883 protein-coding genes, 4 tRNA genes and 36 pseudogenes (2 of these 923 running past the window's edge) are annotated in these 886767 nt (G+C 64.1%); 392 read left to right on the forward strand and 531 right to left on the reverse strand.

Annotated elements, in window-relative coordinates; translation table 11 throughout:
* From ACRQ5Q_RS22435 to ACRQ5Q_RS22535, 21 genes are all read right to left on the reverse strand, one after another.
* Positions 1-569 carry the 5' portion of a DNA-methyltransferase gene (locus ACRQ5Q_RS22435; protein ID WP_439392356.1) on the reverse strand. Its footprint begins 181 nt before the window's first position, so the window shows 569 of its 750 coding nt (coding positions 1-569); it begins with the start codon at positions 567-569; the stop codon falls past the left edge of the window.
* A gap of 2 nt (positions 570-571) precedes the next feature.
* Positions 572-790: a hypothetical protein gene (locus tag ACRQ5Q_RS22440; RefSeq protein WP_439392357.1), complete on the reverse strand. Its 219-nt coding sequence runs from the start codon at positions 788-790 to the stop codon at positions 572-574.
* Positions 787-1614 carry a hypothetical protein gene (locus tag ACRQ5Q_RS22445; RefSeq protein WP_439392358.1) on the reverse strand — a complete coding sequence of 276 codons (828 nt, stop codon included), beginning with the start codon at positions 1612-1614 and terminating at the stop codon, positions 787-789. Before ACRQ5Q_RS22445 ends, ACRQ5Q_RS22440 begins: the two co-directional genes overlap by 4 nt.
* Complete coding sequence (locus ACRQ5Q_RS22450) at positions 1611-2111, reverse strand: hypothetical protein (RefSeq protein WP_439392359.1); 501 nt, start codon at positions 2109-2111, stop codon at positions 1611-1613. The genes ACRQ5Q_RS22445 and ACRQ5Q_RS22450 overlap by 4 nt, the downstream gene beginning before the upstream one ends.
* Positions 2108-2443, reverse strand: a complete 336-nt coding sequence (locus ACRQ5Q_RS22455; protein ID WP_439392360.1) for a hypothetical protein — start codon at positions 2441-2443, stop codon at positions 2108-2110. Before ACRQ5Q_RS22455 ends, ACRQ5Q_RS22450 begins: the two co-directional genes overlap by 4 nt.
* Before the next feature lie 61 nt (positions 2444-2504).
* Positions 2505-2993: a hypothetical protein gene (locus tag ACRQ5Q_RS22460; protein ID WP_439392361.1), complete on the reverse strand. Its 489-nt coding sequence runs from the start codon at positions 2991-2993 to the stop codon at positions 2505-2507.
* Positions 2990-3184 carry a hypothetical protein gene (locus ACRQ5Q_RS22465; RefSeq protein ID WP_439392362.1) on the reverse strand — a complete coding sequence of 65 codons (195 nt, stop codon included), beginning with the start codon at positions 3182-3184 and terminating at the stop codon, positions 2990-2992. Before ACRQ5Q_RS22465 ends, ACRQ5Q_RS22460 begins: the two co-directional genes overlap by 4 nt.
* The gene (locus ACRQ5Q_RS22470) at positions 3177-3461 is read right to left on the reverse strand and encodes a hypothetical protein (protein ID WP_439392363.1); all 285 of its coding nucleotides are present in this window, start codon (positions 3459-3461) and stop codon (positions 3177-3179) included. Before ACRQ5Q_RS22470 ends, ACRQ5Q_RS22465 begins: the two co-directional genes overlap by 8 nt.
* A complete protein-coding gene (locus ACRQ5Q_RS22475) occupies positions 3458-3823 on the reverse strand; it encodes a DUF4326 domain-containing protein (RefSeq protein ID WP_439392364.1) in 366 nt (121 codons plus the stop codon). Before ACRQ5Q_RS22475 ends, ACRQ5Q_RS22470 begins: the two co-directional genes overlap by 4 nt.
* The gene (locus ACRQ5Q_RS22480; RefSeq protein WP_439392365.1) at positions 3820-4002 is read right to left on the reverse strand and encodes a hypothetical protein; all 183 of its coding nucleotides are present in this window, start codon (positions 4000-4002) and stop codon (positions 3820-3822) included. The genes ACRQ5Q_RS22475 and ACRQ5Q_RS22480 overlap by 4 nt, the downstream gene beginning before the upstream one ends.
* Positions 3999-4226 (reverse strand): hypothetical protein, encoded by a 228-nt coding sequence (locus ACRQ5Q_RS22485; protein WP_439392366.1) that lies wholly within the window; start codon positions 4224-4226, stop codon positions 3999-4001. Before ACRQ5Q_RS22485 ends, ACRQ5Q_RS22480 begins: the two co-directional genes overlap by 4 nt.
* Before the next feature lie 5 nt (positions 4227-4231).
* The gene (locus ACRQ5Q_RS22490; RefSeq protein ID WP_439392367.1) at positions 4232-5050 is read right to left on the reverse strand and encodes a DUF2303 family protein; all 819 of its coding nucleotides are present in this window, start codon (positions 5048-5050) and stop codon (positions 4232-4234) included.
* Positions 5051-5098: 48 nt separating this feature from the next.
* Positions 5099-5428, reverse strand: a complete 330-nt coding sequence (locus ACRQ5Q_RS22495; RefSeq protein ID WP_439392368.1) for a hypothetical protein — start codon at positions 5426-5428, stop codon at positions 5099-5101.
* Between the two features lie 17 nt (positions 5429-5445).
* Positions 5446-6738 (reverse strand): MT-A70 family methyltransferase, encoded by a 1293-nt coding sequence (locus ACRQ5Q_RS22500; protein WP_439392369.1) that lies wholly within the window; start codon positions 6736-6738, stop codon positions 5446-5448.
* Positions 6735-6968 (reverse strand): hypothetical protein, encoded by a 234-nt coding sequence (locus ACRQ5Q_RS22505; protein ID WP_439392370.1) that lies wholly within the window; start codon positions 6966-6968, stop codon positions 6735-6737. Before ACRQ5Q_RS22505 ends, ACRQ5Q_RS22500 begins: the two co-directional genes overlap by 4 nt.
* The gene (locus ACRQ5Q_RS22510; protein WP_439392371.1) at positions 6968-7159 is read right to left on the reverse strand and encodes a hypothetical protein; all 192 of its coding nucleotides are present in this window, start codon (positions 7157-7159) and stop codon (positions 6968-6970) included. Before ACRQ5Q_RS22510 ends, ACRQ5Q_RS22505 begins: the two co-directional genes overlap by 1 nt.
* A gap of 4 nt (positions 7160-7163) precedes the next feature.
* Positions 7164-7397 carry a DUF3310 domain-containing protein gene (locus ACRQ5Q_RS22515; protein ID WP_439392372.1) on the reverse strand — a complete coding sequence of 78 codons (234 nt, stop codon included), beginning with the start codon at positions 7395-7397 and terminating at the stop codon, positions 7164-7166.
* Positions 7397-7879 (reverse strand): HAD family acid phosphatase, encoded by a 483-nt coding sequence (locus tag ACRQ5Q_RS22520; protein WP_439392373.1) that lies wholly within the window; start codon positions 7877-7879, stop codon positions 7397-7399. The genes ACRQ5Q_RS22515 and ACRQ5Q_RS22520 overlap by 1 nt, the downstream gene beginning before the upstream one ends.
* Positions 7876-8268, reverse strand: coding sequence for a hypothetical protein (locus ACRQ5Q_RS22525; protein ID WP_439392374.1), 393 nt, complete (start codon positions 8266-8268; stop codon positions 7876-7878). The genes ACRQ5Q_RS22520 and ACRQ5Q_RS22525 overlap by 4 nt, the downstream gene beginning before the upstream one ends.
* The gene (locus ACRQ5Q_RS22530) at positions 8250-8873 is read right to left on the reverse strand and encodes a hypothetical protein (RefSeq protein ID WP_439392375.1); all 624 of its coding nucleotides are present in this window, start codon (positions 8871-8873) and stop codon (positions 8250-8252) included. The genes ACRQ5Q_RS22525 and ACRQ5Q_RS22530 overlap by 19 nt, the downstream gene beginning before the upstream one ends.
* A gap of 26 nt (positions 8874-8899) precedes the next feature.
* Positions 8900-9151, reverse strand: coding sequence for a hypothetical protein (locus ACRQ5Q_RS22535; RefSeq protein ID WP_439392376.1), 252 nt, complete (start codon positions 9149-9151; stop codon positions 8900-8902).
* 115 nt (positions 9152-9266) lie between these two features.
* On the opposite strand from ACRQ5Q_RS22535, the gene ACRQ5Q_RS22540 reads away from it, so the two are divergent.
* A complete protein-coding gene (locus ACRQ5Q_RS22540) occupies positions 9267-9905 on the forward strand; it encodes a hypothetical protein (RefSeq protein ID WP_439392377.1) in 639 nt (212 codons plus the stop codon).
* Here ACRQ5Q_RS22540 and ACRQ5Q_RS22545 read toward each other — a convergent pair.
* The gene (locus ACRQ5Q_RS22545; RefSeq protein WP_439392378.1) at positions 9902-10354 is read right to left on the reverse strand and encodes a hypothetical protein; all 453 of its coding nucleotides are present in this window, start codon (positions 10352-10354) and stop codon (positions 9902-9904) included. The two genes, ACRQ5Q_RS22540 and ACRQ5Q_RS22545, sit on opposite strands and share 4 nt — an antisense overlap.
* A 150-nt stretch (positions 10355-10504) precedes the next feature.
* Here ACRQ5Q_RS22545 and ACRQ5Q_RS22550 point away from each other — a divergent pair, with 150 nt between their 5' ends.
* The 3 genes from ACRQ5Q_RS22550 to ACRQ5Q_RS22560 are packed head-to-tail and all read left to right on the forward strand — an operon-like array spanning position 10505 to position 11477.
* Positions 10505-10954, forward strand: coding sequence for a hypothetical protein (locus tag ACRQ5Q_RS22550; protein ID WP_439392379.1), 450 nt, complete (start codon positions 10505-10507; stop codon positions 10952-10954).
* Entirely contained in the window at positions 10951-11148 is a 198-nt protein-coding gene (locus ACRQ5Q_RS22555; RefSeq protein WP_439392380.1) for a hypothetical protein, read from the forward strand. Before ACRQ5Q_RS22550 ends, ACRQ5Q_RS22555 begins: the two co-directional genes overlap by 4 nt.
* Positions 11145-11477 carry a hypothetical protein gene (locus ACRQ5Q_RS22560; RefSeq protein WP_439392381.1) on the forward strand — a complete coding sequence of 111 codons (333 nt, stop codon included), beginning with the start codon at positions 11145-11147 and terminating at the stop codon, positions 11475-11477. Before ACRQ5Q_RS22555 ends, ACRQ5Q_RS22560 begins: the two co-directional genes overlap by 4 nt.
* 61 nt (positions 11478-11538) lie before the next feature.
* Here the strand turns inward: ACRQ5Q_RS22560 and ACRQ5Q_RS22565 are convergent, their stop codons facing one another.
* On the reverse strand, positions 11539-11901 hold the full coding sequence (locus ACRQ5Q_RS22565) for a hypothetical protein (RefSeq protein ID WP_439392382.1): 363 nt from the start codon (positions 11899-11901) through the stop codon (positions 11539-11541).
* A gap of 89 nt (positions 11902-11990) precedes the next feature.
* On the opposite strand from ACRQ5Q_RS22565, the gene ACRQ5Q_RS22570 reads away from it, so the two are divergent.
* From ACRQ5Q_RS22570 to ACRQ5Q_RS22630, 13 genes are all read left to right on the forward strand, one after another.
* Positions 11991-12377 (forward strand): hypothetical protein, encoded by a 387-nt coding sequence (locus ACRQ5Q_RS22570; protein ID WP_439392383.1) that lies wholly within the window; start codon positions 11991-11993, stop codon positions 12375-12377.
* Positions 12374-12793, forward strand: a complete 420-nt coding sequence (locus ACRQ5Q_RS22575; protein ID WP_439392384.1) for a helix-turn-helix domain-containing protein — start codon at positions 12374-12376, stop codon at positions 12791-12793. Before ACRQ5Q_RS22570 ends, ACRQ5Q_RS22575 begins: the two co-directional genes overlap by 4 nt.
* Before the next feature lie 5 nt (positions 12794-12798).
* Positions 12799-13074, forward strand: a complete 276-nt coding sequence (locus ACRQ5Q_RS22580) for a hypothetical protein (protein WP_439392385.1) — start codon at positions 12799-12801, stop codon at positions 13072-13074.
* A complete protein-coding gene (locus ACRQ5Q_RS22585) occupies positions 13074-13442 on the forward strand; it encodes a hypothetical protein (protein ID WP_439392386.1) in 369 nt (122 codons plus the stop codon). The genes ACRQ5Q_RS22580 and ACRQ5Q_RS22585 overlap by 1 nt, the downstream gene beginning before the upstream one ends.
* Positions 13439-13783, forward strand: coding sequence for a hypothetical protein (locus tag ACRQ5Q_RS22590; RefSeq protein ID WP_439392387.1), 345 nt, complete (start codon positions 13439-13441; stop codon positions 13781-13783). The genes ACRQ5Q_RS22585 and ACRQ5Q_RS22590 overlap by 4 nt, the downstream gene beginning before the upstream one ends.
* On the forward strand, positions 13780-14943 hold the full coding sequence (locus ACRQ5Q_RS22595) for a hypothetical protein (RefSeq protein WP_439392388.1): 1164 nt from the start codon (positions 13780-13782) through the stop codon (positions 14941-14943). Before ACRQ5Q_RS22590 ends, ACRQ5Q_RS22595 begins: the two co-directional genes overlap by 4 nt.
* A complete protein-coding gene (locus ACRQ5Q_RS22600; RefSeq protein ID WP_439392389.1) occupies positions 14940-15392 on the forward strand; it encodes a hypothetical protein in 453 nt (150 codons plus the stop codon). The genes ACRQ5Q_RS22595 and ACRQ5Q_RS22600 overlap by 4 nt, the downstream gene beginning before the upstream one ends.
* 1 nt (position 15393) lies before the next feature.
* Positions 15394-15597: a hypothetical protein gene (locus ACRQ5Q_RS22605; protein ID WP_439392390.1), complete on the forward strand. Its 204-nt coding sequence runs from the start codon at positions 15394-15396 to the stop codon at positions 15595-15597.
* A 292-nt stretch (positions 15598-15889) separates the two neighbouring features.
* Positions 15890-17059, forward strand: coding sequence for a phage Gp37/Gp68 family protein (locus tag ACRQ5Q_RS22610; protein ID WP_439392391.1), 1170 nt, complete (start codon positions 15890-15892; stop codon positions 17057-17059).
* The gene (locus ACRQ5Q_RS22615; RefSeq protein ID WP_439392392.1) at positions 17056-17232 is read left to right on the forward strand and encodes a hypothetical protein; all 177 of its coding nucleotides are present in this window, start codon (positions 17056-17058) and stop codon (positions 17230-17232) included. The genes ACRQ5Q_RS22610 and ACRQ5Q_RS22615 overlap by 4 nt, the downstream gene beginning before the upstream one ends.
* Entirely contained in the window at positions 17225-17578 is a 354-nt protein-coding gene (locus tag ACRQ5Q_RS22620; RefSeq protein WP_439392393.1) for a hypothetical protein, read from the forward strand. The genes ACRQ5Q_RS22615 and ACRQ5Q_RS22620 overlap by 8 nt, the downstream gene beginning before the upstream one ends.
* Positions 17578-17817, forward strand: a complete 240-nt coding sequence (locus ACRQ5Q_RS22625) for a hypothetical protein (protein ID WP_439392394.1) — start codon at positions 17578-17580, stop codon at positions 17815-17817. The genes ACRQ5Q_RS22620 and ACRQ5Q_RS22625 overlap by 1 nt, the downstream gene beginning before the upstream one ends.
* A gap of 2 nt (positions 17818-17819) precedes the next feature.
* Positions 17820-19136, forward strand: a complete 1317-nt coding sequence (locus ACRQ5Q_RS22630) for a hypothetical protein (RefSeq protein WP_439392395.1) — start codon at positions 17820-17822, stop codon at positions 19134-19136.
* Between the two features lie 183 nt (positions 19137-19319).
* On the opposite strand, the gene ACRQ5Q_RS22635 is transcribed toward ACRQ5Q_RS22630, so the two are convergent.
* From ACRQ5Q_RS22635 to ACRQ5Q_RS22655, 5 genes are read right to left on the reverse strand one after another with little or no spacing between them, the layout of a single operon-like run.
* A complete protein-coding gene (locus tag ACRQ5Q_RS22635) occupies positions 19320-20057 on the reverse strand; it encodes a tRNA-uridine aminocarboxypropyltransferase (protein WP_439367959.1) in 738 nt (245 codons plus the stop codon).
* 37 nt (positions 20058-20094) lie between these two features.
* A complete protein-coding gene (locus ACRQ5Q_RS22640) occupies positions 20095-23202 on the reverse strand; it encodes an efflux RND transporter permease subunit (protein WP_439375459.1) in 3108 nt (1035 codons plus the stop codon).
* Positions 23202-26351 (reverse strand): efflux RND transporter permease subunit, encoded by a 3150-nt coding sequence (locus ACRQ5Q_RS22645; protein ID WP_439392396.1) that lies wholly within the window; start codon positions 26349-26351, stop codon positions 23202-23204. The genes ACRQ5Q_RS22640 and ACRQ5Q_RS22645 overlap by 1 nt, the downstream gene beginning before the upstream one ends.
* Positions 26352-26387: 36 nt before the next feature.
* Positions 26388-27785: an efflux RND transporter periplasmic adaptor subunit gene (locus ACRQ5Q_RS22650; protein ID WP_439375457.1), complete on the reverse strand. Its 1398-nt coding sequence runs from the start codon at positions 27783-27785 to the stop codon at positions 26388-26390.
* Positions 27775-29259 (reverse strand): efflux transporter outer membrane subunit, encoded by a 1485-nt coding sequence (locus ACRQ5Q_RS22655; RefSeq protein ID WP_439392397.1) that lies wholly within the window; start codon positions 29257-29259, stop codon positions 27775-27777. Before ACRQ5Q_RS22655 ends, ACRQ5Q_RS22650 begins: the two co-directional genes overlap by 11 nt.
* 741 nt (positions 29260-30000) lie before the next feature.
* Between ACRQ5Q_RS22655 and ACRQ5Q_RS22660 the strand changes: the two genes are divergently transcribed.
* Complete coding sequence (locus tag ACRQ5Q_RS22660) at positions 30001-31035, forward strand: cysteine synthase A (protein WP_439392398.1); 1035 nt, start codon at positions 30001-30003, stop codon at positions 31033-31035.
* Positions 31036-31534: 499 nt separating this feature from the next.
* Here ACRQ5Q_RS22660 and ACRQ5Q_RS22665 read toward each other — a convergent pair whose 3' ends face one another.
* Genes ACRQ5Q_RS22665 through ACRQ5Q_RS22680 form a run of 4 tightly spaced genes read right to left on the reverse strand, consistent with a single transcriptional unit; the run spans position 31535 to position 36050 of the window.
* On the reverse strand, positions 31535-32272 hold the full coding sequence (locus ACRQ5Q_RS22665; protein ID WP_439375453.1) for an amino acid ABC transporter ATP-binding protein: 738 nt from the start codon (positions 32270-32272) through the stop codon (positions 31535-31537).
* Between the two features lie 11 nt (positions 32273-32283).
* Positions 32284-33804 (reverse strand): amino acid ABC transporter permease, encoded by a 1521-nt coding sequence (locus tag ACRQ5Q_RS22670; RefSeq protein ID WP_439375452.1) that lies wholly within the window; start codon positions 33802-33804, stop codon positions 32284-32286.
* Positions 33801-35006 (reverse strand): amino acid ABC transporter permease, encoded by a 1206-nt coding sequence (locus tag ACRQ5Q_RS22675; RefSeq protein ID WP_439375451.1) that lies wholly within the window; start codon positions 35004-35006, stop codon positions 33801-33803. The genes ACRQ5Q_RS22670 and ACRQ5Q_RS22675 overlap by 4 nt, the downstream gene beginning before the upstream one ends.
* A gap of 27 nt (positions 35007-35033) precedes the next feature.
* Complete coding sequence (locus ACRQ5Q_RS22680; protein ID WP_439392399.1) at positions 35034-36050, reverse strand: amino acid ABC transporter substrate-binding protein; 1017 nt, start codon at positions 36048-36050, stop codon at positions 35034-35036.
* Between the two features lie 381 nt (positions 36051-36431).
* Between ACRQ5Q_RS22680 and metC the strand changes: the two genes are divergently transcribed.
* Positions 36432-37616 carry a cystathionine beta-lyase gene (metC, locus tag ACRQ5Q_RS22685; protein ID WP_439392400.1) on the forward strand — a complete coding sequence of 395 codons (1185 nt, stop codon included), beginning with the start codon at positions 36432-36434 and terminating at the stop codon, positions 37614-37616.
* An 88-nt stretch (positions 37617-37704) separates the two neighbouring features.
* Here metC and ACRQ5Q_RS22690 read toward each other — a convergent pair.
* Positions 37705-38250 (reverse strand): annotated as a pseudogene (locus tag ACRQ5Q_RS22690) (PhoU domain-containing protein); the annotation flags it as partial.
* 61 nt (positions 38251-38311) lie between these two features.
* Between ACRQ5Q_RS22690 and ACRQ5Q_RS22695 the strand changes: the two are divergent.
* Positions 38312-38767: pseudogene (locus ACRQ5Q_RS22695) on the forward strand (PhoU domain-containing protein); the annotation flags it as partial.
* Positions 38768-38776: 9 nt separating this feature from the next.
* On the opposite strand, the gene ACRQ5Q_RS22700 reads toward ACRQ5Q_RS22695, so the two are convergent.
* The 6 genes from ACRQ5Q_RS22700 to ACRQ5Q_RS22725 form a co-directional block, all read right to left on the reverse strand.
* Positions 38777-39115 carry a lipid-A-disaccharide synthase N-terminal domain-containing protein gene (locus ACRQ5Q_RS22700; protein WP_439375448.1) on the reverse strand — a complete coding sequence of 113 codons (339 nt, stop codon included), beginning with the start codon at positions 39113-39115 and terminating at the stop codon, positions 38777-38779.
* Positions 39112-39849, reverse strand: coding sequence for a glycosyltransferase family 2 protein (locus ACRQ5Q_RS22705; RefSeq protein ID WP_439375447.1), 738 nt, complete (start codon positions 39847-39849; stop codon positions 39112-39114). Before ACRQ5Q_RS22705 ends, ACRQ5Q_RS22700 begins: the two co-directional genes overlap by 4 nt.
* Before the next feature lie 66 nt (positions 39850-39915).
* A complete protein-coding gene (locus ACRQ5Q_RS22710) occupies positions 39916-40752 on the reverse strand; it encodes a phosphatase PAP2 family protein (RefSeq protein WP_439375446.1) in 837 nt (278 codons plus the stop codon).
* 1 nt (position 40753) lies between these two features.
* On the reverse strand, positions 40754-42496 hold the full coding sequence (locus ACRQ5Q_RS22715) for an ArnT family glycosyltransferase (RefSeq protein WP_439375445.1): 1743 nt from the start codon (positions 42494-42496) through the stop codon (positions 40754-40756).
* Between the two features lie 50 nt (positions 42497-42546).
* Complete coding sequence (pbpC, locus tag ACRQ5Q_RS22720) at positions 42547-44682, reverse strand: penicillin-binding protein 1C (protein ID WP_439392401.1); 2136 nt, start codon at positions 44680-44682, stop codon at positions 42547-42549.
* 8 nt (positions 44683-44690) lie between these two features.
* Positions 44691-49895 (reverse strand): alpha-2-macroglobulin family protein, encoded by a 5205-nt coding sequence (locus ACRQ5Q_RS22725; protein ID WP_439392402.1) that lies wholly within the window; start codon positions 49893-49895, stop codon positions 44691-44693.
* 405 nt (positions 49896-50300) lie between these two features.
* Here ACRQ5Q_RS22725 and ACRQ5Q_RS22730 point away from each other — a divergent pair.
* Positions 50301-50377, forward strand: a tRNA-Arg gene (locus ACRQ5Q_RS22730).
* Positions 50378-51632: 1255 nt separating this feature from the next.
* Here the strand turns inward: ACRQ5Q_RS22730 and ACRQ5Q_RS22735 are convergent.
* Positions 51633-51878 carry a hypothetical protein gene (locus ACRQ5Q_RS22735; protein ID WP_439375442.1) on the reverse strand — a complete coding sequence of 82 codons (246 nt, stop codon included), beginning with the start codon at positions 51876-51878 and terminating at the stop codon, positions 51633-51635.
* A gap of 726 nt (positions 51879-52604) precedes the next feature.
* Positions 52605-52709: pseudogene (locus tag ACRQ5Q_RS22740) on the reverse strand (DUF3606 domain-containing protein); the annotation flags it as partial.
* 279 nt (positions 52710-52988) lie between these two features.
* Here ACRQ5Q_RS22740 and ACRQ5Q_RS22745 point away from each other — a divergent pair.
* The 3 genes from ACRQ5Q_RS22745 (at position 52989) to ACRQ5Q_RS22755 (ending at position 54897) form a co-directional block, all read left to right on the forward strand.
* The gene (locus ACRQ5Q_RS22745) at positions 52989-53138 is read left to right on the forward strand and encodes a hypothetical protein (RefSeq protein WP_439399973.1); all 150 of its coding nucleotides are present in this window, start codon (positions 52989-52991) and stop codon (positions 53136-53138) included.
* A gap of 272 nt (positions 53139-53410) precedes the next feature.
* A complete protein-coding gene (locus tag ACRQ5Q_RS22750) occupies positions 53411-54436 on the forward strand; it encodes an acyltransferase family protein (RefSeq protein ID WP_439375440.1) in 1026 nt (341 codons plus the stop codon).
* A gap of 260 nt (positions 54437-54696) precedes the next feature.
* Positions 54697-54897: a hypothetical protein gene (locus ACRQ5Q_RS22755; protein WP_439375439.1), complete on the forward strand. Its 201-nt coding sequence runs from the start codon at positions 54697-54699 to the stop codon at positions 54895-54897.
* A 692-nt stretch (positions 54898-55589) separates the two neighbouring features.
* Here the strand turns inward: ACRQ5Q_RS22755 and ACRQ5Q_RS22760 are convergent.
* Together ACRQ5Q_RS22760 and ACRQ5Q_RS22765 are read right to left on the reverse strand one after the other, a co-directional pair.
* Positions 55590-55796, reverse strand: coding sequence for a cold-shock protein (locus ACRQ5Q_RS22760; protein ID WP_439392403.1), 207 nt, complete (start codon positions 55794-55796; stop codon positions 55590-55592).
* A gap of 85 nt (positions 55797-55881) precedes the next feature.
* Entirely contained in the window at positions 55882-56166 is a 285-nt protein-coding gene (locus ACRQ5Q_RS22765; RefSeq protein WP_439392404.1) for a hypothetical protein, read from the reverse strand.
* An 814-nt stretch (positions 56167-56980) separates the two neighbouring features.
* Between ACRQ5Q_RS22765 and ACRQ5Q_RS22770 the strand changes: the two genes are divergently transcribed.
* Positions 56981-57517, forward strand: coding sequence for a hypothetical protein (locus ACRQ5Q_RS22770; RefSeq protein WP_439392405.1), 537 nt, complete (start codon positions 56981-56983; stop codon positions 57515-57517).
* A gap of 23 nt (positions 57518-57540) precedes the next feature.
* On the opposite strand, the gene ACRQ5Q_RS22775 is transcribed toward ACRQ5Q_RS22770, so the two are convergent.
* Entirely contained in the window at positions 57541-58818 is a 1278-nt protein-coding gene (locus ACRQ5Q_RS22775; protein WP_439392406.1) for a hypothetical protein, read from the reverse strand.
* 122 nt (positions 58819-58940) lie between these two features.
* Here ACRQ5Q_RS22775 and ACRQ5Q_RS22780 point away from each other — a divergent pair, with 122 nt between their 5' ends.
* Positions 58941-59168: a DUF2171 domain-containing protein gene (locus tag ACRQ5Q_RS22780; RefSeq protein ID WP_247349066.1), complete on the forward strand. Its 228-nt coding sequence runs from the start codon at positions 58941-58943 to the stop codon at positions 59166-59168.
* A 144-nt stretch (positions 59169-59312) separates the two neighbouring features.
* On the opposite strand, the gene ACRQ5Q_RS22785 is transcribed toward ACRQ5Q_RS22780, so the two are convergent.
* Complete coding sequence (locus tag ACRQ5Q_RS22785) at positions 59313-59465, reverse strand: hypothetical protein (RefSeq protein WP_439375434.1); 153 nt, start codon at positions 59463-59465, stop codon at positions 59313-59315.
* Between the two features lie 272 nt (positions 59466-59737).
* Here ACRQ5Q_RS22785 and ACRQ5Q_RS22790 point away from each other — a divergent pair, with 272 nt between their 5' ends.
* Positions 59738-59899 (forward strand): hypothetical protein, encoded by a 162-nt coding sequence (locus ACRQ5Q_RS22790; protein WP_439375433.1) that lies wholly within the window; start codon positions 59738-59740, stop codon positions 59897-59899.
* A gap of 91 nt (positions 59900-59990) precedes the next feature.
* Here ACRQ5Q_RS22790 and ACRQ5Q_RS22795 read toward each other — a convergent pair whose 3' ends face one another.
* From ACRQ5Q_RS22795 to ACRQ5Q_RS22805, 3 genes are all read right to left on the reverse strand, one after another.
* Positions 59991-60764 (reverse strand): hypothetical protein, encoded by a 774-nt coding sequence (locus tag ACRQ5Q_RS22795; protein ID WP_439392407.1) that lies wholly within the window; start codon positions 60762-60764, stop codon positions 59991-59993.
* 210 nt (positions 60765-60974) lie between these two features.
* Positions 60975-61199: a hypothetical protein gene (locus ACRQ5Q_RS22800; RefSeq protein ID WP_439392408.1), complete on the reverse strand. Its 225-nt coding sequence runs from the start codon at positions 61197-61199 to the stop codon at positions 60975-60977.
* A 73-nt stretch (positions 61200-61272) separates the two neighbouring features.
* Positions 61273-61509, reverse strand: a complete 237-nt coding sequence (locus ACRQ5Q_RS22805) for a hypothetical protein (RefSeq protein ID WP_439375430.1) — start codon at positions 61507-61509, stop codon at positions 61273-61275.
* Between the two features lie 267 nt (positions 61510-61776).
* On the opposite strand from ACRQ5Q_RS22805, the gene ACRQ5Q_RS22810 reads away from it, so the two are divergent.
* Positions 61777-62124: a DUF6481 family protein gene (locus tag ACRQ5Q_RS22810; RefSeq protein WP_439392409.1), complete on the forward strand. Its 348-nt coding sequence runs from the start codon at positions 61777-61779 to the stop codon at positions 62122-62124.
* A 118-nt stretch (positions 62125-62242) separates the two neighbouring features.
* Here the strand turns inward: ACRQ5Q_RS22810 and ACRQ5Q_RS22815 are convergent, their stop codons facing one another.
* On the reverse strand, positions 62243-62485 hold the full coding sequence (locus ACRQ5Q_RS22815; RefSeq protein ID WP_439392410.1) for a pentapeptide MXKDX repeat protein: 243 nt from the start codon (positions 62483-62485) through the stop codon (positions 62243-62245).
* A gap of 340 nt (positions 62486-62825) precedes the next feature.
* On the opposite strand from ACRQ5Q_RS22815, the gene ACRQ5Q_RS22820 reads away from it, so the two are divergent.
* The 3 genes from ACRQ5Q_RS22820 to ACRQ5Q_RS22830 are packed head-to-tail and all read left to right on the forward strand — an operon-like array spanning position 62826 to position 65754.
* Positions 62826-63848 carry a TRAP transporter substrate-binding protein gene (locus ACRQ5Q_RS22820; protein ID WP_439375428.1) on the forward strand — a complete coding sequence of 341 codons (1023 nt, stop codon included), beginning with the start codon at positions 62826-62828 and terminating at the stop codon, positions 63846-63848.
* Positions 63845-64399: a TRAP transporter small permease gene (locus ACRQ5Q_RS22825; RefSeq protein ID WP_439375427.1), complete on the forward strand. Its 555-nt coding sequence runs from the start codon at positions 63845-63847 to the stop codon at positions 64397-64399. Before ACRQ5Q_RS22820 ends, ACRQ5Q_RS22825 begins: the two co-directional genes overlap by 4 nt.
* The gene (locus ACRQ5Q_RS22830) at positions 64396-65754 is read left to right on the forward strand and encodes a TRAP transporter large permease (protein WP_439375426.1); all 1359 of its coding nucleotides are present in this window, start codon (positions 64396-64398) and stop codon (positions 65752-65754) included. The genes ACRQ5Q_RS22825 and ACRQ5Q_RS22830 overlap by 4 nt, the downstream gene beginning before the upstream one ends.
* Before the next feature lie 98 nt (positions 65755-65852).
* Here the strand turns inward: ACRQ5Q_RS22830 and ACRQ5Q_RS22835 are convergent, their stop codons facing one another.
* On the reverse strand, positions 65853-66536 hold the full coding sequence (locus tag ACRQ5Q_RS22835; protein ID WP_439375425.1) for a GntR family transcriptional regulator: 684 nt from the start codon (positions 66534-66536) through the stop codon (positions 65853-65855).
* Between the two features lie 181 nt (positions 66537-66717).
* Between ACRQ5Q_RS22835 and ACRQ5Q_RS22840 the strand changes: the two genes are divergently transcribed.
* From ACRQ5Q_RS22840 to ltrA (ACRQ5Q_RS22860), 5 genes are all read left to right on the forward strand, one after another.
* Entirely contained in the window at positions 66718-67341 is a 624-nt protein-coding gene (locus ACRQ5Q_RS22840) for a TRAP transporter small permease (protein ID WP_439392411.1), read from the forward strand.
* On the forward strand, positions 67341-68606 hold the full coding sequence (locus ACRQ5Q_RS22845; RefSeq protein WP_439392412.1) for a TRAP transporter large permease: 1266 nt from the start codon (positions 67341-67343) through the stop codon (positions 68604-68606). Before ACRQ5Q_RS22840 ends, ACRQ5Q_RS22845 begins: the two co-directional genes overlap by 1 nt.
* Positions 68607-68629: 23 nt before the next feature.
* A complete protein-coding gene (locus ACRQ5Q_RS22850; protein ID WP_439375422.1) occupies positions 68630-69613 on the forward strand; it encodes a TRAP transporter substrate-binding protein in 984 nt (327 codons plus the stop codon).
* 72 nt (positions 69614-69685) lie between these two features.
* The gene (locus tag ACRQ5Q_RS22855) at positions 69686-70612 is read left to right on the forward strand and encodes a dihydrodipicolinate synthase family protein (RefSeq protein ID WP_439392413.1); all 927 of its coding nucleotides are present in this window, start codon (positions 69686-69688) and stop codon (positions 70610-70612) included.
* A gap of 595 nt (positions 70613-71207) precedes the next feature.
* The gene (gene ltrA, locus ACRQ5Q_RS22860) at positions 71208-72587 is read left to right on the forward strand and encodes a group II intron reverse transcriptase/maturase (protein ID WP_439368145.1); all 1380 of its coding nucleotides are present in this window, start codon (positions 71208-71210) and stop codon (positions 72585-72587) included.
* A 40-nt stretch (positions 72588-72627) separates the two neighbouring features.
* Here the strand turns inward: ltrA (ACRQ5Q_RS22860) and ACRQ5Q_RS22865 are convergent, their stop codons facing one another.
* The 4 genes from ACRQ5Q_RS22865 to ACRQ5Q_RS22880 form a co-directional block, all read right to left on the reverse strand.
* Positions 72628-73539, reverse strand: a complete 912-nt coding sequence (locus ACRQ5Q_RS22865; protein WP_439375419.1) for a hydroxymethylglutaryl-CoA lyase — start codon at positions 73537-73539, stop codon at positions 72628-72630.
* 1 nt (position 73540) lies between these two features.
* Complete coding sequence (locus ACRQ5Q_RS22870) at positions 73541-75544, reverse strand: acetyl/propionyl/methylcrotonyl-CoA carboxylase subunit alpha (protein WP_439392414.1); 2004 nt, start codon at positions 75542-75544, stop codon at positions 73541-73543.
* Positions 75545-75548: 4 nt separating this feature from the next.
* Entirely contained in the window at positions 75549-77153 is a 1605-nt protein-coding gene (locus tag ACRQ5Q_RS22875; protein ID WP_439392415.1) for a carboxyl transferase domain-containing protein, read from the reverse strand.
* Between the two features lie 82 nt (positions 77154-77235).
* Positions 77236-78408 carry an isovaleryl-CoA dehydrogenase gene (locus ACRQ5Q_RS22880; RefSeq protein WP_439375416.1) on the reverse strand — a complete coding sequence of 391 codons (1173 nt, stop codon included), beginning with the start codon at positions 78406-78408 and terminating at the stop codon, positions 77236-77238.
* A 98-nt stretch (positions 78409-78506) separates the two neighbouring features.
* On the opposite strand from ACRQ5Q_RS22880, the gene ACRQ5Q_RS22885 reads away from it, so the two are divergent.
* A complete protein-coding gene (locus ACRQ5Q_RS22885; protein WP_439375415.1) occupies positions 78507-79535 on the forward strand; it encodes an AraC family transcriptional regulator in 1029 nt (342 codons plus the stop codon).
* A 94-nt stretch (positions 79536-79629) separates the two neighbouring features.
* Here the strand turns inward: ACRQ5Q_RS22885 and ACRQ5Q_RS22890 are convergent, their stop codons facing one another.
* The 4 genes from ACRQ5Q_RS22890 to ACRQ5Q_RS22905 all read right to left on the reverse strand — a co-directional run bounded on the left by ACRQ5Q_RS22890 (position 79630) and on the right by ACRQ5Q_RS22905 (position 81506).
* Positions 79630-79926: a DUF3551 domain-containing protein gene (locus tag ACRQ5Q_RS22890; RefSeq protein WP_439392416.1), complete on the reverse strand. Its 297-nt coding sequence runs from the start codon at positions 79924-79926 to the stop codon at positions 79630-79632.
* Between the two features lie 196 nt (positions 79927-80122).
* Entirely contained in the window at positions 80123-80476 is a 354-nt protein-coding gene (locus ACRQ5Q_RS22895) for a DUF1428 domain-containing protein (protein ID WP_439392417.1), read from the reverse strand.
* 62 nt (positions 80477-80538) lie between these two features.
* On the reverse strand, positions 80539-81030 hold the full coding sequence (locus tag ACRQ5Q_RS22900; protein WP_439392418.1) for an Lrp/AsnC family transcriptional regulator: 492 nt from the start codon (positions 81028-81030) through the stop codon (positions 80539-80541).
* Positions 81031-81200: 170 nt separating this feature from the next.
* Positions 81201-81506, reverse strand: a complete 306-nt coding sequence (locus ACRQ5Q_RS22905; RefSeq protein WP_439375411.1) for an ETC complex I subunit — start codon at positions 81504-81506, stop codon at positions 81201-81203.
* Between the two features lie 257 nt (positions 81507-81763).
* Between ACRQ5Q_RS22905 and ACRQ5Q_RS22910 the strand changes: the two genes are divergently transcribed.
* A complete protein-coding gene (locus ACRQ5Q_RS22910; RefSeq protein ID WP_439392419.1) occupies positions 81764-82936 on the forward strand; it encodes an OpgC domain-containing protein in 1173 nt (390 codons plus the stop codon).
* A gap of 12 nt (positions 82937-82948) precedes the next feature.
* Here the strand turns inward: ACRQ5Q_RS22910 and ACRQ5Q_RS22915 are convergent, their stop codons facing one another.
* Positions 82949-83143 (reverse strand): hypothetical protein, encoded by a 195-nt coding sequence (locus ACRQ5Q_RS22915; RefSeq protein WP_439375409.1) that lies wholly within the window; start codon positions 83141-83143, stop codon positions 82949-82951.
* A 664-nt stretch (positions 83144-83807) separates the two neighbouring features.
* Between ACRQ5Q_RS22915 and ACRQ5Q_RS22920 the strand changes: the two genes are divergently transcribed.
* Positions 83808-84059 (forward strand): hypothetical protein, encoded by a 252-nt coding sequence (locus ACRQ5Q_RS22920; protein WP_439399856.1) that lies wholly within the window; start codon positions 83808-83810, stop codon positions 84057-84059.
* Between the two features lie 278 nt (positions 84060-84337).
* Complete coding sequence (locus ACRQ5Q_RS22925) at positions 84338-84499, forward strand: RNA-binding protein (protein WP_439375408.1); 162 nt, start codon at positions 84338-84340, stop codon at positions 84497-84499.
* 1266 nt (positions 84500-85765) lie between these two features.
* On the opposite strand, the gene ACRQ5Q_RS22930 is transcribed toward ACRQ5Q_RS22925, so the two are convergent.
* From ACRQ5Q_RS22930 to ACRQ5Q_RS22955, 6 genes are all read right to left on the reverse strand, one after another.
* Complete coding sequence (locus ACRQ5Q_RS22930) at positions 85766-85996, reverse strand: hypothetical protein (protein ID WP_439375407.1); 231 nt, start codon at positions 85994-85996, stop codon at positions 85766-85768.
* Positions 85997-87145: 1149 nt separating this feature from the next.
* Complete coding sequence (locus ACRQ5Q_RS22935) at positions 87146-87352, reverse strand: hypothetical protein (protein WP_439375406.1); 207 nt, start codon at positions 87350-87352, stop codon at positions 87146-87148.
* A gap of 866 nt (positions 87353-88218) precedes the next feature.
* Positions 88219-88295: transfer RNA gene (locus tag ACRQ5Q_RS22940), tRNA-Pro, on the reverse strand.
* 96 nt (positions 88296-88391) lie between these two features.
* Positions 88392-88877, reverse strand: a complete 486-nt coding sequence (locus tag ACRQ5Q_RS22945) for a DUF192 domain-containing protein (protein ID WP_439375404.1) — start codon at positions 88875-88877, stop codon at positions 88392-88394.
* Between the two features lie 130 nt (positions 88878-89007).
* Positions 89008-89670: a cold-shock protein gene (locus ACRQ5Q_RS22950; protein ID WP_439375403.1), complete on the reverse strand. Its 663-nt coding sequence runs from the start codon at positions 89668-89670 to the stop codon at positions 89008-89010.
* A 198-nt stretch (positions 89671-89868) separates the two neighbouring features.
* Positions 89869-90630 carry an SIR2 family NAD-dependent protein deacylase gene (locus tag ACRQ5Q_RS22955; RefSeq protein ID WP_439375402.1) on the reverse strand — a complete coding sequence of 254 codons (762 nt, stop codon included), beginning with the start codon at positions 90628-90630 and terminating at the stop codon, positions 89869-89871.
* Positions 90631-91009: 379 nt separating this feature from the next.
* On the opposite strand from ACRQ5Q_RS22955, the gene ACRQ5Q_RS22960 reads away from it, so the two are divergent.
* A complete protein-coding gene (locus tag ACRQ5Q_RS22960; RefSeq protein ID WP_164933808.1) occupies positions 91010-91174 on the forward strand; it encodes a hypothetical protein in 165 nt (54 codons plus the stop codon).
* Positions 91175-91243: 69 nt separating this feature from the next.
* On the opposite strand, the gene ACRQ5Q_RS22965 is transcribed toward ACRQ5Q_RS22960, so the two are convergent.
* A complete protein-coding gene (locus tag ACRQ5Q_RS22965) occupies positions 91244-91528 on the reverse strand; it encodes a hypothetical protein (protein WP_439392420.1) in 285 nt (94 codons plus the stop codon).
* Between the two features lie 227 nt (positions 91529-91755).
* Here ACRQ5Q_RS22965 and ACRQ5Q_RS22970 point away from each other — a divergent pair, with 227 nt between their 5' ends.
* Both ACRQ5Q_RS22970 and ACRQ5Q_RS22975 read left to right on the forward strand, forming a co-directional pair.
* Complete coding sequence (locus tag ACRQ5Q_RS22970; RefSeq protein ID WP_439375400.1) at positions 91756-92037, forward strand: hypothetical protein; 282 nt, start codon at positions 91756-91758, stop codon at positions 92035-92037.
* Between the two features lie 80 nt (positions 92038-92117).
* Positions 92118-92243 (forward strand): hypothetical protein, encoded by a 126-nt coding sequence (locus ACRQ5Q_RS22975; protein WP_439399857.1) that lies wholly within the window; start codon positions 92118-92120, stop codon positions 92241-92243.
* Between the two features lie 18 nt (positions 92244-92261).
* Here the strand turns inward: ACRQ5Q_RS22975 and ACRQ5Q_RS22980 are convergent.
* Positions 92262-92463: pseudogene (locus tag ACRQ5Q_RS22980) on the reverse strand (hypothetical protein); the annotation flags it as partial.
* Between the two features lie 551 nt (positions 92464-93014).
* Here ACRQ5Q_RS22980 and ACRQ5Q_RS22985 point away from each other — a divergent pair.
* Positions 93015-93194 carry a hypothetical protein gene (locus ACRQ5Q_RS22985; protein WP_439392421.1) on the forward strand — a complete coding sequence of 60 codons (180 nt, stop codon included), beginning with the start codon at positions 93015-93017 and terminating at the stop codon, positions 93192-93194.
* 167 nt (positions 93195-93361) lie between these two features.
* Here ACRQ5Q_RS22985 and ACRQ5Q_RS22990 read toward each other — a convergent pair whose 3' ends face one another.
* Together ACRQ5Q_RS22990 and ACRQ5Q_RS22995 are read right to left on the reverse strand one after the other, a co-directional pair.
* Positions 93362-93499 (reverse strand): hypothetical protein, encoded by a 138-nt coding sequence (locus ACRQ5Q_RS22990; RefSeq protein WP_439392422.1) that lies wholly within the window; start codon positions 93497-93499, stop codon positions 93362-93364.
* Between the two features lie 398 nt (positions 93500-93897).
* On the reverse strand, positions 93898-94194 hold the full coding sequence (locus ACRQ5Q_RS22995; RefSeq protein ID WP_008558895.1) for an HU family DNA-binding protein: 297 nt from the start codon (positions 94192-94194) through the stop codon (positions 93898-93900).
* Between the two features lie 626 nt (positions 94195-94820).
* Between ACRQ5Q_RS22995 and ACRQ5Q_RS23000 the strand changes: the two genes are divergently transcribed.
* Positions 94821-95123 carry a hypothetical protein gene (locus ACRQ5Q_RS23000; protein WP_439375396.1) on the forward strand — a complete coding sequence of 101 codons (303 nt, stop codon included), beginning with the start codon at positions 94821-94823 and terminating at the stop codon, positions 95121-95123.
* Positions 95124-95243: 120 nt separating this feature from the next.
* On the opposite strand, the gene ACRQ5Q_RS23005 is transcribed toward ACRQ5Q_RS23000, so the two are convergent.
* Positions 95244-95579: a GYD domain-containing protein gene (locus ACRQ5Q_RS23005; protein WP_439375395.1), complete on the reverse strand. Its 336-nt coding sequence runs from the start codon at positions 95577-95579 to the stop codon at positions 95244-95246.
* 313 nt (positions 95580-95892) lie between these two features.
* Between ACRQ5Q_RS23005 and ACRQ5Q_RS23010 the strand changes: the two genes are divergently transcribed.
* Positions 95893-96165: a hypothetical protein gene (locus ACRQ5Q_RS23010; RefSeq protein WP_439375394.1), complete on the forward strand. Its 273-nt coding sequence runs from the start codon at positions 95893-95895 to the stop codon at positions 96163-96165.
* Positions 96166-96341: 176 nt separating this feature from the next.
* The gene (locus ACRQ5Q_RS23015) at positions 96342-96836 is read left to right on the forward strand and encodes a hypothetical protein (RefSeq protein ID WP_439392423.1); all 495 of its coding nucleotides are present in this window, start codon (positions 96342-96344) and stop codon (positions 96834-96836) included.
* 266 nt (positions 96837-97102) lie between these two features.
* Here ACRQ5Q_RS23015 and ACRQ5Q_RS23020 read toward each other — a convergent pair whose 3' ends face one another.
* Together ACRQ5Q_RS23020 and ACRQ5Q_RS23025 are read right to left on the reverse strand one after the other, a co-directional pair.
* Positions 97103-97366 carry a hypothetical protein gene (locus ACRQ5Q_RS23020; RefSeq protein ID WP_439392424.1) on the reverse strand — a complete coding sequence of 88 codons (264 nt, stop codon included), beginning with the start codon at positions 97364-97366 and terminating at the stop codon, positions 97103-97105.
* A complete protein-coding gene (locus tag ACRQ5Q_RS23025) occupies positions 97366-97566 on the reverse strand; it encodes a hypothetical protein (RefSeq protein WP_439392425.1) in 201 nt (66 codons plus the stop codon). Before ACRQ5Q_RS23025 ends, ACRQ5Q_RS23020 begins: the two co-directional genes overlap by 1 nt.
* 208 nt (positions 97567-97774) lie before the next feature.
* Between ACRQ5Q_RS23025 and ACRQ5Q_RS23030 the strand changes: the two genes are divergently transcribed.
* The 3 genes from ACRQ5Q_RS23030 to ACRQ5Q_RS23040 all read left to right on the forward strand — a co-directional run bounded on the left by ACRQ5Q_RS23030 (position 97775) and on the right by ACRQ5Q_RS23040 (position 99875).
* Positions 97775-98236 (forward strand): cupin domain-containing protein, encoded by a 462-nt coding sequence (locus tag ACRQ5Q_RS23030; protein WP_439392426.1) that lies wholly within the window; start codon positions 97775-97777, stop codon positions 98234-98236.
* A 257-nt stretch (positions 98237-98493) separates the two neighbouring features.
* Positions 98494-98946 (forward strand): VOC family protein, encoded by a 453-nt coding sequence (locus ACRQ5Q_RS23035; protein WP_439375388.1) that lies wholly within the window; start codon positions 98494-98496, stop codon positions 98944-98946.
* A 290-nt stretch (positions 98947-99236) separates the two neighbouring features.
* Entirely contained in the window at positions 99237-99875 is a 639-nt protein-coding gene (locus ACRQ5Q_RS23040; RefSeq protein WP_439375387.1) for a glutathione S-transferase family protein, read from the forward strand.
* Between the two features lie 133 nt (positions 99876-100008).
* Here the strand turns inward: ACRQ5Q_RS23040 and ACRQ5Q_RS23045 are convergent, their stop codons facing one another.
* The 3 genes from ACRQ5Q_RS23045 to ACRQ5Q_RS23055 are packed head-to-tail and all read right to left on the reverse strand — an operon-like array spanning position 100009 to position 100729.
* Positions 100009-100170: a hypothetical protein gene (locus ACRQ5Q_RS23045; protein WP_212336736.1), complete on the reverse strand. Its 162-nt coding sequence runs from the start codon at positions 100168-100170 to the stop codon at positions 100009-100011.
* A 5-nt stretch (positions 100171-100175) separates the two neighbouring features.
* A complete protein-coding gene (locus ACRQ5Q_RS23050; protein ID WP_439392427.1) occupies positions 100176-100421 on the reverse strand; it encodes a hypothetical protein in 246 nt (81 codons plus the stop codon).
* 53 nt (positions 100422-100474) lie between these two features.
* A complete protein-coding gene (locus tag ACRQ5Q_RS23055) occupies positions 100475-100729 on the reverse strand; it encodes a PilZ domain-containing protein (protein WP_439375385.1) in 255 nt (84 codons plus the stop codon).
* Positions 100730-100956: 227 nt separating this feature from the next.
* Here ACRQ5Q_RS23055 and ACRQ5Q_RS23060 point away from each other — a divergent pair.
* The 7 genes from ACRQ5Q_RS23060 to ACRQ5Q_RS23090 all read left to right on the forward strand — a co-directional run bounded on the left by ACRQ5Q_RS23060 (position 100957) and on the right by ACRQ5Q_RS23090 (position 106308).
* Positions 100957-101031, forward strand: a tRNA-Glu gene (locus ACRQ5Q_RS23060).
* Positions 101032-101375: 344 nt separating this feature from the next.
* Positions 101376-102374, forward strand: coding sequence for an acyl-CoA desaturase (locus ACRQ5Q_RS23065; protein WP_439375324.1), 999 nt, complete (start codon positions 101376-101378; stop codon positions 102372-102374).
* 135 nt (positions 102375-102509) lie between these two features.
* A complete protein-coding gene (locus ACRQ5Q_RS23070; RefSeq protein ID WP_439375323.1) occupies positions 102510-102752 on the forward strand; it encodes a hypothetical protein in 243 nt (80 codons plus the stop codon).
* 89 nt (positions 102753-102841) lie between these two features.
* Positions 102842-102997 carry a hypothetical protein gene (locus ACRQ5Q_RS23075; RefSeq protein ID WP_439392428.1) on the forward strand — a complete coding sequence of 52 codons (156 nt, stop codon included), beginning with the start codon at positions 102842-102844 and terminating at the stop codon, positions 102995-102997.
* Between the two features lie 304 nt (positions 102998-103301).
* Complete coding sequence (locus tag ACRQ5Q_RS23080) at positions 103302-104342, forward strand: PrsW family glutamic-type intramembrane protease (protein WP_439392429.1); 1041 nt, start codon at positions 103302-103304, stop codon at positions 104340-104342.
* Between the two features lie 68 nt (positions 104343-104410).
* Positions 104411-104989 carry an HdeD family acid-resistance protein gene (locus ACRQ5Q_RS23085; RefSeq protein WP_439392430.1) on the forward strand — a complete coding sequence of 193 codons (579 nt, stop codon included), beginning with the start codon at positions 104411-104413 and terminating at the stop codon, positions 104987-104989.
* Positions 104990-105222: 233 nt separating this feature from the next.
* On the forward strand, positions 105223-106308 hold the full coding sequence (locus tag ACRQ5Q_RS23090; protein WP_439392431.1) for a 3-deoxy-7-phosphoheptulonate synthase: 1086 nt from the start codon (positions 105223-105225) through the stop codon (positions 106306-106308).
* Positions 106309-106363: 55 nt separating this feature from the next.
* Here the strand turns inward: ACRQ5Q_RS23090 and ACRQ5Q_RS23095 are convergent, their stop codons facing one another.
* The 3 genes from ACRQ5Q_RS23095 to epmA are packed head-to-tail and all read right to left on the reverse strand — an operon-like array spanning position 106364 to position 108817.
* Positions 106364-106618, reverse strand: coding sequence for a hypothetical protein (locus ACRQ5Q_RS23095; RefSeq protein WP_439392432.1), 255 nt, complete (start codon positions 106616-106618; stop codon positions 106364-106366).
* A 43-nt stretch (positions 106619-106661) separates the two neighbouring features.
* Entirely contained in the window at positions 106662-107756 is a 1095-nt protein-coding gene (locus ACRQ5Q_RS23100) for a lysine-2,3-aminomutase-like protein (RefSeq protein WP_439375318.1), read from the reverse strand.
* Positions 107753-108817, reverse strand: a complete 1065-nt coding sequence (gene epmA, locus ACRQ5Q_RS23105; RefSeq protein ID WP_439392433.1) for an EF-P lysine aminoacylase EpmA — start codon at positions 108815-108817, stop codon at positions 107753-107755. The genes ACRQ5Q_RS23100 and epmA overlap by 4 nt, the downstream gene beginning before the upstream one ends.
* A 162-nt stretch (positions 108818-108979) precedes the next feature.
* Between epmA and efp the strand changes: the two genes are divergently transcribed.
* Together efp and ACRQ5Q_RS23115 are read left to right on the forward strand one after the other, a co-directional pair.
* The gene (gene efp / locus ACRQ5Q_RS23110) at positions 108980-109546 is read left to right on the forward strand and encodes an elongation factor P (protein WP_027572324.1); all 567 of its coding nucleotides are present in this window, start codon (positions 108980-108982) and stop codon (positions 109544-109546) included.
* Between the two features lie 25 nt (positions 109547-109571).
* The gene (locus tag ACRQ5Q_RS23115; RefSeq protein ID WP_439392434.1) at positions 109572-111194 is read left to right on the forward strand and encodes a M23 family peptidase; all 1623 of its coding nucleotides are present in this window, start codon (positions 109572-109574) and stop codon (positions 111192-111194) included.
* Between the two features lie 170 nt (positions 111195-111364).
* Here the strand turns inward: ACRQ5Q_RS23115 and ACRQ5Q_RS23120 are convergent, their stop codons facing one another.
* Complete coding sequence (locus ACRQ5Q_RS23120) at positions 111365-111868, reverse strand: cupin domain-containing protein (RefSeq protein ID WP_439392435.1); 504 nt, start codon at positions 111866-111868, stop codon at positions 111365-111367.
* Positions 111869-111887: 19 nt separating this feature from the next.
* Positions 111888-112367 carry a carboxymuconolactone decarboxylase family protein gene (locus tag ACRQ5Q_RS23125; protein ID WP_439392436.1) on the reverse strand — a complete coding sequence of 160 codons (480 nt, stop codon included), beginning with the start codon at positions 112365-112367 and terminating at the stop codon, positions 111888-111890.
* Positions 112368-112420: 53 nt separating this feature from the next.
* Here ACRQ5Q_RS23125 and ACRQ5Q_RS23130 point away from each other — a divergent pair, with 53 nt between their 5' ends.
* The gene (locus ACRQ5Q_RS23130; protein WP_439375313.1) at positions 112421-112951 is read left to right on the forward strand and encodes a MarR family winged helix-turn-helix transcriptional regulator; all 531 of its coding nucleotides are present in this window, start codon (positions 112421-112423) and stop codon (positions 112949-112951) included.
* Positions 112952-112957: 6 nt separating this feature from the next.
* On the opposite strand, the gene ACRQ5Q_RS23135 is transcribed toward ACRQ5Q_RS23130, so the two are convergent.
* Positions 112958-113128, reverse strand: a complete 171-nt coding sequence (locus ACRQ5Q_RS23135) for a hypothetical protein (RefSeq protein ID WP_439375312.1) — start codon at positions 113126-113128, stop codon at positions 112958-112960.
* 78 nt (positions 113129-113206) lie between these two features.
* Positions 113207-113458, reverse strand: a complete 252-nt coding sequence (locus ACRQ5Q_RS23140; protein WP_439375311.1) for a hypothetical protein — start codon at positions 113456-113458, stop codon at positions 113207-113209.
* Positions 113459-113612: 154 nt separating this feature from the next.
* On the opposite strand from ACRQ5Q_RS23140, the gene ACRQ5Q_RS23145 reads away from it, so the two are divergent.
* Positions 113613-114842: a lytic murein transglycosylase gene (locus ACRQ5Q_RS23145; RefSeq protein ID WP_439375310.1), complete on the forward strand. Its 1230-nt coding sequence runs from the start codon at positions 113613-113615 to the stop codon at positions 114840-114842.
* 4 nt (positions 114843-114846) lie between these two features.
* Here ACRQ5Q_RS23145 and ACRQ5Q_RS23150 read toward each other — a convergent pair whose 3' ends face one another.
* The 3 genes from ACRQ5Q_RS23150 to recJ all read right to left on the reverse strand — a co-directional run bounded on the left by ACRQ5Q_RS23150 (position 114847) and on the right by recJ (position 118480).
* Positions 114847-115644 (reverse strand): aldolase, encoded by a 798-nt coding sequence (locus ACRQ5Q_RS23150; RefSeq protein WP_439375309.1) that lies wholly within the window; start codon positions 115642-115644, stop codon positions 114847-114849.
* 93 nt (positions 115645-115737) lie between these two features.
* Positions 115738-116547 carry an SDR family NAD(P)-dependent oxidoreductase gene (locus tag ACRQ5Q_RS23155; protein WP_439392437.1) on the reverse strand — a complete coding sequence of 270 codons (810 nt, stop codon included), beginning with the start codon at positions 116545-116547 and terminating at the stop codon, positions 115738-115740.
* A gap of 91 nt (positions 116548-116638) precedes the next feature.
* Entirely contained in the window at positions 116639-118480 is a 1842-nt protein-coding gene (gene recJ / locus ACRQ5Q_RS23160; protein WP_439375308.1) for a single-stranded-DNA-specific exonuclease RecJ, read from the reverse strand.
* Between the two features lie 282 nt (positions 118481-118762).
* Between recJ and ACRQ5Q_RS23165 the strand changes: the two genes are divergently transcribed.
* On the forward strand, positions 118763-119839 hold the full coding sequence (locus tag ACRQ5Q_RS23165) for a methyl-accepting chemotaxis protein (protein ID WP_439375307.1): 1077 nt from the start codon (positions 118763-118765) through the stop codon (positions 119837-119839).
* A 219-nt stretch (positions 119840-120058) separates the two neighbouring features.
* On the forward strand, positions 120059-121426 hold the full coding sequence (locus tag ACRQ5Q_RS23170; protein WP_439392438.1) for a TAXI family TRAP transporter solute-binding subunit: 1368 nt from the start codon (positions 120059-120061) through the stop codon (positions 121424-121426).
* A 182-nt stretch (positions 121427-121608) separates the two neighbouring features.
* Here the strand turns inward: ACRQ5Q_RS23170 and ACRQ5Q_RS23175 are convergent, their stop codons facing one another.
* The 10 genes from ACRQ5Q_RS23175 to ACRQ5Q_RS23220 all read right to left on the reverse strand — a co-directional run bounded on the left by ACRQ5Q_RS23175 (position 121609) and on the right by ACRQ5Q_RS23220 (position 131030).
* Entirely contained in the window at positions 121609-121827 is a 219-nt protein-coding gene (locus tag ACRQ5Q_RS23175; RefSeq protein WP_439392439.1) for a hypothetical protein, read from the reverse strand.
* 277 nt (positions 121828-122104) lie between these two features.
* Positions 122105-123103: a L,D-transpeptidase family protein gene (locus ACRQ5Q_RS23180; RefSeq protein ID WP_439375304.1), complete on the reverse strand. Its 999-nt coding sequence runs from the start codon at positions 123101-123103 to the stop codon at positions 122105-122107.
* A 12-nt stretch (positions 123104-123115) separates the two neighbouring features.
* Positions 123116-124174 carry a glycosyltransferase family 4 protein gene (locus ACRQ5Q_RS23185; RefSeq protein WP_439375303.1) on the reverse strand — a complete coding sequence of 353 codons (1059 nt, stop codon included), beginning with the start codon at positions 124172-124174 and terminating at the stop codon, positions 123116-123118.
* Positions 124175-124305: 131 nt separating this feature from the next.
* Positions 124306-124521 carry a hypothetical protein gene (locus tag ACRQ5Q_RS23190; protein WP_439375302.1) on the reverse strand — a complete coding sequence of 72 codons (216 nt, stop codon included), beginning with the start codon at positions 124519-124521 and terminating at the stop codon, positions 124306-124308.
* 127 nt (positions 124522-124648) lie between these two features.
* Complete coding sequence (locus ACRQ5Q_RS23195; RefSeq protein WP_439392440.1) at positions 124649-125647, reverse strand: 4-hydroxythreonine-4-phosphate dehydrogenase PdxA; 999 nt, start codon at positions 125645-125647, stop codon at positions 124649-124651.
* Complete coding sequence (locus ACRQ5Q_RS23200; protein ID WP_439375300.1) at positions 125644-127182, reverse strand: tripartite tricarboxylate transporter permease; 1539 nt, start codon at positions 127180-127182, stop codon at positions 125644-125646. Before ACRQ5Q_RS23200 ends, ACRQ5Q_RS23195 begins: the two co-directional genes overlap by 4 nt.
* An 11-nt stretch (positions 127183-127193) precedes the next feature.
* Positions 127194-127676: a tripartite tricarboxylate transporter TctB family protein gene (locus ACRQ5Q_RS23205; RefSeq protein ID WP_439392441.1), complete on the reverse strand. Its 483-nt coding sequence runs from the start codon at positions 127674-127676 to the stop codon at positions 127194-127196.
* A 252-nt stretch (positions 127677-127928) separates the two neighbouring features.
* On the reverse strand, positions 127929-128921 hold the full coding sequence (locus tag ACRQ5Q_RS23210; protein ID WP_439375298.1) for a Bug family tripartite tricarboxylate transporter substrate binding protein: 993 nt from the start codon (positions 128919-128921) through the stop codon (positions 127929-127931).
* 51 nt (positions 128922-128972) lie between these two features.
* On the reverse strand, positions 128973-130226 hold the full coding sequence (locus ACRQ5Q_RS23215) for a CaiB/BaiF CoA transferase family protein (RefSeq protein ID WP_439392442.1): 1254 nt from the start codon (positions 130224-130226) through the stop codon (positions 128973-128975).
* Positions 130227-130235: 9 nt separating this feature from the next.
* Positions 130236-131030 carry an enoyl-CoA hydratase/isomerase family protein gene (locus tag ACRQ5Q_RS23220; RefSeq protein ID WP_439392443.1) on the reverse strand — a complete coding sequence of 265 codons (795 nt, stop codon included), beginning with the start codon at positions 131028-131030 and terminating at the stop codon, positions 130236-130238.
* Positions 131031-131147: 117 nt separating this feature from the next.
* On the opposite strand from ACRQ5Q_RS23220, the gene ACRQ5Q_RS23225 reads away from it, so the two are divergent.
* The 4 genes from ACRQ5Q_RS23225 (at position 131148) to ACRQ5Q_RS23240 (ending at position 134420) form a co-directional block, all read left to right on the forward strand.
* Positions 131148-131813, forward strand: a complete 666-nt coding sequence (locus ACRQ5Q_RS23225; RefSeq protein ID WP_439375295.1) for a GntR family transcriptional regulator — start codon at positions 131148-131150, stop codon at positions 131811-131813.
* A gap of 188 nt (positions 131814-132001) precedes the next feature.
* Positions 132002-132973 (forward strand): MBL fold metallo-hydrolase, encoded by a 972-nt coding sequence (locus ACRQ5Q_RS23230; protein ID WP_439375294.1) that lies wholly within the window; start codon positions 132002-132004, stop codon positions 132971-132973.
* A 252-nt stretch (positions 132974-133225) separates the two neighbouring features.
* Entirely contained in the window at positions 133226-133990 is a 765-nt protein-coding gene (locus ACRQ5Q_RS23235; protein ID WP_439392444.1) for an SDR family oxidoreductase, read from the forward strand.
* 10 nt (positions 133991-134000) lie between these two features.
* Entirely contained in the window at positions 134001-134420 is a 420-nt protein-coding gene (locus tag ACRQ5Q_RS23240) for a cupin domain-containing protein (protein WP_439392445.1), read from the forward strand.
* 88 nt (positions 134421-134508) lie between these two features.
* On the opposite strand, the gene ACRQ5Q_RS23245 is transcribed toward ACRQ5Q_RS23240, so the two are convergent.
* The 7 genes from ACRQ5Q_RS23245 to ACRQ5Q_RS23275 all read right to left on the reverse strand — a co-directional run bounded on the left by ACRQ5Q_RS23245 (position 134509) and on the right by ACRQ5Q_RS23275 (position 141388).
* Positions 134509-135267 (reverse strand): sulfite exporter TauE/SafE family protein, encoded by a 759-nt coding sequence (locus tag ACRQ5Q_RS23245; protein ID WP_439392446.1) that lies wholly within the window; start codon positions 135265-135267, stop codon positions 134509-134511.
* Between the two features lie 444 nt (positions 135268-135711).
* Positions 135712-136263, reverse strand: a complete 552-nt coding sequence (locus ACRQ5Q_RS23250; protein WP_439392447.1) for a hypothetical protein — start codon at positions 136261-136263, stop codon at positions 135712-135714.
* A 21-nt stretch (positions 136264-136284) separates the two neighbouring features.
* Positions 136285-137004, reverse strand: a complete 720-nt coding sequence (locus ACRQ5Q_RS23255; protein ID WP_439392448.1) for a haloacid dehalogenase type II — start codon at positions 137002-137004, stop codon at positions 136285-136287.
* A 166-nt stretch (positions 137005-137170) separates the two neighbouring features.
* Entirely contained in the window at positions 137171-138172 is a 1002-nt protein-coding gene (gene glpX / locus ACRQ5Q_RS23260; RefSeq protein ID WP_439375288.1) for a class II fructose-bisphosphatase, read from the reverse strand.
* A 159-nt stretch (positions 138173-138331) separates the two neighbouring features.
* Positions 138332-139648, reverse strand: coding sequence for a homoserine dehydrogenase (locus ACRQ5Q_RS23265; protein ID WP_439375287.1), 1317 nt, complete (start codon positions 139646-139648; stop codon positions 138332-138334).
* Positions 139649-139677: 29 nt separating this feature from the next.
* The gene (locus tag ACRQ5Q_RS23270; protein WP_439375286.1) at positions 139678-140898 is read right to left on the reverse strand and encodes an LL-diaminopimelate aminotransferase; all 1221 of its coding nucleotides are present in this window, start codon (positions 140896-140898) and stop codon (positions 139678-139680) included.
* 214 nt (positions 140899-141112) lie between these two features.
* Positions 141113-141388, reverse strand: a complete 276-nt coding sequence (locus ACRQ5Q_RS23275; protein WP_439375285.1) for a hypothetical protein — start codon at positions 141386-141388, stop codon at positions 141113-141115.
* A gap of 253 nt (positions 141389-141641) precedes the next feature.
* On the opposite strand from ACRQ5Q_RS23275, the gene ACRQ5Q_RS23280 reads away from it, so the two are divergent.
* Positions 141642-143465, forward strand: coding sequence for a PHA/PHB synthase family protein (locus ACRQ5Q_RS23280; protein WP_439375284.1), 1824 nt, complete (start codon positions 141642-141644; stop codon positions 143463-143465).
* A 64-nt stretch (positions 143466-143529) separates the two neighbouring features.
* Positions 143530-143928, forward strand: a complete 399-nt coding sequence (locus ACRQ5Q_RS23285) for an MAPEG family protein (protein ID WP_439375283.1) — start codon at positions 143530-143532, stop codon at positions 143926-143928.
* A 115-nt stretch (positions 143929-144043) separates the two neighbouring features.
* On the opposite strand, the gene argC is transcribed toward ACRQ5Q_RS23285, so the two are convergent.
* The 3 genes from argC to ACRQ5Q_RS23300 all read right to left on the reverse strand — a co-directional run bounded on the left by argC (position 144044) and on the right by ACRQ5Q_RS23300 (position 146444).
* Positions 144044-145027 (reverse strand): N-acetyl-gamma-glutamyl-phosphate reductase, encoded by a 984-nt coding sequence (argC, locus tag ACRQ5Q_RS23290; protein WP_439375282.1) that lies wholly within the window; start codon positions 145025-145027, stop codon positions 144044-144046.
* Positions 145024-145689 (reverse strand): FMN-binding negative transcriptional regulator, encoded by a 666-nt coding sequence (locus ACRQ5Q_RS23295; protein ID WP_439392449.1) that lies wholly within the window; start codon positions 145687-145689, stop codon positions 145024-145026. Before ACRQ5Q_RS23295 ends, argC begins: the two co-directional genes overlap by 4 nt.
* 224 nt (positions 145690-145913) lie before the next feature.
* Positions 145914-146444, reverse strand: coding sequence for a DedA family protein (locus tag ACRQ5Q_RS23300; RefSeq protein WP_439375280.1), 531 nt, complete (start codon positions 146442-146444; stop codon positions 145914-145916).
* Positions 146445-146716: 272 nt separating this feature from the next.
* On the opposite strand from ACRQ5Q_RS23300, the gene parE reads away from it, so the two are divergent.
* The 4 genes from parE to ACRQ5Q_RS23320 all read left to right on the forward strand — a co-directional run bounded on the left by parE (position 146717) and on the right by ACRQ5Q_RS23320 (position 151136).
* Positions 146717-148762: a DNA topoisomerase IV subunit B gene (gene parE / locus ACRQ5Q_RS23305; RefSeq protein WP_439375279.1), complete on the forward strand. Its 2046-nt coding sequence runs from the start codon at positions 146717-146719 to the stop codon at positions 148760-148762.
* Between the two features lie 402 nt (positions 148763-149164).
* Positions 149165-149947 (forward strand): outer membrane protein, encoded by a 783-nt coding sequence (locus ACRQ5Q_RS23310; protein WP_439375278.1) that lies wholly within the window; start codon positions 149165-149167, stop codon positions 149945-149947.
* A 212-nt stretch (positions 149948-150159) separates the two neighbouring features.
* Positions 150160-150345, forward strand: a complete 186-nt coding sequence (locus ACRQ5Q_RS23315; RefSeq protein WP_439375277.1) for a hypothetical protein — start codon at positions 150160-150162, stop codon at positions 150343-150345.
* A gap of 20 nt (positions 150346-150365) precedes the next feature.
* A complete protein-coding gene (locus ACRQ5Q_RS23320; protein WP_439375276.1) occupies positions 150366-151136 on the forward strand; it encodes an SDR family NAD(P)-dependent oxidoreductase in 771 nt (256 codons plus the stop codon).
* A 101-nt stretch (positions 151137-151237) separates the two neighbouring features.
* On the opposite strand, the gene ACRQ5Q_RS23325 is transcribed toward ACRQ5Q_RS23320, so the two are convergent.
* Together ACRQ5Q_RS23325 and ACRQ5Q_RS23330 are read right to left on the reverse strand one after the other, a co-directional pair.
* Positions 151238-152005 (reverse strand): outer membrane protein, encoded by a 768-nt coding sequence (locus ACRQ5Q_RS23325; protein WP_439375275.1) that lies wholly within the window; start codon positions 152003-152005, stop codon positions 151238-151240.
* 179 nt (positions 152006-152184) lie between these two features.
* Positions 152185-153420, reverse strand: a complete 1236-nt coding sequence (locus ACRQ5Q_RS23330; protein WP_439392450.1) for an FAD-dependent oxidoreductase — start codon at positions 153418-153420, stop codon at positions 152185-152187.
* Between the two features lie 117 nt (positions 153421-153537).
* Here ACRQ5Q_RS23330 and ACRQ5Q_RS23335 point away from each other — a divergent pair, with 117 nt between their 5' ends.
* Positions 153538-153819, forward strand: coding sequence for a hypothetical protein (locus ACRQ5Q_RS23335; protein ID WP_439392451.1), 282 nt, complete (start codon positions 153538-153540; stop codon positions 153817-153819).
* 68 nt (positions 153820-153887) lie between these two features.
* Here the strand turns inward: ACRQ5Q_RS23335 and ACRQ5Q_RS23340 are convergent, their stop codons facing one another.
* Positions 153888-154802, reverse strand: coding sequence for a LysR family transcriptional regulator (locus ACRQ5Q_RS23340; protein ID WP_439392452.1), 915 nt, complete (start codon positions 154800-154802; stop codon positions 153888-153890).
* Positions 154803-154904: 102 nt separating this feature from the next.
* On the opposite strand from ACRQ5Q_RS23340, the gene ACRQ5Q_RS23345 reads away from it, so the two are divergent.
* Positions 154905-156245: an MFS transporter gene (locus ACRQ5Q_RS23345; RefSeq protein WP_439392453.1), complete on the forward strand. Its 1341-nt coding sequence runs from the start codon at positions 154905-154907 to the stop codon at positions 156243-156245.
* A 9-nt stretch (positions 156246-156254) separates the two neighbouring features.
* A complete protein-coding gene (locus ACRQ5Q_RS23350) occupies positions 156255-157796 on the forward strand; it encodes a M81 family metallopeptidase (protein ID WP_439392454.1) in 1542 nt (513 codons plus the stop codon).
* Between the two features lie 168 nt (positions 157797-157964).
* Here ACRQ5Q_RS23350 and ACRQ5Q_RS23355 read toward each other — a convergent pair whose 3' ends face one another.
* Positions 157965-159476: a caspase family protein gene (locus ACRQ5Q_RS23355; protein ID WP_439392455.1), complete on the reverse strand. Its 1512-nt coding sequence runs from the start codon at positions 159474-159476 to the stop codon at positions 157965-157967.
* A 190-nt stretch (positions 159477-159666) separates the two neighbouring features.
* Between ACRQ5Q_RS23355 and ACRQ5Q_RS23360 the strand changes: the two genes are divergently transcribed.
* From ACRQ5Q_RS23360 to ACRQ5Q_RS23370, 3 genes are all read left to right on the forward strand, one after another.
* Complete coding sequence (locus tag ACRQ5Q_RS23360) at positions 159667-160710, forward strand: helix-turn-helix transcriptional regulator (protein ID WP_439392456.1); 1044 nt, start codon at positions 159667-159669, stop codon at positions 160708-160710.
* 268 nt (positions 160711-160978) lie between these two features.
* On the forward strand, positions 160979-162469 hold the full coding sequence (locus tag ACRQ5Q_RS23365; RefSeq protein ID WP_439392457.1) for a DEAD/DEAH box helicase: 1491 nt from the start codon (positions 160979-160981) through the stop codon (positions 162467-162469).
* A gap of 163 nt (positions 162470-162632) precedes the next feature.
* Complete coding sequence (locus ACRQ5Q_RS23370; protein ID WP_439392458.1) at positions 162633-163700, forward strand: GGDEF domain-containing protein; 1068 nt, start codon at positions 162633-162635, stop codon at positions 163698-163700.
* Positions 163701-163736: 36 nt separating this feature from the next.
* Here the strand turns inward: ACRQ5Q_RS23370 and ACRQ5Q_RS23375 are convergent, their stop codons facing one another.
* The 8 genes from ACRQ5Q_RS23375 to ACRQ5Q_RS23410 all read right to left on the reverse strand — a co-directional run bounded on the left by ACRQ5Q_RS23375 (position 163737) and on the right by ACRQ5Q_RS23410 (position 171337).
* A complete protein-coding gene (locus ACRQ5Q_RS23375) occupies positions 163737-164171 on the reverse strand; it encodes a TfoX/Sxy family protein (RefSeq protein ID WP_439392459.1) in 435 nt (144 codons plus the stop codon).
* Between the two features lie 133 nt (positions 164172-164304).
* Complete coding sequence (locus tag ACRQ5Q_RS23380) at positions 164305-164703, reverse strand: HesB/IscA family protein (RefSeq protein ID WP_439375264.1); 399 nt, start codon at positions 164701-164703, stop codon at positions 164305-164307.
* 49 nt (positions 164704-164752) lie between these two features.
* Positions 164753-165124 (reverse strand): SUF system Fe-S cluster assembly protein, encoded by a 372-nt coding sequence (locus ACRQ5Q_RS23385; protein WP_018641712.1) that lies wholly within the window; start codon positions 165122-165124, stop codon positions 164753-164755.
* Positions 165121-166368 (reverse strand): cysteine desulfurase, encoded by a 1248-nt coding sequence (locus ACRQ5Q_RS23390; RefSeq protein ID WP_439375263.1) that lies wholly within the window; start codon positions 166366-166368, stop codon positions 165121-165123. The genes ACRQ5Q_RS23385 and ACRQ5Q_RS23390 overlap by 4 nt, the downstream gene beginning before the upstream one ends.
* Positions 166365-167687 (reverse strand): Fe-S cluster assembly protein SufD, encoded by a 1323-nt coding sequence (sufD, locus tag ACRQ5Q_RS23395; protein WP_439375262.1) that lies wholly within the window; start codon positions 167685-167687, stop codon positions 166365-166367. Before sufD ends, ACRQ5Q_RS23390 begins: the two co-directional genes overlap by 4 nt.
* Positions 167688-167698: 11 nt before the next feature.
* Complete coding sequence (gene sufC / locus ACRQ5Q_RS23400; RefSeq protein WP_018641709.1) at positions 167699-168451, reverse strand: Fe-S cluster assembly ATPase SufC; 753 nt, start codon at positions 168449-168451, stop codon at positions 167699-167701.
* Positions 168452-168585: 134 nt separating this feature from the next.
* Positions 168586-170082 (reverse strand): Fe-S cluster assembly protein SufB, encoded by a 1497-nt coding sequence (gene sufB, locus ACRQ5Q_RS23405; RefSeq protein WP_439375261.1) that lies wholly within the window; start codon positions 170080-170082, stop codon positions 168586-168588.
* Positions 170083-170191: 109 nt separating this feature from the next.
* The gene (locus ACRQ5Q_RS23410; protein ID WP_439392460.1) at positions 170192-171337 is read right to left on the reverse strand and encodes a cysteine desulfurase family protein; all 1146 of its coding nucleotides are present in this window, start codon (positions 171335-171337) and stop codon (positions 170192-170194) included.
* 340 nt (positions 171338-171677) lie between these two features.
* On the opposite strand from ACRQ5Q_RS23410, the gene ACRQ5Q_RS23415 reads away from it, so the two are divergent.
* Positions 171678-172325 (forward strand): alpha/beta hydrolase, encoded by a 648-nt coding sequence (locus ACRQ5Q_RS23415; protein ID WP_018641706.1) that lies wholly within the window; start codon positions 171678-171680, stop codon positions 172323-172325.
* Here the strand turns inward: ACRQ5Q_RS23415 and ACRQ5Q_RS23420 are convergent.
* The 3 genes from ACRQ5Q_RS23420 to ACRQ5Q_RS23430 form a co-directional block, all read right to left on the reverse strand.
* Positions 172322-172645, reverse strand: a complete 324-nt coding sequence (locus tag ACRQ5Q_RS23420; protein ID WP_439375259.1) for a DMT family transporter — start codon at positions 172643-172645, stop codon at positions 172322-172324. The genes ACRQ5Q_RS23415 and ACRQ5Q_RS23420 overlap by 4 nt on opposite strands.
* 10 nt (positions 172646-172655) lie before the next feature.
* Positions 172656-173333 carry a glutathione S-transferase family protein gene (locus ACRQ5Q_RS23425; protein WP_439375258.1) on the reverse strand — a complete coding sequence of 226 codons (678 nt, stop codon included), beginning with the start codon at positions 173331-173333 and terminating at the stop codon, positions 172656-172658.
* A gap of 97 nt (positions 173334-173430) precedes the next feature.
* A complete protein-coding gene (locus ACRQ5Q_RS23430) occupies positions 173431-174534 on the reverse strand; it encodes an anhydro-N-acetylmuramic acid kinase (RefSeq protein WP_439392461.1) in 1104 nt (367 codons plus the stop codon).
* Positions 174535-174698: 164 nt separating this feature from the next.
* On the opposite strand from ACRQ5Q_RS23430, the gene tyrS reads away from it, so the two are divergent.
* The 4 genes and pseudogenes from tyrS to ACRQ5Q_RS23450 all read left to right on the forward strand — a co-directional run.
* Complete coding sequence (gene tyrS, locus ACRQ5Q_RS23435; protein ID WP_439392462.1) at positions 174699-175952, forward strand: tyrosine--tRNA ligase; 1254 nt, start codon at positions 174699-174701, stop codon at positions 175950-175952.
* Between the two features lie 56 nt (positions 175953-176008).
* A complete protein-coding gene (locus ACRQ5Q_RS23440) occupies positions 176009-177280 on the forward strand; it encodes an MFS transporter (protein WP_439392463.1) in 1272 nt (423 codons plus the stop codon).
* 219 nt (positions 177281-177499) lie between these two features.
* Positions 177500-177943, forward strand: coding sequence for a DoxX family protein (locus ACRQ5Q_RS23445; RefSeq protein WP_439375254.1), 444 nt, complete (start codon positions 177500-177502; stop codon positions 177941-177943).
* A gap of 225 nt (positions 177944-178168) precedes the next feature.
* Positions 178169-178333 (forward strand): annotated as a pseudogene (locus tag ACRQ5Q_RS23450) (methyl-accepting chemotaxis protein); the annotation flags it as partial.
* A 54-nt stretch (positions 178334-178387) separates the two neighbouring features.
* On the opposite strand, the gene ACRQ5Q_RS23455 reads toward ACRQ5Q_RS23450, so the two are convergent.
* Positions 178388-182209, reverse strand: a complete 3822-nt coding sequence (locus ACRQ5Q_RS23455) for a YhdP family protein (protein WP_439375253.1) — start codon at positions 182207-182209, stop codon at positions 178388-178390.
* Between the two features lie 195 nt (positions 182210-182404).
* Here ACRQ5Q_RS23455 and ACRQ5Q_RS23460 point away from each other — a divergent pair, with 195 nt between their 5' ends.
* A complete protein-coding gene (locus ACRQ5Q_RS23460) occupies positions 182405-183100 on the forward strand; it encodes a peroxiredoxin (RefSeq protein ID WP_439392464.1) in 696 nt (231 codons plus the stop codon).
* A 100-nt stretch (positions 183101-183200) separates the two neighbouring features.
* A complete protein-coding gene (locus tag ACRQ5Q_RS23465; protein WP_439375251.1) occupies positions 183201-184568 on the forward strand; it encodes a peptidoglycan DD-metalloendopeptidase family protein in 1368 nt (455 codons plus the stop codon).
* Positions 184569-184588: 20 nt separating this feature from the next.
* Here ACRQ5Q_RS23465 and ACRQ5Q_RS23470 read toward each other — a convergent pair whose 3' ends face one another.
* The 6 genes from ACRQ5Q_RS23470 to ACRQ5Q_RS23495 all read right to left on the reverse strand — a co-directional run bounded on the left by ACRQ5Q_RS23470 (position 184589) and on the right by ACRQ5Q_RS23495 (position 192734).
* Positions 184589-185824 carry an ABC transporter substrate-binding protein gene (locus tag ACRQ5Q_RS23470; RefSeq protein WP_439375250.1) on the reverse strand — a complete coding sequence of 412 codons (1236 nt, stop codon included), beginning with the start codon at positions 185822-185824 and terminating at the stop codon, positions 184589-184591.
* Between the two features lie 167 nt (positions 185825-185991).
* Positions 185992-186408, reverse strand: a complete 417-nt coding sequence (locus ACRQ5Q_RS23475; protein WP_439375249.1) for a hypothetical protein — start codon at positions 186406-186408, stop codon at positions 185992-185994.
* A gap of 87 nt (positions 186409-186495) precedes the next feature.
* A complete protein-coding gene (locus tag ACRQ5Q_RS23480; RefSeq protein ID WP_439392465.1) occupies positions 186496-187368 on the reverse strand; it encodes an NAD(P)-dependent oxidoreductase in 873 nt (290 codons plus the stop codon).
* Between the two features lie 2 nt (positions 187369-187370).
* Positions 187371-188502 (reverse strand): peptide chain release factor 2 gene (prfB, locus tag ACRQ5Q_RS23485; protein ID WP_439375247.1). Its coding sequence is split into 2 segments (ribosomal slippage): positions 187371-188432 and positions 188434-188502, totalling 1131 coding nucleotides; the frame shifts between segments, so codons are not numbered across the junction.
* A gap of 109 nt (positions 188503-188611) precedes the next feature.
* Positions 188612-191122, reverse strand: coding sequence for a penicillin-binding protein 1A (locus ACRQ5Q_RS23490; protein WP_439375246.1), 2511 nt, complete (start codon positions 191120-191122; stop codon positions 188612-188614).
* Between the two features lie 316 nt (positions 191123-191438).
* Positions 191439-192734, reverse strand: a complete 1296-nt coding sequence (locus ACRQ5Q_RS23495) for an N-acetylmuramoyl-L-alanine amidase (RefSeq protein ID WP_439392466.1) — start codon at positions 192732-192734, stop codon at positions 191439-191441.
* A gap of 702 nt (positions 192735-193436) precedes the next feature.
* On the opposite strand from ACRQ5Q_RS23495, the gene ACRQ5Q_RS23500 reads away from it, so the two are divergent.
* A complete protein-coding gene (locus tag ACRQ5Q_RS23500) occupies positions 193437-196535 on the forward strand; it encodes an Rne/Rng family ribonuclease (protein ID WP_439392467.1) in 3099 nt (1032 codons plus the stop codon).
* Between the two features lie 68 nt (positions 196536-196603).
* Here the strand turns inward: ACRQ5Q_RS23500 and ACRQ5Q_RS23505 are convergent, their stop codons facing one another.
* On the reverse strand, positions 196604-197284 hold the full coding sequence (locus ACRQ5Q_RS23505; protein WP_439392468.1) for a helix-turn-helix domain-containing protein: 681 nt from the start codon (positions 197282-197284) through the stop codon (positions 196604-196606).
* Between the two features lie 197 nt (positions 197285-197481).
* On the opposite strand from ACRQ5Q_RS23505, the gene ACRQ5Q_RS23510 reads away from it, so the two are divergent.
* Positions 197482-198978, forward strand: a complete 1497-nt coding sequence (locus ACRQ5Q_RS23510) for an amidase (RefSeq protein WP_439375242.1) — start codon at positions 197482-197484, stop codon at positions 198976-198978.
* 27 nt (positions 198979-199005) lie between these two features.
* Positions 199006-200238 (forward strand): NAD(P)/FAD-dependent oxidoreductase, encoded by a 1233-nt coding sequence (locus tag ACRQ5Q_RS23515; protein WP_439392469.1) that lies wholly within the window; start codon positions 199006-199008, stop codon positions 200236-200238.
* 173 nt (positions 200239-200411) lie between these two features.
* On the opposite strand, the gene ACRQ5Q_RS23520 is transcribed toward ACRQ5Q_RS23515, so the two are convergent.
* From ACRQ5Q_RS23520 to ACRQ5Q_RS23530, 3 genes are all read right to left on the reverse strand, one after another.
* The gene (locus tag ACRQ5Q_RS23520) at positions 200412-201746 is read right to left on the reverse strand and encodes a dicarboxylate/amino acid:cation symporter (protein ID WP_439375240.1); all 1335 of its coding nucleotides are present in this window, start codon (positions 201744-201746) and stop codon (positions 200412-200414) included.
* An 84-nt stretch (positions 201747-201830) separates the two neighbouring features.
* Positions 201831-202388, reverse strand: coding sequence for a biotin transporter BioY (locus ACRQ5Q_RS23525; protein WP_439375593.1), 558 nt, complete (start codon positions 202386-202388; stop codon positions 201831-201833).
* Between the two features lie 85 nt (positions 202389-202473).
* Positions 202474-203661 (reverse strand): pyridoxal phosphate-dependent aminotransferase, encoded by a 1188-nt coding sequence (locus tag ACRQ5Q_RS23530; RefSeq protein ID WP_439375239.1) that lies wholly within the window; start codon positions 203659-203661, stop codon positions 202474-202476.
* 195 nt (positions 203662-203856) lie between these two features.
* On the opposite strand from ACRQ5Q_RS23530, the gene ACRQ5Q_RS23535 reads away from it, so the two are divergent.
* From ACRQ5Q_RS23535 to aat, 10 genes are all read left to right on the forward strand, one after another.
* Positions 203857-205257 (forward strand): M48 family metalloprotease, encoded by a 1401-nt coding sequence (locus tag ACRQ5Q_RS23535; RefSeq protein WP_439392470.1) that lies wholly within the window; start codon positions 203857-203859, stop codon positions 205255-205257.
* A gap of 93 nt (positions 205258-205350) precedes the next feature.
* Positions 205351-206118: a DsbA family protein gene (locus ACRQ5Q_RS23540; RefSeq protein ID WP_439392471.1), complete on the forward strand. Its 768-nt coding sequence runs from the start codon at positions 205351-205353 to the stop codon at positions 206116-206118.
* 209 nt (positions 206119-206327) lie between these two features.
* Complete coding sequence (locus ACRQ5Q_RS23545) at positions 206328-207170, forward strand: DUF1236 domain-containing protein (protein WP_439375236.1); 843 nt, start codon at positions 206328-206330, stop codon at positions 207168-207170.
* Positions 207171-207396: 226 nt separating this feature from the next.
* Complete coding sequence (aroQ, locus tag ACRQ5Q_RS23550; RefSeq protein WP_439392472.1) at positions 207397-207864, forward strand: type II 3-dehydroquinate dehydratase; 468 nt, start codon at positions 207397-207399, stop codon at positions 207862-207864.
* A gap of 35 nt (positions 207865-207899) precedes the next feature.
* Positions 207900-208394, forward strand: a complete 495-nt coding sequence (gene accB, locus ACRQ5Q_RS23555) for an acetyl-CoA carboxylase biotin carboxyl carrier protein (RefSeq protein ID WP_439375234.1) — start codon at positions 207900-207902, stop codon at positions 208392-208394.
* Positions 208395-208455: 61 nt separating this feature from the next.
* Entirely contained in the window at positions 208456-209814 is a 1359-nt protein-coding gene (gene accC, locus ACRQ5Q_RS23560; RefSeq protein ID WP_439375233.1) for an acetyl-CoA carboxylase biotin carboxylase subunit, read from the forward strand.
* Positions 209815-209921: 107 nt separating this feature from the next.
* On the forward strand, positions 209922-211448 hold the full coding sequence (locus ACRQ5Q_RS23565) for a sensor histidine kinase (protein WP_439392473.1): 1527 nt from the start codon (positions 209922-209924) through the stop codon (positions 211446-211448).
* The gene (locus tag ACRQ5Q_RS23570) at positions 211445-211885 is read left to right on the forward strand and encodes a response regulator (RefSeq protein WP_439392474.1); all 441 of its coding nucleotides are present in this window, start codon (positions 211445-211447) and stop codon (positions 211883-211885) included. The genes ACRQ5Q_RS23565 and ACRQ5Q_RS23570 overlap by 4 nt, the downstream gene beginning before the upstream one ends.
* Positions 211882-212985, forward strand: coding sequence for a sensor histidine kinase (locus tag ACRQ5Q_RS23575; RefSeq protein ID WP_439375230.1), 1104 nt, complete (start codon positions 211882-211884; stop codon positions 212983-212985). The genes ACRQ5Q_RS23570 and ACRQ5Q_RS23575 overlap by 4 nt, the downstream gene beginning before the upstream one ends.
* Positions 212986-213033: 48 nt before the next feature.
* The gene (aat, locus tag ACRQ5Q_RS23580) at positions 213034-213714 is read left to right on the forward strand and encodes a leucyl/phenylalanyl-tRNA--protein transferase (RefSeq protein ID WP_439375229.1); all 681 of its coding nucleotides are present in this window, start codon (positions 213034-213036) and stop codon (positions 213712-213714) included.
* Between the two features lie 112 nt (positions 213715-213826).
* Here aat and ACRQ5Q_RS23585 read toward each other — a convergent pair whose 3' ends face one another.
* Complete coding sequence (locus ACRQ5Q_RS23585; protein WP_439392475.1) at positions 213827-214864, reverse strand: DUF2155 domain-containing protein; 1038 nt, start codon at positions 214862-214864, stop codon at positions 213827-213829.
* 213 nt (positions 214865-215077) lie between these two features.
* On the opposite strand from ACRQ5Q_RS23585, the gene ACRQ5Q_RS23590 reads away from it, so the two are divergent.
* From ACRQ5Q_RS23590 to ACRQ5Q_RS23600, 3 genes are all read left to right on the forward strand, one after another.
* Complete coding sequence (locus ACRQ5Q_RS23590) at positions 215078-216025, forward strand: alpha/beta hydrolase (RefSeq protein ID WP_439392476.1); 948 nt, start codon at positions 215078-215080, stop codon at positions 216023-216025.
* Positions 216026-216037: 12 nt separating this feature from the next.
* Positions 216038-217048 (forward strand): Na+-dependent transporter, encoded by a 1011-nt coding sequence (locus ACRQ5Q_RS23595; protein ID WP_439392477.1) that lies wholly within the window; start codon positions 216038-216040, stop codon positions 217046-217048.
* Between the two features lie 205 nt (positions 217049-217253).
* Entirely contained in the window at positions 217254-220391 is a 3138-nt protein-coding gene (locus tag ACRQ5Q_RS23600; protein WP_439392478.1) for an acetoacetate--CoA ligase, read from the forward strand.
* A 93-nt stretch (positions 220392-220484) separates the two neighbouring features.
* Here ACRQ5Q_RS23600 and ACRQ5Q_RS23605 read toward each other — a convergent pair whose 3' ends face one another.
* Complete coding sequence (locus tag ACRQ5Q_RS23605; RefSeq protein WP_439375224.1) at positions 220485-221423, reverse strand: GlxA family transcriptional regulator; 939 nt, start codon at positions 221421-221423, stop codon at positions 220485-220487.
* A 105-nt stretch (positions 221424-221528) separates the two neighbouring features.
* Here ACRQ5Q_RS23605 and ACRQ5Q_RS23610 point away from each other — a divergent pair, with 105 nt between their 5' ends.
* Positions 221529-222218 carry a DJ-1/PfpI family protein gene (locus ACRQ5Q_RS23610; protein WP_439375223.1) on the forward strand — a complete coding sequence of 230 codons (690 nt, stop codon included), beginning with the start codon at positions 221529-221531 and terminating at the stop codon, positions 222216-222218.
* A 52-nt stretch (positions 222219-222270) separates the two neighbouring features.
* On the forward strand, positions 222271-222729 hold the full coding sequence (locus tag ACRQ5Q_RS23615) for a hypothetical protein (protein ID WP_439392479.1): 459 nt from the start codon (positions 222271-222273) through the stop codon (positions 222727-222729).
* A 46-nt stretch (positions 222730-222775) separates the two neighbouring features.
* Here the strand turns inward: ACRQ5Q_RS23615 and ACRQ5Q_RS23620 are convergent, their stop codons facing one another.
* Positions 222776-223183 (reverse strand): NADH:ubiquinone oxidoreductase subunit NDUFA12, encoded by a 408-nt coding sequence (locus ACRQ5Q_RS23620; protein ID WP_439392480.1) that lies wholly within the window; start codon positions 223181-223183, stop codon positions 222776-222778.
* Positions 223184-223427: 244 nt separating this feature from the next.
* On the opposite strand from ACRQ5Q_RS23620, the gene ACRQ5Q_RS23625 reads away from it, so the two are divergent.
* The 5 genes from ACRQ5Q_RS23625 to ACRQ5Q_RS23645 all read left to right on the forward strand — a co-directional run bounded on the left by ACRQ5Q_RS23625 (position 223428) and on the right by ACRQ5Q_RS23645 (position 230118).
* Positions 223428-224054: a BA14K family protein gene (locus ACRQ5Q_RS23625; RefSeq protein ID WP_439375220.1), complete on the forward strand. Its 627-nt coding sequence runs from the start codon at positions 223428-223430 to the stop codon at positions 224052-224054.
* Positions 224055-224297: 243 nt separating this feature from the next.
* A complete protein-coding gene (locus tag ACRQ5Q_RS23630) occupies positions 224298-224708 on the forward strand; it encodes a response regulator (protein ID WP_439375219.1) in 411 nt (136 codons plus the stop codon).
* Positions 224705-226963 carry a CHASE3 domain-containing protein gene (locus tag ACRQ5Q_RS23635; protein ID WP_439392481.1) on the forward strand — a complete coding sequence of 753 codons (2259 nt, stop codon included), beginning with the start codon at positions 224705-224707 and terminating at the stop codon, positions 226961-226963. Before ACRQ5Q_RS23630 ends, ACRQ5Q_RS23635 begins: the two co-directional genes overlap by 4 nt.
* 375 nt (positions 226964-227338) lie before the next feature.
* Positions 227339-228310 carry an ABC transporter substrate-binding protein gene (locus ACRQ5Q_RS23640; protein ID WP_439392482.1) on the forward strand — a complete coding sequence of 324 codons (972 nt, stop codon included), beginning with the start codon at positions 227339-227341 and terminating at the stop codon, positions 228308-228310.
* 8 nt (positions 228311-228318) lie between these two features.
* Positions 228319-230118 (forward strand): cache domain-containing protein, encoded by a 1800-nt coding sequence (locus ACRQ5Q_RS23645; RefSeq protein WP_439392483.1) that lies wholly within the window; start codon positions 228319-228321, stop codon positions 230116-230118.
* Between the two features lie 19 nt (positions 230119-230137).
* Here the strand turns inward: ACRQ5Q_RS23645 and ACRQ5Q_RS23650 are convergent, their stop codons facing one another.
* Positions 230138-231034, reverse strand: a complete 897-nt coding sequence (locus tag ACRQ5Q_RS23650; protein WP_439392484.1) for a DMT family transporter — start codon at positions 231032-231034, stop codon at positions 230138-230140.
* A gap of 765 nt (positions 231035-231799) precedes the next feature.
* Here ACRQ5Q_RS23650 and ACRQ5Q_RS23655 point away from each other — a divergent pair.
* From ACRQ5Q_RS23655 to ACRQ5Q_RS23665, 3 genes are all read left to right on the forward strand, one after another.
* The gene (locus ACRQ5Q_RS23655; RefSeq protein ID WP_439392485.1) at positions 231800-235570 is read left to right on the forward strand and encodes a vitamin B12-dependent ribonucleotide reductase; all 3771 of its coding nucleotides are present in this window, start codon (positions 231800-231802) and stop codon (positions 235568-235570) included.
* Positions 235571-236295: 725 nt separating this feature from the next.
* Entirely contained in the window at positions 236296-237090 is a 795-nt protein-coding gene (locus tag ACRQ5Q_RS23660) for a transglycosylase SLT domain-containing protein (protein WP_439392486.1), read from the forward strand.
* A gap of 196 nt (positions 237091-237286) precedes the next feature.
* Positions 237287-237910: a phasin family protein gene (locus ACRQ5Q_RS23665; protein ID WP_439392487.1), complete on the forward strand. Its 624-nt coding sequence runs from the start codon at positions 237287-237289 to the stop codon at positions 237908-237910.
* A 117-nt stretch (positions 237911-238027) separates the two neighbouring features.
* On the opposite strand, the gene ACRQ5Q_RS23670 is transcribed toward ACRQ5Q_RS23665, so the two are convergent.
* The 3 genes from ACRQ5Q_RS23670 to ACRQ5Q_RS23680 form a co-directional block, all read right to left on the reverse strand.
* Positions 238028-238342: a hypothetical protein gene (locus ACRQ5Q_RS23670; RefSeq protein WP_439392488.1), complete on the reverse strand. Its 315-nt coding sequence runs from the start codon at positions 238340-238342 to the stop codon at positions 238028-238030.
* Between the two features lie 165 nt (positions 238343-238507).
* Positions 238508-238804: a cytosolic protein gene (locus ACRQ5Q_RS23675; RefSeq protein WP_260384165.1), complete on the reverse strand. Its 297-nt coding sequence runs from the start codon at positions 238802-238804 to the stop codon at positions 238508-238510.
* An 18-nt stretch (positions 238805-238822) separates the two neighbouring features.
* Positions 238823-239110 carry a hypothetical protein gene (locus ACRQ5Q_RS23680; RefSeq protein WP_439375210.1) on the reverse strand — a complete coding sequence of 96 codons (288 nt, stop codon included), beginning with the start codon at positions 239108-239110 and terminating at the stop codon, positions 238823-238825.
* Positions 239111-239331: 221 nt separating this feature from the next.
* Between ACRQ5Q_RS23680 and ACRQ5Q_RS23685 the strand changes: the two genes are divergently transcribed.
* Positions 239332-240315, forward strand: a complete 984-nt coding sequence (locus tag ACRQ5Q_RS23685) for a hypothetical protein (protein ID WP_439399858.1) — start codon at positions 239332-239334, stop codon at positions 240313-240315.
* Positions 240316-240426: 111 nt separating this feature from the next.
* Here ACRQ5Q_RS23685 and ACRQ5Q_RS23690 read toward each other — a convergent pair whose 3' ends face one another.
* From ACRQ5Q_RS23690 to ACRQ5Q_RS23705, 4 genes are all read right to left on the reverse strand, one after another.
* Entirely contained in the window at positions 240427-240930 is a 504-nt protein-coding gene (locus ACRQ5Q_RS23690; protein ID WP_439392489.1) for a hypothetical protein, read from the reverse strand.
* 340 nt (positions 240931-241270) lie between these two features.
* A complete protein-coding gene (locus ACRQ5Q_RS23695) occupies positions 241271-241552 on the reverse strand; it encodes a hypothetical protein (protein WP_439375208.1) in 282 nt (93 codons plus the stop codon).
* 258 nt (positions 241553-241810) lie between these two features.
* Positions 241811-242446 carry a cell envelope biogenesis protein TolA gene (locus tag ACRQ5Q_RS23700; RefSeq protein ID WP_439392490.1) on the reverse strand — a complete coding sequence of 212 codons (636 nt, stop codon included), beginning with the start codon at positions 242444-242446 and terminating at the stop codon, positions 241811-241813.
* Positions 242447-242723: 277 nt separating this feature from the next.
* Positions 242724-243167 carry a VOC family protein gene (locus ACRQ5Q_RS23705; protein ID WP_439375206.1) on the reverse strand — a complete coding sequence of 148 codons (444 nt, stop codon included), beginning with the start codon at positions 243165-243167 and terminating at the stop codon, positions 242724-242726.
* A 116-nt stretch (positions 243168-243283) separates the two neighbouring features.
* Here ACRQ5Q_RS23705 and ACRQ5Q_RS23710 point away from each other — a divergent pair, with 116 nt between their 5' ends.
* Positions 243284-243457 carry a hypothetical protein gene (locus tag ACRQ5Q_RS23710; RefSeq protein ID WP_167407038.1) on the forward strand — a complete coding sequence of 58 codons (174 nt, stop codon included), beginning with the start codon at positions 243284-243286 and terminating at the stop codon, positions 243455-243457.
* Between the two features lie 108 nt (positions 243458-243565).
* The gene (locus tag ACRQ5Q_RS23715) at positions 243566-243916 is read left to right on the forward strand and encodes a zinc ribbon domain-containing protein YjdM (protein WP_439375205.1); all 351 of its coding nucleotides are present in this window, start codon (positions 243566-243568) and stop codon (positions 243914-243916) included.
* A gap of 273 nt (positions 243917-244189) precedes the next feature.
* Here ACRQ5Q_RS23715 and ACRQ5Q_RS23720 read toward each other — a convergent pair whose 3' ends face one another.
* The gene (locus tag ACRQ5Q_RS23720; protein ID WP_439392491.1) at positions 244190-244393 is read right to left on the reverse strand and encodes a hypothetical protein; all 204 of its coding nucleotides are present in this window, start codon (positions 244391-244393) and stop codon (positions 244190-244192) included.
* Between the two features lie 242 nt (positions 244394-244635).
* Between ACRQ5Q_RS23720 and ACRQ5Q_RS23725 the strand changes: the two genes are divergently transcribed.
* Positions 244636-245931 carry a hypothetical protein gene (locus ACRQ5Q_RS23725; RefSeq protein ID WP_439375203.1) on the forward strand — a complete coding sequence of 432 codons (1296 nt, stop codon included), beginning with the start codon at positions 244636-244638 and terminating at the stop codon, positions 245929-245931.
* A 4-nt stretch (positions 245932-245935) separates the two neighbouring features.
* Here the strand turns inward: ACRQ5Q_RS23725 and pdxY are convergent, their stop codons facing one another.
* Positions 245936-246754, reverse strand: coding sequence for a pyridoxal kinase (gene pdxY / locus ACRQ5Q_RS23730; protein ID WP_439392492.1), 819 nt, complete (start codon positions 246752-246754; stop codon positions 245936-245938).
* A gap of 48 nt (positions 246755-246802) precedes the next feature.
* A pseudogene (locus tag ACRQ5Q_RS23735) lies at positions 246803-247097 on the reverse strand (FMN-binding negative transcriptional regulator); the annotation flags it as partial.
* Positions 247098-247295: 198 nt separating this feature from the next.
* Between ACRQ5Q_RS23735 and ACRQ5Q_RS23740 the strand changes: the two are divergent.
* Both ACRQ5Q_RS23740 and ACRQ5Q_RS23745 read left to right on the forward strand, forming a co-directional pair.
* Positions 247296-247640 (forward strand): DMT family transporter, encoded by a 345-nt coding sequence (locus tag ACRQ5Q_RS23740; RefSeq protein ID WP_439375201.1) that lies wholly within the window; start codon positions 247296-247298, stop codon positions 247638-247640.
* On the forward strand, positions 247640-248209 hold the full coding sequence (locus ACRQ5Q_RS23745; RefSeq protein ID WP_439375591.1) for a TetR family transcriptional regulator: 570 nt from the start codon (positions 247640-247642) through the stop codon (positions 248207-248209). The genes ACRQ5Q_RS23740 and ACRQ5Q_RS23745 overlap by 1 nt, the downstream gene beginning before the upstream one ends.
* Positions 248210-248280: 71 nt before the next feature.
* On the opposite strand, the gene ACRQ5Q_RS23750 is transcribed toward ACRQ5Q_RS23745, so the two are convergent.
* Together ACRQ5Q_RS23750 and ACRQ5Q_RS23755 are read right to left on the reverse strand one after the other, a co-directional pair.
* The gene (locus tag ACRQ5Q_RS23750; protein WP_439392493.1) at positions 248281-248646 is read right to left on the reverse strand and encodes a hypothetical protein; all 366 of its coding nucleotides are present in this window, start codon (positions 248644-248646) and stop codon (positions 248281-248283) included.
* Positions 248647-248728: 82 nt separating this feature from the next.
* Positions 248729-248908, reverse strand: coding sequence for a hypothetical protein (locus ACRQ5Q_RS23755; RefSeq protein WP_439375822.1), 180 nt, complete (start codon positions 248906-248908; stop codon positions 248729-248731).
* Positions 248909-249044: 136 nt separating this feature from the next.
* Between ACRQ5Q_RS23755 and ACRQ5Q_RS23760 the strand changes: the two are divergent.
* A pseudogene (locus ACRQ5Q_RS23760) lies at positions 249045-249318 on the forward strand (DUF3551 domain-containing protein).
* A 19-nt stretch (positions 249319-249337) separates the two neighbouring features.
* Here ACRQ5Q_RS23760 and ACRQ5Q_RS23765 read toward each other — a convergent pair.
* The 3 genes from ACRQ5Q_RS23765 to ACRQ5Q_RS23775 all read right to left on the reverse strand — a co-directional run bounded on the left by ACRQ5Q_RS23765 (position 249338) and on the right by ACRQ5Q_RS23775 (position 252881).
* Positions 249338-249616: a hypothetical protein gene (locus ACRQ5Q_RS23765; protein WP_439375199.1), complete on the reverse strand. Its 279-nt coding sequence runs from the start codon at positions 249614-249616 to the stop codon at positions 249338-249340.
* Positions 249617-249787: 171 nt separating this feature from the next.
* Positions 249788-250807 (reverse strand): SH3 domain-containing protein, encoded by a 1020-nt coding sequence (locus ACRQ5Q_RS23770; protein ID WP_439392494.1) that lies wholly within the window; start codon positions 250805-250807, stop codon positions 249788-249790.
* Between the two features lie 151 nt (positions 250808-250958).
* A complete protein-coding gene (locus ACRQ5Q_RS23775; protein ID WP_439392495.1) occupies positions 250959-252881 on the reverse strand; it encodes an FAD-binding monooxygenase in 1923 nt (640 codons plus the stop codon).
* Positions 252882-252981: 100 nt separating this feature from the next.
* Between ACRQ5Q_RS23775 and ACRQ5Q_RS23780 the strand changes: the two genes are divergently transcribed.
* Both ACRQ5Q_RS23780 and ACRQ5Q_RS23785 read left to right on the forward strand, forming a co-directional pair.
* Positions 252982-253437, forward strand: a complete 456-nt coding sequence (locus ACRQ5Q_RS23780; RefSeq protein ID WP_439375196.1) for a MarR family winged helix-turn-helix transcriptional regulator — start codon at positions 252982-252984, stop codon at positions 253435-253437.
* Positions 253438-253553: 116 nt separating this feature from the next.
* Positions 253554-253988 carry a COG4315 family predicted lipoprotein gene (locus ACRQ5Q_RS23785; RefSeq protein ID WP_439392496.1) on the forward strand — a complete coding sequence of 145 codons (435 nt, stop codon included), beginning with the start codon at positions 253554-253556 and terminating at the stop codon, positions 253986-253988.
* A gap of 52 nt (positions 253989-254040) precedes the next feature.
* Here ACRQ5Q_RS23785 and ACRQ5Q_RS23790 read toward each other — a convergent pair whose 3' ends face one another.
* Complete coding sequence (locus ACRQ5Q_RS23790) at positions 254041-254694, reverse strand: L,D-transpeptidase (protein WP_439392497.1); 654 nt, start codon at positions 254692-254694, stop codon at positions 254041-254043.
* Between the two features lie 264 nt (positions 254695-254958).
* On the opposite strand from ACRQ5Q_RS23790, the gene ACRQ5Q_RS23795 reads away from it, so the two are divergent.
* Positions 254959-256014, forward strand: a complete 1056-nt coding sequence (locus tag ACRQ5Q_RS23795; RefSeq protein WP_439392498.1) for a hypothetical protein — start codon at positions 254959-254961, stop codon at positions 256012-256014.
* A 411-nt stretch (positions 256015-256425) separates the two neighbouring features.
* Positions 256426-256656 carry a DUF6894 family protein gene (locus tag ACRQ5Q_RS23800; RefSeq protein WP_439392499.1) on the forward strand — a complete coding sequence of 77 codons (231 nt, stop codon included), beginning with the start codon at positions 256426-256428 and terminating at the stop codon, positions 256654-256656.
* Here ACRQ5Q_RS23800 and ACRQ5Q_RS23805 read toward each other — a convergent pair whose 3' ends face one another.
* On the reverse strand, positions 256657-257442 hold the full coding sequence (locus ACRQ5Q_RS23805; protein WP_439392500.1) for an SDR family NAD(P)-dependent oxidoreductase: 786 nt from the start codon (positions 257440-257442) through the stop codon (positions 256657-256659). It abuts the gene before it with no gap.
* Between the two features lie 128 nt (positions 257443-257570).
* On the opposite strand from ACRQ5Q_RS23805, the gene ACRQ5Q_RS23810 reads away from it, so the two are divergent.
* Positions 257571-257963 carry a hypothetical protein gene (locus ACRQ5Q_RS23810; RefSeq protein WP_439392501.1) on the forward strand — a complete coding sequence of 131 codons (393 nt, stop codon included), beginning with the start codon at positions 257571-257573 and terminating at the stop codon, positions 257961-257963.
* 369 nt (positions 257964-258332) lie between these two features.
* Here the strand turns inward: ACRQ5Q_RS23810 and ACRQ5Q_RS23815 are convergent, their stop codons facing one another.
* The 5 genes from ACRQ5Q_RS23815 to ACRQ5Q_RS23835 form a co-directional block, all read right to left on the reverse strand.
* Positions 258333-258518: a hypothetical protein gene (locus ACRQ5Q_RS23815; RefSeq protein ID WP_439375189.1), complete on the reverse strand. Its 186-nt coding sequence runs from the start codon at positions 258516-258518 to the stop codon at positions 258333-258335.
* A 179-nt stretch (positions 258519-258697) separates the two neighbouring features.
* Complete coding sequence (gene minE / locus ACRQ5Q_RS23820; RefSeq protein ID WP_018644672.1) at positions 258698-258979, reverse strand: cell division topological specificity factor MinE; 282 nt, start codon at positions 258977-258979, stop codon at positions 258698-258700.
* On the reverse strand, positions 258976-259791 hold the full coding sequence (gene minD / locus ACRQ5Q_RS23825; protein WP_018644673.1) for a septum site-determining protein MinD: 816 nt from the start codon (positions 259789-259791) through the stop codon (positions 258976-258978). Before minD ends, minE begins: the two co-directional genes overlap by 4 nt.
* Positions 259792-259812: 21 nt before the next feature.
* A complete protein-coding gene (gene minC, locus ACRQ5Q_RS23830; protein ID WP_439375188.1) occupies positions 259813-260511 on the reverse strand; it encodes a septum site-determining protein MinC in 699 nt (232 codons plus the stop codon).
* A gap of 193 nt (positions 260512-260704) precedes the next feature.
* Entirely contained in the window at positions 260705-261709 is a 1005-nt protein-coding gene (locus tag ACRQ5Q_RS23835) for an ABC transporter substrate-binding protein (protein ID WP_439375187.1), read from the reverse strand.
* Between the two features lie 100 nt (positions 261710-261809).
* Here ACRQ5Q_RS23835 and ACRQ5Q_RS23840 point away from each other — a divergent pair, with 100 nt between their 5' ends.
* From ACRQ5Q_RS23840 to ACRQ5Q_RS23865, 6 genes are all read left to right on the forward strand, one after another.
* Positions 261810-262457 (forward strand): TetR/AcrR family transcriptional regulator, encoded by a 648-nt coding sequence (locus tag ACRQ5Q_RS23840; RefSeq protein ID WP_439375186.1) that lies wholly within the window; start codon positions 261810-261812, stop codon positions 262455-262457.
* A gap of 82 nt (positions 262458-262539) precedes the next feature.
* Positions 262540-263310 (forward strand): ABC transporter permease, encoded by a 771-nt coding sequence (locus ACRQ5Q_RS23845; RefSeq protein ID WP_439375185.1) that lies wholly within the window; start codon positions 262540-262542, stop codon positions 263308-263310.
* A gap of 14 nt (positions 263311-263324) precedes the next feature.
* Positions 263325-264362, forward strand: a complete 1038-nt coding sequence (locus ACRQ5Q_RS23850) for an NAD-dependent epimerase/dehydratase family protein (protein WP_439392502.1) — start codon at positions 263325-263327, stop codon at positions 264360-264362.
* Positions 264349-265170, forward strand: coding sequence for a GNAT family N-acetyltransferase (locus ACRQ5Q_RS23855; protein WP_439392503.1), 822 nt, complete (start codon positions 264349-264351; stop codon positions 265168-265170). The genes ACRQ5Q_RS23850 and ACRQ5Q_RS23855 overlap by 14 nt, the downstream gene beginning before the upstream one ends.
* Positions 265171-265176: 6 nt before the next feature.
* Entirely contained in the window at positions 265177-266232 is a 1056-nt protein-coding gene (locus ACRQ5Q_RS23860; protein WP_439375182.1) for a dihydrodipicolinate synthase family protein, read from the forward strand.
* Complete coding sequence (locus ACRQ5Q_RS23865; protein ID WP_439392504.1) at positions 266220-267002, forward strand: ABC transporter ATP-binding protein; 783 nt, start codon at positions 266220-266222, stop codon at positions 267000-267002. The genes ACRQ5Q_RS23860 and ACRQ5Q_RS23865 overlap by 13 nt, the downstream gene beginning before the upstream one ends.
* Positions 267003-267165: 163 nt before the next feature.
* Here the strand turns inward: ACRQ5Q_RS23865 and ACRQ5Q_RS23870 are convergent, their stop codons facing one another.
* From ACRQ5Q_RS23870 to ACRQ5Q_RS23880, 3 genes are all read right to left on the reverse strand, one after another.
* Positions 267166-268257: a TRAP transporter substrate-binding protein gene (locus ACRQ5Q_RS23870; protein ID WP_439392505.1), complete on the reverse strand. Its 1092-nt coding sequence runs from the start codon at positions 268255-268257 to the stop codon at positions 267166-267168.
* A gap of 533 nt (positions 268258-268790) precedes the next feature.
* Complete coding sequence (locus ACRQ5Q_RS23875; RefSeq protein WP_258761899.1) at positions 268791-269048, reverse strand: hypothetical protein; 258 nt, start codon at positions 269046-269048, stop codon at positions 268791-268793.
* Between the two features lie 65 nt (positions 269049-269113).
* Positions 269114-270067, reverse strand: a complete 954-nt coding sequence (locus ACRQ5Q_RS23880; RefSeq protein WP_439375179.1) for a DUF2778 domain-containing protein — start codon at positions 270065-270067, stop codon at positions 269114-269116.
* 194 nt (positions 270068-270261) lie between these two features.
* Between ACRQ5Q_RS23880 and ACRQ5Q_RS23885 the strand changes: the two genes are divergently transcribed.
* Positions 270262-270702 carry a DUF1810 domain-containing protein gene (locus tag ACRQ5Q_RS23885; protein ID WP_439392506.1) on the forward strand — a complete coding sequence of 147 codons (441 nt, stop codon included), beginning with the start codon at positions 270262-270264 and terminating at the stop codon, positions 270700-270702.
* Positions 270696-271532, forward strand: a pseudogene (locus ACRQ5Q_RS23890) (methyl-accepting chemotaxis protein); the annotation flags it as partial. The gene ACRQ5Q_RS23885 and the pseudogene ACRQ5Q_RS23890, both read left to right, overlap by 7 nt.
* Here ACRQ5Q_RS23890 and ACRQ5Q_RS23895 read toward each other — a convergent pair.
* The 3 genes from ACRQ5Q_RS23895 to ACRQ5Q_RS23905 all read right to left on the reverse strand — a co-directional run bounded on the left by ACRQ5Q_RS23895 (position 271529) and on the right by ACRQ5Q_RS23905 (position 273231).
* Positions 271529-272119 (reverse strand): NADPH-dependent FMN reductase, encoded by a 591-nt coding sequence (locus tag ACRQ5Q_RS23895; RefSeq protein WP_439375177.1) that lies wholly within the window; start codon positions 272117-272119, stop codon positions 271529-271531. The pseudogene ACRQ5Q_RS23890 and the gene ACRQ5Q_RS23895 sit on opposite strands and share 4 nt — an antisense overlap.
* 102 nt (positions 272120-272221) lie before the next feature.
* Entirely contained in the window at positions 272222-272422 is a 201-nt protein-coding gene (locus tag ACRQ5Q_RS23900; protein ID WP_439375176.1) for a hypothetical protein, read from the reverse strand.
* A 131-nt stretch (positions 272423-272553) separates the two neighbouring features.
* Entirely contained in the window at positions 272554-273231 is a 678-nt protein-coding gene (locus tag ACRQ5Q_RS23905) for a nitroreductase (RefSeq protein ID WP_439392507.1), read from the reverse strand.
* Positions 273232-273347: 116 nt separating this feature from the next.
* On the opposite strand from ACRQ5Q_RS23905, the gene ACRQ5Q_RS23910 reads away from it, so the two are divergent.
* From ACRQ5Q_RS23910 to ACRQ5Q_RS23930, 5 genes are all read left to right on the forward strand, one after another.
* The gene (locus tag ACRQ5Q_RS23910; protein ID WP_439392508.1) at positions 273348-274310 is read left to right on the forward strand and encodes an alpha/beta hydrolase; all 963 of its coding nucleotides are present in this window, start codon (positions 273348-273350) and stop codon (positions 274308-274310) included.
* 245 nt (positions 274311-274555) lie between these two features.
* Positions 274556-274804 (forward strand): hypothetical protein, encoded by a 249-nt coding sequence (locus tag ACRQ5Q_RS23915; RefSeq protein WP_439375173.1) that lies wholly within the window; start codon positions 274556-274558, stop codon positions 274802-274804.
* Between the two features lie 766 nt (positions 274805-275570).
* On the forward strand, positions 275571-277364 hold the full coding sequence (locus tag ACRQ5Q_RS23920; RefSeq protein WP_439375172.1) for an adenylate/guanylate cyclase domain-containing protein: 1794 nt from the start codon (positions 275571-275573) through the stop codon (positions 277362-277364).
* 41 nt (positions 277365-277405) lie between these two features.
* Positions 277406-278248: a phosphatase PAP2 family protein gene (locus tag ACRQ5Q_RS23925; protein ID WP_439392509.1), complete on the forward strand. Its 843-nt coding sequence runs from the start codon at positions 277406-277408 to the stop codon at positions 278246-278248.
* Positions 278249-278285: 37 nt separating this feature from the next.
* A complete protein-coding gene (locus tag ACRQ5Q_RS23930) occupies positions 278286-279695 on the forward strand; it encodes a S8 family serine peptidase (RefSeq protein ID WP_439392510.1) in 1410 nt (469 codons plus the stop codon).
* Positions 279696-279699: 4 nt separating this feature from the next.
* Here the strand turns inward: ACRQ5Q_RS23930 and ACRQ5Q_RS23935 are convergent, their stop codons facing one another.
* The gene (locus ACRQ5Q_RS23935; protein ID WP_439392511.1) at positions 279700-281322 is read right to left on the reverse strand and encodes an ABC-F family ATP-binding cassette domain-containing protein; all 1623 of its coding nucleotides are present in this window, start codon (positions 281320-281322) and stop codon (positions 279700-279702) included.
* A 105-nt stretch (positions 281323-281427) separates the two neighbouring features.
* Positions 281428-281819: pseudogene (locus tag ACRQ5Q_RS23940) on the reverse strand (glucans biosynthesis glucosyltransferase MdoH); the annotation flags it as partial.
* A gap of 258 nt (positions 281820-282077) precedes the next feature.
* Here ACRQ5Q_RS23940 and ACRQ5Q_RS23945 point away from each other — a divergent pair.
* Entirely contained in the window at positions 282078-282419 is a 342-nt protein-coding gene (locus ACRQ5Q_RS23945; protein ID WP_439392512.1) for a hypothetical protein, read from the forward strand.
* Positions 282420-282559: 140 nt separating this feature from the next.
* Here ACRQ5Q_RS23945 and ACRQ5Q_RS23950 read toward each other — a convergent pair whose 3' ends face one another.
* From ACRQ5Q_RS23950 to ACRQ5Q_RS23960, 3 genes are all read right to left on the reverse strand, one after another.
* On the reverse strand, positions 282560-283840 hold the full coding sequence (locus ACRQ5Q_RS23950) for an amidohydrolase family protein (RefSeq protein WP_439392513.1): 1281 nt from the start codon (positions 283838-283840) through the stop codon (positions 282560-282562).
* A gap of 299 nt (positions 283841-284139) precedes the next feature.
* Positions 284140-284652, reverse strand: coding sequence for a hypothetical protein (locus ACRQ5Q_RS23955; protein ID WP_439392514.1), 513 nt, complete (start codon positions 284650-284652; stop codon positions 284140-284142).
* Between the two features lie 227 nt (positions 284653-284879).
* Complete coding sequence (locus ACRQ5Q_RS23960; RefSeq protein WP_439392515.1) at positions 284880-285842, reverse strand: L-dopachrome tautomerase-related protein; 963 nt, start codon at positions 285840-285842, stop codon at positions 284880-284882.
* A 402-nt stretch (positions 285843-286244) separates the two neighbouring features.
* Between ACRQ5Q_RS23960 and ACRQ5Q_RS23965 the strand changes: the two genes are divergently transcribed.
* On the forward strand, positions 286245-287420 hold the full coding sequence (locus ACRQ5Q_RS23965; protein ID WP_439375166.1) for a zinc-dependent alcohol dehydrogenase: 1176 nt from the start codon (positions 286245-286247) through the stop codon (positions 287418-287420).
* Positions 287421-287531: 111 nt separating this feature from the next.
* A complete protein-coding gene (locus tag ACRQ5Q_RS23970; protein ID WP_439392516.1) occupies positions 287532-287987 on the forward strand; it encodes a hypothetical protein in 456 nt (151 codons plus the stop codon).
* Positions 287988-288813: 826 nt separating this feature from the next.
* Here ACRQ5Q_RS23970 and ACRQ5Q_RS23975 read toward each other — a convergent pair.
* Both ACRQ5Q_RS23975 and ACRQ5Q_RS23980 read right to left on the reverse strand, forming a co-directional pair.
* Complete coding sequence (locus tag ACRQ5Q_RS23975) at positions 288814-289086, reverse strand: hypothetical protein (RefSeq protein WP_439392517.1); 273 nt, start codon at positions 289084-289086, stop codon at positions 288814-288816.
* A gap of 348 nt (positions 289087-289434) precedes the next feature.
* Positions 289435-289632: a hypothetical protein gene (locus ACRQ5Q_RS23980; RefSeq protein WP_439375162.1), complete on the reverse strand. Its 198-nt coding sequence runs from the start codon at positions 289630-289632 to the stop codon at positions 289435-289437.
* A 1164-nt stretch (positions 289633-290796) separates the two neighbouring features.
* Between ACRQ5Q_RS23980 and ACRQ5Q_RS23985 the strand changes: the two genes are divergently transcribed.
* Positions 290797-291786, forward strand: a complete 990-nt coding sequence (locus ACRQ5Q_RS23985) for an MBL fold metallo-hydrolase (protein ID WP_439375161.1) — start codon at positions 290797-290799, stop codon at positions 291784-291786.
* Positions 291787-291908: 122 nt separating this feature from the next.
* On the opposite strand, the gene ACRQ5Q_RS23990 is transcribed toward ACRQ5Q_RS23985, so the two are convergent.
* Both ACRQ5Q_RS23990 and ACRQ5Q_RS23995 read right to left on the reverse strand, forming a co-directional pair.
* A complete protein-coding gene (locus tag ACRQ5Q_RS23990) occupies positions 291909-292613 on the reverse strand; it encodes a GrlR family regulatory protein (RefSeq protein ID WP_439375160.1) in 705 nt (234 codons plus the stop codon).
* Between the two features lie 256 nt (positions 292614-292869).
* Positions 292870-293019: a hypothetical protein gene (locus tag ACRQ5Q_RS23995; RefSeq protein WP_007591825.1), complete on the reverse strand. Its 150-nt coding sequence runs from the start codon at positions 293017-293019 to the stop codon at positions 292870-292872.
* Positions 293020-293034: 15 nt separating this feature from the next.
* Here ACRQ5Q_RS23995 and ACRQ5Q_RS24000 point away from each other — a divergent pair, with 15 nt between their 5' ends.
* Positions 293035-293193, forward strand: coding sequence for a hypothetical protein (locus tag ACRQ5Q_RS24000; protein ID WP_439375159.1), 159 nt, complete (start codon positions 293035-293037; stop codon positions 293191-293193).
* A gap of 1 nt (position 293194) precedes the next feature.
* Here ACRQ5Q_RS24000 and ACRQ5Q_RS24005 read toward each other — a convergent pair whose 3' ends face one another.
* The 4 genes from ACRQ5Q_RS24005 to ACRQ5Q_RS24020 all read right to left on the reverse strand — a co-directional run bounded on the left by ACRQ5Q_RS24005 (position 293195) and on the right by ACRQ5Q_RS24020 (position 296679).
* Positions 293195-294016, reverse strand: a complete 822-nt coding sequence (locus ACRQ5Q_RS24005; protein WP_439392518.1) for a tetratricopeptide repeat protein — start codon at positions 294014-294016, stop codon at positions 293195-293197.
* 32 nt (positions 294017-294048) lie between these two features.
* Entirely contained in the window at positions 294049-294732 is a 684-nt protein-coding gene (locus ACRQ5Q_RS24010; RefSeq protein WP_439392519.1) for a substrate-binding domain-containing protein, read from the reverse strand.
* 18 nt (positions 294733-294750) lie between these two features.
* Positions 294751-295452 (reverse strand): GrlR family regulatory protein, encoded by a 702-nt coding sequence (locus ACRQ5Q_RS24015; protein WP_439375588.1) that lies wholly within the window; start codon positions 295450-295452, stop codon positions 294751-294753.
* Between the two features lie 192 nt (positions 295453-295644).
* Positions 295645-296679, reverse strand: coding sequence for a glutamine synthetase beta-grasp domain-containing protein (locus ACRQ5Q_RS24020; RefSeq protein WP_260370112.1), 1035 nt, complete (start codon positions 296677-296679; stop codon positions 295645-295647).
* A 536-nt stretch (positions 296680-297215) separates the two neighbouring features.
* Between ACRQ5Q_RS24020 and ACRQ5Q_RS24025 the strand changes: the two genes are divergently transcribed.
* Positions 297216-297419, forward strand: coding sequence for a DUF2735 domain-containing protein (locus ACRQ5Q_RS24025; protein WP_439375156.1), 204 nt, complete (start codon positions 297216-297218; stop codon positions 297417-297419).
* A 111-nt stretch (positions 297420-297530) separates the two neighbouring features.
* Here the strand turns inward: ACRQ5Q_RS24025 and ACRQ5Q_RS24030 are convergent, their stop codons facing one another.
* Entirely contained in the window at positions 297531-297857 is a 327-nt protein-coding gene (locus ACRQ5Q_RS24030) for an MliC family protein (protein WP_439375155.1), read from the reverse strand.
* Positions 297858-297928: 71 nt separating this feature from the next.
* On the opposite strand from ACRQ5Q_RS24030, the gene ACRQ5Q_RS24035 reads away from it, so the two are divergent.
* The 4 genes from ACRQ5Q_RS24035 (at position 297929) to ACRQ5Q_RS24050 (ending at position 300582) form a co-directional block, all read left to right on the forward strand.
* Entirely contained in the window at positions 297929-298687 is a 759-nt protein-coding gene (locus ACRQ5Q_RS24035; RefSeq protein ID WP_439392520.1) for a tyrosine-protein phosphatase, read from the forward strand.
* A gap of 22 nt (positions 298688-298709) precedes the next feature.
* The gene (locus ACRQ5Q_RS24040; protein WP_439375587.1) at positions 298710-299390 is read left to right on the forward strand and encodes an SDR family oxidoreductase; all 681 of its coding nucleotides are present in this window, start codon (positions 298710-298712) and stop codon (positions 299388-299390) included.
* A 96-nt stretch (positions 299391-299486) separates the two neighbouring features.
* The gene (locus tag ACRQ5Q_RS24045; protein ID WP_439375153.1) at positions 299487-300173 is read left to right on the forward strand and encodes a DUF2161 domain-containing phosphodiesterase; all 687 of its coding nucleotides are present in this window, start codon (positions 299487-299489) and stop codon (positions 300171-300173) included.
* Between the two features lie 103 nt (positions 300174-300276).
* Entirely contained in the window at positions 300277-300582 is a 306-nt protein-coding gene (locus ACRQ5Q_RS24050) for a hypothetical protein (protein ID WP_439392521.1), read from the forward strand.
* Positions 300583-300659: 77 nt separating this feature from the next.
* On the opposite strand, the gene ACRQ5Q_RS24055 is transcribed toward ACRQ5Q_RS24050, so the two are convergent.
* Positions 300660-301265, reverse strand: a complete 606-nt coding sequence (locus ACRQ5Q_RS24055) for a GNAT family N-acetyltransferase (RefSeq protein WP_439375152.1) — start codon at positions 301263-301265, stop codon at positions 300660-300662.
* Between the two features lie 152 nt (positions 301266-301417).
* Positions 301418-301816 (reverse strand): PaaI family thioesterase, encoded by a 399-nt coding sequence (locus tag ACRQ5Q_RS24060; RefSeq protein WP_439392522.1) that lies wholly within the window; start codon positions 301814-301816, stop codon positions 301418-301420.
* Positions 301817-301932: 116 nt separating this feature from the next.
* On the opposite strand from ACRQ5Q_RS24060, the gene ACRQ5Q_RS24065 reads away from it, so the two are divergent.
* Positions 301933-302721, forward strand: a complete 789-nt coding sequence (locus ACRQ5Q_RS24065; RefSeq protein WP_439399859.1) for a cobalamin-binding protein — start codon at positions 301933-301935, stop codon at positions 302719-302721.
* A gap of 117 nt (positions 302722-302838) precedes the next feature.
* Here ACRQ5Q_RS24065 and kynU read toward each other — a convergent pair whose 3' ends face one another.
* From kynU to ACRQ5Q_RS24090, 5 genes and pseudogenes are all read right to left on the reverse strand, one after another.
* Positions 302839-304041 (reverse strand): kynureninase, encoded by a 1203-nt coding sequence (gene kynU / locus ACRQ5Q_RS24070; protein WP_439375151.1) that lies wholly within the window; start codon positions 304039-304041, stop codon positions 302839-302841.
* A gap of 8 nt (positions 304042-304049) precedes the next feature.
* Complete coding sequence (gene kynA / locus ACRQ5Q_RS24075) at positions 304050-304889, reverse strand: tryptophan 2,3-dioxygenase (protein WP_439392523.1); 840 nt, start codon at positions 304887-304889, stop codon at positions 304050-304052.
* Between the two features lie 33 nt (positions 304890-304922).
* A complete protein-coding gene (locus tag ACRQ5Q_RS24080) occupies positions 304923-305732 on the reverse strand; it encodes an alpha/beta hydrolase (protein WP_439392524.1) in 810 nt (269 codons plus the stop codon).
* A gap of 334 nt (positions 305733-306066) precedes the next feature.
* Positions 306067-307344, reverse strand: coding sequence for an ArgE/DapE family deacylase (locus tag ACRQ5Q_RS24085; protein WP_439375148.1), 1278 nt, complete (start codon positions 307342-307344; stop codon positions 306067-306069).
* A 53-nt stretch (positions 307345-307397) separates the two neighbouring features.
* Positions 307398-307628, reverse strand: a pseudogene (locus ACRQ5Q_RS24090) (pyridoxamine 5'-phosphate oxidase family protein); the annotation flags it as partial.
* A 78-nt stretch (positions 307629-307706) separates the two neighbouring features.
* Here ACRQ5Q_RS24090 and ACRQ5Q_RS24095 point away from each other — a divergent pair.
* Positions 307707-307952, forward strand: a complete 246-nt coding sequence (locus tag ACRQ5Q_RS24095; RefSeq protein WP_439375147.1) for a DUF6719 family protein — start codon at positions 307707-307709, stop codon at positions 307950-307952.
* Positions 307953-307964: 12 nt separating this feature from the next.
* Here the strand turns inward: ACRQ5Q_RS24095 and ACRQ5Q_RS24100 are convergent, their stop codons facing one another.
* Both ACRQ5Q_RS24100 and ACRQ5Q_RS24105 read right to left on the reverse strand, forming a co-directional pair.
* On the reverse strand, positions 307965-308327 hold the full coding sequence (locus ACRQ5Q_RS24100; protein WP_439375146.1) for a hypothetical protein: 363 nt from the start codon (positions 308325-308327) through the stop codon (positions 307965-307967).
* An 18-nt stretch (positions 308328-308345) separates the two neighbouring features.
* Positions 308346-308510, reverse strand: a complete 165-nt coding sequence (locus ACRQ5Q_RS24105; RefSeq protein WP_439375145.1) for a hypothetical protein — start codon at positions 308508-308510, stop codon at positions 308346-308348.
* A gap of 420 nt (positions 308511-308930) precedes the next feature.
* Here ACRQ5Q_RS24105 and ACRQ5Q_RS24110 point away from each other — a divergent pair, with 420 nt between their 5' ends.
* Positions 308931-309140, forward strand: coding sequence for a hypothetical protein (locus ACRQ5Q_RS24110; RefSeq protein ID WP_439392525.1), 210 nt, complete (start codon positions 308931-308933; stop codon positions 309138-309140).
* A gap of 34 nt (positions 309141-309174) precedes the next feature.
* Here the strand turns inward: ACRQ5Q_RS24110 and ACRQ5Q_RS24115 are convergent, their stop codons facing one another.
* Complete coding sequence (locus tag ACRQ5Q_RS24115) at positions 309175-309723, reverse strand: CreA family protein (protein ID WP_439375143.1); 549 nt, start codon at positions 309721-309723, stop codon at positions 309175-309177.
* 203 nt (positions 309724-309926) lie between these two features.
* Here ACRQ5Q_RS24115 and ACRQ5Q_RS24120 point away from each other — a divergent pair, with 203 nt between their 5' ends.
* From ACRQ5Q_RS24120 to ACRQ5Q_RS24135, 4 genes are all read left to right on the forward strand, one after another.
* Positions 309927-311522 (forward strand): L,D-transpeptidase family protein, encoded by a 1596-nt coding sequence (locus tag ACRQ5Q_RS24120; protein WP_439392526.1) that lies wholly within the window; start codon positions 309927-309929, stop codon positions 311520-311522.
* An 80-nt stretch (positions 311523-311602) separates the two neighbouring features.
* Positions 311603-312169: a glutathione peroxidase gene (locus tag ACRQ5Q_RS24125; protein WP_439375141.1), complete on the forward strand. Its 567-nt coding sequence runs from the start codon at positions 311603-311605 to the stop codon at positions 312167-312169.
* A 165-nt stretch (positions 312170-312334) separates the two neighbouring features.
* Positions 312335-313336, forward strand: coding sequence for a polysaccharide deacetylase family protein (locus ACRQ5Q_RS24130; RefSeq protein WP_439392527.1), 1002 nt, complete (start codon positions 312335-312337; stop codon positions 313334-313336).
* Positions 313337-313343: 7 nt separating this feature from the next.
* Positions 313344-313898: a dihydrofolate reductase gene (locus tag ACRQ5Q_RS24135; RefSeq protein WP_439375139.1), complete on the forward strand. Its 555-nt coding sequence runs from the start codon at positions 313344-313346 to the stop codon at positions 313896-313898.
* Between the two features lie 123 nt (positions 313899-314021).
* Here ACRQ5Q_RS24135 and ACRQ5Q_RS24140 read toward each other — a convergent pair whose 3' ends face one another.
* The 4 genes from ACRQ5Q_RS24140 to aspS all read right to left on the reverse strand — a co-directional run bounded on the left by ACRQ5Q_RS24140 (position 314022) and on the right by aspS (position 319409).
* Positions 314022-314474, reverse strand: a complete 453-nt coding sequence (locus ACRQ5Q_RS24140; protein ID WP_439375138.1) for a DoxX family membrane protein — start codon at positions 314472-314474, stop codon at positions 314022-314024.
* 319 nt (positions 314475-314793) lie between these two features.
* On the reverse strand, positions 314794-317106 hold the full coding sequence (locus tag ACRQ5Q_RS24145) for an NADP-dependent malic enzyme (protein WP_439392528.1): 2313 nt from the start codon (positions 317104-317106) through the stop codon (positions 314794-314796).
* Positions 317107-317133: 27 nt separating this feature from the next.
* The gene (locus ACRQ5Q_RS24150) at positions 317134-317526 is read right to left on the reverse strand and encodes a hypothetical protein (RefSeq protein ID WP_439392529.1); all 393 of its coding nucleotides are present in this window, start codon (positions 317524-317526) and stop codon (positions 317134-317136) included.
* A gap of 110 nt (positions 317527-317636) precedes the next feature.
* A complete protein-coding gene (aspS, locus tag ACRQ5Q_RS24155; protein WP_439392530.1) occupies positions 317637-319409 on the reverse strand; it encodes an aspartate--tRNA ligase in 1773 nt (590 codons plus the stop codon).
* Between the two features lie 196 nt (positions 319410-319605).
* On the opposite strand from aspS, the gene ACRQ5Q_RS24160 reads away from it, so the two are divergent.
* From ACRQ5Q_RS24160 to rnd, 6 genes are all read left to right on the forward strand, one after another.
* Positions 319606-321084, forward strand: a complete 1479-nt coding sequence (locus ACRQ5Q_RS24160) for a protein adenylyltransferase SelO (RefSeq protein ID WP_439392531.1) — start codon at positions 319606-319608, stop codon at positions 321082-321084.
* Positions 321085-321295: 211 nt separating this feature from the next.
* Complete coding sequence (locus tag ACRQ5Q_RS24165; RefSeq protein ID WP_439375134.1) at positions 321296-322147, forward strand: phosphodiesterase; 852 nt, start codon at positions 321296-321298, stop codon at positions 322145-322147.
* A 1-nt stretch (position 322148) separates the two neighbouring features.
* Positions 322149-323171, forward strand: coding sequence for a carbohydrate ABC transporter permease (locus ACRQ5Q_RS24170; RefSeq protein WP_439392532.1), 1023 nt, complete (start codon positions 322149-322151; stop codon positions 323169-323171).
* Positions 323090-323959: a carbohydrate ABC transporter permease gene (locus ACRQ5Q_RS24175; protein WP_439375132.1), complete on the forward strand. Its 870-nt coding sequence runs from the start codon at positions 323090-323092 to the stop codon at positions 323957-323959. The genes ACRQ5Q_RS24170 and ACRQ5Q_RS24175 overlap by 82 nt, the downstream gene beginning before the upstream one ends.
* Before the next feature lie 10 nt (positions 323960-323969).
* Positions 323970-325304: an ABC transporter substrate-binding protein gene (locus tag ACRQ5Q_RS24180; RefSeq protein ID WP_439392533.1), complete on the forward strand. Its 1335-nt coding sequence runs from the start codon at positions 323970-323972 to the stop codon at positions 325302-325304.
* Between the two features lie 413 nt (positions 325305-325717).
* Positions 325718-326866: a ribonuclease D gene (rnd, locus tag ACRQ5Q_RS24185; RefSeq protein ID WP_080137879.1), complete on the forward strand. Its 1149-nt coding sequence runs from the start codon at positions 325718-325720 to the stop codon at positions 326864-326866.
* A 130-nt stretch (positions 326867-326996) separates the two neighbouring features.
* On the opposite strand, the gene ACRQ5Q_RS24190 is transcribed toward rnd, so the two are convergent.
* From ACRQ5Q_RS24190 to ACRQ5Q_RS24210, 5 genes are all read right to left on the reverse strand, one after another.
* Complete coding sequence (locus ACRQ5Q_RS24190; RefSeq protein ID WP_439392534.1) at positions 326997-328379, reverse strand: aspartate aminotransferase family protein; 1383 nt, start codon at positions 328377-328379, stop codon at positions 326997-326999.
* A 190-nt stretch (positions 328380-328569) separates the two neighbouring features.
* Positions 328570-328740, reverse strand: a complete 171-nt coding sequence (locus ACRQ5Q_RS24195; RefSeq protein ID WP_439375129.1) for a hypothetical protein — start codon at positions 328738-328740, stop codon at positions 328570-328572.
* A 29-nt stretch (positions 328741-328769) separates the two neighbouring features.
* Complete coding sequence (locus ACRQ5Q_RS24200; RefSeq protein ID WP_439392535.1) at positions 328770-329333, reverse strand: isochorismatase family protein; 564 nt, start codon at positions 329331-329333, stop codon at positions 328770-328772.
* A gap of 25 nt (positions 329334-329358) precedes the next feature.
* Complete coding sequence (locus tag ACRQ5Q_RS24205; protein ID WP_018645421.1) at positions 329359-329979, reverse strand: GNAT family N-acetyltransferase; 621 nt, start codon at positions 329977-329979, stop codon at positions 329359-329361.
* Entirely contained in the window at positions 329966-330577 is a 612-nt protein-coding gene (locus tag ACRQ5Q_RS24210) for a hypothetical protein (protein ID WP_439375127.1), read from the reverse strand. The genes ACRQ5Q_RS24205 and ACRQ5Q_RS24210 overlap by 14 nt, the downstream gene beginning before the upstream one ends.
* Before the next feature lie 74 nt (positions 330578-330651).
* On the opposite strand from ACRQ5Q_RS24210, the gene ACRQ5Q_RS24215 reads away from it, so the two are divergent.
* A complete protein-coding gene (locus ACRQ5Q_RS24215) occupies positions 330652-331692 on the forward strand; it encodes a LysR family transcriptional regulator (protein WP_439375126.1) in 1041 nt (346 codons plus the stop codon).
* 18 nt (positions 331693-331710) lie between these two features.
* Here ACRQ5Q_RS24215 and ACRQ5Q_RS24220 read toward each other — a convergent pair whose 3' ends face one another.
* Positions 331711-332940, reverse strand: a complete 1230-nt coding sequence (locus tag ACRQ5Q_RS24220; protein ID WP_439392536.1) for an autotransporter outer membrane beta-barrel domain-containing protein — start codon at positions 332938-332940, stop codon at positions 331711-331713.
* Between the two features lie 370 nt (positions 332941-333310).
* Between ACRQ5Q_RS24220 and ACRQ5Q_RS24225 the strand changes: the two genes are divergently transcribed.
* The gene (locus tag ACRQ5Q_RS24225; RefSeq protein ID WP_008551638.1) at positions 333311-333517 is read left to right on the forward strand and encodes a cold-shock protein; all 207 of its coding nucleotides are present in this window, start codon (positions 333311-333313) and stop codon (positions 333515-333517) included.
* Positions 333518-333603: 86 nt separating this feature from the next.
* Here the strand turns inward: ACRQ5Q_RS24225 and purN are convergent, their stop codons facing one another.
* From purN to ACRQ5Q_RS24365, 28 genes are all read right to left on the reverse strand, one after another.
* Entirely contained in the window at positions 333604-334257 is a 654-nt protein-coding gene (gene purN, locus ACRQ5Q_RS24230; RefSeq protein WP_439375125.1) for a phosphoribosylglycinamide formyltransferase, read from the reverse strand.
* Positions 334257-335330, reverse strand: a complete 1074-nt coding sequence (gene purM / locus ACRQ5Q_RS24235) for a phosphoribosylformylglycinamidine cyclo-ligase (protein ID WP_439375124.1) — start codon at positions 335328-335330, stop codon at positions 334257-334259. Before purM ends, purN begins: the two co-directional genes overlap by 1 nt.
* A 495-nt stretch (positions 335331-335825) precedes the next feature.
* A complete protein-coding gene (locus tag ACRQ5Q_RS24240; RefSeq protein WP_439392537.1) occupies positions 335826-336452 on the reverse strand; it encodes a phage tail tip lysozyme in 627 nt (208 codons plus the stop codon).
* Positions 336442-338499, reverse strand: coding sequence for a hypothetical protein (locus ACRQ5Q_RS24245; RefSeq protein WP_439392538.1), 2058 nt, complete (start codon positions 338497-338499; stop codon positions 336442-336444). Before ACRQ5Q_RS24245 ends, ACRQ5Q_RS24240 begins: the two co-directional genes overlap by 11 nt.
* Complete coding sequence (locus ACRQ5Q_RS24250; RefSeq protein ID WP_439392539.1) at positions 338496-340019, reverse strand: hypothetical protein; 1524 nt, start codon at positions 340017-340019, stop codon at positions 338496-338498. Before ACRQ5Q_RS24250 ends, ACRQ5Q_RS24245 begins: the two co-directional genes overlap by 4 nt.
* 1 nt (position 340020) lies before the next feature.
* Positions 340021-340713 carry a hypothetical protein gene (locus ACRQ5Q_RS24255; RefSeq protein ID WP_439392540.1) on the reverse strand — a complete coding sequence of 231 codons (693 nt, stop codon included), beginning with the start codon at positions 340711-340713 and terminating at the stop codon, positions 340021-340023.
* A gap of 50 nt (positions 340714-340763) precedes the next feature.
* Entirely contained in the window at positions 340764-341537 is a 774-nt protein-coding gene (locus tag ACRQ5Q_RS24260) for a hypothetical protein (protein WP_439392541.1), read from the reverse strand.
* On the reverse strand, positions 341518-341994 hold the full coding sequence (locus ACRQ5Q_RS24265; protein WP_439392542.1) for a GNAT family N-acetyltransferase: 477 nt from the start codon (positions 341992-341994) through the stop codon (positions 341518-341520). The genes ACRQ5Q_RS24260 and ACRQ5Q_RS24265 overlap by 20 nt, the downstream gene beginning before the upstream one ends.
* On the reverse strand, positions 341991-344069 hold the full coding sequence (locus ACRQ5Q_RS24270) for a hypothetical protein (RefSeq protein ID WP_439392543.1): 2079 nt from the start codon (positions 344067-344069) through the stop codon (positions 341991-341993). Before ACRQ5Q_RS24270 ends, ACRQ5Q_RS24265 begins: the two co-directional genes overlap by 4 nt.
* Positions 344069-344536, reverse strand: coding sequence for a hypothetical protein (locus ACRQ5Q_RS24275; protein WP_439392544.1), 468 nt, complete (start codon positions 344534-344536; stop codon positions 344069-344071). The genes ACRQ5Q_RS24270 and ACRQ5Q_RS24275 overlap by 1 nt, the downstream gene beginning before the upstream one ends.
* Positions 344536-345246 (reverse strand): phage adaptor protein, encoded by a 711-nt coding sequence (locus ACRQ5Q_RS24280; RefSeq protein WP_439392545.1) that lies wholly within the window; start codon positions 345244-345246, stop codon positions 344536-344538. Before ACRQ5Q_RS24280 ends, ACRQ5Q_RS24275 begins: the two co-directional genes overlap by 1 nt.
* A 17-nt stretch (positions 345247-345263) precedes the next feature.
* On the reverse strand, positions 345264-345797 hold the full coding sequence (locus ACRQ5Q_RS24285; protein WP_439392546.1) for a hypothetical protein: 534 nt from the start codon (positions 345795-345797) through the stop codon (positions 345264-345266).
* Between the two features lie 175 nt (positions 345798-345972).
* Positions 345973-346656 (reverse strand): hypothetical protein, encoded by a 684-nt coding sequence (locus ACRQ5Q_RS24290; protein ID WP_439392547.1) that lies wholly within the window; start codon positions 346654-346656, stop codon positions 345973-345975.
* Positions 346657-346726: 70 nt separating this feature from the next.
* Positions 346727-347806, reverse strand: coding sequence for a phage major capsid protein (locus ACRQ5Q_RS24295; protein ID WP_439392548.1), 1080 nt, complete (start codon positions 347804-347806; stop codon positions 346727-346729).
* Positions 347807-347823: 17 nt separating this feature from the next.
* Positions 347824-348816 (reverse strand): hypothetical protein, encoded by a 993-nt coding sequence (locus ACRQ5Q_RS24300; RefSeq protein WP_439392549.1) that lies wholly within the window; start codon positions 348814-348816, stop codon positions 347824-347826.
* 113 nt (positions 348817-348929) lie between these two features.
* Positions 348930-351200, reverse strand: a complete 2271-nt coding sequence (locus tag ACRQ5Q_RS24305) for a hypothetical protein (RefSeq protein WP_439392550.1) — start codon at positions 351198-351200, stop codon at positions 348930-348932.
* A 1-nt stretch (position 351201) separates the two neighbouring features.
* Positions 351202-352845, reverse strand: a complete 1644-nt coding sequence (gene terL / locus ACRQ5Q_RS24310) for a phage terminase large subunit (protein ID WP_439392551.1) — start codon at positions 352843-352845, stop codon at positions 351202-351204.
* Positions 352829-353236 carry a hypothetical protein gene (locus tag ACRQ5Q_RS24315; protein ID WP_439392552.1) on the reverse strand — a complete coding sequence of 136 codons (408 nt, stop codon included), beginning with the start codon at positions 353234-353236 and terminating at the stop codon, positions 352829-352831. Before ACRQ5Q_RS24315 ends, terL begins: the two co-directional genes overlap by 17 nt.
* Positions 353233-353457, reverse strand: coding sequence for a hypothetical protein (locus tag ACRQ5Q_RS24320; RefSeq protein ID WP_439392553.1), 225 nt, complete (start codon positions 353455-353457; stop codon positions 353233-353235). The genes ACRQ5Q_RS24315 and ACRQ5Q_RS24320 overlap by 4 nt, the downstream gene beginning before the upstream one ends.
* 55 nt (positions 353458-353512) lie before the next feature.
* Entirely contained in the window at positions 353513-353761 is a 249-nt protein-coding gene (locus ACRQ5Q_RS24325) for a hypothetical protein (RefSeq protein ID WP_439392554.1), read from the reverse strand.
* Between the two features lies 1 nt (position 353762).
* Complete coding sequence (locus ACRQ5Q_RS24330) at positions 353763-354800, reverse strand: glycoside hydrolase family 19 protein (protein ID WP_439392555.1); 1038 nt, start codon at positions 354798-354800, stop codon at positions 353763-353765.
* Positions 354801-355003: 203 nt separating this feature from the next.
* Complete coding sequence (locus ACRQ5Q_RS24335; RefSeq protein WP_439392556.1) at positions 355004-356251, reverse strand: tail fiber protein; 1248 nt, start codon at positions 356249-356251, stop codon at positions 355004-355006.
* A gap of 6 nt (positions 356252-356257) precedes the next feature.
* A complete protein-coding gene (locus ACRQ5Q_RS24340) occupies positions 356258-357298 on the reverse strand; it encodes a hypothetical protein (RefSeq protein WP_439392557.1) in 1041 nt (346 codons plus the stop codon).
* 147 nt (positions 357299-357445) lie between these two features.
* Positions 357446-357646 (reverse strand): hypothetical protein, encoded by a 201-nt coding sequence (locus ACRQ5Q_RS24345; RefSeq protein WP_439392558.1) that lies wholly within the window; start codon positions 357644-357646, stop codon positions 357446-357448.
* 18 nt (positions 357647-357664) lie between these two features.
* Positions 357665-358402, reverse strand: a complete 738-nt coding sequence (locus ACRQ5Q_RS24350) for a hypothetical protein (RefSeq protein ID WP_439392559.1) — start codon at positions 358400-358402, stop codon at positions 357665-357667.
* The gene (locus tag ACRQ5Q_RS24355; RefSeq protein ID WP_439392560.1) at positions 358402-358974 is read right to left on the reverse strand and encodes a RyR domain-containing protein; all 573 of its coding nucleotides are present in this window, start codon (positions 358972-358974) and stop codon (positions 358402-358404) included. The genes ACRQ5Q_RS24350 and ACRQ5Q_RS24355 overlap by 1 nt, the downstream gene beginning before the upstream one ends.
* 78 nt (positions 358975-359052) lie before the next feature.
* Positions 359053-359544: a hypothetical protein gene (locus tag ACRQ5Q_RS24360; protein WP_439392561.1), complete on the reverse strand. Its 492-nt coding sequence runs from the start codon at positions 359542-359544 to the stop codon at positions 359053-359055.
* A gap of 183 nt (positions 359545-359727) precedes the next feature.
* The gene (locus ACRQ5Q_RS24365; RefSeq protein WP_439392562.1) at positions 359728-360213 is read right to left on the reverse strand and encodes a hypothetical protein; all 486 of its coding nucleotides are present in this window, start codon (positions 360211-360213) and stop codon (positions 359728-359730) included.
* 169 nt (positions 360214-360382) lie between these two features.
* On the opposite strand from ACRQ5Q_RS24365, the gene ACRQ5Q_RS24370 reads away from it, so the two are divergent.
* The 6 genes from ACRQ5Q_RS24370 to ACRQ5Q_RS24395 all read left to right on the forward strand — a co-directional run bounded on the left by ACRQ5Q_RS24370 (position 360383) and on the right by ACRQ5Q_RS24395 (position 362127).
* Entirely contained in the window at positions 360383-360514 is a 132-nt protein-coding gene (locus ACRQ5Q_RS24370; RefSeq protein WP_439392563.1) for a hypothetical protein, read from the forward strand.
* Positions 360511-360675 (forward strand): hypothetical protein, encoded by a 165-nt coding sequence (locus ACRQ5Q_RS24375; protein ID WP_439392564.1) that lies wholly within the window; start codon positions 360511-360513, stop codon positions 360673-360675. The genes ACRQ5Q_RS24370 and ACRQ5Q_RS24375 overlap by 4 nt, the downstream gene beginning before the upstream one ends.
* A 3-nt stretch (positions 360676-360678) precedes the next feature.
* A complete protein-coding gene (locus ACRQ5Q_RS24380) occupies positions 360679-360855 on the forward strand; it encodes a hypothetical protein (RefSeq protein WP_439392565.1) in 177 nt (58 codons plus the stop codon).
* Positions 360852-361193, forward strand: coding sequence for a hypothetical protein (locus tag ACRQ5Q_RS24385; protein WP_439392566.1), 342 nt, complete (start codon positions 360852-360854; stop codon positions 361191-361193). The genes ACRQ5Q_RS24380 and ACRQ5Q_RS24385 overlap by 4 nt, the downstream gene beginning before the upstream one ends.
* Positions 361194-361257: 64 nt before the next feature.
* Entirely contained in the window at positions 361258-361767 is a 510-nt protein-coding gene (locus ACRQ5Q_RS24390) for a hypothetical protein (RefSeq protein ID WP_439392567.1), read from the forward strand.
* A 123-nt stretch (positions 361768-361890) separates the two neighbouring features.
* Positions 361891-362127 (forward strand): hypothetical protein, encoded by a 237-nt coding sequence (locus tag ACRQ5Q_RS24395; RefSeq protein ID WP_439392568.1) that lies wholly within the window; start codon positions 361891-361893, stop codon positions 362125-362127.
* 326 nt (positions 362128-362453) lie between these two features.
* Here the strand turns inward: ACRQ5Q_RS24395 and ACRQ5Q_RS24400 are convergent, their stop codons facing one another.
* Both ACRQ5Q_RS24400 and ACRQ5Q_RS24405 read right to left on the reverse strand, forming a co-directional pair.
* On the reverse strand, positions 362454-364073 hold the full coding sequence (locus tag ACRQ5Q_RS24400; protein WP_439399860.1) for an AAA family ATPase: 1620 nt from the start codon (positions 364071-364073) through the stop codon (positions 362454-362456).
* Positions 364074-364160: 87 nt separating this feature from the next.
* Positions 364161-364445 (reverse strand): annotated as a pseudogene (locus ACRQ5Q_RS24405) (hypothetical protein); the annotation flags it as partial.
* Between ACRQ5Q_RS24405 and ACRQ5Q_RS24410 the strand changes: the two are divergent.
* The gene (locus tag ACRQ5Q_RS24410; RefSeq protein ID WP_439399974.1) at positions 364338-364583 is read left to right on the forward strand and encodes a hypothetical protein; all 246 of its coding nucleotides are present in this window, start codon (positions 364338-364340) and stop codon (positions 364581-364583) included. The pseudogene ACRQ5Q_RS24405 and the gene ACRQ5Q_RS24410 sit on opposite strands and share 108 nt — an antisense overlap.
* 92 nt (positions 364584-364675) lie before the next feature.
* On the opposite strand, the gene ACRQ5Q_RS24415 is transcribed toward ACRQ5Q_RS24410, so the two are convergent.
* The 16 genes from ACRQ5Q_RS24415 to ACRQ5Q_RS24490 all read right to left on the reverse strand — a co-directional run bounded on the left by ACRQ5Q_RS24415 (position 364676) and on the right by ACRQ5Q_RS24490 (position 370657).
* The gene (locus ACRQ5Q_RS24415; protein WP_439392569.1) at positions 364676-364996 is read right to left on the reverse strand and encodes a DUF4031 domain-containing protein; all 321 of its coding nucleotides are present in this window, start codon (positions 364994-364996) and stop codon (positions 364676-364678) included.
* The gene (locus ACRQ5Q_RS24420; protein WP_439392570.1) at positions 364993-365463 is read right to left on the reverse strand and encodes a hypothetical protein; all 471 of its coding nucleotides are present in this window, start codon (positions 365461-365463) and stop codon (positions 364993-364995) included. The genes ACRQ5Q_RS24415 and ACRQ5Q_RS24420 overlap by 4 nt, the downstream gene beginning before the upstream one ends.
* Before the next feature lie 2 nt (positions 365464-365465).
* The gene (locus tag ACRQ5Q_RS24425) at positions 365466-365696 is read right to left on the reverse strand and encodes a hypothetical protein (protein ID WP_439392571.1); all 231 of its coding nucleotides are present in this window, start codon (positions 365694-365696) and stop codon (positions 365466-365468) included.
* The gene (locus tag ACRQ5Q_RS24430; RefSeq protein WP_439392572.1) at positions 365693-365875 is read right to left on the reverse strand and encodes a hypothetical protein; all 183 of its coding nucleotides are present in this window, start codon (positions 365873-365875) and stop codon (positions 365693-365695) included. Before ACRQ5Q_RS24430 ends, ACRQ5Q_RS24425 begins: the two co-directional genes overlap by 4 nt.
* Positions 365872-366093, reverse strand: coding sequence for a hypothetical protein (locus ACRQ5Q_RS24435; protein WP_439392573.1), 222 nt, complete (start codon positions 366091-366093; stop codon positions 365872-365874). The genes ACRQ5Q_RS24430 and ACRQ5Q_RS24435 overlap by 4 nt, the downstream gene beginning before the upstream one ends.
* On the reverse strand, positions 366090-366224 hold the full coding sequence (locus tag ACRQ5Q_RS24440) for a hypothetical protein (RefSeq protein ID WP_439392574.1): 135 nt from the start codon (positions 366222-366224) through the stop codon (positions 366090-366092). Before ACRQ5Q_RS24440 ends, ACRQ5Q_RS24435 begins: the two co-directional genes overlap by 4 nt.
* Complete coding sequence (locus tag ACRQ5Q_RS24445; protein WP_439392575.1) at positions 366224-367138, reverse strand: hypothetical protein; 915 nt, start codon at positions 367136-367138, stop codon at positions 366224-366226. Before ACRQ5Q_RS24445 ends, ACRQ5Q_RS24440 begins: the two co-directional genes overlap by 1 nt.
* Positions 367135-367677, reverse strand: a complete 543-nt coding sequence (locus ACRQ5Q_RS24450; RefSeq protein ID WP_439392576.1) for a hypothetical protein — start codon at positions 367675-367677, stop codon at positions 367135-367137. The genes ACRQ5Q_RS24445 and ACRQ5Q_RS24450 overlap by 4 nt, the downstream gene beginning before the upstream one ends.
* Positions 367674-368057 carry a GcrA family cell cycle regulator gene (locus ACRQ5Q_RS24455; RefSeq protein WP_439392577.1) on the reverse strand — a complete coding sequence of 128 codons (384 nt, stop codon included), beginning with the start codon at positions 368055-368057 and terminating at the stop codon, positions 367674-367676. Before ACRQ5Q_RS24455 ends, ACRQ5Q_RS24450 begins: the two co-directional genes overlap by 4 nt.
* A 246-nt stretch (positions 368058-368303) precedes the next feature.
* Positions 368304-369206 carry a hypothetical protein gene (locus ACRQ5Q_RS24460; RefSeq protein ID WP_439392578.1) on the reverse strand — a complete coding sequence of 301 codons (903 nt, stop codon included), beginning with the start codon at positions 369204-369206 and terminating at the stop codon, positions 368304-368306.
* 21 nt (positions 369207-369227) lie between these two features.
* Positions 369228-369476, reverse strand: a complete 249-nt coding sequence (locus ACRQ5Q_RS24465) for a hypothetical protein (protein ID WP_439392579.1) — start codon at positions 369474-369476, stop codon at positions 369228-369230.
* A complete protein-coding gene (locus ACRQ5Q_RS24470) occupies positions 369473-369796 on the reverse strand; it encodes a hypothetical protein (RefSeq protein ID WP_439392580.1) in 324 nt (107 codons plus the stop codon). The genes ACRQ5Q_RS24465 and ACRQ5Q_RS24470 overlap by 4 nt, the downstream gene beginning before the upstream one ends.
* A gap of 11 nt (positions 369797-369807) precedes the next feature.
* A complete protein-coding gene (locus ACRQ5Q_RS24475; protein WP_439392581.1) occupies positions 369808-370020 on the reverse strand; it encodes a hypothetical protein in 213 nt (70 codons plus the stop codon).
* A gap of 2 nt (positions 370021-370022) precedes the next feature.
* Positions 370023-370211, reverse strand: coding sequence for a hypothetical protein (locus ACRQ5Q_RS24480; RefSeq protein ID WP_439392582.1), 189 nt, complete (start codon positions 370209-370211; stop codon positions 370023-370025).
* Between the two features lie 22 nt (positions 370212-370233).
* On the reverse strand, positions 370234-370512 hold the full coding sequence (locus tag ACRQ5Q_RS24485; protein WP_439392583.1) for a hypothetical protein: 279 nt from the start codon (positions 370510-370512) through the stop codon (positions 370234-370236).
* Positions 370493-370657, reverse strand: a complete 165-nt coding sequence (locus ACRQ5Q_RS24490) for a hypothetical protein (RefSeq protein ID WP_439392584.1) — start codon at positions 370655-370657, stop codon at positions 370493-370495. Before ACRQ5Q_RS24490 ends, ACRQ5Q_RS24485 begins: the two co-directional genes overlap by 20 nt.
* Positions 370658-370907: 250 nt before the next feature.
* On the opposite strand from ACRQ5Q_RS24490, the gene ACRQ5Q_RS24495 reads away from it, so the two are divergent.
* Together ACRQ5Q_RS24495 and ACRQ5Q_RS24500 are read left to right on the forward strand one after the other, a co-directional pair.
* Complete coding sequence (locus ACRQ5Q_RS24495; protein ID WP_439392585.1) at positions 370908-371219, forward strand: hypothetical protein; 312 nt, start codon at positions 370908-370910, stop codon at positions 371217-371219.
* A 158-nt stretch (positions 371220-371377) separates the two neighbouring features.
* Positions 371378-371962, forward strand: coding sequence for a hypothetical protein (locus ACRQ5Q_RS24500; protein WP_439392586.1), 585 nt, complete (start codon positions 371378-371380; stop codon positions 371960-371962).
* A 52-nt stretch (positions 371963-372014) separates the two neighbouring features.
* On the opposite strand, the gene ACRQ5Q_RS24505 is transcribed toward ACRQ5Q_RS24500, so the two are convergent.
* From ACRQ5Q_RS24505 to ACRQ5Q_RS24570, 14 genes are all read right to left on the reverse strand, one after another.
* Complete coding sequence (locus ACRQ5Q_RS24505) at positions 372015-372311, reverse strand: hypothetical protein (protein ID WP_439392587.1); 297 nt, start codon at positions 372309-372311, stop codon at positions 372015-372017.
* An 18-nt stretch (positions 372312-372329) separates the two neighbouring features.
* On the reverse strand, positions 372330-372653 hold the full coding sequence (locus ACRQ5Q_RS24510; RefSeq protein ID WP_439392588.1) for a hypothetical protein: 324 nt from the start codon (positions 372651-372653) through the stop codon (positions 372330-372332).
* A 202-nt stretch (positions 372654-372855) separates the two neighbouring features.
* Positions 372856-375108 carry a hypothetical protein gene (locus ACRQ5Q_RS24515; RefSeq protein WP_439392589.1) on the reverse strand — a complete coding sequence of 751 codons (2253 nt, stop codon included), beginning with the start codon at positions 375106-375108 and terminating at the stop codon, positions 372856-372858.
* On the reverse strand, positions 375105-375503 hold the full coding sequence (locus ACRQ5Q_RS24520) for a hypothetical protein (protein WP_439392590.1): 399 nt from the start codon (positions 375501-375503) through the stop codon (positions 375105-375107). Before ACRQ5Q_RS24520 ends, ACRQ5Q_RS24515 begins: the two co-directional genes overlap by 4 nt.
* Positions 375484-375753, reverse strand: a complete 270-nt coding sequence (locus tag ACRQ5Q_RS24525) for a hypothetical protein (protein ID WP_439392591.1) — start codon at positions 375751-375753, stop codon at positions 375484-375486. Before ACRQ5Q_RS24525 ends, ACRQ5Q_RS24520 begins: the two co-directional genes overlap by 20 nt.
* Positions 375750-376079 carry a hypothetical protein gene (locus ACRQ5Q_RS24530; protein WP_439392592.1) on the reverse strand — a complete coding sequence of 110 codons (330 nt, stop codon included), beginning with the start codon at positions 376077-376079 and terminating at the stop codon, positions 375750-375752. The genes ACRQ5Q_RS24525 and ACRQ5Q_RS24530 overlap by 4 nt, the downstream gene beginning before the upstream one ends.
* Positions 376079-376819, reverse strand: coding sequence for a response regulator transcription factor (locus ACRQ5Q_RS24535; RefSeq protein WP_439392593.1), 741 nt, complete (start codon positions 376817-376819; stop codon positions 376079-376081). Before ACRQ5Q_RS24535 ends, ACRQ5Q_RS24530 begins: the two co-directional genes overlap by 1 nt.
* Complete coding sequence (locus ACRQ5Q_RS24540) at positions 376816-377124, reverse strand: DUF2312 domain-containing protein (RefSeq protein ID WP_439399861.1); 309 nt, start codon at positions 377122-377124, stop codon at positions 376816-376818. Before ACRQ5Q_RS24540 ends, ACRQ5Q_RS24535 begins: the two co-directional genes overlap by 4 nt.
* A 74-nt stretch (positions 377125-377198) precedes the next feature.
* Positions 377199-377828, reverse strand: coding sequence for an ssDNA-binding protein (locus ACRQ5Q_RS24545; protein WP_439392594.1), 630 nt, complete (start codon positions 377826-377828; stop codon positions 377199-377201).
* Positions 377829-379184: a DUF2800 domain-containing protein gene (locus tag ACRQ5Q_RS24550; protein WP_439392595.1), complete on the reverse strand. Its 1356-nt coding sequence runs from the start codon at positions 379182-379184 to the stop codon at positions 377829-377831.
* A 10-nt stretch (positions 379185-379194) separates the two neighbouring features.
* Positions 379195-379770, reverse strand: coding sequence for a hypothetical protein (locus ACRQ5Q_RS24555; RefSeq protein WP_439392596.1), 576 nt, complete (start codon positions 379768-379770; stop codon positions 379195-379197).
* Positions 379767-381128 carry a helicase-related protein gene (locus ACRQ5Q_RS24560; protein ID WP_439392597.1) on the reverse strand — a complete coding sequence of 454 codons (1362 nt, stop codon included), beginning with the start codon at positions 381126-381128 and terminating at the stop codon, positions 379767-379769. The genes ACRQ5Q_RS24555 and ACRQ5Q_RS24560 overlap by 4 nt, the downstream gene beginning before the upstream one ends.
* A 70-nt stretch (positions 381129-381198) precedes the next feature.
* A complete protein-coding gene (locus ACRQ5Q_RS24565; protein ID WP_439392598.1) occupies positions 381199-381555 on the reverse strand; it encodes a dATP/dGTP diphosphohydrolase domain-containing protein in 357 nt (118 codons plus the stop codon).
* A gap of 74 nt (positions 381556-381629) precedes the next feature.
* The gene (locus ACRQ5Q_RS24570; RefSeq protein ID WP_439392599.1) at positions 381630-382049 is read right to left on the reverse strand and encodes a RusA family crossover junction endodeoxyribonuclease; all 420 of its coding nucleotides are present in this window, start codon (positions 382047-382049) and stop codon (positions 381630-381632) included.
* Positions 382050-382680: 631 nt separating this feature from the next.
* On the opposite strand from ACRQ5Q_RS24570, the gene ACRQ5Q_RS24575 reads away from it, so the two are divergent.
* The 8 genes and pseudogenes from ACRQ5Q_RS24575 to ppx all read left to right on the forward strand — a co-directional run bounded on the left by ACRQ5Q_RS24575 (position 382681) and on the right by ppx (position 389822).
* Positions 382681-383010 carry a helix-turn-helix domain-containing protein gene (locus ACRQ5Q_RS24575; protein ID WP_439392600.1) on the forward strand — a complete coding sequence of 110 codons (330 nt, stop codon included), beginning with the start codon at positions 382681-382683 and terminating at the stop codon, positions 383008-383010.
* Positions 382988-383083: pseudogene (locus ACRQ5Q_RS24580) on the forward strand (hypothetical protein); the annotation flags it as partial. The gene ACRQ5Q_RS24575 and the pseudogene ACRQ5Q_RS24580, both read left to right, overlap by 23 nt.
* Before the next feature lie 65 nt (positions 383084-383148).
* Positions 383149-384264, forward strand: coding sequence for a site-specific integrase (locus tag ACRQ5Q_RS24585; protein ID WP_439392601.1), 1116 nt, complete (start codon positions 383149-383151; stop codon positions 384262-384264).
* A complete protein-coding gene (locus ACRQ5Q_RS24590) occupies positions 384264-384506 on the forward strand; it encodes a hypothetical protein (RefSeq protein WP_439392602.1) in 243 nt (80 codons plus the stop codon). Before ACRQ5Q_RS24585 ends, ACRQ5Q_RS24590 begins: the two co-directional genes overlap by 1 nt.
* Positions 384507-384656: 150 nt before the next feature.
* On the forward strand, positions 384657-385199 hold the full coding sequence (locus ACRQ5Q_RS24595) for a CDP-alcohol phosphatidyltransferase family protein (RefSeq protein WP_439375123.1): 543 nt from the start codon (positions 384657-384659) through the stop codon (positions 385197-385199).
* A 93-nt stretch (positions 385200-385292) separates the two neighbouring features.
* The gene (locus ACRQ5Q_RS24600) at positions 385293-385970 is read left to right on the forward strand and encodes a chromosomal replication initiator DnaA (protein WP_439392603.1); all 678 of its coding nucleotides are present in this window, start codon (positions 385293-385295) and stop codon (positions 385968-385970) included.
* A 141-nt stretch (positions 385971-386111) separates the two neighbouring features.
* Positions 386112-388304 carry an RNA degradosome polyphosphate kinase gene (locus ACRQ5Q_RS24605; protein ID WP_439392604.1) on the forward strand — a complete coding sequence of 731 codons (2193 nt, stop codon included), beginning with the start codon at positions 386112-386114 and terminating at the stop codon, positions 388302-388304.
* Positions 388305-388319: 15 nt separating this feature from the next.
* On the forward strand, positions 388320-389822 hold the full coding sequence (gene ppx / locus ACRQ5Q_RS24610) for an exopolyphosphatase (RefSeq protein ID WP_439375120.1): 1503 nt from the start codon (positions 388320-388322) through the stop codon (positions 389820-389822).
* Between the two features lie 4 nt (positions 389823-389826).
* Here ppx and ACRQ5Q_RS24615 read toward each other — a convergent pair whose 3' ends face one another.
* On the reverse strand, positions 389827-390687 hold the full coding sequence (locus tag ACRQ5Q_RS24615) for a TerC family protein (RefSeq protein WP_439392605.1): 861 nt from the start codon (positions 390685-390687) through the stop codon (positions 389827-389829).
* 45 nt (positions 390688-390732) lie between these two features.
* Positions 390733-391155: a nucleoside-diphosphate kinase gene (ndk, locus tag ACRQ5Q_RS24620; RefSeq protein ID WP_439375118.1), complete on the reverse strand. Its 423-nt coding sequence runs from the start codon at positions 391153-391155 to the stop codon at positions 390733-390735.
* Positions 391156-391466: 311 nt separating this feature from the next.
* Between ndk and ACRQ5Q_RS24625 the strand changes: the two genes are divergently transcribed.
* The 3 genes from ACRQ5Q_RS24625 (at position 391467) to ACRQ5Q_RS24635 (ending at position 394122) form a co-directional block, all read left to right on the forward strand.
* Entirely contained in the window at positions 391467-391724 is a 258-nt protein-coding gene (locus ACRQ5Q_RS24625) for a sulfur globule protein precursor (RefSeq protein ID WP_439375117.1), read from the forward strand.
* A 224-nt stretch (positions 391725-391948) separates the two neighbouring features.
* Positions 391949-392122 (forward strand): hypothetical protein, encoded by a 174-nt coding sequence (locus ACRQ5Q_RS24630; protein WP_439392606.1) that lies wholly within the window; start codon positions 391949-391951, stop codon positions 392120-392122.
* 137 nt (positions 392123-392259) lie between these two features.
* The gene (locus ACRQ5Q_RS24635; protein WP_439392607.1) at positions 392260-394122 is read left to right on the forward strand and encodes an ABC-F family ATP-binding cassette domain-containing protein; all 1863 of its coding nucleotides are present in this window, start codon (positions 392260-392262) and stop codon (positions 394120-394122) included.
* A gap of 104 nt (positions 394123-394226) precedes the next feature.
* On the opposite strand, the gene ACRQ5Q_RS24640 is transcribed toward ACRQ5Q_RS24635, so the two are convergent.
* The 8 genes from ACRQ5Q_RS24640 to ACRQ5Q_RS24675 form a co-directional block, all read right to left on the reverse strand.
* Positions 394227-394898: a 3'-5' exonuclease gene (locus ACRQ5Q_RS24640; protein WP_439392608.1), complete on the reverse strand. Its 672-nt coding sequence runs from the start codon at positions 394896-394898 to the stop codon at positions 394227-394229.
* 1 nt (position 394899) lies between these two features.
* Entirely contained in the window at positions 394900-396702 is a 1803-nt protein-coding gene (locus ACRQ5Q_RS24645) for a putative nucleotidyltransferase substrate binding domain-containing protein (RefSeq protein ID WP_439392609.1), read from the reverse strand.
* A 117-nt stretch (positions 396703-396819) separates the two neighbouring features.
* Entirely contained in the window at positions 396820-398511 is a 1692-nt protein-coding gene (locus ACRQ5Q_RS24650) for a cation acetate symporter (RefSeq protein ID WP_439375114.1), read from the reverse strand.
* Positions 398508-398810 carry a DUF485 domain-containing protein gene (locus ACRQ5Q_RS24655; protein WP_220003512.1) on the reverse strand — a complete coding sequence of 101 codons (303 nt, stop codon included), beginning with the start codon at positions 398808-398810 and terminating at the stop codon, positions 398508-398510. The genes ACRQ5Q_RS24650 and ACRQ5Q_RS24655 overlap by 4 nt, the downstream gene beginning before the upstream one ends.
* A 534-nt stretch (positions 398811-399344) precedes the next feature.
* Positions 399345-399833: an ABC transporter substrate binding protein gene (locus tag ACRQ5Q_RS24660; protein WP_439392610.1), complete on the reverse strand. Its 489-nt coding sequence runs from the start codon at positions 399831-399833 to the stop codon at positions 399345-399347.
* Positions 399834-400029: 196 nt separating this feature from the next.
* On the reverse strand, positions 400030-400524 hold the full coding sequence (locus ACRQ5Q_RS24665) for a hypothetical protein (RefSeq protein WP_439375585.1): 495 nt from the start codon (positions 400522-400524) through the stop codon (positions 400030-400032).
* Between the two features lie 165 nt (positions 400525-400689).
* Positions 400690-401142 carry a DNA polymerase III subunit chi gene (locus tag ACRQ5Q_RS24670; protein WP_439392611.1) on the reverse strand — a complete coding sequence of 151 codons (453 nt, stop codon included), beginning with the start codon at positions 401140-401142 and terminating at the stop codon, positions 400690-400692.
* Positions 401143-401146: 4 nt separating this feature from the next.
* On the reverse strand, positions 401147-402646 hold the full coding sequence (locus ACRQ5Q_RS24675; protein WP_439392612.1) for a leucyl aminopeptidase: 1500 nt from the start codon (positions 402644-402646) through the stop codon (positions 401147-401149).
* A 339-nt stretch (positions 402647-402985) separates the two neighbouring features.
* On the opposite strand from ACRQ5Q_RS24675, the gene lptF reads away from it, so the two are divergent.
* The 10 genes from lptF to ACRQ5Q_RS24725 all read left to right on the forward strand — a co-directional run bounded on the left by lptF (position 402986) and on the right by ACRQ5Q_RS24725 (position 413010).
* The gene (gene lptF / locus ACRQ5Q_RS24680; RefSeq protein ID WP_439375110.1) at positions 402986-404155 is read left to right on the forward strand and encodes an LPS export ABC transporter permease LptF; all 1170 of its coding nucleotides are present in this window, start codon (positions 402986-402988) and stop codon (positions 404153-404155) included.
* A complete protein-coding gene (lptG, locus tag ACRQ5Q_RS24685) occupies positions 404152-405249 on the forward strand; it encodes an LPS export ABC transporter permease LptG (RefSeq protein WP_439375109.1) in 1098 nt (365 codons plus the stop codon). The genes lptF and lptG overlap by 4 nt, the downstream gene beginning before the upstream one ends.
* The gene (locus ACRQ5Q_RS24690; protein ID WP_439392613.1) at positions 405249-407741 is read left to right on the forward strand and encodes an LPS-assembly protein LptD; all 2493 of its coding nucleotides are present in this window, start codon (positions 405249-405251) and stop codon (positions 407739-407741) included. Before lptG ends, ACRQ5Q_RS24690 begins: the two co-directional genes overlap by 1 nt.
* Before the next feature lie 68 nt (positions 407742-407809).
* The gene (locus tag ACRQ5Q_RS24695; protein ID WP_439375107.1) at positions 407810-408745 is read left to right on the forward strand and encodes a peptidylprolyl isomerase; all 936 of its coding nucleotides are present in this window, start codon (positions 407810-407812) and stop codon (positions 408743-408745) included.
* The gene (gene pdxA, locus ACRQ5Q_RS24700; protein ID WP_439392614.1) at positions 408745-409758 is read left to right on the forward strand and encodes a 4-hydroxythreonine-4-phosphate dehydrogenase PdxA; all 1014 of its coding nucleotides are present in this window, start codon (positions 408745-408747) and stop codon (positions 409756-409758) included. The genes ACRQ5Q_RS24695 and pdxA overlap by 1 nt, the downstream gene beginning before the upstream one ends.
* Positions 409758-410615, forward strand: a complete 858-nt coding sequence (gene rsmA, locus ACRQ5Q_RS24705) for a 16S rRNA (adenine(1518)-N(6)/adenine(1519)-N(6))-dimethyltransferase RsmA (RefSeq protein WP_439392615.1) — start codon at positions 409758-409760, stop codon at positions 410613-410615. Before pdxA ends, rsmA begins: the two co-directional genes overlap by 1 nt.
* Positions 410616-410637: 22 nt before the next feature.
* Positions 410638-411696 (forward strand): alcohol dehydrogenase, encoded by a 1059-nt coding sequence (locus ACRQ5Q_RS24710; protein ID WP_439375104.1) that lies wholly within the window; start codon positions 410638-410640, stop codon positions 411694-411696.
* An 81-nt stretch (positions 411697-411777) separates the two neighbouring features.
* Entirely contained in the window at positions 411778-412005 is a 228-nt protein-coding gene (locus ACRQ5Q_RS24715) for a hypothetical protein (protein ID WP_439375103.1), read from the forward strand.
* Positions 412006-412209: 204 nt separating this feature from the next.
* The gene (locus ACRQ5Q_RS24720; protein ID WP_439392616.1) at positions 412210-412626 is read left to right on the forward strand and encodes a phosphonate metabolism protein PhnM; all 417 of its coding nucleotides are present in this window, start codon (positions 412210-412212) and stop codon (positions 412624-412626) included.
* 207 nt (positions 412627-412833) lie between these two features.
* Positions 412834-413010 (forward strand): hypothetical protein, encoded by a 177-nt coding sequence (locus tag ACRQ5Q_RS24725; RefSeq protein ID WP_439375101.1) that lies wholly within the window; start codon positions 412834-412836, stop codon positions 413008-413010.
* Between the two features lie 108 nt (positions 413011-413118).
* On the opposite strand, the gene ACRQ5Q_RS24730 is transcribed toward ACRQ5Q_RS24725, so the two are convergent.
* Complete coding sequence (locus ACRQ5Q_RS24730; RefSeq protein ID WP_439375100.1) at positions 413119-413754, reverse strand: cupin; 636 nt, start codon at positions 413752-413754, stop codon at positions 413119-413121.
* Between the two features lie 770 nt (positions 413755-414524).
* Between ACRQ5Q_RS24730 and ACRQ5Q_RS24735 the strand changes: the two genes are divergently transcribed.
* Positions 414525-415712 (forward strand): hypothetical protein, encoded by a 1188-nt coding sequence (locus ACRQ5Q_RS24735; RefSeq protein WP_439392617.1) that lies wholly within the window; start codon positions 414525-414527, stop codon positions 415710-415712.
* On the opposite strand, the gene gmk is transcribed toward ACRQ5Q_RS24735, so the two are convergent.
* From gmk to ACRQ5Q_RS24780, 9 genes are all read right to left on the reverse strand, one after another.
* Positions 415645-416304, reverse strand: a complete 660-nt coding sequence (gene gmk, locus ACRQ5Q_RS24740; protein ID WP_439375098.1) for a guanylate kinase — start codon at positions 416302-416304, stop codon at positions 415645-415647. The two genes, ACRQ5Q_RS24735 and gmk, sit on opposite strands and share 68 nt — an antisense overlap.
* Before the next feature lie 3 nt (positions 416305-416307).
* A complete protein-coding gene (locus tag ACRQ5Q_RS24745; RefSeq protein ID WP_439375097.1) occupies positions 416308-417195 on the reverse strand; it encodes a YicC/YloC family endoribonuclease in 888 nt (295 codons plus the stop codon).
* A 213-nt stretch (positions 417196-417408) separates the two neighbouring features.
* Positions 417409-418683, reverse strand: a complete 1275-nt coding sequence (gene mltG / locus ACRQ5Q_RS24750) for an endolytic transglycosylase MltG (protein WP_439375096.1) — start codon at positions 418681-418683, stop codon at positions 417409-417411.
* A 124-nt stretch (positions 418684-418807) separates the two neighbouring features.
* Positions 418808-420073 (reverse strand): beta-ketoacyl-ACP synthase II, encoded by a 1266-nt coding sequence (fabF, locus tag ACRQ5Q_RS24755; RefSeq protein ID WP_439375095.1) that lies wholly within the window; start codon positions 420071-420073, stop codon positions 418808-418810.
* A 109-nt stretch (positions 420074-420182) separates the two neighbouring features.
* Positions 420183-420422, reverse strand: coding sequence for an acyl carrier protein (locus ACRQ5Q_RS24760; RefSeq protein WP_008130699.1), 240 nt, complete (start codon positions 420420-420422; stop codon positions 420183-420185).
* A gap of 314 nt (positions 420423-420736) precedes the next feature.
* Positions 420737-421474, reverse strand: coding sequence for a 3-oxoacyl-[acyl-carrier-protein] reductase (fabG, locus tag ACRQ5Q_RS24765; RefSeq protein ID WP_439375094.1), 738 nt, complete (start codon positions 421472-421474; stop codon positions 420737-420739).
* A gap of 67 nt (positions 421475-421541) precedes the next feature.
* Entirely contained in the window at positions 421542-422501 is a 960-nt protein-coding gene (gene fabD / locus ACRQ5Q_RS24770) for an ACP S-malonyltransferase (protein ID WP_439392618.1), read from the reverse strand.
* Between the two features lie 174 nt (positions 422502-422675).
* Positions 422676-423701: a fatty acid desaturase family protein gene (locus tag ACRQ5Q_RS24775; RefSeq protein WP_439375092.1), complete on the reverse strand. Its 1026-nt coding sequence runs from the start codon at positions 423699-423701 to the stop codon at positions 422676-422678.
* Between the two features lie 3 nt (positions 423702-423704).
* On the reverse strand, positions 423705-424409 hold the full coding sequence (locus ACRQ5Q_RS24780) for a TetR/AcrR family transcriptional regulator C-terminal domain-containing protein (RefSeq protein WP_439392619.1): 705 nt from the start codon (positions 424407-424409) through the stop codon (positions 423705-423707).
* A 342-nt stretch (positions 424410-424751) separates the two neighbouring features.
* On the opposite strand from ACRQ5Q_RS24780, the gene rpsF reads away from it, so the two are divergent.
* The 4 genes from rpsF to rplI all read left to right on the forward strand — a co-directional run bounded on the left by rpsF (position 424752) and on the right by rplI (position 427252).
* Positions 424752-425246, forward strand: coding sequence for a 30S ribosomal protein S6 (gene rpsF / locus ACRQ5Q_RS24785; protein WP_439375090.1), 495 nt, complete (start codon positions 424752-424754; stop codon positions 425244-425246).
* Positions 425247-425251: 5 nt separating this feature from the next.
* Positions 425252-425491 (forward strand): 30S ribosomal protein S18, encoded by a 240-nt coding sequence (gene rpsR, locus ACRQ5Q_RS24790; RefSeq protein WP_007592020.1) that lies wholly within the window; start codon positions 425252-425254, stop codon positions 425489-425491.
* A gap of 132 nt (positions 425492-425623) precedes the next feature.
* Positions 425624-426604, forward strand: coding sequence for a DUF2232 domain-containing protein (locus tag ACRQ5Q_RS24795; RefSeq protein WP_439375089.1), 981 nt, complete (start codon positions 425624-425626; stop codon positions 426602-426604).
* A 48-nt stretch (positions 426605-426652) separates the two neighbouring features.
* A complete protein-coding gene (rplI, locus tag ACRQ5Q_RS24800; protein WP_439375088.1) occupies positions 426653-427252 on the forward strand; it encodes a 50S ribosomal protein L9 in 600 nt (199 codons plus the stop codon).
* Between the two features lie 35 nt (positions 427253-427287).
* On the opposite strand, the gene ACRQ5Q_RS24805 is transcribed toward rplI, so the two are convergent.
* From ACRQ5Q_RS24805 to ACRQ5Q_RS24815, 3 genes and pseudogenes are all read right to left on the reverse strand, one after another.
* A complete protein-coding gene (locus ACRQ5Q_RS24805; RefSeq protein ID WP_439392620.1) occupies positions 427288-427755 on the reverse strand; it encodes a PaaI family thioesterase in 468 nt (155 codons plus the stop codon).
* 11 nt (positions 427756-427766) lie between these two features.
* Positions 427767-428349: pseudogene (locus ACRQ5Q_RS24810) on the reverse strand (TetR/AcrR family transcriptional regulator).
* Positions 428350-428369: 20 nt separating this feature from the next.
* Positions 428370-429290, reverse strand: coding sequence for a hypothetical protein (locus tag ACRQ5Q_RS24815; protein ID WP_439392621.1), 921 nt, complete (start codon positions 429288-429290; stop codon positions 428370-428372).
* A 276-nt stretch (positions 429291-429566) separates the two neighbouring features.
* Between ACRQ5Q_RS24815 and ACRQ5Q_RS24820 the strand changes: the two genes are divergently transcribed.
* Positions 429567-430817: a class I SAM-dependent methyltransferase gene (locus tag ACRQ5Q_RS24820; RefSeq protein WP_439375085.1), complete on the forward strand. Its 1251-nt coding sequence runs from the start codon at positions 429567-429569 to the stop codon at positions 430815-430817.
* Positions 430818-430820: 3 nt separating this feature from the next.
* Here ACRQ5Q_RS24820 and ACRQ5Q_RS24825 read toward each other — a convergent pair whose 3' ends face one another.
* Positions 430821-431027 (reverse strand): transcriptional regulator, encoded by a 207-nt coding sequence (locus ACRQ5Q_RS24825; RefSeq protein WP_439375084.1) that lies wholly within the window; start codon positions 431025-431027, stop codon positions 430821-430823.
* A 547-nt stretch (positions 431028-431574) separates the two neighbouring features.
* On the opposite strand from ACRQ5Q_RS24825, the gene ACRQ5Q_RS24830 reads away from it, so the two are divergent.
* Positions 431575-433086, forward strand: a complete 1512-nt coding sequence (locus ACRQ5Q_RS24830) for a replicative DNA helicase (RefSeq protein ID WP_439375083.1) — start codon at positions 431575-431577, stop codon at positions 433084-433086.
* 46 nt (positions 433087-433132) lie between these two features.
* Positions 433133-434407 carry an alanine racemase gene (alr, locus tag ACRQ5Q_RS24835; RefSeq protein WP_439399862.1) on the forward strand — a complete coding sequence of 425 codons (1275 nt, stop codon included), beginning with the start codon at positions 433133-433135 and terminating at the stop codon, positions 434405-434407.
* An 11-nt stretch (positions 434408-434418) separates the two neighbouring features.
* Here alr and ACRQ5Q_RS24840 read toward each other — a convergent pair whose 3' ends face one another.
* Positions 434419-434637: a hypothetical protein gene (locus ACRQ5Q_RS24840; RefSeq protein ID WP_439375081.1), complete on the reverse strand. Its 219-nt coding sequence runs from the start codon at positions 434635-434637 to the stop codon at positions 434419-434421.
* A 41-nt stretch (positions 434638-434678) separates the two neighbouring features.
* Here ACRQ5Q_RS24840 and ACRQ5Q_RS24845 point away from each other — a divergent pair, with 41 nt between their 5' ends.
* Entirely contained in the window at positions 434679-435455 is a 777-nt protein-coding gene (locus ACRQ5Q_RS24845; protein WP_439392622.1) for an exodeoxyribonuclease III, read from the forward strand.
* A 68-nt stretch (positions 435456-435523) separates the two neighbouring features.
* On the opposite strand, the gene ACRQ5Q_RS24850 is transcribed toward ACRQ5Q_RS24845, so the two are convergent.
* Together ACRQ5Q_RS24850 and ACRQ5Q_RS24855 are read right to left on the reverse strand one after the other, a co-directional pair.
* Complete coding sequence (locus tag ACRQ5Q_RS24850; protein WP_439375079.1) at positions 435524-436339, reverse strand: DUF4886 domain-containing protein; 816 nt, start codon at positions 436337-436339, stop codon at positions 435524-435526.
* A gap of 96 nt (positions 436340-436435) precedes the next feature.
* The gene (locus tag ACRQ5Q_RS24855) at positions 436436-436804 is read right to left on the reverse strand and encodes a GFA family protein (RefSeq protein ID WP_439375078.1); all 369 of its coding nucleotides are present in this window, start codon (positions 436802-436804) and stop codon (positions 436436-436438) included.
* A 282-nt stretch (positions 436805-437086) separates the two neighbouring features.
* Here ACRQ5Q_RS24855 and ACRQ5Q_RS24860 point away from each other — a divergent pair, with 282 nt between their 5' ends.
* The 9 genes and pseudogenes from ACRQ5Q_RS24860 (at position 437087) to ACRQ5Q_RS24900 (ending at position 443466) form a co-directional block, all read left to right on the forward strand.
* Complete coding sequence (locus ACRQ5Q_RS24860; protein WP_439392623.1) at positions 437087-437827, forward strand: FadR/GntR family transcriptional regulator; 741 nt, start codon at positions 437087-437089, stop codon at positions 437825-437827.
* A 42-nt stretch (positions 437828-437869) separates the two neighbouring features.
* Entirely contained in the window at positions 437870-438769 is a 900-nt protein-coding gene (locus tag ACRQ5Q_RS24865) for an NAD(P)-dependent oxidoreductase (RefSeq protein ID WP_439375076.1), read from the forward strand.
* Between the two features lie 10 nt (positions 438770-438779).
* Positions 438780-439463 carry an amino acid ABC transporter permease gene (locus ACRQ5Q_RS24870; RefSeq protein ID WP_439392624.1) on the forward strand — a complete coding sequence of 228 codons (684 nt, stop codon included), beginning with the start codon at positions 438780-438782 and terminating at the stop codon, positions 439461-439463.
* Between the two features lie 7 nt (positions 439464-439470).
* Positions 439471-440139, forward strand: coding sequence for an amino acid ABC transporter permease (locus ACRQ5Q_RS24875; RefSeq protein ID WP_439375074.1), 669 nt, complete (start codon positions 439471-439473; stop codon positions 440137-440139).
* Between the two features lies 1 nt (position 440140).
* A complete protein-coding gene (locus ACRQ5Q_RS24880; RefSeq protein ID WP_439375073.1) occupies positions 440141-440896 on the forward strand; it encodes an amino acid ABC transporter ATP-binding protein in 756 nt (251 codons plus the stop codon).
* 19 nt (positions 440897-440915) lie between these two features.
* Entirely contained in the window at positions 440916-441710 is a 795-nt protein-coding gene (locus ACRQ5Q_RS24885; RefSeq protein WP_439392625.1) for a transporter substrate-binding domain-containing protein, read from the forward strand.
* Positions 441711-441777: 67 nt separating this feature from the next.
* Positions 441778-442224 (forward strand): ribose 5-phosphate isomerase B, encoded by a 447-nt coding sequence (gene rpiB / locus ACRQ5Q_RS24890; RefSeq protein ID WP_212027644.1) that lies wholly within the window; start codon positions 441778-441780, stop codon positions 442222-442224.
* A gap of 9 nt (positions 442225-442233) precedes the next feature.
* A pseudogene (locus tag ACRQ5Q_RS24895) lies at positions 442234-442377 on the forward strand (PfkB family carbohydrate kinase); the annotation flags it as partial.
* Positions 442378-442740: 363 nt separating this feature from the next.
* The gene (locus tag ACRQ5Q_RS24900) at positions 442741-443466 is read left to right on the forward strand and encodes a sulfite exporter TauE/SafE family protein (RefSeq protein WP_439375071.1); all 726 of its coding nucleotides are present in this window, start codon (positions 442741-442743) and stop codon (positions 443464-443466) included.
* A 10-nt stretch (positions 443467-443476) separates the two neighbouring features.
* Here the strand turns inward: ACRQ5Q_RS24900 and ACRQ5Q_RS24905 are convergent, their stop codons facing one another.
* Positions 443477-445546, reverse strand: coding sequence for a putative bifunctional diguanylate cyclase/phosphodiesterase (locus tag ACRQ5Q_RS24905; protein ID WP_439399863.1), 2070 nt, complete (start codon positions 445544-445546; stop codon positions 443477-443479).
* Complete coding sequence (locus tag ACRQ5Q_RS24910) at positions 445546-446703, reverse strand: ABC transporter substrate-binding protein (RefSeq protein WP_439392626.1); 1158 nt, start codon at positions 446701-446703, stop codon at positions 445546-445548. The genes ACRQ5Q_RS24905 and ACRQ5Q_RS24910 overlap by 1 nt, the downstream gene beginning before the upstream one ends.
* A 204-nt stretch (positions 446704-446907) precedes the next feature.
* On the opposite strand from ACRQ5Q_RS24910, the gene radA reads away from it, so the two are divergent.
* From radA to ACRQ5Q_RS24940, 6 genes are all read left to right on the forward strand, one after another.
* Positions 446908-448353 (forward strand): DNA repair protein RadA, encoded by a 1446-nt coding sequence (radA, locus tag ACRQ5Q_RS24915; RefSeq protein ID WP_439375069.1) that lies wholly within the window; start codon positions 446908-446910, stop codon positions 448351-448353.
* 166 nt (positions 448354-448519) lie between these two features.
* On the forward strand, positions 448520-449149 hold the full coding sequence (locus ACRQ5Q_RS24920; protein ID WP_011086837.1) for a CvpA family protein: 630 nt from the start codon (positions 448520-448522) through the stop codon (positions 449147-449149).
* 28 nt (positions 449150-449177) lie between these two features.
* Positions 449178-450701 (forward strand): amidophosphoribosyltransferase, encoded by a 1524-nt coding sequence (purF, locus tag ACRQ5Q_RS24925; RefSeq protein WP_439375068.1) that lies wholly within the window; start codon positions 449178-449180, stop codon positions 450699-450701.
* Between the two features lie 136 nt (positions 450702-450837).
* Complete coding sequence (locus ACRQ5Q_RS24930; protein WP_439375067.1) at positions 450838-451578, forward strand: SDR family NAD(P)-dependent oxidoreductase; 741 nt, start codon at positions 450838-450840, stop codon at positions 451576-451578.
* A 76-nt stretch (positions 451579-451654) separates the two neighbouring features.
* Positions 451655-452803: a hypothetical protein gene (locus ACRQ5Q_RS24935; protein ID WP_439375066.1), complete on the forward strand. Its 1149-nt coding sequence runs from the start codon at positions 451655-451657 to the stop codon at positions 452801-452803.
* A gap of 268 nt (positions 452804-453071) precedes the next feature.
* Complete coding sequence (locus ACRQ5Q_RS24940; RefSeq protein WP_439392627.1) at positions 453072-454295, forward strand: ABC transporter substrate-binding protein; 1224 nt, start codon at positions 453072-453074, stop codon at positions 454293-454295.
* A 129-nt stretch (positions 454296-454424) separates the two neighbouring features.
* Here the strand turns inward: ACRQ5Q_RS24940 and der are convergent, their stop codons facing one another.
* The 7 genes and pseudogenes from der to ACRQ5Q_RS24975 form a co-directional block, all read right to left on the reverse strand.
* A complete protein-coding gene (gene der, locus ACRQ5Q_RS24945; protein WP_439375064.1) occupies positions 454425-455807 on the reverse strand; it encodes a ribosome biogenesis GTPase Der in 1383 nt (460 codons plus the stop codon).
* Positions 455808-455856: 49 nt separating this feature from the next.
* Positions 455857-456408 (reverse strand): hypothetical protein, encoded by a 552-nt coding sequence (locus ACRQ5Q_RS24950; RefSeq protein WP_439375063.1) that lies wholly within the window; start codon positions 456406-456408, stop codon positions 455857-455859.
* 43 nt (positions 456409-456451) lie between these two features.
* Positions 456452-457105, reverse strand: a complete 654-nt coding sequence (locus ACRQ5Q_RS24955) for a tetratricopeptide repeat protein (protein WP_439375062.1) — start codon at positions 457103-457105, stop codon at positions 456452-456454.
* 153 nt (positions 457106-457258) lie between these two features.
* Positions 457259-458005, reverse strand: a pseudogene (locus ACRQ5Q_RS24960) (AMP-binding protein); the annotation flags it as partial.
* 69 nt (positions 458006-458074) lie between these two features.
* Entirely contained in the window at positions 458075-458659 is a 585-nt protein-coding gene (locus ACRQ5Q_RS24965) for an NnrU family protein (RefSeq protein WP_439375060.1), read from the reverse strand.
* Between the two features lie 193 nt (positions 458660-458852).
* Positions 458853-459431 carry a hypothetical protein gene (locus ACRQ5Q_RS24970; RefSeq protein ID WP_439375059.1) on the reverse strand — a complete coding sequence of 193 codons (579 nt, stop codon included), beginning with the start codon at positions 459429-459431 and terminating at the stop codon, positions 458853-458855.
* A gap of 210 nt (positions 459432-459641) precedes the next feature.
* Complete coding sequence (locus ACRQ5Q_RS24975; RefSeq protein ID WP_439392628.1) at positions 459642-461264, reverse strand: peptide chain release factor 3; 1623 nt, start codon at positions 461262-461264, stop codon at positions 459642-459644.
* Positions 461265-461423: 159 nt separating this feature from the next.
* Here ACRQ5Q_RS24975 and sugE point away from each other — a divergent pair, with 159 nt between their 5' ends.
* Entirely contained in the window at positions 461424-461738 is a 315-nt protein-coding gene (gene sugE / locus ACRQ5Q_RS24980) for a quaternary ammonium compound efflux SMR transporter SugE (RefSeq protein ID WP_439375057.1), read from the forward strand.
* Here the strand turns inward: sugE and ACRQ5Q_RS24985 are convergent.
* The 7 genes from ACRQ5Q_RS24985 to ACRQ5Q_RS25015 form a co-directional block, all read right to left on the reverse strand.
* Positions 461731-462738 (reverse strand): inorganic phosphate transporter, encoded by a 1008-nt coding sequence (locus ACRQ5Q_RS24985; protein WP_439392629.1) that lies wholly within the window; start codon positions 462736-462738, stop codon positions 461731-461733. The genes sugE and ACRQ5Q_RS24985 overlap by 8 nt on opposite strands.
* A 12-nt stretch (positions 462739-462750) precedes the next feature.
* On the reverse strand, positions 462751-463395 hold the full coding sequence (locus ACRQ5Q_RS24990) for a DUF47 domain-containing protein (protein ID WP_439375055.1): 645 nt from the start codon (positions 463393-463395) through the stop codon (positions 462751-462753).
* 155 nt (positions 463396-463550) lie between these two features.
* Positions 463551-464519 (reverse strand): branched-chain amino acid ABC transporter permease, encoded by a 969-nt coding sequence (locus tag ACRQ5Q_RS24995; protein ID WP_439375054.1) that lies wholly within the window; start codon positions 464517-464519, stop codon positions 463551-463553.
* 1 nt (position 464520) lies between these two features.
* Entirely contained in the window at positions 464521-465384 is an 864-nt protein-coding gene (locus ACRQ5Q_RS25000; protein WP_008551982.1) for a branched-chain amino acid ABC transporter permease, read from the reverse strand.
* Between the two features lie 72 nt (positions 465385-465456).
* Entirely contained in the window at positions 465457-466680 is a 1224-nt protein-coding gene (locus ACRQ5Q_RS25005) for an ABC transporter substrate-binding protein (RefSeq protein WP_439375053.1), read from the reverse strand.
* Between the two features lie 36 nt (positions 466681-466716).
* Entirely contained in the window at positions 466717-467463 is a 747-nt protein-coding gene (locus ACRQ5Q_RS25010; protein ID WP_439375052.1) for an ABC transporter ATP-binding protein, read from the reverse strand.
* Entirely contained in the window at positions 467456-468211 is a 756-nt protein-coding gene (locus ACRQ5Q_RS25015; protein ID WP_008551999.1) for an ABC transporter ATP-binding protein, read from the reverse strand. Before ACRQ5Q_RS25015 ends, ACRQ5Q_RS25010 begins: the two co-directional genes overlap by 8 nt.
* A 310-nt stretch (positions 468212-468521) precedes the next feature.
* On the opposite strand from ACRQ5Q_RS25015, the gene ACRQ5Q_RS25020 reads away from it, so the two are divergent.
* Positions 468522-469196, forward strand: a complete 675-nt coding sequence (locus tag ACRQ5Q_RS25020) for a hypothetical protein (protein ID WP_439399864.1) — start codon at positions 468522-468524, stop codon at positions 469194-469196.
* A gap of 20 nt (positions 469197-469216) precedes the next feature.
* On the opposite strand, the gene ACRQ5Q_RS25025 is transcribed toward ACRQ5Q_RS25020, so the two are convergent.
* Positions 469217-469570: an ArsC family reductase gene (locus tag ACRQ5Q_RS25025; protein WP_439375050.1), complete on the reverse strand. Its 354-nt coding sequence runs from the start codon at positions 469568-469570 to the stop codon at positions 469217-469219.
* 105 nt (positions 469571-469675) lie between these two features.
* Here ACRQ5Q_RS25025 and ACRQ5Q_RS25030 point away from each other — a divergent pair, with 105 nt between their 5' ends.
* Positions 469676-470047, forward strand: a complete 372-nt coding sequence (locus ACRQ5Q_RS25030) for a tRNA-binding protein (RefSeq protein WP_439375583.1) — start codon at positions 469676-469678, stop codon at positions 470045-470047.
* A gap of 163 nt (positions 470048-470210) precedes the next feature.
* Here the strand turns inward: ACRQ5Q_RS25030 and ACRQ5Q_RS25035 are convergent, their stop codons facing one another.
* A complete protein-coding gene (locus ACRQ5Q_RS25035; protein WP_439392630.1) occupies positions 470211-470915 on the reverse strand; it encodes a glutathione S-transferase family protein in 705 nt (234 codons plus the stop codon).
* A gap of 87 nt (positions 470916-471002) precedes the next feature.
* Positions 471003-471149, reverse strand: coding sequence for a hypothetical protein (locus ACRQ5Q_RS25040; RefSeq protein WP_439375048.1), 147 nt, complete (start codon positions 471147-471149; stop codon positions 471003-471005).
* Positions 471150-471312: 163 nt separating this feature from the next.
* Here ACRQ5Q_RS25040 and ACRQ5Q_RS25045 point away from each other — a divergent pair, with 163 nt between their 5' ends.
* On the forward strand, positions 471313-471486 hold the full coding sequence (locus ACRQ5Q_RS25045) for a hypothetical protein (protein ID WP_439375047.1): 174 nt from the start codon (positions 471313-471315) through the stop codon (positions 471484-471486).
* A 42-nt stretch (positions 471487-471528) separates the two neighbouring features.
* On the opposite strand, the gene ACRQ5Q_RS25050 is transcribed toward ACRQ5Q_RS25045, so the two are convergent.
* The 7 genes from ACRQ5Q_RS25050 to ACRQ5Q_RS25080 all read right to left on the reverse strand — a co-directional run bounded on the left by ACRQ5Q_RS25050 (position 471529) and on the right by ACRQ5Q_RS25080 (position 477780).
* Positions 471529-472194: a DUF429 domain-containing protein gene (locus ACRQ5Q_RS25050; RefSeq protein ID WP_439392631.1), complete on the reverse strand. Its 666-nt coding sequence runs from the start codon at positions 472192-472194 to the stop codon at positions 471529-471531.
* A gap of 19 nt (positions 472195-472213) precedes the next feature.
* Positions 472214-473398, reverse strand: a complete 1185-nt coding sequence (locus ACRQ5Q_RS25055; protein ID WP_439392632.1) for a serine hydrolase domain-containing protein — start codon at positions 473396-473398, stop codon at positions 472214-472216.
* Between the two features lie 74 nt (positions 473399-473472).
* Complete coding sequence (locus ACRQ5Q_RS25060; RefSeq protein ID WP_439392633.1) at positions 473473-474165, reverse strand: GNAT family N-acetyltransferase; 693 nt, start codon at positions 474163-474165, stop codon at positions 473473-473475.
* A 4-nt stretch (positions 474166-474169) separates the two neighbouring features.
* A complete protein-coding gene (locus ACRQ5Q_RS25065; protein ID WP_018646107.1) occupies positions 474170-474517 on the reverse strand; it encodes a Lin0512 family protein in 348 nt (115 codons plus the stop codon).
* 208 nt (positions 474518-474725) lie between these two features.
* A complete protein-coding gene (locus ACRQ5Q_RS25070; RefSeq protein WP_439375043.1) occupies positions 474726-476393 on the reverse strand; it encodes an acetolactate synthase large subunit in 1668 nt (555 codons plus the stop codon).
* 144 nt (positions 476394-476537) lie between these two features.
* Positions 476538-477248 (reverse strand): hypothetical protein, encoded by a 711-nt coding sequence (locus tag ACRQ5Q_RS25075; RefSeq protein WP_439392634.1) that lies wholly within the window; start codon positions 477246-477248, stop codon positions 476538-476540.
* A 79-nt stretch (positions 477249-477327) separates the two neighbouring features.
* Complete coding sequence (locus ACRQ5Q_RS25080; RefSeq protein ID WP_439375041.1) at positions 477328-477780, reverse strand: MarR family winged helix-turn-helix transcriptional regulator; 453 nt, start codon at positions 477778-477780, stop codon at positions 477328-477330.
* Positions 477781-477923: 143 nt separating this feature from the next.
* Between ACRQ5Q_RS25080 and ACRQ5Q_RS25085 the strand changes: the two genes are divergently transcribed.
* The 3 genes from ACRQ5Q_RS25085 (at position 477924) to ACRQ5Q_RS25095 (ending at position 479740) form a co-directional block, all read left to right on the forward strand.
* Complete coding sequence (locus tag ACRQ5Q_RS25085; RefSeq protein WP_439375040.1) at positions 477924-478325, forward strand: Ohr family peroxiredoxin; 402 nt, start codon at positions 477924-477926, stop codon at positions 478323-478325.
* A 76-nt stretch (positions 478326-478401) separates the two neighbouring features.
* Positions 478402-478815 carry a cupin domain-containing protein gene (locus tag ACRQ5Q_RS25090; protein WP_439392635.1) on the forward strand — a complete coding sequence of 138 codons (414 nt, stop codon included), beginning with the start codon at positions 478402-478404 and terminating at the stop codon, positions 478813-478815.
* Positions 478816-478867: 52 nt separating this feature from the next.
* Positions 478868-479740, forward strand: coding sequence for a bifunctional helix-turn-helix transcriptional regulator/GNAT family N-acetyltransferase (locus ACRQ5Q_RS25095; RefSeq protein ID WP_439392636.1), 873 nt, complete (start codon positions 478868-478870; stop codon positions 479738-479740).
* 143 nt (positions 479741-479883) lie between these two features.
* On the opposite strand, the gene ACRQ5Q_RS25100 is transcribed toward ACRQ5Q_RS25095, so the two are convergent.
* Positions 479884-481104, reverse strand: coding sequence for an MFS transporter (locus ACRQ5Q_RS25100; protein WP_439375037.1), 1221 nt, complete (start codon positions 481102-481104; stop codon positions 479884-479886).
* Positions 481105-481386: 282 nt separating this feature from the next.
* Positions 481387-481665: pseudogene (locus ACRQ5Q_RS25105) on the reverse strand (helicase-related protein); the annotation flags it as partial.
* A 242-nt stretch (positions 481666-481907) separates the two neighbouring features.
* On the opposite strand from ACRQ5Q_RS25105, the pseudogene ACRQ5Q_RS25110 reads away from it, so the two are divergent.
* Positions 481908-482351: pseudogene (locus ACRQ5Q_RS25110) on the forward strand (cupin domain-containing protein).
* Between the two features lie 92 nt (positions 482352-482443).
* On the opposite strand, the gene ACRQ5Q_RS25115 reads toward ACRQ5Q_RS25110, so the two are convergent.
* The gene (locus tag ACRQ5Q_RS25115; protein WP_439375036.1) at positions 482444-482635 is read right to left on the reverse strand and encodes a hypothetical protein; all 192 of its coding nucleotides are present in this window, start codon (positions 482633-482635) and stop codon (positions 482444-482446) included.
* 851 nt (positions 482636-483486) lie between these two features.
* On the opposite strand from ACRQ5Q_RS25115, the gene ACRQ5Q_RS25120 reads away from it, so the two are divergent.
* The gene (locus ACRQ5Q_RS25120; protein ID WP_439392637.1) at positions 483487-484494 is read left to right on the forward strand and encodes an AraC family transcriptional regulator; all 1008 of its coding nucleotides are present in this window, start codon (positions 483487-483489) and stop codon (positions 484492-484494) included.
* Positions 484495-484688: 194 nt separating this feature from the next.
* On the opposite strand, the gene ACRQ5Q_RS25125 is transcribed toward ACRQ5Q_RS25120, so the two are convergent.
* On the reverse strand, positions 484689-485864 hold the full coding sequence (locus ACRQ5Q_RS25125) for an OpgC family protein (RefSeq protein WP_439392638.1): 1176 nt from the start codon (positions 485862-485864) through the stop codon (positions 484689-484691).
* 1137 nt (positions 485865-487001) lie between these two features.
* Between ACRQ5Q_RS25125 and ACRQ5Q_RS25130 the strand changes: the two genes are divergently transcribed.
* Together ACRQ5Q_RS25130 and ACRQ5Q_RS25135 are read left to right on the forward strand one after the other, a co-directional pair.
* A complete protein-coding gene (locus tag ACRQ5Q_RS25130) occupies positions 487002-488231 on the forward strand; it encodes an ABC transporter substrate-binding protein (RefSeq protein WP_439375582.1) in 1230 nt (409 codons plus the stop codon).
* Between the two features lie 497 nt (positions 488232-488728).
* Positions 488729-489715 (forward strand): VOC family protein, encoded by a 987-nt coding sequence (locus ACRQ5Q_RS25135; protein ID WP_439392639.1) that lies wholly within the window; start codon positions 488729-488731, stop codon positions 489713-489715.
* Positions 489716-489937: 222 nt separating this feature from the next.
* Here ACRQ5Q_RS25135 and ACRQ5Q_RS25140 read toward each other — a convergent pair whose 3' ends face one another.
* The 3 genes from ACRQ5Q_RS25140 to ACRQ5Q_RS25150 all read right to left on the reverse strand — a co-directional run bounded on the left by ACRQ5Q_RS25140 (position 489938) and on the right by ACRQ5Q_RS25150 (position 494076).
* Positions 489938-490363: a hypothetical protein gene (locus tag ACRQ5Q_RS25140; RefSeq protein WP_439375032.1), complete on the reverse strand. Its 426-nt coding sequence runs from the start codon at positions 490361-490363 to the stop codon at positions 489938-489940.
* 577 nt (positions 490364-490940) lie between these two features.
* Positions 490941-492728: a vanadium-dependent haloperoxidase gene (locus ACRQ5Q_RS25145; protein ID WP_439392640.1), complete on the reverse strand. Its 1788-nt coding sequence runs from the start codon at positions 492726-492728 to the stop codon at positions 490941-490943.
* A gap of 406 nt (positions 492729-493134) precedes the next feature.
* Positions 493135-494076, reverse strand: a complete 942-nt coding sequence (locus ACRQ5Q_RS25150; RefSeq protein ID WP_439375030.1) for an alpha/beta fold hydrolase — start codon at positions 494074-494076, stop codon at positions 493135-493137.
* Positions 494077-494310: 234 nt separating this feature from the next.
* On the opposite strand from ACRQ5Q_RS25150, the gene ACRQ5Q_RS25155 reads away from it, so the two are divergent.
* Complete coding sequence (locus ACRQ5Q_RS25155; protein WP_439375029.1) at positions 494311-494907, forward strand: phasin family protein; 597 nt, start codon at positions 494311-494313, stop codon at positions 494905-494907.
* A 215-nt stretch (positions 494908-495122) separates the two neighbouring features.
* Here the strand turns inward: ACRQ5Q_RS25155 and ACRQ5Q_RS25160 are convergent, their stop codons facing one another.
* Together ACRQ5Q_RS25160 and ACRQ5Q_RS25165 are read right to left on the reverse strand one after the other, a co-directional pair.
* Positions 495123-495710, reverse strand: a complete 588-nt coding sequence (locus ACRQ5Q_RS25160; RefSeq protein WP_439392641.1) for a DUF308 domain-containing protein — start codon at positions 495708-495710, stop codon at positions 495123-495125.
* A gap of 102 nt (positions 495711-495812) precedes the next feature.
* Complete coding sequence (locus ACRQ5Q_RS25165) at positions 495813-496397, reverse strand: TetR/AcrR family transcriptional regulator (RefSeq protein WP_439375027.1); 585 nt, start codon at positions 496395-496397, stop codon at positions 495813-495815.
* A 77-nt stretch (positions 496398-496474) separates the two neighbouring features.
* Here ACRQ5Q_RS25165 and ACRQ5Q_RS25170 point away from each other — a divergent pair, with 77 nt between their 5' ends.
* Positions 496475-496975 (forward strand): peptide deformylase, encoded by a 501-nt coding sequence (locus ACRQ5Q_RS25170; RefSeq protein ID WP_439392642.1) that lies wholly within the window; start codon positions 496475-496477, stop codon positions 496973-496975.
* Positions 496976-497118: 143 nt separating this feature from the next.
* On the opposite strand, the gene guaA is transcribed toward ACRQ5Q_RS25170, so the two are convergent.
* Complete coding sequence (gene guaA / locus ACRQ5Q_RS25175) at positions 497119-498717, reverse strand: glutamine-hydrolyzing GMP synthase (RefSeq protein WP_439375581.1); 1599 nt, start codon at positions 498715-498717, stop codon at positions 497119-497121.
* A gap of 150 nt (positions 498718-498867) precedes the next feature.
* On the opposite strand from guaA, the gene ACRQ5Q_RS25180 reads away from it, so the two are divergent.
* The 3 genes from ACRQ5Q_RS25180 (at position 498868) to ACRQ5Q_RS25190 (ending at position 500302) form a co-directional block, all read left to right on the forward strand.
* Complete coding sequence (locus tag ACRQ5Q_RS25180) at positions 498868-499239, forward strand: nuclear transport factor 2 family protein (protein WP_439392643.1); 372 nt, start codon at positions 498868-498870, stop codon at positions 499237-499239.
* 254 nt (positions 499240-499493) lie between these two features.
* Positions 499494-499826 (forward strand): DHCW motif cupin fold protein, encoded by a 333-nt coding sequence (locus ACRQ5Q_RS25185; RefSeq protein ID WP_439392644.1) that lies wholly within the window; start codon positions 499494-499496, stop codon positions 499824-499826.
* Positions 499827-500092: 266 nt separating this feature from the next.
* Positions 500093-500302, forward strand: coding sequence for a cold-shock protein (locus ACRQ5Q_RS25190; protein ID WP_084805523.1), 210 nt, complete (start codon positions 500093-500095; stop codon positions 500300-500302).
* Positions 500303-500516: 214 nt separating this feature from the next.
* Here ACRQ5Q_RS25190 and ACRQ5Q_RS25195 read toward each other — a convergent pair whose 3' ends face one another.
* Both ACRQ5Q_RS25195 and ACRQ5Q_RS25200 read right to left on the reverse strand, forming a co-directional pair.
* Positions 500517-501815, reverse strand: a complete 1299-nt coding sequence (locus ACRQ5Q_RS25195; protein ID WP_439392645.1) for an RsmB/NOP family class I SAM-dependent RNA methyltransferase — start codon at positions 501813-501815, stop codon at positions 500517-500519.
* A gap of 35 nt (positions 501816-501850) precedes the next feature.
* Entirely contained in the window at positions 501851-502273 is a 423-nt protein-coding gene (locus tag ACRQ5Q_RS25200) for an MAPEG family protein (RefSeq protein WP_439375023.1), read from the reverse strand.
* Positions 502274-502378: 105 nt separating this feature from the next.
* On the opposite strand from ACRQ5Q_RS25200, the pseudogene ACRQ5Q_RS25205 reads away from it, so the two are divergent.
* From ACRQ5Q_RS25205 to ACRQ5Q_RS25250, 10 genes and pseudogenes are all read left to right on the forward strand, one after another.
* A pseudogene (locus ACRQ5Q_RS25205) lies at positions 502379-502477 on the forward strand (acriflavin resistance protein); the annotation flags it as partial.
* A gap of 70 nt (positions 502478-502547) precedes the next feature.
* The gene (locus ACRQ5Q_RS25210; RefSeq protein ID WP_439375022.1) at positions 502548-503390 is read left to right on the forward strand and encodes a metallophosphoesterase family protein; all 843 of its coding nucleotides are present in this window, start codon (positions 502548-502550) and stop codon (positions 503388-503390) included.
* 141 nt (positions 503391-503531) lie between these two features.
* Complete coding sequence (locus ACRQ5Q_RS25215) at positions 503532-504827, forward strand: alanine racemase (RefSeq protein ID WP_439375021.1); 1296 nt, start codon at positions 503532-503534, stop codon at positions 504825-504827.
* 8 nt (positions 504828-504835) lie between these two features.
* Entirely contained in the window at positions 504836-505495 is a 660-nt protein-coding gene (locus ACRQ5Q_RS25220) for an amino acid ABC transporter permease (protein ID WP_439375020.1), read from the forward strand.
* Positions 505496-505505: 10 nt separating this feature from the next.
* The gene (locus tag ACRQ5Q_RS25225) at positions 505506-506156 is read left to right on the forward strand and encodes an amino acid ABC transporter permease (protein WP_439375019.1); all 651 of its coding nucleotides are present in this window, start codon (positions 505506-505508) and stop codon (positions 506154-506156) included.
* A complete protein-coding gene (locus ACRQ5Q_RS25230) occupies positions 506143-506871 on the forward strand; it encodes an amino acid ABC transporter ATP-binding protein (protein ID WP_439392646.1) in 729 nt (242 codons plus the stop codon). The genes ACRQ5Q_RS25225 and ACRQ5Q_RS25230 overlap by 14 nt, the downstream gene beginning before the upstream one ends.
* A gap of 40 nt (positions 506872-506911) precedes the next feature.
* On the forward strand, positions 506912-507709 hold the full coding sequence (locus ACRQ5Q_RS25235) for a transporter substrate-binding domain-containing protein (protein ID WP_439392647.1): 798 nt from the start codon (positions 506912-506914) through the stop codon (positions 507707-507709).
* 54 nt (positions 507710-507763) lie between these two features.
* On the forward strand, positions 507764-508129 hold the full coding sequence (locus ACRQ5Q_RS25240) for a RidA family protein (protein WP_439392648.1): 366 nt from the start codon (positions 507764-507766) through the stop codon (positions 508127-508129).
* Between the two features lie 119 nt (positions 508130-508248).
* The gene (locus ACRQ5Q_RS25245; protein ID WP_439392649.1) at positions 508249-509277 is read left to right on the forward strand and encodes a succinylglutamate desuccinylase/aspartoacylase family protein; all 1029 of its coding nucleotides are present in this window, start codon (positions 508249-508251) and stop codon (positions 509275-509277) included.
* 41 nt (positions 509278-509318) lie between these two features.
* The gene (locus ACRQ5Q_RS25250) at positions 509319-510383 is read left to right on the forward strand and encodes a LacI family DNA-binding transcriptional regulator (protein WP_439392650.1); all 1065 of its coding nucleotides are present in this window, start codon (positions 509319-509321) and stop codon (positions 510381-510383) included.
* A 9-nt stretch (positions 510384-510392) separates the two neighbouring features.
* On the opposite strand, the gene ACRQ5Q_RS25255 is transcribed toward ACRQ5Q_RS25250, so the two are convergent.
* The 3 genes from ACRQ5Q_RS25255 to guaB all read right to left on the reverse strand — a co-directional run bounded on the left by ACRQ5Q_RS25255 (position 510393) and on the right by guaB (position 513636).
* Complete coding sequence (locus ACRQ5Q_RS25255; protein WP_439375013.1) at positions 510393-510686, reverse strand: hypothetical protein; 294 nt, start codon at positions 510684-510686, stop codon at positions 510393-510395.
* Between the two features lie 150 nt (positions 510687-510836).
* Positions 510837-511859 (reverse strand): NADP-dependent oxidoreductase, encoded by a 1023-nt coding sequence (locus ACRQ5Q_RS25260; RefSeq protein ID WP_439392651.1) that lies wholly within the window; start codon positions 511857-511859, stop codon positions 510837-510839.
* 283 nt (positions 511860-512142) lie between these two features.
* Complete coding sequence (gene guaB, locus ACRQ5Q_RS25265; RefSeq protein WP_439392652.1) at positions 512143-513636, reverse strand: IMP dehydrogenase; 1494 nt, start codon at positions 513634-513636, stop codon at positions 512143-512145.
* Between the two features lie 456 nt (positions 513637-514092).
* Here guaB and ACRQ5Q_RS25270 point away from each other — a divergent pair, with 456 nt between their 5' ends.
* The gene (locus tag ACRQ5Q_RS25270) at positions 514093-515583 is read left to right on the forward strand and encodes an MFS transporter (protein ID WP_439375010.1); all 1491 of its coding nucleotides are present in this window, start codon (positions 514093-514095) and stop codon (positions 515581-515583) included.
* A 52-nt stretch (positions 515584-515635) separates the two neighbouring features.
* On the opposite strand, the gene ACRQ5Q_RS25275 is transcribed toward ACRQ5Q_RS25270, so the two are convergent.
* Positions 515636-516322, reverse strand: coding sequence for an RlmE family RNA methyltransferase (locus ACRQ5Q_RS25275; protein ID WP_439375009.1), 687 nt, complete (start codon positions 516320-516322; stop codon positions 515636-515638).
* A gap of 1 nt (position 516323) precedes the next feature.
* Positions 516324-517397, reverse strand: a complete 1074-nt coding sequence (locus ACRQ5Q_RS25280) for a Ppx/GppA phosphatase family protein (protein WP_439392653.1) — start codon at positions 517395-517397, stop codon at positions 516324-516326.
* Between the two features lie 213 nt (positions 517398-517610).
* Here ACRQ5Q_RS25280 and ACRQ5Q_RS25285 point away from each other — a divergent pair, with 213 nt between their 5' ends.
* Positions 517611-519983 (forward strand): xanthine dehydrogenase family protein molybdopterin-binding subunit, encoded by a 2373-nt coding sequence (locus ACRQ5Q_RS25285; RefSeq protein ID WP_439392654.1) that lies wholly within the window; start codon positions 517611-517613, stop codon positions 519981-519983.
* 54 nt (positions 519984-520037) lie between these two features.
* Here ACRQ5Q_RS25285 and ACRQ5Q_RS25290 read toward each other — a convergent pair whose 3' ends face one another.
* Complete coding sequence (locus tag ACRQ5Q_RS25290) at positions 520038-521462, reverse strand: DUF5107 domain-containing protein (protein ID WP_439392655.1); 1425 nt, start codon at positions 521460-521462, stop codon at positions 520038-520040.
* 18 nt (positions 521463-521480) lie between these two features.
* Positions 521481-522281, reverse strand: coding sequence for a hypothetical protein (locus ACRQ5Q_RS25295; protein ID WP_439392656.1), 801 nt, complete (start codon positions 522279-522281; stop codon positions 521481-521483).
* Between the two features lie 107 nt (positions 522282-522388).
* Here ACRQ5Q_RS25295 and ACRQ5Q_RS25300 point away from each other — a divergent pair, with 107 nt between their 5' ends.
* The 3 genes from ACRQ5Q_RS25300 to ACRQ5Q_RS25310 all read left to right on the forward strand — a co-directional run bounded on the left by ACRQ5Q_RS25300 (position 522389) and on the right by ACRQ5Q_RS25310 (position 525838).
* A complete protein-coding gene (locus ACRQ5Q_RS25300; RefSeq protein ID WP_439375004.1) occupies positions 522389-522880 on the forward strand; it encodes a YaiI/YqxD family protein in 492 nt (163 codons plus the stop codon).
* A 2-nt stretch (positions 522881-522882) separates the two neighbouring features.
* Positions 522883-524694 carry an ABC-F family ATP-binding cassette domain-containing protein gene (locus ACRQ5Q_RS25305; protein ID WP_439392657.1) on the forward strand — a complete coding sequence of 604 codons (1812 nt, stop codon included), beginning with the start codon at positions 522883-522885 and terminating at the stop codon, positions 524692-524694.
* 64 nt (positions 524695-524758) lie between these two features.
* A complete protein-coding gene (locus tag ACRQ5Q_RS25310) occupies positions 524759-525838 on the forward strand; it encodes a D-TA family PLP-dependent enzyme (RefSeq protein WP_439392658.1) in 1080 nt (359 codons plus the stop codon).
* A 195-nt stretch (positions 525839-526033) separates the two neighbouring features.
* Here ACRQ5Q_RS25310 and ACRQ5Q_RS25315 read toward each other — a convergent pair whose 3' ends face one another.
* The 8 genes from ACRQ5Q_RS25315 to ACRQ5Q_RS25350 form a co-directional block, all read right to left on the reverse strand.
* The gene (locus tag ACRQ5Q_RS25315; RefSeq protein WP_439392659.1) at positions 526034-527209 is read right to left on the reverse strand and encodes an NAD(P)/FAD-dependent oxidoreductase; all 1176 of its coding nucleotides are present in this window, start codon (positions 527207-527209) and stop codon (positions 526034-526036) included.
* 38 nt (positions 527210-527247) lie between these two features.
* The gene (locus ACRQ5Q_RS25320; RefSeq protein WP_439374999.1) at positions 527248-528165 is read right to left on the reverse strand and encodes an SDR family NAD(P)-dependent oxidoreductase; all 918 of its coding nucleotides are present in this window, start codon (positions 528163-528165) and stop codon (positions 527248-527250) included.
* A gap of 218 nt (positions 528166-528383) precedes the next feature.
* A complete protein-coding gene (locus ACRQ5Q_RS25325; protein WP_027543107.1) occupies positions 528384-528863 on the reverse strand; it encodes a MaoC family dehydratase in 480 nt (159 codons plus the stop codon).
* Positions 528864-530582 (reverse strand): AMP-binding protein, encoded by a 1719-nt coding sequence (locus ACRQ5Q_RS25330; RefSeq protein ID WP_439399865.1) that lies wholly within the window; start codon positions 530580-530582, stop codon positions 528864-528866. It lies immediately after the preceding gene.
* A 131-nt stretch (positions 530583-530713) separates the two neighbouring features.
* Positions 530714-531601, reverse strand: coding sequence for a 3-hydroxyisobutyrate dehydrogenase (mmsB, locus tag ACRQ5Q_RS25335; RefSeq protein WP_439374998.1), 888 nt, complete (start codon positions 531599-531601; stop codon positions 530714-530716).
* A 26-nt stretch (positions 531602-531627) separates the two neighbouring features.
* A complete protein-coding gene (locus ACRQ5Q_RS25340; RefSeq protein ID WP_439392660.1) occupies positions 531628-532695 on the reverse strand; it encodes an enoyl-CoA hydratase/isomerase family protein in 1068 nt (355 codons plus the stop codon).
* Positions 532692-533837 (reverse strand): isobutyryl-CoA dehydrogenase, encoded by a 1146-nt coding sequence (locus tag ACRQ5Q_RS25345; protein WP_439392661.1) that lies wholly within the window; start codon positions 533835-533837, stop codon positions 532692-532694. The genes ACRQ5Q_RS25340 and ACRQ5Q_RS25345 overlap by 4 nt, the downstream gene beginning before the upstream one ends.
* 122 nt (positions 533838-533959) lie before the next feature.
* On the reverse strand, positions 533960-535456 hold the full coding sequence (locus ACRQ5Q_RS25350) for a CoA-acylating methylmalonate-semialdehyde dehydrogenase (RefSeq protein WP_439374995.1): 1497 nt from the start codon (positions 535454-535456) through the stop codon (positions 533960-533962).
* A 102-nt stretch (positions 535457-535558) separates the two neighbouring features.
* Between ACRQ5Q_RS25350 and ACRQ5Q_RS25355 the strand changes: the two genes are divergently transcribed.
* Entirely contained in the window at positions 535559-536467 is a 909-nt protein-coding gene (locus ACRQ5Q_RS25355; protein ID WP_439392662.1) for a LysR family transcriptional regulator, read from the forward strand.
* A 133-nt stretch (positions 536468-536600) separates the two neighbouring features.
* On the opposite strand, the gene ACRQ5Q_RS25360 is transcribed toward ACRQ5Q_RS25355, so the two are convergent.
* Both ACRQ5Q_RS25360 and ACRQ5Q_RS25365 read right to left on the reverse strand, forming a co-directional pair.
* A complete protein-coding gene (locus ACRQ5Q_RS25360; protein WP_439374993.1) occupies positions 536601-537221 on the reverse strand; it encodes a TetR/AcrR family transcriptional regulator in 621 nt (206 codons plus the stop codon).
* Positions 537222-537291: 70 nt separating this feature from the next.
* A complete protein-coding gene (locus ACRQ5Q_RS25365; RefSeq protein ID WP_439392663.1) occupies positions 537292-537819 on the reverse strand; it encodes a PaaI family thioesterase in 528 nt (175 codons plus the stop codon).
* A 156-nt stretch (positions 537820-537975) separates the two neighbouring features.
* On the opposite strand from ACRQ5Q_RS25365, the gene ACRQ5Q_RS25370 reads away from it, so the two are divergent.
* From ACRQ5Q_RS25370 to ACRQ5Q_RS25380, 3 genes are all read left to right on the forward strand, one after another.
* Positions 537976-538746, forward strand: coding sequence for an enoyl-CoA hydratase (locus ACRQ5Q_RS25370; protein WP_439392664.1), 771 nt, complete (start codon positions 537976-537978; stop codon positions 538744-538746).
* A gap of 319 nt (positions 538747-539065) precedes the next feature.
* Positions 539066-540262, forward strand: a complete 1197-nt coding sequence (locus tag ACRQ5Q_RS25375; RefSeq protein WP_439392665.1) for an acetyl-CoA C-acyltransferase — start codon at positions 539066-539068, stop codon at positions 540260-540262.
* A gap of 125 nt (positions 540263-540387) precedes the next feature.
* On the forward strand, positions 540388-541683 hold the full coding sequence (locus tag ACRQ5Q_RS25380) for an MFS transporter (protein WP_439374989.1): 1296 nt from the start codon (positions 540388-540390) through the stop codon (positions 541681-541683).
* 197 nt (positions 541684-541880) lie between these two features.
* Here ACRQ5Q_RS25380 and ACRQ5Q_RS25385 read toward each other — a convergent pair whose 3' ends face one another.
* From ACRQ5Q_RS25385 to ACRQ5Q_RS25410, 6 genes are all read right to left on the reverse strand, one after another.
* Complete coding sequence (locus tag ACRQ5Q_RS25385) at positions 541881-542546, reverse strand: TadE/TadG family type IV pilus assembly protein (protein ID WP_439374988.1); 666 nt, start codon at positions 542544-542546, stop codon at positions 541881-541883.
* Positions 542546-543106 (reverse strand): TadE/TadG family type IV pilus assembly protein, encoded by a 561-nt coding sequence (locus tag ACRQ5Q_RS25390; RefSeq protein WP_439374987.1) that lies wholly within the window; start codon positions 543104-543106, stop codon positions 542546-542548. The genes ACRQ5Q_RS25385 and ACRQ5Q_RS25390 overlap by 1 nt, the downstream gene beginning before the upstream one ends.
* 12 nt (positions 543107-543118) lie before the next feature.
* Positions 543119-544546 (reverse strand): TadE/TadG family type IV pilus assembly protein, encoded by a 1428-nt coding sequence (locus ACRQ5Q_RS25395; RefSeq protein ID WP_439392666.1) that lies wholly within the window; start codon positions 544544-544546, stop codon positions 543119-543121.
* 445 nt (positions 544547-544991) lie between these two features.
* Positions 544992-546371, reverse strand: a complete 1380-nt coding sequence (gene ltrA / locus ACRQ5Q_RS25400; protein ID WP_439371053.1) for a group II intron reverse transcriptase/maturase — start codon at positions 546369-546371, stop codon at positions 544992-544994.
* A gap of 581 nt (positions 546372-546952) precedes the next feature.
* On the reverse strand, positions 546953-548512 hold the full coding sequence (locus tag ACRQ5Q_RS25405; protein WP_439392667.1) for an acyl-CoA carboxylase subunit beta: 1560 nt from the start codon (positions 548510-548512) through the stop codon (positions 546953-546955).
* On the reverse strand, positions 548442-549416 hold the full coding sequence (locus ACRQ5Q_RS25410) for an IclR family transcriptional regulator (RefSeq protein ID WP_439374984.1): 975 nt from the start codon (positions 549414-549416) through the stop codon (positions 548442-548444). Before ACRQ5Q_RS25410 ends, ACRQ5Q_RS25405 begins: the two co-directional genes overlap by 71 nt.
* Before the next feature lie 94 nt (positions 549417-549510).
* Here ACRQ5Q_RS25410 and ACRQ5Q_RS25415 point away from each other — a divergent pair, with 94 nt between their 5' ends.
* The 4 genes from ACRQ5Q_RS25415 (at position 549511) to glsA (ending at position 555383) form a co-directional block, all read left to right on the forward strand.
* Positions 549511-549732, forward strand: coding sequence for a biotin/lipoyl-containing protein (locus ACRQ5Q_RS25415; RefSeq protein ID WP_014495968.1), 222 nt, complete (start codon positions 549511-549513; stop codon positions 549730-549732).
* 166 nt (positions 549733-549898) lie between these two features.
* Positions 549899-551065, forward strand: a complete 1167-nt coding sequence (locus ACRQ5Q_RS25420; protein ID WP_439392668.1) for a TAXI family TRAP transporter solute-binding subunit — start codon at positions 549899-549901, stop codon at positions 551063-551065.
* A 235-nt stretch (positions 551066-551300) separates the two neighbouring features.
* The gene (locus ACRQ5Q_RS25425; RefSeq protein WP_439392669.1) at positions 551301-553514 is read left to right on the forward strand and encodes a TRAP transporter permease; all 2214 of its coding nucleotides are present in this window, start codon (positions 551301-551303) and stop codon (positions 553512-553514) included.
* 21 nt (positions 553515-553535) lie between these two features.
* Entirely contained in the window at positions 553536-555383 is a 1848-nt protein-coding gene (gene glsA / locus ACRQ5Q_RS25430; protein WP_439392670.1) for a glutaminase A, read from the forward strand.
* Between the two features lie 201 nt (positions 555384-555584).
* Here the strand turns inward: glsA and ACRQ5Q_RS25435 are convergent, their stop codons facing one another.
* From ACRQ5Q_RS25435 to ACRQ5Q_RS25500, 14 genes are all read right to left on the reverse strand, one after another.
* On the reverse strand, positions 555585-555887 hold the full coding sequence (locus ACRQ5Q_RS25435) for a nucleoside triphosphate pyrophosphohydrolase family protein (protein WP_439374980.1): 303 nt from the start codon (positions 555885-555887) through the stop codon (positions 555585-555587).
* 26 nt (positions 555888-555913) lie between these two features.
* Positions 555914-556441: a carboxymuconolactone decarboxylase family protein gene (locus tag ACRQ5Q_RS25440; protein ID WP_439392671.1), complete on the reverse strand. Its 528-nt coding sequence runs from the start codon at positions 556439-556441 to the stop codon at positions 555914-555916.
* 507 nt (positions 556442-556948) lie between these two features.
* Positions 556949-557308, reverse strand: a complete 360-nt coding sequence (locus ACRQ5Q_RS25445; protein WP_439392672.1) for a Zn-ribbon domain-containing OB-fold protein — start codon at positions 557306-557308, stop codon at positions 556949-556951.
* Entirely contained in the window at positions 557305-558441 is a 1137-nt protein-coding gene (locus ACRQ5Q_RS25450; protein WP_439392673.1) for a thiolase family protein, read from the reverse strand. The genes ACRQ5Q_RS25445 and ACRQ5Q_RS25450 overlap by 4 nt, the downstream gene beginning before the upstream one ends.
* 24 nt (positions 558442-558465) lie before the next feature.
* On the reverse strand, positions 558466-559665 hold the full coding sequence (locus tag ACRQ5Q_RS25455; RefSeq protein WP_439374977.1) for a CaiB/BaiF CoA transferase family protein: 1200 nt from the start codon (positions 559663-559665) through the stop codon (positions 558466-558468).
* 126 nt (positions 559666-559791) lie between these two features.
* Complete coding sequence (locus ACRQ5Q_RS25460) at positions 559792-559998, reverse strand: hypothetical protein (RefSeq protein ID WP_018645722.1); 207 nt, start codon at positions 559996-559998, stop codon at positions 559792-559794.
* Positions 559999-560123: 125 nt separating this feature from the next.
* Positions 560124-561293: an acetyl-CoA acetyltransferase gene (locus ACRQ5Q_RS25465; protein ID WP_439392674.1), complete on the reverse strand. Its 1170-nt coding sequence runs from the start codon at positions 561291-561293 to the stop codon at positions 560124-560126.
* 59 nt (positions 561294-561352) lie between these two features.
* On the reverse strand, positions 561353-562003 hold the full coding sequence (gene eda / locus ACRQ5Q_RS25470) for a bifunctional 4-hydroxy-2-oxoglutarate aldolase/2-dehydro-3-deoxy-phosphogluconate aldolase (RefSeq protein ID WP_439374975.1): 651 nt from the start codon (positions 562001-562003) through the stop codon (positions 561353-561355).
* Positions 562004-562012: 9 nt separating this feature from the next.
* Positions 562013-562987 carry a sugar kinase gene (locus tag ACRQ5Q_RS25475; protein WP_439374974.1) on the reverse strand — a complete coding sequence of 325 codons (975 nt, stop codon included), beginning with the start codon at positions 562985-562987 and terminating at the stop codon, positions 562013-562015.
* A gap of 29 nt (positions 562988-563016) precedes the next feature.
* On the reverse strand, positions 563017-564003 hold the full coding sequence (gene denD / locus ACRQ5Q_RS25480; RefSeq protein ID WP_439392675.1) for a D-erythronate dehydrogenase: 987 nt from the start codon (positions 564001-564003) through the stop codon (positions 563017-563019).
* A 66-nt stretch (positions 564004-564069) separates the two neighbouring features.
* Complete coding sequence (locus tag ACRQ5Q_RS25485) at positions 564070-564996, reverse strand: carbohydrate ABC transporter permease (RefSeq protein ID WP_439374972.1); 927 nt, start codon at positions 564994-564996, stop codon at positions 564070-564072.
* Positions 564989-565906, reverse strand: a complete 918-nt coding sequence (locus ACRQ5Q_RS25490) for a carbohydrate ABC transporter permease (RefSeq protein ID WP_439399866.1) — start codon at positions 565904-565906, stop codon at positions 564989-564991. Before ACRQ5Q_RS25490 ends, ACRQ5Q_RS25485 begins: the two co-directional genes overlap by 8 nt.
* Positions 565907-566007: 101 nt before the next feature.
* Positions 566008-567327: an ABC transporter substrate-binding protein gene (locus tag ACRQ5Q_RS25495; RefSeq protein ID WP_439374971.1), complete on the reverse strand. Its 1320-nt coding sequence runs from the start codon at positions 567325-567327 to the stop codon at positions 566008-566010.
* A gap of 52 nt (positions 567328-567379) precedes the next feature.
* Positions 567380-568447, reverse strand: coding sequence for an ABC transporter ATP-binding protein (locus ACRQ5Q_RS25500; RefSeq protein ID WP_018645714.1), 1068 nt, complete (start codon positions 568445-568447; stop codon positions 567380-567382).
* 204 nt (positions 568448-568651) lie between these two features.
* Between ACRQ5Q_RS25500 and ACRQ5Q_RS25505 the strand changes: the two genes are divergently transcribed.
* From ACRQ5Q_RS25505 to ACRQ5Q_RS25535, 7 genes are all read left to right on the forward strand, one after another.
* Positions 568652-569752 (forward strand): LacI family DNA-binding transcriptional regulator, encoded by a 1101-nt coding sequence (locus tag ACRQ5Q_RS25505; RefSeq protein WP_439392676.1) that lies wholly within the window; start codon positions 568652-568654, stop codon positions 569750-569752.
* A 138-nt stretch (positions 569753-569890) separates the two neighbouring features.
* Positions 569891-571717, forward strand: coding sequence for an IlvD/Edd family dehydratase (locus tag ACRQ5Q_RS25510; RefSeq protein ID WP_439374969.1), 1827 nt, complete (start codon positions 569891-569893; stop codon positions 571715-571717).
* A gap of 162 nt (positions 571718-571879) precedes the next feature.
* Entirely contained in the window at positions 571880-572611 is a 732-nt protein-coding gene (locus tag ACRQ5Q_RS25515; RefSeq protein ID WP_439374968.1) for an SDR family oxidoreductase, read from the forward strand.
* Positions 572612-572732: 121 nt separating this feature from the next.
* Positions 572733-573479, forward strand: a complete 747-nt coding sequence (locus tag ACRQ5Q_RS25520; RefSeq protein ID WP_439374967.1) for an SDR family NAD(P)-dependent oxidoreductase — start codon at positions 572733-572735, stop codon at positions 573477-573479.
* A gap of 7 nt (positions 573480-573486) precedes the next feature.
* Positions 573487-573879 carry a GFA family protein gene (locus ACRQ5Q_RS25525; protein ID WP_439374966.1) on the forward strand — a complete coding sequence of 131 codons (393 nt, stop codon included), beginning with the start codon at positions 573487-573489 and terminating at the stop codon, positions 573877-573879.
* Between the two features lie 149 nt (positions 573880-574028).
* Positions 574029-574709 (forward strand): site-2 protease family protein, encoded by a 681-nt coding sequence (locus ACRQ5Q_RS25530; RefSeq protein WP_439374965.1) that lies wholly within the window; start codon positions 574029-574031, stop codon positions 574707-574709.
* Positions 574710-574772: 63 nt separating this feature from the next.
* Positions 574773-575195, forward strand: coding sequence for a hypothetical protein (locus ACRQ5Q_RS25535; RefSeq protein WP_439375578.1), 423 nt, complete (start codon positions 574773-574775; stop codon positions 575193-575195).
* On the opposite strand, the gene ACRQ5Q_RS25540 is transcribed toward ACRQ5Q_RS25535, so the two are convergent.
* The 6 genes from ACRQ5Q_RS25540 to ACRQ5Q_RS25565 all read right to left on the reverse strand — a co-directional run bounded on the left by ACRQ5Q_RS25540 (position 575183) and on the right by ACRQ5Q_RS25565 (position 581186).
* On the reverse strand, positions 575183-576010 hold the full coding sequence (locus tag ACRQ5Q_RS25540; protein WP_439374964.1) for a TonB family protein: 828 nt from the start codon (positions 576008-576010) through the stop codon (positions 575183-575185). The genes ACRQ5Q_RS25535 and ACRQ5Q_RS25540 overlap by 13 nt on opposite strands.
* Before the next feature lie 8 nt (positions 576011-576018).
* Positions 576019-576483 carry a TonB system transport protein ExbD gene (exbD, locus tag ACRQ5Q_RS25545; protein WP_439374963.1) on the reverse strand — a complete coding sequence of 155 codons (465 nt, stop codon included), beginning with the start codon at positions 576481-576483 and terminating at the stop codon, positions 576019-576021.
* 3 nt (positions 576484-576486) lie between these two features.
* On the reverse strand, positions 576487-577479 hold the full coding sequence (exbB, locus tag ACRQ5Q_RS25550; protein WP_439392677.1) for a tonB-system energizer ExbB: 993 nt from the start codon (positions 577477-577479) through the stop codon (positions 576487-576489).
* Positions 577476-578165 carry a Fe2+-dependent dioxygenase gene (locus ACRQ5Q_RS25555; protein ID WP_439374961.1) on the reverse strand — a complete coding sequence of 230 codons (690 nt, stop codon included), beginning with the start codon at positions 578163-578165 and terminating at the stop codon, positions 577476-577478. Before ACRQ5Q_RS25555 ends, exbB begins: the two co-directional genes overlap by 4 nt.
* Before the next feature lie 19 nt (positions 578166-578184).
* Positions 578185-580719 (reverse strand): TonB-dependent receptor, encoded by a 2535-nt coding sequence (locus tag ACRQ5Q_RS25560; protein WP_439399867.1) that lies wholly within the window; start codon positions 580717-580719, stop codon positions 578185-578187.
* A gap of 227 nt (positions 580720-580946) precedes the next feature.
* Positions 580947-581186, reverse strand: coding sequence for a hypothetical protein (locus ACRQ5Q_RS25565; RefSeq protein ID WP_097661111.1), 240 nt, complete (start codon positions 581184-581186; stop codon positions 580947-580949).
* Between the two features lie 390 nt (positions 581187-581576).
* Here ACRQ5Q_RS25565 and ACRQ5Q_RS25570 point away from each other — a divergent pair, with 390 nt between their 5' ends.
* From ACRQ5Q_RS25570 to ACRQ5Q_RS25580, 3 genes and pseudogenes are all read left to right on the forward strand, one after another.
* The gene (locus tag ACRQ5Q_RS25570; protein WP_439374960.1) at positions 581577-582749 is read left to right on the forward strand and encodes an efflux RND transporter periplasmic adaptor subunit; all 1173 of its coding nucleotides are present in this window, start codon (positions 581577-581579) and stop codon (positions 582747-582749) included.
* Complete coding sequence (locus ACRQ5Q_RS25575; RefSeq protein ID WP_439392678.1) at positions 582746-585892, forward strand: efflux RND transporter permease subunit; 3147 nt, start codon at positions 582746-582748, stop codon at positions 585890-585892. The genes ACRQ5Q_RS25570 and ACRQ5Q_RS25575 overlap by 4 nt, the downstream gene beginning before the upstream one ends.
* A pseudogene (locus tag ACRQ5Q_RS25580) lies at positions 585783-586282 on the forward strand (invasion associated locus B family protein). Before ACRQ5Q_RS25575 ends, ACRQ5Q_RS25580 begins: the two are co-directional and overlap by 110 nt.
* A 50-nt stretch (positions 586283-586332) precedes the next feature.
* Here ACRQ5Q_RS25580 and ACRQ5Q_RS25585 read toward each other — a convergent pair.
* The 13 genes from ACRQ5Q_RS25585 to ACRQ5Q_RS25645 form a co-directional block, all read right to left on the reverse strand.
* Entirely contained in the window at positions 586333-587052 is a 720-nt protein-coding gene (locus tag ACRQ5Q_RS25585) for an ABC transporter ATP-binding protein (RefSeq protein WP_439392679.1), read from the reverse strand.
* Positions 587049-587816: an ABC transporter ATP-binding protein gene (locus tag ACRQ5Q_RS25590; protein ID WP_439374957.1), complete on the reverse strand. Its 768-nt coding sequence runs from the start codon at positions 587814-587816 to the stop codon at positions 587049-587051. Before ACRQ5Q_RS25590 ends, ACRQ5Q_RS25585 begins: the two co-directional genes overlap by 4 nt.
* A complete protein-coding gene (locus ACRQ5Q_RS25595) occupies positions 587806-588792 on the reverse strand; it encodes a branched-chain amino acid ABC transporter permease (RefSeq protein WP_439374956.1) in 987 nt (328 codons plus the stop codon). Before ACRQ5Q_RS25595 ends, ACRQ5Q_RS25590 begins: the two co-directional genes overlap by 11 nt.
* Positions 588792-589655: a branched-chain amino acid ABC transporter permease gene (locus ACRQ5Q_RS25600; RefSeq protein ID WP_212337636.1), complete on the reverse strand. Its 864-nt coding sequence runs from the start codon at positions 589653-589655 to the stop codon at positions 588792-588794. The genes ACRQ5Q_RS25595 and ACRQ5Q_RS25600 overlap by 1 nt, the downstream gene beginning before the upstream one ends.
* A 60-nt stretch (positions 589656-589715) precedes the next feature.
* On the reverse strand, positions 589716-590969 hold the full coding sequence (locus tag ACRQ5Q_RS25605) for an ABC transporter substrate-binding protein (protein ID WP_439374955.1): 1254 nt from the start codon (positions 590967-590969) through the stop codon (positions 589716-589718).
* A 332-nt stretch (positions 590970-591301) separates the two neighbouring features.
* On the reverse strand, positions 591302-591664 hold the full coding sequence (locus ACRQ5Q_RS25610) for a DUF1428 domain-containing protein (RefSeq protein ID WP_439392680.1): 363 nt from the start codon (positions 591662-591664) through the stop codon (positions 591302-591304).
* A 156-nt stretch (positions 591665-591820) separates the two neighbouring features.
* Positions 591821-591894, reverse strand: a tRNA-Gln gene (locus tag ACRQ5Q_RS25615).
* Positions 591895-592302: 408 nt separating this feature from the next.
* Entirely contained in the window at positions 592303-593205 is a 903-nt protein-coding gene (gene rnz, locus ACRQ5Q_RS25620; RefSeq protein ID WP_439392681.1) for a ribonuclease Z, read from the reverse strand.
* A 52-nt stretch (positions 593206-593257) separates the two neighbouring features.
* Positions 593258-594241: an antibiotic biosynthesis monooxygenase gene (locus ACRQ5Q_RS25625; protein WP_439374930.1), complete on the reverse strand. Its 984-nt coding sequence runs from the start codon at positions 594239-594241 to the stop codon at positions 593258-593260.
* Positions 594242-594252: 11 nt separating this feature from the next.
* Complete coding sequence (gene guaD, locus ACRQ5Q_RS25630; RefSeq protein WP_439392682.1) at positions 594253-595650, reverse strand: guanine deaminase; 1398 nt, start codon at positions 595648-595650, stop codon at positions 594253-594255.
* A 15-nt stretch (positions 595651-595665) separates the two neighbouring features.
* On the reverse strand, positions 595666-596883 hold the full coding sequence (locus ACRQ5Q_RS25635; protein WP_439392683.1) for an MFS transporter: 1218 nt from the start codon (positions 596881-596883) through the stop codon (positions 595666-595668).
* A 287-nt stretch (positions 596884-597170) separates the two neighbouring features.
* Positions 597171-599285 (reverse strand): methyl-accepting chemotaxis protein, encoded by a 2115-nt coding sequence (locus ACRQ5Q_RS25640; RefSeq protein ID WP_439375576.1) that lies wholly within the window; start codon positions 599283-599285, stop codon positions 597171-597173.
* 648 nt (positions 599286-599933) lie between these two features.
* Positions 599934-600536, reverse strand: a complete 603-nt coding sequence (locus ACRQ5Q_RS25645) for a TetR/AcrR family transcriptional regulator (RefSeq protein WP_439374927.1) — start codon at positions 600534-600536, stop codon at positions 599934-599936.
* 200 nt (positions 600537-600736) lie between these two features.
* On the opposite strand from ACRQ5Q_RS25645, the gene ACRQ5Q_RS25650 reads away from it, so the two are divergent.
* Both ACRQ5Q_RS25650 and ACRQ5Q_RS25655 read left to right on the forward strand, forming a co-directional pair.
* A complete protein-coding gene (locus ACRQ5Q_RS25650) occupies positions 600737-601978 on the forward strand; it encodes an efflux RND transporter periplasmic adaptor subunit (RefSeq protein ID WP_439392684.1) in 1242 nt (413 codons plus the stop codon).
* 140 nt (positions 601979-602118) lie between these two features.
* Positions 602119-605319: an efflux RND transporter permease subunit gene (locus tag ACRQ5Q_RS25655; protein WP_439392685.1), complete on the forward strand. Its 3201-nt coding sequence runs from the start codon at positions 602119-602121 to the stop codon at positions 605317-605319.
* Positions 605320-605483: 164 nt separating this feature from the next.
* Here ACRQ5Q_RS25655 and ACRQ5Q_RS25660 read toward each other — a convergent pair whose 3' ends face one another.
* From ACRQ5Q_RS25660 to ACRQ5Q_RS25685, 6 genes are all read right to left on the reverse strand, one after another.
* Entirely contained in the window at positions 605484-605930 is a 447-nt protein-coding gene (locus ACRQ5Q_RS25660) for a MaoC family dehydratase (RefSeq protein ID WP_439374924.1), read from the reverse strand.
* A 388-nt stretch (positions 605931-606318) separates the two neighbouring features.
* On the reverse strand, positions 606319-606741 hold the full coding sequence (locus ACRQ5Q_RS25665; RefSeq protein WP_439374923.1) for a hypothetical protein: 423 nt from the start codon (positions 606739-606741) through the stop codon (positions 606319-606321).
* Positions 606742-606753: 12 nt separating this feature from the next.
* A complete protein-coding gene (locus tag ACRQ5Q_RS25670) occupies positions 606754-606975 on the reverse strand; it encodes a hypothetical protein (RefSeq protein WP_008137329.1) in 222 nt (73 codons plus the stop codon).
* Positions 606976-607126: 151 nt separating this feature from the next.
* Complete coding sequence (locus ACRQ5Q_RS25675; RefSeq protein WP_439392686.1) at positions 607127-607942, reverse strand: lytic murein transglycosylase; 816 nt, start codon at positions 607940-607942, stop codon at positions 607127-607129.
* 119 nt (positions 607943-608061) lie between these two features.
* Entirely contained in the window at positions 608062-608865 is an 804-nt protein-coding gene (locus ACRQ5Q_RS25680) for a shikimate dehydrogenase family protein (protein ID WP_439399868.1), read from the reverse strand.
* Positions 608866-608870: 5 nt separating this feature from the next.
* Positions 608871-610715, reverse strand: coding sequence for a flavin-containing monooxygenase (locus ACRQ5Q_RS25685; protein ID WP_439392687.1), 1845 nt, complete (start codon positions 610713-610715; stop codon positions 608871-608873).
* Positions 610716-610895: 180 nt separating this feature from the next.
* Here ACRQ5Q_RS25685 and ACRQ5Q_RS25690 point away from each other — a divergent pair, with 180 nt between their 5' ends.
* The 3 genes from ACRQ5Q_RS25690 to ACRQ5Q_RS25700 all read left to right on the forward strand — a co-directional run bounded on the left by ACRQ5Q_RS25690 (position 610896) and on the right by ACRQ5Q_RS25700 (position 613895).
* Entirely contained in the window at positions 610896-612521 is a 1626-nt protein-coding gene (locus ACRQ5Q_RS25690; protein ID WP_439392688.1) for a long-chain fatty acid--CoA ligase, read from the forward strand.
* A gap of 102 nt (positions 612522-612623) precedes the next feature.
* A complete protein-coding gene (locus ACRQ5Q_RS25695) occupies positions 612624-613742 on the forward strand; it encodes a glycoside hydrolase family 172 protein (RefSeq protein WP_439392689.1) in 1119 nt (372 codons plus the stop codon).
* A 30-nt stretch (positions 613743-613772) separates the two neighbouring features.
* Positions 613773-613895, forward strand: a complete 123-nt coding sequence (locus ACRQ5Q_RS25700) for a hypothetical protein (RefSeq protein ID WP_439392690.1) — start codon at positions 613773-613775, stop codon at positions 613893-613895.
* A gap of 745 nt (positions 613896-614640) precedes the next feature.
* Here ACRQ5Q_RS25700 and ACRQ5Q_RS25705 read toward each other — a convergent pair.
* The 6 genes from ACRQ5Q_RS25705 to ACRQ5Q_RS25730 all read right to left on the reverse strand — a co-directional run bounded on the left by ACRQ5Q_RS25705 (position 614641) and on the right by ACRQ5Q_RS25730 (position 619820).
* Complete coding sequence (locus ACRQ5Q_RS25705; RefSeq protein WP_439374917.1) at positions 614641-615507, reverse strand: efflux RND transporter periplasmic adaptor subunit; 867 nt, start codon at positions 615505-615507, stop codon at positions 614641-614643.
* Positions 615504-615710 carry a DUF1656 domain-containing protein gene (locus ACRQ5Q_RS25710; RefSeq protein WP_211409282.1) on the reverse strand — a complete coding sequence of 69 codons (207 nt, stop codon included), beginning with the start codon at positions 615708-615710 and terminating at the stop codon, positions 615504-615506. Before ACRQ5Q_RS25710 ends, ACRQ5Q_RS25705 begins: the two co-directional genes overlap by 4 nt.
* Positions 615707-617755 (reverse strand): FUSC family protein, encoded by a 2049-nt coding sequence (locus ACRQ5Q_RS25715; protein ID WP_439392691.1) that lies wholly within the window; start codon positions 617753-617755, stop codon positions 615707-615709. Before ACRQ5Q_RS25715 ends, ACRQ5Q_RS25710 begins: the two co-directional genes overlap by 4 nt.
* Before the next feature lie 2 nt (positions 617756-617757).
* Positions 617758-618276 carry a MarR family winged helix-turn-helix transcriptional regulator gene (locus ACRQ5Q_RS25720; protein WP_439392692.1) on the reverse strand — a complete coding sequence of 173 codons (519 nt, stop codon included), beginning with the start codon at positions 618274-618276 and terminating at the stop codon, positions 617758-617760.
* Between the two features lie 140 nt (positions 618277-618416).
* On the reverse strand, positions 618417-619325 hold the full coding sequence (locus ACRQ5Q_RS25725) for an amino acid ABC transporter substrate-binding protein (protein WP_439392693.1): 909 nt from the start codon (positions 619323-619325) through the stop codon (positions 618417-618419).
* A 141-nt stretch (positions 619326-619466) separates the two neighbouring features.
* Positions 619467-619820 carry a hypothetical protein gene (locus tag ACRQ5Q_RS25730; RefSeq protein ID WP_439374913.1) on the reverse strand — a complete coding sequence of 118 codons (354 nt, stop codon included), beginning with the start codon at positions 619818-619820 and terminating at the stop codon, positions 619467-619469.
* Positions 619821-619928: 108 nt separating this feature from the next.
* Between ACRQ5Q_RS25730 and ACRQ5Q_RS25735 the strand changes: the two genes are divergently transcribed.
* Positions 619929-620687, forward strand: coding sequence for a GntR family transcriptional regulator (locus tag ACRQ5Q_RS25735; protein ID WP_439392694.1), 759 nt, complete (start codon positions 619929-619931; stop codon positions 620685-620687).
* Here the strand turns inward: ACRQ5Q_RS25735 and ACRQ5Q_RS25740 are convergent.
* The gene (locus ACRQ5Q_RS25740; RefSeq protein ID WP_439374911.1) at positions 620684-621100 is read right to left on the reverse strand and encodes a nuclear transport factor 2 family protein; all 417 of its coding nucleotides are present in this window, start codon (positions 621098-621100) and stop codon (positions 620684-620686) included. The genes ACRQ5Q_RS25735 and ACRQ5Q_RS25740 overlap by 4 nt on opposite strands.
* A gap of 149 nt (positions 621101-621249) precedes the next feature.
* Here ACRQ5Q_RS25740 and ACRQ5Q_RS25745 point away from each other — a divergent pair, with 149 nt between their 5' ends.
* Together ACRQ5Q_RS25745 and ACRQ5Q_RS25750 are read left to right on the forward strand one after the other, a co-directional pair.
* Positions 621250-622491, forward strand: a complete 1242-nt coding sequence (locus ACRQ5Q_RS25745) for an amidohydrolase family protein (protein ID WP_439392695.1) — start codon at positions 621250-621252, stop codon at positions 622489-622491.
* A 193-nt stretch (positions 622492-622684) separates the two neighbouring features.
* Entirely contained in the window at positions 622685-623002 is a 318-nt protein-coding gene (locus ACRQ5Q_RS25750; RefSeq protein WP_439374909.1) for a hypothetical protein, read from the forward strand.
* 12 nt (positions 623003-623014) lie between these two features.
* On the opposite strand, the gene ACRQ5Q_RS25755 is transcribed toward ACRQ5Q_RS25750, so the two are convergent.
* The 6 genes from ACRQ5Q_RS25755 to ACRQ5Q_RS25780 all read right to left on the reverse strand — a co-directional run bounded on the left by ACRQ5Q_RS25755 (position 623015) and on the right by ACRQ5Q_RS25780 (position 627919).
* Complete coding sequence (locus tag ACRQ5Q_RS25755) at positions 623015-623938, reverse strand: DUF1932 domain-containing protein (protein ID WP_439374908.1); 924 nt, start codon at positions 623936-623938, stop codon at positions 623015-623017.
* Positions 623938-624807 carry an ABC transporter substrate-binding protein gene (locus tag ACRQ5Q_RS25760; protein ID WP_439392696.1) on the reverse strand — a complete coding sequence of 290 codons (870 nt, stop codon included), beginning with the start codon at positions 624805-624807 and terminating at the stop codon, positions 623938-623940. Before ACRQ5Q_RS25760 ends, ACRQ5Q_RS25755 begins: the two co-directional genes overlap by 1 nt.
* A gap of 27 nt (positions 624808-624834) precedes the next feature.
* Complete coding sequence (locus tag ACRQ5Q_RS25765) at positions 624835-625518, reverse strand: 4-carboxy-4-hydroxy-2-oxoadipate aldolase/oxaloacetate decarboxylase (protein ID WP_439374906.1); 684 nt, start codon at positions 625516-625518, stop codon at positions 624835-624837.
* Positions 625515-626228: a PIG-L deacetylase family protein gene (locus tag ACRQ5Q_RS25770; protein WP_439374905.1), complete on the reverse strand. Its 714-nt coding sequence runs from the start codon at positions 626226-626228 to the stop codon at positions 625515-625517. The genes ACRQ5Q_RS25765 and ACRQ5Q_RS25770 overlap by 4 nt, the downstream gene beginning before the upstream one ends.
* 65 nt (positions 626229-626293) lie before the next feature.
* Entirely contained in the window at positions 626294-627178 is an 885-nt protein-coding gene (locus ACRQ5Q_RS25775; protein ID WP_439399869.1) for an amidohydrolase family protein, read from the reverse strand.
* A gap of 30 nt (positions 627179-627208) precedes the next feature.
* Positions 627209-627919 (reverse strand): TetR/AcrR family transcriptional regulator, encoded by a 711-nt coding sequence (locus ACRQ5Q_RS25780; protein ID WP_439392697.1) that lies wholly within the window; start codon positions 627917-627919, stop codon positions 627209-627211.
* Positions 627920-628033: 114 nt separating this feature from the next.
* Between ACRQ5Q_RS25780 and ACRQ5Q_RS25785 the strand changes: the two genes are divergently transcribed.
* Positions 628034-629014: a tripartite tricarboxylate transporter substrate binding protein gene (locus ACRQ5Q_RS25785; protein WP_439392698.1), complete on the forward strand. Its 981-nt coding sequence runs from the start codon at positions 628034-628036 to the stop codon at positions 629012-629014.
* A gap of 114 nt (positions 629015-629128) precedes the next feature.
* On the opposite strand, the gene ACRQ5Q_RS25790 is transcribed toward ACRQ5Q_RS25785, so the two are convergent.
* Entirely contained in the window at positions 629129-630274 is a 1146-nt protein-coding gene (locus tag ACRQ5Q_RS25790) for a mechanosensitive ion channel family protein (RefSeq protein ID WP_439392699.1), read from the reverse strand.
* A gap of 126 nt (positions 630275-630400) precedes the next feature.
* Here ACRQ5Q_RS25790 and ACRQ5Q_RS25795 point away from each other — a divergent pair, with 126 nt between their 5' ends.
* A complete protein-coding gene (locus ACRQ5Q_RS25795) occupies positions 630401-631651 on the forward strand; it encodes a DUF763 domain-containing protein (RefSeq protein ID WP_439392700.1) in 1251 nt (416 codons plus the stop codon).
* 34 nt (positions 631652-631685) lie between these two features.
* On the opposite strand, the gene ACRQ5Q_RS25800 is transcribed toward ACRQ5Q_RS25795, so the two are convergent.
* From ACRQ5Q_RS25800 to ACRQ5Q_RS25830, 7 genes are all read right to left on the reverse strand, one after another.
* Positions 631686-631928, reverse strand: coding sequence for a hypothetical protein (locus tag ACRQ5Q_RS25800; RefSeq protein WP_439374899.1), 243 nt, complete (start codon positions 631926-631928; stop codon positions 631686-631688).
* Between the two features lie 34 nt (positions 631929-631962).
* Complete coding sequence (locus tag ACRQ5Q_RS25805) at positions 631963-632226, reverse strand: hypothetical protein (protein ID WP_439374898.1); 264 nt, start codon at positions 632224-632226, stop codon at positions 631963-631965.
* 16 nt (positions 632227-632242) lie between these two features.
* The gene (locus tag ACRQ5Q_RS25810; protein WP_439374897.1) at positions 632243-632443 is read right to left on the reverse strand and encodes a hypothetical protein; all 201 of its coding nucleotides are present in this window, start codon (positions 632441-632443) and stop codon (positions 632243-632245) included.
* A gap of 15 nt (positions 632444-632458) precedes the next feature.
* Positions 632459-632644: a hypothetical protein gene (locus tag ACRQ5Q_RS25815; protein WP_439375574.1), complete on the reverse strand. Its 186-nt coding sequence runs from the start codon at positions 632642-632644 to the stop codon at positions 632459-632461.
* Between the two features lie 137 nt (positions 632645-632781).
* Entirely contained in the window at positions 632782-634053 is a 1272-nt protein-coding gene (locus ACRQ5Q_RS25820; RefSeq protein WP_439392701.1) for a cytochrome P450, read from the reverse strand.
* A gap of 88 nt (positions 634054-634141) precedes the next feature.
* Positions 634142-634468: a hypothetical protein gene (locus ACRQ5Q_RS25825; RefSeq protein WP_439374895.1), complete on the reverse strand. Its 327-nt coding sequence runs from the start codon at positions 634466-634468 to the stop codon at positions 634142-634144.
* Positions 634469-634574: 106 nt separating this feature from the next.
* Positions 634575-635348: a ferredoxin--NADP reductase gene (locus tag ACRQ5Q_RS25830; RefSeq protein WP_439392702.1), complete on the reverse strand. Its 774-nt coding sequence runs from the start codon at positions 635346-635348 to the stop codon at positions 634575-634577.
* A gap of 157 nt (positions 635349-635505) precedes the next feature.
* Here ACRQ5Q_RS25830 and ACRQ5Q_RS25835 point away from each other — a divergent pair, with 157 nt between their 5' ends.
* Positions 635506-636702, forward strand: a complete 1197-nt coding sequence (locus ACRQ5Q_RS25835; RefSeq protein ID WP_439392703.1) for an amidohydrolase family protein — start codon at positions 635506-635508, stop codon at positions 636700-636702.
* Between the two features lie 146 nt (positions 636703-636848).
* Here the strand turns inward: ACRQ5Q_RS25835 and ACRQ5Q_RS25840 are convergent, their stop codons facing one another.
* The 8 genes from ACRQ5Q_RS25840 to ACRQ5Q_RS25875 all read right to left on the reverse strand — a co-directional run bounded on the left by ACRQ5Q_RS25840 (position 636849) and on the right by ACRQ5Q_RS25875 (position 645140).
* The gene (locus ACRQ5Q_RS25840) at positions 636849-637304 is read right to left on the reverse strand and encodes a MarR family winged helix-turn-helix transcriptional regulator (RefSeq protein ID WP_439392704.1); all 456 of its coding nucleotides are present in this window, start codon (positions 637302-637304) and stop codon (positions 636849-636851) included.
* Between the two features lie 25 nt (positions 637305-637329).
* The gene (locus ACRQ5Q_RS25845; protein WP_439374891.1) at positions 637330-638034 is read right to left on the reverse strand and encodes an ABC transporter ATP-binding protein; all 705 of its coding nucleotides are present in this window, start codon (positions 638032-638034) and stop codon (positions 637330-637332) included.
* Positions 638031-638822, reverse strand: coding sequence for an ABC transporter ATP-binding protein (locus tag ACRQ5Q_RS25850; protein ID WP_439392705.1), 792 nt, complete (start codon positions 638820-638822; stop codon positions 638031-638033). The genes ACRQ5Q_RS25845 and ACRQ5Q_RS25850 overlap by 4 nt, the downstream gene beginning before the upstream one ends.
* The gene (locus tag ACRQ5Q_RS25855) at positions 638819-640708 is read right to left on the reverse strand and encodes an ABC transporter permease (protein ID WP_439392706.1); all 1890 of its coding nucleotides are present in this window, start codon (positions 640706-640708) and stop codon (positions 638819-638821) included. The genes ACRQ5Q_RS25850 and ACRQ5Q_RS25855 overlap by 4 nt, the downstream gene beginning before the upstream one ends.
* A 199-nt stretch (positions 640709-640907) precedes the next feature.
* Positions 640908-642110, reverse strand: coding sequence for an ABC transporter substrate-binding protein (locus ACRQ5Q_RS25860; RefSeq protein ID WP_439374888.1), 1203 nt, complete (start codon positions 642108-642110; stop codon positions 640908-640910).
* A gap of 79 nt (positions 642111-642189) precedes the next feature.
* Complete coding sequence (locus tag ACRQ5Q_RS25865; protein WP_439374887.1) at positions 642190-642774, reverse strand: amino acid synthesis family protein; 585 nt, start codon at positions 642772-642774, stop codon at positions 642190-642192.
* A gap of 15 nt (positions 642775-642789) precedes the next feature.
* Entirely contained in the window at positions 642790-643686 is an 897-nt protein-coding gene (locus ACRQ5Q_RS25870) for a UPF0280 family protein (protein ID WP_439392707.1), read from the reverse strand.
* A complete protein-coding gene (locus tag ACRQ5Q_RS25875) occupies positions 643683-645140 on the reverse strand; it encodes a 6-hydroxynicotinate reductase (protein WP_439392708.1) in 1458 nt (485 codons plus the stop codon). Before ACRQ5Q_RS25875 ends, ACRQ5Q_RS25870 begins: the two co-directional genes overlap by 4 nt.
* A 240-nt stretch (positions 645141-645380) precedes the next feature.
* Between ACRQ5Q_RS25875 and ACRQ5Q_RS25880 the strand changes: the two genes are divergently transcribed.
* The gene (locus tag ACRQ5Q_RS25880) at positions 645381-645863 is read left to right on the forward strand and encodes a (2Fe-2S)-binding protein (protein ID WP_439374884.1); all 483 of its coding nucleotides are present in this window, start codon (positions 645381-645383) and stop codon (positions 645861-645863) included.
* A complete protein-coding gene (locus ACRQ5Q_RS25885) occupies positions 645863-649384 on the forward strand; it encodes a molybdopterin cofactor-binding domain-containing protein (RefSeq protein WP_439392709.1) in 3522 nt (1173 codons plus the stop codon). The genes ACRQ5Q_RS25880 and ACRQ5Q_RS25885 overlap by 1 nt, the downstream gene beginning before the upstream one ends.
* Before the next feature lie 209 nt (positions 649385-649593).
* On the opposite strand, the gene ACRQ5Q_RS25890 is transcribed toward ACRQ5Q_RS25885, so the two are convergent.
* Entirely contained in the window at positions 649594-650559 is a 966-nt protein-coding gene (locus ACRQ5Q_RS25890) for a catechol 2,3-dioxygenase (protein WP_439392710.1), read from the reverse strand.
* Between the two features lie 430 nt (positions 650560-650989).
* Between ACRQ5Q_RS25890 and ACRQ5Q_RS25895 the strand changes: the two genes are divergently transcribed.
* The 3 genes from ACRQ5Q_RS25895 (at position 650990) to ACRQ5Q_RS25905 (ending at position 654024) form a co-directional block, all read left to right on the forward strand.
* Positions 650990-652729, forward strand: a complete 1740-nt coding sequence (locus ACRQ5Q_RS25895) for an ATP-binding protein (RefSeq protein WP_439374881.1) — start codon at positions 650990-650992, stop codon at positions 652727-652729.
* 213 nt (positions 652730-652942) lie between these two features.
* On the forward strand, positions 652943-653524 hold the full coding sequence (locus tag ACRQ5Q_RS25900; protein ID WP_439374880.1) for a peroxidase-related enzyme: 582 nt from the start codon (positions 652943-652945) through the stop codon (positions 653522-653524).
* Positions 653521-654024, forward strand: a complete 504-nt coding sequence (locus ACRQ5Q_RS25905; RefSeq protein ID WP_439374879.1) for an MgtC/SapB family protein — start codon at positions 653521-653523, stop codon at positions 654022-654024. Before ACRQ5Q_RS25900 ends, ACRQ5Q_RS25905 begins: the two co-directional genes overlap by 4 nt.
* Positions 654025-654121: 97 nt before the next feature.
* Here the strand turns inward: ACRQ5Q_RS25905 and ACRQ5Q_RS25910 are convergent, their stop codons facing one another.
* From ACRQ5Q_RS25910 to ACRQ5Q_RS25920, 3 genes are all read right to left on the reverse strand, one after another.
* Positions 654122-656671 carry an HAD-IC family P-type ATPase gene (locus ACRQ5Q_RS25910; RefSeq protein ID WP_439392712.1) on the reverse strand — a complete coding sequence of 850 codons (2550 nt, stop codon included), beginning with the start codon at positions 656669-656671 and terminating at the stop codon, positions 654122-654124.
* Positions 656668-656835, reverse strand: a complete 168-nt coding sequence (locus ACRQ5Q_RS25915) for a hypothetical protein (protein ID WP_165405372.1) — start codon at positions 656833-656835, stop codon at positions 656668-656670. Before ACRQ5Q_RS25915 ends, ACRQ5Q_RS25910 begins: the two co-directional genes overlap by 4 nt.
* Positions 656836-657007: 172 nt before the next feature.
* The gene (locus ACRQ5Q_RS25920) at positions 657008-657244 is read right to left on the reverse strand and encodes a DUF6894 family protein (protein ID WP_439392714.1); all 237 of its coding nucleotides are present in this window, start codon (positions 657242-657244) and stop codon (positions 657008-657010) included.
* Between the two features lie 194 nt (positions 657245-657438).
* On the opposite strand from ACRQ5Q_RS25920, the gene ACRQ5Q_RS25925 reads away from it, so the two are divergent.
* The gene (locus ACRQ5Q_RS25925) at positions 657439-657642 is read left to right on the forward strand and encodes a hypothetical protein (RefSeq protein WP_439374876.1); all 204 of its coding nucleotides are present in this window, start codon (positions 657439-657441) and stop codon (positions 657640-657642) included.
* 38 nt (positions 657643-657680) lie between these two features.
* Here the strand turns inward: ACRQ5Q_RS25925 and ACRQ5Q_RS25930 are convergent, their stop codons facing one another.
* Together ACRQ5Q_RS25930 and ACRQ5Q_RS25935 are read right to left on the reverse strand one after the other, a co-directional pair.
* Positions 657681-657914, reverse strand: coding sequence for a hypothetical protein (locus ACRQ5Q_RS25930; protein ID WP_439374875.1), 234 nt, complete (start codon positions 657912-657914; stop codon positions 657681-657683).
* A gap of 282 nt (positions 657915-658196) precedes the next feature.
* Positions 658197-658826, reverse strand: coding sequence for a ParB-like protein (locus tag ACRQ5Q_RS25935; protein ID WP_439374874.1), 630 nt, complete (start codon positions 658824-658826; stop codon positions 658197-658199).
* A 315-nt stretch (positions 658827-659141) separates the two neighbouring features.
* Here ACRQ5Q_RS25935 and ACRQ5Q_RS25940 point away from each other — a divergent pair, with 315 nt between their 5' ends.
* The 6 genes from ACRQ5Q_RS25940 to ACRQ5Q_RS25965 all read left to right on the forward strand — a co-directional run bounded on the left by ACRQ5Q_RS25940 (position 659142) and on the right by ACRQ5Q_RS25965 (position 663908).
* Positions 659142-659483: a hypothetical protein gene (locus tag ACRQ5Q_RS25940; RefSeq protein ID WP_439374873.1), complete on the forward strand. Its 342-nt coding sequence runs from the start codon at positions 659142-659144 to the stop codon at positions 659481-659483.
* Between the two features lie 217 nt (positions 659484-659700).
* Positions 659701-659988 (forward strand): acyl carrier protein, encoded by a 288-nt coding sequence (locus ACRQ5Q_RS25945; RefSeq protein WP_007592476.1) that lies wholly within the window; start codon positions 659701-659703, stop codon positions 659986-659988.
* Between the two features lie 10 nt (positions 659989-659998).
* A complete protein-coding gene (locus tag ACRQ5Q_RS25950) occupies positions 659999-660469 on the forward strand; it encodes a 3-hydroxyacyl-ACP dehydratase FabZ family protein (protein ID WP_439374872.1) in 471 nt (156 codons plus the stop codon).
* Entirely contained in the window at positions 660466-661668 is a 1203-nt protein-coding gene (locus ACRQ5Q_RS25955) for a beta-ketoacyl-ACP synthase (RefSeq protein WP_439374871.1), read from the forward strand. The genes ACRQ5Q_RS25950 and ACRQ5Q_RS25955 overlap by 4 nt, the downstream gene beginning before the upstream one ends.
* Positions 661669-661689: 21 nt before the next feature.
* Complete coding sequence (locus ACRQ5Q_RS25960; protein ID WP_439374870.1) at positions 661690-662967, forward strand: beta-ketoacyl-ACP synthase; 1278 nt, start codon at positions 661690-661692, stop codon at positions 662965-662967.
* Positions 662968-662975: 8 nt separating this feature from the next.
* Positions 662976-663908 (forward strand): lipid A biosynthesis lauroyl acyltransferase, encoded by a 933-nt coding sequence (locus tag ACRQ5Q_RS25965; RefSeq protein WP_439374869.1) that lies wholly within the window; start codon positions 662976-662978, stop codon positions 663906-663908.
* A 125-nt stretch (positions 663909-664033) separates the two neighbouring features.
* Here ACRQ5Q_RS25965 and ACRQ5Q_RS25970 read toward each other — a convergent pair whose 3' ends face one another.
* The 7 genes from ACRQ5Q_RS25970 to ACRQ5Q_RS26000 all read right to left on the reverse strand — a co-directional run bounded on the left by ACRQ5Q_RS25970 (position 664034) and on the right by ACRQ5Q_RS26000 (position 672832).
* Positions 664034-665143 (reverse strand): polyamine ABC transporter substrate-binding protein, encoded by a 1110-nt coding sequence (locus ACRQ5Q_RS25970; RefSeq protein WP_439374868.1) that lies wholly within the window; start codon positions 665141-665143, stop codon positions 664034-664036.
* A 6-nt stretch (positions 665144-665149) separates the two neighbouring features.
* Positions 665150-666328, reverse strand: a complete 1179-nt coding sequence (locus ACRQ5Q_RS25975) for an aminotransferase (protein ID WP_439399870.1) — start codon at positions 666326-666328, stop codon at positions 665150-665152.
* Positions 666329-666349: 21 nt separating this feature from the next.
* A complete protein-coding gene (locus ACRQ5Q_RS25980) occupies positions 666350-666676 on the reverse strand; it encodes a rhodanese-like domain-containing protein (protein WP_439374867.1) in 327 nt (108 codons plus the stop codon).
* 303 nt (positions 666677-666979) lie between these two features.
* The gene (locus tag ACRQ5Q_RS25985) at positions 666980-668908 is read right to left on the reverse strand and encodes a potassium transporter Kup (RefSeq protein WP_439374866.1); all 1929 of its coding nucleotides are present in this window, start codon (positions 668906-668908) and stop codon (positions 666980-666982) included.
* A gap of 143 nt (positions 668909-669051) precedes the next feature.
* On the reverse strand, positions 669052-670950 hold the full coding sequence (locus tag ACRQ5Q_RS25990; protein WP_439392716.1) for a potassium transporter Kup: 1899 nt from the start codon (positions 670948-670950) through the stop codon (positions 669052-669054).
* A 253-nt stretch (positions 670951-671203) separates the two neighbouring features.
* Positions 671204-672034, reverse strand: coding sequence for a flagellar motor protein MotB (locus ACRQ5Q_RS25995; protein ID WP_439374864.1), 831 nt, complete (start codon positions 672032-672034; stop codon positions 671204-671206).
* Between the two features lie 24 nt (positions 672035-672058).
* Positions 672059-672832: a motility protein A gene (locus ACRQ5Q_RS26000; RefSeq protein WP_080138159.1), complete on the reverse strand. Its 774-nt coding sequence runs from the start codon at positions 672830-672832 to the stop codon at positions 672059-672061.
* A 288-nt stretch (positions 672833-673120) separates the two neighbouring features.
* On the opposite strand from ACRQ5Q_RS26000, the gene ACRQ5Q_RS26005 reads away from it, so the two are divergent.
* Complete coding sequence (locus tag ACRQ5Q_RS26005) at positions 673121-673414, forward strand: hypothetical protein (RefSeq protein WP_439374863.1); 294 nt, start codon at positions 673121-673123, stop codon at positions 673412-673414.
* A 17-nt stretch (positions 673415-673431) separates the two neighbouring features.
* Here the strand turns inward: ACRQ5Q_RS26005 and ACRQ5Q_RS26010 are convergent, their stop codons facing one another.
* The 4 genes from ACRQ5Q_RS26010 to ACRQ5Q_RS26025 form a co-directional block, all read right to left on the reverse strand.
* Positions 673432-674151 carry an RraA family protein gene (locus ACRQ5Q_RS26010; RefSeq protein WP_060737675.1) on the reverse strand — a complete coding sequence of 240 codons (720 nt, stop codon included), beginning with the start codon at positions 674149-674151 and terminating at the stop codon, positions 673432-673434.
* Between the two features lie 122 nt (positions 674152-674273).
* A complete protein-coding gene (locus ACRQ5Q_RS26015) occupies positions 674274-675155 on the reverse strand; it encodes a CDP-alcohol phosphatidyltransferase family protein (protein WP_439374861.1) in 882 nt (293 codons plus the stop codon).
* An 85-nt stretch (positions 675156-675240) separates the two neighbouring features.
* Positions 675241-675939 (reverse strand): phosphatidylserine decarboxylase, encoded by a 699-nt coding sequence (locus tag ACRQ5Q_RS26020; protein WP_439374860.1) that lies wholly within the window; start codon positions 675937-675939, stop codon positions 675241-675243.
* An 87-nt stretch (positions 675940-676026) separates the two neighbouring features.
* Positions 676027-677985, reverse strand: coding sequence for an ABCB family ABC transporter ATP-binding protein/permease (locus ACRQ5Q_RS26025; protein WP_439392718.1), 1959 nt, complete (start codon positions 677983-677985; stop codon positions 676027-676029).
* 201 nt (positions 677986-678186) lie between these two features.
* Here ACRQ5Q_RS26025 and ACRQ5Q_RS26030 point away from each other — a divergent pair, with 201 nt between their 5' ends.
* Complete coding sequence (locus ACRQ5Q_RS26030; RefSeq protein ID WP_026312401.1) at positions 678187-678792, forward strand: TIGR00730 family Rossman fold protein; 606 nt, start codon at positions 678187-678189, stop codon at positions 678790-678792.
* A 61-nt stretch (positions 678793-678853) separates the two neighbouring features.
* Here ACRQ5Q_RS26030 and ACRQ5Q_RS26035 read toward each other — a convergent pair whose 3' ends face one another.
* The 5 genes from ACRQ5Q_RS26035 to cysS form a co-directional block, all read right to left on the reverse strand.
* Positions 678854-679231, reverse strand: a complete 378-nt coding sequence (locus ACRQ5Q_RS26035) for a VOC family protein (RefSeq protein ID WP_439374858.1) — start codon at positions 679229-679231, stop codon at positions 678854-678856.
* A gap of 54 nt (positions 679232-679285) precedes the next feature.
* Positions 679286-680665: a group II intron reverse transcriptase/maturase gene (ltrA, locus tag ACRQ5Q_RS26040; RefSeq protein WP_439368145.1), complete on the reverse strand. Its 1380-nt coding sequence runs from the start codon at positions 680663-680665 to the stop codon at positions 679286-679288.
* Between the two features lie 607 nt (positions 680666-681272).
* Positions 681273-682871 carry a citramalate synthase gene (gene cimA / locus ACRQ5Q_RS26045; protein WP_439374857.1) on the reverse strand — a complete coding sequence of 533 codons (1599 nt, stop codon included), beginning with the start codon at positions 682869-682871 and terminating at the stop codon, positions 681273-681275.
* Entirely contained in the window at positions 682868-683359 is a 492-nt protein-coding gene (locus ACRQ5Q_RS26050) for a GNAT family N-acetyltransferase (RefSeq protein ID WP_439374856.1), read from the reverse strand. Before ACRQ5Q_RS26050 ends, cimA begins: the two co-directional genes overlap by 4 nt.
* A 115-nt stretch (positions 683360-683474) precedes the next feature.
* Positions 683475-684854, reverse strand: a complete 1380-nt coding sequence (cysS, locus tag ACRQ5Q_RS26055) for a cysteine--tRNA ligase (protein WP_439392720.1) — start codon at positions 684852-684854, stop codon at positions 683475-683477.
* A gap of 444 nt (positions 684855-685298) precedes the next feature.
* Between cysS and ACRQ5Q_RS26060 the strand changes: the two genes are divergently transcribed.
* Entirely contained in the window at positions 685299-685604 is a 306-nt protein-coding gene (locus ACRQ5Q_RS26060; protein WP_439392722.1) for a hypothetical protein, read from the forward strand.
* 130 nt (positions 685605-685734) lie between these two features.
* Positions 685735-686943, forward strand: a complete 1209-nt coding sequence (locus ACRQ5Q_RS26065) for a DUF2865 domain-containing protein (protein WP_439392724.1) — start codon at positions 685735-685737, stop codon at positions 686941-686943.
* 56 nt (positions 686944-686999) lie between these two features.
* Here the strand turns inward: ACRQ5Q_RS26065 and ACRQ5Q_RS26070 are convergent, their stop codons facing one another.
* Entirely contained in the window at positions 687000-687905 is a 906-nt protein-coding gene (locus tag ACRQ5Q_RS26070; protein ID WP_439392726.1) for a DUF2189 domain-containing protein, read from the reverse strand.
* A 532-nt stretch (positions 687906-688437) separates the two neighbouring features.
* Between ACRQ5Q_RS26070 and ACRQ5Q_RS26075 the strand changes: the two genes are divergently transcribed.
* The 5 genes from ACRQ5Q_RS26075 (at position 688438) to ACRQ5Q_RS26095 (ending at position 692968) form a co-directional block, all read left to right on the forward strand.
* Positions 688438-689271 (forward strand): cytochrome c oxidase subunit II, encoded by an 834-nt coding sequence (locus ACRQ5Q_RS26075; protein ID WP_439374851.1) that lies wholly within the window; start codon positions 688438-688440, stop codon positions 689269-689271.
* Positions 689272-689349: 78 nt separating this feature from the next.
* Positions 689350-691128, forward strand: a complete 1779-nt coding sequence (locus ACRQ5Q_RS26080; RefSeq protein WP_439374850.1) for a cbb3-type cytochrome c oxidase subunit I — start codon at positions 689350-689352, stop codon at positions 691126-691128.
* A complete protein-coding gene (locus tag ACRQ5Q_RS26085; RefSeq protein WP_439374849.1) occupies positions 691125-691829 on the forward strand; it encodes a cytochrome c oxidase subunit 3 in 705 nt (234 codons plus the stop codon). Before ACRQ5Q_RS26080 ends, ACRQ5Q_RS26085 begins: the two co-directional genes overlap by 4 nt.
* A gap of 14 nt (positions 691830-691843) precedes the next feature.
* On the forward strand, positions 691844-692566 hold the full coding sequence (locus tag ACRQ5Q_RS26090; RefSeq protein WP_439392728.1) for a heme-copper oxidase subunit III family protein: 723 nt from the start codon (positions 691844-691846) through the stop codon (positions 692564-692566).
* 9 nt (positions 692567-692575) lie between these two features.
* On the forward strand, positions 692576-692968 hold the full coding sequence (locus ACRQ5Q_RS26095; protein ID WP_439392730.1) for a cytochrome C oxidase subunit IV family protein: 393 nt from the start codon (positions 692576-692578) through the stop codon (positions 692966-692968).
* Between the two features lie 23 nt (positions 692969-692991).
* Here the strand turns inward: ACRQ5Q_RS26095 and ACRQ5Q_RS26100 are convergent, their stop codons facing one another.
* The 3 genes from ACRQ5Q_RS26100 to ACRQ5Q_RS26110 are packed head-to-tail and all read right to left on the reverse strand — an operon-like array spanning position 692992 to position 696520.
* On the reverse strand, positions 692992-694749 hold the full coding sequence (locus tag ACRQ5Q_RS26100) for an NAD+ synthase (RefSeq protein WP_439392732.1): 1758 nt from the start codon (positions 694747-694749) through the stop codon (positions 692992-692994).
* 24 nt (positions 694750-694773) lie between these two features.
* Entirely contained in the window at positions 694774-695127 is a 354-nt protein-coding gene (locus ACRQ5Q_RS26105) for a diacylglycerol kinase (RefSeq protein WP_439374845.1), read from the reverse strand.
* 4 nt (positions 695128-695131) lie between these two features.
* Entirely contained in the window at positions 695132-696520 is a 1389-nt protein-coding gene (locus ACRQ5Q_RS26110; RefSeq protein ID WP_439392734.1) for a class II 3-deoxy-7-phosphoheptulonate synthase, read from the reverse strand.
* A gap of 191 nt (positions 696521-696711) precedes the next feature.
* Between ACRQ5Q_RS26110 and ACRQ5Q_RS26115 the strand changes: the two are divergent.
* A pseudogene (locus tag ACRQ5Q_RS26115) lies at positions 696712-696867 on the forward strand (alpha/beta fold hydrolase); the annotation flags it as partial.
* A 6-nt stretch (positions 696868-696873) separates the two neighbouring features.
* On the opposite strand, the gene ACRQ5Q_RS26120 reads toward ACRQ5Q_RS26115, so the two are convergent.
* Together ACRQ5Q_RS26120 and ACRQ5Q_RS26125 are read right to left on the reverse strand one after the other, a co-directional pair.
* A complete protein-coding gene (locus ACRQ5Q_RS26120) occupies positions 696874-697137 on the reverse strand; it encodes a hypothetical protein (RefSeq protein WP_439374843.1) in 264 nt (87 codons plus the stop codon).
* A 187-nt stretch (positions 697138-697324) separates the two neighbouring features.
* The gene (locus tag ACRQ5Q_RS26125) at positions 697325-698809 is read right to left on the reverse strand and encodes an aldehyde dehydrogenase family protein (protein ID WP_439399871.1); all 1485 of its coding nucleotides are present in this window, start codon (positions 698807-698809) and stop codon (positions 697325-697327) included.
* Positions 698810-698921: 112 nt separating this feature from the next.
* Between ACRQ5Q_RS26125 and ACRQ5Q_RS26130 the strand changes: the two genes are divergently transcribed.
* Entirely contained in the window at positions 698922-700004 is a 1083-nt protein-coding gene (locus ACRQ5Q_RS26130) for a substrate-binding domain-containing protein (protein WP_439392736.1), read from the forward strand.
* Between the two features lie 79 nt (positions 700005-700083).
* Positions 700084-700458 carry a winged helix-turn-helix domain-containing protein gene (locus ACRQ5Q_RS26135; protein ID WP_439374841.1) on the forward strand — a complete coding sequence of 125 codons (375 nt, stop codon included), beginning with the start codon at positions 700084-700086 and terminating at the stop codon, positions 700456-700458.
* A 35-nt stretch (positions 700459-700493) separates the two neighbouring features.
* Here the strand turns inward: ACRQ5Q_RS26135 and ACRQ5Q_RS26140 are convergent, their stop codons facing one another.
* Positions 700494-701072: a hypothetical protein gene (locus ACRQ5Q_RS26140; protein ID WP_439392738.1), complete on the reverse strand. Its 579-nt coding sequence runs from the start codon at positions 701070-701072 to the stop codon at positions 700494-700496.
* 159 nt (positions 701073-701231) lie between these two features.
* Between ACRQ5Q_RS26140 and ACRQ5Q_RS26145 the strand changes: the two genes are divergently transcribed.
* A complete protein-coding gene (locus ACRQ5Q_RS26145; RefSeq protein WP_439374839.1) occupies positions 701232-702170 on the forward strand; it encodes a LysR family transcriptional regulator in 939 nt (312 codons plus the stop codon).
* Positions 702171-702193: 23 nt separating this feature from the next.
* Here the strand turns inward: ACRQ5Q_RS26145 and ACRQ5Q_RS26150 are convergent, their stop codons facing one another.
* From ACRQ5Q_RS26150 to ACRQ5Q_RS26170, 5 genes are all read right to left on the reverse strand, one after another.
* A complete protein-coding gene (locus ACRQ5Q_RS26150) occupies positions 702194-702778 on the reverse strand; it encodes a TIGR00645 family protein (RefSeq protein ID WP_439374838.1) in 585 nt (194 codons plus the stop codon).
* Between the two features lie 49 nt (positions 702779-702827).
* Positions 702828-703463, reverse strand: coding sequence for a TerC family protein (locus tag ACRQ5Q_RS26155; RefSeq protein ID WP_439374837.1), 636 nt, complete (start codon positions 703461-703463; stop codon positions 702828-702830).
* A complete protein-coding gene (locus ACRQ5Q_RS26160; RefSeq protein ID WP_439392740.1) occupies positions 703460-703822 on the reverse strand; it encodes a hypothetical protein in 363 nt (120 codons plus the stop codon). The genes ACRQ5Q_RS26155 and ACRQ5Q_RS26160 overlap by 4 nt, the downstream gene beginning before the upstream one ends.
* A 2-nt stretch (positions 703823-703824) precedes the next feature.
* Positions 703825-704280: a TerB family tellurite resistance protein gene (locus ACRQ5Q_RS26165; protein WP_439392742.1), complete on the reverse strand. Its 456-nt coding sequence runs from the start codon at positions 704278-704280 to the stop codon at positions 703825-703827.
* Between the two features lie 400 nt (positions 704281-704680).
* Complete coding sequence (locus ACRQ5Q_RS26170; RefSeq protein ID WP_439374834.1) at positions 704681-705061, reverse strand: nuclear transport factor 2 family protein; 381 nt, start codon at positions 705059-705061, stop codon at positions 704681-704683.
* A 183-nt stretch (positions 705062-705244) separates the two neighbouring features.
* On the opposite strand from ACRQ5Q_RS26170, the gene ACRQ5Q_RS26175 reads away from it, so the two are divergent.
* Positions 705245-706993 carry an MOSC domain-containing protein gene (locus ACRQ5Q_RS26175; RefSeq protein ID WP_439392744.1) on the forward strand — a complete coding sequence of 583 codons (1749 nt, stop codon included), beginning with the start codon at positions 705245-705247 and terminating at the stop codon, positions 706991-706993.
* A 436-nt stretch (positions 706994-707429) separates the two neighbouring features.
* Positions 707430-708569 (forward strand): hypothetical protein, encoded by a 1140-nt coding sequence (locus ACRQ5Q_RS26180; RefSeq protein ID WP_439392746.1) that lies wholly within the window; start codon positions 707430-707432, stop codon positions 708567-708569.
* A 222-nt stretch (positions 708570-708791) separates the two neighbouring features.
* Here the strand turns inward: ACRQ5Q_RS26180 and gor are convergent, their stop codons facing one another.
* From gor to rpiA, 3 genes are read right to left on the reverse strand one after another with little or no spacing between them, the layout of a single operon-like run.
* Positions 708792-710180 carry a glutathione-disulfide reductase gene (gene gor, locus ACRQ5Q_RS26185; protein WP_439392748.1) on the reverse strand — a complete coding sequence of 463 codons (1389 nt, stop codon included), beginning with the start codon at positions 710178-710180 and terminating at the stop codon, positions 708792-708794.
* 55 nt (positions 710181-710235) lie between these two features.
* A complete protein-coding gene (locus ACRQ5Q_RS26190) occupies positions 710236-710778 on the reverse strand; it encodes a DUF2059 domain-containing protein (protein WP_439374830.1) in 543 nt (180 codons plus the stop codon).
* Positions 710775-711494: a ribose-5-phosphate isomerase RpiA gene (gene rpiA / locus ACRQ5Q_RS26195; RefSeq protein WP_439392750.1), complete on the reverse strand. Its 720-nt coding sequence runs from the start codon at positions 711492-711494 to the stop codon at positions 710775-710777. The genes ACRQ5Q_RS26190 and rpiA overlap by 4 nt, the downstream gene beginning before the upstream one ends.
* 173 nt (positions 711495-711667) lie before the next feature.
* Between rpiA and ACRQ5Q_RS26200 the strand changes: the two genes are divergently transcribed.
* Entirely contained in the window at positions 711668-712360 is a 693-nt protein-coding gene (locus ACRQ5Q_RS26200; protein ID WP_439399872.1) for an HAD-IA family hydrolase, read from the forward strand.
* Between the two features lie 299 nt (positions 712361-712659).
* Positions 712660-713694 carry a GTP 3',8-cyclase MoaA gene (gene moaA / locus ACRQ5Q_RS26205; protein ID WP_439374828.1) on the forward strand — a complete coding sequence of 345 codons (1035 nt, stop codon included), beginning with the start codon at positions 712660-712662 and terminating at the stop codon, positions 713692-713694.
* A 42-nt stretch (positions 713695-713736) separates the two neighbouring features.
* Here the strand turns inward: moaA and ACRQ5Q_RS26210 are convergent, their stop codons facing one another.
* Both ACRQ5Q_RS26210 and ACRQ5Q_RS26215 read right to left on the reverse strand, forming a co-directional pair.
* On the reverse strand, positions 713737-715986 hold the full coding sequence (locus tag ACRQ5Q_RS26210) for an ABC transporter substrate-binding protein (RefSeq protein ID WP_439392752.1): 2250 nt from the start codon (positions 715984-715986) through the stop codon (positions 713737-713739).
* 145 nt (positions 715987-716131) lie between these two features.
* A pseudogene (locus ACRQ5Q_RS26215) lies at positions 716132-717415 on the reverse strand (aldehyde dehydrogenase family protein); the annotation flags it as partial.
* 22 nt (positions 717416-717437) lie between these two features.
* Between ACRQ5Q_RS26215 and ACRQ5Q_RS26220 the strand changes: the two are divergent.
* The 4 genes from ACRQ5Q_RS26220 to ACRQ5Q_RS26235 all read left to right on the forward strand — a co-directional run bounded on the left by ACRQ5Q_RS26220 (position 717438) and on the right by ACRQ5Q_RS26235 (position 722208).
* Positions 717438-718361 (forward strand): LysR family transcriptional regulator, encoded by a 924-nt coding sequence (locus tag ACRQ5Q_RS26220; RefSeq protein WP_439399873.1) that lies wholly within the window; start codon positions 717438-717440, stop codon positions 718359-718361.
* A 291-nt stretch (positions 718362-718652) separates the two neighbouring features.
* Entirely contained in the window at positions 718653-719192 is a 540-nt protein-coding gene (locus ACRQ5Q_RS26225; protein ID WP_283080164.1) for a TRAP transporter small permease subunit, read from the forward strand.
* On the forward strand, positions 719189-720790 hold the full coding sequence (locus ACRQ5Q_RS26230) for a TRAP transporter large permease (RefSeq protein WP_439374823.1): 1602 nt from the start codon (positions 719189-719191) through the stop codon (positions 720788-720790). The genes ACRQ5Q_RS26225 and ACRQ5Q_RS26230 overlap by 4 nt, the downstream gene beginning before the upstream one ends.
* Before the next feature lie 128 nt (positions 720791-720918).
* Positions 720919-722208, forward strand: a complete 1290-nt coding sequence (locus tag ACRQ5Q_RS26235) for a M20/M25/M40 family metallo-hydrolase (protein WP_439392754.1) — start codon at positions 720919-720921, stop codon at positions 722206-722208.
* A 121-nt stretch (positions 722209-722329) separates the two neighbouring features.
* Here the strand turns inward: ACRQ5Q_RS26235 and ACRQ5Q_RS26240 are convergent, their stop codons facing one another.
* The 5 genes from ACRQ5Q_RS26240 to ACRQ5Q_RS26260 all read right to left on the reverse strand — a co-directional run bounded on the left by ACRQ5Q_RS26240 (position 722330) and on the right by ACRQ5Q_RS26260 (position 730608).
* On the reverse strand, positions 722330-723715 hold the full coding sequence (locus ACRQ5Q_RS26240; protein ID WP_439392756.1) for an ATP-binding protein: 1386 nt from the start codon (positions 723713-723715) through the stop codon (positions 722330-722332).
* Position 723716: 1 nt separating this feature from the next.
* Entirely contained in the window at positions 723717-724391 is a 675-nt protein-coding gene (locus ACRQ5Q_RS26245; RefSeq protein ID WP_439374782.1) for a response regulator transcription factor, read from the reverse strand.
* Between the two features lie 186 nt (positions 724392-724577).
* Positions 724578-727940 carry a CHAT domain-containing protein gene (locus ACRQ5Q_RS26250; protein ID WP_439392758.1) on the reverse strand — a complete coding sequence of 1121 codons (3363 nt, stop codon included), beginning with the start codon at positions 727938-727940 and terminating at the stop codon, positions 724578-724580.
* A gap of 75 nt (positions 727941-728015) precedes the next feature.
* A complete protein-coding gene (locus ACRQ5Q_RS26255; protein WP_439392760.1) occupies positions 728016-729614 on the reverse strand; it encodes a hypothetical protein in 1599 nt (532 codons plus the stop codon).
* Positions 729615-729624: 10 nt separating this feature from the next.
* On the reverse strand, positions 729625-730608 hold the full coding sequence (locus ACRQ5Q_RS26260; protein WP_439374779.1) for a CHAT domain-containing protein: 984 nt from the start codon (positions 730606-730608) through the stop codon (positions 729625-729627).
* 171 nt (positions 730609-730779) lie between these two features.
* On the opposite strand from ACRQ5Q_RS26260, the gene ACRQ5Q_RS26265 reads away from it, so the two are divergent.
* Positions 730780-731007: a hypothetical protein gene (locus ACRQ5Q_RS26265; protein WP_439374778.1), complete on the forward strand. Its 228-nt coding sequence runs from the start codon at positions 730780-730782 to the stop codon at positions 731005-731007.
* A 570-nt stretch (positions 731008-731577) separates the two neighbouring features.
* On the opposite strand, the gene ACRQ5Q_RS26270 is transcribed toward ACRQ5Q_RS26265, so the two are convergent.
* The 3 genes from ACRQ5Q_RS26270 to ACRQ5Q_RS26280 all read right to left on the reverse strand — a co-directional run bounded on the left by ACRQ5Q_RS26270 (position 731578) and on the right by ACRQ5Q_RS26280 (position 734543).
* Complete coding sequence (locus ACRQ5Q_RS26270; protein ID WP_439374777.1) at positions 731578-732666, reverse strand: TRAP transporter substrate-binding protein; 1089 nt, start codon at positions 732664-732666, stop codon at positions 731578-731580.
* A 202-nt stretch (positions 732667-732868) separates the two neighbouring features.
* Positions 732869-734008, reverse strand: a complete 1140-nt coding sequence (locus ACRQ5Q_RS26275) for an Mrp/NBP35 family ATP-binding protein (RefSeq protein WP_439374776.1) — start codon at positions 734006-734008, stop codon at positions 732869-732871.
* Positions 734009-734093: 85 nt separating this feature from the next.
* Complete coding sequence (locus tag ACRQ5Q_RS26280) at positions 734094-734543, reverse strand: VOC family protein (protein WP_439374775.1); 450 nt, start codon at positions 734541-734543, stop codon at positions 734094-734096.
* 195 nt (positions 734544-734738) lie between these two features.
* Here ACRQ5Q_RS26280 and ACRQ5Q_RS26285 point away from each other — a divergent pair, with 195 nt between their 5' ends.
* The 5 genes from ACRQ5Q_RS26285 to ACRQ5Q_RS26305 all read left to right on the forward strand — a co-directional run bounded on the left by ACRQ5Q_RS26285 (position 734739) and on the right by ACRQ5Q_RS26305 (position 739478).
* Positions 734739-735611: an NAD(P)-dependent oxidoreductase gene (locus ACRQ5Q_RS26285; RefSeq protein WP_439374774.1), complete on the forward strand. Its 873-nt coding sequence runs from the start codon at positions 734739-734741 to the stop codon at positions 735609-735611.
* Positions 735612-735633: 22 nt separating this feature from the next.
* Positions 735634-736911 (forward strand): sodium:proton antiporter NhaD, encoded by a 1278-nt coding sequence (gene nhaD, locus ACRQ5Q_RS26290; RefSeq protein WP_439392762.1) that lies wholly within the window; start codon positions 735634-735636, stop codon positions 736909-736911.
* A gap of 140 nt (positions 736912-737051) precedes the next feature.
* Positions 737052-738647 carry a sensor histidine kinase gene (locus ACRQ5Q_RS26295; protein WP_439374772.1) on the forward strand — a complete coding sequence of 532 codons (1596 nt, stop codon included), beginning with the start codon at positions 737052-737054 and terminating at the stop codon, positions 738645-738647.
* Positions 738648-738691: 44 nt separating this feature from the next.
* Positions 738692-738895 carry a DUF1289 domain-containing protein gene (locus ACRQ5Q_RS26300; RefSeq protein WP_439374771.1) on the forward strand — a complete coding sequence of 68 codons (204 nt, stop codon included), beginning with the start codon at positions 738692-738694 and terminating at the stop codon, positions 738893-738895.
* A gap of 28 nt (positions 738896-738923) precedes the next feature.
* The gene (locus ACRQ5Q_RS26305; protein ID WP_439374770.1) at positions 738924-739478 is read left to right on the forward strand and encodes a TIGR02281 family clan AA aspartic protease; all 555 of its coding nucleotides are present in this window, start codon (positions 738924-738926) and stop codon (positions 739476-739478) included.
* 201 nt (positions 739479-739679) lie between these two features.
* On the opposite strand, the gene dusA is transcribed toward ACRQ5Q_RS26305, so the two are convergent.
* Entirely contained in the window at positions 739680-740639 is a 960-nt protein-coding gene (gene dusA, locus ACRQ5Q_RS26310; RefSeq protein WP_439399874.1) for a tRNA dihydrouridine(20/20a) synthase DusA, read from the reverse strand.
* Between the two features lie 163 nt (positions 740640-740802).
* Between dusA and ACRQ5Q_RS26315 the strand changes: the two genes are divergently transcribed.
* On the forward strand, positions 740803-741246 hold the full coding sequence (locus ACRQ5Q_RS26315; protein WP_439392764.1) for a hypothetical protein: 444 nt from the start codon (positions 740803-740805) through the stop codon (positions 741244-741246).
* 77 nt (positions 741247-741323) lie between these two features.
* A complete protein-coding gene (locus tag ACRQ5Q_RS26320) occupies positions 741324-741818 on the forward strand; it encodes a Fic family protein (RefSeq protein WP_439392766.1) in 495 nt (164 codons plus the stop codon).
* A 228-nt stretch (positions 741819-742046) separates the two neighbouring features.
* Here ACRQ5Q_RS26320 and ACRQ5Q_RS26325 read toward each other — a convergent pair whose 3' ends face one another.
* Entirely contained in the window at positions 742047-742373 is a 327-nt protein-coding gene (locus tag ACRQ5Q_RS26325; protein WP_439392768.1) for a DUF3363 domain-containing protein, read from the reverse strand.
* A gap of 215 nt (positions 742374-742588) precedes the next feature.
* Positions 742589-743017 carry a hypothetical protein gene (locus ACRQ5Q_RS26330; protein WP_439392770.1) on the reverse strand — a complete coding sequence of 143 codons (429 nt, stop codon included), beginning with the start codon at positions 743015-743017 and terminating at the stop codon, positions 742589-742591.
* 377 nt (positions 743018-743394) lie between these two features.
* On the opposite strand from ACRQ5Q_RS26330, the gene ACRQ5Q_RS26335 reads away from it, so the two are divergent.
* The 7 genes and pseudogenes from ACRQ5Q_RS26335 (at position 743395) to ACRQ5Q_RS26365 (ending at position 749579) form a co-directional block, all read left to right on the forward strand.
* Complete coding sequence (locus ACRQ5Q_RS26335; protein WP_439392772.1) at positions 743395-744411, forward strand: tetratricopeptide repeat protein; 1017 nt, start codon at positions 743395-743397, stop codon at positions 744409-744411.
* Positions 744408-746801, forward strand: a complete 2394-nt coding sequence (locus tag ACRQ5Q_RS26340) for a TonB-dependent receptor (protein ID WP_439392774.1) — start codon at positions 744408-744410, stop codon at positions 746799-746801. The genes ACRQ5Q_RS26335 and ACRQ5Q_RS26340 overlap by 4 nt, the downstream gene beginning before the upstream one ends.
* A 5-nt stretch (positions 746802-746806) precedes the next feature.
* Positions 746807-747490 carry a Fe2+-dependent dioxygenase gene (locus ACRQ5Q_RS26345; RefSeq protein ID WP_439392776.1) on the forward strand — a complete coding sequence of 228 codons (684 nt, stop codon included), beginning with the start codon at positions 746807-746809 and terminating at the stop codon, positions 747488-747490.
* Positions 747491-747555: 65 nt separating this feature from the next.
* Positions 747556-748014: a hypothetical protein gene (locus ACRQ5Q_RS26350; RefSeq protein ID WP_439374763.1), complete on the forward strand. Its 459-nt coding sequence runs from the start codon at positions 747556-747558 to the stop codon at positions 748012-748014.
* A 147-nt stretch (positions 748015-748161) separates the two neighbouring features.
* Positions 748162-748440, forward strand: a pseudogene (locus tag ACRQ5Q_RS26355) (AraC family ligand binding domain-containing protein); the annotation flags it as partial.
* A gap of 120 nt (positions 748441-748560) precedes the next feature.
* A complete protein-coding gene (locus ACRQ5Q_RS26360; protein ID WP_439375566.1) occupies positions 748561-748965 on the forward strand; it encodes a helix-turn-helix domain-containing protein in 405 nt (134 codons plus the stop codon).
* 176 nt (positions 748966-749141) lie between these two features.
* A complete protein-coding gene (locus tag ACRQ5Q_RS26365; protein WP_439392778.1) occupies positions 749142-749579 on the forward strand; it encodes a hypothetical protein in 438 nt (145 codons plus the stop codon).
* Here ACRQ5Q_RS26365 and ACRQ5Q_RS26370 read toward each other — a convergent pair.
* Genes ACRQ5Q_RS26370 through ACRQ5Q_RS26400 form a run of 7 tightly spaced genes read right to left on the reverse strand, consistent with a single transcriptional unit; the run spans position 749530 to position 756946 of the window.
* A complete protein-coding gene (locus tag ACRQ5Q_RS26370) occupies positions 749530-750282 on the reverse strand; it encodes an SDR family NAD(P)-dependent oxidoreductase (protein ID WP_439392780.1) in 753 nt (250 codons plus the stop codon). The genes ACRQ5Q_RS26365 and ACRQ5Q_RS26370 overlap by 50 nt on opposite strands.
* Positions 750279-751148, reverse strand: coding sequence for a fumarylacetoacetate hydrolase family protein (locus ACRQ5Q_RS26375; RefSeq protein WP_439392782.1), 870 nt, complete (start codon positions 751146-751148; stop codon positions 750279-750281). Before ACRQ5Q_RS26375 ends, ACRQ5Q_RS26370 begins: the two co-directional genes overlap by 4 nt.
* A gap of 20 nt (positions 751149-751168) precedes the next feature.
* The gene (mhpD, locus tag ACRQ5Q_RS26380) at positions 751169-751951 is read right to left on the reverse strand and encodes a 2-keto-4-pentenoate hydratase (RefSeq protein WP_439392783.1); all 783 of its coding nucleotides are present in this window, start codon (positions 751949-751951) and stop codon (positions 751169-751171) included.
* 11 nt (positions 751952-751962) lie between these two features.
* Positions 751963-752844: an alpha/beta fold hydrolase gene (locus ACRQ5Q_RS26385; protein ID WP_439392785.1), complete on the reverse strand. Its 882-nt coding sequence runs from the start codon at positions 752842-752844 to the stop codon at positions 751963-751965.
* Between the two features lie 22 nt (positions 752845-752866).
* Entirely contained in the window at positions 752867-754678 is a 1812-nt protein-coding gene (locus tag ACRQ5Q_RS26390) for an FAD-dependent monooxygenase (RefSeq protein WP_439392787.1), read from the reverse strand.
* A 45-nt stretch (positions 754679-754723) separates the two neighbouring features.
* Complete coding sequence (locus tag ACRQ5Q_RS26395; protein ID WP_439392789.1) at positions 754724-755674, reverse strand: 3-carboxyethylcatechol 2,3-dioxygenase; 951 nt, start codon at positions 755672-755674, stop codon at positions 754724-754726.
* Positions 755675-755728: 54 nt separating this feature from the next.
* On the reverse strand, positions 755729-756946 hold the full coding sequence (locus ACRQ5Q_RS26400) for an ABC transporter substrate-binding protein (protein ID WP_439392791.1): 1218 nt from the start codon (positions 756944-756946) through the stop codon (positions 755729-755731).
* A gap of 53 nt (positions 756947-756999) precedes the next feature.
* Here ACRQ5Q_RS26400 and ACRQ5Q_RS26405 point away from each other — a divergent pair, with 53 nt between their 5' ends.
* Positions 757000-757848 (forward strand): helix-turn-helix domain-containing protein, encoded by an 849-nt coding sequence (locus ACRQ5Q_RS26405; protein ID WP_439392793.1) that lies wholly within the window; start codon positions 757000-757002, stop codon positions 757846-757848.
* A gap of 984 nt (positions 757849-758832) precedes the next feature.
* Here ACRQ5Q_RS26405 and ACRQ5Q_RS26410 read toward each other — a convergent pair.
* From ACRQ5Q_RS26410 to ACRQ5Q_RS26505, 20 genes and pseudogenes are all read right to left on the reverse strand, one after another.
* On the reverse strand, positions 758833-759066 hold the full coding sequence (locus tag ACRQ5Q_RS26410) for a DUF6894 family protein (RefSeq protein WP_439374755.1): 234 nt from the start codon (positions 759064-759066) through the stop codon (positions 758833-758835).
* Positions 759067-759273: 207 nt separating this feature from the next.
* Positions 759274-759729, reverse strand: a complete 456-nt coding sequence (locus ACRQ5Q_RS26415; RefSeq protein WP_439374754.1) for a hypothetical protein — start codon at positions 759727-759729, stop codon at positions 759274-759276.
* Positions 759730-759734: 5 nt separating this feature from the next.
* Positions 759735-760130, reverse strand: coding sequence for a cytochrome o ubiquinol oxidase subunit IV (gene cyoD, locus ACRQ5Q_RS26420; protein WP_439392795.1), 396 nt, complete (start codon positions 760128-760130; stop codon positions 759735-759737).
* Positions 760127-760759 carry a cytochrome (ubi)quinol oxidase subunit III gene (locus ACRQ5Q_RS26425; protein ID WP_439374752.1) on the reverse strand — a complete coding sequence of 211 codons (633 nt, stop codon included), beginning with the start codon at positions 760757-760759 and terminating at the stop codon, positions 760127-760129. The genes cyoD and ACRQ5Q_RS26425 overlap by 4 nt, the downstream gene beginning before the upstream one ends.
* Positions 760756-762738, reverse strand: a complete 1983-nt coding sequence (cyoB, locus tag ACRQ5Q_RS26430) for a cytochrome o ubiquinol oxidase subunit I (protein ID WP_439399875.1) — start codon at positions 762736-762738, stop codon at positions 760756-760758. Before cyoB ends, ACRQ5Q_RS26425 begins: the two co-directional genes overlap by 4 nt.
* 2 nt (positions 762739-762740) lie before the next feature.
* Entirely contained in the window at positions 762741-763619 is an 879-nt protein-coding gene (gene cyoA / locus ACRQ5Q_RS26435) for a ubiquinol oxidase subunit II (protein WP_439392797.1), read from the reverse strand.
* Between the two features lie 127 nt (positions 763620-763746).
* Positions 763747-764595: pseudogene (locus ACRQ5Q_RS26440) on the reverse strand (heme o synthase); the annotation flags it as partial.
* Positions 764596-764728: 133 nt separating this feature from the next.
* Entirely contained in the window at positions 764729-765697 is a 969-nt protein-coding gene (locus ACRQ5Q_RS26445) for a 3-hydroxyacyl-CoA dehydrogenase NAD-binding domain-containing protein (RefSeq protein WP_439392799.1), read from the reverse strand.
* Between the two features lie 21 nt (positions 765698-765718).
* Complete coding sequence (locus ACRQ5Q_RS26450) at positions 765719-766645, reverse strand: 3-hydroxyacyl-CoA dehydrogenase (protein WP_439392801.1); 927 nt, start codon at positions 766643-766645, stop codon at positions 765719-765721.
* 35 nt (positions 766646-766680) lie between these two features.
* Positions 766681-767466, reverse strand: coding sequence for an enoyl-CoA hydratase (locus tag ACRQ5Q_RS26455; protein ID WP_439374748.1), 786 nt, complete (start codon positions 767464-767466; stop codon positions 766681-766683).
* A 31-nt stretch (positions 767467-767497) separates the two neighbouring features.
* Entirely contained in the window at positions 767498-768724 is a 1227-nt protein-coding gene (locus tag ACRQ5Q_RS26460; RefSeq protein WP_439392803.1) for a CaiB/BaiF CoA transferase family protein, read from the reverse strand.
* 31 nt (positions 768725-768755) lie between these two features.
* A complete protein-coding gene (locus ACRQ5Q_RS26465; protein WP_439392805.1) occupies positions 768756-769601 on the reverse strand; it encodes an enoyl-CoA hydratase-related protein in 846 nt (281 codons plus the stop codon).
* 58 nt (positions 769602-769659) lie between these two features.
* A complete protein-coding gene (locus ACRQ5Q_RS26470; RefSeq protein WP_439392807.1) occupies positions 769660-770880 on the reverse strand; it encodes an acyl-CoA dehydrogenase family protein in 1221 nt (406 codons plus the stop codon).
* Positions 770881-771322: 442 nt separating this feature from the next.
* Positions 771323-772321 carry a hypothetical protein gene (locus ACRQ5Q_RS26475; RefSeq protein WP_439392809.1) on the reverse strand — a complete coding sequence of 333 codons (999 nt, stop codon included), beginning with the start codon at positions 772319-772321 and terminating at the stop codon, positions 771323-771325.
* A gap of 20 nt (positions 772322-772341) precedes the next feature.
* Entirely contained in the window at positions 772342-772614 is a 273-nt protein-coding gene (locus ACRQ5Q_RS26480; RefSeq protein ID WP_439392810.1) for a hypothetical protein, read from the reverse strand.
* 127 nt (positions 772615-772741) lie between these two features.
* Positions 772742-773584 (reverse strand): helix-turn-helix domain-containing protein, encoded by an 843-nt coding sequence (locus tag ACRQ5Q_RS26485; protein ID WP_439392812.1) that lies wholly within the window; start codon positions 773582-773584, stop codon positions 772742-772744.
* A 260-nt stretch (positions 773585-773844) separates the two neighbouring features.
* A complete protein-coding gene (locus ACRQ5Q_RS26490; RefSeq protein ID WP_439392814.1) occupies positions 773845-776649 on the reverse strand; it encodes an ATP-binding protein in 2805 nt (934 codons plus the stop codon).
* A gap of 642 nt (positions 776650-777291) precedes the next feature.
* Positions 777292-777618, reverse strand: coding sequence for a hypothetical protein (locus ACRQ5Q_RS26495; RefSeq protein ID WP_439392815.1), 327 nt, complete (start codon positions 777616-777618; stop codon positions 777292-777294).
* Between the two features lie 47 nt (positions 777619-777665).
* Entirely contained in the window at positions 777666-777848 is a 183-nt protein-coding gene (locus tag ACRQ5Q_RS26500) for a hypothetical protein (protein WP_439374739.1), read from the reverse strand.
* A gap of 141 nt (positions 777849-777989) precedes the next feature.
* Positions 777990-778886 carry a LysR family transcriptional regulator gene (locus tag ACRQ5Q_RS26505; protein ID WP_439374738.1) on the reverse strand — a complete coding sequence of 299 codons (897 nt, stop codon included), beginning with the start codon at positions 778884-778886 and terminating at the stop codon, positions 777990-777992.
* Between the two features lie 392 nt (positions 778887-779278).
* Between ACRQ5Q_RS26505 and ACRQ5Q_RS26510 the strand changes: the two genes are divergently transcribed.
* From ACRQ5Q_RS26510 to ACRQ5Q_RS26540, 7 genes are all read left to right on the forward strand, one after another.
* The gene (locus ACRQ5Q_RS26510; protein ID WP_439392817.1) at positions 779279-780280 is read left to right on the forward strand and encodes a helix-turn-helix domain-containing protein; all 1002 of its coding nucleotides are present in this window, start codon (positions 779279-779281) and stop codon (positions 780278-780280) included.
* A gap of 124 nt (positions 780281-780404) precedes the next feature.
* Positions 780405-780806, forward strand: coding sequence for a hypothetical protein (locus tag ACRQ5Q_RS26515; protein ID WP_439374736.1), 402 nt, complete (start codon positions 780405-780407; stop codon positions 780804-780806).
* A 12-nt stretch (positions 780807-780818) separates the two neighbouring features.
* Positions 780819-781049, forward strand: coding sequence for a hypothetical protein (locus ACRQ5Q_RS26520; RefSeq protein WP_439374735.1), 231 nt, complete (start codon positions 780819-780821; stop codon positions 781047-781049).
* A 28-nt stretch (positions 781050-781077) separates the two neighbouring features.
* Entirely contained in the window at positions 781078-783132 is a 2055-nt protein-coding gene (locus ACRQ5Q_RS26525) for an FUSC family protein (RefSeq protein WP_439392819.1), read from the forward strand.
* Positions 783129-783338 carry a DUF1656 domain-containing protein gene (locus ACRQ5Q_RS26530; RefSeq protein WP_439392820.1) on the forward strand — a complete coding sequence of 70 codons (210 nt, stop codon included), beginning with the start codon at positions 783129-783131 and terminating at the stop codon, positions 783336-783338. Before ACRQ5Q_RS26525 ends, ACRQ5Q_RS26530 begins: the two co-directional genes overlap by 4 nt.
* Positions 783335-783778 (forward strand): DUF983 domain-containing protein, encoded by a 444-nt coding sequence (locus ACRQ5Q_RS26535; RefSeq protein WP_439392822.1) that lies wholly within the window; start codon positions 783335-783337, stop codon positions 783776-783778. Before ACRQ5Q_RS26530 ends, ACRQ5Q_RS26535 begins: the two co-directional genes overlap by 4 nt.
* On the forward strand, positions 783775-784752 hold the full coding sequence (locus ACRQ5Q_RS26540; protein ID WP_439392824.1) for an efflux RND transporter periplasmic adaptor subunit: 978 nt from the start codon (positions 783775-783777) through the stop codon (positions 784750-784752). The genes ACRQ5Q_RS26535 and ACRQ5Q_RS26540 overlap by 4 nt, the downstream gene beginning before the upstream one ends.
* A gap of 594 nt (positions 784753-785346) precedes the next feature.
* Here the strand turns inward: ACRQ5Q_RS26540 and ACRQ5Q_RS26545 are convergent.
* The 3 genes from ACRQ5Q_RS26545 to ACRQ5Q_RS26555 are packed head-to-tail and all read right to left on the reverse strand — an operon-like array spanning position 785347 to position 791711.
* Positions 785347-788244 carry an NHLP bacteriocin export ABC transporter permease/ATPase subunit gene (locus tag ACRQ5Q_RS26545; protein WP_439392825.1) on the reverse strand — a complete coding sequence of 966 codons (2898 nt, stop codon included), beginning with the start codon at positions 788242-788244 and terminating at the stop codon, positions 785347-785349.
* Positions 788241-790400 (reverse strand): NHLP family bacteriocin export ABC transporter peptidase/permease/ATPase subunit, encoded by a 2160-nt coding sequence (locus ACRQ5Q_RS26550; RefSeq protein ID WP_439374729.1) that lies wholly within the window; start codon positions 790398-790400, stop codon positions 788241-788243. Before ACRQ5Q_RS26550 ends, ACRQ5Q_RS26545 begins: the two co-directional genes overlap by 4 nt.
* A 45-nt stretch (positions 790401-790445) precedes the next feature.
* Positions 790446-791711: an NHLP bacteriocin system secretion protein gene (locus ACRQ5Q_RS26555; RefSeq protein ID WP_439392826.1), complete on the reverse strand. Its 1266-nt coding sequence runs from the start codon at positions 791709-791711 to the stop codon at positions 790446-790448.
* A gap of 169 nt (positions 791712-791880) precedes the next feature.
* On the opposite strand from ACRQ5Q_RS26555, the gene ACRQ5Q_RS26560 reads away from it, so the two are divergent.
* A complete protein-coding gene (locus ACRQ5Q_RS26560) occupies positions 791881-792456 on the forward strand; it encodes a hypothetical protein (RefSeq protein ID WP_439392828.1) in 576 nt (191 codons plus the stop codon).
* A 49-nt stretch (positions 792457-792505) separates the two neighbouring features.
* Here ACRQ5Q_RS26560 and ACRQ5Q_RS26565 read toward each other — a convergent pair whose 3' ends face one another.
* The 3 genes from ACRQ5Q_RS26565 to ACRQ5Q_RS26575 all read right to left on the reverse strand — a co-directional run bounded on the left by ACRQ5Q_RS26565 (position 792506) and on the right by ACRQ5Q_RS26575 (position 793257).
* Positions 792506-792697 (reverse strand): hypothetical protein, encoded by a 192-nt coding sequence (locus ACRQ5Q_RS26565; RefSeq protein WP_439374726.1) that lies wholly within the window; start codon positions 792695-792697, stop codon positions 792506-792508.
* A 12-nt stretch (positions 792698-792709) separates the two neighbouring features.
* Entirely contained in the window at positions 792710-792895 is a 186-nt protein-coding gene (locus tag ACRQ5Q_RS26570; RefSeq protein WP_439374725.1) for a hypothetical protein, read from the reverse strand.
* Positions 792896-793026: 131 nt separating this feature from the next.
* Positions 793027-793257 (reverse strand): hypothetical protein, encoded by a 231-nt coding sequence (locus ACRQ5Q_RS26575; RefSeq protein WP_439374724.1) that lies wholly within the window; start codon positions 793255-793257, stop codon positions 793027-793029.
* 480 nt (positions 793258-793737) lie between these two features.
* Here ACRQ5Q_RS26575 and ACRQ5Q_RS26580 point away from each other — a divergent pair, with 480 nt between their 5' ends.
* Both ACRQ5Q_RS26580 and ACRQ5Q_RS26585 read left to right on the forward strand, forming a co-directional pair.
* Positions 793738-799608: an AAA family ATPase gene (locus ACRQ5Q_RS26580; protein ID WP_439392830.1), complete on the forward strand. Its 5871-nt coding sequence runs from the start codon at positions 793738-793740 to the stop codon at positions 799606-799608.
* A gap of 134 nt (positions 799609-799742) precedes the next feature.
* Positions 799743-801014 carry a DUF892 family protein gene (locus ACRQ5Q_RS26585; protein WP_439374722.1) on the forward strand — a complete coding sequence of 424 codons (1272 nt, stop codon included), beginning with the start codon at positions 799743-799745 and terminating at the stop codon, positions 801012-801014.
* A gap of 509 nt (positions 801015-801523) precedes the next feature.
* Here the strand turns inward: ACRQ5Q_RS26585 and ACRQ5Q_RS26590 are convergent.
* The 3 genes from ACRQ5Q_RS26590 to ACRQ5Q_RS26600 form a co-directional block, all read right to left on the reverse strand.
* On the reverse strand, positions 801524-801730 hold the full coding sequence (locus ACRQ5Q_RS26590; protein WP_439392831.1) for a hypothetical protein: 207 nt from the start codon (positions 801728-801730) through the stop codon (positions 801524-801526).
* 67 nt (positions 801731-801797) lie between these two features.
* Complete coding sequence (locus ACRQ5Q_RS26595; RefSeq protein WP_439392833.1) at positions 801798-802031, reverse strand: hypothetical protein; 234 nt, start codon at positions 802029-802031, stop codon at positions 801798-801800.
* A 204-nt stretch (positions 802032-802235) separates the two neighbouring features.
* A complete protein-coding gene (locus ACRQ5Q_RS26600; RefSeq protein ID WP_439374721.1) occupies positions 802236-803093 on the reverse strand; it encodes an SDR family oxidoreductase in 858 nt (285 codons plus the stop codon).
* A gap of 127 nt (positions 803094-803220) precedes the next feature.
* On the opposite strand from ACRQ5Q_RS26600, the gene ACRQ5Q_RS26605 reads away from it, so the two are divergent.
* From ACRQ5Q_RS26605 to ACRQ5Q_RS26665, 13 genes and pseudogenes are all read left to right on the forward strand, one after another.
* Entirely contained in the window at positions 803221-803454 is a 234-nt protein-coding gene (locus ACRQ5Q_RS26605) for a DUF6894 family protein (RefSeq protein WP_439392835.1), read from the forward strand.
* Positions 803455-803759: 305 nt separating this feature from the next.
* A complete protein-coding gene (locus ACRQ5Q_RS26610) occupies positions 803760-803882 on the forward strand; it encodes a hypothetical protein (protein ID WP_439392837.1) in 123 nt (40 codons plus the stop codon).
* 90 nt (positions 803883-803972) lie between these two features.
* Positions 803973-804983 carry a cytochrome c oxidase subunit II gene (gene coxB, locus ACRQ5Q_RS26615; RefSeq protein WP_439392839.1) on the forward strand — a complete coding sequence of 337 codons (1011 nt, stop codon included), beginning with the start codon at positions 803973-803975 and terminating at the stop codon, positions 804981-804983.
* Complete coding sequence (ctaD, locus tag ACRQ5Q_RS26620; protein WP_439374718.1) at positions 804980-806893, forward strand: cytochrome c oxidase subunit I; 1914 nt, start codon at positions 804980-804982, stop codon at positions 806891-806893. The genes coxB and ctaD overlap by 4 nt, the downstream gene beginning before the upstream one ends.
* Complete coding sequence (locus ACRQ5Q_RS26625) at positions 806890-807489, forward strand: cytochrome c oxidase subunit 3 (RefSeq protein ID WP_439374717.1); 600 nt, start codon at positions 806890-806892, stop codon at positions 807487-807489. Before ctaD ends, ACRQ5Q_RS26625 begins: the two co-directional genes overlap by 4 nt.
* A complete protein-coding gene (locus tag ACRQ5Q_RS26630; protein ID WP_439374716.1) occupies positions 807486-807839 on the forward strand; it encodes a hypothetical protein in 354 nt (117 codons plus the stop codon). The genes ACRQ5Q_RS26625 and ACRQ5Q_RS26630 overlap by 4 nt, the downstream gene beginning before the upstream one ends.
* Positions 807827-808750: a cytochrome c oxidase assembly protein gene (locus ACRQ5Q_RS26635; protein ID WP_439392841.1), complete on the forward strand. Its 924-nt coding sequence runs from the start codon at positions 807827-807829 to the stop codon at positions 808748-808750. Before ACRQ5Q_RS26630 ends, ACRQ5Q_RS26635 begins: the two co-directional genes overlap by 13 nt.
* Positions 808751-808819: 69 nt before the next feature.
* Positions 808820-809608 carry a heme-binding protein gene (locus ACRQ5Q_RS26640; protein WP_439374714.1) on the forward strand — a complete coding sequence of 263 codons (789 nt, stop codon included), beginning with the start codon at positions 808820-808822 and terminating at the stop codon, positions 809606-809608.
* A gap of 106 nt (positions 809609-809714) precedes the next feature.
* Positions 809715-811562: a methanol/ethanol family PQQ-dependent dehydrogenase gene (locus ACRQ5Q_RS26645; protein WP_439374713.1), complete on the forward strand. Its 1848-nt coding sequence runs from the start codon at positions 809715-809717 to the stop codon at positions 811560-811562.
* Positions 811546-812385: a substrate-binding domain-containing protein gene (locus tag ACRQ5Q_RS26650; protein WP_439392843.1), complete on the forward strand. Its 840-nt coding sequence runs from the start codon at positions 811546-811548 to the stop codon at positions 812383-812385. Before ACRQ5Q_RS26645 ends, ACRQ5Q_RS26650 begins: the two co-directional genes overlap by 17 nt.
* Positions 812385-813020, forward strand: coding sequence for a c-type cytochrome (locus ACRQ5Q_RS26655; protein WP_439399876.1), 636 nt, complete (start codon positions 812385-812387; stop codon positions 813018-813020). The genes ACRQ5Q_RS26650 and ACRQ5Q_RS26655 overlap by 1 nt, the downstream gene beginning before the upstream one ends.
* An 18-nt stretch (positions 813021-813038) precedes the next feature.
* A complete protein-coding gene (locus ACRQ5Q_RS26660; RefSeq protein ID WP_439374711.1) occupies positions 813039-813416 on the forward strand; it encodes a c-type cytochrome in 378 nt (125 codons plus the stop codon).
* Positions 813417-813437: 21 nt separating this feature from the next.
* A pseudogene (locus tag ACRQ5Q_RS26665) lies at positions 813438-813530 on the forward strand (hypothetical protein); the annotation flags it as partial.
* 48 nt (positions 813531-813578) lie between these two features.
* Here ACRQ5Q_RS26665 and ACRQ5Q_RS26670 read toward each other — a convergent pair.
* Positions 813579-815381, reverse strand: coding sequence for an SDR family oxidoreductase (locus ACRQ5Q_RS26670; protein WP_439392845.1), 1803 nt, complete (start codon positions 815379-815381; stop codon positions 813579-813581).
* Positions 815382-815966: 585 nt separating this feature from the next.
* Between ACRQ5Q_RS26670 and ACRQ5Q_RS26675 the strand changes: the two genes are divergently transcribed.
* Entirely contained in the window at positions 815967-816749 is a 783-nt protein-coding gene (locus ACRQ5Q_RS26675) for a Crp/Fnr family transcriptional regulator (protein ID WP_439374707.1), read from the forward strand.
* 6 nt (positions 816750-816755) lie between these two features.
* On the opposite strand, the gene ACRQ5Q_RS26680 is transcribed toward ACRQ5Q_RS26675, so the two are convergent.
* Genes ACRQ5Q_RS26680 through ACRQ5Q_RS26690 form a run of 3 tightly spaced genes read right to left on the reverse strand, consistent with a single transcriptional unit; the run spans position 816756 to position 818120 of the window.
* Positions 816756-817670, reverse strand: coding sequence for a hypothetical protein (locus tag ACRQ5Q_RS26680; protein WP_439392847.1), 915 nt, complete (start codon positions 817668-817670; stop codon positions 816756-816758).
* Between the two features lie 13 nt (positions 817671-817683).
* Positions 817684-817971: a hypothetical protein gene (locus tag ACRQ5Q_RS26685; RefSeq protein ID WP_439392849.1), complete on the reverse strand. Its 288-nt coding sequence runs from the start codon at positions 817969-817971 to the stop codon at positions 817684-817686.
* Positions 817968-818120 carry a hypothetical protein gene (locus ACRQ5Q_RS26690; RefSeq protein WP_439374704.1) on the reverse strand — a complete coding sequence of 51 codons (153 nt, stop codon included), beginning with the start codon at positions 818118-818120 and terminating at the stop codon, positions 817968-817970. The genes ACRQ5Q_RS26685 and ACRQ5Q_RS26690 overlap by 4 nt, the downstream gene beginning before the upstream one ends.
* Positions 818121-818307: 187 nt before the next feature.
* Between ACRQ5Q_RS26690 and ACRQ5Q_RS26695 the strand changes: the two genes are divergently transcribed.
* The 15 genes from ACRQ5Q_RS26695 (at position 818308) to ACRQ5Q_RS26765 (ending at position 834015) form a co-directional block, all read left to right on the forward strand.
* A complete protein-coding gene (locus ACRQ5Q_RS26695) occupies positions 818308-819408 on the forward strand; it encodes an inositol-3-phosphate synthase (protein WP_439392850.1) in 1101 nt (366 codons plus the stop codon).
* Positions 819408-820004, forward strand: a complete 597-nt coding sequence (locus tag ACRQ5Q_RS26700) for a histidine phosphatase family protein (protein ID WP_439374702.1) — start codon at positions 819408-819410, stop codon at positions 820002-820004. Before ACRQ5Q_RS26695 ends, ACRQ5Q_RS26700 begins: the two co-directional genes overlap by 1 nt.
* A complete protein-coding gene (locus ACRQ5Q_RS26705; protein ID WP_439392852.1) occupies positions 820001-821104 on the forward strand; it encodes a CgeB family protein in 1104 nt (367 codons plus the stop codon). The genes ACRQ5Q_RS26700 and ACRQ5Q_RS26705 overlap by 4 nt, the downstream gene beginning before the upstream one ends.
* Position 821105: 1 nt before the next feature.
* Positions 821106-821915, forward strand: coding sequence for a sugar phosphate nucleotidyltransferase (locus ACRQ5Q_RS26710; protein ID WP_439374700.1), 810 nt, complete (start codon positions 821106-821108; stop codon positions 821913-821915).
* Positions 821912-822676, forward strand: a complete 765-nt coding sequence (locus ACRQ5Q_RS26715; RefSeq protein WP_439392854.1) for a TIGR04290 family methyltransferase — start codon at positions 821912-821914, stop codon at positions 822674-822676. Before ACRQ5Q_RS26710 ends, ACRQ5Q_RS26715 begins: the two co-directional genes overlap by 4 nt.
* The gene (locus ACRQ5Q_RS26720; RefSeq protein WP_439392856.1) at positions 822676-823629 is read left to right on the forward strand and encodes a beta-xylosidase; all 954 of its coding nucleotides are present in this window, start codon (positions 822676-822678) and stop codon (positions 823627-823629) included. The genes ACRQ5Q_RS26715 and ACRQ5Q_RS26720 overlap by 1 nt, the downstream gene beginning before the upstream one ends.
* On the forward strand, positions 823617-824822 hold the full coding sequence (locus ACRQ5Q_RS26725) for a phosphopentomutase (protein ID WP_439392858.1): 1206 nt from the start codon (positions 823617-823619) through the stop codon (positions 824820-824822). Before ACRQ5Q_RS26720 ends, ACRQ5Q_RS26725 begins: the two co-directional genes overlap by 13 nt.
* 210 nt (positions 824823-825032) lie before the next feature.
* Entirely contained in the window at positions 825033-826145 is a 1113-nt protein-coding gene (locus tag ACRQ5Q_RS26730; RefSeq protein WP_439392860.1) for an NAD-dependent epimerase/dehydratase family protein, read from the forward strand.
* The gene (locus tag ACRQ5Q_RS26735) at positions 826145-827209 is read left to right on the forward strand and encodes an NAD-dependent epimerase/dehydratase family protein (protein WP_439392862.1); all 1065 of its coding nucleotides are present in this window, start codon (positions 826145-826147) and stop codon (positions 827207-827209) included. Before ACRQ5Q_RS26730 ends, ACRQ5Q_RS26735 begins: the two co-directional genes overlap by 1 nt.
* Complete coding sequence (locus ACRQ5Q_RS26740) at positions 827206-828492, forward strand: TIGR04295 family B12-binding domain-containing radical SAM protein (RefSeq protein WP_439392864.1); 1287 nt, start codon at positions 827206-827208, stop codon at positions 828490-828492. The genes ACRQ5Q_RS26735 and ACRQ5Q_RS26740 overlap by 4 nt, the downstream gene beginning before the upstream one ends.
* Positions 828489-829601 (forward strand): glycosyltransferase family 4 protein, encoded by a 1113-nt coding sequence (locus ACRQ5Q_RS26745; RefSeq protein ID WP_439392865.1) that lies wholly within the window; start codon positions 828489-828491, stop codon positions 829599-829601. The genes ACRQ5Q_RS26740 and ACRQ5Q_RS26745 overlap by 4 nt, the downstream gene beginning before the upstream one ends.
* Positions 829598-830728, forward strand: a complete 1131-nt coding sequence (locus tag ACRQ5Q_RS26750) for a CgeB family protein (RefSeq protein WP_439392867.1) — start codon at positions 829598-829600, stop codon at positions 830726-830728. Before ACRQ5Q_RS26745 ends, ACRQ5Q_RS26750 begins: the two co-directional genes overlap by 4 nt.
* The gene (locus tag ACRQ5Q_RS26755) at positions 830725-831813 is read left to right on the forward strand and encodes a CgeB family protein (protein ID WP_439374691.1); all 1089 of its coding nucleotides are present in this window, start codon (positions 830725-830727) and stop codon (positions 831811-831813) included. Before ACRQ5Q_RS26750 ends, ACRQ5Q_RS26755 begins: the two co-directional genes overlap by 4 nt.
* Entirely contained in the window at positions 831810-832934 is a 1125-nt protein-coding gene (locus ACRQ5Q_RS26760; RefSeq protein WP_439392869.1) for a CgeB family protein, read from the forward strand. The genes ACRQ5Q_RS26755 and ACRQ5Q_RS26760 overlap by 4 nt, the downstream gene beginning before the upstream one ends.
* 13 nt (positions 832935-832947) lie before the next feature.
* The gene (locus tag ACRQ5Q_RS26765) at positions 832948-834015 is read left to right on the forward strand and encodes a UDP-glucuronic acid decarboxylase family protein (RefSeq protein WP_439392871.1); all 1068 of its coding nucleotides are present in this window, start codon (positions 832948-832950) and stop codon (positions 834013-834015) included.
* Between the two features lie 171 nt (positions 834016-834186).
* On the opposite strand, the gene dhaK is transcribed toward ACRQ5Q_RS26765, so the two are convergent.
* The 17 genes from dhaK to ACRQ5Q_RS26850 form a co-directional block, all read right to left on the reverse strand.
* Positions 834187-835176 carry a dihydroxyacetone kinase subunit DhaK gene (gene dhaK / locus ACRQ5Q_RS26770; RefSeq protein ID WP_439374688.1) on the reverse strand — a complete coding sequence of 330 codons (990 nt, stop codon included), beginning with the start codon at positions 835174-835176 and terminating at the stop codon, positions 834187-834189.
* Positions 835177-835213: 37 nt separating this feature from the next.
* Positions 835214-835645 carry a hypothetical protein gene (locus ACRQ5Q_RS26775; protein ID WP_439374687.1) on the reverse strand — a complete coding sequence of 144 codons (432 nt, stop codon included), beginning with the start codon at positions 835643-835645 and terminating at the stop codon, positions 835214-835216.
* On the reverse strand, positions 835642-837240 hold the full coding sequence (gene ptsP / locus ACRQ5Q_RS26780) for a phosphoenolpyruvate--protein phosphotransferase (protein ID WP_439392873.1): 1599 nt from the start codon (positions 837238-837240) through the stop codon (positions 835642-835644). Before ptsP ends, ACRQ5Q_RS26775 begins: the two co-directional genes overlap by 4 nt.
* Before the next feature lie 4 nt (positions 837241-837244).
* Positions 837245-837559, reverse strand: coding sequence for an HPr family phosphocarrier protein (locus tag ACRQ5Q_RS26785; RefSeq protein WP_439374685.1), 315 nt, complete (start codon positions 837557-837559; stop codon positions 837245-837247).
* Entirely contained in the window at positions 837552-837938 is a 387-nt protein-coding gene (gene dhaM, locus ACRQ5Q_RS26790; protein WP_027557143.1) for a dihydroxyacetone kinase phosphoryl donor subunit DhaM, read from the reverse strand. The genes ACRQ5Q_RS26785 and dhaM overlap by 8 nt, the downstream gene beginning before the upstream one ends.
* Complete coding sequence (gene dhaL, locus ACRQ5Q_RS26795; protein ID WP_439392875.1) at positions 837935-838549, reverse strand: dihydroxyacetone kinase subunit DhaL; 615 nt, start codon at positions 838547-838549, stop codon at positions 837935-837937. Before dhaL ends, dhaM begins: the two co-directional genes overlap by 4 nt.
* On the reverse strand, positions 838546-839553 hold the full coding sequence (locus tag ACRQ5Q_RS26800) for an ABC transporter ATP-binding protein (protein WP_439374683.1): 1008 nt from the start codon (positions 839551-839553) through the stop codon (positions 838546-838548). Before ACRQ5Q_RS26800 ends, dhaL begins: the two co-directional genes overlap by 4 nt.
* Positions 839546-840643: an ABC transporter ATP-binding protein gene (locus tag ACRQ5Q_RS26805; RefSeq protein ID WP_439392877.1), complete on the reverse strand. Its 1098-nt coding sequence runs from the start codon at positions 840641-840643 to the stop codon at positions 839546-839548. The genes ACRQ5Q_RS26800 and ACRQ5Q_RS26805 overlap by 8 nt, the downstream gene beginning before the upstream one ends.
* A gap of 6 nt (positions 840644-840649) precedes the next feature.
* Complete coding sequence (locus ACRQ5Q_RS26810) at positions 840650-840862, reverse strand: hypothetical protein (protein ID WP_439374681.1); 213 nt, start codon at positions 840860-840862, stop codon at positions 840650-840652.
* Positions 840859-841812 (reverse strand): carbohydrate ABC transporter permease, encoded by a 954-nt coding sequence (locus tag ACRQ5Q_RS26815; protein WP_439374680.1) that lies wholly within the window; start codon positions 841810-841812, stop codon positions 840859-840861. The genes ACRQ5Q_RS26810 and ACRQ5Q_RS26815 overlap by 4 nt, the downstream gene beginning before the upstream one ends.
* On the reverse strand, positions 841809-842768 hold the full coding sequence (locus ACRQ5Q_RS26820) for a carbohydrate ABC transporter permease (protein WP_439374679.1): 960 nt from the start codon (positions 842766-842768) through the stop codon (positions 841809-841811). Before ACRQ5Q_RS26820 ends, ACRQ5Q_RS26815 begins: the two co-directional genes overlap by 4 nt.
* Positions 842769-842868: 100 nt before the next feature.
* On the reverse strand, positions 842869-844203 hold the full coding sequence (locus ACRQ5Q_RS26825) for an ABC transporter substrate-binding protein (protein WP_439374678.1): 1335 nt from the start codon (positions 844201-844203) through the stop codon (positions 842869-842871).
* A gap of 462 nt (positions 844204-844665) precedes the next feature.
* Positions 844666-845529 (reverse strand): acyl-CoA acyltransferase, encoded by an 864-nt coding sequence (locus tag ACRQ5Q_RS26830; RefSeq protein WP_439392879.1) that lies wholly within the window; start codon positions 845527-845529, stop codon positions 844666-844668.
* Between the two features lie 8 nt (positions 845530-845537).
* Positions 845538-846677 carry a homoserine O-succinyltransferase MetA gene (gene metA, locus ACRQ5Q_RS26835; RefSeq protein WP_439392881.1) on the reverse strand — a complete coding sequence of 380 codons (1140 nt, stop codon included), beginning with the start codon at positions 846675-846677 and terminating at the stop codon, positions 845538-845540.
* A complete protein-coding gene (locus ACRQ5Q_RS26840; protein WP_439375563.1) occupies positions 846674-847975 on the reverse strand; it encodes an O-acetylhomoserine aminocarboxypropyltransferase/cysteine synthase family protein in 1302 nt (433 codons plus the stop codon). The genes metA and ACRQ5Q_RS26840 overlap by 4 nt, the downstream gene beginning before the upstream one ends.
* Positions 847976-848007: 32 nt before the next feature.
* Entirely contained in the window at positions 848008-849012 is a 1005-nt protein-coding gene (locus ACRQ5Q_RS26845) for an amino acid--[acyl-carrier-protein] ligase (protein WP_439392883.1), read from the reverse strand.
* A gap of 25 nt (positions 849013-849037) precedes the next feature.
* Positions 849038-850264: an acyl-CoA dehydrogenase family protein gene (locus ACRQ5Q_RS26850; protein WP_439392885.1), complete on the reverse strand. Its 1227-nt coding sequence runs from the start codon at positions 850262-850264 to the stop codon at positions 849038-849040.
* A 253-nt stretch (positions 850265-850517) separates the two neighbouring features.
* On the opposite strand from ACRQ5Q_RS26850, the gene ACRQ5Q_RS26855 reads away from it, so the two are divergent.
* The 5 genes from ACRQ5Q_RS26855 to ACRQ5Q_RS26875 are packed head-to-tail and all read left to right on the forward strand — an operon-like array spanning position 850518 to position 854510.
* Positions 850518-850787 (forward strand): phosphopantetheine-binding protein, encoded by a 270-nt coding sequence (locus ACRQ5Q_RS26855; protein ID WP_026311989.1) that lies wholly within the window; start codon positions 850518-850520, stop codon positions 850785-850787.
* The gene (locus ACRQ5Q_RS26860; RefSeq protein WP_439392887.1) at positions 850784-852694 is read left to right on the forward strand and encodes a long-chain-acyl-CoA synthetase; all 1911 of its coding nucleotides are present in this window, start codon (positions 850784-850786) and stop codon (positions 852692-852694) included. Before ACRQ5Q_RS26855 ends, ACRQ5Q_RS26860 begins: the two co-directional genes overlap by 4 nt.
* 35 nt (positions 852695-852729) lie before the next feature.
* Positions 852730-852975 carry an acyl carrier protein gene (locus ACRQ5Q_RS26865; RefSeq protein ID WP_439374672.1) on the forward strand — a complete coding sequence of 82 codons (246 nt, stop codon included), beginning with the start codon at positions 852730-852732 and terminating at the stop codon, positions 852973-852975.
* Positions 852962-854347 carry a class I adenylate-forming enzyme family protein gene (locus ACRQ5Q_RS26870; RefSeq protein WP_439392889.1) on the forward strand — a complete coding sequence of 462 codons (1386 nt, stop codon included), beginning with the start codon at positions 852962-852964 and terminating at the stop codon, positions 854345-854347. Before ACRQ5Q_RS26865 ends, ACRQ5Q_RS26870 begins: the two co-directional genes overlap by 14 nt.
* Positions 854340-854510 carry an SDR family NAD(P)-dependent oxidoreductase gene (locus tag ACRQ5Q_RS26875; RefSeq protein WP_439392891.1) on the forward strand — a complete coding sequence of 57 codons (171 nt, stop codon included), beginning with the start codon at positions 854340-854342 and terminating at the stop codon, positions 854508-854510. Before ACRQ5Q_RS26870 ends, ACRQ5Q_RS26875 begins: the two co-directional genes overlap by 8 nt.
* A 126-nt stretch (positions 854511-854636) precedes the next feature.
* Here ACRQ5Q_RS26875 and ACRQ5Q_RS26880 read toward each other — a convergent pair whose 3' ends face one another.
* Positions 854637-854891 (reverse strand): hypothetical protein, encoded by a 255-nt coding sequence (locus tag ACRQ5Q_RS26880; RefSeq protein ID WP_439392893.1) that lies wholly within the window; start codon positions 854889-854891, stop codon positions 854637-854639.
* A 515-nt stretch (positions 854892-855406) separates the two neighbouring features.
* Positions 855407-856054: a response regulator transcription factor gene (locus ACRQ5Q_RS26885; RefSeq protein WP_439392895.1), complete on the reverse strand. Its 648-nt coding sequence runs from the start codon at positions 856052-856054 to the stop codon at positions 855407-855409.
* Positions 856055-856840: 786 nt separating this feature from the next.
* Between ACRQ5Q_RS26885 and ACRQ5Q_RS26890 the strand changes: the two genes are divergently transcribed.
* From ACRQ5Q_RS26890 to ACRQ5Q_RS26900, 3 genes are all read left to right on the forward strand, one after another.
* On the forward strand, positions 856841-857563 hold the full coding sequence (locus ACRQ5Q_RS26890) for a LuxR C-terminal-related transcriptional regulator (protein ID WP_439374668.1): 723 nt from the start codon (positions 856841-856843) through the stop codon (positions 857561-857563).
* Between the two features lie 403 nt (positions 857564-857966).
* A complete protein-coding gene (locus ACRQ5Q_RS26895; RefSeq protein WP_439392897.1) occupies positions 857967-859250 on the forward strand; it encodes an NAD(P)-binding domain-containing protein in 1284 nt (427 codons plus the stop codon).
* Positions 859251-859255: 5 nt separating this feature from the next.
* Positions 859256-860521 (forward strand): carboxylate--amine ligase, encoded by a 1266-nt coding sequence (locus tag ACRQ5Q_RS26900; protein WP_439392899.1) that lies wholly within the window; start codon positions 859256-859258, stop codon positions 860519-860521.
* Between the two features lie 346 nt (positions 860522-860867).
* On the opposite strand, the pseudogene ACRQ5Q_RS26905 reads toward ACRQ5Q_RS26900, so the two are convergent.
* Positions 860868-862117 (reverse strand): annotated as a pseudogene (locus ACRQ5Q_RS26905) (IS5 family transposase); the annotation flags it as partial.
* A gap of 521 nt (positions 862118-862638) precedes the next feature.
* On the opposite strand from ACRQ5Q_RS26905, the pseudogene ACRQ5Q_RS26910 reads away from it, so the two are divergent.
* The 4 genes and pseudogenes from ACRQ5Q_RS26910 to ACRQ5Q_RS26925 all read left to right on the forward strand — a co-directional run.
* Positions 862639-862908 (forward strand): annotated as a pseudogene (locus ACRQ5Q_RS26910) (hypothetical protein); the annotation flags it as partial.
* 63 nt (positions 862909-862971) lie between these two features.
* Complete coding sequence (locus ACRQ5Q_RS26915) at positions 862972-864483, forward strand: P-loop NTPase (RefSeq protein ID WP_439399877.1); 1512 nt, start codon at positions 862972-862974, stop codon at positions 864481-864483.
* A gap of 389 nt (positions 864484-864872) precedes the next feature.
* Positions 864873-866303 carry a lipopolysaccharide biosynthesis protein gene (locus ACRQ5Q_RS26920; RefSeq protein ID WP_439392901.1) on the forward strand — a complete coding sequence of 477 codons (1431 nt, stop codon included), beginning with the start codon at positions 864873-864875 and terminating at the stop codon, positions 866301-866303.
* Positions 866304-866372: 69 nt separating this feature from the next.
* The gene (locus ACRQ5Q_RS26925) at positions 866373-867329 is read left to right on the forward strand and encodes an FkbM family methyltransferase (protein ID WP_439392903.1); all 957 of its coding nucleotides are present in this window, start codon (positions 866373-866375) and stop codon (positions 867327-867329) included.
* A gap of 118 nt (positions 867330-867447) precedes the next feature.
* Here ACRQ5Q_RS26925 and ACRQ5Q_RS26930 read toward each other — a convergent pair whose 3' ends face one another.
* Positions 867448-868527, reverse strand: a complete 1080-nt coding sequence (locus ACRQ5Q_RS26930) for a hypothetical protein (protein ID WP_439392905.1) — start codon at positions 868525-868527, stop codon at positions 867448-867450.
* 633 nt (positions 868528-869160) lie between these two features.
* Here ACRQ5Q_RS26930 and ACRQ5Q_RS26935 point away from each other — a divergent pair.
* From ACRQ5Q_RS26935 to ACRQ5Q_RS26970, 8 genes and pseudogenes are all read left to right on the forward strand, one after another.
* A complete protein-coding gene (locus ACRQ5Q_RS26935; RefSeq protein ID WP_439392907.1) occupies positions 869161-870324 on the forward strand; it encodes a glycosyltransferase family 4 protein in 1164 nt (387 codons plus the stop codon).
* Between the two features lie 322 nt (positions 870325-870646).
* Positions 870647-871618, forward strand: coding sequence for a polysaccharide deacetylase family protein (locus ACRQ5Q_RS26940; protein ID WP_439392909.1), 972 nt, complete (start codon positions 870647-870649; stop codon positions 871616-871618).
* 143 nt (positions 871619-871761) lie between these two features.
* Positions 871762-871884 (forward strand): annotated as a pseudogene (locus ACRQ5Q_RS26945) (helix-turn-helix domain-containing protein); the annotation flags it as partial.
* A 74-nt stretch (positions 871885-871958) separates the two neighbouring features.
* A pseudogene (locus ACRQ5Q_RS26950) lies at positions 871959-872072 on the forward strand (IS630 family transposase); the annotation flags it as partial.
* A gap of 165 nt (positions 872073-872237) precedes the next feature.
* A pseudogene (locus ACRQ5Q_RS26955) lies at positions 872238-873143 on the forward strand (IS5 family transposase); the annotation flags it as partial.
* 23 nt (positions 873144-873166) lie between these two features.
* On the forward strand, positions 873167-874210 hold the full coding sequence (locus tag ACRQ5Q_RS26960) for an IS110 family transposase (protein ID WP_128944741.1): 1044 nt from the start codon (positions 873167-873169) through the stop codon (positions 874208-874210).
* A 286-nt stretch (positions 874211-874496) separates the two neighbouring features.
* A pseudogene (locus ACRQ5Q_RS26965) lies at positions 874497-874985 on the forward strand (IS5/IS1182 family transposase); the annotation flags it as partial.
* Between the two features lie 7 nt (positions 874986-874992).
* Positions 874993-875088 (forward strand): annotated as a pseudogene (locus ACRQ5Q_RS26970) (transposase); the annotation flags it as partial.
* Here the strand turns inward: ACRQ5Q_RS26970 and ACRQ5Q_RS26975 are convergent.
* Positions 875088-875447: pseudogene (locus ACRQ5Q_RS26975) on the reverse strand (IS3 family transposase); the annotation flags it as partial. The pseudogenes ACRQ5Q_RS26970 and ACRQ5Q_RS26975 overlap by 1 nt on opposite strands.
* Positions 875448-875501: 54 nt before the next feature.
* On the opposite strand from ACRQ5Q_RS26975, the gene istA (ACRQ5Q_RS26980) reads away from it, so the two are divergent.
* The 5 genes and pseudogenes from istA (ACRQ5Q_RS26980) to ACRQ5Q_RS27000 all read left to right on the forward strand — a co-directional run.
* A complete protein-coding gene (gene istA / locus ACRQ5Q_RS26980) occupies positions 875502-877283 on the forward strand; it encodes an IS21 family transposase (RefSeq protein WP_439399826.1) in 1782 nt (593 codons plus the stop codon).
* Positions 877261-877743, forward strand: a pseudogene (locus ACRQ5Q_RS26985) (ATP-binding protein); the annotation flags it as partial. The gene istA (ACRQ5Q_RS26980) and the pseudogene ACRQ5Q_RS26985, both read left to right, overlap by 23 nt.
* Before the next feature lie 192 nt (positions 877744-877935).
* Positions 877936-879474 carry an IS21 family transposase gene (gene istA / locus ACRQ5Q_RS26990; protein ID WP_439392910.1) on the forward strand — a complete coding sequence of 513 codons (1539 nt, stop codon included), beginning with the start codon at positions 877936-877938 and terminating at the stop codon, positions 879472-879474.
* A gap of 15 nt (positions 879475-879489) precedes the next feature.
* Positions 879490-880233, forward strand: coding sequence for an IS21-like element helper ATPase IstB (gene istB, locus ACRQ5Q_RS26995; RefSeq protein ID WP_439392912.1), 744 nt, complete (start codon positions 879490-879492; stop codon positions 880231-880233).
* 254 nt (positions 880234-880487) lie between these two features.
* Positions 880488-880793 (forward strand): annotated as a pseudogene (locus ACRQ5Q_RS27000) (ATP-binding protein); the annotation flags it as partial.
* A 77-nt stretch (positions 880794-880870) separates the two neighbouring features.
* On the opposite strand, the pseudogene ACRQ5Q_RS27005 reads toward ACRQ5Q_RS27000, so the two are convergent.
* The 3 genes and pseudogenes from ACRQ5Q_RS27005 to ACRQ5Q_RS27015 form a co-directional block, all read right to left on the reverse strand.
* Positions 880871-881064: pseudogene (locus ACRQ5Q_RS27005) on the reverse strand (transposase); the annotation flags it as partial.
* A 260-nt stretch (positions 881065-881324) separates the two neighbouring features.
* Positions 881325-883325 (reverse strand): alginate lyase family protein, encoded by a 2001-nt coding sequence (locus ACRQ5Q_RS27010; protein WP_439392914.1) that lies wholly within the window; start codon positions 883323-883325, stop codon positions 881325-881327.
* Between the two features lie 93 nt (positions 883326-883418).
* A pseudogene (locus tag ACRQ5Q_RS27015) lies at positions 883419-883890 on the reverse strand (ATP-binding protein); the annotation flags it as partial.
* Positions 883891-883893: 3 nt separating this feature from the next.
* On the opposite strand from ACRQ5Q_RS27015, the gene ACRQ5Q_RS27020 reads away from it, so the two are divergent.
* Genes ACRQ5Q_RS27020 through ACRQ5Q_RS27030 form a run of 3 tightly spaced genes read left to right on the forward strand, consistent with a single transcriptional unit; the run spans position 883894 to position 884451 of the window.
* Positions 883894-884181, forward strand: coding sequence for a transposase (locus tag ACRQ5Q_RS27020; protein WP_439392916.1), 288 nt, complete (start codon positions 883894-883896; stop codon positions 884179-884181).
* Positions 884121-884267, forward strand: coding sequence for a hypothetical protein (locus tag ACRQ5Q_RS27025; protein WP_439399975.1), 147 nt, complete (start codon positions 884121-884123; stop codon positions 884265-884267). Before ACRQ5Q_RS27020 ends, ACRQ5Q_RS27025 begins: the two co-directional genes overlap by 61 nt.
* A 46-nt stretch (positions 884268-884313) precedes the next feature.
* Positions 884314-884451, forward strand: coding sequence for a transposase (locus tag ACRQ5Q_RS27030; protein ID WP_439399878.1), 138 nt, complete (start codon positions 884314-884316; stop codon positions 884449-884451).
* A 125-nt stretch (positions 884452-884576) separates the two neighbouring features.
* Here ACRQ5Q_RS27030 and ACRQ5Q_RS27035 read toward each other — a convergent pair whose 3' ends face one another.
* The 3 genes in view from ACRQ5Q_RS27035 to ACRQ5Q_RS27045 are tightly spaced (at most 16 nt apart) and all read right to left on the reverse strand, a layout consistent with a single transcriptional unit that may run on beyond the window.
* Positions 884577-885284, reverse strand: coding sequence for a class I SAM-dependent methyltransferase (locus ACRQ5Q_RS27035; protein WP_439392918.1), 708 nt, complete (start codon positions 885282-885284; stop codon positions 884577-884579).
* Positions 885281-885697 carry an IS3 family transposase gene (locus ACRQ5Q_RS27040; protein WP_439392920.1) on the reverse strand — a complete coding sequence of 139 codons (417 nt, stop codon included), beginning with the start codon at positions 885695-885697 and terminating at the stop codon, positions 885281-885283. Before ACRQ5Q_RS27040 ends, ACRQ5Q_RS27035 begins: the two co-directional genes overlap by 4 nt.
* A 16-nt stretch (positions 885698-885713) precedes the next feature.
* Positions 885714-886767, reverse strand: partial view of a glycosyltransferase family 4 protein gene (locus tag ACRQ5Q_RS27045; RefSeq protein WP_439399879.1) — the 3' portion only. It continues 170 nt past the right edge of the window; the window shows 1054 of its 1224 coding nt (coding positions 171-1224); the start codon falls outside the window, past its right edge; the stop codon is at positions 885714-885716.

An 886767-nucleotide genomic window follows, 5' to 3' on the forward strand; every position in this document is an offset into this window, starting at 1 on the left:
AGCAGCAGCGGCTCAATGATTGCCAGCGGCTTCTGGGTCGGATGCTCGGCGCGTCCGTGCTCACTGCGCGCCCAGATCACACTCCGCATCAGCCGTGGGCCACCGTCTTCGCTCCGATACACGCTCTGCCCCGCATGACCCATGTGCACCGGCCGCCGCTTTCGGCGGACGGCGCGCGCAACCGCATCAGGTGTATACTGAGGGTCCTTATAAACATCGGCCCATGCCGCATCGTCGCGATAGAACTGGTAGGCGTTCTCGTGCACCCGCTTAAACCGATCGGCATGAAAGCCGGAGCCGTTGTGCTTCTCCCAGACAACATCCTGCGCGAAGCGCCAGCCGCCGAATTCGGCCGCCGCTGCCAGGAACATCCGCGCTGACCCAAACACCCACATGCTTCCGGTCGGCTTGAGAACCCGACGCACCAGGCTGGGCCACCCAACGACCCACCGATCCCATGCGAGTGACGTCTCGCCGTAGGGCGGATCGGTCAGCACCAGATCAACGCTCGAGTCGGGCAGCTTCGTCAGCTGCTCGCGCGCGTCCCCGACGATGATCTGGACTGTCATGCCTACGCCCCCTCCTCGATCTTCCGGCACGTCGGCCGCATCCCGCCCGGGATCATCTCGCCGTTGCGCCAGTACTCGACCCAGTGGATGTCCTTGCCGCCTTCCGTCTCGTGGCGATGCACTTTCACCACGCCGCACCCGTTGCGGCATTCGCGCTCGCTCTTGTGGGCGAGCGGGTAATCGACCTTGTCGCCCCAGCGATGCTTGCCGCCTTTGGTCATGCTGCGATTGCCTCCGACGGCCGGCGAGCCAACCAGGCGCGTGCGTGCGGTCCGAGCGCGTCAAGCGGTGGCGTCTTGTCCCATTGGGTGCTCGGCATATCCGCGTGGTCCTTGCAGACCGGATGCGACCAGCGCAGGTGCTTGCTCCATGTGCCGAAGCGGGTCTTAATGTCGCCGGCGCCGCAGTAGTGGCAGGCCTCACCCACGCAGCCGAGCTCAAGCGCGTAGGTCTTGATGCACTGGCGGGCGTAATCGAGCGGCCACGTCTGGGGAACATCGGCGCCGCCCAACGTGCTGATCCAGCCTTCGACGAGGTTGAGCAGCTCGGCAGCGCGCTCGGCCTCTAGCTTCTCGCCCGGGGCGTTGGGCTGCCAGTCGCCTGCGGATTCGAACGGCCGGCGCTCGCAGCGGCCATCCTTGTATTTGTTAATCAGGTCGCGGGCGCCGGCATCGAAGTTGATCTCGGGCGAGCCGAGCGCGGCGTAGAGAATGGGCAGGCCGGCGTCGATATATGGATGGTGCCACCGATGACCGCTGATGGTGGTCTCCACAAAGCGCAGGTAGACCTTGCCCGTTGCGCTGCAGGTGCGGCAGCGCTCGTTGCTCTGGCCCTCGTACCAGCTGAAGAACAGCCCCGTGCCCCGGCAATTGCGGCATTCTGCCAGCACGCCGACGGGCCGCGCCTGGGCGATACCGGCGCGTGCGTCGATCAGTGCGGCCACCTTCTTGTAGGCGTAGATCGCCTCCTTGCCGCAGCCATAAGCGCGGGCATGGGCGTTAAGGATGCTGATTGCGGCGGCGATGTCGGCAGGGGTTGTGATCACGGCGCGATCCCTATTCGCTTGTCGAGTGCGCTCTGGCCGGGCAAGGGATCGCCGAAAACGGCCGCCGTGATCGAGGCGTGCGTCAGCATGCTCCGCTGGTCCCGCTTGGCGATCGCCTCCAGCACGCGGTCCGTTGCTGGGCTTCTGCGGTCGGACGTCGAGACGCGGACACGCGCCGCCGGCTGCTTGATCTCGCGATATTTGCTGTAGGCCTGACCGGCCCCACGCCCGAGCGCGGCATCGATCTGTGGCCACGGCTTGCGCTCGACGTCGCGAAGCTGCAGCAGCTTTTCAGTCTCCGTGGCGCTCCACTTCTTCTGTGGCTTCGCCTTCCTCGTGCGGGGCAGTTCCTCGCAGCGCCGCTTCAGCTCGAGCAAAGTGCGCGCCGTGGGGAACGTCGCAACGATCACATCCCAGGGTACATGCGCTGTGCGCGCTTTTTTCAGCTCGATGTCCTCGGCGCGTGTCCACGGACGCTCCTCAGCCCCCATCGTCATGCCGTCACTCCCATGCGTTTCTTGTCCAGCGCGCTACGCCCTGGCGGCGGGTCGCCGAAGAATGCTGCCGTCATGGAGAGCGGCGGCGCCAGGCTGGCTGCCTGACGCGCGCGGAGCGCTTCCCGCTCCACGATGTTACGGGTGTGCCGCTCTGTGGGCGCGACCTTGATGCGGTAGGCCTGCGGCCGCAGCACGCGATATCGGCCGCGCGCCGCGTCCGGCTTGCGTTTCAAGATCACGTCGATATCGGCGAAGGACATCTTGACGTGCTCGCGCAGGAACAAGAGCTGGGTGTCCTCGTCATGCGTCCATTTGCGATAGTCGCGCGCCATCACTCACCATCCCTCTTCGTTCCCGGCTTCCTGTCGCTCCAACACGCGATGGCACCCAGCGTCATGCGGCTGCCTCTGAGAGATTGACATCGAAAAATCCCTGCGCACCCTTCAGTGGCACAGGGGGCTCAAATGGCTTGATGTCCGTGAGCGGCCAGGCCCAGTTGAAAGCGCCGCGATCGCTGTCCGAGACGTTCATCCGGAATAGATCGCAGGCGAGCATAGGCTCGCCCAGCACGGCCGTACCGAGCGCATGGCCAAGCGGCAGCAGCCGGTACTTGAAGGAGGCTCGCACCTTGAGGAGCAATTCCCGCGCCTTGCCCAGATCCAGACACGTGCGCTCGCCCTCAGCTGCAGTCCCCGCCGCCTCAGCCTCGATGCGTCGAAGCAGGTCCTCGATCTCGGCGGGTCGCACGGCAATAGCGCCGGCGTGGATGACGATGCGCTGATTGCGAACGAAAGACGGCGCCGCATGTCCGCGAAATTCGTGCGGCTTGGCGCCGATCATGATCAGCGACGCCCATGGTTGCCAGATTGTCAGCGCCTTCACAGCATGCTCCCCTCTTTCGGCACCCCGCACTCCGGGCAGCCGTGAATCCAGTCCCGTCCGATCTTGCGCGCCTTCCAGTCGTTGAGGCGCATCACCTCACGCGCTTCCTCGAAGTCCCTGGTGTCGGTCTGAAGCGTGTCACCGCAGCTGTCGCACTCCACGACGAACTTGCCGTGCTGGCGGTCAAGCATGGGCTGGCTCCTCCGTGGTCAGGATGCGCTGCACGATGTGCGCCGGCTCCATCTTGCGGAAGGCACGGGTCTCCGCCGCGCGCGCCAGGCGCCGGGCCCATTCGGCCGGGAAGCGCTTCACCTGGATGGATTTGCCCTCGTGGTTGCGCACGGTCGTGAGCTCGAATTCGTGCGGGCTCTCGGGGTCGAGGCATTCGCGCAGCAGCAGGTTGAAGGCATCGACGAGGCGATCGGCCTCGACGCCCTCTTTGGCGAGGTGCGGGAGCAGCGGGTTCATGCGGCCTCGCAGATCGGAGCGCTGGCGAGCTCGAGCAGCACGTCGGCATGGCAGGAGGCACCTGACTTGCACCAGCAGGCGAGGTTCTTGCCGCGTAACGGCGCGATATGCTCCTCGTAGCGCCTGGGCTCATCGCGCTTGAACAGGCGCATATGTTCTCGGAAGTGCCGTACAGCGTCAGCGGGGGTTTCGAGCCGCCACGGGCGTGCGCGTCCGTCGATCATGTCGATGTTACCGAAGCCGAGGGCGCAGCCGGGATAGTACGGATTGCCGTACTTGCCCGGGCGCGTGACGCTGACCGTATTATCGGGCATCTTCCAGCCCTTGGTGCGCCGGCGCTGGATGCGGATGGGTGCATTCACTTGAGCGTCTCCACTTCATGCCACTCCCGCAGCCAGCGCCGCCGCTGGGCATCGCGCAGGATCACTGTGTCTGCCCGGACCTCCACGACCTCGCCGACAAAGGCGGATTTCTTGCCGACGGCTTTGGAGCGGAGATGCTGACCGATCTTCACGGCATCGCGGTTGATGATCCTGCTCACGTCAGCCCGACCTCTTTCTCGGCCTGCATCTGCACGCGGTCGACGACATTGAAGCCGGGGCAACGGACGTCGAGGTCGACGTCGCACTTGTCGGCATAGGTCGAGAAGGTGGCGCCGCATCGCGTACAGATCACGCGACCCCCTAGCCGTTCGCGGACGAGCATCTGCACGCGCTCACGCAGTTCACGGATATGGTTGGGGGATTTGCGATGCGGCGCCATCATGGTCGTTAGCCGGCCTTGCCGAAGACAGCCGTCAGGCTGGTGCGTTCGGCGGCGCCGACCACGATCTGCTTGAACATCGCTTGGCGCACATGCTCGGGCCGCCACAGCTTGATGCCGAGGGTCATGCCCTCGTCGCCCACCTTCCAGCGCAGGAAGGCCGAGAGGTCGACCGACTCCTCGCCGAAGTAGATCGGGATGCGGACCGTGAACTGGCGCGGCAACTCGACGCTGTTGCCGGTCGACCGGCTGCCGAGGGTGGTGGTGTCCTCGGCCGTGAAATTCTCGTTGTCGGAATCGGTCCGCACCACCTTGGTGAACTTGATGTTGCGCGCGGCGTGCAGGTCGCGCGCCATCTCGATCAGTTCGGCCGCGTTGGGCTGGGCGATGTCGGGATGGTTCTCCTCGAGGAAACGAGCGAACTCCAGCTGGCCCATCATTTTGCCGTCGATCGACGTCCAGAGCTTCCATTCCTCCGAGAACGGTAGCGCCATCTTCACCTGGTGCGCGACGTTCGCCGCCGTCTGATCCTTGCCGTGATAGTCGATCAGCGCCGTGATGGAATTGGCCATGATGTCGGCGAACAACATGGTCTCTTCAGTTTTGAAGGCGTTGACGTAGTCGACAAGGGAATCCAGCGCCTGGACTTCGACGCGCTGGCTGATGTAGCGCGGCGTCGAGAGTTTCAGGCCATGGGGATCGCTGACTTCCTTCTCGGTAAAGCCATTCGGCACGATCAGGAATTCGCGGTTGTCGGCGGTCAGAACCGTGCGAGGGCCACTGGCCTGCACGGCGAGTTCGGCAATGGTTTCGGCGTCGTTGGTCATGAGGGTGCTTTCTTCGGTTGAGGATGGGCTGAGGGGTGGAGTGCGCCGCTAGCCGGCGCCCTGTTGAGGCTGCGGCTTGCTGGCGTCGCGGAACGTCAGCTCGGCCTGGGCGGGATCGCTGCGGTGCAAATTGCCTTCGGCATCCGAGAAGAACACGGCCTCGGGCAGCTCGAGCTCGGGGATCTTGGACTTCACATCGATGTGCAGCGTCTTCTCGGAGCCGCCACCTTTCTGCGGCTTCACCTTGATCTTGATGGTGATCTCGCCGGCCTTGTTGGTCTCGTCGACGGCCATGATCAGTTCGGACAGGCGCTGGCTGGCGAGATCGACGGCTCGCCCTCTCCGGTACTCACGCAGCACATCGGTAATCGGTCGCATGGAAGACTCCCTCGGGTTTAAGCAGCTTCACTGTCGTCAGGGGTTTCGGCAGAAGCCGGCACGCCGGCCTGGTTGCCCCAACGCTCCCAGCCCGGTCGCGGGCTGCGGGCGAAGAGTTCGATACGCGACAGACCAGGCGTCATCGCCTCGATCATGTCGCGGTAGTAATCAGGCTTGGCCGAGTGCTCGCCCTTGCGTTCGCGATACATGGACACGGGCACATCCGCGGGCTCAGGAAGCGACGGCGATCCGCGCGTGGCGACCAGCAGCAGCTCGTGCTGGTTACGCACCCAGTAGCCTGTCCCCGCCTCGCGCGGATGGTCGGGGGATGTCTTGTCCCAGCAGAGGCAGGACTTGTACTCGAACCCCCAGGCCGGCAGCAGCTTCGCGATCGTCTCGGCCAGCTGGGGTACCGTGGTCCAGCAGAACAGCAGGCAATGATCGAGGGCGAGATCACCGACAGGCAGGGTGCACCAGAAGTCGATGCTCTCGGTCGGGTAGTGGTTCTCGATCGAGCGGTTGCCGAAGCCGGATTTGAATTCGGTCGCGGGGTCGGCGTAGATGACCGGATACTTGCGGTCTTGCGGCAGCGGCGCGGAATTGCGCGAGAGTTCCTCGTGCATCTGCCGGACTTCCTGCCGGCGCCGCGAGCGGATCTCGGCGTTGATTTCCTTCGCCTTGGCGAGGATCTCTCTCTCGCCCTTGGCGACAATCTCCGCCTGCTCGTCCTGCGGCAGCTGCGTCAGCACCTCGGCGGTCGAGACGGCCACCTTGCGCCGCCTGACGGCGTCAGCCAGTTCCGGGGCACCGTGCTCCTTCACCTGGTCGGCACGGCGCACGCTGATCCGCGCAATGCTGAGCAGCCGCGCCCGCTGCGCAGCGCTCAAGGGCTCAATTGAGCACTTGCCCCGCGCGCCACCATGACTGAGCTTGCCGATATCGGCCGCCACCATGGAACGCTGGCTTTCGTCCAGATGCCGGCGCATCAGGTTTTTCGAGATTACCCATTTGAGCGGGTCGCCCTCGAAGGCGGCATTGTAGCGGGTGAACCAGACGTGCGGCGGCACGAGGTCTTCCGCGTCGAGCGCGCTGTTGGCGCGATGGCCCCAGCCGGGCCCGAGCACCTCGCCGGTCTTGGCGATCTCGACCAGCGCGCGGTACCGGTTGCACCCATCGAGCACCTGTCCCTCATGGAGGGTGATGGGGTCGCGGATGCCGTGCTCGCGGATGTCCTCAACGAGGTGCTCGAACTCGTCGCCCTCGATCGGGATGAACAGTTTGGCAAGTTCATGGAATTCGAGGACGTTCATACCGAAGCCCTCGTTCCCGGGCCCTTCGCCGGCCGATCGATCTTCGGCAGGTCACCCCGCTCCTTTGCGGCCGCCCAGATGCGGTTGACGTCAGCGGCGTGCAGCTTGCGCACGGGCGTGGACAGCGCGGCTGCAATCCGCGCAGCTGAGCCCGGCGCAAAGAACGCGTTGATGACCGCGAGCTCCAGCGCGCGCTTGCCTCGCGGGCTATGGTCCGTGTGCAGCGCCATCAATGCCGCCTCATCATTCGGCGGACAGGCGAGCGCCAGGCGCGAACGATATCGCGGGCCGTCAGGAGCACGGCGATGCCGAGCACCAGCGCGAGCGTCAGTAGCCATGCTTCGAACCATGGCCAGCTGTCGTCGATGATGGCGCCGATCAGGTCGATGTCGATATCGAGAGAAACCCCCTGCCCCCGCATGGCATCACCTGCGCGTCTTGGCAGGCGTTTGCGCTGCTCGCAGCCGCTGGATTTCGCGGTCGACGTACCAGCGCGCCTTCTCCAGGTCGGTCTTTGGGTCGTCTGACTTCAATCCGGCGCGCCACAGGTATTTCACGGCGTTACCGATGTTGAAGTTCATGTGCTCCGTGATCGTGATGCATTCCACGCCGGAGGGGTGCTGGTTGTAGTGCGGCGGATTGTTGACTACGTCGGCCATCAGAAATTCCCCGGCGCCACCTGCGCGCACGGAATTCCGCGCTCACGCCACATCTTCACCACCTGGTCGCGATCCTCGAAGGCCATGATCGGCCGATGCCCGTCGGCGATCAGCCGGTCGAGGAGCTCGGATTTGACAATGTGGTCCGGGCGGTGATCGCCCGCGGCGCGCATGTAGAGATCGCGGCGGCCGTCGTCGCTCCACGACCAATCGCCACCACACGAAGGCAGATGGCGCTTGAGCCACGCCAGCGTTGCCTTACGGCACTCTTCCGAACGGCCCGTGACGAAGATGATATCGGCCTCGTGTGACAGCGCATGCGCCAGGTCGAGAATGTGGGCGATCGGGGAATCCTTGCCGCACGCCTCATAGAATGCCGTCCAGTCGGCCGGCTGCTTCTGGATGTGATGCAACCGATGTGAGCAATCGGCGATCGTGCCATCAATATCGAAGACGTAGCATAGGGTGATGCCTGGACTCATGAACCGTTCCCTGTCTGAGAGGCAGCGACGATGTGGCGATGCCAGTTCGCGAGGAGCGCGCCGGCCGTGACCGTGTGATGCTTGGCTTTGCCCCAGTCTCCGGCGAGCGCCGAATGTGCGGCCTTGCTGCCGAGGTAGCCGAGCGTCCAGAACCAATCCCAGGCTGTCTTTTTCGCATCGTGTTCGGCGCCCCAGCGATAGACCTGGTGCTTGGCTTCGCTGGCGACAGCCTCCGTGAACGGTTCGAGGATCGGCGTGTCGAGGATGCCACGGAGCCTCTCGACCTCGGCGAGGAGATCGAGGCCATTCCTGTGGCTCAGCTCGCCGCCCTCGTCCACATGGGCGCGCAGCATCTCGAGATACGAGGCCTTCATGCTTGTGCGTGCCATTGCTGGAGGAACCGCTCCTTTTTCTCGGCGCGCTCGATGATCTTCATCGAGTTCAGCTTGAAGTGATCGATGACGAGCTCGATGCTGGCGAGGACGTCGGCGATCTCGTCTTCCAGCCACTCGCGATTGAGCTTCTTCGTCATCGGCTCACGCTCGTCGACGCCCTGGATGATGCAGCGGGAGACGGCGCTGGTGCATTCGCCTAGCTCCTCGGCAAGCTTACCGAGATGCTTCAGGTCGACGGCATCCGTGATGGGCTGCCAGGGATTTGGGTCTCGCGGGTGATCTGCGTTGCTAGCGGAAACCTGCAACGGCTGCGTATTCTCCGATGGCCAGCCATCGAAGTAGCCGTCGATCAGGACGTGGGCATGCGTGAGATCGCCCTGCCGCTTGAGGATCGCTACCTGCTCGGACTGTTCGCCAACCACAAAGGTCTCAAAATCTTCCTCAGTCAGGCGAGCGAGACCGCTCTCTGCACCCGACACCAACTGGGCCCAGGACTCCGGAACGCTGAAGGCCTCGAAATTGATGGAAGTGCCCGGGTAAATGCGCCCGACTAGGTGGCCGCCGCCGTCGCGCTCGACCATCTCGAAGGCCTTGCGCAAGTGCGGATAGTTTTCGTTGCTCACGATCACGCCGCCGTCTCCTCGTTCCTGATGGGGTGCAGGGTGAGCAGATAGTCGCGGAGGCGGAGTTCCTCCTGAACTTGAGCCTCGGCCAGCTTGCGCAGGGTCGAGGACCTCACGTCGCGTTCACGGCCGTCCGGCGTCTTCGCGTGGGCGGTCGAAGGGGGCACGCCAGCGAGATCGGCCAGGTGATTCATCCTCAGGCGGATGTTCGCGGCCCGTTCTTTTATCTGGCTTATCGAATCAGGATATTGCATATTCGCAATTAGATGTCCGACTCGTCGAAAGTCGTCAAGTGCGATGTTGCAAGATGTAGCGCAAAATTGCGTAGTGCATACTCCCCGTAGCGTTTACGCTATGGAGAATACGCAATTGCCGCCTAAGTCGGACCAGCTAGTCGCCAAAATGCATCGCGACTTTGTCAAGCGGGTGGTGGAGCACACCAAGACACCGCCGACTCGCATTGCGACGGACCTGAAGATAGCACCTTCCACCCTCACCCGACTGCTCAACGAGCCGGACGGCGGAAAGGCGACGCTGCGTGCAACCACCATTGCGAAGCTCGAGGCCTATTCCGGCCTGACGGCGCCGACACTTGAGCATCCGGAGGGCGCCACACTAGCGCCGTCGCTCCGCGAGGATGCGGTTCCCTATGAATCCCGGGATGGCGATCCGACCATCGCGGCCGCGATCAAGGCCGTCATCGGCACAAGGAAAAATATCGACGTATGGACCATGCAGTCGCGTGCGCTGGAGTGTGCCGGCTTCATGCCGGGCGACATCGTCCTAGTCGATCTTTCGACGATGCCGCGCGCCGGTGAGCCCGCCTGCGCCCAGGTCTACAACTTTCGGGGCGGTGCGGCGGAGACCGTCATGCGCCTCCTGGAGCCGCCGTACCTGGTGGCGGCCACCTTTGATCCGGCCCTGCGCAAGCCACTTCTGGTCGACGATGAGCGGGTGATCGTGAAGGGATTGATCTTGCCGCACCGGTTCCGGCCCCGGGTGAGCTAGCCCCGGATGCACTTGCGCTCGATCGCCTCGGCACGGTTCGAGACGTAAGCGCAGACCCCAAGCAACTCCTCCTCGAACAGATCCTCCAACGACGGCAGCCGCAGCTTCAGGCCGGCAGTCAGTGGCATGCGGGGCGAGCATTCGGCCGTATTGCGGGTTGCGTACACGACATCGGCACACTTCTGCAGGAGGTCCCGACGCGCTAGGCGCGCCTCTTCTTCGGCTCGCCGATCGGCCTGCTGAATGAACTCAAGACGCTCTTGCGCGGCTCGTCTAGCAGTGCGGATCTGATCGTCCGACATTGACGTTACGCGGAATGCGCGCATGGCGGCACGATCTGGAGCAGGCCTCCGCTGGTCCGCCGTTGCACTGACGATGGCGGTCACAACGGCGCCCATCCCAGCGCAACCAACAAAAAATAGCGCTAGCGATTTCTTCGACAGTCCCATGCCCAACCCCATGATATGACGTCAGAATATCGCATCGCTTATTGCGTTTCATGTGCAACTATCGCAATTTCTGGAAGCTAATTCGCAATTTCATATTGCGAATATCGAATATCCGAGTATTCTGCCGACTCAACCTGAGAGGGTTTTGTCATGGCACTCACTTACACACGGCGACGCCTATCGTCGGCCCAGCGGGAAGCACTCTACGAGCGCTGCCGCGGCACCAAGGATTTTCCCGATTGCAACATCTGCGGCCTGCCGATCACGCCCGGCCAGGCTTGGGACGCCTCCCATGATCCGGAGGACGCACCCAACGTCTTGAGGCCGCGCGATGCAGAGGGTGTTGCGCATGCCCGCTGCAATCGCCTGCACGGCGCCCAGGTCGTGCATCCGCTCGTCGCCAAGTGCGACCGCATCCACCGTCGACACATCGGCGCACACGTCTCGCGCTTCCCCCTGCCCGGCGGCCGCAACTCGCACGTCAAGCGCAAGATCGGCGGCGGGGTGGTCGAGCGCCGCCCGCGCATCGTCGCCCGGCTGCCCGAAGCTGATCTCGATCGGACTCTGGAAGCGGTCGCCACGGAGATGAGCCGGTCATGACCATCCTGCCCATCTCACGCATCTGCTTCTCCGGTAACTCGGAGACCCGCTGGAACGCTTACGTGGCCCGCGTCGAGGGCCTCATGGGCACATCCCTTTCCGACAACAGCCTCGAGCAGGCCTGTGAGGCCTTCCTCGAAGGTGAGAGCGCGGTCGAGTTTGCGCTGTCGATTCAGGACAGGAGCGCGGCATGATCAGCGAGGGTATGGCCCGCGCCCTCGAGCGCCGCGAGGAAGAGCAGCAACCATCTGAATTCGGTGTCACGCTCGCCGATGCCGGTCGGTTGCTCCGCAGAGCCCAGCATTGCTGGATAATCTTCGAGATCGCCGAGGGCAAGACGGCGATTTTCGGCATCTCCAAGGCCGCAGTCCGCAAGGAGATCAAGTTCTACGCTGGCGGCCACAAAACTTTCCGCCCATCCGAGCTTGATCACAGTTCGCCGGGCAGCCCCACGCTGATCTTCGGCAGCAAGGCAGCCAACGAACACGCGAAGTCTGCGGCAACCGAGGGGATGGCAACATGAACGCCCGCCCCCGCACCTTCTGCTGGGTCGCAGGCCTGCGCGGTCCAACGCCCCAGATCGTCTACGAGGATCCGCGCGTCGGCTGCGATGGCGTGAGCATCCTCGCTTCGCACCCGATCGAGCCGGAATACCCTAGTTCGCTCGCGCTGCTTTCCCGACGTTTCCCAGCACCGCAGGGGACAGCATGAGCCTCCTCAGCATCCTCCATACGCAGCTCTTCCGCGCTCACGATCACCTCCGCCAGAAGGAGCGCCTCACGGGCTGCATCAGCTACGTCCAGCGCAAGCTGGATATCAGCTTCTCGCGAGCGGAAATTCTCATCGCTCTCATGGAGCAGGCTGACGTCCTTACTGACGATTCCTTCTATGGCGACCGCCGGTGGCTCGTCGATGAGGCCGAAGCGCACCGACGCATGTTCGGCCATTCCGTAACTCCGTCCAACCAGGGACCGTCTCTGCCGCCAGGGGCATAGGGGAACACGGCTTTTTATTCGAACATTTCAGGGGAAAATTCATGAGCATCATCCATCGCCTTCCGCAATATCAAACCGACCCGCGCGCCGATCAGGCCGCCTTCACCAAGGAGTTTGCCGGCACGCCTGGCGTGGCCTTCTCCGCGCTCACCGAGGCACAAGCCTATCTGAAGGAGCGCGGCTTCTCCTTCGGTCAGCTCTGCGTCCCCTCGCCGATCGGCGTGATGCACGGCCGCTGCGCCATCCCGAAGTGGCGCCATCTCACGCCCGACGAGATCGACATGCTGCACGGCACGCTGACCGGCGATCATCGCAACGGTCCGGTCAAGCTCTCGCTGTTCTGGAGCGCCCCTAGCGTTGCCATCGCCAAGGTCGCCTCGCCCGGCTACGCGCTCGCCGTCTCGATGCTGGAGGGCGCCGCGCGATGAAACAGCCCAATTCCATCGACAAGCACATCGGAACGCGCATCCGCATGCGCCGCATGCAGCTCGGCCTCACCCAGGAAAAGCTCGCTGATGCCCTCGGCGTCAGCTTCCAGCAGGTCCAGAAATACGAGAAGGGCACCAACCGCGTCGGCGGCTCTCGCATGGCGGAGATCGCCCGCCTCCTCGATGTCGATGTCGGCTTCTTCTACCAGGGCGCGCCGGGCGCAGACACGAGCAAGCTGGCGGGCGCCGAATTCTCTCTGATGGACGAGTTCATGGCGAGCCGCGAGGGTCTGATGATCGCGAGGGCTTTTGTGCGCATCCCCAATGCCAAGGTCCGCGCCACCATCGCCGCCTCCATCGCCGCGCTGTCCGAGGCGATGGAGCCAGCGCCCCTCACCATCATGGCCGCGGAGTGACAGTTATGGCTGTCACCCGCGATCCAAATTTTCCGGTCGAGATCGCCGCGCTGATGCAGGCATTCAACCATTGTGCCGACGGCCATTCGGCCGAGACAGTCATAAACGCCACGCTGCAGATGGCAGGCGCAGCGATCGGCTTCATCTGTAAGAACCGTGGCGCAGACCGCGTCCAGGTCGAACTCTACACGACGCACATCTGTGAACTACTCACCGCGATCGTACGCGACAACTGGGAGCGCACACCGCTCGCAACCGATATCGAAGTGAAGCTGGGGTGATGACTATGGAGCTCTCCCGCGCCCGCGAGATTGTACAGGCCATCAATGCCCGCTGCTTCGTCACCATCGGTCTCGACAAGGACCTGCCGTCCCTCGAGGACGTCAGCCTCGGCGAGATGATGGAGGCGACGAACATGGTCAGGAACGCCAACCAGGCGGCCCGAGCCGCCGCCGAGATCAATGGCGGCGGCTGCACGATCAGTATCGTTCCTGACGATCGGCTGATCGCCGCCGTCTACACGCTGCACCACTATCCCTGCTCGCGCGAGCCGATCCTGTCGATCCCGTTCGGCGCGGCACGGCAACACGTCGTCGCGGTTCTGGCGATTCCGAACCCGACCGATGATGACGAGGAGGACGAAGAATGATCAGAAACTCGCCCTTCGATCCCTACATCATACGCGTGCGCAACGACCAGGACACGGCGGCTCTGCAGCTGAAGATTCGCGAGGACAGGCGGGAGGACACGCCCCGCTATCGCCGCGCCGAACGGTTCGCCCAGCTCGTGCAGTCCCTGATGGCCGAGTTCATTCCGACCGAATCTCGCTGCCGGCGCATGATCCACGAGCGCCTGTTCGAAGCCGGCTTCGCCGGTAACTGCGAGATCATTAACGTCCCGCTCGAATGCGACGAACTCGACAAGCTCGCGCTCGAGCGGCGCATGCTGGAGGCGAAAATGACGCCCATTGTTGTGGAGAAGAAATCGTGAGCGAGCAACAAGCCGCGCCTCAAGGAAAGAGCGACGCTGAGCATTTTAACGATCTCTTGAAGAACGAAGCGTCGCGTTTGCGCGCGCTAGCAGACTACCTAGACCCTGTTACTGCTGCCCAAACAGAGGAACTGCGCCTGGAGTGGCGCGATGGGCCGCCTCCAAAGCCATGGTCAGAGGAATGGTTCATCGCGGAAACCACCTTCGGTGATCGCGTCTGCCTGACTGCGCTCCCGGAGGAGTGGACCTACGACTTCAAGACGGCCGATGATACCTACATCAAGGCCGACAAGATCAATCGGTGGATGCAGTTCCCTGACAGCGCATATATCGCGCCAGAGACTGCGACAGATGACCTGCGCAAAGCAGCAGAGTTCGCCAAGGCCGCAATCGACAAACGCCTGTGCGATGGCATTGACGACGATCTTCCCGTCGCATTTGAAGAACTTTGCAATGCCCTCGCCGCCGACTATGCCAGGCTGGCGATGCCCAACTATCCGAATGATCTGTGCTCGCAGGCAAAGCGAGAGATCGAGCGGCTGCGTCAGCAGAATGATGAGGCCGTAGATTCACTTAGCGAATTGAACGCCAAGATGGCCGAAAGCCGTGCTGCTCCGCGCTCATCTGAAAGTGACCTTCCGAATATTCCAGACGACGATAGCGACTTCACGCCGGATCTGGCTCGCAAGATCATCCGGAAGTATCAAACTATCATTGGCGACTTGCGCCGCCAGATCAATGCTCAACAACAGGTAACGCGAGAGCCTGGCGAGGAACATCCCGTCCTGAAGCGCGCCGACGAACTGCATGATCTCGGCTTCAAAGCCGGCTGGAGCGACGCGATCGAGCAGTGCGCCAAGATCGTTGACGATGAGGCGACGCTCTGGCCGGTCCATATTGGATCAAGCGCGCGCGTCGCAGCATCGAAAATTCGCGCCCTCGCCGCCCATCCGGCGACCGCTCCGGTGAAGAGGGAGGAGGAAGCGGGAGTGTTTGACGCATGGTTCGACGGACGCTTTCCTGATCCAGACCGGGGCACCTCGCACCTGCCGAATAGCTTTAAGGACGATTTGCGCAGCGCGTGGAATGCCGCATTGGCAATTACGCGCCCAACGTCTGAACCGCGGAGAGCGCCAGATACGACGGAGCGCTCAAAATGAGGGGCGGTCATAAAGGAGACAGCAATCCGGCCCAGCGCGTTGTTGATCTGCTGCTCGCCAGCGGTTGGGTTGAAGACGGACATACAGCGTCTCAGAGTTTTCGGTCCGGCTCGGCCAGCAGCCCTGTGTACGGTGGCATGGGCGGCACCGTTTCGCACACTGGTGGGCGGATGCGCTTCAAGAAGCCCGGCACGATGATGAAGGCAACCATCGGTAAGCTCACATCGTGCTTTTACGAGGTCGAAGACGGGAAGATCAACTACGCCAGCAACGTCAAGACCCGAGATTTTCCTCGCGTGAAGGTATGGGCGATCACTGAGGTCTGTTTCCACCGGACTACGGCTATTCGGCTGGGCCGTGAGGCCGAGTGGCTAGAAAAAAACGAGCATTGGTTCTCCAAATTTGAGGAGCCTGAGACTTCAGCGCTATCGCGCCCGGAGTCAAAGTGACATGAGCAACACCGAAATTTTGCTGGCCTTAATCGGCTTCATGCTCGTCGTGATCTGGATGTACGTCCGGTGGATTTACCTAAAGGTCGAGTATGGGAAGGTGTTCGACCCACAGGCGCCGGTGAACGTGTACGGCGAAGGGCTGGTTGACGGCATTCAGAACGCGATCGAGCGCGGGCAACGCGGAATTTCGACGCACGGATAACCAATGTCTTCGCAAGATCAAGGGACTAAAAATGGCTAGAGAGACGATTCTGGAGCAGTCCGAAAAGCTCGACGGAACGATCGTTCAAACCATCCGCTTGGCGGACGGCACCGAAATAATTCGCGAGTGTCGGCATACTTGCTCGATTTGCGGCGCTTACAGCGACCGTCCTTTCCCGACATCTGCCATAAGCTGCATGCGTCCGGAGTGCGAAGCATGAGCGTTGATGTGGGAGGATCGCCCAAGTGAGCCTCATCCGCGAAAACCCGATGACGCACCCGGAGTGCCACTCATGAGCAAGACCTCGATCGAATGGACGCAAGCCACTTGGAATCCGATCGTCGGCTGCAGCATCGTCTCGCCCGGCTGCACCAACTGCTACGCCATGACCATGGCCGCGCGGATCGAGGCAATGAACAGGGAGGCTCGCGAGAGCTCGACGCGCAAGCCGACAGCGCCGCAATATGACGGCACCACGCAACGCGTGAACGGCAACGCGGTCTGGACCGGCGTGCTCAAGCGGGCCTCGGAGAAGACGTTGCTGGAGCCTCTGCGCAACAGGAAGCCGACGCTCTACTTCGTTAATTCGATGAGCGATCTGTTTCACGAGGCTGTTCCGGATGAGTGGATCGACCAGGTGTTCGCCATCATGGCGCTGACGCCGCAGCATACATTCCAGGTGCTGACGAAGCGGGCGACGCGGATGCGGAAATATCTGTCCCACTATGAGGCAACCGCGCGCATCGCGTTGATCGCCGATCAGCTTTGGTCCCAACATCTCGCGCCAGGCAGCCGCGGTTACGGGCAGGCAATTAAACGCAGCGATGAGCTCGGCTTCAAAGATGTCGACTTCGAGCTAGCGCTGTGGCCGCTCCCCAATGTCTGGCTCGGCGTCTCGACTGAGCGGCAGAAGGAAGCCGACGAGCGGATTCCGGAGTTGCTCGCGACACCGGCTGCGGTCCGATTCATCTCGGCCGAGCCGCTGCTCGGGCCCATCGATCTTTCCTTCATTGAGGCGGCGACGCCCGAGGCACGTGCGATGGGTATCAAGCTCGATGCGCTCGCGCTGCCGAAGGGATTGAACTGGGTCATCGTCGGCGGGGAGTCTGGCCCCGGCTCCCGCCCGATGCACCCGGACTGGGCACGCTCGCTGCGGGATCAATGCCTCGCAGCGGGCGTGCCGTTTCTCTTCAAGCAGTGGGGCAGTTGGCGTCCGGAGATCGATCGGGACCGCGATGATCCGGACTGGCGCCAGCCCTACAGCGACTACAAAGAGCCGACTTTCCAGATCCTGAACCTTGCTGGCGGCCGCGGCTTTCATGGCGAGCGCGTTCACGTAATGCGTGCCTGCTCGAAGAAGTCCGCCGGCCGCAAACTCGACGGCATGCTGCACGACGAGATGCCGGCGGCATTCGAAGGTCGACGCTCCCTTGAGGACCAGCTAGAGGGCGTCGCGCCATGACCACGCTCATCGCAATACTCATCTGGACGAGCATCGTTGCCATCGCCAGCTACACCGTCGGCCAGAGCCGCGGCCGTGTCGAGGGCCTCGACCAGGCTGCCCGACTGATCTTCGGCTACCCAGCCACGTTCATCTCTGAAAAGAACAACAGGACGGACCGCCGCCATGGCTGAATATACCCCGAACCAGAAGATCCGCGTCGCCCACGACGAGCTGGTCTCGCTCCAACATGCCTACCTCAAGCGGCATGGCTGGGAGTTTACCTGCAACACGCCGGGCTCCTATTGGCTGTGGCGGCGGGACTTCGCGGACGAGGATGCCGCCCGTCACGCACGATGGAAGGAACGCGGTCCCGGTCCGCTTGGATGGCCCTCGGAGCCTCGCCCCTTCGGCATCATCACCGCCAATACTGAGCTCGCGATCAGCATGACGGAACGCGTTCTGGACAACGATATCGACCAGGACGGCGATCCGGCCACGCCCGTCATCACCGACGAAGATCTGGCGGACGATTCCTGATGAGCCGCCCCACCCTCATCCCGGCCGGTCTCTGGCCACCGCGCATGCCTGTGGAAATGGCCGCAGGCTATTGCGGAGAGCGCTCGGCTGAGTCTTTCTTGCGCGAGGTGCGGGCGGGAACCTACCCGAGGCCCGCGGTCAAGCGCGGCAGGCGCCAGATATGGCTGAAGGCGGACCTGGATCAGGTCATCAATTCCCGCGGCGGCGCGGGCGTGGCGGACGCCGCCCTGGATCTGTGAGCGTGGCGAAGGAGCTGCCCCGGTTCGTGCGGCCGAAGCAGGTCTCCGGCCAGACCCGCTACTATTGGGAACTCCCGAGCTATTACAAGAAATTGGGCTGCACGCTTCACGCCGAGCACGAGACGGCGCTGGGAGCGGATTTCGACTCGGCCTGCACCAGGGCCCGGACCCTCAACGGCCTGTTCGACGACTGGGACCGGATCCGCCTAGGCGAGGCGCCGGCGCCGAAGGCCAAGCTGGCGCCAGGCACTGTCGACTGGCTGTTCAAGACCTACCGCACCTCGAATGACTGGAAGGAGCGCGTCTCGAAGCGGACCGCGCCCGACCATGAGCGCACGATGGACCTGCTCGCGAACATCCGCGGCAAGAGCGGCCAGCGCATCGGCGATAAGCTGGTGGCCTCGATCACGCCGGCCGCGGCCGACAAGCTCTACGAGATCGTCCGCGACACCCCGAGCCGCAAAGGCAAAAAGACGCGGCCAAGGACTGCCGAGAAGGTCGTGGCGGTCTGCCGACATGCCTGGAAGGTGGTTCACCGCCTGCACCCCGGGTTCTTCATCCAGGGTGCGCAGGTCGGCGAGACGCCGGTCTGGAACCCCTGGGAAGGCGTAGCGATGACCCGGCGCCGGAAGGCCACGAAGCCGGCCGCCACGCGCGACGACGTCTACACGTTCGCCTGGGGCGCCGTGAACGCGGGCCATCCGGACGCCGCCGCCGCCGCCGTCATCTGCTTTGAGTGGCTCCAGCGCCCAGAGAACGTGCTGGCGGGTTACGTGACCTGGAACGATTACCGCGGGGCCAGTCACCCCAACCAGATCCGGATCGAGCACCACAAGACTGGGGAGATGGTGCTGCACCCCCTCGAGGAGGTGGTGACCGATCTCGCCACCGGCGAGCGCTCGCGCGTGTTGTTCTACGAGGAGGCCGAGGACGTGCTGGCCAAGGTGCCGAAGCTCGGCCTCGGCATCGTTATGCGTGAGCGGCCGGGCGGCCCGGTCAAGTGGGACATCATGCAGATGGGGCGCCTGGTGCGGGGCCTGCGCGAGCAGCTGAATCTACCCGCTACGTTCACCCTCGACGCCTGCCGGCACGGCGGCATGACCGAGCTCGAGGAAGCCGAGCTCACTGACGGCCAGGGCCGTGCGCTGTCCGGCCACAAGTCCAAGGCCTACGAGGGCTACGCGAAGAGGACCGAGAAACGCGCACTGGCGGCGACGCGGAAACGGCACGCGCACAAGGTGACAGCACTCACGGAAGGGGCCGGGGAAATTTCCGAAACTCGCATTTCCGCGGGAAAAACAGGGGTAAAAAATCCCTGAAAACCGTGGTCAGCCTCGGAAGTTGGCTTGATCTTGTTACGGAAATCGTCTGCTTTGCAGACCGTTGCGTAACCACTCCGCCACGTGGCCCCGTAAGGGCGGACCAATATAGGGGATCAATGGCTTAGGCAACCGCCTTCGTCCGACTTTGGCGGCGATCGCCTCTTCCGATGAGGACCCAAGTCAGGCGCCCTTGCGGCGCCGGAAATCGCGGCGGCCCTTGGCGGCGGGCATTGGCGCCAGCTCCGGCATCTCGGCCTGGACCTCGCGGTAGCGGGCCAGCATCCGCTCGAAACTGGCATGCAGCGTCTGGGCGATGTCGGGACGCCGTTCGAGGCCGGCCAGGATCGTCGCGGCCGCTTCGATGGTCGAGAGGCCGTCGCGGCGCGGCTCCTTGCGCAGGCGTCCGTATCGCGAGGGGCTCTTCGGGTTGAGGATCACGCGCTGGCATTTCAGCATCCACGGATTGCGCCACCACAAGGCCTTGGCCTGGCTCCAGGTGCCGTCGAGCAGCACGATGCCTTCGAGCTTGCCCAGGATCACGCGCTGGTTCTCGGCGACCTCGCCCTTGCGGTTCAGCGCGACGATCTCAGCCTCGGCCTCGAGATCGGCCGCGCGGGCCGAGCCGAGATAGAGCACGCCCCAGCGCGCAGCGTTCTCGACCGGCCGGCCCAGCGCCTTCGACAGGCTCGGCCAGGACAGGCCGACCCGCACCGTGGCATCTGCAAAATGCTTTGCCAGCAGCCGCGCGGTGCCGAGCGCCCTGTCCTGCTCCTGCGGATGCTGCAGGATCAGCAGCGAAAGCCTGTTTTCGATCGGCCTAACACTGTCGCAGATGCAGAACGGCATGGGCTTCTGGCAGTGCTGGCATTCGGGGATCGGCTCGGGCGCGGCGGCTGGGCTCTCGGACGGATTCGACATGGTCGCCGCTATACGCTTCGCGCAGTCCTGCAACAACCTATTCCGCTGGCGCGGGCACTGGACGCCGCCCGGAGCGACGCCGCAGGCGGTCGATCAGGAGGTAGATCACGGGCGTGGTGTAGAGCGTCAGGATCTGCGAGACGAACAGGCCGCCGATGATGGTGATGCCGAGCGGACGGCGCAGCTCCGTGCCCGGGCCGGTTGCGATGACCAGCGGGATACCGGCGAACAGCGCCGCCATGGTCGTCATCAGGATGGGCCGGAAGCGCGCCTGACAGGCCTCGAAGATCGCCTCCGCCGAGGACAGGCCGCGCTGGCGCTCGGCGTCGAGCGCGAAGTCGACCATCATGATGCCGTTCTTCTTGACGATGCCGATCAACAGGATGATCCCGACGAAGGCGATGACCGTCAGCGGCGTGTTGGTCACCTGCAAGGCCAGCAGCGCGCCGAGGCCGGCCGAGGGCAACGTCGAGATGATCGTGAGCGGATGGGCAAGGCTCTCGTAGAGCACCCCCAGCACGATATACATCGCCACCAGCGCGCCGAGGATCAGCAGCGGCTGGCGCCCGCTGGTCCTGGCGAAATCGCCGGCATTGCCGTCAAAGCTGCCGCGGATGCCTTCGGGCATGTGCAACTCCTCGACCGCGCGCTGGATGTTCTGCGTGGCAGCCTGGAGCGGCACATCGGGCAAGAGGTTGAACGACACCGTGGTCGAAGGGAACGATTGCGAATGATAGACCGCGAGCGCGGCCAGCCCGCGCGTCGCATGCACCACGGCCGACAGCGGCACCTGCACGTCGCCAGCGCCGGCGACGTAGATGCGGTCGAGATTGGAGGGATCAACCTGGAATTTCGGGTCGATCTCCAGCACGGTCATGTACTGGTTGCGCTGGGTGTAGATGATCGAGATCTGCCGTTGCGAGAACGCGTTGTTCAGCGCGTTGTCGATATCCTGGACGCGGACGCCAAGCGCCGAGGCCTTCTGGCGGTCGATCGACAAGGTCAGTTGCAGCCCGCCGGGATCGCGATCGCTGGAAATATCGGTGATGCCTTCGACACTCTCCATGCGCTTGGCGACGATCGGTGCCCATTTCTGCAACAGGTCGAGGTTGGTCGAGGAGAGCGTGTACTGGTAGTCGGAGTCGCTCTGCCGTCCGCCCGCGCGCACGTCCTGGGCGGCGAACATGAAGAGGCGGATGCCGGGCACCGGGTACAACGCACGCCGGAGGCGGTCGATCACCACTTGCGTGGAGACGTGGTCGCGCTCCTCCGGCGGCTTCAGGCTGATGAACATGGTGCCACGGTTCGAGGTTGCCGCGCCCGGCCCGCCGCCTCCGCTGCCGACGGTCGAGCCGATCCCGGCCACGGCCGGATCCCGCATCACGATGTCGGCGAGCCGCTGCTGCAGGTCGAGCATCGACTGGAACGAGATGTCGGCCGAGGCGCGCGTCGCGCCGATGACGAATCCGGAATCGTCGGTCGGAAAGTAGCCCTTGGGCACCTTGATGTAGAGCGTCACGGTGAGGCCGATGGTGGCGAAGAACACCAGCAAGGTCAGCATCGGATACTCCAGCACCGTCCGTAAGGTGCGAGCGTAGAAGGCGACGATGCGCGACAGCGAGCCCTCGATGATCCGGTCGAACAGCGTCGCGGTACCGGAGGTCGTCTGCCGGATGTAATGGGCGCAGATCATCGGCGTGACCGTCAGCGACACCAGCGTCGAGACCAGGATCGCGAAGGTCAGCGTCAGCGAAAATTCGCGCAGCAGACGGCCGACGATTCCGTCCATGAAGATCAGCGGCGTGAAGGCGGCGATCAGCGACAGGCTGATCGAGACGACGGTGAAGCCGATCTGCCTGGCCCCTTCCTGTGCCGCCTGGAACGGCCGCATGCCGTGCTCGAGATTGCGGAACATGTTCTCGATCATGACGATGGCGTCGTCGACCACGAAGCCCACCGAGATGGCGAGCGCCATCAGCGACAGATTGTCGATCGAGAAGCCCGCGACCCACATGCCGGCGCAGGTGCCGGCCAGCGCCAGCGGCACCGAGATTCCGGCGGCGATCGTCGGCGTCGACCGCCGCAGGAACACGAACACCACGATCATCACGAGGAATGCGGTCGCAAGCAGCGTCCATTGCATGTCCAGCACGCTGGCGCGGATCGTCCCGGTTCGATCGACCAGGGTCGAGATCTCGATGCCGGCCGGAATCCACTGCTTCAGATCGGGGATCAGCGCCTTCACCCGGTCGACGGTGTCGATGACGTTGGCATCGCCCTGCTTGGTGATCTGGATCAGCACCGCCGGCTGCTTGTTGAACCAGGCGATCGAGCGGGCGTTGCGGACGGAATCCTCGATGTCAGCGACGTCGGAGAGCCGGACGAAATTGCCGTTCGAGCTCTTGATGACGATGTCGCGGAACTCCTTCGCGGTGCGCATCTGCCTGTTCAGCGACAGCGTCTCGCTCTGGCGCTCGCCGTTGAAGATGCCGACCGGACCGAGCGGATTGGCGTTGATGATCGCGGTCCGGACGTCGTCGGTGGCAATGCCGGCATTCGAGAGTGCGACCGGATTGAGCTGCACCCGCACGGCCGGCTGGTCGGCGCCCGACACCGTCACGTCGCCGACGCCCGGCACCTGGGAGATGCGCTGCGCCAGCACGGTATCGGCGACGTCGTAGATCGCGCTCGCCGACAGCGTCTTCGAGGTCAGCGCCAGCACGAAGACAGGTGCGCCGGCCGTGTTCGCCTTCCTGAACTTCGGCAGCGTCGGAAGGTCGCTCGGCAGGTCAACCAGCGAGGCGTTGATGGCTGCCTGCACGTCGCGCGCGGCCTTGTCGATGTTGCGGCCGATATCGAACTGGAGCTGGATGTTGGTCGTGCCGAGCGACGAGGTCGAGGTGATCTGGTTGATGCCCGATATTTCGCCGAGGCGCCGCTCCAGCGGCGAGGCCACCGTCGCGGCCATCACGGACGGGTCCGCGCCCGGCCGGCTGGCCGACACGAAGATGGCGGGGAAGTCGACGTTGGGGACCGAGGCGACGGGGAGGAACTCGTAGGCGACGACACCCAGCAGAAACAGCCCGATCGACAGCAGCGTGGTCGCAACCGGGCGGCGGATGAAGGGCTCCGAGATCGATGCCATCACTGCATCCCCTCGGTCGCGCCCGCGACCGGCGGGCCACCGGATTGCGCCGGCGGCAGCGCCTGCTCGAGGCGGCGGTTGATGCGATCGAGCGCGAGATAGATCACGGGCGTGGTGTAGAGCGTCAGGAGCTGGCTCAGCAGCAGGCCGCCGATGATGGAGATGCCGAGCGGGAAGCGCAGCTCGGCGCCGGTCCCGCTCTCGATCGCCAGCGGCAGCGCGCCGAACAGCGCCGCCAGCGTCGTCATCATGATCGGGCGGAAACGCAGCAGGCACGCCTGCACGATCGCCTCGTTGGGCGACATCCCCTGCCCGCGCTCGGCCTCGAGCGCGAAGTCGATCATCATGATCGCGTTCTTCTTGACGATACCCATCAAGAGGATGATGCCGATCAGGCCGATCACCGAGAGATCCTGCCCGCACAGCACCAGCGCCAGGATGGCGCCGACGCCGGCCGAGGGCAGCGTCGACAGGATCGTGATCGGGTGGATGTAGCTCTCATAGAGCACGCCCAGCACGATGTAGATCGTGATCACGGCGGCCAGCAGCAGCCAGGGCTGGCCAGCGAGCGCCTTGGCGAATTCGGCGGCGTCGCCGGCGTAGACGCCGACGATGCTGTTGGGCATGCCAATCCGGGTCTCGATGGTCTTCACCGCCTCGACCGCATCGCCGAGCGCGGCGCCCGGCGCCAGGTTGAAGCTGAGCGAGATCGACGGGAATTGCGCCTGGTGCGAGATCGCGAGCGGCGCCGTGGTCCGCTTCAGCGTCGCCACGGCCGAGAGCGGCACCTGCGCGCTCGGCGCGCCGGCGGTCGAGCTCGCAGCACCCGGCAGATAGAGCTTTGACAGGATCGAGGGATCGCGCTGGTACATCGGCAGCGCCTCCAGCACCACGCGGTACTGGTTGGCCTGTCCATAGATGGTCGAGATCTGCCGCTGCGCGAAGGCGTCGTTCAGCGTGTCGGTGATGGCCTGGAGGCTGACGCCGAGCTGGCCGGCCCGGGTCCGGTCGACGTCGAGCTGCGCCCGGAGGCCGCCCTCCTGCGCTTCCGAGGAGACGTCGCGGAACAAAGGATCGCGCCGCATCTCCGCAACGAGCTTGCGCGCCCATTCAGAGACCAGTGCCGCGTCGGTGCCGGTCAGCGTGTACTGGTACTGCGAGCGGCTCGACTGGGTCGAGATCTGCACATCCTGCACCGGCTGGAAATAGACGGTCATGCCGGGGATGCCGGAAACCCGCTCCTTCAGCCGGGTCACGACCACGCCGACGTCGTCGCGCCGCTCGCCGCGCGGCTTCAACGTCATGACCAAACGCCCGACATTGGTGGTCGGGTTGACCGAGCCTGCGCCGATCACCGAGACGACACCGACCACATCAGGGTCGGCCTTGATGGTGTCGGCCGCCTCCTCCTGCCGCTTCTGCATCTCCGCGAACGAGACGTCGGGCCCCGCCTCCGTCACCGCCGTGATCGAAGCAGTATCCTGCAGCGGCAGGAAGCCCTTTGGCGCGACGACGTAGAGAACGAGGGTCGCAATCAGGGTCGCGAAGGTCACGACCAGCGTGAGGCGCTGGTGCTGCAAAACCACGAGCAGCGTCCGGTGATAGAATTCGACAGTGCGGTCGATGAAGCGGCTGATGGCGGCAAGGCCCGGCACTGCCAGTTCCTCGTGCGCGTGCTTGAGCAGCCGCGAGCACATCATCGGCGTCAGTGTCAGCGACACCACGGCGGAGGTCACGACCGCAATGGTCAGCGTCAGCGCGAATTCGCGGAACATGCGCCCGACGAGGCCCGACATGAACAGAAGCGGGATGAACACCGCGATCAGCGACACCGTCAGCGAGATCACCGTGAAGCCGATTTCGCTGGCGCCCTTGAGCGACGCTTCCATCGGTCCGTCGCCGTTCTCCATGTGGCGGACGATGTTCTCGATCATGACGATGGCGTCGTCGACGACGAAACCGGTGCCGATCGTCAGCGCCATCAGCGACAGATTGTCGAGACTGAAGCCGGCAAAATACATGATGCCGAAGCTCGTGATCAGCGACAGCGGCAGTGCCACGCCCGCGATCAGCGTGGCCCGCAGCGAGCGCAGGAACAGCAGCACCACCAATGTCACCAGGACCACGCTGAGGATCAGCGTGAACTGCACGTCGCGCACCGAGGCGCGGATCGTGACGGTGCGGTCGGACACGATGGTGAGGTTGACGCCGGCCGGAATGGCGCGCTGCACTTTAGGGATTTCGGCGCGGATCTGGCTGACGACGTCGATCACGTTGGCGCCGGGCTGGCGCTGGATGTCGATGATGACGGCCGGCGTGCCCTGGTACCAGCCGCCGGTCCGGTCGTTCTCGAGGCCGTCGACGATCTGCGCGACGTCGGCGATGGTAACAGGCGCGCCGTTGCGATAGGCGATGATGACGGGCTTGTAGGCCTCGGCGGCGGCGATCTGGTCGTTGGCGGCGATGATGTAGGATTGCTGCGCGCCGTCGAGCGAGCCCTTAGGTCCCGATACGTTGGCATTGGCGATCGCGGTGCGCAGATCCTCCATGGCGATGCCATAGGCCGCAAGGCGCGCCAGATCCGCCTGGATGCGCACGGCCGGCTTCAGCCCGCCGAGCACGGAAACGCGCCCCACCCCTGAAATCTGGCTCAAGCGCTGCGCCAGAATCGTATCGGCGATGTCGCTCATCGCGCGCAGCGAGATCGTGTCGGAGCGCAGCGCCAGTGTCATGACCGGCGCGTCCGCAGGATTCACCTTGGCGTAGGTCGGCGGATAAGGCAGCGTCTTCGGCAGCACGCCGGCGGCCGCGTTGATTGCGGCCTGCACGTCCTGCGTCGCACCGTCGATGTCGCGGTTGAGGTCGAACTGCAGAGAGATCTGGCTGACGCCGAACGAGCTCGTCGAGTTCATCGCCGACAGCGACGGGATCTGGCCGAGCTGCCGCTCCAGGGGCGCGGTGATCAGCGAGGCGATCACGTCGGGGCTCGCGCCCGGCAGCTGCGTCGTCACCTGCACGGTCGGGAAGTCGACCTGCGGCAGCGCCGAGACCGGCAGCGCGAGATAGCCGAGCAGCCCGCCGATCAAGAGCGCGATGCCGAGCAGCGAGGTCGCGATGGGCCGGCGGATGAAGGGTTCGGAGACTCCCATGGAATACGCCTGCCGCCTAGGCGGCTGTTGTCGGGATCATGGCTGCCTGGCTCCAGATCCCGATGCCCCCGGCCCCGGTGCCGGACCGGTCTGTCCCTTCTGGTCGCCTTCACTGCTGTTTCGCTTGGCGCGGAACTCGCCGTCCTTGCCTTGCGAATCCTTCTGGCCGTCCTTGGCGCCCTCCTTCTTCTGGGCATCCGGTCCGCGCGAGCGCTTGCGCGGAGCGAGATCGGCCGACGGCGTCTGGTCGTCGCGGCCGACGATCACCTTGGAGCCGTCGGAGAGGTTGGCAAAGCCCGTGGTGACGACCTTGTCGTTCGCCGACAGGCCGCTGGCGATCACGGCGTCATGCTCGTTCTGCTGCGTCACCGTCACGGGCTTGGCCGAGACGACATTGTCCTCGCCGATGACATAGCTGAAGGTGCCGATCGGGCCACGCTGCACGGCAGAGGTCGGCACCACCAGCGCCTGCGTCAGGGTCTCGACCTTGAGACGGACATTGACGAACTGGCCGGGCCAGAGCTGGTAATTGGCGTTGGGGAATTCGGCCTTGAGCCTGAGCGTGCCGGTGGTCTGGTCGACCTGGTTGTCGATGCCGGTCAGCTTGCCGGTGTCGATCACGGTGACGCCGTCATTGCCGAACACGTCGACCGCGAGCGGGCCCTTTGCGGCGGCTGCATTGACCCGCATGATCTGCTGCTGCGGAAGGCTGAACCACACCGCGATCGGTTGCAATTGCGTGATCACCACGAGGCCGGTGGTGTCGGAGGCGTGGATGATGTTGCCCTGGTCGACCTGGCGCAGGCCGGCGCGCCCCGACAGCGGCGCCACGATCTTGGTGTAGCTGAGCGTCGCGGCCGCATTGTCGATCGCGGCCTGGTCGGCCTTGACCAGTGCCTCGGTCTGGGCGACCAGCGCGCGCTGGGTGTCGGCCTGCTGCTTGGAGCCGGCGTTGGATGCAGCGAGCTGCTCGTAGCGCGCGAGGTCGATGCGCTGGTTGGCGAGCTGGGCCAGATCCTGCGCCTTCTTGGCGACCGCTTGGTCGTACGTCGCCTGGTAGAGCGCGGGATCGATCTCGCCGAGCACGTCCCCCTTCTTGACGTCCTGGCCTTCGGTGAAGTTGACCGCGATCAGCTTGCCGTCGACCTGCGAGCGCACGGTCACGGTGTTGAGCGCGCGGATCGCGCCGACGCCGTCGAGATAGACCGGCACATCCTGGATGCGCGGGGTCGCGGCCAGCACCGGCACCGGCAGATCGGGCCGCTGGTTACGGCCGTTCGCCTGCTGTGGCTGCTGATGCCAGACGGTCCATCCGAAATAGCCGAGCCCGCCGAGGATCGCGAGCGTGATCAGGGTCATGACAAAGCCGCGGCCGCGCGACTTGGTCGCCATGCCCTCCTTAACGCCTTGCTTGCTGTCCGGCTTAAAGAGCATTGACCGGTTTCTCCATCCGCGGCTCCCAGCCGCCGCCGAGCGCCTGATACAGGCTGACGATGGCGAGAAGCCGTGCGAGTTGCGCCTGTGACAGTGCGTCTTCCGCCGTGAACAGCGTCAGTTGGGTGTTGAGCACGGTCACGATGTCGGCGGTGCCGGCGCGCAATTGCTGCTCCGACAGATCGAAGGCGCGCCGCGACGCCGTGACGACCTCGCGCTGCAATTGCAGTTTGATCGTGGTCTGCTTGATCGAGAACAGCGCATTGTCGACATCGGTGAACGCCTGAACGATGGTCTTGCGGTAGGTCTGCAGCAATTCGTCCTGCCGCGCCTTGGCGAACTCGAAATTGCCGAGGATCTTGCCGCCGTCGAAGATCGGCTGCGTCGCGCTGCCGACGAGCTGGAAGAACGCCGCATGCGGCTGGAACAGCGACACCAGCGCCGAGCTCTGATAGCCGCCATTGCCGGTGAGCTGGATGGTGGGGAAGAACTGCGCGCGTGCATTGCCGATATTGGCGGTCGCAGAGGCGAGCTGCGCCTCCTGCCGGCGGATGTCGGGCCGCTGCGTCAGGATCTCCGATGGCAGGCCGGGCGTGACGCGCGGGATCGCGATGCTGTTCAGCGAACCACCGGCGATGCGCACGCTTTCCGGCGGGCGCGATACCAGCACGGCGAGCGCATTCCGGTTCTGGTCGAGCGTCTGGCGCAGCGGCGGCACCAGCGCCTTCTGGTTGGCGAGCACGCTCTCCTGCTGCGCAACGTCGAGATCGGTGCCTGTGCCGGCCTTGCGGCGCTCCTTGACCGCATCGAGGATGCGCTGCGCGCTCGCGATGTTGCGCTCGGAGGTCCTGATGCGATCCTGCGAGGCCAGCAACTGGAAATAGGCATTTGCGACAGCGGCGAGCGTCGTCAGCGCGACCGTGTCGCGATCGAAGCGGTTGGCGTTCGCCGTCTCCTCCGCCGTCTGCAGGGCATCGCGATTCTGGCCCCAGAAGTCGAGCTGGTAGCTCGCGCTGAGGGAAGCCTGATAGTTGACGACCTCGCGGCCCCCATTGGTCAGCCCCGAGGCCGAAGAGCCGGAGGTGCGCGAATAGGTCTCCTGGCCGGTGCCCGACAGGCTCGGCAACAACGCCGCGCCGGCCTGCCGCGCCTGGGCGTCAGCCTGGACGATGCGCGCGACGGCGGCAGCGATATCGAGATTGACGGTCTGCGCCTCTTCCATCAGCTGGGTCAGCTCGGCGGACCGGAAGCCGCGCCACCAATCCAGCGACGGCGGCGCATCGCCCTTCCCGGCATATTTGTACTGTGTGGGAACATCGAGCGCGGGATCGGGAAGATCCTGCGTCAGCACGCACGCGCCTGAACTTGCGGCGAAGCACGCAACCGCGAGCCAGCGCACTGCACGACGCGCCCGGCACGCAGACCCCAAGGACCGCCAGACGGCGATCGCCGGAACAAGCTGTGTCACATCCACCCCCCGCCGGGCAGATCGAGCCGCCACCGCGGAGCCGGATTAACCGATTCGCAGCGGGACAGTCGGGGGGCTTGTGGCAACTCGTTCACAGCTATGCTTTCTGCGGAACCTCAATCCATACTAGCCGGGCGCGGAACAGCGGGACAGTCCCGCAGCTGCGAGACGGCGCGCCCAGCGCCCTTTCCATCGCGATCGATCAAATGCAAGATATGCCTGTCTTGCAGAGGCTTCTGGACTTTTCACTGCGCCTGGAAGAGCGTTCAAGCTTACCAAGATTTCATGTGATATTGGCGCCACATCCAGTTGAGAGTGGCTTGATCAGGCTGCACCGGTTAGCAACGAGCTGCATGCGACCCTCAGGTCCGTCTCAGGGCACGGCCGGCTACGCTCGCGAGGCTGCACGGATCGCCTTACTAACACGCGGCCACCGATGCCAGGAACCACGTTCGACCAAAGCGGCTTGCATGCGATCACGGTCCGGCTCGCACGCGATACAGTTGGCCGTGAGAGTTGCCGCGACGACCGATATCTTCCATGTCCCGACGTTCGCCGGGCATATTCGTTCCGCCGACATCCGGGATCGCATGCCGGCATCATTCGCGCGGTGCTTTGCTCGGGAATATCGCTACTCCGCGAGCCGCGCCGGGACTTTCGCCGCAGCGCAAAAGCCTTCCCCTTTGGGCTCCCAGGCACTAGGTTCTGGTCAATCAGATCAACCCTTTGCCAGTGATTTCCCCCGACATGACCTTCCGAACCAACGTTGTCGAAGCGATCGGCAACACCCCGCTGATCAAGCTCAAGCGCGCCTCGGAATTGACCGGCTGCATCATCCTGGGCAAGGCCGAGTTCATGAATCCCGGCCAGTCGGTGAAGGACCGCGCTGGCAAATGGATGATCCTTGAGGCGGAGAAGCGCGGCGAGCTCAAGCCCGGGGGTCTCGTGGTGGAAGCGACCGCCGGCAACACCGGCATCGGGCTCGCGGTCGTCGCCAGCGCCCGCGGCTACCGCACGCTGATTGTGATTCCGGAGACGCAAAGCCAGGAGAAGAAGGACTTCCTGAAGCTGTGTGGCGCCGAGCTGATCGAGGTCCCCGCCCTTCCTTTCGCCAATCCCAACAATTACCAGCATGTCGGCCGCAGGCTCGCTGACGAGCTGCGCAAGACCGAGCCGAACGGCGTGCTGTTCGCCGACCAGTGGAACAACCTCGACAACGCCAAGGCGCATTACGAGTCGACGGGGCCCGAGATCTGGGAGCAGACCGGCGGCAAGATCGACGGCTTCATCTGCTCGGTCGGCACTGGCGGCACGCTGGCCGGCACCAGCCGCTATCTCAAGGAGAAGCACCCCGGCATCTTCAATGCCTGCGCCGATCCGCAGGGTTTTGCGATGTACGAGCTGTTCAAGAACGGCCAGGCCAAATCGACTCCGGGTGACTCCATCACTGAAGGTATCGGCCTCGGCCGCGTCACGCCCGTGATCGAAACCGCCAAAGTCGACGATGCCTTCCTGATTCCGGACGCCGAAGCCGTGTCGGTGATCTACGACCTCCTCCAGCACGAAGGACTGTGCCTCGGAGGCTCCACCGGCATCAACATTGCGGGCGCGATACGCCTCGCAAAGCAGCTCGGGCCGGGCAAGACCATCGTGACCGTGTTGTGCGATTCCGGCAGCCGCTATCAGTCCAAGCTGTTCAACGCCGATTTCATGCGCGCCAAGAATCTTCCGGTGCCGGAATGGCTGGAGAAGCGCAGCAACATCAAGCCGCCGTTCGTCTGATCTTCGCCGGGTCCTCACGTCCGGGCGCGCGTCCACGAGGTCGCCGCGGCCCGGCCCGCTCACGCTTCCTCGATCCGTTCCGAGGCTGCAGCACGATAGCCGCGCCAGAACTTGCGATCGCCTCGGGAAAGCTGTGCACATCGGGCGAACGCGGATCGAGCATGCTCGCACGCTCGAGCAGGAATTGCGTGTCCTCGAGCCATCCGCCGTCGAACGCGCGCAGGCCGAGCAGATTCGTCGCGTGGAAGTGATCCGGAACCCTCTTTCAGGATCTCGCGGCAGAGTGTCTCAGCCTCGTCAAGTCTGCCCCGCCCCAGCGACTCGATGGCGAAGGAGATGACTGCGTCCGCCTGCTTCTTCAATTTCTTCTGCAATCGCGCGTTCTGGTGCGCGCCGAGACTGCTCTGCAAGGTTTCTCTCCGGAGGATGAGCCAAGCCGATTCGCATGGTGCCAAGCTTGCGTGCGGGTAAGGCCGCGAGGCGGCCGGACTGCCGGCAGTCAACGCAGAATCTGGCTCAGGAACAGCTTTGTGCGGGCGTGCTGGGGACTGGCGAAGAACTCGTTCGGGGTGTTGGCCTCGATGATCTGGCCGGCGTCCATGAACACGACGCGGTTGGCGACCTCGCGGGCAAAGCCCATTTCGTGGGTGACGACCAGCATGGTCATGCCCTCCTCGGCGAGATCGACCATGGTGTCGAGGACCTCCTTGACCATCTCGGGGTCGAGTGCCGAGGTCGGCTCGTCGAACAGCATCACCTTCGGGTTCATGGTCAGGGCCCGGGCGATGGCGACACGCTGCTGCTGGCCGCCGGACATCTGGCCCGGGAACTTGTTGGCCTGATGGGGGATCTTCACCCGCTCCAGGAATTTCATCGCGGTCGCCTCGGCGTCCCTCTTGGGGATGTTGCGCACCCAGATCGGCGCCAGCGTGCAATTGTCGAGCACTGTGAGGTGCGGGAACAGATTAAAACTCTGGAACACCATGCCGACCTCGCGGCGCACGGCGTCGATATGCTTGAGATTGGGCCCGAGCTCGATGCCGTCGACGACGATCTCGCCCTCCTGGAATTCCTCCAGCGCATTGATGCAGCGTATCAGCGTGGACTTGCCGGAGCCCGAGGGACCGCAGACGACGATGCGCTCCCCCTTCTTGACCTCGAGGTCGATGTCGCGAAGGACGTGAAATTCACCGTACCATTTGTTCAGGCCGGAAATCTTGACGATGGGGTCGGACATGGTGGCCTCGATCAGTTGCGGCGGTGGGCGTTGAGGCGGTGCTCGACGAACAGCGAGTAGCGCGACATTCCAAAGCAGAAGATGAAATAGATGATCCCGGCGAAGGCGAACCCGGTGAACGCCGTGGAAGGCGTCGACCATTTCGGATCCGAGAACGAGGCCCGAAGCGAGCCCAGGAGGTCGAACAGCGCCACGATCGACACCAGCGAAGTGTCCTTGAACAGCGAGATGAAGCTGTTGACGAGGTTCGGAATGACGTGGCGTAGCGCCTGCGGCAGCACGATCAGCGAGGTCGTCTTCCACCAGGACAGTCCGAGCGCCGCTGCGGCCTCGCCCTGCCCGCGCGGGATCGCGGCAAGCCCGCCGCGGACGTTCTCGGCCTGATAGGCGCCGGTGAACAGCGCAATGCCGATCAGCGCGCGCACCAGGCCGTCGACGGTGAAATTACCGGGCAGGAACAGCGGCAGCATGTAGGTGGCGAAGAATAGCACGGTGATCAGCGGCACGCCGCGCCAGAACTCGATGAAAGCGATCGAGAAGATCCGGATCAGCGGAATGGTCGAGCGGCGGCCGAGCGCGAGCGCGATGCCGATCGGCAGCGAGGTAACGATGCCGGTGACCGAGACCACCAGCGTCACCAGGAGCCCGCCCCACAGGCTGGTCTGCACCACCGGCAAGCCGCCTTGATCGAGCCCCATCAGCTTGGTCACGATCGCCACGGCGATGAAGGTCGCAACGCTCGAGACCAACGCGCGCCAGCCGGTGCGCAGGCCGCCGCCGAGGACGAAGGCGATCAGTGAGACGACCACGGTCGTGATCGCGAAGTCGACCCAGACCGACTGGCCCGAGTCCTGGATCCGGTCACGCAGCCAGATCAGCGGGAAGACAAGCCAATGGATCGCCGTGCCAACCAGCACGATCAGGTTGCCGATGACCCACAGCAGCGGCGCGACGGCCGAGGTCTTGCTGAGATTGAGCAGGACGTTTCCGGCGCCGATGATGCTGTCGTCGAACAGCCCGAGCAGGCCGGCCGTCCAGCTCAGGCCAAAGCCCTTGATGCCACCGCCATGCAGCAGGAAGAATGCGACGACGGGAAAGGCGAAGAAAAACAAGCCGGCATTCAAGCCCTTCGCCGGCAGGCGTGGAACGAGCATCGGCACCAGCAGGACCGCCGCCAGGACGAATGTGAGGTTGACCCGCCAGCGCTCGGCCTCAGGATAGAAGCCATAGATCAGCTGCGGCAGCTTGGCCTGGATGTAAGGCCAGCAGGCGCCGACCGCGAAGCCGGCCTTCTCGGTGAGGCAGGCCGAGCGGTCGTTGCCGCTCCAGACCGCATCCACCATCAGGAATCTCACGCTGGGAACGATGGTGAACCAGAGCAGCAACGCGCCGAGGATCGTGAGCAGGATGTTGGTCGGCGAGTTGAACAGGCGCGTGCGCACCCAGCCGATGAAGCCCGTGGTTTTCACCGGCGCGGGACGCTCGTTCACCAGATCGTGCCGGACGAAGGAGGATGAGGCGATATCGGTCATGCGCCGAGGCTCCGGCTGACGCGCCAACCATAGACGCTCATCACGGCGCTGGTGACGAGGGAGATCAGGAGATAGACGCCCATCGTCATCGCGATGATCTCGATCGCCTGCCCGGTCTGGCTCAGCGAGGTGCCGGCGAACACCGACACGAGGTCGGGATAGCCGATCGCGACCGCCAGCGAGGAATTCTTGGTCAGGTTGAGATATTGGTTGGTTAGCGGCGGCACAATGACGCGCATGGCCTGTGGCACGACGATCAACCGGAGCGTGGCGCCGCGGCTGAGGCCGAGCGAGGAGCCCGCCTCCATCTGTCCCTTGTGCACCGACAGGATGCCGGCCCGCACGATCTCGGCTATGAAGGCGGCGGTATAGGTCGACAGGGCCACCGTAAGCGCCACGAATTCCGGGATGATCCGCGAGCCCCCGGCGAAATTGAACCCCTTGAGCTGCGGCAGCTCGAAGGTGAAGGGCAGACCGAACACCAGCATGGTCGCGAGCGGAAGCCCGAACAGCAAGGCCAGCACGGAGGGCCAGATACGGATCACCTGCCCCCGCTGGAACAGCGCGCGCCTTGCGTAGAAGCGCAAGCCCAGCGAGGCGACGATGCCGAGGACCAGCATCGCCAGGAACGGCTCGAATCCGCTCTCGCCGATCGGACGGGGAATGACGAGCCCGCGATTGCTGATGAAGGCGATGCCCAGCAGCGAAATGCTCTGCCTCGGATTGGGCAGCGCCGCCAGCACCGCCAGGTACCAGAACAGGATCTGGAACAGCAGCGGCAGGTTGCGGATGATCTCGACATAGATCTCGCCGACGCGCGACAGCAGCCAGTTGGGCGACAGCCGGCACAGCGCGACGACGAAGCCGATCGCGGTGGCGAAGAATATGCCGACCACCGAGACCACGAGCGTGTTGAGAAGCCCGACCACGAACACGCGCAGGAACGTGTCCGAGCCGGTGTAGGAGATCAGCGTCTGGTTGACGTCGAAACCGGCATTATTCCGCAGGAAGCCGAAGCCGGCGGCGATGTGCTGGTTCTCGAGGTTGGCGCGCGCGTTGGAGACGATCTCGTAGCCGATCCAGCCCAGGATCGCCGCGAAGGCAAACTGGACGGCGACGCCGTTCCAGCCTGCCTTGCCGCCCAGAATGCGCCTGATCTTCAGCGCGATCTGGGCCGGCGGTTTTCGAGCCTCGGTGCTCATCGGCGCGCGCCGCTGATCAGGCAGGACTCAGCGAATCGGCGGCGCGTACTGGAGACCGCCCTTGTTCCAGAGATTGTTGAGACCGCGATTGATGGCGAGCGGCGAGCCGGCCCCGACGTTGCGATCGAACACCTCGCCGTAATTGCCGGTAGCCTTCACGATCCGCACCACCCAGTCCTTGGTCAGGCCGAGCTGTTCGCCGAAATTGCCGTCGCTGCCGAGCACGCGTTTCAGCTCGGGGCTCTCCAGCTTCGCCTTCTCGTCGACGTTCTTCGAGGTGATGCCGAGCTCTTCGGCGGTGACGAGCGCGAACAGCGTCCATTTCACGATGTCGAACCACTGGTCGTCGCCGTGGCGCACCATCGGGCCGAGCGGCTCCTTCGAGATGATTTCGGGGAGCACCATGTGATCGTTGGGATTGGCGAGCTTGAGGCGGTTGGCGTAGAGGCCCGACTGGTCCGTGGTGAAGACGTCGCAGCGGCCGGCCTCATAGGCCTTGACGGTCTCGTCGTTGGTGCCGAACGCGATCACCTCGTACTTCATGTTGTTGGCCTTGAAGTAGTCGGCGAGATTCTGCTCCGTGGTGGTGCCGGTCTGCACGCAGACCGAAGCGCTGTTGAGCTCGAGCGCCGAATTCACCTTCAGCGACTTCTTCACCATGAATCCCTGCCCGTCATAATAGGTCACGCCGGTGAAGTTGGCGCCGAGTGAGGTATCGCGCGAGATGGTCCAGGTGGTGTTGCGCGAGAGCACATCGATTTCGCCGGATTGCAGCGCCGTGAAACGGTCCTTGGCCGAGGTCGGCACGAACTTGACCTTGGTCGGGTCGTTGAAGATGGCGGCCGCGATTGCGCGGCAGAGGTCGACGTCGAGGCCGGTCCAGTTGCCCTTGTCATCGGGCGAAGAGAAACCCGGCAGGCCCTGGCTGACGCCGCAGGACAGCGTGCCCCGGTCCTTGACCGTCTTGAGCGTTTGCGCGTCGGCGGCTTGGGCAGTCAAGCCGGCGGCGAGAGCGAGGGTGAGTGCCAGGGTTACGCGATTCATGGGCTGTGGGCCTTTCAAGGTCGTCTCAAGGTCAGGAATGTTGTCTCAGGATCGTCTCTGCCAGGGGGAGCCTTGCAAGAGTCATGCTGGAAAACCTTGCCGAACACTCGCCGATCCCGGGAGGCCATACCTTAATCCCCGCCGCAGGCGCCCGCCATGATGGCCGTGACGCAAGGTCCGGTCAGACGATGGATCGAAGGTCGCGGCAGGCCCCTCAACATGCGGCGACTGAATAGCACCTGCGCATCACAGAACGACTGGCGAGCCGGGTCAAGGGGTTGACGGGACTCTTCTGTGTTCTGTTATTAACGACTGCGGCCTTTCGGCCGCCCCGCGCGGTGCAACACGCCCCGGCGGAAACGTGGTTTTGAAAGCAGGCGCATGGATTCCTCGCACCCCTCCCAGCAACAGGCCGAGACCCGGCTGGTCACCTCCGGCCGCGACACGAAGGCGCAGAAGGGGTTCGTCAATCCGCCGGTGTTCCACGGCTCGACCGTGCTCTATCCGTCCGCCGAGGACCTGCACGCCCATCGCGGCGAGTTCACCTATGGCCGCCACGGCACCCCGACCACCAGGGCGTTCCAGGACACGCTGATGGCGCTGGAGGGACCGCAATGCGCAGGCGTCGGCATCGTGCCGTCGGGGCTCTCGGCGATCTCCACCACCCTGCTCTCGGTGCTGAAGGCCGGCGACCATATCCTGGTCGTCGACAACGTCTATCGGCCCTCGCGCAATTTCTGCAACGGCATGCTGACCCGCTATGGCGTCGAGACCACCTATTTCGATCCACTGATCGGCGCCGGGATCGACAAGCTGTTCAAGCCCAACACCCGCGCCGTGCTGGTGGAAGCGCCGGGCTCGCAGTCGTTCGAGATGCCCGACATCCGGGCCATCGCCGAGGTCGCGCATGCGCGCGGCGCACTCGTCATCGACGACAACACCTGGGCGACGCCGCTCTATCACCGCTCGCTCGAACAGGGCGTCGACATCAGCATGCAGGCCGCCACCAAATATATCGGCGGTCACTCCGACATCATGTTCGGCACCATCTCGGCCAACGCCAAGGCCTGGCCGCAGATTTCAGAAGGCATCCGCCTGCTCGGCGTCTGCGCCGGCCCCGATGACGTCTTCCTCGCGCTGCGCGGCCTGCGCACGCTGTCGGTGCGCCTCGCGCAACATCATCGTTCGGGCCTCGATATGGCGCGTTGGCTCGCCGCAAGACCCGAGGTCGCGCGCGTGCTGCATCCGGCGCTCGACACCGATCCGGGCCACGCGATCTGGAAGCGCGACTTCACCGGCGCCTCCGGTCTCTTCAGTATCGTGCTGAAGCCGGCGCCGCAGAAGGCCGTCGACACCATGCTCAACACGCTCAAGCTGTTCGGCATGGGCTTTTCCTGGGGCGGCTTCGAGAGCCTTGCGATTCCCTTCGACTGCGACGCCTATCGCACCGCGACCAAGTGGGCGCCGGGCGGCCCGACTCTGCGACTACACATTGGGCTCGAGAGCACCGACGACCTCAAGGCCGATCTCGATCGCGGCTTCGCTGCCCTCAAGGCGGCAATGTGAGCCTGCTCACAAGGCATTGCGCCGCGGGAACGGGCAACCGAGGCAAACGTAAACGCCGACGCGCCAGCAAAGGGTTGATCCGCGGACGGAAGGACACGATCGCCATCGCGCGCCGCCCCTCGCTCTCGTCGAGGCTACCGCGGATCAGCTTGGTCACATAGAGCTTGATGGCCTCGTCAAGACCGTCGACGGCATTGTCCATCTTCGAGACCTGGTCGACCAGTGCGCGGTCGCCGGTCATCATCGCGCTCATCACCTTGCGCAACATGATTTCCACGAGGTCGCCCATGCGTAGCACTTCGCGGGCGGCGTCGGTCAGCGCCAGTGACGGCGTCTCCAGCGCGCTCTCGTCGAGTTAGCGCGGCCGGGTCGGGTCGGTCTCCTGCACGCGATCCGGCAGCAGCCGCCTCAGCAGGCGCGACATGGTGTCGAGCAGCCCGAGGAAGATGATGGCCGTGCCGGAGTTGAAGGCGATGTGGAAGGCCGCCGTCATCTTCGCCAGATCCGGCTGCCAGGCATGCATGTGCGCGGCGATCGCGCCCAGGAACGGCAGGACGAGCGCGATCCCGACCACGCGGTTGATGAGATTGCCGATCGGCCGATAGCTCGCGGGATCGTCGCGCCGGGTGCCTTCATCCGCGAGCGCGGGCCGGAGCGGAAGGCGACGAGGCCGAGCACGAACAGCACCGGCCCCGATCAATCTCGAGCATATCGGCGACATCATCGACAAGAGCCTGAGCGAGCTTGCGACCAAGAAGATCAAGCGCCGCTTCCAGTTCTCGGCCGAGGGCGCCGAGGAGCTCGCCGCCTTCCACAAGCGCACCATGGAATCGCTGCGGATCGCCTTCGGCGTGTTCACGTCGGGCGACGCCAACGAGGCGCGCAAGCTGCTGGTGGAGAAGACGATTCTCAAGAACACCGAGCTTGCCGCCGTCGAGCGCCATCTCGACCGATTGCGCGAGGGCCGGCCCGAGACCATCGAGACCACCTCGCTGCATCTCGACGTGCTGCGCGACCTGCGCCGCATCCACTCGCATATCTGCTCGGTCGCCTATCCGGTGCTGGATGCGGCCGGCGGGCGCTATCGCAGGCGCGATGCGGAGACAGCCGCCCTGCCCGCCTCAGGCGCGGCAACGGTGCTGCCGCCCTAGCGTCCGCGATCAGCGCTCCAGCGTCTTCGACGCGCGGCCGCGGTTCTTGATGATCAGCATGATGTTGCGGACATAGATGATTGTCGCGAGCGCCTGTCCGAGGATGATCACGGGCTCGCGCTTCACGACGCCATAAACCAGCGTCATCAGCCCGCCGCCCACCGAGCAGAACCAGAATGCCATCGGCACCACGCTGTTGCCCGCCCGCTCGCTCGCGATCCACTGCACCAGGAAGCGCGCGGTGAAGAACAGCTGCGCGACGAGGCCGAACGCGAGCCAGAAGTCGAACTTGGCGACGAAGACGTCGTAGAAATAGTTGCTCAGCGCCTGACCGTATTGGATGATCATGCGTTCACCTCAGTCACATCTGGTGTCGGCTTCTTGCGGCGGATCAGCCACCACACACCGGCGAGGTCCATGATGCCGATCCACAGCCGGTCGAAGAAGCCATAGTTGGACACGCCGGACCGACGCGGCCGGTCGACCACGTCGACATAGGCGATGTCGTAGCCCTCGCGGCGCACGAGCGCCGGCAGGAAGCGATGCAGCCCATCGAAATAGGGCATCATCAGGAACACCTCGCGGCGGAACGCCTTCAATCCGCAGCCGGTGTCGCGCGTGCCGTCCTGAAGGATCGCGCTGCGGACTCTGTTGGCTACGCGCGACTGGAATTTCTTGAAGCCGGTGTCCTTGCGCCCGACGCGCTGCCCCGCGGCGAGGCCGACCCGCCCCGCCCCTTTCTCGACCGCAGCGATCAGGTCCGGCAGGAACGCCGGATTGTTTTGTCCGTCGCCGTCGAGGGTTGCCACGATCGCCCCGCGCGCCGCGCGCACGCCGCTGCGCACCGCGGCCGACTGGCCGCCTGAGGTGGCGTGGCGGAGCTGACGCAGATTGCTTCGCTGCGCCATGATCGCCTTGAGCCGCTCGCCGGTCGCATCGGTCGAGCCGTCATTGACGTAGATGATCTCGTAGTCCCAGCGGCCGTCGAGCGCCGTCGTGATCTCCTCGATCAGGGGCGCAATATTGTCGGCTTCGTTGCGCACGGGAACGACGATGGAAACCGATGGCTGGGACGTCGACAAATCGAGACTCGTGGTTGGAATTGGCCTGCCCCTCGGGGAACCGGCGGCCCCGGCAGGCAGCCGCTTTTATGGGGCGGATGCCCCGCGGGCAACCCTTTTGAGGCGCCCTGTGACCGGCCCAGGAAGCGGCACGATGGTGCCGTCGGCACGGATGGCAAAGGCGAGCCGGCGCGCCGCAAACCAGTAGCGAACGGCCATGGCGCCGACGAGTCCGACAAGGGCCCCGGCGGTGACGTCGCTCGGATGATGCGCGAGCAGCACGAGCCGGGTCAGCAGGATCACGATCGCGTAAGTGAACATGAACAGCCGCAGCCGCGGCCAGAGTGCGGAGACTGCAAACGCCAGCGCGAACGCCGTGATCGCATGGCCCGACGGCAGGCTGGCATAGGCTCCCGTCCCCTCGAACGGGATGAAATTGAACGGATCGGCCTTGCCGCCGACGAACGGACGCCCGCGGCCGATGAGATATTTCAGGACCTCGCCGACGAATACGGACAGGGCCACAGACAGAAACAAGAATTGCAGCCGTGTGCCCAAGCCCAGCAGCAATGCGCGTCGGGTGCCGTGAAGTCCCGCCGCGACGAGCGCCACGACCACGAGCGCGACGCCCAGTGCTGAAAGCACGTACTCGTCCTTGCCGAAATCGGTGAGGATGCGAATCGGCCACAGGCCTGGCGCGCCGCGCGCCGGCATCATCTGGATCTCGGTCAGGTCGAACGCCAGCATCAGGGTGATGACCAGGGCCGCGCCCGCCATGCTGAGCCAGAGCGAATGCCGCGCCAGCTTGCGTGCGGCCTCGGCGCGGCGCGAATGCGACGGTGAGCGCACGAGCTGTGCCAGCGCACGTCCCGACACCGTGAGCAATTGCACGGGATAGGGTGCGATATGGGCCGGGGCCGACATCCTATTCGGTGCCTTCCGAGCGGAAGATCGAGATCGAGATCGCGCGCCCTTGCGAGAAATTGTAGCCGTCGATGCGCGCGCCGACCTTGTAGCGCAGCCCGATCGCCTCGGCGCGCTGCACGAAGTTGCGCTCCGAACGCTGCTCGATCAGCGCGAAGCGGCAGCTGCCCTGGCGCAGGAAGTCCGCCGCGCCCGAGCCGTCGGTGAGCAGCGTCTGCGTGCCGGTCAGGAACACCAGACTCGGCTCGTGATAGCCGGCGGCAGCCGCCTTCGGCCCGACGCAGCTGACGTTGCGAAGCGCGCGCGCGATCTCGATGCTCGGAAACAGCGGCGTCAGCGACGGCAGCACGATGCCCCAGACCACGACCGCCAGCATCAGGGCCGCGACCAGCGCGTTGAGCACCGACCGCTCGGCGCGATTGGTGTCGAACAGCCACCAGGCGAACAGGCCGAAGATCAGCGAGGCCGCGATGAACGGCCAGGCCACGAAGGCCGGCTGCCGCGTCAGCATCACCGCCCCCACGACCGCGATGATTGAAGCCGCCGCGGGGATCGCGAACCACCAGGCCGAGCCGCGCGCGAGCCAGGAGCGCGACAGCACGCGCCGCTCCACCGCGCCGACGGTGAGGATGGCGATCGCCGGGTACAGCGGCAGCACGTAATGCGGCAGCTTGGTCAGCACCGCCTCGAACACGATCCAGGACGGGATTAGCCAGGCCAGCAGGAATTGCGCACCGGGCTCGCGCCGGGCCCGCCACACCGCGGGCACCGCCATCGCCGCCAGCGGCGCGCCCGGCCAGAAGGTGATCCAGAACAGCGCCAGGTACAATCCGGGCGGCGCGCCGTGCGATTCCTGCGCGCCGATCTTGCTGAGCATGTCGCCGCCGACGGAATCGGCGAAGAAGGCTTCGCCCGCGCGCCAGAAGATCGCGACGAACCAGGGCAGCACCAGCACCAGCATCCACATTAGGCCCCACACCGGGCGCAGCTTCCACAGCCAGGAGGCGTCGCGATCCAGGATCGCGAGCGTGACGATGGTGAGCCCGGCGAACATCAGGATCAGCGGGCCCTTGATCAGGATGCCGACCGCGAGCGCGGTCCAGAATACCGCGGGCCAGCTCCAGGGCGGATGGGTCTCGTCCTCGGCGCGCTGCCAGGACAGGTAGGCCCGCGCCATCGCGCCCATCGCGGCGGTAACGCAGAACAGCAGCATCGCATCGGTCTTGGCGAGTCGCGCCTCGACGCCGAGCAGTACCGAGGCGCACATCAGGAGCGCAGCCAGCACGGCGGCGCGCCGCGTGACGAAAGCGAGCGCCGCCCAATAGGTCATGAGCACGGCGCCGAGCGCTCCTATCAGCGACGGCAGCCGGTAGACCCAGATACGTAATTCGGCCTTCGGCAGCTTGAGCGCGGATGCGGCTTGAACGGCGGCCGATTGCAACCAGTAGATGCCGACCGGCTTCTTGTAGCGGACGTCCTCCTGGAAGCGGATGTCGACGTAGTCTCCGCTCTCGACCATCTGCTTGGTGGCCTGGGCAAACCGCGCCTCGTCGCGATCGACCGGCGGGATGGTGAAGAAGCCGGGCAGGAACAGCAGCAGCGCGCATAGCAGCAGGAAAGCGACCGCACGGGCGTGGCTGGCCGTGGCGATATCGAGCATGGTCACGAGCCGGCTGCCCGGATTCACGGGCGATTTCGGCCCACGGGGGGCTCCAAAACGGGGGGTGGGGTAGGTCTCGGCCATTGGTTCCGCTTACGCTGAAACCGCCATCGCCACAACCGCTTAAGGCAGGGTCATTGAATTCGAATGACAACTGTGTCCGCCGCGCCCGTGGCATCGATCACGGTGAGCCGTGCAAAGCCCGGGCCGGGCGGATCGATCAGGCGCTGGCGGCGGCCGTCGATCTCGCCGCGCGCGGTGCCATTAACCATCACGGTCATGGGCAGAACGCCGCCGGCGACCTTGACTGGCATGGCGGCGCTCTCGGGCGCGCCCGAGCGATCGACGTCGATCCGCGAGCCGTTCAGCGGGAACTGAATATGCAGCGCCTGCTCGCCGCTGGCCCGGACCAGCTCTCCGACCGGGCGGAACCGTTTGAGGGGCAACGGCAACTTCGCGTTGCTGGCGACCAGGGTTCCCTTCGGCGGCTTCGGCAACGGGGCCAGCGTCTTGCCGCTGCGCGCAAAGGCGTCGAACAGGATCGGCGCCGCGGCCACGCGGCCGATCAGGCCGGGAACCGGCGCCCCATCCGGACGGCCGACCCAGACGCCGATGGTCATGCGGCCGTCGAAGCCGACCGACCAGGCGTCGCGATAGCCGTAGGAGGTGCCGGTCTTGAAGGCGATCCGGTTGTGAGCCGCGTTCTCCGGCGGCGGCGTGCCGAGCAGGACGCTGCCGACCTGCCAGGCTGCGACCTGATCCAGCAGCCGCAGCGGCTCGCGGTCGTCCTTGGCCGCGACGATCTCGCGCAGCGGCTTGGTGGTTCCGAGCCGCGCGAAGCCGGCATAGAGCTGGGCGAGGTCCTGCAGCGTCACGCCGACACCGCCAAGACCCATGGCAAGGCCCGGCGCCTCGTCCTTGGGCAGGATGAGGTTGCCGCCGGCCTGCCGCAGCCGCGAGGCCAGCCGGCTCGATCCGACGCGGTCGAGCAGCACGATGGCAGGCACGTTCAAGGACAATTGCAGCGCCTTCCGTACCGGCACCGTGCCCTGGAAGGTCATGTCGAAATTTTCCGGCGCATAGGAGCCGAAGCGGACCGGACGGTCGTCGATCAGGCTGTCGGGATGAACAAAGCCGTCCTCGAAGGCGAGCCCGTAGATGAAAGGTTTCAGCGTCGAGCCCGGCGAGCGGATCGCGCGGGTCATGTCGACCTGCCCCGCCCGGCTCTCGTCGAAGTAATCCGCCGAGCCGACGCGCGCGAGCACGTCGCCGCTCTCGTTGTCGACCACGATGATGCCGACCGAGATGTTTTGCCCGAGCGCAACGGCGCGGTCGCGCGCCAAGGGCTCCAGCACCTTCTGCAGATTCGCATCCAGCGTCAGCTTGATGACTGGTGTATCCTTGACGGTCGACAGCGCGGTGTCGGAGGCATGCGGCGCCAGGATCGGCATCGGCTTGCGCAGTGCCGGCACCGGCGCTGCCTTGGCTTGCCTGGCGTCTTCTGCGCTGACCACATGCTCCTCGACCATGCGATCGAGCACGCGATCGCGCGCCTTGCGCGCCGCGTCCGGATAGCGGTCGAGCCGGCGCGTCTCCGGCGATTGCGGCAGCGCGACCAGCAATGCGGCTTCGGCCAGCGACAGCCGCTTCGGCTCCTTGCCGAGATAGGCGATCGAGGCTGCGCGGATGCCTTCGAGGTTGCCGCCGTAGGGCGCGAGCGCGAGATAGAGATCGAGGATCTGCTCCTTGCTCATGATGCGCTCGATTTCGATGGCACGCACCATCTGCCGCAGCTTTGCGTAGAGCGAGCGCTGCCGCCGCGGCTCGATCAGCCGGGCCACCTGCATCGTGATGGTCGAGCCGCCGGAGACGATATGACCGCGCGTGCCGAGTTGCAGCGCGGCGCGGCCGAGCGCCAGCGGATCGATGCCGTCATGGCCGTAGAAGCGCTGGTCCTCATAGGCGAACAGCAGCTTCAGATATGTCGGATCGACGTTGGTCCTGACGCCGACCGGCAGCCGCCAGCGCCCGTCCGCCATCGCATAGGCGCGCAGCAGCTTGCCGTTGCGATCGACGATGGTGGTGGAGACCTGCCGCGCCTCGTCGAGCGGGAGCGGGCCGAGTGAATAGACCCAGGCGACGAATCCGATGATGGCGAGGATGAGGGTGAAGGCGAGCGCGGAGAGGGAGCGAAAGGCGAGTTGCCCTCTCCGCCCATCATGGCCGGGCTTGACCCGTCCATCCACATGATGTGGCTCCGCTGCGCTCATCCCAACACTCACTTCGCCGCCCGCACCTCGACCGTACCCGTGCCGGTGCGGCCATAGCGCGAGGGATTGTACATGTCCTCGACATAGGCCTGCGGCAGCACGTATTTGCCGGGCGAGACCGCGCGCACGACATAGGCGACCGTGAACACCGACTTGGAGTCCGAGGCCCGGTCGACGGCGGCGGTGAAGCGGTCGTCGCGGAACTCGGTGTCCTCAGGCTCCTCGCCATCCTCGATCCAGTCCAGCGTGCCACTGTCGCCCGACGAGACCAGCTTCGGATTGTCGATCTCGAGCCCGGCCGGCAGATAGTCGGACACCATGATGTGGCCGTACTCGGGCTTGGCCTCGGTGACCTTCAGCACCACGGCAAAGCGCTGGTTCTGGTTGACCTTGCTGATGTCGGCGGGCTTGCCGTCGAGCGTGAAGTAGCTGCGCTCGATCTTGAAGCCGTTCGACGCCGCGGGTTCCGGCGTCACCGGCGAGCCCGACACCGAGACCACCGCCTGCACCGGTGCGTCGCCGGTGTTGGTGATCTTCAGCGGCTTGCCGCTCATCGTGTCCGCCTTGTAGCTGCGATATAGCGCAGTCTTGACCGGCTGACCGTCGACCTCGATCGACAGGTTCTCCTTGGCGAGCGCCCGCGCCGCCAGCACCAGCCACGCATTCTCCTGCGTGGAGGTGTAGGGTGTGAGCCCGCGCGCTGTCTCGACCCGCGACACCGCCTGCGTCAGCGTCGCCCTCGGCGCATTGCCCTCGCTCGCAAGCGAGACCAGCGCTGCGGCATCGCGCAGCTGCGAGCCGTAATCGGTGCGGCCGAACTCCAGCACCGGTTTTGGCGCGAGGCTGTCGAGCGCCGCGCCATAGACGCGCTCGGCGCGATTACGGTCGCCGACCAGGGCAAGCGCGGCGGCAAGCTGTGACTTCGCGATGGGGGTCGCAAGGTTGTTCAGCTTGGTGTCCGCGAGATAGCGGAGATCGCCAATCGGCGCAGCGCCGTTGCGCGCGAGCACGTAGAGGCCGTAGGCGAGATCGCGGCCGCCGTCCTTCTCCGGCTCGTTGCCGTTGACGACGGCGTTGCGGATGCGGTCGAGCGCGTTCTTGAACAGCACGTCAGGTACCGCAAAGCCCTTCTCGCGGGCGCGGGTGAGGAAGTCCGTCACGTAGGCGTCGAGCCAGGCGTCATCGCCGCCAGCCGACCACAGGCCGAACGAGCCGTTCGAGCCCTGGCGGGCCAACAGCCGCTCGATCGCGTCGCGGATGCGCTGGTCGACCTCGGTATCCATGGCGAGATGCGCGCCGGCCGCAAGCTCGTTGACATAGAGCAGCGGCATGGCCCGGCTCGTGATTTGCTCCGAGCAGCCATAGGGATAGCGGTCGAGCGCCTTCAGGATCGTCGCCGCATCGAGCGCGGTCGACAGGCTCGCGGAGACCGAGACGCTGCCGGTGCCCGGCACGAGGTCGGAGAACATGTCCGAGGTCAGCGTCAGGCTTTCGCCCTTCGCCAGCGTCCGGATCGAGCGCCGCGCCAGAACCTGCGTTGCCGCCTTGACGTCGAACGCATAGTGCCGCGCCAGCGCAAGGCCGTTCGGCCCCTTGATGTCGACGTCGAGCGTCGCCTGCCCCGCGGCGGTCGCGTCGAGCGCGAGCGAGAACGAATTCCGCTGCTTGGCGGCGAGCCTGACCGAGGTGGCGGGATTGCCGGTCATTTTCACCGGCCCGCCGGTCTTGACGTTGATGACGTAGTCGCCGGCCTGGCCCTCGACATTGTCGATCTCGAGATTAACCGTGCCGTGGTCGCCATTGAGCAGGAAGCGCGGCAGCGTCGTGGTCAGCACCACGGGGTCGCGGATCACGACGTCGGTGCTGGCGCGGCCAAGCTTGGTCGCGGTCCAGGCCACCGCCATGACGCGCGCGGTGCCGGCGAACTCTGGAATGTCGAAGCTCACCTCGGCCGTGCCGTCGGCGGCGACGGTCACGATGCCGGAATAGAGCGCCAGCGGCTTTTGCGAGGGCGGCGAGCCCTGCAGCTCCGCAGCTCCGGCGTCGCCGCCGGACTTGATCTGGCCGCGCGTGCCCGACATGCCGTCGATGAGCTGGCCATAGAGATCGCGGATCTCCGCGCTCAGGCGACGCTGGCCGAGATAGTAATCATCCGGCGCCGGCGGCTTGTAATTGGTGAGGTTGAGGATGCCGACATCGACCGCGGCGATGACGATCTTGGCGTCCTCGCCCGGATTGAGGCCGTCGAGTTTGACCGGGATCTTCAAGATCGCATTGGGCCGGATCAGCGCCAGCGGCGTCAGCTTCACTGCAAGCGTGCGGGTCTGCTTGTCGATGCCGAACCATTTCAGGCCGATCGCGCGGCCCGGCATGCGCTGGGCCGCCGCATCGAGCGGACGGCGTAGCGTCGCCAGGACATAGGCGCCGGTGCCCCAGTCCTTGCCGACCGGGAGCTTGACCTGCGCGGTGCCTTCCCTGACGTCGACGGTCTGCGTCGTCAGCAGGCGGTCACCGAGCACGTTGATGGTGAGCTTGCCGGCACTGCGGACGTTGACCGACACCGTCATGGTGTCGCCGGAGGAATATTGCGGCTTGTCGATCGAGGTCTCCAAAAGGTCCGGCGTATCGGCGCTGCCGTCGGAGTACCAGCCGACGTCGAACTGCACCGACGTCACGGGGCCCTCGGCATCGTTCGACTTCACATCCAGCCGGTAACGCCCGGGCTGCGGGCTGAGCGAGATCCGCGCCGGCTTGTCGGCTGCAATCGTGACGTCACCGTCGGCGACGCGCGAGGTCGACTTGACGGGCTCGTACTCCCAGTAATTGTTCTGGCGATACCACTGGTAGCGCGACTCCATCTTCAGCAGCTCGTAGCGCAGGCCGTCGCGGTGCAACCTCTGGCCCTCGGGCGAGACGAAGACGACGTCGAACTCGGCCTTGTCACCCTCGGCGACGTTCTTGTCGCCGAACAGCGGCTTGATGCCGATCTGCGCGGCAGCGGGCGCGACCGGCAGCACGATCTTGCGCTCGACGGCGCGGCCGCCGGTCTCGACCATCCGGACGAAGATCTGCGCCTCCTGCGGCCGCGTCGAGGCCGGCTGCTTGTCCAGCGTCACCGGGAAGGTGGCGACGCCGTTGGCATCGGCCTCCGGCAGATTCTCCAGCGGCGTGCGCTCGTTCGAGGTGGTCTCCTCATCGGCAACGCCGAACTGGTAGCCGGCAAAGCCGGGCCGTTCGGCCGCAGGCGCGACCAGCATGTCGCCTTCGAGCGCAAGGCCCGAGGCCGGCGCGCCATAGAGGAAATGACCGTCCGCCTTAAGCTCCACCGGAGCGTTGGCTTTGATCAGCTTGTCCTTGGCCGACAAGTCGAATTCGATCCGATCCGGAACGTAGTCTTCGACCATGAAGGTGGTTTCGCCGACCGACGCGCCCTTCGGGTCGGTGAAGGCGCGGACCCGCCAGGTGCCGGTCGGCACGGCCGAGTTGAGCGGCACGGACAGTGTGCGGCCGCCGGCGCCCTGGTCGGGCAGCACCGCGCGGCGGTATTCGACGCCGTCGGGGCGCTCGACCACCAGCGTCATGGGACTACCGGTCACGGCGTTGCCCTGCCCGTCGCGCAAGAGCGCTGTGAGGAAGACGGTCTCGCTGGAACGATAAACGCCGCGCTCGGCGTAGACGAAGGCATCGGCGCCCGCGGGCACCGCGCGCCCCGAAACGCCGCGGTCGGAGAGATCGAAGGCGGACGTCTTCAGGCTCAGGAAGGCGTAGTCGGCCTTCTCGCCGGTGACCGTGAGCATCGCCGGCGACAGGCCGCCATCGCCGCGCGCAAGGCCCGCCTCGAACAGCACGTGACCGGACTCGTCGGTCTTGCGCGTCGCGAGGATCTCGTTGTTGCGGGCAACCAGCCGCACCTCGGCCTTGCCGACCGGATCGGTCGAGGCCAGCGAGTTGACGAAGACGTGGATGCCGTCATTGCCGGAATACGCGGTGACGCCGAGGTCGGAGACGATGAACCATTGCGTGGCGAGCTGGTACTCGTCGTCCGAGCCCGGGCCCTTGGCCGCGGCGTTCATCACGTAGACGCCAGGCTGAAGCTCGCCGAGCGCCTGGTCGACCGGGAATGCTGTGGTGACGTCCTGATTGAGCGTCATCGCGGTTGAAAGCTCGCCCGACCAGACCTTCACGCCGCGCTCGTCGCCGAGATTGCTGAGCTGGTATTTGGTCAGCGTCTTCTGGAAATCGCTGTCGACCACCGTGTTGATGAGGTTCCGGTCGCCGATCCGGAAGACGCTGATGTTGACCGCGGGCGTGTTGACGCTGACCACGGGAATGCCGCGCTGGCCGGTCCGGGGCAGCACATAGGCCCGGCTGGTGAAGCGCACGAAGGGCTTGCGGTCGCGCACATAGACGTTGAACTCGGCCGATTTCGGCAGGCCCTCCTTCACCGTGGACGGCAGGCCGGCGCGCAGGTTGATATTGTAGCGTTCGCCGTGCTTCAGACCGTCGACACAGAGCTGCTTGCCTTCCGCCGACAGCGCCGGCTTGTCCTGCCCTGCGAGGGCGAGGTACGGCGCGAAGTCGGTGCGCTTGGCGAGTTCCTCCGAGAACTGGAAGCAGGCGCGCGGGCTCGCCGAATCCGAGTCCACGGTGTAGTCGAGCAGCCGGAAACCGTGCTCGTCGCGCAGCTTCTCATATTGGCCGCGGACATCGGCGACCTCGCGCAGATCGAGCGACAGCCGCAGCGAATCCAGCGCCGGCCGCCACAGCTTGCGTTCGGCCAGAGACTTGCCGAGCACGGCGAGCGCGTCGGCCTCCTCGCCCGGATTGCCTGCGCGCATGTAGGCGATGTAGGCCGCGGTCGAGGCGCGCTCCAGCAGGAAGGTCTGCTCGCTCGAGTTCTTCGGCCAGATCTGGAAGATCACCTTGGCGAGCCGCAGCCAGTTGCCGGCATCGTCAGGCGTGGTGGCCGCAATCTGGCCGAGCACCGACAGGCCGGTGCGGTAATCGTTGCGCTTGAAGGCGGCGTCGGCATCCGTGCGAAGCGTTGCGTTGGTCTTGGCGACCGGGCCCGCCTCGCTCTTGATCTGCGCCTCCAGCTTGATCGCGGAATCGGCGAGATCGTCGCGTTTGAAGGCCTTGTCGGCGGCCTGCGCCGCGTTAAGGCCGAGCGCCAGCGCGGCGCAGATTGTGACGGCGCGAACGAGACCGATCATGGATGGACTCCCGGAAATCGCGGACGAACGCCGCTTGTCGCAAGAAATGCGCGGAAAGGTGACGGACACAAGGCGATGGAACCAGAGATGTAAAACGTCGCATTCGCCATGACAAAGGCAGGCCCAGAGGAGACCGGCCGAGACACCGCCGCGCACGCCGTCCTGATGGCGCAGCAACACCTAGCCAGTCGTCCGGCGGCCGTGTCCCGGAAGCTGTTCAGCGTTCCCGGCGATGTGATCCATCGTCCAGTCCGCTGCCGCTCAACCCGGCACCCTGACACCCCACCGTTCCGCTTTGTCGCGGCATTGAGGAAAACGGTTCGGTTCAGACTTGGCGAAACACGAGATTTTTCATATTGGCATGCTAGATGAACGGCCAGCCGCCCGACCCGGGCGGCCCAAGACGGTCCCGTAGCTCAACTGGATAGAGTAGCGGATTTCTACTCCGCGGGTTGCAGGTTCGAGTCCTGCCGGGATCGCCAGTGTTTCTCCTCATATATCAATATCTTGGCGCGGTATCGGCTTCGTTCTCAGGACAATTTCGTGTTGCGCGGCGCTGCAAGCTGCAACAAGCAAAATCAAGCCGTTACCAACCCGTGCAATCCATCCCGCGCAACACGGATGCAAACGAGCTTCGTGATTTGTTCGCCGTTCCCCAACCTCGCTCACGAAGCCATTTCCCGAGTGCCACGAAATGTCCCCGAAACACAGCCGGCCTAGCGTCCCCCTCATTGGACTCAGGGGATTGCCATGTGGACATTCATTGATAGCCTGTATCGCGAGTTTTGCCTGGCCCGCCTGCATGAGATGCGCCGGCTGACGAACTGAAGGCCGCAGCGCGGCCGAGATCCCGGACTTCGACCGGGACCAGACTGGGTCCCCCACGATAGGACGAGAAACTCTAGCGGCCCCAAACTGCTTCGCCACTGCCGTTGCCCCCGCTATCCACAGCCCCGTGCGTGCAGCAGGTTGACAATGGAATTGATTCGGTACGTCGGCAATGTAGCCTCGCGTCTTGGGAATGCGCGTATGAGTGGGGGAAGTCCATGGACAGCATCGAGCGAGCCTTTGTCCTCGTCGCATTGACCGGCTTTGACGTCATGGTCGCCGGGATTACTTGCCTTCTTCTAATCTCTTGAAACGGCGCAGCCCGCCAGCCTGAACCGGCGGGCCTCCCCGTGCTGCATCAGTTCAGATTGCCAGAGGAGGCATGAGTTGGCAGTTGACCTGCAAACGCTTCCGAGGCGACCAGGTCCGCCAGATTGACGTAATAGCCAGTGCGTCTGACCGCCGCGCGTCACGCCGCAGATCACGGCAGCCCGAACGTGTCCGGCAGGTTCGTTGCATCTTTCATGGCCGTGATCTCCTGCGACGGCGCCCCTCAGCGGCGGCCTTGCCGATCGGTGTTGGACCGCTCAACCAATCGAGGGATTTGACTACGTTGCGGATGATCTCCGGGACCGGCCCGCAGCCATAGGACTTTTCGGATCGCGATCGCGCTGCACCAGGATAGCTTCGGCTACCCCGAGCAGTTGCATGGCGAGGGATCGCGGTCTGCGAGCGTTCCCAGCCGCAAGTGATTGACAATTTGACTCTCGCTGACGCCGCGCTTCGATAGCGTTATGTCCCGCCCTGCACGACGCCACACACCGACGCACCCCGATAGTCGCCAGATCAAGATCACGTTCGGCGAAATGCGCGAGATGGGCTTGCGCGGCGTCCCGGTCTTCTGCGCTGCTATCGCTGCGGCCACAGCGCATCTCGGCGCAAGACGCAATGCCGCGAGGTGGCATCGCCGATCCCAAGCTCCTCAAGCTCGCCGCTGCCGTCGAACCGGTCCAGGACGGCCGCATCCGCATCGAGAAGATCAACGCGCCATTTCTCTCGCGGAACGGCTGCAACGCGACCGGCGCCGAATTCGTCGCCGGCCTCAAGTTTGCGATCGAGCGCGGCTGGCTCGATCAGCACGAGAGCGGCACCCATGTGGGCTGGTGCCGCCGGGCCACGCGAACGAGGTGCCAGCGTCACACGTCGTGTGAACCGCAAGTGAATGTTTCGTTCAATGGCGGTTGTGCGTTAGCGTCCTATAAGCATCGCCGCAGGAACTCGCTTCCTTGCCCTTCGTTACAGATGGACCAAGAGGGAGAGAAACGGTGCTTATTCAAGCTGCAATTCTGTCGTTGGCTGCCCTTGGACCGATGGCGGCCGCGCCTGCGCAGGAAGCCCAAGTTCAACAGGTGCAATTCCCGGGAAGAGGCGGCGCGTGTCCGCATGGCTACGACTACAACTATTCGAACGGTCGCTGCTATCCGAACGACTATCACGCTCCCGGCGCCTACGCGAGACCTCGTTATGCCCCATACGGCTACGGCGACGGCTATTACCGACCCCACCGGCATAGGTACGCACCTGGGTATTATGACCGCTACTAGGGCGCAAGCCCGCCAGCTCGGCTGGCGCCACCAAACCGTTGCGGCAATTACACTGATTGTTCCTACTTGCCTGGCGCAAGATGAAATAGGACTGCCCTCATTCCGCAAAGTTCAATTTTGAAGCAAGCGGTGAAGCAAATCGCGCGATCGGAAGAGCCGCTCAGGCAGCCTACCCGCATATCTGGCACCCTGAGCCGCCGTCCGAGGATCAAACGTATAAAGAGAACGCTCCAGCCCGAGGGAGAGCGGGCTGGAACTGACAGCGATGGCGTCTCATCCGCCGAGCCGTCGCCCTCAACCTTCTTGCCTTCTTGACCGCCTTCTTCACTGCGGAAGCCGAGCGGCACGCTTTCTTCGCTTCGGAGCGCACCTCGTAATCCCGTGCGGTCCTGTCAGGACAGTCGCTCATTAAATTTGGGACACTGTATCTTTTTGGACTGCGGAAGTGAATCCCGAGCGGGAGGATGCCAACGGCGCGCCGCATTTAGTCTGGTGCGTCGGGCGGTCTCGGCGCGTCTCGGCTCCAGCCCCAGAGATGCCCGGGGCCGTTCGTACCGCGCAATATCCGCGGCGCACTCCTCAACGATGCGACGCGCCTCATCCAGCCGGGTCGGCTTGGGCTCGCGGCAACGCAGGGATGAATCCGCGAGTTCCGATTCGCTTGACTCCGGTCAGTGGAGTTCTACGTATCGCCCCGCCGTCGATCATCCCGAACAATCGGCTCGACAGGGGCTTCTACATCGTCCTCGAGGACTTTCGCGAAGGTGCGGCCTTCCGCGAGACCGACGAAGGCATCGACCTGCGGGAGTAATCCTTCGCGAACCATGCACGCGGCCTCGGTCCGCCCCTTCGGCTCCAGCTGGCCATCGACCGCGCCGCATCGGAATAGCCCAGCTCGCGCAAGCGCGTCTGGACCTGGACCACGCAGCCAGCATCCGGCGCCGGCGGCACGGTCCACGCAAAATGCCATGCAGTTCGAGCATGTGGAACCTCTGGTGTTTGCTTGAGGAAAATGACGGACGAACGTTGATGTTGCGAAGCAACCTGCGATACACCAGAGGCCTTGGGGCACACGAGAACGCAATGGAACCAAATTCAAGACTACCCGGCATCCAGGCCGGGCGCGCTATTGCCGCCGTTTCTGTCTTCTACTTCCATTCCTACATTGCGTTGTCGAACTTCAATCCGCAGCACCTCCTGACGTTCGACTGGTTAGCCCGGCATGGAGCCAGCGGCGTCGACCTGTTCTTTGCAATCAGCGGCTTTATCGTTTGCCACGTCGCATCGGCCAGCGACTTTGAAACCGGAGAGTTTCTGTGGAAGCGCTTCTTTCGCATCTACCCGTTGAACGCTCTGGTGACGCTTTTCATTGTGGTCTTCGTCGTTTCAGGCATACGGATTTCTGATGACGCCGATCCGCTCCACATTATCAAATCGCTGCTGATCTTCCCGCAATTCGCGCCGATCAACTCGGTAGGTTGGACGCTCGAATACGAGGTCGCATTCTACATGATCGCTGCATTGATCCTGCCGCGAGGAGGGCCCGCAGCATTGTTGGCCTACTGCGCGACATCCTTTGTGCTGTGGAACGTTCTAGATCCGCACAACGCCATAGTAAGCCGCTTCATCACCGAAAAGCATGCCGCATTCGGCGCAGGTGTCGCCGCCTATATGGTCGCCATCCGCCTTCCAAAATCCAGGGTAATCAATGATCTCTATACGTCATCATTTCTTCTAGCGTTTGCATTTGGCGTCTTCATCAGCGGACATCACTGGCTACCAGCCCGCATCCCGACGCCGCTCGCTTGCGGAATCGCGGTAGCAGGCCTCGCCATTATGCCAATCGTGCCGAAGCTCTTCGTGAAATTCGGTGACGTCTCTTACGGGTTTTACCTGATCCACTGGCCGATTGTTTGCCTGTCCCCATGGCTTACCGGCAACGACAACCTCAACCTTCACCGTGATCTTGGCGAGGTTTGGCGCTGGACCGCATTTGCCATCATCTGGACGCTGGCCGCATTGTCGTGGCGCTACGTCGAAACACCAATCAACCGATGGTCCCGAGGCCGTTCAGATGGCCGCATGAAGGATGTCGCTAAAATCGCCTAGACGTCGTCGGCGCGTAAATGTCTCCAATCACGTTGCTTCCGCGATCTTCCTTGACGTTCAGCGTCGCGCCATTGCGGTACACGCCTCGATCACGATGGTACCCACATCGACAGAATTTTCGATGTCATAACGCTGTGGCATAGCCGTTGCATCCTAAACGCCAACTGAGATTTCAGCGCTCAGTGCGAAAATGGCGCTGCCGAGACGCGTATTTCAAGCTCGGCACCGCTTTTGAGGCTCAAACCATTAGGATCTGGCTCATGGCTTACGACGCGGCCACCGTGCAAATGCTTCGTGATGTTTTGGACGAAGTCCTTTCCAGCCCGGAATTCACCCTTCAACATCAGCGGACCGCATCAGAGGTCGCCGAGCGCGTGCTCAAGCTCGCTGCCCAGGGTGAGCGTCACCCCGAGAACATCAAGCGACACTTGCGAAACGAGTTCTTTGCATCGCTGCATTGAAAGGCCCGTCAGTGCCCGGCAGGTTGGCGAAAGCCACGATTTCACTGGCCAGTTCTCCAACGTGGTCGCTCATAAAATTGAATAAATGTGCGTCGCGGCCGGTCCCTACATGCTCATGGAAATGATGGCTGCCAGCCCCACGGCGGCCGCCCCCCACGCCAGCGCATGCAACATCCAGGGCCGCATTGTCGCCTCCCAAGGGATGGAGGATGCGGGCGGCTCGCGCGCGCTACTTGAGATAAATCAAAGGCTAAAGATTAGCGCCGTTGCTGCGGCCAAGGTGAAAACACCCGCGCCAATGGCAAGCACACGCAGTAGTAGTTCTCCGCCCATGCCCCATCTTAACCTGGGTTAAGTCGGGCCGGCTATGCAGTTTGTGCCAGATTGTCCCGGAGGCAAAAGGAAGGCCCAAGCGGGTGTAGGGCGCCCGGCTTGGGCCTTACTGGGCCATCCGGTGTTGGGAACAGATGCGAGCAGAAACTCAGCAAATGTCAGTCGGTTCCGATGCACCGTAAATGACGCAAAGAAGAAGGACCGCTGCTTTTGGACAGCGGCCCCTCACCGTGCCGGGCTCAATAATTCCGGAATGAAATGCCTTCGCCAGCCCCGGCATTGCCGAGTTATCCCGACATCGCCGGTTCCAACTATAACGAATGTGAATCGACGGAATATCGGGCTGCCGGAGGGCCGCCTCAGCCGATCCGTAGATTATCGGCGGACACTTTACCACTCCGACCCGTCACCAGTTCGTAACTGACTTTGGCCCCTTCAGCGAGACCATTATAGCCAGCCTTTTGAACTGCCGAGATGTGGACGAACACGTCAGGACCACCATCATCCGGCTGAATAAATCCGTATCCTTTGGTCGCATTGAACCACTTAACAGTACCCAAAGCCACGCTAGAATTCTCCAGTTCGAAAAATCGGCCAGAACATAACTCCAGGCCAGCTTGCGGACACGACCCGTGTTTCGATCTGGCCGTTCTATCCTGAAACCGGACCGGCTAACGTTTGAAGGCTAGGCTCGATGACGGCAAGGTCCGGCTCTGTCTGTGCGATACCGCTCTTGGTTACCGCATCAGCATCAAAACACTCGGGGTGCACCCTCAGATCATCCTGGGCTGACGGATGATCTTCCCGCCTCGTCGTCTGCTGCTCTTCCAGCTTCTCTACATGCTGAAGAACCATTCGGCGCAGGTGCGGGTCTTTAATCTTCTGAAATGCCAGGATCAGACGAAACAGATCATGATGGTCGGCTGCTAGTGCCATTCGGAAATACCTTTACGACAAAACTAAAATCACTAACCCAGCATTTATGCATGTTCTTAAATGTTTATGAAGCCGCTTACTGAGGCAGCGACCTGCTTTACACGCCAATCTCTCTTGGCAGCGCTGCGCCGGCTGAGGCGGAAAGCAGCGCGTCGTTCGTGCGCTCATTGAGAGGTTAGGTTAGCTCATCCTACGAGCGCTGAAAATTAAACGGCCCCGAGTGGGGGCCGCCAACCCGTCTGATGCGGGTTTTCCTCCAGCAGTCGGGGGGGCTACCTTTTCGGCTGGGGGCACAAACCGACGCTGCAATACGCTAATGGTTCCTAGCCAATTAGATTAGCCGTCCCAGCACGCGCAACGGCCCCGCCACGGCATGGCGAGGCCGCCCTCCGGGCGAGGGTCTGGGTTGTTGAGCCCGGAGAGGCAGCCGAACCTTACGAAGCTGGACCGGAAATAGCGAGCGCCCAGAAGAGGCACCCATTCCGGACTATCCGAACTGGCCCCCGGTCTCCTTCGAAGGAACCGGGCTCGCCGCCGAGCCGGCCGAGTGGCCCCGGCCATACCCCCGCAACCGCGAGATCCGGGGCCGCCTCTCCGGGCGCTCGATCAGCACGCGGGCGCGCAATTCCTCGCCCACTCGCCTCCTCATGGCCCCAGCCGCCACTCAACCTTCTTACGGCTGCTGCCCACCTTCCTGACCGCCTTCCCGTTGAATCCGTACGGATCGCACACGGCGCCTCGGCCTTGTTGTCTTGAACGAGGCTCGCCGGAGCGAACAGGCGAGCCTCTGGAGCGCGTCATTCACCCGTTCTTCGTGTTGGCCATCTGCCGAATTGTGCGGCTCAAGCGAGCCGCCGAGCATCTGCCGGGGGCTGAAGAAATTGCCCGCGCCGTCGACTATCCCGATTCGCCCTGCTCGAAAATCCAAGCCGTCTATTCCGACTTCTTGCCGACGAGCCATCTGACGATCGGCCATCCCACGACGCTCAATTGTCAATCCATCGTCCTTCACGAACGCGTGGCGAGCCTTTGCACCGGGCCCATCAGTCCTATCTATTCGCCGGGCGACGTGCGCCCAATAAGGACCTCGATGCCACCATCCGAGTGGACGAGAATGGCAATCGCATCTGCGGTGGCCGTGATCGCGATATCATTTTTGGCAATCGACGCAGGCGTCGACGTGAACACCGGCGCGATCGCAAGGCGCGTCGAGACGGCGCGGGCATCCGTTACTGACGCCGTGGCGCGCCAGCAGGTGCTCGCCTTCGCCGTTCAGGCGTGGTCGCGGGGCGTCCACCAGAAGCCGCGCTCGGAAAAGCAGCGTTTGGAGCAGTGCCTGGCGATCGATTGATCAAGGTGCGCCGCGCCTGCGCCTCATTCCCCGGTCACCGGCTGATGCGTCCGCCACCAACCCGCAATCGCCGCGGCCAGATCATTCCAGAGCTCCGTTGGCAGATCCGGCACCGCCACCCGGACGCTGTACTCATCGGTGGTCGCGTTGTGAAACCATTCCGTCGCGGCGAAGTCGAAGCCGAAGCTGCCCGCGTGGCGGATCGGGAAGCCATCCCGGCCGAGATCGCGGCTCATCGCTTCTGCGGCGTGGCGCGCGCCGGCTTCATCGAGAGGGTGCCTGCTGCGGAGCGTGACATAGAGGCCGTGGGTGAAGTGGAGTTCGGCCGAGAGCAAGGCAAGCTCGCGCGCGAAAAGCCGGGCCGCGTGGCGGCCGTTGCGCAGGATGGCGGCGACGCGCCGCTTCGTTAAGGCCCAATAATCCGGCGTGCCCACGAAGGGCGGAAAATGCGCCGGCAACGCCGCGCTGCCGAGGAGCCGCACGACGTCACGCGTCTCCGCTGCGAGGCGCTCGGACAACGATCGCCCGGCGCCCTCCTCGCTCCCGCGGACGAACACCGCGGAGCCGAGCCGGCCGTATTCCGCGCCGAGCGAATCGAGCTTGGTGTGGCTTCGCACCATCACGACGGGTATTCCGCTTCGCCTTGCCCAGCGCAGGACACGCCGGATACGACCCGATCGGCCGGCAAAGCATGTCGTGTCGAAGATCAGGAGATCGAGACCCGAACCCTCGCAGCGCAGCGCCGCTTCGAACGCGCCGGCAGAGACGCAGGAATCCAGCAGGAGGATTCGCGGCGCGCCGGCGCCAGCCAGGGCATCGCCCAGCGTCAAGCTCAACGTGACGAGCCGCAGCTCCGGGACCAAGCGGTCGATCAGCTCCAGCGTCTCGCCGTAGGAGCCCGGCAGGACCAGGATGTCGGCGCCCGCCACGATCCGGGTGACGGCAAGGAGCAGCGCCGAGATCGCGGCCATGCCGGAGGCGGTATAGATCGTCTCGCTGCTGCAGCCATGCTCGCGTTCATAAAACGAGGGACCGTTCACCTTCAGATCCGCGCGCTGGTAGTCGTAGCTGAAGGTGAACGGGCCGCTGGTCGGAGACGCCGTGGCCGACCAGGATGTCTCCGTCGCCTTCCAGTCGTGCAGCGCGTGCTCCGCGCGCAATGCCGCGGTCAGCTGGAATTTCGTCCTGATGACCTCGTCCACCGAGCGCGGGCACGGCACGTGCCGCGGGGTGCTCAGGCAGCCATTCAGCAACCCGAGTTCATCGCGCTTCCGCTCCAGATAGGCCTTGATGGTCTCCATACGACGGTTGTCAGCTGCAACTCTCCCTTCAACGTCCGGCGCGCCTGCGGGGTCCAAACTGCGGCGCGCTACGGTGCAACGAAGATGCGTCTGCATCGTTGGAACTGCGCAAGGAGGACATCATGTCGGAAATCAGGGAACACATGAAAATCATCGGCAAGGACGGCGCGCATGTCGGCACCGTCGACCGCGTCGAGGGCAACCGCATCAAGCTGACCCGCAAGGACAGCCCGGAGGGCCACAAGGACCACCACCACTACATCGACACGAAATATGTCGGTGCGGTCGAGGGCGATGTCGTCAAGCTTTCGGTCAATGCCGACGCGGTCCCGAAGTCGGAAGCTGCGTGACAACACCAACGCCCCTTCGGAGCTTTTTGTTTGTTCACGGTCCGACTCCGCTTCGTTCGCAAAGCACGAATCGAGACCGCGAAAATCAGCGCTGCGCAAAAATTAACGGGGAGTTGCGCGTAGCGCTGATTGCGCGCGCGACCGCTAGTCCGCGGGCTCGTCGTCGCGCCGCTCGCGGGCAAGCTGATGCCAGGCGATGGCGAGTTCGATCAGCCGCTGCCGGTCGGCGCCTTCGGCCGCTGCGGCGCGCTTCATTGCGGCCTCGGCTTCGTGCTGCGGGTCGTACTTGTTGAACATGAGTCCGAGTTTAGCCGCTCGATGTGGACAAGGGCGTGGCATTTCGTCCGTATGATTGCGGAGGACCGACGTTGTTATAGCCGTTCAGACACCCTTGATTGTCGCCCCAGGGGATTTGCACTCGCGGTTTCGTCCTCATCGACGGCGAAAGGACCCCGCTTCACTCCGCGCCATCTGTGAATTGCGTCACAGCCTGCGCACGGCGTCTCGCGCTAAACAGCACCTCAGCGCGTCCCAGGAAGCGCGAGACGGCGTGAGAGGTCTTTCCCGTCATGACACAGCAAGCAACCGCCGAACCCAGGGCCCCGGCACAACGACAGCGGTCCGACCTGTTTGGCATCGCGTGCCTTGCGACGATCGGTCTCGTGACGCTGGCCTGGATCGCAGGCCTGGTCTGGGGCGCAATGGCATTCTTCAACTGGCTGGTAACTTGACGCGCGGGCGATCAGCCCTCATCCGCGCAACCCACCGGCAAGCAAAAAGGCGGGCTTTTGCCCGCCTTCGCTTCAGATCCTGCATGGAGGCTCAGTAGCACGCGCGCGGATCGGCCTGCACATACTGCCCGTTTGGATAGCGGTAGTAGCAATTGCCCTCGGCCAGATAGTAGCCCGGCCGCGAGGCGGCCGTCGCGCCGGCGATCGCGCCGGTGGCGCCGCCGAGAACCGCACCTGCGGCTGCCCCCGTTGCGTTGCCCGAGATCAGGCCGCCGAGCACGCCGCCGACAATGGCCCCGCCCAGCGCGCTTGCGCCCGGATCGGCCGGCGGCGGCGGAGGTGGCTGTTCATAGGCGACCGGAGGCGGCGCCGGGGCATAGGCCACCGGCACGTCGTCATAATACTCCTCCGAGATGTAGGCGGGCGGGCCGGCCATCCGCTGCGGATAATAATACCAGACGCCGCCGACATCCCACCACCAGCCGGAGCGGCCGTTATGGACTTCGTGACGCCAGCGCCCACCCTCCCAGGCGAGGTTGCCGCGATAGGCATGTCCGCCCCAATCACGCGCCGGCGCCGGGCCGCGCGCATAGTTGCGGCCGGGCGGCGGGCCGCCGGCGTGGTACGGACTGGGGCCGCCAGCGTGAGGCTGGCCGCCGCCGGGCGGCTGCGCGGCCCGGGCCGCCTGCTGCGGCGGTGGGCCCTTGCGCATGTTCGGATTGGTCTGGGCCGGCGCGCCGGCGGCAGGCCGGTCCGGCAACTGGCCGGCGTCCCTCGGCCTGTCCTGCGCCTGCGCCGACAGCGCGAGCAGTGACATGGCCGAAACCAAGGGAATGATGATTGTCTTGCGGCTGGACGCACTCATGCGTGCTTGCCCCCTACTCTCTCGCTTGCCGTCGTCCCCCGCGCGATAGACGATTCGCCTCGCGGCCGGGGTGATGCCGGCTGACATGACTGACCTACTTGATCGGCCAAGTGATGGACCAAAGTGATGGGCCAAGTCCCGTTACAAATGATTAAGATCACGGCAATTTTTCGGTCCCATGGGGCTGCAACCGGTGGTGCCGGACCGCCGTTAGCGCGCCGGCTCGATGACGTTGCAATTGCTCCGCCCCGACATCAGGCAGTCCTGCATCTTGCTGGCCGAGGTGAGATCGCGGGCGAGCCACCAGCCGATTCCGATGATCAGAAGCGCGATGAACAGGCCGGCGATGGCGCCGCGGCGGTTGTCCCCGGGTTGAGGCCTTCGCGGAGGTTTGGGCTTCTCGCCCGGTTCGGGCTTGGATGCAGGGCTCGACATGACAACCTGATCGCACGGGTGAGCCGGCTTATCACCTCTGCGACGTGGCGTCACATCCCGGCCGGCCCTTCGTTCAGCCCCGGGTCTGGCGGATCGCATCCTTGCGCGAGGTTTCGACGGCCGGAATCGCTTCGCGAGCCCGCGGTGCGCAGGTCGTGAGCACGAAGGCGGTCTGGCTGCACTCCCAGTCGGCGCCGAGGACGGTGTTCTCGATCGGTTGCGGACGGGCAAACAGCAATGTGGCACCCGCCAGCGCCGCCACCACGAGGATGAGTGCGAGCGCCCTGAGGCTCAGCCGGAAGATGGTCATGCCCGTGCTCCGTCTCGAATTGGGGCGGACGCTAGGCGTTGCGTCGGGGCGCCCCCTATGAGGGACATCACAATTCGGCAGTTTTTCGGGGCTACGAGAGATCGTCGGGGGAGCGATTTTTCGTCTACCTGATCGGCTGCGATTATGGGTGGCTTCGCGACGCGCGCCGATGTACACGCTTCTGCGTCGCGTTGCGCCTGCTATGCCCAGCCGACGTACCAACAGGCGCTGATGTAAGATCGAAAGCGAGGAAGACAAGGCTCGTCGATGAGTGGATTCAGGGAACCCGGCTTCGCAGACCGGCAAAAGGCGGCGCAGGACGCCCGCAAAAATCTTTTGAACAAATTCAAGTCGCAGCCGGGCCCCGATGATCCGGCGGTTGTCGCGCGCCGTGCCGAACGCGAGGCCCTTGCGGCCAAGCGCGCCGGGGCAAAGGCCGCGCGTGAGGCCGAAAAGGCCGAGCAGAAGCGTCTCGAGGAAGAAGCCAAGGCCGCCGAGGCCGCGCGGATCGCCCGCGAGGCTCAGGAAGCCGCCGAGCGGCAAGCTGTGCTCGAGGCCGAGCAGAAGGCCAAGCGCGACGCCCGTTACGCCGCCCGCAAGGCCAAGCGCAAGTAACGTTCACAAAGTCGCGTTCGTACGTCACGTTCAATTGAAGTTGAACGGGGGCATCGTTTCGGGGCGGTCCAATCGACCGCCCCCGGACTTCCTTTCGCATACGCTCCGACGACGAAGATCAGTTCTTCTTCATCATCCCGTCGTCTTTCTTCATACCGTCCTTGGACATGTGATCCTTCTTCATGCCGTCGTCCTTGGACATGGCATCCTTCTTCATGCCGTCCTTGGACATCGTGTCCTTTTTCATCATGCCGTCGTCCTTGCCCATCTTGTCCTGGGCAAAAGCGGCCGGCGACAGCGCGAGGCCAAGCGAGAGAACTGCAGCCGAGACGCCGAGCGCGATATGGGTACGAATGGTCATGGATCATCTTCCCTTCGAGATGGTGTTTGTCAGCGACGGACGCCGCTAATTGATCTCGACGGATCTGGGCGCGGACTTGTTACGGCCGCGCCACAAATTCTTGAGGCCGCGCATTCGCCGCAATCACATCCGCGGTATCAGGCCTGCACCCGGAGCGGCAGAACGGCAAGTGTGCAGCGCAACACGACCCGCACTTGCCGCAGCATTCGGTCTCGAACTATCAGATGAGAGAACATCGGGTGCAAGACCGGTTAGGATGGGCCCGAAGCCTGTCTGACAGGATCCGACCCAAATCGCACCAACAAGAACAGTTCAAAGAACCGTCCAAGGGGATCACACCATGATTACGCGCCGCCATCTGATCGCGACTGCCGTCGCCGCACCCGCCATCTTGCGCCTCGGTATCGGGACCGCGCATGCCGCCACCACGCTGAAGATCTCGCATCAATTCCCTGGAGGCACCGTCGACAAGGGCGATTTCCGCGACCGTCTCTGCCGAATGTTCGCCGCCGAAGTCAGTAAGCGCAGCAACGGCGACATCGCCGCCGAGATCTATCCGAACTCTTCGCTGATCAAGACCAACGCGCAGTTCTCCGCGATGCGCAAGGGTGCGCTCGACATCTCGCTTTACCCGATGCCATACGCCGGCGGCGAGCTGCCGGAGACCAATATTGGCCTGATGCCGGGCCTCGTCACCACCTACGACCAGGGCCTGCGCTGGAAGAAGGAGCCGGTCGGCAAGGCGCTGACCGACTTCCTCGCCGACAAGGGCATCATCCTGCTCACCTGGGTCTGGCAGGCCGGCGGCGTCGCCAGCCGCTCCAAGCCGATCGTCGCGCCCGAGGATGCCAAGGGCATGAAGGTGCGCGGCGGCTCGCGCGAGATGGACATGGTGCTGCAGACCGCCGGCGCCTCGGTGCTGTCGGTGCCCTCGAACGAGATCTACGCAGCGATGCAGACCGGCGCCTGCGATGCCGGCATCACCTCCTCCACCAGCCTGATCTCGTTCCGCCTCGAAGAGGTCGCGAAGTGCCTGACATCTGGCGCAGGCGCCTCCTACTGGTTCATGCTCGAGCCCTTGATGATGTCGAAGGCGATCTTCGACAAGTTGCCGAAGAACCAGCAGGACGTCCTGCTCACCGTGGGTCAGGAACTCGAAGCCTTCGGCCGCAAGGGCGCGCAGGACGACGATGTCGAGGTGACCAAGGTCTACGAGAAGGCCGGCGCGAAGGTCTCGGCGCTCGATGCCGCGACCGTCGGGAAGTGGCGCGACATCGCCCGCGACACCGCGTGGAAGGATTACGGCGCCAAGACCGCGACCTCGGCCAAACTGCTCAAGCTTGCTACCGACGTTGCGGCATGAGCCACGGTCCGCTTCCGGATCGTGACGACCACGCGACCGCTGGCGCGGGCACAGGCCTTGCGGCGGCGATCGATCGCGGTCTCGCCGTCCTCAACAGCACCATCGTCGTGTTCGCCGCGATCGCGCTGGTCGCAGCCTGCGCCATCCTGAGCTACAGCGTGCTCAGCCGCGCTTTGTTCAAGGCTGCCAATTACTGGCAGGACGAGGCGGCCGTGTTCCTGCTTGTCGGCGCCACCTTCATGACGGCCGCCTATGTGCAGCAGAACCGCGGTCACATCGGCATCGAGGCCTTTGTCGGCCTGCTCTCGCCGCTCGCCAACAGGATCCGGCTGTGGCTGGTCGACGCCGCGACGTTCCTGTTCTGCGCCTTCTTCAGCTGGAAGTCCTGGACGCTGGCGCATGAAGCCTATGTCGACGGCCAGGTCTCGAACTCGATGTGGTCGCCGCCGCTCGCCATCCCCTATTCGTTGATGGCGCTTGGCATGAGCCTGCTCTGCGTCCAGATTCTCGTGCAGCTCGCGCTGCCCTTTACCGGAGGCCGGCGGCCATGAGCGTGTTCGGCATCGGCCTCGCCTACGGCATCGCGACGCTGGTCATCATGTTCTCGGGCATGCCGATTGCGTTCGCGCTCGGCGCGGTCGCGGTCGTGTTCATGGGCATCTACATGCCCGCGGCCTCGCTCGATACGGTGACGCAGAACGTCTATGAGGAAATGGCCTCGATCACGCTGCTGTCGATCCCGCTCTTCATCCTGAAGGGCGCCGCGATCGGCAAGTCGCGCGCCGGCCAGGATCTCTACTCGGCGCTGCACGCCTGGCTGCATCGCGTCCCCGGCGGCCTTGGCGTTGCCAACGTGTTCGCCTGCGCGCTGTTCGCGGCGATGGCGGGCTCCTCGCCCGCCACATGCTCGGCGATCGGCTCGGCCGGCATTCCCGAGATGCGCAAGCGCGGCTATTCCGGCGGCTTTGCCGCAGGGATCATCGCCGCCGGCGGCACGCTCGGAATCCTGCTGCCGCCGTCCATCACCATGATCCTGTTCGCGGTCGCCGCCGAAAAGTCGCTGGGTCGGCTGTTCCTTGCCGGCATCGGTCCCGGCCTCTTGCTGGTCACGCTGTTCGGCGCCTATGCCGTGATCCGTTTCCGCCAGGAATACAAGGCGGCTGAGGCGATCTACAAGAACGGCGGCCCCCAGGCGGCGATCCTGACCCGCGACGAGTACACGCTGGCTGAACGCTTCAGCGTGCTGCCGCGCGTCATCCCGTTCGTGCTGCTGCTGACCGGCGTCATGATCGCCCTCTATGGCGGCTACGCCACGCCCTCAGAGACAGCGGGCCTCGGCGGCCTCCTGGCGCTGGCGCTGATCGCCGCGATCTACAGCGTGTGGCGGCCGAGCGACCTCGCCCCGATCATGACGTCGACCATCCGGGAATCGACCATGCTGATGATGATCATCGGCATGTCGCTGCTCTATTCCTACGTGATGAGCTATCTGCACATCTCGCAATCCGTCGCCGAATCCATCGTCGCCATGCACCTGCCGCGCTGGGAGCTGCTGTTCGCGATCCTCGTCATGGTCGTCGTGCTCGGCTTCTTCCTGCCGCCGGTCTCGATCATCCTGATGACGGCGCCGATCATCCTGCCGCCGTTACGCGCCGCCAATTTCGACATCATCTGGTTCGGCGTGGTCATGACCATCGTGATGGAGATGGGCCTGATCCATCCCCCCGTCGGCCTCAACATCTTCGTCATCCGCAACGTCGCGCCGGATATTCCCCTGCGCGATGTGATCTGGGGCACCCTGCCCTTCGTGCTGCTGATGATGCTGGCGGTGCTGCTGCTGTGCTTCGTGCCTGAAATCTCGACCTGGCTGCCGGACCTCGTGATGGGGCCGGACGGGAGCAGGTAGCGACACCAAAACTGCGGTAGGCTGGGTTGCGCCCTGTAGATTCGCTTCGCGCATCTGCAGGGCTGACGCACACTACGAACTACGCGCCTTTTCCCACCCTACGATTTCTCCTTCCGCCGCGCCTTCGGCGCGTTCGCCACCACTTGCAGCAGATCCTTGCGCACGGCCTCGATGTGCCGCTCCAGGAAGCGGCAGGCCTCCTCCACCTTCTGCGCGCGGCAGAGCGCGATCAACTGGGCGTGCTCCTTCTCGGCAATCCCCATCGCCTTGGTGTTGGAAAGCTGCAGCCGCGTATAGCGGTCGCTGGTCTGCAGCAGCGACAGGACGATCGCGCGCGTGCGCGGCTGCGGCGCGTGGACGTAGAGCGCCATGTGGAAGTCGGCGTTGAGCTGCCCCCATTCGCTGACATTGCGCGCCTTGATCGCCTTCTCGAAGCTCTTGTGGATGTCGTCGAGCCCCTCGAAATCGTCGGCAGTAAAGCGTGGCGCCGACTGTGCCAGCAATCGCGGCTCCAGGATGCCGCGCAGGTCGAACACGTCGTTGATCTCGTCCAGTGACAGCTCCGAGACGATGGCGCCCTTCTGCGGCACGATCCGCACCAGGCCCTCGGCCTCGAGCTGGAACAGCGCCTCGCGCACCGGGATACGGCTAACACCATAGGCATCCCCGAGCGCATCCTGGCGCAGCTGCGATCCGGCCGGATAGGTGCCGTCGAGGATCGCCTGCCTGAGCTGGTCGACGATTGCCGCCGACAGGGTGCGATGCTTCAGGGGCTGTTTCATCTGACCTTCCGTCCTGCTTGCCGACTCGTCCGTCCCAAGCGGTCCCTGTCTTGCATGTTGAGCTGCCCAACAAAAGCGCGCCCTGCCGCCGATTTGACCGCAATCTCCGTTTGACTCTCAAATTGTATAAATTATACATTTGGCCATCGCACGACAAATCTTCGGGGTTGGGGCCTCTTTCATGATCGAGCAGACCATGCCGGCCACGCGCGCACTCAGCCTCCGACGTACGATCGTCCGGATGTCGAGCGCCCTGCTCGCCTTCGAGCGTCTGGCGCTGATGGGACTGATGTATCTGCTCACCGGATTGATCCTGGTGAACGTCGTCACCCGCTACGCGCGTTTTCCGATCTACTGGATCGATGAATGCGCTGTTTATTGCGTGGTCTGGCTGACCTTCATCGGGGCCTCCGCGATGACGCGGCTGCGGCTCGATTTCGCGGTGACGATGCTGACGGAGCGGCTATCACCCCAGCACCAGAAGATCGCCAAGGTGATCTCGACCGGCCTTGTGGTCGTGTTCGGCGTCGCCCTGACCATCACCTGCGTGCTCTGGATGGACCCGGTTGGGCTCGCGCGCGCGGGCTTCGACGGACGCAAGCTCGCGGCTGAAACCTTCAACTTCCTCTACACCGAGCACACCCAGACGCTGAACTGGCCGACCTGGGTGCTTTATCTGACGCTGCCGATCTTTGCGGTGTCGATGACCGTGCACGGCCTCGCCAATCTGCTGGAAGATCTCGAGCTGGTGCCGCGCACGCCGCCGAAAGGCTTCCAGCTCTCCGAGCTCGACGGGGTCAACTGATGGTCACGTCCGCCGCCTTCGTCGCGTTCATGCTGGTCGGCGTGCCGATCGGGCTCTGCCTGTGCCTTGCCGGCCTCGTCTACATCGCCGCCTCCGGCAATCCGGTGCTGTTCCAGTCCTATCCGCTGCAGCTGTTCGGCGGTGTCGACAGCTACGGCCTGATCGCGATTCCGCTGTTCATCCTGATCGGTGAGATCATGAACGGCGGCGGCATCACGCGGCGCATCGTCGACATGGCGATGGCCTTCGTCGGCTCGCTCAAGGGCGGGCTCGCCTACGTCAACATCCTCGCCAACATGTTCATCTCCTCCATCCTGGGCTCCGCGACCGCGCAGGTCGCGATCATGGCTCAGATCATGGTCCCCGAGATGGAGAAGAAGGGCTACGACAAGACCTTCGCGGCGGGCCTCACCGCCTATGGCGGCATGCTCGGCCCGATCATCCCGCCCTCGGTGATGTTCGTGGTCTACAGCGTGCTGGCGCAGGTCTCGGTCAGCGACATGCTGATCGCCGGCATCGTGCCGGGCGTCATCCTCACCGTGATGTTCTGCCTCGTCATCGCGCTGATGGGATACATGTACAACTATCCGCGAGCCGACTATCAGACGCCGCGGCAGCGCCTGATGACGATCCTGCGGACCTCGCCGACGCTGCTGATCCCGATCGTCATCGTCGGCACGATTCTGAGCGGCCTCGCCAACGCCACGGAATCCGCTGCCGTCGGGGCCGTTGCCGCGGCGCTCGTCGGCAAATACTGGACCAGGGAGTTCGAGTTCTCGCAGCTGCCGCAGATGATGCTGCGCAGTGGCATCTATTCGGCGATCGTGCTGTTCCTCGTTGCCGCCGCGGCCGTGTTCTCCTGGGTTCTGATCTTCGGCAAGGTGCCGCAGGAAACCGCCGGCTGGATCCAGTCCGCCGCCAAGGACCCGATCAGCTTCATGCTGATCTGCAACGTCATCCTGCTGATCATCGGCACCGTGATCGACGGTATTCCCGGCCTCATCATGACGGTGCCGATTCTGCTGCCTGTTGCAACCGACGTCTATCACATCGATCCCCGGCAGTTCGGCGTCGTCGTGGTGATCAATCTCGTGCTCGGCCTTTTGTCGCCGCCGGTCGGACTCTGCTTCTTCGTCGCGGCCGCCGTCACCGGCGCCAAGCCCGGCAAGATGTTCATGGTGACGCTGCCCTTCTTCGTCATCTCCTGCGTCCTCCTCGTGCTGCTCTCGCTCTACCCCTCGCTCTCGCTGATCCTCGTCAAATAGGCCCGTACAAAGGAAGCCCGACCATGCCGCTTTCACGCCGCCGCTTTCTCGCCGCCAGTGCCGCCGCATCGGTGTTCGCGCCGTCGCTGGCGCTCGCCCAGGCCAAGGAATTCCGCCTCGGCCTGATCACGCCCAACGGCCATTCCTGGAACAAGGCCGCGCTCAAATTCGGCGACGAGCTCAAGGCCGCAACCAACGGCCGTCTGACCCTGACCGTGTTCCACTCCGGCCAGCTCGGCAACGAGCCCGCGATGATGCAGCAATTGCAGTCTGGCGCGCTCGACATGGGCTTCATCCAGGCGGCCGAGCTCGGCTCGCGCGTGCCGCATGTCGCGGCGATCAACGCGCCCTACATCGTCCGATCGACCCCGGCGGTGGCGAAATTCGTGCGGCATCCGGCGGCCCTGAAACTATTCGAGGTGCTGCCGCAGGAGACCGGCACGATCGGCCTCGGCTGGGGCATCACCGGCATGCGCGCCGTGTTCTCGTCCAAGGACCTGAACACGCTCGCCGACATCAAGGGCATGAAGCTGCGCATCAATCCGACCCCGGTCTATCGCGATTTCTATTCTTCGCTTGGCGCCGCGCCGACGCCGATCCCGACGCCGCAGGTGTTCGACGCCATGGCCAACGGCCAGGTCGACGGCCTCGAGGCCGATCTCGAATTCTCCTGGAACCAGCGTTTCGACAAGGTGTCCAAGGTCATTCTCCAGATGAACGCGGTCTTCATGCCGATGGCGGCGGTCGTCTCCGGCCGGGTCTGGCAAACGCTGCCCGCGGCCGACCGCGAGCTGATCACCAAGACGATCAAGTCGACGCTGGATGCGCAGATCGACGAGCTCGCGGGCAACGAGCCGGCGCTGATCGAGAACTTCAAGAACGCGCCGATCCCGATCCGCCAGGTCCCGGCCGGCGATACCGAGGCCGTCATCGCCGAGTTCGACAAGATCTGGCTGCCCAAGGCACCCGTCCTCGCCGAGCTGCGCAAGGTCGGCGCGACGCTCTAATCCCATCCGCCATCCCTTTCACAACTGCCGGCGGCTCCAGCCCTCGCCGGCATATTTACCCGGAGTCAAACCATGAGCCGCCGCGTTGCCTGGGAAGGCGTCTTCCCGGCCGTCACCACTCAATTCCACGACGATCTCTCGCTCGATATCGACGCGACCGCCAAGGTGATGGACGGATTGATCCGCGACGGCGTCTCCGGCCTGATCGTCTGCGGCTCGGTCGGCGAGAACACCTCGCTCGAGCGCAAGGAGAAGGTCGCGATCATGGAAGCGGCCAGGTCGGTCGCGAACGGCCGCGTGCCCGTGCTGTGCGGCATCGCCGAGTTCACGACCGCGTTTGCGGTCGAGACTGCAAAGGAAGCCGCGCGCGTCGGCATCGATGGCGTGATGGTGATGCCGGCGCTGGTCTATTCCTCCAAGCCGCACGAGACCGCCGCGCATTTCCGCGCCGTCGCCAGTGCGACCGACCTTCCCGTGATGCTCTACAACAATCCACCGATCTACAAGAACGACGTCACCCCGGACATCCTGGCCTCGCTCGCCGACGTCGAGACCGTGGTCTGCTTCAAGGATTCCTCGGGCGACACGCGGCGCTTCATCGACACCCGCAACATGGTCGGCGACCGCTTCGTGCTGTTCGCGGGCCTCGACGACGTCATCGTCGAGAGCGTCGCGATGGGTGCCGTGGGCTGGGTCTCGGGCATGTCGAACGCCTTCCCGCGCGAGGGCGAGACGCTTTTCCGCCTCGCCAAGGCCGGCCGCTTGGCCGAAGCCATGCCGCTCTACGAATGGTTCATGCCGCTGTTGCATCTCGATGCCCGCCCGGACCTCGTCCAGTGCATCAAGCTCTGCGAGCACATCATGGGCCGCGGCACCGCGCTGACCCGCCCACCACGCCTCGCACTGCTGCCGCAGGAGAAGGCCGAGGTCGAGGCCATGATGGTCAAGGCACTGAAGAACCGGCCGCAGCTGCCCGATGTCGGCCTGAAGGCGGCCTGACGAAAGCTGTCTCTGTCGTCATTGCGAGCAGCCCTTGCGACGATGCAATCCAGAAACTTTCCCCGGAGGGACTCTGGATTGCTTGTGCGCCAGGCAAGCTGGCGTGGTCCAACCGGTGGAAGTCCGGTCCGGGTAAGCGGTAGCGAGCGCCCGGTAGTGAGTGTTGCGTGGCCGTCGGCAACGGCGGCTGCGAAGCGTACACAACGATGCTGTGGGGTGGGCTATTGAGCCGCGAAAGACAGAAACTCGCAGAGGCCGAGCCGGTAAGCAACGTCGAAGGCAACATGTGCGGCGCCGTTATGCGAGGCGCTGACGCTCTGCCGTGGTCGAAGACCCCATCACGCAGCAAAGGACCGCGTCGGAACCTGGGAGGTCCCGCATCTGACCGATGGCAACATGCCCCCAAGGTCCGCATCGGGAAGGCGAGGAGCCAAAGCCGATGACGAACGGATGCGGGAAGTCGGACGCGGCCGTAGTAGCGTCGAAGCCTGCGAACGAAGCGGAGCGATCCGCGGAGGAGTTGGTGGAGCGAAGGGCCGCGACCAAGGGGAATGCGGACCAGCAAAGCACGCCCCGGACGCCGAGCCGGACAAGCGTGACACAGGCGTTGGAACGCATACGGCGAACTGCAAGGGAAAGGAAGAAGGAGAGGTTCACTGCGCTGCTTCACCACATCACGCCTGAACTGCTCGAGGCGGAGTTCTTCGCGCTGAAGAAGCATGCCGCGCCGGGTGTGGACGGAATGATGTGGCGGGACTACGAGCAAGACCTCAAGGCCAATCTTGAGGACCTGCATGCTCGTGTTCACCGGGGAGCGTACCGGCCGCAGCCGTCGCGGCGGGTCCATATCCCGAAGCAGGATGGGCGGCAGCGACCGCTGGCGATTGCGTCCCTCGAGGACAAGATCGTTCAGCGGGCAACCGCTACGGTGCTCAACGCGATCTACGAGGAGGACTTCCTCGGGTTCTCGTATGGGTTCCGGCCCGGGCGCAGCGCGCACGATGCGATGGATGCGCTGCTGGTCGGAATCGAGAGCCGGCGGGTGAACTTCATTGTTGACGCCGATATCCGCTCGTTCTTCGACATGGTGGACCAGGAATGGCTCATCCGCTTCGTCGAACATCGGACCGGCGACCAGCGTATCATCCGTCTGATCCGCAAATGGCTCAAGGCGGGTGTTCTCGAAGAAGGAACGGTCAGGGTCAGCGAACAGGGGACGGCACAAGGGGCGGTGATCTCGCCGCTGCTTGCCAACATCTACCTGCACTATGCCCTCGATCTGTGGGCCGAACGCTTCAGACGGCGCGAGGCCGCGGGTGACATGATCATCGTGCGCTACGCTGACGACTTCATCGTCGGCTTCGAGCATGAGAATGAGGCCCGGCACTTCCTCGAAGAATTGCGCAAACGGCTGCAGGAGTTCGCGCTGTCACTGCACCCTGAGAAAACCCGGCTGATCGAGTTCGGACGTCATGCGGAGGACAACCGCAGGCGGCGCGGGCTCGGCAAGCCGGAGACCTTCAACTTCCTCGGCTTCACCTTCATCTGCAGCCGATCCAAGCAAGGCAAGTTCCAGATCAGGCGCAAGTCTCGCAAAGACCGCATGCGGGCGAAACTGCAAGCCGTGAAGCAGGGAATGCGACGGCGTATGCACCAGTCGGTGCTCGAACAGGGCAAATGGCTGCGGCAGGTCGTTACCGGGTACTTCAACTACCACGCGGTACCGACCAACAGCCGAGCGCTCAGCGCCTTCCGCTACTTCGTCACCGAACAATGGAGGCGGATGCTTCGGCGCCGCAGCCAGATTGACGGGACCACGTGGCAGCGGGTCGCGCGGCTTGCCTCCGACTTGCTCCCCAAGCCACAAATCCTCCATCCTTGGCCCCGAACACGCTTCACCGCTACTCACCCGAGGTGGGAGCCGTATGCGGGAAAGCCGCACGTACGGATCTGTGCGGGGGGCGCCCAGCAATGAGCGTCCCTACCGCGACCGCTGCGCTCGCAGCGACGGAGAACTAGGAGGCAGCGCGCTTCTTCTTCGCATTCAACGCGGACGCCACGCGGCTCACCGGCGGCTTGCCAAGAACGCCGCTCATCGCATTGGTCGCCGCCAGCAGCTTCTCCATATCCACGCCGGTCCTGACGCCCATGCCTTCGAGCATGTAGACGACATCCTCGGTCGCGACATTGCCGGTCGCGCCCGGCGCGTACGGACAGCCGCCGAGGCCGCCGGCGGCGGCATCGATGACGCGGACGCCCTCTTCCATTCCGGCGTAGAGATTGGCGAGCGCCTGGCCGTAGGTGTCGTGGAAATGCATCGCGAGTTTTGCGGGCGGGATGTTGGCGGCTACCGCGCGCAGCATGTCCTTCGCCTTATCAGGCGTGCCGACGCCTATGGTGTCGCCGAGCGAGATCTCGTAGCAGCCGAGATCCCACAGCGTGCTCGCGAGATCGGCCACCGCCTTCGGCTTGATCTCGCCGTCGAACGGGCAGCCCAGCACGCAGGAAATATATCCGCGCACCTTCACGCCATCGGCCTCGGCACGCGCCAGCACCGGCTTGAACCGCTCGATGGATTCCGCGACGGTACAGTTGATGTTGGCGCGCGAAAAGCCTTCGGAAGCCGCCGCAAACACGGAGACCACCTTCGCGCCGGCAGCGCGGGCGGCGTCATAACCCTTCTCGTTGGGCACCAGCACGTGGAATTCGGCGCCCTTGATGTGGCTGACGCCGCGCAGCACGGCGTCGGAGCTCGCCATTTGCGGGATCGCCTTGGGCGACACGAAAGCGCCGACCTCGACCGTATCGAGGCCGGCCCCGACCAGCGCCTCGACGAAGGCGATGCGGGCCTCGACGCCGACCGGCGTCTTCTCGTTCTGGAGGCCGTCGCGCGGCCCCATCTCGATGATGCGGACCTCGTCGCTCATCTCACTCTCCCGAAGGTTCGACCACGGCGAGCTCGACGCCCTCCTGCACAATATCGCCGACCCCGCACTTGATGGATTTGAGCACGCCGGCATAGGGTGCCCGCAGCGTCTGCTCCATCTTCATCACTTCGAGCGTGAGGATCGGCGCGCCCTTGTCGAGCTTGGCGCCTTCCTCGGCCAGCACGGCGACGACCGTGCCCGGCAAGGGTGCGGCGATCTTGTCCTCGCCGACGTGCTCCTCGCTCTCGCCGCCGAACGGATCGACCCAGTGCAGGTCGAAGCGGCCGTTGCGCGTCCGCAAGTACAGCTCGTGGCCGTCGATCACGGCGGCCACGGACGATTTCACGCCGTCGAGCGACAGATCGAAGCCGCCATCCTTCGCCGCAATGGTGAACGCCAGCTCGCGCTCGCCGATCACCAGCGTCGATGGCCCGCTGCCATAGTTCAGAACAATCTTCTGCTCCGGTCCATGGCCGACGCGGAACGCAAAGCTGCGCTGGCGGCGGCCGACCGGCTGCCAGCCGAAGGTCTGCCAGGGCGAACTCGCCTCGGTCTGCGCGGTCTGCCGCTCCTCATTGACGATCGCGGCCACCGCAGCGCAGAGCTCGAGTTCGCCGGGCGCAGGCGCCGCCGACGTCAGCACCGCCAGCTCGCGCTCGATGAACCCAGTGTCGATCGCATTCGCGCGTACCTTCGGGTGCGTGATCAGCGACGAGAGGAACGGGATATTGGTGACGATGCCGCGGACGTCGGACTGTTCCAGGCCGCGGTTCAGGCGATCGATCGCAACGTCCCGCGTCGGGGCCCACGCTATCGTCTTGGCCAGCATCGCATCGTAGTAAGGCGAGACCGTATCGCCCTCGCGATAGCCGGCATCGATGCGCAGGCCCCCGGTCTCCGCCGGCATGCGCCAGGTCGAGATTTTTCCGACCGACGGCATGAAGTTCTTGGTCGGGTTCTCCGCGTAGACGCGCGCTTCGATCGCATGGCCGTTGAGGCGGATCTCGTCCTGCTTCAAGGGCAGCGCCTCGCCGAAGGCGACGCGCAGCTGCCATTCGACCAGGTCGATGCCCGTGATCAATTCGGTCACGGGATGCTCGACCTGGAGGCGAGTGTTCATCTCGATGAAAAACACGTCCTTACCGTCGGAGACGAACTCGATGGTGCCGGCGCCGACATAGTTCACGGCGCCCGCCGCTTTGCGCGCCGCGGCGCAGACCGTCTCGCGCTGGGCGGCGTTCAGCGTTGGCGACGGCGCCTCTTCGATCACCTTCTGGTGCCGGCGCTGCAGCGTGCATTCGCGCTCGAACAGCGAGAGCAGATTGCCGTGGCTGTCGCCGATGATCTGCACCTCGATATGCCTGGGATTGTCGACGTACTTTTCGATCAGCATGCGGTCGTCGCCGAACGCAGCCAGCGCCTCCCGCTTGGCGCTGACGATCGCAGGCCCGAGCTCGGCCGCCGAGCGAACGATGCGCATGCCGCGGCCGCCGCCGCCGGCGGAGGCCTTCACCAGCACGGGGAAGCCGATCTTGTCCGCGGCTTTCGCAAGCGTCGCTTCGTCCTGGGCTTCGCCATGATAGCCGGGCACCAGCGGTACGCCGGCTTTCTCCATCAGCTCCTTTGAGCCGGATTTCGAGCCCATGGCCGTCATCATGCCGGCGGTCGGGCCGACGAACACCAGCCCGGCGTCCAGGCAGGCCCGCGCGAACTCGGCATTCTCCGACAGGAAGCCATATCCGGGGTGAACCGCCTCAGCCCCGGTCTTTTTCGCGGCCTCGATCAGCCGCTCGGCATTGAGATAGCTGTCGCGGGCGCGTGCAGGCCCCAGCAGCACGGCCTCGTCCGCAAGCGCGACATGCATCGCGTCGCGGTCGGCCTCGGAATAGACCGCGACCGTGCGCAGGCCCATGGCGCGCGCGGTGCGGATGACCCGGCAGGCGATCTCGCCGCGGTTGGCGATCAGGAGGGTGCGAAAACGCCGGTAGAGCATCGAGCGGTCCATCGCATCACATCCTGAACAGGCCGAATTTCGTCGGCTCGATCGGCGCATTCGACGCCGCCGAAAGGCCAAGGCCGAGCACGAGGCGCGTGTCGGCGGGGTCGATCACGCCGTCGTCCCAAAGGCGTGCGGTGGCGTAGTACGGGTGCCCCTGGCTCTCATATTGCGCGCGGATGGGTTCGCGGAATTCATCTTCCTCTTCTTTCGACCAGCTGTCGCCCTTGGCCTCGATGTTGTCGCGGCGGACCTGGCTCAGCACCATCGAGGCCTGCTCGCCGCCCATCACCGAGATGCGCGCATTCGGCCACATCCAGAGGAAGCGCGGCGAATAGGCGCGCCCGCACATGCCGTAATTGCCGGCACCGTAGGAGCCGCCGATCACGACGGTGAATTTCGGCACCGAGGCCGTTGCAACCGCCGTCACCAGCTTGGCACCGTCGCGCGCGATGCCGCCGGCCTCGTACTTCTTGCCGACCATGAAGCCGGTAATGTTCTGCAAAAATACCAGCGGAATGCCGCGCTGGCAGCACAGCTCGATGAAATGCGCGCCCTTCAGCGAGCTCTCGCTGAACAGGATGCCGTTGTTGGCGATGATGCCGACCGGATAGCCCCAGATATGGGCGAACCCGCACACCAGCGTCGTGCCGTAAAGCTTCTTGAACTCGTCGAATTCGGAGCCGTCCACGACGCGGGCGATGATGTCGCGGACATCGAACGGCTTGCGGCCGTCGACCGGCACCACGCCATAGATCTCCTCTGCCGCGAACAGCGGGTCGCGCGGCTTCTGCATGTTGAGGTTCGGCCGCACCGACGGTTTCAGCGTGCCGACGATGCGGCGGGCGATCCCGATCGCATGGGCATCGTTCTGGGCGTAGTGATCGGTGACGCCTGACTGCCGCGAATGCACGTCGGCGCCGCCGAGCTCTTCGGCGGTCACGACCTCGCCGGTCGCGGCCTTCACCAGCGGCGGGCCGCCGAGGAAGATGGTGCCCTGGTTGCGCACGATGATGCTCTCGTCCGACATTGCCGGCACATAGGCGCCACCGGCGGTGCAGGAGCCCATCACGATGGCGATCTGCGGAATGCCTTGTGAGGACATCTGCGCCTGATTGTAGAAGATCCGGCCGAAATGCCGCTCGTCCGGAAAGATCTCGTCCTGCAGCGGCAGGAAGGCGCCGCCGGAATCGACCATGTAGACGCAGGGCAGATTGTTCTGCCGCGCGATGTCCTGCGCGCGCAGGTGCTTCTTCACGGTCATCGGGTAATAAGTGCCGCCCTTGATGGTGGCATCATTGGCGACGATCACGCATTCCCGGCCCGAGATGCGTCCGACCCCGGTGACGACGCTCGCCGAATGCACGTCGCCGCCATAGAGGCCATAGGCCGCAAGCGGCGACAGCTCCAGGAACGAGGTGCCGGGATCGACCAGGAGGTCGACGCGCTCGCGCGCCAGCATCTTGCCGCGCGCGGTGTGGCGGGTGCGCGAGGCCTCGCCGCCGCCGCCGGCAACCTGGCTGAGCTTTTCGCGCAAATCCGCGACGAGGCCGCGCATCGCCTCGGCGTTTCGCGCAAAGTCCGACGAAGAAGGATCGATGCTGGAATGGAGCGGCATGCAGGTCCCGCGTGGCTGGTGATGTCTGAAGAGGCCGCGGACAGGTTGGACCAGTTCCGCGGCAATTCCAATTGGAAGGAGCTTACGCGGTCTCCGCCATCAGCTCGCGGCCGATCAGCATGCGGCGCACCTCGGATGTGCCGGCGCCGATCTCGTAGAGCTTTGCGTCGCGCCAGAGACGCCCCACGGGGAATTCGCTGGTGTAGCCGACGCCGCCCAGCGCCTGGATTGCCTCGCCCGCCATCCAGGTCGCCTTTTCCGCGGAATAGAGGATCGCGGCGGCCGCGTCCTTGCGCAAGCTGCGCGCATGATCGGCGCGGTCGCAGGCGCGGCCGACCGCGTAGACATAGGCGCGCGTCGCCTGCCAGGTCGCGTACATGTCGGCGAGCTTGCCCTGCATCAGCTGGAAATCGCCGATCGGCTGGCCGAACTGCTTGCGCTCGTGCATGTAGGGCACCACAGCGTCCATGCAGGCCGCCATGATCCCGAGTGGGCCGCCCGACAGCACCGCGCGCTCATAGTCGAGGCCGGACATCAACACCTTCACGCCCTCGCCCACCTTGCCCATCACGTTCTCCTCGGGCACCTCGCACTCGTCGAAGAACAAGGGATAGGTGTTGGAGCCGCGCATGCCGAGCTTGTCGAGATGCTGGCCGTGGGTGAAGCCCTTGAAGCCTTTCTCGATCAGGAAGGCGGTCATGCCGCGCGGGCCGGCCTCCGGATCGGTCTTGGCGTAGACCACCAGCACGTCGGCATCGCCGCCATTGGTGATCCACATCTTGGAGCCGTTGAGCACGTAGCGGTCGCCCCGCTTGTCGGCGCGCAGCTTCATCGAGACCACGTCGGAGCCGGCGCCGGGCTCGGACATCGCGAGCGCGCCGACGTGCTCGCCGGAGATCAGCTTGGGCAGGTAGCGCTGGCGCTGGGCGTCGTTGCCGTTGCGGCGGATCTGGTTAACGCAGAGATTGGAATGCGCGCCGTAGGACAGTCCCACGGCGGCGGACCCGCGCGAAATCTCCTCCATGGCGACGATATGGGCGAGATAGCCCATGTTGGAGCCGCCATATTGCTCCGGCGCGGTCATGCCGAGCAGGCCGAGGTCGCCGAGGCGTTTCCACAGGTCTGCCGGGAACAGATTGGCCTTTTCGATCTCGGCGGCGCGCGGGGTGATCTCCGCCTCCACGAAGGCGCGGAGAGTGTCGCGCAGCATGCCGATGTCTTCGCCCAGATCGAAATCGATGCTCGGGATGTTCAAGGCGATTCCTCCGTGATTTGGTTCCAAACCTAGCGAGGTTCGGGTCCTTCTCCGGTCGAAAAGGTTGCATTTTCCGCCAAACTTGGCGAGGATTTTCCATGACTTTTCAAGCCGCAACCGCGAACTCGCGCCGCGCCGTCACCCCTGCCGCCTTCGTCCGCGGCGTGGTCGCAGCCTACGAGCGCTATGGCCGCGATCCCGCGGAGGCGTTGAGCCGGGGTCAGGTTGCGCCGGACCTGGTCAATTCTCCGGATGGGCGGGTCACTGCCGCCCAGTTCGAGGCCCTGGCCGGCCACGCCATGCGCGAGCTCGATGACGAGGCGCTCGGCTGGTTCTCGCGCCGGCTGCCGTGGGGCTCCTACGGCATGCTGTGCCGCGCCTCGATCACTGCGCCGACGCTGGAGGTCGCGCTGAAGCGCTGGTGCCGGCATCACCGCCTGCTCACCGAGGACGTGCTGCTCGATCTCGAAATCGGCGAGGAGACTGCAAGCGTATCGATCCAGGAGCAGCGCGACCTCGGGGCTTTGCGCGAATTCTGCCTGGTCACCTTGTTCCGCTACGTGCTCGGCTTCTCCTGCTGGGCGGTGGATTCCAGGATCGCGCTCCGCGCCGCCGAATTCCCCCACCCCGAGCCGGCCCACGTCTCGGTCTATCCGACCATCTTTTGCAGAAACCTCCGCTTCGACGCGGCAAGTGCCCGCATCGTCTTCGACAAGCATTATCTTTCGCTGCCGCTGACCCGCAGCGCCGCCGATCTCGACAACATGCTCAAGGGCGCGCTGCGGCTCACCGTGCTGCCCTACCGGCGCGACCGGCTGCTGGTCGAGCGCGTCCGCCGCGTGCTGCGGAATGCGCGCGGACGGGTCCTCGGCGCCGAGGACGTCGCGAGCGAGCTCGCGCTCTCCACCCGAACCATGCATCGGCGCCTGCGCGAGGAGTCCACCTCGCTGCGCGATCTCAAGGAAGAAGCAAAGTTCGAACTGGCAAAACAGGAGCTGATGCGCGGCCGGGTGCCGATCAAGCGGATCGCGGAGATCGCCGGCTTCGGCAACGAGAAGAGTTTTTCGCGGGCCTTTCGGACCTGGACCGGTACGTCCCCACGTGAGTTTCGCGGGCGGTACCGGTAACGCGCCCGCGAGCGACGTCGCGCGCCCCGTCATAAACTTACGGCCCCCAGGATGAATCCCGGAGGCCGCAACGTTTCGAAACTGGTCCGATGCGTCAGTTCGAGTTGGTCTGCGCACCCGAACGAAGCTTGGGCTGCTTGGCCTGTTTCGGCTGGAAAGCGAGCGCGTCGTTGGCGGTCTTGGCGCCGCCGCTCTGCGAGCACGTGCCGCCGATACCACCTGCCGCCTGCCGGCAGGCTTCCATGGTCGGGAAACCGCAGCCATGAGCGGCCTGGGCGCCGTTGGTGATGCAGTAGTCCTCTGCCTGCGCAGCCGGCGCGGTCAGAACCAGAAACGCAGACGCAAACAGCGTCGCAGTGGAAGCCGCGAACGTCTTCGAGATCGATGTCATATTGTCTTTTCCTGCTTCAGGGTCCCACAAAAGAATCCTCGGCATGCGAGGCAGGCTGAGGGTCACACCTTGCATCTAGGCGGCGCACGAGAACCGACAATCACGTCTCAGCGCATTGCAGGACTTCGCAAATCACATGTCACAGTTAGGTGAGTTAGTCAGTATATATTTCCACTACGACCTCACCTCTGCCCCCTCAGCGCCCCATGACGTGCAGCGGCTTGAAGCAGCCCAGGATCAACCGTTTCGGGTCGAACGGGATTTCGCCCGCAGCCTCGAAGCGCTTGTCGCCGGCCATCCTGGTTTCGGCGGCCTCGAGCGTCGCCTTGTCGGGCCAGACCTGCCAGGTGAAGACGATCTTCTCGCCCTGCTTCGCATGCACGGCGCGGCGAAAGTCGGTTTGCGTGCCGCTGGGGACGTTGTCCTCCCAGGACTCGACGATCTCCAGACAGCCGTATTCCCTGAACAGGGCCGAGCCATTCTCGGCCCATCGGCGATAGGCCTCCATCTTGTCCTCCCGCACCGGAATGACGAAGCCCGCGACGTACATGATTCAGCTCCTTCGCAATCCCCGTGAGCCTCACGGCGGGGACACAATCGCCTATCCTGCCCCTATCCTGCCGGCGCCACCGCAACCTCCTGCAGCGGCAGCGGCACGTCCTTTGCGACGCCCAGCACCGGAAAGCTGCGGACGTTCTTGACGTCGGGCATCGCAGCGAAATGCAGCAGCTGCTGGCGCATGCTCTCGACGCTCGGCGCGACGCATTTCAGCAGATAGTCGGTGTCGCCCGAGATCCGCCAGCACTGCTGGATGCGCGGGATCACGGCGATCGAGCTCTCGAAGGCCTCCAGCACCGGCTGAGCCTGGCTGCCGAGCTGGATCGAGACGAACGACACCACCTCATAGCCGAGCAGCCGCTCGTCGATCACGGCGCGCACCGCCCGGATCACCCCGCGGCTGAACAGCGATTTCAGCCGGCGCAGGCAGTTGGGCGCGGAGACGCCGACGCGCAGCGCCAGCTCGTTGTTGCGAACCCGCCCGTCCTCCTGCAGCTCGGCAAGTATCTTCAGATCGATGCCGTCGAGCTGGTCACGCCCCGCCATCCCCCACCTCGCCATGGTCGTGTCATGCGCGGCAGCGAAGCATGGGGCGGGATTGGTGCCAAGGGGCTGGAGGACGGCCCGCCCCCGTCCTCATGACCTCAACCCTGCCGCCAAAACGCAAATGCCCGGGACAAGCCCGGGCATGAAGTGCCGATAGAGTGTGCCGAGCCTCAATGTGTCCAGGGCTCACCGCGCCGGAACGAGAAATTGTCGGCATAGGCGACCGGCCGGCGGATCGATTCCTGGGGCTCGATGACCTGGTAGGCGATACCCTTGCGCTCGCAATAGGCGATCGCCTCTTCCTTGCTGTGGAAGCGCAGGGTGATCTGCTGCTTCATGTCGCCCGACGAGGTCCAGCCCATCAGCGGCTCGACCGCGCGCGGCTGCTCTGGCTCGTAGTCGAGCTGCCATTCCTTCGTCTTGGACCGGCCGGATTGCATCGCGTTCTTAGCGGGCTTGAAAATGCGTGCGGTCATGGGTGGTCCGGGCCTCGTTTTTCGTCTTTTCGTTCGATTTCGATGCGTCAGGGTGGCAGTTGGTGGAAACCCCGGGGATAGTATAGAGACACCGACTGGGAACTGATCGGTGATTCCGGCCCCGGTAACCTCTGCGACGGTATAGTCATTATGCTGCACCGTGACAATTGCGTACCCGCCTTCCGCGCCGGGATCCCGCCCGGCGGCACTGCCTCGCCGACCTCAGCCTGTCTGCCCCCTTCGAGAGCTCCCGTCGCATGGCCTTCCTGAACATCAACGCTACGCTGCCCGAAAAGGGCCGCGACCTCAGGCTCGACCTGTTTCGCGGTGTCGCCAACTGGGCGATCTTCCTCGATCATATCCCCGACAACGTGGTGAACTGGATCACCACGCGCAATTACGGCTTTTCCGACGCCGCCGACTTGTTCGTCTTCATCTCCGGCTACACCGCCTCCTTCGTCTATGCGCGGATGATGCTGGACCGCGGCTTCATCGTCGGCGCCACCCGGCTCACCAAGCGGGTCTGGCAGCTCTACGTCGCCCACATCATCCTGTTCGTGATCTACATCGCCTCGATCAGCTATCTCGCGTTGCGCTTCGGCGATTCCGAGATGATCAACGAGTTCAACGTCGCCGGCCTCGTGGACAACGCCACCGAGACCTTGCGCCAGGGCCTGTTCCTCCGCTTCAAGCCGCTCAATCTCGACGTGCTGCCGCTCTACATCGTGCTGATGGGCCTGTTTCCGCCGGTGCTGTGGTTCATGCTGCGCAAACCCGATCTGACGATGGCCTTGTCGATCGTGCTGTGGCTCGCCGCGCGCCATTTCGGCTGGAATCTGACGGCCTATCCGGCCGGCCAGTGGTACTTCAACCCGTATTGCTGGCAGGTGCTGTTCGTGTTCGGCGCCTGGTGCTCGATGGGTGGCGCGCGGCGCTCGATGACGCTGGTCAATTCGCCTGTTACGCTGTGGCTCTGCCTCGGCTATCTCCTGTTCGCGCTGGTGATGACCATGGCCGGCCGCTTCCCCAGCTTTGGCGGCATGTTCCCGGAATGGCTATTCTCGGCCTTCAACCCCAACGACAAGACCAACCTCGCGCCCTACCGCTTCCTGCATTTCGTCGTGATCGTGATCCTGGTGATCCGCTTCGTGCCTAAAGACTGGCCGGGGCTGGAATGGAAGGTGTTTGACCCGCTGATCGTGTGCGGGCAGCAGTCGCTCGCGGTGTTCTGCGTCGGCGTGTTCCTGTCCTTCGTCGGTCATTTCGAGCTGTCGATGAGCTCCGGCTCGCTGTTCGCGCAGCTGTTCGTCAGCATCGCCGGCATCGCGATCATGACGACCGTGGCCTATTACATCTCGTGGTCGAAGAAGCAGGACAAGCCGCTGAAGCCGCCGCCGGCCCAGCCGGCAGCGGAGGCGAAGGTCGCCTGAGAGAGGCGGTAGCTACGCCGCCTCTTCGGCGTCGAATTCGGTGAACTTCTTGTAGATCCAGTTGCGGCCGTCGTGCCGGCGCCAAACCTTGCCGTAGACGAGCTGCCCGTTGATCGAGCGGCGCGGCACGATCACGGTCCAGAGGTGCCAGATTTCGGTCCAGCTCGACTGCGTGTTGACGGTTTTGACGTTGCGATTGAAAGACATGACGCAGAACTCAAAGGATACGCGCGCGCGACGAACAGTGATCTTGTGTGAGCACGGGTTTCAGACAGCCCATCGCGAGCCGGGACCGATCTGATAACGCCACTTGAGGCGGCCGCAACAACCGCTCGCCCTTAACCTAACCGATCAACCTTACCTGCAGCGGAGGGGTTGGCCGGACCGGTTGAAAGCCGGCGCCGGTTTTTCTAGAATGCATGGACGATTTGAGATGAGCGCGTCGTTTTGGACGCGTGGCGGTTTTGAACCCATTGCATTTTGAAAAATGACTTACTGGCTGGGGCGGTCGCAATGAACTTGCAGTGTGTATGTCTGCGCCTGGCGGTGTCATCGATGCCGCCTGCCCCACTGCTCCGGACGTCGGTTCAGGAGCCGCCCAAGCCCGCCAACGACAATCAGATCGTCTGGCCGTTCGTGCCGTTTCCGCCCGGCTGGCACGCCTCGAGCTGATTGCGTTCAAAAGCGCAACGCCGCGCAAGCGGAATATCATCGCTTCGCGGCGTCCGTTTAGGCATTGGGCGCTGAAATCCCCAACACCGATATGTCTGGGTGACGAGCCAAGGGTTCGATGAATCCTCGGTAATTCTGCGCCGTGGCCCTCGCTCGCGGATGTCTCACCTCCGTCGTGCCGTCGGAATAGGTGATCGTGATGGTGGTGACGCCATCGAGGGTGATCGAGACCTCGCTGACGATGGTCTTGGCCGAGCCGCCACTGTCTCCCGACCCCAAGCTTCCGCCCGCCGATTGCGATGACGATGTCGCCGATGTCGAAGATACCGCGGAGGACGACCCTATAGCGGTCGACGCAGTCGTCGTCACCGCCGCGCTGGCTGATGCAATCGCACTGATCGAGATTGAAACCTCGTCCCAGAGAGCCTCGAGCGCAACGCCGGTTGCGTAGCCGCCCGTCTGCTTCGACGCGGCGGACGACGCTGGCGCCAGAGGCGCGAAAAATTGGCGCAGCGAATTTCCTGTCCCAACCGCAGCAACCAAACGCCGCCCTGTGCGTTGCAGCTTCTTCCCACCTGTCCGGGGGATCTGCGCGCGCTGCGATCAGCGCGTGCCCTCATGGATGGACAGCCATCTCGCCTCACGTCCGTGTGAGCTGGAGCGCGGCCGGCGAATTTCTTTGACCGAGCAGAGACCAATGAAGAGAAGGCCGCAAGGCAGGGGGGCGCAGTGAGCCAGATCGATACGACCGAGAAACTCTCCGAGCCACCGAAGAGCGGAAGCTCATTGTTCGCGCTCTGTGGCCTCGGCATCGCCGGGATCGTCATGCTGGGCTGGATCTGCGCCCTCGCGTGGATCGCCTGGCGGCTTGTCGATTGGCTGCTGTTCTGAAGGCGCGCTAAAGCATGAACGGGGAAAAGTGCGAAGCGGTTTTCCGAAAAGATCATGCGCAAACAAAAACCTAAAGCGCTATGACGATTCATCCCGGTCTCATCGCGCTTTAACGGGCCATAAGGCCCTCAACGTTGTCGACAACCGGGACTGGTCGGGGCAGCTGGATTCGAACCAACGGCCTCCGGCTGCCCGGTCTGAAACCGGGCATGGCTTTGATCGGCGAAACCCAGAGCAACCACCATGACCATCGACCGACCCATGTTTCCGCCGCGAGCGGAGCCCGTGGATTCGTTTTCCGCCCAAACCGCCACCGGAGACAGCCTGAAACGGGAAAACGCATCAGCGAGTCTCGCAAGCCCGTTGCGGGCATAACCAATGTCGTCGAACTGTCTGCACGTCGCGCGGCGCGCGCCCTGCCTTCCGAGAACGTCAGGCCTGTCGAATTCCCGGTAACAGGCCGCCAACTCGCCGGGCGCAGGCGCTATCCACTCAGCATCCCTGCACCCACGTTTCCATGGCCGTGACAGTCGCGGGCAAACTCCAGAGGGGCGAAGCGCTCCGGGTCGATCCCTACCTCGATGAGGGTGCCATACTCTGGAAAGGCGTAGAGGCCGCTCGCCTCCTCGCGGAGTTCTTCGAGCCCGCCGTGCAACAGGGCGGAGGGCAGCAGCAATGAAGCGCCGGAGCCGATCGCACAGGACCCGCAACCGCCAGCGGCTGGCATCACATGCCCGCCGGCTGAGGCGGTAACAAATAGGCCCGCTAGTTCAGGCTGGCGGCCTGGTAACCCGGTGGATCAAAAATGAATGCACCGAATGTTCTATTCGCGCCGGCAGTCACAACTCGCGCGCGCATGCGGCATAACTGCACTTAGGTTGATTTTCTTTGCGAAACCTCTGAACAGGGTATCTAATAATGGTTGAACTCTGAAGGTTTAGCATTTGGGGTTTATAGTCATGCGCCACTTTTCGAGGCGACGACACCCCGAGAAGCCCAAGCTACTGCCCTTCAAGTGGGTCGTCCTGTACGGAGGTATGTCCGTTGAGTGTAGCGACGAGGCCGGCGCGAAGAAATTGGCGGCCAAGCTCCGCCGGAAAGGTTACCGGCTGGCGGCTCGAACAGCGGATGGCGTATCGCCCTCCTGGCGAATCGATCCCGAGGATCTGGACGAGTGGCTGAGCCGGGAAACCAAAGCCAGTTGATGGAGGCGGGCTGGCGCTCCAGCAGGGCACGACGCTCTATTGGGTCCGCGGTGCCGCCGGCTCACGCTGGCGGGTCCTCTTTCACTTCCGACTTAGTCGCTGTTTTTCCTCTAGAGTCGAGGAGTTTCGGCAGTGCGGGCATTTGCGCTTTGGGCGTTTGAATTGGTTCGTCCTGTGCCGTATCTGCCTCGTCCGCTCTCTTTCGACTGACGAGCACACCAGTAATGCCGATGACTACCAGAAAGGAGCCAGAGATCATCAGCCAATAGGGCCATTCCAACGAAAGCTTCATGGGCTAACGGTAGTGTAGGTTGTTCTCAGCCGATCCGACGCTCGGGCACTTCCGGTCGACCGACGGTTTATTCCAACCGCTAATCCTTCGTGAATTGCCCACCTGACGCTGTAGAAATACTGGTCCAGCTATGGCGGGTTCATTGATTGCGGGCTGCATCGGCGCCTTGGCTGCAGGGGGCCACTTTCGCGGTGATCAGCTACTACGATACTCGGGCTGAGCGTAAGCGGCCGCTAGATGGCACTACATCGCCGTGCTGGGCACGAGAGCGCACAACATGAGCGCTGCGCAGGTGCTCTACCAATCGAATGAAGGCCTCGCCGGCCCCCAGCTCCATTTACCGGGCAAGTAACGACCAACAGGAGCATCCGCAGACTTAGCCGCTTCCAAGGGGTTCGAGTCCGACGGATGAGGATAAGCCTCACGGGAATGATCCAGATCGACCTTGGTGCGGTCTTCGTCCCAATTGGGACTCTGAGCGAGATCGGTTGTCATGCTGGGCCTCCGCTGACCGCGACTAGCTTAGCAACGCCGGCCGGCAGATGCTGTAACCGAACTGCTACATTCCGAGACCAATCGTACGCAAGGAGCCCGCCGGCTCACGGTGGCGGATGCGATATTTCCTGGCCGCCTTTCGCCTTGGTGGGTATCCGGCGTACGCTGCTTTCCGAGGTCTCAAATAGAGGCAGGAAATAATGTCGGCGACAGAAGTCCTAAAGAGCGCGTTCCCGCTAGCCCTTTATATTGCGGCGACAACGACGACGCTCGCAACCGCCCAAGAAGCAACATTTTCAGAAGGCGAGCGACTTGGCCTTGCGGCGTGTTTGTCCAAATGCCCCAATAACGACAAGGCATGCAGCAATCGATGTATCTCGAGTTCTCAAACCAAGGGGCGTGTGTGGGGCGACGATGTGCGCGCTTGCATCAGGGGTTGCCGGGTAGGCACCCAAATGAAAGATCAGATATTGGGTTGTATAACGGGCTGCCGTCTTGATCGGATCGTCCGGTAGAAGCGCGGTCTAGCGCCGGCACAAGCCGCGAGGGATTGCGGTCCCGGGAGCGCGGGCGGTTCGAGTTCTCCGGGCCGCCCCAACCGGGGCAGCCGCCAGCTAGGAGCAAGCCCCCGCGCTTGGGGCGGTTTCCGGTCACTCAGCTGATGGTGCAGCTGTGGCTGGTGCCTGAGCCGCTCTTGATCGTCGTGCAGGTAACTGTTCCGTCCGGGGTTTCCGTCGACGTCACCCCAATCTTCATCCCAAAGAAGCTGAAATGCAGGCTCGCCGACTTGTCGGTGCCGCCGGTCACTACGTCCAGATCGTCAAGGCTGAGATGTCGGATGTCGTTGCTGGTGCGGGTCATCGGTTTTCTCCTGATGGGGATGAGACAACTGCCATCCCGGTTTGATTGGCAGAAACCTATTCTTCGCGCTTCCGATGTTCTGTGACCAACAGCACAGGGGTTGGTCATCGTTATCGAATGTGAGGCAGCCTGAACCGCGAGTTCTCTACGCCGGATGTCTCGCGGCATTGAGAAACCCGCCAGCGCCGACCGAAGATGGCCTGTGCGGCTGCTATCATTTTGCTACCGAACTAACGGTGACGACTGGGGTGGAACAGTGGCATCGGTCCGCCGGCCGGCCCGCTTGGGAAATCTACTGGCGGGAGTCCTGCCGGCGTTGCAGGGCTTCGATGGCGTTCCGATAATATTCGGCCACCTTGAGAAGACCGTCGCGCTCCAGATCGAGGGAGGCGACGGCCGCGTGCTCCCTGCACACACGTTCAAGCCTGCGGAATTCCCTTAATTCCCGGTTCAACGACAGATCCTCAGCCCCGCGGCAACGACGTCTCTTCAAACTAGCCAATTGCCGAATTTCCCGCACCGAGAATATCAACCGCTGCGCGAACCGTCGGTCCAGTTCCCGACATTGGAACCCAGGCGTGACGTCCCCCTTGCAATTCAACCATAGCGGGAGTCTGATGCGCCGCATGGGGCAGCATCAGCATGACATCGACGACTACGTGCGCATGGAGCGCATCTGCCGGGACTTGGCCGAGGAAGCGCCCTGCCCCTGGAGCGCGGCGCACTGCTCGACATGGCAGAGAACTATCGCACCGTTGTCCTCGAACGCGCAGCCCAGCTATGGAGCCGATCTTCCCATGGCATTCCCAACCGAAAATTCTGGGAAGATCGAGCCCGCAAATTTTGCTGTAAATGCTTGAGAAAGCTGGTCGGGGCAGCTGGATTCGAACCAACGACCTGCAGTACCCAAAACTGCCGCGCTACCAGGCTGCGCTATACCCCGAATATCCGGCGATTCCTGTCGATACACGCTTCCAAAGGCGCCAGCAAGCTTACAAACCGCCGCCCGGCGAGGCTGGCACACCCCCGCCGGGCGCCCCTATTTGCTGCCGAATAGCGGGTGGCCGACACGGTCGCCGGGGCGGATGCCGTATTTCTGGGCCGTTCCCGCCACCACCTCCAGGACCGCCCGGGCGGGGCCCCTGGAGGAAATGATCTTGGTCGACAGCGGCTCGGTATTTTCCGCAATCCGCAGGATACGGCCGTCGGCGCGGATGAAGATCATGTCGAGCGAGACATAGGTGTTCTTCATCCACATCGAGACTTCCTGCTCGGGATTGAAGTCGAACAGCATGCCTTTGCCGTCGGCCAGCTCCTTGCGGTACATCAGCCCGGTCTGCTTCTCCTCCTCGGTCGTCGCCATCTCCACCGAGAACACCTGCACGCCGTTCTTGGTGACGATCTCGAGCGGCTGGAAGGTCGCGGCGCCGGTGGGCGCACTCGCGACGGCAAAGCCGGCGATGAGGAGGATGGCGGCAAGCCAGCTCCTGGCGAGGCACTGGAACGGCCGTCGATTCAAAGTCATGGCAGAACGCATGGGGAGTGGCACTCTGGGCGTGGGAACGGACCAACTCCTACGCGGCGACCGCCGGAAAAGCCAGAGGCGCGCTGGTCGGCCGGCGCGCCTCTGCTCACGATTGCGGGAATTGGTAGCTTCAGTGCGACTGCAAGCCCGGCGATCCGGTCTCGGGGTGGATCTCGGCCGCCATCATGCCCTTGGAGCCGGGCCCGAAGCGGACCAGCACATATTGGCCGGGGCGCAATTCGGTCATGCCGAAGCGGCGCAGTGTCTCCATGTGCACGAAGATGTCGGGCGTGCCCTCGCCGCAGGTCAGGAAGCCGAAGCCGCGCAGCCGGTTGAACCATTTGACCTGGGCTCGCTCCAGCCCGCTGGTCGGCGTGACCGTGACATGGGTGCGCGGCGGCAGCATCTGCGCCGGATGGATCGCGGTCGACTCGTCCATCGAGACGACCCGGAATGCCTGGTAGCCCTTGGCGCGCTGGACGCACTCCACGACGATCCGTGCGCCCTCATAGGCGGTCTGGAAGCCGTCGCGCCTAAGCACGGTAACGTGCAGGAGGACGTCGGGCCAGCCATTGTCGGGAACGATGAAGCCGTAGCCCTTGGATGCGTCGAACCATTTGATGACGCCCGTCACCTCGACGAGGTTGGCGCTGGCCTCGCCCAGTCCGGTGAAGGGACTGAGTGCGCCGTCACGGCCGGCGGTGCCGTGCTCGCCCGGCGTCAACCGCCCCGGTGAACTGCCCTGCCCTGGAACTCCAAGCTTTTTGGACTCAAATCCGTCCGACGACCCCATAACCCCGGACCCCACACTGCCATGCAACCCGCCACATTGGCGGCGCCCGAATCACGCGTCTTAAGAGAATGTTCTCACTTCGACGCGACGCGAATCTTCCGACTCAAAAGATAACACTCCGGGTTGCGGCGCATAGACAAAAAAGAGATTCGCCTGAACCTATGAACAGCTTGCACAGCCGCGAATCAAACTAACGCCTCAATTACCGACAAAGGGCCCGAGGGTTTCGCCGATGTCGTGGCGGATGACGAGGTCGGCGATGTCGTCCTGCTCGGTCGGTTCGCGATTGATGATCACCAAACGTGCACCGGAGTTCTTCGCCATCATCGGAAAGCCGGCCGCCGGCCAGACGACGAGCGAGGAACCGATCGCGATGAAGAGGTCGCAATGCTGCGACAGCTCGGTTGCGCGCTGCATTTCATCCTCGGGCATCATCTGGCCGAACGATATCGTGGCCGTCTTCACCGGCTCGTCACACACGGTACAGTTGGGTGCGGCGTCCTCCTCGTCGAATCGTCGCTTCACCCAGTCGAGCCGATAGGACTGCCCACATCCGATGCAGCGCGCATAAGTGGTATTTCCATGAAGTTCAATCACGTGCTCGCTGGCGAAGCCCGAAGCCTGGTGCAGATTGTCGATGTTCTGGGTGATGACCGCGGGAACCTTGCCGGCGCGGTAGAGCGATGCCAGCGCGCGATGGCCGCGACCGGGCTTGGCCGCCGCAAACACCTGCTCCATCGCGAAGCGGCGGCGCCAGGATTCGTCGCGTGCTGACTGGCTGGCGACAAACTCGCCGAACTCGATCGGACGGTAGCGCGTCCATATTCCGCCCGGAGAGCGGAAGTCGGGGATACCGCACTCGGTCGAGATGCCGGCGCCCGTGAACGGCACGATGGTCCTGGCCTCGGCGATCATGTCGCCGAGCCGTTCGACGCCGCTGCGAAGATCTGACGCAATCATGGGCCAGCCCTTCTGACTTTCGTCCACGGCTCTATAGCATGGTGCGCGCCGGACGTTGCCATCGTCCGATCAGGTGCGCCCCTGCCTGCTGCAGAGTCTGCCGTTCGCAAACTGCGCGCGCTCAAAGCAACAAGGGTGTTGACGCTCTCGACAACAGCGAACAAGCGCACGGGCGACGTGCGGCGAGAAACGCGCCGCCAATTTTTCCTGGCCTTCGCTTATCACAATCCTGCAATGCCTCCTCCCCATTGACGCCCCAATCGGAAGCGCCAATGCATGTGTTGATTGCGACTCAACGCGCAATGCGGCGGCAGCGCTTGAGTCCACGTGTAGACACACTCCGATGGACAGGGTCCAAGTGCGAACAGAGGGGATGGACATGACCGAAGACGAACAACGCAAGATCCGCGAACGCGAAGAGATCGCCGCCCGTGTCGCCGCCTTCCGTGCAACCCAGGAGAAGTTCAAGCGCGAACGCGAAGAGTATTTCGTGTCGACGCTCGAGAATGCCCGCAAGGTGGAACGGCCCTCGCTCTGGCCGTAAGCCACGTCTGATCGATACGCATGAAAAAAGCCCGGAGCATCGCTCCGGGCTTTTCGCCTTATTGAACCGTTACCAGTGGCGATAGTAGTGGTGCCGGTAGTACGGTCCGCCGTAATAGGCGTACGGGCCCGCTCCATAATAGTAGCCCGGCCCGTCATAGTAGCCGTAGCCCGGGCCGTAATAGCCGTACGGATGCGATGCGGCGACCGCGCCCGCGGTGATCGCGCCGGCGGCAAGGCCGAATGCGAGGCCCGGACCGATGCCGCGTCCACGCGCCTCGGCCGGTGCAGGCGCCGCGACCGCGGTCACGCCGACGGCTGCGACGGTGGCGAGAACTGCCAGTGTCTTCTTCATGATTTTCCTCCTTCGCATCAACCGACACAACGCAGGCCGCTTGCGATGGTTGCGGGCAGGGCGGAACCCAGGGCTCTCAAAAAATGGCGCTGAAGGCGGAACGAAGTCGCATCGGCGGCATTGAGTCTGCAAGTGCAGAGCCTCCGCCATCCGGTAGAGGCAAAAGCACGGAAGCCCCGTCAGTATCCTCCGCGATGCTGGCGGGGTTTTCAGTTCCACGGGAGCAAATGGCAGCCGACCATAACAACTGCCAGCGGGGCGATACCAAGGAGGAAGGATTGCCCATATCCGCTTTGCTGGCCCGTATTCGCAGGCTCGTTCCGAAATCGGATGATCAGCACTACGATGAGATCGTGCGCAATTTCGGCGTCGGCACGCTGCGTGCGCCGCCGACGCCGATGAGTGACCGCGAGCTCGCGCAGGCCATCGCCGAGTTCCTCAAGGAGCAGCCCTCATCCGAATCCGTCGCGGCCCTCGGCCGGCGGCTCGACCCCTCCTCGCGACTCTAGTCTAGCCGGATTTCCGTCGCCCGCGCGGAACAAGCGCTCTTTGCGCACGTTGAGGTTGTCTTCATGAAAGCGAGGCCGACATGCCCGCCTGGCTCGAAATTCTGCTCAACCTGTCCGGCTTCGCCGGCTTCGTGGCGCTTGCGACCCGGGGCGCTTCGTGCGGCGATGCGTCTGCGGCGGACCCGATCCACACCGACGAGCGCTAGTTGGCCGGGCGCTAATGGGCGGCCCGCCGTGCGCACCAGCCTGTCGGCCTTGACGGCGAGGCGGATGTCCTCGGCTTGCGGCCGCAGCGAGAAGCTGATCACCACGAAAGCGAGGCAGAACAGCGAGCCGACGATAACGCCCGTCGGTAAGTGTGCCGGTCGCCTTGATATAAGTGTGCCGGTCGCCTTGATGAAAGGATGGTTCTGACAAAGGCGTCATGACGTCGATCTTGAAAAGTTGCTTCTTGCCGAAGCGTTCCTTGCTTGTCTTTCCGAGATTACCTACGCCAGTGCGCGGCGATCGCAACGCGATTGGACTTTTAACCTAACCGAATAGGGTCATCGGCTTGCGCGCAAGCTTTCGTTAGGAATTCGCGCAGGCGCTTTGCGCTGCCGGTTCGTTGGCGACCGACGGAAGCAGCGGCCGCGCCCTGCACAGCTCCATCCAAACCTTGGTGAAGATCGACGGCGGGCACTGTCCGGCTTTGTTCCGGCTTCGACTCCACTTCGTTCTCGAAGAACGAATCGGAATCGAAGAAATCGGCGCGAAGCAACTCTTACCGAGAGGTGTGGATCGCGCGCGCCAAGTCCGATCGCGGCGACCCAACCGCGTTCGCCGCGCCACATGCAGCGCCGATGGGCGGCCTCGGCTTTCGCATCGGGATTCGGCAGCCGCGACTTGTTCTGCATCCGACTCCATTTCGTTCTGGAAGAACGAATCGGAGGCGAGAAAATCAGCGCGCAGCGTTTCCTAACGATCGATGAAGTCGCGTGGCGCCGCTGTATCGGCGCCCGATGATTTCGGCGGCACGAATGTCGAGACGACCGGACGACCGCGAACACGATGACGATCTCGCGGCAGGGTCGCATCGAAAGCTGTTGGCCAAGCTCGCCGTCATCGGCTTTGCGCATCGCGGGCATGTCATGTTGCGCGAACGCTGTGCAGAATGATGGTTCCTCATCGAGCGGCGGCGAGCAGACCGACGCGCAGCGCCACGTCCCATGATCGGCCCCGATCAATAACTCGAGTCGCGTCCGCTCCTCGGCGATATGAGATCAGGCGCGTGCCCCCCGGTGCGGGACCGCACCGGTTGCCGTCGACGTCGGCCGAACCTGGGTCAAGCCGCTCGCTTGGCTTTGCTCTTCTGGGAGAAGCATTCGAGGATCTGGATGCGGAGCTCTTCCGCGGCAGGGCCTTCTACCTTCCGGAGCTCGTTCCACAGCCGGATCACTTCGCGTTGTTTTTCGACGGTCATGGGTCACCTCCACGGCGACTCATAAGAACAAAATGAGAACAAAAAGTCCAGCCCCTCCGCAGGATTTCGCGCAAATCCTCTTGAACCTTCCGCGCGCTGCGCAGACTCATGAAGGCTGGGGATTTCAGCGCCCAGTCACATAGCAGCGCCGCGTGACGAGCATATTCCGTCGCCGCGGCGCTGTTGTATTTTGGAATTTCAACCTTAAGTTCGTGGCATGACTGACGGCCAGGCGCTGAAATCCCAGGACCGTCAGTTTGGAAAACCCCGCGCATCGCGCGGGGTTTTTCTTGGTCTAAGTTTTGGCCGGCCGGCGCTTCAAATCAAGAAGCAAAAGCCCCGTTTCGAGTACATCGGAACGGGGCTCTGGGCACGCAACGCTGTGCGCGAGCGCCGGATCAGACGGCGTCCTTGGCCACCTTCAGCGGCGAGGCCTTGACCGACTTGCTCGCCGGCTTGGCGGCAAACTGCATCGGCTCCTTGGTGAAGGGATTGATGCCCATCCGCGCCTCGGTCGCCGGCTTGTTCACGACGGACATCTTCACGAAACCGGGAATAACGAACTCGCCGGACTCGTTGAGCTCCTTGTAGCCCACCGTCGCCATGTACTCGATGACCGACTTCACGTCGTTCTTCGAGAGCTGCGTGCCCTCGGCAATCGCATCGATCAACTGAGTCTTGGTCATCTTCGCCATGTCTGGGATCCTTCTGAATTGGGTGCGCGTGAGCGTCGAGGTCACTCTGCCGGGCACATGACAAAACCGCGCAGCGCGCTTCGTGGTCATGCCGGCGGTCAGGAAGTCACCGGGCTTAGAACCCATCGAGCCCGAAAACGCAAGCCGCAGTTTCACGTGAATCCCGTCACTTTTTGCTCGCGCGTCCAGCCCAATCCGCAAGCCGATTCGCCGTCCTCGGCAGCTTCAGAGAAAACGGCGTGCTGCCGATGCGCTGGCGCGCGGCGACCTAGACCGCGCATCGGCCGACCGTGATCGTGGCCATCACGAATGACTTCCCGGTGGCGGCCTGAGCAAGCGCCCCGTCCTTCGAGACGACCGCTTCCGCGGTCTCCTCACGCTAAGCAGCATCCGCCCCGCTGAAACTGCTGCCGCGCACTCCGCCCTCATCCTGAGGGCCCGCCATCGGCGGCGTCTCGAAGGATGGGCTGCGGCGAGCTATGCGTCCGTCTCTACGTGCGGTAGCCCTGCTCAATCAGGGCGTCACCTCACCGTGAAACTTGTGGTGAGATGCGCGTTGTTCAGACTTCGGTAACCCAACGCATCCAAGCTTCCATCAGGTATCGTTGCGTTGGAGTATCCCCACAGTGCTGGATTTTCATGAGCTGCGTGAACTCGCCGCCGATGTTCGCGTTTTTGTCGATGTCGCCGAGGACAAGGCCGAGGCGCTGAGAGCCGTGATCGCGGCGTATGACGTGGTGCTGGCGATCTTCCCGTCCGCGGAAGGCATGGGCCTGCACGTCATCAAGGGCAAGGAGATCCTGGACAAGATCGCGACATCGCGGACCCATGCGATCTACAGCCACACGGCCATCGCGGTTCCCGATCTCGAGCATGCGAAGGCGCTCAAATACCTGACGAGCCCCGTCGCGCAGCGGATGGCCGCGTAGCTGCGGCCCCGCTGCCTTCCGAGCAGCGAGCGCCTTGAAGCAGACGTGAACATGAGTTCGCGAGACCGCCGCTCGAGCGACGGTCGGCGGCCTCGCATGTTTCAGGAGTGGTTCGTAAGATCAACTGCCGGGAGGGCTATAGGACGAGCGCAGCTTCGCTGCGTTCTGCCTCACCTGCTTGATCTCGTCCTGCGTGAACAGGCGCGTCAGCTTCACGTTCTGCAGGGTGCCCGCCGTGACGGTGAGGCCGGAGATGGCTGGCGCTGCGCTGGGATCAGGCACGTCGAAGATGACGAGAACGCCGGGGCCGTCGGTCGCGACGCTGTACATCGAGACCAGCTTTCCGCCGGCCGCCTCGATCAGCTTCCTCGCCGCTTCCTGGCGATTGGTCGTTGGATTTTCCAGAATGGCATTGAGAGCGCGCGGCGTGTATTGCCCTGTGAGACAGAAATGCATGGTGCTTGCTCCGTTCTGAAATGAAGACACGCATCGTGACGTGATGATCGTCGCGACGTTGGGCTCAGAAATGGATGGAGTACATTGCCCGCCGTGGGCATAAACGCCGCCAGGTACTGACGAGGTTTCGGCACACCTCGTTGGCGGCTCGCGGGGAACATACATCAGCGAGGGGACGCGTCAAAGGCGGTTTCGAGAACTGACCCAAAATGGTGGCCCGCATACCTCCGAAGAATCTCTTGCGCTTGACGGTCCCGTTAGGAACGCCGCCTCCGTATTCCCGTTGGCCAACACAACCAACCAGGAGTTCGAGATGAAGAAGATCCTCATTGCCGCCGCGGCCGTCGGCCTGATGTGCGGCTCCGCCCTCGCCCAGACCCAGACCGGCCCCGCCCCGCAGTCCGACAACATGCAGAGGCCCGGCATGACCAAGACGCACAAGGGCTCGACCACCACGGGCACGACAGGCATGAGCCGCGAGCGCACGGGCGGCACCGGAATGGTGCGGCCCGACGCGTCCGGCCAGGGCGGCTCCGGCCCCGGCAGCGACCAGGGCGGCACCAAGACACGCAGCAACACGAGGTAAGCCGGTTTCCTGTACGGCTTGCTTTGCGGCCGCGTCGCTCCCCACAAGGCGGCGCGGCCATTGTCAATTGAAGATCGCTGCGGCGTAACAATCCATCACGCGTCCGCAGCATGATCAGGCCCGACTGGCAGGAGGCTCCGGCTGTTGTATGGTCGGACGTTTCTCGTGAGGGGCTGATGAAGATTGCCATTGTTGTCGCCGGCTTGATCGTTGTTGCCATTGCCGCTCTCGTCGCGATCCAGCCGGACTTTCTGAAGCCCGCCTCCCTCGCCAATTTGAAAAAATCCGACATCCTCGGCTTCTCGCCCGGGATGACGATCGAGGAAACCAGCAAGGTCATCACGCAGCGCCGCTACCGCTGCCGCCAGCTTCGCGACACCTATACCCTCGAATGCGCAGTCGATGGCGCCAAGGTCAGGATCGACAGCGACGCAGTTGACGCCCGGCATCCGATCTGGCGCGTCCATGCGGCGCTGAGCAATCCGGGGCCGCAAGAGGCCGCCGTCAAATCGATCTCCGACCAGTTCAACGCCCAGCCGACCAGGGACGCCCGCGAGGGATGGATATGGATCGTCGGCCACGGCTTGAAGCTGAGCTACGACGGCGCCGCCTTGACGCTCGTGGACGAGGCCGAGGAGGCCCGGCGCAGCAAGGACGGAGCAAGGCGCTAAAGCGCGGGATCATTCACTCCGGCATGTCCCTGGTCGCGAAGCGGCACCCGAACGCCACCCGGCCCAGCGCGAACGACGCACCGAGCAGGAATTGGAGAGTCCAATCCGTCCCCTCGCTCACATACCTGACGTCGTGCCGGTGCGCGTATCGCTGGGCATGGCGGCATCAGGCGCCTGAGGAGAACTCGTCATGAGCACGAGCCACGCGACCGTGCCGCAAATCACTGCAACCCTCGCCATCGCTCCCAACCGTGCGAGCCAGCGCTTCATGCTTCCCTCAGCACCTTCAGGACGCTGAGAACGACGAAAGCACCGAGACCATAGATGAGTGCACTCACGACCCAGGAAATGGGGATGCCGACGAAGGTCGGTCCTCCGACCGCGCCCCAGAAGAAATACGCGACGGTGATGCCCGGCCACTCCAGCGAAAGATAAGCGAAGTCAGTCAGCGGCTCGATGGCGAGGAGCAGCGCCGAGACAAGCGCCCCGATGACCAGTGCGATGATCAGGTTCGTCTTCACGGTGGGCATCAGAGACCCAGCAGCCCGGCGATAACAGGAATCAGGAAATAGGCGGCGATCCCGAGCAGACCGCCCACGACAACGCGTGCAGCGCGGCCGTGAATCTTCGCGTCCAACCACGCACAAACGGCCACAACAGCCTGTCTCAGCCAGCTGCCGACGAGGCTTCGAACGAGATCGAACAGGAGTTCTGCAACGAATGCGGCCATGGCGGTTAGTCGCCCCCGTCTCCGGCGGGGTTCAAGTGCCGGCGGTTTGACCACGCGGCTGAAAAGCTTCGAGTACCGCAGAGCAGGAATTTGGCCGGACGGCATCCAAAGGCGAAGTTTGCCGCGTGCATTGCCATCGCAAGCTGGGCTAGCATCCCCCAGCAAACACAGGCGCGGATTCAACCGGCGCCGATCAAGGGAGGTCATCATGACGACAAGCCGCGCCTGGCGCACGCTGCCGCTCGCCTTCGCCGGAACGCTCAGCATCGCCTCCGCAGCCGAGCTCAATCCCGCCGCCGTCACCTACAAACTGCCGGACCAGATTCCCTGGGGCCCGGTCGATGCGCGCGGCGCACAGACGGCGGTGGTGGTCGGCGATCCCACCAAGCCCGGCTTCTACATGGTCTACAACAAATGGACCAAGGGCAACCATTTCAGCCGCCCGCACTTCCACCCCAACGACCGCTACATCGTCGTGCTGCAAGGCACCTGGTGGGTCGGCTCGGGTGCGAAATTCGATCCCGACAACGGCACCGTCCCGATGCCCGCAGGCAGCTTCGTCACCCACACGGGCAAGCAGGTGCACTGGGACGGCGCCAAGGACGAGGACGCCGTGCTGCTGATCATGGGCGAAGGCCCAGCGACGGCGACGTCTGCGGAGGAGAAGTAGCGGGATAAGTCCTGTTTCTTCTTCCGTCCGTTCAAGGGACATTAATCGTCGAGTGGGACTTAAGACACGGGGCGATTGAGAGAGCGAATTCTGGACGGGTGCCTGCGCCATCCAAAAAGCCTTCAGTACAAGCCCCGAACGAGTGAGGCGCAATTGACACGCAACACCCTGCCCCATGTTGCAATTTGCTGCTATTTTGCGCTTCCTAACGCCCCGGTGATTACAAAATCCCGAAATGTTCACGAGGAGACAAGAAAATGCGTTATCTCCACACCATGCTGCGCGTGCGCAATCTCGATGTCGCGCTGAAGTTTTACCAGGACGCGCTGGGGTTGAAGGAGGTGCGGCGGATCGAGAACGACAAGGGGCGGTTCACGCTGGTGTTCCTGTGCGCGGCGGACGATCTCGAGGCGCTGAAGAAGCAGCCGCAGACGCGCGGCGCGCCGCTGGTCGAGCTCACCTACAATTGGGACGAGGAGAAGTACGGCGAGGACCGCTTCTTCGGCCATCTCGCCTATGAGGTCGACGACATCTATGCCACGTGCGAGAAGCTGCAGAAGGCCGGCGTCACCATCAACCGTCCGCCGCGCGACGGCAACATGGCCTTCGTCCGCTCGCCGGACCTGCACTCGATCGAGCTGTTGCAGAAGGGCGAGCCGAAGCCGCCGCAGGAGCCGTGGGTTTCGATGCCGAATACCGGCCATTGGTAGGCCCACAGGGCAGGAACAAGCCCGCGCCCTTCGCGTTCACCCCAGGACAATGTGATTGGAGGAGAACGCGATGGGACGCGGAATCTTGTTGTGGCTGCTGGGCGTGCCGATCCCGGTGATCATCCTGCTGTGGCTGTTCTTCGGCCACTGATTACAGGCTTACTTTGCGATGAAGAGCTCCGCCCCGGGCGGAGCTTTTTGCATGAGGGGCTCGCCGCAATCGCAGAGGCTGGCGCGGCGAAATTCCGCTATCACCCGCGCGAGACAGGATGCGCCGCGGGAGAAGCTTCATGCCTGACGCCAAGCTGACGATCTGGGGCCGCGCCAACTCGGTCAACGTGCAGAAGGTGCTGTGGTGCCTCACCGAGCTCGGCCTCGCTTACGAGCGCATCGATGCCGGCATGCAATACGGCAAGACCCGCGAGGCCGACTATCTCGCGATGAACCCCAATGCGCGGATCCCGACGCTGGTCGAGGGCGACTTCGTGCTGTGGGAGTCGAACTCCATCATGCGCTATCTCTGCCTCGCGCATGGACGCGGCACCCCGATCTATCCGGAGGCGCCGAAGCTTCGCTCCAGCGTCGACCGCTGGCTGGACTGGACGCTGTCGGCGGTGCAGCCGGTCGACCGCCCGGTGTTCTGGGGCATCGTGCGCACCGCGCCCGCCGAGCGCGACATGATCCAGGTGCAGCGCGATGCCGATGCCGCCGCCGAGGTCTGGGCGATCGCCGACAAGCTGCTCGCCTCGCGCCGCTTCATCGAGGGCGAGCAGTTCACGCTCGCCGACATCGCGATCGGCTCCTATGCGCGGCGCTGGCTCGGCGTCGAGGGCATCAGCCGGCCGGCGCAGCCGAACCTGACGCGCTGGCTCGCCGAGCTCGGCAAGCGAAGCGGATTTGCACAATTCGTCGCACCGCCGATGTCGTGAGCCGGCGGCGCGGCTCAACCGTCGACGCGCGCACGGGAAATCGCCGTTTGGCCGCAACCTTTCGCCGTGGCTGCGCGACTTGACGGCTACTGTGCATGGGGTTGTTTTCGAACTTTTTGTTTGCCCACGTCGCCTAGCGCCGCTCGACCAGCACCACGCAGATGATCAGCAGCAGCGTCACCGCTGCTGTGGCGAGCTTTGCCGTCCAGCTGAGGCCGCGGCCGACCCACCACAGCAGCGCGCAATACATCAGCACGGGGACGACGATATCGAGCCGCAACAGATCCGGCGGCATGCGGCTCAGCGCCTGACGCCGGCGTCGAGGCTGATCGCGCCGCCGATCTTCACGCAGGTGCCGGTCGCCTCGACCAGATGAAAGCCGGCGCCATACGATGCGCAGGCATTCGCCTTCGCCGCGGCGGATGCGCCCTTCAGCGGCAACGCCTTGCCCGCCCGCGGCGGCTCGGATGGCGGAAGGCGCAGCCCCTCGGCCTTGGCGGCGGAGGTCATGAGCAACGTGATGAAGATGAGGAGCAGCGCACGCATGCCGACCTTCTAGCCCGGACGGCCGCCGCGCGCCATCCGGCCGGCGCGTGAGCTCAGATGAACCTGACGCCGGCCGACTTGCCGCGGCGCCAGATCACCTGGCAGCTCCGCCCGGTGCGCGCATCGCGCGCAAACGCCAGCCGGATCACGCCCGGCAGCTGGCTCGCGTCCTCGTCCATCGTGATCTTGGCGCCGGTGTCGGAGATGTCCTGGACCAGGCAATGCCGTGCCGCGAACCCGCCGTCGAGCGTGATCCAGGCATGCCGGGACAGCAGCTTGCGGTCTGCGCGCTTCTTGGGCTGTGGCATCGGCGAAAACTCTCCCCCTCCGACGCTAGCTCAGGGAACCCTAAGAAATCCTTGTAATCGCCTCCCAATGATCCCGGCGGCGACGCTATCCACCGGTTCCAAAAGACGTTCCCGAACGGCTTGCCCGGAGCCGCAAAGGCCACTATACGTTCGCCCGCCGCAAGCCGCCGGGCCCGACTCGGATCGGTCGGCGGCCGTGCCGCCACAAGCGGCAGGGCCCTGCGTTTGCTCCCTTCGTCTATCGGTTAGGACGCCACCCTTTCACGGTGGAGAGAGCGGTTCGATTCCGCTAGGGAGCGCCACGCGCGAGACGGCGATATTTACCGCCCCTCACCATGAACCTCCCCGCCCCTGATCGCGCTCGGCCTGGCGTGGCGCTGGTCGAATAGTTGCCGTCCGCTGCTTCCGACTGCGCTTGGTAATGACGAGGTTGTGAGAACATCTCTGCGGCCCCGCGCGTTTACTGGTCGCGCGACGACCTCGTCCGCCTGATCGTTCGCTCGTCCCTGGCGCAGTCGGCCTGACACCGGCCGGGTCGATCTTAACTCTTTCTTAACTAAATGCTGGAGGCGGCCCCCCCTGCGCGCTAGGGTGTTTCCCAGTACGTCCGCAATCAGTGCGGGCCTCAAGTATTGGAACGCCCGGAATGTCCATCGCCGAGTCCGCCCCGGCTGAAATCGCGAAATCCACCGTTACTGCCGCCAAGCCACAGCTTCCACCCGGCGTCGTCATCGAAGGCCCGCTGGTCCGGGCCAAGCTGCGCGAGAGCTATCTTCTGCTCGGCATCCTCTATGTTGGCGCCGTCGCGGGCATCATCTGGGCCGTCACGCAGGGCGTCGGCAAGGTGGAACTGTTTACGTTCGCCTGGATGTTCGCGCTTACGACGTTCGGCATCGGCGCCGGCATGCATCGCCTGTTCGTCCACCGCAGCTTCCGCACCGGCCCGATCATGCGCGTCTTCTTCTGCGCGATTGCGCAGATGGCGGTGCAGGGCTCGATTGCCAAATGGGTCGCCAACCACCGCCGTCACCATCTCTATGCCGATGATGTCGGCGATCCCCACAGCTCGCAATTCGACGGCTTCGGCAATCGCTATGCCAGCGCGCTGAAGGGCTTCCTGCATGCCCAGGGCAGCTGGGTGTTCGACCAGGCAACCACCGACAACGAGTACTACGCCAAGGACATCCTCGCCGATCCCATCGCGATGTTCTTCGTGCGCACCCGCTGGGTCTGGTACGGGATGTCGGCTGTCTTCATCCCCGGCATTGTCGGCTACACCTTCGGCGGCGTGCACAGCATGATCGGCTGCGTGCTGTTCTCCGGCCTGCTGCGCGCCTATCTGCTGATCCTCACCAGCCAGCTCACCGGCTCGGTCTGCCACGCCTACGGCTATCGCCGCTTCGAGGTCGACGACGCCTCGACCAACGAGTTCGTGACCACGATCCTCACCTTCGGCGAGGGTCTGCACAACAACCATCACCGCTTTCCGCGGGACGCCTACATCTCGCACGCCTGGTGGGAGATCGATCTCAACGGCCTGATCATCCTGGGCCTGGAAAAGATCGGCCTCGTCCACGACGTCTTCCACGCCTCGCACCGGCAGCTGGAGCAGGCCGAAGCACAGGCGGCCTCGACGGCGCGCTGACCGGCAGGCGGCGGCCGCGTTGCGGCCGTCTCGCCTCCGCATCGCCGCCCTATCGCGGCCCCATTGCGGGATCAGCTTTTGACGGTCCGTGCCGCATGCCGGACGTCTTTTGCGGACTTGCGATCGGGGGACCGGATGCCAGTCAACAAGATCACTTGGGACAGGGTCGGCCGGGTTACCGAGCCCGGCCGCTACATGTACACGTTCGGCTGGCTCACCATCACCGCCGACGATCTCGACATCTGGAAGCAATATCCCAACGCCGCCTTCACGCTGCTCGCGCACCCTGCCGAGCGGGACGTGTTTGTCGGCGAGGAATTCCATCTCGGCGCCTTCGACATCGCCCCCGAAGCGCCACCGCCGTTCACCACGCACTGAAGGCAGGGACCAGCGCTGAGCGAAAGGCCGCCTGCACGCAGCGCAGCTCACGCGGGAACGCTTGGCATGCGCGTTGCTTAATCTGGGCAATGATGCACATCCCAGCCGTCGACCAGGCCTTCCTGCTGCTGCTCATCGTGTTCTGCCTCGGCACGTGCCTCGTGCGCGCCTTCTGGGAGCTGGAGCAGGTAAGGGCCCGCCGGATCGCATCACCGCCGCGCGGCCGCAAGACGGAGCGTGACTAGGCGGGCCGTGCGCTCGCCGGGCGGGCCATCGGTCTTGGGACAATAATATCCATCGTGAATCGAAAAAACCTGCGCACTCCCTTGATCTGACTTGCCAATTCGCACCGGGCCGCAAGGCGCCGCTATATGCTATTGATGACGAAGCGGCTTTGTCATGCAATTGATTGCGCTCGTATTCTGGAGATGGCGGTCCTTATGAAGGTTGGCTGTCCCGCTCGTTAAGCGAGGCGACAGCCAGCACATGACACATGGTCGCATCGGTAGAAGTAGCTAAGCGGACCAAGGGAACCTATTTTCGGCGCCGATGTACCTGATTGAAGCGTTACCCACCGTCATCGGAACTGCCGCCATCGCCCCGGCGCTGCTGATGCTCTGGCTCGTCATTGCCGCCGAGGAACGTCCGGGGCCGCCGGCCCAGGTCTGGACCGCGTTCCTGTTAGGTGCGGCCAGCATTTCGCTGCTGGGCCTTGCCCGAGCCCCCTTCGCCAAGATGGTTGCGGCCCCCGACAACCCCTGGGCCGCGCTGGCCATGCATTCGGTGTTCGGGGTCGCGCTGCCGGAAGAAGCCGTGAAGGTAATTGCCATCGTGCTGGTCTCCTCGACCAAGCGGCGCACCTTCGCCAATCCGATGGACACCGTGGTCTACGGCGCCGCGGTCGGCCTCGGCTTCGCCGCCTACGAGAACCTCGCTTATCTCGTCCAGCATGCCGAGATGTGGCGGTCGCTGGCCGCACTTCGCAGCGTGCTGACGGTGCCTTTCCACGGCGCGCTCGGCATCATCGCCGGCGCTTACCTGACGACCGCGCGGGCCGGCACGGCGCTCGGCGCGAACCGCCACCATCGCGACTGGGCCCGCCTGTCCAGCCGCCTCTTGATCTTCGCCGGCCCGCTTGCGCTGCATTCGGCCTTCGACTTCCCGCTGCTGACGCTTCAGCGCATGCCCGATCTCGATCCGACGATCCGGATGTGGCTGGGCGGCGCGAGCCTCCTGATCGGCTTCAGCTCGATCGCGTTCGCCATCCGCCTGGTCCGGCGCGTCGCGCGCCACCACGCGCCCCGCACCGACGTCGCGCGGGAGCGGCTCAGCCAATTGCGGCGGATGTGGGCGCTGTTGCTCGCCGGTGGCGGCGTCGGCTTTCTCGGCCTCGCTTTCGTGCTGACCTCGATCCATCACTGGCTCATCAACCCCGAGCGTAATCTCACGCTGGCGCTGATCCCGATCGGCTTCGTCTCGATCCTGCTCGGTCTCGCACTTCTGACCGTCACGATCGCGATCTACATTCTCGGCCGTAACCGCGTTCGTACCAGTGGTGAAGGTTTTTCGTCTGCGCACGGGGGCGGCTGACGCACGGGTTGGCGAGCGCGCTGCGCACCGGTAGATTGGACGCATCGGCGGCCAATTTGGGGAGCACCATGACATCGCCCGAGGATTTTTCACGGCTGCAATCCGCGATGAGCCAGGCGGTGAAAGCGCATTGGAGGGCTTTCCTGTTCGAAGGCATCCTGCTCGCCGTGCTCGGCATTGCCGCGCTGATCGTGCCGCCGCTCGCCAGCCTTGCGACCGCGATCTTCCTCGGCTGGGTATTTTTGATCAGCGGCATCGGCGGCTTGATCGTGACTTATTGGGCGCGCCGCACGCCGGGTTTCTGGTGGTCGCTGATCTCGGCCGCAGTCGCCTGCTTCGCCGGCCTGCTGCTGCTGGCCCGGCCGATGCAGGCCGTGCTGACGCTGACCATCGTGCTCGGCGCCTATTTCCTCGCCGAGGGCGTCGCCACCATCATGTACGCGCTCGAGCACCGCCGCGAGCTCAGCGGCCGCTGGTCGTGGCTCCTGATCTCGGGGCTCGTCGACATCGCGATCGCCTTCATGGTGATCACGGGTCTGCCGAGCTCGGCGGAATGGGCGATCGGCGTCCTCGTCGGTATCAACCTGCTGTTCGGCGGCGCCACCCTGATCGGCGTGTCGCTGGCGGCGCGCAACAGCAACACCTGAGACGCTCAGTCGCGCCCGGTGCCGTTTTGGGGGGTGACAAGGTGCCGACGGCACGCTATATCGCCTGCCATGATCACCGTCGCCACCAGCTATTTTTGGTACTTTAGCTACGACAGCTTGCTGGCGGCAGGAGGATCGCGCTCAATCTGAATATTGAAGCAAACGTCCGAACAGCCGCCAGACCTGGCGGCTTTTTTATTGGCCGGCAGGTTCTAAACCGACAGGAGCCCGCCGTGCTGAGCACGACCGACGATCTTCGTATCCGCGAACTGAAAGAGCTGAGCACGCCCGATGAGGTGATGCGGGAAGTCCCGCGCACGCTCACGGCGACCCGTGTGGTCATGGCGGCGCGCAACGCCATCCATGCCATCCTCACCGGCCAGGACGACCGCCTGCTGGTCGTGGTCGGCCCCTGCTCGGTGCACGATCCCAGGGCCGCGCTCGACTACGCCGAGCGCCTTGCAAAGCTGCGCGAGGACCTCGCCGACCAGCTCGAGATCGTGATGCGGGTCTATTTCGAGAAGCCGCGCACCACCGTCGGCTGGAAAGGCCTGATCAACGATCCCGATCTCGACGGCAGCTTCGACATCAACAAGGGCCTGCGGCTGGCGCGCAACGTGCTGGCGGCCGTGAACAATCTCGGCCTGCCGGCCGGCACCGAATTCCTGGACATGACAACGCCGCAATACATCGCCGACCTCGTGTCCTGGGCCGCCATCGGCGCGCGCACGACCGAGAGCCAGATCCACCGCGAGCTGGCCTCCGGCCTGTCCTGCCCGGTCGGCTTCAAGAACGGCACCGACGGCAACGTGCGGATCGCGGCAGACGCCGTGAAGTCGGCCGCGCATCCGCACCATTTCATGGCGGTGACCAAGCTCGGCCGCTCGGCGATCGCCTCGACCGCCGGCAACGAGGACTGCCACATCATCCTGCGCGGCGGCAGCAAGCCGAACTTTGACGCGGCAAGCGTCGCGGCGGCCTGCAACGAGCTGGCGAAATCCGGCGTCGCGCCGCTCGTCATGGTGGATGCGAGCCATGCCAATTCGAGCAAGAAGCCGGAGAACCAGCCGCTGGTGACGGCGGACATCGCCGCCCAGATCTCGGGCGGCGAGAACCGCCTCATGGGCGTGATGATCGAGAGCAATCTCGTCGCCGGCCGCCAGGACGTGGTGCTGGGCAAGCCGCTCACCTACGGCCAGAGCATCACGGATGGCTGTATCGATTGGGCGACCACGGCAACCGTGCTCGAGCAGCTCGCCGACGCGGTCGAAATCCGCCGCAATACCCAGCGCGCAGGGTTGCACGAGCGGTCGGCCTGAGGCGAAGGCAATGCGGGCGGGGCGATGCTGTTCGCGCCCCTGCCCCCTGTCGTGATCAGCAGCCGCGGCAGATGCTCTTGATCTTCTTGTCGAGCAGGGCGTCTTCCTTGTTCACGGGATTGTTCGGATCGCTCAGGTTCTTCTCGTTCGGCACATCGCTGGCGCGCGGCTGGCGATGACCGACGGGCGCCGGCAACACCGATCCGGAGGATGCGCCGCTTGATGTCGATCCCTTGGAGCCGCCGGTTTGTGCAACCGCCGTGCCGCCGAGCAAGACCACGAGCGATGCTGCCACGATGATCTTCTTCATGTCGTTATCCTCCGTTCTCAACGGGCGCTCCCACCATCACCGCTCAGGTCTCGGGCGGATAGAGATGAACCTCGCCGCAATAATCCACGATACGATAGCGTGTTTCGGCGTCCGCATCACGTGCATCGGGTGCGGTATTTTGTGCCGCCAACACATAATTCGGCCCGACCGGCGACTTGCCGGCGCCGCCGGGAATATCGATGACATAGTCAGGCTGACACAGTCCTGACACCCGCCCGCGTAGTTGCCGCATCAATTCCTGCCCCTCGGCCAGCGTCGTTCGCAGATGCGCTGTGCCCGGCGCCAGATCGCCGTGATGCAGGTAGTAGGGCTTGATCCGGCATTCGACGAAAGCGCGCATCAAATTCGACAAAGCAGCCACATTGTCGTTGACGCCGCGCAAAAGCACGGACTGGCTGACCATGGCAATGCCGGCATCGACGAGCCGCGCGCAAGCGGCACGGGCGCCTTCCGTCAGCTCGCGCGCATGATTGGCATGCAGCGCAACCCAGGTGGCCGCACCCGAAACCTTCAGCGCGGCGACCATCTCGTCGCTGACGCGCGCGGGATCGGCGACCGGCACGCGGGTGTGAAGGCGGATGATCTTGACGTGATCGATTGCCGCGAGATCGGCCATGATCTCGCTCATGCGACGCGGCGACAGCATCAAGGGATCGCCGCCGGTCAGGATCACCTCCCAGATTTCCCCATGCGAACGGATGTAGTCGATCGCGGCGCGATAGGCGCCGTCCGACAGCGCATTCTCCTTGCCGGGCCCGACCATCTCGCGGCGGAAACAGAAGCGGCAATAGACCGCACAGACGTGCACCAGCTTGAACAGCACGCGATCGGGATAGCGATGCACGATTCCAGGAACCGGCGAGTGCGGATGGTCGCCGATCGGATCGGCGTTCTCGCCCGGCTGCATCTCCAGCTCCGCGGCGGTCGGAACGAATTGCCGCGCGATGGGATCATCGGGAGCGGAGGTGTCGATCAGATCGACCAGCGCCGGCGTGATCGCAACCGCATAGCGCGCGGCGACGCGCTCGAGCGCGGGCAGCGCCGCGGCGGGCGCGAGGCCCTCGGCCACGAGTTCGGCCGGCTCGCGCAAGGTGCGTGCAAGATTGGTCTTCGTCATGTTTCGCTTAACGTTTCTTCTGCAGGCGGAGTCCACACCACCTGATCAATCCGTGTTGCGCCGCTCGCCAGCATTACCAGCCGGTCGAAGCCGAGTGCGACGCCGCTCGCTTCCGGCATTGCGGCGACCGCGGCGAGAAAATCCTCGTCCAGGGGATAGGCCTCGCCGTAGCGGCGCTGCTTCTCGTTCATCGAGTCCGTGAAGCGGCGGCGCTGCTCCTCGGCGTCGGTCAGTTCACCAAAACCGTTGGCGAGTTCGACGCCGCAGGCATAGACCTCGAACCGCTCGGCGACCCTGGGATCGTCCGCCTTCACCCGCGCCAGCGCCGCCTCTGGAGATGGGTATTCGAACAGGACGGTCAAACGCCCCTGCCCGAGATTCGGCTCGACATGCTCGACCAGGACCTTGCTGAAGATGTCCGACCAGGTGTCGTCCCCGGCGACGCGGACCTTGCCAGCGGCCATTTGGGCGAGCGCGGCACGGTTACCCTCGCCGCCCGAGATTGTCGACAGCAGATCGATCCCGGCGAACCGCTCGAAGGCGCCGGCGACCGTCAAAAGCTCCGGCTCGGCGAAGGGATCGGCGGTCCGGCCGCGGAATGAGAACGTCCCGATGCCGGTCGCCTGCGCCGCCCGGGCGATGACGGCGACGGTATCGTCCATGATGGTGTCATAGGGTTGACCGGCCCGGTACCATTCCAGCATGGTGAATTCGGGCAGATGCAGGTCGCCGCGCTCGCGGTCGCGAAACACCCGGGCGAACTCGAAGATTCGGGGCTCCCCGGCCGCGAGGAGCTTCTTGCAGGCGAATTCGGGCGAGGTCCGCAAGTATCGGCTGGCCCGGCTGCCGTCGGGCCGCATGATCTCGGTCCGGGGGGCGTGCAGATGGGTCTCATTGCCCGGAGAGACCTGCAGGACCGAGGTTTCGACCTCGATAAACCCCTGTTCGGCGAAAAAGCCCCGTAGTGCCCGGGTTACGAGGCCCCTGGCCTGGAGGAACGGCCGCCGGTCGAGATGCCGCGAGGGCGACCAGAAAGGCGAGATCGGCCTGTCCCCAGCCATTAACCGACCGCTCCGCAGGGCAGCAAAAAGCTGGCATCCAGCGGCAAAACCAGTATGTTGCGGCCCGAAACGGGCGCCGAGGTCCGATTTGAGGCCCCAAGTCCCCCATCAATTTGACCACGTCCTGGCCGCAGCCGGGCCAAGCAAGCAGGAAATACAGCTTTGAGAGTCATCGCCAGTTCTATTCGCAAGGGCAACGTGATCGAGCAAGACGGCAAGCTTTATGTCGTCGTGAGCGCCGAGAACATCCATCCCGGCAAGGGCACCCCGGTCAGCCAGATCGAAATGCGCCGAATCTCGGACGGGGTAAAGATCTCCGAGCGCTACAAGACCACCGACCAAGTCGAAAAGGCCACGATCGAAGAGCGCAACTACACCTACCTCTACGAAGATGGCGACGGCTACCACTTCATGAACCCGGAGACCTACGACCAGGTCCAGGTGTCCAAGGACGTCGTCGGCGACGCAGCCGCCTATCTTCAGGAGAGCATGACCGTCAAGCTGTCCATGCACGACACCAATCCCGTGTCGATCGCCCTGCCGCAGCGCGTCACGCTGGAAGTGGTGGAGACCGAGCCCGTGACCAAGGGCCAGACCGCCTCCTCGTCCTACAAGCCCGCGGTGCTATCCAACGGCGTGCGCACCACCGTGCCGCCGCACATCACGGTCGGCACCCGCGTGGTGGTGATGACCGAAGACGGCTCCTACGCCGAGCGCGCGAAGGACTAAGCGAAGGACCGGGAATCGGGAACGGGTGCCGCCGGGGGGCGAGACAGTGGTTGGGAAAGCTTTCCGCTTCGTCTCGCTACTCCTGGCGGCGCTGGTGCTCCTCGTTGCCGCTCCGCTGGCCGCGGACGAGTTCCGCAGCCCCTCACTCACGGCCCTGCGCGTCGATTGGCGCGCAGCGCTCGACCAGCTTCGCGCCGAGATCAACAGCCATCCCCAGATCGCCGGCGACTTCATCTTCGTACCCCGCCGCTCGGTGCCGCGCTACGATCCGCGCGCAACGCCGGCCCTGGTGCAGCTCAACGGTGTCTCCTCGCAATTCTTCACCGGCATTGCCCGCAGTGCCGTGCCCGTGCTGCTGCCGTTCGACGCTGGCGCCTATCTCGAGGCCCGGCGCAGTGGCGCGCCGTCAACCCTGTCGCCGTCGCGTTACCAGGCCGACTTCAATCCCGTCGACATGTTCGATGCCGGCCCCGCCGGTTACAGCGCGACCTTTACACTCGAGCCCGGCGCCGGCGACGGCATGCCCTCGCGTGTGTTCGCAAGACCGGTCGAGGTGCAGATCACCGGTTCGGCGCTGCTCTATGACATCGCCCATCCCTCCGGCGGCAAGGGCGAGCCGGTCAAGCCGCTCGCAGCGACGTATCCGGACCTGCGCCGGCTCATCCGCGAAGGTTATGTCCGCTACGCCTTCACGCGCTTCGGCGCCGCCTATGTGGTCTCGATCCAGTGTCTCGACAGCGTCGCAAAACCGCGCCGGCTGGCCTGCAAGGAGGCTTATCCGGTTGCCGAGCGCTTCCTCAAAGCGCTGCGCATCGCCGGCGGCCAGCGCATGCGGCCGCTGACCGACATTGCCTCCAACGGGCTCGATCGTCCCGCGACGCGCTCATCTGATTTCAGCTATCGTCCGAGCGGCGACATCATTCCCAACACCGGCTATCGCAACAAGAGCGGTCATCCTGATGCGATGGCCTATGCGCAGATCCGCTTTCCGCTGGAGAAGGCGCCCGCTTTCGTGCGCTCGCAGTCCTACGCCAAGCGCGACAGGAACGACGGTCTGACCGCCTATCCCTGGCGCGACAATTTCTGCGAGTCCCGCAGCTTCGAAGTCTGGCAATGCGCCGGCGGTTACGGCCATCAGGGCGAGGACATCCGTGCCGCCGAGTGCCCACCGCCCGGCGAAGGCCGCGAACCCTGCGATCGCAAGCAGCGCGCCGTCGTCGCAGTGCGCGACGCCGTCGTCATCCGTTCCTCCAAGGACCAGGCTGCGACGCTTCAGGTGAACAGCCGGACCGAGCACATCCGCTTCCGCTACATGCACATGAATCCGCAGGCGATGAACGCCGATGGCATGCTCAACGGCCGCATCGTCGCCGAGGGCGAGAAGATCGGCGTGGTCTCGAACTATCTCGACCATCCCGCCGGCACGTCGATGCATCTGCATTTCGACGTCCAGGTGTTCACCCGCGACGGCTGGATTTGGGTCAACCCTTACATCACGCTGGTATCCGCCTATGAGCGCCTGATCCGCGCCCGCGGCCGAGAGGTCGGCCCGGAGATCGCCGTCACGGCCCAGCCGGTGGCCCATGCGCTGCCCGAGGACGTCATCAAGCCGGACCTGCGCGAGGGATCGAGCAGCGAGGAGAATTGAGGCAGTTCGCGCCTCATTGCGCAGCTCTCCGCCTCGTGCGAGCGCAGACTAGCCGGATTGACGTCAGGCCCCCGAAGCATCGCGCGCTTGACGTGCCTGGATGGGCGAGGCGAGATCCGGGACCTTCATGACGACCGCCCGGATGTCGCTTGGCTCACCCCGGGCTACGGTCACTCCAGATAGGTCGTCAGCTGCGCGCCCTCGTCCGCGACGAAGACCGCGATCAATTCCGCCGGCTCCGTCGCGCTCGCGTTGGCCGATACGAGATGCGTCGATCCCGGCGGCTCGAAGAAGGATTGGCCGACGCCGAACGTCTCGACCGGGCCGCCGCCGAGCTGAGAGCGGATCTCGCCCTTGGTGATGTACGCGGTCACCGAGCCGGCGTGGCGATGCGGCCGCGAGGACCCGCCCGGACCATAGAAGACCCGCACGATGGTGACGCGCTTGCCGGGCACGTTCGGCAGTGCGTAGGAGCCGATCGGCTCGACCTTGTCGAGCGGCGAACTCTCGGCCGCTGTGGCACAGGGTGGCGCCAGCACGCCGGAGACGGTATCCATCGTCACCGGCAGCGCCTTGCCGATCGCAGACGCGCAGGCGAGCCCTGCGACGACGGCGAGCACCGCCGAACCAGACGGCGTCGGACGTTGCACGGCAGAAAAGCTCAGGGCTGTCATCGTGGTCTCCCCTTGTCCATCAGGATGCAGCGACGGCCGCTGCGGCCGGCCGCTTCGCCGGGGTCCAGCGGAACGCCGCGCCAAAACGGTTCCAGACATTGATCGATGCTACCGCCGAGGTCAGATACGTCAGCTCCGTCTCGGAGAATTCGCGAGACGCTTCCGCATAGACCTCCTCGCTGACGCCATCGGGCAGGCAGGTCAGCGCTTCGGTCCAGGTCAGGGCCGCCCGCTCGCGTGCGGAAAATATCGGCGCTTCCCGCCAGACCGCGACCAGATGGAGCTTGTCGACGGGCACCCCGATGCGCTCCGACAACAGAACGTGATGCTGAACGCAGAAGGCGCAGCCATTGATCTGCGAGGCGCGCAGCTTGACCAGCTCGAGCAGCTGCTTGTCGAGGCCCGCCTTCGCCGCCACCTGGCCGAGCGCCAGCACCAGGTCATATGCGTCCGGCGCGATCCGCTTGAAATCCTCATATTCGCTACGCGCGTGTGACATTGCCGTGCACCTCGTGTTATGTAAGAGCACTGATAGTGTATAAGAGCTCTTATATGTTACGCAAGACGTCCGGCATCGCAAGATCGAAAGCCTCGCGGAAGACGCCGGCACCCGCCGATGACGGCGTGGCGCGCGTGCCCGCTCCCGGCGAAGGCAAGCGCGGGGAAGAAGGTTATCTCGGCTATCTCTTGCGTCAGGCCCATGCCGCGGTTCGCCTGAGGATGGAACGCACGCTCGCCGATCTCGGCGTGACGTCGCCGCAATTCGCGGTGTTGACGATGCTGAATGCCTATCCCGGACTATCCGGGGCCGATGTCGCCCGCCTCACCTTCCTGACGCCGCAGACCGTCGGCGTCATCGTCCGCAATCTCGAGCGTGACGGCGCGATCGTGATGACGCCGCATCCGGTCCATGGCCGCATCCAGCAATGGACGCTGACGCCGCGGGGGGCGACGCTGCTGAAGGCCTGCAGGGAACGGGTCATCGCGCTGGAGAAGCGTCTCGCCCGGACTCTGGATGCCAAGGCGGAAACTACGGTCCGGCGCTGGCTTGCCGGCATCGCGGCCGATTTGCAGGAAGACTAGGCGGGCCTAGTCGCCGCCGCCTCCCTCGCCGCCATCGAAATCCGGGAGGTCGCCGGCAGCGCCATCGCCCTGAATGCCGCGGCCAAAGTTCTCGGCGACGATCATCAGGATCACGACGAACAGGCCGGCGCCGAAGGGCCATGGATTGGCACGGATGATGTCGAACAACTCGCTCATGCGCGCATCTTGCTGGACAAGAGCGAACCAAGCGTAAAACGGCCATCGGAAAATTGGGGGGCCGGCGAACGGGTGCCTCTATTCGCCCTTCAATACTTTCTTGACCTCGCCATCGGGCCAGCTCTCGCCGGCAGCGATCACCCGCACGCGGGTTTGGTCCGTGCCATTCACCAGCACATGCGAACTCACCCGGTCGCCGCTCGGCTGCAGGTGCAGATCGGTCTCGGGCTTCCAGCTCAGCGTCGTCGCGAGGTCGCCGGGGAAGATCTGCCATTGCGATCCGTCGTCGAGTTCGACGACGTGGCTTTCCGCATGCGCGCGTATCTTCATCCCACCTCTAATACTTCGATGAACAGACCCTGTTCGGAGAGAATGCGGCAGTGCGACAGTTTGTTCCGGTGAACGCCCGCCCCGGCCGGGCGCCTTCGTCTTCGTGTTCCCAGGAACCGTCCCACAGGCACCCGTTTCCCGCTAGAATGGGCCCATGAAACACGCTGATTCCTCACCCCGTCACAGCCGCCGTGCCCTGCTCCAGTCGACGCTTGGCGCTGCCGGCTTGCTGGCGCTTCCGACACGCGTCCTCGCCGCGCCAGCCGGCTTCGACGAATGGCGCGAGTCGTTCCGCGCACGCGCGATGGCGAAGGGCATTTCGGCTGCGACGTGGCAGCGCGCGATGGCGCGGGTCGAGCCCGACATGAGCGTGTTCAAGCAGATGCGCAACCAGCCCGAATTCCACGAGCAGCTCTGGCAATACATCAACCGCCGCGTCTCCGACTGGCGCATTATCAACGGCAAGATCGCGCTGAAGAACAACGAGGCGCTGCTCGCGAGGATCGAGCGCGATTTCGGCGTCGAGCGCGGCACGTTGCTGGCGCTGTGGGGCGTCGAGTCCGCCTATGGCGATCCCCTGGTGCAGCAGAACCACATGACGCCGGTGTTTCCTTCCCTCGCGGCACTCGCCTGGAACGAGCCGCGCCGCAAGGCCTATTGGGAAACCGAGCTGATCAACGCGCTGCGCATCGTCGACAAGGGCTGGAGCACGCCGGAGGAGATGAAGGGATCCTGGGCCGGCGCGATGGGGCACTCGCAATGGATGCCGGAGGTCTGGCTCAATGTCGGCATTGACTATGACGGAGACGGCAAAGTCTCGCCGTTCGGCAAGCCCGACGATGCGCTGGGCTCGACCGCAAAATACCTCGTCAACCGCGGCAAGTGGCATCGCGGCGAGCATTGGGGCTACGAGGTCCGCGCTTCCGGCGACATGAGCGGCAGCCGGACCTATGCGGCCTGGCAAGCCGCCGGCGTCACCCGCGCCGACGGCCAGCCGTTTCCGCAGCCCAATGCATCGGCGCAGATGTGGACGCCGGTTGCGGGCGGACCGACATTCCTGCTGGGGCCGAACTTCTACTCGGTAAAGAGCTACAATCCCTCGATGAACTATGCGCTCGCGATCTGCCATCTCGGCGACCGCTGTCTCGGCGCGCCGCCCTTCATTCAGCCCTTCCCCGGCTCCGAGCGCGCGCTGACGCTGGCGGAGGTGCAGGAGATGCAGACACGCCTGACCAAGGCCGGTTTCGACACCGGCGGCACCGATGGCCGCGTCGGCAACGACACCATGAAGGCGGTCAAGGATTTCCAGCAGCGCGCCGGCATCACGCCGGCCGACGGCTATGGCGGGCTGAAGGTGCTGGCCAAGCTGCGGCAAGGGTCGTAGGGTTTCAGTGCCTGTATTGCGGCTCTTCAGCGTCGAGCTGGCGCCGGATCGCGGCGAGATGCAGCCGCGCGGATTCGGAATCGCCCTCGCGCATCTGCCTGTAGGTTTCCGCCGCAATGGCGGGATCGACCGGCAGCACCTTGCGGCCCGTCGACATCGCAAGCACCTGCACTTCCGCCGCGCGTTCGAGGTAGTAGAGATCGTCCCAGGCCTCTGCGATGGTCGGGGCCAGCACCATCACGCCGTGATGCTTCATGAAGACGATATCGGCATCGCCGACGGCGGAGGCGATGCGCGCGCCTTCGCGGTTGTCGAGCGCGAGGCCGTTGTAATCGCGGTCCACCGCCGTGCGGCCATAGAATTTCAGCGCGGTCTGGCCGGCCCAGATCAGCGGATCGCCCTCGGTCATCGACAACGCCGTCGCATAGGGCATGTGGGTGTGGAAGGCGACCTTGGCTCGCGGCAGCAGCCTGTGCATCTCGGCGTGGATGTAGAACGCGGTCGCCTCGGGCACGCCCTCGCCGTCGAGCACATTGCCGTGGAAATCGCAGATCAGGAGCTTTGACGCGGTCAGCTCACGGAAGGCGTAGCCGTAGGGATTGACCAGGAAGAGATCGTCATGTCCGGGCACAACGGCGGAGAAATGGTTGCAGATGCCTTCTTCAAAACCGTTGCGCGCGGCCATGCGGAAGCAGGCGGCGAGATCCTCGCGCGCGGTACGAATCGCATCAGTGGCGAGGTCCGGCCGGTTCGAGCGGAACGGCGCTGGCAAGGAAGAAGACGAATGCAGACTGTGCGCCATGAAGGACACCTTTGTCGCTCGGAAGCTCTTCGCGTTGTACAGGGGCTGCGCCTGCGCGTCAGCCCCTGTGGGCGCCACCCTGCCCTGCGCGGCTCAGCTTCGCCGCGGCACGCCGCCAGCGTTCATGCCGCCGTCGATGACGAGCTCGCTGCCGGTGACGTAGCGCGAGGCGTCTGACGCCAGATACAGCACGCCGGAGGCAATCTCCGCAGCCTGACCGGCGCGGCCCAATGGCGTGACCACCCGCGCGCGTTCCTCCGGATCGATCGGTGCGTTCTGGCCGGCGCCGGTCGCCCCGGTCGGGATCTTGCCCCAGATCGGGGTGTCGATGATGCCGGGGTGGACCGAGTTGACGCGGATGCCGTCGCCGGCGGCCGCGCACTCCATCGCGATCGACTTGGCGAACAGCCGCACGCCGCCCTTGGTCAGCGAATAGGCCGACAGGCCCGGCGAGCCGCGCAGGCCGGCGAGCGAGGACATCATGACGATCGAACCGCCGCCGTGCTTGCGCATCAGGGGCAGACAATGCTTGACCGACAGAAACACGCCGTCGAGATTGATCGCGTTCTGCCTGCGCCAGTCAGCGAGCGTCATGTCGACGATCGAGGGCACGGAAATGCCAATGCCGGCGTTGGAGACAAGAACATCGAGCCTGCCGTAGCGCTTTGCGATCTCGGCGACGACCTCGATCCAACGCTCCTCGCTGGTGACGTCCTGCTCCAGGAAGATTGCCTTGCCACCGGCCCTCGTAATGCGCCGCGCGAGTTCGGGGCCGCGCAGCTCATCGATGTCGGTCGCAATGACAGTCGCGCCCTCGCGCGCGAACAGCTCGACGACGGCTTCACCGATGCCCGAGGCGCCGCCTGTCACCAGCGCGACCTTGCCCTCAACCTGCCCTGCCATGTTCACTCCCCTTTTTTGTTGTTTGAGCAAGGTATCCTTGCGCATGATCTCCGCGCAGACGCGTTCCACGTTTGTCGCGAGGGATCATGCGTCATCTAATCACGGATGGCCCCTGGTCCGGTAGCGCGACGTCGACGACGCGGAATTGCACGCGCTCGGCGCCCTGGTAGCGGTCGACCGACAATGATCCTGCGACATGCATCTGCTGGCCGCGATTGTGAAGGAGCGCATTGCCGAGCTTCTGGCCGACCGAGCGGAACGCGATGCCGTTGACGATCGCGCCGTCGCCGGACTTGAACCGAAGGCGCAGATGCGCCTGGCCGACCTCGTCGGCAAACACGAGCTGATGCGCCGGCAGCGCCAGCACGGGCTCCGGATTGCCGCTGCCGAAGGGACCTGCGCGATTGAGCGTGGTCGCAAGCTCCGGCGTCACCGCGCGCGCGGAGACCGCACCGTCGATATAGAGCTCGTTGACGTGCCGCGCCTCGGCAACGTCCTGCGCCAGCGCATTTTCCAGATAGGCGCGGAATCCGGCGAGCTTCTCTTTCCGCAGCGTGACGCCCGCGGCCATCGCGTGGCCGCCGCCCTTGAGCAGAATGCCGTCGGAGACCGCCTGCCGCACCGCCTTGCCGAGATCGACGCCGGCGATCGAGCGGCCCGAGCCGGTGCCGATGCCGCCGGGTTCGAGCGCAATGGCGAAGGCCGGCCGCGAGAACTTCTCCTTCAGGCGCGATGCAACGAGACCGACCACGCCCGGATGCCAGCCCTCGGACGCCGTGACGATGACACCGACCTTGTCCTCCAGACCGATCGAAGCCAGCGCCTCGGCTTCGGCCTGCGCTTCAGCCGCCTGCTCGATGACACGGCGCTCGCTGTTGAGGCGGTCGAGCTCGGCCGCGATCCGCGCCGCCTCGACGCTGTCGCTTTCGAGCAGCAACCGCACGCCGAGATCGGCACGGCCAATGCGACCGCCGGCATTGACGCGCGGCCCCAGCATGAAGCCGAGATGCCAGGCCTCCGGCGGCCCGTTGAGCCGTGCCACGTCCATCAGCGCGGTATGGCCGACATGGTCGCGCCGCCGCATCGCGATCAGCCCTTTCGCGACGAAGGCGCGGTTGAGACCGATCAGCGGTGCGACGTCGGCAACTGTGCCCAGCGCGACATGATGCAGCGTGCCGAGCAGATCCGGCTCGGGCATTTCGCTCGTCCAGAAGCCGCGCTGGCGCAATTCGCGGTTGACCGCGACCAGTGTCACCAGCACGAGGCCGACGGCGGCGAGATGACCGAGGCCGGAGAGATCATCGAGCCGGTTCGGATTGACCAGCGCATCGACCTCCGGCAGCTCCGTGCCGGCCTGGTGGTGGTCGATCACGACGACGGACATGCCGAGCCGTTTGGCCTCGGCGAGCGGCTCGATGCTGGTGGTGCCGCAATCGACCGTGACGAGCAGCGTCGCGCCTTTGGCCGCCAGGCCGCGAACCGCTTCGACGTTCGGGCCGTAGCCCTCAAAGATCCGGTCGGGAATGTGGATCAGAGGATCGAGCCCGCAATGGCGCAGGTGCCAGGCCAGCAGCGCCGCCGAGGTCGCGCCATCGACGTCGTAATCACCAAAGATCGCGACCTTCTCGCCCCGCGCGGCCGCATCCGCGATGCGCCTGGCGGCGGCCTCCATTTCAGTCACCGTGAACGGGTCCGGCAGCAGCTTTCGGATGGTCGGATCGAGGAAGTCGGCGACCGCGTCGATATCGACCCCGCGGCCCGCCAGCACCCGCGCCAGCAGTTCGGGCAGGTGGTGCCGCTGCACGATGGCCAGCGCCTGAGCCGCCCCGCGAGCGTCCAGCCGGTCGCGCCAGAGCTTGTCGGTGAACGAGCGCGCGACGCCCAGGAACGCCTGGGGCACTTCGACGGGCAAGGCTGTGACAGGCGGCGTCATGACGAGGCGATCGGTTGGGGAACTCGGATCCGGGCGATCACGCGGGCGGTACCGGGACTGGCTTTAGGGGGATTGGCCGGGAAACCCCCGCGATTTGCAACGGTCCGAACGCACAAAGCAGTGGATGGCCGGCAAGCCGGAGTGACTATCATTTAGGCATTCCGCCGAACAGCAAATTAAGCTGGCGTTAGGCGGAATCCTCGAAAAAGAATCGTATTCGATCTGACGTGATTTTGTTCCGGGTTCATTGCAGATCTGGGCTCATTGCCAAGGAAGTCCCCGATGTCTGCTGCGCTGGGTCTGAAAGCCAAGCCGATCGCCTCCGAACCCGCTGACGATGCTTCCGACATCTCCGCGCTGATCAATCGCCTGACCGCGGAGGTCAACCAGATCGCGGTCGACAAGACCAAGGCGATCCAGCAGATCACCAACCAGATGAAGATGCTGGCGCTGAACGCGCTGATCGAAAGCTCGCGCGCCGGTGCGCAGGGCGCGGGCTTTGCGGTGGTGGCGCAGGAGGTGCGCGGTGTCGGCCAGCAGGTCGAGACCATCGCGCGCGAGCTCGAGACCCAGCTGACCAAACGCACCGGCGACCTCGTCGCCTCGATCGACCGCATGAGCCAGCGCTCGCGCGGCGAGCGCATGGTCGATCTGTCCCTCAATGCGGTCGAACTGATCGACCGCAATCTCTACGAGCGCACCTGCGACGTGCGCTGGTGGGCGACCGATTCCGCCGTGGTCGATTGCGCGGCCTCGCCCGCGCCGGCCGCGGTCAGCTATGCCTCGCGGCGCCTCGGCGTGATCCTCGGCGCCTACACCGTCTATCTGGACCTCTGGCTCTGCGACCTCGACGGCAACGTCGTCGCCAATGGCCGTACCGACCGCTTCCGCGTCGTCGGCCAGAACGTCGCCCACACCAAATGGTTTCGCGAGGCGCGGACCTTGCGTTCCGGCGACGACTATGTCGCGGGCGACGTCGAGAACCAGCCCCTGCTCGGCAACGCGCAGGTCGCGACCTATTGCGCCAGCGTCCGCGCCGGCGGCCAGGCCAACGGCGCGCCGATCGGCGTGCTCGCCATCCATTTCGACTGGGAGCCGCAGGCCCGCGCCATCGTGCAGGGCGTCCGCGTCGGCGACATCGACAAGGCCCGCGTGCTGCTGGTGGATTCGAACCTCCGCGTCATCGCCGCTTCCGACGGACAGGGCATCCTCAGCGAGCGCATCTCGCTGTCGCTGAACGGCCAGCGCTCCGGCTTCTATCACGACCGCTCGGGCGCGATGGTCGCCTTCCATGCGACGCCCGGCTACGAGACCTATCGCGGCCTCGGCTGGTACGGCGTGATTGTCTGCGGCGCGTGAGGCGCGAGCCGCGCCGCCCCTCGACAGGACGACGAAAACAACCGCATGCACAGTAGGCCGAGGGTTGTTTTTGTTCGTGTTTTTCGCTCGTCGCAGCAGCTTTGACGAAGCCGCCCTTCGCGCCCCCGGTCGACCGGCGTCTTGATGCAAATCAACACGGGACTGCCGTCCGGCAAATGATGCTCGTTGAAGCGGGCAATATTGCCGGACGAGCGCGCCATGGATGAACTGTCGAAACTTGGCATTGATGCCGGCAGGCTGCCGATCTGGCTTCGCATCGTCGCGGTCGCTGCGCTCGTCGTGCTCAGCACCGGAGCGGGCCTGCTGGCGTATCGCTGGTACGCCCATCCGGTCACGCTGTCGATTGCGGTGGGCTCGCTGGATGGCGACGCTCCCAAGATCGTGTCTGCGCTTGCCAGCCGGCTTGTCGCGAACAAGGCGCCGGTGCGCCTCAAGGTGGTCGAGACCAGCGGCCCGTTCGAATCGGCGACCGCGTTCTCATCCGGCAAGACTGATCTCGCCGTGGTGCGCGGCGACGTCGGCGACCTGTCGCAGGCGCAAGCCATTGTCGTTCTCGCCGAGGCCGTGGCCATGCTCGTTGCGCCCCCCGGGTCGACCATCGCGGATGTCGCCGGTCTGAAGCGCACGACCGTGGGCGTTGTCGCCGCCGACACCAATCAGAGGATCGTCCATGTCCTCACCAAATCCTATGATCTTGACCGCGCCAACGTCGTGTTCAAAAACCTTGCACTGGACGAGGTCCGCCGCGCCTTCGACAGCAAGGAGGTGCGTGCGGTGCTTTTCGTCATGCCGCTGAGCGAGAAATATCTGTCACTGGTGCGGGGGCTGTTCCCGCAGAACGCCAAGACCGCGCCGGTGTTGATCCCGATCGAGAACGCCGGAGCGATCGCGGAGAAAGAGCGCGCCTATGAGAGTTTCGACATTCCCAAGGGAACATTGCGCGGATCGCCTCCAATCCCCAGCGATGACGTGACCACCTTGCGTGTGTCCTACTACGTGGTCGGCAAGAAAGATCTCGATAACGACACCATCGCCGGCCTCACGCAGGCTCTCACGGCTGCGCGAAGGGACATTTTGCCGGACTGGCCGATTCTCGCACAATTCAAGGCGCCCGATACCGATGCGGGCGCCTATCTCCCGGTTCATGCCGGCGCCGCCGAGTTCTACAACGGCAACCAGCAATCGTTCCTCGACAAGTGGAGCAACGCGATTTTCCTGGCACCGATGGCCCTGGGCGCACTGGCGTCGGTCGGGGCTGCGCTCTGGCACTTTCTCAGGGCCGGCGAAGCCGGGCCGCGTCAGCCGGCACTCGACGCGCTCTATGCGCTCGGCAGCAAGATACGACGCTCGCAAAACGAGGCGGAACTTTCAGAGATCGAAAACCAGATCGACAACGTGCTCCGTGCACAGCGCGCGAAGTCCGATGGGGATGAAAGCACGCTGGATGCAGCCACGTTGAACGTGGCGGCCCACCGCCTCGAAAATCTCATTCATGACCGCAAGGCCGCGCTGAACGCCGGCCATTCGCAATCAACGCCCCCCGCCCAGAGCCAATCGCAAGTCTAGGCGTGAGGCCTCCGATGACGGTCACAGCTCCAACGAACACGACCGGCGTGCCTCTCGCGACGCTGCCGGCGACGCGTTCGGCGTCCCAATTGGTGAGGCGCACGCAAGCGGCGGGGAAAGCACTGCGCACCTGTGATCGCGAAGGGACGAAGTGACGCATTCGCCCTCGCCGGCCAGCATCATCAGCTCGGCCGCTCGCTGGCGAGATCTTGCGAGGCCCGACGGACTTTCTGGCGCGGAGCGTGCAAGACCATCGGCGGCGGCTCCGGCCGCGCCGGGGTTTCGATCTCTCGCTCTGAGTTCGTCGACCGGTGCTCGAGATAGAGCTGGCCCGCCACCAACATGATGCCGGCCCACAACAGCGCAAGGCCGACCGTCACGAGATCACGATAATCATCCATTGAAGTCGCCACCCAACCTTCCGGAGCAGAGAACGTCGCCATTACCGCTCCGTTCCACGACATCTGTTGCGACCAAGTTGCGGAATATTCGGGCCGCCGCATCATTTTTCGGGCGCCGCCTGCCCGGCCGCCTGGGCGCCATCCTCTGGGCCCGGCCAGCGAGACGGTGCGGCGGCTTTGCCCATCTTGCTCTCTGGAGGCAACATCATCCTGGACGTTCGTCAGAAGCGGTCGGAAACTCAGGAGCGGTAGACGCCCGCATTCTCGCGTAAGGCGCTCAACTAGCACCCTCGACGAAGACGACCGGCGTGCCCTTGGCGACCCTCGCCGCGACGCGTTCTGCGTCCCAATTGGTGAGGCGCACGCAGCCGTGGGATTCCGCCTTGGAGATCTTGTCCGGCGAAGGCGTGCCGTGAATGCCGTAGCCTTCGGCGGACAGATTGATCCACACCGTGCCGACCGGATTGTTCGGACCGGGCTTGATGGTGAAGGGCTTGCGCGACTGGACGCCCTTGAAGTGATAAGCGGGATTATAGCGATAGAGCGGATTCTTGCTGATCTCGGTGACCTTGAGCGTGCCGGAGGGCGACGGCTTTTCCTCGCTTCCCACGGTAGCCGGATAGAATCCGAGCAGTGCATTGGACTTGTCGAAAAGCTTGACGGTCTGCCTGACCTTGTCGATCTCGACCCGGTCGGCCTTGGCGGGCGCCCCTTCGCCTGCGCTCGCGGTATCCACGACGACGATGGTGTCGCCGGCCCGATCGAAACGGCGCCCGGGATTGAGGGCCGCCAGGAGCTGCTCGCTCATGTGGAATTTCTCGGCGAGAGCCTCACGTGGACTGGTGTAGCCGAGCTTCGGGATGTCTTTCATGTCCTCCATCTTCGAGGGCAGCTTGCTCAGGAAAGGACCCGCCACGTCCTGTTCGGTGATGGCATAGGTCAGCGTCACCGGCCGGTCGTCCGCCCGCAGCGCCTTCCAGACCTCCTCGGTCGGAGCATCCGAGCCCGGCAATTGCCGGGCTTCCGCATAGGCCCGCAGCGCCTTCTTGGCGTTCTCGCCGAACTTGCCGTCGATCTCGCCGGGCGAGAAATGCGCCCTGTCCAGCAGCACCTGCAGCCGCACGCCCGCCGGCGTCGGCTTGTCGTTCGAGAGCGTCTTCTTCGAGGGCTCGGCGGAATTGATGGCGTCCGCGGTCATCTCGGCGGCGAACGCCGGCAACGTCGCCAGGGCGAAGACAAGAAAGATGAAAATCTGCCCCGCTTTCGTCAGCGACATCGCCGCCTCCTTTCAAATTTCCAACCGTTGCGTGTCGAATTCTCCGGCTGCAGCAACCAGCTCGCGGTACCGGTCTTCGTACTGTCGCGCCATCCGGCGTGCGGTGAAGCGCTCCTCGAAGCGGGCGCGTACCCTCCTTCGATCCAGCTTGCGCAATTCACCAACCGCCGTGACGGCCTGCTCCTCGTTCTCGACGATGAAACCGGTCAGGCCGTGGTCGATGACCTCCGGCACCGATCCGGAGCGATAGGCGATCACCGGAGTTCCGCAAGCCATCGCCTCGATCATGACCAGGCCGAAAGGCTCCGGCCAATCGATCGGAAACAACAGCGCGGCGGCTCCGGCGAGGAACGGCTGCTTCTTCGCGTCGTCCACTTCGCCGACAAGCTGGATCGTCTCGCCGTCGATCTGGGGCTCGAGGTGCTTCTTGAAGTAGGCGGTCTCGGCGCGTGGAAGCTTCGCGGCGATGCGGAGAGGCATTCGGGCCGCGCGCGCAATGCGGATGGCGTCCTCCGGCCCCTTGTCTGCCGTGAGGCGGCCAAGAAACGCCAGATAGGATCCCTCCTCATGAAAGGGACGCAACAGCTCCGACGGCAATCCATGCTGGATCGTCCCGCTCCATTTCGCATCCGGAAGCGGCAGACGCTGGTGATCGGAAATCGACACGAAGCTTGCATCCGGGAACTGGCGAACGAGGTCAGGCAGTCCAGGCAAGTCGAGGCGGCCGTGCAGGGTCGTCAGGAACGGCACCCCGAGGCGACTGAGCAACGGCAGGTGCAGCCAGTCGATATGGGCGTGGATCACGTCGAACTCCCTGGCTCGCTTCGCAATCGCTTCCATCAGCATCGCGCAGGCAGCACTGGGATCAGCGCCCTTCCGGCCAAGACGCAGCGCACGGGGCCAGACCGCGTGAAGCTTGCCGGTCGTACGGGAGTCGCCGCTCGCAAACAGGGTGACGTCGTGGCCGCGCCTGACAAGCTCATCCACCAGCCACGCCACCACCCGCTCGGTGCCGCCGTAGAGCTTCGGGGGGACGCTTTCGGCGAGGGGAGCGAGTTGGGCGATGCGCATGAGAGCCTGCTACACCGCTGAACGGAGGATCAGCACGATGGCTGCGGACAGAAGGTTCGAAATCGCAAGCAATGTCCAATCCGGCCTTGCGCTTCCGCTCGCCAGGCGGCGCGCAAGGCTCTCAATGATCGCTAACATTCGTCACCGGAAAGCCGCTCGAGATAGGCCAGCCCGAACGCCGTAAGGTCCTGGGCATCACCGTTACTCTCGCGCGCTTCCCGCCTCCCTTGCAGATGACGCTCGAGGAGACAGCGACGGCCATCCGCTGCATCGACATCGCGATGCCGGGCGCGGTACACGCACCACGCGGTATCGACCGCTGTTCGTAGCGGGCTGTCGTCGACCATGTTCCCAGCTCCGGCGCGGAGATGTTCATGGACGGCAACTCGTGGCGACGGCGGAAGTTTCCGGTTTTTCCCGTAAAGTCCAATCCTGCCCAATGCAGCCAGCACGCGCTCCCCTGGTGTGCGCAAATCAGCGGGGCGCAGCCATCTCCGCCGCGAGCAGCACCGCGGCGCGGCCAGCGCCGATCGATGCGACGCCTTGTCCAGCGATATCGTAAGCGGTGCCATGAGCGGGCGTGCAGATCGGGAAGGGAAAGCCCCCGAGCAAGGTCACGCCGCGGTCGAACCCCATCAGCTTCATCGCGATCTGGCCCTGGTCGTGATACATCGTCAGCACGGCATCGAAGGCGCCGGCCTTGGCCCGCAGGAACACGGTATCGGCGGGAAACGGCCCCTCCACGGCAATGCCCTCGCGCTGCCCGGCCGCGACCACGGGGGCGATCACGTCGATCTCCTCGCGGCCGAAATTCCCGCCGTCTCCGGCATGCGGATTGAGACCGGCGACCGCAATGCGCGGCCGGGCGAAGCCGGCGTTGCGCATGCAGGCATCGGTCAGCGTGAGCGCGCGGTGGATACGCTCGCTGGACAGGTTCGCAGCCACGTCCCTCAGCGGAATGTGGGAAGTGACCCGCGCGTTCCAGAGCCGGTCGAGCACGTTGAATTCGCTCGCCGGGGTATTGAGGCCGACCACCTCCGCGGAAAACGCGATCTCGTCGTCATATTCGGCGCGGGCCAGCCGCATCGCCTGCTTGTTGAAGGGGGTGAAGCAGACGGCGTCGACGCGCCCGTCACGGCCGAGTTCGAGCGCGTGGCGGTAGTTGGCCAGCGCGAACCTGCCGCCGGCAAGGGTCGCGGTCCTCGGCTCGACCTCCTGGGGAGCGAGATGACGGAGATCGACAAACAAAGCATCGCCTTGCGTCGGGCGAAGGTCGGCCCCCTGCTCCACCATGGTCAGGCCCGGCGCGACGCCCGCAACGCGTGCGCCCTGGTCGAAAATGCGGCGGTCGCCGATCACGACCAGCCGGCAGCGGGAGCGGATGTCATCCTGCGCCACCAGCTTGGCCGTCAGCTCCGGGCTGATACCCGCGGGATCTCCCATTGCCAGCGCGATGAGCGGTTTTGCGGTCATATGATTACCTTTTCCTGAACTGTCGTCTCAGCGGTGGACGGCGCGGGCTTGCGCAGCAGGCGCGCGAGCTGCAATGCGAGCGGCAGCAGGAGCAGCGCGATGCCGCCCAGGATCAGGCACGTCACCAGCTTGTTCGCGAAGAAGATGCCCAGGGATCCCTTCGAGAGCAGCATCGACTGCCGGAACGCATCCTCGGCCTTGTCGCCGATCACGATCGCGAGCACGAGCGGCGCCAGCGGATAGAACAGCTTCTTGAAGAGGTAGCCGACAATGCCGAAGCCGAGCATCATGACCACGTCGAGATAGGAGTTCGACACCGAATAGGCGCCGACGACGCAGATGATCACGATCAGCGGTGCGATCACCACGAAGGGAATCCGCATCAGGGCGGCGAAGACCGGGACGGTCAGCAGCACCAGCGCGACGGCAACGATGTTGCCGACATACATCGAAGCGATCAGGCCCCAGACAAAGTCCTTCTGCTCGACGAACAGCATCGGCCCGGGATTGAGACCCCAGATCATCAGGCCGCCCATCATGACGGCGGCCGTCGCGGAGCCGGGAATGCCGAGGGACAGCATCGGCAACAGCGCACTGGTGCCGGCGGCATGGTCGGCGGTCTCCGGCGAGATGATGCCTTCGACTTCGCCCGTGCCGAAATAGCGGCCACGGCGGGAGAAGCGGCGGGCGATGCCGTAGCTCATGAAGGAGGCCGCGGTCGGGCCGCCCGGCGTGATCCCCATCCAGCAGCCGATCGCGGCGCTGCGCAGCAGAGCAAGGCTATGACGCGGCAGGCGGCCGATGGCGCGAAACACCTCGCGCCAGTCGATCTTCGAGGAGACCGCACGGGCGTGAAACTCCTCCTCGACCGCGACCAGCAGCTCGCCGATGCCGAACAGGCCCATGACAGCAACGACGAAGTTCACGCCCTTGACGAGCTCGTCGATCCCCATGGTGAGGCGGACGCTGCCGGAGACGGTGTCGATGCCGATGGCGGCGATGGCAAAGCCGATCGCGAGCGCCACCACGGTCTTGATCGGGGCCGCACCGCCCATGCCGACGAAGCTGGCGAAGGCCAGGAAGTAGACCGCGAAATATTCCGGCGGCCCGAAGGCGAGCGCGACCTGCGCCACCCAGGATGCGAGGAAGGTGATCAGGATGACGCCGATCAGCGCGCCGAACGCCGCCGAGCCGAAAGCGGTCGCAAGTGCCGTGGTCGGACGGCCGTCGCGCGCCATCGGATAGCCGTCGAAAGTGGTCGCGACGGACGACGGCTCGCCCGGAATGTTGAACAGGATCGAGGTCACGGAGCCGCCGAACAGCGCGCCCCAATACATGCTGGAGAGCAGGATGATCGCCGAGACCGGCTGCATGCCGAAGGTCAGCGGCAAGAGCAGCGACACCCCGTTCGGGGCGCCCAGGCCCGGCAGCACGCCGACGAGAATGCCCAGCAGCACGCCGACCGCCATCAGCAGCAGATGCGGCATGGTGACCGCGATGGTGAAGCCGTGCAGGAGTTCCTGGAGATTATCCATGGGACTGCCTCTCAGTACCCGAACGCGGCCGCGAGCGCACCGTGCGGCAGGCTGACCTGGAACATGCGCTCGAACACCACGTAGAGCGCGAGCGCCGTGGCCGCCGCCATGGCCAGCGCACGGGGTACCGATTGGTGCCGGGGGATCGCCAGCACGGCGAAGACGTAGCCCGCCGAGGCGAGATACATGCCGAGCAGCGGGATCGCGGCGACGAAGATCGCGGCCGGCACGAACAGGCTCGCGAGGCGGCGCAGCTCGAGCGGCGTGATCGCGATGGGCACGTTTGCCAGCGACGCCGCCGGCAGCACGCCGCGCACGAGATTGTAGAGGCTCCCGAGCACGACGATGATCCCGGTCAGGAACGGAAACGTGCCGGCGTCGACGCCCGCGCTCGACCAGCCGATGCCGTTGTCGAGGCTGGAGACGACGACGGCCACACCGAAGCTGCCGGTGAGGAGAGCAGTCGCAAGCTCAAGCGCGTGGCGCGAGATCATGGCATTCTACCTTTGAAGGCTGGACTTTCGCACGTGACTGCGAGGAGCCGGCCGGACGTTCTCGGCCTGCCTGGTTCGAGACGCCCGCTTTTGCGGGCTCCTCACCATGAGGGTCTGATATCTCGCCGCAACGCACGACCTCCCTGAGGGCGCCCCGCCGCAGGCGGGCGTCTCGAAGGATGGCCGCAAGCGACCTGCCCGCCACGCTTTGCTGCATCCGCGATCGCCCCACCCGTGAAGAGGTTGCCCGCCTCACTTGACGAGCCAGCCCTGCTCGCCCGCGACCTGCTTGACGTGCTCGAGGTCCTCCTTGATGAACTTGTCGAACTCGGCGCCGGTCAGGAAGGTGTCGACCTGGGAGGTCTTCTCGATGTAGTCCTTCCACTCCGGCGTCGCCTGCACCTTCTTCATGAGGTCGACATAGAACGCGGCCTGCTCCGGCGTGACCTTGCCGGGGAGCCACACCGTGCGCGGCTGCTCGTATTGCTTGATGTCGAGCCCCTGCTCGACGCAGGTCGGAACGTCGCTCCAGCCTTCGGTCGCGGTGACCTTGGGCCCCTGCGGCAACCGCTTCGGGCTGAACACGCAAAGCGGCCGCTGCGTGCCACCACGCCATTGGCCGATGCTTTCGCTGGGATTGTTGACGTGGGAGTCGAGATGGCCGCCGGCAAGCTGCACGGCGGTCTCGGCGCCGCTCTTGAAGGGGATGTAGGTCAGCTTGACCTTGCCGGCCTTCTCGATCATGCGGGTCAGCACCTCGTCGGTGTCCTTGGACTGCGCGCCGCCCATCTTGAATTCGCCCGACGCGGCCGCCTTCAGGTAGTCGCCCGCGTTCTTGTAGGGCGCGTCCTGCTTGACCCAGAGCAGGAACTCGTCCTGCGCCATCGCCGCGATCGGGGTGAGATCGGTGTAGTTGAAGGCGACCTTGGAGACGAGCGGCTGCTGCCAGGCATTCGAGGTGCCGAAGATCACCTTGTAGGGATCGCCGGCGGAGGCCTTGCCGTAGACATAGCCTTCGGCGCCGCTGCCGCCGCCCTTGTTGACGACGACGATCGGCTGCTCCGTCAGCTTGTGCTTGGTGATGATGTTCTGCACCGCGCGGGCGAGATTGTCGGTGCCGCCGCCGGGGCCGGCGGTGGCAACGAACTCGATCGGCTTTTGCGGTTGCCACGCGGCGAGCGCCGGCATGGTGCCGGCGAGCACGGTCGCGGCTGCGGAGAGCAGAAATGTTGACGTCCGACCCATGATTTCCTCCAGCTGATTTTTGTCTCTTGTTCTTGTCGTATCGAGGTCCGGTCAGGCGACGCGTTCCTCGCGTCTTTCCATGGCCGAAACGATCGCGCCTTCTGTTTCGAGCGCTTCGATTTGTGTCTCGTCGAACCCGTACTCGGCCAGCACTTCGCGCGTATGCTCACCATAGAGCGGCGCGCCGGACAGCACTTTGCCTGGGGTCTCCGAAAACTTGACGGGAAGCCCGATCGTCTTCACGGGCCCGAGCGTGGAGTGATCGACCTCGACCACCATCTCGCGCGCCAGCGTCTGCGGGTCGCTGAGCGCCTCCAGCATGTCGTGGACGGGGCCGCACGGCACACCCTTCTCGTCCAGCGCCGCGAGCCAATGCGCCCGCGACTTCTTGCGGAAGCGCTCGCTCAGAACGGCTTCGAGCTCCTTCAGGTTCGCCATGCGGTCCGAACCGTTGACGAAGCGCGGATCGGCGGCGAGCTCGGTCGCGCCGAGCGCTTCCAGCATCAACAGCCAGTGCTTCTTGTTGGCGCCGCCGACCACGAGCCAGCCGTCCGACGCTTCAAAAGCCTGGTACGGCGCGTTGAGCGGATGGGCCGAGCCCATCGCGCGCGGCGCGGTGCCCGCGGCGAGCGCGATGGTCGACTGCCAATAGGTCTGCACCAGCGCGGCCTCGTAAAGCGAGGTCTCGACCCACTGCCCTTCGCCGGTCTTGAGGCGATGCGTATAGGCGGCGAGGATGCCCATGCTCGCGAGCAGGCCGGCGGTGATGTCGGACAGCGGCGGGCCGCATTTGACCGGCGGACCATCCGGGCGCTCGCCGGTAAAGCTCATGATGCCGCTCATGGCCTGCGCGACGAGATCGAAACCGCGGCGGTGCTTGTAGGGACCGGTGCGGCCGAAGCCGGACAGCGAGCAGTAGATCAGCGATGGATACTGCTCGTGCAGCTCCTTGTAGCCGAAGCCGAGGCGCTCCATGGCGCCGGGCGCGAAATTCTCGACCAGCACGTCGGCATCCGCGATCAGCCGGCGCAGCACCTGCTTGCCGCCCTCGGTCTTGAGGTCCAGCACGATGCCGCGCTTGTTACGGTTCATCATCAGGAAGGAGGCCGCCTCCTCGCCGATCTTCGGCGGCACGGAGTGGCGGGTGTCGTCGCCGTTCGGCGATTTCTCGATCTTGATGACGTCGGCGCCCATGTCGGCGAGCATCAGGGTGCAGGTCGGCCCCGCCATCACGTGGGTGAGATCGACGACCTTGAGACCGGCCAGCGGTCCCGAACGGCGAGAGGTGGATTGCGAACTTTGCATCGGCCCGTCCTATTGGCCGCGCCATTGCGGCGCGCGCTTGTTGAGGAATGCATCGAGCCCTTCGCGAAAGTCCTGGCTCGTGTAGCACATCAGGATGAGGTCTTCGCCCTCCTCCGGGATCAGCCGCCGCTGCAGGCGGGCGACCGCCTGCTTGGTCGCGTTCAGCGTCAGCGGCGCATGGCTGGCGAGCAGCCGGGCGACCTCGTCAGCGCGCCTGTCGAGCGCCGCGATGTCATCGACGACCTCGCCGAGCAGCCCGACGCTCGCGGCCTCCGCGGCGTCGACCATGCGCGCAGTGAAGATGAGATCCTTGACGCGGGCGGCGCCGATCAACGCGGTGAGACGGCTGACATTGGACATCGACAGGCAGTTGCCGAGGGTCCTGGCGATGGGAAACCCGATCTTCGCGCTTTTGGTGCCGATGCGGAGGTCGCAGGCCGCGGCGATGCCCGCCCCGCCGCCGGTGCAGAAGCCGTTGATCGCCGCGATCGTCGGCACCCGGCACTGCTCCAGCGTGGTCAGCACGCGATCGATCCGGTTCTCGTAGTCGATCGCGTCCTGCGGCGTTCTGAATTCGCGGAACTGGTTGATGTCGGTGCCGGCGGCGAAGGCCTTGTCGCCGGCCCCGCGTAGCACCAGAACCTTGATCGATTGATCATCGTTGGCTTCTTCGCAGATCGCCGCGAGGCGTTCGTACATGGCGAAGGTGAAGGCGTTTCGGGCCTGCGGGCGGTTGAAGGTGATCCGCCCGATGCCGTGATTGCATTCAAAAACGAGGTCGTCCGCCTCCGTAGCCAGGTCCATTTCCTAACATCCTCTTGTTTTTTACACTTTTGAATGCAAAACTTGCGATTAGCAAGCTGGAACTTCCAGATTTAGGCTGTTTGTGCCGTTTTTGAATTCAAACCGGAGCGGCGTGCCATGCTTCATGAGGAGGTCGTCGGCCGCATCCGCGCCATCCTGCTCGACGGTGAAATCCCGCCGGGCGCGCGGATTCCCGAGCGCGAGCTGTGCGAACGGCTCCAGATCTCGCGCACGCCCCTGCGCGAGGCGCTCAAGGTGCTCGCCGCCGAAGGCCTGGTGCAACTCCTGCCCCATCGCGGCTCGCGCGCGGCAAAGCTGACCGACAAGGACATGCGCGACCTGTTCGAGGTTTGCCAGGGCCTCGAAGCCCTCGCCGGTGAGCTCGCCTGCGAGCGCATCAGCGACGCCGGGATCGGCGCGATCGCAGCAGCCCATGACGAGATGGTCCGGCATTATCGCGAGGGCGATCTGATCCAGTACTATCGCGGCAACCGCACCATTCACGAGGCCATCGTCGCAGCCGCCGACAATCCCACGCTGACGGGGCTCTATGCCTCCGTGACCGCGCGCATCCGACGCGCGCGCTACGTCACGCCGATGACGCCGCAGCGCTGGGCGCTCGCGGTAAAGGAGCACGAAGCGATCCTGAACGCGCTGCAGCGGCGCGACGGCGTCGGCCTCTCGCACATCCTGCGTGCGCATCTCCGCCACAAGCGCGAGGAGGTCTTGCAGGCGGGCTTCGCGGAAACCGAAGCAAGCGACGTCACCCTGCGGATCGCGTGAGATGTTTGCCACGACGATTCGGAGAACACATTCGCAACTCAATCACTGATTGTCTCTCCCACCTTCATCGCCGATCCATTTCCTCTTGCGAGCTTGTCTGAACCGGCGCAGCATCGCGCTGCCGGCCTCAAGGCCGCACATCGCACGCGAACAATCGTGCGGGTCAAAACAGAAAATGGAGGATACGAATGACACTGGATGTCTCACGTCGGTCCCTGCTCGCGCTCGGTGCCGGTCTTGGTGCCAACGCGCTCCTTGGCGGCAGTGCGACGGCACGTGCGCCCAAGCTCGGCACCCAGACGCCCTATTGGCACCGCTTCATTCTCGGCGATGCCGAAGTAACCGTCGTGTCCGACGGACCGCTGCCGCTCGGCGATCCCTCCGGCACCTTCACCGGCGTTCCAAAGGAAGAGGTGAAGAAGATGCTGGCGGACAATTTCCTGTCGCCCGACAACGTCGTGCTGGAGCAGAACTCGCCGATCGTGAACACCGGCGACAAGCTGATCCTGTTCGACACCGGCATGGGCTCGTCCAAGATGTTCGGCCCCACCACCGGGCGGCAGCAGAAAAGCATGATGGAGGCCGGCATCAAGCCCGAGGACATCGATGCGGTGGTCTGCTCGCATGCGCATATCGACCATATCGGCGGCATCGTGGATGCCAACGACAAGCCGCTGTTTCCGAACGCCCAGATCTACATCTCGCAAAGCGATTTCGACTTCTGGACCGACGAAGGCAAGATAGGGAGCGCGGCGAAGGATTTCGTCGTGCACGCCCGCAAGAACCTGCTGCCGGTCCGCGACCGCATCGTCTTCTTCAAGGACGGCCAGGAATTTTTGCCCGGCGTGCAGGCGATCGCGGCGCCCGGTCACACCGTCGGTCACACCATCTTCATGGTCTCCTCGGCCGGCAAGTCGTTCGCCTTCCTCGGCGACCTCTCGCACCATTCGGTGCTGCTGCTGGAACGGCCGCGGATGGAATTCTCCTACGACACCGACCCGAAGCAGGCGGCGGACTCCCGCGTAAAGCTGCTCACCATGCTCGCAGCGAACAAGACGCCGGTGATGTCCTATCACTTCGCCTGGCCGGGCTACGGCCATGTCGCCAAGGCCGGTGAAGGATTCCACTACTATCCCGAACCCATGCAGATGACGCTGTAGGCGGTAGCATCAAGCCCCCGGGTCGCGCAGGTGCGGCCCGGGTACATCGTCTGCCTCGCGCGCGGCAGAGGGGAATGATCCCTGACCGATTCGTGGTCGCCCGGCATGTCTGAGCATTTTTCGGCAAGCCAAGCCCGTTCCAGGCAAGAGCCCGCCGCATTGATCGGGTAAGACGCTGCTCGCATCATTCACCGCAGCGAGAGCGCAAGACCCCTTGCCCACCCGCGTTCGAAAATGCCGAGGAGACATGCCATGAAGATCGTCGTGATCGGTGGTACCGGTTTGATCGGATCCAAGCTCGTGGCGAAGCTGAAGCAGCAGGGCCACATCGCCGTGGCCGCCTCGCCGAAGTCGGGCGTGAATGCCGTCACCGGAGAAGGTCTCGCAGCCGCGCTGACTGGGGCGGATGTCGTGGTCGACGTCGCCAACGCGCCGTCCTGGGAGCCTGCTGCCGTCCTCGAATTCTTCCAGCAGTCGAGCAGGAAGCTCGCGGCGACGGAGGCCGCGGCAGGCGTCAAGCATCACGTCGCGCTGTCGATCGTGGGAACGGATCGCTCGCCCGACATCGCTTATTTCCGGGCCAAGCTCGCGCAGGAGAGCATCGTCAAGGCCTCGGCAGTGCCCTACTCGATCGTGCGCGCCACGCAATTCTTCGAATTCCTCGGCGCCATCGCGGAGTCGGGCGTGGCTGACGGGCGCATCGTCGTTCCATCGGCGGCGTTCCAGCCGATCGCATCCGACGACGTGGTCGCGTGCCTCGCGGAGGTCGCGACGGGACGGCCGCTGAACGGCACGATCGATATCGCGGGACCTGAAAAGGCGCCCTTCAACGAGTTCGTTGCCCGCCGTTTGAAGGCGGCCGGGGACAGCCGTCAGGTCGTGGGTGACCCCAAGGCCGGATATTACGGCTCCCCCATCGAGGATACCTCGCTGGTCCCGCTCGGCGAGGCCAGGCTCGGGAAAACGCCGCTCGCGGCATGGCTGGCGACGGTCAGGTCACAGCGACCACGGCAATGAGGGACATCCCATGCGCAGACTGTTGATCGCGACGGCGGCGTGCGCCCTCGTCTTCCTGACGGCACAGTCCGCCGAGGCGCAGCCGGCAGCGAAGTCGGCCAAGGTGAGCGTGGTGTTCGACCACGCCCTGCCGAATGTCCCGGGCAAGAGCATGAAGGGCGTGCTGGTCGAATATGGTCCCGGAGGCTTCTCACCGGCCCACATCCACGCGCGCTCCGCGTTCATCTACGCCACGGTGCTGGAGGGCGCGATCCGAAGCCAGGTCAATGACGAGCCCGCAAAAGTCTATCAGCAGGGCGAGAATTTTTTCGAGAAGCTCGGCGATCGCCACGCCGTCAGCTCCAACGCCAGCGACACCGAGCCTGCGAAATTGCTGGCCGTGTTCGTGGTGGACACGGCCGATACCGAGCTGACGACTGCGATCAGGTAGGGCACGCTGTTCCGCGGTCTGCGCGACCGCGGCGGGATTTGCGGCGACATCCATCTGGCGCTTCGAGACATGCTCGGGGAGGCCCAGATCAGGCGAGATAGCCGGACACACCGTCCCACAACAGCTTCAGCGCGGTAACGACCAGCAGGCCGTAGCAGGCCCGATAGATCTGCTGCTGGTCGAGCCTGCCATGCAGCCGCCAGCCGAGCCAGACGCCCGAAGGAATTGCGAGCAGGCACGCAGCCATGACGATCCAGACGTTTCCAGTCGGCCGCACCAGCAGCAGCCACGGCACCGCCTTCGTCGCATTGCCGACGGTGAAGAACAGGCTGGTCGTACCCGCATAGACCTCCTTGCTGAGGCCGAGCGGCAAGAGATACATCGCCAGCGGCGGTCCGCCGGAATGCGCGACCATGGTCGTGACACCGGAGGCAAGACCGGCGGCGACCGCCCTCGGCTTCGAGCGCGGATGAACGATCACCTTCGGATCGCTCAGGAGCCACAGACCGACGAAGACCAGGGTGACGAGCGCCATCACGATCGCGACGGCGCGATGGTCCAGCACGCGAAACAACAGATAGCCAAGCGCGATGCCGACCACGAGCCCGGGCAAGAGCAGCACCAGGTCGGGCTTCGACCAGGTCGAAGGCTTCCAGTAGCACAACGCGAACAAATCCATCGCTATGAACAATGGCGCCAGGAGGCCGCCGGCCGTCACCGGATCCATCACGAAGGACAGCAGCGGAATGCCGACGATGGAGAAGCCGCCACCGAAGGCCCCCTTCATGAAGCAGATCAGGAACACGCCCGCAAAGGCGATGAGGACAGTGCTGACCGTCAGTGCCATCTGCGCATCTCCAAGTCTGTCTCGTCCAAGACCGTCGCGCCAAGACCGTCGCTTGCAAGTTCGCCAGACGCGTCCGGATAGCGCCGTCACTCCGCTTACGACCGAGGGGGCCGACCTTCCTTGTTTCGGAAAAACAGGCCGGGCAGCACAGAAGGCAATCCAAAGGTCAATCCGAGGAAAGCCAGAAACAGATCGAGATAGCTCAGTGGCAATGTCGTCACTCCGCTGGCACCGGGGCGCCCGGTGCAATTTGCTCATTGCCCCGGATTATGATCCGAGAAAAAACTCGGTACAATAAGAACATTGATCTCGGTGCAATATGAACCAGCGCTGTAGACCGCATGTCTGAGGTATGTCCCACTCACGTCAGGCGGCAGCGCTCGCCCTCCGGCTGGAGGCGCGTGCTCGTCGCTCGCCGTCGTCCTGAGAGGATCGTCGCTCGGTTCAGTTCCGGCCGCCAAGGAAGCGTGCAATCGGCCGCAGCGCATCGATATCGGGAGCAGTCCTGCCAGCCTGGACGCCCGAGCACCATGGATATGGCAAAGCCGCCAGCCAGCGCATGATCGGCCCGGTGTCCTCCGCGGGAAGCACACACATGACGTCGATCCCGATCACCAGCTTTGTCACACGGCCATCGCGGGAGCTGAAATGCCAATCATAACGTCCGCAACCAACGCGAACGGCGCCGCCTTGCCTCGCCGACATCCCGACCAACCAGTCGCAGCGAACATGCGGCAAGTGATCCGAGCCGGGACGCGACAGGCAAAATGTGCGCACGTTCTCGTACTGCCCGCCGAAGCCGGTAACCAGCACCTGCGTCACCTGCTCAAGCCCATGTGCCGAGCTCGGAAACGAAATGGCGTCGGTCTTGACGATCATTTCGAGCTCGCAGTCGTCAGCGAAAGCGCGCGTCATCAACTGCGGACGGTTGCCATCCTTCGCCAGAATGTAGGTGCTGATCGCGTCGGCGGCAGTGATGGCGGCGGGTCGGCTCATTCGGTCATGCCCTCGCCGCCTTTAGCACCCCAGCCGGTCGGCGATGCCGCCAAAGTCCTTCGCGACGATGTCCCAGTTGCCGGTCGCTTCGAAGTCCACTTTCTGCAACGGCCCGTACTCCGTCGGGCGCGCCACGAAGGCAGTCTTGAGCCCGTTCTTCTGGGCGGCCGCGAGATCGCCGTTATGGGCGGCGACCATCATCACCTGTTCCGGCATGAGGCCAAGCAGGCGCGCGGCGCCGAGATAGGTCTCGGGATCGGGCTTGTAGTGCTCGAACAGCTCGGCGGAGATGATGAGATCCCACGGCAGGCCGGCAAACTTCGCCATGTTGGTGAGCAGCGCGACGTTGCCGTTCGACAGCGGCGAGATCACGAATTTCGTCTTCAGGCGGGTCAGGCCAGCGACGCTGTCGGGCCAGGGATTGAGGCGGTGCCAGCCCTTGGTGAGATGATCGAGATCGGCCTCGGTGAGGCCCTTGATCGCGAATTTCTCGACCAGCTTCTCCAGCGAGCGGCGATGCAGATCGTCGAGCATGACGTAGCCGCGCTCGGGATGCTTGCGCACGTCGTCCATGGCCGCGACATACATGCCGCGCCAGCCGTCGACCAGAGCCGTCCAGTCGGCGGTGATGCCGCGCCCCTTCGCCCACCACATGAAGTCGGTGATCAGGCTTGTGCGCCAGTCCACGACCGTGCCGAACACGTCGAACACGAGGGCTTTGACGGCGGAAAGGTCGGACATGTGCGCTTCCCTATAGTTCTTGTTGTGATTCCGGGGGCCGCGCAGAGCGCGAACCCGGAATCCATTTCACACCAGACTCTGCCGCCCGATGGGTTCCGGGCTCTCGGAGCCCCGCGCCTTGCGCAGTCCCCTCGGCCCGGAATGACGGGAGTTGGTCTTACCTGGATTAGTCCAGATGGAACTTCGCGAGCTCTCGATGCTCGGCCTTGATGTAGCGCACCGTGCCGGTGACGGAGCGCATCACCACCGTCTCGGTCTCGATCACGCCGTCCTTGCGGAACTTGACGCCCGAGAGCAGCGAGCCCGTGGTCACGCCGGTGGCGGCGAACAGGCAGTCGCCGCGCGCCATGTCCTCGATGCCGTAGATCATCTTGGGATCGTTGACGCCCATCTTCGCAGCGCGCTCGCGCTTCTCCTCGGAATCGAGGATCAGGCGGCACTGCATCTGGCCGCCGATGCAGCGCAGCGCCACGGCCGCCAGCACGCCTTCCGGCGCACCGCCGGTGCCAAGATACATGTCGACGCCGGTGTTGTCGGGGTCGGCGCAGTGGATCACGCCGGCGACGTCGCCGTCGGTGATGAGGCGCACGGCCGCGCCAGTCGAGCGCACGCTCTCGATGATGCCGGCATGGCGCGGACGGTCGAGCACGAGGACGGTGATGCCTTCAGGCTTGACGCCCTTGGCCTTGGCGAGGCGGCGGACGTTGTCGGCAGGCGAGGCATCAATTTCGACAACACCCTTGTCGTAACCGGGACCGATCGCGAGCTTCTCCATGTAGACGTCGGGCGCGTGCAGCAGCGTGCCGCCGTCGGCCATCGCCATGGTGGCGATCGAGCCCGGCATGTTCTTCGCGCACAGCGTGGTGCCTTCGAGCGGATCGACGGCGATGTCGACCTCGGGGCCGGCCTTGAGGCCGACCTGCTCGCCGATATAGAGCATCGGCGCCTCGTCGCGCTCGCCCTCGCCGATCACGATGGTGCCCTGGATCGGCAGCTTGTTCAGCTCGCGCCGCATGGCGTCGACCGCGGCCTGGTCGGCCGCTTTCTCGTTACCGTGCCCGCGCAGTCGCGCCGACGACACCGCCGCCCGCTCCGTCACCCGCACGATCTCCAGCGTGAGAATGCGCTCGAGCAACGCGTGCGGGGGGACTTCAATATGGGTCGACATCGGCTAACTCCTTCGAAGACTTTTGGGACGGAAATCCCCGTCCGCATCAACTCGTAACACCCACAGTTCGTTCGAACCGTGTCATTGTTTGAGCATGACCTTTCCGGAAAACCGCTTCACGCTTTGCGCTAGCGCGGCCCTCCGGGTCCGGGTCATGCTCTAGTTCTTCTCGATCCGGATCACCTGCGGCCGTCCGCTGATCACCTTGTCCTTCTGCACGGCGGCGAGCGCACGGCGCACCGCGTCCTCATGCGTTGCATAGGTGATCAGAATGACGGGCACCGGCACCGCCTTGCCGTCGGCCGACGCAGCGCCGCCATTGGGATGACGCTGCACGATCGATTCAATCGAAATCTTCTGTTCTGCGAGCCGGGTCGCGATCGCAGCCGCGGTGCCCGGGAAATCGCGCGCCAGCAGGCGGATGTAGTAGCCGCCTTCATGCCGCTCCATCGGGGCCTTGTTGGTGTCGCGCAGTTGCGCGATCGGCCGGCCGAACGGATTGGCGCGGATGCCGCGCGCGACATCGGCGATGTCGGCGACGACGGCCGATGCCGTCGCAGCACCTCCGGCGCCGGGGCCGACCAGCGTGATCGGCGGAATGCCCTCGCCATCGATCGTGACCGCGTTCGTGACACCCATCACCTGCGCGATCGAGGAGGATTTCGGCACCATGGTCGGATGCACGCGCTGCTCGATACCCTTGGCGGTGCGAACGGCAACGCCGAGCAGCTTGAGCCGGTAACCGAGATCCTCGGCGGCGCGCAGGTCTTCCGGCGCGATGGAGGAAATACCTTCGACATACACCGCGCTTTGAGCAACTTTCGTGCCGAAAGCGAGGCTGGCGAGGATCGAGAGTTTTTGCGCAGTATCGTGGCCGTCGACGTCGAAGGACGGGTTGGCCTCGGCATAGCCGAGCCGCTGTGCATCCTTGAGGCATTCGGCGAAGGACAGACCTTCCTGCTCCATCCGGGTCAGGATGTAATTGCAGGTGCCGTTGAGGATGCCGTAGACGCGGTTGATGCCGGTTCCGGCAAGACCCTCGCGCAACGTTTTGATGACGGGAATCGCGGCGCCGACGGCTGCCTCGAAATTCAGCGCGCCGCCGTGCTTTTCGGCGGCCCTCGCCAGCTTGATGCCGTGCTTGGCGAGCAGTGCCTTGTTGGCGGTGACGACGGACTTGCCGGCATTGAGCGCGGCCTCGACCGCGGAGAGCGCGGGATCGCCGGCGCCGCCCATCAGTTCGACGAAGCAATCCACCTCCGGATGAGTGGCAAGCGCGAGCGGATCCTTGGCCCAGTCTAGGCCGCGCAGATCGACGCCGCGCTTCTTGGCCTTCGAGCGGGCGGTGACGGCAACGACACGAATACCGCGGCCGCTACGCCCCGCGAGCACGCGCGCTTGCGTTTCAATCAAACGGACGACTTCGGCACCCACGGTGCCGAGCCCCGCTATGCCCACTTTCAGGGGTGCGACCATGATGGCTTCAGAAAACCTGTCGAAGAGAATTAGCGCCGGTTGGCGAGCGGAACGACGTTGTGCAACGTTTCGAGGCCGCTTTCAAGGAACCGGCGCACGCCGCGCGCTGCCTGCCTGATCCGTTGCTCGTTTTCCACCATGGCGATGCGGACATATCCTTCACCATGCTCGCCGAAGCCGACACCGGGCGACACCGCGACGCCGCATTTCTCGACCATCAGGGTCGCGAACTGCATGCTGCCGATGCTGCGGAAGGCTTCCGGCAGCGGCACCCAGGCAAACATCGAGGCCTCCGGCGGCGGAATCTCCCAGCCGGCGCGGCCGAATGATTCCACCAGCGCGTCGCGGCGCTTGCGATAGGTATCGCGCATCTCCTTGATGCAATCGTCCGGGCCGTTCAGCGCGGCGGTCGCGGCGACCTGCACCGGCGTGAAGGCGCCGTAGTCGAGATAGGATTTGACGCGGGCGAGCGCTGCGATCACGCGCTCATTGCCGACCGCAAAGCCCATGCGCCAGCCGGCCATCGAGTAGGTCTTCGACATCGAGGTGAACTCGACCGTGACGTCCATCGCGCCCGGCACCTGCAGCACCGAGGGCGGCGGGTTGTTCTCGTCGAAATAGACCTCGGCGTAAGCGAGGTCGGACAGGATCAGGATCTCGTGCTTCTTCGCGAAGGCGACGAGGTCCTTGTAGAAGTCGAGGCTCGCGACATAGGCGGTCGGGTTGGAGGGATAGCAGACCACCAGCGCCAGCGGCTTCGGGATCGAGTGCACGATCGCCCGCTCGGCCGCCTCGAAGAATTGCGGCGTCGGCTCCGAGGGCACCGAGCGGATCACGCCGCCCGCCATCAAAAAGCCGAAGGCGTGAATCGGGTAGCTCGGGTTCGGGCAGAGGATGACGTCGCCGGGCGCGGTGATCGCCTGTGCCACGTTGGCAAAGCCCTCCTTGGAGCCGAGCGTCGCCACCACCTGGGTGTCGGGATTGAGCTTCACGTCGAAGCGGCGGGCGTAATAGGCGGCCTGGGCCCTGCGCAGGCCGGGGATGCCGCGGGACGCCGAATAGCGGTCGGTGCGCGGCTTGCCGAGCGTCTCCTTGAGCTTCTCCAGCACATGCGGCGGCGCCGGCAGGTCCGGATTGCCCATGCCGAGGTCGATGATGTCGGCGCCGGCATTCCGCGCGGCCGCCTTGGCCCGGTTGACCTGCTCGAACACGTAAGGCGGAAGGCGGCGGATGCGGTAAAATTCTTCCATGGCTCTCTGGGCTCCGGGCAACCGGTCAGGACAGAATCGACTGGCCACGAGCGCCGATCGCAAAGGCGCTCGGCCCGGCCGTTAAATAGCTCAAAATCAGATACTTAGAGCAATTTTCGACGGCGGAGGCTGAAGTCGTTCGCCCTGACTCTCGGCTGAACTCAGGTCTTTTAGCACGGCAAGGCGGGGGCGCCAGCGATTACCTTGCACTGCCTCATTTGGCGTCTTTGGCGGCAGCGGCCTGGCGGTCGCGCGCCGCGGCAAGCTCGGCCTCGATCTTGACGCGCTGGTCCGGCGGGATGATCGCCTGATCGCGATCAGGCGGCAGGTCGTGCACCGGCAAATAGGTGCCGGGCTCCTTTGGATGGGCCTGCGCATCCGCAGGTATGAGATCCGCGAGCTGACTCGAGCAGCCGCCCAGCGCGAGCGCCATCATCAGCAGCGCGCCGTGGATCGGCAGCGTCTTTTGCAGGTCCCTTAACGCCAACACTTGGGAATCCCCTACTCGTGCCAAAGCACGGCCCCGGGGCAAGGCTACCCGACACCGCGCCCAAGCTCAAACCATTGCTGCCCAAATGGTCCGAGCGAGAAAACAGCCCGGCGCTACCAAGCCGAGCGGTGCGGCCTGATTATGACGGAACCAAGAAAACTTGTCGCAGTGCAGCACATCTTCGCGCGGGTTTCACGCCAAACCTGCGAGCTTCGCGGTGACGAATACGGAATGAATCGTTACTGTTCTGCCCATGAGTACCGCCACCACCGACAAGCCCGGCTCCGGGACAACCAAGTCCGAGACGAAGTTCGATGCGGAAGCCTTCGCGATGAATGTCGCGCGGGCGATGGAAAGCGGCGGCAAGGCGCTGGCCGCCTACCTCAAGCCGCGCGAGAGCGGCGAGGTGCAGGACCGCCCGCCGCCCGAGCTCACCGAGATGGTCAAGACCTTCACCGCGGTCGCCGAATACTGGCTGTCGGACTCCTCGCGCTCGTCCGATCTCCAGACCAAGCTCGCCAAGGACTATCTCGACCTCTGGGGCTCGGCGGCGCGCCGCATGGCCGGCCAGGACGTCGAGCCGGCCATCGCGCCCTCGCCGCGCGACAAGCGCTTCGCCGATCCGGAATGGAAGTCGAACCAGTTTTTCGATTTCGTGATGCAGCTCTACCTGCTCACGACGAAATGGGCGCAGGAGCTGGTGCGCGACGCCGATGGCCTCGATGCGCCCACCCGCCGCAAGGCCGAGTTCTACGTCCAGCAGGTCATCAACGCGATCTCGCCCTCTAATTTCGTGCTGACCAATCCGGAAGTGCTGCGCGAGACGATGGCGAGCAGCGGCGAGAACCTCGCGCGCGGCCTGAAGATGCTGGCCGAGGACATCGCGGCCGGCAAGGGCATGCTGAAGATCCGCCAGTCCAACCCGGACAACCTGGTCGTCGGCGTCAACATGGCGACGACGCCGGGCAAGGTGATCTACCAGAACGAGATGATGCAGCTGATCCAGTATTCGCCGACCACGGAGAAGGTGCTGCGCACCCCGCTCCTGATCGTGCCGCCCTGGATCAACAAGTTCTACATCCTCGATCTCAAGCCGGAGAAATCCTACATCAAGTGGTGCGTCGACCAGGGCATCACCGTATTCGTGATCTCATGGGTCAATCCCGACAAGCGGCTCGGCAACAAGGGCTGGGAAGACTACATGAAGGAAGGTCCGCTCACGGCGATGGACGTGATCGAGAAGGTGACCGGCGAAATGAAGGTGCATACCGCCGGCTATTGCGTCGGCGGCACCATGCTCGCGACCACGCTGGCCTGGCTTGCCGAGAAGCGCCGCCAGCGCGTTGCTTCCGCGACGTTCTTCGCGGCGCAGGTGGACTTCACCCATGCGGGTGATCTCCTCGTGTTCGTCGACGAGGAGCAGATCGCCGCGCTCGAGCAGGACATGAAGGCGGCCGGCGTGCTCGAAGGCTCGAAGATGGCGATGGCTTTCAACATGCTGCGCTCCAACGACCTGATCTGGTCCTATGTCGTCAGCAACTACCTGAAGGGCCAGCAGCCGAGCGCGTTCGACCTGTTGCACTGGAATTCCGATGCGACGCGGATGACGCAGGCGAACCATTCCTACTACCTGCGCAACTGCTATCTGGAGAACCGGCTCTCGACGGGCACGATGGTGCTCGACAACACGCTGCTCGATCTCTCCAAGGTCAAGGTGCCCGTCTACAACCTCGCCACCCGCGAGGACCATATCGCCCCGGCCGAGTCGGTGCTGTACGGCTCGCAGTTCTTCGGCGGCCCGGTGAAATACGTCCTGTCCGGCTCGGGCCACATCGCGGGCGTCGTCAATCCGCCTGCCTCGAACAAGTACCAGTACTGGACCAACGACAACATCAAGGATGTCACGGTCGCGGACTGGATGAAGGGCGCGGTCGAGCACAAGGGCTCGTGGTGGCCGGACTGGCGCGAATGGCTGGGCAACCTCGATCCCGAGGAAGTCCCGGCGCGCAGCGTCGGCAGCGAGGCGATGCCCCCGATCGAGGACGCGCCCGGCAGCTATGTCAGGGTTCGCGCATAGCGGACTCTGCCGCGCTCTTGTATAGACAAGCTCTCAACACCGCGACGACAGAGGGGACCGGACTATGACGCGCGAATTGTTCTGGCTGACACTGACGGTGATCCTGACCGGGATACTCTGGATTCCCTACATCATCAACCGGTGCCAGGTGCGCGGGCTCAGTGGCGCGATGGCCAACCCGTCGCGTGGCGACAAGCCTCAGGCCGAATGGGCCAACCGCCTGATGTTCGCACATGACAATGCGGTCGAGAACCTCGTGATCTTCGCGCCGCTGGTGCTGATCCTGAACGCGATCGACTATTCCTCGTCATGGACCGTGCTCGCCTGCGCGGTGTATTTCTGGGCCCGCGTCGCCCACCTGATCGTGTACGCGCTCGGCCTGCCGGTGTTCCGCACCCTCGCCTTTACCATCGGCTTCCTCGCGCAGGCTGTGCTGGCGCTGGCGATCTTCAGGGTGGTTTGAAGCACTTTCGACGTCATTGCGAGGAGCCCTTGCGCCGAAGCAATCCAGACTGTTTCCGCGGCGACGGTCTGGATTGCTTCGCTTCGCTCGCAATGACGGAGGAGAGAGGCCTTCCCTACTCCTCCGGCAGGCCCAGCATCAGCCGCATGTTCTGCACGGCCGCGCCCGAGGCGCCCTTGCCGAGATTGTCCAGGCGCGCGACCAGGACCGCCTGGTGATATTTGTCGCTGGCGAAGACGTAGAGCTCGAGCATGTTGGTCTCGTTGAGCGCCTCCGGCTCCAGCCGGCCGCCCTTGGTCGCCTCGTTCTGCAGCGGCATCACCCTGACGTATTTCGAACCGGCATAGCGCTTCGCCAGCGCGGCCTGAAGATCGGCACCGCCGGGCTTGCCCGGCAGCGTGTCGAGCTGGAGCGGCACCGAGACCAGCATGCCCTGCCGGTAGTTGCCGACCGAGGGAATGAAGATCGGCCGCCGCGTCAGGTTCGAATAGAGCTGCATCTCCGGCAGATGCTTGTGCTCGAAGCCGAGACCGTAGAGCTCGAAGGACGGCGCGCTGCCGTCTTCAAAACTCGCGATCATCGACTTGCCGCCGCCGGAATAGCCGCTCACCGCGTTGATGGTGACGGGATAATCAGGAGGCAGCAGGCCGGCATCGACGATCGGCCGCAGCAGCGCGATGCCGCCGGTCGGATAGCAGCCGGGATTGGAGACCTTTTTCGCCGCCTTGATCTTGCCGGCCTGGTCCGCCGTCAGCTCCGGAAAGCCATAGGCCCAGTCGGGCGCGACCCGGTAGGCGGTCGAGGCGTCCAGCACCTTCGGTCCCGCCGCGCCCATGCTGTCGACCAGCGCGACCGTCTCCCTGGCGGCATCATCGGGCAGGCAGAGGATGACGAGATCCACCTCCTCCATCAGCGCCTTCTTGGCGGCGGGATCCTTGCGCTTGTCGTCGGCGATGACCTTCACCGCAACGTCGCTCTGGAGCTTCAACCGCTCGTTGATGCCGAGCCCGGTGGTGCCGGAGCCGCCGTCGACGAAGACGGTGGCGGGCTTCTTCGCCCCGCCGGTGGTCGGGGTTTTCGTGGTTTCAGCGAGGCTCATGGCGCGGTCCTTTCGAGCGTGTTCGTATCGTCTGCAAAGAGCTGCGGCCGGGTCTGCCGCATCAGCTGAGAAATCTGCTTCGCGTCGGCATCGCCATCGCCGAGCGCATTCGCGACCGCGGCGAAATCGGCGTCGGACTTGTGCTGGTTGAGCTTGAAGCTGCCTTCCACCTCCTCAACCGTCATGACCAGCCCCACGATACTCTTCTTCAACGCCTCGAGCCGCCCGGCGGTCATCTTGCCCGATGTCCAGGGCTTCTTCGGCAGCAGCCAGTTCTCGAACTTGTCGCTGAGCGTGTCGACCTGCACCGAGAGCTCCGCGTCCGACAACAGCCGCACCGGCCCGCTCAGATGCACCGACTGGTAGAGCCAGGTCGGAACCTGATCCGGCGAGACGTACCAGTCCGGCGATACATAGGCATCCGGACCGTTGACCGCGAGCAGCCAACAGGCTGCGCCGTCGGCAAGCTGTAGCAGCGGATTGTGACGGGCAAGATGAAAGGCGGCCTGCGGCGTGCCGTCTGCGGCATAGGTCAGATAGAACGGCACTGGCGAGGCGATCGGCTTGTTGCCGTCGAAGGCGCACATGGTGCCGAAGCCGCGCTCTTCCGCAAATCTCAGGCTCGCGGCGCGGTCCTGCTTGAAAAAGGGTGGCGTGTACATCGTGGTCTCCTGCTGGGCCTCCTTGTGGGAGCCGCCGGATCAGATCGCGCTGACAGGAGAGAGGATGCCGCGGATCGGGTCCAGCGGCAAAGACGATGATCTCAAACGCGATCGACCGCCCAAACCGCGAAGCTGCGGCGGCGGCGGGCGAACAGAATGGTCGCGGCGTTGATCATGGCGGGCGGCTATAAGGCCAGTCGCGGTTCCCGTCAAGGTTCACACGTTCAGATCAACCGCCAGATCCATTCCATGATCTTGGCGATCACGTCGCCGAACAACAGCAGTGCGGCCGACCAGATCAGGGCCGAGACGAAATTGGCTGCCTGGAAGCTCCAATAGGGCATCTCGAAAATGCCGGCCGCGAGCGGCACCGAGGCGCGCAAGGGGCCGAAGAAGCGGCCGATGAAGATGCTGGGTATCCCCCAGCTCCGCACGAAGGCCTCGCCCCTCGGCAACAGCTCCGGATAGCGCGAGAGCGGCCACATCTGGGCGACGTGCTCCTTGTAGCGGTAGCCGAACCAGTAGGAGACCCAGTCGCCGAGCGCCGCCCCGAGCCCGCCGGCAATCCAGACCGGATAGAAGCTGATGCCGCTCACCCCGATCAGCGCGCCGATCGCCACCAGCGCGCCCCAGGCCGGGACCAAGAGCGAGATGAAGGCGAGCGACTCCCCGAAAGCCAGCAGGAACACGATTGGAGCCGCCCAGGCCTGGTGAGCGCGCACGAAGTCGGCCAGGGCGTGCGCATACTGCTCCATTCCGAAAATAGCCTTCCCGCCCGCCTCAAGGTGCTGCTCGATGAAAACGACTGGTAAGCCAAGCCCTTGTGTGACATCAAGTCACAAAAGCCGATCCAAACCAGCCCGGGACGTCAAATTGCCGGGAACTAATGGCAAGTTGGCGTAAAATCGCCGGCATTAGCTCCCAACCACGGCGCCTGGTCGGCCCGCGGTAACCTTTCCAAGCCAGAAGTGGCATAGTCCGCTTAACCGATTCGCCGCCAGCGCGGCCCCTAAGCACATCAAGATCTATGTCCAAGCAGTTGAAGCCAAGAGCAAAAGACGACTTTTTCGGCGGCGATGAGCCGAAGCCCCGCACCGCCGCCAAGGCGGCGCCGCGCGCAAGCGGCGGAGAAGCCGACTACACTGCGGCCGACATCGAGGTGCTCGAAGGCCTCGAACCGGTGCGGCGCCGGCCCGGCATGTATATCGGCGGAACCGACGAGAAGGCGCTGCATCACCTGTTCGCCGAAGTCATCGACAACTCGATGGACGAGGCGCTGGCGGGACACGCTACGTTCATCGGAGTCGAGCTCAGCGCAGACGGGTTCCTGACCGTCACCGACAACGGCCGCGGCATCCCGATCGATCCGCACCCGAAATTTCCGAAGAAGTCGGCGCTCGAAGTCATCATGTGCACGCTGCATTCGGGCGGCAAGTTCGACAGCAAGGTCTACGAGACCTCGGGCGGTCTGCACGGCGTCGGCATCTCCGTCGTCAATGCCCTCTCCTCGCGCCTTGAAGTCGAGGTCGCGCGCAGCCAGAAGCTCTATCGCATGAGCTTTGAGCGCGGCCACCCCAAGGGCAAGCTCGAGGACCTCGGCAAGGTCAACAACCGCCGCGGCACGCGCGTGCGCTTCAAGCCCGATACCGACATCTTCGGCGCCAAGGCCGCGTTCAAGCCGCAGCGCCTGTTCAAGATGACGCGCTCGAAAGCCTATCTGTTCGGCGGCGTCGAGATCCGCTGGAATTGCGCGCCCGAGCTGCTCAAGGGCGTCGAGGACGTGCCGGAGGAGGCAACGTTCCACTTCCCCGGCGGCCTCAAGGATTATCTCGCCGCAGCGATCCACGCCGACACGCTGGTGCACCCGGACATCTTCTCGGGCAAGTCGGGCCGCAACGGCGCGCATGGCGCCTGCGAATGGGCCGTGGCCTGGACCGCGGATGCCGACGGATTCCTGTCCTCCTACACCAACACCGTGCCGACGCCGGACGGTGGTACGCACGAATCCGGCTTGCGCAGCGCCCTTTTGCGCGGCCTGAAGGATCACGCCGAGCGCGTCGGCCAGGGCAAGCGCGCTGCCTCCGTGACCTCCGAAGACGTGATGGTGGGCGCGGCCGTGATGCTCTCGGTGTTCGTGCGCGAGCCTGAATTCCAGGGCCAGACCAAGGATCGCCTCGCCACCGCCGAAGCACAGCGCATCGTCGAGCAGGCGATGAAGGATCCGTTCGACCACTGGCTGTCGGGCAATCCGAACATGGCCAACCGCCTGCTCGACTTCGTGATCGACCGCGCCGAGGAGCGCTTGCGCCGCCGCCAGGAGAAAGAAACGGCGCGCAAGACCGCCGGCAAGAAGCTGCGCCTGCCCGGCAAGCTCGCCGACTGCACCGATGCCGGCACCGAAGGCTCCGAGCTCTTCATCGTCGAGGGCGATTCGGCGGGCGGCAGCGCCAAGCAGGCGCGCGACCGCAAGACCCAGGCGGTGCTGCCGCTGCGCGGCAAGATCCTCAACGTCGCCTCCGCCGGAAAGGACAAGCTGACCGCGAATGCGCAGCTCTCCGACCTCGTGCAGGCGATCGGCTGCGGACAGCTCGCCCATTACCGCGAAGAGGATCTGCGCTATCAGCGCATCATCATCATGACCGACGCCGACGTCGACGGCGCCCACATCGCTTCGCTGCTGATCACCTTCTTCTACCGGCAGATGCCGCGGCTGATCGACGAGGGCCACCTCTTCCTCGCCGTGCCGCCGCTCTACAAGCTGACCCACGGCTCCAAGTCGGTCTACGCCCGCGACGACGCGCACAAGGAGGCGCTGCTCAAGAGCGCGTTCAACGCCAACGCCAAGGTCGAGGTGAACCGGTTCAAAGGTCTCGGCGAGATGATGCCGGCGCAGCTCAAGGAAACCACCATGGATCCGAGCAAGCGGACGCTGCTCAAGGTGGTGCTGCTCGCCGACGACCGCGACACGACGGCGGATTCGGTGGAACGGCTGATGGGCACCAAGGCCGAAGCGCGCTTTGCCTTCATCTCGGACAAGGCCGAATTCGCCAGCGAGGAACTGCTCGACGTCTGACGTCACGCGCTACTGTCAAAAAAGCCCCCGGCTCCCTCAGGCCCGGGGGCTTTTTCATGTGGGACGAGGATATCGCCGTCCCAAAGTCCTGCAGAGGCGCGACTCGGCCAGCGACTCAGCGGCGCCGATGGATGAGACAGGGGTGCCTCCATTCAGACAAAGCCGAATCCGCTACCGAAAACTCACCCGATCTCGAAATTCAAACATCCACACAACCAACTGATATCGCTGATATTTTGTCGAAATCGACCCCGCCACCTCAAAGCCTCACCGGTGCGCGTTTTCCGGCGACTGTGCCTGCCCTGCAACAGCATTTCGGCAGGAAACATCTATAGTCCGGGCATCAGATCACAGGACTTCAGTGCGCTCGCGCCTGCTAAAGACGAACTTGGGGATTTAATCATGAAGAAGACTTTGCTGGCGCTGACCGCAGTCGCGGCGATGACCGGTTCGGCCTCGGCGGCTGACCTCGCTGACCGTCCTTACGCGAAGGCCCCGGTTGCGGCGCCCGTCGCCAACTGGACCGGCTTCTACATCTTCGGCGGCGGCGGCGGCGGCCTGTCCAATGCTGACCAGCACGTCCAGACCACGGTCGGCGCGATCCCGCTGACGATCGATCAGCGTCAGGGCGGCTCGGGCTGGTTCGGCACCGTCGGCCTCGGCTACGACTGGCAGTTCAACAGCACCTGGGTCGCCGGCGTGTTCGCCGATGGTCAGTTTGGCAGCATCCGCGCCACCATCCAGGATCCGATTGCCGGCATCACTGGCACCCAGAAGCTGGAAGACTCCTGGGCCGCCGGCGTGCGCCTCGGCTGGCTGGTTGCTCCGAACGTTCTCACCTACGTCAACGGCGGCTACTCCGGCGCTCACTTCGGCCAGACGAACTTCCTGACGCTGGCCGGCGTGCCCGCCGGTATCCACCTCAACAGCTACAACCGCAACGGCTGGTTCGTTGGTGGCGGCGTCGAGAACAGCCTGAACTTCTTCGGCATCTCTTCGCCCGGCTGGTTCATGAAGACCGAATATCGTTCGGCCTTCTACAACGCCAAGACCTCGAACGAACTGTTCGACGTCACCAACACCCTCGTTGGCCGCGACATCCGCGCCAACAGCTGGAACCAGACGATCTCGACCTCGCTGGTCTACCGCTTCAACTGGACCGGTCCGGTCGTCGCGAAGTACTGATCTGATCTCACATTCAGACGTCAAAGCCCCGGCATCGTCCGGGGCTTTTTCGTTGTGGGATCACCTTCTGCGCACATGCGTCTTCCCGGCGCTCTGCACCGGCAGCCATTGTATCCGAACCTATGCTGCGGCTAGTCTGGCTCCAAGCTTTCGTGACCGCGGCGCTCCTTGATGCCGCGGATCGCGACAGAAGCAGACCAAGGGAGGAATGCATGCGCAGATTTCTGCTCGTAGCAGGCCTGTTTGCGACCGCCGTCGGACTGCTCTGGATCGGCCAGGGTACCGGCACGGTGCCTTGGCCGCCATCGAGCTTCATGGTCAACCAGCTGCAATGGGCCGGCTACGGCGCAGCCATGGCCGGCTTGGGGCTGGTGCTGATCTGGCAGAGCAACCAGTAGAAGAAACCAGGGAATACAGCATGACATCCAACCGGTTCGATCTTCGCGGCAAGGTCGCGGTCGTCACAGGAGGCAATGGCGGCATCGGGCTTGGCCTGGCGCACGGACTTGCCGATGCCGGCGCCAATATCGCCGTGGTCGGACGCAATGAAACCAAATCAGCCGCGGCCGTTGCCGATCTCAAGCAGCGCGGCGTGAAGGCGATCGCGGTTCCCACCGACGTAACCGACAAGGCGGCGGTCGCCGCCATGATCGACCGCGTCGTCAAGGAATTCGGCCGTATCGACATTCTCATCAACAATGCCGGCATGAGCATCCGCAAGCCGCCGCACGAACTCGAGCTCGACGAGTGGAACAAGGTGATCGACACCAACCTCACCAGCGCCTTCGTGTGCTCGAAGCTGGCCTATCCGGCGCTGAAGGCCTCCGGCAACGGCAAGGTGATCAACATCGGCTCGATGATGTCGATCTTCGGCGCGAGCTTTGCGACCGCCTATGCGGCGAGCAAGGGCGGCATCGTGCAGTACACGCGCGCCTGCGCCAATGCCTGGGCACCTGACAACATCCAGGTCAACGCCATCCTGCCGGGCTGGATCGACACCGACCTCACCCGCGGCGCGCGGCAGCAGGTTGCGGGATTGCACGAGCGCGTTTTGGCACGCACGCCTGCGGGGCGCTGGGGCGACATCGATGATTTCGCGGGGATCGCGGTGTTCCTCGCCTCGTCAGCGTCGAACTTCGTCACGGGCACCGCGATCCCCGTCGATGGCGGGTTCTCGGTGATGGCCTGAGCCTCCTGCACGAAAGCTGCACGTAAAAAAGAAGCCCCGGCGATGCCGGGGCTTTGAATTTGGCAGAGATCGTTTTCTTTTGCTGATTGGTCGTTCGTTGCTCAGTAGCGAGCGATGGCGGGTGCGTCGAACTTGTAGCTCGCGCGCACGACGGCCCACTGGATGTCGCGCGGCTTGGCATCGAAGGTGTAGTTACCGGAGAGGCCGCCGAGCTGATAGGTCTGGCTGCCGAAGGCCGCGTAGTTGTATTCGAGGCCGACGATCCAGTTGCGGGTGACGCCGTATTCCCAGCCGGCGCCGACGGTCCAGCCATTGGCCCAGTGAGTTTGACCGCCCGAACCCGTCGCCGGTCCGACCGTATCGGTCACCGACAAACGGTTGTTCACACCGGCATAGCCGCCCTTGATGTAGAAGAGATTGTTCTGCACGGCGAAGCCGGCCCGGCCGACCACGGTCGCGAGCACGTTGGCACGCCAGGTGAACACATCGTCCCCCGAGCCGAACGCGGTATTCACGACCGTGGCCTTGTTGTCGAGGCCGGAGATCGTGCCTTCCATGCCGAACACGTAGTTGTTGGCCTGCCAGTTGTAGCCGATCTGGGCACCGCCCATGATGCCGGAGCCACGCTGGCGATAGCCCTCGCCCGGGAGTAGATCGCCGAACGGCGCGCCTGTCCCGTTGTTGATGAACTGCTCGTTGGTCCATGCGCCACCGATGTGGCCGCCAACATAGAAACCGGTCCAGTTGAACAGCGGCTCGACATAGGCGGGCGCCTTCGTGTAGCGCGCACCGAGATCGGCGGCGGACGCAGCGCCGGTCGAAACCAGAGCGGTCGTGCAGGCGAAGGCAGCAATCAACTTGTTACGCATGGTACACCCCGTGTCCTTTGATGGGCGCACGCTCACACGCAACCCTTACTCAAATTTGAATCAAGAAAGTTAAGATGCCGGATTGACGCTCAGCGTGCCTTCAATCCATCGGCGCTGTTGCACGCAGGCAACGCGCAACGCGCGATTTAACACGACATTAGCCCTACCGATTGCAGCGCTTACGAAGCCAACGCAGCCTTCGACCGCACGTGCTCGGGCCGCACACCGAGCCCAATCAGCCGCGCCGGAACGCCCTGCAGCCACGGCAACGCGGTGATGAGCCGCACGATCAGCGGCACCTTCAGCGGCCGGTCGCCACCCTGCAAGGCGCCGCTGATGATGTTGTTCTGCACGACCACCTGCATGCGTTGCGTCATTCTCACCGGAAACTCGCGCCGGCGGCGCACGGCGTCGAGCTCATCCTCGGTCGGGCAGCCGCGCTGAAGCTTGTCCGCGAGCAGATTGGCGGCCGCCACCGCATCCTGCACGGCGAGATTGACGCCAACGCCGCCGACCGGCGACATTGCATGCGCGGCATCGCCGATGAGAAGCAGGCCTGGCTGCGTCCAGCGCTCGAGGCGATTGATCGCGACGGTGAGCAGCTTGACGTCGTCGAAGCTCTTCACGTCGGCAATGCCGGACTTGAGGATCGGCGCCATGCGCACGACGTCGTCGAGCAGCGCCTGCAATCCCCTCGCCTTCACCGCATCGTATTGCCCCTTGGCGATGACGTAGGCGCATTGCCAGTAGTCGCCGCGGTCGAAGGTGATCATCATCTTGCCGGGCTCGATGCGCGCAAAAAGGTTCTCGGTCTCGTCGGCCTTGCGGCCGGCGCGGAACCACAGCACGTCCATCGGCGCGCCGATCTCCTCGACTTTGAGGCCGGCGCGCTCGCGCAGCGTCGAATGCCGGCCGTCGCAGGCGATGGTGAGATCGGCCTCGATGTCGATGGTGCCGTCCGGCGTCTTCGCCCGCACGCCGGCGACGGTGTCGCCGCGGCGGATGAGATCGATGGCTTCGGTGCTCATCATCACCTTGAGCGAAGCGAAGCTCCGGCCTTCTTCGCGCAGGAAATTCAGGAAGTCCCATTGCGGCATGAAGGCGATGAACGCGTATTTGGTGTGCAGCCGGCTGAGATCGGCGATCCGCACCGGCGTGCCGCCGAACAGTCCGTCCATCTTCTGCAAGCGTTGATGCGGCAGCTTCAGGAACCCGTCGATCAGGCCAAGCTCATCCATGACCTGAAGCGTCGAGGGATGCACGGTGTCGCCGCGAAAGTCGCGGAAGAAATCCGCGTGCTTCTCCAGCACCACGACGTCGATGCCGGCACGCCCGAGGAGATAGCCGAGCATCATGCCGGCCGGCCCGCCGCCGACGACACAACACCGGACTTTTACGAAGGAACTCGCGTTCATGGCCGCTCTCGTTTGGGACTTAAGTTTTCCATGCAGTGCAGCAAGCAAGTTTAATTTGCCGCGATTGCGAATGCCCGTTAGCGTTCCTGCAAAGTCGGTTTGCCTCAGGACATTGCAGTGCAGACGATCCTCATACTGCTCAGCGTCTGGATCCTGATCAACGTACTTTTCGTCGTGATCATGATCCCGCCGCGCAAGCCGCGGAAACCCGACCCGGTCCTGACTGGCAGGCTTGCGCCGGTGCCCATCAACCAGAACTATCCGTTCGAGGAGCAGGAGAAGCTCCTGCCGCGCCACGTCATCATCTCGATCGCGATGGGCGCGTTCTTCTCGCTGACGCCTCTGTTGATCGAGGCCTTCGAGTCCATCAAGCGGTTCATCCGGAAGCGACAGACGTAGCAGACCGATACCCGCCCTCTTCGAGAGCCATCGCGGAAAAAGTCGGTGCTTGCCAGCACCACGACGATTCATTGGCTCGCCGGCTCGGCGCCGAGATTCCGAGCCACCAGGTCGAGGAACTCACTGGCCAGCGGCGAGATGCTGAGCGACCTGTGCCGAATGACGCCAACAGTACGCTTGATCTCCGGGGCAGAGATCGGAACGGTTCGGATATTGGAGCTTGGGTTTGTCGGCAGGGCCATGGCCGGCAAGATGGCGCAGCCGACGCCTGCTTCCAGCAGTCCAAGGATGCAGGAAACGTGCTCGACTTCGTAGAACCACCGCAGCTTCAGGCCGGCATTTCCGAGCAACACCTCCAGCAGGAGCCTGTTGCCACTGTCGCGCCCGCCAATGACGAGCCGGACCTTCCCCATCGCCTGTAGCTCCTGCAGCGTCACCTCCCGACGAGCGGCCAGCGCGTCGTCCTTGTGCACGGCCAGAACGAAACGATCGGCCAACAATGGTGCGAACGTTAGATCCGGATCTGTGCCCGGATCCACACCGATGCCGAACTCGGCCAATCCCGACAAGACCTGGCGAACGACGAAGTCCTGGTTGCCATCGAAGACCTGCACACCGACATTCGGATGCCGCTCGGTGAACGTCCTCAGCAAGGACGGAAATGCCTGGCACACGACGGTCGGAATGCTGGCCACCCGTATCTTGCCGAAGCGCCTCTCGGCGACCTCGCGGATCGAATCCAGCATCCCGTTGAGGTTGTTGATCTGCTGGCGAGCCATTGGAAGGAAGTGGCGTCCAGCTCCGGTGAGGACCATCGACCTCGTGGTGCGGCTGAACAGCTCGACGCCCAGCGTCTGCTCCAGCTTCTGGATCCGGCGCGACAGGCCAGGCTGGGTCAGATGGAGTTTCTCGGCAGCACGCTGAAAATTCAGCAATTCTGCCGCGACCACGAAGGCCTCGAGTTCAGCGTTCTCGACTTTCATGCGGGAGTCTCATCAGTCGCAAGCGAACCCGCATTGGACCTCAATGATGGCGGTTCCTACCATCCTGGCGGATAGCCCAACCAAAGGGAACAGGTAGCACCGATGCCCATCCAGCAGCAACTTGCGTCGTCCATGCCGATTGCCGCGGCCGCAACAACCGATGTGACCGGAGCGGACGCGACGTACCGGAAGATCGTGCTTCACATCGTGCCTTTCATTCTCGCCTGCTATTTCTTTGGCTATCTGGATCGGGTGAACGTCGGCTTCGCCAAGCTCAGCATGGTCAGTGACCTCGGTCTGAGCGAGGCCGCTTATGGCCTTGGCGCAGGCTTGTTCTTCATCGGCTATCTCCTGCTTCAGGTGCCCGCCGGCTACCTGGTTCAGCTCTACGGCCCGCGCAATTGCATCGCCGGATCGATGCTCGCATGGGGCCTTGTCTCTATGGCGACCCTGCTGACGCGCGACGAAGCCAGCTTCTACGCACTTCGCTTTCTGCTCGGGGTCACCGAAGCAGCATTCTTCCCGGCCGTCATTGCCTGCTTCAGCCTCTGGTTTCCCTCGTACAGGCTGAGCAAGGTGATGTCCTTGCTGTTCCTTGCCCTGCCTCTCGGCGTCATCCTCGGCGGTCCGCTGTCCGGCTGGATCATGGACTTCACCCATGGGAGCTACGGCCTGAAGGGCTGGCAATGGATGTTCCTGCTCGAGGCACTCCCGGCCTTGTTGCTTGGATTGTTCGCGATCAGGGCGATCGTCGAACGGCCGGACGATGTTACGTGGTTAACGCCCGGCGAGAAAGCTTTGGTGCAGCGAGAGCTCGCTCTGGAAGCCCGGGACAAGCAGACGAGCTTGTTGCCAGCGTTGCGCGAGCCGACGCTGTGGATTTTGTTCGCGACGACGTTTCTCTACAACCTTGGCAATTACGGCCTCGTGTTTTGGATGCCGAGCATGATCAAATCAATAGGCGGGCTGACGAACTTCCAGATCGGCATCGTGACTGCGGTACCGTACTTCGTTGCCGCCTGCGCCATGCTTCTCAACTCGTTCCACTCGGTGAAAACCGGCGAGAGACTCTGGCACACCGCGCTGCCCCTGATCGCTGGCGGCATCGCCCTGGTCGCGGGTGTGACCACGCGAGACGTGCCAGTGCTGTCCCTCCTATGCATGACCGTCAGCGTCTCCGGCATCCAGTGCACGCTCGCCATGTTCTGGAGCCTGCCATCGCGCGTGCTTGCCGGAACCGCGGCGGCCAGCGGCGCCGGACTGGTCAATATCGGCGCGGCGATCGCGGGTTTTGCCGGTCCGGCGGTCCTCGGGCTCCTCGGTCAGCTCACGGGCAGCATGACGGCCGGAGTGTCGCTGCTGGCGATCGCGCTGTTCGCCGCGGCTGGGCTGATCTTTGCGATTCCGCGGCACCTGATGGCCCGGCATATCGTCTCGGCCTAAGGGGGTGACATGGTCTCGAAGGCTGCAATTCGCTCCACCTCCAATCATGACCTGCACAAACCGTTTCGGATTGCGACCGCCGGATTTCATATCGAGTCCGTGAGTTTCCTGCCAACCGCCTCGACCTGGGACGATTTCGAGCAGGTGGCCTTGCGCGGGAGCCGCATCGTCGGAGAGCTCCGAGGCACCAACACCGTGATGGGCGGCTTCATCGAGGTCTGCGAACAGGACGGCGTGGAGTTGCTTCCCCTCGTGCACACCGCCCTGGGTGCCGTCGGGCCCGCAACCGACGAGGCCGTCAGACGTTACGCGGACGAGATGGCAGCCGGTATCCGCGCTCTTTCGGACCTGGATGGCGTGCTGCTCTTCCTCCACGGCGCGTGCTGGACGGCTTCCTATCCCGACCCCGAGCGCTTCATCATCGACACGGTCCGCGCGGCCCTGGGGCAGGACAAGCCCTTGATCGTCGCCCTCGACTACCATGGCAACATCGACGCGGACACGCTGAAGAACGCGACCGCAGCGTTCGCCTATCGAAAATCCCCGCACACGGATACGGGTGACACGGGACGCCGCGCCGCCACCTGCATGCTGCGCACGCTGCGGGGACAGATTTCGCCGGCATGGGCGATCGCAAAACCAGGCGTGCTCGTCCCATCGATCTTCAGCGCGACCGCGCTGCGTCCCCTGGCGGATATCATCGAGGAAGGACAGCAAATCGAACGCGACAGCGAGCGCTACACCGATATTTCGCTCATGGCGGGCTTTTCCTATGCGGACGCGCACAACGCCGGCTTCTCGGTGTTGTGCGTCACGGACGGCAACCCCGACCGCGCTCAGAGGGTCGTGGATCATCTTTCGGATCGGATCTGGAACGAGCGGCATGCACTCTACAGGCCGTTCGACATCTACACCGCAGAGTCGGCGGTCTCCCGGGCGTGCACAGGCCTGACGACGCGCAAGGCGGCGGGACGCCCCTATGTCCTGGTCGAGCACGCAGACCGAATGAACGATTCAACTTACCTGCTGGCCGTGCTGCTCAAGCGCCGCGTCCCGCGGGCTGCCGTGCCATTTCTCTGGGATTCAGCCGCGGCGCAGAAGGCGTTCGAAGCCGGCGTTGGCGCGATGGTCAAGCTCGAGCTTGGCGGCCACAGCTCGGAGAAGGCCGGGCCGACGCTCGACGTCACCGCACGGGTGCTGTGGGCAGGCCCTAAATCTTACCGCGTGACGGGCTCCTACATGCATGGCATGCCCGTCGACCTCGGAATGACGGCGTTGCTCGACATCGATGGCGTGTCGGTGAGTGTCGTCAGCGCTTTTGCCTTCGCGGTCGATGGCGATCCGTTCGGGGTGTTCGGGTTACGCCCCGAAGACTTCGACATCATCGTGCTTCGTTCCAAGACCCATTTCCGCGCGTTCTACGAGCCGCTGGCTGAAGAAATCCTGATCGTGGATACACCGGATCACGGCGTCGCCGACCTGCGCCTCCTGGCCTACGAGCGGCTGGATACGCATCGCGTATTTCCTCTGGCTCCCGAAAGCGCCTCTTGATGTCGCCTGAACAGGAGCACAGGGTGACACGCGCGGATCGTCGGGCCAGGCACGGGGGATCATAACCAGCAAGGTGGGCGTGAGCCTGATCCAATCTGAGAACTGACCGCACGATGTGGCAGAGCATGGGCGGCTCCTGAAGCAGCCTCGCCAGTCCCGCCGGATCGCTCAATTGTTGCTGCGGTTCGCGGTGCGAAAACTCTTGATCTCCGAGACGCTGCCGTCGCGATAGGTCAGCTCCACCGAGACGAACTGCGTGGCCGGAGCGAGCTTCATGTAGAGCTGCATGCCGGCGCTGATCGCGCTGGGATCACGCATGTCGCAATTCGGCATCTTCAGCACCTGGTTGGGCACGGCGGTGTCGATGCCGATGCGCACCTCGCGGATCGCGCAGCGATACGAGACGAGATGCGTGTAGTAGACCAATAGCCCGTTGAACTCGCGGAATGACAGCCAGCTCGTGGAGGTCATGTCGAGGATCTTGCGCTGGTCGCGGATCAGCGCGGCCTCGGGATCGAACCTGATCGGGAATGGCCCCTGCATGTCGCCGGCCTGATCGACATAGCGGACCTCGATGGTGCCGGCCACAGCGTCCGGCGGCAGCTCGATCGACGGGTTCGGCATCCGCTTGCGCGTCCGCGGATCGAGCGTGTCGATGAAGCCCGTCTCGCGGAAATCGCCCTGGCCGGCCATGCGCCAGGAAATGCCGAGCGTCGGATCGGCGAAGGAGAACACCACGCTCCAGCCGCCATTGTGGCGCGAGAAGCTCGCGATCGGCGCGTTGGTGGTTTCCTCCTTCACGCGAGGCACCGACACCGGCGGCAGCGCCGCGACCTGCTGCGGCGGCGGATCGGCGGGACGCGCGGCAGCGTCCTTGGCGGTGCCGCTGAGGAAGACGTCGTCGACCATCTGGTCGAAATAGACCGGCACCTGCCTGTGCTTCACGGTGTCCGCCATTTCGCTGACGAGACGGCGGGTGCGCTGTGCCACCTGCACGAGGTTCTCGCCGGGCTGCAGCAGCTCCCTGGCGAAGGTGCGCGTGAACACCGAATTGGGATTGGCGTCGTCGTTGGACAGGCGGTCGAGCGCGGTCTGGCGGGGACCGGCCGAGAACACCGAGAACACGCCCTCAGGCAGTTGCACCATCGGCGCGAGCCCGCCGCCGCCGGCGACCGCGCGCGTGCCGGCGCGCTCGAACGGATTGTTGCGGCAGGCGTCGAACACCAGGATCGAGGTCCGCGCCTTCTTGTTCTGGAGACGCTCGACGATGCGGTCGGCCAGGATGGAGGCGTCGCGCACCAGCTCTTCCTGCCCTTCCGTCGCCGCCGGCACGTCGGTCGGCAGCAGATAGTTCTGGCCTGCGATCTCGAAACCATGGCCGGCGTAGAAGAAGAACGCGGTGTCGCCGGGCTCGACGGTCCGGTCGAAGGCGAGCAGCGTCTCCGAGAATTGCTGCCGGCTCTGGTTCTCGGCGACCATCACGGAGAAGCCGAGCTGCTTCAGCGTGTCTGCCATGGTGCGGGCGTCGTTGACCGCCTTGAGCAACTTCGGCACGTTCTTGTAATCGTTGTTGCCGACGACGAGCGCGACGCGCTTCGCGGCGTGAGCCGGCAGCGCGATGCCGCAAAGGCCAGCCACGAGGCCGAGGGCCGCCAGAATTCTGAAAAGCCGACGCGTCATCGCTAACATCCCGCTGTGGAACGGCCCCACTGGTCGGAACCCCTGCCGTTGATGTGATAGTCGGCCCAGCCGCAGCGGGGGTTCAACAGCCGCCTCTTCGGTTCCATCCTCTGACCTATGGCAGATTCGATCGGAATCTGCTTTTCCTTGGTTTTCCACGGGGCAATCGCTCCGGACGCGAGGGACTGCCGTGTATCGCTGGTGTACCGACGAGGTCGAGCCGCATGACCGCTTCGACTATTGGCGCGAAGTCCGGTCCAAGGGCCTGTTCGGCGTCACCGCCGAGCTCGAGCGGGAGCGACGCGCGGACTTCTACGGCGAGTTCTCGCTGCGCCAGCTCGGCGGGGCCGGCCTCGTCGAGCTGAAGGCCTCGCACTACGCGGTCGAGCGCAGCGCCTCCGACATCGCCTGCGCGCCCAGCGACAGCATCTGCGTCTACCAGCAGCTCGGCAGCGGCGGCTGGTTCGGCGGCATGCGCGGCGGCGATTTCTCCATCGCCAATGGCAGCTTCGCCACCAGCCACACCGACATGCCCTATCGCACCGTCCCGCTCGGGGACGGCGGCTTCCACCTGCGGATTCTGAAGATCCCCGTGAGCAGCATCCCGGCGCAGGACAAGCGCATGCGCGAGCTGTCGGCCCAAACATTCAACGATCCCGGCCTGGCGCCCCTGCTCGAGGCCTGCTTTGCCGATCTCAGTGAGGCTGCCACAGCTGACGACGGGAGCGATGGCGCCCAAGCCTCCCACGTGCAAGCCTCCCACGTGCAGGCCTCCCACGTGCAGGCCTCCCTGGTTCAAGCCCTGGCGCATCTGGCGCTGATCGAGCGCGGTATCGTGCGGCCGGGTAGCCGGCTCGGACAGGCTGCCCTGCGGACAGCCCGCCTGTCGCAAGCGCGACGCCTGATCGTGCGCCACCTGCAAGACCCGAACCTCGCCCCGGCAATGGTCGCCGATCTGCTCGGTGTGTCCCTGCGGCACCTGCATGTGCTGTTCGAGGCCGTCGAGAAGAGCTTTTCGCAGACCGTGACCGACGAGCGCCTCAAGCAGAGCCGCCGCCTGATGCGCGAGGCGCCGGACCGGCTGATCGCCGACATCGCGACCGCCTGCGGCTTCGAGAGCCTGGCGACCTATTACCGGGTTTTCAATGCGGCCTATGGCATGGCCCCTGGAGACTTCCGGGCCCAGGGTTCCGAACGGCCTTCGCCCGTCACGGTGACCACCCGCCGGGCTTAGGAGTGAGGCGGAAAATCCCAGCCGGGCCCGAGATTTGCTAAAAAGCTAAGGGTTTTTAGGGCCTTCCCGCGCCTGCTCCATTGACTTTGGCCAATTCCCGCCTATGTTCCGGGGCGACGCGGCTCAGATCGAAGAGCGATTCCTGAGCCTTGCGCTTTGTTCGCGTGAGTCAGCACCCCCAGCTTCTTTGAGAGCGCGCCGTTTCGGGGTGGAACGCGACCAGCCTTATTACCCTCGATTCCGAACGGCGGTTTCGACCAGAGGCTCAATGTCCTTTTCAGATCTCGGACTGTCCGAAAAAGTCCTCGCCGCAGTGGCGGCCACCGGTTACACCAACCCCACCCCCATCCAGGAACAGGCGATCCCCCACGTCCTCGCACGCAAGGACGTGCTCGGCATCGCCCAGACCGGCACCGGCAAGACCGCAGCCTTCGTGCTGCCGATGCTCACCATCCTCGAAAAGGGCCGGGCCCGGGCGCGCATGCCGCGCACGCTGATCCTGGAACCGACCCGCGAGCTCGCGGCGCAGGTGAAGGAAAACTTCGACCGCTACGGCGCCGGCCAGAAACTCAACGTCGCCCTTCTGATCGGCGGCGTCTCCTTCGGGGACCAGGATGCCAAGCTGATGCGCGGCGTCGACGTGCTGATCGCAACCCCAGGCCGCCTGCTCGACCACACCGAGCGCGGCGGCCTGCTGCTCACCGGCGTCGAGCTGCTCGTCATCGACGAAGCCGACCGCATGCTGGACATGGGCTTCATTCCCGACATCGAGCGCATCTGCAAGCTCGTCCCCTTCACCCGGCAGACCCTGTTCTTCACCGCGACCATGCCGCCGGAAATCCGGCGCATCACCGAAGCCTTCCTGCACAATCCGCAGAAGGTCGAAGTGTCCCGCCCCGCCACCACAGCCGTCACCGTCACGCAGGCCCAGGTGCCCGCCGGGCGCGAAGCGCACGAGAAGCGCGAATTGCTGCGCCGCCTGCTGCGCGAGGCCAAGGACCTCAAGAACGCGATCATCTTCTGCAATCGAAAGCGCGAGGTCGCGATCGTTCACAAATCGCTCCAGAAGCACGGCTTCAGCGTCGGCGCGCTGCATGGCGACATGGACCAGCCTGCGCGCATGGCTGCGCTCGACCAGTTCCGCAAGGGCGAGCTTCCGCTCCTCGTCGCCTCCGACGTCGCCGCCCGCGGCCTCGACATTCCCGAGGTGAGCCACGTCTTCAATTTCGACGTCCCCCACCACGCCGACGACTACGTCCACCGTATCGGCCGCACCGGCCGCGCTGGCCGCACCGGCACCGCGATCTCGATCGTGACGCCGCTCGACCAGAAGTCGATGGCCGCGATCGAGAAGCTGATCGGCCAGAGCATTCCGCGCGCCGAGGGCGACTACGAAGTCCGCACCGAGGCCTCGGATACGGCCGAGCGTCCGCGCGAGCAGCGCGGCCGTGAGCGTTCACGTGGCGGACGCGGCAAGCCGCAGCGCGGCGAACGGCGCGGTCATGATCGTGAGCGCAGCCACGAGCCGCGCGAGGCGCGTGGCGAGGCAAGGCACTCGTCCGAAGCAAGGCACGGCCCCGACGGAAAGCGTGCGTCCGAGCCGCGTCACCCCTCGCGCGCGGAGGCCAACAATTCGCATGTGCCGTCGATCGGCCGTCCCGAGCCGCGCCGCCAGCGCGAGGTCGACACCGAGCCGGGCGATCACTCGCACCTGCCGGCGTTCCTGTTGCGGCCGGTTCGCTCCCCCGCCGGCGCCTGAAGCGCGACGCGCTTCCTGCTGGTTGAGACAGGCCGCCGCACAATTTTCTAGATGCATCGGGAAACGTATATTTACGGGGTATTCACGATCGTCCCTTAGGCTACGAACATAATTTAAGCATTACCGCGGTCGAGGGCGCACCGACCGCTGTGGGGTATGTTCCGTGGTCAAGGCTCTCGACGAACACGAACGCACGATGGCGTTCGCCGAAGTGGCGCTCGGCCAGATCCGATCGCTTCGCCAGACTGCAATTCCCCGCAATTACGAGATCTGGTACGTCTACGCCACCGGCTACAACGCACCGCTCAACAAGATCGTCAACGAGACGCTGGCGCGGCAAGGCAAGCTGACCGAAGCCGACCTCGAGCAGATCTACGAGACCTATCTCTCCCACATCAAGACCACCGACCGCATCGACAAGGTCGGCGCGCGCGTCATCGGCGAGATCGACGACGTGATGCGCGTGCTCGGCGATGCGCTCGGGATGACCGCCTCCTACGATGCCAGCCTGTCGGGCGCGTCCGAGAAGCTGTCGTCGGCCAAGAGCCGCGAGCAGATCAAGGCGATCGTCGAGACGCTGATACGTTCGACCAGCGCGATGCGCGAGACCAACAAGGCGCTGGAAGACCGGCTGACGCTGTCGAAGAACGAGATCAGCAATCTGCAGCAGAGCCTCGAGGCGATCCGCGCCGAGAGCCTGACCGACCCGCTCACGGGCCTCGGTAACCGCAAATATTTCGACCGCATGATCGGCATGGCGGTAGAAAGTGCGCTCGCCTCCGGCGAGCCGCTGTCGCTGCTGCTGTTCGACATCGATCACTTCAAGTCGTTCAACGACTCCTACGGCCACCTCACCGGCGACCAGGTGCTGCGGCTCGTCGGTCTGTCGCTCAAGCAGACCATCAAGGGCCAGGACATCACTGCCCGTTACGGCGGCGAGGAATTCGCGGTGGTGCTGCCCAACACCGCGCTGCGCCAGGCCCTCACCGTCGCCGATCACATCCGCCGCGCGGTGATGGCGAAGGAATTGAAGAAGAAATCGACCGGCGAGATTCTCGGCCGCGTCACCATCTCCGTCGGGGTTTCCATGCTCAAGCAGGGCGACGACACCGAAGCGCTGATCGAGCGTGCGGACGCCTGCCTCTACGCCGCCAAGCGCAACGGCCGCAACCGCGTGATCTGCGAAGCCGATCCGGAATTCACGGTCGAGAGCCACGGCCGGGTGGCGTAGAGCAGCCGAACGGGGGGCACGCTTCCGCCTTCCGCTCTATGAGCTACGGCGGACGAGTGGCTTGGCCACCGTACGCACCGTTCTCTTGGCTGTTCGCTTCGCCGCGGGTTTACTTGCGGCCCTCTTCGCCGGTTTGCTCGCCGGCCGCTTCTTCACCTTGGCCCGCTGCGCGGCGGCGAGCGCCGCCCTCGCCCATTGTGCGAGCTCCGCGGAATCGTCGAACAGGCGCGCGGGCAGCTCCCAATAGGAGTTGACCACCACGGTCTTCGCGCGGGTCGAGTACTGGAATGGTTTCGAGCCTTCCGCTTCAAAATCCGGAATGGTCACCTCGTCGGCGCGGAAGAACAGGCCGGCGCGCAGCGACAGGGCAAAGTTGGTGCCGTCGGCGGAGATGCCGAAGCCGGAGAACATTCTTCGGATGGTGACGGGGCCGAAATCGGCGAACAGGTCGATCAGGAATTCGCGGTCCATGGGAGGTTTCCCTGCACGAGCAAGCGAACGCCTCATAGCATCCGCGTCATCGCGAGCGAAGCGAAGCAATCCAGATCGTCTCCGCGGCGGCAGTCTGGATTGCTTCGCTTCGCTCGCAATGACGCCGGAGAAGCTAGCCGTCGATCTTCGCCGGCCGCAGCTCGACCGACTCGCCGCAGCCGCAGGCGGACACCTGGTTGGGGTTGTTGAAGACGAACTGGGCCTGCATCTTGTCGGCCTTGTAGTCCATCTCGGTGCCGAGCAGGAACAGCACGGCCTTGGGATCGACCAGGATCTTGACGCCCTTATCCTCGACGATCTCGTCGGTCGGGCGGATCTCGTGGGCGTATTCGACCGTGTAGGACTGGCCGGCGCAGCCGCCGTTCTTCACGCCGACGCGCAGGCCCACGATCTCCGAATCGGCGCGCTGGGTCAGCTCGGTGATGCGCTGGGCAGCGGCATCCGTCAGCCGCATCACCTGCGGGCGCGGCCGCCGGGGTTTTGGTGAGGATGCTGGTGTTGCCTGGGTCATGTTATTTATGTGGTCCGTTGCAGAACGAATTCAATGCGCGTTGAGACCGTCACCACATGTTGAGCACGAGGCGAGCCTCGTCGCTCATGCGCTCGGGCGACCACGGCGGCTCCCAGACCACCTTGACGTCGACCACGCCCACACCGGGGACACTGGCGACCGCGTTCTCGACCATGGTCGGCAGCTCGCCGGCGGCCGGGCAGTTCGGCGTCGTCAGCGTCATCTGCACGTCGACGGAGCGGTCGTCCTTGATCTCGACCTTGTAGATCAGCCCGAGCTCGTAGATGTCGGCCGGGATTTCCGGATCGAACACGGTCTTCAGCCCGGCAATGATCTCGCGGGTCAGCCGCTCGGTCTCCTCCGGCGGCAACGCCGAATGGGTCTCCATCGGATTGGCTTTGATTTCGGCCGTGTCACTCATGCGAACAAATCCCGCGCCTTCAGCAGCGCCTGTGCCAGATGATCGACTTCTTCCCGCGTATTATACATCCCGAACGAGGCCCGGCACGTGGCCGTGACGTTGAACCGCTCTAAAAGCGGCATGACGCAATGGGTGCCGGCGCGCACCGCGATGCCCTGGCGGTCGATCACGGTGGCGACGTCATGGGCATGCGCACCCTTGAGTTCGAAGGAGATCACAGGACCCTTGCCGCGCGCCGTGCCGATCAGCCGCAGCGAGTTGATCTCGCGGAGGCGCTCCTGGGCGTAGGTGGTGAGATCGTGCTCGTGCGCGGCGATGCGCTCCTTGCCGATCGAATTGACGTAGTCGATGGCGGCGCCAAGGCCAACTGCCTCGACGATCGCGGGCGTGCCCGCCTCGAATTTGTGCGGGGGATCGCCATAGGTGACGACCTCGCGCGACACTTCGCGGATCATTTCGCCGCCACCGTTGAACGGGCGCATCGCGACGAGGTGATCGTACTTGGCCCAGAGCACGCCGATGCCGGTCGGACCGTAGACCTTGTGGCCGGTGAAGACGTAGAAATCGCAGCCGATGTCCTGGACGTCGACCGGCAAGTGCACGGCGCCCTGGCTGCCGTCGACCAGCACGGGGATGCCGCGGGCATGGGCCATTTTGACGACGTCCTTGACCGGGACGATGGTGCCGAGTGCGTTCGACATCTGCGTGATCGCGACCAGCTTGGTCTTCGACGTCAGCAGCTTCTCGAACTCGTCGATCAGGAAATTGCCCTCGTCGTCGACCGGCGCCCACTTGATCACGGCGCCCTGACGTTCCCTGAGGAAGTGCCAGGGCACGATATTGGAGTGGTGCTCCATGATCGAGATGACGATCTCGTCGCCGTCTTTGATATTGGGGCCACCCCACGAAGATGCGACCAGATTGATCGCCTCGGTCGCGTTGCGAGTGAAAATCACTTCTTCGGTGCGCGGCGCATTGATGAACTGGGCGACCTTGGCGCGGCCGCCCTCATACGCTTCCGTTGCGGCATTGGCGAGATAGTGCAGACCGCGATGCACGTTGGCGTATTCGCTCGTATAGGCCTGCGTCATGCGGTCGAGCACAGACTGCGGCTTCTGCGCGGAGGCTGCGTTGTCGAGATAGACGAGCGGCTTGCCGTAGACCTGCATCGCGAGCGCCGGAAAGTCCTGGCGCACGCGCGCGACGTTATAGGCGCCGTTCTTGACTGCCGGATGCGTGCTCATGACCGACGCTCCAGCCAGCGCTCGGCGATGCCGATCACGTGCTCGCGCAAACCGTCATCGGCGATCTGCTCGATCGCCTCGCCGACGAAGGCCTGGATCAGCAGCGCCTGGGCCTGCTTCTCCGGCAGGCCGCGCGCCTTCAGATAGAACAAGAGACTGTCGTCCAGCGCGCCGGCGGTGGCGCCGTGGCCGCAGGAGACGTCGTCAGCAAAGATCTCGAGCTCGGGTTTGTTGTCGGCCTCGGCTTCGTCCGAGAGCAGCAGCGCACGGGTCATCATCTTGCCGTCGGTCTTCTGCGCGTCGGGACGGACGATGATGCGGCCCTGGAACACCGAATGGGCGCGATCGTCGATCACCGCGCGGAAGGTCTCGCGGCTGAGGCAGTTCGGCACGGCATGGTCGACCACCAGCGTGGTGTCGCCATGCTCGGTCTTCTGCAGCAGGTTCACGCCATTGGCCGAGAGCTCGCTGCCCTCACCCGAGAACGTAATGAAGCCCTGCAGGCGGCTGACCGCCGCGCCGGTCGTCATGTTGAAGAAATTGAGCTTGGTGTTCGCGCCGACAGTCACGAACTGCGAGGTGACGTTCACCGCGTCGGGCGCATCGTCCATCAGGCGGATATGCGCGACGTCGGCGTCATCGCCGACCCAGAGGACCACCGCATCGTTGACCTGATAGCCGCCGGCCTTTCCGGCCGCGACGAAGCTCTCTACGACAGTGGCACGCACGCCTTTGCCAATCCGCAGATGCGAGCGGGTGAACGCGGACGCACCAGCCGCGGTCGCAACATGAATGACCTGGATCGGCGCGGACAAATGGGTGCCGTCAGCCACCGAAACCAAGACGCCGTCCGTTGCCATGGCCGCATTGAGCGAGATGACCGCATCCGTCGACGCAGTCTGGAGGAGATCGCCGGCCGCGGGGTTGGCCTCGTTCGCAAGGACCTCGCGCAGCGTCTTGACGCTGACCTCTGACGCGAGCGTCTTCACGTCGGACAAATCGGCCGCGAACACTCCGTCGACCAGCACCAGCTTGCGGGCGCCCGCGATCGCATGCGCCTTCACGGCCGCCGCCGCGCGCTTCAGCGCGGCGGCATCGGGGCTTGCTGCCAACGGCAGCACCTCGCCGACCAGCGCGCGCAGATCGGTGTATTTCCATTCCTCGATCCGGCGGTGCGGCAGGCCGAGACGCTCATAGGTCTCGAACGCCTCGCGGCGCACTGCTGCCACTCCCGGCGAACCCGGCAGGCGGCCTTCGGCGCTGGCGAAGAGATCGCTCACCGCGCGGCCGTTCCCGGTCTTTGCCACAGCAACGTTCATCGCAAAATTCCTTACGCGGCATCCTCGAACTGGGCGTAGCCGGACGCTTCCAGCTCCAGCGCCAGGTCCTTGCCGCCGCTCTTCACGACACGCCCCTTCGACATCACGTGCACGAAATCGGGCACGATGTAGTTCAGCAGCCGCTGATAGTGGGTGATGACGACCATCGCGCGCCCCGGCGAGCGCAGCGCGTTGACGCCGTCGGCCGCGATGCGCAGCGCGTCGATGTCGAGGCCGGAATCCATCTCGTCGAGGATGCACAGGCTGGGCTCGAACAGCGCCATCTGCAGCACCTCGTTGCGCTTCTTCTCGCCGCCGGAGAAGCCGACATTGACGCCGCGCTTGAGCATGTCCTGCGGGATGTTGAGCGACTTCGAGACCTCGCGGACCTTCTTCAGGAAGTCCGGGGTCGAATATTCGCTCTCGCCGCGCGCCTTGCGCTGCGCATTCAGCGCGGTGCGCAGGAAGGTCATGGTGGCGACGCCGGGAATCTCGACCGGGTACTGGAACGCCAGGAACACGCCCTTGGCGGCACGCTCGTCCGGGTCCATCTCGAGGAGATCCTCGCCCTTGAACAGGATCTGGCCGTCGGTGACCTCGTAGCCGGGCTTGCCGGCAATGACGTGCGAGAGCGTCGATTTGCCGGAGCCGTTCGGCCCCATGATCGCGTGCACCTCGCCCTCGTTCACGGTCAGCGTCAGCCCGTGGAGGATCTCACGCTCCTCGACACGAACCTTGAGGTCTTTCACTTCAAGCAAAGCCATAACGTTTTTTCCATCTATCCCCTCATCCCAGGGAGCGCCGGAGGCGCGTCTCGAAGGATTGAGGCCACCAATCTTTCCGGTATCCATCCTTCGAGACGGCCGCGTTCCGCGGCCTCCTCAGGATGAGGTCGGAGTTAGCCGACCGACCCTTCGAGCGAGATCGAGATCAGCTTCTGCGCTTCCACCGCGAATTCCATCGGCAGCTGCTGCAGCACGTCCTTGACGAAGCCGTTGACGACGAGGCCGACCGCCTCTTCCTGCGAAAGGCCACGCTGGATGCAGTAGAACAGCACGTCCTCCGAGATTTTCGAGGTCGTCGCTTCGTGCTCAAACGTGGCCGTGGAGTTCTTGGCCTCGATGTACGGCACGGTGTGTGCGCCGCACTTGTCGCCGATCAGCAGCGAGTCGCAGGCGGTGAAGTTGCGCGCGCCGGACGCTTTCCGATGCGCGGTGACGAGACCGCGATAGGTATTCTGCGACTTGCCGGCGGCGATGCCCTTGGAGATGATGCGGCTCGACGTGTTCTTGCCGAGATGGATCATCTTGGTGCCGCTATCGACCTGCTGGAAGCCGTTCGAGATCGCGATCGAGTAGAACTCGCCACGGGAATTATCACCGCGGAGAATGCAGCTCGGATATTTCCAGGTGATTGCCGAACCCGTTTCGACCTGGGTCCAGGAGATTTTGGAGTTGGCGCCGCGGCAGTCGCCACGCTTGGTGACGAAATTGTAGATGCCGCCCTTGCCTTCCGAATTGCCGGGGTACCAGTTCTGCACCGTCGAATATTTGATCTCGGCATCGTCGAGCGCGACGAGTTCCACGACGGCGGCGTGCAGCTGGTTCTCGTCGCGCTGCGGCGCGGTGCAGCCTTCGAGATAGGAGACGTAGGAGCCCTTGTCCGCGATGATCAGCGTGCGCTCGAACTGGCCGGTGTTGCGCTCGTTGATGCGGAAATAGGTCGACAACTCCATCGGGCAGCGCACGCCCGGCGGCACGTAGACGAACGAGCCATCGGAGAACACCGCCGAGTTCAGCGTCGCATAGAAATTGTCCGAGGTCGGAACTACCGAGCCGAGATACTTCTGCACCAGTTCGGGGTGCTCGCGGATCGCCTCCGAGATCGGCATGAAGATCACACCGGCCTTCTTCAGCTCGGCCTTGAAGGTGGTCGCAACCGAGACCGAATCGAAGACAGCATCGACCGCGATCTTGCGGCGCGCCGGATCTTCCTCGCCCACCTTCGGCTCGACGCCTTCGAGCATGGCGACTTCCCGCAGGGGGATGCCGAGCTTCTCGTAGGTCTTCAGAATCTCGGGGTCGATCTCGTCCAGGGAGGAAACCGTCTTCTTCGGCTTCGGGGCCGCGTAGTAATAGAGGTCCTGGAAGTCGATCTTGGGATAGTCGACGCGGGCCCAGGTCGGCTCGGTCATGGTCAGCCAACGGCGATAGGCCTCGAGCCGCCACTGGAGCATCCAGGCGGGTTCGTTCTTCTTCTGCGAGATGAATTTTACGATCTCTTCCGAGAGCCCCTTTGGCGCCTTCTCGGAGTCGATCAGGGTCTCAAACCCATAACGATACTGGTCGACGTCGATGCGCTTCACGCGCTCGACCGTCTCTTGTACGGCTGGCATTCCATCCTCCGCTCGCGGTTTCAAGGACCGCGGTGGATCAAACTCGGACGAGTATTACGATGTTTCTAGGTAGAAAGCACGTGCTTAGAACCGTTCAAGCCGTGTTTCGTCACCTTAGTCCCTTAAGTAGGGTATTACCGAGCTTTCGCCAAGCCTCTAACGCCCTATTGATGTCCTCTGCATCCGTGGACCAGCCCAGACTGAGGCGCACCGCTCCCTGGGCCGTCGCAGGGTCATACCCCATGGCCGAAAGCACGTGGGACGGCTGGACCTTGCCGGAGGAGCAGGCTGAGCCGGAGGACACGGCGACGCCTTCGAGGTCAAAGCCGATCACGGCGGTCTCAGCCTTGAGGCCGCGCGCCGTGAACAGAGTGGTATTGCATAACCGCGCCACATCATCCGAGAACACTGTCGCCCCGGCGATCGCCCTGATGCCATTTTCCAAGCGATCCCTGAGGGTTGACACGCGTTCCGCATCCTCCGGCAGAGCCTGAAGCGCGGCCTTCACGGCGGCGCCGAAGCCCGCGATGCCCGCAACATTTTCGGTGCCGGCGCGCCGGTTCAGCTCCTGCCCGCCGCCCCGGAGCACCGGTTCCAGCCCAGCAATTCCCTCCGCCACGACCAGCGCGCCAACGCCCTTGGGGCCGCCGATCTTGTGCGCAGAAAAGGTCGCAAGGTCGGCCCCTACCGCGCTAATATTGAACGCAATTTTGCCGAGGGCCTGGATCGCATCGACGTGCAGGAGACCACCGGCCTCGTGCACGATCCGCGCGGCCTCCGCGACCGGCTGGAGTGCGCCGGTCTCGTTGTTGGCCGCCATGATCGAGACCAACGCGGGCGGACCTTCCATGAGCTGCGTCTTCAGATGGTCGAGGTCGACCACGCCGGCGCGCGTCACCCTGACATGGCCCACCTGGTCCGCCGGGAACCGGCCGCCTGACAGCACCGAGGCGTGCTCCACGGCCGAGACCAGCACCCGCTCGACCCGACGACCGCCTGGTCCCCGCAGGCCGGGCGACAGCGCCAGCGCATTGGCCTCGGTTCCAGCGGAGGTGAAGACGACATTCCGCGGCAACCCACCGACCGCAGCCGCAAGCGCCGCACGGGCGTCCTCGACCAGCCGCCGCGCCTCGCGTCCCTCGGCGTGGACCGAGGAGGGATTGCCGACCAGGTCCCAGGCAGCGAGCATCGCCGCGCGCGCCTCAGGGCGAAGCGGCGTCGTTGCATTCCAGTCGAGATATACACGGGTCGGCATGGAGTAATATAGTACCTTGCTTTGACGGAGGCTCGCCTCCCGCCCGACATGGGCCGCGGCCGCGCCCTTGGCAACCTGATTCCGGACCGCCTGTCCGTGAGACACGCTCATGACACGCTAACGCCTTGAGCCCATTGGCCGATGTTCAAGATGCTTGCTTTTTGCCCCCGCGCCCATGTTAGAACGCGGCCGTCAAGTCACCGTGCGCCGTTTGCGCATCACCGCGAGGCGCACGCCTTCTCACCCTTCATTCGCGCTTTCGTCGGCATTCGCCGATGAAGCCACAATCGGTTGATTGCCGAGGAATCCTCGCTCCAGCACATCAATCAAGAGATCATCGATGCCTGAAGTCATTTTCGCCGGCCCCGCTGGCCGCCTCGAGGGCCGCTATCACCCGGCCAAGCAGAAGAACGCGCCGATCGCGATGATCCTGCATCCGCATCCGCAGTTTCACGGGACCATGAATCATCAGATCGTGTACCAGTGCTACTACGCCTTTGCGCATCGCGGCTTCTCGGTGCTGCGCTTCAATTTCCGCGGCGTCGGCCGCAGCCAGGGCTCGTTCGACCACGGCACCGGCGAATTGTCCGATGCTGCCGCGGCGCTCGACTGGGCGCAGACCATCAATCCCGAAGCGCGCGCCTGCTGGGTCGCAGGCTTCTCCTTCGGCGCTTGGATCGGCATGCAGCTCCTGATGCGCCGTCCCGAGGTCGAGGGTTTTATTTCGATCGCGCCTCCGGCCAATCTCTATGACTTCTCCTTCCTCGCGCCCTGCCCGTCCTCGGGTCTGATCGTGCATGGCGAGAAGGACGCGGTGGTGCCGCCGAAGGACGTCAACACGCTGGTCGAAAAGCTGAAGACGCAGAAGGGTATCGTGATCGACCAGCAGATCATCCCCGGCGCGAACCACTTCTTTGACGCCAAGCTCGAGCCGCTGATGGAAACCATCACCGCGTATCTGGACATGCGTCTCGCCAACGTGCGCTAAGCGAGCTTGAGCGCGGCGATCCCCAATAGCACGAGCGCGATGCCCGCAAGCTTCATCGCGCTCAAGCTCTCGCCGAACAGCACGACGCCCATGACGAAGGTGCCGGCAGCGCCAATGCCGGTCCACACCGAATAGGCTACGCCGACCTCAAGCACCTTCAGCGCTCGCCCGAGCAGGAAGACGAAGGCGGCGAGCAGCATCAGCGAGACGATGCTCCAGCTCGCGCGCGTGTAGCCTTCCGCATATTTCATCGAGATCGCCCAGCCGACATCGAGCGCGCCGGCGACCACCAGCATCAGCCAGGCCACAGAGGACGACATCGCCGCGCGCTCAGGCCGCCAGCTTGAGCAGATGCGCGTCGTGGCGGACGAGGAAGGCGCGCAGCAATTGCGGATAGTCCGCGCCCACCGCGCTTCGCACGCTCGGGCGCTTCGCGAGCTCGGCGCGCCAGGCGCGCACCTTCGGCACATCGTTGAAGATGCCGTGCTCGGTCAATTCGTCGAACAGGTCGAAATAGCGGAAGATCGGCGCGAACACCGCATCGACCAGGCTGAAAGTCTCGCCCGCAAAATAAGGCCCCGCGCCAAGCGCAGCCTCGACACGCGCGAATTTCGCCGCAAGCGCCTGGCGCTTGCTGTCGAACGTCGCCGGATCCGTCGTCGTTTCCAGCCCCCAGAGATCGCCGAGGATCGCCGAGCCGAACTCCATCCAGGCGCGGTGCTCGGCGCGCTTCAACGCATCCGCCGAATGCAGCTCGAGGCCTGCTTGCGTCTCCTCGATGTACTCGCAGATCACGTTGCTCTCGAACAGCGCGACCTCGCCCTGCTCCGTCGTCACCACCAGCACGGGTACCTTGCCAAGCGGCGAGAGTTTCAAAAACCAGTCGGGCTTGCTCGCGAGATCGATGTCGATCCGCTCGAACGGTACGCCCTTCTCCTTCAGCGCGATCACGGCGCGCTGCACGTAGGGACAAAGCTTGTGGCTGATGAGTTTGAGCGAAGTCGTCATGGCAATGATCCCGGCAGTTAGATGCAACTGCATCCAACATAGATGCACCTGCATCTACATGTCAAGATCCATGCATCTGCATTAATTGCGCCCTATCTCAAGGCCGCGCAATCGCCCCGCCGGTCATCGGCATCGGCACGCCCGTGGTCGCCGGATAGGACAACGGCAGGCCCTTCAGGCCGCGCGCGGCGAGGAAGCCGAAGGCCTGCGCCTCGATGGCGTCGGAGGCCCAGCCGAGCGTTTCGGCGGCCTCGACGGTCGCCGACCCCACCCGCTCCCGCAGCATGCGCAGCATGGTGAGGTTGCGCGCGCCGCCGCCGCAGACGATCCAGCTCCGCGGCCGGCGCGGCAACAGCGGGATGATTCGGGCAATCGCAGCAGCGGTGAAGGCCGTGAGGGTGGCCGCGCCGTCGGCGGGCTCGACATCGCCGAGCTTGAGCGCGGCAAAGTCGTTGCGGTCTAGCGATTTCGGCGGTGGAGCCGCGAAGAACGGCAGCTCCAGCGCACGCGCGATCCAGGCTTCGTCCGCCTTGCCGAGCGCCGCGAACTTGCCTTCAGCGTCGAAGGCCAGGTTCATGGTACGGTACATGAAGTCGTCGAGCAGCGCGTTGCCCGGCCCGGTGTCGCAGGCGATCAGCGTGTCGTTGCCGTCGATATAGGTGATGTTCGAGACGCCGCCGATATTGACCACGACGATCGGCCCCTCGCGCTCCAGCGAATTGGCCAGCGCGCGGTGGTAGACCGGTACGAGCGGCGCGCCCTGCCCGCCGGCTTCGACGTCGGCGGCGCGGAAGTCGTGCATGACAGGAATATGGATCGCCCTGGCCAGCGCCGGCGCATCGCCGATCTGCACCGTCAGCCGCTTCTCGGGGCGGTGCAGCACCGTCTGGCCATGAAAACCGACGATGTCGATGTCCTCCGGCCGCATCCGGTTCTGGGCGACGAAAGCGGCCACCGCCTCGGCATGCGCCAGCGTCACCGCGCGCTCCGCCTCGGCCAGAACGCCCGGCCGGGCATCGCGCTGCGACAGGTGCACCGCCTCGGAGAGGGCTTGGCGCAGCAGGTTGCGCTCGGCCGGACTATAGGGCCGGTAGCTGGATGGCCCGAACGCCTTGACCAGCTTTCCATCGGTTTCGATCAGCGCGACATCCACCCCGTCCAGCGAGGTGCCGCTCATCAAACCGAGTGCCGTCAACATCATGGATCAGCGTCCTCAACGGACCCCCTCCGGCATGCCGATCTTGTGCCAGAGGGACACATCTTATAATGCCACAGCGCCAAGTGGCGGGCAGCAACCGAGTTCCCACGGAAGACCCTTAAATTGCTCCCGAAACAGTAAACCAAGAATTGTCAGGCCGCCGACAGATGACTGCTTTCAAATCGGATTTCCTCAACACCCTGCAGGAACGTGGATTCATCCACCAGTGCTCCGATTTTGAGGGACTGGACGCCCTCGCCGCCAAGGGCGAGGCGACCGCCTATGTCGGCTACGATTGCACCGCCCGCTCGCTGCACATCGGCAACTACCTGACGATGATGATGCTGTACTGGCTGCAGCAGTCCGGCAACAAGCCGATCACGCTGATGGGCGGCGGCACCACCATGGTCGGAGATCCCTCCGGCAAGGACGAGACCCGGGCGATGCGCACCGTCGCCGAGATCGAGGCCAACAAGGAATCGATCCGCGGCGTGTTCGCGAAGGTGCTGCGCTATGGCGATGGCAAGAGCGACGCCATCATGCTCGACAATGCGGAGTGGCTGACCAGGCTGAACTGGATCGAGATGCTGCGCGACGTCGGCCGGCACTTCTCGGTCAACCGCATGCTGACCATGGACTCCGTGCGCCTGCGCCTCGAGCGCGAGCAGGAGATGAGCTTCATCGAGTTCAACTACATGGTGTGCCAGGCCTACGACTTCGTCGAGCTCGCCAAGCGTACCGGTTGCAGACTGCAGATGGGCGGCTCCGATCAATGGGGAAACATCATCATGGGCGTCGATCTCGGCCGCCGCATGGGCACCCATCAGCTGTTCGCGCTGACGACGCCGCTGCTGACGACGGCGTCGGGCGCCAAGATGGGCAAGACCGCGCAAGGCGCGGTGTGGCTCAACGCCGATCAGTTCTCGCCTTATGATTTCTGGCAGTACTGGCGCAACACCGAGGACGCCGACGTCAGCAAGTTCCTGAAACTGTTCACGACGCTGCCGATGGCCGAGATCAAGAAGCTCGAAGCACTCGGCGGCTCGGAGATCAACGAGGCCAAGAAGGTGCTCGCCACCGAGGCGACCGCGCTGCTGCATGGCCGCGACGCAGCAAACGAAGCCGCTGAAACCGCGCGCCGCACTTTCGAGGAAGGCGCGCTGGCGGAGAGCCTCCCGACCGTGGAAATTCCGCGCGGCGAACTCGACGCCGGGCTGGGCGTGCTCAACGCCTTCGTCAAGGCGGGCCTGGTTGCCTCCAATGGCGAAGCGAGGCGCCAGATCAAGGGCGGCGGCCTGCGCGTCAACGACGCGCCGGTCACCGACGAGAAGATGGCGCTCTCAGCGGCCAATCTCACGCCGGAGGGCGTGGTCAAGCTGTCCTTCGGCAAGAAGAAGCACGTCCTCATCAAGCCTGCATAGGCGTATGAGCTTTTGATGCTTGTCAGGGCGCGCCGATGCGCGCTCCCTGACGGGCAATGGACCAGAACACGCCCAAGGAAACGAACAGGGAAGCGTCCAAGAACGATGTCGCGGCGACACCGCAAGGCGCCGTGCGCATCGCGCTCACCGTGCTCGCACTCTGCTTCACGCTGGCCGTGCTCGGACGGGGGCTCGGCGACAGCTTCACGGTGTTCCTGAAGCCGATCTCGGAAAGCTTTGGCTGGGACCGCGCGCAGATCGTCTCGGTCTACTCGCTCACCTGGCTCGCGAGCGGCCTCACCGCTCCCTTCGTCGGACGCCTGTTTGATCATTCCGGACCGCGCATCGTCTATGCGCTCGGCCTGCTGCTGCTCGGCGCGGCCTTCCTGGTCGCGGCGCACGCGCAGCAGCTGTGGCAATTCCAGCTCTCGATCGGCCTCTGCGTCGGCATCGGCATCGCGTTCATCGGCATCGTGCCGAACTCGATCCTCCTCGGTCGCTGGTTCGGGCCACGGCTGCCGACCGCGATGTCGGTGGTGTATTCGGCGATGGGCGGCGGCGTGCTGGCGCTGTTGCCGGCCTCGCAGCTACTGATCGATCACGTCGGCTGGCGCGACACCTACCAGCTGTTCGGCTTCGCCGCATTGGGCCTGCTGTTGCCGCTGCTGCTGCTGCCGTGGCGCCTGTTCGCGGCGGGCTCGCCGCATGTCGTCAAGAAGACCGATCCTGATTTCGTCGACACCGGCTGGACGCTGCTCGGCGCGATGCGCCACCACGCCTTCTGGGCCCTGTTCTCGACCTTCTTCTTCACCGCCGTCGGCATGTATGCCATTGCCGCGCAAATCGTGGCCTATCTGATCGACGCCGGCTTTCCGCCGCTCCAGGCCGCGACCGCCTGGGGTTTTTCCGGCGTCGTGCTGGTCTTCGGCATGCTCGGTGTGTCTGCGCTCGACGGCCTGATCGGGCGCCGGCCCTCGGTGCTGCTCAGCTACGCGATCTCGATCCTTGGCATCGTGCTGCTGTGGCTGTTGCAGTATTCGCCGAACATTCTCCTGCTCACGGGGTTCGTCGTCTGCTTCGGCAGCATGATGGGCTCGCGCGGCCCGCTGATCAGCGCGACGGCGATGCGGATCTTCCAGGGCAAGCGCGTCGGCACCATCTACGGCACGATCTCGATCGGCAGCGGCCTCGGTTCGGCGTTCGGCTCCTGGAGCGGCGGCCTGATCCACGACGCAACCCATGGCTACAACGCGCTGCTGGCCTTCGCACTTGCGAGCGTGATCCTCGGGATGATTCCCTTCCTGATTGCGCCCGCTCTGCGGCGCTAGGTATCTCATGGGTAACCTGATCGCATTCCTGTCACCGGAAAATTACGGGTGGGACCGGCACGAATGCGCGCAAAAAATGCCGATTGCACGCGGCTGAAATCCCAGCCTGCGGTGTTTTGTCCGACATGACAAAAATGTCAGCATGAAATTCATCCTGGGTGGCTTGCGAGGAGGAACCGAATGCAGTCCAAGTCGCTACATTGGATAGAGGGCAAACCGATGGACTTTTCTTTTCTCTCTCGCTTTCAACCGGCTCTTCTGAGCCTGTTTCGCTTCATCACCGGCCTCTTGCTGTTCCAGTACGGCATCGCCAAGCTGTTCAAGTTCCCGCCCGTGCCGATGTTCGCAAAAGTCGAACTGATGTCACTCTACGGCGCGGCCGGGACGCTCGAATTGGTGCTCGGCGGGCTGCTGATGATCGGCCTGTTCTCGCGCCTGGCCGCTTTCATCCTCTCGGGTGAAATGGCCTTCGCCTACTTCATGGGCCACATGTTCAAGGGCGAAGCGCCGGTGCTCCTGCCGCTGCTCAATGGCGGCACCGCCGCGATCCTGTTCTGCTTCGCCTGCCTCTACCTGTCGGCCGCCGGCGGCGGACCGATCAGCGTCGATGCCGTGATCGGCAAGGAGAGCGGCGCAGCCGGCGGCGCGTTCGCGCGGCGCTGAGGCACCCCCGGATCACTTCGCAAGCAACACGGCACCGGCGGGTGCGCCGGTGCCGCATCAACGCGCCCCCAGCACGTTCCAGATGAGAACGAGGGCCGCAACGAGCAGCACGAACATGATGATGCGATGAACGAATCGATTCATTGCGGGTCCGGCCCTGCTCCGTAGCTACCAGAATCCAACATCGATTTCCGGGCAGTCCGCAGCGGCGGGCGCAAGAACGCGGCGACCAAGGAGGTGACCACCAATATCGGCGGCGTCTCCACCGCCGCCAACGAGGCCGGCAACGCCGCTGGCATGGTGGTTGCGCCAGCCTCCAATCTCTCCAAGCAGGCCGGGCAGCTTTCCGGCGAAGTCGGGACCTTCCTGAAGGGCGCGCATGCGGCGTAGACGGCGGGCGCTGGAGGCTCCGCAGCGTCATTCCGCGCGGGCGCTGGAGCCCCGCTACTGCCGCCGCGCGAGGCTGCAGCCGCTCGACAGCTGACGCGTCGAGCCGGTCGAGCCATCGTTGGACTGCGACGGGAATTCCTCGAACGGCGAGGTCTGCTTGCCGGTGTTGAACTCGAAGATCTTGCGGAACAGACCAGGTGCCATCGCCGAGATCGGGTTGACGCGCATCACGGGCGCGGCCGGCGTGCCGACGACCTCGTAGGTGACGCCGATCAGGCCCTCATTGTTGCCGCCGCCAAGGAAGATGCCGAACAGCGGGATCTGGCCGAAGATGTTGTTGACCCCATACATCGGCACGAAGGTGCCGCTCATGCACACCTGGTTGCCGGGATAGTCGATCGACCCTTCGATGGTGGCGCCGATCATCGGGCCCTTGACCACGCCGTCGCGGATCGTGAGCGCGCCGTTCTGCCGCGTGAACTCGGCGCGGAGCGCACTGAAGGAGACGCCGTTGCCGTTTCCGTTCGGCGCGCCGGCGGCGACGCGCTCGAGCTGCGCCTCGCCCTTGACGGTGAAGTCGCGCACGCTGATCAGGCCCTCGCGCGAGGTGTTCGGCTCCGACGTCGGCGGCTCCATCGCAACCACCATCTGACCGCCGACCGCCTTGGTGTAGGTGTCGGTGAAGCGGAGCAGCGAGCCGGCATCGTTGGTCTGCAGGTAGATCACTTCCCGGTTGCCCTGGGCGCGGCCACCGCGCAGATCAGCCGCAATGGGCGTGTCGCGGCCGATCTTGCCGCTCAGCGTGAAGGCCTTGATGGCACCGCTGCGCTTCGACATCTTGGCATCGACGCTGCGCATCGCCTCGCCGTTGAAGCCGGCGACCGCACCGAGCTTCACGTCGATGTCGAAATCGACGTTCTTCAGCTTGCTCTTGTCGTCCTTGGAATTGCCCGAGATCGCCGACTTCAGAAAGCCGCGGCCGTCGAACACGTCCCCGCGCACGGTGCCGCGCACCACGCCATCCTGGCCGCGCTCGACCTTCAACGACGCCTTGTCACCGTCGGACGGCGCGTAGGTCGGGAAGTTCGCGCTCACGAGGTCGCCATTCGGATCGAGCTCGAGCGAGCCCTTGATCGAGGCGCCGCTGCCTTCGATGACGATGTCCTCGAAGCGGGTTGATTGCGCCGTCGGCACCACCTTGAAGCTGGCCTTGCCGGACTTGCCCGGCAGCTTGACCCAGCCGGGCAGGATGTTGTCGAGCTTGACCGAGGTCAGGTCGGCCTCGACGCCGAGCTTCGTCGTCTGCTCCGGACCGCCGGCGATCTTGCCAGACACCTTGATCGGCAACGAGCCGCTGACGGCGGGGCTGAGATCGAAGCCGAGGCGCGCGCGACTCGCATCGTCCAGCGTCGCCTGCAATCGGACGTCGGCATCGCCCTCGGCCGGCTTGCGGTAGTCGAGCGAGGCGGCCTGCCCGTTGATCTTGACGTCGCCCTTGACCTGGTAGCCCTGGTTATTGGCGAGGATCTTCAGATTGTTGGCCTCGAGCTTCTGGTTCATCACCAGCTTGTCCGCGGCAAAGCCGTTGAGATCGGCGGTGACGGCGTAGGTCGTGTCGGACTTGGTCAGTTCGCCCTTGACCGGCATGCCGAGCTGGATGTTCGCCGAGAACGTGCCCTTGCTGGTGTTGGGATCGACGACGGTCGCCGAGAGATCACTCAGCCGATCGTTCGAAAGCATTTCGGCCGCCGCAGGCACGGGACCGTCGACGCGGAACCTGGTGCGCGAGGGCGACGGCTTGGGCGCCATGTCAGGCACCTCGAAGGTGAAGTCGGAGATCGTGATCTTGCGACCGGCCGGCGTGTCGGCGATGCCCTGGCCGATATTCACCGTCGCCGTGCGCCCGGTCACGCGTGCCTTGAGGTCGGCATCGTGCACGACAGGCATGCCGTCCACGGGGCGCACCGCGACGCCGCTCGCGACGATATTGACCGAGAGGCCGTCGTCCGGGATCGGCGGCCCCTTGCGCGGAAGGTTCCTGGTCGGTGAATTGATGCCGATCTCGATGCGCTGGAGCGTGCCGCGCTCGATCCGCTCGATCACCCATTCGCGCAATTCGGGGACGATCAGCGTCGGCCACATCCGCTTGAGCGCGGAGGCCGACATCGGCGTTCCCGCAAAGCCGAGCGTGAGCCGCGGCTCGCCCGAATAGTCGATGGCGCCGGTGCCGGCGACGCCGATCTCGCCATTGGAGACGTCGGCCTGCGTCAGCAGCATGCGCTTGTGGTCGGTGTCGAAGCGGAAGCCGATCGCGATGCGGTTGAAGACCAGCGGCGGCTCGTTGTCGATGCCGCCGAGCAGGATCGATCCGCCGCTGAAGCCGAGCTGCCAGTCGTTGATGTTGCCGTTGGGCGGCTCGAGATGGGCCAGAAGCGTCAGACGGTTGGCACCGGAGAGGATCTTGAAAGGTGCGACCAGCACCCGCCGATTGGCATCCCACTCGACGTTGATCTCGGCGGAATCGATCGCCATCGGATAGTCGGGCGTGTCGGTATCGATGATGTTGCCCGCGCCCACAGCGATCTTGCCGCGGAAGAAGGTGGGCACGCCGTCGCGGCCGAGCTCGCCCTTGAGCTCGCCGGTCAACGGCAGGTCGGCGGTATAGGTGAGATCCTTCACCCGCAGTGCCAGCAGGATGTTGGAGGTCGAGACCTTGTCGGCCTTGATGTCGACCGAACGCACGCCATTCTCGGCCGGGCCGATCGTGGCGCGCAGCATCCAGGGCCGCGCGCCCTCCTCGCCGAGGCTGAGCGCGACGCCGCCGTGGCTCGGCCGGCGCAAGCTCAGCGTGATGTTCTCAAAGCTCCATTTGCTGCCGCGCTGCTGATCGTCGACGATCAGATTGCCGTTCTTCAGGCCGATCTCGTTGAGGTTCTGACCGTCGAGGCCGGTCATGCTCAGACTGTCGAGCCAGTCGAGGCCCTGGAGAATGCCGCTCGGCGCGCTCGCCTGAGGCGCGGCTTGCGATGCGGCTTGAGACGGCTCCTGGCCCGCAGGCGCGGTGGCGAATGGCGGCGGCGGAACGCCGTTGCGCGGGAATGTCGGCGGCAGGCCCGCATCCTTCTTGGAGGCAACGCCCGTTGCCAGCGGTTTTGCGGTGTCGCCGGCCGAGACCGTGACGGTGCCGTCGGGGGCGATGCGGATCGCGAGTTCGGCGTCGACCAGGTTGAGGCTTTCCGCGCGCAGGTGCCCCATCAGCAGGCCCGCGCCCGACAGCCTCACCTCGGCCTTCGGCGCGCTGGCGACGATCGCATGGTCGCGGTCGCGCACGATGATGTCGCGGATGCGCACGGCAATGCGGACCCGCCCGGCGCGCTCGATCTGGGTGCCGCCGACCTCGACCGTGTTGCCGTGGCCGATGTTGTCCTCGATGGCGGCGGCAAGCCAGGGCGTCGCGATATCGAGGTTGATGGGTCCCGCGCCGAGCCGCCACCACAGCGCACCGAAACAGCCGACAAAGATGACGATGAGGGCGCCAACCACCAGGGCCAGCCGCTTCAGCCAGCGGCCGCCGCCGAGCCATCGGCGCAGCGAGCCGAAGCCGTCATCAAAGCGATGGAAGCCCGAATGGGAACGCGACAACAGCCGGCGCGCCCGATGGCCCGCCGCCGCTTCCTGATCCGGATCCCAGTCGGCTTCGTCCCATTCCTGCGGCTGTTGTTGAACGCCGCGCCGATCGAAATCCCGATTGTAGTCCTGTGGCGACGTATTCCTTGCCATTGCCTCTCGATACAGGCGCCCATCGTGGGATTGCGCGCCGCCGGGACCGCAGCCGTCCACGGGACGCGAAGACCCCTGCGCCGGCACTGCCGCCATACCTCGAATATTCCTGCTGTTCGTCATTTCGCCCCGGGAGCGCGTTCAACGAGCAGTGGGGTGGTGCGTGGAATTCCTTGTAACCATACTCCGGTGTCATCAGACTTGCCCAGCCAAGGGCGCGATTCCGGCACACCGGACGAGACCTGCAATACCGCTTCGGTTGACCCGCCGAAAGCGTCGAAAGGAAGGCGTATGTCCAAGAAATCCCGAAAGAAATCGTCCAAAACGCCCTCCGGCAGTCCGACAGCTAAAAAGAAGGCCCCCAAAACCAGGGCAACGACTCAAACAAAGACCGCGAAAACACAGCGGCCACCGGCCAGCAAATCAATCGCGACCATCGCAAAGACAGCATTGCACGAGGCCGCATCGAAACAGTTAAAATCCTCCAAATCAGCACGGTCTACGGCGAAGCCGGTCCTGACCGAAGGGCAGAAGGCTCCCCCCTTCCGCCTGCGCCGCGATGGCGGCGGCGTGGCGACACTGTCCGACTATGCCGGCCAGAAGCTCGTCCTGTTCTTCTATCCGCGCGCCGACACGCCCGGCTGCACCCGGGAGGCCATCGACTTCACCCGGCTTGCAGGCGCCTTCGCCGACGCCGGGACCGCCGTGCTCGGCGTCTCCGCGGATTCGTTAAAGGCCCAGGAGAAGTTCCGCGACAAGCACGGGCTCGGCGTTCCCCTGATCTCGGACGAGAGGCACGAGATGCTGGAGGCGTATGGCGCCTGGGGCAAAAAGTCCATGTACGGCAGGAGCTTCCTCGGGATTCTTCGCACCACGGTACTGGTCGGGAGCGATGGCAAGGTGGCGCGGATCTGGCGCAATGTCCGGGTCGACGGCCACGCCGATCAGGTGCTGGAAGCGGCAAGAAGTCTGCAACCAGCCCGTTAAGTTCTCGTGGTTCCGTTTCCGGAAAATTAACCATGACGAGCCCAGATTGCTGCGGCAATTAAGCCGCAAGGAACCCATCCGACCGGCGCCGGGAGTGCCGATGTCGAAAAGTTCTGCCCAATATTCGCAGTACCCCCAGCATCACCCCCACGACCACGGACGGGCGTTCCACCGGCGTCCCGTCACGGTTGCAGCGGCCGCCGCGATTACCCTTCCCGACGTCGACGACGCCTACACCATCGTCCATCACGGCAAGCAGGTTCGCCTCGGTCCGGTCGTGTTCTGGATCGTCGTCGGCACGATCGTTTTGCTCGGACTGTGGTCGGCCGCGACCGCCACCTATTTCGCCTTCCGGGACGACGTCCTGACCCGGCTGATCGCCCGCCAGGCCGAGATGCAGTACGCCTATGAGGACCGCATCGCCGAGCTGCGCGCCAAGGTCGACCGCGCCACCAGCCGCCAGCTGCTCGACCAGGAGCAGTTCGACCAGAAGCTCGACCAGATCATGAAGCGCCAGACGGCGCTGGAGTCCCGGGCAACGGCGCTGGGCGCCATGCCTGACGTGACCGGATCGATTCCCCGTACGGCTCCTCAGCGCAGCGATGCCGGCCAGAGCGCGACGCAGGGCACGCCAAAGCCGTCGCCGATCAGCGACACCGTGATCTTCGTGGCACCGCCGGATCGTGAAGCCCGCCTCGAATCGCGCGCACCTGCCGTGCTGGCTCCGCCGACCAGCCAATTCGCCAAGAACCAGGGTTTTGACAATGTCCTGGTCCGGCTCACCACCTCGCTCGACCAGGTCGAGCGGCGCCAGATGGCGGCGCTCAGTGCGGTCGAGGAAGGCATGGATTCGCGCATGCGCCGGATGCGCGGCGTCGTCAGCGATCTCGGTCTCAATCTCGCCAGTCTCGAAGCCGCCGTGCCGCGCAGCGCGATGGGTGGACCGTTCGTCCCGGTCAAGCTGACGGCCAGTGCCGGACCGTTCGAGAAGCAGCTCAACCGCATCAACACGACCCGCGCCGAACTGGACCGGCTCAATCGCACCTTGGCGCTGGTGCCCTATCGCAAGCCCGTCATCGGCGAGGTCGAGTTCACCTCCGGCTTCGGCGTGCGCAGCGACCCCTTCCTGGGACGGCCCGCGATGCACACCGGCCTCGACTTCCGCGCCGCGACCGGCGATCCCGTCCGCGTTACCGCCTATGGCAAGGTGGTCTCGGCCGGCTGGTCCGGCGGCTACGGCCGCATGGTCGAGGTCGATCACGGCAACGGGCTGTCGACCCGCTATGGCCACCTCTCCGAGATCAGCGTCAAGGTCGGCGAGATCGTGAAGATCGGCCAGGTCGTCGGTCTCGTCGGCTCGACCGGCCGCTCCACCGGTCCGCATCTGCACTACGAGACCCGCATCGACGGCGAAGCCGTCGACCCGCAGAAGTTCTTGCGCGCGGGCGTGCGCCTCAGCGCGGGCTAAGCCCGCGCACCCAGCCGTGACTACTGGCTGCGCTCGTGGCCGACCTCGCCGGTGATGACGTCGCCGAACAGCTCCCAAGCCTGCCCGTTGAAGCGCATCAGCTGCATCTGCTCGATCGGGAAATAGTCGTCGGGCGAGGTGTTGACCATGATGCCCGGCAGCATCAGGTCGGTATGGAAGTTCTTCAGGTTTGCGGCCTGCTTCATGACGTTCTCGCGGGTGAGATTGTCACCACACTGCTTCAGCACCTGCACCATCGCCTCGGCCTGGACGTAGCCATAAATGTTGTTGGCGTTGGCCTTGTCGCCGTCAGGATAATACTTGTCCATGAACCCACGCCATTTCACCACGGCCGGGTCCTTGTCCCAGGTCGGATCAGTCGGGTCTTTCAAATAGACCGTCGAAATGATGTCCTTGGCGTATTCGAGCCCGGCGGGCCTGAGCACCGAGGCGACCGAGGTCGCGGTGTTGGCCAGAAAGAATTTCGGCTTCCAGCCGAGTTCGCCGACTTTCCGGATCGCCTGCGCCGAGCCTTTCGGCGCGGCCCATGAGAAGAAGATGTCGGCGCCGGAATCGTGCAGGGCCACGATCTGCGAGTCGATCGAGGGGTCGCTGACCTCGTAGGACTTGTCGGCGATGATCATGTTCGCCTTGTCGCCGAGCCCGTCCTTCAGGCCCTTGAACTGGTCCTTGCCGGCATCGTCGTTCTGCCAGAACACCGCGATCTTGCCGTTCGGAAAATTGTCGCGGATGTACTTTGCGTAGATCCGCCCCTCGCTCTGGTAATTGGGCTGGAAGCCCATGGTCCAGGGGAAGTTCTTGGGGTCGCCGAACTTGGTGCCGCCGGAGGCGACGAAGAGCTGCGGCACCTTCTTCGCATTCATGTATTTCATGATCGCGGAATTCGAGGGCGTGCCGAGCGCCTGGAAGATCAACAAAACATCGTCGCTCTCGACCAGCTTGCGCGCCTGCTCGATCGCCTTCGGCGGCGAATAGGCGTCGTCATAGCTGATGAAATTGATCTTGCGCCCGTTGATGCCGCCCTGGTCGTTGATCATCTTGAAGAAGGCGGCCTCGGTCTTGCCGATCACGCCATAGGAGGACGCCGGCCCGCTATAGGGCATGATGTTGCCGATCTTGATTTCGGTGTCGGAGGCGCCCGGGTCATATCTCTTCTGCGCCACGGCCGATGTCGCCGCGAGCGCTCCGGCAACAAGGATGGCGAGGGCAGCGAGATTCTTGCGACGACCCGGCATTGGTCTCTCCCCTGTTTTGTAGTCTTGTTTTGTCGGGAGTGTCGCAAGGAGACTCGTGGCTGGCAAGCACCACGATTTTCCGCGGGGTGAAACGTTGCTACGGAACTTACGCAACGCGACGCGGCAAGCCGGGCGCGGCCGAATCGGCGGAAGTTGAGCCGCTCGCCTCAGTTGGCAGGCAGCTTGCGGATCAGCGCATTTTCCGGAACGGGCTCGAAAGTCCAGGCTTCAGCGAGGCACTCAAATGTCTCATCGCGAAAATAGAACAGGAAGTGACGCCACTCCGTTGAAATCGCGCTTATGCCCTTCCAATCTACCGGGTCCAGCGCATGCGGGTCTGGACCGGCAATCTCGTAAAACTCACCCCAAGCAGGTGCCAAATTACTGTAACGGCATTGCCCGCGCCACCATCCCTCATCGTTGGTTGCTCCAAGCCGACACCGTCCGCAATTCACGAAACGAAGGATGCCTTGGTCATCTTCGGCAAAGGATTTGAAGCGAAAAGGATTCAACAAGAACCGGAGAAGCACATCGTGGCCTGATACACTCACGCGCGGCAACGGAGCATTCGGCTCCGCATTCACTCCTCGTTCAGTTTCCGAAATTCCAGTCCCCTCGACATATCGCCTCACAATGAGCGATCAATTTCAGCGACGTCGGCAGCTCATCGCCTATTTCGGCCGCGACACCAGCTCGATCATCCTGCCTTCATCGTCATCCGGCATCGCCGCTTTGGCATGCGCGTAGGCCTCGACCGCGGCACGTGCGACCAGCGGCTTGCCGGCCAGGAGGCTCTCGGCGAGCTTGACGGCATAGGCGGCATCCTTGTGCCGCAGCGCTGCGGTGAAGGTCGCGCCGGAAAAATCGCGGGCGACCATGCGCTTGGAATGACGCTGCACCTGCGGGCTTGCGGCGACGCCCGCCTGGATCGATTCCAGCACCAGGTTCATGTCGAGCCCGGCCTGCTCGGCGATCGCGAGCCCTTCCGCAAGGCCGGCGATCTGGATCGCCCCCATCAGATTGTTGATGAGCTTATAGACCGTGCCGGAGCCGACCGCACCGAAATGGCGGATGGTCGAACCGATCGGTTCGAGGAACGGGCGTGCACGTTCGAGATCGGCGGTGTCGGCGCCGACCAGCAGCGTCAGCTTTCCGGCGGCCGCCGCATCCGGCAGACCCGTCACGGGACAATCGATGTAGATCAGCCCACGCGCATTGAGGTCGCTGCCCATCTCGCGGGCGTGGTCATAGGAGACGGTGGAGCATTCGATTGCGATGGTGCCGGCCTTCGCCGTCTTGACCGCGCCCATCGGCCCGAGCCAGACCGCGCGCGAGGCCTCGTCGTCGGCAACCATGGTCACGACCGCGTCGGCATCGATCGCAGCATCTTCCGGCGAGGTCGCCCAAAGCGCGCCGCGCGCGATCAGGTCCTCTGCCTTGGCCTTGCTACGATTCCACAGCGTCACAGTAAAACCGGCATCGAGATAGCGGCCGGCCATGCCGCGGCCCATCCGCCCAAGCCCGATGAAGGCGACGCGTGTCATCGCTAGTCCACGTCCTCGACGTCGCCCGCGGTCGTGCCGAAGGCGCGCTGCGCCAGAGTCGCGGCCATGAACTCGTCGAGCTCGCCGTTGAGCACGCCCGACGTGTCGGAGGTCTGCACACCCGTGCGCAGATCCTTCACCATCTGGTAGGGTTGCAGCACGTAGGAGCGGATCTGGTGGCCCCAGCCGATGTCGGTCTTGGCGGCCTGGTCGGCGGCGGCCTTCTCCTCGCGCTTCTTCAACTCGATCTCGTAGAGGCGCGCGCGCAGCATGTCCCAGGCCTGGGCCCGGTTCTTGTGCTGCGACCGGCCGGCCTGGCAGACCACGGCGACGCCGGTCGGGATGTGCGTCAGGCGCACCGCGGATTCGGTCTTGTTGACGTGCTGGCCGCCGGCGCCGCCCGAACGCATGGTGTCGGTGCGAACGTCGGATTCCTTGATGTCGATCTTGATGCTGTCGTCGATGACGGGGAAGACCTGCACGCTCGAGAACGAGGTGTGCCGCCGCGCGTTGGAATCGAACGGCGAGATGCGCACCAGCCGATGCACGCCGGCTTCCGTCTTCAGCCAGCCATAGGCGTTGTGGCCGGAGACCTGGATGGTCGCCGACTTGATGCCGGCTTCTTCGCCCTCGGACTCTTCGAGGTACTCGACCTTGAAGCCGTGCGTTTCGGCCCAGCGCGTGTACATGCGCAAGAGCATCTGCGCCCAGTCCTGGCTCTCGGTGCCGCCGGCACCGGCATGGACTTCGAGATAGGAATCGAAGCGGTCGGCTTCACCGGACAGCAGCGCCTCGAGCTCGCGCCGCGCGACTTCCTTCTTCAGGTTCTTCAGCGCAGCTTCGGCTTCGGCAACGACGCCGTCATCGCCCTCGGCCTCGCCGAGCTCGATCATGCCGATGTCGTCTTCGAGCTCCTGCTCGACCTTGCCGATGCCCGAGAGCGAATCCTCGAGCGCGGTGCGCTCCTGCATGAGCTTCTGGGCCTTCTGGGGATCGTTCCAGAGGTTGGGATCTTCTGCGAGCTTGTTCAGCTCAGCGAGGCGTGCCGTCGATTTCTCGACGTCAAAGATGCCTCCTCAGCAGCCCGACTGACTGCTTGATCTCTTCTACCAACCGTTCGATCTCGGCGCGCATGTCATTCTCTGGTCTCGCGGAATTGGTCCGCGTTCGATTTGCAACGGGGATGTAGCGGCGGCGGCGCGAAAGCGCAACCGGCCCCCTCGCCGGTATCAGGCGTTATCCGCTACCACAGCCCGCCGGTGCCCGGTCGTATCAGGAAGCCGGAATCCGGCTGCTGCTGCTGCGAGGCCGGCATGCCGCCGCGTGCGTCGGCGTCGGCGACCCCGATAACTGCATAGTTGTCCGGTGGCGCCGTGCCCGGCTTGAAGGCCTCCAGAATCGTTCCGCCGGTCTCGCCAGGGCCGGCGCGCATGCCGGTCTTGGCGACGACCCGCACCAGCTTGATGCCGGCCGGCACCTTGAACGGCACGGCGGGCTTGTCGGCAAGCGCCAGCTTGAGGAAATCACGCACGATTGGCGCGGCGAGATGGCCGCCGGTCGCCGCATTGCCTCTGCCGAGCGGACGCGGCTTGTCATAGCCCATATAGACCGCGACCGCGATGTCCGGCGAGTAGCCGACGAACCAGGCATCCTTGGCCTCGTTGGTGGTGCCGGTCTTGCCCGCAATCGGCTTGCCCACTTCCTTGAGCACTGTGGCCGTGCCGGCCTGGACCACGCCTTCCAACAGCTCCGTGATCTGGTAGGCGGTCATGGAATCCAGCACCTGCTCGCGGCGGTCGATCAGCTGCGGCTCGGGCTGGTTCTTCCAGCCCCCCGGCGCGTCGCAGCCGCGGCATTCGCGCTGGTCGTGCTTGTAGATGGTGTGGCCGTAGCGGTCCTGGATACGGTCGATCAGGGTCGGCTTCACGCGGCGGCCGCCATTGGCGAGCATCGAATAGGCCGTGACCATCCGCATCGCGGTGGTCTCGCCGGCGCCCAGGGAGTACGACAGGTAATTGGGCAGCTCGTCATAAACGCCGAAACGCCTGGCATACTCGCCAATCAACGGCATCCCGATGTCCTGGGCAAGCCGCACCGTCACGGTGTTACGCGACAGTCGAAGCGCATTACGCAGCGTCATCGGACCATTGTATTTGCCGGCATCAAAATTCTCCGGCCGCCACACGCCGGCGCCTTGGCCCTGGTCGATTTCGATCGGCGCGTCGAGCACGACCGTCGAAGGCGTGTAGCCGTTGTCGAGCGCGGCCGAATAGACGATCGGCTTGAACGACGAACCCGGCTGCCGGTAGGCCTGCGTCGCGCGGTTGAACTGGCTCTGGTCGAACGAGAAGCCGCCGACCATTGCGAGCACGCGGCCGGTCCAGGGATCCATCACCGCCATCGCGCCGGAGACTTCGGGGATCTGGCGCAGCCGGTACTGGCCTTCGACCGGCTGTCCTTCCTTGCTGTAGAGCGGGTCGGCATAGATCACGTCGCCCGGCGCAAGCACCTGCGCCACTGAGGTCGGCGTCTTGCCCTTGGCGTTGCCCTGCGCCGCCCTCGCCCAGCGCACGCCGTCGAGGGTGACGAGGCCGGTCTCGCGCTGCTTGCTGACGGCACCGCCGAGCTCGCGGCTCGGCTGGAAGCCGATGCGCGCCGACTGGTCGCTGGTCTCCAGCACCACCGCCATCCGCCACGGGGAAATGTCGGACAGCGACTTGATCTCGGCGAGCTTCACGCCCCAATCGCCGGAGACATCGAGCTTGCTTATGGCGCCGCGATAGCCCTGCTGCTCGTCATAGTTCACGAGGCCCGAGACCATGGTCTTGCGCGCCATGACCTGGATCTTCGGATCGAGCGTGGTGCGGACCGACAGACCACCCTCGTACAGCTTCTTCTCGCCGTAGCGCTCGAAGATGTCGCGGCGGACCTCCTCGGCGAAATATTCGCCGGCGAAGGTGTGGGCGCCGCCCGAACGGTTGGTGACGGCCAGCGGCTCCTTGCGCGCCTTCTCGGCGTCGGCCTGCTTGATCCAGCCATTCTCCAGGAGACGGTCGATGACGTAGTTGCGTCGCTCGACGGCGCGGTCGCGGTTGCGCACCGGATGCAGCGTCGCCGGCATCTTCGGCAGCGCCGCCAGATAGGACGCTTCCGCCACGGTCAGCTCGTTCACCGACTTGTCGAAATAGACCAGCGAGGCGGCCGCAATGCCGTAGGCCCCGAGGCCCAGATAGATTTCGTTCAGGTACAGCTCGAGGATCTTGTCCTTGGAATAGGTCTTCTCGATCCGCATCGCCAGCAAGGCTTCCTTGATCTTGCGCGCGAAGGAGACCTCGTTGGTCAGCAGGAAGTTCTTGGCGACCTGCTGGGTGATCGTGGAAGCGCCCTGCGGACGGCGGTTGGAGCCGAAGTTCTGCAGATAGAGCACGCCCGCGCGCGCCATGCCGGTGTAGTCGATGCCGCCGTGCTCGTAGAAATTCTTGTCCTCGGCCGCGAGAAAGGCGTTGATCACGAGCTTCGGCACCGCCTGGATCGGCAGATACAGCCGCCGCTCCTTGGCGTACTCGCCGAGCAGCGAACCGTCGACAGCGTGCACACGCGTCATCACCGGCGGCTCGTAATCCTGAAGCTGAGAGTAGTCCGGCAAGTCCTTGGAGAAATGCCAGATCAGGCCTGCCACGGCCCCGACACCGACAAGGAACACCACTGTTCCCGCGGCGAACAGGAAGCCCATGAACCGCACCAGCAAGCGCATTATGTGTTTATCCGTTCAAACTCTGGATCAGCCCAGTATCAGCCCCGTTGGACCTAAAAACTGGCGCCCCAAACTGGCGCCAACCTCACGTCGCGAATGCACCGGCCTACGCAATCACATCAAGCTGGGCCTAAAGACGCTTGCCGAGCGGGATTCTCTCCGATTCCGGGGCCCCTCGGCATTTTTATAAAGCGTCCGCTGTGGCCAAACTAGGGCCTTTGCGGCGGGACGGAAAAACCCTTCTTCTTCAATTCGACGCTCCCCCGGTCGTCAATTTGATGATCCCGGGGTCGTCAATCGACGATCCCCCGGGCCGTCAATTTGATGATCCGGCAGTCGCCAGCCGTTTGGCTAGGAACCCGTCGATCGCCTGGGCCATCGAGCCCACGGCCTTGGACCGCCAGCCCTCGGACACCAGGTGCTCGAGGTCGCCCTTGTTGGAGACGTAGCCGATCTCGACCAGCACCGAGGGCACGTCAGGGGCCTTCAGCACTCGGAAACCGGCCGATTTCAGCGGATGCTTGTGCATCCGTACCGTGGACTTCATTTCGGCCATCAGCAAATGGGCAAAACGGTTTGAAAACGTACGGGTTTCTCGCTGAGTCAGGTCGATCAGGATGTCGGCGACATCGGTCGGCTCCTCCGCGAGGTTGAAGCCGGCGATCGCGTCCGCGCGGTTTTCCGCGTCGGCCAGACGCTGGGCTTCGGCGTCGGAGGCCTTGTCGGACAGCGTATAGATGGTGGCCCCCTGCGCATCGCCCTCGGCCCGCGGCAGCGCATCGGCATGGATCGAGACGAACAGCGCGGCCTTGAGGTTGCGTGCGACTTTGACCCGGTCATTGAGCGGGATGAAGGTGTCGTCGTCCCGCGTCATCACCACGCGGTACTTGCCGGCCTTGTCCAGCCGGTCGCGCAGCGCCCGGGCAAAGGCCAGCACCAGGTTTTTCTCGCTCTCGCCGCTGGACTGCGTGCCGTTGTCGATGCCGCCATGGCCGGGATCGATCACGACGACGGGCCGGCCGTCGGCCTTCTGCTGCACCGTCTCCGGGGCCGCCGCGGGGGCAACGGTTGCGGGCGGCGCGTCGGCGACCGTAGGCCGCAGTTCGGGGCGGTTCTCCGGGGCGAGCGACTGCACGAAGGCCGCGCGGTCGATCTCCTCCAGCTCGAGCACGAGCCGGGCGGGCTGGCCGTTGGCCGCCTCGACAACATAGGAGTTGGCGATTTTAGCCGGCCCGGCCAGGTCGAACACGATTCGCGAGCCGCCAGGCATGACCAGCCCGTAGCGGAAGGCCTTGACCAGACCCCGTCCCGCCGTCCCGGTGCCCGCGGGGAGCCGAAAATTGACCTGCGGGACGTCCACCACCACCCGGTAGGGGTCGGCGAGCGTCACGGCGCGGAACGTCACGGTCTGGTCGATGTCGAGGATGAAGCGGGTCTGCTTGCCGTCACCAGCCAGCCGGGCGCCTGAGGCGATTGGAAAATTTCCTGCCGCAGCAGCGGATTGCGACCGGCTCTCCGCCGCGCTCAGACGCGAGAAATCGGCATACGGCAATGCCGCAACGCAAAACAGCGCGCATCCCAGCAAGATCCTTTGTTTTGCGCGGCTCGCCACCGATTTCCGTGCCTCCGAGCAGCTTTTTAACGCAATAGAACCACAGGGTTAACCGATCCTTAATGACGTCGTCGCGAAACTCGCGGACTGTGACCGCCGTGCGACGCTCCCTTGCACCAATGGTCCATTCCTCGTATGTACGGAATGCTGACGGCCGATATTTCCGGTTGTGTCGCATTCAGCCTCCCGGTGCAGCGCCGGAGCTCCCAAGATTTGGGAATTCCAGCGTTTTCCGTTCCCCTCTAAGACCAGCGCGGTGCGCGGCAGCGAGGCGGAGCGGGCCAAGCCCCGGCGGCGGACAGTTCCCGGTTACCACGTTTCCGGGACGGTTCTGACAGCGACGTAACCCATTACCCGCTCCCTTGATCCAAAGGGGACGGTTCGTGATCCCCAAGGGCGAGCGCGCTCGCGCCATGCCTGGCCAGCAGCAACTGATCGAGGGGCGGCCCCGCCGCCCAATGTTTCATACGGGCCGACGCTTGATGCGCCAGACTGTGCCGACGAACTCTGAAGGACCATTCGCGACGCTGCGGAGTGACAATCCCGCGCGCCGCCTTGGTCCTGAAGCTTCCGGTTCGGCAAGGCGCGAAAGAGGGCGTTTCGGCCTTCCCCTCACCCCCGAATCAGGTGGACCGTCGCGTCACCCGGCAGCGCACATCGCGCCCACGGTCGATCGCGCCCGCCGCCGCCAAGAGTTAAGAGATGCCCAACAAGATGTTGATCGATGCCACCCACCCGGAAGAGACCCGGGTCGTCGTGGTCCGCGGCAATCGCGTCGAAGAGTTTGATTTCGAGACTGCGCAACGCAAGCAACTGCGCGGAAACATCTATCTCGCCAAGGTGACAAGGGTCGAACCCTCGCTCCAGGCCGCCTTCGTCGAATATGGCGGCAACCGCCACGGCTTCCTCGCCTTCAGCGAAATCCATCCCGACTACTACCAGATCCCGGTCGCCGACCGGCAGGCGCTGATCGAGGCCGAGGAACAGGCCCATCGCGAAGCCGAGGAAGAGAGCGAGAACCGTTCCCACGGCCGCCGCCGCTCGCGCCACCGCAACGCCCGCCGCCGCGGTCACGGCGAACGCGTGCGCAGCGAGATCGTCGAAGGTCTCGACGCCGGCGCCGATCCCGCCGCCCAGCCGGTCGAGGGCGCGCCGCAGCCGGACTACACCGAAGGCGCTCCGCTCGAAGGCGAGCAATTGCACACAGAGGCGGAGCAGCACGGCGGGCACGATCACCACGAACACGCTCACGACGATCACGAGCATGACGACCATCACCACGCCCATGACGATCACCCTCACGATCGTGACGACCATGGTCATGACCGCGAACACGATCATCACGACCGTGATCATGCCGACGAGACGCCCGCGCCCGTCGCCGCGGTTGGTGCAGAACCCGTCGTGGCGAGCGAGCCCGTTGCCGAGCCGCGGGAGACCCAGACCGTCGAAGCGCACGTCTTCGAAGCGCATGCCGAGGCTCTCGCCGAAGCCGTGACGTCGGCCACCGAGCCGGCCGAGGCCGTCTACGCCGCCGGCGAGAGCGTTGAAGCGCCGCATGAGGCCGGCCAAGCCGGTGAAGAAGAGGACGACGAGGACGAGGACGGCGAGGAAGCCGAAGAGGAAGTCGTCGAATCCGTCGGCGGCGACGACGTGCTGGAGGAAGTGCCGGAGCGCACCTTCCGTCCGCGCCGCCAGTACAAGATCCAGGAAGTCATCAAGCGGCGCCAGGTGATGCTGGTGCAGGTCGTCAAGGAAGAACGCGGCAACAAGGGCGCGGCGCTGACGACCTATCTCTCGCTCGCCGGCCGTTACGCCGTCTTGATGCCCAACACCGCACGTGGAGGCGGCATCAGCCGCAAGATCACAAGCGCGCAGGACCGCTCGCGCCTCAAGGAAGTGGTGCAGGATCTCGACGTGCCCGAGGGCATGGGCATCATCCTGCGCACCGCAGGCGCCTCCCGCACCAAGCCGGAGATCAAGCGCGATTTCGAATATCTGATCCGGATGTGGGAGACGGTGCGTGACCTGACGCTGAAGTCGCAGGCCCCGACCCTCGTCTACGAGGAAGGCTCGCTGATCAAGCGTTCGCTGCGCGACCTCTACAACAAGGAGATCGACGAGATCCAGGTTGCCGGCGAAGCCGGCTACCGCGAAGCGCGCGACTTCATGAAGATGCTGATGCCCGCCAATGTCAGCGCGGTGAAGCAGTATCGCGACGGCCAGCCGCTGTTCTCGCGGATGGGCGTCGAAAGCCAGCTCGATGCGATGTTCTCGCCGACCGTGCAGTTGCGCTCCGGCGGCTATGTCGTGATCAACCAGACCGAGGCGCTGGTCTCGATCGACGTCAACTCGGGACGATCGACCCGCGAGCACCATATCGAGGACACCGCGCTCAAGACCAATCTGGAGGCGGCCGAAGAGGTCGCCCGCCAGCTCCGCCTGCGCGACCTTGCCGGCCTGATCGTCATCGACTTCATCGACATGGACGAGAAGCGCAACAACCGTGCGGTCGAGCGCAAGCTGTCCGACTGCCTGCGCCAGGATCGCGCGCGCATCCAGGTCGGCCGCATCTCGCATTTCGGCCTGCTCGAGATGTCGCGCCAGCGCATCCGCGCCAGCGTGCTCGAGAGCTCGACCGATCCCTGCCCGCATTGCGGCGGCACCGGCCATGTCCGCTCGGTGTCCTCGGTGGCGCTGCAGCTCTTGCGCGGCCTCGAAGAGATCCTGATGAAGGGCGCGACCCACAACCTCGTGGTCCGCACCCGCACCGACGTCGCGCTCTATGTGCTGAACCACAAGCGCGGCCATCTGCGCGATCTCGAGAACGGCTTCAAGGTCACGCTGTCTGTCATCGCCGACCCCAGCGTCAGCGGTCCGCAGGCCTACGTCATCGATCGCGGCGAGCAGGTGCATACGCTCGAAGCCGCCAAGGCGCTGCTCGCGGCGCAGGCTGCTGCGAGCCCGCCGCCGCTGGCTGAAGAAGCCTATGACGACGAGGAGTTCGATCCGGAGCTGGAATCCGAGATCGAAACCGAGGAGACCGAAGGTCTCACTGAAGAGCAGGCTGGCGAAGCGGCCTCGGAGCAGGACGGTCAGCGCCGCAAGCGCCGCCGTCGCCGGCGCGGCCGCGGTGGCCAGCGCGATGGCGAACTGCGCGAGGATAGCGCGCCCACGCTTCCCGAGCCGGCCATGGCAGCCGGCGAAGGCGAGGAGGATGCCGAGTCCGAGCAGGACGGTGAGGAAGGCGAGGAGCAGGCCGCCCGTGGCGAGCAGCAGGGCAGCGGCGAGCGCCGGCGCCGGCGTGGTCGCCGTGGTGGACGCCGTCGTCGCGGCGGAAGCGAAGAAGGTCTGGCAGGCTCCATCAGCGACGAGCTCGCGGCGAGTGCGCCGCCGGAAGCCAGCGATGCGGTCGCCGATTTCGACGGCGCCAGCGGCGAGGCAGCACCTTCGATCGCGCAGGCCGAACACAGCGCCGAGCCACAAGTCGCTCAACAGTTCGCCCAGCCCGAGCCCCGCGCCGAGGTGCAGGCTGAGGCACCCGCGCAGCCCGAGCCGGCTCCTGCCGTCGCGGAAGAAGAGCCCGCCGACGACAAGTCCGCGCGGCGGCGCTCCACGGTCCGCGAAAAGGTGAGCTTCCTGCTCAGCAACCCGAGTGAGCCGGCTGCGCCGGTTGCGGAGGCGCCGCAGCCGGTCGCCCCGCCGGCAGCACCTGAGCCCACGCCTGAAGCGGCCAGCGAGACGCCGGCTGCCCCACGACGCGCCGGCTGGTGGTCCCGCCGCTTCGGCGGCGGCGAGTAGGCCCCATACAGGCGCCCAATAAAAAACGCCCGGCCAAGCCGGGCGTTTTTCGTTCCAGGGCGCCACCGCTATGATGGCAGTTCGTCATTCCCGAGCGGCGCGACATCGCGCGCGGCGATCTGGCGGAGTTGGTCGTAGAGATCGGGCGCCTCGCTGGTGCAGAGGCAGACGCCTGTTGCGCATGGTCCTTCGCCGGCGTTGAGGTAGGCGTGGCCCATGGTGCTGTCGAGATAGATGCCGTCGCCCTCGCCCAAAATCTCCGGCGCATAGAACTCGGTGTGGACGGCGACGCGCCCGCGCGTCACCACGAAATACTCCTCGCCGCCATGGCGCAGCAGCGGGCCGAACTCCTCCAGCGAGCGTGCGCGCACCTCGGCCACGATCGGCACCATGCGTTTGCCGATCAAATCGGTGCATTGATAGGTGTAGGTGTAGAACTTCGTGGTGATCACCTGCCCCTGCCCGGCCCGGCTGATGCTCCGCCGCGCCGTGACCGGCCGGCCCTGCGCGGGCGTCGCGACCGCCGGGTTGAACAGCTCGGCGATCTCCATCTTCAGGCCCGAGGTCAGCTGGAGCAGCTTGTCGTAGGTCAGCGACATCAGACCGTTCTCGACCTTGGACAGGGTCGAGAGCGCCATGCCGGTCCGCTCCGCCACCTGCTTCAGCGTCAGGCCGCGCGCCTGGCGGGCGGCCTTGAGGCATTGGCCGAGCTGTGAATTGGCAGTTTCGGACGTCGTGATCTCGCTCATGGAGGAATGCTAGCACGACCAACGAAAAATAGTTGATCGATCGGCCTATTCTTTTTCGCCGATGACGGCCCTATTTGGCACCGACTGCGGTAGCTCAAGGCACATTTGCGCACGAAATAACTCGATGACGACTATTGGTTCGTTGCCTCGCTTTCCGATATGCTAAAACGTTTTCATAATCTGAAAGGAAGCGGGCGTTGTCCGAACTGTGCGATTCCAGTGCCGTCGAGCTGCGCCGCCTGCTGGCCGCGCGGACGATCTCGCCTGTCGAGCTGCTCGACGCCTGCCTCGCGCGCATCGGCGCGATCAATCCAGCCGTGAACGCCGTCGTGACACTGGACGAAGCTGGCGCGCGCGCTGCTGCGCAGGCGGCCGAGGCGGAGATCATGCGCGGCGAGGATCGCGGCCCGCTGCACGGCCTGCCGGTCCTGATCAAGGACACCCAGGACACCGCCGGGATGCGCTCCACCTATGGCAGCCCGCTGCTGCGCGACAACGTACCGGCCGCCGACCAGGGTTCGGTCGCCCGCTTGCGCGCAGCCGGCGCCATCATCTTCGGCAAGACCAACACGCCGGAATGGGCGGCCGGCGGCAACACCCGCAACCCCGTGTTCGGCGCCACCGGCAATCCGTTCGACCCGATGCGCTCGGCGGCTGGCTCCTCCGGCGGCTCGGCGGTGGCGCTCGCCTGCGGCATGGCTCCGCTCGCTTCGGGCTCCGACACCGGCGGGTCCTTGCGCAATCCGGCCGGCTTTTCCGGCATCGTCGGCATGCGTCCGTCCTACGGACTCGTCCCGAGTGAGAAGCGCATCTTCGGCTGGTCGAACCTGTCGACCGACGGGCCGATGGCGCGCAACGTCGCCGACACCGCGCTGATGCTGTCGGTGATGGCGAGCGACGACGCCCGCGACCCGCTCGCCTACACCCTGCCCGGCGAGCCGTTGCGCGCGCGTGCCGAGCGCTGGGCCGCGCCGCGCCCCGCCGAGCTCGGCAAGCTGCGTCTCGCCTTCACCGAAGATTTCGGCTTCGCGCCGACCGAACAGGCGATCCGCCGCGTGTTCCGCAATCGCGTGAGCAAGCTCGCGCCGCTGTTCGCCGAAAGCCGCGAGGGAACGCCCGACTGCACCGGCGCGGACGACGCCTTCGCGGTGCTGCGCGCCGGCATGTTCCTGGCGACGCACGGCAAGAACTACAAGGAGCGTCCCGAAATGCTCGGCCCCAACGTCCGCGCCAATGTCGAGGAGGGCCTCGGCTACACGCTGGAGGATTACGCGCGCGCGGCAACGACGCAGACGCGGATCTATCGCGCCTATCAGAGCTTCTTCGCCAGCTGCGACGTGCTGGTCAGCCCGACCATCACGCTCACCCCGCGGCCCTGGTCGGAACTCTATCCCGCCGAGATCGACGGCGTGCCGACCAGATCCTATTTCCACTGGCTCGCGCTCGCCTATGCCGTCACGCTTCCCGGCCATCCGGCGATCAGCATTCCGCTCGGTCTCGATGAGGCCGGCCTGCCGTTCGGCCTGCAGATCGTCGGCCCGCGCGGCGGCGACGCCATCGTGCTCTCGATCGCCGCGAGCATCGAGGCGGCGTTCGCAAGCGATGCACAACTGTGCCGGCCCGTGCCCGACCTCGCGCGGCTCGCCGCAGCGCCGCCGCTGTCGGCCGCACCCGATTTTCTCACCTGGGAATGACCCGGGCCTGACAGGAGACTTCGTCCGATGCAAAGCGCGATCGTTCTCGGCGGCGGCATGGTCGGTGTGGGTGCGGCGCTGCACCTGCAGCGGCGCGGCTGGGCCGTCACGCTCGTCGACCGCAGGGAGCCGGGCCGCGAGACCAGCTATGGCAATGCCGGGATGATCCAGGCCGAAGCCGTGCGCCCCTATCCGATGCCCCGCGACCTCGCCTCTCTCGTGAAGATCGCCACCGGCCGTACCAACGACGTGCGCTACAGCCTGTCCTCGCTTCATCGTCACATCGAGCCGCTGCTGCGCTACTGGTGGCATTCGGCGCCGAAGCGGCATCGCGAAGCCATCGTCGGCTGGGCGCGCCTGATTGCCTACGCAACGCCTGAGCACGACATCCTCATTCGCGAGGCCCATGCCGGCAATCTGATCCGCCGCGCCGGCTATCGCGCGCTCTATCGCGATGCCACCGCCCTGGAGCACTCGATCAGGGACGCGGAGCAGGACCAGCGCGAATTCGGCGTGAACTTTCGCGTGCTGTCAGGCAGCGAGTTGACGAAGGCCGAGCCGGTCCTGCGCGATGATCTGCCCGGCGCGATCCACTGGCTCGACACCTGGACCGTGTCCGATCCGGGCGCACTGGTGACGGCCTATGCCGAGCTGTTTACGCGGCTCGGCGGCAGGATCATGCTCGGTGATGCGCAGAGCCTGCAACAGACCGCGACCGGCTGGTCGGTCGACACCGATCAGGGGCGCCTCGATGCCGCCCATGCCGTCGTGACACTCGGGCCATGGTCGCCGGATCTGCTCTACAAATTCGGCTATCGCATCCCGCTGGTGCGCAAGCGCGGCTACCACATGCATTATAGCGGCGGCGCCTCGCTCGATCTGCCCCTCGTCGACAAGGGCGGCGGCTACGCCATGGGTCCGATGGCCAAGGGCATCCGCATCACCACCGGCGCCGAGCTGACCGGTCCCGATGCGCTCGCAACACCCGTGCAGCTCGCCAGCGCCGAAGCATCGGCCCGCGAGCTGATCGATCTCGGCAAACGCGTCGAGCCCGATCCGTGGTTCGGCACCCGCCCCTGCACGCCCGACATGCTGCCGGTGCTCGGCCGCGCCCCGCGCCATCCCGGCCTCTGGATGAATTTCGGCCACGGCCACCAGGGTTTTACGCTGGGACCCGCGACGGGACGCCTGCTCGCCGAGATCATGAGCGGCGAGACGCCGTCGATCGATCCTGTGCCGTACCGGCCGGAGCGGTTCTAGCGGTCGACGTTCGCGGCGAGCACCGGAAGGCCGCGACCGCGCGAGCGAGCTCGACCACCGCGCCATTCTCGCACTCGGCGAGGAGCTCAAGGGCTCCGATCGTCCCTCGATCGTCACAGGCGGGGTCGCGCTGCTCGCGCCCGGAAACGGCGCACCGCGCCGTTGGATCCGGATCAGTCCGTCGTGAGCGCGGTTTCCATGTCCGTCGGATCGATCTGCTGGCTCAGCCGCGCGTTGAGCTTGTCGCGGTCGAGCTCACCCTCCCACCAGGCCACGATCACGCAGGCGACGCCGTTGCCGCAGAGATTGGTCAGCGCGCGGCATTCGCTCATGAACTTGTCGATGCCCAGCACGATCGCCATGCCCGGCACGAGGCGCGGGTCGACCACCGCCAGCGTCGCCGCCAGCGTGATGAAGCCGGCGCCGGTGATGCCGGAGGCGCCCTTCGAGGTCAGCATCGCCACCACCAGGATGGTCAGCTGCTGGCCGAAGGTGAGATCGACGCCGAGCGCCTGCGCGATGAACAGCGTCGCCAGCGTCATGTAGATGTTGGTGCCGTCGAGGTTGAACGAATAGCCCGTGGGCACCACGAGGCCGACGACCGACTTGGAGCAGCCGAGCCGCTCCAGCTTCTCCATCAAGGACGGCAGCGCGCTTTCCGACGAGGAGGTGCCGAGCACGATCAGCAGTTCGTCCTTGATATAGGCCAGGAATTTGAAGATCGAGAAACCCGCAATGCGCGCGATGATGCCGAGCACGACGAACACGAACAGCGCAGCGGTGACGTAGAACGTCGCGATCAGGCCGATCAGATTGAGGATCGCGCCGGTGCCGAACTTGCCGATGGTGTAGGCCATCGCGCCGAACGCACCGATCGGCGCCGCGCGCATCACGATGGAGATGACGCCGAACACCGCATGCGCGGCATCGTCGATGAAGCTGCGGATGGTGTGGCCGCGCTCGCCCAGGCTCATGATGGCGAAGCCGAACAGCACCGAGAACAGCAGCACCTGAAGGATCTCGCCTTGCGCGAAGGCGCCGACCACGGTGTCCGGAATGATGTGCAGCACGAAGTCGACCGACTTCTGCCCGGCGGCCTGCTTGGCGTAGTTCGCAACGGCCGCCTCGCTCGCCGCCGCATTGCCGAAGCCTGCGCCGGGCCTCACGAGATTGCCGACCATGAGGCCGATCACCAGCGCGAAGGTGGAGACGACCTCGAAATAGACCAGCGCCTTCACGCCGATGCGGCCGACCTTCTTGGCGTCCTGAATGTGCGCGATGCCCGAGACGACGGTGCAGAAGATGATCGGGGCGATCACCATCTTGATCAGCTTGATGAAGCCGTCGCCCATCGCCTTGATCCAGTCGTTGGTGGCGAGCGTCGGCCAGAGCCACCCGACGATGGCGCCGAGCACGATGGCGATCAGCACCTGGACATAGAGAATCTTGTACCACGGCTTGGCTGCGGCCGGCGCGACCGGCGCCGCCGCCATCGTTGTCGTCGTCATCGTTTCACTCCCCCTCGAACATTGGGGCCAGCCAAGATCAACTTGGCCGGCCCTGTCAATTGGAACCGCTCGGAATGGCGCGCTTTACCCGCGACGATCGACGATCCGGCGGGCTGCCGGCATCAATGTCGCCCCCAGCGCATTCTTGACCACGGACCCCGCGATGAACGGCGCAAGGCCGACCTGCCAGGCCTTGTCCGCGCCAAGGCCGATGCCGTAGGCCAGCCAGCCGAAACCCGCGGCCAGGATGACGACATGGCCGATCGCCATCGCCACAAACAGCAGCGCGATGCTGCCATCCCAGCCGCGCTCGGCGAGCCAGCCGGTGACGAAGGCAGCCAGCACGAAGCCGAACAGATAGCCCGCGGTCGGGCCGACCAGCGGTGCAATCCCACCCACGGGACCGGCGAACACCGGCAGGCCAAGCGCACCCTCGGCGAGGTAGGCGATCATGGTTGCGCTGCCAAGGCGCCAGCCATAGGCGGCGCCGATCATCAGCACCACCAGCGTCTGCAGTGTCATGGGCACGTAAGGCAGCGGCAGGTTCACCTTGGCTGACAGCGCCATCAAGGCGGTGCCGAGCCCAATCAGCACGAATGCACGCAGTGCACCGACTGTTTCGCCCGGACGGGTCGGCCACATCAATGCGGCGAGAGGAGAATGCGGGGCGGACGGGACGGAACGGTCAGACAAGTTGCACTCCGAAAAGGCTGGCGAAAACTGGCGGCTATTTAAGCCAGTGAGCGATCCGGTCAACTGCCTCCCGCATCTCGTCCGGCGAGCGCGCATAGGAAAAACGAATGAACGAGCGGCCATGGATGGGATCGAAATCGAGGCCGGGCGTCGCCGCAACGCGAGCCTGCTCCAGCATCTGCTTGGCGAACTCGAAACTGTCCGAGGTGAAATCGGAGACGTCGGCATAAAGATAGAACGCGCCGTCGGCCGGCAGGAACCTGGTGAGGCCGGCCTTCGGCAGTCCCTCGATCAGGATGCGCCGGTTTTCCTGATAGCCGTGCTTGATCTCCTCCATCTCGGCGGTGCCGTCGAAGGCGGCCTCGGCGGCGATCTGCGACAGGGCCGGCACCGAGATGGACAGGTTCTGCTGCAGCCGCTCGATCGGGCGCACCAAAATCTCCGGCACGACCATCCAGCCGACGCGCCAGCCCGTCATGCAAAAATACTTCGAGAACGAGTTGATCACGAGGGCGTGGTCCGACAGTGCCGCCGCCGTCACCGCCGGAAACGCGTAGTCCAGCCCGTGATAGATCTCGTCCGAGATGAAGCGGATCCTGGCGTCTTCCGCCGCCGCGATCAGGCCGGAGAGCGCCTCGCGGGACATCATCGTTCCCGTTGGATTGGCGGGACTGCCGACCAGCACGCCCTTCAGCGGTGCCTTGCGATGGGCGGCAAGCAACGCCTCGCCGGTGAGCGCGTGGCGGGTCTCGTTCGTGGTCTCGATCAGCACCGGCTCGCAGCCGAGCGCAGTCAGGATGTGGCGGTACGGCGGATAGCCCGGCACCGTCACGGCGACGCGGTCCCCGGGCTCGAACATCGACAGGAAGGCCAGGATGAATCCGCCGGACGAGCCCGTCGTCACCACGATCCGTTCGGGGCTGACGTCACACCCATGGACGTCGCGATAGTGCCGCGCGATCCGCTCGCGCAAGGAGGGGATGCCGAGCGCGGAGGTATAGTCGATCCGGCCGGCCTCGAGCGCCGCATGGGCGGCCGCGATCGCGGTTTTCGGCGCGCCGGCCGCGGGCTGGCCAACCTCCATGTGGATGACATGGCCCCCGGCGGCCTCGATTCGGGCCGCGGCGGCCATCACGTCCATCACCATGAAGGGGGGAACGTCGCTGCGGCGGGAGGGCGCGAGCCACTGCCCCAACCGGTTCCTCAATGTCGCATCCTGCATCGATTTCTGCTATTTCGCTGGCGGACCGGCTCCGTCCGGTCCTTCAAAACGGGGCGCTTGCGCCCCAGACTGGCCGCATTGTACGGCTCATAAGGGGTACGGCTCCTAGGCCATATCGCGTATCCGGTCCGCCGCCAATCGCCAAACAACTGCTTTTCAGGTCCCTTGTCGAGACCGTTTGACCCAGACCGCTTGATGTTGCTCCAGACCGCATTGCGCAAGAAGGCCTCCGCCCTCACCGCCCTCGTCACGGCCGCGGCGATCGCCCTGGCGCCGCTCCCGGCGGCAAGGGCGCAGAGCAAGGGGCCGCCGATCCTGCGCGATACCGAGACCGAACAGCTGCTGCGCGAATACACCCGCCCGATCCTGCGCGTCGCCGGGCTGGAAAAGCAGAACATCCAGATGGTGATCATCAACGACGGCGCGTTCAACGCGTTCGTCGCGGATGGCCGCCGCATCTTCGTCAATTACGGCGCGATCCTCCAGTCGGAGACCCCCAACCAGATCATCGGCGTGCTCGCGCACGAGACCGGGCATCTGGCCGGCGGCCATCTGTCCAAGCTGCGCGAGCAACTCGCCAACGCGCAGACCCAGATGATCATCGCGATGCTGCTCGGCGCCGGCGCGATCGCAGCCGGCAGCACCCGCAGCTCGAGCGCCGGCAACAACGGCCTTGCCAATGCGGGCGCTGCCGCGATCGCAGGTCCCCAGGAGATGATCCGCCGCACGCTGCTGTCCTACCAGCGCCAGCAGGAGGAGAACGCCGACCGTGCCGGCGTGAAATTCCTGACCGCCACCCAGCAGTCGCCGAGGGGCATGTCCGAGACCTTCAAGCGCTTCACCAGCGAGAGCCTGTTCGCCGCGCGCGGCGCCGACCCCTATCTGCAGTCGCATCCGATGCCGGCCGAGCGCGTCGCCGCATTGCAGGAGTTCGCCAGCAGCAGTCCCTATTGGGACAAGAAGGACGATCCCGCGCTCCAGCTCCGCCACGACATGGTGCGCGCCAAGATCTCGGCCTTCATGGAACGGCCGGAGACGGTGTATCGCCGCTATCCGCAGACCAACGACAGCATGCCGGCGCGCTATGCCCGGGCCATCAGCACCTATCTGCACGGGGATCTGCGCAGCGCGCTCGCCCAGATCGACGCCCTGATCCAGGTCCAGCCCAACAACCCGTACTTCTACGAGGTGCGCGGCCAGGCCCTGCTGGAAAGCGGCAAGCCCGCCGAGGCGATCGCCCCGCTGCGCAAGGCGGTACAGCTCTCCAACAACGCGCCCCTCATCGAGATGTTACTTGGGCAGGCTCTGGTTGGAACCGATAATAAAGCCTACACCGACGACGCTGTTCGGATTCTTCGCGCCGCGGTGGCGCGGGAGCCCGAGGCGGTGCTCGGTTATACCCAGCTCGCGATGGCCTATGGCCGGAAGGGCGACTATGCCGAGGCGGATCTGGCTTCGGCGCAGGCCGCTTACCTGCGCGGCGACAACAAGACCGCCCGCGAGCTTGCAACGCGCGCGAAAACCCGTTTCGCCGTCGGCACGCCCGGATGGGTCAAGGCCGACGACATCGTGGCGGCCAAGCCGCCGCGCAACTGACGAGAACGACGCCTAAGACCACGACGTCACGACACCGAGCTTTGAGTCCGCCGGACGTTTTCCGAAACCTGCTTTGGATAAGAGGATTTGCCTATGCCTTCGCTGCGTCTGCTTGCCCCCGCGCTGTTTGCGCTCGCCATGTTCGGCGCAACCGCGCCCGCGTCGGCCGACAGCTTCTCCGATGCCCAGCGCACCGACATCGAGGCGATCATCAAGAACTATCTCGTCACCCACCCCGAGGTGCTCGAGGAGGCGATGACCGAGCTCAGCAAGCGCCAGGCCGCGGCCGAAACGCAGAAGCACGAGGCCAGCATCGCGCAGAATGCGGAGGCGATCTTCAACTCCCCGCGCCAGGTCGTGCTCGGCAACAAGGATGGCGACGTCACCTTCGTCGAGTTCTTCGATTACAATTGCGGCTACTGCAAGCGCGCGATGGACGACATGCTCAACCTCATGAAGGGCGATCCGAGGCTGAAGGTCGTGCTGAAGGAGTTTCCGGTGCTGAGCCAGGGCTCGGTGGAAGCAGCGCAGGTTGCTGTCGCGGTGCGCATGCAGGACCCCTCCGGCAAGAAGTATCTCGACTTCCATCAGAAGCTGCTCGGCGGCCGCGGCGCGGCCGACAAGGCGCGCGCCATGCAGGCGGCCAAGGAGGCCGGCCTCGACACCGCCAAGATCGAGAAGGACCTCGCCAGCCCCGAAGTGCGCGCCACCATCGAGGAGAACTTCAAGCTCGCGGAGGCGATGGGCATGAACGGCACGCCGAGCTACGTGATCGGCAAGCAGATCGTGATCGGCGCGATCGGCCTCGAAGGCCTGAAGGAAAAGATCGGCGTTGCCCGCTGCGGCAAGGCGACCTGCTGATTCTCACGTTTTTGGATATTGAAGACGCGGAAAGGCCGGCTGAAAAGCCGGCCTTTTTCCTGCGCGAAACCTTGGCGCGATCCTGCCAGGTCGTTCATCCGGCATTCAACAAACAAATGCCCGGGAACAAGCGAAGTTCCGGAACAACTCAAATCTCCTTTCGTTGTCGGCGCGGGCAATGACGCAGAGAAACACGTGAGGAGAATTCAATGTTGAACCGCTTTATGATCTCGGTTGCCGCACTGGCGCTCGTCGCCGGCACCGGTCTGGCGAACGCACAAGACAAGGGCCGCGACAGTGGCGGCGCTGGCTCGCAGCAGATGCAGCATTCGCAGCCGTCCGGCGGCGCCGCCGAGCGCGGCGGCTCGATGGGCCGCGATTCCTCGAGCCATGACAAGGGCACCGTGGGTCAGGCTGGCGGCCGGGCCTCCGAAGAGAAGTCCGGTGCGATGAAGGACGAGCACCAGGGTCGCGAGATGAACAAGAACGCGGCCGAGGACAAGTCCGGCGCGACCAAGGGCCAGCGCACCGACGAACGTGCGCAAGGTCAGATGGACAAGTCCCAGCAGGACAAGTCCAAGAGCATGAGCCAGGACACCACCAAGTCCGGCCAGAGGGACAAGGACATGAAGGCTGAGGGCAGCAAGAGCGGCACCTCGACCAACAATGCCGAGACCCAGAAGGGTACCACGAGCACCAACCAGAACGCTCAGGGTCAGACCGGCACCAGCACCAACCAGAACGCCCAGGGCCAGACCAGCACGAATACGACGGTCGGCCAGGCGGGCGCCGGTGCCAAGCTCTCGACCGAGCAGCGGACCCAGATCACCTCGGTGATCCGCGAGCAGCGCGTGGCGCCCGTGACCAACGCGAACTTCGCGGTCTCGGTCGGCACCCGCATTCCGCGGGAGGGCATCGAGCTGCACGCCCTGCCGTCCCGGGTTGCGACGATCTATCCGGAGTGGCGCAGCTACCGCTACGTCATGGTCCGCGACCAGATCGTGATCGTGGATCCGAACACCTACGAGATCGTCGCGATTCTCGACGTCTAGGGCTGATGACAACTATCGAAGGGGCGGGCAGCAATGCCCGCCTCCTTGCGTTTGGCCGGCAGCCATGCTTTGGACTGGTTAACAAGCAATTTCCGTAGCTTCCGCACAGGTTTTTGCACCCTGGATGAGGTACCTGAAGGCTTCCTCGGAGGCCCCTCAAGGCTTCCCCTGGGGCGCTTTGTTACCTATAACCCCGCCACGCCGAAGCACCTCTTCCGGGATTGGAATGGCAGAACCAGCAACCGACACGATCCTCGTTCTCAACGGGCCGAACCTCAACATGTTGGGGACGCGCGAGCCTGAAAAGTACGGTCATGCGACGCTGGCGGACGTCGAGGCGCTGTGCCGCGAGACGGCGGCGACGTTTGGCCTCAAGGCCGACTGCGGCCAGTCCAATCGCGAGGGCGAGCTGATCGACTTCATCCACGAGGCGCATGCGCGCAAGATGAAGGGCATCATCATGAATGCCGGCGGCTATTCGCACACCTCGATCACGTTGCACGACGCGCTGCTCGCGGTGCAGATCCCGACGGTCGAGGTGCATGTGACCAACATCCACGCCCGCGAGAGCTTCCGTCACCACTCCTACACCGCACGCGCCGCGTTCGCCTCGCTGTGCGGTTTCGGCATCGAAGGCTACCGCCTCGCCATCCAGGGCCTTGCCGCCAAGCTCGGCATCAAGCCCAAAGCCTGACGCTCCCTTCCAACAGAACATTCGGATCAAACAACATGGCGCGCCAGCCAGACGACAAAGCAGCCGCAAAGTTTTCCAGCGAGGATTCCGCGCTCGTCCGCGAGCTCGCCCTTCTGCTCGACGAGACCAGCCTCACCGAGATCGAGATCGAGCGTGCGGGCCTGCGCCTGCGCGTCGCCCGCAACATCAGCGTTGCCGCGACGATGCCGATGCCGCTTGGAGCCGCTCCGGCCCCCCTCCCAACGGCGGCAAGTGCCGCCGCACCCGCAGCCGCCGCAGCCGATTTGTCGAAGCACCCCGGCGCGGTCACCTCGCCGATGGTCGGCACCGCCTATTGGGCGCCGGAGCCCGGCGCCAAGCCGTTCATCGAGGTCGGCAGCAAGGTCTCGGTCGGCCAGACGCTGCTGATCATCGAGGCCATGAAAACCATGAACCAGATTCCCTCGCCGCGATCAGGCACGGTGACGCAGATCCTGGTTGAGGACGGCCAGCCGGTCGAGTACGGCGAGCCGCTCGTCATCATCGAGTAATTGTGGAGGGCGGCCAGCCCCGCCCTCACCGCCTTCCGCGCGCCAGTCCCTCAAGGGCACCATGTTCGACAAGATCCTCATAGCCAATCGCGGCGAGATCGCCCTTCGCATCCTCAGGGCCTGCAAGGAGCTCGGGATCGCGACCGTGGCCGTGCACTCGACCGCCGATGCCGACGCCATGCATGTGCGCCTGTCGGACGAGAGCGTCTGCATCGGGCCGCCGGCGTCCAAGGACAGCTATCTCAACGTGCCTGCGCTGCTCGCGGCTTGCGAGATCACCGGCGCCGATGCGGTGCATCCCGGCTACGGCTTCCTGTCCGAGAACGCGCGCTTCGCGGAGATCCTCTCCGAGCACAATCTGCATTTCATCGGTCCGAAGGCCGAGCACATCCGCCTGATGGGCGACAAGATCGAGGCCAAGAAGACCGCCAAGAGGCTCGGCATCCCCGTGGTGCCCGGCTCCGACGGCGCGGTCGGCCCCGACGATGACGCCATGGCGATCGCGAAGAAGATCGGCTTTCCCGTGCTGGTGAAGGCCGCGGCGGGCGGCGGCGGCCGCGGCATGAAGGTCGCCCACAGCGAGGCCGACCTCCAGCTGGCGCTGTCGACGGCGGCCAACGAGGCCAAATCCGCTTTTGGCGACGCCTCCGTCTACCTGGAAAAATACCTCCAGAAGCCGCGCCATATCGAGATCCAGATCCTCGGCGACGGCCGTGGCGGCGCGATCCATCTCGGCGAGCGCGACTGCTCGCTGCAACGCCGCCACCAGAAGGTCTGGGAGGAAGGCCCCTCGCCGGTACTGGCCGCCGCCGCGCGCGCCAAGATCGGCGAGACCTGCGCCAAAGCGATGCGCGAGATGAAATATCTCGGCGTCGGCACCATCGAATTCCTGTACGAGGACGGCGAGTTCTACTTCATCGAGATGAACACGCGTATCCAGGTCGAGCATCCCGTCACCGAGAGCATCACCGATATCGATCTCGTGCTGGAGCAGATCCGCATCGCCGCCGGCGGCGATCTGCCGGCGAAGCAGGAGGAAGTCCAGGTCATCGGCCACGCGATCGAGTGCCGCATCAATGCCGAGAACCCGCAGACTTTCCGCCCCTCGCCCGGCCGGATCCAGCAATATCACCCGCCCGGCGGCCTCGGCGTCCGGATCGATTCAGCGGTCTATCAGGGCTACACGATTCCGCCTTATTACGACTCGCTCGTCGGCAAGCTGATCGTGCACGGCAAGACGCGCGCCGAATGCCTGATGCGGCTGCGCCGGGCCCTGGACGAGATGGTGGTGGAAGGCATCGAGACCACGCTGCCGCTGTTCCGCGCATTGGTGCGCGAGGACGACATCATCAACGGCGACTACCACATCCACTGGCTGGAACAGTATCTGGCCGGCAAGGCGGAACCCGCCGCCAAATAAATCCGGCGGCGCCGGGAACCCGTTGCCCTCGCGGGCGTTTTGAGCAGCTGGTAGCTGTTTGGAAAGGGGCCTTGGATTTCCTTTGATCTCGACTGGGCGACACCGTCGTGACGGCTGAGGCGCAGCGGCGGCGCGCATTTTGGCAGGTCCTGCTGTTCGCAGCGGGCCTTTTGGTGCTGACCGTGATCAGCGCCGGCTCCGTCTACCTCGTCAACAAGGCGAGAGACGACAGCAAATGGGTGGTCCACACCATCGAGGTGGAGAACCAGGTCAACGCGCTGTTGCTCGAGATCCGGCGCGCCGAGAGCGGCGCGCGCGGCTTTCTCCTGACGCAGGGACCGGATTTCCAGTCGGAGCATGAGAGGGCCGTCGCAGCCATCGTGCCCGCGCTCGACAAGCTCACGCGCCAGATCGGCGACAGTCCGGTGCAGCGCGACAACGTCGAGAAGCTGAGTGCCGCGATCGAGGTCCGGCTCGACCAGTTCGCGCGCGAGATGGATTTCGTCCAACAGGGCCAGTTCGACAATGCCAAGGCTCTCGTGCGCGAGGCCGCTGCAGGCAACACCACCACCACGATCACCAATCTCGGCAACGCGATGATCCGCGAAGAGGAACGGCTATTCCGGCAGCGATCCGTCAATGCCGACCGCAGCCAGACGCTGGCCGCCTCCCTCACCGGGATCGGCTCGGGCCTCGTGGTGGTGCTGGCGCTGATCTCGATCTGGCTGCTGCGGCGCTCGGCGCGCATGCGCGACGAGGCCGAGACCCGTCTGCGCGATGCCTACGCCAATCTGGAGGCCCTCGTCGACGAACGCACGGCTGACCTGCGCGAGGCCAACAACGAGATTCAGCGCTTTGCCTATATCGTGAGCCACGATCTGCGCTCGCCGCTCGTCAACATCATGGGCTTCACCAGCGAGCTCGAAGAGCTCGGCGGCGACATCTTCCGCCGCGTCAGCAGCCTCACCCACGTCCCGGCCGACGGACCGCCTCTGGTGGCCGGCCCCACCGACGAGATCGTGCTCGAAAGTCCAGACAGGCAGCTTTCCGAAGATTTTGCCGAGGCGCTCGGCTTCATCAAATCGTCGATCGCCAAGATGGACCGGCTGATCTCGGCGATCCTCAACCTCACCCGCGAGGGCCGGCGTGAATTCCAGCCGGAGAAGATCGACATGCGTGATTTCGTCGAGGCCATCGTCTCGACGCTGGCGCATCAGGCCGCGGAAGCGCAAGCCGAGATCCACGTCGAGCCGCTGCCCGACATCGTCAGCGACCGCCTTGCGCTGGAGCAGATCTTCTCCAACCTGATCGACAACGCGATCAAGTACCTGAAGAACGGTGTGCCCGGCGAGATCAGAATTCGCGGGCGGACCAAGCTCGGCTACGCCATCTTCGAGATCAGCGACAACGGCCGCGGCATCGATCCGAAGGACCATCAGCGGATATTCGACCTGTTCCGCCGTGCGGGAACCCAGGACAAGCCGGGACAGGGCATAGGCCTTGCACATGTGCGTGCACTTGTGCGCCGTCTCGGCGGCACCATGTCGGTATCGTCGGAACTCAACGCGGGCAGCACGTTCACCATCACGCTGCCCCTCGCCTGGAACGCCAGCACCCGGAACGCAGATCGATGACGCAGCCAGTCACCATCATCATGATCGAGGACGACGAGGGGCACGCCCGCCTCATCGAGCGCAATATCCGCCGCTCCGGCGTCAACAACGAGATCGTCTCGTTCGCCAACGGCACCGACGCGATGAGGCACCTGTTCGGCGCCGACGGCAGCGGGCTTTCCCAGAAGGGCAATGCCCTCTTGATCCTGCTCGACCTCAACCTGCCCGACATGAGCGGGATCGACATCCTGAAGCAGATCAAGGAAAACAGATATCTCAAGGCCTCACCGGTGGTCGTGCTCACGACCACCGACGATTCCCAGGAGATCAAGCGCTGCTACGAGCTCGGCTGCAACGTCTACATCACCAAACCCGTCAATTACGAGAATTTTGCCAACGCCATCCGGCAGCTCGGGCTGTTCTTCTCGGTCATCCAGGTCCCGCCTGCCACCCCATGAAACAGCGAACGCCGACACTGCTGTATATCGACGACGACGAAGCGCTGGCGCGCCTGGTCGAACGCGGCCTGACGCGGCGCGGCTACAGGGTCGTCCATGCCGCCAGCGGCGAGGAAGGCCTCGAGCACATCCGCCGCGCGGGAGCCAGTGGGTGCATCGACGTCGTGGCGCTCGACCAGTACATGCCGGGTCTCGACGGCCTCGACACCCTCGAGCAGATCATGGCGATTCCGGACGCCCCTCCCGTGGTGTTCGTCACGGCCTCGCAAGACTCAAGCATCGCGGTCACGGCGCTGAAGGCGGGTGCGGCCGACTATCTCGTCAAGGACGTCAAGGGCGACTTCATCCCCCTGCTCCACGTCGCGGTCGAGGGCGCGCTGCGCCAGGCCGAGCTGCAGAAGGCACGCGAGGAAGCGGAAGCCGAGATTCATGCCTCGCGCGACCGCTACGCCGCGCTGGCCGCCGAACGCGAGCTCCTGCTTCGCGAGGTCAATCACCGCGTCGGCAACTCGCTCCAGATCATCGCCTCGCTGCTGCACCTGCAGGCCAGCTCCGCCACGCAGGAAGAGGTCAAGGCCGCGCTGACCAACGCCATGGGCCGCGTCGCTGCGGTCGCGCAGGTGCACCGCCGCCTCTACACCTCGCAGGACCTGAAGAGCGTGGTCATGAACCAGTATCTGGATTCGCTGCTCGAGGATCTGCGCCGCTCGGCCGAAGGTAACCGGATGTCGCGCCTGACACTGACGGCCGAGCCGATCGAGATCGACCCGGACCGCGCGGTCGCCGTCGGCATCATCGTCAACGAGCTGGTGATGAACGCGGTGAAATACGCCTATCCCGACGGCGCCGGCCCGATCCATGTCGAGCTGACCTCGCAGGGCGAGGATCTCCTGCTGACGATCGCCGACGACGGCGTCGGCGACAACGTCAAGGCCGACCCGCGCTCCACCGGTATGGGCCAGCGCATCGTCGCGGCCATGGCGACCAAGCTCGACGCCTCGGTCGAGCGCGACCCCACCCATTCCGGAACCCGCATCGTGCTGCGGTTCCAGCGTACCCCCGCCGCGCCGGACAAGGCCAACAGCGCCGCCGCGAGCTGAGTCGCCCCCCATCGCAACCGCTTTGCGATCCTGCTATTGTCGCAAGCCATGACTTCGCGCGATTCCGCCTCGTCTGAGATCACGCCGGCCGTGCTGCTGCGCGCCTATGCCTGCGGCATCTTTCCCATGGCCGAAAGCGCCGACGATCCAACCCTGTTCTGGGTCGAGCCGGAGCTGCGCGGCGTCATCCCGCTCGACGGTTTTCGCGTGGCCTCGCGGCTTGCACGCACCGTGCGTTCGGATGCTTTTCGCGTCACCGTCAATACCGCGTTCAAGGCCACGATCGCCGGCTGTGCCGCGCCGCAGGCGGGGCGCGAGGACACCTGGATCAACAAGCGCATCCGCGATCTCTATGGCGGCCTGTTCGAGCTCGGCCATTGCCACAGCGTCGAAGCCTGGCAGGGCGACGAGCTCGTCGGCGGGCTCTACGGCGTGAGCCTGGGACGCGCCTTCTTCGGCGAGAGCATGTTTCACACCGCGCGCGATGCCTCGAAGGTCGCGCTGGTGCATCTGGTGGCGCGGCTGATCCATGGCGGCTTCGAGCTGCTCGACACGCAATACGTCACCGAGCATCTGAAGAGCTTTGGTGCGGTCGAGATTTCGCGGCGGCGCTACACTGCGCTGCTCGACAAGGCGCTCGCTGGTGATCCCGGCGACTTCCTGAGGCTCTCGTCCGGCGACGCCATCCCGGGCGCACGCGCGCTCGAGATCATCGCCTCGCGACAATAATCGATAGCTCGCCTAAAGCATGATCCGGAAAAGTGCGTAGCGGTTTTCCGAAATGATCATGCGCATACAACAACCTGAAGCGCGATGAGATTCATCCCGATCTCGTCGCGCCTTAGCGGCCGAACCCGGGAAGACCGAACAGACCCGGCCGCTGCTCCGGCTGCGGAGGCGGCGGCGCCGGCTGCTGCTGCGGCGGTGGCGGCAACGGCTGCGGCGGACGCTGCTGCACCGCCTGCTTGGGCGCGGCCTTCTTCTGCGCGGGAGGTGGCGGCGGCGGTGCGGGCTTGTTCGCAGGATCGGGCGCCGCGGTCGCAATGGTCTGCTGCGGCTCTTTGCAGTCGGTCAGCCAAATGTCGTAGATCGGATGCTCGACGCCGTGCAGGCCAGGGCTTGCGGCATACATCCAGCCTGAGAAGATCCGCTTCACCTCGCCCTGCAAAGTGATCTCGTCGACCTCGACGAAGGCATCGGTATTGGCGGCTTCCGTCGCCGGCCGGGTGTAGCAGGCGTCGGTCTTCACCCGCAGCGCGCCGAACTGGACGGTCTCGCCGATCTCCTCGTCGAAATTAATGATGCGCCCGGTGATCTTGTCGAGGCCGGAGAAGGTCGCCTTCTTGTTCACGATCTTCTGGGCCGGCGGCTCGGTCACGACCTCGTCGCCCGGCTGCAGGCTCGCCGGCGTCTGCGGCACGGCGCCGCCCGGCCCGCCTTTCTGCTGCGGCTGGCGCTGACCGGGCGCACCCGGGGCGCCTTGCGGACTGGGCGGAGCGATCGCGGCGGAGGGCGGCTGGTTGGGCGGAGCGACGGTGGAGCCCGGTGGCGGTGCCAGAGGCTGGGTCTCGACCGGTCCCGGCATGACGTTCCCCTGCCGGCCCGGCGGCGGTGCCATGGGGCGCGACGGCAGCACGCGGCCCTGCGGCGGGAGTTCGGGGACCTCCTCGTCGTCATCAGGGATCTGAGGCTGCGGCTGGCCGCGCGGAATGCTGCCCGGCGGCCGCGGCGGCGGATCGGAGAAGATCGTGCCGATCTGCGCCTGCACAGGCGTCGCAACCGTCAGCGCGGTGGCGGCCAAAAGTGCCGCAAGGCCCGTCAGGGTAAAGGTTTTGAACATCTCGCGCGGCTTCAACAGCGAATCGGGCTTGTTGGACATTCTACAGGGGATACCGCCGCTCGCAGGCCCTCGGGTTAACACGGCGAATACGGCGGGGGAAGGGCGGCATCCCTGCCCTTCCCGGCGCCATCTGGCCAGACCGGCACCCGGATGGGATAGTCGTACACTCCCTCCCCGGGCGCAAGGCGGGTAAGAAGCCGGGCATTCGCCTCCCGGATAGACCAACCAAAACCAGCTCAGAGGTTGCCCCCGATGCCCGTTGTGCTCGATCCCGACGCCGCCGCCGTCTACAAGGCTTTCCAGGAGGCCGGCCGTCCCGCCTACGAGACGCTGACTGCACCGGAGGCCCGCGCCTATTACCTGCAGGCGCGCTTTGCCACCAACCCCGAGCCGCCGGAACTCGCCCGCATCGCAGAGCTCGCGATCCCGGCGCCGCACGGGGAGATCCCCGCCCGCCTCTACGTTCCGAACGAGCCGCGCCGGCACGACGGCCTGTCGCCCGCGCTGGTGTTCTTCCACGGCGGCGGCTGGGTGATCGGCGATCTCGACTCCCACGACGTCGTCTGCCGCCAGCTCGCGGTTTCAGGCGCGCTGATCGTGATCTCGGTCGACTACCGCCTCGCGCCCGAGCACAAGTTTCCTGCGGCCGCCGATGACGCGATCGCCGCAACCGGATGGATCGCCGCCCATGCGCGCGAGCTCGGCATCGACGCCTCGCGCCTGTCGATCGGCGGCGACAGCGCCGGGGGCAATCTCGCCGCGGTCGTCGCGCTCGCCGCCCGCGACGCCGGCGGCCCCGCGATCGCCGGCCAGCTGCTGATCTATCCGGCGACCGATTTCGCAATGACGCACGGCTCGCACCGCGATCCCGAGACCAGCGTTCTGCTGACCCATTCGGTGATACGCTGGTTCCGCGATCACTATCTCAATGGCACCGCCGACATCCACGACTGGCGCGCCTCGCCGGCGCGCGTGCAAGACCTCGCGAGCCTGCCGCCGGCCTACGTGCTGACCGCCGGCGCCGATCCCCTGCGCGACGAGGGCGATGAATATGCCGCGCGCCTGACGCAGGCCGGCGTGCCTGTCGCGTACAAGCACTATCCCGGCCAGTTCCACGGCTTCTTCACCATGGGCAAGCTGTTGCGACAGGCCAATGTCGCCGTCGGCGAGATCGGCGCGTGGTTGAAGGGATTGGGCTGAGACGCCGTTCGCATGTCTTCCGCTCTTGGAAACGCTTTCGCCCTCCCCCTGCGCGCCCTGACCTGGCTCGGCGACCAGGGCACGCGCGCGGTGGCGGCCGTCGCGTTCATCGCGGTCGCGGTGCCGCCGCTCGGCGCGCTGCTGCGTCCCTACGTCACCGAGGCGATCCTGTGCCTGCTCTGTATCTCCTTCATGCGGGTCGATCTCGCCGCGCTCTACGGCCATCTCCGCCGGCCCGCACTGATCGCCGGCGCGACGGCATGGACCACGATCGGCGTGCCGCTGGTGGTCGGTCTGCTCGCCCATGGCAGCGGGCTCGACCGAAGCTCTCCCGGCCTCTTCCTCGCCCTTATGCTCCAGGCCTTGGCTTCGCCGATGATGGCAGCGCCCGCGCTCGCCGCGCTGATCGGCCTCGATGCCACGCTTCCGCTGGTCACGCTGGTCACCGCGACCGCGCTCGTGCCGTTCACAGCCTCGTTGCTCGCGAGCCTGTTTCTCGACGGCATGCTCAGCATCTCGCCGCTCACGCTCGGCCTGAAGCTGCTCGGCATCCTCGCGATATCGCTGATTGGCGCCACCGCGATCCGCTGGATCGTCGGCGCCGAAGCGATCCGGCGCCACAAGCGGCCGATCGACGGTTTCAACATCCTGATTTTGCTGGTCTTCGCCTCCGCCGTGATGGGCGACCTCGCGCACGACTTCGTCGCCGATCCGCTGTTCACGATCGGCGTCGCACTGCTCGCCTTTGCGGTCTATTTCACCCTGCTCGCCGCGACGACACTGATCTTCCGCCGCGCCGGGACCGAGCGTGCGTTTGCGATCGGCCTGATGGTGTCACAGCGCAATCTCGGCCTGATGCTGGCGGCGACCGCCGGCGCGTTGCCGGCCAGGACCTGGCTCTATTTCGCGCTGACGCAGTTTCCGATCCACCTTGCGCCCTATCTGCTGACGCCGATCGCGCGGCGACTGACGGCGCGGGCTGCTGACGCAGCCAGCGCGGCCGCGGCAAATCGAACAACCTAAGATTGTACCAAATCCGGAATGCGGCTTGCTGTCGGTATTACGGAGTACTCCCGCCGACCTGGGGCTCGTTGCGTCTATCCGCCATATACCCCATCAGGATGATTTCTTCGCGGGATACGAAGCCTATCCTGACGTTCAGGCACCGCAGTGGCTGGCAGAGGCTTGGTTGTCACGTGCCTTACGTAAAGCGGGGTTGGAGGAAGTAGTGTTCCGTCCCGATGCGCATGGCGTCGCACAGTCTCAGCTCACTGCCTTCCGCCAATGGTGCGAGGCCCGCACGGGGCGACAGCTGCGCGATCACGCTGCGATGGACCGCTTCTCGGTCGAGGACTACCACAGCTTCTGGCGCCTCTTCCTCGAGTGGTCGGACTTGCCGCGGGACGGTGCAGCCGAGCCCGTCTGCGTCGGTTATGCCTGCGAGACCGCGCGCTTCTTCCCGGATCTCCGTCTCAACTACGTTGAGTGTCTCCTCACCGGCACTGCCGACCAGCCGGCGCTGACCGCCTGCCACGCTAACGGCAGCCGCGACCGGTTCACGCGTGGCGCGCTGCGCCTCACGGTTGCTCGACTGGCGAAGTCGTTGCGGCGGCTCGGGGTGCGCCCTGGCGACCACGTCGTGGCCATCGCACGCAACAATGCCGAGGCGGTCATTGCGTGTCTGGCGACCGCCGCCATTGGCGCGACTTTCGCCAGCTGCGCGCCAGACATGGGCGTGCCCGCCATCCTGGCACGCTTCGCCCCTCTCGAACCCGTGGTGCTCTTCGGGTGCCTTCGCGCGGAGCCATGGGATGCGGGAGTCCCCGTCGCCGATCGCGTCCGCGAAGCGGCGGCCGGCCTGCCGAGCCTCGCGGCGATCATTGCGCTGGATGATGGCTCGCTCGACCTCGACGAGGAGACGGCACCGCTGCACAGGCTTACCGACCTGCTCTGTGATGAAGATGGCGGCAATGATGAGCCAGGCTGGCACCGTCATCCATTCAACCATCCGCTGTTCACGATGTTCTCTTCGGGCACCACGGGCCCGCCGAAATGCATCCAGCACGGCGCCGGCGGCACCTTGCTGGAGCATCTGAAGGAGCACCGGCTGCACTGTGATCTCAGGCCTGGCGATAAGCTGTTCTTCCAGACATCCTGTGGTTGGATGATGTGGAAGTGGCAGCTGTCCGCGTTGGCTTCGGGCGCCGAGATTGTCCTTTATGACGGACCGCTCGCGGCGGCAGACACGTTCTGGCGGATCGTTGCCGAGGAGCACGTGACCGTTTTCGGCACCAATCCTGCCTATCTGCACTTTTGCGAGCAGAAGGGTTTCTGCCCCGGCCAAGTGTTCGACCTTTCTGCCCTGCGCGCCATGCTCTCGACCGGCTCCATCCTGTATCCGCGCCAGTACGACTGGGTCAGCAGCAAGGTGAAGACGTCAATCCCGCTGCAGTCGATCTCGGGTGGCACCGACATCATCGGCTGCTTCGTCCTCGGCAATCCGGATCTGCCGGTCCATCGCGGCGAGGTACAGTGCCGCAGCCTCGGCCTCGATGTCCGCTCGCTGCCGCCCCCTGACGATCCGCAGGCAAGCATAGGCGAGCTGGTCTGCGCCAATCCTTTCCCCTCGCGCCCACTCGGCTTTCACGGCGATGCCGACGGCACGCGCTTCCACGCCGCCTACTTTGCTCAGAACCCCGGCTTTTGGACACATGGCGATCTGATCGAGGCTATGCCTCAGGGGGGCTGGCGCTTGCACGGTCGTTCAGACGGCGTCCTCAATGTGCGCGGCATCCGCATCGGAACCGCGGAGATCTACCGCATCCTCGATGACGTCGAGCAGATCGTCGAGGCGATGGCGGTCGAGCAACAAGCCGAAGACGAGCCAGGCGGCACGCGCATGGTTCTGTTGCTCGTACTGCGTAAAGACGTGGTGCTCGACAGGGCGCTGGCCGGGCACATCCGCGCGAAGCTTGCACGCTGCGGCTCGCCGGCCTTCGTGCCGGCGCGTATCGCGCAGGTCGAGGCGCTTCCCGTCACTTTTAACGGCAAGCGTTCCGAACTCGCAGCGCGGGATGCGGTGAATGGCCGCCCTGTACGGAATCGCGATGCCCTGCAGAACGCGGAGTGCCTTGATGCCATTCGCAACCATCCGGTTCTCCGGGGGCCTCGAACCGTCAGCGCGTCGCCGGAGCCGGCCGCCGTCAGTCGGATGATCCCCGACGCCGAGCGGCTGCCGAAAGACCTGCAGGCAATCTGCGAGCGCGTGCTGGACATCGCTCCCATCGGCTGGTCCGACAATCTTCTGGACTCCGGCGCCGACTCGCTGGCGGTGGTGAGCCTGCTCCTCGAGATCGAGAGCTATGCGGGTCATCCGGTGCCGCTTTCGGCCTTTTCGGGCGCGCCGTCGATCGAAGGGCTGTCCGCGGTCCTCTCCGGCGCGGAGGCTCTGACGGACCGGCAGCTTGGTCGATCGGGCCTGCATGTCCGTGCCGTGGGCCCGGAGGACGTGGAGCCGGTCTGCCACTTTCTCGAGGAAACGTTTTGCGCCTCGCGCATCGAGGCAACGACATGGCGCCGCCTGTTCAATCATGGCTGGTCGGATCACGGGCGCGGCTTCATGCTTTTCGACGGCAACGCCCTGGTCGGGTTCATCGGGGCCATTGCGGCCCCGCGGCAGGTGAACGACGCGGTAGTCCTCGTCCGTAACCTGTCCTCCTGGGTTGTAAACGCGCAGTACCGCGGCTGGGGCATGGCACTGCTCGCCTCGATGCTGGATGACGCGAACGCCACATATACGTGCTTCACCCCACAGCCGTCATCCTGGGCTGCCCTCATGACGCAGGGATTCAAACCGCTGGACTCGCAGCGCATCGCCATGCCGCCATTGCTGCAGGCCGAGACCTTGTTCGCCTCGACCCGGCCGCTGATCAGCTTCGATCCAGCCGTGGTCCGCGATAGATTGACCAGCCACCAAAAGCAAATCTTCGACGATCACGCGCCCTACGATTGCCTGCAACTCGTCATCATCGACGGGCCCGATCATGCCTATCTCGTGGTGAAACGCCGCGAACGTCGTCCTGCAGCGAGCCGGCTGGGAGTGCTGGCACGGTTTCTGCCGCGGCAAATCCCCTATTCGGATATTCTGCATTGTAGTGCACCGGCTCTGCTGGTGCGTCATCTCGAGCGCGTCAAGCTGGCGATCCTGCGCCGGCAGCGAACGGCAGCACTCGTCGCGGAGGCGCGGCTCTTTTCGGTCCGGCCACGTGGCGTGGTACTTCCGATGAGCACGTGCTTCCGCTCCCCACTGACCGCCGCCAGCGAGCTCGACAGGCTTTATTCGGAAATCGTGCTCCTGCCCATCTGAAGGCGGATATTCGCCTCTGCACCATCGGTGTCCGCCTTTGAGCCGACGCGGACCTCGCCTCCTGCACGCGCTCAAGGATGACGCGTCCACACCCTATCCCGCCCTTGCCGCGCGCCGCAGCGCCTGCGGGGGCTGGCCGAAGGCTCGGATGAAGGCGCGGCGCATGCGCTCGGGGTCGCGGAAGCCGGTCGTTTCCGCAACGAGCTCGATCGCCTCGCGCGAAGACTGCACGCGCTCGCGGGCGACTTCGAGCCGGAGCCGCTCGACCGCCTTGGATGGCGTCGTGCCGGTCTCGGCCGCGAAGGCGCGGGCAAAATGCCGCGCGCTCATCCCGGCCCGATCGGCAAGCTCCTCCACGGTGAGCGGCGCGTCGAGATTTTCGCGGGCCCAGGACAGCAGCGCGCCGAAGCGGCCGTTCGGCGCCTTCAACTCGAGCAGCGAGGAGAACTGCGACTGGCCGCCGCTGCGGCGGTGGTACAGCACGAGCTGCCGCGCCGTCGCCTGCGCGATCTCCTCGCCCTGGTCGTCGGTGACCATCGCCAGCGCGAGGTCGATTCCCGCGCTGATGCCCGCCGACGTCCACACATTGCCGTCGCGGGTGAAAATCTGGTCCGGCTCGAACTTCACCTTGGGATAGCGTGCGACGAACTCGCGCGTCCGGCCCCAATGCGTGGTGGCGCGGCGACCGTCGAGCAGGCCCGCTTCGGCGAGCACAAAGGCGCCCGAACAGACGCTGGCGACCCGTACACCGCGCCTGGCCAGCCGTTGCACGAAGGCCAGCGTGACCTCGCAGCGCGCGGCCTCAGCAACGCCGGCACCCCCCGCGATGATCAGCGTCGAGACGGCATTTGCCGACTTGAGATCCCGCGCCATCATCTCGACACCCGACGAGCTGCGTACGAGCCCCGCCTTCGCCGCCAACACCCGCAGCGCAAGCGGCTTGCCGGACGCACGCGCCGCGATCTCGAACACCGAGATCGGACCTGCCGCGTCGAGCAGCTGGAAGTCGGGGAAGATCAGGATGCCGATCATGGGCCAGCTCCAAACGAAATGTCCGAAAGTGAGGGAATTAGGCCATTTTGGACAGAAGGGCATCATGCCAGTTTGCCTCCGTCAAGCTCTTCCTTGGAGGTTCTCATGTCGGCACCGCTCCAGATCGGTCTTTTGGTGTTCCCGCGCGTCACCCAGCTCGACTTCACCGGCCCGTTGCAGGTGTTCTCCGCCGTTCCCGGCGCCCAGCTGCACCTGATCTGGAAGCGGATCGAGCCGGTGCCCAGCGATTCCGCGCTCATCGTGACGCCGACCACGACATTCGCGGACTGCCCGCAACTCGACGTGATCTGCGTACCCGGGGGCCGCGGCACCGACGACCTGCTCAATGACGAGCAGGTGCTCGACTTCCTGCGCCGGCAGGCCGAGGGCGCCAAATACGTCACCTCGGTCTGCACGGGATCGCTGGCGCTCGGCGCCGCCGGCCTCTTGAAGGGCTACCGTGCCGCCACCCATTGGAGCGCGATGGAGATGCTCAGCCAGTTCGGCGCGACGCCGACCAAGACGCGTGTCTGCGTCGATCGCAACCGCGTGACGGGCGGCGGTGTCACCGCAGGCATCGATTTCGCGCTGACGCTGGTGTCGACCCTGATCGATCGCACTACGGCGGAGGCGATCCAGCTCGGGATCGAATACAATCCGGCGCCGCCCTTCAATTCCGGCTCGCCCGATACCGCGCCCGCCGAGGTGCTTGCTCGCGTCAAGGAGCGCATCGCACCGTTGCAGGCCTACCGCCTTGATGCAGTCAAGCGTGCCGCTGAGCGGGTGGTGTCGTAGAGCACGACGGCTCGGTGTCCGGACGCGCAGCAGCGCCCTTTGCGCTGCTGCCATGGCATGCGAGGTCCGACAGCAAAGTTTGGCAAGCTGCCTCAGCATCGTCATTGCGAGCGCAGCGAAACAGATCCAGAATCTTTCTGCGCCGGCGGTCTGGATTGCCTCGCTGCGCTCGCATGTCGGGGTGCGGAGCACGGCAATCGCCTTCTCCGGTTCGGGCGCCGCGCGGCACCAAAAGAAAAAGGCCGCTCGGTTTCCCGAGCGGCCTTTCCTGTCTCACGGCGGCTGCACATTCACATCGGGCGATTTCGGACCTTCCGGACCGGGGGCCTATCTCCCGATCGAGTCCTTGTCGGCGGCCGCTGCATTTCGGGACAGTCGCGAACTGTGGCCCGAACCGAACGCGATGGTCTTCCATCTCCGCAAGATGGGATCATTGAGCCGCATCGCCCGGGTCGGCGCAACGACCGCGCAAACGACATCCCCGCTGTTCCCGTTGTCCACAGCGGCGTAGCGCGAATGCAAGTGCATCCAGTCGAACGAGGGAAGATCGCAGGCAGCTAGCCGGGCGTCCAGGGCTGGTAGTCGCCGGTCGCTTTGGGACGCTTGCCGCTGGCGAGCGTCGAGCCAGAGGGCCGGTAGGCCTTGGCCGTGCCGGTGAGATTCGGCTGGTGCGGCTTTTCCCACTCACGAGGCTGGTAGTTGATCTCGGTCGGCGGGGTATCGACGACGTGATGAATCCAGCCATGCCAGGCCGGCGGAATGCGGCTCGCCTCGGCATAGCCATTATAGATCACCCAGCGCCGCTCGAAGCCAAGGGTCGGATCGATCGCCCCGCCACGGGTGCGATAATAGAGGTTGCCCTGCTCGTCCTGGCCGACCAGCTCTCCGTACCGCTTGGTCCAGAGCTGGGTGCCAAACGTCTGGCCATTCCACCAGGTGAAGAACTTCAGAAAGAACTGTTTCATGCGGCAAGGGCCCTGCTTCGTCGGGTCCTGATGCCATCCGGGCGGCGAAATGTCCAGTTCGCCGGGTGCGGCCTGACCCGCCGCAAATGGCTGCCTCGGAGAACCGCCCGCCGCAAATCGGACCTGATCCGTTCATGCCGGGTACAGCGGTCCGGTGAGACGCTCCCCTCACGCGCAAACCGGCGTGATCCCAGGAACTCCACGCCCTGCACAGGGTTTGCCTCCCCGGGAAAGGAGTTTTGACATGAAAAGTCTGAAAGTTCTCGGTGCCGCCGCGGCGGTGGCGTTGGTTCTTCCGTTGGCGAGCCCGGGCTTCGCACAGAATCGTCCTGCAGCGGGCGGTGGTGCTCACTTCGGCGGTGGCGGCGCGCGGATCGGTGGCGGCGGGGCGGCCTTCCACGGCGGCGGCGGCAATTTCGGAGGCGGTGCGGCGATGCGCCCGAGCGGCGGCAGTTTCGCGGCCGGCACGGCGGTACGTCCGAGCGGCGGCGCTTTCGTAGGCGGCATGGCGAGCCGTCCTACCGTCTCGCCATCCTTCAGCGGGACCCGCAGCGTTGCGACGGCGGGCAACTGGCAAGGCGGTAGCGGCAATTGGAGCGGCCGCCGCTGGCATCATCGTGGTGGCGGCTTCTGGCCCGGCTTCGCGGCGGGCGCTGCGATCGGCGGCCTCGGCTCGTATGCCTATTACGGCGGCGGGTACTACGATGACCCCTACTACTATGGCAACACTTACTATGACGAGCCATCAGTCGCGGTGGTGCCCGACGGTGGCGGAGATTCCGTAGCCTACTGCGCGCAGCTTTACAGATCGTATGATCCGGCCTCCGGCACCTATCTCGGCTATGACGGTCTGCGTCATCCCTGCCCGTAAGTGGACCGAACATGTTTGAAGGAAGAGGCGTCGCAGCGATGCGGCGCCTTTTTCGCGAGTGTCACACCCGTCACCTGTTTCGCGTGTTCGAACGTCGCGGCGCAACTTGCGTACAATCTGACGCAACGGAACCTCTATTCACCACACCGTGCATATCTACCTGATCCAATCCAAAATTGACCCGAGCCACGATTCGCGGATATCACCATTGCCGGTGGGGACTTCGATCTACTGGGAAGTGTCATGCCGCGTATCCTCGTGGTAGATGACGATCCGATGGTCGGCGCGACCATCGAGGTCCTCCTCCAACGTCAAGGCTTCGACGTGACGCTGGCTGACGGCGGCGAAACCGGACTGGCTGCGCTGGAGTCGCAGACCTACGACGTGATGTTGATCGACATCTTCATGCCGCACATGCGCGGCTTCGAATCCATCCGCATCTTTCACGAGCGCGCGCCGGCGATCCCGCTGATCGCGATGTCCGGCTATGCCTTCGCCTCGTCCGCCTCGCCCTCTCCCGATTTCCTGCGCATGGCGCTGGAGCTCGGCGCAAGCCGCTGCCTGCGCAAGCCGTTCACGCCGGAAGCGCTGCTGACCAGCATTCGGGAATGTCTCGCCGGCGAGAGCGCAAAGGACAAGAAAGAAGCCCCTTGATTCCAACGCAGCGCGTCATTCTCGGTGCTGGACTTGCAATCCTCCTGATCATCACCGCAACCTCGATCGCCCTCGACGTGAAGTCGCGGTCCGAGGCCGCATGGGTCAATCACACCGTCCAGGTACAGAAGAAGATCTCCGATCTGCGCGTGCTGCTGCGCCGCGCCGAAAGCGCCGCGCGCGGCTACGAGCTCTATCGCAGTCCGGGTTTCAAGGACGAGTTCGAGGCGGTACACGGCCAGATCGCGCCGGCCCTCGCCGATCTCAAGCACGGCCTGCGCGACAATCCCGATCAGGTCGCGCTGCTGGAGGGCACCGAGCCGCTGGCGCTGCGCCGGATCGGGATCGCCGCCGAGGCGATGCGCCTGCGCGCCGCAAATGACCAGGCCGGGATTGCCGCGCTCAACGACAAGGCCGAGGGCCGCGGCCTGATGGACACGGTGATGGGCAATCTCGACCGCTTGAGCGCAGAGGAGGAACGCCTCCTCGCCGCGCGCTCCCAGGATTCGCGCCGCACCGGCATCGTGCTGCTCGGCATCGACGTCGCCGGCGCGCTGGTGATCCTGCTGCTGGTCGTGATGGTGATGCGCGAGAGCCAGCGCACCCAGTTCGCACTCAAGAGCACGTTGCTGGAGACCACCGCCGCCAAGGAGCAGCTCGAGGCCGCAATCGCCGAGCGCACCGAGCACCTGGTCACCGCGCATGACGAACTGCGGCTGTCGGTCAACGTGCTCCAGAGCACCTTTCGCAGCATGGCCGAGGCGGTCCTCGTTATCGACACCGAGGGCAACGTTCTTCTGTCCAACCCGGCCGCCGAGCGCATGCTGCTGCACCGCACCGGCATGAACCTCGGCAATCTGCGGGCGCTGTCCGACGTCTTCCACGGCGACGGCGTGACGCCGATGGATGCCAAGGAGATGCCGTCGTCACGCGTGCTCGGCGGCGAGGAGTTCGAAAACCTCGAGATGATCGTCCGCCCGCACAGCGGCAATCAGGTGCGCCATCTCATGATCAGCGGCCGGCCGATGCTGGACGGGCAAGGCGAGATCTCGGGCGCGGTGCTGGTCTATCACGACGCGACCACTTCGCGCGAGACCGAGCGGCAGCTGTACCAGTCGCAGAAGCTGGATGCCATCGGCAAGCTGACCGGCGGCGTCGCGCACGACTTCAACAACATGCTGACCGTCATCTCCGGCAACACGGAGACGCTGGTGGCGAGCCTGGAGCAGCAGCCGGAGCTGCAGCGCGTGGCGCGCCTGATCGACGATGCCGCCGAGCGCTGCGCCGAGCTGATCCAGCATCTGCTCGCGTTCGCGCGCAGGCAGCCGCTGCAGCCGCGCAACGTCGAGATCAACGCCGCAATTACGGACATCGCCAAATTGCTGCGTCCGACGCTCGGCGAGCAGATCCAGATCGAGACGGTACTGGAACAGGGGCCGCTGACGGCCCATATCGATCCGTCGCGGCTCACCAATGCCGTGCTCAACATGGCGATCAACGCCCGCGACGCCATGCCCAACGGCGGCAAGCTGCTGCTGGAGACGCACCGCGTCGTGCTCGACGAGGCCTATGCGCAGGCCAATGCGGAGGTTCGGCCCGGCCCCTATGTGATGCTCGCGGTCAGCGACACCGGCACCGGCATGTCGGCCGATACCCAGCAGATGGCGTTCGAGCCGTTCTTCACCACCAAGGAGGTCGGCAAGGGAAGCGGGCTCGGCCTCTCCATGGTCTATGGCTTCGTCAAGCAGTCCGGCGGCCACATCAAGATCTACAGCGAGGAAGGCCACGGCACCACGATCAAGCTCTATCTGCCGCCGGGCGAAGGCGCGCCGGACGCGGCCGCGAATGTGGTGCCGCAGGCCGAGGGCGGTGCCGAGACCATTTTCGTGGTCGAGGACGATTCGCTGGTGCGTAACTTCGTCACCGCGCAATTGCAGAGCCTCGGCTACAAGACCATCGCCGCGCCCGACAGCCGGGCGGCGCTGGAATTGATCGAAGCCGGCCAGACCTTCGATCTGCTGTTCACCGACGTCGTCATCCCCGGCGGCATCAGCGGGCGCGAGCTTGCCGAGAAGGTGGCCAAGCTCCGCCCCGGGCTGAAGGTGCTCTACACCTCTGGCTACACCGACAACGCCATCGTCCACCACGGCAAGCTCGACGACGGCGTGCTGCTGCTGACAAAGCCCTATCGCCGCAACCAGCTCGCCGAGATGATCCGGAAGGCGCTGAACGGCGGCGGGATGGCGGTGGGCTAGCGCGTGAACTGCCGAAGGCGCATTGCAGTCGCACCATATAGGAGGTCGAGGCACTGGCTCACGATGTGAGTTCCGGTTGTCCTCTTGAGACGCCGTAGCTCCCCCGGATCCGTGCCGGAGGTGTTGTGACACCGCGCCATGCAAGGAGTAAGGCCGTTTTGATCTCGATCGGGCCGGTCTCAAGCAAAAATCAAGCGCATCTCAAGGACAAATCGTCTCACAGGCCCAACTCTGAGCATGCTCTCGGCGACAAAGGTTGGAGCCGGTGTCGCGACAGTCCGCTGGCGGAGCGTGACACCGAGCGCAGTCACCAGATGCACAGCAGGATCTTGGTCTGCGGCCGGAATCGACGGCGCAGCTTCGACAGGTGCTCGCATGAAACGACGAGAGTTCATCTTGTTGATTGGTGGAGGACTGGCCTGGCCTGCGATCGCACGGGCGCAGGGCGGAGCCAAGCTGCATCGCATCTTCTGGGTTTCGACTCAGTCCGAACCGGATCCCTTCCTGGACGGCTTTCGCGAGGGCATGCGCGCGCTGGGATATGTCGAGGGCAAGACCGTAACCTTCGAGACGCATTATGCCCCTGGAAATCCGCAGGCCCTGCGCAAGATCGTCTCCGAGTTGCAGCGCGGGGATATCGACCTTGTGGTCTCGAGCGGTCCGGCGACACGCGTCATGACTGCGGTCGCCGACATCCCCGTGCTGTTTGCATTGAGCGGTGACCCGGTGGCTTTGGGTGTGGTGAAGAGCCTTGCTCACCCCGGCACCAATTTCACCGGCAGCACATTCCTGTCGCTCGAGCTGGCAGGAAAGCGCGTTGAGCTAATCAAGGACATTTATCCAAAGCTGCGAAAACTGGCGGTCTTATCGAACACGGACCATCCGGGAGAGCCACTGGAATGGCGTGCGACTTTGGAGTCGTGCCGGAATCTCGGCATTGAGACAGCCTACGTTCCCTTCTGTGGCGCTGGCGAGATCGAGAATGGGTTGATGGCTGCCGGCAAGTTGGATGCGGATGCTCTCCTCGTGTTTCCCGATGCGGTGACGCTGGTGCATCGTGCGAAGATTGCGGAGTTTGCAATCGCGCACCGGCTGCCTTCGATGTTTGGCTGGTCTGAATATTGTGACGCAGGAGGTCTCTTGAGCTACGGCGCAAACCAGCGCACGACCTATTTTCGGCTTGCTACTTACGCCGATCGCATCCTGCGCGGCGAAAATCCGTCAGATCTTCCGGTGATGCGCCCCGAGAAGTTTGAACTTGCGGTCAATCTGAAGACAGCCAGGCTTCTGGGTATCGACCTGAATGTGTCGTCGATCCTGTTTCGCGCCAGCAAGGTGATCTCCTGAGAGTAGTTATGACGGACGGTGCTGCACAGTCCTCTTCCTCTACGATGCCCCCGCGTCGCTCGCTGTTCTGCAAGTACTTCGCGACCTTGTTTGTCGCTGCGGTCGTGCCTCTGATACTCGGCGCGGCGGTCGAGGCTTCTTTCGGTTACCGAGACCAGCGCCGCCAGATCAGCGCGGTGCTGCAGGCCGATGCTCGCGCGGCGTCCGACAGGATCGAGGCGTTCACCGATGGCATCCGGGATCAGCTGGGTTGGATGGTGCAGCTTCCCTGGTCTGCCGGAGACGATGCGCAACATAAGATCGATGCCTTGCGCCTCCTCCAGCAGGTGCCTGCAATCGTTTCGGTTTCGCTTCTGGATGAGACCGGCACCGAACGGGTCTTTGTGTCCAGGCTGCTTCTGAACAGGACCGGGCGCGGCATTGACATGTCTATGGATCCCGCTGTTCTGGGCGCGCGCGCCAACAAGGTCTGGTACGGACCGGTTCAGTACCAGCAAGATTCAGAGCCCTACATGAGGATCGCGGTTGCCGGGAGCCTGCCGGCTGCGGGGGTTGCGATCGCAGAGGTCAATCTGAAGCTGATCTGGGATGTCATCGCAGCCATTAGAATCGGCGAGACCGGCTATGCCATTGTTGTCGATGACTCCGGTCATCTGATCGCTCATCCCGATATCAGTCTGGTTCTGCGCGGCCGCGCCAGCTCGGGCAGTTTCGGGCGGATCAAGCATCTCGTTGGCGCGGCGAGCGGAGCGGCGGTGATAACCGGGGATCGAGGCAGCCCGGTGGTGGCGCTATCCGTTCAGGCCGCCGATGTGGGATGGACGGTGATCGCGATGCAGCCGGCCTCGGAAGCCTTTGCATCAATTCGCGCGGCGTTGTGGCGCTCGTCAATTCTCATTGCCTTTGGTGTTCTTATCGCGCTGGCGCTCGCCTATTGGCGCGCGCACAGAATGTCCGGGCCGATCAAGCAACTGGAAGAGGGCGTGGAGCGGATCAGAACCGGACAATTCGAGCATCGCATCAAAATCTTCAGCGGTGACGAGTTCCAGCAACTGGCGTTGCGCTTCAACGAAATGGCTTCTGAACTGGCGATCTCGCAGCAGAAATCTGCGCGGATCGAACGGCTGAAGCAGTTCCTGCCATCACAGGTCGCCGAATTGGTCGAGCATTCTCATGAACTGCTCGAAGGACAGCGACGTGAAGTGGCCGTCATTTTCGGCGACTTGCGCGGCTTCACGGCGTTCTCCACGCGCAACGAACCCGACGTCATCATGGCCGTCATGCGCGAGTACTACGAGGCCGTCGGCGCCGTGACGACCCGTCACGAGGCAACGCTCATCGGCTTTGATGGCGACGGAGTCATGCTCCTGGTCAACGCCCCGGTCGCATGCGAACAGCCGGCAACTCAAGCGGTCCGGCTCGCTATCGACCTGCAAAGGGCGGTGCAGTTCCTTGCCGGCAAATGGTGCGACGCCGGCCACGCGATCGGCTTTGGTGTCGGCGTTGCCATGGGACCGGCAACGGTAGGAACGGTCGGTTATAACGGTCGACTGGACTACACGGCGATGGGAGCCGCGGTGAATTTGGCGTCGCGGCTCTGCAATCTCGCGAAGGACGGGCAGATCCTGGCTGATCCCACCATCGCTGGAAGGGTCAGGGATAGCGTTCCGTTGGTATCGCTCGGACAGCGGGCCATCAAAGGCTACGACCAGGCCCTCGAAGTCTTTGCCGTCGCACCCGCTGACCTGCCGTTGAAACCGCCGGGCTCGGGACAACGCCGGCGAGAGAAAGAGCCTCAGGACCACTGATACCCGGGCGGCCGGACGGCTAGCGCGTCGCCAGCACCACGGCGGCCAGCGTGAACACCAGCCCCGCGATCTGCCCTGCCCCGAGCGGCTCGCCCAGCGCGATCGCGGAAGCGACGACGCCGATGACAGGCACCGCCATGGTGCCGATCGCGGCGACGGAGGCCGGCAGGCGCGACAGCGCGGCGAACCAGCTGACATAGGCGATGCAGAACTGCACCACGGTCGAATAGACCAGCAGCCACCAGCCGACTGTCGTCACCTTGCCCAGATGCGTGGTCTCGACCAGCAGGCCGATGACCGAGATCGGCAGACAGCCGATCCCGATCTGCCAGGCCGCGGCCGTGATCGGCGGCAGGTGGATTGGGTACTTCTTCGAGAACACCGTGCCGACGGCAAAGCCGAACGCACCGCCCAGCGCCATGATGATTCCCGGCAGCTTCTCGGCGCTGGCGGCAATGCCGTTGCCGCCCATGATCGAGGCAAGGCCGGCAAAGGCCATCGCCAGTCCCAGCGTGCGCAGCAGGGTCGGCCGCTCCCCCAACACCGGCCAGGCGATGATCGAGGCCCAGACCGGCATGGTGTAGGCGATCAGCGCCGCCTCGCTGGCCGGCAGCCAGAGCAGCGCCAGCCCCATCAGCACCATCCAGCCGGTGACGTTGAGCAGGGCGGCGGTGAGCAGGCGCGGCCAGGTCGCGCCCTCCACCTTCAGGCTCTGCCGGCGGACGAGCGCCAGCGCCGCCAGCAGCACGGCACCGAGCACGCCGGTAACCCCGCGCAGGGTCAGCGGCGGCAGTTCTGCGAGCAGGAATTTGGTCACCGGCCAGTTGAAGCCCCAGCCGATCGAGGTGATCGCGAGGAACATCAGGCCGGCCGGCGCGATGCGCGGTCGCGCCTCCCGGCGAGTCGAATCATGCATGTGGGCAGTCCGGCAAAATCGAGGTCAGCTTGGCCCGGATTCGCCTGGGCGACCACCACCGCGGCAGGCATGCCTGCCCTCGCCCACCGTAGGGCTACGTGAGTCCGGCTGACGCAATCCCATCGCTCAAAAATATAGCTGCCCTGTGAACAGCGGGATGAAGGTCCGCATCATCACGGCATGCAAATTATTTCGGTTGGGAATCCCTGAGGACTCACTGATACTTGGCACAACAACAGGCGCGGGCTTGCCCCCTGTTATCCCCCGCAATCCACCATATTTAGTATTTGATTCAGGAACTCGCACTAGTTCTTGACGGGCGCAACGGAGAGTCCTAGCTTTCGGTCCGTTCGGCGCGAGTGAGTTTGCGTCCCGCCGGCACTCCCCCAAAGGGTCTCGCAATCACCACTCCGCCGGCCAGCCAGAGGCAGCGGAATAAGGGCTTGTCTGCCCTGTGAAAGCGGACTTTTCGGGCGCCAGAACGGGCCGGCAAAAGGCTCGAATGGCATCGGTTGAAGAAGTGACGTTGTGGGGCGTTGAACGCATGTCGCGCGCATCCCGTTGGGGCGGATGGGCGTGGACATGCCGGCGGATGATCGATGCACGCATCGATGAATAGCGCCGGGAGAAACTGGGCCGGAACCACCGGCTGAACTGCGATGCCCAAGGGCCGAATGGCCCGGGAGGACTCGCGAAGCGAAATGACGACCCGGCACGCTCCCAACGAGGGGCGGGACCGGTCAAAGAAAAGGACGGGGCAAGACCATGCGGATTGAGCGGCGCCACACCACTTCGGGACAGTCACCTTATGCGGGAATCGAATTCCGCCTGACCACGTCGGAGATTCGCAATCCCGACGGCTCGGTCGTGTTCAAGCTGGATAACGTCGAGGTGCCGACCGAGTGGTCGCAGGTCGCCTCCGACGTTCTCGCCCAGAAATACTTCCGGAAAGCCGGCGTCGCCGCGCGCCTGAAGAAGGTCGAGGAGGAATCCGTCCCCTCCTTCCTGTGGCGCTCCGTGCCCGACACCGAGGCGCTTAGCCTCCTGCCCGAGAAAGAGCGCTTCGTCAGCGAGCTCTCGGCAAAGCAGGTGTTCGACCGCCTCGCCGGCTGCTGGACCTATTGGGGCTGGAAGGGCGGCTACTTCACCTCCGACGAAGACGCCCAGGCTTTCTATGACGAGCTCCGCTACATGCTCGCCATGCAGATGGTCGCGCCGAACTCGCCGCAATGGTTCAACACCGGTCTGCACTGGGCCTATGGCATCGACGGCCCCGGCCAGGGCCATTATTACGTCGACCCCTTCACCGGCAAGCTGACCAAGTCCAAGTCGGCCTACGAGCATCCGCAGCCGCACGCCTGCTTCATCCAGGGCGTCGGTGACGACCTCGTCAACGAGGGCGGCATCATGGACCTCTGGGTCCGCGAGGCCCGCCTGTTCAAATACGGCTCCGGCACCGGCTCCAACTTCTCCCGCCTGCGCGGCGAAGGCGAGAAGCTCTCCGGCGGCGGCCGCTCGTCCGGCCTGATGAGCTTCCTCAAGATCGGCGACCGCGCCGCCGGCGCGATCAAGTCGGGCGGCACCACCCGCCGCGCCGCCAAGATGGTCGTCGTCGACGTCGACCACCCCGATATCGAGACCTATATCGACTGGAAGGTGAAGGAGGAGCAGAAGGTCGCCGCCCTCGTCACGGGATCCAAGATCAACCAGAAGCATCTCAAGTCGGTGCTGAAGGCCTGCGTGAACTGCGAAGGCTCGGGCGACGATTGCTTCGACCCCGAGAAGAACCCTGCCCTGCGCCGGGAAATCAAGCTGGCTCGCCGCTCGCTGGTGCCCGATAACTACATCAAGCGCGTCATCCAGTTCGCCAAGCAAGGCTACAAGGACATCCAGTTCGACACCTACGACACCGACTGGGATAGCGAAGCCTATCTCACCGTCTCGGGCCAGAACTCCAACAATTCGGTCTCGCTGAAGGACGACTTCCTCCGCGCCGTGGAAACGGATGGCGACTGGAACCTGAACGCCCGCACCTCCAAGAAGGTGACGAAGACGCTGAAGGCGCGCGACCTCTGGGAGAAGATCGGCTACGCCGCCTGGGCGTCGGCCGACCCGGGCCTGCACTTCAACACCACCATGAACGACTGGCACACCTGCAAGGCGTCCGGCGACATCCGTGCGTCCAATCCGTGCTCGGAATACATGTTCCTGGACGACACCGCCTGCAACCTGGCGTCCGCCAACCTGCTCACCTTCTACAACACCACCACGAAGCAGTTCGATGTCGCCGGCTACGAGCACCTCTGCCAGCTCTGGACCATCGTGCTCGAAATCTCCGTGATGATGGCGCAGTTCCCCTCGCGCGCGATCGCCGAGCTCTCCTACGAGTTCCGCACGCTCGGCCTCGGCTACGCCAATATCGGCGGCCTCTTGATGACCATGGGCCTGTCGTACGACTCGAAGGAAGGCCGTGCGCTCTGCGGCGCGCTGACCGCGGTCATGACCGGCATCACCTACAAGACTTCGGCGGAGATGGCGGCCGAGCTGGGCACCTTCCCCGGCTACAAGAAGAACGCGGCGCACATGCTGCGCGTGATCCGCAACCACCGCCGCGCCGCCCATGGCGAGGCTTCCGGTTACGAGGCGCTCAGCGTCAACCCGGTGCCGCTCGACCACGCTTCGTGCCCGCAACAAGACATCGTCACCCATGCCAAGGCCGCCTGGGATGCGGCCCTCGAGCTCGGCGAGAGGCACGGCTATCGCAACGCCCAGACCACGGTGATCGCGCCGACCGGCACGATCGGCCTCGTCATGGACTGCGACACGACGGGCATCGAACCGGACTTCGCGCTGGTGAAGTTCAAGAAACTGGCTGGCGGCGGCTACTTCAAGATCATCAACCGTGCGGTGCCGTCCGCGCTGCGCGCGCTCGGCTATCGCGAGAGCGAGATCGCGGAGATCGAGGCCTACGCCGTCGGCCACGGCTCGCTCTCCAACGCGCCCGGCATCAACGCCTCGACGCTGAAGGCAAAAGGCTTCACCGATGAAGCCATCGCCAAGGTCGAAAAGGCCCTGCCGACCGCCTTCGACATCAAGTTCGCCTTCAACAAGTGGACCTTTGGCGAGGATTTCATTCGCGACCAGCTCGGCATCGGCGCCGAGGCGATCGCGGCTCCCGGCTTCGACCTGCTCCAGGCCGTCGGCTTCACCAAGCGCGAGATCGAGGCGGCCAACGTCCACATCTGCGGTGCGATGACGGTCGAGGGAGCTCCCCACCTCAGGGCCGAACATTACGCGGTGTTCGACTGCGCCAATCCCTGCGGCAAGATCGGCAAGCGCTATCTGTCGGTCGAGAGCCACATCCGCATGATGGCGGCGGCCCAACCCTTCATCTCGGGTGCGATCTCCAAGACCATCAACATGCCGAACGACGCGACGGTGGAGGACTGCAAGTCCGCCTACATGCTGTCGTGGAAGCTCGCCCTGAAGGCCAACGCGCTCTATCGCGACGGCTCCAAGCTCTCTCAGCCGCTCAATTCGCAGCTCATCAGCGAGGATGAGGACGAGGACGATGCGGTCGACCATCTCTACGAGAAGCCGATGGCGGCGCGCGCCGCCCAGGTCTCGGAGAAGATCGTCGAGAAGCTGGTCGAGCGCATCATCGTGATGCGCGAGCGCGAGAAGATGCCTGACCGACGCAAGGGCTACACCCAGAAGGCGGTCGTCGGCGGCCACAAGGTCTACTTGCGGACCGGCGAGTACGACGACGGCCGTCTCGGCGAGATCTTCATCGACATGCACAAGGAAGGCGCAGCGCTCCGCTCCTTCATCAACAATTTTGCGATCGCGGTCTCCCTCGGTCTGCAATACGGCGTGCCGCTCGATGAATATGTCGACGCCTTCACCTTCACCCGCTTCGAGCCGGCGGGCCCCGTGCAGGGCAACGACAGCATCAAGTACGCGACCTCGATCCTCGACTACGTCTTCCGCGAGCTGGCAGTGAGCTATCTGTCCCGCTTCGACCTCGCCCACGTCGATCCCAACGAGACGGGCTTTGACGCGCTCGGCAAGGGCGTCGAGGAAGGCAAGGAGCCGGACGAGGACGGCGGCCACCATGCCACCAAGCTGGTCTCGCGCGGCCTCACCCGCTCGCGGACCGACAAGCTCGTCGTGATGCGCGGCGGCTCGACCGCGGTCTCGCAAGGCAACGACAGCGCCCCCGCCGGCGGCAACAAGGTCACCGCTCTCGCCTCGCACGGCGCATCGGCTCGTGTCGGCGATGCCATCGAAGGCGCCGTCGCCCTGAAGCAGGAGGCCCAGCACGATCTCTCCCCCACGGAGAAGCTCGAGCAGCTGCAGTGGAGCAAGGCCGGCACCGCGCAGACCATAGTCCCCAGCAAGGCCGAGCGCCGCGCCGAAGCCAAGGCCAAGGGCTACGAAGGCGAGATGTGCTCGGAGTGCGGCAACTTCACGCTGGTGCGGAACGGGACGTGCATGAAGTGCGATACGTGTGGAAGCACGACGGGGTGTTCGTGAGGCGGTAGAACGTCTCAAGGGTCGTTGGATCCGGACATGACATATGCAAAGGGCGGCCGAAAGGCCGCCCTTTTTGTTTCAGCAATCTCATCCGCTTGATGCGTCGGGCGACTCGCTCCTCACCGCTCATCATCGGCCACCGCATTGCTGCGTGCCCGTCTCGCAAGCCGCCTCGCCGCTTTCCTCGCAACCCAGCGCGCGCGAAGCTGCTTCGCGGCACGAAGAGTTCGTGGTGCCACGACCTGGAATGCCATTGAGGCGATTCCGGCGACCATTCCTTTCACCAGGTCGAAAGCGAAATCGGGTCCAAAATACTCCCACACGACCCTGCCTCCTTCTCGCGAAGGCTCCGCCGGGCGGAATGGGTAGCTCGCGAACATGAAAAAGCCCCGTCCGTTACCGGCGGGGCCTCGACAAAATCCTGTGCGACTTGTTCAGCGCACACGAAATCTCTCGGTACACCCGCTCATGGTGGACTCGATGAACCAGCTGCAAAGCATGGCCGTGCGATGAAAAACGCCCATAGCGATCACCCAGAAATTTCGAAATGCGAAGGGGCCAGATGCGCAATGCCAAACGCGCGCACGAGAGGCCGGGTGGCGGCAGATAAACAGACCGGACGGCCACCGTCTGTGGCGTAATTCACAATTGCGGTGTGACATTTTTTGGGCGCACTGCCGTTAAACCTGCCGCTACGCCCGCCAACACCCGCACAGTCCGCCTGAATGTCCGTTTTCAATCGTCCACTCTTTCCTCGCCTGCGCAGCTTTAGGTGGCGAGCCGGGTGGGCACGAAAGAAATTCTCGCGCGCACCACGGTTGGTTCGTATCCCAACCGTCGCAGCCATCCTGCTCGCAGCCCTCGCACTCCTGAACATCGCCTACCACGTCACCCGCAAGCCAACCGAACTCTTCGTCCTCATCGGCAACACCCTCGACAAGGACCCCGCCGAGACCTGGCGTCACTACGGCCCCCTCTTCCGCACCTATTCCACCGCCACCATCACACCCCAATTGCTGGCAGCACTTGCGCAGGTCGAGAGTTCCGGCAATCCGGTGGCGCGCACGTATTGGCGCTGGCGATGGAGTTTCAATCCGCTCGCGATCTACCGCCCTGCCTCCAGCGCCGTCGGGCTCTTCCAGATGACCGATCCGGCCTACCGTGAAGCTGCGCGGTCCTGTGTCCGCGGCAACGCGGTCACGGAGACCGGATGCGGGTCTGCATTCCTCTACTTTCGCGCCATCCCGAGCCATGCCATCGAGCTGACGTCGGTGTATCTGGACCGCCAGGTGGCCATGGTTCTCGGCCTCGCGGGCGACGTGAAGGCCAGCCGCGAGCAGAAGCAGGATCTGGCCGCCTTCATCCATCTCTGCGGCGCCGGTCCCGCCGCGGCCTATGCGCGCCGCAAGTTTCAGATGATCGCAGGCGAACGCTGCGGCGATCACCTCGTCGCGGGCTATGTCGGGAAGGTCAACGCGATGAGGCGGCAATTTCTGCGGTTTGCGGCGGCGGATCCGTAGATCCGCAGGGTGGATCAGCTGGCGGTCGCGCGAAGCGCGGCCCGGCGCGGCGTAACCCAACACCTCTGCGCACGCCGCCAAGGGACTGCGCTCCGCGCGGCCCTGCCCATGCCCGACCAAATCTCACCACATGGCCGCCACGCAAGCGACAACCCGCAATCGCGATTTCAGCGCAAACGCGACGGAGGCTTGCGGCTTGAGCGATATTCAGGAGCTATTTGCAATGTTGAGTACGGTAGAAAATAAGCCAACGAAAAAATCCGGCCGGCGCGGCGGGAAGAAGAAGGCCGGGCAACGGACCGGGGCCGTCGAGCAACACGAAACTGCGGCGCATCCATTGCCGGATGCCGCGGTGGAGATCAGCCAGGAGAACGAGCAGGAGAAACCGCAAGAGAACAGGCAAGAAAACAGGCAAGAGACCGAGCAAGAGGTAGAGACGAGCCGAGCGGTCGATGCGCAGGTGCCCTCGGCTGCAGCCTTGCCCTCCGGGCTAGAGATCGATGCCAGCGCGCCCGTCGTACCGGCGGAGCCCTCCCCGGCCGGCACGCAGGCGATTGCCGATGCCTATAGCGGCTACATCAAGACGTCGCTTGAGCGCGCCTGGACCTTCCTGGGAAAGCTCGCGACGGCGCGCTCACCCGTCGAGGCCTTTGAGCTTCAGATGGAGTACGCGAAACAGGCGTGCGACTCCTTTGTTGCCGAATCCCAGAAGATCGCCGTGTTGCATGAACAACTGGCCAGACAAAGGGTCATGCATCTCGAGGGGTTCGTGGCCAGGCTCACCCAGACCACGCTCGAAATCCGCGCGACTCGTCACTGACGACCGGAAGCCCTACCCACCATTTGACGTGATGGGTCTCTCGAGGGGCTCGACCCATCCTGCGTCCGACCGGCCGTTGTGTCCCATCAGTGCCTCGACCTGAGGACCGCCTGGAGTTCAGTACCCTGACTTCGAGCCGGCGGTCGGCCTCGTGGTCGGGCCGGTGCTCGGCCTTGTATTCGCGCCGGTGGTTTGTCCTGTGGTTTGTCCTGGAGCGTAGCTCGACGCCCCGGGGCTGGTGCTCTTCGCGGCCTTCGCGTGATGTTTCTTCTGATGTCCGGGAGCGTAGCTGGAAGCGCCCGGCTGCCCTGTCTTGGAACCCATTTGCTGCATCTCATGACCCGGCGTCTTGCTCGATACACCCTGAGCAAACACGGCTGGGGCTGTCGCCATGACCACGGCGGCTGAAAGCGCAATGATGCTGGTTTTCATGTCGTCCTCCTCTCACAAGCCCCGCAGAGGAAACGGACTGAACCAGCGCCTGTTCCCCCAAGCGGAACGTTCGTGGTGAGACCCGCGCGGCTCAACTGCTCCCTATCGCTGCCGCAACGACATGAACGGGTTTTCGAAACGGATCATGCCGCAAGGCAAAACCGGTCACGACGGTTCGATCAGCATCGGTGAACCGAGCTCTTCGAAACGGAAGAGCTGAAACACCCGCTGGCCATTGAAGTCGAGCACTCTCAAATCATCGGTCTCGTGCAGGTTGCTCTCAACCGCCTGAAAGTGCCCGCCGTAACGCTCCCTTGCGAGCGACAAGGGAACCTCGAACGCGACGAACTTGCCGATACCTTTCTGCCTGAGCACCCCGAGAAGCTTCAGATCGTCGAGGGACTGATGCGAGGTGAGGACAAGCAGCGGGCCGCTCGCCGTAAGCAGCAAAAGCGATTTCATCGGATCCTCCTTTGCACCCTACCTGATCTTCGCGAGGCACTCCTTCAGGCGCTCCAGCTCGGTACGAACCTGTGCCTCCATGGCGTCTTGCAATGCGAGGATGCCCCTGCTGGACAATTCAGCGGAGGCCTTTCTGTCCAGGTTCTGCTTCCAGTCACGAATGCCTTGCCTGGTGGCCCGCTGGGCCTCCGACGTCGCCTTGGCATATTCCTTCATGCAGGCGTCCGCCATTGAGCATGTCTGGCACTCCTGGGCGGCGGCCGGACTTGCAAGCAGCAGGGCGAATATCGCGGTAGGGACCCTCATTGCGGTTCCTCCCGCGACAGCATAGCACGTCGCAAGGATGCCTGGGGAAGCAGTCGCCGGCTGTTTCGGTGCCAGGGGATTCAAAGCGATCGCGCGACAGCGCCGTGTCGCGCATCGTGTGCCGATCCCGCCATAATTTTTCCTTTGCACGCGCGTTGTGTCTGATAGCGGCGAGACCTATCCTTCCCAAGATCGGACTGCCTCCCATGACGCCGGACCGGATGGAGAGCGCATCGGTGCCTGACACGAACGACCCCAAGCCTGACTGCGACAAGGCTGAGACAACCAAGCCCGACACAGCAAAGCCGGACGAGGCGCGCGCCGAGGGCGGGCTGGCGCGGGCCTATGACCGGATCAAGAGCGCAGAGGAAGACCTTGCGCGGCTCGATCGGCTGGTTTCCGGAATGGAACGCGACAGCGGGGGCAAGGGGGCCTCGCACGCAAGCGCCGCTGCGACGGCAGCCGCAACGTCCGGAAACAAGGCCCCGACCCCGGCTGCCGGGGTTCCGAATACCAAGCCTGGCGATCAAGGCCTGAAGGGAGATCGGACCATGATGCGCGCCTTGGTTGGCCTCGTGCTGGCGATCGGCCTGCTCGGTGCCGCCTTCGCTTCGCAATATCGCGATGAGGCCAGATCGATCATCGCACGATGGGCTCCGCCGGCGGCGAACGCGCCCCCTCAAGCCGCCTCGGTGGAAAGTCCCGCGCCGCCGCCGGCTGTGCTCCTGGCTGCTGCGGATGGGCCGAGCCCGCTGCCCGCACCGCCGGCGCCCAAGGACAACGACAGTGCCCCAAAGCCTGTCGCCACGGCGCCCGAGGCGTCATCGTCCGAGCTCGCGCAATCGCTCAAGGCCATCACGGGCGAGCTTGCGAGCATCAGCGGCAAGCTGGAGCAACTGAAAAGCAGCAACGAGCAGACCCTGCGTGAGCAGGCCGCCACCATTCAGCAGCTCAAGGCAGCGCAGGAGAAGGAGGCGGCGGACAATGCGCGCCTCGTCGCGCAGGTGCAGGCGCTGCAAACGCAGCTGACGTCATCCGCGTCTGCGGCAGCCAAGCCCGCCGTGCGCAGCGTGATGAACAACGACGCGGCTCCGCGTGTCCGGCCGCACGTGCCAGACGCCGCACCCCGGCGGCCAAGACCGCCGCCGCGAGGCCCGTGGATGCCTCCGCCCTACGGCCCTTATTACGGCGATCCGGATTGGTGAGGCCGCAAGGCGCAGGGGCAGGCGCGCCGCGGGGTGGTTAGCCTGCGGCTGCGCTTCGCGCAGTCGCTCTGCTAACCCACCCTGCGGAGCTAACCCGGACCTACGCCCGCCTCACTTTACTTCGCTCATCGTCACCTTGGCGGCGATCCCGGGCAGCTCGGAGTCTTGATCAAGCTCGTCATCGGAAGACGGGCCGACCGAGACTTCCGTCATTCTGCGCTTGACCTGTTCGCATGTCTTGCGGACGTCCTCGGTGAACAGCGCGCATTCTTCGATGCGCTTGAAGATCTTGCGTCCCTCCTCACGATAGCCCGCCGCCGTTTCCCGCATGAAGGCGATCGCATCGTGGACCTGGGCTGTCAGCGCCTCGCATTTTTGCGCGGCGTCGATCAGCTCGGTGCCCATGGCCTCGATCTCCTTTGCTGCGGACTCATAGTCGCGAATGACCGCCTCTGCACTGAGCGCGCCGACGCGCGTGACGCCCTCGGTGTGCTCGACGTAATCAGGTAAAGCAATGGAAGCGAGAGAGCTTCCCGGGCGTACCGACGCAATGTCCGCCTCGAGCTGGACCAGGTTAACGCCTTCCCGTCTGCGCAATTGTTCAACACTTGCCATGATTGGCCTCCCAATACGCACCCAGAACCCCAAACAGTATTCGGTTTATTACGGGGGTAAGTGGCGCGCTACACTGATCTATTCTTGACAGCCGCAGCTTTGCCATTTTTTCCCGATCACTGACGCCGCACGCAGTGATGAAGAGTTCATCGCCGCACAACCTCTCATGGTTATGGGCCATGCCGCCAGCGCCGAGTCGATGAAGCGGCAGTTTTTACAGCTTGCGGCGGAGGGTGGGGGATTACAGCAGAGTGAGCGAAGCGACATCGGGGAATGCTTCGGCACAACGTCCCGGATATTGCTTCGCTCATCCGGGCTACAAGTTACGAATTTTCGATCATTACCACCAATACGGCCAACGCCATCCCTCATAGCGAACATATGACGGCACCAGCGGCGGACCGTAGGGATCGACCCGGTCGTCTTCCGGGCGATAGCGATAGCGGGGAATGACATTGTAGTCCCACGGCGTCGGCCTCAGCACGGGCGCCGTGACGATGAGCCTCTCCTGTGGTGCGCGCACGACGACGGCCTTCCGCGTCCGGGCTTCCGCACTTGATATTCCCTGGCTGCACAGCACCAGAGCCGTTCCGAGCGCACAGGCGAGCGTCATTTTTGTCATGCGTTGGTCTCCTCGCCGCCAGAGTGCAAAAGGAGTCTGGGCAAGGCAAGCGAATTCGCTTCCACGTCGCAGCTATCGTATATGAACAAGAGTGGCGGATAGCGCGCCACATCGCCTCCTTCGAGACGCCCGTGGCGGGCCCTCAGGATGAGGACGGAGTGCGCGGCAGCAATTTGAACGCAGCCAATGCCGCTTAGGTGTTCCGACAGATGCCCTGCCGCCATCGGGAAATGTACCGAGGATGAGGGGCGTCGTGCCCTACCCGCGCGCCCGGCGCAACGCTTCCACCAGCTTCGTCCTCTGCTTGCCCCAGCGGGTCTCTTCGGCCTCGGCACGTTTGTCGAGAGCGGCCCGCTCGGCTTCGATCTCCTTGTTGCGCGCCTCGTGCTCCCGCCTCGCCTCGTCGAGCGCAGCCTCGGCCGCGGCGACCGCCGTCTCCCGGCGCGCGCTCTCCCTGGCGCGGGCGGCCTCCTCCTTCCGGCGCTCGGCTTCGCGCCGCCGCTCCTCCTTCTCGAACGCCGCGGCGGCCTTGCGCGCCTGCTGGCCGTCGATCTTGCGGGACGGCTTCTGTGCCGTCTTGGCGGCACGCCTGCCCGGCTTGGGCTTGCGTTTGGGCTTGTCCCCGGCGTCGGCAAGATCGGACGGCAGCGCCGAGCTCTCGGTGAACGAACCGTCCGATCCGACCGGCCGCCTGAGCACGACACCGGGCTTCGCCATGGTCGCCGCGACGATGTCGGGATCGTCGGTCTCCCTCGCGACGCCCTGATGGAACAGATTGGAGCTGGCGCCCCAGGCCTCGAGCGCCGCCTTCATCGAGGGCGCAGCAACGGCCTGGTCGTAGAAGCCGAGCGAGGTCTGGTAGGTCTTCAGCTTTCTCTTGAGTTGTTTCGGCATGTCGACCCGCGACGCATCAGCTCCCGGCCGTCGCGCCAGTGCCACCATGCCATCATGCCCCTGTTTTGCCCGACGGGTCAAATGCTGTTCGGTATCGCCGAAGTCGGTTGGGCAGGCTCGAAAAGTGTCGCGCCGCGCCATTCCCCTGAGGGGTCAGCCTCGCCTGAGGGGTCACCCGACTTTCGGTATCGCAGAACTCCGAAATCAATGATGATTTCTACTGTGCATGGGGTTGTTTTCGATGTTTCTGTTTGATGAGCAATTTCGTGTCGCGCGACTATCTCTCGAGCAACGCGTCATATCCCCGCTCGCTGAACGCCATGAGACAAAACCCGTGCCCGAACGGATCGGCCAGCATGGCGATCCGCCCGTAGGGTGCATCGCGCGCGGGCGCCTCCAGGATCGCGCCGGCGCGGAGCGCGCGCTCGACCGCGGCATCGACATCGTCGACCACGACATCGATATGCACCGGCGTCCAGTGCCGCTCGTAGCGGCGGCGGTCGCCGCCGGCGCCAACCGTGCCGGCCAGCTTGGTCAACAGATAGACAGGCGCCGGCCAGCCGAGCAACTCGACGAAGTCGCTTCCGAAGCGGCGGCCGACGGCGAGGCCGAAGGCGGCGGTATAGAACGTCGTGGCTTGCGCGACGTCGGGGACGTCGATGTTGAGCAGGAAGGTCATGGCGGCCCATTGCGCGATTGGCCGGCGAAGCGTAGCCCGCACTACGCGGCGTCTCCAAATTGATTTGCGTCAAGCGAGCGGGGAGTCCATCGGACAGGAGAACACGACGTCTCCACCACGGCACTGCGAATCACGGCTTCAACAACGGAAGGATCACCATGAACGGCAATCGCTATTACGGCGTCCGCGTCGAGGGTGCGAAATATGGCGTGGGCTTCGGCTCGGCGCTCGCCATCGCGATCTCCTACACCGACAACCATTCGATCCTGTGGGCAATCATCCACGGCATCCTGGGCTGGCTCTACGTGATCTTCGTGGCCCTGTTCCGGTGACGTCGTACCCGCAGACGACGACCGGCCCGGCATCCTTCAGCTTTCGCTTGCTTTGCCGGTTCCCGCCCCTACGGTCGCGCCGCGAACGAAGCGCCAGACGAGACAGACATGACCGACACGATGAAATGCCCTGCGTGCAGCTCCGAGCACGCCTATCAGGACCGCGACCTCTGGGTCTGCCCGGAGTGCGGCCACGAATGGAGCGGCACGGCGGATGCGGCCGCCGACACGGCGCCGGACGCCGGCGTGCGCGATGCCAACGGCAATGTGCTCAGCGACGGCGACAGCGTCATCGTGATCAAGGACCTCAAGATCAAGGGCTCCTCCTCGGTCGTGAAGGGCGGCACCAAGGTTCGCAACATCCGCCTCCAGGACGCCAGCGACGGACACAACATCGCCTGCAAGATCGACGGCATCGGCGCGATGAACCTGAAATCGGAGTTCGTGAGGAAGGCCTGAGCACCGGGCAGGCCGGCCCTGGTAACGCTAATGCCGATTCCTGCCCTGGAGCACACGATCCCCCTTACCCAGTCGGGAAAAATGTGTAATCTGCCTTCTGCCGGGCAGGCCTTTGTATCGCGTAGCTATTTCATCAACCCGGGGCTGGCATTTCGACGACGCGTTTGATTGCATTGCTGCTTGAGACTTGAATGGCCGCCCCCTGGGGCGGCCTTCCCGTTTTCGAGGGACCTGGCGCTGCCGCCGCGCCAGCGCCTCCTCCGGTTCGGCGGGTCAGCCACCGAGGACATCGCCCCAGCCGTCGAAGACATAGCTCTTCCAAGCCACGGTCCCGTCGCCGCGTAGGCGGCTGGCCCGCCGAAAATCGTCAGCCTGATCGGCGGTCCAGGTGATGATCCGGCCGGAGAGACGATCGTGGAGGATGGCGGGCTCGGTGGGATCGAAGGCGTCCATGGGACGAAGCGAGGATTGCGTCATGGCCGACAAACGCCATGCCCCTCGGGAAAGTTGCCGTAATCCGTCCGCTTCGCGTTTATCGAAGTGGCAAGGGCGGGAACCCGCGCGTGGCACCAAGGCCACACTTCCCCCAAAAAGCCCGTTTTCGCGATTTGCGCCATTGCGCCGCCACACGGTCCCCCGAACAATGGCGTGCTGCGTGCCTTTCTGTGCAAGACTGCCCGCCAAGATAACCGGGGCAGAACCGTTTGGAGGCAGGGATCATGAATGATCGGCGGTCTCTTCTGGTGGCAGTCGCCTGCCCCTCGGCCGTCATGGCCGGCTGGCTGGCGCTCTCTCTGTCCGCCTATTCCCCTGCCCTGATCGAGAACAGCGGCGCCAATGCGGTGGCAATCTCGGGTGCGAAAGACCTCGGCCGTCTCGATCTCGCCGACGTTCCGCGCGCTGCGACGATCGAGGATGGCATTGCGTTGACTGCCGACATCGCCGCCGCTGCTGCCGCGATGCCACTTCCGGTGGTCACCGAGGCAGCGGCGCCCGAAGTGTCCGCACCCGCCATCGAGCTCGCTTCCGCAGATCCTGCGCTGATCCTCCCGAGCGAGCCGCCCGCACCGCAAATCCTGCCCGAGCCCGCGCCCGCGGCCAGCGAGGCCGCGCCGGCACAGGACCCCGTCAAGCTCGCATCCGCCGACCCCGCCGAGATCGTGGCCACGGACGCATTGTCGCCCGCTTCTCTCGCGACCGGGCCGGCGCCCGCAGCGAGCAAGGCGTCACCACCTGCTGACACCGTCGCCGTGCTCGACGAATGCTTCGTCATCGACGCCTGTATCGATCGCTATCTCTGGGCACTCTACCAGCGCACGCCCAAGGAGGACTCCATCAAGGTGCAGGAGCGCCGCGCAGTCACCATCAAGCGCAGGGGCAAGATGGTCACGGTGATGCGCAGCTTCACGAAGCTGGTCGACGAGGATTTCGGCTGGAAGGATCCCAAGGCGGCCGAGCACGCGAACATGTCGATGATGGACTACGTCATCGGCGGCATGGACAAGAGCTTCAAGCGCAAGCTGTTCCGTACGCTGCTCGCGGCAGAAGCCGCAGGCCTGTCGCCGGGCATCACCAGCGCGTTCCGGGACGATTACCGCCAGTCGATCGCGAGCGGCCTGAAGGCCGCCTCCGACCGCTCCTATCATGGCGGCAGCACGCGTGGCGGTTATGGCCACGGCATGGCGGCCGACATCGTCTCGACCGCCGGCAACAACCGCGCACAGCGCTGGGTCTCGACTGAAGTGCTGTGGAAATGGGTCGACGCCAACGGCAAGGCGCTCGGCATCGGCCGGCCCTACCTCGACCGCGATCCGCCGCATGTCGGCCCGATCGATGGCGCCGAATACATCTCGAAGCGTGGCACGGCGGACCGCAAGGACGTCGCCAGCGCCAGGCCGAAGAAGGCGCGGGCCGTGGCGCATGCCAAGCTGCCAAAGGCGCAAGCCGCGCGTGAGCAGAAAGCCTCGGCCAAGCCGCAGAGATCCGCGCAATCGATCGGCAAGCGCGCGACCTGAGCCGTTACGGCTTGCGGCCCGCCGTCGGCAGCGGCACGAGCCGCATCTCGGCCGTGCCGGCCTCTTGCGTGCGCACCAGCACGGCAAAGAGGGTCTCGACCGCGAGCCGTACTGCCGCCTCCATCGCCTTGCCCTTGGCCAGATGCGCCGCGATCAGGCCGGCGAGCAGATCGCCGGTGCCATAGGGGCGGATCGGCAGTCGCGGCGTCGCAAAGCGTGACAGCTGGCCGTCGGCGCAAAGGATCGTCTCCACCTGCCCGTCAGGCGTGTCGGTGAGCGTGCAACCGGTCGCAACGACGTCGATGCGGCCCTCGCCGGCGAGCGTCGCGCACGCCGCACGCAGGCTCTGCGTATCCGCGATCGGGAGTTCAGCAAGCAGCTCGAGCTCGAACTGGTTCGGCGTCGTCAGGTTCGCGGCCGGCAGCAGCCGGCGCCGCACCACGTCCAGGATGCCGTCGGCGACATAGACGCGGCCGTCGTCCCCGATCACGGGATCGCAGAGATAGACGAGCCTGGAATTGCGTATCAGGGCGCGCTCGACGAAATCGGCGACGACAGCCGCATTGCCGGGCGAGCCGAGATAGCCCGTGACCAGCACCGCGGCCTCATCGACGAGACCGCGCTCCTCGACGCCTTTCAGGAGCTCGGCGACGAGCTCGGTCTCCAGCACCCGCCCGTGCAGGCTCGGATAACGCGGATGGTTCGACAACAGCGTGGTCGGCACCGCCGCGACGTTCACCCCCTCCGCCTGCATGGCGTAGGCGGCAGCGCTGTTGCCGACATGGCCGTGGACGACCTGGCTTTGAATCGAGATGACGAGCATGCGGAGGTCCGTAAGGTCAATCGCGGTGCAAGGCAAGCGCAGCCCCGATCACGAAAAATCGTACCCAAGCCCTGGGCGCAGCGCCTGCATCTTCCGCGCCAGCCGCCGGTGCGCCGTCTCCTCCGACCGCGCCAGCCGACCCGCGATCGCGACGTGATCGGCATCGCTCTTGTCCTGGTTGAGCTTGGCCTGGCCTGACCGTATCGACTACGAGATCGATGACGCGGACCCCAGCCAGCATGCTCTCGCGCTTGCCCGGCTCCATCCATGCGGGGTCCCAGGGCGCCTTTGGCAAACGCGCCTCGGCGACGGCGAGCAGTCCATCGCCGTGCCCGCGGTTCTCCCGCGAGGCTAACCCGTCATGCGCCGAAATCAGAAGCGATATCGGGCCGACGATTCACCCAGCGGCGGCATTCGCCTGCCTTCCGCGCCTGTCGCAGCCTCGTCACGGACACGTGATAACGATCGACGGCCACGCCGCGCTCTGCATGCTAAACATACCTACCGCGCGGTATCTTTCTTTGCCATGCCCGAGCCCGACATGACCTCCGCCTTCAACGCCTATGCAGCGCTTGCTCTCGCCATCGTCTTCGAGGTCACCGCGTCCGCCTTCCTCCAGCAGTCGGCGCAGTTCACGCGCCCCTGGCCGACGCTGGCCATGGTGCTGTTCTACGTCGCCTCGTTCTACGCACTGTCGGTCGCGATCCGGGTCATTCCCTTGAGCATCGCCTATGCGATCTGGGGCGGTGTCGGCATCATCCTGACCGCGACCGTCTCTTTCGTGCTGTTCCGCCAGATGCTGGACGCCGCGGCCTTCGTCGGCATCGGCCTGATCGTATCGGGGGTCGTGATCATCAACCTGTTCTCGGAGACGACGGCGCATTGATGCCGGGAAACGCCTATACCCGCGCCAAGCAGCCCGAACAGGTGCGGCGCGCCCTGCTCGATCGCGCCGCGGCCATTGCCATGGACCATGGCGTCGCCGGCGTCACCGTGCAGGCGGTGGCGGCGGCGGCCGGCGTCACCAAAGGCGGGCTGTTTCATCACTTCGGCAGCAAGCAGGCGCTGATCGAGGGGCTGTTTGCCGACCTGCTCGGCCGGGTCGATACCGAGATCGACGCCGCCATCGAAGCCGATCCCAAGCCGCGCGGGAGTTTTACGCGCGCCTATGTCAACGCCGTGTTCACCGGCGAGGCCTTCGGCTTCGCTACGCCGTGGGCGGCACTGAGCATGGTCGTCGTCACCGATCCCTCACTGCGCCGGCTCTGGAGCGACTGGATGAAGGCCCGACTGAAGCGCCACCGCGCAACCGACGGCACCGCCGAGCTGCAGATCGTGCGTCTCGCTGCCGACGGAGCCTGGCTGACCTTTGTGACGACCGGGCAGACACGCATGAGCGCCGATTTGCGCGCCGTGCACGACCGGCTGATCGCGCAGACCCATCGGCGCGGATAACGACCGCTCTCCTGCCTTTCCAGCCCGGATGGAGCGAACCTCCATCCGCGGTGCGGCCAGAAATGTGTCGACTACTGGCTCTGCACGGGCTTGGGCGGACGCGGCGCGGACTTGGACGGCCTTGCGCCACGCTTGGCCGCGGCGCGCGGCGGAGGCGCATCGACGGACTGAAGATACGCCGCGAGCGCCTTGGCGGAGTCGGAACTGGTTGCGTAATGATCCTTCAGGAACCAGGACAGCGTCAGGCTGAAGCGCCCCTTGGCCAGGCCGCGGGGGCTGCGGTGGCAGGTCGAGCAACCATCGGCAAACAGCCTCTCGGGCGACTTGCCGGCATCGAGGTTTTGCGCGGAGGCAACCGTCGCCGTCAGTGCGGCGGCCGCGGCAACAATGGTCAAGGGCGCGATCAAACCGCGCCCCGGCTGCAGTAGCGATGTCAACGTCGTCCCCCAGAGCGTTTTCAAGCGAAGTGAATGACCGGTTCGCGTCAAGAAAACACGTCAAAAATCTCCCGTCCTGCGGTCACGCCGCCAGCAACTGATCGAATTCGGATGGCGTATAGGCCTTGCCGTCCTGGTCGGTGATGACGACGTGCCAGCCCTCGCTCGCCCACACTTTTGCCTTCGCTACGATGAGCAGCCGGCTCTCGCGGGCGAAACTGTACTTCTCATTGTCGCGTTCTGCGACCATTTTGTAGGCCAATGCGCATCCCCTTGCGTTGCCCTGAACCCGCCCCCTCGTGGCAGCGGGCTTTGGCGGCAATTCGCCGGGAGCGTGGCAATTTGGTGCCATCCGCAGGCAGCATTGTGCGTGGCTCCGGCGTCAGACGGAGGTGATCGTGCGCCCGATCATGAATGCGATTCAGCTTGTCGCGGGCCTGCTCGGCATCACCTTGGGCGGGGCGCCGGCAGCGGCGCAGACCTACGACCCGCCTTCCCGTCTGCATCGAGGTCTACACCATCGACGGCAGCAATATCGATTGCAGTTTTACGACGATCGCGCAGTGCGCCGCGACGGCCTCCGGGCGGTCCGCGCAGTGCTACGCCAATCCCTATGCGACCCAGAGCCGGCAGCAAGGCCTGGCCTCGTCGCCGCCGCGACGAAACCGATAACCTTGAGTCCGCGGCCCGATCAGTGGACGCGGATGATGTGGGGACGGCCGAGATCGATCAGCCCCTGCACCGCCGAGAGGCGGTCGTCGAGGGCTGCGATGGTGAGCAGCAGATTGTTACGGCGCTCGTCGAGCATGCCCATTTCGGCGCCGGTCAGCTTTGTGCTCATCCGTTCCTTTTGGATCCCCTCGAGGGATTTGCGCAGTCCGGCAATCAGGCCGGCCAGCTGCTTGGCCTCTTTGGTCATCGACCGCTTCGCGACATTCTGGCGGCGCGTCTCCGCCTGGCTCTGTCTCATCGCATCCTCCCGTGCCCCCGCTGCCCCGAGTGGATTATTGCATCTTTGGGTAGAGATCTTACGATCGGTGAAATCTGCCCGCGAAGAACTTTCTTAAATTGTACGCGCAGGGAACCCGAATCGATGCAGCAGAAAGCCCGGCGCGACGGCCGGGCTTTCCATATCGCAACGCTAGTGCTTCTCGTGGCCGCCGCCGGCGCCACCGGCCGGGGCACCGCCGCCACGCGGCGCGGCGTTGATGTGCGGAGCGCCGCCGCCACCGCCGTGCGGCGCTGCAGGCGCAGCGGCACGCGGCGCCGGCATCTGCGCACGGGCATTCATCGGCGCACCGTGGCTCACATTCGGCTGTGCGACATGCGGCGTCGCGGGCCGCGCGGCAGGTGCCGCGGACACACGCGGCGCTTCATGCGCACGTGGCGTCGGCTGGGCGCGCACCACCGCACGGCTCGCGGCCTGTTCGTGCATCAGGCGGGCCTGCCCATCGCGCGGGTTGCGAGTCTGCACATTGGTCCGCTCTTGCGCGATGCGCTCGCTCCGTCCGGCACGCGTCCGGTCGGCGGCAACCGCAGCGTCACGTTTCGTGATCGCCGCGTCGCGCCTTGTCGTAATCGCAGCGTCGCGCGTGGCAATCGCGGCGTCGCGCCGTGTGGTCGCAGCGTCCCGTCCGGAGATCGCGGCGGCACCCCGGCCACGCACACCTTCGCGTTCCAGTGCGATGGCCGCGTCACGCGTCGCCGCACGACCGATCCGGGCTGCGCGCGGGTCGATCGTCATCCTGGTCGCCAGGCTCTGATGCGAGGTCCAGTAATTATTCCAATAGGCGTGGCGTCGATACCAGGGCCGCCCCTCGTAATAGCTCGACCAGTAAGAGGTCAGCACGAACGGGACGATTGGCACATCGACCACGTCGACATAGTCGGGGAGATAGACGTAGTGATTGCGGTAGAGATATTCGAGATATTGCGACGATACCCAGCCGCGATCATCGGAGAAGCTGACGTCGCACCAGGCATTGCCGCGCAGGCAGCCATGGATGTTGACGCGGGCGCCTCCGGGGACGCGATCGACCAGGGGAAAGCCGGCGCCTGGACCGGCGCGCAGGCCGGTCGAGACGGTGACGATGCCCGGCGCGGCCAGCGCAGCAGTCGGGGCGAGCAGTAATGCAGCAACAAGAATGCTTCTGAGTCTCATGGCGTGTTCCTCCTCTGCGAGACGGAACGCGTAGGCGGAACGAGCGTTCCGCCTGTCTCGTCGCATCGGTCGAAAGAACGGGAGCGCGCCACGCGCGGAGTTCAATATTCATCCGCCGTTCATCGGTACGGCGAGCGCAGCAATTCCAGCGTCAGTTCACCGGCAGCATGAAGGCGTCGAAGAACGAGGCGAGCCCGGCGAAGTCGTCGAGCGGCAGCACGCTCGCGACATACTGGTCGGGCCGCACCACGACCATGCAGCCGGCTGTCCGGTCGATGCCGCGCATTGCAAAAACGTCGTGGCCGCTCTTGAGATCCGGGCAGAACATTTTCTCGTAATCGATCAGGCCGTAGCGCCCCTTGCGCGGGAGCAGCAGCGGCGGCATCGCCTCGATGGCGAGTTCGCGATGCTCCTGCTGAAACACCGCGCGTAGATCGATCACGCTGTCGATGTCGGCGCCAGCAGCCGTGTATCGCCGGAGCGGCGACTGCCTCGCCTCCGTGAGAAAATTGCACAAGGCACCAATGGCCGAGCCCGACGCGGCGGGATCCTCAGCGGGCGAGAACGCGTAGATGCGGAAGCGGCCGTCCGCCTGCGCGGCGTGGCCGAGATGCACCGGCTTGGCATCCGCCAGCCGGATCACCGGCGCGGAATGGAAGCGCTTGCCGATCACGAGGCCCTGCGCGAGATGCTGATGCGACGCCGCGCCGGTGAGAAGCGATGGCCTGTAATGCGTCGCCGTGCCCGCGGTGTAGCGGCCGTGCCGGACGAAATAGTCCTGCGTCCTGGCCGCATCCGCGCCACCGGCCTTGGCAGCCGAAGCGAGAATGCCGGCCCACTCCCGATCGAAATCGATCAGCTCCTTCGCAACCGCCTGGCGCTCCGCCGAATAGGAATGCAGCAGGCGGGGCGCAGATTGCTTACGCAGAACGGCGGCAAGCTTCCAGCCGAGATTGAAGGCGTCTTGCATCGAGACGTTCATGCCCTGCCCAGCCTTCGGGCTGTGGGTATGGCAGGCATCGCCGGCGATGAAGATACGCGGCAGGCGGCTGGCGACTTCCGCCTCCGGCACGTCGTCGAACTTGTCGGTCAGGCGCTGGCCGATCTCGTAGACCGACCACCAGGCGATCTCCTTCACGTCAAGCTTGTACGGCTTCAGGATCCGCCGCGCTTTCGCGATCACGTCGTCGGCGGTGATGTTGCGGTTGGCAACGCGCTCGCCGACATCGAGCTTGGCGAGTTCGACATAGATGCGGACCATGTAACCGCCTTCGCGCGGAATGATCAGCAGACTGCCGTCCTTGGCCGACTGGATCAGCGACTTGAAGCGGATGTCGGGAAAATCCGTTACCGCCAGCACGTCCATCACGCCCCAGGCGTGGTTGGCGGAATCGCCGTGCAGTTCGCGGCCGATCGATTTGCGCACCGTGCTGCGGGCGCCGTCGCAACCGACGACATAGCGCGCTTTGATCGTCTCGACCTTGCCTTCGTTTCCGGCATCGACGCGTTCGAGCCGCAGCGTCACCGCATGATTCGTTGGACCTGCGGCCGGATCGACCTCGAGGTCGACCAGGCGGCGACTGTAATAGGGCTCGAGCTTGCCCGGCGCTTTGCGCATGACGTCAAGAAAGCCGTCATGGATGCGCGCCTGGTTGAGGATGACATGCGGAAATTCAGACAGCCCGTCCTCGACGTCCTGCACCCGTCCGCTGCGGCCGATCTTGTCCGGCGTCCGCTCGTCGGGTTTCCAGAACGTCGTCTCGTTGACCCAATAGGCCTCCTTCAGCACGCGCTCGCTGAAGCCATAGGCGTGAAACATCTCCATGGTGCGGCAGGCGATGCCGTCGGCCTGCCCGACCAGCAGCCGGCCGGGCTTCTGCTCGATGATGCAGGTCTTGATGTCAGGAAACTGCGCAAGCTGCGCGGCGAGCGTGAGTCCGGCAGGCCCGCAGCCGACAATGAGGACATCGACCTCGTCAGGCACAGGGCCCGCAGCACCGGAAGCCTGAACGCGCTCGACCGGATCGGCGATTTCGGGGTCTCCGGGCTGAAATCCATTCAGATGGAATTGCATGAGCACCTCTCCCGTCAAAGTCTTCTGATATTGCTCAGTATGCTGACTATCAGTATACTTGTCAATGATCCGCACCGTCCCTGCACTCGAGGAGAATTCGGTGAAAGACAACAACGACATGCCCGGGCATCTGGCGCGCCGGTTCCAGCAGATCGCGGTGGCGGTGTTCCTGGCCGAGGTCGGAGATGCCGGCTTCGACCTCACGCCGGTGCAATACGCCGCACTCGCGACCATCAAGGCCAATCCTGGGCTCGACCAGGTGACGCTCGCAGGCCTGATCGCCTACGACCGCACCACCATCACCGGCGTGATCGATCGCCTGGTGCAGAAGGGTCTGATCGAGCGCCGTGCCAGTCCCCGCGACCGCCGGGCCCGCGAGCTCGAGATCACCGACGAGGGCCGGCGCACGCTGCGCAAGATCACGCCGGCGGTCGAGTCCGCGCAGCGCGTCATGCTGCGCGGCCTGACGTCGGGGGAAAGCGAGGAGCTGATGCGACTCTTGCGCAAGGCGATCGCCGCCGGCAACGAGCTCAGCCGGGCCCCGCTGCGCGAATGAGCAGATTTTGTGCGTAATCGTCGCAGTGCGACGAAACCTGGAACTAACCTTCGGCTGCTACGGTCGGCCCCATTCGGCGCTTAACGCGCGATTGACTTTGCCGTTCGGAGACCAGGATGTTCAGGTTCCTCATTGCCGCCGCGGTCATCACGCTCTCGACCCTCCCTGCACGCGCGAACGGCCATGGCGGCGGAGATGCCCCTCCTCCGCCCAAGCCCGAAGCGACCATCGCGCCGGCCAGGGTGGTGCTGACCAAGCAGGGCCCGAAGCTCGTCGATCTCAAGGGCATGACGCTCTACACTTACGAGCGCGACACCACCGGCAAGACATCGAACTGCAACGGCAAGTGCGCGGAGAGCTGGGTGCCGCTGGCCGCAACCGCCGACGCCAAGGCCGTCGGCGACTTCACCGTGATCAACCGCAACGACGGCAGCAAGATGTGGGCGTACCGCTACCGTCCACTCTACACCTCGCCGGCCGACAAGGCGCCGGGCGATGCCAACGGCACGGCCACGACCCTGCAGTGGCATATCGCGCGGCCAGAGAACTAGCGCGCCGGATTACGCGCGCGACCAGACACAGAATTGACCGACCGCGCAGCTCCTAGCCGCGCCAGCGCGCGCCTGGTCCGACCTGCGCATTCTGTCCGGGCGGCAGCACTACGACGGTCGAATTGAGCTTCACCCGGTCGTAGAGATCGATCACGTCCTCGTTGCGCATCCGGATGCAGCCCGACGAGATCGCCTGCCCGATATATTCGGGCTGGTTGGTGCCGTGGATGCGGTAGAGCGTGTCCTTGTTGCCGACATAGAGATAGATGCCGCGCGCGCCCAGCGGATTGGCGGGGCCACCTGGTACCCGCGCCGGATACGGTCCGAGCCGCGCCTGGATCTCCGCCGTCGGCACCCAGTCAGGCCATTCCGCGAGGCGGCCGACGCGCGCAACGCCGGAGAAGGCCATTGCCTCCTCCCCGACCGCGACGCCGTAGCGGATCGCCTTGCCGTCGGGCAGTACGAAATAGAGGTAGCGCGCATCCGTATCGACCAGGATCGTGCCCGGCTGCTCCTTGCGCGGATAATCGACGATGTGACGCAGATATTGCTCGGGCACGCTGGCCTGGGCGTAAGGCGTGTGCGCGAGTAACTGCCGGTCGCGCGGCGTCATGCTCGCGTCGGTCGAGGGCGAAAGCGTCGTCTGCATGCAACCGCCCAGCGGCAGCAAGGCAACGACGAAGAGAGCGAGAACAGATCTTGGCACCACCGGCCCCCCGATAGCGGATAGAAGCGCCCGCCAGATGCTGCCCAAATCGTGCTGAAAACAAGGCAGGTCGGAACAATTACGCGTGTTCAGTCGGCCGGGTTCCATCACCACAAACGGCGAAAGAGCGTCGCATCATCTCCATCCCCTCGCCTTGCTTTGGTCAAACCCGGCTGGACTCGTGCGTCATCTGCCCGTGAGGGGGCTCACCTCAACAGATCGGCTCGCGCCAATGCGAAACGACGAAGCTTCGAAGGAGCTGCGATGCTCGCAACGTTGAACAGCAAGCAGATCGTCGATGAGATCGTGAAGGACACGGTCAAGGACAACGATCCGCACGATGCGATCCAGATCTCGCCCGAGATCATCATGGCCTCGCGCCCCATTGGCGCTGCGCCCGCTTTGGCGCCTGAGATCACGCCCCGCCCGGAGCCGCAATTCGTCACCGAGCCCAAAGCCAGTCACGAGCCGAAGTTCAGTCCTGAGCCGAAGTTCAGTCCCGTATTGGAGCCGCCTGCTGCCGTGCCCTCGGTCGACACCGCCGTGCGCGTCGCGGCCGGTGACGGTCCCGGCCGGCCCAGGCGTTCCGCTGCCGGCAAGTGGCTGCGCGGCGCCTTTCTCACGTTCCTGTTTGCCGGCGGCAGCGCGGCTGCCGCGGTTGCCTGGGAGAAGCACGGCGATACCGCGAGGCACATGCTCGCGGAGTGGACACCGGTCTTGACCTCGCTGCTGCCTTCGACGTCCCAAACGGCACCGGCCGCCGCCGCGCAGGCCGCCACCGCCGCGGCGCAAGCCGCAACGGATCAGCCGATCGATCAAGCTGCGGCACAAGCTACGGCCGATCAACCTGCGCCAGCGCCTGCAGTTCAGGTTGCGGCAGCCGCGCCCGCGGCAACACAGGCCGACGCAGCACAGTCGGTACAATCCATGACGCGCGATCTCGCGGCCATGGCGCAGCAGATCGAAACACTCAAGGCTGGCATCGCCGAGCTGAAGGCCGGCCAGGAGCAGATGGCGCGCGAGATCGCGAAGCCGCCTGCGCCGAAGCCGGTCGTCGAAGCGAAGCCGCCCGTCGATCCGCGCGCACGCACGTCCGCGCTCGCGCCTCGCGCACCAATGCCAACGCCGCCGCCCGTTCGCAAGCCGAAGCCCGTCGTGTCGCACACCTACATGCCGGCCTATTCACCTGCGCCGCTCGCACCGCCGCCACCGCCGTCGCAAGCTGCCGCCGTCCCGCCGTCGGCTCCGCCGGCCACAACGGCGCAAGCGGTTGCCGATGACGATGGGCCGGTCGTGCGCCCGCCGATGCCGCTACGCTAAAATCTCATCGCGCCTTTGAGCAACAGCGTCACGAACGCTGTCCGAGTCGATGTGATGCGTTGGGTCCGGGTTATTACGGGAAACGAGGCCATGATCGTTTCCATCAAAGAGAAAAGGCCGTCGGGATCTATGCCGCCGGCCTTCTCTTGCAACTGCCGGTTCCTGGAGCCCGGTTCTGTTGCAATTCCATGCCTTATGATCGGGTTAACATATTTAATAAAATCTTAACGAGCCCGCTTGCTGCACATCATTTCTGCGCCATAGGCACAGAGATTGTGCGGCTTGTTCATTCGAAAAAGATCGACTCAGTGTACCATCCGAGTTGTGTCGGGACTTTCGTTGAAGACTTGTGTTCAAGACTTGCTTTCGGGACTGCAACTGAGACTTGGTCGTCACACCGGGGGACTTCAGATGCCGTACTACTCCTTCGATCTTGTGGTTGGTGAAGAGTTCAAGAACCAGGGCGGAATCATCCTTGAGGGCATCGAGGTTGCTTCCGACCGCGCGGACCAGCTGGCATGCGAGCTGTCGCAGGTGAAGCCGGAGCTTCAGCAGAAGGGTTGCGCGGTGCGCGTCACCGATCGCGATCAAAACGAGGTCTATCGCACGCCGCTCGATCCCGTGCCGGCCTGGCAACGCTAGCTACTCGTCACAGGTCGGCGCTTCGAACCAGTTCGTCAGCGACAATCCGCCGTCGACGACGAAGGCCGCGCCGGTGACGTAAGCTGAGAGCTTGTTCGACAGCACGCTCAGCGCCATCGGCGCGAGGTCGTTCGCCTCGCCGAGACGCCCCAGCGGAATGTGTCTCGCCAGGGACGCGTCCGCAACGAACCCGCCCGCTGCAATTGCACCCGGCACCAGCGCGTTGACGCGGATGTTGTACCGCCCGAAGGTCTTCGCCAGCTCCTTCACCAGCATCGCCATTCCGGCCTTCGCCGTCGAGTAATGCGGCAGGTTGCGCGGCGTGCCCGCATGCAGCGAGGTGAGGAACAGGAACGAGCCGGGCCGCTTCGCCGCGATCAGCCGTTTTGCGATCTCGCGCGCCAGATGGAAGCCGGCATCGAGATTGACCGCGTGCATCTCCGCCCAAGTCTTGCGATCCACCGCGAGCGCATGATCGGCCTCGCGCCGCGGCGGCGAGGCGCTGTGCACGAAATGCGTCACCTCTCCCAGCGAAGCATGAGAGGCGGCCAGCAGCGCGTCGCAGGCGTCGAGCTTCGCGAGATCCCCGACCCAGGGCACCGCCAACTCCGGCCTCGCGCTCGCAGCGATCGCGCCACTCACCCGTTCCGCGCTGATATCGGCAAACACGGTTCGCACGCCCTCGCCGACCAGCGCCTGCGCGATCGCGCGGCCGATGCCGTTGCCCGCGCCGGTGACGAGCGCGGTGTCGGTTGCGGAATCGAACGGCGCACTGAACAGGCTCATGTCGCTCTCCGGGGTCCTCTGCCACCAATCTAGCGCGCAGCAACGAGGCACGACAATTGCGCGCCCGCACCATTGCGGACCGGCGTACCGGACGCTAGCCTCCTCCAAAAATCGAGGAGGTACCAAGGATGCGCATGGGTTTTCTGTCGACGGGCCTGTTGCTGCTGGCCGGGCCGGCCCTGGCCGGGGACGCGCCGCCGCGGGCGAGCTACGTGACCATGGTTCTCCAGGCCTTCGCCGCCAAGGTCGAATGTCCCGGCACCGATCTCGTCTATCAGGACCTTGTGCAGAAGGCGCAGCAGATGCAGCTGCCCGACGGCACCACCGAGAAGGTGCGCAAGGCGATTGCCTGGATGCACACCGGCGGCAAGATGGGCGAGAAGCAGGATGACGATCTGATGGCCGAGGTCGCGGTCGCGACCCAGGCCACCGATATGGACCAGCGCCGTCTCGGCATGCCCAGCTGGTGCGAGGCCCAGAAGACCAACCTCGCCGGCCTGATCCGCAGCAAGGGCGGCTAAAGCATGATCCGGAAAAGTGCGAAGCGGATCATGCGCAAACAACAACCCAAAGCGCGATGACGACTCACTCGAATCCCATCGTGCTTGAGCGGCGCTTTCGCGCGAAGCGGATACCGATCCGTCAAGAAAAAGCGTAATACAACAAGCTGGAGCCCCGTTCCGCGTCAGTCAGAACGAGGCTTCACCGGGTTTTTCTAGCCGTTAAGCATCAAGCACCGCGCGGCGGAACCGCCGCCCCTAGGCGCCGGACGGTACGTGGCAGCAACTTCCCTGCAGGGAAAGCTGCGAACGCGGGCAGCCGTAAACCCAACACCGCGCCCCTGCACAGGGAACGGATCGTGAGGAGCGCTAGCGCTCCCGTTCCCGCGGTCAGCTCTGGTGCGGACCGCGCATGATCTTCATGGCGTCGACGATATGGCGCCACTCCTTGGCCTCGTCCGCCTCGCCCCTGCCCTCGCAGGCCTGAGCCTGCTCCGCGGCCTTCGCAATCGCAGCAAAACCGTGCTTTTCGAGCATCTGCCGCGCAACGGTATGGACCTGGACCTCGGACATCATGGGCGCTCTCCCATTTGACGGAAGCACGGGGTTCGCTCGATTGCCCCGCGTCTGTCCTAAAACGACGGAGTCCCGGGTCCCGTTCCGTCCAGACCGGAACACATGACAGAGGCGGCCCGCCATGCCCGGCGGACCGCCTTCTCACCCACCCCAAACCTGCGGGTCGTCGGTCGCGTCCCCTAGGCGACCGCCACTTTCTTGCGCTCGATGTCGTTGGGCACCTCGATATCGACCTCCAGGGTCGAGACCTCGTCGCCGCGCTCGAGCCGGACGATGACCTTGGTCGGGTCCAGCGTCACGTGCTTGGACACGACGGCGAGGATTTCCTCACGCAGCACACCGAGCAGGTCGGGCTGGCCGCGCATTCCGCGTTCATGCGCGAGCAGGATCTGCAACCGTTCGCGCGCGACCGGTGCCGAGGCCTTGTTGCCGCGGAGTAGCCGAAGCAGACCCATGCTCATGCAGCCCTCCGTCGCAGGAGACGATCCATCAGACCTCTGCGCTCGGCGGGAACGTGCATCGTCACGTTCTCCCCGCAAAGGCGCTTGGCCGCGTCCATATAGGCCCGCGCCGGCGCTCCATCCGCATTCGACAGGGTCACCGGCGTGCCGACGTTGGAGGCCTTCAACACGTCCTGGCTCTCGGGGATGATGCCGAGCAACGGTGTTGCGAGGATCTCGAGGATGTCGTCGATCGTCAGCATCTCGCCGCGCGCGGCGCGGGAGGGATCGTAGCGGGTGATGAGAATGTGCTTCTCGACCCGCTCGCCCTTCTCGGCCCGCACCGTCTTGGAGTCGAGCATGCCGATGATCCGGTCGGAATCGCGCACCGAGGAGACTTCCGGATTGGTGACGATCACGGCCTCATCCGCGAAGCGCATCGCCATGGAGGCGCCGCGCTCGATGCCGGCCGGGCTATCGCAGATCACCCAGTCGAAGCGGCTGCGCAGGTCGGCGATGACCTTGCCGACGCCCTCTTCCGTCAGCGCGTCCTTGTCGCGGGTTTGCGAGGCCGGCAGCAGCCAGAGGTTCTCGAGCCGTTTGTCCTTGATCAGGGCCTGCGGCAGCTTTGCGACGCCCTGCACCACGTTGATGAGATCGAAGACGACGCGGCGTTCGGCGCCCATCACGAGATCGAGGTTGCGCAAGCCGACGTCAAAATCGACGACGACGACCTTGTCGCCGCGCTGAGCCAGTGCGGCTCCCAGCGCGGCGGTCGTCGTGGTCTTGCCGACCCCGCCCTTGCCTGATGTCACGACCAGTACCTTACTCATCTGAAATGTCTCCTTTGCTGGTCAGTTCAGTGCTGTAATTCGCATGGTATTCCCCTGCAGCCAGGCCTGCGCCGGCTTGCCGCGCAGGGCGGCGTCGATGTCGTCCGCGGTCTGGTAAAACCCATCGATTGCAAGCAGTTCGGCCTCGATCTTCTGGCAATAGATGCGCGCGCTGGTGTGACCGTTCACGCCCGCCATGGCGCGGCCGCGCAGCGCGCCGTAGACGTGGATGGAGCCGCCGGCGACGACCTCGGCGCCGGATCCGACCGAGCCGAGAATGGTGACGTCGCCTTCGGGAAAGATCACGGTCTGGCCCGAGCGCACGGGGGCCTCGAGCAGCAGCGAGGTGGGCTTGGTCTCGGCCTTCGCCTCAGGCTTCTTGGCCGCGCTCGGCTCGACCACGCAGCTGCGCCCGCCCGTCAGCAGCGGCGGCATCATCGCCGTCAGCCGCCCCTCCTCGACGCCCTCGATGCCGAGCACGCGGATGTTACGGTCCTGCAGGCTGGCGAGCAGATGGGCGATACCGGCCTGGCTGAGATCGACCGAGGACAGGTCGATCACCACGGGTCGGCCGGCAAAGAAGCCCGGCGAACGCGCGATGGTGGTGTCGATCTCCTGGAGCCAGTCCTGGATCGGAACCGTCGGCACGAACACGAAGGCGACATAGGAGCGCCCCCGCAGGCGCACCATCTGGCGTTGGACTTTTGCTGCAGCCTCCATAGCGGCCGACTCGTTCCCCGTTATTGAATGGTTAACGATGCGGCGGATTTGGTTAACGGCCCGTTAATGCCTCCGAGAGATTCCGTCGAGAGGCTCGCCGTGTGCGATCGACGCGACACAGCCGTCCCCCCGGAAAGACCCTGGATTTGCTTCGCTGCGCTCGCAATGACGGAGTATGGGCTGCTACTGCCCCCTACTTCTTCACCTTGCTCGCATCCATCTTGATGCCGGGATCCAGCATCTTGGTCGTGAACGCAGTGGTCACGTCGAACGGCTTCTCCATGCCCAGGTACGTCTGGACCAGATCATAGTCCTTCTTCATACGTTCGCCGTCGATCCAGCCGAGGCCCTTGGTGGTGGTGAACTCGTCGGTCATCAGGAACTTGATGCGCTCCCACTGCCGCTCCTGGTTCTCCTTGTCGAGGCCGGAGACCTGGTCGAGCAGCGCCTTCAGGCACGGCGCGGCGTCGGCCACGCAGGCGGCAAAGGCCTTCTGCGTGATGCGGACGAAATCCTCGACCAGCTTCGGGTTCTTCTGCAGATACGCACCGTTGACGATCAGCGAGTTGCCGTATGGATTGAGGCCGATGTCCTTCCAGTTGACATAGCCGAGATCTTGCCCGAACTCGATCACCTTGAGATCGTGCTCGTTGTAGAAGTCGCTGATGATGTCCACGGTGTGGCTCTTCAGGGCCGCGATCTTCGCCGTCGGCCCGACATTGACGAAGCCGACGGCATCGGGCGCGAGGCCTGCGGCCTTGGCAAAGGCCGGCCACATCACGCGCGAGGCATCGCCGGGCGGATTGCCGATCTTGTGGCCGGCAAAGTCCTTGACGCCGTTCACGCCGTAGCTCTTCAGCCAGTAGAAGGTCTGGCCGGTATTGGCATAGACACTCATCACCGCGACGGCGTCGGCGCCCTTGCTCTTGGCCACCAGCATGGTGGCGAGATCGGCGACGCCGAACGGCGAGCCGCCCGAGCCGACCTTGGCGGCGGAGACGCCGGAGCCCTTGCCGGTCTCGATGGTGAGGTCGATGCCGGCCTTCTCGTACCAGCCCTGGGCCTTGGCGTAGTAGTACGGCGAATGGTCGGCGGTCGGCGTCCAATTCAGGATCAGATTGACTGCCTCGCCTGCGCTCGCCGGCACCGCCGGCAAGCCGAGCACTAGCGCCATAAAGGCCGCCTGAAAACGCTTCATCGCATCCTCCTCATTGCCAGCGACCCGGCTTGTCGCTCTCCCCTTGTGAGGATACCAATGCAACAAGTCCGCCTCCCGCTTGTCAACTGTTTGGTTGAAAATGCCCGCAAAACGATCTGGCGACACCGCGCCGCAGCGGCGCGATCCCGTCGCCACCCGCAAGAAGCTGCTCACCGCGGCGCGCCTCGAATTCGCACGGCACGGCCTGGCCGGCGCCCGCGTCGACGAGATCGCCGAGCGCGCAGCCGTCAACAAGCAGCTCGTCTATCACTATTTCGGCGACAAGGACGCGCTGTACCTCGCCGTGCTCGAATGGGTCTATGAGGACATCCGCGAGCAGGAGCGCAAGCTCAATCTCGAAGGCCTGCCGCCGGACAAGGCGATCCGCCGGCTGATCGAGGCCTCGTTCGATCACCTCGCGGCAAACCCGGATTTCATCGTGCTTCTGAACGACGAGAACCGCGGCGGCGCCCGCCACGTCCGCGGCTCCACCCGGCTGGAGGCGATGCATTCGCCGCTGGTCAAAAGCGTGTCCCACATCCTCCATGAAGGCGTGCGCGGCGGACTTTTCCGCAAGGGGATCGACCCCGTCCAGCTCTACATCTCCATCGCGGGCCTCAGCTATTTCTTCTTTTCCAACACGCCGACGCTGTCGGCGATCTTCGGCAAGGACCTGTCGAGCCGCGCCCAGCGCCGCGCCCGCCGCCGCCATGTGGTCGATCTCGTGATGCAGTCGCTCCGGCCATAATCAACCAACTGGTTGAAACTTGCCCCAAGGCCGGTTACGCTGAGATCGTGGCGAAGAGGCCGCGAACAACAGGGAGCAGAACGTGGCAGCCGACGGGGCACGCACCGCGCGCAGCTTTGCGGTCATCCTGATCGTGCATCTTGCCGTGCTCGTGCTCTGGCAGGTCCTGGTCGATGCCTTCCACGTGCCGAAATTCATCCTGCCCTCGCCGCTTGCGACGGTGCAGACACTGGGAACCGCGAGCTACGCCTGGGGTGCCAACACGGTGGTCACCGCGGTCGAGATCCTCGGCGGCTTTGCGCTCGGCGCCTTCGTCGGCGTCGGGCTCGCGGTGATCTTCAGTTGGGCGCCGCTGGTCAGCCTCGTGCTGCTGCCGCTGTTCGTGACGCTGAACATGATCCCGAAGGTCGCGCTCGGCCCGCTCTTCATCGTCTGGTTCTCCTACGGCATCGTGCCGAACATCCTGATCGCCTTCAGCATCTGCTTCTTCCCGATCCTGCTCACCACTGCGCGGGGCCTGCGCGAGGTCGAGCCTGACCTGCTCGACCTCGTCAAATCGCTGCGCGGTTCTCGCTGGACGCTGTTCCGCAAGATCCAGCTGCCGGGATCGCTGCCTTACGTGTTCTCCGGCATGAAGGTCGGCGCCATCCTTGCCGTCGCCGGCGCCATCGTCGGCGAGTTCATCGCGTCCGAGCGCGGGCTCGGCTACCTCATGATCCAGGTGCAGTCCTCGCTCGACACGCCCGCGATGGTGATGGCCGTGGTGCTGCTGACGCTGCTCGGCGTCGCCCTCTACGGCCTCGTGCTCGCGCTAGAACGCATGTTCGTGGTCGGCGATGCCAGACAAGCCTAACGAAGGACCGATCGATGCTCCTCACCCGCCAGACGCTGCCGAAAACCATTCCCGATATCGCAGCCCTCGACGATCTCCTGTGCCGGCCGACGCAGGCGCTGATCGACGACCTCAACAAGGTCGAGGGCGACATCATGATTCTCGGCGTCGCCGGCAAGATGGGACCGACGCTGGCCGGACTTGCGAAGGCGGCCGCGCCCGATCGCCGCGTCATCGGCATCGCCCGCTTCAGCGACGCGAGCGTCAAGGACTGGCTGCACGCGCGCGGTGTCGACACCATCAATTGCGACCTGCTGGATGAGGCCGCGATCAACGCCCTGCCGAAGGCGCCCAACATCATCTTCATGGCCGGCAGAAAATTCGGCGCCGAGGGCGATCTGTCGCTGACCTGGGCGATGAACGCGCATGTGCCGGCGCTGGTCGCGCAGGCCTTCTCCGCGTCGCGGATCGTGGCGTTCTCGACCGGCTGCGTCTATCCGTTCGTCCCCGTTGACGGCAAGGGCTCGACAGAGGAGATGGCGCCGAATCCGCCCGGCGAATACGCCCAATCCTGCGTCGGCCGCGAGCGCATGTTCGAATATTTTTCGCGCAAGTATTCGACGCCGGGCCGGCTGTTCCGGCTCAATTACGCGATCGACATGCGCTACGGCGTGCTGCACGACATCGCCACGAAGGTCCTGAACGGTTCGCCGATCGACGTCGGCATCGGTCACGTCAATGTCATCTGGCAGGGCGATGCCTCCGCGCAGGCACTGCGGTGCCTTGCCCATTGCACGGCACCGACCTCGCCGATCAATGTCAGCGGCGACGAGATTCTTGCGGTGCGCGATCTCGCGCAAAAGTTCGGCGCAAGGTTCGGCCGCACGCCGGTGCTGACCGGCAAGGAGGAGCCGACCGCGTGGCTCACGGACACGTCCAAGGCCGTCGAACTGTTCGGCCGGCCAGTGGTCGGCACCGAGCAGCTGATCGCCTGGACCGCGGACTGGGTCTCCCGCGCCATGCCGAGCCTCGGCAAGCCCACCAAATACGAGGTGCGCGATGGCCGCTACTGACGGTCCGCTTATCCTCAAGCTCGGCGCCAAAGACGCGATCCCCGGGCTCTCGCTGTCGACTGAGGCACACTGGAACCAGACCGAAGAGGACTGGCGCATCTTCCTGCGCGATGGCGTCGTGTTCGGCATCCGCGACGGCATGCGGCTGGTCGCGACCGCGGCGCTGCTGCCCTATTCCGGCAACAACGCCTGGATCAGCATGGTGCTGGTCTCGGCAACGCATCGCCGCCGCGGCCTTGCAACGCGCCTCGTCGACGCCTGCCTGGAAACCGCGCGCAAGAACGGTCTGACCAGCTGGCTCGACGCCACGCCTGATGGCGCCGCCGTCTACGGGCCGCTCGGGTTCACGCCGACGCTGCAATTGCGCCGGCTGAAGCTGGTGAGGCCCGCGCGGGCCGAAGGGCCGCCGCCGTCATCGGCTGGCATCGATGCGCTTCGTGCACGGGACCTGCGCGCCACCGGCTTCGATCGAACTGCCCTCCTCTCCGCCTTCGCACGGCGCTCCGGCTCGCGCATCGTCGCCGCCAACGGCGCGATCGCGCTGGTCCGCGACGGCAGGACTGCGCGCCATATCGGCCCGCTGTTTGCCGATCATGCTGCCGAAGCGCTGGACCTGGTTCACGCGATCGCACGCTCCGAGACCGCCCCTCTCCTGATCGACGCTGTTGCCTCGCAAGCCGCGTTCCTGGAGGGATTGACTGCCTCGGGCTGGACCATCGAGCGCCCGTTCCAGCGCATGCGCTTCGGCCCCGCCACGTCCGCCGGTGCGGAGCTGCCCTTCGCCGTCGCCGGACCCGAATTCGGATAGGACATCATGCACCACAGCCAGATCAACGCAGACGTCCGCAAGCTGATCGCCGACGGTACCGTGCTGCCGGCCCATCCCCTCGCCCTCACCGCCGAGCGCCGGCTCGACAAACGGCATCAGCGCGCGCTGACGCGCTATTACATCGACGCCGGCTCTGGCGGCCTTGCCGTCGGCGTGCACACCACGCAATTCGCGATCCGCGACGTCGGTCTCTACCGCCCCGTGCTCGAGCTCGCCGCCGAGACCGCGGCCAGCTGGACCAGGCGTCCGCTGGCGATGGTTGCGGGTCTCGCGGGCCCCACAACGCAAGCAGTCAGCGAGGCCCGCACCGCACGCGATATCGGCTATCACGCCGGCCTGCTCAGCCTTGCCGCGATGAAGAGCGCTTCCGAGGACGACATCATCGCGCATTGCACGGCGGTCGCCGCCGAGATCCCGCTGGTCGGCTTCTACCTTCAGCCCGCCGTCGGCGGCGTCATCCTGTCGAGCCGGTTCTGGCAGCGCTTCGCCGCGATCGACAATGTTATCGCCATCAAGATCGCGCCGTTCAACCGCTATCGCACCCTCGACGTGCTGCGCGGCGTCGCGGCCGCCGGCGCGCTCGATCGCGTCGCGCTCTACACCGGCAATGACGACCACATCCTGCTCGACCTGATGCTGCCGTTCGACCTGCGCGACAAGGGCGTCACCACGCGCACCTATTTCAAGGGCGGCCTGCTCGGCCACTGGTCGGTATGGACGGCCGAAGCGATCAAGCAGTTCGAGCGCTGCAAACAGGCGCGGCACCAGGACAGCGTGCCGGCCGATCTGCTCGCGCTCGATGCCCGCGTCACCGATTGCAACAGCGCCTTCTTCGACGTCGCCAACAATTTTCACGGCTGCATCGCCGGCTGCCACGAGGTGCTGCGGCGCCAGGGCCTGATGCAGGGCCTGTGGTGCCTCGATCCGAACGAGGGCCTCAGCCCCGGCCAGAAGGAGGAGATCGACCGCGTCTGCCGCGAGCATGCCGACCTCAGCGACGACGCGTTCGTCGCCGCCAATCTGGACAAATGGCTGGCATGACGGCCGAGCCCTTCATCAGCCTGCGAGGCGTGCGAAAAGTCTACCGCAGCGGCGGCGCGCGGTTTCTCGCCGTTTCCGACGTCACCATGGACGTGCAGGAAGGTGAGCTAGTCTCGCTGGTCGGCCCCTCCGGCTGCGGCAAGACGACGGTGATGAAGATCTTAGCCGGCCTGCACGGCGCCGACGGCGGCACCGTCAGAATAGGACACGCCAAGAGCCCGTTCGATCCGACCCGCGACATCGGCATGGTGTTCCAGCAGGCGCTGCTGCTGAAATGGCGCACCATCCTGGACAACGTGCTGCTGCCGGCGGAGATCGTCGGACTGCCGATGAAGGCCGCGCGCGAGCGGGCGCGCGACCTGCTCAACCTGGTCGGACTCGCCGGCTACGAACAGAGATATCCGCAGCAGCTCTCCGGCGGCATGCAGCAGCGCACCGCCATCGCGCGCGCCTTCATCCACGATCCCAAGCTGATCCTGATGGACGAGCCGTTCGGGGCGCTCGATGCGCTGACGCGCGAGCAGATGAACCTGGAGATGCTGCGGATCTGGCGCGAGAGCGGCAAGACCATCATCTTCGTCACGCATTCGATCCAGGAAGCCGTGTTCCTGTCCTCGCACTGCGCCGTGCTGACCGCGGGCCCGGCCAAGATGGCCGATTATTTCCCGATCGACCTGCCCTTCCCGCGCGACCTGCCTCTGAAGACCACCGACGCGTTCGGCGCCTATGCAAGGCGGATCTATGCGAAGTTGGGCTTGGGGGCGGCCTGATACACTGCGATCGCCCCTCTGCCGTCATTCCGGGGCGAAGTTGCGAGCCCGCAATCCATCGGGCAGCAGATCGGTGAATGGATTCCGGGTTCGCGCCAACAGGCGCGCCCCGGAATGACGGTGCAGTTTCCAAGGCGCGGCCTAACGACCACGCCCGCCGTGCTCAGGTCTTGTTGCGCATCTTGCTGAGCAAGTAGTTGTCGTAAAAATTCTCCGCGATCTGCGTGTAGAACAGCAGCTCCTTCATATATGCGTCGTGGCTGTCCTTGGTGCGCTTGAACAGGTCGCTCTTGCCGGCGAGCTCGTTCAGATGCTCCTGGGTGGCGTTGTAGCAGGCCTCCAGCACCGGCTGCGGGAATGCCTTCAGCTCGGCGCCGTTGGCAATCAGCCGCTTCAGCGCCGCCGGGTTCACGCTGTCATACTTCTCCAGCATCCAGGCGCCGGCCGCAGAGCCGGCCTGGTTGAGAATGGCCTGATATTGCTTCGGCAGCGACGCCCACTTCTCGTCATTGACGATCATGTGCAGCATGGCGCCGCCTTCCCACCAGCCGGGGAAGTAGTAGTACTTTGCGACCTTCTGGAAGCCGAGCTTCTCGTCGTCATAGGGACCCACGAATTCGGCGGCGTCGATCGAGCCTTTCTCCAGCGCCGAATAGACGTCGCCGCCGGCGAGCTGCTGCGGCACCACGCCGAGCCGCGCCAGCACATGGCCGCCCATGCCGGCGATGCGGAATTTGAGACCCTTGAGATCGTCGACGGTCTTGATCTCCTTGCGGAACCAGCCGCCCATCTGGGTGCCGGAATTGCCGCACAGGATGGCGTGCGCCTTGAACGGCTTCAGCGCCTCGTTGGCGAGATCGGCACCGCCGCCGAAATACCACCAGGACTCCTGATGGCGATGGTTCATCCCGAACGGCGCGCCGGTGGCGTAAGCCAGCGCCGGCTCCTTGCCGATGTAGAAATAGAGCGGGGTCTGCGCCATCTCGACCGAGGCAACGCTGACTGCGTCGAGCGCCTGCAGGCCGGGAACGAGCTCGCCCGCCGCAAACGTCTGGATCTGGAATTTGTTGTCCGTGGCCTCGGCCACGTATTTCGCGAAGGTCTGCGCCGTGCCGTAGATGGTGTCGAGCGACTTCGGGAAGCTCGAGGTCAGGCGCCATTTGATCTCGGGCGCGCTCTGCGCGATCGCAGGGGCAGCAACCAGCGTCGTCGCGCCGGCGACCGCGCCGCCCTTGAGGAATGTACGGCGTTTCATGATGGGGCTCTCCCTTGACGTCAGGCTCGAAATGGGTGGCGTTGTGAACCGGCTTTGGCCACGGCCTTGGCGGACCGTTTGCCCGTTCCTGAGGCAGAGTTCAAGCTGCCAGAACGCATGGCGCCGCGGCCATCGGCCGGCAAAACGGCGACTTCCCGGCCAGCGGCACGCGGCCGCTCTGCGTCTATCCGAAGATCGCATCCTACAAGGGCAGCGGCCCGACCAACGACGCCGGCAGTTTCGCCTGCATCGACCCCGGCTTCAGGCGCGCCGACGACCAAGACTTCCATGACGATGACGACCGGCGCTGCGACGGCAGGCAGTGAACGGCGCGAGATCACGAACAACACGGCGCGCGGTGTCACCGCGCGCCGCATGCTCGAGAGTGCGCACGATCGCGCCCCGATCTCCGTCATTGCGAGCGCAGCGAAGCAATCCGGTCTGCCTCCGCGGGAAGATTCTGGATTGCTTCGCTGCGCTCGCAATGACGATGTGGAAACATCGCAACGACCTGGAGTGGAAGGACACCCTGCTCAGAGCAGCTTGGCGCTCACGAACAGCGCGCGCACGGCGTTGGTCGCCTGCACCGCCAGCATGGCGTTGCCGGCCGCGCCTTCCAGCGCGTGAACGGCGTCCTCGTGCAACGAGCGGAATTCCATCCACTCGACAGATTTGAAATTGGTCAGGAATTGATAGGCCTGTCCGACGGTCGCAATCGCCAGCGTGTCACCGTTCAGCTTGATCTTGAACGTGGTGCGCAGCGGGGTTTCGGAGCTTGCTGGATCACTCATGGGCTGCTTCTGGACGATGACGGCTTAACGAAGGGGAAACGGCAGCCCCGCCGCGGCGAGCAATATCAGGAGGCGGTGCTGGCGCGCCGCGAGGCGGTCGCCGATCCGCTCAGGCTGGGCACCACGACCAGGCGGTTGAACTCGCCGTTGTCGTACGCCTTCAGGAAGCGATCATAGTCCTTGATCGAGACGCAGCCGTTGGAATCGCCGCGGGGCCCGAGCATGTAACTGTGGGTGAGCAGGCCGACGCGGCCGAGTGCGCTGGTCCCATCGGTGGGAGTCATGCGCAGTGCGCGGACGCCGTGGAATAGCTTTTCGCGCGGCTTCAGATCGTAGGTTGCCGGCGGGGTCGCACCGACCATGCGCTGGTCGACATGCTGGGGGTCGTCCATCATCGCGCCCATGCCCGAATGCGCTTCCAGCGCGACGCCGCTCGGCAGGTACAGCGCCTTGGCCGAGATGTCGTAGACCGCCGTGCGCGAATCATAGCCGAGCGCGGCGAGGTCCGGTGCCTTGCCGAGCAGGCCGTCGCCGGGGGTCAGGGAGGCCAGCCTGATCTTGTCGGTGAATTTCTCGAAGAAGTTGCGGTTGTCGACCTTGGGATTGGTGTCGGCATAGGCCTGGCTCGAGGCGATCTGAGCCGACAAATCCGCCTGGACCGGCCGCGAGCGCGGCATCGGGACGGCATCGGCACGCTGCGCGGGTCGCGGCTCCTCGACGACTGCGGTGCGGTCGTCCTCGGTCAGGGTCGAGCGCCACTCGTCGCCCTGGAGCTTCTGCGCGAGCATCGCCTTGGCGTCGCGCAGCTTGAGCTGGACCGCGTTCATGGCGGAGCGCTCCAGCGCGCGCAGGCCGAGCTCGCGGGCCGGCGGGTTCGCAGACGCCGATGCGAAACGGTCCTCGAACGAAGGAGTATTGGCCGGCGGCAGGGCGGCAGTGACCAGCGGGGTCGAATCGCCGAAATCGGCGACCCAGGCAGCAGCGCCCAGCGCCAGCGCGACGGCGGCCAAAGACAGCACTATCGTCTCCGCTCGCCCAATACGGCGGCGCGACAACAGCCTCTCGGCGTGCGCTGCGTCGGAAACCATCAGATCCCCAAATCGACCCCCCGGGGGACCCAACCCCCACCCGGAGAGACTCTATACCAGCTACCACATTGGGAGCCAAAAGTGAGGCATAATCGCGGCCGGTGAGACAGCTCCGGGGGTATCCAATGACCGATACTTTCGACCTAGAACGGTTCGTCCAGGCTCAAAACCCGGTTTTTCGCGACGTCCAGGGCGAGTTGGCCCGGGGCCGGAAGCAGAGCCACTGGATGTGGTTCGTTTTCCCGCAAGTAGCCGGGCTCGGCTTCAGCGCCATGTCGCAGCGCTACGCCATCGGCTCGCGCGCGGAGGCCGTGGCCTACCTCGCCCATCCAGTCCTTGGCCCGCGCCTGATCGAATGCACACGCCTCGTGCTCGCGCTCGAAGGGCGCACCATCAACGCGATCCTCGGCGCGCCTGATGACGCCAAATTCCGGTCGTCGATGACGCTGTTCAACGCGGTGTCCGACGAGCCCGTCTTTGATCAGGCGCTCGCCCGCTATTTCGCAGGCGAGCGCGACGGCGCGACGCTGGAGATCCTGGCCAGGCTCGACCAGGCGCCGCGCTAGCGCGCCTCTCCGGCGTTCGAGGCCAAGGTCACCGAGCTCGTCGTGGCCTGGCCCGGGCGTCCTCCACCATGGAGAGCACGGCGCAATCGATGACCTCGACGGCAGCCCAGACCAACAGCCAGGCCGCCGTCGTCGCCGCCGCTTCCGAGCAGACCTCGACCAACGTCCAGACGGTCGCAAGCGCGACCGAAGAGCTCACCTCCTCCATCGCCGAGATCGGCCGCCAGGTCGCGCAAAGCACCGAGATCGCGGCCCGCGCCGTCGACAATGCCCGCCGCACCGGCGACACCGCACGCGCGCTCGCCGAGGGCGCGCAGAAGATCGGCTACGTCGTCCCGCTGATCCAGAGCATCGCCGAGCAGACCAATTTGCTGGCGCTGAACGCGACCATCGAGGCCGCCCGCGCCGGCGATGCCGGCCGCGGCTTTGCCGTGGTCGCCTCCGAAGTGAAATCGCTAGCGGGCCAGACTGCCAAGGCCACGACCGACATCTCCGAGCAGATCACCGCGATCCAGACCGCGAGCGACGAGACCGTGGCCGCGATCCGCAACGTCGCCGACGTCATCGCCGAGATCGACCAGATCGGCACCGCGATTGCGGTTGCAATCGAAGAACAGGGCTCGGCGACCAAGGAGATCGCCCGCGGCGTCCAGGAGGCCGCCCGCGGCACCCAGGAGGTCAACACCAACATTTCAGGCGTGCAGCGCGCCGCCGACGATACCGGAGCCGCCGCCAGGGAAGTGCTCGGCGCCGCCGAGCAGCTCTCGACCCAGTCGCGCGATCTCGCCGGTCAGTTCGACCGCTTCCTCGGCGAGGTCAGGGCCGCCTAATACGGCGGCGCCTTGCGTGCCCGCTGCGCCTTCGCCGCCTCGATCCACCAGGTGAGGTCATCGGCAAAGCGCGGGAATGCGTGTTCCAGCGCCTTGCCGCCCTCGCCGATCGGCTCGGCGTCCGCCGACAAGGTCTGCGCGATCGGGCCGACGCCGATCGTGCTCGACACCACCACCATGCCCATCTCCGACAGCGTGCCGTGCCAGGCGGTCGCCGCCCGCGCGCCCGAGAAGCGGCCGGCGGAATAGCTCACGATCGCGGCCGGGCGCCAGAACCACTCTTCGAGGAAGTGGTCGGTCAAGTTTTTCAGGCCGGGCTGAATGCCCCAATTGTATTCGCCGGTGACGAAGACGAACCCGTCGGCGCCGCGGATCTGCCCGGCCAGCTTCTCCAGCGCCTCGGGTGCCGCGCCCTTGGGATATTCCTTGTACATGCGGTCGAGCATCGGCAGGCCGATGGCCTTGGCGTCGATGAACTCGACCTCTTCTCCGCGGCTGCGAAGGCGATCGATGACGAAATTCGCAAGGCGGATGCCCATGCGGTCGGAACGATAGGAACCGTAGAGGACGAGGATGCGATTGCTCATGGCTGGCAGGCTAGCATGAAAGCAGGCGGCGCGCCCGACCGATTTGTCGGGCTATCGCCCGCGGCCGCGGTCCAGGGCAACGCAGCTTCGGTGCGTGGCGCTCTAGTGCGTGGCGCGGTATTTGGCGCGCGGAATCGAGTTGCAGGCCAGACCTTCGGCCAGCCGCTTCATGTCCTCGCGTTTGCCGCTCCGGATCAGCCGCCCGAACTCGTCGGATGTGAAAGGAAGACTGGGATCATCATCGATCGGACGCCGCACTCGCGGGCCGAACAACCGTCGCACCAGGCTAGCCAGCCGCCGCATATCAATTCCCTCGCGCCAGCAACAAACCTTTCAGCCCGCATATTGTTCCTCCCGCACGATCGAGATTGCAAGAGCTTGCTGACGCCTCCGCACCAAAAATTTTGCCGAAGAACAATCCTCTCTTTGTCGTGCTAATCCGCAAAACCCACGTAACGCACGAACTCGTCGTTGTGCTCGCGGTCCGAGCGAACCGCGTTCGCAGCAAAGCTGTCGTCGGGATAGCCCACGGCGACGCAGGTCATGATGACCTCGTCCTCCGGAATATCGGCGACTTCCCGCACGATGTCGGAGCGCATGATGCCCTGGCCGTTGATGACGGAGCCGAGGCCCCGATCCCAGGCTGCGAGCACGATGCCGTAGCAGAGCGCGCCGAGATCGAAATGGCAGACCGCGCCGGGATCGAGCACGCGGTCATAGGTCAGTACCAGCGAGACCGGCGCGTCGAACTGGCGGAAACCGCGCAGCACCCAGTCCTGGCGCATCGGCTTGTCGTCGCGCGCAATCCCCATCGCGCCGAACAGCTTCTTGGCGATGTCGACCTGCCGCGAGCGATGCACGCCCTGGTATTCGCCATGGCTGATGATGTCGCGCTTGACCTTGGCGCCGCCGATCATCTCCTCCATGTTGCGGCGGCGTACTTCTTCGAGCGGCGCGCCCGTGAGCACGTGAACGTGCCAGGGCTGGGTGTTCATCGACGACGGCGCGCGCTTGGCGCTCTCGATGATCGCCTCGATCACCGCGCGCGGCACCGGCTCGTTTCTGAAACCGCGCACGCTGCGGCGCGACTGGACCAGCGTCTCGAATTCCACTCCTTGGCCTCCCCCCGTTCATCCCCGCGCATCACAACACGTGGCCGGTTGCCGATGCGGCGCGCAAAATCTATGCTAACCCGCAAGCAAGACCAAGAACCCTGTGAGGACTGCCCATGGCCGCGCCGCTCGATCCCGTCATCGCCCAGATCATTCCCCTGATGCCGATGCGCGATCCCGCGGTCATGACGCCGCAGAGCGCCCGCGATTCCTTGCGCGCACTGGCTGCCTCGCGCGCCGCCATCCCGCCGCCGCCGGTCGATCATGTGCAGGATATCAAGCTGAAAGGCGGTGCAGGCCCGCTCGATGCGCGCGTCTATCGTGCCGGCACGACGCCCGCGCCCACCGTTGTGTTCTTCCACGGCGGCGGATGGGTCGCGGGCGATCTCGAGACTCACGACCGGCAGGCGCGCAATCTCGCGATCGAGACCAGCGCGGTCGTCGTCTCCGTCGACTATCGCCGTCCGCCGGAGACGCGCTTTCCGGGCGCCTTCGAGGATGCTTTTGCCGCAGTGCGCGACGTGTTTGGCCGCGTCGCGGAATTTGGCGGCGACGCAAAACGCTTCGGCGTTGCCGGCGACAGCGCCGGCGGCAATCTCGCGGCGACGACGGCGATCGCCTGCCGCGATGCCGGCATCCGGCTCGCTGCGCAGCTGCTGGTCTATCCCGTGACCGACGTCGTAGGCGCTTACGCCGATGCGGGCGAGAACGCGCGCTTTCCCTCACGTGCCGAGAATGCCGAAGGCTACTTCCTAACGCGCGCCACGATGGAATGGTTCTGCGGCCATTATCTCGCCGATCCCGCTCACGCGCACGACTGGCGCGTTTCGCCGCTGCGCGCGCCATCCCTCGCAGACCTCGCGCCCGCGGTCGTCACCACCGCCTGGTTCGATCCCCTGCGCGATGAGGGCACAGCCTATGCGCGGGCGCTCGAGGCCGCCGGCGTGCGGGTCAAGCACCATGAAGGCCCAGGCCTGATCCACGGCTATTTCGGCATGGGCGACGCCTCGGACGTCGCACGCGCCGAGGCCCAGCGTGCACGCGCCGACTTCAAGGCGCTGCTCGCGCGCGGGGTATAGCGGATGCGACGAACTTCGTAGCCCGTAGCCCGGATGGAGCGAAGCGTAATCCGGGTTTCCAGCCACACCGGCGGTCGAGCTATCCGGTGGGCCAGGCCCCGGATTACGCTATCGGCCGGCGCTCGGTGCGTTCATCGCGCCGGAAAATATCCGCAACGCCAGTTCGCCACGCGCCGATCCCGCTTGATTGCGCCACGATTCCCGGCTCCAATCCGCCCGCCATCTTTTGGTTTAGGGAGACACCCATGATGAAGCGGATTTTCCTGGCTGCGATCGTTGCCACCTTTGCGGCGGGCTCGGCCTTTGCGGAGGACACCTGCGAGAGCAAGGCGGTCGGCAAGGACGGCAAGCCGCTGGCCGGCGCGGCCAAGACCTCGTTCCTGAAGAAGTGCAAGGCCGAGGCCTGCGCGCCCAAGGCCGTCAGCGCCGACGGCAAGCCGCTCGCCGGCGCGGCCAAGAACAGTTTTATGAAGAAGTGCGAAGTCAGCGCCTGATCGCTGCTGGTCGCCAACTGCTTGGCGGAAGCCGCGCAGATCAACGTGCGGATGCTGCCGGTTTCCCGGACGTCAGCGAGACCGGGAAGCTGACTTCGTGAACTGCGATCGCGATCAGTCGATTGGACGCGGCTATCGCCGTGAACCTACGTTCGACCCGGACTGGCCATTCCTGCACCAACGCCCGCAATCCACCCAAAAGCTGTAGTGCTGCGCGAGATTTTGCGGTAGCTGATTAGGGGCCGCACGGAATGGGCGCCAATCAGCGCCCATTCTGCATCTCCATGTCCCTCCTTCGCTCTGGTCAACGCGAGCAAATCGGCGAAACACAACCGCTGGGCGGGTGGCATAAATTTATGCGTTTATGTATGATTTAATTCACAGCGCTTTTCCAGTTCGGCTGTAAAGTGCAGCTGCGCAACGCGGTGGTTCTCGGACCTTCCGTCTTGCGGTCGGATTGCTGAAACTGATCTTGACTCCGTGAAGATTGGCTGAAAAGGCCGGCAGGCTCAGGCCCACTACCCGTTTCGGGCAGCGCGTTTCCCAAAGGTGCGCGGACACGACAACCTGGTCTCGGCTGACATGGCGCTCACCGGGCGGGAGGTTTGCTGTAGATGATTTGGGGGGCGCGTCATTCAGCAAAATGTCGGCGTGCGCGTAAGCGGGCGTTGACCTTGTTTGGCGCACGAGGTGCCCGGCGGACGCTGTCAACGGCGGAACGGTCTGCTATCCTTCGCTCGTTCAGCCAAGTAGCGGGGTGGTCAAGGTGAACCATCCGGGGATCGATATTGCAGAGGTCGCCCCGCCATCGCGGCGCGTGCTTGCAATTCTGGCGGCCGACGTCGTGGGCTATGCTCGCCTGACCGAGGTGGCGGAGGAGGCAACGCACGTCCGCCTGCGAGCGCTTCGTTTCGGCGTGATCAATCCGTGCATCGTCTCCTTCCGCGGCAGGATCGTGAAGAATACGGGGGACGGCTTTCTCGCTTCTTTCGATTCCTCGCTTGATGCCGCGCGCTGTGCGGTCGCCTTGCAAGCCGAAGTCGCGGCTGCGCAGACCCGGGAAGGATACGACCGGAAGATTCAATTTCGAATGGGCCTGAACGTTGCGCAGACCATCGTCGAATCGGAGGACATTTTCGGAAAGGGCGTGAACATCGCGGCGAGGCTCGAGCAGTCGGCGCCCGCCGGCGGCGTGGTGCTTTCGGACGAGATGTTCCAGCAGATCAAGGACCGGCTCGACGTGCCAGTCCAGGATCTGGGCGTGCTCCGGCTCAAGCATCTCGCACGCCCCGTTCACGCCTATTCTCTCCTGCTGCCTGAGGCCGAACGACTGCCCGCGGGCGACCGCCGCAACGCGAGCCGCCAGGCCAAGGTGCCCTACATCGCGGTGCTGCCGTTTCGGACGCAAGGCGCGAACCCGGAGGACGACTACTTCGGCGATGGAACGGCCGACGAGATCGTCGTGGCGCTTCAGAGCCTCCGCGGGCTGTTCGTCATTTCAAGCATGTCCACCTCTCCGTATCGCAGCGGACCGATCGACAGCCAGAGCATCGGCCAGGAGCTCGGCGTCCGATACGTCCTGAGCGGCAGCATCCGGCGCGCCGACAAGCGGCTTCGCATCGGCGTGGAACTGCAGGACGTCGAAGCGGGGATCGTGCTCTGGGCGGATCACTATGATGGCGATGTCGCCGAACTGTTCGAATTTCAGAGCCGCATTGCGACACGCATCGTATGGAGCATCGCGCCCCAGGTCCGCGAGGCGGAGCTGAAGCGCGCGCTGCAAAAGCGCTCGGACAATCTCAATGCCTACGAGCTGCTCATGAAGGCGATCGACTTCATGTATCGCATGAATTTCTTCGACTTCGGCCGGGCGGGCGAGCTGTTGCAGGCCGCGATCGCTGCAGATCCGGGCTATGCGACGCCCTATGCCTATGCAGCGCTCTGGCACATTCACAATGTCGCACAGGGCTGGGGCGCCGAGGGCGGCCCCGACGCGGCGGAAGCGGCGCGCCTCGCCACGGCGGCGGTCGATCGTGCGCCGGCAGACGGCTTCGCGCTTGCCGTTCTGGGACACGCCAAGGCGCTGCTGTTCAAGGACTACGACGCAGCGCTCGACCTCTTTGACAGAGCGTTGAGCGCATCGCCCGGAAATGCCATGGCTTGGACCCTTAGCAGTGGCGTGTACGGCTACCTCGAGGAGGGCCAGTCAGCGATCACGCGCGCTGAACAGGGATTGCGGCTGTCGCCCGCCGATACACAGGCATATTTCTACCTGATGTTCCTCGGCCAAGCGCATTACATCAATGGCAATTACGACGAGGCGGTCGTGTGGGCCCGCAAGACCGCAGCTCTGAACGGACGGCTGTCCGCCAACCTGCGCATTCTGGCAGCCGCCTATATTGCGAAGGGCCAGGACGAGGAGGCCCGGAGCGTCACCAGGATGCTTCTGGACATCCAACCTCGATTCAAGCTTTCGGCCTATCGTGAGCGTTGCCCCTTCAAAATTGGCTTGCGGGAACGCTTCATCGGACATTTGCGAGAGGCAGGCTTGCCGGATTGAAACCATGCTGCATTTGCAGCGAACCACAGGAGGATCCCGTCATGGGGGGCAATTGGTTCGGAGGCAACTGGTTTGGTGGCAATTGGTTTGGAGGAAACTGGTCGGGCGGCTCGGGCGGCGGCGGATCGCCCGTGTTCGCGATGCGGGCCGATCGGCCACTTGCCGAGATCGCGATCACACGGGACTACAACGCCAAGTTCCGAGACGCGGAATGGGACCCGGATCTTCGCGCCATAGCGATCCTGCCGGAATTTCTGTCGCAGAACATCGGAGGCAAGCTATGGCAGGCGGCCGTCGCGCTGCCGCCGCCCACCTACCCCGTCACGGCGAAGATGATCGACGAGGTCCTGGTGCTGGCTGTCGCAGAGCGGCCGGAAGCGCTTGGCGAAATCGTCGAGGAGAACCAGAATTTTCAGCTGCGCTGGCTGCAGCTTCTCAACATCAGCGCCACGTCCCACCCGCATACGTTCCTGCTGATGAAGATCATGGCCCGGGTCGGCGAGTTTGCGATGGTCCAGCTCAAGCTCCAGTATCCGAACCCGGCTGGTGCCGCGCCCCCGCCCTACTGGTACCAGCCGCGACCAAGCCAGGTCTGCCCGACGCTGTATCCGCCGGTCCAGGTCCCGGGGCACCCGGCCTATCCGGCCGGACACGCGCTCATTGGCACGCTCACCTCCGAATGCCTGGCCGACATGCTGCCTCAATACAAGGAGGCGTTGCGCGCACTCGCCGCGCGAGTCGGCATGAACCGGGTGATCGCGGGATTGCACTATCGCGAGGACATCGACGCGGGCGCCAGGGCCGCGGTCGCCTTGAAACCCTATCTGACGGCCTGCCCGTTCTACGTAGCCACCCTCAACCTCGCGAAGACCGAATGGCAGTGAGACCACGCGCAACCTGACCACGGCAGCGGAGGCAGCCATGACGCCTTGGGAATTGCCGCCCGGCTATGTCCGGGTGCTCATGCAGCGTAATCAGAACGGCATGCTCTTGAGGGCGGCAAACGACCTGCTCGAGGGCGGTAGTCCGGTCGGCACGATGGGCGAATACATTCAAAGGAACGCGACGCCCGACTTTTTGATCGACGACGAGTTCGGCGCGCTGCCGCTCTGGGATGGCGCCGATCAGCGACTTGCAGTCTCGACCAGGGACAGGGGCGAAAAAGCGTCCGCGCTCCTCGCGCTCGATAAGTCGAATAAATTCCTGATCCGCGCCTACGTTTCTCCCGAGAGCCTCGCCAAGCCGGATTTCAACGATGGCGAGCCGGTCTGGTTGGATCCTGATGTGCGCGGCCAGCTTGCTTTACCACCTGCCAATAAGGCCACGGGCGATATCGAAATGGTTCGGCAGGACCTCAACACCGCGGTGCTGCAGGACAACAGCCTCTATGGCGCGGGTGTTGCCGTCGCGATCGTCGATACCGGCATCTGCCGGCCGCATCTTGCGAAGCGGCTCGGCTTCAACCCGGACCTTGACGTCGGCAATTCGTGGACGCCACCGACCGTGGCGACGACACCGGGCCACCATCGCATCGGACACGGAACGATGTGTGCCTACGGCGTGCTCGCGGTGGCCCCGAACGTGACGCTGCTCGATTATCCCTTGCTGCTTGGACGGCCGGCCGGGGAGCACACCGTCAGTGCCACGATCGGGGAAATGATGAGCGGTTACTTGAAGCTGATCTGGCGCTGGGCGGTCATTGGGACCATCCCGCAAACCGCGCTCGTGGTCAACAATAGCTGGGGCATCTTCCATCCGAGCCTGGACGACTTCCCGCCCGGTGATCCCAGGCGCTACATCGACAACCCCAATCACCCCTTCAGACTGTACATCTGGTTGCTCACGGCATTCGGGGCCGACGTGGTTTTCGCCGCCGGCAATTGCGGCGGCGGCTGCCCCGCTGCCGTGTGTCTGCAGCGGACGACAGGAATGATCATGGGCGCGAACGCCTACGACGAAGTGCTGACGCTCGCCGGTTGCGACATCCACGACGCGCGCGTCTGTTATTCCACCCAAGGGCCATCGATCGCGGGCATGCCTCAAAAGAAGCCAGACATCACCGCCTATACGGAGTTTCTCGGCTCGAAGGTCCTGCGAGGCCCGCGCGGCTTCGAGCCGGATACGGGAACGTCGACGTCATGCGCCGTCGCATCCGGGTGCATCGCTGCGCTGCGGACCGTGCAATCGCCGACGGCGACGGATCCGGCAGCCATGATTGCGGCGTTGAAGGCGACGGCGCTGCCCCTGGGCGGCGCGGTGCCCAACTACGATTACGGCTTCGGCATCATCCGGCCGGTTGCCGCCGGGCGCAGCCTCGGCATCATTCCATGAGCGCTTAGCTCCGCAACCCCGGCGCTTCCTGCCCCGTGCGCGCGACATATTCGGTGTAGCCGCCGCCGTACTGATGGATGCCCTCCGGCGTCAGCTCGAGCACGCGGTTCGACAGCGTCGCCAAGAAGTGGCGGTCGTGCGAGACGAACAGCATGGTGCCCTCGAAATCAGCGAGCGCCGTGATCAGCATCTCCTTGGTGGCGAGGTCGAGATGGTTGGTCGGCTCGTCCAGCACCAGGAAGTTCGGCGGATCGAACAGCATCTTGGCCATCACCAGCCGCGCCTTCTCGCCGCCTGACAGCACCCGGCAGCGCTTCTCGACGTCGTCCCCGGAGAAGCCGAAGCAGCCGGCGAGCGCGCGCAAAGACCCCTGCCCCGCGGTCGGAAACTGGTCTTCCAGCGACTGGAACACGGTGCGGTCGCCGTCGAGCAGATCCATCGCATGCTGGGCGAAATAGCCCATCTTGACGCTCCCCCCGAGCGCCACCGAGCCCTCATCCGGCTCGCTCGCACCGGCAACCAGCTTGAGCAATGTCGACTTGCCCGCACCGTTGACGCCCATCACGCACCAGCGCTCCTTGCGGCGGATCATGAAATCGAGCCCGTCATAGATGCGCTTGGCGCCGTAGCCCTTGTGGACGTTCTTGAGCGCCACAACGTCCTCGCCCGAGCGCGGCGCCGGCGGGAAGTCGAAGGCGACGCTCTGGCGGCGGCGCGGCGGCTCGACCCGCTCGATCTTGTCGAGCTTCTTCACCCGGCTCTGCACCTGCGCCGCATGCGAGGCGCGCGCCTTGAAGCGCTCGATGAACTTGATCTCCTTGGCGAGCATGGCCTGCTGGCGCTCGAACTGCGCCTGCTGCTGCTTCTCGTTCTGCGCCCGCTGCTGCTCGTAGAACTCGTAATTGCCGGTGTAGGTGGTGAGCGAGCCGCTGTCGATCTCGATCACCTTGGAGATCACGCGGTTGATGAACTCGCGGTCGTGCGAGGTCATCAGCAGCGTGCCTTCGTAGTCGTGCAGGAATTTTTCCAGCCAGATCAGGCTTTCGAGATCGAGATGGTTGCTCGGCTCGTCCAGCAGCATGACATCGGGGCGCATCAGGAGAATGCGCGCCAGCGCCACGCGCATCTTCCAGCCGCCCGAGAGCTTGCCGACGTCGCCGTCCATCATCTCCTGGCTGAAGCCGAGGCCGGACAGCGCCTCGCGCGCCCGACCATCGAGCGCATAGCCGTCCAGCTCCTCGAACCGGTGCTGCACCTCGCCATAGCGTGCGATGATCTCGTCCATCTGATCGGCCTTGTCAGGGTCGGCCATCGCGGCCTCGAGCTCGCGCAGCTCGGCCGCGACCTCGCTGACGGGACCGGCGCCATTCATGACCTCGGCCACGGCGCTGTGGCCGCTCATTTCGCCGACGTCCTGGTTGAAATAGCCGATCGTGATGCCGCGATCGGTCGAGACCTGCCCCTCATCGGGCAGCTCTTCGCCGGCGATCATGCGGAACAGCGTGGTCTTGCCGGCGCCGTTCGGCCCGACCAGGCCGATCTTCTCCCCCTTGTTGAGGGCCGCGGAGGCTTCGATGAACAGGATCTGGTGGCCGGCTTGCTTGCTGACGTTGTCGAGGCGGATCATGGGGTCTTTTGTGGGGATTTTTGCGTTGCAGCGTCATAGGCCATAGTGCCCGCGAGGGGAAGCCCGGCGGGGTGCGGATCTCCGCCAGACATACCGGCGACCCGGGCCCAGCACCACGGGCGACATCCAAAGCAACAGAGGCAAGGACACGGCATAGGCGCCGAGCGACAGGGCCAGCCCGCAGGACGTGGTCCGGCGAACTTGCGACAGACTTCACCGAGAGCAAGCTCGCCATCGCTCCGGCGCTGCACCTGCCAGCCGGCGTCTCGGCCGACGAGGATCTCCATGACCGCCGTGCTCTGGAAGATCATCATGCAGGGAGCGATCAATGCCGCGACAAGCGTCTCGCAAACGACGCCGGCAAGGACGCGGACGCTGCCTGCAAAGCCGCTCCGCTCCTCGCGATTGCTGATCATCACCAGATAGGCCAGCAGCTTCGGCACGACGAGAAGCCCCATCGTGGCGGCAAAGACCCAGGCCGCGAGGACGGGCTCACGTCTCCGAATGAGAGCAACGTGGAAAACGACCGATGTTCCCCGGAGTTCCCTGAAGGAAGGGGGCGACAATATCGGTTCAGAACGACGAAAACCGGCGCCCGCCCAAGTGCCGAGCGCCGTCATCCCGGTCGTCACCGGCAAGATCAGCGTCGAGCGCTGCGAATGAATCCTGCTCGATCTCGCGCGGTATCGCTGCCACGACCGTGACGCGATTTCGTCGCCGGCACCATGTCAGGGTTGCAGCAGCGAGAGGAGACGTTGCCGGTCCTGATCGCGGCACCGTTGCTCCGCGCGCATTCGCTCGAGTTCGGCTTCTGCTTTGGCCGTTTCTTCATTCTGGCGCCTCATCTCGAGAATGAGTGCCTCTTGCTCTGCGAGCCGTCGTTCCCCTTCGGCGACATCGCGCTCCACCTGCCGCAGTTCATCGTATATCGCAACCTTGTACATGACGATCCTCGAGCGGCAGTGCTGCGAATCCACCGCAGAGTCGTTTTCCAAGAGGGCATCAGCCGTGCCGCAACGTTCATGACTTTCAACTCAGAAATCTTCTCGAACGTTCCGGCTACTGCCGCTTTTTCCCGTCCCTTCATCCGCAGGTGAGCTCAGGTCTACGAGACCCGCTTCTTGGCAGGAGGACGAAGATGCAGGTCTCACCGCAGACTCGAAGCGCGCTCCGAGCTTCGTCGCGAATTGCCCGGACTCGATGCACCCTGAACCACCGCTGAGCGCCTGCCGGCTCGCTACCTCACAGCGAACGGCGCCTGGTAGGGCCGGCCGAACGGCACGCCGTTGATGACGGTCTGGATCGGCTTGAGCTGGGCCTTCCCGTCTCTCTTGTTGTTGCGGGTGTCGACAAAGCTGACCGGCCCTTCCACGAGCTCCATGATGGCGACGTCGCCGGGCGCGCCGACCTGCAGCGTGCCGATTTTCGGCGCGCGATTGATGATCTTCGCCGGGGCTGTCGTGGCCATTGCGACCACCTGCTCCAGCGTGAATCCAAGCGTCATGAACTTGCTCATCACGTTGGGCAGGAAGGGAATGCCTGGCGAATTGCCGGAGAAGACGTGGATGTCGGAGGAAATGGTGTCCGGAATGCATCCACCGGGGATCGCCACTTCCGCCACGGTGAAGTCGAAGCTGCCACCGCCATGGCCCACGTCGAACATGACGCCACGCTGTTTGGCCGCCAGGGCCGCGGGCAGCAACCTGCCCTCCTGGACGATATTCGTGAAGCTGTTGGACATGTTCGGAGCGCCCGAATAGGCATGCGTCAGCACGTCGCCCGGGCGCAGCAGGTCGAGGATCTGCGACATCAGCTCCTTGGACTCGACGCCGCCGATATGCACCATCATCTTCGCCGGCCAGCCGCACATCTCGCACGCCTGGATCCCGCGCTTGAGCGGCTCGAGCCCGTGCTTGAAGATCACGTTCTCCGACATCCGCACTTTGACCCCGAGGAGGAAGTCCGAATTCTCGGCGAGAGCCATGGCACAGGCCTCGGTTTGAGCGGAGTCGATATTGTAGAGCTCTGCGACGGGAAACGCCGAAAGCCCGTTGTTGGCGATGTGGAGGAAGGCGTACATCCGCGTCCGCGTCTGGGCCACGATGAAACGGCGCAGCGCCGCCAGATTGTTGACGCCGGCGTCGCCTGCCGACACGACGGTCGTCGTGCCCTGGAATTGCACCAGCTCGTCGGCGGGAATGCCGATCGCCGAGCCGTAGGGATAGACGTGACAATGCAGATCGATGAGGCCGGGCATCACGAGCTTGCTCGACGCGTCGATGCTCTTCAGGGCGCGCTCGGCGGGGATTGTCTCCTGGACGGTTTCGATCACGCCCCAGCGGATGCCGATATCGCGTCTCGCGCGCAACGACTGGCTGGGGTCGAGAACCTCTCCCCCGCGGATCACCAGATCGTACTTGTCGTTCGGCCCCATCGCAGCGCGCGCAGGCGCGGCGAGACCAACTGCTGCGGCTGTCGTCGAAAGTGCCAGGAAATCGCGGCGTGACAACGCGGACATGATACCCCCGTGCTTTTATTCGCGGATGCGGCCGGCTTTGACGAGCGATCCCCCGGCGCCACGTACGCGTTCAAAACGAACGCGTTGAAGCCTGGAGCCCGTTGGCTCGGGCGATCCAATCCTACGACCGCTCATCGGCGCTGAGGAGCCACAAAATATTCCGGGAGGGCATGAACCTTCCGAGACAAGTTTCGACTAAGCCGCGCCGACGCGATTGGGCCATGTGTCGCTCGAGCACCTTCGCGCCAGCTCGGATGGTCTCGACTGCCGATGGCCCCACCCGCCGCGATCTTTCCTTGTCATCGCGCCCCTCCGCGATGCTCCGAAAGAAAGATAGGCGTTTGCGTTCTCTGCATCGCTGGATCGATGTCCGCAACTTCGTAAGCCATGGAGTTGCCGACCAGGTGGACAAGACGGTCCCACCTTCTTCTTTGCGGACCGAAGCTGCTGCCGCCAACGATCGAGAGGCTGCCTCCTGCCACGTAAAGCGCCGTCACGAAATCGGTTGGCGTCTCTTGGTTGCTGTTCGTGATGCTCGTCCCGAGCAGAGGGTGGACGACCAGTGCAGCCCCCAGCGCGAGCAGAATCGACCAGGTCAGTAGCAACGCGACCACGATGAGAGGTCCGCAGAACGAAAGCAGATGTTTGTTACGGTTCGACGCAACCGCGCGCACTGCCAGCCAGACCAGTCTTGCGAGGCGATCGCTCATGATTCCGGTGCCCGCTCGGGCGTAGAGAACCGTGAGGAAGACGTCGGCAAGCACCGCGGCCATCAGCACGGTGCCCAGGATGGGCTCGAACCAACGCACCATCGGCCTCCTCAGTTGAGTCGCCGGTTGCAGCCGTTGTTACTTCCGCTTGGGTGCACCGTCTGACGCGGCCGCATTTGGTTCGCGCGGCATGAACCTGAACAATGTGAATTTCTTGTCGGTCCAGGCCATGTGGAACCAGGGTGAATCCTGAATATGCGATGCCGTCACATAGATGTGGCCGTCAGGACCTTGCGAAAAAGTATCCGGCCAGCGCAGGCGTGGGTCGGTCAACAGCTGCCGTATGCTGCCGTCCCGGGATTGATGATCTTGACAGCATCGTTGCCGATCGAGCTCAGGTAGACCTCGTCATTCTCCCCCGTCCAGAGCCCGTCCGCCGGCTCCGTCGTGGCCACCGTCTCCGGACGCGCGCGGCTTGCCGTGTCGGGATTCTGGATGCTGGATGTGGGGATTCGGTAAAGGGTTTTCCCGGTCAGGGCTTGCCAATACAGCGTGCTGCCGTCTTTGGATAGCGCGAGGCTATCTGCATTGAACAGCGGTTGCCGTCCGTCTGGCCGCCGCAGCGGCTGGCCATCGGTCATCACATTGACGCTCGGATCGAATTGGGTCGAAGGATCGTCGCTCAGCACACGCCACGCCTGCCCTGACTGGATGTTCAGAACGATTAGCCCGCCCGGTGAGCCGGAGTCGGTCAGGTAGGCGTATTTTCCGTCGGGAGCGATGCGGAGATCATTCAGATAGCTACCCGGACCAGCTATCTCGGGAGGAATCGGGAAGGATCGTTTCACCTTGTTTGATTTCAGATCTATCTCGACAATCTTGGGCCCGCCCTTGATGGTCTTCTCGGCGTTCGGAGCTGCCGGATCCACGACCCAGAGCGATCCCCGTTGGTCCGCAACAACGCTTTGAACGCAAACAAAGTGATCGTTGGGAGAGACCTCGGACATCCGTGCATTGCGCCAGCTATTCCAATCCTCATTCGGGTAGGGCCTGATCGATCCATCCGGCATGAGCTCAGCCACTGAAACGGGCGTATCCTCGGTCCAGCGCGGGAAATTGACGAATATACGCCCGTCCGGTGCGACCGTGACACCGGTCACCTGATGTTCGAACGTCGCGACCACCTGCAGCCGGTCGTCGCGAGTGTCGACCAGAGGAGATACAAGTCGTTGGGCCTTGGCCCTGATGTCGTCCGTCGCCGTTTGGGCGTGGATAGCGGACGAGATGGACATTAGCACTGCCGCGCAGCAGCCGAACGCGTTTGGACGCATCGAGTGGTCCTCTCGTTGAAAATTCAAGGCACAATCCTCTCCTTCTGACATCGTTCCTTCGAGTGAGCGGTTGCGAGACCTCAAACCGCGTCCGAGGATGGGAGGCCTAAACCTGGGTTAAGAAGCATTCTTCGGAATCCCGGCGCTCTGCTCGGCAGACACTTGACTTTGCGTCCTTCACACCGGCCGACTTGGCAGGCCCGGTTGGTCGCGGCCCTCATGTCCAAAGCAACACGCGCGGCAACGACCATCAGCACGAGCAAGCCGGGAATGACGATGCGGAAATCTTTTCTGCCAAATTAGAAACCGTTCAATGGTCCACGAGTTCGCGCTTCGCTGGGGCGTGAATCGGAGAGGTTCGGTATGAAGGCGCTCGTTTGGCACGGCAAAGAAGATATCAGGTGTGACAGAGTAACCGATCCGGAGATCGAGGACCCCAGAGACGCGATCATCAAGGTGACGAGCTGTGCCATCTGTGGCTCGGACCTGCACCTCTTCCACAATTTCATTCCGGCCATGCTGCCCGGCGACATCATGGGTCACGAAATGATGGGCGAAGTCGTCGAGGTCGGCTCCGGCGTCAATGGAAAATTGAAGAAGGGCGACCGCATCGTGGTGCCCTTCACGATCATCTGTGGTGAATGCGAGCAGTGCAAGCGCGGCAATTTCTCAGTATGCGAGCGGACCAACCGTAACAAGCACATTGCGGACAAGGTGTTTGGCCATGCGACCGCGGGGCTGTTCGGCTACACGCATCTGACCGGCGGCTATCCCGGCGGCCAGGCCGAGTATCTTCGCGTGCCTTTTGCCGACGCCACCCATATCAAGGTGCCCGACGGATTGACCGATGAGCAGGTGCTGTTTCTCGGAGACATATTGCCGACCGGATGGCAGGCAGCGGCGCAATGCGACATCGAGCCGACCGACACGGTCGCGATCTGGGGCTGCGGCCCCGTCGGGCAGATGGCGATCCGCAGCGCCATGCTGCTCGGGGCAAACCAGATCATCGCAATCGATCGCATTCCCGAACGGCTCAGCATGGCGGAAGCAGGCGGGGCGACCACGATCAATTTCGAGAAGGAGAGCGTCGTCGAGCGGCTCAATGAGCTGACCGAGGGCAAGGGGCCCGAAAAGTGCATCGATTGCATCGGAATGGAGTCCCATGTTTCGTTTGGCCAGCCGGATACGATTCTCGATCGGGCAAAGCAGCTGATGCTGACGGAGAACGACCGTCCCCACGTGCTGCGTGAGATGATCTACGTCTGCCGCCCCAGTGGAATCCTTTCGATCCCGGGGGTTTATGGGGGCCTCGTCGACAAGATCCCGATGGGCCAGCTGATGAACAAGGGATTGAGCGTTCGCACCGGACAAACGCACGTCAACCGCTGGACCGACGAGCTGCTCCGCTACATCCAGGAGGGCCACATCGATCCCTCCTTTGTCGTCACGCACACGGTGAGCCTCGAACAGGGGCCGGAGATGTACAAGGTGTTCCGCGACAAGCAGGACAGCTGTGTGAAGGTCGTGCTCAAGAACTGACAAGGAAGGACAGACGCCGTGGCTATTGGAAAAATCGCAAACTTTGTACGCTCGAAGGGTGATCCGAAGGTCATCAGCACGGGGCCGAGTTCGTTCGGAGCTTCGGACCGGATGGCGCGCAATCTCGGCTGGTTCAGCCTCGGGCTTGGCGCACTGGAAATGCTGGCTCCGGAGCGCGTCACACGGGCGCTCGGCATGCAAGGCCAGGAAAGGCTTGTCCGCGCCTATGGAGCCAGGGAAATAGCCTCTGGCGTGCTATCGCTGTCGGCCGATAAGAATGTAGGCTTGTGGAGCCGCGTCGCCGGCGACGGGCTCGACATCGCAATGTTGATGGGAGGCTTGCACGCCGACAATCCCAAGAGGGGCAACGTTGTGCTTGCCTTGCTGATGGTTGGAGGCATCACTCTGCTCGACTTGGCAACCGCGAAGGAGGTCAGCGCGCGGCATGCACCGGGGACCGGTCCTCGCCGCACCTACGATGACCGCACCGGCTATCCGAAAGGAATAGCAGCGTCACGCGGAATAAGCGGTCCCAAGAAGCTCAGGAAGCAACTCGCGGCGACCTAGCTTCTGCCCTCGCGATAGCTGACCATCCTTCGGCAAACCTGGCGATTTCCGCTCAAAGGCCGACCTGGGCAGCATCCACGATGCTATTCCGCTCGGCTTTCGGAAGCGGACATTGCGAGGCAAAGAGCGCAAGTGCGGCATGCAACGATCCCGTAGGCAGACTTCTGCTCTGGGTCAAAGGCTTGCCTTGGCCAGCTTGCAGGGCCTTCTCGGGTCACCATCAGGACGCGGACTTCGGAGCACTCTCAGCCAGAGTCCGCGACGGGCCATAACGGAAGTCAGTCGGTTCTTCGATCAACTCGTCAGCGCGGGCGATCACGTTCGCGAAAGTGCGAGACCGAGTGCTTTCGCCGTCTTGAGATTGACAGCGGGTTGGAATTGCGTCGGTTGCTCAATCGGCAAATCAGACCGACATCACGACAAAACCGGCGCGTGGGAAATGGCACACAGACCTCTCCGACCGCCGGATCGCTGCGTTGGACGACGATCTCATGGACGCCCGAGGCGATCAACTCGCCGACGACCGGGTCGCGTCCGGTGTCATCCGGTCTGACCAGGTTTCCGGCCGATCGGATCTTTTGGATCGTGGATTACGCTGGCGATCGACGTAGCGTCCCTCGCCGCATCGAGCGCTTTTTTCGAGGTCATTGGGCTCCGCCTGCCGTGGCCGATTGCGGCAACGCGTTCGGTCCAACTCAGCAGGCTCGGAAAGCCGTCGAGCGGCGCCGCCAATGGACGAATCTTTGCTGCAAGAACCAAATCGGAAGGTAGGCGGCGAGATCGGCAAGGCTAGGGGCAGAACCCTGCAGGAATGAGCGCCCGTCAGTCAGCATCTGATTGAACCAAATGCGCGCGCAACTGATCGAGCGAGTTCGGTACTGCCGCCTTCATCGCCGCAACTCTCGCGCGCTTTCGAGGCCAGGAAGTGAAAACGACTGGAGACGGCTTTCTCGCGACCTTTGACGGTCCAGCCCGCGGCGTTCCCTGCGCCTCGGCCATTGCCGAGGAAATCAGGCCGCTCGGCATTGAGGTTCGTGCTGGGCTTCACACAGGCGAGTGCGAAATGATTGGTGATGATGTCGGCGGTATCGCTGTCCACATAGGAGCGCGGGTTGCGGCGCTTGCCGCTGGGCGCGAGGTTTTGGTGTCGAGCACGGTCAAGGATCTGGTGGCCGGTTCTGGGTTGCGCTTCAAGGACCGCGGCACCCGATCCCTCAAGGTTAGCCCGGGGGAATGGCGCATATTCGCAGCTGAACGTTAAGAGGTGCCCGCGAGCATTACTCCATCTCCACCTGAGCAGTGGCTCAGAACCGGCTATGGCGGCCAGTGCTGTCGCGCGTCCGCTCTGCTCTCCGAAGAGCAGACCCAACGGGGAGTTGCTGCGAGGGCAGCTTCGGGCCAATAAGGCGGCATGACGAACTAAAAGAGACCGCCAACCGAAGCGGCCTTACTGCCGCTCGATGACAGGAAGCACTGTGTGGCTCTCCGGCGGCGCGGGCGTGTCTTTGACCTGAGCCCTGTGCGCTTTATCGAAGAGGCTTAGCGCCATGATGTGCATTGCCCGGGCTTTCTCCGGGTCCGGTTCTGCCCGCGCCAAGCGTGATGCGATTTCAGCTTGCTTCAAATAGTACTCGGCGGCGGGCACTTCTTTTCCCCACAGGTGCCACCTCCTTAAGTGGAAGCTAGTGGCTTAAGTGCAAAAGTGCACATTCGTTCCGGGACCGCGGGGAAATTTGACAGACTTCAGACAAGCTCAAGAGTCTCAGCTCGGGGCTGGCGAAGCTGTGGCCCTTGGGCCTCACGTTGTCAGGCGTGATTCTTAGAACACAGCCGCTGGTTCCAACCGGGGCCTAGTTCACCTTGCGTCGTAGCTTGTCCTGTAGCTCCCGCTGGTCGTCGGCATGCTCTTTGACGGCTTGGCGAGCTTCATCGGTCCGCATCTTGTCGGCGGCCTCGCTGTCATCTGATCCGGTCTTTCTCCCCATGTCCCTAAGACGATAATCATGGGCTTTGGATCAATCCTTAAACTAAATGAGGATACTGCCGTCCTTAACTTAGACAGACAGTGCCGGTGCTGTCCTGATGAGGACACTACTAACTCAAATGAGGACAATGGACGATACCGGGACAAGGTGGAATATTATCCTAGCGTCTTGTGATTTAGAGACGGCAGAGAAGGCCTTAGCCCACGCCAGCCCCGGGTTGAGGCCTTTTCCACTCTTGAAAGCAAAAACGCCGCCCGCTTAAATTGAGCGCGGGCGGCGGCTTTCCAGCCCCGGGTGGGAATGAGCAATTCCCCGGTGATGATTGGTGTGCACAAATCATGCCAAGGTTCTCGTCCCAAACCCGTTCGCCGCACCGGCACTGGCGCACGGTTTTGCCTCCCCTCGGATCAAGCATCGAATGTTTGTGGCGTCCTGAACGGTGTGGATCAACCGGGCTCGCCCCGGCGAGATCGTCATAAGTATTGGCGATCTTCGAGAGCGGTTCCTCGGCCTGCTTATGCTCGCCGTTGCCCACGTTCGCGCGGAACTCTTCCACACGGTCTCGCCAGTATTTGGGCGTGTGGCATTTTGCCCATGATCCCTCCGGTCGATTGCGAGAAACAGTTCGGCGAACTGTCTATCGAGGCGCCTGAAGGTTCAAGTCCCAAGCTCAAAAATGTCTCATTGCCCATCGGCCGAGAGCATCCGAAGATGAGCGACAGTCCGCAACTTGCGACAGGGTGCCACAGTACCCCAGCCAGTCAAAGTCGGACTGCGCCAACTCAGCCTTCAGCGGAAGTCCAACGGAAAGAGGAGGCACGTCCATGACATTCGGAAGATGGAGTTTCATCGCCGCCGCGGTCACCTGCGCAATAGCGGCGACCTCTTGCGCGAGCATCGCGGCCGAGCCGAGCGGCAAGATTACGATCCTCTATGACGCATTTGGCGCCGATCCCGCAATGACAAAGGACTGGGGGTTCTCCGCGCTGGTGGAGGTCGCGGGAAAGCGCATTCTATTTGATACTGGAGATAGCGCGGAGATCTTTGAGAAGAATGTCAGAACGAAAGGGGTTGACCTTACCGCACTTGATTTTGTCGTTCTCTCCCACAGGCATTCCGATCACATGGCCGGATTGAGCTATGTGCTTAGTGTGAACCCGAAGGTGAAGATCTACGCTCCCAAGGAAGGATTCGGCATCTACGGCTCATCACTTCCATCGACATTTTATCGCAAAGACGATTCCCTGCCTGAAGAGATGCGATATTACGGCGGCAAACCGCCCACCATCCTGGAGTTCGGCTCCGCATGGCCCAACGCAAACTTCGAACTGATTGATCGGACGACGGAGATAGCACCAGGCTTTACTCTGATCGCTCTGATTTCTGATCTCCCCGGCACAAAGGAACTCAAAGAACTCTCTCTCGCAGTGAACACTCCGGACGGTCTTGTTCTGGTCGTCGGCTGTTCGCATCCGGGAATCGAACGCATTGTCGAGGCTGCAACGGCGATCAACCCGAGAATTCATCTCATCGCTGGGGGCTTCCACCTCGTTGTTGCAGCCGACGATGCCATTGAAAAGATCGTGACGGCGCTCAAGGACAAATTCAAGGTCGAGAACATTGCCCCCGGGCACTGCACGGGCGAGCCGACTTTTGCTGCGTTAAAGAAGGCGTTCGGCACCCGATACATCTATGCCGGGCTTGGTACATCGCTGGTCCTCGGGCCCGACATCAATTCCAACGTGCGGCGCGGCGAAGCACCTACCTTTGACGATCTCGCGGTCTATCGTAGGCTGGCCAGTCGCGAAGACTGATTTTCAAGTCAACAGGGGGGCGCGGTCATGGCGAATGTCCCTCTCGAGTATGAGTACCGCCGTGACCGCTTCGGGTCGCTTCAGTTCACGAAGCGGACAGCCTATGCCAATGAGTGCGCGCCCTACGCCCGCCGCATCAGTTTGAGCGAGGCCGCAAGGCGCAGGCTGCGCTTGCCGGCGAGCGCGATGCCTTCGAGCTCGCCGGTGTCTTCCGTGCAGGTCCCGGAGAAGCCGATGCCGACCTCGTAGCCGCCGAACACGGGGTTCTCGCCTTTCGCCGGCGTGTGCTCCTGGTTCAGCATCTCGCCCTTCCAGCGGCCTTCCGCCGAGGAATACGAGCCGAGATAGTAGAAGAACGCATCGCCCCCGAGGATCCGGCCGTCGATCAGCAGCATCACGCCCGAGAGGCCTGCATCGACCCCGTCGAGCGCGCGCAGGCTCATCCCATAGAGCCCGTTGGCGATGCCGCCCTTCCCGATCGTGCCGCGTGGCGGCAGCGCCCCGTCATCGAGCCGCGTGAGATTGGCCCAGAAACGGGCGCCCGGCAGGGTGTCCGCGCCGCCCTCAAGACGGATCTCGTTGCCGTGCAGCCGGCCCCGCGCCCCGATCTTGGCGACGTCCGCTCCCATCAGCGGCTTGTAGTTGGGATCGAGGTTATGCCGCTCGGTGATGACCTCGGCGCTGATCTCGCCGTCGCGCTCCACATAGGTGCCAAGATGCGCAAAGCCCGAATTGCCGCCCAGCATCTTGCCGTCGTGCAGGCACATGATGCTGCGGCCGAACGCATCGTTGACGCCGTATTCAACTTTGTAGAGTCCGTCCAGCAATGCAATTTGCCCGTAAAATCAAATGGAATCGCGGGCTACCTAGCATTGCGGCCGCATCGATTCCACCCCGCATTTCCACGCAGGGGGCCGCTCCGAACCTCGGTTACAATGATGCCACTATACCCCTGTTTTGCCCGACGGGTCAAACGGACTTCGTAAAATCCGCAAAATGCGGATTTCGCTGTGTTTTCAGCGGAGGCCCTACTGTGCATGGGGTTGTTTTCGAGTTTTTGTTTTTGAGGGCCGGCGCCTTGCCTCAGTGGCGCTTGAAGTACTGCACCTCGCGCTCGTGCTTCTCGGCCGCCGCACGGCTCCTGAAGGTGCCGAGGTTGCGGCGCTTGCCGGTCTTCGGATTCACCTTGCGTGAGTAGAGGCGATATTCGCCGGATGCCAGCTTGCGGATCATGATCGGGCCTCCCGCTTGTCGGGGTTCAACGACCGGTGCCGGAGCTGGTTCCTGCTTGAGCCCGTCGAACCCACCGGCGTCAGCGCGCGACAGCAGGCCGCCGCCGAGTATCCGGATTATCTCGAGACGACCTATTGCGACGGCCGCAACAATCTCACCTACTACATGAAGTGAGCTAGAAGCACAGCGTGGTGACGAGCTTGCCCTGCTTGTCCTTGATGGCATAGGGACAGCGGATGCGCTCCAGCGCCTTCTTGGCATCCTCGTCGCCGAGCGCTGCGGCGCGCTCGTAATAGGCCTTTGCGGCGTCCTTGTCCTTCGGACCACCGCGGCCGCCTTCCGCGAAGGCGCCCATCCGCTCCAGCGCACCGGGATGGTTTTGCGCTGCCGCCTTCTCGAACAGCGCGCGCGCCGCGACGTCGTCCTTTGCGCCGCCATCGCCTTCGGACAGCATCAGGCCGAGCTGGTACTGCGCCTCCGCATTGGTCTCGGCGGCCTTGCCGAGCAGCGCACGCGCCTGGGCGGGATCGGCCGGCGCCGCGCCACCTGCGCTGCCGAGCGCGGCAAGGTTGCTGACGCCGCGGGGATTGCCTGATTGCGCCGCCTTCTCGAACAACTTTCGCGCTTGCGCTTCATCCTTTGCAACGCCGGAGCCGGTGCCGTAGAGCACGCCGAGTTCGACCATCGCCGCGCTCGATCCCTTGTCCGCCGCCTTGCGCCAGGCGGCGATAGCCTCCGCCGTCTGCCTGTTCGCCGCATAGGCGCGCCCGAGCGCGAACATCGCGCGCCGAGAAGAGCCTGCCGCCTGCTTGCAGAACTTGATCGCAGTTGCAACGTCGGAGGCGGCGATCTCCGCAACACCCTTCACATCGGCGGGCTTGTCGGGATCGCTGGGATCGGCCGCGACCCGGTCGCACAGGACGAGGTCGGCCGATTGCGCGTGAGCTGCGAGAGGCGCGGCAAGTGCGACGGCGATGGCAAGGAGATGGGTTCGCATGATCGCTACGTTGCGTCCCCGCCCCGGCAAATTCAAGGCTCGAGTCCGGATTGGCGGAGGACAGGAACGACCTCCGGTGAGGCCAGGTAGCGCAGCAGCCGATCGGCCGCGACGGCGTCGTTGGCGTTCGCCATGCGGCCGGCAGAAAACACCGCCGGTGTTTGCAGCTCATGCGGGATCGGGCCGACCACCTCGATGCCGCCGACCTGCTTAAGCTCGCTGATCTGCTGCACGGCGAGGTCAGCCTCGCCGCTGACGAGCCGCTCCGCCGTAAAACCTTGCTCGACGATGGTGGCCCTGGCGTTGATCTCGGCCGCAACCCCCATCCGCACGATCAGCTGGGCGAAGTACACGCCGCTCGCACCCAGCCGCGAATAGGCAACGGACCGCGCTGCGAGCAGCGTCTGGCGCAGCGCAGCTTCGCTGGCGATATCAGGGTGCGGCTGCCCTGCCCGCACGGCAATGCCGACGAAGGAGCGCGCCAGATCCGCTGCGCTTTCCGCGGCCACACGGCCCTCGCCGATCATCTCGTCGAGCCCCTCGCGCGTGAGGATGACGAGATCGGCGGTCTCGCCAGCGCGCAGGCGCTTGAGCAGGGCCAGGGTCGGCGCGAAATCCGCATCGACGTGAATGCCGCTGGCGGTTTCAAAGGCGGAGGACAGGCTGCGCATCGCGCCCGCCAGGCCGAGCGTCGAGAGCATGCGAACGTTTTCCATGTGCAATTCCTGTGGCGTTCAAGCGCGTTGCATCAGCTTGAGCGCGGCGGTGAGGCGCAAGGATCGCTTGCCGGCGAGCGCTGTGGCCTCCAGCACCGCCGCCTCGGCGTCATAGCTTCCGGAAAAGCCGATGCCGACCTCGTGGCCGCCGAAGATCGGATCGTCCTTGGCCGGCGTGTGCTCCTGGTTGAGGATCTGACCTTTCCAGCGGCCCTTTGCGGCGGTGTAGCTGCCGAGATAGTAGAACGCCGCATCGCCGCCGAGGATGCGGCCCTGGTTGAGCAGCATCACGCCGGTGAGGCCGCCGTCGATGCCGTCGAGCATGCGCAGATGAACCGAGTAGAGGCCATTGGCAATGCCGCCCTCGCCGACGCCGCCCGCGAGCGGCACCTCGTCCTGCGTGATCGGCGTCATCACCGACTGGAAGGGCACGCCCGGCAGTTCTTTCAGCTCGCCCTTGAAGCGATAGAGATCGCCGTCGGCCCAGCCCTTCGCCAGCAAGGTCGCATCGTCGGTGCCGGCCATGGCGCGGTAGTTCGGATCGGGGTTGTGGCGGACCGTCTTGATCACGACGTTGACGCCCTCGTCGGTCTTCTCATAGGTGCCGATATGGGCGAAGGCCGAATTGCCCCCGAGCATCTTGCCATTCCCGGCATGCATGACGCTCCGGCCGACGGCGTCGCCGAGCTGAAACCGCACCTTGTAGAAACCCTCAAACACCAGCCGTGTCCCCGGCCCGCGCGCATCCAGCAGCACTCTATCCCTCTTTCGACGGCGATGGACAAGTTTCACGCGGCGCTGCCCCGCGCATCGTGAGGATGGCTGTCATCAGAATGCAAAATCCGCCGGAGCCTTCGCTCCGGCGGATTGAATGCCACCCTGGGCCAGCCCCCAGCCCGGGCCGGGAGGATCTTAGGCCGCGGCCTTCTTGTCGGTCGGCACGGACGAGATCGTCTTCAGGATCTGCGAAGCGATCTGGTAGGGGTCGCCTTGCGAGTTCGGACGGCGGTCTTCCAGATAGCCCTTGTAGCCGTTGTTGATGAAGGAGTGCGGAACGCGGATCGAGGCACCGCGATCGGCAACGCCGTAGCTGAACTTGTTCCACGGCGCGGTCTCGTGCTTGCCGGTCAGACGCTTGTCGTTGTCCGGGCCGTAGACGGCGATGTGGTCCATCAGGTTCTTCTCGAAGGCCGCCATCAGCGCCTCGAAATACTCCTTGCCGCCGACTTCACGCATGTAGGCGGTCGAGAAGTTGGCGTGCATGCCCGAACCGTTCCAGTCGGTGTCGCCAAGCGGCTTGCAGTGGAATTCGATGTCGATGCCGTACTTCTCGGTGAGGCGCAGCATCAGGTAGCGGGCCATCCACATCTGGTCGGCAGCGGTCTTGGAGCCCTTGCCGAAGATCTGGAATTCCCACTGGCCCTTGGCGACTTCCGCGTTGATGCCTTCATGGTTGATGCCGGCAGCCAAGCAGAGGTCGAGATGCTCTTCGACGATCTTGCGGGCGACGTCGCCGACGTTCGAGAAGCCGACTCCGGTGTAGTACGGCCCCTGCGGCGCCGGATAGCCGGCGGTCGGGAAGCCGAGCGGACGGCCGTCCTTGTAGAAGAAGTATTCCTGCTCGAAGCCGAACCAGGCGCCGGCGTCATCGAGGATGGTGGCGCGCTTGTTGGACGGATGCGGGGTCTTGCCGTCGGGCATCATGACTTCGCACATCACGAGCACGCCGTTGGTGCGCGCCCCGTCCGGGAACACGGCGACCGGCTTCAGCACGCAATCGGAGCTGTGGCCTTCGGCCTGCTGGGTGGAGGAGCCATCGAAGCCCCAGAGCGGAAGCTGCTCGAGCGTCGGGAACGACGCGAATTCCTTGATCTGAGTTTTGCCGCGCAAGTTCGGAGTCGGCGTATATCCGTCGAGCCAAATGTACTCGAGCTTGTACTTGGTCATTGAGCCTCTCTGTAGATGATGCGAAAGGTGGGGACCGCTAGTCCCCGCACGTTTGTACCCGGCCATCATCGGCCGGCGCTTTACAAGCATTTAACGTGCCAAAAAGCCGCAGTGCGGAGGTTCTCCACGGCAGCCGGCCGCTCCGCGACGCCGGCAAACCGTCCACAGGCGACCTGCGTCATAGCCGCGCACCTTCGCGTGAAGCTGCACCGCAAAATTCCGCGGAAAAACGCCCTATTGTGGAGCAGGCCGCCCCGTGCCGAAGGCTGCCGATGAAACGCGCATCAACGTGCCGCAATTTTCGTAAAGCACCAGGCACCTGCCGAGCAACCTTTGGAATGGCCTAGGCGTTACCCACTCATACGGTGCCTTTGGGGGTGCAGGCGGCTGCGTGCCTAGAAAATAGGCCGCAACTGATCTCCTTTTCAGCACTTCCCAATTCGGGATGCGCGGCCGATATGGGGATTCCAGTAACCACAATCGAACGAGTCGGGCGCACCATGGAGGCCAAGGCGCTTCGACCAAGGAGAATCGCAATGATGAACAATGGTCTGAGTCACGGATCTGCGAAGATCTACCAATTCCCTGTCGGGGGCCGCTCAGCTCTCGCCGGACGCCGCTATGGCGAGACCCGCCTTCCCGCCGATCACGCTTCGCTTCCCGCGAACGTCTCGATCTGCAGCGACAGCTGGTATCACCAGGATGCGGTCGACGAAGCCAAGCCCAAATGGGAACGCTGATGCAAGCTGCTGGTTTGAAAGCGCCGGGCTCTCGCAAGTGGCCGGCAGCAGTTTGAAAAAGGGTCGAAACAACGGCGTTTCGGCCCTTTTTGATTCTCGTTGGCCTCCCGGCTAGATCCCGGGCTTTTCGATCACCGCGCAGGCCGTGACCGGCCGCTTCAGGTGCTTGACCGTGGTGGGCCCGGACTTGGGGATGCTCAGTGTGATCCCCGCCCCGGAATAGCGCGCGCCCGACAGCGTCAGCCGCTTGGCGAGCGTGACCGGTTCACCGTCGATCTGCAGGAAGGCACGCTTGTCGTAGTCGTAAAACCCCACGATGAACTGCGTACCATCGGCGCAGCGGTAGGTTTTGAACGTCTGCGCATCAGCCTGCCGCGATCCGAAAATTCCATCCACCAGCATGGTGATCGCCAAAACAATGGCCTTGTGCCGGCCCATGATCGCCCCCTGTAATAGACCTCAAGGACGCCCGCCATGCGTCCGCTGGAATCATAACCCAAGCTGATCTCATGCAAGACTCCTCCCTTAAAGACCCCCCTCCCCGCCATCTCGCGTTGCAAGGCGCCAGCAACTTTCGCGATCTCGGCGGCTATCGGACCGCCGACGGCCGAACCACGCGCTGGCGGCACATCTTTCGCTCCAATCATCTCGGGCAGCTCACTGCAGCCGATGTCGAGATCGTCCGCGCGCTCGGCATCAGAAGCGCGTTCGATTTCCGCGGTGTCGAGGAGCGTGCGGCCGGCGTCTGCGTCGTGAACGAGATCACTGTGTATTCGCTGCCGATCGAGCCGACCGTCGTCGCCGCGCTGCGCGCCGAACTCGCGAGAGGGACGTTGACCGCCCCCGTTGCGCTCGAGCTGATGCGCGAGTCCTATCGCAACTATGTTCGCCACAACACGCATAGTTTTCGCGCGCTGTTCGGCCATTTGCTCGAAGACCGCGCGCCGCTCGTGATCCACTGCACCGCCGGCAAGGACCGCACTGGGTTTGCCAGCGCGCTGATCCTGCATGCGCTGGGCGTCCCCGACGACGTCATTGCCGAGGATTACCTTTTGACCAACCGCCACTACAAGCGCGACCCGTCGAACACCGCCGATCTTCCCGCCGAAGTTCTCGACGCGATCGGCTCGGTCGAAGCCTCGTACCTGACGGCCGCCTTCGAAGCGGTCGGCCGCGACCATGGCGATCTCGAAACCTACTTGCGCGATGGGCTCAACCTCGGCACAGCAGAGCGCACCGCACTGAAGGCGCGCTATCTGCAAGCCTAGCGGCAGCGCCGGGAGAACGATGATGCAAGGCAAGGTTCTGGTCGTCACCGGCGTGCTCGGCGCGCTTGGCAAGGTGGTCGCCGACATCGCGCAGGCGCGCGGCGCGCTCATCGCCGGCATCGATCATGCGCCCTCGCAACTGTCAGCGACGCCCGAGCGCATCGAGATCGGCGGCGTCGACCTGTCCGACGCCGCGCAGGCGAAGACGGCGATCGATGCGTCGGCCAAGCATTTCGGCCGGATCGACGCACTGATCAACATCGCCGGTGGCTTCGCCTTCGAGACCGTCGGCGACGGTGACATCGCGACGTGGCAACGCATGCATGCGCTGAACGTGTTGACGGCGCTCAACGCCTCGCGCGCCGCGCTGCCGCATCTCGCCGCGTCCAGAGCCGGGCGCATCGTCAACATCGGCGCCATGGGCGCGCTCCAGGCCGGCAATGGCATGGGCCCTTATGCCGCCTCAAAGGCCGGCGTGCATCGCCTCACCGAGGCGCTCGCCAATGAGTGGAAGGGCAAGGTCACCGTGAACGCGGTGCTGCCCTCGATCATCGACACCAAGGCCAACCGCGCCGACATGCCGAAGGCGGATTTTTCCAGGTGGGTGACGCCGCAGGAGCTCGCAGAGGTGATCCTGTTCCTCGCCAGCGATGCCGCCAGCGGCGTCACCGGCGCGCTGATCCCGGTCGGCGGGCGGGTGTAGCTGCGTTCAGATCGAAACCTCCGGGGCCGGCTCGGATTCAATCTGAGCCGAGAAGGCTCTAGACTGACCGCAACTGATTCTCCGATCGGACCACCTGTGGAAACCGCGCTCTACCTGCCCGTCAAACGCTTCCTCGAAGAGCTCGGCTTCACGGTCAAGGGCGAGATCGGCGGCTGCGATCTGGTCGGCCTCAGCCCCGGCGACCCGCCGGTCGTGGTGATCGGCGAGCTCAAGCTCGCCTTCAATCTCGAGCTGATCCTGCAGGCGGTCGACCGCGCGCCGGCGGGCGACGAGGTCTGGATCGCGGCCAAAATGTCCGCACGCGGCAAGGGACGCGAGAGCGACGCGCGTTACCGCAATCTCTGCCGCCGCCTCGGCTTCGGTATGCTGGGGGTGACCGACCACGGCCAGGTGGAGGTGCTGGTCAAGCCGCCGACGGCGGCCCCGCGGCGCGAACCGAAGATTCGCTCGCGCCTCGTTGCCGAGCATCAGCGCCGCCAGGGTGATCCGGTGCTCGGCGGCAGCACGCGGGCGCCGATCATGACGGCCTACCGGCAGCAGGCGCTGGCTTGCGCGGCGGAACTCGCGACCGGCCCGCGGCCCGTCCGCGAGCTGCGTGTGCGCTGTCCCGATGCCGGCAAGATCTTGCTTAACAATGTGTATGGCTGGTTCGAGCGTGCCGAACGGGGAATCTATCGGCTCACCGCGGCCGGACACGCCGCCCTCAAGCGCTGGCCCCAGCAACGGATCGAGGCCGATGCCGGTGCTCCGTCACCGCCCTGATGCCGGATCGATGCGAGCGGTGAATATCTGAGATGCCACACCAAATTCATATTGCAATGCAACATAGGCAGCACTAGGTATCCCCGATCGAAATGAGGCTACCATGAGCGCAGACTGGAATACCAAGTATGGCACGCGGCGCGTGCGTCACGACCCGCCGACCCTGGACGAGGCGATCTTCGCCGCCGTCGGAATCACCGAGGACCAGGAGCAGCAGGCCGAGATCGCCGCAGCTCTGATGGGGATGCCGCTCGACGTCGTCCAGGCCGAGGTGAAAAAGCAGGCCCGGACCAACAGCCGCATCACCGCCACGCGCGTGATCGCCGGCGAACAGGGCGCGCAGCGCTCCGTGGTGGTCGAACGCCGCGTCGTGCGCCGCTTCAGCACCGCTACGCGCACCGGCACCTGAGCGTTTATTTCTCGATCCGACACACAAAAGCGGACCGGTTTTGCCGGTCCGCTTTTTGATTCCAGTCCGCGTCTGAGCTAGGCGGCGCGATTGCCGTACATGCTGGAGATGAGCTTCCAGCATGTCGAGTTGAAGCTGAGCAGAGCCCGGCCTGCCGTAAACGGCGCGGCCGCGAGATCCGCCAGCTCGGCCTCGGGCGTCTTGGCGAGATCGATCGTTCCGGTCGATTCCCCGTGACGGAAGGCCAGATGCGCGCCGAACTTCCTGGCGAGCGCCCGCATCGCCTGATTCTCGACACCCGTGGTGATGCGTAGCTGCTTGTAACCTTTCCAGCGCGCCTCCGCGATCAGGCGGCGGAACAGCACGGTGCCGACACCCTGGCGGCGTGCGGCGGCTTCCACGCTGAAGGCGACCTCGGGCAGTGAACCACCTTCCGGTGGATGCAGTTCGGCGGCACCGCGAACCACGCCGTCGACGATATAGGCCACGATGACGGTGCCGTCCTCGGCGCAGCGTGCGGCGTAGCGCTCGATGAAGCTGTCGTCGAGAAAGCCGTTGAAACGGTCGTGCCGGCTGTCGGCATCGAGTCGCAGCAGGTGATCGCGCAGAAGCGGCAATTCTTCCTGCTGGATCAGGGTCCGCACATAGCCCGGGGCAGTGCGCACGGTGTTTTCAAGTACCACGTCAAAACTCCTCTTGGTGTCCCTCGAGGAGGCGTTCGAATCCCTAGGCCCCCTATATTGTGCATTGCAACACGCATTTCAAGACGGGAACCTGCCCTACTTAGTGGCATGGGGAGCGACTTTTTCGTTAACAGAATCAAGGCCCCGTAATCTTACAGGACCAGCTGCGTCTGGGTCACCACGGCCACCAGCTTGCCATCCTCGGTCTCCAGCCGGGTGGTCCAGACCTGGGTCCGCCGGCCCCGGTGAACCGGGGTTGCGGTGGCGATCACCGTGGCCCCCTCCTTGGCCCCTCCGATGAAATTGGTCTTGCTCTCCAGCGTGGTCGTCCCCTTGGCGTCCTCGGGCAGGTTGATCACGGTGGCCGCAGCGCCGACGGAATCGGCCAGCGCCATCACCGCGCCGCCATGGATGGTGTGATGCAGCGTGCAGAGATCGGACCGGACCGTCATCCGCGCCACCACGCGGTCCTTCTCGGCCTCGACGAACTCGACGCCTTTGAGCTCGGCGAACGGCATCTTCATCGCTTTGAGTTTTTCGAGCGGCGTCATCGGATCTCCTCCCAATTCATTGTTGTCTCAGCGTGAATTGCTTCGTGCGGCAAAGCAATGACGTCCGAGGTAATGGCCGCCGTGACATCCACCGCGGCATGACCATATGGTCGACCATGCGCCAGTACCCGCCCCGCCGCATCGTCTGCCTGACTGAAGAAACGGTCGAGACACTCTACCTGCTCGGCGAGCAGGAGCGCATCGTCGGCGTATCCGGCTACGCCGTCCGTCCGCCGCAGGTGCGGCGGGAGAAGCCGCGGGTGTCGGCCTTCGTCTCCGCGGACATCCCGAAGATCCTGGCCCTGGAGCCGGATTTGGTGCTGGCCTTCTCCGATCTCCAGGCCGGCATCGTCGCCGATCTCGTGCGCGCGGGCATCGACGTCCATGTCTTCAACCAGCGTGACATCGCCGGCATCCTGGCGATGATCCGGACGCTGGGGGCGCTGATCGGCGTGGTCGAACGTGCGGATGACCTTGCTCAGGGTTTTGAACGGCGCCTCGCGGCAATTGCAGCAACACCTCGCCGCTCGCCGCCGCCAAAAGTGTATTTCGAGGAATGGGACGATCCGTTGATCTCGGGCGTCGGCTGGGTCTCGGAGCTGATCGAGATCGCCGGGGGCGCGGATGTCTTCCAGGACCTGCGGCATCGGCAGGCTGCGAAGGACCGCATCGTATCATCGGACGCCGTGCGCGAAGCCGCACCCGATGTGATCCTCGCCTCATGGTGTGGCAAGAAGGTCGTGCCTGCCCGCATCAAGCAACGTGACGGCTGGAGCGAGATTCCAGCCGTGCGCGACGACCGCATCGTCGAGATCAAGTCGCCGATCATATTGCAGCCGGGACCGGCGGCGCTGACCGATGGGCTCGACGCGATTGTGACGGCGTTGTGGGGGCCGCACTCCTGATCCATCCGCCGTCATTGCGAGCGAAGCGAAGCAATCGAGAGTGCCTCCGCGGAAGGATCTTAGATTGCTTGGTCGCAAGAACTCCTCGCAATGACGGCTGGGCGGGGACCTCCCCGCTCACGTCACGGCGTTCACGACCTGATATTCCGGCCGGCGCCACACCTCGCCTGAAATCACCTCCTCGATGATCTCCGCGGCCTTCATGATCTCCGCCTCACCAATATACAGCGGTGTGATCCCGAACCTCATGATGTCAGGCGCACGGAAATCGCCGATGACGCCGCGCGCGATCAGGGCCTGCATGGCGGCGTAACCGTTGTCGAAGGCGAAAGAGACCTGCGAGCCGCGGCGCTCGTGTTCGCGCGGCGTGACGACCTCGAGCCGCGGACAGCGGCGTTCGACTTCCGCAATCAGGAGATCGCCGAGCGCCAGTGATCGCGCGCGCACCTCGGCGATGTCGACGCGGTCCCAGATGTCGAGCGAGGCCTCCAGCGCCGCCATCGCCAGTACCGGTGGCGTGCCGACGCGCATGCGCTCGACGCCGCCGGCGGCCGCGTAAGCGAGCTCGAACGCAAACGGTTTTGCGTGGCCCATCCAGCCCGACAGCGCCGCGCGCGCAGTGTCGGCATGGCGCGGCGCGACATAGAGGAAGGCTGGCGCGCCCGGGCCGGCGTTGATGTATTTGTAAGTGCATCCCGCGGCGAAGTCGGCGCCACAGCCGGCGAGATCGACCGGCAGCGCGCCGGCCGAATGCGCGAGATCCCAGACCGTGACGATGCCGCGCGCGTGCGCCTTTGCGGTGAGCTTCGCCATGTCGTGGCGGCGGCCGGTGCGATAGTCGACCTCGGTGATGTAGAGGACGGCGACTTGCTCCGACAGCGCGCCCTCGATCTCCTCCGGCGCTACCAGGCGCAATTGCTGGCCGCGTCCGAGCGTTTCGATCAGGCCTTCGGCCATGTAGAGATCGGTCGGGAAATTGCCGGTGTCCGACAATACGACCTTGCGCGAGGCGTTCATGTCGAGCGCAGCCGCGAGCGCCTGGTAGACCTTCAGCGACAGCGTGTCGCCAACCATGACCGAGCCGGCTTCCGCGCCGATCAGCCGGGCGATCCGATCGCCGACATGGCGCGGCTGCGCATACCAGCCTGCACTGTTCCAGGCGCGGATCAGCTCGTTGCCCCATTCGATCGTGATGACGCGATTGACACGCTCGGCAGCGCCCAGCGGCAGCGCGCCGAGCGAATTGCCGTCGAGATAGATCACGCCCTCAGGCAGATGGAACAGGGCCTTGGTCTCGTCGTAGACGCGATATCTGTTCATGAGCGTTTCTACAGAATGGTGCGGACGCGCCAGAGTTCGGGAAACAGCTCGACCTCGAGCATGCGTTTGAGATAGCTGACGCCGCCAGTGCCGCCGGTGCCACGCTTGAAGCCGATGACGCGCTCCACGGTGGTCACGTGGTTGAAGCGCCAGCGCCGGAAATAATCCTCGAAATCGACCAGCTTCTCGGCGAGTTCATACAGCATCCAGTGTGTCTCCGGGGCCTCGTAGACGATACGCCAGGCCTGCAGCACGCCCTCGTCGAAGCTGTGGGTCTCGCGGACGTCGCGCGACAGCACTGCCGGCGGCATCTTCAACCCGTGGCGGTCGGCAAGTCTGAGCACCTCGTCATAGAGGCTCGGCGTTGCCAGCTCCGCTTCGAGCAGTTTGGTCGTTTCCACGTCGTGGGCGTGCGGCTTCAGCATCGCATGGTTGCGATTGCCGAGCAGGAATTCGATCAGCCGGTACTGGCGCGACTGGAAGCCGGAGGACTGGCCGAGCTGCGAGCGGAAGCGCGTATATTCGCTCGGCGTCATGGTGCGCAGCACATCCCAGGCGTTGTTCAACTGTTCGAAGATGCGCGACATCCGCGCCAGCATCTTCATGGCGGGGGCAACCTCGTCTTTGGCGATGGCGCGGCGCGCGGCGCTGAGCTCGTGGATAGCGAGCCGCATCCACAGCTCCGTGGTCTGATGCTGGATGATGAACAGCATCTCGTCATGCGCCTCTGACAGCGGATGCTGCGCGCCGAGGATCGAATCCAGCGCCAGATAATCGCCATAGGACATGCGGCGGGCGAAATCGGTCTCGGCGCCTTCGCTTGCGGAATCGTAATCGCTGGACGTCATGGCTGGCCCTCCCGATCGATCATTCCGGCCTCGTCAATCGAGGCCGACCAGGCGCGCGGTGATCTGCGACGACGGATCCTTGAGCCCGTCGATGACAGTGAAATGGTTCAGCGCAGGCTCGATCACGAGGTGCGTTGGCACGTCGAAACCGGTCCAGACATTAGCCAGCAGATCGGACTGGCGGATGAATTCGGGACGCTCGTCCCCACCGACCCAGGTGGTCACGGGCGAATGGCCGCGCGGCCGATGCAGCGCCGCGCTTTCCAGCGTCGCCTCCTCCATGGTCATGTGCAGCGTGTCGTTCATCTTCGTCTTGAGCAGCGGCCGCAGATCGTGCAGGCCACTGATCGAGAGCGTGCCGGCGATGCGGTTGAAGACGGCGGGCTCGAGCCGGCTGTCGTCGCACAGCATGCGGGTGACGAGATGGCCGCCGGCGGAATGCCCGGCGAGCCGGATCGGGCCGGAAACGAGCGAGGCAGCCGTGGCAATGGCGGCGGTGATTTCGGCGGTCATGTCGGAGATGCACGCGGCTGGCGCCAGCGTGTAGCTCGGCAGCGCCACGGTCCAGCCATGATGCCGCGCGCCTTCGGCCAGGTCCGTCCAGGCCGACTTGTCGAAGCGCATCCAGTAGCCGCCGTGGACGAACACGACGAGGCCCTTGCTGTCACCGTCAGGCAGGATCAGGTCGAGCGTCTGGCGTTCACCGGAGCCATAGGCGATGTCGGCGCGAAAATCCTTCAGCCCGGCGCGATAGGCCGCCGCCCGCTCCGCCCACAGCGCCGGCAGCTTGTCCGAGCCCGGGATATGGGCCGAGTTGGCGTAAGCATCATCCCAATCGCGCATTGTGACTCCCGAGGACTCGTCCGGCGGAACGGACGCCAGTCTGCCACCGGCGCGCCCCCCGTCCTAGTCTTTATTTTAAGCTTAAAGGATTTGGGAGAGCCCCTGTTTCGGGCAAGGGTGCTCCAGCCGAGATCCCGCAGGAGGCAAAGCGAAGCGTGCTCACGCACTTGGTCATGTCGGTAGCACTCGTGGGCACGGCACAAGAGCGCCTTTGCCCACCCCACGGGACTATCATCCGTCATTGCGAGCGCAGCGAAGCATTCCAGCCTGCCTTCCGTATCGGCAGCCTGGATTGCTTCGTCGCAAGGGCTCCTCGCAATGACGGCGGAGAGGGCTACGCCTTCTCCACCCCGCACCATTCCGCGATGAACAGCGCCATCGCCTTGGTGGTCTTCTTCAGCGAGTCCAGCTCGACATATTCGTTGAAGCCGTGCATCTCGCCGCCGCTGGCGCCGAAGCAGAGGCTGGGGATGCCGTGGTTCAGGCCGTAGAAGCGGGTATCGGTGAGCGCAGTGAAGACGAGGTCTTCCACGGCACCGCCATAGACCTTGTTGAAGGCCTTGCCGAACGCAGCCTCCGGCTCCGCCGCGCCGGTCAGCTCATAGCCTTCCGACAGGAAGCCCGACCATTCGATCTCCGGCGGATTGTTGGCGAGGAAGCGGTGGTTGCGCGAGGCGGCCGCGACGCAGGCCGCGATCTCCTTCTGGTGGTCGGCGACCGACCAGCCCGGCAGGATCGCGATGCGGCAATCGACATCGCACCAGGCCGGAACGCTGGAGGCCCAGTCGCCGCCCTTGATGATGCCGGGATTGAAGTTAATGGGGTGGTTCAGCGTCTTGAAATGACGGTCGGCCTTGGCGCGCTCGTTCCATTCGATCTCGAGCTTTTGCAGCGCCTGGACGAGATGATAGGCCGCCATGATGGCATTGGAGCCGGAGCCGGCAAAGGCGACATGGGTCGGGTGTCCCTTCACGCGCAGGCGGAACCAGATCACGCCGACCTGCGAGCGCACCATCTTGCCGCCGGTCGGCTCCGGGATGAAGCAGGCATCCGCACGATAGCCGCGCTGCAGCGTCGAGAGCGCGCCGACGCCGGTGCTCTCCTCCTCGATGACGGACTGGAAGTGAATCCGCGCGGTCGGCTTGAACCCGGCAGCCTTGATCGCATCGAGCGCATAGAGCGCGCCGATGGTGCCCGATTTCATGTCGCAGGAACCGCGGCCGAACATCTTGCCGTCCTTGATGACGGGCGAGAACGGCGGCGTGTCCCACAAGTCGAGAGGCCCTGCCGGCACCACGTCGCAGTGGCCCTGGAGGATCAGCGATTTGCCGGCCTCCGTCCCGGGACGATACGTGCCCACCACCGAGCGCGCCTTCGAGAAATCGTGCTCGATCGGGCCGAAACCGCGCAGATCCTTGAGATCGTCGACCTTGATGTGCCAATCGTCGACCTCGTAGCCGCGCGCGCGCAGGAGGTCGCCGATCATGTCCTGGCACGGACCCTCGGCGCCCCGGGTCGAGGGGATCGCGACGAGATCGCTGGTGGTCGCAAGCTGGGCTTCGAAACCGGCATCGACGGCGTCGAGAATCCGCTGCTGCGTTTCGGCATTCATCAGGCAACTCCAGGCATTCGAATGTCCTCAGGGAGCGCGCAAGCTAGCCGATTTCAGCCGTTCGGGTACTCCACAAAATATGCATCCCGCAATGCATCTTCGAGCAGTCGGCCTTCCGTATGGCCATCGAGCGTCGCAGGGCGCGTCACGCCGTCGAGCACTCGCGGGCAAGGTTCCGGCGCGCCGAGCACGGTGCGCACCGGAATGCGCTGGGCATAGATCGGCACCGCATGATCCTCGTCGCCACCAGCAACGCCCTTGGCGCGGACTTTTGCCGAAGGCTCGCCGGGCGTGATGAAGCTTCGCTATGAGAATCGCCCGCCGCTTCCTAGATTGCGGCATCGATGCCGGGACCTCACGTCATGCTGCTGCGCCACGCGACCTGCCTCTTGCTCCTGATCTCCATCGCGCTTGCCTCGACGGTGCGCGCAGCCACCATCGGACGCGAGCAGGACATCGTGGATCTCAAGCTCGGCCAGCGCGTGCTCGTGGACGACGGAACCTGCCCCGCCGGCCAGGTCAAGGAAGTGCGGGGCGCGAAGATGACCGACAAGGGAGTCTCGCGCACGAGCTCCTGCGTGCCGCGGCAGGGGCCCAAGACAAAATGATGAGCTGAGAAGCTACTTCGCCGGATCGAACATGCACTGAAGAGTCGGCTTGGCGATCTTGGTGAAGGTCGGGCCGATCTCGCTTTGCTTTGACGTCGGCACCCAATCGGTCTCGATCGTGGGCACGCCGGTCTCGCTGATGCCGCGCAGCAGCGCTTCGCGCAAATCGCGGTCCTCGACGACGGCGGCGGCGTGGTCGTGCAGGCAGCCGCAGACTTCTTCCGGATGCTCCCAGCGTCCGAGCATGCGCGGCGCACACTGACGCACGAATTCGCTGCGTGGGTCGGGCAGCCGCGACGGCGCACGCACCTGCGCCTGCACGGAATTGATCGTCAGAAGGGCGATGAACGCTGCGGCGCAGAAACGAAGCGACATGATGGCCTTGCCGGCTGATCAGAAGCGAGTAGCGACGACGATCGGCTGCGGCTCCGGCGTCACGACCGGCGAGCCGGTGTACTGGAAAGTACCGACGCCGGGGAGATTGCCGTCGGGCATACCTGCGAACGAGGAACCGGCGAGCACAAAGCCGAAAGCAAGGATAAAGCTGAGCGCGCGCATGGTCTTGTCCCTCAATTCGGTGGCCGGCGGTGCGCCGTCGTCGTTGTGACGCTGATAACCATGGGCAGTTTCGCGCGTGATGCGCCGAAAGCCGAAAATGGTTTCATCCGCTAGCGAATTGTTTCGTCCCTTGTCGGGCGACGAAACAATTCTCGGAAAAGGCCAATCATTTCAGTGAGGTCGTGTGGCGGCTCAAAGCGGCCTCGCAAGTCGCTGGCGCAGTGCGCAAGGGTACCTAACGGCGGCATCGTCATGCGCCCGCCTTGCACGCTTCACATGCGTTTTACGTTTTTCTGCTGAAGAGGGGCCAACGAAGGCTGGGTCCCGTGGAACCGGGCACGCTTCGGCCGCGACCCAAGCCGTCGAAACCGAGACGCCGGGATCACCGGGATTACGGCATCCACGTGAGGAATTGCCATCATGATGGCGCAAGATCGCGGAACGCCGCGCGAGGCGGGCCTGCGGACGGACGGCGGGGATCAACGACCTGTTCGCAGCCGCGCCAATTCGGCGAACGAAATGGCGCTGCAATCGAGCCGCGGCTTCGAAGCCGCGCCGCAGATGTTCGTGCGGCTGACCGGCTCGCATCTGGCAAAACCGCGCGTCAGCCGCGAACACGTCACCGAGTGAACGCAAATGCGTCACTGGAGTGAACGCAAATGCGTCACTGAGTGAAGAATTCGCCACACTTCTGGACGTTGGCGTCAGCCGGACCCCACGGCATGATCGGCACGGTCGACGTCGAGTTCTTCGGCGAGCCCTCGATCAGCTTGTCCGAATAGACCATGTAGACCAGCACGTTGCGCTTGGCGTCGCAGCCGCGTACGATTTGCATCTTCTTGAAGAATAGGGAGCGGCGCTGACGGAACATGTCGTCGCCCTGCTCCATCTTGGCCTTGAACTTGATCGGGCCGACCTGACGGCAGGCCAGCGAGATGTCCGAGACCTCCTCGGCAAGGCCGAGCCAGCCCTTGAAACCGCCCTTCTCCGGCACCGTGAAATGACAGGCCACGCCCTCGACCTCGGGGTCGTCGAGGCCATAGGTCGCGAGCTTATCGTTCGGGCTCATCCATTTGAACACGGTGGAGCGTCGGAAGATCAGATCCGGCTCCTCGGCGGCAGATGCGGAAGCCAGCGGCGCAACCAGCGCCAGGAGGAATAAAGCGAGGCCTTTCAAGCGGATGCCGGAAAGACCGGGGAAACGAGATGACATGAAGTTCTCCGGTAACAAGTCCCACAATGTAGGCATCGGCTGGCCGGTCAGGAAGACGACGCTGGGCCGGGCGCGGCCGCCGTTTACCGCTCCGTGAGGCTTTTTTGATACGTCTCGGACAAAATTAGCTGATGGCAGAACCGCTCTGCTGGTGAACGCGTATCCCCTCTGTGAGACTAATGATTGGGATTATGGATTCGAGGATGAGCAGCGTGAACGTGTCCGGCTTTGCCGCCAAGCCAGTGCGGATTTGGCAGGTCGCCATTTTGGCGGCGGCGGGCGCGATCGGAACGGCGGGCCAGGCTGACGCAGCGTTTTATTATTGGACGGATTATTCCGACGGGTCCTACTACGCCCGGCAGGACCGGCATCCCGACATTCCGCGCCAGAGGCCGCCGCAGAAGCGCGGCGCCGCGGGCAAGAAAGCCATCGTCGCCGAGAAGGAAGCCGGCAGCAAGCCGCAAGGACCCCTCGTCATCGTGGTCTCGATCGATCGGCAGAAGGTGACCATCTACGACACCAACGGCGTGTTCGCGGAATCTCCGGTGTCGACCGGCATGAAGGGCCATTCGACGCCGATGGGTGTCTTCAGCGTCATCCAGAAGCACAAGTTCCACCGCTCCAACATCTACAGCGGCGCGCCGATGCCGTACATGCAGCGGATCACCTGGTCCGGCGTTGCCATGCATGCCGGCGTGCTGCCGGGCTATCCGGCTTCGCATGGCTGCATCCGCATGCCGATGGCGTTCGCGGTGAAGATGTGGAACTGGACCAAGATGGGTGCGCGCGTCATCGTCACGCCGGGCGAGATAACGCCGCACAGCGTCCAGCATCCATTGCTCGCCTCGCTGCGCGTGCCGCCGCAGCCCGGGGCCAGCCTGGAGCCTCAGACCAATGCCGGCGACAAGGCCGACAAGGGCGCGGCCGCCAAGGTCACCGACGCCAAGCCGATCGAGACCAGAACCGCCAGTGCCGAGCCGGCGCCGGAGCTGCGCTCGTCGGTCGGCCACACCGTCATGTCGGACATCACAACGGGCAATGCATCTGTCCGCGCGGACGCGGATGCGACGGCGGTTGAGGCCGAGGCGAGGTCGGAGACGAAGACCGCCGAGAGTGCGGAAGCGCCCAAGGCTCCAGCGGCGACCGACGACAAGGTCGAGGCTGCCAAAAAGTCTGACACGAAGCCAGGAGCGGCGAAGCCCGAAACGGCGAAGGCTGAAGCTGCCGAGTCCGCCAAGAAGCCCGATGCCGCCGTCACGGCCACGTCGCCTGCGCCGGATGCGAAGAAGGACGATACCCGCCTCGCCGATCCAGTGCCGGCGGCAAAGCCGGACGCGCCGAAGCGGGCCGGCCAGATCGCGGTCTTCATCAGCCGCAAGGATTCCAAGCTCTATGTGCGCCAGAATTTTTCGCCGCTGTTCGAGGTGCCGGTGACGATCTCAGCGAGCGAGCGGCCGCTCGGCACGCATGTCTTCACAGCCGAAATCGACAAGGCCGATTCCAATGCGCTGCATTGGTCGGTGGTGTCGCTGCCCGTCACCGCCCGCTCAGCCGCGCGCGAGGACGACAACCGCGTCACGCGCCGCAAGGGTGGCGCCGTCGTGATCCCCACCGCCGCAAAGCCGGTGGTGACGCCGGACAGCCCGACCGAGGCGCTCGACCGCATCTCGGTGAGCGCCGACAGCATGGCCAAGATCAACGAGATGCTGACCTCCGGCGCCTCGATCATCGTCTCCGATCAGGGTATCAACCAGGGCGAGACCGGCGAAGGCACGGATTTCATCGTTCGTCTGTACTAACGCGCGATAACGCGGTGTTGAGCGACCCGGTCACGTCGGCGGAGTAACATGCGCCCCGGATCATTTCGGGGGACGCCGTCATGATGAACCGCAGGACAGTGCTCATCGCGGCGCTTGCAGGCGCAGCCGCGCCGGTGGCGCGCGCCTATGCCGATGCCGGCATGAGCCGGGTCTCGGCCTACGCCTTCTCCTTCCCCGCATTGGCAGGCGACGACATCCGACTCGCTGCCTTCACAGGCAGGCCACTGCTGGTGGTGAACACGGCATCGCTCTGTGGCTACACGCCGCAATATGCCGGCCTGCAGGAGCTCTGGGGCGAGTTTCGCGAGCGCGGGCTCACCGTGATCGGCGTACCCTCCAACGATTTCGGCAGCCAGGAGCCCGGCGGTACCAGTGAGATCACGGAGACCGCGCACCACCAATACGGCGTTACCTTCCCGATCGCGGCCAAGGCCGTGGTGATCGGTGCCAAGGCGCATCCGTTCTACAGATGGGCGGCCGAGGCGCGACCGCGGGAAGTTCCCCGCTGGAACTTCCACAAATACCTGATCGGCCGCGATGGCTACATCGCCGAAGTATTTCCGTCCGCGGTCGAGCCAACCGACACGCGGGTCAAAACCGCCGTCGCCAAGGCGCTGGCCAGCTGACACGACGCGAGGCCAAATCGGGTTGGGCACAATTGCGGCGGGATCCCAAACAGCCGTTGCAATGTCGAGGGCGCACCATCTAGGCTAGGGTCGTTTGGGGCGGGAAGGTTTGGCCGAGGCGAAAAGCCACGGCGGAACAACGGGATCAATCTCGAGGACAACACCATGCGCGTGGCGGCAGGACTGATTTTGGCAAGCGCGATGTCTCTAGCAATGACGGGCGGGGCGCGGTCGCAGGCGCCGGCCGCCAAGCCCACCGCGGCCCAAGCGGCAGCGCCGAACGCCGCAGCGCCCGCTGCGGCCCCGGCAGCTGCACCCGCACCGGCAGGCTTCGTCAATCCACCCCCACCGAAACAGGCGCCGCAGCCGGCGCGCGCGGCCTGCAACACGCAAGGCGCGCTCGGTGTCGCCCGTACCGTCGAGATCGACACCACCGGCGGCCCGGGCTTCGGGTTCGAGCACTTCAAGGAGCTCGACTTCCTGCGCGAGAAGGAAGTCGTGCTGACCTTCGACGACGGCCCCTGGCCGAAGAACACACCCGCCGTGCTGAAGGCGCTGGCCGATGAATGCACCACCGGCATCTTCTTCTCGATCGGCAAGCACGCGACCTACGAGCCGGAGATCCTGAAGCAGGTCTATGCGGCCGGCCACACGGTCGGCACTCATACCTGGTCGCACGCCAACCTCAACAACAAGAAGCTCACCGAAGCGCAGCGCAAGGAAGAGATCGAGAAGGGCCTCTCCGCTGTGAAGTGGGCGCTCGGCGGCATCTCACCCTCGCCGTTCTTCCGCTTCCCGGCGCTCCAGCATCCGCCAGAGATGGTCACCTATCTCGGCAACCGCAACACGGCGATCTTCTCCTGCGACATCGACTCCTTCGACTTCAAGGCCTCGAAGCCCGAAAAGGTGATCGAGACCGTGATGAAGAAGCTCGACGCCAGGGGCAAGGGCATCATCCTGATGCATGACTTCCAGAAGCACACCGCCGAAGCCCTGCCCGAGCTGCTCAAGCGCCTGAAGGCCGGCGGCTACAAGGTGGTGGCCATGCGCGCAAAATTCCCTGCATCGACGCTGCCCGAATACGACCAGGAGCTTCTCAAGGACGTCAAGCTGCCGACGGTGAGCCAGCGCCCGGTCAATTCCGTGGTGACGACCGTTTCCGAATAGCCCGAACTTGTCTTTCCGTTTCGAAGGCTACGTCATCGTCTCCGCGGACGGCATGCTCGCCGATGCGTCGCACATCATGCCCGAGACGTTGAAATTCGAAGGCGACAAGCTGTTCTTCGAGCAGGCGCTCGATCGCGCCGCGCTGATCGTGCACGGCCGGCACTCGCACGAGCAGCAGCCGAACTCGCCGAAGCGCAAGCGCCTGATCCTGACCCGCAAGATCAAGGCGCTTACCGTCGATCCGGAGATGCCGAACGCCACATTATGGAATCCGGATCACGCAAGCTTCGAGGAGGCCTGCGCCTTCGCCGACGTCGCCCCCGGCACCGTCGCGGTCATCGGCGGCCCCGTCGTGTTCGACATGTTCATGGACCGCTATGACACGTTCTGGCTCTCGGAAGCCCCTCACGTGCGGCTACCCGGCGGCGAAGGCTGTTTTGTCGGCGTGCCCGAGCGGACGCCGCATGAGGTGCTGGCCTCGCATGGAATGAAGCCAGGCGCGCCCTACCTGCTCGATGCGGCGCATGACGTGACCGTCACGCCATGGCACAGGGTGGATTAGCCCGCGGCCGTGCCCCGGTAGCGTAGTCCACCTCTCTTCTGTCCGGGGCGAGAGACAGTGCTGGGTTACGCCCAGCGACTGCGCTTCGCCGAGCCGGAAGGCTATCCTTACGAGCGCAGCCTCCTACGCGTCCCCGTAGGCCGCCTCGGCCGGACGCGTGGTGCGGCCGTAGCCGATGATCATGCAGAGTGCGCCGATGATCGCGATGTTCTTGAGCGCGTCGACCAGCATCTTGGCGTTGTCGGGCGGCACCTGGTTCCAGAAATCGTAGAACAGGACGGTTGCGACCGCGACGTAGATGATCAGCAGCATCGCAAAGAAGCGCGCGCCGAAATTCAGCGCGATCATCAGGCCTGCGATGATCTCGAGCGCGCCGATCGCGATCGCCAGCAGCTGCGGTGTCGACATCGCGGTCGCCGTCTCGACCTGCTTGGCGTAAGGCGCGACGACCTCGGGCACCACGACCTTTGCCGCGATGAAATCGGCGGTCGCCTGGATGGCAAAGAGCTTGGTGGCGCCCGTGTAGATGAACAGAACGGCGAACAGGGTCCGCCCGAAAGTCACGAACGCTGGCATGATCGGCCTCTTGGCTCAGGCTTTTTGAAATCGGAACTCGGACGAGAGCGCGAGGGATTATGATGAGTCGTGCGCCGGTTTACAAACGGGGAAATGAAGAACTACGAGCAATTCAAAAGTTGGCGGCGCGGTCCCGTCTCCCTTCTTGTGGGAGAGGGTGGCTCGCCGCGAACCGGCGAGACAGGTGAGGGGTACCCATCAGCACGGGCAACTCTCGCGATCGAGACTCGCGGAGAGAGAGCCCTCATCCGGCGCTTCGCGCGACCTTCTCCCACAAGGGGGCAAGGGTTTGCACCGCCGATGACGCTACAGCTCGCCCCTACGTAAACAGCGTCGGCTGCTGCCGTGCCGCGCGCTCCTGCGCTTCCACGACCGCAACCGCGGTCATGTTGAGGATGCCGCGCGCAGTCACCGAGGGCGTGAGGATGTGCGCCGGGCGCGCCGGGCCGACCAGGATCGGGCCGACGGGCAGCGCGTCGGCCAGCGACTTGATCATCTGATAGGCGACGTTGGCGGTGTCCAGCGTCGGCATGATCATGATGTTGGCTTCGCCCTCCAGCTTGGAGTGCGGCAACACCATGCGGCGGGCGACCGCTGAGAGCGCGGTGTCGCCCTGCATCTCGCCGTCGGCCTCGATCTCCGGATGCTTGTCCTTCAAGAGCTGCGTCGCCCGGCGCATCTTGCGCGAGGATTCGGTGTCGTAGCTGCCGAAATCCGAATGCGAGACGAAGGCGATCTTCGGCTTGATGTTGAAGCGCTGGACGTGGACCGCGGCGAGCGAAGCGATCTCGGCGAGCTCCTCCGCGCTCGGATTGGGGCGGACCTGCGTGTCGGCGATGAAGAACGCGCCCTTGCTGGTGATGAGCAGCGCCAGCGCGGCGTAATCGCTGATCCCGGGCGAGAATCCGACGATCTCGCGAACATGGCGCAGATGGCTCATGTAGCGGCCCTCCACGCCGCAGAGCATCGCATCCGCCTCCCCTCGTGTCACCGCGAGCGCCGCGATGACCGTGTTGTTGGTGCGCACCACAGTGCGGGCTGCATCCGGCGTCACGCCGCGGCGGCCGGCCACCTCGACATAGGACTGCACGTAGGAGCGATAGCGCGGATCGTCCTCGGGATTGACGAGATCGAAATCACGGCCCGCCTTGATCGACAGGCCGAAGCGCTTGATGCGCGCCTCGACCACCGAGGGACGGCCGACCAGGATCGGCCGCGCCAGCTTCTCTTCCAGCACCACTTGCGTGGCGCGCAGCACGCGCTCGTCCTCGCCTTCGGCGTAGATGACGCGGACCGGCTGGGTCTTCGCCTTGGCGAACATCGGCTTCATGACGAGGCCGGAGCGGAAGGCGAAGCGCTCGAGCAGCGCGCGATACTCGTCGAAATTGGTGATGGGGCGCGTCGCCACGCCGGACTCCATCGCCGCCTTCGCTACCGCCGGCGCAATACGAAGAATTAACCGTGGATCAAAGGGGCTGGGTATCAGCGAGCCGGGACCGAAGCCGCCCGTCTCGCCGGTGTCGAGGCTGCTCTGGGAGACGGCGTCGGACGGCGCCTCGCGCGCAAGCTGCGCGATGGCCTCGACCGCGGCGTGCTTCATCTCCTCGTTGATGGCGCTGGCGCCGACATCGAGCGCGCCACGGAAGATGAAGGGGAAGCAGAGGACGTTGTTGACCTGGTTCGGATAGTCGGAGCGGCCGGTGCAGATCATGGCGTCGGGGCGCACCTTGCGCGCCTCCTCCGGCATGATCTCCGGCGTCGGGTTGGCGAGTGCCATGATGAGCGGCTGCTCGCCCATCGCCTGCGCCATCTCCGGCTTGAGCACGCCCGGTGCCGAGAGGCCGATGAAGATGTCGGCGCCGCCGATGACGTCGCCGAGCGTGCGCTTGTCGGTCTTCTGCGCATAGACCGCCTTCCAGCGGTCCATCGAGGTGTTGCGGCCCTCGTGCACGAGGCCGTCGATGTCGCAGACCCAGATGTTCTTGCGCTGCGCGCCCATCGACACCAGCAGATTCAGCGTCGCGATCGCCGCCGCCCCTGCCCCCGATGCCACGATCTTGACGTCTGACAGCTTCTTGCCGTTCAGCCTGAGGCCGTTGGTGATGGCGGCGGCGACGATGATCGCGGTGCCGTGCTGGTCGTCATGGAAGACCGGGATCTTCATGCGCTCCTTCAGCCGCGCCTCGATCTCGAAGCATTCCGGTCCGCGGATGTCTTCCAGATTGATGCCGCCGAAGGTCGGCTCGAGCGCCGCCACCGTCTCGACCACGCGATCGATGGTGTCGGCGGCGATCTCGATGTCGAACACGTCGATGCCGGCGAATTTCTTGAACAGGACGGCCTTGCCCTCCATCACCGGCTTGGAGGCCAGCGGGCCGATATTGCCGAGGCCGAGCACCGCGGTGCCGTTGGAGACCACGGCGACCAGATTGGCGCGGGTGGTCAGCGTCGCGGCCTCGGCCGGGTTCTTGGCGATCTCGGTACAGGCCGCGGCGACGCCCGGGGAATAGGCAAGCGCAAGGTCGCGCTGGTTGGCAAGCGGCTTGCTGGCCTGGATCTCGAGCTTTCCGGGGCGCGGCAGTCGGTGATAGGCCAGCGCCGCCTGGTGGAGATCATCAGAATAGGACGACATGCGGTGTCTCGCCTCGCGTTACCGGCCTCAAAATGCACGATCCGGAGCCATCGTCCAAGCGGCGGGTATTTCCGGGTCGTGGAAACCGGATGAAGCACGGCCGAAGGCCCGGTGGCAACATCGGATTGCGCCCCCATCAACAGGGCGCGCGGTCAAATATCTGAAAATCATAGCTTTCCCTGCACCGGGCGACGTTTCGCGAATATGGCAGGTTGCGCGGTGCAAAACGAGCAACTGGAGCTCCGGGTCGCAGTCGATGCCCTCTCCAGCTTCGTCGAAACCTCGGGGCAGACGCTCACCATCAAGCTGACGCTGCTCGGCAAGGTCCCGGTGGTTCAGCTGATGGACGCCTTGAACCACGAGCCGATCGTTGCGCTGGCGCAATTCCGGATCGAGGGGTCGACCGGGTTGGAGGGACACGAGGCGCAACTCTCTCCCGTCATTGCGAGCGCAGCGAGGCAATCCACAGTCCCACCGCAGAAAGATTCTGGATTGCTTCGCTACGCTCGCAATGACGCTATGGAAACAACTCACTTCTGCGGCAGATTCACCCGCACGTGCAACTCGCGGAGCTGCTTGGGGGTGGCTTCCGAGGGCGCGCCCATCAAGAGGTCCATGGCCTGCTGGTTCATCGGGAACAGCGAGATCTCGCGCAGATTCGTGGTGCCGCAGAGCAGCATGACGATGCGGTCGACGCCGGCTGCCATGCCGCCGTGCGGCGGCGCGCCGTACTGGAAGGCGCGGTACATGCCGCCGAAGCGCTCGACCACTTCCTGCTCGCCGTAGCCGGCGATCTCGAACGCCTTCACCATCGCTTCCGGCACGTGGTTGCGGATGCCGCCCGAGGCGATCTCGTAGCCGTTGCAGGTGATGTCGTACTGGAACGCCTTGATGGTCAGCGGATCCTGGCCCTTCAGCGCTTCGAGACCACCCTGCGGCATCGAGAACGGGTTGTGTGAGAAGTCGACCTTCTTGTCGTCCTCGTTGTACTCGTACATCGGGAAGTCGACGATCCAGGCGAGCTCGAACCGCTCCTTGTCGGTGAGGTTCAATTCCTCGCCGACCTTGTTGCGGGCAAGGCCGGAGAACTTCCAGAACTTGTCGGGATCGCCGGCGACGAAGAAGGCGGCATCGCCTTCCTTCATGCCGAGCTGAGCCCGGATCGCAGCCGTGCGCTCGGGCCCGATGTTGTTGGCGAGGGGACCTGCGCCCTCGCCGCCCTCGCGCCACATGATGTAGCCGAGGCCGGGCTGACCCTCTCCTTGAGCCCACGAGTTCATGCGGTCACAGAAGGCGCGGCTGCCGCCGCCCGCGGCCGGGATCGCCCAGACCTGGTTCTTGGGGTCCTCGAGCATGCGCGCGAACACCTTGAAGCCGCTTCCGCGGAAGTGCTCGGAAACATCCTGCATCTCGATGGGGTTGCGCAGGTCCGGCTTGTCGCTGCCGTATTTGCGCAGCGCCTCGGCGAACGGAATCCGGCGCCAGCCTTTCGTCACCGGCTTGCCCTTGGCGAACTCCTCGAACACGCCGGTAATCACGGGCTCCATCGCAGCGAACACGTCTTCCTGAGTCACAAAGCTCATCTCGACGTCGAGCTGGTAGAACTCACCGGGCAGACGATCGGCGCGCGGATCCTCGTCACGGAAGCAGGGCGCGATCTGGAAGTAGCGGTCGAAGCCGGACATCATCAGCAGCTGCTTGTATTGCTGCGGCGCCTGCGGCAGCGCGTAGAACTTGCCCGGATGGATGCGCGAGGGCACCAGGAAGTCGCGCGCGCCCTCCGGCGAGGATGCGGTCAGGATCGGGGTGTTGAATTCGAAGAAGCCCTGCCCCTCCATGCGCCGACGCATCGACTTGATGATCTCGACGCGCGTCATGATGTTCTGGTGCAGTTTTTCGCGCCGCAGGTCGAGGAAGCGATATTTGAGCCTGATGTCTTCGGGATACTCCTGGTCGCCGAACACCGGCAGCGGCAGGTCGCCGGCCGGGCCCAGCACCTCGATTTCGCTGACATAGACCTCGACCTTGCCGGTCGGCAGGTCGTCATTGTCGGTACCTTCGGGGCGACGGCGGACCTTGCCGTCCATCTTGACCACGAATTCCGAGCGCAGCTTTTCGGCCATCGAGAACGCCGGCGAGTCCGGGTCCACCACGCATTGGGTCAGGCCGTAATGGTCGCGCAGGTCGATGAACAGCACGCCGCCATGGTCGCGAACGCGATGGACCCAGCCCGAGAGGCGGATGGTCTCGCCGATGTTGCTCTCGCGGAGCGCGCCGCATGTATGTGACCGGTAGCGATGCATGGTCGTCCCAAAATCAATGTCGGAGGAAGCGAATCGGACAGCCTCAAACGACCGGTCCGAAGTTGCGGCAGGGTTTACCCCGGGAGGACGGGGGCGGCAACCAAGGGAACGCCCTGTTTTGCGCCTGAGGCAACCAATTTTGGCTTATCGGGGCTGGAGCCTTTGCCGATGGCCGTTCCAGCCCTATCTTGAGGCCATGACGGTGGATTTCCCCTTCCAGAACTCCTATTCGGCGCTGCCGGATAGCTTCTTTGCCCGCGTCGCGCCGACCCCCGTGGCGGCCCCCAGGCTGATCAAGCTGAACCGGCCGCTGGCGGTCCAGCTCGGGCTCGATCCGGACCTGCTGGAGACCCCAGAAGGCGCCGAGATCCTGGCCGGCAAGACGGTTCCCGCAGGGGCCGATCCCATCGCCATGGCCTATGCCGGCCACCAGTTCGGGCAATTCGTACCCCAACTCGGCGACGGCCGCGCCATCCTGCTCGGCGAGGTCATCGACAAAGATGGCGTGCGCCGCGACATCCAGCTCAAGGGATCTGGCCCCACCCCGTTCTCCCGCCGCGGCGACGGACGCGCGGCCCTCGGGCCGGTCTTGCGCGAATACATCGTCAGCGAAGCCATGTACGCGCTGGGCATTCCGACCACGCGCTCGCTTGCCGCCGTCGTCACCGGCGAGCACGTCATCCGCGAGACCGCGCTGCCCGGCGCGGTGCTGACCCGCATCGCCTCCAGCCACATCCGCGTCGGCACCTTCCAGTTCTTCGCCGTCCGCCGCGACACCGAGGCGATCCGCCGGCTCGCCGACCACGTCATCGCCCGCCACTATCCGGAGTTGCTCCATGCCGAGCGGCCCTACCACGCCCTGCTCGCCGCTGTCGTCGCGCGGCAGGCCGAGCTCATCGCGCGCTGGCTGCTGGTCGGCTTCATCCATGGCGTGATGAACACCGATAACTCATCGATCTCGGGCGAGACCATCGACTACGGCCCCTGTGCCTTCATGGATGCCTACAATCCCGCGCAGGTGTTTTCGTCGATTGACGAGATGGGCCGCTACGCCTATGCCAACCAGCCGCGCATCGGCTTATGGAATCTGACGCGCCTCGCCGAATGCCTGCTGCCGCTGTTCTCGGACGATCAGGACAAGGCGGTCGCCGAAGCCCAGGACATTCTCGGCGCCTTCGCCGAGACATTCAGTGCCGCCTATCAGGCCGGCCTGCGCAAGAAGATAGGCCTGTTCACGGAGCGCGACGGCGACGAGGCGCTGATCCAGGACCTGCTCGATGCCATGGCCAAAAACCAGGCCGACTTCACCCTAACCTTCCGCAAGCTCGGTGACGCCGCAGGCAGTGAGACCGGCGCCGCCGACGTCCGCGCGCAGTTCATGGACCCCGCGGCCTTCGAGGACTGGGCCAACCGCTGGCGCGAGCGCATCGCGCGCGAGCCGCAGAGTGCAGCCGAGCGGCAAGCCGCCATGCACGCCGTCAATCCGATCTTCATCCCGCGCAACCACCGCGTCGAGGCCGTGATCCAGGCGGCGGTGAACAACGACGACTACGCGCCGTTCGAGGAATTGGTGAAGGTGCTGGCCAAGCCCTACGAGGACCAGCCGGACTACGCCGCCTACGCCGACCCACCGCTGCCGGCGCAGCGGGTGCTGCAGACGTTTTGCGGGACGTGAGGCGGGCTCCGCCGCGCACCACCATCTCTAATTGATCCACGGCATGGATTGCGCCTTGCGCTAGTCCCATTCCTGCGCGGCGGGCGATGTGGACACGTCCCGTCCGCGGGAATCGCCGTCATCAAACTGAAACACACGCGCTCTAACGGGCTGGCAGCGCCGTCCTGCCGGGAGGCGCCCGTCCTCTAGACAGTCCCGAACAAAGCGCGCCATGCCCTTCAAATTCATCCATATCACCGACACGCATCTCGCGAACCCCGGGCTGAAGCTCTATGGGCTCGATCCGCGCGCCCGGCTGGACGCGGCGGTTGCGGACATCAACAAGCACCAGTCCAACGCTGCGTTTGCGGTCGTGACCGGCGATCTCACCCATTGGGGCGAGGCGGAATCCTATGCCAATTTCGCCGAGGCCATGGCGGCGCTGAAAATCCCTTACATCGCCATGGTCGGCAATCACGACAAGCGCGTCGCCTGCCTCGACAGCCTGAAAGCCGCCCCGCGCGATGCCAACGGCTTCGTGCAGGGCACACGCACCACCGAGCACGGCCTGTTCGTCTTCCTCGACACGCTGGACGAGACCAGCCACGCCGGCGAAATGTGCGCAAAACGCCTCGGCTGGCTTGCCAGCACGCTCGCGTCCGCGCCAGCCGGCCAGGAGTTCGTCGTGTTCATGCATCATCCGCCCTTCCCGGTCGGCGTGCACGCCATGGACGAGATCGCGCTGAAGCAGAGCGCCGAATTCGCCGAAGTCATCGCGCCCTATCGCTCGCGCATCCGCCATCTCTTCTTCGGCCATGTGCACCGGCCGATCTTCGGCAGCTACGGCAAGATCCCGTTCTCGACGCTGCGCGGCACCAACCACCAGGTCTGGTTCGAGCTTGACGCTGCCGCGACCGAGCATCTCGCTAGCCACGAGCCGCCGGCCTATGGCGTCGTGCTGATCGACCAGGAGAAACTGGTCGTACATAGCCACGACTTCCTCGACGTCAGTCTGCGCTTCCCCTTCGAGCCACCAGCAGGAGTGGACGGCCGCGACTATGCACTCAATTTCCCGGCGCGGTGAGATGAGCCTCGCTGAACCCGCGGCTCTCCAGGTCGCGACGTCGGCGGGACCGCGTCTGCACGTCCTGAAGCGGTTCTCGAACCGCTTCAAAGCCTCGCTGCCGGCCTATCTGCTGCTGTTGCCCTCGCTGGTCTTCCTCGCGCTGTTCACCTATGGCGCGATGGGCCGCGTCGTCATCGACGCGCTCTATCAGCGCGCCACGCCCAAGGCGCCGCTGCGCTTCGTCGGTATCGACAATATCAGCGCGGTGCTCGCCGACCCCGCCTTCACCGGCGCCGTCGTCAACAATTTGATCTACGCCGTCGGCACGGCGGTGCCGAGTATCGCCCTTGCGCTGTTGTTTGCGCTGGCGCTGTCGCGCACCCATGCCGTGAACAGCGCGCTGCGCGCCGCGCTGTTCCTGCCGGTGCTGATCCCGATGGTCGCCGCGTCCGCGCTGTTCCTGTTCATCTTCCTGCCCAACGTCGGCCTGCTCGACTATTACATCGGCCGGCTGCTGGCGGTGCTACCGAACTGGCTCGGCGACCCCGACATCGCGCTCTACGCGATCATGATCATCACGATTTGGAAGAACGCCGGCTATTACATGCTGTTCTTCCTCGCAGGCCTGCAGGCCGTGCCCGAGGATGTCATGGAGGCGGCGCATCTCGACGGCGCGGGGCCTTATCAGCGGCTTCGCCACATCATCCTGCCGGAGCTCAAGCCCACCTTCCTGTTCGTCATCGCGATCCTCAACGCGGTGACGCAGGTCGACCATGTCTTCGTCATGACCCAGGGCGGGCCTTCCAACTCGACCAATCTCGTGCTGTTCTACATCTACCAGCAGGCGGTCGAGCACTACGATGTCGGCAAGGCCTCGGCGGCGACGCTGCTGACGCTCGCCGCGCTGATGGGGCTCACCGCACTGTCCTTCCGCACCATGGCGAACCGGGAGGGCGGGCCATTAAGCTGTTCACGGCGCTCTGGAAGGACGCCCCGCTCGCCACCCGCGGCGAGATCACCCCCAAGCTCGGCTTCCTGCTGACCGTGCTGCTCGCGTTCGTCTGGCTCATCCCATTCCTGTGGATGGGCGTTGCGACGCTGCGCCCGGCCTCGGACGGCATCAACGCGATGGCCGAGCTGATGCCGAGCATGAAGCCCACGCTCGACAATGTAAGGGACGCCTGGGAGATCGGCGATTTTCCGCGCTACACGCTCAACACCACGATCATCTGCAGCGGCATCCTCCTGGTACAGTTCTTCACCATCACGCTGGCCGGCTTTGCGTTCGCGCGCCTGAACTTCGCCGGGAAGACGCTGATCTTCTACCTGTTCCTGATGCAGCTGATGCTGGTGCCGGTGCTGCTGATCGTGCCGAACCTGAAGCTGGTGGCGCAGCTCGGCCTTTACGACACGCTCACCGGGGTGATGATGCCGTTCTTCGCCTCGGCGTTCGGCACCTTCCTGATGCGCCAGGCGTTCGAGGCGATCCCGACCGAGCTGGAAGACGCCGCCCTGATCGACGGCGCCAGCCTGTTCCAGCGCATGCGCCACATCTACGTGCCGCTGTCGATGCCGAGCTTCTCGGCGTTCGCCATCATCTCCGTGACCAGCCACTGGAACGACTTCCTGTGGCCGCTGATGGTGATCAATTCGCCCGACAAGCGGCCGCTCACGGTCGGCCTCTCCGTGTTCACCAAGACCGCCGAAGGCACCCAGGCCTGGGGCACCATCGCCGCGGGCACGCTCATGGTGATCGCGCCGCTGCTCGTCACCTTCCTGATCTTCCAGAAGCGCTTCATCAGTTCTTTCGTCACCTCAGGCATCAAATAGGAGATCTCCGATGCTGTTTTCCCGCAGGCTCATGCTCGGCCTCGCCATGGCAGGCTCTTTTGCCAGCGCCCTCGCCTTCCCGGCTCTCGCCGGCGAAGGCCCGAGCGAGATCGACCTGTTCTTCCCCGTCCCCGTCGACGGCAAGCTCGCCCGCGACATGGGCACGTTGATCAAGGAGTTCAACGAGACCCATCCCGACGTCAAGGCGACCGCCGTCTACACCGGCTCCTATGACGACACGCTGATCAAGACGCGCGCATCGATCAAGGCCGGCAAGCCGCCGGCCGCCGTGATCATGTCGGCGAACTTCCTGCTGGACATGCAGATCGAGAACGAGCTCACCAATCTCGACGGCCTGATCGCCGCCGACGGCATCACCAAGGACCAGTTCCTCGGTCAGTTTTTCCCGGCACTGCAGGGCAACGCGGTGATCAACCGCTCGGTCTACGGCGTGCCGTTCCACAACTCGACACCGCTGCTCTACATCAACGCCGACAAGGCCAAGGAAGCCGGCCTCGATCCGAGCAAGCCGCCGCAAACCTGGGCCGAGCTCACCGACTGGGCCAAGAAGCTCACCAAGCGCGAGGGTGACAAGGTGATCCAATGGGGCATCGCGATCCCCTGCGCCTACGACTATTGCGGCTGGATGATGGAAACGCTCACCATGAGCAATGGCGGGCGCTACTACAACGAGGAGTTCGGCGGCGAGGTCTATTACGACACGCCCTCGATGCTGGGCGCGCTGACCTGGTGGAATGATCTCATCGCTAAGCACAAGGTGCATCCGCCCGGCGCCACGCCCGGTCCGGCCGTCAGCACCTCCTTCATCTCCGGCAATGCCGCGATGATGATGCTGTCGACGGGCTCGCTGACCTATGTGCGCGACAACGCCAAGTTCGCCTACAAGGTCGCCTTCATCCCGCGCAATGTCCGCAACGCCGTGCCGATCGGCGGCGCCTCGCTGATCATGCCGGCCGGGCTCGAGGCCGACAAGCAGAAGGCCGCCTGGACGCTGATCAAGTGGATGACCTCGCCCGAGAAGAGCGGCTGGTGGAGCCGCGCCACCGGCTATTTCGCGCCCAACATCGCCGCCTACAAGACGCCTGAGATGGTCGACTTCCTGGCCAAGAACCCGGACGCCAAGACCGCGGTCGAGCAGCTCGACGTAGCAAAGCCGTGGTTTGCGACCTACAAGACCGTCCCCGTCCGCAAGAACCTCGAGGACGAGGTGATGCTGGTCCTCAACGGCAAGAAGCAGCCGAAGGAGGCCCTCGCCGCCGCCCAGAAGGCTGCCGACGAGACGCTGAAGCCGTACAACGCGGAGACCTCGCTGAAACTGCCGTAAGGCCGGCAGTTCATCGCACGACCATCGTTCGGCGCTCCGCAACCGGGCGCCGAAATCGTTTTGGGGCGCCCAATCCCATTAACCTCGCGTCCACCATCCGACCGCGCCTGCCGCCGGTAACCATTGGAATTAACAGACCATCAACGCACCCCCGACAAATCTACCAATGTTTCTGGAGATTTCGCCGTGGATCTGTTGGTTTTCGAGTTCCTGGGACTGGCTCTTGTCGCCATGTGCGTGTTGGTGGTGGCGCTGCCCTGCGCCCGGAAATCCTCGCAGCGGGTGCGTTACGAATAGGAATTTCGTCGGAAAGCGGCGATTCCGGGCCGGTGCAAGGCTCGAATTCGCTTAGAGCCCCTTGACATCACAGCACTTTCGGCAGAACGGCTGATATCAAGTGTCATGGGCCGTTCATGGATTTGATTACCACCACCGCTGACCTCGCGGCTGCCTGCAGCCGGCTGGCCAAGCACCCCGTCATTACCGTCGATACCGAGTTCCTGCGCGAAACCACCTATTACCCGCTGCTATGCGTGGTGCAGATGGCCAGCGCCGAGGAAGCCGTGGTCATTGACGCCCTCGCCCCGGGCATCGACCTCAAGCCGTTCTTCGAGCTGATGGCCAATGAGGGCGTGCTGAAGGTCTTCCACGCCGCCCGGCAGGACATCGAGATCATCTGGCATCAGGCCAACATCATCCCGCACCCGGTGTTCGACACCCAGGTCGCCGCCATGGTGCTCGGCTACGGCGACAGCATCGCCTACGACCAGCTGGTCGAGAAGGTCACCGGCCACCGTCCGGACAAGACCCACCGCTTCACCGACTGGTCGCGCCGGCCGCTGACCAAGGAGCAGATGCACTACGCGGTCTCCGACGTCACCCATCTGCGCGACGTCTTCGCCGCGCTCGATGCCGACCTGAAGAAGCGCCGCCGCAGCGAATGGGTCTCGATCGAGATGGAGATCCTGACCTCGCCGAGGACCTACGACTTCCATCCCGAGCGCGCGTGGGAGCGGCTGAAGACGCGCGTGCGCAAGCCGAAGGACCTCGCCGTCCTGATGGAGGTTGCGGCCTGGCGCGAGCAGGAGGCACAGAGCCGCGACGTGCCGCGCGGCCGCGTACTGCGCGACGAGGCGATCACCGACATCGCCACTCACGCCCCGAACACGCTGGAGAAGCTCGCCCATCTGCGCTCGGTGCCGAAAGGCTTCGAGAAGTCGAAATGGGGCGCGGACATCGTCGCCGCGGTCGAGCGAGGGCTGGCGCGGGATTTCTCGACGCTGCCGAAGCTGGAGAAGCCCCGCAACAATTCCAACGGCGCGGCCATCGTCGAGCTGTTGAAGGTGCTGCTGCGCATGACCGCCGAGCGCCATGCGGTCGCGAGCAAGGTGATCGCGACGGTCGACGACTTGGAGGAGATCGCAGCCGACGATGCCGCCGACGTCCCCGCCTTGCGCGGCTGGCGCCGCGAGCTGTTCGGCGAGGCCGCCCTGAAGCTCAAGCGCGGCGAGCTGGCGCTGGCCATCGAGAAAGGCCGCGTGATCGGGGTTCAGCGGGCGTAAGCGGCCGCTCCGCCCTCCCCATCGTCATTGCGAGGAGCTCTTGCGACGAAGCAATCCAGACTGTTTCCGAGGAGGAATTCTGGATTGCTCCGCTACGCTCGCAATGACGGATTTGATGCAGCAGCGTGCCCTACGCCGGCGTCAGCTTCGCCACTTCGCCCTTCATGTCGTTCAGCACGCCCGCGATCGCGGCGACCAGATCGTCTATCTGGGCCTTGGTCGTGATCAGCGGCGGGCAGATGGCGATGGCGTCCAGCATGTTGCGCGAGATCACGCCGCGCTCCTGCAGCATGCGGCTGGCGATGCCGCCGACGGCACCGGGGGTCGCCGCGGCGGTCTTGCGGGTCTTGTCGAGCACGAGCTCGAGCGCTGCGATCATGCCGACGCCACGGACCTCGCCGACCAGCGGATGGCTGGTGAGCTCGCGCAGCTTGCCTTGCATGTAAGCGCCGAGCTCGGCGGCATGCGCGACCAGGCCGCGCTCCTCGATGATCTTGAGGTTCTCGAGTGCGATCGCCGAGCCGACGGGATGGCCGCCCCCGGTGAAACCATGGCCGAGCACGCCGATCTTGTTGCTCTCGTCCGCGATCGGCTCGAACATGCGGTCATTCAGGATGACCGCCGACAGCGGGAAATAGCTCGAGGTGATCTGCTTTGAGACCACCATCGCGTCGGGCTTGATGCCGTAGGTCTCGCAGCCGAACATCTTGCCGGTGCGGCCGAAGCCGCAGATCACCTCGTCGGCGACCAAGAGGATATCGTACTTCTTGAGAACCGCCTGGATCTTGTCCCAATAGGTCGCCGGCGGCACGATGACGCCGCCCGCGCCCATCACCGGCTCGCCGAAGAAGGCCGCGATCGTATCCGGCCCTTCCTTCTGGATCAGGGCGTCGAGCTCCTCGGCGCGGCGTGTGGCGAAGGCTTCCTCGCTCTCGCCGGGCGCCCCGTCCTTGTAGAAATGCGGCGATCCCGTGTGCAGGATGTTCGGCAGCGGCAGATCGAACGAGCGATGGTTGTTCGGAAGACCGGTGAGGCTGGCGGATGCGATGGTGACGCCATGATAGGCACGCAGGCGGCTGATCACCTTCTTGCGCTGGGGCTGACCGAGCGCATTGGAGCGATAGGCGATCAGCTTCAGCACGGTGTCGTTGGCTTCCGAGCCGGAATTGGTGAAGAACACCTTGCTCATCGTGGCAGGCGCGAGCGCCACCAGCTTCTCGGCGAGGTCGATCGAGGGTCCGTGCGATTTGGCGGAGAACGTGTGATAGAACGGCAGCGCCTGCATCTGCTTGTGCGCCGCCTCGACCAGACGCTTCTCGTTGAAGCCGAGCCCGACGCTCCACAGGCCCGCCATCGCCTCGAAATAGCGCTTGCCCGCCGCATCGAACACGTAAGGCCCCTCGCCGCGCTCGATCACCAGAGGACCGGCCTGCTGATGGGTGCGCGCGTTGGTGTAGGGATGGAGCTGGTAGGCTACGTCCCGGGCCTGTTGCGAATTGGGCAGCATGGACATTTGCGAAATCCTTCGAATAGTCGCGTCGCCGGGCGCGGCCAGCTTCGTCACGTGATGATCCAATTACTTGGCTATTGCGCCGAGGCAAAACTTGCAACGCCAATTCGTCGGCAGCAAGCGCTCAGCAGCGTTGCAGAAAGCCGCACACCGCCAGCTTGCAGACTTGGTAGCTTGCAGAGCTTGCCAGTTCTCATGCCGCGCCGTCGTCATCGCCATCGTCGGCGGCGGCAGCGGCCTCCCTCACCTCGACGAGCGCCATCGAAAGCAGGTAGACCGTCGTGGGCAAGCCGATGCGGCGCGCCCTCTCGGTTGCGCGCGATAGCTCGCTCGCCAGCTCCTTGAGCTCTTCTCCCCGTGACAATGTCCCACCCACCCGCCGATCGCAGCCGCCTACGCCGCAAGGGCGCCGCTGGTTTTAATCAGTTCGGCGCTGGATTGGATTGTAGCAAAATTTCCGACAACATTCACTACCGCTTGCTTGTAGGCAGCGGCATCGCCCATTCCCGGTTGTCGGCAGGCCACGGCATCGGCGACTACCTGGTAGTGATGGCTGCGGTGAAACCCCTCGACGGCAGTGGCCAGGATGGTCTCCTCGAGCGAGAAGCCGATCAGCACGCAGCGCCCATTGCGGATATTGGACTTGTAATCCACGAACCGCGACGAGCTGTAGGCCGAGGGCAGCGGATGTTCGAACGTCATCTCGCCGGGCCGCGGCTTCGCCTCAGCGATCCAATCGGTCAGCCTCGATGCCGGATTGAACCAGGCGGCTTGGGCAATGCGCTTCAAATGCATCACGGGCCAGAGCTTGTCCCGCCAGAGCGTCAGGAGTTCCAGACAGCGCATGGTGGCGGCCTCGCCGTCGAGGATCACGTGGCGCCGCCCGGGGGTCAGATACTCGACCTGGAGATCCGCACAGATCAGGATCGGCGGGTCGGCGGTGATGGAAGCCAGCATTGTCTTGCGTTTGGCTGCACCAGTTTCAGCGATCGGCGAGTGCGAGGTCCCGCAGCGGCGAGGTCACCGCCCGCCCCGCCGAGGCGTCGAGCACGCCCGGCCGATCCCAATCGCCCTCGGGACGGATGATCACGTAAGGATCGCTGTCCAGCGTGATGGCGTCCGGCCCGGGCTCGATCTCGAGCAGCATCTCTGTGTAGGAGAAATCCGAGAAGGTGATCTTGCGGTTGTGGCCGAGCGGCTTCGCGCCGAAATGGGCCCAGAAGTCGACGAGCCGGTCCTGCGCCTGGCCGTAGATCTTGCGAAAGCCCTTGCGCTTCACATAGTCGACGCTCGCCTGCACCAGCTTGAAGGAGACGCGCGAACGCCGATATTGGTGCCGGACCGCGAGCCGCTCGACCTTGGCGAAATCGCCGAAGAAGCGCACCCGCAGGCAGCCCGCGGGCTCGTTGCCGACATAGCCGATGAAATGCGCGGCGACCATGTCGTTGCCGTCGAACTCCTCCTCGAACGGACAATCCTGCTCGGCAAGATAGACCGCCGAGCGAATGGCGGTGACCAGCATGAGATCGCTGGGATCGCGCGCGAGGCGGATGGTGATGGCGCGGGAGTCGGGCTTGGCGAGAGGAATCCTAGTGCCGTGCATCTGCAAAACTCCTTGCTTGGATGATCGCACCCGGCATGCGCATCGGCTGCCGATGCCACGGGCGTTCGTAGCACCACAGGTCAGGTTGAAAGCTCGGAACCGGCTCGAATCCGGTCGCCTTCATGATGTCGCGTCCGGCCACGGTTGACGGCTGCGCATAGCAATCCGCGCCGCGAAATCTTACCTGTCGCAGATGAGCCGCGGCCTTGCCGAGTCCCGCGATGCCGCGCCCCGTCGCAGCGATCGCCCAGATATAGATGGCAGCAACGTCTTCCCTTGCGGAAGCGAGATAGTGCGTTTCGGGCGCGTTGAGGCAGATCTCGTCGAGCAGCAGCGCATCGTGTCCGCGGTCGTTGAGAAACAGGAAAGCCATGCCGCCGAGCAGGCGGCCCTTCCGGCTGAATGTCAGGATGCTCTGGGGATCGAACGTGTGATATTTCGCAAGCTCCGCCGTCCCGATCTGCACACCCGGCACGAGCCGGTGCGCCATTTCCGAAAGCGCCGCAATTTCGGAAAATTGCGCGCAGCGGACGTCGACCTCGGGACTGAGCGGCAGCGCGTCGAAATCATGCCTTGCGGCAAACGAGCCTCTTTCCATAGCCGGATCGTCCCTCTATCGTTTGCGGCTTTCATGCCCCGCTATGACGAGCTTAGCGGTTGGGGATCAGGAGTATGCATCAGTTATTGCACCGGGGTGCTGCGATGATGCAGCACCGTGACGAAGCCCTGGGCGCGTCCTGGGACGATTTGAAGCTGTTTTTAGCTTGCGCAAAATATAAAAGTTTCCGCAACGCCGCCGAAGAGCTCGGCCTCACCTCGACGACGCTGATGCGCCGGATCGATCGTCTGGAAGAGAGCATCGGCTGCAAGCTGTTCCTGCGCGACCAGAGCGGGCTCACGCTCAGCGACGAAGGCACTGCGATGATTGCCGACGTTGCGCATATGGAGCGTCACGCCTTCAACGTCTTCCGCCGCGCCTCGCGCTCGTCGAACGATACGTCGGGCACCGTGCGCGTTGCGGTGACGGAAGGTCCGGGCAATTTCTGGATCCTGCCGCGGCTGATCGATTTCCAGAAGACCTATCGCAAGATCACCGTGGACCTGCGCTGCGCGATGGAGCAAGCCGACGTCGCGCGCCTGGAATCAGACATCGCGATCCAGCTCGAGCCACCGACCAATCCCGATCTGATCGTTGCCAAGCTCGGCCGAATGCACATCTATCCTTTCGTCTCCAGGGAATACGAGAAACTGTACGGCCTGCCGGCGACGCTAGCCGATCTGCAGGACCATCGCATCATCAAGCAGAATGCGCCCCAGGTCGACGACAGCGCCTATGCCCGCGTGCTCGGGCTGAAATCGCTCGAGGGTATCGTCGGCATCAAGACCAATTCCTCCGTCGGCGTTCTCTATGCGGTGGAGCGCGGCGCCGGCATCGGCTTCCTGCCGACCGTGTCGATCGCGCTCGGCGCACCGCTCGTTGCCGTGGATCTCGGCGTCAGCCATCACGCCGATCTCTGGCTCACCTATCACAGGGAGTTTCGCGCCTCCGAGCGCCACAAGATCGTGGTCGACTGGTTGAAGAAGATCTTCGATCCCAGGACCTATCCCTGCTTCCGCGACGAGTTCATCCATCCGAACGCGCTGGTGCCGATGATGACGGCCGCGCGCGAAGGTTTCGGATTGACGGGTTACGTCGCGGCGACGCCGGCTTAAGGCAAAGGCGAGCTCAGCTCACCACCTGGATTCGAAGCCGACCGTGCCCTGGTGCGAGGTGAGCTCCTTGCGGAACTTGCCGTCGTAGTTGATGTAGAGTCGCGCCGTGTTGGTCAGGCTGAGCGAGGCCGAGCCACCCGTGTCCATGCCGTAACGGCTCTCGCCAATGCCGGGCACGACGATGCTCTGGGTCCCGAGGCTGACCTGCACCGATCCCAGGTTCTGGTAGAAATTGTCGACGAACTTGCCGTAGGCCGACAGGTCCAGGAGCTTCTGGTCGAAAATGAAATATCGCCCGATCTCCGCCCCGATCATCACGCGTGCGCGCGAGAGCGCCGTCGAGCCCACATTGAGCGGATCGAGCCCGCCGGCCTCCTGGAACGCTGCGCTGGTGGCGCGTACATATTCCAGCGCTCCTTTGGGCACGATGCGCATCTGATCCCTGGTCCAGTAGTAACTGACCTCGGTCAGCGCGCCGTCGACCGCGGCGCGATAACCGGCGGTGGCAAGGCCGAAGCCGGTATCGCGGCTGGAATGGACCCTGCCGAAACCATGTACCACCGCGAATGCCCAGGTCCACGGGCCCTTGTCGACCGAGCCGTTGAAGCCGAGTTGGGTTAGGTCGAGCGTTGCCGACTGCAGCGCGAGCGGCACGTCGATGTCGGTGTGGCTCTGATCGATGGAGAAGCCGATGTTGACCCCCGGCGCAATCCGCGCGCCGAAGCCGGCGACACCGCCAAAGGTTTTGCGCTTGTCGCCGACGAAGTCGCCTTGGGCCTCGGTGCGGACCGAGACGCCGTAGCCCTCCAACCAGGTGCGGTAGCGGGGATCTTCCGTGCTTGCGGACGCGCCGCCTCCGCCGGGATTGGTCCGGAACGACCGGTTGAAACCACTGGAGGCCTGGTTGCCCAGCCGCTCCAGAAATCCCGAACCGGAATTGAGCATGCTGTTGCCGGCCGACTGATTGTAATTGGTCGAGGTGGGCATCGGGACCGGGGCCGGCGACGGCGTGGGCGTCGGCGTGGGTGTCGCGGTCGGGGTCGGCGTGGGGGTCGCGGTCGGCGTCGGCGTCGGGGTCGGGGTCGGCGTGGGCGTCGGAGTTTGCGCGAGGACGGAGGCCGCCGCCCACATTGTCACGACCAGCGTGACCGCCACGGCCGCAAGGGCTTTGGCAATCGCTGCCGCGATCCCCCGGACCCGGTCCAGCCCGATCTGCCGTATCCCGGTGGGCCGCGAGGTGCAGCGCATGACGACTAATCCCGAAGTAAAGGGCGTCCGCAAAAATGCAACACGAGCGGCTCGCGTGTGCGGCGATTTGTGCCGAACTGCCACGGAGGGTCAACCTGTTGGCACGCCGTTACCGAGCCTATTGCCTCGATTGTGGTTCCGCGGCCACAGGTCGCAAATAGCAGACAACGGCACCCGCCCCGCTCTTGAAAATCGCGCGCGGCTTGCTAACGCGCGATTTTCATGTTGCAATATCCGACACAATCGGAATTGGCCGCTCGGCTGTGCGTTTCGCGACGATGAGACTCGAACAGACTTCCGGAAGCCCGTTTGTGGCGTGGCACGCGAAAAGCGGCCGCGTCTTTTTTCTATCTAGTGGAGGAGACTGAGGATGCCGCAAAAGGGCACCGTCAAATGGTTCAACCCGACCAAGGGCTATGGGTTCATCAAGCCGAATGGTGGCGACAAGGACGTGTTCGTCCACATCTCCGCCGTCGAGCGCGCCGGACTCTCGACCCTCAACGAGAACCAGGTGGTTGAATACGACCTCGTGGAGAATCGCGGCAAATCATCCGCGGAGAACCTCAAGGTCTCCTGACTTCTCTCACCACGCGCGAGAGATCATGACGTTGCCCCCGGCTCTGCCGGGGGATTTTGTTTGGGGAGACGAAACGCAAATGCGCTTCAGCTCACCACCGGCGCAACCAGAAAATTCTCCGTCGCAGAGCTGCCCGCGGTCTTGCAGACATCGCCCTCGATCCGGACCTTGCCGGTCGCGAGCAGCCGCAGCGACTCGGGATAGATGCGGTGCTCGACTTCAAGGATGCGCTCCGACAGCGTGTCCGCGGTGTCGTGGTCGCCGACGGGAACCGCGCCCTGCATCACGATCGGGCCGGCATCGGTCTCGGGGATCACGAAGTGCACCGTCGCGCCCGACAGCTTCACGCCGGCGCGCAGGGCCTGGCCGTGCGGGTCGAGGCCGGGGAACGACGGCAGCAGCGAGGGATGGATGTTGAGCAACCGCCCGTACCAGGCTTTGGTGAACTCGGCCGTGAACAGGCGCATGAAGCCGGCGAGGCAGATCAGCTCGATGCCGTGCTGGTCGAGGGCGGCCTGCAGCACCTTCTCGAACCCGGCGCGGTCCTTGCCGAACGGCTTGCTCTCGATCACCAGCGTGTTGACCCCGCTCGCCTTGGCCCGTTCGAGCCCGGGCGCATCGGCCTTGTTCGAGATGACGAGCGAAATCTCCGCCGGGAAATCCGCGCCAGCGGCTGCCTTGATCAGCGCGGCCATGTTGGAGCCGCGGCCGGAGATCAGGATGGCGACGCGGCGCTTCATCACAGCGCCAGATCGAGGTGACCGTTATAGACGACGCGATGCTCGCCCTCGGCCGGAATCACGGTGCCGAGCCGCGCCACGGTCTCGCCGGCGTCCGTGAACACCTGGATCACCTTGTCGACCTTGTCGGGGTCGACGATCGCGATCATGCCGATGCCGCAGTTGAAGGTCCGCAGCATCTCCAACTCGGCAATGCCGGCCTGCGCCGCCAGCCATTTGAACACCGGGAGCACCGGCAGCCGCGCGAGGTCAATGCCGACGCCGAGATTCTGCGGCAGCACGCGCGGAATATTGTCGGTGAAGCCGCCGCCCGTGATATGGGCGAGCCCCTTCACCGCGCCGGTCTCGCGGATCGCCCGCAGGCACGATTTGACGTAGAGCTTGGTCGGCGTCAGCAGCGCGCCGCCGAGCGTCATGACGGGCGCGAACGGCGCCTGGGCCTCGAAGCCGATGCCGGATTGTTCCACGATCTTGCGCACGAGTGAGAAGCCGTTCGAGTGCACCCCCGACGACGCGAGGCCGATCACGGCGTCACCCGCGGCGATATCCTTGCGCGGCAACAAGGTACCGCGCTCAGCGGCGCCGACGGCAAAGCCGCCGAGGTCGTAATCGCCGTCCTTGTAGAGGCCGGGCATCTCGGCCGTCTCGCCGCCGATCAGGGCGCAGCCGGATTCGCGGCAGCCTTCGGCAACGCCCGCGACGATCGCGGCCGTGGCCTCCGGGTCGAGCTTGCCGCAGGCGAAATAGTCGAGGAAGAACAGCGGCTCGGCGCCCTGCACCACGAGATCGTTGACGCTCATGGCCACGAGGTCGATGCCGATCCCGCCGTGCAGGCCGGTCTCGATCGCGATCTTCACCTTGGTTCCGACGCCATCGGTGGCGGCAACCAGGACAGGGTCTTTGAAGCCGGCGGCCTTGAGATCGAACAGGCCGCCGAAGCCGCCGATCTCGGCATCCGCGCCCGGCCGCGCGGTGGCGCGCACCATGGGCTTGATCAGGTCGACCAGGCGGTTGCCCGCGTCGATATCGACGCCTGAATCGGCGTAAGTGAGGCCGTTTTTGCGGTCGGTCATGCCCGATTTCCAGTGGGTTTGCGGCTGGTTACGTCGAATTCCGGGGACGCGCAATGGCTCGCAAGGCGCTCCTCCCTATACTATGTAGACATATCAACCGGTTCAGCCTCCGACGGGCCGGATTTGAGGTGAGACCGGTGCCGGGAAGCGCTGCGTGAGTATTCCGAAGATTGTTTCCGGAATACAAACAAGCTTATGCAATTGCTTGTTTTTACGCGAATATGTATCTCGTATGTATGCCGCTAGCTACAAATTTGGGGCGCTCTTTTGGGCGCGATTTCGGCGCGCGCCCCGCAAACTAGGACCGAAAACTGCACGTTCCGCGTGTTAGGTGGAACCAGGCTGAGGGGGCTAAAATGGGATCTGAAAGTGCCGAAGACATCAACGCGCCGCCGTTGAGCGACGAAGAAATCCGGCGTGGCGCGCGCCAATGGCTAATCAACACGAGCGTTTTAGCCTTGATAACCCTAGCCGCGTTTTTGGTGACGGATTTCTCTAGGTGAAGAGCGATGCCACCCCTCCGCCGAACAGCGCTTTCCGGCGCTCGGCGTCCTGTGCTGCGGCCGTTGCTCGCTGCCGCGCGAACTCGTCGTCCACGGGCGCGACGAAGGCCGTAGCGAGGCCCGTCGGTGCGGCCGGCAGAACGGACGGCTTGATCATGCCCGGGTTGGCAGCCGACGCGGTCGGGCTGGGTGCCATGCCCGCGAGCTCGGCCGCTTTCCCGTAACGATTCGCCCAACCGTGCCCAGCTTCCGGGTTGGCAGCCGTATAGCCCTGCGGACGCTCGTAGGCCATCCCGGCGCGGACGGCGTCACGGACGTTCGTCGCCCCAAATAGCGCGTCGCCCGCGCCCCGCTCGGTGGCGTGGAGCTCACGATCCATGTAGCCGAGCTGCGTGTCGAGGCTGTTCGGATCCTGGCCAGTCTCGCGAGCGTAGCTGTGAAGCCCGGCCAGGCGCGGGCCGCGCCACTGGAATGCGCCGAAGGCCGTGCCGTTGTCGCCCGTCGCTGTCGGGTTCAGGCCGCTTTCCTGCACGCCGTGACCGACCATAGCCGCAGCCTGGGGCTGCGCGTAGCCGTGCTTCAGCAGCCACTGCATTGCGTATTGGACACTATCGGCCACGGTTGACCTCTCCCGGTGTCTCAAGCAGCTGCCGCAGCATCGCGTCGCCAATCGGCGTCTCGGCCGCGCGGGTCGTCAAGCCGCGGATCTGCTCGACGCTGTCGGGGGCGAGGAACATGTCCGCGATTCGCCCGGTCCCGCGGCCCAGCCACGCCCGCCGCATGCGATCACGCACGCCAGTCGGGATCGACAGGCCGCCGGACTTCACGGCAGCGGCCATCTCAGCGCTTAGCGGCGCCAACTCCAAATCGTGCGTGATCTGCTGGTTGAACGCCGTCGCGCTGCCCTGCGGCTTGCGCATCCCGGTCGCGCGCAGCACGTCCACGAGATTTTGCAAATCCGATGGCGGCGGGCCGCCCGGCTGAAAAGGACCGACGCGAAGCGAATCAGTGACGGCGTTCAGGTTCGTCTCAGCCTGCGGCGTGCCGGCAATGTCCTTCGCGAATCGCGCACCGCCGTATTGATTCTCGCCGCCGACAAGCCGGCCCGCACTCGTATCGTACTGATCCGCCAGGCGCTGGCGCACCAAGGCGCCGCCAAGCCCGGGCTCCTGGCGTTCGATTCGGGTGATCGCGTCCACAAGCTCGCCCTCGCCGCCTGTAAGCGGCTTTGGCGGCAGGACAGCCTGTGCCGCCGCGCGTGTGTCGCGGGCTTCTGCGACATTGCCGAGAGGCCCTTGCTCGAGCGGCTCCAGGTTCTGCCGCCGCGCTTGTTCCTGCATCCGCAGAGCGTCGTCATATTCCTGCACGCCGCCCCGCGCAGGCGTCCGCGCGATGTCTCGGGCTTCGGCCGCTCCCGCCCCATACATGCCCGCCGTCTGCGAGCTGAAGCCGGGGTTCGCCGCGTTGCCGAGCGCGATTCCGCGGTCGCGCATATCCTTCGTAACTGCGTCGATCACAGCGACAGAGTTGTCCGGTTGATGCGCGTACGTCGGGCCAAGCACAGGATCATTGCGCAACCGGTGCAGCGATGCTTGGAACGCCGGGTCGCCTGCGATCGGCGCGAAGTCCGCCGGGTCGAGGATGTGATTCTCGGCGGCCTGGTAGGCCGGGCGTGTAGCGTTGTTGATGTTTCGCCGGACCGTATCGAGTTCGTTATTGGCCGCCTCCGCCGCGCGCGGGCCGAGCGTCGAGGGCTGCGCGCTGGGCGGCGCGATCGTGTCGAGCGTTCGGCCGACGGCGCCTTCGACTTGCGCCGGCCGCTCAGAATAGAATCGCGCCATCTGGGCCCCGCCCCCGGCCGAGTTCTCGACGACGCGCTGCACGTCGCCAAGCCGGGTCGCGCCATTCGTCGCGGCCTGCACGGCCTCCGGGCCCGAAAGAGGCACGCCGGCGCCTTGGGCGCGGCGCTGAAGATCCGCAGCAGCGTCGAACTCTGCCGGCGTGGTGCCTCTTGCGGCTTCCTGCACGGTGCGCTCCGGCGCCGTCGTGCGCGAGCGTGCTACGCCCGTCGCGACATTGCCGAAGAGGCTGCCGAGCACGCGCATCAGCGGCTCGAACTTCGATCCGGCGCTGAGCTCGCCCGCCGTCTCGGAAGCCACGGCCGGCACGACGACGTTGACGGTACGTGCAACGGCGCCGCCCCCGCCGAGCGCGGCAGCAGGCGCATTCGAGATAATCGCCTCGGTAAACTTGCCGGGCACCGTCTGCGGCGTCGGAAACGGCCCTGTGACCTTCTCCACGCCGCCCTGAATGTCAGAGCTCGTTGGGAGATTGGAGCCGCTGCCGATTTGGTTCCAGAGCGTATCGAAGCGCGCGCGATCTGGCGTACCGGCCTGCGGCCCGTAGCCGGTCCAGTCCATCGCCTTGTGCGCCGCGCCGAGCATGATCCGGTCGACGAGCGAGTTGCCCATGTGCTGGATATCGCCCGGCAGGCCCGGAACGCTGATAGCGGCTTTCGCGGTGCCGGTGACGGCGGCCTTGCCCACGTCCGCTGCGACGCTCGGCTTTTCTGCGACCGCCTCGAACGGCTTCGAGGGGTCGAAGGGCGGCTTGTCCGCTACGGCTTCGAACGGTTTGGTCGGGTCAAACGGAGGCTTATCCGTCATTTGTAGCTTCCGTCAGGCTGAAGCGTGTAGGTGTGGCCGTTCTGCGTGACGGTCTTTGGCTTCTCGGCCGAGGCGGCAGCCGGCGCTCCGCTACCCGCCGGAGGCTGCGCGCCTTGTGGCGCGGCCGCTTCAAGACGCGCAAGGTCCGTCTGATCGAGCGGCTTGCCCGGCTCGAACGGCGACATGACGGGATGCTCGGCGTAGTACTTCTGCACCGTCGCGGTCCAATTCTGACGGTTCGCGGGATCGTTGGCGAGCACGGCCAACGCCTGATCATCCTTCGCGTTCTGCTCCATGATGTTGAGCATCGCATGCATGCCCGGCTTGGAAAGCGCCAGACCCGGCTTCGTGGCGAGCGCCTGGCCGAATTCGAATTGCGTCGGCCGGCTGCTGATGGCTTTCGAGGCCTGCGTTGCGAGCCGGAAACCGATGTTGTTGATCAACTCCGCTTCAGGCACGCCGTCGAGGCTCGACCCCGTCAAGCCGCCAACCGCCTGCTTCGCCTTGAGCACATAGGCCGACAACGGGCCGGTCGTGATGTTGTCGCCAGCGCGGTTCACCGCGTCGCGGAGCTGCGCGATCTCGGCGAGTGTCCGCGGCGCGTTGCCGGCGTTGTCCAAGGTGGTCTTGATCTGGCCGCCGATGCCTTCGCCGTAGGCGTCCTCGATCTTCGACGGCGCTTTGGTGTCAATGTTGACCTGCGTCCCGCCCGTGATCGATTTGACGGGCGCGTTAGGCGGCAGCTCAATCCCCGTCTGGGAATCGATCCACTTGTTCTTCTCGCGGTCGAAATAAGCGTTGCCCTCGCCCGTCGGCGTTTTGTAGGTGCCGAGCTGGCGCGCCGAGGTGTCCTTCTCGTAAGGTGTCTTGCCGACCGCGTTTGGTGTGAACTCGACAACCGGCTCGCCGTCCTTGCCTGTGACATTCGTGGTGCCGACGCCTTGCATCGCCACCGCGCGCTGCTCGGGCTGCGGCAGGCCTTGCAAGATTGCGCCTTTGACTTCGCTGTCGGTCAACTGCTTCGGTGCACCCTTGAACACTTCGCCGCCAGGCGCCGTGATAGTGTCGCCCGGCTTGGCCGTGATGTTGCCGCGGAGCTGCGGCGACAAGCCCGTAGCGGCGGCCGTCTGATCCGGTAAAAACGCCGTCTGGCCGTCGCTGACGATGATCGGAGCGGCGTACACCTTCGCAAGATCGCTGGCGTTCTTCTCGCGGCCGATCTGGATGTTGGCGGCGTTCGTCGCGCTGTTCTTGCGCAGGTCCGTGGCGTTGTTCTGATCCTGCGCGTAATAGCTCTGGACCGGCGTGTAGTTGCCGACGGCGATGTTGCGCCGGTCGAACTGAGGATCGGTCGGGTTGTCAAACAGGTATTTGAGCTGGGACGCCTTTTGACGCTCGGCGCCGGCTTTCGCGTAGGCCAGGACGTCGATCGCCTTCGGGCCCGAGAACGCTTCCGCCAGGTTATCGAAGGCCGACGCGAAGGCCGGATCGTAATAGATGCCGTTTTGCTTGACCGCCATGTCACACCCCGTAGGACAGGAACGGCGACGTGCCGCTGCTGAAGACGTTCGACGCCCCGACGAGCGGCGCACCGCCAACTGACGTCGGCCCGAACGCCCCTGCGATCGTCCCGTTTGCGTTGATAGCAGGCGCCGCGCTTGCAAGCTGCGGCGACAGGCCGGCCGTAAGCGCGACCTTGCCTGCTCCACCGAGCAGGTCGCCGAAGAACTTGTAGGTGTTGCCAGCGCGGTTCGCGCTGTCGAGCTCGTACTGCGTGGCCGCTTCTGAGCCTTTCTTGAAGCTGCCTATCTGACCGACGCGGCCCGTGTCGTCGGCCACACCGCGACCGATGTTGCCCATGACGTCACCGAAGGAGCGAAGCTGCGCAAGCTTGTCGGCCTGATCGATCCCGTAGGCATGCGCCAACGCCTGCTTGTTGTTGACTTCGCGCTGCACGAGATCCGAGCCTGGCGCCGGCAACGCAGCCGCGTTGTAACCTGGTGTGCTCACACCCGGCGTCGGCGTCGTGAACAGCGTCTTCAGGCGATCCTTGTCAGCGCCCATCTGTTGGTCGAAATTGGCGTAGCGGCCGAGCGACTGATCAGTGACGCCCTTCGCTTCTGCGTCAAACGCCTGCTGCCGGCCGCGCTCGGCGTTCAGGGCCTGCGCGCGGGCGTTGTTGACCGCGTCGTTCGCTTCGTTGTTCAGGAACATCGATGCGAGCGTCGATCCACCGCCCAGAAGTGCGAGTGTTAACGGATCCATTACGCGGTCACCTTTACTGAGCCGCCGGAGAACAGGCCGGTGTTGAATGGCGCCGTCACAGCGCCACCGCTATAAGCCTGAGCCTTCTCGGCCTGAGACTGTGTGTTCAGCGCGCTTGTGAAGTTCGCGAACACCTGTCCTAACGGGCTGAACTGGGTAGGCTGCGACAACGCAGTCACGCGGCCCAGCGCGTCGTTGATCGTCTGCGTCTGGTCGCCTGTCGTGTTGAGCTCGTTGATCAGATCGGACTTCGCGCCAGCCACAGCGGTGCGCGCCTGGTTGGCCGTCGAGTTGGCCGTATCGTTGATCTGAAGACGCGCGGCATCGGCCGTCTTTTGGAGGTTCGCTTCCTGAGTAGCGCGGCTCGAGCTATTCAGGTTGCCGCCGCGCGCAAGTGTGAACGCTAGCTGCTTGCGCGCGTCAGTAAGCTGACTTTCGAGCTGCGGCATCGCGTAGTCCTGATAGGCCTTAGAGATCCCGCCGTAGAAATCGTCGTTGAAGCCTTTGAACGTGTTGCCGGCCAGCGGATCGGGCGCAGTGCTCGTCTGGCCGTTCACCACACCAAGACGGCTTGCCAGATCGCCCGCGAAGCTGTCGCTGGGCCTTAGCGGGCTCGTCGGGTTGGTCGTGGTGTCAGCCGGAACTGGCGTGCCGTTAAAGAGGGCGTTGATGCGCTCCGTACCGTTACGGATACGAGCCTGTCGTGCCTGCTCGTCGGCACGCGCCTGTTGCGCCAGTTGCGCGGAAGCGTCGTCACCGCCCTTTTTTGACATTGCTAGCCCCGAACTTGCGTCGGACGAACGTTCCGACCGGCTCGAAGCCGAAATGGCCCAACAGCCTGGTCGTTCGTTCCGTCGTCAGTTTGTTGTCATTGCCGCCGGTGCTTTCGAGAGCGCCTAGCCGGTCGCTCCACCGGGTAAATTCGGCAATCAACATCGCGGCCGCCCGAGTGCCGCGCTTATCGGGACGCACAAACGTACCACAAAGGGTCGTATAAATGCCATCGGCAAAATCGTAGGCCGAAATACTAGCCTGCAGCACCCCGATCACGTCGCCGTCCTGGTCCGCGAAAAAGAACGTCGGGTGGGCCGAGCTGAGATATCGCTGATAGGTATCCCGGGTGCGCTCCTCGCTGAACACCTGGTCAGGGTAGCTCTCGGCCTGCATGGTCCTCGCAAGCTCAACGAAGACGTCTTCCTCATAGGGCATGCCGAGCCTGACGGTGATCATACGTCACCGTCGAACTTGATGACCGCCGCCGAGATCTTCTTCGGCCCGCTACCCACCCCTTTAAAACGCAAGCTGACGTGGGTCGCTTCGATCTCGTAGGGGATCAGATCCTTACCATAGGTCGTCTCGCTCACCGTCGCGATCTTGTCCGAGGCGTCGTGGTTGTTCGTGTTGTTCCCCGCGCTGACGATCCAAGAGCCTTCGCAAGCGACGTCAACGCTGCGGAACTGCTTCGTGTCGGACGGCGCCCCGGCGTCAAGATAGGGCAGCCAGAGCTCCGGTGATGTCTCATCGTAAACGACGCTCGAACCGGTGCCACCGAAGCAATAGATCGTGTCGCCAGAGCGGACATATACCCGCTTTTTGAACACCGCTGCGTCATCGATCTTGAACGCCACGTTGTTGACAGCCGGTGTGTAGGTCGACCAAGCGTTGATCTTCGAACCCTCAAAAAGGCTAAACACGAAGACCAGGTCGGGGAAAATCAACCAAAAGCGGCCTGACGTAGGTTCTATAAGCCCGATGATCTGGCTGCGCTGAGTTGCTGTCAGACTTGCGAGCTTCTCGACGACAAGCGTATCGACGGGGACGCCAACGTCGCTAGTCGACGCCGCGTTCGAAGCGTCGCGGGCACGCAGAGATCGCACACCACTTTCGTCGAGATAGAAGAGATCACTGTCGCCAAACTGCGTCACGCTACGCGGGCTAGATGTGCCCGTGTTGTTGAGCACCTGCTGTTGCGCGTTCTGGTCCGGGTCGGGGTCGACGTACCAGATTTGGGTGAGGCGCTCAGCGAAAACGGCGATCCACTTCTGGTACTTCGCGACGGCCTGCAGCTTCTCGGAGCCGGATGCCTCGGTCGACATGTCCACAAAGCCGGCGCCGGTGTTGCTCGTCTGAAACCCCGTTGGGGCCAGGATACCGGAGAAGTTCAGATATTGCGCGGCCGTCACGTACATCTTCGACCGGATCGTCTTCGCGAACGAGCCGGCTTGAAACGCTGTGGTGCCGAGATCAGCTCCGTTCGCAAGGACGACGCCCGCGCTCGGCGTCACCGAAAAGTTGCGCAGCAGCGTAAACACGACCGCGGAGCCGTTGGCCGCGGCGCCCGGGTTGGCAGCTAGGAGGTTTACCTTGTCTCCGACAACCGTCGCGGTGTAGTCGGGCACGCTGGCGTAAGCGTTGATCGAATCAGCTATCGCCTGTGCCGTCGTGGTGTTGTCTGTCGTCCAATTGACAGGGCCGGCGAGGATCGACACGCCGTTCACCGTCAAATCTGCGAGCTGCGACGGCGCCGATACCGTGCCACCCGACATGGTCGTGATGCCGGCAACCAGCACGTCACCGTTCAACACTATAGCAGGGGTAAGCCCATTCGCCGCTGTGCCTGTAGCTGCCGCGGTGATCGTCACCGTGGCGCCGACAGCCGCCGCTGTGTAATCCGGCGACGAGACGAAGCTGTTAATTTGCGCGGCGACGGCCGCTGCCGTGGTCGAGTTGTTGCCCGTGTGCTGGACCGGCGCGCCAAGGATCGACGCGCTGCCGAGGATGATCTCGCCGATCGTGTTCACGATGCTGGCCGAGCCGCTCGTAACGGTGAACTGACACGAGGCCGCCGTTGCAGGCTGAATGCCGCCACCCGTCACCCGAAACGACGCGCGGGCGCGGCCGTCGATCCAGTCGGCCACACGCGTGCCGTCGTAGAAGTGATACCGTGTACCGTCGCCGTACTCAGCAACCACGTAAATCTTGCCGGCGAACAGGTCGAAATCCAAGATCCGCACAAGCGGCGTGATCCCGTCCGGATGCTGCAAGCGCTGGTACAGAACGCCGCGCGGCATAGCCGGCGCTCCATCACTGCCGAACACGTAGAGGCTGTTATTGTCGCACGCCAAGCCGAGCGTCGCGCCTGCAGGCAGCGTGAAAGTATTCACGAACGCCGGCCGCTGCTCGAACTCACCGCCGCGGTTGAGGTGACCGTCATTCGCGCGGATCGCGGAGCCGCCAGGCAGTGCTTCCGCCAGGCGGCGGCTATCGAGGCCACCGCGGATGTCTTTGAGCCAGAGTGTGCCCATCAGCGCGCCCTGAATAGATCGGCGAGAGCAGCCACTTTCGGCTGTTGCCCTGGCAGCCCGTTCAAGTTCGGCGGTTGCTGCCGGTCGTCGAACACGACCCGGCCACTCGGTGCTACCAGCTTGTCATCGGCCGTCCACGCTGGCGCGTTGCCGGGCGCCCACTGGCTTTCGTTCGAGAACGTCTCATGCACCGGTGTTTTCCAGAAATCCGGGAAGTGCAGGCGGCCGTCATTCGGGTCTACTGCGCTTTGCGCCTTTGGGTTTTGCTGCATAAGCGCCTGATAGAAGCCGCGCATGTCATAGTCTTGCGGCGCGGTTGCGTCGGGGCTGAACGGCACGTTGTTCTTGGCAACCCATTGCCGGAAAAACTGTTCAGTCCCGGGGTCAAGCGTCGTGTTGAATGACGCTGCCGGCTGCCGTCCGGCGAGCATCGGGTTCGGCGTGAACATCGCGGCGAGATCGCTCATCAGGTCCCCGGCGGTCGATACGCGCCGACGACCGGGCGCCGATAAGGCTGCGGCTGCCTGCCCACACCGAACATGCTGAACTGCCGACGGGGCGTCAGACGCCCTTTCATCTTCGCCAGGCGCTTGTTCGCCCGGTTCAGAGCCATCTTGCCTTCCTTGCTGTCGGGCGCGTAGGACGACGCCGCGTAAAGGAAGATAAGCTGATCGTCGATGTCGGCGCGGTCGGTATCCTTGACAAGCGGGTTCAGCTTCCGGATGCCTGTGACCTTGACGTAGTTTTCGAGCGTCGTGGGGTCGCCGTCCGTCTGGCCGATCGGCCACAGTTCGATCTGCTCGTCTTCGGCGATGCGCCAGCGGCGAACCGGATCCGCGCGCTGATCGAGCTCCGAGTTCTGGAGGGCGTAATGCGCCGAATCGACGCCCTGGTCCAGCTCGAGCCAGCGGCCGCCTGTCATGACCTCGATGCGCTCGATGCGCTCTAGATCGAAGTCCGCGCCGAAGTCGTAGAAGCGCTGGCCGGCCTGCACGGGGTAGTTCTTACGTTCGCGCAGGTGCGGCCAGTTATAGTCCTCCCAGAGCCACTCCTGCGTCTTGTTCAGGAAGTGGACCTGTTTGTCGCGGACCTGGTTGTTGTGGGCCGGGTTGAGCGAAGTGTGAAGCTCGGCGCGCAGTTGGTCGAGCAGTTTTACCAGCGTCGTTCCGCGCGCCATCGCTCACGCACTCCAAATCAGCCGAGGATGTTATCCTCGGCGCTTTTCCCGTCATTCTGGCTGTGCTGATCGGCGATATCGTCGTCCATGTCCTCGACGCCGTCTTCGTCAGGACCCTCGGACTGCTGATCACCGCCGAATTTCTGTGCCAGAGCCTCACGCGCCGCTTTCTGCTTCGCGATGGCCTCGTCGATCTCTTCCTGCGTGCTCTTCGGTGCGTACCCGTCCGGCGGGTAATTCTCGGCGAAATAGCCCGCGGCCACCCACTCAGAGACGGTCGGGCCGTCGTGGCGGATCTGCGCGCCCGGCGAAGCCTTCATTCGGCCAGTCGCCTTGAAGAATTCATCCGGCAAGCCGAGCTCTTCGAGCGTCTCATGGACTCGGGCAGCGACGCCGGGAAACATGCCAGCGACAATATGCTTGCCGGCCTCGTCCTTGGCCCCGCCGTAGACCTCGATCAGGCGTGCCCGTTCGTCGCGGTGCGAGCGCCGGATAGCCGGGCCGGGCTCCACGTCCTTGACGGATTCATCGCCGTGGATCGCGCGCAGCACGGCGATCTCTGCGGCAGTCACGCCGAACTTCGGGACGGTGTTGCCGTGGTGGCCGCCGAGGGAGAGAATGATGTTCGCGGTTTGCATAGTGTCTCCGGGTCAGATTTCGTTTTGCGGTTGGCGGGGACCGCGGCGTACCGCGATCCCCTGGCGCAGCGCCGTAGCGCTACACGTCTCAGTAGGAGTCGGATGCCGCCTTGCGTAGGCGCAGGTAGAACTGCACGACGCCTTCGGCGAAAGCCGTCACCGCGGCCGCCTTGAGGCCGATCTTCGACTTCTCGTCGAACGAGTTGGCACCCGTGATCAGCGAGCCGGCAACGGTCACGCCTGCCGGCGTCATGTTGGCCGACGTAAGGGCCATCACGCCGCCCGTGGTGTCGACACCGTCGATCGTTGCGTTGACGCTCGCCAGCTTGGCCGCGGTGGTCGCCGCGGTCTGGACGTAGGCTTCGACGTATTCGATCGTGCCTTTGAACCCGGGCCGCAGACCCGGGTTCAGAAGCGCGCCGGCTGCGATCGACGCCAGGTTGTAGGAGATGGGTAGAACGGTGACGTTGTTGCCGTCCTGCTTGTCGATCGTCATCGTGAACGCCGTGCCCGCCGTCCACGTCACGCCGGACGTGTTCGTGACGGTGATGTTCCCCGCGCCGAATGCGAGCGTGAAGCCGCCTCCGGCAATCGTGTAGCGGTCGCTGTTATTCAGCAGGACCGTGCCGGAGCCTGGCACTGCCAGTCCCGTATCGAAGTACTGCTGCGAGTTGTACGCGCTCGGATAAGCGACGGTGAAAGTGCCGTTATTCGCGACGTCGGCGGACAACTGGCCGCTGACGACCGCGAATTTATCGTTGTACTTGGGCATGTTCGTATCCCTCGAAAGATTGACCTGAAAGCGGAGCCGGGCGCCGTGGCGCCCGGCGTATCACGCCGTCTTATGCGATATCATACACGCCGGACGTGTTCAGTTGCTTCGCAACCATCACGGCAGTGGTCGAGATACCGTTGTACATGACCATGCGGTCATACGGCCGCGCTGGGTTGTGCTTCTTCATGCGCTTGCCGTTCAGATACAGCAGACGGACGCCCGTCTTGCTGACGTCGAGAACGTAGCAGCGCTTGGAGTAGCCGGTATCGTCGAGCGTCGGGTCCCAAACGATCTTCACGCCGTGCCACTCAAGGTCACCCTGCGAACCGTCGACCGTCCCTTTCAGGCCGTTCATGGTGTAGAAGCCGTTCGCCCGCATTTCCTTGCGGTAGCCAGCGATCCAGTCGGAGCCCGCGTAGATCTTATAGCGGGTGGTGCCCTTCCGATATTTCGAGAGCTGCAGCCATTCCTTCTCCATGAACTCGATCAGCGCGCCACCGTTGGCGGTGTTCACGGCGATCGCACCCTGCCCGCCCGCGGCTGCATATGCGGCCGTTGCCGCGCGGTTACGCCAGGGCGAGAACGCGACACGAGAGATGTTGCCCGTCGAGCCGACAGCGGGCGAGTCGAGGATGATCGACCGGATACCGGCCAGCGCTTTCGCGTCGGTAGAACCGTCGCCGTGGATCAGGCGATCGAGGCTGAAAGCGTAGTCTTCGCCGAGAGCCTCGTTCTTCTCGTCGAGCAGGTTCGCAAGCGCGTGCTCTTCGCGCCCGTCGATGTTGGTCGTCGTCTGATCGTCACCATCTTCGATGATCTCGATGCCGTCGATCTTGAGCTCGGTGTGCGTGACCTGCTGGCCGATGAAGTGCTCTTTCCACGGCCACTGGGTGCGCTTGGTGCCGGTCGGGTTGTAGTAGCTAAGCTGATCGTCGCCGCTGTAACCGGCAAGAGAGCCGCCACCCTGACCCGCCTTGACCGCGAAGCTCACATTCTGGTTGCCGCCGGAAAACTTACCGGCCGCCGCGTTGAAGTCCTGCAGCATCGGCTTGTTCGCGATGTTCTGCGCCCAAACCTTGCCCTTGTCGATGTACTCGACAAGAGCTGCGTTGTTGATGTTGGCAATTTCGTCCGCAGTAAACGCCATCTTACTCTAACCCTGAGTTAGCTAGCCTTTTTCTGCCGATTGGCTCGAACGATATCGAGCGTTGACATCGGCTTCTTCGGCTGAGCTGCGCCATTGTTCGTCTGGCCGCTCGTGACGGGTTTGGCCGCGGGCCTCTTCTGCTGTTGCGGTTGAGCTGTTGGCGCCTTGAATGATTTGTTCACGGCTTCATAAGCCTTTTGCAACTGTGCCAGGACGCCAGCCCGATCCGTGGGCTTGCCTTCCTGCATCTGAAGGTACGCGATCTCCCGCATGAGCAGCGGTTGCTTGGCGGCGAAGTTCGGGTCTTTAACTTTGCGATCGCTCTCCCACTCCACAGCAGCGTTGCCGCGATCAACCGCTTGCTGATCAAGCGATCGACGCTGCGCGCGCTGCGCTTCAAACCCTTGCCGCGTCTCGTGCGATCTTGACTTCGCGCGATCCCGGCTCAATTCGAGCGCGACTTCGGCGGTCATCTCGCCCTTGTCGACGCGCGCCTTGAGATCGTCCGGCAACACCTCGCCGGCAGCAATCAAGAGGTTCTGCAGCCACGGCTTCAGCTCTGCGAAGGCGCCAGCCGGGTCGATCTTCGCTCGCGCGAAGGTCGCCAAGGCGTTGGCAGCTTCGTCGGCAGAGAGGTTGTTCTGATCGAGGTAGTCGGTGATGTTCTTGTATCGACCGGCGTCCTCGCGGAACGTATTTCGCTGCCGAATGACTTCCTGAAAACGTGGATGCTTGTGGAACGGGACATCCGAGAAGTTCTCGTTATCGGGTCCCGCCTGAGTGGAAGCACTATCGCCGGCCCCCTGCCCGGCTTCTGCGCCTTCGGCTGACGAGGCCGCCGCTGCCGGACGCTCGCTGACAACGTCGCGAACGACGTTCAGTAAGCCGGCATCGCTATCGTCGGTTTGCGCGGTGGATGATTCCGCGCTGGTCGCATCGCCGCCCTCAGCGGGATCACCCGCGTTGGCGTCGACAACTTCATCCGGGTTCTCGATGGTGGACGAGTCCATCTCTTCGATATCGTCCGTGGAATTAGAGATCGGAGGCATACAAATCCCTAGTTTTGGTGGTGCTCTTGTATCACGTTGTATGTCAGAATATCAAGCGATTTGGTACAAAAAGCCTAAACGCGATTGTTCCCCATCGGCGCGTCACTGCCTGGCTGGACTTCTGACGGCCCCTTGCGGGCGTTCTGGCCGCCCTCGCCGCCCTGCGCTTCCGGCGGCTGCTCGGCCCCCACAGCGGCCGGTTGCTTGATCTGGTTCATGGCTGTGATCGACGGGATACCCTCCGCCACGGCATCGGTCAGATCCATGCGGTCGTCGAGACGCCGCAGCGTCTCTTTGACCAGCCACAGCGGCTTGATCGACCCAAGTTGGATCAGGAAGGGCAGCATCTGTTTCCAGTTGTTAACCTCTACCTGCTGGTTGGGTTTGCCCATCGAGCCGGCTTCAACTTCGAGGTAGACTTCGTCGGCGATGTCCGAAAGCTGCATATGCGGCCACACTGCGCCTGGTCCGACCATGCGCTTGACGCTCTCCTCAGACATCTCGCGCAGCAGGATCATTCCCGAGGCTCGGGCGATCGTCGTCATGAACGTGTCGAGGTCATCAACGCTCGAACCATCTGACGTGTTCGTCGAGCCCGCGGCGATGGCCGCCTCCGTGGCGCTGGATTTCGAGGACGTTCCGCCGAGCTGCGCTTCCTGCGCACCAGCGACGAACTGCGCGTCCATCATGGTTTCGTTAGTGTCGTAGAGGTTCGGATCCACGCCAGGCACCGGGAAGCGCTGAATGACCTTGCTCAGGTCGGTGGCCGGGTCGATGTTGAGGCCGATCGCGTCGAACGGCTTGACCTTCTTCAGCCTGCCGATGTCTTCGTCCTCGAAGACGCCGTTCGGATACGCCCAGCGCGGACGCGCGGCTTCGCGGTGCTCACGCTTGCCCTGGCGCGACCGGTTGAGCTCTTGCTGCATGTCGAGCAGCAGCGAGACGTCGGACGGCGGGAAAAGCTCGTCTTCGTTCTCGACTTCGTTGAACGTCAGCGCGTAGGTCGGCCAGAACGTGTCGACGAACACGTCCGGCGGCGCCGGAGGCTTCAGAAACTTGTCGTAGCCGTCGGCGACGTAATAGACGAGCCCGGACAGCTTGTCGTAGCGCTTCCACACGCGCACCAGGCCCGTTTCCTCGCTGCGATAGACAGGCTCGCCGGCATCGTCGTAGACGTCGCCCGCGATTACACCAAACTGCCGCCCTTCTTCCGTGTAGCGCGAGCACTCGCTAAGATCGACGTCGAACAACTCACGGGCGCGCTGCACCGTGTAATCGTACTCTATCGTAAGGTGGCGGCCACCGACGAAACCGAGCAGCACCTTCGTCAACCGGTCAGGAATGACCTTGGTCGATTGCGGCCAGTCGAAAATGAGGCCTTCGCGCACGAGCACTTCAGGCTCGTTTTGCAGGGCTTCCAACGACCGCTGTAGCTCGTCCATCTCGGCGTCGCAGGCGTAAATCTCGCCGTTCTGGACGTCTTCAGCCAAGACGCGCAGATGATCCAGCCGCGTGCGGATATCCGTCAACTCATCGTCAAGGCCCGGACGCGGGCCGTAATCGCGCTGGAACGTGATATCGACATAGCCGACGCCTGTCGTCGCGGCGCGCCGCACGCACTGCTTCGCGGCCGTCTTGAAGTCGACCGGCTGCTGATCGCGCAGCGACTTGGCGAACAGCAGCTCGAGCGTCTTGCCGACACGGTCGAGCAGCTTCCGCCGTTCCATACCCTGCTGGAAATCGGCCAGTAGCGATTGCGCTTCAAGCGCCTGCGGGGACGGCTGATAAGGCGTGGGTTCGAGAGGCGGACCGCCGTTGTGGCCCATCAAGGCAGACACCATAGGATCTGCCGGCGCTTGCGCCATAACCGCTTGCTGCGCCTGCGCGTGCGCGGCTGCGGCCACCTGATCCTGCTGGACGGCGCCCATAGCGAGCATCAGGCTTTGCGGGTCTTCATCCCAAACGGCAAAGTCGAGCTTCTCCGCGCGCCTGGCGGTCGCTTTCGGGTTCTTCGCGTAGAGCGTTGCGGTTTTATTCTTGACGTGCCGGCCGGCGATGTTGGCCTTGTAGTTCGCCTCGCTCCATTCTTGAACGCGGCCGTGCATCGCGACGAACATGTCACGCTTCATCCGCTTGAACGCTTTGGCGTGGTGGCGCTTGTCAAGACGGATATCCTTGATGATCTTGGTAACGTGCTCTCTCTCGGCCTGCGCCGCCTCGCTGTCGCTGTCCGCTTCGTTCGTGTCCTTGGCACCGCGCGTCGTCACGTCCTCTGCAGGCGTGTCTACGTCGTCAGGGACGGTATTCGACATGAACGGTTCGTGGCTGTCGTCTTCATACGCCATGTCAGAAACCCCTGGCCGATGCTTCGGCCTTCTTTTCCGCGGTCCACTTGTCGTGCTGCTTCAGCCAATTGACGGTGCCATAAGCCGGCTGCGGTTTCTTTTTCTCGGAGGCACTTTTGCCCGGCTTGAACTGGCTCTGCAGGCCGAGGCCGATCAACGAGCAGGCGTCGACGAAGTCGTCGTGCAGTCCGTTCGGGAACGCCAGCAGCTCGCCCACCGCGCGTTCCGTCCACAGCGCGTCCTTCGGAAAGTAGACTTTCCCCATCGCAAACCGGCCTGCGAACGATTGTGCCCGGGTCGGCTTGTCCTGTGACGGCGTGATTTCGCGGATATTAATGTAGACTTCGCGCTCGACCATGCGCTTGCGCAGGAACGGCCCGATCGATTTCGAGATGTGTCCAGCTTCCGCCCACCACAACAGCGGCTTTTTCAGCTCAGCCATCGTGAGCATCTGCTCGGTGATGAAGTCCGTTTTCGCGCGTTGCCAAAAGCAGTCGAGCAGGTAAATATTGCTCTGGTTGTCGATACCGGCGATCAGCAGGCACGACGGGTCGTTCTTCTGCTTCAACCCGACCGCATGGTCGGATGACGCGTAGATGCGCAGCGTCTCCGGCAGTTCGTCCTTCGTGTAGTAGCGAACGTTTTCCCGCTTGAATAGGTCGCCGTCAACTGCGCTTGGCCGCCCCTGATATAGAGCTGCGAAGCCTGTCGCGTCGAGATCCTGCTGCTGATGCAGAAAAGGAAGATCGAACTTGTCCGGCCCGTCCGGCCACAACGGTTCGCCCGGCATGCGGCCGAGTGGATCGTTATCCTCGGCGATGGCCGGCAGGTTAATGATCTTGATCGTTTTCGCCAGTCTGGCGCTGTAGTGCGGGTTCTCAGGATCTGTCAGACGCCCGATCGGGTCGTCGGAATGCCAGCGCGTAAACGTCAGAATCACAAGTTTACGCCCCATGCGGCGCGTTAAAGCAACCTTTGTTAGCCAGTTCCACGCCTGATCGCGGATGGCCGGGCTCTGCGCTTCCTTGTCATCCTTAATGAGATCATCGCAAATGAGCAGGTGTGCGCCGCGGCCTGTCAAGGCGCCACCGCGACCGACGAAGAATATCTGCCCGCCCTCGGTCGTCTTCAGCTTGTTCTTCGCCGCACTACCCCGAGCGAGCTTCACCTTGGGAAACACCTGCTTGTAGGCAGGCGAGTTAATCAGCGTGCGGACATTCTCACCGAAGTCTTCGGCGAACTCGTCACTGTAGGTTGAAACGACAACGTTCTCTTTCGGGTGCCGCCCGATATACCAAGCAGGCAACTTGCGTGATACCTGCTCGCTCTTGCCGTGTCGCGGCGGCTCGACAAGGATAAGGAACTCGTAGTTCCCCTTCTCCACCTCCTCGAGCGCGCGAGCCGTCGCGTCGTGGTGTTTCGCGTTCTTGTAGCTCGATCGCGTGATATCATTCGGCGCTTCAGGATCAGGCGACGTAAACTTGATGAATGGCATGAAGCGCTCGCGCGCCTCGTTGATGGCGGCCTGCCGCTCAAGCGCCGCGACCGACCGGCGCAGCGCGACCGTCTCGGCGTCCTGGTGTGCAGGATCGACGAAGTCAAAACGCTTACCGGTGCGCTGGTTGATTCTATTCGGAGCGGGCACGAGCTAGGCTGCTTTCCATCCGCCCGAGCCGGGTATCCAGCTTTTCGAGCGCGGTTACAAAGTCGGTCTTCAGTTCGCCGATCGACGCGTAGTAGCTGTCGCGGCGCATATACTTCTCGGCGGCCTCGGCGCGAAACGTCAGCGCTTCGATCTCTTGCTTGTGCAGCAAATCTTTCATGTGTTGGATGGTGGTGCCGATGTTGCCTTCGCTCGTGTCGTGCTTCAAAAACACGGCGTCGCGCAGCGCATCGATTTTCCGATCGACATAGGTCTTCATCGCAACCTCTGCCGTGGCGGCTCTGGCCCCGGCTCCGTAGATGCGGTCGAAAACCGTGAACGCGAACATCGCCGCGGAAATTGCGAATGCTGCGACGCCAATGTACTCTGTCACGCTACCGGCTTCCTGAACTTCGATTTGAACTTCTGCCAACGCGAGGCCGGCGGCGCCTTCGGCGTCGGGACGGGCTTCTCTTCGAGCACCGCAGGCCGCACTGCCGGGCGCTCCCAACCACAGCCGGCGACGCCCGCCTCGGTGATGCGGTTGATCCACAGCTGGTCGTACGCCGTCTTCCCGACGACCGCGTACAGCGGCCGCTCGAACGCGCTGCACACGCCCTCGCCTTCAGCGGTCGAGGCGCCCGGCCCGCCGAACGTCTGGAAAGTGCTGTTACCGGCACACCCCGCTAACAGCGTCCCAAAAGCCGCCATTAGCGCTACAGTCGTCCACCTTCGAAACTGCGCCGCGGACAGCATTGATAGCCTCGCTGTTGCGGCTGGCAACGCCTGCAATCGCGTCACGCCAGCCTTGGTTGTACTTGTGGATTCCGTAGCCGGCGAAACCACCGACAGCACCTATCGCGATCAGCAGATAGACGCCGTATTGGGCGAGCAATCGAGCAGCGATGGCTTGCAGCATGTCAGCGGCCTTCCTGGTGGATCTTCTGCCACCGCTCGTAGATGATGAACCCGACGCAGCAGACGGCCATCGTGACGGCGATTGCGGCGATCGTCTGCCAGCTCTCCGGCGCCAGGCCGAGGAATGGCTTGACCGTGTGAATGATGGCCGTCGCGTTGTCTTTCGCAACCGATACCGTCTGCAGCGTGTCATTCGCCTGCTGCAGCTTATCGGCGACGGCGCTAATCGCCGTCGTGGTTGTCTCGACATTCGCCTGCGATGCCTGGCGCGCACCCTCGCCGGTCGCGAGCGAAGCGACAGTACCGACAGCGCCCCTGATGATGTTCGACGACGTGATGGTCTTCGCCTTGTCCGTGTCGGAGCCACGCGGAGCGAGCGGCGCCGGCGTCACGCCAGGCAGCGCTTCCTCCCATTTGCGGACCCAAACCTCGACTTCGGCCAGCCCATTGCTGCCGCCGTTGACAAGCGCGCGGACCTTCTTCGTGTTGCCCTGCTTCGCCCACGGTACACAGCGGAGATTGACGAACTCGGCAACCGCGACCCGGAAACTGATCACAGGATCCGCGAGCGCGTCGGGGTTCAGGATGATCTCGGTGTGGCCCGTGAGCTCGCCGATGCGCTCGTAGTTGCCCCGACCCGTCAGCTGCAGGTCGCCGCCGCCGCGATACTTGTAGCCGTCGCCCGGCTGCTTGTTGCCGAGATCCTTCGCGAGCTTCGGCGAATGCGGCAGGTTGTAGACGCGCTCGAACAGCGCCCGCGGATTATGCGCGAGCTTCTGTGCCTCTTCCTCAGTCACGCGCGCCGAACTCTTGCCGACGCCGAACACCTGAAGGATGCGCTGCGCCGAATAGTTGCCGTTCTCGCGAATGATCGTGCCGGCGCCGTTCTCGTGGCTGACGTTCGCCATCAGCTGCACGACGACGCGCGTCTCGGTGATGCCGTGGTAGGCGAACTCTTCCGCGGCGATCGAGCAAATGGCGTCGATCTTGGCCTGCGGAGCGTGCGGCCACATCTTGCGCAGGATCTCACGCGTCAGCATTGGGTGCCTCCACGGTCAGGACAACCCATGATGCGCCGTTGAAATGCGCGCGGTGCCCTTCCTGGACGGCTGGCGGCGCAGCGGTTGTCGCCCACGCCGGCACGAGCCATTTGCCAGGCTGCATAGGATCAGGATCAGCCCTGCCCGGACCGAGCAATCGGCCGTCGTCCGAATGGTAGTGCCAGATGTCCATGCCGCCACCCTCAATACTTAATGCACGCGAGCAGAGCGATGTTGCGAGGGCGCGTTTCGCTACCGCCGAGCCCGCCGTTCACGCTGCCGCTGGCGACAGTGTTGTAAGTTGTATTCACGGTCGCGCTTTGCGTACCGTCCTGGTGGAGACCGCCTTGCAGCTTGTCGTAGTTGTGCGTGTGATCCCGGATAAGGTCACCTTGCAGCGAACCGATCTGACGGCCGGGATCGACGCCGCGGCTATCGTCCCACCCGCGCAAGAACTCGCCACGCCCGTCGGGGATGCGGAACGTCGTTGACAAATCGCCGGTCGAGAACGCGCCCTGAAAGTTGGCGGTAGCCCATGTCGTCTCGGAGACGAGGTTGCCGGTGGTGTTTGCATAGTTCCACAAGCCCGCGTAGCTCGTCCGAGACAGCAGCGAACCGTACAGTTTCAACCACCCCGGCGGGGGCACTGACGACGGAAAATACACGACCGTGCCAACCGGGACAGCGCTGTTGCTGATCCAAGGCGTCCACGTCCGGACGCCGCCGTTGTCATACGCGAAGCGCTTATAGACGAGCACGGAATCTGCGCTCGTCTGCGCACCGACGAACTGGTAGGCGATCTGCGTCACCCACCGCTGGTTGACGTCTGCGGTCAGCACCTGAACGAGCCAGTAGTTCGTGCTGTCAGGCGCGTTCGACGCGCCAGGCGCGCTCGAATAGATGCCGTTCGCGAGCTGGTTGTTCCAGTCGCCAACGTCCCATGCGCCGTTCGGCCCCAGACGCCCCGTCCCGTTTGTCCCGTCGCGCTTCATCGCCGTCAGGTTGGCGAGCGCGGTATCGTTGTTGCCGAGACCGGCGAGATTGCCGGCCTTCGACAGATAAAGCGACAGGTTGACGCTGCTGGCCGACGCTGCGGCCGCTGCCGCAGAGTTCGCCGCGCTCGTCGCGCTCGTGCCGGCCGTTGTCGCGCTGCTGCTCGCAGCCGAAGCTGCGGCCTGCGCCGCAGCGACAGCGTTCGCGACGGCCTCGCCGTTCGTCGGATCGAAGATCAGCTGCAGCGCCAACGTGAGGCTTTCGTAGGTGACGATGCCGTTCTTCAACGCGCCGTCGGCGCGCCGGACGTCCTTGATCGCAGAGACGATGCTGGCGTTCGACTCGCCGATATTTGCGAGCTCGTCGTCGACCTTTGCCGCCGGCAGCGGTGTCGTCGGGTTGCTCGCCTGAAAGCCGGAGAAGCTGTAACCCGGTTCGTAACCCGTCGGATCAGCCATGCTTTCCTACCTCGCCCGCCGGGCACGGATGCAGGCGGTTGCCGTCATGGTGCCTCCGGTCGTGTATTTCAGGTTGACGACGGCGTAGACCGTCGTGTTCACGCTGACACTCCACCGCGCGACACCTGTCGGCATGATCGCAGCCTGGTTATCCAGAAACGCGACGTGCATGGCGTGAGGGGCGCCGAACGGGAAGCCGGTCAGGCCGTTGTTCACGTTCGACAGGCAGCAGTGGATCTCCGTCAGCGTGTTGTTGCCGTTCGGGAATACCGTAAACCCCGCGTTGACGTCCCAATCGCCAGGCGTCAGCATGATCGACGCGATGGCCGTCGGGGTGTCGGTGGCGACATTGACCGCCCCCGTGACGTTGTTTTCGAGGTACTCGCCTACGTAACCCGCCGCGCCGTTGTCGTTCGTGTTCGTACCTTGAACCGGCACACCGCCGTTCGCGACCCGCGACAAAGCCGCTGTCGTGTCGGCGATGATAAGCGCGCTTGCCTGGCCGGTTTTGCCGCCTGTACCGCTGAAGCGCACAGCGGTCTTGTCTGTCGACGAAACCGGCCCCGTGAGCGCGTTCGCGAGCGTCGCCGCGGCGTTGGCCGCGGAAGTCGCGGCATTCGTCGCCGATGTCGAGGCGTTGGTCGCCGCGGTCGATGCCGTCGAAGCGGACAGGGTTGCCGAGCTCGCGTTGTTAGAGGCCGATGTGGCCGAAGCTGCGGCCGCCGCCGCGTTCGTGGCCGCGCTCGTGGCGCTGGTCGTGGCCGACGCGACCTGCGCGTTCATCGTCGTGATCAGTGACGACACGTCGGAAGCGCTGCCGATCGAGGCCTTGACCCCCGTCGACAGCTGATCGAAGTCGACCGACCCGTTCGTCAGCTTCCCGTCTGAGCGGATCGCCCCTTCGACGAACGCCAGGACCGCAGCGATACTGTCTTCGAGGCCGGCGAGATCCGCGTCGAGCTCCGTCCCAGGGAACGAGTTATCGCCCTGCGCCGCCTGGAAGCCGGTGTAGCTGTACGCGACATCGTAAAGAACTGGATAGGCCACCCGGCGCCCCAAATGTATCAAATGGCGCCATACAATGACGTACAATGGCTAAAAAAGCAAGAAAGGCCGCCCGGGTGTCCGCCGGACGGCCTTTCAGGGAGCAATCAAGACGCTTGCGCGTTGGCGATGCTCTTCGGCTATCGCGCGTCAAGATGCCGGCGCGTCGCCGATGTACTCTTCGGTGATCTCCAACGTGCTGTGCGCGGGGTGAGGCAGATGGAAGCTCTTCTCACCAGTGGGGTTCGGCGAACCCTCGTAGTTTCCTTCCACCACAACCGGCTCGCAGTCGTCCTGCTTCACGGTCGCGCGGTAGCGGCCGTTGACATGCACTTTCACGGTAGTCGTCATAGGTCGTCCCCTTTGCTGTTAACGAAACTTCCGCTCGCGCTGCATTCGCGCGAGGGCTTCACGCGGCATTTCGTCGTGGCGTAGATCGTAACCGCAGCCGACTGTGCCACCCTTCCACGAACCGGTCCGCTCGCCCACTTCGTCGCTAAACGCGACGTCGATCGAGCGCCGAACCATGCGCGGGAACGGCAGCCAGGTGAACCACAGCCAGCGCCATTCACGCTCTTCCACTTTCAGGGTCGCGTCACGGTCCTGCACAGTGCCGTCACGCAGCACGTAGCGAAACGGATACGTCTCAGACCACGCCAGCTCATCCTTGATCTTGTTAAACGAGCCCCAAGGCCGCTTTTCGTGCCGACTAAGCGGGTAGTTAGGGAACGTCACGCGGCGCTCACGTGTTTCGTGGCACCATGTGCCGTCCGCGAGCATGATCGACGTGCGCACCCACTCCCAAGCCCACGGGAAGTGCACGATCTTGTATTTCCGGCCCCACCGGAAATGGACGTCGCTCCGGTGCACCGAGAAGCCCCAGCTCTCCATGCCCTCGTGGGGCTCACGAAGCCAGCGATCCAAAGACTTGAGCCGGAAATAGACATTCGGCCAGCCGAGATGCACATGCAGCGAGTAGTGATCCTCGAAGAGGTGCAACCCGAGCGCCAAACCGAGGTTGCCGGTGATCTCGGCCCACGAGAAACGAAGTTCGAACCCGTAAGCTCGTGAGCGCTCTAGAAACCGAAAACCGAGGGCCTGCAACATCAGGCGGCCTCAATCACGGTGCGCACGACAGCCTGAAACAGGTAGTCCTTCGCGCGCTGCTCGACCGGGAGCTCGGCGTACGGCACGAAGCACGGGTGCTCCTTCGTTTCCGGGTTCTTCACGGGGCCGTATTTCCAGCCGTCGCGGCGCTTTTCTTCGAGCCAGCTTTCATGTGACGATTCGGGCCCCGAATTCGGGTTCGCGAGCGTGTGCTTCACGCCGGTAATCGCGCTCTGCCGCTGCCAATCCGGGGCGTCGGCCCACGTCAGCTGCGAATTGTCGCCGATCGCTTGGCAATAGGCGCGGTTGACTTCGTGGCAGACACGCGCGATGCGCTCGACGTCGGCCTGTGTGACCTGCCCTACGGGCGTGTACCCCTCGAGGAAGGCCTTGCGCGGGCTGAACGACTCGTAGCCGTCGGCGTACTGAACCCAGAAATCACCCTTGGTGGGCGTGTAGCGTGAGAAGAGCTTCTCGTCGACCGAACGCGGCGAATACCGCAAGTCGACGAACGAGATCATGGTGCCGGTGACACCGGCGATTTCGAGAGCCCACACGGTTTTGTGGCTCACATAGGGGCCGGAAGTTGAATATCTTTGGTCACGGTCAGTCCTTTTGCGGGATTTGCGGTGGCGGGAGTGACGCGGCGCTTACGGCAGCGAGGCTTGGATGCGATCCAGCGCGTCCACCGCCGCGGCGAGCCGCTGACGAGTGTGGATGGCAGATTGCGCGAGCCGCGGCAGCACACCGCCCGCGACTTCCTCAGCACCGGAGCCGGCGCCGCCCTCAGGCAGATGGCCGAGAAGACAATCGGCAAGCGCCTGAACGCGGGACGCGACGCCATTCGCCAACGCCAACGTATCGTCGACAATGTCGATGTCGGTGTGACGCCGCGGTGCGTTAGCCTCACCGTTGACAGCTTGGCCCAGTTGAGCCGACTTGAGCGCGGCGGCGTGAGCGAAAGAAGGCCGTGTGGAAGACATGGTCAGCAATCCTTTTGCGGTTGTTGCAGTGGTCAGTGTTCGTCGCTGTATCACGTCGAAACATACATCGTCAATTTTTGTACCAATCCGCAGGAAATGGTTGATTTCCTCCGCGGGCCGAAACGGCGCTAAACCGTTGATGCGACTAAGCGGGACCATGATTTCCGGAATCGGTTTTTGGGGCGGATTTTTGTTTGAGCGTCCGACGGCGCCGGCAACTTCAGCGGCAAACCGTCCCCAGGGGGCAGCCCGCGGCCAGGCCGGGCCGAGGCGCCTCCGAGCCGGCGCCATCAAGCCTTATGAGTATCACGTATACTCACACAACCATTGAAATGATTGAGTTTATTCGAACACGCTGGGCGCATCTTGCGCGCTCGGCGCCTCAATCGGTACCGCCTTACCCTCAATCGTGTTGCGCCGAGCCAGCCGTTCCGCCAGCTCGCGCCGCGCCTGGCCGAGCAGCTCTTGGAGCTGATCCGGCGGCATTTCCGCTAGATCCGTCTCGGACAGCGTCTGCGCTCGGGCTACGCCGCTCTCGTGCACCAGGGCCTTTGCGGCGGCCACCCGCGCGCTGCCTTTCTGCTTGGGATCGCTAGCGATTTCGATCAGGACGCGCACGCCGACTTCGGCGCCTTCCGTCTGCAGACGCGTGCGAGCTCGGCGCCGAACCTCGTCCAAAACGTCGGGATTGCGCATCAGCTTGCTCGCCGCAGACCCCGGCTGAGCGTAGCCGGCTTTCTCGGCCGAATAGGCCGGATCGCCCGAAAGGTCCATTTTGGCCGCAAAAGCCCGTTCCATCGGCGTTAACTGCCCCTTCCGCAGCCTCAATGCGCTTTTCCTCGTTCTGAGAATAACCCCAAAAACCTAGCGTGCGGGAAATCTGCCCGCCTTCCGCAGGATAGGCGTCGAACGAAAAAATCTCAAGATGTCTGTATTTTGCCTCTTGCAACTAGCATACAAATGACATACGTTGCTTTCACCAGCAACGGAGACACACATGGTCGCTCTTCAACGCCTCCAGGCCGATGGCCGCACTTGGTACACGCTCAAGACTTTCGACAGCGCCAACGCCGCGTACCTCTGGCTCGGCAAGTGGAACGCCAAGAAATACCGCTTGGTGCGCGCATGACCGGCCGCTTTGTTGTCCTGCAGTTTCCGCTTCACGGCGCCGTGGATGACGTCCTGCAGCCCGTCGTGGTCGGACGCTTCGATACCCAAGAGGCTGCCGAACAGTACCGTCAGCGCCGCTTTGGCGCCGATGACGAATTCAGCCTTGTAGCGGAGGACTAAGCCGTGAACTACCCGCGCGCCAACTATCAAACCGACTGCCGCGACCGTCGCCCGAAAAAGCGCGACACCCTCGACGCAACCGAACGTGCCCTGCTCGCGATCTATGCCGCGCTGAACTGCAACGGCCTCATGGGCTGGAACGATTGGAATGCCTACGCCGCGAAGGGAGAATGGGTGTGAGCGATTTCAAACGCTACCGCAAAGGCGACATCATCGCGATAGTCGAAACACGCGTGACGCAATTCGCCTTCGGATCGGGACGCCCTGCGGAGACATCCCACAACATCCGGATTGTGCGCGTAGAAAGCACCAGCCGCGACGGCAAAGCCGTCAAGAAATACCGCGCGTACCCGGGGTCGCCCGTCTATGCCTACGAGAACCGATACGGCCGCTTCATGCTCATGACGATCCAAAGCGGCACCACACAAGACGCCGCGCGGCGCTTATTCGACAGCGCCAAATACTTCCTAGACTTCGACACACAAGACGCGGCCAAGGCCGCAATAACCGCCGCTTAAACTGTATCAATCACCGCGAGACAACGCAGGACATCTGACATGACCGAAACTGGAGAACAGCGAGATGTTTGACGTCTATGGGGATGAAATAGTTTTTGAGGGCTACACCGTGGCACACTTGTCGCCGCAGCTCAGCCTCGCGATGCGCGCAAAAGTCGCCGACGCTTACGACGATCGGATCACGGAAGAGGACGCTGAGCAGCGCGAGGAGGAAGCTCGCAAAGAAGGCTACGAGGACGGGCTCGAAGAAGGCAAAGATGAAGGCCGACGAGACGCCGAAAACGAATTCAATCGCGAGCTTGACGCAAAGGTCAAAGAAGCTTCAGAGCGCGGTTTTGAGGACGGCGTCGCGTTCTGCGGCAAGGCCGCCAACAGCGCTAACACGCAAGCTCTGCTAACCGCTTTGGAGCAGATCCACGACAGACTGCTAGCGCTGACCGCGCGCGGCGCAAAGCCAACGATGTCCGATCTCAAACTGGCCGCGGCCGATTGCCGACTTATCGCCCGCCGCGCTCACCTGGCATTCGAAAGCGCCCTGCCCGCCGCAACCCAACCGGAGGATATTTTCGCGTGATCGCCCGCCCATGGTTGCATCGCTGTCGCAAGCCGCTGTTGCGGCCACCGCTAGATCCGCGTCAAGCGAATCATCAAACGCCCCACACCAGCCTGCGGGGTTTCTCTTTTCGGAGGTTTTGAAATGCTGCTGAACACAGCTGAGATCGGAGATACCGAAACCTACAAAGGCCAACCCTACCGTTGCGTTGACATCGTGGATCATCAGCGCAGCGACGGTAGTCTGACAAAACTTAAAATTTGGGAAACGGCCTGCGCCACGTGCCAGGTCGTGTTTCGCTTCGGTGCGCCTCTCGCCTCCGATCGCATCTGGCCGAGCCGTCGCTGCGACGAACACAAGCGGCCAGGCCGCGCTGTCTAACTTCGGCCCGCTGTTGGTCGCGCATATGTATGCTATCCGCGATCCAAATCACGACGGATGGGGTGGAGCTGCGCGCCCTAGCGCAACCCCATCCGAAGGATGGGTTACTTTGATGCAGTACCTTGATGCACTTTGATGCAGACATACGTTGCGCGCCTTTTTCCTTTGTTTTCAGAACGTTCTGAACCGCTTTGATGCAAACCGCGTTTTACTTTGATGCACTTCGATGCAAAAACGCATCAAAGCTACTTCGATGCAACGATTTCAAGCACTTAGCACGTATGTCACTTTTACTTTGATGCAGCCGAAAAGTTACTTTGATGCACTCAGCCAAAGACGCTTTCACCCTCTTGCGGGGTGATCTCGCGGACCACTTTGAAGCCTACAATCGGCATACGGTTAGACGGCTTCCTGCCGACTACGGCCACCGCCACCCTGCCCGCCTTGAAGCAGCGTTCCCAGCTCGCCGAAACGTCATCGACCCCGTATAGCGCCAGGACGTCAGAACGCTTGATCAGGACGCGCGGCGCGTAATTGGGCGAGTTGTGGGCCTTGCTCATCGCCACGCCTTCCAGCGCGGCCGAATCAACGGCCTCGAGCAATGCGTCGTCGACAACGTTGCCCATCGACTTAATAGGGGCCGTAGCGGCCTTGCGGGCCTCGCCTGTGTCATCTTCCAGCACCGCGCCGCTCTTGGCGCTCTCCAGCGCAAACGCGCCACGCTGCCACCGCAGCATGAACACGTCGCCTGAAGCACCGTAGTTGGCCTTGCGGTTCTCAAGCCTCCGGAACGGCCCTGTGCCGTCCTTTGTGGCGTGCTGCAGGTACAAGCGCGAGCGCACAGACGCGTGCCAGGCCGTCGACCCGGACGTGCCATCGCCGCCAACAGCTTGGCCGGCCTTGGATGGATGTCCGAGCGCGAGCACGGCGCCGCCGATCTCTTGCGCCAATTTGCCGAGACAGCTCTGCACGAATTGGCGCACCTGTGACCGGTCGATTTCATTGCCGCCGAAGGTATCAGCAATCGTGTCGACACCGAGCAGCTTTGCGCCCCATGTGACAGCGTCGTGGCGCAGCTTTTCCCAAACCGCGGTGCGACGCATCGCCGAGCTCGAGGACGTCCAGACGGCGAGCAGGTTGTCCATGTATTTGCGCGACGAGATGCGCAGCCACGGGCTGAGCTCTTCGAGATCCGCGCCCATGGCGAGGCAGATGTCCCGCTGGCGCAGGTTCAGCTCGTCTTCGCTGTCCTCGCACAGGAACAGCATGACCTTGCACCGCTCAGTCTCGCGTCCGAGGAACGGGACGCCCAGAGCTACGGCTGTTGCGGCTTGCTGTGCCAACAGCGTCTTGCCAACACCGCCCGCGCCTGTGAGCAGCGTCACCTCGCCGTCGGGGATCATGCCGGCGATGATCCATTTGCGCTTTGGTGGCGTAACGCCGGCCCAATCCTTTGGATCCACCCATTTGATCGGGGCCGAATCGTCGGGCTCTTCTGTGCGTGGCGTGCTTTGTGTGAAGAGGCTTGCAGGCTCGTCAGGGAGCTCATCGAACCACGCATCTACGCGCTTGAACTGGTCCGGGTTGTGTTGCTCGGCGAGCTCATAGAGCCAATTGGCCCCCCGCCGGTACGGCGGCTTCATGCGGCGCCAATCGGCCTCCACGACGCCCGGCTCGTTCTCTCCGTCCTCCCAGCGCGCGCACCAATCACTGAAGAGCTCGAACGCTTCGGCCTCGTGATCTGGCAAGGCGGCTTTGATCGCGTATCCGAAGTCGCGATACGATTCGCGCGTCGGGAACGCCTTGCTGCTGTTGGGCGTGGCGGCGACTGCGGCCTTTACCTTTTCGAGATCTCCTCGCAATGAGGCCTGGTTGACGTCGTTCTGCGCGCCCTCGGTGACGATCGGCTTTGCCGCCGGCAAGAGCGTGCGCAGCTCCTCGAGCAAGGCGACGATCGTTGCCGGCGTCACGACTGGGAGCTCGGCAAGCGGCCTCAGCGGGAACGGCCAGGCGTACGGCGCCTTGGTTTTGGGATGGACACCGTGCGCGACGAACTGACGGCCGTCGCTCAGGATCTCGACGCGGTCGCGCGGCTGGTTGCGCTCAGTTAAAGGCCCGAAGTCGATTCGCGTGTAGCGGATCGGCTCGGAGACGCGGCAAAGATAGCCCGCCTTGGGGAAGTTGCCGATGCGGGTCGGGAGCACGCCGATATGCTTAACGACGGCCTGTTGTATCAGGGCCGCGTGCTGCTTGTCGATCGTATCTGCATCGATCAGGATCAGGCCCTGTCCGCATTTTACCCCTATGCCGGCGCCCATCGCCTGCCAGCGCTTCAGGTCGCGCTCGTCGGCCTCGTGCGGCAGCCAGTCGAAGCCGAACCATTTGCCGTCCTGGCCCTTGACGCCGACGGCTTTGCCGCGGCTGTCCTGATGCGTGCCGACGCGGCTATAGAGTGACGAGCGCTCGCTAATCTCGGCGTCGTGCGGGATTACGGGTACAAGGCGACGGAAGCCCATCGCCCAAAAGGCTTCAAACGTCGTAGGCCCGGTCAATCGAAAACCCCACCAGCAAACTTGATGCGCAGCCACTCAATCGTGGCGATCTTCTTCGTATCCCCGCGCAGGCGCGCGACATGGACCACAGGGCCGTATTTGTCTGTCTCGATCGCGCCGTAGCGCACCGCCAGCGTGCGCTTCGCTTTGGCGATGTCGAAATGCTCCCACGACGCTTTGGGCGGGCATTGGAACCATTTGCGCTGCACGCCGATCCTGTCGGCCATTGCGAAGAGTTCTTCGCGGCTGTCCGCCCACATGTGGCACATCACGTAGCGCCCGAACGGGTATTTGGCCTCGTCGACGTAGACGCTCATATCAGCGGTTCACCTGTGATGTCGCACCACAGGCGGCGAGCGCGGACATGGTGGCCGAAGAATTTTTGAACTGTGCAGGTTTGCGGCTGAGCGTAGAATCCCTGCGTCGCGGCGTCGAACGCGTCAGCCTTTTCGCGCAGCTCGGCTGCTCTAGCGTGGCCGCCGTCAGCTAAAGCGTGCATCTTCTCTGACAGAGCTGTTCGCGTCACGGCTTCTCCACCAACCATCTGTTGAGTGCGACCGCGCCGGAGAGCCGCTGCTGTCGGTTTAGCGTTGACGTAATCGGAATGCGGATAGGTTGGGAACAGCTCGCCGCAGACGGGCTTCCACGCCCAGTTCGCGATCCACTCGCCGGTCTTGATGCTGAAATCACGGTGACAGCCCGTGCAAAAGAATTTGCCACTGCGCCTGTAGGGCAGTGGCTTCTTCAAGCAAACAGGGCAGCGGCCATTCTCGTCGAGCTTCACGGCTACACCACCGATTCACCTGTGATGTCGCACCACAAGCGACGAGCGCGGGCGAAGCAGCCAAAGAATTTCTGGATGGTGCATGTCTGCGGCTGAGCGTAGAAGCCCTGCGTGGCAGCGTCGAACGCGTCAGCTTTCTCGCGCAGTTCAGCCGCGCGGGCGTGCCCACTGTCCGCTAAGGCGTGCATCTTCTCTGATAGCGCTGTCCGGGCCAACTCGACTTCGTCGCTCATTCACCGCCCCTCTTCTCGATGGCGGCGTTCACGGCGTCGCGGATAAAGTCGGCGCGCTCTACGGAATTGGGGCCGTAACCGCAATCGACGAGGTAGCCGTCCGGCATGCGGACGTACTGAATCGCCCCCGCGCCCTGGTCGTTTACTTTTTCGACAAAGCAGATCTCTGCCCGCTTCATTGCTGCGTGTCCTCGGTGCCATGTTTATGGTTCAGGGCGTGCATCATGAGATTGCACTTCGCTACGCCGTGGTGCTGGACCATGGCGCCGAGCGACGTCTTCGCCAATTCGGCGACGAGCCTGTTCCGGTTCTGACACGCCAGGATCGCCTGCTCGAAGTCGTCGAGCTCGGCCTGCGTGAAAGGGTGCGCGTGCGCGAACGTGACGACGCCGGTCATTTGCCGCTCTCGCTGTTTGGGCGCGACACCGATGAAGTGACAGCAGCGATAGCAATTACAATCAAGCCGATGCCGAGAAACACGATCCATCTTGGATATAGCGTGTTGCCGATCCAAATAAGGTCTTCCATCACGTGGCCTCCGAGCGCGTCACTGGGGACGTGCAATTCGCGCAGGTGTGGCCGCCCTTGTCGTCATCGATCCAGCCGTGCCCCCGGCAGGTCTTGCAGATTGACGTGTCTGTGATCTCTTTGGCGGCCTTAACCTTCGCGTGCAGAGAGGCTGCCTCGCCGGGATAATACGGCCTAAGCATCAGTTCGGTGGCGTCGGCAGCAATCGCCAAGTCGCGAAGGATGCGCAGATGCTGCTGTGGCGCTGGCTGCGGTGGAGCGCCGGACAGGGCGTCGTTCAACATCTCGCGGAACAAGAACGCCCAATCCCCGAGCGGGCCGGATGGCAGCTTGCCCATAGCGAAAAGCCGGTCACGCGCTTGCTGAACCCACCAGCGCGGGAAGGCCACCGTGTCTCTGCCGGCAGATGGGAGCGAGAGTGCGGCATTCCATGCGCTGCGCAAATCACCCTTGAAGCCGCTCGGCAGATGCGAAGTGCAGCCATCTGGATCAGGAAAGCGCCCGTCGAACCACGCGTCAAACATTCCCTCTCCGTGCGGTTGAGCGCGAGACAGATCGGGGCCTGCTTCGCATTCAAGATCGGGATCGGCGGCAATTTGCTGTGCCAGCCGCTCCGCGCTCACAAGCAGTGGGAAAGTTTTCGCCTCGGCCAGCGGCCGAGCGGCCCCGCCAGCTTTATACGAGTGGTTCACCGCCGGGAGAGCTTCGAGCCGCTTGCAGTGATCCCAGATCAGTTCGCCAAGCATGGCCAGGCTGAGACCCCACTTCTCTGCCAGCCAAACGAACGTCATGCCGTTGCTGTGGATCTCCCAGCAAAGGATCTCCCCGAACGATGTTCCGCATGCGGTCGGGTGATTTACGTACTGCTGCTCGATGATTTCGCGCAGCAGCTCCATATGCGATCGTTCGCTCATTGATGCTTTCCCTGCGGTTCATTGGAGGCGGCTCTGAGTGCGGCGACGATCATGTCTCGCTTCCTGCGCCCGAGATAAGGATGCGTTCCGCCGGGCAGCATCAATTCGTCCGCCAGTGCTATGCGCGCCTCGGTGTCGGCCAATGAGCGCGGGCACCGATGCTGCTCGATTTCCTGAGTGCACCCCAAACCGCAGCCGCCATTGCAGTTCGGGTAGGAGGGACACTTGGCGCCATAGAAGGGCTTCGTCTCGACGCGAGCGGCCGGCGGCTGGGCGGCAAGAGCGGAGCGCACGCGATCGGCCCAAACAGACGGCGGCGTTTCTTCGCCAACCATCCTATCCAGCTCCTGCTTCAGTAACTGAGCTTCAAGGCGGTCCAGATACTCGGGAAGCTCGATTAGGCTGTTGAACGATCCTTGGGCGGGTGTGACGGGGCCTAGGCGGTCTGCTAGCGCCCGCAATCGCGACGCTTCGCTCCTCAGGAGATCGCCAAAATGCTCAGCGTCGCTCTTCTCGTTTGGCGTAGCTGTATGTGTCATGCGATCCTCTTTCGCAGGTTCATGTGGAAGGGGCAGTACGGGCGGTTTTCAGAAAGGTCAGCGCCGAGCTCACCGCAGAAGGCGAACCCCGCCTCACCTGGCGTGCCCTTCGGCCAGCGGCAGGTATCGTTACGCAGCTCAAGCAGCGAGATCCCGGCGCCGTAGGCTCGTGCTTGTGCAGGCTGCTCGGTTCGATCTTCGCCGGACGCGGGCCGTACGGGGTCGCGCGTGGCGCGCTGTTTCGGTTGCGCCCTCATCGGCGGCTTGGGGCTGCGCGCTACCTTTTCGCGGGGCGGCTGATTCGAGCGGGTGAACTGTTTTCGCGCGATAAGACCAAGGACCGCGTTGCGCGACCGACCCGTTAACTCATTGGCAATCATGCCGGCGGACCACCCTGCGGCCCACCACTGCTTAACTAGCCCGGCCTCCTGGTCGGTCCAACCGCGGAGTCCTTGCATTGTGTCTTGAGACATTATAGACATGAATCGTCCTTCGCTGGTCAGGCGCTAGGGCATTGCGGTGGTGATTGGCGGCGGGCTTTTGCGGGCCCGCCGTTCTCTTTTGGGGCAGCGGGCTCTTAGGCTACGCCCCGTTGTATCAAGCTGTCAAATTCTATTCGATACAAACTAGCCGAGCACGTTGCCTGGCGGCACGCCGGCAGGAAGGTTGCGCGGCTGCAGGAAGATCGGCAGCGGGTCGTCCTTCGCCTCAGTCATGTGGGCGCGCAGGCGATCGGTGTTCGTGACGTCGCTGCTGATCGCGACGGGCTTGAACTGCAGGACTTCGGGTGCTTCGGACGCCAGCGCGTTAGCGTTGCCGGCATCCTGGTCTTCGAGCAGCGGAAGCAGTTCGGCCGCGTGCAGAGCGGCGTGGGCTGCGTTGATGGCGGCTTGCTTCTCTTCCACGGAGACGGGCTTCGGTGCGGGCTGATTCTCATCGCCGCTGTTGGCCGCGATCGGGACACTGCGGATAGCCGCAACGGTACGCGCGATGTTCTCCCGTGCGGTTTTCAGTCGCGCTGCGACGTCAGCAGGGTCCGGGACATTCGAGAAGTCGATCGGCTGGTGCTCGTCACCACTGTCACCCTGCACGGGCTCGACGGTCGTTTCCTGCTGCCCCTGGTCAATGATCGGGAGCTCCGGGCGGACGTCGGTCTTCTCCGGTTCGATCGCTTCGGCAACCTTGGCGTTGATCTGAGCCTGTAACGGCAGCGGGATCTTCGCCTCCGGGCTGATCGTCAGCGACTGCAGTGCTTTTGTGCCCTCGCTGACGGGCGCCGCCCCGGCTTGCGGGCGCGATACCTTCAGCATGGTCAGCGCGGCCGTAGCGACGGCCTGCGCGTGCTGGCGGGTTTCATCGAACAGCGCGACAGCTTCCATATGCCGTCCCTGCAACGCGATGTGCTCGGTCTGCAGGGCGGACAGCGCCTGCTTCAGCTGCGCCGCCTCGGACTTCACGCTGTCGAGGTTGGCGAGCGCGACGGCAAGGTCGTGTTCGATGGTGGCGACTTGATCGGCAATTGCGGGCATGTCTATGGTCTCCGTTGGTGTTTAAGGGGTCGGCAACGTCGAGACGCAATCCGTCCCGCCGGGGCCGCATTTGGTTTCGAACTCTATACGGTCGCGGTCTTTGCTCATGTCGAACGCACGCCAGTACGCAACTTGCCCGTAGCCGCCGTGGTTATTCGACCATTCGTGGCAAACCGCTTCGCTTCTGGCGATGACGAGCTTCTGCTTGAAGTCCAGCCAACCGGACGACGCGACGATTTGACAGACGAGTAGGATGCCGGTCAGGTTCATTCGGGGCTTCCCAGATTGCGCGTCGGCTCCCAGCCGGAGCTGCATTCCGTGCAGACCCAGCCGTCAAATACAGCGTCGTGCACGCCTTCGCGCTGGCCGCAAACCTCGCAATCGTTCCGTCCGAGGCCGACGCAGGCCGCAACTTCTTCGCTCGGGTACTTCTCGCCGCAGAACGGGCAGAAGCTCGCGAACACGAGAATCGGCTTGCCGCGTTTCTTGTCGTCGAGCTTGATAGTGCTGACGAACGGCTGTTGCCGACCGATCAACGGCAGTTCGATTTTCGTGTTGTGCTCGGCCAGCTTTTCGTTGACCTCTTTCATGCAATTGCACATCAGGTGTAGTCTCCCCGCAGCGGCAGCTGCTTTTCGAGGGTCTTGCGGACGGCGTTGGCCCCGAACGGGCTGAGCTCTGAGAACCGGCCGACGCGCCAGAATTTGCGCGCCTGCTCGACGCGGTAATGAGCGTCGGCCTGGCCGTAGTTCACGGTAAGGCAGCGCACGACAGCCCGCAGGCTCTCGTGTTCGGAGCTCTCATAGACGTGCATGGCTAGTAGTCCTGCATGCCGATGTGTTGGCAGATCGCGTGCAAGATGTTGCGCAACTCTTCGTCTTCCACGAATTCTTCGATACGGCTGTACATAGATAGGTTCGCGCGACGGTTCCGCTCGCGTTCTGCGGCTTCCTGCTTGCGTGCCCACGCCTCGCGTTTCTCTTTTTCGCGCTCTCTGCTCGACATGTTGTGATTGATCCTCCGTTGGTCAGTCGAAGATGCTGCGGTCAGGCAGTTGCGGTGGTGAAGGTTCGGCCCCGCCAGGCGTATTCGGCTCGACGTGCTGATCCGGGCCTACTGGCGCCGGCGGGGCCGTCTCTTGCGGGAATGCCGCAAGAATCGCGTCAGCTTCGGTCGCGCCCTTGAAGGCGTAGACCTGGCCGCCGTCGTAAATTTCGAGCGTCACCTCCCCGCCCGGCTCCATGGCGTAGACGGCGAGCGCGAGATCCGGGCGAGCGCGACGCAGATCATCCAAAGATGGTCGCATCGGTCTTCTCCGGCGCTGCATCCTTGCCCGGGAGGCGCAGGCCGAGCCCTTTGCGCAAGTAGAAGTCGATCGTGCCCGCGAGCGAGCGGCCCTCCGCTACGGACTTCTGGTCGAGCTTCGCGCGCAGGCTGTTGTCCAGCCACATGGACGTGCGTTTCGAGCGCTGGTTTTTCGGCTTCGGTTTTGACAAAGGTTGTGCTCCGTAGTGCGGGAAGCGGTTCAGGTAGAAAATCCGGCCCGCTGCACGCGGGTGCCTGGCAGGACGATTAGGGCTGCCACCCCTATCCAGATTTTCCGCCTGAATCGCTTGTATCAAGTTGTATGTCGTTTGTATTCCATTGTCAATAACAACGAGAGACAGTACATTCGGGAACCGCTATTTTTGTGAGGCCGCGATGTCCTACTCTGGCAACCAGGCGCTGTTCACGGCACGGACGACCGACGGCAACAGCAACGGTGCCGACTGGCCCGGCGGGCGCGGTGTCTTTGCAGTTGTTGGGACGTTCAACGGCGCCACGGTCAAGTTGCAGTGGACGCCTGATGGTACGAACTGGCTCGACGTCGATCAGAACGGCGATACCTTCGTGACCAAAACAGCGGCCGGTCACGGCGGCTTTGAGCTGCCGCAGTGTCAGGTGCGCGCGGCGCAGTCAGGCTCTGGCGGTGCGACGAGCCTGACGACCACCGTCGGCGGCTTGCGCGTCTAATGGCTTTCCCGCTCTCCTACCCGCTTACGCACGCGAACAGCCGCACGATCTCTGCGGTGGGCGATCCTCTCGGGCCGGCGTACCCAGCGTCGACGGGTTTCATCTGGGGCAGCGTTCAAATCGTTTGGGCCGGCGGCCTGCTGTATTGGAGCTGAGCGATGTACGATCTCAAATCGACCGCCGCAGACACGGACGGGCCGACCGACGACAACAGTGTTTTGTTTGGCGCCGATAACCAGGGCGCAGCAACGCCAAAGCCTTACAGCTTCGGTGGCATAAAGGCGTGGATCAAGAGCTTCCTTACGGGGCATCTTCCGGGAGAGACGAGCAACGGGAACGCAGCCGCGGGCGAGCTCGGCGAATATATCGAATCGGAAGTGCTGTCCGGGGCTGCGGTAGCGTTGACCACCAATACGGCTGCGAACGTGACCTCCTATACGTTCCCGGCCGGCGACTATGAAATCAGCGGGGCCGTAGTGTTTTCGCCGTCTGGCGGCGCGGCCCCTACCTTCCTGGCTGCCACCACAAACACGGCATCTGCCGCGCTCCCTACCGCCCCGAACAAGGGTGCTTATAACGGCCTGACCCTGGCGTTCACAGCAAACCAGGCGCAGGTTATGTCGTTTGCGCCGAGGCGGCACAGCTTCGCCGCGAACACCACCGTTTATCTAATCGCCTACGGGACGTTTTCCGCGGGCGCGCTCAGCGCATACGGCATCCTCAAAGCGCGGCGCGCTAGATAGCTGAGCCGTGCGCCGGCTGTCACGGCTGCGCTGGAATTAGCAGTCTAGTCCCTCAGGGGGTGCGACGGGCTAAGGCGTCATCGATCATTGCGCGCCAAGCGTCGCCAAGGGCGCCAAATCCAATCTGGCTGCCCAGGTCGGCTGCGCAGGCGTCCGATTCTGTCAGCGCGGCATGTCCGGCAATCCGCATGCCTTGGGAGCAGTCGCGCATGGCCTTGATAGCTGCACGCCCGAGCTCGTCCTTATGGCCTGCCAGAAAGAGACCGAAGGCCGACGCTAGAGCCTTGTCGCCGCGCTCCGCTATTACCTCGGCCAGGGCGGCTTCTATTCGCAGGGTGATCTCGCTCATCGCTTCCTCTCATCTGGCTTAGGTGCGCGAGTATAGCCGAACCGGGTAGGTCGCCGGCCGATCGCGGACATAGAAATTTTCATCCCACTCGATGTCAATGTACGCCTCGTTGTGCCCTTTGGCTGTCACACCGTAGGGCCTAGTCCTGCCGGCGCGGTACATCAGGACTGGCTCCAGCTCGCTCACCCAGCGCCCCAGCGCGTGGCGGATGCCAGCCTCGACGTGCTGCGCCTCCGCAGCCATAACCTTGTCCAGAAAGGAGTCCTTGAGGGATAGGGGCGTGCTCATGATGGCGTCGATCTCATCTCGCGACAAGGTCCAGTCAGGTGGCGGGAGTGCCATGGGCTACCTCATTCTATTTATGTCAGAAGCCCTAGATGTTTCGCGGCGTTGAGAACGCGCGCATGAAAGGTGCTCCCGACGTGGCTGATCCAGCCTCATTGAATAGCATAAGAAGCTCCTCAACAATAAAAACCACATCGGCTTGCAGATCGTCTTTGTTCGGTGATTCCTTCATCGGCTCTCATCCCCGGGGGGTTAACACTTAGTCCTTCCGGTACCGCTTGCCGACGAAACCGCTCGCCGTCAACGGCAGGCCGGCCGCCCAATCTGGCAGCCGGCAAATCAGGTCCTCGAAGAATTTCAGGTCGCTCGTCCCGCGCGGCTTCTCGGTGATGATCTCGTCGTGCACGTGGCCGACAACGGGGTAGCCATTCGCCTCGGCGAGCTTGATGCCGTTCTCGAGCAGGTCGAGCGCGATTGCCTGAACGATGTTCTCGAAAGCGAGGCCGCCGTAAAGCGCAAAGCGGGTCCAGCGCTTCGTGACGCTGTCGACGCCGAGCGCCGTCGGGGACGGCTTCGCCTCGCTCTCGATCTTGGCAAGGCCGACGGAAACCAGCGCTTCGGCGTGGCGCCGCTCCATGACGACGGCCTCTTCGTCCCAAGTGCCCTTCCCGTCTCCGTGCCGCACCCAAACCTGTCGGGACAGCCGGGGCGAGCCATAGGCGAGGCAACGGCCGCCGCTTGGCAGCCGGCACCACAGGAAGCCCATCTTGACAAGGTAGGACACCTTTTTGACGGTGATGATCTGCCCGGGGTTCTGGATCGCCTGCACGATCGCGTCCTGCAGCGCCGGCCAGCAGCCCGTGATCGCGGGATGCGTGGCGCGCCAGCCGACCTTGACGAGCTCGGCGGCCAGCCACGCCTTGCGGGAAAGCACCTTTGTCGTCGGGTCCCCGCGCTTCACGCAGGCCTCGTAGCGCTTCTCGGCGGCCGCCCGGCGCTCATCTGACGCCACACCCCACACGGGTTCGTAGACGGGTTCGATCTTGAGGCTGTAGTTGCGCGCCATCGACCGGAACGCCCCCACCCCGCCCTGGTATTGCAGGGACAGCTCAGAGACCTTGCCGACCTGGCGCCGGGGATCCTTTTTGCCGATTAGGTCCGTTGTCGTGTTGAAGATGCCAGCCGCCGCGCGCCGGTACATATCGGGCAGCTTCTCCTCGTGATCGTGCATGATCTCGAAGAGCGCCTTGACCTTCCACGTCTCGTCGGCGAACCACGCCGCGACCGCGCCTTCAATGCCGGAATAGTCGGCGACGCAGAGCTCGTGCCCCGGGGCGGCCCAAATGAAGCTGCGCATCGCGTCGGAGACGAGATGCAGCGGCTTGCCGAGCTCGTCGCCGTAATTGAGGCGCAGCCATTCCGGATCGCCGTGGCGGAAGTTCTCGAACAGGACTTGCAGGTCGAGCTTTTCCTTCTCGGCCAGATCGCTGTAGATCTTGCGCGGCCGCGGCAGGTTGTGAAGCTGCGCGCCGACGGACGAGTAGCGCCCCGTGCCAGCCGCGCGGAACAGGAAGGCGCCGCGCACGCGATCGTCATCGCCGGCGCGCTTCAGGAAGGCGACCAGCTTCGACGTCGATGTCTTGGCCGCTTCCTGGCGCAGTTCGAGCGCGGTTCGGACGTGCGCCGGCAGATCGTCGGTCTCTAGCAGTTCTTCGATCTCGGCCTTCGCCGCCGACGGGATCGGCACACCTTGCGCGTTGATCCACTCGACGAGCTTCGAGACCTGGCTGCAAGCCGTGACCGCTTTGTTCGTGACTTCGGCCATCCGCTTGTCTAGCAGGACCTTGGCGCGCTCGACGAGGCGCAATGCGGCACGGGCCGACTTGACGTCGATCCGGATGCCTCTGTCATTTACCGATTCCGAGATCCAATACATCTGCTGATCGGCAGTCGACAGCGGCACCATGCGGCTGTCCGCCTCATGTTCAGATTCGACGTCCGTATCGCAATACGATCTAAATTGCTCGAAACGTTCCGGATGATCTGCGGGCTCGTGAAAATAAAGCCCCGGCGGCTCGTCCTTCTTCGGCCGCCGCGGCACAGAAAAGAACCGGATCAGCGCCATGCCGTCTTTGTTCTTCTGAGCGTCGAGGCCGAGCGCCGCACCAAGGCCGGCGAGATCGCGCGGGAGCGCCATCGCGGCTGCAGTAGCCGCTGTGCAAACGAACGCTTCGAGCCGCGGCTTCGGCCAGCCGTAGCGCTTCGCCAGGACGTTCCACCAAATCAGGCGTTCGAACCCCGCGTTGTGAGCTTTGATCGTGCCGCCGCTCTCGACATGTGCGCGGATGTCGTCAGGGCAAGGCTGGCCTCGCAACCATCGGCGGGTCGGGCCATCGCCGATCTTGTACGACGCCATCAGCGCTTCCGTGGTCGGATGCGTGCTGTAGCGATAGACACCTTCAGTCTTGATGTCGACGGCGCTCCGTGTTTCCCAATCAAGACTCAGCGTCACAGCGCCGCCCCCTGCTCGTCAAGAAAGCCCTTCTGTTGCAGCAGGCAGCGCCGCTTGTGCCAGTTGTTATTCTGGCGGATCGTCGCCCACGACAGGTTATAGCGGCGGTTGTTCGCGCTGTTGCCGTCGCCGTGATCGCCGATCGTGTGATGGATGCTACGCGGCCGCTTCCCTGCCCGCTTCAGAATCTCTTTGTGCATGTAGACTTTGATCCGCTTCCGCGTGCCGTCTGCAAGCCGCGTCCATGTGGTGCGGGTCGCGTAGAACTTTTTGCCGGTGCTGTTGAACGTCGCCTGCCAGCGCCACTGTCGTGCCCACTCGTAGTCGATCGGATCGACGACGACGTACTTCGTCTCATCCAGCCAGATTTGGCACTCAGCCGAAGATGTTGTCATCTTCAGGCGGTTCGGGTTCGAACACTTCGCGTGCAGCCACCATCTCGGCGTCACGCACTTCGAGCTCAGGTGTGTCGCTGAGAAGCTCGGCGATTGCCTCGCCTGGCGTCGCGCCGTTGCGGATACGCCAGCCATTGTGACTGACGGCCAGATTTGCCTGGTAGCCGCCAGCGGACGGCCACAGCGAGAACCCGTGCATCTTGCCGGCAGCGTGCAGCTCGTCGAGCCGCTTGATCAGATCGTCGCTCAATCGAAGATCCCCACCGGTTCGGCCGGCGCTGCGGCCTGCTGCCCTTCCTTCGCGCGTTCAGACACGGCCGCCGCACTGAACTTCAGGTCGTAGGCCTCCGTCGTCGGCAGCTTTTCGATCGCCTTCGCGAGCGCGGAGGACGGGGTGTCGTCGATCTGCGCAATGTGCGTGCCCGTGCGGCCGAGCGTCAGGTAGCACTGCCAGCCACCACCGTGACGCCGGCTGAGCGATACGTTCGTTACGCGACCTTCGGCGGCCAGGGCGTCAAGTTCGTCTGCGATGTTGGGTTGGTCAACGTCTCGCCATTCGTCCAGAACATCGCTCATCAGACCGTCTCCGCGAAACCGACGGGATTGCTAACCGTCGGGGGTCCGAGCCCCACCTTCTCGACGACGGGGTCTTCGAGCATGTAGCCACGGCCCCAAATCGTCCGTACGACGTCGCCGGCTTCTAGGCCGGCTCGGGACAGTTTCTTCCGCAGCTTGCAAATGAAGACGTCGATGATCTTCAGCTCCGGCTCGTCCATCCCGCCGTAGAGATGGTTTAGGAACATCTCTTTCGTCAGGGTCGTACCTTTGCGCAGCGACAGCAGTTCGAGCATCTGATATTCCTTGCCGGTCAGAGGCACAGACTGGCCGTCGACGCTGACAGTGCGCGTGTCGAGGTTCAGCAACATACTGCCCGTTTGGATCGTCGACGCGGCGTGGCCCTTCGAACGGCGCACAACGGCATGGATGCGTGCGACCATCTCGTCCCGGTGAAATGGCGACGACGTGTAATCGTCCGCCCCGCGGCTGAGCGAACGCGCGACGAGCTCAGGGGCGTTCCTGTTCGCCAGGACGATGACCGGCGTCCTGACGTTGGCCTTGCGCATTGACAGCACGGTATCGTCGTGCGTGGCCGACGGTGTGTTTCCGCAGATGACGATGTCGTAGTCGTAGAGCTTGGCGAGATCCAAACCCTCTTCGCCGTCGTCGGTGGTGTAGACGTTGAAGCGCTCCGATTTCAGCCAAAGCTCGATCGACTGCGCGACGGCGGGGTCCTTCTCGATAAGAAGCACCCTCATGTGAACACGTCCATTCCGATCGCGTGCATGTAGGTGTGGAGGATCGTATCCGCCTCCTGGCGCGTGGCCGGGTCGAGCTTACGTAGCTTGACGATCGTGCGGAGCGCCTTGACGTCGTAACCGTTCCCTTTGCTCTCCGCGTAGACATCGCGGATATCATCGGAAATCGCCTTCTTTTCCTCTTCGAGTCGCTCGATTCGCTCAATGATCGATTTGAGCTGATCCTTGGCGAACTTCGTCGCGGCGTTGTTGGCGCCTTCGCTGTTGTCGCCGATCACGGCGCGCGGATTGTCTGCTTTGGTCATGGGCACTCCGGTCAGGGTTTGCGGTGAAACAGCGGGACGTATCCCGCTGTATTGCGACGCTTGATACAACAGAGTCAGCCAAAAAGGCCGCCAGCACCCTTCGATGCCAGTGTAGCAACCAGTTCGGTGCCGCCCTCGTCGGCGATCGTCTCGGCCCACTTGTCGACGTCAACACCGCCGCCCCCGCCGAGCCGATCGCCTTCCTTCGCGAGCTGCAGCATGTCGATGCCGAAGGTCAGGCCTTTGCCCTTTTTGGGGTTGTCCCAGGTGAAGCTGTGCAGCACGCTGTAGCCGAAACAGCCGCTCCAGAGCTTATCTTTCGAGACGATCGGCAGCTTCTTCTGGTCAACCAGCACGGGCCGGTAGGCCTCGCCGGACTTCACGCGAAGGAACCAATGCCCCGGGAAGCCCGCATGCGGCTCGCCAGTCGCCTTGCTCTTGCCCTGCGGGCCGTCGCCGTCGAGGAACGGGCTGTGGATGATCTTGTCCTTGATCATCTTCATCGCCTTCTCGGCGCCGCCCCACTCAGCAGCGGCCGCCTCAAGGGCGGCTTTCTCGTAGACGGCCAGGCTGTCGCTCTTCGGAATTAGAATGGTGCAACCCCAGTATTTGTTGCCCCAATCGTCTTCTTTCACCTCGAAGAGGCCGTCGACAAAGGCGACGCGCACGAGGCCCGTCTTGAACTGTTCTGATCTGCTGCCCATTTAAACCTTCTCACTTTCATCGTTGAAGAAACGATCCACACCGGACGGGATTGCCTGGCGCGTCGTCTTGTCGGCGCGAACGAGGTTCGTCCCGCCCGCTGGCGTTTCGGACAGGCCGGCAACCAGCGATTCCTTTTTGCCAAGCGCTTTGCGGACCTGTTTCGGTGTCTTCAGCTTGGCTGGATTGGTGTACTTCTCGGAGGGGAGCCCGGCCGACTTCGCGGCGGCATGGACCTTGTCCTCGGTGCCAGGCAGCCAGATTTCCCGTTTTTCCTTCGGCACGAGAATGTAGTTCGGGATCGTCGTGCCGGCTTCGGCCAGCTTGTGCGCCATAGCGCGCCTCGCGTTGATCCAGTCTTGAATCATGTCGAGCATATCGAGATCGGCCGCGATCATCTCCGGCGTATCGAACGTTGGGTTGTTGCTGATCTGCGGCTTGTCGAGATCGTCAAACCACACGTGCGCGGCGTCAAGCGCCTTCTGCTTCAGCGCCGGGCAATTGCCCTCCGACGGGCAGAACTCGCAGTTGCCGGGCTTGAGCCATTTCGCCCACCACGCAGCGAACGGCATCGTGTCGAACTCGTCGTCGGCCTGCTTTGCGAGCTTCATGCGCTCGAGCAGTTCGGCCGTCCACTCGACGAGATCGGCTACGTGTAACGTCTCACTGCGGATCTTCCGGTCCTTCGAGACGTAGATTGAACCATCAACCGACAGCAATGACCCGTCCGGCTGAACGATGAACTCGATATCTTTCGGCAACACGTAGCTGGCACGGGGCTGGATGATAACCGTCATGACGCGCTCGACGTCGAGCCCGCGGTTCGCTAGCAGCGAGCCGAGGCCGTAAGTCCGAAGCTGCTTGCTGCCGGCCGCCTCGACAACGCCACGCCCACCCTTCAGATCGTCGATCTCGAGCAGCTTCCAGCGCGGAAAATACATGACCGTGTCCCCCGTGCCGCCAGCGTCATAAGGGCCGCCGAGACGGTCAAGCGGCAGCGGTTGCTCGTGAACGACGACCGGCTCTTCGCCGAATTCCTGCACGTAGGCGGCAACACGGCCGCGTACATAATCGACGTACATTTCGGTCGTCTCGGCAACCTCTTCGTCGACGTCGATCTTGTGTTGCTTGGTCGTTTCGACGGTGCCAATGTATTCGTCGGGGTGGCGGTTGTGCCTGAAGCACTTCTCGGCGAGCTGATGACACGCCGTACCCCAGGCGGCCGCATCGCTCTCAACCTCCGGGGCTGGATTTCGACGGTTGAGAGCGATGGCGCCGCTACAGTTCCAGTTGCGGGCGGTAGAGCTGGCCGCCCAGGTGGCATGATCTCTGTCTGCGTGAACGGCCAGCTTGGTCATGTCGGTTCCCTTACTTCGCCGCCTTGGCGGCGTCGACGATCAGCTTCAGCTGCACGATCTTCTCGGCGGTGATGCCATCACCTTCGATGTCGCGGTTCTTCGGGTTCTTCTCGATCGCGGTGGCGATGCCGATGACGGCCGCGGCAAGCTTGGCCTGGTCGTCGGGGATCTCGCTGATCTTGGCGAAGCCGATCATGTCGGCGCCGTCTGCCTGCGCGTTCGCCATGCCGTATGCCTGTACGTAGCCGCCGAGCATCGTCCGGACGTGATCATGGTTGAGCTTCATGGGCTCCGGCGCCTTCTGCTCGGCCGCCTCGTCCTTGACGTCCTGCTTGGCCTCTTCAACCTTTTCCGGCGTCTTGGCGGCGGCTTCAGCGGCAGCGGCTTCCGCAGCTTCCTTCGCGGCCTTCTCGGCGGCCTTCTTTTCGGCGGCCGTCTGGCGTTTCGTGGTTTCCGTCTTCTCCGGCTGATCGGGCGCGATCGGCGGCGAAGTCACAGTCGCGATTGCTGTCGAGCCAAGCATTTCGCGCAACTGCGCGTGCAGTTCGCCGACGCTATTGGCCTCAAGGTGCAGATTGATCTTCATGCGGTGGTGTCTCCTATGACTTCTCGTATTGCGGTCCAGAGCATCAAGAGCCTGGCCTGAATTGCCTCGTCGATTGAGCCTTCGATCACACAAACCCGGACGATGGCTTGGCGGGTCTGCGTGTGGTTGGTGATCCGCAGCGACATTTGCTTCATGTCTTTCGGCGTAAACGACGCCTCCACGAACCAAAGGACGGCCGCGCTGCTGAGATCGATTGCTTCGCCGGCTGCGACGATCTGCGCGAGAAAGACGCGCTTCGATGCATCATTGAGCCACTGCTGTTCGATGGCGCCGCGCTCCGTGGCAGGCGTGGCGCCGTCCAAGCGGAGCACGCCGAACTCGGCGAGCTCGTGCTGCAGGATGTCGCCGACTTCGCGGTGCCAGTAGGCCAGGACGATTTTGTCGAGCCCGCCGGCAAACTCTTCGCGTACAGCGTCGGCCACTGCCGGTGCCTTGATCAGGCCGGTTTGCCGGCGCAGCGGCCCAAGGTGCATCTCAAGGTCGCGCGTCTTGCCGGCGTCGATCGCTGCGAGGACGGCCGACCGATCGGCGTCGCCGTCAGCAGCGCGCCTGGCGGCGTCCGAGACCATTAGCGGTAGAAGCTCGTAAACGGGCGGGCGAATGCCGACGTCGGCCTGTGTACGGAGCAGGAAGAAGCCGGCCATGCGCTCGCGCAGCTCGTCGAGATTGCGGCCACCCACGACGACCGGGATCTTGCGGAAGCGCGACGTCGCCTTCATCCGGACGATACAGTAGCGGTGCAGGAAGTCCTGCGACTTCGTGACGTCGGCCCACCCCTTGGCCTCGTCGGCCTTCAGGCGCTCCGGCGCGAGCGCGCGGAGCATCGGATAGGTGTCAGCGGGCGAATGCGGGAGCGGCGTCCCCGTGAGGCACCACACGCCCTCCCCGCGATCGGCAATTGCCGATGCCGTGCCGCGGAAAGTACCGCCGTCGAGAACGTCGCCGTAGACGGCGCAGGTTCGCTTGGCGTCGAAGCTCTTTGCGTAATGGCTCTCGTCGAGGATGACGCGGTCGAACCGCTGTTGCAGCAGCGCTGCCCGCATTGCCGGTTCGGCGATCTGCGGCCAGCCGACGATCGTAACGCCGCGGAGCCGTTCCCGGGGCGGCCGGTTCAGCACGCGCACGTCCCGCGGGAAAGCGGACCATTGTGGCACCGCGCGCTTCCAGACCGGCCGCCCCGATGCAGTCGTGACGATCAGAATGTCTTGTTCGAGATTGAAGTCCGCCGCCAGGATTGCTGCGCCCGTCTTCCCGACGCGGGGCTCGTCCGCGAGCAGCGCGTTTTTGTTTCTCGCGAGAAACAGCGCGCCGCTGATCTGTGTCGGGAGAGGCTGCATGAAACCAGGCAAACCGGCTAAGCTAGGAAATGATTAATTGTATTACGTTGTATCACGCTATTTGATACAGTCAAGACGTGATTTTGCGCGGCCTGTCGTCTGTCCCCTCGCTCCGCGCTTCGAATGCGATCAGAAACATCAAGCAGCAGGACGCGTGCCAGAGATGCGGCTTGCCGGTCTCGGCGTCGTTCTTCTCGCCGCGCCACCACGCCCACAAGTGACGCATCAGGGCGCCGAACGGGCGCGACCACGACATACCTTTTTCCCAATTGCGCTCGCCGTACTTCTCAGCGCCGAATGTCAGGATCTCGGCCGTGCCGAACAGCATCTCCGGTGCAATCAGGTCGATGCGCGCCTTGCCAGCGTCGAACTTCGAGCCTGCTTCCTGCTTCTGCTTCTGCTGGACGAGGCCGCTAACGACTTTCACTTCACGCGCTGGGCAACTCAGCGCATGGCCCATGCCGACGGCGTAACCGCAAGTGCAGCCTGAAGATGAACTTGTCACGCGAAAACTCCGTTGTCGACCGGCGTCACTCGAATCTCGGTGCGCGGCCGGTCGCTGTAGAACTTGCGCACGCGAGCATCGACGACCTGCTTGTCGTCGATCCACACTATGAGGTTGAGCGCGTCGGTCAGTTTTCCGCCGTTGTCCCAATCGGGCTTAACGGTGGGCCGAATCTTGCCCGCCAACGCGTCTTGGCGGAATCGCGCCGGCTTCGAGGCCGGCACGGCGAAATACATCTTGACATCGAGCTCGAGCGGACCGTCGAGCGGCGGGCGTCCTGCCATAGCGAGCTGAGCCGCATAGGCAAGCCGTCCCTCAAAAGACACTGTGCGTTCCGGGGTGTAGGCGTGCCCATCTGCCGCAGTCTTGACGCGTTCTTTGCCGCGCGGGGCACCCGCTAAGGTGAACTCGATCAAGCTATCAGCACGCCGGTGGGCTTGCGATAGGCGTCTATAGTCTTGGAGCAGGCCGCCCGCAGCCGGTCGCTCTCTGTATGCATGTGTATTCCGTAAAGTTCATTAATATGGAACTCGACGTCCTCGGCGTTTCCCGCCCGGTCAGCGGCGGTAAGATCTCGTTTTATAGCGAAATACTGGCTTAGCTCTTGGGATCTGCGGCTGGTTAGCATTTGCGGTGATGCCTTAAAGTTGAAACGAATTTTAGCCTTTGTATGCACCTGTATCAAAATGTATGGCAACCTTAAGACACAAAGTCAACAATTTTCACTTGCATAATTCCTGCGCTTCCCGCGAAAATATGCGGTTTTTCCGCGCCTGACGGCATACGCTACGCTGCGAAGCGGCGCGCGTTAGAATTTGTTTTAAAAGGTCTTTTGCGACGCTTGACGTATGCCATACGCCGGGGTATGCATGACATACATTAGGCATACACATAATCCACAAGTGTGAAGTCCTTATAAAGTAGCAAAGGCGTTCAAAAATGGCTAAGTCTTCACGTACACATCTGCCACCTAGAAAACATTCAAAGTCGCCTCTCATTCCCAAGCAACTCACCAAAGAAGAATTCGCGCGACGCTTGTATAAGCTGATGCTCGACAAGGGCTGGCGGCAGGCTGATCTCGCGCGCCAGGCAGGCATCCCGCGCAATGCTGTGTCGGTGTACATCCGGGCGGCATCGCTGCCGACGCCCGCGAACCTCGAGAAGCTCGCGAAGGCTCTCGATGTGAAGCCGGAGCAACTGCTGCCAAACTACACGGAAAGCGCCATCGAGCGGGACAACCCCGAGCTCGAATTCCGCGTGTCGCCGGCCGATCCGTCGAAGGCGTGGTTACGCATTAATCGCCTCGTGCACACATCGACAGCAATTAAAATCTTCTCGCTGCTCGACGCCGACGATGCGAACAAAATTCCTGACTGAAGCGGAAGTCGCGGCCGAGCTCCACTGCTCAACCTCTACGGTCAAGCGGTTACGGCTCACTGGACAACTTGGATATCTCAAACGTCGGCCGGTTTTGATCGGCGCGGACGACCTTGACGCTTATCGGGAGCGTATCAAATGCCGACCTACAGCTTGCGACAGCACGACAACGGCACCTTCTACATTCACTGGACCGAAGGTCGACGTTCAAAGCGTCAGAGCACTGGCCAGACGGAAGAGGTTGCGGCGCAAATTTTCCTCGGCGAGTGGTTGAAGGGCGAGGCCGCAGACCAAGCCGGTGCGACGCCAATCTACACCGTCCAAGATCTGTGGGACGATTACTTCAAGAGGCACGCGGAAAAGAACTGCGCCGACACGCGGTCATTCAATACGTGCTGGAATAATCTGCAGCCTCACTTCGGGGCGCTGACCCTGCCGGAGCTCACCCGGAAGGGCGCCGACAACGTCGACAAGATCGAAGAGTACATCCTGCTGCGGGAAGACGGTGAAATCGGCCGCTGCCCCGCTACGTCAGGAACGATCCGGGGCGAGCTCACGCGCATGCTGGCATGTTTCAACTGGCACGCTGATCCCAAGCGCAAGACCATCAGCAAGGCCGACGTGCCGGTCTGGGAGATGCCGCCGAAGAGCCCTCCCCGCGACCGCTGGCTACGCGTTGACGAGATCCGGAAGCTAATGGCAGCCGCGGCCGATCGCAGCGCGCAGAGCAGCCGCATGTCGCGGGTCGAGCGGTTCCTGTGGTTGGCGCTGGAAACGGCAGCTCGCCGACAGGCGATCCTCGAGCTGACATGGGGCCGAGTCGACTTCGAGCTCAATCTGATCGACTACCGAGTGCCAAGCCGCGCCGTGACAAAGAAGAGGCGCGCCGTGGTGCCGATATCGACGACGCTGCGCCCTATCCTGCTGCGGGCCTATGAAGAGCGCCAGGGAGATCTGGTTTGCGACAACCAATCGTGCATCTGGCGGGCCGTGAAGTCCGTCGCCAAGCAGGCCGAGGTTGAGCGGGTAAGCCCCCACGTCTTGCGCCACACTGCGGCCACCCACATGTTGAGGAACGGGGTTCCGATAGCGACGGTGGCCGGCATCCTGGCCGACACGATCGAGACAGTTGAGCGCACCTATTGGCATCACATCCCGAGCGCTGGCGCAGGGGCCGTCGAGTTGCTGGCCGGCAAGCTGTTGGCCCTCACCCCGACCGCGGAGCCAACCAAATGCCCGGAAAGGAACGCGTGATGCAGGATATCGTGGAGCGGTTGCGGTACTGGTTGTCTGATAACCCCGCCTGTGTCGAGGCGGCCGACGAGATTGAACGCTTGCGGGACGCGCTGCGGCCTTTTGCCGACTATTACGATCTGCTTGAACGCAACGGCTATTTGGACGGCTACGCCCTAGTTTCGATGCAGGGCGACGCCGTCCTCGGCCATGCGGGAGTTCAGGCTAGGGACCTAAAGGCGGCGAAAGAAGCTTTGAGTTAGGGCGCGCTTTTGGGCGCAAAATGCCCAAATTGGGCGCGGTTCCCGAACCGGCGTAAGCTACAAAGCGCGATACAGACCGGAAAAATGCAAGTGAAAATAAACGGAAGCTGGAAATATCTAGTCAATACAACGAGGTACAAAAACGCGAGTGTGAGTATTCCGAACATCATTACCCTGGGCCGCATCATGCTGGTCCCAATCATCGTCTGGGCCATCGTGTCCAGCCAAATGGAGGTGGCGTTTGCCGTCTTCCTGATTGCGGGCATCAGCGACGCCGTCGACGGCTTCCTGGCCAAGCGCTTCAATATGGCGAGCGAGCTCGGTGCCCTGCTGGATCCGCTCGCAGACAAGGCGCTGCTCGTGTCGATCTACCTGGCGCTCGGCATCTGGGGCGACATCCCGCGCTGGGTCGTGATCCTTGTTGTGTCGCGCGATATCATGATCGTCGCAGCCGTGATCGTGTCCTGGCTGTTCGACAAGCCGGTCGAGATGAAGCCATCGAAAGTATCCAAGCTAAACACAGCCGCCCAGGTCGCCTACGCCGCCCTGGTGCTGGCGTCTCTTGCCTTCGGCTTCAGGCCTGAGCCCTATGATATGATCATGATGGGCCTCGTCACGGTCTTCACGCTCTCCTCCGTGTCGCTCTACCTCGTCGAGTGGCTGCGGCACATGAGCACGATCGAGGCCAAATGAGATGGGACGCGGCCCCGCAAAAGGCCAACTCCCGCTCGATCAAGTCGAATCTCGTCAAACCAAGCCGGCGCGCCGGCACGGAGCAAAGCTAGCGTGGCAGGCCGCGTTCACCCCCGACAATTGGCATTCTCGCTTCCGCATGCGGAGAGCCTCAGCCGGGACAATTTCCTCGAAGGCCCTGCCAACGCCGCCGGCCTCGGCTTGATCGACGGCTGGCCGGAATGGCCGAACCGCATCATGTGGCTGGCCGGGCCCGAAGGCAGCGGCAAGAGCCATCTCGCCGCGATCTGGGCCGAGGAGGCCGGCGCTCGGTCGACCACCGCCAATGCTCTCACCGCTGCGGGCGTTCCGGCCGCGCTCGCCACCGGTGCCCTGGTGGTCGAGGATCTCAGGGCGAAAAATTTTGACGAACGCGCCCTCTTCCACCTGATGAATCTCGCCCGCGAGGACGGCGCCTTCGTCCTCTTCACCGGACGTGACGCACCGGCCTCGCTCGATATCGAGCTCCGCGACCTGCGCTCGCGGCTGCGCGCCGTGCCTGTGGTCACGCTGCTGACGCCCGACGACCAGCTGTTCCGCGGCCTCATCGTCAAATTCTGCGCCGATCGCCAGCTCATTGTGGACGAGAGCGTGGTCGGCTACCTCGCCACCCGGCTGGAGCGGTCCTCGGCGGCGGCCCGGCAGGCCGTGGAATTGCTCGACAGCGAGGCCCTGCGCCTCGGCCGGCCCGTCACCCGGGCCCTGGCCGCCGAGCTGCTGCGGGACGCCTGACCCTCGCCCGGTCCTCACACTGCTTGACGGCGCGGAGCGGCGGAACATCAATGTCATCGAAACGTCATCGCTCTAACACATGCTCCCGCCGGTTTTGCGCATAAGTCGCAAATTGGGGTGAACTGGATGGATCGACCTCTCATGGACTCTGCGCAAGCCGTTGAAATCAAAGAAAAAGCCGCGGAGACCGAGGGCCTCCCGGCGATCGCATCGAGCCCCGAACGGTTCATTAACCGCGAACTGTCCTGGCTGCATTTCAACCGCCGCGTCCTGGAGGAATCGGTCAATCCGAGCCATCCGATGCTGGAACGGGTGCGATTCCTGTCGATTTCGGCAAACAACCTCGACGAATTCTTCATGGTCCGCGTCGCCGGCATCAAGGCACAGGTGCGCGAGGGCATCGCCGAGCGGAGCCCCGACGGCCTGACGCCGGCCGAGCAGCTCGCGCTGATCAACCGCACCGTGTCCCAGCTCGCCTCGGACCAGCAGGCGATCTGGCGCGACCTGCGCGGCACGCTGGCCCACGTCGGCATCGTCCTGGTGGACGGCAAGGACGTCACCAAGCCGGAACGGACCTGGGTGGAGGACTACTTCCTCAACAACGTCTTCCCGCTGCTGACGCCGCTGGCGATCGACCCGGCCCACCCCTTCCCGTTCATTCCGAGCCTCGGCTTCACCATCGCGCTCCAGCTCACCCGCGCTGCCGACGGCAAGCAGATGAACGCGCTGATCCGCATGCCCGGCAAGATCGACCGCTTCATCCGCTTGCCCTCCGAGGGCAAGGCCGTCAGGCTGATTTCGCTGGAACAGGCAACCGCCCTGTTCATCAACCGCCTGTTCCCCGGCTACAATTTGCGCGGCCAGGGCGCCTTCCGCATCATCCGCGACTCCGAGCTCGAAATCGAGGAAGAGGCCGAAGACCTCGTCCGCCTGTTCGAGACCGCGCTGAAGCGCCGCCGCCGCGGATCGGTGATCCGGCTCGAGATCGACGCCAAGATGCCTGAAGAGTTGCGCAACTTCGTGCAGCATGCGCTCTCGGCCGCCGACGACGAGGTGTTCCTGGTCGACGGCGTGCAGGCGATGAACGAGCTCTCGCAGCTCACCCGCCTAGATCGGCCCGACCTCGAATTCACCCCTTACGTGCCCCGCCATCCCGAGCGCGTTCGCGAGCATGGGGGCGACATCTTTGCCGCGATCCGGCAGAAGGACCTGATCGTCCACCATCCCTATGAATCCTTCGATGTCGTCGTCCAGTTCCTGCAGCAGGCCGCGCGCGACCCCGACGTCGTCGCGATCAAGCAGACGCTCTACCGCACCTCCAACAACTCGCCGATCGTGCGCGCGCTGGCGGAGGCTGCCGAAGCCGGCAAGTCCGTCACCGCGCTGATCGAGCTGAAGGCGCGCTTCGACGAGGAGGCCAACATCCGCTGGGCGCGCGACCTGGAGCGCGCCGGCGTGCAGGTCGTCTACGGCTTCCTCGAATTGAAGACGCACGCAAAGCTCTCGATGGTGGTCCGCCGTGAAAGCGGCAGCCTCACGACGTACGTTCACACCGGCACCGGCAACTACCACCCGGTCACCGCGCGTATCTATACCGATCTCTCCTACTTCACCTCGGATCCGACCATCGGCCGCGATGCGGCGCGCGTGTTCAACTTCATCACGGGCTATGCCGCGCCGAGCGATCTGGAAAAAATGGCGGTATCACCGCTGACGCTGCGCAAGCGCATCATCGAGCACATCCAGGGCGAGACCGCGCATGCGCGGCACGGCCGTCCCGGCGCGGTCTGGATGAAGATGAATGCGCTGGTCGATCCCGACATCATCGACGCGCTCTACGAGGCCTCGCAGGCCGGCGTGCAGGTCGAGCTGGTGGTGCGCGGCATCTGCTGCCTCAGGCCCGGCATTCCCGGCCTGTCGGAGAACATCCGCGTCAAGTCGATCATCGGACGCTTCCTGGAACACGGCCGAATCTACTGCTTCGGCATGGGTCAGGGCCTGCCGAGCGCGAAAGCGGCTGTGTATATCTCCTCGGCCGACATGATGCCGCGCAACCTCGACCGCCGCGTCGAGGTGCTGTGTCCGCTGCAAAATCCCACGGTGCATCAGCAGGTTCTCGAACAGATCATGGTCGCGAATCTGAAGGACAATGAGCAGAGCTGGCAGTTGTTGCCGGACGGTTCCTCAACGCGTATGAAGGCGGCGAAGGGCGAGGAGCCTTTCAACGTCCACAACTACTTCATGACAAATCCGAGTCTGTCTGGCCGTGGAAAGTCGCTCAAGGAATCCTCGCCGCGCCGTCTCACGCGCCGGAATGAACGTCATCACTCCTGATCCGGGATCCCTGACGTGACGCGGCCGCGCAAGCGCGGCGGCACTGTCGCGGTCATCGACATCGGTTCCAACTCGGTACGTCTCGTCGTTTACGAGGCGCTGGCGCGGAGCCTCATTCCGATCTTCAACGAAAAGACGCTGTGCGGCCTCGGGCGCGAGGTGCAGAGCACGGGCCTGCTCGCGCCCGATGCCGTCGACAAGGCGCTGACCTCGCTCAAGCGCTTCCGCGCGCTGTGCCGCGTGATGCAGGTCGGTCGGGTGTTCGCGATCGCCACTGCCGCCTGCCGCGACGCCTCCAACGGCCCCGACTTCATCGCGAAGGCCGAGCGCATCTGCGCCGTCAAGATCGAGATCCTGTCGGGTCCGCGCGAGGCGCGGCTGTCGGCGCTTGGCGTAATCTCCGGGATCCACCATCCCGACGGCATCGTCGGCGACCTCGGCGGCGGCTCGCTCGAGCTGATCGACGTGCGCAGGAACAGCGTGCGCAGCGGCGTCACGCTGCCGCTCGGCGGCCTCGCGCTGCAGGACCTCGCCCACAAATCGCTCAAGCGCGCCGACCGTATCGTGCGCGAGGAGCTCGACGAGGTGCAGCTGCTCACTGCCGGCCGCGGCCGCGCCTTCTACGCCGTCGGCGGCACCTGGCGCGCGCTCGCGCGCATCCACATCATCCAGAGCGGCTATCCGCTCCAGGTGATGCACGGCTATTCGATTTCCGCAGCCGAGGCGCTCGACTTTTCTCGCAGGCTGCGGCGTCTGGCGGCCGCCGACATGCTCGCCGACATCGAGATCGTCGCTGACGCACGCCGCCCGCTCCTCACCTATGCGGCCTTGGTGCTCGAGCACATCATCCGCGTGGCGAAGCCCAAGACGATCGTGTTCTCGACCTTCGGCGTGCGCGAGGGCCTCTTGCACGAGAAGCTGCCGGAGGCCGAGCGCAACAAGGACGGACTGATCTGCGCGGCGGAGGAGCTCAATGAGCTGCTGTCGCGCTCGGCCAGGCACGCCCGCGAGCTGATCGCCTGGACCGATCGCCTCGTGCGCGTGGTGAAGCTGCGCGAGACCGAGGAGGATCGCCGCCTGCGCCACACCGCCTGCCTGCTCTCCGACATCGGCTGGCGCGTGCACCCCGATCACCGGGGCGAGCAGACGCTCAGCCTCGTCGTCAACGGCAATTTCGGTGCGATCACCCACACCGAGCGCGCCTTCGTCGGCCTGTCGGTGTTCTATCGCTATGCGGGTCTCAGTGAGGAGAACCAGCCGCCGGTCACCATGCAGGAGCTGCTGACGCCGGCGCAGCTCGAGCGCGCCCGCCTGCTCGGCGCGGCGTTCCGCGTCGCGCATCTGATCTCGGCGGCGCGGCCGGGCGTCTTGACCGCCACGCATTTCCGTACCCAGGGCCGCAAATTGATGCTGGTGTTCGAGCACCGGCTCGTGGATCTCGTCGCCGACCGCGTCGGCAGCCGCTTCAAGCAGCTCGCTCGCCTTGTCGGACGCGCCGGCTCCATCGTCCGGCGCTAAAGAACTACTTCGCCGACGCCTTGGCGTGCCGCTCGGAGGATTCCAGCGCGGCCGCACTCAGGCTACGCCGTCGCCAGATCGTGCCGACGACCAGCACGACGACGACACCGAGCGCCGCACAGAGATATTCGCCGCCCGACCCGCCATGGCCGAATTGCAGCGGGATGCGCAAGCCGGCGAGGATCTTGTCCAGCGAGGCACCAAGCGGGCCGTCGAACAGCGTGTGCAGCCTCGGCGCCACGCCGGGGTCGGTCGCGATCACCTCGCCAGCGATCCAGCCGAGCAGCGCAGCACCGGCCCACACCAGCACCGGCAGCTTGGCGAGCAGCGCCATGATCAAGGCCGCACCGGCGACGATCAGGGGCACGCTGATGGCAAGGCCGAGGATCAGCAGCGGCACGCTGCCATTGGCGGCGGCGGCGACCGCAATGACGTTGTCGAGACTCATAACGATGTCGGCGACGACGACGATCTGCACCGCCTGCCACAGATGCGAGGCGGACTCGACGTCGTCCTCATCCTCGTTTTCCGGCACCAGCAGCTTGGCCGCAATCACGATCAGCGCGAGACCGCCGACGAGCTTGAGGTACGGGAGCTCCATCAGGCTCGCGACGATGCCGGTGAAGATGATCCGCAGCAGCACGGCCGCGCCGGCGCCCAGGATCATGCCCCAGAGCCGGTGCCGCGGCTTGAGGCCGCGGCAGGCAAGTGCGATCACCAGCGCGTTGTCGCCGGAGAGCAGGATGTTGATCCAGATGATCTTGCCGACCGCAATCCAGAACGTCGGCTCGGCCATCTCATTGCGGAACTGGGTGAAGAATGCCCCGATCGCAGCGGGATCGAAGATCTGCCAGAGCCAGTTCACAATGAGTCCTTATCCCCCGTCAACTTAAGTGTTTCGGCTGACGAATCAGCCGACGATCTCGTTGCCCGAGAAGAACTGCGCGATCTCGATCGCGGCGGTCTCCGGCGCGTCAGAACCGTGCACCGAATTCTCGCCGATCGACTTTGCGTAAAGCTTGCGGACGGTGCCTTCGGCGGCCTTTGCCGGATCGGTCGCGCCCATCACTTCGCGATACTTGGCGATCGCGCCCTCGCCCTCGAGCACCTGCACCACGACCGGGCCCGAAGTCATGAACTCGACGAGCTCGCCGAAGAACGGACGGGCCTTGTGGACTGCATAGAAGGTCTCGGCCTGTTCCTTGGTCATGCGGATGCGCTTCTGCGCGACGATGCGCAGGCCCGCCTTCTCGATCACGGCATTGACCGCGCCGGTCAGGTTACGCTCGGTCGCGTCGGGCTTGATGATCGAGAAAGTGCGTTCGATGGCCATTATCTTGTCCTTGGGAAGAAAGCGGTGGTTCGGAGTTGCGGGGGCTTATATCGGCGCCTTTGCCGGACGGCAAGCGACCGCCAGACACCCCACACGGGCGCTTCGCCGCAGGGCAGCCCAATCGGATTTTGGGTGGATTACCGAGATTTCACCCAGATGAACCGAATCTGAAGCCACCATTCAGGGTTTGGTTCAGCCTCGCTGGCGTAGGGTCGGGCTTATCGAAACCGAAGCTTGATCAAGGGCGGAACGTTTCGGCGGCCTTTCCATCGACGCGATAGCCCCGCGCCGGCAGTTTTGAGGAGATCACCATGTTGAGGAAACTTTCGCTTGCCGCCGTTGCCGCGGTCGCGCTGGGTGCCGCGCTGGCACCGACCTCGGCCTCCGCACATTGGCATGGCGGCGGCTGGGGCTGGCACGGAGGCGGCTGGCACCACGGCTACGGCTGGGGTGGCCCGCGCTTCTATGCCTATGCCCCCGTCTCCTACGGTTATGGCGGCTGCTACGTGCGCCGGCTGGTCCCGACCCCCTGGGGACCCCGCTGGCGGCTGATCAACCGCTGCTACTGAGCCCGACAGCACCTTCTTAAAGCACCTTCCAAAGGTACCTATGCCCCCCAGGTACCCCTCTGGAGAGGCCCCGGCGATCCCCCCCGCCGGGGCCTCATTTTGGGCAGCCAGGACGAGGACATACAATTTTTGCTAGAACGTTGGACATCCCCCGAGAACGGCGAAACCATTTGGGGGGCCAATGACTTGGTACCGTGTCTTTACTCTGCAACATGGAACCGATCATGTCCGGCCTTCGCGCCAATGACAGCGAACAGATGGACCGGCGCACCAGCCGCGCGATCTGCGATGCGGTGGGCGAACGGCTCGAGCAGAGCCTGCGGCCCGACCCCCGCTTGCCGACCCATCTCGAGCAGCTCCTGAACGAGCTGAAGCGGCGCGAGCGCGAGGCACACTGAGCATGATCCGGAAAAGTGCGAAGCCGTTTTCGGGCGCCGCGCGACAAACGCGGAACGTCTTTGTGCGGATCATGCTCAAACAACGATCTGACTGAAAAACGAGTTGCGTTCGACGCGCCTTGCGGTGACAAGGCCGCATGCTCTCAATCACCGACCTTTCCATCCGCCTCGCCGGACGCCTTTTGATTGACCAGAGTTCCGTGCAGATCACGCCCGGATCGCGCGTCGGGCTGGTCGGGCGCAATGGCACCGGCAAGTCGACCCTTTTCAGGGTGATCCGCGGCGAGTTGGCGGCCGAGCACGGCACGGTGACCCTGCCGCCGCGCTGGCGCGTCGGCAGCCTGGCGCAGGAGGCCCCGAATGGCCCCGAAAGCCTGATCACGGTCGTCCTGAAGGCCGACCTCGAACGCGACGCACTGCTGCACGAAGCCGAGAGCGCGACCGATCCGCACCGCATCGCGGAGATCCAGACCCGGCTCGTCGACATCGAAGCGCATTCGGCGCCCGCGCGTGCGGCCGCAATCCTCTCCGGGCTCGGCTTCTCCGCAGCCGACCAGCTCCGTCCCTGTGCCGAATTCTCCGGCGGCTGGCGCATGCGTGTCGCGCTCGCCGCGACGCTGTTTGCCGCCCCCGACCTCTTGCTGCTCGACGAGCCCACCAACTATCTCGACCTCGAAGGCACGCTGTGGCTGGAGGATCACCTTGCGCATTATCCGCGCACGGTGATCGTGATCAGCCACGACCGCGACCTGCTGGAAAGCTCGGTCGACCAGATCCTGCACCTGGAACGGGGCACGCTCACGCTCTACAAGGGCAGCTACTCCTCCTTCGAGGAGCAGCGCGCCGCGCGCGAGCTGCTCGATGCCAAGGCGGTCAAGCGCCAGGAGGCCGAGCGCGCGCGCCTGCAGGCCTTCGTCGACCGCTTCAAGGCCAAGGCCTCGAAGGCCCGCCAGGCGCAATCACGCGTGAAGATGCTGGAACGGCTGAAGCCGATCACGGCACTGGTCACCGAGGACGTGCGCGAGATCAGCTTTCCCGCGCCCGAAAAGATCCTGTCGCCGCCGATCATCGCCGTCGACAACGCCTCGGTCGGCTACGATCCGGCGACCCCGGTGCTGAGCCGCGTCACCTTGCGCATCGACAATGACGACCGCATCGCGCTGCTGGGTGCCAACGGCAACGGCAAGTCGACACTCGTGAAGCTGCTCGCCGGCCGCCTCGCGCCGTTCTCGGGCAAGGTGACCCGCGCCGACAAGCTGTCGATCGCCTATTTCGCGCAGCACCAGCTCGACGAGCTCAACGAGGACGCCTCCGCCTACGACCACGTCCGCAAGCTGATGGGCGATGCGCCCGAAGCCAAGGTGCGGGCGCGCGCCGGCGCGATCGGCTTTTCGGGCAAGGCAGCCGACACCAAGGCCGGCAAATTGTCGGGCGGGGAGAAGGCGCGGCTCCTCCTCGGCCTTGCCACTTTCTTCGGCCCCAACATGATCATTTTGGACGAGCCGACCAACCATCTCGACATCGACAGCCGCGGCGCGCTCGCGGAGGCGATCAATGAATTTCCCGGCGCGGTGATCATGGTCTCGCACGATCGCTATTTGATCGAGGCCTGCGCCGAGCGGCTCTGGATCGTCGCCGACCGCACCGTCACCAATTACGAGGGCGACCTCGACGAGTACCGCCGTCTCGTTCTGTCGACGCGCAACGCCGAATCCGCCCCGCGCGAGCGCAGTGCTCCGAGCGAAAAACCGCAGCGCCCGAAATCGGACAATCGCGGCTCGCTGAAGAAGCGCATCGCGGAAGCCGAAGCCGAGATCGCCCGCGTCAGCGACATCATCGCCAAGATCGACACGGCGCTTGCCCTGCCCGACATTTTCACGCGCGATCCCAAGCAGGCCGCGCAACTGTCGAAGGCGCGCGCCAATGCCGCCGACGCGCTGGCGCGGGCGGAAGAGCAATGGCTAGAGGCGAGCACGCAGTTCGACGAGGCGGCGGGATAGTTTCAGAACCTCGGAAACAACCCCATGCACAGTACCGGTTTTATGATACCTTATCATTTTCGTCTGTAATTGCTGGGCAATCATCCGGTCACCCCGGGCTCCGGTCATGCCCCGATCGGATTGAACACCGGGCCGGTCCGCTGGCGCGGGATGCGCACGCCGCGCCGGGCGAGATCGCGCAACTGCGCGAACATCATCGCCGTCATCAATGCGTCGTTGAAGGCGTCATGCTGTCCGAGGGGCGGAATGCTGAGGTCGCGGAGGATTGCGGCGAATGACAGATCCACCGAGGTGTTTGGCGGCGCATCGCCGTATTTGCGGTCATAGTACAACCGCGACACCTCGATGCGTTCGTTGGGCAGTTCGATCCCCACCAGCGGCAGGATGTACTTGTCCAGCATGGCGACGTCGAAATCGACATAGTAGCCGATCAACGGGCGCGGCCCGATGAAGTGCAGAAGGCTCGGCAACACCTTCCAGACGATCGGCGCAGCCTCGACATCGGACCGGCGCAAGCGGTGAATCCTGATCGCCTCGGCCCCGAGCTCCCGGTCGGGATGGATGATGGCTTCGAAACGCGCGCTGGTCAAAATCCGGTTGCCGCGGATCTTGATCGCGGCGATGGCGACGACGTCGTCCGTTCGCACATTCAGGCCGGTGGTCTCGCAATCGATGACGACAAACTCGTCGTCAGGCGGGCGGTCGAACATGAAGCGATATGATTGGTCGCTCAGGGTTGCCTGGTGCAACAGTCGCTTGATCGCGCGAGGGAGCATTCTAGAACATGCCGAGCTTGAAATGATGACCGACGATCTCGCGAAACTTCTTCACCACCTGCAGTGCATCGCGCAAGAGATGGCGTTCCATGCTGGACAGGTGCGCCGGTCTCACCAGAGTCCCCGATGCACCGGCTGAGGCGGCCAGCTGCCCGTCTAGGCGAAGCATCAGCAAGAACCGGAAGGCCTGTTTCAGGTCGCGTCCGAAGTCCGCCTGCAGCACGCCGAGATCACAGAGCCGGGAGATGCGCTTGTCGGTGGAGGTCTCGCGCAGTCCCTGTCCGAGCGCCAGGCTGCGAACGCCGTGCACGATCGGGAAGATGCCGCCTTTCTTGAGATCGAGCGCGTCCCCCGTGCCCTCGGACATGATCAGATTGTTGAAGAGGCCGATCGGCGTCTCGAACGCGTCGACCGCGCGCGCAAAGTGGGCCATGAACGCCTGCTCACCACGAGTCATATCGATCAGCGCCGTCTTGGCATCGTCCAGCAGTTGCGGATCGCCCGCGATCGCCTGGGCATCGTAGATGATGGCCACATTCATGTGCGCGGCCTCGTCGGGAAGCACGATCCAGCGGCGCAGATCTGCAAGATAATCGGAGAGCGGGCGGGACCATTGCGGATTGCGCACCATGATGTCGCCGGGACAGGGCGGAAATCCGAAGCTTTCGAGAGCGACGAAGAATTCGTGACGGAACGCCTCCAGCACGTCATCTTGCACCGGCCCGGCCAGAATGAGGCCGTTGTCCTGGTCGGTGCGGACGGTCTGCTCTCCCCGCCCCTCGCTTCCCATCACGATCAGGCAGCTCCCCGTGCGCAGCTTCGCCGGCGCGACCATGTCGAACAGCCGTGACAGCAGGCGGCGGTTGAGATCGGAGACGATCTCCGCAATGACCTCCACCTTGACGCCCTGCCGCCGCAGCACGCGCGTTTGCGTCTCGATCTCGCGCGCCGCAATGGCAAGATCCTGCCGGCTTGAGGCGCGATCGATGCGGCCGGCGGTGACCTGGGCGCTTCCTGCCAGAAAGCCCAGCAGGTCGATCTCCTCCAGAATGCCGACGAGCTCCTCGCCCTCGCGCACCACCAGCCGCCGCTTGTTGTGCTTGGTCATCAGCAAGAGAGCCGAGGATACGAAATCGTCGCGTCGCAGAGACACGAGGTCGTAATTGGCGAGGGTGCCCACCGCCGTCTGGATGGACTGGCGCCCCAGCACCACCGCTTTCGACAGGTTCATGCCTGTGACGATGCCGATCCGCTCGCCGTCCCGGACGAACAGCGCATTGCTGTTGATCTCGCGCATCAGGTGTCCGGCGGCCTCGATCGTATCGCTGGCCGCCAGAAACACCGGCGGATGCAGGAACAATTCACCGACCTTGGCATGCATCAGCGAGCCATAGCGTCGTGCCTCCTCATCGTTGGCGAACTCGTCCAGCTTCTGGGAGATCTCGCGATAGAAGAAGGCGGCAAAGCGCGGATTGGTTTTGATCAGATCGAGCGCGACCTTCCTGGGGATCACGTAGCAGAGCGTCTCGTCGCGCGCGAAAAACTGGTGGCCGTTATGATCGTGAACGAGCGCACGACTGTCGAACGTGTCCTTGGGCCCAAGCAATGCGAGCAGGTCGACCTCGCTCCGCTCCTCGACGATGCCCTTGATCACGACATAGAGCGCCTCCGCCGGAGCGTCCCGCCTGATGATCGCTTCTCCGGGACTGAAGTAGGCGATGTCGAGCGCGGCCCGCAACGTCTCGGCCTCGTTCGGCGTCAGACGATCGAACGGCGGGTTGCTGATATCGAACGCCTTGGGCATTTCGACCTTTCGACGACGCGGATCATCCGACATGACCCGACGATCGACAATCAAACGATCAGCACCGGCGAGGCCAACTGGCCCAGCCGGTGCGAAGCGTGGTCCCTGGACCCTCGTTCAGTGAGCCGTCGCTGAAGCCGCGCCGATACCGGTCTGGGAGCGGACATATTGCGCATCAAAGCCGTCGCGATCGATCGCGGCGCGCTTGCTGCGATCCAGCATTGAAACCAGCCAGATCCCCGCGAAGGCGATGGCCATCGAGAACAGCGCCGGATTGTCCAGCTTGACAGGAGCCGAGCCCTTGGCGAAGCCGAGCGTCACCTCCCAGACCGCCGGCGAGAGCACCACGCCGACAACCGCGCTGACCAGACCGAGGAAGCCACCGATCACCGCTCCGCGCGTCGTCAGGCCCTTCCAGAAGATCGACATCACCAGTACGGGGAAATTGCAGGAGGCCGCGATGGCGAAAGCGAGACCGACCATGAAGGCGACGTTCTGGTTCTCGAACACGATGCCCAGGAAGATCGCGAGCACGCCGAGCACCAGTGTCGCAATCTTCGACACGCGGATCTCGTCCTGCTCGTTCGCGTTCCCGCCCTTGATCACCATGCCGTAGAGATCGTGGCTGATGGAGGACGCCCCCGCCAGAGCCAGCCCCGAGACGACGGCAAGGATGGTGGCGAAGGCGACGGCCGATATGAAGCCGAGGAACAGGTTGCCGCCGACGGCGTTCGCGAGGTGAATCGCCGCCATGTTGGAGCCGCCCTTGATTGCCGCGATTCCGCTCTTGGTCTTCTCGAGGATGCTCCCATCCAGGAACATCGCATCGGTCGACACCAGCGTGATCGCGCCAAATCCGATGATGAAGGTCAGGATATAGAAATAGCCGATGAAGCCGGTGGCGTAGAACACCGACTTGCGGGCGGCCTGGGCGTCCTTCACGGTGAAGAAGCGCATCAGGATGTGCGGCAGGCCCGCCGTTCCGAACATCAGCGCCAGGCCGAGCGAGATGGCCGAGAGCGGATTGGAAATCAGGGTACCGGGCTCCATGATCGCGAGCTTCTTGGGATGCACCTCGGTCGCCCTGGTGAACAGCGCTTCCGGGCTGAAGCCGAACTTGTAGAGGACGGCGCCGGCCATGAACGTCGCCCCCGAGAGCAAGAGCACCGCCTTGATGATCTGCACCCAGGTCGTCGCTTTCATGCCACCGAACGTCACGTAGATCATCATCAGGCCGCCGACCAGGACGACTGCGATCCAGTAATCGAGACCGAACAAAAGCTGGATCAGCTTGCCGGCCCCGACCATCTGCGCGATCAGGTAGAATGCAACGGTCACCAGCGAGCCGCATGCCGCCAGGATGCGGATCTCGGTCTGCCCCAAGCGAAACGACGTGACGTCGGCAAAGGTGAACTTTCCGAGATTGCGCAACTGCTCGGCGATCAGGAAGGTGACGATCGGCCAGCCCACGAGCCAGCCGACCGAGTAGATCAGGCCGTCATAGCCCGAGGTGTAGACGAGACCGGATATGCCGAGGAACGACGCCGCCGACATGTAGTCGCCCGCGATCGCAAGCCCGTTCTGGAATCCTGTGATGCCGCCGCCGGCCGAGTAGAAATCCGCCGCCGAAGCGGTCCGTTTGGCGGCCCAATAGGTGATAACGAGCGTCAGGCCGACGAAGCCTACGAACATGCCGATGGCCGACCAGTTGGTCGCCTGCTTCGACCCGCCTTCGACGGCGCCGGCGGCAAGCGCTATGGTGGGCAAGCTTGCGAGCAGAAATACCGATAGAAAAGCGAATCTCTTCACGAGCGGTTCTCCTCGACAATCTTGCGGATGAGCACGTCGTAGCTGGAATTGGCCTGACGGACGTAGATGCCCGTCAGCACAAAGGCGAGCACGATGACGGACAGTCCGATCGGAATACCGATCGTCGTCACGCCGCTGCCCAGCGGTATTCCCAGAAATTTGGGAGCGTAGGCCACCAGCAGGATGAAGCCGAAATAGATGACAAGCATGACCGCCGACAGCAGCCAGCCCAGCGACGAGCGCCGGCGCACGAGCTCCTGGTAATTCGGGTCGCGTTCAATCTTTGCGAGGTTGCTCACATTAATGATCCCTGGAATGTCCTCTGAAAATTCTTGCCATGACGGCAGCCCCTTCTCTCGGGGAGCGGTCCTAGCCTGCACTGCCGGCCGGCTGAGCTCCATGATCCAGATCAAGCGCGGTCGATCATGCGCGAATGAAGTCGACGCGGGGCCGTGAAGCGACGGCCCGGGGCGAGCACGCAATGGGACGAGACGGCGAGACGGGTCCCGCAATTCGATCATGCGGATCGGCGCGGGCCAGCAGCATGGGCGGCTGAAATGTCCCGTGTCGCTTCAGCACGTTTGCGGTTAGGTTGGACGCGATTTTGCGTCAGCGCTGAATTTTCATCGCAAGCGATTTCCGGTGCAGGCGATATGCAAGAGATCAAGGGATAACTTGAATGCCTACACCCGAACCGATCAAGTTCACCGCCGGCGCGGCCTACGAGCGCTTCATGGCGCCCTGGAGCCGGTTGGCCGGGACCCTTTTCCTGGACTGGCTGGCACCTGGCCCCGGATTGGCCTGGGCGGATATCGGTGCCGGCAACGGAGCGTTCACCGAGCTCCTTCTTGCGCACTGCACCCCTTCATCGAGCCAACGGTGCTCGCACGCAGGACATGGAGCTGCAATCCCAGTGCATCCGCCGCAGCCTGCATATCGCGCAGCTGATTGTCGGTCGTCGGATTGCTTGGGTTGACCAGAAACCCGATGTCCTTCGATGTCGGCAGCAATTCGTGCATCAACTCCAGCCGCTTCGAGACCACCTGCACGTTCAGTGACGTCACGCCTGTGACGTTTCCGGCCACCGGGCTGAGACTGGGCACGAGACCGATATTCACGGGGTCGCCGATCGTCGTGAACACGATCGGAATTGCTGCCGTCGCCTTCTTGGCCGCGAGCGCCGCCGGTGTCGTGAAGGCGACCAGCACAGCCGGCTGCCGCTCAACCAGATCGGCAGCAAATGCCGGCAAATCGGTCGTACTGACCTTCAGCCCAGCGGTATTCGACTGAGAGATTCTGCCCGTCAACGAAGCCGAGTTCACCGATTCTCCGCAGGAGCGCGTTAGTCAGTGAGGCCCATCGTGCACTGCCGCTGCCGAGAACGGCGACGACGGGCCTGCGCGCGGGTACTTGCGCCAACGAGAGGCTCGACCACGCCACCGTGCAGAGACAACCCATCTATGGATCGCAGGCAAGAGCCAGGCGCGCGCCAATCGCGCTGGCGCGGGGGACGAGTTCCTACGCGGCCGATTTCTTCTTCGGCTTCGGCTTGGCCGCCTTCGGCACGACCTGCGGCTCTGGATTGCCCTCGATCGAAGACAGGCGACCGGACGTGAAGGTGTAGATGCCGGCGCGCGGCCCGGTCGTCCAGGTGACGACGGCGACGCGACGGCCGGCGGCGTCATTGGAGAGATTGACGGTCGAGGGTGCACCGATGCCGCGCACCACGTCGCATTCGGTGTGGCCGAGCGCAACCGCGCCGCCCGCCGGGGCCGGTGCCGTCGTCGACGCATTGGCGTCAGCCGGACCGGACGCTGGCGCCATGCCGGGACAGGCGCCGTCGGCGCTGACGAGATCCTCAGCGCCCACCGGCTTGTTGGGGGTCAGCGGCGGCGACTCGATCGAGATATTCTTGATGAAGAGACGACCCGGCCTCTGGAACCATTCGGCATCCTTCGACAGCAGATCGGTCCCGCCGGAGCAGCCCGCGACCAGCGGTGCTACAGCAGCCAACGCAATTGCGAGCGAGCCGGGAAGCTTTTGATGTCGCACGATAAACTAAATTCCCCGCGTGAAGGACCAGCCCTAAGCGATTGTCCCAACATCACTTTGCGGCACGAAGGTGACAGAAGCGATCATCGCCCGAAAAGTGCAAATTATCATTAATACGAACGGCCGCTAATTTCGACGCTGCCAGCGGCCCCGCTCGTCGGCTTGCCAATAGGTGACATCAAATCCCCGCGCCTTGCAATCCGCCCAGGCGCTGCGGGCGGACGCGAGCGCATCCGGATCGTCGCCATTGAACAGCAGCACCATGCGCTCATAGCCCTGCGCGTCCTGCGGCAGCGCCGCATTGTCGACCAGGAAGCGGACATTGGCGCCGTTGGGATTGCCCTCCTCGATCGCCAGTACGATCGGCTGATCGGCGGCATCGTTCACCCGCCACGTCGCGTGCGGCAGGAAGGAATCGTCGCGATAGGTCCACAAATGCGCGTCGAGTGCGTCGGCGCGCTCCTTCGAGGTCGCTTGCACCACGACGCGCCAACCGCGCTCGAGCGATTTCTCGAGAAGCGACGGCAACACGTTCTCCACAGTCATGTTTTGCAGATGGTAGAACAGCACTTCGGTCATTCGGTCACTTGCGCTCGTAATGGTCGGCCACCAGGCGGTCGAGCAGGCGCACGCCATAGCCGCTGCCCCAGCTCTGGTTGATGTCGGTCTTCGGCGCGCCCATGGCGGTGCCGGCGATGTCGAGATGCGCCCAGGGCACACCATCGACGAAGCGCTGCAGGAACTGCGCCGCGGTGATCGAGCCGCCGTGGCGGCCACCGGTGTTCTTCATATCGGCGAACTGGGAATCGATCAGCTTGTCGTATTCCGGGCCGAGCGGCAGGCGCCAGACCTTCTCTCCGCTCTCGATGCCGGCCGCGAGCAGGCGTTCGGCCAGTTCGTCGTTGTTGGAGAACATGCCGGCGTGTTCGGTGCCGAGCGCGACCACGATCGCACCCGTCAGCGTCGCCAGATCCACCATGAATTTCGGCTTGGTCTTCTTGGCGACGTACCAGAGCACGTCTGCGAGCACGAGGCGGCCTTCGGCGTCGGTGTTGATGATCTCGATGGTCTGGCCCGACATCGAGGTGACGATGTCGCCTGGCCGCTGCGCATTGCCGTCAGGCATGTTCTCGACGAGGCCGATGGCCCCGACTACGTTGGCGCGCGCCTTGCGCGCCGCCAGCGCGTGCATCAGGCCGACGACGCAGGCCGCCCCGCCCATGTCGCCCTTCATGTCCTCCATGCTGCCGGCCGGCTTGATCGAGATGCCGCCGGTGTCGAAACAAACGCCCTTGCCGACGAATGCGACCGGCGCCTCTCCCTTTCTGCCGCCGTCCCAGCGCATGATCACGGTGCGGCTCGGCCGCGCCGAACCCTGGCCGACGCCGAGCAGTGCGCCCATGCCGAGCTTCTGCATCGCCTTGACGTCGAGCACCTCGATCCTGACGCCGAGCTTGCGGAGCTGACCGGCGCGGCGCGCGAACTCCTCGGGGAACAGCACGTTCGGCGGCTCGTTGACGAGGTCGCGCGCGAGGACGACGCCGTCGACGACGTGGCCGGCCGGAGCAAACGCCTTCCTCGCGGCCGTGGCGTCGCCGACCGCAAGCGCGACGTCGGCGCGCGAGTCGCCCTCCTCGCCGTCCTTCTTCTTGGTCTTGTAGCGGTCGAACCTGTAGGCGCGCAGGCGAAGGCCCGAGGCGATCGCGACCGCCTGCTCGCTGGTCATGGCGCCCCCGGGCAATTCCGCCATGATGGTCATGGCGGCGGTTCCGGCGGTGAGCTTGCTCGCCGCCACGCCGCCGAATTTGAGGAAATCGCTCGTCTTCAGGCTCGCCGGCTTGCCGGCCCCGATCACCACCAGACGGGTGGCCTTCACGCCCTCTGGCGCCAGAATGTCCAGGGCAGCCCCGCTTTTGCCTTTGAAGCCGGCGGCGGAGGCCGCCCGCTTCACAAGATCGGCAGCGCTCCCGAGCGCCTTGGCCGTCGCCGGGCCGAGCTTCAGGCCGTCGTCGCAGAACACGACCAGGATGCCACGGGCGGCGGCAGACAACGGGACGAAGCCGACCTTGATGGCATCGGACATGGGTAACTCCTCCAAAACATGGGGCTTTTTGCCGATCGGCGGAGCCGGCCACAGGCCGGAGCTGAACGGCGATTCACCGGACTTTGCCCACTATGGGGCACCGGCCCGGCCGATGCCAAGCACCCGCCGTGGCCGCCAGGCCACAACGAGCGAAATATTAACCATATATTGGGGGCGCCACGGGGCAGCCATTTTGTTGACGGATCAAAGGGATGGTAGTGAGAGTGTGAGCCGGCGGAAGCGGTGGTTGCCCAACCTTGGGGGTCCCCTGACCGGGATTGGTTGGACAGCCGGAGCTCCGGCCGGCAGTGGGGCTTGGTGGGATTCGTGCGGTAGCGCATGGGGTCGATCGATAGGTATATTTTCCGCACGACGCTGGCGTCGTTTGCGCTGGTCCTGGTCAGCCTCACCGGCGTGATCTGGATTACGCAGGCGTTGCGCGGCATCGACCTGATGACGAGCCAGGGTCAGACCATCCTCACGTTCCTCGGCATCACCAGCCTCGTCATTCCGGCGCTGGTCCTGATCATCTCGCCGATCGCGCTGATGATCGCGATCTCGCACACGCTGAACAAGCTCGCGACCGATTCCGAGATCATCGTTATGAATGCCGCCGGCTTCTCGCCGTTCCGGCTGTTCTATCCGTTCTTCTACGCCACCTGCGTGGTGGCGCTGCTGGTCGCCTTCATCGCGGCCTATCTGGCGCCCGACGGCATGCGGCGGATCAAGCAGTGGGACGCCGAGATCACTGCCGACGTGCTCACCAACATCCTCCAGCCCGGCCGCTTCGCCCAGCTCGACAAGAACCTGACGATTCGCATTCGCGAGCGCAAGCCCGGCGGCATTCTCGAAGGCATCTTCATCGACGACCGCCGCGATCCGAACGAGCGCGTCTCGATCGTCGCCGAACAGGGCGAGGTCGTTAAGACCGAGAACGGCTCCTTCCTGGTGCTGAAGGACGGCAATCTGCAGCGTTTCGAGGCGGGCAAGCGCGATCCCGCGCTGGTGGCGTTCGGGCGCTACGGCTTCGACATGTCGAAGTTCGGCAACCAGGGCCGTGACGTCACGCTCGGCATTCGCGAGCGCTATCTGTGGGAGCTGTTCTCGCCGGCCGAGGATGATCCCGTCTACAGGCAGATTCCCGGGCAGTTCCGCTCGGCCCTGCATGACAGCCTGCTCGCACCGGTCTATCCCTTCGCCTTTGCCGTGCTGACCTTCGCCTTCCTGGGTGCGCCTCGCACCACCCGCCAGAGCCGCAACTTTTCGATCGGCTCCTCGATCCTCGCGGTGTTCGGCCTGCGCATGGTCGGCTTCGCCTGCTCGGTGATGGCCGTGAAATCGCCGGAGGCGGTGCTCGTTCAATATGCGATGGTCATGGGCGCCATAGGCATCGGGCTGTGGATGATCATCGGCGGCATCGTGGTCGAACCGCCCCCCGGTCTCATGGAGGCCATCAACAGGTCCAACGCGCGCATCGCGCGGTTGTTCGGACGACCGGCCACCGCATGAGCATGCTCACCAACACCCTCGGGCGCTATTTCGCCGGCCGCTTCGTCGTCGCGGCGCTCGGCGTGTTCGCGAGCATCTTCCTGCTGCTGGTGCTGGTGGACTACATCGAGATGGTGCGCAAGACCTCCGGCCTCGCATCCGCCTCCGCGATCATGGTGGCCGAGACCTCGCTGTTCCGGGTGCCGCAGCTGCTGGAGAAGCTGACGCCGTTCTGCATGCTGATCGGCGCCATGACCTGCTATCTCGCCCTCTCCCGCCGGCTCGAGCTCGTGGTGGCGCGTGCCGCCGGCATCTCGGCCTGGCAGTTCATCTCGCCGGCGCTCGGCAGCGCGCTCCTGATCGGGGTCATCGCCACCGTCGCCTACAATCCGATGTCGGCCAATCTGCGCGAGCTCTCCAAACGCATGGAGGCCGAACTGTTCGGCTCGGCGCCCGGCGGCGGCATCCAGGACGCCTCCGGCTTCTGGCTCAACCAGGTGACCGACGACGGCCAGACCATCATCAACGCGGCGCGCAGCGAGCAGCAGGGTGTCCGGCTGACGGGGCTCACGCTGTTCCGGTTTGACACAGAGCAGCACTTCAAGGAACGAGTCGAGGCGCGCGAGGCGGAGCTCGAAGTCGGAAAGTGGATATTCAGGAACGTCCGCCGCTTCACGCTCGACGGGCCGCCGAGGGAGGAGTCGATTCTGGCGATTCCGACGACGTTGACCGAGGCCCAGGTCCGCAACAGCTTTTCCACACCCGAGACTGTGTCCTTTTGGCAACTACCGAGCTACATCCGTTCCTCCGAGAGCTCAGGCTTCGCGACAGCCGGCTATCGACTCCAGTATCAAAAGCTGTTGGCGCAGCCGTTTTTGCTCGCCGCCATGGTGATGCTCGCGGCCTCGGTGTCGTTGCGTTTCTTCCGGATGGGCGGCGTGCAGAAGATGGTTTTGAGTGGCGTGGGCGCAGGCTTTCTGCTCTACGTTCTGTCGAAAGTAACTGAGGACTTGAGCAAGGCTGAGTTGATGCATCCGATCGCTGCGGCGTGGTTGCCCGTTGTTGTGGGCGGCCTCACCGGCTTTTTGGCCTTGCTCTATCAGGAGGACGGTTAGTGACTGCCGTCCAACGAGGGCGCGTGTCTCGTTTGACGCGGCGTACTGTGGTGCGCGCGAACGGATGCGGCTTGTCCATTCGCAGGCTTCTGCTCGCCGTCATCACGGCAGCCTCGCTCGGCGGGCTGATCGACGTTGCCGCCGTGGCGCCCGCCTCCGCCCAAAGCTTCACCTACAATCCGCTGCCGCCGCGTCCGAAGCCGGCGAAGGTCGCCAACGACAACCAGATGCTGGTTCAGGCGACCGAGGTCGACTACGACTACAACAATTCGCGCGTCTCCGCGGTCGGCAACGTCCAGCTGTTCTACAACGGCACCAGCGTCGAGGCCGACAGGGTCATCTACGACCAGAAGACCAAGCGGCTACATGCCGAAGGCAACATCCGCATGACGGATGCCGACGGCAAGATCACCTATGCCGAGATCATGGATCTGTCCGACGACTACCGTGACGGTTTCGTCGATTCGCTGCGCGTGGACACCGCCGACCAGACCCGCATGGCCGCGAGCCGCGCCGACCGCTCCAGCGGCAACTACACGGTGTTCGAGAACGGCGTCTACACGGCCTGCGCACCGTGTAAGGACGACCCGAAGAAGCCGCCGCTGTGGCAGGTCAAGGGTGCCCGCATCATCCACGACCAGCAGGAGAAGATGCTGTATTTCGAGACGGCGCAGCTCGAGTTCTTCGGCGTGCCGCTCGCCTACATGCCGTATTTCTCGACGCCCGATCCGACCGTGAAGCGCAAGAGCGGCTTCCTGATGCCCGGCTACTTCCCCGGCACCACGAACACCGGCGCCGGCGCCGAAGTTCCCTATTATTGGGCGATCGCGCCCGATATGGACGCGACCATCACGCCGCGCTTCCTGTCGCGCCAGGGCGTGCTGCTGCAGGGCGAATTCCGCCAGCGCCTGATCGACGGCGCCTATCAGATCCGGGCCTATGGCATCGACCAGCTCGACCCCGGCGCATTCGCGGGGCAGCCCGGCGACCGCCAGTTCCGCGGCGCCGTGGACACCAAGGGTCAGTTCGCGCTGAACGACAAATGGGTCTGGGGCTGGGAAGGCGTCCTGATGTCCGACTACTATTTCTTCTCGGACTATCGTCTGGCGCAATACCGCGATCCGCTCGGCTCGTTCCTGAACCTGCCGACCGACGCGCTGTCGCAGCTCTATCTGACCGGCGTCGGCAACCGCAGCTTCTTCGACGCTCGCACGATGTACTGGCTGAGCTACTCGGGCAACCAGGACAAGGTCCCGGTCGTCTACCCCGTGATCGACTATTCGAACGTGCTCAACTATCCGGTGTTCGGCGGCGAGTTCAGCTACAGGACCAATTTCGTGAACCTGTCGCGTGAGAACGCGGTGTTCGACCCCATCACGACGCTGGCCAACACCAGCGGCCTGTGCACCACCGCCTCGGCCGATCCGCTCGCGCGGACGCCGTCGCAGTGCCTGCTGCGCGGCTTCCCCGGCACCTACACCCGCCTCACCGCCGAAGCGCAGTGGCGCAAGTCCTACACCGATCCGTTCGGCGAGATCTGGACGCCGTTCGCGAGCCTGCGCGCCGACGCGATCAACTCCTCGGTCTCCAACCAGCCGGGGGTGTCGAACTATCTGCCGGTCGGTGACACCCAGGCATTCCGCCTGATGCCGACCGTCGGCCTCGAATACCGCTATCCGTTCATCAACGTTCAGCCCTGGGGCTCGACCACCATCGAGCCGATCGCGCAGATCATCATCCGCCCGAACGAGACCTATGCCGGCAAGCTGCCGAACGAAGACGCGCAGAGCATGGTGTTCGACGCCTCGAACCTGTTCAGCGTCGACAAGTTCTCCGGCTACGACCGCGTCGAGGGCGGCGGCCGCGCCAATGTCGGCGTGCAGTCCACCACGCAGTTCGACAGGGGCGGCGCCGTCAAGGTGCTGTTCGGCGAGTCCTACCAGCTGTTCGGCCTGAACTCCTTCGCGGTCCAGGACTCCATCAACACCGGCCTGGATTCCGGCCTCGACAAGCAGCGCTCGGATTACGTCGCAAGCGCCAGCTACTCCCCCAACCGGACCTACACCTTCAGTGTCCGCTCCCGCATGGACGAGCAGACCTGGAACGTGGAGCGCTTCGAGGCCGAAGGCCGCGCCAATTTCGATCGCTGGTCGGTCAGCATGCTGTATGGCAATTACGCATCGCAGCCCGAGCTCGGCTATCTGACCCGCCGCGAAGGCATCCTCACCACCGGCTCGCTGAAGGTCGCGAGCAACTGGGTGGTGACGGGGTCGGCCCGCTGGGATCTCGAGGCCAACAAGATCAACCAATATGTGCTCGGCGCCGGCTATGTCGACGATTGCTTCGTGCTGGCGGCGAACTATGTAACCTCGTACGCCTACTCCGCGGGCACGACGCCGCCCACGCTGAGCCACGCGTTCATGTTCCAGATCGGACTGCGCACGCTGGCGACCTCGTCGACGACCAGCAGTTCCGCCGGCGGCTTCCAGTGAACGGTTTGAAGTGACGGCCGCGCGATCCCGATCGCAGGTTCACCGCGGCTGACATGCGAGCGACAACCATGACGATTCCATTGCCTGCCTTCCGCGTCCTCCTCGCCATCGGTGCCGGGCTGGTCCTGACCGGCCTGCCCGCGCCGTCGCGCGCGCAGAACATCGTGGTCATGGTCAACGGCGATCCGATCACCGATTTCGACATCGACCAGCGCGCCAAGCTCGACCAGCTGACGACGCAGAAGACTCCCAGCCGGCAGGACGTCATCAACGAGCTGATCGACGACAGGGTGAAGCTCAAGGAGGGCAAGAAATACGGCGTCGATCCCGGTGTCAGCGACATCAACCAGTCCTACGAGGGCATGGCGCAGCGCATGCGCATCTCGCCGGATCAGCTCACCAAGTCCCTCGAAGCCAAGGGCGTCCGCCCCGAAACCCTGAAGGGCCGCATGAAGGCCGAGATGGTCTGGACCAGCCTCGTGCGCGGCCGCTTCAAGGAAAAGCTGATGGTGGGCGAGCGCGACGTCGCGCAGGCCGTGCAGGCTCAGACCGGCGACAAGCTGCAGATCGAGGGCACCGAATACAAGATGCAGCCGATCGTGCTGATCGTGCCGCGCGGCTCGTCCCCGACCTTCCAGGAGACGCGGATGAAGGAAGCCGAGCAATATCGCTCCCGCGTCGGTAGCTGCGAGGAAGCCAATTCGCTGTTCCGCTCGACGCCGAACGCCACCATTCGCGAGGCCGTCACCAAGACGACGGCGGACCTGCCCGAAGCGCTGCGCAAGGTGCTCGACGACACCCCGATCGGCCATTTGACGGCGCCGGAGGTGACCAAGGCGGGCATCGAGATGGTGGTGCTGTGCTCGCGCAAGCCGACCATGATCGACACGCCGAAGAAGCGCGAGGTCCGCGAGAAGATGTACCAGGAGAAGTACGAGAAGACCCAGAAGGCCTATCTCGAAGAACTCCGCAAGGCAGCGATGATCGAATATCGCAACCGCTGATGGCCGCTCTTCCGATCAAGCCCCTCGCCCTGACCCTGGGAGAGCCCGCAGGCATCGGCCCCGACATCACCATTGCGGCCTGGCTGCGCCGCCGTGAGCTGAACCTGCCCGCCTTCTACCTGCTCGGCGACGAGGCCTTCGTCGCGCAACGCGCCAAAGCGCTCGGCGCCGGGATCAGGATCGCCGCGGTGAGCCCCGACGAGGCGAATGCGGCCTTCGCCGAGGCCCTGCCCGTGGTCGCGACCGGCCAGAGCGCGACAGCCGAGCCCGGCAAGCCCGACGCATCAAGCGCGCCTGCCGCGCTCGCCTCGATCCGCCAGGCAGTCACGGATGTCCGCGAGGGGCGCGCCGGCGCCGTCGTCACCAATCCGATCGCCAAGAGCGTGCTCTACCGCGCCGGCTTCCGCCATCCCGGCCACACCGAATTCCTCGCCGAGCTGGCCGCCGAGGACGGCCGCGTGCCTCAGCCGGTGATGATGCTGTGGTCGCCGCGGCTCGCCGTGGTGCCGGTGACCATCCACCTCTCCTTGCGCGAGGCGCTGAGCCAGCTCAGCAGCGAATTGATCGTCTCGACCGTGCGCATTGTCGCGACCGAGCTGACCTCCCGCTTCGGCATCGCGCGGCCGCGCATCGCCGTCTCCGGCCTCAATCCGCATGCCGGCGAGGACGGCTCGCTCGGCCATGAGGAGCAGACGGTGATTGCGCCGGCGCTCAAGGTGCTGCGCAATGACGGCATCGAGGCCAGGGGCCCGCTGCCCGCCGACACCATGTTCCACGACGCCGCGCGCAATCTCTATGACTGCGCGGTCTGCATGTACCACGACCAGGCGCTGATCCCGATCAAGACTGTCGCCTTCGACGATGCGGTCAACGTCACGCTCGGCCTGCCCTTCATCCGCACCTCGCCCGATCACGGCACTGCCTTCGACATCGCCGGCACCAGCAAGGCAAATCCTTCGAGCCTGATTGCCGCGATCCAGCTCGCGGGCCGCATGGCCGCGACCCAAATCTGATGAGCGCGATCGACGACCTCCCGCCGCTGCGCGAGGTCATTCGCCAGCACGCGCTGTCGGCGCGCAAATCGCTCGGCCAGAATTTCCTGCTCGACCTCAATCTCACCGCGCGCATCGCGCGTGCGGCAGCTCCGCTGGAAGACTCCATCATCGTCGAGATCGGCCCTGGCCCGGGCGGGCTGACGCGCGCCCTGCTCGCGCTCGGCGCCCGGCGCGTCATCGCGATCGAGCACGACGAGCGCGCGATCCCGGCGTTGCAGGATATTTCCGCGCGCTATCCCGGCCGGCTGGAGATCGTGCATTGCGATGCCATGACGTTCGACCCGCGCCCGCTGCTCTCGGGCGAACGCGCGAAGATCGTCGCCAACCTGCCCTACAACATCGCGACCCAGCTCCTCATCAACTGGCTGATCACCGAACCGTGGCCGCCCTGGTACGACACGATGGTGCTGATGTTCCAGCGCGAGGTCGGCGAGCGCATCGTCGCACGCGAAGACGAGGAGGCCTATGGCCGTCTCGGCGTGCTCGCCAACTGGCGCTGCGAGACCAAGATCCTGTTCGACATCTCGCCGTCCGCCTTCGTGCCGCCGCCGAAGGTCACCTCCTCCGTCGTACGCCTCAGGCCGCGTCCAGAGCCGCTGCCTTGCGATCGCAAGCTGCTCGAGCAGGTCGCGGCCGCCGCCTTCGGCCAGCGCCGCAAGATGCTAAGACAAAGCCTGAAATCGCTCGGCGTCGATCCCGCACGACTCGCGGCGGCGGCCGGCGTCGATCCGACGCGGCGCGCCGAGACGATCCCCATTTCGGGCTTTGTTGCCATGGCCCGTGAATTGGCGGATATACGCAGCGAGGCTCAATAACAGGAATTTCGGAGGAAGGAATATGGCGTTGATGCGTCGGCAGTCCCTGGTGAAGTTCGATGCGCCGCTGTGCGAGACGATCGTCGACACGCCCAAGCCGCAAGGACGCGAAGTGCTGGTGCGCATCGAGCGCTGCGGTCTCTGCCATTCCGACCTGCACATCCAGGACGGCTATGCCGATCTCGGCGGCGGCAGGAAGCTCGACACCACGCGCGGCATGACACTGCCGTTCACGCTCGGCCACGAGATCGCGGGCATCGTCGACGAGGTCGGCCCTGACGTTCCCGCCGGCCTTGTCGGCGCCAAGAAGGCGGTGTTTCCATGGATCGGCTGCGGCCAGTGCCGCGACTGCGCCAACGGCGACGAGAATCTCTGCGCCAAGCAGCGTTTCCTCGGCGTCTCCATCGACGGCGGTTTCGCCACCCATGTGCTGGTGCCCGACGCGAAGTACCTGCTCGACTACGATCCCCTCCCCGTCAACCAGGCCGCGACGCTGATGTGCTCGGGCGTCACCGCCTACGGCGCGCTCAAGCGCCTGGTCGACCGTCCGCGCCAGCGCAATCTGCTGCTGATCGGCCTCGGCGGCGTCGGCATGATGGGCCTGTCGTTCGCGCAGGCCATGTTCAAGCAGCCGATCACGGTCGCCGACCTCTCGCCGGCCGCGCGCGAGACCGCGCTGAAGAACGGCGCGGCCGTCGCCTACGATCCGTCCGAGCCCGACGTGATCAAGCGCATTCTGAAAGAAACCGAGGGCGGCTTCGACGAGGTCGTCGATTTCGCCGGCAACGAGAAGTCGATGGCCTTTGCGGTCGCGGTCGCCGCGCGCGGCGGCAAGGTCGTCGTCTCCGGCCTGATGGGAGGCCAGTTCACGCTGCCGATGGTGCAATGGGTCTACAAGCGCCTGACCGTCGAAGGCTTCATGGTCGGCACGCTCGCGGAAGCCCACGAGCTCATGGCGCTCGCCCGCGCGGGCAAGATCAAGCCGACGCCGATGCGCGAGGAGCCGATGGGCGACGTGCAGAAATGGATCGACGAGCTTCGCGCCGGCAAGGTCGTCGGCCGCGTCGTGCTGAAGAACTAGGAGACGGGGAACCTGAGCCTCGCTGCGGCGAGATCGAGATCTCGCCGCGGAACGCCGGCGGCTGCGCTGCGTTGGCAGCGCATGTCCATCCGCTGCACCGTCGAGAGCGCATTCTTCATTGCCTGGAGCTGCCTGGAGCAGAGCGGCGAGCTCGGCGCGCCGGACGAGACTGCAAACTTTCTGCTCGACTTCATTGAAGCTCAACTCAGGACCGGCGAACGCCGGCAGCTTATGCTTGCGAACCGCGCGATCGACGCCTGGCGCGCGCACGTCGCCAGGAGCCGGCCGCAGGACGCGCGCTTCGGATGACCGACCGCAACGTCGCGCTCGGCTCGCCCACGCAGCCATCGCTTTCCACTGGGCGCGCCAGGGTTTTGCCGGATTCCGATAGTGATTTCGTCATGCCTCATTCGACCAGCACTTGCCGCCGCGAAAGCCACAACTTGCATCGGCACGTGAATGGCCGTTCAATGGCGGTTTAGGCCGACGCCGCGTTATTTTTGGTTTTCCGGAATGCGAACTTTTCTCATCATTCTCGGCATCTGGCTGCTGATCAACGTGCTGTTCGTCGTCATCATGATGCCGCCGCGCAAGCCGCGGAAGCCGGATCATCCGCGCTCATCGGCCGGCCTCGCGCCGGCAGCCATCGAGCCCAACGCCTATCCTTTCGACGAGGACGAGAAGGTCTCGTTTCGCCACACCATCATTGCCATCGCGATGGGCGCGCTGTTCTCGCTGACGCCGCCGCTGCTCCAGGCGATCGACGACATCAAGCGGCTGGTCAGCAAGTACCGCAAGTCGGGCGAACCGCCCGAGGCCGAAAACGGCGAAGGACCGCTGGAGACGGTGTCCGAAGACGTCGGCATGCGCGAGGAGCGCATGACGGCCGGCGAATCCTCGTCCGATGACCGGAACGCGCCGAAGCGCTAGCGCCCAGATTCTGTTCGAAGATTCCACTTCGCGCGCGACATTGGAACGTCGCGCGCCGCCAGCGCGTTGGCTCTCCATCAAGGCGACGACCGGGTCGGAGCCGATGACAAGAGCAGGCGCCGCCTGCTCCGAAGAACACGCAAAACACCGGTAGCGGGCGCGTGGGATGAACGATCACGCATGGGGATCGAAAAGAGGAGATACGCGTTGACCAATCTGGGCAAGTGGTACGATCCCATCTCCGAACGCTGGATCGCGCCGCGCGAACGGCGCCAGGAGACGAGATCGTGCCAGGTGAGCGAGAACCACGTCCTCGAGCTTGAGAGGACCGTCGAGGTCCAACGCATCTGGCGAGCACTGGTTGATTGCTGCGCACGCGACTGAATCTCTCCGCGCGCGTCGAAACCGGAACCTCCTTCAGCAATGCCGGTGTCATTTGCATGATCGGTCCGCATTCCCCGCACGGCCGGTCGCAAACTGGGATTTCCGAATTCATGTCCGTGAGCCTGCTCGCGCCGGTCGCGAACGATCTGTCAGCCATGATTTGAGCAGCGGGCCGCTGACGCCGAGGACAGGATCCGTCTTCGGCTTGCGGACCTTGGCGATGCGCTTGACGGCGTCAGGGCGCTCCCGCGTGTCGGTGCACTCGTCGTAAGTGCCATCCTGCGGGTAAGCTCCGACAACAAGAAAATCCCGGCTGGACTCGATCATCCGGTGCCCAGTGCCCGCGGGCAGGACCAGGACGTCTCCGGCCTTCACGCTCAGGATCCGCCCCTTGATGCCGCCGCACTCGATCCTGGCCGTGCCGCGCGCCACGCCCATCGCTTCATGGACTTGCGAATGATAATGGACGAAGTCGTACACGGTGTCGCGCCACGACCGGCCCCAGCCGTTCGTATCGAACAGCGTGTCGATGATCACCTCCGGCGGGAAACGCCGCCCCTTCAGCGTCACCGCCCCGCGATAGAACAGCACGGGAAAACGCGGATTGTTCGGCACGATGCCATCGTCGCGAAAATGGATGGCCGTCGGTTTCCGAAGCCGCACCAGCGACCGCAGCGTCGCCGCGTCGGGCTGGTCCTCGATGAGTTTCTTGGCAAAATTCTTGATCTGATCCTTGACCGGCATGACATCTCCTCAGCCGCGATTCAACGGCGGCACGTGTGAGAAGTTTCTATTCGTGCGCGAGCACACAGGGTCGGACTCCCTCGGACCCGTTCCGCCGCACGACAGATTCCGTGTTCGCGCTTCCGCGCCCGGCAATGCGTGGCGCGCGCGCCGGGCAGAGAATTGGGCAGGCCCTTCGCGAGGCCTGGGCAAAACACCCGTCGATTCATCCCCAAAAGAATATTTCACTTTTCCGAATTTCGGATTTCGTTGATCTGTAGTGAGCATGCGCCAGCCCTGATGATCGGGCGGGAGGGACCGCTGACGAGAAGTCGTGTGGTCCTGACGCCCGGGTCCGTGAGTCCGGGCTTGCGGCGATGCGGCGGCCCGACCGGGTCCGCGCATCTGTCATCGCAACGGGAGCAATGGTGCATCGCTCCCCCGGGGAGCGCACGAGGGATACCGTTAAAACCATCCGCGAAGGAGGCCGAGTGACCGGGATCATCTGTGATCCACTGTGCATGTTTCGTAGCGCATCGATCTGCGGATGCCAGCCGGCGGCCGATCGAGGCCAGGGGGAACTCTCATGCGAGGAGTCCGGTTCGCGACCTTCGGGAACCTGGATGCGCGTCGCAAAAGTCTGGCAAAATAAGCCGGCTTCGCGGCGGAACGAACGCGCGGCAGGCCCAATTCAAGCCACATCCTCTCCGGATTTGCGGCTCATTGCCACCCAACTCTTTGACGAGAAGGGGATGGTTAAGAGTTGCGTTGTGCGTAACCGGGAGACCAGGATGGGCAACCGAACCGCGAAATTCGTATCTGCGCTTGTTGGCAGCATCATTGCCGGCGCGCCACTCGCCGCCGTGTCGCAGAATGCGCCTGTTACATCGAGCACGGCCGGTGCCGCGAGCGACTGCCTCGCCTCCCCGAAGGGTTCCGCCCCGCAGGGGCAGCACTGGCACTACCGTGTCGAGCGCGGGACCAAGCGGCAATGCTGGTATCTGCGTGCCGGAGGCGGCAAGGACAGCGCGAAGCCCGTGCAGATTGCGCAGGCCACCAGCGACACGCCGGTGGCAGAGTCGCCGGCGCCACAGCAGCATCCGGTTCAGGACGCACGCGCCGAATATCCGACGCCCCGGAGCGCTCCGGCCGTCAAGACGCCGACGCCGGTTGCGCAAGCCGCAACCGCGACACAGCCTCAACAATCTGCGGACCAGACCGCCGCGAGCGATGCGCAGCAACCGGGGAGCGCCGCGCCCTGGCCCGAGGTTCCTGCAGCGTCCACCCCACCCGCGCAGGAGCAGGCACCGACGGCGGTTGCGGCCGCGCAGCCGAGCGCAAAGCCGTCAAAATCCTCGTCCTCCGTGGCGCTTGCAGCAGCAGACGGCAGCGCCGACAAGCCGACCGGCTCGCTGCAGATGCTGCTGCTCGTCGTCGGCGGCGCGCTGGCGCTCGCCGGCATCCTCGCGAGCGTCATCTACCGCTTCGCCGGCGGGCGCGTCCGCGCTCAGGCGAGCGAACACCGCCGCGTGAATTGGGAGGATCGGGAGCATCAAAACCAAGACCGCGCGCCCTGGCTCAAGGAGATGCCGGCCTCGCCGCGCGCGCGGCAGCCGCGCCCGATCGACTTCGATGCCGAGCGTCCGCAGGCCTCGCAACTTGCCGCGATCGACCATGAGATCGATGTGATCGAAGCGCACCAGCCGCCGGCCGTTACCGAGGCGCAGCGCGATGCGGACGACATCCCGGTGTTCGACCGCGAATTCCAGATCGAGACCCGAGCGCCCCAACCGGCTGCGAACGAGACTACCACTGAGCAGCGTGGCGACCGCAATCAGGATGCGGTCGACATCGACATCATCACCACGATGCTGGAACGGCTGCTGAAGGAAGGGCCGCGACTGTCGCAGCCTAGCCCTGAAGCTGAGCTTGCAACCCTCGCACAAAACCGACGAGGCCCGTCCGCCGCTCGCGCTTGAGCCGTTCGGCCTTCAGGATCGACTGCACCTCGGCGAAGGCCTCGTCAACATTGTGGTTGATGACGATGTAGTCGTACTCGGCCCAGTGGCTCATCTCGTGGCTGGCGCGGCTCATGCGCTTGCGGATCACTTCGTCGGAATCCTGCGCGCGCGAATGCAGCCGCTTCTCGAGGTCGGCCGCTGAAGGTGGCAGGATGAAGACGCGAACCACGTCGACGCTCGCCTTCTGGTGCAGTTGCTGGGTGCCCTGCCAGTCGATGTCGAAAAGGACGTCCTGCCCAGCCGACAGTGCCGCCTCCACCGGAGCACGCGGCGTCCCGTAGAGATTGTCGAACACGGTGGCCCATTCGAGCAGTTCGCCCTGCTCCACCATCCTCTCGAACTTGGGCTTGGTCACGAAGAAATAGTCGCGCCCATCGACCTCTCCCGGTCGCATCTGACGCGTGGTCGCCGACACTGACATCTTCAGGCCGGGCTCCCGCTCGAGCAACATGCGCGACAGCGTCGTCTTGCCCGCGCCCGACGGCGAGGACAGCACGAACATCAATCCGCGCCGCTCGACACCGTCAGTTCCGTGACCGCCCGTCGTCATCGATCACTCCAGATTCTGGACCTGCTCGCGGAACTGCTCGACCACGTTCTTCATGGCGAGTCCCGTATTGGTGAGCTCGATGTCGTTCGACTTCGAGCAGCAGGTGTTGACCTCGCGGTGAAACTCCTGCGCCAGGAAGTCGAGCTTGCGCCCGATCGGGCCGCCCTTGCCGATCAGCTCGCGCGCCTGGGCGATATGCGAGGCGATGCGGTCGAGCTCCTCGCGGATGTCGGCCTTGGTCGCGATCAGGATCGCCTCCTGCATCAGGCGGTCGGAATCGAAACGGTCGGAGGTGTCGAGCAGGGTCGCGATCTGCTCGGCGAGCTTCGCCTTGATCGCCTCGGGCTTGCGGCCGGGCGAGCGTTCCGCCTTTTTCGCCAGCTGCTCGATCTCGTCGACCCGCTGGGTCAGGATCTGGCCGAGCGAAATCCCCTCGCGCTTGCGCATCGCGACGAGCTCGTCGAGCGCCTTGTCGAAGGCCTCCGCGGCAGCGGCACGGGCCGCCTTGTCCTCCTCCTCGTCGCCCTCGGGCTCGGCGACCTCGACCACGCCTTTGATGGCGAGCAGGCCGTCGATGCTGGGCGCCACGGCGTCGACTTTGCCGGAGATCAGCGCGGCGGCCTTCAGCACCGCATTGAGCACGTCCTCGTTGACGCGGACCGTGGCGGCCGCATTGGTGCGCTTGACGTTGAGATTGGCGTAGACGGTGCCGCGCGAGAGCAGCTCGCCGGCGCGCTTCTTGGCATGGGCCTCGAGCTCGTCGAACCCCTGCGGCAGCCGCACCCTGAGGTCAAAACCCTTGGCGTTGACCGACTTCAATTCCCATTCGAACGTGTACGGCCCGCTCGCGCCGTGGCTTCGGGCAAAGCCGGTCATGGACGACAGCGCCATCAGGTCAGCTTCTCCAGGAACAAAGGATACTCGAGGCATCAAGCCACGCGAATCTTAAGACTATTTTGCAGGAAAGTGGAATCCGCAAAGTCCCGTAGGCAGGTCTGCGCTGCCTAAAGCGCGATGAGATTGAATGAATCGTCATCGCGCTTTAGCTTGTTGTTTACGCATGATCTTTTCGGAAAACCGCTTCGCACTTTTCCGGATCATGCCTTAGCGCTGGACCACCGGCGGCGAGGACTGCACCGCGCCCTGGCGTGCCGGCGCTGGATTGGCCGGGCGCGCCGCGGGCGGTTTTTTCTGCTGGTTCGGGCGCGCCGGCGTGGTCGCAGTCGGCGTGTCGGCGGCGCCGGGCGCGGCGGCCGCCGGGGGCTGCGCATCCTCGGCCGGCTCGACCGTGTCGTTCTGGATCTGCTTCTCCATCGCGCGCAGCTTCGCAACGTTCTTCTGGTGCGCGTCGTAGGTCTCGGTGAAGACATGCCCGCCGGTGCCGTCGGCGACGAAGTAGAGGTCGCGGGTGCGGGCCGGGTTGGCGGCTGCTTCCAGCGAGGCGCGGCCCGGGTTGGAGATCGGGCCCGGCGGCAGGCCGTCGATCACATAGGTGTTGTAGGGCGAAGGCTGCGTGATCTCGCTGCGCTTGATCGGACGTCCCAGAGTGCCCTTGCCGCCGACGAGCCCGTAGATGATGGTCGGATCGGACTGCAGCTTGATCTTCTGCCTCAGGCGATTGACGAACACTGCGGCAACGCGGCTGCGCTCGTCCGGCTTGCCGGTCTCCTTCTCGACGATCGAGGCCAGCGTCACCAGCTGCTCGGGAGTCTTGACCGGAACGTCCTGGTTGCGGCGCTCCCAGATCTCCGCCAGCACGCGCTTGTGCGCCTGCTGCATGCGCTGGATCACCTGCTCGCGCGTGGTGCCGCGCGGGAATTTGTAGGTCTCGGGCAGCAGCGTGCCCTCGCGCGGCAGCTCGCGCACGCTGCCGGTGAAGATGTCGTTGTCGGACAGCCGCGCCACGATCTGCTCGGAGGTCAGGCCTTCCGGTATCGTCACGGCGTGCTGCACCACCTTGCCCTCGACGATGGTGGCGATGACGTCGCGCAGCGATGCGTTCTTCTGGAACGAATACTCGCCCGGCTTGAGGTCCGAGCTCGCCTTCAGCGCCGCGACGCTGGCGATGAACACCCACGGATTGACGTCGGTCACGCCTTCCTTGTTCAACGTCTCGGCGATGTCGCGCTTGCCGGCACGCTGCGGGATGTTGACGATCTTGTCTTCCCTCAGCGGCCCGGGTGCTTCCAACACCTGCCGGCCGTAGTAATACACGCCGCCGGCGCCGAGCATGGCGATCAGCAGCAGGGTGATGATGGCATTGCCCACGACCACGAAGGGGTTGCGCGCGCGCTCCGATCGCTTCGGCGGCGGCGGAACCTGTTCGGGCTCGAGCGCTGCCCGCGGACTCCGGGGCGAAATGGGCGGCCTTTCACTCATCGAAGCAACCTGAATCCTGCCGGTTCAATCGCGGCCTGACAATCGCTTGCCGAGCCAATGCACGCGCCCACTTCTATGACTATCGCCGAATACGGCGAAATGGTGGATTAGTCTCAAACGAAAACTAGCTGGTCAAACGCCGGACGATCACCGACGCATTGGTGCCGCCAAAACCAAAAGAGTTCGACAAGGCGACATTAACTTCGCGCTTCTTCGGCTTGTGCGGTACGAGATCGATCGCGGTCTCGACCGACGGATTGTCCAGGTTGATGGTCGGCGGCACGACATTATCGCGAATCGCGAGAATGGCGAAGATCGCCTCGATCGCGCCGGCCGCGCCGAGGAGATGGCCGGTCGACGACTTGGTCGAGGACATCGCAACCTTGGAGGCGGCATTGCCGAGCAGACGCTCGACCGCGCCGAGTTCGATCTCGTCGCCGAGCGGCGTCGAGGTCCCGTGCGCGTTGATGTAGTCGAGATCGGACGGCGTCAGGCCGGCACGCTTCAGCGCGGCCGACATGCTGCGGAAACCGCCATCGCCATCGGGCGAGGGCGAGGTGATGTGATAGGCATCGCCCGACAGACCATAGCCGATCACCTCGGCGTAGATCTTCGCGCCGCGGCGCTTGGCGTGATCCAGTTCCTCCAGAACGAGGACACCGGCGCCCTCGCCCATGACAAAACCGTCGCGGTCCTTGTCGTAGGGACGCGAGGCCTTCTCGGGTGTCTCGTTGAAGCCGGTCGACAGTGCCCGCGCGGCATTGAAGCCGGCAATGCCGATGCGGCTGATCGGCGATTCGGCGCCACCGGCGACCATGACGTCGGCATCACCGAGCGCGATCAGTCGGGCGGCATCGCCGACCGCATGCGCACCGGTCGAGCAGGCCGTGACTACCGAATGGTTCGGGCCCTTCAGCCCGTGCGCGATCGAGACGTAGCCGGAGGCGAGATTGATCAGGCGGCCGGGAATGAAGAACGGCGACACCCGGCGCGGCCCCCGCTCCTTCAGGAGGATCGCAGTGTCGGCGATGCCGTTGAGGCCGCCAATGCCCGACCCGATCATGGTGCCGGTCGCGCACTTGTCCTCTTCGGATTCGGGATGCCAGTTGGCATCGTCGAGCGCCTGGCCCGCGGCGGCCATGGCGAAGATGATGAAATCGTCGACCTTGCGCTGGTCCTTCGGCTCCATCCATTTGTCGGGATTGAAGCTATCGTTGGAGCCGTCGCCGCGCACGACCGTGCAGGCGATCTTGGTCTGCAGATCGGACACATCGAAGCTCTCGATCGTGCGCGCGCCGCTTTCGCCATTGAGGATGCGCTTCCAGGTCGGCTCGACGCCACAGCCGAGGGGCGAGACCATGCCGAGACCCGTGACGACGACCCGCCTCATATCCGAAAACTCCGCATCGAAAGATTCACGGCCAATAACAAGAAACCGGCTGGCCGCTGCGAAGCGACCCGTCCGGTTTCAACCGTTGTCCCCGCGAAAGTGAAGAGCCTTAGCTCTTCGCGTTCTTCTCGAGAAACTTCGTGGCGTCGCCGACGGTGAGAATCGTTTCCGCAGCGTCGTCCGGAATCTCGCAACCGAATTCTTCTTCGAACGCCATCACCAGCTCGACGGTGTCCAGACTGTCGGCGCCGAGGTCGTCGATGAAGCTCGCAGCGTCGACAACCTTCTCGGGTTCAACACCAAGGTGTTCGACCACGATCTTCTTAACCCGCTCGCCAATGTCACTCATTGCTTAACCTCGTGTTGTTCCCTGTAGACCCGACCCCCCGGGACGATACGAGCCGTCGTGGTCGTGTTACTTGCCTTTGCTTACGAACTTTGATTTGGCCCCATCCTAACCGATGCAGGGCCCGGCGAACGACGGCCAAGGCTCCGCATCGCCAATATACAGGGTTTCAAAAACCTGCAATGGCGTTCTTTGCCCATCCGTTGAAGGTCCGGTTATCATACTTCAACAGCCTTGACTACAAGCCTCATTTCGCTCCGGAAACGGCCGTTTGCCGCATCCCGCACCGCCCAAATGGGCAGTGCGGAACGAGGGCTTCAGATCATGGCCATGCCGCCGTTGACGTGAATGGTCTGGCCGGTGACGTAGGCCGCTTCGTTCGAACTCAGGTAGACGGCGGCCGCCGCGATGTCCTCGGGCGTCCCCAGGCGGGCAGCCGGAACCTTGGTCAGGATCGTCTCGCGCTGCTTGTCGTTCAGCGCATCCGTCATCGGCGTCTTGATGAAGCCGGGCGCGATGCAGTTCGCGGTCACACCGCGCTTGGCGTACTCGGCACCGAGAGTCTTGATCATGCCGATCAGGCCCGCCTTCGATGCAGTATAGTTGCCCTGCCCGGGATTGCCGGTGACGCCGACCACCGAGGTGATGGCGATGATGCGGCCGAAGCGCTTGCGCATCATCAATTTGGTGGCGGCGCGCGCCAGGCGGAAGGTCGCGGTCAGGTTGACGTTGATGACCTCCTCCCAGTCCTCGTCGCGAAGCTGCACGAAGAGATTGTCGCGGGTGATGCCGGCATTGGCGACGAGAATGTCGACCTGGCCCATCGCCGCTTCCGCGGCGGGCACGAGCGCCTCGACCTCGTCGGCCTTGGAGAGATTGCAGGGCAGCACGTGGGTGCGCTCGCCGAGCTTGCCGGCAAGCTCGTCCAGCACCTCCTTGCGCGTTCCCGAGATCGCGACGGTGGCGCCCTGCGCATGCAGCGCCTGCGCGATCGCGCCGCCGATGCCGCCGGTCGCGCCGGTGACGAGCGCCTTTCGGCCAGTCAGATCGAACATCGATAACTCCTTCAAAGCACGATCCGGAAAAGTGTGCAGCGGTTTTCCGGAAGGATCGTGCGTAAACTTAAGCCTGCTTCGCAGCGGCCAATGCATCCTTGGCGGCGACAATGTCGTTCGGTCCGCCGACGGCAACGCCGACGGCGCCGTCGGCGATACGCTTGACGAGTCCCGTCAGCACCTTGCCGGCACCGATCTCGAAGAAGCGGGTGACGCCCTGCCCAGCCATATAGGCAACCGACTCGCGCCAGCGCACCGTACCGGTGACCTGCTCGACCAGGCGGCGGCGAATCTCGTCGGGATCGGTGACGGCGCTCGCCAGCACGTTCGACACCAGCGGCGCCGCCGGCGCCTTGATCGTGACCTTGGCCAGCGCCTCGGCCATGGCGTCGGCCGCCGGCTGCATCAGCTTGCAATGGAACGGCGCGGACACCGGCAGCAGCATGGCGCGCTTGGCGCCCCTGGTCTTGGCGATCTCGACGGCGCGATCGACCGCCGCCTTGTCGCCGGAGACGACCACCTGTCCGCCGCCATTGTCATTGGCGGCCTGGCAGACCTGCCCCTGCGCCGCCTCGCCCGCGACCTCCATGGCGGCCTCGTAATCGAGGCCGAGCAGTGCGGCCATCGCACCGGCGCCGACCGGCACGGCTTTTTGCATTGCGAGACCGCGGGTGCGAAGCAACCGGGCCGTGTCGGAGACGGTCAGGCTGCCGGCTGCGGCCAGCGCGGAATATTCACCGAGCGAGTGACCGGCGACGAAGGCGGCGTCCCGCCGCACGGAAAAACCGGCTTCAGCCTCCAGCACGCGCAGGGTGGCGATGGACACCGCCATGAGCGCCGGCTGGGCATTCTCGGTGAGCTGGAGGGTCTCGGCCGGACCATCCCAGATCGTGGCCGTGAGCTTCTCCCCAAGTGCGGCATCGACCTCGTCGAACACGGCGCGTGCCACCGGAAAGGCGTCGGCCAGGGCCTTGCCCATACCGACGGCCTGGGACCCCTGGCCGGGAAATGTGAATGCTGCCGTCATCGGCGCTCCCCTGGATCGCTTGAGCCGCTGTATCGAGAACCGGCAGCCGACTACGTCCGGCCCAGGTCTTGGTTCCCGTTCATGCTCTGAAGGGGGCCGTAGACACCGTCCGAGGCTGGAATGTCAAGCCAAGAAGGGGAAGTGCGACCGGCGTCCAACCGGGAATGCCGTCCCTCAAAACCCGCCGGCCGTCTGGTTGGCATCGACCTCGGCGCCCGCCCGCGCCCGGCGCGCGCTGTTGACCAGCTGTCCCGGTCGGTCGTCGCGGTTCGGCTTGGCCGTGGCGAGCCGCAGCACGGCGGCATAGTTCGGCTGCACCTCCATGCGCCCGGCATGCCGGCTCGCGCTGAGCAGCCGATGCACCCTGGGCAGATTGTAGCACGGCACGTAGAACAACAGATGATGCTCGAGGTGGTAGTTCACGTAATACGGCGCGATGAACAGCCGCTCGAGAAAATTGGCGTGCGTGGTGCGGGTGTTGCGCAGGGGATCGCTGCTGTCAGGCACGACGGCATGCTCGGCGATGTTGCGGATGCGGGTGATGACCATCATCCAGGTCAGCAGAGGCACCAGCCATAGCAGCGGATAGGCCCACCACACGCCGGCCGCAGCCAGCGCTGCGAACATCGCCGCATTGACCATGCATTGCGGACCGAGCTTCTCCCAGAAATGCGCCAGACGCTCGCGCCACGGCCAGTCCTTCGGCCCAAGCGCATTGAGCAGCTGCGCCTTGCGCTGCTGGTAACCGGTCTGCCCGGTGATGTCGCGAATGAACTTGCGGCGGTAGCTCAACTGCGTGATCGGAAACGGCGCGGACAGCACGAGATCGGGATCGTCCTCCTGCTGGGTGCGCGCGTGGTGCTGCAGGTGATAGCGGCGATAGGCGCGTGTCTCCGCAAAGATCGGATAGGCACAGAGCCACTGGCTCAGCGTCAGGTTGGTTTTCTCGTCGGCGGACAGGCAACCGTGGGCGCCGTCATGCATGAGGATCGCAAGGCCCAGCTGGCGCGAGCCGATGATGGCAACGGCGAGGATATACGTCAGCGGATTGGGCCACCACGCCACCAGCGCGATCGCAGCAATGATCAGCGCCCAGGCATGCGCGATCAGCGCGACGCCCTTCCAGGTCACGCGCCGGCGCACCTCGACGAGCTGGTCCTCGGTCAGGAAATCGCGGGCACGCATGCGAAGTGCGGTCATGACCTAGCTCTCCTCGTCCGCAGGGGTGGATGAATCGCGGTCGTCGACGAGGCGGAGGCGTGCGGCCTCGCCGGCGCACTTCGCCTGCTCACCAAGCACGCGCAGCATCTCGGCGCAGAGCTCATCCGGCGAGCGGCCCATGGCATAGCCTTCGAGGATGACGCCGATGGCAACGGCCCAGAACCGTCGCGAGCTCTCGTCGGGCGCGCGCAGGGAGCGCCAGCCGTGACTCGCTACCTGGCCGGCATAGGCCCGCGCCCCCTCGGCGTGCAGGCGCTCGATGGTGCGCTCGACCAGCGGCGCCAGATCCTGGCGCCGACGTGTCAGGGTGAGCGCCTCCGCAAAGAAGGCGACCGAATCGCTCGCCGTCACCGTCTCCGCCAGCGCATGGGTGTACTCCCGCGGCGTGCGCGCCCTCAGCGCGGCCTGCTCGGTCGCACGGGCCAGGTACAGGAGGTCGCGGCAGGCGCATTCGACGAACAGCGCCTCCTTGGTGCGGAAATAATAGGTGATCTGGCTCGGGAATGCGTTCGCGGCGGCCGCGATGTCTGTGATCGAGGCGCCCGATAGTCCCCGCTCCCGAAACAGCGGGCTTGCCGCGTCCAGCAGCCGCGAGCGCATCTTGCGGCCGGCCGAGCGCGTAGCACGGGCCGTGTGCTTGGGATCGCCAGCCGCCTCAAACGGCTCATAGGCCGACTTTTCCGCCATCGGGGTTCCCTCTTCCGGTTATTTGTATGCTATACAAACAAATAGATCAAGCGGCGGATATGGTATGATAGGACCGATCCCGGCTCAGCACCGGAGACCCAAGCCAAAACCTGGCACCGAACCTTGCAAAGCCGGCCAAAATCCGTATAAGGCGCGCATCCGCAGACCCCGGCCGGGAGCTGAACGGACGGTCTCAGCAAATCATTCGTGATTTTGGTGTGGCAGGGCCAGTCGGCCCGTCGTCCCGTGTTTCCGCCTTCTGAGCTTCATCCCAGAGTCCTTTCCGAAGGTCTCTTAAGGGCTTGACGCCGGGCGATGCGCCAACATGAGGAAAGGACTTCCATGCCTCTTTACGAGCATGTCTTTCTCGCGCGTCAGGACGCGAGCCCGCAGCAGGTCGAAGAGCTGACTGCGCAGATGACCGGCATCGTCGAAGGTCTCGGCGGCAAGGTCACCAAGACCGAGAATTGGGGCGTTCGCTCCCTCACTTACCGCATGAACAAGAACCGCAAGGCGCACTTCGTGCTGCTCAACATCGACGCGCCGTCCGCGGCGATCGCCGAGATCGAGCGCCAGGAGCGCATCAGCGAAGACGTGATCCGCTATCTCAGCGTCCGCGTCGAGGAGCTCGAGGAAGGCCCGTCCGCGATGATGCGCAAGGCCGACCGTGATCGCGAGCGTGACGACCGTGGCGGCGGCTTCCGCGGCGAGCGCGAAGGCGGCTTCCGTGGCGACCGCGAGGGTGGTTTCCGTGGCGGCGACCGCGACGGTGGCTTCCGCGGTGATCGCGGCCCGCGCCGTCCGCGCGAAGAAGCTGAAACGACGGAAGGGGAGTAAGACCAATGGCTGAAGCTGGTGCACGCCGTCCGTTTTTCCGTCGTCGCAAGAGCTGCCCGTTCACGGGCGCCAATGCGCCGAAGATCGACTACAAGGACTCCAAGCTCTTGATGCGTTACGTGTCCGAGCGCGGCAAGATCGTGCCGAGCCGCATCACCGCGGTGTCCGCGAAGAAGCAGCGTGAGCTCGCCCGCGCCATCAAGCGCGCGCGATTCCTCGGCCTGCTGCCCTACGTCATTCGCTGATACGACCAATTCGACCGGCGGCCATAACGCCGCCGGTCGCCATTTTTTCGAACTCATAAGGCTTCCGGATCGCCCGGTCGCCGATGGTTGGGGCAGGACGCCTCTAACCGCTCGAAGGGAGCGGGACAGCTGATGATGGCCTTTGGACTGATAGCCCTGGTCGCCGGCGCTGCGTCGGCCCTGATGTTCGCCTCGATCGTTTCGGGCGCGCTGATCTCGCTCGTCCTGTTCTATCTCGCGCCGCTGCCCTTGATGGTCGCCTCGATCGGCTGGGGACCGCTCTGCGCGAGCCTTGGCGGCATCGCTGCTGCGGTGGGCCTTGGCGCCCTGTTCGGCCTGCCCTACTGCATCGCTTTCGCCGTCACCGTCGCGCTGCCGGCCTGGTGGCTCGGCCATCTCGTCCTGCTCAGCCGGCAGGTCAGCCCCGTCGCGGCAGACACTTCGGCCACCGAGCCGTCAGCCGAGCCCGAGCTCGAGTGGTACCCGGTCGGCCGCATCCTGCTGTGGATCGCCGGCTTCGCTGCGCTCACCACCGTCGCAGCCCTGCTTACGCTCGGCACCGATGCCGAGACCATCACCGGCACATTGCAGCGCGGCCTGATGCGCATCCTCCGCGCCACCGATCCGCAGACCTCCGCCGAAGCCAGCCAGTTCGTCGAGGCGCTGGTGCGCATCGCGCCGGCCGCAGCGACCATCGTCGCGATGATGACGCTGACTCTCAACCTCTGGCTCAGCGCCAAGGTGACGGCGACATCGGGCCGGCTGCACCGTCCCTGGCCGGATCTGAAGACCGCGGAGCTGCCGCCGATGACGCTGGTGGCGCTGTGCGTCACGCTCGCCTTCTGCTTCACCGGCGGGCTGCTCGCGATCGTCGCGCAGATCACCACGGCGGCGCTGATGATGGGCTACGCGCTCACCGGCTTTGCCGTACTGCATACGCTGACGCTCGCGCTGAAGAGCCGCACCTTCTGGCTCGGCTCGACCTATGCGGTCGTGGTCGTGTTCGGATGGCCCGTCATCGCGATGGTGATCCTCGGTCTTGCGGACGCCGTGTTCGGCTTCCGCGAGCGCTTCCTGCGCAGCCGGCAGCCGCCACCGCTGCCGATCTCTTGAGTTCAACCCGAAAACTGAAAACCCAGAGCACTTCAAAGGAGAATGAATATGGAAGTCATTTTGCTGGAACGCGTCAACAAGCTCGGCCAGATGGGCGAAGTCGTGAAGGTTCGCGACGGCTACGCCCGCAATTTCCTGCTCAAGCGCGGCAAGGCGCTGCGCGCCACCGCCGACAACCGTGCCAAGTATGACGGCATGAAGGCCGACCTCGAGGCCCGCAACCTCGCCTCCAAGGCCGAGGCGTCCAAGGTCGCCGAGAAGATCGAGGGCAAGAACATCATCGTGATCCGTCAGGCCTCCGAAGCCGGCCAGCTGTTCGGCTCCGTCACGGTGCGCGACGTGGTTTCCGCCTTCGAGGCCGACGGCGTTTCGCTGGCCCGTCCGCAGGTGCAGCTCGACGCGCCAATCAAGACCATCGGTAAGCACGCGATCACCGTCGCCATTCACCCCGAGGTCGAGGTCGAGGTCACCGTCACGGTTGCGCGCAGCCAGGACGAGGCCGAGCGCATCAACCGCGGCGAGGACATCTCGACCCGCAACGAGGACCGCGACGCAGCCGCCGAGGCGATCGCCGCCGCCGGCGAGTTCTTCGATCCGGAAGCCCAGCACGACGAGGTCGAGCCGGCTCCGGCTGCGGAAGAGAAGTAGGCCTCGCCCTCACGCAGGCATCGAAGCCCGGCCGTTCACGCGGCCGGGCTTTTCGTTTTGGCGGCGACATCCTCGCTCAGCATCGCGATCGAGGCGAGCGCCGTTGCCGTATGCTTCTCCACGCCATCACTGACGCAGAACACGTCAGCGGCGACCACCGAGACCTGGCGGCCGGGCTTGATCACCCTGGCGCGGCAGATCAGCTTGTCGCCGACCCCCGGCGACAACAAATTGAGCTTGTATTCCGCCGTCAGGGCCGGCTGACCGCGCGAAGTGGCCGCCGCTATCGTCGTGGCATTGTCGACCAGAAAGGCAGTGACGCCGCCGTGGAAGAAGCCGTGCTGCTGCAACAGCTCCGGCCGCCGCTCCACCGCGATGGTGCAGGTGCCGCGCGACAATTCCGACAGCTCGGCGCCGACCAAATTCATAAAACCCTGCCGGCCGACATTGGCACGGATGCGCGCGGCGATCGGCGCAAAGTCGGGATCTGCTTCGGCTCGCATGAGGCCTCTCCTTATTGCTTGTTGATGCGATCGGTTGGGCCCAGCGCGCGGTTGGCGCAGGCAATCAGCGAGTCGGCTTCGCAGCGGGATCGGCGCGATCACGCCCCGACAGGAGGGCGCCGCAAAAAATCTGTGCGGGGCCGATCAGCTGGCTGACGAACAGCACCGGCGTCATCGGCAGGAACTCGCCATTTGCGACCAGCGGCGCGCGCCAGCGCTCGATCCCCTCGGCACGCGCATTTGCGCGCGCTGGGCATTCCGGACGTCCTCGCCCCAGTCGTTGCGCGAGATCTCGAAGAGATAGCGTGCCTCGCGCCGACTGGTGACCACCCAGTCGAGGTGCGCGCGGATCAGGCGGTCGATGCCCGGCCCGGCATCCGCGACCGGGTCGAGCGCCGCCAGCACTGCCGCGTGATATTGCCTGAGCACCTCGAGGAACAGCGCACCCGCCAATTCCTTCTGCGAGCTGAACGCGTGAAAGAAGCTGCCGTTGGAGGCACGGGCTTTGCTGCGGATCGCCGCCACCGTCGCGCCGTCAAATCCGACGCGATCGAACACGGCGAGCCCCGCCGCCAACAGACGCGGCCGTCGCAAGTCGAATTGGAGAATGGAGCTTACCGCGAGATCGGGGGGGCCGGCGGGCCGGAGGATTCCGCCGGCGGGGGGGCCGCAGCAGTCGCGGCCGGCTCCTGCGGCTTGGCCGGGGGTTCGGAGCTTGCGGCAGGCGCAGCCGGCTTCGGAGCCGCCTCTTCCACCTTGGGCACGCCCGGCGAGGCCGGCGTCACCTGCGGCACCGGATCGGGCCGCAGCGCCGGAGCTTCGTTGCCGCGCGGCTCGACCGTGGCTGTATCCGGCTTGGCCTCGGGCTTTTCGGACGGTTTGGTTTCGGATTTGGGTTCACCGGAGTCCACCTTCGCGGTCTCGGGCTTGGCTTCGGCCTTCGGCTCACTGTTCTTGTCTTCAGTGGCCGGCGCGGCGGCGTCGATCTTCGCTGCGTCTTCGGTCCCAGGCTTGCCGCGACGCTTGCCCTTGCGTCCCTCCGGCGCCGGCTGCCCCTCGGGTTTGGTGCCCTCCTCGGCAGGCCGCGCGGCGCGCTTCTGGCGCCCCTCAGCGGACGGAGTTGCGCCCTCGCCCTCCGGCTTGGCGGCCTCCTGAGAGCGCTGATGGCGGCCCTGATGCTCGGGCGTCTGGCCTGGGGCGGTGGCCGCTTCCTTTTCCTTGGCCCCGTCCTTCTTGCCGTCCTTGGCCTTGTAGCGGGTGTCGGTAGCACCGTTGGAGACGAGATAGGAGGCGAGGACGCCCGCCATGTCCGGGCTCGTGGTGTAGTGCTGGCGCAGGAAGCCCGGCAGCGAGCCCGGAGCCACGGACTTCAGTAGCCCGCGCGGGCTCTTGTGGCAGGCATTGCAGGTCTGGGCGAAGAGCTGGGACGGGGTCTTGCCGGCCTCGAGGTTCGTCGCCTGCGCAAGGACAGCATCGGTCGCGCCGAAGCCGATCAGAAGCAGTACCGTCGCGAGGCTAAGCGCTCGGCTCGACATTCCCATCATCTCCATTGATTTTCCGCGCAACCGGCAATCCGGCCCGCCGGCGGGTCACCTTTTAGCGAATTGAGCCGCGAATGGAAGCAGGCTGCCCGCGCAAGCTGTGGTTAAGCGCTTTTCGAATATCCGCATTGAACACAACGCAATAGCGCGTGTGGAACAGTCTCCCTAGATTTGGATGCAAACGCATAGGAACCCGAGCGGGACCTGGGCGTCAGATGTGAAGACCGGCTTAGTCGCATCTCTTCGGGTTCGCTCGAGAGGAAGGTGTCGATGGACCGTTTGTTGCGTCGATTCTTGTCTCAATTCATCCGTCGCGGGTCGATGACGGTGACCACGTCGGCGGGGGCGAAGTTCACTGTCGGCGACGGCTCTGGGGAGCCGGTCGCGGTGCGCTTCGTCACCCCGGAAGCGGAACGGAAGGTCCTCGTCAATCCCGAACTCGGGCTTGGCGAGGCCTATATGGACGGCGAGTTCGTGGTCGAACGCGGCGCCATAGCTGATGCCCTGGCGATCCTGCTCAATCAACCCGACCTATTGCCGCAGTGGGCCAAGCCCTGGTGGCACCTGCGCTACCTGACGCGGCACCTGAAACAATTCAATCCGCGCTCGCGTTCCCGCGCCAATGTCGCCCATCATTACGATCTCGACGCCCGGCTCTATTCGCTCTTCCTCGATGCCGACAAGCAATATAGCTGCGCCTATTTCGAGACGCAGGACGCGACGCTAGACGATGCGCAGCTCGCCAAGAAGCGCCACATCGCCGCAAAGCTGCTCCTCAAGCCCGGCCAGCGCGTGCTCGACATCGGCTCGGGCTGGGGCGGGCTCGGGCTCTATCTCGCCGAGATCGCGGGTGCCGACGTCACCGGCGTCACGCTGTCCACCGAGCAGCTGCAAATCGCCAATGCGCGCGCCGCCGAAAAGGGCCTGACCGGATCGGCCAGGTTCCTGCTCCAAGACTATCGCGACATCGATGGGCCGTTTGACCGCATCGTCTCTGTCGGCATGTTCGAGCACGTCGGGGCGAGGTTCTACGATGCCTACTTCCAGCGGTGCGCCGAACTCCTGAACGAGGACGGTGTCATGCTGCTGCACTCGATCGGCCGTTCGCAAGGGCCTGATTCGACCAATCCCTGGATTGCCAAATACATCTTCCCCGGCGGCTACATCCCCGCTTTGTCCGAGGTGCTGCCGGCGATCGAGCGTGCGGGCCTTCTGGTCTGCGACATCGAGATCCTGCGCCTGCATTATGCCGAGACGCTTAAGGCCTGGCGGGAGCGCTTCATGGCCCGGCGCGAGGAGGCGGTGCAGCTTTACGACGAGCGCTTCGCGCTGATGTGGGAGTTTTATCTGGCGGCCTGCGAAATGACGTTCCGGAAGCAGGCCATGATGAACTTCCAGATCCAGCTCACCAAGCGTCAGGGCGTGGTGCCGATCACCCGTGACTACATCGCACGCAATGAATCCCGCTTGCGGGCCATCGAACGCGGCGCCACGACAAGGCTGAAGCTGGCAGGTGAATAGGTTCTAATGACGCAGGGTCGATATCGGGGAGGCGCGGAAAGAGGCTGTCGACGCCAACTGCGCCCGCAGTTCCGCCAGGATCTCGGGTGCGACCGGCTGGCGGCGCACTTCGGGGCGCTCGGCGTGCTGCATGGCTGCGATCAGCCCCGACAGCCACAGTCGGCTGCCTGCCTCGGTCCGCCAGATCTTCTGCTGCCGTTCTGGCCGCATCGCTCGCCTCGTCTTCCCGTCGCGGGTTGGGACAATCCCCGGCCCGCCTGCCTGTTCCGGCCCTACCCCGAAATATTCCGGGGGCGATGTGATCTGTTTCACATAAGTCTGGTCGGGTCCGACTTAGACCGTCGCCATGAGCAAACAGACTCAATCCTCATTCGACGTGCAGGACGACCTCCGCACCGATTACGCCCTGATCGTTACGGGCGTTGGGGCGGCGCTGGTTGCGCTGGTCTACCTCCTGCTGGTCTGAAGCCGAGCCGAAGCCGGTCCGTGCGCGTCATTTCGCGCGCTTCCAGATGGGTCTACGCGCCAATCCATAAGGTTCATGACTTCAGGATTTTTCCACGGCGGGGTCCCGGCTGTCTGTGAGCGGGCGAGTTCCGTCAAAATCCGTCAAGGGCGGCGCATGCTGCGGCTGCTAATCATCCACCATTTTAACTGAGCGGTTGATAGCGGACAGCTTTCGCTTCCGCTTTGGCGTCAGGCGGCGCTTTATCCCGGCCCCGCATCTGCCCAAGAAAATTGCTAAGCACGTCCAACCATGGCCCCCACTGATTCGAACGTCCTCAAACTCGCGCCCGAGGCCGGAACTCCGGCCTATCGAAGCGCGCCGCATAATATCGAGGCGGAACAGAGCCTTTTGGGCGCGATCCTGGTCAACAATGACGCCTTCTACCGGGTCTCGGACTTCCTTGAGGCGAAACATTTCTTCGAGCCGCTCCACCAGACTATCTTCGAGACGGCCGGTAGCTTGATCCGGATGGGCAAGATCGCCACACCCGTCACGCTGAAGACGTTCCTGCCCGCCGATACCGATGTCGGCGGCATGACCATCGGGCAGTATCTGGCGCGTCTGGCGGCCGAAGCGACCACGATCATCAACGCCCAGGACTACGGTCGAACCATCTACGACCTGTCGCTCAGGCGCGACCTGATCGGCATCGGCGAAGACATGGTCAATGTCGCCTATGACGCACCGGTCGACTTCGCACCGCGGGCGCAGATCGAGGACGCCGAGCGCCGCCTCTACGAGCTCGCCGAGTCCGGCCGCTATGACGGCGGCTTTCAGAAATTCTCGCAGGCGCTGACGGTTGCCGTCGATCTCGCAGCGAAAGCGTTCCAGCGCGACGGAAAGCTGTCCGGTATCTCGACGGGCATGCGGGATCTCGACACCAAGATGGGCGGCCTGCAGCACTCCGACCTCATCATCGTCGCAGGACGCCCCGGCATGGGCAAGACGTCGCTGGCGACCAATATCGCTTACAACGTCGCGCGAGCCTATGTCGGCGAGCTCCAGGCCGACGGCACCATGAAGGCCGCCAATGGTGGCGTGATCGGTTTCTTTTCCTGCGAAATGTCGGCCGACCAGCTCGCCACGCGTATCGTGGCCGAGCGCACCGGCATTCCCTCCTCCCACATCCGCCGCGGCGGCATCTCGGAAGCCGATTTCGAGAAGATCAGGGAGGTCTCGATCGAGCTGCAATCACTGCCGTTCTATGTCGACGCGACCGGCGGCCTGTCGATCGCGCAGCTGATGGCGCGCGCGCGCCGGCTCAAGCGCCAGAAGGGCCTCGATCTGCTCGTGATCGACTACATCCAGCTGCTGTCGGGCTCCAGCAAGCGCGCCGGCGACAGCCGCGTACAGGAAATCACGGAGATCACGACCAGCCTGAAGGCGCTCGCCAAGGAGCTCAACGTTCCCGTGATCGCGCTGTCCCAGCTCTCACGCCAGGTCGAATCGCGCGACGACAAACGGCCGCAGCTCTCCGACCTGCGTGAATCCGGATCGATCGAGCAGGACGCCGACGTCGTGCTGTTCGTCTACCGCGAGGAATATTACCTCGCGATGAAGGAGCCCCGCCCGGGCACGCCTGAACACGAGAAGTGGCAGCTGGACATGAGTCTTGCGCACGGAAAGGCCGAGGTCATCATCGGCAAGCAGCGCCACGGCCCGACGGGCACCGTCGATTTGGCGTTCGAAGCCTCGGTCACGCGGTTCGGCGACCTCGCGCCTGACAGTCAGCTGCCGGCCCGCAGCGGCAACGACTACTGAGTTCCTTGAACCAGACCTGCCTCTTGCGTAAAACGGCGCCATGACAATGGCGTCCGACCAGAAAATGAACCCGCAATCCGGCCTTCTCTCCGCGGAGGCCAATCAGGCGACCGCGCTCGCTGCCTATGGCGGCGTGCTCACCGTCGATCTCGACGCGATCATCGCCAACTGGCGCAAGCTCGAGAAGACGGCGGTGCCGGCCGAATGCTCGGCGGTGATCAAGGCCAACGCCTATGGCTGCGGCGCCGAGCAGGTCGCGCGCGCACTGAGCAAGGCCGGCTGCAGGACCTTCTTCGTTGCCACCATCGAGGAAGCGCGCAAGGTGCGCGCGGCCGTGCCGGAGCCCACGATCTACGTGCTCGGCGGTTATTTCCAGAACACCGGCGAGCACTACGCCCAGATCAACTGCCGGCCGGTGATCGGCGATCTCAACGAGCTCGCCGAGTGGGACGTGTTCTGCCGCCGCACCGGCTGGAACGGCGGCGCCGCAATCCACATCGACACCGGCATGAACCGGCTCGGGCTGACGCTGTCGGAAGCGCAGGCCATCATCCCCCGCATCAATGCCGGCGATCACGGCATCACGCTGGTGATGAGCCATCTGGTCTCGGCCGAGCAGCTCAACAGCCCCGTCAACGCCAAGCAGCTCGCTTCCTTCCGCGCCATCGCCAGCGAATTTTCCGGCGTGCCGGCCGCGCTCGCCAATTCCTCCGGCATCTTCCTGGGCGCGCCCTTCCAGTTCGACATGGTGCGGCCGGGTGCGGCGCTCTATGGCGTCAACCCGACGCCGGAAGCCGACAATCCGATGCAGCCGGTCGTCGACCTCAAGGCGCGCATCGTGCAGATCCGCAATGTCGAGCGCGGCGAAGGCGTCGGCTATGGCGGCACCTGGACCGCGCGTCGGCCGACCAAGCTCGCGATCATCGCGGTCGGCTATGCCGACGGCTATTTCCGCGCCGCCAGCTCCAACGACGGCACGCGCGGCGCCGAGGTGATCGTCGCGGGCAAGCGCTGCCCCATTGCGGGCCGCGTCTCCATGGACCTGATTGCCATCGACATCACCGATCTGCCGCCGAACGCGGTGCGGCGCGGCCACATGGTGACGCTGCTCGGCGAAGGCATCACCGTAGACGAGCTCGCGCATCATTTCGGCACGATCGGCTACGAGGTGCTGACCAGCCTCGGCCACCGCTATGCCCGCGTCTACAAGGGCGGCAACGTGGTCGAGCCGCTGGTAACGCCGGAGCCCGCGCTGAACGTCGCGCAGCCGCCCTCACCGCCGCCGATCGAGCAGCCCTCAGCCGCGCCGCTGTCGGGCTAGACGACGCTTGCCTACTTCTTCTTCCTGCTGTCCAGCGCCGCCTTGCAGGTGGTGCTGAGCTGGTCGCGCTTGGCGTTGAGACAGGCGACGATGCCGCCGCCCGGCGCGATGCCGGCGCAGAATTTGTCGTAGTCCGCCTTGCAGGCACCGCGCGTTTCGGCTGACTGTGCCGAAGTGGCCCCGGAGAACGCGACGACGAATGCAATGGCGGCAAAGCTCAACTTGGACATGGTATCTCCGGAACACGGCAGGCAGGAGCCGGTAGCTCTACATGAAGATCGCGACATTCAACATCAACAACGTCAACCGCCGCCTGCCCAATCTGTTGGCATGGCTGCGCGCGACGAAGCCCGATGTGGTCGCGCTTCAGGAGTTGAAGGCGAGTGATGGCGACTTTCCGGCGGCGGCCATCGAAAAGGCCGGCTACGGCGTGGCGTGGTGGGGACAAAAAACCTGGAACGGCGTCGCCATCCTTGCCCGCAACACCGAGCCGTTGCTCACGCGCGATCGCCTGCCGGGTGACCGCGACGATCACGAGGCACGCTACATCGAGGCCGCAGTGCGCGGCATCATCGTGACCAGCATCTACCTGCCCAACGGCAATCCGCAGCCGGGGCCGAAATTCGACTACAAGCTCGACTGGTTCGCACGGCTCAAGCGCCACGCGAAGACCTTCATCAAGCAGGATCTGCCCGTGGTGCTCGCCGGCGACTACAACGTCGCGCCAACGGAGATCGACATCTATCCGACGCGCTCATGCGACAAGGATGCGCTGATCCAGCCGAAGAGCCGCGCGGCGTTTGCCTCGCTGGTTGAACAAGGCTGGTGCGATGCGATCCGCGCGTTGCATCCGGAGAAGCGCATCTACACGTTCTGGGATTACAAGCGCAACCGCTGGCCGCGCGATGCGGGGCTGCGGCTCGATCATCTCCTGCTCAGCCCTGCGCTCGCCTCGCGGCTGGCGAAGGCCGGCGTCGACAAGAAGGTCCGTGGCGAGGATGGCGCGAGCGATCATGCGCCGGCGTGGGTGGCGTTGAAGGAACGATGATGTCGTAGGGTCAGCTTTGCGGACTGCGCAAAGCGCAAACCGCAAGGCGTGGCCTACCGCGCTAGAGGCTATCGTCCGTAATAGTCCTGCACGGTGTCCCACGCCGCCTTTTGCAAGAGCTGCGTCGTCTCCGCATCGAGGCCCATGTTGTAGGAATTGCCGACCGGCGTGCGTCCGGTCAGCGCGGCGAAGGTCACGCAGGCGGCCAGATACGTGCCTGCCGGGCTCGGATGCCGCTTGTCCGGCGCGTAGAGATTGAGTTCGGGCGCAAGCTTGCGGACGCGCGCGAAGGCAAGGCCGGCGGGGATGACGAGCGCTTCGTTGGCATTGCCGGCGAGCGTATAGGCCTCGGCCAGTGCTTCCGTCATCTCCGGCTTGTCGGCATAGGCCCAGGACATGAAAAACACCGGCCGCATGCCGTGGGCGCGGACGATCTCGCTGTCCTTCTTCGCGAAGGTCGTGAACGCGTCCTTCAACTGTGGATGGATCGGGCACTGGCTGCAATCCATCATCACGACGGCGTCGAACTGCTTGCCCGGCTTGTTGAAGATGACGACGTTCTGCTCGTCGAAGGAATAGGCGCCGATGCCGCCCGGCCGCAGCAGATTGTCCATGTCGTGCCAGTCGAGGCCGGAGCCGCCGATCGTGACCATTGTGTTGCGATAGGCCGCCTTGTTCTCGGCGTCAGCAGCCCGCTCCATGAAGGTGAGATGCCCGGGCATGCCGTTGTTGTAGTAGAAGAAGCTGTTGCCTACGAACAAAGCGGCCTTGGGAAAGTCAGGTCCCAGCGCGGTGACCCTCGGCTTGGTCTGCGCCTGTGCATTGAAGCCGGCCGCAACGGCCAGACACATTGCAAGCATCACTCGCGCAAAAAGACGCATCATGGGTTTCCTCCCCTTTTCCAGGCCCGGAACAAACCAGCTTTTCAAAAGGGTCTCAAGAGGATGGGCGCGCAGCAGGGCGATGCGCGTCCGCATCGCTCACCACAGATTCCTGCCGTCGATCATGTTCACCGGCACCGCATCGAGATCGAAATCGTCGAACAGGCGCGCGTTCACCGCGACCTTGGGATTGTCGAAATCGGGCTTGCCGCTCGACCAGTCCGGCGATTCCGAATAGGTGCCGCAGCCGCAATTGGCGCAGAAATGATGTCTGACCGTGCGGCTGCCCCAGAGATAGGTCGCGACATTGTGCGCCGGCGACAGCAGGCGAAACTGCGCCGGCGTGTAATAGGCCCACAGCGCGCCGCGCTTGGCGCAGAGCGAGCAGGTGCAGCGCGTGACGCTCGAGGGCGCCTCCGTCACCTCGAACACCGTCTCACCGCAATGACAGCTTGCCTCGATCGGCATGACCCGCTCTCCCGTTTGTCAGGAGACGGTCGTAGCCGGGCGCTGCTGCCAACATGCTGTCAGCAGCAAGGCACGGCCCGCACTTCGGCCTGCAGGGATTGGTGGCTTCGGGGCCGCAACAGCAAAGTGAAAAAAACAACCCCATGCACAGTAGCCAGCGCACGCCGCTTCAAGCCCTTAGCCGCGCTTTGAAGCCGCCTCGCAGCCCACCACGCAACCCTGCCCTCTTGACCTCAGCCGCTTGGTTAGCATACTGGTCTGACCAAGATCAGACCAAATGCGATGGACGTGGAACTCAAGCGGACCGCTGAAGGAGAAAAAGGGTTCGGGAAGGTGTTCGCCTTCCTGCGCGAGCGCCTGCTCGCAGGCTCGCTCAAGCCCGGCGACCGCCTGATCTCCGAGCGCGAGCTTGCGAGCCTGCTCGGCGTCAGCCGCCCGATCGTCCGCGAGGCGCTGCGCGCACTCACCGTGCTCGGGATCGTCGAGATCCGCGACCGCATCGGCACCGTGGTGACCCGGCCGGACGTCTCGGTGCTGAACGACTTCTTCACCTTCGCGCTGGCCCAGCAGGCCGACATGCTCGACGACGTCATGCAGGCGCGCGTCGCGATCGAATGTCAGGCCATCCGGCTCGCCTGCGAGCGCGCCAACATTGCTGATTTCGAACGCCTGCAGCGCGCCCTCGCCAAGATCGCAGAGACGATCGACCAGGCCGATGCCGGCGGCATGGCCGACTTCGAATTCCACCGTGCCATCGTCGTCGCCTCGCATTCGGAGACGCTGACGGTACTGCACTCTTCGATGGCGGGCCTGCTGACGCATTCGCATCGCAGCCGCCGCGAGCTGGTGCAGGCTTTCCCGTCGATGAAGACCTATCTGATCGACGACCACCGCCGCATCTTCGAAGCCGTCATCGCCCGCGATCCGGAGCGCGCGGATGCGACGCTGCGCAAGCATTTTGCCATCGGCGACGAATATCGCAGGCGCGCCATCGTCGGCGACATCGACAAGGCCAGCGCCTGATCGCTGACGGACCGAGAAACGAACAAGAAACGGATCGATAACATGGGACGGAACGACAAGGGCAAGATCGGCTTCATCGGCATCGGCACGATGGGCCGCGAGATGGTACGCAACCTGCTGGTGGCAGGCCACGCGGTCCGCGTCTTCGATCTCGACGAGGCCGCCCTGACCGATGGCGTCAAGGAAGGCGCGATCCGCGCCAACAGCCCTGCCGATGCCGCCGAAGGCGCCGATATCGTCATCACCATGCTGCCCGACACGCCCCATGTCGAGGCGACCGTCTACGGGGAGCACGGCCTCCTGAAGTCGCCGCCATCGGGCAAGCTGATCGTGGACATGAGCACGATCTCGCCGGTGGCGGTCCGCCGCATCCATGCCGACCTGCAGAAGATTGGGGTCAGCTTCATCGATGCACCGGTCTCGGGTGGGCCCGTCGGTGCCAAGAACGCCGCGCTCTCGATCATGGCCGGCGGCGATGCTGCTGCCTTCGCGCAGGCCGAGCCGTTCTTCCGCGCGATGGGCACCACCATCACCCATGTCGGCGCGTCCGGCGCCGGCCAGACCGTAAAACTCTGCAACCAGCTGATCTGCGGCATCAACATCCAGGCGATCTGCGAGGCGCTGGCGCTCGGCCGCGCTTCGGGCCTCGACCTCAATCTGCTGCGCCGGGTGCTGCTCGGCGGCTCCGCCGCCTCCTGGATGCTCGACAAGCTCGGCCCGGCGATGATCGCGGGCGACGTATCCGCCGGCTTCCGGATCGATCTGCAGCTCAAGGACCTTCGCCTGGTGCAGGAGCACGCGCAGGCCCTGAATGTGCCCCTGCCCGGCACCGCGCTGGTCACCAGCCAATATGTCGATGCGCGCGCCCATGGCGAAGGCAGCAACGGCAACCAGGCCCTGTTCCGCGTCTATGACCGCATGACCAACCAGACCACCGGCTGAAGCGACGGCGATGAGCCTGCAACTCGACTTTCCCGCAGTGCTGGAGCGTTGGCCGAGCTTTCTCGCCGGCGCTGTCCTGACGCTGGAGCTGGCCGCCCTCGCGACGGTGCTGGGCGCCCTGCTCGGCACGCTCGCGGCGGTCGGGCGCGGCACGCACAACGCGCTGATCGCGGGCGTCTGCAAGGCCTATGTGGAGACCATCCGCAACACGCCGCTGCTGGTGCAGATCTTCCTGGTCTATTTCGGCCTCGCCAGCCTCGGGCTGAAGTTCTCCGCCTTCGCAGTGGCCGTGGTCGCGCTGACGATCAATGTCGGCGCCTACACCGCCGAGATCATGCGCGCCGGCTTCGAGGCGATCCCGCGCGGGCAGATCGAGGCGGCCGAAGGGCTGGCCCTGTCGCGCCTGCAGATCTACTGGCACATCATCCTGCTGCCGGCGGTCGAGAAGGTCTATCCGGCGCTGACCAGCCAGTTCGTGCTGCTGATGCTGGCCTCCTCGGTCTGCTCGCAGATCTCGGCCGAGGAACTCACGGCGGTTGCCAACTACATCCAGTCGGACACCTATCGCGCGTTCGAGACCTACATCATCGTCGCCGTGCTCTACGTCATCCTGTCGCTGGCGATGCGCGCGGGCTTCTGGGGCCTCGGCCTCGTGCTGTTCCCACGCCGGCGCAAGCTCGGCACGCCACTGTGAGATGGGCATGGGCGGACATCTCAACATCAATCATCTGATGTTCCTCGGCCAGGGCGCCCTCTGGACCATTGGCCTGTCGGTGATCGCGCTGATCGGCGGCGGCATCGTCGGATTCGTCATCGCGCTGGCGCGCATTTCGCCGCTGAAATCGGTGCGGCTCGCCAGCGCAGCCTATGTCCAGCTCGTTCAGGGCACGCCACTGCTCGTCATCCTGTTCCTCGGCTATTTCGGCCTCGCCGCGATCGGCCTCAAGGTCTCGCCGCTCGCGGCGGCAAGCGCCTCGCTGACGCTCTACGTTGCGGCCTATCTCGGCGAGATCTGGCGCGGCTGCATCGAGTCCGTGCCGAAGCCGCAATGGGAGGCCGCCGAAGGCCTCGCACTGAGCCGGACCCAGCGCATGATCAGGGTGATCCTGCCGCAGGCGATCCGCATCGCGACGCCGCCGACCGTCGGCTTCATGGTGCAGATCATCAAGAACACCTCGCTCGCCTCGGTGGTCGGCTTCGTCGAACTGATGCGCTCGGGCCAGATCGTCAACAACTCGCTGTTCGAGCCGTTCGCCATCTACGCCATCATCGCCGTCACCTATTTCGCCATGTGCTATCCCTTGTCGCTGTTCAGCCAGAGGCTGGAGCGGCGGATGGGGCACGGCAGGTCCAACCTCGCACCGGCCTGACATGCAGCAGAACTCCTCCCCCGAACCGATCGTATCGCTCCGCAACGTGCAGAAGAGCTTCGGCCCTCTCCGGGTGCTCGACGGCGTCTCCTTTGCGGTCGAGCGCGGCGAAGTGCTGGCGCTGATCGGCCGCTCCGGCTCCGGCAAAAGCACGGCGCTGCGCTGCATCGACCGCTTCGAGAAGGTCGACGGCGGCGAGATCATCGTCTGCGGCCACCGCGTCGATCGTCCCGACGTCGATTTGCGCGCGCTGCGCCAGGACGTCGGCATCGTGTTCCAGAGCTACAATTTGTTTCCGCACCTCACGATCGAGCAGAACATCACGCTCGCGCCTTGCGCGGTGAAGGGCATGGCGACAGGCCAGGCCAAGGATCTCGCGCGAAAGGTGCTGGCGCAGGTCGGGCTCGAGGAGAAGCTGCACGCCTATCCCGAGCAGCTCTCCGGCGGCCAGCAGCAGCGTGCGGCGATCGCCCGCTCGCTGGCGATGCAGCCGAAGGTCATGCTGTTCGACGAGGTCACCTCCGCGCTCGATCCCGAACTCACCGCCGAAGTGCTGAAGGTGATCGAGCAACTCGCGGCGGACGGCATGACCATGGTGATGGTCACCCACGAGATGGGCTTTGCCAAAGGCATCGCCGACCGGATCGTGTTCATGCATCGCGGCAAGGTCCACGAGACCGGACCCGCCTCGATCCTGACGTCGCCGACCACACCCGAACTCACGCAATTCGTGGGGACGGGAAATCTAAAATCATAACAGGGAGAGGAAAACCAAGATGACCAAAAAGACATTGCTGGGCGCCACCGCCGCGCTGTGCGGCCTCATCGGGATGGCCGCAACGCCCGCGTCGGCCGATCTGCTCGACGACATCACCCAGGCCAAGAAGATCCGGATCTCGACCGACCTCGCCATCCCGCCCTCGGGCATGATGGACTCGAGCATGAAGCCGACCGGCTCGGACGTCGAAGTTGCGCAGCTGCTCGCCAAGGACTGGGGGCTCGAACTCGAGTTCATCCAGACCACCGGTGCGACCCGCATCCCCAACGTCCTCACCGGCAAGGCCGACATCATCATCTCGACCCTGTCGGTGACGCCCGAACGGGCCAAGGTCATCGACTTCACCAAGCGCTATGCGACGCTGCAATCCGACGTCGGCTGCCTGAAATCCTCGACCGTCAAGGACTGGCCCGACCTGAAGGACAAGTCGATCGGCGTCTCGCGCGGCACCACGCAGGACACCACCCTGTCCAACATGAAGGACAAGGATCTCAAGATCGCCCGCTACGATGACGACGCCACCATGGTGACGGCGGCCGTGTCCGGCCAGGTCGATTGCGTCGGCTCGTCCGCGACGATCATCAACCAGATCGGGGTGAAGAATCCCTCGCGCGTGTTCGAGTCCCGGATTCCGCTGGCGACCTTCGACCTCGCCATCGGCCTGAAGAAGGGCGAGCAGCGCCTGATGGACAAGCTCAACGCCTGGATCACCGAGAACGTCAAGAACGGCAAGCTCAACGCGATCTACAAGAAATTCCACGGCGTCGATCTGCCGGCGGACATGCGTAGCTGAACCAGAGAGATCCGTGACAGCCGCTTTGCGGCTGTCACGGCCAATGCCAAATCAAGAAGGACATCACATGCGTCTCGTCATCGGATCCGACCACGCCGGCTGGCCGCTCAAGCAGACCGTCATCGACCACATCCGCAAGCTCGGCCACGACATCATCGACGTCGGCTCCCATGACGACAAGCCGGTGGACTTCCCCGACATCGCCCGCGCCGTGGCGCAGAAGGTGACCTCGGGCGAAGCCGCACGCGGCATCATGGTCTGCGGTACCGGAGTCGGCGCTTCCATCGCCGCCAACAAGATGAAGGGCATTCGCGCCGCGGTCTGCCACGACGTGCATTCGGCGCACCAGAGCGTCGAGCATGACGATGTGAACGTCATGTGCATCGGCGCGCAGATCGTCGGCGCCTGGCTCGCCGTGGACCTCGTCTCGTCCTACCTCTCCGCCGAATTCTCCACCGACGAGGATTTTCGTCGCCGCGTCGAGAAGCTGCGCGTCATGGACGAGCAAGGCTGACATCCCGCCATGATCCTGGTGTTCGGATCGCTCAACATCGATCTGGCCGCGCAGGTGCCGGTCATTCCCGGCCCCGGCCGGACGGTGCTCGCCCCGTCCTACCAGACGCATTTCGGCGGCAAGGGCGCCAACCTGGCCGTTGCCGCCGCGCGGCCGTGAGAAGGTTCCGCTGCAAACCGCCGTCCAGGTCGGATGCGAAGCGGCGGCAAAAGTGCCTCAAGCCCGGCGCGCAGGCCGGCATGCCGATGCGGGGGGCGATCTCATCTCTCGCCTGAGGCTGCGCTAGTCTGATGCCCACGTTCCATCATTCCGAGCGTAGCGAAGCAATCCAGAATTCCCCGCGGTAACAGCCTGGATTTGCTTCGCTACGCTCGCAATGACGAGTAGACGCAGCGTCGCACGACATCTCCGCAATGCCGTCTCGACCCAGCCCGGGACGATACCAACCATGCGGCAGTTGCATTCACCTCCAACACTGTCCGGGCTACATTCCTCCGATTCCCGGAGCCGCTGCCCTTGGCCTTTCTCTTCGTCCTCACCGTCGGCCTCATCGCCGGCACCATTTCCGGCATCGTCGGCACCGGGTCGTCGATCATGCTGATGCCGGTGCTGGTCTATGCCTACGGGCCGAAGGAGGCCGTGCCGATCATGGCGGTGGCCTCGGTGATGGCGAATTTTTCGCGGATCCTGGCCTGGTGGCGCGAGGTCGACTGGCGAGCCTGCGCGGCCTATTCGATCACGGGCATTCCGGCCGCCGCGCTCGGCGCGCGGACGCTGCTGGCCCTGCCCTCGCACGCCGTCGATCTCGCCATCGGCGTCTTCCTGATTGGGATGGTGCCGGTGCGGCACTGGCTGGCGCGGCACGACCTCAAGGCCAATCTCTGGCATCTCGCGATCGGCGGCGCGGTCATCGGCTATCTTACCGGTATCGTGGTCTCGACCGGCCCGCTCAGCGTGCCGCTGTTCCTGTTCTATGGCCTGTCCAAGGGCGCCTTCCTCGCGACCGAAGCGGCCTCCTCGCTCGGCCTCTATTTCGCGAAGTCCGTGACCTTCGAACGTTTCGGCGCGCTGACCGGCGACGTGTTCGTCAAAGGCCTGATCGCGGGAGCATCGCTGATGTCCGGCGCCTTCATCGCAAAGCGCTTCGTGTTGCACCTGAAGCCGGAGGTGTTCCGCCTCTTGATGGACGCGATCATGATCGCGGCCGGACTCTCGATGCTCTGGAATGCGACGCAGCCGTAACGAACGGCACTCAGGCGGCGAATTCGGGCGCGATCGACGGGCTCTCCGCAATGGCACGACTGTCGGACACAGCCCGCCGCTCGAGCCCTTGCAGCACCGCCGCGAGCGGCTGCGGCCGGTGGTAGAGATAGCCCTGTCCGAGCGCCACGCCCATCTCGCGCATGGCCTCGGCCTGCTCGGCCCGCTCGATGCCTTCGGCGACAAGCGTAAGGCCCAGCGTGCCGGCGAGCGATGCAATGACGCCGACGATCGCCTTGTCTTCGGCGCTATCGGGGATCTCGCTGATGAACGCCTTGTCGATCTTGACCTTGTCCAGCGGGAAGCGCCTGAGATGCGCGAGCGAAGAGTAGCCCGTGCCGAAATCGTCGAGCGCGATCGTGGCCCCCAGCCGCCGCAGCCGATGCAACGTTTCGGAGGCGCTGGCGATGTTGTTGATCAGCGAGCCCTCGGTGATCTCGAGCTCGAGCATCGATGCCGCGACATCGAAGCGCGCACAGGTCGCGCGCAGCTCGGCGGCCAGCGAATGGTCGGCGAGCTCGGACGGCGGCAGATTGATCGCGATCCTGATCTCCGGCCTGCCGGCGGCGGCAAGACGCTGCAGCGCGCGGCAGGCGTCGGTCAGCACATAGCGGGTCAGGCGTGCATTGTTGCCGCTGCGCTCGATCAGCGGCAGGAATTCGCCGGGACCGATCACGCCATGGTCAGGGTGGCGCCAGCGAATGAGCGCCTCGAGGCCGACGACGGCCGCGCTCTCGAGGTCGACCTGGCCTTGGTACCAGACCTCGAACTGTCCCTCGGCGAAGCCTGCGGGGATGGCAAGCTCGAGATCCCTGCGGCGGCGATAGTCGCGCTGCAGCGCTTCGTCCAGCACCGCGACGGTGCCGGGCGCCTTGCTCTTGGCATGGTAGAGCGCGATGTCGGCAAGCGCCGGGAGGTGCGACAATTCGGGATCGCCGGCGCGGCGGACGGCAAGGCCGATGCTGGCGCGCGGCACGACCTGCTTGTCGTGCAGCCGGATCGGCGCCGAGATCGCATCCAGCAGCTGGCGCGCGAAGGCCTGCGTGGTCGCCTCATTGCCGACCTCGGGGCGGATCACCACGAATTCGTCGCCGCCGAGCCGCGCGACCCAGTCCTGCGGCTCGACCGCCTCGCGAAGACGCTCGGAAATGTGGACCAGGAATCGGTCGCCGGCATCATGGCCGAAGGTGTCGTTGATGCCCTTGAAATCGTCGAGGTCGATGAAGCAGAGGGCGATCAGCGAGTCCGGCGAGCCTGCATCGCAGCTCAGGGTCGCCAGGCGCTCGGTCAGCGAGCGTCGGTTGGGCAGGCCCGTGAGCGGATCGTGCGACGCCATGTGGCCGAGCCGGTCGAGCGCGCCCGACGTCGTGTACTGCATGGCATTGAAGGCCTGCGCGAGCTGGCCGAATTCGTTCGCCGATCTGATCTCGGCCGGATAGGCGCGACCGTCCTGCTTGCTGCGCTGGATCGCCGACATGATCGCGGCAAGCGGCCGGCCGATGAAGATGTTGGCCGAGATGCGCATCGCCACCACGGTGGCGAGCGTTGCAAGCAGGCCGACGATGAGCAGCAGCATCAGCCGGCTGCCCGTGTCCGCATATACGGTGGCGTAGGAATAGGCGATCGCGATGCGACCCGCCTGCACGGCGATGTTGCCGTTGCTGTACTTGATGGGCCGCGAGACTTCCGCGACGGTCTGGTCCGCGGGGCGCGCCACCACGCGGGCAATCGCAACCCCGGTGTCGTCGTAGACGGCGGCCGCCGTGATGGTCTCGTCCTGCATGATCTCGTTGAGCACGCCCGTGACCCGGTCGTAACGCATCTTCCAGAGCGGCTCGGCGATCAGTTCGGCGCGGCTGTCGGCGGTACGGGCAATGCGGGCGTCGAGCTGGCGGATCTGCGACCAGAAGCTGGTGGCCTCGACGCCGGCGGACGCGAACAATTGCACCAGCAGCAGGACCGGCGCGGTGGCCCAGATCATCGCGCGGACCACCGAGCGCAAGCGCCGCGGCGCACCCTGCGCGCTGCGATCAGGACCGGTCATCGCCTCACCCTCGCGCATCAATCACCGGCGCCGTCCGGACGCGCCAGGGACGAGATGAGCGCCTCGAGGGAAAAGTAAAATTGGCCGCAATGTCCCGCCTTCGCCCTGAACCGCGTGAAATCGATCCGGTCGAAGGCGCGCGTCTTGATGAGGTCGCTGACGGAGGCGAGATTGTCGCGCGTGATGGCGGATGTCTTGACCTCGACGCGGGGCGAAGCGTCGGCGAAATCGCAGCCGTCGGCATAGTCGCGGAGCAGCACGATCGACCAGCCGCCGAGCAGGAAGTGCCCGCCGTCGGTCAGCAGCAGGCGGCCGGCCTCGATCTCGCGCAGCGCCTCCTCCGACCAGTTGAGGCCGACCACCTCGATGTTCCGGCCAGGCACGAGGCCGGCCGCGGTGATGGCGCGGAGCGCGCCGAGCGCCATCGGATCGTTCCCGGCCCAGATGCCGGCGGGCCGGATCTCCTTGCGTGCCGCCCAAGCCAGGTAATTCGCCGTGACCTGCTCGGCCTCGGACTGCGTCCAGTTGGCGAACAGCATCCGGTCCACCACCACGTCGGGCGCGGCGCCCGCGGCAAGCTCGAGACCGGCGTTGCGCGCGATCGAGGCCGGCGTGACCTCGTCGCCGCCGATGCCGAGAATGTGGATCTTGCCGTCCGGGCTCTGCCGTTTCTCGGCGCGCGCCGCGCTGATCAGCGCGTTCGCCATCCGCGCGCCCGCCGTCTGGAGATCGGTCGTGATGTCGCCGAGCCAGGTCCTGAGCTTCTGGCGCGGCGGCCCAAGGCGCTTCGCGTCCTCGCCGGTCAGCGTGTTCGACAGCAGCAGCGTCCTGATCCCGGCGGCCTCCGCCGCCTCGAGGATCGGAACGGCGGCGGATTCCTCGTTCGAGAGGATGAGGAAGTCGGGCTTGTCGGGCCGCGCAACCACGCCGAACCCGAGCTCCTGCATGGTGCGGTAATTGCGCTCGCTGGTCAGCACCTCGACGCGCGCATCGAGCTTGCGGCCGGCGGCCCGCATGGTCTGCGCAACCATGTCCCAATAGACCTCGCCGGTCTTGCCGGGGCTCACGAAGACGATGTTGAGGGATTTGGCGGCAGCCGCCTCAGGACCGCCGGCCGGCGCCAGCACGCCGCAGGCCATGCCCACAGCGAGCAGTATCCGCAAACATATCGTCATTTTTGGCGCCATCCCGTATCGGTTCCGAAACTGGCCCTGGGTCCGCTAACATTTGGCAAAGTCCAGTGCGGCGCCGCTCCCTAGAGCTAACAAAGGGTATACCGGTCGCGTTGGATTGCCATATGGGGCGCGGGATGATCGGGCTCAGGGCCCGCCATTTCGTGCTATCAGCAGACCCCGACACCTCCGACTCAACATCTCCCAATGGCCAAGAACACGCTTTCCTTCGTCTGCCAGAACTGCGGCGCGGCCTATAACCGCTGGCAGGGCAAGTGCGAGTCCTGCGGCGAGTGGAACACGCTCGCCGAAGAAGACACCAGCGGCAGCGTGCCGGTCTCGATCCGATCCAAACGCAAGGGGCGAACGTTCGCGCTGGAGAGCCTTGCCGGCAAGAGCCCGGATGCACCGCGCCTGTCCTCAGGGATGACCGAGCTCGACCGCGTCACCGGCGGCGGTTTTGTCCGCGGCTCCGTGCTGCTGGTCGGCGGCGATCCCGGCATCGGCAAATCGACGCTGTTGACGCAGGCAACCTCGATGCTCGCGCGCGCAGGCCATCGCATCGTCTACATCTCCGGCGAAGAAGCGGTCGCGCAGGTGCGCCTGCGCGCCGAGCGTCTCGGCCTGTCGGATGCGCCGGTGCAGCTCGCGGCCGAGACCTCCGTCGAGGACATTGTCTCGACGCTGTCGGAAGGCGCGGTGCCCCGGCTGATCGTCATCGACTCGATCCAGACGATGTGGACCGACACAGTGGAATCCGCGCCCGGCACGGTCACGCAAGTGCGCGCCTCGGCGCAGGCGCTGATCCGCTTCGCGAAGAAAACCGGCGCTGCCATCATCCTGGTCGGCCACGTCACCAAGGACGGCCAGATCGCGGGTCCGCGTGTCGTCGAGCACATGGTCGACGCGGTGCTGTCGTTCGAGGGCGAAGGCTCGCAGCAATTCCGCATCCTGCGCGCCGTCAAGAACCGCTTCGGACCGACCGACGAGATCGGCGTGTTCGAGATGACGGGGCTTGGCCTGCGCGAGGTCACCAACCCCTCCGAGCTGTTCCTCTCCGAGCGCGATCTCGGCACGCCCGGGACCGCAGTCTTCGCGGGCATCGAGGGCACGCGGCCCGTCCTGGTCGAATTGCAGGCCCTGGTCGCCCCGACCTCGCTCGGCACCCCGCGCCGCGCCGTGGTCGGCTGGGATCCGAGCCGGCTCTCCATGGTGCTGGCGGTGCTGGAGGCCCATTGCGGGGTCAAGCTGTCCAGCCACGACGTCTATCTGAACGTCGCCGGCGGCCTGCGCATCCACGAGCCGGCGGCCGACCTCGCCGCCGCGGCGGCACTGGTGTCCTCGCTGGTCAACGCGCAATTAGCCACCGATGCGGTCTATTTCGGCGAAATCTCGTTGTCCGGCGTGGTGCGTCCGGTGGCGCAGACCCCGGCCCGGCTGAAGGAAGCCGCAAAGCTCGGCTTCCAGCGCGCCGTGCTGCCCGAATCGGCCCGGGGCGATGCCGGCGGCGACGCCGGATTGTCCCTGAACGCGGTCAACAGCCTGACCACATTGGTGGCCGAGATCGCCGCCAAAGGCTCTCGCCGGGGCGAATCCGGCGGACCGGCAGAGAAAAATGCCACACCAGCAAGATTCCGCCGTGGAGAGGGGTAGCCGGAGGTGACGTCGGGGGCCACCGCCGCTATACAGCCGTCACAAAAGCAGCATGGGATTGCGTGGTTGCGGCCTTGCCGGCACCGCCGTCTACCCCTCTTTTAGGGCGGCGACCAAACACCGATTCGCTGAGCACCTTTGAAGTACGAGCGGACCAGACCAGCCGATGCCAGTAACACTCCTCGACCTGATCCTGCTGGGTGTGATGCTGATCTCGGGCCTGCTCGCGATGGTCCGCGGCTTCATGCGCGAAATCCTGTCGATCGCGGCCTGGGGCGCGGCGGCGATCGTGACGCTGTACTCGTTCTCGAAGCTGCTGCCGACCGCGAAAACCTATTTCAACAACGACACGGTGGCGAGCGTGGTCGTGGTCGCCGGCGTGTTCGTCGGCACCCTCGTCGTGGTGTCCGTGATCACGGTCCGGATCTCCGACATGATCCTGGATTCGCGCATCGGCGCGCTGGATCGCACCCTCGGCTTCCTGTTTGGCCTGGCTCGCGGGCTTTTGATCGTCGTAGTCGCCTTCCTGTTCTTCACCTGGCTGGTCCCGGACAAGCAGCGCCCGGACTGGGTCACCGGGGCGAAGTCCCGCGTGGTGCTCCAGGGAACCGGGGATTGGCTGATGGCCCTCTTGCCTGACGACCCCGAGAACACCATCTTGAAGAGATTCAAGAAAAACAAACCAGATGATGATCAAGCTGATTCCGAGCAGCAGCCTTCGGGCAGTGGCGACGGATACAGTAAACCGGCTCGTGACAGTTTGAAAAAGCTGATCGAGAAACCCGCGGCACGTTGACTTGAGCCCAGAGAGAGGCGCGAACGAGATGCGACACCCTGACCAGGACGCTCAACTTGATCTCGACGCCAAGGCCGGTTTGGGCCCGTCCGCGCTGGAGCTTCAGGACGATCTGGAAGGGGATACGCTGCGCGAGGAATGCGGCGTGTTCGGCATCTACGGCCATCCCGACGCCGCCGCCATCACCGCGCTCGGCCTCCACGCCCTCCAGCATCGCGGCCAGGAAGCCGCCGGTATCGTCTCCTATGACGGCAGCCGCTTCCACTCGGAACGCCGCCTTGGGCTCGTCGGCGACACCTTCTCCCGCCGCGAGGTGATCGACCGCCTGCCCGGCAGTGTCGCGGTCGGCCATGTCCGCTATTCCACCACCGGCGCCACCATCCTGCGCAACGTGCAGCCGCTGTTCGCCGAGCTCAATGCCGGCGGCCTCGCGGTCGCCCATAACGGCAACCTCACCAACGGCCTGACGCTGCGCCGCGAGCTCGTGAAGCACGGCGCGATGATGCAGTCGACCACCGACACCGAGGTGATCCTGCACCTGGTCGCGCGCTCCAAGCGCGCCCGCTTCATCGAACGCTATATCGACGCGCTGCGCGAGATCGAGGGCGCCTATGCGCTGGTCTCGCTGACCAACAAGAAGCTGGTCGGCGCGCGCGATCCGCGCGGCATCCGCCCGCTGGTGCTCGGCGAGCTCGACGGCTGCCCGATCCTGACCTCGGAAACCTGCGCGCTCGACATCATTGGCGCGCGATTCGTGCGCGACATCGAGCCCGGCGAGGTCATCGTGTTCGACGAGAACGGCCAGGACATCCACAAGCCGTTCCCGCCGATGGCGCCGCGCCCCTGCATCTTCGAATACATCTACTTCTCGCGGCCGGATTCCATCGTCCACGGCCGCTCGGTCTACGAAGTGCGCAAGGCCTTCGGTGCGCAGCTCGCGCGCGAGAGCCACGTACCGATCGACGTCGTGGTGCCGGTGCCGGATTCCGGCGTGCCCGCCGCGGTCGGCTACAGCCAGTATTCCGGCGTGCCGTTCGAGCTCGGCATCATCCGCAACCACTATGTCGGCCGCACCTTCATCCAGCCGACCCAGGCCATCCGCGAGTCCGGCGTGCGCATGAAGCACTCGGCCAACCGCGCCGCGATCGAAGGCAAGCGCATCATCCTGATCGACGACTCGCTGGTGCGCGGCACCACCTCGAAGAAGATCGTGCGCATGATGCGCGATGCCGGCGCCAAGGAAGTGCATTTCCGCCTCGCCTCGCCGCCGATCCTCTATCCCGATTATTATGGCATCGACCTGCCCGATCGCGGCGGCCTTCTCGCAGCGACGCATTCGCTGGAGGAGATGCGCGAGATCATCGGCGCCGACTCGCTCGCCTTCCTGTCGATCGACGGCATGTACCGCGCCATGGGCGAGCCCGGCCGCGACCCCGCCAATCCGAAGTTCTCGGACCACTGCTTCACCGGGGCCTATCCGACCCATCTCACCGACCAGACCCAGACCGAGCCGCAGCCGCGGCAGCTGTCGCTGCTGGCGGAGGCGAGCTGACGCCGACGGCGTCATCCCCGGGCGATGCGAAGCATGAACCGGGGATCTCGAGATTCCGGGTTCGGTTCTGCGGACCGCCCCGGAATGACAGGGCGCTGGGGCTTGTCCCGGCCGTCCACGCCTGTAAAACCCCGCCATGACAAAACCCCTCGCCGACCGCATCGCTCTCGTCACCGGCGCCTCGCGCGGCATCGGTTTCGCCACGGCAAAGGCCCTGGCCAAAGCCGGCGCGCATATCGTGGCCACCGCGCGGACGCAGGGCGGCCTGGAAGAGCTCGATGACGAGATCCGCAAGGAGGGCGGCAGCGCCACGCTGGTCCCGCTCAACCTCACCGACTCCGATGGCATCGCGCGCCTCGGCGCCGGCCTGCACGAGCGCTATGGCAGGCTCGACATCCTCGTCGGCAATGCCGGCGTGCTCGGGCCCTCCTCGCCGATCGGCCATATCGAGCTGAAGGCCTTCAACGACGTGATGGCCGTCAACGTCTCCGCGAACTTCCAGCTGATCCGCTGCATGGAGCCGCTGCTGAAGCAGTCCGACGCTGGCCGCGCCGTCTTCATCACCTCGGGCGCCGCCAACAAGGCGACCGCCTATGTGAGCCCCTACGCGGCGTCAAAGGCCGCGCTGGAAACGCTGGCGCGCGCCTGGGCCCAGGAGACCGCGAACACGAAGCTGCGCGTCAACCTGTTCAACCCGGGGCCGATCCGCACCCGCATGCGCGCCACCCTGATGCCGGGCGAAGACCCCGAGACGCTCGACACGCCCGAGCAGGTCGCGGAGTTCATCGTGCCGCTGTGCGCGCCCGACTGGACCGAGACCGGCAGGTTCTACGACTACAAGACCCGCAGCCTGATGAGCTTCCGCTCGCCCGCCTGATTGACTTGAGGCCCTCCCCGCGATTGACTGCCCGCGCTCGGCAGCAAGCCGCAAGCCAACAAAAAGGGAGGTTGCCATGGCGCCATGGCATGATCGCGCAGGCTCTGCGCGTGCGCTCGCATATATCTCTCACGCCCTTTCCATCCTGATCGCGGCCATCGCATTCGTGCTTCCGGGTCCGGCGACTGCGGGTGACGCGCCGACTTTCGCCGTCGATGCCTCCTGGCCAAAGCCACTGCCGAACAACTGGATCCTGGGCCAGGTCGGCGGCATCACCGTCGATTGGCAGGGCCACATCTGGGTGATCCATCGCCCGCGCTCGCTCACCGACGACGAGAAGGGTGCGAGCCTCAACCCGCCGCGCTCGAAATGCTGCGTGTCGGCGCCGCCCGTGCTCGAATTCGACAGCGACGGCAATCTGCTGCGCTCATGGGGCGGCGCAGGCGAAGGCTATGAATGGGTCGGCCGCGAGCACGGCATCGAGGTCGACGAGCGCGGCTTCGTCTGGGTCGGCGGCAATGCCGACAACGACAACGCCATTTTGAAGTTCACGCTCGACGGCAAGTTCGTCGCCCAGATCGGCAAGATCGCGCCGAGCCTCGGCAGCAACGACACGACGCAGCTCGGCAAGCCCGCGGAGACCGCGATCGACAAGGAGGCGAACGAGATCTACGTCGCCGACGGCTATGGCAACCGCCGCGTCATCGTGTTCGACGCGACGACGCTCGCCTACAAGCGACACTGGGGCGCCTATGGCAACAAGCCCAACGACGACAAGCAGGGTCCCTACGATCCCAAGGCCCCGGTTGCGCAGCAATTCGGAAATCCCGTCCACTGCGTGAAGCTCGCCAATGACGGCCTCGTCTATGTCTGCGACCGCATCAACAACCGCATCCAGGTGTTCAGGAAGGACGGCACCTTCGTGAAGGAGTTTTTCTTCGAGAAGAACACGCTCGGCAACGGCGCCGTGTGGGACGTCGCGATCTGGCCCGATCCGAAGCAGACCTATTTGCTCAGCGCCGACGGCGAGAACAACGAGATCCGGGTCATCAAGCGCGACGACGGCAGCGTGGCCGGCAGCTTCGGCCACAGCGGCCGCAACGCCGGCCAGTTCCACTGGGTACATGCCATGGCGATCGACGCCAAGGGTAACGTCTATACCGCCGAGGTCGATACCGGAAAGCGCATCCAGAAGTTCAAGCTGACATCGGACGCGCTCAAATAGCGTCTCAACGCATTTTGCCCAAAAGTTAACCGACGGATGACGCTAAAGCGCGATGAGATTGCGACGAATAGTCATCGCGCTTTAGCTTATTATTTGAGCATGATCTTTTCGGAAGACCGCTTCACACTTTCCCGGATCATGCTCCAGGACGCAGCGCCATCCGGCTTTAGGTGCATTGCCGCCGGCCGTGGGACACGGTAGAGCCATCGACAGGAACAAGGCTCCGCAAGAGAGCCGTCCGAATATTTGACAATGGAGGAGACCTTTCATGACGACATTCGCGCGCCGCACTGCGGCTTTTCTGGCATGCGCCACTTTCGGTTTTGCAACATCCGCCTACGCCCAGGACAAGACCATCAAGATCGGCGTGCTCAACGACATGTCGAGCCTCTATGCCGACATCGGCGGCCCGAACTCGGTCGCCGCCGTGAAAATGGCGGTCGAGGATTCCGGCCTGAAGGCCAAGGGCTGGACCATCGAGGTCCTTTCGGGCGATCACCAGAACAAGCCCGACATCGGCGTCAACATCGCCCGGCAATGGATCGACAACGACAAGGTCGACGTCATCTCGGACACGCCGAGCTCGGGCGTGGCGCTGGCAGTGAACAACCTCGTCAAGGAAAAGAACTCGGTGCTGCTCAATTCGGGCGCGGCCACCGCTGATCTCACTGGCAAGGCCTGCACCCCGAACACGGTCTCCTACACTTACGACACCTACATGCTCGCCAACGGCACCGGCAAGGCGCTGACCAAGGCCGGCGGCGACAGCTGGTTCTTCCTGACCGCCGACTACGCCTTCGGCCATGCGCTCGAGCGCGACACCAGCGCCGTCGTCACGGCCAATGGCGGCAAGGTGCTCGGCGGCGTCAAGCACCCGCTCAACAGCTCCGATTTTTCGTCCTTCCTGCTGCAGGCGCAGTCGTCCAAGGCGAAGATCATCGGCCTCGCCAATGCAGGCGGCGACACCACCAACGCGATCAAGCAGGCCGCCGAGTTCGGCATCGTCTCCGGCGGTCAGAAGCTCGCCGCGCTGCTGCTGTTCATCAACGACGTGCACTCGCTGGGCCTGAAGACCGCGCAGGGCCTGACCTTCACCGAGTCCTTCTACTGGGACCTCAACGACCAGACCCGCGAATGGTCGAAGCGCTTCCAGAAGGTTTCGCCCAAGGGCTCGATGCCGTCGATGACGGTCGCGGGGCTCTATGCCGGCATCCTGCATTACCTGAAGGCGATGGACGCGCTCGGCGCCAATCCGCATGACGGCGCCAAGGTCGTCGCCAAGATGAAGGAGCTGCCGACCGACGATCCGCTGTTCGGCAAGGGCCCGCTGCGCGCCGACGGCCGCCGTCTCATCCCGGCCTATCTGTTCGAGGTGAAGAAGCCGGAGGAGTCGAAGGGACCGTGGGACTATTACAAGCTGGTCGCCACCATCGCGCCGGAAGACGCGGCCAAGCCGCTCGAAGCGAGCGATTGCCCGCTGGTGAAGAAATAGGAAGTCGTTCGGTGCGAGGCGCAATCCACCTCTTTCATTTCCGCAGATCAGACGTGGTGGGCCGCTTCTAATCGTTCGGCGCCAGTCCAACGATGTAAGCTGCGCCCTGCGCCATCGCCTCGCCGGCGCTCATGACGGCCGCTTGCGCTTGTGCGCGAAGGGATTGGCCTTCTCGCGCAGGGTGATGCGCACCGGCGTGCCCGGCAGTTCGAAGGTCTCGCGCATCGAATTGGTGAGGTAGCGCAGGTAAGATTGCGGCACCGCGTCGGCGCGCGAACAGAACAGCACGAAGCTCGGCGGACGCGCCTTGGTCTGCGTGATGTAGTTCAGCTTCAGCCTGCGGCCGGACACCGCGGGCGGCGGATTGGCCTGGATCGCCTGCTCGAACCAACGATTGAGCGCCGCGGTCGGCACGCGCCTGTTCCAGATCGCGTAGGCGTCCTGGATCGCCTGCATCAGGCGGTCGATGCCCTCGCCCATCAGGCCCGAGACCGCAACGATCGGCACGCCCTTGACCTGCGGCAGCCAGTGATCGGCATCGCGGCGCAAGTTCGAGATGGCGCCGCCGCCCTTGGTCTCCATCAGGTCCCATTTGTTGGCGGCAAGCACGATTGCGCGGCCCTCGCGCTCGATCAGATCCGCGATACGGAGGTCCTGCTCCTCAAAGCGGTTCTGGGTGTCCATCATCAGCACGACGACTTCGGCAAAGCGCACGGCGCGCAGCGCGTCGGCGACCGAGAGCTTTTCCAGCTTCTCTTCGATGCGCGAGCGCCGGCGCAGGCCCGCGGTGTCGAACACGCGGAAATCGCGGCCCTTCCAGTTGATCTCGACCGCGATGGAATCGCGCGTGGTGCCCGCTTCCGGGCTGGTCAACAAACGTTCTTCGCCGAGCAGATGGTTGATCAGCGTCGACTTGCCGGCATTGGGCCGGCCAACGATGGCGACCCGGATCGGGCGCGTCGCGGCCTCCTCCTCGGAGAGTGGCTCGTCGTCATCGAGCTCGTCGTCCTCGACCGGCTCCGGCATCAGCCTGGCGAGCGCGTCGTAGAGCTCGCCCATGCCCTCGCCATGCTCCGCCGAGATCTGGATGGGATCGCCGAGGCCGAGCGCGAAGGATTCCATCGCGCCGGCATCGCCGTGCTTGCCTTCGCTCTTGTTGGCGATGAGCAGCACCGGCTTGTTGGCCTTGCGGGCGAAATCGGCGAAGGCGCGATCGGTGGGCGTGAGGCCGATGCGGGCATCGATGACGAAGAACAGCGCATCGGCCTGCGCGATCGCGGTCTCGGTCTGCTCCTGCATGCGCGCGGTCAGCGAGCCCCTGGCGCCCTCGTCGAGGCCGGCGGTGTCGATGATGGTGAACTGGAGATCGCCGAGCTTGGCCTCACCCTCGCGGCGGTCGCGGGTGACGCCGGGCAGGTCATCGACGAGCGCGAGCTTCTGCCCAACCAGGCGGTTGAACAGCGTCGATTTGCCGACATTGGGCCGGCCGATGATGGCGATCGTGAAGGACATCGGTCATTCGTGCGCTGCGAAGGCCGCGCCTGTCAATGCAATGGAAAAATCAGCGCGAGAAGCTGCCGCTCGGCAGCGGCGCCGGGAAGCCGCCCTGCGATTGCTGCTGTGTGGTCTGGGTCGGTTGCGCCTGCTGGACCGGCTGATCCGGCGGCGGCGCGGTGGTGCGCTTGCGCACGATCTTCTGCTTGGGCGCGGGCGCAGCGGTGGGCGGCGCGGCCTCGGGCTGGACCTCGCCATCGGCCTCGCCGGCAGGCGCCTCAGCCGGTGCGGCGGCAGCCGCCGCCGGCTGATGGGTCTTCTTCGCCTTGGCACCCTTGGCCGGTTTGGCCGGCTCGGCTGGGGGCGGCTCGGTCGGCAGAGCCGCGACGGCGGGCGCATTCGGATTTGGCTGCTGGGCGCCCTTGTACATTTCCTTCGGGACGCCCTGCTCGAGGCCCGGAACGCCCTCGGGGAAGACCGGCTTGCGATCGCCCGGCAGCTTCTTCTTGGTGTCGAGGAAGTCGAGCATGTCGCTTGGATCGAAGCTGGAGCAGCCGCCCAGGACGCCGGTGAAGGCGATCAGGACGGCGGCTGCGATCAAGCGTGGCGTGCGGCGCATATCTTATCTCGTCAGGTCAGAGAGCCCGTCGGTCAGCTCTTGGTCAGCTTTTGGCGACGGGCGGCAGCAGGGCCGCCAGCGCCTCGGCACGAGAACGCAGGCCGGATGGCGTTTCGCCGTCCTCGGCAATCGTGTCGAGCCATTTGCGGGCCGCGGTCATGTCGTTGTTGCGCCAGGCCGACAGCGCCAGCATCTCGCGCGCAGTGTGGCGGAAGGTCGATTTGGGGGTGGCGGAGGCCTCCAGCCGCTGCTGCATGTCGGCATAGGAGGCGCTGTCGACCAGGAGGCCGGCGGCACGCATCCTGGCCAGATCCTGCCATTCGCCGCCCACGCCGCGGTCGGCGGCAATGTCGTCATACAGCTTGGCGGCGGCCTTGGGATCGCGGCTGGCAGCCTCGGCCGCAGCGCGCAGCCGCGCCAGGGTGCGATAGCCGAAGGGGGCCTTGGCGGCGAGCTCGGTGAAGGCGGTCTCGGCCTCGGCGTGCTTGCCCTGCTCGGACAGCTCGACGGCCTTCTCAAAGGCCGCGCCGGCCTCGGCGGCCTTCTTGGCCTCCAGATATTGATATCCGCGCCAGCCGCCGACGGCGGCCACGATCAGCACCATCAGGGCGATGAAGTAGATGGAATACTTGTCCCACAGCTTCTTGAGCTGTTCGCGACGTACTTCCTCGTCGACTTCGTCAAATAATTCAGACACTTATGCTAATCCCATGCCCGTCCGGGTGCGCGCGCCAAAGCGTTCGCGTCAGGAATCCCGTCCCCGTGTGGCGGCGAGGTACCCTAACGATATGGCGGTGGCAAGGCAAAGCGAGCCCGATCAAGGCGTTAACCACCCGGCCGAAGCCCGGAGGCCGCCTGCCCGGCTCAGGTTCGTGGCGACGACGCCGGTGACATGGCCGAGCGGCACGGCTGCGATCGACCGGTCCGCTTGCGTCAATTGCAGGCAGGACACGAACACCATCGAGGAATGGACGATGTTGCAATGGGCCAGCATCGCGCCCTTCGGCTTGCCTGTGGTGCCCGAGGTGTAGAGGATCATCGCGGTGTCCTCCTCCCCCGTCTCGACTGGAGCCTCCGCCGGAGCATTGTCCGCGAGCACCGCGAAACGTGACCGATGCGGATCGTCGTCGACGGCGATGCGGTGGATCACGTCGGGGACATCAGGCGATGCGGGCAGCCGCTCGGCGAGCCCCGCTTCGTGGATCAGGATCTTGGCGCCGCAATCGGCGAGGACATAGGCGATCTCCGGCTTCTGCTGCCGCGTGCTGAGCAGCACCGTGACGAGGCCCTCATGGGCGGCGGCGAACAGCAGCAGCGGAAATTCGATGCGGTTGCCGAGCAGGATCCCGACGCGATCGCCGCGCTGCAGGCCGAGCTTGCGAAAGCCCGCCGCGATCCGCGCGGCCCGCGCCAGCGCTTGGCGCCAGCTCAGCCGGACATCACCTGCGATCAGCGCTTCGCCATCGGGATTGCGGGCGCAGGCCTCCGCGATCATTGCCCAGAGACTGTCCGGCCGGTCGCAGAACGCCGGCACCACCCGATCGCCAAAGCGCGCCTCGAGATGCATTGGCGGGATTTTTGATTGCGACCAGTCCATCGGAGGCCTCGGCTCGTTGCTTTGTCACCTTCCGTGCATGGGGACGGGGAGCCGTCTTGCGCTGATCGGCTAGACACCCACCACGGGAACTCCGATCACGACGGGATGGAACGCAAAGGCCAGCGCCAGATAGGCAACGACGCCGACGGCAACCGCGATCAGATCATTTGTGACGCCGCCGACCGGGATCGGCGGGCCGCCGGCATCCTTGCGATGCTTCAGCGAGATGCGGTCATAGACCGCCCAGCCCAGGAACGAGCCGAACAGGATGATGGAGCCGAGATCGCCGTTGGCCAGAAGATGCGCGGCCGCCCACAGCTTGATGCCGGCCAGCATCGGGTGCTTGAGCGTCGCATAGATGCGGCCGCGCAAATAGGAGGCGACCACCAGGATGGCGGCGGGCAGCATCAGCGCGAGCGTGATGTGCTTGAACGCCTTCGGCGGATGCCAGACGTCGATCCAGCCGGAGCTGCGATAGTGGGAGAAGCCCCAGATGATCAGCGCCAGCCCCGCAAGCGAGACCACCGAATAAAGGATCTTGTAGGTCCCCTCGCCCAGGCTTGCGATGGCCTGCGCGCGCGCCTCGCGTTTCGTCGTAAAAACATGGGCCCCGAAAAACAGCACGAGCCCCAGGATCATGACCAGCAGACCCACGACATCCTCCCCGCAAAGCAGCCCCGCCCCTGAGGTATCATCGATTGGCGGCCGCTCGCAACTCTCACCCCTCATGGTGAGGAGCGGTGCCTTTGCGCGGCGCCTCGAACCATGAAGGCCCGGCCGTCGCACCTCGGCCTTCATCCTTCGAGACGCGCGTGAAGAACGCGCTCCTCAGGATGAGGGGATGGAGCTATTTTCCGAGCTCCCGGTTGTCGACATAGCGGATCGCGATCGGCCGGCCGGCCAGGGCGTCACCGAGACCGCTGGTGAATTTCAGCGGCAGGCAGGCCTTCAGCGATGAATTGATCGCGTTAAGATAGGTGGTTCGGATATCTGCCGGCACGCCCGCGGTCGCAAAGGTCAAGCGCGGCGGCCCGATCAGGCCGCCCGCCTTGTTGAAGCTGAAGCGCACCGCCATCTGCATGCCCGCCCTCGCATTGTCCGCTGGCGGCGACCAGCAAGTGCGCAGCTCGGCGAAGAGGTCGCCGATCGTGTCGAGATCGTGATCCGGCTTCTGGTATCTTGCGCGATCGGCTTCGGACGGGACGCTCTCAATCGTCAGCTGGAGATTTTGCCCATAGGGATAGTCCATCTCGGGAATGCAGGGGCCGGGCTCGAGCGGACTGCAATAGGACGGCGTGCAGGGCCGATAGTCGAGCACACTGCACGGCTCGTGCGCGAACGGAATCGGATTGATCTGACGTCGCTGCGCTTCGGCAGCGATCGGCGAGATCGTCAGAAGGATGAGAACGAGAATGCCGCGCCACATGGAATGAAGGTGGCATCGCCTCCGACCACGTCAAGCCTGCGGCTGTTCACGTGCTCGCGTTCAGGCACTCGTCGCCCGGCTTGACCGGGCGACCCAGTACTCCAAGACGTCGTGATTGAATCGATGGGCTGCGGCGTACTGGATGCCCCGGTCAAGCCGGGGCATGACGGCGGAGGCTGGGGCTCAATGCAGCACTGGAGGGAGCAGCCCCTATCCCTTCTTCTTGACGTCCTTGACGTTGGTGAACTCGATGCCCTCGGCCCGTTCCCTTGTGTAGCCGAGATAGAACTCGTTTCTCGCCAGGTACACAGGATCGCCGTCGACGTCGTCGGCGATGCTCGAGGTGTTGGCGGCAATAAAAGTGTCGAGCTTCTTGCGGTCCTCCGAGGAGACCCAGCGCGCCAGCTGGAACTCGCTGACCTCGAACTCGACGGGCAGCGAATATTCCGCCTCCAGCCGCGCCTTCAGCACGTCGAGCTGGAGCGCGCCGACCACGCCGACCAGCGCCGGGGCGCCGTCGCGCGGGCGGAACACCTGCACCACGCCCTCTTCCGACATCTGCTGCAGCGCTTCCTTCAGCTTCTTCGCCTTCATCGCGTCGGTGAGGCGGACGCGGCGGACGATTTCCGGGGCAAAGCTCGGCACCCCGACGAAGGTGAAGTCCTCGCCTTCGGTCAGCGTGTCGCCGATGCGCAGCGTGCCGTGGTTGGGAATGCCGACGACGTCGCCGGCGAAGGCCTCGTCCGCCACGGACCGGTCCTGCGCGAAGAAGAATTGCGGGCTCGACAGCGGCATGCTCTTGCCGGTGCGCACCAGCTTGGCCTTCATGCCGCGGCTGAGCTTGCCCGAGCAAAGGCGCGCAAACGCAATGCGGTCGCGGTGGTTCGGATCCATGTTGGCCTGGATCTTGAACACGAAGGCGCTCATGCGCGGATCGGTGGCCTCGACCTTGCGCTGGTCGCTCTCCTGCGCGCGCGGCTCGGGCGCAAACCTGCCGAGACCTTCCAGCAAATCGCCGACGCCGAAATTGCGCAGCGCGCTGCCGAAATAGACCGGCGTCAGATGGCCCTCGCGGAAGGCGCCGAGCTCGAACGGTTTCGAGGCCTCGGTGACGAGCTCGAGCTCGTCCTTCACTGCGCCGACATCGAGGTTGGCGTTGAGCTTGGCGAGCTCGGCGATCTCGATCTGCTGCGCCGCGCCGGTCTTGGCGCCGCCGCCTTCGAGCAGGCGCACGCCGCCATTGACGACGTCATAGGTGCCGAGGAAGTCGCGGCCGCGGCCGACCGGCCAGGTCATCGGCGTGGTGTCGAGCGCCAGCGTCTTCTCGATCTCGTCGAGCAGCTCGAACACGTCGCGGCTCTCGCGGTCCATCTTGTTGATGAAGGTGATGATCGGGATGTCGCGCAGACGGCACACCTCGAACAGCTTCCGGGTGCGCGCCTCGATGCCCTTGGCGGCGTCGATCACCATCACCGCGGAATCGACCGCCGTGAGCGTGCGATAGGTGTCTTCCGAAAAGTCCTCGTGGCCCGGCGTGTCCAGCAGGTTGAACACGAGACCCTCGAACTCGAAGGTCATGACCGAGGTCACGACCGAGATGCCGCGTTCGCGCTCGATCTTCATCCAGTCCGAACGCGTGTTGCGCCGCTCGCCCTTGGCCTTGACCTGGCCGGCGAGATTGATGGCGCCGCCGAACAGCAGCAGCTTCTCGGTCAGCGTGGTCTTGCCGGCGTCGGGATGGGAGATGATCGCAAAGGTCCGCCGCCGCGCCACCTCGGTGGCGAGCGGGGAACGGGCCGTCGATTCGGCTGCGGTGGTGGCGATGTCGGACATGGCGGGAGCGTTTGGCAGGGAAAATGGGCCTGATCAAGCCTCATTTGGTGATTGCAGAGCCCTCCGGCCAGCCCCATATCGGCCGCTGGGAGGGACGGCCCTCCTATCCCACCAGCATATCAGCCGCGGGGACGACCCTGCCGTGAATGGAGGGTCGTCATGGCCTGGAGCATCCTGTTCGTCGCCGGTCTTCTCGAGATCACCTGGGCGATCGGGCTGAAATACACCGAGGGTTTCAGCAGGCTTGTTCCCTCCGTCATCACGCTCGCGGCGATGGCCGGCAGCGTGATCCTGCTCGGAGTAGCACTCAAATCGCTGCCCGTCGGGACCGCCTATGCGGTCTGGACCGGGATCGGCGCGGTCGGCACCGCCACGCTCGGCATCGTCCTGTTCGGGGAGCCGGCCACGGCGTTCCGCCTCGCCAGCATCGGGCTGATCGTGGCCGGCATCGTCGGGTTGAAGCACGTCACCTGACGAAGATCCTGACCGCCCACCAGGTCAGCGCGGCCACGATGGCCGAGGCCGGGATCGTGATCACCCAGGCATAGACGATCGAGCTTGCGACGTTCCAGCGCACCGCCGAGACGCGCCGGGCCGCGCCGACGCCGACGATGGCGCCGGTGATGGTGTGGGTGGTCGAGACGGGAACCCCGAGGAAGGTCGCCATGAACAGGGTCGCAGCGCCCCCGGTCTCGGCGCAAAAACCTTGCATCGGCGTCAGCTTGGTGATGCGCAGGCCCATGGTGCGGACGATGCGCCAGCCGCCCATCAGCGTGCCCAGCGCCATCGCCGCCTGGCAGGACAGCACCACCCAGAACGGCACCGAGAACTCATTGCCGAGATGGCCCTGCGAGTACAGCAGCACGGCGATGATGCCCATCGTCTTCTGTGCATCGTTGCCGCCATGGCCGAGCGAGTAGAGCGAGGCGGAGGCGAATTGCAGGATGCGGAAGGCGCGGTCGACCGCGAACGGCGTCGAGCGCACCGACAGCCACGATACGATCGCGACCAGCATCATCGCGAGCAGGAAACCGACCAGCGGCGACAGCACGATCGCCAGCACCGTCTTCGACAGACCGCTCCACACCGCCGCCGAAATCCCCGCTTTGGCCATGCCGCCGCCGACGAGGCCGCCGATCAGCGCATGCGAGGACGAGGATGGGATGCCGAGCGCCCAGGTGACGATGTTCCAGACGATGGCACCGACGAGGGCTGCGAAGATCACCTGGGCGTCGACGATCGAGGGATCGATGATGCCGGTGCCGATGGTCTGGGCGACGTGCAGGCCGAACACCATGAAGGCAACGAAATTGAAGAACGCGGCCCAGAACACCGCGAATTGCGGCCGCAGCACGCGGGTCGAGACGATGGTCGCGATCGAATTGGCGGCGTCGTGCAGGCCGTTCAGGAAGTCGAACAGCAGCGCGACGGCGATCAATCCGACCAGGAGGGGAACACCCAACGCAGCATCCACGGCAGCCCCGCCCTATACCTGCTCAATGACGATGCTGTTGATCTCGTTCGCGACGTCATCGAAGCGGTCGGCCACCTTCTCGAGGTGGTCGTAGATCTCGACGCCGACGATGAAGTCCATCGCGTTGCCGTCGCGATGCTTGAGGAACAGCTCCTTCAGCCCGATGTCGTGGAGATCGTCGACGCGGCCCTCGAGCTTGCCGAGTTCCTCCGTGATCGCAGTCAGCATGGCGACGTTCTTGCCGATCGACTGCATCAGCGGCAGCGCGCGGCCGACCAGATTGGCGCATTCGATCAGAAGCGCGCCGATCTCCCGCATCGGCGGCTCGAAGGTGCGGACCTCGAACAGCATCACGGCCTTGGCCGTCTGCTGCATCTGGTCGATGGCATCGTCCAGCGAGGTGATGAGGTTCTTGATGTCGCCGCGATCGAACGGGGTGATGAAGGTGCGGCGCACCGCCGTCAACACCTCGCGGGTGATGTTGTCGGCATCGTTCTCGAACTGGTTGACGCGCTGGCAATAGACCGGCGTCTCCTCACCCCCGTTGAGCACGCCCTGGAGCGCGATCGCGCCCTGGATCACCGTCTGGGCATGGCGGTCGAACAGGTCGAAGAACCGTTCTTCCTTGGGCAGGAACGCGCGAAACCATCGCATCATGGGGCAGGCTACCGGTTGGATAATGGCCCGGCCCGGATGGGCCGTCATGAAACTGTCATAGACCATTTTCGGTCCGCGCGCGTGCTACCTCGCGCCCGCGGAGCCGGATCATCCACCGCTTTCACCGATGGCTAACTTTTCGTCGAATCAACGACTTAGAGCGAACGCCTGAAGTAATGGGCGATTTCACCGATGACGCCGCGGCGGAAGGTGAGCACGCAGATCACGAAGATCGAGCCCTGGATCACCGTCACCCACTGGCCGAAGCTCGCCAGATATTGCTGCATGGCGATGATCACGAAGGCGCCGACCACGGGGCCGAAGATGGTGCCGAGACCGCCGACCAGCGTCATCAGCACGACTTCGCCCGACATCGACCAATGCACGTCGGTGAGCGAGGCGTTCTGGGCCACGAACACCTTCAGCGCTCCGGCGAAGCCCGCCAGCGTGCCGGACAGGACGAAGGCCAGGAACTTGTACTGGTCGGTGCGGTAGCCCAGCGAGATGGCGCGCTGCTCGTTCTCGCGGATCGCCTTCAGGACCTCACCGAACGGCGAATTGATGATGCGGAAGATCAGCAGGAAGCCGGCGAGGAAGCCGACCAGCACGACGTAATACAGAACCGTCGGGTTGGAGAGATCGAGCACCCCGAACATGCGTCCCTGCGGAATGCCCTGGATGCCGTCCTCGCCATGGGTGAACGGCGCCTGGAGGTAGATGAAATACAGCAGCTGCGACAGCGCCAGCGTGATCATCGAGAAATAGATGCCCTGGCGGCGGATCGAAACGTAGCCGGTCACGATCGAGAGCGCGAAAGCCGCGGCGACGCCGACGAGGATGCCGAGTTCCGGCGGCAGGCCCCACACCTTCAGGGCATGCGCGCTGCAATAGCCGGCGGTCCCTAAGAACATGGCGTGGCCGAACGACAACAGGCCACCATAGCCGATCAGAAGATTGAAGGCGCAGGCGAGCAACGCAAAGCACAGCGCCTGCATCACGAAGAACGGATAGACGCCGGTGAAGGGCACCGCCGCCAGCAGCAGCGCCATCACTGCGAATACGATCATCTCGTCGCGCACTGCGCGCGGGGTTGCCTGCAGCGTATCGTCCGTCAGGGTTGTCATGTCAGGCCGCCCTTCCCGTCAATCCCGTCGGCTTCACCAGCAGCACCAGCACCATCAGCACGAACACGACGGTGTTGGAGGCCTCGGGGTAGAAATACTTGGTCAGGCCCTCGATCACCCCCAGCGCGAAGCCGGTGATGATGGAGCCCATGATCGATCCCATGCCGCCGATCACGACCACGGCGAACACCACGATGATGAGGTCGGCGCCCATCAGCGGGCGCACCTGGTTGATCGGCGCCGAGAGCACGCCGGCGAGCGCGGCAAGGCCGACGCCGAGCCCGTAGGTCAGCGTGATCATGCGCGGCACGTTGATGCCGAAGGCGCGGACCAGCGTCGGGTTTTCGGTGGCGGCGCGCAGGTAAGCGCCGAGCTGCGTCTTCTCGATCAGGAACCAGGTGGCAAGACACACCACCAGCGAGAACACGACGACCCAGCCGCGATAGATCGGCAGGAACATGAAGCCGAGATTCATGCCGCCCTTGAGCTGGTCCGGAATGGCGTAAGGCAGGCCAGAGGAGCCGAAATAGTTCTGGAACACGCCTTGCACGATCAGCGCGATGCCGAAGGTCAAGAGCAGGCCATAGAGATGGTCGAGCCCGGTCAGCCATTGCAGCATGGTCCGCTCCAGGATCATGCCGAAGATGCCCACGATGATCGGGGCCAGCAACAACGCCCACCAGTAATTGATACCGCCGAGGTTCAGCAGGAAATAGGCGACGAAAGCGCCCATCATATAGAGCGCGCCATGGGCGAAGTTGATGATGTTGAGCATGCCGAAGATCACGGCAAGCCCGAGACTGAGCAGCGCGTAGAACGAGCCGTTGATCAGTCCCACCAGTAGCTGAGCGTAAAGAGCCTGCATCGATCCCGCACCCGGTCCCTTCGGCGTTCCCTGAAAGTCGCCCGCAGGCTCCAAGGCCCGCGGGCGGTTATCCTACTTCTTGAGCAGCGCACACTTGCTTTCGGCCAGCGGCGTGAAGGCCTGATCGCCCGACACCGTTCCGACCAGCTTGTAGAAGTCCCACGGCCCCTTGGACTCCGAGGGCTTCTTCACCTCGAACAGATAGGCGTTGTGGATGGTGCGGCCGTTGGGCTGGATCTCGCCCTTGCCGAACAGATCGTCCTCGGTCGGCATCGACTTCATCTTCTCGACGACCTTGACGCCGTCATGAGGATTGCCGCCGAGGGCTTCCAGCGCCTTGAGATAGTGGCGCACGCCCGCATAGACGCCCGCCTGCACCATGGTCGGCGGCGCGTTGTTCTTCATCTTCCCGGAGAAGCGCTTGGAGAAGGCCCGGGTCTTGTCGTCCATGTCCCAGTAGAAGGTCTCGGTGAAGTTGAGGCCCTGCGCCGTCTCCAGACCGATCGCCTTGACGTCGGTGAGGAACAGCAGCAGCGCCGCGAGCTTCTGGCCGCCCTTGACGATGCCGAACTCGGCCGCCTGCTTGATCGTGTTGGTGGTATCGCCGCCGGCATTGGCGAGGCCGATGATCTTGGCCTTGGAAGCCTGCGCCTGCAGCAGGAAGGAGGAGAAGTCCGGCGTGTTCAGCGGATGCTTGACGCCGCCGACGACCTTGCCGCCGTTGGCGGTGACGACGGACGTGGTGTCGCGCTCGAGCGCCGCACCGAAGGCGTAGTCCGCGGTCAGGAAGAACCAGCTGTCGCCACCGGCCTTCACCAGCGCCTGGCCCGTGGTATGAGCCAGCATGTAGGTGTCGTAGGTCCAGTGCACGGTGTTGGGCGAGCACTGCGCATTGGTGAGGTCCGAGGTCGCTGCGCCCGAGTTGATGTAGACGCCGTTCTTCTCCTTGATGACGTTGTTGACGGCGAGCGCCACGCCGGAATTCGGCACGTCGACGATGACGTCGACCTTGTCCACGTCGAACCACTGCCGCGCGATCGCGGTGCCGATGTCCGGCTTGTTCTGGTGATCGCCGGAGATGATGTCGATCTTCCAGCCCTTCGAGGCAAGGCCGGAATCCTCAACCGCCATCTGCGCGGCGAGCGTCGAGCCGGGGCCGCCGAGATCGGCGTACAGGCCGGATTGATCGGACAGCGCGCCGATCTTGACGGCCTTGTCCTGCGCGGACGCGACGCCTGCTGCGGCGAAGGTGAGCGCGGTGGTCAGCAGCAATGACGCAATCGACCTGGTCTTCATGCAACTTTCCTTTTTTTGAAGTCTTCTCTGGCAGTTCTAGACGCCGAGATAGGCGTGGAGCTTGTCCATGTTGGCGGGGAGCTCCGAATTGGAGAACCCGTCAATGATCTTGCCGTGCTCGACCACATAATAACGATCGGCGACGGTGGATGCGAAGCGGAAGTTCTGCTCGACCAGGAGGATCGTGAAGCCCTCCTTCTTGAGCCGCGCAATGGTATGACCGATCTGCTGGATGATGACCGGCGCAAGGCCCTCGGTCGGCTCGTCCAGCATCAGGAAGCTCGCGCCGGTGCGCAGGATGCGCGCGATCGCGAGCATCTGCTGCTCGCCGCCGGACAGCTTCGTGCCCTGGCTGTTCAGCCGCTCCTTCAGGTTCGGAAACAGATCGAAGATCTGCTCCAGCGGCAGTCCGCCCTCGCGGACCACCGGCGGCAGCATCAAATTCTCTCGCACGTCGAGGCTGGCGAATATCCCCCGCTCTTCCGGGCAGAACGCGATGCCCATCCGCGCGATCTTGTCGGAGGTGGCGCGAATGATCTCCTGGTTGTTGAACTTCACCGAACCGGCACGCTTGCCGATGATGCCCATGATCGACTTCAGCGTGGTGGTCTTGCCGGCGCCGTTGCGCCCGAGCAGGGTGACGACCTCGCCCGCATTCACGTCGAAGTTGATCCCGTGCAGGATGTGGGACTCGCCGTACCATGCTTCGAGGTTGCGGACCTGGAGGATGTTTCCGCCGGTCGCAGCCCTTGCCGGAGCCTCGGCGATCGCAGTGTCAGGCATGACCGGCTCCCAGGTAGGCTTCCTTGACGCGCTCGTCCTTGGTGAGCTCGCTGTAATGACCTTGCGCGAGCACCTGCCCGCGCGTCAGCACCGTGATGATGTCGGAGAGATTGGCCACGACGCTCAAATTATGCTCGACCATCAGGATGGTGTATTTCGCGGAGATGCGCTTGATCAGTGCCGCGATCTTGTCGATGTCCTCGTGGCCCATGCCGGCCATCGGCTCGTCCAGCAGCATCATCTCCGGGTCGAGCGCGAGCGTGGTTGCGATCTCCAGTGCACGCTTGCGCCCATAGGGCATTTCGACCGCGGGCGTATTGGCAAACTCGCTGAGGCCGACATCGTTCAGCAGCTCGCGGGCGCGATCGTTGAAACGGTTGAGCACCGACTTCGAGCGCCAGAAATCGAAGGAACTGCCGTGCTGGCGCTGCAGCGCGACGCGGACGTTTTCCAGCGCGGTGAGATGCGGAAATACCGCTGAGATCTGGAACGAACGGACAAGTCCCATGCGGGCGACGTCGGCCGGCGCCATCGCGGTGATGTCCTGCCCCTTGTACAGGATCTTACCGGCAGACGGTTTGAGGAACTTGGTCAGAAGATTGAAACACGTCGTCTTGCCGGCGCCGTTCGGGCCGATCAACGCATGAATGCTCCCACGGCGAACCTTGAGCGCAACGTCGCGGACGGCGAAGAAGCCCGCGAACTCCTTGGTCAAGCCTTCCGTTTCGAGAATGAACTCATCGGCCAAACAGATTTCCCCCTGCCCGCGCGACGCGCCGCGCTGTCCTTGTTGCTTCGCCATCCCGGAGGTCCTGGAGCCCGTCCGGAACGCCGCCTCCGGGCGCGGAATATGCCGGAGGTGACGGGGGTTAGGCAAGGCGGAAAGCTGAGCAGATCAGGCCTCCGGCCGGGAAACAAATGCTCCCTTAGTCGGAGATGTTTTGATGTCGTGCCTGCCCGGCCTCCCGGTTCGCAAAAGCACCGGCCATCAAGCCGTCGTTAACGGTCTTTCGCCCCGCGCACCAGCCTTCATCAAAAATTTTCCCGTGGGCGGCATCATGCTGCGGGTATGTTCTTTCGGGAATGTTGTTTTGGATTTCGCAAGCGCCGCCCCCTCCGTCGTCAAGTCGATCAGGCAGCGTGATCTGTTGAACACGTGGCTGCGGCTCTATGCGCGCCAGGATATCGCACCGGCGATCTGGGATTACCAGCCGGCGCGGCTCGAGGAGGAGCAGTCCGATCTCATCTATTATGCGGTGGACAACTCGGCCGCCCTCCCGCGCCTCATCATCCAGAGCGAAGGCACGCGCATCTCGCATGCCTACGGGCACACCGGCAAGGGCGTGCCGCTGGACGAATATATCGGGCCGGGGCTCGTGCCGCTGGTGATGCCGGTCTACCACGAATGCGTCGCACGCGGGCTTCCGGTCTACAGCGTCGCCAACGTCGACGACGTCTATGGGCGGGTCGTCGCCTATGAGCGCCTGCTGCTGCCGTTCCTGACCGACGGCAAGGTCTGTCACGTCATCGGCTCGCTCAAGACCTTCTGCGAGGATGGCGGCTTCGAGATCAGGAATCTGATGCGCGGAAATGACGCGCTGCCGCGCCCCAAATTGTGCGCCGTGATCGACCGCGACCTCTTTCATCGCGTACCCGGCCGCATCGCGGCCGCGGACGTCGTCGACTTCGCCGATCAGCGTGGTGAGGCCGCCGAGATCATCGAGCTGAACTAGCGCCGGCCTACTCGGCCCGACTACTTGCCCTTGACTTCCTTGGCATAGATGTCGGGCTTGAAGCCGACCAGCAGCTTGCCGCCGACTTCCAGCACCGGCCGCTTGATCATCGACGGCTGCGCCAGCATCAACGCCAGCGCCTTCTTCTCGGTGAGGCCTTCCTTGTCGGAATCGGGGAGCTTCTTGAAGGTCGTGCCGGCGCGATTGAGCAGCGTCTCCCAGCCGACCTTGTCGCTCCACTGCTTGAGCTTGTCCTTCTCGACGCCCGCTGCCTTGTAGTCGTGGAAGTCGTAAGCCACGCCATGATCGTCGAGCCAGGTGCGCGCCTTCTTCATGGTGTCGCAGTTCTTGATGCCATAGATGATGTTGGGCAAGGCAGCTCCTCGCGCATGCGTGATGCTTCGGCAGCAGCGTTGTACGAAACTCCGCTTCGCGCGACAATATTGCAAACGAAGCCCGCTCTGCAAAACGGACAGATGATGCACGTCACCCACGATCCCGCGGCGGCCGCCTTGCCGACCATCGATTTCAACAGCTTCCTTGCGGTCGATATCCGCGTCGGCACCATCGTCGACGCCAAGCCGTTCCCGGAGGCGCGCAAGCCGGCCTGGCGTCTCTGGATCGACTTCGGGCCCGCGATCGGCGTGCGCAAGAGCTCGGCCCAGATCACCGAGAACCATCTGCTCGAGACGCTGGTGGGCCAACAGGTCGCGGCGGTCGTCAACTTTCCGCCGCGCCAGATCGGGCCTGTCGTCTCCGAGGTGCTGACGCTCGGCTTTCCCGATGCCGACGGCAAGGTCGTCCTGGTGCAGCCGAGCAAGCCCGTGCCGAACGGCGGACGGCTGTTCTAGCCGCAACGCGACCACCGGACCGAAGCCCCGCTCCTGCCCGCGTCGCAACAGCACAATCCCCGGCTGTTTCTCCCCTCCGACGGCCCGGACTTGACCAACGCCGGGCCATGATCGCCCTCGTCGCGCTGATGGCGCTTACATGGCCACCGGCGCTGGGCTGATCCTACGGCCGCTTCGGAATGTTCAGGCCGCGCTGCACTGCCGGCCGCGCCAATCCGCATTCGAGCCAGACGGCAACCGACTTGAACTGGCTGAACGCGACCAACTCGCCCGCGCCGTAAAAGCCGATAAGGTTGCGCACCCAGCCGAGCATGGAGATGTCGGCGATGGTGTAGTCGTCATCCATGAACCACTGCCGGCCGGAAAGATGCGTCTCCATGACGCCGAGCAGCCGCTTCGACTCGTCGACATAGCGCTGCAGCGGCCGCTTGTCCCCAAAATCCTTGCCGGCGAATTTGTGGAAGAAGCCGACCTGGCCGAACATCGGCCCGATACCGCCCATCTGAAAATGCAGCCACTGGAGCGTCTGGTAGCGGCGCGCGGCATCCTGCGGCAGCAGCTTGCCGGTCTTTTCCGCGAGGTATTGCAGGATCGCTCCGGATTCGAACAGCGCCAACGGCCTGCCGCCTGGACCGTTGGGATCGAGCATCGCCGGGATCTTGCCGTTCGGATTGAGGGAGAGGAATTCCGGCGTCTTCTGGTCGTCCTTGCCGAAATCGACGAGGTGGACTTCGTATGGCAGCCCGGTCTCCTCCAGCATGATCGAGACTTTGACGCCGTTCGGCGTCGGCAACGAATAGAGCTGAAGCAGTTCGGGATTCCTGGCCGGCCAACGCTTGGTGATGTGAAAGTCGGAGAGATCGGACATCGGGACCTTTGGTGCATGGACTGAGCGCGCTCAATCTAGGCGAGATGCCGCACCGCGCAAGTCACGATTCGTCCCGGCGACCCACCGCTATCGCGGCAGCGTTGCCAACGCCACGATCGGGGTCATTGCTTCATGCTGGAGTCGATACTCGATGAACCGTTGACCCGTGACCAACAGCAGGGCCGTAAAGGCAATCGCGAGAACCGCGGTCGCCAATTGGCACACGTCGTACATGGATTTTGTCCCTCAGCAGCCTTTGATGTAAACGCCGGCTCCAGCGCCACGTTCCGAGGCGACATGACAATATTGCCAGATTTTCCCGTCGACCGCTGCGAGGCCATCGCGCGGTTCCGGCAGCCGCGCAGGGACCAATGGCCCGTTCGAGCGTTGTCGCGGCATGAACATCGAGAAGCGGGCCCTGCTCGACCACGCTGAACGCTGTCGCCGCGTCGCGGACGAACTCGCTCATCACGAAGCCGCACAACGGTTGCGAGCGATGGCCGACGAGTATGAAGCGCGAGCAACAAGGCTGGACGACGAGGGCGCCTCCCTCGAATCCGGTTCGCAATAGTCGCTGCCACGGGGCAAAGGCGATCAGGAGGGCCGATCGGCCTCAAAAATTGATCTCCATCCGCAATCCGCGCGGATCGATCTCCTCCTCACCGATACGCTGCGTACTGTCGCGTGCCGCGACGGCGCAGGCGCAGGCATCGATCAGATCGTCGCGGCCGATGCCCGTGCCGTGACGCAACGTCAACCATTTCGGCAGACGCGTGAAGCCGCGTTGCTCCAGCAGCGCGATGCGCTGTTCGCGGCCGTACGCCGACGTCTTCCTTGCGAGCTGGACGCGCCCCGCGAGATTCCAGAAGATCAACTCCGGATGCGCTTCGCCGATCGCCGCCTGCCGCGCCGGCGTCATGACGTCGTCGATCTCTCTCAACTTGTCCCTGATGTTCCAGAGCTGCGCAGAGACGCCCCTGCCCTTGCCTTCGTGCTCCCAGTAATGGCGATTGGCCGCGGGCATGTCCGGGAAGATCCAGAGGTCCCGGCGCGCGCCGAGAAACACGGCGGGCCCGACAAGTTTGCGCGCACGCAGATCGCATTCGCGATAGCCGCTCACGGGCAATCCGATCGGCATGTCGATCATCGTGCGTATGTGCGGGATCGCAAGCAGGCGCATCAAGCCCGGTGAATAATCGAAGCCGTGATCGCCGTGATCGTCGATCCAGGCTGCGACCCAGCCGAAGCGAAATCCGTCGAGGCCGAGATAGGTTGGCATGTCACCCGAATGGACTGCCTCAGCCTCCAGCCGCCTGGTAGGCCAGGCGCTTGAATTCGAAGAAGAACGGATTCCAGAAGCCCATGTAGCGCTGGGCCATCAACACGCCGGCCGTGTTGGCCTCTGGGCAGATCCACCAATGGGTGCCGGCAAGCCCGCCCCACTGGAATTCGCCGACGGAGTTCGGCGGATCGAACGGCGTCGGCGCGAAGGTCACGGCGCCGCCGAGGCCAAAGCCCTTGCCGGGGATCGGGCCGAGATTGGCAAAGCGGATGGTCTGCCCCGCAAGCAGCTGGTTGGTCATCATCTGCCGCAGCGTCTCCGGCTCCAGCAGCGCATCCGACCCGGGTAACAATGCGCGCACCAGCGCAAGCATATCCGGCAGGGTCGAGACCAGACCGCCGCCGCCCGATAGGCGCGGGAACGGCCGCCGATAGGCCTGCGGATATGGCAGATGGTCGGCGCGCGTGAGGCCCGGCTTCATCGGATCGAGCACGTCGGCGCCATTGTAGAGCGCAACCAGCCTGCCTTGCTGCGCCTCAGGGACGTGGAAGCCGGTGTCGCTCATGCCGAGGGGATCGAAGATGCGCGCCTTGAGGGAGGCATCGAGTGACTTGCCCGAGACGACCTCCACGATGCGTCCGAGCACGTCGGTCGCGACCGAATATTCCCACCCCGTACCGGGATGATAGGACAGCGGCAGATCGGCAAGCCGGTCGATCATGTCGGAGAGCGGCGTCAGCGGATTGAGCACGAGCGCTTCGTTGTACCCCTTGAACAGCACCGTGCCGGGATCGAAGATGCCGTAGCTGAGGCCGGAGGTGTGGGTCAGAAGCTGGCGGATCGTGATCGGGCCCTTCGCCGGCTCGACATCGGCAAGGCTTGTTGCGCCCTGCTTCAGGACCTTGCGGTTGCCGAGCTGCGGCAGGAATTTCTCGATCGCGTCGTCGAGCCCGATGCGACCTTCCTCGACCAGCAGCATGATCGCGCAGGTGACGAAGATCTTGGTATTGGAAAACGCACGGAAGATATGGTCGGGCCGGAGCGGCGTCTTCGCCTCGCGGTCGGCAAAGCCGACGCATTGCTGATCGACCACCTGGCGGCCCCGCAGAACCGCCCAGGACACGCCCGGAATGATCTCCTGATCGACGTAGCGCTGCATCGCCGTCCGTGCGGCGGAAAAATCTGTCGTTCTGGCGTCCACGTGTTTCCCCCGAATTTGGTTCGGATGGATATAGCGCGAATTCGGCGGACATGAAGCCCCCGCCGAAAAAACGCTCAGCCCTGCCTCATCAGCGCGGTGACGTGCAGGCGACGCCGGATCCGCATGCCCTGCCGCCGGTAGAGCGCGATCGCAGACCTATTGTTCGAAAACACGTGCAGGAACGGAATTTCGCCACGCGCCTCGATCCGGCGCGCGACCGCCGCGAGCAGTGCCTGCGCATAGCCGCGCCCGCGATAGTCCGGATGCACGCAGACGGCCGTCATCTCGACGAACTTTCCCGGCTTCATTCGCTCGCCCGTCATCGCGACCAGCTCGCCGCCGGCGCGGATGCCGAGGAACGTGCCGAGCTCATGGGTCCGCAACGCGAACGGGCCGGGCTTGGTCAACTCCGCCAGCGCCATCATGGCAGGAACGTCGGCGGCCCCGAGCGTGACAATCTCGACGTCGCGAAGCGGACTGTCAGCGGGCGAGCCGATCATCTGCTCGCCGGTGTCGGCGAGCACCACCTTGAAGCCGGCGGGAATTTCGACCGGCTCCGGCGTGAACAGCACGGCGACCTGCGAGAGCGACATGAGATCGCCGAGCGCGGCAAAGCTTGCCGCGGACATGTCGGCCATGTCGGCAAAGGGCGTCATGTCCACGGGATAACGCAGCGCTTTCGGGCTGCCCTCAGCCAGGTGCTTCTGGCTGGTCGTCAACGCGCTCCAGATCGGACGATCCAGCAGCGCCACATCATTGTCGGACACCGGACTAGTCCTTGTCGAAGCTGACGATGACGGCGGCATTGGCGATGAGGATGGGGTCGTTGGCGACTTCCGTGGCCGAGGGAATCTCCAGCCCGCCCTTGACCGCAGTCACGGTCACGGTGCCGTAAGGCAGCTCCTTCGCAACCGCTTCCTTGTCCACCGCCTCGGGGTTGGGCACGCCGATCGTGACGTCGACGAACATGTCGTTCGCCGTCTTGCCGATCATGCGGAAGAAGCCGAGGCTGGAATGCCGGATGGCATCGGACACCGCCCGCTTGGCCGCCTTGGTCGCGTCCCTGCCGTGGACGTCGACGCCCATGCCCATCTCGGTGACGCAACGAACGCGAGTCATTTCATAGTCCTGTGGTTGGTTGGGTGAATGTTACGAATCTCGGCGATCGGTGGTCGCAATACAAGTACGGCGCTCATGTTGGCTGCAGGTCCCGCCGGGGCCTCCGTCATTGCGAGCGCAGCGAAGCAATCCAGAATCTTCGCGCGGACACAGTCTGGATTGCTTCGCTGCGCTCGCAATGACGATGTGGAGACAGCCTCGGCCCGCATCAATCACGCTTCGATTTCTCATGCGCGCGGAGCTCCTCGACGAGCACCCGCACGTTCTCCGAATAGTCGATCGGGATCGAGACCAGATGCACGCCGCCTTCTCTGAAGGCCGCCTCGAGCGTCGGGCCGAAGCTGTCGATGCTTGCGATGCGATGCCCCTTGGCTCCGTACGATTTTGCGTACAGCGCAAAATCCGGATTGCCGAAGGTCATGCCGTAATCTGCGAAGTGGTCGACCGCCTGCTTCCAGCGGATCATGCCGTAGGCGTTGTCCTCCAGCACCAGCACGACCAGGTTGAGCTTCAGACGGACCGCGGTCTCCATCTCCTGGCTGTTCATCATGAAGCCGCCGTCGCCGGCGACTGCGAGCACGCGGCGATCGGGATAGAGCATCGCGGCCATCATCGCCGACGGCAGGCCTGCGCCCATGGTCGCCAGCGCGTTGTCGAGCAGCAGCGTGTTGGCGACACGGGTGCGGTAGTTGCGCGCGAACCAGATCTTGTACATGCCGTTGTCGAGCGCGACGATGCCGTTCTCTGGAATGACCTGGCGGATGTCGTGCACGATGCGCTGCGGCGTCGGCGGCCAGCGTGCCTCGGTGGCGCGATCGGCGATGTGGCTGAGGATTTCCTCCCTGAGCGGCAGGAGCGCCGCGGCCTGCGGCAACTTGCCTTCGAGACGGTCGGCCAAGAGCTCCAGGCTCGGGCCGACATCGCCGACGACCTCGGCGTCTGGGAAATAGACCTGCTCGACGCTGGCCGACGTGTAGCTGACGTGAATGACCTTCGGCCCCGACGGCCCCATGATGAAGGGCGGCTTCTCGATCGGGTCGTGACCGATCGCGACGATCAGGTCGGCGGCGTCGATGGCATCATGGACGTAGTCGCGCTCGGACAGCGCGGCGGTGCCCATGTAGAGATTGGTGCCGCCGGGCACGGTGCCCTTGCCCATCTGCGTGGTGAAGAAGGGAATGCCGGTGCGCCGCACGAAGCTCGCGATGCCGTGCGTCGAGCGCGGCCGGCTCGTTGCCGCACCCATCATCACCAGCGGGCGCTTCGCGGACAAAATCATCTCGGCGGCTCGGTCGAGCGCGGCACGATGGGCGACCGGGATCTCGATTGGATGGATCGGGATGACGGGGACGGCGGACACCTCGTCGCCGGCAATGTCCTCTGGCAGCTCGACATGCACCGGTCCCGGCCGCTCTTCCATCGCCACGCGAAAAGCGTCGCGCACCACGGTCGGGATGCTGGAGGCACTGACGATCTGCCGCGACAGTTTGGTCAGCGGCTTCATGGTGGCGACCACGTCCACGATCTGGAAGCGCGCCTGCCGGCTGCTCATGATCGCCTTCTGCCCGGTGATCAGGATCATCGGCATCGCGCCGAGATGCGCATAGGCAGCTCCGGTGGACAGGTTGAGCGCACCGGGGCCGAGCGTGGACAGACAAACACCGGGCTTGCCGGTGAGCCGGCCGTGCGTCGCGGCCATGAAGGCTGCGGCCTGCTCGTGGCGGGTCAGCACCAGCTCGATCCTGGAGTTGCGCAGCGATTCGACCAGATCGAGATTCTCTTCGCCAGGCACGCCAAAAATGCGGTCGACGCCTTCATTCTCCAGCGCCGCGACAAACAGGTCCGATCCCTTCACCTTGTGGTCCTGCCCGCTCATATCGCCTCCCGGTCGTTGTGCGATCTCCCGTTTTCCACGGAAGCAGATGCATGGTAGCGGTCTACGGCGCCGGCACAACTCACAAAGAGGCGCACAATTGCATCGGCCGCCGAGCCTCGCTCCGGGACCTGTCCTGCGTCAGCCTTACTCGGCGGCTTCGCTATGGGGCACGCCCTGCTCGACCTCGAGCTGCAGGATGTCGTTGAAGCGGTTGAAGGCACCGCAGAGTGCGATGCGCCAGGTTAGCTCGACGATCTGCGCTTCCGAGAAATGCGCGCGGAGGCGATCAAAGATCTCGTCCCGCGTCTTGTTCCAGGCGTTGGCCTGGTTGGAACGCGCATACTGCCACAAGGGCTCTGCCTGCGCCTCGATAGTGATCGCATGACACCCAAGATATTCGAAGCACGCTGCCTGCGCCTGCCCGCCGGCACCAAGATTCTCAAAGGTCGACGGCGACCTCGCCGAAACTCGGAAGGCGCGCACCTCGATGGCGGGATAGACGGCGTCGAAGGCACGTGCCAGTTCGCGATCGGGCAATGCGACGTCTTCAGCCGTGAGCGCGCGCCCGACCCGGAGCGCGACCTCCACTTCGACACCGCGCAGGCGGAATTCCGGACCGAGCCGCGCGCCGGAGGCAAGCAGGCCGGACGCCGGCAGCGGCGCGCAGACGGGCTCGGCATCCGGGCCCGACGCGCCGACCTTCCAGCCGCCGACCGGACCGATCCGGGCAAGCGTGGCATGCTGGATGGCGTAGGCGCCGGCACGATCCGGCGGAAGGATGTCGCGCCAGGCGACCGCCCGCCCGCCGCCTCTCGCTGCGACCAACCGGTCCGCCACTTCACTCGCAATGCTCACGATGTCCTTCCATGTGGGGGTCTGGCCTGGACGGCGGGCCCGCCGCGGCGGTAACTCCCGATTTGTGTGTCTCGATGCGTTAGTCGTCCTTGGTCGCGCGCAGCAGATTGTCACGCAAACGGCTCACCGTCTTCTGCACCACCGGAAAATCGTCGCCAAGACCTGTCGCCTCGATCAGCGACCCGCCGAGATCCTGCTCGATCAGCTTGCGCCCCGCAGGCGTCAGGCTCAGGCGCACCTGCCGCTCGTCGGCGGGATCGCGGTGGCGCTTGATCAGCCCCATCTGCTCGAGCTTTTTCAGGATCGGCGTCAGCGTGTTGGATTCCAGGAACAACCTCTCGCCGAGCGCGCTGACGGTCTGCTCGTCCTCGTCGGACAGCGCCACCAGGGCGATGTACTGGGTGTAGGTGAGCCCGACCTTGTCCAGCAGGGGCTTGTAGGCGCGGCCAAAGGCCAGATTGGCTGAATAGACGGCAAAGCAGAGGAAATTCGACAGTTTCCGGCCTTTGCCGGTGGTTGGGGGGTGAGCCATTGGAACCTCCGCAATACGTGATCTGCGCACCCATATAAATCGCATGCGATTAAATCGGAAGAGCTTGACTGCGACGTTCGGCGGGACTATTTCCAGACGCATCCGATTAGATCGGATACGATCATAATACGAAGGACAAGACCATGACCTCCGCTGCAAAGGTTCTCTTCACGGGCAAGACCCACGTCACCTCGGGCGCCGGCGGCGCTGCGCACTCCAGCGACGGCTTCCTGAACGTCAAGCTGGCCCAGCCGCACCCGGCCGCCGAAAACCTGTTCGCCGCCGCCTGGTCGGCCTGCTATCTCGGCGCGCTCGGGCTCGCCGCTGCGCAGCGCAAGGTCAAGCTGCCGAGCGAGCCGTCGGTCGACACCGCGATCGACCTGAACAACGCCGGCGGCGCGTTTTTCCTGCGTGCCCGTCTCGACGTCAGCGTCCCCGGCGTCGACCGCGCGGTCGCGCAGGAGCTGATCGAGGCCGCACATGAAATCTGCCCCTATTCCAAGGCCGTGCACGGCAACATCGAGGTGACCACCACCCTCATCTGAAACCGCACGACGCGGACCGGCCGGCATCGGCCGGCCGGCGCGGCGCGGACAACGTACGCACCACAAGGAGCCGATCATGAGCCGTCCTCATCTGCGAACCCTCCGCGTGCTGTCGAGCGCGGTCCTGCTCGCGGCAAACCTGTTCACCCTGCCGGCCGCGGCGGCGCAGGCCGGCGTCAGGCGCACCGATCTCCAGCGCCACGATCTCAGCGCTCCGGGGCGCGAGGCCGTGCAGGTGCGTGTCGACCTCGCCCCGGGCGTCGCGTTCGGCCGGCACACCCATCCGGGCGAAGAGATCATCTACGTGCTGGCGGGCGCCATCGAATACGACGTCGAGGGCAAGCCGCCGGTCACGCTGAAAGCCGGCGACGTGCTGTTCATCCCCGCCGGCACGGTGCATGCGGCGAAGAATGTCGGCGCTGAGACTGCCAGCGAGCTTGCGACCTATATCGTCGCCAAGGACAAGCCACTGCTGACGCTGGCGGAGTGAGGCCGGTCGCTCAGATTGACCCGCGCATGATATCTGACTAAAGTCAGAGACCATGCTTGATCCCGTTTCCCGCGTCCGCCGTTTCAACCGTGCCGTCACCTCCGCCGTCGGAGCGCTCGATACGTCTTTCCTGGGACGCGGGCGCCCGCTTGGTGCCGCGCGCGTTCTCAATGCGATCGGGCACGGGCGTTCGGACGTCGCCGATATTCGCGACTATCTCGGGCTTGACTCCGGGCTGATGAGCCGGCTGCTCCGCAGTCTCGAGGACGAGGGAGTGGTCGAGACCGCCGCGCATCCGGACGACGCCCGCCGCCGCGTGGCACGGCTGACGCGCACGGGCCGGCGCGAGTTCGCGGCCTATGAAGCGCTCTCGAACGCGCAGGCCGAGGGATTCCTCGCGCAGCATTCGCAAGCCGAAGCACTGCTGGCCGCGATGGACATGATCGCCTCCGCATTGACGCGCGAACGCATCGCGCTGGACGAGATGGATCCGCGGAGCGAACAGGCGCGCTATTGCCTCGGCGAGTACTATGCCGAGCTCGGTCGCCGCTTCAAGCAAGGCTTTGACGTCTCTTTATCCCGTGACCCTGACGCCAAGGACATGCGCCGGCCGCGCGGTACGTTCATCGTCGCGATGTCGGACACGCTGCCGATCGGGTGCGTGGGCCTTAAGGGAACCGATCGCGGCTATGCCGAGATCAAGCGGCTGTGGGTCGCCCCTGCCGCGCGCGGGCTGCGGCTCGGACGGCGTCTGATGGACGCGACTGAGGCCACAGCGCGCGAGCTCGGCATCGCCCTGCTGCGGCTCGACACCAACAGCGCGCTGCCCGAGGCCGCCCAGCTCTACCGCAGCACAGGCTGGCGTGAGATTCCGCGCTTCAACGACGATCCCTATCCCGACCTGTTCTTCGAGAAGCGGCTTTGAGCTGAGCCCGTTTCCCTGGTCTGCGTCATCATCGAAGCCTCGGGAGCTTCAACGTGACCAGAGACGATCTTGCCGCCCTTTATCACGCCTACATGGCCTGCCTGAACCGGCTGGATTGGCCGGCGCTCGGACAGTTCGCACGTTCATGCGGCCACGGGCGCCACCTCGCCTTGCGGCTTCGTAAAGGGGCGGAACGTCATCGCCATCAGGAAGGCCCCCAAGCCCATCGCCCAGGAGGCGATGTAGAGCCAGGCGTAGCTGGAGAACGCATCGTAGATCAGGCCGCCGGCAAGAGGGCCCGTCGCCATGCCGAGGCTGCCGGCCATCGCCGTGCCGCCGATCACCGTACCCATCATCCGCAGCGGAAAGTTTTCGCGCACCAGCACCGCGTAGAGCGGCATGGTGCCGGCATAGATGAAGCCGAAGATGGCGCCGACCGCGTAGAAGGTTGCGAGCTGGTGGGCGAAGACGTAGGCCAGCGCGCCGAACGCCTGCAGCAGCAGGCCCGAGACCAGCACGCGCTTGGCGCCGAACCGGTCGCCCATCAGGCCGAAGGCGATGCGCCCGCCGAGGCCGGCAAACCCCTCGATGCTGTAGATCGTCACCGCCGCGACCAGCGGAATGCCACAGCTTATGGCGTAGGAGACGGTATGGATGATCGGACCGGAATGGGTGGCGCAGCAGAAGAAGTTGGTGGCGAGCAGAATGAAGAATTGCGGCGAGCGCAGCGCCTCGCCCACCGACATCTCGTTTCGCGCAGCCCCCTCCGCCATTGGCGCGGCCGCGGCCTGTGCGAGCGCCGGCGGACGGCGCACCAGGAGCGAGACCGGGATCATGATGGCGGCGACCACCAGCGCGATGATCTGCATCGAGGTGCGCCAGTCGTGGCCGGAGACCAGCCAGGCCGCCAGCGGCGCCATCGTCATCGGCGCCATGCCCATGCCGGCCGAGACCAGCGAGACCGCGAGGCTGCGATTGGTGTCGAACCAGCCGGTGACGGTCGCCATCATTGGCGCGAAGATCGCCGCGCAGGACGCGCCGACCAGGAGGCCGAACACGAACTGGAACACGATCAGCGAGGTCGCATGGCTCGCGGCGAACAGGCTCAGCGCCAGCACGGTCGATCCGGTCAGCACCACCGGCAGCGGCCCTAACCTGTCGGTCGCCGTGCCCCAGGCCATGCTGGTGAAGGCCATCGCCAGAAAGCCGATCGTCATCGCGCTGGAGATGCCGGTCACCGACCAGCCGGTGTCCTTGGCGATCGGCTGCAGGAACACCGGCAACGAAAACATGCCGCCGATCGCGACGCAGCCGAGCAGGCCGCCTGCGGCGACGATCACCCAGCGATAGTGGGAACGAAGCATCTTTGGTCTCCCGTCAGACTTGTCTGGGTGGAAGACGAATGGGAACTGCGCCGGCCGACAGCGGCACATCATTTTTGCCGCACGCTTTTGGGACCCGCCAGCAAAACTTTCGAAAACAACCCCATGCACAGTAGCCGACAGGTCTGGGATCAATGACTTACGAGGTCCCTGGCTTGCGTTGGCGGGAAACGGTTGCTCCGTCGGGCAAAACAGGGGCATGATGTCATCATCCAGGGACATCTCGATCGAATCACGCCGCAGGGGCAGCGGCGTTGCGCGCGATTACGTGTCGAACAGGGAGTTCACGTCGCTCTCCGTGAGGGCCGACGCAATCCCGCCATCGCGATCAACGAGGCCATCGGCAAGCGCGCGCTTTCTGGCCTTCAGCTCATCCATCTTTTCCTCGATGGTTCCGGCGGTCATCAGCCTGTAAACGAAAACGGCCTTGAGCTGCCCGATCCGATAAGCCCGATCGATCGCCTGCTCGACTGCGGGATTCCACCACGGGTCGAAAATGATGACGGTATCGGCGGCGGTCAGGTTCAGGCCGACCCCGCCTGCCTAGGCGTTTCGATCCGGGCATTGCAGCGGATACGCATCGTGGAGAGGCGGTCGGTACGGCCGATCGAGGAATGCCTGCGAAGCTAGAGAACGGGTGTTCCGGATCCGGCAACTGAGCGCGGCGATGGGAGTTCGACTCTCCGGCTCGCGTGACCGCGCGGGTATGCAAATCCCCGGCCGGCAGCCTCTGGCAGACCCGACCTGCCCCACCTAAGTTCGATGCGAAATTTCGGGACGCGTTCATGCCAAAGATCGACGTCGCGAACGTCCCGGCCCGCAAGGGCTCGGGCTATCCAGCGCCTTCGACGCGCCGTGCGCCGAGCGCATCCGCAAGCGGCCCGGCAATGCCGGCGGCCTTTCCGATTTCGGCGTCAACCTGATGCGCCTGCCGCCGGGCAGCTGGTCGAGCCAGCGGCACTGGCATTCGCATGGGGACGAATTCGTCTTCGTGCTCGAAGTCGAAGTGGTGGCTGCGCGCGGGCGACTGCGCCGCCTTCCCGAGGGCAAACGGCAACGGACACCACATGATCGTCAACCGCTCAAATGCGGTTGCCGTCTATCTCGAAGTCGGCTCGCGCGCGCCTGCCGATCTCACGACATGCTCGGACATAGACATGATGCGCGCCAATTCCGACGGCCGCTTCGTGCACAAGGACGGCACGCCCTACCCGGACCAGGCCGTATAGCTATAAATGTAACTGGTGAGTGCCTCCGCTTTGCTCAGCGACCGAGTTCGCGCGGCAGCGCAGGATGTCGCGGTGGCGGGCGCTGTTTGCATCTATCCTTTTTGTTTTTCTTCTGCGCTTCTTCCATCGGAGCTTCTTGAGCGTTCTTCGAAGCGATCAGCCCCCTTAGCTAGATCGTGCCCGGTCTTGCTCTCGCTTTTCGCTTCTTCCTTGGCAGTTGCCTCGCGCAAGCCTTCAGCGGCCCGTTCCCCCGCTTTTTTTGATGATTTTCGTCCGTCATCCATTTGCTGCTCCCTTTCTAATGAGGACGCTCCTCCAGGAACACTTTCTTGTCTAACTTCCTTGTCTATCCCCGCTCAGCTGTAAATCTCTAATCAGATCGCCTGGGCATTGTTCCTTTTCCGCTCCCGCAGACCGTACTGAAATTGATCATAGCCTATGATTGGTCGGCCGCCTCAGGTCCGCCTAGGGTCAAAGGCTGCCTGCCTCTGTTGGCACTTCGGAGGCCGTCCCTATCACAATCGAGGCCAGACCGGACATAGCCGCGACGCGGCCACATTAACGCGAGTGACCCTGACAGGGACCTTTGACCGTTCTCATTCCGTAGTGCACACAATCACGGTCGAGAATGCCGGGCTCGAGTTGGCTCTTGTGCAATGGGGGGTGCTACGCCACGAACTTTCAGATCAGCTGATCCTCGATCATCCGATCATTGCCAGGGGCTAATTGCACCGCTCGTCACGATGGCCTGTCGCCTATTGCTTCGCTGTGTCGCCAGCCGCGGCGTTCTACCGCGCGAGCGGCCTGACCTCAGCCCAGAGCGCGGCGATGTCCGCTCCGAGAGACATCGCCGTCGGGCCAAATGCCGCCTCCAATCACTGACCGATTTCTGCGCACGACAAGCCGACACCGCAATTGCGACGATCGCCGCTAGAGGCTGATTGGAAGCTGCGATCCGTCGTTAGCCGCCACAATCTGCGCGGGGCGCGTACCAACTCATCGCGTGCAGCGCGCAACGTGGTCGCGCGCGGTCATGTCGCGCAGCGATTTCCCATCTATGATCCATTTCACACATGCAGCGAAGCACCGTCCGATATGATAATAAGGGGTACCCAAGCGGGAGGCTCGGATGCCAATGTCATCTCAGTTCTTGCGATGGTCGACCGAGATGCTGCCGGAGCGCGCGCGGTTCTCCACGTTCCGTGACGAGTTTGCGCGGCTGAACCTTGCCTTAGACGTGATCGATCACAACGGCGGCCGCCCACGTATCGACGTCACCTACTTGTCGCTCGGCGCGGTTGGCGTTTGTAGCATTGTCACCACGCCGGTGGAGTTCATCCGTTGCAAGCACCACCTCAGGGATAGCCGTGACCAATTCGGACTGAACATCGTCGAGGCTGGACCGGTCCAATTTGCAAATGCTGGCCAGGAACATGTCAATGACGCTGGCTCCGCTTGTTTGATTGACCGGGGAAGGCCGTTGCGCGTGTTTGGGCCGCGTGGCGGCAGCGTCAAATTCGTGACCGTGCAGGCTGCTGCCCTTAGGTCTCTGGTTGCCCAGCCGGAAGATCTTTCAGGTCGGCCGGTGCATCGGGGACCGGCGCTTAGATTGCTCGGTCGCTACCTGCGGTCGCTCGCATCCTTCAAAGAACCTCCGTCATCAAAACTGGCGTCCACCGTCGGCGTACATCTCCTCGATCTCGTGGCCGCGACGCTCGGGCCGACCGCCGAAGCTGCAGACATGGTTACGGAGCGTGGTGTGAAGGCAGCCAAGCTGCAGGCGATCCTGACAGAGGTCGCGCAACGTTTCAACGATCCCAATTTCGATCTGGACAATGTTGCTGGAGCGCTCGGTATGTCGCGGCGATACGTGCAAAAATTGCTCGAAGGGACCGGAAAGTCGTTTACCGAGCACCTTGCCGAGTGCCGGCTTGAGCGTGCCTTCGCGATGTTGACCGACCCGCACCATCTGCAATTGGCCATCATCGATATCGCGTTTGCAGTCGGCTTTGGTGATGTTTCTCATTTCAATCGCTTGTTTCGCCGACGCTTCGGCGACACGCCATCGGGGGTGCGCGCTGCATCGATCATGCGGCAGAAGTCATTCTGCGCCCCCCAACAATGCGCGGGCGACGGTCACTGAAACGCGGGCATTTGCGGGCTCTCGAGCAACTTTCTGCAGCACGACCGCTATGGGTCTTGGCTGGGTCACTAGCTGCCCTTCTTGCCCGGCTGACCTAGATCCGTTCGTCGCTCGGCAGCCGACGTTGCGGGACTCTCCGCGAAAGTCAGCAGAGGCCAACAGCGGCTCTCCGCGCTCACGCGCAATCCACCTGTTTAGCGAACCGGCGGAACTTTCCCGATCGACGGCATCCCTGCTGACTTCCGCTCGCGCTGGATGCCGATCGCGTTCAGTAACCGCGCGACGCCGATCATCATCAGCACTCCGGCAACACTAACCACGATCTGCATCGGAAGCCCTTGCCAGAGGTCGAGCAGCGTAAGTTGGCTGGCGAGCGCCAGAAGGACGCCGAGACAATAGATCGGCAGCGAATTCTCGCCACAGCACTTCGCGCAGCTCAGCACTGTCGTCGATAGCCCCTCACAATTCCGCGGAATGAATCGTAGCGCCACAATTGCAAGCGCCACAAAATGCAACAGCCGTACCGGACTTAGATTCGATTTATCCGATGGAAATAGCCGGTCCCTCACGATTTGCGAGACCAGTGGCTCGATGCTCCAACTCTGTGCAAGGACTAGGGCGAAAACTAGATAGAGAACGGCCAGAACAAGCGTCAAGCGCGACATCATCCACCACCGGAATTTGTCTCCCTCAATGACGCACCATGCGCCCAGCACGATCAGAAACTGCCAAGCCAGCGGATTGAAGAACCAGACGCCGTTGGGCCAAGCGGGAACTCGCCAACCAAACACGTGCACGAGCGCGTAGAGCAACAAGGACACTCCAAGCGTGACGTTCGGCGCGCGCAGCAGCAGATACAGCAGCGGCGCGAACAGCACGTGAAAAATCACAAAAACCGGCAGGACGTCAGTGTTGACAGGCCGATATTGCAGGATTGCGGCGTGCGCAAGCGTCGCGCCCGGTCGTTCGAGCAGAATTCGCGTATTGCTCTCGTCAGCGAGACCATCGCTGTTCGCGACGTAGACCAGGATGGCGCAAGCGAGTGTAAGCAGTAGAAACGCAGCGTAGATGTCCCATCCCCGGAGCAGCGAACGGCCGATCATGCCGCTCCAGCCCTCGCGCTCACGCGCTCTGCCGTAGGCCAGCGCACAGGTCACGCCCGAAAGGAACATGAAGATCTCGGCGGCATCGCAGAAACCGTAGTTGCGCGGCGTCAGCCAGCTGCCGATGTTATTGGGAACATGATCGAGAAAGATCCACCATAGCGCGATCCCGCGACAGACGTCGATACGTAGATCGCGGCCGGCCGCTCTGAACTCCGGCGGAGTTTCGCCGAACAATCGCGTCGAGGTTTGACTTCGATCGTCCATCTGTCGGCCCGCGCTCGCGCCTCATAGGGGTGATAACGCGCTCCAGCTATCCGATGGATGATGGGGGCTCCTTCGTCGCCCAGCTACTCCTTCGAGCGCCAGATTCGGAAGGATCATCATCCTCCCAAGGCGCTTCCAGGATTTTATCGCCAACGCCCCGTATCAACAGCTGCTTTCGCATTTCGGTGAGGCGGGCCCGGCAGTACTCGCGATAAAGCATGTCGAGTATGGTGGACATGATCGAACCTCTTCCTGCTCACCAGGGTTGACGTCCTGTGACAGATTTCGACCATTTCAACCGGCAACTAAAAGGGGGTGCCGGGAAGTAATTTGGGTCCGACGAACCTTAAGGTGATGCAGCGATCAAGGCACGATAGGAAGCCGGTATTAGCGGACATTGTTGTTCAATGGATCCTATGGCAGCAATTTGAAATAGAGCCATCACGATCTTAAAGGAGACATTTGCACGCGGCATTTGCAATCAAAAATTGTCGCAATTTTCTGGTCGCCACGTGAACCAGTTCACATCAGCATCAATTACAGGTGAATGATACTAGCAGACAAATGAAGTACCCTCTTGGAGTCCTGCGTACCTGAGAAAACGGTCGGTGCGCGAATTGCAAAATACGGATACCGGCAGACTGGCCCTGCGGCAGCATTTCGACCCAGTGGCTTAACAAGGCTGGAGGTCCCCATGTCTACGGACGCAGCCAATTTCGTATCGCATCGGTTCTCGACGCGCCAACATCCTGAGCGGATGCGTCGTAGATCACACTTGTGATCTCGTTGCAGCGAGTGCACCCGCTTTGGGCGAGAGCGATGCGAGTGCGGTCGTGGCCGCGCGCCACAGCGCCTGCTCGACTGCATCGCGGCAGACTTTCAGAAGCCTGGGCTCAGCGTCGCGCAGGTCGCTTATCGCCAAGGCATTTCACCTCGCTATGTACAGCGCCTGGTGACGTTATTGCCGAACAAGTTGATGCCTGAATCACTCGGGCATAGCAGACATGCTCTGCTTAGCGGCGATCAGCAGCTTCGGGCCCAAAAGAACGGAAGTGGCCGTTGCTGGACAACTTCAGCGCCTAAACCCTAGACTGCGGCATGATCGGCAAGCAGCCGACGGCATCAGGGGAGGTCGACATGGCGCAGACGCGAGGCATTCTACTGGCATCTCTCCTGCTCGGTCTTTGCGTCGGCACAAATCCTGCGGCGGCCGAGAAGAAATACGACCCCGGCGCCACCGATAGCGAAATCAAGATCGGTAATATCATGCCTTACAGCGGGCCGTTGTCGGCCTACGCGCTGATAGGCCGGACGGAGGCGGCTTTTTTCAACAAGATCAACGCCGAGGGCGGTATCAACGGAAGGAAGATCAATTTTATCACCTACGACGACGCCTTCAGCCCACCCAAGACTGTCGAGCAAGCACGCAAACTAGTGGAGAGCGACGAAGTGCTGCTCATCTTCCAGAGCCTCGGTACACCGACCAACAATGCCATTCGCCAGTACATGAATCTAAAGAGGGTGCCACAGCTCTTCGTCGCCACCGGCGCGACCCAGTTTGGCGATTGGAAGAGCTTTCCATGGACGATGGGCTGGCAGCCGACCTATCAGACCGAGGGGCGGATCTATGCAAAATACATCCTGCAGAACCTACCGGAGGGCAAGATCGGCATTCTCTACCAGAACGACGATTCCGGTCGCGACTATATCAAGGGCCTCAAAGACGGCCTTGGTGCCGACGCCGCGAAGCGCATGATCGTGGCAGAAGTGCCCTACGATCCCTCGCAGCCGACTGTCGATTCGCAGATTGTTACGCTCAAAACCTCGGGCGCCGACATTTTTTTCAACGAGAGTTCCCCGAAGTTCGCCGCACAGGCGATTAGGAAGGCGGCAGAGATCGGATGGAAGCCCGTTCAGCTTCTCGCCAGCATTTCGAACTCGGTGGGCTCCGTGCTCAAGCCCGCCGGACTTGAGAATGCGAAGGGTATTCTGTCGACCAACTATTTAAAGGACCCCACCGATCCAACTTGGAAGGAAGATTCCGCGATCAAGGAATGGGCCGATTTCATGGATAAGTATTTCCCCGAAGGAGATAAGACGAGCACGTTCAGCGTCTACGGCTATCTAACAGCGCAAACCATTGTCCAGGTGCTCAAGCAATGCGGCGACGAACTCACCCGCGAGAACGTCATGAGACAGGCCGCTAACCTCAAGGACTTCGAACCTGGGTTGTTGTTGCCGGGCATCAAGATCAACACAAGCCCCACCGACTATTTTCCGGTCGAGCAGATGCAGATGTCGCGATTCAATGGTGAACACGGCGAACTGTTCGGATCCGTGATCGCCGGAGAGATTGGAACTCAATAGCCGTCACGGCGAAACTTGATAGGGAGGCCCGGTGAGGTCTGCTCCGGGTCCAAAAGCTGACCGCTGGCGAGCTTCGCTGCAACGTCGGCAACGGGCCGAATCCAGACTCCATCGTGCTCACGGTTGCGCACCGTCAAATGCGACGAACAATTGCGACATGGGGTCAACCGGAACTCGTTGCTTGATCGTGTTGGCGCCAGCGCTGTACGTAATCCGGCCTTGCGCGTCGGCCGGAAGGCGACTCCGCAACCGCGGCTTGACTATTTCGATGCTGTACGCCGAGAACAGCAGACCCCTAAGCAGCGTCGAGGTCGGGTTCTCACACAAGCCTGGGCCCTGCCACCTTGGCGGCGTGAATTCGTGACGTTCGCCATTCCGGCTGTCGCGACCACCGGAATTTTAGCTGTCCTGTGACGAGCGAACGCCCCAAAACTCCAATTGCAATAGCGCTCGCTGCCTCTTACCCTTGTCAAGAAAACAACCGGGGAGGATACACCATGGAAATCCAGGCCTTCGGTTATCTCGGCGTCGGCGCGTCGAACCTCGATGATTGGGCCGCATTCGCCACATCAAGCATTGGCATGCAGGCCGTGGACCGCGCCAGCTCGTTGCGTGCCTTCCGTATGGACGACCGCAAGCAGCGCCTGTTCATCGACCGAGCCATCGAGCCAGGCGCTCAGGTCTTCGGCTGGGAAGTCGGCAATGCCGCGGCTCTCGACTCACTCGCTGCCCGCCTCGAAACCGCTGGCGTCGCCGTGAAGCGCGAACCCGTAGAGCTGGCGGACCAGCGCTGTGTGACGGAGCTGATCTCGTTTGCCGATCCCGCCGGCAATCGTTTGGAAGCTTTCCACGGCGCCCAGGTAGCTGACACGGTCTTTAAGCCTGGCCGCGACGTCTCCGGCTTCCGTACCGGCCCGCTAGGCATGGGGCACACCCTTCTGACATTCCCAGACATCGATGTCGCCCTCGCCTTCTACAAGGACCTGCTGGGGTTTCGCATTAGCGACTTCATCGTTGCCCCGCTGAAGGCTTACTTCATGCATGTCAACGCACGCCACCACAGCGTGGCTCTCGTGGCCGCGCCTGTGCGCAGCATGCATCACCTGCTTGTCGAATATTATCTGCTCGACGACGTCGGTCAGGGGTATGACCTGCTACAGGGTAGCCCGGAGAAAATCGTCGCCACTCTCGGCCGCCACCCGAATGATCTCATGACGTCGTATTACATGCGCACTCCGTCGGAGATCTACGTGGAGTGCGGCTGGGGCGGCAAGGAGGTCGACGACACAACGTCGCCGGTGGAGATGACCAGTGTCGGCAGCTTCTGGGGCCACAAGGGCCTGTTTGAAGATATTGGCGCGCCTCCCTCGGCCGCGCCGGAGATCGGTCCACGTCGCGCCCCTGTTCAGGTGATGGAAGGCAACTACGAACGCATGGCGGGTACCTGTCCGTGGTGGGATGCGATACGTGGCAAGACCCGCTAATGCCGTGCCCGGCGCTGAAAGCATTGCGGACCTCGATGTCTTGGTCGGGTCGAAATCGGCTGTAACGGCCGGTCCTGTCGTGCGTCCTATTCATCCCGAAGAGCAGACGCTGCGGAGATCTCCGCGAAGGGCAGCCTTGGGCTAATAGGCGACCCTCGCAGCTTGGCCCGATATGAAAGAGGCCGCCAACCGAGACGGCCTCGGTTTGCTGAGTTCCTGATGCTAACTGCGCCTAGCTTGCTCTGCGGCGCGGCGGGCGTCGATCGCGTCGAGGACGGCGAGTTGTGCCTGTTCAACCGAGGCTATGGCGTATTCGATCGCGAAACCGGCGTCTTCTTCCAGAAGCGTTGCGCGGTCCTCGGCAAGGTGGGCCTTGATATCATGCTTTGCTTGCAGCGCGTACGCCTTCAAGGTGCTCACGTCCGCGGTGATTTTTGCTTGCAGCGCTTGCCTGTCTCTGCCGGCAGACTCGCCGACCGACTTGATCTGCTGGCTCACCTTTTCGACTGCCCTCTTTGCAGCCGAAAGTGCCTCTGCCTTCCGCGCCTCGATCTTGTCATGCGCCTCCTTTTGAGCAGCAGCAAAGGCAGTTTCGGTATTTTTTGCGCGCACCGACAATTCGGCGAGTTGTTCAGAAAGTGGCTTCATTTGCTCCTCCTTTAGGTAAACGCCTCCCGAACCGGCTCGCAAGTAACTCGCTCTGGTGCGAGCCATGTTGACCTGGGTCAATTTTTCTTGGGAACGAGCAAGTAGGCGGCCGCGCGGAACGACGTCTCAATTGGGTCCAATCGAGAAAAGCTCAACGCGAGCAGTTCGCGTTTGCCGAATTCTGCGAAGCAGACCTAAACGGGAGACCGCAATCTCCCGTTCATCCACCAGGCGCAGCCTCCTCGCAACGTCAGCCGCGATTGGTGCGATCAGCTTGCTTCCAATACTTTTCGTCGCGCGCAATCGAAGCGCGGAGGGTCCCCGTCAGGGACGCCCAAAGCCTCTGATAGATAATGTGCTTGCGGCCACCCAAAAAGCTTGCGCAACGGCCTCCACGATTTGGGTGAAGGGCGCGCGAGCAAGTTGTGCCGTTCGACTATTCGCGCCCGTAGCCGACATCCGCTATACGTCGGTGATGTCTGCTACGGAGTCAGCCGCGTCACCAGACTCCAAGGCAGGGCCGTCTATCCCGAAGTGGGCGCCGGCGCCCCACGGCAGGCATGCCGCCCGTCTGCTGTCAGATCGTCACGCGGCTGCCGTCGAAACGCGTGAAGGAGAAGCCGTCGAACGGCTCGCGAAGGGTCGCGCGCTCGTCCCGCAACATGCAGATAGCCACTTCCTCACCGATTGCCATAGAGGCGGAGGCGTCGGAACGCCAGTGGATGCCCGCCCAATTTCGTCCGAAACCGAAATTCACGGCGAGCTTGTTCAACTCTCCGCCGACAGTGAGCGGTGAGCCGTCATAGGGCACCAGCCTCGTCGGGTCGGCCGGATCGGGCTGCACCGGGTTGGCGATGACGCGACTCTCGTCGAAGAACGCCTTCAATATGGTTGCTGTGACGGCACCAACGCTGGTGGCCCCGCCCGGGTAGGTGGAGTGCAAGGGCGCGCCCTCCGGATAGGTTTGCGACAACAGATGGGTACCGTATTTGGCCTTGCTGCGAGCGAGGGCTTCGGATTTCAGAAACTCATCGGGCAGCGGGTAGTCGCTCACGCCATTGGCGAGGCGATGGTGCGCGAGAGCGCCGTAGGCTTCCGGCCGCACAGTCCGGTGCACGAAATACTTCTGCCAGTAGGCCGCGCGGACGGAGTTACTGATTCCCGTGGCGAGTAGTGCCTGCACGTAGGGCAGCCCGAAGGTGGCACCCGCAGGGGTTTGGGTTTTCGATTTCCGATACGGGTTCGATGGGTATGATACGGGCTCTGCCGGTGGATACATGCCCGAGTAGCGCTTGTCCGTGCCCCCGCCGGGCGTCGCAAGGATCAATGCTGCCGCCCACCCAAGTGCAGGACCAGTGTGGATATACTCCGCGAGATCTCTTCCCGTCGCGATATATCGCGGCGTCGCGTCGAACTGCAACTGGCGCTTCGGTGCGGCGCCATTCTGGATTGCCAGCCACTCCTCGTAGTCGGTCAGGAATTCGCTGGCGGGCGACGCGGTACGAATCTGAGCGCTGATCCACTGTGAGGCATAGGGCGCGTCCCTGAGCAGGAACTGCGAGATCAGCGGGCCGTCCAAAACGCCCGGAGGCGTGACGGAGCGGCCCTTCGGGTCGCCTGCGTCGAAATAAAGCGCATTGGCGCGGAACAGTGTGCCAGGCGTGACCCGCCCACCAGACTTCGGCCCTCGGAAATCGGCAAGCTTGTTGATCTCCTCGGTTGCTGCAAGCACATCCCGATTGGAGGTGTCGTCGCGCAACTCGGTCAGCGGGACATCACGAAGCAGGGATTGCCAATATACCTCGACCGCCTCGCCGGCGCGCTCCGCACTTGCAAGAGCCGGTGCCGGGGGTATTCCAATCTGAGTAGGGTTGATGCCGCTCAGACTGACGGCCAACGTGCCCAAGGGATTGACCAGCTTGCGAGTGCCGCCGAGCGGGATCTTCTCGAAATCGGCAGGATCGCCCGACTGGCAGGCGGTATAAAGAGCCTGCCAAGCTTCTGGTGCCACTTCGCCGCGTTTGTCGTGCGGCAGGCCACGTGAATCGGAACCGATCTTGTTACTGTAGCGCGCTTCGTCGCCATTCGTCGGGTGGGGCGCAATGGGAATTTTCTCGGCGTTGCCCGCACAGACCCCGCGGACTTCGAAGGCCCGTTGCTTGAACGCCGCGTCGAGCGGTCGGGCGTCCGAGCTCGCAGGCTGCGCCAGCGCCGGAGTGAACCCGGACATGCTCGGCGGAGACGCAAGCACGGCGGCGCCCACCGCAATGCCGGTCCCGCCAAGCAGCGAGCGGCGAGTGATCGCGGTCGACGGGCCCTGCGACGCCAAAGAGGATTCAGTTGGAACGGTGGAATGGTCAACCATGGGGCCTCCTCCCTCGCGTTCGGCAGATTGCGCCGGAGCCGTTCGATTACTTGCATGCTGCAGTCGAAATGAGAGAACGCAGAGCAGATTGACTCAGATCAATGGTGAGTCGAGCAGACCAATTGTGCACGCTTGCATGGAGCCGCGACGGGATGACCATCGGGGATGCCTTCTATCACTACTATGCTCGTTCACCGACGCCGGTGAAGGTGGTGTGGGGCAGCGACGACCTCTGCATCAGGAAGGACATGGGCGTCGAGCTCGCCGAACGCATCCGCGCGGAACTGAACGTGCTTGCGCGGCGTCGGCCACTACCCTCACCCTCCAGGCTCCCGAAAGGACCATCGGGAAATTCCGAGCGGGGGCCGAGGCGCATTGACGGGGCGAAGCCGGCGTGCTGCCGGCCTCAAGAGGTCGTTATTGAATTGACGGCTTCCGCAATGGCCGCCGGGTCTGCGTGCGTGACCATGTGTCCCGCATTGGGCACAAGGTGAAGATCGGACCGAGGCAGCGCTTTATGTAAATCTCGCGCTTGTTTGAGTTCGATCACCTGGTCCTCCACTCCGTGGAATATTTGCACCTGGTGCCCCAAGGTCGAATAATGGGCCTGGAATTGTGCTGCGGTCGAAATCAGGAGTGCACTTTCCTCCGCGGCCGCCCTCAACTGTGTGGGCCTGAGAACCAGAGATGCTGGAAAACCGTTCCTGAACGTCAGCGGCACCGACCGGGGCGCGAAGATCTTGCGGAGGGCTCCCGGCAAGACGGCCGACGAAATGATGGGCGCGACAGTGTAGCTGACCAAGTCGCCCAGGACCGGTATGGCTGGACCTGACATCAACCACACGTCCAATCGCGCGGTCGGGAAGTAGTACCCGGACGCAAGCACAAGGCCACGGATCGGATAATCGTTCCGCATAGCGAGAGCGATGGCGACCAAGGCACCCCAGGAATGGCCGAGCACCACGGGCTCGCGGATCCCGAGCTGCTCGAGCGCCTTCACCAACAGAGCTGCCTGAGCCGCTGCGCTCCATATGCGGAGCCGCGGCCTCCGACTATAGCCAAAGCCCGGGCGGTCGAAGCACACCACGCGGTTGCTGCGAGCAAGAAGATCGACCAGCCCGCTGGTTGTGAAGTCTTGCATCATGGATCCGTTGCCATGGAGCAGCACGACGCAAGGAGCCGCGGGATCGCCCCGCTCCATGTAGTGGAGTATTACGCCGTCGCACTCGAGAAACTTGCCGATTGGTGGATTCCTTCGCTCGGCCAGTCTGGAAAAGCCGATGTTCCCGATGACGAGAAGTGCCAAAAACAAGGCAGCGATGAGCAGTACGGTTTCGGCGGTCGACATGACTGAGCCTTGAGATGCAGGGCCACGAACATCCGGCCCGCAGCGCGGAGCAGACGAGCCACCATGCAATAATTGGAAGTTGAAGCCCTCGTTCCTGCGCGCAATGGCGGAGAATTGATTAAAAGATTCCCGCCCCGGAACGGTCCAGGAATGCCCACGTTTGCTCGCTAAGGACCCCACCTGTGAAGGAGAGCAGAGGATCCGACCTCACCAACAAAAACGATGGAGCAACGAATGGCCAATCCACGCCAGGAGGAAAAGTCCACCCAAAGCGCTGAGGACACAATCCGCCGCGCCGGCGAGAGGACCGCTGAGCAGACCAGACGGATCGGCTTGGCGACCGCCGAGGCCGGGGAAGAGGTGGCGCAAGCCAGCAGCCATCTCCTGCGACAAAATACCGAGATGTTGCAAAACACTTGGCGATTCGGCGTTGAGATGGCCGCGGCGATGATGGGTCGCTCGACTGATCAGCTAGGTCGCACGTTCGGTTTGACCGGCAACGAAGCGCAGCAGGCAGCGGAACGCTCGGTCCGCAATGCCGAAGCAATCATGTACTCTACGACCGCAGTCGCCAAGGGAATGAACGGTGCGTCGCGCGAGTACTTCGATTTCGTTCGGCAGCAGTTCGAGAGGACCATGGATTGCATGAGCGAACTCGGGCGCTGCCGGACTCCTCACGATTTCGCGGCTGTGCAGACCGATCTGATGCGCGACTCAATCAGCAGAGCCATGGAAGCAAGCCGCCGCATCGCGGACATGTCTCAGAAGGTGGCTGACGATGCCGGAAATCATATAACTCAGGGCATCGAACGCATGCGGCAGGCTGCTTAGGGCGGCTACGCAATCATGGACGCACGGGCGCGGTGGGACTCTCAGCCGCGCCTGTGCGTCTGACGCCCGCGACTAGGATCCAACTGGCCTAGCCTGCAGCACGCAGCTCAGGGTGACGGTGACAGATGCGAGCGCGCGCTGCATCAACCTCGTCATTGCGAGCGCAGCGAAGCAATCCAGAGTCTTTCCGCCGAGACAGTCTGGATTGTACACAATCATCCCAATTGAGCTTGCCTCGCACGATGTCGCCATTCGGTGACGGTGAGCCAGATCGCCGAGACCAGGAAGTAGGCCGCGCCAACGGCAGCATAGCCTGTGACGGTCGCGATCGACGGCACCGCGGGCGTCGAGGCTTGAAAGATGAAGAAGCCGCCCGCCAGCGCTGACTGACCACCACTGAGCACCATGGCCCACTGTGCGCCGAAACTCCTCCAGCGCCGGATTGCCGTGCCGAGCTGGAGCAATCCGGACAGGATCGCCCAGGCCCCGAGCACCGCGAGCACAAGGTTCATGCTCATCTGCAAGGCGAGGAGGACCGCGACGCTGGTCGCCAGGCTGACCAGAGCGTTGAGCGCCTGCGTGCGGTTTTGCTTCAGGCCGCCGCTGCGAAGCGCGTCCACCGCATTCGCCGCCGCATCCCATGCGGGATAGAGGACGAGCAAGACGCCGGCGACCGCGGATGACGGCCCGACGGCAAACGCGGCAACGACCCAGGCGACTGAGAACGCCGCCCGGATGAAGTAGTATTGCTTCAGCCATCGCTCGCGGTCGGCACGAACGAGATCCTGTTGATGATATGCCATTGCACCTTCTCCTTTACCTACTAGTTGGTAGTTTTCACGCAGCAAATCACCCCGCGCCCAGCTCGCCTGCGGGCGTGTCGCTGTCGCGTCTCGCCAATGTTTTCAGTGCCTGGTGGACAGCCGGTCCAGCAGCGGGCTGGTGATCACACCGAACATTTTGGGATCGCCATAGGCGCGCGCCGACAGCATCGCACCGTGAATGGTTGCCATGAATCCTTCAGCTTCGATCTTGGCTGAGCTCGAGAGGTGAAGCCGCCCTTTCCGCTTGCCGCGCTCCATCACTGACGTCAGCCACGACGCCAGTGCGCGAAAATGCGCACGGACTTCGAGCGCCACTTCCTCCGGCAGGATCGGAAGCTCGCTGGCGAGCAGCGCACAGACGCAGAATGGCGCCGTCGCATCGGCGATGCACGCTTCCCAGTACCCGACATAGCTTTTGAGCTGGTCGCGTGGGTCGGGGACATTGCGCTCCAGGGCAGCCAGTCCCGCCTCCGCTTCTTCGCGATAGCGCGACACCAGGGTGCGGACCAGATCGACCTTGCTGGCAAAATGGTGGTGGATGCTCGGCTTGCGGATGCCGACGACGTCGGCGATGTCGGCATAGCTGAAGCCGTTATAGCCGCCCGCGATGATCAGGCTGCGCGCGCAGGCCAGGATGTCGTCGGCGGTCGAGGAGAGGTTGGTCATGGGGGTTAACTACCTTCTAGTTGGTAGGGAGTCAAGAATGGAGTGCTTCAACCATCCGTGAGTGGTAGGAGCCGTGCATGACCCTTCGTCCGATCGTCCGCTACCCCGACCGCCGGCTCGCAATGCCGGCCCGCCCCGTCACCGCATTCGACGACGGCTTGCGCGAGCTTGCGACAGATTTGCTCGACACCATGCGCGCCGCGCCCGGCATCGGCATCACCGCGCCGCATATCGGCGTACCCTTGCGCGTCGTCGTGCTCGAGCTCGACCCCAAGGCGGGGCCGCAGACCTACGTCAATCCGGCGATCGAATGGGCCTCGCCCGAGATGATCATGCACCGCGAGGGCAGCGTCTCCATGCCCGGCGTCAACGACGATGTGCAGCGCCACGCCCGCGTGCGCATCAGCTATCAGGATCTCGACGGCAATCCGCAGACCGAAGAGTCCGAAGCCTTGCGCGCGGTCTGCCATCAGCACGAGATCGACCAGCTCGACGGCCTATTCTGGATCCAGCGGCTATCGCGGCTGAAGCGGGAGCGGCTGGTGAAGAAGTTCGAGAAGATGTCGCGGGGACCGTAGGTCTATCGGAACGGTCAGCCCGCGGCCGCGCTGGGATCGACATAGATGGCCTGGCCGTAGACGCCGCGCGCCATGTAGGCGCCGTGGGCGTTGTGCGTCATCCACCATTGATTGCGACGGCGCCCCGTCTCCCGACATCACCCCTACTCCCACTCAATCGTCCCCGGCGGCTTGCTGGTCACGTCGTACACCACCCGGTTCACGCCCTTCACCTCGTTGATGATGCGCGTGGCGGTCTCGCCCAGGAACTTCATGTCGAACTGGTAGAAGTCAGCGGTCATGCCGTCGGTGGAGGTGACGGCGCGGAGGCCCACGACGTAGTCGTAGGTGCGGCCATCGCCCATGACGCCGACGGTCTTCACCGGGAGCAGCACCGCGAAGGCCTGCCAGATCTCGTCGTAGAGGCCGTGCTTCCTGATCTGGTCGATGTAGACGGCGTCGGCCTTGCGCAGGATGTCGAGCTTGTCCTTCGTGATGTCGCCGGGGCAGCGGATGGCGAGGCCCGGGCCCGGGAACGGGTGGCGGCCGACGAAGATTTCGGGGAGGCCCAGCTCACGGCCGAGCTTGCGCACCTCGTCCTTGAACAGCTCGCGCAAGGGCTCGACGAGCTTCATGTTCATGCGCTCGGGAAGACCGCCGACATTGTGGTGCGACTTGATGGTGACTGAAGGTCCGCCGGTGAAGGAGACGCTCTCGATCACGTCGGGGTAGAGCGTGCCTTGCGCGAGGAAGTCGGCGCCGCCGATCTTCTTGGCTTCCGCCTCGAACACCTCGATGAAGAGGCGGCCGATGGTCTTGCGCTTCACTTCGGGGTCGGTGACGCCTTCGAGCTCGCCGAGGAATTGCTTGGAGGCATCCACGTGCACGAGCGGGATGTTGTAGTGGTGGCGAAAGAGGTCGACGACCTGCTCGGCCTCGTTGAGGCGCATCAGGCCGTGGTCGACGAAGACGCAGGTGAGCTGGTCGCCGATGGCTTCGTGGATCAAGACGGCCGCGACCGCTGAATCGACGCCGCCGGAGAGGCCGCAGATCACCCTGCCCTTGCCGACCTGCTGGCGGATCTTTGCGATCTCCTCCTCGCGGAAGGCGCGCATGGTCCAGTCGCCGGTGAGGCCGGCGATCTTGCGCACGAAGTTGCGGATCAGTTTCGCGCCGTCGGGCGTGTGCACCACTTCGGGGTGGAACATCAGGCCGTAATATTTGCGCTTCTCGTCCTGGATGATCGCGAAGGGCGCGTTCGGCGAAGTGCCGGCGACAGAGAAGCCCGGCGGCATCTTGGTGATGCGGTCGCCATGGCTCATCCAGACCTGGTTCTTGCTGCCTGATGTCCAGACATCCTCGAACAGCTTGCTCTCGGCCCTGACCTCGACATCGGCGCGGCCGAATTCGCGGTGATGGCCGCCTTCGACCTCACCGCCGAGCTGGGCCGCCATGGTCATCTGGCCATAGCAAATGCCCATCACGGGCACGCCGGAATCGAAGATCAATTGCGGGGCACGGGGCGAGCCGGCTTCATGCACCGATTCCGGGCCGCCGGAGAGGATCACCGCCTTCGGCTTCATCTCCTTGAAGGCTTCTTCGGCCTTGTTGAACGGGACGATCTCGCAATAGACGCCGTCCTCGCGCACGCGACGCGCGATCAGCTGCGTCACCTGGCTGCCGAAGTCGACGATGAGAATCTTGTCATGCGCCGAGGCCACGGAGGGCGTCGACGCGGAGCGGTCGTGCTGTGCTGCTGTCATGGCAAGCAGATACGCGACCACGCTCCTGCCCGCAACCGCGCTGGCCCGAACGCCCACATGCTTCTTTGGGCATGGACAAATCGATATATGTCAATATTATTGACCTAATTTGCTCCGCTAGGAAACAGGGGCCGATCAGGGAAAACGCTCATGTCACAGCACCATCAGCCATCAACCCTCGCCGCGCTCGGCCGGACCTGGGTCGAGGCCTGGAACGCGCGCGATCTCGAGCGCGTCCTCGCCCTCTATGACGAGGCGGCCGTGATGACCTCGGACCGGATTCCGATGATGGGGTTCGACGGCAGTGGCACCGTGCGCGGCAAGGATGCGCTTCGGGCCTATTGGGGCAAGGCGCTGGGGCTTTTGCCGGAGCTGCATTTTTCGCTGATCGATGTGTTCGTCAGCCCTGACAGTGTCGTGGTGTTCTATGCCAACGAGCGCGGCAGGAAGATCTGCGAATATCTGCGGGTGAACGATGCCGGGCTGATCGTGCAGGGATCGGCGAACCATTTGCAGTATTGAGCGCCGCCTCTTGATGAGTACTCGTAGGGCGGGCAAAGGCGCACTTGCGCCGTGCTCGAGCCGGGCGATGACAATGAGAGTGAGGCGCGACCCTGCTACCTACGCGTCATTGCGAGGAGCGCTTGCGACGAAGCAATCCAGACTCTTTCCGCGGGTGCATTTCTGGATTTGCTTCGCTACGCTCGCAATGACGGAGACGGGCGCGGCCGCGTGCGCTAACAACAGCACCGCCGGCTCTCAGACAGGATCCCCCGATGAAACTCCCGACCTCCCCCTTCACCGTCACCGACTGGAGCAAGGTTGCGCCGACGACGCATGCCGGTGAGACCGGAGAGGCCCTGTGGCGCACGCTCAATATCGGCGACTTGCGGGTGCGGATGGTCGAGTATTCGCCGGGCTACCTCGCCGACCATTGGTGCGACCGCGGCCACGTTATTTTCGTGGTCAAGGGCGAGCTCGATTCGGAACTGCGCGACGGCCGCAAGTTCAAGCTGACGGCAGGAATGAGCTACCAGGTCTCGGACTTCGGCGATGCCGCGCACCGGTCCTCGACGGCCACCGGCGCGACGCTTTTCATCGTCGATTGAGGGCTGACGCGCGGTGCATTCGCACCGCAAAATAGCAAAGCCGCGCGACGTGCCGGGCCACGGGTGGTGCCTTGAAGAAGTCCAATTATCTCGCTATATTGTGATCATCGATACTTGGCCGAACGACTGGGCCGCTTCGCCTCGTCCAAGACGGGCGCGCACGCTTCAGATGAATTCTCCAAACATCGACTCATCAGGACCATGGGCGCAGCGTCGCGTACCGGTCCGCGTGCGTACTGTCTCTAACTAACTAAAGGAAGTTCCCCATGGCTATGGGTACCGTGAAGTGGTTCAACACCCAAAAGGGTTATGGATTCATCCAGCCGGACGACGGCAACAAGGATGTTTTCGTCCATATCAGCGCCGTCGAGCGTGCCGGCCTGTCGACCCTCAACGAGGGCCAGAAGGTCTCGTTCGACGTCGTCGCCGACCGCCGCAGCGGCAAGTCGTCGGCTGACAATCTCCGCGTCGGCTAATCGCCAGCGCAACGTTCTGACCGCGGACGTACCGGCAGAACGCCAGAACTCGAAAGCCCCGCGACCGCGACCGGTCTGCGGGGCTTTTGCTTTGGGGTACGCCTGTCATTCCGGGGCTTGCGAAGCAAGAGCCCGGAATCCATGCACCCGCCGAGACCGCCGCTCGATGGATTCCGGGCTCGCGCTACGCGCGCCCCCGGAATGACAACGTTGATCATGTCTTGTTCAGCACCGACACGAAGAACCCATCGGTTCCCGTCCGCCGCGGCGTCATCAGCCAGCCCTCGTCCGACTGTAGCGCGGCGTCGGCAAAGGCCTCGGCTTTGTCCCAGAGCACGCTCGCGGTGTGCTCGGGCGGCACCACTGCGAATTCGGGGTGGCGGCCGACGAACGCCCTCACCTGTTCGCCGTTCTCTTCCGACAGCACCGAACAGGTGAGGTAGGCGATGCGGCCGCCCGGCTTCACCAGGGGAACCGCACGCTCCAGCACCTCGGCCTGGTCGCGCAGGCGGATCTCGAGCGCGCCCGGGCGCATGCGCCATTTGGCGTCGGGATTGCGGCGCCAGGTTCCGGTTCCCGTGCAGGGCGCGTCGATCACCACGAGGTCGGCGGAGCTGCGGATATCGGCGAGCGGATCGGCCTCGCCCTTGGGCGTGCGGATTTCGGCATTGTGGACGCCGGCGCGCGACAGCCGCTCGTGGATCGGGGCGAGCTGGCGCTTGTCACGATCGGTCGCGATCAGCCGGCCCTTGCCCTGCATCAGGGCGGCGAGCGCCAGCGTCTTGCCGCCGGCGCCGGCACAGAGATCGATCACCTGCTCGCCGGGTTTTGCCGCGGTGAACTGGGCCGCAAGCTGCGATCCTTCATCCTGCACTTCAATTGCGCCCTTGATGAAATCCTCTTCCGCCTGGATGCCGGGGTTGCGCGCATCGGCCGAAAGCTCGATGCGCAGGCCGGTTGCCGACCATTGCGTCGGTTTCGCATGAAGATGAGCAAGCGCCTTCAGCACCTTGTCGCGATTGGATTTTAGCGTGTTGACGCGCAAGTCGAGCGGCGCCCGGCTCGCCATCGCGGCCGCCTCCGCCGCGCGGGTATCGCCGAACACTCTTGCGAAGTGCGAATCGAGCCATTCCGGGTAGTCACCGGCGACGGAAGCGGGCGCGTCCTTCAGGGAGCGATGGCTGAGCGCCGCCTCTTCGGCCCCGGTCAGCGGCGCCGGCGCAAAGCGGCTGCCGTCGAACAGCGCGGCCATGGTGGCCGTGTCCATGTCGCGCTCGAGGCGGAGCATGCCGATCAGCCTGGCACGCGCGGTGTCGGCGTCCATCAGGTACGCGCTCGAGGCGTAGCGGCGCAGCACGTCCCAGACGAGGCCGGCGATGGCGGCGCGGTCGCCGGAGCCGGCGAAGCGGTGCGCCGTGCCCCACTCCTTCAGCGCCTTGGCCGCGGGCACGCGGTCTCTCTCGATGGTGTCGATCAGTTCAATGGCTGCGGACAGCCGGGCAGCGGGGGTCATTTCAAATCTTTCAGATTAGAGCCGACGGCTAACCGTCAGATCACCAGGAGCATTCTCAGCGCGAAGTAGATCCACATCGCCAGCAGCACCAGCACGCCGGCCAGCCAGATCGTGGAGCGGCGGCCGAGATCGTTGGAGGAGACGAACACGCCGGCGTGGGCAAAACGCGTCACCACGAACACCCAGGACATCAGCACGATGAAGAGATCGGCATGACGTAACGGCAGCGCCAGCGCGATCAGGGCGTAGAACAGCACCGGCAGCTCGAACTGGTTGCGGTAGCAATTGGCGATCTGGGTGGCGCCCTTTGGCCAGTTCGGCTCGCCCAGCGCAATGTCGCGGATCTTGGTCTCGCCCGAAACCAGCGAGCGGCGGCGCGCCACGGCCATGCCGATCAGGAGCGCGAAGGTGAGACCGACCTGCACGAAGACAGGCAGCAGGACCATTTGGACGGACATCGGAACTTTCCCGTAGGGCGGATCGCCGCGGACCGTCATTAGCCGCGACTTCTCACGCTGACAATCAGCGAGTTGAACCGGTGTTCCCGATCTTGTCGCACCGTAGAGTTCGGCCCCTGGCACCTCGCCGACCGCATTGCCTCGCCGGTGGCTGGCAGCGTAGCTCCGCAGGACGCCTACACGATCCGCTATCGCGTGCTTTAAACTTTGTTCGGGCGCCAAACGTGGCGCGCGTGTCATCGTTTCGACGTGTGGCAGCGCATATCCTGAGGCCATGTCCGAATTTCGCCTCACGCAGATTTCCGACACCCATCTCGGCCGGCGCTTGTCCGGCCTGATCGAAAACTTCAACCGCGTCTGCGAGCACATCGACACCGAGCGGCCCGATCTCGTCATCAACACGGGCGACGTCTCCTTCGACGGGCCGACCAGCCGCGACGATGTCGAATTCGCGAAGGGCCTGCACGACGCCCTGCCCGTTCCCTGCCGCTACATCCCCGGCAATCACGACATCGGCGACAATCCGACTGCGATCGGACCTGTGCCGAAGCCGCCGATCGCCGAAGCGCACCGCCGGCAATTCTGCGAGATCATCGGCGAGGACCATTGGTCGTTCGAAGCCGCCGGATGGCGCTTCATCGGACTCAACACGCTGGTGATGAATTCAGGCCTCGCCTTCGAGGCCGAGCAGTTCGACTGGCTGTCACAGGAAGTCTCGCGCGCGAACGGCAGGCCCGTCGCGCTGTTCCTGCACAAGCCGCTGTTTTTCAACCTGCCCGACGATCCAGAGACGCCGGAGACTTCGATCCGCTACGTGCCGCAGCCGGCGCGGGCGCGGCTGATCGAGATGTTCGCGCGTGTCGACCTGCGCCTGATCGCCAGCGGCCACGTGCATCAGCGCCGCGACTTCACCTATCGCCATACGCGCCACGTCTGGGCGCCGTCGGTCGGCTTCAGGATCAACGACGCGCGTCAGGACCGCATCGCGATCAAGGAGACGGGCTTCGTCGAGTACCGCTTCCGGCCCGACAGTCTCGAAGTCCGCCATGTCAGGGCGGCCGGCCAGGGCGATATCGACGTCGAGGAAGTCCTCGCCCAGATGTGCGGCGCGCACTAGCTCAATCCGACGGCATTTATCCCTATCAAAATACCGAATGCATCGAATTTGTCCCCAGCTTGCCTATATTTTGCCTGATGACAACGTTGTCATTCAAACGTATCGTTCGAATCCAGCGGTCGAGCCGCTGAGGGAGTGACGATGCAGTTCTTGTCCCGGTGGGAGAGCCAACGCCTTTCGACGACCATTCGGGGCATTCCCCTGGTCGACGGCGTCGCCACTGAGGACATCGGCAGCCAGCGCTGGTCACCTGCGCGCGGCGATCTCGCCCTGCCCGCCCTCACCCTTGATGAAGCCGCCTTCGCGGCCAACCGCGACCTCTTCCTGAGATGGTGCAAGAGCGCCGGCGTCAGCGTCGCGCCGCACGCCAAGACGCCGATGTCGCCGGAGCTGGCGCGCTCGCTGCGCGCAGCCGGCGCCTGGGGCACGACCGTTGCCAACATCCAGCAGGCTGCCGTGCTGCTCGCAAGCGGCGAGCGGCGCCTGCTGCTGGCCAACGAGATCGGCGGGCTCGCGGCCGGCCGGCGGCTCGGCACGCTGCTCAGCGCCCATCCCGATGTCGAATTTCACGCCTTCGCGGATTCACCGGCCGCGGCCGCAGCGCTTGCGGAGGCGGCGCGGATCGCAGACCGCAGCGAATTGTCCGTGCTGATCGAACTCGGTGCAGGTCGCGCCGGCGCGCGCGATCGTGCTGCGGTCGAGGCCACGATAGCGGCCGTGCTTGCCGCCGATCGGCTCGTTCTCGGCGGTGTCGCCACTTACGAAGGTGCGGTCGCAACGCCGGATGCCGACGCCACGTTGCGCGCGATCTCGGCCCTGATGGAGCGCACCATCGAAACCTTCGCGCTGGTGCGCTCCGCCACCTCGCAGCGGCCGTTGATCATGAGCGCGGGTGGCTCCGCCTATTTCGATTTGGTCGCGCACGCGCTGGCGCCGGTGGCCTGGTACGATGGAAATGCCAGCGTGATCCTGCGCTCCGGCGCGCTGTTCTTCGCCGATCACGGCATCTATGCGCGCGCATTCGCGCAGATCGATCGCCGCGGCGGGCTGCTGGTCGACGGTCTGCACCACTCCGCCGTCGAAGGCTTTCGGCCTGCGCTGACGCTCTGGGCCGAGGTGCTGTCGCGTCCCGAAGACGGACTTGCGATCGCCGGCTTCGGCATGCGCGATGCCTCGTTCGACCAGGGATTGCCCGTGCCGCTGCGCGTGTTCCGCGACGGCGTCGAGCGGCAAGGGCCCGCCCCGGCGCTCACAGTGACGCGCCTCAACGACCAGCATGCATTCCTCGCCGTTGCGCCCGACGCCGCGCTTGCGGTCGGCGACATCATCGCCTTCGGCATCTCGCATCCCTGCACCTGCCTCGATCGCTGGCGCGTGATCTTCGGTCTCGATCCCGACGGCGTCGTGACGCGCGCCCTCCCCACCCAGTTCGGCTGAGAGGGGCGATGAACTTCCTGCCGCTCTGGCGCTACCAGAACCAGCTCATTGACGGGGCCATCGTCACGCTGGAGTTGACGGTGATCTCGGCACTGGCCGGGCTCGTGATCGGCATCGCCGGCGCGGTCGCGCTGAAGGGCCGCATCACGCCGCTGCGCTGGCTGGTGCGTGGTTACATCGAGCTGTTCCGCAACACGCCGTCGCTGATCCAGATCTTCATCGTGTTCTTCGTGCTGCCGAACTTCGGCCTGAAGCTGCCGGCCTTCGAGGCCGCCGCCGTCGCGCTGTCGCTCTATTTCGGCGCCTATTCGGTCGAGATCATCCGCGCCGGCCTCGATTCCATTCCACGCAGCCAGGTCGAGGCCGGACAGTGCCTCGGCCTCTCAGGCTGGCAGGTGTTCCGCCACATCATCCTGCCGCCGGCGCTGCGCAACGCCTATCCGGCCGTGACCAGCCAGTTCGTGCTGCTGCTGCTCGGTACCTCGCTCGCCTCGCAGGTTGCGGCCGACGAGCTGTTTCATGTCGCCGGCTTCATCGAGAGCCGCACCTATCGCAGCTTCGAGGTCTATGCGGTGATCTGCGCGGTCTATTTCGCGATGGCGATGTCGTTCAAGGCGCTGTTCGCCATTGTCGGTCTGGCGGCCTTCCGCTGGCCGCGGCGGCGCTGAGGGACGAGCGATGCGATCCTTCTCTCTCATCGATTTCGTCTCGCTGTTCGCGGCGCTGCGCTGGACCGTCGCCCTCGTCGTGCTTGCGCTCGCGTTCGGTGCGCCGCTGGCGCTTGGCCTCGCACTCGGCCGCATCAGCCGCCTCAAAGGCCTGCGCTGGGCGATGGCGGCGTGCATCCAGGTGATCCAGAGCGTGCCGCTGCTCGGCCTTTTGTTCTTCTTCTATTTCGGCATGCCGGTGTTTCTGGGGATCCAGGTACCGGCGCTTGTCGCCGTGACCGTCGCCTACACACTCTACACCGCCGCCTTCCTCGGCGAGATCTGGCGCGGCGGCCTCGAGGCCGTGAAGCAGGCGCAGTGGGAAGCCGGCGCCTGTCTCGGCCTCTCCGCCTGGCAGCAGTTCCGCCACATCATCGCGCCGCAGGCGCTGCGGCTGTCGCTGCCGCCGACCGTCGGCTTCCTGGTGCAGCTCATCAAGGGCACCTCGCTCGCCTCGATCCTCGGCTTCGTCGAGCTCGCCCGCGCCGGGCAGGTGGTGAGCGCGGCGACCTTCCAGCCGCTCCTCACCTACGCGCTGGTCGCCGCGATCTATTTCGCGCTGTGCCTGCCGCTCACGCTCTGGTCCCGCTCCCTGGAGGCCCGCCTCGATGGCTCTCGTTGAAATCCGCGACGTGCACAAGACATTCGGCGAGGTCGAGGTGCTCAAGGGCGTCTCGCTCGATGTCGAGGAAGGCGAGATCGTCACCATCATCGGCCGCTCGGGCTCGGGCAAGTCGACACTTCTCCGCTGCATCAACGCTCTGGAGAGCGTGGATTCCGGCGAGATCCGGGTCGAAGGCCAGAAGGTCCACGCCAGGATGCCGGACCTGAAGAAGTTCCGTCAGCGCGTCGGCATCGTGTTCCAGGCCTTCAATTTGTTTCCGCATCTGAAGGTCGAGCGCAACATCACGCTGGCCCCGCTGCTCACCGGCCGCATCGACAAGGCGAAAGCGCGTGCGCTGGCCGAGGATGTGCTGACCCGCGTCGGCCTTGCCGACAAGATCGACGCCTGGCCCGAGCAGCTCTCCGGCGGCCAGCAGCAGCGCGTCGCCATCGCGCGCTGCCTCGCCATGGCCCCTCACCTCATGCTGTTCGACGAGGTGACCTCGGCGCTCGATCCCGAGCTCGTCGGCGAGGTGCTGAAGGTGATGGAGGCGATGGCGAAGCAGGGCATGACCATGATCCTGGTCACCCACGAGATGGGCTTTGCCCGCAACGTCGCGAGCCGCATCGTCTTCATGCATCAGGGCCGCGTCTGGGAACAGGGACCGCCGGCCAAGCTGTTCGCCAATCCTGAGACCCCCGAGCTCGCAAGCTTCATCGCATCTGCCAAGTGAAACCTTCCAAGTGAGAACCTTCCCCTTCAAGGAGAGAGTCATGAGAAAGTTGAAGTCCCTCTTCACCATTGCGGCGACCGCGCTCGCCGCCCTCGCCGCACCGAACCTCGCCAAGGCCGACAAGCTCCAGGACGTGCTCGGCGCCGGCAAGATTCGCGTCGGCATTCTCACCGACGCCGCGCCCTGGGGCTTCAAGGACGACAAGGGCGAGATCGCTGGTCTCGACGCCGATCTCGCCAAGCTGATCGCCGCCGACATGGGCGTGAAGCTCGAGATCGTGCCGGTGACTGGTCCATCTCGCATCCCGAGCCTGCTCTCGGACAAGCTCGACATTTTGATCGCCGGTCTCGGCGCGACGCCCGAGCGTGCGCAGCAGGTGATGTTCTCGCAGCCCTATGCCGTGGTGAATCTCGGCGTCTATGGCGCGAAGTCGCTTGCCGCCGCGACCGGCAAGAAGCCCGACAATCTCGAGGGCCGCACGGTGGCAGTCGCCAAGGGCACGACGCTCGACGTCTGGCTCACCGACAACGCGCCGAAGGTGAAGCTGGTGCGCTTCGAGGACACCCCGGCCGCGATCGCGGCCTTCCTCGCCGGACAGGCCGACACCTTCGCCGAGAACAGCGCCATCGCGCTCAAGGTCCAGGACCAGAACCCGACCAAGGAGGTCGAGCTGAAATTCCTGATCCGCCAGTCGCCGGCCCATGTCGGCGTACGCCAGGGTGAGCAGAACCTGCTCAACTGGATCAACACGGACATCTTCTTCAACAAGCTCAACGGCAAGCTCGGCGCACTTCAGCTGAAGTGGTTCAAGGAAGAGCAGTCGCTGCCGACGCTGTGAGTCCGCACACGGCTCCCGCATCAGCGGGAGCCGACCTTCACGAGGAGAATTGAGATGATCAGACGTTACAGGGTGGGATCGCGCATGAGCCAGGCCGTCGCCGCTGGCGGCATGGTGCACATCGCAGGTCAGGTCGCCGATGACCGCAAGGCCGGCATCGTGTCGCAGACCCAGCAGGTGCTGGCCAAGATCGACGCGCTGCTGAAGGAAGCCGGCACCGATCGCTCCGGGCTGATCGCGGTCAACGTCTTCCTGCCGCACATCACCGACTTCGACACCATGAACTCGGTCTATGACGCCTGGATCGATCCGGCCAACCCGCCGGCGCGCGCCTGCGTCGAAGCCCGTCTCGCCGATCCCGATTTGCGCGTCGAGATGACCGCGGTCGCCTTGCTCCAGAACGAGATCCGTCCTGTTTGAATCGATGCGGGCCCCGGAACTCGAGTCACCTCTCCCGTAGGGAGAGGTGAACCGCGAAGGGCGCACCCTTTCTTTAACTTTCAGCCGGCGCCGGCGACGGCGCGGCCCCGAGGCAAGCCATGCATACCGGACTGTTTCACGAGATCGACTTCGAGAAGGACCAGAAATGGTCCGGCCATCTCGGCATCCCCTTCTCGATCGATCGTTCCCCCTACTTCCAGCTCAAGATCCCGATCTTCCGGATCAAGAACGGCGCCGGGCCGAAGCTGCTGTTGATGGCCGGCAATCACGGCGACGAATATGAGGGCGAGATCACGCTGACGCGGCTGTATCGTCGGCTCGATGCAAAGGACGTCAAGGGCGAGATCACCATCCTGCCCTTCGCCAACCTGCCCGCGGTGATGGCGGCGCGCCGCCGCTCGCCGCTCGACGAGGGCAATCTCAACCGCGCCTTCCCGGGCGATGCCGCGGGCACGCCGACCTTCCGCCTGGCGCACTTCCTCGAGCACGAGCTGTTTCCGCGCCATGACGTCGTCTTCGACATCCATTCCGGCGGCACCTCGATGGCGCATGTGCCTTGCGCGCTGATCGAGCGGCAGGGACCGCCCGAGATGTTCGGCCACGCGCTGCACCTGATGGAAGGGCTCGGCATGCCCTTCGCCTTCGTCGCCGAGAACGGCGCCACGGCGCCGACGTCGATGGCCGCGGCCGCACGCGCCGGCGCGATCGGGCTCTCCGGTGAATTCGGCGGTGGTGGTACCGTCACGCCGCAGACGATGGCGTTCACCGCGCGCGCGGTCGACCGGCTGCTGCTCGCGCTTGGCCTGGTCCAGGCGCCCGTGCTGGGGCCGCATGCTCCGGTCGAGCGCGCGACTGAACTGCTGGCCCTGCAGAGCCACGCCCAGGCGGTGTTTGCGACGCGCCGCGGCTGGTTCGAGCCCGCTGTCACCGTCGGTGCGCGCGTCAAGGCGGGCGACGTGGCCGGCTGGTATCACGACTTCGAGCGCCCCGAGCTTGCCGAAGAGGTGCTGCGCTTCCCCGCCGACGGCATCGTGATCTCGCAGCGGCTGCACACCGACAGCCAGAGCGGCGACTGCCTGGTCCAGGTCGGCCGAGCATTGTCGCGCGACGAGTTGCCCACTCGCTGAACTTCGGAGACGATACCGACTTGGACTAACCTCGGGATTCGATGACCGATCCGGCAAAGCCAGGTTACGACGACGTCGTGCGCATTCCGGCGCCGCCGGGCCGCAGCAATGCGACCGGACGGCCGCCACGCATCGAGGAGGTCGCCGAGCGCGCCGGCGTCGCGCCGATCACGGTGTCGCGGGTGCTGCGCCACCCCGAGAAGGTCAATCGCAAGACCCGGGAGCGCATCCTCGAGGTGATCGAGGCGACCGGCTACGCCTCCAACCCGCACGCGCGCGCGCTGCGCTCGGGCCGGTCGAACGTCGTCGTCGCCTTCGTCTCCAACATCCTCAGCCAGCAGTTTGGCCTCGCGGTGCGCAGCTTTGCCGCGACGCTGGAGCCGGAAGGCTTCGAAGTGCTGGTCGGCCAGACCTCCTACTCCTATACCAAGGAGGTCGCGATGATTCAATCGCTGCGCGGCATCCGCCCCGCCGCGGTGATGTTCACCGGCGTCATCGAGCTCGAGGAGAACCGCACAGCGCTCGCCGAGCTCGGCATTCCCGTGATCGAGACCTGGGCGTTCCCGCGCGATCCCATCGACATGCTGGTCGGCCTGCCCAATGCGGATGCCGGCGCCATGGCGGCGCGCAGGCTGGCGGAGGCCGGACATCGTCGCGTCGCCTTCATCGGCCGCAGCAGCGGCCGTGGCGCGCTCCGCCGCGACGGTTTTCGGACGGCAGCGGCAAAGCTTGGTCTTGATATCGTCCACGAGATCGGTGTCGGCGAGATCACGGGCCTCGTCGACGGCCGCGCCGCCTTCACTGCCCTGCTCGCGGGCGGCGGCGAGGTCGATGCCGTGTTCTGCGCCAACGATTTGCTCGCGACCGGCGCACTGATCGAGGCCCGCGCCCGCGGCCTGTCGGTGCCGCGCGATCTCGCCGTGCTCGGCTTCGGCGACAACGACGTTGCCGATCAGATCACGCCCGGCCTCACCACCATCTCGTTCGATGCGGCTGGCCTGGGGCGGATTGCGGGGGAAATGCTGTTGGCGCGGCTCTCCGGCACGCCGGCAGCGGAGCAGCGGCTCGCGGTCGAATTGTCCCTGATCGAGCGCGGCAGCGTCTGAGCGCGGGATTTAAGCGACACTCTTGAGGTCCTGCTGGATCGCGGCCAGCAGGGATTGCAGCGCCGCGCTGTTCACGGGCTTGGTCTCGGTGCTCGCAGGCTGAACGCTGGTGGGCTGCACAGCTTTGACGGGACGCTTCGGGAACGGCGGTGGCGCAGGCATCGTGGCTGGCGCGAAATCGCCCTCCTCCTCGGCATGAACGAACTTGCCATGGATGACATCGTCGCGGCGGCCCATGACGAACATCGTCGCCCAATAGCCGGCGGCCAGGAGGATTACACAGAAAAGAACAATCTCTAACATCGCAGCACCTGAAATATGCGCGATGATTCAATCCCTTCGCCGGCCCGTCAATGAACAGACGGTCACACCTGCGGCTTTTGCGGGCTGGTGTGACCATTGGGTGACTCTTTCTTAACCATCCAGCGCCCATGGGGGCTGGATGCGGCCGGATCAGGCCCTATCCGGGCCCACCCGAACCAACTGCTTGCCGAAATTGGCCCCCTTCAGCAGGCCTATGAAGGCGCCGGGGGCGCTTTCCAGGCCGTCGGTGACGAACTCCTTGTACTTGACCTTGCCCTCGCGGACCCAGGCCGACATGTCGCGCAGGAAGTCGCCATGCCGGGCGGCGAAGTCGGAGACGATGAAGCCGCGGAAGGTCAGCCGCTTGGTCAGGGTCGCGCGCATCATGCTGGCGGCCCATTTCGGCGGCTTGGCCTCGGTATCGTTGTAATGGGCGATCAGGCCGCAGACCGGCACGCGGGCGAACGGGTTGAGCAGCGGAAACACCGCCTCGAACACCGCGCCGCCGACATTCTCGAAATAGACGTCGATGCCATTCGGACAGGCGCCCTTCAGCTTCGCAGCGAGATCAGGATCGCGGTGATCGATGCAGGCATCGAAGCCGAGCTCCTTCACCACGTAGTCGCACTTGTCCTTGCCCCCGGCGATGCCGACTGCGCGGGCGCCCTTGATCTTCGCGATCTGGCCGACGGCCGAGCCGACCGCACCGGAAGCGCCGGCGACCACGACGGTCTCGCCCGGTTGCGGTTTGCCGATGTCGAGCAGGCCCGTGTACGCGGTCATGCCAGGCATGCCGAGCACGCCGATGGAGGTCGAGATCGGACCAAGCTTCGGATCGACCTTGATCAGGCCCTTGCCGTTCGAGATCGCATGCGTCTGCCAGCCGGAGCGGATGCGCACGATGTCGCCTACCGCAAAGTCGGGATTGTTGGAGGCTGCGACCTCGCTGACCGCCTCGCCTTCCATCACGCCGCCGATCGGCACCGGCGCAGCGTAGGACGGCCCTTCGCTCATGCGCCCGCGCATGTAGGGATCGAGCGACAGCCAGATCGTGCGCAGCAGGACTTCGCCCCGCCCTGGCGTTGGAACGGCGAATTCCTCGATGCGGAAATCTGACGGCTTGGGTTCGCCGACGGGACGCGCGGCCAGAACGATGCGTTTGCCTTGGGACATGGCTTCCTCCACTTTTCTGTCATTGCGAGCGAAGCGAAGCAATCCAGCCGCGTCAACACAAAAGGACTGGATTGCTTCGTCGGATCAGCACAAGATTGCCACGCGATTTTGTCGCGAGCTCCTCGCAATGACGAAGTCGACGAAGCTCACGCTACATACTCACTGTCATCGCCCGACTTGATCGGGCGATCCAGTATTCCAGAGACGGCAGTGATTGAGCCGAGAAGCCGCGGCGTACCGGATACCGCGTCAAGCCGGGGCATGACAGCGTTGGGTGGAGTAACTAACCCCCGCCCGGATAGTTCGGGGCCTCGCGCGTGATGGTCACGTCGTGCACGTGGCTTTCGCGCAGGCCCGCGCCGGTGATGCGGACGAAGTTCGCCTTCTCGTGCAACTCCTTCATGTCCTTGGCGCCGACATAGCCCATGGCGGCGCGCAGGCCGCCGGCGAGCTGGTGCATGACGTTGCCGACCGGGCCCTTGTAGGGCACCTGGCCCTCGATGCCTTCAGGCACGAGCTTGAGCGAGTCCTTGATGTCCTGCTGGAAGTAGCGGTCGGCCGAGCCGCGCGCCATCGCGCCGACCGAGCCCATGCCGCGATAGGCCTTGTAGGAACGGCCCTGCCAGAGAAACACTTCGCCCGGCGTCTCGTCGGTGCCGGCGAGCAGCGAGCCGACCATGGCGATGTCGGCGCCGGCGGCGAGCGCTTTTGCAAGATCGCCGGAGAACTTGATGCCGCCGTCGGCGATGACGGGAATGTCGGACTTCTTGGCCGCCTCGACCGCATCCATGATCGCGGTGAGCTGGGGCACGCCGACGCCGGCGACGATGCGCGTGGTGCAGATCGAGCCCGGGCCGATGCCGACCTTGATGCAATCCGCACCGGAATCGATCAGCGCCTGCGCACCCTCCGATGTCGCGACGTTGCCGGCGACGACCTGCACCGAATTCGAGAGACGCTTGATGCGGTTCACCGCATGCAGCACGTGGCGGGAATGGCCGTGCGCCGTGTCGACCACGACGAGATCGACGCCGGCATCGATCAGCCGCTCGGTGCGCTCGAAGCCGGTGTCGCCGACCGTGGTGGCGGCGGCGACACGCAGGCGCCCTTGCGCGTCCTTGCAGGCGAGCGGATGGGCGACTGCCTTCTCCATGTCCTTCACGGTGATCAGGCCGACGCAGCGATATTGCTCGTCAACCACCAGCAGCTTCTCGATGCGATGCTGGTGCAGCATCCGGCGCGCCTCGTCCTGGCTGACATTCTCGCGCACAGTAACGAGACCCTCATGCGTCATCAGCTCGGAGACTTTTTGACGGCGGTCGGTGGCAAAGCGCACGTCACGGTTGGTGAGGATGCCGACCAGCTTGCCGGGCGTATTCTTGCCGGCGCCCGTGACGACGGGAATGCCCGAGATGCCGTGATCGCTCATCAGCTTGAGCGCGTCTTCGAGCGTCGCCTCGGGGCTGATGGTGAGCGGGTTCACCACCATGCCCGACTCGTAGCGCTTGACCTGCCTGACCTGGGCGGCCTGCCCCTCGGGATCGAAATTGCGGTGGATGACGCCGAGGCCGCCGGCCTGCGCCATGGCGATTGCCATGCGCGCCTCGGTGACGGTATCCATCGCAGAGGCCATGATCGGAATGTTGAGCGGAATGGCGCGGGTGACGCGCGAGCGGATATCGACCTCGCCCGGCATGACGTCCGACAGGCCCGGCTTCAACAGCACGTCGTCGAACGTAAAGGCTTCGCGGATGCCCTGAAGTTGCACCGTGGCCATCTGCCAACTCCTTCCTGCGGCCCTGCCGCAAATAGCTAAGGATGAGCGCCGCCCTCGGCGAACCTTGCGGCATCGCCTTGAGAATCGGAGCCCATCGGTGGGGTTGACGCGGGTCGATAGCACGCCCGCGTGACGAATCAAAGCAATTCGAGCCGCCGGCCAGCCATGCACAGGCTTTTTTAGGGTAAATTCGGCGGCGATGGCCGGGCGGCGGGGTTGGCCACCGTGATTCCGGCTGCGACGAAGTCGCGAGCCCGGACTCCATCCCGCAGCGATCCCTGCGACCCCACGGATTCCGGGTCCGCGCCGAGAGGCGCGCCAGGGAATAACGAGCAGGGTCACACCGTTGTTACGCGGGATCTAGGTGCTATGCGTCGATCCGCAATGGTCCCGGTCGGGTGGCGGTGATAAGCCGCAAGTCTCGCCCTTCCTTCCGATTTTCATTACCAATCCGTCATGGTCGACAAGCAACGCATCATTCCGCTGATCGTGGCCACTGCTCTCTTCATGGAGAACATGGATTCGACCGTCATCGCCACCTCGCTGCCGGCGATTGCAGCCGACATCGGCACCAGCCCGCTGACGCTGAAGCTTGCGATCACGTCCTACCTGCTGTCGCTCGCGGTGTTCATCCCGGCGAGCGGCTGGACCGCCGACCGCTTCGGCGCGCGGATGGTGTTCGCCATCGCGGTCGGCGTGTTCATGGTCGGCTCGGTCGGCTGCGCGCTGTCGACCTCGGTAACCGATTTCGTGTTCGCGCGCATCCTGCAAGGCATGGGCGGGGCGATGATGACGCCGGTCGGGCGCCTCGTGCTGCTGCGCTCCGTCGACAAGAGCGCGCTGGTCAATGCCATGGCCTGGGTGACAGTCCCTGCCCTGATCGGGCCGGTGATCGGACCACCGCTCGGCGGTTTCATCACGACCTACGCGTCCTGGCACTGGATCTTCCTGATCAACATCCCGATCGGGCTGCTCGGCATCTTCATGGCCTTGAAGTTCATCGATCCGATCAAGAGCGAGACGCAGGAGCCGTTCGATCTCTACGGCATGGTGCTCGCCGGCATCGGCCTTGCCGGCATCGCCTTCGGCCTCTCCGTCGCCGGGCTCAACCTGCTGCCCTGGAGCACGGTGGCCGCGCTGGTCGTGGGCGGCGCGATCTCGATGACGTTGTACGTGTTGCACGCGCGGCGGACCGGATCCCCGGTGCTGGACTTCTCGCTGCTCAAGCTGCCGACGCTGCGCGCGGCGATCCTCGGCGGCTTCCTGTTCCGGCTCGGCATCGGCGCGCTGCCGTTCCTGCTGCCGCTCCTGATGCAGATCGGCTTCGGCCTGTCGCCGTTCCATTCCGGCCTCGTCACCTTCGCCTCCTCGCTCGGGGCCATGGGCATGAAGACGCTGGCGGCGCGCATCATCCGCACCTTCGGCTTCCGCAATTTGATGACCGTGAACGCGATCATCAGCGCGTTCTTCCTCGGCGTCTGCGCGCTGTTCACGGTGACGACGCCGCTGCTGATCATCATGGTGATCCTGGTGGTCGGCGGCTTCTTCCGCTCGCTCGAGTTCACCGCCATCAACACCGTCGCCTATGCCGACGTGGAAAGTCCGCAGATGAGCCGCGCCACCACGCTGGTCAGCGTCAACCAGCAGCTCGCGGTGTCCGCCGGCGTTGCCGTCGGCGCCGCCTCGGTGGAGACGACGATGTGGCTCAGCCATGTCAGCGAGCTCAACGCCACCGTGTTCGCGCCCGCCTTCGTCGTGGTCGCGCTGACCTCGGCAGCCTCGAGCTGGTTCTTCTGGCAGATGCCGGCCGACGCCGGCCACGAGATCTCCGGCCGCAAGGCGGTGGAGATCGCGAGCCGCAAAGGCGCCGGCAAAGGCGCGGAGAAGGCCGCCGTGAAGGCGGCAACGGAAGATACGCAAGACGTGCGCGATCAGCGGCTGGGGTAGTTTTGCTTCGATTCTGGATTGCTTCGCTGCGCTCGCAATGACGGCGTACGGGCTACGCCTGCGCTTCGCCGCGAAATCCCGTCGCGAGCACGTAGCGTTCCGACGAATCCTGCCGGCTCGCGGCGGGCTTGACGTGACGCACCGTTGCGAAGTCGCGCTTGAGCTGGGCGAGCAGATCGGCATCGGCGCCGCTTTGGAACGTCTTGGCGAGGAATGTGCCGCCGGGCTTGAGCACGTCGCAGGCAAAGGCCGCCGCGGTCTCGACGAGGCCGACGATGCGGAGCTGGTCGGTCTTGCGGTGGCCGGTGGTATTGGCGGCCATGTCGGACATCACGACATCGGCACCGCCGCCGAGCATCGCGGCGAGCTTTTCCGGCGCGTCATTGTCCATGAAATCGAGCTGGGCGAAGTCGACGCCGGGAATCTCGGGCATCTCCAAGAGGTCGATGGCGACGACCTTGCCCTTGCCTTCCACCGAGCCGACGCGCTTGGCCGCGATCTGGCTCCAGCCGCCGGGCGCGGCGCCAAGGTCGACCACGGCCATGCCGGGCTTCAAGAGCCGGAACTTGTCGTCCATCTCGAGCAGCTTGAACGCGGCACGCGAGCGATAGCCCGCAGCCTTGGCCTTGGCGACATAGGGATCGTTGAGCTGCCGCTCCAGCCACAGCTTCGACGACAGCTTGCGCTTGCCGCCGGTCTTGACCTGGACGTGCAAGCGGCCGGTGGTGTCCTTCGCCATCTCACCAGCTCCTGAGCGCGCCGTCCTCGCGCATCATCTCGACCAGCATGCCCTCGCGCAGGCCACGATCGGCGACGCGCAGGCGCGGCAGCGGGAAGGCGTGCCTGATGGCATCGAGGATGGCGCAGCCGGCGAGCACGAGATCGGCGCGCTCGACGCTGATGCAGCTGTTGTTGGCGCGGTCCTCGTAGCTCATGCCGAGCAGCTTGTTGATGGTCGCGGTGATGTCGGCATCGTTCATCCAGATGCTGTCGATGCGTCGGCGGTCGTACCGCGGCAGATTGAGATGGATGCCGGCGAGCGTCGTCACCGTGCCCGACGTGCCGAGCAGATGCATCCCAGTGAGATCGCGGCCGTGCTCCTCGGCGAACGGCGCGACATGGCTCGCGACCTCGCGCTCCATCGCAGCATAGATCTCCGGCGACACGTCGCGGCCGCCGAACTGCTCGGCGAGCGTGACCACGCCATACGGGATCGACATCCAGGCCTTGATGCGCGGTTCCGGATTTTGTGGGTCACGCTCGATCCGCACCAGCTCGGTGGAACCGCCGCCGATGTCGAACAGGATTGCGCCGCGCCCCCTCGGATCGACCAGCGGCGAGCAGCCTAGCACGGCGAGCGAGGCCTCGGTCTCGCGGTCGATCACCTCGAGCTCGATGCCGGTCTCGGCCGCGACGCGGCTGCGAAACCCCTCCGCATTCGCCGCCGCGCGGCAGGCTTCGGTGGCGATCAGCCGCAACCGCCGCGCCTTGCGCAGATTGATCTTGTCCCGGCAGATGCTGAGCGCCGCAATGGCGCGCTCGATTGCGGCCTCGCTGATCGAGCCGGTCGCCGAGACCCCCTCGCCGAGCCGGATGATGCGCGAGAAGGAATCGACCACACGAAAGCCGTCCTGGGTCGGACAGGCGATCAGCAGCCTGCAATTGTTGGTGCCGAGGTCCAGCGCCGCGTAGACGCCGGTTCCGGTCACTTGCGCGGGGACGGCCGGTCCGGCGGCCAACGCCACCGCCGCCATCGACCCCTCCAGCCCATCGTGCGGCGCATGGCCGTCGCGGAGCCGCGTGTGGTCATTCATACAAACTGTCTTTCCGCGGCCGGTCGGGCCGATCTGGAATTGCTTTTTCGCCTGAAACATTAGCAGCGCGGCAGGTCTGCGCAACATCGCATCACATAGGACCATGCCCATTCGTGCGTTGTCGTGAACGGGTCCGTGGGCTATCTGAATGGGGTCCGGCCCCCTCCAGGCGCCCGCGAAATGGCGCATTTGCCGGCTTTTCAGGTCGATTCCATGCAAGAACACACAAAATCGTCCACGCTCGAAAACGCTATTGCACTGCAAAAATATGGTGTCGGTCAGCCCGTCCGCCGCAAGGAGGACGACACCCTGGTCCGCGGCAAGGGCCGCTACACCGACGATTTCAACCTGCCCGGCCAGGCTTATGCCGTGGTGGTCCGCTCGACCCATGCCCATGGCGTCATCCGCGGCATCGGTATCGACGCCGCCAGGGCGATGCCGGGCGTGCTGGGGGTGTGGACCGGCAAGGACCTCGATGCCGCCGGCTACGGCCCCTTCACCTGCGGCCTGCCGCTGAAGAGCCGCGACGGCTCGCCCCTGCTCCAGACCAACCGCCAGCCGCTGGCGACCGACAAGGTCCGCTACGTCGGCGATCCCGTTGCCTTCGTGGTGGCCGAGACGCTGGCTCAGGCGCGCGACGCGGCCGAGGCGGTCGAACTCGACATCGAGCCGCTGCCGGCGGTGACCGATCCCGAAGAAGCCGCCCAGCCCGGCGCGCCGCAGCTCTACGACCACATCCCGAACAATGTCGCGCTCGACTACCACTACGGCGACATGGACAAGGTCAATGCGGCCTTTGCGAGCGCCGCCCACGTCACCCGGCTCGACATCGAGAACACCCGCGTCGCGGTGGTCTCGATGGAGCCGCGGGTTGGGCTCGCCTCCTACGACAAGAGGACCGAGCGCTATACGCTCCACGTGCCGACGCAGGGCGTCGCGGGCAACCGCGCCAACCTCGCCAAGAACCTGAAAGTGCCGAACGAGAAAGTGCGCATCCTCACCGCCAATGTCGGCGGCTCCTTCGGCATGAAGAACATCAACTATCCCGAATACATGTGCATCCTGTACGCGGCGAAGGCACTGGGGCGTCCGGTGAAGTGGCTCGACGAGCGCTCCACCAGCTTCCTCTCCGACAGCCACGGCCGCGCGCAGAAAATCCATGCCGAGCTCGCGCTCGATGCCGAGGGGCATTTCCTTGCGGCCAAGCTGTCCGGCTATGGCAATCTCGGCGCCTACATCACGGGTGTCGCGCCGGGGCCGCTCTCGCTGAACACCGGCAAGAACTTCTCCAGCGTCTACCGTACGCCGCTGATGGGCGTCGACATCAAGACGGTGCTGACCAACACCACGCTGATGGGCGCCTATCGCGGTGCCGGCCGGCCCGAGGCGAACTACTACATGGAGCGGCTGATCGACCGCGCCGCCGACGAGATGGGCATCAATCGCCTGACGCTGCGCAAGCGCAACTTCATCAAGCAGAACCAGATGCCGTTCCCGGCCTCCTCCGGCGTCACCTATGACAGCGGCGACTTCCAGGCGGTGTTCAACAAGGCACTCGAGATCTCCGACCACGAGAATTTCGCCAAGCGCAAGAAGGAGAGCCGGAAGGCCGGCAAGCTGCGCGGCATCGCGGTCGGCTCCTATCTCGAGGTCACCGCGCCGCCGAGCCCCGAGCTCGGCAAGATCGTGTTCGATCCCGACGGGACCGTGCAGCTCATCACCGGCACGCTCGATTACGGTCAGGGCCACGCAACGCCGTTCGCGCAGGTGCTGTGCGAACAGCTAGGGGTGCCCTTCGAGAGCGTGAAGCTGGTGCAGGGCGACAGCGACATCGTCCACACCGGCAACGGCACCGGCGGCTCGCGCTCGATCATGGCCAGCGGCCAGGCTATCGTGGGAGCCGCCAAGCTCGTCATCGAAAAAGGCAAGCGTGCGGCCGCGTATGTGCTGGAGGCGTCCGAGGCGGACATCGAGTTCGCCGACGGCAGCTTTACGATCGCCGGCACCGACCGCAGCATCGACATCATGGAGCTCGCCAAAAAGCTTCATGACGGCAAGGTGCCGGACGGCGTGCCCGACTCGCTCGACGTCGACCACACCAGCGAACCGGTCGCATCCGCCTTCCCGAACGGCTGCCATGTCGCCGAGGTCGAGATCGACCCGGAGACGGGCGTGGTGCAGATCGTGCGCTACAGCGCCGTCAACGATTTCGGCACGGTGATCAATCCGCTGCTGGTCGCGGGCCAGCTCCATGGCGGCGTGGTCCAGGGCATCGGCCAGGCGCTGATGGAGCATGTCCGTTACGACGAGAGCGGCCAGCCGATCACGGGCTCGCTGATGGACTACGCCCTGCCCCGCGCCGAGGACGTGCCGTTCATGACGGTCGGCGATCAGCCGGTGCCAGCCACGACCAATCCGCTCGGCAGCAAGGGCTGCGGCGAAGCCGGCTGCGCCGGCAGCCTGTCGACCGTGGTGAACGCCGTGCTCGATGCGCTCTCCGAGTACGGCATCAAGCACATCGACATGCCGCTGACCCCGGAGCGGGTGTGGCGGGCGATCCAGGATGCGAAGGGCAAGGCCGCCTAGGGAGTTCCACGACCGTGGCAACGCCGGCGGCTTCGACTGGCATTTCGAAAGAGATCACTTGACCGCCGTTTCGGCGGCGATCAACTCTTTTCCGTCCGCGGTCGTGATCGTTAGCCTTATCTTTTCCCCGCTGCGGCCGTCGGCAATCGCCGCCGAAACGCGATTTCCGTTGTTCGGGTCGGCGCTCACGACCCCGCTGAACAGAGCCGTATCCCCCTGTTTCAACGTGACAAGCAACGGGATGGCCGGTTCGATGCTGAAGAACTCGACAATTGCGCGAGACGCCCCGGCGGAGAAATTGATCAGGATTTCCTCGTTTGCATGCGTCACGTTGCTCATGCCGACGGTCGGGCTGTAGGTTTCCGGAATGGACACCTCACTGCGTGCGGGAAAATCTGTGCTGTGGAAAAACTGGTCCGACACGCCCGCCCATAATTCGACATATGGCCGCCACTCGTTCGGATCCTTCCGGGCATCGGTTTCGCCGGTGAGCGACGGATATCCCCACGTCCACATTTTCAAGCCCCGCGTGAGGGTATTGTCCGCAATGCGAATAATTCCTTCTGCATTGTCATGGTTGATGACGCCCCAGAAATTCCCGCCCTGCATATCTGGTGCAGCATAGGCGATTCCCATCGTCGGCCAATTCTTGAAGTAGCGCAGCTTTTCAAAGCGCCGCCTGCCCATACCCGCGCTCTCGTCGCCGTCTGCCAGACCGGTCGACCAGGCAGGCGTCGTGTAAGTTCGGATCGGCGCGATGATTTCGGCGCCGCCCGTTGCCCTGGGATTTTTCGGCTCCGATCCCGGAGCGAGCGTCGTGCACGTCCAGTACTCGTACTGGACAGCCTCGTCGTGCGGATTCTTCAGCACCACGCGCGCATCGAGTGCGGCACGATCGGCTTTCAGCGTAACGTAGTAGTTCGCCTCTATGCCGGTCGCCCCCCTGAACTTTCCCGGGCGCGCGGAATAGTCGAAGTCATCCTGGAACGACATCACGACCGTGACTTCGTCGGCGCCCTCCTTCACCACCCGAAAGGCCCACGGCTTCAGCCAGGTCTTGCCGTGCTCGGCATCCGGGAACGTTGGGAATATCCCACCGTACACCATCAACCAGTCGTAGTAGAAATTTCCGGCCTTCATGCCGTAGGGCACTCCGACTTCCGTTCGATAAAGCTGCTCGTGGCCAGTCGGCTTGTAGACCATGGAAAGAATACGCCCTCCGAATTCGGGCACGAGCGTTACCTTCAGATATCGGTTCTCAAGCACGTACGATCTGAAACTGTGTTCGACGATCACGCTTTTGTCGAGCGACCCGCTGACAAAGCCATTCTCCGCATCGACGGCGAACCTGACGGTGCTCCACGTCGTCGTCTGCTCGCTGAGTGAGACGCCATCGGGCGCCGGTGCGGCGGCATGCACGACGCAATGCGCATGGAGCGATAAAAGGAGTGCTGTTCCGAAACAAACGAGGGCACGCAAGGAAACCTCAACTGATGTTCAGGCCGCCGCCTGCTCGCGCGGCTGGTAGATCGCAGCGTGTTGGCAATGCGCCAGCGGCGTGGTGCCGTTGGCGACGACCAGCGCGTCCAGCTCGACGAAGCGGTGGCCCTTCTTCTCGTAGTTCGCGGTCACCTTGGCCCGTGCGGTGATCTCGTCGCCAGCGCGCACGGCCGACAAGAGCTGCATGCGGCTACCGACGTGGATCCACGGGCCCAGAACGGTGTTGTCGACGAGGACGCAGTTCATGACCCGCTGGATCAGGCCGGGATGGCCGAGGCCCTCGCTCGCGAAGACCGGGTTGGATTCCCTGATGTCAGCGAGATACTCTGTCGCCGCCTGCCCGGCCCAGCGGCGCGGCGCCGTTCCGAGCCACTTGCCGGTCTCGAAGGTGGCGGGGCCGACCGGCTTGCGCTCGGCGATCGCCGGGACCTCGACATAATCGCTCAGCAAAACCGCGGGCACGGCCGCAGGCAGTGAGGCCGTCCCCGTCGCGCACAGTTCGGTGCGGCTGAACACCTCGATCGTGAGCAGGCCGTTGTGCTCGGTCGCGTCGATGTCTGCGGCCTCACCGTCGTAGACCGGTTTGATGAAGCGGGCCTCAACCAGCCCGCGTGACAGGAAATCGCGGCCCCAGCGGGCCAGCGGCACATGCATCATGTAGGCGAACACGTCGACGCCCGGGACCAGCCCGCCCTTGAAGCCGAAGCGGCGGGCCACCGTGTCGTCGTGCATCCTGTTCTCGGACTGTTTTGCGGTGTTGTAGGCCTCGACGCGGTAGGTTTCGAGCCGGTTCGGCATGTGGGCCTTTCCCCAAATTCTTGTTGTTTCGGGGCCAATCGTAGGCCGCGGGGAACAACGGTCAATCCCCTCGCCTTTGCGGCCCGAATGGGGTACCACGCGGCGGAATGACCGAGACCCCTACCCGCATCTATGTCGACGCCGACGCCTGCCCGGTGAAGGACGAGATCTACCGCGTCGCGATCCGGCACGGCGTGCCCGTAAGCGTGGTCGCCGGCAATTTTATCCGCGTGCCCCACGATCCTCTGATCGAGCGGATCGCCGCAGGTAGCGGCATGGACGCGGCCGATGACTGGATCGCGGAGCGGGCCAGGCCCGGCGACGTCGTCGTGACATCGGACATTCCGCTGGCGAGCCGCTGCGTCAAGCGAGGAGCCGATGTGATCGCCCCGAACGGCAAGCCGTTCACGGAAGAGTCTATCGGCATGACGCTGGCGGTGCGCAATCTGATGACGGATCTGCGCTCGGCGGGCGAAGTCACCGGCGGTCCTCGCTCGTTCGCGCCGCGCGACCGCTCCGCCTTCCTCTCCGCGCTGGACCAGACGCTGCGCCGGATCCAGCGCCGCCGCGCCGACCAAGCCGCCACGAGCCAGAGCTGATCATGGCGCCGCCGCTGATCCAATTGAAAGACATCAGGCTGACTTTTGGCGGCACGCCGCTGCTGTCGGGTGTCGAGCTCAATGTCGCGCCAGGCGAGCGCGTCTGCCTGATCGGCCGCAACGGCTCGGGCAAGTCGACGCTGCTCAGAATCGCGGCGGGCCTTGTCGAGCCCGACGGCGGCACGCGGTTCGTGCAGCCCGGCGCGACCGTCCGCTATTTGCCGCAGGAGCCCGACTTCGGCGACCACAAGACCACGCTCGCCTATGTCGAGGCGGGCCTTGCGCCTGGTGACGACCATCACCAGGCGCGCTACCTCCTCGAGCAGCTTGGCCTCACCGGCGAGGAGAGCCCGCACAATCTCTCCGGCGGCGAGGCGCGTCGCGCCGCGCTCGCCTGCGTGCTGGCGCCCTCGCCCGATATCCTGCTGCTGGACGAGCCCACCAACCATCTCGACCTCTCCACCATCGAGTGGCTGGAACAGGAGCTCGACAGCCGCCGTAGCGCGCTGGTGCTGATCAGCCACGACCGCCGCTTCCTGACCAATCTCTCGCGCTCCACGGCATGGCTCGACCGCGGCAGGATCAAGCAGATCGATCGCGGCTTTGCCTCGTTCGAGAGCTGGCGCGACGAGGTGCTCGCGGAAGAAGAGCGCGACCAGCACAAGCTCGACCGCAAGATCGTCGACGAGGAGCACTGGCTGCGCCACGGCGTCTCCGGCCGGCGCAAGCGCAACGTCAAGCGGCTCGCCAATCTGCATGCGCTGCGCGACCAGCGCCGCAACTATCGCGGCACCGCCGGCACCGCCAGTCTCGCGGCGGCGGAGGCGGAACAATCCGGCAAGCTGGTAATCGAAGCCAAGGGCATCACCAAGGCCTACGGCGAGAGGAAAATCGTCGAGAATTTCTCGACGCGCATCCAGCGCGGCGACCGGCTTGGCATCATCGGCCCGAATGGCGCCGGCAAGACCACGCTGGTCAATCTCCTTACCGGCGGCGCGGAGCCCGATTCCGGTACCGTGCGGCTGGGTGCCAATCTGGAGACGGCCACGCTCGACCAGCACCGGGAAAGCCTCGATCCCAAGTCGACACTGGCCGAGGCGCTGACCGGCGGACGTGGCGACCAAATCATGGTCGGCGGCAAGCCGAAGCATGTGGTCGGCTACATGAAGGACTTCCTGTTCGCGCAGGAGCAGCGCGGCACGCCGGTGGAGGTGCTCTCCGGCGGCGAGCGCGGCCGGCTGATGCTGGCACGCGCACTGGCGAAACCGTCGAACCTTCTGGTGCTGGACGAGCCGACCAACGATCTCGACCTCGAGACGCTCGACGTGCTCGAGGAGATGCTCGGCGATTACGAAGGCACCGTCATCCTGATCAGCCATGACCGCGACTTCCTCGACCGCATCGTCACCTCCGTGATCGCACCCGAAGGCGACGGCAAGTGGATCGAGTATGCCGGCGGCTACAGCGACATGCTGAGCCAGCGCGGCGCGGACCTGAAGCGCGAGACGGCGAAGGCGCAACCGGCTGTGGAAAAGAAGGAAGAGCGCGCCGCTGCTCCTTCGTCCGCGCCGAAGCGCAAGCTCAGCTTCAACGAGAAGCACGCGCTGGAAACGTTGCCGAAGAAGATGGAAGCCCTTCACGCCGATATTGCAAAATTGCAGCGCGTGCTCGACGATCCCAACCTCTATGCCAAGGATCGCAAGAAATTCGACGATGCATCGGCCGCGATCGCCAAGGCGCACGAAGAACTGTCCGCCGCCGAAGAGCGCTGGCTCGAACTTGAAATGCTCCGCGAAGAGATAGAACAGGCCTAGCGCGTATTCCGCAAAAGTAGGTACCGGTTTTGCAATCGGAATGCGCGCCAACTAAGAGACTCCCATGACCACTCCCCTCGCCGCCAAGATCGCCCGCGAATACGGCACGCCCTGCGCCGTCATCGACATGGACAGGGTCGAGCGCAACATCGCGCGGATCCAGAAGGCCTGCGACGACGCCGGCATCGCCAACCGTCCGCACATCAAGACGCACAAGAACCCAACGATTGCGAAGATGCAGGTCGCGGCCGGCGCCAAGGGCATCACCTGCCAGAAGATCGGCGAGGCCGAGATCATGGCCAATGCCGGCATCGACGACATCCTGATCAGCTACAACCTGCTGGGCGAGGAAAAGATGGCGCGTCTCGGCGCGCTGAATGCCAGGACCAACATGACGGTCGCTGCCGACAACTCGACCGTCGTCGCCGGCCTGCCGAAGGCGGCTGCGGCGTCCGGCCGTCCGCTCTCGGTCGTGGTCGAGTGCGACACGGGCCGCAAGCGCGCCGGCGTCGAGACGCCCGGCGAGGCGATCGCGCTGGCACGCGAGATCGCCGCGTCCAAGGGGCTTCAATTCGCGGGCTTCATGCTCTATCCGACCGAGACCGGCTGGGCGGACGCGCAGAAATTCTACGACGAGGCGCTGGCCGGCGTGCGCGCGCACGGGCTGGATGCAAAGATCGTCTCGACCGGCGGCACGCCGAACCTCGTCAACATCGGCAAGCTCAAGGGCGGCACCGAGCACCGCTTCGGCACCTACATCTACAACGACCGCATGCAGGTCGCGGCCGGCTCCGCCACCTGGGACGACTGCGCGCTGTACATCTATTCGACCGTGGTGAGCCGCGCCGCACCCGAGCGCGGCATTCTGGATGCCGGCTCGAAGACTCTGACCACGGACACCGGCGGCCTCGACGGCCACGGCCTGATCCTGGAGCACCCCGAGGCTAGAATCGCGAAGTTCGCCGAGGAGCACGGCTTCCTCGACCTCTCCCGCAGCAACACGCGACCCAATGTCGGCGATGTCGTCCGCATCGTGCCGAACCACGTCTGCGTCGTCGTCAACATGATGGACGAGGTGGTGATGGTGCGCGGCGAGGAGATCATCGGCACGCTGCCGGTGGCTGCGCGCGGGAAGCTGCGGTAGGCGGCGGTGCCCTAGGGCAGGCAAAGCGACTTGTCCGCCCTGGGCACGGCGCTTCGCCTTTGCCCACCAACGATTTCTGAGATAGGCGGCGCATCTCTCCCAACCGTCATTGCGAGGAGCTCTTGCGACGAAGCAATCCAGACCACCTCCGCGGAGGGATTCTGGATTGCTTCGCTACGCTCGCAATGACGGTGGTTAGCGCTTTAGCCACTCCAGCGCACCCGTGCCCGCCGAGACGCCCGTCGCAAACGAGGCCTGCAATAGATAGCCGCCGGTTGGCGCCTCCCAGTCCAGCATCTCGCCGGCGGCGAACACGCCGGGCAATTTGCTCAGCATGAAGTGCTCGTCGAGCTCGTCGAAGGCGATCCCGCCCGCGGTCGAGATCGCGCGATCGAGCGGGGCTGTGCCGGTGAGCTGAAGCGGAATGGCATTGATCAGCTGCGCCAGTTCGGCCGGCGACAACGCCGCTAGCGACCGGCCCGACGCAATGGCCGCCTCCTGCATCAGGCCGATGCCGACTGGCGACAGTTGTGCCGCTTTGCGCAGGAAGTTCGCCAGCGACTGCTTGCCGCGCGTGCCTGACAGCCGCCTGGTCAGTGCGGCGGCGTCGAGATCGGGCCGCAACGCGATGGTCAGAGTCGCCTGCCCGAGCCCGAGCACCGCCCCGCGCAGCTCCGCCGAGAGCGCGTAGATCGCTCCCCCTTCGATGCCGCTGCGGATGATCATGGCTTCGCCGCGCACCGTGTGTGCGCCGATCGTCAGCGCCACGCCCTTGAGCGGCTGCCCTTCGAAGCGGTCGCGGAAGAGATCGGACCATGCGACCGTGAAGCCGGAATTGGCCGGCCGCAGTTTTGAGATGGCAACGCCTTTTGCCGCGAGGATGTCGACCCAGCCGCCATCCGAACCCAGACGTGGCCAGCTTGCGCCCCCGAGCGCGAGCACGGTGCCGCAAACGTCTACGGCCGATGCGCCATCTGGTGTTCGAAACAGCAGCCGCCCTTCGCCGTCCCAGCCGCTCCAGCGATGACGAAAGGCGAATTGCACGCCGGCGGCATCGAGCCGCCGCAACCAGGCGCGCAGCAGCGGAGACGCCTTGAACGCCTTGGGAAACACCCGCCCGCTGCTGCCGACAAAAGTCGGCTCGCCCAAGGCCTCGCTCCAGGCCCGCAACGCGTCGGGTGAAAATGCCTCGATCGCGGCTTGCAGCCTCGGTGCCGCTTCGCGATAGCGCGTCATGAACTGGGGCAGCGGCTCGCTGTGGGTGAGGTTGAGCCCCCCGCGGCCCGCCATGAGGAATTTGCGGCCCGCCGACGGCATGGCGTCATAGACGGTGACTCGGGCACCGCCTTGCGCCAGCACCTCCGCCGCCATCAGCCCGGCGGGACCGGCACCGATGACGGCCGCGTCAGTCAGAGCTTGATCCCCGCCCGCGCCGCGGCCTGCGCGACGTATTTCTGCGTCTGCTCGAAGGCGCCCAGCAGAGCCCTCGCCTTCGACATGTCGCTGATCTCGGCGAAATGCGCGGCGATCGCGTCCGGCGTCCACTCACTCTCCGGCAGGTTGATGCCTTCGCTCTCCACGATCTTGATCACGGCGAAGGAGCCGGCACCAGCGCCCATGATGGTACGGGTCGGAGCGTCCTCACTCAGCATGTACTCGACCGCCGGCGTGATCGCGTTCGGCTTCATCAGCTGCAGCGCCTGCGGCGGCAGCAGCTCCTCGGTCATGCGGGTCGCCGCCGTCGGCGAGATGATGTTGACGCGGATGTTGTTCTTGCGTCCTTCCTCGGCCAGGACGTTCATCAGTCCGACCATGCCCGACTTCGCCGCGCCGTAATTGGCCTGGCCGAAATTGCCGTAGAGGCCCGAGGACGATGTCGTCAGCACGATGCGGCCGTAGTTGCGGTCGCGCATGCCGGCCCAGGCCGCCTTGCAGCAATAGAACGTGCCGACGAGATGCACGTCGAGCACCTTCTGGAAATCGGCGGCTTCCATTTTGGCGAACGACTTGTCGCGCAGGATGCCGGCATTGGCGCACAAGAGGTCAACGCTGCCCCACTCCCTGGTGGCGCGCTCGACCATGGCGGTGACCTGCTCGAAACTGGAGACGTCGGCGCCGTCGGCCATCGCGGTGCCGCCGGCCTTGCGGATCTCCTCGACCACGGCCTCCGCCGGCGACAGCGAGCCGCCGGTGCCGTCGCGCGCGCCGCCGAAATCGTTGACCACGACCTTGGCGCCGCGGCTGGCAAGCCCCAGCGCATGCGCGCGTCCGAGACCATTGCCTGCGCCGGTGACGATAGCGACGCGTCCGTCGAACCTGATTGCCATGAGTGCGTTTCCTTTCTTCCTTCTCCCCTTGCGGGACAAGGTGGCGCGAAGCGCCGGATGAGGGTATCTGTCAAAAGCGGAGCTCGCGGAGAGATACCCCTCACCCGGCTTCGCTTCGCGAAGCCACCCTCTCCCACAAGGGGAGAGGGTGAAACCCAGTGGGTCGCTTTTTGAGCAGCGATGGGTTGCCGGGTCAAGCCCGGCAACGATGCCTCAGGTCAGGCGAAATAGATCAGGCCGAGCCAGTCGGCGACCAGCGCGGGCTTGTCCTCGCCCTCGATCTCGACCGTGACGTTGGTGCGGGACTGCAGCTCATTGGGCTTGCGCAGCTTCGCTTCCGCCAGCACGAAACGGCCGCGGACGCGCTTGCCGGAGCGCACCGGCGAGATGAAGCGCAGCTTGTCGAAGCCGTAATTCACGCCCATCGTGGTGCCGGCGATCACGGGCATCACCTCGTAGGACATGATCGACAGCAGCGACATCGTGAGAAAGCCGTGCGCGATGGTGGTGCCGAAGGCGGTCTCCTTCTTCGCGCGTTCCGGATCGACGTGGATGAACTGGTGATCCTCGATCACGTCGGCATAGGTGTCGATGCGGGGCTGGTCGATCAGGTGCCATGAGGACACGCCGATCTCCTTGCCGACCATGGCCTGATAGGCCTCGAGCGCAATCGGCGGCTTCTTCCAGACTTCGTTCACTTAGGTCTCACTCCGTGTTGTCGGCAGCTCTGGAAAATCCTCCTCGCGGAATTCCCGGCCGCGCAGCGGATCGCTCCGATCATCGTCGCGTTCCAGCCGTCGTAGCTGTACGCGACGGATTTTGCCAGAGATCGTCTTCGGCAGCTCGGTGACGATTTCGAGGCGGCGGATGCGCTTGAACGGCGCCAGGCGCGTGTGCAGGTGCTTGAAGATGGACAGCGCGGTTTCCGGCGAACGTTCCGCGCCCGAAATCAGCAGCACGAAGGCCTTGGGGACCGCGAGCCGGATCGGATCGGGGCTCGGCACCACCGCGGCTTCGGCGACGAGTTCATGCTCGAGCAGCACGCTCTCCAGCTCGAACGGGCTGATGCGATAGTCGGAGGATTTGAACACGTCGTCGGAGCGGCCGACGAAGGTGAGATAGCCGTCCGCGTCTTCGAACACGACGTCGCCGCTGCGATAGAGCGCGCCTTCAGCGCCGGACAATTTGCCCTCGTCGCCCTGATAACCCTGCATCAGGCCGGCTGGGCGGTCATCGCCCAGCACGAGCGTCACCTCCCCTTCCTTCGCGGGATTGCCGTCGGCATCGCTGATCTGGACACGATAGCCCGGCAGCGGCCGGCCCATCGAGCCGACCTTGATCTTTTGCCCCGGCGAGTTGCCGGCGAGCGCGGTGGTCTCGGTCTGGCCGTAGCCGTCGCGGATGGTGAGGCCCCAGGCAGCCTGCACCTGGTCGATCACTTCAGGATTGAGCGGCTCGCCGGCGCCGCAAACTTCGCGCAACGCCACCTTGAACGAGGCGAGGTTCTCCTGGATGAACAGCCGCCACACCGTCGGCGGCGCGCACAGCGTGGTGACGCCGCAGCGGCCGATGGTGGCGAGCAGGGCCTTGGCATCGAAGCGCGGCTGGTTGACCACGAACACGGTGGCGCCCGCGTTCCACGGCGCGAAGAAGCAGCTCCAGGCATGCTTGGCCCACCCGGGCGAGGAGATGTTGAGATGGACATCGCCGGGCTTCAGGCCGATCCAGTACATCGTCGAGAGATGACCGACCGGGTAGCTGCGCTGGCTATGCCGGACGAGCTTTGGTTTTGCCGTGGTGCCCGAGGTGAAATAGAGCAGCATCGGGTCGTCGGCTTGGGTCGGATCGTCGGGCGTGAAGCTTTCGGGCGCCTTCGCCGCTTCGTCATAGGCGAGCCAGCCATCCGAAGTCGCACCCACGACGATGCGGACGACATTGTCGGCACCTAAGCTTGCGAATTTTACCACCTGATCCTGCGCCGCGACGACCGCCCTCGCCTTGCCGCGATCGAGCCGGTCACGCAGTTCGTCGGCGGTGAGCAGCGTGGTTGCGGGAATAACGACGACGCCGAGCTTCATAGCGGCGAGCATCGTCTCCCACAACGGAACTACATTGCCGAGCAGCAGCAGAAGATGATCGCCGCGCCTCAAGCCCTGCGCGCGGAGGAAGTTCGCGACCCGGTTGGAGCGGCGCGACAGCGCCGCAAAAGACAGTTTCGTCTGTTTGTCCTGCGCCGCGTCTACAATCCAGAGCGCGGGACGGTCCTTGCTGTCCGCATTGGCCGCGAGCTCGGCGTCGAACCAGTCGAGCGCCCAGTTGAAGGGAGCCGGATCGGGCCAGCGGAAGCCTTTGACCGCTGTCTCGTAATCCGTCCGATTGGCCAGCAGAAACGCGCGGGCGTCCTGAAATGTCGTCATGGTGTCCGGGCCCGTCGAATTGAACATCGAGCGTCGCCCGGATGGAGCGAAGCGCAATCCGAAGGCCGGTCGCGCCGATTGAAAGAGCCGTCCCGGATTTCGCTTCGCTTTATCCGGGCACCAAGCGAAGGCTATTTTCCGGCCAGTGCTCTAACGTGCTTGATAATTCCGGAAAAATCCACCCCGCCCTGCCCGGCTGCTTCGAAAGACTGATAGATCTCCTGTGCATGCTTGCCGAGCGGCGTGGCCGCGCCCGCCGCCTTGGCGGCGTCCTGCGCCAGCGTCAGGTCCTTCACCATCAGCGCCGAGGCGAAGCCCGGCTTGTAATCGTTGTTGGCCGGCGAGGTCGGCACCGGTCCGGGAACCGGGCAATAGGTGGTCAGCGACCAGCACTGACCCGACGAGGTCGAGGCGACGTCGAACAGCGCCTGGTGCGAGAGCCCGAGCTTCTCACCGAGCGCAAAGGCCTCGCTGACCGCGATCATGGAAATGCCCAGGATCATGTTGTTGCAGATTTTTGCCGCCTGCCCCGCGCCGGCGCCGCCGCAATGCACGATCTTCTTGCCCATGTTCTCGAGCACGGGCTTAGCCGCCGCAAATGCCTTGTCGTCACCGCCGCACATGAAGGTGAGCGTCGCCCCCTTGGCGCCGCCGGTGCCGCCGGAGACCGGCGCATCGACCGAGAGCACGCCATTCCTGGCGGCCAGTGCATGCGCTTGGCGCGCGCTTTCGACATCGATGGTGGAGCTATCGATGATCAGCGCGCCCTTGGCCATGGCAGGCACGACCTCGTTCCAGACGCCAAGCACGTGCTTACCGGCCGGCAGCATGGTGACCACGACATCGGCGCCCTTCACCGCACCTGCGGAGCTGTCGGCGATGCTGGCGCCGTCGGCCCTGGCCTGGTTGCGGGAGGCCTCGACGAGATCGAACGCGACCACCTTGTGGCCGGCCTTGACGAGGTTGGCGGCCATCGGGCCGCCCATGTTGCCGAGACCGATGAATGCGATCGTGGCCATTGTCGTTTCCTCCGCTGTAGCGTTGATTAGTTGAACTTCAGCTCGTCCACGCCGATCTCGGCGAGATACGGCGCAAGCATGTCCGGCGTCACATCCTCGATCCGCGGCGGCGACCAGGTCGGGTTGCGGTCCTTGTCGATCACGGCGGCGCGGACGCCTTCGCGGAAATCGTCGCTGCGGAAGACCTCCAGCGCGGCGCGATATTCGCGCACCAGGCACTGCTCCAGGCTCGACGATTTGCGCGCGAGGCGCAGCAGCTTCAGCGTCACCACCATGCCGCGCGGCGATTTTTCGTTGAGCGTCTTCAGCGTGGCCTGGGCGAAGTCGGAACCGTCACGCTTGAGCGCAGCGACGATGTCTTCCATGCGGTCAAAGCCGAACAGCGCGTCGATCGCCGGCTCCTTTGCCGCGACCGGCCCCGCCGTCTCGCCGGTTGCAAAACCGTCGATCAGCTTTCCGACCTCGGCGGCGGTCGCACCGGGACGAACCATCGTCAGCGCTTCGCGCAGCTCGGGCAGCTTCGCTGCAGGCACGACCCAATCGGCAAATTTGGCGTGGATCGCGTCCGGCCCGTTCATGGTCTGGCCGGTCAGGCCAAAATAGGTGCCGATCTCGCCGGGCGAGCGCGACAGCAGATAGGTGCCGCCGACATCAGGAAAGAAGCCGAGCCCGACTTCGGGCATCGCCAGCTTGGTCCGGTCGGTGACCACGCGATGACTGGCATGCGCCGAAAGGCCCACGCCGCCGCCCATCACGATGCCGTCCATGAAGGCAACATAGGGTTTTGGGAATTTCTTGATGCGGGCATTGAGGATGTATTCCTCGCGCCACAGGATCTTGCCGAGGTCGCCACCAGCCTTCGAGCTCTCCCAGAGCGTGCGGATGTCGCCGCCGGCGCAGAGGCCGCGCTCGCCGGCGCCCTCCAGCAGGATCAAGGCAACGGCGGGATCGGCCTCGAAGCGGTCGAGCGCCTTCTCGATGTCGCGAAACATCTCCAGCGTCACGGCGTTGATCGCCTTGGGACGGTTCAGCCTGATGATGCCAGCGGCGCCCTCGACGCGGGCGACCAGATCGCCCTCTTCCACGCCACTCATCGCGCGCCCTCGATCAGTTTGCGCGCCACGATGAGCCGCATGATTTCATTGGTGCCTTCGAGGATCTGGTGCACGCGCAGATCGCGCACGATCTTCTCGATGCCGTATTCGCTCAAGTACCCGTAGCCGCCGTGCAGCTGAAGCGCGTGGTTGGCGACCTCGAAGCCGACATCGGTGCCGAAGCGTTTTGCCATCGCGCACAGCATTGTGGCGTCGGGGTCCTTGCGGTCGAGCGCCGCCGCAGCACGCCACAGGAAGGTGCGCGCGGCCTCCAGCTCGATCGCCATGTCGGCGAGACGGAACTGCAGCGCCTGAAATTCGTCGAGGCGCTTTCCGAACGCCTTGCGTTCCTTCATGTAGGCGCGGGCCTTGTCGAGCGCGGCCTGCGCGCCGCCGAGCGAGCAAGCCGTGATGTTGAGGCGGCCGCCGTCGAGGCCGGCCATCGCGATCTTGAAGCCGACGCCCTCTTCGCTCAAGCGGTTGGTAACAGGCACGCGGGCGTTCTCGAACATGACGGCGCGGGTCGGCTGCGCGTTCCAGCCCATCTTGCGCTCGTTGGCGCCGAAGGAGACGCCGGGCGTCTTGCCGTCGATGACGAGCGTCGAGATGCCACCGGGGCCATCCCCGCCGGTCCGGACCATCGCCACCAGCAGGTCGGTGCCGCCGGCGCCGGAGATGAACTGCTTCTGGCCGTTGAGCACGTAATGGTCGCCGTCGCGCACCGCGCGGGTGCGGAGCGCTGCCGCGTCCGAGCCGGCGCCGGGCTCGGTCAGGCAATAGCTCGCGATCAGCTCCATGGTGCAGAGCTTCGGCAACCATTGATGGCGCTGGGTGTCGTTGCCGAAGGCATCGATCATCCAGCTCGCCATGTTGTGGATGGAGATGAAGGCCGAGGTGGTCGGGCAGCCCGTCGCCAGCGCCTCGAAGATCAGCGCCGCGTCGAACCGCGACATCGCCGAGCCGCCGACGTCGTCGCGGATGTAAATGCCGCCCATGCCGAGCATTGCCGCCTCGCGCATCACGTCGACGGGGAAATGCTTCTCCTCGTCCCAGCGCAGCGCATGCGGCGCGATCTTCTCCGCCGCAAACGCCAACGCCATGTCGCGAACCGCAACCTGATCCTCGTTCAGAGCGAACTGCATGCCGCCGCCTACCCTTTCACTCCATCGTCATTGCGAGCGCAGCGAAGCAATCCAGCATCCCACCGCAGAGATAGTCTGGATTGCTTCGTCGCAAGGGCTCCTCGCAATGACGGCTGAGGAGATTACTTCATCAGTGGGATCGAGAACTCCGCACCTTCCTTGACGCCGGACGGCCAACGCGAGGTCACCGTCTTGGTCTTGGTGTAGAAGCGGACCGAATCCGGGCCGTGCTGGTTGAGATCGCCGAAGCCCGACTTCTTCCAGCCGCCGAAGGTGTAGTAAGCGATCGGCACCGGGATCGGCACGTTGATGCCGACCATGCCGACGTTGACCTTGGCCGCGAAGTCGCGCGCGGCGTCGCCGTCGCGGGTGAAGATGGCAACGCCGTTGCCGTAGTCATGGTCGGACGGCAGCGCCAGCGCTTCCTTGTAGTCGTGCGCGCGCACGACCGAGAGCACTGGACCAAAGATCTCTTCCTTGTAGATCCGCATGTCCTTGGTGACGTTGTCGAACAGCGAACCGCCGAGATAGAAGCCGTTCTCGTAGCCCTGCATCTTGAAGCCGCGGCCGTCGACGGCGAGGGTTGCGCCTTCCTTGATGCCGATGTCGATGTAGCTCTTCACCTTCTCGACCGCCTCGCGCGTGACCAGCGGACCGTAATCGGCGGACGGATCGATCGAGGTGCCGATCTTGAGCGACTCGACGCGCGGGATCAGCTTTTCCATGAGACGGTCGGCGGTGGACTTGCCGACGGGCACGGCGACGGAGACCGCCATGCAGCGCTCGCCGGCCGAGCCGTAGCCGGCGCCGATCAGCGCATCGACGGCCTGGTCCATGTCGGCGTCGGGCATGACGATGGCGTGGTTCTTGGCGCCGCCGAAGCATTGGCAGCGCTTGCCGGTCTGAGCCGCGCGCTCGTAGATGTATTGCGCGATCGGCGTCGAGCCGACGAAGCCGACGGCCTTGATGTCGGGATCGTCGAGGATGGCGTCGACCGCTTCCTTGTCGCCGTTGACGACGTTGAGGATGCCGGCAGGCAGGCCCGCCTCGATCATGAGCTCGGCGAGCTTCATCGGCACGCCGGGATCGCGCTCGGACGGCTTGAGGATGAAGGCGTTGCCGCAGGCGATGGCGGGAGCGAACTTCCACATCGGGATCATCGCCGGGAAGTTGAACGGCGTGATGCCGGCGACGACGCCGAGCGCCTGGCGCATGGAATAGATGTCGATGCCGGGGCCCGCTCCTTCCGTGTATTCGCCCTTCATCAGGTGCGGGATGCCGCAGGCGAACTCGACGACCTCGAGGCCGCGCTGGATGTCGCCCTTGGCGTCGGGCACGGTCTTGCCGTGCTCGCGCGCGAGCAGCTCGGCGAGCTTGTCGTAGTCGCGCTGGATCAGCTCCAGGAACTTCATCATGACGCGGGCGCGGCGCTGCGGATTGGTCGCAGCCCATTCCGGCTGTGCGGCGCGCGCGTTCTCGACGGCGGCACGGACCTCGGCCTTGGACGCCAGCGCCACCTTGGCCTGCACGTCGCCGGTCATCGGCTCGAAAACGTCGGCAGTGCGGCCAGAGGTGCCCTTGACCTCCTTGCCACCGATGAAATGTCCGATTGAACGCATGGAATGGTCTCCTACAGGCCGAGCGTGGTCGCTTTGACAAATCCTATTGACCTGCATTTTATAGGATTCAAGTCTGAGATAATGCACCATAGATGTGCGAAAATGCCGGATCAAGGCGCTATCGACTGGGACGACTTTCGCTTCGTGCTGGCCATCGTGCGGGGCGGTTCGGTCTCGGCTGCGGCAAAACAGCTCGGCGTCGACCATGCCACGGTGATCCGCCGCGTCGACCGGCTCGAAAAGCACCTCTCGGCCAAGCTGTTTGACCGGCGCAAGACCGGCTACCTCCTCACCGAGGCCGGTCAGCGCGTCGCCGATAGCGCCGAAGCGATGGAATCGACCATCGTCGCCAACCAGGAGCAGGTCGGCGGCTCTGTGGCGCGGCTGACCGGAACGGTGCGGATCGGCGCCCCTGATGGCTTCGGCACCGCGTTCCTGGCGCCGCGGCTGGCGCCGTTCGCAGACCGGTACCCCGATCTCGATCTACAACTTGTGGCCACCGCGCGGCTGTTCAGCCTCTCCAAGCGCGAGGCCGACATCGCGATCAGCCTGACCATGCCGAAGGAAGGCCGCATCGTCGGCCGCAAGCTGCTCGACTACCGCCTCGGGCTCTATGCCGCCCCCGCCTATCTCGACCGCTTCCCAGAGATCACCTCCCGGCAGGATCTGGTGCAGCATCGCTTCGTCGGCTACATCGAGGAGCTCTTGTTCACGCCGGAGCTCGACTATCTGCCGCAGGTGTCACCGCGGATCTCCGCGCGCTTCCGCAGCGCCAATCTGATCGCGCAGCTCAACGCCACCCTCTCCGGCTTCGGTATCGCCGTGCTACCGCATTTCATGGCGAGCGACTATCCGCAGCTCAAGGCCGTGCTGCCCGAGGAAATCTCGATCACGCGGACGTTCTGGATGCTGATGCATGCCGACAGCAAGGACCTGGCGCGGATCAGGGCCGTGGCGGATTACATCGGCGAGATCGTGGAACGCGAGCGGGCGCTGTTTGCGGGGCGGTGAACGCGGTCTCGTGGGCGGGTTAGCCGAAGGCGTAACCCACCTCTTCCGTCCTCCGCGGACGAACACAGTGGCGGTTACGCCAAGCGAATGCGCTTCGCGCAATTGCTTGCTAACTCACGCCAAGACATCTCGCCTAGTTCTGCTTCGCCTTCTTCGCGGCCGCCGCCTTCGGCTCACGCTTCGCGCTCTCGAGCGCGCTGTCGCGGCCCGCCTTCAGCACCTCGTCGGACAACTCGCTGGAGCCGGCGATGCGCGCGAGCAGCATGGTGCCGGCCATCGTCGCCAGCGTCGCGATCGCCTGCTTGCGCGCCGCTTTGCGCGGCTGGTTCGGGACGTAGTCGGTCATCATCTCGATCATCTCGTCGAGCTTGCCGGCAAAGGCTTTACGAGTCTTCGGGCTCTCGCGGGCGATCTCAGCGCCCAGCGCAGGAATCGAGCAGCCATGGCCGGGATTGTCGCGATGCAACGCCGACAGATAGGCCTCCGCAATCAGCGCCAGGCGCTTCTCGGGCGAGGCCTCGCCGGTGATCTTGCGCCAATGCTCCATCGAGCGGTCCATCGCGTAGGCAAACGCCTCGATCACCAGCGCCTCGCGGGAATCGAAATGCGCGTAGAAGCCGCCATGGGTCAGGCCCGCCTCCTTCATGAGGTCGGCGACGCCAATGCCGTGGGCGCCCTTTTCACGCAGCCGCACCGAGGCCTTCTTCACGATCCGGTCGTGGGTTTCCTGCTTGTGTTCCCGGGAATAGCGCATGGACGTCTCATTGCATGTCGGAGATCATCTCATAACACAGAAGTGGACCGGGCGGTGAATTAATTCGCGTTCAGACATTGCCGATCATGGAAAAGGTTGCAGTTGCATGGACCGCCAGCGCCCCCTTGCCGTCTCGGACGAAGCCCTCGGTGTAGCTGGTCTGGCGCCCCAGCTTGATGATCTTGCCTTCGGCCGAGATCAGCCCGGAACGCACGGACAGCGGGCGCAGGAAGGTCATTTTCAGGTCGAGGGTCACGGAGGACTGCCCGGCCTCCAGCCGGGTCGAAATCGCGCAGCCCATGGCCGTGTCGATCAGCGCCGCGGCGGCCGCGCCGTGCAGCAGGCCGATGGTATTTTCGAGATCCTCGCGCGGCTCCAGTTCCATGACGATCCGGCCCGGTTCGACCACGGCCATGGTGAAGCCGATCAGTTTTGCGAACGGCGGCGGAGGCAGGCGGCCATCGCGGATGCCCAGCATGGCGTCAATGCCTGACAGGCCCGTGGCCACCTTGGCGACCGGCGCGGGCACCTGCCAGTCCACCACGCGCTCGCGCCGTTGCGCCGGCGAAAACAGGCCGAGTTGATCGTCACGGGTCATGGCAGCCTCTTTAGATGACATATATCATACTATGCCACGGACTTCACGCTGGCAACGCCGCTGCCCTGCCCGCTTGACAAGCCGGGTGTTTCGGTCCGGAACTGATCCCGACCGGCGCACCTCGCGCATGTCCACGAAACCGTTCGAGATCCCAAGATGGAAATGCTCAACAACCACTGCGGCATCAGGCGCGACGCGCGCGGCGTCGTTCACGTCGCAATCTGCAACGCCGGCACACTGAACATCCTGGGCTCCCCCGTGACCGACGCGGTGCGCGAAGGTTTGCAGGAGCTCAGCTCCGATCGCAGCATCCGCGTCGTGGTGCTGCGCGGCCAGAGCGAGAAGAGCATGATCGGCGGTGCCGACATCAAGGAGATGGCCAGCCTCGACCAGAAATCGGCAGAAGCGTTCATCAGCCGCCTTCGCGATCTCTGCGAGGCCGTGCGCCAGTTCCCTGCCCCGGTGATCGCGCGCATGCCCGGCTGGTGCCTCGGCGGCGGGCTCGAAGTCGCGGCCGCCTGCGATTTCAGGATCGCGGCGCATGACGCGCATTTCGGCATGCCGGAGGTCCGCGTCGGCATCCCCTCGGTGATCCACGCCGCGCTGCTGCCGCGTCTGATCGGCTGGGCCCGCGCCCGCTGGCTGGTGATGACGGCGGAGAACATCGACGCATCCACCGCGCTGGCGTGGGGACTGATCGACAAGGTCGCAGCACCGGGCGGGCTTGACGCGGAGATCGAGCACCTGGTGAAGACCTTGCTCGAATGCGGTCCCGAGGCGCTGCGGTCGCAGAAGGCATTGCTGCGCCAGTGGGAGGAACTGCCGCTGACCGAGTCGGTGAATCTCAGCGTGAAGGTGTTCGGCGAGTCGTTTTTGACGGACGAACCGACACGATTGATGCAGGCGTTTGTCAACCGGAAGCGCTAGGCCGCGCTACCTGAGTTAGGCTCTCCCCACTCTTAACGTGTCATGCCCCGGCTTGACCGGGCCATCCAGTGCGCCGCGGCCTCTCGGCTCATCACAGCCGTCTCTGGAATACTGTCATCGCCCGGTCAAGCCGGGCGATGACAGCGGTGTGTGGACCGACCACCGCGCTCGCAACGCCGCCGGCACAACCTCCCTGCCCGCTCACACGACCAGATCTCATGCGAACCGCAAGATTTTCTCATCCCTGGCGCGGTTGCATTTTTTGCGTCGCATCATATGATGATCATAATCTAACACATCATCGCCAGGGAACCTCATCATGGCCGAAGCCGCCGATCCCGTCGTCATCGTCTCCGCCGCCCGCACCCCGCTCGGTCGCTTCATGGGCGAGCTCTCGACACTTCCCGCATACAAGCTCGGCTCGCACGTGATCGGCGCGGCGCTGGAGCGCGCCAAGCTGGCGCCCGAGAAGGTCGACGAGGTCTTCATGGGCTGCGTGCTGCCGGCAGGGCAAGGCCAGGCACCGGCGCGGCAAGCGGCGCGCGCGGCAGGCCTTCCCGATGCCACCGGCGCCACCACGGTCAACAAGGTCTGCGGCTCCGGCATGAAGGCGACCATGCTGGCGCACGATATCATCCGCGCCGGCTCGGCCGAGATCGTCGTCTCCGGCGGCATGGAGAGCATGAGCAACGCGCCTTATCTGCTGGCAAAGGCGCGCGGCGGCTACCGCGTCGGCCACGACCGCATCATCGATCACATGATGATGGACGGCCTGGAAGACGCCTACGAGACCGGCCGCTCAATGGGCGATTTCGGCGAGGCCACTGCTGAGGCCTATCAGTTCACCCGCAAGGACCAGGACGCCTATGCGATGGAGACGCTGAGCCGAGCGCGCAAGGCGGTCGAGGGCGGCGCGTTCAAGGCCGAGATTGCGCCGATCACGCTGGCGGAAAAGGCAGGTCCGCGTGTCGTCGCCAACGACGAGCATCCGCTGAAGGTCGACCCCGCAAAGATCCCCGGGCTGAAGCCCGCGTTCCGCGCCAACGGCACCATCACGCCGGCGGCTTCCTCCGCCAATGCCGACGGCGCCGCCGCGCTGGTGCTGACGAAGCGCTCGCTTGCCGATCGGAGCGGTCTGCCTTTTCTCGCCGAGATCAAGGGCCATGCCACCCACAGCCAGGAGCCGCAATGGTTCACCACGGCGCCGATCCCGGCGATTCGCAAGCTGCTGGACAAGATCGGCTGGGCTGCCGCCGACGTCGACCTGTTCGAGATCAACGAGGCTTTTGCCGTGGTGGCGATGGCGGCGCAGCGCGATCTCGGCATTCCCCGCGACAGACTGAACGTCAACGGCGGCGCCTGCGCGCTCGGCCATCCCATTGGCGCCACGGGCGCGCGGCTGATCGTGACGCTGCTGCACGCATTGGAGGCGCAGAACCTCAAGCGCGGCGTCGCGGCGCTCTGCATCGGAGGCGGCGAAGCCACCGCGATCGCGGTGGAGCGTCTGACTCACTGACGCCAATCTCACGACGCCAATGTCCGAAATTGAGGGAAGTCTGGCATTTTAGACTTCCCTCAACTGTGTCAAATAGTAAACATGACGCGGGTCCCACTGGTGCTCGCCAACAATATTGAGGCCCAATGATCTCGAACTGGCTCGCGGCAGCGCTGTCCCGCCGCAACATCCATTATGGCTGGGTGATGGTCGGCGTGACATTCCTTGCCGCGCTGATCAGCGCCGGCACGGTCGGCGCGCCCGGCGTATTCATCGTTCCCCTGCAGAAGGAGTTCGGCTGGAGCACGGCGCAGATCTCCTCCGCGCTGTCGATCCGCTTCATCCTGTTCGGGCTGATGGCGCCGTTCGCCGCCGCCCTGCTCAATCGCTACGGATTGCGCAACGTCACCCTGACCGCGCAGCTCATCGTCGTCTCGGCGCTGGTGCTCTCGCTCGGCATGACCGAGATCTGGCAGCTCATCGCGCTGTGGGGCGTCGTGATCGGCATCGGCACCGGCATGACGGCGCTGGTGCTGGGCGCAACCATCGCCACGCGCTGGTTTGCGGCACGGCGCGGCCTCGTGGTCGGCATCATGACCGCGAGCGTCGCCACCGGCCAGCTCGTGTTCCTGCCGCTGCTCGCAAGCCTGACCGAACGCTTCGGCTGGCGGCTTGCGCTCGGCTTCGTCTGCATCATGCTGGGCGTCTCCGCGCTCGCGGTGCTGCTCGCGATGCGCGACCGGCCGAGCGATGTGGGCCTGCGCCCATTCGGTGACGAGGGCACCGAGCCCCTGCCCGCCCCGCCGGTCAATCACGGCGCGATCACGACGGTGGCGCTCGGCACGCTGCGTGACGCCTCCAAGTCGACCGCGTTCTGGATCCTTTTTGCGACCTTCTTCGTCTGCGGCGCCTCGACCAACGGCCTCGTTCAGGTCCATTTGATCCCGATGTGCCTCGATTTCGGCATCCCGCAGGTGCAGGCCGCAAGCCTGCTCGCCGCGATGGGCATATTCGATTTCTTCGGCACCATCATGTCGGGCTGGCTGTCCGACCGCTACGACAATCGCTGGCTGCTGTTCTGGTATTACGGCCTGCGCGGGCTCTCGCTGATCTTCCTGCCATTCAGCGATTTCTCGTTCTATGGACTATCGATCTTCGCGATGTTCTACGGTCTCGACTGGATCGCGACGGTGCCGCCGACGGTGCGCCTCACAGCGCAGAAATTCGGGCCCGAGCGCGCCAATCTGGTGTTTGGCTGGATTTTTGCCGGCCATCAGCTCGGCGCGGGCACCGCAGCGTTCGGCGCCGGCTTCTCGCGGACGGTCTACCAGAGCTATCTGCCTGCGTTCTTCATCGCCGGCGCGCTCTGCGTGTTCGCCGCGCTGATCGTGCTGGCGCTGTCGCGACAGCCGAAGCCGCAAGCAAGGCCCGCGATGGCCTAGGTTGTTCTATTAAGCCTGATCTTCGGAAAACCGCTGCGAACCTCCGGATCATGCCTAGTACCTCATCGTGGTGGTGACGCCGAACGCCGCGGCGTCACCAATCCGCGAGACACCGGTCGGATCGTTCGGTTCGGGATGTCGTCCTAAGGTGCAATCAGCCAGCCCGGCGGCTGCCGTGCGCTATTCCGGACCACGCCTCAGCAGGTCTTCTGCTGCAGATGCTGGATGCATGTGCAGGTCGTCGAGGACGACGAATACTTGACGTCGTAGTACGGAAAGCTCGACAAGGCCGGGCTGTTCGTCGAGCAGCGCGGGAAAAGGTAATAGCTGTCGCTCAGCTTCACGGTGCCGGTGATGGTGTAACCGAGGTTCGTCGTGTAATTGTAGGTCACCTCGCTCAGAATGAGCGAAATGTTCGCATTGCTGGGATTCTTCGGATCAGGCGCGGTGAACGACGACAATGTCATCGGATCACCCTTCTTTCTCGCCGCCGACGAATTGGTCGACTCGCTCCATTGGACAGTCGCGTTGCCACTGCCGTCGGTGGAGACTTCGGACACCGTGATCGTAATGAGCGAGGCGCCGCTAGCATCCTTGACGGGAAAAGGCGCCATGATTGCCTGCGCCGAACCGAGGATGGCCTGCATGCGGGCCGTGCTGATCGACGTGTTCTGCGTGACCATGTCGACGACACTGTGCGCGGTGGCGCTGACCTTGACGTTCATCGCCAGCCCGTTCCCGAGCTCGACGCCGCCGATGTAGAGCACCAGCATGAACGGCGCCACGATGGCGAACTCCGTCGCTGCAACAGCGCGGACATCGGTCAACAGGCCCCGAGCCCGAAACGACAAGGCGGCGATCATCAGGAAGCTCCTGGCTCGTTCTGGAACGCGGCCGACGACATGAGCAGCCGGTTGCCGGTCGAAAGGTTCGAGAGGTTGAAACCGAGCGGCCCGAGCGTCACGGGCCATATGTACATCACCCGGAGAACGACGATGTCGCCGGCATCTCCCGGATTGTATTGCCAGGTGTTCGTGACGGCTCCCGAACTGTCGAAGGTCAAGGTCGGCATGCCCGTATTGGCGGAGGACCAGGAATTGGCCACCTGCAGGTCAACCATCAGACCACTGCAGGTGAACAGGATCGAGATCTGGTCGCAGACCTTCTGCTTGAAGGCGGCCTGGGTCATCTGCGCGGACTGCACCTGTCCCGTCATGACAAGGCGCGCGGATTGACGCGTGATGTTCTCGAGCAATTGTTGGGCGAAGAAGACGATAAACGTCTGAATGAGCGCGATGATGAGGGCGAGGAACGGCGCGGCGACGAGCGCGAACTCGACGGCCGTGGCGCCCTTGCTGTCGCGCGCGAAAGCAGCGCAACGATTGCGGCGTCTCTTCGTTGTTGCAACACCCGGCCCCGTCATGGCGCTTTTTCTCTACTGTACGAGGCTGGCTGTGCTGGACGCGACCTTGATGAAAAGATTGGTCAGCGCCGCGGAAATGTCGCCACCCGTCTGCACACTCGCATACAGACCAGGCGATGCGCACGACTGCAGCCGTTGTGCGATCATGCCGGAAGACGAGGACGGATTGTTGAATTGCGCGATGCGGCTGTTGTACCAGCTGTCGGTCGGCAGTTGCAGGTACTCGGTGTAGAGGACCGCGATGCGAATGCCGCGGTTCTTGATCGTCGTGCAGATCGTCGTGTCGAGCGGCTGCTGGCAGCGCACGGTCGTGCTGCTGCCCGTCGGAAGCGGATAGGTGGCATTGGCATCGCAGGTGCCTGGCTTCGGCATCAGCTTGTCTTCGACGCCGTCGGTGACGAGGAAGACGACCTCCTGCGGCGTATCGCCCGACTGGTTGGTGCCGGTGCCCGGCGTCGGCATCACCGCATTGACGCCCGTGAGCCCGCCCGAGATATCCGTGCCGTAGTCGGTTGTGTAGACGCAGTTGCCCGAGCTGTTGGTGATGATGCAGTTCTGGTGGTCGACCGTCATCAGCTGGATGTTGGAGATCTTGGTGCCGGCGCTGGTCGGGGTGGTCAGCGTCTGGATCGTGTTCAGGCCGTAGTCGAAGGTGTAGATCGCGGCATTGTAGGTCGTGTTGTTGAGCGCAGCCATGCACTGCATGACGCCGCCCGACACACCCGACTGCGGGCAGGTCCAGGGCCCGACCATCAACTGCGTGACGGCATTCTGCACGAGGTCGATGCGCAGCTTGATGTTGTTCGCGCGGGCGATGTAGAGGTTGTCCTTGGTCGTGGACAATGCGCCGCTGTCCTTTTGCGGATTTGTCTCGTGACAGGCGAACGCACAGTTCTTCGACCCCGAAGGCTGGTTCTTCGTGGCCGTGATCATGTTGTTGATGTCGGTCTGGGTCGCGGCAATCGCCATCGACGGCGAGTCATCCAGCAGCAGATAGAAATTCATGTTGGGCGCGCTCGAGGCCTTCGCCGTCGAGGAGCCGCCGATCTGCCAGGTCTGCTTGCCGAGAACGCCGGGGAAATTGTTCACGGACTGCGCGGTATAGGACACGGTGATGGTCCGCGCGAGGCCGGAATCGGTGACAGTGACCGTCGGCGTCGGAACGGCCGACAGGCCGGGGAGGTTCGCCTTGGCTGCGAACACGGCTTCCGCGGTCGCCTTGACCACGGCGCTATCGGTCTGCGTCAGCATCGCCGGCCTGACGGCCGCGATCGCGGCGGCGTCGGCAGCCGCGTTCAATTGCTCCCGCTTGCGCAAGGCCAGCGTATAGTCGAGCGTCATGCCAAGCAGAAAGATGACCGGAACCATCATCAGGGCGAAGATGATGGCGACATTGGCCTTCCGGTCTCTCGCGAAACGAACCACTGCGCGGCGGAGCATTGCCCTTAACCCTGATTGCCGTCGTTGCGGCAGCGACACATCCCTGAACTGGTGAGATCGAGGCGGAAGAAGGGGTTTTCAGCCCATTCCGCGCCGATCACGGGCGGACTATGAGGATGGGCTTCTTAATCAACGCTTACGGGCCATCCATAAACATGGACTGCAACAAATTGAGATGTCTCTTATTGAGAAGGCATCATTAACGCCAATTAAACGGGTGCCCGGAGATTGGGGCGATGGAGTGCAGGGGCACGTAATACGGGTGGTCGCCGGGCGGCTTCGAGGCGCGCATCAAGGACATCGCCGCATGGGGGCTACGGAGAGCCCTGCCCAGCTTGATCGAGCGCCGAACGGCGAGGCGCCTCCGCGCAGGCGGAGAACGAGGAATTCGCTTCCTTGTTCAATTCAACCGTCATTGCGAGCGCAGCGGTCGCGGTAGGGACGCTCATTGCTGGGCGCCCCCCGCACAGATCCGTACGTGCGGCTTTCCCGCATACGGCTCCCACCTCGGGTGAGTAGCGGTGAAGCGTGTTCGGGGCCAAGGATGGAGGATTTGTGGCTTGGGGAGCAAGTCGGAGGCAAGCCGCGCGACCCGCTGCCACGTGGTCCCGTCAGTCTGGCTGCGGCGCCGAAGCATCCGCCTCCATTGTTCGGTGACGAAGTAGCGGAAGGCGCTGAGCGCTCGGCTGTTGGTCGGTACCGCGTGGTAGTTGAAGTACCCGGTAACGACCTGCCGCAGCCATTTGCCCTGTTCGAGCACCGACTGGTGCATACGCCGTCGCATTCCCTGCTTCACGGCTTGCAGTTTCGCCCGCATGCGGTCTTTGCGAGACTTGCGCCTGATCTGGAACTTGCCTTGCTTGGATCGGCTGCAGATGAAGGTGAAGCCGAGGAAGTTGAAGGTCTCCGGCTTGCCGAGCCCGCGCCGCCTGCGGTTGTCCTCCGCATGACGTCCGAACTCGATCAGCCGGGTTTTCTCAGGGTGCAGTGACAGCGCGAACTCCTGCAGCCGTTTGCGCAATTCTTCGAGGAAGTGCCGGGCCTCATTCTCATGCTCGAAGCCGACGATGAAGTCGTCAGCGTAGCGCACGATGATCATGTCACCCGCGGCCTCGCGCCGTCTGAAGCGTTCGGCCCACAGATCGAGGGCATAGTGCAGGTAGATGTTGGCAAGCAGCGGCGAGATCACCGCCCCTTGTGCCGTCCCCTGTTCGCTGACCCTGACCGTTCCTTCTTCGAGAACACCCGCCTTGAGCCATTTGCGGATCAGACGGATGATACGCTGGTCGCCGGTCCGATGTTCGACGAAGCGGATGAGCCATTCCTGGTCCACCATGTCGAAGAACGAGCGGATATCGGCGTCAACAATGAAGTTCACCCGCCGGCTCTCGATTCCGACCAGCAGCGCATCCATCGCATCGTGCGCGCTGCGCCCGGGCCGGAACCCATACGAGAACCCGAGGAAGTCCTCCTCGTAGATCGCGTTGAGCACCGTAGCGGTTGCCCGCTGAACGATCTTGTCCTCGAGGGACGCAATCGCCAGCGGTCGCTGCCGCCCATCCTGCTTCGGGATATGGACCCGCCGCGACGGCTGCGGCCGGTACGCTCCCCGGTGAACACGAGCATGCAGGTCCTCAAGATTGGCCTTGAGGTCTTGCTCGTAGTCCCGCCACATCATTCCGTCCACACCCGGCGCGGCATGCTTCTTCAGCGCGAAGAACTCCGCCTCGAGCAGTTCAGGCGTGATGTGGTGAAGCAGCGCAGTGAACCTCTCCTTCTTCCTTTCCCTTGCAGTTCGCCGTATGCGTTCCAACGCCTGTGTCACGCTTGTCCGGCTCGGCGTCCGGGGCGTGCTTTGCTGGTCCGCATTCCCCTTGGTCGCGGCCCTTCGCTCCACCAACTCCTCCGCGGATCGCTCCGCTTCGTTCGCAGGCTTCGACGCTACTACGGCCGCGTCCGACTTCCCGCATCCGTTCGTCATCGGCTTTGGCTCCTCGCCTTCCCGATGCGGACCTTGGGGGCATGTTGCCATCGGTCAGATGCGGGACCTCCCAGGTTCCGACGCGGTCCTTTGCTGCGTGATGGGGTCTTCGACCACGGCAGAGCGTCAGCGCCTCGCATAACGGCGCCGCACATGTTGCCTTCGACGTTGCTTACCGGCTCGGCCTCTGCGAGTTTCTGTCTTTCGCGGCTCAATAGCCCACCCCACAGCATCGTTGTGTACGCTTCGCAGCCGCCGTTGCCGACGGCCACGCAACACTCACTACCGGGCGCTCGCTACCGCTTACCCGGACCGGACTTCCACCGGTTGGACCACGCCAGCTTGCCTGGCGCACAAGCAATCCAGATGCCGACGGACTCTGGATTGCTTCGCTGCGCTCGCAATGACGGTGGTGACAGCCGGACCTAGGGCCTGATCGAAAAATTCTGCGGCGGCCCGGCCTTGCGCAGCGGCTCGGCCAGCCGGGCGAACTCGCACAAAAGCGAACGCGTCTTCCTGGGGTCGATGATCTCCTCGACCCAGAACTTTTCGGCCGAGCGGAACGGCGAGCGCAGCTTGTTCAGCCGCTCCTCGATCTCCCGCAGCTTCGCCGCCTTGTCCTCGGCCGCTTCAATGTCGGCGCGGTAGGCGGCTTCGATGCCGCCTTCGAGCGGCAGCGAGCCCCAATAGGCCGACGGCCAGGCGTAGCGGATCGAGAAGCGGTCGGCGGGCTGATGCACGACGCCGGCGACGCCGAAGGCGTTGCGCAGAATCACGGTGCACCAGGGCACCGTGGTCTGGTTCACCGCGGCCATGGCGCGAACGCCGTGGCGGATGGTCGCGGCCTTCTCGGCGTCGAGCCCGATCATGAAGCCGGGGCAGTCCATGAGATAGACGACCGGCAGATGGAAGGTCTCGGCGAAGTCGACCCAGCGCACCACCTTCTGGCAGGCATCCGCCGTCCAGGAGCCGCCATAATGAAAGCTGTCGCTGGCGAGCACCAGCACCGCCCGGCCCTCGAGCCGCGCGAGGCCGACGATGATCGGCTTGCCGAAATTCCTGGCGACCTCGAAGAACGAGCCCTTGTCGACGACCGACTCGATGATGGGCCGCATCTTGTAGACCTGCTTGCGGTTGCGCGGCACCGCGTTCATCAGCGCCTCGTCGCCGCGCTCTGGACTGTCCGCGCAGGGCAAGGTCGGCGGCAGCTCGTAGACCGACGACGGCAGATAAGAGAGGAAACGGCGCGCGCAGGCAAATGCCTCTTCTTCGGTGTCAACGGCATGATCGACCGCACCGGCGCGGGTCTGGATCTCGGCGCCGCCGAGCTCCTCCTTCGAGAGGTCCTGACCCAGCGCCTTCACCACCGGCGGCCCGGCGACGAACATCGCGGACTTCCGCGTCATGATGGAATAGTGGCTGGCGGCAAGCCGCGCGGCACCTAAGCCCGCAACCGAGCCGAGGCCGAGCGCGACCACGGGCACGCGCGACAAATTCTCCGTCGTGAAGCGATACCAGCGCGTGCCACCGATACCGCCCGGCAGGTTCGCCGCGCCCTTGGTCTCGATGGTCTTGACCGAGCCGCCGCCGCCGGAGCCCTCGATGATGCGGACGATGGGCAGGCGGAAGTCATGCGCCATCTCCTCCGCCATCAGCGGCTTGGCGGAGATCGACGCATCCGCCGAGCCGCCGCGCACGGTGAAATCGTCACCAACCACGACGACGGTGCGGCCGTCGACGCGCGCGCGGCCGAACACGCAGTTCGCCGGCGTCAGTTTCTTCAGATCGCCGCTGGAATCGTACTCACCGATGCCGGAGACGGCGCCGATCTCGTGGAAGCTGCCTTTGTCGATCAGTCTGTCGATACGCTCCCGAACAGTCAGCCGGCCCTGGTCATGCTGTCGCTTGACCTTGTCAACGCCGCCCATCTCCCGCGCGAAGGCTTCGCGCCGGGCGAGCTCGTCGAGTTCCGGCTTCCAGTTCATTCACTCCCTCCGAATTGATCGGCTTGTTATTGTTGTGCACGGCCATGGCGACCGGTTTGCGCGAGATGCGGTTGTTGAAGACGTCGCCTTCCGCTCCCTCCATGAGGCTGCCGAGCGAACGGCCGAGCGCAAGCATGAGCGGGGCGACCTCCTCATGCAGACGCTGCTCGTCATACATCGCGGACAAGAGGCCGATCGTGATCACGACGAAGGTCTGGTACTGCGGCGACCAGATCGGCACCGCGAGGCCGTTGATGTGCGGGCTCCACAGGCCGCAGGCCACGACATAGCCGCGCTCGCGCAGCGACTGCCGGTTGGCCTCGATGCGAGGCTTGAGGATCTTGGCGGCCTCGGGCGCTTCGCGCTCCATCTCCGCAATGAAGGCATCGCCGACTTCCGGCGCCAGCGCAGCGGTGTAGGCCGCGCCTGCCGCGGTCGATGCCATCGAGATGCGGCTGCCGGTGCCCTCGTGCAGGCCGAGCGCAGAGGCCGAGCGCGCGAACTGGAGGTAGACGAGATGGAAACGGTCCGGCACGACGAAGCCGACCGTGCCCGGCAATTGCTCGGCGACTTCCTGAAGCCGCTGGCGGATCATGCTGCGGAGCTGCGCACCCTTCATCATCGAGGCGCTCATCGCCACTGCGCTCGGGCCGATGCGATATTTCTGATCGCGCGGCAGATAGACCAGCTGGCCCATGCGCGTCAGTGTGTGCGTGAGCCGCGACACCGTCGAGCGCGGCAGGCCGCAGCGATTTGAAATCTCGAGATTGCCGAGCCGGGCCTCATGGCCCTCGAAGCATCGCAACACGTCGAACGCGCGCGACACCACCTGGATGACATCACCATCGCCGGCTTCGCCAGCGAGCGCACCCTGCCTACTCAACCGCTCCGAACGTCGTCCCATGATCCCTACCGTTTGTTCCGCTCTGCGGAATTAAATTCCACTTGCAGACGACGCTACCTCAGGCATTTTGCCACGACAACAAAAAGGCGATGGCATGCCAGAAATAAAGATCGTCACCGAAGTCGCGGGGCGCATCTGCGCAACTCCCGTGCAAGTTGGAGGAACCGTCGCAGATGGTGATGACGTTGTGGTCGTCGAAGCCATGAAGATGGAGATCCCGGTGCCGTCGCCCGCGAGCGGTACGATCACATCGCTGCTGGTGAAGCTGGACGATGTCGTTGCCGAGGGACAGGCGATCGCAATCGTCGCGAACTGACTGCGTTATCCCGGGTTTCTGCGACAATCTGTCAGGCGCATTCCTGCATGCGCGGTACTTCGTTGCCATCGCCTGATACGGATGACATGATCCGATTCAAACAAAACGTTGTTTCAAACAAAGAGAGAAATCCTCGCGGCAAAGCGAGGATCATTGGAGGGAAAACATGGTTCGTGGGCTGGTCATGCTCGCGCCTGCCTTGATGGCAGGCATTTCTTTTGCGTCTACGCGCTATGCATTCGCCGAAGACATCAAGCTGCCGCCGACATTGACGTTCACCGCCTACGACACCGGGACCGCCGGCTTCAACATCGCGGTCGGCGTCGGCAAGATGATGAAGGACAAATACAGCACCGACGTGCGCGTGCTGCCCGCCGGCAACGACGTAGCCCGCCTCGCGCCGCTGCGCGCCAAGCGCGCGGCCTCCGCGGCGATGGGATCAGGCACCTATTTTGCGCAGGAAGGCGTATTCGAGTTCGGCTCGAAGGAATGGGGGCCGCAGCCGCTCCAGATCCTGCTCTCGACCGTCGACTGCAATTGCGGTTCGCTTGGCGTCGCAGCCGACACCGGCGTGAAAGAACTGAAGGACCTGAAAGGCAAGCGCGTCGGGTTCGTGGTCGGCTCGCCCGCGCTGAACCAGAATTCGCTCGCGGTGCTCGCCTTCGCCGGACTGACGCAGAAGGACGTCAAGGCCGTCGAGTTCGCGAGCTACGGCGCAATGTGGAAGGGCCTGATCAACAACGACGTCGATGCCGCCTTCGGCACCACCATCACAGGCCCCGCCAAGGAAGCCGAGACCTCGCCGCGCGGCCTGATCTGGCCGCCGCTGCCGGCCAAGGACAAGGAGGGCTGGGCGCGGATGCAGAAGGTCGGCTCGTTCTTCTTCCCGCAGGTCGCGACCTGCGGTGCCGGTATCTCGCCGGAGAAACCGGTCGAGCTCGGCAACTATCCGTACCCGATCTTCGTCGCCTACGCCTCCCAACCGGCCGACCAGGTCTACGCCATCACCAAGGCGATGATCGTCAACTACGACGCCTACAAGGATTCGGCGCCCGGCGCCGGCGGCCTTGCCGCCGATCGCCAGACCAAAAACTGGGTGGTGCCGGTGCATCCCGGCGCCGTGAAGGCTTTGAAAGAAGCTGGGCAATGGAGCGACGCCCAGGAGGCGCACAACAACAAGCTGTTCAAGCGGCAGGAGGTGCTAGCTGCGGCCTGGGCCGATTACGGCAAGTCCAACCCGTCGTCGGACGAGAAGGCATTTCTCGACGGCTGGATGAAGGCGCGCGCCGCGGCGCTCGCCAAGGCCGACATGCCGAACGGGTTCGAGGACTAGAGCGAGATGCTGTCGGGTTTGATCTCTGCCCCAGGAAAAGTGCGCTCCCTCTCGCGCTTGCGGGAGAGGGCTGGGGAGAGGGTGTCTCCGCAGAAAGACTCCCGCAGAGGAGAAAGCCCTAGCCCGGCGCTGCGCGCCGACCTCACCCACAAGCGGGAGAGGTTAAGCATCGCCGCGGCCGCATTCAATTCAGCCAACAGCCATTCGCTTTAGCTGCCCACGCGCGGTGTCGAACATGTCGTCTGCTTCCATCTCCACCGGCCCGCAGGACGAGGCCAAGCGCGTCGTGATCGAGGACCCGCATCTCGGCGCCGCCGCCGACCTGCAGGAGGCCGAGGTCACGCGCGTCCGCACCTTGAAGGGCGCATGGCGCTGGGTGCTGATGGCGGCCACCGCGGCCACGATTATGTTGTGTGTGAACCAGCAATTCTCGCTGCGGTTCTTCATCGACTATACCCAGCTCAACACCGAATACTTCTATCTGTTGATCGCGTTGATGCTGCCGTTCACCTTCCTGATCTTTCCGGGATCGGAGAAGGCGCCGCTCGATCGCATCCCCTGGTACGATCTTCTGCTGTTCGCGGCCACCTTCGGCTCGGCGATCTGGCTGATGCTCAATATCCGGAAAGCTGCGCAGCTTGGCTGGGAGTTTGATGGCGCGCCCACCAACATCATCGCCGCCGGCCTCGTGATGTGGTTCGTGCTGATGGAGGCGCTGCGCCGCACCGGCGGCTGGAGCCTGCTGCTCAGCGTATTGCCGTTCACGCTCTATCCGCTGTTTGCGGATTCTCCCTGGCTCGGGCCGTTCCGCGGCACGCAATCGACGCTGCAGCAGACCACCTCCTACCACATGCTCTCCGGCGAGAGCCTGCTGGGGATTCCGATCCAGGCCTTTGCCGACACAGTGATCGGCTTCCTGGTGTTCGGCACCGCGCTGATGATGACTGGTGCGGGAAAGTTCTTCATCAACATCGCGTTTGCGATGTGCGGCACCTTCCGCGGCGGCGCGGCGAAAGTCTGCGTGTTCGCCTCCGGCCTGCTCGGCACCGTCGGCGGCAGCATCGTCTCCAACGTGCTCACCGCCGGCACGATGACGATCCCCGCCATGAAGAAGACCGGCTTCACGCCGTCCTATTCCGGCGCGATCGAGGCCTGCGCCTCGACCGGCGCGGTGCTGGCCCCTCCCGTGCTCGGGGCCACCGCCTTCGTCATGGCGCAGTTCATGAACACGGGCTATGCCGACGTCGCGCTCGCCGCGACCATTCCCTCGATCCTCTACTACGTCGGCCTGTTCGCGCAGGTCGATGCCTATGCTGCCCGCCACAAGCTGAAAGGCCTGCCGCGCGCCGAGCTGCCGCGGTTCTGGGATGCCTTCAAGGACGGCTGGTACTATCTGTTCGTGATCGTCGTGCTGGTGGTGATGCTGCTCTATTTCAAGCGCGAGAGCCATGCGCCGTTCTATGCCTCCGTGCTGCTGGTGATCCTGCACCAATGGTCGGGACCGGCGCGCTGGAAGCTCGGCAACACGCTCGTCCTCGCCGGCTCGATCGCGGCGACGGCGGCGATGTTCTGGTACGGCGTGCTCAACGCTGCGCTGTGGGGCATGTGCCTTCTGGCGGCGCTGAACGAATTCTTCCCCGGCAAGAACTGGGGCGGCGCGCGCTGGCTGCAGTTCCTCGAGCTCAACGGCAAGACCTTCGTCGAGCTGATCGCGATCCTCGCAGGCTGCGGGCTGTTGATCGGCGCCTTCTCGCTCACCGGCGTGATCTCGAGCCTCGCGAACGACTTGCTCAGCATCGCGGGCGGCGATGCCTTCCTGCTGCTGATCATGTGCGCGATCACCAGCCTGATCCTCGGGCTCGGGCTGACCACGACCTCCTGTTACATCTTCCTCGCCATTCTGGTCGCGCCCGCGCTGGAGAAGCTCGGGCTGAACAAGATGGCGGTGCACATGTTCATCTTCTACTGGGGCATGCTGTCCTCGATCACCCCGCCGGTGGCGATCGCCTCCTTCGCGGCGGCCGGCATTGCCGGCGCGCCCGCGATGAAGACGGGCTGGGAGAGCATGTGGGTCGGCAGCATCATCTACTTCATCCCGTTCTTCTTCGTGCTCAATCCGGCGCTGCTGCTCCAGGGCCCGAATCCGTATCTGGAGGCGTTCGGGCTCACGGGACTTGCCTGTTTCGGCATCCTCTTCATCTGCGGCGGGATCCAGGGCTACCAGTCGTTCGTCGGCGACTTGCGCGGCGCGGGGATGCTGGAATGGCCAATCCGCGTGCTGCTGGTGATCGGCGGCTTCGTGGTCGCCACGCCCGGTGGCGGGATCATGCCGCTGTCGCAAATGCAGGTGACGCTGCTCGGGCTTGCCATCCTCGGGCCCACGGTTTTGATCGCCCTGCTGCTGGTCCGGCGGCAGGCCGTGGTCCCTGACGGGTTGCGCGCGCCCTGATTGCGTTGCACAACAGAGGCGATGAAACCGCTCTCGCCCGCCGCCACCGTCTGGACCCGTTCGAAACCGCCCTTGCTGCGGTTTCTGGACAATTGCCTCGATGAGTTCTCTGCCGAAACGTCAGGCAACGTGCCCGACTATATTCCCGAGCTGAGCAAGGCCGACCCTGCCTATTTCGGCATCAGCCTCGCCACGCTGGACGGCCATGTCTACGAGGTCGGCGACTCCAGCGTGCACTTCACCATCCAGTCGATGTCGAAGCCGTTCGTGTTCGCGCTGGCGCTGGATCTGCTCGGTGCAAGCAAGGTCGAGAGCGCGATCGGCGTCGAGCCCTCGGGCGATCCCTTCAATTCGATCCGGCTCAATTCCGACAATCATCCGTTCAACCCGATGGTGAATGCCGGCGCGATCGCCTGCACCGGGCTGATCTACGACAACAAGGGCGCAGACGCCTTTGAGCAGATCCGGCTCGCCCTCGGCCGTTTTGCCGGCCGCGACCTCGCCGTGGACGAAGCCGTCTACACCTCGGAGAGCCAGACCGGCGACCGCAACCGGGCCATCGGCTATCTGCTCAAGACCAACGCGGTGATCTCCGACAACGTCGCTGCCGTGCTCGACGTCTATTTCCGGCAATGCGCGGTGCTGGTCACCGCGCGCGACATCGCGGTGATGGCGGCCACCCTCGCCAACCGCGGCGTCAATCCTGTGACGGGCGAGCAGGTGCTGACGCCCTACGCGATCTCGCGCACGCTGTCGGTGATGACGTCGTCGGGCATGTACGACTATGCCGGCGAATGGATCTACCGGATCGGCATTCCCGCCAAGAGCGGCGTAGGTGGCGGCATTCTGGCCGCCCTGCCCGCGCGTCTCGGCCTCGGCAGCTATTCGCCAAAGCTCGACAAGCACGGCAACAGCGTGCGCGGCATCAAGGTCTGCGAGGCGCTGTCCTCGCACTACGACCTGCACATGCTCAACCGCAGCGACGACGCGCGCAACGCCGTCATCGCCGACTACGACATCGGCAAGAGCCCGTCCCGCCGCGTCCGCCGCCCGCAGGAGCGCGAGATCCTCGCCGCGCATGAGCAGGAGGTGCGGATCATCGAGCTGGTCGGCACGCTGTCGCTGTCGGCGGTCGATTACGTCTCGCGGCGGCTGGCGGGGCGGCCGCGGCCGCAGTTCGTGATCTTCGATCTCCACCGCGTCACCTCGACCACGCGCGCCGGCGCGCGACTCGTGGCCGAAGCATTCGAGGAGCTCGCTGCACTCAATGTCACCGTTGTCCTGTCGGGCGTCCGGCGCGCCTCCAAGGAGTGGAACAGCCTGCGCGAATGGACGGCGGAGCTGAAGAACGTGCGCGACTTCTACCTGCTCGACGCGGCGATCGAATGGGCCGAGGACCAGATCGTGTACCGCTATGGCGGCTCCATCGATTTTCATGAGACCACCGAACTGGCCGAACAGCCGCTGCTCGAGGGCCTCAGCGCGGAAGAGCTGACCGAGCTCGGCGCCATCTGCACCGTCAGGACCTATCAGTCCGGCGCAAAAATCCTCGCCACAGGCGATCCCGCCGATGCCCTGTTCTTCCTGCGCAGCGGCGCGGTGCATGTCACGCTGCCCGACGGCGTGCGGCTGGCAACGCTCACCGCCGGCATGGCGTTCGGTGAGATGGCGCTGCTGGAGCAGACCCGCTCGGCCGATGTGTTCGCCGACATGGCGGCGACGGCGTTCGAAGTGCCGCTGAAGGATTTCGAGCGTTTCCGCGAGCAGCATCCGCGCGCCAGCGAGTGCATCATGCGCAACCTCGCCCGGCTGCTCGCCGACCGCCTGATCGTCGCGAATGCGAAGGTGGATATTTTGACGTCGACGTGAGCGCTGAACGAGGCTCTTCACCTCTCCCTGTCGGGGAGAGGTCGGATTTCGCCTGGCGATGCGAAGCATCGTCCAGTGCGATCCGGGGAAGGGGCCGCAGCGTTCAACCAGGGTTGTAACCCCTCACCCGGACCGCATCTTCGATGCGATCCGACCTCTCCCTCCGGAGAGGTGATCCGGGCCTACAGCTCACAGCTTGCTTCAGCGGCTCGCGGCTTCGCTCAACCGCCGCTTGATTTTCGCTGCGCTCGCTTCGAGCAGCTTGGACGGCTTCTGTCCGGTCGCCGCGCACAGGCAGGCCCAGTAGTAGATGACGTCGCCGAGCTCGTCGACGAGACCCGCCTTGTCGAGCCAGTCATCGCGCAACAGCTTCTTGATGTGGTCGGCGACCTCGCCGGATTCGCCGGCAAGGCCGAGGCCGAGATAGGACAGCCGCTCGTTGGACGGATGCTCGTCGACTTTCGCAATGCTCGCGGCCCAGACCGCATATTCATCGATCGTCATGAGCATCCCTCGCCGTTTGTGTCGGATCAGCCCACCACTTCGGTGACGGGCTGGAGATCGATCTCGAACGTTTCCAAGAACTTTGAAGTCATGATGTAGAAGCCGACAGAGAGCTGGAGCTCCACCAGCGCGGCCGGCGTCAGCTTCGACGCGATCGCCTCGAAGGTCGCGTCGGTCGGCTTGTTCAGTTTCACGACCTCGTCGGTGAAGGCGAGCGCCGCGCGCTGCACCTCGTTGAAACAGGTCGCGGCCTGCCAATTCTCGAGCGCCTCGTTCTGCTCGTCGGTGACGCCGACATTCTTTCCGATGCGCTTGTGCGCGACGATCTCGTACGGCGCCTGGCACAGGATACCGGTGCGCGTGATCGCGAGCTCGCGCACGACCGGATCGAGTTCCCCCTTGTGCCTGATCGCGCCACCCAAGCGGCAGTACTGCTCAAAGTAGCTCGGCGAGTGCGCCATCATCCGGAAGATGTTGGCGTGGCGGTTCTTGTCGAGAATTTCGCGGGTGCGATCGGAGGCCTGGGACGGGTTGCTGTACTGAATGCGGGCCATGATTTTCCTGAAGTTTTTTCCCTGACTTTTTGATGCTTTTTGTCGCCATCGGCGAGAGGTCCCTGAAACTCTAATTGCGAGCGGACGCATGAGCAACATCATCGAGTCAAAATGCCGCCGCATTGCTGATCGACCCTGAGACAGTCGATATTCGCCGCGTGGGGACAAATCGCGGCGGATACTCGCAAGGGGTGTTCCGAGTAAAACAATTGGCCGTCGTGCGCGCTCGCCGCGCAACGATGAGTCATGCCCAAGTCTAGGGAGAAAACGGCATGAAGGAAGCCACCAAGGGGGCGGCCTCGGGAGCGCTCGCGCATATGCTGGCGGTGACGGCGATGCTCGTCATCGCCAGCATCTTGTTCTACGGGCGTTGAGTTACGCGTTCCAAGAGTTTTCGTCATTCCGGGGTGGCCCTCACGGGACCGCGCGTAGCGCGGCCCTAGCAGGCCAAGCCCAGAATCCCGTTCCCGGCCCGGTCTTCGGACCGCCCCCGAATGACGGATCCCCCTATTTGCTCTTGGCGAAGTACGGCACGAGCTTTCCGGCGAACGGCTCGAATCTCGCGACAACCGATTCGCCGATGGCGAGCCCATTCTCGCCATGCCCCATCATGCGGAATCCCTCGGCGCAATCGACCAGCAGGATGTTGTAGGGCACGTGCGCGCGCGTCTCGGGCGTGGCGGCGCGGCAGACCAGCGAGGTCGCGTACACCCTGCCCTTGCCGCTGGCGCGCGCCTCGCGCGGATCGGACGCCCCGCAGGCCGCGCAGAAAGCGCGATGGAAATACTGCACATGGCCGCACGAGGTGCAGGTCTGGTAGGTGATCGCCTGCTCGCCCTCGGTCCAGTCTGCTAGACGCTTGCTCATCGCACCCGCTCCAGAAACATGCTGACATGGGACGACAGCACGCCGCCGTCGCCGTGCAGCAGCGCTATGGACGCATCGCGCACCTGGCGATTCGATGCCCGCCCAGTCATCTGCAAATGCGCCTCGACCAGATGCGCCATGGCGCCGCCGACACCACAATGGCCATAGCTGAGCAGACCGCCATGGCTGTTCAGCGGCATCGCGCCGTCGCGGCCGAAATGCCCCGATCGCACGCGGGCGGCCGCCTCGCCGCGGCCCGCGAGACCGAGATCCTCCAGCAGCATGGCGAGCGTGATGGTGAAACTGTCGTAGATGGCGGCGTAGCGCACGTCGGAGATCGCAAGGCCCGTGGCTTTCTTCGCACGGGCGATGGAGATCTCGGCGCCAAGCTCGCTGAGGGCAGGCGCGGCGGTGACATGCTGATGGGTGTGGGCCTGGGCGCAACCGCGGATGCGCACGCCGGCCTCGCCCGTTCGCTCGCCGCTGATAACGAAGGCCGCGCCGCCATCCGACACCGGGCAGCAGTCGAGCAGCTTGAGCGGCATCGCCACCGGCTTCGAGGCCATGACGTCGGCGACCGTGATGGGATCGTGGAATTGCGCGCCGGGATGGGTGCAGGCGTGGCTGCGCATCAGCACGGCGAATTCGGCGAGGTCCTCTTCGCTCACGCCGTATTCGTGCATGTAGCGGTTGGCGACGAGGCCGTAATAGGCCGGGATGGTCGGGCCCAGCGGCACCTCGTAGTCGGGATGGCCGACTTGCGCCAGCGCCTGGATTGAGGCATCGCGGCTCTGCCCGGTGAGGCGGTTCTCGCCGGCGACGACCAGCACGTGCTTTGCGACTCCCGCTTGGAGCAGATGATGCGCGAGCATGGTCATCGCCAGCCCCGTGGCGCCGCCGACCTGCACGGCATGGGCGTAGGACGGGCGAATGCCAAAATGCTCGGCGAACACGGTGGCGAGCATGATGTGGGGCGAGACGGTGGAATAGCCGCAGAGGACGCCGTCGATCTCAGTGCGCTTCAGCCCGGCATCGTCGAGCGCGGCTTGCGCGGCCTTGCTCATCAGGTCGAGCGAGGACGAGCCCTCGTGCTTGCCGAATGGCGTGAGGCCGACGCCGGTAATGAAGCTCATGGTCTCTCCTCCTCGCCATTCCCCCTACTCCGGCGCCGAACGCGTGACGCCTTCGCGGACCAAGGCCGCGATCTCGTCCTCGGAGTAGCCGATCTCGCGAAGAATCTCCGCGCCGTGCTCGTTGAGCCGCGGCGCCAGCCGCACCGGCTCGGCCTCGGTCTCCGACCAGCTCGCCGTCACCTTCATGCTGCGGATCGGACCTTCGGTCGGATGCGTGACCACCGGGAAAAATCCGGTCGCCTCCAGATGCTCATCGTGCAGGATCGAGGCGAGATCGTGCATCGGCATCACCGGCACGTCGGCCCTGGTGAGCAGCTCGATCCATTCCGCCGTGGTGCGAGTCTCGAAGATGCGCGCGAGCTCGGCATAGACGACATCGATATTGGCGGCACGGCCGGCGAAGGTGGCGAACTTCGCATCGGCGCGCAGATCGTCACGGCCCGTCGCCTTGAAGAAATTCTCCCACTGCTTGTCGTTGTAGACGATGACGCTGAGATAGCCGTCCGAGGTCTTGTACGGCCGGCGGTCGCGCGAGAGATGGCGGGCGTAGCCGCCCTTGTCGAGCGGCGGCTCATAGGTGAGCCCGCCCATATGGTCGCCCATCACGAAGCCGGCCATGGTCTCGAACATCGGAATGTCGACGCGCTGGCCGCGGCCGGTGCGATCGCGATGCACGAGGCTGGCGCAGATCGCGCCGACCGCGGTGAGGCCGACGATGCGGTCGACCAGCGCGTTCGGCACGTAGCGCGGCACGCCGTCGCCGGTCTGGGCCATCAGCGCCGGCAGTGCGGTCGCGCCCTGGATCAGATCGTCATAAGCGGGCTTTGCGGCATAGGGCCCGTCCTGGCCGAAGCCGAACACACCGGCATAGACGAGGCGCGGGTTGATCTCGGAGACGACATCGTAGCCGAGCTGCAGCCGCGCCATCGCCTGCGGACGGACGTTGTAGACCAGCACGTCGGCATCCTTCAGCAGCCGCAGCACGGCTTCCCGGCCTGCGGGCTTCTTCAGGTCGAGGCAGATCGAGCGCTTGCTGCGGTTGGTGTTGAGGAACACCGGGCCCATGCCGGCATGGCGCATCGGGCCGATCAGGCGGGTGACGTCGCCGTCGAGCGATTCCACCTTGATGACGTCAGCGCCGTAGTCGCCGAGCATCTGGGTTGCGTAGGGCCCCATCAGCACGGTGGTCATATCGATGACCTTGATGCCCTTCAGCGGCCCCATCGTTCGCTCCCGATTGCGCGGGCTCTGGAGGCGGCCCAGCGATTTCAGTCCAGCTAAAGACAGGGACGCCGCGCGCGCAAGGGCGGCCGGGGTATGGCCGCATGCGCCGCGCGGCGATATCGGCCGCTATTTCTTCTGGCGGGATTCCCGGATCTTCAAGAGCCGTTCCAGCTCGTCATTCTGCTGATTGATTCGGTCGGCGATGCGCGACTCGTTCTGCTCGCCGGAAGCGGCCGCAGCCTGCTCGATGAGCTGGCGGATATTGTCCTCAAGGATTGCGATACGGTCGTTCAGTGCTTCGAGAGAAAGTGAATCTTCGTATGCATTGCTCATGATGCTTTTTTCCGCAAATCAATCAGGAGCGTTAAGGTGGGCAAAGCGAAGCGTGCCCACCATGATCTAGCGCAAGGAAAAGGTGGGCACGGCGCTTTCTCGCCTTTGCCCACCCCTACGAGAGCTTACTTGAGCGGCTCGAGCACCGAAACATAGTTGGCGACGGCCGCGCCGCCCATGTTGAAGATGCCGCCGAGTTTTGCATTTTTGAGCTGCATGCCCTCGGGCGCCTGGCCGGCGAGCTGCATCGCGGTCATCACATGCATGGAGACGCCGGTGGCGCCGATCGGGTGGCCCTTGGCCTTCAGGCCGCCGGACGGATTGACCGGCAGCTTGCCGTCCTTGAGCGTCCAGCCCTCCTTGATGGCGCGTGCGCCCTGCCCCTTCGGCGTCAGGCCCATCGCTTCATATTCGATCAGCTCGGCAACGGTGAAGCAGTCATGGGTCTCGACGAAGGAGAGATCGGACAGCGTCACACCGGCCCTCTCCAGCGCGCGCTGCCAGGCGACGGTGCAGCCCTCGAACTGCAGGATGTCGCGCTTGGACATCGGCAGGAAGTCCTGGGCGTGCGCGGTGGCGCGGAAGCCGATCGACTTGCTCATGCCCTTGGCGGTCTCGGCATCGGCCAAAACCAGCGCCGCGGCGCCGTCGGAGACCAGCGAGCAGTCGGTGCGCTTCAGGGGACCGGCGACATACGGATTCTTCTCGCTCTCGGCACGGCAGAAGTCGAAGCCAAAGTCCTTGCGCATCTGGGCGAAGGGATTGGCGACACCGTTCTTGTGGTTCTTGGCCGCGATCAGGGCCAGCGCATCGGACTGGTCGCCGTATTTCTGGAAATAGGAGCTGGCGATCTTGCCGAACACGCCGGCGAAGCCGCCGACCGTGTCGCCGTCCTCAGGCAGATAGGAGGCCTTGAGCAGGTTCTTGCCGATCTCCGGCCCCGGCGTCCGCGTCATCTGCTCGACGCCGACGACGAGCACGATCTTGGCGGCGCCTGCGGCAATCGCTCGCAGGCCCTGATGCACCGCGGCAGAACCGGTGGCGCAGGCGTTCTCGACGCGGGTCGCCGGCTTGAAGCGCAGCTTCGGGTCGGCCTGGAGCACCAGCGAGGCGGTAAAATCCTGCGGCGAGAAGCCGGCGTTGAAATGGCCGAGCACGATCTCGCCGACGTCGGAAGCGGAAATGCCGGCATCCGCCAGCGCCTCGTTGGCGACGCGGGTGACGAGGCTTTCGACGGTTTCGGTGTCGAACTTGCCGAACGGCGTATGCGCCCATCCGACGATGCTGGCGGTCATGGTTTTTCTCCCTAGCGGTCTCTGCCTGACCTAAGTCTTAGCCCAGGGATGGCAAGACTTCACGCAGGTTTAAGGGCCTGGAGAGTGCGCTGGCAGATGGCAGTTATGCCGGCCCAGTTCCCCGCCCTGATCTCCGCTGTCGGGCACAGCCAGGAACCGCCGACCGCCACCACATTGGGCTCGGCGAGCCAGGTCGCCGCATTGGCCTCGCCGACCCCGCCGGTAGGGCAGAACCGCACGTTCGGGAACGGGCCGCCAAGGGCGCGCAGGCCCTTGATGCCGCCGGCCTGCTCGGCCGGGAAGAACTTTGCGACGTCGAAGCCGTGGGACAGCGCCATCATCAACTCGGACGCCGTGGCAATGCCCGGCGCGAATGGCAGGGAGCTGTGGGCCGCGGCCTTGAGAAGATCCGGGGTCAGGCCCGGGCTGATGCCGAACGCGACGCCGAGCTTCTCGACGCGGGTGAAGTCGGCCGGATTGAGTATCGTGCCGATGCCGACGATCGCTTCGGGGACCTCTGCCATCACCGCCCGCGCCGCCTCGATCGCAACGGGGGTGCGCAGGGTCACCTCCAGCGTGCGGACGCCGCCGGCGACCAGCGCACGCGCCAGCGGCACGGCGTCCTGGATCCGCTCGATGGTGAGGACGGGGATGACGGTCGCCGTCTTGAACAGCGCGACGAGGTGGTTCTGTTGAGCAGTCGTGGTCATGGTCTCGATTCACTTGGTCGCTTGGCGAGAGGCCGCCGGCCGGTGCCGCTTCTTCGGCGGCATGGCATAGCCCGGAATGATGGCGCCGGGATAGCAGATCACGAGGCTGGCGAGGCGATGGCCGGCCTGGGCCGCCTCCGCCGGCTCGGCGCCGGCGAGCCGGGCCGCGATATAGGCGGCCGCAAAGCTGTCGCCGGCCGCCGTGGTGTCAACGACAGGTTTTGTCATTTGTTCGGCACGGACTTCGCTGGTCCCGCCGGGGAAGCGCAGCAGGCTCACGGGCTCGGCCAGCCGGAACACAAGCTCGGGCGTGGGAATGCGCGCCATCAGTTGCCCGTGACTCTCGCCGGGGTAGAGCGCGAGCAGATCCTCGGTAGAGGTCAGCACGATGTCGGCCGCCGCGAAGGCCGCGGCAAACACCTCGCGGGCCACGTCGCGATCGGGCCAGCCGCGCGCGCGGAAATTGGTGTCGAACACGAAACGGGTGCCGAGCAGGCGCGCGCGCTTGATCGCCGCGAACAGGCGATCGCGCCCGGCCGCATCGTAGATCGAGAGTGTGATCGCCGAGAGATAAACGATGTCGTAGCTCATCAGCGAGTTGAGCAGCTCTTCGGTCTCCGGCAGGCTCATCAGTTGCCGCGCCGCCGCGCTGTCGCGCCAGTGGAAGAACTGGCGCTCGCCCTTGGCATCCGTCTGGATCATGTAGAGGCCGGGCAGCTTGCCCGGCAGCCGCACCACGCGCCGCGTGCCGACGCTCTCCGCATTCCAGGCCGCGATCATCTCATCGCTCAGGGCATCGTCGCCGAGCGCCGTGAGGTAATCGACCTTGACCTCGAGCCGCGCGAGATACACGGCCGTGTTGAGGGTGTCGCCGCCGAAGCCGCGCGAGTACAGCCCGCCGCCCTGCCCCTGCCCGGCAGAAGCACCACCCTGGGCCTGCCGGAGCTCGACCATGCATTCGCCGATGCAAGCAACGCTCGCCATCGTCATATCCACGCTGTTCATCGGTTAGGTCAGGCGACGAAATTACCGCCGAGCTCGTCTTCGATGTGAATGCGGATAATATCGTCGAAAGTCTTCTCGGCGGTGGTGAAGCCGAGCTCGCGCGACCGCTTCGCGTCGAAATTGCGCGGCCAGCCGCCGACGATGCCGACGATGAAGGGATCGGGTTCGCGCTTGATGCGGGCGGCGACCTTTTCGCCGGCAACGCGCTTCAACGCGGCGATCTGCTCGCCGACGGTGGCCGACAGGCCCGGCATGGTCAGGTTGCGGCGCGGGCCGACGGTGGCGAGATCCATCGTGCCGGCGTGGAGCAGGAAGCCGACCGCGGAGCGCGGCGTGGCGTGCCAGTGGCGCACGTCCTCGGAGACCGGGAGCACGGCTTCCTTGCCGGCCAGCGGCTCACGCAGGATGTTGGAGAAGAAGCCCGATGCCGCCTTGTTGGGCAGGCCGGGCCGGATGCAGATGGTCGGCAGGCGGATGCCGATGCCGTCGAGGAAGCCGCGACGCGAATAGTCGGCGAGCAGGAGTTCGCCGATCGCCTTCTGGGTGCCGTAGCTGAGCAGCGGGGTGTGGAAGAACTCGTCGCCGATCGCATCCGGGAACGGCGCGCCGAACACCGCGATCGAGGACGTGAACACCACGCGCGGCTTGTAGCCGCCACCGACGAGCCTGATCGCGTCGAGCAGCATCCGCGTGCCGTCGAGATTGATGCGGTAGCCCTTGTCGAAATCGAGCTCGGCCTCGCCAGAAACGATCGCGGCGAGATGGAAGATCACGTCAGGACGGCCGGCGATCAGCTTCTCGGCCGCGCCCGGGACTGCGAAATCGCCCGAGACGGTCTCGACGGGAAAACCGGGCTTCTCCGGCTTCTTCGGCTCGACCACGTCATGCATGGTCAGCTTGGTGATGTCGGTCTTGCCGAGCCGGCCGTCACGCAGCAGCCGTTCACACAATTTGCGGCCGACCATGCCGGCGGCGCCGAGAACCAGAATGTGCAAGAGCTTAACTCCTTCTTATTGGCCGGAACGCGCCGCTCCTGGCGCGCCCTCAGGCAAGCCCCGCGATCATTCCTTCACGGCGCCGGTCATCGCCGACACATAATGCTCCACGAAGAAGGCGTAAAGGATGACGAGCGGCAGCGAGCCGGCCAAGGCCCCCGCCATCAGCGAGCCCCAGCGGTAGATGTCGCCGTCAACGAACTCGTTGACGATCGCCACCGGCACCGTCTTGTTGCTGGTCGATTGCAGGAATGTCAGGGCGTAGATGAACTCGTTCCAGCACAGGGTGAAGCAGAAGATGAAGGCCGAGATCAGGCCGGGAATGGCGAGCGGCAGCACGATCTTGAGCAGGATCTGCCAGCGGCTCGCCCCGTCGATCAGGGCGCATTCCTCGAGCTCGAACGGGATGGTCTTGAAATAGCCCATCAACAGCCAGGTCGAGAACGGGATCAGGATGGTCGGATAGGTCAGGATCAGCGCCAGCGGCGAATCGAACAGGCCGTACTGGAACACGACGGTGGCGAGCGGAATGAACAGGATCGAGGGCGGCACCAGATAGGCGAGGAAGATCAGCCCGCCGACGAGATTGGCGCCCTTGTAGCGCAAGCGCACAATGGCGTAGGCCGCGAGTACAGATGCGATGATCGAAAGCACCGTCGCACAGACGGCCACGTACATCGTGTTCCAGAGCCAGTGCGGGTAGTAGCTCTCGAACAGCAGCTTGTGGAAGTGCTTGAACGTCGGATTCCAGGTCCAGAACGGATTGTACCTGTCGAGATCGAGCAGTTGCTCGTCCGGCTTCACCGACGTCAGTCCCATCCAGTAGAACGGGAACAGCAGGATGAAGACGATGATCGCGAGCGGCAGATAGAGCGTCACGATCCGGCGCGGCACCGACTGCAGGTAGCTCATGCCCTCGCTGTGATCGGCCGTAGGCGCCGAGCCCGACAGCACATTCTTGAGATCGATGGATCTGGTGGGCAGGTCAGTCATTGCTCTCTCCCTGCTGCCACTTGCGACGCTGCAGGCCGAACCAGGACACCATGATCGCAGCCAGCAGGAACGGAATCATGGCGCTGGAGATCGCGGCCCCCTCGCCCAGCTGCCCGGCGATGATCGCGCGCTGGTACGACAGGGTCGCCATCAGGTGGGTGGCGTTGACCGGGCCGCCGCGGGTCATCGCCCAGATCAGCTGGAAGTCGGTGAAGGTGAACAGCACCGAGAAGGTCATCACGACGGCGATGATCGGCGTCAGCAGCGGATAGGTGATGTACCGGAAATTCTGCCAGCGCGTGGCGCCGTCGAGGGTTGCAGCCTCGTAGAGCGAGGGCGAGACGGTCTGCAGGCCCGCAAGCAGCGTGATCGCCACGAAGGGAACGCCGCGCCAGATATTGGCAAAGATCACGCAGATGCGCGCCCAGGTCGTGTCACCAAGGAAGTTGATGTTCTGGTCGATCAAGCCGAGGTGCTTCAGCGACCACGAGATGATTGAGAATTGCGAGTCGAAGATCCACCAGAACGCCAGCGCCGAAAGCACCGTCGGCACGATGAAGGGGATCAGGACCATCGCGCGCAACATCGCCTTGAACGGCATGTTCTCGTTCAGCAGCAGCGCGAGATAAAGCCCGATCGCGAATTTGAGGGCGCTGGCGACGAAGGTGTAGAGCAGCGTGTTGAACACCGACAGCCAGAAGATGGAATCGTCCCACAGCCACTCATAGTTCTCGGTCGCGACGAAGTGACCCACCCTGCCGATGCGGGTGTCCGTGAAGGACAGCCAGATGCCGAGCCCCAGCGGATAGGCCAGGAAGAAGATCAGGAACGCCATGGCCGGCACCATGAACCAGAAGCCGAGCCAGTTGCGATTGTGTTTGAGCTGGGTCCAGGCGCTGTCCTCGCTCATCTGAGGCTTGGCCCGGGGAATTGCGACATCAGCCATGCCCTATATCCCTGATCGAAATGTTGATGAGCGGGCGGCCGGGATGGCCGCCCGCCCCGTGACCGTCAGCGATAGATTCGCTTCAGCTGGCGCTCGGCTTCCGTCATCGCGCCCTTCGCATCCTTGGCGCCGGTGCAGTAGTTGGCGAACATGTCGACCACGATGAAATCGGCGATCGCGGTCGCCGCCTTCTCACCGACCGTGCCGATGCCGGACGCCGGCAGCGTGCGCTTCGAGGCCTGCGAGAACACGTAGTTCTTGGGATCGGCGGTCCAGATCGGCGCCGACTCGTAGGCGTTCAAGGTCTGCGTGAGATAGCCTTGCGCGCCGTCAAGCCACTTCTCGTAGTTCTCCTTCTCCAGCATGAAGGCGACGAAGGCCTTTGCCGCGTTCGGATATTTGGTGAAGTTGAAGGCGAGGATAGGCAGCGCGAGCTGCAGCTCGGTCGGCTTGCCGACCGGGCCGACCGGCCAGAGCGCGTGATAGGTGTCCTCGGCAAGCTCCTTCTTGGTCGGATCGGTCTTGGCGGCCACGTAGATCGAGATGCCGTTCGCCGTGCAATAGAGCTCGCCGGCAAGGTACGCCTTGTTGTTGGACGAGTCGTTCCAGGACGGGGTGCCCGGGATGAAGCTCTCATACAGCGACTTGCAATATTCCAGCGCCTTCGCCGTCTCCGGCGAATTGATGATGATCTTGTCGTTCTGGTCGACCGTGTAGGCGCCGTGGCCCCACAGCACCCAGTGCAGCCACGAATTGCCGTCGCCCGAGGCGTGCCCGAGCGCAAAGCCGGCAGGCGTATTGTTCGCCTTCAGGGCCTTGCACATCTCGAGGAAGCCGGGGAAGTCCTTCGGGAATTCCTTAAACCCGGCCTTGTCGAGCGCCGACTTGCGGTAGGTCATGTAGCCGCCGTTGGTCGCAACGGGAATGCCGAGCCAGTCGTCGCCGAGCTTGCAGGTCTTGGCGGCCGCATCGGTCCAGCCGCCGTATTTCTTGCCGAGATAATCGGCGACGTCGTTCATCTTCAGGACTTTGGTGGGGAACAGCTGCGGCAGCGTGTGCAGACCCCAGGCGAGATCGAGACCGGAACCGGTGTTGGCCGCGACCGAGGCCTTCGGCTGCACGTCCTCGAAGGACTCGCTGAACACGTTCATCTCGGTGCCGGTCGCGGCCTTGAACGCCGCCACCATCGCGTTGAACGCATCGTCTTCCGCCGGCACGAAGCGCTTCCACCGCATCACGGTCAGCTTGGCGCTCGGCTCGGCCTTCCAGGGCGCGCTCTGTGCCCAGGCCCTGGCGAAGTCGAACAGCGCCGGCCCGGTCAGCATGCCGGTGGCAGCCAGAGCCGTTCCGCCTTGAAGCAGAGCCCGGCGGGTGAAGTCTTGCATGTCGTCCTCCCTGTAATGCTTCTTGTTGTCTTATTAGTTGTCGTCTTGTGCGCTAGGCGTTCATGCGCTTGCCCGTCGCATCGTCGAACAGATGGACCAGCGACGGATCGGGCTTCAGCCGCACCTTGTCGCCCGGATTGAACTGATGACGCTCGCGGAAGACGGCGACGACCTGCTCGCCGCCGAGCTTGGCGAACACCTGCGTCTCCGAGCCGGTCGGCTCGACCACGATGATCTCGGCCTCGGCACCGTCATCGGCGATGGTGAAATGCTCGGGCCGCACGCCGTAGACGGCGGGACGGCCGTCGGAGGCCGCCGGCGCAGTCTTGAGCGGGAGCTTGACGCCGTTCGGCCCCTCGAAGGTCGCAACGCCGTTGACGCGCACATGCCCCTTCAGGAAGTTCATTGCGGGTGAGCCGATGAAGCCGGCCACGAACTGGTTCTCCGGCTTGTCGTAGAGTTCGAGCGGCGTGCCCATCTGCTCGACGATGCCGTCATGCATGACGACGATCTTGTCGGCCATGGTCATGGCCTCGATCTGGTCGTGAGTGACGTAGACGGTGGTCGTCTTCAGCCGCTGGTGCAGCTCCTTGATCTCGGTGCGCATGGCGACGCGCAGCTTGGCGTCGAGGTTCGACAGAGGCTCGTCGAACAGGAAGACCTGGGGATCGCGCACGATGGCGCGGCCCATCGCGACGCGCTGGCGCTGGCCGCCGGAGAGCTGGCGCGGATAGCGATCGAGCAGCGGCGACAGCGCGAGGATCTCGGCGGCGCGCTTGACGCGCTTGTTGATCTCGTCGGAGCCGGCATTCCGCAGCTTCAGCGAGAAGCCCATGTTGTCCGCGACCGTCATGTGCGGATAGAGCGCATAGTTCTGGAACACCATCGCAATGTCCCGCTCCTTGGGCTGGACATTGTTGACGACACGGTCGCCGATGGAGATCGTGCCGGAGGTGATGTTCTCGAGGCCGGCGAGCATGCGCAGAAGCGTCGACTTGCCGCAGCCGGAGGGGCCAACCAGGACGACGAACTGGCCGTCCTCGATCGGAATCGTGACGCCGTGCAGGACTTCAAAATTGCCGAACGATTTCCGCACGTCGCGGATTTGCACAGACGACATCTCGCTCCCTCCTCCGACCCAGGCGACGCAACCCTCGCGCCGCCACCGTCTTTTTTCCGAACTTCGCCGAACTGAAGCCCACGCTATGGCAGGCGACATTGTCGGCAGTTTGCGCGGCTTTGGCAATTTGTCTTTGGTTAGTCGTTGCTGGTAGCGCTGTCAACGATCCTTTGTTTGCGACAGTGGCTATGCTAAGAGCAGCAAATGGGTCGAAAACGCACCAAGTCAGGCAAAATCCGGCTGGCGGAAGTCGCCGAGCTTGCCGGTGTGAGCCCCATTACAGCGTCCCGTTTCTTCCGCAATCCCGAAGCACTGTCGGTTGCCAAGCGGACGCGGGTCGAAAGCGCGGCCAAGGAGCTCGGCTACGTGCCCAATCTTGCGGCACGCGCCCTCGCCTCGCAGCGCACCGAGGTGATCGGTGTCTTGATTCCGTCACTCACCAACAACGTGTTTTCCGACGTGCTGCGCGGCATCTACGACGCCTCCGAAGGCAGTCGTTACTCGATCCAGCTGTCCAACACCCGCTACAGTATTCTCCAGGAGGAGAAGCTGCTGCGCCTGTTTCTGGCGCAGAAGCCGGCCGGGCTGATCGTCACCGGCATCGACCAGACCGCGGAATCGCGCGCGATGCTGGAGGCGGCCGACTGCCCGATCGTGCAAATCATGGAGATCGGGCCCCATCCGGTCGACATGATGATCGGCTTTTCCCACTATGATGCAGCACGCGCGGCGATTGCGCACCTGTTTGCGCAAGGTCACCGCAAGATCGGTTTCGTTGGCGCGCGGATGGATCCCAGGGTGCAGCGGCGGCTGGACGGATATGTCTCCGCCATGAAGGACGCCGGCCTGTTCGAGCAGCGCCTCGTCGTGACGACAGCGACGCCGACCTCGGTGACGCTCGGCGGCGCCCTGTTCGCCGATCTGCTGGCGCGCGAGCCCGACCTCGACGCGGTGTTCTGCGCCAATGACGACCTTGCGCTCGGCGTGCTGTTCGAATGCCGCCGCCGCGAGATCGGCGTCCCCGAGCAGATCGCGATCGTCGGCTTCAATGACCTCGAATTCATGGCCTCCGCCGTCCCCACCCTCACCAGCGTGCGCACCAACCGCTACGAGATGGGCAAGACGGCCGCCGCCATGCTGATCGAGGCGATCGAGGGACGGCGACCGGAGCAGCCGGTGCTCGACCTCGGCTTCAAGGTGATCGAGCGGCAAAGCTCGTCGTCGCGGCAGCCGGACAATAGGCCCGCCCTATCGGGCGGCGCCGCACCGAACAAAATGGTAGCGTTACCAAGCAGCCATGACTAATATCGAACTTGTGAGGAAACGACCCGCCAACGGGCAGGCAGACCATTGCTCACGCCGTTGGGCATCGCACAAGCCGACAGCCCAGGATTCACGCCGGTGACTGACGCCAGTGCGTTTGCATTGCAGGAGAAAACAACAATGACAAAAAAGCCAACCAATGGGCACGCGCCCGGCAACGGCACCCGCCGCCACCTTCGCTCGCAGGACTGGTTCAACAATCCGCATAATCCGGGCATGACCGCGCTCTACATGGAGCGCTACCTGAACTACGGCCTCACCCGCGCCGAACTGCAGTCCGGCAAGCCGATCATCGGCATCGCCCAGACGGGCAACGACCTCTCCCCCTGCAACCGCCACCATATCGAGCTCGCCCACCGCGTCCGCGAAGGCATCCGCGAGGCCGGCGGCATTGCCATGGAATTCCCGACCCACCCTATCCAGGAGACCGGCAAGCGCCCGACCGCGGCGCTCGACCGCAACCTCGCTTATCTCGGCCTGGTCGAGATCCTCTACGGCTATCCGCTCGACGGCGTGGTGCTGACCACCGGCTGCGACAAGACGACGCCGGCCTGCATGATGGCGGCCGCGACCGTCAACCTGCCCGCGATCGTGCTGTCCGGCGGCCCGATGCTGAACGGCTGGCACGACGGCGAGCGTACCGGCTCCGGCACCATCGTCTGGAAGTCGCGCGAACGGCTCGCCGCCGGCGAGATCGACTATGAGGAGTTCATGGAGATCGTGGCCTCCTCGGCGCCCTCGGTCGGCCATTGCAACACCATGGGCACGGCCTCGACCATGAACGGGCTTGCCGAAGCGCTCGGCTTCTCGCTGCCGGGCTGCGCGGCGATCCCCGCCCCCTATCGCGAGCGCGGCCAGATCGCCTATGAGACGGGCAAGCGCATCGTCGAGATGGTCTGGGAAGATCTCAAGCCCTCGGACATCCTGACCCGCAAGGCGTTCGAGAACTGCATCGTGATCAATTCGGCGATCGGCGGCTCGACCAACGCGCCGATCCACATCAACGCGCTGGCCCGCCACATCGGCGTCGAGCTGTCGATCGACGACTGGCAGAAGGTCGGTCACGACGTGCCGCTGCTGGTCAACATGCAGCCGGCCGGCTTCTATCTCGGCGAGGAATTCCACCGCGCCGGCGGCGTGCCGGCCGTGGTGCGCGAATTGATGAAGCACAAGCGCATCCATGAGGACGCCCTCACCGTCAACGGCCGCGGGATCGGCGAGAACTGCAAGGATGCGCCCAAGCCCGACAACGACGTGATCTGGGCCTACGACAAGCCGCTGGTGAAGGATGCCGGCTTCCTGGTGCTGAAGGGCAACCTGTTCGACTCCGCGATCATGAAGACCAGCGTGATCTCCAGGGAGTTTCGCGATCGCTATCTCAGCAACCCCAAGGATCCGAACGCCTTCGAGGGCCGCGCCATCGTGTTCGAAGGTCCGGAGGACTATCACGAGCGGATCGACGACCCCTCGCTCGACATCGACGAGCACTGCGTGCTGTTCATCCGCGGTACCGGGCCGATCGGCTATCCCGGCGGGGCCGAGGTCGTCAACATGCAGCCGCCGGCGGCGCTGATCAAACGCGGCATCCTGTCCCTGCCCTGCATCGGCGACGGCCGTCAGTCCGGCACCTCGGGCTCGCCGTCGATCCTCAATGCCTCGCCGGAAGCCGCCGCCAATGGCGGGCTCGCGATCCTCAAGACCGGCGACAAGGTGCGCATCGACCTCAACAAGGGCAGCGCCAATATCCTGATCTCGGACGAGGAGCTGAAGAAGCGCCACGCCGAGCTCAAGGCCAATGGCGGCTTCAAGCATCCGCCGAACCAGACGCCGTGGCAGGAGATCTACCGCAACACCGTCGGCCAGCAATCGACCGGCGCCTGCATGGAGCTCGCCACGCGCTACCAGAACGTCGCCGGCACCTTTGGTGTGGCGCGGGATAATCACTGACAGCCACACCGTCATTGCGAGCGAAGCGAAGCAATCCGGAAATATCTCCGCGGAGACAGTCTGGATTGCTTCGTCGCACCAGTGCAAAATTGCTACACAATTTTGTCACCGGCTCCTCGCAATGACGTGGGGTTGGCATTCGACAACACGAGGGAGAAGAAAATGGCAGACCGCCTCAAGGGAAAGCGCGCCGTCGTCACGGCAGCGGCGGCAGGCATCGGGCGCGCCTGCGCCGTCGCGTTCGCGCATGAAGGCGCAACCGTCATCGCCACCGACATCAACGAGGCTGGCATCGCGGGCCTGACGAAGGAAGGCATCGCCGAAGTGGCAAAACTCGACGTCCGCAACACCGCCGACGTCAACGCCTTTGCCAAGCGCATCGGCAAGATCGACATCCTGCTCAATGCGGCCGGCTTCGTGCACCACGGCACCATCCTGGAGTGTTCGGAAGAGGATTTCGACTTCTCGTTCGACCTCAACGTCAAGTCGATGCACCGGACCATCAAGGCCTTCCTGCCCGACATGATCGCGGGCGGCGGCGGCAGCATCGTGAACATCTCGTCCTGCGCGGCCTTGAGGCCGCCGGCCAACCGCTACGTCTACAGCTCGTCGAAGGCGGCGGTGTCGCTGCTGTCGCGCGCAGTCGCGCTCGACTTCATCACCAAGGGCATCCGCTGCAACTCGATCTGCCCCGGCACCGTCGAGACCCCCTCGATGCTCGACCGCGCCGCGGCGCAAGGACCGCAGGGCAAGGAGATGTTCATCTCCCGCCAGAAGATGGGCCGGCTCGGCACCGCCGAGGAGATCGCAAGCATGGCGGTCTATCTCGGCAGCGACGAGAGCGCCTTCACCACCGGTGTCGACCTCGTCGTCGACGGCGGCTACATGCTCTGATCACTCCTCATCCCGAGGAGGGCGCGCGAGCGCCGTCTCGAGGGATGGGCCACGGGCTCGCTGGTTCGAGACGCGCGCCAAGTGCGCGCTCCTCACCATGAGCGATAGGGAGGGTTTCTCGATGAACAAGATCGATCTCAACGGTCGCGTGGCCGTCGTTACCGGCGGCGCGCAGGGTTTTGGCCGCGCCATCACCGAGCGCTTCGTCGCGTCAGGCGCGAAGGTCGCGATCTGGGATTTCGACGCCGCGCTGGCCGAGAAGACCGCCAAGGAAGTTGGCGGCGATACAAAAGTCTCCAAGGTCGACGTCACCGATACAGCGGCCGTCGAGCAGGCGCGCGATGCAACGCTCAAAGCCTTCGGCAAGATCGACATCCTCGTCAACAATGCCGGCATCGCCGGGGTCAACAAGCCGGTCTGGGAGACCGACCTCGAGGAATGGCGCAAGGTGCTGCGCATCAACCTCGACGGCCCCTTCATCGTCAGCAAGGCGATCGTGCCCGAGATGCTCAAGCAGAAATACGGGCGCATCGTGAACATCGCCTCGATCGCCGGCAAGGAAGGCAATCCCAACGCATCGCATTATTCGGCATCCAAGGCCGGCCTGATCGCGCTGACGAAGTCGCTCGGCAAGGAGCTTGCGGCGCACGACATTCTCGTGAACGCGGTGACGCCCGCGGCGGCGAAAACCGCGATCTTCGACCAGATGACGCAGCAGCATATCGACTTCATGCTGTCGAAGATCCCGAAGGGCCGCTTCGTGCAGGTGGAAGAGCTCGCCGCGATGGTGGCGTGGCTTGCCTCGGAAGACTGCGGCTTCTCCACCGGCGCCGTGTTCGACATTTCCGGCGGACGGGCAACCTATTGAGGCAGCCATGATCCGGGAAGGTGGATGCCTATGCGGCGCCGTGCGGTTCAAGGCGGAGGGCGAGCCGCTCAACGTCCGCATCTGTCATTGCCGCATCTGCCAGAAGGCGATGGGCTCGCCCTATTTTGCCCGCGCGCAGTTCGACCAGCGTGCGCTCACCGTCGAGGGCGAGACCCGGCATTACGCCTCGTCCGAAAACATCGACCGTGTGTTCTGCACACGCTGCGGCACCCGGCTGTTCGCCTGGCGCCGCAACGGTACGCTGGCGGGCGTAGCGCTGGCGACGTTCGACGATCGCAACGCCTTCGTGCCGACCGAGCACATCTGGGTCAGCGAGAAGCTCGCCTGGGTGAAGCTCGATGACGGCCTGGTGCAATATCCGGGGACGATCCCGACATAGATTTGCACGACTGCACGGCGGGGTCGGCCCGCCGATCTCTTGCAGCGTGGCATTCCGGAACCGGCCACCCTATGTTGAGCCGAAGCGTTGCTGCACCGCCGGTTTGGCTGGACGCTGCAAGGCAGCGAGCAAACCGGGATAGACGAGTCGTGAACATTTCGCTTTATGACGTGTCGGTGTGGGTCCTGCCGCTGGTACTGGCCATCACCTTCCACGAAGCCGCCCACGCCTTCGTCGCGCATCGGCTCGGCGACAACACGGCCTGGCAGCTCGGCCGCGTCAGTTTCAACCCGTTGCGCCACATCGATCCCTTCGGCACCCTGATCCTGCCGGCGATGCTGCTGTTCGCGCATTCGCCGTTCCTGTTCGGCTATGCCAAGCCGGTGCCGGTGAATTTCCGCAAGCTCAACAACCCCAGGCTCGACATGGTCTGGGTGGCGCTGGCGGGGCCTGCGACCAATATCCTGCTGGCGCTCGCGGCGGCCCTCGCCCTTCACGCCCTGCCCTTGGCACCGGCGGGGTCGGCGCAGTGGATCCTCGACAATCTCAAGAATGCGCTGGTCATCAACGCGATCCTCGCCGTCTTCAACATGATGCCGATCCCGCCGCTCGACGGCGGGCGCGTCGCGGTCGGGCTGCTGCCGCGCCCCCTCGCTCTGCCGCTCGCCCGGCTCGAGCCGTTCGGTATGCTGATCCTGATCGGCTTGTTGATCCTGCTGCCGCTGGCGGGCTCGCAGTTCGGTCTAAATCTTGATGTTATTTCAGCAATACTGCGAGCGTTGACCGGTTATGTGATTCAGGCTGTTCTCTTCCTGACCGGCAATGCGTAGTTGAACAGACGACTCCGAACACACGCCGAAGGGCCAGAGGCCAACTTGGTCAAAGCTGCCGATATGCTGATCGCGCGACGCGCGGACACCCGTGCCCGCGCCGATTTTGCGACCTGGAAGATGATGGCCAAGCTCAACGGGGCGTCCGCGCTGCCTCCGGAGGCCCAGGAGTTCCTGAGCAGCTACCAGAACCTGCTGACCCGGATGAGCGAGAGCAAGGCCACCGAGGCCACCATCGTTGCGATCTACAAGGCCTATTACGCCGAAATGGGCGGCGGGGGAACTCCGCCCGACGTCCGCCCCCGCCAGGCCGAGCCGGCAGCGGACAATGTTACCGCCTTCCGGCGCCCCGCACCGAAACCGAGGACGACGGGCTTTTTCGGGGCCGGCACAGCCGCTGGAAGCCAGAAACGACCGTTGCCGGTGGCGCTGATCTTCGCCTGCCTGGTGGTGGTCTATGTCGGGATCAGGTTTTACTGGCGCTGAGCCGACTTTTTCTTTTTCTTCTCGTCAGCCGGCTTGAACACGATGTCTACGGTGCGCTCGATCCGATCCTCGGTCAGCGCGGCCGGCGGCTGCGGGAACGGGTCGGACTTGTGGACCATGGAGATCGCTGCCGCATCGTAGGCTGCGTCCCCCGACGACTGCACCACGTCGACCGACAGCACGTTGCCGCGTCGGTTTAGCGCGAAACTCACCTTTGCCGTCTGGTTATTGGGCGCCTTGCCCTCCGGATTGACCTTGTGCGCCGAAAGATGCGCGCTGACCTTCCGGTTCCAGTCGGCCGTCAGCTTCAGGAGGTCCTTGCCGATGCCGAGCACAGGGGCCATGGCCTTCTCGGCCTCGCGCGTGGCGTCCTCGAAGGTTTGGCGCTCCTGGTCGATCTGTTTCGGGGCTGCCTCCATGGCCGGCGTTTCGACGGCAGCGATCTTCGGATCGTCGTCCTGTTCCTTCTTCGGCTTGTTCTCTGTGACGATCTGGTCGGCATCCTCGACCTGTTGCGGCCGATCCTGAGGAAGATCCGTTTCCTTGACCTCGGCCTTTTGCTCAGGAAGCTCGGGACGCTCCTCTTGCGCTTCGCTGTCGTTAGGCCCGGTTGGCCTGTCGGACTCCTGAACCGGCGGCGACGCCATCTCGACCGCGAACTCAGCTCCCGCAGCGCCCAGCCCTTCGTCACCGTCGTTGGCCTGCAGGTTTGCGAGCGCGAGTGCGGCCCCGCCCACATGGAGAGCGACCGCCGCGATCGCGGCCAGGATCCACAGCCTCCGGGATGGTCTGGGTTCGTGCTCGGGGTCGGACATGGCAATCCCTATGGCTGCACTGTGCCCGCGGCGGCCGGTCCCGCCTGCCCGGCCGGACCTTCCAGCGCAACCAGCTTCACCCGTGTGTAGCCGCCGGAGCGCAACAGCTCCATGACGCCCATCAACTCGCCATAAGGCACGGAGCGATCGGCGCGCAGGAAGAGGTACTTGTCCTTGCTCATGTCGGACATGGAGTCCAGCGTCATGATCAGCTCGGCCCGGTGCACGGAGTCCTCTCCGATGGCCAGCGTCAGATCCCGCTTGATGCTGAGATAGGTGGGCTTGTCCGGCTTCTTCTGCGGCGTCGCGCTCGAGGTCGGCAGGTCGATCGGCAGATCGACCGTTGAGAGCGGCGCTGCGACCATGAAGATGATCAGCAGCACCAGGATGACGTCGATGAACGGCGTGACGTTGATGTCATGCGTTTCCGAGAAATCGTCGTCGTCATCATTGTCTGCGAGCGAGACTGCCATGGTTCACTCCGCTGCGCGCGAATGCACGCTGCCGTGGCTGCGGTCGAGATCGCGCGAGAGTAGCCGAGCCGCCGCGCCCGAGGCACGGCTGACCAGCTCGAGATAGCCCTTCGTCACGCGCGAGAAGTGGTTGTAGATGATGACCGCGGGAATGGCGGCGACGAGGCCGATCGCGGTGGCGAGCAGCGCTTCGGCGATACCGGGCGCGACCACGGCGAGGTTCGTGGTCTGGGACTTCGAGATGCCGATGAAGCTGTTCATGATGCCCCAGACCGTGCCGAACAGGCCGACGAAGGGGGACGTGGAGCCGATCGTCGCAAGCACGCCCATGCCGATGCGGATGCGTCGCGCCTCCGCGCGCACGATCTCCTGGAAGCTCGAGGCTGCGCGCTCCTTGATGCCGGCATCGCTGGACAGGCCGGCCGACATCCGCGCCTCGCGCAGCGCCGCCGCCAGGAACGCTGGCAGGATGCCCTCCTTGGCGCCGAGCGCCATCTGGGCTTCGGCGAGCGAGCGCGCCTCCGCGATCTTCTTCAGCGCCGAACGAAGCCTGGCCGAGGCGACCGACAGCTCGATCGACTTCGCGATCAGGACGGTCCAGGTCATGAGCGAGGCAAAAGCGAGGCCGATCATCACCGCCTTCACGATGACGTCCGCCGACATGAACATCACCCAGGGCGACAATTCCTTCATGGCCGGGGCCGTGGATACGGCCTCGGATTTCGCAGCCGCCGGTGCGGCGGCCGTGGGAGCCGCCGCGACCGAGGGAGCTGCTGGCGCCGCCGTCGCTGGCGCAGCCGCGACCGGGGCGGTCACGGGCGCAGCCGCAGGCGCCGATGGCGCTGCCGCCGGACCGGGCGCAGCAGGCAGAGCCTTCTGGGCCGGTGCGGGCGCCGCCGGCTGGGTTTGTGTCTGGGCAGAAACAGGCGATGCGAGCCAGGCGCCGGCCAGAAGGACGGCTGCGGCAAGGCTGGCTTGGAAGGTGGTGCACTTCATACTTCGGCCCAGTAGCGAATGAGATTGTGATAGATACCCGTCAATTTGACCGTTTCGGGATCGTCGCGCCCGAGCCGTTCCACCAGCGCCTGTATCGCGGTGTCGAGGTCAAAGATCATGCTCCGGGCTTGATCGTCCCGTATCATGCTCTGAAGCCAGAAGAAAGACGCAACCCGCGTTCCCCTCCTCACCGGCGTGACGAGGTGCAGGCTGGTCGAGGGATAGAGCACGCAGTCGCCGGCTGGCAACTTGACTTCGTGCGAACCGTAGGTGTCCTCGATCACAAGTTCGCCACCGTCGTATTCCTCCGGCTCGGCGAGGAACAGGGTGACCGACAGGTCTGTGCGGATGCGAAGGCCGGTCAGAGGGTCGCCGCGGATCGCGTTGTCGACGTGCAGACCGAAATGGTGGCCGCTGTCGGCCGCATAACGGTTGAACAGCGGCGGGAAGATCCGGAGCGGGATCGCCGCTGCGATGAAGCGCGGGGTGGACGTCAGCGCCGAGATGATGCGGTTGCCGAGCTTGCGCGCGACCTCGCTGTCCGGTCGCAATTGCTCGTTGCGCTTGACCATGGCCGACTGCGAGCCCGCCGTGGAGCGGCCGTCCTCCCATTCGCTGGCATCCATGATGCGGCGGAAATCCGCCACATCATCTTTGCTGAGAACGTTTTCGATGCATGTCAGCATGAAACTGGTTCTCGCTCCGTCAGTAACGCGCCGAGAGCACCACATAGGCGGCGCGGCCCGGTGCTTCCAGCACGAACGGTGCCACGCTCTGGTACAACGCGTCGTAGTAGCGCTTGTCGAAGATGTTGTTTACGAACAGCTTCAGCTGCCAGTTCTTGTTGATCTTGGCTTCCGCGAACATGTCGAAGCGCCAATAGCTCGGAATCGACGTGCCCTGGTTGGCCGCGAGCAAAGTGCCGCCGTAAATTTTCGAGCGATACACCGCCTGCCCGCCCAGCTCCCAGGTGTCGTTGAGCTGATATTTCGACAGCAGGCTGAAGGACTGATGCGCAATGTTGGCGAGCGGACGACCGACATTGGTCGGATACAGTGCCTTGTTGGCCGACGGGGCGAGCGACTGCGTAACCTCCGACTCCATGAGCACGAGCCCGCCAAAGACGCTCCACCTGTCCGTGATCTTACCGCCCACACCGAGATCGATACCGCGAATGCGGTAAGCCGCCCCGGCCGTGATACACGATATGTTGCCGGTCGTTCCGGTCGGATAGACGCATCCCAGGGGAGCTGCAGCGGCGGCACTGCCGACGTTCTGCGACTCGCGTGCGTTCTCTTTCGTCGTCTGGAACAACGCTGCGGTCAGAAGCAGATGGCGATCGAACAGCTCCCATTTGGTGCCGATTTCGATGGCTTTGTTCTTCTCGGGGCCGAATATCTGCGTATTGCCGCCCGGCAGGTTCGGGTTGAGGCCGCCATAGGCCGTGCTGGTGCCGTCGAATTCGGCGCCAACCGGGTTCGCCGAGGTCGCATACGCCACATAGACACTACCGTTCGGCGCCGGCTTCAACGTCAGGCCGAGGTTGAAGTTCGGAATGAGAAACTCCGCCGACTGCTGGCCAGGACTGCCGACCTTCCGCGTGTTGATGCTGTAATCGTCATAGCGGAAACCGCCGTTCAGGATCACCAAGTCACGATAGTTTGCGCTATCCATGACGTAGCCGCTGACAGTATCGATGCCGATCTTGGTGGGGCTTCCGGTGAGGCTCGGAATCCCGAAGGGAAGATTGGTGTATTGCGGAGCGAACACGCTGACGTCGGTTTTCGATCCGCTACCGGTAAACGGCGTACCGGTCGTCAGCTCCGAGCTGAGCCCGATATAATTGTCGATCGACGACCTCTCGCGGTCGTACTCGACGCCGCCGAGCAAGGTGTGTCTGAAGCCTACATCGTCATTGAACTTGTAAGTTGCCTCGGTCTGGTTGGCGAACACGTCCGTGATCTGGAATCGGCTCTGAGGATTTGCACTCAGCGTCGACGCCGAGAGCGGATCGGCAAGCTTCGGCGCTTCAGGAAGCGTACCAATGTAATTCTGCGTCGAGCGGGACGCGCGGATCTTGTTGCTGACCATCAGGTCGGGCGTGATCTGCACTTCCGCATTGATGGTACCGAGGTCCTGGCCGGTGCGGAAGAAGTCCCGGTTGACGAAGCCATACCAATTGTTGCGGTTGACGCCGAAGTCCGGGAACGGACCGCCGGCCGTCGACGCCGTGCTCGGCCGATAGTACGGCACCCCAAAGTCCGGGCGGCCGGTCAACTCGGTATGGATGTAGTTGCCGGTGACCTTGACAGCATCGGTTGGCTTCCAGGTCGTGGCGACGAAGGCGCCGTTTCGATTATCGCTGACATAGTCTCGGCCAGCGACATTTGCGTCCTGAAACAAACCGCCCACGCGCACGGCGAGCGTCGGATCGATCACCTGGTTGACGTCGAGCGTGACCCGCTTGGTCTGGTCGGTGCCTAACGTGGTGTCCATGTTGTAAAAGCTGCCGGCGGTCGTCGCCTGCTTGGTGACGATGTTGATCGCGCCGCCAGCCGTGCCGCGGCCCGCAAAGGACGACGCCGGTCCGCGCAGGATCTCGACCTGCTCGGTGAAGAAGTTCTCGCGCACGCTGACGCCGGCGTCGCGCACACCATCGATGAAGATGTCGTTGCGCGCGTCGAAGCCGCGGATGAAGAAGCGGTCACCGAACGCGTTGCCGCCCTCGCCCGTTCCGAGCGTCACGCCGGCCGTGCTCAGGATCGCCTGCTTCAGCGTCGTGGCGTTCTTGTCCTCGAGCACTTCCTTGCTGAGCACCGTGATCGACTTCGGCGTGTCGACCAGCTTCTCCGGAAACTTGCCGCCGGCCTGAACGTGGTCGACCTTGTAGGGCGCGGCCGGGTCCGCATAAGGATCCGCATCGGCCGGGCCGGCCGGCGTCGCCGGAGCAGCCTGCTGGGACGCCTGCTGCCGCTGCGCGGCGCGGCGAAGCGCGTTGCGGGCGCGGACCTGGTCAGGTGTCGGCTTCGACGCCGTCGGACGCGGCCGCTGCACCGGAGCATCGACCGTCACCGGCGGCAGGTTCGACTGCTGCGCCTCTGCGCCGCTCGAGACCGACGCCACCGCGATCAAGCTTGCAACCGCCGAGACTTTCTTGCCGGAAATACCAGAAGACTTTTCATCCACCGGATCGAATGCTGACACCGAACGCAACGATTTCAGTGCGACCACCTGCCCCATCTCAACACGCCCCATCTTCATGTTCGCTCATTCACTTCGACGAGCGATGGGGCTGTTGGTATCGGCGGCAAAATAGTGGGTCAATGCGCGCAAGCCGCGAGAACCCTTGAATAAGTCCAGATCAAAACGATTCTAATCTGAAGTTTGAAACGGCTTTAAAGATAGCTTGGACTTGTTCTAAAACGCGCGCGAAAAACACCGCGAAATCAGCGCTGATGCTCACGGCGTCAATCGCTGCTCGGCGGCTTCATCAGCGAGAACAATTCGTCGACCGTCTTCTGCGCGATGGCGCGCACGCGATCGGTGCTGTCCATGCCGGCAATGTTGACGCCATTGACCACGGCCTTGATCTCGTCGCGGAAGTCCGTGAGGAAGCGCAAGGGATCGCGCTGCTCGTTCGCGACGCGCGCGATCAATCCCGTGATCAGAATCTGGCACGCGATCAGCTTGCCGTTCAATTCGTCCATCCTGCGCTCCCCGTGTGGCGGCGCCGATATGGACGATACGGATTTTCCTGACAACCGAAACGCGGCTGGCGCGATTTAGAACCGTTCTTGCAAAAGCGTGCATTCCCACGGCCTGACCAACATGCCTCGCCAGCCCCCTCATGCGCCTCACATCCTCCGCGAGCATTGCTTAATTCTCACTCGCTGATCTCACGTCGGAAGAAAATGCAGCACTGCACACCGGCGCGCCAGTGCGCTGCCCAGGCGGTGCAAAGCTTTCCAATTGTTTAGATTTCTCACCGGATAGTGCTGTTTACACTGGAACTTGGCGTGTATTATACAAGCGCCCTGGAACCCTATGATTGCCCCAAAATTCGTAACCTAGGGCACAAGAAGCCGACACGAGCCGACATGAAAAAAACACGGCCGATCCTCTGGATTCTGATCCTCGCGGCCGTGGCCTCCGCGGGTTACTATGGTTGGCAGAAATACGGCTCGCCGGACGCCGGAAAATCCCAGACAGCGCAGAAAGGTCCGCCCCGCGCGCCCGCCATTTCCGTGAGCGTGGCGCCGGTCCAGAAGGTCGATTTCCCGGTCTATCTGAGCGGTCTCGGCACGGTTCAGGGCTTCAACACCGTCCAGGTCCGCACCCGGGTGGACGGCCAGATCGACAAGATCGCCTTCACCGAAGGCCAGATCGCCAAGGAGGGCGAGCTGCTGGCCTCGATCGATCCCCGCCCCTATCAAGCCACGCTCGACCAGGCCAAGGCCAAGAAGGCGCAGGACGAGGCGAATCTGGCCAACGCCAATCTCGAGCTCCAGCGCGCCATGAAGCTCGGCGAGTTCGCCACCGCGCAGCGGGTCGATACGCAGCGCTCCACCGTCGCCCAGCTCACCGCCCAGATCGCCGCCGACGAAGCCGCGATCGACAACGCCCAGACCCAGCTGGACTACACCCAGGTCAAGGCGCCGATCACCGGCGTCGCCGGCCTTCGCCAGGTCGACGTCGGCAACATCGTCAACGCCTCCACACAGACCGGCATCGTCACGATCGCGCAGGTCGAGCCGATCTCGGTGATCTTCACCGCGCCGGAAGACCAGCTTCCCTACATCAGCGAAGGCCAGAAGGCCGGCGCGCTCAAGGTGATCGCGTTCACCACCGACGGCAAGAAGACGCTGGCCGAGGGCAAGCTCGCAGTGATCAACAACCAGGTCGACACCGCCAGCGGGACTATTCGGCTCAAGGCGGTGTTCGACAACAAGGACCACACGTTGTGGCCGGGACAGTCGGTCTCGACGCGCCTTTTGGTGCGGACGCTGAAGGATGCCACCGTGGTTCCCGATGACGCTGTCCAGCATTCCACCAATGGCCTCTACGCCTACACCGTCAATCCGGACAACAAGGCCGAAGTGCACAAGATCAAGGTCAGCTACGGCATCGACGGCCGTTCCGTCGTCGACGAAGGGCTCATGCCCGGGCAGCAGGTGATCACTGGCGGTCAATTCAAGGTGCAGCCCGGAAGCCTCGTCTCGACGGCGGTGGCAAGTTCGGATCCGGCCCAGAACAAGGTACGACAGGAATGACCGAACGCGGGATTTCGGCACCTTTCATCCGTTATCCCATCGGCACCTCGCTGCTGATGGCCGGTATCCTCTTTGTCGGTCTCGTCGCCTATCCCCTGCTGCCGGTCGCGCCGCTGCCGCAGGTGGACTTCCCGACCATCCAGATCACCGCCAATTTGCCGGGCGGCAGCCCCGAGACAATGGCCTCTTCGGTGGCCCAGCCGCTGGAGCGCCAGTTCGCCCAGATCCCGGGCATCGCCCAGATGACCTCGACGAGTTATCTCGGCACTGCGTCGATCACGATCCAGTTCGACCTCAACCGCAGCATCGACGGCGCCGCCAATGACGTGCAGGGCGCCATCAACGCCGCCAGCGGCCAGCTGCCGAAGAACCTGCCCTCGCCGCCGACCTACCGCAAGGTCAACCCGGCCGACGCCCCGATCCTGCTGCTGTCGGCAACCTCCGAGACACTGCCTCTGACCAGCGTCAGCGACGCGGTCGACGCCCAGCTCGCCCAGCAGATCAGCCAGCTCTCCGGCGTCGCGCAAGTCTTCATCGGCGGCCAGCAGAAGCCTTCCATCCGCATCCAGGTCGACCCGGCGAAGCTCGTCGCCAAGGGCCTGTCGATGGAGGACGTGCGCAGCCAGATCGCGATCACCACGGTCGACAGCCCCAAGGGCAATATCGACGGCGAGAAACGCGCCTACACGATCTACGCCAACGACCAGCTGACCCAGTCCAAGGACTGGAACGACGTCATCATCGCCTATCGCAATGGCGCCCCCTTGCGAATCCGCGACATCGGCCAGGCGGTCAGCGGCGCCGAGGACGCCAAGCAGGCGGCCTGGGCCAACGGCAAGCGCGGCGTCTTTCTGGTGATCTTCAAGCAGCCGGGCGCCAACGTCATCGAGACCGTCGACAGGATCAAGGCGACCCTGCCCCGCCTCGTGGCGGCGATCCCGCCCGCGATCAAGATCGAGCTCATCAGCGACCGCACCACCACCATCCGCGCCGCAGTCGAGGACGTCCAGTTCACCCTGCTGCTGACCATCGCCCTCGTGGTCATGGTCATCTTCATCTTCCTGCGCAGCTTCTGGGCCACCGTCATCCCCACCGTCACGGTTCCACTGGCGCTGTTGGGCGCGTGCGCCTTGATGTGGGTCGTCGGCTATTCGCTCGACAATCTGTCGCTGATGGCGCTCACGATCGCGGTCGGCTTCGTCGTCGACGACGCTATCGTGATGCTCGAGAACATCACGCGCTATATCGAGGAAGGCGAATCGCCGATGGCGGCGGCCTTCCGCGGTTCCAAGGAAATCGGCTTCACCATCGTGTCGATCAGCATCTCGCTGGTCGCCGTGCTGATCCCGCTGCTGCTGATGGGCGGCATCATCGGCCGCCTGTTCCGCGAATTCGCGGTCGTGCTGGCGATGACGATCTTCGTCTCGATGTTCGTGTCGCTGACCCTGACACCGATGATGGCCTCGCGTTTCCTGCGCGCCCACGGCGAGGTACGCCACGGCCGCTTCTATCAATGGAGCGAGCGCGCCTTCGACGGCATGCTGCGCGGCTACGAATACGTGCTCGACCATGCCCTCGCCTGGCGGCGCACCACGCTCGCGATCTTCTTCGCCACGCTCGGCCTGTCGATCTACCTGTTCGTCCTGATCCCGAAGGGCTTCTTCCCGCAGCAGGACGTCGGCCTGATCACCGCGACCTCGGAAGCCTCGCAGGACATTTCGTTCAAGGAGATGCAGCGCCGCCAGGTCGAGCTCGGCAAGATCGTGATGGAAGACCCCGATGTCGCCACCATCGCGATGAACATCGGCGGCAGCGGCCGCGCCGGCAACAACGGCAACATGTTCATCACACTGAAGCCGCGCAACGAGCGCGAGGCCTCTGCGCAGCAGATCATCGCGCGGCTGCGTCCCAAGCTCGAGAAGGTGTCCGACGCCCGCCTCTACATGCAGGCGGCCCAGGACGTCCGCCTCGGCGGCCGGCCGACGCGGACGCAGTTCGAGTTCACCCTGCAGGATGCCGATCTTGCCGAGCTCAACGAGTGGGCGCCGAAGATCCTCGCAAAGATGCAGACGCTGCCGGAGCTGCGCGACGTCGCCACCGACCAGCAGACCCAGGGCACCACGGTCCAGCTCAAGATCAACCGCGACACCGCCTCGCGCTACGGTATCCAGCCGCAGCTGATCGACGACACGCTGTATGACGCCTTCGGACAGCGGCAGGTCACGCAGTATTTCACCCAGCTCAACACCTACAAGGTGATCCTCGAGATCCTGCCGGAGCTGCAGGGCAATCTCGACAGCCTGAACAAGCTCTATCTGAAATCGCCGCTGACCGGCGACCAGGTACCGCTATCGACCTTCGCGACCTGGACCACCGATCCGGTCCGCCCGCTCTCGATCAGCCACCAGGGGCAGTTTCCGGCAATCACGATCAGCTTCAACCTCGCGCAGGGCGTCGCGCTCGGCCAGGCCACCGAGGCCGTGCAAAAGGCGATGGCCGAGCTCGGCGCGCCGCCGACGCTGAACTCGAGCTTCCAGGGCACCGCCCAGGCGTTCCAGCAATCGCTCGGCACCGTGCCGCTGCTGATCCTCGCGGCGCTGGTCGTGGTCTATCTGATCCTCGGCATCCTCTACGAGAGCTACATCCATCCGATCACGATTCTGTCGACCCTGCCCTCGGCCGGCGTCGGCGCGCTCGCGATCCTGATGGCGGCCGGCTTCGACTTCAGCCTGATCGCGCTGATCGGCATCATCCTGTTGATCGGCATCGTGAAGAAGAACGGCATCATGATGGTCGACTTCGCGATTGCCGCCGAACGCGACGAGCACAAGACGCCGGCGGAATCGATCCGTCAGGCCGCGCTGCTGCGCTTCCGCCCGATCATGATGACGACGATGGCCGCGCTGCTCGGCGGCGTGCCGCTGATGCTCGGCCACGGCACCGGCGCCGAAATCCGCCAGCCGCTCGGCTACGCCATGGTCGGCGGTCTGATCGTCAGCCAGGCGCTGACGCTGTTCACCACGCCCGTCGTCTATCTCTATCTCGACGAGCTCAACAACTGGTTCTCGGGCTGGGGCCGCACGGGTGACGGCGAAGGCGACGAGACGCACGAGCACCGCACCGTCAAGGAAGCCGCCGAGTAGCCTTGCGCCGCGGCTCCCGCGACGCTACAGCGCGTCGCTCGGATGCGCGATGGAGCAGAACGCGGTGCTGACCATGACCGGCCAGACCGTCATCCTGAGCAATATCCGCATCGCGCCCGACCCCCGCACGCCCATCGCGCTGCTGCAATTGCCGCTCGGCCTCAACCTTCCCGTCGGCGCCAAGCTCCAGGTCGACGAGGGCAAGACGTTCGACCTGCAGATCCAGGCGTGCGAGAGCCGCGGCTGCTACGCCTCGACGCCGATCGCAGCGGACCTGCCTTGCGGTCGGGCCAGCAGCTCAAGGTTTCCTTTCAGAACATGGCCAAGGAGACGATCGCGATCCCGATGCCGCTCGGTGATTTCGCGGCGGCCTACGACAAGATCAAGTAACGGATACGGCGCGCCGATCGCCTGTTGCTGCTGCTTCAGGCCGAGATCGATCAATCCACGCCGAGATAGGCCTTTTGCACCTGCGGATCCTGCGCGAGCGCCGCGGCCGTCCCGGACAGCACGCTCTTGCCGACCTGGAGCACCGTCGCGAAATCCGAGACCTCCAATGCCAGCTCGATCGACTGCTCGGCGAGCAGGATCGTCAAGCCCCCGCGATGCAGGCGACCGAAGGTCTCGTACATGGATTCGACCACGGCCGGGGCAAGGCCAAGCGACGGCTCATCGAGCATCAGCAGCTTCGGATCGCTCATCAGCGCGCGGCCGACCGCAAGCATCTGTCGCTCGCCGCCGGACATGGTGCCGGCACGCTGGTTGCGCCGCTCCTTCAGGCGCGGGAACACCTCGTAGACGCGCTCGAGCAGCGCTGCCTGACGCGACTTGTCCTGCAGCGGGGTCGCCCCGAGCATGAGGTTATTCTCGACGCTCTGCTGCACGAACAGCCGCCAGCCCTCCGGCGACAGCGCAAGGCCCTTGCGCACGATCGCAAAGGCCTTCTGCCCCGCGATCTCCTCGCCGCGAAAGCTGATCGAGCCGGAATGCACGGGGATGAGACCGGCGATCGCGTTCAGCGTCGTGGTCTTGCCGCCGCCATTGGAGCCGAGCAGCGCGACGACGCTGCCTTCCGGCACCTCCAGCGAGACGTCGGAGACACCGATGAGGTCGCCGTAGCGCACCTCGAGGTGCTCGATCCGCAGCAGCGCCCCGCTCATAGGTCCGGCCCGCCCATCAATTCGACCGGCGTATGGCCGGCGGCGGCCTTCGCCGCGCGCGTACCGAGATAGGCCGCGATCACGGCGGGATTGGACGTGACCTCGCGTGGGTTACCGTGCGCGATCTCCTTGCCCTGATGGAACACCATCACGCGGCTCGCCAGCGACATGATCACTTCCATGATGTGCTCGACGATGACCAGCGTGATGCCGGAGCGGTGGATGTCGCGAACGAGATCGATCGCGAGCCTCACCTCGTGCGCGTTGAGGCCCGCCATGGCCTCGTCGAGCAGCAGCACCTTCGGCTCGGTCGCAAGTGCGCGTGCGATCTCCAGCCGCTTGCGGCCGGGCGTGCCGAGCGAGCGCGCCGGCGCATCCGCAAGGCGGCTCATGCCGACACGTTCGAGTACCGCGCGCGCCTTGGCCTCGGCCTCCTTGCGATGCGAGGTGCGCAGGAAGGCGCCGATCATCACATTCTCGAGCACCGTCATGCCCTCGAACGTCTGCGGCACCTGGAACGTGCGGGCGAGCCCGAGGCCGGCGCGCTGCTCCGGCGTAAAGTCGGTGATGTCGCTGCCCTCGAACAGCACGCGGCCGGAGGTGGTCTTGAGGTCGCCCGTGAGGCAGTTGAAGAAGGTGGATTTCCCCGCGCCGTTCGGGCCGATCAGGCCGAGGATGTCGCCCTGCTCCAGCGTCACGGAGGCGTCGTCCACCGCCTTGAAGCTGCCGAACGCCCTCGTGATGCCACGTGCTTCAAGGAGCATGGCTGGCTCCCGCGTCGGTCTTCGACGTGTCAGTCTTGAGCTTGCCGCGCCGGGTGAGCAGGCTGAGCAGGCCGCCGGGCTGGAAGCGCGCGATCAGCACGATGATCGCGCCGTAGACCACGAAGGTGAGCCCCGCGCCCTTGCCGCCGAGCCAGCTGTTGGAGATCTCCTCCAGCGGCACCAGGATCGCCGCGCCCACCAATGGCCCGAACAGCAGCCCCGCCCCGCCGAGCGCCGACATGATCAGGATCTTCACCGAGATCAGGATGCCGAGCCCGGACTCGGGATCGACGAAGCCGAACATCATCGCGTAGAGCGCGCCAGCGACGCTGGTCAGCGCCGCGCTCAGCATATAGGCGTAGAGCTTGGTGCGGCTCGCCGGCGCGCCGAGGGAGCGCGCGGCACGCTCGGAGTCCTTGATCGCCCGCAGGTAAAATCCCATGCGGCTGTTGGTCATCCACCAGGTGATCGCAAGCGTGATCGCGAGGACAGCGAGGAAGAGATAGTAGTAGGGCAGCGCCGACAGGAACGAGAGATCGAAGACGTTGCGCGGCACGGTCGGACCGGAGAGGCCGACGGCCGCGCCCAGCCATTCGGTGTTGGTCACGATCAGCCGCATCGTTTCGGCGACCGCGATCGTCGCCATGCTGAAATAGTGGCCGGACAGCCGCAGCGTCGGCACCCCGACGATCGCGGCGAGCCCGACCGCGAGCACGATGCCGCCGGGAATGCCGAACAGCGGCGACAGGCCGAACTTGGCGTAAGCGCCCATCGCGGCATAGGCGCCGCAGCCGAAGAACACCACATGCCCCACCGACACCTGCCCGGCATAGCCGCCGACGATGTTCCAGGCGGACGCCGCGATGGCATAAAGCAGCACCAGCGCGCCGAGGCGCTGCTGGAATGGCGAGGACAGCAGCAGCGGATAGGCGATCGCAAAGGCTGCGACGACCGAGAGCCAGATCCAGCGCCGCATCACATCTTCCCCATCAGGCCCTGTGGCCGGAACCAGAGGAAGAAAAGGAATAGGACATAGACGACGATGTCCTTGTAGATCGCGCCGATCAGATAGCCCGAAAGCGACTCGATGACGCCGATCAGAAGACCCGCAACCAGCGCGCCCGGCACGCTGCCAAAGCCGCCGAGCGAGACCGTGACGAAGGCGACGATGCCGAGCGTCTCGCCGACGGTCGGCACGATGTAGAAGAAATTCGCGATCAGTGCGCCGGCGAGCCCAGTGGCGCCGGCCGCGATCGCCCAGGCGATCGCCTGCATGGTGTCGGGCCGGATGCCCATGAGCTGGGCCGCGGTCTGATCCTCGGCCACCGCCAGCATTTTCGAGCCGAGCGAGGTGCGCGTCAGGAGCAGATGCAGGCCGAGCGTCACCAGCAGCGCGACGACGCCCGCGAGCAGCCGCGAGGCCTCGATGCGCAGACCGGCAAAGGCATAGGTACCGCCCACGATGTTCGGCGGCATCGAGAGGAAATTGGCGCCGAACCACCAGAACACGGAATAGCGCAGCAGCAACGCAAGGCCGAAGGTGCCGAGGATCTGCGCCAGCATCGGCCCTTTCATGATGTCGCGGATCAGGCCGAAATAGACCACGATGCCGAGCGTGGCGAGCACCAGCGTCGCCAGCGGGGCGCCGAGCAGGGGCCCTCCTCCCATCAGGGTATAGACGACATAGGCGACGTACATGCCGAGCATGACGAAATCGCCATGTGCGAAGTTAACGATGTTCATCATGCCCCACACCAGCGTGAGGCCCGAGGAGAACAGGGCGTAGACGGCGCCAAGTAGAAGGCCGCCGACGATCACCTGCACGAGAACGAAGGACATGAGCTGCGCCGCTCTACCAACCCTTGTGAAAAAGGCGGGACTGCAGGTCCCGCCTCGCGATCACCAGCCCTTGTAGGGCAACATCGGCGCCTTCTCGGCATTCGCCTTCGGCCACACCGAGACGTAATTCTCGCCATCCTGAAGCTGGATGATGGCGCCCGAGGCCAGGGTGTTCTGGCCCTTGTCGTCGAACTTCACGCCCTTGTAGCCGATCAAGAGCTGCTCGGGCTTGAGGTCCGTCGCCTTCAGCGCAGCCTGAATCTTGGCGGGCTCGGTCGAGCCGGCGCGATCGATCGCATCAGCCAGCACGAAGAAGCCCTGCATCTGGCGGGCGACCGTGTCATCCATCTCCTCGCCGCTCTTCTTCTTGTACATGTCGGCGATGATGGCGGACGGCGAGCCGGCGGGACCCACGACCCAGGACGAGCGATTGAAGACGCCTTGCGAGATCTTGCCGACCGCCTTGGTGAAGGACGGATCGGAGTAGCCGGCATCATCGGCCAGCAGCACGGCAGGCTTGTAGTCGAGCGACTGCATGGTCTTGGCGAACAGGATCGCGTCAGACGTGTAGCTGATCATGATGACGACGTCGGGCTTCTTGTCCTTGAGCTGAAGCACCTGCCCCTGCACGTCCGTCGCGTTGACTGGATAGGCGACGTCGAGCGCGATCGGCAGGCCCTTCTCCTTGAAGGCGCCGGAAATCGTGTTCGCGACCGAGGTGCCATATTCGGTGTTGTCGTGGACCACCGCGACGCTGTCGGTCTTGGCGCCCTGCGCCTTTATGTCGGCGAGGAAGTCGACATAGATCTTGGCGAAATCGGTGGCGATCGGGGTGGTTCGGAAGAACCATTTGAAGCCGCGCTCGGTCAGGTTGGCGGCGACCGACTCGGAGTTCAGGAACGGAACGCCGTACTTCTCGGCGATGGCGCTCGAGGTCAGCGTCACGCCGGACTGATAGGAGCCGAACACGGCCGCGACCTTCTCTTCCGTGATCAGGCGCAGCGCCTGGTTCTGGCCGGTTGCGGGGTTGCCCTGGTTGTCGGCGATGATGACGTCGACCTTGGCGCCGCCGAGGCCGGCAAGGCCGGCATTTTTCGCCAGCGGTAGACTGGCAAGCTCGGGATGGGCGTTGTTGATGATGTCCATGGCGACCTCGAGCGCCGCCTTGGCGTGCGCGCCGATCGAGGCCGTGCCGCCGGACATCGGCAGGATCACGCCGATCTTGACGACCTTGTCCTGTGCCGTTGCGCCCGAGACGAGCGCAACGGACATCGCGGCCGCGCAAAGCAGCCGCGTGACGTGCTTCAATGTCATGAAATCAGACCTCCCAAAGGGGTTTCCCCAACCAAGATTTTTTGGAGAGCCTGGCCGAAACGCCCGCCTCCGTTTGATTATGCCTGGCTGCGGGAGGATGGCATGCCGACTGACGACCGGCAAGGCAAGACGGCTGCGACGATCCTGCATGGGCATGCAGCGGCTCGCGCATTCAATCAAACGTCGCTTGGTGTGATCGTGACAATCTTGAGAGGATCGTCGGTGCAAGAACGTGTAGCCCCGCTGAGCAAAGCGACACCGGGACAATAACGACGGCATCGCCGGGTGTCGCTTCGCTCATCCAGTCTACGGGTCTCCCCGCTCTACATCGCTCAACTAATTACGTCGCTCGCCCGCAGCAGCGTCGTGAAGCCACCATAGATCATGCGCTTGCCGTCGAACGGCATGTCGCCGTGCTTGAGCCGCGAGTCCGCCATCACCTTCTTGTTGACGGCGTCGCGCGTCTCCCGATCGCGATAGACGATCCAGGAGAACACCACGACCTCCTCCTCCTTCGCCATCACCGCACGCGGGAACGACGTCAGCTCGCCGTAGGGAACGTCGTCACCGATGCATTCGACATAGTCGAGCGCGCCGTGCTCCATCCAGACCGCACAGGCCGTTCGCGCCAGGGCGTTGTAGGCCTCGATCTTGTCCTTCGGCACGGCCAGCACGAAACCATCGACATAGGGCATTCCTGATCTCCTTGGGTTGTATGTGTCCCAAGGACGGCGAGGCGCGCGGCGGGCCGACGCCGAAGAAACCATTTGCACTGAGGCAAACCGTCGCGACACGCCATGGCACGGCGCCGGGGCCGACACTGTGTCAGTCTTCAGAAAAGCGCCCGGAACTGGCTGGGGAACCTGGATTCGAACCAAGACAAACAGAGTCAGAGTCTGTTGTGCTACCGTTACACCATTCCCCAACGGAATAGCCGAACAAATTCAATACCTTACTGACTTGTCCAGCTGTGGCCGGAAGCGCGTTTGGCGCAAATCACGGCTCAGGCGTGGCAGCGTTCTACCCGCTCGCATCTGGGCTGGCAAGCGCTCCGGTGGATGGCTCGCCAGCCCAATGGCGGGTCGTGCCGTCGCCGAACTCCAAGATGGTGGGGCGTTGGATGTCCATGGGCGTGAAGGCGTTGGTCATCGTGCGCTCGATCTCATGATTTGGCCGCTGAGGCGCCGGCGGCGAGCCGCTTGGCATAGTCGATGCGGATGGACATGCCGGCCTTTCGCGACCAGGCGCTGTGGCGGCTGGTGCAGGTGACGAGAGAGGCGCAGGATCTCGCGATCAAGTCGGGATTGTCGAGCTGAACACGGGGCTGCCGCGACTAGATGACCACATGGTCGAAGTCGGCGGCGATCCGGCTGTTCGGAAAGATGCTAGTTGCCTCCGCCAGGATCTCCTCGTCTTCGTAACGCCCTGACATGTGGGTCAGCACGAGCTGGCCGACGTTGTTCGCGGCGGCAAAGGAAGCCGCCTCTGCCGCGGTCAGATGACCGTAATTCCGCGCGGTCGGCGCATCGCGATCGAGGAACGTTGCCTCGATCACCAACATGTCGGCGTCAGCGACATGTTTGGAGAGTCCATCCGTGGTCTCGGTATCGCCGATCACGACGAGCTTTCTGCCGCCGCTCGGCGGTCCCAGCACATCCTCCGGGTCAATCGGGCGGCCATCGATGACGATTGACCGGCCGGCGGCCAGCTCGCCGCGCAAGGGACCATCGGGGACACCGAACGCCGCAAGGCGATCGGACTGAAGATGGCGGCGCGCCGGGCTTTTGAAAACGAAGCCAAAACTGTCGGTGTCGCGATGGCGAACCGGGAAGCAGTCGGTGGTGAAGTCACCGGCGTCGATGACCTGGCCTTCGGACAGGGCTGCGAACTCCACAGGGATCGGCGCCCTGCCCGCACCCCACAGGCCCGCCAGCATGCGGATGACGAGATCGAGCGTGCCTTCTCCGCCATGAACGGTCATCACGTCGGAGGTCTGCCGCAAGCCCAGCGTCGAGAACAGGCCGGGGATGCCGAGCACGTGATCGAGATGCGCGTGGGTGAGCAGGATGCGATCCAGCCGCCGAAAACCGGCGCCGCTGCGCAGCAGCTGGCGCTGCGTGCCCTCACCGCAATCCACCAGGAGGCGCTGGCCCGCGGCCTCCACCAGAAGAGCCGGATGGTTGCGCTCCGCCGAGGGAACGCTTGCCGAGGTGCCGAGAAATGTCAGGGCGAACATGGTCCTCGATGTCCAGCGACCGCCCCTCTCCGTGACAGCACGGTGGACGGTCTCACCGTCCCCAATGCCACGCGAGCAGCAGCGCGTACAGGCCCATCGAGGCGGCGTAGAGCGCGGCAAGCAGCACATAGCCCGCGATCTGGCGGCTGATCGTCGCCTTCGGCGTCACCCACCAGTCGAGCGCCTTGAAGGCGGCGGGCACGAGCCACCAGCCGAGCAGCTGGGTGCTGACGAAATTGCCGACGAACAGCGACAGCCAGACCGGAACGCCGTGGCTGTCGATCAGCGGCCTGCTGATGAAATGGCCCCAGAGGTAGACCACGGGATAGAGCACCAGCAGGACGATCAGGTTGCTCTTCCAGATGAAGCCCGGCCCCTGCTCCGGAGCCTGCGTCTTGCCGGCGGGAAACCAGAAATTGAAGCCGTAGCTCGCCCGCTTCACATTCATGCCCGCGTTGAAGCGCGCGCCCTCCTTCAGCAGCCTCTGCCGCAACGGCGAGTCGAGCCAGGCATTGAGATTGGCATCGCTGTCGAACGACAGGATGATGATCCACTCGTCATGCAGGCCCGGAATCGGCCGTTCGATCTTGTGGCGAAGGAAGCCCTTGAACTCGGCCTCGGCGGCCTGGATGCGCTGCTGCCATGTGAGAAAAGCGTCTTCCAGCCCTGCAGGTACCTTGAAGGATATGACGGCGGAGACTGCGCTGTCGCGCTGAACGCCGGTATCCGGCAGAATATGGACGTCCTCCGAACCGACGAAGAATCGCTGTATCTCCGCGATCAGCTTCGCCCGCACCTCGCTCTGGAGCCAGGCCCGTGCTGCGGCCGGACTCGCAAAACGCAGGATCGTCACCCAGTCCACGTGCGCCGGGGGCTGCGGTGGCACCACCTCCTGACCGAGGAATCCGGGCCAGGTCTTGAGCACCTCGCCGACCTCGCCGTTCCATCGCGCGAACGCGGCAAAGCCATCGTCGGCGATGCGACGCTGGATGACGAGGGCGACCGGCTGGCTGGCTGGATCAGGAGATGTGCTCATGAGCTGCCGTCTCAGCTCTTCTTGTAGAGACGCTTGCCCATCACCCAGGTCTCGTCGACACAGCGGTCGTCGCCGACCATCATGACGGCGAACAGCATGTTCGCGGCTTCGTCGACTGTGCGCGGACCAGCACCATCGGCGACCAGCGACTGGTGCCAGGGCTGCGCCAGCTGGCCGGCATTCGGATCGAGCGCGACGAAATCAGCCTCCTTGCCGGGCTCGAAATTGCCGAGCTTGTCGTCGATGTAGAGGCCTTCGGCACCGCCGAGCGTGACCGACCAGAAGCCGCGATAGGGCGAGAGCTTGTTGCGCTCGGCTTCAGCGAGGTCCTTGCGCGCAGGATCGATGCTGCCGTCGAGCATCGTGTTGTTGCACATGCCGACCTTGTAGGCGTCGTCGAGCACGGCGATCATCGAGAAGCGGTTGCCGCCGCCGACATCGGTGCCGAACGACATCTTGACGCGGTGCTCGGGATCGGTGGCGCGGCCGAGGCGGAACAGGCCGCTGCCGAGGAACAGGTTCGAGCAAGGGCAGAACACCACCGCCGCGCCCTTCTTCGACATCCGCCGGAACTCGTTGTTCGAGAGATAGACGCCGTGGCCGCCGGAGAATTTCGGCCCCACCAGGTCGAACTTCTCATAGACGCCGAGATAGTCCTGGCAGTCCGGATGCTCGACCAGCACGCCGGTGCATTCGGCCGGGTTCTCGGAGATGTGGGTGTTGACCCAGCAGTCCGGATGCTCGTGTTTGAGGCGCTGACACGCCTTGAGCAGCTCCGGCGAGGCGCCGAAGGCGAAGCGCGGCGTAATGGCGTAGAGGTTGCGGCCCTTGTCGTGGTACTGCGCGATCAGCCGCTTGCTGTCGCGATAGAAATTTTCGGGCGTGTCGATGAATTCGGCCGGCGCGTTGCGGTCGATGCCGGTGAGGCCCGCGATCACGCGCATGTTGCGCCTGCTCGCTTCCTCGAACAGCTCTTCGGTCGAGACCGGCGAAGAGCTGGTGAAGGCCTGGCAGGTGGTGGTGCCGGCGGCGAGCAGCGCGTCGAGAAAGCGCTTCACGCCCTCACGCGCGTAGTTGCGATCCTTGTACTTGATCTCCTCGGGGTAGATCGACTTCTGCAGCCACGGCAGCAGCTGCTCGCCATAGGCACCGAGCACGCGGGTCTGCGGCAGATGGATGTGGCCGTCGATGAAGCCGGGCAGGATGATGCGGTCCTTGATATGGGTGATCTCGACGCCCGGATGGGCGGCGGCGATCTTGTCGTGAGGACCAAACGCCTTGATGACGCCGTCCGTGACGACCATGAGGCCGTCCTGGTGAAAGCGCGCTGCCGCCTGCTCGTTGCCGAGGTGCTTCCAGGGATCGTCAACGAAGTCGAAGAACGTGCCGCGAATGCCAACAGTGGTCATGATCTGGTTCCTTCCTTATGTCTTTGTGGCCTGCCCCGCCGCAGGCAGCGAGATCGCAAGCAGCGTGCCGGCGACGGCGCAGAGGCCGAGATAGAGCCACCCGATCGGCGCCTGCGTTGCCTCGGGCAACACCGCCGCGATCGCCATGGCGCCGCTGACCGCGAGATAGCAGAGCGCACTGATGAGGCCGCCGATCAGGCCATGGTTGCGTTCGAACAGGCCGAGCGCCATGCCGTACATCATCGGGCACAGCACGCCGCAGCCGGCGAGCACCAGCGCGCCGCCGATCGTGATCGACATGAAATCGAGACCGAGGGTCATGCCTGTTGCGGTCAGGGCCACCGCACCGGCAAGGAACAGCGCGAAGGCGCCGAAGCCCATCACGCGGGCCGGCATGAAGCGCGCGAAATGCGCGCAGCCGAGCTCGCCGGCGAGATTGACGCCGCCAAGGGCGAGCGCGACGAGACCGTAGATGGCGGCCGAATAGCCAAGACCGGTCTGGTAGAAGAACGGCGCGACCACGCCGAACGCCAGTTGCGCACTCGCGGCTGCAGCGAAGACCAGCACGAAAGCCAGGAAGCCCGGTCGCACGAGTGCATCGCGCAGGATGCCGGCGGTACGGCGCGGATCGAACGGCGCGCGCCGCTCGGCCGGCAACGTCTCGGGCAGAAGGAATACGACGATCGCGGCAACGATCGCAGCGGCGACGGCGATGATGACGAAGACGCCACGCCACGAGGTCAACTCGACGATGAAGCCGCCGGCCGCGGGCGCCAGCACAGGTGCAAGTCCCCACGCCGCGCCTAGCAGGCCGGAGATGGCAGTGAGCTCGCGGCCGCGGAAACAATCGGCGGCGACCGCATAGGCGACGACGAGACAGGTGCAGCCGCCGATGCCTTGCAGGAAGCGCAAGCCGAGCAGCAGCGCGGCGCTGGTGGCGAGCGCGCAGGCGACGCTCATCGCGATCAGCACCGACAGCCCCGCGAGCAGGACCTTGCGGCGGCCGAGCGTGTCGGAGGCGATGCCGACCGGCACCAGCGCCAGGCTCATGCCGAGCATGTAGGCGGTGACGGTGTTCTGCATCGACGCCGCGTCAGCGGCGAGATCCACCACCATCTGCGGCAGGCCCGGCGTGTAGGCATCGAGCGGAATCTGGCTGAAGGGCACGACGCACAACAGGATCGGCACGATCCCACCCCTGGCCCGACCGGCGTCCGAAGCAAGTGCAGTCATCAGCAACGCCCCATGATGCGTGCCCGCGGGCCCGTCGTTTCGTGCGCGCAATGAGACGCGACGATGGGAATTGCGGGTCTTGACGCGCGGCAACGTGCCACAACTTTATGTAGAAACTCTTAGAGAGGCAGCTAAAGCGGCTCTCTCGACGAACTGCTCCCCTCACGTTTGAAGTGCGGGGGGAGCAGACTCTTTGAATGTCTTGATGAGCTAATTTCCTGTCGAGATCGCCTATGGGAATGGCGCTCGCCGGCCGACCGACGACATCGCAACGGCCCGGAATGCGGTTACGCCGCGCGCATGTCTGCCAGGAACTTCCCGACCTCGAGCTTGAGCCGGCCGGAGTCTGCGGCGAGCAACTGGGCGGTGGCCAACACATGCGAGGAGGCCGAGCCGGTCGCGCTGGCGCCGTGCCGGACGTCGGTGACGTTTGCGGAGACCTGCTGGGTGCCGTTCGCCGCCTGCTGCACGTTGCGGGCGATTTCCTGCGTGGCCGCGCCTTGCTCTTCGACGGCGGCAGCGATGGTCGAGGAGATTTCCGACAGCTTCTCGATCGTGCCGGTGATCTCCCTGATAGCGCCGACCGATTCCTGTGTCGCGGACTGGACGCTGGTAATCTGTTGACGGATTTCCTCGGTTGCTTTCGCCGTCTGCTGCGCCAGCGCTTTCACCTCGGAGGCGACCACGGCAAAGCCGCGGCCGGTATCGCCGGCGCGAGCCGCCTCGATGGTGGCGTTCAGCGCCAGCAGATTGGTTTGGCTGGCGATCGAGTCGATCAGTTCCACGACGTCACCGATCCGACCCGCGGCCTGCGACAATTCGCTGACGCGTTCATTGGTGCGGCAAGCCTGCTCAACTGCGTCTCCGGCGATGCGTGCGGATTCCTGAACCTGGCGGCTGATCTCGTTGACTGAGGAGGTCAGTTCCTCGGTGGCGGAGGCTACCGACTGCACGTTGGCGGAGGCTTCATTTGAGGCGTCTGCGACAGCCATCGTCAGCACCTTCGACCGATCGGCCGTGGTGTTCAGTGTACCGGCGGAAGCCTCGAGTTCGGTCGCTGCGGACGAAACCGTGTTCACGATCTCGCCGACCATGGCCTCGAAATTGCGCGTGATGATGTCGACGCGGCGGCTGCGCGCGATCTGTGCTTCGGCGTCACGCGCCGCTGCCTCGTCCGCGAGTTTCTTCGCGATCAGCGCATCCTTGAAGATCTGTAGCGCGTTTGCCATGGTACCGATCTCGTCCCCGCGATGTCCGTCCGGAATTGTGACATCGAGGTCGCGGTCGGCAAGCCGCAGCGTCACACCCGTCAGTCGCGTCAGCGGGCGGATTACCTGGCGCATCACCGCGACGACTACTGCGAGCGAGGTGGCGAGCACGACGAAGAGAGCCGCAAGCGCCCAGACGAGCCGCGTCTGCGCCTGCGCGATCGCTGCGTCATTGGCCCTGTGGGCGAAGCTTAAGGCGGCGTCGCGCAGACCCAGCACACTGTTCAGGACGGTCCCCCAGTCGGCCTCGCCGACCGGGGAGGGACGCCCCTCGCGTGCGGCCGCGGCGACGTCGCGAAACCGTGGTTCGCCTTCATCCATCAGTGTCGTGCGCACCTGCTTGATGGCGTTCACGAGCTCAGGCGCATCTCCGGCATTGTGCACACCTTGCTCGATCTGCTTCCAGATCAGCGCGACCTGGCCGCTCAGCTCGGTCGCTTCGACGATCTGCGCCGCGGACATGGGCTGTTTACGGACCAGAAGGCCGAGGACGGCCGCACGGGAACCGTTGATCGCGCGCATGCCTTGTGCTCTTTGTGCGAGTTCCGCCGAGGGCAGCAGATTTTCGATGTCACTTCCGGCGCGCGACAGGCTGATCAAGGCTTCACTTGTCGCCGCCGTGAGCGCATCGACCGCGCGGGCCAGACCGTCGACGATGGCCGACTGGCTGTTGGCGGGGCGCTGCGCCTTGGGCTGCATTGCCGCCTGACGCGCGACATTGCGAGTATTCTGCAAGGCTGTCTCGGCGGCTTCGATCGATCCCGCCGGCAGCTCAGCCGCGCGAATGGCCTGCTTTGCGGCACCGATCGCGGCATCCGTGGTGGCGAGTGCCTTGTCCAGAGCGGACAGGTTCTCGGGCGTGGCCGCGTCGGCCAGACCCATGAGAGCGAACCAGGCGGAGCGTTCGGCCGGGATCCGGCTGTTGGCTTTCATCACCAGCTCGAATGCGGACAGCGCGCGCGCCGCGGCTTCGCTCTTGCGGAGATCGCCCCATCCGTTCCAGGCGATTGCTCCCGCGAAAGCCACCGCGAGAAGACTTGTGATCAGATTGCCGGCCAGTAACCGCCATCGCAGGCTGATGCCCTTCTGTCGACTGACGGATGAGCGCTCCGGCGGAAAGGAAGGATCTGACATCATAGCACCCAGGCAAATCGCGCGATTTAGCTGTGGAAGGGAACGATGGGAGGTTCGCCGATCACAATACTTCGCAATCGCAACCAACCCCTTAATTGTTTGGTACTAATCTGCGGCGCGGACATGGTCCGCGCGGCGCGACCACCTTGTCGGCGCGTTTCCGCCTCAGGCCAGCCTTTGCCGATGCCGATCATCGACCGAACGCAAAAACGACTGGCGTCCGCGACGATCTTTAACGGGCGATCCCAATGCCCAATGTCCAATGCCTGCTCATCGCGAGGCCGCCCGTACCAACGGCATTCCTCCGGCTCACGGGTTGGCCGGCGCTTTTGGGTGCGGTGAACCGAGGACAGCTCGAGGCCTGCAAGGCGCTCGCGCGCAACGAGATTAGGATGAATGCGCTTTAGGTTATTGTTTGAGCAGTATCTTTCGGAAAACCGCTTCGCACTTTTCCGGATCATGCTTTGGAGAGTCCGCTGCCTTGAGTGAAAGCTCGCGCAGGGTCAAGCACAACAGAACTCAAAGCGAACATAATGCGCCTGCTTCCGGGCACATCGCGACCAATTCGCTGGCGCGGGCTCATTGGGCCTTCCTGCTACGACGAGCTCACGACCAACAACAAGGCGCGGTTGCGCGTTACCTCACGGTCTACTTCCGCACCGACTGCGCCTCGACGGCCTGCACCGCGACACTGGCCACCTGCCGCAGCGCCTCTCGGTCCGAACCCGAAGACGCCATCACGCCCATGCCGACGGAGACAGCCGAGACATAGCGCGCGAGCGCGGCGGGGTCGGCGCTTTCCCTGAGATCGCCTTCCGCCTTGGCCCGGACGAAACGGTCGCGGAGCTGGTCCTGGTTCTGGGCTCTGCGGGCGGCGAGCTCGAAGGGGACGTTCTCGGAGCCGGTGCCGCAGGCGATGCCGCCCTGCACGAGCAGGCAGCCGGGCGGGTTGGCGGGATCTGTCTGTTTGTCCGCGATGCCCATCAGCATCCGCTCGACAACCTCGCGGGCGGTGGGGGCTGCGACCACCTCGTCCATCCAGGCGCCGCGCAGCTTGGTGTAACGGTCGAGCGCGGCCTTCAGCAGGCCTTCCTTGTTGCCGAAGCAGGCATAGAGGCTCGGCGGGTTGATGCCCATGGCCTCGGTGAGCTGGGCGATCGTGGCGCCCTCATAGCCATGGCGCCAAAACACTTCCATCGCCTGGTCCAATGCCAGATCGGCATCGAATTCGCGGGGGCGTCCGATGCCCATGTCTTCGGTCTCCTCACAATCGGCGCTTCGCCCCACATCAACAGCAGACGTTATCTGCTTGTTCTTGCTTTATTTTCTCTTTGGCCTTCCCGTTCTTGCGGTAACAGCTACAATTTTCTTAGCGATCGGTACATAAGTATCTTGCGCGGCGATATCCAGCTCTACATCTGTAGTGAACACTACAGATCTGGAGCGCGCAAATGCCCCCCTCCCAAAACACCTCCCCCGCCGGCCGTATCCGCCGCCTTCTCGGCGGGGCCGCCATCGTGGGCGCCCTCGCCGTGGCCGGCTCGATCGCGACCGGCCACTACTTCCATGCCGCGCGGGCGACCGCAACGGCGGCCGCGGCCGAGCAAGCCGTCCCTGTGACGGTGGCCCTTATCGAACCCAAGCAGACCGTGCTGTGGGATGATTTCTCCGGCCGGCTCGAGGCGATCCAACGCGTCGAGCTGCGCCCGCGGGTTGCGGGAGCGATCCTCTCCACCAACTTCACCGAGGGCGCGCTGGTGAAGGCCGGCGACGTGCTGTTCAAGATCGATCCGGCGCCTTACGCGGCCGAGGTCGACAAGGCCGCCGCCCAGCTCGAGGCCGCCAAGGCGCGCGTCGTGTTCACCCAGAGCGAGCTCGAGCGCGGGGCGCAGCTCGTCGGCAACGCCGTCGTCACCCGGCGTGACTACGACCAGCGCGACAACGCCAATCGCGAGGCGATCGCCAACGTCAAGGCGGCGGAAGCGACGCTTCAGACCGCCAAGCTCAATCTCGACTACACCGAGGTGCGCGCTCCGGTGGACGGCCGCGTTGGCAAGATCGAGGTCACCGTCGGCAATCTCGTCGCCGCCGGCACCGCCTCCCCGGTGCTGACCTCGCTGGTCTCGGTCAATCCGATCTACGCGTCCTTCGATGCGGATGAAGAGGTCGTGCTGCGCGCGCTGAACTCGATCGCGGACGGCTCGGGTCAACGCGGCAAGCTCGACCAGATCCCGGTCGAGATGGCGACCTCGGGCGGCCTCTCGGCGAAGGGCCACATCCAGCTCATCGACAACCAGGTCAACGGCCAGAGCGGCACCATCCGCGTCCGCGCTGTGTTCCGGAACGATGACGGGCGTCTCATTCCCGGCCAGTTCGCCCGAGTGCGCATGGGACAGCCGAAGCAGCAGACCCTGGTGATGATCGACGAGCGCGCGATCGGCACCGACCAGGACAAGAAGTTCGTGATGGCGGTCGGCGACGATAGCCGCGCGGTGTACCGGCCGATCACGCTCGGCGGCGCGGTCGACGGACTTCGCATCGTGACCGAGGGGCTGAAGCCCGGCGACCGCATCGTCGTGAATGGTCTGCAGCGCGTGCGTCCCGGCGCCCTCCTCAAGACGGAGGTCGCGGCAATGGGTGCACGCGGGCAACAGGCCTCGAACCACAGCAACCAGGACGTGGTGCAACGTTAGCCACGTCCTGCCGGGCCGCGCACCACGCGAGCCCGGAAGGACGACGTCTAGACCGACCAGGACAACACTTCTCGATTCCGGGCGCGGGCTCAGCCCCCTCCCGGAATGACGGGAGAGCTGTTTCGCGCAGGGGCAAAGCCATGAATCTCTCAAAGTTCTTCATCGATCGTCCGATCTTTGCCGGCGTGCTGTCGGTGCTGATCTTCCTTGCCGGCCTGATCTCGCTATTCGCGATGCCGATCTCGGAATATCCCGATGTCGTGCCCCCTTCGGTGCTGGTGCGGGCAACCTATCCCGGCGCCAATCCCAAGGTGATCGCGGAAACGGTGGCTACGCCCATCGAGGAACAGATCAACGGCGTCGAAGGCATGCTCTACATGTCGAGCCAGGCGACCACCGACGGCGCGATGACGCTGACGGTGACGTTCCGCCTCGGCACCGACCCCGACAAGGCGACGCAGCTGGTGCAGAACCGCGTGCAGCAGGCCGAGCCCCGCCTCCCCGCCGTGGTGCGCCAGCTCGGCATCATCACCAAGAAGTCCTCGCCCGACCTCACGATGGTCGTGCATCTGTTGTCGCCCAACGGCCGCTACGACATGACGTATTTGCGCAACTATGCGGTGCTCAACGTCAAGGACCGGCTGGCGCGGATCGACGGTGTCGGCGACGTCCAGCTCTACGGCGCCGGTGACTATTCCATGCGGGTGTGGGTCGATCCGCAGAAGGCGGCCGAGCATGGGCTCACCGCAAGCGACATCGTCAGGGCGATCCAGGCGCAGAACGTCGAGGCCGCCGCCGGCGTGGTCGGCTCCTCCCCGAACGTCAGGGGTATCGACCTCCAGCTCTCGGTCAACGCAGAAGGACGGCTCGCCAACGAGGAACAGTTCGGCGACATCGTGGTGAAGACGGGCACCCGCGGTGAAGTCGTCCGCCTGCGCGACCTCGCGCGCATCGAGCTCGGGGCCTCCGAATACGGCCTGCGCTCGCTGCTCGACAACAAGCAGGCGGTGGCGATCCCGATCTTCCAGGCGCCCGGCTCCAACGCGCTGCAGATCTCCGACAACGTCCGCGCCACCATGAACGAGATCAAGAAGAACATGCCGGAAGGCGTATCCTACCAGATCGTCTACGACCCCACCCAGTTCGTGCGCTCCTCGATCGAGGCCGTGATCCACACGCTGCTGGAGGCGATCGCGCTGGTGGTGCTGGTCGTGATCCTGTTCCTGCAGACCTGGCGCGCCTCGATCATCCCGCTGCTCGCAGTGCCGGTGTCGATCGTCGGCACGTTCGCGGTGATGCACGCGTTCGGCTTCTCCATCAACGCGCTCAGCCTGTTTGGCCTCGTGCTCGCCATCGGCATCGTCGTCGACGATGCCATCGTCGTGGTCGAGAACGTCGAGCGCAACATCGAGGCCGGGCTCTCGCCGCGCGATGCCACCTATCAGGCGATGCGCGAGGTGTCCGGGCCGATCATCGCGATCGCGATGGTGCTGATCGCGGTGTTCGTGCCGCTGGCCTTCATCTCCGGCCTCACCGGCCAGTTCTACAAGCAGTTCGCGCTGACCATCGCGATCTCGACCGTGATCTCGGCGGTGAATTCGCTGACGCTGTCGCCGGCGCTGTCGGCCCTGCTGCTCAAGGGCCATAACGAGCCGAAGGACAAGCTGACGATCATCATGGAGAAGAGCCTCGGCTGGTTCTTCCGCCGCTTCAATCGGGCGTTCACCTACTCCTCGGAGAGCTACAGCGGCACCGTCACCAAGGTGATCTCGGGCAAGGCCGCGGTGATGGGCCTCTATGTGGTGCTGGTCGGCCTCACCGCCTTCCTGTTCCAGCAGGTGCCGAGCGGCTTCGTGCCTGGCCAGGACAAGCAGTACCTCGTCGGCTTCGCCCGCCTGCCCGATGGCGCAACGCTGGACCGCACCGAAGAGGTGATCCGCAAGATGAGCGACATCGCGCTGACCCAGCCCGGTGTCGAGAGCTCGGTCGCCTTCCCGGGCCTGTCGATCTCCGGCTTCACCAACTCATCCAACGCCGGCATCGTGTTCTCGACGCTGAAACCGTTCGACGAACGCAAGGATCCCTCGCTCAGCGGTCCCGCGATCGCGGCCGAGCTGAACAAGAAGTATGCGGGTATCCAGGAGGCCTTCATCGCCATGTTCCCGCCGCCGCCGGTCAACGGCCTCGGCACCATCGGCGGCTTCAAGCTGCAGATCGAGGATCGCGCCGGTCTCGGCTATGACGCGCTGAACGAGGCGACGAAAGCGTTCATGGCGGCGATGCAGAAGGCGCCTGAGATCGCCGGCGTGTTCTCGAGCTTCCAGGTCAACGTGCCCCAGCTGTTCGCCGATATCGACCGCACCAAGGCGCTGCAATTGGGCGTGCCGGTGACGGAAGTGTTCAACACGCTGCAGATCTACCTGGGGTCCTACTACGTCAACGACTTCAACAAGTTTGGCCGCACCTACTCGGTCCGGGTCCAGGCCGACGCGCCGTTCCGCGCCCGTGCCGACGACATCAGGCAGTTGAAGGTGCGCTCGTCATCCGGCGACATGGTGCCGCTGTCGGCGCTGCTCAAGATCCGCCAGAGCGCGGGGCCGGAGCGCGCGATCCGCTACAACGGCTTCCTGTCCTCCGACATCAACGCGGCCGCCGCGCCGGGCTTCTCCTCCGGCCAGGCGCAGGAGGCGGCGACGCGGATCGCGGCGGAGGTGCTTCCACCCGGCTTCGCTTTCGAATGGACCGACCTGACCTATCAGGAGTTCATCGCCGGCAATTCCGGCATCTGGGTGTTCCCGCTGGCGATCCTGCTGGTGTTCCTCGTGCTCGCCGCGCTCTATGAGAGCCTGACCCTGCCGCTCTCGATCATCATGATCGTGCCGATGGGCCTGCTCGCTGCAATGTTCGGCGTCTGGATCTCCAAGGGCGACAACAACGTCTTCACCCAGATCGGCTTGATCGTGCTGGTCGGGCTCTCCGCCAAGAACGCGATCCTGATCGTCGAATTCGCGCGCGAGCTCGAATTCACCGGACGCACGCCGATCCGCGCCGCGATCGAGGCGAGCCGGCTGCGGCTGCGTCCGATCCTGATGACGTCGATGGCGTTCATCATGGGCGTGCTGCCGCTGGTGCTCTCGACCGGCGCGGGCTCGGAGATGCGGCGGGCGATGGGGGTTGCGGTGTTCTCCGGCATGATCGGCGTCACCGTGTTCGGCCTGTTCCTGACGCCGGTGTTCTACGTGCTGCTCAGAACCATCACCGGCAACAAGCCGCTGCTGCATCACGGCAGCGACACCAGCGCGGCACCCGTCCAGGGACTTCACGAAGCCCAAGGGCACTAGTCAAGGGCATTAGATCAGGGAAATCCCTAAGATCAGCAACGGAACGAGCACGGTCTTGCGAAAGACCGTGTCGTTGAGCCGGTGAAAGGCGATCACGCCGATCCTGACGGCTGGCGCGGCAAGTTACTTCCGGTTCTCCACGAGACAACGGCCAGCGCCCGGCCCTATCCCCGTCGCGGCACGATCGCAATCGGAGTGAACGTGTAAACCTCCTCGCCGTTCTGGTTGAACATGGTCCATTTCACCAGCGCGATGCCCTGCGGCTTCGACTTCGAAGGCGTCAGGCTCATGACCTCCCCAACCAGATGCAGACGGTCGTTGGGCCGCACCGGCATGGTCCAGCGCAGCCCGTCGACACCGGCGCCGATCAGGGGATGCGGGCCGAACGGGCGGGCCTGGATCGCGAGGTTCATGGCAATCGCGGCGGTGTGCCATCCCGAGGCAGCCAGCCCCTTGAACAGGGTCGCCTTGGCCGCCTCATGGTCGAGGTGCATCGGCTGCGGATCGTACTCGGCGGCGAAGCGCTTAATATCGGCCTCGGTGACCACCACCTCCGGCGACTTGAACCGCATTCCGATGGTGAGATCGTCGAACCACTCGACCTGCGCCATGATTTTGCCTCGCAATGTGGTGCGCCGCCGCCAAGAGTGCGCGGCTCAAGGGATTTAGCGAAATTGCGATGTAACGGGTCCGCGGCGCACAAACCAGCCCAGGGTTCCCCGCGAAACCTCTTTCCCGATGCGACGAAACACCCCTGAAACAGATGGCCGGTTAAGTCGTTGTCAAAATAAATATAGGGACGGCTACCATGCAATTCCTCCTCGACCTGATCTACGACTATGCCTGCTGCCAGAACCTGGCCGCGCAGCCGCGACAGGAGGCCGAGCTATGATCGAACTGATCTCCGCGGTCCTCGCCCTTTGCAGCATCGGCATCTTTGCGGCGCATGCGCTGGATGCCTATCGCACCACGCATTACTGAGTGCATCGCACCGGCGTCCTAAAACGGCCGCCGGTAAAAGTGCTCTGAATGCGTCGCCGGCGGAAACCGGTTAGCGAGCGCGAGTGCGCTCTTTTCATCCGTCTCGAGCGCGATCTTCTGCGCGAGCATCACGTCGCCGGGCACGAGGAAGCCTGAGGGGACGAAGCACCACCCCATGGTCGCGTGACCGGCATCGTCGACCTCGTGGACGTTGGCGGCGGTGCCGTAGTGAATGCGGTACTTCTTGCCGGTATCGCAGCCGATGACGTCGAAATACCGGTGCTGCTCGAACTGTGCGCGCTGCTCCGGCGTCAGCCACTCGGCCAGAAGCCGGCGGCCCCGCGCATCGGGCGTGTTCTCGCCGAAGAAGCGCCGGTAGAGTTCGCGCAGCGCGTGCAAACGGGCACGCGCGGGCGCGCGGAACCACAGTGCCGCGAACATGAGCAGCTCAGATCAACCGCCGACCAAGCGGGGATAGAACAGCGTTTCCTGCGCGGTCGGATCGAACGACTTGATCCGGGTGACTTCGCCGGGTCCGGTTCGGAAGGCAGCGGTGAAGCCGGCTCCGGTCAGCTCCCGAAAGCGCTGCTCGGCTCGCGCCAGCGCTTCGGCATTGCCAGGATCAAACTCGTGGCGGGTGTCGCCAGTCTGGTCCATCACGATCTGGGTTGCCATAGTTGAGTCTCCTCATTCCCAGCCCTGAAACGGATCAAAGCAAACCTCGTGCCGTCGGTTCCCAAGTGCAACAACTTTCTCGCACCAGTGCATCACGCCTTGCTGAGCGAGAGCGTTTTCGAGCGAAGTGGACGCCGGTTCGCGCAACTCATCAGCGCGAGGCCGCCGCCCCTCCTCCCTCGTCGATCTGCCGGCCGATCAGCGCAATTGCCCTCTGATAGACGCCGGCGGCATTCCAGGCCTCGATCGCTGCGAAATTCGGCTCGCCCGGCTGGTAACCGGCTCCCGCACGCCAGCCATGGGCCTTGAGGAAATTGGCCGTCGAGTTCAGCGCATTGGCGGCGACATCGAGATTACCGGTGCCATAGGCCAGGATGTTCTTGGGCATGAACTGGGTCTGGCCGACCTCGCCATGCATGGACCCGCGGGTCGATCCCGACAGGGTGCCGCGGTCGATCAGCTTCAGCGCTGCATAGAGCTGGTCCGTGAAGAATTCGGGACGGCGGCAATCATAAGCGAGCGTCGCGATCGACGACAGCATGTTCTGGTTGCCGCGCTGGCTGCCGAAGCCGGTCTCCATGCCCCAGATCGCGATCAGCGGCCCGGGCGGGACGCCATAGCGTTGCTGGATCGAAGCGAACAAGGCGGCCTGCGACTGCTTGAGTTGCCGCCCCTTGGCGACGATTGTGGTGGCGCCGCGCTTGGCGAGGAACTGGTCCAGCGTCAGCGAGAAGCTGCGCTGGCCGCGGTCGGCAGCAATGGTGGCGCTGGCATAATTGGTCTGCATCAGCGCCGACAGCGCGGTGGGGCCGATCCCCTTGCCTTGCGCCTCCGCGCTGAACTCGCGCTTCCAGGCCTCGAAGCCAGCCGGCGAGCTGCCGCATTGCGCGGCCTCGGCCGAAGGCAGGGAGAGCAGCAGCGCGGTCGCGCCAATCACCGCCGTTGCGACTGTCCTGCCCTTGATCATTGCGCTTTCCTCTTGCTGCTGCGCGACCGGCTCGCGCAAGCGCATGATCCTACGTCAGTTGCAATCGCTCAAGTCCCGGATGATACAATCAATGCAAGCAAAATCCTTGACACCAGCGCTCACGCCTCGTCCGTTCCCAGCAGGAAATCCACCATGATGCTCTGGTGCTGCCGGTACATGTCCGTGCCAGTCCCGGTGACGCAGCCGAGCGTGCGGGCGGCCGCGATGAACGGCGAGACCTCGGGCTTTGTGATGACACAGCCGCAATAGGCCGATCGCGCAAGCCGCACCACATCGACCGGAAGCGGATCGCCATCATTCATCCCTGCGGGCGTGGCATTGGCGACAAAATCGAAGCCTGCGGGGTCCATGGTGCCGGCCCGCACGGGCGCCTTGCCGAGGCCGCTGAGCCGGTCGATCAGGGCGTTGCGGCGCTCGGCTAGGCTGTCATGGATCGCCAGTTCGCTTACCCCGGCCTCGACCAGTTCAAGAGCGATCGCCGAGCCCGCACCGCCCGCGCCGACAAGCAGCGCCCTCATGCCCGCAGGGTCGATCCCCTTCGCCCGCGCCGCGCCGATGAAGCCGAGGCCGTCGACCATGTCGCCATGCCATGCGCGGTCGGGGCGCCGGCGCATCAGGTTCACGGTCCGCAGAAAATGCGCCCGCGCCGTCGCGCTTGCGCAGGCTTGATAGCAGGCGAACTTGTGCGGGATGGTCACGACGATGCCGTCGAGGTTCTTCAGCCGCGTTGCCACCGAGAGGAAATCGGCCAAATCCCTTGGCGCCACCTGAACAGGCACGAGAATGCCGTCGTGCCCGCGCGCAGCAAAGGCAGCCGACACGCCCGCGGGCGAGCGCACCTGCGCGATGGGATCGCCGACGATGACGTGGAGCCGCGTGGCGCCTGTCGGCGACGGGATCATGTCGCTCAAGCCCTGACCCCCGCAGCGGTCCCGTAAGTCAATTCCAGGCCGTCCAGATTGCCCTCCTTGCGCCATCTGTCGAGCATCCGGAGGAACGCCACCGGGCCGCGCCAGTACTGGCTGTTTCTGGCGGCGATGGGATCGAACACGCCCTCGTTGTTGTAATAGCCGGGCGTGCATTCGGCGAGATAGGTCTGGCGGCCGATCGCGGCCTTGACCACCTCCTCGACCCAGGCGTTCTCGGCGGCGACGGTGGGCTCCAGCGTCCTGGCGCCGCGCTGGCGCGCCTGGTCGATGACATAGGCGATGTGCTGCGACTGCTCGTCGATGATGTGCGGGAAGTTGGCGCTCTGGCCGGCCTGCACCGTGACGATGAGGAAGCAGTTCGGAAAACCGCGGCTGTAGAAGCCGTGCATCGTCTTGACGCCGTCGCGCCAGCGCTCGGACAGGCTGGTGCCATCGCGGCCGTAGACCTCGAACCCCATGCGGCGCGCGTAATCGGTGCCGACCTCGAAGCCGCTGGCATAGATCAGGCAGTCGAGCTCGTAGGCCTTGCCGTCGACGACGACGGCATTCTCCGTGATGTGCTCGACGCCCTGCCCTTTGGTGTCGACGAGATGCACATTGGGTTGATTAAAAGTGTCGAGATATTCGTCGTGGAAGCACGGCCGCTTGCAGAACGCCTTGTACCAGGGCTTCAGCGCGGCCGCGGCTGCTTCGTCCTTCACCACCGCGTCGACGCGGGCGCGGATCTCTTCCATCTTCCGGTAGTCGGCCTGCTCGATGACCTTCAGCGCCTCCTCCATCGAGGTCATCGGCTGCGGTTGCCGGCGCGGCGCCAGCAGGATCTCGCCGAGCAGGCCGGTCCAGCCGTCCTGCACCAGGTCCTGCTCGAACGGCTCGCCCGAGATCACGGCAGTGAAATTGTCCATGCGCTCGCGCTGCCAGCCCGGCTTGAGGCTGTCCGCCCAGGCTCGATCCGTCGGACGGTCATCGCGCACGCCGATCGCGGAGGGCGTGCGCTGGAAGACGTAGAGTTTCTTCGCGGAGCGGCCGAGATGAGGCACGCATTGCACGGCGGTGGCGCCGGTGCCGATGATGCCGACGCGCTTGTCGGCGAGTCCAGTCAGGCCGCCCTCGGCGCTGCCGCCGGTGTAGGCGTAGTCCCACCGGCTGGTGTGGAAGCTGTGGCCTCTGAACGTCTCGATGCCGGGGATGCCCGGCAGCTTCGGACGGCTCAGCGGTCCGCCGGCGAGAATGACGAAGCGCGCGCGGATGCGGTCGCCACGATCTGTCTCGACCAGCCAACGCGCCTCCTGCTCCTGCCAGGTCATGCGCGAGATCACGGTCTGAAACAGCGCGCGCCCATAGAGCGAGAAGTGACGGCCGATACGGCGGGAATGCTCATAGATCTCGGGCGCTCGCGCATATTTGCGCACCGGCATGTAGCCGGTCTCCTCCAGGAGCGGCAAATAGATATAGCTCTCGGTATCGCAGGCCGCTCCAGGGTAGCGATTCCAGTACCAGGTGCCGCCGAAATCGGCGGCCTTTTCCACGATACGAAAATCCACGATGCCTGCTTCGCGCAGACGCGCACCACAGAGCAGGCCGCCAAAACCGCCACCGACGATGAGCACCTCGGTCTGTTCGCTGACAGGCTCGCGCACAAAGCCCGGATCGGCCCAGGGATCGTCGAGATAGCGGCCGAATTCGCCGGTGACCTCGACGTACTGGGCTTTGCCCTCGGCGCGCAGACGGCGGTCGCGCTCGTCGCGATAGCGCGCGCGGAGCGCGGAAATATCGAGCGTAGGCTCGCCGGCCGTGCCGGTCTTGTGTCTTTCCGCTGACATTCGTTCTCTCCACGGCGGATGCTGCTTCGCAAGGCAGCTCAACCGCACGTTAGCCCTGAAAAAGAGATGCATGCAATCACGGCAGCTGTTTTTTGCGTGAACGCCGCGTGACGTTCCGCTACCCTCCGCGCAAATCACAAGCCTACGCCATGCGGCGACGTGGCAAATCCGGAGGAGGCCATGCAGGGATTGATGATGGACATGCCGCTGCTGATCAGCGGCCTGATCCAGTACGCCGCCGATTATCACGGCGAAGCGGAAATCGTCGCGCGCGAGATCGAGGGCGACATCCACCGCTATACTTATGCCGACGCCCATCCCCGCATCAAGCGCATGGCCCTGGCCTTAAAGCGGTTCGGCATGACGCAAGGCGATCGCGTCGGCACGCTGGCCTGGAATACCCACCGCCATTTCGAGATGTTCTATGCGGCACCGGGCATGGGCTACGTGCTGCACACCGTCAATCCGAGGCTGTTTCCCGAGCAACTCGTCTACATCATCAACCACGCCGAAGACCGGCTGCTGTTCATCGACCGTGCCACGCTGCCGATCATCGAGGCGATCGCGCCGCAGCTGAAGACGGTCGAGGCCTATGTCGTGATGTCCGCGCGCGAGCGGATGCCGGAGACGACGCTTGCCAACGTGCATTGCTACGAGGAATTGCTGGAGAAGGAAGACGAGGCCGGCTTCGCCTGGCCGGAGTTCGACGAAAAGTCCGCCTCCACCATCTGCTACACCTCGGGCACGACGGGCAATCCCAAGGGCGTGATCTATTCGCACCGCGCCGCGATCCTGCAGACCATGACCTGCTGCAATTTCGACTTCCTGCCGGGCCACGTTGAAGGCGTGCGCGAGGTGATGATGCCGATGGCGCCGCTGTTTCACGGCAATGGCTGGAACATGCCGTTCACCGCGCCCTATACCGGCTCCAAGCTGGTGCTGCCCGGCCGCAACTACGAGCCCGACAAGCTCTACGAACTGCTGGAAGGCGAGAAGGTAACGCTCTCGGCGGGCGTGCCGAGCTTCTGGCTGATCCTGCTCGACTGGCTCGGGCGCACCGGCAACAAGTTCACGACGCTGCGCGCAACGTTGTCGTCGGGCTCAGCCCCGCCGCGCGCGATGGTCGAGAAGCTCAAGCGCGAGTACGATGTCGACTACATCCAGGCCTGGGGCATGACCGAGGCGCTGGGCTGCTCGATGCCGGGCCTGCGGCCCGGCTCGGAGCATCTCAGCGAGAAGGAGAAATTCGACCGGCGCCAGGTCTCGGGCCGCGCCTGTTTCGGCACGGCCTTGCGCATCGTCGACGATGCCGGCGTTGAGCTGCCGCGCGACGGCAAGACCGTCGGCCATCTGCGGGCCCGCGGTCCCTGGGTCGCGTCGGGCTACATGAAGCTCGATGAAGGCCTCGACAGCGACGGCTGGCTGATCACCGGCGACATGGCCGTGATCGACCCGCAGGGCCACGTCACCCTCACCGACCGCTCCAAGGACGTGATCAAGTCCGGCGGCGAGTGGATCTCCTCGATCCAGCTCGAGGATATCGCCCTGTCTCACCCCGACGTGCTGCAGGCCGCCGTGGTCGCCATCGCGCACGAGAAATGGCAGGAGCGCCCCCTGCTCCTCATCGTCCGCAAGAAGGGCGCGACCGTCGACGGCAAGACGCTGCTCGACCACATGCGCCCGAGGATCGCGAGCTGGTGGCTGCCGGATGCCGTCGAATTCCTCGACGAATTCCCGATGACCGGCACCGGCAAGGTGCTGAAATCGGCGCTGCGCGAGAAGTTCAAGGAATATCGCGTCGCATGACGCCCCTCGACCGCGTGCGGACAATTCTGCGTGCGGTCTTCATGTTTTGGTCAGTTCGGGAGCGATATAGCAAGGCCTCGCTCACCTTGGATCGAGGACATCATGACGTTTTCCGGACTGGGCATGAATCTCGGCAATCTGTCGCGCCTCTCGAATGCGCTGACGCGCTCGATCAGCCCGGAGAATTTCACCGGCGAGAAGGGCAAGGGCGGCATGTCGGTCGACGGCCCCGCCGCGCGCCAGGCCCGCGATCTCGGCCAGGGCTGGAAGATCTCTCCTTACGTCGTCATCGAGCCCGGTACGACCTTCACCCTCGCCGACATCGAGGGCCAGGGGGCGATCCAGCAGATCTGGATGACGCTGGCACGCGGACGCCTGCGCCACTCGATCCTGCGCATCTACTGGGATGACCAGCAGCAGCCGAGCGTGGAATGTCCGGCCGGCGATTTCTTTACCTGCGGCTGGGAGGAGTTCGCCCAGGTCTCCTCGCTCGCCGTCTGCGTCAATCCCGGCCGCGCCTTCAACTGCTACTGGGAGATGCCGTTCCGCAAACGCGCGCGGTTCACGCTGGAGAACCGCAGCGATGAAGCACTCACCATCTATTACCAGATCAACTACACGCTGACCGACGTGCCTGAGGACTGCGCCTATTTCCATGCGCAATTCCGTCGCACCAACCCGCTGGCTTACAAGGAGGTCTACACCATCCTCGATGGCGCCAGGGGCGCGGGCCATTATGTCGGCACCTACATGGCCTGGGGCGTCCACAACAACGGCTGGTGGGGCGAAGGCGAGATCAAGTTCTTCATCGACGGCGACGGCGCGTTCCCGACCATCTGCGGCACCGGCACCGAGGATTACTTCTGCGGCGCCTACAATTTCGATCCCCATGTCGCCCATGCCGGCCAGGCCCCGTTCCAGCAATCGCGCTACCAGGAATTCACCACGCCCTATGCTGGCCTGCCGCAGGTGATCCGCCCCGACGGCGTCTACAGATCGCAGCAGCGCTTTGGCCTCTATCGCTGGCACATCCCCGATCCCGTGCGCTTCCGCAGCGATCTGCGCGTGACCATCCAGGCGCTGGGCTGGCTGCCTGGCGCGAGGGACGGAAAATATCTTCCGTTGCAGGACGACATCGCCTCGGTCGCATTCTGGTACCAGACGCTCCCGACGGCACCCTTCCCGACACTTCCCGGCCCCGACTATCTCGAAATTGCGTAGGCCCGCCCTACCCGGTCAAGGGGACGAAAGATGCTCTATTCGATGTCGTCCAAGGTCGTCGAACTCAAGCGCAAGCTCGAGAGCTTCATGGACCGGCACATCTATCCGAACGAGGAACGGTTCTATCGCGAGGCGGAGGAACTCGGTCCGTGAAAAGTCTATCCCGTCGTCGAGGGAGCTGAAGCCGCTGGCCCGTGCCGAAGGCCTCCGGAATCTGTTCCTGCCGCAGTCCAGCCACGGCGCCGGGCTCACCAACCTCGAATACGCCTCGCTTTGGCGCAGGGGGTTTAGTCGAAGCTTGGCGGCTCCTGGATCGGCGCAGATACATTCTGATTCGAAATCGCTTCGAAGATCGCCCCGAAAATGATGAACGGCAGATAGAACGCAAGCATGATCGTATTCCTCCTGCTGTGACAACCTTGGCTCGCAGGGCCAGGTTCCTCAAATTGATGCTTGCCCGCCTCGGAACATTTCGGCGCTTACCGAGCTACCGACGAAACCGAGTCAAAGGCCCTTTCAAGAACGCATCGCGTCAATCGCATGGGCGATCAGAACGACTGCGCTTGCGGCAATGAGAAACACAAACAACCAGCTCACGTCCGCCTCCGATCCCGGAAGTGAACGCGTTCATCCATGCACAGTCAAAAACCATTGCTCTGGAACCGCTATTCCGCGGCTCGCTGATGCTTCGCAGCAACAATTGCATCTGCTATCGGCGCTATCGGCAGAACGCCAAGAGGAGCAACGCGCCCACGACACAGGCTGCCAGGACTAAAAACCAAACGCCCATACAGTCCCCCGACTCAACACAAGCGAGTCAGGATTAGCCTTACGGTTTGGCATTGAAACGCTTGTTGCCGGTTTTCCCCAGCCCAAGCACGATCAGCCGCTCGCTGCGTTAGTCCAATACCTCTACCGTCGCGGAACGCCCCGCCACCAGTGACAAGGCTTCGGGCTTCGGGTCGAGCGCAATCCGCACCGGCACGCGCTGGGCGAGCCGCACCCAGCTGAACGTCGGGTTGACGTTGGCGAGAAGGCTCGCGCCTTCCGCACGGTCGCGGTCCTCGATACCGGCGGCGATGCTCTCGACGTGACCCGCGAGGGTGGTCTTCTCGCCCATCAGGCGGACCTGGACCCTGTCGCCGACGCGGATGCGCGCGAGCTTGGTCTCCTCGAAATAGCCTTCGACATGCAGCGTGTCGGTGTCGACCAGCGCCATCACGCCCTTGCCCGCGGTGACGTAGGCGCCGGGGCGCAAATCCATGTTGGTGATCACGCCGTTGACGGAGGCACGGATCTCGCTGCGATCGAGGTTGAGCTGCGCCACGGCGCGATCGGCGACGGCCGCATCGAAGGCAGCCTTGGCCTGGAGCTGGGTGGCCAGGACCTGCTCCTGCTTCTGCTGCGAGACTGCATCGGTCGTCAGCGTGCTGTAGCGTTTCAGATCGGCATTGGCCTGGTCGAGCGTGGCCTGATGACCGGCCACCGATGCATCGGCCTGCCGCAGCGCCAGCGCAAAGCGCTCCCGATCGATCCGGAACAGAACGTCGCCGCGACCGACCTTCTGGTTGTCCTTGACCAGCACCTCGGTGACGAAGCCGGAGACATCAGGAGCAACCTGGACCACATCGGCGCGCACGCGGCCGTCGCGGGTCCAGGGCGACTCCATGTAGTAGACCCAGAGCTCGCGGCCGACGACGAGCGCGGCGACGACGGCAAGGACGGTCAGCGCAATGCGACCGAACAAGGCAAGATTGCCCTTCATGTGAGGTACTCCGAGAGATAGACGACGCCGCCGAGCAGGCAGACGAAAATCGCGAAATCGAAAAGCGCGCGGTGCCACACCAGCCGGTAGAGGTCGAAGCGCTGCATCAGCCGGCGCAGCAGCGCGCTCAGGACGTAGGCGACGATGATCCAGAGCAGCAGCGCCGGCACCAGCACACCGTAGATGTCGATCACATATCTCATGCCGCAACACTTTCTGCGCGCGGCCGGTAGGCCGGCGCGTCCGGAAACAGGCCACGGCGGATGCCCACGAGACCGATCAGGGCGTCTTCGCGCGCACTGTCATTGGGATCCTTCACCGCCTGGACCAGTGCCCGGTCGACGCTCGTCAGCAGCTGGGCCGGCATCCCGTTACCCGCGTAGCTGCGGCAGGCCATGGCGAGCTGATCGAGCATGTCGTCGATGACGGCAATGGTGGATGCCGCAAGGCCGTAGCGGGCGCGGCGCAGGTCGATGATGTTGATGCCGATGCGGAGCTGGACCAGACTGTCGGCGTCGCGCCGGTCGCTCTCCGAGAGAAAGGCGATACGCTGCACCAGCAGCCCGAGCCGGTGCAGCATGAGGCCGGCGAACTCCGCTCGGTCGCGCCTGCCGCGGCGTTCGGCTGCGACCGCAAGCGTCTTCCAGTTCGACAGCACCAGGCGGTTGGCAATCCACTCCGCGCCCACCCCACGCGCGATCCTGGTCACGATCTCGGCGATGAGAACGCCGACGAAGAAGGCGACCGCGGAATTGGCATAGGCGGCAAAATCCGCGTTGTAGGTCGACTGAATTGCCAGCAGCGTCGCGGTGTTCGCCGCGAGCGCCATGCCTGCGCCCGCCGTCGCCGGCCGGCTGATCAGGAAGCCATAGAGCAGGAAGGTCGGCGCCAGCGCGAGGACCAGGACCTCGAGATGGGAGATCGCGGGCACCAGTGCGAACAGGTAGATCGCGACGACGACGATCGCGACCAGCGACCACAGGCCGAAGCTGCGGATGAAGCGCGCCGGCTCGTCCTGCGCGGCGAAGAACGAGCAGGCGACCGCCGCCATCATCGGCGCCGAGGCGCCGTCCGGCCAGCCGGTGCCGATCCAGAATGCGCAGCAGATCAGGATCGCCGCGGCCGCTCCGGCTGCCGACCACAACGCGAGGCCGCGATCCCTGTGGCGCACGGGCGCGGCGCCGGCCTCGGAATGGAAAGCCAGTTCAAGCGTCGAGACGTTGCGGTTGTCGGCGATCGCCTCGGTCAGCTCGCGGCAATCGCGCGAGAGATCGACGAGTTCGCGCAACCGCAACAGCAGACTTGTCGTGATGATCCGTTCCCAGTCAGCGCTGTCATCGAGCACCGCCTGCTGCTCCGCGATTGCGGCGCGGATCCGCTCGGCCGGTTGCCGTGCACCGACGTCGCTCACGACCCATTGCGCCAGATCCTCCAGCAGCCGCTTCAGCTCGGGCTGCCGGCCCAGGGCTTCTTCGCCCAGGGCGGCCAGTCGATCCTCGATCGAGGCGATAACCGGCAGCAGCGTCAACATCCGGAGCCGGATTTCGCCAAGGCCCGTCACCGCGTTGCGGTCGGTCAAGCGGTCATAGGCTAGATGGGTGGAGAGCGTGTCGATCTCGACGATGTCGGTCGCAAGCTTGAGGCGCTTGCCGCGGCGGGTCTCGGCAGTACCTTGCCGCAACAGCACGACCTGGCTAAGGCGGCGCGCGTCCGCCAGCCAACTATCGACGCGGTGGGCGACCGCCGGCGCGACGCTGCGGGGAAAGACGATGGTGGAGACCAGGCTTGCACAGATGATGCCGAGCGAGATCTCCTCGAGCCTTGCCACCGCGGTGTCGAAGATGGCACCGGGCTCGGAGACCGCCGGAAAACCGATCAGCGCCACCGTGTATCCGGCCAGCATGAAGACGTAGCTGCGCGGCGTCCCATCGAGCAGCGACAGATAGAGGCAAAGCCCGACCCAGAGCGCGATGGCAAGGCAGAGCAGTTCCGGCGCGTCGATCAGGTTCGGCACCAGCGCCACCGTCATGACGGCGCCGACCAGCGTGCCCATGACGCGGAAGAACGCCTTCGAGCTGGTGGCCCCCGCCAGCGGCTGCGAGGTGATGTAGACGGTCGCCATTGCCCAATAAGGCCGTGGCAAATCCATCGCCAGCGCGATGACGAGCGCCAGCATCGACGCGGCGAACGTCTTCAAAGCAAAAATGAGGTCCGCGTGGCGGACCAGGAACGGCTCGTCTTCGCGCATGGCTATTTCGCCTCGGGACCAGTCTTCTCGGGACCAGTCTTCTCGGGACCAGTCTTCTCAAGACCGGTCTTGAGGTCTTGCAAGCGACTGGCCCGCTGTTCGATGCGCCGAAGAGTCTCGAATGTTATCGCAAGTTCCTCGGGGCCGATATCCTTCAGGAGGCTGGCCCGTACCCGGCGCAGCACCCGTTTGGTCTCCTCGACCTTGGCCACGCCCGCTTTTGTCGAATGTAGCGTTTTGGCACGACGATCGGTGGGATCCTCGCGGCGTTCGACCAGGCCGTCGGCCTGGAGCAGATCGATCAGGCGCACCAGCGACGGCCCCTCGATGCCGAGCTCGTCCGCGAGCACGCCTTGGCGGACATTCTCGCCCTGGCGCGACAGCACCAGCAGCGGAATCGCGGTGGCATAGGACAAGCCGTGCTCGGACAGCGCAGAATCCGATTCGCGCCGCCACATCCGCCCGAGACGCGCGATCAGCCGGGCGATTTCGGCGTGGATGTGAGCCTGCGAGGGAGCCATTCAAATTAGATAGGATGCTATCTAATAACTCGCAATCATGAGCCGATCACGAAATGGCGACAAGGTCTCGGCGGATTCTGGTGGAATTCCCGAACGCCGGCGTGCCGCCAGGCGGCACGCCGCCCGCGATCGCGCTCGCCTCAATTCACCACGTAAACGTCAGGATCGGCGCTGGAGCTCGGCTTCTTGAAAGCGTTGCGCAAGGCCGGCGACATCGGGACGTTGTAGTTGAGGCCGTTGGGCGGCGTTGGCGATTCCAGCCACTTCCTGTAGAGCGCCTCGATTTCCGGGCTCGCATAGAGCTCTGCCGTTGCACGATCCACCAGTGCCTTGAATGGTGCATCCTCCCGCCGCAGCATGATGCCGTAGGGCTCGGGCTTGGAGAAGGCCTCCTCGCTGATCATGAACGATTGCGGCTCCTTCGAGCGCGCGATCGCGACCGCGAGCTGGACGTCGTCGAGCGCGTAGGCCTGGGCGCGGTCGGTCTCCAGCAGCAGGAAGGCCTCGGCCTGGTCCTTGGCCGGCATGATGTTGATGCCGAGATTGCGCTCGGTATTGACCTTGGCGAGCTGGGTCAGGTTGACCGAGCCGGCCACTGCCGTGACCGCCTTGCCCTTGAGATCGTCGATGGTGTTGATCTTCGCGGCTTTCCTGGCCGCGAATCGGGTCGCGCTGAGGAAATGCGTGTTGGTGAAGGCGACCTGCTTCTGGCGGTCCGCGTTGTTCGTCGTCGCCGAGCAATGCAGGTCGAGCGTGCCGTTGACCATCAGCGGCATGCGGTTCGACGACGTCACCGCGAGAGTCTCGACCGAAATGTCGGGCATGCCGAGCTGCTTCTTCACGGCCTCGACGATCCTGAGGCAGATATCCATGGCAAAGCCGACCGGTTTCTGGTTGCCGTCGAGATAGCTGAACGGGACCGAGGCCTCCTGATAGCCCAGCGTGATCTTCCGGGTCTCCTTCACCTTCTGGAGCGTGCCCGTGAGGTCTTCGGCTGAGGCTGCGCCGGCAAGACATGTCACGGCCAGAACAATGATGGGAAGACGCATCGGAGGGCTCCTCAAGGGGGTCATCGACCGGTGTCGAGACGCAATCGCGGAGCTGATAACGCATCAATGCAGCGGGCGCCAGACGAGGCAGGGTTTACCAGCTATCGCCTTTTTAGCTAGATCCGGTCGAGGACCGCCGCCTCATTCACAGCTCAGCTGCTGCTCGAACCAGCCGCCGAGCCGATCCGACAAGGGCTGCCACACAAGCTGGAAGCCTTCGAGCTTGCCGAGTTGGCGCGGTACATCGCCCGCAACTCTCGGCGCGCGGGCGAGTTGATAGCCCTCGACGACGAGCGCGCATCCGGACGGGCCGACCAGTGCGAAAAAGTCGCCACCCTCGGACAGCTCGATGGCGGTCGCGGCAGCACCTTCGGGAACGGGCTGGCCGTCAAACTGATATTGGCTTGCATGCACATCACCCCAAAAGTGCAAGCCAGCTGAATGCCAGCCTTCACGGCCCGCGAAACCAACGGCCTGGTGAAACGTCGCGCCCAATGGCCGGATTCGATTTAGGCAGTCCGGGCGCCAAACTGCATGCAATTGGAGCGCGGAATTGGCGCGAGCCTGTGCTAAGGAATGGTGTCACCCCTACAGGATTCGCCGATGGCGGCGCGCACAAGCAGCAAGACTTCTGAATCGTCGGACAAGGTCAGCGTGATCTGCCGCGCGCTCCGGCGCGCCATCATCGAGCAAGCGCTCGAGCCCGGCGCCAAGCTGCCGGAGGATGCACTTGGCGAGCGCTTTGGCGTCAGCCGCACCATTGCCCGTCATGCGCTGGGACAGCTCGCCGCCGAAGGCCTGGTCGAACTGCGCCGTAACCGGATCGCGGTGGTGGCGACGCCGAGCAGGCAGGAGGCGCGCGATGCCTTCGACATCCGCATCGAGCTCGAGCGTCTCGTCGTCCGCCAGCTCGCGGGCAAGCTGACCAAGACGCAGATTGCCGAGCTGAACGCCCATGTCGACGCCGAGGATCGCGCCCTCGGCGGCACGGACGCGGTCTCGATCCGGCTCGCCACCGAATTCCACATCCTGCTCGCGCACATGACGAACAGCCCGATCCTGGTGCGCTATGTCAGCGAGGTCGCCTATCGCTGCTGCCTGACGCTGTCGCTCTACAGCCGGCCGCATTCCACCGAATGCGGCATCAACGAGCACCGTGCCATCATCTCGGCGCTCGCCAAGGGGAACGAGGCCAAGGTGATGGACTTGATGCATCATCACCTGGATTCCGTGGCCAATCGCGCGCTGGTGGCCCCCACCCCGCAGCGCGCCCGCGATCTCCTCGATATTCTCGCGCCGTATGCGGAGGAAGTGACGAGCGACCGCGTGGTCAAGCTGCCGAAAGTCGCGAGGCGCGGTTAGGCTTCAATTCCGCGCTGAACCAGAATGCGCTCGGCGCTATCGTTCCACACGTCCATCTTCACGATCTGCCCGTCTCTCACGACGAAGCGGTCGACATAGCGGTTGCCCTCGAACGGCGTGCCGTCGATCCACTCGCCATAGAGCGTGCCCACGCTGTAGACCACGGTCTCATCTGCGCCCGGACACACGTCGAACCGGGCCATCTTCTTCTTCACCCACCGATAGCGCTTGGCATTGAAGCCGGTCGGCCCGCGCGGATGATCGAACTCGCGCCCGCCGGTGAACGTGATCAGCGTGCCCGGCTTCATATAGGCCGCGGCGGCATCGGGATCGGGTATCATCGAAGCGGTCAGGTAAGCCTCCACGATCTCGGCGTCGGTCATCGGGCGTTCGGCTTTGACAGGAGCGGACATCGTTGGGTTCTCCGGGGTCACGGCATTCTACAATCCAGACCTCAAAGTGCATGCATATTTTTTGGACAATTCGACGTATTGGTCGCCCACAATCTGGAGCTGCCCGCTCCCACAGCTTCCGCTAGGCTGCCACACCTAAACCCGACGCCATGACCACCCAAGCCGCCTTCGACCTGATCTTCCGCAACACGCTGTTGCGCTCTTCCGCCGCACCCGTCGACATCGGCGTGAAGGGCGGACGCATCGCCGCGATCGAGCCCAAGCTGGCCTGCGACGGCGTCGAGGTCGACCTCGGCGGGCACCTCGCCCTGCCCGGCTTCGTCGATAGCCACATCCATCTCGACAAGGCCTGCCTCCTCGGCCGCTGCGGGCACGACCACGGCAGCGTCTCGGAGGCCATCCGCGCCGTGGCCGGCATGAAGAAGGATTTTACCTTCGAGGACGTCTACGCGCGCGGCGCAAAAGTGCTCGAGCGCGCCATCGTGCACGGCACGACGCGGATGCGCACCCATGTTGAAATTGACCCGCGCATCGGCTTGCGCGGCTTCGAGGCGGTCAAGGCGCTCAAGCGCGACTATGCCTGGGCGATCGACCTCGAACTCTGCGTCTTCCCGCAGGAAGGCCTGACCAACGATCCCGGCAGTAAGGAACTGCTGATCCAGGCGCTGCGCGACGGCGGCGAGGTCATCGGCGGCTGCCCTTACATGGACACTGACCCAAACGCCCATCTCGCGGGCATTTTCGACCTCGCTGAGCAGTTCGACGTCGATGTCGACCTCCATCTCGATTTCGACCTCGACCCCTCATGGTGGCATCTCGACGAAGTCTGCCGCCAGACCGAGCGCCGCAACTACGGGGGACGCGTCGCGATCGGCCATGCCACGAAACTCTCGGCATTGCCGCCGGAGCGGATGAAAGCTGCCACGGCGCAGTTGGCGAAGGCCGGCGTTGCCGTCACCGTTCTGCCAGCGACCGATCTCTATCTGATGGGCCGCGAAGCCACCCACAATGCGCCGCGCGGGCTGACGCTCGCCCACAAGCTCGCCGGCGACGGCGTGCTGTGCTCGGTTGCGACCAACAACGTGCTCAATCCCTTCACGCCGTTTGGCGACGCCTCGCTGCTGCGGATGGCGAACTTCTACGCCAACGTCGCGCACGCCTCGGTCAGCGACTTCGACATCTGCCTCGACCTCGTCACGGACCTGCCGGCGCGGTTGATGAATCTCGGCGACTACGGCATCAAGGTCGGCAATCCCGCCGATCTGATCGTGCTTGATACCAGGGACGGCCGATTCGCCATCGCCGAGCTGCCTGACGTCATGATGGGCTTTAGAGGCGGCCGGCAGACCTTTGCGCGGCAGCGGACCACGCTCTTCCGCCCAGGCCCGTGAACGCTTCCAACGCATATCTGCATTGCAAGGAGCCGGATTACGTCCGATGTTACCGCCCAGAGCTCCAAAATTCCGAATCCGGTACTCTTCCGGATAGTAGATGCTCTCCGATTCCCGATAGGTGCGTGCATTGCAAGTCCCGCGGTGCCGGTCATGGCCAGGCCGCACTGATGACCGCATTCAACCGGGAAGCATGGACGTGTTCGACGCATTCAGCAGCATCAAATCTCATTCTGTTCGGGCGGGGACGCCGCCCGCCGAGACCGCCATCAAGCGGCTGAACGGCATCGGCCAAGTCCTGTCGGGCCTCGATACCGCGGCGATCCGCACCGAGGACGAGATGGCGCGCATGCTGTGGACGCTCGAGACCGCGGACAAATGCATTCGCATGATCCTCGCCGAGTTCCGCACTGAGCACACGACCGAAGTCGTCCGTGAAGCCAAAAGCCTGATGGATTTGATCGACCGCGCCCGCGACGAGCTCAATGGCTGTTGCGCGGCGAGTTCCTGAACCGGAGCCGCCCTATTTCGCGCGATTGATCTTCGCCAGGATCCGATCCGCTTCGGTGCGCCAGTCCGCGCTGCGGGCGAACTCCTTGGTCCCCTTGGGTCCGAACAGCCCCTCATCGGCAAGATCAGCCACCCAGGCCTGACGCTCGGCCGTGCCCTGCGCCGACCACGGCGTCAGTCCCGCCTCGCGCACAGTCTCCGCAACCTCGCGCACCTCCTCGGCCCGGCGGCGGCCGTGCTCGATCACGCGCTGGAAGAAATAGGCGCCCTGCTTCTCCCAGTCGATGGCGGGGAATGTCTCGGTGAGTGACGCCAGCACGGCATCTTCGACACCATAGGCGCGCGCGGTCGTAAAGCTCTCGATGACCATGGCCTCGAGGCCCTTGATCATGATGCTGCGGCACATCTTCACCGCCGAGGACACCCCTAGCTTGTCGCTGGCAACCTTCGCCGCAAAGCCGATCGCGTTCAGCAGCGGCTCCAGTTCCTTCGCGCCTGGCCCGCCGAGCAGCAGCGGCACCTTGATTCGGTGCGGCGGCACCGAGGTCATCACCGCGCCCTCGACATATCGTCCGGCCGCGCCGTCGATCAGTGCGGCGGCGCGCTGCTTGGCGCCGGGAGAGGCCGAGTTGAAGTCGAGGAACCAGGTGCCCTGGTTGATCGCGGCCGCGCAGGCCTTTGCCACCGGCACGGCCTGGCTCGCCGTGACGGCGGAGATGATGAAGTCGGACTTCGCCGTCAACTCGGCATGAGACGCCGCGAGCGTCACGCCGAACCTCGCCCCATGCTCCCTTAGCGGCGTGCCCTGCGCGCCACCGAGCTTGATGTCATAGGCTGACACCTTGATGTCCTGCTGGCGCAGATCCTCGGCCAGAATCCTGCCGACCTCGCCATAGCCGACCAGCCCGATCTGCCAGCGCCTGGGATTACCCGCCATCAATTCAATCCTCGCGTCGTCTCATCGAACAGTTCTTCGACCGCATAGCGGCGCGGGATCAGCGCCTGCTGGAATGCGTAGTCGATGATCAGCTCGAGCGGTTTCCTGTTGGCCTCGATCCCGAACGGAACGAGGTCGGGCGTCGCCACAGGCCCCGCCTGCTCCTTGTTCCGCCGGAGCAGATCATAGACGCCCGCGACCACGTCGGGGCGCGATTTCGCGAGTTGCTCGGTCACGACAACGAGATGGTTGACCGGAACGACGCCGCGACGGGCATACCACTTGGCAGCCTCCGCGGCCGGATCGGGAAACAGCGGTTTCAGCCTGGGATTGTCAGAGGTCTCGCCGAGCACGGCGTCGAGCTCGCCGTCGAGCAGCATCTGCAGGATCTTCTTGTCCTGCGGCGCGTGCTCGGTGCTGTCGACATATTCGGCGACGTGCGGATCCTCGAACGTGACCCATTTGATCTTGTCGAGATCGACGCCGCAGTCGTTGGCCAGGATGCCCCTGATCCATGCGCCCGTCGTGGTCGTGAACGAGCGGACGCCGACGCGCTTGCCTTCCAGATCGGAGGGCACGAGCGTCCCATGCGCGGGATTGTAGAGCGCATAGGAATGCTGGAAGCGGCCCATCATGGTCGCCGGCAGCATTACCAGCGGCTTGCCGTGCGCTTTCGCCATCAGATAGGTGACGATCGCCATCTCGCAGACGTCAAACGCCTGCTCGCGCACCATCCGCTTGAACGCGGTGTTGGTCGGCGTGTATTCGATGAAGTCGAGGTCGAAGAGGTCGGAACAAAGCGCGCCGCTCTTCACCGCCTGCACATGAGGATGACTGCCGAGCACGGCCTTCAGCTTGAGACGATTCATCCGCCCGCTCCGCTTCTCTTGTTTCGCTCAGACGTCCTCGGGATTGTCGACATGGACGAGGCCTGCCTTGGCCAGCGCCTCGCGCATGCTGTACATGTCGAGGCCGAGCTCGCCCGAGGCGAGGCGCTTGCGTTTGCCGCCTTCATCCGCGTTGCGCTTCCTGGCCTTCTCGGCGACCTCGGCCGCATAGCGCTTCGGCACCACGACGACACCGTCGTCATCGGCGACGACGAGATCGCCGGGATCGACATTGACGCCGGCGCAGACCACGGGGACGTTGACCGAGCCGAGCGTGGCCTTCACCGTGCCCTTGGCCGAGACGGCGCGCGACCACACCGGAAAGTTCATCTCATGCAGCGCTTTGACGTCGCGGCAGCCGGCATCGATGATCAGCCCCTGCACGCCGCGCGCCTGAAGCGAGGTCGCGAGCAGCTCGCCGAACATGCCGTCGGTATTGTCGGTGGTGCAGCCGACGACGAGGATGTCGCCCTTCCTGCACTGCTCGACGGCGACATGGATCATCCAGTTGTCGCCGGGCTGTGCCAGCACGGTGACGGCGGGGCCGGCGATCGACGCACCCGCCCAGACCGGACGCAGATAAGGCTTCATCAGGCCGAAGCGGCCATAGGCCTCGTGCACGGTCGAGACGCCGTACTCCGCCATCCCGGCGGGATCGGCTCGCTCAATATTGCGGACGACGACGGGCTTCATGCCAGCTCCTCCGCAACGGTCGGGAACAGGCGCTGATAGGCCTCGCCATAGGTCATGGCCACGCCGGTATTGCGGCTGCCCTGGATGCCGCGGTTGAGCGCGACACGCTCGTAATAACCCCACAGGTGCTTCTGCGCGGCGAGGATCTGGAACGCTTCGTACTTCTGCGCCCAGACCTCGTCGATCTTGAGCAGCAGGTCCGGCTTGTAGTTGCACTGCTCGGGCTGGTGCGGCTCGAACAGGAACACCGGCGGCGCGGAATATTTGTACTGCGCGCCGGGCTTGTGGCCCATCGCCTGCGCGACCACGCGCGTCTCCTGGGCGAAATGCGCAGCGTTCGGGTGGTCGAAATTATAGGGGTCCTCCAGCGCGTGCGTCAGCACGAAGCTCGGGTTGAGTTCGCGGTAGATGTCGACCATGCGGTCGAAATGCGCCTCGGTCAGCTTCAGGGGATAGTCGCCGCAGTCGAAGAACTCGATCTCGGCACCTAACAGCTTCGCCGCCCGCTCCGCCTCGTCCTTGCGGCCGGCCTTGACCGATTCCAGCGTCGCGCCCTTTTCCTTCCACGCGAACTGGCTCTCGCCGCGCTCGCCGAAGGACAGGCACACGATCTTCATGCGATAGCCCTTCTTCGCGTGCAGCGCGATGGCGCCGCCGGCGCGCCAGACGAAATCGCCGGGATGGGCGGTGACGACGAGACCTGTTTTCATGGGCTACTCCTTTTCGTTGCGTCCACAACGCATGTCCGCACAGCTTGTCGATCGCGCAATCGTCGTCACGCCTCGAACTCGAACAGGCGCGCCGGATTCTCGATGAGGATTTTTTGCTGGAACTCCGGCTCCGGCGCGAACAGCGGGATCAAATCGACGAGATCGCCGTCATTCGGCATCACCTTGACGTTGGGATGCGGCCAGTCGGTGCCCCAGATGACTCGGTCGGGGGCAGTCTCGACAATCTTGCGTGCGAACGGCACCGCGTCCGTGAATGGCGGACCGGCCGAGGACACCCGCTCCGAGCCGCAGATCTTCACCCAGCACTTCTCGTCGCGCTGCATCAACTCGATCAGGATCCTGAACGGGAGCTGATCGAGCCCGTCCGCCGCCTTCACCCGGCCCATATGGTCGATGGTGTAGCTCAGCGGCAGCCTGGTCAGCATGTCGGCATATTCAGGCATGTCGATCGCGTCGAAATGCAGGTCGATGTGCCAGCCGAGCGGGGCGACCATTGCGATGATGCGGTCGAACACGCGCTTGTCGGGCACGCCGCCGAGATGGCGGACGAAATTGAAGCGGCAGCCGCGGAAGCCGCCCTCGTGCAGGATGCGCAGCTCGCGCTCGGTGATGGTGTCGTCAATATTGGCGACCGCGCGATAGGCGCCGTTGCTCTCAGCGATCGCATCGAGCGCCACCGTGTTGTCGGTGCCATGCACGCTGGCATTGACGATGACCGCGCGCTCCACGCCGAGCTTGGCGTGCAGCGCGCGAAAGTCGCCCAGTGGCGCGTCGGGCGGCGTGTAGGAGCGTTCCGGCGCGAAAGGGTATTTCCAGCCGGGCCCGAAGATGTGGCAGTGCGCGTCGCAGGACCGCTTTGGCAGCTTGAACTTCGGCGCGCGCGTATCTGGGTCGGGCGGCGGAATGGTCGGCGTGTACATCATCGTCATCACTTGAATCGCCGAGCGAGACTGTTTGGTTCAAGTCTTGCTGCTGACGGCCGGCCGCCGCCGCGCCGGCGCGGCCTGATCGAGTGCAGGCGCCTGGAAGCCGGCTACGGTGGCCTGCACCAATTGCTCGATGGCATTGGCAGGATCGCTGCCGTCGGCCTCGCCGCGCGACAGGCGCGAGACGCGGTCCGGCGTCACCAGCGAGTAATAGAGTGCACCGAGCAGGAAATGGCTGCGCCAGACGATGTCGGTGCGCGGAATGTGCGGCAGGCTCTCGTGGACCGCATCGATGAAGGCGTGACTGGTGTCGTCAAAGGTCTGCGCGATGATCTTTCGCGCGACTTCGTTGCCCTCGGCCGACATCACCGCGCGCAGCCGCGTGAAGCGCGCGCCCCCGCCGGCGAGATCGCTGCCCGAGGTGAAGGCCGGCACCACATAGGCGCGCACGATCGCCTCCAGCCGGTCCTGGAGATCGCGCACGCGTTTTGCGGCGGCGAGCAGTTCGGAGCGGCGCAGGTTCATCGGCCCGCAATGGCGCCGGTAGATCTCCAGCAGCAGGCCGTCCTTGGTCTTGAAATGATAGGTGACGCTGCCGGGATTGGCCCCGGCCGCCTGTGCGATGTCGCGCACTGAGACGGCATTGAAGCCGTTGGTGGCGAACAGTTCCTCGGCCGCGGCGAGGATCGCCTCGCGCATGTTCGGCTTGCGGACCGTTTCCTTGCTGGTGGGCTTGCGTACCATGTGATTTGTACTATCGTACAAAAGATCAGGTCTCGTCAACAAGAACCATGGGCATCGTCCGGAGCGGACGATAGACCGCCGTCAGGGGACGGAATGCCCCAAGGAGTGCTGGGAATGCTGGGTTTGAACACGACAATCGGTCGGCTCGCGGTCGGTGCAGGCATGCTGCTGGCGGCGAGCGCCGCGCAGGCTGCGGACACTTATCCGAGCAAGCCGGTCCACATCCTGGTGCCCTATGCGGCCGGCGGCGCGGTCGACCTGCTCGCGCGTACCCTCGGCCAGGCGCTGGCCAAGACCTGGGGCCAGCAGCCGGTGATCGACAATCGTCCCGGCGCCGGCGGCATCGTCGCCTCGCAAACGCTGGCGCAGGCTGCGCCTGACGGCTACACGCTGATCCTGGTCGCCAGCGGCCATCCGCTCAACCAGTTCATCTATCCGAGCGTGCCCTACGACACGTTCAGGGATTTCACCGCGATCACCGAAGTCGCCTGCTCCCCGCTCGCAATCGTCGTGGCCAAGGACAGCCCTTACAAGACGCTCGACGATCTCCTCGCCGCCGCCAAGAAGGATCCGGACAAGCTCTCCTATGGCATGTCCGGCAACGGCACTTCGGCGCATCTCGCCGGCGAGCTGCTCAAATACATGTCCGGCACCAAGATCGTCGCGATCCCCTACAAGGGCGGCGCGCCGGCGCTGACGGCCGTGATCGCGGGCGAGATCCCACTCAGCATCAATCCGCTCGCGGAAGCCATCGGTCAGCTCGAAGGCGGCCCGGTGCGCGCGCTCGCGGTGACCTCGGCCGAGCGCTCCAAGGCGCTGCCAGATGTTCCGACCATCGCCGAGGCCGGCGTGCCTGGCTACGACGTCTCGGTCTGGTGGGGCGTGCTGGGTCCGGCCAAGATGCCGCCGGAGATTGTCGCGAAGCTCGAGACCGACCTCAAGGCCGCGCTGCACGACCCAAACGTGCTGTCGACGCTCGCCAAGATCGGCGCAGCCCCCGTCGGCTCCTCCGCCAGGGATTTTGACGCCTACATGCGTGCCGAGGCAACCAAATGGGAGCCGGTGCTGAAGGCCGCCAACATCCGCGCGCAGTAGGGGTCTTCAGATAAAGACCTTGTCCGCACGCCTGCGCACATCGCCCTGCTCGCGGTGACAGCCGCAGGTGGCGTGGCGGCGCGACCAAGGCTCGTAAACGCAGCACCGCACCGGTCAATTGTGGGCGGTCGCCCGCATTTTCTCCGGTGCGATAGATTGCTGCAGGACTTCGATATCGTCGTCCCCTCCTTGCGGCATCAGGATCGCGCGTTCGCGCGGCAGGGCTTCCGGCATCTCGTCACGGATGAAGGCGATCAGCTTCTCTCGAATCTCGCAGCGCAGGTCCCAGGACTGCGGCGCATTCCGCGCGCTGACCAGCGCGCGCAGCTCGATGGTACGTGAATCCGCGTCGATCACCTGGAGATTGACGACGGCGCCGTCCCAGAGCTTGGACTCCTTCACCGCCTCCTCCAGCCAGCGCCGGATGCGCGGCACGTCGGCGCGATAGTCGACATGGAGCGCGATGACGCCGATCAGGGAGGCGGTGTCGCGGGTCCAGTTCTGGAACGGCTTTTCGATGAAGTAGGACAGCGGCACCACCATGCGGCGCCAGTCCCAGAGCCGGATCACCACATAGGTCGATGCGATGTCCTCGACCCAGCCCCACTCGTTCTCGATGATCACGGCATCCTCGATCCGGATCGGCTGGGTGATCGCGATCTGCAAGCCGGCGATCAGGTTGCTGAGCAGCGGCCGCGCGGCAAGACCGACGATGATACCGGCAGCGCCCGCGGAGGCGAACAGGCTGACGCCATATTGCCTCACCGAATCGAACGTCATCAGCGCTGTTGATATCGTGATGATGACGATGATGGTGTCGGTGACGCGCTTGAACACGCGCACCTGCGTGACGTGCTTGCGCGCGACGAAATTCTCGGTGACATCCCGAAAATTCTGCAAATAGCGCGCCGCGCTCATGTCCACGACGCGGATCGAGATCCAGCCGATCAACGCGATGAAGGCGACGACGAACAGGCGCGTGAGTGGCATACGAATGGTGTCGTCGAGCGGCGCGAGCGGCAGGACCAGGGCGACGGCGGCAAGACACAGCGCCAGCTGGGCCGGACCGGAGGTGCGCTCCATGAACACGCTCAGAAGCGGAAATCGGGTCCCGAAAGCGCGTTTCAGCAGCCAAACGGCAAATCGATAAAACGACAGGGCAAGCAGCATCGCCCCGGCGACCAGGCCGAGACCGATGAACCATGATGGTATCCACCCGAGCATCTTGTCGATGTCGGCCATGAGAGCCTGCCAATTCATTGCTGTCCCCGTCTTGAATTCGCGTCAGCGCTCAACGCCCCCCGGGCCGGCTTCGCTCCCCCGCCTCGTGCAACGCAGCATTCCGCTGGTGCAACTGTCGCCGACCTGCGCTAGTTTGTGGTTCGCATGACCAGACGAACCGGCAGCGCCGACCTTCCTCTCCACACCGGACGGGTTCCGCCGTGGCTCGCGAGCCGCATGGCAACGCTCGGCGCGATCGTGACCCAGGCGGTCGTTCATCATTATGGACGCGATGCATTCCTTCAGCGCCTCTCGCATCCGTTCTGGTTCCAGTCGTTCGGCGCGGTGATGGGGATGGATTGGCACTCCTCCGGGATCACCACGGCGGTGATCGGCGCGCTGAAGCGCGGGCTTGGCCCGCTCCAGGACGAGCTCGGCATCTATGTCTGCGGCGGCCGCGGCCAGCATTCGCGCAAGACGCCGGACGAGCTGTTGCAGCTCGGCGACCGCATCGGCTTCGATGGCGTAGAGCTGACTCGCGCCAGCCGTCTGGTGGCCAAGGTCGACAGCGCCGCGGTGCAGGACGGTTTCGATCTCTATCTCCACGGCTTCTTCGTCACCACTGAGGGCAAGTGGACCGTGGTGCAGCAGGGCATGAACGGCGACAAGCGCCAGGCCCGCCGCTATCATTGGCATTCCGAGGCGCTGAAGAGCTTTGTCGATGCGCCCCACAGCGCGATCGACGGCCCGCAGCAGGGCGAGATCGTCAATCTCACCGACCACCGCGCCGACGTCTCGCGCACCGCGCAGCTCGAGCTGCTCTCCGATCTCGGCCCCGATCGCATCGTCTCCGAATTCGAGCGGCTCACCGGAACGGCGCCCGAGCCCGCGCAGGCGATGCTGCCGCATCTGATCATGCCCGCGCATCACGACGTCAGGCCCAAGGACGTGTTCGCGCGGCGCCTGCACGGCACACTCGCCGCCGCCGCAGAGCGCGGTCCGGTCGACTTCCCGGAACTGCTGCTGACGCCCGGCGTCGGCGCGCGCACGGTACGCTCGCTGGCGATGGTGGCCGAAGTCGTGCACGGCGCGCCGTACCGCTTCACGGATCCCGCGCGCTTCTCGCTCGCCCATGGCGGCAAGGACCGGCATCCCTACCCCGTCCCGATCAAGGTCTATGACGAGACCATCCGCGTGCTGAAGGGTGCGATTCAGAACGCAAAGCTCGGGCGCGAGGAAGAGATGCAGGCGATCAGGCGCCTTGACGACCAGGCGCGGCGGCTGGAGCGGACCGCGAGTGGACCGCCGGTGGAGTCGTTCATCGCAGGCGAACGTGCGGCCTCGCCCGATCTCGACGGTCGCTCCGTGTTCGGCTGGGAGCGCGAGCTTGCGCCGACACAAAAGCGGACCGGCTGAACACCGGTCCGCAGTTGGTCGGGAGGCCCCCTTCTCAGCTCTCGTCGGTCCCCGGCCCTTCGTCGAGCCGGTTGGCCGCATGATCCTGATACTGTTCGGTCTGAATGGATTTGCTGTCCATGCCGCGAATGTCCGAATGCTGTTTCTTGTCGCGGTTGGACAGCACCATGTTGTCGCCGATCTTGTCCTTGGGTACCTCCGTCATGGCTCCGGTGCCGTCACCCTTGCCATGCATGCCGGACCTGAAATGCGTTTTGCTGCCATTCCCACCTGGCATTCGATCTCTCCTGTTGCGGTTATCTTGTGAAGCTTCAGTGCTTCTGCTGCGCCGGCGTCGGCTTCGGCGGCTTGTGGCCGCTCTGTCCGGGATTGTTGTGCTTGTTGTGGTCGCTCTCCTGATTGAGACCACCCCGGCTCACGGGAAATTCGCTCTGTCGCGCCTCCGCCCGCGCGTGGTGAGCGGCCGCGTCTACGGGATTACCTGCCAGCGCCTGATCCAGCTCTCGTGCGTCGGGGAGATCAGGCTTGCGCTCGAGAATGCGGACCTGCTGCTCGTGGGTCTTTTTGCCTTGCATGATGGGTCTCCGGTCTTCACCCGCCTCCGCCCTTGCCGGCCTTGTCGTGCGTGTGATGGGAGTCGTGCTCGCCTCCGCCACCCGAGACGCGGCTATGGCTTCGCTGTGGATCGTCGGCAGGAGGCTTCTTGATCTCCAGCGGCGCCTTTGCGTTCTCGTGTGATGCGCCGGGTCCGCCCTGCCGGATGCTGTTCGGTGTCTTGGTGGATGTCGACATGAAACGTCGTCCTTCTCAGCGGTCCTGCTGATAACCCTGATTGGTGGTGTTCTGCTTGATGTTGCCTTGCTGGCCCTGCTGGTCCGGGTTCTGCGCGCGGTGCTGGCCGTGCGGAGTCTGATCGGCCGACGTCTGCTTGCTATCGCCAGTTCCCTTCCGGCTCTGGTTCTCTGGTGGAACAGGTGGCATCTTGCTGGTCATGATCCCTCTCTCCTGCAAAGAAGAAAGCAGCGCCAAGGAACTCATCGCCGCTTCCGAGGTCTCGCTGACAACAGGAAGAACCGCAGACCGTTCCTGGCTGATCGCAACCGGCGACGATTTCCGAAGAAGCGCAACCGTCAGTTCGCTGCGGCAAGCGAACGATCGAATCGTTCGTCATCTGACGCCGTAATTGGCGTTCCACCACCGACGGCGACGACAGGAAGCTTCGCGATCGCACGCAGGCCCGGGCGCCTGCGCCACCGAACCTGCGCGGGATCGATGGCAAGACCAAGGATGGGCCATCGTTCCAGCAGCGCCGCGAGCGCGCAGGCCGCTTCGATACGCGCGAGCTGATGGCCGAGACAGAAATGAATTCCCGTCCCGAACGACATGTGGCGGTTCGGCTTGCGTGCAAGGTCGAGCCGTTCCGGCTGGTCGTGCACCGCCGGATCCATGTTCGCGGCGGCGAGCATGACCATCACACGGTCGCCCTTCTTCAGCCGCACGCCCGCAAGCTCGGTATCCCGCCGTACATAGCGCGGCTTGGAGAATTGCACCGGCGAGACGAAGCGCAGGAACTCCTCGACGGCGAGACCGATGCGGCCGGAGTCTTCCTCCAGCCAGTCGCGCAAGGCCGGATCCTTAAGAAGTTCATAGGCCGAACCGCTGATGAGATGCGTGGTGGTTTCCGAGCCCGCAGCGAGCAGCAGGAACACCATCGAAACCATCTCGTCCGGCGTGATCCGGCCACCTTCGCGCTCGACCTGGACCAGCTCGGCGATCAGTCCCTCACCGCCCTGCGCGCGCGCAATCTGCAACTGCTCTTCGAGATAGCGCCGCATCTTGCGGAACGCGAACAGCAATCGAAAGAAGCTGAGGGCATTCGTGAGAGACGACATTGAATTCGCCCAGGCGATGAACCTTGGGCGATCGGCGGCCGGCAGGCCTAGTAGCTCGCAGATGACCGCCAGCGGCAGCAGGCGGGCATACCGCTGCACGAGATCGGCGGGGCTGCCGCCGGCGAACAGTTCGGCCGCAAGCCCGTCCGCAATGGCGCGAATGCGCGGCTCCATCGCCACGATGGCACGGCGGCGAAACGCTTCATCGACGATGCTGCGCAGCCGCGTGTGATCCGGCTCGTCCATCGTCAGCATGTTGTTGGCGATGGTCTTCACATATTTCGGCATCCACCAGCGCAGACCCGCGACGTCGCCATCCTCCTTGCGCAGCGTGAAGGTGGTGCTGTCCTTCAGGACCTCTGCCGTGGCGTCAGGCGTGGTGGTGATCCAGACCTCGCCGACCAGGGGAAAGCGCGTCGCGACCACCGGACCGCATGCGCGCAACGTCGCAATCGCCTTGGGTGGATCGCGGAAGAAGGCCTCGCTGGTGAAATCGAGGCGCGGCGTCATGGGATCACCGTTGTGGTTGGCGCCTCAACCAGATGGTGTGCGCGCGGCGGCGCGCAAGAGCCGGAACCGGCGGAAGGACAAAGAGAGTTTATCCGCGTCCGGGCGAACGCTGGCCGGTCTTGCGTTGCTGCCGGTTGGTGTAGGAGTCCCAATGGCTCCAGCTGCCGTTGCTGAGGCTTTGCAGGTCGGTGCCAAGCGGTCGACGCGTGCGCTTGTCGTGATCGGCGATGGCGCGCTCGGACTGCGCGATCTTGCGCTTGAGTTCCGCGATTGTCTTCTGGGTCTGGCCGTTCCGCTTCGACGAGGCGATCTCGCCCATCGTGAAGCGTGCGGTTTCGAGCGCCTTCAACTCGGCACGGTTCTTCTTCAACTGAACCCGGTGCCAGGCGATGTTGCTGTCGCTGTCCGCAACCATGTGGGAACTCCGCTGATTCGGTCCCACATAGTATCGTGCGCCGAATCGGCGCCGCAACGGGCGCCACGCGGCGAAAATACGGTCTTATCTGGCCGGAATCCTGTGATCAGCGCTCGGCAAAGGCCTTTTCGACCACGAACTGGGCCGGCTCGCCGTGATTGCCCTCGATGAAGCCGCGCTCGCCGAGCAGCACGCGGGTATCCGCCACGAGCGCCGGGCTGCCGCAGATCATGACGCGGTCGTGGGCGGCTTCCAGCACCGGCAGGCCGATGTCGGTGAACAGCTTGCCTGACGTAATGAGGTCGGTGATGCGGCCGCGGTTACGGAAGGGATCGCGCGTCACGGTCGGGTAGTAGATCAGCTGGTCGCGGATGTACTCGCCGAGCAGTGCATCCTTCGGCAGATGCTCGGTGATCATCTCGCCATAGGCGAGCTCCTTGACGTGGCGGCAGCCGTGCAGCAGCACGACCTTCTCGAACCGCTCATAGGTCTCGGGGTCCTTGATCACGCTGAGAAACGGCGCGAGGCCGGTGCCCGTGCCGATGAGGTAGAGGTTGCGCCCCTCCTCCAGGTTGTCGATGACGAGCGTACCAGTGGCCTTACGGCTGACGATGATCTCGTCGCCTTGCTTCAGATGCTGGAGGCGCGAGGTCAGCGGACCGTCCGGCACCTTGATCGAGAAGAACTCCAGCGTGTCCTCGTAATTGGCGCTGGCGACGCTGTAGGCCCGCAGCAGCGGCTTCTCGCCGACCTTGAGCCCGATCATGGTGAATTCGCCGTTGCGGAAGCGGAAGGTCGGGCTGCGGGTGGTCTTGAAGGAGAACAGCGTGTCGGTCCAGTGGTGGACGCTCAAAACGCTTTCCTGATTGAAATTGCTCATCTCACCCTTCCGTTTCGCTTCCGTGCGGTTCCGAGGCGGTCAGCTATGCGTCGTTTGTACACGATCATTCGTATGCAAATGAATAATCCGGCTTGATCCCGCGGTCAAGGCTGCCCAAGATCGGAAGCGTTGCAGTTACGAATAAGGAGCCCCTTCCATGGCGCATGACGCACCCCAGGCCACCGGACCCTCGAAGCTGGTGATCCGGAATATCGGCCTGATCCTGTCCGGCGCGCTGGAAAAGCCGATCCTGGACGGCGACACCATCGTCGCCGAGAACGGCAAGATCACCGCGATCGGCCGCTACAAGGACTGCAACACCGAAGGCGCCACCACGATCGTCGACGCTAACGGCACCACCGTGGCGCCGGGCCTGATCGACAGCCACGTCCACCCCGTCGCCGGTGACTGGACGCCGCGGCAGAACCAGATCAACTGGATCGACAGCTACCTGCATGGCGGCGTCACCACCATGATCTCGGCCGGCGAAGTGCACATGCCCGGCCGGCCCCGTGACATCGTCGGCCTCAAGGCGATGGCCGTGTTCGCCCAGCGCGCGTTCTGGACCTTGCGTCCCGGCGGCGTGAAGGTTCACGCCGGCGCGCCGGTGATCGAATGCGAGATGGTCGAGGAGGACTTCAAGGAGATGGCCTCCAACGGCGTCAAGCTGCTCGGCGAGGTCGGCCTCGGCGGGGTCAAGGACGGCCCCACCGCTCGGAAAATGGTCGGCTGGGCGCGCAAATACGGCATCCAGAGCACCATCCACACCGGCGGCCCCTCGATTCCCGGCTCGGGCCTGATCGACAAGGACGTGGTGCTGGAGGCCGACACCGACGTCGTCGGCCACATCAATGGCGGCCACACCGCGCTGCCCGACGACCAGATCCGCTGCATCTGCGAGGGCTGCAAGCGCGGCCTCGAGCTCGTGCATAACGGCAACGAGCGCTCCGCCCTGTTCACGTTGCGCACCGCGCGCGAGATGGGCGACCTGCACCGCGTCATCCTCGGCACCGATGCGCCCGCCGGCTCCGGCGTGCAGCCGCTCGGCATTCTGCGCATGGTCTCGATGCTGTCCTCGCTCGGCGACCTGCCGGCCGAACTCGCGTTCTGCCTTGCCACCGGCAACACCGCGCGGATGCGGCAGCTCGATTGCGGCCTCATTGAAGTCGGCCGCTCCGCGGATTTCGTCATCATGGACAAGGCCCAGCACTCGCCCGGCAAGAACATCCTGGAGAGCGTCCAGCTCGGCGACCTCCCCGGCATCGGCATGACCATCATCGACGGCATCGTGCGCACCCAGCGCAGCCGCAATACGCCCCCGGCCGGCAAGGTGCCGGAGGTGGTGACGAAGTAGTCACCGCACAAATGCCGGCCCCGCCATCCTGAGGTGCTCGCCTTGCAAAGCAAGGCCGGCCCGAAGGATGAACGACCGAGCTGCCACATCCGGGCCGTCGCCCTTCGAGGGGCGGCCACCTCAGGGTGACGGTGACGGAACGGAGATCACCTCAGCTTATTGAGCAGCGCCATCAGCGTCTCGCGCTCCTTGGTATCGAGCGGGGCCAGCGTCTCGCGGGTGATCGCCAGCGCATTGGGTGCGAGCTTCTCGGCGAGCTGCTGGCCGGCCCGGGTCAGGCTGACCAGCAGGCGGCGACCGTCCTCTGGATCCTGGCTGGTCTCGGTCAGGCCCCGCGCCGTCAGCCGGTCAATCACGCCCTTGATGGTGGCGACGTCCATCGCCGTCAGCCGGCCGAGCTGGTTCTGCGAGCACGGCCCGGTCTCGGCGAGTTTTGACAGCGCCGCCCATTGCGTCGGCGTCAGGTTGGTGCCTATGTCTCGGGAGAAGATCGAGCTGTGACGCTGCCAGACCTGGCGCAGGATGAAACCGACCTGCTCGTCGAGCACGTAAGGCGGCTTTGCCGGTTTGACGTTCTTCTTCGCCGCGACGCTTCTCGCCATCCCCCCGCTGCCCTTCCCCTTGCCTTCACAACGACAGATGCGCGTCGCGGATGTCCGGACGCGCGTCGAGCTCGGCCATGGTACCGCCGAAGCAGATGCGGCCGCGCTCGATGATGTAGGCGCGATCGGAGATCAACCGCGCGAAATGCAAGTTCTGCTCGGAGACGACGATGCTGACCCCCTCCTTCTTCATGGTCAGGATCGCATCGACCATCTGTTCCACGATCTTCGGCGACAGGCCCTCCGAGGGCTCGTCGAGCAGCACCAGCGACGGATTACCCATCAGCGTGCGCGCGATGGTCAGCATCTGCTGCTCGCCGCCACTCATGCGGCCGCCCGGGCGGTTCTTCATCTCGCCGAGATTGGGAAACAGCGTGAACAGTTTTTCGCGCGTCCAGTGCGGCGCGTTGGGCCGCTTCGGCTGCCGGCCGACTTCGAGGTTTTCTTCCACCGTCAGGTCGGTGAAGATGCGCCGCTCCTCCGGCACGTAGCCGAGGCCCTCGCGCACGATCTCGTGGGTCGGCTTGGCCGAGACGTCCTTGCCCTCGAACATGATGCGGCCGGAGCGCTGCGCGACAAGGCCGACGATCGAGCGGAACGTCGTCGACTTGCCGGCGCCGTTGCGTCCCAGCAGCGCCACCACCTCGCCCTCGCCGACCTCGAAGCCGATGTCGAACAGGATATGCGCCGGGCCGTAATGGCTGTTGAGGTCCTGCACCGTGAGCTTCATGCCGAGGGCCCCTCGCGATGGCGGGCATCGTAGACGAGGCCTTCGCCGAGATAGACCGCCTGCACCTGCGGATTGCCGCGCACTTCGGCTGGCGCCCCCTCGGCGATCAGCGTGCCGCGGTTGAGCACGATGATGCGGTCGGCATGCTCGAACACCACGTCCATGTCGTGCTCGGTGAAAAGCACGCCGATCGACTTCTCACGCGCGATCTGCGCGGTCAGCCGCATCAGGTCGACGCGCTCGCGCGGCGCCATGCCGGCGGTCGGCTCGTCCATCAGCAGCAGCTTTGGCTCATTGGCGAGCGCGACCGCGAGCTCGAGCCGCTTGAGGTCGCCATAGGCGAGTTCGCCGCAGGGACGATCGGCGTAGCCGCCCATGCCGACCAGCTCGAGCAGCCGCCCGGCCTCGCCGCGGTCGAAATTCGGCGCCGAGCCGAAGACATTATACAGCTGCTTCCCGTGCGAGATCAGCGCGACCTGGACGTTCTCACGCACGGTCATGGTGGCGAAGGTCGCGGTGATCTGGAAGGTACGCCCGACGCCCATCCGCCAGATCTCGCGCGGCTTCTTGCCCGTCGTCTCTTCGCCGAGCAGGCGGACATGCCCGCTGTCAGGCTTGTTCTGGCCGTTGAGCATGTCGAAGCAGGTGCTCTTGCCCGCGCCGTTCGGACCGATCAGCGCCAGGATCTCGCCGGCGCGCAGCGAGAACGACACGCCCCGCACGGCATGGATGCCGCCATAGGATTTGGTCAGGCCTTCGACCGCGAGAAGTGGGGGTGCAACGCTCATTCGGCGGACTCGATCGGCTTGGCAAGCAAGGGGGATCCCGGCGGCGATGACTTCCTGCGGCGCTGCGCCAGCATCTCCAGCATGCCGACGATGCCTTTGGGGAAGACGACGACGATCAGCACGATGAAGCCGCCGAGCACGAGTTTTGACAGATCAGTCTGGCTGACCAGCCAGATGTTCAACGCCTTGTAGACGATGGCGCCGATCACCGCGCCCGATACGGTCTCGACCCCGCCGAGCAGCACCATGACCAGCGCATCGACCGAGAGCGATATGCCGAGGTTGTCGGGGAAGACGCTGCCCTTGAGATAGGCGAAAAGCGCGCCGCCGATGCCGGCGGTGGTGCCCGCGATCACGAAAGCGGTCCACTGGATGCGCTTGGCGTCGATGCCGATGGCCTCGCTGCGCAGCGCCGAGTCGCGCGTGGCGCGGAGCGCATAGCCGAATGGCGAGAACACCATGACCCGCAGCGCGATCGTGACGAGCGCGGCGACGCCAAGAGCCAGCCAGTAGAAATGCGACGGGCTCGCGGCCCATTTTTCGGGCCACACGCCGAGAATGCCGTTGTCGCCGCCCGTGACGCTCACCCATTGGAACGCGATCGACCAGACGATCTGCGCGAAGGCCAGCGTCAGCATCGCGAAATAGACGCCGGAGAGCTGCACGGCGAAGAAGCCGAACACCGCGGCGCCCATGCAGCCGAGCAGCGGCCCGAGGAGCAGGCACACGATCATCGGCAGCCCCGCCATCTTGGCGAGGAAGGCGATGCCGTAGGCGCCGAGGCCGAAATAGGCGGCGTGGCCGAACGAGGCGAGCCCGCCGACCGACATCAGGAAATGCAAGGAGACGGCGAAGATCACGAAGATCGCGATCTCCGAACCGACGGTGAGCGCGTAGTTGCCGGCGAACAGCGGCAGCGTCGCCGCGATGACGAGCGCCGCGAGCGAGGCCAGCCGCTCGTTCGACGTCAGCGGACGCCAGGGATTGACGGTCAGACCCGGCGTCTTGCGCGCCGCCGCCTCCGGCTTGCCGAACAGGCCCCAGGGCCGCACGATCAGCACCACCGCCATCACCAGGAAGACCAGGATGATGGAGATCTTCGGGAAGATCAGGATGCCGAAGGCGTTGAGCTCGGAGACCAGAACCGCGGCGACGAAGGCGCCGACGATGCTGCCGAGGCCGCCGATCACGACCACGACGAACACCTCGACGATGATGCGCAGGTCCATGGCGTGATGCACGGCATCGCGCGGAATCTGGAGCGCGCCGCCGAGGGCGGCGAGGAAGACGCCGACCGCGAACACCGATGTGAACAGCCATTTCTGATTGACGCCGAGCGCTGCGACCATGTCGCGGTCCTGCGTCGCCGCGCGCACCAGCACGCCCCAGCGCGTGCGCTGGAACAGCAGCCAGAGAATGCCAAGCACGACCGGGCCGAGCACGATCAGGAACAGGTCATAGCTCGGGATGTTCTGGCCGAAGAAATCGATGGCGCCCTTGAAGCCTGGCGCGCGGCGGCCGACGAGATCGTCGGGTCCCCAGATCAGCACGACGAGATCCTCGACCATCAAGGTGAGGCCGAAGGTCGCGAGCAGCTGGAATAGTTCGGGCGCATGATAGATGCGGCGCAGCAGCACCATCTCGACCAGCACGCCGATCAAGGCCACCGCCAGCGCGGCCAGCACGATGCTGCACCAGAACCCGAACGCGCCGGAGAGGCGCTCCGTCAGTGTGAAGGCGATGTAGGCGCCGATCATGTAGAAGGCGCCGTGCGCGAAATTCACGATCCGCGTCACGCCGAAGATGATCGACAGGCCCGACGCCACCAGGAACAGCGACGCTGCGCTGGCGAGACCGGTGAGAAACTGTACGATGTAAAAGGCCATCTTCGGTCCGGGTTAGGTTTGCATGCCGCGGCATGCGAGGCTTGGTTCACCTCCCCCGCTTGCGGGGAGAGGTCGAGTTTGCGCAACGCGCAAATTCGGGTGAGGGGGAGTCTCCGCAGGGCTCACTGTCACCTCCCTCGCGGAGGCTCCCCCTCACCCCGCCCCTCTCCCCGCAAGCGGGGCGAGGGAGAGGAAGACATCAATCCTTCGGCCGCAGCTTCTCGATTTCGGCGTCGCTGGGCAGATAGTCCGCGCCCTTCTTGTAGGACGAGTCCACCATCACGCCCTTGCCGTCCTTCAGCGCGGTCTTGCCGACATAGGCGCCGAGCGTCGACTGGTGATCGATCTTGCGGAAAGTGATCTCGCCGAAGGGCGAGCCCATCGAAAGACCTTCAGCCGCGGCAATCAGCTTCTCCGGATCGGTCGAGCCGGCTTTCGCGAGAATGGCGGCCGCCGACTTGATGGTCTGGTAGCCGACGATCGAGCCGAGGCGCGGATAGTCGTTGTACTTGGCCTGGTACGCCTTGAGGAACGCATCATGCTCGGGGGTCTTGATCGAGTACCAGGGATAGCCGGTCACGATCCAGCCCTCGGGCGTCTCGTCCTTGAGCGGATCGAGATATTCGGGCTCTCCGGTCAGGAAGGAGACGACCTCGCGCCCCTTGAACAGGCCGCGGGTGTTGCCTTCGCGCACGAGCTTGACGAGGTCGGCGCCGAAGGTGACGTTGAGGATCGCCTCGGGATTGGCCGCGGCAACCGCCTGCACCACCGGACCCGCATCGATCTTGCCCTGCGGCGGCCACTGCTCGTCGACCCACTGGATGTCCGGGCGCTTCTCCGACATCAGCTTCTTGAACACCGCAACCGCCGACTGGCCGTACTCGTAGTTCGGCGCGATCGTCGCCCAGCGTTTTGCGGGCAGCTTGGCGGCCGCCTCCACCAGCATCGCGGCCTGCATGTAGTTGGAGGGGCGCAGGCGGAACGTGTACTTGTTGCCCTTGGACCAGGTCACCGCATCCGTCAGCGGCTCGGCCGCGAGGAAGAACACCTTCTTCTGGTTGGCGAAGTCGCTGACCGCGAGGCCGATGTTCGACAGGAACGTGCCGGTCAGCATTGCAACGCCTTCGCTGGAGACGAGCTCGTTGGCTGCGGTCTGCGCATCAGCCGGCTTGCCGCCGTCGTCCTTGGAGACGACGACGAGCTTCTTGCCGTTGATGCCGCCGGCCGCGTTGATCTCTTCCACCGCGAGCTGCCAGCCCTTGCGATAGGGCTCGGTGAATGCCGGCAGCAGCGAGTAGCTGTTGATCTCGCCGATCTTGATGTCCTGCGCCACGGCCGAATGGGCCATACCGCCGGCCAGAAGCGCCAAGGCCGCGCCGACGAAGTAATTTCTTGCTCGCATCCCAACCTCCAATTTTGAACTCGCTTTCCTGAGCATGATCTTATCGGAAGACCGGCTTCCACTTTTCCGGATCATGCCCCTATCTCAGGCCGTCTTCGCCCTTGACTTCCGCAACCGTCAGCCCGCCCACGCGCGGCAGCGGACGGCCGCTGTCGGTCACGGCGACCGCGACCATGATCTCGTTGGCGCGCGGCGCATCGTTGATCTGCACCTCCATGCCGTCGAAATGGCTGCGCACGAAGGCGGCGTCCTTGTGCCCGAGCGGAATATCGAGCGTCGTGCCTGGCCCGCTGCGCTTCTTCGACGAGGGGATCAGTGCAGCGCCCTTGCCCAGAACCTTGCGCACCGGCGCGCCCATCTTGGGGTGAAGGATGGCGGCGGCATGCTCGAGCTCGCCGTTCTCGCCGACCGCTGCGGCCTTGCCATAGCTTTGTGCTTTCGCGCCCTCGATGCCGAGCGCCGCCACCGCGCGTTTGGACAGGAGCTCGCCGAGCTCCTCGCCGATCGCAATCAGCGGCGAGAGATCTTCAACGTATCTTCCGGCAAAGGGATTTTCGATCACGGCGATCGCGGCGGCGCGCCGCGTCGGCGGCGAGACCTGGCGGCCCATCTCCATCTGCGTCTCTTCGACGACGGTGACGATCTTGCGGATGATCGCGCTCATGTTTCGCTTCCCTGTTCAACCATCGACCGCGTTCTCCAGCACGAGCGGTCGCGGTCGTTGCTCTTCTATATCCTTGGTTCCGATCACAAGCATATCACCACAAAGCCTGAGCACAGCCCCCTCGATCAGTCCGCGATCGAACAATCGCCGTGCACATTCCGCGCCAGATTCCAGCGCGGCTGCGATCTCATTGTGAGACAATTCGCCGACATGGCGGGTGACGAGACGCGCGCCGAGATCGCTGTCGGGCTGAAGCTCGCTCGCGGGCTTGCGGATGATGGCGGGATGTCCGGGCAGATCGACGGCATTGGCGATGACAGTGGCGGCCGCATCGGCCTGCGACGCTTTCACCGCAAGCACCGTCACAGCGTCGGCAATGCCGAGCGAAAAGCTGCGGCCATGCCGTCCACTGGTCGCGATCCCGCGCACCGGATCATCCGCGTCAACCCTCACCCTCCGCATCACGCCGCCACGATCCGGCCGGTCCATCAGGCCGACCGAAAAATGCTCGCCCTTGCCGAGATGCAGCGCGATATCGCCGCCATTGTTGACATAGGCCTGGTCGAGCTCCGCGGCGCCAAGCATTGCGCCCAGAATCTCCTCCGCCACGCTACCGGCTACGGCAGCCATCGGCGTAACGAAGCAACCGGAGGCATAGGGCGCGACAGCGGCGTGCATGCGGCGCGCGACAACGCCCTTCAGCGAGGTCTTCTCCTCGGCCGCCGCGCGCAGTCCCGGTAGTTCCGCACAGAGCTCGTCGAGCAGCCCCGTGAAACGCTGCGCCGCAGCCTCATAGGCCGCACGCACGGCGTCCGCGCGCCCCCTCGCCTCGACGATCAGATCAATCGGCCCATCCTGCAAATGCAGCCGCCGACCATCAGCCAGCAATGCGATTTGCGGGAGCCTTGTCATGCCCGAGGTCCCGGGATCGGGTTCTGCCAGGGCAGCTGACGGACATCGTCGCCGTTCTGCACCTCGGAGAGCGGCTTGACGTAGTCCATGTGTCCGCCCAGCGCGGCATAGTCCGTCAGCTTCATCGTGAACTCGATCGGCGCAACCAGCGCGGGCGTGGGTACATAGCCGAACGCGCCAGCCGGCATCTGCGTCACGTCGACCATGTAGGTGATGCCGCCACCCGGCCAGACATAGACCGGCGCACCGCCGCTGGTGACGCGCGTCAGCGCGTCCTTCACCGAACGCGTCAGCCGCACCGGATTGTCCGTGACGCCGGCACGCAGCGAGCCTCCGGCTCCGGCCATGAACAGCACGGTGCACAGCGCCGGCTCGCAATTCTCCTTGATGCGCTCGACGGAGAACTTGAGGTCGGCAGGCATCTCGGTCTCGACCGGATTCAAGGCCTCGTCGAGCACGTAATAGGACGAATGCTCGCCGGTCGTGGACACCATCAGCATGGTCAACCCCGCCTTCGCCTCCTTCTTGTCGAAGGGCCCCAGGATCGAGAGCGGATCGGAAATGTTGGTGCCGCCCCAGCCCGTGCCGGGATCCGCCACCTGGAAGTAGCGGCCGGGTGTCGAGCGGCGGCCCTTCATCTTGATGCCGGTATCGGCGATGTCGAGCAGTTTTCCTGCCTGATGCTCCGAAAGCACGCCGGTGATGTGGTCGTCGACCACGACGACCTCGTCCACCTTGCCGTGCCATTGCTTGGCGAACATGCCGATCGTCGCCGAGCCGCAGCCGACGCGCATGCGCTCTTCTTTCACGCCGTTGACGATCGGCGGCTGGCCGGCCTGCACCATTACGGTCGCGCCGCCGTCGATGGTCAGCTCCACCGCCTTGCAATTGGCGAGATCCATCAGCGTGTCGCAGGTGACACGGCCCTCCTTCTTGGAGCCGCCGGTCAGATGATGCACGCCGCCGAGCGACAGCATCTGCGAGCCGTATTCGCTGGTGGTGACATGGCCGACCGCCTCGCCATGCGCGCGCACGGTCGCGGTCTCGGGTCCGAGATAGCGGTCGGTGTCGATCTTCACCTTGATGCCGCAATAGGAGAAGATGCCCTCGGTGACCACGGTCACCATGTCGACGCCGTCGACCTCCGCGGAGACGATGAACGGCGCCGGCTTGTAGTCGGGATAGGTGGTGCCCGCGCCGATCGCGGTGACGAAGGTCGAGGGCTCATGGACGATCTTGCCGTCCCAGTCTTCCGTGCGGCTGAACGGAACGAGCTTGCCGCCATGCGAGACGGTGCGCTCCAGGATCACATGAGGATCGACGCGAACCAGCTTGCCCTCGTGGTTGGCATAGCGGTCGCAGGCGCCCGCCGCGCCCGGCTTGATGTAGCACATCACCGGACAGGCATCGCAGCGGATCTTGTCGGTGGCAGCGCTCGTTGTTTCCATCACCATGTCGAAAAGCCAGCGGAGACGTCGTTATCATTCGTATACGAACGATGTTGCGCGCGGTGCCCCGGGGCTGTCAAGCGGCGGTGCAGCGCAAAAGATGCCGCTGCCGCATAAAACCTCATTTGCCTATCGGCTCTGTCCACAAAGAAGGCATTCGCGCTGCAGTGCGGCATGCACGGCTTGCACGTTTGTGTACAAACGGTATCGTCGCGAGGTCGAATTTTTGCGGGCTTGGGACCAGGGATGACGCAAACACCGATCCGCCTCACCGTGAACGGCAGGATCCACGAGGTCACTGCAGAGCGCCAGACGCCGCTGCTCTATGTGCTGCGCAACGATCTCGCACTCAACGGCCCGAAGTATGGTTGCGGTCTCGGCGAATGCGGCACCTGTACTGTCCTGATCGACGGCCAAGCTGCGCGCTCCTGCGTGATTCCGGTCGGCGGCTGCGCCGGGCGCGACATCGTGACGCTCGAAGGCCTCGGCACCAGCGACAAGCCTGATGTCGTGCAGCAGGCCTTCATCGACGAGCAGGCCGCACAATGCGGCTACTGCCTCAACGGCATGATCATGACCACCAAGGCGCTGCTCGCGATCAACCCGCGTCCGACCGAGCAGGAGGCGCTGGCGGCGCTGCGCTATAATCTCTGCCGCTGCGGCACGCATGTCGAGATCCTGCGCGCCGTGATGCGCGCATCGGACCAGCTCACCGAGGCCGCAGATTGATGGCCTCCCCTGTTTCGAACGGAGCAGAGCGGCCATCGGGTTCGCTCGTCGTCGCCCGCAGCGTGGACGAGATCACATCCGAGACCTTCGTCCGCATCACCGCGGACGGCTCGGTCACCGCCTATAACGGCCATGTCGATCTCGGCACCGGCATCCGCACCGCGCTGGGCCAGATCGTCGCCGAGGAGCTCGACGTCTCCTTTGCGCGCGTCGTGGTCGTGCTCGGCGACACGGCCGTGGTGCCGAACCAGGGCGCGACGATCGCCAGCGAGACCATCCAAATCACCGCGGTTCCCCTGCGCAAGGCCGCAGCGCAGGCGCGGCACTTCCTGGTCGCACGCGCGGCCGAGCGGCTGGAACTGCCGGCCGCCGACCTCGAGATCGAGGACGGCCTCGTGCGCGGACGCAATCGCAGCGTCAGCTACGGCGAGCTGATCGGCGGCGAGGAGATCCGGCTCGAGCTCGAAGACGACGTCATCGTGAAGCCTGTCGGCGATTACGCGATCGTCGGCCAATCCGTACCGCGGGTCGACCTGCCGGCCAAGGCAACGGGCGAATTGACCTTCGTCCACGATGTCCGCCTGCCCGGTATGCTGCACGGCCGCGTGGTACGCCCGCCCTATGCCGGCGTCGATGCCGGCCCGTTCGTCGGCACCAGCCTGATCGCGGTCGATGGATCCTCGGTGCGCGACATTCCCGGCATCGTCGCCGTCGTGCACATCGGCGATTTCGTCGGTGTCGTTGCCGAGCGCGAGGAGAATGCGATTCGCGCCGCCGAACAGCTCAAGCTGAGCTGGAAGCCGACGCCCGCCCTCACCGATTTAGCCGACGTCGAGACCGCGCTGCGCGCCAATCCCTCGACACCGCGCACGCTGATCGACAAGGGCAACGTCGATGCTGCCATTGCCGGCGCGGCCAAGCCGATGCAGCGCACTTACGTCTGGCCATATCAGATGCACGCCTCGATCGGCCCGTCCTGCGCCGTTGCCGATTTTCAGGACGGCAATATCCGCGTCTGGTCGGGCACGCAGAACCCGCATGTGCTGCGCAGCGATCTGGCGCTGCTGATCGAGCGCCCCGAGAGCGAGATCGAGGTGATCCGCTTGGAGGCGGCGGGCTGCTATGGCCGCAATTGCGCCGACGACGTCACAGCCGACGCATTGCTGCTCTCGCGCGCGGTCGGCCGGCCCGTGCGCGTGCAGCTGACGCGCGAGCAGGAGCATGCCTGGGAGCCCAAGGGCACCGCGCAGCTGATCGACGTCAATGGTGGGCTCGATGCCGACGGCGGCATCGCTGCCTACGATCTCGCCACGCGCTATCCCTCGAACGCCGCACCGACGCTCGCGCTGCTGCTGACCGGCCGCATCGCGCCCGATCCCGCCGTGCTCCAGATGGGCGACCGCACCGCGATCCCGCCTTACGATTACGACCACATGCGCGTCATCGCCCACGACATGGCGCCGATCGTGCGCGCCTCATGGTTTCGCGGCGTCTCGGCGCTGCCGAACACCTTTGCCCATGAATCCTATATCGACGAGGCCGCGACCGAGGCCGGCGTCGATCCGATCGCATATCGCCTGCGCTATCTGAAAGACCCGCGCGCGGTCGATCTCGTCAATGCAGTGGCCGAACGCGCGGGCTGGACGCCGCGACCGGTTCGCGAGGAGAAGGATGGCGAGGTCGTGCACGGCCGCGGCTTTGCCTATGCGCTCTACGTCCATAGCAAGTTTCCCGGCTACGGCGCGGCGTGGTCGGCCTGGATCGCCGACGTCGCGGTGAACAAGACGACGGGCGATGTCAGCGTCACGCGCGTCGTCGCCGGGCAGGATTCCGGATTGATGATCAATCCGGACGGCGTGCGCCACCAGATCCACGGCAACGTCATCCAGTCCACCAGCCGCGCGCTGACGGAAGAGGTCTCGTTCGAGCGCGGTGCGGTGGCGGCGCGCGAATGGGGCGCCTATCCGATCATCCCCTTCCCCGACGTGCCCAAGATCGACGTCTTGATGCTACCGCGGCCGGACCAGCCGCCACTCGGCGTCGGCGAATCCGCGTCCGTGCCGAGTGCCGCGGCGATCGCCAATGCGATCTTCGATGCCACCGGCGTGCGCTTCCGCGAACCGCCATTTACGCCGGAGCGCATCCTCAGGGGATTGCACGGCGAAGCGTCGCCTGCGCCGCAGGCGCTCCGTGCTCCCGCCACGCCACCACCGTCGCGCATCTGGGAGAATCCGTTCGCCAAACGTGTCGGCATTTTCACAACGATCGCCGCCTTCTGTACCGCCGCAATCGGTATCGCCGCCGCGCTTCTGCCCGCGCGCGCCATTGCGCCGATCGCGCGGCCCGATGCATCGGTCTATTCCGCAGCGACGATCGCGCGCGGAGAGCAGCTTGCCGCGCTCGGCAATTGCGCGGAGTGCCACACCAACATTGGCGGCGTGTCCAATGCCGGCGGACGGGCACTTGAGACGCCGTTCGGCACGATCTATTCAACCAACATCACGCCCGACGTCGAGACCGGCATCGGTGCCTGGTCCTATCCCGCCTTCGAGCGCGCCATGCGCGATGGCTTGCACCGCGACGGACGGCAGCTCTATCCCGCCTTCCCCTACACGCATTTCGCGAAGACCAGCGATGCCGACATGCAGGCGCTCTACGCGTATCTGATGACCCAGCCCGCGGTGCGCGCGTCAGCGCCCGCCAACTCGCTCGCCTTCCCGTTCAACCTCCGCCCGCTGCTCGCGGGCTGGAATGCGCTGTTCCACGGGGCGAGCGAATTCAAGCCCGATCCGACAAAATCCGAGGCGTGGAATCGCGGCGCCTATCTCGTCGAGGGTCTCGGCCATTGCAGCGGCTGCCATTCACCGCGCAACGCACTCGGCGCCGAGCAGCGCAACTCCTATCTCGCCGGCGGTTTTGCCGAGGGCTGGGAAGCGCCGCCACTGACCTCGCTCTCGCACGCGCCGATTCCATGGAACGAGGACGAGCTATACGCCTATTTGCGCACCGGCCATTCACGCCATCACGGCGTCGCGGCCGGCCCAATGGCACCTGTTGTCAGGGATCTCAAAGCCCTGCCGGACCAGGACATCCGTGCGATGGCGGTCTATCTCAACTCGTTCAACGACGCCGCGGCCGAGACGCCGGACGCGCTTGCGGCACGGCTGGAACGGGCGACGCAGGTCACCGTCGCCTCCTCCACGAGCGCGCGCCTCTATCAAGGCGCCTGCGCCGTGTGCCATGAGCTGGGCGGCCTGCCGCTGTTCGGCAGCCGTCCCTCGCTCGCGCTCAACAGCAATCTGCACAGCCCGACGTCAGACAATCTCGTGCAGGTGATCCTGCACGGCATTGCCGAGCCCGCCTCGAGCGACCTCGGCTACATGCCGGCCTTCCGGAACAGCATGAGCGACGCACAGGTCGAGGAGCTCGTCACGTTCCTGCGCCAACAGTTCGCACCCGACAAGCCGGCCTGGACCGGCGTGCGCGAGACGATCGCACGCGTGCGGGCGTCTACCCACTAAGACAAGACTAAGAAGACATGTCTGGAAGCTCGCCTGCGGCCATCCTTCGAGACGCCCGCCTGCGGCGGGCCCTCAGGACGAGGACGGAGTGCGTGGCAGCAGTTGGATAGGCAAAGCTACCGCTTGGCCTCATCCTGAGGAGACCGCGAAGCGGTCGTCTCGAAGGACGAGGCGCTTGCTCGGACTCCACCAAGCTCACATGCTAAAGCTCACCCGTGCTTATTTTCCACCGGCGGCGTGCCGTGGGTGTGGAAGGACTCGATCGTCTTCAATCCCCAGGCCTGGCCCTTCTTGCGCTCCTCTTCGGTCCACACGATCGGCTTCCAGTCGGGCGCGAGGATGAGGCGCGCGCCGGCATTGGCGACCTCGACGCGGTTGCCGCCGGGCTCGTAGACATAGAGGAAGAAGGTCTGCTGGATCGCGTGCTTGTGCGGGCCGGTCTCGATATGGACGCCGTTCTCGAGGAAAATATCGGCGGCTCGAAGGATCTCCTCGCGGCTGTCGAGCGCGTAGGTGACGTGGTGGAAGCGGCCGGGCGTGCCGGAATGATCGAGCGAATAGGCGAAGTCGTAGCTCTTGTTCGACATCGTCAGCCACATCGCCGCCTCGCGGCCGTCGTTGAGCACGATCTGCTCGGTGAGCCGGCAGCCGAGATAGTTTTCGAAGAACTCGCGGTTGGCCTTGATGTCGACGGCAAGACAGTTGAGGTGATCGAGGCGGCGGACATTGACGCCGCGAGCGGGAAAGCGTTGCGCCTGGTTCTTCAGCGCGGGCTTCAGCTCCGGCGGCGCCTGATACCATTCGGTCTCGTAGTAGAGCTCGACGATGTGGCCGTCGGGGTCACGGCAGCGGAAGGTCGGCCCCTGCCCCATGTCGCCGTCGATCCAGCCCATGTCGAAGCCGGATCCTTTCAGCGCCGCGACGCGGCGCTCCAGCGCCTGCGGGCTGCGCGCGCGCAGCGCCATGTGCTCCATGCCTGACGTCTTCGACGCCGTGAGCTTGAGCGAATAGCGCTCGTAATCGTCCCATCCGCGCAGATAGACCGACTCGCCCTTCTGCCCGCTGACGGTCATCCCCATCACGTCGACGAAGAACTTCAGGCTCTGGTCCGGCTTCGGCGTCAGCAGTTCCAAGTGGCCGAGATGGGCGAGATCGAGGATCGGTTCCGGCTGCATGATTTCCTCCAAGGCTTGTCCAGTAAGGCGTGGCTGCGTTCCGCCTGACCGACGGCGCGATTGAGACGCGGGACACGGTTTCCGCGCGGCGCCAAGGTGACGATTCATTTGTACTAATGTACAAATGATTAGGTCCCGTCAACAAATCAAACAATACCCTCTGTGCGAATGGCGCCCGGCGCATGTCTCGCTACAGGACGGCAGCCTGCCCGAATGGTAAAATCTTCCTTAAAGGCCGCCTCGCCTCCAACGGCCGGGAATTGCCGCGTTTTCTCGGCGATTTCGTCCATGAAGATGCATTTGCAACAGGGCTTCAGACCGAATTACCGCGGATTTAACGGAGCCGGCGCATCCGCCGTTTAACCGTTTGTCCAGCCACGGCCGCGCATAGTCTGGAACAAATTCCTCGCTCTTGCCGGATTCATTCATCGTGACATCCTTTGGACGCGTGATTTCGGTACGTGGGTCGCTCGCCCGCGTCGGGCTTCTGGCGACCAGCCAGATGCCGATCTCGGAGGTTCGGGCTACCGTCGGCCGCTTCGTCAGCATTCGCTGCGCCAGCTCGGTCATCGTCGCGATGATCACCGAGGTCTCCTGCGAGAATCTGTCGAGCTCGGACAATTACATCGCGATCGCCTCGGTCGACCTGCTCGGCGAGATCCTCAACGCCGCCGACAAGGCCAAATTCCAGCGCGGCGTCACCAATTATCCCACCATCGGCGACGCGGTCGAACTGATCACGAGCCAGGAGCTGCGCACGATCTACGCGCCGAACGGATCGGACCAGATCAATGTCGGCTTCCTCCAGCAGGACCGCTCCGTCGTCGCCTATGTCGACGTCGAGGAAATGCTGTCCAAGCATTTCGCCGTGCTGGGCTCGACCGGCGTCGGCAAGTCCACCGGCGTCTCGCTGCTGCTCAACGAGATACTGAAGGCGCGGCCGAACCTGCGCATCTTCCTGCTCGACGTCCACAACGAATATGGACGCTGCTTCGGCGACCGCGCGCTGGTGCTGAACCCGCGGAATCTGAAGCTGCCGTTCTGGCTGTTCAACTTCGAGGAAATCGTCGACGTGCTGTTCGCGGGCCGCCCCGGCGTGCCGGAGGAGCTCGACATCCTCGCCGAGGTGATCCCGATAGCCAAGGGCGTCTACACCCAGTACCAGAACGCCGACCGCATCGGTCTGAAGCGCATCGATCCCAAGCAGGTCGGCTACACCGTCGACACGCCGGTGCCGTACCGCCTGGTCGACCTGGTCTCGCTGATCGACGAGCGCATGGGCAAGCTGGAGAACCGCTCCTCGCGCATCATCTATCACAAGCTGATCTCGCGCATCGACGCCGTGCGTAACGACCCGCGCTACGCCTTCATGTTCGACAACGCCAACGTCGGCGGCGACACCATGGCCGAGGTGATCAGCCATCTGTTCCGCCTGCCCGCCAACGGCAAGCCGATGACGGTGATGCAGCTCGCCGGCTTCCCGGCCGAGGTCATCGATTCCGTCGTGTCGGTGCTCTGCCGCATGGCCTTCGACTTCGGCCTCTGGAGCGACGGCGTCTCGCCGCTGCTGTTCGTCTGCGAGGAAGCGCATCGCTACGCGTCCGCCGACCGCAATGTCGGCTTCGGACCGACCCGCAAGGCGGTGTCGCGCATCGCCAAGGAAGGCCGCAAATACGGCGTCTATCTCGGCCTCATCACGCAACGCCCCGCAGAGCTCGACGCCACCATCATCTCCCAGTGCAACACGCTGTTCACGATGCGTCTTGCCAACGACCGCGACCAGGCGCTGCTGCGCGCGGCGGTGTCGGATGCCGCCGCGAACCTGCTGTCCTTCGTGCCCTCGCTCGGCACCCGCGAGGTGCTGGCGTTCGGCGAAGGCGTCGCACTGCCGACGCGTCTGCGCTTCAAGGAAGTGCCGCCGCACCAATTGCCGCGCGGCGAGGCCACGATCAGCAGCGTTCCTTCTCTCACATCCGGCCACGACATGCATTTCGTCGGCGCCGTGCTGGAGCGCTGGCGCGGCGCCACCTCGCAGCGCGACGTGCCGAACGATCCGGTGTTCTCGGCCCCGCCCACGAAGACGATGTCCAGCCTCGACACCCCGATGCTGCAGCCCTCGATGGGACTCGATCCCGATCGCTTCTCCCTGCTGAAGAAGCCGCTGCGGTAAGCCAACGCTTTCTCCACCCCGTCATCGCGAGCGCAGCGAAGCAATCCAGAGTCTTTCCGCGGAGGGATTCTGGATTGCTTCGCTGCGCTCGCAATGACGGCGGATGGAGCGTCGGTCATAACTCGCACATTCGTCACGGCCAGAACGGCCTGCACGTTGAGCTCACCGACCGCATCGACTATGGTTGCCGGCCCCCAGCCGGAATCCATGCACATGACAAAAACCGCCGCGCAACGCTTCCCCGCTCCCGCCCTCGATACGCTTCCCGAGGACATCCGCACCCGTCTCCTCGCCGTGCAGGAAAAGAGCGGCTTCGTGCCGAACGTGTTCCTCACTTTGGCCTACCGCCCCGACGAGTTCCGCGCCTTCTTCGCCTATCACGACGCGCTGATGGAAAAGGAAGGCGGCCTGACAAAGGCCGAACGCGAGATGATCGTGGTGGCGACCTCGGCCGCCAACCAGTGCCAGTATTGCGTGATCGCGCATGGCGCGATCCTGCGCATCCGCGCCAAGAATCCGCTGATCGCCGACCAGGTCGCGGTGAATTACCGCAAGGCCGACATCACGCCGCGCCAGAAGGCGATGCTCGATTTCGCGATGAAGGTCTCCGCCGATGCGCAGCGCGTCTGCGACGAGGATTTCGCCGCGCTAGAGCCGCACGGCTTCAGCGACGACGACATCTGGGACATTGCCGCGATCTCCGCCTTCTTCGCGCTGTCCAACCGCCTGGCGAATTTCACGGGCATGCGGCCGAACGAGGAGTTCTATCTGATGGGACGCCTGCCGAAAAAATGACCGTGCTGGACTGGCCCGAGATCCTGCTGCGCCTCGGCGTCGCCACGCTCGCAGGCTGCGCCATCGGCCTCAATCGCGACCTGCACGGCAAGCCGATCGGGCTGAAGACGCTCGGGATCGTCGGGCTCTCGACCGCGACCGTGGTGCTGCTGGCCGTGCAGTCCGCCGAGACCGGCAGGATCACCGATGCGGCCAGCCGCGTCATCCAGGGCATCCTCACCGGCATCGGCTTCCTCGGCGCCGGCGTCATCGTCCACGACAGCGACAGGTTTCGCGTCCGCGGCCTCACCAGCGCCGCCTGCACCTTCCTCGCCGCCTGCCTCGGCATCGCCTGCGGCGTCGGCCAGTGGCCGATCGTCGGCACGGCGCTGACGCTGGCCTTCCTGATCCTCACCGTCGGCAACCGCACCGAGCACTGGCTGCACCGGCTGCTCGGTGGCAAGCAAGAGACGCGCGAAACCGATGCGCCGCAGAGGCCGGGCTCTCCCGATGTGTCCTAAAGCGCGAGGAGATTTGGATGAATCGTCATCGAGCTCTAGGTTGTTGTTTACGCATGATCTTTTCGGAAAACCGCTTCGCACTATTCCGGATCATGCTTTAGAACCGGAGCCGCCGCGTCCACAGCGGCTTCAGCGCTTCGAGCACCGTCAGCAGCAGCAGTCCCGCACCAAGCGTGATCAACAGATCATCGGCATGCAACGGACCAAAGCGGAACAGGCTGGAGGCCGGCGGCCAGAGCAGCGCGGCGGCGAGAACGGCGGCGACCGCTGCGAAGATCCAGGCCAGCGCGGGATTGGGCCGGAAGAAAGCCGACACGAACGAGGCGCTGAAGGACCGGTTGACCAGGACCAGCGCAACGAAGCAGACCACGAGCGTCACGAAGGCGAGCGCCCGCGCCTCGTCGGCGACAACGCCGGAGCGCAGCGCGCCGAGGAATATGGCCGCCGTCAGCGCGAAGGCGAGCGCGCCCTGAAGAACGCTCCAGCCGACCAGGGCCAAGGAGAACAGCTCGGCGTCCGCGCGCCTCGGCGGGCGCGTCATGGCATCGCGCTCGTCACGCTCGGCCTCGAACACCAGCGAGCACACGGGGTCGATGATCAGCTCCAGAAACGCAATGTGCACCGGACTGAAAATCAGCGGCAGCCCGAACACCAGCGGCAACAGCGCAAGCCCCGCGATCGGGACATGCACGGCGAAGATGAAGGCCATCGCCTTGCGCAGATTGTCATAGATGCGGCGTCCCAGACGAATGGCCGAGACGATCGAGCCGAAATCGTCGTCGAGCAGCACGATCGATGATGCCTCCCGTGCGACGTCGGTCCCACGCCCGCCCATGGCGATGCCGATGTGGGCGGCCTTGAGCGATGGCGCGTCGTTGACGCCGTCGCCGGTCATCGCCACGATCTCGCCATTGGCCTTCATCGCCTGGACGATGCGCAGCTTCTGTTCCGGCAGGACCCGCGCGAACACGCTCACATGCCTGACGCGCTGTGCAAGCTCAGGATCATCGGCCAGCCTGACCTGATCCCCGGTCATGACATCCTGGACGTCGAGGCCGGCCTGGTTCGCAATGGCAACGGCCGTTGCCGGATAATCGCCGGTGATCATGACGACGCGAATTCCGGCCGCACGGCATTCGCGAACCGCCTCCGGGACGTGGGGCCGCAACGGATCGGCAAGCCCGACCAGGCCGACAAATCGAAACGCGAACGCCTGCTGTGACTGCGGGAGCAAGCTGTCATCGCAGACCGCGGCGGCCACGCCCAGCACTCGAAGCCCGTCCTTTGCCATCGCGCTGGCGGCATCTCCTACCAGCTCCTGGTCGGCATGGTTCAGCCTGCACAGGCGCGCGACCGCCTCGGGCGCACCTTTGGCGCACGCGACGAGATCCGCCCGGCCGGCTATCCACCAGACCTGGGTCATGGCGAGCAGCTCTGGGCGCAGGCCGTAGGTGCGCAGCAGCGTCCGCTCGCCATCCACGGCATCGCCGTTCTGCAAGGCGTCATGCGCGAAAAGGTGCAGCGCCTTCTCCATCGGATCGAACGGTTCCGGCGAGCTCGCCATGGCGCCGCAGCGCGCCAGCTCGACAAATTCCGGCCTGGCGCGATCCTCTCCAGCCGCGGGACGCATCCGCGCCCCGTCGAGCAGCCGCAATTCCGCGACAGACATCTGGTTCTGCGTCAGTGTTCCGGTCTTGTCGGTGCACAGGATGGTCGCAGACCCCAGGACCTCGATGGCGGCGGCACGCCTTGTCAGCACGCGGGCTTGCGAGATCCGCCACGCGCCCATCGCCATGAAGACCGTGAGTACGACGCCGAATTCCTCCGGAAGCATCGACATGCCGATGGCGATGCCTGCAAGCAGCGCCTGCAGCCAATCCCCGCGCAGGAAACCGTAGAGCGCGACGGCGGCGAGGCTGACCATTGCGCCGCCGAGGAAGCAGAGCCGCACCAGCCTCGCGGTCTGTTGCTGCAGCCGGGGCGGCTCGGCCTGCAGGCCGCGCAGCGACAATCCGATCTTCCCGATCTCGCTGCGCGGGCCGGTCGCCTCGACCAGCGCCAGCCCCTCGCCGCGCACGACGAGCGAGCCGGAATAGACGAAGGGCTGATCCTCGCCGCCCGGACGGTGACCGGCTGTTGCGATCCGGTCCGCCGCCTGCTTGCGGACGGGCACGGACTCGCCGGTCAGCAGGGACTCGTCGATCTGCAGATCGTGGGCCTCCACGAGCGCGGCATCCGCGGGAACCCGATCGCCCTCGCCGAGGACGAGGAGATCGCCGCGCACGACCTCGCGGCCCGGGATTCGCCGGCGCGCGCCGTCCCGCACCACGAGCGCACGCGGGCTGGTCAGGTCGCGCAGGGCGTCCAGCACGCGCTCGGTCCGGCTCTCCTGCACCACCGTGATCACGATGGACATCGCACCGAAGACCAGGAGGATCAGCGCTTCCTTGAGATCGCCGAGCACGAGATAGATCAGCCCGCCGCAAAGCAGCAGCAGCAGCATCGGCTCGCGCAGCACTTCCGCGACGATGCGCAAGGGGCTGCGCCGTTCGGGCCGGGGCAACTCGTTGGCCCCGTCCTCTTTCAGCCGCGCCTCGGCCTCGGTCTCGCTCAGTCCGGCCGGACGCGCACTCGCCTTGCCGCTCACGTCTTCCGCCGCAGGCTCCAGAGACTTCCCGCGAGCAGGACGGCGGTCACGAGCAGGATGGCGACGAAGGTCTGGATGATGGTGAAGTTCAGCGCGTCCCGCGCGACGAAGAGCGCGGTGATGGCTCCGGCGAGAACGAACAGAATGCGAAGGATCAAACTCATGATGGCGTCTCCAGGTCGGCATGATCCGGAGTCCATTTGCCTACGCGGGAGCGCAACGCTGGTTCGGCAGTCATGCAAGCAGACCTTACCCACCGCCGACAGCCTCTCTTTGCGATACGTCAAGATCGCATACGCGCTCTGCCGCAGGTTCGCACCGCCACGCTTCGACGGCTCACGCCTGAATTTCCTCGACATCGAGCATGATCGACACCTTCAGGAACGGCGCACCCGCCTCGCGAACGTCGACGACGACGTGCCGCGCGCTGCCCAAGACGAAGGCATCGCGGGCGATGGAGGCGCCGGTCATGAGCGCCTCCTTGCGAGCGTCGTTCTCGTTCGCAAAATCCTGCCCGTCCTCGTCGGGAAACACCCGGCCGTTCTCGTGGATGTCGAAATGGAATCGCGGCATCGGGCGCCTCAAAGCGTTGGCGGCTGGTGCAACTAACGGCCGTCGAAATCCGCCAGTTCCAATAATTTCCGCTCATCGAGCAGCGTGAGCCGACCTCGGTGCGGTTCTACGGAACGCCCGCGGTCGGTTGCCAACAAAAGTTAAGGACAGCGCTCGCGCGGCCATGGTTGTCTTTGCAGCGGAAAGGGCATCTCATGACCAAGAAACGCAACCGAACGCGACCGGCCCTCTCGCTGCAGGAGCGCCTGAACAATTTCACCCAGGACGCCCGCGCCGCCGCAAGCAAGCTGCCGCCCGGTGCAGAGCGCCACTCGCTGCTGCAAAAGGCGCGCGATGGTGAAGCCGCCGCGGAACTCGAACGGCTACTCTGTTCCGCCGAGACGCAACATCCGAAGTGATCACACCGCTTCGCGGTACGTCCGCGGGCGCCAGGCGGCTATTGCTTCCCCATCAGCTCGAGTGCGGGGGCAAAGCGCTCGGCAAATGTCAGTGTCCTGGCGTGATGGACGGCGGCGAATGAAGCCGAGATTCCTGCTGAGGCGACGGCGAGCAACGCGATTGCGAAAAACAGACGGCGCATTTCTGCCTCCTGTGTGAGCTCGATACCGGGATAGTTGGGACGGCTCTGTTTCAGGACGGTTTCGTCGCCGCGGAAAATGACTTCACTCAACAGGGTGTGATGAGAGCCGGCTTATCGGGCCGCATGCCGTAACCAACCGACAAGTGTCGCCGTCATTTTGCAGCGGGCGTGAGCGGAATCGGGAATTTTGCCGCTGTGATCACGATCGCGAATCGCAAGGCCGCCACGACAGCTATGGGACCTCATCGTCGGATCGTGCCGGATCCGAACACCGTTCCTGCAACCCAGGACCGCGCGCTGGTCGTCACCTACGCGCGGCGCGCCTCTCCCGGAGCCGAGATCTTCCAGCGCGACCGACGTGAGCGGTTGGGCTCAATCATCGTCTGCCGGCCCGCACCAGCCGGGCAGATAGACCGCATCCTTGCTCTTGGCTGCGGCCAGGGCCTTCTCCAGCGCCTTGTCGAAGTCGGCATCCACCGCCTTGCGCGACAGCCTTCGGCGCAGGAAGTCCGCCCACAGAAATTCGGAGAACGGCGTGGTGTCCTTGGCAAAGCCGCCCATGCGGCGCAGCTCGCCGGCAAGGCTGCGAAAGGGATCGTCCTTGAGATCGGCGACCGATTTCGGCAGATCGCGGAACGACCGCCGCTCGCCCTTGGCGTCGTAGGGGTAGACCCAGCGCTTGTTGTCCATCACGCCCCAGAACGCCTCGCGCTCGACCATGCGCAGATCGCCGACCACGGTCACCAGCACCTCCTTGATGCCCTCGTCGTGCAGTGCGCGGCCGAGATGATGATGGTCGATCACGTAATAGCGTTCGTCAGGTCCGTGCACGACGGGGATCATATGGGTGCCGAGCAGATCGGACTGCTTCTTCTTGCCGTGCTCGCGCCAGCGCTTGCGCTTCTCCTTGACCTCGCGCATGCCGACCGTCATCTGCGTCGGCCGAAGCGACAGGATCGGCACCGGATGCACTCTCGGTTCGCGCGCGTTGGTCGTGGTCATGGTCGAAAGCCCCTCGCATGGATGCAGCCGGTGGGTCCGGTTCCCCTGATTACCATGGGCTCTGCAGCGGCAAAATGCGTTCGAGGCGGACGTCAAGATCACAAGACGATGTTCACGGGAGCGCGCAACGCGCCCGTCGCTACGCTTGTTGCAACGCAACCCGGACGTCCTGTCGGCAGCTGGACGGCGGGCGCCGGATGCGTTCATGAAAGATAGTGCAATGGCGCAATGCACGTTTGCGTTGAGAAGATTTTCTGCAACGCTTTCATCACGTGTGCTATCTAAAAATCGCTGCTTCGGAGTGATCCCCGCACCATGAAAACCCAGCGGCCCATAAGCTCGGATGACGAGCACCGGGTGCTCCAGTTCAGGCCGCGCACCTCGTCCAACCCGGCCGTCCACCGGGGCAATGGCACTGTGCAGCCGCTGCGGGTCACGCCCCAGCCGCTCGACCTGTCGCGGTACGAGCGGCCCCGCGCCGAGCCCGACGATTTCCGCCGCCGCATGCTCGCCAACATTGCCGCGCTCGCCTTCACCATCGCGCTGACCGCGATCGGGATCTGGCTCGCAGTGAGCATCGCCGACCTGCGCCGGACCCAGGATTGCGTGCTGATGGGCCGCCGCGACTGCGTCAAGATCACGACACCGCATATCTAGGCCCCCGGCCGGCGGCGGTGCCGCCGGCGTCCCCAGCCCTGTCGCAGCCGTCCCCCTTGGCCCGCCCGGCTCCATTGAACTCAGGGCGGCGCTCCGATATACGGGCTTTCGACCCGGCCAGAGGGGGGTTTGAGGGCGTCATCAGGGGCGCGATGCCCTCCCATCGCGCCACTCTGGAATATCTGAAAAATATCCGCAATATATCAAAGGCTTAGTGATGTCTTCCACATTCGATCAGGTCGCCACGATCATCGCTGAAACCTGCGACATCCCGCGCGACACGATCACGCCGGATAGCCATGCCATCGATGACCTCGGCATCGACAGCCTCGATTTCCTCGATATCGCCTTCGCGATCGACAAGCAGTTCGGCATCAAGCTGCCGCTGGAAAAGTGGACCCAGGAGGTCAACGACGGCAAGGCGACCACCGAACAATATTTCGTGCTGAAGAATCTGTGCGCGCGCATCGACGAGCTGGTTGCCGCCAAGGGCGCGAGCGCCTAATCGGGCGGTCATGCAACTCGAATACTTCCACATGATCGATCGCATCGTCGACCTCAACGTCGACGAGAAGAAGATCGTCGTCGAAGCCCAGGTTCCGAAGGAGAGCACCATCTTCGAGGGGCACTTCCCGGGCTATCCCTTGATGCCCGGCGTGCTCCTGATCGAATCGATGGCGCAGGCCTCGGGCTGGCTTCAACTCGGCGTGTTCAGATTCGAGCGCATGCCGATCCTGGCCGCCGTGAGGGAAGGCAAGGTCCGCGGCTCGGTGTTCCCCGGCGATCTCATGAGCATCGAGGCGAGCCTCACCCACGAGGGTTCGGGCTATGCCATGACCGAAGCCAGGATCAGGGTCGACGGCAAGCTGCGCGCGAACTCCTCGCTCACCTTCACGCTGATCCCCTTCCCCAATGCGGACATGCGCGGATACATGGCGAAAGTCGCCGAGCGCGTCGGCTTTCCGCAACAGGCCGTATCGCCATGACTGACACCGCTTCGAAGCCCGGCCAGACGGAAGTCTGGATCACCGGCATTGGCCTTGCCACCTCGCTCGGCGAGGGCCTGGACGCCCACTGGGCCGCGCTTCAGGAGAAGCGCATCAATGTCGACGAGAAGGGCTTTGCGCCCTACATCGTGCATCCCTTGATGCCGGTGTCCTTCGACAGCCAGATCCCGAAGAAGGGCGACCAGCGCCAGATGGAAGCCTGGCAGCGCATCGGCACCTATGCCGCCGGTCTTGCGCTCGATTCCGCCGGCATCAAGGGCAACAAGGACATTCTGTCGAAGATCGACATGGTCGTGGCCGCCGGCGGCGGCGAGCGCGACCTCAACGTCGACAGCGGCATTCTCACCGCCGAGGCCAAGGGCGCCAACGCGCCGGGCTTCCTCAACGAGCGGCTGATGAGCGATCTCAGGCCGACGCTGTTCCTGGCCCAGCTCTCCAACCTGCTCGCCGGCAACATCGCCATCGTGCACGGCTTAGGAGGCACCTCGCGCACCTTCATGGGCGAAGAGGTCGCCGGCGCCGACGCCGCCCGCATCGCGCTGGCGCGCATCGCCTCGGGCGAGAGCGACATCGCGCTGGTCGGCGGCTCGCACAATGGCGAACGCAAGGACCTGCTCGTCCTCTACGAATTCGGCGACTTCAACCTGAAGGACAAGTTCGCTCCGGTGTGGGCCCGCAAGGACCACGCCGGCTTCGCGCTCGGCTCGGCCGGCGCGTTCCTGGTGCTGGAATCCAAGGCCCACGCCGAAGCGCGCGGCGCAAAGCCCTATGCGAAGCTGTCGAGCGTCGTCGCCGATCTCGCCCGCCGCAAGCAGCCGGGCGACATTGCCGCGACGCTGGAGAAGCTCTGGGCCAAGCTGCCGAAACGCGAGGGCAAGGGCGCGATCATCACGGGGGCGACCGGCGCGGAGCCTGCGACGTCAGAGGAGCGCGACTTCCTGAAGGGTCATGCCGACTTCCCGGTGCGCTCGACCGGAACGGTGTTCGGCCACGCCATGGAAACGCAATTTCCGCTCGGCATTGCCCTCGCCGCACTGTCGATCTCGCGCGGCGCGCTGTTTCCGCCGAATGATTCCACGGGGACCGAGATTGAAATGCACGGCGCACCCACCCAGATCGTGGTGGTGGGAGCCGGACACTGGCGCGGCGAAGGCATGGCGCTGGTCGAGGCGGTTTAATCAGCTCAAGCGGGGATCGACATGACTGCACCACGCGACAAACTCGGGCGTCCCGTCGTCGTCGTCACCGGCATGGGCATCATGACTTCGCTCGGTGCCGGCAAGGCCGACAATTGGGCGAAGCTCGTCGCCGGCGAATCCGGCATCCGCACCATCACGCGCTTTCCGATCGACGGCCTCAAGACCACGATGGCCGGCACGGTCGATTTCGTCAGCGCCGATCCTTTCTCCTCCACCGCCCTGTCCGAGCGGATGGCCGAGCTCGTAACGCAGGAAGCACTGGAGCAGGCCGGCATCGGCGCCAAGGCCGATTTCCCGGGTCCGCTTTTCCTTGCGGTTGCGCCGGTGGAGGTCGAATGGCCGCAGCGTCGCGAGCTCGGTCGCGCCGTCGGCCGGCAAGACATCAGCTACGACGATCTGCTCCGCATTTCCGGCGGCGGCAAGTACAGCGCCTACCATCATCGTTTCATGTTCGGCTCGGTTGCTGCCTATCTCGCCGAGACCTTCGGCACCAAGGGATCGCCGATCTCGCTGTCGACGGCGTGCGCCTCCGGAGCCACCTCGATCCAACTCGGGGTCGAGGCGATCCGCCGCGGCGAGACGGATGCGGCGCTGTGCGTTGCGACCGACGGCACCGTGAATCCTGAGGCGCTGGTGCGCTTCTCGCTGCTCTCGGCGCTTTCGACCCAGAACGATCCGCCGCAGGCGGCCTCCCGCCCCTTCTCCAAGAACCGCGACGGTTTTGTCATGGCCGAGGGCGCCGGCGCGCTGGTGCTGGAGAGCTACGAAGCCGCCACCGCGCGCGGCGCAAAAATTCTCGGCGTGATCGCCGGCTGCGGCGAGCTGACCGATTCCTTCCATCGCACCCGCTCGTCTCCTGATGGCAAGCCGATCATCGGCTGCATGAACAAGACGCTGGCCGATGCCGGCATGACGCCGGACCAGATCGACCACATCAACGCGCACGGCACCGCGACGCCCGAGAACGACAAGATGGAGTTCAACACGACATCGGCCGTGTTCGGCGAGCTCGCGCAGAAGATTCCGGTCACCTCCAACAAGTCGATGGTCGGCCACACCATCTCCGCGGCAGGCGCGGTGGAGGCGATCTTCTCGCTGCTGACGCTCGAGCACCAGCGCATCCCGCCGACGATCAACTACGAGACCCCGGATCCCACGATCCTGTTCGACGTCGTCGGCAACAAGGCGCGCGATGCCCGCGTCACCGCGGTGATGTCGAACTCGTTCGGCTTCGGCGGCCAGAACGCCTCGCTGATCCTGACCCGCGAACCGGCCTGACCGGACGCATGGCGCTGCTGACTGCGAGCACGAAGGCCCGCGCGCAGGCGGCTGCCAAGTCGATCGGCGGTAGCCTGATCGGCGCCGCCACGGTCGGCATGCTGCGCACCACGCGCTATTTCGATCCGGTCAAGACCTCGGACTTCTTCGCACGCGTCGTGAAGACGATCGGGCCGCGCCTGCGCGAGCACCGCATCGGCCGCGCCAATCTCACCGCGGCCTTTCCGGAGAAGTCGCCCGAAGAGATCGAAAACATCCTGACGGGCGTGTGGGACAATCTCGGCCGCGTCGGCGCCGAGTTCGCCCATATCGACCACGTCTGGGACTACGACCGCGAGCATCCGGAAAGGAGCCGGATGGAAATCCCGAACCGCAGCATCGAGCTGTTCGACCAGATCCGCGACGACGGCAAGCCGGCGCTGATCTTTGCCGCCCATCTCGCCAATTGGGAATTGCCGGCGCTCGCCGCCGTCGCGCACGGGCTTGACGCTGCGATCCTCTATCGCCGGCCCAACATCGCCTCCGCCGACCGCATCATCCAGGAGATGCGCCAGGTCAACATGGGCACGCTGATCCCGGCCGGCCGCGATGCGCCGCTGCGGCTCGCGCAGGCGCTGAAGGACGGCAAGCACGTCGGCATGCTGATCGACCAGTACCTGACCGGCGGCGTCGAGGTCACCTTCTTCGGCCGCAAGACCCGCGCCAACCCGATGCTGGCGCGCCTGCTCCGCCAGGTCGAATGCCCGATCCACGGCGTCCGCATCATCCGCCTGCCCGGCGGCCGCTTCCGCGGCGAGCTGACGGAAGAAGTCCAGCCGGTCCGCGATGCCGACGGCAAGATCGACGTCCAGGGGACGATGCAGGCGATCACCAGCGTGGTGGAAAGCTGGGTGCGCGAGCATCCCGAGCAATGGCTATGGCTGCACAGAAGGTGGCGATAGACGCTCCATTTGTCGGCATTCCGGGGCGATGCGAAAGCATCGAACTACGCTGCGCCCTTGCGCAGCTGAGAATCTCGAGATTCCGGGTCTGGTGCTTGCGCACCATCCCGGAATGACGGCAAAGTTCAGCGCCCCGTCTTCACCTTGGTCCAGAGCCGGTTGATGATGCGCTGCGTTGCCGGCTCGCGCGCCGTGATGACGAACAGTTTTGCGAGCGTCGCCTCGTCCGGATAGATGTTCTTGTCGTTCAGGATTTTCGGATCGACCAGCTTCTGGCTGGCGAGGTTGCCGTTGGCGTAGGACAAGAAGGCCGAGTTCTTCGCGGCGACGTCCGGGCGATACAGATAGTTGATCAGCTCGTAGGCCTCGCTGACGTTCTTCGCATCCGCAGGGATCGCGAGATTGTCGAAGAACATCTGCGCGCCCTCCTTCGGGATGGTGTAGCCGATCTCGACACCGCTCTTGGCTTCGGCCGCGCGGGCACGGGCCTGCATGATGTCGCCGGACCAGCCGACCACGAAGCAGATCTCGCCGGTGGCGAGCGCGCTGAGATATTCCGACGAGTGAAACTTGCGCACGGACGGGCGAACCTTTGCGACGGCGTCGGCGGCCTTCTCGAGGTCGGCCTGCTTGGACGAGTTCGGATCGAGCCCGAGCCAGTTCAGCGCCGCCGGAAAGATGTCGTCGGCGGAGTCGAGCATGTGCACGCCGCAGTCTTTGAACTTGGCGAGGTTCTCCGGCTTGAAGACGATGTCCCAGCTGTCGATCCTGGCATCGGGGCCGAGGATCTGCTTCACCTTGTCGACGTTGTAGCCGATGCCCGTCGTGCCCCACATGTAGTTGGCGGCGTAGGCGTTGCCGGGATCGTAGGTCGCGAGGCGCTGCGTCACGACCGGCCAGGCATTGGCGAGGTTCGGCAGCTTCGACTTGTCGAGCTTCTGGAAGATGTTGGCCTTGATCTGGCGCTGCAGGAAATACGCCGTGGGCACCACGACGTCATAGCCGGACTTGCCGGCCATCAGCCGCGTCTCCAGCGTCTCGTTGGCATCGAAGGTGTCGTAGACCACCCTGATGCCGGTCTCCTTGGTGAAGTTCTCGAGGACATCCGGCGCCATGTAGTTGGACCAGTTGTAGAAGTTGACGACGCGCTCCTCGGCGCCTGCCGGAGGCGAAAGCAACGTCAGCGCGGCGATGGCAAGACCAAGACAAAACCCCGGGCGGCTGACGTTCGTCATCTCTGTCTACCTCTTGCGTCCACGTACCGCGTCCGACAACCGCTCCAATGCGGTGTCGAGCGTCTCGTCCTTCTTGGCGAAGCAGAAGCGCACCACCGAGGTCACGGGGTCCTGCTCGTAGAACGCCGAGACCGGGATCGCGGCGACCTTGTAGTCCTTCACGATGCGCCAGCAGAACTCGGTGTCGCTCTCGTTCAGCCCCAGCGGCGACAGGTCGACGGTGAGGAAATAGGTGCCTTGCGACTTCAGCACCGGGAAGCCGAGGCTCTCCAGCCCCTTGGTCAGGCGGTCCCTGCTCCGCGTCAGGTCCTTGCGCATCGACAGGAAATACTCGTCGGACTTGCCGAGGCCGTAGGCGACCGCGGCCTGCAGGTTCGGCGCGGTGGTGAAGGTCAGGAACTGGTGCACCTTGGCGGCGACGCGCAGCAGCTGTGGCGCGGCGCAGACGAAGCCGATCTTCCAGCCCGTCAGCGAGAAGATCTTGCCGGCCGAGCCGACCTTGATGGTACGGTCGCGCATGCCGGGGATGGTGATCAGCGGGATGTGCTTGTGCTCGTCGAAGGTGACGTGCTCCCAGACCTCGTCGCAGATCGCGATGACGTCGAACTCCTGGCAGTAGCGCGCCAAGAGCTCGAGGTCCTCGCGCGGATACACCACCGCCGATGGATTCAGGGGATTATTGAACAGCACCGCCTTGGTCTTTGAATTGAACACGCTTTTCAGCATGTCCTCATTCAGCCGCCAGTGCGGTGGCTCCAGGCGAACCAGGCGCGGAATGCCGCCGGCCTGGCGGATGATCGGCAAGTAAGAATCGTAGACCGGCTGGAAGCAGACCACCTCGTCGCCGGGCTGCACCACCGCGAGGATGGCCGAGGTCAGCGCCTCGGTGCCGCCGGAGGTGATCATCACCTCGCTCATCGGATCGAGCTTGAGGCCGTGCCAGTGGCCGTAATGGGTCGCGATCGCCTGGCGCAGCTCCGGCAGGCCCATCATCGAGGGGTACTGGTTGTAGCCGTTCAGCGAGGCCTCGGCCGCGGCGCGGCGGATGTCCTCGGGACCGGGATCGTCGGGAAAGCCCTGGCCGAGATTGATGGCGTTGTTGTCGCGCGCGGCCTGCGACATCGCCTCGAAGATGGTGACGGGAAGGTCGGCGAAGACCTTGTTCAGGGACGAGCTCTTGGACATCTTGTTAGACATCGGGGCCGATCAGCCACCGACCTTGCTGGGAAGACCCGCCGCCTTCCAGCCGAGCATGCCGCCGGCCAGGTGCTTGTCGTAAGGCAGGCCCGCCGCCTGCGCCGCCAGCGAGGCGGTCACCGAACGCTTGCCCGAGCGGCAGGCGAACACGACCTGCTTGCCTTGCGGATCGGGGATCGCCTTGGGGTCGAAGGTCGAGAGCGGAACCACGACACCGTAGGGATAGGCCTCGGCCTCGACCTCGTTCGGCTCACGGACGTCGACGAGCAGATAGCGCCCTTCCGCGACACCCTTGGAGACCTCGTCCGGGGTCAGATCCTGTACCTGGTTTGTCACTTCATCCTCCAACGTCGCAAGGCGCATGCCGGGGCGATCCCGGCGCGCGGCAACCTCGCCTCTCGGGAAGCGAAAATCAAGCGCTACAAAGGCTTGAGCTGCGCTGCGCAAGTTAAAGCTAAATCGCAGCGACTTGAAGTGCAGCTTTCGGGATGCCTGAAGCTCCTGCTTCAACTCCCACCACGCGTTCGGTGTCATTCCCCGCGAAAGCGGGGAATCCAGTACGCCGCGGCTTCTCGGCTCTAGCCGCTCCGCCTCTAGGACACCGGATCGCCCGGTCAAGCCGGGCGACGACAGCGGTGGCTAGATCGTCACCTGGGTGCCGACCTCGACGACACGGCCGCTCGGGATCTGGAAATAGTCGGTGGCATCGTTGGCGGAGCGGCTCAGCGAGATGAACAGCCGGTCCTGCCACCGCGGCATTCCGGAATGGGCGGCGGGCTTCAGCGCCCTGCGCGACAGGAAGAACGAGGTCGACATGATGTCGAACTGCCAGCCGAGCTTGCGGGCGATGGCGAGCGCCTTCGGCACGTTGGGCGACTCCATGAAGCCGAACTTCAGCGTCACCTTGGAGAAGGTCGGTGAGATCTGCTCCAGCCTGACGCGCTCGGCCGGATCGATCCGCGGGGTCTGCGCGGTCTCGATGGTGAGAATGACGTTCTTCTCGTGCAGCACCTTGTAGTGTTTCAGACTATGCATCAGCGCGGTCGGGGCGCTGAGCGGGTCCGAGGTCAGGAACACGGCCGTGCCGGGCACCCGCTGCGGCGGCCGCTTCTCCAGCATGGCCACGAGGTCGGCGAGCGGGAACTCGAGCTTGCGCGACTTCTCGAACAGAAGCCTGCTGCCGCGCCGCCACGTGTACATCAGGATGATCATGACCGCGCCGAGCGCCAGCGGCACCCAGCCGCCCTCGAACACCTTGAGCAGGTTCGCGGCGAGGAAGGTCAGGTCGAGGAACAGGAATGGCGCGATCAGGGCGGCGGCTGCGACGGGTGACCAGCGCCAGACCTTCCAGATCACGACAAAGCCCATCATCGCCGTGACCACCATGGTGCCGGTGACGGAGATGCCGTAGGCCGAGGCCAGCGCGCTGGAGGAGCGGAACAGCAGCACCAGCAGCACCACCGCGACCAGCAGCAGCTGGTTGATGCGCGGGATGAAGATCTGGCCGGAATGGGCTTCAGACGTATGGCGAATTTCGAAGCGCGGCAGCAGGCCGAGCTGGATCGCCTGCCGCGTCAGCGAATAGGCGCCGGTGATGACGGCCTGGCTCGCGATCACGGTTGCCATGGTGGCCAGCACGACCATGCTGCCGCGGAAAAAGCCTTGCGGGAAGAGCTGGAAGAACGGGCTGACGATCGCGCCGGGATCGCCGAGCACCAGCGCCCCCTGCCCGAGATAGTTCAGCGCCAGCGATGGCAGCACGATGAACAGCCAGGCGGTCTGGATCGGCCGCTTGCCGAAATGGCCAAGGTCCGCATAGAGAGCCTCGGCGCCGGTCACTGCCAGGAACACCGCGCCCAGCGTCACGAAGCCGATGATGCCGTGGTGGAGCATGAAGGACACCGCGTAAAGCGGGTTCAGCGCGAACAGGATTTGCGGCTGCTCGATGATGGGGTGGATCGCCGCGGCCGCGAGCACCGCGAACCAGACGCACATGATCGGACCGAAGAAGGCGGCAACGCGCGCCGTGCCGCGCGACTGCACCGCGAACAGGCAGACCAGAATCACTACGGTCAGCGGGACGATGTATGGCTCGAACGTCAGGGTGACGTCCTTCATACCTTCGATCGCCGACAGCACCGAGAGCGCCGGCGTGATCACGGCATCGCCGTAGAACAGCGCGCCGGAGATGATGCCGAGCAGGACGATTGTCGCCCCGCCGGCGCCGACTGCGCGCTGGGCCAGCGCCATCAGGGCCAGCGTGCCACCCTCGCCGTTGTTGTCGGCGCGGAGCAGGATCACGACGTATTTGAGCGTCACCACCACGATGAGCGCCCACAGGATCAGGGAGACGACGCCCAGAATGGCCGCCGGCGTCGGGGCGCCTTCCGCGCCCGAAGCCGCCATCACCGCCTCGCGGAACGCGTAGAGTGGGCTGGTGCCGATATCGCCATAGACGACCCCGATGCTGCCGAGCGTCAGGGCGCCGAAACTGGCGGTCGTGTGGGCTTCGCCATGCCCATTGGCCGCCGCCGTTTCCGGGGCGGGAACTGCTACGTCGCTTGTCATGGGAGAGCCCGATGGCCTCTAATAATGCTTCACTGCACAAGGGCGGAAGAGCGCGCGGCTTATAGTCCTGCGCTGCCGGCATAGCCTAGCCCGATTTTGGGCCCTAGCCATGCAAAATTCGCATAGGTCCGGCAGTTGCGTTTTCAGATAGTCACTTGGGTTCCGACTTCAACCACCCGCCCGGTCGGAATCTGGAAATAGTCGGTGGCATCGTTGGCGGACCGGCTCAACGCGATGAACAGGTGGTCCTGCCAGAGCGGCATGCCCGACTGCGCCGAAGCCTTCAGCGATCTTCGCGACACGAAGAACGACGTCGACATGATGTCGAACTGCCAGCCCTGCTTGCGCGCGATGGCCAGGGCCTTGGGGACATTTGGCTGCTCCATGAAGCCGAAGCGCAACCGGACCTTGGAGAACTTGTCGCTGACCTTCTCCATGCGGAAGCGCTCGGACAGATCGACCCGCGGTGTTTGCGCGGTCTCGATGGTCAGGATCACGTTGTGCTCGTGCAGGACCTTGTTGTGCTTGAGATTGTGCAACAGCGCGGTCGGCACGAAAGCGGGGTCGCTGGTCAGGAACACCGCCGTGCCCTTGACGATGTGCGGTGGCCGCTTCTCCAGGCTGCGGATCAGCTCATCCAGAGGCACCTCAATGCGGCGCGTCTTCTGGATCAGGATTCCGGTGCCCTTCCGCCAGGTCCAGATCGTCCCGGCCATGACCACGCCGAACAGCAGCGGCACCCAGGCGCCCTCGAGCAGCTTGAGCAGGTTCGCGCTGAAGAAGGTCATGTCGACCATGACGAAGGGCAGGATCACGAGCGCAGCGGTCGCGGCGCGCCAGTTCCACAGCTTCCAGATCACGATGAAGCCCATGATGCCGTCGGCAACCATCGTGGTGGACACGGCGATACCGTAGGCCGAGGCGAGCCCGCTGGGCGTGCGGAACAGCAGCACCAGCAGCATCACGCCGATCAGCAGCAGCCGGTTCACGCGCGGCAGGTAGATCTGGCCGGCATGGGTTTCGGAGGTGTAGCGCACCTCGAACCGCGGCAAGAGGCCGAGCTGCACCGCCTGATAGACCAGCGAATAGGCACCGGTGATCACCGCCTGGCTCGCGATCACGGTCGCGGCCGTCGCAAGCCCGACCAGCGGCAGCACCAGCTTCTCGGGCACCATGCGGTAGAACGAGTGCTCGATCGCGCTGGGATCGGACAGCACCAGCGCGCCCTGCCCGAAATAGTTGATCAGCAGCGCGGGCAGCACGAAGAACATCCAGGCCGACTGGATCGGCTTGCGGCCGAAATGACCGAGATCGGCATAGAGCGCCTCGCCGCCGGTCACGGCGAGGAACACCGCTCCCAATGTCACCAGGCCGATCGTGCCGTGCGTCAGCAGGAATTGCAGGGCGTAATAGGGATTGATCGCTGCCAGCACCGACGGATCGTCGGCGATGTGGACCGCGCCCATCACCGCAAGGACAGTGAACCAGACCACCATCACCGGGCCGAAGGCGGACGCGACCAGCGCCGTACCCTTGCTCTGTACCGCGAACAGCAGCGCCAGGATCAGGACCGTGAGCGGTACGACGTAGTGCTCGAACGCAGGCGTCGCGAGCTTCAGTCCGTCAACCGCCGACAGCACCGAGATCGCCGGCGTGATCATGGAATCGCCGATGAACATGGAGGCGCCGATGACGCCGAGGGCGAGCAGGAACCAGCTCCGCCGGCCCAGCGCGCGCTGCCCGAGGGCCATCAGCGAGAGCGTGCCGCCCTCCCCGTTGTTGTCGGCGCGCAAGAGCAGCAGGACGTATTTGGCCGTCACGACGATCAGCAGCGCCCACAGGATCAGCGAGAGCACGCCGAGCACGATGACGCGCGAAACCGACTCGCCGCCAGCCGCGCCCCTGACCGCCTCGTGGAATGCGTAGAGTGGCGAGGTCCCGATGTCGCCGAAGACAACGCCGATGCTCCCGAGCGTAAGGGCCCAAAAACCCGAGGTGACCGGCCCTTCATGGGCCTCGGTCTGTGTGATGCTCGCCGCCATGAGAATGGAAAACGCTTCGTCCCTGAATTTGATCCGGCGCCTTTTGACGCTTCCTGCGCGTCTGTCAATCGGTACAGCATAGCAGGCGCGGAGCCGGCTGCTGCGAAGGCGCGGCACACTCGGCGCCGCGCGACGAGATGCCTCAGGTACGATGGTAGCGCAAGGGGGCTTATCGTTTGGGCATGATCCCCGCGCAAAAGCGTCCCGCGTTTGTCGCGTGGGAGACTCGGCGCCCGCTTCTCCGGATGATGCCCTAAGGCTTCAAATTCGGCGGCAGCGGCGGATCTTCGCGCATCAGCGTGATGGTGACGCGCCGGTTGGCGGCGAGCGAGGGATCGTCCGGAAACAATGGCTGGGTGTCCGCCTTGCCGGAGACCGCGAAGATGTGGGAGGCCGGCAGGCCCTCGCGCTCGAGGATCTGTCGCACGGCATTGGCGCGGTCGGCCGACAGATCGAAGGCGCCGTAATCGCTGCGGGTCGGCACGAATCCGGCCGCGGTGTGACCGGCAATGGAGACGCGGAGCGGCGTGGCCTTGAGCGGGACCGCGAGCTTCTCGATCAGACGGCGGGTGCGGTCATAGGGCACCTTGGAGCCGTCGGCGAACATCGAACGGCCGTCCTGATCGACGATCTCCAGGTTGAGGCCCTGCTTGGTCTCCTCGAACATGATGTGCTTGGACATCTCGGTCAGTTCCGGCATGTCCTGCAGGGCCTGCCGCAGCGAGGCCGCGGCCAGCGCGAAATTACGGTCGATCTTCATCTTGGCGCCCGACGTGCGGTCGCGATCCTCCTGGTCCGGCGTCGGCGTGTTGGAGGCATCCTCGGGCTGGATGTGATCGACGTTCTTCAGCCGCGGGCGTGTCGGCAGGCCGTCTGACTCGACGATGCCGGCGTAGCGCGCCTCGCTCTGCACGCCGAAGGCGTCGCGCATCGAGCCGGCGACGATCTTCAGCTTGTTGGCGTCCTGCGTCGAGAACGCGACGAGCATCACGAAGAAGCTCATCATCAGGCCCATCAGATCGGCGAAGGTCACGAACCAGCCGTGACCGCCGCCGTGAGCATCGCCGCGCTTCTTCTTGGCCATCTCGGTTGATCCCGGGGAGCGGCCTTAGGCCGGCACCGGCTCGCCCTCGGCGTGACGATGCTTCTCCGGCAGATAGGCCAGCAGCATTTCGCGCACCAAGGTCGGGCTCTTGGAATCGCGGATCATCAGGATGCCGTCGATGATGAGAGTGCGGTTGGTCTCTTCGTCCAGCAGCTTGCCGTGCAGCTTGTCGGCGATCGGCAGACAGAACAGGTTGGCGACGAGGGCGCCGTAAAGCGTGGCGAGCAGCGCGGTCGCCATGAACGGGCCGAGCTTGGACGGATCGGTCATGTTGGCAAACATCTGCACCATGCCGATCAGCGTGCCGATCATGCCGAACGCCGGGGCGCAGTCGCCGATGGCACGGTAGATCTTGCTGCCCTCGTCGAGGTGCATCAGGAAGTTGTCGCGGTCACGCTCGAGATTGTCGCGGATGAAGTCGAGGTCGTAGCCGTCGGCGACGTAGCGGATGCCCTTGGCGAGGAACGGCTCGTCGGTCTCGACCTTTTCGAGGCCCACCGGGCCCTGCTTGCGGGCGATCTCGGCGATGCGGGCGAGTTCGTCGACGAGGTCGTGGGCCGACAGCCGGCTCATGGTGAAGGCGAACTTGGCGCCGAGCGGGAGGCCGTGCAGCAGCGCCGAGAGCGGAAAGCGGATCATGGTCGCGGAGATCGAGCCCCCGAAGATGATGATCATCGCATGTTCGGAGATGAACATGTGCAGGTCGCCGCCCATGAGGATCATCGCCGTGATGACGATGATGCCCGCCGTGAGCCCAACGCCCGTCATGATATCCATGGGAGACTCCAACGCGTCCGCAACAACGGCCGTCCTGGCCGCTGGCGCGGCCCAACCCCGAACCGCTCGCAAACCCTAGAGCGCCGCCCTTAAAGCCGCGTAAAGGTTAAGTCGGGACAGTGTGCGCTCCGGCGCTGCGATTGCCGTCCAGGAATTTCAACACTTCGCTAACCATAAGCGGGCGCGCTGAAACGACGCTCCGGCTGCGGCCCTGCGCCACATCGAGGCGATCGGTCGTTTGGTATCTTCTGGCCCTGCGACCTGCTCCATCGCGGGAGCCGTTTTGCGATGTTGACGCTGTTCAGTCTTCTCACCGCGTTGCCGGCGCTGCTGGCGCTCCATCTGCTCGAACCGGAACTCGTGCTGCCGGCGTTCAGCATCCTGCTCTTTGTCGAAGCTGCCTTCGCCGTAATCGCAGCACGGTTGATTCACAGCGCCGACAGCGCGGACGACATTACACTGTGGGACCTTGCCGGCGGCTTCACCCTGATTGGATGCGCCGCTGCAGTGCTCGGTGAGCCCGATCAGGTCGCCCTGTTTCTGACCGAACAAGGCGATCCACGGCCGGCGACGCGGCCGTAGATCCGCCCAATCACCTGTCAGTGGATTTCCGCCGAACGCTTCAGCGCGGCCTTCAGCTTCTCCAGCGAGAAGTCGGGACTGCGGGCGATCTCCAGGATCGGCGTCTCGCGGCGACCGCAGAGCTCGGCGGCCTCGGGCAGCTTTGCGGCGACGTCGAGCGGGATCACGATCGCGCCGTGCTGATCGGCGTGGATGAGGTCATCGGACTTCACGGTCATGCCGGCGACGCGCACCTCGCCGCCAAAACTCTCGGCATGCACCCAGGCGTGCGACGGACCGATCGAGCCGGCCAAGGCCTGGAAGCCCGGCGCCCATTGCGGGATGTCACGGATCGAGCCGTCGGTGATGACGCCGAGACAGCCGAGTGCCTTGTGCACGTTGCTCTGCACCTCGCCCCAGAACGCGCCGTAGCCGACATCGGGACCGTCGATGTCCTGGATCACCGAAATGCGCGGACCGTGACCCGTGCCGACATATTCGTAATATTCGATCCGGCGCTTCGACTGCTCCTCGGCGGGGAGCGAGGATTTCAGCACCGAGCGGATCGCGACCGTGCGGGCATAGCCGACGATCGGCGGCAGGTCGGGAAACGGGCAGACCAGTTGCTTGGTGGTGTAGCCGATCAGCCGCCGCTCGGGCGCCACGATCTCCATGGCATTGCAGATCGTCGGGGTATCGTAGCGGCCCAGCGCTTCGAGGACGGAAGCGGGCAGCGGCCCGGTCGCTTTATCAGTCACGGCGTTCTCTCCCAGATTGGCGGTCGCTGTCGGCGCGATGCCGCCGGCACAGGGCGATATAGCCGAGATCAGGCCTCAACCCAACTCGGAGGGTCTCATGGCAGATATCCGCGTGTGGCTGCTCAGTGCAGCCGTCCCGGCCGGTCGTCGTCGTGCGGCGGCTCCGACAATTTCGCTAGCGTCGGCGCCGACGGCGGCGAGGAGATCTCGCCTCCCGCAGGCGCCGTGGCATCCATCGCGCGCGCCTGGTCGCGATAGGATTTGTAGCCGAGCGGCAAAGCGAGAAGATACAGCACCGTGCCGATCGACAGCACCTGCCAGGGATAGGCAATCAGGATTGCAACGAAGACAATCACCGCGACGAACGCCGGCAGCACCAGTTCTGGCGACACGCGCATGCGCTTGGTCTTGCCGGAGAACACCGGCAGGCGCGAGACCATCAGAAAGGCGATCAGCAGCGTATAGGCCGCCGTCACTGCCGCGGGCAGCCGACCGAGATCGAGGAAGGCGACATAGATCGGCAGCAGCACCGTGATCGCGCCGGCCGGCGCCGGCACGCCGGTGAAGAAATTGGCGGCGAAGGCCGGCTTGTTCGGATCGTCCATGGTGGCGTTGAAGCGCGCCAGGCGGAGGCCGCCGGAAATGGCGAACACCATCGCGGCGATCCAGCCGGCATTGCCAAGCTCGTGCAACTGCCAGAAATACAGCATCAGGCCCGGCGCGACGCCGAAATTGACGAAGTCGGCAAGACTGTCGAGCTCCGCCCCGAACTTGGACTGGCCCTTGATCATGCGCGCGATGCGGCCGTCGATGCCGTCGAGCGCGGCCGCGAACACGATGGCGTAGACGGCGAGCGACATCCGCCCCTCGATCGACAGGCGGATCGCGGTCAGGCCGGCGCAGATCGCCAGCAGCGTGATGACGTTGGGCACCAGCATCCGCACCGGAATGGGACGGAACCGCCGGCGGCGGACATCGGGATCTCTCACGTCATAGGGCGTCATGGCTCGTCCTTATCCTAGCGCGAGATATAGCAAGCCCCGTTCCCCTCCGCCATTGCGGCGGAAGGCCCGCAAGGACCGACTTTGGTTAATTGGCGCGGAAGGCGCGGCTGGGGTCCTCGCCGGCCAGGTCGGCCAAGATGGTCTCGCCGGCGATCGCGGTCTGGCCTTCCGAGACCAGCGCCTTGGTGCCGACCGGCAGATAGACGTCGAGTCGGGAGCCGAAGCGGATCAGGCCGAAGCGCTCGCCGGCGCCGATCGCCTGCCCCTCCTTGACGAAGCAGACGATGCGCTTGGCGACGAGGCCTGCGATCTGAACCACGCCGATCCGCGCCGTCGGCGTCGAGATCACCAGCGAGTTGCGCTCATTGTCCTCGCTCGCCTTGTCGAGCTCGGCATTGATGAACAGGCCTGGCCGGTAGGCAATGCGGTCCACCCTGCCCGCGATCGGGCTACGATTCACGTGACAGTTGAACACGCTCATGAACACCGAGATGCGCGGCAGCGGCCGGTCGCCGAGCCCGAGCTCGGCCGGCGGCAGCGCCATGGTGATCATCGAGACGCGGCCGTCGGCCGGCGACACCACGAGCCCCTCGCGCACCGGCGTCACCCGCACGGGGTCGCGGAAGAACAGCGCGCACCACACGGTCAGGATCGTGCCGATCCACCCCAAAGGCGACCACAGCCAGAACAGGATCAGGCTCGCCAGCGCAAAGCCGCCGATGAAGGGATAGCCCTCCTTGTGGATCGGCGGGATCTGACGCTGGATCGAATCGAGAATGGACATCGCTATCTGCCGCCTGGGGTTGTTGGCACGCGGGACGTCCCGCGCGATCGGCGCTTGTTTAGGCCAGAGTTGGGATCGGAGACAAGGTCACTCCGCGGCCGCAGGCGTGGTCAGGACGTCGGCGATCGGCGGCGGCTCCCGGTTGGGCGCCTCGCTGGAATCGGCCATCTTGGCCAGTTTCTCGCGCGCCGCCTCGGCCTCGCGCTGCCTGTTCCACATGCTGGCGTAAAGGCCGCCCTGCGCGAGCAGCCTTGCGTGGGTGCCGCGCTCGGCGATACGGCCCTGGTCCAGCACGATGATCTCGTCGGCACCGACGATGGTCGAGAGCCGGTGCGCGATCACGAGCGAGGTACGGTTTTTGGCGACGCGGTCGAGCGCGCCCTGGATCTCGTGCTCGGTGTGGGTGTCGAGTGCCGAGGTCGCTTCATCAAGCACCAGGATCGGCGGCGCCTTGAGGACGGTGCGCGCGATCGCGACGCGCTGCTTCTCGCCGCCCGACAGTTTCAGGCCGCGCTCGCCGACCTGGGTCTCGTAGCCCTTCGGCGCCATGCGGATGAAATGGTCGATCTGCGCGAGGCGCGCCGCCTCCTCGACCTCGGCGTCGCTGGCGTCCCAGCGGCCGTAGCGGATGTTGTAGCGGATGGTGTCGTTGAACAGCACGGTGTCCTGCGGCACCATGCCGATGGCGCCGCGCAGGCTGGCCTGCGTGACCTCGCGGATGTCCTGGCCGTCGATCAAGATCTTGCCGCCGGAAACATCATAGAGGCGGAACAGGAGCCGCGAGATCGTCGACTTGCCTGCGCCTGAGGGACCCACGATGGCAACGGTCTTGCCGGCGGGCACCTCGAAGCTGATGCCTTTCAGGATCGGCCGCATCGGCTCGTAGGCAAAGCGCACGTCCTCGAACCGCACCCTGCCGGCGGATACCGCCAGCGGCTGCGCGCCGGGCGCGTCCTTGATCTCGGCCTCGCGCCGCAGCACATTGAACATCTTCTCGATATCGATGATCGCCTGCTTGATCTCGCGATAGACCATGCCCATGAAATTCAGGGGCTGGTAGAGCTGGATCATCATGGCGTTGACCAGCACGAAATCGCCGACCGTGTTGGTGCCGTTGCGCACGCCGATCGCGCACATCAGCATGGTCGCGGTCAGTCCCATCGTGAAGATCACGGCCTGGCCGGTATTGAGCACCGCGAGCGAGGTGTAGGTGCGGACGCTCGCCTCCTCGTAACGCTCCACCGACCTGTCGTAGCGCTGCGCCTCGCGCGCCTCGGCGCCGAAATATTTGACGGTCTCGTAGTTGAGCAGCGAGTCGATCGCCTTGGTGTTCGCCTCGGTGTCGGAATCGTTCATCTTGCGGCGGATGCCGATCCGCCACTCGGTCGCGATGTACGTGTAGTACATGTACACCGCGACCGTGATCAGGGTCGCGACCACGTAGCGCCAGTCGAACTGCCAGAGCAGCACGGCCATCAGGAGCGAGACCTCGACGATGGTCGGGATCAGCTGCAGGATCACCATCCGTACGATGACCTCGATGCCCTCGCGGCCGCGCTCGAGCACGCGCGTCAGGCCGCCGGTCTTGCGCTCCAGGTGAAAGCGCAGCGACAGCTCGTGCATGTGGATGAAGGTGATGGTGGCGAGCTTGCGCACCGCGTGCATGGCGACGCGGGCGAAGATGCCGTCGCGCCACTGCGTCAGCACCGCCATCAGGATGCGCATCACGCCGTAGCTCGCGGTCAGCAGCAAGGGCGAGGCGATCACCCAGAGGTGCCAATTGTCGGCCGCGACCGGCGCGGTGTTGGCGCCGGTCAGTGCGTCGGTGGCCCATTTGAAGCTGAACGGCACCGCGAGTGTGATCAGCTTGGCCGCGAGCAGCAGCACCAGCGACCAGACCACCCGCATCTTCAGGTCGAAACGGTCGCCCGGCCAGATATAGGGCCACAGATGCGCCAGCGTGCCCATCAGCGTGGCCCGCTCCAGCGATCCCCCGGCGGGAGGATCAGGAACGTCGGCGCCGTCGAACGATTGGGATTGGTCCATCAAGAAACCTGAAGGCCCGCCGGATGCGGGCGTCGCTGCGATTAACGATTTTCGCTTGTCATATAGAGCCTTCCCGATGCCCGCGCACCCCGCCAGATGGCGAATCTTCGATTGTTTCTCGCCATTTACCGGTAGATTTCCGGGCAGCCCGAATCACCGATTGGGCTTGACGCCTCTTCGCTGCAATGCATCATGGCACCAATGAGCACGATCAAAACCGTCTGCGTCTATTGTGGCTCCGGCCCTGGAACCAATCCCCGCTTCACCGAAGGCGCCAAGGCATTCGGCAAGGCCCTCGCCGAGAACAACATCCGCCTGGTCTACGGCGGCGGCTCGCTCGGCCTGATGGGCTCGGTCGCGACCTCCGTGCTGGATCACGGCGGCACCGTGACCGGCATCATCCCCGAATTCCTGCGGATGCGCGAGAACGCGCTGACGCGCGTGCAGGAGATGATCGTCACCCCCGACATGCACGAGCGCAAGCGGCTGATGTTCGAACGCTCCGACGCCTTCGTGGCGTTGCCCGGCGGCGTCGGCACGCTGGAGGAGCTGGTGGAGCAGCTGACCTGGAAACAGCTCGGCCGTCACGCCAAGCCGGTGCTGCTCGCCAATATCGACAATTTCTGGGAGCCGCTGTTCTCGCTGCTGTCGCACATGCGCCAGACCGAGTTCATCCGCGCCGGCCTCTCGGTCGACATCATCAAGGCCGATCGCGTCGAGGAGATATTGCCGAAGCTGAAAGCGGCCGCGGCACAGATCGCCGAGGCGGAAAAGCAGCTCGCCCCGGAAGTCGCGCGCAAGCTGTAAGAGCTTTTTGCTGGCGCATGATCTTTTCGGAAAACCGCCGCACACTTTTCCGGATCATGCGCTACTCCTGCGGAAACGTCACCGCCTCGATCCGGTTACCATCGGGATCGAAGACGAATGCCGCGTAGTAGCGCACGCGGTCGTGCGGACGGATGCCCGGCGCGCCGTCGGACGCGCCGCCGGCGCACAGCGCGGCTGCGTGAAAGGCGTCGATCTCGGCCGTGGTCTTCGCCCGCAGGCAGATGTGCACGCCGCTCTCCGGCCCGACGTGCGGCATGTTTTCGCGCAAATTGATCCAGAACTCCGGATAGGCCTTGCCGAAGCCCACCGTCCGCGGCCGCGTGACGAGACGCGCGAGGCCGAGCGTTGCGAGTGCGGCCTCGTAGAACTTTGCAGCGCGATCGAGATCGCTGACGCCGACGGAGATGTGGTCGATCATGTGCCGTGCTCCCTCCCCTCGTCATTGCCAGCGAAGCGGTCGCGGTAGGGACGCTCATTGCTGGGCGCCCCCCGCACAGATCCGTACGTGCGGCTTTCCCGCATACGGCTCCCACCTCGGGTGAGTAGCGGTGAAGCGTGTTCGGGGCCAAGGATGGAGGATTTGTGGCTTGGGGAGCAAGTCGGAGGCAAGCCGCGCGACCCGCTGCCACGTGGTCCCGTCAATCTGGCTGCGGCGCCGAAGCATCCGCCTCCATTGTTCGGTGACGAAGTAGCGGAAGGCGCTGAGCGCTCGGCTGTTGGTCGGTACCGCGTGGTAGTTGAAGTACCCGGTAACGACCTGCCGCAGCCATTTGCCCTGTTCGAGCACCGACTGGTGCATACGCCGTCGCATTCCCTGCTTCACGGCTTGCAGTTTCGCCCGCATGCGGTCTTTGCGAGACTTGCGCCTGATCTGGAACTTGCCTTGCTTGGATCGGCTGCAGATGAAGGTGAAGCCGAGGAAGTTGAAGGTCTCCGGCTTGCCGAGCCCGCGCCGCCTGCGGTTGTCCTCCGCATGACGTCCGAACTCGATCAGCCGGGTTTTCTCAGGGTGCAGTGACAGCGCGAACTCCTGCAGCCGTTTGCGCAATTCTTCGAGGAAGTGCCGGGCCTCATTCTCATGCTCGAAGCCGACGATGAAGTCGTCAGCGTAGCGCACGATGATCATGTCACCCGCGGCCTCGCGCCGTCTGAAGCGTTCGGCCCACAGATCGAGGGCATAGTGCAGGTAGATGTTGGCAAGCAGCGGCGAGATCACCGCCCCTTGTGCCGTCCCCTGTTCGCTGACCCTGACCGTTCCTTCTTCGAGAACACCCGCCTTGAGCCATTTGCGGATCAGACGGATGATACGCTGGTCGCCGGTCCGATGTTCGACGAAGCGGATGAGCCATTCCTGGTCCACCATGTCGAAGAACGAGCGGATATCGGCGTCAACAATGAAGTTCACCCGCCGGCTCTCGATTCCGACCAGCAGCGCATCCATCGCATCGTGCGCGCTGCGCCCGGGCCGGAACCCATACGAGAACCCGAGGAAGTCCTCCTCGTAGATCGCGTTGAGCACCGTAGCGGTTGCCCGCTGAACGATCTTGTCCTCGAGGGACGCAATCGCCAGCGGTCGCTGCCGCCCATCCTGCTTCGGGATATGGACCCGCCGCGACGGCTGCGGCCGGTACGCTCCCCGGTGAACACGAGCATGCAGGTCCTCAAGATTGGCCTTGAGGTCTTGCTCGTAGTCCCGCCACATCATTCCGTCCACACCCGGCGCGGCATGCTTCTTCAGCGCGAAGAACTCCGCCTCGAGCAGTTCAGGCGTGATGTGGTGAAGCAGCGCAGTGAACCTCTCCTTCTTCCTTTCCCTTGCAGTTCGCCGTATGCGTTCCAACGCCTGTGTCACGCTTGTCCGGCTCGGCGTCCGGGGCGTGCTTTGCTGGTCCGCATTCCCCTTGGTCGCGGCCCTTCGCTCCACCAACTCCTCCGCGGATCGCTCCGCTTCGTTCGCAGGCTTCGACGCTACTACGGCCGCGTCCGACTTCCCGCATCCGTTCGTCATCGGCTTTGGCTCCTCGCCTTCCCGATGCGGACCTTGGGGGCATGTTGCCATCGGTCAGATGCGGGACCTCCCAGGTTCCGACGCGGTCCTTTGCTGCGTGATGGGGTCTTCGACCACGGCAGAGCGTCAGCGCCTCGCATAACGGCGCCGCACATGTTGCCTTCGACGTTGCTTACCGGCTCGGCCTCTGCGAGTTTCTGTCTTTCGCGGCTCAATAGCCCACCCCACAGCATCGTTGTGTACGCTTCGCAGCCGCCGTTGCCGACGGCCACGCAACACTCACTACCGGGCGCTCGCTACCGCTTACCCGGACCGGACTTCCACCGGTTGGACCACGCCAGCTTGCCTGGCGCACAAGCAATCCAGAGTCTTTCCGCGGAGCCAGTCTGGATTGCTTCGCTTCGCTCGCAATGACGGCGTTTGCGGCGCCACCGTCCCCTACGCCGTCATCCTACGCCGGTGCGCCCGATTTCACGAGCTTGTAGATCACCGAATCCATCAGCGCCTGGAACGAGGCGTCGATGATGTTCGGGGACACGCCGACCGTGGTCCAGCGGTCGCCGTTCTCGTCCTCGCTCTCGATCAGCACGCGCGTGACCGCGCCGGTGCCGCCATTGAGGATACGCACGCGGTAATCGATCAGCGTGAGCCCCTCGATGTATTTCTGGTACTTGCCGAGGTCCTTGCGCAAGGCAACGTCGAGCGCGTTGACCGGGCCGTTGCCTTCCGCGGCCGAGATCAGATGCTCGCCCGCGACGTCGACCTTGACGACGGCCAGCGCCACCGTGACGCGCTCGCCGAGCGCGTTGTAGCGCTGCTCGACATTGACGTCGAACTGCTCGACCTCGAAATAATGCGGCACCTTGCCGAGCGTGCGGCGCGCCAAAAGATCGAACGAGGCGTTGGCGGATTCATAGGCGTAGCCCGCCGCTTCGCGCTCCTTCAATTCCTCGACGAGCCGCGTCAGCTTCGGATCGCTCTTCTCATAGGCAATGCCGGCGCGGTCGAGTTCGGCGATGACATTGGAGCGACCGGCCTGATCGGACACCAGCACCTTGCGATGGTTGCCGACCAGCTCCGGCAACACATGCTCATAGGTCTGCGGATCCTTCAGCACGGCGGAGGCATGGATGCCGGTCTTGGTGACGAAGGCGCTCTCGCCGACGTAAGGAGCATGCCGGTTCGGCACGCGGTTCAGCATGTCGTCGAGCGTGCGCGAGACCTTCACGAGCGTCGTCAGCTTCTCGGACGTGACGCCGATGTCGAAAACGTCGGCAAAGCCCTTCTTCAATTTCAGCGTCGGGATCAGCGAGCAGAGATTCGCATTGCCGCAGCGCTCGCCGAGGCCGTTCAGCGTGCCCTGGATCTGCCGCGCGCCCGCGCGCACCGCGGCGAGCGAATTCGCCACCGCCTGCTCGGTGTCGTTATGGGCGTGGATGCCGACGTGATCGCCGGGGATGTGCTTGGTCACGTCGCTGACGATGGCCTCGACCTCATCAGGCATGGTGCCGCCATTGGTGTCGCACAGCACCACCCAGCGCGCGCCGGCTTCATAGGCGGCCTTGGCGCAGCCAAGCGCGAAGCTCGCGTCCTCCTTGTAGCCGTCGAAAAAATGCTCGCAATCGAGCATGACCTCGCGGCCCGCCGCCTTCGCCGCCGCGACGCTGTCGCGGATCGAGGCGAGGTTCTCCTCGTTGGTCGTCTCCAGCGCGACGCGGACCTGATACGCGGAGGATTTTGCGACGAAGCAGATCGCGTCGGCCTTGGCTTCTAGCAAGCCGGCGACGCCGGGATCGTTGGAGACCGAGCGCCCTGCCCGCCGCGTCATGCCGAAGGCGGTGAAGCGCGCGTGCTTGAGCTTCGGCCTGGAGCCGAAGAACTCGGTGTCGAGCGGATTGGCGCCGGGATAGCCGCCCTCGACATAGTCGATGCCGAGATCGTCGAGCATCGCCGCGATGATCCGCTTGTCGGCCAGCGTGAAATCGACGCCGTTGGTCTGCGCGCCATCGCGCAGCGTGGTATCGAACAGATAGAGACGCTCCTTGCTCATGGCACAGCTCCAAGCGTCTTCTTCATGGTGGTGTTGGCGAGCCACTCGTCGTTGATGGTGACGCTGTTGCGCTGCTGCGCGGTGTAGCCGCGCTTGGCGAAGAAGCCTTCCGCAGTGTCGCTGGCATCGACCGTCAGGCTCTTGGCGCCCCGGCCGCCGGCAAGCTTCTCCAGCGCGTCGACCAGCATGGTCGCGATGCCCTGCCCGGCCACGGCCGGATGCACGTAGAGCATGCGGATCTGATCGGTGCCGCGCAGCGAGGCGAAGCCGACGGGCGAGCCCTCGAGCGTCGCGATCAGCGTCAGGTCGGCCGCGAGCTGCTTGCCGAACTCCTCGTCCTCCGCCGCCTCCATCCAGGCCTGCTGCTGCGCCTCGCTGTAGTCGTCGCCGGTCAGCTCCTCGATGCTGGCGGCGAAGATCGCGGCGAGCACCGGCACGTCATCGGGCAGGAAGGGCCTAAGTGCGGGCTTCGGCAAAGTCTGTCCCATCGTCCTCACCACATCCCATAGAGTTTCAGCACGATCGCCACCGCGGCGCCGAGCAGCAGGATCTTCAGCGCGATGTAATAGAGCCAGTGCCGCGGAAAAGGCGTGTCGGGCCGCTTCATCGCGCGACCTCCCAGGTGGTCCCGTCCTTGGAGTCCTTGATCGCAACGCCCATCCCGGCGAGCAGATCGCGGATGCGGTCGGACTCCTTGAAGTCTTTCCGTGCACGCGCGGCCGTTCGTTCCGCGAGCAGGCGTTCGACTTCAGCGGCGTCGACGCCGCTCGCCCGCTGCTTGCGGCTTTCCCATTGCGCGGCACTCTCCGACAGGAAGCCGAGCAGCCGCAACGAGCCCGCCAAGGCAGCGGCTTCGCCGCGCAGGCCGTGCAGCGCCGCGATCGCCAGCGGCGTGTTGAGGTCGTCGAGCAGCGGCTCGACCACGGACGCAGCCGGCTCGCCCGGCACCACGTCGGCGGCGACGCGATACCAGTCGTCGAGCGTCCTGGCGCTCTCCTCCACCGACTTCAAGGTCCAGTCGATCGGCGAGCGGTAATGCGTCTTCAGCATGTTCAGCCGCAGCACCTCGCCCGGCCAGTCCTCGAGCAGCTCGTGGATCGTGATGAAGTTGCCGAGGCTCTTCGACATCTTCTCGCTCTCGACCTGCAGGAAGCCGTTGTGCATCCAGTAGTTCGCCATGCGCTCCTGGTGGAACGCGCAGCAGGTCTGCGCCACCTCGTTCTCGTGATGCGGGAACACGAGATCGATGCCGCCGCCGTGGATGTCGAAGTGCTCGCCGAGATGCTTCCAGGCCATGGCCGAGCACTCGATGTGCCAGCCCGGCCGCCCTTCGGCATTGATGCCGGCCGGCGACGGCCATGATGGCTCGCCCGGCTTGGACGGCTTCCACAGCACGAAGTCGGTGTTGCCCTTCTTGTAGGGCGCGACATCGACGCGGGCGCCGGCAATCATCTCGTCCAGCGAGCGATTGGACAGCGCGCCGTAGCGCGGCAGGCCGGCATTGGCCGCGTTCATCGCCTGCGGCGAGAACAGCACGTGGTCCTCGGCGGCATAGGCAAAGCCGCCGGCAATCAGCTTCTCGATGATCTCGCGCATTTCGGCGATATGCTCGGTCGCGCGCGGCTCGACGCTCGGCCGTAAGCACCCGAGCGCATCGACGTCGGCGTGAAACTGCTTCCCGGTCTCCTCGGTGACCTTGCGGATCGCCTCATTCAGCGGCAGGCCGGGAAAGTCGCGCGCAGCGCGGTCGTTGATCTTGTCGTCGACGTCGGTGATGTTGCGGACATATTTGACGTGCGCCTCGCCATAAGCGTGGCGCAGCAGCCGAAACAACACGTCGAACACGATCACCGGCCGCGCATTGCCGATATGGGCGAAGTCGTAGACGGTCGGCCCGCAGACATACATGCGGACGTTCCTTGGATCGAGCGGCACAAACGGCCGCTTCTCCCTCGTCAACGTATCGTAAAGGCGTAATTCCATATGGACACCTGTCGTAGTGCCGAATGCGATTTGAAGTTCCTGCAGCGATAGCAGCAAACTCGACCAGGAACTTCAAATCGCAAGCGGCACAAAAACTTCATTTCTTTGCAGCGGTCCGGTTCTCGCATTCGCAACCCAATTTGCCGCGACGACATGCGAATGCGAGAACCGGGCCGTTGCGCGGCCGGGCGTCCAGTGCTCTCAATGTGTTTGAGAAAAGACGGCTCCAGCCAGCGAATCGCTAGCTCGTAATCTCGCAAATGATGCAAATGGCGAGGAGACCGTTCATGCGGGAACATATGGGCCACGATGGCCCCTGACGTCAAGGGAGCCGCGGAAATGCCGTTTTCCTCCCGCAATCGCGCCGGCCAGCCGCAATGGTTCCACTCCCCTTAACCTTTTGAGTTTATTAAGAGCGGGCGGTCTCCAGCCCCCGGTACTCCCATGCGATTCCTGTTCGTGCTCGTCTCCTGTGCCTCCCTCCTCGCGGCATCCGGCGCATTCGCCGAGACCCGCGTCTTCATCATTGCCAACCAGGCGGACGGCTACGGCGTCGACAAGTGCCTCGCCAGGGGCGACAAATGCGGGGCGCAGGTCGCGCGCACCTACTGCCAGTCACGGGATTTTGCCCAGGCCTCAAGCTATCGCCGGGTCGATCCCGACGAAATTACCGGCTCTGTCCCCAAAACCGGCGCAAACTGCTCCCATGGCCATTGCGACGAATATGTCGCAATCACCTGCCAGCGCTGAATTCCCTCGGAGCTGGCGGACCTTAGGACCAGCCTTCGGCCCCCTGAAACGACGTGACGATGCCGCAGGAAGCGGCTATTGGAGGGCGCGCTTCGGCCCCCAGATCGTGCCGGGCCGTGACCTCGCTAGAATGGCGGATATGCCTGAATTTTTGTCTCTCTCCCGTGCCCGCTCCCTCCTTGCCTGCACCGTGCTCCTCGGCACCGTCGTGCTCGCCAGTGGCGCTTTCGCGCAGGCCGGCCCGCCGGGCCCGCCGCCTCAGCCCAGCCAGAACGGGCTCGGCCCCAATCCGATGTGCGCAAGGCTGGAAGGCCAGCTCGTCGCGCTCGACCATGGCGGCGGCGGTGGCGATCCCGCGCGCGAAGAGCAGATCCGCCGCTATCAGGATTCCCAGGCCAAGCAACAGGCCGAGCTCGACCGCGTCACCATGCAGGCCAAGCGCATGGGCTGCGACTCCTCCGGCTTCTTCTCGCTGTTCAACGGCCAGCAGGCGCAGTGCGGCCCGGTCAACACCCAGATCCAGCAGATGCGCGCCAATCTGGACCAGATCACCGGCAACCTCGAGCGCCTGCGCGGCGGTGCCGGTGGCTTCAGCCCGGAGCGCGACAACCAGCGCCGCTCGGTGCTGATGGCGCTGGCGCAGAACAATTGCGGCCCGCAATATGCCAACGCCGCGCAGTCGCAGGGCGGCGGCAACTTCCTGAGCAACCTCTTCAACGGCGGCAACAACCCGAACAATCCAAACAATCCGCAAGCCGTGCCGCCCTCGGATCTCGGACCGCCATCCGGCACGTATCGCACCGTGTGCGTGCGCACCTGCGACGGCGCCTATTTCCCGATCTCGTTTGCCACCGTGCCGGCGCGCTTCTCCGACGACGAGAAGACCTGCAAGGCGCTGTGCCCGGCCGCGGAAGCCACGCTCTACACCCACCGCAATCCCGGCGAGGACATGAACTCGGCGGTCTCGATCGGCGGCCAGCCCTACACTGCGCTGCCGACGGCTTTCAAATTCCGCAGCGAGTTCAACCCGTCCTGCTCCTGCAAGGCGGCCGGACAGACTTGGGCCGATGCGCTGAAATCGGCCGACGACAAGGCGACCATCGAGCAGCAGGGCGACATCATCGTCACCGAAGAGAGCGCCAGGAAGATGCAGCAGCAGCGCCTGAACAAGGGCGCGCCGCAGCCTGCCAGCGCCAAGAAGGGCACAGCGCCTGCGCCGACGACGGCCAATGCACCGGCTGCGACAGCACCAGCGGATACGGCCGCGGCTGCGCCGAGTTCGGAGAACAAGCCGATCCGCTCGGTCGGCCCGACCTTTCTGCCGCAGCAGCAGAAGTAGGTCCTAACCGTCATGCGCTGTGAAGACGGCCGCCAAGCGCGGCCGTTTCGCCGTTGCTACTCGCCCTCGCGGCTCCACGGGAAGAGATTAGCCGGAAAGTCCGCTGCGTAGCGCCTTCTCTTCGGGGGCGGCGGCAGCTCGTCCGGTGGATTCGGATTGGGCTCGACCACCCGCCGATAGAGGTGCCAGGTGGCATGACCGAGCACCGGCAGAACGACGGCGAGACCGACGAAGAGCGGCAGCGAGCCGATCACGAGCAGCGCCGCCACGATGAGGCCCCATCCGGCCATCGCAACCGGATTGGTGCCCACGGCCCGGAGCGACGTGCGGATCGCGTCGATCGCAGTCGCATGCCGATCGAGCATCAACGGAAACGACACGACGCTGACGCACAAGGCCACAACCGCAAACAGGAAGCCGACACCGCAACCGACGAGGATGAGCGACCAGCCTTCCGGTGTCGTCAGCACGCGCGTTGCGAAGTCGGGAATGCTTGCAGCCGCCGCGTGACCGAAGATCGCGACATAAATTGCGTTCGCGACACCGATCCAGGCCCCGAACAGGACCAGCAGGAGCACGCCGAGCTCGACCATGGCACCGAACGACGGTGCGCGCAGCACCTTGAACGCATCCGATGCATCGACCTCCTCGCCACGCTCGCGACGACGGCTGAGCTCGTAGAGACCGATCGCGGCGAAGGGCCCGATCAAGGCGAAGCCGGCGGCCAGCGGAAACAGGAGCGGCAGCACCGAATAGCCGAGAACCATCCTGAACAGGACGAGACCGAGAACGGGATAAATCACGCACACGACGATCGCGTGACTCGGCATCGCCTGGAAATCCTCCCAACCCAGGCGCAGCGCCTCGGTCAGGTCCGAAAAGGTGATCTTGCGTATGGGATAGGAGGCCGCTTCGCCGAAGACGTGCCGCCTGATGATGTCGGGGGAGTACAGAGTGGCCATGAACGGACCCTCCCGTGCTGAAAATCGCGATTTCGATAACACGCGCTCTTCAGCCACGCGTGTCCGCCTGACGAGCAGGAAACGCGATGGTCGGGTACGGCAACCCAGGTTCAGCGAACAGAGCCTGGCCGGACGGAACCCGTCGCGACCTGCCTTGCGAGCTTAGCGCGCGCGGGGCACGGCTGCGCTCACGGTTCGGTGAATTGTGCATCAGCACGGATTTGTGCGTTGCATCACCGAGACCCAACATACGCACTTGGTGCGTTGTCGGCTTGCCGGCGACGGCGACCACGCCACGTCGGGGCACCTACTTTGCTCTATTGACGCCGGATTAGGCCGGTATCATTTTAGACGCAGACGCCCTTGGAGTTTGGTCGCGAGCGCTTTCTCTTGATTTCGCGGCCGGTGGAATGGGCGAGGCAAAAGGCCGGCGATGGCATGACTGCCAACCGAGAAAGGCCAGCCATCGCGACAGACATGAGCTCCGCCCCGGATTCGTATCCATAGCCTTCGATGGCAAGGATGGATCAGGATGGCTGTCGCACTGATACTGCTTCTGGTCGCAATCGGCTCGGTGCTGTTTCACATCTACAGCCCGTGGTGGTGGACGCCGATCGCCACGAACTGGGCCTATATCGACCACACCATCAACATCACGTTCTGGATCACGGGCTTCGTCTTCGTCGCAGTCATTGCCTTCATGGCTTACTGCGTCTTCCGCTTTCACCACAAAGAGGGACGACGGGCTGACTACAATCCGGAAAACAAGAGGCTCGAGTGGTGGCTGACTGTCGGGACCGGCGTCGGTGTCGCGGCCATGCTGGCGCCCGGCCTCGTGGTCTGGCACCAGTTCGTGACGGTGCCTGCGGATGCCACCGAAGTCGAGGTCATGGGCCAGCAATGGCAGTGGAGCTTCCGCCTTCCGGGCAAGGATGGGCAGTTGGGCACATCCGACGTCCGCAACATCGCTTCCGACAACCCGATGGGGCTCAATCGTGACGACGCCCACGCGCAGGACGACGTCGTGATCGAGAACGGAGACCTGCATCTTCAAGTGGGAAAGCCGGTCAAGGTTCTGCTCCGCTCGGTCGATGTCCTGCACGATTTCTACGTGCCCGAATTCCGGGCCAAGATGGACATGGTCCCAGGCATGGTGACCTATTTCTGGATAACGCCGATCCGAACCGGGACGTTCGATGTTCTCTGTGCGGAGCTCTGTGGCGCTGCTCACTATCAGATGCGCGCCAAGGTCATCGTCGACGAAGAGCGTGAATATCACGCCTGGCTGGAGCAACAGAAGACGTTCGCCGAATTGTCGCCGGCAAGAGCCGTCGTGAAGGCGACGTACCAATCCGGCGGCAAGTAGCAAGCTGCCGCCGCGAAGCCGAATCGGGTGCATGAGGCCAACCCCTCACCCCCGATGGAAACGACCGAGGAGGTTTCTATGGTCGATATTCCATATGAAGGGATCGCAGGCGTCCCGCCCGCCGAAGTACCCGACGTCGAGCTCTATCATCCGAGGAGCTGGTGGACACGGTATGTCTTCTCGCAGGATGCCAAGGTGATCGCCATTCAGTATTCGTTGACGGCAACCGCCATCGGGCTGGTGGCCCTGGTGCTGTCCTGGCTGATGCGGCTGCAACTGGGATTCCCCGGCACCTTCTCTTTCATCGATGCCAACCAGTACCTCCAGTTCATCACCATGCACGGCATGATCATGGTGATCTATCTGCTCACCGCATTGTTTCTTGGCGGCTTCGGCAACTACCTGATCCCGCTGATGGTCGGCGCCCGGGACATGGTCTTTCCTTATGTGAACATGCTGAGCTACTGGGTCTACCTGCTCGCGGTCCTGGTGCTGGCCTCGACGTTCTTCGTGCCCGGCGGACCCACCGGCGCTGGCTGGACGCTCTACCCGCCGCAGGCAATCCTCTCCGGAACGCCCGGGCAGGACTGGGGCATCATTCTCATGATGTCGTCCCTGATCCTGTTCATCATCGGCTTCACCATGGGCGGGCTGAATTACGTGGTGACCGTGCTCCAGGCGCGCACCCGCGGCATGACCTTGATGCGCCTGCCCCTGACGGTGTGGGGCATCTTCACGGCGACCGTCATGGCGCTCCTGGCGTTCCCTGCCCTCTTCGTTGCCTCGGTCATGCTGCTGCTCGACCGTCTGCTGGGAACCAGCTTCTTCATGCCGTCGCTCGTCGAGATGGGCACGCTGTCGAAATATGGCGGCGGCAGCCCGCTGCTGTTCCAGCACTTGTTCTGGTTCTTCGGCCATCCCGAGGTCTACATCGTCGCCCTCCCCGCCTTCGGCATCGTCTCCGATCTGATCAGCACCCATGCGCGCAAGAACATCTTCGGCTACCGCATGATGGTCTGGGCGATCGTGGGCATCGGCGCGCTCAGCTTCATCGTCTGGGCGCACCACATGTATGTGAGCGGCATGTTCCCGCAATTCGGGTACTTCTTCGCCACCACGACGCTCATCATCGCCATCCCCACCGCGATCAAGGTCTATAACTGGGTGCTGACCTTGTGGCGCGGCGACATTCACCTCAGGGTGCCGATGCTGTTCGCCCTCGGATTCATCATCACCTTCGTGAACGGCGGGCTCACCGGCCTCTTCCTCGGCAACGTCGTCGTGGACGTGCCTCTCTCGGACACCATGTTCGTGGTCGCGCACTTCCACATGGTGATGGGGGTGGCGCCGATCATGGTCGTGCTCGGCGCGATCTATCATTGGTACCCCAAGGTCACGGGGCGGATGCTGAACGAGGCCCTCGGCAAGTTTCACTTCTGGGTCACCTTCCTCGGCGCCTACCTGATCTTCTTCCCGATGCACTATCTCGGACTGCTCGGGGTTCCGCGCCGGTATTTCGAACTCGGAGATACGACGTTTATCCCGTCCTCGGCCCATTCGCTGAACGCCTTCATCTCCGTGGTGGCCTTGACCGTCGGCTTCAGCCAGATGGTGTTCCTGTTCAATCTCGCCTGGAGCCTGTTCAAAGGTGAGCCCTCGGGCGGCAATCCGTGGCGCGCGACGACGCTGGAGTGGCAGACGCCGGAGACGCCTCCAGGACACGGCAACTGGGGCAAGGAGCTCCCGGTCGTGTACCGCTGGGCCTATGATTACAGTGTGCCCGGCGCCGCGGAGGACTTCATTCCGCAGAACCAGCCGCCACGCGCGACGCAGCTCGTTCAGGGAGCTGCTTCGTGAGCGCCATCATCCTGTTCCTGGCTGTGCTTGCGGTGATCGCCGGATGGTGGCTGTCGCAGCAGCGGCTGATGGCCAAGCCTTGGCTGGAGGAAGGCGCGGTCGGCGACTTCCCCGGCGGTGATGCCATGACCTGGCCGGCAGTGAAGGTTGGACTTGGCGTGTTCCTCGCTGTCGCGAGCACATTATTCGTCCTCTTCATCAGTGCCTACTCGATGCGCATGAGCGTGGTGGACTGGCGGCCCCTGCCGGTCCCGCGGCTGCTGTGGGTCAACACGGGCGTGCTGGTCCTGAGCAGTGTCGCGCTGCAATGGTCGTACGTGGCTGCTCGGCGACACGACCCTGAGAGCGTCATGATCGGTCTGCTCGCTGGCGGAGCATCTGCCGTGATCTTCCTCGCCGGACAGCTCCTGGCCTGGCACCAGCTCGGGGCTGCCGGATATTTCGTGGCATCCAATCCGGCGAATGCCTTCTTTTACCTGCTGACCGCGGTTCACGGGCTGCATCTGACCGGCGGCCTGGTGGCCCTGGGCCGCACCTCAGCCAGGATGTGGCGTGGCGCCGAGATCGCCGAGATGCGATTGAGCGTGGAACTGTGCGCCATCTACTGGCATTTCCTGCTGCTGGTCTGGCTCGTCCTGCTCGGTCTTCTCACCGGCTGGACCGATGATTTCGTCGACATCTGCCGCCGGTTGCTGAGCTAGGGAGGCAACACCAGATGGCTGAGACCGTGCTGACAAATTCTGCCCAATCGAGTGCGCGGCTTGAAGGCTGGCGCGGCATCGCCGCCGACTGGGCGTCGGACCAGCGCGCGTTCAAGAACGTGTCCTGGGGCAAGGCCATGATGTGGATCTTCCTCCTCAGCGACACCTTCATCTTCAGTTGCTTCCTGCTCTCCTACATGACGGCGCGCATGTCGACGACCGAGCCGTGGCCGAACCCCAGCGAGGTCTTCGCCCTCAATATCGGGGGCAAGCACATCCCCCTGATCCTGATCGCCATCATGACCTTCGTGCTGATCAGCAGCAGCGGAACAATGGCGATGGCGGTCAATTTCGGCTACCGCCGCGATCGCGTGAGAACCGCAATCCTGATGCTGGTCACTGCGGCCTTCGGCGCAACCTTCGTCGGAATGCAGGCCTTCGAATGGACCAAGCTGATCATGGAGGGCGTTCGGCCCTGGGGTAATCCATGGGGCGCGGCGCAGTTTGGCTCGAGCTTTTTCATGATCACGGGTTTCCACGGCACTCACGTGACGATCGGCGTGATCTTCCTGATCGCGATCGCGCGAAAAGTCTGGCGGGGAGACTTCGATGTCGAGAGGCGCGGTTTCTTCACGAGCCGCAAGGGGTACTACGAGATCGTCGAGATCACGGGCCTGTACTGGCACTTCGTCGATCTCGTGTGGGTCTTCATCTTTGCATTCTTCTACCTTTGGTGAGGTCGGCGCATGACAAACGCGGTGGTACACATGGAAGGCCAGCTCCACGCTCCGGCGCATGGCGCAGTCGCAACGGGAGCCGTTCATGCCACGGGTCAACAGCACCCGATCAAGCTCTACCTCGTGGTCTGGGGCTGGTTGTTCGTCCTCAGCACGTGCTCCTATCTCGTCGACTACTTCGGCCTGCACGGTTATCTGAGGTGGTCTCTGATCCTGCTGTTCATGATATTGAAGGCCGGCCTGATCGTCGCCGTGTTCATGCACATGGCCTGGGAGCGGCTGGCGTTGGCCTATGCCATCCTGCTGCCGCCGATCGCGGTAATGGTATTCGTGTCGATCATGGTGCTCGAATCCGAATACACGCACTTCCTGCGGGTGCTGTTTTTCGCGACCCCGTCATAGGCCGGCCGTCGCTCAGTGGGACTTCAGCCCTCGAACGCGTCGATCGATGCCTTGCTTCCGCGCGAGACCAGCGTCTCGTCCGGGGCCGGCAGCTTCTCACCCCTGTCGCGAAAGCGATTGGTGATGGGATAGCGGCGGTCGCGGCCGAAATTCCTGGGTGTCACCTTCACGCCGGGCGCGGCCTGGCGGCGCTTGTATTCGGCGACGTTGAGCAGATGGTCGATGCGGGTGACCGTGTCGCGGTCGAAGCCGGCGGCGATGATCGCTTCGACCGGCTCCTCGCGCTCGACCAGACGTTCGAGAATGGCATCGAGCACGTCGTAAGGCGGCAATGAATCCTGATCGGTCTGGTTCTCGCGCAGTTCCGCGGTCGGCGGACGCGTGATGATATCGGGCGGGATCACCTCGCCCGCGGGCCCGAGCGCGCCATCCGGCTTCCAGCCGTTACGAAGGCTCGCCAAGCGAAACACCTGCGTCTTGTAGATGTCCTTGATCGGGTTGAAGCCGCCGTTCATGTCGCCATACAGTGTGGCGTAGCCCACCGACATCTCCGACTTGTTGCCTGTCGTCACCACCATCAGGCCGGTCTTGTTGGAGATTGCCATCAGCAGCGTGCCGCGGGTGCGGGCCTGGAGGTTCTCCTCGGTGATATCTGGCGGCAGGTTCTTGAAGATGCCGGACAGGATCGTCTCGAATCCGGTCACGGCTTCCGCGATCGGCAGCACCTCGTAGCGGATGCCGAGATGGCCGGCGAGCTCGCCGGCATCAGCGATCGAGTGTGCCGCCGTGTAGCGATAAGGCAGCATCACGCCGTGCACCTGGTCGGCGCCGAGCGCATCGACGGCGATCGCGGCGCACAGCGCGGAATCGATGCCGCCGGAGATGCCGAGCAGCACGCCCGGAAAACCGTTCTTGCCGACATAGTCGCGCAGGCCCAGCACGCAGGCGGCGTAATCGGCCTTGTCGCCCTCGACCTGCTCCGCGATCGGCCCCGTGCAGCGCCAGTCATCGCCGTTTCGGGTGAAGCGGAGCGTGGTGATATTCTCCTCGAACGCCGGCAGTTGCGCCGCAAGCGAGAGGTCGCCATTGAGTGCGAAGGACGCGCCGTCGAACACCAATTCGTCCTGGCCGCAAACCTGGTTGAGATAGACCAGCGGCAGGCCGCTCTCGGTGACGCGCGCAACCGCGACCGACAGGCGTACGTCGCTCTTGTCGCGGGCGTAAGGCGAGCCGTTCGGCACCAAAATGATCTCGGCGCCGGTCTCCGCCAGCGTCTCGACCACGTTCTCGTAGTCCTCGGACTCCTCGAGCCAGATGTCCTCGCAGATCGGCATGCCGATGCGAACGCCGCGCACCGTGACCGGGCCGGCCGCAGGTCCCCGCGCAAACAGCCGCTTCTCGTCGAACACGCCGTAATTCGGCAGATTGCACTTGAAGCGAAGTGCAGCGATGCGGCCGTCGTCGAGCAGCGCGCAGGCATTGTAGAGCCTGCCGTCCTCGACCCAGGGCGTGCCGATCAGCATGGCCGGCCCGCCGTCGCCGGTCTCGCGCGCGAGCGCTTCGATCGCGACGCGGCAGGCCGCCTGGAACGCCGGCTTCTCCACCAGATCTTCCGGCGGATAGCCGGCGATGAACAATTCCGGGAACAGCACGAGATCGGCACTGTCCGACTTGGCCTGCGCGCGCGCGGCACGCACCTTCGTGGCATTGCCCTCGATGTCGCCCACGGTCGGATTGAGCTGGGCGAGCGTGACCGCGAATGCGTTGAGACGTTCGGTCATGGCGCCCTTTTCCGCTTCCAGTGGCTAGACGAAACCCAACCGCTCGACGATGGCGAAGATCCAGAACGCGCCCGCCATCAGCAGCGCCACGCCGACGGCCGCCGAGCCCATGTCCTTGACGCGCCCGATCTGCTTGTCATGGTCCATGGTCAGGCGGTCGGCGAGCTTCTCGATCGCGGTGTTGAGCAGCTCGACCGTCAGCACGAACGCGACCGCACAGATCAGCTCGACCGCGCGCATCACTGTCGCGCCGATGAACCAGGCCAGCGGCAGCGACAGGAGCAGCGCAAATATCTCCTCGCGGATGGCCTGCTCCGAACGGAACGCAAAAGCCAGACCGTTGCGGGAATTGATCGTGGCCTTCCAGATTCGCAGCAAGGTCCTAGAGCCCCGCTGCGGCCGGCATCGGCTTGGTCTTGCCGGCGCGTTCCTGCTTCAGCAGCTCGGCGACCAGGAAGGCCATGTCGATGGATTGCTCGGCGTTGAGGCGCGGATCGCAGACCGTGTGGTAGCGGTCGTTGAGATCCTCGTCCGTGATCGCGCGGGCGCCGCCGAGGCATTCGGTGACGTCCTTGCCGGTCATCTCCAGATGCACGCCGCCGGCATGGGTGCCTTCGTCGGCGTGGATCGCGAAGAACGACTTTACCTCGGACAGGATGCGGTCGAACGGCCGCGTCTTGTAGCCCGACGTCGACGTGATGGTGTTGCCGTGCATGGGATCACACGACCAGACCACCACCTTGCCCTCGCGCTGCACGGCGCGGATCATGTTCGGCAGATGCTCGCCGACCTTGTCGGAGCCGAAGCGGCCGATCAGCGTCAACCGGCCGGGCTCGTTGTCGGGGTTGAGCACGTCGATCAGCTTCAACAGCTCGTCGGGCTTCAGCGACGGGCCGCATTTGAGCCCGATCGGATTCTTGATGCCGCGGAAATATTCGACATGGCCGTGATCGAGCTGGCGGGTGCGGTCGCCGATCCAGATCATGTGGCCCGAAGTTGCATACCAGTCGCCGGTGGTGGAATCGACGCGCGTCATGGCCTGCTCGTAGCCGAGCAGCAGCGCCTCGTGGCTGGTGTAGAAATCGGTCGAGCGGAGCTCGGGATGGGCCTCGAGATCGAGGCCGCACGCGCGCATGAAATTTAGAGCCTCCGAGATGCGGTCAGCCAATTCCTTGTAGCGGCGGGACTGCGGACTATCCTTGAGGAAGCCGAGCATCCATTGATGCACGCTGCCGAGATTGGCGTAGCCGCCGGTGGCGAAGGCGCGCAGCAGGTTCAGCGTCGCGGCCGACTGGCGATAGGCCATCAGCTGGCGCTGTGGATCCGGCACGCGCGCTTCCTTGGTGAAGGCGATGTCGTTGACGATGTCGCCGCGATAGCTCGGCAGTTCGACACCGTTCACCTTCTCGGTCGGCGAGGACCGCGGCTTTGCGAACTGGCCGGCGATGCGGCCGACCTTCACCACGGGAACGGCGCCGGCGTAGGTCAGCACCACCGCCATCTGCAGCAGCACGCGGAAGAAGTCGCGGATGTTGTTGGCGCCGTGCTCGGCAAAGCTCTCGGCGCAGTCGCCGCCCTGGAGCAGGAAGGCCTCCCCGGCCGCAACCCGGCCCAGCGCCTTCTTCAGATTGCGCGCCTCGCCCGCGAATACCAGCGGCGGAAAGGTCGCAAGCTGCGCCTCGACGTCGGCCAGGGCCTTGGCGTCGGGATAGTCGGGCACCTGTAGCACCGGCTTGCTGCGCCAGGACTCGGGCGTCCACCGCTCGGACATCGCAATCTCTCCGTGAAGCAAAAAGCACAACCTGATCTAGGGGTTGCGAGGGCCGCCTTATACACAGCCTGGCACGACATCGCCAGTTGTAAATCCGTTTCGCATTGCAAACCCTTGCGGCCAAAGCCGAATTCGCACTTGCTGGGGGAGCGAGGAAACCGGCAAGACATCTTCCGTCGATGGACGCGGCACTGCTCACAGGCGGATTCACCGCGATCAAGCCGGAGGTATTGACGGTGAAACCGTCCGACGTCGGCGCGAAAGCCATCGGCCATTTCGGCTTCTTCGGCCCCGCGCACCGCGACACGCTATGGCGCGGCCTCGCGGATTGGCTCCAGGGCGGCTGAGCTGCTTCAGCGAATGATCGTGGTCAGCGACGAGTAGCGCCTGTTCGGCTTGGCATCGCCCGGCGCAAATTGCGCGAACGCGTCGCTGACGCGGACCGCCGGCGGCGTGTCGCTCGCGAACCGAAACTCCTTCGGCTTGGGTGCGTAGAAGCTGGCGCTGTAATAGGCGTCGTCGAATCGCGCCTCGCCGACGCCGAACACTGCGTCGCAGGCGAACAGGAGCGCGTACACTCCCGCAACCGCCACGACGATCTCCCTGAAGACTGACATGATGATGCCCTGCCCTTTTGCGGGCAGGATGCAGGTCGGTTCCAAAGTTCTGGTTTAAGGCGCCAGGCTTCTTGTCGAGAGGGTTTGCGGCCGCTGAGCCGGATGCAGACAATTTTATCGATCTTGAAAAAAGAGCCCGCCTGACCGGACGATCAGGCGGGCCCAGGATTGGCCGATCGGGAGGTACTCAGACGGCCAGATGCATCCAGACAGCCTTGGGCTCGGTGAAATTGTCGAGCGCGGCGGTGCCGTGCTCGCGGCCGAGGCCGGAATCGCGCTCGCCGCCCCAGGGCAAGCGCACGTCGGTGTAACCATAAGTGTTCATCCAGACCGTGCCTGCGCGCGCCCGCTTGGCGAAGCGCTGCAGCTTGCCGATGTCGCGGCTCCAGACGCCCGCGGCGAGGCTGTAGGCCGTGCCGTTAGCGATCCTGAGCGCATCGGTCTCGTCCCTGAACTTGATGACGCTGACGACGGGTCCGAATATCTCCTCCTGCGAGATCCGCATCTCGTGCGCGACATCCGCGAACACCGTCGGGCTGACGAAGTAGCCGCGTTCGCCGACCCGCGTGCCGCCGGTGACGAGGCTCGCGCCCTCCCGCTGGCCGATATCGACATAGTCGAGAATCGACTTCATCTGCTTCTCGGAGATGACGGGGCCGAGCGCCGTCTTGCGGTCGAGCGGATCGCCGATCCTGAGCGATTTGGCGCGCGCAGCCAGTCGCTCGACGACCTCGTCATAGGCCTTCTCCTGCACCAGCACGCGAGAGCCGGCCGAGCAGACCTGGCCGGCATTGAAGAAGATGCCGGAGGCCGCCGCCTTGCTCGCTGCTTCGAGGTCGGCATCGTCGAAAATGACATTGGCCGATTTGCCGCCGAGCTCGAGCGAGACGCGCTTGAAGTTGCCGGCCGCGCCTTTCATGATTCCGCGCCCCACACCGGGCGAGCCGGTGAAGGTGACCTTGTCGACATCGGGATGATTGACCAGCGCGTCGCCGACGACGCGGCCGGGGCCGGTTACGACGTTGAACACGCCCGCCGGCAGCCCGGCTTCGAGTGCAAGCTCGGCGATGCGCAGCGCCGAGAGCGAGGTCAGCTCGGCCGGCTTCATCACGATGGTACAGCCGCAGGCGAGCGCCGGCGCCAGCTTCCACATCCCGATCATCAGCGGGAAATTCCACGGCACGATCGCCGCGACTACGCCGACCGGCTCGCGCATGGTGTAAGTCAGCGCGTCTTCCCGCACCGGCACGACGTCGCCGCTGATCTTGTCGGCCCAGCCGGCGTAATAGATCAGCGTGTCGACGGCCGCCGGAAAGTCCTGGCGCATCGTCGCGGCGATGGGCTTGCCGGCATCAATCGATTCGAGCTCGATGATGTCTTCGGCGTGTGCCTTGAGCAGATCCGCCCAGCGCAGCAGGATTTGCCCGCGTTCGGAGGCGCGCATCGTGCGCCACGGGCCTTCCAAGGCCCTGCGCGCCGCGGCCACAGCATGCTCGACATCGGCCTCGCCACCCTCCGCGACGGTGGCGATGACCTGCCCGGTGGCCGGATTGAGGGATTTGAAGGTGCTGCCGGAGCTGGCGGGGACGCGGCGGCCGTCGATGAGCAGATGCTGTGGCCGGGCCATGAACTCGGTGGCCGGCGAATGTGCGAAGTCATATGCAACCGACATCATATTTCCTCCTGTTCTGGTATGCCAGAATAGGCGCATGTTGGCGGGAGTAAATATGATATGATCTGCAGATGGACGCCGAATATATGAAGCCTGGTTCATAAGGAAGCCAATGCTCCAGATCGAGATCGAGGCTGTCTGGCGGTTTCGCCGGGAGGGCAGCCCGCGCACCGTCGCCGTCATGCTCGGCGTGCTCAACGAAATCCGGAAGACCGGCAAGATCACCAGCGCCGCCAGCGACGCGCACCTCTCCTATCGCCATGTCTGGAATCTGATCGAGCAATGGTCCGAGTTCTTCGGAACTCCCCTTGTGGAAACCCAGCGCGGCAGGGGCTCGAAACTCACGCCGTTCGGCGAGCGGCTGGTGTGGGCCGGCGAGCGCATGCAGGCACGGCTCGGGCCACAGCTCGAAAACCTGGCGCAGGAGCTCGCCAGCGAGATCAAGCCGTTCCTCGAGCAGCGCCCCTCCGTGATCCGGGTCCATGCCAGCCACGGCTTTGCGGTCGCGAAGCTGCGCGAGTTCCTCGATCGCGAGCCCGGCATTGGCGTCGATCTCCGCTACGTCAGCAACCAGCACTCGCTGGTCTCGCTGGCGCAAGGCGCCTGTGACCTCTCCGGCCTGCATCTGCCGCACGGCGCGCTGCGCGCCCAGGGCATCAAGGCTGCGCGCGAATGGCTCGATCCGCGCGAGGACCGCATCATCAGCTTCGTCACGCGCGAGATGGGCCTGATGGTCGCCCGCGGCAATCCGCTGCGCATCGCGTCGCTTCACGACCTCACCAAGCCGAACGTCCGCTTCGTCAACCGCGACCATGATTCCGGCACGCGGCTCTTGTTCGACCAGTTGCTCGCCGCAAACGGCATCGACGAAAGCAGGATCAACGGCGCGCAGCAGATCGAGTTCACCCACGCCGCCGTCGCGGCCTATGTCGCCAGCGGCATGGCGGATGCATGCTTCGGCGTCGAGGCGGCCGCGCGACAGTTCGGCCTCGACTTCATCCGCCTCCTCACAGAGGACTACTTCTTCGTCTGCAAGCGCGCCTTCCTCGATACCGCCCCGATGCAGCGCATCCTCGAGATCATCCGCAGCGCCGATTTCCGCGCCGCCGTCGCCACCCTGCCCGGCTACGTGCCGTCGGATACGGGCACCGTGACCGGCGTGAAGGCGTTCCTGGAGATGCACGCCGTGAGGTGATGACGGGCCGCGCGCTCACCTTGTCCACCGCAGGCAGGAGTGGCAATCTCGGTTGCGAATTGATCCAAGAGTCCTCGTCATGCCGCGCGCCAGCGCCAAACCGCTTCCCCAATTGAGCCTTCGCATCGACCTCGACAACGAGGACCGGATCGGCCCCGGCAAGATCGAGCTGCTCGAGCAGATTCGCGACCAAGGCTCGATCTCGGCGGCGGGCCGGGCCATGGACATGTCCTACAAGCGCGCCTGGGACCTCGTCGACGAGATCAAGCGCATCTGCGGGCATGCCGTGGTCGAGCCGCAGGCCGGCGGCAAGAACGGCGGCGGCGCGATGCTCACGCCATTCGGCGAGAAGCTCGTCGCGCGCTACCGCAAGATCGAGCGCGACGCCGCGCGCGCGGTCCACAGGGAGCTGGAGGCGTTGAGGAGCGACCTCTCGCGTTCGCGGAAGTCGTAACGCGTCCAACCGGAACATCTCGAACCAGCGGCCGCTCACATCAGCGGCTCGTCCTTCAGCGCCGATATCACCTGCTCGCCGCGCTCGGTCAGGCGATAGGTCACCAGCGGCCGGCTCGACGGCGGCTTGCGATCGATCTCGACGATGTAGCCGCGCACCATCAGCGCTTCGAAGCTGCCGTAATAGCCGAACATGCTGATCTGGTTCTGCTTGAGCAGCTTGAACTCGCGCAGCAGGCGGATCTCGTTGCCCGAGAGCAGCGAGCGGCGCACACGCTGCACGAATCGCGCGCGCTGCTCGAACCAGGCCTGATCGGGCAATTCACGCGCGGCCGGCGCCGGATCGCGCTCGCAAGGGAGCGCCTCCGGCGCGGCATCGGCCATCACCTGCGGCAGGCACGGCATGCTGCTGGCGACGGCTTCCCTCGCGACATCGAGCAAGGCGATTGGCCAGCGCCGCTTGTTGTCCACCATGACCGGCGGCGGCACGACGTTGTCGCGCACCAATTGCTCGAAGCGCCCGGCGGTCACGCCGACATAGGCGGCTGCCCGACGCCGATCGACCAGACGGGTGTCCGGCCCGGGCTCCAGCTCGCAAGCGATGTTCTCGTTCACCCCGATCCCCTGACGTGCCGTTGCGGAAGGCCGGCGGCCTCCCGAATGGGCGGCCGAACCGGCGGCGAACCTAGGGACGAGCAGCGCTCTCGAAAAGCAGAGAATTTCGTACATGTTGCTGCCGTTTCGGCAACGGCTATAGTTGGACCCGGGGGGCCCATGCGCTTTCACTCACCGTCCATCCAGTACTTCCACGCCGTCCGCCGCACCGGCTCGATCCGCGCCGCGGCACGGGTCCTGAACGTTGCCTCCTCGGCCGTCAGCCGCCAGATTCTCAAGCTGGAGCAAGAGGTTGGATCACCCCTGTTCGAGCGCAATGCACGCGGCCTGACGCTGACGACGGTCGGCGAGATGCTGGCCCGGCATGTCATGAACGTGCTCCAGGACCTCGACCGCTTCCGCTCGGACGTCGCGTCCCTGTCCGGCGCCTGGAGCGGCACCGTGAGCATCGCCTGCATCGAATCGCTGACGGAATCCGTGCTGCCGGACCTGATCGCGGCCCACCGCGGCCGCGCCCGCCGCGTCAGCTTCGCCACCGAGGTGAAGGGATCGTCGGACGTGCTGGAGTCCTTGAGCCGGGGCGAAGCCGACATCGGCATCGCCATGGCACTCCGCCACCCGCCCGATCTGCGGCAGGTTGCCTTGAAGCGGTTTCGTCTCGGCGCCGTGGTCGCACGCGAGCATCCGCTGGCGCGCCGCAAGACGGTGACGCTGGAGCAATGCCTCGCCTTCCCCGTCATCAACGCGCTGCCCGAGCTGTCGATCTATCATCTGCTGCAGCCGCTGATCGCGCAGCTCTCGGACACGCCGGAGCCGGCGATCCAGGCCAACTCGATCGACCTGATGCGCGAGCTCGCCGCGCGCGGTGTCGGCGTCGCCTTCCAGACCCAGCTCGGCATCAACAGGCTGTCGCGCGACGGCCAGCTCGTCTTCCTGCCGCTCGACAATGCCGGCAGCCCGGTCTGGTCCGATCTCGGCATCTATGTCCGTGCCGAGCGGACGCTACCCGCCTACACCGAATCCTTCCTTCAGGAGCTGGTGCGCGAACTGGGCGAGCGCGAGCGGCGCGAGAACGCGGCCCATCCTCAAACGCCGTGACGTCCGGTCGGGTGCGCCCGCGCTCAGCCGTGGCCTGCCGCCTTGCGATGGCCGTTGTCGCTGAGGCGGTCGACCCAGGCGATGCCGATCGCGGAGATGATGAAGGTCAGATGGATCAAGACCTGCCACATCACGCCGCTCTCGGTGAAATTGCTGCGCGTGGTGCCGAGATTGCCGGCCTCGATGAAGGTTCGCAGCAGCGAGATCGAGGAGATGCCGATGATCGCCATCGCCAGCTTGATCTTGAGCACGCTGGCATTGACGTGGCTGAGCCATTCCGGCTCGTCGGGATGACCGCTCAGGTTGAGCCGGGAAACGAAGGTCTCATAGCCGCCGACGATCACCATCACCAGTAGGTTCGAGATCATGACGACGTCGATCAGTCCGAGCACGACCAGCATGATCTGCTGCTCGCTGGCGTCGAAGGAATGCGCCACCAGGTGCCAGAGCTCTTTCAGGAACAGCAGCACGTAGACGCCCTGCGCGATGATCAGGCCGACATAGAGCGGCACCTGCAGCCAGCGCGAGCCGAAGATCAGCTGGGCGAATGGGCCGATTTGGGGCCGCGACGACGGCTCAACCAAATGTGCTTTGGGTTCAGACTTCATTGATCACTCCGCAAGTGCAGGCAGCAAATTTCGCTTCAAGGATTCGCGCCTAGAGACTCGCGATCACAGGCGCAAGCTCGAGCGAGCCGCGATAGATCATCTCGAAGGCGACGTAAACGATGATGGCGAGACCGACATAGGCTATCCAGCGCTGCTTCTGCAGCACCCGGCCGAGCAGGTCGGCGGCAACGCCCATCATCGCGACCGACAGCAACAGGCCGAAGGCCAGGATGTAGGGATGCTCGCGCGCGGCGCCCGCGACCGCGAGCACGTTGTCCAGCGACATCGAGACGTCGGCGGCGACGATCTGCACCGCGGCCTGGCCGAAGGTCTTTCGCTGCACCGGCGCTGCGCCGGCGCCGCCGCCATGGTTGAATGCGAGCTCGCCCGAATGCGACTGTTCGCGCAGCTCGCGCCACATCTTCCAGCACACCCAAAGCAGCAGCACGCCACCGGCGAGCAGCAGGCCGATCACCTGCAACAACTGGGTCGCGATGCCGGCAAACACGATGCGCAAGCCAGTTGCGGCGGCAATGCCGACGATGATGGCGCGCCGGCGCTGATCGGCCGGAAGGCCGGCCGCGGCAAGACCGATGACGACGGCGTTGTCGCCGGCGAGCACGAGGTCGATCAGGACGACCTGAAGCAGGGCGGTCAGCGCCTCAGTGGTGATGAACTCAGTCATGATTGATCATGTTTCGCTGTGGACGGATCGAGCCATCCCGGCTTCTTCCGCTCGACCCAGTCGAGGACCTTGGAACGGGAGGAACGCAGCGCCGGCACGTCCTCGGCGAGCAGCGCGAGGCCGAGCGGCAGCATCCAGATGCCGAGCACCGGCAGGAAGGAGAGCACGCCGCCAACGACGAGCAGCGCGCCCGAGGGGATTCGCACCCAACGGCTGGACGGCTTGAGCAGATAGGAGACGGCGTCGCCCATGCGCGGCGGCAGCCGATGGACGAGCTTGTCGAGGCGCGGATCGCCGCCGGCCATCTGGCTGGCGGCGCCCGCGGTCTCGGTCGTGTGCTCATCCGATGCCGTGCTCATGCTCACTCCTTTGGGGCGGTGCTCACCGCATCCGTCCCGACCTGCTTTGCGCGCGGCAGCACCAGCGTCAAAAGCCGCAGCAGCTTGATCGCCTGCACCTCATGCGGATGCACGTCCTCGTCCGCGGCCGCGACGCGCTCCGACAGCTCGATCAGATGCGATGACAGCGGCATGTTCGAAACCGGCCGCAGCGTGTCGATCACCACATTGGCAAAGTCCGGCTCTTCCAATCGTTCCGCCAGTTCGTCAAACATCGAAAGCAGCCGCTGGTCGCTCATATGCGGCGCCAAGCCGCGTGCCCTGATGAAGCGGATCACCTCGTCGCGCTCGACCGGCGAAACGCGGCGGTCGGCCACTGCGACGAGCGCGCCGGCAATGACCAGCGCCGCCGCGGCCTGCTCGTTCAGGCTGGACGGTTCGGTGATCTCGATCGTATGGGAGAATTTGGCGTCAGACATCGTTGCTCCTCGTTTTGCGCAAATGGCCGCGCGGAGCTGCGATGGGAACGGCGGGTCGGAAGGAACTCGAGAAGGCCCGACAGTCGGCCGATCCATCGCATTCGCGCGGGACAGGTCATCCGACATCGCGAGGTTTGCCGACATCTGTCGGCGTCCTCGCCAGAGGGGCCCGGATTCTTGTTCGCCTCAGAAATAAAGATCGCTCTGTCGGAATCAAGGCGAAGCGACTGCGACCAGCCGCCGCATCGGTTCCGTGTTGCCATGCTTGGTTAAGCAACGGTGCGCGCGTTCGGACGCGCTTCCACATTGTCTTGCGAGCGCAGCAGCAATCAAGAATCCCTCCTCAGAAAGACTCTGGATCGCTGCCCTCGCAATGACGGAGTGGCCGACAGCGTCGCTTCTACCTCGTCACCTCGACAAGATGCGCACGCGACGGTGACGGATCGAACCGGTTGCCGAAATATTGCGTTTCGTGCGCGACCAGCCCGTCGCGGAATTCCATGATGCTCACGACGTAGGACGGCGCCTCGTCATAGCTCAGGACGAACTCGCTCACCCAGAGGTCGCCGCCGCCGATGATCCGCCGGACCGCAAAGCGCTTTCTGTTCGGCTGCACGAAACGGCTCTCCTGGATCTTCCTTCGGCCCCGAATGCGCTCGCCCGATTGCGGATAGTCGAGCACGGCATCCTCGCAATAGAGGTCGTGCTCGGCCTCGAAATCGTTCGCATCCGAGGCGTCCCAATGGCGCCGGAGCGCAGCCAGCGTCGCTTGATCATCCATCGCGTCTCTCCCGTCTCCCGCCTTGGCTCTTCAAATCGGCGCCCAACGGCCGGTCGCAAGGCACTCTAGCAACGTCTAACAACCACTAACGGGCCAAAACCCCGATCTGGATGCAGATTGACGCTGCGGCAATCTGGAATTCGCCGGGTTGCGCAGCCGCGCTGGTTCCGCAGGGGAATGTCCATGGCCCGTCTGCTTTCCGTCAATGTCGGCCTGCCGCGCGACGTCGCCTGGCAAGGCAGAACCGTCCACACCGGCATCTGGAAGAGTCCCGTCTCTGGACCGCGCAGGGTACGCCGGCTCAACATCGACGGCGACGGCCAGGGTGATACCGCGGGTCACGGCGGCGAGCATCGCGCCGTCTTCGTCTATCAGGTCGAATCCTATCGCTATTGGCAGGGCCAACTGGGCCGACCGGACCTCGTTCATGGTCAGTTCGGCGAGAATTTCACCGTCGAAGGACTCGCCGACACCGACGTGTGCATCGGAGACCGCTACAGGATCGGCTCGGCCCTGTTCGAAGTCACGCAGCCGCGCGTCACCTGCTACCGGCTCGGTATTCGCATGGACCAGCCTGACATGCCCTCGCTGCTGGTCAAGCACGGCCGACCCGGCTTCTATTTTCGTGTGATCGAGGAGGGCGACGTCGAGGCTGGCGACGAGATCACGCAGGTCACGAGCGGTCCCGAGAGTATGAGCGTATCCGAGGTCAACGCGCTGCTTTACCTGCCGCCTCATCCGCGCGAGCGCCTGGAACGCGCGCTGAAAATTCCGGCGCTGAGCCGCGGCTGGAATCATTCCCTTGCGGCGCTGCTCGAGCAACAGAAGGACAAACCGGCTTCGGGAAACCACGGGCTCGGCCCGGCCGCAAGCCCGCCACCTGCCTGGCGTGGCTTCAGGCCGTTCCGCGTCGCGCACAAAATCGGCGAGAGCAGCACTGTGACATCGCTGATCCTCGAACCCGCCGACGGAGGCGCCGTCGCCACTGCCCTGCCCGGCCAGTTCGTCATCGTGCGGCTCGGGCCATCCGCGATGACGCGCAGCTATTCGCTGTCGCGCCGCACCGATGCCGTGTCCTATCGCATCAGCGTCAAGCGGGAGACTCACGGCGCGGCCAGCGGTTATGTCGCCGACGAACTCAAGACCGGCGACGTAGTCGAGCTCGGTGCGCCCCGCGGCAGTTTCACGCTCCGGCAGGATACCCGGCCCGTCGTCCTGCTCAGCGCCGGCATCGGGGTGACGCCGGTGCTCGCGATGCTGCACGCGCTGGCCGCGGAAGGCGCGACGCGGGACGTCTGGTGGCTGCACGGCACCCGCAATGGCCGCGAGCATCCCTTCGCCGCCGAGGCGCACGAACTCTTGGCCGGGATTACGCACCATCACAGCCATATCTGCTTCAGCGCGCCCGATCCGGCCGATCGCCTGGGTATCGATTTCGACAGCACCGGACATCTGGACCGGCGCTTGTTTGAACAGCTCAACGTCCCGCGCGACGCCGACTTCTATCTCTGCGGACCAGCCGCTTTCATGAACGACCTCACGGCCGGCCTGTCCGAATTGGGCGTCGCATCCGATCGCATCCACACCGAGCTGTTCGGCAGCAAGCCCTCGCTGACACCAGGCATTGCCGCTGCGCCGAGAGTGCAAGCACATTTGCCGGTCGGAGCACCCGGCCCGGGACCGATGGTGTCTTTCGCGCGGAGCGGCCTCAATGTCGGCTGGGCACCATCCTATGCCAGCCTGCTCGAGCTGGCAGAGGCTTGCGACGTCCCCGTGCGCTGGTCGTGCCGCACGGGGGTCTGCCACAATTGCGAGAGCGGGCTTGTCGCCGGCGAGGTCAGCTACGTACCCGATCCGCTCGACGGGCCGGCGGACGGCAATGTCCTGATCTGCTGCGCACGCCCCCAAGGCGATGTCGTGATCGATCTGTAGACGTGATCATCGATGAACATGGGAGAGTTTCATGCGCACGGACATGATGCCGGGCAAGCCGGAGCGGATGGCTCGTCGGTCGTTCGAATGAGCCGCCCAGGAGGCTGAGCCGCCGGCGTTTGCCTGTGCTCGCGGCCTGCACGACTGCATGACCTTTGCGAGAGATGCCGCCAAATTAGCCAAAATGCGTCCCTCGATCGGACTTGCGGCTTTGCGAACGGGCTCCGCGGGCTGGTCAACCGCGCGATCTAAGCTCAGGCGCAACCTCGATTTTTCTCTCGCCGCGCGAAGCCGCGGAGCCCGCGCGCTGCGCCGCACGCCGACTGGCCCAAAATTCGCAAGACATCGTCACGCCGGCTTCCCTGCCCTCCCACGACAGGAGCAGCAAGATGCGTGCGCCCAGCTCCGGGATGACGGCCTCACATCGGAGAATGCCATGAATGTGCATGCTGCGGGCGACCTCAAATTCACCGGCCTCACCCGCCCGAACGGTTCACCCCTTCGCCTGAATGACAGGGATTTCGTCGCGATCGACCGCGACAAGAATGCCAAGTTCGAGGCAACCTACCGGCCGCAGGCACTCTACAACCGCGCCAATGAGGGCTTTCACGCCAACAACGAAACCTTCCTGCTGCACGAGGTCGCGACCAACCTGCCGATCTACCGGCCGGACACCGGCCCCACCGATTTCCACCTTCATCTTCCGCCCGGCGGATTCCAGCTCGTGCTGGTCACATCGGGCGCATTCACTTTCGACTATGACGGCCGCTTCCACAATGTCGGTCCGGGCGCGGTGATGCTGCAAAGCGCGATCGTGCATCGCCAGCTATTCTACACCTGGTCGGGGCTGTCGACTGAAGAGAACCTGAAGACGCCGCAGACGGTGGTGCCCGATCCGATCTCGATGGGCTATTCCGGCAAATTCCTCGAAGCCTTCATCACCGATCCCACCACCTTTCCAAACCCGACCATTGTCGGCCCGGACCAGATCAATGAGGACGAAACGCCGCGCGTGGCCTGGAGCCATCCGCTGCATAACCGGCCCGCCGATGCCGGCTTCTGGCTTCAGGATCCCCTCGCGCTGGACGCGCTGTTCAAGCCGCTCACCGGCGGCGCGGTCAAATCGACCATGCCGGTCTACGTGCGCGATATCGGCATCGAAATTCCCAGCGGTCATCTCGTCACCGGCCACATCATCGCAACCGATCCGAGCAGTCATTCGCTGCTGCCGAAGAGCGCGTCGATCGCCGCGGACCCGGCCTGTTTCGCCAAGGGCGAGGTCGTGATCTACCGCGTCATTCGCGGCGCCGCAGAATTCAGGAAGAAGTCCGGCGAGAGCTTTGAGCTTTCCGCCGGCGACGTGGTGACGGCGGGCAAGGAATCGATCAGCCTCATCGGCGTCGGCGAGAACACCCAGGTCCTCCGCCTCGGCCTGCTCAAGGGCATGAACGAGCTGCGCAGCTGGACGCCGACGCAACGCGACGAGATCGACGGCCTCGCCGGCCAGATCATCACCCACAGGGACGTCCGCCCCCTGCGCACCGAAGGCAAGCCGGTCGGATATCTGTATAGCTGAAGCGCGTCGCAGCAGACGCCCGCGGCTTTCTTCCTTTCCCGTGTGGGAGAAGGTGGCGCTAAGCGCCGGATGAGGGGTTCTCTCCGCTCGTAGCAGCGTTCGTGAGGAGCGAGACCCCTCACCCGTCTCGCCGCTCCGCGGCGAGCCCCCCTCTCCCACAAGCAAGGGGAGAGGGAAAGCGCGCGCCGGCTTATTCGGTTGAGGGCGCTCGTGCCGCCGGCCCTACTCCGCCGCCTGCCGCACGTGCCGCGCGGTCGGGGTGCGCATGGTGACGAGCTCTTCGGCCGCAGTCGGATGCAGCGCGATGGTCGCGTCGAAATCCGCCTTGGTCGCCTTCATCTTCACCGCGATCGCAACGGCCTGCGTGATCTCGGCGGCGCAATCGCCGACGATGTGGCAGCCGAGCACGCGGTCGGACGAGCCGTCCACCACGAGCTTCATCAGCACGCGGGTGTCGCGGCCGGACATCGTCGCCTTGATCGGGCGGAACGTCGTCTTGTAGATGTCGACGTGGCTGAATTGCGCCCGCGCCTCGGTTTCCGTCAGGCCGACCGTGCCGACCTCCGGCTGCGAGAACACGGCCGTCGGGATGTTGGCGTGATCCACCTGCACCTCGCGCTTGCCGAATACCGTGTCGGCGAAGGCATGGCCCTCGCGGATCGCGACCGGCGTCAGGTTGAAACGGTGGGTGACGTCGCCGATCGCGTAGATGCTGTCGACCGAGCTCTTGGAGAAATGATCGACCGCAATGCCGCCATTCCTGGGATTGATGGCGACGCCGGCGTTCTCCAGGCCGAGATTGGCGACGTTGGGATGGCGGCCGATCGCGAACATCACCTGGTCCGAGGCGATGCTCGAGCCGTTCGACAGATGAGTGGTGAAATCCTCGCCGTGGCGGTCGACCTTGGTCACCGTGCAGCCGGTGAGGATGGTGATGCCCTGCTTCTCCATCTCGGCGCGGACATGGGCGCGCACGTCCTCGTCGAAGCCGCGCAAGATGTTGTCGCCGCGATAGATCACGGTGACCTCGGAGCCGAAGCCCGCAAAGATGCCGGCGAATTCCAGCGCGATGTAGCCGCCGCCCTGGATCACGATCCGCTTCGGCAGCTTCTTGAGATGAAACGCCTCGTTGGACGAGATCACGTGCTCGATGCCGGGAATCGCCGCGCCATGGTTGGGCGCGCCACCGGTGGCGATGAGGATGTATTTTGCGGTGATCTTCTTGTCGTTCTCGAGCAGACGGACGGTGTGCTTGTCCTCGATCATCGCACGGCTCTTGACGATCTGCGCGCCCGACTTCTCGACATTCGTCGTGTAGGCCGCCTCCAGCCGCGCGATCTCGTTGTCCTTGTTGGCGATCAGTGTCGCCCAGTCGAAGCTCATGGACGGAATGGTCCAGCCGAAGCCGGCGGCGTCCTCGATTTCGTGACGGACATGCGAGCCGATCACGAACAGCTTCTTGGGCACGCAGCCGCGGATCACGCAGGTGCCGCCCATGCGGTACTCTTCCGCGATCGTCACGCGGGCGCCGTGGCCGGCCGCGATGCGGGCGGCACGCACGCCGCCCGAGCCGCCACCGATGACGAAGAGGTCGACGTCGAATTCAGCCATTGTCCACTCCGACCTCTGCTGGACCACGATCAGGATTCTGGTCAGATAGTGTTTGTCAGATTTCCTTGCCACGCTTGCGCATCTCGGCGCGGAAGGCCCCCATCACGGTCTCGGAGAAGTTCTGGGCCCAGGAGTTCATGAAGGCCATGGAGAGGCCGATGGCGCGCGGCTCGGCGTCGATCAGCTTCTTGCCCAGCGGCGATTTGTAGAAGGTGACGAGGTCCTTCAGCTCCTGCTCGGTGAACTCGCTGGCGTAGATCTGCGCCATGCCCTCGCCGATCTCGTTCTGGCGGCCGTTGAGCTGCTGGGCCACGATCGGGGCGACCTCGTTGAGGTCCTTCTGATAGTTCAGGTTCTGCTGGATCAGCGCGATCTTGGTCTTCTCGACGAGGCCGGGCACGGCGCCCGTATACATCCCGGTGGCATTCTTGATCTGCAGGATCTCACGGGCTGCGGCAATCGCCGCCGGCGAGGCCTTCGGCTGGGCCGGTGCCGCAGCCTTGGGCGCTGCCGGTGCCGGCTGCTGGGCAATGGCCGAAGCAGCCGAAAGCGCCACAGCAATCGCCGCGGCCGGCAACAATTTCAAAACGCTCTTCATTTCCAGTCTCCTTTCGGCTTACGCCGTTCAATCACGCGAATTCCCTCGCCGCCGGCCAAAACAGCCGAGCTGGCCAGGCCGATGAACAGTCCATGCTCGACCACGCCGGGAATCGCACTCAACGCCTTGGCAAGGCTGGCGGGATCCGCGATCCGCCCGAGCTCGGCATCGACGATCCAGTGGCCGCCGTCGGTGACGAAAACGTGGCCGTCCTTGGCCTTGCGGACCGCCATTTGCCCGGAAACGCCGCAGTCCGCAAATGCCTTCTCGATCGCGCGGCGCGTCGCGCCAAGCCCGAACGGGATGACCTCGAGCGGCAGCGGAAACTTGCCGAGCGTCGGCACCCATTTGCTGTCGTCCGCAATCACGATCATGCGATCCGAGGCGGCGGCCACGATCTTCTCGCGCAGCAGCGCGCCGCCGCCCCCCTTGATCAGATTGAGCTCGGGATCGATCTCGTCCGCGCCGTCCACGGTAATGTCGAGATGGTCGATCTCATCCAGCGTGGTCAGCGTCACGCCGCAACGTTCCGCATCCGCGCGCGTCGCCTCGGAGGTCGGCACGCCGATCACCTTGAGCCCGGCGGCGACTCGCTCGCCGAGCAGCTGGACGAAGTGCTTTGCGGTCGAGCCGGTGCCGAGCCCGAGCCGCATGCCGTCACGCACCTCCTCCAGCGCACGCGCCGCCGCCTGCCGCTTCAACTGGTCCATGTTCACGTTTGCGCCCGCCTCCGGCTTTGAGAGTGCGGCCTATGTAGCCTCGTTTTCCTCGCCGGAACAGGCCTCTGCGCCGATCTTATAAGGTGAACTTATTGCTTCTGCCCTTGCGCCGATCCGGCCGGCCCGATAGCGCTTGGCCCATGATCTCGCCCGCCATGACCTCGCCCGCCATGACCTCGTCCTACACGCTCGTTTTCGATCTCGACGGCACGCTCGTGGATACGGCGCCCGACCTGATCACCGCGCTGAACTACGTGCTCGACCGCGAAGGCCTGCCACCCGTGCCGATGGCCTCGGCCCGCAACATGATCGGCGCCGGCGCCCGCAAGCTGATCGAGCGGGGTCTGGAGGCCGAGGGCCGCACCGTCCGCCCGACCGACATGGACCGTATGACGGCAGATTTCATCGGCTATTACGCCGAGCATATTGCCGTCGAATCCCGCCCCTTTGAGGGCCTCGAGGGAGCGCTCGACCATTTTGCGGCGCAAGGTCATCGCCTCGCGGTCTGCACCAACAAGCTGGAATGGCTGTCCAGGCGCCTCCTGGACCAGCTTGGCCTGAGCCGCCGCTTCGCGGCGATCTGCGGCGCCGACACCTTTGGCGTTCAGAAGCCCGATCCGACCATCTTCCGGGAGACGGTGGCCCGGGCCGGCGGCAACGTGAAATCCAGCATCATGGTCGGCGACGCCGGAACCGATATCGGGGTCGCCCGGCGGGCCGGGGTGCCCGTGATCGGGGTCAGCTTCGGCTACACGGACGTGCCGATCGCGGAGCTCAAGCCGGACCGGCTGATCCATCACATGCGCGACCTGCCAGCGGCCGCCAGCAGCCTGATGACGGGCTTGAGCTCGTCAAGTAACTGAAATCACAGCAAAAAAACGCGAAGATGTCGCGCGTTACGAATTAACTATGCGCGATGCGCCGGTTGCCCGCCCCAGCGACGTCCCTAAGGGCCGCCCGCGATGTGGCGGTTCGTCGCAGCAGCCGCGGCGCCGGCTGTTGCCGCACCCACAGCCGGCTCGCCGTGTCCCGGTCCGAACGCGAGCAAGCGCTGGGTAACGTATACCACCCGATTGTCCTAGCCGCGTCCGGTGCTTAGATTGCTTCCAGAGCACCGCCGAAGCAAAGGTGCCCCGTTGCCGTAAGTGACAAGGCATTTGGTATGAACGGATCTTCTGCTAGCCCCCGCGCTGCGCTGTCGAGCGCGATGACCGATCCGTTCGGGCGGACCATCACTTATCTGCGCGTTTCGGTCACCGACCGCTGCGACCTGCGCTGCTTCTACTGCATGTCGGAAGACATGACGTTCCTGCCCAAGGCGGACCTGCTGACGCTGGAGGAACTCGACCGGCTCTGCTCGGCCTTCATTGCCAAGGGCGTGAAGAAGCTGCGCCTCACCGGCGGCGAGCCCTTGGTCCGCCGCAACGTGATGTCGCTGGTGCGCTCGCTGTCGCGGCACCTCGAGAGCGGCGCCCTGAACGAGCTGACGCTGACCACCAACGGCACGCAGCTGGCAAAGCATGCCCGGGAGCTCGCCGATTGCGGCGTCCGCCGCATCAACGTCTCGCTCGACACGCTCGACTCGCAGAAGTTTCGCGAGATCACCCGCTGGGGCGAGATCGACAAGGTGCTGGAAGGCATCGAGGCCGCGCGGGCCGCTGGCCTCGCCGTGAAGATCAACGCGGTCGCGCTGAAGAACCTCAACGAGGACGAGCTGCCTTCGCTGATGCGCTGGGCCCACGGCAAGGGCATGGGCCTGACCTTGATCGAGGTGATGCCGATGGGCGAGATCGGCTCGGGCCGCATCGACCAGTACCTGCCGCTGTCGCTGGTGCGCGCGCGCCTCGCCCAGCAATTCACCATGACGGATCTTGCCGAGAGCACAGGCGGGCCCGCGCGCTATGTCAGCGTCGCCGAGACCGGCGGCAAGCTCGGCTTCATCACGCCGATGACCCACAATTTCTGTGAATCCTGCAACCGCGTGCGCATCACCTGCACGGGGACGCTGCACACCTGTCTCGGCCACGAGGATGCCTCGGACCTGCGCAAGCCGCTGCGTGCATCGGATGACGACATGCTGCTTGCGGATGCTATCGACCGCGCCATCGGACTCAAGCCCAAGGGCCACGATTTCATCATCGACCGTCGTCACAACCGCCCCAGCGTCTCCAGGCACATGAGCGTCACCGGCGGCTGAAGCATGATCCGGCCCCGAAGCGCCGCGTCAGTGCATTAGGCGTCACGAGGCATAACGCCGATAGAGCACGACGATGACAGCGAGCACCGTCCCGGCATAGATGACCTGCGCTGCGTGATCCAGAACAACAGCGGAGCGTTTTCGGCCGGCGGCCCGAAATTTTTCGTGCTTGTAGCCCGCCAATATCGTCATCAGGCATAGTACGAAGAAAATGTAGAACATCTCTTCGACCACCACCGTGTATCCGACATCGCCGATCTGGCTGCTCACCGCTACGAGCAGCACTGCGCTCGCCAGGATGGAGGTCACCGGGATCGTCACGCGTTCACGAAACATGGTTTCGGGAAAGAACAGCGTCGCGAATACGACGAGCACGAGCAAGAACATCGGCAGCAGGTTCTTCAGCATGTAGATGGAGGAGCTGCGACGCAGTACGATGGTCGCATCGAATCCTGCGAATTCCGTCATTGCCTCGGCATCGAACAGCGACGCCTTGCCGAGCGTCGATCCGCTGGACATGGCTTCGACGAAATATTTCAGTCCGAGAAATCGCCAGAGCGGAAGTCCGGAATAGGCCCCGTCCTCGGCCCGCGAGCTTCCGTCGTCGGCAAGGCGCAAGCCGAACCGATCGATGACATAGGTGATGAGTTCCCGCCGCTGTTCCGTGTTCTGGAAATGCAGACGCAATTCCTGCGTGTCGAACGGATAATCATGGAGATCGAAACGGGCCTTGAAATCGCCGTTGATGCGATAGAGCCGATAGCTCAGGCCGTCTTCCTGTCCAGCCTGAATCGGCCGAGCTGCATCGAATGCCCCGCGATCCAGCAAGGCCGGGAATTCGACGTGCGTCTGTGCCTCATCGTCGCCAGCGAACCGCATCCAGAGATAGAAGTCGACGTTGAACGAATTTTGCTTCACGTCGATTCGACTGACGCGAATGATGTCGATGCCGGTGTAAACGACGCGTTGAATCCAATAGCGCCGACGCTCGAACGCGATGACATGGCCCTTCTCCCGTTCGGCGTCGAGATCGATTCCATCCGCCTGATCGATGCGCACCAGTTGCAGCGGCGCCGTGACGAACCGACCGTAACGGAAGAAACCCATTCGGATCGGGCGCGGGATGTCGCGGTTAGAGTTGAAATAGAGCCGTCCCGTCAGCCCGACGACCGCCGATTTCGGACTGTCGATGGCGGCCAGTGCGAGGCGCACCCGGTCGCGATCCGCAACCTTGCTGTCGGATGGTTTCTGAATCCCCTGCCCCATAAACTGGCGATGGACGGCAGCTCGTCTCAGCGCGTCGATCATCAGGCGCGCGGCGTCGTACGAGCCACCGCCAACCCAGCTTGGGGAGGTTCCCGCTCTAGCTTTGTAGTCGGCGGCGAAAGCCTGCGCCGCCACGCCGGCGCTGTCGAAAATCAACGACGATGCCGCATACAGATTCTCACTGAAGAAACCCGGACGCGTTTGTTCCTCGGGCTCGTTGACGAAATTTCTCAGATAGCTTTCGCGGCCCGCGCCCTGGGTTGTGATGATCGTCCCCTTGATGCCACGGCGACGCAGCGCCTTGACGATGTCTGCGATATAGTCGGCGGCCGCGCCGACGACGATGACACCGGGACCGGGCTCCTGCGCGGCAGCGTCCAGCGCCTCATCCGTCGATCGGATCTGACCGGCTGAGAGGTCCAGTCCGAACACACGCAACTGCTCCGCAGGATAGGCCGCCGCAAATCCACGCTCAAAACTCTTGCCGTAGGAATCGCGCGTGTGAACAAGACGGACTCTTGGCTCCTTCATCACGGCCCGCAGATGTTCCGCGATCGAGCGCGCCTGTGCGGAGACCGGCGAGAGCGCACGAAAATAATAGTCACTGGTGGATGTCAGATCGTCGGCGGCCGCGCTTCCCGTGAGCGCCGGAATCCGCGCATCCTTATATGCCGGCGCTGCCGCGAGCGATGCGGAGCTGAGATAATGGCCGAGCACAGCGACGCATGGACTGTCGGCGATCGCCTGCGCATTCGCCCGCGCCACGGCTGGATCGCTTGCGTCGTCGAACAGAACGAGTTCAATCGGCCGTCCGTTGACGCCACCCTTGGCGTTCACTTCGTCGATTGCAAGCTGCATCGCGATCAGGCTTTCCGTCCCGGCCGGGGCGGATGGGCCAGAGAGCGAATTGGCGAACGCGATGCGAATAGGCTCCGGGCGGGTCCAGAGGATGGCGGCCCAGGCGACGCCGAGCACCAGGGCGACGCCCGCAACAACGGCAAGCCCCATGATAAGCCGCGGCTTCATCGTCGATCCTCGCATCGGTCGGCATAAGCCGAGATTCTCCAGATCGAGGCATCAGTCAGGTGGAGATTGCCGCCGCTGAGAGCGTTTTTCAAGCCTGCCCGATCGCCCCGGCAAGATCTACGTGCTCAAACCATAACCGACGACATCACTCCCGAATCCCCGGCGCGTAGCCGAATCCGACCGCCGGTTCGGCCGCGGTCTCGACCCAGACACTCTTGACCTGGGTATATTCGAACAGTGTCTCGACACCGCTCGAACGGCCGTAGCCGCTCATGCCCGACCCGCCGAAGGGCGAGGCGACGTTGATCGTCTTGTAGGAGTTGATCCAGAAGGTCCCGGCCCTGACTTGCGCGGCGACCCGGTGTGCGCGTGCGACGTCGCCCGTCCAGACCGCGCCCGCCAGACCGAAATCGCTGTCATTGGCGATTGCGATCGCTTCCTCCTCGGAATCGAACGGGATCGCGGCGACGACAGGCCCGAAAATCTCGTCGCGGGCCACCGCCATGCTGTTGCTGACGTCGCGCAGCACGGTCGGCGCGACGAAGAAGCCGCCCTTCGCGGGGCTGCCGTCGCTGCCGGTCGCAAGCTTCGCGCCCTCCTCGAGGCCCTGCTTCACCATGCCGAGCACGCGGGCGTACTGGCGGGCGTTGTTGATCGGCCCGACCTCCGTCTCCGCCGCGCCAGGCGCGCCGAGCTTCAGCTTCGCAGCCCCATCGGCGACCATCTTGACGAAGCGATCATAGATGGAGCGCTCGACCAGCAGCCGCGAGCCCGCGACGCAGCTCTGTCCGGCGCCAGCGAAGATCGCCGACTGGGCGCCGATCGCGGCGCGCGCGAGGTCGCCGTCGGCAAATACGATGTTCGCAGACTTCCCGCCGAGTTCGAGCACACAGGGCAGCAGCCGCTTGGCCGCCGCTTCCGCGATCAGCCGGCCGGTCGGTACTGAACCCACGAACACGACTTTGTTCACGGCAGGCTGGCCAAGCGCGGCCTGCCCCGTCGTGTGGCCGTAGCCTGCGAGCACGTTGACGAGTCCGACCGGCAATCCCGCTTGTTCTGCGAGAAGCGCGACTGCCATCGAGGTGAGCGGCGTCAGCTCCGACGGTTTCAGCAGCACGCCGTTGCCCATGGCGATGGCGGGTGCGACCTGCCAGCCGCAGGTGAAGATCGGCGCATTCCAGGGCGTGATCTGGAGCACCACGCCGACGGCTTCGCGCCGCGTGTAGTTGAGATGGCTCGACGGCACCGGGATCACGTCGCCGTGGAATTTGTCGGCCCAGCCGGAATAGTACTCGAACATCTCGGAGACCTTGGCGACCTCGACACGCGTGTCGCGGATCGGTTTGCCCGCCGAGAGCGACTCGAGTCGTGCCAGCTCCTCGGCCTTGCCCTCAATGGCCCGCGCGATCGCCTGCATGACGCGCCCGCGCGCTCATGAGCAACACTTGGGCATGAGCAATGCACTCGACGAGAACCGGCTTCGCTATCTGTTCGAGGCCGCGCGCTACGGCGCCGTGCGCGCCGCAGCCGACGCGCTCGGGGTGAACCCGTCGGTGGTCAGCCGCCAGATCGCCCTGCTGGAACGGGAGCTCGATGCCGCCCTGCTCGATCGCCATAGCCGGGGCGTGCGGCCGACCGAGGCCGGCGAGCTTCTGATCGCGCATTATCGACGCCACACCGTGGACCGCGACGACACCCTCGCCCGCTTGCGGGAACTTCAGGGGCTGCACCGCGGTCACATCGACCTCGTGCTCGGCGAGGGCTTTGTCGCCGATCTCATGGGTGGCGCGCTCGGCGAGTTCTGGCGCAAGCATCCACGGTTGACTATTTCGCTGGAACTGGCGGGCACGAGCGATGTCATTCGCGCCATCGCCGACGACCGCTGCCACATCGGGCTCGTCTATCATCCGCCCCAGGATCCGCGAATCCGCTCCTGCGCGGGCATCCGGCAGCCGATCTGCCTGATCGCCCGCCCCGACCATCCGCTTGCGAAGCTGCGCCGCCCGGTCAAGCTCCGGGAGATTGCCAGGCACACGCTCGGGATCATGCATGCGGGTTACGGCACGCGTCAGTTGCTCGCGATGGCCGAAACGTCCGAGAAGATCGGCCTCTCGCCGAAGCTGACCACGACCTCGATCAGCATCTTGAGAGATTTCGTCCGGTCCGACCTTGGCGTGACCCTGCTACCGGCGTTTTCGGTGGCAGCGGACCTCGAGGACGGATCGCTGGTCGCCCTCCCGGTCGACAATGCGCTGCTCGCCTCGGCAGAAGCCCACATCATCACCCGGTTGGGCCGCGAGTTGCCGAACGCGGCCAGCCAGTTGCTCAGATTCCTGATCGGCCGGATGAAGGCCTTCCAGGCCGGTCGCCGCTAATCCGAGCTTTCGCGCCCTTAAGCTTTTGAGCCGGCGTCAACTTGTCCATTTTCCGATTGACGGCAGGTGAAGCCGCTGGTTTGGTGCGACCGCCTTTGCTTGCCCGGCAACAATAAGCCGGCCCGCCCCGTTGGCGGTCGCGGTCAAGACGGCAAGGCACGAGGGGAGGACTGACGCCGCAACGCTTTTCGGAAAACGAACCGTGCGGTCGCGTGCTTTTTCGCATGCGGACCGAGCGAAGCGTGCTGATGCTGCTCCCGTGAAGTTAGACCGCGACGGAGAAAAAATAAGATGCGTCCATTGCTGGCGGTGAGCAACGCCATCGACCTTCTCAACGAGAAGATCGGCTACGTCTGTAACCTCCTGGTGCTTTTGTCCTGCCTGGTCAGTGCGGCCAACGCCATGATCCGCTACGCCTTCAGCTACTCCTCCAACGGCTGGCTGGAGCTGCAATGGTACATGTTCGCGATCCTGGTGATGTTCGGCGCGTCCTACACCTTCAAGCGCAATGAGCACGTCCGGGTCGAGATCTTCTATCTGCTGCTGTCCGAGCGCGGCCAGCTCCTGCTCGACCTGATCGGCACGCTGTTCTTCCTGATCCCCGCCTGTCTCCTGCTCGCCTATCTGTCCTGGCCGTTCTTCATGCAGGCCTATGACGTCGGCGAGATGTCCGGCAATGCCGGCGGCCTGATCCGCTGGCCGATCAAGTTCGTGATTCCCGCCGGCTTCGTCCTGCTGGCGCTCCAGGGTGTTTCCGAAGTCATCAAGCGTATCGCGGCTCTGCAGGGCTATGTGACGATCGACGCCAAGTACGAGAGGCCGACCCAATGATTACGCTGGAAATGATGCCGCCGCTGATGTTCGGCGGCCTGGTTCTGGCGATGCTGATCGGCTTCCCGGTGGCGTTCACGCTTGCCGCGGTCGGCCTGTCCTTCGGCTTCCTCGCCATCCATCTCGGCTTCTTCGACCTCAACTTCCTGCAGGCGATTCCCGGCCGCGTGTTCGGCAGCGTGCTCTCCAACGAGCTGCTGCTCGCGATCCCGTTCTTCACCTTCATGGGCTCGATATTGGAGCGATGCGGGCTCGCCGAAGACATGCTCGATTCCATGGGCCAGCTGTTCGGCCCGGTCCGCGGCGGCCTCGGCTATTCCGTGATCATCGTCGGCTTCATCCTCGGCGCCATCACCGGCACGGTTGCGGCGCAGGTGATCGCCATGGCGCTGATCTCGATGCCGGTGATGATCCGCTACGGCTACAACATGCGCTACATCACCGGCGTCCTGGCGGCCTCCGGCACCATCACGCAGCTGGTGCCGCCCTCGCTGGTGCTGATCGTGCTCGCCGACCAGCTCGGCAAGTCGGTCGGCGACATGTATCTCGGCGCCTGGGGCCCCTCGGTGTTCCAGATCATGCTGTTCGCCGGCTACACCTTCATCCTCGGCCTGATCAAGCCGGACCACGTTCCGCCGGTGCCAAAGGAGGCCCGCACGCTGACCGGCTGGGCGCTGTGGAAGAAGTGCCTGATGGGCATCATCCCCTCGGCCGTGCTGATCTTCGTCGTGCTCGGCACCATGATGATGGGCCTTGCGACGCCGACGGAAGCCGGCGCAATGGGCGCGGTCGGCGCCATCGTGCTAGCCGCGATCCATCACAAGGACTTCACCTCGAACGATCGCAAGGTGCTGGTCACCGGCGTGGTCGCCGCCGGCATCGGCACCATCGTCGCGATGCTGTTCAGCGAGAATTTGATCTTCAAGCTCGCCTTCGCAGTGACTTATTTCGCGGTGGCATGGATCTGCTTCCAGGCCGCGCGCATCCCGGACCTGCGCGACCTCATCAAGCAGGGCTACGAATCCACCATGCGCCTCACCTGCATGGTCACCTTCATCCTGATCGGCTCGACCTGCTTCTCGGTGGTGTTCCTCGGCGTCTCCGGCGGCGTCTGGCTCGAGCATCTCCTGACCTCCCTGCCCGGCGGCGTCTGGGGCTTCCTGATCTTCATCAACCTCTTCATCTTCTTCCTGGCGTTCTTCCTCGACTTCTTCGAGATCGCCTTCATCATCCTGCCGATGATCGCGCCGATCGCGCAGAAGATCCTCGCTCCCGTCGTTGGACCGGACGCGGCGCTGATCTGGTTCGGCGTGATGCTGTGCGTGAACATGCAGACCTCGTTCCTGCATCCGCCGTTCGGCTTCGCGCTGTTCTACCTGCGCGGCGTGGCGCCGAAGGAAGTGAAGAGCTCCGACATCTATTGGGGCGCGATGCCCTGGATCGGCCTGCAGATGATCATGGTGCTGCTGGTGATCATCTTCCCGTCCGTGGTGACGGGCCTGCTCGACAAGCCGCTCAACGTCGATCTCGACAAGGTCAAGATCGAGGTCCCGCAGATCGAGCTGCCGCCGCTGGATCTGGGACCGCCGCAGAAGTAAGTGGCGAACGCGAGCTGCCCTCTCCCCCTTGTGGCCCGCAGGGGGAGAGGGTGCAGCACCGCCGCCGCGTGACAATCGCGACAAACACAGGCATACCGGCTCCTTCTTCAACCGATGGACCGCCGCGCATGCTCCGATCGCACCCTGTTCTCTCGCTCGTCGCACCAATGATCGCCTCGCTGTGGCTGGCATGTGCCCCGACCGCCGCGCACGCCGAGCCCGTGGCCGACGTCCACGCGCTGGCAGAGAAGGAGCAACAGCCGCTACTCGACACGCTGCGTGATCTCGTCAGCATCGAATCCGGCAGCAGGGACATCGACGGCCTGAACCAGATCGCCGCGCGGGTGGCCGACCAGCTCAGGCAACTCGGCGGCGCCGTGGAGATCCTGCAGCCCACCGACATCTATCGCCTCGACGACACGCCCGAGAAGATCGGTCCTGCCGTGCACGCCGTGTTCAAGGGCACCGGCAGCAGCAAGATCATGCTGATCGCCCACATGGACACGGTGTACCTGAAGGGCATGCTGAAAGACCAGCCGTTCCGCATCGACGGTGACAAGGCCTATGGCCTCGGCATTGCGGACGACAAGCAGGGCGTCGCGCTCATTCTCCACACCGTGGCGATGCTGCAGAAGCTGAACTTCAGGAAATACGGCACTCTCACGGTGCTCACAAATGGCGACGAGGAGATCTCCTCGCCCGGCTGGCGCAGCGCCATCACGAAATTCGCCTCGGATCAGGACGTGGTGTTCTCGTTCGAAGGCGGCGGCACCGACGGCACGCTGCGGCTCGCCACCAGCGGCATCGGCTCGGCCTATCTTTCGGTGATCGGCAAGTCGTCGCACGCCGGCTCAAGGCCTGAGGGCGGCATCAACGCGCTCTACGAGCTCTCGCACCAGGTGCTTCAGATGAAGGACCTCTCCAAGCCCGAGCAAGGCCTGAAGCTGAACTGGACCGTCTCCAAGGCCGGCACCAACCGCAACGTGATCCCGGCCGAAGCCACGGCCCAGGCCGATGCGCGCGCGCTCAAGGTCTCGGATTTCGACGAGCTGGAAAAGGCGCTGCAGGAGAAGATCAAGAACCGCCTGCTGCCCGATTCCAAGGTCGAGCTGAAATTCGAGGTACGCCGTCCGCCGCTCGAGGCCAACGACGCCTCGCGCCGCGTGGCGGCCTACGGCAAGACGATCTACGGGGAGCTCGGAATGGCTCTCCAGATCGACGAGAAAGCGACCGGCGGCGGCACCGACGCCGCCTTTGCCGCGCTCAAGACCAGGGGCGCGGTGATCGAAGGCATGGGTCTCTCGGGCTTCGGCGCGCATTCCAACGATGCCGAATATGTCAAGCTCGACACCATCGTGCCGCGTCTTTACCTGACCACGCGCATGATCATGGATCTGTCCACCGGCAAGGTGAAGTAGGGCCGGCCTTCTTCCTTCTCCCCCTGTGGGAGAAGGTGGCGCGAAGCGCCGGATGAGGGGTTGTCTCGGCGCACTCAATGACAGTGGGACTCTCGGTGACAACACCTCACCCGTCTCGCCGCTATCGCGGCGAGCCACCCTCTCCCACAGAAGGTACAGCGCCCTGCTCCGCCAACCTGAACCGCAGCGTGAACTCCGCGCCGCCGCCGGGAAGGTTTTCCACCGCCACCGTCGCGGCATGATCGTCCACGACGCCGCGGACGATCGATAGTCCGAGGCCTGCGCCGTCGCTGCGCTGGCGGTCGGCGCGCCAGAAGCGCTGGAAGATCAAATCGCGTTCGACTTCCGCAATGCCCGGGCCGCAATCGCGCACGCGTACGGAGCCGTCCTCGCCGACCTCGACATCGACCGCGGTGTCCTTCGCCGTGAACTTGATGGCGTTTTCGGCGAGGTTGAAGACCGCGCGCTGGAGCATCTCGGCATTGCCGTGGATCAGCACCGGCGCATCTGTGCCCTTCAGCGCGATGTCCTTGTGCTGGGCGAGTGCGAACGGCGCGATCGAACCCACCACCTCGGTGCACACGGCGCGCAAATCGGCGGTCTCGCCGGGATCGAGCACCAGCGTGTCGAGCTCGGCGATCTCCAGGAGCTGGGCGACGATGCGGCTCATGCTCTCGATGTCGGCATGCAGCGCCTCTCTCGCCGCCCCGTCATGCAGCGTCTCGATCCGCGTGCGCAGGATCGCCAGCGGCGTGCGCAATTGGTGCGCGGCATCCGCGGTGAACTGGCGCTGCACGCGAAAGCCGTCCTCGAGGCGGTCGAGCGCCTGGTTCACGGCGGTGACGAGCGGCATGATCTCGCGCGGGATCTGCTCCGTCGGCAGGCGGATGTCGGTGCGCGCCGGACCGATATTGCTGGCTTTCTTCGAGGCCTTCCACAGCGGCGCGATCGCGCGGCGGAAGATGATGATGTCGGTGGCAAGCAGGACCAGCAGGATCGGGATGGTGATCCAGCCCACGCGCCGGAAGAAGTTCGAGATGATGTCGTCGATGATGACGTCGCGATGCGAAAGGTCCTCGGCGACGCGGATGCGCACCGTCTTGCCCTCGATGACGCGCGTCACGCCGGCGCCGGAAATCGTTTCCGACAGCGGCGGCGCCGGTGTCGCGGCGCCCGCCTTGCGGCGGGAGGAGAACAGCACACGGCCGTCCTCGTCGCGGATGTCGTAGAGATAGCGGCCATAGGCTTCCGAATAGAGACCTCGCAGGCTGTCCGGCAGAATGAACGTGAAGGTGCCGTCCGCCTGCGGGACGATGCGCTCGGCGAGCACCTCGGCCTGGGCCCGCATCGCGTCGCGGTGCAGCTGGTCGACCTCCGAGTTGAGCAACCAGAACAGCACCAGCGGCAGGAAGATCGCGACCACCGCGACCGCGACGATGTGCAGGAACACGATGCGCGAGATCAGCGATTTAAACGTCGGCCTGGCGGATGACCGGACGGATAGCACGCTATTTCTCCTCGGCCATCAAATAGCCGACGCCGCGGATGGTGTGGATCACGACCTTGGCGCCGTGCTCGGCGAGCTGCTTGCGCAGCCGCGAGACGTAGACCTCGACCGCGTTGGAGGCGACCTCGCCTTCGAGGCCGAAGATGTGGTCCTCCACGTTCTTCTTCGGCACCACCCGCCCCTGCCGGCGCAGCAGGATCTCGAGCACCGAGGTCTCGCGCGCGGAGATGATGCGCGGCTGGTCGTCGACGAAGATCTGGCGGCTCTCGGTGTCGTAGACGAGGTTGGCCAGATGCAGCGAGCGGCCGAGCAGCTGCCCCGGCCGGCGCAGGATCGCCTCCAGCCGCGCCACCAGCTCCTCCATCGCGAACGGCTTTGCGAGATAGTCGTCGGCGCCGCTGCGCAGGCCGTTGACGCGGTCCTGCAGCCCGCCGCGCGCCGTCAGCACCAGCACCGGCAGCGGTTCCATCTGCCGGCGCAGCTCGCGCAGCACCGACAGGCCGTCGCCGTCGGGAAGGCCGAGGTCGAGGATCATCGCAGCATAGCTGACGCTGCTGACCGCCTCGCGCGCCTCGGCCGCGCTGCCCACGATGTCGCTCTCATAGCCGGCCGCCGACAATCCGGCGGCGACGAGCCGCGACAGCTCGGCATTGTCCTCGACGATCAGAAGGCGCATCGCATTTCCCGCCGGATGAACCGGTGTCCCAGCACGGCTCGCGCCGCATCCCGTGCTCTATTCCCCATTCGTCCGGTTTCGGCCAGCGAAAAAGCGCCCGACAGGCCGGCCTGCCGCCCCTGTCAGGTTCATGTAAGCCGCTCCGGCGCGAGCTCCACGCGCAGAGGGCGACGGATCGATCCCGGCTTATATCAAGGGCGCATCCGAGGCACGCGCGAACGGATTGCCGTACACGGAATAGGCCAGCCAGGTCAGTTCCTTCCGGTTCTTGGCGGCCTCGCGTGCGGCGCGGACGGCATCGACCAGCGTCTGCCCCTGTTTGAGCGAGCGATAGAACGCCTCGGCAAAGCTGTAGGCCAGCTTGTCGTCGACCGACCAGAGCGCGCCAACCAGCGCGCCCGCGCCGCGCTCGGAGTACGGCCGCAGGAATGCGTCGACGAAACCGGCGACACCCCCGCCGATGCCGCGCCCGCCGCGCCCGGTCTGGCAGGCGTTGATGAAGACCATCGGATTCGGTCCGCTCTGCGCGAAGCGGGCATACGCCTTGACCTGATCCGCCGAGAGCGAGTCCTGGGCGAAATTGCCGTCGACCTTGGTGCCTGTCATCAACAGGTCGGCCGTCATCACCGCCCGCTGGGCCGCCTCGCCATGGCAGGCAAAGTGCAGGACGTCGCAGTCCCCCGCATCCTTCTGCAGGAAGCCCGTCACGGCGATGCTCTCGGCCGTCACCTCGCGGGGGCTGCCGAACAGCTTGGCCAGCATCTGGCGTTCGGCATCGGCGCCTTCGAGCCGCAGGGCGGGATCGACATAGGCCGGGATCACGTAATTGACGCGATCATTGCGCATGGCGAGTTGCGGACCCGGCCACGGCGTGCTGTGCAGCCAGCGCACCAGCCCCCATTCGGCAAGGAAGCCCTTGCCGTCCGGCCCGGATTTGCGATCGTTGATGTAGAGCAGCTCCCAGGGAATGAACGGCTCCTCCGAGATGACCTGGATCGCGCGGATCGCGTCGCGATGGATCCACAACGCCTCGCGGACCTTGTCCGGCAATAGCTCGTTGGCCATGACGATTCCGTTGGCCTGCAGGCGCGACAGGAACTGGTCGTACAGGCGGTTCGTTGCGAGCCACGCGCTCTCGATGCCCTTGAAGATCTCCGCAACATAGACGTCGCGGGAAAAGCCGCCCGGAAGCGTGCGCGATTCCGAAACCGCGATGTTCGGATCGACGCAGGCGAGATCGAAACGCAGCGTCACCTTGCCGCTGTCCACGATCTCGTAGATCCGCAGCACCGCCGGCTCGTCCGGATGCGCCGCCATCGACAATCCGACCTGGCTCCGGCGCAAGGTCTTGCTGTCGGCATCGACGAACACGGGGGCCAGGGTGAATGAGGCCAGGATGCGCGGTCCCTGCCGCGCTTCGACCAGGATGTCGGCTGCGCCTTCCGCCGTGCCCTCCACGACGAAGCGCAGCGACTCCGCCCGCTGATCCCGCGGCAGGTCGATCTCGGCGCTGTTCTCTCCGATGACCCGGCAATTCTTGCGCGCGATGACCTCGACGACGATCGCGCGTGCCGTATCGACATTGACCGGCGCATCCGATGCGGCCGAGGCCGGGCTCTCCGCGGCCTGGATCTTCTCTCGGGAGACCGTGACGAACAGCGGGACCGGCTTCTTCGGCGGCGGATGGGACTCGATCTCCGCCGCGAAATAGCAGGCCGCGGTCCGTGCGCCCTGCGACGTCGATGCCACGATCGGCGTGTCACCCATGGCAGGCGCCTCTCGTGGCCTGGGTGGCTTCGCCGAGGGAGCGGAGCGCGATCGCGTCCGTCGCAATGTGAGCGTGTCCGTCATGGAGCCGGATCCGGGGCTCTGCCATTCGCCCGCGGCCGAACTCGATTCAAGGGGGCTTTGGACGATAGACCCCACGCCCCGCCTCGATCGCCGCGGCGGCGGCTGCTGCAGATCGATTTGTGCCGGGACGCTCTCGGGACGAGCTGCACCAAGACCCAGCCACTCGCTCAATTTCGCCGGCACGACATCGGTCGCAAAATATGTGGTGTGGAAGACATCGTCCGTGTCGCCGAAAGCAAACGTCGCGTCTTTCGCAAGGCGCGCGCCACGGGTCCCGAATGACGTCATCGACGCCGTATCCACCACCAGGTCGTTGTCGAGCTGGAACAGGCGATTTGTCACGCGATCGGCGATGAACTCGGCAAACTCCTTCGTCACGCCCTTCCTGGGTGCGATCTGCGCGACGAAATTCGACGTGATCGCATGATAGGCCGCAAGCCTGTCGAGCGGACCGTCCGCTCCGTTCAACTCCTTGACGAGATCGCTCGTCGGCCGCATCGCGGCAAGTCCGGGCACCCGGCCCTCGTCGATGGCGACCTCGGAAAACGCCTGGACGAAACGGCCGACGGTCTTGATCCCCTGCGACACGATGGGGCTCAGCGCAGCGCCGCCTGCGAGGAACGAAACCGCGCGGACGCCGGCCATGATCCCGTTGGTGTAGAGGTCGATCATCGCCGCCCAGTTCTCGGGCTCGGCCAGATGCGTTCCGGCATTGGTGCAGCCGACAAAGATCGCCTTGCCGAGGCGGACGTCCGGCCGCTCACCCGCAAGCAGGTTTTCGGCCAAGCGATAGACCAGCCCGCCGCGACTGTGGATGACGGCGTCGATCGAGGAATTCTTGGGGATGCCGAGCGCCTGCAGCGCGGCAACGAGAGCGGCCGCATTCTCCTCCGGTGCGACCGTCAGGGTCTTGTGATCGAAACCGAGGACGACGTCGTAATGCGCGGTGGCCTTCGACAGGAACGTCTTCCCGCTGTCAGAGCCGGCAAGCTGTGCGAATCCGCTCGCCGTCGACGAGAACGTGCCATGCACCATGAGCAGGACCTTCAGCGGGCGGTCCTGCGGCAGCCGATGCCGCGCCGACCGCGCCGGCGTCCATGCGGCCGGATCGAGGCCGGCCATCACCACGATGCCCTCATCCCGGTCGCCCTCGATATGGTCGGTCGCCACATCGATCGCGGTTCTGGCGGCAAACTTCAGCACATAGGCACGCACTGGATCAATCAGCTTGTCGGAGATCCAGTCGAGAACGGGACCGCGCTTGCCGCTTGCGGGAGCGACGCCGCGCGCCGATCCCCTCGGGGCGGCCGTGAGCGGAAATACCAGAACTGGTGCACCTCCACGCCGCCTTGGCACTTGCCCCGCCGCTTGCGGATAGGTCCAGGCATAAACTCCGCCGGCGCCCTCGATCAGCACCATAGCCCTTTCAGACGGGCCGACTTCGACCTCGATCTGCGTCGGCGTCGATGCGTCCCGTCGCAGCGCCCGCGTTCCCGGGCGGGTGGGTACCATTTCGACTTCGGCCGCAATGGTGAAGTCGGCTCCCGACAACGCCACCTTGAGCTGATCGGCGCCATCGACCTGGCTGGCGGTGCCCCGGCGAATTCCGCGGCGGACCGGACCGTTCTGAACGATCCTGATTTCGACATCGTCGGGACTGCGAACCACGATCCCGGTCGCCACTTCGAGTTCAGCCATGACTTCGCCCCTGTCTAGACGGTCTGCTTCGTCGCGTCCTCGCGTGCCGCGCGGACCTTGCGGCCCGGCGTGAGATCAGGATCTGAGCTGCGTGCTCGGCTGAGAGACCGGCGCCGCCCATTCGAGCCGGTTGCCATCAAGCGCCGACGACTTGCGGATCAGCTTGTTGGCCTCGATGTAGGCTTCCGCGGTCGACGGCACGAGATAGCCCATGACGAAGCCGAGTACACCGAAAAGGGCGACGATGGCGGCGTAGACCAGCCAGGAGATGTACGGCATGTTCAGACCGAAATGTCTGCTTACCAATGTGAAGCCAACGAGAACGCAGAGCATGACGGACGCCATCACCACCGCATGGGCGGCGCCGTCCTTCAGCCTCGCCTCGTGATAATCCAGTCCACCGGCCCTCAGCCGCACGTCGAGAAGGATGCTCAGGACCAGCGTATTGACCAGGAAGACCAGGGACACCAGCGAGCTCGCCGCAAGCGGATGACCGCTTGCCAGCCAGCCGGGCGCGATCGGGATCACGCTGTAGGTGATCCAGAGGACGACGTTGCCGAGCAAATAGGATAGCGCGCCGAAGACGATGTAGGAGCGCCAGGGCAGGGCATACAGCGAGGGACGCGCGAAATTCGTCGAGGCCTTGGGATAGACCGCAAAGAAGATCGAGATCATCACCGCCACCGCATGTGCGGCGGAGGAGAGGCCTCCGGTCAACGAGCCGACCTCGTAATTCTTCGACAGGTTCATGAAGAACAGCGGCGCGACGGAGACCACGAAGTCGAGCACGAAGATGATCACCAGCGGCGCAAAGGGCAGCGGCTGCGGGAGAACGGTCTGGTACCCGAAGCTGGAGATCAGCTCCGTCCGGGAATCGCGCCTGTCGACCACGGACAACGTCGCCTCGGCCAACCGGCGCTGGTACGCGACACGCAGATCCTCGCATTCCTCGGAGATGAAGTCGGAAATCTCGTACAACAGCTCCTCCGCGTCCAGGGCCGATACCGTGATGTCGTCCGTCAGCAGGAGGGCACGGGCCGACCGTCGCAGCATGCGCCGATATTGCCTTTCCATCTCTTCGAAGGCGGCTTTCCGGGCGCGGAAGAATCTCCTGAACCGCTTGTTGTTGCGCAGCTCGACGAAACTGGTGTGAAGGGAAGCAACCTGCTTGATCATGGTCGCGGCGCCGGGGGCGAGCACCTGGTCGTCGTCATTGAGCGCCTTCTCGATCAGCCCGGCGGGAACGCCGTAGCCTTCGAGCTCGCGCTGCAACTCCGGCCTCGCCCGCTCCGTCACCTTGATGGGTGACCGCGCGATGGCGACGATGACGGTCTCCACGGCCTGCGGGTAGCGTGCCAATGTCTGCATCATGCGCCGCAGGAAATCGATCACCCAGCCGAGCACCGGCAAATGGGGCGCCAGCACCATGAAGGCGAACGTCGCAGGTATCGCAACGAGCAGTCCGACGCCGCGCGACATCAGGATCGCGACGAAGAAATAGAACATCACCGCGATCGTGACGTAGGCGAAAACCGCGAAATAATAACGATCGCGCATCACGGCAAAGCGGATGTCCGCGGTATCGAAAGGAGCGTGGAAGTCGATCGCGCTGACGACGCAGATCGCAATCGCACCGAGGCCGAGAGCTACGATCGAGGGGTCGAGGCCATGCATGGATGAAAACTCACTCCGATCCGGCCCGGTCCACGAAAATTTCTCCGTCGAGGCCGCGCATGTACAGGACCGGCGAAATCCATTCCGCGAATTGCCGCGCCTTCAATTCGGCCCGGGTATGCGCCAGCGCGGCCTGAATCGAGACGTTTTCCGCCAGATAGGTGTAGAACGTATCGGCGAAGGCGAGCCCCATATTGTCGCTGATCTCGAACTGCATGGCGATCACGGCGGGCACGCCGCCCTGAATGAGCTCGGCGGCGGTGCTCGAGAACAGGGAGCCCGGCTCGCCCTGCGCGCCGCTGCAGGAGTTCAGGACGACGAGACTCGGCGTTTGACCGGGCTGGGTCAGGAATTCTTTCAGCGAGTCGGCATAAAGCCTTTTCCCCTTCGGCCCGCCCTCCTCCTGAACCACGATAAAGCCCATCTGCCGCTCGGGATCATGGCCGCCATGACCGATGAAGTGAAACAAGTCCCACCGCTTGCCTTCGTCTCCCCTCAGGAACCGGCGGTTGAGATCCCGCGCCTTCGCCGAGGGTATCCACGACAGTTTCAGCCTCTTGCCATCATTCAGCTCGCTCAACGCCTTCTTGATCGCAACTTGCTCGGCATCGACCTCGATCTCGTCCAGCGGCAGTCCGTTCAGGACCTTGACCCGCGCGGCCATGCCGAGCATCCGTATCGGCCTTGCCGCGCTCACCCGGCGCTCTTCGCCATAGTCGTCGACGGCCCGCATGAATGGCGTGCTTTGCGATGTCGTCACGTAGAAGCGGTTCTTCTTGTCGTACATCGTCTCCCACGGCACGTAGGCGAGCGTGGGGTCGGTGACCCGCAGGCGGATCAGGAAGGGCTGATCGTCCTTTCGCGCCGCCTGGGAACATTCCCGATAGAGCTCGAGGATCTTGCGCTGAAAGATGAACTCGAAGAGTTGCGATCCGATCTCCTGCACGATCCGCTCGTCCGACCCCGAGGTCAGACCTCCGGCGGCCTCACGCAAGGCGGGTCTCGCTTCATCACCGCCGCCCGTCGCGGACGCATTCGCGTTGCGCGCGGCAGCGGACTGGAGAATTGCTTCCTGCAACGGCCTCAAATTCTGGCGGAAGCTCGGCTTGAGCTTTTCGACTTCAATCTCGCGGCTCGATGAATTGTAGTCGGCTACGATGCGGCAATGACTTTCGCCACAATCTTCAATGGTCAGATTGAAAACCACTTTCGCCACGACGCAACCCTCAGCCGCGACGCTCACCGCATGGAGGGCGCCCGATTGAATCGAATGATCGTCAAAACGACTTGGAACTTGAGTTCAGGCCTGCCGCTCGTGGTTTGCGCGCCCCAGCCGCTGCTGGCACACCGCATCGCGGCCATTGGCGCGGAGCGGTGGCTTGCCGGCTCCTGAGCTTTTCTAGAACCAATCCTCCGGGATGAATGTGAGCCGCTTCACACCTCCCGGTTTATTGATCCCGACCGACAGGTTTGGGCGTGCTCCCGTGCGCAAGCCCGCCGGCCCTTCGCCTTGAGGCGTGTCAGCGGCAGGCTATGCCGCGGGAAGCTCGACGGCCTGCGATATTGTTCGTCGCTGACCTTCTCCATCCAGTCAACTCCATCCACTCGTCATTGCGAGCGCAGCGAAGCAATCCAGAATCTTTCCGCGGAGGGACTCTGGATTGCTTCGCTACGCTCGCAATGACGATTGGAAGCAGACGCGCGCCAAATGGCGAGGTCGGTCGCGCCAGGCAAAAATGTCTCCGCATTGGCCTCGGCCGCGCCATGATTGCCGGTCGCGGTGATTTCTCCTGACATGTCAGACGATTAGCCACGTAGCCAGGACAACGTGCCCTGGCCCCGCCTCTACTGTGCATGGGGTTGTTTTCGATTTTTTGTTTGGCCCTTCCGACCCGCCCGGAAAAGAAAAAGCCCGGCCTCTCCTGGAGGCCGGGCTTTCCCCACTTGCGACCGGTTCGAACGATCAGCCGCGGGTGCGCGAGCGGATCATGAAGCTGTCGTAGGTGTATTCGGCGACCTGCCACCACAGATATTCGTCGGAGCGGTAGGCCTGCATGGCGTCGATCGACTTCTTGAAGTCGGCGTTCTTGGCCGAGATCTCCGCCCACAGCTCATTGGTCGCCTTGAGACAGGCTTCCAGCACCTCGTTACTGAACGGACGAAGCTGGGTGCCGCCGGCAACCAGACGCTTCAGCGCCGCCGGATTCTGCAGGTCGTAGCGCGCAGCCATCCAGCTGTTGGCATTGGCCGCCGCGTTGGTGAGGATCGCCTGGTAGTTCTTCGGAAGCGAATTCCACTTTTCCAGATTGGTGAAGGCATGGACCATCGGACCGCCTTCCCAGAAACCCGGGTAGTAGTAGTACTTGGCAACCTTGGCGAAGCCGAGCTTCTCGTCATCATAAGGGCCGACCCACTCGGCGGCGTCGATGGTGCCCTTTTCAAGGGCCGGATAGATGTCACCGCCGGCGAGCTGCTGCGGGACCACGCCGACCTTCTGCAGCACCTGGCCAGCGATGCCGCCGATGCGCATCTTGAGGCCCGAGAGGTCGGCAACCGTCTTGATCTCCTTGCGGAACCAGCCGCCCATCTGGGTGCCGGTGTTGCCGCAGGGGAAGCCGATCACGTTCGACTTCTTGAAGAACTCGTTGCCGAGCTCCATGCCGCCGCCCTGGTACCACCAGGAGTTCTGCTGGCGGGCGTTGAGGCCGAACGGCACCGAGGCGTAGATCGCCCAGGTCGGGTCCTTGCCGACGTAGTAGTACGAGACGGTGTGGCACATCTCGACCGTGCCGTTCGAGGTCGCGTCGAGCGCCTGGAGGCCGGGGACGACTTCGCCGGCGGCGAACACCTGGATCTGGAATTTGTTGTCGGTCATCTCCGCGACATACTTCGCCAGCTGCTCGCCGCCGCCATAGATGGTATCCAGCGACTTCGGGAAGCTCGAAGTCAGGCGCCACTTCATCTCGGGCGAGGACTGCGCGATCGCCGGCGAAGCCACAGCGGTCGCCGCCGCGCCTGCTGCCGACACTTTGAGAAAATCACGACGCTTCATCTTCAGGTCTCTCCTTGCTGGGGCGTTTCCCCTTAACTTCTCTTGTGCCGCCGCTCATTCCGGCGACGCGTTGGGCCCGCGTCGATCCGAAGGGGCCTTGACTGCCGTGGGCCTTTAACACGGAAGGGGCGCTTTCGGAACGCGACAATGGCATGACGGTGCTCTACGAAAGTCGCATGCCCCGATGAACCGCCTGACGGCCTCAGGCCGCGGCGATGACGCCCTTGAGCTGGTCGCGGACCTGTCCCGCAATGGCGCGGTAGATCGCCGCATGGGGGCCGTCCGGCTCGCTGTCGACAACGGGATTGCCGGCGTCCGAGCTGGCGCGAATCGCCATGTGCAGGGGGATCTCGCCGAGGAACGGTACTCCCAGCTTCTCGGCCTCGTGCCGCGCCCCGCCATGGCCGAAGATGTCGGATTTCGCGCCGCAATGCGGGCACTGGAAATAGCTCATGTTCTCGACGATGCCGAGCACGGGCACGTTGACCTTCCTGAACATCGCAAGCCCCCGCCGGGCGTCGATCAGGGACAGGTCCTGCGGCGTCGAGACGATCACGGCACCCTTCAGCGGCACGTTCTGCGCCAGCGTGAGCTGGGCATCGCCGGTGCCGGGCGGCATGTCGACGACGAGCACGTCCAGTTGGCCCCAGGCAACGTCGCGCAGCATCTGCGTCACCGCCGACATCACCATCGGGCCCCGCCAGATCATCGCGGTCTCCTCTTCCACCAGGAAACCGATGGACATGATGGCAAGGCCGAAGCGCCGCAGCGGAATCATCTTGCGCTCGCCATCCAGCTCCGGCTTGTCGCGCAGACCGGTCAGCCGCGGGACCGAGGGGCCGTAAATGTCGGCATCGAGCAGCCCGACCTTGAGGCCGAGGTCGCGCAGGCCCAGCGCCAGGTTGAGCGCGGTGGTCGACTTGCCGACGCCGCCCTTGCCGGAGGCAACCGCGATGACGGCGGCGACGCCCGGTATCTCCGACTGCCGCGCCATCGGCGATTGAGCACCACCCTGCGGCGGCGGCTTGTGGGCATGGACCGGCTGCACGCCCGGCGTGCCGCGGCTGGGCTGCGGAGGCGGCGGCGCCGAGCCCGCCTTGCGTTCGGCGGTCAGCGCCACCATCGCGGTGGTGACGCCGGGAAGGCTGCGCACCGCGGCCTCGGCCTCGGCCCGGATGGGCTCCCAGGCCCGCGCCTCGGCGGCATCGACATTGATCGAAAAGAACACCTTGCCGTCGGAGGCGCTGATCGGGCTCAGCACATTGGCATTGGTGAGCGCAACCCCGCGCGGCGACTTGATCCGGGCGAGGCTGTCGAGAACCTGTTGCTGCGTCACGCTCAAAGCGCATCTCCCAAACGGGGCATGATCAGGTCAGATCACGCCCAAGGCTTCAGGATGCCCCATTAGAGCGGAAACGCCCAAAAGGCTACTGCCTGCCGATATCGTCAGCCATCTCGGCGGGCGCGGCGCCCTGCTCCAGGGCCGCCTCGTAGTTCAGCTCGATCATGACCCCGTTGGGGTCGTGGACGAAGATCTGCCAGAGGTCGCCGCCGGGCACCTGGCGGGAGTCGAACTTCATCCCTTTGGACGTCAGCCGCTGCTTCATGCCGTCAAACCCGCGGCTGACGAAGGCGACATGGTGGACAACGCCGGAATCCGGTTTTTGTGGCTCCGAGGTCGGCGAAATATCGACGAGGTGCACCACCGCCTTGCCCTCGCTGTACATCCAGGCCCCCGGGAAGGCGAAATTCGGCCGGGCGCCTTTTTCCAGACCCAGCACGTCCTCGTAGAAGCGGACCGTGTCGGCCAAATTCCGGGTCCTTATGTTGAAATGATCGAGCACACCCACGCTCACGCCGCCCAAGCCCGATGCCATGTTTCGCTCCCTTGTTTTGAAGTCCTTCAGGCCCGCCATCCTAGCACAGGAGGGCGCCAAACGAAGGCGTTGCCCTCCGCCCCTAACGGTTTATGGTGCGGCCGATCCGCTCCAGGGCGGAACCCCGAAGATGCCGCCTGGGCGCCCCTCGCCCGGCTACAACCGTAAAACCCAACTACGGACAAGGTACCACACATGGCTAAAGTCGCTTTCCTCGGTCTCGGCGTGATGGGCTTCCCCATGGCCGGACACCTCGTGAAAAAAGGGGGCCATGAGGTCACCGTCTACAACCGCACCGCGGCCAAGGCGAAGCAATGGGCGGACAAGTTCGGCGGCAAGACCGCGGCCACCCCGAAGGCCGCCGCCGAGGGTCAGGATTTCGTGATGTGCTGCGTCGGCAACGACAATGACCTGCGCTCGGTCACGATCGGCGCGGATGGCGCGTTCGCCGGCATGAAGAAGGGCGCAACCTTCGTCGACCACACCACCGCCTCCGCCGAGGTGGCACGCGAGCTCGATGCAGCCGCCACCAGGGCCGGATTCAAGTTCATCGACGCCCCCGTCTCCGGCGGCCAGGCCGGAGCGGAAAACGGCGTGCTGACGGTGATGTGCGGCGGCGCTGAGGACGTCTATGCCGGCGCCGAGCCGATCATCACTGGGGCCTATGCGCGGATGTGCAAACTGCTCGGGCCCGCCGGTTCGGGCCAGCTGACGAAGATGGTCAACCAGATCTGCATCGCAGGCCTCGTGCAGGGTCTCTCCGAGGGCATCCATTTCGCCAAGAAGAGCGGCCTCGACGTCGCGGCCGTGATCGAGACCATCTCGAAGGGCGCCGCGCAGTCGTGGCAGATGGAAAACCGCTACAAGACCATGAACGAGAACAAGTACGATTTCGGCTTTGCGGTCGAATGGATGCGCAAGGACCTCTCGATCGCGCTGGCCGAAGCCCGCCGCAACGGCGCCAATCTGCCCGTCACCGCACTGGTGGACCAGTTCTACGCCGAGGTCGAGAAGATGGGCGGCAAGCGCTGGGATACGTCGAGCCTGCTCGCCCGCCTCGATCGCTGATAGCTGACGATCTGAAACGACCTTGCTGATCGCGATCGCCGCCATCTTCGTCCTGGCCTATGCGGCGGTCGCGCTCGAGCACCCGCTTCGCGTCAACAAGAGCGCCACCGCGCTGCTCGGCGCGGGGCTGCTGTGGACCATCTACGCGGTCGCAACCGGCGACCACGCGCTGGTCGGCCGCCAGCTCGACGAGTCCGTCGGCTCGACCGCGCAGATCGTCTTCTTCCTGATCGGCGCCATGACCATCGTCGAGGTGATCGACGCTCATGACGGCTTCGAGGTCATCACCTCGCTGATCCGCACCACGAGCCAGGTCACGCTGATCTGGCTGATCGGCTTCGTGACGTTCTTCCTCAGCGCGATCCTCGATAATCTCACGACCGCCATCGTCATGATCTCGCTGAGCCAGAAGCTGATCGCCCGCCGCCACGACCGCCTGCTGTTCGCCTCCCTCATCGTCATCGCCGCCAACGCCGGCGGCGCGTGGACCGTGATCGGCGACGTCACCACGACCATGTTGTGGATCGGCGGGCAGATCACGCCGCTGAAGATCATGGGCGCTGTGTTCCTGCCCTCGCTGCTCAATCTGCTGGTACCGCTCGCCTTCATCAGCCTCTCGCTTCGCGGCAAGAGCATCGCACCGCCGCCGAAAGACGACGGCCTGCTGTCCGTTGACCGCTTCGAGCGCAATTTGATGTTCTACCTCGGGCTCAGCACGCTGATCGCGGTGCCCGTGTTCAAGGCGGTCACGCATCTGGCGCCCTTCATGGGCATCCTGTTCGGGCTCGGTGTGCTCTGGCTGGTCGGCGAGATCGTGCATCGCCACAAGGACGAGCACGTGCGCCAGCCGCTCACGCTGGCGCACGCGCTGACCCGGATCGACATGAGCTCGGTCGTGTTCTTCCTCGGCATCCTGCTCGCAGTCGCCTGCCTCGAGCATGCCGGCCTGCTGTCGCTGCTGGCGCGCTGGCTGGACAGCGCGCTCGGCCGTCAGGACGTCATCGTGATCGTGCTCGGCCTGCTCAGCGCCGTCGTCGACAACGTGCCGCTGGTCGCCGCGACCATGGGCATGTACGACCTCGCGCATTATCCGGCGGACAGCTTCATCTGGGAGTTCATCGCCTATTGCGCCGGCACCGGTGGCTCGATCCTGATCATCGGCTCGGCCGCGGGCGTCGCCGCCATGGGCCTCGAGCGGATCGAGTTCCTCTGGTACGCCCGCAGCATCGCCCCTCCCGCGCTGGCGGGCTATCTGGCGGGCGCCGCGGTCTACGTCGCCCAGCACGCTGCACTGCACTGAGACGCTGCGGGCCGAGCTCGAAATTAACGCGGGGTTAACGTAATTCTTTAGCTCCTTAAGTCACCTCTTAAGGATTTCTTGCCAGAGATAGACAATGCAGAAGGCCCGCGCCCGGCGCGGGCAGGAATCGTTGTTGTTCGATGAGTAACCCCGCTGAAAAGCCTGAGGTCGTGCAGCTTCCGGCCGAGCCGGTGAGCGCTCCATCGGCGAGCAGCCGAAGGGCTGCCGCGCAGCGGGTGCGCGAGGCGCGCGATAAGTTAACGTCGACCAGCGGAACCCGGCCGGCCTTCGACGCCGAGATGCTGCGCCAATATGCCCAGACGCGGTTATCGGCTTCCTATGTCGTCATGCTGCTGGTGGTTGCGACCGGCGTGCTGTTTGGCCTGTGGATGCAGCCGATCCCGGCTACGCTCTGGACCACCGGCATGCTCTGCATCCATGGCGCGATGGTCCGCAGTTGCCGGCGCTTCCTGGCCGAATCCGCTTCGCCCGCAGCGACGCGCGCCTGGCGGACCCGCTTCGTCGTGCTCGACCTGCTCTATGGCCTGTGCTGGATGGCGATCCTGATCCATCCCGTGCTCGACATGGTCACGGAAACGCTGATGATGTTCCTGATGCTGCTGGTGATCGCAGTATCGAGCATGCTGGCCGCGAACTTGCCGATCGCCGCCCTCGCCGCCACCGCGCCGGTCGCGGTCGCGATGGCACTGAGCTTCGCGATGACAGGCTCGCTGGACAATTACATCCTGGCCGCGCTGGCGATTGCCGCAGAAGGCTATTTCGTGCTGCTGGCGCATCGCCTGCATTCCTCGACTTTCGCGACGCTCGAGGCGCGCGCCGAGAAGGATGCGCTGATCGGCGAGCTCGAACAGGCGAAAGCAATCTCGGACGAAGCCCGCCACCGCGCCGAATCCGCCAACGTCGCCAAGTCGCGCTTCCTCGCGCAGATGAGCCACGAGCTGCGCACGCCCCTGAACGCCATCCTCGGCTTCTCCGAGGTGATGAAGAGCGAGATATTCGGCGCGCATGCGGTGCCGGTCTACAAGGAGTACTCGGCGGACATCCATAATTCCGGCGTGCACCTGCTCAACCTCATCAACGAGATCCTCGACCTGTCGCGGATCGAGGCCGGCCGCTACGAGCTCAACGAGGAAGCGGTGTCGCTGGTCGGCATCGTCGCCGACTGCCATCATCTGATGAAGCTGCGTGCCTCCAGCCGCGGCATCACCATCCACGAGGTGTTCGAGCAGGCCATGCCGCGGCTCTGGGCCGACGAGCGCGCGATCCGCCAGGTCGTGCTCAATCTGCTCTCCAACTCGATCAAGTTCACCCCGCAAGGCGGCGAGATCTGGCTCAAGGCCGGCTGGACCGCGTCGGGCGGACAATATCTCTCGGTGAAGGATACCGGCTCCGGCATCCCCGAGGACGAGATCCCGGTGGTGCTCGCCTCCTTCGGCCAGGGTTCCAACTCGATCAAGTCGGCCGAACAGGGCGCCGGCCTCGGCCTGCCGATCGCCAAGAACCTGATCGACCTGCATGGCGGCACATTCACGTTGAAATCGAAGCTGCGCATCGGCACCGAGGTGATCGTCACCTTCCCGCCGGAGCGGGTCATGAGCGCGCTGGCGCCGCTGTCGGACGATTCTCCGCCGCTCCAGCCGGAAGGGTCCACTGTCGCCGACGAGAAGCGCCGTCCGCGCCACAAGCCGATCATGAGCGCAGGCACGGGCTCTTAACCAGATGCTTGCAGACATGCCCGACAATCCTCCACTATGTCCGAATGAGCAAAGAAACGCCGTGCGTCGCCGTCTGCATGATCGATCCCAAGACCAAGCTGTGCTTCGGCTGCGGCCGCACCTTGCCGGAGATCGCGCGCTGGCACGCGATGGAAAGTGCGGAACGGCTCTCGGTCATGGCGCTGTTGCCGGCACGCATGGCGGACGCCGGTCTGCAGCCGATCGCGGGATCGCCGAAACGCGGCTGATCGACCTGCGCACCTATGGCGGTGCGCAATGATCCGTTTCCTCCTCGTCCTCATCATGCTCGCCGGCACAGCGGGGGCCGTCGTCGCCTATGGCGATCCTGATCAGATCACGCGCGCGAGCCACAAGGTGTCGCACATCTTCCGCGGACAGACCGCCGTCCCGCCCCCGGCCGTACAGATCCCACGTGGCCAGGGCGGCGAGTTCGCGCTGCGCGCGAAGATCAACGGCGTCGCCGCGCCGATGGTGATCGACACCGGCGCGACCTCCGTGGTGCTGACCTGGGAAACAGCGAAAGCCATCGGGCTGCCGCTCGAAATGCTCGAATACGACGTCGACCTGGAGACCGCAGGCGGCCACACCAAGGCGGCTCGGCTCACGCTCGATCGCCTCGCTGTCGGCCATCTCGTCGAGAAATCGGTGCCGGCCCTCGTCGTGCAGCGCGGCCAGATGAAGACCAATCTGCTCGGCATGAGCTTCCTCGACCGCCTGGAGAGCTGGGGCGTGCGCGCCGACAAGCTGATGCTCACCGGCTATCCCGAACTGCAGAGCAGCCACCGCCGCCCGCGCACCGCGGTCGACTGATCCTTCCATCCCAGCCACGATCTGGCCGGAAGCGGAGTATCTCTACACCGGGTTCAAACACGACGATCTGCCGGATTGGAACGCTGCGAAATTCCACAACCTTCCGCGCTGGCGTGAACTATCATTTCGACCTGTTCGCTGATTGCGGATCGACGAAGGGCCCGATCTTGCGATCCGGTTCATTCTTCGTGACGGATGCGACTACGCCGCCGCCTCCGCCGGCACGCGCACACCGACGCGCCCGATCGCATCACGCAGCACGTCGAGACCTGCACCCGGCTTCACACCTTGCTCGGCGAGATGCCGGCGGAACGCACGTGCTCCGGGCACCGCGTGGAAGGCACCGACGAAATGTCGCGTGATGGCGTGCAGCCGCGTACCGCGCGCGAGCTGCTCCTCGATGTAGGGCATCATCGCCTCGATCGCGTCCTGCATGGTCGCGTGCGGCGCCGGCGCGCCGAAAATCTCGTGGTCGACCGCGAGCAGCCGCCACGGCTCCTGATAGGCGGCACGGCCGAGCATCACCCCGTCGACATGCGCCAGATGCGCCTTCGCCTCGTCGATGCCTGCAATGCCGCCGTTGATGATTACAGGCACCTCCGGCATCGCACGCTTGAGACGATAGACGCGATCGTAATCAAGCGGCGGGATGTCGCGATTCTCCTTCGGCGACAATCCATTGAGCCAGGCTTTTCGGGCGTGCACAATCAGCGCGTCGCAGCCGGACGCAACCACCGCGCGCGCGAGCGTATCGAGCGCCATTTCAGGATCCTGGTCATCGATGCCGATGCGGCATTTCACCGTGACGGGAACGGCAACCGCCCGCTTCATCGCATCGACGCATCGCGCCACGAGCTCCGGCTCCGCCATCAGGCAGGCGCCGAAGCGACCGTCCTTCACCCGGTCGGACGGACAACCGACATTGAGATTGATCTCGTCGTAGCCAAATTCCTCGCCGATCCGCGCAGCCAGCGCGAGCTCGCGCGGATCCGACCCGCCGAGTTGCAGCGCCACCGGGTGCTCGATCGCATCGAACCCGAGCAACCGCTCCCGGTCACCGTGAATGACGGCGCCGGTCGTCAGCATCTCCGTATAGAGCAGCGCCCCTCGGGTGAGGTGTCGGTGGAACACCCGGCAATGCCGGTCGGTCCAATCCATCATCGGAGCCACCGAAAAGCGATAGTCTTGCGATTTCAATAGTTTATCCTACGTTCTCAAGAGGATGAAACCCGGAACATGTGCACTCCAAACTAGTCGAAATTGCAACCTGTTTTGACCTCTCAGTGCACACGTAGCGCACACGAATTGGGGAGTGCACACGGTCATGGCCAGCTTCACTCAATTGCCTTCCGGGAACTGGCGCGTCCAGGTCCGCCGCAAGAACCGCTACGTGTCAGAGACCTTCCGCCGGCGCAAGGATGGCGAAGACTGGGCGCTCGATATCGAGCGCAATATCGACCGCAGCGGATCGCCAAAACCCCGCGCCGCTGTCCAAGCAAAAACCTTCGGCGACATCATCGATCTACACATCGAGGACATGCACGAGGTCGGCCGCCCTCCCCGTCGCTCCAAGGCCGCCGTGCTAGAAGCCCTAAAGGACGCCTTGGGGACAGTAAAATTGCCCAAACTCGATCGCGAGCGACTCATCGAATTCGGCGCGAGCGAAGGACGGCAACGATCAGAAGGTGCCGCTTCTCAACCTGACGGGCTTCGATGCGTGGGCGACTACGGGCGTGAACGCGTCCATTACCAGGCGCCGACCGCCTGACCGCGTTTCTGGAATGGTACAACACGGAGGAGAAGATCGATCCCGTCATCAAGGCAGCGATCGCGCATCTGTGGTTCGTGACGATCCATCCCTTCGAGGATGGCAATGGACGGATCGCGCGCGCCATCGCCGACATGCCCCTTGCCCGCTCTGAGGGAATTCCGCAGCGCTTCTACAGCATGTCCGCCCAGATACGCAGTGAGCGGAAAAGGTACTATGACATGCTGGAGAGCACCCAGAAAGGCGACCTCAATGTCACTTCGTGGCTTGAATGGTTCCTGGGCTGCCTCGACCGCGCCTTCACTGGCGCTGAGACCATTCTGGCCGCGGTGCTTGAAAAAGCCGACTTCTGGAAACGGCATGCCACGGCCCGGATCAATGAGCGGCAGCGCGATATGTTGAACCGCCTGCTGGACGGGTTCGAGGGCAAGCTGACATCGAGCAAATGGGCAAAGATCGAGAAGTGCTCGCCCGACACTGCCTTGCGCGACATTCGGGACCTCGTTGATCAGGGCATTCTCGCCAAGGACGAGGGCGGAGGCCGAAGTACAAGTTACTCGCTCGTCGCTTGAATGCTGTTGGTTGCGGCGGGCGCATCCCTTGGACCGTTCAGTCCCGGCGATCATTGTCCACCCGGGCAGCCACCGGTCCCCGACGCCGAGGCCTCAGCGCGGGTTATACTATTTTCGCGAACTTAGTATAACCATCAAGAGCTTCAGCATGTTGCGCGCGATTGTGAGAGCTTTGCGCGAACCGCCTCGCCGAAGAAATGGGCTCGCGCCTGCCGGCAGCCCAGGCCCTTAGCGCCCGATCCCGCGCTTGATGCCGATCGACCAGGATATGCCCTCACCGCCCACGCTAGCGGTGACCAACTGCCCGCGCGCCCTTTCCAGCACCGGCCGCCAGGGAACCAGTGCGAAGTCATAGGATCGCTCGATCAGCGCATAGCGGCGGCCGCTGTTCAGCGTCAGCATACGCCGGTAGACGCCTGTGAGACTGTCGCGGGCTTTTACGTCGATACGATCGAGCCCCGTTCGCGCGGCAAACCAACGAAAGCTCAAGACACACCGCTGTGCGCGCCGCCGTACGCTCGAACTCAACGTCGTTGCGCGCCAGCTCGATCGCATCCACGAAGTCCTGAAACACGCGATCTAATCTCTTCATCTTGACAGATCCGATACGCAGCAACCGCCGCCGGGCTCGTGACGGCTGGTCCGGAACGGCATTCTGGTCAAGCCAACGTCGCGACGCTGAGCAACGTCGCTTTCGAGAGCAATCGCTGTCGAAGCGAGAGTTCAGAGGGCCTCCTCGTCCGAGGGCAACAGGTCGTCTGGACAGATCTTCAGCCTGCCCGACCCGGTCGCCTGCTTGGAGACGCGGACTGCAGCAGCGCTTGCGCCATCTCCAGCGCCTCTGCCTCCGAAGCGGCGACCAGCATCGGGTATCCCCAAAACTTCTCTGACACCATTTGGAAGGCTTTCATGCCGAGCCGCTTCGTCCTTGAGGGCTCAACATAGATCAGGGCTTTCACAAATTCGCGCAATCGCGGTTTGTGCTTCTTTGACCAAAGCGCAAGCCTTCTCTGCTCACCCGGATCGTGCTCGTGTTCGTCGATGTCGGCGTTTGCCCCTTGTCCTATGATGACGAAGGGCTTGCCGCGATCGAGCAGGGCTTCGAAGGCAGCGAAGGCCTCGTCAGCCGTTCCGGCCGAGCCCTGATCGTAAGATAACCTTACAATCGGAAAAGTCGCGGTATTCAACAGCATCATCATCCCTATCGGTTCGGTTTGCGCAGCGTGGTTCAATTCGCGTGCGCATGACCAGTGACGATAGTTTGGATGATGCCTCAACTCATTCATCTAAAGCGCCAAAGCGTTACCCAAAAGAGACAATCACTGCGACCGGCAACCAGGTACTGCGTTGCCAGGCCTTGGTTGCCAAGCCTTGGCGGCATTTTGGACGAATTCTTGGCGGCTGGCCGAATTGAGCAATGGTCTGGCCGGATTGCACGATGCAGCGCCGCACCGGGCTGCTGTAGCCATTCGGTTAAACAACGGCCTGGCCCAAGCGAAGCACGATGCCAATGCACCCACAGCCCGGAGCTGTTACCGAGCGCCTGTCCAAGAGGCCTCCAAATCCGTACGCCTCAATGGCCCTGCCCCGACCGCTCCTACAAATTCGCGCGCGGCGTCTGAGCAAGGCGCAGCTGCGTGACTTGCTCGTCAGCAATCCCCACGATGCGACGCAGTGGATCAAGGCAGCAGCCGAGGCCGATATCGTTCCCGCGCAGATCGGGTGGGGCCAGTTGCTGCTCGATGGGACGCGGGTAACGCGTGATCCGACGGCTGCCTTCGTCTGGTTCGAACGTGCCGCCCGATCCGGGGACTGCGATGGACAAAATATGGTTGGCCGGTGCTACGAACAAGGCTGGGGTGTCGAGCCAGATCCGAAGCTCGCGACGGAATTTTTCGAGCTGGCCGCAGCAGCCGGCCACGTCTGGGGCCAGGTCAATCTGGCGCAGATGCTGATGCGCGGCGGAAATCCGGCGGATCGGCCGCGGAGTTTCGAGCTTTTTAGGGCGGCAGCGGAAGGCGGCACCTCCAAGGCAAACTTGAAGGCAATGAATTCTCTGGCCCGGTTTCTCGAAGAAGGCTGGGCCGTGCCGGCCAATGCGAGAGGCGCCTTGCACTGGTACCGACGTGCCGCTGGGCTTGGCGACCACTGGGCTCAGTACAATCTGGCCACGATCCTGCACGCTGGCGGTGACGCGGACGGTGCCGATGTTTGGTTGGGACGGTCGATCTCCGGCAGCGATAACGGCTTTCGCCGGCGCATTGCGCCGCTGTTGCTGGCGCGCGGCGAACTTGCGCTACGCCGGCATGGCCTCGAGGCACTTAGGCGCATAGCAGCTTCCGGCAGTGCCGCCGATGTGCAGGCGTATGCCTCCGCACTCAACGACGCTGCAGCCACACCCTCTGACCTTGAAGACGCCAGGAGGCTCTCAGAGCTACCGGCAACCGATGGACGTCCGGATTCGCCGAGTTGTCCCGAGGCGTCGATCGGCCGAGGCCTCGTTGGCTATCTCGACGGCCGTATCGCAGCGATGTCGCGCCGCATCGCAAGACCATCCAACTCAACATCATCCTGCTCGAAGGGGGCTCTGTGACCATCATCGAAACCTTGCGACCAGCACTTTCCGGACTTGGGGCAGCAGCGAGCCTTGCAAACGGCTTTCTATTCGTTACCGCCGCCAACGCGGAAGGCCAGAACGATCAACCGACGTCGGCGCCGGCGGACAAGGCTACAGCGCTTCCACCGGTCGAGGTGGAGGCTCCTGTTACCAAGCGGCGACGAGCGTCGAGCGCCGGCTCGAAGCAGGCCTCGAGACCTATCTCGGCCAGCCATCCGAGCAAACCGGCCGAACCGCGTCCGCAGGCTGCGTCCTCGGCTCTTTCGCCTGGGAATTCGCTGCAGCGAACGACTGGTCTCAGCCGTCTTTCCGATTCTCTACAAAGCACGCCGCAAACCATCACCGTCATACCGCGCCTTGTCATCGAGCAGCAGCAAGCAGCCACCATCAATCAGGTGCTCCAATATGTGCCGGGAATCACCGTCGCCACCGGAGAAGGCGGCGGTGGCATCAACGGAGATCAGTTCCGCATCCGGGGTTTTGACGCTTCTGGCGATGTGTATGTCGACGGCTTGCGCGATTTTGGTTCCTATGTGCGCGATAGTTTTGCAACCGAAAACGTATTGGTGCTGAAGGGACCCTCGTCCCAGAGCTTCGGCAATGGCACGACGGGCGGCGTCATCGAGATCGAAAGCAAGAAGGCCCATCTCGGCGACCAATCAACGTTCGAGGCCTCGGCTGGGACGGGCCCGTACGGACGCGGCATCTTGGACATCAACAAGCAGATCGACGACACGACGGCGCTGAGATTCATCGCCATGGGGAACGGCCAGGATACTGTCGATCGCGACCATGTCTATTCCGACCGGGGCGGCTTCCTCGGCTCGCTAGGACTTGGCCTCGGCACCGAGCAGTCACTGATCGTCAACTACATGCATCAGCAGAGCGTACAGCGCCCTGATTTCGGCGTCCCCATCGTGAGTGCACCCGGCGTGATCGGAAGGCCGGTGACGGAGTACGGGGTTCCGCGCTCGAATTATTTCGGACGGGAAAGCGATCGCGACAGCGCAACGGCCGACGTTGCTACCGCTCTCTACAAGGGCGAATTCGGTGATTGGCTCACGCTCACGAACGACACGCGTGTGGGGTACTACACACGTGACCTGAAGTTTACGCCTGCGCTGTGCGCCTCGCCCGGCTTCCCGTTTCCAAGCAGCTGCGCAACGGACGTTCTCGCCGGAAGTCTGGCGACGCCCTACACAATCTGGTCCGTGGGCGGGACCAAGCAGGTCAGTCACGGCGGGGAAAACGTAACGACTGCCACGATGCGTTTCGACACCGGACCGTTCAGGCACAAGCTCGTCGTTGGCTTTGACGCCTATTCTCAACATGCGACGACCAACTTTTACCTTCCTTCGGGCCCCGAGCCGGCAGGGACTCTTCTCGATCCCGTCTTTGCGAACTCACCCGGGTTTGCACTGACGGTCTCGCCGGGCAATCAATTGTCGGCCACGAGCTGGGACGTTGGTCCTTTTATGAGCGACCGCATGTGGTTGACGCCTATGCTCTCGATCCTGGCAGGTGTTCGATGGGACCACTATCGGGTCGACGGCCAGGCAGGCGCGTCTCCGCTTGCGACGACGACGGAGTTCGCCAGCCCAAAAGCATCCCTGATCTTCGAGCCCACCACGCATCAAAGTTACTACCTCAGCTATGCACGTTCGTTCACGCCGCCGGGCAACAACATCACTTCGCTGAGTTCATCGCTCGGCCTGTCTCAGGCGCCAAGCGCCGCAAACCTCCAGCCGGAAGCGGATACGACCTTCGAGGTCGGTGCGAAGTGGGGCCTGTTCGAGGACCGGCTCGGCGTGACGGCAGCATTGTTCCGCGTCGAGAGGAACAACGCGTCCTATACCGACCAGGTATCGGGAATACAGACGACGACCGACGACAAGGTGCAAGTCCAGGGAGTCGAACTCGGATTGACTGGCAAGCTGACCGCAAACTGGGATGTGCAGGCGTCCTATTCTTATATGGACAGCAAGATCATCGCCTCGTCGATCAGCCCCTTCACGCCTGTCTCGGCCGCAGGCAACCGGGTCCCGTACGTGTCTCAGCATGGCCTGGCGATCTGGACCACCTACGACATCGCTCCCCTGCTGCCGAACGTGCCGGGTCACATGCTTGTCGGGGGCGGGCTCAATTATCGTTCGGACTACTACCTCAACAACCTCAATTCGATGGTGATCCCGGCAGCGACCACCATCGATGGGATGCTCTCCTACGATCCCAACGACCGGCACCACCTCGCGCTGAAGGTCACGAATCTCACGAACAAGCTGACCTACAGCTCGGCTTTCGGAAACGGTTACGCGACCCCCGTCGCAGGCCGCAGCGTCACCCTCACCGCAGCGACCAGGTTCTGAAGAAAATGCTCATCGAAATCCCAAACCTGCTATCCGCCGACGAAGTCGAGTCCGTCCGCGGCATCATCGAAGCCGCTGACTGGATCGACGGAAGGGCAACGGCAGGTGAGCTGGCATCGCGCGCCAAGCGCAATGCTCAGGTCCCCGAGGACTCGCCTCAGGCTCGCCAGGCCGGCGACATCATCCTGCGGGCGCTCGGCCGGAATGCACTGTTCAACAGTGCCGCCCTGCCCCTGCGCGTCCTGCCGCCGCTTTTCAATCGATACGACACCGGGATGTTCTTTGATGCCCATGTCGATGGCGCAGTGCGATCCGCGCCCGGACTCGGCATTCGCATGCGCGCCGATCTGTCTTCAACTCTTTTCCTCACAGCTCCCGATGATTACGACGGCGGCGAACTGATCATCGAAGACAGTTACGGCGTTCACGCCGTCAAATTGGCCGCCGGCAGCATGGTCCTGTATCCATCGGGGAGCCTGCATCGCGTGAGCGAGATCACCCGAGGTGCGCGCTTATCATCATTCTTCTGGACCCAATCGATGATCAAGGAGGAGGGGCTTCGCACAACGCTCTATGATCTGGACCGGGGCATTGTTGAATTGCGCAAATCCGTATCCAGCGATGCACAAGGCATCCTCATGCTTACCGGCGTCTATCACAATCTTCTAAGACGATGGGCGGAGCTGTGATGGCGGCCGACCCTCCGCACGAACCCACGATGCAAATTAAAATGTCGACTTCGAGGATTACGGCGATGACTGATCTGACGAATGAACTCGCCGCTCGATCTGCCCGTCAAAAGGTGGCGTTGCTGTGGTCGGTCTGTGGCCTCGGAAACACGATCTACGCGGTCATCCAAATCCTTACATGGGTTAACCATCAGGTCGACGGCTCCGGCACGGCGCCAACGGCGTTCGATGCGATGGCTCTTTGGTACTTTGGCATCGCATGTTCGATATGGATCATTCCTGCCCTACTTCCTCTCGTCACGCGGCGGCGCGCCGCGATTCTTGGTTCCTTGCTGCTAGGTGGCTTTCTGATGGTCACCAGCGTCGCGGGCGGCGTCTTCGACGGCATGCGCGACGGGTTTCATATAGCAGCGACCGCAATTGTCTCTGTGGCTCTGCCCGGAATCTATGCAGCTCGCGCCTCCTGGCGGCTGCTGCGAATTGCGCATGCGCCTGCAAATCTCGTCAATGAATCCGACTTTTGAGCCGGCACCTAGGCCTCGATGACAGCCGGTCTAGATTAGCTCAAAAAAGTCGCGTTTAGGATGGCCGCTCCCCTGTCGATTTGCGATGGTCGAGTTTGAACATCTCGGCACGCACGTCGCCGACACAAGATTTTGAAAGGCGGCGAGATGCTTCATCGCTTTGTTGACACCGACGTCGACCGCGTACCCCGCGCCGTTGCACTCCGAAGCGGAATCCTGTCGAATGATTGGACCTATGCTCGGCACCAGCATCGCAAATCTCAACTACTGTACTCCCAGCGGGGCATTCTTTGCTGCGAGACGGCCAACAAGGTTTGGTTAGTACCGCCGGGATGCGCGTTATGGATCCCCGGTCAGCTGGCGCACTCGGCTCGTGGCGCCGGTCTCGTAGAATGCCACTGCCTGTATATTGAACCGAGCGCCGCCAAGAGCCTCCCGGAGACGTGCTGCACGATCTCGATCTCACCCTTGATCCGGGAGCTGATCCTCAGAGTGGCCAAGCTTCCGGAGTGTTATCCACTCGGAGGTCGCGAGGATCGACTGGTGATGACGTTGTTGGACGAGCTGTCCGATGCGCCGATTAGCAGCCTGAACCTGCCGATGCCACGCGAGGCGCGCCTTCGGCGTCTCGCCGAAATGCTGATTGCCGATCCAAGCGCCAAAAACTCCTTCAGCAATTGGGCAAATTCGCTCGGCATGAGCGAGCGCTCCTTAAGCCGCTTGCTCATACAGGAAATCGGAATGAGCTTCGGACGCTGGCGCCACCAGCTTCATGTTATCCTGGCATTGCAAAGAATGGCGCGCGGCGACAGCGTCAAGACAGTCGCCTTGGAGCTCGGATACGAGAACGCAAGCAGTTTCGTCAATATGTTTCGAAAAACCTTAGGCAAGCCTCCGGTTCGCTATCTGGCAGAACATCGCGAAAGTGCAGTGAGCGGCATGACTGTATAGATGCCCTACTCGTCCAAGTCGCCGGAAATGTCGGTCGAGATCAAACCCCTGAGCGGAAGCTTCGTAACCGATTTCGAACAGGGCAATCTGGATCTCCTCAATAACGCCTAAAGGATACGCTTCGGATCGTCATCCCAGCGCGCGTTGCTCTATACCGAGGACTTCACGTGCGTCGTATGGAAGCGCAACCCGAAGATCGGCAGGCGAATGACGTTCGAACAGTACAAGCGCCTGGGGCACGTCCGGTGAATTTGGGCGATTGGAGGATATCGACCCAGGACGAATGGTTCCTGAAGCATCGCGGCAACATTCGGAAGATCGAACTGGTCGTTTCCCATTTCCGGATGGGACTTCAATTCGTCCAGGGCACCGAGCGGATCCTGACCTGCCATCGCCGCCATGCGGAAATGTATTCGAAGCCGTATGACCTGAGGATCGTCAATGCCCCCTTCGAGATCCCGCCCATCGAGATGCTGATGGGAGGACGATCCGGCTCTTTCCTGGTTTCGAGGCCTCATGCAATCAGTAGCAAAGGCACTCTGACGCGTCCGAAGGACGATTCCGTCAATATGTCGCCCGGCCGCCAGACAGATCAAACACCGCACCCGTACTGAACGAGCATTCTTCGCTCGCGAGCCAGCACACTAGCGACGTCGCTTCCTCGACGGTACCGAACCGCCCGAGCGGTATCTTCGACAGCATAAAATCGATGTGCTGGGGCGTCATCTGGTCGAACAGAGGCGTTCTAATGGCCGCCGGCGTGATGCAGTTGACGCGGATGCCGGTCGTGGCCGTTTCCTTGCCCAGCGATTTCGTGAGCGCGATCACGGCGGCCTTGGACGCGCTATAGGCCGATGCGTTCGGATTGCCTTCCTTTCCCGCGACCGAGGCGACGTTGACGATGCGACCGTAGCCGCCCTTCTCCATTGCGCGGACAGCGGCGCGGTTGCAGTAGAAAGCTCCGTTGACGTTGACGTCGAAGACCTTGCGCCAATCGCTGCCGGCATAGTCTTTCACGGCTCCGTTCGGGCCGGTGATGCCGGCGCTGGCTACCAGAATGTCGAGCCGGCCGCCCAGATCATCGATGCTCCGCAGCATGGCCGCGTCGACTGCGTCTTCTTCCGCGACGTCGACCGCCTGCGTGTGGGCCGCGCCGGCCTCCGCCGCTGCTTTGGCGAGGACGGAGCCGTTCAGGTCCCACATGGAGACCCGGGCGCCTTCGTCCGCCAGGCGACGAGCCACGTCGCGACCGATGCCGGACGCAGCGCCGGTGACGACCGCGGTTCGTCCTTTGAATCTTCCGCTGTAGACGGTCACGACCGCGCCCCCGCAGCGGGAGACCATTCGCGGGCTTGCTGACGTTGCGTTCCGAGACCCTCGATCCCGAGCGTCATGACGTCGCCCGGCTTGAGATAGATCGCAGCGGGCTTCTTGCCCATGCCCACGCCAGGCGGCGTACCGGTCGCAATGATGTCGCCGGGCATCAGCGTCATGAAGCGGCTGACGTAGCTGACGATCTCGGCACAGTCGAAGATCATCGTCCGGGTGTTGCCAGCCTGCATGCGTTGCCCGTTGACGTCGAGCCAGAGGTCAAGCGCCTGAGGGTCCGTGATCTCGTCCGTCGTCACCAGCCATGGTCCGACGGGACCAAAGGTGTCGCAGCCCTTGCCCTTGTCCCACGTGCCGCCGCGTTCCATCTGGTACTCGCGCTCGCTCACGTCGTTCACGATGCAGTAGCCGGCAACGTGGGCGAGCGCGTCGGCGCGCTCGACGTAGGAAGCCTGCGTGCCGATCACGATTCCGAGCTCCACCTCCCAGTCGGACTTCTTCGAGCCCTTCGGCAGAACGACGTCATCGTTCGGTCCGGAGAGCGAGGTGATCGCCTTCTGGAAGACGATGGGCTCGGAGGGCAACGGAAGGTTCGCCTCCGCCGCATGATCGGCATAATTCAGGCCGATCGCGACGAACTTTCCGACGCCTGCGATCGGCACGCCGAAACGCGGCTCGCCGGCGACGAGCGGCAGTGTGGATGGAGCGATCGCGGCGATCTTTTGGAGCGCTGAACGCGACAGATTGGCGGGGATGAGGTCGGTGATGACATTCGACAGATCGCGCAAGCGCCCCTGATCGTCGACGAGCCCCGGCTTTTCGGCGCCTGGATTGCCAAATCTGACGAGCTTCATTGGTGCTCCTTCGGGTGTGCTCAGGCGAACCGCGCCGATACCGTACCAAGCCCGGCGATATTGGCCTCAAAAGCATCGCCTGGGTTCACGGGAACCATCGGGCCGAGCGCTCCAGAGAGCACGACGTCGCCAGCGCGGAGCGGCCGCTTGCGGCGGGCCAGCTCGCCGGCGAGCCAGGCCATCGCGTTGAGCGGATTGCCGAGACAGGCCGCGCCGGTCCCCTTCGAGACCACCTCGTCCTTCCTCGTCATCTGCATTTGGAGAGCGCGGAGATCCAAGCCATCCAGCCGGCGGACGGGCCCTCCGAGAACGAAGAGGCCCGACGACGCGTTGTCGGCAACGGTATCGACGATGCCGATATCCCAATTGGTGATGCGGCTGCCCACGATCTCGAGGGCCGGCATCGCGTAGGCGATCGCGCGCAGCAAGTCGGCCACCGTGGGCACCTCGACATCGACGTCCCGATCAAGCAGGAAAGCCACCTCCGCCTCGATCTTCGGCTGAAGCACGCGCCCCGAAGCGACAGGCTCGTCCTCGCCCACGATCATATCGGCGAAGAGAACTCCGAAATCCGGCCTATCCACGCCGAGTTGCTTCTGCACCGCGCGCGATGTCAGCCCGATCTTGCTTCCGACCACGCGACGACCTTCCTTCTCCCAATGCGCTGTGTTCTCCTGCTGGATCGCGTAGGCCGCGTCGACGTCTAGGTCCGCCAACTGCGGCCGAATAGGCGCGATCGGAGCGCCCGAGTAAGCGGCGCGAATCTGAGCGGCGAGTTCGCTGTACTTGGCTTGCTGGTTCATCTGAACGATCCTTATTTGCCGGTCCGCAGGAATTCGATGTGGAGCCGGTTGAACTGCTCGGCGTCCTCGAACTGGGGCCAATGGCCGCAGCGGTTCATGACCACGAATTTCGAGCCCGGGATCATGTCCGCGATCTGCTTCCCTTCCTCGGGCGTCGCGGTCGGATCATGCGAGGTCCATACGACCATGGTCGGCGCCTGGATCGACCGGTATTGGTCGGCGGTGATCATATTGGGCCGGCGGATGTCCATCTCCTGCAGGCACATGATCCGCTTCATCGTGTCGGCGAATCCCGGCTGCGCGTAGATCGCACGGCGGGTCTCGATCAGATCGTCCGAAACCATGCTCTTGTCGCACATCAGGAATTCAAGACGCGCTTTGATCCGTTCCCAAGAAGGGTCGGATGCAGCCTCGTTGGACAGCTTTTTCAGCCGCTCCATCACCTGAGGATGCGCCGTCCAGCCGCCAGCGGTGTTGAGGACAAGCTTCTCGACCGCGGCCGGACGATGCACCGCGAGATAGGTCGCGACCCAGCCGCCCAGCGACTCACCGCTGATCATCGCCTTGTCCCTGCCGAGCGTCTTGAGGACGGCGAGCACGTGGTCGGCGTAGTCTTTGACCTGATAGTTGATAGCCGGCTTGTCGGTCCATCCGTGGCCAAGCATGTCGATGGCGACGAACCAGAAGTGATCGGCGTGCGGACCGAAGTTTCTCGAATATGCCTCGGCATGGCCGCCGACTCCATGCAGCGCCAGGACGAGCGGTTTGGAAGGGTCGCCCGATTCGATGCAGCGGGTCCGAATTCCGCCGGCGTCGATGAAGTGCTGTTTGAAGGAAACGCCCCTCAGATCGGCCCAGACGCTGGAAAAGTTCTCTGGTCTTTTGTCGCTCATAGCTGGATCTCGTTTGTTGCTGTCAGGCGAAAAGCGGCGTACCGCTGGGCTTGGACGGGGAGGAAGGTTTCTCGCGTGGGATAGCCGAGAGGTCCGCGAGATCGAGAACCGTCCGGATGGCAGCGCTCAGCCGATCGAGAGCCGCGCTTATGTCGGCCGTCCCCTCAATGTCGCGCCAGGCGACCACGCCATCAGGGCGGACAAGCAGAACTCCGGCTTCCTCGATCTCGCGAATGCGCTGCCACTCGCAATAGAGGTCCTGCGCCTCCGGCGAGCCCGTCACCACGACCCGGAGGAATGGCAGATCGAGGCGCAGCGCCGCTTGCTTCCACGCCCCGCCGGCGAGGCCGGTCACGACGGTGAAGAGGCCCTTTCCGGTCACGTCGAGCGTCGACACGCGCAAGCCATCACGATCGACGAGCCAGGCATGCGGGATCTTGGCGCCCGGGCGTGACGTCGGTTGATTGTAGAGGCCGCGATCTCGCCGCCACTCCTCCGGCTTGGCACCGACGTCGGGAAGCACGGCCGAGGATCCGTACCGCTGGTTCATCTCGGTGCCTTGGGCATTGAACTCCGTCTGCTTCAGGTCCAGCGCCGCCTGGGCCGCCTTCCGGGCGGCCACGCCTTCCGGCCCCGGATCGCGGAAGCGCGCGATACCCGCGGCGACCGGGTTCTCCGCGCCCTGCACCCTGAAGCATGCGTTCAGCGGGGCGTAATCGAGCCGAGATTGGTTCGCCCGCAGCACGATCTGCTTTCCGACCGGCGCCCGCTCCTGCGAGTAGCTTTCCAGCAGCTTCGGACCGGCCCAGCCCTTCACCGAGTAGGCGAGCTTCCAACCGAGGTTGTGGGCGTCCTGGACGCAGGTGTTGTTGCCCAATCCGCTCGACGGTGGGTGCCGGTGGACCGCATCGCCGCTGCAGTGCACCCTGCCCTTCGAATACTGGGTCACGTAGGCCTGGTTCACGTACCAGATCGACGTGCGCACGATGTCGATGTCGACGGACGGGTCGCCGATCAGAATCTTTATCTTCGGAATGATCGCTTCCGGCGATAGGTCCGGCTCGCCCTTGGTGATGTCGAAGCCCCAACCGGCGATCCACTGGGTCCACGGATGCACGGCCCGCAGCAGGCCCATGCCGATCTCGCCGAAGCTCGCATCCGGCGTCACGATCCAGTTCAGGATGCTCGGCCGATGTTTGCTGTATCTGGTCAGGTCACAGTTGAAGACGGTGTAGACGGTGCCGGCGCGCGCCATCTGGCCTTCGATCGGCAGGCCCAGATGGTCCACCACCATCGAGCGCGCGCCGTCCGCGCCGACCATATAACGCGCGCCAACGGTGTACTCTCGCCCGTCGAGACGATCGCGCAGCGTGGCCGTCACGCCGTCAGCATCCTGCTCATGCCGGACGTACTCGGTGTTGAACGCGAAGGTCGCGCCCTTCTCGGCCGCCTTTTGGAACAGTATTGGCTCGAGCAACGGTTGGATGATGTCGACCATGCCGCAGGGGCTTGCGCGCAGATAATCGCCGCGGCGATCGTCGCCGGTCCCCCACGTCCGCATCCGGATCAGCTCGGCCCCAGCCAGGCTCGTCGTGAAGGTCGTGTCGCCCATGAGCTCCCAAGGGCTCGCGTACCGGGCCACGTCTTCCGCGATCCCGAGATCGCGGAAGACCTCGTTGGCGCGCTGGTTCGTGATGTGGGCGCGCGGGCTGTCGGCCATCCAGTTGCCGCGCGATACGATGTGGCTGCGAACGCCGCAATTGGCGAGCGCCAGGGCGGTCGTCGAGCCCGTGGGGCCGGCGCCGATGATGAGCACGTCCGTTTCGTATGCCATTTGCCTGCTCCGCGATGCTTCCGCATTCGCGCGGGGGTTAGTCGATCAATGAGCGCCGTCGGCCTGCTTGGCCGCCATCATCGCCATGCCGGCGATCCAGCCCGGAATAGCTTCGTAGAATTCCTGCTCCATCTTGAAGTGGCCGCCCATGGAAAAGGCTCCGAAGGCGGCGACCCATGCGAGCACCTCGTTAGCACCGCGCCCCGCGACGTCGCGGGCCTTGCCGGTGTCGAGGGCGTCCGCGCGCCAGATCTGGCCGCTGCGAAGGATGTCCATGAACTCCGCGTCCCACTCGGGGTTGAGCGGCTGGCACGGCCCCTTGCCCGCCTCGGCGAGAACACCCGCCTCGAGCACGCGCTTCTCGCGGGCTTCCTTGGCCTCGGCCGTCGGATTCCGGCCGTTGATCAGGCGTTCACGGATTTCGGGCGGTGCATCCTTGATCGATGGAAGCGGTGGATCGTGCGACAGTCCACCGGACGCGGCAAACAGCACCCGCTTGCCGGACCGCATCGCGAAGCGGCCGACGGATTCACCGAGTTGGCGGGCCCGGCGATAGGTCGGCACCGGCGGCGCGGCGGCGTTCACGAAGATCGGCAAGATCGGGATGGACTTGAAGTCCCCGAGCATCGCTTCCCACAACTGGACGAAGCCGTGATCGACCGGCATGCGGTAGGACACCGCGACGTCGAAATCCTCGGCCCGCACATGGTCGATGAGTTCGAGCGCCGTTTTCTCCGGAACGTCCAGCGGGCCCGTCCCGCCTCCCCAGTCGCCCAGGGACACAGCGCCGGCTCCGACGCAGAACGAGGGCATCAGGTCGTAGAAGAAGCCGTTGAAGTGATCAGGCGCGAACTGGACGATGTAGTCCGGCGCGAACTCCCTCACGAAGCTTCCGAGGCGTCCGAACGCGGTTCGGACGCGTTGCTCGGTCTCATTGCTGGCAGGCCCCTTGTACATCAGAGGAGTATGGGAAGCGCAGACGATGGCGACTGACATGGTCGAATTCCTTCGAACGCCGAGTTGAGTTGTCGAACGGTTGGCTGCGGCGGCCTACTTCTTCACCAGCGGGCATGGACTTTCGGAAAGCGGGCGGTTGACGGATTCACCAGGCAACGTCTGCATGACGTTGTAGAGATCCCAATCGCCCTTGTTCTCTCCGGGCTTCTTCACCTGGAGCAGGTACATGTCGTGGATCATCTTGCGGTCTTCGCGGATGTAGCCGTCGGCCGCGAAGAAGTCGTGTACCGGCTCCTTTTCCATCTGCTTCATCACGGTCGGTGCGTCGTCGGTGCCGGTCGCCTTCACTGCCTTCAAGTAGTGCGCGACCGAGGAGTAGACGCCGGCGTGGAAACCGGTCGGCATCTGCTTCGCCTTCGTGAAGAATTTCTCGGCCCAAGCGCGCGTTTCGGACGTCCGGTCCCAGTAGAACGGGGACACTTCGTAGGCGTCATGCGCGATCTTCAGGCCCACCGCGTGCACGTCCGTCAGCACCGATTGCAGCGGCACGATCTTGGCTTTCGCGCTCAGCCCGAATTCATCGGCCTGCTTCAGCGCGGTCACGGTATCGCCGCTGGAAGCCGCGATCGCGATGACATTGGCGCCGGCGCTGGAGGCGGTCAGCAGAAAGGATGCAAAGTCGGACGTGTTCGGCGGAAACACGGAGTTGCCCACCACTTGGCCGCCGTTGAGCTTGACTTGCTCTGACGTATCGCGCGTCAAGGCATTGCCGTACGCCTGATCGACGGTCAGGAAGTACCACTTGGTTCCACCTGCCTCGATCACGGACTTGGCTGCGCCCTTTGCGAGATTGTAGGTATCGACCGTCCACTGGACCGTGAGCGGCGAGCAGGCCTTGCCGTTGAAGTCCGAGGAGGTCGATCCCGAAAGCAGCATGATCTTGCTCTTCTGCGCGGCCATGTTCTGCACGGCGAAGCCGATCGGCGAGCCCTGCATGTCCGCGACTGCATCGACGCCTTCCACGTCGAACCAGCGGCCGGCGATCTGGGATCCGATGTCGGGCTTGCCGGAATGGTCGGCCGAGATCACTTCGACGTTCAGGCCAGCGCCGAAGTCCTCGGCAGCCATCTGGGCGGCGACGACCGAACCCTTGCCGTTCGCCATGGATGTCGGACCGGCAATGTCGGTCAGAACGCCGATCTTGACCCTGCCATCGCTGAGGTTCGGAGTGCCTCGGGTGGTCTGCGCCGCCGCTGGCGCCACCAAGACCAGACACACGGCCGCGGACAAATAGAAGCTTGAATGAACCATCGTTTCCTCCCGTCGCCGCCTGTTTGGGCGTGCGGGCGATGGATTGCCTCAGATTGAACTATGATTCCATGTCGGTCTGTGAAATGTTCGCACTGCGAACACGACTGGAGGCGATCATGCACCGCAACGTCAGGGCACTTTCCCGAGGGTTGGCCCTGATCAACGAGCTCAACGCGAGCGGGCCGTCGAGCGTCGTGCAGCTCGCGAAGAGGACCGGCCTCAACCGGACAACCTGCTATCGCTTGCTCGATACGTTACGCGAAGATGGCTACGTGACCTTGGACGAGACGAACGCGCTGTTCGCGTTGACGCCGCAGGTGCGCGCCTTGAGCGAAGGGGTGTCTTCGCGCGACTTATCGAGCCAGGCGGCTCTGCCCGCGATGTTCGGTCTTCTGGATGACGTTTCATGGCCCAGTGACTTCGGCGTCTTCGAGCTTGGCTCGGTGCTCATCCGGGAGAGCACGCATCCTTTCAGTCCGTTCTCCGTTCATCGCTCAATGGTCGGAAGGAGGAGATCCTTGGTGCGCAGTGCGCTTGGGAAGGCCATCCTGGCCGCCTCCGAGCCGACGCTACGGCGTGAAATGCTGGACCTGACCGCATCGCTGGTCGAGGAAGACGCGGCGTTGGCGAAGGACAACCGCTTCATCAACGATATTCTAGCGCAAACAAAGAAGGACGGCTACGCATCGTCGGTTGGTGGATCGGAGGCGGGCATCAGTGCGATCGCACTGGCCATTCCAAGCGGGGGGCCCGTTCTCGGCAGTCTCAATCTGATCTTCTTCTCATCCTCGATGACTCCTGAAATGGCAGCCAAGAAGTATCTGGCGAGCATGAAGAGGGCTGTAAAAGAGATCGAGCGGCGGTGGTCTGCCGCTAACAAGGCGCGCGGAAAGATCGCCTGACAACTTGTCACGCGCTTCCGCTCAGCGCGATAGGACTAAACCGCTCGTGTGGCCCATCGCGACATATCGCGCTGCCGCACGAACTTGGTCGCTATTGGAGCGAAGCGGACGTAGTCACTCTAGGCCCCACAGGTCTGAATCGATGAGGCAGATCACTGTTATCGCGGCCCGACGTATCAGAGATCAGAATGAACCGACGACGCAGCGTGACGCGTTGCATAGTCCGACTGCCTCTCTCGAAGCGTTATCCACTTTTCCTCCGCCCCCTTACGGTCGCTTTGCCTCTCAAGCGAACGCCAGCTTCTCAGTCGCACGTGTGAAGCGATTTCTTCGCAAGACGCATCGACACAAAGAGAACGCCAAAGACGACGCACATTCAACCGCAGTCTGAAATCGGCTGGGCCAATGAAGTCGGCTTGAATCCAACGGTTGACGTGAGCTTAGTTAGGAAAAGGCCTAATAGCGCGTGAAGGAGATGACGAAATTGGATCGCACAACCGGCCGATCCGGAGCCATGAGATTACGGGCGAAGTCCCATGACCCGTCAGAGGCCGAGTGGGCTTGTGCGGCCGATACGAAGCCGTCAGGCAACTCGCGGCGATCGCATGGGTGAGACATTTCTTCATTGTGCGCTCCAGGTGTCCTGGTCATTCGCGTTGTTGAGTTCGCGTCTCAATGCTGTTTCTCGGATCGGGCCAAGAAGGGGCGGCCGGTCCTCGGGAGGGGAAAGGACCGGCCGCGGGAAGCCCGGCGAGGGACAGGGAGGAGAGACGCGCCGGGAACTCAACGCTTGCGTTCCGCAAAATCGTGACGGATGCGGATCCGCCATGTTTGGCGAACCATTTTGGGCCTGGCCCGCGCATGTGGTGACGCTCGGGCCGATACGGATCGTGAGCCATCCCGATGAGTCTGCACTCTTCTCGCGACTTCGTTCACCCTTCGGCGAAGCAGCGCTGTCGCGATCGTATTGCGCCCATGCTGACCTCAATGCGGCTTGCCAAGTACGAAGACGAAAGGCACGACGAACAGCTCATCGCCCTGGTCGTCGCTGACATGCAGGACCCAGTCACGCCAATCCTCAAGGCTGTGCTCCTTGATGAAGGATTGCACGAGCCGGGTCGCGTGATCGCGTGCCTCAGCGAGATCGCTCACCACGGCGCCGTGGTGATCGAGAAAAACCTTCTTCGTCGTGGAGCGGTGAAAATATACCTGGGTCATGTCCGACTTCCTTCGACCGGTACCAATCCGTTATGCAGGATTTCACCGGCCACGGCTTTGCTCTGGTTGCCGTGATTTTGTCATGGGTTGCTGTCGACAGCAGGCCGACGTATCCGCCCAGGAGGCCCGTGACATTCGATGCGAGCGACGGTTCCGCTGGACAGGCGGGATGGTGCCTCTCAAGGGTGCCACTGCCCGTATCCCCGGTCAAAGCTGGCGGTCGCGCATCTCGTCGAACTCCTCACGACAGGCTTCGCTGAATTCGCGCAGCAGATCGATGGATCCGCATTTTGCCATGTCACGCAGTTCGCCGAAACTCTTGTCCGGCTCTAGATAGGTGTCCATGATCGTCTTGGCGATGTGCTCGGCGCTTCGCACGACCGGCTTCGAGGACAGCACTCGCATCCTGTTGAGCTTTGCATACAGCGCAACCAGTCCCGGGGCGCCATCGCCGACCTCATGATGCTGAAGCGCATCGATGTGACATCTCGCGGCTTCTTCGATGAAATCCCGATAGAGTATCTGTCGCCGGTTCTTCTCATGGAGCAGCCATTGCGCGCGGATCTGGCTTCGGTGATTCAGCCAATTCGCCACCCCGCTCGTCAGGCCGCCAATAGTTGCGCCGGAGAGAGCCGCGAGTGCAGAGATGATGGAAGCATCCATATCGTTCAGCGTCGCATTTGCAAATTCATCACCTCGCCGTGCACCATCATGTTCTCATTCAAGTTCGCCATGATCACGAGCGACCCCGCGAGAACCAAAAATACGATGAGCACGCCAAATGCCAGCGCCAGGACATTGTGAGTGCTGTCCGCTCCCGTGGTGATGTGAAGAAAGAAAACCAGGTGCACCCCCATCTGAGCGATGGCCAGGACAGCAAGCCCGGCCGGCACGCCGGGAGCCCAGATCGCCGAAGTGTTGGCCACCCAGAAGGACGTCGCCGTCAGGATCGCTGCCAGCAGCAGGCCGATCGTGTACACGAGAACGCCCGCAGAGGCGCTTCGCTCCGCGGCCGGGATGGCTGGCCTGTCTCCCGGTGCAACGTCCCAACGCATTTCAGTCATGGAAGGACTCCCATCAGGTAGACAATCGTGAATATCAGGACCCAGACGATGTCGAGCGCGTGCCAGAACAGCGAGAAGCAGTGCAGGCGGCGCACCACGACGGCTTGAAATCCCCTTAGCGACAGCTGAACCATCATGAGGACGAGCCAGACCAGTCCGATCACTACGTGCAGTCCGTGACAACCGACCAGCGTGAAGAAGGCGGAAAGAAATGCGCTACGTTGCGGTGACGCCCCCGCCGCAACCATGTCCTGGAATTCGCGGAATTCGAGATTGAGAAATGCCGCCCCCAGGAGGATCGTCACCACGGCACCAAGGCAGGTGCCGAGCTGATGGCGCGAATTGATGGCCAACGACATCAGACCACAGCTGTAGCTGGAGAGCAGTAGAAGGGCGGTCTCCATCGCGGCGTTGCGTTGATCGAACAACTGGGCGCCGGTCGGGCCGCCCGCACTCGCCTTTGCGAGCACGGCATAGCTCGCAAACAGCGCCGAGAACATCACGATGTCGCTCAGCAGGAAGATCCAGAACCCGAAGCCGGCGACGATTCGCTTGGGTGCGAGTCCCGCCTCGCTAACATTAATCGGCTCGCCGGTGCGGACAGCATTTGCATCGACCAGGACGTTCATAGCGAGACCTCCACCTGATGTGCCCGATCGAAATGGTCGAGCTGTTCTTCCGAAATCTCGACCTCGTCCTCCCCGCGGAACATGAAGGCGAGCCACGTCACGGCCGCGCCGAGAAGGCCGAGGCCCGCCAACCACCAGATGTGCCAGATCAGAGCGAAGCCGGTGACCGTTGCGAAGAACGCCGTCAAAAATCCGGCTGAACCATTCTTGGGCACTTCGATCGGCTCGTAGCTGCGCTGCCACTGACGCAAGTCCTGCTTTGCGAGCACGCGCTGCTTCTTCGCCCAGAAGGCATCGATCTCATCAACACGCGGCAGGACCGCAAAATTCCAGGCGGGCGGCGGTGACGCGGTCGACCATTCCAAGGTGCGGCCGTTCCACGGATCGCCCGTCGTATCACGGAGCTGTTCGCGGTTGCGAATGGACACCACGAGCTGGACGACCTGACAGATGATTCCGGCCATCACGATGACGGCGCCGGCCTCGGCGACCAACAGCCAGGGCTGCCAGGCGAGGACATCGTAGTGCTGCAGGCGGCGGGTCATGCCCATGAGGCCGGTCACGTAGAGCGGCATGAAGGCGAGATGGAAGCCGATGAACCAACACCAGAACGCCGCGATACCCCAGCGCTCATCGAGCTTGAAGCCGAATGCCTTCGGGAACCAGTTATTGTAGCCGGCAATCGCGCCGAACAGGACACCCGGGACGATGACGTGATGGAAATGGGCGACCAGGAAGACACTGTTGTGTACCTGCCAATCGACGGCCGGCAACGCCAGCAGAACTCCGGTCAGGCCTCCGAACACGAACGTCACCATGAAGCCGATTGTCCAAAGCACCGGCACCGAGAACCGGACGCGACCGCCATACATCGTGAACAGCCAGTTGAAGACTTTGACGCCCGTCGGCACCCCGATGATCATGCTTGTGATGCCGAAGAAGGCGTTTACGCCGGCGCTGGCACCCATGGTGAAGAAATGATGCAGCCACACGGTGTAGGAGAGCACGCAGATGGCCAGGGTCGCACCCACCATCGACCGGTAACCGAACAGCGTCTTTTCGGAGAATGTCGCGCTCACCTCCGAATAGATGCCGAATGCCGGCAGGACCAGGATGTAGACTTCGGGGTGACCCCAGACCCAGAACAGGTTCACGTACATCATCGCATTTCCGCCGGCGTCCAGCGTGAAGAAGTGAAAGCCGAGATAACGATCAAGCAGCAGCATTGCGAACAGCGCGGTAAGCACCGGAAAGGCAGCCACGATCAGAAAATTCGAGGCGAGCGCCGTCCAGCAGAACACCGGCATGCGCATGTAGCTCATGCCAGGGGCCCGCATCTTCAGGATCGTGGTCACGAAATTGACGCCGCTCAACAAGGTCCCGATTCCCGCGATCTGCAGGGACCAGAGGTAGTAGTCGACGCCGACGCCCGGCGAGAACTGCAGCTCGCTGAGCGGCGGATAGGCAACCCAGCCGGTCTTTGCGAACTCACCGACGAAAAGCGAGACGTTGATCAGCAGGATTCCCGTCGCAGTCAGCCAGAGGCTCGCGGAATTCATGGTCGGGAACGCCACGTCGCGGACGCCGAGCTGCAGCGGCACGGCAAAATTCATCAGTCCGATCACGAGCGGCATGGCCACGAAGAAAATCATGATCGTGCCGTGCGCCGAGAAAATCTGGTCAAAATGCTCGGGCGGCAGATATCCCTGCGCACCGCCGGCAGCAACCGCTTGCTGCGTCCGCATCATGATCCCATCCGCGAAACCGCGCACGAGCATGAGCAGCGCGAGGACGATATACATCACGCCGATGCGCTTGTGATCGACCGATGTGATCCACTCTCGCCAGAGATACAGCCAGTGTCCCCTGACGGTGACCCATGCGAGAGCCGCCAGGACGACAGCGCCGACGATTCCTACCGTTCCCATGATGATCGGTTCATGAAGCGGAATGGCAGTCCAATCGAGTTTGCCCAACAGGTTCATCGTTCTGCCCTCATGGATTTGGGATAAGCGACGCAGAGACCCGCGGCCGGCTCCATTGCGGCATTCGCGATGTCAGCGAACAGGCCGCCCGCAACCGATCGATAGGTAAAGCGCGCAACCGCCCTGCTCGGCTTCACCAGCGCGGCATAGGATTGTGCGTCGAGCACCGGGCCGGCGCTGCGCGTCGCATTAGCCCATTGCGCAAAGTCGTCGGGCGCCACCGCGTCGACCTTGAAGACCATGTCGGAGAAGCCCGCGCCGCTGTAATTCGCCGACATCCCGCGATATGTGCCGGGATGGTCAGCCACGAGGTTCAGGCGTGTCACCATTCCGGCCATGGTGTAGATCTGGCCGGCGAGCTGCGGCACGAAGAAGCTGTTCATGACGCCTGAGGATGTCAGCTCGAAGCTGACCGGTCTGCCGGCCGGGATCGTCAGATGATTGACGCTCGCGATCCCCTGCTCCGGGTAGATGAACAGCCATTTCCAGTCGAGCGAGACGACCTGGATCTTGAGCGGTTTTGTGGCGGAGGCAATCGGCTTGGGCGGGTCGAGATCGTAGGCGCCGATCCAGGCCACGATGCCGACAAGGAGCACGGTCATCAGCGGGATCGACCAAACCAGCATCTCAATGCGGCCGGAATAGACAAACTCCGGCCGATAGCGTGCGCGCTCGTTCGATGCCCGGAACCAGAAGGCCACGCCAAGCGTGGCAATGGCCACCGGGATCACAATCGCGAGCATGATGCCGGTCGCATTGAACAGGATCTGCCGCTCGGCAAGCGCAATCGGGCCCTTGGGATCCAGCACGCCTCCATCGCAGCCGCCGAGCGTCGCGGCAGCAAACAGGAGCAGGGTGAACGAACGGTACCGCATCTCACGACTCCCGAACCCTAGAGGTGCGCGTGTCATGCGCAGCGCTTGGCTGTTGCATCGAAGGCGGAGACACGCGGCCCCGGTCGTCATAGGACAAGCGTATCGATGCGAATGAACCGCTGCTGTAATCGACGAGAACAGTCGCAAACAGCAGGAACAGATAGGCGATGGAGAAGGCGAACAGCCTGTACGCCGCGCGACGATTGTTTCCAGCGCTCCTGCTCAGCTGGAGTGCGAGCCAGAGGAAAACCGCGCCGCAGGCGGCGACAATCACGCCATAGATCGCGCCGGCAAGCTCGAGTGCCCAAGGCAGCTCCGAAGCGACGACAAGCAAGGCGCTGTAGATCAGGATCTGCCGGCCCGTCGCGCCCCGTCCGGCAACAAGCGGCAGCATGGGAACGCCGGCCCGGGCGTAGTCATCTGTGCGATTGAGCGCGAGAGCCCAGAAATGGGGCGGCGTCCAGAGAAAGATGATGAGGAAAAGCACGAGCGGCTCGAGCCCGGCTTGCCCGGTCGCTGCGGCCCATCCGATCATGGGCGGCAGCGCGCCGGCGGCGCCGCCGATGACGATGTTCTGATGCGTCGCCCGCTTCAGCCATGCCGTGTAGACGAAGACATAGAAGAGGATCGTGCCGGCGAGCAGTGCGGCCGCCGCGAGATTCGTCGCCAATGCGAGTGTCGCGACGGCGATGGTGCCTAGGATGGTTCCGAAAACGAGCGCCTCAGCCTTCGAGACCTTGCCGCGGGGAATTGGCCGCATCGCGGTGCGGGCCATGACGGCGTCGATATCGGCGTCGTACCACATGTTCAATGCGCCGGCGGCACCGGCGCCAGCTGCGATTGCCAGAATTGCGATGACGCCAGGAAGTGGTTCCAGGCGTACCGGTGCGATCATCAACCCAACGAAGGCAGTGAACAGCGCGAGCGCCATGACGCGCGGCTTGGCCAGGCTGATGAAATGCGGCAGGCGATCCACCCAGCCGGATCGCGAAGTCAGCCGAAGGCGCGGTAACGGAATCGCGGGCATGCACATGGTGATCGATCCCTCAAGCCACAGCCGTTGGTGTGGTTTTCGATTTTGCCGTTGCGAGGATGTGGCCGGTCCCCTGCTAGACTTCGGCGCCCTCGCGCGAGATTCCCGGACGCTTGCGGCGGAGTTCGAGAAGACCGAGCAAAATCTCGTCCCGCTCTGCCTCGAGCTCTTCGATGGTGCGCGATCCGACCTCGGCATGAACGCCGTCAATCAGCTTCTTCCGGACCTCGGGCGTGAGCTCGGGCGAGCCGAGCGTTTTCCACGACGCGCTCAGCGGACCGGCAAACTGGTGAAGGAAATGCTCGATGCCGCCATGGCCACCGCCGAGATGGTTGAGCATCATGTTGCCCATGATGCCCCAACGCAGCCCCGGCCCCCAGGACAAGGCGTCGTCGACGTCGGCCGCGCTCAGCACATCCTCCGCAACGAGGTAGTAGACTTCCCGCGCCAAAGCGCCCTGCAGGCGGTTGGCGACATGGCCCGGCATTTCCTTGTTGAGCCTTACGGCCTTCTTGCCGATCGACTTGTAGAACGCGATCGCCCGCTGGATCGTCTGTTCCGAGGTTTTGGTCCCCCCGACGATCTCAACCAGAGGGATCAGGTGCGGCGGATTGAAGGGGTGGCCGATGACGCAACGCTCGGGATGCAAAGCAGCGCCCGACTGAATGTCGCTCATCTTGATCCCGGATGAGCTCGACGCGATGATCACGTCCGGCGGCAGCAGCTCGTCGAGCTGCTTGTACAGTTTCTGCTTGAACTCCAGCCGCTCGGGTCCGTTCTCCTGGACCAGGTCAACGCCGGCGACCGCTTCGACCAGGTCGGCGGTGAACTTCAGCTTGGCCAGCGATGCGCCAGGCGATAGGCCAAGTCGCTCGAGCGCCGGCCAGGCCGACTTCACGAACTTCCGCAGCGCGGCTTCCGCGTCGGGCGCAATGTCCGTCGCGACGACTTCAAGTCCCTTGGCGAGGTACTGCGCAGCCCAGCTCGCGCCGATCACGCCGGTGCCGATGATTGCGACGCGACGAATGGGTTTGGTACTGGTCATGGGTATGCTCCGATCTGGTTGTCAGACTTCGACGTAGGCGACGCCGGTGAGATTTCCCTGCGCACCGAGAAGCATCCGCTTCTCCGTCCCGTCGAGCTTCGCCGCATAGAGCGAGCCGGCGAAATCGGTTACGAACATGCGGTTGCCCGGAACATCCAGTGCGATGCCGATGCCTTCCATCAGGTCCGCGACCACGATTTCCGGCACATTCTGCGCTGGCTTCGCGTCGATGGGCGCGCGGTTCACCGTGTTGCCGCGCGGGGGATTACCGCGATCGGTCCAGTAGAGGATACGATGCTTGAGATCTAGCTCGAGATCGATCGGCTCCGGGAGCCCGTTGAAGAAGACCTCGATGTCGCTGCGATCAGCCGCCGTCTCGCCCTTCGGGATGTTGATCCCGGCGCGCAATATACGGCCGACTTCGGCGTTGTCTCCGCCCTTCTGCGTCCAGTAGATCTGTCCACGTTCCGGATCGATCGTGATCCCAACACACCATCTGCTCTGATCGCGCCGGTCATTGTCGCCCTGCCCGGTCTGGACGAGCGTCTGGATCTGCGAGCCATCGAGATTCGATCGCATCACTCGCATGCCCTCGCGATCGCACCAGTACAGCTTGCCGTTCTCCTTATCGAGATGGAGCTGCTTCGGCGTGAATGTGCCGCCCGGTGCAACGATGAACCTGCGGTTCTGTCCATCGATATCGGCGCGTTCGATGGAGCCGTCGTTCCGGCCGGGAACGGCACCCATATTGGTCCAGTAGACGTGACCCGCGTCGACGTCGACGACGATCCCGTCGGGATGGGGGCAGTCGGCCGCGATGAGCTGGGAATGCGAGCCGTCAGGATCCATCGACAGGACGCGGCCGCCGCTCAAGTCGAGAAGAAACAGCCGGCCCGAGCGGGTCGCGCCCGATGCGGCTCTTGTCTGCGTGGCATGGAGTAAGGTCATGGTCTGTCCTTTTGTGTCGGTTCGCTGGCGCTGGTCTATTCAGCAGGGAGCGGCTTCGGCAGATTGGTGAAATTCGGCGCCCGCTTTTCCCGGAACGCCGTGAAGGCTTCAGTGGCTTCCGCGGAGCGCAGCCGCGCGCTGAACTCGCGGCTCTCGAATTTCGCGGCCTCTCTGAGCTGGTTGATCGAAGCCTGCTTCATGAGCTGCTTGGAGGCGCGCAACGCACCGGCCGGCTTTGCCGCGAGCTTCTGCGCGGTGGCAGCGGCGACCGCGAGAAGATCGCGATCGGGCACTACGCGGGTCACGATGCCGAGCTCGGCCGCCCGCGCGGCCGTGAACGGTTCGCCGAGCAAGACCATTTCCGCCGCCCGAAGTTGCCCAACGCGCGCCGGTATCGAAAAGCTCGAGCCGAATTCCGGCACCAGCGCGAGATCGATAAACGGCAGCTTGAACTTCGCGCTCTCGCCCGCGTAGACGAAGTCGCAGTGCGTCAGCATGGTGGTGCCGCCGCCGACCGCGGCGCCTCGCACGGCCGCGACAATCGGCTTTTCAAACGCGATGAACGCATTGATCAGGGCGGTCTGCGGGGACTCGCCTGGTCCAGGCGGATTCTTGAGGAAATCTCCGATGTCGTTGCCGGCGCAGAATGCATCCCCGGCGCCGTGCCAGAGCACGACCCGGATCGCCTCGTCCTTGTCAGCTTCCTGGAAGATGGCGGCGAGGCTGGTGTACATGGCGGCCGTCATTGCATTCTTCTGGGCCGGCCGATTGAGCTCGACCCGGAGAATGCCGCCGGACGTTTCCGTGATGATGTCACCCATTGTGTGCTTCCTTCTGTCGCATCGGGAGCGGTTAGATCGCGTGCTTTTTCGTTTTCGGCACGGCGCCGCTCGCGCGCAGGCCGTCGATGTCGTTGGCGTCGAAGCCGAGCTCGCCAAGAATCTCCTCGGTGTGCTCACCGAGGCCGGGCGCGCGCCGGGCCGCCGCCTTGGCGACGCCGTGCACCTGGATCGGATTCGAGATGGTCGAGGTCAGCTTGCCGCCGGCGCCGTTGAGCGGAACGATGATCTCGTTGTCCAGGAGCTGCGGATCGTTGATCACTTCCTGCGGTCCACGGACTTCGCCAAAGGTGACGTTCAGGCCGGCGAAGACCGAATGCCAGTGCGACATGGTCCGACTGCTGAAAAGCTCGTCGAAGATGGCGGTGAGCGGCGTCATATTCGCCAGGATCTGCGCCGGAGTGGAGAAGCGGGGATCGCTCAGCAGATCGGCCCGGCCGATCGCCTTCACGACGGTCACGAACTTGTCGGGGGTGATGATGAGAACGAACCAGGTTTCATCGGAGGACCGATAGACGTTCATCGCCGCGTTGGCGGGATGCGTGCGATCGTGGCGCGGCGGAAACTTCGCACCGGCGAGTGCCGCCTGGATCGAAACGCTCGCCGACCAAACACCCTGGGCAAGCAGTGAGGTCGTGACATGCGAACCCTTGCCGGTGCGCTCGCGCCGATAGAGGGCCGTGACGATCGCCGAATAGAGGCCGACCGCCGTGGCGTTGTCGCCGCTGCCGCCCACCGGCCAGGTCGGCGGCACACCGGCATCGCGTGTCATCGACAACAGGCCGCTGCGCGCCCAGTACGCCGTGACGTCGAAGCCGGGCAGGTCAGCGTCAGGTCCGTTCTCGCCGAAGCCGGTCAGATCAGCGTAGATCAATCGCGGATTCCATCCCGCGACGTCCTCATATTCGAGCTTCAGCTTCTTTCGCGCATGGTGCGGGGTGTTGACGATGAACACATCGGCCCAATTGGCCAGCTCGAATAGGATCTGCTGCGCGCCCGGGGATTTGAGATCGAGCGCAATGCTGCGCTTGTTGCGATTGGCAAGATGCCACTGATAGGCCTCTTCGGATTGCGGCTGGACCGGCGTGTGGTGCCCTTGCCGCCACATGTCGCCTTGGGGCGGCTCGACCTTGATGACATCGGCGCCGAAGTCGGAGAGGATTACGGCCGCGCCTGGTGCCGCAACGAAGCTGGACAGGTCGACGACCTTCAAGCCAGAGAAGATATTTTCGTTTGCCATTGATGGCTCCTGAGTTGGATAGGTTGGTTGTTCAGCGACCCTGAAACTGCGGTGCGCGCTTCTCGAGAAAGGCGGAAGTGCCCTCCTTCTTGTCGTCGGTGCCCGCGCACAGGCCGAAATAGGAGGCCTCGAGGGCGAGACCTTCGCTCTGGCTCGTCTCCATTCCCTTGTTGGCGGCGTCGAGCGCGAATTTGACGGCGAGCGGTGCGTTCGTGGCGATCTCGTTCAGGATCGCTTCAGCGCGCGGGATCAGATCGGATGCTGCGACGACCTCGTTGACGAGCCCGATACGATGCGCCTCCTGCGCGCTGATGGTTCCACCCGACAGGATGAGCTGAAGCGCCCGGCCCTTGCCGACGAGCCGGGGCAGTCGCTGCGTGCCGCCGCCGCCTGGAATCAACCCGAGCTTGACCTCCGGCTGGCCGAACTTCGCGTGTTCCACGGCGACGCGGATGGTGCAGGCCATCGCGGTCTCGCAGCCGCCGCCGAGCGCAAAGCCATTGATCGCCGCGACCACCGGCTTGCCGAGATTCTCGATGAGATCGAGGACCTGTTGTCCGAGGCGGCTGGACCGCTCGGCGTCGATCGCGGCGGCTTGCGCGAGGGCGCTGATGTCAGCGCCGGCAATGAAAGCCCTGTCGCCCGCGCCCGTCAGGATGACGCCACGCACGGCGGCGTCATTCTGCGCCGCCTCGAATGCGGTCCGCAAATCCCGCCAGGTCGGCAGGTTCAAGGCGTTGAGGACCTTGGGCCGGTTGACCGTCACGCAGGCGATCGCGCCGCGCGTCTCGTAGAGAACATTCGCAAGCGTCAATGCTCCCGCGGGTGAAGCATTGGAGGAAGCCGCCAGTGACGGCGTCATTGCTGATGTTGACATGTTGATTGGTCCTGGCTGAGGTTGAGGCCGGCAGCCGAGTGCCGGCCCGTTCGCGACATCAGACGAAGGCGCTGAAGCCGGTGATCGCCTTGCCGACGATCAGGTTCTGCATCTGATAGGTGCCTTCGTAGGAGTAGATCGCTTCCGTATCGGCAAAGAAGCGCGCCACGTTGTAGTCGACCAGGATTCCGTTGCCGCCCAGCAACTCGCGGGCCCAGGCGACCGTTTCCCGCGCCTTGCTCGTGCAGAATGCCTTGACGATCGCGGCCTGCGCATCCGTCAGCTTGCCTTCGGCTTCCAGCTGCACCGAGCGGAACAGCATGCACTGGCAGGCCACGATGTTGGCCAGCATCTTCGCCAGCAACTCCTGCACCAGCTGGAACGAGCCGATCGGCTTGCCAAACTGCAGGCGTTCCTGGGCATATTTGAGGGCGATTTCATAGGCCCCCATCTGCGCTCCGGTGATCTCCCATCCAACGCCATGTCGGGTGCCGCGCAGCACCAGCGCGGGATCGCGAAACGTTCCCTTGCCTCCCTGGAGGCGATTCGCATCAGGCACGCGGCAATCGGTCATCGTGATCTGACCGTTCTGCACAACCTTCAGCGCAATCTTGTTCTGCATCTTCTCGACGCTGAAACCGGGCGTCGTCTTGTTCTCGACGACGAAGCCCTTCACCTGGTCGTCGGCGACGTCACGTGCCCAAACGATCGAGATGTCGCACCACGGCGCATTGCCGATCCAGCGCTTCTGGCCGTTGAGGATCCAGGTGTCGCCGTCCCGTTTCGCCGTGGTCGTGAGACCGGCACCGGTCCCCGAACCTACCAGTGGCTCCGTCAGCGCGAAGCAGCCGACCTTTTCCATGCGCGCCATCGACGGCAGCCACTTCTGCTTCTGCTCCTCGGTGCCCGCGAGATAGATGGAATTCATCGCGAGACCGGTGTGGACACCATGGAAGGTACAGAACGAAACGTCGGTCCGCGCGATCTCCAGGGCGACCAGAGCGAACAGGACAGGACTTCCGCCCGGACAACCGTAACCATTGATGCCGAGACCGGCGATGTTCAGCTCCTTGTAGGAGGGCAGCAATTCGAACGGAAACGAGTCCTCCACCCAGTGCTTGTTGATGATGGGTGCGACCTTTGTCTGCATGTAGTCGCGCACCATTTTGACGACCGCCCGCTCCTCCTCGGAGAGCATTTCAGCGAATTGAAAGAAGTCGGCATTCGGCAGCGGAAGCTGTTTCGTTGCCGAATGCTTGAGCGCAGTAGCGGTTGCCATTTCGATCTCCGTTCGATGCGGGGCCTGCGATTGCAGCAGGCATCTCGTTTCAACACATCGACCGTAGTGAAGTGAGCGGCCCTTGGCTTTGCATCGCGTGCTGTGGCTTTGTCATTTGTTGCTGGCGAGCGGGGCGGCAGACGCAGATGCGGGATAATGGCCGCTCCCTCAAGACTATCTGAGGTAATGGGGAGTCACAAAATGCCGAGGTCGCGCGCGCAAGACCTGTTCTGTCCGGAGCAAGAAGCGCAATTGTTCAAGCCCCTTGATGAAGCTCTGGCGTCGGATGATGAGGACGACCGAGGCCAGCATGCTTTACCGCCCCACGCAGGTCGAACCGCGAGCCAGCAGGACATGTGCGATCTCCCGAACAACGCGACCAACGACGCGTGTACGACCCGGAACGGGACGCCTTAGCGGTCCTGAAGACTGGGACTACCTGCTACTCCTGCCCGGGCGGGGTCATTGCCGCTCTCACGCCACCCGTGCGGCTCGTAGCTTCCGCCGACTTAACAGGTTTTGCCGGCTCTGGAGAGGTCGCAACCGCGCTGCTGCCGAAGCGACCCTGCAGCGGTTGAGGGGTCGGCTCGACCACCGCTGCATTGGGGCTGCTCGCCTGAACAACCAAATCGGTCGTGACGAGATTGGTCAGTCGCAACTCGTCCCGAGACAGTTCATGCAGATCTTCCCACGGCGGCACGTTCAGCGACAGCGACAACAGGTCGCCCGCGCCGCCCATATCGAAGGTGTATTTGGCGAGACGCCCGATATCGCGTTCCACGATCACCAGATCGTCCGCGCTGTAGGTTGCGGCCTTGGCGTCATTGGCGCGGTTGCCGAGCCAGATCTGATGCACCCGAACATGGGCAGTCTCGGGCACGTAACGCGTCTTGCCCGACAGAAGAAGAAACACGCACATCGATTCGCAATAGGCTTCGGGCGCCACACCTACAGGAGCACTCTGGGTATTGGCCTGAACGCTGACGCCGACAGTGGTCAGTGCCCCTAGCTCGCGGAAACGCCTTCCAAGCGCGATCGAGGCGTTGACCGAACCGCCGCTCGAATCCAGCACGATGGTAGCGCCGCCGAGTTGTCGTCCACGAGCGAATTCATCAAAATCCCCCGGACTATCGTCAGTCACGATACCGGTCGCGCTGACCCAGCCCCGGCAATTCGGCTGGCAATCGACCCAAGTGAACTTCATCGGCAGTTTGCGTTCTTCGAGGGCGACGCCGGCTTGCACCGAACCACTCAGCACAGCCATCAATGCGATGCAAAGGCCGGCGCCAGCGAGCAGCACCCATCCCCGGATTTCCACCCAACGAGCGCGATTAGAGGCTCCATCGAAGATGCGGTCGCGCTCCGGGGATTCGACTCTCGAGAGTGTCGCCAGGTTGAGGAGGAGCGAAACCGCAAGGAGGTACTCGGCTATCGCGAACATGATTGCATGACCTCGACCGGCTATCGGGTGGGGTTGGCCGTCCCGCGACGGCGTACATACACTGGCGACAACTGATGGTGTCCGGCCGACGGTGCCGCTTCAGAACCGGAGCTTTGCCAGAGTTGATGCTTGGCCCGCCATCTTGGGCCAGGACCGCGCATGTAGTGCATTTCGGGCCGGTAGCTGTCGCGCACGTCCATGATCAGATTGTGAATGACGCTGGCGAAGTCGGAGGCTGACTGAGCCGCCTTGCGACCAAAACCTGACAATGCCCTCGCATCTATGAGCTTCATCACGGAACTCCTCATCGTCGCAATCGAATATGGCGAAGGAGTTCGCCGCATTCTTTGCTTCGCATGCTGTCGTTTTGTCATTTATTGCTTGCCAGAGTGTTTGAGATTGGTGATGCCGCGAGCCGATTCACGCCAGCATCGGAAAACCCTGCCTGATAACAGCGGACGACGAATCGTGTTGTCGCGATCCAAACTCGCGGCGGTATTGGCCGGGCGCGCGTCCTGTTGCTTGCCTGAATGCGCGTGTGAAACTGGCTTGGTCGGAAAAGCTGAGCGCCAGCGCAATATCCACCAACGATCGATCACCTTGCGTCAACAAGGCTTTCGCGCGGTCAAGACGTCTGACGCTGACGTAGCGATGAGGAGTTTGTCCGACCGCTTGTTTGAAGGCACGGGCAAAGTGGTATCGGCTCAGACATGCAATTGACGCCATGCCATCAAGAGTAAGATCGCCTTCCAGGTTTGCTTCGATGTAATCCAGCACACGTGCCAGCCTGCGACGATCGAGACCTTCACTTGCTGGAGAAGCAGCGGACGTGCTGGCCGGCGCACGGGCGTGTGTTTGAATGAGCCTCGCCGCCATGCTGTTGGCCAACGCTTCGACCAGCGGCCTGCCTGCGGAGGTCTCCGCCTGCAGCTCCGACACAATGGCGCGGGCGATTTCGCCCAGCAGCGGATCCCGGAATGCTCTGTCATATCTCAGCGCACCGATCGCGGACTCGTCGATATCGAGGCCGAGCTTGTCCGGGGTGAACTGGCTCGGAGGAAGATAGATATGCATGATCTCAGGCAGATCGTTGGCGATCGCGATCAAGCCCTCATGCCAGTTCGGGGGCGTGAGCCAAACCGTATCCCGGAGAGCGACAGTCGAGTCTTGGATTCCGGTCGCCTGCCGTGTGACGAGCGATCCATTGCCGCAGACATCGACGCACACTTCGATATCGAACAGCGCACCGCGCCAGGGATGCACGCCCTTTCCAAGGTACCGCATCTCGGCTGACAAGCACGACCAGCCACGATCTTTCGAAGACAGTGCCAGTCTGGTTTGGCCACCGGCCGCCCAGGAGTCGCAACAAGGCTCCGGTTCATTCCGGTTCACAGCGGGTGGCTGTTCCAATCTGACGTCCAAGGCGGCCTCCTACCATTCCTCGCAGGTTTCCACGCAAGGAAGGTAGATGCCCGAGGGTGCGGGCGGCATCTGTCAAATGACCAGTCTGATGACGGACCCGGTCACTGGGCCGTGCTACCGGCCCTCGCCAGAACGGACGACAGGCCGGATCGCGAGGTGATCCCGATCTTCGAAAAGACCCGCTGCAGATGGTAGCCGACGGTCCGATGAGACAGGTAGAGTCTCGCCCCGATAATCTTGTTCGAATGCCCCTGGGCCGCGAGCTGTGCGATGTGCAGTTCCTGTGGGGTCAGACTTTCCCAGACCTGTGCCGTCCGGCGAAGGCTTGCCTCGCCGGCTGCGCGCAACTCCTCTCGCGCGCGATCGCTCCAGGGTGAAGCGCCGAGCGCGTCGAAGATATCGCGGGCCTGACGCAGCGGCGCCCGCGCATCGGCAGAGCGGCGCTGTCGGCGAAGCCACGCGCCGTAACCGAGCAGCAGGCGCCCTCGCAGGAAGGGCCAATTTTTTGCAGCCGGCCCAAGCCCCTTCAGGAAGTATTGCTCCGCCTCCTCATTCGTCGCGATCAGCGCCTTGCCGTAGCATAACATCGTCGCGACCCACGGCACCGGATCCGGGGCGGAGACGCTCTCGACCTCATCGATCAGCTCGCGCGCATCCTGCCAATGGTCGGAATAGACGGCCGCTTCGACAAAGTCGGCCAGCGCAAAGAATTGCAGGCCAGAGTTGAAAGCTGGATCGGCCGGCGCAAACAGCCGCTGCAGATGCTCGAAGGCCTCCAAATGCCGACCGGCACCGATGGCCGTTTTGCCGCGCCCCAGCTGCAGCATCGCAAGCAGGAAACTGGCGCCAGTCGACAAGACCAGGCGCTCCGCTTCCGTCGCGTATGTCTCAGCTTGCTCAAGCCTGCCTTGCATCCCCGCCAGTTGTGCTTTCACGATCGTGGCCGCCGCCGTCCATACAGCAGATCCGGTCTCCTCGGCAAAACGGGCGGCTTCCTCAGCTTCGCGCCTCGCCCCGATCCAATCGCCGACTTCCATTTCAGCCCATGCCTGAGCGAACAACGCACGCGCCAAATTGCCGATTCGCGCCTGTTTGCGCAGCCCCGCGGTGGACTCCGCCAGAAAACTTACGCCAAGATCAAACGCGCCGATGACGTTCGCAGTGCTTCCCAGGATCCGCGCAACATGGGGATGGTTGCCTCCCTTTTGCGAAAGCGCCTTCAGCCCCGCGTATACCTCGCCGCTTCGTCGAAGCGGCTCGGAATAGGCGGATATGGCGATGCCACGTGGGTCGAGCTCTGACAAATCGAGTGATCTTGCTTCGGTGAGGACGCTCGCGCGAAGCTCGCTACTCGCGTTGCTCCACCAGCAGCGTTGCGCCGCTCGCCAGAGAAGATTGCTCGCCAAGTCCTTCGCGCCAGCCTCGCGCGCCTGATCAGCAAGATTTACAAGCGCGGAAATCTTGCCGATATCGTTGATCATGAGCGGTTGACTCATCTCGCGGCACCAGCCGACCCGAGCGGCGCCCAGCTTGTCCGACGGTTCAACCTCGGCTCCCCGCAACAGGTGCTCCAGCAACGCTGGCCGTCCCAGGTCGGTTGCAATCTCGGCGGCCTGCAAAAATCGTTCTCTCCTGGCCTTCGCCGTGCTGCTCAGCTTTGCCGAGATCTGCAAAACCTCGATGGCCATGGTGTTGGCGCCCCGGCTCTGTGCACGGTTCGCCATGAGATCGAGATGGGCGGCCAGATCGTCGTCGGGCCCCACTGTCGCCGCAGCACGATGCCAAAGCCGGCGGTCCTGATCCTCGATGATCGCCGCAAGCGCGGAATGAACCCTTTGGCGCGTTGCAAGGTCGGCGGCTTGATGGATCGCGGATCGCACCAGCGGATGCCGAAACCGCACCTGCATCGCATCGAGATCAATCAGCTGGGCGGAGACGGCGGGCGCAAGGGCGTCGACCCCGGTATTCTGGGCCAGCAGCACTTCGCCCGCCCGCAGGATTTCGTGGAGAGACGTTGCGTCGTTTTCGGCGGCAACGTTCAACAGCATCTGAGTGACATTGGGAAGTCCGGACAGGCGGCTGGAGAAGGTGCGTTCAAGTCGCTTCGTCAAGGGAAGCCATGGAGCCTCCCCATCGTCCTCAGTTCGCAAGCTGTGCGGCAACTCTACTAGCGCCAATGGATTGCCGGCAGCTTCCTTCAGAAATCGGTCGCGCAGCTTCCCGGAAAGGCCGGGGGCCCGGATGTCGAGCAGGCGGGCCGCATCGGCATCGCCGAGCGCAGAAACGACATGCCGCAATGTGTCGGCGTCACCAAATGGAAGAGAAAAACCCTCTCGCAGAGCGAGCAGCAGAACGATCGAATCCGAACTCAGGCGCCGGGAGACAAACGACAGCACGTCACGCGTCGCTTCATCCAGCCATTGCGCGTCGTCAACAACAAGGAGGATCGGTTTGTGAGTTGCGCTCTCGGTGAGCAGCGTCAGTGTCGCAAGCGCGACCAGCCAGACATCGGGTGGTTCAGCAGATTCCTCGCCCAGGCCGAACGCATTCAGCAAGGCAGACTGCTGGCGGGGCGGCAAGGCCTTTGCCTGCTTCATGAGTGGACGCAAGGCCTGCTGAAGTCCGGCAAACGCCAGATTGACTTCAGCGAGCACGCCGGTCATGCCCAGCACGACGATGTCTCGATCACGGGCCCTGACTTTGGCCTCCTCGAGCAGCGTTGATTTTCCAATTCCCGGTGCCCCGCTGATAAAGAGAGTGGCCCCGCCGTCATGGATCCGGTCGAGAAGCTGATCGATGAGAGCAATTTCAGTTTCTCGCCCAAGCAGGGACAGTCCTCCCGAGCGCGGGGCGTGCGCGCGCTGATTTCGCTGCGGTGGCGCGGTTTTCCTCAGCCGTTTCGCCATTGCCCGTTCCGGAGCAGTCCGTTGGGGTGATCTTTCAACCAGAACTCTGGGCAACATCCTACCATGCGCCGGCGACGAGGGCATCGGGGTGCTATCCAACTGCTTAGGCGGCGAGGTCGGAAATGCCGGGGTCTGGGCGTCCAGCGTTGCTGTTCCGGGCTTCGATGGCTCTGACGGAGTTTTCAAACGCCTTTTCCAAAACTCCCCCGCCGATAGTCCCGAGTACGAAGCCGAGCAGCCGCCCCATCAGGTTCTTGCCCTCGCGTATGACGACCACATCGACGTCGGTCGTGCCGTCGGGCCGGCGCGTGAAGGTGTAGATGTGACCCGACGCACCACCCCAGACGTTGGAGTCGATCGTCGTGAGGACGACGCGGGCGGGATCGGACCAGTCGTAGTGCAGGCGCTCCCAGATCCCGCCCGAACCTTCCGTGACATCGGCATGCGAGCCGGTCCGATGATGCAGCTTGAGATACGCATCGCTGCTGTTGGCAAGAGCTTCGAGCGGCCGGGGCCGAAATCAGTACGGCCGGCCACGTACTGCTCGGGTGTCGCCGTGGTCCTCCGATGAAGATGGACGGTGGACATGTGCGGTTTCCCTGGCTGCGCTCCGCTTGGCGAGCGCAGCCAACGAGCCGAAGCTCAGTTCGAGGCGGTGTTCAGTTTGCGAACGAGCACGCTGTCGCCTTCCCGGCTGATCTCGATCACGCCCGCCGGTTGCGGTGTCGAGAGACGCACGCGCTGACCAGGTGTAAGAACAGATACGATGCGGATCGGTGTTCCTGTCTCGCCCTGTGCCAGGGTGGCGACCACGCGGAAGCCATCGCGCTCGACAGTGTAGTAGGCGACCCCCGATATCGCGCCGAGGTCGATGCTCTTGGCCTCGATTGGGCGCAGCCCTTCTGCCTGGGCGGCCGTGAGGGAGGCGATACCGAACGCAGCGGCGAAAAGCGTGTTGCGGATTGACATGGCGATTTCTCCTCATGATTGGCGATCGAGCACAGCGAAGTTGTTGATCACGACAACGGTTCGCCGCCCCGATGAATCCAGGTTCCGTTGATGACGATTGGTGCGTTGTCGGGCTCCCCGCTGACCGGATCGGCCGGCGGGAAGACGCTGTCGTAGATCGCGCGGGCTTCTCGTATCAGGCGGAGCCGTTCACGCTCGGCCTTCGGGATAAATTGGATGACTTCACCCATATTCGCCTCCAGTTGGTAACGCCGTTCCCGGCGGGTCATGACTGGGAGGTGGGGCGAAAGGCCCGGGTCAACAGGCGGGAAAACCGGGAGTTATCCTTCCGAATTTTGGAAGCCCGACAGTGGAGTGAGCAGCGCCTCGGTTCACTCCGCGAAAACTCGCTTCAGCCGCGGTGCTGCAAAGTCCAGGAACGCTCTGACCTTGATCGGCAGAAATCGGTTGGCCGTGTAGACGAGATTGACCGGCATCGATGGTGGCTGGAATTCATCCAGCACGGTCGTCAATGCTCCCGCTTCCGGACCAGCTTCGAGTTGGTACGCAAAGACAATCGAAATTCCCACGCCAGCGCGGGCTGCCGTACAAGCCGCTTCCGCGCTGCCGACGGTGAGCCGCGTATGCACCGGCGCCGCTATGGTCGCCTTGCCTTTGACGAATGCCCAGACATCGGGAGGCGAGAACCCGGGATAGCTGATGCAATCATGCCCGGCCAAATCTCCCGGCGTGCGCGGCGTTCCGCGTGCCGCCAGATAGGCGGGACTGGCGCACACCACCCGGCGCGTCCTGCCGAGCCGCAGCGCGACCAGGCTCGAATCCGGCAACTCGCCGATCCGCACCGCGACATCGATTTGCTCCTGGGCCAGGCTCAGCTTCTGGTCGGTGGGAATCATCCTCACCTTGATATCCGGATAGGTCTTGAGGAAGTCCGCTATGATCGGCATCAGAATGATGCGCCCAAGGCCCAGCGGGGTGGTCACGGCCAGTTCACCCGTCGGCGTGGTGTACTCACCAGAGGCGGTACGCTCCGCTTCGCTCACATCGTTGAGAATGCGCTTGCAAGCTGCAACGTAGGACGTGCCCGCGTCCGTCAGCACCAGTTGCCGGCTCGATCGGTTGAAGAGCTTCGTCCGCAGGTGAGCCTCGAGCTCGGATACGTTGCGGCTGACTGTTGTGAGCGGCGTTTTCAATCGCCGCGCCGCTGCTGACAAGCTTCCCTGCTCGACCACGGTCAGAAAGGTCGACATCGCTTCCAGGCGATCCATCGGATCCCTTCCATAATTCGGGAGGATACCTTCCGATTTTGCCATATCGCCCCGGACTTCGGAAGACGGCTTCGCTTGCGAGGAGATCGAGCGAGCCTTCCGCTGCCTGGAAGGACCCTTTCCGCGTACGCTCCTTTCTCAGGCGGGCTCTCCAATCGATCTCCTTGGGTGATGGCGTGAGAAACGCCGTCCTCAACAGCGACAAGGAGAGTTCAATGACAAGGCATCTCAAGCTGCTGTGGGACGGCGTCTCCGGCTACCTCGTGTGAGCCCGCTGTTGGCGATGTGAGACTCGCAAACACTAACAGCCTCTAACAACCGATAACGAGCAAATTTCGCCGCCTAGGCCAAGTTAGCCTTGCACAATGATGGATGCGATCCTGGAGCGCCACATGGAGATGCAATCAGAGCAGGCGCCCGCCGCAGGCCGCTACGAGCAGTGGCCGCACCGCGGCGTTTGGGCGCGGGAATGTCCAGGCAAGTTGCTGCAATCTTCGGCGGATCGGGGCTGGTCCGGCCTGAGCGCCGAATTGTGCACTGCCAAAAGAGGGGTTGGCCCGTGGAGGACCCCACAATCCGATATCCGGATTTGCGTCGCCACCCGGAGCAATCAGACGATTCTCACCCGGCAGGCGCCAGGCATCGAAAGTCAAATAGTCGCCGAGCGAGGTACGGTTTGGCTCTCTCCTCCCGGCTTGCAGGAGGGTGTGGTCGATTTCGCTGAAGATCTGCCGGAATTCTTGCACATGTATCTTCCGCTAAGCCGCTTCTCGTCGAGCAATTTCGACAACGAGACCGATGAATCCGCAATAGGGGCGCTGAGCTACGAAACAGCTTTCGAAGATCCGCTGCTGGCCGAGATCGGATTTGCCGTCGCCTCCGAGCTAAAGATTGAAACTTCCGCCGGCAATCTGCTCGTCGAAGCCCTCGCATCCAGTCTGGCGGCGAGGTTGCTTCAAAGGCGGCCCGCCGCATCGCACACTCGGCTTTTTCCTCGCCGCACTCACCATGGGCTCGATCGGCGCAGACTCTTTCGTGTGCTGGACTACATTGATGCGAACCTGGAAGGCGATCTCAGCCTTGAATGTATGGCAACGATCGCGTGTCTAAGCAGATACCATTTTGCGCGAGCCTTTCGACAAGCCGTCGGAGAATCTCCCCATCGCTACGTCAGTACCAAGCGCCTGGAGCGCGCGAAAGCCCTGTTGGTACGCAGCGATCGGCCCTTGGTGGACATCGCGTTGGCGCTCAACTTTTCCAGCCAAGCCAATTTCACGCGAGCCTTCAAGCAGGCGACCGGGCAGGCGCCAGGTCAATATCGTCAAACGGCGGGATCACCAGGATCCAAATCCTCTCTGACGAACGTCAGGCAGTCGCTTTCGGTTTTTGCCTGAGCCTGGATATCGTTTACGAGCCAGCCGGCCGCAACAAATGACAAGACGGCAGCACGCGATGCAAAGCCCGCGGGCCGTCGTGCGACTATCCTCGCCGTGATCAGCCACTGAGAGACCGCTTGCCATGCCGATACGTCAGTACTTTGTGTGGGTGGGAAGCGCCCTGCTCCTGTCGCTGGTTGCGGCCGATTGGTTGCTTCCGGCGCCCCCCGTTCATTCGCATTCCGCGATCGCTCCGAGCGAACAGGCCAATCTGCGCATTCGTTCGGACCGCAAATGGCCGGAACGGGTCGTGTTTGACACCGCGCATGCGGCAGTACCGCTCGCTGCTGCGTCCAGACCCGAGCCGAACGTCGTTCGCGAAGACGAACCTCTGACCGCGCAGCGCGGTCCACTCGATGCGTTCGCGGCGGTCGAAGAGGCTCCGGCCGCCGTGCCGACAGCAACAAATGAAAACCGATTGGCAATCCGGGCAAAGCCGCAGCGGTCCGGAACCCCTATGACGAGTGCAGTCAAAACCCATTGATCGGGGACCGACATGAAGGACGTTCTGTGCCTCGCCGCGTTCGCTGGCAAAATCCTGTGCCTCATGGTGTTCGTGACGGTTCTGAAACCGGGCGTCATCGGCGGCGTCGAGACGTCGGCGCTTCCTGTCGACTGCGGGATGGAACGTTCAGGACTGCAGCAATGCGTTTCGAACGTATTTGCGACGGCTTCGCTGGCCGATGCGAAGTCATGCATCGCGCACAGAATCATCGCTCACTGCTGAAGCATCCGTCCGCCGACGCCACGACGCCATGACCCAAATTGCCTCATTCCGGGACCGACATGCCGCCCTCATCTTCGCGCTGCGGACCTTTGCGGCGGCGATGCTGGCGTTCTCGATCGCGCTGCTGCTGGACATGCCGCGTCCCTATTGGGCCATGGCGTCGGTCTACATCACTTCGAACCTGTTCACGGGCGCGACCAACTCCAAGGCCGTCTATCGCATTCTGGGCACGCTGATTGGCGGCGCGGGAACGATCGTGCTGGTCCCGAACCTCGCCAATGCGCCGGAGCTGCTCAGCTTGTGCATCGCGCTGTGGGTCGGCATCTTTCTATATCTCTCGCTGATCGACGGCACGCCGCGCAGCTACGTCTTCCTGCTGGCCGGCTATACCGTGGCCCTGCTCGGATTTCCCATCGTCTCGACACCCCAGTCGGCCTTCGACATCGTCGTTTCCCGCGTGCAGGAGATCATGCTCGGAATCGTCTGCGCGAGCGTCGTCGCGATGCTCGTGCTGCCGCGCAGCGTCGCCTTCGCGGTCACCGCACAAACCGATGCATGGCTCGCCGGCGCGCGCCGGCTCGCCGCGGACGTCCTGACGGTCCGTGGCAGCGATCAGGAGCGTGACAGCGAACGCATGCGTCTTGCCGCTGCGGCCTCCGAAATCGACCAGCTCGGGCGCCATCTCGGCTATGAGGCGACCGCTTCTGCAAATACCGGGCGAGCGCTGCAGCGCCTCCGGCAGCATATGCTATCGCTGCTCCCGCTGCTCGGATCGATCGCAGACCGCAAGCTGCCTCTCAACCGGCATGAGGAGGCGGCTACACGCGTTGCCTGCATGTGCACGAAGACAGCGGCGTGGCTCGAAGCGCGCGGGCGCGATGGACAGGAAGCAAGCGCGCTGCGCACAGCACTCGATGAAATGCGCCCGGTGCTGGACGCAGATGCCGGCTGGACCGACATTGCGATCTCCGGTCTCGTGGTCCGGCTGCGCAACCTTGTCGACGTCATGCAGGATTGTCAGCTGCTGCGCGAGGCCATCTCCGAGGGGCGCAATCCCGAATCGCTTCCTCTCGTCTTCTCTCATGGCGCCGCGGCGGTTGCCGTCCCGCATCGCGACCACTGGTCTGCGCTCCTGGCGGCCGGCTCCGTGGCCCTCGCGGTGCTTTGCTGCAGTTGCTTCTCCATTGCGACCGGCTGGTCGGACGGGGTTGCCGCCCCGCTCTTCGCCGCCGTCGTCGGCAGCGTTCTGGCCGGCGTGGACGATCCGCTTCCGGCGTTCCGCAATTTCTACGGCGTGTTCCTCATCGTTATCGCCGTCCATGGCATCTACCTGTTTGGCGTGTTGCCGCGGATTACGACTCTCGAGGTGCTCATCGTCGCATTGATGCCGACTTTCGTGCTGTTCGGCTGGATGGCTGCGCGGCCCGCGACCGCGCGCCTCGGCGCCATACTTGCCATCTATCTCTCGGTGCAATTGGCCTTGACCGAGACCTATTCGGCCGACTTTACCTCCTATGCCAACTCCAGCATTGCGCTGATGCTGGGCGTGGCGCTCACCGGCTTGACTTGCGGCATCGTTCGCCTGGCCGGGGCTGACTGGATCGCAAACCGGTTGCTGCGAAGCAATTGGACCACGCTTGCATCAGTCGCCGAGCGGACGTCGGAGCAAGATCCCCTGGCGCTTGCCAGTCTGATGCAGCATCGGCTCGCCCTGCTTGCTGCGCGTATCACCGTCGTTCCTGCCGATGCAAGGAGCGGTGCCGCCAATCTTCGCCAACTGCGGACGGCGCTCAACATTGTCGGCGTGAGGCGCGCGAGCTTTGGCCTGTCACGCTGCACGAGAGCCGCAGTCGAAGCGTTTTTTGCCCGCCTTGCCCCGATTTGCAGGACCCATACGGCGGGGCCGCTTCCGGGGCGGCTGGTCGAACAGCTCGACAGCACCATCGCATTGACGCTGCGGGAGCCCGCAAGCGAAGCCCGCGATCACGTGCTGATCGGCCTCACCGGCGTTCGTTCCGGGCTGTTTCCGGAGTCGCCGGCCTATCAACCGCAGCAAATCGAATCTGGGACGATCGCCGCATGAGATACGAACTTGACCTTTTCGGCGTGCTCGTTCCGACGCTCCTGCTCTGGAGCGTGATTGCCTACGTGCTTGGGCGCTTCGCCAGCAAGCTGATTGCCCGGATCGGTCTCTATCGATGGATCTGGCATCCCGCACTGTTTGATTTCGCGCTTTTCATCTGCCTGGTCACCGGCCTCGTCTTGGGCTCCACGGAGTTATTCTCATGACAGCACCCGTTTCGTTGCAGAAAGCCCTATGGCGCGGGTTCACGATGAAGTGCCCGAACTGCGGTCAGGGCCATCTGTTCGGCCGCTTTCTCAAGGTCGTCGACAACTGCGAGGTCTGCTCCGAAGATTACACGCCACAACGCGCCGACGACCTTCCGGCCTATCTGGTGATCGCTGTTGTCGGCCACCTCGTCGTGCCGGCGCTTCTTGCCGTCGAGATCGCCTATTCACCTCCCGCCTGGCTTGAATTGCTGATCTGGCTCCCCGTCACCGGGCTTTCGGCGCTCCTTCTGCTGCAGCCCGTGAAAGGGGCAATTGTCGGCCTGCAATGGCAGAAGGGAATGCACGGCTTCGAGGCCGGCAGTCGTCGCCGGGATCGAGAAGCACCGGATGGCGTCACGCCCGTTCCTCACCTCGCCTCCAAGGAGTTGGTGTCATGAAAACCGTCGTCAATTCGCTGCGTCCTTTCGCGCTGACCGGTCTCATCGTGCTGGTCGCACTTTGGGCCGGTTACAAGCTGTGGGACTACTACTTTGATGCGCCCTGGACCCGTGACGGGCACGTACGGGCCGACGTGGTCCCCGTGGCTCCCGATGTTTCCGGCTTTGTGAGCGAGGTCCTGGTTCGAGACAATCAGCAAGTACAAAAGGGCGACGTGCTCTTCCGGATCGACCGGGCGCGCTATGAAATCGCGCTCAAGCAGGCGGAGGCGGTAAAGGAAGGCAAGCGCGCCACGCTCGACAATGCCAATGCCGATCTGAAGCGCTACAGTGCGCTGACGCCCGGCGTCGTGGTTTCCACGCAGCGGATGGACCAGGTCGTCGCGATCCAAGGCTCGGCCCAGGCGGCCTATGACCAAGCCGTCGCGGATGTTGCCCTTGCGAAGCTCAACATCGAACGCAGCGAGGTGCGGGCCTCGGTCAGCGGCATTGTCACCAACAACGAGTTGCGGCCGGGCGCCTACCTCACCCCCGGAAAGGGCGTGATGGCGCTGCTCGATACCGACACCCTGCACGTTCAGGGCTACTTCGAGGAAACCAAGCTGCAACGCATCCATATCGGCGATCTCGTGGACGTGCGGCTGATGGGAAGCAGCCGTGCGTTGCTGGGCAAGGTCGAGAGCATTGCAGCCGGCATCGAAGACCGCGATCGCAGCAACGGCTCGACCCTGCTTGCCAACGTCAACCCGACCTTCAACTGGGTGCGGCTGGCGCAACGCGTCCCGGTCCGGATCGCGCTCATCCGCGCTGACGAGCGCGGCGAACTCGTTGCCGGAGCGACCGCTACAGTCGCGGTGCTGGCATCGCGGCCGAGTGACGGCGGTCGCGTGGCCCAGCATCGGCCAAGCACATTACAGCGCTTGGCGTGCCGGTCAGTGCCGAATCTGTACCGATCCTCGCAATCCTGCGGCTGACGCTCCACGCGACGGCTCTCGGTTCGCTCAACAAAAAGCATCACGCGGAATAGCACGAGGGAAGACCTATGAGCTTGCTTGCAACATTTCTGGCCTTGGTGAGCGCCGGTGTTTTCGCGGCCCATATTCTCGATGCGCTGCGCAGTGGCGGGATAACGCGCGCTTCCCGGCCTCAGACTGCGCCCCTACTTGGCGACGAGTGCTTGTCGAGAGAACGACCGGTTTCAACGGTCAACTGAAGCGGCGGACGCGGTCCGTCCCTCCTTGGCCGTGAACCCAGCAGGCGACGTGATGAACGTCATACAAGATTCCATCCACGTTGGACGAGGGACAGTTTGCTCGTAGAGTGGCGACCCAAAGCGGGACGACCTGGCCAAACAGCTCGGCGATGCGGCGGTCGTCTTGTCTGAGGAGACGTCGACAGAGCTCGCGCTTGATGTTCTTCAACACCATCACGTAAGCGTGCACGTCGGTCTTGTAGTATGCATGAAGGTCCGGGCCGACGTCGCGTACAACGGAGTCTCTCTGCGACGAGACGGTCAACCGGACTGCGCTCCCGACCGAGAGGCCGATACGACCCACGCACGAATACGATCAGAGCATCTGGCGTTTTGCAAAGGACGCGAACACGCCGGCCGCATTGCTCAGCTGGCTGAATGTCCCAGCCTCGACGATCCTTCCCTGTACGAGGACGATGATCCGGTCCGCGCGCTGCACCGTGCTCAGCCGGTGCGCGATGACGATCCGGGTCACGTTGAGATTCTCCAGCGCGTCACTGACGACCGCCTGGGATTGGTTGTCGAGAGAGCTCGTCGCCTCGTCGAACAAAAGGATGCGCGGGCGCCGCGCGATCGCCCGCGCAATCATGATGCGCTGGCGCTGCCCCCCGGAGAGCGTGCTGACGCCCTCGGAAAGCTGCGTGAGCATGCCCATTGGCATGGCCTTGATGTCGTCCTCGACTCCGGCGAGGCGCGCCGCCTCCCACGCCTGATCGAGAGGCAGCCGGATTCCACCACAGATGTTCTCGTAGATGTTTCCGTTCGCGAGCTTCGCGTTCTGCAGGACCACCCCGAGCTGGCGCCGCACGGCGCTGGCATCCAGCGTGTCGATCGATTTCCCGTCGTAGAATACCGCGCCTGCTTCCGCTCTTTCGAACCCGAGCAGAAGCCGGAACAACGATGACTTCCCGCTGCCGGAGGGTCCCACGACCGCGACGTATTCGCCCGGCGCAATCTTCAATGAGACGTTATCGAGCACCAGCGGGCCGCCCTCGATATATCGCAGCGACACTCGGGCGAGCTCGATCGATCCAGACAGTTCTCCAGGAGATTTTCGCTCGTCCGAGACTTCGGTTGGACATTCGATGAGAGGCTTTAGCCGCCGCAGCGGCGGAATCGCAATCAGCGCCTCGCTGATGCCGGCCGCCCAGGCGCCCACCGATCCGAGGGTCTGACCGAAGGCCGCGAAGAAAGCGAAGAACGTGCCGATGTCCGTCATCAGAGTACTGACGGAATAGGACGCATAAGCGAATATGATCAGCGTCGCGATGGTAGGAAAGGCCGTCTCGAATGCGCCCAGCGCGTTGCCGGCAACCTGGGACGACACGAAATACTGCTTCTGTGCAGCAAACTGCCTCGACCAAATCCCGAGCGCGCGGTCCGTCGCAGCCGATACCCGCAATTTGGCGACGCCCGCCAACAGCTGGAGAACGAAGCCGCTTACCTTACCCTGCTGGTTGAAGTGCTTGCCCTCGAAATGCAGCCGGACCAGATTGGTGCCGATGATGGCGATCGCCCTGACAGCCGTCAACGCGATCGCGATCAGCGACAGCTTGAGGTCGTAGTAGAGCATCAGCCCGAGGCTGAACAAGCAGAACAAACCGGCTATCATTCCGCGCAACGCGCGACCGGTCAAAGCGCGGCGCGCCGCATCAATGCCCATCGCACGGTCAACCAGCTCTCCGGCCGTGAATTCTCGAAAGATCGCCGTCGGCAACCTGAGCAGACGATCGACCATCGCGGACTGCAGTCTCCAGTCGATCATCGCCTCCATCCGGAGCATTGCAAACCCCTGCATCACCTGGATTGCAGCCATCGAGAGCGCCGTCAGCGCCAGCGCCAGCGCGCAGAAGCCGAGCTGATCGAGCTCGGATCGAGGTATGATCGAACTGATGAGGATGTTGGTGATGAATGGCGTCACCAGGGAGAGCAGCCCGATGATGATGATCGCGAGCGCGATCCGTAGTCCGTTTCCGCGCGCATGCCGCAAGGCGAACTGGAGAAGGTCCCGGAACTTCAGCGATCTCAAAGGGAGTGGCGGATAGAACATGACCGCTTCCGGCGCGATCTGCATGGCAACCGAACGATTGACCGGCCGTCGCGCCTTCGTGACCGGATCGATCATGACATATCCGCGCGCGGGCTCATGAACGAGAGCGACGGGATCGCGCCCCTCACCATGCCAGCCGACCAGCGGACCGGCGTCCCATGTCCACCAATCCGGCCGGAGCAGGACCTGACGCATGCGCAGGCGGGCGGCCCGGGCGATCTCGGCCAGAGCGGCGAGATCCTGTGCGCCGCCCTCAACCCGCCCCGAGATCGCCATCGGCGTCCGCAGCGCGCTTCCGACGATCTGGCAGGCGCCGGCCAGCCTGTCGGCGTAGGGCGCGTCGACCGCTTCGTGATCGAAGCGCCTCACGACGATGCCGGAGAGGCGATCGAAGGATTCCACCGCCTGCGACGCCGCGCGCTGGGTACGGCTTTCGAGACGTTCGCGCTCGCGCTCGGCATCGCGGCCCAGGATCTCCCGGACACAGGCGGCGAAATCAAGGTGGAACTGATCGATCGACGACCAGAACGCCTCGGCAGCCCGCGGCTCTGAAACCGTGCTGACAGCACAGCCCTCCCCGCCGGCCTCGACCCACAGGGCTGAGGTCAGAGGCAGCGGCTGATGTTCCGCTGTACGGGGCTCGCCGACGCCCATCAGCCTGAGCGAGCCACGCACTACCGTCAGCCACAGCAGGCCTCGCATCGGACTGCGGCGGGACTCGCCCGCAAGCAATTCCCCCTCAGCCTCCGGCAGTTCGGCCATCTGCCATCGCGGCGCCGATCCCGCGGCGAAGCGGGCGAGCCGATCGATCCAGCGCAGGGCGGCATCCGGTTGCGTCAAATCGGTCCGGCGAAATATCGATATGCGTGTCCCTTCGATGCCGACCGCAATGAAGCCCAACCCGTCGGCGGATGCGGCGGCAAGCCCCGGCAGATCGGGAGCGATGTCGCCGCTTTCAAGGCGGAACAGATGATGCCTGGAGCCGCAACTGCCGTCCTTGACGTCGACGGCGAACAGATCCACACAGCCCGCGACGACTTGAAATGCATGGCCATGGTGATCGAGCAGCAGAGGCCGACGACTGTCGAGCGCCAGTTCGAGCGGCAGTTCTGTCGACGAGGCGACAGCGGCAACGGATAGCAGGTTCTCGATCCGGTCTGTCATTCCTGCGCCACCAGCCTCGCATATTCGCCGTTCAAGCTCAGAAGGGTCTCGTGCGTCCCGCGCTCCGTAACCTTGCCCTGGCGGAGGACGATGATCTCGTCGCAATCCCGTATCGTGCTGAGACGATGCGCGATGATGATGCAGGTGCAGCCGCGGCGGCGCAGATTGTCGTCGATGGATTTCTCCGTGATCGGGTCCAGCGCTGCGGTCGCTTCATCGAGGACGATCACCGAGGGACGGCCGACGAGCGCCCTTGCGATCTCGATGCGTTGGCGCTGCCCGCCGCTGAAGTTGGTCCCGGCCTCGTTGACGTGCGCGTCGTAATTACCTGCGCGTATCGCGATGTCGTCCTGGATCTCGCCTTCCTTGAGAGCGTTCGACAGATCAATCTCGGGAGTGGTCGGGTCCCACAACGTGAGATTGTCGCGCACCGTGCCCTCGAACAGGAAGATGTCCTGGTCCACGTAGGCGATCGAGTTGGCCCGGATCTCGGGCGGAATATCCTGAAGCTTTACACCATCGATCAGGATATCGCCGTCCCATGGCGCGTAGAGACCGCAGGTCAACCGGCCGATCGTGGATTTTCCGCTGCCGGAGGCGCCTACGAGGGCGACGCGCGCCCCCGGACTCACGACGATCGAAAGACCGGAAATCAACGGCGGCTCGAGCAGCGAGTAACCGAACTGCACGTTCCTGAATTCGACGCGCCCGGCCAGCTTCGCGGGCAGCGGCGCTGGGACAGCATTGTTCTTCGCGCTGCCTAGCGGGTAATTGTAGACGTCTTCGAGGCGGTCTAGCGCCCCCTTGATCAACTGAAAGCCGCCAGCCTGGTTGACCAGCGTTGCCACTGGCTCCGAGAAGCTCGCCATCAGCGACTGGAACGCGACGAGACTGCCGAGCGTCAACGAGCCTTCGATGACGCGAAGCCCGCCAAGGATCAGGAGCGCGGTCACGGTCAGGCCGGAGATCAAGGTCGGAATCATGTCCAGAACGATCGAGGACGCCGCCAGCTCGCGCTCGGCGTTCAGCAGCTTTGCCTGGATGCCGGACCATTGCCCGAATGCCTCGTCCTCGAGACCGCTCGCTTTGATCGTCTCGATGGACCTCACCGTGCTGACGACCGCGCCCAGCAACTTTCCGCGCTCCAGCGCCAGCCCGCGGCTGAGATCCTCTCTGCGCCGGGCGGAAATCCGCAAAGACAGCACGTTCAGCAGCGACAAGCCGATGCAGATCGCCGCAAGCCACGGATCGTAAACCATCATCGCGGCCGCGAAGAACACCACCGACGTCAAACTCAGTGCATTCGATGCGATGCCGCCAGCCAGAAGCCGCGCAATCTGCTCATTGGCCCCGACCCGCGCGGCGATTTCACCGGCATGGCGCTGGGTGAAGAACTCCATCGGCAAGGCCATCACGCGCCACAGGAAGCGGCTGATCATCACCACCGAGAGCTTCGTCTGCAGCCTCAGCAGCAGCGACTGCTGGAGCAGCGTCAGACCCGTGCGGATAAGCGCGGTAGCGGCCATGCCGACCAGTAGCGGCCGCAACCATCCGTTCAAATGCTGGATCAGGATGTCGTCGACAAAAATCTTCGAAAAGCTCGCGGCAACGATCCCGGGCAAGACCATGAGGAAGCTGAGCAGGACCAGAAGTCCGACGGCAGCCTTCGAGCCGCGCAGTTCCCGGAGCAGCAAGCGCAGGCCGGCGGGCTTGCTTCCCGACGGAACGAACCCCGATGCCGGCTCCATGGTGAGAACGACGCCCGTAAAACTCCTGTCGAGCTCCTCCATGCCGATACGCCGCCGCCCAAAGGCGGGGTCATTGATGTAGGCATGATTGCCCTTGATACCTTCGAGCACAACGAAATGGTTGAAGTTCCAATGGATGATGCAGGGCAGCGGTGCTGCAGGCAGCGTCGACAGTTCCTGACGGAATCCCTTGGCAGCCAGCCCGAAGCGCTTCGCCGCCCTGACTATGTTGCTGGCCTTGCTGCCGTCGCGGGACACGCCGCATTCGACGCGAAGCTGCTCCAGGGGCACCCATGAGCCATGATAGGCCAGCACCATGGCAAGACAGGCGGCGCCGCATTCCGCCGCTTCCATCTGCAGGATCGTCGGCGTTCTCTTGGTGCGTGTTCGAAGCAAGCGCCAATTCATGCGTCCTGCCAGGGATCTGTGTGCTTTTCCATTCGTTCGAGCAGTTTATCCATCGATCCCGGTCAGCTTTCTGAGCAAAGGAACGACGAGGTCCAGGGGACGGCGGCTTCGCGTCGTGATTTCGGCCTGGGCCAGCGTGCCACTGGTGAGATGTATCTCCGGCCCCGTCCCGACAGCCCACCGATATCCACTCGGCGTCGATCCGTCCTGCTCCAGGGATACGGCCACGGCGTAGGGTGCGCCGTCACGCGAAAACACTTTCACGAGCTGATCGTTGTGCAGGACTGCCGTCATTCCCTGCGGCGTCACCGGAAATTCCGAGACGCTCGAGACAACTCCGATCATCGTCCCGAATTCCTCTCGCTTGACGGTGCTCGGCGCGACGCGCACCTGGAAGCCGGGCTTGACACTCTTTCCCTGGTCGGCGGGGATATAGACGACCGCCTCGAGCCTCGCGCCTTCGTCCTCTATCAGGACGACCGGCGTGCCCACGGCCAGCACCGAGCCGGTCGAGGTCTTTATTTCCAGCACGCGACCCGCGATCGGACTGAGGACCTCCGAGTTGCGCCCCAGGGTTCCCGCGATCGCCTGCATTTCACGGCGCGCGCTATTTGCAGCGAACTCCGCCTGCTGCAGTTCGCGCTGCCGCTGCGTTTCGAGATCGGTCTTCTGCGAGTGCAGCTTGAGAATCTCGTTCTGCGAATCCGTTTTGCGTTGTTGGGCCTCGGTCAGTTCGAGGCGCCGGTCCTCGAGTGTCTTCCGCGTGGTCAAACCTTTCGCCATCAACTGCTCGAGGTTCTGCACGTCGATCGAGAGGAACCGGACACGCTGGTCCGTTGCCTCGATGACTTTATTGAAGGCAGCTTCGAGCTTTGCGAAATTGGAGGCCTTCGCTGCGAGTTCCGCTCGCACCCTCGTGGCCATGTCGTCGCGCTCGCGCTCGCGTTCCTTGTAGGTCTCCACCGCGTTGCGATACTTCTGCTCCGTATCGGTCTGCGAGATCCGGGCGATCACCTGCCCCCTTTCGACGTGATCACCAACGGCAACGCCGAGCGAAGCAAGCCTGCCTTCCGCAGCCGAGACCGCATCGACAACGCGCCCACTTCCGACCAGAATGCCCTGCCCCGACACTCGGGACGGTATCCGGCCGTAAATGCCCCAGACAAGCGCGCCGGCCAGCGCGACCGTCAGGACCGCTACCACGATCCAGTCGGACGGTTTGGTGATGCCGACGAGATGATCGAGTTCCTCCGGCGAGGCGGCACGTTGCAACGCGCTGGCACGGAAGATGCGCTGGGAGCTGTTATTCACTCCTTACTCCCCGAAAAACTCCGGTGCAGCCGTTCTTGCCGCCTGCCAAAATCAGCGTATGGTACTTCAAGCAATCCTGGACCATACATCGTAGCCATTTTCGACACAATGCACCAAGCACGCCGGACGCCCGGGTAGCAGTTGCCGAGAATGCGCGCGGAGAATGCGATTGAGCGATCTTTCGCGCGGCGCTAAGCTTGGCGACTGGCATCGGACGGTTCGGATGAAAACGGACAGAATCGCGCGATCTGCAGCGGCCCGCAGACTGGCCGGCGGACTGGCGGCGCAAGGCATTGCCTTGCTGGTCGCGACCAGCGTATGCGGGGCGGGCATCCTGAGCCAAGCCGATGTGAAAAGGGTCGAGACATTGAGACCGATGTTCGCGGGGTTGATGGGCGATCTCGTCCAGACCTCAAGGCGAAGCGACATCTCGGCAGTCGATGCAGATTGCGTCAAGTCCACGATCCAAAACCTCGTCGAGATTTCTCAGGAGCTCTCCAGCTACGAGTATCTGATCACAATCGAAAAGGACCTGACGGACGTCAGTGAGAACGATCCGATCCGCGACGTGGTCAAGTTCGCCATCGATCAATCCACCAATATCCTCGCGAGCCAACGCAAGAAGATCGCGCAGCTCCCCGATCAATGCGGCAAGTCTGCTTTGGCCCTCGCCAAATCGCAGCAGGCGCTTCAAGTCGTGGATGCGACTGCCGGGATTCTTGGTTCTATTCGATCCCGACTTTGAGGCTGCATGAGGAAGCCGGTTTTCCGGTTTAGGCCTGCACGCTCCCGCTTCACCTCTGCGGGTTGACCGGGGCGATGCTGGTGCAGTGCCCATTCAGATCATAGGTGAGCCGTATCCCATAGATCACCATCGAACCGCCTCGGGCATCGATGACGTCTGGATTCTTGGTCCCATCCTCAACTTTCATCCCCGCGCTGACATTCAGTAGATCATTGTCAGTCAATTCTCTCGCCGAACCCATGATCAAGCCCCTTCAAATTTTGCCAAATGTCGGACCGAGGCAGCCCTGGCTTCGCGCCAGCTCGAGAGTTGCCGCGGCCCGGCCCGCCTCCAAGGAATCGTGGAAGGCGTTCAGGAAGGCTTTCACACGTGCATCGTCGCTGTTGCGAGCCCCGCCGCAGACAATCTCCAGTTCTGCTAAGCTCAGTTCGTTGTTCATCGTCGTGCTCCTCAATGTTGCTGGGAAACATTGAGCAGATCCCCCTCTCTCGCACCGTGATATCGCTCACGTTGTGGCGCGGGGAGTATTACAGGCCGGGAAATGAAAGAGGTCGCCAACTGGGGCGACCTCTACTTCGTGAGCAAGTCTGAAGGGACGAGATCAGAGGGGCGGCTGCGCCGGCCCGAACGGGCCGCGCAGATTGCCAGGCCCCTGCAGGGCGCCGAAGATGCACGGCCGACCCACTCGACAGCGTGTTCGATGGCGCCTCCGATGGCGCGGAAGAAATCGCCAATGCGGTTGCCGCCCCTAATCGCGTCGTTGTCCAGCTCTTTATGCTCGCGATTGCTGTGCTCAGTCATTTCCGTCTCCCGCTTTCGACGAAGGGATCATCCCCTCTCATCTCGTGGTCGCAGGAGTATCGCAGGCGACTGGTTTCGGCTGTGATAAGGCTCGATTGCGCAATCGTGCCGCTCCCGAACCCGAAGCGCCCTCCCTCCGCCTTGATAGAAACGCCGAGCGCTCGTCGTAGCCGTTGTGATCGGTTGCCCTCATCGTGGACGGGCCGTTGTTCAGGTACAGCTCCTTGCGAAGCTGGCCGTCCGAGATGGAGGCGATCAAGCGCTCTTTCCGATAGCGCTGAGCGGGCATAAACCAATGATTGCGGGAAAACCTCTGCAGACGATCCGCGCCGCTTCTTCGCGGTGCTTTGGCAGCTCCAGCTTAGGCTGGGCACACCTGCCCGTTTGTGGCAGATTCACGGCTTAGGAAAGCACCTCCTCACCCGGCATAGGGTCACTTGGAGGCTTCCGGTTGAACCCATCGTTTTCGGTTCGACGCGCATGGACAACAGGTTCCAAGTGCTATGGGAGGACGACGCCCGCATCTTTTGCCGGGCTTTATGTCATTCCGACACCAGCAGAGCTGTATTGGCGGTGCTTCCCAGGGCCAAGCACGCTTCGTCCGGCATCCTCGATCGGCTCGCTCGCGAGTTCGAACTCAAGGACCAGCTGGATGGCGCGTGGGCAATGCGGCCGCTCGGGCTGGAGTACGACGGCAGTCACCCTGTTTTGCTGCTCGAGTATCCTGGCGGCCGGCCACTCGAGCAGTTGCTTGGTGCGCCCATGGACATCGGGCGTTTTTTGCGACTGGCGATCGATATCGCGAGCGCCTTGAACAAGGTGCACCAACGCGGCCTCGTTCACAAGGACGTGAAACCGGCGCATATACTGGTAAACTGCGACGACGAACGGATCCGGTTCACCGGCTTCGGTATCGCTTCGCGCTTGGTCCGGGAGCGACGCACGCCCGGGCCGCCCGAGTTCATCGTGGGCACGCTCCCTTACATGGCGCCCGAACAGACCGGGTGGATGAACCGCTCGATCGATTTCCGTAGCGACCTCTACTCGCTTGGTGTGACGCTCTACCAAATGCTGACCGGCTCGTTGCCGTTCACCGCGGCACATTCGATGGAGTGGGTACATTGCCACATCGCCCGAAAGCCCGTACCGCCCAGCGAGCGCCTGAGCACTGTACCGACGGCAATCTCGGCCGTAGTGCTCAAGCTGCTCGCCAAGTCCGCAGAGGAACGTTATCAGAGCGCGCCGGGCCTTGAGCACGATCTGCGCCGCTGCCTGCATGAATGGGAAACCGGACGTGGGATCGAAGACTTTGCCCTCGGGCAATATGACACGCCCGACCGACTGCTGATCCCCGAAAAGCTCTATGGAAGAGACCGCGAGATTGAACTCCTGCTGGGCGCGTTCGATCGGATGCTCAAGGGCGGCGTGCCGGAATTGGTGCTGGTTTCCGGCTATTCCGGTGTGGGCAAGTCCTCAGTGGTCAATGAGCTCCATCACCGGCTTGTTCCGTCGCGCGGGCTGTTCGCATCGGGCAAGTTCGATCAGTACAAACGCGATATTCCGTATTCGATGCTGGTCGAGGCATTTCGCAGCCTCGTGAGGTCTCTTCTAAGCAAGAATGACGTCGAACTCGCGAACTGGCGCCAAGCCTTTCAAAATGCGCTGGGCGCAAACGGCCAACTCGTTGCCAACCTGATTCCTGAATTGCGGCTGATCATTGGAGAGCAGCCTCCCGTTCCTGATCTCCCGCCACCGCAGGCACAGAACCGCTTCCATCAGGTACTGCGGCGCTTCATAGGGGTATTCGCACGTTCCGAGCATCCGTTGGTGCTTTTCCTCGACGATCTTCAATGGGTCGACGCCGCCACGTTGGATCTGATTGAGGATCTGTTGACCCGGACCGATCTGCACTACCTGATGCTGATCGGGTCCTTTCGGGACAACGAGGTCACCGCCGCCCATCCGTTACGGCATCGGCTTGAAGCCATAGAGAACGCTGGCGCAAACCTGCAACAGATCATCCTTGCGCCGCTTGCCGGCGAACACATTTCGCGCCTGATCTCTGATGCTCTAGGCTGCGATTTGCTGCATGCGGCGCCGCTCGCGCATTTGATCCACGATAAAACGGCCGGCAATCCATTCTTCGTGAATCAGTTCCTCCACCTACTCGCCGCAGAAGGGCTCGTCCGCTTTGATCACGACGCAAGGTGCTGGTGCTGGGACCTGGATCGCATTCACGCCAAGGGGCACACCGACAACGTCGTGGATTTGATGATCGTAAAACTCGCCCAGCTACCGGCTGACACACAGAACACGATGCGGGAGTTGGCCTGTCTCGGAAATTTCGCCGAAACCAGGACACTCTCGGTCGTCCTCGGGCTCTCCGAGCAGCAGGTTCATGCGGCGCTCTGGGAGGCGGTCCGCCAGGAATTGATCGAGCAGCAGGCCGACGGCTACAGGTTTGTCCACGACCGCGTACAAGAAGCCTGCTATTCGCTGATCCCGGAGCATCAACGCGCGGCGCTTCATCTGCGAATCGGGCGCCAATTGCTGGCGCAGACATCCGGGGAGAAGCGCGAGAAGGCGATCTTCGCAATCGTCAATCAGCTCAACCGCGGCGCGGCCTTGATCACCTCCCAAGATGAACGCGTGCAGCTTGCGGAGCTCAATCTGGCAGCCAGCCTGCGCGCGCGGGCGTCGGCGGCCTACGCGGCGTCGCTCAACTACGCCGCAACTGGTGCGGCATTGTTGCCGCACGACCGTTGGGAGCGCTTCCAGCGGCTTGCTTTTTCGCTCGAGTTGCATCGCGCCGAATGCGAGTTCGTGACCGGCGCTGTCGTTGAGGCGGAACAGCGCTTACAGGAACTGACGACGCGAATCTCGAATGCAACCGACCTTGCAGTCGTCGCGCGCCGACTGGTGGATTTGTATACGGCGCTCAGCAAGCCGGATCGCGCGGTCGGCGCCGGTCTCAGCTGTCTGGAGCAACTCGGGATTCGATGGCTGGCGCACCCCAGCGATGATCACGTCCGACGGGAATACGAGCGCGTCCGATCTCGCCTCGGAGACCGAGCCATCGAGGAGGTGCTGGATCTGCCGCTGATGACCGACGCGCTGGCACTGGCCCTGTTGGATCTTTTGACGGCCCTCATGCCGCCTGCATTCTTCACCGATACGAACCTTCGCTCGCTGGTGGTCATCAAAGCGGTGGATTTGAGCCTTGAGTGGGGGAACAACGATGCCTCCTGCGTTCCCTACGTCATGTTCGGCGCCATTGCCGGCGCCCGCTTCGACGACTATGAGGCGGGCCTCCGATTGAGCCGTATCGGCACTGAGCTGGTCGAGCGCCGCGGATTTTCGCTCGTTCAAGCGAGGACCTACCTGAACTATGGCAACCTCGTCCTTTCATGGACAAAGCCCCTCCAGCACGCGCGAGAGGCGTTTCGACGCGCATTTGACGCGGCGAGCAACAGTGGCGACATCACGTTCGCTGCCTTCAGCTGCTCCAGCCTGAATACGAATTTCCTCGCGGCGGGCGATCCGCTTGCAGACGCACAACGCGAAGCCGAGCACGGATTGCGGTTGACCGAAGAGGCTAAATTTGGGCTGATCGGCGACATCATAAGGCCGCAACTTGGGCTGATCCGGATGCTGCGTGGCTTGACCCGGCGGTTCGGCGCTCTTCACGACAACCCGTCCGACGAGCTTCGGTTCGAGCGGCATTTGGCTGCTGATCCGGCGCTCGTATTGCCTGAGAGCTGGTACTGGATACGCAAGCTGCAAGCGTGCTTCTTTGCCGGCGACTATGTGTCGGCCGCGGCCGCCGCAGCGAGGGCTCCGAGCCTACCGTGGTCACCACCTCAGCTATTCGAAACGGCGGAATACGAGTTCTATGCGGCACTGTCCCACGCCGCATGCTGGGATTTGGCTCCCCCTGAAGAACAGCAAGGGCACTTTGACGCGCTGACGGTCCACCAACGGCAGCTCGAGTTGTGGGCGCAGAATTGCCCTGAGAGCTTCGCGAACCGCGCTCTACTCGCCGGCGCAGAAATCGCCCGCCTCGAAGGCAGAGAACTCGACGCGGAGCGTCTCTACGAACAAGCCATCCGGTCCGCCCGCGGCAACGGGTTCGTCCACCACGAGGGACTCGCTTACGAAATGGCCGCGCGCTTTTACGGCACGCGTGGCTTCGAAGAGTTTGCTCGCATCTATCTGCAAAAAGCGCGCGATTGCTTTGTTCGGTGGGGGGCGGACGGCAAAGTGCGGCAACTTGAGGATATCCACCCGCATCTCAAGGAGGCGAGATCAGAGCCTGGCCCGATGAGCACCATCGGGGCGCCGGTCGAGCATCTCGACCTCACGACCGTGATCAAGGTGTCAGAGGCGGTATCCGGCGAGATGGACTTGGAAAAGCTCGTCGAGACCCTGATGCACACGGCCATCGAACAAGCCGGCGCTGAGCGGGGTCTGTTGATCCTGTCGCACGAGAGCAACGAGCCGCGCATCGAGGCGGAAGCCACCGTAACCGGCGACGGAGTGACCGTCGACCTATGCGATGCGGCGGTGACCGCGGCTCTGGTTCCGGAATCCGTTCTTTATTACGTAATGCGGACCAGAGAGTGCGCTGTTCTCGAAGATGCCGCCTGCCAACCTTCTTTTGCGACGGACCCCTACCTTGGTCAGCGCAAGCCTCGTTCCATTCTTTGCTTGCCTCTGATCCACCATGGGAAGCTTGTCGGGGTGCTCTACCTTGAGAATACACTGACGCCCCATGTTTTCGCACCTGCGAGAGTGGCCGTTCTAACACTGCTCGCCTCACAAGCGGCAATCGCGCTGGAAAATGCGGCTCTGTATCGCGATGTCAGAGAACGCGAAGCGAAGATCCGCCGCCTGGTCGACGCCAACATCATTGGAATCATCATCTGGGAGCTTGAAGGTCCCATTCTGGAGGCAAACGACGCGTTTTTGCGCATCGTGGGGTACGATCGTGAGGATCTCGCCTCTGGTCGCCTGCTCTGGACTGCGCTGACACCGCCGGAATGGCTCGATCGGCACGAACGATGGTGGATTCCGGAACTCAAGAAGATGGGAAGCGTACAGCCGTTCGAGAAAGAGTATTTCCGCAAGGACGGAAGCCGCGTGCCGGTCTTGATCGGAATGGCTGCGTTCGACGAGCAACGGGATCAAGGTGTCTCCTTTGTCGTCGACCTGACGGAGCGTAAACGGTCCGAGGAGGCTCTGCGGGAGAGCGAAGAGCGTTTTCGTACTCTCGTACAGTTCTCTTTCGACGTGTACTGGGAATCAGATGCGGACCATCGCTTCATCCGCCAGGAGTTCGCCGAAACCGTTACAGACGCTCCCGCGTCGGGCTCTGAACTTGGTAAAACGCGTTGGGAAGTGCCCTACTTGGAACCCGGCGAGGAAGCCTGGCGCATGCATCGGCAGACGCTCGATGCCCACCTGCCGTTCCGTGACTTCGAGCTCGCGCGCCCGACGCCCGACGGCCGCAAGCGCTACGTCTCCGTCTCCGGGATTCCGGTTTTCGACAAGTCCGGTCAGTTCATCGGCTATCGCGGCGTGGGGCGCCACATCACCGAACAAAAGCGCGCCACCGAGGCCCTGCGCGAGATGCAAAGGGAGTTGGCGCATGCCAATCGCCTCGCCACCATGGGCGAACTCACGGCCTCGATCGCCCACGAAGTAAGCCAGCCGGTCGCCGCGGCATCCATGAATGCTGGTGCGGCCGCGCGTTTCCTTGAGAGGGACCCACCCGATCTCGAGAGGGTCAGGCAATCACTGGACTGGGTCATTAACGATACGGCGCTCGCCAGCGACATCATCCAGCGAATTCGCGATCTCATCAAGAAAGCGCCGCCCCGGAAGGATAAATTGGATATCAACGAAGCGATCCGGGACGTGATTGAGCTTACCCGCGGCGAAGCGATGAAGAACGGCGTCTCGGTACAAGCGGAACTTGCGGACAGCTTACCGCCTGTGGAGGGCGATCGTGTCCAATTGCAGCAAGTGGTGCTTAATTTGATCGTCAATGCAGTCCAGGCCATGGGCACCGTCGCGGACGACGCCAGAAGGGTGATTATCACCACGGGTGAGGTCGGTCCGGACCGTGTTCTTGTCGAGGTTCAGGACTCGGGACCGGGATTGACAGTGGAAGATCTCGATCGCGTCTTCACTCCCTTCTACACGACGAAGCCGGGCGGGCTCGGGGTCGGACTGTCCATCTGCCGTTCGATTATCGAAGCTCATGCCGGACGTTTGTGGGTGACACCTAACCTGCCCCGCGGAGCGACTTTTCACTTCACCGTGCCGGTGCGTCCCGCAGACGCTTCCTGACTATCTTGCTCCTATCAGCAAGCTTACTGCCGCCGCCTCGAGCCCGCGCCAGCTCCGGCGCAGCAGCCACATAGGAACAACGCCAATACGTGTCGGTTCGAGAACGGATGTTCCTCGTAACCTAAGGGCAATCCATGTACCACCACGTCAAGAAACTGATGTTCACCGTCCGTGTCGACGAACCGGATCCCCGTTTCGGCAATATGCTGCTCGAACAGTTCGGCGGCGCCAACGGCGAGCTCGCCGCCGCCATGCAGTACTCCATACAGGGTATCAATTGCGAGGATCCGGATCGCAAGGATCTCCTGATGGACATCGGCACGGAGGAATTGAGCCATCTCGAAGTCGTCGGTACGCTAGCCCGCATGCATCTGAAGCCCGCGAAGTTCGATCGCGAGGCTGCCGAAGCCGATCCGCTCATCGCAATCGCGGGAGGCGGTGGCGTGAACCTGTTCAACTCGCAGGGCAACGCCTGGACTGCCGATTACCTCAAGATCACCGGCGAGCTGGATGTCGACCTTCGGAGCAACATTGCCGCGGAGGCGAGGGCCAAGATCGTCTACGAACGGCTGATCAATTTCACCGATGACGCCGGCACCAAGGATGCGCTTCAGTTCCTGATGACCCGCGAGATCACGCACATGAAGGCGTTCTCGCTGGCTCTGGAAAGCATGGCAAAGCCGGCATTCAGCATCGGCCGGATCGCGCCGACACCCGGCCTCGTCGATCAGTTCTTCAACGATTCGACGGGAACCGGCGATCATGGCGAGATCGACACGCGCGGGCCGTGGAATGAAGGAGGCGAATGGGTCTTCACCGACTCGCCCGCCATCCAGGCCGGTGAGCCCGGCCCGGCAAATGGCATCCTCACCGAGAGCTCTCCGCCGGTCGACGAAGCCGGTCTCGGCGAACTCCTGATCGACGAGCTTCGCGACATCCTTCACGCAGAGAAGCAACTGACAAAAACGCTGCCCAAGATGGCGGAGGCCGCGCGCTTCGATCAGTTGCGAGAGCTGTTCGAGCAGCATCTCGCCGAGACCGAGGCACAGATCGAGCGGATCAACGAGTGTTTCGAGATGCTCGGAAAGTCCCCACGCGCCAAGCCTTGCAAGGGCATGATGGGCCTGGTCGAGGAAGGTCAGGAAATCATGGACGAAGGCGAAGAGAAGGAAGATGCTGCTGCCGACCTCGCATTGATCGGAGCGGCGCAGCGGGTCGAGCACTACGAGATCGCCGGTTACACCACCGCGCGCAATCTCGCTCAGCAATTGCGCCATAGCGCGATCGTCAGTCTGCTGTCGAAGTCCCTCGCCGAGGAAGAGAACGCCGATCAGCTCTTGAACCAGATCGCTCGTTCGCTGATGTCTGTTGCGAAAATGCCCGCGGCCGTCGAGCAGACGGAATAAACGCTAGGCCTGCTTCTGGCTGGCGGGATCTGCCTTCAAGGACGGTCCCGTCAGCAGCCATTCCTGTCGAGATGCTGTTGGCGGGTCAGGCGGCCCTCCGGAGCTTCACCCTACCCCAGCGCATCGCACGAGCTCGTCGCTTTGCTCCGTATAATGCTGTTATTCGGCGATCGCCACACCCGAGCGGAGACGGCGGCTCGGGCGGTACCGGGGGGCGGGCGGCGGCGGCATCTCTCATGTGGAGCGCGGCGGACAAGGTGCATCAAGCCCGCGCGGCATGCGCAACGAGATCACTCCGCCGTCGAACGGCAACGTCCCGCGACATTAGACAACCGCGCGCCTCGGTCCGTTTCCTTCCAGACGCGCGGCGAGCGCGGCCCCGGCGGCACCCTCCCTTACGCCGGGGCCGCGTCCTTTTTTGCACGATGATGTGCCGGAATTGCGAGGCGCTGAGCCGAGGCCCTAGAAAGGGCCGCCTATCCCGACGGCCTGCCTTGTGGGGTCTGCGCTCACTTGCTGGACGTGGTCGATCCGTTGGAGCCCGTCGTGACGCTCGGCGCGTTGGTCGGCGTCGTGGTGGTGGCTTGATGACCGACGTCCCGTCCATTGTAGAAGAAGACGGCGGCGACGACGGCTATGACGAAGATTGCTCCAATCATCCAACCGACCGGGCTGTTCTGCCGTGACCGGACTGTGTTGTGACCGTCTTGATCCATGCTGATCTCTCCGTGACTGCTTAAAACATGTCGGCGGAAGAGACGTTCCTGTCTTCCCTATCTTCGCCTAGCGTCGCCGCACGACCAGGACGCCGATTACGAATGCCGCGGCCAGCGACCGGAGCGGTGCGGCCCTGGCGATCTCCCGCAGTTGCCCGGCGAGGCGCGCTGCGGCCGCAGGCGGCTCAGACTGCGGAGCCTGCACTCTCGGGGCGCCGGATGCGGCCGAGCCGTTCTCAATCCCGGGATCGTCAGGAAGGCCGGATGCTTCGGTCATTGCGGAGGCGTCTCTCAGGTCCATCAGAATACCCTCGCTTGGCTGGTTCGAAGCAACCGCGCGCTGCCCGCGCGGTTCCTATCGGGCGGCTTGCAACAAAAACGCGAAAACAACCCCATGCACCGTAGCGGGCGATAACGGAATCAATGGCCTCGCAGCCGATTTCTGTTTTTGCGAAGTCGGCTTGACCCGTCGGGCAAAACACCTGTAGACAGGCATCTTGCGGGATCAGATGAAGGGCTTCCCACCCGTGACCGCCAGGGTCGCTCCGGACGTATAGCTCGAGAGCGGGTCGGCCAACATCACATAGGCCGTCGCGAGCTCGGCGGGCTGCCCGGCGCGCTGCATGGGCACCTGCTTGCCGAAATTCTTGACGGACTCCTCGGGCATGGTCGACGGTATGAGGGGCGTCCAGATCGGTCCCGGAGCGACCGCGTTGACCCGGATGCCCTTGCTTGCCAGCATCTGAGCGAGGCCGCCGGTAAAATTCTGAATGGCCCCTTTGGTGGTGGCATAGGCAAGCAGGGTCGGGTTAGGCATGTCCGAGTTCACGGACGCCGTATTCACGATCGCGCCGCCCGGCCGCATGTGCGGGACGGCGGCCTTGGCCAAATAGAACATCGCATGGATGTTCACTTCGAACGTTCGTTGCCATTCCTTGTCGCTGATGTCCTGGATGTCCTCGAACGTCGCCTGATGGGCCGCGTTGTTGACGAGGATGTCGATTCCCCCGAGTTCCTCGACCGCGCGACGGACGATGGACCGGCAATGGTCGGGATCGGCGATGTCGCCGGAAATCAGGACGGCCTTGCGCCCTTCCCGCTCCACCAACGTCTTGACCTCAGCCGCGTCGTCATCCTCGTTCAGATACGCGATGACGATGTCTGCGCCCTCACGGGCATAGGCAATTGCGACGGCGCGGCCGATGCCGCTGTCGCCGCCGGTGATGATGGCCTTCTTGCCGGCAAGGCGCCCTGCCCCCTTGTAACTCTCCTCGCCATGATCCGGCCGCGGGTTCATCGCGCGGGTCGAACCGGGCATCGGTTGTTGCTGGGCAGGGAATGGGGGCTTGGGATATTCGGTCATGGAGCTGCTCCGGAATTTCCTCCGGTAACCTAAGGCGACCGCAAGCGTTCCAAGCCGCCAATCGTATCCGTTGCTTCAATCGCGTCGCTCGGCTGCGGATCTACGCCGACGGTTAGGAACGCCAGCCATGTTCCCGCCGTTCACCCGGATGGTTCGTTATTCCTTCAAGATCTCGGATGGTGGCGATTTCTCTGATAGTGAAGACCTGCCAGACGATGAAGCTGCATGGCACCAGGCCGTCCGCACCGTGCGGGACATTGAATCGACACTCACTTCCAACGGCGGCGATTGGTCACTGGTTGTTTACCGGGAGGGTGATCCGCTCTACCGCATCGATGTGCGCGCCCAAAAGCTCAATTAAGTGCTCGGACTGAGACGCAGATGGGTCGGGTCGAAGCCTGCCAGCCCTTCCATCTCCTTTGGCTTGAGGATGTGAAACTCTGATCTGCTCACCGACACCAATCCTTCCTTCCGGAGATTTTGAAGGACTCGCAAATTTGTAACCTGGCTCAGTTTGCGTAAGGAACCACCGCAGCAGGCTCGCATTGCCCGAAACCGGACCGAACCATTGGGGAAAGCGGCGTCGACAGCTTTTGGGAGGCGTCGGTGCGCCCCGACGATCCGCAAAAGCCCGTGGCAAGGCGATAGGGCGGACGAGGACGACAGATGCTTGAAGACCTTCGCGCCATCATCCAGCCCGGAGCGCTGATAGCCGTATTGATCATCCTGTTGCTGATGGCCGCTGCTGATGCCGCAATCTTCATCGCGACCAGAGGATGGCCGTTCTGATGCGGCAGTGAATCAACCAGATCGTTGCAATAGGAACCTTCATAGGATTGACCGGTTCGCCCTGCCTACAGGGGAGCACGGCGAACATCGATGCTTTTCCGGATACGAACGGCTCTGCTGCCATTTGCGACGTTGCCGCTGGCCGCTTGCGCCGGCCGGCAGTCCGTGCTCGATCCGCAGGGGCTTCAGTCTGACCAGATCCTCCGGACTTTCCTCATCTTCCTGATCATCGCGGCGGTGGTCTGGATCGCCGTCCTGATCGTGCTTTGTGTGGGCATGCTGCGCCGAAAGCGTCCGGCCTACCAGCCGCTCGCGCTGCAGCAGCCGTTTGAAGAGACGACCGGTCGCGTCGTCCTTGCCTTGGGAGTCGCCACCCTTGTCGTCGTGCTTGGACTCTCAATCGTCAGTTATGCCGGTCAGCGCACCGTCTTCGCCAAGGACGAGCACGCCCTCACGCTCAAGATCATCGGCCATCAATGGTGGTGGGAAGTCCGCTACGAGGACGACAGTCCCGACAAGAGCTTCGTGACCGCAAACGAGATCCGCATTCCGACCGGCCAGCCCGTAAAGGTCGAGCTGGAGTCTGCCGATGTGATCCACAGCTTCTGGGTGCCGAGCCTGACCGGGAAGATGGACCTCATCACCGGGCAGAAGAACGAGCTGCAATTCACGGCGAAGAATGCCGGCGTCTATCGCGGACAGTGCGCCGAATTCTGCGGCCTTCAGCATGCCCATATGGCGTTCGCCGTGCTGGCGCTGTCGGCGGACGAATTCGGCCGCTGGCGCGACCACGAGAACCAGAGTGCGACCAGCCCGACCGACCCGCTCGGCAAGCAGGGCGAGCACCTGTTCCGCGCAAGAGGCTGTGCGCTCTGCCACACCGTCCGCGGCACGCTCGCGGGCGGGCAGCTCGGCCCTGATCTGACCCACGTCGGCAGCCGGACGACAGTCGCAGCCGGAACGCTGCCGATGACCCCGGCCGCGCTCGGCGGCTGGATCGCCGACCCCCAGCACGTCAAGCCCGGCAGCAACATGCCGAAGATGCCGCTGCAATCGGATGAGCTCATCGCGATCCTCCACTATCTGGAGCAACTCAAGTGACCGTGGTAGCTGAAGAACGCGCGTTGCGGGATGACGGGTTGAGCGGCCTGGAGCTGTCCGCGCGCCTTGAAAGCATCTGGCGCACGCCGTCCGGCCTGCTCGGCGCGCTGATGTCGGTCGACCACAAGGTCGTCGGCCGACGCTACATCGTCACGGCATTCGCGTTCCTGCTTCTCGGCGGCATCCTTGCGATCCTGATGCGCATCCAGCTCGCCGGGCCCGAGAAGACGTTCCTGTCGGCCGACAAATACAACCAGATCTTCACGATGCACGGCTCGACGATGATGTTCCTGTTCGCCGTCCCCGTGATGGAGGCTTTCGCCGTCTACCTCGTACCGCTGATGGTCGGAACGCGGAATATCGCCTTCCCGCGCCTCAATGCGTTCAGCTACTGGATGTTTCTGTTCGGAGGCTGCTTCCTCTGGATCTCCTTCGCGCTCAACGTCGGTCCGGATGTCGGCTGGTTCGCCTACGTTCCCCTGTCCTCGTTGCAGTACACGCCCACGAAACGGCCCGACGTCTGGGCGCAGATGATCACCTTCACCGAGGTCGCGGCGCTCGCGGTCTCCGTGGAGATCGTCGTCACCGTGTTCAAGCAGCGCGCGCCCGGCATGACGCTCGACCGAATCCCCCTCTTCGTGTGGGCGATGCTGGTCACGGCCTTCCTGGTGATGTTCGCGATGCCTTCGATCATGGTCGCATCGACCTCGCTGATCCTGGACCGTCTCGTCAACACGCGCTTCTACGATTCCTCGTCGGGCGGACATCCCCTGCTCTGGCAGCACCTGTTCTGGTTCTTCGGTCATCCCGAGGTCTACATCATCTTCATCCCGGGGACCGGCATGGTCTCGGCCATCCTCGCAACATTCGCGCGCCGGCCGGTGATCGGCTATCCGGTCGTGATCCTCTCGCTGATCGCCACCGGCTTCCTGTCGTTCGGCCTGTGGGTCCACCACATGTTCGTGACGGGCCTGCCCCAGCTCGGCGCCGGCCTATTCACGGCGTCCAGCATGCTGATCGCCGTGCCGAGCGGGCTGCAGATCTTCTGCTGGCTGGCGACCCTGTGGGACGGCCGTCCGGTCTACCGCACCCCGCTCCTGTTCGTGATCGGCTTCATCGTGATCTTCGTGCTCGGCGGCCTCTCCGGCGTGATGGTCGCCTCGGTGCCGATCGACACACAGGTGCACGATACCTATTTCGTCGTCGCCCACTTCCACTACGTTCTGATCGGTGGCGCGGTCTTCCCGCTCATCGGCGCCGTCTATTACTGGTTTCCCAAGATCACCGGCCGGATGCTGAGCGAGCGGCTCGGACGCTGGAACTTCTGGCTGGCCTTTGTCGGCTTCAACGTCGCGTTCTTCCCGATGCACATCCTCGGGCTGATCGGGATGCCGCGGCGCGTCTACACCTACACCCCAGACATGGACTGGGCGCACCTCAACCTGCTCTCCAGCGGCGGCGCTGCGATTTTCGCGCTCAGCTTCGCGCTGCTGCTCGTCAACGTGATCATCAGTCTTCGCGGCGGCGCGCTCGCAGGCGACAATCCCTGGGATGCTTCGACGCTGGAATGGGCGACGTCCTCACCGCCGCCACCGCAGAATTTCGACCGCATTCCCGTGCTCAAGCACCGTGATCCGCTCTGGCTCGACAATCGAAGCCTGCCTGTCGTTGCGGGCTTGAGCGTGGAGCGCCGCGAAGTGCTTCTGACTTCGCTGGCCGAAGCAGAGCCGCAGGTCCGCGAGGCGTCGCCCGAGCCGAGCATCTGGCCGCTGCTGACGGCGATTACGACGACGGTGTTCTTCATCGGCTCGATCTTCACGCCCTGGGCGGTGCTGTGGGGCACGCCGCCCATGGCGATTACCTTGATCGGCTGGTTCTGGCCGGCCGGCAGCAAGGAGGACGAGGAGTGAGGCAAACCATCGTCCGCAACGTCGCCGAACTGCCAACCTATGGCTATGGCCCCCGCAGCGGCCCCTGGTGGGGTGCCATCGGGTTCATGGCGCTCGAGGGTATGGGATTCGCCATCGCAATCGGGGCCTACCTCTATCTCTATGCCGTCAACCCGAACTGGCCGATTGGAGCGGCGCCCCCCGATCTCTGGCCTGGCACGGCCGAGACCATCATCTATCTCCTGAGCATCATTCCGAACGAGATGACCAATCGCGCCGCTCATCGACAGGACCTTGCGAAAGTACGCACAGGCCTCATCGTGATGGCGCTGATTGGTCTCGGATTATTGGTCCTGCGCGGCTTCGAGTTCGCTCATCTCAACACGCGCTGGGACAACTCGGCCTACGGATCCGTCGTCTGGTTGATCCTGGGACTGCATACGACCCATCTTGCCACCGATGTCGGCGACACGATCGTGCTGACGGTGCTGATGTTCACGCGCCACGCCAGGCCGCGCCGGTTCAGCGACGTCACCGACAACGTGTTCTACTGGAACTTTGTCGTGCTGGCCTGGCTGCCGCTCTACGTTCTGCTCGACTGGGTGCCGCGCCTATGACCGCTGCCGAACGACATCCGAAGTTGCTCTATTGGGCCGGCGTCGCGCTCGGACCGCTCGCATGGGGCATCAACCTGCAAGGGATCTATGCGCTCGCCCATTTCTCGTGCGAGACGACGAAGTTCACCGGCACGATCATGAGCGCCGTCCTCGCCATCGTCGCCCTCGCGGGCACGGCGATATCGGCTCTTGCGGTTCGGCGCGGCGCCGCCGCGGAATGGGCCGATGCGCAAGGCGGCGGTCCCCGCACGTTCATGGCCTGGCTCGGTGTCGGCTCCGGCGTGCTGTTCGCGCTAGTGATCGCGAACCAGCTCGCGGCATCATTGATGATCAGCCCATGCCTGCGCTGAGCCTGCTGGCTCTTCTGCTTGGCCTGGCCGCGGCGCCGGCAATGGCGCACGGCATCTCGGATGTCGATCAGGGCCGGCTCTGGAGCTTCGACCCCTGGCTTCTGGCACCCCTTTATATGGTTGGGATTGGCTTCTACGTCGGCACGCAGCGGCTCTGGCACCATGCCGGCGGCGGGCGCGGCGTCAGCTTCGGCCAGGTCGGCGCATTCTGGACGGGATGGCTGATCGTCGCGCTCGCCCTCACCTCGCCGCTGCACTGGCTTGGCGAGCGTCTGTTCACTGCGCACATGATCGAGCACGAGCTGCTCATGGTGGTCGGCGCGCCGCTGATGGCCTTCGCCCGGATCAACGGGGCGCTGATGTGGAGTCTGCCCGCTTCGCTACGTCCCGCTGCGGGCCGATGTCTCAATTGGCCGATCGTGGCGCGGCCGTGGGCAGTCATCAGCCATCCTGTCACCGCGACGGCCCTGCACGGCCTCGCCCTCTGGGCCTGGCATGCGCCGCCGCTCTATGCATGGGCGCTGGAAAACACCGCCATCCATCGCCTCCAGCACATCAGCTTCTTTGCCACCGCCTTGTTGTTCTGGTGGGTGCTTCTCCACGGCCGCGGCGTCGGGCGCAGCGTGCGGCTTCGGGACGGCATCGCGATTGCCTGCCTGTTCCTCACTGTGCTTCATTCCGGCGTGCTCGGAGCGCTCCTGACGCTTTCGACGCGCCTGTGGATTCCAGGCCAGGGCGCCCTCGCGGGTGAATTCGGTCTGTCGCCGCTCGAGGATCAGCAGCTCGCGGGCATCCTGATGTGCGTGCCGATGGGCATGCTCTACACGGGTGCTGCCCTGTTCTTCGGTTATCGGTGGCTGACCACGATCGCTGCGGATGCCGGCGTGCCGACAGTTCGGCATGCCGGTTGAAGGAACATAGGAACCGCAGGTTTTATGCGACGTTCGCCTGCTGACTTTCGACAATCTCTTGGAGGCCAGATGGGCAAACCAACCGTCATGGCGGCTGTCATTCTCACGGTAGCCTTTGCGGCCCCGGAAGGCGCGATCGCGCAAGATCAACCACGCCCGGGAATGTCGTGCCCGGTCGACCATGATCAGCTCGCCGACATTCTCAAGAAGAGCGTCAAGCCCGGCGGCGGTCCGAGCAATGGCGGCCTCGACAACAACGAATGGGCCGCCGTCGTGAACCGGCAGGGTGTCGTCTGCGCGATCGCCTATAGCGGCAGCAAGGTCGACGACCAGTGGCTCGGCAGCCGCGCGATCGCCGCCGAGAAAGCGAACACCGCGAATGCGTTCAGCCTGAAGAGCAAGGCGATGGCCACCGCCAACCTTTACGCGGGCGCCCAGCCCGGCGGCTTCCTGTTCGGCGCGGCTCTCAGCAATCCGCCTTCGCCGGAGGTTCTCTACGCGGGTACGCCGGAGGAATTCGGAACCGCACGCGATCCGATGGTCGGCAAGCCCGTCGGCGGCGTCATCGTCTTCGGCGGCGGGCTGGCGTTGTATGACGGCAACGGCATCGCCGGCGCGCTCGGCGTCAGCGGCGACAGCTCCTGTGCGGATCACAATGTCGCCTGGCGCGTGCGGCACTTCCTCGGCCTCGATCACGTGCCGGCCGGCGTCAGCCCGAACATGAAGGACGCGATCATCTACGACATCGGGCCGGATGGCAAAAGCTCGTCGGGCTTTGGCCATCCCAAATGCGACGGCAAGGAAGATCAGATCGCCGTCGATCTCGGCGCCGGCGTCTCGGGAAGTGTCGTGAGGTAGTCGCGTCTCGCAGCGCTAGGAACCAAGCGCGCATGCAACGTTTGTACGTTCGCAAACCGGCCTGCAACGCGGCAGGGCCTCATCAATGCCGTGGAGATCTTCACCTATGTTAATGCCCTGCCTCAGGCGATTGCTGTGGGGAACGCTGAGTGCGCTGTGGGCGTGCTCCGCGTCGCTTTCGCCTGGTTTTGCCCAGTCCGATCTTGCCGGCCGCATGAAGGATCCCGGCCAATGGCCGATGGCGGCGCGCGACTACGCCAACACCCGCTATAGCGATCTCGATCAGATCAACGCCGGCAACGCATCGCGTCTGCAACTCGCCTGGACGTTCTCGGTTGGCGCCGATCGCGGCCAGGAGGCGGCGCCTCTCGTGGTCGACGGGACCATGTACGTGGTCGGCCCCTATGCCGGCCCTTACCCCAACCGCGTGTTCGCGCTCGACGCCACCACGGGCGAGTTGAAATGGTCGTATGCGCCGAAGCCGGAGCCTGCGGCGGCAGGCGTTGCCTGTTGCGACGTCGTCAATCGCGGGCTCGCTTTCGACAACGGCAAGGTGTTCCTCAACACGCTGGACAATCATTCCGTCGCCATCGATGCCAAGTCCGGCAAAGAGCTTTGGCACACCAAGCTCGGCGAGATCAACAAGGGCGAGACCATCACGATGGCGCCCGTCGTGGTGAAGGGCAAGGTCCTCATCGGCAACAGCGGCGGCGAGATGGGCGTGCGCGGCTGGGTCACTGCGCTCGACGAGAACACCGGCGCCATCGCCTGGCGCGCCTACGCCACCGGTCCCGACAAGGACGTCTTGATCGGCGACGATTTCAAGCCGTTCTACGACAACCTCAAGGGCAAGGATCTCGGCGTCAAGAGCTGGCCTGCCGACCGCTGGCAGGTCGGCGGCGGCACCATGTGGGGATGGATCTCCTACGATTCCGACCTCAACCTGATCTATTACGGCACCGCCAATCCCAGTCCATGGAATGCGAACCAGCGCAGCGGCGACAATCTCTGGAGTACGACCATCTTCGCGCGTGATCCGGACAACGGGCATGCGAAATGGGCCTATCAGATCAATCCGCATGACCTGTTCGACCATGACGAGATCAACGAGAACGTCTTGGTCGATCTCGAGCTGAACGGCCAGCCGCGCAAGGTGCTGATCCATCCCGGCCGCAACGGCTACATGTACGTGATGGACCGCGCCACCGGCGAAGTGATCTCGGCGGATGCATTTGAGTTCGTGAACGCCTATGAGGGCGTCGACCTCAAGACCGGCAAGATCATCCCCAACGAGGAGAAGACCCCGCTGGTCGGCAAGACGGTCGAGAACATCTGCCCGAGTGCGCCGGGCGCCAAGGATTGGCAGCCGTCCGCCTGGTCGCCGCGCACAAAGCTGCTCTATGTCCCGCATCAGCATCTCTGCATGGACTTCAAGGCGTCGCAGGTCGGCTACATCGCCGGCACGCCCTTTGTCGGTGCCGACGTCGACATGTATGCCGGTCCCGGAGGACATCGCGGCGAGTTCATGGCTTGGGATCCGGTCGCGCGCAAGAAGGTCTGGGAGATCCACGAGAAGCTGCCGGTCTGGAGCGGCGCGCTGGTGACGGCGGGCGATGTCGCGTTCTATGGAACGATGGACCGCATGTTCAAGGCGGTCGACGCAAAGACCGGAAACGTGCTCTGGCAGTTTCGCGCGGGCTCCGGGTTCATCGGCCAGCCGATCTCCTATCGCGGCTCGGACGGGCAGCAATACATCGCGATCCTCTCCGGCGTCGGCGGCTGGCCCGGCGTGGTGGCGAATGCGGAGGTCGACCAGCGGGTACGCAATAGCGCGCTCGGCTTCGCCGGTGCAATGCAGGATCTGCCGTTCTACACCGCCGGCGGCAGCGAGCTGCTGGTGTTCAAGCTCGGCGGCGCCAATGGTCAGGACAACAGCCATGCACCTCCGCGCTGATTGTGCCGCCCTTGCGCTTGGCGGCCTGATCGGGATCACATCGCCCGCAGCCGCCGCGCCGATTGGCGAGCTGCGCGTCTGTGCCGATCCCAACAATCTGCCGTTTTCCAACAGTGCGGAGGCCGGATTCGAAAACAGGCTCGCGTCGATGGTGGCGGATGCGCTCGGACGATCCCTGTCCCACACCTGGTGGGCGCAGCGTCGCGGCTTCATCCGCAACACCCTGAAGGCGGAAAAATGCGACGTCGTGATGGGCCTGCCGTCCGGCTACGACCTCGCCGAGACCACGAAGCCATATTATCGCTCGACCTATGTTTTCGTGAGCCGCCAGGACGCGCATCTCGATCTCTCCTCCCTGCTCGATCCGCGCCTGCATCGCCTGGCGATCGGCGTGCACCTCGTCGGCGACGACGGCAACAATCCGCCGCCGGCGCAGGCACTCGGCGAGCTCGGCATCGTCGACAATGTCCGCGGCTACTCGATCTACGGCGACTACCGCAAGGCCGATCCGCCGGCCCGCCTGATCGAGGCCGTCGAACACGGCGAGATCGATGTCGCCGCGGCCTGGGGACCGCTTGCCGGATACTTCGCCGGCCTCTCCGGGGTGCCGCTGACGGTCACGCCGATCCAGGATGGCGAACGCTTTGCGCCTCAGCAATTCCAGTTCGCGATTTCGATGGGCGTGCGCAAGGGGGATCACGCGTTACGGGATCAGCTCAACGTGTTCATCGACGAGCATCGATCCGAGATTGCTGCGCTGTTGCGGAGCTATGGCGTGCCTCTGATCGATGCGCCGGTGACGGCATCGGGAGGGCATGAATGATGTCTGCCATAGCGCTACGCGCAAGTGCACTGTCGCTTCTCCTGCTGGCTGTGCCGGATGATGCGGTGCTTGCCCAGCAGACCCTGCCGCAATCGCAGGAGGCGCAGATGCCGACCCTGGCACCGCGGCCGAATTTCGGCGGCAGCGTCGGCAACGGCCGGCCGGGCGTGTTCATGCAGGTTCCCGTAACCACTCTCGTTCCAGGCGCACAGCCAGACCCGCCGCAGATCAAGAATCCGGTCCAGGGCGATCCGAATGCGGAGCAACGCGGGATGACCTATTTCGTCAACTTCAATTGCGTCGGCTGCCACGCGCCGAACGGCGGCGGCGGCATGGGGCCGGCGCTGAGCAACAATCTCTTCACCTATGGCTCGCAGCCCGAGAACATCTATCTGTCGATCTACCAGGGTCGCCCCAATGGCATGCCGGCCTGGGGCGGCGTGCTGCCCGACAGCGTGATCTGGGACCTCGTCACCTATATCGGCAAGATCAGCAACGAGCCGAGCCGGCAATGGGGCCGCACCTTCTCGGCAAATCCGCTGTCGCCTGAATTGGAGCAAGTCCCGAGCGAGCAGGTCTCGACCACCGATCCCTGGTCCGCAACCAAGTCTTTCAATTTCGGCCAAAAGCCCTGATCGGAAGGGGAGCAGCCGATGATGCGTCCGACGACACGCTTGCTCATCGCTTCGCTGCTGGCCGTGACGGCTGCGGCTTGCGAGCCGGGCAAGGCTGCCGGTCCGGATAACTTCACGGGCGATGCGCGCCGTGGCACCGATCTCGTCAAGCAATACCAGTGCGGCAGCTGTCATGACATTCCCGGCATCGCCGGTGCCGACGGCAATGTCGGGCCGCCCCTGCACAGGATCGGCACGCGGACCTACATCGCCGGCTACATCCAGAACTCGCCGGACAACATGGCCGACTGGATCGAGGATCCGCAGCGGGCGTTGCCGGGCAACGCGATGCCGAAAATGGGGATTCCGCAGAAGGACGCGCGCGACATCGCGGCGTTTCTCTATACGCTGAAGTAGGTCATACGAACTCCATACATCTTGGTCGCGCTCGATATCGGCATCGTAGAACTGCGCTGGTCTTTCCAGAACGGGCACCATGATCTCTGGGACATGGACATGCCCTCGCAGCCGCGGCGGCCACGGGTCATTCGGAACCAAACTCGGCGATGACGTGCGGGCCTACGCGCTGCCGTGATATGCGTCGGCCCGGCTTGCCGGCGCCTTGCGACGCCTTGTCCTGATCTGCCGACGCGGACGAGCAATCGCGGAGGCCAGGAGAGCCACACCCGCAGCGAGCGCAAGAACCGCAAGCCCCTGGGTGATGACCCCGGCCGGTGGAAGCTGCTTCCGTGCCAGCCAGCCGCCATCAACCGAGCTTCCCTGCGGAGACGCTTCAATCATGGTTCCTTCGCTGATCGGTGCGCGCCGCGCGCGCGACAGCAGAAACCGGAATGCGCCTCCCAGCAGATCCTCGGTCAATTTCGGCGCAATGGCATAGGCCATCTGACCGGCGCGTGCGGGCCACCCGACGGCGACCTCGTCACGGGGCGTGCGGACCAGATCCAGGAACGCCTGAGCGACGTCCTCGGACTGGTAGAGCAGCGGGCCAGGGTCAAGCGTCTTGCCCGACATGTTGGCACCGTGGACGAAACCCGGCGTATCCACCATCGCCGGGAAGACGCCGCAGACGTGGATATTGGGATGTGCGCCAAGCTCCTGGCGCAGGCTCGCCGTGAACCCGCGCAGGCCGAACTTGCTTGCGGTATACGCGGCCGCAAACGGCGTCGGGGCCCAGCCGCCAAGCGAGATGTTATTGATCAGGATGCCCCGGTTCTGGCGCAAGAAGATCGGAAGCACCGCGAACGCGCCGTTCATGGCTCCGAGCAGATTGACCTCGACGGTCCGGCGATGCAGCGCGAGATCGGCGTCCCGATAGGCCCCGAACACACCCGTGCCGGCATTGTTGATCCAAACGTCGATCCCGCCGAATGCATCTTCGGCCTGCCGGGCCAGTCGCTGCACCGCCTCGGCATCGGTGACATCGGTCGGAACCGCCAGGGCACGGCCCCCAAGCGCCTCGCACTCCGCCGCAAGGCGCGTCAGGATTTCCTCGCGCCGCGCCGCCAAAACCACGCTCGCACCTGCCCGCGCAAACGCCAGCGCGGCGGCGCGGCCTATTCCGCTGGAGGCCCCCGTCATGACGACGCGTGTGCCCGCCATCGGCCGCGGCGCAGCTCGTTCGGCACCCACAGGGAGCAGCCATCGCAGGGATTTCCGGAGCTGCTCGGTCGCTCCGGAGTCGAACCAGTCGCCATGCGCGAGAATGACCCGTTCGGGCTCGAGGCTCACCAGCCGCCCGGCTGCAGCCTGGACCGACCGGCCGCCGAGCCGCAACAGCAGACGCAGATAAACCGGCGCCTTGCCATCAGGCTTGGCGTTGCCAAGCAGGCCTACAGCGGCCTGATTTGACGCGGGAAGATCATGGGAATCGAGGTTCTGCACGAGATCCGTCAGGATCAATGTGCGGCTCCGCCTGTCGAATATCTCCACTTCCGAGAACATCGGCGCGTTCACGGCGATGGTCTCGAGATCCGCGGACCATTCTTCCGGGGTGGTACCGCCAAGCTCCCGGTCAATGCGAAGGCCTGCCTCTCGTACCTGCTTCCTCGCCGAGAGGCCTCTTGCTGCGAAGGTCGTTGCCTGCGGCAATTGACTTTGCCATTCGGGTAGAAACATCCAGTGCGCAACATTCGGCGCCAGCAGGCATCTGATCGGACCAAGACGCTCGAGCTCTTCGCGCAGAGCGTGCGAGTATCGTACCGGCGAGTGCAGCACGAGGTCACCATTCGACAGCCGAATGACCGTCATGCGAACAGGCAGAACCAGACCGGCCACGCTGATCGGCGCGTCGTCCGCAATCCAGATGTCATCCGTCACCCTCGTGAGGGTGGCAGTCGATGGGGCAGCGCCAGATCTTTGCATGAGCATCTTCCGGTCCGGATCTCATCCAAGTCCGCGGACATGACGCTCGTTCCTCGTAACTACAGCGACCGAATGCTTGGCCTCGGTCGCCATCGACGAGCTTCCCGTCCACAGCGCTGCGCCAATCTTGGTGACGGCAACGAGGATGTTGCCGATCAACGCAGCATAAACAGCAATCTTTGTCGACGACCGGGCCTGCTCTCCCCCGCCTCTAATGGCCTGCAGTTACGTCCAAGGGAAACGGCCCCGCCGGGAGGGTATGGCGCGGGGCCGATACGCGCCAGACCGGGCGGCCCAGCCGGCATTGTCCATAGTTCGCGCCGAACTCCGGTTCCGGCACTTCAAAATGTTAAGAAGACCAGATTTTATGGACTCGAGAACGCAGACCCGGCGCGGCGCTCAATCAGCTCACTTGGCTCCTCGCGACGGGGTTCGGCCCCGATCGGAGGAACATCGAAGGCGGATGGGCGTCGACCCGCATCCGACGATCCATCCTCACAATCCGCACGGATGTATCAAAGGTTAATGCCTCCCCTTTGCGACTTGACCCAAAGTGCACGCGGGTGACGTGCGATCGGACGAGCAATGCAGACTGGATTTACCTTCTCCAAGCTCGCCGATCATCTGGCGAGTCTTGGTGACGTAACTGTCGACGATCTTGATCTCCTGGCAGAGATGCCGAGCACGATCGCGCACTTCAGTTCGCATCAGGCTATCCTGCGCCACGGCGACGATAACCATCAATGCTGCCTTCTACTCCAGGGCTATCTGTCCTGGCAGGACCCCGAGGGAACGAACGGGCAGATCACGTCGATCTCGGTCCCCGGCGACATCCCCGACCTCCAGTCGCTGTACCGGCCCCGCATCGACGGCGACCTCATCGCTCTCGGCCCCGCTGTGGTCGCGCTGGTGCCGCATCGCTTCTTTCGCGAATTATCGGCGCGCTCGTCCGCGATGTCGCGTACCCTCCTGCTGATGCTGCTTGGCGACCACGCCATTCAGCGCAACTGGACGATAAACCTCGGCAGTCGGGACGCCCTGACGCGAGTGGCACACCTGCTCTGCGAGATCACGACGCGCCTGCAAAATGTAGGGCTCGCCAAGGATTTCAGACTGGCTTCGCCGTTCACCCAATCCGACCTCGCCGCGGCCTGCAGCATCTCCCCGGTCCATGCCAACCGCACCATCCAAGAGCTGCGCCGCTGCAACCTGCTGCAATGGCATGGCAAGACATTGACGATTTCCGACTGGCCGGGACTGGTCCGGCTGGCGGGCTTCGATCCCGCCTATCTCGGCATCCGGCCGCGCGACCAAGACGCGCGACCAATACAGTTGGGACCGGCCAAAGGCGCCGTTGCGCTGGCCTGATGACGTTCACGCGATTCTTTGCGCGGATCTCCCGCGCTGCTCCAAGGCTTCGCGCACCTCCCAGATCACAGCTCCCCAATCGCCGGCGGTCTCTTGGCGAAACAGCCGCAGGCTCGGATACCAGAGCGAGCGGCACCCGGATGAGGGCCATCGCCAGTCGCAATCGGCATGCAACAGCACCCAGGCTTCGCATCCGAGTGCGCCTGCCAGATGTGCGATCATGGTATCGACGCAAATGACGAGGTCGAGCCGGCGGAGCAGATGGCCGAGGGTTGCGATGTCGGGCGTGCCGACGTCCCGCGCGCCGATATGCGCGAGCGCTTCGATAGTTGCATTTGCCTGAAGCGAGTGAAGCGCGACGCCAGGAACGGCGAGATGTCGCAACCAGGCGGGTGGAATTGCGCGCCGCTTGTCCCATTGACCGACCTCCCAGACCAGGCCGACGGCCAGGCCTTCGCGGTCGAGCGAGGCAGGCGCGCTGCGCGGCGGTAGCGTCAAATAAGGCGCGCGCATCTCGATCCGCTCTCGCCCGACCCTCAACGCCTGCGGCACCTCCATGATCTCGATATCGACCTCGAAGTCCGCTCCGGGCGCTCCCTCGTGGAGCGCAAGCACGCGATCGACGCCTGCCGTGCGCTCCACCAGCGGCAGGAGTCCGGCCTGGCACCAGACCGTGACACTGCGCGCCACGTCATGGAGAGGCTGCATGAAACGCAGGAACTGGATGGTGTCGCCGAGCCCGTGATAGCAGCGGACCAGCACATGCTTGTCCGTGAGAGGCTCCCCGCGCCAGATCCGCTGGAGATGACGCGGACCGGTATGCTTGGGCGGATGCGACGCCGCCGCGAGGTCGCGGTCGTTGATGGCCCAGGCGCGCGCGAAATCGCCCATGCGCATCGCCTCCACCCAGTCGTTCGTCACGCCGGCGATCCGACTAGCGGCGGACGAACTTGTGGAATCGGCTGAGCTTGCCGTCCTTGGTCCGGTCCTGGTGCAGGAAAGCGATGCCGGCTTCGTCGAACTTGTCGAAGAACTCGTCCCAACCAATGCGGTCGAGCGCTTCATCCGGCGGATCGAAATCGATGCGCAGGATGCCGGCATGTCCGTTCTCCTCGGTCGCCTTGACCGTCGCCGGCTGGCCGCCGCGCTCCTCCACCCATTTGCGGATCGCAGCGTGATCGGTGGTCTGCTCGGCTTCGCTGTTCTGGGTTTTGGACGTCATGTGGCACCTCGCTTGCTGGCAGGCCCGGCGATGCCGCGGCATCGCATCGGACCAATCTGCGGTGAAACGCGGAACGGCAAGATTTGTTCTTCACGTCGCGGCGCGGCTGACGGGAAACGAGACGCCAGCATCATCTTCTTCATCTTCATCCTGGATGATCTTCGTTCCCTTCGCGTGGCGACGGATTCTATCCCAGGTTAAGCCTGAAGCATTTTTTGGCCGGAATCCATCCGCGCCGCCGGCACCGCGTCTCCAATACAGGAACGAACATACCTTCCGGCACGTTCGCCGACCTACTTACGCTGACGCCCCGCGTCTTCCCGGAGGTTTTCGTCCATGCATTCCCGTCTTCAGGACAGGCGCCGCGTGCGCGTCGGCATCGTCGGCGTCGGCAACTGCGCAAGCTCCTTCGTCCAAGGTCTCACCTACTATCGAAATGCCAAGTCGAACGAGCCGGTGCCCGGCCTGATGAACGTCGATCTCGGCGGGTACCACATCAGCGATATCCAGATCGCGTCGGCCTTCGACGTCAATGCCGCCAAGGTCGGGCGCGACGTCGCCGATGCCATCTTTGCCAAGCCGAACAACACGCATCGTTTCGCAGACGTGGATCAGACCGGCGTGATCGTACAGCGCGGCCCGGTCATGGACGGCATCGGGCACTATCTCGAGGATGACGTTCCGGTCGCCGAAGTCCCGGAGGCGGATGTTTCCGAGGTCCTGGCGACGTCACGAACCGACGTGCTGGTGTCCTACCTGCCTGTCGGCTCCCAGCGCGCAAGCGAGTGGTATGCGGCGCGCGCGATCGAAGCCGGCTGCGGCTACGTCAATTGCATTCCCGTCTTCATCGCATCCCATCCGGACTGGCGGCGGCGGTTCGAGGACGCGGGCCTCCCGATCGTCGGCGACGATATCAAGAGCCAGGTCGGCGCCACCATCCTGCACCGCGTTCTCGCCAATCTGTTTCGCGACCGCGGCGTGCGGTTGGACCGCACTTATCAGCTCAATGTCGGCGGCAACACCGATTTCAAGAACATGCTCGAACGCGAGCGATTGACCTCCAAGAAGATCTCCAAGACGCAGGCCGTCACCAGTCAGTTCGACGTCCCGATGGACCCCGATAACATTCACGTCGGCCCAAGCGACCATGTCCCCTGGCTGACCGACCGCAAACTCGCCTTCATCCGGCTCGAAGGCACGACGTTTGGCGGCGTGCCCTTGAGCGCCGAGGTGAAGCTCGAGGTCTGGGACTCCCCGAACTCGGCGGGCGTGGTGATCGACGCCGTCCGCTGCGCAAAACTCGCGATGGATCGCGGTCAGGGCGGCGCCCTGACCGGTCCCTCCAGCTACTTCATGAAATCGCCGCCACAGCAGTTCACCGATGAGGAGGCCGGCCGGCGGACGCGCGCCTTCATCGACGACAAGGTGTACAGCTGATGGCGAGGATCATTCATCTCGTGCGTCACGGTCACCATGCCCTGCTCGGTCGCACGCTGTGCGGCCGAACGAGCGGCGTCACGCTCGACGACCTCGGCTGCGAGGAGATCGCCCGTTGTGCAGCCAACCTCCGCCCCCGGCCGTCGCTGATCCAGTCGAGCCCGCAGAAGCGCTGCATCCAATCGGCCAGCATTCTGGCCGCGCGATTCGGATTGCCTGTCGAGATCGTTCCTGCTCTCGACGAGCTCGATTATGGCGAATGGACCGGCCGGTCTTTCGAGGAGCTCGGCGAGGATCCGCAATGGTCACGCTGGAACAGCCGCCGCGGCACCACTCGACCGCCCGGAGGCGAGAGCATGCGTTCGCTACAGAATCGCGTTGTCCGCCATCTGCAGCAACTTCGCTCTGATCCTCTTGCAGACTCGGTGATCGCAATCAGCCACGCCGAGCCCATTCGCGCGGCGCTGCTGCACTACGCGCGCATGCGGCTCGACGACTTTCTTTCGATCAAGATCGACCCCTCAAGTGTCAGCACCCTCAGTGCGGATCGACGCGGTTTCAGGATCACCGGGATCAACCAGCGGGTGCCGGCGTGAAGATCGTCATTTTCGGCCTGACCATCTCCTCCTCCTGGGGCAACGGCCACGCAACCCTGTGGCGCGGCCTCTGCAAGCATCTGACGCGTCTCGGCCACATCGTCGTCTTCTACGAGCGCGACGTGCCCTATTATGCCGGTGCCCGGGACTTCAACGAGTTGCCCGGTGGGCAGCTGCGGCTTTTTTCGAATTGGGAGGAGACCCGCTCCCTCGCCCGCAATGACATCGCGGATGCCGATGTTGCGATCGTGACGTCGTACTGTCCCGACGCAATTGCGGCGACCGATCTGATCATGTCTGAAGGGCGTGCCCTACCCATCTTCTATGATCTGGATACCCCGATCACGCTGGCGCGGCTCATGGCGGGAGAATCCGTTCCTTACATCGGTCCGCGAGGTCTACGCGACTTCGCGCTCGTCCTCAGCTTCACCGGCGGACCACGCGTCGTCCAGGAGTTTCGCGACCGGCTTGGGGCCCGCGACGTGCGTCCCCTGTACGGCCACGTCGATAGCGATATTCACCGCCCGGTGCCGCCCGAGCCGCACTATCGCGCGGATCTGTCCTATCTCGGCACCTACTCCGAAGACCGGCGGCGCGGGCTCGAGGCGCTATTCGTCGAGCCGGCACGAGCCAGGCAAGACCTGCGTTTCCTGATCGGTGGAGCGCAATATCCTGACGATTTTCCGTGGTCGCCCAACATCTACTTCGTGCGACATCTGCCGCCATCGGAGCATGCGCCCTTCTTTGCGTCCTCGCGCCTGACGCTCAACGTGACGCGCAAAGCCATGGCGGAGATGGGTTGGTGCCCCTCCGGCCGTCTGTTCGAGGCGGCGGCCTGCGGCGTCCCGCTCCTGAGCGATGGCTGGCCGGGCATCGAAGAGTTCTTCTCGCCCGGCAGGCAGATCCTGATCGCCCGCGATGAACAGGACACTTTGGCCGCGTTGGCGATGTCGAACTCAGACCTCCAGTCCATCGCCAGGGGCGCCTATGAGCGGACGATGGATCAGCACACATCCGACAAACGCGCGCGCGAGCTGGCCGCGCTGCTCGAGCAGGCGGAATCCAGCGGCGCGCGTCCCCAGCAATCCGAGGAGGCCTGACATGTGGGGCATCGTTCCGGCCGCGGGCCGCGGCAGTCGTATCCAGCCGCTGGCTTTTTCCAAGGAGCTGTTGCCCGTCGGCAGCCGGCGCGACGATGGCACGGAGCGTCCCTGCGCGGTCTCCGAGTATCTGCTGGAGCGCCTGATCCTCGGCGGCGCGGACAAGATCTGCTTCGTGATCTCACCGGGCAAGTCCGACATTCTCGAATATTTCGGCGATCACTACGGCAGCGCCCAGCTCGCCTATGTCGTCCAACCCGACGCCTCCGGCCTGTGCGACGCCGTCTTCAGGGCCGGCACCGTCGTTGGCCATGATGAAGACGTCGTCGTCGGCCTGCCCGACACCGTCTGGTTTCCAAAAGCCGCTTTGCAGGCCTTGCCCGATGCGGACCTCTCCTTCCTGCTCTTTCCCGTCGAGCGCCCGGAATTCTTCGACGCCGTCGTGCTCGATGGCGACAGCGTGCGGGAGATCCAGGTCAAGCAGCCGAATCCAACGTCGCGGTGGATCTGGGGTGCATTCCGAATGTCGGCCACGGGCTTTCGCGAATTGCACGCGCTCTGGAACCAACGAGATCGACGCGACGAGTATTTTGGGACGCTGGTCAACGCCTATCTCCAGGCAGGCGCCGTCGGGATCGGGATCAAGGCAGGCGAATCCTATGTCGATGTCGGGACCGTCGACGGCTATCGCACCGCGATGGCTCTTCTCGCGGAAAGCACCGGCACCGAAGGGCGGTCGCGGTCGCGGGCCGGCGCCTCATCCGATGGGGCTCGACCGACCCATGCAATGGACAATGGAGCGACTGCATGACTGGAGCGCTGCTCACGCGTGAGGAAATCCGCAGGCGTGTCGACGCGCTCGGCCCGTGGTTTCACAACCTCGACCTCAACGGCGTGCAGACCGCCCCCACCCACTTCCTTGGCGACTATCCCAATGTGAAATGGCGGCGCTTCTCGGGAATCATCCCGGATCGCCTCGAGGGCCAGACCGTGCTCGACATCGGCTGCAATGCCGGCTTCTATGCCATGGAGATGAAGCGGCGAGGCGCGGAGCGCGTGCTTGGGCTCGACACCGACGAGGAGTACCTGGCACAGGCCCGCTTCGCCGCCGACGTGAACGGTCTCAGGATCGAATTTCGCAAGATGTCGGCCTATGATGTGGGACAGCTCCGCGAAAAATTCGATCTCGTGATCTTCATGGGCGTGCTCTATCACTTGCGTCATCCGCTGCTGGCGCTGGATCTCATCCACGAGCACGTTGCCAGGGATCTCCTGCTGTTCCAATCGATGCAGCGGGGCGCCAGCCATGTCGACGTGATCGACAAGAACTACGATTTCTGGACCACCGACCAGTTCGATTGCGCCGGCTATCCCAGGCTGCACTTCATCGAGCACAAATATGCCGACGATCCCACCAACTGGTGGGTGCCGAACCGGGCCTGCGTCGAAGCCATGCTGCGCAGCGCCGGCTTTGCCATCACTGCGCATCCGGAAGAGGAAGTCTATCTCTGCAAGCGCGCCGAGCGGCCTCAAATCGATGGTCCCGTCTATCCATCCCGGAGCACGAGCTGATGATCGAAGCCGCCAAGATCTGGAACGAGCCGAACAACAAGTCGCACTGGGATCTCCTGATCGATCCCGACTGGGCCATGTTCGCAAACCTTGCGACCGCCGCCGGCAAGGCGATCCGCAATACGCGTCCCGCACTGCCCATCGTGCTCGGCGGCATCTCACCGATTGATCCATCCTTCATGCGCAACATGCAGAGCCGCGGCGTGCTCGACCATTTCGATGCGGTCGCCGTGCACGGGTTTCCGCTTGACTGGAACCTCTGGCAGATCGGCGAGTGGCCGGCCAAGCTCGAGGAGATCAAGGCGGTCACCACCCTGCCCGTGTGGGTGACGGAGGTCGGCGTCTCCTCCTTCGGCGCCGAAGAGGTGCAAGCCTGGGGCCTGTCACGCACCGCCGAGCTGCTGATCGGCCGTGCCCCGCGCATCCATTGGTACAGTCTTTATGACCTTCCCTCTGCCTGGGAAGCAACGACGCGGCACAAGGAAGCCGAAGGCTCCTCCTACTACAGGCATTTCCACATGGGCCTGCTGCGCGAGGACGGCACGCCCAAGGCGGCCTCCGATCTGTTCGGCGCCTATGCGCCCGCCATGGGCCTGTGCCAGTGGTTCCACTTCGAGGATCATCGCCTGCACGACGCGGTGCACTGGATGCGTCGGCTGGGCGTGACTCACTTGCGGACCGGTCTGTCATGGGCCGACAGCTTCCGTCCCAATGCGCTCGACTGGTTCGATCGGCAGATGGAGGCGTTGGCCGAGTTCCAGGTTACGGTCACGTTCTGCTTCACGCCCGAGCATCGGGGCGTCCAGCCCCATCACACCAGCCCGCCGCTCGACGTCAACGAATTTGCCGATTTCTGCGCGTCGATGGTCGATCGATACTGTACGAGAACCGGTCTTGCATCCTCCCCAGCTTCGGCTGATCCTCCCATCAGAGAGCCAACATGCGTGCCCTGATCCTGGTGATGGATTCCGTCGGCATCGGCGGCGCGCCGGATGCTGCCCGCTACGGCGACGACGGCGCCGACACGGTCGGTCACATCGCGCAAGCCTGCATGGCCGGCCATGCCGACGGCAGCGCACGCAGTGGTCCGCTCCGGCTTCCCAATCTCGTGGCGCTGGGCCTCGGGGAGGCCTCCCGCCTCGCCACGGGGCGCGTACCGCCGGGGCTGGAGGGTCAGGCGCAGCAGCGGCAATTCGGATGCGCCAGCGAGATTTCGAAGGGCAAGGATACGCCTTCGGGCCATTGGGAGATCGCCGGGGTACCCGTTCCGTTCGACTGGGGCTATTTCCCGCGCACGGCACCGTGCTTTCCCGCGGATTTGACGAAGGCCTTCTGCGAGCAAGCGGGATTGCCGGGAATCCTCGGAGACTGCCACGCCTCCGGGACCGAGATCATTGCCGAGTTCGGCGAGCGTCACATGCAGACGGGGATGCCGATCTGCTACACGTCCGCCGACAGCGTGTTCCAGATCGCCGCGCATGAGCAGACTTTCGGCCTCGAACGTCTCTACGAGATCTGCGCGATTGCAAGGCGGCTGATCGATCCCCTCAACATCGGCCGCGTGATCGCCAGGCCGTTCATCGGCACAGGCGCGAGGGACTTCAAGCGGACGGCGCACCGCCGCGACTTTTCGGTACCGCCGCCCGGAACCACCATGCTTGACCTCGCCGCAAGCGACGGTCGTGACATCGTGACAATCGGCAAGATCGACGACATCTTCGCCCATCGCGCGACCGGCCGAAACATGCGCGGCGACGGCAACATGGCGCTGTTCGATGCCACACTGAAAGGGCTGGCGAGCCTGGCGGACGGAGGATTGCTGTTCGCCAACTTCATCGATTTCGACACACTCTATGGCCATCGGCGCGACGTGTCCGGCTATGCCGCGGCACTCGAAGCCTTCGATGATCGCCTCCCGGAGTTGCTGTCCCGCCTGCGAAGCAGTGATCTTCTGATCATCACAGCGGATCACGGCTGCGATCCAACCTGGAGCGGCACCGATCACACCCGCGAGCAGATACCGATCCTGGCCTGGTCGACGCAATCATCTTTGCCAATCGGCCCCCGTACCGGCTTTGCCGACATCGGCGCCACCGCGGCAAGGCATCTCGGCCTGCCCGCAGCCCTGCACGGCGCGCATTTCTAGCCGGCGGCAGCGCGCCGATTCACCTGGGTTATAGATCCAGGTTAGAGAAATATTCGTTTGTACATTTTCGAGGAACGAACATTCCTTGCATCGCTTCTGACTCCAAACGTGACCGGCGCGCGGGTCGTCCGACCACTCAGTAAGCGCGCTTCACCTCACATCACGGATTGACCCCGAACGGGTCGGTCTTACCGTTGGACGGAGCGGTGAATGACGCGGGTATTGATTACAGGTGGCGCGGGCTTCATCGGCTCTCATGCAACGGATGTGCTGCTCGCCGCCGGCTACGAAGTCCGTCTGCTCGACAATCTGTCGCCACAGGTCCACGGCGCCAACCGCCAGCGCCCCTCCTATCTCGCCCGCGACGCCGAGCTCATCATCGGTGACGTCACCGACGGTCTCGCCGTCGAGCATGCCCTGCGCGGTGCCGACATGGTCCTGCATCTTGCTTCGGCCGTCGGCGTCGGCCAGAGCATGTACGACATCGAGCCTTACGTGCGGACGAACGAGCTCGGCACCGCCGTCCTCCTCCAGGCGCTGTCCAGGCGCCCGGTCGAGCGACTGGTGGTCGCCTCCTCCATGAGCATCTACGGCGAAGGCCTCTATCGCAGACCGGATCAAAGCGTCGTCGCCTGCGACGAACGGTCGATCGAGCAGCTGCGCAGAGGTGAATGGGACTTGCATGACACGGCAGGCCATCCGCTCAATCCTGTGGCCACGCCGGAAAGCAAACTGCCCTCGCTCAGCTCCGTATATGCCCTGAACAAGTTTGTGCAAGAACGCATGTGCCTGATCACCGGCAAGGCTTATGGAATCCCGACAGTAGCGCTGCGCTTCTTCAACGTGTTCGGTCCGCGCCAGGCGCTCTCGAATCCATACACAGGCGTGCTCGCGATCTTTGCCGCACGGCTGCTCAACGGACGGCCGCCGCTCGTGTTCGAGGACGGCGAGCAACGGCGCGACTTCGTTCACGTGCACGACGTCGCTCGGGCCTGCCGCATTGCGCTGGAAGCGCAGCATGCGCAGGATGTGTTCAACGTCGGCTCGGGCCAAAGCCGGACCATCCTGTCGGTCGCGGAGGACCTTGCCGAGGTCATGGGCCGCAGCGATATCGCGCCCGAAATCACGCGAAAGTACCGCGCAGGCGACATCAGGCACTGCTTCGCGGACATCGGCAAATCGCGCGATCTCCTCGGCTTCGAGCCGCACGTGGCGTTCAAGGACGGCCTCGAGGAGCTCGCCGAATATCTCGCGGATCAAATCGCCGATGACCAGGCCGAGCGTGCGACCCAGGAACTGCTGCAACGAGGATTGGTTGCGTGATGAATGAGCGAGACGACAGGCCCGTCCTGATCACCGGCGGCTGCGGCTTCATCGGCTGCAATCTTGCCGACCGGCTGGCAAACCGCGGCGAGCGTGTCCTGGTGTTGGACAATCTGGCCCGTGCCGGCGTGCGCGAGAACGCGCAATGGCTGAAGTCCAGATATGGCGATCTCGTCACCATTACGGTGGCCGACATTCGCGAGCCGATTCCCGTGATCGATGCCGTGTGTGAAGCCCGCGCCGTGCTGCATCTGGCGGCCCAGGTCGCCGTCACCGACAGCGTGAGCGACCCGGCGGCCGATTTCGAGATCAACGCACGCGGTACCCTGAATGTGCTCGAAGCGGTTCGGCTGCACAACAGCACCGCCCCGGTCTTGTTCGCGTCCACCAACAAGGTCTACGGCCGCCTGATCGAGGACAGCGAGATCGCGCTCACTGGCCGCCGTTATACGCCCACAAATGCCCTGCTGGCGGGGGGCATTTCCGAGAACGCGCCGCTCGATTTCTACAGCCCCTACGGTTGCTCCAAGGGCACCGCAGATCAATATGTTCATGACTATGCGCGCGTCTATGGACTCCAGACCGTAGTGATGCGCATGAGCTGCATCTACGGGCCGCGCCAATTCGGCACCGAAGATCAGGGCTGGATCGCGCACTTCCTGCTGAGCGCGATCGGCGGCAGGCCGCTGACGATCTACGGAGACGGTTATCAGGTTCGCGACGCCTTGCATGTGTCTGATGCAGCCACTGCCTGGCTCGCAGTGCTCGACCGGATCGCGCTCGCGCGCGGACGCGTGTTCAACCTGGGTGGCGGCCCCGCGAATGCGGTCAGCCTTCGCGAGCTCATCGACCACATTGCGGAATTGACCGGCCGCGAGGTCACTTACCGCTTTGCCGATTGGCGTCCGGGCGATCAGCCCTGGTACGTCACCGACACGCGTGCGCTGTCGACGGCGCTCGGATGGTCGCCGCAGGTCCCCGTCACCGAGGGCCTTCGCTCTCTCCACGCCTGGCTGGACACGCGCTTCGGAGCAGCTCACGGCAGCCGCGAGGCTCTCGCATGACGCGCGTGGCCCTCATCAACCCGAACTGGGATTTTCGCGGCAGCATCTACTTCGGCTGCCGGTCCCCCCACCTTCCGCTCGAGCTCGGGATCTCCGAGCATTACCTGAAGGCGGCCGGGCATCGGACGCTGCTGCTCGATGCACACATGTTCGATCTGTCATTCCAGGACATAGAAGCAGAGCTACGCGCGTTCAGCCCCGACCTGATCGTCATCACGACAGCCCCGACCTACCTGTTCTGGCGCTGCGCACCGCCGGAATTGCGCGTTCCGCAGGAACTTGCACTGGCGGTGCGGGATCTTGCACCGACCCTGGTCGCGGTCGGCCCGCACGGCTCGACGACCCCGCGCGCGGCGCTCAAGAAGCTCGCCGTCGACATCATCGTGATGGGCGAATGCGAAGCATCCTTGCTGCGCCTGGCAAATGGCCAGCGGGACTTTCCCGGCCTGTGCTTTGCGGACGGTGCCTCGATCCGGATCAATGGCGGCCCGCAGGCCGTCGACTTCAGGGATCAACCGGCTCTCGACTGGCCGGACGAGATGATCCGGCGTCATCGTCACCATCATCACCGTTTCGAGGCCGAGCCGGTGGGGCGCGGAGCGGAGGTCGAGGCGTCGCGGGGATGCCCATACAATTGCACGTTCTGCGCCAAGGAGAATTTTCGCAATACCTATCGCAAGAGGCCGCCCTCGATCATTCTTGATGAGATTGATCGCCTGCGGGGACAAGGCGTCGCATATGTCTATTTCATCGACGAGATCTTCCTCCCCAATCCCGAGCTGCTGGAGGGTCTGAGCACGCGTGGGCTGAAGTTCGGCGTGCAGACGCGCATCGATCTGTGGAAGCCGGACATGCTCGCTCTACTCGGCCGCGCCGGCTGCGTCTCGATCGAAGCCGGGATCGAGAGTCTCACCGTCGAGGGGCGCGCCGCGCTCGCCAAGAACTGCAGGATGACCACCGACCAGCTCGCCGACCGCCTGGTCGAAGCCCGCCGCCACGTTCCCTTCGTCCAGGCCAATCTGATCGAGGTGCCTGAGGACGACGACCCCGTGGTGCAGCGCTGGCGCCACAAGATGCAGGATGCCGGCATCTGGGCCAATGATCCGGTCCCGCTCTACCCCTATCCCGGCTCGCCGGACTACCGAAAGCTCTGGGGCGAGGCGGACGATTTCGCCTGGGAGCGCGCGCACCGGCATTACCTCGGGGTGTTCGATCAGTTCAGCGACGTCCAGAACGATCGGCCGATGCCGCTCGACGCCCTCGAACATCCGGTGGCGTCATGAGCCGCCCGTCGCATATCCGAATCCTGATGACGACCGACGCCGTGGGAGGCGTGTGGACCTATTCCTGCGGTCTCGCCTCGAGCCTCGTCGCCTCCGGTGCCGACGTCACCCTCGCGACAATGGGCCCGCCGGCAAGCGCCGATCAACGTGAGATGCTGCGCGGCTCCCGAGTTCACCTGATCGACACGAACCTTGCCCTGGAATGGCAGGACCCTGAAGGCCGTGATTTCGCCAACGCCGGCCGCGTCTTCGCCAGGGTTGAAGCGCGAATCCGGCCCGACATCGTCCATCTCAACAGTTTCCGAGAGGCCACCCTCGCATGGCGCGCGCCGACCGTTCTCGTGGCACATTCCTGCGTCAACTCTTGGGCGCTGGCATGCCGCGATACGGCCTGGCTCGTCGAGCCACGATGGACGCGCTATACGGAACAGGTCGCCGCGGCACTCGACAACACGCACGCCTGGGTCTGCCCGAGCCGGTCCTTCCACGACGACATCATGGGGATCTATCAGCCCCGCTCACCCGGAGCCGTGATCTGGAACGGCATTGCTGCCGGAGGCTCTCCGTGCCGAAAGCGAGAGTTGATCTTCGCAGCCGGCCGGCTCTGGGATCGCGCCAAGAATATCGGAGTGCTGGCGGCGGCGGCACCGGGGCTGGGCTGGCCGATTCAGGTCGCAGGCCCCGCCGGTGCGGATTCGCCAAGTGGCCTCACCTGGCTCGGTCAATTGCCGCACAGCGCCTTGCGTGGGCATCTCCAGCATGCCGCGATCTTTGTAAGTCCGGCCCTCTACGAGCCATTCGGCCTTTCCGTGCTCGAGGCAGCCGCCGCCGGCTGCGCGCTCGTGCTGTCGGACATTCCAACGTTCCGGGAGCTGTGGCGCGGAGCCGCGCTGTTCTTCGATCCCACTGACAGTCAGGCACTGCACAAAGCTCTCTCTGCTCTCTGCGCGGATAACCTCGAAAGGACGCGTCTGCAACGTGCCGCCTACGAACATTCCCTGACCTATTCGCTGGCGCGAACGACCAGCGGCTATCTGAAGCTCTACGAAGGGCTGCTCGCCTCCGATCGCGCGTCACCCCAAGCTGGCCGGATGGAGGTGCGCGCATGAGATGTGTCCTGTTCTACCACGCGTTCAGCTCCTGCTGGAACAATGGCAACGCGCACTTCCTGCGCGGCTATGCCCGCGAGCTTCGCGCGCTGGGTCACGACGTCGTCGTGTTCGAGCCGATCGACGGCTGGAGCCGGCTCAATGCCATTCGAGAGAGCGGCAGCGAGGCGCTGCAGGACATCGGCCAGCTTTTCCCCGGCGTCTCGATTCGCCGCTATGACGCCTCGCTCGACTTCGACGAAGCGCTGGAAGGGGCCGATCTCGTCGTCGTGCATGAGTGGAATTCGCCTGACGTGTTCGAGCAGATCGGACATAGGCGCGCGCACGGCGCTCCCTTCACACTGCTGTTCCACGACACCCATCACCGCGCGGTTACCGCGCCGGACGAACTTGCGCAGTTCGACCTCGATGCATTCGACGGCGTGCTGGCCTTCGGCGAGGTTCTTCGCCAGATCTACGTGAAGCTCGGCTGGGGCGATCGGGCCTACACATGGCACGAGGGTGCCGACCTCGCGATGTACCATCCTCTGCCGAATGTCGAATGTACCGAGGATCTGGTCTGGATCGGCAATTGGGGCGACGGCGAACGCAGCGCCGAGCTCAGCGAATTTCTCATCGACCCGGTCGCCGAGCTGAAGCTGCGCGCAAGCCTCTATGGCGTGCGTTATTCCGATGCGGCCCTCCAGACCATCCTGGCCGCAGGCATCCGCCACGGGGGCTGGCTGCCGGCACACTGGGCACCGGTCGCCTTCGCCGGCGCCCGCGCGACCATCCATGTTCCGCGCGGCCCCTATGTGCGGTCCCTCCCGGGAATCCCCACCATCCGCGTGTTCGAGGCGCTCGCCTGCGGCATCCCCCTGGTATCGGCTCCCTGGTCCGATGCGGAAGGTCTGTTTCCGGAGGGTGCCTATCTTCGAGCCGCCAACGGCGCCGAGATGAAGCGCGCGCTGCGCGCCGTCCTCGACGATCGGGAGCTGTCCGCCGCCCTGGTAGAGACGGGGCTGCGGACCATCCGGGAGCGCCATACCTGCCGGCACCGCGCGCAACAGCTTGTGGGCATCGTCGAGTCTATCCGCGCGACGGACAGCTCGTCACGGCCTCTGCGATACATCGGAGCCTCCGCATGAAGATCTGCTTCTTCGGATCCAGCCTCGTCTCGTCCTACTGGAACGGTGCCGCCACCTATTATCGCGGCATGCTCAAGCAGATTGCGGCGCTCGGACACGACATCACTTTCTTCGAGCCCGACGCCTTCGAGCGGCAGGCCCATCGCGACATCGCCGATCCCGACTGGGCCAGGGTCGTCGTCTACCCCGCGACGGCGGACGGCTGGCGTGGCTCGCTCGATGAGGCCGCGCGATCGGCCGACATGCTGATCAAGGCCAGCGGCGTCGGCGTCTTCGATCGCGAGCTGGAGCTCGCGGTCGCAGCCCTGCCCTCGCGAACCATGCGGATCTACTGGGACGTGGATGCCCCCGCTACGCTCGAAGCCATGGCGGCCGATCCGGGGCATCATCTGCGAGGCGCGATTCCATCCTACGACATCGTCCTGACCTATGGTGGCGGCGATGGCGTCGTAGTGGCTTACCGCGCCATTGGTGCGCGCGACTGCGTGCCGATCTACAACGCGCTCGATCCCGAGACCCATTTTCCTGCTCCGCCCAGACAGGACTTCCTCTGCGACCTCAGCCTCCTGGCAAATCGCCTGCCCGACCGCGAACAGCGCGTCGAACATTTCTTTCTCGATGTCGCACGCGAGCTGCCAAACAAGGCGTTCGTGCTGGGCGGCTCCGGCTGGGAGACCAAGAACGCGACGATCAATCTCCGCAAGGTCGGCCACGTCGGCACCGGCGACCACAATGCATTCTTCGGCTCCGGGCTTGCCACGCTCAACGTCAATCGCGACAGCATGGCGCGCTACGGCTTCTCGCCGCCGACGCGGGTGTTCGAAGCCATCGGAGCCGGCGCCTGCCTGATCACCGATCAATGGGATGGCATCGACCACTTCCTCGAGCCGGATCGCGAAGTGCTGGTGGCCGCAAATGGAGCCGAGGTGGCCAGCCAGCTCGGCGCCCTCAGCATCGATCGCGCCGCCGCGATTGCGAGCCGTGCCCGCGCTCGCATCCTGAGCCAACACACCTATCGGCATCGCGCCCGCCAGTTCAATCAACTCTTTGTCGGAAGCAACTCGCGCATCGAGGCAGCAGAATGAACCTCAGCATCGTCGTCGTCGGTCTCTCGGTCACATCGTCATGGGGCAATGGTCATGCCACGACCTATCGCGCTCTGATCGAGGCCCTCGCGCGGCGAGGCCACAAAGTTACGTTCCTGGAACGCGACGTTGCCTGGTACCGGGAGCATCGCGATCTCACCAAGCCATCGTCCTGGACGGTCGAGCTTTATCAGTCGCTGAAGGATGTTCCTCTCCGCTTCGGCCAGCTCATTCGGAGCGCCGATCTCGTGATCATTGGCTCCTATGTACCCGATGGCATCGCCATCGCCGAATGGGTCACGAGCCATGCACGAGGCATCACGGCCTTCTACGACATCGACACGCCGGTCACACTGGCAAAACTCGACCATGGCCTCGACTATCTCTCCGCTTCCATGATTCCGCGGTTCGATCTCTATTTGTCGTTTGCCGGAGGTCCGGTCCCCGACATGATCCAGCAACGCTACGGCAGCCCGCTGGCGCGGGTGCTCTATTGCAGCGCAGACGCCGATGCCTACGCCCCACAACGAGCAAAAAAGAAATGGGCGCTTGGCTATCTCGGCACCTACAGCGAGGACCGGCAACCCGTCCTTGGTCAACTGCTGTTGTCGCCGGCGCGAACGCTGCCATCGGAACAATTCGCCGTCGCCGGCGCGCAGTATCCCGAAGGTATCGACTGGCCCGAAAATGTCGTGCGGATCGAGCATCTCGCTCCGAAGCAGCATCCGATGTTCTACGCGGAGCAACGGTTCACTCTGAATGCGACCCGCGCCGACATGCGCGTGCTGGGCTTCTCGCCGAGCGTCCGGCTGTTTGAGGCGGCCGCCTGCGGCACGCCTGTGATTTCCGACCGATGGCCCGGGATCGAGACGATCTTCGAGCCGTCGCGGGAAATTCTTCTTGCGTCAACCCCGCGCGATGTCATCGAGATCCTGCGCGAAATGCCCGAAGAGCGCCGGCTCGCAATCGCGGAGAACGCGCGCCGGCGCGTCCTCGCCGATCACACGTCCGAGCACCGGGCTCGGCAGCTCGAGGCCTACTACGCCGAAGCGGCCGCGCGACGCCACCGCAAATCCGCGCGCCGTCCCGCCAGCCGGCCCGTGCAGGTCGCCGAACTCTGAAAGGACAAGGATCATGACACTCCAAACCCGCATCGAGGCCCCCCGGCGCTCCCCGATCGTCCTGGTCGCCGGGGGGGCCGGCTTCATCGGGTCTCATCTCTGCGATGCGCTCCTGCAGCACGGAAGCCGGGTGATCTGCCTCGACAACCTGTTCACCGGCACGATCGACAACATCCGGCCGTTGCTGAACCATCCGAACTTCCGCTTCATCGAGCATGATGTCCGCGAAACCGTCGATATCGACGACGACATCGACCGGATCTACAGCCTCGCCTGTCCCGCATCACCCCGGCACTACCAGAAGGATCCGGTCGGCACGATGAAGACTTGCGTGCTCGGAGCGATCAACTTGCTCGAACTTGCGCGCCTCAAAGGTGCCCGGGTGCTACAGGCCTCCACCAGCGAGGTCTACGGCGATCCGGAAGTGCATCCCCAGCCGGAATCCTATCTCGGCAACGTCAATCCCATCGGGCCGCGTGCCTGCTACGACGAGGGCAAGCGAGCGGCGGAAACGCTGATGTTCGACTACCAGCGTGCCCATGGTGTCGAGATCAAGGTTGCGCGCATCTTCAATACCTACGGTCCGCGCATGTTGGAGAATGACGGCCGCGTCGTCTCGAATTTCATTGTTCAGGCGCTTCGTGGCGAGTCCATCACGATCTATGGCAGCGGCACGCAGACCAGGAGCTTTTGCTTCGTCGACGATCTCGTTTGCGGGCTCCAGCTCCTGATGGAGAGTCCGGCTTCAATAACCGGGCCATGCAACCTCGGCAACCCTCACGAAGTCTCGATCGAGACCATCGCGCGGGAAGTGCTCGCGTACACTGCGTCGAACTCTCCTGTGCGCTTCGAAGCGCTTCCGAAGGACGATCCGAAGCGCCGCAAACCGGCAATCGACACCGCAGCACGCGCGCTGGGCTGGCGGCCTCGCGTAGCGCTAAAGGACGGTCTACAGGCGACGATCGCCTATTTCGCGCTTCGGATCGCGGGCGAGTCGCCCGCCCTGGTTCGAGCCATCGCACCGCGCCGAACGGGGCGTGCAGGCCGCAGTCAGTTGAGCATCGCCGACTCCGGTCAATGACGCCTCTCCGCATGCGATCCTCGATCGCGGGGCTGCCATGAATTCTACGGATGGCTCCGCCTCCGGTCGCAAACCGAAGGCGCTTACCCGCGCCGTCGGTCTGGGACTCCTAACCGGCGCCGCGGATGACGATTGTTCAGCGGTCGGAACTTACGCGAGCGTTCCCGTCCATCAGATACCCCAACGTAGCGCGGAGGTATGCACCGGCGCATCCCACAATTCCTTTGACTGCCTGTCCAGCACCGAGACGGTGATCGAAGCACCAGCCATGTCGAGGGACGTCACGTAGGAACCGGTCAGGAAACGCGTGGCCGTGAGCCCCGCTCCGTCCAGGATGCGCTTGGCGCTGTTGGCCATCAGATACAGTTCGATCAGCGGCGTCGCGCCAAACCCGTTGATCAGAAGAAGCACTTCACTGCCCTTGCTCGGCGCGAGATCGCCCAAGATCGCGTTGAGCATCTCGGCAGCAATCGCATCGGCAGAGCCCAGCGGCACCCGGCGGCGACCCGGCTCGCCATGAATGCCGACGCCCATTTCCATCTCGTTGTCGGCCAGGGTGAAGTTCGGCCGGCCCGCCGCCGGCACCGTGCACGGCAGCAGCGCCACCCCCATCGAGCGGGTGCGTCGGTTGACGTCATCGCCGAGCGTCTTGAGGGCGGCGAGCGGCATTCGGTTCTCGGCCGCGGCGCCGACCATCTTTTCCACGATCAAGGTGCCCGCGACTCCGCGACGGCCGGTCGTGTAGGTCGATTTCTCGACCGCGACATCATCGTTGGTCACGACGCTTGCGACCTCCCGCCCGGCCATCTCGGCGGCCATGGTGAAGTTCATCACATCGCCTTCATAATTCTTGACGATGAAGAGCACGCCAGCGCCGGTATCGACGGCCTCCGCCGCCTCGATCATCTGATCGGGCGTCGGTGAGGTGAAGACCTGGCCCGGACAGGCGGCATCGAGCATGCCATGGCCGACGAAGCCCGCATGAAGCGGTTCATGGCCGGAGCCGCCGCCGGAGATCAGCGCGACCTTGCCCGGCGCTAGCGTGCGGCGGCGCACGAACTTCCGCTCGGCGCCGAGCAGCAGGATGTCAGCATGTGCCGCCGCCAACCCGTCGAGACTCTCTTCCAGCACCGTGTCGGCGCTGTTGATCAGTTTTTTCATTGCGTCCTCCCGGTATCTTTCTTGCGTTTCGAATTCGTCAGCCGATGCTTTCGGCGTAGCGCGCGAGCTGCGCCGCGAAGTCGATGATGAGCTGCTCCAGCGCGCGATTTTTCTTGTCGTCGCCGAGATCGGGCACCGTCACTGTCACGGTGCGCGCACGCGCCTCACGATGGGCGCCGCGCAGCCGTCCCGGATGCGCGCGGCCATAGGCTTCGAGGAACGCCGCCCGCTCGGTACCAGAGAGATGGCAGACCTCGAAGATGATCGCGACATGCTTGGCCGGAATCGGGACCAGATAGGCAGGATTGGTGATCTGGCTGACGAAGGAGCGGTTCTTGCCGAGCGCCGCCGCAAGCTTCAACCGCGTCCCGGACGGCCGGTTGTCGAGCGCCCGTCGCAGGATGAGCTTGTAATCCGCAACATTGCTGTCGCCCGGCCGGCTTGTGTCTTCGCCTGCGTCGTCACTCATGCGGTCACCCCGGCAATAGCGGCCTTGAGCCGCGCCACCGCAATCGGGGAGACCGACAAGGTCGTCAAGCCTGTCGCCAGCAGCGCCTTCGTCAGGCGCGTGTCCGCCGCGGCATCGCCGCAGAGCGAGACTTCGACACCCCGTTTGCGGCCGGCCTCGACCGTTCGCGCGATCAGCGCGAGCACCGCGGGATGACCAGCATCGTTGAGGTCGGCGACGGCGCCGATATCTCGTGCCGCAGCCATTGTGTACTGCGTCAGGTCGTTCGACCCGATGGAATAGAACGCCGCGCCGAAATCCTCGGCGCAGAGCGCTGCCGACGGGACCTCGACCATGATGCCGAGCGGCGGCCGGGCGCAGGCGATACCCTCTGCGCCGAGGGCCGCGAACTCTGCGTCCAGCATGGCGTTGGCGCGATCGAGCTCCGAAGGGATGGCGACCATCGGCAGCATCACCTTCAGCGTCCCATGCACGGCCGCACGGCACAGCGCCCGCAACTGCACGCGAAACACCTCCGGTCGGGCCAGCGAGAGCCGGATCCCGCGCAGGCCCAGGAATGGATTGCGTTCACCATCGACCGTCACGCCGGGGATTGGCTTGTCGCCGCCGGCATCGAGGGTGCGGATCGTCACCGGCCGTCCTGCGGCCCACTCGATGATGCGGCGGTAGACGGCGTATTGCACGTCCTCGCCGGGCAGGCCCCTCGATCCTTCAAACAGAAACTCGGTGCGCACGAGGCCGATGCCGTCGCAGATTGCGGGATCGAGACTCGCAAGGTCTTCGGGCGCGGCGACATTGAGAAGGACGGCGATGCGTCTTCCATCGGCGGTCAGCGCCGGCTTGAGGCGGCCCGCGTCGGCAGCGATCCGTGCGGCACGCGCCGCCGCCATGCGCTGCTCGAACAGGCGGCGCGTTTCCGGCTTGGGATCAAAGATCACGCGGCCGGTATCGCCGTCGACCAGAGCCAATGATGGCCGCTGTCCGTTCCACGGTAGTGGACCTAGTCCAACCACCATGGGGGCGCCTCGCGATCGCGCGAGCATCGCGACATGCGATGATGGCGATCCGCTAGCGAGCGCAATGGCACCACCACGGGTCCAGTCCACGGCGAGGAAGGTCGATGGCGAAATATCATCGCCCGTGACGACGGAATCGCCGGAGATTTTTGCGATCGTGTCTACGCCGTTCAGCCCTGCGAGCACGCGATCGCGAATGTCGACGAGATCGGCGGCACGGGCGCGGAAATACTCCTCATCCGCTGCGCGATAGCCGGCGATCTCCGCGTCGAGTGCTGCGCGCCATGCCTCATCGGCAGCCTTACCGCCCGCAACAGCCTCGTAAGCCCCCTCCGCGAGCGCATCGTCACCGAGCATCGCGACCTGGAACTCCAGGATCTCAGCGGCCTCGCCATGAACCGTCGCGATCAGTTCGGCAAGCTCGGCTGCTGCCCCCTCGATCGCTGCCTTCAGCGCTGCGGCCTCCTGCGCGGGATCGCCCTTCGTCACCCTGCTCGCCACGGCACTCGTCAACACGGCGACCGGGCCGATGGCGAGGCCTGGCGAGGCGGGATGGCCGGTGAGGTGAATCTCGCCCACGATTCTACGCCTCGCCGAAACCGTCATGTACCAGCGCCAGCATGGCCGCGAGCGCCGCCTCGCCATCAGGGCCGGCAATGCGGAAATGCAGCGTTGCGCCTTGCGGCGCTTTCACACGCATCACCTTCACCGGACTCTTGGCGTCGGTCCAGGGCCCCTCGGCTGCAAGCGCGATTTCGATCTTGGCGACAAAGCCTTTCGCGCATTGCGTGAGCTTCACCGACGGCCGCGCGTGCAGGCCGACCGGATTGACGAGGACCGCCGAAGCGGTCAGCGGCACAAACGTCTGGGCCGCCCGGCTGGCGTTGGCATCATGCATAGAATTCCTCCGCACTGCGCTTGACGGCGGCAAGCGATGAGCCGCCCGAAGATTCGGTCGCAGCGATCACGGCCCCCTCGACCACCGGGGCATTACAGACCAGCACGCGCGCGCGCCGGTCTTCGGGGAGCATCTCGACCGCCATTTCCGAATTGGTCTCGGCACCGCCGAGATCGACGAGGATCGCAACACCCGCCGGTGACCAGGCCGTCTCGATCGCCTCGAGAATTCCCGCAACGTTCGTACCGAGCCCGCCATCGACATCGCCACCGGTCCAGGCCAGCGGCACTGCGTCTCCGACCATCTGGCGCACCATATCGGCCGCGCCTTCCGCGATCTTCGGCGAATGCGACACGATGACAATTCCGACGTTGCTCATGTTCTGGCCTCGAGTTCCAGTGTCTCAACCGCTGCGCCGATCAGAAGGGACGCCGAGCGCGAGCCCGGGTCCATATGACCGATGGAACGTTCGCCAAGGAACGACGCGCGGCCGCGGATGGCCTGCATGGGCGTGGTGCGATCGGCCGCTTGCACAGCCTCGGCTGCGATTGCCTTGGCATCACCGCCTCCCGCGAGAACCGCGTGCACCGGCACCAGGACATCCAGCAGCGTCTTCTGTCCTGCCTCCGAACGGCCCCGCGCCTTGACGGCCTCGATTGCCTTCTCCGTCGCAGCGACCAGATCGGCCCGGCTCGGCTGTTCCGGAAGCGCCTTGCCCAGCTCCATGAAGAAAGTTCCGACCAGCGGCCCTGACGCACCGCCGACCTTCATGACCAATGTCATTCCGATGGTCTTCAGCATTTCGGGGAGCGACTTGTCGGCAAGGCCCGGCAATGCGGCGAGCACAGCTTCGAAACCGCGTTTCATGTTCACGCCGTGATCCCCATCGCCAATTGCCTGGTCGAGGCTCGTCAACTCGTCCGCATGCTCGATCACGGATGCTGCCAGCGCTCGCACCAATCTTTCCCTGGCTACCCGATCAAGGCTCATGCCGCGACCCTCCAGCCCTTCGCATCGAAAAACAGCGGTCCATTCAAACGGAGCGACACGACGTCTCCGGCCCCAAAACCCGCCTCGGGATCTGCCAGGGTCACAACCGGCCGGCCCGCGAGATCGAGATGAAGGTGACTCTGGTCGCCGAGGTGCTCGACCCGCTTGACGGTTGCCGATATGTCGCCGCCGCCGCGAGCAATCGTCAGGTGCTCGGTCCGCGCGCCAATCGTCTCGACGCCGACGGGTGCCCCCGCGAACAGCGCCGCCGGCAGCAGATTGATCGTCGGCTGGCCCAGCCGCGCCGCGACATGCGCGTTGATCGGGTTCTCGTAGATCTCCCGCGGCGTGCCGATCTGCATCAGCCGCCCGCCCTCGATCACGCCGATGCGCGAGGCCATGGTCATCGCCTCGGTCTGATCGTGGGTGACATAGAGGATCGTCGCGCCGAGATCGACCTGGATCCGCTTGAGCTCGAGGCGGAGTTCGCCCCGAAGCTTGGCATCCAGCGAGGAGAGCGGCTCGTCCATCAGATAGATCGAGGGCGAGCGGACCAGCGCCCGGCCGATCGCGACGCGCTGCATCTGCCCGCCTGACAGCTGCGTCGCCTTGTTGTCCAGCTTGGTCTCGATATGAAGCAGGCGCGCCACTTCCTGCACCTTCGCACGGATATCGGCTTCGGGCACGCGGCGGGTCGGCGCACGCAGCGCGAAGGCCATGTTCTCGAACACGGTGAGGTGCGGATACAGCGAATATTGCTGGAAGACAAAGGCAACGTCGCGGTCCGCGGGCGCATCCCCGGTCACGTCACGCCCAGCGATGCGGATCGAGCCAGAATCCGGCTGCTCCAATCCGGCGATCAAGCGCAATGCGGTGGTCTTGCCGGCACCGGTCGGCCCGAGCAATGCCACGAACTCGCCGTCGCCGATTGTCAGCGACAGATCGCTCAAGGCTTGGGTCCTGCCGAAGGCCTTGGAGACGGCTTTGATCTCGACTTCAGCCATGCGCGCCTCCTTCATGCAGCGCGGTGCGAATCGCCCGGCCGGATGCCTTGTCGAAGATCGACAGCGTGTCGGGCCGGAAGTCGAGCCCGACAGTCTCGCCGGTCCGGAAGGATCTGCTGCTGGGTGAGCGGGCCTTGAGCGCGCCGTAACGCGTCGCCACGGTCACGATCTGCGTCGTGCCCAGATATTCGGTGCCATAGACTTCGCCGCGCACCATGCCACGATCGGTAAAACGCACATGCTCGGGCCGTACCCCCAGCACGAGCTCGCTTTCCGCCACTGCCTCGCGCGCGGCGGGAATCGCCACCTCGCGCTCCCCGAGCCTGATCGCCTCTGCGCCGGTCCGCAGACCGCCACGGAACGGCAGCAAATTCATGGGCGGCGAGCCGATGAAGTCGGCGACGAACAGCGAAGCGGGCCGGTCGTAGATGTCGCGCGGGCTCGCCACCTGCTCGACGACGCCGTTGTTCATCACCGCGATCCTGTCGGCCATCGCCATGGCCTCGAGCTGGTCATGGGTGACATAGACGGTTGTCGCGCCAAGCCGGTCATGCAGGGCCCGCAATTCATGAATCATGGCGTCCCGCATCTCGGTATCGAGCGCGCCGAGCGGCTCGTCCATCAGAAAACACTTTGGCTTGCGCACGATCGCCCGCCCCAGCGCAACACGCTGCCGATCGCCGCCGGCAAGGCCGGAGACGGAGCGGTCGAGAAGGTGCGATATCCGCAGGATACGCGCAGCCTCGACGACCCGCCGGTCACGCTCGGCCGCGCCGATGCCCTCGCATTTCAGGGGAAAGCCGATGTTGCGCCGGACATTCATGTGCGGATAGAGCGCGAAGAGCTGGAACACGAAGGCAATGTCGCGCGCCGATGCGCGGTTCATCGTCACGTCCTCGCCGTCGAGCCGGATCGTGCCCGCCGTCGGCAGCTCCAGGCCGGCGATCATGCGGAGCGTCGTGGTCTTGCCGCAGCCGGACGGTCCGAGCAAGCAAAGGAACTGGCCGTCCTCCACCGTGAAGCTGGCAGACTTGACCGCATGAAACGCGCCGAAGGATTTGTCGAGCGCCTCGACCTTGATCTGTGCCATCGCGCCCTACTCCCGGAGCTTGGACACGATGGTGAACATCACCGTGCCGAACAGGGTCGTCGCAAACGACCAGGAGTACAGTGTCAGAGACAATGGCTGCATCAGCATCACGACGCCGGCGGCGATGATCGTCGTCGCGATGGCTTCGAGCGGGCCGCGGCGCAGAAGGCGCTCCGCAATACCGCGACGCGCAATGGACGGGGTGGCGTGGATCGTCATTTGCGGACAGCTCCAAAAGTGATGCCGCGCAGCAGATGCTTGCGAAGCAAGACCGTGAACACCACGATCGGCACCAGAAACAGGGTCGTGCCGGCGGCCACTGCGGGCCAATCTTGTCCACCCTCACCGATGATGATCGGAATGAAGGGCGGCGCGGTCTGGGCGTTACCCGAGGTGAGAAGCACCGCGAAGGCGTATTCGTTCCAGGCGAAGATCAGGCAGAAGATCGCGGTTGCCGCGATTCCCGTGGTGGCCTGTGGCAGCACCACCTTCACGAACGCCTGGAAGCGGGTGTATCCGTCGATCATCGCGGCCTCTTCGTACTCACGCGGGATTTCGTCGATGAAACCCTTGAGCAGCCAGACCGCGAGCGAGACATTGACCGAGGTGTAGAGCAGGATCATCCCGAGCCGGGTGTCCGACAAGCCGATGGTGCGGTACATCAGATAGATCGGGATCGCGACGGCGATCGGCGGCATCATTCTCGTCGACAGGATGAAGAACAGCAGATCGTCCTTTAGGGGCACGCGGAACCGCGAGAAGCCGTAAGCTGACAAGGTGCCGAGCGCGACGGCGAGGACGGTCGAACCGAACGCAATGATCAACGAATTGACGAAGCGCGGCACATAGTTCGAAGGACCGGCGACCACCATGTTGCGGCTGCGCGCGATGTCATCGCAAAGGCCCTGCGGCGGCCCCAGCGAGCGGATGAATTCCGGCGTCTGGCGCGAGCGGGTCGTGAACAGGTTGCAGAAGCCTTCGAGCGACGGCTTGAACACCACCTTGGGCGGATAGGAGATCGCATCGTCAGGCGACTTGAACGCGGTGAGCATGATCCAGACCAGCGGGATCATGGTGATGATGGCGTAGAGCACGACGAGGGAGCCGGCAAAGCGCCGCGTCGTTGCCGACGGCTCGACGACCGAATGGGCTGCGGTGGCTGATGTCATCGGCTTTTCACCTTGTTCAGCGCTTTCACATAGATGTTGGCGAGTCCGAAGACCGTCACGAAAAGGATGATCGCGAAGGCCGAGGAATAGCCGGTGCGCCAGCTCTCGAACGCCGCCCGCTTGAGCGTGATCGAGGCCACTTCCGTGGTCGATCCCGGCCCGCCGCCGGTGAGCAGATTGACCATGTCGAACATCTTGAAATTCTCGATGCCGCGGAACAGCACGGCCAGCATGATGAACGGCAGCGCCATCGGCAGCGTGATCGACCAGAACTGCCGCCATTTCGACGCGCGATCGACTTCCGCCGCCTCGTAGATGTAATCGGGGATCGATCGCAGGCCGGCGAGGCAGATCAGCATCACGTAAGGAGTCCACATCCAGGCATCGACGATGACGATGGCCCAGGGACTCAGCGTGACGTCGCCCAGCATCTGGAAGGAGGAGGCGGTGCGGCCGGTGAAGAATGCGACCACGTAATTGAACAGTCCGATCTGCGGCTGGTACAGGAACGTCCAGAAGTTGCCGACGACAGCGGGCGAGAGCATCATCGGCAGCAGGATGATCGTGGTCCACACGCCGTGGCCGCGGAACTTCTTGTCGATGAGGTAGGCGAGGCCAAATCCGAGGACGGTCTCGATCACCACCGTCCAGATCACGAAATGCGCCGTCACCTGCATCGCGGCCCAGATGTCGGGATCGGTCAGGATCGACTGGTACCAGTCGGTCCCGAGCCAGATCGTCGGCACGTTGGCCCGGTTGGCACGGTAGTTCGTGAACGACAGGTAGATCGTCCAGAGCAGCGGGAAGATATTGATCGCCAGCAGCAGCACGATCGTCGGCGTGATGAAGAGCCAGGCGAGCGTCCTGTCCGACAGGCCCCGGATACGGCGCACCACGCCTGGCCGGACCATGACGGCCCGATAGGTGATCCGCGAAGAGGCACTCAATTCGTTCATTGCGTGAACCGATCCTGGCAGCCGGCGTCGACACTGCGACGAATTCCGGTCGTCTCGAAAGCCCCCGGAGCGCGAGAGCACGCGCTCCGGGCGGCTCGCGTCAGAACTTCTTGCCTTCTTCCTTGAAGATCGCCTTCCAGTCCTTCACCAGACCATCGAGCGCTTCCTGAGCGGTGCCCTTGTCGGCCACCACATAGTCATGCACGCGCTTCTGCTCGGCTTGCAGCAGCTGGGCGTAGGACGGTTCGGCCCAGAAATCGACGACCATGCCCATCGATTGCAGGAACTCCTTGGCGAAGGGCGCGCTATCAGGGAAGCTCGGGTCGTTCAGCACGGACTTGGCGCAGGAATAGCCGCCCAGCGCCCACCACTTCTTCTGGACGTCGCCGCCGGAGAACCATTTGATGTATTGCAGCGCCTCGGCCTGGTTCTTGGAGTAGGAGACCACCGAGATGCCCTGTCCGCCGAGTTGCGTCGCTTGCGCTGCGGGACCCGCCGGATTGACGAAGAAACCGATCTTGTCGCCGCCGACATTCGGGTCCTTGTAGAGGCCGGGGAAAAACGCGAAGAAATTCATCTGCAGCGCGACCTGGCCGGACTTGAAGGCATCAAGCCCTTCCGACATGTAGGAGTTGGAGGCGCCGGGCGGCGTGCAGCACTTGTAGAGCTCCTTGTAGGCCTCCAGCCCCTTCACAGCGCCGGCGGAGTTCACGAACCCGTCCATCGCATAGGGCTTCTTCGGATCGTCGTATTTGAAGCCGTAGTCGTAGAGGTAGTTCGAGACGCCCATGGTGATGCCTTCCGAGCCGCGCTCGGTATAGATCGAGGCGCCGTAGACCTTCTTGCCGTCGATCTCGCGGCCCTGAAAGAATTGCGCGATGTCCTTGAGCTCATCGAGCGTCTTCGGCACGCCGATCTCGCGGCCGTACTTGGCCTTGAAGTCCTTCTGCACGTCTGGCCGCGCGAACCAGTCCTTCCGATAGGTCCAGCCCACCGCATCGCCCATGGCCGGCAGCGCCCAGTAGTTCGGCGTGTTCTTCGGCCACTCGGAATAGCCGACCACCGTCGCCGGCATGTAGTCGTCCATGCTGATTCCTTCCTTCTTGAAGAAATCATTGAGCTTGACGTACTGGCCGTTCTCAGCGGCGCCGCCGATCCATTGTGAATCGCCGATGATGAGGTCGCACAGCGAGCCGCGCGAATTGAGTTCGTTCAGAAATCGATCGGCGTAATTGGTCCACGGCACGAATTCGAACTTCATGCCGATACCCGATTTGGCGGTGAAGTCCTTCGACAATTCGACCAGCGCGTTGGCGGGATCCCATGCGGCCCAGCACAGCGTGATGGTCTTGCCCTGCGCCTGCGCGGGCGTGGTGCCCGCTCCGACGCCGAACGCGGCGGCAACAGCCCCGCATGCCACTACAAGCGTCTTCATCGTTCGTTTCATTGCACGTTCCCTCCAAGTGGGCCGGCCATCGACATGGCGCGGCTTTGCTACCCGCTCGAATGCTTCGAGCAGAGCGACACAGTCCATGACGAGCTGAACAACTAAACTGGCGTTTCCTCGCGCCGCCCGGATTCTACAGGCCCGGCAGGCTCGATTTGTTTAGTGAACCACCAATTACTAAACATTGCAAGCGGAGTTGGCCGGTTTCTTCGACACCGCGCCTGATCTATCGCTTGAACCTTGTGTCGGCCCGGGGATCCCTCGAGGCCTCGCGCACATGCCGCATCTCTTGCTGACTTTTCCTGCGACCGGTTTCGCAGCCGACCGCGACGTCAGCAAGGCTCCAGGGTTGTTTGGCTCACCCGCGACGGCGCACGACTGCAAGATCCGGGTATCGACTTCCAAACCACCAAACGCTCGAACGGTTGGAACAGTCCTGGAACGACGAAGTCACGGCCCGTAGATCACCAGCTCGGAGTCGGACAGATCGGCAAGCCGGGGGCAATGGGGACCCTTGAAGTATCTGCGAGCGCGTTCGCTGTAGATGCCGACCAGATCATTCATGGGGCCGTTGGCGTCGAGAGCGACCGCCACCTTTCCCCTCTTGAGCAGAAAGCGGCCGATGGTGCCGGCGCAGGCGACATAGTCGGCCACGTCGCGGCAGTAGATGAGCTGCATCACCGGAGGCGCGATCCGCTGTTTGAGACGCATGGACTGCAAGACGAAGGGAACGCAGCGGTCGTCGGGCGCGCGACATACCAGGCTAAGGCAGCGATAGGCCGCGTGCCGCGCGAGCAGCGCGACGTCGGCTTCGGGCAAACCGTCGACCGCCTGCGTGTCCTGCCGGATGATTTCGACGCGCATGCCCGCCACCGGATGCGACAGCGCCGGAAGGGAGAAGAACAAGCCGCCGCAATAGCGGCGGAAGCCCTGCGCTTCGATGGTTTTCCAGGTCCATTGCGCCGGGCTGATATTGACGTAGGTGACGTGCTCATGGCGCTGCGCGATCTTGGTCAGCATCGGCGCGTAGCTGCGAAAGGCAGGTTCCACGTACCAGCTGGAGAGATTGCAGCGGATGGAGACTTGACCGCCATCGTTCCTTGCGGTGTGGATCAACAGCAGAGCACCGACGGGTCCCCGGTCGTGCTCGAGCATATAGCCGAAGCGCGGAAAGCTGCCGGGCGTATCGCGCGCAGACAAGCGCCTGAGCCCGTTGATCCAGTAGTCGCGCGAGCGTGTCGGAAAGCCCTTTGTCAGAAGATCGGCGACGGCGTCGAGATCGGCTGCTCCTATCTCACGGCACCGGATCATCATCCAGACTCTCACTCGTTGTATCCGAGCCGCCTCATGGTCCCCGGGTTTGGCGAGCGCGCCAGGCGAGCGGATCGAACGGCAACCAACTTGCGTCCGCGGCGACGTGCCGGAATTCCGGCTGCAGCGAGCGTTGCTTCTCGCACCGAGCGTGAGCGTCGTTGCGAGACAATGTAGCGCAGCCAGTTGCGGTATATCCGATGGGCCGGAAGACGCCAGACGTTGCTCAGGTCCTTCGCCAGCTGATCGGCCGGAAAATGGGCAAAAAGCTCTGGGCTTCTGTCGGAAAGGGCCTTCTGCCGGAACGCGATCAGGATCTCTTCCGCACCCTCGTTCAGATAGCCCCTCGGCATCGTCGGACAGACGTCATTCTCTCCCCGAAGGTAACGCCCCATATCCCTTCGAAATTCACCCAGCAGGCTCTGGGTTTCGTATTCCGGGTGACCCTGGAAATGGACAAAAAAACTGTTCTTCTGCTGCTTGACGAAGCAGTCGGCGCCAGCCTCCGCCGACCAGGTGAGAACCGAGTATCCGCAGTCCGAGAGATCCTCCTCCCGCACCTCGTTCCAGCGGGCGTGCGGTATGCGGAAGGTCCTCGGCACATCTTGCATCAAGGGATGATGTCTCGTCTTGGTTTGAGCGAAGACGCCGAAGCATTTGGCAGGCAGCTTGTGGCGGGCAACGCCGTCCAGATGCAGGACGGCCCCATGGACAGCCAGGCAAGAATACACCGACGATACGGTGTTCTCGGTCGCCCAGTCGGCGATCTCGGTGAAGGTGGTCCAGTATGGCTCTTCCGTGAGGCTGGCGGCCCTGGGTTCGGCGCCCGTCACGATCACTCCATCCAGGCTCCTGTTCAGCAGATCGCCGGTGCCACGGTAGTATCGACGCACGTAATCGCGCCCCCATTCCGAACGGGGCGTCGCCTCCATCGTATAAAAGTGCAGCCTGACGCAAAGTCGTCCGGCAGCCGCATCAAGCAGGTCGAACAGCTGGCGCTCGGTCGACATCAAGGCGGCATCCGACATGTTGTTGATGAGCCCGATGTCGATACACTCCCGGCCTGCCGAGGACGCCGCCGCACACGCGCCGCTCGGCGCTCTGGAGAAGAGGTGGTGATCGTGCGACTCTATATCGATTAGGACAGTCATCCGAATGCCTTCACGCTTGACGAAAAGTTCGCGGCGCAGAGCGCCTGATCGAGATCCGCGAGGATGTCGTCGATGTGCTCAATCCCGACGCTCAGCCTGATCATCTCGGGCCGCACGCCGGCCTTCTCCTGTTCATCGTCGGACATTTGCCGGTGCGTTGTCGATGCGGGGTGGCAGGCGAGCGTTTTCGCATCGCCTATGTTGACCAGCCGCTTGCAGAGCTTCAGCCTGTCGTAGAATCGCTTGCCTGCCTCGAAGCCTCCGGCGACACCAAAAGTCAGCAGCGAACACGCTCGACCGTCCAGATACTTCTGCGTCAGCGAAAAATAGGGGCTGTCGGGAAAACCCGCATAATTCACCCACCCGACACGGCCGTCATCGCGCAAGAACCGCGCGACCTTGGCACCATTCTCGACGTGTCGCTCGATCCGGAGCGCAACGGTCTCGATGCCCTGGAGCAGCAGGAAGGCATTCATCGGGGCCAGCACGGCGCCTGTGGTTCTCTGGGAAACGGCGCGGCAACGCGCGATGTAAGCGGCGGCGCCATAGCGCTCGGTAAAGACCAAACCGTGATACGATTTCTCCGGCTCGTTCATCATCGGGAAGCGCCGGCGATGCTCGGTCCACGGGAACCTGCCGCTGTCGATGATGATTCCACCGAGCGTCGTGCCATGCCCGCCCATGAATTTCGTCAGCGACTCCACAACGATGTCAGCGCCGAATTCGATCGGTCTGAGCAGGATCGGTGTCGGCACGGTATTGTCGACGATCAGGGGGACGCCGTACCGGTGCGCAACTTCCGCCATCGCCTGGATGTCGCAGACGTTTCCGGCCGGATTTCCCACGCTCTCACAGAAAACCGCGCGTGTGTCGTCGTCGATCAGCCTTTCGACGCTTTCCGGCCGGTCGTCTTCCGAAAAGCGGACCTCAATACCTTGCCTCGGCAGGATGTGCGCGAACAGTGTATGCGTGGTGCCATAGAGCTGCGGAACCGAAACGATATTGGAGCCCATCTCGGCGATGTTGACGACCGCATAGTTCACCGCGGCCTGCCCACAGGCGACGCTGAGTGCCTCGATGCCTCCTTCAAGTGCAGCGACGCGCTTTTCCAGCACGGCGTTGGTTGGATTGCCGATCCGGGTATAACGGAAGCCGTCGACTTCGAGGTTGAAGAGCGCCGCGCCATGGTCGGCGCTGTCGAATGCGTAGGAGGCCGTCTGGTAGATCGGCACGGCAACGGCCTTCGTTGCCGGATCGTCTTCGAAGCCGCCATGGACGGCGACAGTTTCTCTTCTCATGGTAGCTTGTCCATCGGCCCTCCTGCCCCGGGCTAGCTCCCGACTTCCCTGGTGCATCGGACCTCCTCGCTTGCTGAAGGTGCTCGGCCGTCGGTCTGCGCGAAGCCCAGCAGCTCGCGCACTGCGGTCGGCCACAGGTCGATGTCTATGCCGTGGGTATGGAACATGGCGACCGCCAGACGATCCATTCCGAACGCCACGCAGGCCGTGTGGGCCGGTATTGAGGCTGAATCGACGATGCCCCAGGTCGTGCCGAAATGATCCCGATGGTAGTTGAAGCTCATGCAGGCAGTCGGTTGCTCCTCGGAGCGCAGCGGCACCAGCAGTTCGAACTTCAGCGACTGTTGCTTCTGGCTCACCGCCATCATCTGGCCGACCCGGCCGAAGAACGGGTCGTTGGCATGATCGATCCTGAAGGTTAGCCCGAGGTCCCGGGCAATCGTCTGCGCACGTATGATCCAACGCTCCCGGAACGCCGAGACGTGATCCGCACTACCGATGCAGACGAATTCCCGCATTCGGAAGGACTGCAGCCGGTCGAGATGGCGCGAAGGTTCGCGGCGGAAACAGTCGGCGGCCACGTCGAAGGTCCAGCCGCTGGCCGGCACGGGCCCTCGGCTCGCGGCGATCGGATACACCGGATAGCAGGCGGCCGGCGCCAGCACGAGATCGGCGGGCGACAGCGACGTGGTCCAGTCGCCGCCGGCATCGAAGCGGCTGACCGCCGCATCAATCTCGCTTTCCAGGCCGTGCAACCCACAGACGCAGCCGAGGAGATTGGGAAAGCTCTTCAGGTAACCCGACCTCTCGAGCTGGGCCCGATTCATGACGGGCGGAAAACGCATCACCTCGGTGTTCGGGTCGCGATTCCGCGAGATCACCGCGGCAATCCGCTCCACGACGTCTTCGTAGAGTGCGGTGCGACCATAGACGCCGGGGGAGCCCATCTCGTGGAATAGCGCCTCGGCGAGATGGTCCAACGGATCGGCTTTGGGGGAAGTGGGGGCCGCCAGTGCTTCAACAATGGCCAACTTCATCAGGCCTTTTCCTTTCAGATGAAGATCAGTCGCGCAGAGAGTCTGGAATCGTGCTCATGAGCGTCGCCGGCCCGATGCTGGCGAGGATGCGATCGTTGTTGATCATGATCGGCGCGGAAAGCACGTCCCGCAGGTGGCGGCCGATACTTACGTCGGTGTCGTTGCGGTAACCGGACAGGCCGCAGGTGCGCATGGCGTGCATGACGGTCGCGACCGCGAGCTCGGACGCCTCCACCTTGAGAAGATTGATCGAGGACTGGAAGTCCACTGACGACAGCGCGCGCACGTCTCGTCCGCGGGCTTCGTAGAACTGCAGACTTGCCGCAATGACCGCGCGCAATTTCGTCAGGGTCATCCTGGCGGAAGTGAAGTGCGCCGCGGCGGGCGGCGTATTGCCGCCTGCCCCGCGAGCGGCCTTTCGGACGAACAGCTGCGCCCGGTCCACCGCCGCAGCCGCGATTCCTGCCCAGACCGAAGACCAGCACAGATGAGCGACGGGCGTCATCGTCTGCGCATGGATCTTTTCGTATGCCACGGGGAATATCTGGTCGGAAGTTCCCTTGAAATTCAGCTTGAAACCCGCACTGCACGTCCCGCGCATGCCTAGAGTTTCCCACCCCAGCGTGCGCTCCAGCGTATAATCATCACGGGTGATGGCCAGCAGCACTTGATCGGATCCGGCAGAAGATTCGGAGCGGCGGGCGACGGTGACGATGCCGTCCGCTTCCGCGCCGTACGAAATCACCGTCGCGTCTCGCACCAGCGAAATCTCCGTGCCTGCGCGCTCCACTGCGGCCGAGCTGAAGCGTATGTTCCCGCCGTTCTGGCCTTCCGTGGTCGACGATGCCAGCAGCAACTGCTCGGCAGCCACGCGTCGCATGAGACTTTCGTGCCACCCACTGCCCGCCCCGTGGCGAACCAGGCACGCGACCTTGGTCTGATGCATCGCGAAGATCATCCCAACCGAAGCGCAGGCGCGGCCGAGCGCGTAGCACATTTCGGCGACTTCGGAGATCGACGCCCCCTCCCCACCGAACTCGATTGGAATCTGAGCTCCCAGAAGTCTCTCCTTCCGCGCCGCGTCGATAGCCGTCCGCGGGAACCGCGCCTCGCGATCGACGGAGTCTGCCTCCGCCGCAGCGACCTCCGCCACATTTGCCGTTCGCTGCCGGAACGAGGAGTCCGCGGGAGAGAAGGCAATTCGGCCAATTTCAGTGGCGCTGTTACGGAACTGAACTTCCTGCACAGTCATGGGCCGGAGCCTCCCGCTTCATGGGTGTGATGATTGGATGTTGCGAGCCGGGTCGAGACGGATTCCGATGAAAAGCCGACAACTAAACCAGTTCCTTCGCCACGTCCTTGGCGCAGAAGTAGGTATGAGGAAGCTTCCGCTCCCGGGCGAGGTACCTCCGAAGCAGAGCTGTTGGCCGAAGATACAAAAGGTACAATTAGGTATCGTCGCCTTCCATATGATCACGCCTGGCCACGGCAGGAGACCGGCTGAGATGCACGACTTTGCCGTCAATGTTCAGAACCGCGTCCTATCGGTCGTCAGGAGTGTCCTCCAGCAGAACGCAATCATCGCTGAGGTCCACCCGGAGTCGCGACTCGTCGATATTGGACTGAGCTCGATGGGGATGGTCGAGCTGATGCTCAAGGTCGAAGCCGAGTTCGATCTCATCCTTCCCCAACTCGAGATCACACCCGAGAACTTCCAGTCGGTGAAAGCGATGGAGCGGATGATTCTCAACCAACTCGGATCCGGGTCGGGATGAAGCCGGTTGAACAAAGATTGTGCTTCGATGACCGAGCAAGTCGCATCGAGCAGGTGCGCGAGCATACCGATCCAGCCCAGTCGCGTGATCAATTCATAAACGAGGCCGCGATCCAGCGCGCATCCAGACGCGACGTTCCGCGGCGCTCCGCGGCCAAGACCTGGTTGCAAGCCATCGCACTGACCGCGCGGCTCGAAACCGAGCCGCATCGTCTGTTCGCCGACATCGTCGAGGATTGGGCGCAACGGCAGCCCGGGCGACCCGCCTTGCTCTCGGACGGCCAATCCTTCACCTATGGCGAACTCACCAGCCGGATCAACCGGTATGCGCGTTGGGCACGGCACCTCGGCCTTCAGGCCGGCCGCACCGTCTGCCTGTTGGCACCGAACCGGCCGGACTACCTCGCCTGCTGGCTCGGTATCAGCAGCGTCGGCGGCACGGTGGCGCTGATCAATACCAGACTGGTGGGCCAGTCGCTCGCCCACTGTATCGACGTCGCTTGTGCCGATCACCTCATCCTGGCTGCCGATTGCATGGATGCCTTCGAGGGCGCCCGTCCCCACCTGCGCCGCGTGCCGCAATGCTGGAGCCTTGGCGCCGGAGATCAACGCGACGATCTGGATGCGGCGCTCAGCGCCTTCGAGCCACGACCGCTGTCCTCCGCTGAGCGTGGCGACGTCACGATCGGTGAACGCGCGCTCCTCATCTACACCTCGGGCACCACCGGCCTGCCGAAGGCAGCGAACGTCAGTCATCGCCGCATTCTCGCCTGGGGCGGGTGGTTTGCCGGACTGACGGACGCATCCACCGACGACCGTCTCTACGATTGCCTGCCGCTCCATCACTCCGTGGGTGGCGTCGCGGCTCCCTGCAGCATGCTCTGCGCGGGCGGCTCCGTCGCGATTGCGGAGAAATTTTCCGCTGGCGGCTTCTGGCGCGACATCGAGCGGTTCGACTGCACCGTCTTCCAATACATTGGCGAGCTCTGCCGGTATTTGCTGAAGGCTCCAGTCTCTGAACAAGAGACGCGGCACCGGCTGCGGCTGGCTGTCGGGAACGGCTTGCGCCGCGACATCTGGGAGATGTTCGTCGACCGGTTCGCGATCCCGCAGATTCTCGAATTCTATGCCGCAACCGAAGGTAACTTTTCGCTGTTCAACGTTGACGGAAAGCCGGGCGCGATCGGCCGGGTACCGCCGGTTCTGGCGCACCGCTTTCCAACCTCAATCGTCAAGATCGATGCTGACAGCGGCAGCCCGGTCCGTAACGAGGCCGGGCTCTGCATCGCGTGCGCTCCCGGCGAGACCGGCGAGGCTGTCGGACGTATTGGCCAGGCCAATTCCGACGGCCGCCCTTTCGAAGGCTACACGGATCCCGCCGAGACCAAGAAGAAGATTTTGCGCGACGTCTTCGCAATGGGGGATGCCTGGTTCCGCAGTGGAGATCTGATGATGCGCGATGCGCAGGGCTACCTCCACTTCATCGACCGCGTCGGCGACACCTTTCGCTGGAAGGGCGAGAACGTCGCGACCAGCGAAGTGAACGACGCAATCGCGGACTGCCCAGGCGTTCTCGACGCCTCGACCTATGGGGTTGCGGTGTCCGGGACCGACGGCCGCGCCGGCATGGCGGCCCTGGTGGTGGACCCAACTTTCGATTTCGGAATGTTCAACGAACACCTTTCCTGTCGCCTGCCGCCTTACGCAATCCCGGCTTTCGTCAGGTTATGCCCGGCGCTGGATACGACCGACACTTTCAGGAAGAAGAAACAGCGATTGGTCCGCGAGGGGTTCGATCCTTCGGTGGTGGAGGATCCTCTGTTCGTGCGCGATCCGGCGACCGGTCGCTATCGTTCGATCGACCGCGCCGTCCACGCGCGCATCATTGAGGGCGCAATCAGGCTCTAACATCGGCCCGAAAGCTGAAATGTGAGGTGTGTACCATGTCAGTCAGAACGAAGATCTTCTCCGCAATGAACCAGATCGCCGAAGAACAGAAAGTCACGCTTCCGCGGCTTCAGGACGACCTGTCCCTGAACGAGACCGGGTTCGATTCGCTGGCCTTCGCCATCCTGGTTGCGCGGCTGGAGGACGAGCTTGGTATTGATCCCTTCACTGTTGCCGAGGACGCGGCCTTCCCGTCCACCCTCGGCGAGTTTGTCAAAGCTTATGAGAATGTTCCCGCCTGACAGCATCGCGCTGCGCCACTACCTTGACCGGGGGCCGAAGAACCGCACGATTTCCGATGCCCGGCAGAGCGTATCGCTGACCGACTTGATCGAGCACAGCTGCCTCGCTGGCGAATGCTCCGAGTTGTCAGGGCGCTCGGTGCTGCTTGCGACATCGAGACAGTTGTTGTGCGCGCTTGCAATGATCGAGCTCGACGGGGTCGCACGCCGCATGCTTCTATGCCCGCCCGATCTCGATTGGGAGCGCCTGCAGGCTCTCGTCGAGCAGGCCGGGATCGACACCATCGTCACCGATCAACCGCTGTCCGGATACTGTGCTGGAGGATGCAGTGTCGTTGGCATCGACCTGCCCCAACGGAGAGCCGCGGGACCGAGGATCGACCATCCCACCGAATGGTTGATGCTGACGTCGGGGACCTCGGGGCTGCCGAAGATCGTCCGACACACACTCGACGGGCTCGCCGGCGCGATCATTGCCGACGGGCCTGCCCGCCACAGCGACGCAATCTGGGCAACGTTCTACGATATCCGCCGCTACGGCGGCCTGCAAATCTTCCTGCGAGCCGTGATCGGCGGTGGATCGATGGTGTTATCCGAGCCCGGGGAAACCATCGCGGCCCATGTGGCGCGGCTGCGCGCGGGCGGCGTCAGCCACATCTCCGGCACACCATCGCACTGGCGCAAGCTCCTGATGAGCGGCACCGCTGCCAACTTTTCGCCGCGCTATATCCGCTTGTCCGGCGAAATCGCCGACCAGGCCGTGCTCGACGGCTTGGCCCAGGCATTTCCGCACGCGTCGATCGGTCATGCCTATGCCTCAACCGAAGCCGGAGTCGGGTTTAGCGTCGACGACGGGCACGAGGGATTTCCTGCTCACCTGATCGGGCGAAATCGGGACGGCGTAGAGATGAAGGTGGTCGAAGGCTCGTTGCGGATTCGCTCCAAGCGTACCGCGCGCGGCTATGTCGGCGCCGATGCGCCGCCGCTCGCCGACGCGGACGGATTCGTCGATACGGGCGATATCGTCGAATTGCGCGGCGAACGATACCATTTCGTCGGCCGGCGAGGCGGCATTATCAATATCGGGGGGTTGAAGGTCCATCCGGAAGAGGTGGAGGCTGTGATCAATCGGCACGCCTGTGTTCAAATGTCGCGGGCGCGATCGCGCAAGAGCCCGATCACGGGCGCCATCGTGGTTGCCGATGTCATCCTCACGGGCGACACCGATGAGAAGCGCCACGAGAGCATCCGCGCAGAGATACTCAGCCGATGCAAGGAGGGCCTGGCAGCGTGGAAGGTTCCCGCGGTGATTCGTTTCGTCGAGCGCCTCGAGGTCACTGCAGCGGGGAAACTGGCGCGCACCGATGCGTAACGTCGTCGTCACCGGCGGCAGCCGCGGTATCGGCTTGGCCATTGCGCGCAGGCTCGCCGCATCCAGAGACTACGACGTGATCGCGCTGGCGCGCCGCGAGGGCGAGCTGCCGTCCCGGAAGCGGAACGACGCCTGCACTTCCGCTCCTGCGACCTCGCGCTGATCGATGCGATCCGGGCCCTGGCAAGATCGGTGCGCGACGAATTCGGCGCGATCGCCGCGTCAAGTCGGCAGCCTTCCTCGCAGCCTTGGAGCCATCCCCTCGCTGGTGGAGATTGCACGATTCAACTCAGGGAGACCCCGTCAGATGTCCAAGCATCGTGTTGCAGGCCTTCTCGGCCTCCGCAAGAGTTGGAAACGCCGAACCGCCGATCTTGATCGCGCCGTTTCCCCCATAGAGCGGCCGCCATGACGCCACATAACCTGCACACCCATGAAAACCGGCGCCAGCCGGGCTCTCATACGTGATGACAAACGAAAAGCCCTCGCCGGTCGCGCTCCAGATCTCCATATCCGCGACGGCACGGTGAAACTCGAGGGACATCTAGCTGCGCCCCGTGCTGGCCTTCATCTGAATCACGGAATTATCGTCCTACCGGCAAGGCCCGATGGGAGAACGGCCCTGACCACTGGGGGGCAGGAAGGCAAGGCCAGGGCCGCCGCTCCGCAGTTGCCGAATTCCAATCGGCATATCTCTGCGATGCTATCTGGAGCCTTTCGCATAGCCCGCGACGACGCTTTACCTGACAGCGGACCAGTACGATCGAGCCAGAGCCGCAGATTGACGAATGAATAGCCCTCTCTCTCCTTGTATTGGCTGCCATTCCGGATGAACTGACGGTCCTGCCGGATTACCCCATTCAGCTCGTCATGGGGGCAGCGGCCGCCGCTGTCGGAGGCTTATCGCGCTCGCGACGGAGACTTGGCCTTCGGCCACGAAAGCGGGCTTGGGGCCGCCCTCCCGAGATTCCGTCGGGCCAGGCCGGCGCATCCGGTCGAGGGCGGCTGCTCATTGCGATCGAAGGGGTGATGGGGATTTGGCGGACCGCGACGATCCTCTTAGCGCTCTCCGTCCGCCGGACGATCATGTTGACCGATAGCTATCGCCGCAAGCACCGTCCGATTGCTGATTTCAAGTTTTTGAAAAATGTTGTGAAGATGCACCTTGATGGTGCCGACGGAAATGCTCAACCGTCTTCCGATTTCCTTATTCGACAGTCCTTCAGATACCAGACGCATGATCTGACGCTCGCGGTCTGTCAGAGCCGTCATCATCTTGTCCCAATTCGAGCCCTGCTCTTCCAATGCAATCAACTCGGACGACATCAACGGCAGCGGGCTTCGGCCGTTGGCAATGTGCCGCAACGACTGCACCAACGCCTCAGGCTCCGTGTCCCTCAGGACGATGCTGCAGGCAAAGGGGGCTGCATCCAAAAGCAATTCGCAATCCTCACTAGAGGCGAAGAACACCAAATGAGTCGAACGATTTTCTGAATTGACGGAAAGAACTATCAGCGCGGCGAGCTCGGGCAACGCGGGGTCGACAATCGCGATGTCCGGCGCCAAGTTACGAATCGCCTGGATGCAACTTGCAGTGTCGGTACAGGAAGCAATGATGTTGAAGTCCGCCGCGGTACCGAGCACGTTGCTCAGTCCCTGGAGGACGACCGGATGCCGGTCTGCAATGACTACATTAGTACGTCGCATTGGCGCTCCTCAGCCCGACGCCCCCAAAAACTTCAACACCGCGAACGTGCTGCCATTTCCCTTAAACGCAGCACAGATCCCTCGAAATTTTGTCTAATACGACCGTGTCCATATCGCAGCGCAAAATTGGGTTGACCTCGAGCGCTGCTCTGCTCGCTCTCCGACGCTGTGCGCACCAACCTGCGCTTCCGATGTCCGTAACGCCTTTAGATTACACTGCCGAGGCCGAGAACGCTGCAAAATTTGGTCCAAACCGGATTCGCACGGAGGCGGCATGGCGCCCCGAAGCCGACCGTTTTCTACCTTGAGTAAACGAGATCGTGTCGTTCGCGCAAAGACTGCACAAAAAGAGCAGCGTTGCGAGTCAGACTGAGGCGCCCCCTGCAGACCTATATCGAAGGATATATAGGGCTACGGCGAATTCGCATTTAACATTCTTAAAGGCTTCAACAACATGGAGGTAATAGCTTTACCGACGGTACCGGGTAGGCGTTCGGAGTAACGACAATTCATTAGTTCAAAAGTTTGCAAGCGGGGCGAAGACGAGCACCAACAAGTGCTGTCCGCCCGCCGCGAGATTACGTCGAATTCGTTTTTGTTGTGTCAGTGCGTCGGCTGGAGGATAAGACAATGAGGAGGCGACAAATTTACGGAATGGTGCTTCTTGGAAAGAACGTTCTAATCCGAGAAGGTATTGCCAGAATATTGCATAAGGCAAATTTTCGCATTGCCTTATCTGCTTCGAGCCCTGAGGAGTTGCCAAGCTCGCTTCAAGCTGGACAACTGATGTTTCTCATCATCAACAGCGGCGATGATTTTGCCCTCGAGATAGCGCGGATCGGATATTTGAAAGATCGCTATCCCGACGCGCCCATTGCAATCGTGTCGGACAATTATCGGCCGGCTGAGCTTGCCTCCGCATTCCGTGCAGGCGCCAATGGCTACTTCGTCAACGTCAATTCGTGCGACGCCTTCATCAAGTCGGTCGAACTCGTGACCATGGGCGAGACCGTCTTCCCGCCTGCGTTCCTGTCGTTCGCGCTTGACGGCAACCCCGAACGAGAAAAGGCGCAACTCAACGAAAATGAGCACGCCATCCTCGTCACGTCGGAGGACGCGATCTCCCCGCAGCTTTCGCCGCGCGAAAGGGCAATTCTGTCTTGCCTCATTGAAGGCGATTCCAACAAGGGCATTGCTCGCAAGATCGATATTGCCGAAGCTACTGTGAAGGTCCACGTCAAGGCGATCCTACGAAAGATACGAGTTCAGAACCGGACTCAGGCCGCAATCTGGGGAATGAATCACGGATCGCAGGTGCGAGCGTCAAACAACCACGCGCCAGCCGCTATCGATGCAGGTGCAGCTGTCGTGGCGCCACTCAAGATGATCCCCGAGACAAATCATCTGAATCAGACGCCTCCCTTGGTCCCCCAGTCTGATCACGCCACGGCGAGGATCCGCAAGGGCATTGATCGAGGCGCCAGCGGGGCGGTACGCTTGTACAAGTAATCCAAGGGGCCGGAGACGACCCCAACCCTCGGAATGCTCCCATTGCGGGTGCAAGCCGTAACGTTTGCGTCGACCGACGACAGGCATGGACACCTTCCCTGCCGCCCTTGCGCGAACAGCACGCGGACGGCGTCGACGTCCTCCCAGTGAGCACGTCGAGCCACCGCTGTTGGCGAGAATTGCCGCCATGCCGGGGCCGATTGACGAGCTCATCCTCCACCTGTGTGTGTGTGCGGTCGAGTGAAATGCGCGCTTTCGTCGACCTCCCCGGCGTCGACGCCGGAGTACTCACAATTCGCCGCCAATCAAACCCAGATGAGCTCGATAGACGGTTTCTATCTCAGCTCTTTTGCGTACACTTACGTCGGCACCTCCCAAGACTGCCGTAGCAGGAGGGGAAGTTATGCGCGAAGTCGACCTTCCGGTAGCCGTGATCGGTGCCGGGCCATTTGGCGTTTCAACCGCGGCTTACTTGCGGTCTCGCGGCGTGCAGTTCCGTATTTTTGGCTCACCGATGCATCGCTGGCTCACGCAAATGCCAGCAGGCATGTTCCTCAAGTCTGAAGGATTCGCTTCGAACCTTGCGGATCCGATCGGGCGTTGCACTCTGCAGCAGTTCTGTGAAGAGCAAGCGCTGCCCTATGAGGGTGCACGCGTGTCACTCGAAACATTTACCCGATACGCCCTATCGTTTCAGCAGCGGCTCGTTCCCACAGTTGAAGATGTAATGGTCTCCATGCTGGATCGACAAACCCACGGCTTTCGCTTGCGACTGGCCACCGGAGAAGAACTAAGAGCTAAAAAGGTGGTTGTCGCAACCGGCTTGTCGCACGCCGAATACATCCCCGCTGAACTGACCAAATTGCCTGCAGAATTGCTGTCGCACAGCAGCGACCACCACGATTTAGGCAAATTCAAAGGGCGCGAAGTGGTTGTCATCGGCGGCGGTCAATCCGCGCTGGAGACAGCGGCTCTGCTGAACGAGGCGCAAGCGAAGGTAACGCTGCTAGTGCGGCGCGCATCGATCGAGTGGCATGATATCCCAACACCCGGGCCACGATCGTTGTGGCAACGGCTGCGGCGGCCGGCGTCGCCGATGGGAAATGGGCTCAAAACATGGCTCTGCGCCGCTGCTCCAACGGCGTTCTATCATCTGCCCGAGCAAATACGCGTCGATGTGGTGCGGACGTACGGGCAACGTCGTGGGACGCCAGTAGAGGTGCTTGGCCCATCGGGTTCGTGGTGGCTTAGGGAGCGAGTCGAGGGCCGTGTACCGATACTGCTCGGTCACGGCGTGCGAGAAGCCGAAGCGAAAGGCAGCAAAGTGGTTCTGAACGTCGATGGCCCAGACGGGTCGTCCCGCCATCTCACTGTCGACCACGTCATTGCCGCGACCGGCTATCGCTTTAGTGTTGGATCACTTCCATTTTTAGATCAGAGGCTGATATCCGAATTGCGCTGCGTGCAAGAGGCTCCGTGCCTGTCGCCCAGTTTCGAGTCCTCGATCCCGGGCCTTTATTTCACTGGCATCGCCAGTGCGTACAATTTCGGACCCCTGATGCGCTTCCTGTGCGGCACTGAATACGCGGCCCGCCGCATCTCCAGCGATATCGCTCGTGAGCAAAACCGTTCCCGGTCGTCAGTTTCTCCCGGACTTGCTTCCGCACGCAACGGAATCTCTGGTTGAGGCAAATGGCGAGTGCTAACGAAGGGCTGTCGCCATTCCCGGTACTCATCCTGAAGACCGGCCGCTATGCCTTGAATCATGGAGGCCTCGGTATAATTCGAAGCCTCGGGATGCTTGGGGCTCCGGTATTTTCAGTTATCGAGGATCATCTCGCGCCGACTGCGTTTTCTAAATATCTGACCGGAACATTCGTCTGGGAAACCCGCGACTTGCCAAGTCCGCGGCTACTCGAAGGACTCGAAAAGATTGGACGACAACTGAAATTACCGACCGTCCTTATTCCAACGGATGACGTCGGCGCGATCCTGATCGCCGAAGAGGCTCTCACGTTGCAGCAGTGGTTCTTGTTTCCGAAGCTGCGATCAGACATTCCACGGCGCTTGGCGGACAAATCACAGCTGCACACAATGTGCAAGCAGCTCAGGGTACCGTGCCCTCAAGCAATATCGCCCGGCACGATTTCAGAGGTCTACGAGTTTATCGAAACCGCAGCCTTCCCCGTTGTGGTGAAGCCATCGAAGCCATGGCTCAATTCAACGATCAAACCGTCCATCGTTGCCTCCCCTAGCGCGCTCCTAGATCTTTACCGCCGGTCGGAAGCACTAGTTCCTTCCAACCTGCTGATCCAGGAATACATTCGTGATGGCGAGGATTGGCTCTTTGATGGATATTGCAACGCGGACTCGAAGTGCCTGGCCGCCTTTACTGGCAGAAAGCTGCGCTCGTATCCGCCCCGCTTCGGTTCTGCAACGTTGAGCAGATCTGTCACTAATCCCGCGCTCCTCCAACAGGCTGAGGCTCTCCTCGAAGCAGTTTCCTATGCAGGTATAATGGACATCGACTATCGTTTCGATAAACGAGACGGTCAATACAAGCTCGTCGACTTCAACCCGCGTATCGGCGCTCAGTTTCGATTGTTTGAGGATAGGGAGAGAAATGACGTCGCAAGAGCGCTTTATCGCGATCTCACAGGTCAGTCCGTGCGGAGATCACCGCAGATCGATGGGCGAGTGCTCGTAATCGAGCCGTATGATTGCCTAACCAGCTTACACGACATATTGCGTCGCGGCCTCTTGGTCAGAGACTGGTGGCGATCATTCAATGGCGCCCGGGAATTCGCCTGGTTCAGCCGGAGTGATCCTTTTCCCTTCATCGGGATTTGGCCACGCCTTGCTATGGTTTGCGTCGCGAAAGCATTGCGTATGTTGCATTTTCTGTTCCGGAAGTCGGAAGCCGCGGGCAACAAACTCCGAAGAAGGCCCCTTGGCTGACGCATTTCCTGTTTTTAGGGTCTCGATTTTTCACACAAGATGAGAGCTTGCTTGTCGATGTTGGGATTCGGACCGAGAAATCGTAGTTAATCCAAGAATACGTTCCCGAGGAGAGGACTGGCCTCGCAATCTTGCTGCTCAAGATCCTCGACCACTCTTGACGCGTTCATTCTCGACGCACGATCGGCAGTCGAGCGGACAGCGTCTCGAACTTGGTCGCGCACTGCCATGGTTCAATGGACCAGCTGTCCGTGAAGTCTCTGGCTTCAGGCTGGAACGGCCCGAACCGCGGCGGTGAGAGCCGAGAGGATTTGGCGCAGCAACAGGCTGAGCCAACGAGGCCCCGGAAGTTATCGCCGGCGGCGGCGGGAACGGCGTTGGTAGCGTCGCCCTGGCGGAACCAGAGATAATTGCGGCCCATGCGGTGCTCGGCCTTGAAATGGCCGATGACGGGCTCGACGGCCGCCCTGCGGCGCAGTTCGCGCTTGATCTTGGGCGTCATGCCTCGCTTCTGGCCGGAGATGAAGACCCTGAACTTGTGATCGGGTGGCGCATTGTGGCCGCGGTATCCCTTGTCGGCGAGGATGCGCGGGGTCGTGTTGCCGACGAGCGCCTCCATGTCCGGGATCACGGTGGCCAGCGTGTGACCGTCATAGGGATTGCCAGGCAGCGCCTTCACATGGGTGACGAACTGGCCGCCCTTGGCGTGGCCGATCGTGGTGGCGACCGAGACTTTGACGCCGAACTCGTAAGCTGATGGGCCTTGCCTTTGCCGACGCACTCGACCTCCGGCGTGTGCAAGGAATGGACCTTCGGCCCGCGCTGATGCTGCTTCTGCTCGCGCACGCGCCGCGCCGGCGCGACGCGAACGCCGCTTCGAACCCGCCGTCGCCATCGATCTTGCGGCTGATGTCACGGATGACGCGGCCGAGATAGGTCCGTAGCGTCTTAAGCTTTCGGTTGGCGCGCTAGAACTGTTTGGCGTGGGCATAGCGCTGATACTGGATCAGGGCGAACTTGCCCACCCGCGCATAGGACTGGCGCAAAGCCACCCCCGTGATGCTGCGCCGCACCAGCTTCTCGCGCGCCCGGTTCACAAGCTTCGCATCGGTGGGGAACGTCACATTCTTGGACTGAACCGTGGGTGTCGACGATCACACGCGACAACTCGGACGGCTTGATCGCCTTGGTCTTGGTGGCAACCGATAGGGTCTCCTGGATCGGCGCAGCCAGCCGTTCCTCGCCCATGCAGTTGCGCCATCGCGTCAGCGACGAGCGATCGAACACAAGCCGGTGCTGGAAGAACTCCTGGCCGCAGAAGTATTGGTAATAGGGGTTCTCGACCCACCGCTCGCACAGCACCTCGTCGGAGAGGTCGGAGGTGTGCTTGAGGATCGCCAGCCCCGCCATCAAGCACGTCGGCAGCGGCGGCCGGGCGGGATTGTCGGTGTAAACCTCACCGAACCGCCCTTCCAGGAACCTCCAATCCAAGGTCCGGGCCAGCGTCACCAGCGGATGCTTCATGTCGATGATCTGATCAAGCCGAGAGCGGAACACATCCTGCTCTCCCGTCTCGCCCCGCTCCCGTGGTCGCATCTCGCTCCCTCGCCAAAGCCGTCAAAGGTGAGTGAATCACAAATCAGGTTTGCAAGGAATCCCGCTCCAAAGGCCCGCTTTCCGGCAAAATCCGGTCCCGGCAAAACGCCGTTTCTGATTCCGAATCAACTGCCTGGGATTTCTTCACGGCCGACCGGACAATCGTAACTACCCATTTATTGCCAATTTCCATTCAGTGACCCGGAGCGTACTGGTATAGGCGACGAGTGCCTCGGTGATACAGTTCCATGACTTATGCGTCCTTCACCAATTTGCTGCGCTCCACCAGGCTTCCGGCACATTGGGTCGATGGTAACGGAGCAATCCCAAGACGCGTCGGTAAAGCCGATGGGCGCGGCTGCGCACGCGGACAGCTTGGATATCAAGATCAAAGTGTGCCGTTGCATCCGCCCTCATCCGTTCGACTTTGCCACGGCTTGCCTCGACCCATTAGGTACTTGCACGTTCGGCGCCGCGTGCAGACTCTGAACTAGTGCAACCATCAGCGTTGGTACAAAGAAATGCTGCATACGAGTAGAACGGACAATTGGGTAAATCGAGACAATACGCCCCCTGACTCTCCTTCTTCTTCTTCGTCAGCCGAGACGCTGGCAGAAGTGGTTGCCTTCATACGCCGACGCTTCTCGATCGTAGCGCTGACATGCTCGATAGTGCTTGGCATTGCTCTCCTTTACCTCGTTGCAGCAGTCCCCACATTTACCGCGAACGCGGAACTCCTAATTGCTTCAAAGGCAGGCGCGGTAGACGCCGCGTCCGTGTCCACGATCGTAGAAAGTCAAATCTCAATCATAAGGTCCGAGGACATCGCTCGTGAGGTGATACGGAAACTCGATTTGGCGAAAGATCCGGAATTCGCCGGGAGAAGCCTCTTACACCCTATAGCCGGGTTCGTGACCCGTCTCCTCGGCTGGAGCAAACCAGAAACCGAATATAGCCTGATGCGCCATGCCGTCGAGGCGTTCGAGCGCAAACTTTCGGTGAAGCGTGCCGGCGCTACGTACATCGTGGACATTGGCTTCGAGGCCACCGACCCCGACCGAGCGGCACGAATTCTAAATACCTTGGCGCAGACATATATATCGGCTCCGATCGACGCGAGATACCAATTCGCTTCCCCAGATCAGATGTGGACGAAGGATCGTCTCGCCGAATTGAGCAGTAAGGCAACAGCTGCCCAGAAGATACTGGACGACTACCGTAACGCGAAAAGAGATGATCCGGATTCTGTCGATGCAGGTGCAGAGCGCGCGCTAATTGCCGCCGCGGACTCATCCAAAGCCGCTTATGATAGTTTTCGACACGTTGCGCGTCAGACAGAGGCCGTGCGGCAGCAATCGGCGCCCATGTTCGAGGCTAGTTTGGTCACCAGGGCGTCGCCTCCCTTGAGGGCCAGTTCGCCCAGAGCCGGGATCGTGCTCGGAATGTCGATGATTGGCGGAACGCTTCTTGGCATCGGCCTCGGAATGCTGCGCGACTTATTGGATCGGGGCATCCAAACCAGCGGCCAAGTCTGGAAGGAACTTCAGATAGCTTGCATCGCGGTCATTCCAAGGGTCAGGTCCAGCGACGCTAAGCGTGCAGTGCTCTTCGCGAACAGCACTGATCGCCAGAACAGCACTGATCGCCACGAGCGTGCTTTATCTAACTCCAACTCGAGAAGCGTCGAGCGCCGCGAAAGTCCGATTTGGCCAGTCATGGACGCACCACAGTCTCGCTTCTCCGAATCCCTTCTTGAAATCAAGCTGGCGATCGATTCCATGTACCGGAACGGCAAGCGAAGCCAGATCATTGGGATCACCTCGACCTTCCCCCACGAGGGAAAGTCAACTATCGCGGCGTCCCTAGCTTTACTCATAGCACAGACTGGCGCGAAAGCTATTTTGTTGGACTGCAACTTCCGACATCCGTCGCTCTCGACTTTATTGGCTCCAGCTGCAGAAGTCGGCGTCTTGGACGTCGTCTCAGGGGCAGCTAGCTTGCGCGGAACTACCTGGATCGAGCCGACGACACAGTTAGCCTTTCTACCGATCGGCAATACCTCTCGATCAACCTACCGAAGTGGAGTCCCCTTATCGGAGCTTCTCAATAAGTTATCTCATACCCTTCGCGCGGCGTACGAATACGTTATTGTAGATCTACCGCCCATGGCGCCCTGTGCGGATGTGCCGACCGCGATGTCTGCCTTAGACTCATCTATCTTTGTCGTTGAAGCGAGCCGAACGAATGTCGATGTCGTAAAGCGCGCGCTCGAAATAATTCGATACGAGAACGTGCTCGGCATTGTACTTAATCATGCAGGAAACAGCAGCGTATGGACGCACCTGGTGCCTAAGGCGACCGCTTGAGATCGCGCATCTGCGGCGCGCCAGCCTCACGCGTCCCCCGCGTTGTCGGGCAGCAAAGGCTCCATCGGCTTTAACCATTTTGATATTCCAAGGTTTGAACGTTTGTGCTCGAAACACTCTTTGCCCGTTGGAACAAAGCAGTCGCAGACCCGGCGCTTGGAAACGCCCTCGTCGAACATACGGTGAATGTGTTTGCCTCCGCTTCGGCAACAAGATCGAAAAGAGTCGCCAAAAGGATCGGGGCTCAGAGCGTTGTAACAGGATACGCGGTGCGTCTACACTATCGTCATGGTAGGGACCTAACGTAATCCCGGGCCATCGTCGCGGCACAAGGCGACCAAGACGACTTGCTTGGCGCACGAGTGAAGTTGAATGCAAGGTTTTCTTGGATGGTCGGATCCCTCTTCTGGAATTCTGTACTAGCCTTGGTCTATCGTTGCTCCGGCGCAGCGGTCACGTTCCTCTTTGGGGTCAGCTTCGCTCGGATGATGAGCATCCAGGAATATGGAGCTCTGGTATCGCTAATGACCTTCGGGCTCGTCGCAGCGACGATTGGCGGGGCCGGCCAGCAACTTCAAGTAGTTCTGGAAGTACCAAGTCTCGAGGCTCGGAAAGACTACACGGCGATCCGCTCGGTTGTCTCACAACGGGTTCGAGTGACATGTATTGGCAGCATTGCGATGACAGCGATCGGCCTTATCCTATTCGTTGCCGCGCACGATAGGGAAGGAATCTTCGGTCGCTGGGAGTATTCCGCCAGCCTGCTTCTGATCTTACCATTGGCATTAATTGAGCTGCAGAGTTCGCTCGCCCGCGCGCTGGGCTCCGTCAACCTCGCTCTTCTGCCGAAGGAGGTGTTGTGGCGATTACTCATCATATTGTTGGGCGCCGCTCTCTTCACAACGTATGGCTATCCGGTGAAGGCGGCAGATATTTTCGTGATCGCTACGGGCGTCTTGGTCCTGCTGATCGCTATTCAGCAAGTTCACCTGCGACGTCTCGCCGACGGCCATCAGCTGTTCACTGTCGCACTGAGGCGATCGAAGGAGAGCATCGCCGAACTCTTCGCGGCCTCCACACCGTTCTGGGTGACCAGCATTGCCAGCGTGCTGTTTTCCACCATCGACATCGTCATCGTCTCGGTCATGGCCGGTCCGGCACCCGCCGGATACTATTACGCAGCCAACCGGATCTCTCTTCTTCTCGATTTCTTCTTGGGGACCTTCTGCGTTCCCGCAGCACCTCTGATCGCACGCCTATTCGACGAGAATCAACGCACGGAGATTGCCCGCGTCACGTCTGGAGCGGCACTGGCCGCCTTTATCGCGGTCCTTGGATGTTACCTGGCATTGGCGCTGGTCGGCGACATCGCGTTGATGGCATTCGGATCGTCCTTTGTCCGCGCCCACGGCGTCTTGATGATCCTGGCGAGCGGTCAGTTAGCGGCCACATACTTCGGCATCGGCAGTATCGCCCTCAACATGACCGGGCACCAGCGGGCCGCGATGATCATCATGGTCATCACCTCCGTGCTGGGTATCGTGGCCATGGTTGGCGCGACCTGGACGTTCGGGATCTGGGGAACGGCGGTGGTCGTCGCCTGCGTCAATGTCTCGACAAGGGCATGGATGGCGGCTCACATCTACGCTGCCGAAGGCATCGATCTCACCGCCACCACGATGCTATGTACTATCATTAGGCGGGCGATCCAGCTTGGCCCGCGAATGCTGCTCCAAGAGGCGCTATCGTTCCAGACCAAGCAGCCGTCGCCGGCGAGAGCGGAGACAGTCGCATCTGAACTGCGGAAAAGGCACGAGTAAAGAGGCAATCGAATGTATTGGGCCGTCCGAGAACACGCAATCAGCAAACGGACTTACGCGCGGGAGGTAATGCTGAAGAAGAACCGGGTCGAATTCGACTACGAAGTTTCGGGAGGCCGGCTTTCGATCGGGCTGGTCCGGCTCCTGCACACGGTGATTGCGCGGACTGCGGTGCGCGGCATGGGAGTCGCCATGCAGGCTATCAAGCCCCTTTTGCATTCCCAGTTGTCTTGCGTCCACTTCGCGGACGGCAGCCGTTTGTACTTTCGGCTGGACGATGTCTACTGGAATTCGTTCATCCGCCAGCCCGACTTCGATTACGAGCCGGAGATAGGGAAGTTTCTGCTGAGGCTGAAGGAGATCGACTACCTGTTCTTTGATTGCGGCGCCAACATCGGATACTGGTCAGTTCTTGTTACCTCGGAAATGCTAGGTCGCAAACGCGCGATTGCGATAGAGGCCTCACAGGAAACGATGTCGATTCTTCAGCGGAACTGTAACGCGAACAATCGGCGCTTCGAGATATGCCATAACGCGATGTCCGAGCACGACGGACATAAGTTGTTCTTCTGCCGTGGACCTCATGCTTCTCGACACATCATTAGGCCGGAAAGTACCGCTTCGACGGACATCGAACCAGTCATATCGACCACCGTTGATGCGTTGGCACAGCAGCGGCGGCTGAACGACAGCGACCGTATCGTAATTAAGCTTGACGTCGAGGGTGCAGAGATATCGGCGCTGAAGGGCGCGCATGAGGTGCTGAGGCGCGACACGCTGGTCATTTACGAAGATCACGGCAGCGATCGGAGCCACGCGACTACGAGGTATGTGTTCGATGAACTCGGATTTCCGGTCTTCTCGATTGCTTCCGATGGGACTATTACGGAGGTCGAAGGGTTCGGCGCACTGGATCGGCTGAAGACAGACCCAAAGAAAGGCTACAATTTCGTGACCTGCCCTCCGCAGACCGGTTTCCACCAGTGGATAACAGGAATTGCCGGTGGCGACCAATCCATACGTTGATCGCTACGCCGACGAAGTCGAGCGACCCGCGATGCGGAGCCAACGGCCTTTGTCGCCAACCACCGACCAATCGTGTTCAAGCAGGTGACGCCGATCCGGCAGCGGCTCGAACGAGAGATCAGTTGCCGATGCCCATCCAGGGCGTCACATTCCCAATTGCCGGCAAGCCACGCCGTCTGATCGGCTCATCATCCTGAATTCCGCGTAGCTGCCGCTGTGGCTTCCCGGCCATAAAGAGCAGGAGCAATAGATTAGATTGATGGAACACCACACCGTTGGTGAAAAAGAGCACCAGGAACAGTCCAACGCAAGCCATCCTGTATTTGGGGTCCAAGCGCGATAGGATCACATACCATGCATACGTGACGGTTGCTGTACCCACGAGTCCGTAGCAAACCATCAGATTAAGGAGGTCATTGTGCGCTTCCAGCGAGAAGGAACCATATGTCCATATTGCTCCACGCCCAAATAGGAGCTCCCATAACGACGAACTTTTCAACATCTCGACATAGTAGAGCCAAATTTCATTGCGCCCACTCGTCAAATTGAACGTGTCCAGCTCATCTCGATTTCTATAGAGAACTCGCTGGACAAACGCGTCCACCGACTCGGGATTCGACAGCATGAAGGCAACGACGATGCCCGAAACCCCAAGCACGACTAGAAATGCTCTCAAGTTCCACAATGAGCGATATTTCTCGATCAAGAATGCCAGAAGGAAACCGAAGAGGGCCGATCGCACATTAATGATAATCAGCAGAATCAGTGCGGTAATTGGAAAGCCGATCCATTGATTGACCAGCAAAATCGAAAACTTGGCTATCGTCTGTGCGACCACATGGAAAGGCTGCTCATTGAGGCTGGTCAACAGATCTCCCTCGGACCCGCCCCCACGCGAAAGGAAAATGAGTAGTAATCCGCACATCAGGGGTGTGCCAAGCATCAAAGATCGTCTTCTTAAGCCGACAAAAACCGACGGCTCACAGCTCGACAGGAGCAACAGGAATATGATCGGTAGCAAGATTGTCACGGAAAAATAGAGCTGCGGGGTAACTTCGGCAGGTATCCAGAGTAGGTTAAATATCAGTAGCCATAAGGTCACGGCGCAAAGAACCATGTCCCCACGAGTAGCTCCGGACAATGCAATCTTTACGGCCGTCAGCCCTGACGCCGCAACGACGTAAAGCGCCACCACCACTGTCCCCTTTTCCTCGGGACTGAGGATATCGACTCCGCACCTAAACATTAGGAACAAGAACAGCGCGTTTACAAACATCCGCGATGTGCTCCGTTGGGGTTCGCCCAAGTTCATCTCTTCGCGCGATTTGAGGAGGAGTTACTACATGGGTGCCTCAAATCTACAGTTCGCGGACGGATCTCGCGGGACATCACCTCCATCGCGTGGTCCCACGTCAGCGGAATCCAAGTTCGTGCTTTCATCGACTTGGCTCACGTTCGCCTTGGCGCGGACCGACTCATGCGGCGCACTGCAATGGTGCCTGAAATAATACGATTCGTTGTGAAATTGAGCAACTCCGACTGGTGGGTAGTCCGAAAGGGTCGACCCACGGACCGCTCAAGAGAATATGCTCCGCGTGTGAAGCTTCTCTCGAAAATACGAAACCCGCCTGCCACGATCCCAACGTCAAGGATTGCGATCTCGAGCTGTTCCCATCGAACAGGTCGACGATTGGGCAGACGCACTGGTTAACCGAATCCCAGAGAATCGAATCGTCGCTGCTTTCGTTTTGAGAAGTTGAGCAACCGCAGACTGATGCGATTTCAAACTGATGAACATTCCGATAGGCCGACGGAGGTCACTTAGCAACAGATGTTCAACAACTCTCATAGGCAATCTTCGGCGCGGCTCAGCGTTGTGGTGGTCACGCCCCTTGGCGAAGGCGGAAAAGGTGGGATCGATCGCATGATGGATGCCATTCGACGCGAATTTTGCGAGCATCCGCGTATCAATGTTGATCTCCAGTTTGTGATTAGTCGAGGAGCGAACATATATTTTTCGCCTGTCGTGTTGGCTTGGGCTCTTCTTAGAATTATTTGGATACAAGCGTGGCAGGGGATCGATGTCCTTCATATAAACCTTGCCGCGAATGCAAGCGCATACAGGAAATTTGCCGTTGCTTCGGTCGCGTCGGCGTTGCGCATTCCATACATCATCCATCTACATTCAGGTGAATTTGGCAGCTTCTGGGACTCGTGCAATGGACTTACGCGCCGTCGGATAGAAACTCTCTTTACCAGGGCCAAATTCGTAGTCGTTCTTGGTCGGGTATGGTCGGAGCTTGTCGTTTCAAAATTGCCGGAGTTGGCAGACCGCATAATCATTATGCCCAATTCAACCAAAAAGCAGCGGCAGAATTGTCACGCCGATGGTCCGGTCAAAATCCTATTCCTCGGCCGTCTTAGTCCGGCCAAAGGAATTGGAGATCTCCTTGATGCGTTCGAAATAATTCGGCATCGCAATGACTGGCAAGCAACGCTCGCGGGTGATGGAGCAGTAACAGAGACACATACTTTGGTCGAGCGACTTGGGCTTGCCGCACGGGTGAGAGTACCGGGATGGCTCGATGATGACTGTGTATCGACTGAACTGCAGGTGGCTGACATTCTTGTCCTACCCTCTTTGGTGGAGAATCTGCCAATGTGCGTGGTAGAAGCATTTGCTCATGGCGTAGCGGTCGTGTGCACTCCGGTTGGAGCCTTGCCAGAGATTGTGGAGCACGAAAGGACGGGTCTTTTGGTACCGGCGAAAGATGCTCCAGCTCTGGCCTCGGCGTTAGAGCGGCTTCTAGCGGATCCCGCCCTTCGGGCCCGCCTTGGGTGTCAAGCGCGGGCGCAGCACGCTGTCCGATTTGAGATCAGTGCTTATGTCGACAAATTTGTAGAGGTGTGGCGCGCAGCGTCAGACAGAACGGCGAACTCTTTGGACCGAACTCTTTCTGAACAGACGAAGACTATCGCGACGCCGAGCAGATGACGCCGGACAGACCGGCGTTCTCATGGCGTTGATTGGCGATTGAGGCGGCCTCATTGAAAGCGGTGTGCAGCGATCACCTTCCGGAGTACTCACAATTGGTAACCACTCAGCCCCCGATGATCTCGCTCGATGTGCTTCTATTCTCGACCCCGTCGCTTACACTGGCTTACGGCAACGAGGCACGGCGAACCGGTGGCGGACGCAAGTGTCGGAGGAAACGATCCTCAGGGGAAGTCACTTCGAGCCCTGCGGATCCGACCGGGCCCGACACGATACAGCAGCCGGCGATGACGTAGCGCTGCCCCTGCGGTGAATAGCCGAAATGAACCACATTCTGAAAAATTGTCTGTACTACGGCGCGAGTCGGCTCGGAGAGCTACCTTTCCTTCGTGCACGCTTCGCTGCTAGAGCCGTCATCATATTGCTTCATGAGATACAGCCGGATTGTCAGTCCGAATTGATGACCGGAACGTCGGTTTCGCTCTTTGAATATTTGCTCGATTGGCTGCGACGAGAGGGATGGTCGATCGTCAGCCTCGATGAATGTCTCGAGAAACTGGCGACGAATGATCGATCGCGCCGTTATGCGGTTTTGAGTTTCGACGACGGCTACCGCGACAACGTCTCGGTGGCGCTTCCAATCCTGGAGCGGCATAACGCGCCGTTCATGATGTACGTGCCCACCGGCGCCCTTACACGATCCATGCAGACGTGGTGGCTGGGCTTGCGTAAGTTACTTCTCGCGAGAGACGAGGTGGCAATCGAAGCGTTAGGCCGCCGGTTCCATTGTTCTGACCTTCGAAGCAAGCGATCGGCATTGAGCGAGGTGACTGACTGGGTTCACCAGGACTACCGGCGTAGTGCAATGCTCGCGCCGACGTTCGAGCAGAATGGGATTTCGCTGGCGGCATTGAATGACGCATATTTTTTGGACGAACGCGAGCTCCGCATCCTTGCGCGTCATCCGCTCGCGTCAATTGGCGGCCATACGACCTCACACGCGGCGCTTACGACCCTTGACAAATCGTTAGCGCGAGCCGAATTGGCCGATAACCGCGACTATCTCGAGAATCTACTTCAATTGTCCGTTCGGCACGTTGCATATCCGTATGGCTCATGGGGCCCTCGCGAAGAGCATCTGGCGAAGGAAGTGGGTTTTCAAACTGCCGTAACAACTCGACAGTCGCGGTTGCACGATCACACGGTAAACCACTTTGCACTTCCCAGGATCGGCGTTTACAGCCCTTCGGGCTTTAGGGCTCGAATGAGCGGTATTATGGAGGCGGTTCGTTAACGCGAAGCAGCCTGGGGCACACCGGGCCTGACTGGGAGTTGAGGCGCCACTTCTCGAGCATGTTGTTTTTGACTGGAATCGGGATTCCCAGAAGGCTTGATTTCTGATTCAAACTCCGTGCTGGGATACGGAGGCCAGCATGGATGACGCGACCGTACTCGGAAGACATCCGCGAACGGGCCTTGGCACGGGCTGACGCGGGCGAGACAGTTCGTTCGATCGCAGAGGCGCTCCAAATCAGTCCCTCCTGCGTGACGAAGTGGAAGAACCTGAGGCGGGACACCGGAAGCCTGGCCCCGGGCAAGATCGGCGGCTACAAGAAGCGATCAAGGCAGGAACGCCTTGGGTCATTGACTGTCCCATTAATGGCGAGCTGTTCACGCTCTATGTCGAAAAGGTGCTGGCGCCCACCCTGACAAGGGGGGAAGTCGTCATCCTCGACAATCTCGGTAGTCGTCCGTGAAGAGTGGCTAAGCGATTGAGCTAGAATCGCATTTGTCGTTGTGGACTGTTTTGCGTTTGCAGGGGTTTGATGCTTCGGGCGTCGGAACCTTGCAATTTCATTTTCAGATTCCGTCGAATCGCCAACCATGATTCCGTCATCACATCGGAGGTGGCGATGCGACCGAAGAAGCACAGGACGACGGGATCGGGCGATCTGTTCCGGGCCAGGCTGGACCAAATCATCAATATGAAGCACGAGCTGGTTCAGCTCGCCGGCAAGGTCGATTGGGACTGGATCGACGGCGAGATCGCGCCGCTCTATAGCGAGAATGGTCGGCCCGGGATCGCGAGCCGCTTCATGATCGGGCTGTTGCTGCTCAAGCACATTTACGGGCTGTCCGATGAGGGGGTGTGCGAGCGCTGGGTCCACGACCCATATTTCCAGTACTTCACCGGCGAAGAGTTCTTCCAGCACGCATTCCCGCACGAGCGCTCGGACCTGAGCCACTGGCGCAAGCGGCTCGGCGACAAGCTGGAGCTGTTGCTGGCCGAGAGCTTGCGGGTGGCACACGAGGCCGGCGCGTTACGCAGCCAGGACATCAAGCGGGTCACAGTCGATACCACCGTGCAGCCGAAGGCGATCACCTTCCCGACCGATGCCAAGCTCTTGCACGCGGCGATCAAGGGGCTCAACCGTCTGGCGAGGAAGCACGGGGTCAAGCTGCGGCAGTCCTATCTGCGCATTGCCAAAACCGCGACAATGATGGCGGGACGCTACGGCCATGCCAAGCAATTCAAGCGGCATCAGCGGCAGTTGCGCATCCTGCGCAGCCGACTGGGCCGGATCATCCGCGATATCCGCCGCAAGATCGAAGGTCAGGCTGTGCTTGAGAACACGTTCGCCCTCCCGCTCAGCCGGGCCTCGCAGATCCGCTCGCAGCAGCAGCGCCAGCGCGGCTTCAAGCTTTATTCCTTCCACGCCCCGGAGGTGGAGTGCATCGGCAAGGGCAAAGCAGCCGCGCCTTACGAGTTAATGGCATGGACCACGCCCGCTCTCAGCGGCAACGTGCAGCCCGGCGGGGGGCAGCAGCAGGAGCGCAAGCCATGTCGAATACGAACCTTGTCACAATCGGCATCGATCTCGGGAAGAACACATTCCACGTCGTCGGTCTCGATGCCACAGGCGCAATTACGCTACGCAAGAAGCGGTCGAGAAATCAGCTTGACCAGTCGCTGGGCAATATTCCGCGTTGTCTGATCGGAATGGAGGCGTGTGCAGGCGCACATCATCTGGGGCGCAGGCTCGAGAAATTAGGCCATCAAGTACGGCTCTTGCCGGCGCAGTACGTCAAACCATACCTCAAGGGTCACAAGAATGACTTTCGGGATGCTGAAGCGATCGCCGAGGCCGCTCAGCGGCCGACAATGCGGTTCGTTCCAGTGAAGTCAGCCGAACAACTTGATTTACAGGCACTACACAGAGTTCGCAGTCGATTGGTGACGCAGAGAACGGCGGTCATCAATCAAATCCGGGGCTTTTTGCTTGAGCGAGGGCTACCAGTGCGGCAGGGAGCGGCAGCACTCCGACTGGCACTTCCTCAGATTCTCTCAGCGCCAAACGACAACTTATCGCCTCGCGTGATCCAGCTCATTCAGGACTTGGCCGAGGACTGGCGCTATCTCGACCGACGGGTCGCGTCAATGACGAAAGAAATCGACGAACTCGCTGATCAAGATCCACACTGTCGCCGCCTAATGAGTGCGCCCGGCGTCGGGCCGATCATCTCAAGCGCGATGGTCGCCGCCATCGGAACCGGTGATGCCTTCCATAAAGGCCGAGACTTTGCAGCATGGCTTGGTCTGGTACCAAAGCAAATCTCGACCGGCGATCGAACCATTCTCGGGCGCATATCGAGGCGCGGTAATCGGTACCTGCGAACGCTGTTTATTCAAGGTGCCAGAGCCGTACTTCTGCAGCGTCAGAGTTGGCCTCGGCATGGCTTCGCAGCCTGGTTAGAGGCAGCGTCGAAGCGGCTCCACTCCAATGTCTTGGTTGTTGCCCTGGCCGCAAAACTTGCGCGCATGGCCTGGAGCATGCTCGCAAAGGGCCGTGACTACGACGCCAACCTCCTGGGCCGCACCGCATAAGAAACAGGGGCGGAAAGGAAAATCCAAGGTCGGGATCAGAAGGCACAATAACCCGCCGAGGTTTGCGAGACGGAAAGGACGAATGGAGAAACGGCTCCACCGACACTTCTGAAGCCTGGTTCGACTCCATGGCCCTTCTTGAGGCCGGCGAGTTATTGAGGACAGAAGTGAGCGGATATCCATGATGGCTCGGGGCAACAGCCCCAAATTGAAGCCGGATAGATTGGCGCAAACCGCTTCATCCCTTTGTCGATTCCTCTTGCAACGCGGGCGTGGTCCATAGATCGGCGTCAAAGCCTCCATCGTCACCAACAACCGCCGTTCTCCCGGGGGCCTGTTCGTGCTGCACGCCAGGGCGCTACCCGATAACCCGTACGACGGTCACACCTTGCGGGACGTCATCGACCGCACCGAGACACTCACCGGCTGCGCGATCGAGCGGGCCTATGTCGACAAGGGATACCGCGGCCACGACGCACAAAATCCCCGACGGATCTTCATCTCCGGCCAGAAGCGCGGCGTCTTCGGTGTCATCAAGCGCGAGCTGCGCCGCCGCTCCGCCATCGAACCCATCATCGGACACCTGAAGGCCGATGGTCACCTCGGCCGCTGCCACCTCAAAGGCCGCGCCGGCGATGCGGCTAACGTCATCCTCTCAGCCGTGGGCCACAACTTCCGCCGCATCCTCGCCTGGCTCAGAGAACTCTTGTGCCTCATCCTGCTCCAGCTATGGCGCACGTTCGGCCGTCCCGCCCCGCTCAATTCGCCTTCTTAACGGACGACTCGGTAGTCACAAGGGCAAGTCGGCCCGCGACGCCATCCGTGCCAAGGGAGCGCATCTGCCCTTCCTGCCGCCCTACAGTCCAGACCTCAATCCGGGCTCGCTCTCCCGCCGCAGCAAGACGAACGGCCGACGATAGCCGAACCGCCGCCCCTCACTGGCCAGCTCACGCAAGCGAGCCCGAAGCGCGGTGTCAGGTGGCCGGCGATACCGGTAGCGGACCATCGACGGTCCGCCCCGACGATCGAACAGGCCCGCCGTTCCGACGTTCCGACAGGCCCAGTTCGGCCTGCAGGAGCGCCGCTGCGGCGCGCTTGACGGCAGGCCCTACCATTTTTTTGAGAGCAGCTCCCGCAGCGCGGCTGCGTCCAGCATCTGCTCAGCCAGGAGCTTCAGCTTCGCGCCCCGTGGGTCGGTCAAAATCCCCCGGGTATGGTCACTTGAAACTCCCCCACCTGATGTTCACCGTCAGCGCCGCTGAACAGCGGTAGCCGGTCAGGCAGGACGTTTATTTTCGGTCCCTTTAGCCAGCAAGGGGCCAGGGAGTTGAACGTCTTGAAGCCACACCTGCAAAGCACGGTATTTACGCTACTCGATCGCAACGCCAGCCAGCGCGAGATCCACAGGCTGACGGGGATCGATCGCAAGACGATCCGGCGTTACCGGGCGCTGCGGGCCGGTGCGGAGGCAAATTCCCCCGGGGAAGCGACCACCGGCCCGGTGAGCGTGGACGGCCAAATTCCTCCACCCCGACCACCGGCTTCTGGGGCATCAGGAGCGACGGTCACCAGCAGCCTGGCCCGTTCGGCTTGCGAACCGCATCGGACGTGGATCGAAGAACAGGTCCGCCTGAAGCGGAATGCGCAGGCGATTTACCAGGACCTTGTCGATCATTTTGGCTTTCCGTCCAGCTACCAGAGCGTCAAGCGGTTTGTGCGCACGTTGCGACACAGCGATCCCGAGCAGTTTGATCGACTTGAGTTCCTGCCCGGCGAGGAGGCCCAGGTCGACTATGGCGAGGGCGCTCTGACGATTGATCCCAGGAGCGGCCGGTACCGCCGTCCCCGCCTGTTCGTGATGACGCTGCGCTACTCGCGGCGCAGCTTCCGGCGGGTGGTCTGGAAGTCCAGCCAACACGTCTGGGCGCAGCTCCACGAAGAGGCGTTCCGGTATTTTGGCGGGGTCCCCAGCTATGTCGTGCTCGACAATCTGAAGGAAGGCGTCCTCAAGCCGGATTTGTACGAGCCCGAGCTCAACCCGATTTACAGCGCGATGCTGGCTCATTACGCCGTGGTCGCCGATCCCGCGCGTGTGGCCGATCCCAATCGGAAAGGATGCGTCGAGAGTGCGATTCAACATACCCAGGGCACCGCGCTGGCCGGACGGCGCTTCGAGACACTGGAAGCCCAGAACGAGTTCTTGAGGAACTGGGAGGAGAATTGGGCCTCCAAGCGCATCCACGGTAGCACGCGTCGTCAGGTCGAGGCGATGTTCCAGGAGGAGAAGCCACACCTGCGGCCGTTGCCAGTGGCTGCCTTCCGCATCTTCACCGAGGTCGTTCGGACCGTCTGCGACGATACCACCGTGCGTGTTGATAGCAGCTATTACGCCGCGCGGCCTGCGCCCATCGGCAGTCAGGTCGTGGTGCGGATCTACGCCTCCACGATCGAGATCCGTGATCGCCACACCCATGCGCTGCTGCGTGTTCATCCCCGGATGACGCACTCCGGTTCTGTCGTCCTGCCGACCAGCGAACGGCCGTTCAATCCGTCGCGGCAAACCGCCGTGCTGCTGGCGAGCGCCGAGCGCATCGGGCCGCAGACCAGGGCGCTGTGCCAGCAAGTGTTCGACACCGAGGGGCGCCCCGGACAGCGCGCGATGTGGGGCATTGTCGGGCTGGGCCGGAAGTATCCGGCACGGCTGGTCGAGCAAGCCTGCGCGCACGCCGTCGAGAACCGCATCTACCGCTACAAGCACGTGCGTGCGACCGTCGAGCGGTTGTTCGAACAGGCGATCGCGCAGGTTGGAGCGACGCCACAGCCGGCATCGTCGCTCACCCAGGATCATCCGCTGATCCGCGCTCCAGCCGAATACGGCGATCTCTTCAGCCGTGCCGTGCGGCACGATGCCGGCGACAATGGCCGGCAGGCCGAGGCTCACGGCGACCGCACCCCTGCAACCCGCGCTCGTGGCGCCTGCGCAACCCCGGCCAGCTCCGGCGCCACGAGCGCTCCCGCGGCTTCTCACCTCACACTGGAGACCAAACCACATGATGACCATGCCGGAAATTGAGCGTTGCCTGCGACAGCTGCGCCTGTCGGGCGTTCGCGACACGCTGCAGACGCGCGTGCTGCAGGCGCAGGGCGCCAACCAGCCATTCCTCGAGACCTTCTCCCTGATCCTGCAGGACGAACTGGACCGTCGTCAGTCCCGCCTTATCGAGCGACGATACCAGCAATCCGGGCTCGACGAAAAACTGACGCTCGCCGAGTTCGACTGGACCTTCAATCCCAGATTGCCGCGCCAGACTTGCTTCCAGCTCCACACCCTGGCGTTCATTGCCGCCGGCGAAAACGCGCTGCTTGTCGGCAAACCTGGCACCGGGAAGTCCTACATCGCCAAGGCGATTGCCTATCAGGCGATCCTGCAAAGCCACAAGGTCCAGTATCTTGAGACCGACGACTTCTTCCACCGCTACGCCATGAACTCCCCGGCACAACGCGAGGTCCGGCTGCGAACCATCATCGACTGCGCGTTCCAGCCGATCGTGATCACCGATTCCAGGCCATCGTGATCACCCATTCCAGAGCATCGTGATCACCGTTTCCAGCCGATCGTGATCGCTATTTCCAGCGATCATGATCGGGGACAACCAGGAGGCGCCCACCGCTGACAGTCTGCAACCGGGGTAGCTCGGTCTTTTGCCCAACCGCAGAGGATCGAGATGCCGACAGAGAGACTGTCCATGCGCCACATTCGCGAAGTTCTACGCCTGCACTACAGCGTCGGCATGTCGCAACGCGCCGTTGCCCGCAGCCTCGGTCTGGCCCAGGGCACGGTCAGTAAGTACGTCAACCGAGCCCGCCGCGCCGGTCTGACCTGGCCGTTGCCAACGGAGCTCGATGACGACGTCCAGCTCGAGAACCGCCTGTTTCCGCCGCCTTCCGATCGGCCCAGCGACGAGCGTCCGCATCCGGACTGGGCGCTCGTGCATCGCGAGCTGCGGCGCCCGAACGTCACGCTGATGCTGTTGTGGGAGGAGTATTGCGACGCAAACTCCGACAGCTTCAGCTATGCGTGGTTCTGCGAACGCTATAAGGAATGGGCCGGCCGCCTCAAGCCGACCCTGCGCCAGGTCCATGTCGCCGGCGAGAAGCTGTTCGTCGACTATTCCGGCCACACCATGGAGGTAGTTGACGGGCTCACCGGTGAGGTGCGCAGCGCGCAGATCTTCGTCGCCGTGCTCGGCGCCTCGAACTACACCTACGCCGAGGCCAGCCTCACCCAGAGCCTGCCGGACTGGATCGCCTCGCACGTGCGGGCCTTTGCCTTTTTCGGCGGTGTGGCCCGGCAGACGGTGAGCGACAATTTGAAGGCCGGCATCACCCGGGCCTGCTTTCACGAGCCGATGGTCAACCGGACCTATGCCGATCTCGCCCGCCATTACCGCACCGCCATCGTCCCGGCGCGGCCGTATCGGCCGCGCGACAAAGCCAAGGTCGAGGTCGGGGTCCAAATCGTCGGGCGATGGATTCTGGCGCGTCTGCGCAACCGCCGCTTCTTCTCGCTCGCCGCCCTCAACGAGGCGATCCACAGCCTCCTTGTCGAGCTGAACGATCGACCTCTCCGGAGCTGGGGGCGAAGTCGGCGCGATCTGTTCGAAGAGTTCGATCATCAGGCGCTCACCCCCTTGCCGGATGAACCGTACGAGTATGCCGAGTGGAAGCGCTGCCGGGTCAACCTCGATTATCACGTCGAGATCGCCAAGCATTACTACAGCGTCCCTCACAACCTCTTGCATCAGGAGGTCGAGGCTCGCATCACCCAAAAGACCGTCGAGATCTTCCTCCGTGGCAAGCGCGTGGCCTCGCATCTGCGCAGCACCTTGCCGCATCGCCCGACCACGATTGCCGAGCATATGCCGAGTTCGCATCGCCGCTATCGTGACTGGACCCATGAGCGTATTCGTTCCGAAGCCGCCAAGGTCGGCCCCGACGCCGACACCCTGATCGACGTCATCCTGCGGTCGCGGCCGCATCCGGAACAGGGCTTCCGCTCCGCGATCGGCATTCTCGGGCTGGTCAAGCGCTACGGCCAGGAACGCGTCGACGCCGCCTGCGCCCGGGCCCTGCTGCTCAACGCCCGCTCGTACAAAACGGTCGCCGCCATCCTCAAGAACGGCACCGACAGAACCGCGCCTCCCGCCGAGGAGGCGCCCATCCTCTTCCACGCCAACATCCGTGGCCGCAGCTACTACAATTGATCAGGAGAGATCAGCATGCTTATTCACCCCACCGTCGATCGCTTGCGCGCCCTCGGCCTCGCCGCCATGGCCGATACCCTCACTGAACTGCAGAACAACCCCGAGGCGGCCGAGATGCCGCACGCCGATTGGCTCGGCCTCCTCGTCGATCGCGAGGTCACCGCCCGCGACAACCGCCGCCTCACGCGCCGCTTGACCAGTGCCAAGCTCCGGCAAGCCGCCGCCATTGAGAACGTCGACTATCGCACCGCTCGCGGCCTTGACCGTTCGCTCTTCCAAACCCTCGCCACCTGCCAATGGATCCGTGAGGCCAACCACCTGGTCATCGTCGGCCCAACCGGCACCGGCAAGTCCTGGCTTGCCTGTGCGCTCGGCAACAAGGCCTGCCGCGACGGCTTCTCCGTCCTCTACAAGCGAACATCCCGCCTGTTCGCCGATCTCGCCCAGGCGCGCGGCGAAGGCCGTCTGGCGCGCCTGATCGCCGCGCTCGAGCGCGTCAATCTCCTCATCCTTGACGACTGGGGACCCGAACCGCTCACCGCCGACCAGCGCCGCGATCTGCTCGAGATTGTCGATGATCGCTACGACAAGGGATCCTTGTTGATCACAAGTCAGGTCCCCGTGTCGCAATGGCACGACGTCATTGCCGATCCCACCCTTGGCGATGCGATATTGGACCGCATCATTCACAATGCGCACCGCCTCGAGCTCAAAGGCGACAGTCTACGGCGTCAGGCTGGCGAAAAGAAAAAACCGTGAGCACCTCGCGCACGATCGCCCCGCCGGCCCACAGGCCCCTCCCGCGCGCGTCGCTCCGTCGCTCATGGGGGCACTCCGCGCCGCGCACGGGGCCCTCCCATGGACCGCCGGAACGATCTCCGAACCAACCCGCCAGCCTTGACCAGGAGACCATTTCCAGCACACATAAACCCGTCAGTCGTGTTCGCCTCCGCATCTGATCACGATCGCTGGAATCCGTGATCACCATCGCCTGGAACACCTGATCACCATCCCTGGAATGCGCAATCGACTGCGATCTCCTCGTGCTGGACGATCTGTTCCTCGCACGCGCCATCCCTGACGACGCCGGCGCATTGCTGCAGACCCTGATCCATCAGCGCTACAAACTGCGCCGCAGCGTCATCGTTACCTCCAATCGCGTCGTGCAGGACTGGGGGACATACCTGGGGGACAACACCATGAGCACGACGATCCTCGATCGCCTGATGCATCATTGCCATCTGCTTGAGTTCGACGGACGCAGCTATCGGCTCAAAGAGGCCGCTGAAACTCTTGCCCGGGAAACAAAGGCAAACTAACAATCACCATGTCCTGCCTCGCGGGTGGAGGAATTTGACTGACCATACCCGGAGGAATTTGAAGTGACCCGCGGGGGCTTCGCGTTCTCGTCCTCAAGAGCCTTGAGCCGCTTCGCCTCCGCGACCTCCATGCCACCGAACTTCGCCTTCCAATCGTAGAACGTCGCCTCCGATATCCCGTGCTTGTGGGCCAGGTCCGCCGCCTTCGCCCCAGTCCCTGCTCCTTCAGCAGCGCTATGATCTGCTCTTCCGTGAACCGCTTTCGCTTCATCTGTCCGTCCTTCGTCAGGGCGGACTCTAACCCAGTCTGGAGGAATTTCTTAGGGGCAGGTCAGCGGGGTCATCGCCGCCTGAAGGCACTTGACCGTCAAAGTCCTGGAGCACTCCCCCTTTAGAACCGAGCGCGCCTCGATCGCTGCCATGCGGCGAGGCCTCACGAGCTTATTGGTTGGGCGCTACGTCGATATCCGTGCTGCACAACCCAAATCGAGGTCCATGCGCCTCACGACCCATACCTAAGAAATTCCTACCTTAGCAGTCATCGACCAAGCCCTCTCGGTCACCGATCGCCGTCCATCCAAATCTTATTGTGGTTCGCAGGTTGCAAGAATTGCCAACTCTGGCGTCTCCGACAAGGGTGATCGTAGGTACCACCACATCGTAGGATGGGGAATACCAGCCGAGTAAGGGGTCCTTCGTTCCAGAGACTGCCCGCCAATTCATCAATTCCGGCAAAAGAATCTCGGCTTGGCTTCGTCCATTCTCACCAGACCAGGAAAGCTGAACCGTGTTGCCAGTGAGAGCGCACCCGATGGCCGGATGCAAGTGAAACATCAGTCGAACCGGCACACCATCAGCACCGGAGATCTGATCATCAATATTCAGCTCGCGGCGTCCACGGTTAAGCTCAACACGCCGGCTGTGAGTGACTCCGAAACGTCGCTGGTAGCCATCATGTTTTCCTTCAGCAGTGGCAACGGGCAGTCCCTCCTCCAGACCACTCGCTTCAAGCAGGAGCGCCTGAGCTGCCCTCGTCCATAGGAACGGTCCACCGCTCTCCGATTGATCCACGCCACACACCTCGAGCGTATTGTGCGCTGCAGTCGAGCGGAAATACTTTCTCCAAGCCCTAGAGGCATTGTAACTAAATGTACCGGGATCGACTAAGATCGATTGACCACCGCAGCGCAGCTCAATCGCCAGGGCGTCCGCATGACCGTGGGCAGCAATTGAGAGGTAGCCGAGCGGCCCAGCGTCAAAGACGCAGTAAATCTCATTCGGAGTGTTGCTCTCAGAGCGCAAGACTACGAGTCCTGCATCAGGCGCAAGCGAATTTCTGCTCTGGTGAAGTTGGCGCGTGAGTCCTCCCGGTGGTGTCGCAATGCGCCCCCACAACCACGACCGCAGCGGCTGATCGTTCAGACGCGGCCACCAATCAGCTCGCCCAAACCACGCCGCACCGAGTTGCAGCAGATCGATCCATTGGCTGAAACCCGGAGCATCCAACAAGAGACCTTGCGCGTCGTCGCTGTCGCCCTGCCGTGGAGGACGACCTCTATGATCCGTAAAATCGGCCAATCGAAAAAGAATATCCGCCGCTAAAGTCCAGGCGGCAGGCGGCCAAGGATCGTCGCTCAACTGCCCTTCAATCAAGCAAAGTACCAGCGCTTCCAGGACATAAGCGTTGTAGCCACTGCCCAACTCACGATTGATGCCGCTCTCGAAGGTTTGGTTCCGGAACTCTCTCTGCAAGATAATCCGAGCCTTCGTGCGCCAATCCGCGCTTTCCGAAAACCAAGGCATACTGCACGCCGCCAGATAAAGCCCAGTAGCTTCATAGATTAAGTGGTTGTTGGCTGACGACCCCAAGCTCATGCGACGGATCAGCAACCATTGATGCTGGTAGACACATTCGACGAAGGCTTTGTTATTCTCGAACTTGCATTTCACATATTTCCAATCCGCAAGTAGTCTGCGTGTCCAGACGAATGCTATCAGCCTCATACCAAGCTCGATCCCGCTGGACCAGTGCACGCCATTGAGAAACGAGTTGGCCGCTCGCCACGATCCAATCTGACTCGCAGCGGCCTCGGCGTAAGGAACGCTACCCGTTAACCAATAGGCCATCGCGAGCATGGTCGTGTGGTGATGCCGAGATAATTCCCACACATACTTCGTTTCGAAGCCGACTCCCTCCCCGTGTATTCGAATGTCAAACGCATATGCGTTCCGGGGAAGTGTCACTTGGCTTTTCGGATCAAGATGCCAGTCGACGTTTGGTGTTACGTCCTTCCGCTCGAGGGAAAAGGTAGGCCAGCGACCTTCTAGGAGTGCATCGGAGCTCTTTATTAGAGCGTCGCGCGGCGCCTCCGGCGCCCCCAGCGCTATCGAGTGATTGAGCCTTCCCCGGAACTGCAGCTTGTCAGCTACTGTGTTTGGCTGCGGCGCAGTACCGCGTGCATAGAAACGATATCGCCAGTACTCCTGCGCCCCCCAGTCCCTAACCCGGGCGCCAATCTCATCCGGATCCATTGCTCGCAGACGTCGAAAGTACCAACTAGCATTCATGTGAGCGCGCCAATCAGCTAATGTCCTCGAGATAGTCAGCGGCGCCGAGCATGATTGTCAATCAGTAACAAGCATGTTCGTCCACGGCGGGTTTGTGAGCGGGCGCGAGCGGACGTTTTCCGGGACGAGGGCGGCGTGCTGGCGGAGCCGATAGCTCGATCCCTCGATTTGGATAACAACGGCGTGGTGAAGCAGGCGATCAAGCAATGCTGTGGCGACGACGGCATCACCAAGGACCTCGCCCCATTCAGCAAAGCCGCGGTTCGAAGTGAGGATCATCGCGCCCTTTTCATAGCGGGCGTTGACCAACTGGAAGAACAGATTGCCGCGGCCGGGGCACGACCGGGAGGTCGACGACAAGGAGGGAGGCGCTGGCGAGGAACCGCAGGCGCTCGCGCAAAGTGCTTTCCCGTTCGGCTTTGGCGAGGATGGTGACGATGTCGGCGAGCGTGGCTAACGCGACGCTCTTTCCCGCCTTCACAGCCTCGACCGCGAGTGCCGTCGCGAGATGGCAATTGCCGGTCCCGGGCGAATGGAACGTCAACGTCGGTCGTTTACCGAGGAGCACAAGCGCCAAGCCGTCGAGCTGGTGGTGTCGAGCCGTCGCTCGGTCACCTCGGTGGCCAAGGAACTCGGTCTGCGCGATTCGGTGCTGCGGCGCTCGGTCGACAAGTTGCGGCAGGAGCCGACATATCGTCGGTCGCGCCCCACCCCGCAGGCGACGCCGATGTCGGCGAACCAGCTTCGGAGATCGCCCGGTTGCGCCAGGAGAACGAACGGCTGCGCATGGAGGATCGCGACTTCGCCGGAACTGAGATGAGCTTCCGCTTCATCGAGGACCACCGCGATGCCTATCCGGTGCGGCTGATGTGCGCCGTGCTCGAGGTCTCGCCGGCTGGCTATTAAGCCTGATCGCGATCGCCCCGTGAGTAAGCGGGCAAAATCCAATTCCATGCTCCTGACTGCGATCCGGCAAGTCCATCACGACAGCAGCGGCCGCTACGGCAGTCCCCGCGTCCATGCCGTCCTGCACAGGCAGGATCGAGGGCTTCTACAACCGAACCAGGCTCCATTCCGCCCTTGGCTATGACGCCCCGATCGAGATGGAGCTAAAAGCCGCCTAACCCCGTCCACTTTTTCGGGGAAGATCACAGCGTAGGTCCACTTCAATTTTTGAGGGCTAGAGGCAAGAGGCTAACGATCGAATGACTGCCGCTACTTCAAGCGGCGCGCCGCGATGAGGATCATGTTGTTTGCGCGGCTCGGCGAAAGATGGGACGCTAAGAAGCGATTGAGTCGATCGGCACCACCGAAATATGAAGATTCGACCGGCGTAAAGCCACCAGCTTCTAGGTATTGTTCCAAATCGGCGAGTGTTACGAAATGCTGAAGATACTTGATATACTTCGGCCGACCGGTAACGCCATGCACAGCACGAACGAGTTTGCGCGAAATGGAATCTCGATTAGACATAGAAAAAATCAGCGTGCCCCGTTTTTTGAGGAGACCGCGCGCAAAGGCCAGCGCATCCGGCACAGAGTCCATGTACTCGATGGCGCTTGATGAAATCACAATATCGACCTGGGGCAATGTTACCTGGCCTGGTATAGGTAACCTGCTCTGCCGGAATTCGATTCGGTCAGAGATTCCATGCGCAGCGGCGTTCTTACGCGCAACAGCGAGCATGCCCTCTGCTCCGTCGATGGCAATAACACGCTTGGCATATTGAGCGAGCAGGGAAGTGATGGCGCCGCTGCCGCAGCCGAGATCGTAAGCCAAATCGACTCCAGAAGCGTACTTGGCTAGATACTCTTTCCATATCCTCAGGCGCTCCAATCGGTTGGAGTCATAGGAATAGCTCTGATCGAACTCGCTTGCGATCTGTGTGTGAAACTCTAGCGCATCAACCGGTCTCTGTTTCACGCTTCTCTCTCCGCATCCATTCGGGTCCCATTCGCAGGTGCCAAAGCTGGGCTGAAATTGCATGGCGGCTCAGCCAGTGATGCTCGATACAGCGCAAGACAGGAACGTCTTGTGTCCCGTCGCCCGGGCGCCGCGATGCCCATGTTGCGCATCAACGGCTGCACGCGCTTGCGATTGATGCGACAACCTTCGCCATTGAGCATCGCCATCATCCGTCGCGGGCCCAAGACCGGCGAGGCCGTGAACAGCCGGTCGGCCTGCCGAATCAGCTCAATGTGGTTGTCGTTGTCATTGGCCGGCTGCGGCAGCCGATATATGCTCGATTGCGCAACGCGCTGCAGTTGGCATAGCCGGCGGATCGACAGATTCTCCTGATCGCGCTGAAGCAATCCTCGGCGATCCGGAGCGCTCATCTTCCGGACCTCCTGGCTAAGGACTCTCGCTCGACTGCCAATTGTACCGCCGCCGGCGCCCAGACGAATATCTCACACTAAAAGCTTTGTCATAAGCACCTAACAGTTTAGCCATCTCGTGGTCCCAAGCGAGTTCGCCGTAGATCCGCTTCCGGCCAAACGCACCCATACGGTCACGCCGCACCGGATCATCTATAAGTTCCAATATCTTATCGCCGAACTCCGCAGTATCCGTATTCTTTGCATACAAAGATGCCTCTTCAGCGGAAATGCGCCCTTCGGTGAGATCAAATTGGACAATAGGCTTGCCCAACGCCATGTACTCCATGATCTTGTTCATCGTTGATTTGTCGTTCATCGCATTGGGGCGATCTGGATTTACGCAGACGTCCGCGGTCGAGAGTATTGCGAAGAGCGTCGCATCATCCACTCGGCCGGTGAATGTCACCAATTCGTCCAACTCAAAGGCCGTTGCAAGCTTCTTTACATCCTCCAATTCCGGTCCACTTCCGACAATAACGAACTGGACATCATCGCGGTTTCGTCTCTCGCGGATATGCTTGATCGACTCAAGGAGCAGATCGATCCCCTCCTGTTTTCCAATGACCCCCACATATCCGACGAGGAATTTCCGTCCCTTCTTCCAGGAGGGATCTGATGGAAGCGACCGCACGCGAGACAGGTTTGGACCCGAGCGGACAACGAACACACGATCTGGATTCATTCGCCCTCGTTCAAGGGCAATCGTCCGATATGATTGATTTGTTGCTATTGATACGTCGGCCAATGTGAACGTCAGGCGTTCAAACAGCACCATAGCATGCCACAAGAGGCCACGGCGCCCGAACTTTGCCTCGTAAAGCTCAGGGTTGATATCGTGCTGATCGAAAATGAAGGACTTTCCGAACAGAATTTTGTGAAATGCTCCGATTACGAAAATCAAGTCCGGCGGGTTACAAGCGTGGATTACGTCGAACCCGTGCTTTGCGAGAACTTTCAAACTGAGCACGAACTCCCAGAATAATGCGGTGCTGTACTCCGTGACATAGCCTAGCAGCCCGCGTCCCTCT

The sequence above is a fragment of the Bradyrhizobium sp. PMVTL-01 genome (assembly GCF_051861855.1).
In the GTDB taxonomy this organism is placed as follows: domain Bacteria; phylum Pseudomonadota; class Alphaproteobacteria; order Rhizobiales; family Xanthobacteraceae; genus Bradyrhizobium.

Bases quoted from the DNA above. Each gene is read 5' to 3' on its own strand.
- ACRQ5Q_RS22930 (WP_439375407.1), bottom strand. From the start codon at position 85,996: ATGAAGCTTTCGTTGGAATGGCCCTATTGGCTGATGATCTCTGGCTCC.
- guaB (WP_439392652.1), bottom strand. From the start codon at position 513,636: ATGGCCACGGTGCAACTTCAGGGCATCCGCGAAGCCTTTACGTTCGAC.
- ACRQ5Q_RS23520 (WP_439375240.1), bottom strand. From the start codon at position 201,746: ATGACGACGACAACGATGGCGGCGGCGCCGGTCGCGCCGGCCGCAGCC.
- sufC (WP_018641709.1), bottom strand. From the start codon at position 168,451: ATGGCTTTGCTTGAAGTGAAAGACCTCAAGGTTCGTGTCGAGGAGCGT.
- ACRQ5Q_RS24050 (WP_439392521.1), top strand. From the start codon at position 300,277: ATGAGCGCAGACTGGAATACCAAGTATGGCACGCGGCGCGTGCGTCAC.
- ACRQ5Q_RS25180 (WP_439392643.1), top strand. From the start codon at position 498,868: ATGTCACAGCACCATCAGCCATCAACCCTCGCCGCGCTCGGCCGGACC.
- ACRQ5Q_RS24390 (WP_439392567.1), top strand. From the start codon at position 361,258: ATGTTTGACGTCTATGGGGATGAAATAGTTTTTGAGGGCTACACCGTG.
- ACRQ5Q_RS25450 (WP_439392673.1), bottom strand. From the start codon at position 558,441: ATGAGCTTCATTACCGGCGTCGGCCTCACGCCATTCGGCAAGCACGAG.
- ACRQ5Q_RS22790 (WP_439375433.1), top strand. From the start codon at position 59,738: ATGACACAGCAAGCAACCGCCGAACCCAGGGCCCCGGCACAACGACAG.
- ACRQ5Q_RS25370 (WP_439392664.1), top strand. From the start codon at position 537,976: ATGGAAATGCTCAACAACCACTGCGGCATCAGGCGCGACGCGCGCGGC.
- ACRQ5Q_RS23075 (WP_439392428.1), top strand. From the start codon at position 102,842: ATGATGCACATCCCAGCCGTCGACCAGGCCTTCCTGCTGCTGCTCATC.
- ACRQ5Q_RS25130 (WP_439375582.1), top strand. From the start codon at position 487,002: ATGGCGCAGACGCGAGGCATTCTACTGGCATCTCTCCTGCTCGGTCTT.
- ACRQ5Q_RS22825 (WP_439375427.1), top strand. From the start codon at position 63,845: ATGAGCCACGGTCCGCTTCCGGATCGTGACGACCACGCGACCGCTGGC.
- der (WP_439375064.1), bottom strand. From the start codon at position 455,807: ATGTCCTTCACGATCGCCATCATCGGCCGGCCCAATGTCGGCAAATCG.
- ACRQ5Q_RS24500 (WP_439392586.1), top strand. From the start codon at position 371,378: ATGTACGATCTCAAATCGACCGCCGCAGACACGGACGGGCCGACCGAC.
- ACRQ5Q_RS25715 (WP_439392691.1), bottom strand. From the start codon at position 617,755: ATGCGCGAAGACGAGCCGTTCCTGGTCCGCCACGCGGACCTCATTTTT.
- ACRQ5Q_RS22640 (WP_439375459.1), bottom strand. From the start codon at position 23,202: ATGGCATCGATCTCGGAGCCCTTCATCCGCCGCCCGGTTGCGACCACG.
- aspS (WP_439392530.1), bottom strand. From the start codon at position 319,409: ATGCATCGCTACCGGTCACATACATGCGGCGCGCTCCGCGAGAGCAAC.
- ACRQ5Q_RS26225 (WP_283080164.1), top strand. From the start codon at position 718,653: ATGCGTCCATTGCTGGCGGTGAGCAACGCCATCGACCTTCTCAACGAG.
- ACRQ5Q_RS22875 (WP_439392415.1), bottom strand. From the start codon at position 77,153: ATGCCGCTCCATTCCAGCATCGATCCTTCTTCGTCGGACTTTGCGCGA.
- ACRQ5Q_RS22785 (WP_439375434.1), bottom strand. From the start codon at position 59,465: ATGTTCAACAAGTACGACCCGCAGCACGAAGCCGAGGCCGCAATGAAG.
- ACRQ5Q_RS25140 (WP_439375032.1), bottom strand. From the start codon at position 490,363: ATGAAGCCACTTTCTGAACAACTCGCCGAATTGTCGGTGCGCGCAAAA.
- ACRQ5Q_RS25345 (WP_439392661.1), bottom strand. From the start codon at position 533,837: ATGCAGTTCGCTCTGAACGAGGATCAGGTTGCGGTTCGCGACATGGCG.
- ACRQ5Q_RS22700 (WP_439375448.1), bottom strand. From the start codon at position 39,115: ATGATCATCCAATACGGTCAGGCGCTGAGCAACTATTTCTACGACGTC.
- ACRQ5Q_RS23415 (WP_018641706.1), top strand. From the start codon at position 171,678: ATGCCTGAAGTCATTTTCGCCGGCCCCGCTGGCCGCCTCGAGGGCCGC.
- ACRQ5Q_RS24120 (WP_439392526.1), top strand. From the start codon at position 309,927: ATGAGCAGCGTGAACGTGTCCGGCTTTGCCGCCAAGCCAGTGCGGATT.
- ndk (WP_439375118.1), bottom strand. From the start codon at position 391,155: ATGGCCATCGAACGCACTTTCTCGATCATCAAGCCCGACGCGACCGAG.
- ACRQ5Q_RS22495 (WP_439392368.1), bottom strand. From the start codon at position 5,428: ATGCGACCGATTACCGATGTGCTGCGTGAGTACCGGAGAGGGCGAGCC.
- ACRQ5Q_RS24145 (WP_439392528.1), bottom strand. From the start codon at position 317,106: ATGTCGTCCTATTCTGATGATCTCCACCAGGCGGCGCTGGCCTATCAC.
- ACRQ5Q_RS23900 (WP_439375176.1), bottom strand. From the start codon at position 272,422: ATGCGGCGGCTGGCTAGCCTGGTGCGACGGTTGTTCGGCCCGCGAGTG.
- ACRQ5Q_RS22900 (WP_439392418.1), bottom strand. From the start codon at position 81,030: ATGGCGGGGCGTGACCAGCTCGACGGCATCGATCTGAAGATACTTGCC.
- ACRQ5Q_RS23235 (WP_439392444.1), top strand. From the start codon at position 133,226: ATGAAGATCGTCGTGATCGGTGGTACCGGTTTGATCGGATCCAAGCTC.
- ACRQ5Q_RS25805 (WP_439374898.1), bottom strand. From the start codon at position 632,226: ATGCAAGGCAAAAAGACCCACGAGCAGCAGGTCCGCATTCTCGAGCGC.
- ACRQ5Q_RS24450 (WP_439392576.1), bottom strand. From the start codon at position 367,677: ATGACACATACAGCTACGCCAAACGAGAAGAGCGACGCTGAGCATTTT.
- ACRQ5Q_RS23490 (WP_439375246.1), bottom strand. From the start codon at position 191,122: ATGCGCTTGCTGGTGCGGTTCATGGGCTTCCTGTTCGCCGCGGGAACA.
- ACRQ5Q_RS24590 (WP_439392602.1), top strand. From the start codon at position 384,264: ATGCAGGATATCGTGGAGCGGTTGCGGTACTGGTTGTCTGATAACCCC.
- ACRQ5Q_RS23815 (WP_439375189.1), bottom strand. From the start codon at position 258,518: ATGATGTCCGAGGTCCAGGTCCATACCGTTGCGCGGCAGATGCTCGAA.
- rpsR (WP_007592020.1), top strand. From the start codon at position 425,252: ATGGCTGAAGCTGGTGCACGCCGTCCGTTTTTCCGTCGTCGCAAGAGC.
- dhaK (WP_439374688.1), bottom strand. From the start codon at position 835,176: ATGAAAAAACTGATCAACAGCGCCGACACGGTGCTGGAAGAGAGTCTC.
- ACRQ5Q_RS25475 (WP_439374974.1), bottom strand. From the start codon at position 562,987: ATGGCGAGCGTTGCTTGCATCGGCGAATGCATGGTCGAGCTCCGGCAG.
- ACRQ5Q_RS22650 (WP_439375457.1), bottom strand. From the start codon at position 27,785: ATGCTCTTTAAGCCGGACAGCAAGCAAGGCGTTAAGGAGGGCATGGCG.
- ACRQ5Q_RS23270 (WP_439375286.1), bottom strand. From the start codon at position 140,898: ATGGAAGAATTTTACCGCATCCGCCGCCTTCCGCCTTACGTGTTCGAG.
- ACRQ5Q_RS22440 (WP_439392357.1), bottom strand. From the start codon at position 790: ATGACCAAAGGCGGCAAGCATCGCTGGGGCGACAAGGTCGATTACCCG.
- ACRQ5Q_RS23860 (WP_439375182.1), top strand. From the start codon at position 265,177: ATGCACCACAGCCAGATCAACGCAGACGTCCGCAAGCTGATCGCCGAC.
- ACRQ5Q_RS24670 (WP_439392611.1), bottom strand. From the start codon at position 401,142: ATGACCGAAGTGCTGTTCTACCATCTGCAAAACATGACTGTGGAGAAC.
- ACRQ5Q_RS26765 (WP_439392871.1), top strand. From the start codon at position 832,948: ATGACACTCCAAACCCGCATCGAGGCCCCCCGGCGCTCCCCGATCGTC.
- ACRQ5Q_RS23210 (WP_439375298.1), bottom strand. From the start codon at position 128,921: ATGGGTCGGACGTCAACATTTCTGCTCTCCGCAGCCGCGACCGTGCTC.
- ACRQ5Q_RS25245 (WP_439392649.1), top strand. From the start codon at position 508,249: ATGCATACCGGACTGTTTCACGAGATCGACTTCGAGAAGGACCAGAAA.
- ACRQ5Q_RS26840 (WP_439375563.1), bottom strand. From the start codon at position 847,975: ATGAGAAGAGAAACTGTCGCCGTCCATGGCGGCTTCGAAGACGATCCG.
- ACRQ5Q_RS22450 (WP_439392359.1), bottom strand. From the start codon at position 2,111: ATGACGATGGGGGCTGAGGAGCGTCCGTGGACACGCGCCGAGGACATC.
- ACRQ5Q_RS24350 (WP_439392559.1), bottom strand. From the start codon at position 358,402: ATGTTGCAGGCCCTCGGTTTTCGGTTTCTAGAGCGCTCACGAGCTTAC.
- ACRQ5Q_RS22505 (WP_439392370.1), bottom strand. From the start codon at position 6,968: ATGGCGCTGCACACGGACCATAGCCCGCGAGGCAAGCGCGCGCTGGAG.
- ACRQ5Q_RS25635 (WP_439392683.1), bottom strand. From the start codon at position 596,883: ATGACTGCACTTGCTTCGGACGCCGGTCGGGCCAGGGGTGGGATCGTG.
- ACRQ5Q_RS24830 (WP_439375083.1), top strand. From the start codon at position 431,575: ATGGCCCCCACTGATTCGAACGTCCTCAAACTCGCGCCCGAGGCCGGA.
- pdxA (WP_439392614.1), top strand. From the start codon at position 408,745: ATGGCCGCTCTTCCGATCAAGCCCCTCGCCCTGACCCTGGGAGAGCCC.
- ACRQ5Q_RS26070 (WP_439392726.1), bottom strand. From the start codon at position 687,905: ATGGCCACTCTGTACTCCCCCGACATCATCAGGCGGCACGTCTTCGGC.
- ACRQ5Q_RS26075 (WP_439374851.1), top strand. From the start codon at position 688,438: ATGGCTGTCGCACTGATACTGCTTCTGGTCGCAATCGGCTCGGTGCTG.
- ACRQ5Q_RS26395 (WP_439392789.1), bottom strand. From the start codon at position 755,674: ATGTCAGTCGCCATCGTCTGCGCTTCCCATACTCCTCTGATGTACAAG.
- ACRQ5Q_RS24840 (WP_439375081.1), bottom strand. From the start codon at position 434,637: ATGTCCAAGTTGAGCTTTGCCGCCATTGCATTCGTCGTCGCGTTCTCC.
- ACRQ5Q_RS22490 (WP_439392367.1), bottom strand. From the start codon at position 5,050: ATGACCAACGACGCCGAAACCATTGCCGAACTCGCCGTGCAGGCCAGT.
- ACRQ5Q_RS22555 (WP_439392380.1), top strand. From the start codon at position 10,951: ATGACCATCCTGCCCATCTCACGCATCTGCTTCTCCGGTAACTCGGAG.
- ACRQ5Q_RS24850 (WP_439375079.1), bottom strand. From the start codon at position 436,339: ATGATGCGTCTTTTTGCGCGAGTGATGCTTGCAATGTGTCTGGCCGTT.
- ACRQ5Q_RS25395 (WP_439392666.1), bottom strand. From the start codon at position 544,546: ATGCTCCGCCGCGCAGTGGTTCGTTTCGCGAGAGACCGGAAGGCCAAT.
- ACRQ5Q_RS22670 (WP_439375452.1), bottom strand. From the start codon at position 33,804: ATGACCGATATCGCCTCATCCTCCTTCGTCCGGCACGATCTGGTGAAC.
- ACRQ5Q_RS26900 (WP_439392899.1), top strand. From the start codon at position 859,256: ATGGCGAGTGCTAACGAAGGGCTGTCGCCATTCCCGGTACTCATCCTG.
- ACRQ5Q_RS24250 (WP_439392539.1), bottom strand. From the start codon at position 340,019: ATGGCGGTCAAGCAAAACGGCATCTATTACGATCCGGCCTTCGCGTCG.
- ACRQ5Q_RS26565 (WP_439374726.1), bottom strand. From the start codon at position 792,697: ATGGGTTCGGCGAGAGAATTGACTGACAATGATCTACTGAATGTCAGC.
- ACRQ5Q_RS25225 (WP_439375019.1), top strand. From the start codon at position 505,506: ATGCGATCCTTCTCTCTCATCGATTTCGTCTCGCTGTTCGCGGCGCTG.
- ACRQ5Q_RS24325 (WP_439392554.1), bottom strand. From the start codon at position 353,761: ATGCTGCAAGCCATCGCTGCTCGATTGCTCGCCCAATACGGCGTCTAT.
- ACRQ5Q_RS22895 (WP_439392417.1), bottom strand. From the start codon at position 80,476: ATGTACGTCGCGGGCTTCGTCATTCCGGTGCGGGAGGACAAGATGGAG.
- ACRQ5Q_RS23765 (WP_439375199.1), bottom strand. From the start codon at position 249,616: ATGAGACAGAGCCAGGCGGAGACGCGCCGCCAGAATGTCGCGAAGCGG.
- ACRQ5Q_RS23230 (WP_439375294.1), top strand. From the start codon at position 132,002: ATGACACTGGATGTCTCACGTCGGTCCCTGCTCGCGCTCGGTGCCGGT.
- ACRQ5Q_RS22950 (WP_439375403.1), bottom strand. From the start codon at position 89,670: ATGGGGTCGTCGGACGGATTTGAGTCCAAAAAGCTTGGAGTTCCAGGG.
- ACRQ5Q_RS24735 (WP_439392617.1), top strand. From the start codon at position 414,525: ATGGGCAACCGAACCGCGAAATTCGTATCTGCGCTTGTTGGCAGCATC.
- ACRQ5Q_RS25170 (WP_439392642.1), top strand. From the start codon at position 496,475: ATGACCCTTCGTCCGATCGTCCGCTACCCCGACCGCCGGCTCGCAATG.
- ACRQ5Q_RS24455 (WP_439392577.1), bottom strand. From the start codon at position 368,057: ATGATTGCCAATGAGTTAACGGGTCGGTCGCGCAACGCGGTCCTTGGT.
- ACRQ5Q_RS24475 (WP_439392581.1), bottom strand. From the start codon at position 370,020: ATGCACGTCTATGAGAGCTCCGAACACGAGAGCCTGCGGGCTGTCGTG.
- ACRQ5Q_RS25750 (WP_439374909.1), top strand. From the start codon at position 622,685: ATGGACGTGTTCGACGCATTCAGCAGCATCAAATCTCATTCTGTTCGG.
- ACRQ5Q_RS25825 (WP_439374895.1), bottom strand. From the start codon at position 634,468: ATGGTTGCGGACAGCGACAGCAACATCGCCTGGCACCGGGTTCAGTTG.
- ACRQ5Q_RS22890 (WP_439392416.1), bottom strand. From the start codon at position 79,926: ATGACATCGATCTCGAAGACGTTCGCGGCTTCCACTGCGACGCTGTTT.
- ACRQ5Q_RS26160 (WP_439392740.1), bottom strand. From the start codon at position 703,822: ATGAGCACGGCATCGGATGAGCACACGACCGAGACCGCGGGCGCCGCC.
- cyoA (WP_439392797.1), bottom strand. From the start codon at position 763,619: ATGCGGTACCGTTCGTTCACCCTGCTCCTGTTTGCTGCCGCGACGCTC.
- ACRQ5Q_RS24555 (WP_439392596.1), bottom strand. From the start codon at position 379,770: ATGAAGATCAATCTGCACCTTGAGGCCAATAGCGTCGGCGAACTGCAC.
- ACRQ5Q_RS26455 (WP_439374748.1), bottom strand. From the start codon at position 767,466: ATGGGTGACATCATCACGGAAACGTCCGGCGGCATTCTCCGGGTCGAG.
- ACRQ5Q_RS26610 (WP_439392837.1), top strand. From the start codon at position 803,760: ATGCTTGAAGACCTTCGCGCCATCATCCAGCCCGGAGCGCTGATAGCC.
- ACRQ5Q_RS26885 (WP_439392895.1), bottom strand. From the start codon at position 856,054: ATGCGACGTACTAATGTAGTCATTGCAGACCGGCATCCGGTCGTCCTC.
- ACRQ5Q_RS24095 (WP_439375147.1), top strand. From the start codon at position 307,707: ATGCTGCTGCGCCACGCGACCTGCCTCTTGCTCCTGATCTCCATCGCG.
- ACRQ5Q_RS22680 (WP_439392399.1), bottom strand. From the start codon at position 36,050: ATGAATCGCGTAACCCTGGCACTCACCCTCGCTCTCGCCGCCGGCTTG.
- ACRQ5Q_RS26640 (WP_439374714.1), top strand. From the start codon at position 808,820: ATGGGCAAACCAACCGTCATGGCGGCTGTCATTCTCACGGTAGCCTTT.
- ACRQ5Q_RS24845 (WP_439392622.1), top strand. From the start codon at position 434,679: ATGAAGATCGCGACATTCAACATCAACAACGTCAACCGCCGCCTGCCC.
- ACRQ5Q_RS23045 (WP_212336736.1), bottom strand. From the start codon at position 100,170: ATGCCGCCGGATCTGTTGCGGCTCGATATCGTCGTCCCCGTGCTGATG.
- ACRQ5Q_RS25010 (WP_439375052.1), bottom strand. From the start codon at position 467,463: ATGCCTGACACTGCGATCGCCGAGGCTCCGGCAAGGGCTGCGACCGGC.
- ACRQ5Q_RS24540 (WP_439399861.1), bottom strand. From the start codon at position 377,124: ATGACCAAAGCAGACAATCCGCGCGCCGTGATCGGCGACAACAGCGAA.
- ACRQ5Q_RS26605 (WP_439392835.1), top strand. From the start codon at position 803,221: ATGTTCCCGCCGTTCACCCGGATGGTTCGTTATTCCTTCAAGATCTCG.
- ACRQ5Q_RS26095 (WP_439392730.1), top strand. From the start codon at position 692,576: ATGACAAACGCGGTGGTACACATGGAAGGCCAGCTCCACGCTCCGGCG.
- ACRQ5Q_RS26960 (WP_128944741.1), top strand. From the start codon at position 873,167: ATGTCGAATACGAACCTTGTCACAATCGGCATCGATCTCGGGAAGAAC.
- ACRQ5Q_RS22845 (WP_439392412.1), top strand. From the start codon at position 67,341: ATGGTCACGTCCGCCGCCTTCGTCGCGTTCATGCTGGTCGGCGTGCCG.
- ACRQ5Q_RS25425 (WP_439392669.1), top strand. From the start codon at position 551,301: ATGTCGTCTGCTTCCATCTCCACCGGCCCGCAGGACGAGGCCAAGCGC.
- ACRQ5Q_RS24760 (WP_008130699.1), bottom strand. From the start codon at position 420,422: ATGAGTGACATTGGCGAGCGGGTTAAGAAGATCGTGGTCGAACACCTT.
- ACRQ5Q_RS26015 (WP_439374861.1), bottom strand. From the start codon at position 675,155: ATGACGCCCTATGACGTGAGAGATCCCGATGTCCGCCGCCGGCGGTTC.
- ACRQ5Q_RS25505 (WP_439392676.1), top strand. From the start codon at position 568,652: ATGGGTCGAAAACGCACCAAGTCAGGCAAAATCCGGCTGGCGGAAGTC.
- rplI (WP_439375088.1), top strand. From the start codon at position 426,653: ATGGAAGTCATTTTGCTGGAACGCGTCAACAAGCTCGGCCAGATGGGC.
- ACRQ5Q_RS23130 (WP_439375313.1), top strand. From the start codon at position 112,421: ATGTTACGCAAGACGTCCGGCATCGCAAGATCGAAAGCCTCGCGGAAG.
- ACRQ5Q_RS23180 (WP_439375304.1), bottom strand. From the start codon at position 123,103: ATGTCGCTGACGAAAGCGGGGCAGATTTTCATCTTTCTTGTCTTCGCC.
- ACRQ5Q_RS26295 (WP_439374772.1), top strand. From the start codon at position 737,052: ATGAGTAACCCCGCTGAAAAGCCTGAGGTCGTGCAGCTTCCGGCCGAG.
- ACRQ5Q_RS26500 (WP_439374739.1), bottom strand. From the start codon at position 777,848: ATGGGTGAAGTCATCCAATTTATCCCGAAGGCCGAGCGTGAACGGCTC.
- ACRQ5Q_RS23895 (WP_439375177.1), bottom strand. From the start codon at position 272,119: ATGAGCAATCGCATCCTCGTCCTCTACGGTTCCTATCGTTCCGACCGC.
- ACRQ5Q_RS23295 (WP_439392449.1), bottom strand. From the start codon at position 145,689: ATGTACACGCCACCCTTTTTCAAGCAGGACCGCGCCGCGAGCCTGAGA.
- ACRQ5Q_RS23325 (WP_439375275.1), bottom strand. From the start codon at position 152,005: ATGCGTAACAAGTTGATTGCTGCCTTCGCCTGCACGACCGCTCTGGTT.
- ACRQ5Q_RS26580 (WP_439392830.1), top strand. From the start codon at position 793,738: ATGGACAACAGGTTCCAAGTGCTATGGGAGGACGACGCCCGCATCTTT.
- ACRQ5Q_RS22470 (WP_439392363.1), bottom strand. From the start codon at position 3,461: ATGAACCCGCTGCTCCCGCACCTCGCCAAAGAGGGCGTCGAGGCCGAT.
- ACRQ5Q_RS26540 (WP_439392824.1), top strand. From the start codon at position 783,775: ATGAAAACCGTCGTCAATTCGCTGCGTCCTTTCGCGCTGACCGGTCTC.
- ACRQ5Q_RS22905 (WP_439375411.1), bottom strand. From the start codon at position 81,506: ATGACCGCACGCATTTTCAAGCCCGCTAAGAACGCGATGCAATCCGGC.
- minD (WP_018644673.1), bottom strand. From the start codon at position 259,791: ATGAGTAAGGTACTGGTCGTGACATCAGGCAAGGGCGGGGTCGGCAAG.
- ACRQ5Q_RS26000 (WP_080138159.1), bottom strand. From the start codon at position 672,832: ATGGATATCATGACGGGCGTTGGGCTCACGGCGGGCATCATCGTCATC.
- ACRQ5Q_RS25435 (WP_439374980.1), bottom strand. From the start codon at position 555,887: ATGACGATCGATGAATATGCGGTCTGGGCCGCGAGCATTGCGAAAGTC.
- ACRQ5Q_RS25950 (WP_439374872.1), top strand. From the start codon at position 659,999: ATGCAACTCGAATACTTCCACATGATCGATCGCATCGTCGACCTCAAC.
- ACRQ5Q_RS26130 (WP_439392736.1), top strand. From the start codon at position 698,922: ATGCTCCAGATCGAGATCGAGGCTGTCTGGCGGTTTCGCCGGGAGGGC.
- ACRQ5Q_RS25720 (WP_439392692.1), bottom strand. From the start codon at position 618,276: ATGGCTCCCTCGCAGGCTCACATCCACGCCGAAATCGCCCGGCTGATC.
- ACRQ5Q_RS24480 (WP_439392582.1), bottom strand. From the start codon at position 370,211: ATGTCGAGCAGAGAGCGCGAAAAAGAGAAACGCGAGGCGTGGGCACGC.
- ACRQ5Q_RS24165 (WP_439375134.1), top strand. From the start codon at position 321,296: ATGCCCTTCAAATTCATCCATATCACCGACACGCATCTCGCGAACCCC.
- ACRQ5Q_RS25990 (WP_439392716.1), bottom strand. From the start codon at position 670,950: ATGGCGGCGAGCATCACACAGACCGAGGCCCATGAAGGGCCGGTCACC.
- ACRQ5Q_RS26670 (WP_439392845.1), bottom strand. From the start codon at position 815,381: ATGCAAAGATCTGGCGCTGCCCCATCGACTGCCACCCTCACGAGGGTG.
- ACRQ5Q_RS25255 (WP_439375013.1), bottom strand. From the start codon at position 510,686: ATGTTAGAGATTGTTCTTTTCTGTGTAATCCTCCTGGCCGCCGGCTAT.
- ACRQ5Q_RS26535 (WP_439392822.1), top strand. From the start codon at position 783,335: ATGACAGCACCCGTTTCGTTGCAGAAAGCCCTATGGCGCGGGTTCACG.
- ACRQ5Q_RS26230 (WP_439374823.1), top strand. From the start codon at position 719,189: ATGATTACGCTGGAAATGATGCCGCCGCTGATGTTCGGCGGCCTGGTT.
- ACRQ5Q_RS23050 (WP_439392427.1), bottom strand. From the start codon at position 100,421: ATGCGTGCGCTGCTCCTCATCTTCATCACGTTGCTCATGACCTCCGCC.
- ACRQ5Q_RS23660 (WP_439392486.1), top strand. From the start codon at position 236,296: ATGTCCGTTTTCAATCGTCCACTCTTTCCTCGCCTGCGCAGCTTTAGG.
- ACRQ5Q_RS26735 (WP_439392862.1), top strand. From the start codon at position 826,145: ATGAATGAGCGAGACGACAGGCCCGTCCTGATCACCGGCGGCTGCGGC.
- ACRQ5Q_RS23770 (WP_439392494.1), bottom strand. From the start codon at position 250,807: ATGAGACTCAGAAGCATTCTTGTTGCTGCATTACTGCTCGCCCCGACT.
- ACRQ5Q_RS23840 (WP_439375186.1), top strand. From the start codon at position 261,810: ATGCCCGCAAAACGATCTGGCGACACCGCGCCGCAGCGGCGCGATCCC.
- ACRQ5Q_RS26920 (WP_439392901.1), top strand. From the start codon at position 864,873: ATGGTCGGATCCCTCTTCTGGAATTCTGTACTAGCCTTGGTCTATCGT.
- ACRQ5Q_RS23065 (WP_439375324.1), top strand. From the start codon at position 101,376: ATGTCCATCGCCGAGTCCGCCCCGGCTGAAATCGCGAAATCCACCGTT.
- ACRQ5Q_RS25970 (WP_439374868.1), bottom strand. From the start codon at position 665,143: ATGACGAACGTCAGCCGCCCGGGGTTTTGTCTTGGTCTTGCCATCGCC.
- ACRQ5Q_RS24775 (WP_439375092.1), bottom strand. From the start codon at position 423,701: ATGACCGCACTTCGCATGCGTGCCCGCGATTTCCTGACCGAGGACCAG.
- ACRQ5Q_RS23885 (WP_439392506.1), top strand. From the start codon at position 270,262: ATGACCGATACTTTCGACCTAGAACGGTTCGTCCAGGCTCAAAACCCG.
- ACRQ5Q_RS25965 (WP_439374869.1), top strand. From the start codon at position 662,976: ATGGCGCTGCTGACTGCGAGCACGAAGGCCCGCGCGCAGGCGGCTGCC.
- ACRQ5Q_RS26025 (WP_439392718.1), bottom strand. From the start codon at position 677,985: ATGGACCAATCCCAATCGTTCGACGGCGCCGACGTTCCTGATCCTCCC.
- ACRQ5Q_RS23320 (WP_439375276.1), top strand. From the start codon at position 150,366: ATGACATCCAACCGGTTCGATCTTCGCGGCAAGGTCGCGGTCGTCACA.
- ACRQ5Q_RS24795 (WP_439375089.1), top strand. From the start codon at position 425,624: ATGATGGCCTTTGGACTGATAGCCCTGGTCGCCGGCGCTGCGTCGGCC.
- ACRQ5Q_RS25285 (WP_439392654.1), top strand. From the start codon at position 517,611: ATGCAAGAACACACAAAATCGTCCACGCTCGAAAACGCTATTGCACTG.
- ACRQ5Q_RS25560 (WP_439399867.1), bottom strand. From the start codon at position 580,719: ATGGGGCAGGTGGTCGCACTGAAATCGTTGCGTTCGGTGTCAGCATTC.
- ACRQ5Q_RS25840 (WP_439392704.1), bottom strand. From the start codon at position 637,304: ATGGCGAGAAGCGTCGCGGCGAAGAAGAACGTCAAACCGGCAAAGCCG.
- ACRQ5Q_RS22850 (WP_439375422.1), top strand. From the start codon at position 68,630: ATGCCGCTTTCACGCCGCCGCTTTCTCGCCGCCAGTGCCGCCGCATCG.
- ACRQ5Q_RS22725 (WP_439392402.1), bottom strand. From the start codon at position 49,895: ATGATCGGTCTCGTTCGCGCCGTCACAATCTGCGCCGCGCTGGCGCTC.
- ACRQ5Q_RS22610 (WP_439392391.1), top strand. From the start codon at position 15,890: ATGAGCAAGACCTCGATCGAATGGACGCAAGCCACTTGGAATCCGATC.
- lptG (WP_439375109.1), top strand. From the start codon at position 404,152: ATGAGCATGCTCACCAACACCCTCGGGCGCTATTTCGCCGGCCGCTTC.
- ACRQ5Q_RS26775 (WP_439374687.1), bottom strand. From the start codon at position 835,645: ATGAGTGACGACGCAGGCGAAGACACAAGCCGGCCGGGCGACAGCAAT.
- ACRQ5Q_RS23375 (WP_439392459.1), bottom strand. From the start codon at position 164,171: ATGGACCGCGAATTCCTGATCGACCTGTTCGCCGATTTCGGCCCCGTC.
- ACRQ5Q_RS24280 (WP_439392545.1), bottom strand. From the start codon at position 345,246: ATGGCGCGCGGAACGACGCTGGTAAAACTGCTCGACCAACTGCGCGCC.
- ACRQ5Q_RS26940 (WP_439392909.1), top strand. From the start codon at position 870,647: ATGAACCACATTCTGAAAAATTGTCTGTACTACGGCGCGAGTCGGCTC.
- ACRQ5Q_RS26125 (WP_439399871.1), bottom strand. From the start codon at position 698,809: ATGTCGGTTGCATATGACTTCGCACATTCGCCGGCCACCGAGTTCATG.
- moaA (WP_439374828.1), top strand. From the start codon at position 712,660: ATGAACGGATCTTCTGCTAGCCCCCGCGCTGCGCTGTCGAGCGCGATG.
- ACRQ5Q_RS25735 (WP_439392694.1), top strand. From the start codon at position 619,929: ATGGCGGCGCGCACAAGCAGCAAGACTTCTGAATCGTCGGACAAGGTC.
- ACRQ5Q_RS26385 (WP_439392785.1), bottom strand. From the start codon at position 752,844: ATGAGCGACAAAAGACCAGAGAACTTTTCCAGCGTCTGGGCCGATCTG.
- ACRQ5Q_RS25115 (WP_439375036.1), bottom strand. From the start codon at position 482,635: ATGGATGACGGACGAAAATCATCAAAAAAAGCGGGGGAACGGGCCGCT.
- ACRQ5Q_RS25125 (WP_439392638.1), bottom strand. From the start codon at position 485,864: ATGGACGATCGAAGTCAAACCTCGACGCGATTGTTCGGCGAAACTCCG.
- ACRQ5Q_RS26390 (WP_439392787.1), bottom strand. From the start codon at position 754,678: ATGGCATACGAAACGGACGTGCTCATCATCGGCGCCGGCCCCACGGGC.
- parE (WP_439375279.1), top strand. From the start codon at position 146,717: ATGTCCAAGCAGTTGAAGCCAAGAGCAAAAGACGACTTTTTCGGCGGC.
- ACRQ5Q_RS23135 (WP_439375312.1), bottom strand. From the start codon at position 113,128: ATGAGCGAGTTGTTCGACATCATCCGTGCCAATCCATGGCCCTTCGGC.
- metC (WP_439392400.1), top strand. From the start codon at position 36,432: ATGGATTCCTCGCACCCCTCCCAGCAACAGGCCGAGACCCGGCTGGTC.
- ACRQ5Q_RS25310 (WP_439392658.1), top strand. From the start codon at position 524,759: ATGACCACTCCCCTCGCCGCCAAGATCGCCCGCGAATACGGCACGCCC.
- ACRQ5Q_RS25915 (WP_165405372.1), bottom strand. From the start codon at position 656,835: ATGAGTTTGATCCTTCGCATTCTGTTCGTTCTCGCCGGAGCCATCACC.
- ACRQ5Q_RS27040 (WP_439392920.1), bottom strand. From the start codon at position 885,697: ATGAGCGCTCCGGATCGCCGAGGATTGCTTCAGCGCGATCAGGAGAAT.
- ACRQ5Q_RS26715 (WP_439392854.1), top strand. From the start codon at position 821,912: ATGACTGGAGCGCTGCTCACGCGTGAGGAAATCCGCAGGCGTGTCGAC.
- ACRQ5Q_RS24715 (WP_439375103.1), top strand. From the start codon at position 411,778: ATGTCCATCCGCTGCACCGTCGAGAGCGCATTCTTCATTGCCTGGAGC.
- ACRQ5Q_RS26870 (WP_439392889.1), top strand. From the start codon at position 852,962: ATGTTCCCGCCTGACAGCATCGCGCTGCGCCACTACCTTGACCGGGGG.
- ACRQ5Q_RS25770 (WP_439374905.1), bottom strand. From the start codon at position 626,228: ATGAAAACAGGTCTCGTCGTCACCGCCCATCCCGGCGATTTCGTCTGG.
- ACRQ5Q_RS25220 (WP_439375020.1), top strand. From the start codon at position 504,836: ATGAACTTCCTGCCGCTCTGGCGCTACCAGAACCAGCTCATTGACGGG.
- ACRQ5Q_RS24930 (WP_439375067.1), top strand. From the start codon at position 450,838: ATGACAAAACCCCTCGCCGACCGCATCGCTCTCGTCACCGGCGCCTCG.
- ACRQ5Q_RS26315 (WP_439392764.1), top strand. From the start codon at position 740,803: ATGGCCAGCTTCACTCAATTGCCTTCCGGGAACTGGCGCGTCCAGGTC.
- ACRQ5Q_RS23810 (WP_439392501.1), top strand. From the start codon at position 257,571: ATGCGCATGGGTTTTCTGTCGACGGGCCTGTTGCTGCTGGCCGGGCCG.
- ACRQ5Q_RS22455 (WP_439392360.1), bottom strand. From the start codon at position 2,443: ATGGCGCGCGACTATCGCAAATGGACGCATGACGAGGACACCCAGCTC.
- ACRQ5Q_RS25230 (WP_439392646.1), top strand. From the start codon at position 506,143: ATGGCTCTCGTTGAAATCCGCGACGTGCACAAGACATTCGGCGAGGTC.
- ACRQ5Q_RS27030 (WP_439399878.1), top strand. From the start codon at position 884,314: ATGCTCCTGACTGCGATCCGGCAAGTCCATCACGACAGCAGCGGCCGC.
- ACRQ5Q_RS25905 (WP_439374879.1), top strand. From the start codon at position 653,521: ATGACCGTGCTGGACTGGCCCGAGATCCTGCTGCGCCTCGGCGTCGCC.
- ACRQ5Q_RS24040 (WP_439375587.1), top strand. From the start codon at position 298,710: ATGCAAGGCAAGGTTCTGGTCGTCACCGGCGTGCTCGGCGCGCTTGGC.
- ACRQ5Q_RS22520 (WP_439392373.1), bottom strand. From the start codon at position 7,879: ATGAGTCCAGGCATCACCCTATGCTACGTCTTCGATATTGATGGCACG.
- ACRQ5Q_RS25375 (WP_439392665.1), top strand. From the start codon at position 539,066: ATGGCCGAAGCCGCCGATCCCGTCGTCATCGTCTCCGCCGCCCGCACC.
- ACRQ5Q_RS24080 (WP_439392524.1), bottom strand. From the start codon at position 305,732: ATGCGCGATTGGGATGATGCTTACGCCAACTCGGCCCATATCCCGGGC.
- ACRQ5Q_RS26685 (WP_439392849.1), bottom strand. From the start codon at position 817,971: ATGACGTCCAAAACCCAGAACAGCGAAGCCGAGCAGACCACCGATCAC.
- ACRQ5Q_RS24695 (WP_439375107.1), top strand. From the start codon at position 407,810: ATGACGATTCCATTGCCTGCCTTCCGCGTCCTCCTCGCCATCGGTGCC.
- ACRQ5Q_RS22815 (WP_439392410.1), bottom strand. From the start codon at position 62,485: ATGACCATTCGTACCCATATCGCGCTCGGCGTCTCGGCTGCAGTTCTC.
- ACRQ5Q_RS26505 (WP_439374738.1), bottom strand. From the start codon at position 778,886: ATGGATCGCCTGGAAGCGATGTCGACCTTTCTGACCGTGGTCGAGCAG.
- ACRQ5Q_RS25660 (WP_439374924.1), bottom strand. From the start codon at position 605,930: ATGGCGCAGGTCGAGTGGTTCGACGATCTCACCATCGGAATGCGGTTC.
- ACRQ5Q_RS26830 (WP_439392879.1), bottom strand. From the start codon at position 845,529: ATGATGATCCGGTGCCGTGAGATAGGAGCAGCCGATCTCGACGCCGTC.
- ACRQ5Q_RS24110 (WP_439392525.1), top strand. From the start codon at position 308,931: ATGATGGCGCAAGATCGCGGAACGCCGCGCGAGGCGGGCCTGCGGACG.
- ACRQ5Q_RS22570 (WP_439392383.1), top strand. From the start codon at position 11,991: ATGAGCATCATCCATCGCCTTCCGCAATATCAAACCGACCCGCGCGCC.
- ACRQ5Q_RS24295 (WP_439392548.1), bottom strand. From the start codon at position 347,806: ATGGCGTTTACTGCGGACGAAATTGCCAACATCAACAACGCAGCTCTT.
- ACRQ5Q_RS25795 (WP_439392700.1), top strand. From the start codon at position 630,401: ATGACCAGACGAACCGGCAGCGCCGACCTTCCTCTCCACACCGGACGG.
- ACRQ5Q_RS24485 (WP_439392583.1), bottom strand. From the start codon at position 370,512: ATGCGACCATCTTTGGATGATCTGCGTCGCGCTCGCCCGGATCTCGCG.
- tyrS (WP_439392462.1), top strand. From the start codon at position 174,699: ATGACTGCTTTCAAATCGGATTTCCTCAACACCCTGCAGGAACGTGGA.
- ACRQ5Q_RS24720 (WP_439392616.1), top strand. From the start codon at position 412,210: ATGCGAACTTTTCTCATCATTCTCGGCATCTGGCTGCTGATCAACGTG.
- ACRQ5Q_RS23330 (WP_439392450.1), bottom strand. From the start codon at position 153,420: ATGAACGCGAGTTCCTTCGTAAAAGTCCGGTGTTGTGTCGTCGGCGGC.
- cimA (WP_439374857.1), bottom strand. From the start codon at position 682,871: ATGAGCAAGGAGCGTCTCTATCTGTTCGATACCACGCTGCGCGATGGC.
- ACRQ5Q_RS25975 (WP_439399870.1), bottom strand. From the start codon at position 666,328: ATGTCCAAGAGCTCGTCCCTGAACAAGGTCTTCGCCGACCTTCCCGTC.
- ACRQ5Q_RS26635 (WP_439392841.1), top strand. From the start codon at position 807,827: ATGCCTGCGCTGAGCCTGCTGGCTCTTCTGCTTGGCCTGGCCGCGGCG.
- ACRQ5Q_RS25695 (WP_439392689.1), top strand. From the start codon at position 612,624: ATGACGTTTTCCGGACTGGGCATGAATCTCGGCAATCTGTCGCGCCTC.
- glpX (WP_439375288.1), bottom strand. From the start codon at position 138,172: ATGTCGACCCATATTGAAGTCCCCCCGCACGCGTTGCTCGAGCGCATT.
- ACRQ5Q_RS24530 (WP_439392592.1), bottom strand. From the start codon at position 376,079: ATGAGCGATGTTCTGGACGAATGGCGAGACGTTGACCAACCCAACATC.
- ACRQ5Q_RS24370 (WP_439392563.1), top strand. From the start codon at position 360,383: ATGGTCGCTCTTCAACGCCTCCAGGCCGATGGCCGCACTTGGTACACG.
- ACRQ5Q_RS25135 (WP_439392639.1), top strand. From the start codon at position 488,729: ATGGAAATCCAGGCCTTCGGTTATCTCGGCGTCGGCGCGTCGAACCTC.
- radA (WP_439375069.1), top strand. From the start codon at position 446,908: ATGGCCAAGAACACGCTTTCCTTCGTCTGCCAGAACTGCGGCGCGGCC.
- ACRQ5Q_RS23410 (WP_439392460.1), bottom strand. From the start codon at position 171,337: ATGCCGACCCGTGTATATCTCGACTGGAATGCAACGACGCCGCTTCGC.
- ACRQ5Q_RS26660 (WP_439374711.1), top strand. From the start codon at position 813,039: ATGATGCGTCCGACGACACGCTTGCTCATCGCTTCGCTGCTGGCCGTG.
- ACRQ5Q_RS26145 (WP_439374839.1), top strand. From the start codon at position 701,232: ATGCGCTTTCACTCACCGTCCATCCAGTACTTCCACGCCGTCCGCCGC.
- ACRQ5Q_RS22765 (WP_439392404.1), bottom strand. From the start codon at position 56,166: ATGGCACTAGCAGCCGACCATCATGATCTGTTTCGTCTGATCCTGGCA.
- ACRQ5Q_RS24585 (WP_439392601.1), top strand. From the start codon at position 383,149: ATGCCGACCTACAGCTTGCGACAGCACGACAACGGCACCTTCTACATT.
- ACRQ5Q_RS26720 (WP_439392856.1), top strand. From the start codon at position 822,676: ATGATCGAAGCCGCCAAGATCTGGAACGAGCCGAACAACAAGTCGCAC.
- ACRQ5Q_RS24490 (WP_439392584.1), bottom strand. From the start codon at position 370,657: ATGTGGCTGGACAACAGCCTGCGCGCGAAGCTCGACCAGAAGTCCGTA.
- ACRQ5Q_RS26460 (WP_439392803.1), bottom strand. From the start codon at position 768,724: ATGGCAAACGAAAATATCTTCTCTGGCTTGAAGGTCGTCGACCTGTCC.
- ACRQ5Q_RS23650 (WP_439392484.1), bottom strand. From the start codon at position 231,034: ATGCATGATTCGACTCGCCGGGAGGCGCGACCGCGCATCGCGCCGGCC.
- rnd (WP_080137879.1), top strand. From the start codon at position 325,718: ATGGATTTGATTACCACCACCGCTGACCTCGCGGCTGCCTGCAGCCGG.
- aat (WP_439375229.1), top strand. From the start codon at position 213,034: ATGACTTCGCGCGATTCCGCCTCGTCTGAGATCACGCCGGCCGTGCTG.
- ACRQ5Q_RS24460 (WP_439392578.1), bottom strand. From the start codon at position 369,206: ATGCCCGCAATTGCCGATCAAGTCGCCACCATCGAACACGACCTTGCC.
- ACRQ5Q_RS23280 (WP_439375284.1), top strand. From the start codon at position 141,642: ATGAGTACCGCCACCACCGACAAGCCCGGCTCCGGGACAACCAAGTCC.
- ACRQ5Q_RS26415 (WP_439374754.1), bottom strand. From the start codon at position 759,729: ATGGATGCTTCCATCATCTCTGCACTCGCGGCTCTCTCCGGCGCAACT.
- ACRQ5Q_RS26375 (WP_439392782.1), bottom strand. From the start codon at position 751,148: ATGAAGCTCGTCAGATTTGGCAATCCAGGCGCCGAAAAGCCGGGGCTC.
- ACRQ5Q_RS26220 (WP_439399873.1), top strand. From the start codon at position 717,438: ATGAGCAATGCACTCGACGAGAACCGGCTTCGCTATCTGTTCGAGGCC.
- ACRQ5Q_RS25000 (WP_008551982.1), bottom strand. From the start codon at position 465,384: ATGCAGGCTCTTTACGCTCAGCTACTGGTGGGACTGATCAACGGCTCG.
- ACRQ5Q_RS26265 (WP_439374778.1), top strand. From the start codon at position 730,780: ATGACTTTCGCCACAATCTTCAATGGTCAGATTGAAAACCACTTTCGC.
- ACRQ5Q_RS22485 (WP_439392366.1), bottom strand. From the start codon at position 4,226: ATGATGGCGCCGCATCGCAAATCCCCCAACCATATCCGTGAACTGCGT.
- ACRQ5Q_RS25640 (WP_439375576.1), bottom strand. From the start codon at position 599,285: ATGTCAGATCCTTCCTTTCCGCCGGAGCGCTCATCCGTCAGTCGACAG.
- ACRQ5Q_RS24200 (WP_439392535.1), bottom strand. From the start codon at position 329,333: ATGCTGGCTTCCATCACCGCCGACCCGCCGATCCTGATCTGTGCGGAT.
- ACRQ5Q_RS26400 (WP_439392791.1), bottom strand. From the start codon at position 756,946: ATGGTTCATTCAAGCTTCTATTTGTCCGCGGCCGTGTGTCTGGTCTTG.
- ACRQ5Q_RS25090 (WP_439392635.1), top strand. From the start codon at position 478,402: ATGAGCCGTCCTCATCTGCGAACCCTCCGCGTGCTGTCGAGCGCGGTC.
- ACRQ5Q_RS24880 (WP_439375073.1), top strand. From the start codon at position 440,141: ATGCAGCAGAACTCCTCCCCCGAACCGATCGTATCGCTCCGCAACGTG.
- ACRQ5Q_RS23440 (WP_439392463.1), top strand. From the start codon at position 176,009: ATGGACCAGAACACGCCCAAGGAAACGAACAGGGAAGCGTCCAAGAAC.
- ACRQ5Q_RS25035 (WP_439392630.1), bottom strand. From the start codon at position 470,915: ATGTCCGATCTCTCCGACTTTCACATCACCAAGCGTTGGCCGGCCAGG.
- ACRQ5Q_RS22600 (WP_439392389.1), top strand. From the start codon at position 14,940: ATGAGGGGCGGTCATAAAGGAGACAGCAATCCGGCCCAGCGCGTTGTT.
- ACRQ5Q_RS25765 (WP_439374906.1), bottom strand. From the start codon at position 625,518: ATGAAGCCCGTCGTCGTCCGCAATATTGAGCGAGCCGATCCCGCCGGG.
- ACRQ5Q_RS26585 (WP_439374722.1), top strand. From the start codon at position 799,743: ATGTACCACCACGTCAAGAAACTGATGTTCACCGTCCGTGTCGACGAA.
- ACRQ5Q_RS25880 (WP_439374884.1), top strand. From the start codon at position 645,381: ATGACGCAAACACCGATCCGCCTCACCGTGAACGGCAGGATCCACGAG.
- ACRQ5Q_RS25210 (WP_439375022.1), top strand. From the start codon at position 502,548: ATGTCCGAATTTCGCCTCACGCAGATTTCCGACACCCATCTCGGCCGG.
- ACRQ5Q_RS26250 (WP_439392758.1), bottom strand. From the start codon at position 727,940: ATGGCTGAACTCGAAGTGGCGACCGGGATCGTGGTTCGCAGTCCCGAC.
- ACRQ5Q_RS23420 (WP_439375259.1), bottom strand. From the start codon at position 172,645: ATGTCGTCCTCTGTGGCCTGGCTGATGCTGGTGGTCGCCGGCGCGCTC.
- ACRQ5Q_RS23700 (WP_439392490.1), bottom strand. From the start codon at position 242,446: ATGCCGAAACAACTCAAGAGAAAGCTGAAGACCTACCAGACCTCGCTC.
- ACRQ5Q_RS22960 (WP_164933808.1), top strand. From the start codon at position 91,010: ATGACCGAAGACGAACAACGCAAGATCCGCGAACGCGAAGAGATCGCC.
- ACRQ5Q_RS23155 (WP_439392437.1), bottom strand. From the start codon at position 116,547: ATGGCAGGGCAGGTTGAGGGCAAGGTCGCGCTGGTGACAGGCGGCGCC.
- ACRQ5Q_RS25495 (WP_439374971.1), bottom strand. From the start codon at position 567,327: ATGCAAGACTTCACCCGCCGGGCTCTGCTTCAAGGCGGAACGGCTCTG.
- ACRQ5Q_RS25870 (WP_439392707.1), bottom strand. From the start codon at position 643,686: ATGACAAGGCTCCCGCAAATCGCATTGCTGGCTGATGGTCGGCGGCTG.
- ACRQ5Q_RS25920 (WP_439392714.1), bottom strand. From the start codon at position 657,244: ATGCCGCGATTCCATTTCGACATCCACGAGAACGGCCGGGTGTTTCCC.
- ACRQ5Q_RS25945 (WP_007592476.1), top strand. From the start codon at position 659,701: ATGTCTTCCACATTCGATCAGGTCGCCACGATCATCGCTGAAACCTGC.
- ACRQ5Q_RS23740 (WP_439375201.1), top strand. From the start codon at position 247,296: ATGACCTCCGCCTTCAACGCCTATGCAGCGCTTGCTCTCGCCATCGTC.
- ACRQ5Q_RS25275 (WP_439375009.1), bottom strand. From the start codon at position 516,322: ATGGCGAAGGACACCACCGGCCGCTTGCACGTCCAGGTCAAGACCGGC.
- ACRQ5Q_RS25045 (WP_439375047.1), top strand. From the start codon at position 471,313: ATGAACATCGAGAAGCGGGCCCTGCTCGACCACGCTGAACGCTGTCGC.
- ACRQ5Q_RS25240 (WP_439392648.1), top strand. From the start codon at position 507,764: ATGATCAGACGTTACAGGGTGGGATCGCGCATGAGCCAGGCCGTCGCC.
- ACRQ5Q_RS26575 (WP_439374724.1), bottom strand. From the start codon at position 793,257: ATGACTGAGCACAGCAATCGCGAGCATAAAGAGCTGGACAACGACGCG.
- ACRQ5Q_RS22830 (WP_439375426.1), top strand. From the start codon at position 64,396: ATGAGCGTGTTCGGCATCGGCCTCGCCTACGGCATCGCGACGCTGGTC.
- ACRQ5Q_RS25595 (WP_439374956.1), bottom strand. From the start codon at position 588,792: ATGCGGCGCTGGATCTGGCTCTCGGTCGTCGCAGCCTTTGCGATCGCC.
- ACRQ5Q_RS25185 (WP_439392644.1), top strand. From the start codon at position 499,494: ATGAAACTCCCGACCTCCCCCTTCACCGTCACCGACTGGAGCAAGGTT.
- ACRQ5Q_RS25465 (WP_439392674.1), bottom strand. From the start codon at position 561,293: ATGACCGCCAGCATCGTCGGATGGGCGCATACGCCGTTCGGCAAGTTC.
- ACRQ5Q_RS22775 (WP_439392406.1), bottom strand. From the start codon at position 58,818: ATGGAGACCATCAAGGCCTATCTGGAGCGGAAGCGCGATGAACTCGGG.
- ACRQ5Q_RS23240 (WP_439392445.1), top strand. From the start codon at position 134,001: ATGCGCAGACTGTTGATCGCGACGGCGGCGTGCGCCCTCGTCTTCCTG.
- ACRQ5Q_RS23035 (WP_439375388.1), top strand. From the start codon at position 98,494: ATGCGTTATCTCCACACCATGCTGCGCGTGCGCAATCTCGATGTCGCG.
- ACRQ5Q_RS25960 (WP_439374870.1), top strand. From the start codon at position 661,690: ATGACTGCACCACGCGACAAACTCGGGCGTCCCGTCGTCGTCGTCACC.
- ACRQ5Q_RS25725 (WP_439392693.1), bottom strand. From the start codon at position 619,325: ATGCGTCTTCCCATCATTGTTCTGGCCGTGACATGTCTTGCCGGCGCA.
- ACRQ5Q_RS23460 (WP_439392464.1), top strand. From the start codon at position 182,405: ATGTCCAAGAAATCCCGAAAGAAATCGTCCAAAACGCCCTCCGGCAGT.
- ACRQ5Q_RS26495 (WP_439392815.1), bottom strand. From the start codon at position 777,618: ATGTCAATCCGCAACACGCTTTTCGCCGCTGCGTTCGGTATCGCCTCC.
- ACRQ5Q_RS25390 (WP_439374987.1), bottom strand. From the start codon at position 543,106: ATGACGGGGCCGGGTGTTGCAACAACGAAGAGACGCCGCAATCGTTGC.
- ACRQ5Q_RS22995 (WP_008558895.1), bottom strand. From the start codon at position 94,194: ATGGCGAAGATGACCAAGACTCAGTTGATCGATGCGATTGCCGAGGGC.
- ACRQ5Q_RS26100 (WP_439392732.1), bottom strand. From the start codon at position 694,749: ATGACCGAACGTCTCAACGCATTCGCGGTCACGCTCGCCCAGCTCAAT.
- ACRQ5Q_RS25555 (WP_439374961.1), bottom strand. From the start codon at position 578,165: ATGCTGACATGCATCGAAAACGTTCTCAGCAAAGATGATGTGGCGGAT.
- ACRQ5Q_RS23710 (WP_167407038.1), top strand. From the start codon at position 243,284: ATGAACGGCAATCGCTATTACGGCGTCCGCGTCGAGGGTGCGAAATAT.
- ACRQ5Q_RS23675 (WP_260384165.1), bottom strand. From the start codon at position 238,804: ATGAAATCGCTTTTGCTGCTTACGGCGAGCGGCCCGCTGCTTGTCCTC.
- ACRQ5Q_RS24160 (WP_439392531.1), top strand. From the start codon at position 319,606: ATGACGGTGGATTTCCCCTTCCAGAACTCCTATTCGGCGCTGCCGGAT.
- alr (WP_439399862.1), top strand. From the start codon at position 433,133: ATGGCGTCCGACCAGAAAATGAACCCGCAATCCGGCCTTCTCTCCGCG.
- ACRQ5Q_RS25065 (WP_018646107.1), bottom strand. From the start codon at position 474,517: ATGACTCGCGTTCGTTGCGTCACCGAGATGGGCATGGGCGTCGACGTC.
- recJ (WP_439375308.1), bottom strand. From the start codon at position 118,480: ATGACGCCGCCTGTCACAGCCTTGCCCGTCGAAGTGCCCCAGGCGTTC.
- ACRQ5Q_RS23525 (WP_439375593.1), bottom strand. From the start codon at position 202,388: ATGTGGCCGACCCGTCCGGGCGAAACAGTCGGTGCACTGCGTGCATTC.
- ACRQ5Q_RS25790 (WP_439392699.1), bottom strand. From the start codon at position 630,274: ATGAATTGGCAGGCTCTCATGGCCGACATCGACAAGATGCTCGGGTGG.
- glsA (WP_439392670.1), top strand. From the start codon at position 553,536: ATGAAACCGCTCTCGCCCGCCGCCACCGTCTGGACCCGTTCGAAACCG.
- ACRQ5Q_RS25775 (WP_439399869.1), bottom strand. From the start codon at position 627,178: ATGACGATGATGTACACGCCGACCATTCCGCCGCCCGACCCAGATACG.
- ACRQ5Q_RS23805 (WP_439392500.1), bottom strand. From the start codon at position 257,442: ATGAGCCTGTTCAGTGCGCCGTTCGATTCCGCAACCGACACCGCGCTC.
- ACRQ5Q_RS25900 (WP_439374880.1), top strand. From the start codon at position 652,943: ATGACAAAAACCGCCGCGCAACGCTTCCCCGCTCCCGCCCTCGATACG.
- rnz (WP_439392681.1), bottom strand. From the start codon at position 593,205: ATGTTCGCCCTGACATTTCTCGGCACCTCGGCAAGCGTTCCCTCGGCG.
- ACRQ5Q_RS24115 (WP_439375143.1), bottom strand. From the start codon at position 309,723: ATGTCATCTCGTTTCCCCGGTCTTTCCGGCATCCGCTTGAAAGGCCTC.
- ACRQ5Q_RS22795 (WP_439392407.1), bottom strand. From the start codon at position 60,764: ATGAGTGCGTCCAGCCGCAAGACAATCATCATTCCCTTGGTTTCGGCC.
- ACRQ5Q_RS26880 (WP_439392893.1), bottom strand. From the start codon at position 854,891: ATGTCCCTCGAGTTTCACCGTGCCGTCGCGGATATGGAGATCTGGAGC.
- ACRQ5Q_RS27010 (WP_439392914.1), bottom strand. From the start codon at position 883,325: ATGGATCCGGATGAGATTGGCGCCCGGGTTAGGGACTGGGGGGCGCAG.
- ACRQ5Q_RS23875 (WP_258761899.1), bottom strand. From the start codon at position 269,048: ATGAGTGATCCAGCAAGCTCCGAAACCCCGCTGCGCACCACGTTCAAG.
- ACRQ5Q_RS24990 (WP_439375055.1), bottom strand. From the start codon at position 463,395: ATGATGCGATGGTTTCGCGCGTTCCTGCCCAAGGAAGAACGGTTCTTC.
- ACRQ5Q_RS23530 (WP_439375239.1), bottom strand. From the start codon at position 203,661: ATGCAGGATGCGACATTGAGGAACCGGTTGGGGCAGTGGCTCGCGCCC.
- ACRQ5Q_RS25540 (WP_439374964.1), bottom strand. From the start codon at position 576,010: ATGTCCGACCCCGAGCACGAACCCAGACCATCCCGGAGGCTGTGGATC.
- ACRQ5Q_RS24100 (WP_439375146.1), bottom strand. From the start codon at position 308,327: ATGTCGCTTCGTTTCTGCGCCGCAGCGTTCATCGCCCTTCTGACGATC.
- ACRQ5Q_RS22865 (WP_439375419.1), bottom strand. From the start codon at position 73,539: ATGAGCGACGAGGTCCGCATCATCGAGATGGGGCCGCGCGACGGCCTC.
- ACRQ5Q_RS22590 (WP_439392387.1), top strand. From the start codon at position 13,439: ATGATCAGAAACTCGCCCTTCGATCCCTACATCATACGCGTGCGCAAC.
- ACRQ5Q_RS24170 (WP_439392532.1), top strand. From the start codon at position 322,149: ATGAGCCTCGCTGAACCCGCGGCTCTCCAGGTCGCGACGTCGGCGGGA.
- ACRQ5Q_RS25760 (WP_439392696.1), bottom strand. From the start codon at position 624,807: ATGAATCGTCTCAAGCTGAAGGCCGTGCTCGGCAGTCATCCTCATGTG.
- ACRQ5Q_RS23965 (WP_439375166.1), top strand. From the start codon at position 286,245: ATGAAGGCGCTCGTTTGGCACGGCAAAGAAGATATCAGGTGTGACAGA.
- dhaL (WP_439392875.1), bottom strand. From the start codon at position 838,549: ATGAGCCTTGATCGGGTAGCCAGGGAAAGATTGGTGCGAGCGCTGGCA.
- ACRQ5Q_RS24560 (WP_439392597.1), bottom strand. From the start codon at position 381,128: ATGCAGCCTCTCCCGACACAGATCAGCGGCGCGCTGTTTCTCGCGAGA.
- ACRQ5Q_RS25675 (WP_439392686.1), bottom strand. From the start codon at position 607,942: ATGATCAAGGGCAGGACAGTCGCAACGGCGGTGATTGGCGCGACCGCG.
- ACRQ5Q_RS25440 (WP_439392671.1), bottom strand. From the start codon at position 556,441: ATGGCCCGCATTCAGTACAGCAACCCGTCCCAGGCCTCCGATCGCACC.
- ACRQ5Q_RS25625 (WP_439374930.1), bottom strand. From the start codon at position 594,241: ATGAGCACATCTCCTGATCCAGCCAGCCAGCCGGTCGCCCTCGTCATC.
- ACRQ5Q_RS24630 (WP_439392606.1), top strand. From the start codon at position 391,949: ATGTCCGGCCTTCGCGCCAATGACAGCGAACAGATGGACCGGCGCACC.
- ACRQ5Q_RS24290 (WP_439392547.1), bottom strand. From the start codon at position 346,656: ATGCCCAAGTACAACGATAAATTCGCGGTCGTCAGCGGCCAGTTGTCC.
- exbB (WP_439392677.1), bottom strand. From the start codon at position 577,479: ATGAAGTGCACCACCTTCCAAGCCAGCCTTGCCGCAGCCGTCCTTCTG.
- ACRQ5Q_RS25650 (WP_439392684.1), top strand. From the start codon at position 600,737: ATGCCCCCCTCCCAAAACACCTCCCCCGCCGGCCGTATCCGCCGCCTT.
- ACRQ5Q_RS24550 (WP_439392595.1), bottom strand. From the start codon at position 379,184: ATGACCAAGCTGGCCGTTCACGCAGACAGAGATCATGCCACCTGGGCG.
- ACRQ5Q_RS24625 (WP_439375117.1), top strand. From the start codon at position 391,467: ATGTTGAGGAAACTTTCGCTTGCCGCCGTTGCCGCGGTCGCGCTGGGT.
- ACRQ5Q_RS26525 (WP_439392819.1), top strand. From the start codon at position 781,078: ATGACCCAAATTGCCTCATTCCGGGACCGACATGCCGCCCTCATCTTC.
- rpiB (WP_212027644.1), top strand. From the start codon at position 441,778: ATGCGTCTCGTCATCGGATCCGACCACGCCGGCTGGCCGCTCAAGCAG.
- ACRQ5Q_RS26890 (WP_439374668.1), top strand. From the start codon at position 856,841: ATGTTTCTCATCATCAACAGCGGCGATGATTTTGCCCTCGAGATAGCG.
- ACRQ5Q_RS23620 (WP_439392480.1), bottom strand. From the start codon at position 223,183: ATGAAACAGTTCTTTCTGAAGTTCTTCACCTGGTGGAATGGCCAGACG.
- ACRQ5Q_RS23480 (WP_439392465.1), bottom strand. From the start codon at position 187,368: ATGACACGCGTCGCCTTCATCGGGCTTGGGCGGATGGGCCGCGGCATG.
- ACRQ5Q_RS25785 (WP_439392698.1), top strand. From the start codon at position 628,034: ATGCTGGGTTTGAACACGACAATCGGTCGGCTCGCGGTCGGTGCAGGC.
- ACRQ5Q_RS23100 (WP_439375318.1), bottom strand. From the start codon at position 107,756: ATGACGAAGACCAATCTTGCACGCACCTTGCGCGAGCCGGCCGAACTC.
- ACRQ5Q_RS25355 (WP_439392662.1), top strand. From the start codon at position 535,559: ATGCCGGATCAAGGCGCTATCGACTGGGACGACTTTCGCTTCGTGCTG.
- ACRQ5Q_RS26750 (WP_439392867.1), top strand. From the start codon at position 829,598: ATGAGATGTGTCCTGTTCTACCACGCGTTCAGCTCCTGCTGGAACAAT.
- ACRQ5Q_RS23195 (WP_439392440.1), bottom strand. From the start codon at position 125,647: ATGACCGCAAAACCGCTCATCGCGCTGGCAATGGGAGATCCCGCGGGT.
- ACRQ5Q_RS24435 (WP_439392573.1), bottom strand. From the start codon at position 366,093: ATGACCGGCGTCGTCACGTTCGCGCACGCGCACCCTTTCACGCAGGCC.
- ACRQ5Q_RS26155 (WP_439374837.1), bottom strand. From the start codon at position 703,463: ATGACTGAGTTCATCACCACTGAGGCGCTGACCGCCCTGCTTCAGGTC.
- ACRQ5Q_RS26545 (WP_439392825.1), bottom strand. From the start codon at position 788,244: ATGACAGACCGGATCGAGAACCTGCTATCCGTTGCCGCTGTCGCCTCG.
- ACRQ5Q_RS23380 (WP_439375264.1), bottom strand. From the start codon at position 164,703: ATGACCCAGGCAACACCAGCATCCTCACCAAAACCCCGGCGGCCGCGC.
- ACRQ5Q_RS23925 (WP_439392509.1), top strand. From the start codon at position 277,406: ATGGGGGGCAATTGGTTCGGAGGCAACTGGTTTGGTGGCAATTGGTTT.
- ACRQ5Q_RS25455 (WP_439374977.1), bottom strand. From the start codon at position 559,665: ATGGGGCCGCTGAAGGGCATCAAGGTCATCGATATGACCACCGTGCTG.
- ACRQ5Q_RS26475 (WP_439392809.1), bottom strand. From the start codon at position 772,321: ATGTTCGCGATAGCCGAGTACCTCCTTGCGGTTTCGCTCCTCCTCAAC.
- ACRQ5Q_RS23430 (WP_439392461.1), bottom strand. From the start codon at position 174,534: ATGATGTTGACGGCACTCGGTTTGATGAGCGGCACCTCGCTGGACGGG.
- ACRQ5Q_RS23590 (WP_439392476.1), top strand. From the start codon at position 215,078: ATGCCCGTTGTGCTCGATCCCGACGCCGCCGCCGTCTACAAGGCTTTC.
- ACRQ5Q_RS24180 (WP_439392533.1), top strand. From the start codon at position 323,970: ATGCTGTTTTCCCGCAGGCTCATGCTCGGCCTCGCCATGGCAGGCTCT.
- ACRQ5Q_RS25590 (WP_439374957.1), bottom strand. From the start codon at position 587,816: ATGCTCCTTGAAGCACGTGGCATCACGAGGGCGTTCGGCAGCTTCAAG.
- ACRQ5Q_RS25955 (WP_439374871.1), top strand. From the start codon at position 660,466: ATGACTGACACCGCTTCGAAGCCCGGCCAGACGGAAGTCTGGATCACC.
- ACRQ5Q_RS22835 (WP_439375425.1), bottom strand. From the start codon at position 66,536: ATGAAACAGCCCCTGAAGCATCGCACCCTGTCGGCGGCAATCGTCGAC.
- ACRQ5Q_RS24190 (WP_439392534.1), bottom strand. From the start codon at position 328,379: ATGTCCATGCTGCCCAATTCGCAACAGGCCCGGGACGTAGCCTACCAG.
- ACRQ5Q_RS23300 (WP_439375280.1), bottom strand. From the start codon at position 146,444: ATGGAGCAGTATGCGCACGCCCTGGCCGACTTCGTGCGCGCTCACCAG.
- ACRQ5Q_RS24825 (WP_439375084.1), bottom strand. From the start codon at position 431,027: ATGCGGCCAGAACGGCAGCAGAAGATCTGGCGGACCGAGGCAGGCAGC.
- ACRQ5Q_RS26480 (WP_439392810.1), bottom strand. From the start codon at position 772,614: ATGAAGCTCATAGATGCGAGGGCATTGTCAGGTTTTGGTCGCAAGGCG.
- ACRQ5Q_RS25925 (WP_439374876.1), top strand. From the start codon at position 657,439: ATGACCAAGAAACGCAACCGAACGCGACCGGCCCTCTCGCTGCAGGAG.
- ACRQ5Q_RS24575 (WP_439392600.1), top strand. From the start codon at position 382,681: ATGCTCGACAAGGGCTGGCGGCAGGCTGATCTCGCGCGCCAGGCAGGC.
- ACRQ5Q_RS26345 (WP_439392776.1), top strand. From the start codon at position 746,807: ATGCTCATCGAAATCCCAAACCTGCTATCCGCCGACGAAGTCGAGTCC.
- mhpD (WP_439392783.1), bottom strand. From the start codon at position 751,951: ATGAACCAGCAAGCCAAGTACAGCGAACTCGCCGCTCAGATTCGCGCC.
- ACRQ5Q_RS23995 (WP_007591825.1), bottom strand. From the start codon at position 293,019: ATGATCCGCAAGCTGGCATCCGGCGAATATCGCCTCTACTCACGCAAG.
- ACRQ5Q_RS26190 (WP_439374830.1), bottom strand. From the start codon at position 710,778: ATGAAGAGCGTTTTGAAATTGTTGCCGGCCGCGGCGATTGCTGTGGCG.
- ACRQ5Q_RS24010 (WP_439392519.1), bottom strand. From the start codon at position 294,732: ATGGAAAACGTTCGCATGCTCTCGACGCTCGGCCTGGCGGGCGCGATG.
- ACRQ5Q_RS23015 (WP_439392423.1), top strand. From the start codon at position 96,342: ATGAAGATTGCCATTGTTGTCGCCGGCTTGATCGTTGTTGCCATTGCC.
- ACRQ5Q_RS23125 (WP_439392436.1), bottom strand. From the start codon at position 112,367: ATGTCACACGCGCGTAGCGAATATGAGGATTTCAAGCGGATCGCGCCG.
- ACRQ5Q_RS25850 (WP_439392705.1), bottom strand. From the start codon at position 638,822: ATGAGCGTTGCACCCCCACTTCTCGCGGTCGAAGGCCTGACCAAATCC.
- lptF (WP_439375110.1), top strand. From the start codon at position 402,986: ATGGGGTCGATCGATAGGTATATTTTCCGCACGACGCTGGCGTCGTTT.
- ACRQ5Q_RS25415 (WP_014495968.1), top strand. From the start codon at position 549,511: ATGCCAGAAATAAAGATCGTCACCGAAGTCGCGGGGCGCATCTGCGCA.
- ACRQ5Q_RS23255 (WP_439392448.1), bottom strand. From the start codon at position 137,004: ATGTCCGACCTTTCCGCCGTCAAAGCCCTCGTGTTCGACGTGTTCGGC.
- ACRQ5Q_RS25645 (WP_439374927.1), bottom strand. From the start codon at position 600,536: ATGGGCATCGGACGCCCCCGCGAATTCGATGCCGATCTGGCATTGGAC.
- ACRQ5Q_RS22620 (WP_439392393.1), top strand. From the start codon at position 17,225: ATGGCTGAATATACCCCGAACCAGAAGATCCGCGTCGCCCACGACGAG.
- purN (WP_439375125.1), bottom strand. From the start codon at position 334,257: ATGAAGCGCCGCGTCGCCATCCTGATCTCCGGCCGCGGCTCCAACATG.
- ACRQ5Q_RS26925 (WP_439392903.1), top strand. From the start codon at position 866,373: ATGCTGAAGAAGAACCGGGTCGAATTCGACTACGAAGTTTCGGGAGGC.
- ACRQ5Q_RS22870 (WP_439392414.1), bottom strand. From the start codon at position 75,544: ATGGACCGCTCGATGCTCTACCGGCGTTTTCGCACCCTCCTGATCGCC.
- ACRQ5Q_RS25445 (WP_439392672.1), bottom strand. From the start codon at position 557,308: ATGAGCAAGCGTCTAGCAGACTGGACCGAGGGCGAGCAGGCGATCACC.
- ACRQ5Q_RS25610 (WP_439392680.1), bottom strand. From the start codon at position 591,664: ATGCCCTATGTCGATGGTTTCGTGCTGGCCGTGCCGAAGGACAAGATC.
- ACRQ5Q_RS24865 (WP_439375076.1), top strand. From the start codon at position 437,870: ATGGGACGGAACGACAAGGGCAAGATCGGCTTCATCGGCATCGGCACG.
- ACRQ5Q_RS22715 (WP_439375445.1), bottom strand. From the start codon at position 42,496: ATGGCCGAGACCTACCCCACCCCCCGTTTTGGAGCCCCCCGTGGGCCG.
- ACRQ5Q_RS22935 (WP_439375406.1), bottom strand. From the start codon at position 87,352: ATGACCCGCACCAGCAACGACATCCGACATCTCAGCCTTGACGATCTG.
- ACRQ5Q_RS23190 (WP_439375302.1), bottom strand. From the start codon at position 124,521: ATGGTCGACGACAGCCCGCTACGAACAGCGGTCGATACCGCGTGGTGC.
- ACRQ5Q_RS26860 (WP_439392887.1), top strand. From the start codon at position 850,784: ATGAAGCCGGTTGAACAAAGATTGTGCTTCGATGACCGAGCAAGTCGC.
- mltG (WP_439375096.1), bottom strand. From the start codon at position 418,683: ATGAGTGAAAGGCCGCCCATTTCGCCCCGGAGTCCGCGGGCAGCGCTC.
- ACRQ5Q_RS25820 (WP_439392701.1), bottom strand. From the start codon at position 634,053: ATGACGCCGCGCCTCGATTTCACCAGCGAGGCCTTCTTCCGCGATCCA.
- ACRQ5Q_RS22465 (WP_439392362.1), bottom strand. From the start codon at position 3,184: ATGCTTGACCGCCAGCACGGCAAGTTCGTCGTGGAGTGCGACAGCTGC.
- ACRQ5Q_RS24860 (WP_439392623.1), top strand. From the start codon at position 437,087: ATGGACGTGGAACTCAAGCGGACCGCTGAAGGAGAAAAAGGGTTCGGG.
- ACRQ5Q_RS26935 (WP_439392907.1), top strand. From the start codon at position 869,161: ATGTTCAACAACTCTCATAGGCAATCTTCGGCGCGGCTCAGCGTTGTG.
- ACRQ5Q_RS26425 (WP_439374752.1), bottom strand. From the start codon at position 760,759: ATGAACGTCCTGGTCGATGCAAATGCTGTCCGCACCGGCGAGCCGATT.
- ACRQ5Q_RS26815 (WP_439374680.1), bottom strand. From the start codon at position 841,812: ATGACATCAGCCACCGCAGCCCATTCGGTCGTCGAGCCGTCGGCAACG.
- ACRQ5Q_RS26875 (WP_439392891.1), top strand. From the start codon at position 854,340: ATGCGTAACGTCGTCGTCACCGGCGGCAGCCGCGGTATCGGCTTGGCC.
- ACRQ5Q_RS25525 (WP_439374966.1), top strand. From the start codon at position 573,487: ATGATCCGGGAAGGTGGATGCCTATGCGGCGCCGTGCGGTTCAAGGCG.
- ACRQ5Q_RS23625 (WP_439375220.1), top strand. From the start codon at position 223,428: ATGAAAAGTCTGAAAGTTCTCGGTGCCGCCGCGGCGGTGGCGTTGGTT.
- ACRQ5Q_RS25665 (WP_439374923.1), bottom strand. From the start codon at position 606,741: ATGTTCGCGGCACTGTGGTTCCGCGCGCCCGCGCGTGCCCGTTTGCAC.
- ACRQ5Q_RS23245 (WP_439392446.1), bottom strand. From the start codon at position 135,267: ATGGCACTGACGGTCAGCACTGTCCTCATCGCCTTTGCGGGCGTGTTC.
- ACRQ5Q_RS26755 (WP_439374691.1), top strand. From the start codon at position 830,725: ATGAAGATCTGCTTCTTCGGATCCAGCCTCGTCTCGTCCTACTGGAAC.
- ACRQ5Q_RS25350 (WP_439374995.1), bottom strand. From the start codon at position 535,456: ATGCGTTCAATCGGACATTTCATCGGTGGCAAGGAGGTCAAGGGCACC.
- ACRQ5Q_RS25320 (WP_439374999.1), bottom strand. From the start codon at position 528,165: ATGGCAATCAGGTTCGACGGACGCGTCGCTATCGTCACCGGCGCAGGC.
- ACRQ5Q_RS23690 (WP_439392489.1), bottom strand. From the start codon at position 240,930: ATGGCAAGTGTTGAACAATTGCGCAGACGGGAAGGCGTTAACCTGGTC.
- ACRQ5Q_RS23505 (WP_439392468.1), bottom strand. From the start codon at position 197,284: ATGAGCGAGATCACGACGTCCGAAACTGCCAATTCACAGCTCGGCCAA.
- ACRQ5Q_RS26020 (WP_439374860.1), bottom strand. From the start codon at position 675,939: ATGTCCATTCTCGATTCGATCCAGCGTCAGATCCCGCCGATCCACAAG.
- ACRQ5Q_RS25300 (WP_439375004.1), top strand. From the start codon at position 522,389: ATGACCGAGACCCCTACCCGCATCTATGTCGACGCCGACGCCTGCCCG.
- ACRQ5Q_RS22585 (WP_439392386.1), top strand. From the start codon at position 13,074: ATGACTATGGAGCTCTCCCGCGCCCGCGAGATTGTACAGGCCATCAAT.
- ACRQ5Q_RS25810 (WP_439374897.1), bottom strand. From the start codon at position 632,443: ATGTCGACATCCACCAAGACACCGAACAGCATCCGGCAGGGCGGACCC.
- ACRQ5Q_RS26895 (WP_439392897.1), top strand. From the start codon at position 857,967: ATGCGCGAAGTCGACCTTCCGGTAGCCGTGATCGGTGCCGGGCCATTT.
- ACRQ5Q_RS24395 (WP_439392568.1), top strand. From the start codon at position 361,891: ATGCTGCTGAACACAGCTGAGATCGGAGATACCGAAACCTACAAAGGC.
- ACRQ5Q_RS23605 (WP_439375224.1), bottom strand. From the start codon at position 221,423: ATGATCGGCATCCTGATCTTCCCCGACTTCCAGCTGCTCGACGCGGCA.
- ACRQ5Q_RS26650 (WP_439392843.1), top strand. From the start codon at position 811,546: ATGCACCTCCGCGCTGATTGTGCCGCCCTTGCGCTTGGCGGCCTGATC.
- ACRQ5Q_RS26325 (WP_439392768.1), bottom strand. From the start codon at position 742,373: ATGCGATCGAGCTGGCGCGCAACGACGTTGAGTTCGAGCGTACGGCGG.
- ACRQ5Q_RS25815 (WP_439375574.1), bottom strand. From the start codon at position 632,644: ATGACCAGCAAGATGCCACCTGTTCCACCAGAGAACCAGAGCCGGAAG.
- ACRQ5Q_RS24060 (WP_439392522.1), bottom strand. From the start codon at position 301,816: ATGACGCCGCTCGAAAAACTCAAAGCGATGAAGATGCCGTTCGCCGAG.
- ACRQ5Q_RS23960 (WP_439392515.1), bottom strand. From the start codon at position 285,842: ATGTCCATCTCGTCCGCTATCCACGCCCAAACGGCGACGGACGACATC.
- ACRQ5Q_RS26335 (WP_439392772.1), top strand. From the start codon at position 743,395: ATGGCCCTGCCCCGACCGCTCCTACAAATTCGCGCGCGGCGTCTGAGC.
- ACRQ5Q_RS25085 (WP_439375040.1), top strand. From the start codon at position 477,924: ATGACCTCCGCTGCAAAGGTTCTCTTCACGGGCAAGACCCACGTCACC.
- ACRQ5Q_RS25575 (WP_439392678.1), top strand. From the start codon at position 582,746: ATGACCGAACGCGGGATTTCGGCACCTTTCATCCGTTATCCCATCGGC.
- ACRQ5Q_RS26865 (WP_439374672.1), top strand. From the start codon at position 852,730: ATGTCAGTCAGAACGAAGATCTTCTCCGCAATGAACCAGATCGCCGAA.
- ACRQ5Q_RS24440 (WP_439392574.1), bottom strand. From the start codon at position 366,224: ATGGAAGACCTTATTTGGATCGGCAACACGCTATATCCAAGATGGATC.
- ACRQ5Q_RS23855 (WP_439392503.1), top strand. From the start codon at position 264,349: ATGGCCGCTACTGACGGTCCGCTTATCCTCAAGCTCGGCGCCAAAGAC.
- ACRQ5Q_RS26280 (WP_439374775.1), bottom strand. From the start codon at position 734,543: ATGGCATCGGGCTTGGGCGGCGTGAGCGTGGGTGTGCTCGATCATTTC.
- ACRQ5Q_RS24975 (WP_439392628.1), bottom strand. From the start codon at position 461,264: ATGTCCGACATCGCCACCACCGCAGCCGAATCGACGGCCCGTTCCCCG.
- ACRQ5Q_RS25100 (WP_439375037.1), bottom strand. From the start codon at position 481,104: ATGCTTCGTTCCCACTATCGCTGGGTGATCGTCGCCGCAGGCGGCCTG.
- coxB (WP_439392839.1), top strand. From the start codon at position 803,973: ATGCTTTTCCGGATACGAACGGCTCTGCTGCCATTTGCGACGTTGCCG.
- kynA (WP_439392523.1), bottom strand. From the start codon at position 304,889: ATGACGTCCAGCGATTACGATTCCGCAAGCGAAGGCGCCGAGACCGAT.
- ACRQ5Q_RS22855 (WP_439392413.1), top strand. From the start codon at position 69,686: ATGAGCCGCCGCGTTGCCTGGGAAGGCGTCTTCCCGGCCGTCACCACT.
- ACRQ5Q_RS23150 (WP_439375309.1), bottom strand. From the start codon at position 115,644: ATGGCGCACAGTCTGCATTCGTCTTCTTCCTTGCCAGCGCCGTTCCGC.
- ACRQ5Q_RS25685 (WP_439392687.1), bottom strand. From the start codon at position 610,715: ATGTCAGCGGAAAGACACAAGACCGGCACGGCCGGCGAGCCTACGCTC.
- ACRQ5Q_RS25295 (WP_439392656.1), bottom strand. From the start codon at position 522,281: ATGCCGAACCGGCTCGAAACCTACCGCGTCGAGGCCTACAACACCGCA.
- ACRQ5Q_RS23535 (WP_439392470.1), top strand. From the start codon at position 203,857: ATGTTGCTCCAGACCGCATTGCGCAAGAAGGCCTCCGCCCTCACCGCC.
- ACRQ5Q_RS25405 (WP_439392667.1), bottom strand. From the start codon at position 548,512: ATGAACTGGAAGCCGGAACTCGACGAGCTCGCCCGGCGCGAAGCCTTC.
- ACRQ5Q_RS24305 (WP_439392550.1), bottom strand. From the start codon at position 351,200: ATGGCGTATGAAGACGACAGCCACGAACCGTTCATGTCGAATACCGTC.
- ACRQ5Q_RS24545 (WP_439392594.1), bottom strand. From the start codon at position 377,828: ATGGGCAGCAGATCAGAACAGTTCAAGACGGGCCTCGTGCGCGTCGCC.
- ACRQ5Q_RS24210 (WP_439375127.1), bottom strand. From the start codon at position 330,577: ATGGAAAGAGGCTCGTTTGCCGCAAGGCATGATTTCGACGCGCTGCCG.
- guaA (WP_439375581.1), bottom strand. From the start codon at position 498,717: ATGACAGCAGCACAGCACGACCGCTCCGCGTCGACGCCCTCCGTGGCC.
- ACRQ5Q_RS23715 (WP_439375205.1), top strand. From the start codon at position 243,566: ATGACCGACACGATGAAATGCCCTGCGTGCAGCTCCGAGCACGCCTAT.
- ACRQ5Q_RS26490 (WP_439392814.1), bottom strand. From the start codon at position 776,649: ATGGCGAAACGGCTGAGGAAAACCGCGCCACCGCAGCGAAATCAGCGC.
- ACRQ5Q_RS25800 (WP_439374899.1), bottom strand. From the start codon at position 631,928: ATGCCAGGTGGGAATGGCAGCAAAACGCATTTCAGGTCCGGCATGCAT.
- ACRQ5Q_RS22750 (WP_439375440.1), top strand. From the start codon at position 53,411: ATGGAACCAAATTCAAGACTACCCGGCATCCAGGCCGGGCGCGCTATT.
- sugE (WP_439375057.1), top strand. From the start codon at position 461,424: ATGGCCTGGAGCATCCTGTTCGTCGCCGGTCTTCTCGAGATCACCTGG.
- ACRQ5Q_RS26150 (WP_439374838.1), bottom strand. From the start codon at position 702,778: ATGAAGTCTGAACCCAAAGCACATTTGGTTGAGCCGTCGTCGCGGCCC.
- ACRQ5Q_RS22675 (WP_439375451.1), bottom strand. From the start codon at position 35,006: ATGAGCACCGAGGCTCGAAAACCGCCGGCCCAGATCGCGCTGAAGATC.
- ACRQ5Q_RS26210 (WP_439392752.1), bottom strand. From the start codon at position 715,986: ATGAAGCCGCGGCTTATCATGGGGCTTGCCGTTGTTGCGGGCGTCGCC.
- ACRQ5Q_RS23610 (WP_439375223.1), top strand. From the start codon at position 221,529: ATGTCGGCACCGCTCCAGATCGGTCTTTTGGTGTTCCCGCGCGTCACC.
- ACRQ5Q_RS23930 (WP_439392510.1), top strand. From the start codon at position 278,286: ATGACGCCTTGGGAATTGCCGCCCGGCTATGTCCGGGTGCTCATGCAG.
- ACRQ5Q_RS25680 (WP_439399868.1), bottom strand. From the start codon at position 608,865: ATGATCCCGTCGCCGACAGGCGCCACGCGGCTCCACGTCATCGTCGGC.
- argC (WP_439375282.1), bottom strand. From the start codon at position 145,027: ATGAGCCTCGCTGAAACCACGAAAACCCCGACCACCGGCGGGGCGAAG.
- mmsB (WP_439374998.1), bottom strand. From the start codon at position 531,601: ATGGCCACGATCGCATTCATCGGTCTCGGCAACATGGGCGGCCCGATG.
- ACRQ5Q_RS22710 (WP_439375446.1), bottom strand. From the start codon at position 40,752: ATGTCGGCCCCGGCCCATATCGCACCCTATCCCGTGCAATTGCTCACG.
- aroQ (WP_439392472.1), top strand. From the start codon at position 207,397: ATGGCAGAACCAGCAACCGACACGATCCTCGTTCTCAACGGGCCGAAC.
- ACRQ5Q_RS24260 (WP_439392541.1), bottom strand. From the start codon at position 341,537: ATGTCAAAAAAGGGCGGTGACGACGCTTCCGCGCAACTGGCGCAACAG.
- ACRQ5Q_RS23165 (WP_439375307.1), top strand. From the start codon at position 118,763: ATGTCTGCTGCGCTGGGTCTGAAAGCCAAGCCGATCGCCTCCGAACCC.
- ACRQ5Q_RS22990 (WP_439392422.1), bottom strand. From the start codon at position 93,499: ATGACCGTCGAAAAACAACGCGAAGTGATCCGGCTGTGGAACGAGCTC.
- ACRQ5Q_RS26170 (WP_439374834.1), bottom strand. From the start codon at position 705,061: ATGGATGATCAAGCGACGCTGGCTGCGCTCCGGCGCCATTGGGACGCC.
- ACRQ5Q_RS25365 (WP_439392663.1), bottom strand. From the start codon at position 537,819: ATGACCCGTGACGATCAACTCGGCCTGTTTTCGCCGGCGCAACGGCGC.
- sufD (WP_439375262.1), bottom strand. From the start codon at position 167,687: ATGAACGTTGCTGTGGCAAAGACCGGGAACGGCCGCGCGGTGAGCGAT.
- ACRQ5Q_RS23950 (WP_439392513.1), bottom strand. From the start codon at position 283,840: ATGTCCGCGTTGTCACGCCGCGATTTCCTGGCACTTTCGACGACAGCC.
- ACRQ5Q_RS25520 (WP_439374967.1), top strand. From the start codon at position 572,733: ATGAACAAGATCGATCTCAACGGTCGCGTGGCCGTCGTTACCGGCGGC.
- ACRQ5Q_RS22975 (WP_439399857.1), top strand. From the start codon at position 92,118: ATGCCCGCCTGGCTCGAAATTCTGCTCAACCTGTCCGGCTTCGCCGGC.
- ACRQ5Q_RS27020 (WP_439392916.1), top strand. From the start codon at position 883,894: ATGGAACGTCAACGTCGGTCGTTTACCGAGGAGCACAAGCGCCAAGCC.
- ACRQ5Q_RS25070 (WP_439375043.1), bottom strand. From the start codon at position 476,393: ATGAGCGGGCAGGACCACAAGGTGAAGGGATCGGACCTGTTTGTCGCG.
- ACRQ5Q_RS23285 (WP_439375283.1), top strand. From the start codon at position 143,530: ATGACGCGCGAATTGTTCTGGCTGACACTGACGGTGATCCTGACCGGG.
- ACRQ5Q_RS23795 (WP_439392498.1), top strand. From the start codon at position 254,959: ATGCTCGCAACGTTGAACAGCAAGCAGATCGTCGATGAGATCGTGAAG.
- ACRQ5Q_RS23020 (WP_439392424.1), bottom strand. From the start codon at position 97,366: ATGCCCACCGTGAAGACGAACCTGATCATCGCACTGGTCATCGGGGCG.
- ACRQ5Q_RS22780 (WP_247349066.1), top strand. From the start codon at position 58,941: ATGTCGGAAATCAGGGAACACATGAAAATCATCGGCAAGGACGGCGCG.
- ACRQ5Q_RS24130 (WP_439392527.1), top strand. From the start codon at position 312,335: ATGCGCGTGGCGGCAGGACTGATTTTGGCAAGCGCGATGTCTCTAGCA.
- ACRQ5Q_RS25215 (WP_439375021.1), top strand. From the start codon at position 503,532: ATGCAGTTCTTGTCCCGGTGGGAGAGCCAACGCCTTTCGACGACCATT.
- ACRQ5Q_RS25570 (WP_439374960.1), top strand. From the start codon at position 581,577: ATGAAAAAAACACGGCCGATCCTCTGGATTCTGATCCTCGCGGCCGTG.
- ACRQ5Q_RS24005 (WP_439392518.1), bottom strand. From the start codon at position 294,016: ATGCGAACCCATCTCCTTGCCATCGCCGTCGCACTTGCCGCGCCTCTC.
- pbpC (WP_439392401.1), bottom strand. From the start codon at position 44,682: ATGAGCGCAGCGGAGCCACATCATGTGGATGGACGGGTCAAGCCCGGC.
- ACRQ5Q_RS23570 (WP_439392474.1), top strand. From the start codon at position 211,445: ATGACGCAGCCAGTCACCATCATCATGATCGAGGACGACGAGGGGCAC.
- ACRQ5Q_RS25305 (WP_439392657.1), top strand. From the start codon at position 522,883: ATGGCGCCGCCGCTGATCCAATTGAAAGACATCAGGCTGACTTTTGGC.
- ACRQ5Q_RS26305 (WP_439374770.1), top strand. From the start codon at position 738,924: ATGATCCGTTTCCTCCTCGTCCTCATCATGCTCGCCGGCACAGCGGGG.
- ACRQ5Q_RS24505 (WP_439392587.1), bottom strand. From the start codon at position 372,311: ATGAGCGAGATCACCCTGCGAATAGAAGCCGCCCTGGCCGAGGTAATA.
- ACRQ5Q_RS23585 (WP_439392475.1), bottom strand. From the start codon at position 214,864: ATGTCCAACAAGCCCGATTCGCTGTTGAAGCCGCGCGAGATGTTCAAA.
- ACRQ5Q_RS23645 (WP_439392483.1), top strand. From the start codon at position 228,319: ATGACGGACGGTGCTGCACAGTCCTCTTCCTCTACGATGCCCCCGCGT.
- ACRQ5Q_RS26820 (WP_439374679.1), bottom strand. From the start codon at position 842,768: ATGAACGAATTGAGTGCCTCTTCGCGGATCACCTATCGGGCCGTCATG.
- ACRQ5Q_RS25755 (WP_439374908.1), bottom strand. From the start codon at position 623,938: ATGGCGGGTAATCCCAGGCGCTGGCAGATCGGGCTGGTCGGCTATGGC.
- ACRQ5Q_RS25005 (WP_439375053.1), bottom strand. From the start codon at position 466,680: ATGAAGACCAGGTCGATTGCGTCATTGCTGCTGACCACCGCGCTCACC.
- ACRQ5Q_RS24995 (WP_439375054.1), bottom strand. From the start codon at position 464,519: ATGACAACCCTGACGGACGATACGCTGCAGGCAACCCCGCGCGCAGTG.
- ACRQ5Q_RS25145 (WP_439392640.1), bottom strand. From the start codon at position 492,728: ATGGTTGACCATTCCACCGTTCCAACTGAATCCTCTTTGGCGTCGCAG.
- ACRQ5Q_RS23095 (WP_439392432.1), bottom strand. From the start codon at position 106,618: ATGAAGAAGATCATCGTGGCAGCATCGCTCGTGGTCTTGCTCGGCGGC.
- ACRQ5Q_RS25585 (WP_439392679.1), bottom strand. From the start codon at position 587,052: ATGAGCGGGGCGCTGCTGCGGATCGAGCACCTCGAGGTGCGCTACGGC.
- istA (WP_439392910.1), top strand. From the start codon at position 877,936: ATGCCGACAGAGAGACTGTCCATGCGCCACATTCGCGAAGTTCTACGC.
- ACRQ5Q_RS26595 (WP_439392833.1), bottom strand. From the start codon at position 802,031: ATGGACCTGAGAGACGCCTCCGCAATGACCGAAGCATCCGGCCTTCCT.
- ACRQ5Q_RS22500 (WP_439392369.1), bottom strand. From the start codon at position 6,738: ATGAACGTCCTCGAATTCCATGAACTTGCCAAACTGTTCATCCCGATC.
- ACRQ5Q_RS26850 (WP_439392885.1), bottom strand. From the start codon at position 850,264: ATGACTGTGCAGGAAGTTCAGTTCCGTAACAGCGCCACTGAAATTGGC.
- ACRQ5Q_RS23575 (WP_439375230.1), top strand. From the start codon at position 211,882: ATGAAACAGCGAACGCCGACACTGCTGTATATCGACGACGACGAAGCG.
- ACRQ5Q_RS23175 (WP_439392439.1), bottom strand. From the start codon at position 121,827: ATGGATGATTATCGTGATCTCGTGACGGTCGGCCTTGCGCTGTTGTGG.
- ACRQ5Q_RS26745 (WP_439392865.1), top strand. From the start codon at position 828,489: ATGAGCCGCCCGTCGCATATCCGAATCCTGATGACGACCGACGCCGTG.
- ACRQ5Q_RS26285 (WP_439374774.1), top strand. From the start codon at position 734,739: ATGGCTAAAGTCGCTTTCCTCGGTCTCGGCGTGATGGGCTTCCCCATG.
- ACRQ5Q_RS24910 (WP_439392626.1), bottom strand. From the start codon at position 446,703: ATGACGATATGTTTGCGGATACTGCTCGCTGTGGGCATGGCCTGCGGC.
- ACRQ5Q_RS24780 (WP_439392619.1), bottom strand. From the start codon at position 424,409: ATGGCGGAAAAGTCGGCCTATGAGCCGTTTGAGGCGGCTGGCGATCCC.
- ACRQ5Q_RS24410 (WP_439399974.1), top strand. From the start codon at position 364,338: ATGCTTAACGACGGCCTGTTGTATCAGGGCCGCGTGCTGCTTGTCGAT.
- ACRQ5Q_RS25095 (WP_439392636.1), top strand. From the start codon at position 478,868: ATGCTTGATCCCGTTTCCCGCGTCCGCCGTTTCAACCGTGCCGTCACC.
- ACRQ5Q_RS25485 (WP_439374972.1), bottom strand. From the start codon at position 564,996: ATGACTGACCTGCCCACCAGATCCATCGATCTCAAGAATGTGCTGTCG.
- ACRQ5Q_RS22840 (WP_439392411.1), top strand. From the start codon at position 66,718: ATGATCGAGCAGACCATGCCGGCCACGCGCGCACTCAGCCTCCGACGT.
- ACRQ5Q_RS23640 (WP_439392482.1), top strand. From the start codon at position 227,339: ATGAAACGACGAGAGTTCATCTTGTTGATTGGTGGAGGACTGGCCTGG.
- ACRQ5Q_RS26110 (WP_439392734.1), bottom strand. From the start codon at position 696,520: ATGTCCGAGCGGTGGACGCCCGAGTCCTGGCGCAGCAAGCCGGTGCTA.
- ACRQ5Q_RS24905 (WP_439399863.1), bottom strand. From the start codon at position 445,546: ATGCGCGAGGGTGAGGCGATGACCGGTCCTGATCGCAGCGCGCAGGGT.
- ACRQ5Q_RS25330 (WP_439399865.1), bottom strand. From the start codon at position 530,582: ATGACGACATTTCAGGACGCCCGCGCGTTTCTGCTGGCCAATCGGACG.
- ACRQ5Q_RS22535 (WP_439392376.1), bottom strand. From the start codon at position 9,151: ATGCAATATCCTGATTCGATAAGCCAGATAAAAGAACGGGCCGCGAAC.
- ACRQ5Q_RS26655 (WP_439399876.1), top strand. From the start codon at position 812,385: ATGTCTGCCATAGCGCTACGCGCAAGTGCACTGTCGCTTCTCCTGCTG.
- ACRQ5Q_RS22955 (WP_439375402.1), bottom strand. From the start codon at position 90,630: ATGATTGCGTCAGATCTTCGCAGCGGCGTCGAACGGCTCGGCGACATG.
- ACRQ5Q_RS22635 (WP_439367959.1), bottom strand. From the start codon at position 20,057: ATGTCGAATCCGTCCGAGAGCCCAGCCGCCGCGCCCGAGCCGATCCCC.
- ACRQ5Q_RS24375 (WP_439392564.1), top strand. From the start codon at position 360,511: ATGACCGGCCGCTTTGTTGTCCTGCAGTTTCCGCTTCACGGCGCCGTG.
- ACRQ5Q_RS26175 (WP_439392744.1), top strand. From the start codon at position 705,245: ATGGCCCGTCTGCTTTCCGTCAATGTCGGCCTGCCGCGCGACGTCGCC.
- ACRQ5Q_RS24265 (WP_439392542.1), bottom strand. From the start codon at position 341,994: ATGATCACCGTCAGGCTCGGCATGCCCTATGAGGAAGACGTCTTCGTT.
- ACRQ5Q_RS22575 (WP_439392384.1), top strand. From the start codon at position 12,374: ATGAAACAGCCCAATTCCATCGACAAGCACATCGGAACGCGCATCCGC.
- ACRQ5Q_RS24425 (WP_439392571.1), bottom strand. From the start codon at position 365,696: ATGAGCGACGAAGTCGAGTTGGCCCGGACAGCGCTATCAGAGAAGATG.
- rpsF (WP_439375090.1), top strand. From the start codon at position 424,752: ATGCCTCTTTACGAGCATGTCTTTCTCGCGCGTCAGGACGCGAGCCCG.
- ACRQ5Q_RS25410 (WP_439374984.1), bottom strand. From the start codon at position 549,416: ATGGGACGACGTTCGGAGCGGTTGAGTAGGCAGGGTGCGCTCGCTGGC.
- ACRQ5Q_RS23915 (WP_439375173.1), top strand. From the start codon at position 274,556: ATGATGAAGCGGATTTTCCTGGCTGCGATCGTTGCCACCTTTGCGGCG.
- ACRQ5Q_RS22660 (WP_439392398.1), top strand. From the start codon at position 30,001: ATGACCTTCCGAACCAACGTTGTCGAAGCGATCGGCAACACCCCGCTG.
- ACRQ5Q_RS24205 (WP_018645421.1), bottom strand. From the start codon at position 329,979: ATGCACGGCACTAGGATTCCTCTCGCCAAGCCCGACTCCCGCGCCATC.
- ACRQ5Q_RS23445 (WP_439375254.1), top strand. From the start codon at position 177,500: ATGGACTTTTCTTTTCTCTCTCGCTTTCAACCGGCTCTTCTGAGCCTG.
- ACRQ5Q_RS22910 (WP_439392419.1), top strand. From the start codon at position 81,764: ATGGCCTTCCTGAACATCAACGCTACGCTGCCCGAAAAGGGCCGCGAC.
- ACRQ5Q_RS25340 (WP_439392660.1), bottom strand. From the start codon at position 532,695: ATGAGTGGCGTGGAAGAGGGCGATCTGGTCGCCCGCGTCGAGGGCGCC.
- ACRQ5Q_RS26590 (WP_439392831.1), bottom strand. From the start codon at position 801,730: ATGGATCAAGACGGTCACAACACAGTCCGGTCACGGCAGAACAGCCCG.
- cyoD (WP_439392795.1), bottom strand. From the start codon at position 760,130: ATGACTGAAATGCGTTGGGACGTTGCACCGGGAGACAGGCCAGCCATC.
- ACRQ5Q_RS23835 (WP_439375187.1), bottom strand. From the start codon at position 261,709: ATGAAGCGTTTTCAGGCGGCCTTTATGGCGCTAGTGCTCGGCTTGCCG.
- gmk (WP_439375098.1), bottom strand. From the start codon at position 416,304: ATGACGACGGGCGGTCACGGAACTGACGGTGTCGAGCGGCGCGGATTG.
- ACRQ5Q_RS25745 (WP_439392695.1), top strand. From the start codon at position 621,250: ATGACCACCCAAGCCGCCTTCGACCTGATCTTCCGCAACACGCTGTTG.
- ACRQ5Q_RS25780 (WP_439392697.1), bottom strand. From the start codon at position 627,919: ATGGTACGCAAGCCCACCAGCAAGGAAACGGTCCGCAAGCCGAACATG.
- ACRQ5Q_RS24025 (WP_439375156.1), top strand. From the start codon at position 297,216: ATGATGAACAATGGTCTGAGTCACGGATCTGCGAAGATCTACCAATTC.
- ACRQ5Q_RS22885 (WP_439375415.1), top strand. From the start codon at position 78,507: ATGACTTTTCAAGCCGCAACCGCGAACTCGCGCCGCGCCGTCACCCCT.
- ACRQ5Q_RS25490 (WP_439399866.1), bottom strand. From the start codon at position 565,906: ATGAGCGAGGACAGCGCCTGGACCCAGCTCAAACACAATCGCAACTGG.
- ACRQ5Q_RS24140 (WP_439375138.1), bottom strand. From the start codon at position 314,474: ATGCCAGCGTTCGTGACTTTCGGGCGGACCCTGTTCGCCGTTCTGTTC.
- ACRQ5Q_RS25940 (WP_439374873.1), top strand. From the start codon at position 659,142: ATGAAAACCCAGCGGCCCATAAGCTCGGATGACGAGCACCGGGTGCTC.
- ACRQ5Q_RS25985 (WP_439374866.1), bottom strand. From the start codon at position 668,908: ATGACAAGCGACGTAGCAGTTCCCGCCCCGGAAACGGCGGCGGCCAAT.
- dusA (WP_439399874.1), bottom strand. From the start codon at position 740,639: ATGATGGATTGGACCGACCGGCATTGCCGGGTGTTCCACCGACACCTC.
- ACRQ5Q_RS26630 (WP_439374716.1), top strand. From the start codon at position 807,486: ATGACCGCTGCCGAACGACATCCGAAGTTGCTCTATTGGGCCGGCGTC.
- ACRQ5Q_RS26465 (WP_439392805.1), bottom strand. From the start codon at position 769,601: ATGTCAACATCAGCAATGACGCCGTCACTGGCGGCTTCCTCCAATGCT.
- ACRQ5Q_RS23085 (WP_439392430.1), top strand. From the start codon at position 104,411: ATGACATCGCCCGAGGATTTTTCACGGCTGCAATCCGCGATGAGCCAG.
- ACRQ5Q_RS25740 (WP_439374911.1), bottom strand. From the start codon at position 621,100: ATGTCCGCTCCTGTCAAAGCCGAACGCCCGATGACCGACGCCGAGATC.
- ACRQ5Q_RS23725 (WP_439375203.1), top strand. From the start codon at position 244,636: ATGAATGATCGGCGGTCTCTTCTGGTGGCAGTCGCCTGCCCCTCGGCC.
- ACRQ5Q_RS23205 (WP_439392441.1), bottom strand. From the start codon at position 127,676: ATGATCTCGCGCCACGCGCTTGAGCTTGCGACTGCTCTCCTCACCGGC.
- ACRQ5Q_RS26080 (WP_439374850.1), top strand. From the start codon at position 689,350: ATGGTCGATATTCCATATGAAGGGATCGCAGGCGTCCCGCCCGCCGAA.
- minE (WP_018644672.1), bottom strand. From the start codon at position 258,979: ATGAGCATGGGTCTGCTTCGGCTACTCCGCGGCAACAAGGCCTCGGCA.
- ACRQ5Q_RS23345 (WP_439392453.1), top strand. From the start codon at position 154,905: ATGCCCATCCAGCAGCAACTTGCGTCGTCCATGCCGATTGCCGCGGCC.
- ACRQ5Q_RS26785 (WP_439374685.1), bottom strand. From the start codon at position 837,559: ATGCATGATGCCAACGCCAGCCGGGCGGCCCAGACGTTTGTGCCGCTG.
- ACRQ5Q_RS25165 (WP_439375027.1), bottom strand. From the start codon at position 496,397: ATGACCAACCTCTCCTCGACCGCCGACGACATCCTGGCCTGCGCGCGC.
- ACRQ5Q_RS25535 (WP_439375578.1), top strand. From the start codon at position 574,773: ATGCTGATCGCGCGACGCGCGGACACCCGTGCCCGCGCCGATTTTGCG.
- ACRQ5Q_RS25710 (WP_211409282.1), bottom strand. From the start codon at position 615,710: ATGAGATATGTGATCGACATCTACGGTGTGCTGGTGCCGGCGCTGCTG.
- ACRQ5Q_RS26510 (WP_439392817.1), top strand. From the start codon at position 779,279: ATGGAGATGCAATCAGAGCAGGCGCCCGCCGCAGGCCGCTACGAGCAG.
- ACRQ5Q_RS23145 (WP_439375310.1), top strand. From the start codon at position 113,613: ATGAAACACGCTGATTCCTCACCCCGTCACAGCCGCCGTGCCCTGCTC.
- accC (WP_439375233.1), top strand. From the start codon at position 208,456: ATGTTCGACAAGATCCTCATAGCCAATCGCGGCGAGATCGCCCTTCGC.
- guaD (WP_439392682.1), bottom strand. From the start codon at position 595,650: ATGACCACTGTTGGCATTCGCGGCACGTTCTTCGACTTCGTTGACGAT.
- ACRQ5Q_RS22605 (WP_439392390.1), top strand. From the start codon at position 15,394: ATGAGCAACACCGAAATTTTGCTGGCCTTAATCGGCTTCATGCTCGTC.
- ACRQ5Q_RS23170 (WP_439392438.1), top strand. From the start codon at position 120,059: ATGGATGAACTGTCGAAACTTGGCATTGATGCCGGCAGGCTGCCGATC.
- ACRQ5Q_RS26360 (WP_439375566.1), top strand. From the start codon at position 748,561: ATGACGTTGTTGGACGAGCTGTCCGATGCGCCGATTAGCAGCCTGAAC.
- ACRQ5Q_RS24270 (WP_439392543.1), bottom strand. From the start codon at position 344,069: ATGGGCACACTCTGGCTCAAAGACATCCGCGGTGGCCTCGATAGCCGC.
- ACRQ5Q_RS26090 (WP_439392728.1), top strand. From the start codon at position 691,844: ATGGCTGAGACCGTGCTGACAAATTCTGCCCAATCGAGTGCGCGGCTT.
- ACRQ5Q_RS24535 (WP_439392593.1), bottom strand. From the start codon at position 376,819: ATGAGGGTGCTTCTTATCGAGAAGGACCCCGCCGTCGCGCAGTCGATC.
- ACRQ5Q_RS23655 (WP_439392485.1), top strand. From the start codon at position 231,800: ATGCGGATTGAGCGGCGCCACACCACTTCGGGACAGTCACCTTATGCG.
- ACRQ5Q_RS23120 (WP_439392435.1), bottom strand. From the start codon at position 111,868: ATGACAGCCCTGAGCTTTTCTGCCGTGCAACGTCCGACGCCGTCTGGT.
- ACRQ5Q_RS23785 (WP_439392496.1), top strand. From the start codon at position 253,554: ATGTTCAGGTTCCTCATTGCCGCCGCGGTCATCACGCTCTCGACCCTC.
- ACRQ5Q_RS26135 (WP_439374841.1), top strand. From the start codon at position 700,084: ATGCCGCGCGCCAGCGCCAAACCGCTTCCCCAATTGAGCCTTCGCATC.
- ACRQ5Q_RS24345 (WP_439392558.1), bottom strand. From the start codon at position 357,646: ATGACGACTACCGTGAAAGTGCATGTCAACGGCCGCTACCGCGCGACC.
- ACRQ5Q_RS26675 (WP_439374707.1), top strand. From the start codon at position 815,967: ATGCAGACTGGATTTACCTTCTCCAAGCTCGCCGATCATCTGGCGAGT.
- ACRQ5Q_RS23470 (WP_439375250.1), bottom strand. From the start codon at position 185,824: ATGCCGGGTCGTCGCAAGAATCTCGCTGCCCTCGCCATCCTTGTTGCC.
- ACRQ5Q_RS25150 (WP_439375030.1), bottom strand. From the start codon at position 494,076: ATGTCGACCGCCGAAACCGTACTGCTCATCGCTGCCTTGTTTTTGGCA.
- ACRQ5Q_RS22510 (WP_439392371.1), bottom strand. From the start codon at position 7,159: ATGCGGGGGCAGGGGGTTTCTCTCGATATCGACATCGACCTGATCGGC.
- ACRQ5Q_RS24020 (WP_260370112.1), bottom strand. From the start codon at position 296,679: ATGACCAAGTACAAGCTCGAGTACATTTGGCTCGACGGATATACGCCG.
- ACRQ5Q_RS25655 (WP_439392685.1), top strand. From the start codon at position 602,119: ATGAATCTCTCAAAGTTCTTCATCGATCGTCCGATCTTTGCCGGCGTG.
- ACRQ5Q_RS25020 (WP_439399864.1), top strand. From the start codon at position 468,522: ATGCTGCGGGTATGTTCTTTCGGGAATGTTGTTTTGGATTTCGCAAGC.
- ACRQ5Q_RS23515 (WP_439392469.1), top strand. From the start codon at position 199,006: ATGCAAAGCGCGATCGTTCTCGGCGGCGGCATGGTCGGTGTGGGTGCG.
- ACRQ5Q_RS23140 (WP_439375311.1), bottom strand. From the start codon at position 113,458: ATGAAGATACGCGCGCATGCGGAAAGCCACGTCGTCGAACTCGACGAC.
- ACRQ5Q_RS24430 (WP_439392572.1), bottom strand. From the start codon at position 365,875: ATGAAGCGGGCAGAGATCTGCTTTGTCGAAAAAGTAAACGACCAGGGC.
- ACRQ5Q_RS26235 (WP_439392754.1), top strand. From the start codon at position 720,919: ATGCTCCGATCGCACCCTGTTCTCTCGCTCGTCGCACCAATGATCGCC.
- ACRQ5Q_RS25120 (WP_439392637.1), top strand. From the start codon at position 483,487: ATGTCATCTCAGTTCTTGCGATGGTCGACCGAGATGCTGCCGGAGCGC.
- ACRQ5Q_RS23865 (WP_439392504.1), top strand. From the start codon at position 266,220: ATGGCTGGCATGACGGCCGAGCCCTTCATCAGCCTGCGAGGCGTGCGA.
- ACRQ5Q_RS22565 (WP_439392382.1), bottom strand. From the start codon at position 11,901: ATGGCCGAACATGCGTCGGTGCGCTTCGGCCTCATCGACGAGCCACCG.
- ACRQ5Q_RS24940 (WP_439392627.1), top strand. From the start codon at position 453,072: ATGACGACATTCGCGCGCCGCACTGCGGCTTTTCTGGCATGCGCCACT.
- fabD (WP_439392618.1), bottom strand. From the start codon at position 422,501: ATGACGGCAGCATTCACATTTCCCGGCCAGGGGTCCCAGGCCGTCGGT.
- sufB (WP_439375261.1), bottom strand. From the start codon at position 170,082: ATGCCAGCCGTACAAGAGACGGTCGAGCGCGTGAAGCGCATCGACGTC.
- ACRQ5Q_RS24855 (WP_439375078.1), bottom strand. From the start codon at position 436,804: ATGCCGATCGAGGCAAGCTGTCATTGCGGTGAGACGGTGTTCGAGGTG.
- ACRQ5Q_RS24730 (WP_439375100.1), bottom strand. From the start codon at position 413,754: ATGCCGGTCAAGGATCAGATCAAGAATTTTGCCAAGAAACTCATCGAG.
- ACRQ5Q_RS26270 (WP_439374777.1), bottom strand. From the start codon at position 732,666: ATGAAGCGTCGTGATTTTCTCAAAGTGTCGGCAGCAGGCGCGGCGGCG.
- ACRQ5Q_RS24125 (WP_439375141.1), top strand. From the start codon at position 311,603: ATGATGAACCGCAGGACAGTGCTCATCGCGGCGCTTGCAGGCGCAGCC.
- fabG (WP_439375094.1), bottom strand. From the start codon at position 421,474: ATGTTCGATCTGACTGGCCGAAAGGCGCTCGTCACCGGCGCGACCGGC.
- ACRQ5Q_RS23200 (WP_439375300.1), bottom strand. From the start codon at position 127,182: ATGGATAATCTCCAGGAACTCCTGCACGGCTTCACCATCGCGGTCACC.
- ACRQ5Q_RS23080 (WP_439392429.1), top strand. From the start codon at position 103,302: ATGTACCTGATTGAAGCGTTACCCACCGTCATCGGAACTGCCGCCATC.
- ACRQ5Q_RS25200 (WP_439375023.1), bottom strand. From the start codon at position 502,273: ATGTCCGTCCAAATGGTCCTGCTGCCTGTCTTCGTGCAGGTCGGTCTC.
- ACRQ5Q_RS23970 (WP_439392516.1), top strand. From the start codon at position 287,532: ATGGCGCGCAATCTCGGCTGGTTCAGCCTCGGGCTTGGCGCACTGGAA.
- ACRQ5Q_RS23670 (WP_439392488.1), bottom strand. From the start codon at position 238,342: ATGAAAACCAGCATCATTGCGCTTTCAGCCGCCGTGGTCATGGCGACA.
- ACRQ5Q_RS23385 (WP_018641712.1), bottom strand. From the start codon at position 165,124: ATGAGTGACACGGCCGAAATCAAAGCCAATCCGATGGAGACCCATTCG.
- ACRQ5Q_RS26800 (WP_439374683.1), bottom strand. From the start codon at position 839,553: ATGGCTGAAGTCGAGATCAAAGCCGTCTCCAAGGCCTTCGGCAGGACC.
- ACRQ5Q_RS23870 (WP_439392505.1), bottom strand. From the start codon at position 268,257: ATGAAACGCCGTACATTCCTCAAGGGCGGCGCGGTCGCCGGCGCGACG.
- ACRQ5Q_RS23615 (WP_439392479.1), top strand. From the start codon at position 222,271: ATGGCATGCGAGGTCCGACAGCAAAGTTTGGCAAGCTGCCTCAGCATC.
- ACRQ5Q_RS26255 (WP_439392760.1), bottom strand. From the start codon at position 729,614: ATGCATGGCCTCGACCCCTCGATCGTAGCTCTCGGCCTCGGTGCGATT.
- ACRQ5Q_RS24920 (WP_011086837.1), top strand. From the start codon at position 448,520: ATGCCAGTAACACTCCTCGACCTGATCCTGCTGGGTGTGATGCTGATC.
- ACRQ5Q_RS24645 (WP_439392609.1), bottom strand. From the start codon at position 396,702: ATGCCCAAGGCGTTCGATATCAGCAACCCGCCGTTCGATCGTCTGACG.
- ACRQ5Q_RS25030 (WP_439375583.1), top strand. From the start codon at position 469,676: ATGCACGTCACCCACGATCCCGCGGCGGCCGCCTTGCCGACCATCGAT.
- ACRQ5Q_RS24950 (WP_439375063.1), bottom strand. From the start codon at position 456,408: ATGCGCCGCACGCCACGCTTGATCGCAGCCGCCGTCCTGATCGCCTTC.
- gor (WP_439392748.1), bottom strand. From the start codon at position 710,180: ATGGCTGAATTCGACGTCGACCTCTTCGTCATCGGTGGCGGCTCGGGC.
- ACRQ5Q_RS26730 (WP_439392860.1), top strand. From the start codon at position 825,033: ATGACGCGGGTATTGATTACAGGTGGCGCGGGCTTCATCGGCTCTCAT.
- ACRQ5Q_RS26120 (WP_439374843.1), bottom strand. From the start codon at position 697,137: ATGTCAGTCTTCAGGGAGATCGTCGTGGCGGTTGCGGGAGTGTACGCG.
- metA (WP_439392881.1), bottom strand. From the start codon at position 846,677: ATGACTGTCCTAATCGATATAGAGTCGCACGATCACCACCTCTTCTCC.
- ACRQ5Q_RS25515 (WP_439374968.1), top strand. From the start codon at position 571,880: ATGGCAGACCGCCTCAAGGGAAAGCGCGCCGTCGTCACGGCAGCGGCG.
- ACRQ5Q_RS23215 (WP_439392442.1), bottom strand. From the start codon at position 130,226: ATGCAAAGTTCGCAATCCACCTCTCGCCGTTCGGGACCGCTGGCCGGT.
- ACRQ5Q_RS22735 (WP_439375442.1), bottom strand. From the start codon at position 51,878: ATGGGTGCCGCTCTCGTGCTGATCGAGCCAGCCGCGCTCGATCGCAAA.
- ACRQ5Q_RS23365 (WP_439392457.1), top strand. From the start codon at position 160,979: ATGTCCTTTTCAGATCTCGGACTGTCCGAAAAAGTCCTCGCCGCAGTG.
- ACRQ5Q_RS26065 (WP_439392724.1), top strand. From the start codon at position 685,735: ATGGCGGATATGCCTGAATTTTTGTCTCTCTCCCGTGCCCGCTCCCTC.
- ACRQ5Q_RS24335 (WP_439392556.1), bottom strand. From the start codon at position 356,251: ATGGCTGATCCGACGGGTTACGAACCGGGTTACAGCTTCTCCGGCTTT.
- exbD (WP_439374963.1), bottom strand. From the start codon at position 576,483: ATGGCAGTCTCGCTCGCAGACAATGATGACGACGACGATTTCTCGGAA.
- ACRQ5Q_RS22915 (WP_439375409.1), bottom strand. From the start codon at position 83,143: ATGTCTTTCAATCGCAACGTCAAAACCGTCAACACGCAGTCGAGCTGG.
- ACRQ5Q_RS23425 (WP_439375258.1), bottom strand. From the start codon at position 173,333: ATGACGACTTCGCTCAAACTCATCAGCCACAAGCTTTGTCCCTACGTG.
- ACRQ5Q_RS23630 (WP_439375219.1), top strand. From the start codon at position 224,298: ATGCCGCGTATCCTCGTGGTAGATGACGATCCGATGGTCGGCGCGACC.
- purM (WP_439375124.1), bottom strand. From the start codon at position 335,330: ATGACCGACCGCAAAAACGGCCTCACTTACGCCGATTCAGGCGTCGAT.
- ACRQ5Q_RS23265 (WP_439375287.1), bottom strand. From the start codon at position 139,648: ATGGTCGCACCCCTGAAAGTGGGCATAGCGGGGCTCGGCACCGTGGGT.
- ACRQ5Q_RS23465 (WP_439375251.1), top strand. From the start codon at position 183,201: ATGTCGAAAAGTTCTGCCCAATATTCGCAGTACCCCCAGCATCACCCC.
- ACRQ5Q_RS26245 (WP_439374782.1), bottom strand. From the start codon at position 724,391: ATGCGCCTTCTGATCGTCGAGGACAATGCCGAGCTGTCGCGGCTCGTC.
- ACRQ5Q_RS24710 (WP_439375104.1), top strand. From the start codon at position 410,638: ATGGCGTTGATGCGTCGGCAGTCCCTGGTGAAGTTCGATGCGCCGCTG.
- ACRQ5Q_RS23030 (WP_439392426.1), top strand. From the start codon at position 97,775: ATGACGACAAGCCGCGCCTGGCGCACGCTGCCGCTCGCCTTCGCCGGA.
- ACRQ5Q_RS22920 (WP_439399856.1), top strand. From the start codon at position 83,808: ATGGTGGTGACGCCATCGAGGGTGATCGAGACCTCGCTGACGATGGTC.
- ACRQ5Q_RS25155 (WP_439375029.1), top strand. From the start codon at position 494,311: ATGGCCAATCCACGCCAGGAGGAAAAGTCCACCCAAAGCGCTGAGGAC.
- ACRQ5Q_RS25565 (WP_097661111.1), bottom strand. From the start codon at position 581,186: ATGGACGAATTGAACGGCAAGCTGATCGCGTGCCAGATTCTGATCACG.
- ACRQ5Q_RS26330 (WP_439392770.1), bottom strand. From the start codon at position 743,017: ATGATGATGCTGTTGAATACCGCGACTTTTCCGATTGTAAGGTTATCT.
- ACRQ5Q_RS24245 (WP_439392538.1), bottom strand. From the start codon at position 338,499: ATGACGGATAAGCCTCCGTTTGACCCGACCAAACCGTTCGAAGCCGTA.
- ACRQ5Q_RS24415 (WP_439392569.1), bottom strand. From the start codon at position 364,996: ATGAGCGTCTACGTCGACGAGGCCAAATACCCGTTCGGGCGCTACGTG.
- ACRQ5Q_RS26060 (WP_439392722.1), top strand. From the start codon at position 685,299: ATGCGATTCCTGTTCGTGCTCGTCTCCTGTGCCTCCCTCCTCGCGGCA.
- ACRQ5Q_RS24870 (WP_439392624.1), top strand. From the start codon at position 438,780: ATGAGCCTGCAACTCGACTTTCCCGCAGTGCTGGAGCGTTGGCCGAGC.
- ACRQ5Q_RS26410 (WP_439374755.1), bottom strand. From the start codon at position 759,066: ATGACCCAGGTATATTTTCACCGCTCCACGACGAAGAAGGTTTTTCTC.
- ACRQ5Q_RS25280 (WP_439392653.1), bottom strand. From the start codon at position 517,397: ATGAATGACCACACGCGGCTCCGCGACGGCCATGCGCCGCACGATGGG.
- ACRQ5Q_RS26570 (WP_439374725.1), bottom strand. From the start codon at position 792,895: ATGAACAACGAACTGAGCTTAGCAGAACTGGAGATTGTCTGCGGCGGG.
- ACRQ5Q_RS23455 (WP_439375253.1), bottom strand. From the start codon at position 182,209: ATGGCGGCAGTGCCGGCGCAGGGGTCTTCGCGTCCCGTGGACGGCTGC.
- ACRQ5Q_RS25160 (WP_439392641.1), bottom strand. From the start codon at position 495,710: ATGGCATATCATCAACAGGATCTCGTTCGTGCCGACCGCGAGCGATGG.
- ACRQ5Q_RS22665 (WP_439375453.1), bottom strand. From the start codon at position 32,272: ATGTCCGACCCCATCGTCAAGATTTCCGGCCTGAACAAATGGTACGGT.
- ACRQ5Q_RS25460 (WP_018645722.1), bottom strand. From the start codon at position 559,998: ATGAGCAATGCATACGAAGATTCACTTTCTCTCGAAGCACTGAACGAC.
- ACRQ5Q_RS24330 (WP_439392555.1), bottom strand. From the start codon at position 354,800: ATGCTGACGCGTGAGATCCTGCGCAAGATGTGGCCGCACGCTCCGCAG.
- ACRQ5Q_RS25875 (WP_439392708.1), bottom strand. From the start codon at position 645,140: ATGGTGATGGAAACAACGAGCGCTGCCACCGACAAGATCCGCTGCGAT.
- ACRQ5Q_RS24105 (WP_439375145.1), bottom strand. From the start codon at position 308,510: ATGCGCGCGCTCAGCTTTATCCTTGCTTTCGGCTTTGTGCTCGCCGGT.
- ACRQ5Q_RS22545 (WP_439392378.1), bottom strand. From the start codon at position 10,354: ATGGGACTGTCGAAGAAATCGCTAGCGCTATTTTTTGTTGGTTGCGCT.
- ACRQ5Q_RS26165 (WP_439392742.1), bottom strand. From the start codon at position 704,280: ATGTCTGACGCCAAATTCTCCCATACGATCGAGATCACCGAACCGTCC.
- ACRQ5Q_RS24605 (WP_439392604.1), top strand. From the start codon at position 386,112: ATGGACTCTGCGCAAGCCGTTGAAATCAAAGAAAAAGCCGCGGAGACC.
- ACRQ5Q_RS25600 (WP_212337636.1), bottom strand. From the start codon at position 589,655: ATGTCCTTCGTTCTCGTGCAGGTGATCGTCGGCGGCCTTCTACTTGGC.
- ACRQ5Q_RS23340 (WP_439392452.1), bottom strand. From the start codon at position 154,802: ATGAAAGTCGAGAACGCTGAACTCGAGGCCTTCGTGGTCGCGGCAGAA.
- ACRQ5Q_RS22515 (WP_439392372.1), bottom strand. From the start codon at position 7,397: ATGGCCGACGTAGTCAACAATCCGCCGCACTACAACCAGCACCCCTCC.
- ACRQ5Q_RS24640 (WP_439392608.1), bottom strand. From the start codon at position 394,898: ATGCTCCCTCGCGCGATCAAGCGACTGTTGCACCAGGCAACCCTGAGC.
- ACRQ5Q_RS25935 (WP_439374874.1), bottom strand. From the start codon at position 658,826: ATGACCACGACCAACGCGCGCGAACCGAGAGTGCATCCGGTGCCGATC.
- ACRQ5Q_RS22525 (WP_439392374.1), bottom strand. From the start codon at position 8,268: ATGGCACGCACAAGCATGAAGGCCTCGTATCTCGAGATGCTGCGCGCC.
- ACRQ5Q_RS26520 (WP_439374735.1), top strand. From the start codon at position 780,819: ATGAAGGACGTTCTGTGCCTCGCCGCGTTCGCTGGCAAAATCCTGTGC.
- ACRQ5Q_RS25700 (WP_439392690.1), top strand. From the start codon at position 613,773: ATGCTCTATTCGATGTCGTCCAAGGTCGTCGAACTCAAGCGCAAGCTC.
- ACRQ5Q_RS25705 (WP_439374917.1), bottom strand. From the start codon at position 615,507: ATGAAGGGCAATCTTGCCTTGTTCGGTCGCATTGCGCTGACCGTCCTT.
- ACRQ5Q_RS24805 (WP_439392620.1), bottom strand. From the start codon at position 427,755: ATGCGAGCCGAAGCAGATCCCGACTTTGCGCCGATCGCCGCGCGCATC.
- ACRQ5Q_RS22965 (WP_439392420.1), bottom strand. From the start codon at position 91,528: ATGAAGAAGACACTGGCAGTTCTCGCCACCGTCGCAGCCGTCGGCGTG.
- ACRQ5Q_RS26180 (WP_439392746.1), top strand. From the start codon at position 707,430: ATGAATGTGCATGCTGCGGGCGACCTCAAATTCACCGGCCTCACCCGC.
- ACRQ5Q_RS26855 (WP_026311989.1), top strand. From the start codon at position 850,518: ATGCACGACTTTGCCGTCAATGTTCAGAACCGCGTCCTATCGGTCGTC.
- ACRQ5Q_RS24935 (WP_439375066.1), top strand. From the start codon at position 451,655: ATGGCGCCATGGCATGATCGCGCAGGCTCTGCGCGTGCGCTCGCATAT.
- kynU (WP_439375151.1), bottom strand. From the start codon at position 304,041: ATGAACAGATATCGCGTCTACGACGAGACCAAGGCCCTGTTCCATCTG.
- ACRQ5Q_RS25080 (WP_439375041.1), bottom strand. From the start codon at position 477,780: ATGGCTCACCCCCCAACCACCGGCAAAGGCCGGAAACTGTCGAATTTC.
- ACRQ5Q_RS23745 (WP_439375591.1), top strand. From the start codon at position 247,640: ATGCCGGGAAACGCCTATACCCGCGCCAAGCAGCCCGAACAGGTGCGG.
- ACRQ5Q_RS24065 (WP_439399859.1), top strand. From the start codon at position 301,933: ATGCGCCAGTACCCGCCCCGCCGCATCGTCTGCCTGACTGAAGAAACG.
- ACRQ5Q_RS26470 (WP_439392807.1), bottom strand. From the start codon at position 770,880: ATGGCAACCGCTACTGCGCTCAAGCATTCGGCAACGAAACAGCTTCCG.
- ACRQ5Q_RS23720 (WP_439392491.1), bottom strand. From the start codon at position 244,393: ATGACGCAATCCTCGCTTCGTCCCATGGACGCCTTCGATCCCACCGAG.
- ACRQ5Q_RS24085 (WP_439375148.1), bottom strand. From the start codon at position 307,344: ATGAATGCCGAAACGCAGCAGCGGATTCTCGACGCCGTCGATGCCGGT.
- eda (WP_439374975.1), bottom strand. From the start codon at position 562,003: ATGACCACGACTGCTCAACAGAACCACCTCGTCGCGCTGTTCAAGACG.
- ACRQ5Q_RS24300 (WP_439392549.1), bottom strand. From the start codon at position 348,816: ATGGACTCGTCCACCATCGAGAACCCGGATGAAGTTGTCGACGCCAAC.
- dhaM (WP_027557143.1), bottom strand. From the start codon at position 837,938: ATGAGCAACGTCGGAATTGTCATCGTGTCGCATTCGCCGAAGATCGCG.
- ACRQ5Q_RS26550 (WP_439374729.1), bottom strand. From the start codon at position 790,400: ATGAATTGGCGCTTGCTTCGAACACGCACCAAGAGAACGCCGACGATC.
- ACRQ5Q_RS23910 (WP_439392508.1), top strand. From the start codon at position 273,348: ATGGCCGCGCCGCTCGATCCCGTCATCGCCCAGATCATTCCCCTGATG.
- ACRQ5Q_RS24215 (WP_439375126.1), top strand. From the start codon at position 330,652: ATGCATCAGTTATTGCACCGGGGTGCTGCGATGATGCAGCACCGTGAC.
- ACRQ5Q_RS25385 (WP_439374988.1), bottom strand. From the start codon at position 542,546: ATGATCGCCGCCTTGTCGTTTCGGGCTCGGGGCCTGTTGACCGATGTC.
- ACRQ5Q_RS26645 (WP_439374713.1), top strand. From the start codon at position 809,715: ATGTTAATGCCCTGCCTCAGGCGATTGCTGTGGGGAACGCTGAGTGCG.
- ACRQ5Q_RS25835 (WP_439392703.1), top strand. From the start codon at position 635,506: ATGGCGCATGACGCACCCCAGGCCACCGGACCCTCGAAGCTGGTGATC.
- ACRQ5Q_RS26740 (WP_439392864.1), top strand. From the start codon at position 827,206: ATGACGCGCGTGGCCCTCATCAACCCGAACTGGGATTTTCGCGGCAGC.
- ACRQ5Q_RS25040 (WP_439375048.1), bottom strand. From the start codon at position 471,149: ATGTACGACGTGTGCCAATTGGCGACCGCGGTTCTCGCGATTGCCTTT.
- ACRQ5Q_RS24030 (WP_439375155.1), bottom strand. From the start codon at position 297,857: ATGGGCCGGCACAAGGCCATTGTTTTGGCGATCACCATGCTGGTGGAT.
- ACRQ5Q_RS24255 (WP_439392540.1), bottom strand. From the start codon at position 340,713: ATGTTCCTGAACAACGAAGCGAACGACGCGGTCAACAACGCCCGCGCG.
- ACRQ5Q_RS26300 (WP_439374771.1), top strand. From the start codon at position 738,692: ATGAGCAAAGAAACGCCGTGCGTCGCCGTCTGCATGATCGATCCCAAG.
- ACRQ5Q_RS26450 (WP_439392801.1), bottom strand. From the start codon at position 766,645: ATGACCTTACTCCATGCCACGCAGACAAGAGCCGCATCGGGCGCGACC.
- ACRQ5Q_RS22810 (WP_439392409.1), top strand. From the start codon at position 61,777: ATGAGTGGATTCAGGGAACCCGGCTTCGCAGACCGGCAAAAGGCGGCG.
- ACRQ5Q_RS22755 (WP_439375439.1), top strand. From the start codon at position 54,697: ATGGCTTACGACGCGGCCACCGTGCAAATGCTTCGTGATGTTTTGGAC.
- ACRQ5Q_RS23070 (WP_439375323.1), top strand. From the start codon at position 102,510: ATGCCAGTCAACAAGATCACTTGGGACAGGGTCGGCCGGGTTACCGAG.
- ACRQ5Q_RS25050 (WP_439392631.1), bottom strand. From the start codon at position 472,194: ATGCCAACCTATCTCGGCCTCGACGGATTTCGCTTCGGCTGGGTCGCA.
- accB (WP_439375234.1), top strand. From the start codon at position 207,900: ATGGCGCGCCAGCCAGACGACAAAGCAGCCGCAAAGTTTTCCAGCGAG.
- ACRQ5Q_RS26035 (WP_439374858.1), bottom strand. From the start codon at position 679,231: ATGATCGACCACATCTCCGTCGGCGTCAGCGATCTCGATCGCGCTGCA.
- ACRQ5Q_RS25670 (WP_008137329.1), bottom strand. From the start codon at position 606,975: ATGGCAACCCAGATCGTGATGGACCAGACTGGCGACACCCGCCACGAG.
- ACRQ5Q_RS23775 (WP_439392495.1), bottom strand. From the start codon at position 252,881: ATGCAATTCCATCTGAATGGATTTCAGCCCGGAGACCCCGAAATCGCC.
- ACRQ5Q_RS25260 (WP_439392651.1), bottom strand. From the start codon at position 511,859: ATGTCCCAAGGCAAACGCATCGTTCTGGCCGCGCGTCCCGTCGGCGAA.
- ACRQ5Q_RS23025 (WP_439392425.1), bottom strand. From the start codon at position 97,566: ATGGCCGCATTCGTTGCAGAACTCCTGTTCGATCTCGTTCGAAGCCTC.
- ACRQ5Q_RS25865 (WP_439374887.1), bottom strand. From the start codon at position 642,774: ATGAGCGCGATCATCCGCAAGATCGTCACCGTCGTCGAAGAGACGCAG.
- ACRQ5Q_RS26515 (WP_439374736.1), top strand. From the start codon at position 780,405: ATGCCGATACGTCAGTACTTTGTGTGGGTGGGAAGCGCCCTGCTCCTG.
- ACRQ5Q_RS24470 (WP_439392580.1), bottom strand. From the start codon at position 369,796: ATGAAAGAGGTCAACGAAAAGCTGGCCGAGCACAACACGAAAATCGAA.
- ACRQ5Q_RS25845 (WP_439374891.1), bottom strand. From the start codon at position 638,034: ATGAAGCTCACGGTGCAGGACCTCAACAGCCATTACGGCCCGGCGCAT.
- ACRQ5Q_RS24225 (WP_008551638.1), top strand. From the start codon at position 333,311: ATGCCGCAAAAGGGCACCGTCAAATGGTTCAACCCGACCAAGGGCTAT.
- ACRQ5Q_RS25420 (WP_439392668.1), top strand. From the start codon at position 549,899: ATGGTTCGTGGGCTGGTCATGCTCGCGCCTGCCTTGATGGCAGGCATT.
- ACRQ5Q_RS24275 (WP_439392544.1), bottom strand. From the start codon at position 344,536: ATGAGCGATCTCGCCGCGATGTTCACGCCGAACCCGATGCTCGCCGGA.
- ACRQ5Q_RS24745 (WP_439375097.1), bottom strand. From the start codon at position 417,195: ATGGCGCTGTCGTCCATGACCGGCTTTGCCCGAAGCCACGGCGCGAGC.
- ACRQ5Q_RS24675 (WP_439392612.1), bottom strand. From the start codon at position 402,646: ATGTCCGATGCCATCAAGGTCGGCTTCGTCCCGTTGTCTGCCGCCGCC.
- minC (WP_439375188.1), bottom strand. From the start codon at position 260,511: ATGGAGGCTGCAGCAAAAGTCCAACGCCAGATGGTGCGCCTGCGGGGG.
- ACRQ5Q_RS23695 (WP_439375208.1), bottom strand. From the start codon at position 241,552: ATGACAAAAATGACGCTCGCCTGTGCGCTCGGAACGGCTCTGGTGCTG.
- ACRQ5Q_RS25235 (WP_439392647.1), top strand. From the start codon at position 506,912: ATGAGAAAGTTGAAGTCCCTCTTCACCATTGCGGCGACCGCGCTCGCC.
- pdxY (WP_439392492.1), bottom strand. From the start codon at position 246,754: ATGCTCGTCATCTCGATTCAAAGCCAGGTCGTCCACGGCCATGTCGGC.
- ACRQ5Q_RS26725 (WP_439392858.1), top strand. From the start codon at position 823,617: ATGCGTGCCCTGATCCTGGTGATGGATTCCGTCGGCATCGGCGGCGCG.
- ACRQ5Q_RS24445 (WP_439392575.1), bottom strand. From the start codon at position 367,138: ATGAGCGAACGATCGCATATGGAGCTGCTGCGCGAAATCATCGAGCAG.
- ACRQ5Q_RS23040 (WP_439375387.1), top strand. From the start codon at position 99,237: ATGCCTGACGCCAAGCTGACGATCTGGGGCCGCGCCAACTCGGTCAAC.
- ACRQ5Q_RS24875 (WP_439375074.1), top strand. From the start codon at position 439,471: ATGGGCGGACATCTCAACATCAATCATCTGATGTTCCTCGGCCAGGGC.
- ACRQ5Q_RS24035 (WP_439392520.1), top strand. From the start codon at position 297,929: ATGCAAGACTCCTCCCTTAAAGACCCCCCTCCCCGCCATCTCGCGTTG.
- ACRQ5Q_RS26530 (WP_439392820.1), top strand. From the start codon at position 783,129: ATGAGATACGAACTTGACCTTTTCGGCGTGCTCGTTCCGACGCTCCTG.
- ACRQ5Q_RS22820 (WP_439375428.1), top strand. From the start codon at position 62,826: ATGATTACGCGCCGCCATCTGATCGCGACTGCCGTCGCCGCACCCGCC.
- ACRQ5Q_RS24360 (WP_439392561.1), bottom strand. From the start codon at position 359,544: ATGGTCCCGCTTAGTCGCATCAACGGTTTAGCGCCGTTTCGGCCCGCG.
- ACRQ5Q_RS23545 (WP_439375236.1), top strand. From the start codon at position 206,328: ATGTTGAACCGCTTTATGATCTCGGTTGCCGCACTGGCGCTCGTCGCC.
- ACRQ5Q_RS25190 (WP_084805523.1), top strand. From the start codon at position 500,093: ATGGCTATGGGTACCGTGAAGTGGTTCAACACCCAAAAGGGTTATGGA.
- ACRQ5Q_RS26200 (WP_439399872.1), top strand. From the start codon at position 711,668: ATGACCTCGTCCTACACGCTCGTTTTCGATCTCGACGGCACGCTCGTG.
- ACRQ5Q_RS23800 (WP_439392499.1), top strand. From the start codon at position 256,426: ATGCCGTACTACTCCTTCGATCTTGTGGTTGGTGAAGAGTTCAAGAAC.
- ACRQ5Q_RS23935 (WP_439392511.1), bottom strand. From the start codon at position 281,322: ATGATCCGCCTCGACAACGTCAGCAAGCAAGCCGGCCACCAGATCCTG.
- ACRQ5Q_RS25995 (WP_439374864.1), bottom strand. From the start codon at position 672,034: ATGGCCAAGAAGAAGCGCGGCGATGCTCACGGCGGCGGTCACGGCTGG.
- ACRQ5Q_RS24510 (WP_439392588.1), bottom strand. From the start codon at position 372,653: ATGGCACTCCCGCCACCTGACTGGACCTTGTCGCGAGATGAGATCGAC.
- ACRQ5Q_RS22560 (WP_439392381.1), top strand. From the start codon at position 11,145: ATGATCAGCGAGGGTATGGCCCGCGCCCTCGAGCGCCGCGAGGAAGAG.
- ACRQ5Q_RS23850 (WP_439392502.1), top strand. From the start codon at position 263,325: ATGCTCCTCACCCGCCAGACGCTGCCGAAAACCATTCCCGATATCGCA.
- ACRQ5Q_RS25890 (WP_439392710.1), bottom strand. From the start codon at position 650,559: ATGCAGCCGGAACCGATCCTCGATCTCGCCCATCTCGGCCACTTGGAA.
- ACRQ5Q_RS24495 (WP_439392585.1), top strand. From the start codon at position 370,908: ATGTCCTACTCTGGCAACCAGGCGCTGTTCACGGCACGGACGACCGAC.
- ACRQ5Q_RS23010 (WP_439375394.1), top strand. From the start codon at position 95,893: ATGAAGAAGATCCTCATTGCCGCCGCGGCCGTCGGCCTGATGTGCGGC.
- ACRQ5Q_RS23185 (WP_439375303.1), bottom strand. From the start codon at position 124,174: ATGCGCATCGCCCAACTCGCTCCCCTCGCCGAAAGCGTCCCCCCGAAG.
- ACRQ5Q_RS24635 (WP_439392607.1), top strand. From the start codon at position 392,260: ATGCTCTCAATCACCGACCTTTCCATCCGCCTCGCCGGACGCCTTTTG.
- ACRQ5Q_RS25860 (WP_439374888.1), bottom strand. From the start codon at position 642,110: ATGCGAGCAAGAAATTACTTCGTCGGCGCGGCCTTGGCGCTTCTGGCC.
- ACRQ5Q_RS25690 (WP_439392688.1), top strand. From the start codon at position 610,896: ATGCAGGGATTGATGATGGACATGCCGCTGCTGATCAGCGGCCTGATC.
- ACRQ5Q_RS26805 (WP_439392877.1), bottom strand. From the start codon at position 840,643: ATGGCACAGATCAAGGTCGAGGCGCTCGACAAATCCTTCGGCGCGTTT.
- ACRQ5Q_RS25830 (WP_439392702.1), bottom strand. From the start codon at position 635,348: ATGAGCAATTTCAATCAGGAAAGCGTTTTGAGCGTCCACCACTGGACC.
- ACRQ5Q_RS23220 (WP_439392443.1), bottom strand. From the start codon at position 131,030: ATGGACCTGGCTACGGAGGCGGACGACCTCGTTTTTGAATGCAATCAC.
- ACRQ5Q_RS23250 (WP_439392447.1), bottom strand. From the start codon at position 136,263: ATGAGCCGACCCGCCGCCATCACTGCCGCCGACGCGATCAGCACCTAC.
- ACRQ5Q_RS26845 (WP_439392883.1), bottom strand. From the start codon at position 849,012: ATGAAGTTGGCCATTGTTGAAGCACTGGCGGCCCCCACTTCCCCCAAA.
- ACRQ5Q_RS22550 (WP_439392379.1), top strand. From the start codon at position 10,505: ATGGCACTCACTTACACACGGCGACGCCTATCGTCGGCCCAGCGGGAA.
- rsmA (WP_439392615.1), top strand. From the start codon at position 409,758: ATGAGCGCGATCGACGACCTCCCGCCGCTGCGCGAGGTCATTCGCCAG.
- ACRQ5Q_RS22970 (WP_439375400.1), top strand. From the start codon at position 91,756: ATGGCAGCCGACCATAACAACTGCCAGCGGGGCGATACCAAGGAGGAA.
- ACRQ5Q_RS26050 (WP_439374856.1), bottom strand. From the start codon at position 683,359: ATGGGACAGACTTTGCCGAAGCCCGCACTTAGGCCCTTCCTGCCCGAT.
- ACRQ5Q_RS25510 (WP_439374969.1), top strand. From the start codon at position 569,891: ATGACAAAAAAGCCAACCAATGGGCACGCGCCCGGCAACGGCACCCGC.
- ACRQ5Q_RS25250 (WP_439392650.1), top strand. From the start codon at position 509,319: ATGACCGATCCGGCAAAGCCAGGTTACGACGACGTCGTGCGCATTCCG.
- ACRQ5Q_RS25500 (WP_018645714.1), bottom strand. From the start codon at position 568,447: ATGTCGTCTGTGCAAATCCGCGACGTGCGGAAATCGTTCGGCAATTTT.
- ACRQ5Q_RS26445 (WP_439392799.1), bottom strand. From the start codon at position 765,697: ATGACCAGTACCAAACCCATTCGTCGCGTCGCAATCATCGGCACCGGC.
- ACRQ5Q_RS22580 (WP_439392385.1), top strand. From the start codon at position 12,799: ATGGCTGTCACCCGCGATCCAAATTTTCCGGTCGAGATCGCCGCGCTG.
- ACRQ5Q_RS23005 (WP_439375395.1), bottom strand. From the start codon at position 95,579: ATGCATTTCTGTCTCACAGGGCAATACACGCCGCGCGCTCTCAATGCC.
- fabF (WP_439375095.1), bottom strand. From the start codon at position 420,073: ATGAGGCGGGTCGTCGTCACGGGTCTCGGCATGGTCTCGCCCCTCGGC.
- ACRQ5Q_RS23310 (WP_439375278.1), top strand. From the start codon at position 149,165: ATGAAGAAGACTTTGCTGGCGCTGACCGCAGTCGCGGCGATGACCGGT.
- ACRQ5Q_RS24520 (WP_439392590.1), bottom strand. From the start codon at position 375,503: ATGACAACATCTTCGGCTGAGTGCCAAATCTGGCTGGATGAGACGAAG.
- ACRQ5Q_RS26350 (WP_439374763.1), top strand. From the start codon at position 747,556: ATGACTGATCTGACGAATGAACTCGCCGCTCGATCTGCCCGTCAAAAG.
- ACRQ5Q_RS25315 (WP_439392659.1), bottom strand. From the start codon at position 527,209: ATGGCGGCGGAGGTGCTGGCGCAAGGCGGTGCCCGAGTCACCGTCTAT.
- ACRQ5Q_RS26810 (WP_439374681.1), bottom strand. From the start codon at position 840,862: ATGACGATCCACGCCACCCCGTCCATTGCGCGTCGCGGTATTGCGGAG.
- ACRQ5Q_RS23540 (WP_439392471.1), top strand. From the start codon at position 205,351: ATGCCTTCGCTGCGTCTGCTTGCCCCCGCGCTGTTTGCGCTCGCCATG.
- ACRQ5Q_RS23680 (WP_439375210.1), bottom strand. From the start codon at position 239,110: ATGAGGGTCCCTACCGCGATATTCGCCCTGCTGCTTGCAAGTCCGGCC.
- ACRQ5Q_RS22805 (WP_439375430.1), bottom strand. From the start codon at position 61,509: ATGACCATCTTCCGGCTGAGCCTCAGGGCGCTCGCACTCATCCTCGTG.
- epmA (WP_439392433.1), bottom strand. From the start codon at position 108,817: ATGGCTGGGGACAGGCCGATCTCGCCTTTCTGGTCGCCCTCGCGGCAT.
- ACRQ5Q_RS23685 (WP_439399858.1), top strand. From the start codon at position 239,332: ATGGAGAGCGCATCGGTGCCTGACACGAACGACCCCAAGCCTGACTGC.
- ACRQ5Q_RS25605 (WP_439374955.1), bottom strand. From the start codon at position 590,969: ATGACATTGAAGCACGTCACGCGGCTGCTTTGCGCGGCCGCGATGTCC.
- ACRQ5Q_RS22645 (WP_439392396.1), bottom strand. From the start codon at position 26,351: ATGGGAGTCTCCGAACCCTTCATCCGCCGGCCCATCGCGACCTCGCTG.
- ACRQ5Q_RS23315 (WP_439375277.1), top strand. From the start codon at position 150,160: ATGCGCAGATTTCTGCTCGTAGCAGGCCTGTTTGCGACCGCCGTCGGA.
- ACRQ5Q_RS25380 (WP_439374989.1), top strand. From the start codon at position 540,388: ATGATCTCGAACTGGCTCGCGGCAGCGCTGTCCCGCCGCAACATCCAT.
- ACRQ5Q_RS26690 (WP_439374704.1), bottom strand. From the start codon at position 818,120: ATGAAGATGAAGAAGATGATGCTGGCGTCTCGTTTCCCGTCAGCCGCG.
- ACRQ5Q_RS22945 (WP_439375404.1), bottom strand. From the start codon at position 88,877: ATGACTTTGAATCGACGGCCGTTCCAGTGCCTCGCCAGGAGCTGGCTT.
- ACRQ5Q_RS23355 (WP_439392455.1), bottom strand. From the start codon at position 159,476: ATGACGCGTCGGCTTTTCAGAATTCTGGCGGCCCTCGGCCTCGTGGCT.
- ACRQ5Q_RS26825 (WP_439374678.1), bottom strand. From the start codon at position 844,203: ATGAAGACGCTTGTAGTGGCATGCGGGGCTGTTGCCGCCGCGTTCGGC.
- ACRQ5Q_RS23985 (WP_439375161.1), top strand. From the start codon at position 290,797: ATGACATTCGGAAGATGGAGTTTCATCGCCGCCGCGGTCACCTGCGCA.
- ACRQ5Q_RS23955 (WP_439392514.1), bottom strand. From the start codon at position 284,652: ATGGTGCGTTGGTTCGAGCCCATCCTGGGCACCGTGCTGATGGCCGCG.
- ACRQ5Q_RS23500 (WP_439392467.1), top strand. From the start codon at position 193,437: ATGCCCAACAAGATGTTGATCGATGCCACCCACCCGGAAGAGACCCGG.
- purF (WP_439375068.1), top strand. From the start codon at position 449,178: ATGCGACACCCTGACCAGGACGCTCAACTTGATCTCGACGCCAAGGCC.
- ACRQ5Q_RS25360 (WP_439374993.1), bottom strand. From the start codon at position 537,221: ATGCGCTATTCCCGGGAACACAAGCAGGAAACCCACGACCGGATCGTG.
- ACRQ5Q_RS25855 (WP_439392706.1), bottom strand. From the start codon at position 640,708: ATGGCCTTTTACATCGTACAGTTTCTCACCGGTCTCGCCAGCGCAGCG.
- ACRQ5Q_RS26710 (WP_439374700.1), top strand. From the start codon at position 821,106: ATGTGGGGCATCGTTCCGGCCGCGGGCCGCGGCAGTCGTATCCAGCCG.
- ACRQ5Q_RS22800 (WP_439392408.1), bottom strand. From the start codon at position 61,199: ATGTCGAGCCCTGCATCCAAGCCCGAACCGGGCGAGAAGCCCAAACCT.
- ACRQ5Q_RS23225 (WP_439375295.1), top strand. From the start codon at position 131,148: ATGCTTCATGAGGAGGTCGTCGGCCGCATCCGCGCCATCCTGCTCGAC.
- ACRQ5Q_RS25195 (WP_439392645.1), bottom strand. From the start codon at position 501,815: ATGACCCCCGCTGCCCGGCTGTCCGCAGCCATTGAACTGATCGACACC.
- ACRQ5Q_RS23350 (WP_439392454.1), top strand. From the start codon at position 156,255: ATGGTCTCGAAGGCTGCAATTCGCTCCACCTCCAATCATGACCTGCAC.
- ACRQ5Q_RS22625 (WP_439392394.1), top strand. From the start codon at position 17,578: ATGAGCCGCCCCACCCTCATCCCGGCCGGTCTCTGGCCACCGCGCATG.
- ACRQ5Q_RS24885 (WP_439392625.1), top strand. From the start codon at position 440,916: ATGACCAAAAAGACATTGCTGGGCGCCACCGCCGCGCTGTGCGGCCTC.
- istB (WP_439392912.1), top strand. From the start codon at position 879,490: ATGCTTATTCACCCCACCGTCGATCGCTTGCGCGCCCTCGGCCTCGCC.
- ACRQ5Q_RS24970 (WP_439375059.1), bottom strand. From the start codon at position 459,431: ATGTGGCGCGGCATTCTCGTTCTCATCCTTCTGACGATCTCGCCGATC.
- ACRQ5Q_RS23055 (WP_439375385.1), bottom strand. From the start codon at position 100,729: ATGCCACAGCCCAAGAAGCGCGCAGACCGCAAGCTGCTGTCCCGGCAT.
- ACRQ5Q_RS26365 (WP_439392778.1), top strand. From the start codon at position 749,142: ATGGAAGCGCAACCCGAAGATCGGCAGGCGAATGACGTTCGAACAGTA.
- ACRQ5Q_RS25270 (WP_439375010.1), top strand. From the start codon at position 514,093: ATGGTCGACAAGCAACGCATCATTCCGCTGATCGTGGCCACTGCTCTC.
- ACRQ5Q_RS26600 (WP_439374721.1), bottom strand. From the start codon at position 803,093: ATGACCGAATATCCCAAGCCCCCATTCCCTGCCCAGCAACAACCGATG.
- ACRQ5Q_RS26005 (WP_439374863.1), top strand. From the start codon at position 673,121: ATGTTGACGCTGTTCAGTCTTCTCACCGCGTTGCCGGCGCTGCTGGCG.
- ACRQ5Q_RS26695 (WP_439392850.1), top strand. From the start codon at position 818,308: ATGCATTCCCGTCTTCAGGACAGGCGCCGCGTGCGCGTCGGCATCGTC.
- ACRQ5Q_RS25885 (WP_439392709.1), top strand. From the start codon at position 645,863: ATGGCCTCCCCTGTTTCGAACGGAGCAGAGCGGCCATCGGGTTCGCTC.
- ACRQ5Q_RS24820 (WP_439375085.1), top strand. From the start codon at position 429,567: ATGGACCGTTTGTTGCGTCGATTCTTGTCTCAATTCATCCGTCGCGGG.
- cysS (WP_439392720.1), bottom strand. From the start codon at position 684,854: ATGGAATTACGCCTTTACGATACGTTGACGAGGGAGAAGCGGCCGTTT.
- ACRQ5Q_RS24465 (WP_439392579.1), bottom strand. From the start codon at position 369,476: ATGAACCTGACCGGCATCCTACTCGTCTGTCAAATCGTCGCGTCGTCC.
- ACRQ5Q_RS24815 (WP_439392621.1), bottom strand. From the start codon at position 429,290: ATGTCGAGCCGAGCGCTTAGCCTCGCGACGGTACTGCTTCTGATCGGC.
- ACRQ5Q_RS22615 (WP_439392392.1), top strand. From the start codon at position 17,056: ATGACCACGCTCATCGCAATACTCATCTGGACGAGCATCGTTGCCATC.
- ACRQ5Q_RS23595 (WP_439392477.1), top strand. From the start codon at position 216,038: ATGTCTTCCGCTCTTGGAAACGCTTTCGCCCTCCCCCTGCGCGCCCTG.
- ACRQ5Q_RS26760 (WP_439392869.1), top strand. From the start codon at position 831,810: ATGAACCTCAGCATCGTCGTCGTCGGTCTCTCGGTCACATCGTCATGG.
- ACRQ5Q_RS26700 (WP_439374702.1), top strand. From the start codon at position 819,408: ATGGCGAGGATCATTCATCTCGTGCGTCACGGTCACCATGCCCTGCTC.
- ACRQ5Q_RS26030 (WP_026312401.1), top strand. From the start codon at position 678,187: ATGAGCACGATCAAAACCGTCTGCGTCTATTGTGGCTCCGGCCCTGGA.
- ACRQ5Q_RS24220 (WP_439392536.1), bottom strand. From the start codon at position 332,940: ATGCGCTGCACCTCGCGGCCCACCGGGATACGGCAGATCGGGCTGGAC.
- ACRQ5Q_RS23390 (WP_439375263.1), bottom strand. From the start codon at position 166,368: ATGAGCACGCATCCGGCAGTCAAGAACGGCGCCTATAACGTCGCGCGC.